Origin of the sequence: Cyanobium usitatum str. Tous (assembly GCF_963920485.1) — a bacterium.
Lineage (GTDB): Bacteria > Cyanobacteriota > Cyanobacteriia > PCC-6307 > Cyanobiaceae > Cyanobium_A > Cyanobium_A usitatum_A.
Genome location: NZ_OY986431.1, coordinates 283,829 through 1,165,416 on the forward strand (window position 1 = coordinate 283,829; position 881,588 = coordinate 1,165,416).

Sequence of the window (881,588 nt, forward strand, 5' to 3'; positions counted from 1 at the left end):
GGCTGCGAATGAGCGCAAGCTCTTCGAGCGCTCCGTTAACTGGGCCGCTAAGGCGAGCTCCATATCCCGTTGTCGGGGCAGCACTAGACGGTGCTGCTGGATCGCTTTCTGCACCCAAGGCTGCCTCAGTACGTCCCAGTGACTGTCACCAGGGACGTAAGAGTGCACCGCCAGGATGTTCGCCAATTCGGTATTGTGCCGACCCAAGAGCATGCGCATTCGATTGCGACCCTTTTTGAGGGTTGCACCGCTACCTTCGGCTGGATCAAAGCGCCAACGCAGTGCGGTCAGACGGTGTTGACGCTGAACTCTGGCCAATATGCCATTGCGATATGCCGTGAACTGGGGCTGCCGGGCCAGGTCGGGATGGGGCGGCAGCCAGGCAGTGTCCAGGCGCGGGGCCTCGGTGTTTTTTGTGGCCATGCGTTGGGGGACCTCGGCAAAGTCAGCTGCTTTTACGAAGCCGCTGTTCAGGCCTGCCCGACAAAGCCGCCGATAAAAATCCACGTCATCGCCGCCCCAGCCAGACATCTGGTCGTGGTAGCCGCCGATTCGCCTCGCCACCAGGCGCGGCACCAGGCAAAGCCCCGAGGAGCTGCCGCGCTGGCTACAGCCCCGCAGGAAAAGCTGCGGGTTCAGAGCCATGGCCTCCACGTAGGCGGAGATGTCCACGATCGCGATGTCAGCATCGAGCTTCAGGATCAGATCCGCATCAGAGGCCTGTAGGCCCACGTTTTGTGCCCTGCCTTGGCGCCATAGGGGCTCATCGTCCACCCGCAGCACCGTGATGCGGGGATCACGATTCCGCCCAAGGGCCTCCGCGACCGGAAGATCCGACTGGAAGTCCACCACCAGGATGCGCCGCACAAGGGGATGGCTCAGCCAGGAGGGAAGGCTGGCGCGCAGGTTGGCCAGACGGTTGCGACAGGGGGTCACAACGTCAACAGTGGGCAGGGCGCGACTGGACATGGTGTGACTCAGTGGCGGCGATGAAAGCGCAGAAACAGGTCACGTAGTAGCCGCAGATCCTCTAGGCCGTCCACTTCCTCAAGCAGCTGCAGGTGCTCAGGTCGATAGGCCAGCAGGTCATGCCGAGCGAACAGGTACTGAAAGGGGCCTTGGGCCATGCGTGCATTCACGTCGCCGAAGAACCCCTCGAATTCGCGACAAATTTTCAGCAGATGGAGGGGTCGCTGTTCGGCCTCGAACTCGGGCACGAAGCCCAGCCCTTCCAGGGAGTGCATGTCCACTAGGGAGTGGTCAGAGGAGTAGTTGAGCACCTCCAGCAGATCGCTGGCTCGGGGCAGGATCTTGCGCAGAAAGTCTTTGTTGAGCAGGCTCTCCGCCCCGCAGCTTGCGGCCTGATTGCCGCTGGCGTAAATGAACAGCTGTCGGACAGGTACCTTCAGCACGGTGCTGAAGAAGTGGTGACTGCTTCGTCCGCTGCCCTGGACGTCGATCAGCAGGGGCTGACGTGTAGGTGTTGCCGGCTCAAGTAAAGAGCGGCTGTAGGCCCGGTAACCCTTGGAGGCCCGGGCTTTAGCTTGGCGAGAGGTGAGGTAATAGGCGTGGGGTGGGAGTCCAGTGCCGCTCTGCTGGCACCAATCCGGGGCGAAGCGCTGCTGGGCCTCCACCATCGACCGATATAGACCGTGCAGGTAGGCGCAGTCACGGGCGCAGAACAGCAGCTGGCTGGGGCCATCTGCTCTGCAACCTCTGTGCATCAATTCCAGGCTCAACAGGTAGAGCAGCGGCAGATTCAAACGCCGCTGCACCTTTAGCAAACCATCAATGCCACCGCTGCTCGGTTCAGGGTCTGGCCCCCGCCCGGGCCGGTCTAGGCGTTGTAGTCGCATCAGATTGGCCAGGCCGGTCAGCCCGGCGTCTTCAAACTGCCGTTCCAGCGATGAGAAGCCGGTGCTGCGCACCTGCGCCACCTGATGATCACGCTGGGCTGCCTTGACTACGTCAGCCACGACGTTGTCGCCTCGGTGGCGGGCTTCAATTCCCGCCTGTCGAAGCTTGCGCCAGACCCGGCCTTGCTGCTTGCCGCTCGAGCTCACCAGAAATGGATGGCGATCAAGGTTTATATGTGGGCGGGCGATCATCCGCATCTGGTCCGCCGAAAGATACATGTCGCTGATGACTAAATCGCCGGCTCCCAGTCGATCGAGATTGGCGCGCACCGGCTGGGCGAACTGGCGCTCTGCCTCTAGCTCCAGCTCCATCAGTTCCTGACAGCGCTCAGGTTGTAGCCCGCTAGCTTGAGTCAAGACTTCGTAAATGTGTGCCAGTTGATAGTTATCTTGTCGTTGGCGTGCCTGGCGTTCGGCAGTTACGCGCTGCTGGCGGAAGTTGGGGATGCCAGCCAACTCGCCTACGTAGTCGAATACACGCTTGGGATCACTATCCCAGCGGGTGATTAGGGTGTCCCAGAAGTCGAAGCTTTGAATTTTTAGAACTTTTTTGATACTGGGTATAGCGCTCCTTTCTCTGCCCCAGCGTCGGTGGCGGAGCAGTATGGCCGTGCTGCCTATCGCCAAACAGGCAAAGCCCTGATGCCGCAAATTCCGTCTTTTCAAAAAACCGCGCAGTCCCAGCAGTCCCCATGGGCAGGGTGGCAGAACCTGTACAACTAATTGAGCAAAGTTGTTGCTCGTAGATGGGAGAATATCAGCGGAGTTGCCACCCCACTCCACAATCACAACTCTTGGTCCTGCTCCCTCTATGGGGGATGATTTTTGTTGGGAGGAGAGCACCAGTCTTGGTGCGCCATGGCGCTGGATAAAACGATTTACGAGCGCGGAGCGACATCCACTTTGACTTTCCAGCAGCGCCCAGTTCAGTTGCGGAGTTCCGGGATCAACTTCTGGGCGTGTCAGATCAGCCAGCATCAGATCGAGAAGTCCTTCGATGTCTGGCACAATTTGGCTCACAGAATCACAAAGCCCAGGTATCGATGGGTTTGCCCATGTAGGCCAGCATCTGCTCGGCATCGGGCCGCACCACCTCCAACACCTGGCTGCGCAGCTTGTCCGTCCAGGCGGGAGCCTCCACCATTGCACGGCCCTTGTCACCGGCTTCGTTTACTCGTGGTAGCTGGCCATCATCAAGGAGCAGATCTAGATTTGCTGGGTCTGTTGAAGCTCCCAGGAAGCTCAATAGAGCTGTAAGTGTGGGGCGAGGTGCTGCGATCAGCTCTTCGAAAGTAAGACAGTGGATCTGGTCGTCAGGATAAAATTTGCGAAAGGCTTGCAAGCGTTCGTGATATAGGGAGCAGCCCACCACTAGGCGACGCAGGTGGCCAGAATTCATCAATCCACTGAAATCTCGGGTGCCAGGTTGGCGCCCCTTGCGATGACGCCATTGAGAGACGATCCTATCTAGTGGATCGCGCACCACATACACCAATTTAAGATTGGGTAGATAGCGGTGCATCAAAGCTGGGGCGTTGGTAGAGCTCTTAAGTGCGCTGGCATACATGGTGCTACCTTCGCCGCGCAACTTGCAGGCCTTGCCAGCTTTAAAAAGACGGCCATACCATTTCCAGCCCATGTCGTAGCGCCGACCAAAGAATTTTGGCTCTTTCGGTTTGCTGATAAAGAAGTCGGGGTGGCGAGGCAATATTGAAGTAAGTGTTGTTGTGGCAGATTTTGCCGCTCCAATAATGATGAAATTTGGCAATCTCCGGCCCAGTGCCTGCACCTCGGCCTCGTGTTCGCCCCGTAATCCGGCCTCAATTACTTTTCGCAATTGACGGTTGAGGCCCAAGACGTTCTCCTTAGTGGGGTGGGTTTGATGGTATGTATTTTACGTCAATCGCCTTGCCTGATCAGGCGGGCAGCGTAGCTGTGATGCGTTCCAAGGGGGTTGGGGTCACGCTGAGCTGGCCACGGGCAAGTTTATACAAGTCGTGATCACCGTAGAACAGTTCCACGTCCTCTCGGTAGCGCTCCCTAGCGAGGCTGATCAGGTTTTCGTCGCTGAAGTGGTCGGTAAGATCTGATTCGCCAGCTCTGCGTACGTTTTTACTGGGTAGCTTGCCAAGTGCTGGCAAGCCAGCTTGACGCATGCGGCGGCGTAGCAGCTGCCAGTGGTCTGCCATTGCTTCCATTTGGCCGATGAATCCAGGCACCGGCACACCGTCTATGCAAAGAATGCTGCTTTGGGGGAGTAGGTGTACGTCTAAATCAGCATCTGCTGTGGCGACCACCACCTCCAGAAAGCGTCGAAACGGCATATGACGCTCCAGCCCCATTCTTTGCATCGCCGTCGACAACGTGTCGTTTTCGATCAGCTTGTTGTTATAGGCCGACACCAAACGATCGAAGGGGTTGCGCACGAAGCTGAAGCAGAAGTGGCTGCTACGTCGTTGCATAGCCTCCACCGCGTCGACCATCGTGGTTTCGCCATGGGTCCCCTTGCGCCAGAGGGCATCGGCGGTGGTGCGGTAGCCCTCCTCCGGCGGTTGATCAAGCAGTCGGGTAAGGGCGGCCTTCACTGACGAATTGGCCACCTTGGGCACCCGCCCATAAATCAGCGGCAATTGTTGGAAAAGGATGAAGTGCTCATCCAGCACTGCCGGCAGCGCAGGGTTGGCGGCCGTCATGCTGCTACCAAATTGGGACCTACGGCTAGTTGATGCTGTTCCAGTCTCTCTAGGGCCAGCCAAGCCCCTTCCCCATTGTTTTTGTGTCCCTGCCAGATTTCCGGAATGAAGGAGGCTGTGGGAGCCATCTGGCGCAGCAGATTAAAAACATTTGCCCAGTCGATATCACCCTCGTCTATTTGCAGACCCTCTCCATCCACTCCGCTGGAGTCGGCTAGGTGTAGGTGGGCTGTGAGGGGCAGAATTCGCTCTAGGAAACTCGAGAAGGGCTGGTGTAGATGGTTGCAGGCGAGCTTGGAATGGGAAACATCCAGGCATACCCTTAGGGCGTGATTGCGGCAGAAGCTTTCGATGCAATCCGCATCGACAAATAGGTTGTGATATCTCTGGCCGCCGAAGTGCCAGGGAAATGGTGGCATGGTTTGGGGAATGATCTCCACTCCATCGCAGTGCAATTCCCGCAGGCTGGTCGCTAGTTTGTCTAGGAGCGGCAGTCTTTCCTGGCTGCTGAGATGGTGGTTCGCAGAGAAGCCCCCCACATTTGTCACCAACAACACTTCGCCTGGGCACTCAAAGCGCTTACTCAGCCGGGCGGAGAGGTCGAGCACCCGCTGCAGTTCCGTCACTGAATGGCGTCGATAGTCTTCGTCTTGGCTGCAAAGGTCGAGGGTGTGGTCACCGGTGAATAGTTCAGGAGCGTGTATCACCAACCCCATTGGCACCCGTTCTGGTAGCACTGCGTCGATATCTACCTCCACATCTTTGTAGCTGAGATGTATTTCCACGAGGTCGAGGTTGCTGGCGCCTTGGAATGCCTCGAGATCGTGATACCTCACTGGCACGCCAAAGGGATTAGCGAAGCTGTATGGCCTCGGGGTGGCTGCCGCGCGTTTCAGGTCCGATTCGAAGAAGCATTCGCCCTCGGCTTTGTCACTGCTAATGCTTTGGCCTATTAGGTCGTTGAGCCGATAGGGCTGAAGTCCCTGTCCCGGACTCTGGATCCGCACCATCTCGCGGCTGATCGGAGTGCCAGCTGCAATCGGGCAGGCAGCCACCAGGCTCTTAGCCAGTATCTCCCGATTCATCAGCTCGCCCTGGCTGATGCTGCGGGGGGATTCCGAGCCCATCGACTCCTCCACCGCCCGAATCCCAGCCACCATGGCCGTGAATTCCTCGGGCAGCAGACTCACTTTGTGGTCGTTGCCCTCCATCCCTTGGTCGAGGGTGATGTGCTTTTCGATCACTGCCGCCCCAAGAGATACGGCTGCGATTGGTACGGCAAAACCCCGCTCGTGGCCCGAGTACCCCACCGGCGCCTCAGCCAGCTCCGCTAGCCGCCGCAGATAGCGCAGGTTGACATCCTTGAAAGGGGTGGGATAGGTCGAGTTGCAGTGCAGTAGCGCGAAGGCAGCTCCCTGCTGACGCAGGTGACGAATGCCGGCACTGATTTCGAGCTCGGTGGCCATGCCGGTGGAGGCAATCAACGGCTTGCCAGTGGCGGCGATGGCACTGAGGAGATCGTGGTTGGTGAAGTCGGCCGAGGCCACCTTGTATCCCGGCATGCCCCAGCTATCGAGCTTCTCCAGGCTCGTGGTGTCCCAAGGGGTGCAGAGCGGGATCAACCCCTGGCTCAGGGTGTGATCGAAGCAGCGGAACAGTTCATCGTCACTGAGCTGGAAACGCTCCAGTAGATCGAGGGTGTACTGGGTTCCCAGGTCTGAGGCCATGTCGTTGCTGTCGCCCGCGTTGACATACAGCTGATTCATGTCCCGCATCTGGAACTTGGCGCAGTCCGCGCCGGCAGCGGCTGCTGCGTCAATCAGCTGCAGGGCGATCTCCAGGCTGCCGTTGTGATTGTTGCCGATTTCCGCGATCAGAAATGAAGGGGCGCCCTCACCTATCGCTCGGCCCGCTAGCAGTAGCTGCCGCTGACCGCCTCGGGCCACTGCCACCACCCTGCCGTGGTCATCGAGCAGAGGGATCACCTGGATCTTCTGGGAGAACAGGGCCGCCAAGTCGGCTGCTGCGCTGGCTTCGGCTGCTGCCACGCAATCTGGATTCATGGCATCGGTGACCGGCCTGTTCAGGTCAATCAGGTCGCTGGCCGCGATCCAGCGGCGGAAGTCCCCATCGCTGAGCACCCCTTGGAGAATGCCTGCTTCTGACACCACAAAGATCAGCCGGCATTTGTTGGCCGTGATCTTGTTCAGTGCCGTCAGGATCGGGTCTTCGGCGAAGACGACGAACTGGGTGAAATTCCGCTCGATCTGAACCGATTGCACGTCTATTTCGCCTGCTGTTTCCAGTTGCGGACTCTAGAGCCGGAACCGGGGGGTAACCAGCAGGGCTAGACGGCGCAGCCAGCGGTTGCTCTGTTGCAGTGCTGCCAGGCGGCGACTGATGTTGCGGTTGTCCGGCCGCTGTAGCAGCGCAACCTCCAGTAGCCGCCGGGCTTCCCCATAGTCGCGGCAGCGTATGGCGGCCTCGGCTCCTCGCCGTAGCTGGTTTGTGGAGAGGTCAGCGGCATTAACTACATAACCAGGATGGTTCAGGTTCAGCCGGCTGTCCTGCGAGCTGTGCTCCAGTTGCTTCAAGGCCTGCAGCAGGTTGGTTGGGGTGAAATCGGTGTGATAACCCACCCAATGCAACCAGTCGGGATCAGGATCGGGGCCCCCATCCAGGCTGTCGAGATCCTCTGCCGTTGCCAGGGATCGCAGTAGGCCTGAGCCGGCAAAAAACGGCGTGCCCAGGTCGTGACGCAAGCCAAAATCGTCCATCACCACCGGTCTGCAGCCCAGGTCGAGGGCGTCGAACAGGGCGGTTGACGACACGGTGGCCAGCAGCCGGCTGTTCAACAGCAGTTCCGCAAGGGGTTCGTAGCTGAGCCGCAGGTTGGCTGGAGGGCTGCCCAGGGTTTCCACCAGGGTGTGGCTGATATGGCTATCGACCGTGTGAAACGTCGTTTCATGGGGGGCTACCCGCGGTTTAATCACCACCTCCCATTCGGGTGAGCGGCGGGCCAGCCGCGTCAAAGTACGGATTAGGTGTCTCCGCTCAGAGGCGGCCGCCGGCATCACAACCTGTTCGGCGAACACCAGCCTTTTTGGTCGCTCCCCTTGCTCCTGCACAGGAAGGTTGCGGCCTAGGCCCGTGAGCACGCTGCGCTGCTGTTGAAAGGGGGTGTGGCGCAGCAGCAGATCCAGGCGGGCCTGGTCACGGGGGCCATTAAGGCAGATCAGGTCGTAACCCAACCTCCAGGCAATTGCTTCCTCGAAGCGCTCCAGCACCACCCCGTTGAAGCCACAGAACAGGGGACGAGCTTGTCGCTTCTGCTGCAGGCAGTTGCGGTGGTAGCAGCTGCGGAATTCGGCCAACTTGCTGCCAGTGAGATACACCCCGATCGCGTCGAATTGGTCGAGTCGTCGATCTGCCAGCAGAGCCTGGGCATTCAGCGTCCACACCGTTCCGATCAGTTCCAGGGCTTTGAGCACGCCTTCCGGGGTCCCATCGCGCGGAATCGCGTTCACTGTGATTGTTGCCCCGTTTGCGTTGCTGAAGCGAGCCAAGGCCTGGCAAGCCAGTAGCTGGCTGTCGCTGTCCGCAATCAGCAGGATCTGGAGGGTCATGGCTGCCGCTCCACCAGCTGCTCCAGCCGCCGCAGGAGCCGTTGGGGGCCATTGGCGATGGCCCAGCCCCGCTCTGCCAACCATTGGTGATTGGGGCGCTTCAGCTTGGCGAGTCGATCCAAGGGCACACAGTCGGCAAGTTGGTACATGGCACCAGAGCCGAAGAACAGCGGTCCGTTGAAGTCGGTGCGGATGCCGTAGTCACCGAGCACCACGGTTGGCTTACCCCACACCATGGCCGTGAGCAGCCAGGGAGAGGCGATGCCAAGGCAGGCGCTGGACTGGACCAAGGCAATGGCTAGGTCATCAACCTGGCCGAGCTGAAGGTTGCTGGGGGGGGACAGATCCTGCTGGAAGTGCCAGGCCAGGGAAGTTGTGGGCTCCTGCGCCCCCTCAGTCTTCAAGGGGGCATCGGGCTGTATGCGGATCTGCCAGGAGGGGCAGTCCAGGGCGATCGTGCGCAAGCGTTGAAACAAGACACCGTTGGCAAAAGGGGAAGGGGGGATGTCTTGCTGATCAAGCACCAGTAGCAGTGGTGCTTGGCTGTTGGAGTGGCCCAGCGGCTCGGTTGGCAAGCACCAAAGGCCAATGGCCTCGCTGGCCTGGGATGCGCTTTGGCTGCCGCGCACCAGCCAGGCCAGTTCCTGCATCTGAGCCTCACCCTGCAGGCAAATCAGGTCGTAGCCCAGGCGGGGCAGCAGGTCTGCCATCAAGGTGTCCCCATACAAGGGGCGAATTGGGCCCGTAAATAAGGGGCAAGGCCGCTTCCCCCTCAACCGAGCCGACTCCAAATGCACCTGCCTGAATTGGGTCAGCTGGGCCCCCTCAAGAAACACGCCAACTGCGTCAAGCCCATTGAGAAGGTCGCTGCTGGCGGCGACTAGAGGCTGCAGTGGTAACCAGTGCTCATTGCTGACTTCGGGACTGATCAGAGTTACGTCCGCTCCCAATAATCTCAGTTCCACCGCAAGCCGCTGGCAGGATCCCAGTCCGGGCTCTCCGTCGCAAACCAGTGCCAGTTTCATCGGCCCTTAAACAGCCGCTCCAGTCCCCAGAGACCTACCACCCTCTGGCGTGCCCGTCGCAGCAGATTCCGTCCGCGATGACTCGCCACTAGTCGGGAGCGGGCGCCGGCAGAACTAAGCATTTTCTTACCCCCTTTTGCCAGGGCGTAGGTCTGCCAGGAATTACTACCCCAGCCCGGGGGACCTTCCCTATCTGCCGACTCGGAAGATTGGGGCGGATTATTCAGTCGGCTGGCCAGGGCGGCAATAAAAACCTGGTCACCTCCAGGAATGTGACCATGGCGCTCTGGCCAGGCCTGATCGAGGCGGAGGCTGAAGGGGTCTCGAATGATTGAGTCGAAATCGGCGATGGCTGCCGATTCAAGAAAGTAATGATTGCCCAAGGTTTCATTGACTCCCAGGTCCGAGACAATGCGGGTGCTCACACTCAAAGCCATTGCTTCCATCGCCGCGGTGGAGGACACAGTGATGGCGCAGCCGCACTTTTTCAGCAGAGTTAGGCTGGGCTTGTAGCTGATCTGCAGGTTGGGTACGCGGCGGCTGAGCTTCTCAATCCGGCTGGCCATCTCACCATGCTGGCGATGCAGGGTGGCTTCGACTTTCGAGGTGCGTGGCTTAAAGATCACCGGATGCGATGGCCAGGCCTGGGCTAGATCGGCAAGGCGCCTACAGATGTATTTGCGTTGAATCGGGTTGTCCGGCACTGAGGGCTGCTCGAAAAACACGATCGAGGCGGCATCCGGTACTTGGAGTCTTGGTTCGATCGACCAGAGGATCGGCAGGCCAGTCACAACAGCATTGCCGCTGTCCAGCCCTAGGGCACTGCAGGCATGCCGATAAAGCTGGGCGTCGGTTTCTCCGTTTAGACACAACAGGTCTACGCCGGAGCGATCCATCATTCCCTCCAGTTGATGGCGGAACAGAATCCCCGGATAGGCGCTAATGAGTACGGGCCGCCGGAGCTGATCAATCCAGGCCGATTGGAGCAGTAGCTGGGTCTCTCGGGTGCGGCGTCCATCTAAACCGAGCACAAGGGCATCGACTTGCACAAGATCGGTGCGCAGCTCTCGTAGTTGGCCCCACTCGTGTTGCTTGATGGCGGTGCGGGGATCGATGCGGCGGATCTCCAGCACCTGGCGGCGTGAGAGTTTGCGACCAGGCAGTTCAAGCAGATGCAGGCTCGTCGATGCACCTTCCTTACGCGCTACGCGCAGCAGGTTCATGGCGGTTTTGCCGAAGGAGTCGAAGCAGGCCAGGGCTGCCACCTGGCGCCCCTGCAGGCTGCCCATCAATTGCATTCCGATGAAGTGTGTTCCGATGAAGCTTGATTGGCCCCATTCAACAGGGGCGCTAATCGCTCGCAGAGCTCAAGGTCTTCCATGCTGTCTATCTCAGGGGCTAACCCTTCCAGGGGTACGGGCAGGGTGGGCTGGATGAAACGGGTTCCTTTTTCCAGAAACGCTTTTGTACGAATTGCGTAAATGGCACCGGTCTCTAGGTACGCGGGCTCCAAGTCCTGGCGACGGCGGCGGGGTTCGCTGGAGTTGTGATTAATTCCTACCCCGTGGCCATTGCCATCGAGGCACCACAAGAAGCCGTGCCATGGCATCACGCTGAAAGCCATGTTGGCCTGGCTGAGTTGAAGGGCGTTCACCACAGCATCAATCTGGGGCCCAGTGGTGAAGGGCGAGGTGCACTGCAGAAAAACAAACAGGGCGGGCAGAGGGCCAAGCTCTGCTAGCTCGGTGAGGGCGTGGAGCAGGGCCAATTCTGATGATGCTTGGTCCCCTGAGAGCTCACTTGGTCTCTGCAGCCAACTCGCACCCTCCTCTTCGCCAAGATGGCCGATGCAGGCGTCGTCGCTGCTCACCCAGATGGCTCCGACGCTCGAAGCTGTCTTAGCGGCCCTAACGCTGCGTGCAAGCAAGGGAATCCCATCAACGGGGCGAAGATTTTTGCCGGGAACCCCTTTGGATCCACCTCGCGCAGGAATCAAAGCAAGCGGGGCCAGATCTGGATCTATCCGGATCGCCAAGGCAGGAGCACTCATCCAGCGCTACCGCTGGGGGGGCGCAGTCTGCCGTTGGCACCAAGGGGGTAGAAGCGCAGGGGATCTTCAGGCGCCTGGGGCTCGGGCGCCGACTCCAGGCAGGTGCTGCTTTGGTGTCGCTGGAGCGCAAGCACAACTTTTTTGATCCGACCAGAAGGCATGCCCGTTTCGGCCGAGATAGCGGCACAAAGACTGTCTAGAGGGCCTTGGATCTGCATGCGTCGGATGACCGGACTACTGCTTTCAGTACGGAAATCGAAGCTAGCAGTCTTCACCTGTCGGTACCTTGGTTCAAGGGAATCCGTAGCGCCCCCCGCCTTTGGTCTATCCATCCTCCGCAGTTCGACTGGGCCTGCCGGATGCAGGAATGTTCCGTCACGCAACCTTGAAGGCCCTGCTGTCTCCTTTCAGCTTGGTGCGCGGTTCGGGTCGCTGCGGTCGTGAGCAGTTGGATGCTCTGCTGGCCTGGGGACGCAAGCCCAGCGCTCGCGCTGCTGAGCGGCTTGCTGTCGCCCGTGGTCTACCCATTTGGCGATGTGAAGATGCCTTTGTTCGTTCCCTGGGTTTGGGAGCAGACTGCCCGCCTCTTGGTCTGGTCCTAGATGATTTAGGGATCTATTACGACGTCTCAGAACCCAGCCGTCTTGAGCAGCTGATTGCCCGTAATCACAGCCCTGACGAGCTGGCTCGCGCGATGAACCTGCAGCGCCTCTGGCGCGAGCAGCGGGTCAGCAAGTACAACCAATCTGCCGATGTACCGGCACCTGTTCAGCCCTATGTACTGGTGGTTGACCAAACCGTTGCCGATATTTCGATACGACTGGGTTCAGGTTCTCAAGATCAGTTTGCCGCCATGTTGGCCGCGGCACTTCGAAATCATCCTGGTCTCAAAGTGGTGGTCAAAACCCACCCCGATGTGGTCTCTGGTAGAAAAAAGGGCCATTTTACGGCCGAACAACTAGCTGATTCCCGCATAACTTTAGATTCTAGTGGTGGTCATCCCGCGGCTCTGCTTGAGCTGGCTGAGGCTGTGTATGTGGTGACTTCCCAGCTGGGCTTTGAAGCCTTGATGTGGGGGAAGGAGGTCTACTGCTTCGGACTTCCTTTCTTCGCTGGCTGGGGACTAACCCATGATGAACTGCCTGCGCCGTCTCGACGGGCTTCCGCAGGCCAGCGACAGCTGGCCGATCTTGTGCATGCAGCTCTGGTCGAGTATGCAGTTTATATCGATCCTCATACTCTTAAGCCCTGCGAAGTTGAAGATCTAGTGTGTTCGATTGGCTTGCAACGTCAGAGATTGGCTGCCGATCCCGCCCAGGCTGGGGCGCTTGGCTTTACACGCTGGAAAAGACCCTTCTTGCGGCGCTTTATGCCTGGTTGCGAGTTGTCTTTTTTGCGCTCACGAGTGCGGCAACGCCATAGGCAGATTGTCCACTGGGGCCGGGCTTCTGAGCAGCTTTTGTTGGCGCATCCTGGTCGAGTAATTCAGGTGGAAGATGGCTTTCTGCGCTCAGTTGGATTTGGTAATAAGATTCATTTGCGAATAGTTCAGCTACTTAATAATGTTGGGATCAGGGCTGCTCGTCCTCCAAGCCCTTTGTCTTGGGTGGTAGATCACCAGGGTGTCTATTACGACTCCACCCGGCCTTCAGCGTTGGAAAGCTGGCTTGCGACTGCTGATCCCAGTATTGAGCAGCTCGAACGGGCCGCTGCCCTGCGCCAGCGTCTAGTTCAAGAGGCAATTACTAAATACAATCTTTCGGCTCCAGCTTGGCATAGACCATCTGGATTGCGGCGGGTAGTACTGGTGCCAGGACAGGTAGAAAGTGATGCTTCAATTCGATTTGGCGCACCAGGAATAAGAACCAACTTGGAGCTGCTTAAAGCCGTGCGCAATGCGGAGCCAGATGCATATATTATTTATAAGCCCCATCCCGACGTAGTCGCGGGGCTGCGTCGATCTTCCGTTGCTGAAAGTCAAGCCTTGTTGGTAGCTGATTTGGTGCTACGAGAGGCTTCGGTGCAGCAATTATTTGCTCAAGTAGATGCGGTTCACGTGCTCACCTCTTTGGCCGGATTCGAAGCTTTGCTGCGAGGCATAGAGGTCCATGTTTGGGGACTTCCCTTCTACGCCGGCTGGGGTCTTACCAAGGATGCCCACAGTTGCTCTCGTCGAGGGAGAAAGCTTAGTCTAGATGCTCTTGTATTTGGGGCATTGATAGCTTACCCGCGCTACGTCAGTCGTCGCAGTGGCTGGCAGATCACCCCAGAGCAGGCCATCGACGAGCTGGTGGCATGGCGCGCATCTTCCACTGCTTAAATATGGACACCTTCATTATTCTCAACATGGCAAAATTAACTCCAGATCAAGCTCAAGGGATACTCTTTTGAACTCTTCCAGGCCTGCGACTTTGGTTCATGTACAGATCAATGGCCCTGTGTTGCTGTTGATGGGCCCGATTGGTCTCTTTTTTGCACGCTTCTGCAACTACCTCCGCGGCTGTGGTATCCCGGTCGTCAAGGTGGCTTTCCCCCTGCATGAATTTGGTTTTGCGCGAGATGTTCGCGTGCCTTTTAACGGCTCAATGGAGCAGTGGCGCCCCTTTTTGCGCCAGCTGCTGGTTGAGCGCGGAATTCGCCACATCTTTATGTATGGAGATTTTATAATTCCCCATCGCGTCGCAATCGAGGAGGCTCAGCGCATTGGCATTGAGGCTTGGGTGTTTGAACTCGGCTATATAAGGCCTAATTACATAAGCTTAGAGCGGGATAGGGTGAACTCCCGCTCTAACCTAAATCAACCACTTGAATTTTATAGGTCCCTGCCGCCTGTGAATGTCTTGCCTGGTGGTTGTCTGGAGCCAGGTTGGCGCTGGCGCAAGATTTGGAAGGCCCCAACTTTCCTCCAGCACGCTTTCACTAGTTATCCGATTATCGAGGGTGAGCACAAGTTACAACCCTCGCCTCAGTTTATCTGGTGCCAAGTGCGTGGCAATTGGCGTTTCTGGCTCTACAGATTTAGTGAACGTTCAATCAAGGCGAGACTGCTTGAGCATCTCTCTTACTTCTTGGTGGTGCTTCAGGTCTCTAGTGATTCACAGATCCAGATGGGTTCTCCCTATCGGGGTATGCATGATTTTATTGAGGATGTAATCGGTTCGTTTGCGGCTAATGCCCATGCCTCCGATCATCTGGCCTTTAAGCACCATCCGCGTGATCGTGGCTATAACCATTACGGCAGGCTAATTCAGCTTTTGGCCACCCGTTACGGAGTCTCCGGTCGTGTGCATTATTTTCACGATGGTGCCTTGAGCCGTTTTCTGCGGGCCTGCAGGGGCGTGGTAACGGTCAACAGTACGGTTGGGCTGCAGGCCCTATTCCATGCTGTGCCTACAAAGGTTATGGGGCAAACTTTTTATAACTTACCTGGCCTTACTGATCAGAAACCTCTGGATCAATTCTGGCAGGAGCCCCAGACTAGTGATCGGCCACTTTTTTATCGCTTCTACTCCCACCTGGTTACTAGCACTCAAGTTAATGGCAATTTTGATGGCGACTTCCCCTTCCGGACTACTTTCCCCATAGGTCCCGATGCTCGCCGGTTAGCGCCTTCTCCCCAGCTGCCCGATGCCCCCATGCCTAGCCGCAGATCTGGCGTAATCCAGCTGCCTCGGCTACTAGGCCGTTTGGGCTGGGCTGCAGGGTTTTTTGGGATTTATAGCTTGCAGTTGCTAGCTCTCGCGTTGGGATTTAAGCGTGCTGCTTCCTGGTTGCTCGCTTGTACAGCCGGGGCGGGACTAAGGGCTCTTGGCGTACAGGTGGTCCTTGATGACAGCCAGCCCGGCGAGCCAGTTGGCGTGCCCTTGGTTCATATCTGGAATCACACAAGTCCGATCGATGTGCTGGTGGTGCAAGGGGTGATCAGGTTGCCAAGTATCACAACTGCCAACCTGCATATGAGCCACTTCATGCCCTGGTTTTCTCAGTCGGCTGCCAACGCGGGCCATGCGCTGATGAATCACAAAGATGGACAATCGCGCACTGCTGCTCTGTATGCCGCTTCCCGTACCTTGGCTGATCGGGGCCAAGTGATCCTGGCGCCTAATGGTTCACTGGTTACCCCAATAGATCAGAGAGTTTCGGCGAGCCCCTTACTGCTAGCCCGTCGTCACAATGCCCTTGTTGTGCCATGGACTTTTGTGCAGGAAGGCTTGCCGAGTCCGGAGGACTTGCGCTATCGCCCCCTTAGATTGCTGCTGTCAAGGCTTACTGCGCCGTTAGGAACTATTTATTGCCGGCGAGGGCGTGCCAGCGATTTGCAGCTGCCGGAAGGAAACTGCGACGTCGGCAGCTTTAAGGCAGCTGTGCAGGCTTACTACGCCCGCAGCACCAACCTTCCCAGTAGAACCGATAAGGGGTGATCAGGCGGCCAGGATCAAGCTGATGTTGTGACCGCCGAAGCCGAATGCATTCTTGAGGGCATAGCGCTCGCTGTTATGGCTTGGCAGTACTAGCGACTCCTGTTGAACCACTGCAAGATTTACGGCTGGATCGAGAGGGTTTGAGTTCAGGCTGCGCGGCACTATTCCTTGACGCAAAGCTTGTAGGGCAAGGATGGTTTCCACTGCTCCGGCTGCCCCGAGTAGGTGTCCCAACTGGCCCTTAGGTGCTGTTACAGGCATGTGGTCTAGGGCATTGCCTAGACCGCGGCGCAGGGCTCGCGACTCTGCCAGGTCTCCCACTGGTGTGCCCGTGGCGTGAGCCTGGACGAAGCTGAGGTCCGCCACTGTCAGATCCGCCCGCTGCAGGGCATCGGCAATTGCTTGGCTTGCTTGCAGGCCTTCTGGTTCAGGGGCAACGATGTGGTGACCATCGCTGCTGCAACCGCAGGCCTGGATTATTCCCAAGGGAGGAGGTGCTCCGCTGGCCAGGTCCCGCTCCCTTTGCAATACCAATACGCCTGCGCCCTCGGACAGCACGAAACCGTCCCTGTCCTGGCCATAGGGCCTGGAAGCCTGCTCAGGTTCCTCATTACGACTAGAGAGCGCCCGCATTGCGGCGAACCCCACCAATCCCAGTCGATTCACAGGGGCTTCTGTGCCACCTGCCAACACCACGTCAGCACGATCGTCAGTGATCAGTAGCTGGGCCAGCAGCAGGGCTTCGGCGCCAGACGCGCAAGCTGAAACTGGCGTATGGGCCCCTCCGTGAAGTCCAAGGTCGATAGCAATATGACTTGCCGCTGCATTGGGTATCAGCATTGGCACAGTCAGGGGGTTAACCCGTGTCGGGCCCGCATTCAGCAAGATGGTGTGCTGGCGCTCAAGCGTGGCCAGGCCACCTATCCCCGTGCCAATCACAACTGCAATTCGGGCAGGATCTACACCTGAGAGGTGGGGTGAAGCTTGCGCCCATGCTTGGCGGGCTGCCAGCAGGGCCAGTTGGGAACAGCGATCCAGGCGCCGTTGCAGCAGGGGCTCTAGGGTCTCGCATAGGTCTTGCTGTACGCGACCTGCCAACCGGATAGGCAGGTCTTTTGCCCATTCATCAGCCAGTGAGCTAACTCCGGAGCGGCCCGAGAGTATTGCTTTCCAGGTGCTTTCGGGGTCGTGCCCTAATGGGTTTATCGAGCCCCAGCCGGTAACCGCCAGCCGTTCAGAAGGCTTGCGCATCGGGTTGCTCCATGGACCTCAGGTGGTTCTGAATATCGCCCACCGTTCGGAATTTGAGCAGGTCTTCCTCCCGGATTTTGATGCCGAGGGACTCATCGGCTTCGATCAGAATTTCGTAGAAGCCCAAGGAGTCAATGCCTATGTCTTCGATCAGGCGGGCCTCAGGGGTGATCTGGGCAGGGTCAGCTCCTGAGATCTGAATCAGGATCTGAGTCAACCGATCCTGAAGATCGTCGGGGTTTTGCAGCGAGACTGAAGCAGTTGCTTGCCCGGAGTTTGTAGGCAGATGGGCCTCAGAGCTGGGTCGGCGGGAAGGATTCGCGGGACTCAAGGGCAGGGATTCAGCCTGGTCGTTTTCAGGGTTCGCGCGCATCGAGGACCCCAAAGCGACTGCATGGAAACGTACCAGCCCAGAGGGCTGGTTCAGCTGCCTCGGTACCAGCTGAAACGCCGGTAGACAGGTTGGTGGACGAAGTCGATGAAGTGCTGTAGACGACGGCGGGGGATGCGGCTGAGGTCGGCAGCCATCAGGATTTCGGTGATTTGATTGAAGTCACGGGCCAGGGAGAGGTTTCGAACCCTGGCTTCCATCAGGTTGATGTACTGGCGGAGCAGCACGGGCAACCGAAAGCTTGGCTCTAGTTGCTCCCTGATCTGCTGTTCAAGCCCCTGAATGGTCTCGATGGATCCCTGGGCTTCCATTGGTGCAAGCCAGCTAAGCGAATGGCGGGGCTGGGGGCAGGGCAGCTCCGTTTCTAGAAATGGTGCCCGCGTCAGGCTGCCCAGAAAGCTTTGGTTGACTGCGTCGCTGTAGGCAAAATGGTTGTAGGAGACCAGCCCATGGATGGATTGGTAGCCAGAGGAAACTGCCACCTGAAGTCCGCCCCTAAACAGGCACATCAAGGTGTGAGGCTGGCGCTGGAAGCGGGGCGCAAGTGCTACTCGGCCAATTTCCAGGTGATTGCCTCTCTGGGCCAGAACCGTTTTGATGCCTGGATAAACGTGCTCGAGGTAGGACTGATGACCTCCTGGAAGAGGCGTCTCGGCGCCGGATTCGCCGCTGTTGCCGCAGTCATGTCGAGGCACGAACTGGAGCCGGGCAGAGCCTGCCAGCTCGCCGCTACAGCCCTCCACCAGTAGGAAGTGGTCGTAGAAGCAATCCCTGCTATCGAGGTCACGGGTCTGCCCCGATCCAGAAAGTTGCTGGCGGTAGGTCAGCTCCCGCAGAATGCCGACTGCGTCTGCATAGGGTGCAAAATGTTCACCGGGCAGCAAATAAAGGTCGAGCCCCTGGGAGCTGAACAAAAAGTAAGGGGCGAGCTCAGCCTCTACCTGCTGAAGAGGAAGGGCTACCGGGGCTGGTTGATTCAAAATGGTCCCTTCCTTCCCCTTCACGCTTGGGCTCAAAGTAGGTGAAGATTAGCCCCGACTAGACACCGCACTGGCTTAGCTGCCACGCCAATTTCCAAACCCCATCGCCTTCCAGGACCCTTGCCTGCAGATTTCCATTCCCAACCGTTTGCTCCCTGCAGGCCCCTGGCCAGGCTGATGCTGGCCACAGCACTGGGTGTCCCCTTCAGCTGCCTGGCGGCGCTGGCTCAGCCCCAGCTGAAGGCTTACCCCATGCCTGGGGCCTCAGGAGCTCTGCCGAGCGCCTCTGCTGTGTGGCCAGCAGATCCGGGCAGGAGCTTTCGCTATCGCCTCGGCCCTGGGGACCGGTTGCGTATGTCCGTATTCAAGGTTGAAGGCTACGCCGCAGAAGTGGAGATACTCAGCGATGGCACTATCAACTTGCCGCGGTTGAACTCAGTGCCCGTCTGGGGCCTCAGCCTGGATGAAGCTCAGAAACGGATTACAAGCTTGTATTCCCGTTACCTGCGCAGACCTCTGGTCTATCTCGATCTAATTGCTCCCCGTCCGGTGCGGATCACCGTGGTTGGGGAGGTTCAGAAGCCCGGCTTCTATAGCCTCACCCCACAGGCTAATAGCTCCAGTCTCCAAGCTGTCGGCGCCCAGCAGACCACCGTTTCCAGTGCCGGTTGGCCCACCTTGGTCGATGCGGTTCAGAAAGCAGGGGGCATTACTGCCACTGCCAATCTCTCTGATGTTGTGCTGATCCGTCAGGGAGGCAGGCCTGAATCGCCCAAGACCAGCTTCCGCTTTGATTTTCTGTCTACTCTTTTGGGCCAGTCTCAGACGGTCAATCCACTGTTGATGGATGGGGACACAGTTCAAGTTTCCAAGCTTGAAGGTGTCACTTCTAATGAGATTTTGATCAGGGCTGGTAAGTCGAATCTTTCTGCTGATGCCATTGCCGTTATGGTCGTGGGAGAAGTTAATGCTCCCGGTCTCAAGCAAGTTCGCTCCAATAGCTCGCTCACCGAGGCGGTAATGGCAGCCGGAGACCTCAATCAGCTGAGAGCCGATGCCAACTTCATTCGCCTGTTGAGAATGCAGAGCGACGGCACAGTTGCCTCAACTCGGTTGCGTTTTGAGCCAGGAGCCACACTTGGCTCAATCAACAACCCTGCTCTGCAGAACGGTGATGTGATCGTTGTAGCCCGTAATGGCTGGACGAGTCTCAATCAACGTCTTGCTCAAAGTGTGGAGCCCCTTGGCCCCCTCTTGAACGCGGCTTCCCTGTACAACATTTTGATTAAAGGCCCCTAGGCAGTGATCAACCCAGCCCGCATCCGCATCCTGGCCGTGGGCAAAGTGCGCAAGGGCTGGGTGCAAGAGGGCATTGCCCTCTATCGCAGGCGGCTCCCGGGGCTGGAGATAGTGGAGCTGCGGGATGGTGGCATGGCTCGCGAGGCGGAGGCCTTATCCGCTGAGCTGCGCGGCGGCGAGCAGTTGGTTGCCCTGTGCGAGGAGGGCCAAAGCTACGACTCGTTGGCCTTCGCCAAGGCGCTTGAAGGCTCTGGCTCGGAGCGGCTGGCGTTTGTGATCGGTGGGGCCGATGGCCTCGACCCGGCGCTCAAGGGACGGGCCCACTGGCGCCTGAGCCTCTCACCGATGACCTTTCCCCACGAGCTGGCGCGGCTGCTGCTGCTGGAGCAGCTCTACCGGGCCAGCTCGATTCAGCAAGGCGGGCCCTACCACCGCCCAGGCGCTTGAGTGGGGTGGTGCTTTCGCCAAGCGATGACCACGATTGACAGCCGCTACGAGGGAGCCCTGAACTGTCTGCCGGCTCAAATCCCTAGTCGCTGCCAGACCACGCCCAGGTTGGCCTGATGTAGATCGGTGCTGAAGCACTCAGCCAGCTGCTCAGCGCTGAGCTTGCCCGTCACCTCGCCGTCGGCTTCAAGGTTGGCGCGGAAGTTGCCGCCGTCTGTGTTCCAGGCGCTGTGGGCGTTGCGCTGCACAATCCGGTAAGCGTCTTCGCGGTTGATGCCGGCTTCCACCAGGGCCAGCAGCACCCGCTGGCTGAACACCACGCCGCCGTACACATTCATGTTGCGGGCCATGTTGTCTGGGTAGACCCCTAGGCTCTTCACTACCTCGGTCATCTCCCGCAGCATGAAGTGCAGGGTGGCGGAGCAGTCGGGCAGCATCATCCGCTCCACCGAGCTGTGACTGATGTCGCGCTCGTGCCAGAGGGCGCAGTTTTCCAGGGCCGCCACCACGTAGCTGCGCAGCACCCGGGCCAGGCCGCTGATGCGCTCGCTGCGGATCGGGTTGCGCTTGTGGGGCATGGCCGAGCTGCCCTTCTGGCCCTTGGCGAAGTTCTCCTCCACCTCGAGCACGTCGGTGCGCTGCAGGTTGCGGATCTCGGTGGAGAAGCGCTCTAGGGCCGCGCCCACCAGGGCCAGGGTCTGCACGTATTCGGCGTGGCGATCGCGGGCGATCACCTGGGTGCTGGCGGTGTCTGGCTCCAGGCCGAGCTTGGCGCAGGCGATCGCCTCCACCTGGGGGTCGGTGTTGGCGTAGGTGCCCATGGCGCCGCTGATCTGGCCCACGCTCACCACCCGCTCCAAGCGCTCCAGTCGCTCGCGGTTGCGTTCCACCTCGGCCAGCCAGCCGGCCAGCTTGAAGCCGAAGCTGATCGGCTCGCCGTGGATGGCATGGCTGCGGCCAATCATCACCGTGCCCTTGTGCTCGCGGGCTAGCGCCCTGAGGGCATCGGCCAGCAGGTCGAGCTCGGCGCGCAACAGGGCCACCGAAGCCTTCATCTGCAGGGCCAGGCCCGTGTCGAGCACGTCGGAGCTGGTCATGCCCACGTGGATGTAGCGGCCCGCATCCCCCACGTGCTCGTTGACGTTGGTGAGGAAGGCGATCACGTCGTGGCGCACCTCGGCCTCGATCTCGAGGATCCGCTCCACTGAAAAACTGGCCTTGGACTTAATCGTGGCAACCGCCTCAGCAGGCACCCGCCCCAGCTCGCAGTTGGCCTCGGTGGCGGCGATCTCCACATCAAGCCAGCTCTGAAACTTGGCCTCTTCACTCCAGAGGTTGCCCATCTCGGGCAGGGTGTAACGCTCGATCAAGGCCGCGTCTGGCTCACGTCCAGACCAATGTATGGGTGCGCCCCTTAGGCAGCCGTCGTTAGGCGCTGGTGCTCCACCTCCCAATGCACCTGCTGGCCCCAGGCCTGCTGCCGCACCCAGCAGCGACCGCCGCGGCACTGGATCAGCTGGAAGGGGGGTAGGTCGGAGGGTTGATTGCGCAGTTTGACGAAGCTGCCGGGATAGAGCAGTTCCAGCACATTGGCTGCAGCATTTGCGGTCCGGATTGGGGTGGCCATCGGTGCCGGATCAACTTCTGAGCGCCATCCTCTGCTGGGTTTTGGTGCGGAGGCAGAGATGCTTGGAATCTGTTCCGTTTGCGTTGTGGTTTGATCACAAAACGTGGAGCGCCATGGCCCGCAAGCAACGACTGGATTTGGAGCTCGTGGCCCGCGGCCTGGCGGCTAGCCGTCAGCAGGCCCAGCAGTTGATTAGGGCCGGGCGGGTGCGCCAAGGCGACAAAGTGCTCGATAAACCAGGCACCGAGGTGCTGCCGGAGGCGGAGCTGCTGGTGCAGCAGCTTCCCCGCTACGTATCAAGGGGTGGCGAAAAGCTGGTGCGGGCTCTGGAGGCCTTCCCCATCGCCGTGCAGGGGCGCGTTTGCCTTGATGGCGGCATCTCCACTGGCGGCTTCAGCGATTGTCTGCTTCAGCACGGGGCCTGCCGCATTTACGGAATTGATGTGGGCTACGGCCAGACGGCCTGGAGCCTGCGCAGTGATCCTCGGGTAGTGCTCAAGGAGCGCACCAACCTGCGTCACCTCACCCCGGCCGAGCTCTATGGGCCCGAGGACCCCTGGCCCGATCTAGCGGTGGCCGATGTGTCGTTCATTGCCCTGGCCTTGGTGCTGCCGGCGCTGCTGGCGCTGCTGCAACCCCAAGCACCCGTGGATCTGCTGCTGCTGGTTAAACCCCAGTTTGAGGTGGGCAAGGGCCGGGTCGGCAAGGGCGGGGTGGTGCGTGATCCGGTTGCCCACTGCGATGCCATCGAAGGGGTGATCACCGCGGCCACTGGCTTGGGCTTGGTGGCCTGCGGCCTGGTGGCCTCACCGATCACCGGACCTGCCGGCAACCACGAATACCTGCTCTGGCTGCGGCGCTCCGATTGCGATGGCCAGGTCGGAATGGCTGATGGGGCAGGGGATGCTTTTGAGCCTGTTGAACAGCTTGTTGAACCAGCCCAAAGCGACCCAAAACTCCGCCCTGCGCCAATCAGCCCTGCGCCAATCAGCCCAGAGCAAATAAAAACCCTGGTAGCCAGCACGCTGACCCCCAGGGAATAAAAATCAAAAGGGGAGCTGGCGCTCAGATGGCGCCGCTGTCCCGATCACCGGTGCGGATTCGAATCACCGAATCAATTGTGCTCACGAAGATCTTGCCGTCGCCGATTTCGCCGGTGCGGGCAGCGTCTTGAACGGCGCTCACCACGGTGTCCACCTTGTCGTCATCGACAACGATCTCAAGTTTGAGCTTCTGGAGGAATTCGACGGTGAATTCAGAGCCGCGGTAGCGCTCCACCTGGCCCTTTTGACGGCCAAAACCCCGCACTTCGCTCACGGTCATGCCCACGATCCCCGCATTGACCAGGGCGACCTTGACGTCCTCGAGCTTGAAGGGACGAATGATGGCCTCAATTTTTTTCATAGGAACAGCTCGGGCTAAGTAGGAAGTCTCTCAGGAAATCCCTGCCGATGGTAGGGAGTAGTGCCATTAGGCCCGAGCTTTGTGGGGGTCGTCGTAGCGGTTGCTACCGGCCAGGGCAGCCGTTGGCTGCGGCCACTTTCCTTAAGATCGCCTAGTGGCACTGGCCCTTTCCCTTTCCTTGCTCCGATGTCTTCCAGCCCAGCTTCTGCCAGCGCGTCCTCCCTCACCCAGACGCCTATGTATGGCGAGCGTGCCATCGCTGAAGCGGAGTTGATCTGTTTTAACAATCCCAGGCCTGGCCGTGCCTACGAGATTTCGATCGAGCTGCCGGAGTTCACCTGTAAGTGCCCCTTTTCCGGCTACCCCGATTTTGCGGTGTTGCGCCTGATCTACCAGCCCGGCCCCCGGGTGGTGGAGCTCAAGGCGATCAAGCTCTACGTAAACAGCTACCGCGACCGCTCCATTTCCCATGAAGAGGTGACCAATCGCATCTTGGATGATCTGGTTGCCGCCACCGATCCCCAGTGGATGCAGCTGGAGGCTGATTTTCACCCCCGCGGCAACGTTCACACCGTGGTGCGCGCCAGCCACGGCATGCGGCTGGCTTGTTAAAGCTGGGCGAGCATCTGGGGCAGCTCGGCAGCGAAGCCGGTGAGATTGCGGTTGCAGAGTCCGGCCACATGCAGCTGGCCCGCTTGGCCGGCTGGCTGCTCGGCGATGGCCCAAAGCTGACGCGTAGCAAGCAAGCTGAGCCCACCACCGGCTAGGGCGATCGCAAATCCTGCGTACACCAAAGGCACGCCCGGATCCCGCTTCAGCAGGATGCCACTGGCGGGCAGCACGCTTTCAACCCGTATCGGCAGCCCCTTCACCTCCACCGCTGGGCCGCCTGGAGCTAGGCGAGCTAGGGAGATTCCGTCGGCCCCGTAGATCTCCACAGGCCCTTGTTCGCTGCCCAGGCTGAGCAGCACCGGCTCGCTGCCATCGGGACGGGTGGGCAGCACGATGCCCCAAATCTGTTCGCCTAGCTGAGGAAAGCTCTGCAGCGGTAGCTCCAGCAGGGGGCTTTTGCCCAGTTGCAGGCTGATGGTGGCCAGGGCCCAGTCGGCTTGATACATGGTGACCCCCTGGAAGCGCAGCGGATGGTTGACGCTGATCTCGGCCTGCTTCAGCAGGCTGCCGCCGCTGCCATCGCCCTCCAAGATGCGCAACTGGGAGGTGAATTGCTCAGGTCGCCCGGCGGGATCGCGCTGGATAGAAAAGTGGTCGAGGGCGAGGGTGAGTTGGCTGCTGCCCCGGCTGTCCATCAGCTCCAGGCTGCGGCCGGGGGCCAGGTATTGCTCAGCCCGTTGCCCCCCAAGTGCCCCCCAGGCGGCCCCGAGCATCAGCACCACCATGCCGGCGTGCACCAGCAGGGGTCCGACCCGGCCCAGCAGCCCCTTGCGGGCGGCTAGGCGGTCGTCGTGGCGCTGAATTTGCCAGCCCTGGCTCTGCAGTAGTCCGGCCAGCCGATCGAGGCTCGTCTTGGGGGTGTCGGTGCTGAGGGTTTCGGCCACGCTCAGCTTGCTGAGCTGGCGGGGGGAGCTGTAGTCGATCCAGCGCAGGGCGGCCTGCAGGGCGGGCCACTGGCGGCGCCAGCTGCACAGCAGCAGGGCTAGGGCCAGCCAGGCCAGCAGCCCCAGGAACCAGCCGCTGGAATACACATGGTCGAGCTGCAGTGCCAGCACCCCATCAGCGTTAAGTAGTCCAAGCCAGGGCTGGGGGTCATAGAGCCGGTGGTAGAGCTCGGCTGGTTCCCGCTGGGGGATGGCCGTGCCGACGCCACTGGTGCTGGCAATCACCAGCAGCAGCACGATCGCCACCCGCAGATCGGAGATCCAGCCCACAAGCCGCAGCAAGGCTTTCATCGCCAGTTGGCCACCAGGGTGAGGGCGCCGGTGGTCACCAGCACCACGCCGCTGATCGGGGGAACCCATTGGCCCAGCCGCCTCAGGCTCAGCAAGCCCGGCAGGCTGGCGGCCGCCGTGCCGGCCAGCAGCAGCGGCACCACCTGACCGGCTCCAAAGCTGGTGAGCAGCAACATGCCCACAAGTGGCTTGCCGTTTTGGGCCATCCAGGCAAGTAGCACCGCCAGCACAGGGGTGGTGCAGGGTGTGGCGGCCAGACCAAAAGCTAGGCCTGCGGCTATCGGAGCCAGGGGAGCTGGCACCCGGCGCCGCCAGATTTCAGGATCGGGTCCGGCGGGCAGGGGCAGCTTCAGCAGGCCCAGCAGGTTTAGGCCCATCAGCAGTGCCAGCACAGCCACCACCGTGGGAATCAGCCCGGGGATTTGGCCGTAGATCCGGCCCAGTAGGCCGCTAACCAGGCCCAGCAGCACCAGGGAGGCCACGATGCCGGCAGCAAAGCTGAGGCTGCGCTGCCAGGGAGCCTGGCTGGGCTTAACGCCGGGCGTGCCGCCAAAGCCAGCCAGATAGGCAAGGGTGACCGGCAAAAGCGACAGGGAGCAGGGCCCCAGGCTCGTGAGCAGGCCGCCAGCAAAAACAACCCCAACGGTGGTGGGGGTGGGGCTGGCCAGGGAGTGCTGCAGTAGCGCCTCGCTGCTGCGGGCCCAATCGGCCAGTTGGGGCCCAAAACTGATCATCTAATCAGCCTATCGGGCAGCTGCGGTGCGCCGGCGCCGGGGGGTAGGGGCAAGACCACCTGCCTCCAGCGAGCAGCGGATCAATAGGCCGCAAACAAGCAGGCTGGCCATCAAGGAGTTGCCGCCGTAGCTGATCAGGGGCAGTGGCAGGCCGGTTGTGGGCATGGCACCGCTGGCTACGGCGATATTGAGGATGGATTGGCCCACCAGCAAGGTGGTGCAGCCGATGGCGATTAGGCGCTGCTGGTTGCTGCGGCAGCTGAGGGCAACCCTCAGTCCCACAAAGCCAAACAGCAGCAAAAACAGCAGCAGCACCAGCGAGCCCACGAAGCCAAATTCCTCAGCAAAAACTGCAAAAATAAAATCGGTGCTCTGGATTGGCAGGTATTGCAGCTTCTGGGTGGAAAGGCCAAACCCCTCGCCTAGGAGGCCTCCTGAGCCGATCGCCATCAAGCTCTGCACCAGTTGGTAGCCGTCCCCCTGGGCATCTCGCCAGGGATCCAGGAAGGACACAACCCGCAAACGCTGGTATTCGTTAAGCATGATGCTGCCGCTGCCAAGCAGCCCTCCCGCTCCGGCTGCCCCGAGCAGCAGGGGCAGGGAAACCCCCCCAGCCAGGGCCATCAGCCAGAGCAGCAGCCCCGATAGGGCGGCGGTGCTGAGGTTTGGTTGCTTGAGGATCAGCAGGATCAGGGCCCCAAATGCCCCTAGCCAGAGCAGTTTCTGATCGTTGCCGATGCGCTTCCAGTGGGCAAAAAGGGCAGCGCCCTGCAACACCACAAAAGGCTTGACCAATTCCGATGGCTGCAGCTGTACCGGTCCAAGCACCAGCCAGCGACTGGCGCCGTTGACAGTGCTGCCCATCACCAGGGTGGCTGCGACCAGAGCGATGCCAACCCACAACCCCAGGGGAGCTAGGTGCAACCAGCGCCGCAGGCTGGTGCGTAGGCCGAGCCAGAGCAGTCCCCAGCTGGCAACCATCCAAATCAACTGGCGCTTTAGATAAAAGGCGCCGTCACCCATCTCCCGTTCAGCTACCCACCAACTGGCGGAGGTGAGCACCAGTAGTCCGATCAGGCTCCAGAGCGCCACCATGCCCAGAAGTAATCTGGCTTCTGCTGGCCACTGGGACCAGGGCAACGGCAGCAGCGCCCCAGCCTTCGGAGAACCGCTAACTGCGTCGCGGTGGGGGTTGTGAGTTGCGGTGCGGGCCAAGGCTGAAATTGGGGAGTGGCAGAGGTGGGGCCAACGTCAACCCATTGAGCCGTGAGTGGGGGGGTGTTGTCTACCCCCGCCAACCAGAGTCAAACAATAAAAAAGCCCGGCATCTGCCGAGCTTGGGGAGAAACGAGAGGTACTGAATATCAGTTGCCGACGTTCTGTTGGCGACGCCCAGCCGCTAGTTCCACTTTGAGGATCTTGCCGCCCTGCTTCATGATCCGCTGCTGCTCAGCGAACCAGCTGTCGTAGGGCACCCATTTGGTGAAATAGGTGTTTTGAAGCTCACGCTGGGAGCGGCTCTTTTCCGGGCAAGGAATGCAAGCCGTGATCTTGAACAGACGCATGGAGATGATCCTCGGGTGTGCCGATGGCAGGGATCAGTTGCCCAGGCCGGAGCAGATGTAGTCGAAATAGACAGCCATTTCACGGCCGGCATCCGGACCCACCAAGGCAGCGGTGGTTTCCTTCATGGCCTGGATGGATTGAACGGTTGCACCAATGGGTACACCCAGGGAGTTGTAGGTCTCTTTGAGACCATTCAAGACCCGCTCATCGAGGATGGAGGTGTCGCCAGCCAGCATGGCGTAGGTGGCGTAGCGCAGGTAGTAATCCAGATCGCGGATGCAGGCTGCATAGCGACGGGTGGTGTACATGTTGCCGCCCGGACGGGTGATATCCGAATACAGCAGCGACTTGGCTACGGCCTCTCTGATGATGGCCGAACCATTGGCGCTGATGGTGGCAGCGGCGCGGACGCGCAGTTCACCACTGGTGAAGTACTGCTCCAGGCGGCCCATGGCGGAGTCGTCTAGGTACAGGCCCTGAACGTCGGCCTGATTAATGACGTTTGTGATCGCGTCTTGCATGAATCCAGCTGTGGTGGCGGGGAGTAGTAAAAGAACGCTGCCTCAGGAGAGGGCGCCAATGACGTAGTCGAAGTAGAAACCGGCTTCTTCAGCGTCAGAGCCGGTGAGTAGGCCCATGGCGGCGTTCTTCATTTCCCGCACGGACTCAGCCATGGCATCGAGGGGAGTGCCGAGGGAGCGATACATCTCCTTGGCTCCGATGATGCCAACCTCTTCAATGGGGGTCACATCGCCGGCGATGATCCCGTAGGTCACCAAGCGCAGGTAGTAGTCCATGTCGCGAAGACACGAAGCGGTCATCTCCTCGCCGTAGGCGTTGCCGCCGGGGGAAATCACGTCGGGACGCCGCTGGAACAGGGCGCCACCAGCGGTCTTGACGATGCGCTCGCGGCTTTCTCCGAGAACCTGGGCGACGCGAATACGACGTTGACCAGCGCCCACGAAGGACTTGATCTGGTCGAGTTCGCCAGGGCTGAGATAGCGGGCTTCCGCGTCCGCGTTGATGATCGAGTTGGAGACGATGCTCATGCAGTTCTGCCTCGAAACAAGCGGCCGCCTTGACGGAGACCGATATCCGGTGGGTAAGGGAAAGGATCGACTTGCGCCGATCGCCAAATCATTCTGCGGCAAAGCCCCTCACTGCTCCCGTGGCGGTAACAGTTCTTCATGGCGTTTGTGTTCGGAAAACCCGCTGCAGCGCAATGGCTTTGGGCGATATTGTTAATAGCGGTTTGGCGCAGCAATTATTCATAATTTTGCTTCGCTAGTCGCTCCACTTGTTTCGGCTTGCGGCTCAACTTTTGCGACAATTGTTATCTTGATCATAAAAAACCCCCCGAAGTGTCTCCGGGAGGCTCGAAGTCGCTGAAGCAGTGCGCAGGCGCATGGTTGGCATGCGGTTGAGGCGTTGCTGGACTTAGGGGGCTACTTCCAGCGGCGAGTCGGCGCAGGTGCTTGGCGGATGCTGCCCGGCCCCGCGATGAAGTTCTCTTGGGGCTTAGCTGTCTTCATGGTTTCGCCCCCTACGGTCTGGGCTGTCCAGCTCCCCACGACCATCTGCCGACGGGCTGACAGATTTCGATTGGTTATATCCCCGGTAGTGCGTATGGTCTGATCAACGGGCACATTTGGACGTTTGTCCTGGACAAATTCATTGGCATAGGCAGAGGCGTCGAAGGGGCGGTTTAGGCCAGGCACCTTACGCGCATTTCGATCATTAGCAGTGACAAAACGCTCGTAGGGGACTGTGTCTTCGCCGTAGGTTTCGTTGTATTCGCTGCTGTTGAGAATGCCATCGACTACCCCATAGAAGCCAGTGTGGGCTGCGGTATCGAAGTAGGCATCGATTTCCCATCTCCCGAAGGTTGGGCGACCTAGCAGCCGGCGATGCATCACCTCGATGGCCTTGGTGATGTAAAGGCCGGTCCAATAACGGCGGCGGAAGGCCTTGGAACGGGCTACCTGGCGGATGAACTCCCGCAGGCTAATATCGCCGTTCTCGAGCTTGATTTCCTCAACTTTATTGCGCTCTCCGGCATAGCCAGCAGTGCCTAAAACTTGCACATAGACCGCATTAATAACGGCCTGGGTGCTGGCTTCAGTGCCACGGATGCTGGGTTGGCCGCCACGGCGGGGCACGGAGCTGCCGCCGGTAGCAATCTGCTGGAGGCGTACGACCTTGGGGCCCACTCGGCGAGGAGTGGCCTTGCGGAACTGGACGCTGTCCATCTGGCCAGGCTGGGCCAGGCCATTGCCGATCAGGATGCGGCGGCTGTCGTAGCCGTAGGGCGCTGGCCGGGTTGCCACTGAGGCGGTGCCGGAAGGGAAAATCGCGCCGTAGTTGAGGGCCAGGGGGTCGTTGCCGCCGCCGTAGACGTGCTGATCGGCGAAGGGTTGGCGATAGGAGGCGTAGAGGGTGACGTATTGGGGTGCGCCTTCGAAGGGAGCGCTGAAGCGGAATAGCTTGCGATTTGATCCCCAGCCGGCACTCTCCTGGGCTTCTTCACCGAGATCCCTCAGGTAGGGAACGGTTTCTTCGCCGAACACCCGCGCGTATTCCAGGGTGTTGATTAGGGAATCCACTAGGCCATTCAGGCCTTGGACGCTGACGATGTCGAAATAGCGGGTGAATTCCTCGCGGGAGCTGATGCCTCGACCGAGGAAGTGGCGGAAGGCCAGCTCAACCGCCCGGCTATTGGAGAAGCCGCCGAAAAACTGCTGGCGGTATTCCTTGCTGTGGCCGAGGGAGCGAATGAATTCCCGCATCGACAGCTGGCCCTGGCGCACCTGGGTGGCCTCAACCGGGCAGGGCGTCTGGCTGTAGGCCTTGGCGATGTCCCGTTCGAAAACCTGCCGGTAGGCGGCCCGAATGACTTCGGCCTTTTGGGCACCACTTAGGCGCGTCCGCATTATGAAGCGCTGCTTGCCGTCTGCGGCTAGGGCATAAATGGCAGGCAGCTGCAGGCCCTGACTTTCAGGGCTGCCGAGGCGCTGCCGGGTGCTTGGTGTGGCCACCTGCAGTTCGGCGAGCAGCACGTTGAAGTACTGAATTACCAGTTGACGGGCCTGGGGGTTGTCCTTGCACAGGCCGGCGGCTGCAGCGCGCATTTCCTGCAGAGCCACATTGGTGGCAGCCAGGGAGCAGGCCTTCTCCAGTAGATCGCGCAGGCCGCGGGTGTTTACGGCCAGGATGCTTGGGTCCCCTGCTACCAGGGCGTAGCCCACATAGCGGAGGAACCAGCCCATGTCGCGCAGCGACTTGCGCATCCGATCGGTGCCGTAACGGCCTATTGCGATCGGGCTGAAGCCGGTGGGCAGCACAACCCTCACGTCGGCGTCGCCACCTGAGCTTTCAAGTAAGCGAGTGATCAGGTTGCCGCCGGAGTCGCCGGTGCCCTGGGCGAAGGTCTGCACCGAGCGCTGGAAGGCGGCCTGGTCAGCGGCCAGAGGGGTGACGTCCCTTGCTCCACCCCCGACGACGCTCAAGGGAGCATCCAGGTAGGAGAGGGGCGTGCCGCCGGAGAAGATCCGGTTGGCCGCCTTGGCCACGATGAAATCAGCGTTTTCCGAGATGCGGCGTGCAGCTTCTAAGCGCTGCTGGCCACTCTGGAAAAACGCCACCAGGGTTTCAAGCTCGCCGCCGTCGGGGAAGCGATCCTGTTGCTCCGCCTGACGGACGCTGGAGAGCGGCAGGGTGTCGTAGCGCTGGGGTGAAACCCTGGTGCTGCCGCTGCTGGCGGTCACGGTCATTGACGAGAGCGAACCGGGCTGGGCCACGTTACGGCGGCCCCTCGGGCCCTTTGCCTAGCCATGAACAAATGTTTGCAGCTTCGCTGGCTTGCTGATGCCAATTGCTCCGTCCTTGTGGCCGCTGGACGTGAAAAGCTCAGCCTGTTGCCGCTGATCCGTCCTTGCCCGCCAGTGATGCCGCCACGCCGATGGTGAGCGCCTTTTACGACCGTTTCCCCTACCCGGGAGACCCCCTCCAAGACGGCCCGCCCCCCGGATACAACTGGCGCTGGTGCGTCGATAGCGCCTGGGCTGCTGCTACTGGAGCCCTGCCACCGCGCCCCGACTCAGGTGAACGGCCTTGGCGGATTCTCGACGCTGGCTGCGGCACCGGCGTCAGCACCGATTACCTCTGCCACCTCAATCCAGGTGCTGCGGTGATGGCAGTGGATATCAGCGCCGGAGCCCTTGAGGTGGCACGGGAGCGCATCCGTCGTTCAGGTGCGGCAAAAGCGGTGCGCGAGTTGCGTATCGAACAGCGCAGCCTGCTGGATCTGGCTGGCGAGGGACCCTTCGACTACATCAATTCCGTCGGCGTTCTGCACCACCTGCGCGAGCCAGAGGCTGGCTTGCAGGCATTGGCTGGCTTGCTGCGGCCAGGCGGGCTACTGCATCTTTTTTTGTATGCGGATGGCGGCCGCTGGGAAATTCACCGCACCCAGCGGGCCCTGGCAAGGCTGGCCGTCGGTTCAGGGGAGGAGGGGCTACGGCTGGGTCGCCAGCTCCTAGCCGAGTTGCCTGAGGGAAACCGGCTGCGACAGCATCACGAGCGGCGCTGGATTGTCGACACGGCAGCTGATGCCAATTTTGCGGATATGTATCTGCACCCCCAAGAGACCAGCTACAACCTCGAGCGTCTGCTGGCTTTTGTCGCCTCAGCCGGTTTGGAGTTTGCCGGGTTTTCCAATCCTGAGGTGTGGTCGCCGGCGCGCTTGCTTAGTGGTGAGCTGCTGGAGCGGGCCCAGGGCCTCAGTCAGTTTGAGCAGTGGAGTTTGGTGGAGGAGCTTGATCCCGATATCAGCCATTTCGAATTTTTTCTCAGCCATGGGGCGGTGAGGAAACCCGATTGGGGCGACGACGAAGTTCTGCTGGCAGCGCGGGGTGAAACCAACCGCTGCCTTTGGGGTTGGCCAGCCACCCGCTTGATGGGGCCAGACCTATCACCCCTTGACGTCAGCGAAGCGGGCCTCAATTTGATGGCTGTCCTTGAGAGCGCACCGGGTGTGGCGATCGGCCAGCTGCCTTTGGATTGGCCTGCAGCGCAACGGATTGCCGTGGCCCGCCAACTGCTGAATCAGAGGGTTTTGCTGCCGGTGCTCTGAGGGGGCGGGGATCAGCACCGTGATAGATTCCGCGCGCCTTTTCAGGGATTTGAGCGCGCTTGTCGGTATCCCTCCCCTGCCCCCTACTTCCCGACTCTGAGCCCACCGTTTCGACGGCAGTTCAGGCTGGTGAAGCGGTCGAGCAGCCGGATGATGCCACCGGTGCATCAACCCTGCCAGCGCTAACCGCCGATGTCAGCAATGGCATGGATGGTTATTTCCGGCTCCAACGCCGGCTTTTGCTAGCAACCTTGCTGCTTTCGGCAGTGGCGGTGGCTGGAACAGCCGTTTTGGGCTCCATCTCCACGGCTTCTAGCCTGTTGGTGGGTGCTTTAGCTGGCCTTCTTTACCTGTGGCTGCTCAGCCGCAGTGTCACCAAGCTGGGTGAAAATGCCCGGCGGGTTAGCAAGGTTCAGCTGCTGGTCCCGGTCGTCCTGGTGCTGATCGCAGCCCGGATCCCCCAACTTTCGATCCTGCCGGCTCTTTTGGGCTTTCTGCTCTACAAGCCGGCCGTGATCCTTCAGGCAGTCTTCGACACCTGATCCCGTTTCCGTTCCGTCGCCCTGGCGACCCCGAACTCCCCTTCGCTGGCTCCAATGCCTCTCCTTCTCCCCTTTGCTGAACTGGAGGTTGGTAAACACCTCTACTGGCAACTTGGCAACCTCAACATTCACGGCCAGGTCTTCCTGAGCTCTTGGGTCGTTATCGGTGCCTTGCTCGCCCTTGTAGTGGTTGGCACCCGCAAGCTGGAGCGTGATCCCCGCGGCACCCAGAACCTGCTGGAGTTCGTCTGGGATTACATCCGCGATCTCTCCCGTGAACAGATTGGTGAGAAGGCTTACCGAGATTGGATGCCCTTCATCGGCACCCTGTTCCTGTTCATCTTTGTGAGTAACTGGGGCGGAGCTCTGGTGCCTTGGAAGCTGATCCACCTGCCTAGTGGCGAGCTTGGTGCACCAACTGCTGATATCAACACAACCATTGCCTTGGCTTTGTTGGTATCTCTTGCCTACTTCTATGCCGGCTTGAGCCGCAAGGGACTGAGGTACTTCGAGTACTACGTGGAGCCGACACCGATCATGCTTCCATTCAAGATCGTTGAAGATTTCACCAAGCCCCTTTCCCTTTCCTTCCGTCTCTTTGGCAACATCTTGGCGGATGAACTGGTGGTTGCTGTTCTGGCATTTCTAGTGCCCTTGATTGTGCCCCTGCCTGCAATGTTCCTGGGTCTTTTTACCAGTGCTATTCAGGCTCTTATTTTTGCCACGCTCGCTGCCTACTACATCGGTGAGGCAGTGCACGAAGAGCCCCACTAGTAGCTCTTCTCTGGCAGCTCCGCTCCGGCGGTCTGCTAAATCTCCCTCGCGCAGGTCCGGAGGCATTCCGGGCCCATCTTTGAAAGGATGTCCTCAGCGCAGGGTTTTAATCCCGGTCCATAACGCGCCACAACCGCGATCCCAATCCCCCACTCCACCATGGATTCCATCACCTCCGCTGCGTCTGTTCTGGCCGCTGGTCTGGCTGTAGGCCTCGGTGCCATCGGCCCCGGCATCGGTCAGGGCACCGCAGCTGGCGGCGCCGTTGAAGGCATTGCACGTCAGCCTGAAGCCGAAGGCAAGATTCGCGGCACCTTGCTGCTGTCCCTGGCCTTCATGGAAGCGCTCACCATCTACGGCCTTGTGGTCGCCCTGGTGCTGTTGTTTGCCAACCCCTTCGCTGGTTGAGCCTTGTTGTGAGTGGAAGGAGGGCGGGGGCTTGTTGCTCCTGCTCTTCCAGGCTCGCAAACCTCAATCCCGACCGATCGTTCCAGCGCCCTCGCCCCAATGACCAGCTGGCTTCTGCTCGCCGAAGCAGGTGTCCCTGAGGGAGGTCTTTTTGACCTCGATGCCACCCTGCCGCTGATGGCGGTTCAGGTTGTTCTCCTCACTTTCATTCTGAATTCGCTGTTCTTCCGCCCCGTTGGCCGGGCTGTGGAGGAGCGTGAGAGCTTTATCTCCACTAGCCGCGCCGACGCCAAGCAGAAGCTGGCTCAAGCCGAGCGGCTGGAAGCCGATCTCAAGGAACAGCTCAAGGACGCGCGTCAGCAGTCCCAAAAGCTGATCCTCGAGGCCGAGCAGGAGATGGATCGTCTTTACCGCGACGCCCTTGCCGCGGCTACGGCCGATGCCAATGCTTCCCGGGAGCAGGCCCGCCGTGAGATTGATTCTCAGCGAGATCAGGCCATGGCCCGGCTTAATAAGGACGCCGACAAGCTCGGTGATCTGATCGTGACCCGCTTGCTGGCAGCCTCATGACTTTCATGCTCCCCTCCTTGCTTGCAAGTCACGGCGGATTTGGTTTCAACCTCAATCCGTTTGAGACCAACATCATCAACTTGGCGATTGTTATCGCCGGCCTTTGGAAGTTTTTGCCGGGTTTCCTCGGCAGTATCCTGGAGCGCCGTCGTGCCGCCATCCTCAGCGATCTGCAAGATGCTGAGCAGCGTCTTCTCGCCGCAACGTCTTCGTTAGTCCAAGCTCAGCAGGATTTGTCGGCTGCGCAACAAAAGGCTGAGCAGATTCGCGCTGATGGTTTGGCCCGGGCCCAATCTTTGCGCCTGGAAAGCGAAAAGCGCACGATCAACGAAATGGCCCGCCTTAAGCAGGGAGCCATGGCCGACTTGAATGCCGAAGCAGCCCGCGTCACCGACCAGTTGCGCCGCGAAGCCGCCAATCGGGCTATTGCCCAAGCACTTGCCACCCTTCCCGGCAAGCTCAATGCAGATGCCCAGGCCCGACTGATCGATCAGTCCATTTCAACCCTGGGTAAAGCCTGATGCCACTCCTCAACTCGATTGCAACTCCCTACGCCGAAGCCTTGCTGCAGGTAGCTGAATCTCGTAAGGAGACTGACGCTGTTGCCGAACAGGCAAAAGCCCTTCTGGCCGTATTGAGTTCGAGCCCCGAGCTCAAAGCTGCTCTGGCCTCGCCCGTGCTTGAACCCGAAGCCAAGAAGGCTGCTTTGGCAAAGCTTTTCGACGATCAGGTCACCCCTGCGGTGCAAAACCTGCTCAAGCTCTTGGCCGATCGCCAGCGCCTGCCCATGATGGAGGCTGTTTTGATGCGTTTCCTGGAGCTTTATCGGGAGCTGCGCAACATCACTTTGGCCAAGGTGACATCTGCTGCTGCCCTTAGCGAGGAGCAGCAGGCTGAGCTCAACCGCAAGGTTCAAGAGATTGCAGGCTCTAAATCAGTGGAGTTCGACCTCGTGGTTGACCCCTCCTTGATAGGAGGCTTCATCGTCAGCATGGGCTCACAAGTCATTGACGCCAGCCTTTCTGGCCAGGTGCGCCGCCTTGGGCTGGCGCTGGCCCAGGTGAGCTAGCTCCTCTGCCTGCCCAAGCTTCCGGAACCCTTATTGCTCCGGTAGCCCTCTCCCCGCTTCCCCGTCTTCCCCTCCATCAGCCCCCCTGTGGGGACTTCCTCCCATGGTATCCATCCGCCCCGACGAGATCAGCGCCATCCTCAAGCAGCAGATTGAGGACTACGACAAGTCGGTTTCGGTTAGCAACGTTGGCACCGTGCTGCAGATCGGCGATGGCATCGCCCGGGTCTATGGCCTGCAGCAGGTGATGGCCGGTGAACTGGTGCAGTTCGAGGACGGCACCGAAGGCATCGCCCTCAACCTCGAAGATGACAACGTCGGCGTGGTGTTGATGGGCGAAGGTCGCGGCATCCAGGAGGGCAGCACCGTCAAGGCAACCGGCAAGATCGCCGCCGTGCCCGTTGGCGACGCCATGCTCGGCCGGGTTGTGAATTCGCTGGGCCAGCCCATCGACGGCAAGGGGGACATCGCCACCACCGAAACTCGCCTGATCGAATCGATGGCGCCTGGCATCATCCAGCGCAAGTCGGTGCACGAGCCCATGCAAACGGGCATCACCGCCATCGACGCCATGATTCCGATCGGCCGGGGCCAGCGCGAGCTGATTATTGGCGACCGTCAGACCGGCAAAACCGCTATCGCCATCGACACGATCATTAACCAGAAGGGCGAAGACGTCGTCTGCGTTTATGTGGCCATTGGTCAGAAGGCCGCATCTGTAGCCAACGTGGTTGAAGTGTTGCGGGAGAAGGGAGCTCTCGATTACACCATCGTGGTAGCTGCTAGTGCTTCCGAAGCTGCAGCGCTTCAGTACCTGGCTCCCTACACCGGTGCGGCGCTGGCCGAATCGTTCATGTACAAGGGCAAGGCCACCTTGGTGATTTACGACGACCTCACCAAGCAGGCCCAGGCCTATCGCCAGATGTCCCTGCTGCTGCGTCGCCCCCCCGGTCGTGAGGCTTACCCCGGTGACGTCTTCTATTGCCACAGCCGTTTGCTTGAGCGTGCCGCCAAGCTCAGCGATGCCATGGGCAAGGGCTCGATGACCGCCCTGCCGATCATCGAAACCCAGGCCGGTGACGTATCTGCCTACATCCCCACCAACGTGATCTCGATCACCGATGGTCAGGTGTTCCTGAGTTCCGACTTGTTCAACTCCGGTCTACGCCCCGCCATCAACGTTGGTATTTCCGTCAGTCGGGTGGGCGGTGCTGCCCAGACCAAGGCGATTAAGAAGATTGCCGGCACCTTGAAGCTTGAGCTGGCCCAGTTCGATGAACTGGCTGCCTTCTCCCAGTTCGCCTCCGACCTCGATGCCGCAACTCAGCAGCAGCTCGGCAGGGGTAAGCGCCTGCGCGAGATTCTCAAGCAGCCCCAGTTCAGCCCCCTAATCCTTGCGGAGCAGGTGGCTGTGGTTTATGCCGGCGTCAAGGGCCTGATCGACGAAGTTCCTGTGGAGTCTGTGGTGCAGTTCTGCCGCGAGCTGCGCGAATACCTCAAGAGCAACAAGGCCGAGTTCATCTCCAAGGTGCAGACCGAGAAGCAGCTCAGCGACGAAGCTGAAGCCATGCTCAAGGAAGCCATCAACGAGGTGAAGTCGACCATGCTCGCCTCCGTTTGAGGAGGGGCATAACTAATGGCAAACCTCAAAGATATCCGCGACCGGATTGGTTCGGTCAAGAACACTCGCAAGATCACTGAGGCCATGCGCCTGGTGGCAGCCGCCAAGGTGCGCCGCGCCCAGGAGCAGGTGCTGCGCAGCCGTCCTTTTGCTGACCGGCTCGCCCGCGTGCTGGAAAATCTTCAGTCACGCATGCGCTTTGAAGATGCCGATGCTCCCCTGCTCGAGCAGCGCGAGGTTGGCACCATCACCCTGCTTGCCGTTACCGGTGATCGGGGCTTGTGCGGTGGCTACAACGCCAACATCATCAAGCGCACCGAATTGCGCACCGCTGAATTGGTTGGCCAGGGCTACAAGGTGGATCTGGTATTGATCGGCCGTAAGGCGATCACCTACTTCCAGAACCGCGCTAATCAGTACACGATTCGCGCTACCTTTACCGGTCTTGATCAGGTGCCCAAGGCGAGTGAAGCGATGGGTATCGCCAACGAAGTGCTGGCGGAGTTTCTCTCCGGCAGCACCGACCGTGTCGAGATCATCTTTACCAAGTTCATCAACTTGGTGAGCTCCAAGCCGGTAATTCAGACCCTGCTGCCCCTCGATCCCCAAGGCATTGCTATCCCTGAAGACGAGATCTTCCGCCTCACTACCCGGGAAGGTCGGCTGGGAGTTGAAGTGGGTACGGCTGCCAACTTGCAGCCCAAGCTGCCCTCCGACATTGTTTTTGATCAGAGCCCTGATCAGCTGCTCAATGCTCTGCTGCCCCTTTATCTGGAAAACCAGCTTCTGCGTTCTCTGCAGGAGGCCGCAGCTTCGGAGTTGGCCAGCCGGATGACGGCAATGAACAACGCCAGTGATAACGCCAAGGCTCTAGCTAAGAGCCTCACGCTCGACTACAACAAGGCTCGCCAGGCCGCCATTACCCAGGAAATTCTGGAAGTGGTTGGCGGCTCTGCCGGTATGTCCTGAGTCTGGGGGCTGGTTTGCAGATCGAGCCTCTGTTTCCGGTGGCTCTTGGCAGGGTGCAGCTGTTGCCTGATCCTCTGGATACGGCACTGCAACTTCAAGCCCTGCACGAGCTGCGGGGCCAAGCCAGCTCCAACCCCGATCCTTGTTGTGCCTGGACCGGCGACCTTAATGGTGTCTGGCAGCTGCAGCGTCAGCCTGCCTTTGCGCCACTAATTGCTGTCTTGACAGGCCATGCAGAAGCTTTTCTGCAGCAATTGGGTTTCGATCTCAGCCGAGTGGCCTTGCACCTGCAGCGCTGCTGGCCCGTGCTTAGTGAGGAGGGGCAGGTGGTAGGCCGCCACCATCACCCCAACGCTCACCTCAGTGCCATCTACTACCTCAACGGTGATGGCAGCGGCCGCAGTGGCTGTCTGCGCCTGTGGCCGCAGCGGCAGCTGAATGAGCTGGTGCCTGGGATGGCTGTTGGCCACGAAGGTCCGTTGGCTGCATCGCCTTGGAGCGCCCCCTGGCTGGATGTGGCTCCCCAGGCAGGGCTGCTGCTGCTGTTTCCCAGTTGCCTGGATCATGCGGTGTTGCCAAACGAGGATCCCGATGATTTGCGCTGCTCCCTCAGCATCGATTTCGCGCTAACAGCTCCCGTGGCTAGAAATGGCTCCTCGCCACCGGAATACCTGGCGCCCCACCCCAGCCAGTGGCAGGAGCTTTGATCGCCGGGGCTGGCGCGGGCGGACTGGAACAATGGTTTTTAGCTGCCCACTCCGGCACCCTCCTGTGACCGAAACCCAGACCTTCACAATCACCGCCGAGTTTCAAGGCACCCAACACATCTTTCCCTGCTGCAGCGATCAAACCGTGCTGTCTGCAGCTGAGGCCGCCGGGGTCCCCTTGCCCAGTTCTTGCTGTTCCGGGGTCTGCACCACCTGTGCGGCTTTGATCAGTGAGGGCAGCGTTCAGCAGCCCGATGCCATGGGGGTCAAGGCGGACCTGCAACTAAAGGGCTATGCCCTGCTCTGCGTCTCCTTTCCCCAATCTGACCTGCGGCTCCAGGCGGGTATGGAGGATGCCCTCTACGAAGCCCAGTTCGGTAAATACCAGAAATGAGTGCTGCGGCGCTGCGCCTGCAGCCCGTAACGCTGCAGTTCCGCCGTGCTCCAGGGCCGTTGTTGGCCCAGATCGAGGCTGCGTTAGCTCCGCACGGCCAACCGCTGCGCTGGGCGATCACCGCGGTGGAGCCTGGTCTGGCTGGATCGTGCCCATTGCTGACGCTTGAAGCGGTGGTGCTGGCATGACGGCGAGCCTGCCCCTGCCCACCTTGCTGGTGATTCCCACCGGGATTGGATGTGAGCTGGGTGGTTACGCGGGCGATGGCCTGCCTGCCGCTCGCTTGCTGGCGGCCGCGAGTGGCTGCCTGATCACCCATCCCAACGTCATGAATGGGGCCTCCTTGTACTGGAGCGATTCCCGCATCCACTACGTGGAGGGTTCGGCCCTCGACCGCTTCGCTGCTGCTGCGATCGGCCTGCGGCCGGTGCGCCGGCAGCGGCTCGGGCTGTTGCTCGATGCCGGTATCGAGGCGGAGCTGCGCTGGCGCCATCTCCAGGTTGCCGAGGGCTGCCGGGCCAGTCTGGGTTTGGAGATTGGCCCGGTGGTCACCACCGATGAACCCCTCGAGGTGACTCTGTGTCAGGGAGCAAGCGGGGCTAGCTCGGGGCACCTAGGCCGCCCCGAGCTGCTGCTGCGCGCCGGCCAGATGCTCAAGGCTGCCGGGGCTACGGCTATTGCGGTGGTAACTCGCTTCCCCGAGGACAACAGCAGCGAGGCCCTTGCGGCCTACCGCCAGGGGTCTGGTGTGGATGCCCTGGCCGGTGCCGAGGCGGTGATCAGCCATCTGCTCAGCCGCGAGTTGGGCCTGCCATGCGCCCATGCGCCGGCCCTCAGTCCCCTGCCGCTGGATCCTGGTCTCGACCCCCGGGCGGCGGGGGAGGAATTGGGCTACACCTTTTTGGCCTGCGTGCTGGTGGGACTGAGCCGGGCGCCCGATCTGGTGCCCCTGGCACCCGGCTTAGGACCCTTGAGCGCAGCCGGAGCTGATGTGCTCCGCATCGAAGATGTGGGGGCTGTGGTGGCCCCGGCAGGAGCCCTGGGGGGGGCGGCTGTGCTGGCCTGCGCTGAGCGCGGCATCCCAGTGATCGCAGTGCACAACCCCTGCGTGCTCAACGTGTCGGCGGCGGCCCTGGGCTTGGAGGTGCTCGCTGCAGAGAGCTATGCGGCGGTGGCTGGGTTGCTGGTCGCCCTGCGCGAGGGGATCAGCCCCTCTGCTCTGGTGCGCCCTTTGCAGCGGTTGACCGCGATCAGCGCAGACAGGCCATCGGGTGGCGGGGTGTCACATCCAGGGCCCGGGCAACGCCGGGATGGCACACCGTCCCATGCACCGTGTTGAGACCGGAAAGTAGTTCGGGTCGGTCGGTGACGGCTTCGACCAGGCCCCGTCCCGCCATTGCCAGGATGTAGGGCAGGGTGACACTCACCAGCGCTTCGGTGGAGGTGAAGGGTACGGCCCCGGGCATGTTGCCGACGGCGTAGTGCTGCACGCCGTGGAGTGTGTGGACAGGATCGGTGTGGCTGGTTTCGCGGCTGGTGGCAATGCAGCCCCCCTGATCGATCGCCACATCCACCACCACGGAGCCGGGTTGCATCTGCCGCACCAGCGCCTCCTCCACCAGGGTGGGGGCCCGGCCACCGGCGGTGAGCACGGCACCAATGAGTAGATCGGCACCCGGCACCAGGCGCTCGATCAGGCTGCTGCTGCTCACCAGGCTCACCAGCCGGCCGCGGCGGTGGGCCTCGAGGCTGCGCAGCCGCTCGGGCGAGCGATCCAGCAGGAATACCTCCGCATCCATGGCGGCGGCGATCCGGGCCGCATTCCAGCCCACACTGCCTGCTCCCAGCACCACCACCCGCGCCGGCCGAACCCCGGTGCAGCCCCCCATCAGGATGCCGCGACCGCCGTGGGGGCGCTCCAGCAGGTGGGCCCCCACCTGGGCTGCTAGCCGGCCGGCGATTTCGCTCATCGGCGCCAGCAAAGGCAGGCTGCCGTCTTCGAGCTGCACGGTTTCATAGGCCACGGCAGTGGTGCCAGCCTCCAGCAGGGCCCGGCCCACCTCCGGGTAGGCGGCCAGGTGCAGGTAGGTGAACAGCACCAGATCGGAGCGCAGAAAGCCGAATTCCTCGGGCTGGGGCTCCTTGACCTTCACCACCAAATGGGCGCCCCAGGCTTCTGCGGCGCTCACCAGCCGGGCCCCGGCGGCGGCGAAGGCGGCATCGCTGAAGCCAGCCCCTAAACCTGCTCCCGCCTGGATGCGCACCTCCATGCCCTGGTTCACCAGATCGGCCACCCCGTCAGGGGTGAGGGCCACGCGCTGTTCATCGCGCTTGATCTCTGCGGGCACGCCGATGCTTGCCATCGGTGCCGTCAGGCTGGCGCCGCTGGAGCTGGGGGGTGCCATGGTCGTGCTTCCGTTTGTGGTTCCAGGTTGGCTGCGGCTGGCGATTGGCGCCATGCACGATTCAGCGGCTGATTTAGAGGCTGGCGATCGGCATGCGCCAGCCGCTGCCGAAGGCCCGGCCGCCGATCTTGAGCAGGGGCGGGGCCTGGCGCCGCTTGAACTCGGCCCGGCGCAGCAGCTGCATCACCCGTTCGGCCAGCTCCGCTGGGGTCCCCCTGGCGATCAGCTGCTCCGGACTGGCTAACTCCTCGATGTAGGCCTTCAAGATCGGGTCGAGCACGGCGTAGTCGGGCAGGGAATCGCTATCGAGCTGGTCGGGGCGCAGCTCGGCGCTGGGGGGTTTATCGCGGATCGCCCGCCCCACCAGCTCGCCGTCGCCTGGCAGCCCCAGCTCACTACGGCAGGGGCCGGCGGCGGCCGAATCGAGCCAGGCGCAGAGCTCGAACACGCTGGTTTTGTATAGGTCGCCGATCACGGCCAGGCCGCCGTTCATGTCGCCGTAGAGGGTGCAATAGCCCACGGCCAGCTCGCTTTTGTTGCCGGTGGAGAGCAGCAGCTGGCCCTGCTGGTTAGCCACAGCCATCAGCAGGGTGCCGCGGATGCGCGACTGCAGGTTTTCGGCGCTCAGACCGCAGGGCGGTCCCGCCAGCACCGGTGTCAGGGTGGTGTCGAAACTGGCCATCAGCGCTGCGATCTCAGCGGTGTGGCTGCCCAGGCCCAGGCGCCCAGCCAGGGCCTGGGCATCGTTTAGGGAGCCTGCCGAGCTCCAGGGGGAGGGCATCATCAGTGCCTGCACCCGCTCACCCCCCAGGGCAGCGGCGGCGATCACGGCCACCAGGGCCGAATCGATGCCGCCGCTCAGTCCCAGCAGGGCGCTGCTGAAGCCGCATTTGCGGGCGTAGTCGGCCACCCCCAGCACCAGGGCCCGAAACAACTGCTCGTTTTCAGTAGGCAAAGGCGCCACTGGCAAAGGTGACACTGGCGCTGAGCTGTTGACTTCCCAGCAGCTCACCTGCTCCTTGCAACTGGCCAGCTGGCTCACCACTGCACTGCCTGCCTCGACCCCACCTCTGGCATCCACCACGAAGCTGGCGCCGTCGAACACCAGCTCGTCGTTGCCGCCCACCTGATTGACGTAGACCACCGGGCAAGCGAGCCGGCTGGCGGCGCGGCGGGCCAGGCTCTGACGCAGGGCCACTTTGGCCTGGCCAAACGGTGATGCCGAGAGGTTGAGCAGCAGGTCGATGCGGCTTGAGAGCAGCTCGGCGACGGGATCGGCACCAGCCAGGCGGTGGCCCTGCAGTTCCTCCTCAACCCAGAGGTCTTCGCAGATCGTTAGCCCCAGACGCCAGCTCCGGCCGCCCCGCTCAAGCTCCAGCACGCTGGGCCCGCTGGCGGCGCAGAAGTAGCGCTGCTCGTCGAAGACGTCGTAGGTGGGTAGCAGCCGCTTACGGGCCACCACCCGCCAGCTGCCGGCCTCCACTAAGGCCACAGCGTTGAACAGGTTGGGCAACGGCGCGGCGCCTGATGGTTCGGCCATGCCCACCAGCACGGCCAGCTGGGGTAGCTCTTGGGCTAGGGACGCGGCCAGCTGGTTGAGCACGGCGCCTTGCTTCGCGATCAGGCTGGGGCGCAGCAGCAGATCGCGTGGTGGGTAGCCCCAAAGGGACAGCTCGGGGGTGAGCACCAGATCGGCCCCCTGGGCGGCGGCATGACGGCTGGCCGCCAGGATCAGCTCGCCGTTGCCGGCCAGGTCGCCAACTAGCGGATTTAGTTGGGCCAGGGCGAGGCGCATCAGGGACTTTTGAGTGGCTGGCTGAGGCTCGGATCGCCCGCTAGGCCGTAGAGATTTTGCTCGAGCAGCAGCGGCAACAGGGCCGCAGGCAGCTGGGCTGGGTCGGGGGTTTGGCGCACCGCCGAGCTGGCGGTGGCGGGAACCTGCAGGGGCAGGATCACCACCCGGCCCCCCAGCTGGGTGAGCTGCTCCAGTTGTTTGGGCTGCAGGGGCCAGCCGGCTCGGGGGGCGATTGCCAGCACGCAGGCCTTGAGCACGGCTTCGGCTTGCTTCCAGCTGGGGATCTGGGCAGCCAGATCACTGCCCACCACAAACACCAGCTCGCTGCCAGGCCAGTGGGCCGCTGCCCGCTCCAGGGTGGTGATCGCCCAGGGGCTGCTGAGCTCCTGCCGGTGGCTCAGCCTCGGATCGCCGATGGCTGCCACCAGCTCGGCAAGCAGGGTGGCCCGTTGCTCCAGGGGGGCGCCGTGGTGTTTTTGGGGGTTGTCGCTGGCCCAGGTGGCGACCGTGGGATAGAGCTGCAGCAGCCCCTCCAGCAGGGCCTGGTGGCCCCGGGTCGGTGGGTCGGCGCTGGTGCCAAACAGGGCGATCGGCCCCTCTGCGGCTTTGACGACCCCGTTGCTCATGGCAGCAGGGCCTGCAGGTTGGGGGCCGGCTCGCTGCGCTCGCCCAGCCACAGGCGCACCTGGGGATCGCTGATAGCCAGGCGCCGCAGCAGGGCGCCGGGTTGGCCGCCTCGCTGGGCGCTCCGCAGCAGTTCGGCGGCGGCCAGCCGGCCGGTGAGCCTGGTGGTGTGCACGGCTAGGGCCGCCTGGGCCAGGGCTACCGGGGCGGCTGGAGCGAGGCTGAGGCCGCCGGTGAGCGGTGCTGCCAGCAGCAGCAGTTGGCGTAGGGCGCCCAGGGCCAGCTGGATGCCGATCTGGGCGCCGCCCAGCAGGGCGTTGTGGCCGGAGAGCCGCCGCAGCAGCTGGCGGGCGCCGGCGCCATGCATCGGCAGGCCGTAGAGCTGGCAGAGCTGCAGCACAAGGGCGGTGTCGCAGGCCAGGCCGCCGGCCAGATCCAGCAGCACCAGGGGGTTGGCGGCCACGCCGGTGGCCTTGAGGGCGGCAAAGCGGCCGATCAGGCTTTGGGCGGCCTGGCGGCTGGTCCCCAGGCGCCAGCGTTGCAGGGACTGGTGAAAGCGCTCCGCGCTGCCCAGGGCATTGAGGGCGAGCAACAGGCAGCCGTGTTGCTCCAGCAGTTGCAGCAGGGACTGCCGCAGCGGCTCCACCTGCGGAGCTTGAACAACGCTGCGCACCCGGCCATCGGCCAGCAGCTGGGGTTTGCGTGGCGCGGCGGCCACCGGGATCAGCTCCAGCTGCCGGGCAGCTGCCGGCAGCCGCCGCTTGATGCTGGCGATCAGCTCGGCCTGCTCGGCCTCGCTCCAGCAGTCGCAGCGGTTGAGCACCAGCAGTACCGGCTTGCCGCTGGCCAGCAGTGGCGCCAGGGCGTCGTGCTCGATGCTGGTGAGGTCGCCGTCGAGCACCAGCAGCACCAGATCTGAGCCGAGGGCTACTCGGGCCGCCAGTCGGGCCCTGGCGGCGGCGGCGATCTCATCGATGCCAGGGGTGTCCACCAGCTCCACCCGGCTGAGCCCCTCCATGGGTTGCGCCCAGGCTTGGGCCTGCTGGTGGCGCGTGCAGCCGTGGGCCACGTCGGTGGCGAAAGCCGCCTCCCCCAGCAAGGCGTTGAGCAGGCTCGACTTGCCCACCCCTACACGGCCGAACACGGCCACCCGCAGACTGCGCTGCTGCAGGCGCCCTAGCTGGCGATCCAGGGCCAGCAGCTGGCCGGCTAGCTGGCTTTGCTCGCGGCCGCTGAGCTGGAGCTGGCGGCGCCACTGGTCGAGCAGGGATTGGCAGCGCTCCGGGATGGCGGGCGCCTGATCGGGGCACGGTTCGGCGCGTGGTTCGGGCCTCATGGCCGCATCCCTTCGCCCGCAGGTTGGGGACGGCGCCACCAGCCCGCCAGCACCGCCAGCACCGCCTCAGCGCCAATCACGCCCACGAAGCCGCCGAATTCATCCACCACGACGCGAACGCCGCTGCTGTTGCGGCGGAAGCCCGTGAGCAACCGGTCGGCCCGGATCATTTCTGGCACGTAATCGACCGGCTCACTTAGGGAAGCGGCAGTGCGATTGCCTTCGCCTTGGAGCAGGGCTGTCAGGAGCCGCTCCCGGCCGGCCACGCCTAGCACCTCATCCACCTCTTCGCCCAGCACCACCCACCACTCGGCGTTGTTCGCCAGCAGGTCTTCGCGCAACTGCTCCAGGCTGGTCGCCCCATCGAGGGTGGGAGCCGCCACCCTCGGAGTCATCAGATCGCGGGCGGTGAGGTCGTTTAGCTGGAACACCTTGGCGATCATGGCCGCTTCATCGGCCTCGATTTGGCCCTTCTGGGAGCCGAGCCGGGCCAGTAGGCGAATCTCTTCTTCGTCGGTGCTGATTTCGTTTTCGGCTGTGATCGCCGGCAGCAGGCGCTCTAGCAGCAGCACCAGGGGCAGCATCAGCCTGGTCAGGATTGCTAGGGCCGGGGCGCTGGCCAGGGCCACCGGCAGGGCCAGGCGGCTGCCGAGGGCCTTGGGCAGGATCTCCCCCAGCAGGATCACCAGCACGGTGAGCCCCACGGAAAACAGGGGCAGGGCGATCCCCTCGATGCCCTCCCGTTTGAAAACGATGGCGGCGTAGCCGCCCAGCATCAGGCTGCCAAAAATATTGAAGCCGTTGTTGGCGATCACCAGCACCGACAGGGTGCGGCCCAGCCGCTGGCGCAGCTTCTCCAGGCGCTGCGCTCCGCGCACGGGCTTGCTGCGGGCGGCAAGTTCGTGCACCCGCACCGGGTTCACGGTGAGCAGGGCAGCCTCAACTCCAGAGCACAGGGCCGAACCTGCGATCACCAGCACCACAAGCAGCGCCAGGGTGAGCAGGTCGTTCATTCCGCCATTTCGCCGCTCGCCATCTACCTATTAAATCGGCTCCGCCAGCGTCTGTCCCGCTGCCTGCTCCAAACTGGACTTATGCAGGGCCCGCCGGCCGCTTTTTTATGTTCGATCCGTCCACCTTCGCCCAGCGCCGTCAGCGCTTCTTCGCCCAGCTCGGGGAAGCTGCTGCCGTGATTCCGGCTGCTGCGCTGGTGACCCATCACGCCGACTGCGAGTGGCCCTTCCGCCAAAACAGCGACTTTTGGTATCTCACTGGTTTTGATGAACCCGAGGCGGTGGCCCTGTTTTTGCCCCATCGGCCCGAGGGTGAGCGCTACGTGCTGTTTGTGCAGCCCCGCGAGGCCAGCGCCGAGGTTTGGAATGGTTTCCGTTGGGGTACGGAAGGCGCCGTGGCCGAGTTTGGCGCCGACCTAGCCCACCCGCGCAGCGAGCTAGAGCAGCGCTTGCCCGACTACCTCAGGGGCGCTGAGGGCATCGCCTTTCGCGTTGGCAAGCACCCGAAGGTGGAGCCGCTGGTGCTGGCGGCTTGGGCCGCCCAGCTCGACCGAGCCCCCCGCAGCGGCCGGGCCGCCCTGGGCCTGGTGGCCCCCTGTCCGCTGCTGCACGAGCTGAGGCTGCGCAAGGGCCCCGAGGAGCTGGAGCGTATGCGCGAGGCGGCGCGAATCTCGGCCGAGGCCCACGAGCTGGCTCGTCAAGTGGTTCGGCCTGGCCTCAATGAGCGGCAGGTGCAGGCCGTGATTGAGCAGCACTTCCTCGAGCAGGGTGCCCGTGGCCCGGCCTACGGCACGATCGTGGCCGGCGGCGACAACGCCTGCGTGTTGCACTACATCGCCAACAACGCCCCGCTGAACGACGGCGATCTTCTGTTGATCGATGCCGGTTGCTCCTTAGCCGATTACTACAACGGCGACATCACCCGCAGCTTCCCGATCAACGGTCGCTTCAGTGGTGAGCAGCGCGCCCTCTACGAGCTGGTGCTTGCGGCCCAGGAGGCGGCGGTGGCCTCGGTGGCCCCGGGCTTCAGCGCTGAAGGGGTGCATGAGACCGCCCTGCGGGTGCTGGTGGCTGGCCTGCTGGACCTAGGGCTTCTGGCCGGATCCCTTGATGGGGTGATCGAGCAGGGGGCCTACCGCCACCTCTACATGCACCGCACCGGCCACTGGCTGGGCCTTGATGTTCACGATGTGGGGGCCTATCGCCTCGGTGAGCACCACGTGGAGCTGGAGCCGGGCATGGTGCTCACCGTGGAGCCGGGTCTCTACGTGAGCGATCGGCTGCCGGTGCCAGAGGGCCAGCCGGAGATCGAAGCGCGCTGGAAGGGCATCGGCATTCGCATCGAAGACGATGTGGCCGTGACCAGCCACGGCCATGAAAATCTCACCGCCGCTGCCCTGAAGTCTCCGGCGGCGCTGGAGCGCTGAGGCTTAGGGCTGGGCAGGGCATCAGCCCAGCAGCGGCAGCAGCATCTCCAGCAGGTTGGCCGTGCAGGGAATCACCGCGTCGGCGCCGGCCTGCAGCAGCTTGGCCTCGTAGGCAGCCCGTTGCTCAGGCTGGCCGTGCAGATGGGGTGGCGCTACCGCCAAGCTCAAGAAGCGCTGAGCGGGGCACTGGCCGCGGGCGCGCTGCACGGTGAGCACATCGGCCACCGTGTCGCCCAGGTAAACCACCGGCGCTGCGCCAGCCCCCAGGCTCTCGCCAGCTAATCGGCTGGCTAGCTGCAGCAAGCCGGTGGGATCGGGCTTGTCGGGCGCATCGCCCATGGCGATCAGGGGTGGATTGGAGAGCACCAGGCGGGTTTCCAGCACGTAATGGCAGGAGGGGGGCTCAGCGCCACTCACGAAGCCGTAGGCCAGACCTGCAGCCTCCAGAGCGCCAAAAAAGGCTTGCTGCACAAGTAGGGGCTCGTCGCGGATGAAGCCCCGCCACTGGCCCGGATCGCCGGCGGGATCGCCGCCGAAATAGAAGCCTTCGAACACCGCCACCAGCTCCTCAAACGCCGGCAGGGGGGTATGGCCAATGCGGCGCAGCAGCTCCATCGAGGCCTGCCAGTCGTTGTTCCAGCTTCCTTCGCTTTTGAGGCCGTCTATGGCGGCGGGCTCGGGACGCTGGCCATGGAAGTGGTGCACCGTTTCGACGATTGCCCGGCGGTAGCTGGCGCTCACATCGCGGATCACGCCATCGATGTCGAACAGCACGACGGCCCGGGGCGGAGAGGCAGAAAGGGGCATCAAGATTGGCTTTTAGGAACGGGCATCGCTTTCAAACTGGACGCTGGCTGCAGCGGTGGCCTCACTGCCGAACAGTTCTGCTGCCAGTGCCGGGCTGATCGTGAAGGTGTTCAGCCCTTCAGCGGCCAGGCGGTTGAGTTCGCTGGGCTGGCGCAAGCTGGCCACCAGCAGCCGCACGCTGGAGCCGAGCCCCTCAATACATCTCTGCATGGTGACCACTTCGGCTACCCCATCGCGCCCCTGATCCTGGATGCGGCCCAGGTAGGGGGCGATGTATTGGACTCCCAGGGCCGCGGCGATCAGCACCTGGTGGGGCTCGTAGCAGGCGGTGAAGGTGACGGCAACGCCGGCGCCAATCAGCTCCCGGGCAACCGCTGCTCCCTGCTGGGTCACCGGTAGCTTCACGGCGATGTGGCCGGGTGCCAGGGCCGCCAGTGCCTGGCCGCAGCGCAGCATGTCTGCCGTGGTGGCGCCCCATGCCTGCAGGTGGAGTTCGGCGATGCCAAGGGCTAGGGCCGTGTGGCTAAGGGCTGCCAGGCTGTCGAGGCTGCAGGGCTGGGCGGCCCGGCGCAGCAGAGTGGGGTTGGTCGTTACCCCGTGAAATAGGCCGCTGGGCAGCCACTGCTGCCAGGCTTTGGGATCGGCCGAATCGAGGAACAGGCGCAGGGCCATAGCCGCAGGCAGGGGCCGAGGGCGGCCAAGCGGCTGGTAGGTTAGTTCTTTGCTCTGTTGCCTTGAGCACTAACCCCATGACAGCCATCGAGAGCGCTCCTGACGCAGCAGTAACCGATGTGGCCGAAGTGGCCGCGGCTGCCGAAGACACCACCACCCAGGGGCGTCCGGTGATGCGTGGCGGCAGTGCGGCCTTGGCGACCGCCACCATTGATGAGGATGGCGTTCCCTCTGGCTATACCCCCAAGGCTGACGAAGGTCGTTTCCTGCTCAAGATCCTGTGGCTGCCTGACAACGTCGCCCTAGCGGTGGATCAGATTGTTGGCGGTGGTCCTAGCCCCCTTACTTCTTACTTCTTCTGGCCCCGGGAAGATGCCTGGGAAACCCTCAAGACTGAGCTCGAAGGCAAGAGCTGGATAACCGACAACGAGCGCGTTGAGGTGCTCAACAAGGCCACCGAGGTGATCAACTACTGGCAGGAAGAGGGCAAAGGCAAGAGCTTGGACGATGCCAAGCTTAAATTCCCCGATGTCACTTTCTGCGGTACCGCCTGATCGGCGGTGGTTTATTAAGTTTGAGTTATTTGCAGTAGTTAAAAATATATTTATTGGCACTCCGCGAGGAGTGCTTTTTTATGAATCATTTTGCTCATTAATAGCAAGATCATGAAAAATCCGGATGCCAACCCTTGGCCTCGGGTGGCATCCGGAATGAAATTATTTAAAAACTAGGCTGTTTAAAAACCTAGGCTGGTTGAAAACCTAGGTTTTAAAAAGTTAGCTTGCCTTGCTGGCTTGGAAGCGGGCGCGAGACGAAGCCAGTGCTTGCTGGGCTTTCACCTTGTCTGGGCTGGCTGGCTTGCCCTCAAACGCAGCTGCTGCCGTTTGGGCAGCCTCAAAGGCAGCCTCGGCGGATGCGGCATTAATTGAGCTACCCAGCTCAGCGGCATTCACCAAAACGGTGACCTCGTCGGCCTCCACTTCGGCAAAACCACCCATCAGGGCGATCGTTGACCAAGCGCCGCCGGAGCGCAGACGCATTACGCCCGTATCCAGGGCTGCCAGCATGGTGACGTGGCCAGGCAGGATACCTACCTGCCCAGTGGTACTTGGCAGGATCACCTCTTCGGCGGTTCCATCAAAAACGCTCTGATCAGGGGCCAGAACGCGGAGGGTGAGACTCATGGGTAGGGGTCCTCAGGGAAAAGCAGGAATCAACCCTTGGCTTCGGCAAGAATCTTGGCGGCCTTGGCCCTCACCTGGTCGATGTTGCCCACTAGGTAGAAGGCAGCTTCAGGTAGGTCGTCAAGCTCGCCGGCCAGAATCATGTTGAAGCCCTTGATCGTGTCGTCTAGCTTGACGTACTCACCCTTTTGACCGGTGAAGATCTCGGCCACGAAGAATGGCTGGGAGAGAAACTTCTCGATCTTGCGGGCCCGGTCAACCGTGCGGCGGTCGTCCTCGGAGAGTTCGTCCAGACCAAGAATCGCAATGATGTCTTGGAGCTCTTTGTAGCGCTGCAGGGTGCTTTGCACGGAGCGTGCAGTGCGGTAGTGCTCATCACCTACCACAGCTGGCTGAAGCATGGTGCTGGTGGAATCCAGGGGATCCACGGCCGGGTAGATGCCTTTGGATGCCAGACCCCGGCTCAGCACGGTGGTGGCGTCCAGGTGGGCAAAGGTGGTGGCAGGTGCCGGGTCGGTGAGGTCGTCTGCAGGTACGTAGACGGCCTGGATAGAAGTGATCGAGCCTTCCAGGGTGGAGGTGATGCGCTCTTGCAACATGCCCACGTCGGTGCCGAGGGTGGGCTGGTAGCCAACAGCTGAAGGCATGCGGCCGAGCAGGGCCGATACTTCTGAGCCGGCCTGCACGAAGCGGAAGATGTTGTCCACGAACAGCAAGACGTCTTGCTTGTTGGTGTCGCGGAAGTGCTCAGCCATGGTGAGAGCCGAGAGGCCCACGCGCATGCGGGCACCGGGAGGCTCGTTCATTTGGCCGTAGCAAAGCGCCACCTTCGACTTGGAAAGGTCGTCGGGGTTGATCACACCCGATTCCTTGAATTCTTCGTAGAGGTCGTTGCCTTCGCGGGTGCGCTCGCCAACGCCGGCGAACACGGAAACGCCGCCGTGCTCCTTGGCGATGTTGTTGATCAGCTCTTGGATCAGCACGGTCTTGCCAACGCCGGCACCGCCGAACAGGCCAACCTTGCCGCCTTGGCGGTAGGGCGCCAGCAGGTCGATCACCTTGATGCCGGTCTCAAACACCTTGGGCTTGGTCTCCAGCTCAGTGAGGAGGGGGGCGGCGCGGTGGATCGAAGCGGTCTCGGTGGTGGTTACTGGACCCTGCTCATCCACCGGCTCGCCGAGCACGTTGAAGATGCGACCGAGGGTGGCCTCGCCCACTGGTACGCAGATCGGTGAGCCCGTATCAACTGCTTCCATTCCACGCACCAGGCCGTCGGTGGTGCTCATGGCCACAGCACGGACGCGGTGATCGCCCAGCAGCTGCTGAACCTCAGCCGTGAGGGCGACTAGCTGGCCGGCGGAATTTTTGGCTTCAATCCGAAGCGCGTTGTAAATCTTGGGCAGCTTGCCGGCCGGGAATTCAACGTCTAAAACCGGGCCAATCACCTGCCGGACGGTGCCTTTGGTGCCGGTGGCGGTAGCAGCTGCCATAGGTAGGGAAATCTTGGGGAAGCGCAGGGGGAATCAGCCCGCCTGAAGCGGCGCAACCTTACCACTGCGACAGGCGCACTTGGTTGCCCCAGGCCTGTACGCATCGGGCGGTTCGGTCACCCGCACAGCCAGGGGCTGGGCAGGAATAGGAAGGGCGGCATAGGTTGGCACTCGTTGAGCTCGAGTGCTAAATCGCCTCTCAGGCCCACTCCAGTTCACTGTTCTGTGGCGTCTCAGGCGCCATGTCATTGCTCTCGCAATCCATCCATGGCTGCTGTTTCTCTCAGCGTCTCCACGGTTAAGCCCCTTGGAGATCGCATTTTTATCAAGGTGTCCGAATCGGAGGAGAAGACCGCCGGCGGCATCCTTCTGCCCGACACCGCCAAGGAAAAGCCCCAGGTGGGCGAGGTGGTGCAGATCGGCCCCGGCAAGCGCAACGACGACGGCAGCCGCCAGGCTCCTGAAGTCAGCGTTGGCGACAAGGTGCTCTACAGCAAGTACGCCGGTACCGACATCAAGCTCGGCAGCGACGAGTTTGTGCTGCTTTCCGAGAAGGACATCCTCGCCATCGTCAACTGACGACTGGCCGATTACTGAATCCGACCTAACCCCATAAGGACATCGCCTTCCATGGCTAAGCGCATTATTTACAACGAGAACGCTCGCAGAGCTCTCGAAAGAGGTATCGACATTCTGGCTGAGGCCGTTGCTGTCACCCTCGGCCCCAAGGGCCGCAACGTGGTGCTCGAGAAAAAGTTTGGTGCTCCCCAGATCATCAACGACGGCGTCACCATCGCTAAGGAAATTGAGCTCGAAGACCACATCGAGAACACCGGTGTTGCTCTGATCCGTCAGGCCGCCTCCAAAACCAACGATGCCGCCGGCGACGGCACCACCACCGCCACGGTTTTGGCCCACGCCATGGTTAAGGCAGGCCTGCGCAACGTGGCTGCTGGCGCCAATGCGATCACCCTCAAAAAGGGTATCGACAAGGCCTCCGACTTCCTGGTGGGCAAGATCAAGGAGCACGCCAAGCCCATCTCCGACTCCAGCGCCATCGCCCAGGTGGGCACCATCTCCGCCGGCAACGACGAAGAGGTGGGGCGCATGATCGCCGATGCCATGGACAAGGTCGGCAAGGAAGGCGTGATTTCCCTGGAAGAAGGGAAATCAATGGTTACCGAGCTCGAGGTAACCGAAGGCATGCGCTTCGATAAGGGCTACATCTCGCCCTACTTCGCCACCGACACCGAGCGGATGGAAGCGGTGCTCGAAGAGCCCTACATCCTGCTCACCGACAAGAAGATTGGCCTGGTGCAGGACCTGGTGCCCGTGCTCGAGCAGATCGCCCGTACCGGCAAGCCCCTGCTGATCATCGCCGAGGACATCGAGAAGGAAGCCCTCGCCACCCTCGTGGTCAACCGCCTGCGCGGCGTGCTCAACGTGGCGGCAGTCAAGGCCCCTGGTTTCGGTGATCGCCGCAAGGCCATGCTCGAGGACATCGCCGTTCTCACCAACGGTCAGCTGATCACCGAGGACGCTGGTCTCAAGCTTGAGAACGCCAAGTTGGAGATGCTGGGCACCGCCCGCCGCATCACCATCAACAAGGACACCACCACCATCGTCGCCGAAGGCAACGACGTGGCCGTCAAGGCTCGCTGCGAGCAGATCCGTAAGCAGATGGACGAAACCGACTCCTCCTATGACAAGGAGAAGCTGCAGGAGCGTCTGGCCAAGCTGAGCGGCGGTGTGGCCGTGGTCAAGGTGGGTGCCGCCACCGAGACCGAGATGAAGGACAAGAAGCTGCGCCTGGAAGACGCCATCAACGCCACCAAGGCGGCCGTTGAAGAAGGCATCGTTCCTGGTGGTGGCACCACCTTGGCCCACCTGGCCCCCGCCCTCGAGGAGTGGGCTGCGGCCAACCTCTCTGGCGAGGAGCTGATCGGCGCCCACATCGTGGCCTCCGCCCTCACCGCGCCATTGATGCGCATCGCTCAAAACGCTGGCGTCAATGGCGCTGTCGTGGCTGAGAACGTGCGCAATAAGCCCTTCAACGAGGGCTACAACGCCGCTACCGGCGAGTACGTCGACATGCTGGCTGCCGGTATCGTCGACCCCGCCAAGGTGACCCGCTCCGGCCTGCAAAATGCCGCCTCCATCGCCGGCATGGTGCTAACCACCGAGTGCATCGTGGCCGACATGCCAGATAAGAAAGATGCTGCTCCCGCCGGTGGCGGCATGGGTGGCGGCGACTTCGACTATTGATTCCCTTCGGGGATCCGAGCCGAATTGTCTAATCTCAAATCTGATTAATCGGGAGGGCTTCGGCCCTCCCTTTTTTGTGCTCTAGATAGGCAGAACCGATTGGCTACCTAATTAAGCGTGTTCAGGCTTTGGCTGGCTTGAAGTTGAGGGCTGCGCCGTTGTTGCAGTAGCGCTTGCCAGTGGGCTTAGGGCCGTCGTCAAACACGTGGCCCTGATGGCCACCGCAGCGCTTGCAGTGGTATTCGGTGCGAGGCACGATCAACTTGAAGTCCACCTTGGTGGCGATCCCGTTGGGCAGCGGTTGCCAGAAGCTGGGCCAGCCGGTGCCGCTCTCGTATTTGGCCTTGGAGCTAAACAGGGGCAGGGCGCAGCCAGCACAAACGAAAGTGCCTGGGCGTTTTTCGCTGTTTAAGGGGCTGGAGAAGGGCCGTTCGGTGCCCTCCTGGCGCAGCACGTTGTAGGCGGCTGGGTTGAGACGTTGCTTCCAGCTGGCTTCGCTGAGTTGCCAGGCTGGATCTTGGGCCTTGGAAGCTGCTTCGGCTCGGGAGACGCCAGTGAAAAAGGCGCCCAGGCTTGATCCCAGGGCTACCAGCAGATTGCGTCGCGGCATTGGGGTCACAGACCTAACCGAGCCAGCCGGCGCTGAGCACAACGGCCAGGCCAAGAAAAATTGCCAGCAATGTCCAGCTGATGCGGTTGAGGGTGGCTTCGGCGCTACGGGCACTAGTGAACATCGAACCGCCACTAGCGGCTAGCCCGCCCATGCCATCGCCCTTGGGGCTGTGTAGCAGCACGCTGATGATCAGCAGAACGCCACTGCCAATCCACATCCACGACAAAACGGAAGTGATCATGGGCCTCCTTGAATAGGGGCAGGCTAAACGCCCAGGGACTGGGGGATGGGACTGGCTTCGGCTGCGGTGCCAGTTGCCAGGATCAGTGATTCACCGCTCATAGTTGCGGGCTTGGGCAGGTGCAAGATCTCGAGCAGGGTCGGGGCGATGTCGGCTAGGCCGCCATGGTCACGCAGTGACACGTTGGTGCCGTGGCCGGGCAACTTGCGTTTCTCGCCCTCCACCAAAATCACCGGCACGGGATTTGTGGTGTGAGCCGTCCAGGGGCGACCATCTGGGCCCTCCATCACTTCAGCATTGCCGTGGTCTGCGGTGATCAGCAGCGTGCCCCCCATGCGGTTGGTGGCCTCCATCAGCTTTCCTACGCAGGTGTCGACAGTGGTGATTGCTTCAGTGGTGGCATCCATTTTGCCGGTGTGCCCCACCATGTCTGGATTGGCGTAATTGATTACAACCAACGAGTAAATTCCCTTTTTGATTGCGGCAATACAGCTTTCAGTGAGTTCGCCGGCGGACATTGCCGGGGATAGGTCGTAGGTGGCCACCCGCGGCGAGGGGACTAGGTGGCGATCTTCACCAGGGAAGGCTTGCTCAATTCCCCCATTCATGAAATAGGTGACGTGAGGATATTTTTCGGTTTCAGCTGTGCGGAACTGGCGCAGCCCCGATTTCGACACCACTTGGCCCAGCAGGCCATCGAGAGATTCGGGCGGGAAAGCTACCGCTACGGGCAGGCCCTTTTCATATTGGGTGAAGGTGACCACATCCAGGGGGGCTTGGCGCTGCCGGGCGAAGTCGTCAAATTCCGGCAAAACCAGGGCGCGGATCAATTGGCGCACTCGGTCGGGCCGGAAGTTGAAACACACCAGAGCGTCTCCGCTCTTGATCAATCCCTCCGCCAATCGCAACGGTTCGAGGAATTCGTCGCCGATCTCTTGGGCGTAGGAGGCGTGGATGGCGTTGACCGGGCTGAGCTCGGATATCTCGCTTGGTTCGGTTAAGAGTCGATAGGCCTTTTCGGTGCGGTCCCAGCGGTTATCGCGATCCATGGCCCAGTAGCGGCCGCAGAGGGTGGCGATACGGCCGACGCCGGCTCGGCTGATCTGCTCTTGAACCTGGGTGACGAATCGGGGGGCACTGCTCGGGTCCGTGTCCCGGCCATCGGTGATCACGTGGATGCAGACATCCTTGAGACCGCGGCTCGCGGCCCATTGCAACAACCCCCCTAAATGGGTGATGTGACTGTGAACGCCCCCATCGGAGCACAGGCCGATCAGGTGCAGGCAGCCGCCCTTGAGCAGGAGGCCGTCGGCTAAGGCATTGAGGGCAGGGTTGGCGGCCAGGCTGCCGTCCTTGACGGCTTGGCTGATCCTCACCAGCTCCTGGCGAATGATTCGACCGGAGCCGATGGTGAGATGGCCTACCTCGGAGTTGCCCATCTGATGATCCGGCAGCCCGACTGCGGCGCCGCTGGCCTCTATCAATGTGTGGGGATAGGCGTGCCAGAGGGCATCCATGACCGGGGTGCTAGCAGCACGAATGGCGTTGTGATCGGCTTCATGGCTGTAGCCCCAGCCATCCAGGATGGCGAGTACAACCGGGGCCACAGAGGATGAAGCCCGGGAGGCCGACGCTGGCCCTGGCGCCAGGGTGGATTGCTGCTGGGAGGGAATAGTCGTCACCCGTCTCGCCTAGCGACGTTGAACCAACGCCTTCCGAAAACCAACTTACAGTGCAAATGTGCTGCGATCCCAGCTGCTCCGCTCGGGGTCAGCCTTTGGTCACACAGCCAACCAGCCCTAGCCGACTTGCCGGATTCCCTAATGCATCGGCTCGAACTGCTCTCGGCCCTGGATTTGGGCCGCACCCTTGACCGGCTTGCATCCCAGGTGATGGAAGGGGTCGTCGACAGCCGCTCCTTAGTGCTTCTCGGCATACCCACCCGTGGAGTGGCGTTGGCTGAGGTATTGGCCTCCCGCTTGGCAGTTTTAGCCGGCCATCCGATCGACCAAGGCAGTGTCGATCCCACCTTCCATCGAGATGACCTGGAGCGAGTCGGCACCCGTCTGGGCCAGCCCACCGAGTTGCCTGTGGCGCTGGATGGGCGCCAGGTGGTGTTGGTTGATGACGTGATCTTTACGGGACGCACTGTGCGGGCGGCCCTAGAAGCCTTGCAAGCCTGGGGTCGGCCCAAGCGGGTCAGCTTGCTTGCCATGGTGGATCGCGGTCACCGGGAGTTGCCGATCCAGCCCGATTTCTGTGGGCGTGTGGTGCCCACCAGTCGCCAAGAATCAATCCAGCTCTGCCTGCAGCAGATCGATGGCGAGGAGGGGGTGTTCCTGCTGAGGCCAGAGCTCTAGCGAGAGTCAGGCAAGCGATCAGGCGGGAGTCAGCTCATCTGAGCGGAAATGGGCCCGAAATTTGCCGAAGGCAACCACCACCGGCAAGGTTGGGCTAATCACCCGGCCCTTCCACTCGTTGAGCACGGTGACCACCTCACCCTGTTGCCCTTTGAGATCGAAGGCGACCCCGCGGTGCTGGGGGTGGTGGTAGACGACCACGCTTTGGGAGACCTGAACCTGATCACCTGGCTGCATGGCTCCAGAGCTTCATCGCGCGGCCAATCTTGTCACGCGCCAATCACCGCTTGCTGGATCGGCGCTGACAAGCCGTCTCCGGCCCGGCCTCAACCACCTGTCCACCTAGGGCGCGACAGGCCTCCTGGAACGCGGACCACTCGTCCATACCCTGGGAGATCCGTTGGCGCACCTGGGCATCGAGTTGGGTGGAGGGCACGGTGTGGGGCAGCTGGCCATGGGCGTCGTGTTCGCGCTCCTGCACTGACAAGCCTTCGATGCCCTTCTGAACCTTGGCTTGTAGGCCGCGGCTCTGGGTTTTCCACCAGGGATGGTCGATGCGGGTGAGGGCCTCGAGGGCCTCCCACCAGCGCTTTTGCTCTGTGAGGCCCTTGGCCCGCTCCAGCTGCAGCCGGTTGCGAGTCCAGTTTTCACTGAGTTTGTCGCCCAGGCTGTCGCCATTTGCCCGGTGGTCATCGCCCATCACAGCCAGGATCTTCAGGGCTCCAGGTAGGTCGCCCTCTTGGAAGCGGGTTATGGCGCGCTGCTGCAGGCTTTGCTGCCACACCAGCAGCCTTTCGCGGTCTGCTCCGCTGCCGGCAAGGGAGTTCACCAGTTGCAATTGCAACTGCAGAGCCTCGCCCCAGCGCTCCTGCTGCCAGAGCTGGGCCGCTTTGCGGCGCCGGCAGCTGCCCTGTTCGGCAGGGGCCTGCCCCCCCAGCCAGCGCAGGGCTTCGAGCTGTTCGCTGTAGCGCAGGCAGGCTTCTAGGTCACCGCTCCTTGCCGCCTGCTCCAACCGTTGCGGCAGCTGCTGCTCCCACCAGTAGGTCGCCCCAATGCCGCAGGCCACAAGACCCAGGGTGAGACCCAGCCAGAAACGGGGCAGCCTGTGGCGGCGTAGGGCCAAGGCAAATACAGAAATATGAAACTTAGTTTTATGGACGCTGCGGCCGAGATGCCGTCAGCTGAGGGCAGCGCTTGCGGCGTCCACTTGGGTTTACCGCTGATTTTCAGCGCACCGGGCCCAGTAATTGGGGGGCACTGCGGCGACCGCTGCGTAGGTCCGTGACCTCCAGTACCAGCTGGCCCTGGTCGTTGACGGAAAATGACAACTGCAGACAGTCCTCGCCAGGCTGTCCCGGCACGTCCAGGGCAAGATCCGGGGGTTGCTCGCTCCAGGGCATCACGCGGGCTTGTCCCGCTGGTCGCGGCCGCAGCACCGGTAGCCCGGCCTCAAACACCACCTCGCTGCGCCTTTCGTTGTCTGGTTCCCCCAGCACCAGCTCCAGGCTTCGCTGGTTGGGGCTGCTGCAGGCCAGCACGATTTCCAGCGACCGCTCACTCGGCCAGGTTTGCCCCGCCACAAACAGCGGTTGCCAGTGATGGCGGCTGGAGCGCTGATCCCAGCAGCGCAGGCAAATTCCGTGGCGCAAAACATCGCGCACCCGCACCCCCGGTGTGAGGGCCAGGGCCCCCATGGCTACGGCCTCCACCGGCCGGCTTTGCTGCAGGGGAATGCCGCCGCAGCGCTCCTGCAGCCATTGGCGGATCAGGGGCATGCGGCTGCTGCCACCAACCGGCAGCAGGGCGGTGATCTTGTTTGGGGCCAGGCCATCGCGTCGGGCTCCCGCCAACACGACCTCCAACAGATCATCGAGTTGGGCCAGCAAGCCCCGCTCCACCAACAAGGCGTTTAGGCGGCTGCGGCTCAGCCGCAGAGGTTGGGGAGGCAGGCCCGCTGGACTCCAGAACACCAGGGCCTCTTCGGCGCTGCTGAGCTGGCATTTGAGCGATTCAGCGGCCTCCAGCAGGGCCCCATCCAGGGGGGCTCCGGGACAAAGGTGGGCTGCGATCCAGCGATCTATATCCCGTCCTCCCAGGGCCACCCCTGCCTTGCCGATCACCCGGGCACAGCGCAGGGCCTGGCGACTTGAACTCAGATCCCGGCCGGCGAAGCGCAGCAGCTGGGCCATGGGCGCCGGGCGACCTTCGCCACCCTCTAGGGCCACCAGGGACAGGTCGATAGTGCCGCCTCCCAGGTCCACCACCAGCACCGTGCTGCCGGCAGGCAATCCCGCACCGATGGCTGCGGCGGTGGGTTCGTCCACCAGGGCCAGCTCAGGCACCTCTAGCTCCCGGCACACCTCCTGCAGCCATTGGCGGTAGCGGGGGTAGCTGTCTATGGGAGCGGTCAGCACCAGCCGCTCGGGCGCGAGCCCTGGCGGCAGGGCGGCCCAGAGCTGCCTCAGCAGCAAGGCACCGGCCTGTTCTGGCCCCAGGGGTAAGGCTGGAGGTGGTTGGGGCGCCGGGTAGGGCAGCGCGCCGATTTGTCGTTTGAAGTCCCGGTGCAGCTGGGGGCCATCGCTGTGGGCCAGGCCGGCCTCCAATACCTGGCGACCGATCAGGGGCCTTGGCATGGCTGGATCGCTGAGCCAGAGCAGGGTTGGCACCACCACCGGCTCGCTGCTGCTGTAAGGCGGCAGGGCCAGCAGCTTGGCCGCGGTGTCTGGCCCCTGGTAGGCCACCACCGTGGTGCTGCTGCCTAGATCAATCGCCAGCGTGCCCCGCATTACACCCTTCTAAACGGTGAATTGCCGCTGTTGACCTAGGTTGAGGCAATTACAGGGATGCCCATGCAGAGCGGTATTGACGTCAACCACAAGGAACTGGCCCAGCGGGCCGAGAGCCTGATTCGCCACACCAGCAACCGTTACCTCACCACGGTGAAGATTGCTTTTCGGGCTAAGCAGCGTCGTTTTGATGATTTTGATGGTCTGCTCGACGATTCGATGATTAAACCCGTGCAGCGGGCCATCATCGAAATGAGCGATGAGCAGGACCAGCCCGATCTGCTGCCCGGCTGATTCGGCCGATGCTTGTTCAAGAAGGCGAGGGGTGGAGGTGGCTGGAGGATTCAGCCCGCCACCCCTTTTCTTTTTTGATTGGTGGCCAGGGCTGGGCCTTTGAGCTCACTGCAGAGGAAGCCCATGGGCTGGGGCGGGCTCTGGTGCAGCTGGTGCAAGAGCACCATGATCTGGCAAGCCAGTTGATGCCGGAAGAGTCGATCAGCATTGAGCTCGAGCGCGGCCCTGTGTGGATTGCCTTGGAAGGCGACCGTAACGCCTGGTCGCTGCGGTTTGTGCTCACGCCTGGGGCTGAATGCCGTGCCGTTGAGGGCAGCTGGCTACCCGGGCCCAGCGCGGCTTTGGTGGCGGCTCTGGCTCTGTGGGCAAGCCCGCACGGTTGCAGCTGAGACCCAGCGGCAGTTGAAGCTGATCAGCACTGCTGATCATTGCCGTATTCCCGCGCATCCCCCAGATCAGTCTTGGTTTTGCTCAGTTTTTCCCCAGATCGGTCGTTCAGATGGGTCTTGCCCGCTAGGGCCTGGGGAGAAGCTCGCCTCCAGACCCTTTCCCCTTGACAGCGCCGGCTCCAGCCTCACCGCTTGGCCCAAAGGCGAGGGGGCCATGGCAAATGCTCTGGCAGAGCTGGGTTCTTAACCTGGGAGTCTGGCCAGGGCAGCTTCACCAGCCCATTTGACGGGCCCGGCTTGGTGTGGAGAACTGGTGCCACACAAGGCCGCTATTCCCCATGGATCTGCAGACTCCCGTCCGAGCCCAAGCTCCCGTGGAGGGGGAAGGCTTGACGGTGAGCTTTCGCGCCGAGGTGCCTGAGGCCTTATTGGCCGCGATGCGTGGCTTTATCGAGCAGCACCCCAATTGGGATCAATACCGGCTGTTTCAAGCGGCCCTAGCTGGTTTCCTGGTGCAAAACGGCCTTGGCGACCGCGAAGTCACTCGCTGCTACCTGGCCAATCTCTTTCCCGCCCAGGCAAGCTTCAAGCAGCACTGAGATGACCTGGTTCCTCCTGGCCAAAGAGTTGCTCGTAGGCGGCCGTGAGGGTGCAGGCCGCCACTGGCAACGCCACCACCAGGCCGATGAGCAGCACAAGGAAGCCGGCCAGCACCATGGCCAGAAGTACCAGGGTTAGGCCAAGGGCCTGGAGCCAGTGGGGATCGGTGGCGGCCCGCCCGCTGCGAAAGGCTGCCAGGGGGTTAAGTCCACCGATAAGGGCCAGCGGCAGGCTGAGTATTTGATCGGCGCTCAGATAAACAATGGCAGCCAAACCCGCCACCAGCGGTAGGGGGGCTAACAGCGGTTGAATCAGCGTGAGCAGCCAGGAGCTCGCCTGGGCCAGGCGCACTATTAGGGCCAGCAACACCAGGACCAGCATCACGGTTCCAAAGCAGCGCAACATCGCTCTGCCATCGACCCGGATCAGTGCTGCCAGCCTGGGTCGCCCCTGATTGAGGGCTAGTTGGGCGCCCCGCATCAACCCCACCACCAGCCAAAGCCCGGTAAGGGCATAGATGATCCAGGCAGCCGCCGCCAGGGCGATGGCGACGGGGTCGGGCTTGCCCAGCAGCGACAGCACCAGGCTGCTCTCGTAGCGATAAAGCAGCTGGGCCGCCAAATTGGCGCCGCCGCTTAGCAGGGTGAACCCCATCAGCACCCAGGGGCAGTGGTTGAAGGCCGCCCAGCCCCGCTCGACGGCGCTGCGGATGGCCAGGGGGGGCTTGGGGTTGATCGTGGCCAGTTGGCTCATGGCGACTCAAGCAGCTCCAGCAGTCGCTCGGCACTGCTGGGCTCAACCGGCAGGATCGAAAGCCGGTTGCCCCGCTTCACCACCCCCAGCTGCTCGGGGCTGAAGTTTTCCCGCAAGGCATCCAGGCTGAGCAGCTGCTGGAAGTGGCGTAAGTAGCGCAGCCGGCAACAGTCCCAGCGGGGTTTTTGCAGGCTTGCGGCGGGATCGAAATATTTGGAGTTGGGATCAAATTGGCTGGGGTCGACAATCTCGGTTTCAACCACCTCCATCAAGCCCACAATGCCCGGTGGTTTGGTATTGGAGTGGTAGAAAAAAGCCCTGTCGCCAATTTGCATGCTCCGCATAAAATTGCGGGCTTGGTAGTTGCGAATGCCGTCCCATAGGGTGCTGCCCTCCCGCTGCAGATGGTCAATCCCGTAGACATCGGGCTCGCTTTTCATCAACCAATAGGCCATGGCCCGTTGCGGTCGCCTGGTGCGCGAATGTTAGGAGCTAGCTAGCTGAACGCCCTTACAGCGACTTCACCAGCTGACGGAAGTGATCACCACGGGCCTCAAAATCGCTGTATTGGTCAAAGCTGGCGCAGGCTGGGGAAAGCAGCACCGCTAGGCAGCGCTGGCTGCGGGCTAATTGGTTCGCCAGGGGTACGGCTTCAGCCAGGTTGTCGCAGCAGTGCACAACTCCGCTAAAGCCTGCTTGGTTAAGTAGTTGATGAAACTCTGCCTGGGCAGCTCCGTAGAGCACCACCGCTGCGGCTTTCTGTTGCAAGGCTGCCAGCCAGCTATGGGGATTGCCCTGCTTCGATGCACCACCGGCGAGCACTACTAGCGGACCGTCCAGGGCGTGCAGCGCCACCTCGGCGGCGTCGTAGTTGGTGGCCTTGCTGTCGTTGTAGAAGCTGATACCTTGCTGCTCGCGGATGCGCTCGAGCCGGTGGGGCACGCCGGTAAAGCAGCGGAAGGCTTGCTCCATCTGGGCGCCGCTTAAGCCGGCTTCGAGCCCGGCCGCGGCGGCCAGCAGCATGTTTTGGCGGTTGTGGGCGCCGGGCATGGCTAGGCAATCGGCAGCCATTAAAAGTTTGCCGGGGCAGGGGGCGCCGGGCTGGGGTGCTTGCCATACCTGGCCGGCTTCGATCCAGAGACTGGGCTGGATCGTGGGGGGGAGGTCCTCCCGGCTGCCGGCGGTGACCCAGATGGCCCGCTGCAAGCCGGCGGCATGGGCGCGAAGGTCGGCGTCATCGGCGTTGAGGATGGGCGCCGTGGAACGCTCCAACAGGCTGCGCTTGATGGCCCGGTAGGCCTCAATGGTTCCGTGGCGCTCGAGATGGTCGGGGGTCAAGGTGGTCCAAATTCCCACCCGTGGTGCTATTTGAGGGGCCGATTCGATCTGATAGCTGCTGAGCTCCATCACCAGCCAGTTGGGTTGGGGATCGCCGCGCTCCAGTCGCTCCAGAACCAGCTCGGCCCCAGAGAAGCCCACGTTGCCGCCCATCGGAGCATCGAGCCCAGCGTGCTGAAGCAGGTGGCTCACCAGGTGGGTAACGGTGGTTTTGCCATTGGTGCCGGTGATGCCGATCCAGGGCACGTCGCCACTGGCTTGGAAAGCCAGCTCCATTTCGCCTTTGATACTTACTCCTGAGTTGCGCAGCTCCACCAGGGTCGGATGGTCCCAGCGGATGCCTGGACTCACCATCACGGCTGCGGGAGTGGTGCCAAGGGCGGCAAAGGCGTCGCCATGGAGGGGCACACCAAGCTGCACATCAATGCCTGCCTGGCGCAACGCGCTCGCTTTGGTTTCGAGTGCTGGGCTGGATTGGCTCTCAATCACCAGCACCGCATGGCCGAGATGATTGAGCAGCCGAGCAGCACCTATGCCTGAGCGTGCAAGTCCAACAACAACGGTTAGGTCCCTTGTTGCATCTGCCATCTCGAAACTTAAGGCTAATACTGAACTTTTAAATGGGCGATACTGGATTCGAACCAGTGACTCCTACCGTGTCAAGGTAGTGCTCTACCTCTGAGCTAATCGCCCCAGAAGCTTTGCCAGGTTACAGGTAGGCCTGATTCAGGTAATCCCTCAGCAGCGCACCAGCTCGATTCGCCAGCGCTCCCGCTTGGTTGCTGTGACCGTCTCAAGCTGCAGTTCGCCCCGGCCCTCCAGCTGCACCCGGTCTCCAACCGTCAGCTGCCTGCTGGGACTGCTAATAGGCTGCCAGTTGAGTCTCACCCTGCCTTGGCTGATCAGCTCGGCCATGCGGTTGCGAGATAGCCCGAATCCGGCAGAGGCCACCGCATCGAGGCGCAGGGAGGCCTCCACGGTTTGAATGCGGCGGGGATGGCGCGGCGCCGGAAGTTGCAACTCATGCAGGGGGCGGGCTTCTAGGGCCACCTCCACCGTGCGCACCATGGCGGTGCGGCCATCAAGGGCCGCGGCTTGAGCAGCCGTGAGAATGGCCTGGGCACCCCGGTCGCCTCGCAGCCAGAGATCGCCTAGCTCTCCTTCCGCAGCGCCGAGGGCTAGCAGGCCCGAGCGGAAGTCCTGTCGCTCAGCCGGGTCAAATAGGAAATTGCCGCCCAGCTCCAGGCCCATCAGGCCGGCGGCAACTTCATCGGCAGCAATGGCGGCGTCGTGGCGCTGCAAAAGCAGCCGCTGGCGTTCAGCTCCCGGGTAGCCCCCCCGGCTGGCTATTTCCAACTCGGCCAGGCCTGCCAGGCGCTCTTGGGCCTGCTCAAGCAACGCCCCATCAAGAAAGGGGGTCCACACCGGCTCCCAGGTGCGCAGGGCCTGGTCTGCGGCAGCGATCACAGCATCAAGGTCCCTAGCCATCGCCCAGTCGCACCACCGCCAGGGGTTTGGCCTGCTGCAGGGAGATCCAGGGCATATCGACGCCGTTGGCGGTTTCGGCCAGCAGCAGCCAGTTGCCTTCTTCCACCCGGTTGCGCAGGCTGCGGATGCGGTCGTCCTCTTCGGAGCGCACGCTCGCGGCGGCCGCAAAGCTGCCCATCCAGCCCGAACCCATGCCGAGCAGGGCGCCGATCAGGTGCTGGCTCCAGGCACCCGCAAAGGCGAAGGTGTCCAGATCGGTGATGTAGGTGAAGGTGAGGCCAGCCAAAAAGCCAAAGGGAATGAGCCAACGCGCCATGCCCTGCTGGCGGGCCCGCCTTGCCACGGCAGGGTTTAGGCGGGCCACCTCGGCCATGGCCTGCTCTCCCTCGCCGATGGCCTCCAACTGCAGCAGCGGCGGCTGCAGCTCGGCCAGTCGATCTCGAAGCTGATGCAGTCTTTTGCGGTCGTTCAGAACCACCACCACACTTGTGCCCACGCTGCGCCCTACTCAGTGTTGTTGGGGCGATTCTCGCCGCTCACTACACTGCACGGCCGGCTCTCCGCTTCGTACCGCCGGGCATGACAAAGGTTCTCGTTTCGGATCCCATCGACCAGGCGGGGATCGACATCCTGTCCCAGGTGGCTCAGGTGGATGTGCGCACTGGCCTGCCCCCCGAGGAGCTCAAGGCGATCATCGGCGACTACGACGCCCTGATGATTCGCTCGGGCACCACGGTGACTGCCGAAATCATCGAAGCGGCCGACAAGCTGCGGATCATTGGCCGCGCCGGCGTTGGCGTCGACAACGTTGATGTGCCGGCGGCCACCAAGCGCGGTGTGTTGGTGGTGAACTCGCCGGAGGGCAACACCATCGCCGCCGCTGAGCAGGCCTTAGCCCTAATGCTGGCCCTCTCGCGCCATGTGCCCCACGCCCACGCCAGCACCATGGCCGGCGGCTGGGATCGCAAGAAATACGTGGGTAACGAGCTCTACAAGAAAAAGCTGGGCGTGGTGGGTCTCGGCAAGATCGGCTCCCACGTGGCCCGGGTGGCCAAGGCGATGGGCATGGACGTGATGGCCTACGACCCCTACGTATCTGCCGAGCGGGCCCAGCAAATGCAGGTGCGTCTGCTGCCCCTGCCCGCCCTGTTTGCTGAAGCTGATTTCGTCAGCCTGCACCTGCCCCGCACCCCAGACACCGAGAACCTGGTCAACGCGGAGCTGCTCAAAACCATGAAATCGACCGCGCGGATCGTTAACTGCGCCCGCGGCGGCATCATTGACGAAGCGGCCCTGGCTAAGGCGGTCGAGAACGGCACCATTGGCGGCGCGGCCCTTGATGTTTACGCCAAAGAGCCCCTGGAAGTAGGTTCGCCCCTGCGACAGGTCAAGGAGCGCCTAATCCTCACGCCCCACTTGGGTGCCTCCACCGAAGAGGCCCAGGAAAACGTCGCGATCGACGTGGCCGAGCAGATCCGCGACGTACTGCTGGGCTTGCCTGCCCGCAGCGCCGTGAATATCCCTGGCCTCAACGCCGAGGTGATGGAGCAGCTCAAGCCCCACCTGCAATTGGCCGAAACCCTGGGTCAGCTGCTGAGCCAGCTGGCTGGTGGCCCGATCAGTGAGCTCGAGGTGCGGCTCCAGGGCGACTTCGCCGCCCACCCGGCCCAGCCCCTGGTGGTGGCGGCCCTCAAGGGTTTGCTTTCCACCGCCCTGGGCGACAGCATCAACTACGTGAACGCCAGCCTGGAGGCCAAGGAGCGCGGCATCCACGTGCTGGAAGTCAAGGATGACGCCAGCCGCGATTTCGCTGGTGGTTCGCTGCAGCTCAGCTGCCGCAATTCCCAGGCCAGCCACAGCGTTACCGGAGCGGTGTTCGCCGAAGGCGAGCTGCGCATCACCACCATCGATGAATTCCCGGTGAACGTGGCTCCCAGCCGCCACATGCTGTTCACCCGCCACCGGGACATGCCCGGGATCATCGGCCAGTTGGGCTCCCTGTTGGGCGAGCACAACGTCAACATCGCCTCGATGCAGGTGGGCCGCCGCATCGTGCGTGGTGACGCAGTGATGGTGCTCAGCCTCGATGACCCCATCCCCCCCAGCCTGCTGGTCTCGGTGCACGCCATCGAAGGCATTCAGGAAGCCCACCCTGTAACCCTTTGATGGCTGCTGCCCCGGGCTGGTGGCGACTGGAGCTGGCTTCCCTGCCGGAGCTGGAGGAGTCCCTGCTCTGGAAGCTCGCTGAGCTGGGCATCCCCCGGGTAGCGGTTCAGCACCGCCCCGAAACACCCAGCCAGCGGCAGCTGATTGCCTGGTTGCCGGCGATCGATTGGCCTGAGCCGGAGCGGCAGCAGCTAGCTCGAGCTCTGGCGCCCCTGGCCGAGCCCTTCGGCTTGGCCCTGCCCCCGCTGCAGTGGAGTCAGCAGGCCGATGAAGACTGGAGCCTCAGCTGGAAGCAGCACTGGCAGGCCGATCCTGTGGGCCAGGGGCTGCTGATCCTGCCTGCGTGGCTGCCATGTCCGCCCGAGCATGCCGAGCGGCGGCTAATTGCCATGGATCCGGGCAGTGCCTTCGGCACCGGCAGCCATCCCACCACCAGGCTTTGCCTGGAGGCCTTGGAGCTGCTGGCAGCCAGGACGCCAGAGGGGCTGGCTGGCCTGCGGGTGGCCGACCTCGGCTGCGGTAGCGGCGTGCTGGGCCTGGCGGCCCTGCGGCTGGGCGCGGCCTCGGTAGCGGCCGCTGATACCGACTCCCTGGCAGTGCGAGCCACTACCGACAATGCCGCCCTCAACGGACTCACGCCTCAAGTGCGGGTGCAACTGGGCTCGGTTGAGGCCCTGGCTGAGCTGCTCGAGGCTCAGCCGGCCGATCTTTTGCTCTGCAACATCCTTGCTCCGGTGATTCAGGCCCTTTGTCCAGCCTTCAACACCGTGCTGGCTGCCAACGGCGTGGGTCTGCTCAGTGGGCTGCTCGTTGACCAGGCTCCGGCGTTGCAGCTGGCCCTGCGGGACGAGGGCTGGCAGGCCGAACTCACGGCCGAACAAAGCCAGTGGGGCCTGATGACGATCCAGCGTGTCGCATAAGGCACGCTGATCTGTGCCTTCAATTTGATTGGCCTTCCAGCGTTCTGGCCGCCAAATCGACAGTTAGGGCGTCCGGCGGATGTATGAAGGGCGGGTCCTACAGGCCCGGCTTCCGGGTGCCTGTGAGCCCCAATCTTTTTCATGGCTTCCTACAAGGTCACCCTCATCAGCGAGAGCGAAGGCCTCAACAAGACCATCGAGGTTCCTGATGACCAGTACATCCTCGACGCTGCTGAAGAGCAGGGTGTTGATCTGCCCTACTCCTGCCGCGCCGGCGCTTGCTCCACCTGCGCAGGCAAGCTGACCTCCGGCACCGTCGATCAAAGCGACCAGAGCTTCCTCGACGACGACCAGATCGAAGCTGGTTTTGTGCTCACCTGCGTGGCCTACCCCACCAGCGACTGCACCATCAAGACCCACGCCGAAGAAGAGCTCTATTGAGCCCCAGATCAGCCTGAGCAGGTTCGGCAATCCCGGACCTGCCTTTGAGCAATCTGAATTTTCTGCCACCCTTAGGGGTGGCTTTTTGCTGTCATCCCCGAGCCGCAGTTCTGTGTCAGCCCAGGCACCCCCCTCCCGGGGCAACGTCGCAGCCCTGCTGGAGCCAGGGAGCGAGCACACCAGCCCCGGCGGCCAATACAGCTATCGGGTGCTGGGCCCCTGCTGCCGCCTGTTTGATCGCGAGGAGTTGCCCTGGCCCTGCTGTCGGTTGGCCTGGCGCAGCAAGGAGCCAAGCTGGCGGCGGATCGGCCGGCGCTTTGTGCCGGATCTGGCCTCCCGCCGCTGCCCGTCCTATGCCGTTGAGCTGCTGCAGCCCGGCGCCCGCCCCACCCGCACGGTGATCACCCTGTTTCCGGTGCGGCTTGGATCCCAGTTGCAGGAGTGGTGGTACAGCAAGCAGCCCACCTCCCTAGACCTGGCCAACTGCACGCCGCCGCCTTTTATGGCCAAATAAAAAGCCGGTGCTGTTGCACCGGCAAATCTGAGCCTAAAAGTTGATCTGAGGCTAGAAGTAGATCTTGCCGCCGCCCCACTGGATGCCCTGAACCTTGGGGGACACCAGGATGTAGCCAGCCATCAGGCGCAGGTCCTCGTCGTCGAGGTCCCGCATTTTCACGAAGATGTCGCTGCTGCGCATGCTGGGGTGCACGTCAGCAATGCTGTATTCACCGTCGTAGGAGGTGGGGTTCTTCATGTAGTCCACCAGGGCCTCAACGCTGTCCCGCGACGGCGTCGCCAGGGCCAGAGTTTCAGGGTCGAGGCCCACGTTCTGATTGGTTTTGGTGATGCCACCGGCGTGGCACTCGCCGCAGCTGCTGTTGAACACCTTGCGACCGGCCTTGATCTCCTGCTCGCTGAAGGTCACCAGGGTGCCGTCTGGCGTGGCGGGCACTGTGAGCTGCTCTGTGGTCCAGGCAGCTGCCAGAGCCGGGCTGCCGAAGCCCATGAACAGCAGCAGGGCCAGCATGGTTCGAGCAAGAACGCGAACCGCCTTGCGGAGGGCAGCCGAGGGGAAGGAGGAGGCCATTGGAAAAAGCCGGCGGGTAGGCGGTAAAGACCGCATCGGAGACCTTGTATCACGGGGAAAGGGCCCTCCGCAGCCGATCAACGCGAACTGTTGCAGGGCTAGGCCGTGGCCGGTTCGGATGGGGTGATGTCGATGCTGAGGAAATCCTTGGCCACCAGGGTGTTGGCAAAGATGGATTGGGCTTCCGCTACCAGGTCGTCGGGGGTCATCGGATTGCCTGGCATGTAGCGAGGGCTCAGGTGGGTGAGCACCAGCTGCTTGACGCCCGCCTCCAGGGCGGTTTGGGCCGCCATCGTGCTGGTGGAGTGCTGGCGTTGGTAGGCAAGCTCAGCTTCGGCGTGGGAAAAGGTGGATTCGTGGATCAGTAGGTCAGCGCCGCGGGCCAGCTCCACCGCCGCTTCGCAGAACACGGTGTCGGTGCAGTACACGACGCTGGCCCCCGGGCGATCGGGGCCGCAAAGGCTGGCACCATTGATGATCCGGCCGTCTTCGAGGCTGACGTCGCGCCCAGCCTTGAGTTCGGCGTAGATCGGCCCTGGCGGGATGCCGAGGGCCTTGGCGCGCTTCACGTCGAAGCGGCCAGGCCGCGGCTTCTGATCGACCCGGTAGGCGTAGGCAGGCACCCGGTGGGTAAGCGGCGTGCAGCGCACCGTGAGGTCGTCGTCATCGAGCAGCAGGGCGCCGCTCTCGGCAGCGGATTGCACCCGGTGGGTGCGAAGGGGGTAGCTGATCCGGGTGGAGGAGGTGCGCAGTACCCCTTCGAGGTAGTCGCGCAGGGGATCGGGGCCGTAGAGGTCGATGCCCGTGCAGGTGCCCGCCAGGCCGAGGCTGGCCAGTAGGCCGGGCAGGCCAAATACATGGTCGCCGTGCATGTGGGTGACGAAAATTCGCCGCAGCTGGCTCACCCGCAGATCGCTGCGCAGAAACTGGTGCTGGGTGCCCTCGCCGCAGTCGAACAACCACAGCTCGCTGCGCTGGGGCAGTCGCAGCGCCACCGCCGACACATTGCGGCCCCTGGTGGGCACACCGGAGCTGGTGCCTAAAAAGGTGACCTGCACTGTGGTGCTGCCTCTGGCGCATGTTGCCACGCCGGGCACAATGGGGCCCCTAAGTCGGGAGAAGCAGCCCCCGTGCCTGTAGCGCGCTTTCCCCTGGTGTCTTTGCTGGCAAGCGCCCTAGTGCTGGCAGGGGCTGCTCCGGGACAGCTGCGGGCCCAGCAGGCCAATCCGCTGGTGCGGGTGCTGTTGCTCGAAACGGACAAGCTGACGCTGGCGGCGCCTCAGCAGCCCCTGGTGTTGCGGGCCGGTAGCCAGCGCTGGTCGCTGGCGCCGCTGGAGCCGGTGGTGTTGCAGCTGGCTGACGGCAGCTTGGTGCTGGAGCGCGCCGCCGGCGTGGAGCGACTGCCTGCGGTGAGAGAGCTCTGGCTGGAGCCGGCAGCCCAGTCCGCTGGCCCCCCTCTGGATTTGCAGCCCAGCCCCCAAGAGGGAGCCGATTTTCAGCTGCAGCAGCGGGGCTATCGCGGCCGACTGCAGGTGCTGGTGGGCAGCTCTGCCCTACAGGCCGTCAACCATGTGCCCCTCGAGGCCTATCTACCCAGCGTGGTGGCCAGCGAGATGCCGGCGAGCTGGCCCCAGGCGGCCCTGCGCGCTCAGGCCGTGGCCGCCCGCACCTATGCCCTGCGTCAGCGCAAGCCAGCTGCCGCCTTTGATTTGAGCGCCACGGTTTCGAGCCAGGTCTACAAGGGCGTTGAGGCGGAAACCCCTTCAACCCGTCAGGCGGTGATTAGCACCCGCGGCCAGGTGTTGATGTTTGGTCTTGGCCTGGCCAACACGGTGTTTCACAGCAGCGCCGGTGGTCGCACCGAAAACAGCGGCGATCTCTGGAGCCAGCAGCTTCCGTATCTGGTGAGCGTGCCCGATTTTGATCAGCACAGCCCGGTGCATGCCTGGCAGTTGCGCCTGGAGCCCGAGCAGCTGCAGAAGGCGTTTGGCGAGATCGGCGGTTTCCAGCGCATAGATGTGCTCGCCACCACCGGCTCTGGTCGGGTGCGCCAGGCGCGGGTGACTGGCCCCAGCGGCACCCTGGTGCTCACGGGCGCCCAGTTGCGCAGTCGCCTCGACCTCAAGAGCACCCTGGTGCGCTTTGAAGTGGTCGCCCCCGAGTTGGCATCCCTGCCCCCCTCCCTGCCGGCCCTCCCCCCGCTGCCGCCCCAACTACTGCCTTCCAAGTCGTCCGATCCGGAGGCCCAGGCGCCTGGGCAGGTGCCACTCCCGGTGCAGGTGCCACCGCCGTCGCTGCTGGCGATCGGCCGCGGCTATGGCCATGGGGTGGGCATGAGCCAGTGGGGAGCCCATGGTCTGGCCCAGCGGGGCCAGAGCTATGACCAGATCCTTCGCCATTACTACCGCGGCACCGAGTTGCGTCCTTACGGCACTCCCTGAGCGTGCAGGTGACCGTGCTGGCAGACGCCGAGGTGGTGGCGGAGGCGGTGGCGGAGCGGCTGTTGCAGGAGCGGCGCGGCTCCGATCAGCGTCCCCTCGGCCTGGCCACGGGGCGCACCATGGTGCCCGTGTACGCCGCCTTGCGACGCCGGTTCGATCGGCTCAGCCGGCCAGAGCAGCAGGCCATCCGGCAGGGCTGGCGCAGCTTCAACCTTGATGAGTACGTGGGCCTGGGGCCATCAGATCCGCGCTCCTTTGCCGCCTTCATGGCGGAGCAGCTGCAGGGCCCGCTCGGGTTGGCGCTGGCCCAGGTGCAGCTGCCGGATGGCCTGGCGGTCGATTCCCAGCAGGAAGCTGGCCGCTATCGGGCGGCCCTGAAGGCCGCAGGGGGGATCGGCCTGCAGCTGCTGGGCTTGGGCAGCAATGGCCACGTGGGCTTCAACGAACCCCCCTGTGGCCCCGAGGCCCCCTGCCGTTGCCTCGCGCTCAGCGCCGCCACCCGGGCCCAGAACGCCGCTGCCTTCGGCGGCGATGCCGCGGCGGTGCCGGCCCGGGCCATCACCCTGGGGCTCGCCGAGATCCTGGCGGCCGAGCGGATCCTTCTGGTGGTCACCGGCGCGGCCAAGGCCTCGATCCTGCGGCGGGCCCTGCTGGAGCCTGCCTGCCCGGAGGTGCCCGCGAGCTCGCTGCAACACCATCCGCGGCTGGAGGTGTTGGTGGATGGGGAGGCGGCAGCCGCCCTCCCCCCGGCCCGCTAGGGGCGTTCCTGCAGGGGGGGCAGCTGCCATTGCCTGGAGAGGACCGACGGGCCTGGCCCGTAGAGACGGCCCACGAAGAAGAAGGGCCCAGCAGGAGCGGGCAGCCAGTTGGAGACCTTGTCTGGGCCTGGGTTCTCATGCTGGAGGTAGATCTCCAGGGAGCCATCGGCCCCCAGCTTCAGGCCCTGGGTGCGATCCCCGATCGAATAGCGGTTGATCGGATTGGGCACCAGCAACCGCTCCGGCAGCTTGTACATCGTGATCGACCAGAACTCACTTACCGGTGGCAGCTGGCCGGCGGGGAAGCGCAGCACCCACTGGCGGCGGCCGTCGAGCACCTTGCCGTCGGGGCCCGTCTGCTGGCTGGCGTAGAAGGCCTCGGCACTGCTGTGGCCATAGATCCCCAGCATCGCCCCCATGGCCCGGTAGGTGAGGTAGTCGGGCCCCAGTTCTTCACGGCTGCCGAAGAAGCCTTTGGAACTGCTTTGGGCCAGGGCCTTGGTGCGCAGATTTGTAGCGGCGGCAGCCACCCCGGCCTCGATGGCGCTGCGGGTGGCGGGAGTCAGTTGCTTGGGGTCAAAGGGCCGCCCTGGACCGATGCCGATGCGGGCGAAGCGGGTCATCATCTCCCGCTCCGACGGCACGGTGGGCATGAACGGCAGCAGGGCGTTGAGGTAGCCGATGAAGCCGATCCCCTCGGCCTTTGCCGTATCCCAGGCGGGCCAGTTCACCGGCGGAGCGGGCTTGGGGGGCTTGGTCCCTTCGAAGCTCGAAAGGGGGATCAGCTCGTATTTCGCCTGCAGCGCCTGCAGGGCGCGGATGTCGTCGGGCCCGTTGAGCTGGATGCGGGTGAGGCTGCCCACGAAATCGGTTTCGGCGCGGAACACCTTGGTGATCCCCTTGGGCACGGTTCCCTGCCAGCGGGGGCCGGCGAACAGGTAGGTGCCGGCGCCCCGTACCGTGGACCGCACGCCGGTGTAGGCGAAGTTGTGGGTGTAGAGGTCGAACCACTGGTTCACGTAGTAGCGGGGAGCCGGCACGGCTGGCAGCTTCAGCACGATCGGTTCGGCCCGCAGATCCAGCCAGGCCCAGGAGTAGGGCGTGTCGTTGTTGGGGGTGACGATGTCCGTGTCGGCCGGAGTGGCGGAGCGGCTGTAGTGACGGAACCGGTTGAAGCCGCCCACATAGCCCGGAAAGGCCTTGTTCTGGGTCTGGTTCCAGAAGGTCTGGTAACCCTGCAGGGGCGCGTAGGCGTAGAGCCAGGCCTCCGCGGCGATGGCCTTCGCTTCGGCGGGGGTGGGGGCTGGTGCCACAGAGGCGGCTAGGGCTGGTCCCGGCGCGGCGCTGGCCACTGCCATCAGGGCGAGGATCAATCCCAAGCTTCTGGCCGGACGCTGGTGGATGGTCTTCATGGCTGGATCGGGGTTATGTCGTTGAGCTGCCAGGTCTTGGCGAAATAGGGCTCGGTGGGGGCGTAGAAGCGGAAGTAGGCGAACCAGCCCTTGCCCGGCGTGGTTTGGATCCAGTTCTTGGCGCCAGCAGGCCTTATGGGCCCGAAATCCACATCCACCGAGCCGTCGGCTCCCTGGGGGGTGATCAGCAGGCTGCGGCTGAGGTTGTCGTAGAGGGTGATCGACCAGAACTGCTTCACCGGCGCATTGGCCGGCACGCGCATGCGGTAGCTGCGGCCGCCGTCGAGCCACTGGCCCTTGGCGTCCTTAGAGGCCTCCAAATACACCTGGCCGAAGCCCACTACCCGGCCCTGCATCCCCACCGACATGGCGATCGCTTCGTAGAACCAGGAGATGCGCTCGTCGAACTGCACGCGGCGCTTGTCGGGCGATTCCTGATCCAGATCGAACAGAACCGCGTACTCCCAGTGCTTGCCGGGGTTCACCGTGGCGCCTGGGGTGCGCTTGTCGTAGGCGATGGTGCGGGCCATCAGGTCGCCCAGCTGGGCCGCCTCGCCCAGGATCCGCGCCTGGCGCGCATCGGGTTTGAAGGCCTGGCCAGGCGCAATGCCCAGCGGCGACAGCATCCCGAACATCATCCGGTCGCGCGGCGCGACGGGCTCGTTGGCGTAGAGCTCACTGAGCAGCCGCCAGTAGGAGAGGTCGGCGGGCTGGGCCGATTGCCAGAGGCGACCACCCACCTCCTCGTAGCGGGACACCGGCGGATTGGCGCGCTGGTTCCAGCCGTAGAGCCGGTGCTGGCGCACGGTGGCCTCGGCCACGGCCTTGTCGGGGGCCAGGCCGCGGGTGCCGAACCACACCTGGTTGCTGGGGGAGCGGAAGATCCTGTAGCCCGGGGCCACCACCTCCGGCCCACCGGGGGGAAGGATCAGGTACTTGCCTCCGGCCCCCTTGTCGGGCCCGGTCTGGCCAAGGTCGGTGATCGGCTGCTGCCAGATGTCGAGCACACCGCCGGCTGTGAGCCCGGCCGGTACCTCCACCACCAGCGGCCCCTGCTTGGCCAGATCCCAGAAGCTGAAGGCGTAGAGGGTGGTGATGTTGGGGGTGAGCATCCCCGCCTTGTCCTGCAGCGTGCGGTAGAGCAGCACATCGCCGTTGCGCACGCCCATGGTTTTGGCCTGGGCGTCGTAGAGGGCCTTGTAGCCCACCGCCGGCAGGGCCCAGAGGTATGCCTGGGTGGCGCGCTGCAGGTCGAGTTCGTCGTAGAGCTTGCGGGCTGTGGCGGCGGTGGGGTAGCCGTTCTCCAGTTGCAGCCGTCCCAAAGCCGGCCTGTCCACGCTGGTTTTGGCTGAAGCGGTGGGTGCGGCCTGGGCCAGGGTCGGGCCGCTCAGGGGAGCCAGCTGGGCCAGGATTCCCAGGGCGAGCGCTGCGGGGCGGACAGGGGGTATTAAGCGGGATGCTGGAGGGGTCGCGTAATACTTATTAGTGAAGAACCTCGCCGCTGTCTGCCGCCGAGTCACACAAAGTCGTGTGGCGGCTGAACGATGAGCCAGTCACGATTGTGTGAGGATTTTTCATCGACCTTGTCTATGACAACCCCTCCAGCTCCGCCCGCTTCCGGTGTGCGCAGCATTCCGGTTCGGACTGCTCACGGCACCTTTGATGTTTGGACACGTCGCAGCGGTGCGAGTCCCCATATCAAGCTGTTGCTGCTCCATGGCGGACCGGGCTGCACCCACGAGTATTTCGAGGTGTTTGACAGTTTCCTGCCCCAGGCGGGAATCGAGCTCTATTTCTACGACCAGTTGGGTTCGCATCACAGCAGCCAGCCCGATCACGCTGATCTGTGGGAGATCGGGCGTTTTGTAGATGAGGTGGAGCAGGTGCGTCAAGCCCTGGCCCTCGATGGCAGCAATTTTTTCTTGCTCGGTCACTCCTGGGGCGGGATTCTGGCAATTGAGTATGCGCTGCGCCACCAGCAGCATCTGAAGGGATTGATAATCTCCAATATGGTTTGGAGTGTGCCGGAGTATAAGCGCTACGCTGAAGAGCGTTTTCTCCGTCAACTGCCAGCGGGTGTTCTCGCCGAGCTTCAGGCCATCGAAGCTGCTGAGGATTACGACAACCCGCGCTACATGGAGTTGTTGATTCCGCACCACTACGAGCACCATGTGTTGCGCCGACCCTATGCGCAATGGCCCGATTCGGTTCTGCGTGCATTTGAGCACCTCAATCCGAAGGTCTACATCCCCATGCAGGGTCCCAGTGAGCTGGGCGCCCGTGGCAAGTTGGCCCAGTGGGATCGCAGGGCTGATATATCCCGGATTGAGGTTCCCACTCTCACCATTGGTGCCGCCCACGACACCATGGACCCCGAGCAGATGGCGGCTATGGCCAAGGCTCTGCCGCGGGGTTCCCATCTCCACTGCCCGAATGGAAGCCATATGGCGATGGTTGATGACCAGGTGGTTTACATCCAGGGTCTGATCGATTTTCTGCGGCGGGTTGATGCCCAAGCGATCCGAGAGGATCCTTAAGTCGGTTGGCAGGTGCCTTGCGCCACTGCTCTCAGCCCATCACCGCCGCCAGCAGCCCCTCGTCGGCCTCCAGGTTGCTGGTGACGCTGCGCACAACACCGGCCCTGGAAACCCCCTGTTGGAGTGGGCAAAAAGCCAGGCGCAGAGCGGGGTCTGGCCTAGGGGTTGACCCCATGGCAGAGTGCCATCTGCGGCCACCTGCAGCCGCTTTTGCTGCCGCTTTTGCGCTCGCCGCGGCCACCACCGACACCCCACTCCGCCATGGCCCGCACCACCGCCCAGCCCTGGGAGAAGAACCTGCGCCAGTTGGTAAAGGCAACCCACGGCCGGGGCTGGAGCATGGGGCCGCACCGTGGTGGCCGCACTCAGCTCACCCGGCGGTTTAGCGACGGCAGCCGGGCCTCCGTCACCACCGCCACGCCCTGGGCGCCGGCCAGCAGTCCATCCCTGCTGGCCCTGGTGGAGCGGATCGACGCCCTGATGCGCGAGCACCCGCAGCTGGGGCTGGCGGATGCGGCCCAGCGAGTCGGGGCCATCACCAGCACGGCATCGGCCGCCACCCTGCGCGAGGGGGCTGCTGACTGGGCCGAGCTGGCCGAGGGATTCCGCCGCTACCTGGTGGAACAGACCGCCCGGGTGAAGCCAAAAACGTGGAAGAACACCTATCGCCGCCACGTGGAGCAGACCCTGGCCGTGCTGGCCGGTAAGCCAGCCCCCCGCACTGGGCAGGCCGTGCTGGAGCGCCTGCTGGAGGCCCACCCCACCCCCGCCGGTGGCACTGGCCGCCGCGAGCGGCTCGGCAATGCAGCCAGGTTTCTGACCTGGGCCGTGGATCACGGCGGCGCGGCAGAGCGGTATCGGCCCCCGGCCAGCAGGCGCGAGCTGATCGGCCGCCGCGGCCAGGCCAAGCACCAGGGGGTGCCTCTGCGAGACGACCAGGCCCTACGGGTTTATCGGGCGATCGTGGATCCCCGCTGGCGGCTGGCCTGGGGGCTGCTGGTGGTGTTTGGCCTGCGCCCTGCCGAGCTCGGTGTGTGCCAGGCCGAGGGCAGCGTGCTGCGGGTTGGTGGTGTGAAAGCCAACAGCACGGGCGCCCACGGTTCTAGGCCGGTAAAGCCGCTCGACCCCCAGGGGGCTCCGGGGCTGGGCCGTGAGCTGCTGGCGGTGCTGGCCGAGCGCGGGCGGGATGCCTTGCCCCCCGATTGTGTTGCGGCGCTCTGGAGCACCCGGATGCAGCAGCAGCTGGTGCGCCACACCCCCGTGTGGGCAGATGTGCTGGCTGAGGCCGCGGCAACTAACCAGGGCCACCTGACGGTTTATTCCACCCGGCACGGCTACGCCTGGCGCGGCGGGCAGGTCTACCTGCTCACCCCCAGGGTGCTGGCCAGCTTGATGGGTCACACGATCCAGGTCCACCTACGGCATTACGGGGAGGGAGCTGCCGAGGCGGAGGTGGCTGCTGCGGTCGATGCTGCTGTGGCCCGGGTGCACCAAATCCCGGCACGTGCGGGCTAGTGCCACCAGCTACAGCGTGACACCTGCAGCCAGGCGGCACAGGTGGTGCAGATGAGCTTATGCTGGTTGCACCACAGGATTCCGCTGACGGTCGGGACGTAGAGCCCGGCCACTGGGATGCAACAGCTGACGGGAGCCCTGCCCAGGCGCCCGGGAGAAGCAGCCCCCCACCACAACGAACCACCGGACACGGGCCCGGCAGGCGTACGGCAACCTTGACCCTCTGGGTCACTGGAGCGGCAGGAATCAAGCAGTTGCCCCTGGCAGCTGTGCCCGAGGACCGAGGTACGACCCTCCCCTGCCCGGATATGCCGGGAGCCGCAACGGACGGAGGTGACCATCGGGGTGGTGCTGGCTTGGAGCCAGTGCGGGTTTCTCACAGAACCCGTGTGTCCGTATGAAAAATGCGATGCACCCCCGCGGGGGTGCTGATTCGTGGGTGCCGACAGGGCAGGCCATCAACGCCCTGGGCATCAGCCGCTCGACCCTCCACCGGTGGGTGGGCTTGGGGTTGCTGGAGGCCGGCAGCCACTACCGCAACGGCCTAACCGCCAAATCACCGCGGCGCTGGAACGTGCAGGCCATGGAGGCCCGGATTGAGCAGCTGCGCAAGCTGCCGGATCCGCTGCGCCCTAACGCCGCCGATGACCAGGACCTGGTGGCCGCGGCCGACAACTGAATTCACGCTTTCCGAGAAAACACCTGATGACAACGACAACGAACACGCCCACGCCCACCGGCCTGGATTTGGTGATCGAGCGGCTGCGGGCCCTGACGGCCGAGCTCCAGCAGCAGCAGGCCGCGGCAGCTGCCGAGCCTGCAGCGCCGCTGCCGGTGGTGCTGACGGCCCCCGAGCCGGAGCTGGATCACACCGCCCTGGCCATGGGACTGATCGAGGAGGTGGCCGACGCTGCCGCCCCCCGGGTGGCCCAGCTGATCGACGAGCAGATCAGGCTGTGGCTGCTTCGCCGCCAGCTGGCCCTGCCCGAGCTGCAGGTGCCGCGGGCCGATGACGTGCGCGACGAGATCCGCCAGGCACTGGTGGACTCTGTGGGCGCCGCCGGGGCGTTCACCCGTGCGCCGCGGGCGCAGGGCAGCCACCGCTACCGGCTGTTCTGATGGCCCGCCGTCACCGGCAACGCCCCTGGCCCAGCTCTGTGGAGCAGGCCCGGCTGGCGATGCCCCCCAGCAGCTGGGGCCACCTGCGGGCCCCCGGGCCCTGCCTTTGGTACGCCGGCAACCGCTGGCGCGAGGGCCTGGTGCTGGAGCTGCACCCCGAGCTGGGGGCCCTGGTGCTGGGGCAGCACTACGGCGGCCAGATCCGCGCCGATCGCATCACTGACGGCAGAAACGTTCAACCAATCCCGCAATCCCGATGACAGCAACAACAGCGATCACCGCCTACGCCCCTGGCCAGGCCGTGATGGTGCAGGAAGAACCGCACCGGCCTGACACGTGGGCCATCGGCATGGTGACCCGCCCTACCGATCCGGAGTACGGGTGGACCAGCGCCGACGTTCGCACCAGCCCCAACTGCACCAGCAGCATGGTGCCGGGGTACGACCCTGGGAGCATCCGGCCGGCCACCGAGCAGGACATTGCCGCCCTGCCCGATTGGGCTCGGGAGTGGATCGAGCAGCAGCTGCTGGATCACCACAACCCCCGCGTGCCTGGTGACACCAAGGCGATCAGGGTGGCGCTCCGGGATGCCGGGATCCACCGGCTGGCGGATCTGCAGCGCGCTACCGATGCCGAGCTGCTGGCCCTGAAGGGCGTGGGCGCAAAGGCCGTCGCCACGCTGCGCCAGTGGCAGCAGAAGCGCGAGGCCAAGCTGCAGGGGGCCCGGGCCGATGCCTGACCCCACCCGTGAGCAGCAGCACCGGCTGCCCAGCCACCTGGGGCCGCCAATCACGTTTACGGCCGAGCGTAGGCGAATCAGCTTGGCGATCACCGGTGACGGTGTGCTGCTGGGCCCAGGTCATCTGCGCCTGGGGCGATTCCCAGGCCCGGCGTGCGCAGCAGCGTGGTGCGAGCGCACCGGCTGGCCATACCAGATCGGCATGGCCGGGGTGGTGAGCTGTGGCTGATCTGTGGACAGCACCCGGTTACGCCGTGCAGCGACCCGCCCGCCGCGGCCAATCCCATAACCCCGCACTTACGGGGCAATCCCGTGAGCGCCGGCCGGAGCCAGCAACACCCCGGGCCGCGGCAGCAGAGCCCAATCCCCCGGGCCTGAGCGATCAGCAGCTGGCCGACCTGGCCACGTTGCGGCTGGAGCCCAGGCTGCCGGCCAACGCCGATGCCCTGGCCCAGGCGATCACCAAGGCCTGGCCCACCACCAGCGCCAGCGACCCCCGCCTGAGCGGGTGGGGTTGGGAGCAGGTGCAGGCATACCGCCGGCTACGGCAGCCGCTGCTGCGGCGGGGTTGATCCAAGCGGGCCGCCGGTGCGCCCTGGCCCCTGGCCTGAAGCCCGGCACTTCGATCCATCGCAACGCCACCATGGCCGACCAGCAACAGCAACAGCAACAACCCCGGGTGAAAATCTCCGGGCTCTGGACTAACACCACCCAGGCGGGCCAGGAATACTGGAGCGGGTCCAATGGATCTGTGCGCTACAGCATCTGGCCAAACGGATTTGCCAAGGGGCCGAATGACCCCACGCACGTGCTCTATTGCGAGCAGGTGCAGAAAAAGCCCGCCGATGCTGATCCGGGCTGATTGCAGTCAGGTGTAACTGCAGCCGTGTAATTTCACCGGCCGCGGCCTCCCAGAGCGGGGGGCTTTTTTAATGCCTGGCCGCCGATCCCCCAACAAAGTGGCACACCGTATCTGTGCCACGTGATGCCACGTGATGCCACGGTCAGATCAACTGGCACAGCTGGGGTTTGTGGCGGCGGTTGATTGCACAAAACAGCCTGCACACTGACAGCGGAGTCACCTGATTTGCCCCATGCAAACACCCACCACAACCAAGGTCCTAAAGACACCCTGGCCGTCACGCGTCACTGTGCGCGTTAGCGGCGAAACGCACGGCCTGCTGCACACCATGGCGCGCGCCGAGGGCTACAAGTCTGCCGCCGACTTGGTGCGTTACTACCTGGCCAGGGGCATGGCCGCTGACGGCATTGATCCTCTGGAAGTGGGTCTGCTGCCGACGGATCACCAGCTGGTTAGTGACGACTGAGCAGCAAAAACCCCCGGGAGCAACCGGGGGCCGGGCGAAAAAACACCTGCGCTAATGATGGCACCCACAAGCACCCAGCAGTCACCACTCCACACCGCCGTTCTGGCTGCCCTGCAGGAGCACGGGACAGGACGCTGGCCTGCTGGTGTGGCCGCGGCGATTGCGGAGCAGGTGGGCAGCACACCCCGCAGCGTGAGCACCACCAAGTGCCTGCTGGCCAAGGGGAGGGCCGCCGACCCGGCCGAGCCCCCCGTGCCCGAGGTGGAGCAGCAGCTGGGCCTGGGCCTGCCAACTGCCAACGGCGTGCACCAGGTGGGCGATCCCGAGGCCGATGCGCAGCGCGCCGCCCGGGGCAGCAAGCGCAAAACCAAGGCCGCGGCCAGCGCCCCCAACGACAACGGGGCACAAGCGGCTCCGGCGGCAGCCGTTACCCAGGTATCGGCCGAGGAGCCGGCGCCGCCAATACCTGCCGATGCGGCCGACCCGGTGGCCGAGGCCCTGGCCGAGCTCCAGCACAACGATGCGATCGGCCTGCAGCTGGTGGTGGATGGCAAGGCCCCCAGCAGCGCAGCCTGCCGTGCTGCTGGACTGCCCGGCACCTGGCGATTGACCCGCTGGCCGCAGATCCGGGGGCTGGACCCCGAGCAGCTGCTGGCCAATCAGCAGGAGCAGGCCTCCACCGATGCGGCCCTGGAGCAGGGCATGGCCGACGGCGTGGCCCAGGCCCAGGCCGAGCGCGCCGAGCGCACGCAGCTATGCGAGCGGCACCGCCAGATCCTGCTGGCCAGCGCAATCACAGAGGAACGGATCAGCCTCTGGGAAACGGTCGCTGACCCCAGGGATCTACCCCCTGCGCTGCAGAGCTGGGGCAAAAAGGCCGTGCCCTGCATGGCCACCACCTGGCTAACGGTCAGCGGGGCGCTGGTGCCGCAGATCCGGGTGGACACGCCCATCCCCCTGAAGAACGGCCGCCCGGCCCGTTACCTGTTCCCCAAAGACAGCGGCGGCATCGTCGGCACCGATGCGGCCTTTGAGCGGGATTGGGGCAACGCCCACGTTCCGATGCTGATGGTGGAGGGCACCAAGCAGTTCCAGGCCGCGGCGAGCACGATCAACCCCGAGGTGCCCTTTGCCATCCCGTTTGGCCTGGCCGGCTGCTGGGGCTGGAGCAGCGACCTGAAACCGAGCGCCGATTTGCTGGCGCTGCCGGTGGAGGGCCGGGACGTGCTGGTGGCTTTCGATGCGGATGTAGCCAGCAACTGGATGGTGTGGGAGGCCGCCAGGCGGCTGGAAAAGTATCTGCTGGGCGAGCTGATGGCCCGGTCAGTGCGGTTCCTGATCAACCCGGGCACCGGCGGCGCCAGCGATGGCCTGGACGATCTGCTGGGCCGCCAGCCAACCCTGGAGCGCCGGGTAAAGCTGCTGCGCCACCTGATCGACACCGCGATCGAGCACAAGGTGATCAAGGCCCCGAAACGGCCGGCCAAGCTCACCGCCTTTTTCGATGGCGCCAATTTCAAGCCGGCCAGCTGCCTGGACTACCTGAGCGGTGAAAACCACCTGGCGATGAGCGGCGACCAGTCGGTGGCGGTTTATCAGGGTGGGGTGTTCCACAACGGCACCAGCCTCTGGTGGACGCGGTTGGTATCGGAAACCCTGGGCGATGACTACCGGCCGGAGTTTGAGGCGAGCGTCACCAAGATTGCGCTGGCGCAGCTGAAAACCGAGGGGCTGGTGATTCCGTTCCAGCAGCCGCGGCCGGTGATCAATTTCCAGAACTGCCTGCTGGAGGTGCGGGAGCTGCTGCAGAGGGACCACACCCCCGAGCACCTGACGCTGATCCAACTGCCGCACCGGTGGAACCCGGCGGCGGAGTGCCCGGTGTTCCTGCGCTGGGTGGAGCAGGTAGCCCCGGGCCAGCTGGATGGCCTGCTGGATGTTTGCTGCCAGATGCTGGATCTATCGGAGTGGCCCCGGCTGATCGTGTTCCTGACGGGCCCGACCCGCAGCGGCAAGTCCACCTGGATCCGGATTCTGAACGCCCTGGTTGGCGCCCACCTGCGGGCCAATGTCAGCCTGCATGATCTGAGCCGATCGGGCCAGGACAAGTTCGCCACCAGCAGCCTGTTCGGAAAGGTGCTGAACACGTTTGCCGACCTATCTGCAGAGGATCTGCAGGATCTGTCGATGGTGAAAGTGCTCACTGGCGGTGATGAGTTTGAGGCCCAGCGCAAACACGGCCACCGGTTCCAGATGCGCAACCAGGCAATGCTGGTATTCAGCGCCAACACGGTGCCGGCCACCAGTGAGAGCAGCGGGGCGTTTCTGGCCCGGGTGGCCCACTTTGAGTTCCCGCACAGCTTCCAGGGCCGTGAGGACAAAACGATCGAGGAGCGGATCCTGCGGGATGAAATCCCCGGCGTGTTGCGGCTGATGGTGGAGGCCCTGCACAAGCGAAAACAGCGGGGCAATTTCCTGCCGCTGGATGAGGGGCGGCAGCAAGCCTTCGCCGAGCGCACCGATCGGGTGCGGATGTTCCTGGCGGAGCGGACGGCGCCAGGTAAAAAGGGACCCCGGTGCATCCCCCGGTCGGAGCTTTATCAGCTGTTCTGCAGCTGGGTGGAGGAGGAGCACGGCGGCAAGGCCGGCCGGATCCTGGGCAAGCACAAGTTCAACGAACGGGTGCGGCTGGCGGGCGTGGGTGAGTTCAAGCCCGAGGGCGGATCGTGGCGCTGGGACCGGGTGGAGGTGGACCCCGAAACTGCCGAGCCGGCACCCCCCGAAACTGCCGAGCCTGGCGATGGTGTTGATAAGTCGGGGTTTGACGTTGATAAAGGCCCCGCCTCGGCACTTTCAGGGCCAAAACTGCCGAGCAAAACTGCCGAGGGTAAAACCGCTGTGGTGGAGCCGGTTCTGGTGGGTGGCGAAGCAGGGTCCACGGCAGTTTCGGCAGTTTCGCCCTATTGCACCACCCCTATACAGAACACTCAGCTGAAATTGAAACCGGCGCAATGGGTAGAAACTGCCGATACTGCCGAGGAATTGACAGAGGCCGCGGCGGTTGCTCCGGCCCTGCCGGCTGTGGTTGCCCCGGTGCCCCGGCCCTATACAGGCCCTGCACGTGCGGGGTTGACCTACATCGCCGCGGCCGATCAGCTGCCCGACCCGGCCACCGTGCCGCTGCTGGTGGGCTTCGATCTGGAAACCTTTAACCGCCGCACCGATCTGCTGCGCCACAAGGCCAGCCTGTTCCCGTTCCTGGGCGGCGAGATCCGCCTGGCCCAGCTCCACGCCGACGGCCACACCCTGGTGATCGACGTGGCCCTGGTGGAGCAGGCCACCCCCGGCGCGGCCATCGCCTGGCTGGCTCAGATCGTGCGCAACCCCGAGCGCACTCTGGTTGGCCACAACCTGCTGTTTGAGGCCACGCACCTGATCGCCGCCGGCATCCGGCCGCTGTGCCGCTGGTGGGACTCGATGCTGGCCAGCCAGACCCTGGGCGACTACCCCGAGCACACCCTGGAGGCCGCGGCGGCCAACTACCTGGGCACCGCCCTGGACAAGGAGCTGCAGACCAGCGACTGGGGCAACGGGCTGACCGAGGCCCAGCTGCGCTACGCCGCCCTGGATGCCGAGGTGGTGCTGCCTCTGCGCGAGGCCCTGCACGCCGAGCTGGAGCGCACCGGCCAGGTGGAGGTGCACCGGCTGGACTGCCAGGTGATCTGCCCCGCCGCCGACGGCCAGGCCCGTGGGTTGGCGATTGATACCGAGGTGCTCGCCAAGGTGGAAGCGGAGGCCGCGGCCGCCCTGGCGCCGCTGCTGGATCAGCTGTACGCCGCGCTGGAGCCACACGGCCTGCCGCCCCGCGGCAAGACGCAGCCACACAAGGGCAACAAGTTCCCCGCGGCAATGGAGGCCGCCACCGGCCTGCAGCTGCGCAAGCGCGAGCCCGATAAAACGGGCGAGTGGGTGGAAAAAGTCAGCTGCTCCGCCGATGTGGTGGAGCTGTTCAAGGGGGTGCCGCTGATTGATCTGCTGCTCCAGATCCGGGATCTGGAAACCGCCGTGCAGCAGGCGGCCCAGCTGCGCCGCGATGTGGTGAGCGCCGGCGGGCGCACTTACCCCAACTACAACATCCTGGGGGCCAACACCGGCCGGATGACCACCTGCGGCCAGATCGGCGCCAAGGCCAGCGCCCCGTCAGACACCGAGGTGTTCGGCCCCACAGCAGACAAGGCTGGCCAGCCCAAGCCGGTGAAGCTCCCGCAGATCGGCGCCAACTTCCAGGGTTTCCAGGCCCTGCTGAAAAAGGCCCTGTGCACCGGCGACCCCGCCAAGGTGCTGATTGACGCCGACTGGGACGGCCAGGAGATCCGCCTGCAGGCCAGCCCCAGGCTCTACAACGACGGCGGCTACCGGCGCGAGGTGCTGCTGGGCGAGGACAGCCACACCAAGATGGCGCTGCTGCTGTTTGATCTGCCCCGCCCGGAGGGTGTGGTGCGCAAGCTCGTCGGCTGCACTGATGCCCAGCGGGCCGCTGCCAAGCCGGCCGGATTTTCCCTGCCATACGGTTGCGCGGCGGCATCGTTGCAAACCCGGCTATCGGCAGCGCAGGGCCAGCCGGTGCGCCGCTCCAAGGCGGAGGCCATTTACCGCCAGTGGCACCGCGACCACCGCGAGGTGTCGGCGCAGATGGACCACTGCGGCAACAACGTGGTGCGCGAGCGCCGTTCGATCGCCGGCCGCCGCATCTGCAGCCGCGGGAACAAGCCCGGCCCCGACGGTCGCCTGCCGGTGCACCGGATCGGCCGCACCAGCGGCGCCAACTGGCCCGTGCAGAGCAGTGGCAGAGATCTGCTGGCGGACGCCCTGGGTGATCTGTGGCTGGCCCTGGATGCCTACCCCGGCGCCCGCATCGTGGGGCTGATCCACGATGAGGTTCTGGTGGAGGCCCCCCGCGAGCTGGCCGAGCAGGTGCGCGACGTGGTGGTGGCCTGCATGAGCAGCGCCCGGCTCCAGGACAAATACCTGGGCGACGTGCCCCTAAAGGCCAGCGCCAAGATCGGCGACAGCTGGGGCGAGGTGCACTGATGGCCCTGCGCACCCCCACCGCGATCCGCCCCTGGTCGCTGCCCGAGCTCGGCCACGTTCTGCGGGCCTGCGCCGGTGTCCGCGGCAAGCACCGCCAACTGGGCCAGGCGGTGCTGCAGATGGCGCTGCTGGAGCTCGCCTGCACCGATGACCCACCCCGGGCCGCTGGCCTGGTGGAGCGTGTCGCAAACGGCAGCAAAAAGGCCGCGGCCGAGATCACCGCCCTGCTGGACGCCCACCACCAGCTGGTGGTGCAGGCGCCCCCTGCAGCACCGCCACCACCACCGCTGGATGCCAACGGCTGGGCCCAGACCTACGAACCGGCGCCAGCCCCACCGGCACCAGACACCCCGGTGGCGGAGTCTGTGGCGGCCTGGCTGCAGCAGCGCGGCCGCACAAGTACGCCAGCTCCACCAGCACCTGCCCCTGCACCAACGCCGGCGGCCTGGGCGCTACCCCCTGTCAGCAGGCCGCCCAAGCGGCCGTGCCCCCGCCACGTGATCGGCCGCCGTGCCCTGGCCCACTGGGTGACCGAGGGTGCCTGGCCTGCGGCGATCACCGGCACCAGCGTGGCCGCCGCTTACCGGCGGACGTTCGGCACCAAGCCACCCCCGGAGCTGCTCCACGGGCACCAGTTCGGCGCCAGCTGCGCCTACACCCGCCGGGAGCTGGAGATGCTGATGGCCGCCATGGTGCTGGCCGCCAGAACACCCCTGCCCCTGCCGCCGCCGGCGCCGCCCCTGATGGGCCCTTTCCGGGATTGGGTAAAGCCAGCGCCACCCCAGCCCAAGCCGGAGCTCAAGCCAGCCAAACCCCAGCCCGACGCCCACCTGCCGGCCCGCCAGAACCTTGCCCCCTGCCCCAGGGGCACCGAGCGCCACCGCATCGTGCACTGGATCGCCCAAAGCCTGATCGACCCCGCCGCCCTGGGCTACCCCACCAGTGGCCTGGCTGGCGCAGTTGCCGCGGCCTACCGCCGCCTGTTTGGTGATCGGCTCCCGGCGCGGGACCCCACCTGCAGATCGTTCTGCATTTACTCCCGCCGGGAGATTGCCCTGATCGCCGCCAACATCAGCCCGCGGCAGTAACCAACAACGCCAACATCCGCCGGCAGAATTACCCCATGACCGCCAACATCCCCGACAAAGATTCCCCAGGGTGGGAAACCTGGGCAGCTGAGCACCCGCTGCACAAGGCGGTGGTGGGGCCCCGCCCCAGCCAGGCGGTGATCGCCCTGCGGGTGGAGCAGATGGTTGGCTGGATCGGCTCCTGCCGCACCCGGCCAACGATGCTGCAAATGGCGGCAGAGCAGTGGGGTGTGAGCCTGCGCTCTTTTGATGCCGTTCACGCCGAGGCGGTGCGGGAGTTGAAGCGCAAGTTCAACCAGGACCGGCCCGATTTCCTGAGCCAGAAGCTGGAGCAGCTGGAGCACCTGATCCAGGCCGGGCTCGACAGCGGCCAGCTATCGGCCGCGGCAGGCGCGATGAACCTGCTCCTGAAAGCCACCGGTTGCGACGACCCCACCAAGCAGCCCAAACAGCGATGACCCGCCGCCGCCGCCGTGATCCCGGTGCCTACCTGCGGGGCAGCATCCTGGACCCCCAGCCTGGGGAGGAGCATCTGGTGGGGCTGAACGTGCTGGAGTACGCCCTGCTCACGCCCAAGCAGCGGCAGCCGCCAATCGGGCCGATCTGTAGCTGCCCCGTGCCGGATCCACACCGCCTGGGCGGCCAGCGGCCGATGCTGCGCTGGGCGGCCCACGACCAGCTGGAGCCCGCCTGTGGCACGTGCCTGAAGCCCATCAAGCAAGGCATCCACAAGCGAAGGATGGCGGTGCACGTGCTCGGGCTGGCGGAGCTGCCGATCGACGCCCTGGACCTTGCCGATCTGGCCGACGCCGGCCTGCTGCTGGAGTACCCGCCGCGGCCGGAGGCCCCAGTGCCTGCTGCACCCGCGCCCGACCCCCTGCTGCCCGATACCGCCGATGCCGATGCCGTGGGCGATGCCTGGGAGCCCGGCGTGGCCGAGGCCCTGCGGCTGCTGGCGGAGCCCCCGGACCTGAGCGACCTGGCCGCCAGAACCACCTTTGGTTCCTTGACCACCTGATTCACCAGAAGGTCTCTCCAAGGGTCCAGAAACTCCTCAAGACCACCACAGAGGGGAATAGAGGTGTGGTGATCAAACCATGGGTCTGGGATCACCATGCGTTCTACAACCTGAAGGACTACTACTCCTATAGACATCACCAGGATGCTGATCTCGTGTTGGATTACCAGAATTCGGATCTGGTCTTCCCTACAGAATAAATAGAGATAACCACCTTTCACTCGCCTATGAAGACGCAATCAAGACCTGATCAACGCAACATCAATCTGTTCTTTGGGAAAAGGAATCAGACCACTCTGCAAAAGTTTGATTCCTTGTCCCACCAACTCAGACGATCCAGAACGGGTACTCTGGATTTCCTGATCACTCACTATGAATGGTTCCAGAACAACCGCAGTGAGGTGGTTAGATGAATACAACCATTCGACTGACTAAGGTTGAATACGAGATGCTGAAGGAACTTCAGAAGAGAGACAAGAGATACAAGAGGGGATTGGAGGAGAAGGTCAAGTTAGACCTGATATGGGCATACGATAAGATAATGCCATCTCGCTAAACGCGCAATGCAGTACTCGGAGAATAATTATTTAAAGAATCCAAGAATTATCAATGATGAATATAGAGAAAGACTTCAGTCTTTCCAGGTTCCTGCAATCAAAAGGCACTTTGGCACTTTGGAGGGCAAATGCTTTGCGGATATTGGGTGTGGCGATATTCCGCTGGGGTACTGTCAAGGCGAGATAGGAAGACCCAAGAAGTATTACGCAACTGACTTGAATAAGGATGCACTTGATAGTGGTTTTAAATCTCTAACAAATTCCGGTGTTGACGTCTCGAATATAGAATTGATTCCTGGTCCTTATTTTGATTTTGATTTAATTCCCGATGCTTCAATCGATGCTGCATTTTCTAACTCTCTTTTCTCTCACCTTTCGCTCAATACCATACTGATTTGCTTGAAACGCCTGCGCCCAAAAATGGCGAATCATGCAAAGTATTTGTCTAGTATGATAATTCTTCCTCCTGGCATTGATTGCATTGAGTACAAGTGGGAAGTCAAGTATGGAGCGGTTTCACATTCTGCTAGAGATCCCTTCCACTACCAGTTTTTAGAGTTCAAGGAAATTGTTGACTCTTGTACTGACTTTTCCTGTAGTACATTGTACGAGTATGGGCATCCGTTTCAAGTTCTCGTAGAGTTTCTTCCTAAGGTTTGAGATTGCATTTTGCATTTATATTAACTCCTTTTTGATGTATGGATTTTGCATCCAGTCGCTCCTTCTTACTGAGAGGGGGTTGCTGACCCCCCAGCTGATTTGTCGTCAGACACGGTCTACCCCCTGGTGCTTGGCCAGCCGGCTGAGTCTGGTGCGCAGCGTGGCCACCCCCTGGGCCGGCAGCCCCAGATCGGTCAGCCGCTCGGATAAGGCCTCCAGGTCGGCTTTGCCGGTGCGGCCCTGGGCCGCCAGCTCCAGCAGGATCAGGTCCACCTTGGCGCCCTGGGCCTTGGTGAGCCGGGTGCGGCGCTCGCCGGTGCGGTCGGGCCCTTTTGCATTGGATGGGGCGGCCTGGGCTCCAACCCCTAGCGGCCTGGCCTTGGCCACCACGGCGGCGGCGCCGGGCGCGAGCACCAAGGCCTCCAGCACCTCACACACGCGCAGGCCAGCATCGGCGGCCAGCTGCTCCAGGGCGGCCCGGGCCTGGGGGTGCAGCTTGGTGGTGAGCTGCTGGCGCTGGAATCGCTGGCCATCGGCGCCCAGGTTGATCGCCGCCCAGGTGCCGCGGCCGGTCTGTTTCCTGATGGTGTTGCCGGCGCGGCTGCGGCGGGCTGTGGCTTCCGTGCTGGCGGGTTTGGGCTGGCTGGGCTGGATCGTCACCACCCGCTCCACCGTCTGCACGATCACCGCCGGGGCGGGGCTGATGGCGCGGCCGTCTGGAATGGCGTTGCCGTGGGGGCCGTGCACCTCCCCGATCACCAGGGCCACCAGGCCGTCGCCCCAGGCCACGTTGCGAGCATCCCCAGGCTGCAGCCAAGCGTTCTGCCCGTGATCCAGGCAGAGCGGGGCGGTGCCGGCGTACCGGGCCTGGAAATAGCCATCGGCGGAGGGGCCAGCCATCACGATGGCGCCCACGGCGCTGTGCCCGCAGCCCGGGGCAATCAGCACCCGATCACCGGCCTGCACAGCCGGGATGGTGGCGGGGTTGAGCTTGTCCAGGGCCTGCTGGCGGCGATCGAGCGCCCGCTGGATGGCCTCGCTGGCGGCCTGGTGGATGGTGTCTTTGTAGGCGGTGCTTTCCATGCTCCCACCATAGCCCCGCACTTACGGGGTGTACGGTGGCGGAGCTGGAGCGATGGCCGCGCGGGCCACCACCAGCAAAACCACCCCCTGGAGCTGGCCGAGCGCGCCGCCCCGGGGATCACCACAGGCCCTGGCCGGAGCAGAACGATGCCCACCGACACCAACGGCGCCGCGGCGCCTGTTCACCCCCTGGAGCTGGCCCTGCTGGGCCTGATCGCCGCGGCCCTGGCCCTGCGCACCCTGCTGGCCCTGGTGCTGGCCGTGGCCGGCTGGCGCCCCCGTGCAGATGCACCGACCCGGCCGATGGCTGAGCAGATGTCACAGCTGCCCATGGCCGAGCCCGAGGTCTACGGCGCCGAGCAGCCCGGGCCCGTGGCCCAGCCCCCTGCTGCAGAGCCAGCCCCAGCCCCGAGGTCTACGGCGCCGAGCAGCTCCAACCTGCTGGCCGCCGCCGCGGCTGCCGATGCTGCCTCCCTGGCCGAGCTGCCCATAGCCGAGCTGCGCGCCGCCTACGAAATCATTCGCGGTGACATCGAGCAGGCCAAGGTCGACCGACGGCAGCAAGCCGCCTTGCTGGTGCACCTGCTGCAGGAAGGCGCCGCCATCGCGCTGGCGACCAAGAACATCGGCGCGCTGGTTGGTGCTTGCCGTGAATTGCGCGAATTGTGCAATTTGGCGCCAAAGGTGCCGCGCCAATGACCGCTGACGACCTTGCCAAGGCTTTCGAAATGATCGACGCACTGCACGCCGCCAAACTCGCTGCAGCGCCGGCGCTGGCCCTGCTGGTGGCGCATGGTGCCGAGCGTGGTATCGACCAGGCCGAGATTCGCCGCGCGGTGATGCTGCCGGCTGGTGTCTGCAAATGGCTTGAAAGCCCAGCGCCGCCGATGTGCGACACCATTCGCGACGAGCTGCACCAGCCGGCGCTGCCAGCACCAGACGCCGACGAGCTGGCCGCGTTGATCTTGCGCTGGTGCTTGACGCAACAGCTATTACGACTGGCAATCAAGCAAATGTGCCAACACCTGTTGATGAAACAGTAAGCGTCCCATCTTGGAAGGTAAATAGTCCACCATTTGCACCGCCTATTTTTTCAAATTGATTGACGTTCATTGTCGCACCATTAAATACGACAGTGGACCCACTAATTACGTAGGTGCCTTCGCCAAAAAATAACTTGTCTGTGCCAGCGCCGCCATAAAAATTACCAGTACCAAATCCTTTTAGGGTGTCATTGCCAGCATCAAGATATGTTGTTCCATCTCCATCGAATCCACCTTCAAGTGCATCGACGATGTCATTGCCATCGCCGGTATTGATTGTGCCGTCGTCGTCGTTGTAGATACCGGAGCCGGTGCCGCCGGTGCCTGTAATCCTGTCATTGCCAGCGCCGGTATTGATTGTGCCGTAGTTGGAGATGCCGGAGCCGGTGCCGGTGCCTTTAATGATGTCATTGCCATCGCCGGTTTTGATTGTGCCGTCGTTCTCGATGCCGTCGTAGATACCGGTGCCGCCGGTGCCGCCGGTGACGGTGCCTTTAATGATGTCATTGCCATCGCCGGTTTTGATTGTGCCGTAGTTGAAGATGCCGCAGTTGAAGATGTCGTAGAAGTCGCCGCCGGTGCCTGTAATCCTGTCATTGCCAGCGCCGGTATTGATTGTGCCGTAGTTGAAGATGCCGGAGCCGGTGCTGGTGCCTTTAATGATGTCATTGCCATCGCCGGTATTGATTGTGCCGTCGTCGTCGTTGTAGATACCGGAGCCGGTGCCGCCGGTGCCTGTAATCCTGTCATTGCCATCGCCGGTATTGATTGTGCCGTAGTTGGAGATGCCGGAGCCGGTGCTGCTGGTGCCTTTAATGATGTCATTGCCATCGCCGGTATTGATTGTGCCGTCGTCGTTGTAGATACCGGTGCCGCCGGTGCCTGTAATCCTGTCATTGCCAGCGCCGGTATTGATTGTGCCGTCGTTGCCGATGCCGTAGAAGTCGCCGGTGCCGGTGCCGGTAATGGTATCCTTGCCATCGCCGGTATTGATTGTGCCGTAGTTGCCGATGCCGGAGTCGGTGCTGCTGGTGCCTTTAATGATGTCATTGCCAGCAAGTGCATTTATAACAACACCCTCGAGGACCTCCCAGCCTGTCACTGAAATCGCTGTGTCTGCTTTGTTAGTGAACTTAAAGCTCTTAAGATTATTAGCCATAATAGTTAGGCCTTGACTTTTCTCAAATCATATCCTGATTCTCGGCAAATCACAACAGAGAGAAGGCGGCTAGTAAGTGGCGCATAGATCGGCAGGGGCATTGCCCTGCAATGTCGATTGACGTAACAGTGATTGCGACTGACTAGCCGCCTAGGCGGATAGTTGCTAAGGTGCCAAGGCAGCCGGCAGCAGTGAACGCCGGCGCACCTGAAACCATGAACCGCACCGCTGAATTGGCGGCCCGGCTCGCTGATCTGCAGATTCGCTCCGAAGCGACCGATCGCGCTGCTGCCGCCGCACTCGAAGAACTGACCGCCGCCGGCATGGAGCTGGCTGCCGCACTTGATCGACTGGCCGCCGCCGCCGCCCGCCAGCGGGCCAGCCGTGCCCGCCGCAGCCAGCCCCGCCCCGTTGTGGCCTGTGAGTGCTGTGGCCGTGAGTGGGTGCCCGTCCGCCAGGGCCGCTACTGCAGCCGCCAGTGTGTGGAGCGCGCCGGCCACCTCCGCCGCCTGCTGCAGGCCGACCCGGTGTGGAGGCAGAGGGAGAGGCTGGCCGGTTGGTTGGCCGCCGCCGGCCCCCGAGTCCGTGGCCCCCGCCAGGGGCTCCGTGGCCTGCAGGCCGCTCTGGCCGGAGACTCCGCCGAGCGGCGCCGGCTGCTGGAGGGCCACCGCCACCTGCTGGAGCCCGAGATGGAGGTGGAGCTGGTGCAGCTGGGCTGGCTGTGGGGGCCTGAGCCGGGCCGGCTGGAGCACGCCGCCGCCGCCCTGCTGGCCGCCGCCGCTGCGGGCTGATCGCCCACGGCCCCGGGCCCGCTGCTGCAGGCCCTGGTGCACGCGGCTGAATCCAGGGGCAGCGGGTGACTCGCGCCGCCCTGGCATCCAGCTCAGTCTGGGGGCACCCCTGGCCAGGAGCCCCAGGCATCCGGAGCGATTGACCCCCAGCCGCCGGCCACCAGCTGCGCCGCCCTGGCGTGGGCCGCGGCCATTTCCCCTGGGGATCGCCCTGCCCAGGTGGCGGCCAACTGGGGCCAGATCAGCCCGTCCTGGGGCGCGCCATCCAGGCCCGGCTCCGCCTTGGCCCTGCGCCGCGGGGATCGCCGGGTGGAGCCCCCTGCCAAGGCCGTGCTGCAGCTGCGCTAATTCTGCTGCCGCTTTTGCTGCCGCCCCTTTTTTGCCCCCGCTGGGCCATGGCCCAAACCTCAGACCAGGACAGCGTTTATCAGGGATTCGTCGGCCTCCAGGTTGCTGGTGACGCTGCGCCCATCTTCGAGGTCCTCGAGGGCATCAAGCATGCGCAGGCAGGCGCGCAGAGTTTCGGCGTCGCTCAGGGGGCAGGCGGTTTGCGGAATCCAGCGGTGTTCCCAGCCCACCACTACCCAGCCCTGGCGGCGCAGGCCGTCCTGCAGGGCCTCTAGGTCGGCGAAGGTGCCGAACACCTCCAGCTCCCCTCGCTCGAGGGGGGTGTAGCCGAGGGCGGCGGGGCCGCCCTGCTCCTCTAGGGCCAGCAACCCTTCCAGCAGGGCTTCTTCATCGATGGCTTGGCCATCCCCGGCAGCGAGCTGCACCACCGAGCGCTGCTCAAACAGGTAGCCCACACAGCCGGTTTCGCCCAGGTTGCCGCCGTGTTTGCCGAAGGCCAGGCGCACCTCGGCGGCAGTGCGGTTGCGGTTGTCGGTGAAGGCCTCCACCAGCACCGCCACGCCGCCGGGGCCGTAGCCCTCGTAGCGCACGGCTTCAAAGGCTTCGCCGGAGCCGCTGCCCTGGCCCGAACCCTTGGCGATGGCCCGCTCGATGTTGGCGTTGGGCATCCCGGCGGCTTTGGCCTTCTCGATGGCGGTGCGCAGCTGGAAGTTGCCGGCGGGGTCGGCCCCGCTTCGGGCCGCCACCATGATCTCCCTGCCAAGCCGGGTAAACACGGCGCCGCGTTTGGAATCCACCACGGCCTTGGTGCGTTTGATCTGGGCCCACTTGCTGTGGCCGGCCATCGGGGTGCGGGGGGAGAGGGGCGAGGGGCTAGCCGGTTGCGTTGAACACCAGCTTGGGCTGCAAGAGGCCGCCTTCACTGGTGCGAGCCATGCCGGCCAGGTTGCCATCCGGCCCCAGCACCGCCACCGGCTCTCCGGCTTCCAGCGACAGCCCATGGTCAAGGGCGCGGCCGCAGCGCCAGCCTTCAAGTTCTGCGTCGAGCAGCTGCCGTTGGGGTAGGTGCCCCAGGGCTGCCAGCGGATTCAGCAGAGGGGGCAAGGGCGCCTGATCGAGGGCCTCCAATGGCACGGCCTGCTCGAGACCAAAGCCCAGGGCCTCGCTGCGGCGCAGCTGGGCCAGGGCGCCACCGCAGCCCAGCGCCTCGCCTAGGTCGCGGGCTAGGGAGCGGATGTAGGTGCCGGCCGAGCAGCGCACCAGCAGCTCGAGCCTTGCTGTGGCGCCATCCCAGCCGAGCAGCTCCAGTCGCTGGATTGTGACCGCTCGGGGCGCCAGCTCGAGCTGCTCGCCCTGGCGCACTAGGGCATAGGCCCGTTGCCCCTTCACGTGCACCGCCGACACCTGGGGCGGCACCTGCTGGATGGGGCCGCGAAAGCTCGCCAGGGCTGCCTCCAGATCAGCTGCCTCTAAAGCGGGCACGGCAAAGCTGGCCAGCACCTCACCCTCTAGATCGTCGCTGACGGTGCGCAGCCCCAGTTGCACCACGCCCCGATAGGTCTTGTCGCCCTCCAGGTAGGGCAGTAGCCGGGTGGCGGGGCCCAGGGCGATTGGCAGCACCCCGGTGACGGCTGGATCCAGGGTGCCGCCATGGCCCACGCGCTTGAGCTTGTAGGCGCGCCGCACCCGGGCGACACAGGCGTGGGAGGTGAGCCCCGCCGCCTTGTCGAGCACCAGAAAGCCGCAGGGCTGGTCAGCCATGGATCGGAGCGTCACCCTTGCAGCGTCCCATGTTCAGCGCCAATGACCCTGCAGCAGCGCCGCGACCTGGCGTTTCTGGTGCTGGCTGGGATCTTCCTGGGCACCATGGGCATGCTCAACATCCTTGGCCTCACTCGCTTTCTGCAGTTGGGCACGATTGGCTCCTGGCCGATCGTGGTGGCGGTGGGGGCCCTGCCCTATCCGATCACCTTTCTCTGCACCGACCTGATCAGTGAGCTGTGGGGAGAGCAGAAGGCCTCCCAGCTGGTGTGGGTGGGTCTGCTGCTCAACGGTTGGATTGTGCTGATCCTTTGGCTTGGCGGCATCCTGCCGGGGCTGGCAGGCGCGCCCGATGCCACCTTCTTTGAGGTGCGCCGGCTCGCCTTCGGCGCGGTTGGCGCCTCGATGGTGGCTTACCTGGCGGCCCAGTTCACCGACGTGCGCCTATTCCATTTCTGGAAGCGCTTCAGTGGGGGCAAGGCCCTATGGCTGCGCAACAACGGCTCCACCCTGGTGAGCCAGCTGGTGGACACCAGCGCTGTGGTGCTGATTAGTCACTACGCCAGCCATGTGCTGCCGCTGCGCCCCGGCGAGCCGGTGGTGCCCCAGCTGGCCTCCTTCATCGCCAGTGGCTACCTGTTCAAACTTGTGGCAGCCCTGGCTGACACCCTGCCCTTCTATGGCCTGGTGGCCTGGCTGCGGCGCTGGTTAGAGGTGCCGGGAGAAGGGGCTGAACTAGGGGAAGAAGCCCGTATCGGGGCTGGCTCCTAGGTTGACCCCCATCTAAAGGGCAAGGCAAGGCATGGGCGCGGTAGGGGAGCTGGAGTTGGGGGTGGAGCGGTTCTTGGCTGATGGCTTCGCCCTGCGCTCCCAGTTGGCCAGCTTCCTCGAGATTTCCCCCGAGGAGCTGGAGTGCCGCCTGCCCAGCAGCACCGACGACCTGGCCGCCCTACACCCCGGTGCCTTTGATCCAGATCAGGCGGGTCGCTTTTATGAAGACACTGTTGGCACCGGCCATCTGCTGGAGTTGGCGGCCTGGCACCTAGGCAGCGCCGACTACATCGCCGACACCCTGCGGCTGCAGCAGCGCTTTGCCCGCGGCCAGGTGCTCGACTTCGGCGGCGGTATTGGCAGCCATGCCCTGGCCGCGGCGGCTCTCCCCGAGGTGGAGCGGGTGTGGTTCGTGGATCTCAACCCCCACAACCGCGCCTTTGTGCAGGCACGCGCTGCCGAGCTCGGCCTGGGCGCCAAGTTGAGCTGCTATCGGGATATGGCTGATCCGGCCTTGCCTGGGCGCTTCGACACGATCGTTTGCCTGGATGTGCTGGAACATCTGAGCGATCCTGCCGCCCAGTTGGCCCTGTTTGCAGAGCGCCTCTCCCCAGCCGGCATCGCCCTACTCAACTGGTATTTCTTCAAGGGATTTCAGGGCGAGTACCCCTTTCACTTCGATGCCCCAGAGCTGGTGGAGGCGTTTTTCCGCAGCCTGCAGAGCCGCTTTCTCGAGGTGTTTCACCCCTACCTGATCACCACCCGGGCCTACCGGTTGGCTTGAAAGGGGCCGTAACGCTGGGCATTAAAAAGCCGGTGGAGGTCCGCCGGCTTTAAGGAATCGCTTTAAGGGCCTGGGGCTAATTCAGCCGATGGCAACGTTGATGCGCTTGCGGTTGCGCAGGCCGCGCTTGATGCTTTCGAAGTTGACTACACCATCCACCAAGGCGAACAGGGTGTCGTCGGAGCCGCGGCCCACATTGACCCCGGGCAGCACCGAGGTGCCGCGCTGGCGAATCAGGATGGAGCCGGCGCTCACGGTTTCACCGCCGTAGCGCTTGACGCCGAGGCGCTTGGAGTTTGAATCGCGGCCGTTGCGGGTTGAGCCTGTGCCTTTCTTGTGGGCCATGGATCGGGGGTATCAGCGAGTGGGTATGGAAATTGAAGAGGGAGCGGTAAACAGCTCAGGCCAGAGCTTTGCCACCTAGGGAAATCGATTCGACCATCACCCGGGTCAACTCCTGACGGTGACCGTTCTTGCGCCTGGTCTTTTTCTTAGGGCGCATCTTGTAAATGATGATCTTGGGGCCGCGGCGATGGGCCATCACCTTGAGCTCAACGCTGGCTCCTTTGACGTACGGCTGGCCCAGGGTCGTGGTTTTGCCGTCGTTGATCAACAACACGTTGTCGATGGTCAAGGTGCCGTCGACATCGATGCCAAGGCGGTCGAGGTCGTAGTAGCGGTTTGGCTGCAGCCAGAACTGCTGGCCTGACGCCTCAACAATGGCGTAGGCGCCACTGGTGGCTGCGGATTCGGTGGTAGGGCTCATGGCGGCAAGAGCGTGGCCAGGCTGACGGAGCCCCCTCTAAGCCAAGGGTTTCAGCAAACCCTGAGCCCGAAAAGAGACTCGGCGTCATTCGGCCTGGCGCACAATCGAAAAACAAACAATAATCCTCCCGTCTGGCCCTTCCTTTCGTCAACATTCAGGGGCCTTTCCCGCGGGGGTTGCCCCGCTGCCAAAGCGGTCCATGCCCGAACCGGCCCTCACCATCGCCTCTCTGATCAGAGATCCCCGCTTGCGGCAAGCGTGCTCCCACTGGCTGGTCGGGGGGCGTTGCCGCATGGTCTGGGTGGATCCCACCAGCAACCCCCTGGTGGAGCTTGAGCAGCGCCGCGAGGAATTTGACGCCGTGCTGCTGGAGCAGGGGGCCCTCAGCCCCGAGGACTGCCGCGCCTTTGGGGATCTGGGACTGCTGCTGCCGGCGGTGGTGATCGGTGGCGTGGGAGGCCAGATCGAACTCCATCAAGCGGAGGTGCACCTGCCCCCCGATCAGCTTGAGCAGCTCAGCTACAGCCTGGATGCGGCTGTCTCCCGCTACCTGCGCGAAGGCCTAGCCGGCTCCGAGAGCTCCCCTGCTGGCCAGAGCACCGAAACCCCCGATCGCTGGAAGCTGGCCAACCGGCTGAAGGGCCGCGTCGGCTTTGTTGGGGTTTTCTACAAGCGTGATCCAGCCCGCTTTCTACGTAACCTGAGAGAGCAGGAGCGCGAAGAGTTGATCCATTCTTTGGAGCGCACCTATCGAGACCTGCTGCTCAGTTATTTCCGGGATCCGGCCGCGGCAAACCAGGCCCTGGAAAGTTTCGTCAATACGGCTTTTTTCAGTGATTTACCCATTACTAAAACTGTTGAGATTCACATGAATCTCATTGATGGCTTCTCCAAACAGCTCAAGCTGGAAGGGCACAAGAACGATTTCCTCCAGGATTATCGGCTGGCCCTGCTCGATGTGATGGCCCATCTCTGCGAGATGTACCGCCGCTCAATTCCAGCCGATGCCCCTTTGACTGGTTTGCCGGTCCAGGCGTCCGGCCAGCCCACGATGGCTTGAACCAGGAGGTTTCTTTACCATGAATCCACGCAAGACCTACATCCTCAAGCTCTACGTGGCGGGCAATACGCCCAACTCGATGCGTGCCTTGAAAACACTGCGGAATATCCTGGAAACGGAATTCCGGGGCGTATATGCCCTCAAGGTGATTGATGTGTTGAAAAATCCTCAGCTAGCTGAGGAGGACAAGATTCTCGCCACTCCCACTTTGGCCAAGATCCTGCCGCCACCCGTGCGCCGCATCATCGGCGATCTCTCCGATCGGGAGCGGGTGCTGATCGGGCTTGATTTGCTCTACGAAGAGCTCAGTGAGGAGGTCTTGGAAGAGGAATTATGCGACGACGACGGCATGGAAAATCCGTCGGTTTTGGTTCCTACAGATCCTCTCCCTTCTCTTGAGCCTCTGCCCTGAGTAGTTTTTCTTCAGATCTCTTCCCTCGATGCAGGAACCAAGACCCACCAGCAACCCCTTGATGCAGGTTCAGAAGCTCCCGACTGGGATCGAGGGCTTCGACGACGTGTGCCATGGCGGCTTGCCCATCGGCCGCTCCACCCTGATCAGTGGTACGTCAGGTACCGGTAAGACGGTGTTTTCTCTCAACTTCCTCTACAACGGCATTCGTCAGTACAACGAACCTGGAATCTTCGTAACCTTTGAAGAATCGCCCCTAGATATTCTGCGTAATGCGGCCAGCTTTGGCTGGGATCTGCAAGAGATGGTGGAGCAAGACAAACTCTTTATTCTGGATGCCTCGCCGGATCCGGAAGGCCAAGATGTGGCGGGAAGTTTTGATCTGTCCGGCTTGATTGAGCGAATTAATTATGCGATTCGCAAATACAAAGCCCGCCGAGTAGCGATTGATTCGATCACGGCTGTATTTCAGCAATACGATGCGGTTTCCGTGGTGCGCCGCGAGATTTTCCGCCTTATTGCCAGGTTGAAGGAAATTGGTGTCACCACGGTGATGACCACCGAGAGGATCGATGAATACGGTCCGATTGCTCGCTACGGGGTTGAAGAATTTGTTTCTGACAACGTGGTGATTCTCCGCAACGTGCTGGAGGGGGAGCGGCGGCGCCGTACCGCGGAGATTCTCAAGCTGCGCGGCACCACCCACATGAAGGGCGAGTTTCCTTTCACGATGGGTAGCCACGGCATCAGTGTTTTCCCGCTGGGAGCCATGCGCCTCACCCAGCGCTCCTCAAATGTGCGGCTCAGCTCCGGCGTGCCCAGGCTCGACGAGATGTGCGGCGGCGGCTTCTTCAAGGATTCGATCATCCTGGCCACCGGTGCCACGGGTACGGGTAAAACCCTGCTGGTGTCCAAATTTGTTGAGGATGCTTGCCGCTCCAAGGAGAGAGCAATCCTGTTCGCCTACGAGGAGTCCCGCGCCCAGCTGCTACGCAATGCCACCAGTTGGGGTATTGATTTTGAGCAGATGGAGCAGGATGGCCTGCTCAAGATCATTTGCGCCTATCCCGAGTCCACGGGTTTGGAAGATCATCTCCAAATCATCAAAACTGAGATAGGCCAGTTCAAGCCATCGCGGATGGCGATCGATTCCCTAAGTGCCCTAGCCCGGGGCGTGAGTCACAACGCCTTTAGGCAGTTTGTTATTGGCGTTACTGGTTATGCCAAGCAGGAGGAGATTGCCGGTTTCTTTACGAACACCTCCGAAGAGTTCATGGGCAGCCATTCGATCACCGACTCCCATATCTCCACAATCACCGACACGATCCTGCTGCTCCAATACGTGGAGATCCGCGGTGAGATGGCCCGTGCCTTGAACGTGTTCAAAATGCGTGGCTCCTGGCACGACAAGGGCATCCGTGAATTCGTGATCACCAGCAACGGCCCTGAGATCAAGGATTCCTTTTCCAACTTCGAGCGCATCATCTCCGGGGTGCCCCACCGGATCACCACCGACGAACGCAGCGAGCTCTCCCGTATCGCCCGCAGCGTCGCCGACGACGAGATTTAAATCTAGGCCTGGTCGTAGCGGCGTCGCTCGGCCAGTAACCGCAGTTCGTCCGTGTCTGAATTTTCTAGAGGCAAGTCAAACCAGAAGGTGCTGCCCACCCCTAGGGCACTGGCCATGCGCACCTGGGTGCCGTGTTTTTCGAGGTTGCCCCGCACAATCGATAGGCCCAAGCCAGTGCCAGCTTCGGTGTGCACTGCATTTTCAACTCGATAGAAGCGATCAAAAATGCACTCCTGATCTGCATCCGAGATGCCGCAGCCGCTGTCGGCGATTTCGATTCGAATCCGGGGTAGGGGCGAGGTGAGATCGCAGCTAGGGCTGTCGCTGCTGGGTTCGTTGCCCGGGGTAAGCACGCAAAGATCGGGCCAGGGGTAGGCCCGCAATTGCAGCAGCCCACCTTTGGGGGTGAACTTGAGGGCATTGCCCACCAGGTTGTCGAAGACTTGCAGCAGCAGGTCCCAGTTGCCCAGGATGCGCGGCAGCTGGGGATCGGCTTCAAAGGCCAGGGAGACGCCCTTTTCATCGGCATTGAGCCGGTAGGTGCGCAGGATCTGCTCGATGGCTGGGGCCAGCTCCAGCGGCTCAAGGTTCCACTCCCGCTCCGACTCCAGCCGGGATAGGTCAAGTACGTCGTTGACAAGCCTGGTGAGCCGGTCGGCTTCGGCGTTGGCGATCCCCAGAAATTCGCGCTTTTCCTCTTCGCTGAGCTGGTCGCCTAGGTCGTGGAGGGTTTCCACGTAACTCTTTATGTTGCACAGCGGCGTGCGCAGCTCGTGGGAGACATTGCTGATGAAGCGGCTTTGGGCGGCATTGAGCTCCACCTCGCGGGTTAGGTCTTGGATGGTCATGGCGATGCCCTTGAGGCTTTCGCCGCTGGCATCACTCACCGACTGCAAAACGATGCGCAGGGTGCGGATCGGTTCACCAAAACTGCAACGCACATCGGCGCTTTCTCGGTCGCGGCAGGTCACGCTGTCGAGGGCTGGCTGCACCTCCATCGCCAGCCGTTCCGGCAGCTCGGCAATCAGATCCTTGCCCTCGAGGTTGCGTCCCTCCCAGCGGAACAGGCGACGGGAGGTGGGGTTGGCCAGCACAATTGCGCCCTCGGCATCAAGCAGCACCGCCCCGTCGGCCATCTTGGCGATCAGCGACTGCTGCTTCACCTGGGCGGCGGTTAGCTCTTCGATGTTTGCTGCTTTGTAGTCCTCCAGCTGGGAGGCCATGGTGTTGAAGCCGTCGAGCAGCTCCCCCAATTCCCCTCCCACCGGCAGGGCCAGCCGGGTTTCGAAGTTGCCGCCAGCAATAGAGCGCACCCCCTGCAGCAGCTCTTTCACGGGGCGCGTGATGGTGAGGGCATTGAAAACCGCCCCCAAAATCACCAGCACCCAGATTGAGATGAACACAGCCACAGTCACCTCCCGGGTGAGGGCGGCACTGGTAAGCAGGGTTTCGTTGGGATTGATGCCCAGGGCCAGCACGCCGAGATAGCGGCCGTCGCTCACCATCGGTACAAACACATCGGTCACCTGGCCGCCTGGGCTGAGGTGCTGGCGGATCAGGGGCGTGTCAGGCCGTTTCTGTAGGTCTGCGGGCAATTCGAGGCGGCGGCTGAGCAGCAGCTCGCTGCTGCCTGAGCTGGCGCCGATCGGAATGCCTAGGTAGATCACCCCCTCTGGGTCGGCGAAAAAGATGTAGCGAAGACTGCGGCTGGATCGCCAGAATCGATCCGCTACCGCCGCTAGCTCCCGGTCGTTGCCCTCCGCAACCAAAGGCGTGATGTTGGCTGAGAGCAGCAGGCCCAGGTCTCGGGCGTAGCGGGTATCGCTCAGCTGGGCATCTCTCTGGATGCCGTTGAGGGCCAAAAAGGTGAAGCCCGTCATCAGCAGGCTCACCACCAGGGTGGCCACAGCCAGCAGCTTGGTCTGCAGGCTGAATTCCGCCCACCAGCGGCCCATGGCCTGGCGCCAGCTCATCGGCTGCGCACCTGATGGCCGATGTCGCGGCGGAAGGTCATGCCCTCAAAGTGCACCTGGGCTAGCCCGGCGTAGGCCCGCTCGAAGGCGGTATCAAAGTCGTCGGCCTGGGCCACCAGCGCCAGCACCCGGCCGCCGCTGGTTAGGCAGCGGCCGTGGTCATCTCGGCTGGTGCCGGCATGGAACAGCTGCAACTGGTCGGTGGGGTGCAGGGCGCTTTCGATGGGGTCGCCGCGGCGCAGCTCACCCGGGTAGCCCTCCGCAGCGGCGATAACGCAGGCACTGCAGCCTGGATGGATGGTGAGGGCTGGTGCTTGGTCGAGGCTGCCGTTGGCGCAGGCCAACAGAATTTGGGCTAGCTCCGGCCCCAGCAATGGCATCAGGGTTTCGCACTCCGGATCGCCGAAGCGGCAATTGAATTCGATCACGCTTGGTCCGGCTGCGGTGAGCATCAAGCCGGCGTAGATCACGCCTCGGTAGTCGATGCCTCGAGCCCGCAGGGCGGCCACGGTGGGCTCAAGCACCAGCTGACGCACCTCTTCTAGGCCGGCTGCATCCAATAGGGGAGCTGGGGCGTAGGCGCCCATGCCGCCGGTGTTGGCGCCGGTGTCGCCCTCGCCGATGCGCTTGTGATCCTGGGCAGTGGGCAGCAGCACCATGCGCTGGCCATCGCAGAGGGCGAATACGGACACTTCGGGGCCAACGGTGCGCTCCTCCAAGACCAAAAAGGCGCTTGCCAATTCGGCGCCAGCCGCCTTGTGGCCTGCGTCGAAGCGGCCGGCAAAAATCTCCTCGATGGCGGCTCGGGCTTCCTCAACGCTTTCGGCCACCGTGACGCCTTTGCCGGCGGCCAGGCCATCGGCCTTCACCACCAGGGGGCGCCCTTGGCTCGTCAAAATTTCCAGAGCCTGCTCGCGGCTGTTTGCGGCCCAGTAGCCGGCAGTGGGAATGCCGGCCTCCTGCATCAGCGCTTTAGCCCACTGTTTACTTGCCTCCAGTTGCGCCCCATCGGCCCCCGGGCCGAAGCAGGGGAATCCCGCGGCGCGCAAGCTGTCGGCCAGGCCAGCCGCCAGGGGGGCTTCTGGACCCACCACCACCAGTTCAATGGCTAGGTCGCGGCAGGCGGCCTGGAGCCCGTCCTGGTCGGATTCGGCGATGGCCAGTTGCTGGCAGCCCGGTAGGTCGCAGCTGCCCCCGTTGCCAGGGGTAATCCAGACCGCCTCAACGCCTGGCGAGCGGGCCAGGGCCCAGCCCAGCGCGTTCTCGCGGCCACCAGCTCCGATCACCAGGATCCTCGCGGGTGTTGGACAGGAGGCAGGGGGCATGGACCGGACGGGAGGTGGGATGGGAGCGAAAGCTCTTCTAAGTTGAAACGTGGTGCGGGGGGCCGCCAAGCCCTGTCTCTAGACATGCCAGCAATACCAGCGCCATTCTCCCCCCGGGCCCGGCTGTTGCCAATTTTTGGCGCTGCGCTGGCTGGCCTTATCGCCGTCGCCCCTGCCCCAGAAGCGCAAGCCAAAACCACAGCTGCCAGCACTGATCCAGCCCTGATTGCCCTGCTGCGCGATGGAGATCTCAATGCCCTCGAAGCTGCCTGTGTCAGTGCCGTGCGGCGGCGCGATGGGCCGTTGTTGCGCCAGCTGCAACAGCGGCTGCTCTCCATCCACCCAGCCCCCCAGCCTCTTGCGGTGGTGCTGGCTAATGCCCACAGCTTGTTGAGCTGCCAGGCCCCTGACGGGGCCCTGCAGGTGCTGGAGCGGGTGGGGCCGGCACCTGGCGCTGAGCGGACCCAGTGGCTGGTTTTGCAGTGGCGTGCTGCCCAGGCGGGCTTGCACCACCAGCTGGCGGCCGATGCCCTCGAGCGGCTCGCTGCTGGCAACCTTGGGCAGCTGGAGTTGCTGGAGTTGCCGGTGGGCCAGCAAAAGGATGGCTCCCCGATCAATCGCCCAGCCCTGGATCTGTTGGCGGACCATCTCGAAAGCCTGGGTCAACGGCAACGGGCCGCGGAGGTGTTGATCAGCAGCTCCCAGCCCGGCGCGGCGACGGCGGCCCGGCTGGCTCAGGCGGTAGCGCTTTTTGGAGCCCTACCAGCTCCTGAGCAGGACCGGCTGCTGGAGCTGGCCCTCGAGCAGGCGGCGTCTTCAGGTAGCTGGGGGCTGGTAGCTGAGATCCTCGACCAGCAGCTGGCCCTGGCCAGCAGTACGCCGGAGCAGGTCGCCCGGGCAACGGAGCGGCGCTTGCGCCTCAGCGCCCGTATCGACGATGCCTACGGTGAGTGGCTGTTGCAGCGGCGGGATCCAGCTGCCCTGTCCCGGCAGGGTGATCTGGAGCGTCAACTTCGCACCCCCCGAGCCCCTGGTGGCCATGCCGCCGCACCGCAGTCCCCCGATCCCCAGCCATGACGGCCTACACACTTGGTTCCCTGCTTTACGAAGGCAAGGCCAAACGGGTATTCGCCACAGATCAGCCCGACTTGGTAGCTGTCGAATACAAAGACGATGCCACGGCCTTCAATGCCCTCAAAAAGGCCCAATTGGCGGGTAAGGGAGAGTTGAACTGCCGCATTTCGGCTTTGCTTTTTGAGCATCTCGCCGCACGGGGCATCCCCACCCACTACCTCGGGGTGGAAGGCAGCCGCTGGATGCTGGCCCGTCCAGTGCGGGTGATCCCGATTGAAGTGGTGATCCGCAATGTGGCTGCGGGCTCGCTTTGCAAGCAGATGCCCATCGCGCCAGGCACGCCCCTGGAGCCACCCTTGCTTGATCTCTATTACAAGGACGATGGCTTCGGAGATCCCCTGCTCACCGAAGCCCGGCTTGAGCATTTGGGCTTAGTCACCCCCGAGCAGCGCTGCCAACTTGAGGAGTTGGCCCGTCAGGTGAACCGGGAATTGCTGGCCCTGTTTGATTCAATCGGCTTGCAGCTGGTGGATTTCAAGATCGAATTGGGGCATACCGCCAGTGGTGAATTGGTGGTTGCTGACGAGATCAGCCCTGATACCTGCCGTCTTTGGGATCGGGCGGTGCTGGATTCTCAGGACCGGATTTTGGACAAGGATCGATTCCGACAGGATTTAGGCGGCGTTGTCGAGGCCTACGGGGAGGTCCTCAAACGGGTCCAAGGGGCCTGTCCTCCACCCAGGGTCTACCGGTAAGGTCAGCGCAATTTGCGGCCTGTCCGCTCCGCTACCCCTTTCCCATGGCTGGTTTGCTGAGTTTGAAGGCTGTTTGGCCCCTGATGGGCGCCGCCCTCCTCTCGGCGAGCCCTGCCCTTGCCCAGCCTGCATCGCAGCAGGTGGACAAACCTTCGGCGGATCCGGCCAGCCAGACGCCGGCGCAGGGAGCCGAGCCTGCTGCCAAAGCTGAACCCAAGGTCTTGATCGCCGAGGTGGCGATCGAAGGCCTTCAAGACCACCCTGAACGGGAACGGCTGGAGCTAGCCGCCTACGCCGCGATGGCGGCCACTCCAGGTTCGCGGGTTACCCGCAACGAGCTGCAGACCGACCTATCAGCTATCTATGCCAGCGGCTGGTTTTCCGATGTGCGGATCCAGCCCGTAGATGGTCCGTTGGGCGTGCGGCTGGTGGTGGTGGTGGTGGCCAACCCGGTGCTGGAGCAGGTCAAGCTCGATCCAGCCGATTTGAAGTTGCCGGAGCAGGTGGTTAAGGACACCTTCGCCGCTGACTACGGCAAAACTCTCAACCTCAACACCCTGCAGACCCGCATGCAGGAGTTGCAGCGCTGGTATGCCGATCAGGGCTACTCCCTGGCGCGGATTACTGGTCCTAGTCGGGTGAGTCCGGAGGGGGTGGTGGAGCTGCTGGTTCGCCAGGGCACCGTCGAGGGAGTTGAGGTGCAGTTCCTCAATAAGGAAGGCTCTGCCACCAACGACAAAGGCGAGCCAATTCGGGGCAAGACCAAGCCTTGGGTTGTGACCCGCGAGGTATCCCTGCGCCCCGGACAGGTGTTTAACCGGCGCGAGCTGGAGGAGGACATCAAGCGCATATACGGCACGGGCCTTTTTAGTGATGTCAAGGTGACGCTCAAGCCGGTGCCGGCCGAGCCTGGCAAGGTGGTGATTGTGCTCGGTATTGTTGAGCAGTCCAGCGGTTCTTTGTCTGGCGGCCTGGGCTACAGCCAAAGCCAGGGCGTTTTTGGTCAGATCCAGTTGCAGGACAGCAACCTGATCGGTCGCGCTTGGAACCTAGGTACCAACATCTCCTACGGCCAGTTCGGCGGCCTTGGCGATATCACCTTCACGGATCCTTGGATCAAGGACAACAAATACCGAACTTCCTTCCGTGCTCGCGTCTTCTTTAGTCGCGAAATTCCTCAGTTGTTTCAGAGTGAAAATACAACGTTTACCTATCAACTTAGAAACTTCAACGGTGCTGATTTTGATGTTGTGACTAGTCGTAAAGTCAACCCAAATGGCACGGAAACAATAAAAACTAATTTTGATACGGTCGCGATTCAGCGTATTGGAGCGAGCGTCCAGCTAGTGCGTCCATTGAATGGTGGTAATCCTTATAAAAAAGCCCCTTGGAATCTGATTTTGTCATTCGGCGGCCAAGAAGTTACTCCAATGGACTTTTCGGGAGATAAATATTCTTACGGTGTGGTCGGTGCTACCAAGTCCCCGATCCGTGTGCCAAGTAAGCAGGTCATCTGTCTCGCTTACAACTGTGCCTCTGAGAACCAGCTGGTTAGTTTTAGAGTTGGCACTACATACAGCACCCTTAACGACCCTCGCAATCCAACTAAGGGAAATTTCCTTAGCCTGGGCACTGAGCAATTTATTTCTGTCGGGGAAAATTCTCCGACCTTCAATCGCATCCGCGGCAGCTTTACCCACTACATACCTGTGGAGTGGTTGAAGATTTTCAAGGGCTGCCGTCCCAAGCCCGGTGAAACCAAAGACTGCAAACAGGCACTGGCTTTTCAGGTCTCAGCTGGAACCTTGGTGGGCAGTGATATCCCGCCCTACGAGGCATTCTGCCTGGGTGGTGGTAATTCGGTGCGTGGTTATTACGACTGTGATTTGGGAGTTGGCAAAAGTTTTGCTGAAGCTACAATTGAATATCGCTTCCCGATCTTCAGCATTATCAGCGGTGAGATCTTTTTCGACGCTGGCACCACTTTTGGTACCCAGGCAGATATTCCTGGCAACCCAGGCGGTTTGCTTGGCAAAAAGGGTGAGGGTTATTCCCCAGGGGTTGGTTTAATCGTGACAACGCCAGTGGGGCCCCTGCGCCTTGAAGTTGCCACCCAGGATTTCTCCAGTGATTGGCGCTTCAACTTGGGTGTGGGCTGGAAGTTCTAGTGGCGCAATGGCCTAGTGATTATTCCGGTGCCTGGACCTTGAGCCAACCGGTGCAACGGGGGGGTGTGGGCTTGCATAGCGGCCAGCAGGGCCAGGTGCGCTTACAGCCATCACAGCGCCCGGGCTACTGGGTGGGATGGCTGGATGCACCTGAGCTTCCCTTGATTCGTTTGGCGCCGGATCAGGTGAGCGACACTCAACTTTGCACTGCTTTGCGGCTAGACCAACGCCGCCTGGCCACGGTTGAGCATCTGCTGGCTGCCCTGGCCGGCACCGGCGTTACCCAGGCTGAAATTCTCGTGAGCGGCGAAGAGATTCCTTTGCTGGACGGATCTGCCCTGCCCTGGGTGGAGGCGCTAGGTGAGGCGGGGCTTCAGGCCCTGCCCTATGACTCGGCTGCGCTGGAGCTTGAGCTGCCGCTCACTGTCAGTAGTGGCGTCAGTTTTGCCACGGCCCTCCCCCACGCAGGCTTGCGGGTAGGTGCGGCAATTGAATTCGCCGATGCGGCCATTGGCCGCCAGCTGTTTTCACTTGATCTGTCACCGAGCGCTTTTGTTGAGCAGATCGCCCCGGCGCGCACCTTTGGGCTGCGCTCCCAGGTGGATCAGCTCCTGGCAGCAGGCCTGATCCGGGGCGGCTGCCTTGAGAACGCCCTTGTGTGTGATGGCGATAGCTGGCTAAATCCGCCGCTGCGGTTTGTAGAGGAACCGGTGCGCCATAAAATCCTGGACTTGTTGGGAGACCTGGCGCTGATCGGATTGCCTCGAGCCCAGGTTTTCGCCTACCGCGGCTCCCACGGGCTCCACACCTCTTTGGCTGCGGCCCTGGCCGGCCTGGCCAGCTCTTCCCCCTCCAGTTCTTTCGCCAGTTGATGCCCTTGTCTGACGCCAGCCCACCGCTTTCTGATCCCGCCGCGCCGGCGTCCTTGGATCCCCGAGCTGCGGTGATCCTCACCAGCGAGCAGATTCAGGGACTGCTGCCCCACCGCTATCCCTTCGCCCTGGTGGATCGGGTGATTGAGCATGAGCCGGGCAAACGCGCTGTGGCGATCAAGAACGTCACCCTCAATGAGCCCCAGTTTCAGGGCCATTTTCCCGGGCGCCCCCTGATGCCGGGAGTGTTGATCGTTGAGGCCATGGCCCAGGTGGGCGGGTTGATAGTCACCCAGATGCCCGATCTGCCCAAGGGCTTATTTGTGTTTGCAGGCATCGATGGGGTGCGGTTTCGTCGTCCGGTGGTGCCTGGCGACCAGCTGGTAATCACCTGTGAGTTGTTGAGCCTCAAGCGCCGCCGTTTCGGCAAGGTCAAGGCAGAAGCCAGCGTGGATGGTCTGCTGGTTTGCTCCGGGGAACTGATGTTCTCGCTGGTGGACTGATGGCCACGACCGTCCATCCCACGGCTGTTGTCGATCCCAAAGCTCAGCTGGCTGAGGGTGTTGAAGTTGGGCCCTACGCCGTGATTGGCCCCCAGGTGGAGCTCGGAGCCGGCTGCCGCATCGGGCCCCATGTGGTTCTTGATGGCCGGGTGCGCATGGGCCGCGATAACCGCATATTTCCTGGGGCCTGCATCGGCCTCGAACCCCAGGACCTCAAATACACGGGCGATCCCACCGAGGTGGTGCTGGGCGACGAGAACACGATCAGGGAGTGCGTCACCATCAACCGGGCCACCACTGGCCAGCAGCAAACCCGGCTTGGTAGCGGCAATTTGCTGATGGCCTATTGCCATCTGGGCCACAACTGCGAATTAGGCGACCGGATCGTGATCGCCAATGGGGTGGCCGTGGCTGGCCATGTAGTGATCGGCGATCGGGCTGTGATCGGCGGCGTGCTCGGTATTCATCAGTTCGTGCATATCGGTGCCCTGGCCATGGTGGGGGGCATGAGCCGTATCGAGCGTGATGTGCCGCCATTCACCTTGGTGGAGGGACACCCCTCCCGTGTCAGGGCCCTCAACAAGATCGGCCTGCAACGCAGCGGTCTATTTGATCAGGATGGCGGCCAACAATTTGAGCAGCTCAAACAGGCCTGGACCTTGCTTTATCGCAGTGGCATCACCCTGGCTGAAGCCCTAGGCCAGTTGCGCTCCCAGCCCTTGGGCGGCGCTGCCGACCAGCTTTGCAGTTTTCTAGAGGCCTCGATTGGCCCCTCCCGCCGCGGGCCGATTCCGGGGACGCGCTGATGCTGCGGTTGCTGGTGAGCACCGGTGAGGTGTCTGGGGATTTGCAGGGATCGCTGTTGGTCAAGGCTTTGCACGAGGAGGCCCGGCGCCGCCAGCTCGATCTCGAGATCGTCGCCCTTGGTGGTGAGCGCATGGAACGCGCCGGTGCGGCACTGCTGGCTAACACCACCCGGATGGGTGCCATCGGCTTGCTAGAAGCAATTCCGTTTGTGTTGCCGACGCTGAGGTTGCAGCGGCGCTTGAAGCATTGGTTTCGCCGCGACCCTCCCGATGGGGTGGTGCTGATCGACTACATGGGGCCCAATGTGAGCTTGGGGTTGCGGCTCAAACGCAGATTTCCCAAGGTGCCCGTCACCTACTACATAGCCCCGCAGGAGTGGGCTTTCAAATTCGGCAACGGCGGCCGCTCCAATTTGATCAGCTTCACAAATCAGATCCTGGCGATTTTTCAGGAGGAGGCACGCTTCTATCGCTGTCGTGGCGCCAATGTCACCTATGTGGGCCATCCTCTGCTCGACACCATCGGTGAAGTGCCAAGCCAGCGGGAGGCCCGCCGTCAGCTTGGGCTGCGCGGTGATGCGCCAGTGCTGCTGCTGATGCCGGCATCGCGGCGCCAGGAGATCCGCTACATGCTGCCCCACATCGTGGCGGCGGCGGCTGAGCTGCAGCGCCAGCGGCCTGAGCTGCAGGTGGTGGTGCCGGCGGGATTGCCAGGCTTCGAGGCCCATTTGGCGCGGCAACTTGGCCAGGCTGGGGTGCGGGCGGTGATCATTGCTGCCGCCGATTCCGACCAGCTCAAGGCCAGCCTCTGCGCCGCCGCCGATGTAGCCCTCGCTAAATCGGGCACGGTGAATTTGGAATTGGCCCTGCGGGGGGTGCCCCAGGTGGTGGTGTATCGGGTCAGCCGGGCGACAGCCTTTGTGGCCCGCCACCTCCTGCGCTTCAGTGTGCCCCACATTTCTCCCGTAAACCTGGTGCTGGGAGAGCGGCTGGTGCCGGAGCTGCTTCAGGAGGACCTCACGGCTGCGGCCATCGTGCGCGAGGCCCTACCCCTGCTTGAGCTTGATGCCAACTTCGGGGCACGCCAAACCATGCTGGATGGATACCGGCGGCTGCGATTGGAATTAGGGGAGCCGGGAGTCACCCAGCGGGCCGCATCCGCCATCTTTGACCAGGTACTGGAAGCCCGATGAACACCCGCCCCCCCTTTCTTGGGGCCCGTCCCCTGGCCTGGCTGCTGAGCTTGCTGCTTCTGGTGTGCGCAGCTCCCGCCCAGGCTGGCGCTGCGTCTCAGGAAGCCGTGCTCGCTGGCGGCTGTTTCTGGTGCCTAGAACACGACCTTGAAAAGCTCCCAGGGGTGCTGGACGCTCAGAGTGGTTACAGCGGCGGCGCTGGATCCAACCCCACCTACGGCCAGGTATCGGCTGGGGGCAGCGGCCACCAGGAGGTGGTGCGGGTGCGGTTCGATCCCGGCCGGATCAGCTACGCAATCCTGCTGCGCTCCTACTGGCGCAACATTGATCCCTTAGATGGTGGTGGCCAGTTCTGTGATCGCGGTAGCTCCTATCGCCCGGTGATTTTTACCAGTGGCGCCGATCAACAAAACCAGGCCCAGGCCAGCCTGCGCTCGGTCGCTGCCGAGCTGGGCCGTCCGGTAACAGCCCTGAAGGTGCAGATCAAACCGCTGAATCGCTTCTGGCCGGCGGAGGCCTATCACCAGAACTACGCGCAGCTCAACAGCGTCAAATACAACTACTACCGCTGGGCTTGCGGACGGGATCGGCGGCTTGATTCGGTGTGGGGCAAGCGCGCTCGCAGTGGGGCGGCTTGGGCTTCTGGCAGCAAGTCCTGACTAGCGGTCGCTCCCCTGGGAGCAAAACAGTTCGGCGATTGCAGCAATTCCGAGGAAAATCTAAAGGCGCAGGGCCCCTGTCAGGCGCCTAGCTGCTGTTTTGGAGCGGCTTTCCGCCCTTTCAGGGCCAACTGGGACTGCTTACCATTCGGTCATCTACGTGAGCAGTCCTGTATGTATCTGCTGACCATCCGCGATGGTTTGAACACTCGCCATGTTGGGCCCTACATAAGCCCGAAGCAGGCTGCTGACGACCTTGATCGCCTCCTACCCCTCTGCGGTGAGCGGGCCCGCTGGCAGATTCATGCCCTTGAAACGCCTGCGGAGTTGATGGCCAGCCTGGGTGCTGGAGCCGCTCGTACGGCAGTCGTGGCTGCCTAAGCCTTAACTGCGTCCGGGATAGCCGCGCAGTAGGCCACTCTCGATCATCAGCCCCACGCCGGCATTGATCAGGATCAGGCCAAACGTGCCATACCAAAACCAGGGCCCGGGGCTGGCCAGGGTTTCCAATTTGCCTGCGGCGGCAAGCACCTGGATGCCTTTGCGGATCACCGCCTCGCCAAATAGGCAGAGCCCGGCGGGCAGCAGCAGCACGCCGAGTTGGGCCTTGACATACCAGCGGATCTTCTGAACGGCCATGGAGGGCTCAAAGGCGTCAGGGGCTCCAAACTTAGGCCGCTGCTTCAAGCGGCGCCCCCGAACACACCCAATTCACCAGCGTGCGCACGCCGAAGCCGGTGGCGCCGGCGGGATCCTGGCCGCGGCCCTTATCACTCCAGACGGTGCCGGCGATATCCAGGTGGGCCCAGGGCAGCTTTGGGGTAACGAAGTCCTGCAGGAACAGGGCTGCGGTGATCGAGCCACCGGGGCGGGGGCCGGTGTTCTTGAGGTCGGCAAACTGGCTCTTGAGCCCGGCCTTGTAAGAGGCCCTCAGGGGCATGCGCCAGAGGCCTTCACCGCTGGCTTCGCTGGCGCCCAGCAGGGCATCGGCCAGGGCGTCATTGTTGGACCAGAGGCCCGCCATCTCATCCCCGAGGGCGATCACGCAGGCTCCGGTGAGGGTGGCCAGGTCGACCACCGCATCCGGTTGGAGCTTGCAGGCGTACACCAGGGCATCGGCCAGGGTGAGGCGCCCTTCGGCATCGGTGTTGTTGATTTCGATCGTTTTGCCGTTGGAGGCGGTGACGATCGCGCCGGGGTGGATGGCCCCGCCGCTGATCATGTTTTCGCAGGCCGCCACGATCATGTGCACCTCCACGCCGGCGGGCTTGTGCTCGGCGATGGCCCGCATGGCCCCCAGCACCGCCGCGCTGCCGCCCATGTCGTACTTCATCATCTCGATCTGGGAGCCGGCGGTCTTGAGGTTGTAGCCGCCGGAATCGAAGGTGAGGCCCTTGCCCACCAGCACTAGGCGCCGCTTAGCCACACCCTCGGGGCGGTAGGTGAGGTGGATGAACTTCGGCGCCAGGTCTGAGCCCTGGGCCACCGCCAGGTAGGAGCCCATGCCCAGGGCGGCGCAGTCGTCCCTCTCCAGCACCGTCAGCTCTAGACCGAAATCCCGGGAGAGGGCAGCGGCGGTGTCGGCCAGGTGCTGGGGCGTGGCCACGTTGGGAGGAGCAGCCACCAGCTCCCGGGCCAGTTCGACGCCGGCGCAGTTGGCTGCCACTGCCGCCAGGGCGGGAGCGGCGCTTGCGGCCACCCCGATCAGACTGATCGTCCCAGGGAGGCTGCGGGGCTCGGACTCCCCCTTGAAGCGCTGGTCGCTGAACAGGGCCAGGCGGCTGGCCTCAGCCATGGCCTGGGCCGCAGCACCTGCTGCCAAGGCCTCGATCGGCATGGCCATGGCTAGATGGCTTGCGCCAGCGGCAGCAGCAGCTTGGCTGGCGGCGGCGCAGGCCCGGCGCAGGCCGGCCAGGTTGAAGTCGGCCGGAGCCCCCAGACCCACCAGGATCAGGGTATGGGGGCTGGCATCTAGGCGATCGAGGCTGAGGCATTGGCCGGGCTTAGCTTTGAAGCGCCTTTGCTCCAGGCGACTCGTCAGCGACTGCCCCATGGCGGCGGTGAGCTGCTCGAGCTGGGGGTGGTCGGGGCGATCTTCGGCACCGGCGAACAGGCCCACGGCCAGGCAGTCACCATCGAAATGGTCCAGGGCCGCAGGTAGGACGTCGGAGATGCAGCGAAAGTCCATGGAGCGGCCGAGGTTGGGCGAGATCGTAGCCAGCTCGGCCAGCCCAACTCACCTAAGCGGGAGCGGCTTGAAACGGCGTGGCCCAGCGGCTGCGGGTTTCCTTGTTGAAGGGCGGCAGCCAGCGCTGAATCAAGGCCTGCTCCAGGGCCCGGCGCGGCCGGATGGCGGCGGGCACATCTAGCCAAAAGCGAATGCTGGTTTGGCAGCCCAGGCCCGCTTTCAGCAGGGCTTCGCTGTAGGCGGCCAGATAGGCCTTGCAGTCGTGTTCGCCTTTCCAGCGCCGATCTGCCTGGCCGGTTTCACCCACATAGAGCAGCAGGGGCTGGCCTAGAGCGGCGGGCCGATCTGTCACAAGATAAAGGGCTGCCCCCTGCTGGGGTGCGGCGGGCCAGCGCCAGAAAGAAAGGGCCTGGGGGGTGAGCTGCAGGGGGTTGAAGGCCTGGGCTATCTCGGCAGGCGTTGCGGGGCTACTGGCAAACAGCGAAACCTGCGCGGCACCACCAGCCTGGTTGCTCCACAGGGGCTGCTGGTGGGCGGCGAGGCGGTTCTGCCAGTCGAGAAGCTGCGAGGCTTGCAGGGGCAGATCAGGGGCATCGGCGCGGCCAGCGCTCCCCAACTGGCTGGCCGTAAATAATTCGCCTTGACGCGCCATCGCTTCAGGCCCCCGTGCTGGGGGGCAGTGCTGGGCCGGCGGGGCCTTGCCTGAAGCTCACCTTGCCAATCCAGCTTTCCACCAGGTCGGCGGGAAATTGCAGCCGCTGTTGCAGGTCTGCCAGATCGCGAAAGGGGCTGCGCCTGCGTTCACGCAGCAGTCGGCTGAGCCTGGGCGGATCGAGCCCCAGCCCTGCTAGCTCCTGGCTGGAAGCCTGGTTGAGATCCACCCGGGCAGTGGATTGCAAAGGCGCTGCTGGCTCGCCGTACCAGCGAAATTCCAGCAAGGGCAGCCAGCCCCGCACCAGCGCAGCGGAGAGATCCAGCACCCGTTGTAGATCGTCGGCACAGCTGAGCTGGATGCCGCCCGCCTGCAGCCTCAGCAGCAGGTCCACTTGGTCGGCAGCGATGCCCGGCAGCCGCAGCCAGTCGGCAGCGGTGGCGCGGTTCACATCAAGCCGCCAGCCCAGGGCAGCGGCCCGCTCCACGGCCCCAGCATCCTCGAGCTTGAGAGCTGGGTTTTGTTGCAGCTTCAGGGCCAGCAACTCCCGCTCCACCAGCTCCCTTTGGACCAGCTCGCTTTGAACCCCCTCCGGCTCCGCCGCTGCATCGGCAGGTGCAGCAGGGCGCGATGCCGCCGGGATTTGGCCAGTGGCCCTCAGCAGCTGACGCGCAAAGGGATCCAACCAGTGCCGCTTGGCCATGGCGGAATGCCACCGCATCAAAATTGCTTCGAACCTAGCGGGGGTCTCACTCTTGAGGCCAATCGATTAAGCCCCAGCGCATGCCGAGCACGGCGGCATGGGTGCGGTCGCGGGCCTGGAGTTTGCTGCAGAGGGAGCGCAGGTGAGTTTTGGCTGTTTCTGCGCTGATGAAAAGCCGCTGGCCGATCTCCACATTGGTGTCGCCTTCGGCCACAAGGCTGAGCACCTGCCGTTCGCGTCCGGTTAGGGGTTCAAGGGGGCCACCATTGCCGGGGCCGCTGCGAAACAGCTCTTTCAGGCTGCGGTCTACATAGATCCCGCCACCGCTGATCGCATGCAGGGCGGCCATGGCACTGCCAAGCCCAAGGCGGGACTCCACCAGTAAGCCGTCGCAGCCGGCCTCTATCGCTGCTTGGATCTCGCTCCGGCGATGCTCCTGGGTGATCAGCAGCAGGGTGTGCAGGTTGGGCCAGCGCTGCTTGATTTGCAGCAGCAAGGAAATGCCTGATCCCTGTTCCAGGGTGTCGCTGAGAAACACCATCGAGGGCTGGTACCGCTCCACCAGTTGCAGGCCGCTGGCCTCACAGGTGGCAGCACCCACTAGGTGCTCCTGGCCGATCAGCCCGCCCACAAACGAGCAGAGCAGGGCCCGGTTGCCGAGGCAGGCCACCAGGCGGGCATCTCGCAGCAGGTTGTTGATCCGGCTGGTGTTGCGGCGGATCTGCTCAAGCTTGGGCGTGAAGTCCATCGGCGCTGAAGGCTGTGCTGGGGCCCTGCGATGGCGCCATCCTGGCCAGTCCCGCTCAATTCGCCAGGGGCAATACGCCTATCCGCACTCCCCAGGGGTGCCAGGCCTCACCAGAATTAGCGGTCGCTGCGCTGCCAAGGTTATGGCGTTCTTTGAATCCGAAATCGTTCAGGGGGCAAAACTCTAGTTGTAGCAGTTGTTCTTTTCAGCGATGCAACCTACAATGCATCAAAGAACCCCAGTAGGTCTCAAATTGGACTTGCCTGAGAATGCAACGCCCGATCAGTTGCAGGTGTTGCGGGCGTACTTGAATCAGCAACAAAAAATAGTCTCTTCTAAGGGGTATGGAACCAAAAATTACTACAAAGACAAGCATGAAATACTAGGGAGTAAATTAATAATATTTTTAAATAATCAAAAATTATCTGATATTTGGTACATGAGAATGCATGTCGGTGGAGAGCAGGTATATAAGCGGTTATCACTTAAAACTTCTGATAAAAAAATCGCCATAGAGCGAGCACTGGATCACTGGAGAAATCTAAAAAACCACATTGATGGAGGCGGGAATGTATTTGGTGAAAAAACAGAAAAAATCATAGATAACTATATTATTTTCCTGGGTGAGTTGGTAAGTACAAATCAAATCAAAAAGCATACTCTTCAATGCAAGGTAACAAGTCTAAAAAAACTCAAAGAATATCTAAGCAACTATGAGAAACCAAGTGATATTCCGCCAGAAATATTAGTAGATTATACGAAATGGAGAAGAACGCGGAATTGGACGAAATACCATAAAAACAATTCAAGACCTCCTTCAGATTTAACTGTTAACTCAGAACTTCAAGATTTCAAAGGATTCTTTGATTGGTGTAGCAAGAATAAGATGATGACAAATAATATAATTTTCCCATGGATTAAGTATGATCCTAAAAAGCATAAAGAAACAAGTCCGCCCTTTACACATGAAGATTATGGTTTGATTTTGAATAACTTATTGTCGTGGTTCGCAGATAGAGAACTTAAAAAGGCAAGAAGAAATAATTTTTACAGGGGTGTATTCATGTATTATTTTGAAATTCTTGCTCAGTCAGGAATGCGTCCGCATGAGTGCCTAAAACTAAGATGGTCAGACATTGAGATGTTGCATGAATATGAAAAAGTTGAATATGAAATAATCCAAGATGATGAAGGAGTTCACTCTCTTAACGAAGATGAAATATTAATTACCACCAAGAAGGGAATAGAAATCGTCCCCAAGACAGATAATTTGCCACCAAAAAGATACTTTACGACGAAAACTCTTGAAAATATAGAAGAATCTTTGGAAAAGCGAAGAAACTGGTTTGAAGTTGAATATATAGGTGCAAAAATTGAAATCAGTCCTGAAACAAAGACGGGGAGGAGAGTTTTTTATTGCCCTGCTGGTTTCGCATTGAAAAAACTTTGGGAATATTATCAAAGTCAGTCACCAATAAAACCAAAAAGAAGCGATTATATTTTCCAAAATGTTGGCACTACGCATTCCAAGGGTGTCAATCATGTTGGTAACCCACTGAACGATACATTCTTAAGGAGACTTTGGTACGAATTCCGTGATTTTCTTGTGAGCAAAGAAATTAATTTAAACCCAGAATATACACTCTATTCGTGTAGATCATTTTTTATCAACTTGAATTTAGAAGCAGGCAACAAACCGCATCAAGTTGCTAAAATGGTTGGGCATTCAGTTGCCACTCAGGCAAAACATTATGAAGCAATGGAGGTACAGAAACTTGCCACTAGGTTCTCAAAAATTACTTCTGGGCAGATTAGTCAATCAAAACTTGATTTTAGATATGTGGATGAGAAATAATCGTGGGGTTCTGCGCGATGTCACCTTGTCACCTGCGGATTCGTGGTATCCGATGCTAGCGTCTTGACCATAGGGATCAAAGCGCCTAAAATTGAATCGTGAAAATACGAATTCAAATAACCAATGAGCACACTACGGTGACTTTCAGGAAAGTTGTCACTCCTGGGCTGCCACTCAGGCCGCCTCAATCAATGGTAACTCCAAGGGCAGTTCGTGCTCTTCTGTTGGCTTGTTTATCCACACTTCTGCCGGCTGACTCCAGCAGCGGGTGGCACCGCTCCAGCGCGTTGGATTGGCCTGACGGGCGGCCTCGTAGACCTCGGCTCGCTGCTGGCAAATTGCCGCGGCGGATCCACTGTGGCGCTGGTGGGGCGTCACGAATTTGATCGCGCTGTGGTGGTGCCGGTGGTTGTACCAATCCACAAATGCCGCCACCCACTCGCAGGCCTCCTCTTTGTTGGCGAATGGCCGGCTGGGGTAGTCGGGGCGGTATTTGATCGTACGGAAAAGGGATTCCGAGTACGGGTTGTCGTTGGAGACCCTTGGCCGGGAGAAGGATCTGAGCACGCCCATCTCCTCGAGCCGTGATTCCAGCGTGGCCCCACGCATTGCATTGCCGTTGTCGGCGTGGAGTATTAGGGGCTGCTGCTGGCACTGGCGGCTGCCAAAGCCGCTGGGGCGGTGGTAGCGCTCCTTGAGGCAGGCCCGCTGCACCAGATCCGCTGCGATCTGAGCCGACTCCACCTCGGCCACATTGCCCGGTGTCAACTACATAGGCAACGCGCCCGCCTACCTAATTGTCGCCGTGCAGCCACATCCCAGGCCACCACTTTGCGGCTCCAGACATCGACCACCAGATAGAGGTACAGCCACACACCCCGCACCGTGGTCGGCAGGAAGCTGATGTCCCAGCTCCACACCTGGTTCGGGCCATCCGCCCTGAGGCGCGGCACCGAGCGCGGCTCCTGCGGCAGCCGGGCCCGCCCGCGGCGGTGGCACTGACCCGCCTGGTGCAGCACCCGATAGAAGCTGCTCTCTGAACCAATAAAGAGCTTTTGATCGGCCAGTGCCGGCACGATCTGCCCTGGCGGCAGCGCGGCGTACTCCGGCTGGTTGCAGGTCAACAGGATCCGCTGGCGCTCTTCCTCGCTCAGCCGGTGTCCTACCAGGCGAGCACTGCCTTTACGGCGATCCACGCCGTCCCCATCACCTATCAAAGCCTTCCTCCAGCGTTTGAGGGTGCGCAGGCAGATGCCGATCACACCGCAGGCCCTCACCAGGCCAGCGCCCGCAGCATTGGCCTCGCCAATCAGCTCGATCACCTTCCGCCGGTGCAAGGCACTGGTCAGCCTTCCGCGTCCTCCGAACAGAAGGCATCCCACTTTTTTTGCAGCACCAGCAAAGCCGCCATTTCCGCCATGGCCTTCTCCTTGCGCTGCAACTCCTTTCTGAGGGCCTTGATCTCCCGCTGGTCCTGGGCGCGGAGCTTCTCGAGCTCCTTCTGTTCGGCCATCGTCAGCACCGGCTTGGCGTTGGCATCCTGGGCGGCCTGCCGCCAGCGCTCACCTGCTCCGGGAACAGGCCCCGCTCGCGGCAGTAGGCGCTGAGCTCGGCGGCATTGAGCCCGGCGCTCTCCAGCACCACCGTGAACTTGTCGGCAGCGCTCCAGCCCTCTGGTTCCTTCTCGGATGCCGGCACCACCTCTCCCTGCAACCGCCAGGCCTTTCTCCAGTTGTAGAGGGTGGCGACGTGGATGCCCAGCTCTTCTGAAATCCGGGTCACGCTCTGCCTGTGGGGCGGGTGCATCCGTCTCCTCACATCAGCCTTAACGGCCTCGCTGTAACGACGCATTGGTCATGCCCTCAAGCCCCCGGATGGATGGATCAAAGGGGTGACATCTTTACTGAAACCGGGGGGGCCGGGTGGCTGATGTATTGCAGCCAGAAGCTTTCTATTTAGGTGCCCATCGGGAGATCTATCGCACCGCCTTGATGCTTCATAGCCAAGGCAAACCCACCGACCTCACAGCGATGGGGGCTTGGCTTGCAGATACTGGCCAATTGGAAAAAGTTGGCGGTAGCAGTCGTTTAAGCGAATTGGTGGAGCGCACCCTCAGCACTGCCTCGATCGATGAGGTGGCGAAATTAGTGATGGATAAATATTTGCGGCGCCAACTTATTCGTTCAGGTAATCAAGTAATCCGCTTGGGGTTTGATCAAAGCAAGCCGATGGATCAAGTGCTGGATGAGGCGGAACAAGAAATTTTTGCCATCAGCCAAGCGAAACCAAGTATTGGTCTTACCCCCACCGCTGAAATTCTCACCCGCACTTTTGAAGAAATTGAAACCCGTTCCCTTGGTACTGCGGTAGCCGGTATTCCGGTGAATTTCTACGACCTTGATGCCATGACTCAAGGTTTACAGCGGGCAGATTTAATTATTGTTGCTGGCCGCCCTGCCATGGGTAAAACATCGATTGTTTTAAATATGGCAAAAAATGTAGCTCAATTGCACAACTTACCGGTTTGTGTATTCAGCTTGGAGATGAGCAAAGAACAACTCACCTACAGATTGTTGTCTATGGAGGTTGGTATCGAAAGCGGGCGGCTGCGCACCGGCAGGCTTCATCAAGATGAATGGCCCCTGCTGGGGCAGGGCATCAGTAATCTTGGCAGATTACCTTTATTTATAGACGACAAACCGAATTCCAGCGTATTAGAAATGCGTTCGCTTTGCCGGCGCTTAATGGCAGAGCACGGCCGAGAATTGGGTTTAATTGTGATTGATTACTTGCAACTAATGGAAGGTTCGGGATCAGAAAATCGAGTGCAAGAAATATCAAGAATCACAAGGGGCTTAAAAGGAATGGCACGGGAATTAAACGTGCCAGTGATTGCCCTATCCCTGTTGAGCCGTGGGGTTGAAGCGCGCACCAATAAAAGGCCTATGCTTAGCGATCTGAGGGAATCGGGCTCAATTGAGCAGGACGCTGATCTGGTGTTGATGATCTACCGCGACGAGTACTACAACCCTGAAACCCCCGACCGAGGAATCACCGAAGTGATCGTGACTAAGCACCGAAACGGTCCCGTTGGCACCGTGAAGCTGCTATTTGAGCCGCAGTTCACTCGTTTCCGAAACCTGGCCGCCTAGGGAATCAATCGATATGTGGATTGGTCGTATTTTGCTTCTAGGCGTGGGCTCGTCCTACATCTGCCGTTGGGTGCTCAAACCACAACGGCATCGCAACTACGTTGCTGGATGGCTGAAAGCTCTTCGCAAAACCACCGGTTGGCTGCCGCGTGGTCGTGGCAAGGTGAGGCGATTCGGGATCCGCATGTTTCGCTCCACACTCAGTCCAAGCAACCGTCAATAGCCAGGTTTAATTAGGGAAAAGCACCTGCCATTGCGTTCGAATTGTCCAGTCACCAAGTAACTCCTCACCAGCAAACTGCGGCTTCACAGCGTTGTAGTAGCCCTCCAAAGACACCTGCATCGGCTGCCCTCCCAACCGAAAGGAATACCCCAACCCACCACCAACAGGCACAATCCAGCCTTTGCCCTCTGGTTGAGTCCAATCAGAGGTAATGATTGGGGAGGAGATTAAATACCAGCTGCGGTTGAGCTGATAACGCAATAGTCCTCGCACCACCAAAGTATTAACGTCGTCTCGCTCTGGGTCTCCCGCGAAGGACCAGATGTTGCGCATCCGAGCACCAACAATCCATGGGCCGCGATGATAGAAAGCCAGGAAGGCTGGACCTGCAGACACCTTTCCGCTATCAACCGTGCCATCACCTGTAGGGAAGACGATCGACGCACCAAGCCCAACTGTCCAGTCTGAACCGAGGTTGGGAACAAGAAAAGCTGTGGGACTGACATCTGAGAGGCCAGCCTGATTCTTTTGATCGAAACCCAAAACTGCTGGAAGCCCAGCAGGGGAAACACCAAGCACAGGATCGGCTTGGGGCAAAGAAACAAAGCGAAAGATCGTTCGCGTTAGCACTGTCCAGTCATCATTGATCCGAAATGGAACAACAGGCTGCAATTTGAAGATTTGAAGCGACCTGTCCTGACTTGCGGAGGGGTCAATCGATCGCGGAGCCCATTGCGTATTCGGGACAACATCCCATTCTGCCCAAAGACGGGTGTATGACGTAATCGGATTAGGCCGGGCCTTTACTGAAAACGGAACAGACTCAAGGCAAAGGATCCCTAAACCACAGGCAAAAAAACGGAATAGTGCATGGGACTTGCGTCGACAAAGCAAAGTGGTAAAGGGTGACATCACTTATGCAAACAGATCATGGGAAGAAAATAATTCTACAAAGTAAACTAAGAAAAATATTCCCAACACATCGCAAAACCAAAGAAAGGAGAATAGGCAAGTCATGACCTAAAACTCATGATCGGCATGCCGCCTATTCGATAACGTTTGGCTTGGCATTTCAAAAAATTCTTGCTTGTAATATCGCGCGAAGTGGGAACGGCCTACAAACCCGAAATGGGAAGCTGTATCTGAGACACTACGGATATTATTCTCGATGCAAAATTCAATATTCATCAAAGCATGCCTAACTTGATGCAGTCGAACTGATCTAACAACCTGAAGAGGAGACATTTTAAATTTTTCCTTACAGCCATTGAATACAGACGTCCGAGACTGATGCAGCAATGAACACAAATCCTGTATTTCAAATGGCTTTGTGGGCGATGAACTCGTCAAAGCCAAAACCTGCAGTGCAGCCTCATGACGGTCGCATCTATCAATAGAAACACCCAACTTTCGATCATCGGGACTAATAAAACACTCAATCAGGGCTGATAATATTTCATCCTCAACAAACGCTGGAGACAAAACAAGTGAAGGCAGATTTGACCACAATTGACTCAAGTATAAAATCAGACCATAAGGCACGTTACTGCTAGACAAAATATTGAATTTATTCAATATATCCTGGACATTGTTAGCACTATATTCAGACAACTTGGCCATCAGAAAAAGCTCAGGAATGATAATTGAGCAGAAACGACAACCAGTACTGAGTTGCAAATCAAGATCTTTTAGTTCTTTGTTAAAGCCAAAAATTGCCGGTCTAGCAATAGTGACACCTTGAGCCATAACATTGTCGCGAGAGGGGTCATCCGACAAATTGACCGAAAAATGGTATTTTCCGGCCTTTCTATCAGCATAAAAAACCACCTTTTTATTCAACTCAATCAGAACCAATCTAAGATTGGGTAAGGGAAGTATCTGAACAGTCCCTTCAATGGGACCATTTTCAAGGGAGAGAACAGACGAGCCAATGAATTGCCTATTCAACATAGCTGCCATATCAACAGTACTTTTTATCTCAAATCGCAGATGAGAATACAAATAAACATGCCAATATATTTTCAATAATAGCATGCAGAAAAGGCATATGTTGGAGTCAATGAGCCCATTTGTTCACGATATGGACCATGGATTCCGTGTAAAAACCCAACCACATCAAGCGCAAATTCAAGTGGGCTTCTGATCCACCCAATTACAGAAGGAAGAAATGGAGCTATTCCTATTTAAATCGCAAAATCAATTATCGGACAAAAGGATGCTCTTCACCTTAGTAAGCAATACAGCAAGTTCTTCATCAGACAAAAGACCCTCTTCATGCAAGAGTTGAGCTAATTCAATCTTTTTAGAGACAATAGAAATTGCATACGCTTGATCACAGTTCCTAGAATTCTTAGTGCCAAATGGAACAGTCAAAACTGCGCCGAAAGCATAACCGTTGCCATTACCAGAATATCCACTGATAAGCTCATTTTTCTCAATCTCGTCTACACGCTCAGATAAGCCACTAAAGAAATTCATCGTAGTAGGTGTTCCATCCTGACTTACGCAGCGAGTACCATCAGGTAAATCAACCTCAAATCGAGGACCAACTGGTTGCTGAAAGGACAACCCCGCTAGATCACGTAAGGGAAGATTATCTAACGGCTCGATCGTACTTTGCGCATACGCAGAATACGTTGATAGCAAGAGCGCGTTAAGACAGTTAATTGCGAAGAAGAACTTGAAACTTTTCCTTTTGGACTTTCCATAATGCAAATCCATAATGGGCCAGCCTTAAGAGTGGATGTTGAAATACTTAAAAGAACACGTTTTGCCTTGCTATCTCGCAAGAATAGTTCTCTTGGACTAACACGAACACCTTCAATTTTTTCACCCGGAACGTTGCCTTTTGCATTGTAAAAAGCGTCAACTAAATACTGGCCAGGTTTGGAATCAACCAGAAAAGCCTGAGTACGTACAACAACGCGGGAACCAAGGCCAGGTGAAATCACCTTATTGTTTGGATTGAGTCCTAATGCGGCTGCAAGGAGAAAAGAGGTAATCATTTAATAGCGAGATAGATGATTGACGAAGAAATTAAGGGTCGCCACGAGCCCCCCAGAACAGAACAAATAGGAAAAATGAGTGATTGATAAGCCGATTAATAGGCAATAATGTATCATCACTATGGTTCCAAACAGGTGAGGACAACCTGAAAGCGATATTCATCATTTGGGAACGAATTACTTAAATTGGCGCTGACAGTTAATTTGACACCATAGGGAAGACCAGACACATAGCCGTTACTTCTGAGATCAGATGGCTGCAATATCGTAGAGACCGGTGAATTTGAATATGAACTTGACGTTTTGGACTTTATATACCGATTTGTGCTATCTGAACGAATCCAAATACCACGGAAGCTGATACCACTTGGCGCTAGAAGCGTATTCAAACTAACATTTATACGTGGTACTTGATTGGAGGATATCAGTAATGATTCACTGGTACCTAACATGATTCCAGTACTCCCACTACGCGTATAATCCATCGAAACAAGATCGCTACCACCGGAGAATGAACAAGTGAAAGGCACCGTGGCGTTGAAAGTCGTAGTATTTTGAATACTTGCTTGTGCAAAGCGAGGGGTAAAAAATAGTGAGGCGCAAACCAGGCATAAAAAAGCTGAATGCACTACATGCAAACCAGTGATAGATGAAAATGGTTTAAGGGAATTAACTTGCATCAAGAGACGACTTAGACCAAAAACTTATAAAGTCATAAACAAATCAAATGACTGACGCTTGAGCCAAAAAGAAACTGAAGCCCTTGCATCCAAAGGCTTCAGTTTCATCGCAATACTTTTACTAGATTGACAAAAGCATTGGAGAATTTCTAACGGCTAGACTTATCAAGAGAGCGTTGTCAAGACAACGGTATAGCTGTAAGCACCAACTACGCTTGCACCAGTAGAAGTGAGCTCGATCGTGACATTTTCTGTTGCTCCATTGGTATTATCCAAGCTCACCGTGGAAGAAGCACCTTCACCGCTGGTGGCAAGCGTGGAACTACCCTTCTTCAGTGTGGCTGTATTCGTTGTTGTTGTTGGATTACTTCCAGCAGTGACTGCACCAAGAGAAACAGAAGCGGCAAAATTGCAATTAATTCCAATATTTGCCGATACGCCGGTAAATGTTCCTTCGTCATCGGCCGAATAAGACATTGCGACCGTTTGAGAGGTCCCTGACGCATAGGTGCATGAACCAGGAACTGTTCCTGTGAACGTTGTTGTGTCCGTAATGTCCGCGAGCGCAGCCGCTGGCATTAATCCAAGGCCAATCGCTTGTACAGCGACTAAAGAAAGACAAAGACGTTTGAAGTTCATTTGAAGAATTGAAGAATCAATCTCCTCAATTTTGACATCCTTAGAAGCGAATGAGAGTGATCTGAGAGCCAGTTGAGTGCAATCAAGAGGCAGTGGGATCAAGTGACTAAACAAACAGAAGCTCAATAAGGATGATTGCGGCGCAACCCAGTGAACAAATGGGCTCACTTAACATCTGAGTCCACGGGCGCGAACAAATGGGCTCACCAAAGCTCAGCCAATCTCATCCGAGCCTGGCGCCCACACCCCCGTGCGAGTCACTCCATGCGCCGAGCAAGGCCCTCAGGCGAGAAAAGCTTGCACGAAGAACAACGAGCCAACTCGTTGTGTTCGTTCTTGGAATGGGTTTGAGCGCAAGCCCAGCAATAGCCGAAGCAAAAAAAGTATCGATTCTGTTTTCTGGACGAGTACCAGCTTTATGCGATCACAAAAACAGTAGAAATCAAAGCGAAAGGGCATCCTCACTGGCCAGACGCACATTGCGTACTCAAAAACCAATCAGCTCAACTGGCCAGAGGCTGACAACTTGCCTTGTCTATTAGGAATAAAACTCCCTGTTCATAAAAGGGGGAGCAATAAGGTCTAACTTCTCCCTCAAAAAACTTGCATATTTAGGCGTTATCAAGAGTGCTGCCACTAGGGCCTGACTTTTTAGGCTCGTAAAACCAAATCAATCGCCGCCATCATCCGTTTCGATGACCGGGCCTAAAGACACTTCGGATTTCTGCCAATCGCGAAACGGAGTGCACTGCTGAGCCAACCCCAAACGACCTGTTCTCTAGATACGGATAATGGAGACATGAGCTTCTCTGCTAACCCCACAGAAAGTTTTGACGTGATCGTCGTGGGGGGTGGTCATGCCGGTTGTGAGGCTGCGATCACGGCTGCTCGTTTGGGGCTGAAGACCGCCGTGTTTACCCTCAATCTCGACCGAATCGCCTGGCAGCCCTGCAATCCCGCCGTTGGTGGACCGGCCAAAAGCCAGCTTGTCCATGATGTGGATGCTCTCGGCGGCGGTGACTTTCAGGAAAGTTGTCACTCCTGGGCTGCCACTCAGGCCGCCTCAATCAATGGTAACTCCAAGGGCAGTTCGTGCTCTTCTGTTGGCTTGTTTATCCACACTTCTGCCGGCTGACTCCAGCAGCGGGTGGCACCGCTCCAGCGCGTTGGATTGGCCTGACGGGCGGCCTCGTAGACCTCGGCTCGCTGCTGGCAAATTGCCGCGGCGGATCCACTGTGGCGCTGGTGGGGCGTCACGAATTTGATCGCGCTGTGGTGGTGCCGGTGGTTGTACCAATCCACAAATGCCGCCACCCACTCGCAGGCCTCCTCTTTGTTGGCGAATGGCCGGCTGGGGTAGTCGGGGCGGTATTTGATCGTACGGAAAAGGGATTCCGAGTACGGGTTGTCGTTGGAGACCCTTGGCCGGGAGAAGGATCTGAGCACGCCCATCTCCTCGAGCCGTGATTCCAGCGTGGCCCCACGCATTGCATTGCCGTTGTCGGCGTGGAGTATTAGGGGCTGCTGCTGGCACTGGCGGCTGCCAAAGCCGCTGGGGCGGTGGTAGCGCTCCTTGAGGCAGGCCCGCTGCACCAGATCAGCCGCGATGTCAGCCGACTCCACCTCGGCCACATCCCAGGCCACCACTTTGCGGCTCCAGACATCGACCACCAGATAGAGGTACAGCCACACACCCCGCACCGTGGTCGGCAGGAAGCTGATGTCCCAGCTCCACACCTGGTTGGGGCGATCCGCCCTGAGACGCGGCACCGAGCGCGGTTCCTGCGGCAGCCGTGCACGCCCGCGGCGGTTGCACTGCCCCGCCTGGTGCAGGACCCGATAGAAGCTTGATTCAGAGCCGATAAAGAGGCCCTGATCGGCCAGCGCCGGCACGATCTGTCCCGGCGGCAGTGAGGCGTACTCGGGCTGGTTGCACGTCAGCAGTATCCGCTGTCGTTCCTCCTCGCTCAGGCGGTGACCCACCAGGCGGTCACTGCCTTTACGGCGATCCACGCCGTCCCCATCACCACCAAAGGCCTTGCGCCAGCGTTTGAGGGTGCGCAGAGAGATCCCGATCTCGCAGCAGGCAGGCACCAGAGCCGCGCCAGCGGCATTTGCCTCCCTGATCAGCTCGATCGCCTTCTGCCGGTGCGCGGCACTGGTCAGCCTTCCGCGTCCTCCGAACAGAAGGCTTCCCACTTTTTTCGCAGCACCAGCAAGGCCGCCATTTCCGCCATGGCCTTCTCCTTGCGCTGCAGCTCCTTCTTGAGAGCCTTGATCTCCCTCTGGTCCTGGGCGCGGAGCTTCTCGAGCTCCTTCTGCTCGGCCATGGTCAGCACCGGCTTGGCGTTGGCATCCTGGGCGGCCTGCCGCCACCGCTCCACCTGCTCAGGAAACAACCCTCGCTCCCGGCAGTAGCCGCTGAGTTCGGTGGCATTCAGGCCAGCGCTCTCCAGCACCAACGTGAATTTGTCGGCAGCGCTCCAGCCCTCTGGTTCCTTCTCGGAAGCCGGCACCACCTCTCCCTGTAACCGCCAGGTCTTTCTCCAGTTGTAGAGGGTCACCACGTGAATGCCCAGCTCTTCTGAAATCCGGGCCACGCTCTGGCGGTGCGGCGGGCTCATCCGCCTTCTCACATCAGCCTTGACGGCCTCGCTGTAACGACGCATTGGTCATGTCCTCAAGCCCCCGGATGTACGAATGAGAGGGGTGACAACTTTCCTGAAACCGGGGGGTTTTAGACCACTAAACTTGCACCCCAGTGTTTTCCCGTATTCCAAGAGATTTGCTTGTGCTTGGGCACCAAATGACATTCTTGTCGCCCGCATAGTCTCTCTTGGTGCACTGTTATCCGAAATACTCTCAGATTGCATTGACTTAATTTCTTCGCTAATTGATGCAATGCCTTTGTTGATCTGCGTACATGTCTGGGCATGTACAGGAGTGCTAAACAAACCTGCTGCCGCAAGCGAGACTAAGATGAATTTGCTCATTGGGAATATATAATTGATTTATCATAGACCACGGGGTCTCCATGGCAATAATTGTGACTGGTTAGTTAGCAACATTGATGGGTTGCATCCCGCCCATTATCCCCTGCTGGACAGGTTTTTGCCCGTTATGCGGTTCTCGCATAGTCCTGGGTGGATGCCTGTGGGACTGCGATGAGCAGACGCTTCCGCTTTCGTGGCGACGAACCCCACCAGACCCCTTTCATACTCCAATCGTTTAATTGCTAGAACCCCAAACTGTTGTGTCAACCGTAAGAACATTTCTTCCAGTATCTATTGTGCCGTCTGAAAATTCGGCAGGTTTTATTCTGCCAGTAATAATTCTATAAACACCTATAGATTTTAAGTATTCGCCTAAATCCTTTTTGTTAGCAGCGGATAAATTGATCCACTCACTTTCTGGAATTAGAAGAGTTTTCGTGCTGCCCCAGTAGGTTGGAAACTCTTTTTTTAACACCTTATCCCCGTTCATAGCGTATCCTGCGGCAACCCAGCAAAGGTCTAATTCTTCACAGGTTTTATCTTTTAATTGGTTAAAAACGGTTTCTCCCTTCTCGTAATTAGGTTCTTCAATTACAATACTTTTTTCCTCTTCCTTGTTTTCAACATTCTCTTGGCGGGACTTGTCACCATTCAAGGTTTCTAAAATTTGTGGCAAAAAACTTACAACACCCACAAAGACAAGAAGGATGAGTAGAGTGCGTTTAAACATTTTTTATTATCGCAAAGGAGAGCGATGGTTTTTCTTTGCCCAGCATAGATCAAATCGTCTCATTGGATCTTATGCTGATTTAGTCCAGTGAAAACATTGGAAGCATGACAGGTTGCTGGAAGTGTTGGGACGTCACCAAAACCCTCCTAACTGCTTCATCATCACCACCCAATGGGAAAGCAGGTGCGCTTCGGGTGTGGTGAAGGTCGCTGAGTCGGTCACTCGGTCTTGTCACTTCCGACCATTCTCGCCTGCCGGACTGGGTTTTGCCTCTTATGCAGTGGGCGCATAGAACCCTCAGGATTTACGATGGACGCTTGCCCAACCGTCACATATGGCGTCACCTGCTCCTCGCTGCATCAACTGCCAGAACTTCAACGGGTGCCAGGGATGTAATGGCGTCTGCAGGGTTTGGCAAGTCGTGTTGCCTGCTCAGGTGGCGTCAAGTAATCGTTGTGAGCACTGGACGGCACCATCGGTTCGGTAGCGGTGCAACGGTTGCGCCTCTACCTCTTGGAATGCCATCGCATTGGCACAGGAGCAGAGGGTTCCATCATCACTCCATCCACCACTTCAAGAACTTTGCGAAGGGGGTGTGGAAAGGCATAGGTGAGGTTGCTTAGTTCTTGGGTTTGCCTTCCAGGCATAGGAATTGACGATTGCTACGGGGTGATGCAAATACTGGGTATTCGTTGTTTGGATTAAAACTATTTTTCCAAATATTTCCTTGCGTTTCGCATTGTTCCATAGATTGCATCTCAATCTCTTCTATGCTTTGACTGGTGTTGCTGAAGGCATTTATAAGGATTAACCAATAACCTGGTTTAGGTGTGGCGATTGGAGAAGAAGATTTAGTCGGTAATATCCCTGAGGCGGATTGAGAGTAAGAAGGGAATGGGTTATTAAAATAAGCGAGAATGCTGCATAGCATTGCAACTTCAACAGCAGTTTTTATGCGTTTAGATAGTTTCTTCATTTCCCCTCCAGGCAAATAAACTGACGCTGACTGCGAGTTGAGCGAAATAATGGAGTGTATGTTTGATTTTTTGGGTCAAAACTATCTTTCCAAATATTTCCCTGTGCTTCGCACTGTTCCATTGGCTCCATCGGGATTTTATGCAAACTATGACCAAGATTGCTGAAAGCATTTATAAGAATTAACCAATAAACTGGTTTAGGTGTATTGGTTGGAGGAGAGGTTGTTGGAACTATTCTGGAGGTAGATTGAGAATAAGAAGGAGATGTAACACTATGATGCACGAGAATGCCGCCTAGGATTGTAACTGCGATAGCGGTTTTAAAATGTTTAGATAGTTTTTTCATTGGTTTAAGTCCAAACTGAATATCTCCATTTTATCTCCTTCGGGTTCTAACCATTCCGAAAACTCTTGAGCGATGGCAAGGATGTCTTTCTCATCCAGCAACCCATCAATAATTCGTGAAATGCTCCAATCCACGATTTGAGCAACAATCTCTTCCGTTGTGGGAGGGGTTTGCTTCCATTTCTTGCTTGAGTAGGGAATATCCATCATTCAAGCAGCAAGTTCAGCAGGATTTGGAGACCGTCTCAAGATTCTGGTGATTTGCACTGGGTTGAAGGCACTTCCGTTAGGGGTCTTAATACCTGAATCGTTCATCACCCCCAAATCTCCCTCAAGGTCTTGCCTTTCTTACTTTCTCCCCGCACCTTCTACTAATTCTTCCAGATCCGTTCCAGTGATTTGCGGAACTCCCCACCGCTTTGTGGTCGTGCCAGGTCACGCTTCCAAAAGACGCTGCCGATCCACCACACCTGAAGACCGCCAAAGACCAGGGCGACAAGACCCAGTTGGATGTATCCCCAGTTCAGGTGCTCCATTACGCCTGCTGCTGTGCCTTCTGACATCGCTTTGTTTGCTGGTGCTGCTTAAATGCCCACTGGTTGCCCTTCACGACCATTCCGCAGTGCTCACAGGTCGTTGTTGGCACTTCTTTTATCCAGGTGGCGGGGCGCTCACCCACCAGTTCCCGCCTTGATGGGTCAATGCCCCTTCCGCACTGGTAGCGGGTCAGGGCAGGAGCAGTGGTTACGAATCCCGTTTTCAGGCAACGGAACAGCAGGGTCTGCCCCCGAAGGTTCTGGAGTTTGCGGGAAGGAGTGGTCAATTCCTCGTCTCTGTTCTTGTGCCCACTCTGCTTCTTTCTCCTCGGGATGCGCTGCTCGTGATAGTCAAGCACCTTCTCTTTTGTCCTCGCTTGTTCGCTCTTGCCGACCATAGTACTTAATTATGCGATATCTGCATAGTCCGCCGACGCCGCGCCCGCTTCTTCTTTATGCGTTTTTCGTATAGTGGGTGGTGTTATTGGGGGGGGTAGGGTAGGTAAATGTTCTGGGGAGGGGGTGGATGGTTGTATCCATAGACTCCCTCTCTTGCTTGGATTGCCTGATTTGGTTGCGGTCAGGTGCTGCTGCCGCCGAACGTCTTGGTCTCACCCAACCCACCGTTTCTCGCAATGTTTCTCGGGTTTCAGAGGTCTTTGGGGTTCAACTTGTTAAACCTAATGGCGAATGGGGGTTGATAGGAGATACTACTCTTCTTAATATGGAGAGAACTGTTCATCAGCGGTATCGCTGGTTTCGTGATCTTCCATTGAGAATTGAGGCACAGTATTATTCGGGTCCTTTGTTCTGCGACGGTCTGCTGAGTGGTTGGCATCCTGGCAACTTTGACTTTTTAGAGGTTCATACACCTCTACAGCATTTGCGCGAAGGAGTGATAGATGCTTGGATAGGTTCCTATCCAGATATCCCTGATGATGATAATGATTTTGCTTGCTTCCATCTGACTCGTCTGCCTACTTTCTTAGTTGTTGCTGAAGGGCACCCTTTGCTTGCATTGGGAAATCGCATCACCTTGGAAGATGTTAAGAGGTATCCATCCCTGGCACTTCCGGACAATTCCTTCCCGAAGGTTCAGAAAATCCTCCAGGAACTAGGTCTTTGGAGTCTCCCTCTGAATATTCAGCGGTATAATGGTAATTGGCAGGATAAAACACCTGAAAAACTTGCCGTTGGGTACGCTACTTCTCTCACCCTTCATCTCTTTAAATCACCTCAGGTTTTGCTCCCGATCCAGATCTCTCTTGAGGTTGGAGATACATTGATTGTTCGCCGTGAATACGCAGACCATCCGCGCCTGATGGAACTCCTAGAGCATCTTAAGTGCAAGGTGCTTGAACTATCGCAAAAGTTTGCTGATATCCGTATCCCTTAAGTTTCTAGTTCCCGCTGCTGTCTGAACCCTTGGGTTCTACCCGCTCTTGAATAGCAATCTCTGGATAATTCAGTTTGCTCGCGCTGTCTTGCTTTCTTATGGGCATCTTATGTTCCCCATCTCTGTGCTTTTTTGATCTGCCTGTCTGGCGAGTGAGGCGCCTTTCGGGGTGTAGAAGGTGAATCCCAGGAGATTGCGGTATAGCAACTTGTTGTTCTTCTTAAGTCTTGCCTCCGCCTTCTTGCGACAGTCAATCAGTGCTTCGTAATTAATAATCCCCGAACTGCCTTCATTGGCATTTGCTTGTTCTGCTTGTCTTGCTAATCCTGGGCAAATCTGTTCGCGATACTTTCTGCCCAGGTCAATTTCTGCCACCATCGCCTGTGAAGCGAGACTATCCCGTTCATCCTTCAGTGTGCTGCACTGGTTTTGTTCCGCTGCGAACGTGCTTCCAGACCACAGTGTGAGCAGCAAGCACACTGCTGTTCTATTGCTTCCTTTCATCTGCTAAGTGCCCACCGCAATGCTCCAATGGCAATGGACAGTCCCACCATTGTGTTCCATGCGATTGCTCTACGGGCACTGATGCGTTGTAAGAAGGGTGGCAGGGTCTGTGGGCGCTGCAGCAGTAGCAGTGTGGAGACCAGAAGGTAGGCAGCGGGGATGCCCAGGGCGATCAGGAGTTCTGTTCTCATCGCAGCATCAGCAGTCCGCCAGTCAGCAGACCAGCGACATGCACCAGCACTGTGTCCCTGTTGTGTGGTGGGTATGCCAGCAGTGGTCTGACGGGGTTGGGTTCGCTCTTGCTTGCCCAGATCAGGACTGAGAGCACCAGGAAGCACCCCAGGATCTGTAACCCGTGATTCAAGATCCCATCGGTTCCAAAACGGTTGATGGTCTTCAGGTGGAAGGCGAGGTGCTGGACCTTGCCTGTGAGCACCGTGCTGACGGCAAAGATTCCACCCATGCTCACCGCTTTGCGGAGACCCCTGATCGGCAGCACCTGATGACTCACTGGATCAAGACTGCAATGCGCGGGCGACCAGTTATGAGACCCCTCCTGAGGACAGTCTGACCGCTAAGGGACTCAATGGACTCCTTGACCTCACCACCTCAGCGTGAGTAGTACATGTGTATCTGCTCTTGTGCGATGCCTGCTGCCCTTCCCGCCCCTTCTGCGACCCCCGCTGAAGAATGGGAGTTCCTTGAGTGGAATGTCCTCAAACCATCCCGCTCCTCAAGCGTCTGCATCACCTGCCAGCACTTCCGCTACGAGGTCGGCAGGCATTGCGTCACCCTGCTCACCTGTCCGATTCACCAGGGTCTGATTCCTCAAGGGGAGCACCTGACCAAGCGGTGTTCTCAATGGGTTGCACGGCAGGAACTCAAGCGGGGGTGGTGTCCTGAAGGTGGGTGAGGTGGTCGCCTGTTACGGGTATTACTCATGACGCCAGTGCCCGTGGGTCTCATGGTTTTGGCAAAATTGAATGCAAGTCGCTGACATGGTGCTGAATTTGCTTCCTCGTGAGGTCATGAGACAGTTCAGAGTTGCAACGATGCAACTTGCTATTCCCCGCTTGCCCCTTGCAGTCACTGGTTTCTTCCTGGATCAGCACCATGGCATTCTTTGAATCCGAAATCGTTCAAGACGAAGCCAAACGCTTGTTTGGTGATTACCAGCAGCTGATGCAGCTGGGTAGTGAATACGGCAAGTTTGATCGCGAGGGCAAGAAGCTCTACATCGAAAAGATGGAGGACATGATGGAGCGCTACCGGGTGTTTATGAAGCGCTTCGAGCTCTCCGAAGACTTCCAGGCAAAGCTCACCGTGGAGCAGCTACGCACCCAACTGGGCCAGTTCGGTATGACACCGGAAACCATGTTCCAGCAGATGCACCAGACCCTGGAGCGCATGAAGTCTGAGCTGGAGGCCACCGCCTAGCGGCTGCCTACGATCCCGCCACAGAGTCAAGGCGGGTCGCAGTTCGAATGACAACAGCTCAGCCTTCAACAGCTCAGCCGCCAGCAGAGCCACCTAGCGCGCAGCCTCCTCTGCCGGCCTGGCTTGAGCGGGGAATGGCGGATCTGTTCCCCGCCGGCAGCGGTGCAGGTGCCTGCGGCGACCCAGACCAGCAGCTAGCCGCTCGCCTGGAAGAGGCCAAGCGGGCCGGACGGTCCTTGCGCATCAAGCTCGGCATCGACCCCACCGGCTCCCATATCCACCTGGGGCACTCGCTGCTATTCCGCAAGCTGCGGGCCTTCCAGGATGCTGGCCATATCGCCGTGCTGATCATCGGCGACTTCACCGCCCGCATCGGCGATCCCACCGGCAAGAGCGCGACCCGGGTGCAACTCAGCGCTGCTGCGGTAGAGGCCAATGCCGCCACTTACCTGCAGCAGCTGGGTCAGGGCCAGGCCCGCGAGCGCGCCCTGCTGGATTTCGAGACTCCTGGCCGGCTGGAGGTGCGCCGCAACAGCGAGTGGCTCTCAGGGCTTGACCTGCCTCAGGTGATTGAGCTGCTGGGCATCAGCACCGTGGGCCAGATGCTGGCCAAGGAGGACTTTTCCAATCGCTACGGCTCGGGGGCCCCCATCTCCCTGCACGAGTTTCTTTATCCGCTGCTGCAGGGCTACGACTCGGTGCAGGTGCAAGCGGATCTGGAGCTGGGTGGTACCGATCAAAAGTTCAACGTGGCCATGGGCCGCGACCTGCAGCGTCACTTTGGCCAGCGCCCCCAATTTGGAATGCTGCTACCGATCCTGCCGGGACTTGATGGCGTGCAGAAGATGAGCAAAAGCCTGGGCAACACCGTGGGCCTCGCGGAAGACCCCCTTTCGATGTATTCGAAGCTTGAAAAGGTTCCCGATGCGGTGGTCGACGACTACCTCACCCTGCTGACTGATTTGGATTTGGCGGGTCTGCCGCAGAACCCTAGGGAGCGTCAGAAACTGATGGCTCTGGAGATCACCCAGGCGCGCCATGGCGGGCCGGCGGCGGCGGCGGCCCAGCTTGATGCCGCCAAGCTTGTGACCGGTGCGGCGGGGAGCGGTGCGGCCGCCGCCGAGGTGCCGGAAGCGTCGCTGGCAGCGGTGAACTTTCCCGCCAAGGCCTTCTATCTGCTCAGCGCCGTGGGTCTCTGCTCCAGCAGCAGCGAGGCCCGCCGCCAGATCCAGGGTGGCGGCGTCAAGCTAGATGGCGAAAAGCTGGCCGATCCCAATCACGAATTTGCCAGCCCTGATGCCCTCGCCGGCAAGGTGTTGCAGCTGGGCAAGAAGACCTTCCGGCGACTGGTGGCCGGCTGAGCGCTCCCCCCAGCAGCTCCTACCTGGTGCCCAGCAGGTCGTCCCAGCTAGGGCCCTGGGCTGCAGCTGCATCACCGGAACTGCTGCAGGGAATGGTGATGCCCCCATCGCCCCAGGGCTGCCAGGCAGGTAGGGGGCAGGAGGCGCCCGGCTCAAGGCTGAGGGTCACCGGCAGGGGAGTGGAATCGGAGAAGGGCATGGCCACGGCTCGCACCACCCAAGCCTGGGCGGTGACATGGGGCCCTCAATGCAGCGCTGATGCCATGGCGATGTCGCCTGGGCGACGCCCTATCTAGCCTGCAAGCAAGCTGCCAGCGGCCCTTGCTTGAGCCCAGTGATCGAATCATCGTGGCCCTCGATGGCATGGCGCCAGAGCAGGCCCTGTCCTTCACCGCCGCCGTACCCGAGCTGCGTTGGGTCAAGGTGGGACTGGAATTGTTTGTGGCTGGCGGACCGGCGGTGGTGCGGCTGCTGCGGGATCAGGGCAAGCGGGTGTTCCTCGATCTCAAGTTCCACGACATCCCGGCCACGATGGCCGGCGCCTGCCGCAGTGCCGCCCGCCTCGGTGCCGAGCTGATCACGGTGCATGCCAGTGCGGGCAGCGCGGCCCTGGGCGCGGCCCAGGCGGAGGCGCTGGAGTCGGCTGTGGCGGCAGGCCTGCCTGCCCCCACCCTGCTGGCTGTGACGGTGCTCACCAGCTGGGAGCAGGCCCGTTTTGCCTCCGAGCTGGCGATTGGGGAGCCGCTTGCTGCCTACGTGCCCCGGCTGGCCCAGCTGGCGGCGGCGGCCGGTATCGGTGGCTGCGTCTGCTCACCGCTGGAGGTGGCCGCCCTGCGGGCTGCCCATCCCGAGCCCTTTGCCCTGGTGACCCCCGGCATCCGCCCAGCTGGAGCGGCCCTTGGCGATCAGCAGCGGGTGCTGACGCCCGCTCAGGCCGTCGCCGCCGGTGCCAGCCAGTTGGTGATCGGCCGGCCGATCACGGCGGCGCCAGATCCAGCTGCGGCCTTCGCGGCTTGTTGCCTGGAGCTGGGCGGGTTTTAGGTCACCAGTGAGCTTCAGGCCACCAGGGAGCTTCGGGGTACGAGTTCGGCGTAGAGCGCCTCTAAGGCGTCGATGTTGCCCTCCAGGGTGTAGCGCTCTAGGGCGCGGGTCCGGGCCCGCCGGCCCAGCTCAGCGGTGAGCACGGGTTGATCGCGCAGCACCGGAAGCAAGGTGCGCAGCTGGGTGGTAACGCCCTGGGTGCTGATCACGATGCCGGCGCCCCCCTCCAGCACCTCGCCGTCGGCGCCGGCGTCGGTGGCGATGCAGGCGGTGCCGCTGGCCATGGCCTCCAGCAGGGCCAGGCTCAGGCCCTCCACCAGGGAGGGCAGTAGAAACACCTCGGCTAGCTGCTGGAAGGCCACGCGCCGCTCCAGGCTGGGCTCATAGCCCCACCAGACCAGATCTGGTTCATCCCCCGGGGCCTGCAGCGCAGCGCGCAGGGGGCCATCGCCCACGATCACCAGCACGCAGCCGGCGGGTCGCACGAGCCGCCAGGCCTTGATGAGGGCCTCGACGTTTTTCTCAGTTGCCACCCGACCCATGTACAGAAAGACGCGCCGGCCGGCAAAGCGCTGGCGCAGCTCCTGCAGGTCTGGGCTGGCAGCGGTGGCCAGCGATGCCGGCTGCCACATGGTGGTGTCGACGCCGTTGGGGATCACGGCCAGCCGCTCGGCCCGCACCCCCAGGCGCAGCAGCATCTCCGCCTGCAGCTCCGAAAACACGATCACCCGGTCAAATTTGGCAAGGGTGGGCCCATAGAGCTGGTAGGTGAGCTGCTGGGTGCCGGCGGTGAGGTTGCGCAAGCTGGCATCGAAGGCCGGATGAAAGGTGGCCACCACCGGCAGCCCCAGCTGCTGGCAGAGATCGGGTAAGCGGAAATCGAGGGGGGAGAGGGTGAGGCTGGCGTGGACCAGGTCGGGCTTGAGTCGCTCCAGGGATTCGCGCAATTCCCGCTGGGCCCCCAGCGATGGAATCGTGTACACCTGCGACTTCACCAGGTAGGGCAGGGCAACTTCCGGGCCGCCGCCATTGCTGTCGCCCTGGTTGTCAGCGTCCAGCAGGGCATCGCTGGAGCGAGCCAGGCTGCCGGGGGGGGTGTCGAAGTGGATAAAGCTGATCCCATGGCCCCGGCTGCGCAGCGCGTGAGTCGTGCTCAGTCCGTAGGTGACGTTGCCGCAGAACGGTGTTTTCTTGCCCAGCCAGGCAATGTGGGCCACCAGGGCTCGCGCGTCCGGAGTCTCACGCTACCAGCGCTGCCATGGCCGCTCCAATACGGCCGCCACCAGGGCAATGGCTGCCAGGCCCCAGAGCACCGGCAGCAGGCCGTAGCGGCTCACCACCGCCCCTGCCAGCACCAATGGCAGGCTCAGGGCCACGTTGATCAGGTTGTTTTGCAGGCCAAACACCTTGCCGCGCAGCTCTTCGGGGGTTTCTTCCTGGATTGTGGTTTGGGCGGGAATCGCCAGCAGGGCCGAGCCCACCCCCAGTACGCCGCAGAGCAGCAAGGTGAACACCAAATTGCCGCGCAACTGACCCAGCAGCACCAGGCTCCAGCCGATCGTGCCCAGGCCCGTGGCAGCCAGGTGGCGGCGGTTGAGCCCCTGGCCCAGCTGGGCCACGGCCAGGGCCCCAATGGCCAGGCCCAGGCCGCTCATCGCCAGCAGGGTCCCAAACTGGGTGGGGCCAAGTCCGGGGATGGCCGCCGCCAGGCTGATCGCCAGCACGTAAAGGGCGGCAAGCAGGCTGTAGAGCAACACCAGCTGCACCATGGCGCTGAACACCCGTGGCCGCTCCCGCAGCACCTGTATCCCCTCGCCGATCTCCTGCCACACGGTTGTGCGGCTCGGCGGCCGAGGCGGCTCCTGCCAGCGGATTCGGCTGATGGCTACGGCCGCCAGGCCATAGCAAAGCGGCAGCAGTAGAAATTCACCGCCGCTGATGCCGATGCGTTGCAGGCCCAGGTTTAGGAGCCGCAGGATCGGATCACCCAGGGCAAAGCCCACGATCGTGGCGGCCATGCTGGTGGCCTGATATAGCGAGTTTGCGGCTAGCAGCTGGTCGCTGGGCACCAGCTGGGGTAGGGCTGCCTGTTCGGCCGGCGCAAAAAACTGGGTCAGCACCGACTCGAAAAAGGTCATCAGCACCAGCCCCCAGTAACCCCAGCTCAGCCCCAGCCACTCGGGGCCCTCCACCAGGCAGAGGGGGGCAAGCAAGACCAGCAGCGCCCGCAGGCCGTTGGAGGCCACCATCACGCCCCGCTTGGGCCAGCGGTCGGCCCAGACCCCGGCGACAGTGCCCAGCAGCATGGCTGGAATCGTGTTGGCCACGTAGATCCCCGTGGCCAGCAGGGTGATCATCTGAGCCCGGGTTTCGGGCAGGTCCAGCCGGATTGCCGAGGCAGCCTCCGCCAGGGCTGGGTTGGCTTCAGGCGTTCCCTTCACCCAGGTCTGGGCGATCAGGAACACCATCAGCACGATGTAAAACTTGTCCGCCAGCTGGGAGAAGATCTGGCCAAGCCAGAGCCAGCGGAAATCGGGTAGCGCCAGAACGCCCTGCAATCCGGTGGCGTTGGAATTGCCGCTCAAACTGGCTCGAATTGCTGCAGGCTCGTCATGATGGCGCAGCCCCGGCTGCCAAGCCGGTGCGCAGCAGCCGGAAGGCCCGGGGTTTGCGGCTGAGATGCTCCTGGCACCAGTGCTCCACTAGCTCCAGCAAGTGCAGCCACACCGGCAGGGGGCCCATCAGTTCGCCATCGCGCCGGCGGGGCAGGTTGGGCCGCAGCAGCCGTTGCAGCAGGGCCAGTTCGGATGCATTGAGCACCACCCGCGCCCCCGGCACGCCACCGATCACCAACCCCTCGCTCGGCACCAGGCTGCAGCGCCAATTCCAATCGCCCACGGGTGGATCCAGGGGCTCACCACTGCGGCTGCAGCAGCCCAGGGGTAAGGCGTAGCCGCCGAGGGCCAGCAGGTGGACGCTGCCCTGCACCGCAATTGCCAAGGCTTCTAGGTCGCAGCCCCGCTTCTGCACCAGGGCGTCGAGGCGGCCCAGCTGCATCAGTAGGTCGCCCAAGATTCCGGCGGAGGGTGCGTCGCTTGGAACCAGGGCCAGGCAGAGCTCCATCAGGGCCTGGGCGGCGGCGAGGGCCTCCAGCTGCTGGGCCAGGCCGCTGTAGCTGCGCAGCACTTTCAGTTGACGCACCCGCCTCAGGCCGCTGCGACCGCCCACCTGCAGGCGTAGATGGCTCAGGGGCACGGCGGCGGCCAGGCTGCTGCGGGGTCTGCGCGCCCCCGGCACGGCCAGCCGCACCACCCCCTCCTCGTCGCTGAGCAGGGTGAGCAGCCTGTCGTTTTCGCCCAGGGGCCGGCAGCTCAGCGCCAACCCTTCAAGGCTTTGCTCCGGCACGGTTGCTTCAGCCCCGCATCGCCTGGGCCAGGGCCACGCCGCGGCTGGTGCCGAGCCGGGTGGCGCCAGCCTCCACCAGGGCGAGGGCCTGCTCCAGGTTGGCGATGCCACCGGAGGCCTTGATGGCTGCCCGCCCGCGGGCCAGCTGGCGCAGCTGTTCGATGTGGTCCACCGTTACCGCTGGCCCAAAGCCGCTGCCGCTTTTAAGGAAGCGGGCGCCGGCATCGATGCTGATCTCCACCAGCAGGGCCAGGGCGTCGGGATCCAGCCTGCCCACCTCCAGGATCACCTTCACCGGCAGGCCCAGCTCGCAGATGGCGGCCAGTTCGTCGTGGATCGGCGTGCTCTGGCGGTCCGCTAGGGCGCCGAAATCGGGCACCACGTCCAGTTCGTCGGCCCCGGCCTCAGCCGCTGCCACCGCTTCGGCCAGCTTCACCGCCGCCGGCACGGCACCGAAGGGGAAGCCCACCACGGCAATCAGCTGGGGGCTGGCGCCCTTGCCCTCAAGGGGCAGCTGCTCCCTAGCAGTGGCCACCCAGCGGGAGGCCACGCACACCCCGGCAAAGCCGAAATGGCGGGCTTCCTCGCAGCACTGGCGCACGGCGCTGCTGCCGTGGTGGGGATCCAGCAGGGCGTGGTCGATCAGGGGGGCTAGGTCTGGCCGGTCGGCGCTCACGCGTCTTTGGCCTGGATTACCCCGAAGCCGCCATGGTTGCGGTGGTACACGACCTGGATCTGGCCAGTTTCGGCGTCGCGGAAGACGTAGAAGTCGTGGTCGATCAGCTCCAGCTGGTGCAGGGCATCATCGAGGCTCATCGAGGGCATGTCGTAGTACTTGCGCCGCACCCCCCGGTTGGGCAGTTCGGGCTCCTTGCCGTCCACCAAGGTGCTGCCGGGGGGCGGCAGATTGGCGGCGGCGCCAGCCTCCTCGTCGCGGGCGGAGCGGTGCACCGGCCCTTGGGCCTGCTCCTGGATGCGGTCCTTGTAGCGGTGCAGCTGGCGGCTGAGCTTGCTGGCCACCAGGTCGATGCTGGCGTAGAGGTTGTCGCTGCGCTCCTGGGCGCGGATCACGGTGCCATTGGCAAACATCGTGACTTCGACCGTTTGCTGCGGCACCCGGGGGTTGCGGGCCACCGACAGGTGCACGTCGGCCTCTTTGACAAGGCCCTCAAAGTGGTGAATGGCGCGGATCAGCTTGGTTTCGGTGTACTCCCGGATGGCGGGAGTGACGTCAAGATTGCGGCCATGGATAAGCAGTTTCATCAGATGGCAACCGCCTCAGGTGCTCTGGTGCACCAACGCTAAGAACGGCTTGTGATAACTCCCAACCTCGATGCAATCCTTTTTGAAGCGACGGCTCCGGTGCCGTTTGAACGGGCCTGGGCGGTCCAGCGCCAGCTGCAGCAGCGGCTGCTGGCCCATCCCGAGGGCCCCGACGCCGTGCTCCTGCTTGAGCATGAGCCCTGCTACACCATGGGCCGCGGCGCTTCGGAGGCCTTTCTGCGCTTCGATCCCGCCGCACCGCCCCTGCCCCTACACCGCATTGACCGCGGCGGCGAGGTGACCCACCACGCCCCGGGCCAGCTGGTGCTCTACCCGGTGCTCAATTTGCAGCGCCACGGCGCTGACCTGCACCAGTATCTGCGCCAACTTGAGCAGGTGGTGATCGATGTGCTGGCGGGTTTGGATTTGCAGGGCGAGCGGATCGATGGGCTCACCGGGGTGTGGCTGGAGGGCCGCAAGCTGGCGGCGATCGGGGTGGGGGCGCGGCGCTGGATCAGCCAGCACGGCCTGGCCCTGAATGTGGATTGCGACCTGGCTGGTTTTGCGCCGGTGGTGCCCTGCGGACTCGCTGATCGGCCCGTGGGGCGCCTGGTGGATTGGCGGCCGCAACTCAACGCCCAGCAGCTGCGCCGGCCATTGCTGGAGGCTTTTGCCAGTCGTTTCGGCCTGGTGCTGCGGCCATCCAATCCCCAGGACGGGGTGTTCAAGCTGTGACTGCTGAGCTGGCCAGGGAAATTATTTTCCGCAGCGGCGAACATCTTGTTCTGGTGGCTTCCAGTGTGGCGCTGGCCCTGCTGATCGCCCTGCCCCTGGGGCTGGCGATTCAGGCGCACCCCCGCTGGCGCCGCCTGGTGCTGGGGCTGGCCAATGCCGTGCAGACCATCCCCAGCCTGGCGATCTTCGGCTTGCTGCTCACCGTGCCCCTGCTTGGTGGCATTGGTTCCACGCCGGCGGTGGTGGCCCTCACTCTTTACGCCTTGCTGCCCCTGCTGCGCGGACTGCTCACCGGGCTCCAACAGGTTCCGCCCGGGCTGAAGCAGGCCGGGCAGGCCCTGGGGCTCAGTGGCGGCCAGGTGTTGCGCTACGTGGAGCTGCCGCTGGCCCTGCCCAGCCTGATGGCGGGCCTGCGGGTGGCTGCCGTGATCTCCGTGGGGGTGGCCACGATCGGCGCGGCGATTGGTGCCGGTGGGCTGGGGGTATTCATCTTCCGGGGCATCGCCACGGTGAACAACACCCTGCTGCTGGCCGGGGCCCTGCCGGCGGCGGCCATTGCCCTGGCTGCCGATGCTTGTCTGGGAGCCCTCGAGACACACCTGACCCGGGGGTCGCGGCAGCCACGCCCCAGGCCATGGCTCCGGCGGCGGTGGGTCCTGGCGGCGGCCCTGCTCGGCTCGGCCCTGCTTGCCATCGCCCTCGGCTGGCATCAGCTGGCCCCTCCAGGCCCTGCCGGCTCGGTGGTGATCGGGGCCAAGGGTTTTACCGAACAGCAGTTGCTCGGTGAACTGCTGGCCCAGGAAATTGAAGAGCACACTTCGCTCCAGGTGCGGCGCGAATTCAGCCTTGGCAGCACCTTTCTCTGCCATGAGGCCGTGCGCCAGGGCCGGGTCGATGGCTACGTCGAATACACCGGCACGGCATGGTCGGCGATCCTCAAGCAGCCCTCGAGCCCCGGCGCCAGCGACCGCGCCAGCCTCTGGAACCGTGCTCGCCGGCTTTACGCCGAGCGCTACGGGCTGCGGATGTTCCCCTCGCTTGGCTTCGAGAACACCTTTGCGATTTTGATCCGCCGGGCCCAGGGGCAGCAACTCGGGCTCCGGAGCATCAGCCAGGCGGTGCTGCCGGCCCGCCGATGGCGGGCCGCCTTCGGCTACGAGTTTCTCAACCGGGGCGATGGCTACCCGGGGCTGGCGAGCCGCTATGGCCTGCGTTTCGCCGCGCCGCCTACGGCCATGGATCTGGGCCTCACCTACCGGGCCCTGGCCGACGGCCGGGTGGATTTGATTGCAGGCGACAGCACCAGCGGCCTGATTCCCGCCCTGAAGCTGCAGGTGCTGCTGGACGACCGCCACTACTTCCCCGCCTATGACGCGGTGCCCGTGTTCAACGCCGCAAGCCTGGAGCGCCATCCGGAGCTGGTGCCGGTGCTGGAGAACCTGGCGGGCCGCATCTCGGCCGTCACCATGCAACAGCTCAATGCCGCGGTGGATCTGGAGCACCAGAGCCCCGAACTGGTGGTGCGCCGCTGGCGGCAGAATCACTGAATAGGCCCCTTCCAGGCAGGATGGCGTGCGCCCCAGGGGTGTTAACACTGCTGGAAAGCCCTACCGCTTCCACCGCCGTGGCCCGCGCCGCCTCCCCCGCTGAAATCCATTGGAGCGGCAGTCGCCGCGATCGCCAGGCCCTGGCCCAGCGGGCCGACTGGAGCGGCCTCACCGGCCTGGAGCAGCTCTGGCCCGTGCTGGCGGCGCGCCACGGCGATGCTCTGGCCCTGGAGGCTCCCCATGCGGCCACGCCCGAGCAACTCAGCTACCGCCAACTGCAGCAGCGCATCGAGCAGGCCGCGGCGGCCTTTGCCGGCCTGGGCGTGGGCGCTGGTGATGTGGTGGCCCTGTTTGCCGAAAATGGTCCCCGCTGGCTGCAGGCCGACCAGGGGCTGATGCGGGCCGGTGCCGCCGACGCGGTGCGGGGCAGCGCCGCCCCTGTGGAGGAGCTGCGTTACATCCTGGAAGACTCAGGTGCCAGCGGCCTGGTGGTGGAATCGGCGGCCCTGCTGGCCAAGCTGAACCTCTCCCCTGAAGCGAGGGCGCGCTTGCGCTTTGTGGTGCTGTTGGAGGGGGATAGGGAGGTGGGGGCGGCGCCAGGATCCTGTTTCAGTTGGGGCGAACTGCTCGAGCGCGGGGCGGCGGCGTTGGCCTGCGGCACGCCGGCCCCGCCACCAACGGCTGTTGGGGCCCGCCTCGCCACGATTTTGTACACCTCTGGCACCACGGGGCAGCCCAAGGGCGTGCCCCTCAGCCACGCCAACTTGCTGCACCAGCTGCGCCACCTGGGGGTGGCCGTGGCACCCAAGCCGGGCGACCGGGTGGTGAGCGTGCTGCCGATCTGGCACTCCTATGAGCGCAGCGCTGAGTATTTCCTGCTGGCCTGTGGCTGCCGCCAGACCTACACAACCCTCAAGCAGCTGCGCGCCGACCTGCAGCGGGTAAAGCCCCACTACTTGATCAGCGTGCCGCGACTGTGGGAGGCCTTGCTCTCTGGGTTTGACGACGCCCTGGCGGCCATGCCGGCCTCGCGCCAGCGGCTACTGGGCGCGGCCCTGGCCAACAGCCGTGCTTTTGGCCGCTGCCGCCGCCAGGCCCTCGATCTCACCCTGCGCCCGGAAGGCGTGTTGTCTCGGTTAGGGGCGGCCGGCTTGGCCTTGCTGCGTTGGCCCCTGCACCGGCTGGCGGCGGCCTTGCTCTGGCCGAAGCTGCGCCAGCAGCTGGTGGGCGGCCGGCTGCGCACGGCGATCAGCGGTGGCGGCGCCCTGGCCATGCACGTGGATGGCTTCTTCGAAGCCATCGGCATCGAGCTGCTGGTGGGCTACGGCCTCACCGAAACCAGTCCCGTGCTCACCTGCCGGCGCCGTTGGGCCAACCGCCGCGGCAGCGCCGGCCAGCCCCTGGCGGGCACCAGCCTGCGGATCGTTGATCCCGAATCCGGCGAGCTGCTGGCCCTGGGGCAGCGCGGCCGGGTGCTGGCCCGCGGCCCCCAGGTGATGGCGGGCTACTGGGGCAAGCCGGAGGCCAGCGCAGCCGTGCTTGACGGCGAAGGCTGGTTTGACACCGGCGATCTGGGCCACCTGCTGCCCGATGGCTCCCTGGTGCTCACCGGCCGGGCCAAGGACACGATCGTGCTGAGCAGCGGCGAGAACATCGAGCCCGGCCCCCTCGAGGAGGCCCTGGTGGCCAGCCCCCTGATCGAGCAGGTGCTGGTGGTGGGCCAGGACCGCAAGCAGCTCGGCGCCCTGGTGGTGCCCAAGGCGGCGGCGGAGTCAATCGATCTGGCCCTGTTGCGGGCTCTGACGCGGGAGTGCAACCGGCTGCTGGCCGCCCGCCCCGGCTCCCGCCCCGACGAACGCCTTAGCGGTGTGGCCTTGGTTGAGCCATTCACCCTCGATAACGGTCTGCTCACCCAGACCCTCAAGCAGCGCCGCGACCGGATTACGGCCCGCGACGCTGCGGCGATTGAGGCGATCTACGCACCCCGCTGAACCTTGTGGGTGCGGTGCGGCGAACCGGCGGTTGACCCCGGTGCGCCCTGCTGACAGCCTGGGCGCTGCTTTGCTCCCCCCATGGCTGACGGCTCCCTCACGATCAAACGCACCATCACCGTGCGTGCCGTGGTTACTCCCCGCTGGAAGGAGGACGCCGAGCGTGAGCTAAGCAATGCCATCGCCAATGTCGATGCCCAGCTTTCCCAGCTAGAGCAGGAGGGTCAGCAGCTGGTAGACGAGATCCGCCGCCAGAGCGCCAACCCCCTCGACCCCCGAGTACAGGAGCAGGTAGCTTCAGTGCAGCAGCAGGTGGCGGCAAAGCGCGCCGAGCTGGAGGAGCAGAAGCGCCAGATGCTGGAGCAGCAGCGCCAGGTACGCGAACTGGAGATGGAGCAGATCGTGGAGCAAGGCCAGATCGAGAGCGTCTGCGAGGTGCAGGTGGGCGACAACCTGGTGGAAAAGCTGCAGGCGGCTGTGCTGGTGCGCGATGGCGTGATCGAGGCCATCGAAGCCGGCTGATCCCCCTGGCGGGAGCCGCGTAAAATCAGCCCATTACACGGCAGACCTCCGTTGGCCACCCACGAAAATGGCAAAAACCAGTCCTGGTATTGCTTTTAGAGTTGGAGCAATGGTTGGAACAACCACTGAATTGGCGCTAAAGTCGGTCTGTGCCTGACTGGAGGAGAGAGGCGTTGGAACAGAAGTTGGTCTGTTCCAACGCCAATTCTTGATATCTATGCCAAAAATAGAAGTCAAAGAATTAACGCTTAATGGGCAGGCGTACATAATCAAATATGCAGAACGCCTGACCTTTTACCTGAGGGTTAATAGGGGTGGCAAGAGATATACAAATATTTCGCTAGGCACTGCGGATGTAAAGCAAGCGCACAAAAATGCTCTAGCGGCGTATGTCAAGGTTGAGGGCGAACCGCCTAGGTCAAAGACCAGAAAACTTGATATATCAAAAGCGTGTGAGGATTACTTGGAGGAGAGGGCAAAAGAAGTTCTCCGAGGGCAGTTGGCACCAAGGTCACAGGATTTATATAGACAGCGAATTTCCCAGCGCATCTTGCCTTACTGCAGGGTCAAAGGCATACGAAGCATTGGCGATATTACTAAGAATACATTTCAAGATTATGCCGGTCATTATTTGGATGTGACTCAGAAGGGAAAGTGGCAGACGGAAACCGCTGGTTTGTCAGCGGGAACAATTAATACTGATATCACCACGATCAAGGCAGTACTGAACTGGATGGTGGAGAGGGAAATGCTTGATCCGAAGAAAAAACCTGACCTTAAGAAACTCAAGGATCGTAAGAACTACAGAGATGAGGCAAACCCAGCATTCCTTCCAGAAGACTGGAAACGGTTTTGTGATGAACTTTATGCAGTTGAGAATGGCATTGATGACCCGGAAACTCTGTGGAAGAGGCGCTGGTTTATTCATTGGGTCAGATTTCAATATCAATCTGGGTGCCGCCCACACGAAACAGCGCAGATTCGTTTAGGTGACTCTGAGATAGTGAAGAGAAAGGATGGCAAGGTCAGCGGCATCCTGAAAATTTCTAATACCACCAAGACAGGCGGAAGGGAGGTTGCGATGAATGGCAGCACTCTGCAGAAGATCAAATCGCACTTGACTAAGGGTATAAAGATTCGCAATCAACAGATAGAACAGTACAACCAGAGAGTCTTTGCTGGCGAGGTCAAGGACAAAAAGGGAACCACCTTGACGCTGCCACTGCCTTTGATTCCGCAGGTATCAAAGGATGATTTGTTAATGATGAATCCGTTCTTTGATGGTCGCTCTGTTTATCACATAGAGCACACAAGGCAGTGGTTTAATCGGGTTTTGGCGAAATGTGACTTTGATAGAAAATATACTCTTTACTCGTTGCGTTCAACTCATATCTCATTTGCATTGCTTCAAGGACAGCGAGTCAATTTGGTTGCCAAGAACTGTGGAACATCATTGGCAATGATTCAGAAGACCTACGATGGTCTTTCTAGTCGTTTCCATATTGACTCGCTTGGGTTCTTTCAAGATTCGGTTCCCAGAGATGAAGATGACGCTTTGATCCAGGTTGATGCTGACTAAACCAAATCTCTAAGATCCTGACAAAAATCAGAAACACGCTTAAGGCAGCGTCAGGGGACTTGGAGTGGTTACAAATCAGACCCGTTGAAAAGCAGTCATAGTCAATACGGTAGCTGTCAGGAAAGATGACGACTCTGCTGCCATTCATGCAGCCATGGCAAACGTAGCTGGTCTTGGGTCGATTTCCGGTTGTGGAGGATTGATCCAAACCACCTCCGGCTGACGCCAGCAACGCGTTGATCGTGACCAGCGACGTGGATTTTGCTGGCGTGCCTGTTCATAGACGTGAGCACGATGGCGGCAAATGGCAACGGCTTGACCGCTATGGCGCTGCTGGGGTGTCACGAACTTGATCCCGCTATGGCGGTGCCGGTGGTTGTACCAGTCCACAAAAGACGCCACCCACAGGCATGCCTCTTCCACGCTGGCGAATGGCCGCCTTGGGTAATCGGGCCGGTATTTTGCTGTTCGGAACAGCGCTTCCGAGTAGGGGTTGTCGTTGCTAACCCTTGGTCTAGAGAAGGACCGCAGCACCCCCAGCTCTTCCAGGCGGCTTTCCAGCGTGGCGGCACGCATTGAGTTGCCGTTATCGGCGTGGAGGGTCAACGGTATCTGGCGCCCCTTGCTGATCCGCTCGCGCAGGCAGGCTCTGCTCACCAGATCGGCTGCAATGGCTGGGTCTTCTCGCTCAGCGACATCCCAGGCCACCACCTTCCTGCTCCAGACGTCGATCACCAGATAGAGATAGAGCCACACGCCACGCACTGTTGTTGGCAGGTAGGTGATGTCCCAGCTCCACACCTGATTTGGCCCTGCGGCCCGCAGGCGTGGCACTGGCCTCGGCTCCTGTGGTGGTCGGGCGCGACCACGGCGATTCGCCTGGCCATGGGCGTGCAACACCCGGTAGAAGCTGCGCTCTGAGCCAATGAACAGGCCCCGGTCCGCAAGGATCGGCACGATTTGCCCGGGGGGCAGCGCAGCGAATTCCGGCTCGTTGCAGGTGAGCAGAATGCGCTGGCGCTCTTCTTCACTGAGGCGGTGTGACACATTGCGTTGACTGCCTTTGCGGCAATCCACACCGCCGCCATCACCGGCAAACTGGCGTCGCCATCGCTGCAGCGTGGTGAGGCCAATACCCAACAGCAGGGCCAGTTGTCTGGCACGAGCACCAGCGGCAAGCCCCTCATCCATGATCTGCAAAGCCTTCTGGCGGTCTTCGGGCGAGGTCAGTCGTCCGCGTCCTCTCCCCAGAAGGCCTGGATCTTTTTTGCTGCCAACAGCAGTGCCGCTGCTTCTGCCAGTGCCTTCTCCTTACGGCGCAGCTCTTGTTTGAGCTGTTTGATTTCACGCTGGTCCTGCTGATGGCGTCGGTCTAGATCCTTCTGCTCTGTCAAGGTGAGCACTGGCTTTTCGTTGGCATCCTGGGATGCCTGGCGCCACCTTTCCACCTGCTCCGGGTACAAACCCCGTTCACGGCAGTAGGCAGCCAGCTCGGTGCCATTAAGCCCAGCAGTCTCGAGCACCACCGTGAACTTGTCGGTGGAGCCCCAGCCCTCAGGATCCTTCTGGCTGGCGGGAACCACCTCTCCCTGCAAACGCCAAGATTTTCGCCAGCTGTAGAGGGTCATCACATGGATGCCCAGCTCTTTTGAAATCCTGGCCACGCTTTGCCTTTGAGGTGGGCTCATTCGCCTTCTCACATCAGCTCTAACAGCCTCGCTGTAACGACGCATTGAATTTCTCCATCAAGCCCCCTGGTGATCGAAATGGAGAGGCGTCAACTTTCCTGGCAGAGGGGGATACGGAGGACTTATCTGTGGTCTATCTGGGAGGTAGCAACTGCCAAGCGGGCACGGGCACTGATTCGCCCCTCACTCATCAATGGAGTCCAGGGCACTCATAATCTGATCAAGAAGGTGGTAGGGCATTGCTTGCTCCATTGCCCGAATCATTCCTGTGCCATCAATGCAAAAGTAATAATCAGTCATTCCTTTGCTGAACCAGAAGGTCCTAACTATCTGGGGCGTCTCATCGTCCAATAGATCGTGAATCAGGTCAATGGCATAGTCACTGATTTCCTCTTCCAATGCTGCTTGAATGGTATTCAGTGTATTCAGGGCACTATCCAATTCCTCTGGCGTCAGGCGCCCCAGTGCTTCTTGATACTGGTGCTCTATAGAAAACTTTCTTTTGACTTTATCGGCATTCTTTTTATTCATACGGTTAGGGTCACTCAGAGAACTCTTTGCTTTTTCATTTGGTCATATACAGTCCTTACCGCATAATCAATCACGGCATCTTCATTTGCAAACTCCTTTTGCCCTGTAATTGGAGTTTTGGTCTTGTTCTGGATTTCCTGTATGAGAGATCTGGTTTTGCTGTTCATTGGTGAGGTCCTTGTAAAATTCTTGGATTCTTAGTTCCATTAGGTTTCGTTGCTGATGGTCCATCTCTGCCATTAGAAACTGATAGGTCTCAGGCAGATAGAGTTCCAGTGAATCAAGTTGCTCTTGGATGAAGGTGATTCGTTGCTGGATCTGAACTTGAGTTTTCACAACCAGTCTTTAATGAACCCGGCAGGAATGGTTTCGGGTTTTTTAAGGAAGCATTCCTCCTTCTTAATTAGGAACTTAACGAGGTCTGATTTATTCAGGCGATAGTGACCACAAAGATAGTTCCAGGATTCCCGAATGTGCTCTTCTCTTTGCTTAAAGGACACTTGTTCCCTGATGGCATTAGTTTGATTTCTCATATTGTCTTGCGTGGTCTTATGGTTATTTAGGTGCGGATGGTGCTGCTTTTGGTCGGTTGTGAGTTCTTATCGTCTGCAGGGTTAGGTGGCGGGTTCTCAAGGTAGATAAAGAACTTAAGTATATTTTTAATGGTATTTAATCTTGAATTTGGTCCGGATTCTGCTGGAGTCCTAGTGGAATGTCCTTCGGACATTGCCTTCGGCAACTCTTTATTTGAGTCTTGAGTTGAAGGGTTTGCTGTAGTGGGGTCTTATAGAGTCCTCATATCCCGTTGAAACTACTACGTAGTTATTTATAAGATTGAATATTTACACCTAAACCAATTGCTGAAACTAGCACGTAGTTATTCTACTGCTATTTTGCTATTCTGTCAAGTTGATTTATACGTAGCAATGCCTTATAATGCTTGAGGATTATCGATAGAGATATTAGTAATTATGGAATCCTTGATTGATGAAAGATATAGGTTGATGTTGTTAGAGCATTATCTTGAGAATCCAAAGCAGGCAATGGGTTCTGGAGGATCCAGCAAGTGGATGTTCTGTTGCCCCTTCTGCGGACCACTGGGACGCTCTGAATCCAAGAGAAGGGAGCGTAAGGCAGCACTGCTTTGGAATCAGGCACAGCACTCCTGGGTCTTCTACTGTGCCAAGAAGGGGTGTGTGGAGTGTATGAACGGAAAGACCTTTGGCAATCTCATTAGTGCTCTCAATCCTTACCTAGGAGAGGCATATAGGCGTGAGAGGTGGCATTCGGGTACAACGGGCAAGGGACACAACTGCAGGGCACCAGACCGCCTTGTAGGCATCTCTACAGCGTCTTATGGATCAAGTAGGTCCAGAAGTGCCCCTGATTGATCCACCAGGCGGTGACGCTTACCTGTGCTTCGTGCCCGTTGTTGGGCAGTTCGGAAGGCATCAGCGGCATTGTGCTTCTCCTGGAATCGCTGCCATTTGCCGAACTGATCCTGCCACTGAATAATAATGCGAACGCCCACAGGGTGAATAAATATCTGTGAGTTTATTCTATCCGTAATTTTGACTGACAGAAGGCAGGACCATATTTGGAAAACAGTACAGGCAGTTCTCAGAGAGCAGCGGTATCAAACCAGACTTGCTCTCCTTGAGGATTTGTCCTTTTATGTCTTTCGCACAGACACCAATGCAGTCCTGGCAAGTGGCATTCAAGGGTTTGAAGCAGCAAAGTCAAAAGCAAATGATCTTCGCAAGCAAAATGGATTGAAGTGGGACCAGGTGAAGTTCAAGGCAGAGCGTGGGAGGCAATCCAGTATTCCTGGTTCAGCAGCAGCATCAAGGCAACCATTTGGTGTGAGTCGTGATGGAAGAACCTTTGCAAATGGTTCCGGAGAAACCAGCAGTGTTGATTACGCCAAACGCTACAACCCATCAAAGGGGCGTCGGTTCAGGGGGTATACGGATGCCCAGGGGAACTACCACGATATTGATTAATGCAGGTTTCTTCCTACATCACCCCCGCAACTCCAGCCCCCTGACCCCCCCGGTTTCAGGAAAGTTGTCACCCCTGTGATCAGTACACCCGGGGGCTTGAGGACATGACCAATGCGTCGTTACAGCGAGGCTGTAAAGGCTGACGTGAGGAGGCGAATGAGCCCACCGCAGCGGCAAAGCGTGGCCCAGATCTCCGAGGAGCTGGGCATTCACGTGGTGACCCTTTACAACTGGAGGAAGGCATGGCGGTTGCAGGGAGAGGTGGTGCCGGCATCCGAGAAGGAACCAGAGGGCTGGAGCGCTGCCGATAAGTTCACGGTGGTGATGGAGACGGCTGGCTTGAACGCCACCGAACTCAGTGCCTACTGCCGAGAGCGAGGCCTGTTTCCTGAGCAGGTGGAGCGTTGGCGGCAGGCGGCCCAGGATGCCAATGAAAAGCCAGTGCTGACCTTGAAAGAGCAGAAGGAGCTGGAAAAGCTCCGCGCCCAGGACCAACGGGAGATCAAAGCCCTCAAGAAGGAGCTGCAGCGCAAAGAGAAGGCCATGGCGGAGATGGCGGCCCTGCTGGTGCTGCGAAAAAAGTGGGAAGCCTTCTGTTCGGAGGACGCGGAAGGCTGACCAGCGCCGCTCACAGGAAGAAGGCCATCGAGCTGATCAGCGAGGCACATGCCGCTGGCGCGGGTTTGGTGCGTGCCTGCAGCGAGATCGGGATCTCTCTGCGCACCCTCAAGCGTTGGCGTAAGGCCTGTCTCGGTGATGATGACGGCCACGATCGCCGTAAAGGCAGTCCCCGTCTGGTTTCCCACCGACTGAGTGAAGAGGAGCGCCAACGCATCCTGCTCACCTGCAACCAGGCGGAGTACGCCTCTCTGCCGCCAGGGCAGATCGTGCCAGCCCTGGCCGATCAGGGGCTGTACATCGGCTCAGAGAGCAGCTTCTACCGGGTGCTCCATGCCCACGGCCAGGTTCACCGGCGCGGTCGAGCACGGCCACCACAGGAAACAAGAGCCGTGCCAAGGCTGAGAGCCGCAGGAGCGAACCAGGTTTGGAGCTGGGACATCACCTATTTGCCCACAACCGTGCGTGGGATCTGGCTGTACCTCTACCTGGTGATCGACGTCTGGAGCCGCAAGGTCGTGGCCTGGGATGTGGATGAGCGCGAGGATCCAGCCATTGCAGCGGATCTGGTGAGTAGGGCTTGCCTGAGAGAACGGATCAGCAAAGGCAGGAAGCACCCCCTGGTTCTCCATGCCGACAACGGCAACGCCATGCGTGCGGCCACGCTGGAAAGCAGGCTGGAGGAACTGGGCGTCCTCAGATCCTTCTCCAGGCCACGGGTGTCGAACGACAACCCGTACTCGGAATCGCTGTTCAGAACGGTGAAGTATCGGCCTGATTACCCCCGCAAGCCATTTGCCTCCAAAGAGCAGGCTTGTCAGTGGGTGGCTGCGTTCGTCGATTGGTACAACCACCAACACCGCCACAGCGGCATCAAATTCGTGACGCCCCAGCAACGTCACAATGGCCAGGCTGTGGAGATCAGCCGCCATCGCGGTGTCGTCTACGAACGAGCCAGACAGCTCAATCCAAGGAGATGGTCACGATCAACCAGGTGCTGGCGTCAACCGGAGGTGGTTTGGATCAATCAGCCGCCAGATGAACTCGATGAACCAGGGCAGCTACCGTTGATGCAGGCGGCCTGAAAGGCAGCCCAGGAGTGACACCTTTCCTGAAAGTCACCGACCCCGTCAATGCTGTCGCCCTCCTCAGGCAGGAGGAAGCAGCAACCTCAGCAGCAGGCGCCTGGGACTTTGATTCAAGGGGTTCCGATGCCACCGCTGAGTAATGAAGCAGATCTCCATCAGCGTTCGGGATGGTTAAACATCCTCAAACAATTGCCAAGTTGGTCAGTGCCCCTGAGTAACCAGTGATATCGATGATTGCATCGGTGGTTGAGGAGTAACCAGCAGTGCCGTTATTAAGAGCAAGGAAGGTTCTAGTTGCTGGTTCGCTAACATATGTGAAAGTAGCGGCACCATTACTCGCGAAATTGGTGGGAGTAAGCACTGCCGCAATTCCCTCTTGCGTTAATGATGAGACGGCTCCAAGTTCTCTGAGGTTTGTGGCACTCACAGCACGAGGACCATCAATCCGGTCGGTGCCGATCACAAGGTCAGTGATGCGGTCGTAACCAGGAGTTCCAGCGGTACCCAGTAGCGAATCGGTGAGTGCATAGCGGAAGGTGTCTGTGCCACCTCCCCCTGTAAGGACATCAGCGCCCCTGCCCCCAATCAGGGTGTCGTTGCCCCCTTCCCCAAGCAGGGTGTCATTGCCTGCCAGACCAGAGAGGGTGTTATTACCACTGTTGCCGGTGATGATGTTGGCAAGTGCATTGCCGGTGCCTTTCACTTTGGCATTGCCCGTGAGGGTGAGGTTGCGGTACTGACTTGCAAGTTTTGTGGTGGATCCGGTAATGAAGGTATCGGCAAAGCGGTTGGAGAAGGAAGCAAGGTCATTACCTGCGGCATCCTGAACAACCGCTGTGGTCTGGTTGTTTGCAGGATCCGTGTAGGAAACCCGTAGGTTTACATTGCTTGCTGGAGCGGTTCCTGTGAGGGTAAGGATGAGTTTAGAGGGGTCGTTCTGATCCTGTGTGACGCCGCTGATTGTACGGTTTGTTGCCCGATTTTTTGAATTAATTGTTGCTACCGCAAAGCTAGAAGGCAGGACACCTGTGGCACCAACAGTTTCAGAGAATTTAAGGGCAACCGTTGTTCCCTGAGTGCTGATGCTGGAGATAGTGGGTGGGGTGACATCTTCTGCATCCAGAACAGAATCAAGAAACGCAATTTTTTCAATACTTTGAGTTGTCAATGTATGGGTTCCAATCTTTATTGTCGCTGCTCCTCTTGACCCGATGGTTACATCGGCGTCTGCTCTTTTGTAAAAAATATTCAAAACATCATTACCTTCTCCTCCGTTAAATTGATCTGTACCAGTTAACCAAATAAACTGATCGTCATTTGCAGTTCCCTGCCAACTCTGAAAACCGCCACTATTGTCAACTATGATGCTAGAATATAATGGTTGAGTAAATGACTTGTCGCCATCATTAAAAGCGGCAAGTTCAACATCAACAAGTACAATTGTTGCGCCTTCGTGAGTGAAGGAGTTGAATCCTTGAGAGTTTACATTAAAAACCGCTTCGCTTAGGTTGCTTGAAATGCTAATGCTGTCATTGCCAGCGCCTCCACTGAAAATCTCAAAACCAGTCAGATATACAAATAAGTCATCAGACTCAGTTCCGTAGAATGTTTGCCAACCACCACTGTTATCGGCAATTATATTTCTAGTTGACGGGCGAGCGATGTCTAGCGAACGATCCGAGAAATGAATTGTCTCAACGCTAGCAAGGGTTAACTCATCACCATTCAATAGTCTGATATTGGTGATTCCTTGAGAATTAGTGGTGATTGTGACATCACCGGATTGGATTCCGGATAGGTATGCGAAATCGAGTCCTGCTGCTCCATAAAATATATCCGTGCCACCTGCCCAATAAAAGTCATCTTCAGTCTCTGTGCCTATCCATGTGACCCATCCACCAGGAGCATTGTCAATTATTTGATTGCGGGACGCACTGTTAATAATGCTCATTGCCACTGGATGGGGGTAGGTAGCATGTACAACGCCTAAGTGGCGCAATTTCATTTTTCCACTGTAACACTCTTTGTGATCCGATAGCGGTGGTCGACTCTCTTTGCCAATGCCTTCTGGGTACTGGGCGAACTTGTCTATGCAGTATTTGCATACCCTCCGTTGTTATCTTGATGCTTTGTTGACGATGTGTGTTCGATGCTGGTTAGATTAACTCCACAACTCCAACCCAAGACCCGCCAGTGCCGCCGCCCTTCTCAAGCAGGAACTGGCAGCAACCTCAGCAGCAGGTGCCTGTGACTTGGATTCCAACGGTTCCGAAGCGACCGCTGAGTAGTGGAGCAGGTCTCCATCGGCGGTAGGGATGGTCAGACGCCCAGTGACAACAACAGCACCACCAACCTCCTGAACTGACTGAACCTCCCAGCACCACCCAGGGGCACGATGGTGAAGGTGGCGGGCAATGGTGTTCCAGGGGCAGTAGGTCAGGGTTGCTGTGCCCTGCTTTCTGGTCTTGAGGTGCCGTGGGTCAATAGGGCGGGACAAGTCCGCCAAGGTTTCGGCAGTGGGGCGAAGGGAGAACTTGATGGCAGTGGTTGCCTGAGTTCCGTTGCTGGATGTCTTGAGCATTTAATTGACTCTCTGTGGAGTTCAGTGCTTAGAGTATAGCATATTACGCTGGTGCTGTGAAGTTATTTGTAGGGCAGACCTGCTCTTGACGACAATGGTTTCCACCTCTTGAGCACCTTGGGTGGATTGCTCCGCTCTCCCGCTACTGGATGCCCTGGATCACTTCCTCTTTCGGATGGATGAGGAACCAGAGTTGGGGCGTGAGTTCTATGCCGCCACCACCCCAGAGGAGATGGTCGCCTTAGCGGAGCACTGCGGGATTTTGATTGACGCTGATGATTTCCGTGCCCTTCTGAGAAGTGGCAGCACTGAGTTTTGGGTTGTTGGTGGAGAGGTGGGTGCCAATCCCATTGCCCATCTACAGCAGGTCTTTGGCGTCTAATCCTCGGCAGTGAGTATCAGGTCTCCTGGGTCAAACATAGATAAGTGCTCACAAGCGGTTGTGCCCTCCCATCCCGTTGTGCCTGACCCTGAAGACCCTTGATGGCATCCCGAACTTCTGAGTCGTATTCCCAACTGGTTCGTGACCGCTGCTTGAGAACCCAACCACCAGGGGCACGAACACCAAAGCGGAGTTCGGCATCGCCAAAGGTGGCAAGCAGTTCAGCGTCAATCACCTGTCTCTCCTGCTCCAGGGTCTTGATGGTGCCCGTGACCTCTACCCGCCGCTGAATCAGTTGGTCGGCATTGAGGTCTGCCAGATGGGGGAATGGGTCTGGGCGTTCAGGTGGCAGGGTCTTGAGAACCCTCAGAAGATCAGATGGGGAGATTGGTGGAGTCATCAGTCATTTTTGATTGCACCCTCATTCACCAATCGGTTGTAGTGGCACTGGATGGCGTCCTCCACGATGGAAGCGAGGGTGATGGATTGATTGGTGCGTTGGCGGTGATGCTGGATTTGGGAAACCAGTTTCATCGTCTCCTCACTGAGGCGGATGCCGAACTGCTTAGGAGCATCGGGATGGTCGTATGCCATTGCTGCTGGGGCGAGTGAGTGAAGTGTGGCAGGGGATTCCGCCAGCACCAGCAGGAACAGGGAAGCGCATCGGATGGAACCTCTGTGGGTTTCTGTGAAAAGGGTTGGAGGGGCGAACTGCTTTGAGTTTCTTGCCCCTCAACACTGAAATTATAGCATTAAAGCAGCGGGATGCGGTGCCCGATGCTCAAAAGCAATCAGACGGCAACCAGTTCAGGCACCTTCTGCGATGCTGCCACCTCCAGAGCAACCGCATCCAGCACCTGATCGGCAACTGAGCGGTGGGTAGTGGGGGTCAGATCACCAAAACGGGCAGTGAGTGCCTGTGAGAACAGATTCGTGAATTCAGTGCTGATCGTGGCGGAAAGCAGGTCAGCAGCAAACGCCCAGTGCTGAATCATTGAGGCAGCACTGAGGTTTCCGCCCGCAGCAGCATCAGCAGAATCCTGTTCCCACTGGCAGACCTGGTTGTGCAGGGCGGCAACCATTACGCCCTGGGCGGCGTTGAGGGTCGCAAGGTCAATGGTGGAGAAGTCGGTTGGCATTGGTCTGAACCTCTGTGGGTTGCTGGTGAGTGGGTTGAGAGGGCGGGTTTCTAATGAACCTCTTGCCCTCAACGCAGTAATCATAGCACGAAACACTGGGTCTGTACTCTTGAGCACTGCTTTGCCCATTCAGGGTGCTTGAGGTATTGTGCTTCTTATGGCAAAGCAAGTTCGTCTGACACTCGCCAAGGCACTCGCCAAGGCAAATCTGCGTAGGGCAGAGGCGGGTGAGAAGGCAATCACAATGAATGGTCTGGCAGTGGCGGCAGGAGTGGCAGCAACCACGATCACCCGACTGGCACGGAACGATCAGAAAGCGGCATCAGCACTTTCCTTGGATCTGGCGGGGAAGGTGGTGACTGTGTTGGATTGTGGGATAGAGGATCTTTTGGAGGTTGTAGAAGATTGAGTTGCTGATGCAAACCTCATCGATCCCAATATCGCTTGCCATCAACCCGTTTTTGCGTCAATTGTCTTGATGCGCGACGCGTGAACTCACTCACGCTCGGGTTGGGCACCAGCGGATCTACATGCGCCACTTGCATCCAAAGTTCTCTTGGTGCCCATTTTATGGTGTGATTTAGGCGATCATGCTTGGTCACATGAGACCAGGAACTTGTCCCACACTTTGGGCAGAACAGTTCCTCCAACCACTCATTGGACAAAACAAGAACTGGGTAGGCATTGATTACTAATTTTGCCTTCTTGTCCGACATCCCGCGAGCGCGGAGTGCTTCTGGTGTTAGCAGGTGCAAAAAATACTTCTTGCCATTGCCCTCAATTCGTTGCTCTGGATGCTTTGGGCAAAAAAGTTCACGGCGTTTTGGGCGGCGATCACGGCGCCTGCTTCCTGTCTCTGATTGAGTCACTGCTGCTGTCCCGCCCTTTTGAAGAAGTTGCGACGAAATTCGTTCCCTTTACTTGCCCACGGGAAGGAATTAGCGGTCAGTTCTTTTGACCATGTTCGCAATTCCAGAGGGGAGATCGTGAATCCCTCTGACTCTGCAATGTCAATTATCTGCTGGGGATTTTCCGCCGCCTTTATCTTGGACTGAAGGTCTTCGTCTTTCTCAAGGAACTTGATGAAGGCGAGGAGCGCCTCGGATGGACGATTCATAGGGAGCGGGATAGCAAGCAAACTAATACCTATCCACAATCAACTGTATCTTTTCCGCCCGTCGCCATTGGGTGATTTATGTAAAAATGAAAAATGATTTCTTCTCGCATCTTGCCCCCTTGCCTATGTCTCTGGGGATTGACTTTCTTAGTCACGAAGATGCTTGTTTAGTTCGTGACAAACTGAATAGGCACTTTCTACAGTAGGTACTCTCCTTTCTTTTTCCTGAAGACGGTCATCTTTCACAAAGTACCACCCTTGAGTGCTCCGCCTGATATGGCAGTGCTCTGCTTCATTTGCGTGAGATGCAAGTGACATGTTGCTTGTGTACCCTTGGTTGCCCATGGTTCCTCATGCCTATGCGCAAACCATAACATGCATTAGACGCATGATCCATCACATATGACCCGGAAATGATGCTTAATGCCTATTCGATTCCCTTATAGGCATTTTGACTTCTTACTTGATTCTTGATTAGTTGAACAGGCTGCTCTCTTCTGCGGATTGCCCCAAAAATATAAATACAGATCACTCTGCTGGTGCAACCACTTTCAAAATTCCACTATTGCTTGGATTTTATTCCAGAACTATTCAAAGTGGAAATTTTTAGAAAGATGGGCGCTCAACCTTTGCTTCTCAGGGAATAGAACCAAATAGGGAAGTGTGGACTGCTATTGCTTTGGCAGTCACAATTTAAAAAGGTAGGTTCCTCATTGGATTATGTTCAAACCGATGACTTGAATGTCTTCCACGTCTGGTTCCAACCATTCTGCAAACTCCTGTGTAATGGCAAGGATGTCTCCCTCATCCAGTAACCCACTAACAATACGCGAAATACTCCAATCCACGATTTGAGAAACAATTTCTTCCGTTGTGGGCGGGGTTTGCTTCCAGCGTTTGCTCGAGAGAGGAGATTCCATTGTTCAAGCAGCAGTTTTGCAGAATTTTGTGCCCTACACATGATTCTGATGATTTGCACTGGGTCGAGTGGACCTGCTTAAGAGGTCTTAATGCCTGAATCGTGCAGCATCCAGTAAAACTTTTTCAAGATTTTGTCTTTATTGCACCGTTCCCGCTACCTATGTCGCTGTTCCTTCTTCCAGATCCGCTCCAACGACTTGCGGAACTCTCCACCACTTTGTGGTCTTGCCAGGTCACGCTTCCAAAAGACACTGCGAATCCACCACACCTGAAGACCGCCAAAGACCACGGCGACCAGACCCAGTTAGATGTAACCCCAGTTCAGGTTCCCCATTACGCCTGCTCTCCTGTGATTAGTTACCCATTGGTCTGAATTCCTTGAGTAATGCCCGATTGAGGTTGTCGTCGCACCCCACCACTAACTGCGGGTAGATGCTGCCTTCTTTGTAGGCGGCATAGGCGTGAGCACAGACCGCTCGGGTCGTCTCCTGCCACTGCTTGAAAAGTGCCTTGGGCAACTTTTGCTTCAACTGGTCTGTGGATTGCTCCCAGGACTGACCAGCGCAATAGCGCATCTCCATCGTGTTCTCGCCAGGACACTGGATCTTGGGTTCCTGGGCGTGGATAGCAGCGGGTAGCAGGAACACTCCTGTTGCGACCAGCAGGTGCTTCATCGGGATCTTCTGGCGCTGCTTGAAGGGTATGGACGCTTTCTGCTGTTGGCGACTGACTTGGCGACAAGGGACTCAATGGACTCCTTGCCCCCACCACCCGACCGCGACTAGTACAGGTGTATCTGCTCTTGTGCGATGCCTGCTGCCGTTCCTGTGCTACCTGCCGCCCCCTCTGAGGAATGGGAGTCCCTTGAGTGGAATGTCCTCAAACCATCCCGCTCCTCAAGCGTCTGTATCACCTGTCAGCACTTCCGCTACGAGGTCGGCAAGCACTGCGTCACCTTGCTCACCTGTCCGATTCACCAGGGTCTGATTCCTCAAGGCGAGCACCTGACCAAGCGGTGCTCTCAGTGGGTTGCTCGGCAGGAGGTGGTTGCGGAGTGGTGCGTTTGCGTTGTTGCGGTTGGGTGGTGTCCTGTCGAACACTTGCGGCAACCACTCCATGCAGTGAGTGTAAATGCCTAATAGCGTTGGTGAGTCGTCATGAGCGACGAGAAGTATGTCCCTGGCGGAGTCGAACACGCCAGGGATTTTTTTGTGAACAAACCTTGCTGCTGCTCGCGCTCAATACCAGTGCCTGACTCAAATATTGCTCTATGGCGGAGTTCGACCCGTCCATAGGTTGAGGAAGTGGGCGGAAGTTTCTCTCCCGTCGCTCACGCCCCACTCCTCTCTCAAACAGCGTCAGATCTGGAACCCCTTGGTGAGCGCCTGACTGTTTGGTGTTCTCACTGGGTGCCGAGGCAGGAGATGGCGGTTTGGTCGGGTCCGCTGCGCCCTGTCCAAAGCACCTTCTCGGGGATTTCCCTGCGTCTTAGACTCCCCTCACCACCCATCCCTGCTCCCCCTCCGCTGTTGGAGAAAAGTTGGAACAGGGGTTGGAACACCTCCTCAAAAGGCAGACGGGCACTGGTTTATGGCAACCCACGAAATCTTCATGCCCGCCCTCTCCTCCACCATGACGGAGGGCAAGATCGTGGAGTGGCTCAAGCAGCCCGGCGACAAGGTGGAGCGGGGCGAGTCCGTGCTTGTTGTCGAGAGTGACAAGGCCGATATGGACGTGGAGTCATTTAACGAGGGTTACCTGGCTGCCGTTTTGATGCCTGCCGGCGGCACGGCTCCGGTGGGCGAGACCATTGGCCTGATCGTGGAGACGGAGGCCGAGATTGCCGCCGCTGCTGCCAAGGCACCGGTGGTGCCCGCTGCTGCTGTTGCTCCTGCATCCGCGCCTGCTCCAGTGGCGGCCCCAGCTGTTGCTCCAGTAACTCCCCAAGCAGTTGCCCCAGTAACGGCTCCATTAGTTGCCCCCTTAATTGCTCCCGTAATTCCCCCAGTAGTGGCGGCCCCGGCCGCCACGGCCAGCGGCCGGGTGGTGGCATCGCCCCGGGCCAAGAAGCTCGCCAGCCAGCTCGGCGTGGACCTGGCTGGACTGCGCGGCAGTGGTCCCCATGGCCGGATCCAGGCCGACGACGTGCTGGCCGCCACCGGTCAACCGATCACGGTGCCCCGAGTGGCCGAGGGATCCGGCCCGGCTGTCATGGCTGCTCCGCTCGGAAATGGCGCCAGTTCACCGGCGCCGGCGCCCGCCGGTGAGGCCTTCGGGCGTCCTGGCGAGAGCGTCGGCTTCAACACCCTCCAGAACGCAGTCAACCGCAACATGGTGGCCAGCCTGGCGGTGCCCTGCTTCCGGGTGGGCTACACCATCACCACCACCAAGCTCGATTCCCTCTACAAGCAGCTCAAGCCCAAGGGCGTCACCATGACAGCCCTGCTGGCAAAGGCCGTGGGCGTGGTGTTAGCCCGCCATCCCCAGGTGAATGCCGCTACCACGGCCGATGCCAGTGCCATGGCCTACCCCGCTGGTGTGAATGTGGCAGTGGCCGTGGCCATGGAGGACGGCGGCCTGATCACACCGGTGCTCGCCAACGCTGATACAACCGACATCTATTCGCTGGCCCGCAGCTGGGCCGATCTGGTGGCCCGGGCCCGCAGCAAGCAGCTGCAGCCACAGGAATACAGCACTGGCACCTTCACCCTCTCCAACCTGGGCATGTTTGGCGTCGACCGCTTCGACGCGATCTTGCCCCCCGGCACCGGAGCCATCCTGGCGGTGGCTGCTTCGCGGCCCACGGTGGTGGGGGGTAAGGACGGCTCGATCCGGGTGGCCAGCCAGATGCAGGTGAACCTCACCTGCGACCACCGTGTGATCTACGGCGCCCATGCCGCCGCCTTTCTCAAGGATCTGGCCCAGTTGATCGAAACCAATCCAGAAAGCCTTTCCCTCTGAATTTGATGTCATTCAGGCAGGTACGCAAGAGCATCAGCCTCTCACTGGTGGGCAGTCCCCTGCCCACCAGTGCGGCCCATCAGGAATGCCTGCCAAATGGGCAGGCGATGGCCGTGCTCTCATCCGATGCCTTGTCATCGGTCGCCTACGCCACTGATCAGACCCTGGCGGTGTTGATCCTGGCCGGCAGCGCGGCCTTGAGCTGGTCGCTGCCGATCACCTTGGCCGTGATCGCCCTTGTGGCGATTGTGGTTCTTTCCTACCAACAGACGCTGCATGCCTACCCAGAAGGCGGCGGTTGTTACATCGTGGCCCGCGCCAACCTCGGCATCACCACGGGCCTGGTGGGGGCAGCAGCGCTGCTGATCGACTATTCACTCACGGCTGGCGTGAGCCTGATGGCGGGCACCCAGGCCCTCACCTCCTATCTGCCCGCCTTGCTTCCTTGGCAGGTTCCCATCGCCCTTGTGCTGCTGGTGTTCGTGGGCTGGATAAACCTGCGCGGCATGAGCGAATCGGGCCGTCTGTTTTCCTTGCCGGTCTACGCCTTCATAGCCATGGTGGCGCTGCTGGTGGGCTTTGGCCTCGTGGATCTGGTGTTGCGCCATGGTTTTGTGCCAGAGCCCACTCCACCGGTTCAGGCGATCGCTCCCCTCTCCCTATTTCTGGTGCTGCGAGCGTTTTCTTCAGGCTGCTCAGCCATGACCGGCATCGAAGCGATTGCCAACGGTGTGCAGGTGTTCCGCGATCCCGCCGCGGCAAATGCAAGAGCCACCATGGCGGTGATGGGATTGATCCTTTCGCTGATGTTCCTGGGCATCAGCCTGCTGGCCTGGATGTATGGCGTGGATCCTTCCTCCAATCAGACCACGATGGCGATTTTGGGCGAAAGGATATTTGGCGCTTCCAACCCGCTTTACCCCGCTCTCCAGCTGTTCACGCTGCTGATCTTGATGTTGGCGGCCAACACCGCCTTTGCCGATTTTCCGCGGCTGGGGGCCATGCTGGCCTGCGACAGCCATTTGCCAAGGCTGATGGCATTTCGGGGGGATCGGCTGGTATTTCAGAACGGCATCCTCGTGCTGATTGGCCTCGCTGGCCTGATCATCGTGTTCTGCAAAGGGGACACCACGATGGCGATCAATCTCTATGCCGTGGGGGTGTTTCTGGCTTTCACAATCTCCCAGAGCGGCATGGTCCTCTACCGGCTGCATCAGCGCGGCTCGGCCTGGCGTTGGCGAGCGCTGATGAACGGTTTTGGGGCCCTGTTCACCGGCCTAGTGCTGGCTGTCGTCGTGTTCAGCAAGTTCAGCAGTGGTGCCTGGTTGGTGGTACTGCTTATCCCCTCTTTGGTGTGGATTCTGGCCCTGATCAAAAAACGCTATGGGCGCCTTCAGCATGCCCTTGATTTTGATGAATCCGACGAAATGATCGAATCGGTTCTGCCGCCGTATTCAGAGGTTTCAATCGCCCCTGCGGACCCTGGGCAGGGGCCGATTGTGGTTTGCCTTGAGGCACTTGACCGTGCGGCGATTGCTGCGGTGCGCCAAGCGTGCAGAATGTCGCGCCAAGTGAGTGTGCTGTTTGTTTATTCCTCCCATCACAACCCCCAACGGATCAGGGAGCACTGGGATCGGCAGATCGGCCAGTCTCTGGGAGTAGCCCTAACCCTCAAAGAGAGTCCCTACGCCTCCTTTATTGATCCGCTGGTGGAGATGGTCCATGCCATCGAGCGCGGTGCCATAGAGGGCAGTCAGCCCGAACAGCGACTCACTGTGCTGATGCCCGAGGTCATCAGCACCGGATGGCTGGATGGCCTATTACTCAACCAGAGCGTTGATCTGGTGTCGGCTGCCCTGCGCGATCGCGGCTCCCGCATCTTCAGCCGCTATCGCTACTACCTGCAGGTCTGATCCTGTGGGTGTGGATCCAGTCGATCGGCTGCTATCGAGCTACGGCTATGGCCTGCCGAGTGAACTCATCGCTCAGCGGCCGGTGGAGCCCCGTCACGACGCCAGGCTGCTGGTTGTCGATTCCATCGGCACAGGGCCCGCGCCCCATGCCCGCCACCTCAGGGTGTGGGATCTGCAGCACGAGCTCAGGGCGGGTGATCTGCTCGTGGTCAACGACACCCGCGTGCTGCATGCCCGGCTTGAGGCACGCCGCGCCAGCGGCGGAGCCGCCGAGCTACTGGTGCTGGAGCCCTGGCAGCCGTCTGGGGCAGATCGGCAGGCGGTCAATGTCCCCGGTGCAGCCCCAGGGCGTTGGCTGTGCTTGGCCAAACCCGCCAAACGGCTCAGGCCCGGCGACAGCCTGGAGCTGATCGCCCCAGGGGAGCCGCCGCTTGTAGTCACGGTGCTGGGTAGCGATCCTGAAACTGGTGGCCGCATCGTGCAGTTCCCTGCGGCGTGTAGCGATGCCGCGGCGCTGGAGCCGTTGCTGCTGCAGTACGGCGCGATCCCGCTGCCGCCCTACATCCACGGGCACGAAGCTTCCGACCATGACCGCTACCAGACCCGCTATGCCGCCCGGCCGGGAGCCGTTGCGGCGCCAACGGCGGGTCTGCACTTGAGTGATGAGCTGCTCGCGGCAATCCGTGGGCGCGGCGTGGAGCTGGCCACCACCACATTGCATGTGGGCCTGGGCACCTTCCGGCCGGTGGAAACTGAAGACCTGAGCCAGCTGCAGCTGCACAGCGAGTGGGTGGAGGTGTCGCCCGAGCTGGTGGCGGCGGTGGCGGCCTGCAGGGCGCGGGGCGGTCGGGTGATCGCCATCGGCACCACTTCGGTGCGCAGCCTGGAGGCGGTGGCCCAGCTCCATGGCGGCGAGCTGCGGCCCCACACCGGCCCGGTGAATCTGGTGATCCAGCCCGGCTACCGCTTTGCGGTGGTGCAGGGCCTGCTCACCAACTTCCACCTGCCCAAGAGCTCGCTGCTGCTGCTGGTGAGTGCCCTGATCGGCCGCGAGCGCCTGTTGGCGTTGTATGCCGAGGCGATCGCGCGCCAGTACCGCTTCTTCTCCTATGGCGATGCCATGTGGATCGCGCCGGAGGCGATGTCCGCTGGCGCCCAACCCCTTGGACGGCCATAGCGTTTGGGCATCAAAAAGCCGCCGGCGGTGGAGCCGGCGGTGGGATTCGCCCTTGCGATCAGGTTGCGCTGATCAGCTCTGGCCCCAGCACAGATTGGGGTTGGCGGTGGTGAGCAACATGCCCTTGATCGGCTGGTTGGTGGTCTGCAGGGTGTAGCTGAAATCGCTCGGACGCACACCGGTGGGCTTGGCGCAGAGGAAGGTGGCGCCACTGGTGTTGGTGGTGGTTGTGGTGCTGACGCCGTAGAGCTCCAGCAGGTTCACCATGGAGGGTCCGTACACCACTTCGCCAACGCTGCTGCCCAGGAACAGCTGGGAGCGGGTGCTGCCACAGCGGGCCTTGGAGGTGGCGGTCTGGGGATACAGGGCCGCGGAGGTGTAGGTCACATCACACATCACACCCTCGGGGGTGTTGGTGGGGCCTTGGATTGACAGGATGGCCACCGAGGTGGGGTTCGCCTGCCTCACGAACACCTGCCGGGGGATAAAGCTCTTGAGGTCAATCGCCTCAGCACTGTCGACGAGCAGTGCAGGAGCTGCTGCAAAAGACGTAGCGATGGCGGCCGTGATGGCACTCGCGCGGGAAAAGAGACGCATGAAGATACTGTTTAGGCACAATTATCATACCACAACATTGAGGTTATTGTGACATGGTTGATAAATTTTTTAGCCTGTGCTAGAATAAATAATTGCCGCTAATTTTGGCAGCAGCTCAGTAACACCCTGTGTATGCGGGTTTCGCCAGCTTCCGACCGCTGGAAGGGGTGGGTTCGGCATCTCCACACATTGGCTTGGTCCCTCTCAGGGCAGCTCCAGCCATCCCCGCATGGCCAGATCCAGATCCACGAGCACATCGGGCTCCAGCTGCCCCACCACCTCTCCTACGGCCTGGATCGGCACGGTGAACAGCTTGTCGACCATCAGCTGGGAGGGCTTGTGCAGGCCGTTGCGCGGTGAGGGCCCCACGGCGATCCGCACCAGGAGAGCCTGGCTGAGGGTGCTGGTCAGGGGGCAGAGGGTCACGCTGGGATGGGCCTGGAGCCAGCGATCCGCCTGCACCACCACCGCCGGCCGTGGTTTGCCGGAATAGGCACCGGCACTGGCCACGGTCACCACCGTGCCGCGGCGGACAGCGGCTGGTGTCATGCGGTCCAGTCGCTCCAATTGGGCACCTGCTCACTCCAGTGCGGCTGCTCCAACTGGGCCAGCCGTTCCGACTGCCGCCGGGCTTCTTCGCCGTCGCCGTGGCGGATCAGGTACTGACTGATGGCCTCGCGAATACAGGCACTGCGGCTCTTGCCCAGTTGCTGTGCCAGCTGATCGAGCTGCCGCTCGAGCTCCGGTTCCACCCGCACGCCGAGCACCATGGCCACACCCGTCAAACGTTCCGTACAACATCTTAGGACGGGTGCGGCCTCCCCCTGGCGCTCGTTGCAGCAAAAAGCCCCCGGTTTGGCGCCGGGGGCTGTTGGGAGGGCTGAGCTGATTCGCGGCCCGCGGGGCTTGGAGCCCCGCGATGGGGATCAGGCAGCGGCCAGGTTGGCGGCCACAAAGTCCCAGTTCACCAATTTCTCGAGGTAGGTAGTCATGTAGTCGGGACGGCGGTTCTGGTAGTCGAGGTAGTAGGCGTGCTCCCACACATCCATGGTGAGCAGGGCCTTCTGGCCGTGGGCCAGGGGCAGGTCGGCGTTGGCGGTCTTGGTGACTTTCAGGGTGCCGCCATCGAGCACCAGCCAGGCCCAGCCGCTGCCGAACTGGGTGGCGCCGGCGGTTTTGAACTGCTCGACGAAGGCCTCGTAGCTGCCGAAATCAGCGTTGATCTTGTCGGCCAGGGCGCCGCTGGGCTGGCCACCACCGCCGGGCTTCATGCACTGCCAATAAAAGCTGTGGTTCCACACCTGAGCTGCGTTGTTGAAAACGCCAGCCTTGCCAGCATCACCAGCGACTGCGGTGATGGTGTCTTCCAGGCTTTTGGCCTCAAGGTCGGTGCCAGCCACCAGATTGTTGAGGTTGGTCACGTAGGCAGCGTGGTGCTTGCCGTGGTGAAACTCCAGGGTGGAGCGGGAGATGTTGGGCTCGAGCGCATCGAGGCCGTAGGGCAGCGCGGGCAGCGTGTGAGCCATGGAGAGGAAAAAGACGAAGGGGTGGGCAGGAGGGGCGGCACGCCAGCATCCAGCCAGAGCGCCCATCCTAACGATGCCCGCCCGCAGCTCAGCCGCCGATGCGCAACAGCTCCACCTCGAAAGTGAGGGTGGCGTTGGGGGGGATAACGCCGCCAGCGCCCCGATCGCCGTAGGCCAGATCGGGTGGAATCACCAGCTTGCGCTTGCCGCCCACCTTCATGCCAGCCACACCCTCATCCCAGCCCTGGATCACCCGGCCGCCGCCGAGGGGAAAGGAGAAGGGGCCGCGTCCATAGCTGCTGTCGAATTCCGTGCCGTTGGCCAGGGTGCCCCGGTAGTTCACGGACACGGTCTGGCCGGCGCTGGCTTCGGCGCCGTCGCCGATTACCAGGTCGGTGATGCGCAGGCCGCTGGGGGTGGTGCGCTCTTTTGGAGCGTTGAGTTCACCGCCGAGGCCGCTGGCCTGGGCGATCTCAGCGCCGCTGGTTTGATCGTTTTCGCTGGCCATTACAAAAAGGGTGGGGTTGGGGTCGTCGGGGTCGAGCTCGAAGCTGCTGCTCACGGCTGGCCGCGCTTGGGCTGAAAACAGGGAGGCCATAGCTGCGCCACCGGCGCTGGCCGCATCAACTCTGGCCGCATCAACCACAGTGGGATTGACCAGCTGGCTCACCAGAGCCAGCAGCAGACAGGCCACGCAGACAGCGGAGCTGATCAGGATGTCGCGCATGGGACTCCAAGTACTGGCTTGATTCTGCCGGGCAGACGGATAGCCAGGGCTGATCAGTCGGGAATTTCGATCTCAGCAGGCATTTCATTGCCTGGGCGCTGACGCAGGCTGCGTTCCAGCCGGTCGAGTCGGCCCCGCAGCTCATCGAGTTCGCGTTGACGGGCCAGGCCTAGGTCTTGCAGGAGCTGGTCTTTATTGCGCTCCAGCTGGCGCTCGGCCTGCTGCTCTAGCTCGGGGGTTTCGCCCCGCAGGGCTTTGAGCACGTCGTCGACGAGGGCTGGAGCTTGGCTGGGATCGAGCTTGCCGCTGCGCACCCAGGCCTGGGTCACGCTGCGCAACCGCTCTGACACCAACGAGGTGGTGCCGAGGCCGCGCAGCAGCAGTTGTTGGAGGGGGTTGTTCGGATCCATGGCGGCTTGCTTCCCCAGGCACCCTGGCGCTTCCTACGCTTGCTTGCCATGGGCAATGACCGGCTGGGGAGGTGGTGGCTGGCTCTGGCCTCGGGGCTGCTGGCCGGACTGGCGCTGCCGCCTCTGGGCCTGCCTCCCCTGCTCTGGCTGGCCCTGGTGCCCCTGTGGGCCCTGGCTGGCTCAGCTCTCGGCGCTTGGGGTGGGGCCCTGTGGGGCGCTGCCGCCGTGCTGGTGAGTCACCGCTGGTTGCTGGGTCTCCATCCCCTCGATTGGATCGGCGTACCGGGCCCCTTGAGCCTGCCCCTGGCCCTGCTGTTGCTTTTGCTGTGTGCCCTGGCGGGAGCACTGCTGGTGGCCATCTGGGTGCTGCTAGCGCGGCGCCTAGACCCTCGCCGTGTCAGCAGCGCCCTGCTGTTAGCCGCTGGCTGGGGGCTGGTTGAGGTGCTGCTGGCTAAAGGGCCTTTGTTTTGGCTGGGGCTGGGGGCTGCTGCCCTGCCCGGCGATCGCCCCTTGGCGGGTTTGGCTGCCCTTGGTGGTAGCGGCTTGCTGGCGGCGGTGCAGTTGCTGCTGGGCTGGTGCCTCTGGCGCTGCTGCACCGCCCCCCAGCGCCGCCGCTGGTTGGTGGTTACAACCGCTGCCGTGCTGCTCAGCCACGGCGCCGGGGCTGCTGCTCTAGCGGCCATGCCCCTGCGGGGGGAGGGCGGCAGTGAGCGAGTGCTGGTGCTGCAGCCGGCGATTCCCACCCGCCGCAAGTTTCAGTGGGACCAGCAGCAGCGGCTGCAGCAGCGGCTGGCGGCCGCCTTGGCGGAGGCGGCCCAGCGCTCGGTGGATGTGGTTGTGCTGCCCGAGGGGGCCCTCGGGCTTGAGCCGCAGCTGGCGCAGCCGGTGCCGGTGGAGCTGATTAGCGGTGGCTTCCGCTGGCAGGAGGTGGCGGGGGAGCCCGAGCAGCGCAGCGCCCTGTTGCGCTTGGCACCAGGGGAAAGCCGGGCGAGTAGCTGGCTCGATAAGCATCGGCTGGTGCCCCTGGGGGAATGGGTGCCCCTGGCCAACCTGGCTCGCTGGAGCGGCCTTTCGGCCGTGGGGGGCCTGCAGCCAGGGGAGCCATCTCGGCTGCTACTTAGGCCGGCTGGGGCTATCGGCGGGGCGATTTGCTACGAGCTCTCCGATGGGGCCGCTCTGGCTGCCGCCGCCCGCGACGGAGCCGGCTGGCTGCTGGCCAGCGCCAACCTCGATCCCTACCCGCTGCTGCTCCAGCAGCAGTTTCAGGCCCTGGCCCAGCTGCGGGCCATCGAAACGGGCCGCTGGCTGGTGAGTGCCGCCAACACGGGGCCCAGCCTGCTGGTGAATAGCCGCGGTCTGCCCATGGCATCGCTGCCTTCCGGCCGGGCCGCCACCGGTGTATTCACCGTGCCACGGCTAAAAGTCCCCAGCCCCTACGACCGCTGGGGAGAGTTTCCCTTGTTAGTGGTGCTGGTGGGGGCGGCTTGGCGCAGATGGGGCTGAGGGATCACCTGGGTCTACTGGGCTAGGGGGCGGGCCTTACAGGAGCGCGGCTCATTGGTTTTTTGGCATTGCCGCCCTATCTCGCTTACGGGGGTTCAAAAGCATCCCAATGCTGTGACCAAGGGCGACCAAAGCAACGCCACCGGCGAGGCTCGCTAGCAGCAACAGCGCGCCGTCCCCTGGTTTGCCGGCCAGCAGGGCCCTGACCAGGTCCAACATCCAGGTGCTGAAGGTGGTGAGGGCCCCGCAGAAGCCGATGCCTGCCCACAGCATCAGCTTTTTGCGCCGGCTGGCTTGGGCCAAAACCACCCCGAGCAGGAGGCAGCCCAGCATGTTGGCGACCAGATCGGCCTCCAGCTGCCAGCGCAGTAGGGCGCCGGGGATGGCGCCGCCGGCCACCAGGGCCAGGTCGCGCAAATCTCCCTTGAGGCTGCGGCTTGGCATGGTGCTCATGGCTGAGCGCCCAGGCTGAGGCCCGCCAGGATCGCCAGCAGCCCTCCTGCAACTGATCCCCCAGCGAGCACGGCAGCCTCGCGCCAATGCCGCTTGCCCAGCTCGCTCCAGAGCTCGGCGCTGAAGCTGGAGAAGGTGCTGAAACTACCCAGGAAGCCAGTGCCCATCAGAAGCAGTGCTCTGCGGGAAGCTTCGCCGCAGCTCTGCTCCAGGCCCACAACCAGCCCTAGGGCAAAGCAGGCGATCACATTGACCCCAAAGGTGCCCCAGTGCCGGCTGGGCAGCACGGGCTCCAGGTGATCCACCACCCGGAAGCGCAGCCAGGCGCCGGGAACGGCGCCGATCGCCACCAGGAGGGCATCGGCCTCTGATGCTCCTGCGGCCATTGCTGCCCAACAACTGCCTGTCACTCTGCCCCCGGCTGGGCAGCTCAGGGCCTGGTTGCGGTGTGATCGGGTTCTTGGCGGCGGAATAGTCCGTCGAGGTAGTGGCGAGCCACGGCCCGGTCTGGGCAGCCGTGCTGGAAGAGGAAGCCGGCCAGGGCTGCCTGCATCAGGCGGTATTGATCCCACTGCGGGTGAACCCGGACAAACTCCCGCATGGCGTCGTACAGGTCCTCAGGGAACTGGTTTTCGACTGAAACAAAGGCGGGGGCGTGGTCCGGGATCTGGAGCATGGCGGCTTCGGCCTGGGTCCCCCATCACCCCACGCCAGGCGCTCATCCGTCAAAGGCTGTCCCGGGAGGCGAGTCCGGCAAGACGCACGGCCGCAAGCACCGGCCCATGGGCGCTTTCGGGGTTTGGGGGCTGCGGCTTCAGGCTCGGAAGTGTTGCTTGGAGCCGCGTCAAGGGGAGGGCCGTTTTCCCCATACAGAACCAAAAGCATCAGGGCGAGCGGCCGATATTGAGCCGCCGTTCTGTGGAAAAACCTAAGAAAAGCTGGGGATAAGGGCGTTTGGCTGGGGAAAAGCCCACTGCTCAGCAGTGGTGATCAATCCCGGGCTTGCCTGCAGGAACTCCTATGGCCGGCCCTGATCGAGCGCAACCTCAGCTTCAAGATCTGTTACAGTCTCATCAAGTTTCGTAACCAACGAGCATCCATGGCTGAATCCACCACCCGTTTTGGTTTTGTCGCTTTTGCCGAAACCTGGAATGGTCGTCTCGCCATGCTCGGTTTCGTGATCGGACTTGGGACCGAGCTCCTCACCGGTCAAGGAATCCTGGGCCAACTGGGTTTGGGCTGAATCCACTCGGGCTGAACGCAACAGCCCTCTGAATTTTTGCCGGGCAGTGAAAACAGCCCGGTTTTTTTGTGTTCTTGCAGCCTGGCCTTGCTGCTGCCGGCTGCCTAGCTGGCAATCGGCTTGGCGGCAAGCACTGCCAAGAAAGGATCGCCTTTGCGGCCAAGCCAGCCGAGAGCTCCTGGAGCTGCTGTCTCTTCCGCCACCAGCTCCGGCCTATCCCAACCCTGGGCCAGCAATACCTGGGCCACGTAGGTCAGGTGATCACGGTCGCCGCCGTCGGTCCAGATCTGGGGCGCTTTTTGAAAGAACATCCGGTTGCTGAACGCCACGATCACCTCACCCCTGGGCCGGACCACCCTCAGCAGCTCGGCAGCTACGGCCTCCGGTTGTTGGAGGTATTGCCAGCCGGCCACGATCAGCGCCACGTCCACGCTGTCGTTGGCTAGGGGTAGCCGCTGATCAACGTTGAGGTTTTGCACCCAGTGGCGATCAAGGCGCTGATTGGCTTTGAGCTCTTCGGCGTTGAGGCCGTGGCCGATCACCTCCTGATAGGCGATGCCCTCTGGCAGGTGGCTCACCCAGCTGCTCATCAGATCCAGCACCACGGCGCAAGGGGGGATGCGCTCGAGATATAGAGAGGTCAGTCGGGCCCGGAAACTGGCATCGAGGTGCTGTACGAAGCGGGGCTCGGCGTAAAAAAGAGCGTCGTCTGAGCGATCGAGCTTGTAACGGTCGGCTTCGTTTAGCACCGGTGCGGGCGCAATCATGGACACGGAGTCGGGGGTTTAGAGCAGAATTCGATCATGGCGGAGCTACAAGACGGCTGCGACTTAACAGGTCTGCCCCCATGGCGCTAGACTTTGCAAATCTCCTTAACAATCGGATCGTCACCGCATGTTCACGCTTGAGAAGGCAACCCAGATTTTTCCGGATACAGCTTCAGCTGACGTCGTGCCTGCGATCACGGCTCGCTTCAGCTTGCTCAGCGCCGAGGACCAACTGGCCCTGATCTGGTACGCCTATCTCGAAATGGGCAACACGATCACCGTTGCCGCCCCTGGCGCAGCACGGATGCAGTTTGCCGAGCCGGTGCTCAACCAGATCAAGGCGATGAGCTTCGCTGAGCAAAGCCAGATTATGTGCGAGCTTGCCAATCGCGCTGATACCCAAATCGGTCGCACCTACGCCTGCTGGTCGGTGAACATCAAGCTGGGCTTCTGGTACCAGTTGGGAGAATGGATGGCCGCTGGTTTTGTTGCTCCGATCCCCGACGGATACCAACTTTCGCCCAACGCTTCTGCGGTGCTCAGCTCGCTTAAAGCTGTGGATCAGGGCCAGCAGATCACCCTGCTGCGAAATTTTGTTGTTGATATGGGCTACGACCCCGCCAAGGGGGAGGGCCAGCGGGTCATGGAGCCCATTGCCGCTCCTACTCCCCAGGAGCAGCGCAAGCGGGTATTCATCGAGGGCGTCATCAACCCAACGGTGAACAGCTATATGGATCTGCTGAACGCCAACGACTTCGACAACCTGATCGAACTGTTCTTGACGGATGGCGCACTCCAAGCCCCTTTCCAGAAGCCAATCGTTGGTCGTGACGCGATCCTGCGCTTCTTCCGTGAAGACTGCCAAAATCTTCAGCTTCTTCCTGAGCGCGGCTTTGCTGAGCCAACAGAAGGAAACTTCACCCAAATCAAGGTGACTGGCAAGGTCCAAACCCCCTGGTTTGGAGCCGGCGTTGGTATGAACGTTGCTTGGCGCTTCCTGCTCAACCCTGACGGCAAGATCTACTTCGTGGCCATCGATTTGTTGGCTTCCCCTGCAGATTTGTTGAAATTCGGCCGTTGAGCGCAGCCAGCCGCAAGGGGCTCCTGCTTGCCGCACTAATAATGCTGGGTTGGCTGGTCAGCCTTGCTGGCCTGCTGAGCTGGGATTTAACAGCCACGCAGCTGGCCAGACCATCGGTCTGGCTGGCACTCTTTTTTGGAGTAGTTGGCCGCACCCTGCTGCAAACAGGCCTATTCATCGTTGGTCACGACGCCATGCATGGGGTGTTGTGGCCCCATTGGCGCTATGGCAATGCCTTGCTGGGCAGGATCGCCTTAGGCCTCTATGCGGCGCTTCCTTATCAAGCCTGCTGCCGCAACCATCAACACCACCATCTATTCACTGCTAGCGCCGCTGACCCTGATTTTCACGGGGATCCAGCTGCAGGGGCCTTCGCTTGGTATGCCCGCTTTATGGCTGGCTATCTCACCTGGGGGCAGATGGGCCGGTTACTCACTGGCTGGACAGTGTTGGCCTTGATCGCCTGCCGCTTGGCTCCATTTGCCTGGCTGAATGTGCTGCTTTTCTGCACCGTGCCCCTGCTGCTCAGCTCGCTCCAGTTGTTTGTTTTCGGTACCTACCTGCCCCATCGAGGCCAGCGTTTGCCCCAGCGTTCCCCCCACGCCGACAGCCTCGAACTGGCTCCCTGGCTCTCCCTACTGGCCTGTTTCCACTTCGGTTACCACAGGGAGCACCATGACGCCCCGACGCTTGCCTGGTTTGAACTTCCGGCCCAGCGGCGTAGGTCTCGCAGCAGGCTGTGTCCCCGACTAGCCTCGCTGCTAAGGGAGAGGGCTCAATTCACATGATGGACACGATGCTCGAAGGTTGGACAGACACGGAGCAGGCAGTCGCCCGCGAAGCCTTCGATCGTGCCTACACCAGGGCAGTGCAGAAGCTAGTTGCTGAGGTTCGTACCAAGGCAGACGAGCTTGAATCTGCAGAAACCGTATGGCAGCTTCACGATTACCTGAGTATTGAGCGCCACACTATCGAAGGTCGCTTTGATTTCCGCCTTGACGGCATCTTGTTCGTGTTTGCCAGCTTGGTCAAAGACAGCCTGCTGCAGATCGACGAACTGAACGGTCTAGAAGCCGAGAAGCTGGCCAAGATCCTTGCGATGTCCCGCTTTTAGCTCTCAAGTAATTGAGCCGTTGCGCTGATCGGGCAACGGCCTTGGGCTGGGTTGCTGGAAGGCAGGCAACAGGCTGTTAACCCCCAGCATCACGAAGCCAAGGGCCCCAAGTAGGGCCAGCAGCCTTAGCCACCAGGGGCGTCCCTGGTCGATGGGCCAGTCGTCTTGATCCTCCATTGATGGAGGCAACAGCTTGCGGTTGTGCATCAGATGTAGAACATCGGCAAGGGCTGCTTGATGGCATCGTGGTCGCGCAGCAGTTGGGCCAGGGTGGTTGCTCTGAGAAGGCGTTCCTTGCTGGCTTCCAGTTTTTGCTCTAGAGCTGCAAGTACCAGGAAGGCCGGATCATCTGGTTCTCTTTGCGGTTCGGTGTTGCTGCTGCCATCCAGCGCAGCCACTACATCGGCCACGGTGATGTTGTCTGGATTGAGGGCGAGTTGAAAGCCCCCCCTCGGTCCGCGGATGCTGGTTAGCAGTCCGGCCTTGCGCAGGCCAGTGAGCATCTGCTCGAGGTAGCGTTCGGGAATGGCATGGCGCCTGCAGATCTCGCCGGTTTGAACCAAGGCTCCAGAGGCGTAAGCCCCGGCGAGGTCTATCAGGGCGACCAATCCATATTGGGTTTTGGCGCTGAAGCCCATGGGCTTGCAATGGTCAACTGCCATTCTGCCAGCTAAACAACGCTAAGCGGGTCGGAAATCTCAAGGACCAACAAACAAAGGCAGTCTCGGCGCTCACACTCGCCGTGTCCCGTTAGTTCCGTGTGATCAGTCGGTTGGGTAGATAAATGCTTGGGTATGAATAGGTTTGGGTATGGCCTGCTGGTGGATCTGAGTCAAGGGCATTACCTCCGAAGAGCGGACTCTGGGCTCTTGGCGCCTATGTGGCCGCCAATCCGGCGGATGCAAGGGGCCTACGGGTGGGATAATGGTTTTACTACCGCCTTGCCATGCCACGACTCCTGTGCACCATTGCTGCTGCTACTGCTGTCCTATTGGCTGGGCCTGCGGCGGCGGCTGACAACCTCAACTCCGACCTTGAAGACATTTGCAAGCCTCTGCGTGAGGCGAACACTGAGCTCGGGGCGTCATCCGGACCGGGCTCACCTCTCGGGGCCTTTATGCAGAAAGAACTTTCGCTATCAGCCGCCCAGTACGGAGCACTCTGGTCGCTGCTCAAGCTCACTCCTACGCCGAGTTGCAGCCGTATGTACTGAACCGCCGCTGTACCATCGGAAGCATCTATATAGCTGGCCCTAAATTAATAACGACAATATGTTATAACCCAGTCGATCGCTTCCCTTTTGCTTAGACCTTCGTATTCAATGTCGTATTCATCACCTCCTTTATCGCAGTAACCATTTACAAAGGTACCATCATCCCAAAAAATCCCAATTGATTCTTTGTTGCGACAAATCTCAAAACGAATTCCGCCGCCGATAACCTTGTCGTCGGCGTCCCTGCAGTCGCGATCTCTCCACTCTTCCGCAAAAGATGGAGGTGCTAATGCAATTGGCATAGCAAGCAAGAGTGTCAGAAAGCGATTTCGTAGCATGATGCAAATAAAACTCCAGTAAAAATTAGGGATTCGATAAATGTATTTCAATTACCTAGTCACAAATATTAACTTGCGGTGAGGCTCTCTCCCGTTTCCTAAGGCGGTGCAGCGGTCAGCGGTGGTATCAGGCGCCAACCGGAACACCCAGAGCAGCACCGTCTGGCATACAACGAACTGGATCCATGGCATGAGTTGCTGGTGCCGAGCGCGAGGTAACGGAATGTCCGGCTGAGTTGATTGCCATGAGGGTGGAGGAGGGTACTTATAAGTCGCCCCGTTCAAGTGCAATCAGGCAACCGCGAATCAGCCAAAGCGAAACAAGCTTGTGTTGCGCTCGGGCGATGCCGAAGCTTGCACCGTCAATGAAGACGACCTCGAATTGGGTCAACCGATCCACTGCTGTAGCAAGCGTGCCGCAGATCTGCAGCATCAAGAGCCGATGCGCCGCTGCAGGCGGTTTAAGGATTGGCTGGGCCGTCGGTGAGTGAACAGCCCGAGCCGTGAGCAGTCCATTTGCGATGAACTTATGATTTCATTCACCCAACCCCGTGAATGCTCTGCTGCGGCACGCCGGAATCAAGATCAGGGCGGCGAAGAGACTTGTCATCAAGAGCACTCGCAGGACTCTGACGGTCATCGCCACGACCAAAGGCGCTGCTAGCACTTGGTCGGCGACTGCTAACCACTTTGGTCTTGCCCTACTGGCAACTCCTTCATCTCAACCCTAAGGGGGCTCCTCTACCCCAATGCGGCTAGTGCGGCCGCAGGAATCACTCCTGCGCAATGTCCAAGTATAAAGCGAACGTTGCTGCCTGCCTCAATAACAGTCAATTAGCCCTTGGCCCTTGTCAACCAGCCGTTTCAGCTTTGCCATCACTCCATAAGAACAATCGCGTTCAGTGATCGTTGTCTCAAAGGGTTCCCATTACTCGAAGCGCTGAATTTCTGGGAACCAAGGACAAAGCGATTGCCAACCAGCGTGACGGCTGCAACATGCAGTTCGATTATATGGTAGGTGCTGCGAGTTCATGGCTTGCCTTCGACACCCACCTCTTTCGCTATCTCCCGGCACAGCGCCATTTCTACTGATAGCGCCTTGGAGAGTGTCGTGACAGTTTTGCCCTAAGAATTGCCTTGAATGGGGGCATTGGTTCCTTTGACAAAGAAACTGGCATTAAAAAACCCGCTACTGGAGCGGGTTCTTGATAATGGAGCCAAGCGGATTCGAACCGCTGACCCCCTGCATGCCATGCAGGTGCTCTACCAGCTGAGCTATGGCCCCGATAGGACGCCTTGGCAACGGAATGCTGGTCATTCCGCTTGGCTTATGGCCTTGCCCAACGCCTAACGAGCTTACAACGCCACCCGTTTAGACCTGGCGCCAGACTGCCACTAGCTTGCCCTGCACCGTTACCTGGTCGGCGGGGAGCACGATTGGGGCATAGGCGGGGTTGGCCGCTTCCAGGGTCACCGTGGCGCCGCTGCGGTGAAAGTGCTTCAAGGTGGTGCCACTGCCGGGCACCAGGGCGCTGACGATCGTGCCTGCTTTGAGCCGGCTCGGGTCGCTGACAGGTTCAAGCAGCACCACGTCGCCGTCAGCGATGTGGGCATCCACCATTGAATCGCCGTTCACGGTGAGGGCAAAAAGGCCGCGGGTATCGAGCACGGGGGCCAGGTCGAGGCGCTCCTGGATGTCGTCGAAGGTTTCGACCAAGCCTCCGGCGGCCACGGCGCCGAGCACTGGGATGCCGCTGGCCATGCCTCCTAGGAGCTGCAGGGTGCGGGCTTGGCCCTCTTGCCAGGTGATCCAGCCCTTCTGCTGCAGGTGGCGCAGACGGCTCTGGATCGGCGCCGGAGAGCGCAGCCCCATCGCTTCCATCATTTGGCGGATCGAGGGGCTGTGGCGGTTGCAGCCGATGTAGTCGCTAAGCCAGTCGTATAGCTCTTGCTGGGCAGAGGACAGCTCTTGCTGGGCGTGGTTGGCTTGATTGTGACTGGAATGGGGCACGGACGCTACGTCGCTAATACAGATGTACCGCCTCTCGGTCTGTTTGTCCAGCTCAGGCGCCGCCGAGTAGGGCTGCCAGCAGGGCCTGCTGGGCGTGGAGGCGGTTTTCGGCTTGGTCGAAGACGCGGCTGGAGCTGCCCTCCATGGCACCGGCGCTGATTTCCAGGCCGCGATAGGCCGGCAGGCAGTGCAGCACGATTGCGCTTGGATCTGCTTCTGCCACCAGCTCTTCGTTGAGGCACCAGCCGGCGAAAGCCCTCTGGCGCTCTGCTTTTTCCTCCTCCTGCCCCATCGAGGCCCACACATCTGTGTAGAGGGCGTGGGCGCCGCGCACGGCAGCCACCGGCTCGTGCAGCACTGCCACCTCGGACCCGCGAGCAGCCGCGAGGCGGCGTGACTGCTCAAGTACGGCTGCATTGGGTTCAAATCCCACTGGGCAGCCGATGCGCACGTTCACCCCCAGAAGAGCCCCGCAGAGCATCAAGGAGTGGGCCACGTTGTTGCCGTCGCCCACGTAGCTGAGGGTCAGGCCCTCCACTGCTCCGAAGGCCTCCTGCAGCGTCAGGTAGTCGGCGAGGGCCTGGCAGGGGTGCTCCAGGTCGGTGAGGGCATTGATCACCGGGATCGTGGCCCAGTGGGCGTACTCCTCAAGTTCGTCCTGGGCGAAGGTGCGGATCGCCAGAGCATCCACATAGCGGCTCAGCACCCGGGCCGTATCTGCCACCGGCTCACCGCGGCCCACCTGGCTCACCTGGGGGTTGAGGTCGATCGTCTGCCCACCCAGGCGTGCCATCGCCACTGTGAAGCTCACCCGCGTGCGGGTGGAGGCCTTACTGAAGATCAGTCCGAGGGTTTTGCCGCCTAAATCGACGGGGCTGCGGCCGGCCTTTAGGTCGGACGCCAACTGCAGCAGGGCCTGGGTCTGTTCGCCGTTGAGATCGGCCGAGGAGAGCAGGTCCCGCCCGCGCAGCTCTGCTAGGGGCGGATAGGCACTGATGGCAGCCATGGCTCAACTCCTAGGGCATGACGCTGCTGGCCAGCAGCTCCTTGAGGTCGTCGCCTTCGATCACCTCCTTCTCGAGGATCTTCTCGGAGATCGATTCGAGCAGAGCTCGGTTGTGGTTCAGGATCGCTAGCGCCTTGTTATGGGCGTTGTCGACTAAGGAGCGAACCTCCTTATCGATCGCTTGGGCCGTGGCGTCACTCACCACCCGGCGGGGGTTGTTGTTGCCACCGAGGAAGCGGCTGCCGCCCTTCTTGTCGTAGGCCAGGGGGCCGAGGGTTTCGCTCATGCCGAAGGTGCCCACCATCTGCTCGGCGATGTCGGTGGCGCGTTGCAGATCGTTGGCGGCGCCGGTGGTGACCTCACCAAACACCACCTCTTCAGCGCTGCGGCCACCCAGCAAGGTGGCAATTTGACCCTCGAGGTCTTCCTTGGAATTGAGGAAGCGCTCCTCGGTAGGCAGCTGCAGGGTGTAGCCCAGGGCGCTCATGCCGCGGGGCACGATCGAGATCTTGGCCACCTTGCTGCCGCCGGGCATTAGGTGGCCCACGATCGCGTGGCCGACCTCGTGATACGCCACCACTTTCTTCTCATCGGGTTGCAACACCCGACTCTTCTTCTCCAGACCAGCCACCACTCGCTCAATCGCCTCGTTGAGGTCGCCTTGCTCCACCTCGGTGCGATATGAACGGGCGGCGAGCAGGGCTGCTTCGTTCACGAGGTTGGCCAGGTCGGCGCCGGCAAAGCCGCTGGTGGCTTGGGCGATCTTGTCGAGATCGACGGTGCTGGAGAGCTTCACCTTCTTGGCGTAGATCTCCAGAATCAGCTTGCGCCCTGACAGGTCGGGGCGATCCACCAGCACCTGGCGGTCGAAACGACCTGGCCGCAGCAGGGCGGCATCAAGGGTTTCGGGTTGGTTGGTTGCGGCCAGCACAATCACCGGCTTGTCCTGGCCGGCAAAGCCATCCATCTCGGTGAGCAGCTGGTTGAGGGTCTGCTCGCGTTCGTCGTTGCCGCCGACCACACCCATCGAGCCCGAACGGCTCTTACCGATGGCATCAAGCTCGTCGATAAAGATGATGCAAGGCGCTTTTTTCTTGGCTTCTTCAAATAGGTCGCGAACGCGAGCAGCACCAGCACCCACGAACAGCTCCACGAATTCGGAGCCGGAAATGATGAAGAAGGCCACGCCTGCTTCACCTGCAACGGCCTTGGAGAGCAGGGTTTTGCCCGTGCCGGGAGGGCCCACCAGCAGCACACCTTTGGGAATGCGGGCGCCGATGGCGGCGTAGCGCTCGGGTTTTTTGAGGAAGTCAACGATCTCGGCCAGCTCGGCCTTGGCCTCATCCACGCCAGCGACGTCGGCAAAGGTGACCCGTGATTCCTCATCGGGCACGTAAACCTTGGCTTTGCTCTTGGTGAAGCTCAATGCTCCCTGGGCACCACCGCCCATCTGGCGGCGGGCAAAGAACTGCAGCACCAGGATGAAGATCAGCGGCGGTACCACCCAGCTCAAGGCGGTGGTGAGGAAGCTGGGCTTCTGGGGGGGCGCGGCGGCGAACTCAACCCCGTGCGACTCGAGTCGCTGGGGCAGATCCATGTCGAAGATCGGCGTGGTGGAGAGCACTGTGGGAGCTCCCTCCTCCTCGGGCTCCTTGAGCTCGTAGCGGATCTGGTCTGAGGTGATGTAGGCCCGTTTGACGTTGCTGCTATTCACCTGGTCGATGAACAGGGAGTAGGGCACCCGGGGCACCTGGGCAGCTGGATTGGGCAGGAAGTTGCTGAACAGCAGCAGCACACCAAAACCGATCAACACCAGGTTGATGATTCCGAAGCGGCGGTTAGGGCGGTTGTCGTCCTGGCGGATCGCCATGGTGCGGCAGCCAAAGGTGCAACCAAACTAGGGCTGTGGTCCCCTGCTCGTTTCGGCGGCGGGTTGGGAGAACCGTACGAGGACCCAATCCAGCTATGTGTGGTCGCTATTCCCTCTGCGCTGGCTTCGATCGCCTGCAGCCCCGCTTGCAGGGCCCCCTGCCGCCCGGTCTGTCGGCCCACTACGCGCCGCGCTTGCAAGTGCTTCCCGGCGAACCCCTGCTGATCCAGCGCCAGGAAAATGGCCAGCTGCAGGTGGGGCTAGCCCTTTGGGGGCTGCTGCCCGACTGGGTCAAGGATCCCGCCAGCGCCCACCGCTGCCTGCATGCCCGCGCCGAGACGGTGGCCTCCAAGCCCAGCTTTCGCGCCGCCTGGCGCCATCGCCGTTGTTTGATTCCTGCTGATGCTTTTTGGGAGCAGGGCCAGTGGCTGCGGCGCCGCGATGGCGATCTGTTTTGGCTTGCCGGCCTCTGGGAGCGCTGGATCGGCCCTGATGGCAGCGAGCTCGATAGCTGCTGTGTGCTCACCACCGCCCCCAATGCCCTGGTGGCGCCAATCCACCGGCGCATGCCTGTGGTGATTCCCAATGGCCTGGAGCAGGCCTGGCTCGAGCCCACCGATGGCCCTGGCCTGCGGGCCCTCGAACCGCTGCTGCTGCCCTGGGATGGGGGCGACTGGCAGGCCGATGGGGCAGCGATGGCGCTAGACCAACCGCAGTTGGAACTGGACCTGTGAGCCTCGAGCGCCTTGATGCCTTTTTGGCCCATGCCCGCCAATCGCCCCAGCTGGCGACCCAGCTGGCGGAGCCCTTGGAGCTGCAGGATTTCCTGGAGCTGGCCCGCGGCGCTGGCTATGGCCTTGAGGAGGCTGATGTGATCGCCGCGCAGCAGCGGCAGGAGTCCAGCCTCAGCGATGCGGAGCTGCAGGAGCGGGCTGGCGCTGAAGGCCGGCGGTTGCGCAATTTCATCTACTCCTGATGGCAGCCCCTGAGCTGGTAGGCGCCTACCCCCGCCCACCGGCCCTGGTTGAGAGCAGCCAGCTGGTGCGGGTTGAGGCCCTGGGTCAGCTTCTGGCCGAGAGCCGCCGCAGTTTGCGGGTGCTGGAAACCTTTCACCCACCCACCTACTACCTGCCGCCTGAGGCGGTGCGCCAGGAGCTGCTTGTGCCCAGTAGCGGCGCCAGTTTTTGCGAGTGGAAGGGGGTGGCGCGCTATTTCGATGTGGTGCTGGATGGCGGTGGCCCGGCCGAGCGCCGGCTGCGGCGGGCGGTGTGGACCTACCTAGAACCCACCTATGCCTTTGCTGCTTTGGCCGGTTGGTTTGCGGTGTACCCGGCCTTGATGGACGGTTGCTGGCTGGACGGTGAACCCGTGCGGCCCCAGCCCGGCGGCTTCTACGGCGGCTGGATCACATCCCAGGTGCAGGGGCCGTTCAAGGGTGATCCGTTGCATCCGGAGCTCGTATGAGCAGCCTGGTGGGGAAGGGCATCGAGCCACCGGCCTGCTCCACCACCTCGCCGATCAACAGCAGGACTTGCTGCCGCAGGGCCCAGGCAGCGTGGATGTCGCTGCTGGCGGCGTAGCAGAGCAGGCGCAGTTGGAGGCTGGACTCGCCGTAGCCAACGAAGTGGGCTAGCTGATCCTTGGCTGGGTCTAGGCCGGGCAAGCTTGAGAGGCGCCGCTCCAGGTTTTGGGTGATCGTGGCGACACGCTCCCGGTCTGCGTAGCTGAGGCCAAATTCGATCCAGATGCGGCGGTTGTCGATCTGGGCCAGGTTCAGGATTGCTTGGCTGGTGAACACCCCATTCGGCACATAAATGCGCTGGCGTTCCGGATCGCGCAGCTCGGTGTAAAACCAGCCCACCTGCTCCACCGTGCCAAGCAAATTCAGGCCGGGCAGGTTGATGGTGTCGCCGAGCACGAAGGGGCGGTTGACGTAGAGGCTCAAGCCACTGAGGCCGTTTTCCACGATGGTGCGGGCGCCGAAGCCCAGGGCCGCTGCTCCAAAGCCCCCTGCGGTGATCAGCACTCCCGCCGATACACCCAGCAGATCAAGGCCCATCACCAGCACCACCAGCAGGGCTGCTGTGGTCAGCAGCTTGTCGAGCACGTCGAATAGGAACAGCTGATCCTTGCCGGAGAGGTGCGGCAGCAACTGGGCGGCGTAGTGCTCGGCGCGCTGTTTGAGCTCTCTGCGCCAGCGCAGCAGGGTCCAAATCACGCCGATGGTGAGCAGCAGATTGCGCACCTCCAGGCCAGCCAGCCACCAGCCCGCACTGCTGAGCAACACCGTGCCCGCCAGGCTGACTCGCCCGCTCAGTAGCAGGGCTTGCCCGAGGGAGCCGCTGCGGCAGCGCCTGCCGAGCCGGTCCAGCAGCAGCCAGGTGCCTAGGGCCAGCAACACTCCAGCCAGGGGAAGTTGCAGATCGAAGGGCAGGTTGGCGGCGATCATGGATCCAGCTCTGCAGGCGAGCTGAGTTGCCAGAGCAGATCGCTGCCCAGGCGCTGGGGCGCTTGCGCCTGCCAGCTCCGCACCTGCTCCATAGCTGTGAAACCCAGCTCACCAAGGGGGGTGCGGGCCGGCTGGCCACCCATCAGCTTCGGGGCGATCACGGCGGCCAGCTCCTGCACGCAGCCCTCGGCTAAAGCGGCGGCAGCTAGTTCAGGGCCGCATTCCCAGAGCACCTGGTTGCAGCCCCGCAGCGCCAAGGCCTCCAGCAGCAGTCGGGGGCTGCAGCCCTCTAGCTCCAGTCTGGGCACGCCCCGTTTATCCAGGGCGGCGGCGGCCGCGGCTGGAGCCTCTGGCCCATGCACCACCAGGGTGGCGGCGGCGCTCTGATCCCAGAGCTTGGCCTCGGCGGAGAGCTCCAGGCGGCGGCTGAGCACCACCCGCAGCGGCTCGGGCTGGCGTTGGCCGCGGCTGGTCAGTAGGGGGTCGTCGGCGCGCACGGTGCCGCCTCCAACGATCACCGCATCGCAGCCGGCCCGCAGCCGGTGCACCCAAGCGCGGGCCTCGGGGCCACTGATCCACTGGCTGGCGCCATTGCTCAGGGCGGTGCGGCCATCAATGCCCATGGCCCACTTGAGGATGCCCAAGGGGCGGCCGCTGCTGATGCGGTGAATGAAGGCCCGGTTGAGGGCGCGGGCCTCGGCCTCGGCTACGCCGGTGATCACCTCGATGCCCGCGGCCCGCAGCTGGGCGAGGCCGCCCCCCGCCACCTGGGGGTTGGGATCGGCCATGGCCACCACCACCCGGGCGATGCCGGTGGCAATCACCGCCTGGCTGCAGGGGGGGGTGCGGCCGTGGTGGCAGCAGGGCTCCAGGGTCACCACCAAGGTGCCGCCGCGGGCCCGCTCGCCCGCCTGGGCCAGGGCGCCGACCTCGGCGTGGGGCTCGCCGGCCCGGGCGTGATAGCCCTCCCCCACCAGCGAACCGCCGGCATCGAGCACCACCGCTCCCACCAGGGGGTTGGGGCTGGTGCGGCCGGCGCCCAGCTCAGCTAGCTGCAGGGCACGTTGCATCCAGGGGCGCCAGGGGTTTGGTGTGGGGGGTGGCACTGAACAGGTGTGGAAGAGCAAGAGTTAGAGCGGAGAAAACCTAAAAGAGATATTCAGCCGCTCCCATGCGATGTTTGATCCATCCGTTGTTTTCCTGAATTCATCATTTCCGTATAAGACAGGGCCCTGGGGCGTTGCTGATCAAAGGAGATCGTCTTAAGATCCTCGGGCTGAGGGCGAGTCCTTCTAGTCAAGAGTTTTTTAACCATCCAGCCGATGATCAACGAAAAACCAAGAAAGACCAGTATGCGCATGGCTTAATAATCGCGTAGATATGCATCAGGGCAAGCCAAACGTTGTCTTCACTGCGAGGACGCCGAAGGTTTTGCCTCGTCTGTGACTTGTGCAGGAGGCATGGGGGCGGGATCTTGAAGGGTTTCGGTAGGCGGGGCAGGCAAGGACGGAGTCGCCGGAGACTGAGTGGCGGGAGATTGAAATAGCGGACTCTGGGCGCCATTTTCACGGCCTTTGAGGTCTTTTTGCAACTTCTCAATTAAAAGCCGCTGGTCTTTTATTTGCCCATCCATGCCATCAAAATATCTCACGGCAGCAACGGCGCCAACCGCAATAGTTGTCAAGCTTGCAACAACTGCGAGGCTTTTAGAAAAGCTAACCATGATGCCATCCTCATGCATAAGGTTTTGGTGATTCTATCTTGGTCAATCCAGTCACTTCTGGCGGGGCTGAGCCGGGGGGTGGGAGCCTTCATCCATCGGCCCATAGGCATTCAGCAATCGATACTCATGGAGTTTTAGAGGGGCTGTTGTTGACAAACCTGGCTAGGTGGGATTGTCGAAGGCTCCTGGGGGTTGAGCGGCGGCCAGCGGCAGGCTGCGCCATTCCGCCACCACAAATGGCGGCACCGGCAGCTCCACAAACACCCCCGGCAGCACCAAGCGCAGGGGCCGGTCTTGGTGCAGGTCAGCCAGCAGGGGGGCCAGATCAAACTCGGCGGCGGCGGCGCGGCCATCACCCGCCAGCTGGGGATTGGCCAGGGTTACATCGGCCAGTTCCCAGCTGAAGTGACCGCTGCGCACCTGTAGGGAGGTGGGGTGATCTAGCCTCACCTTGCCGGGGTAGCCCACGATGCGCAGCTTCAGGGGGCCGCCCGGGGGGCCTTCGCGGTAAGCAACCACCTGCCAGCTCTGGTAGTCGAGGTCGCGCAGGCTCTCGAGGCTGCGCACCACCGGGGTGCCGTTTTCGTCGTTGTGGGCGTGCACCAGGGCCTGGGCCGGTGTGGGCAGGCTCAGCCAGAGCACAAGCGCCAGCAAGGGGGCCAGCAGCAGGGAAAGCAGGGGTTTCATGGTTGGCGCTCAGCGCCTGGAATCGCTTGCCAGTTGGTGTGGGTGGCCCACAGGGCCCAGATCGCCATGGCGCGCAAGTAGTGGCAGGCCCGGAAGGTGTTCACGCCAGTGATCGCCTCGGGGGTGCGGAACTGCAGGCCGCCGCTGTACACCTGCTCCACCACGGCGCCGGTGATGGCAAAGGCCGTGCTGGTCTCCCCCATCAGGCGGAAGTAGGCCGCTAGGCCGAAGTTGATGCCGGTCCATACCTCAAGGGGATGGGTGCCGTTGGGATCGAGCGGGGTGCCGTCGCGGCGCAGGCCGTTGGCTACCCCGAGCTTGCCGCCCTGGAAGCCCTCAAAGCACGACTCTTTAATCGCTTGGAGCGAACTGCTGGCGCGCTCATCCGCCACCACGGCGGGTAGTCCCAGCAGGCGGGCGTAGAAGTCGCCGCAGAGCTGGTCTGCCATCACCACCGGCGTGCCGCTCTCGGCATCGATTTTGTAAAACTCGCCGTTCCAGAGCAGCAGGTCGAAGTTGGCGCGCGACTGCTCCAGCCAGCCGCCCAGTAGGCGCTGTTCGCCGCTGGTGTCGAGCCCTAGCTCCAGTTGCAGCTGCTGGGCGATCGCCAGCCCCGCCTCCAAGGCGGCGATCCAGAGGGCGCCGCAGTAGGCACTGACACCCTTGAGCGGCCAGTCGTCGAAGGTTTGGTCGGGGGCGCCGCCGTTGTCGGGCAGGCCGTCGTTGTTGACGTCGAAAGTTTTGAGGTAGGTGAGGGCCTGGATAGCCGCCGGCCAGCACTCGGCCAGGAAGCCAAGGTCTGGGCCGCTGGGGGCGAGCTTGTAGGTGCGCCACACCTGGAGCACGTAGTCGCTGGCCAGGTCTTTCCAGAGATTGCAGTCTTGGTAGGCGGTGTAATTGGTGGCCTCAAACGGCCGCTCGTTGGGGGCACCCAGATCGTGGGGGGTGGCACCGGCCAGTTTGCGGGCGGCCTCCACCCGGCCCTTGCCCTGGGTGAAATACCAGCCGATCGGCCGCAGGGTGGCGTCGGCAGCGGGGATGGCGCGGGCGAAACTGCGCAGCACGGCTTTGTCGAGCTCGGGCCAGAGCTGCAGCAGGGCAAAGGAGCCGTAGAGCCGCACATCCAGGCTTTCGTACCAGGCGTAGTCGAGGCACTCGAGCACGCCAAACTGACCCACCGGATCGCCTGCAGCAGCGGCGGTCCAGAGGCTGCCGCCACTGGCTAGGTCGTAGAGCTCGTTGAACAGGGCCATCCGCAGCGGTTCGGGCAGATCGCTGCGCTCCAGCACCGGCTTTTGCCAGGCCTCGATCTGACTGCGCCAGTCGCGCCAGTCGCGCAGGGCCTCGGCGGCGATGGCGGCGGCGCTGGTGCCGCCGGCCTCTCCGCCAAAAAAATCGGTATAGCGGCGCAGGGCGCGGCTGCCGGTGGCGAAAGCCGTGACCGGCAGGTCCCAGCTGATCACAAGGGGGATCTCGATGCTGGCCCCCGGCTCCAGGCAGCACTTCACCGCCAGGGCGGCGCTGGCAGGGTCGCTATCGCCACTGCGGCGGTCGTTGTTGCTGTCGGGAATCGAGCCGTCGCGGGCGAAGGGTTCCCACAGCTCGGCGCCACTGCCGCTGGGATCCCAACGGCTGCAGCGCTGCACTTCGAGGTGGTCGGCGGTGGCGATGCACCACTGGCCCTGGCCCTCGGCGAGGGGGGTGGCGCGCTCACCATCAAGCAGCACCCCCTTGAGCCCCGGTTGCTCCACCCAGGTGTTGCGGTGGCCCTTGCTGCGGCCGATCGCGGGCACGTAGTTGTGCTCTGGGCTGCCGTCGTCTCGAAACGTGACTGCAGCTGTGGGATCTGTGTTGGTGAACCAGCCCGTGGTGTTGCGCCAGCTGAGCAGCAGGGAGAGATCGAGGGGCCGGTTGGTGGGGTTGGTGAGGGTCCAGACGAACACCGCCACCGGGTAGCTGGTGCGCTGGTAGTCGCCCGGCAGGATCGGACTGAAGGCTTCGCAGCTCACCTCGGCGGCAAAAATGCCCTCGTATTCGGTGCTGCTGATCGGGTAGCGGGCGGCGTAGGTGCCGGTGCGCTGCTTGGCGCTGCTGGCGGGATACCAGCTCCAGGCGCTCAGGGGTTCGCCGGCTGCGGGCCTGGAGGCATCGGCCTCAGGCTTCACCGCCAGGGCATGGGCGCGGCTCTGGTCGCCGTCGGTTTCAAATAGGGCGAACTGGCAGTCGGGCAAGTTGCCAAACCAATGCTCGCCGCCATCGAGGTGCCAGAGGTTGAAGGAGCCATCGGGGGCGCGGCCGATGCAGCCGGCGCCGAAGCCCCCCAGGGGCATGCCGTGGTTGGGGCCGTCGTCGAGGTTGCTGGCGTAGCGCACCGTGTAGGGCTGCTCCCAACCCAGGCCAAAGGCCCGGCTCCAGCTACTGCTGCCAGCGGTGGGAGCCCCGTTGCCCTTCAGCAGCGATGTGAGGGCTGAAAGGCCGAAGCGCGCCATGGGACCAGAAAAGGTGAGCCCAGCTTGTCAGAGGTCGCTGGCGGCTTGGACTGGGCTGCTCTGGCCTGGTCTGGTCTGGTCTAGGTTGTGATCGTTCTTGCGTTCTGGGCGAGATGACAACTCCTGCGGCCGCGGGCGGCGGTGGTCGTCGCACGGTCAACATGCTCGAGGCAAAGACCCACCTCTCGCGCCTGGTTGAGGCCATCGAAACCGGTGCGGCAACCGAGGTGGTGATCGCCCGCAATGGCAGGCCGGTGGCACGGCTCACCGCGCTTCAGGGGGCTGTGCGGCCGCGGCGTCTGGGGGTGGCCCGCGGACAGTTCACGGTTCCGGACTCGATCGATGCCGCCAATCCGCTGATCGCCGAGCTGTTTGAGCAGTCCTGATGCGCCTCCTGCTCGACACCCACACCTTTCTCTGGGCGATCAGCGATGAACCCAGGCTGGGGCCCCGCAGCCGCGATCTGATTACCGCCGAGGCCAGCAGCGTGCTGATCAGCCATGTATCGCTCTGGGAGATCGCCATCAAGCACTCCCTGGCCCGCAGCGACATGCCGCTCTCGGCCGCCCAGGCGATCCCATGGGCTCAGGAGTGCGGCTTCGAGCTCCTGCCGCTTGATCTTCCCCATCTGCTGACGCTTGAGCAGTTGCCCCTCCATCACCGCGATCCGTTTGACCGACTGCTCGTGGCCCAGTCGATCAGCGAATCGCTGCTGCTGGTGAGCGCCGATGGGGCGTTTCATGCCTATGGCTGCCCGCTGCAGGATGCCCGCCGCTGAAGGGGAGCTTGCGCAGCTGCTCAGTAGCCGCTATCCCAATGGCGATGGCCCTGGTGGCGGTTCTTCCTAACCTGAGCCGATGGCTGAGCCTGACATTCGCTGGATCCAACGGTTTGACAACTTCCAGCGCGCCCTGATGGTGCTGCAGCGCGGCGTGCAGCTGGCCCTGGAGCGGGATCTGAGCGAGCTGGAGCAGCAGGGTTTGATTCAGGGCTTCGAATTCACCCATGAGCTGGCCTGGAACCTTCTCAAGGATTATCTGCAATATCAGGGGATTGAGGCCATCACCGGTTCCCGGGATGCAACCAGGATTGCGTTTCGCAATGGCCTGATCAGTAACGGCGATACCTGGATGGAGATGATCAAGGCTCGTAATCAGTCGTCGCACACCTACAACCTTGAGCAGGCCCAGGTGATTGCTCACGCCGTGATCCACCGCTTCACACCAGCGTTCTGCAGCCTTCGCGATCGCTTCGCTGCTCTGCACGACGAGAGCAGGCCATGAGCCCAGAAGCTCTCACAGCAAAGCCGCAGCTCTTCGGCCTCACTGAGATGGCCCTGACGGCCATTCAAGAGGTACTGGCTGCCTATCCCGAGGTGGAGGAAGCAATTCTTTATGGCTCAAGGGCTCTGGGTCGCCATCGCCCTGCATCCGACATCGATCTCACCCTGGTGGGCCCCGCACTCAGCTCCGGGATCCTGGCCCGCATCGATGCCGATCTTGATGATTTGCTTCTCCCCTGGATCGTCGATCTCTCCTGCCTGAGTTCGATCAACCATCCAGCGCTGCTGGACCACATTGCGCGGGTGGGGCAGGTGCTCTATCGCCGCAGCCGTGCTCACCAGGGTTGACGAACCACTGCAGCGGCCCCAGGGCTCCTGGTGGGCTGGGGTCGCTGGCGCCTAGAAACCCCCATTCACCTCCTGATCCACCAGGGCGTCGAGGGTGACGGCGGAGCGCACCAGGGCTTGGTAGCGCTGCACCACGCGGCGGTTGCGTTCGATCCAATTGCCGGGATCGCCGCTGGGCAGGCCCGTGCCGTCGCCGGCCAGCAGCTCCAGGTCGTTTTGCTGGGCTAGCAGGGCCAGCACCAGGTCGTGGATGCGCTGGCGGCGGTCGCTCATGGCCAGGTCCGGTGGCACAGGCCGGCCATCATGGCTGCAGTGACCGTGGGGCGCCCTGGCTCAGCAGGCCGTGTTGGAGGTGGTCGGCACCGATGCCGGGGGGGTGGCTGCGCTGCCGGCCCGCAGCCTCGCCTTGGTGCGAGCTGCCCAGCTGCTGCTTGCCCCCCAGCGCTTGCTGAAGGAGCTTGTCCCTTGGTGGCAGGAGGAGCAGGGGGCCGGCCGCATCCCGGCGGGGAGCCCCTGCCCCCAGCTCCTGGCCAGCGACCAGCCGGAGCAGATTTTCGGCCCGCTGCAGCAGGCCCTGGCAGCGGGCCGGCCGGCGGTGCTGCTCGCTAGTGGCGACCCGCTTTGGTTTGGCATCGGCCGCTTGCTGCTGCAGCGCTTTCCGGCGGCCCAGCTGCGCTTTCATCCCGCCCCCTGCTCGCTGCAGCTGGCCTTTGCCCGCCTCGGCCGCCCCTGGCAGGATGCCAGCTGGATCAGCCTGCACGGCCGCGACCCCGAACCTCTGGCCGCCGCCCTGCAGAAGCGCCCCAGCGCCCTGGCGGTGCTCACCGACCCAAGCCGCGGCGGCGCCGAGGAGGTGCGGCGGATCCTGGCGGCCTCTGGCCTGGAGGCGGCCTATGCCTTCTGGCTGTGCGAGCGGCTGGGCCACCCCGAAGAGCGGGTGCAGCGGCTGGTGCCGGGGGCACCCCTGCCGATCGACTGCGATCCGCTGCACCTAGTGCTGTTGATCGCTGAGCCCCCGGCGGCGCCGGCTGATCCCGCTTCCCTACCCCTGTTTGGCCTTGAAGACGGCCTGTTTCTCCAGCACGACGATCGCCCCGGCTTGATGACCAAGCGGGAGGTGCGCATTCAGCTGCTGGCCGATTTGGAACTGCCCGAGCGCGGCGTGCTCTGGGATATCGGCGCCGGTGTGGGTTCGGTGGGGCTGGAGGCGCTGCGGCTGCGGCCTGGCCTGGAGCTCTGGGCCCTGGAGCGGCGTGGCGGCTCAGCGGCGCTGATCGCTGCTAATGCCGAGCGGCTGGGGGTGCGGCCGGTGGGTTTGCGCGAGGGCCGGGCCCCCGAGGCCCTGGCGGAGCTGCCCGATCCGGATCGGGTGCTGATCGGCGGCAGCGGCCGGGAGCGGGCGGCAGTGCTAGCTGCGGTGCTGCAGCGGCTGCGGCCTGGCGGCGTGGTGGTGATCCCCCTGGCCACGCTGGAAGCTTTGGCGGAGTTGCGGCCCCTGCTGGAGCAGGCAGGCTGCGCCGTGGCGGTGGCCCAGCATCAGGCCTGGCGGGGGGCGCCTTTGGCCGAAGGCACCCGCCTGGCGCCGCTCAATCCCGTGCTGGTGTTGAAGGGGCGGCTGCCAGCCGCTGCAGGTTGAGCAAGCGCTGCCAAAGCGCGGCCCGTGGGGCTTCGATCGCCAGCACCTGACGGCAGCGCTCCAGCCAGCCTTCACGCTGTTGCAGCCGCTCTAGGGCCTTGCCCAGATCGGTGCGGATTGCATCGCCATAAGCCTCTTCCGCCTTGGCCAGCGCCCGCTGCCAGATGGTTTGGGTCAGGGGTATGTGGGCCAGATCGATCAGATCACGGTTGAAGACTCCGTCGTCGTTCCAGCGGTCGGAATTGGCCAGCAGCTTGCTGCAGATGAGGTCGTTCAGCGTGAGGGAGGCAATGCCGCAGATCGCGTCTTCCTCGCTGGGCATCTCCAGGCTGATCCGGCCCTCCAGCACGATTTCCAGCTTGATGGCCACCCCCGCCACCACCACGCCTGCCCGGATGCCGTATTGGTCTGTGAGCGGTTCGCGGCTCTCCTCGAGGGGGTTTTGGGGATCCTTCCAAAGTGCCCTCAGGCTGTTGTCCCGCCGGATCAGCTGCCGCAATTCCCGGTAGCCCTGTCGGTCTGAGACGAGCAGATCCACATCCACCGACTGGCGGAACTCCCCGTAGCGCAGGGCAATGGCCGTGCCGCCGCCGAACAGGCAGTGGTGCTGCCGCAGGAGCTCCGCATTGAGCTGGTCCAGCAGGCCGGCGATCCGGTGGTGGTGCTCAAGCCGGAACATCAGCTTCCGGGATGGTGAGATTCAGCGCGGCGATCAGCTGGCGCTCGTTTGGCTGCAGCGGCTCCAGATCCAGTCGCCTGCGCTGGCGTGCATAGAGAGAGGCCGCTTCCGATGCGTTCAGGCTGCGGCTGCCCTGGACATGCAAGGCCAGCTGCTGCAGCAGGGGATAGGCAGCTAGCTCGATCTTTTCCGCTCTGGTTGCGGTTGGTGCTCCAGCTTCGGCATCTTCCGGACCCTCCAACTGGCCCAGGGACAGATCGAGGGCATCCAGCACATTCATCAGGGCCCCCAGCGTCACCGACGTTGCGCCCGTCTCGATGCGGTGCAGCGTCACCCTGGAGATCCCGCCCGCTGCCGCGGTGGCCATCGCACTGATACCAAGCGCCTTCCGTCGCCGCCGGATGCGCTCGCCGATGGCGCGCAGGCGCTGGGGGCAACGGCCCTGGGGGCTTGGGGCAGCGGCTGGCACAGGATCACCGGCTTGAATGTTTCCCATTCTGATCATCCAGTTGCCGCCTGCTACTGCTCAGGGGGCGTTCTGCCCCCCCCAGCGCCTCTATCCGCACCGGGCTACCCACCTGGATGCCCTGGGCTGCGGCCTGGCCGGCGGCTAGCTCCAGCACCCCATCCACTTGCTGGTCGGGGCCGTGGCTGCGGCAGGGCAGGTGCAGGCAGGGTTTGGTGTGGGCTTCGATCGCCACCACCCGGCCGCCCAGCACAAACAACATGTCGAGGGGCTCCGGGGTGCGGTGCATCCAGAAGCGAGCCAGCGAGGGTGGGCTGTAGGGGAACCACATGCCCCGTAATGGCGCTAGCTCCGGCCTCAGCTGCAGGCCCTTGCTCTGCTTCTCGGGGGTGTCGGCAACCTCCAGGGCGATGCAGCGATCAGGTGCCAGGCACCAGCGGGCTGTGATCGGCAGCCATTGGGGCGCCGGCGTGAAGCCGCACAGCAGGGCAGCCACCCCAGGCAGGGCCAGCCCCCAGCGGCATCTGGCCTTCATTCGCGGCTCTCAATCTGGGGTAGCCGCTCGCTCAGGCAGTAGCCCTGACCGCGGATCGTGTGGATCAGCCGCCGTTCGCCGCCCTCCTCCAGCTTCTGGCGCAGGTAGCGCACATAAACCTCAATCACGTTGCTGGTGGTGGCTTGATCGTCGTTCCACACCTGGCGCAGGATCAACTCCCGGCTCACCACGGTGCCCTTGCGCTCCAGCAGCAGCAGTAGCAGCTGGTATTCCCTAGCCGTTAGGCCCACGGGCCGTGCTCCCCGTTTCACTTGGCGGGTGCTGGGGTTCAGCACCAGATCGCCCACCTGCAGTAGCTGGGCCGGCACATTGGCGCGGCTTGTGAGATCTAGATGCAACCTCAGCCGCATCAGCAGGTCGCTGGGGCCGAGGCTCGAAAGCCAGAAGTCGTCTGCTCCTGAGCTGAGGCAGTCGACCCGCGCCTCCACCGTGTCGTCGCCCACATCCAGCAGCACCGGGATGGTGCCCCACTGCTCTCGCAGGGAGGCGATGCGGCCCGAATCGCCGCTGGAGAGCAGCACCGCATCCGGGTTTGCCCCAGCCGGCACAGGCTCCCTGCTGCACGAGTAGCCGGAAGCCTCCAGCCGTGGCGCTAGGGCCTCGGCCTCAGGGCCCAGTAGCAGGATGCGGGGATCGTTCATGGCGCTGTGCCGTTGCCGGGCTTGGCCACGTGGGGCAGGCCCCAACCCAATTTGTTGCGCAGCACCTGGAAAAACTCGTGGTCGGCCAGCCGCACGAAGCGCACGGGTTGCTCGCTGCGGCGCACCAGGATCCGGTCCTCCGGCCAGATGTAACAACCAGCGCTGCCATCCACCACCATCATCAGTCGCTCCGGCGTGGCGGGAAACACCGTCACCGGCTCGCGGTCGCTGAACACCAGGGCGCGCGAGGCCAGCGAATGGGGTGCGATCGGCGTGAGTTGCAGCACCGGGCAGTCGGGGGTGATCACTGGTCCGCCGGCGCTGAGGGCGTAGGCGGTGGAGCCGGTGGGAGTGGCCAGGATCACCCCGTCGGCGGCGATATCGACCGGCGCATGGCGGCCGATGGCGATTTCGAAGTGGCACATCGAGGTGAGCGGCTCGCGGTGCAGGGCCATTTCGTTGAGGCAGAGCACCTCCCAGCGCCGCTGTTCGCCGCGCATAACGCTGACGATCAGCATCGTGCGCTCCTCCACCGTCCACTCGCCGGAGAGCACCTGCTCCAGGGCCCCCTCCAGCTGGTGCAGATAGGCCTCCGCCAGAAAGCCCAGATGGCCGGTATTGACGGTGAGGATCGGGACGCCAACCGGAGCCGTTTGACGGGCGGCTGAAAGCACGGTGCCGTCGCCGCCCAGCACCACCGCCAGGCTTAGGTCCCGGTCGAAGCCCGCTGGCACGCAGGCCGCATAGCCTCGGGTGCGCAGGTGCTGGTCGGGGTTGGCAAAACCCACCATGCCGCCGGAGCTGCTAACCCGTACCACGCCGTAGCCAGCCGCCGTGAAGCGCGCCTCGATGGCATCGGCGGTGGACAGGGCGAGGTCCTTGCCGTCATTCACGATCAGTCCGACGCGGGGCACCGATCGGGAAGCGGAGAGCTGCCCGAGTTTATGGGGCTGCTACCAAACCGCCCAACTAAAACTGCTCCAGGAAGCGCAGATCGCTGGTGTAGAGGCGGCGAATGTCGTCGATGCCGTGGCGCACCATGCAGAAGCGCTCGACGCCCAGGCCAGCGGCAAAGCCGCTCCAGCGCTCGGGATCCAGGCCCATGCCGGTGAGCACGGCGGGGTCGACCATGCCGCAGCCCATCACCTCCAGCCAGCGACCACGCCACTGCACATCCACCTCGGCGCTGGGCTCGGTGAAGGGGAAGTAGCTGGCCCGAAAGCGCACCGGTAGGTCGCCAAAAAACTGCTGCAGAAAGGCCGTGACGGTGCCGCGCAGGTGGCTGAAATCCAAACCCTCATCAATCGCCAGCACCTCCACCTGGTGGAACACGGGCGAGTGGGTGGCATCCACGGCGTCGCGGCGATACACCCGCCCTGGGGCGATCACCCGCACCGGCGGTGGGTTGTTCTCCAGGTAGCGGATCTGCACGGGCGAGGTGTGGGTGCGCAGCAGCTGGCTATCGCCCAAATAAAAGGTGTCCTGCATGTCCCGGGCGGGGTGGTGCTCGGGGATGTTGAGGGCCGTGAAGTTGTAGTAATCGCTCTCGATCTCAGGCCCCTCCGATACCCGATATCCCAGGCCGGCAAAAATGTCGACGATCTCCTCGATCGTGCTGATCAGGGGGTGGCGATGGCCCGGCGGCGTGAAGCTGCAGGCCGCAGTGACGTCAATGGTTTCGCCGGCGAGACGCTCGGCCATGGCGGCGCTTTTCACGGCCGTAAGTCGTTCGCCAAGGAGCGCCTGCACCTGCTCTTTGAGCACGTTGGCCCTTTGGCCGATCAGGGGCCGCTCCTCGCCAGGCAGCTTGCCCATGGCGCCGAGCACGCCAGAAAGGCGACCCTTCTTGCCGAGCAGTCCCACTCGAAGTTCTTCCAGTTCAGCAGCGGTGCTGGCGGTGGAGATCTCTGCTGCAGCCTGGCTTTCCAGCGCCTGGAGCTGGTCGGTGAGCTGCTGCAGGGAAACGGTGGCGCTCACGGCAGGGGCGGAGGGATTGCTGACTGTAAGGAGCCACCCCAGTTACGTTGCGGCTAGATGGCGTTAGGCCCGATGGCACCGCTCAAGATCCTGATCAGCAACGACGACGGGGTCTTCGCTGAAGGCATTCGCACTCTGGCCAATGCGGCCCTGGCCCGCGGCCACCAGGTGAGTGTGGTGTGTCCCGACCAGGAGCGCTCCGCTACGGGCCACGGTCTCACCCTGCAAACCCCCATCCGGGCGGAGCGGGCTGATGAGTTATTTGATGATGGCGTCCAGGCCTGGGCCTGCAGCGGCACCCCCTCCGACTGCGTCAAACTCGCCCTGTTTTCCTTGCTGGATGAGTGGCCGGATCTGGTGCTCTCCGGCATCAACCACGGTCCAAACCTGGGCACCGACGTGCTCTATTCCGGCACGGTGAGTGCGGCGATGGAGGGCACGATTGAGGGCCTTCCCGCCCTGGCAGTAAGCAGTGCCGACTTTCAGTGGCGCCAATTTGCGCCAGCGGCCCGCCTCGCCCTCGATGTGACTGAGCGGATGCTGGCCGAGGGCTGGCCGAGCAACATGTTGCTCAACCTCAATGTGCCGCCCCGGCCGGCAGAGGCGATTGGACCGCTGCGCTGGTGCAATTCAGCGGTGCGTCGCTACACCGACCAGTTTGAGCAGCGGGTAGACCCCCGCGGCCGCAGCTACTACTGGCTGGCGGGGGAGGTGGTCAACGATCTGGAGGCCCAGGTGTCGGGGCCGGCGGCCTGGCCCACCGATGTGGCCCAGATCAATGCCGGTGGGGTCTCGCTGACGCCGCTCCAACCGGACATCTTCTGGCGCGGTCGCACGGCCGATCTGCCGGTTTGGTGAGCCGCCGTTAATCAGGTTGTGCGGTAAACCCGCTGCAGCAGCCAAAGGCTGATCCAGAGCCCGATCAGGTGGGCAAACAGCACCTGGGTGTTGCCCAGCACGGCCAGCATCTCGATTGAGGTGATCGGTAGACCGATCACTCGCCCAGCCACGCCAGGGGTCGACTGGATCTGGGCACCGAAGAAGCCAGGCACCTGTTGGGAGGCCTGCACGAACAGGCTGCCGGCCAGCGATTGATAGCCCAGCACCGCCAGGGTGATGCCGGCCAGGTCGGCCAGCACGCCCCGCTTGATCAGCCGAGAGGTTTCACCCTTGCTGGGCCGCACCGGCGAATTGAGGGCCCGGCCGCAGCGCACCACCAGCCAGCTCTGCCAGATGCACCAGAGCAGCAGCAGGAAGGCGATGGTGGTGAGTGAGATGCCAGGCCCCAGCCCCAGGGCCCGGGCTGAATTGGCCGCCAGGCGGCCACCGATGTTGTTGAAAAGCAGCACCCCAACCACCACCACCCCCAGCACCACCTGGGACCAAAGCCGAATCCAGCCCAGGCGCCGCAATGCCGCGGCGATTAGCTGCAGGTCGAGGCGGTCAGCCATTCAGCCATCCAGATGGGTATCCCAAAGGTGCCATGGGAGGATCGATTTGGCTCCCGTTGCCTTTGGGTTCCGTAGCGTTGATACCCCTGCGATCCCCCCAGGAGGCCCTGCGCCCCACGGCCATCGCCCTCGGCAGCTTTGATGGCTTGCACCAGGGCCACCGCCGCGTGATCGCGGCGGTTACCGCTGCCCCGGGCAGCGAACAGGCGGCAATCGCCACGGTGGTGAGCTTCTGGCCCCATCCGCGCGAGGTGCTGCACGGCGAGGCGCGCTTGCGGCTCGACCTGCCCGCCGAAAAGCTGCATCTGCTGGAGCCCCTGGGCATTGAGCAGCTGGTGCTGGTGCCCTTCAGCCGGGAGCTGGCCGCCCTCAGCCCCGAGGCCTTCGTGGAGCAGGTGCTGGTGGGCCAGCTGGCGGCCCAGCGGGTCGCCGTGGGTGACAACTTCCGCTTCGGGGCCGGCCGCAGCGGCGACAGTCAGGCCCTGGCGGAGATTGGTGCCCGTCACGGCATCGAGGTGCAGGTGCTGCCGATGCTCTGGGATGGCGAGGAGCGGGTGAGCAGCAGCCGCATCCGCCGGGCCCTAGGTGCCGGAGATCTGGCGGAGGCCCGCCGCTTGCTGGAGCGTCCCTATCGCTTCAGCGGCCGGGTGGTGCGTGGCCGCGGGCTTGGTAAAACGCTGGGCTGGCCCACCGCCAACCTGCAGGTAGATGGCCGCAAGTTTTTGCCGCTGGAGGGGGTTTATGCGGCGACCGCGTCTGTGGAAGGTGGGGCCATGCTGCCGGCGGTGATGAACCTCGGCCCCCAGCCCACGGTGGATCCCACCGCCCCTTCGGCGGTCGAGGTGCACCTGCTCGATCGGCAGCTGGAGCTTGAGGGATTGGAGCTGGTGGTGGAGCCGCTGCAACTGCTGCGCCGCCAGCAAACCTTCGCCAGCTTTGAGCAGCTCGCAGCCCAGATTGCGGCCGATGCCCAGCTGGCCCGCGCCTTAAGCGCTGGGATAGGCGTGGGTGAGACCCCAGCCAATGAAGGTGGCAATCCCGCCGAGCAGCAGAATCCCTGAAATCAGCACCAGCATCGGGCTGTCGGTATTGCCCCGATTTGGATTGCCTGGCTCGCCTGCCATTGGCCCCTGTGTGATGGATCCCACCCTAGACAGCTCCTCCAGCCCAGCCCGCGATCGGCTGCTCGATGCCAACCTCGATCGGGCACGCGAGGGCTTGCGGGTGCTGGAAGATTGGGCCCGCTTTGGCCTCGATCGGGGCGATCTGGTGGTGCGCACCAAGGACATGCGCCAGCGGCTGGGCCGGTTGCATCGCGATGCCTACAAATTCGCTCGCCACACCGCCACCGATCCGGCCGCGGGCCTTGGCCATCCAGCCCAAGCGGAGCGATCCAGTACCAGCGCCGTGGTGGGCGCCAACGCCGGCCGGGTGCAGGAGGCTTTGCGAGTGCTGGAGGAATTTGGGCGCAGCAGCGATCCCCTGCTGGCGGAGGAGGCCTCAGCTCTGCGCTATCTGCTCTACGACCTGGAGGTGGATCTGTTGCAGGCCTGTCGTCTGGCTGCTGCTGGCGGGGCTGGCCGCCGTGAGCTGCTGGCCAGCTGCCGGCTCTATTTAGTTACCTCGCCGGTGCCCGACCTGGAGGGGGTGGTGGCCGCCGCCCTGGGGGCCGGGGTGCGCCTGGTGCAATACCGCGCCAAGGAGGCCGCCGGTCTCGATGACTTGCAAAAACTCAGCCAGGCCCGGGCCCTGCGCCAGCTCTGCGCCGCCCATGGCGCTCTGTTTTTGGTGAATGACCGCATTGATATCGCCCTGGCTGTGGAGGCCGACGGGGTGCACCTGGGCCAGGGGGATCTGCCGCCGGCGGTGGCTCGCCAGCTGCTGGGCCCCGATCGATTGATTGGCCGCAGCACCCATGCCCTGGACCAGCTGCAGCAGGCGGTCAGCGATGGCTGCGACTACCTCGGCGTCGGCCCGGTGCAGGCCACCCCCACCAAGCCCGGCCGGGAGCCGGTGGGGCTCGATTACGTGCGCCAGGCCGCGGCGGCTAGTCCGCTCCCCTTCTTTGCCATTGGCGGGCTCGATGCTAGCAAGGTGGCGGCGGTGCGGGCTGCTGGAGCCCAGCGGATTGCGGTGGTGCGGGCGATCACCGAGGCGGTTGATCCAGCTGCCGCCACCGCTGAGCTGCTGGCAGCACTTGAGGTGCCGGCTTCGTGATCAGGCTGCAGGTAAACGGCGATCAGCGAGCCTGCTCAGCCGGGCTCAACTTGGAACAGGCCCTGCTGGAACTGGGCTACAAGCCCCGCTTGGTGGTGGTGGAGTTCAACGGCACGATCCTGCCCAGACAGGCCTGGCCCACCCAGCCGGTGGTGGAATCCGATGTGCTGGAAGTGGTCACCATTGTGGGCGGTGGTTCCTAGATTCCGACCAATCGCTTCCAGCGCCTTGGCGCTTTCTACCCGTCTGGTTTTGCGGCGCTGCTTCAGCTTGTTGGCCGTGCCGATGTTGGTCCTGAGTCTGTTGGTGGTGCATCCCAGCCCCAGCTGGGCCGCCAGTGGCGGCCGCATCGGTGGCGGTAGCTTCCGCTCGGCCCCCTCGATGCCGAGAAGCTATGGCGGCGGTGGCTACAGAGGTGGTGGCGGCTTCAACAGCGGCTACCGCGGTGGCTACGGGGGTGGGGGCATCGGCTTTCCCTTCCTGATTCCAATGTTTGGTTTCGGTGGCGGCGGCCTGTTTGGCTTCCTTGTGCTGATGGCCGTGGGAGGACTGCTAGTTAATGCAGTGCGAGGTGGCGGGGGTGGCGGCCAGGGGCCAGCAATTTCCGGCAGCCGCGGCGATCTGGTGGGCGGCGGCCGCCCCGATGGCCCGGTCACGATCAGCCAGCTGCAGGTTGGGCTGCTGGCATCGGCCCGCCAGCTTCAAACAGATCTGCGCCGTCTCGCTGGCAGCGCCGACACCAGCCATGCGGCTGGCCTCCAAGCCCTGCTTCAGGAGACCACCTTGGCCCTGCTGCGCCACCCCGATCTCTGGGTCTATGCCAATTCAGAGGTGGGTCAGGTGCCTTTCGCTAGTGCCGAATCCACCTTCAATCGCCTCTCAATGACCGAGCGCAGCAAGTTGCAGCGCGAGGTCACCACCAATGTGGGCGGCAAGCGCTTTAGCGATGACAGCGTGGCTGCAGGAGACAGCGATGCCAGTAGCGATTTCATCGCCGTCACCCTGCTGGTGGCAAGCCGCAGCCGGCTTGCGCTCAAGGGTTCGGGCAGTGCCGATCAAGTGCGCGATTCGCTGCAGCAGCTCGGTGCCGTCGGTGCCGCTGACCTGCTGGCCATCGAGGTGATCTGGCAGCCGGAAGGGGCCGGCGAAGTGCTGAGCACCGAAGAACTGCTAACGGCCTACCCCCAGCTCCAACACCTCTAGGACTGCTGTCCTGGTTCGAGTCCCAAACGGCGAGGGGAGATCTTTGCCTTTCCCCTTGCCCATGGCTGGCTAGCTACCCACACTGCGCTGAACGTCAGTTGGTTTGATGCTGCGTCGTTCGCCAACTTGGGTAAACACAGCGGTGCTGCTGCAGGCCATCGAGCGCTACGAGCAGGGACTCTTGCCCCGCTCGATGCAGCTTTGGATCCAAGCGGTGCTCGAGATTGAGCAGCCCGGTTCAACTCCCCTGCGTCCTGGCTGCTGAGCGCCCAGGCCCGCAGCCCAGGATACGCAGGGCTGCCATGGCGGCGCCATAGCCGTTGTCGATATTGACCACCGTGAGCCCTGGGGCGCAACTAGCCAACATGCCGTGCAGGGCGGCCACGCCACCGGCACTTACGCCGTAGCCCACCGCCACCGGCACGCCGATCACCGGCTGGGGCAGCAGCCCGGCCAGCACGGTGGGCAGGGCTCCCTCCATGCCAGCGCAGGCGATCAGCACATCGGCATGTCGCAGGTCTTCGAGCCGCTCCAGCAGCCGGTGCAGCCCCGCCACGCCCACATCCAGCACCAGCTCGGTGGCGATGCCATGGCAGGCCAGGGCCAGCTGGGCCTCGGCCGCCACCGGCAAATCGCTGGTGCCGCCGCTCAGCACCGCTACCCGCCCCAGCCTGGAATCCTGGCTTGCTAAGAGGCCGGCGCTGAGACAGCGGGCCTGGGGATGGTGCTGCAGAAGCCAGGCCTCCCCTCGCTCCGGCCCAAGTAGTGCTGCCACGGCTGCCGCCTTCTCAGGGGAGATGCGGGTCACAAGCGCCAGCTCTCCTGCGCCCTGCAGCTCCTCCAGGATCCGGCCGATCTGCTCGGCACTTTTGTGCTCGCCCCAGATCGCCTCCACCATCCCCAGCCGCTGGCGGCGGCCAAGGTCGAGCCGATGCTCCGGGCTGCCGCTCATAGCCGCTCCCAAACCATCTCAACAATGGCCGGTGTCACCCAGAGGCTGGCGTGCTGCTGGCCCCATGCCAGTTCGGCCTCCAGGTCGGCCTGCTCCGCGGCGCTCCAGAGGCCGGCGGTGGCCAGCTGCGCTGGGTAGCTAGTGAGAAAGTCAATCAACCACTGGGCTTTTGGATGGTCAGTGGGGGAGCAGGCCATCAGGCTGGAGCTATGGAGCAGCCGAAAGCCGCGGGCCTCCAGCAGCTGCGGCAGGCGCTGGGCCACGTTTGGGTCGCCGCCGTGAGCCCACCAGTGCTGGATGCAGCGGGCCGCAAACTTCGCCAGCTGGTCGCCTTTGGGGTGTAGGGCGAAGGTTTCCCACTTGATGTACTCGTGCAGCACCAGCCGGCCGCCCGGCCGCAGGGCCGCGGCCAGCCGATCCAGCAATGGCTCCAGCCTGGGCAGAAACATCGCCACCCAGCGGCACCAGGCCCCATCCAGGCTGCCCGTTTCCAGTGCCCTATCCAGCGCACTGGCTGGGTCCAGGTCCTGGGCCAGATCCCCCAGCTGGGGCATCACTTGCAACAGCTGCCGCTGCTGGCACTGCTGGCGCAGGTGCTCGAGGTAGGCCGGGGCACTGTCGATCGCCAATACCTGGCCATGGCCCCCCACCCGCTCGGCCAGGTCCAGGCTGGCGAAACCCGGTCCGCAGCCGACGTCGAGCAAGCGCTGGCCAGGGCCGAAGCCGGCCCGATCCCAGCCGGCCAGCATTTCTGGGCGCCAGATCTGGTGCTGGCGCTCCAGTCGGCCGCGCTCTTCGGCATGGCTGCCGAGCACATAGGTGGCCTGGTTGGCTCTGATGCGGCTCATGGCGGCAGCAGCTCACCTTCAAACACCAGCGGGAAGGGGTTGCCTTGCGATTGGCCGGTGGCCGCCTGGGCCAGCTGCTCGAAGCGCTCCTGCACCGCCTGCACCGCTTGCGGCGGAATCGCCTTCCAGTGCTCGCGATCGATCCAGCGGATCAGCAGGGTGCCCTCCTCGGTGGCGGGATCCCAGACCAGCTGGCGATCGAGAAAGCCCTCCTGCTGGGCCAGCCAGGGTTCCCAGCTGCCCCGTTCCGCCTCAAGCCAGGCCTGGCGGCCCTCGGCCGGCACCTTTAGGCGCAGGTGTTCCACCACCACCACGTCGTAGGAGCCATCGGGCTCTGCAAAGGCCGCGTGCACCGCGCCGGCTTGGCTGGAGAGCAGCACCAGGGTCATCCCCAGAAGCAATATCGATCTCACAAACTTAGAAAAGCTGGAGTGCCAGAGGCGGCTCACGGCTTTTGCAGCAGCACCACGGCGTGGCAAGAGATGCCCTCTTCGCGGCCTTCAGGCCCCAGCTGTTCGTTGGTGGTGGCTTTGACACCCACCTGATCGGCTGCCAGGCCCATGCGCGCCGCGATGGCAGAGCGCATCGCGGCGATGTGGGGCTTGAGCTTGGGCCGCTCGGCCACTAGCACTGAATCCACATTCACGACGCTCCAACCCCGCTCCATCACCAGGGCCACTACCTGCTCCAGCAGCTCCAGGCTGTCGGCCCCCTGCCACTGCGGGTCGTCCGGTGGGAAATACAGGCCGATGTCGCCTAGGGAAAGGGCCCCCAGCAGGGCGTCCATGATTGCGTGCACCAGCACGTCGGCATCGCTGTGGCCATCAAGCCCCAGGCCGGCGGGATGCTCCAGCTGCTGGCCGCCCAGAATCAGCGCCCGACCGGGCACCAGCCGGTGGATGTCGTAGCCATTGCCGATGCGCAGCTGCATGGTGTGGAGGTGCTTGGTCTCAGTCTCCCCTAGCCCTGGGTCTACACCAAGACTCCATCTCACCCAGGCCCCAGCACCTGCAGCTGATTGCCCTCTCGGCCCAGCACGGTCACGGCCGCACCCGGGCTGAGGGCTTGGCTGCTGCCCAGGTTGACGGCGCTCCAGCTCTGGCCGTGCCAGCGAACCCGACCCGTATCGCTGCCGTTGAAGCCACTGAGCACCGTGGCGGTTTCCGCTGGCGGCAGGCTGCGGTGCCGCTGCCGTGCCGACCAGCGCCGCAGAGCCAGCACCCCCAGGCCGCTGAGGCCCGCCAGTAGGCCTAGCTGCAGCAGGGGCGGCAGGGGTATCCAGGCCGTCACCACTGACAACACCAGGGCCACCACCGCCGCCGGCAATAGCCCATCCACCTCGGCGCCCGCCAGGGCAAGCAGCAGCAGCCCGGTGGCCAGCAGCAGCCAGAGGAGCGACACGGGAGCCATGGCGGCGCGGCGGGTGGGGGTGGTTCAGCCCGCCCATGCTGACTAGCGTTGGCATCTCATGCTCGGATTCCTGCCGTGGAAGCTCTGCTCTCCCTGCCCGCCTTGGTGCTGATGGCCCTGCTGGGGGTGAGCAGCGTCAAGGTCACCAGCGGCGGCCAGTCGCGCTTGGTGGAGCGCCTTGGCAAGTACGACCGCCAGCTGCAGCCGGGCCTCTCCTTGGTGCTGCCGGTGCTGGAGAAGGTGGTGAGCCACGAATCGCTCAAGGAGCGGGTGCTCGATATTCCGCCCCAGCAGTGCATCACCCGCGACAACGTCGGCATCGAGGTGGATGCGGTTGTGTATTGGCAGCTGCTCGAGCACGCACGCGCCTACTACGCCGTCGACAATCTGCAGGCGGCCATGGTGAACCTGGTGCTCACCCAGATCCGGGCCGAGATGGGCAAGCTCGACCTCGACCAAACCTTCACCACCCGCCAGGAGGTGAATGAGGTGCTGATGAAGGAGCTGGATCAGGCCACCGATCCCTGGGGCGTGAAGGTGACTCGGGTGGAATTGCGCGATATCCAGCCATCCCGTGGCGTGCAGCAGGCGATGGAGCAGCAGATGACAGCTGAGCGGGAGAAGCGGGCGGCCATTTTGCGTTCGGAAGGCGAGCGCGACTCCCAGGTAAATGCGGCCCGGGGCCGGGCTGAAGCCCTGCTGCTGGACGCCGAAGCCCAGGCCAAGCAGCAGACCCTGCTGGCTCAGGCCAGGGCCGATGCGGCCAGTCGGCTGGCCGAGGCGATGCAGGCCAACCCCCAGGCCGCCGAGGCGATGCGTTTGTTGCTGGCCGGCGACTGGATGGCCATGGGCGAGCAGATGGCTCAGGCGCCTGGAGGCAGTGTGCTGATGGTGGACCCCCAGAGCCCTGCTGCCCTACTTACCGCGTTGCGGGGTCTGCAGCAGGGGCAGGGTTGAGGGTAGGGGTGCGGGGGCAGCAGCATCGCCACAGGGGCATCAAATTTGTGAAGCCCCATCAGCTTCATGGCGGTCTATTAACTCAGCAGGGATAAGTAAATCATTTCTGATATCTATGGCGAGTGCTCAAGGCTATTTCTATGAGACTGACTAATGCCTTCAGAGCAGGCATTGGCATTGCAAGTGCAACTTTTTTGGTGTGATGGCTTACATCCAGATTCTAAATTCGGATCAATTCATGGGGGTTATTTTGATCTCTAGTGGTGTCGTGGTTGTAAACCTCTCGGGAGCGGTGCCCGCTGAGATGCCTATGCCGCCTGGCTCATGACATCCAGTCGCTCCATTGCCATAAAGTTGCATCAAGGGTGATTCATACTTTAATTTCCAAGTTATTCAATTACAAATTGCAAAATGACAACCAGTCAGTCGTCAGCGGTGTGGAACGGCAATCTGATGGAAGGTTCAGGCATGATGCGGTTGGGTGAGGGCGGCTATGAAGGGCCCTTCACAAAAGCCTCACGGTTTGAAACTGGTGATGGAACAAATCCTGAGGAACTGATCGGCGCGGCGCACGCGGGATATTTTTCAATGTTTTTGTCTGCAATCCTTTCCGAGAGTGGATTTCCGCCAGTAGAGATTCGCACTACTGCAAAAGTGCATCTGGGTGAAGGACCAGCGATCACACTCATCGAACTCGAGACTGAAGCCATCGTTCCCGGTTGCAGTGAAAAGGTCTTTCTTGACCACGCCGATAAGGCAAAGGCCGGCTGTCCGGTGTCCAAAGCCCTGTCCGCAGTTCCCATGACTATGTCCGCCCGTTTGTCGATGTAGCGGAGTCGCATAAGCCAGGTCGTTTAGTTGATTGGTCTCCTCTCCTACCTAACGGCGTTCTCATGCAGCAGATCTAGGTACTTCAACCGCTGGCCAAGCTGGGATTAAATTCAGCGCAAGGTCAGCTGGTGGCAGTAAGTTGATTGAAGTGATCGTTGTTTGTTTTTATGGCAAAGTCCGTAGGAGTCTTGCTTTCATTGGGGATCGCGTTGTTTCCGCCGGTGCTGGCCCATGACAGTCATGACCGCTCTGCCCAGGGGGTAATGCTGCAAACCCTGGCAAGTGGCAATCAACTGGAGTCTTTAGGGCCTGGGGTCACGGTGCAAACCCTTACCCGCAGCGATCGGTCCTGGAATGGGGCGCTCCTACCGCCGCTGTCTGCAACCCAGCCGGAGGTGCACGTTCTGCGAATGACGATACCTCCGGGTGTGACGTTGAAGCTTCACAAGCACCCGGTTATTCACGCGGGCGTGCTGTTGCAGGGCAGGTTGCGCCTTGAGACCAAGGACGGTGCCACCCAGCTGCTGGAGCCTGGTGAGGCGGTGATTGAAGTTGTCAATAATGCGCACCGAAGCGTGAGTCTCGGCCCAGATCCTGCGGTGCTAATCATTGTTTTCGTCGGCCCACTAGGTCAGGCCATCACCCTTCCTGCGTCCCACTAAGAAGCCGCTTAATGAGCAAGACGACTGCGTAAGGATGGGGAACGGATGTGCGGCCAGGGGCGTCTTTCAACTCTTGGCACACCACCCTCTCCACTAGCGGCAGGTTACCGTTTTCCTAGCCTGGGCCAAGGTGATGAAGGCCAGAAGCTAGCTGCCTAGAGAGCAGTGGCTCCTTGGGCTTTTGCTCTTCCCGGCTTACGAAAAGTGTCACTCACTATGACAGGTCAAGCTAAAGCAAGTTAGACGTGCGAAGATCAGAAGGAAATAAACTAGGGATCACAACAAATGATCAAAAGCTACCCATTAAAGGCCGTCCATGCTCTGCGCAAGTGCGGAATATCTTTGTCCACAATTGCCAACTCATGTCTTGTTGGCGCCCTCGTAGCTGTGGCAACCACCAGTGCTGCAAGAGCTGGTGATTCATCAATAGGGTTTCAAGCCTTCGGTATGAGGCATGTTGGCACCTGGGTCGGGACTGGTGTTTACTCAACTGATTTTCCGGGAGTTGCCAAAAAGGGGGAGAAGTTCACTACTACGTCTACATGCAGTTGGACCGCAGGCAGATCGGCCATCCTTTGCCAGGGCGTTGAGGGAGTCGAACGAAAGGAGAATGGCGTACAACTCATTTATTGGGACCCTGCAAAGAAAAGTCTTCGAATGACCTTGGTAGATTCTGGTGGAAACTTTGACCAAGGAATTGGCTCAATAGATGGTGACAATCTTTTATGGAAAAGTGTCGGAAATTTCGCCGATGGGCGTCCAGTTAAGTTCGAATGGAAAACAGCTTTTAGCGATGATGGCAATACAATGATCCATTCAGGATTTATAACTGTTGATGGTGCAAGAAGTTATTTCTCCTACGCCGTCAAGCGAGTGGTCAAATAGTTAAATAGTCAGGATTTTCATTCCAGCCACTAGCGGAGTCTAAATAGCTATAGGTGGTCATGTCCGTCCATGAGCTGCGCTGGATTGCCTGAGTTGAGATCATCCAAAATACTCTTCGCTGTTGGCAAAAAGTTACTTCGGGCTCAGCGTTAGAAATTTGTTTGGCAATGCCACTCGGCTACCATCTTAAGATAGAGAATTTTATCTTGACGCCAAAGGACGAGGTGTCTTTCGAGAAGTCGTTTCTCCCTAAAAAATAACATCACTAGCAAATCAGCAGATGCACTTGCCATGCCATCGAGCCGAGCGATGGGAGGAAAGATGATTAGAAGGGTGGGTTTGAGAGGTCGGAAGCCTAGTTGGGCATGAAAATCTTAACTCTTAAGTTTCTGCGCTATTTCCAATGCACTTCTAATGTTGCCATAGTTGTTTGAAATTCATAAAGAATAGCCCAACTTATTTGCCTTTGTGGACAAAGCTTGTTGTCAGCTCTTTGATGCTGCTACTTCTGTTGGTGGCTTCTTCATGTCTATTGATATCGTGGAGAACTCCGACTATTGTAGGCGCCCTTGATTGAGTGCGAGTATGGGCAACTGTATGGCTATTTAAATCTGGCTAGGCAATCTCAATTGGCATTAAGTTTAGCCTTGGCTAAGATGGGCCGCTAAAGGCCTCGGTTGCCAATTGGGCTTCTTGTAATGGCTCCAATTGGGTTTTCTGTTGTAGCGCTCGAGTCTTCATTTGTTGGAGCATGGTTTGGTCCTCGGCCACATAATAGCGGGTCTTGATGATGTGAATATCGTAAAACAATCGATTGTTTAACTTGGCTTAGCTGCTATGGGCTTAGCCTGCGCATTAATATGTGGGACTTGGCTAGATTCATGCTCTCTCTGACCCTGCTGGGGGCAGCGGCGGCGGTAGGGATCGATCCGACGAATATTCGAGCTGCACTGCGGTGCCGATTGCGCAGGCCATCAACATTCCACCCGCCTGTCCCAGCACCTCGTAGTCCACCCGCACCCCCACAACGGCATAGGCTCCCAGCAATCGAGCGCGCCTGCCTAGTTCCTGCAGGGCCATCTCTCGGGCCCGCTCCAGCGTGACCTCGTAGGAGCGGGCCCGGCCGCCGATTAGGTCCCGGATTGAGGCCAGGATGTCGCGAAAGATATTGGCTCCCAATATTGTTTCGCCGTGCACCAGGCCCAGGTAGCGCCGTATCGGCTGGCCTTCTAGGCTGGAGGTGGTGCTGAGCAGCATTGGTGTTTTCTCAGCCGGGGGCTTGGGTCAGTTTGCTGCTTCTACTGCTGGAGTTGCTGCTGCGCCTGCCAGCGCTCGAATAAATCCGGCCGGCGTTCGGCGGTGCGCTGCTGCTGCTGCTCAAGGCGCCAGCGGGCGATGGCGCCATGGTCACCGCTGCGCAGCACCGCCGGCACCTCCAAGTCCCGGAAGCTGGCGGGACGCGTGTAGTGGGAATGCTCGAGCAGCAGGGCGCTGTGGCTCTCCTCCTCCAGGCAGGCCTGGGTACCCACGGTGCCGGGCAGCAGGCGCACCACGCCGTTGATGATCACGGCCGCCGGCAGCTCGCCGCCGGTGAGCACAAAGTCGCCGATCGATACCTCCTCATCGGCTAGGGAGCGGATGCGTTCATCGAAACCTTCGTAGTGGCCGCAGATCAGCACTAGCTGGTCGTAGCCGCTGGCCCAGCGGCGTAGATCGCTCTGTTGCAGGGGTTTGCCCTGGGGGCTCATCAGCAGCACCCGCCGGTGCGGCAGCACCGCTATCGCCTCCACCGCCGCAAACACCGGCTCTGGTTTAAGCACCATGCCGGCGCCGCCGCCATAGGGCTCGTCGTCGACCTTGCGGTATTTGTCGGTGGCGAAATCGCGGGGGTTGTGGGTGTGGAGCGCGGCGATGCCGGCAGCAAAGGCCCGGCCGATCACCCCCAGGCCCAGCAGTGGCGCAAAGGCCTCCGGTGCCAGGCTCACCACATCGAGGCGCATCAGCTCAGCTCGCGGGCACGGTGGGCCGGCTCACCCGGCGGATCTCGGAGCTGAAGCTGGCCCGGCCGGGGCTGCCAGCAGCGTTGGTTTCCACCGTGGAGCGCAGTCTCAGATTGGGCTTGGTGAACCAGATCCGCTCGCGCACCTCCCGGCCATCACCTGTGATCACCAGCTCCAGGCTGCCATCGGGCCATAGCTGCCAGTTGCCCGCCTGATTACCGCTAAGGAAACAACCGTCGGCGCTGAACTGCAGTTCTTGGCTCACGCCATCTTTCGGGCCGACCCTCAAGCCGCCGGCTCCACCTGCTGCCTCGGGCTCCAAAAAGGCAACTACGAGTTCGCCGCGCTCGCTGCTGTGCCAGTCGTCGCGGTCTTCAGCGTCGAGATCATCGTCAGGCATCACCGCGCCCAGGCTGAACTTGCTGCGCAGGCTCATCCATTCACCGGCGCAGAGGCGCAGAAAGGCGCCAATTTGCTCGGGTGGAAAGGGTGGTTGGCTGCTGCTGATGTCGCTCATCGGACCATTCTCTCAGCTGCCCGTGTAGCCCAGTTCGCTCAAGCGCGCGGCGCTGCGGCGCCAGTTGGGCACCACCTTCACGAACAGCTCCAGATACACCGGCCCGTCGATCAATTTCTGCATCTGCTGACGGGCGCCGCTGCCGATCTCCTTAAGCATGCGGCCCCCTTTGCCGATCAGGATTCCCTTCTGGCTGCTGCGTTCCACCAGCACCGTGGCCAGCACTGCAGTGCGCGGCCCGTCGTCGACGATGCGCTCGATCTGCACCGCCACCGAGTGGGGAATCTCCTCGCGGGTGTGGTGCAATACTTGCTCGCGAATCAATTCCGCCAGCAGCAACTGCTCGGGCTGATCGCTCACCGCATCCGGTGGGTATAGGTGGGGGCCCTCCGGTAGGTCGGCGGCCAGAGCTGCCACCAACTCACTGGTGCCCGCGCCGTTCAAGGCGCTCACCGGATGCAGGGGCCAGCCCGGCACCAGCTCGGCGTAGCTCTGGGCCAGTTCCTCGGCCCGCTCCGGATCCACCAGGTCGTTTTTGTTCAGGGCTACGTGCACCGGCGCGCGGCAGTGCAGCAGCAGCTCCACGATGAAGCCATCGCCTCGGCCAGCGGGCTCGCTGCCATCAACGAGCAGCAGCACCACATCCACTTCACCGATGGCGCCTCGGGCGCTCTGCACCAGTCGCTCCCCCAGCAGATGGTGGGGCTTGTGGATACCTGGCGTATCTAGCAGCACCAGCTGGGCTGTTTCGGTGGTGAGGATCGCCCGCAACCGGTTGCGGGTGGTTTGGGCTATCGGCGAGGTGATCGCCACCTTTTCGCCTACCAGCTGGTTGAGCAGGGTGGATTTGCCCACGTTTGGCCGGCCGATCAGGGCCACGAAGCCGGAGCGAAAGCCTTCAGGGCTCGTGGGCAGGGCCGGGATGGTCGTAGGAAAATCCATAGGACCAGCCTGGCAGCCGGCAGGGCCAACCTTGTTGCTTGGGCGGAGTTCATAGGCTGGAACTCTGGTTGTGACCTATTCACCGCAATGACCGCTGCTGCCGAACCAACTTTTCAGCAGGCCATGGAGATCACGGCTCAGTGGCTGGCTTTGTGGGAGCACGGCGAACTCAGTGATGAAGTTCTGGCCGACCGGGTGGCTGAGCTGGTGGCAAGCCGCGATGGTGCCCGGGGCTTTTTTGTCGTGAGCCTGGCGGGCGACTGCCCTCTGATGGACCGCCTGCCCGAAACCCTGCTGCTGCAACTGCGGCTGGCAGGCGAGGGCGTCGTCGACCTTTCGGCCCGCAACCTGGCCATGAGTACGGCTATGGCCCTGCACCATCAACGTGTTGGCGATTCCAGCCAGCAGGGGGCTTCGGAGCGGGTGCAAGCCCGCTGCACCGAACTGCTGCGCAGCCTTGAGCCCCAGGCCGTTAAAGAGCGGCTGGAAATCCTGCTGGCGGCTACCGCCGGGAAGGGAGAAGACGTCGCCTTCCTGGATCGCTGGGGCTACGACGCCGAGCAGCGGAGCTCGATCGCCGCCGCAATCGAAGCGGTGGCTGAGGATTGAAACGGGCGAAGATGGTTTCAATGCCCCGCCGTCGCTTCAGCCCATGAATCGCCCATTGCCATCCCGGGCGTTACGCGTTCTGGCCACGGCAATCGGTGCCGCCGCTCTGCTGGCTCCAGCGCCGGCCAGGGCAATTGAAACCATCAATTTGCGGCTGCCCCTGCTCGAGACAAATTTCAGCATCAGGGTCGCTGAATTGCGCAGTCCCGAGGCCTTGATTGCCGGCGACAGCGACCTAGCCGAGCTCGACCGTGCCACCCGAGGCGAGATCGGCCGCAGGCTCAAGGCTGTGTTGAGCTCCAACCTGCCCCTTGAGGTCAAGGCGGTTATCCGGCAGGCCCAGGGATCGCCGCTACTTGATCAGGTGCTGCTGTTGGTGGGGGCCCTAGGCGACATCGATGGCCTGCCTGATCCCATCGATCCAGCTCAGTTTGAGCAAGCGATGGAGCGCTCTGCCGCTAAGGGGGGTATCAGCTTGTTGGATGTGATCGAGCAGCTACCAGGCCAGAGCGTCACGGTGGAGCTGGGCCGTTTGGGATTTTCAATTCAGCGCTTTCGTGACCAACGGCGCTCGGCAGAAAAGCTGATTGCCTCCCTGCCGGCGGTGGGCAGTGCTGGACCACTGCAGGAGGTAGGGCCGCTGTCTGTTGCCCGGCAGGAACTAAACATCGCCGTTGGCCATCGCCCGGAGCCGTTGGCTCTGGTGGTAGTCGAGCCAATGGGATCTGGCGCGGCGCCGAATCGACTGGTGGTGATTTCCCACGGGCTGTGGGATGACCCCAGCAACTTCGAGGGCTGGGCAGCCCACCTGGCTAGCCATGGCTACACCGTGGTGCTGCCCCGCCACCCAGGCAGCGATCAAAGCCAGCAGCGGGCCATGCTGGCCGGCAAGCAGGCCCCTCCCAGTCCCTCTGAGCTGGCCCTGCGTCCTAGAGATGTGTCGGCGGTGATCGATGCCGCCGCCCAGGGCCGGCTGGCTTTGCGCCGACCGGTGAACACCCAGGCGGTGCTGGTGGCAGGCCATTCCTGGGGGGCGACCACGGCGCTGCAGCTGGCTGGGGCCCGGCCCATCACCACCAAACTTCAGCAGCTTTGCGATGAGGTGCGCGACCCCTCCCGCAATCTCAGCTGGGTGTTGCAGTGCAACTTCGTTGGTTCGGCGGATAGCGCCGCTCTGGTCGACCCCCGCGTGACTGCTGCCATTGCGGTGAGTCCGCCGATGCGCTTGCTATTTGATGTCGATTCCGCCGGCAGCATGAAGGCGAAGGTGCTTGTGATCAGCGGCAGCCGCGACTGGGTGGTGCCGCCCGGGCCCGAGGCGATCGAGCCCATGGCCAGGGCCACCCGGGGCGGCGCCAGTGGCCATCGCTTGGTGTTGGCTGAGAACGCCGATCACTTCAATTTGCGTTCGCCCAGGGGCGAGGCCGGGGGCCCCTTGCGGGCCCTGCTGCTGGCTTGGTTTAACGCCGCTACCGGCTCAAGCCCAGCTAACCCGCCTGAATTGCCGCTTGCTGGTTGGGGCAGCCCAACCCATCCGCTGCGGGAAGTGACAGCGGTATTGCCCACGCCACCGGCTCAGCCATAAAAAAAGCGCCCCTTTGGGGGCGCTGAAATTGCTGGATTGAAGCTCAGTCGCGGCGACCACCGCCCTGCAGGGCAATGATCAAGCGCAGGATGAAGATAAACAGGTTGATGTAGGTGAGATACATCCCCAAGGCGCCGGCCAAGTATTGGTCGTCGCTGTAGGTGCGGGGCATTGTGTAGAAGTCGACAAAGGCTGCTCCCACGAACAGCACCGTGCCGAAACCTGCAATCAGCAGTTCAAACGTGCCGCCGCTGAACACGCCTGGGGCAAAAATTCCACCGATGATCTGCACGACCATGGCGATCAGCAGGCCGAGGATGCCCAGACCCACTACGCCGCTCAGCGCTTGGCCGATGTTGTCGCTCATGCGGCGGCCCACCACTGAGGCCACCACAAAAGTGATGCCCGTAGCCAGGGTGGCTGTGCCGATGGCGCCGACACCAGCGGCGCTTACGGCGTAGGCAACGATGCCGCTGAGGGTAAAGCCGGTGAGCAGGCTGTAGGCCGTCAGCAGCGGCAGAGCAGTGTTGTTGTTGCCCTTCAGGGCCACATTCTGGGCCACGAAGAACAGGATGAAGTTGCCGATCAGGGCCACCCAGAACAGGGGCATGAACAGGGCTGGGCTGCTGGCCATCAGGGCCAGGCCTCCCATCACCCCACCGGCGGTGAGCACCATGCCGCCGCCCACATAGGGCAGGGCCTTGTTGACCACATTGGGGCCAACTAGGGCGCTCGATTGGGCCTCACGAATGGCCTGTTGAAAATTGCTGCTGGCCGGCATGGCGCACCAGTGGTTTCGAAGTTTCTATATCCTGCCAGCGATCTGCAGGCAACGGGAGACCCTGCTGGTGCTCGTTGGTGCGGATCTCCCTATCGGGATGGGCTCAGGTTTGGCACGTGGGCTTCAGGACTTGTCACCAGCCTGGTGGTTTGAGCTGGGCCAGAGCCCCGCCGCGAGCACCGCAACGCCGGTGCCGATGCATGATTCAGCCAAGCGCAGCAGGGCATTTAGCCCCGGGCTCAGCTTTGGATCCAGGCTGCCGGTGACCATCACAACGATCACGGTGATAGCTGCCAGGCGGCCATGGCTGGGCACATTGATCGCTGCGCAGAGCGCAACTGTGGCGAAGATTGCCACGGCCATGCCCAGAGGGTGAAAGGGCAGCAGCGTCAGGTAGATGGCACTGGTGCCGGCGCCGATGGCTGAACCCACAATTCGCAGCGAGGCTGAGGAGGTTGTCTCCCTGCGGGTGGCCTGGGTTACCACGATCGCGGAGATCGCCGACCAAAGCCCGCCGATCTTGGGTAGGTAGCCCGGGAATAGATTCGTGAACCAATAGCCGAGCATGTAAGCCACCAAAGCCGCTATGGCGATTTCTGCGGGGATGCGCAGACGCTCTGCTTTGTTCATGGTTCAGGCTCACTGCACTGGCTATCGAATCGCCTTTTAACGGCAGGCGCCAGCTTGGTGGCATCACGATCGGCATAGGCCTCCACCAGCCGCTGCACTAACGGGTGGCGCACCACGTCAGCCGCGGTGAGCTCGCAGATCGCCACCCCCTCCACCCCTTGCAGCACCTGGGCAGCTTCCTGAAGGCCGCTCTTCACCCCATAGGGCAGGTCCACCTGGGTGGGATCGCCGGTTACCACCATGCGGGAGTGTTCCCCCAGCCGGGTCAGCACCATCCGCATCTGGGTGGTGGTGGTGTTTTGGGCTTCGTCGAGGATCACAAAGGCGTCGGCCAGGGTGCGGCCGCGCATGTAAGCCAGAGGCGCCACTTCAATCACCCCTTTTTCCAGCAGGGCACCGGTGCGCTCGGCGCCAAGTAGGGCGTGCAGGGCGTCGTAGAGGGGGCGCAGGTAGGGATCAACTTTCTGCTGCAGATCGCCCGGCAAAAAACCGAGCCGTTCGCCCGCCTCCACCGCCGGGCGGGTGAGCACCAACCGCTCGACCTTGCGCTCGGTGAGCATGCGCACCGCCTGAACGGCGGCCAGAAAGGTTTTGCCCGTGCCCGCCGGGCCGAGGGCAATGGTGAGGTCGTGGCGCTCCATAGCTTCCACGTAGGTCTGCTGGCGCAGGGTGCGCGGGCGCAGCAACTTGCCACTCTGGCTGCGGGCCAGCACTTGGCGGCCCAGTTGCTGATGCTCCGCGCTCCTGCCGGTGTCGAGGGCCTGCAGGGCTACCCGCACATCCACTTGGGTAATGGCTTGGCCTTCCTGCCACAGGGGGCGAAGCAATTCCACCAACGCCGCCGCCCGCTCCAGTTGGCTGGGGGGAGCCTGAATGACCAAATCCAGCCCCCGCAGCACCAACGAAGCTCCGGTGAGGGCTTCGAGATGACGCAGGGTGGATGATTCGGCATCACCTGCCAGGGCTAGAGCCGCGGCAGGATTGGGCAGGGGAATGGCAAAGCTTGTAGGCCCCTTTGGCTCTGCCACAGGGCGAAAGCTCAAGCTTCGGCGGTAGCGGCGGCTTCCGTAGTTGCTTCTTCCGCAGCAGCAGCTTCAGCAGCGGCCTTGGCTTCGGCGGCAGCAGCAGCTTCTGCAGCTTTGGCTTCAGCTGCTTCCTTGACAGCTTGCTTGGCTGCAGCTTCGCGGGCATCAGCCTGCTTTTGCTTGCCAACAACCTCGGCAGGGCGCACTGTCTTCTCGATCAGACCACCCTTCTCCAGCAAGGAGCGCACAGTGTCGGTGGGTTGGGCCCCATGGCTGAGGCGAGTGCGGATCGCCTCGGTGTCGAGACGGGTCTCTTTGGTACGGGGGTTGTAGAAGCCCAGCTCCTCAAGCGGACGTCCGTCGCGGCGAGAGGTGCTGTTTGTGGCCACGAGGCGGAAACTCGCTTCCCGCTTCTTTCCAAACCGCTTCAGGCGGAGCTTGATCATCGTGGCCTTGCGCTAGGTGTCCAAACAAGCAATGTACCCGGTCGGGTGCTCATAGCTGCCCGAACCCCTTGCGTTTCTTGGCGGGCTTGGCAACTCTTTGCCCCGCCCCACCGCCACCCATGGGACCGGGCATGCCGGGCATTCCGGGCATACCCCCCATTCCGGGCATTCCTGGCATCCCGGGCATGCCGCCGCCGCGGGTCATCTGCTGCATGAAGCCGCGCATCTTCTGGAAATCGGCCAGCACCTTGTCCACCTCGGCCGAGCTGTGGCCGCAGCCAGAGGCGATGCGGCGCCGGCGGGAGGGTTGGGAGGCCAGCAGCTCCGGTTGCTGGCGCTCGACCTCAGTCATTGAGCCAATCATCGCCTCGATCTTCTTGAGCTGAACCTCGCCTTGCTGGAGCATGCCGTCGTCAATTTTGTTCATGCCCGGGATCAGCTTCATCAGCCCGCCCAGGGAGCCCATGCGCCGGATCATGCGCATCTGCTGCAGAAAATCGGAGAAGTCGAAGCTGGCTTCCTGGAGTTTTTGCTGCATGCGGGCCACGTCGGCCAGCTCCACCTCCTTGGTGGCCTTCTCCACCAGGGTGAGCACGTCGCCCATGCCGAGGATGCGGCTTGCCATCCGCTCGGGATGGAAGGGCTGGAGCGCCTCTACCTTCTCGCCGGTGCCGATGAACTTGATCGGCGCACCGCTCACCTTGCGGATTGAGAGGGCTGCACCGCCGCGGGAGTCGCCGTCGAGCTTGGTGAGCACGGCTCCGGTGATGCCCACCTGCTCGTGGAAGGCCCGGGTGAGATCGGCGGCCTCCTGGCCGATCATCGAATCCACCACCAGCAGCACCTCGTCGGGCTGCACGGCCTGACGGATCCGCACCATCTCCTCCATCATCGACGTGTCGATTTGGAGTCGGCCGGCGGTGTCTACCAGCACCGTGTCGAAGCCCTCCTCGCGGGCCTTGGCGATGCCGGCGGCGGCGATGTCCTCGGGCTTGGCATCGGTGCCAAGGCTGAATACCTCCACGCCGATTTGGGCGCCCAGGGTTTTCAGCTGCTCAATGGCGGCAGGTCGGTAGACGTCTGCCCCCACCAGCAGGGCCTTGCGCCCCTGCTCCTTGAGGTGCAGGCCGAGCTTGGCGGTGGCGGTGGTTTTGCCGGCGCCCTGCAGGCCGGCCATCAGCACCACCGAGGGTGCACCGGGCTTGCCACCTGCGGCCAGGGGGGCGTTTTCGCCGCCCATGGTTTCAACCAGCTGCTCGTGCACCAGCTGGATAAATTTCTGATCCGGGCTGACGCCCCGCACCACCTCGGCGCCCACGGCCTTGCGGCGCACCTCTTCAACGAAGTCCTGAACTACCGGCAGGCTCACATCCGCCTCCAGCAGGGCTCGACGCACCTGCTTGAGCGCGCCTTCCACGTTGGTTTCGGTGATTGCGGCCTGCCCTCTCAGGCTCTTAACCGCCTCTTCAAATCGCTGCGAAAGCTCGTCAAACATCTCGGTGCCACTCCGGGGCCAGGGGTTGGGGCCTGGGCCCCATATTCAAACGATCGTAAAAACCAGTCCGGCTGGTCAAGGAGCTTTCTGGAAGCTCACCAGGCGCCAGATACCCCCGTCGCGGCCAAATACGTAGAGGTTGCGAAGCTTCATCTTGCTGGGCTCGCCTTGAGGATCCCCCTTGGCGTTGAGCCGCTGATCGGTGTAGCTCAGCCCCACCGTGGCGGCGATGCGGTTGGCGTCTCGCTCGTTGATCACCAGATTGGTGATGTTGGTGCTGATGGTCTGGGTTTCGCCGCGGGCCTGGTCGGCGTCGCGCTCTGAGGCAAGTCGATCCAGCTGACTTGGCCGGGCCAGCACTTCCAGGGGAATGCGACTGTCTTTGCCTGCCAGGATCGCTGCCTTGGCGTCGAGCCATGCTTCGAGCAAGGCCTGCACCTGGGCTTCGCTCGGCGCTTCCTCCCGCAGGGGCAGGCTGGGCTCGGCGGCAAGGGTGGCCTTGACGGGAAGGGGGGGCTTGCTGGGAACAGCAGGTGGGGCGACCGGTTGCACCACGATGGGAGTGCGACCTGGGCCGGGGGCGGGAGAGCGCAGCCTCACAAACGAGGCGACGGCCAGCAGTGCCACCCCGGCTGCCACTGCCACTCCGGTAGTTGTGCGGCGCGACGGCCACTCCCACGGCAACTGCAACTGCCACTGGGGCATGCGCTCCATCCAGGAGGCAGGACCATGGCTATCCCAGGCTTCGCGCAGGCTCTCGAGCCAGGCCGTCCCATCCCAGTCCCACTGCTCGTCTTCGTCTTCCTGTTCCAGGAAGCCGCCGCTGGCGCTGGCTGGGGCCGCGCTAATCGGGGCAAGACCCAGGTCCCAGGCAAGGGCGCTTTCGGCGGTCGCTGGCAATCGCTCTGAGGGGCTGTCGTGCTGCTCGACGTAGGCCTGTACGTCGCGGTCGGCGAAGTAGGCCTCCAGATCCGGATCAGCCTCCAGATCGCGATAGCCGGGCAACACATCACGCGCCAGCCAGTCGCGGCAGTAGGCGCAGAGTTGGGCTAGTGAATCGCTGCTTTGCTGCTCGGCCCAGCGCTTCAGCTCAGGGGTTGCGCCCTGCTCGAAGGCGCTGCGGGCTTTGTCCACCTGACCAAGCAGCAGGTGCAGGCAGGCCAGCAGCGGTTGTAGTCCGTCCTGACCGCTGGCCTCCAGCCGCTCGCGGGCCGCGGCGATGCGCTCGGGCTTGCGTTGGGCAAAGCCGGAGGCGGTGAGGGCGGTGCTTGCCAAAAAGTCGGCAGCCGCAGAGGCATCTGCCCAGCGACTGAACAAATCCACCTGCTCCTGCACCGTCAGGAAGGCACGGATCTGCTTAAAAAAGGCCTGAAATTCCTCCGGGCCCATTCTCGGGTCACCGAAACCCTCCAGTCCGCCCCGGCGGGCCACCAGCTCTTCAAGCAGGGTCAGACCCTCGGCCCTTTCCGCCTGGGCCGTGAGGTTGCGGCTGAGTAGGTCCAGCACTCGGTAGGGCCGCAAACCATCGAGCTCGTCGCTGAGTTGCTGGCGAATGGCTGGTAATTGGCCCATCCGCTGCAGCAGCTGCTGGCCCTGCTGCAGGGTCTGGGCGGCGGCCTCGTAGCGCCGCTGCTGGTGCAGGTCGACGGCGGCCGCCAGACAGCAGAGGCCAGCTAGCAGGGCCAGGTCGGCCTCGCGGCTGCTGCCCAGCGCTGGCGTCTGAGGTGGCTGCAGGGCCCGGTAGGCGAGCTCGAAGCTTTCGAAGGCTTGACCCGCTTCGAGCAACAGCAGCAGGCCGCCCACCTCCTTGCTGGTGGGCACATCCAGGGCAGGCATCAGCGCTGGCCCGCTACCGGCTAGCGCCGTCAGGTCGGATTCGTAGGCTTGGCGCCGGCTGCTGTCGCTGAGCAGGTCGGCGCTGGCGCGTAGTAGTTCCTCACGGGCTAGCAGGGTTTCCTGGGTAAATCCCTGATCTGGCGCCCGGTCGATGCGTTGCTGCAGGGTGCGCAATAGGGATTGCAAGTCCGTGGTCGGGTTGACTCCGAGCAACCGGAAATGATCGATCGGCAGTTCCAATCCAGGCCCTTCACTGGTGGCTGACTGTAGGCAGGGTCAGCGGTTGTGGCACAGATTGTCAGCTGCTGCGCGAACAGACCTCGTACAGTTGGGCAATGACGCAGGCGGACATGGGCCACGACATTGCGGCGGCACCTGGATCAGCTTCTGGAGCACCGACCTGTTCAGCCGACGTCACCAGTTTGGTGGGGGCTCACGCTGAGCGCCTCGAGAACCTTTACCCATCCGTGCCTGCCACGGTGAATCGCGAGGAGGGCTTGATGCTCTACCGCGATATGACCCTGGGTCGGCGCTTTGAGGACAAGTGCGCGGAGATGTATTACCGCGGCAAAATGTTTGGCTTTGTGCACCTCTACAACGGCCAAGAGGCCGTAAGTACGGGCGTGATCAAGGCGATGAAGCTGCAGCACGACTGGTTTTGCAGCACCTACCGCGACCACGTGCACGCCCTGAGCTGCGGCGTGCCGGCCCGCGAGGTTATGAGCGAGCTGTTCGGTAAGGAAACCGGCTGCAGCAAGGGCCGCGGCGGCTCCATGCACCTTTTTTCCAAGGAGCACCACCTACTGGGGGGCTATGCCTTCATCGGTGAAGGGATTCCCGTGGCCCTAGGAGCTGCCTTCACCAGCCGCTACAAGCGCGATGCCCTGGGCGATGCCAGCAGCGACTCTGTTACCGCTGCCTTCTTCGGTGATGGCACCTGCAACATTGGCCAGTTTTATGAGTGCCTAAACATGGCGGCGCTTTGGAAGTTGCCGATTCTGTTTGTGGTCGAGAACAACAAGTGGGCCATCGGCATGGACCACAACCGCGCCACCAGCGATCCGGAGATTTGGCGCAAAGCCGCTGCCTTTGGCATGGCCGGAGAGGAGGTGGATGGCATGGACGTGCTGGCGGTGCGTGCCGCCGCCCAGCGGGCCGTTGAGAGGGCCAGGGCCGGAGAGGGCCCCACCCTGCTGGAGTGCCTCACCTACCGCTTCCGCGGCCATTCCCTGGCTGACCCCGACGAGCTGCGCGAAGAGGCCGAGAAGGAGTTTTGGGCCAAGCGCGATCCGATCAAATCCCTTGCCGCCCGCTTGATCGAGCAGGGATTGGCTACGGCCGAGGAGCTCAAGGCGATCGAGAAGGAGATCGATGCCGAAGTGGCTGATTGCGTCGAATTCGCCCTAGCGGCTCCCGAACCCAAGCCGGAAGAGCTCACCCGCTACATCTGGGCGGAAGACTGATACCCGTGCCTTAAAGCGTGGTGGGAGTGCGGCGGGTGAGGTTGCGCAGCTTGCGCAGGGCTTTGAGTTCTACCTGGCGCACCCGCTCCCGGGACACATCGAGCCGCCGGCCGATCTCCGCCAGGGTTTGACGCTCCTCTCCCTCTAGCCCGAAGCGCAGTTGCAGCACCTGACGCTCTTGGTCGCTCAAATGGCTCAGCCAGCGCCCTAGCTGCTCTTGATGGATGCCCCGCTCCACGCGGTCGAGGGGCTCCTCCTCGGAGGAATCGGCGATCAGATCGCCCAGGAAGCTGCGGCCTTCATCACCGTTTACAGGCGCATCCAGGCTCGAGGTGGTGAGGGACTGGCGCAACAGGCCATCAAGCTCTTCGATCGGGATGGCCATGGCCTCGGCGATCTCCTGGCGGCTGGGCATGGCGCCGAGCTTGTGGGCAAGCTCGAGGCTCACCTTGCGAATGGTGGTGAGGCGCTCGCTGAGATGCACCGGCAGACGAATCGTGCGCGACTGGCAAGCGATCGCTCGGGTCATGCTCTGGCGGATCCACCAGAAGGCATAGGTAGAAAACTTATAGCCACGGGTGGGATCAAATTTTTCAACGGCCCGCTCTAGTCCCAGCGAACCTTCCTGGATCAAGTCGAGCAGCTCGAGACCCTTGCCTTGATATTTTTTGGCAACACTTACAACTAGGCGCAAATTGGCCTTCATCATGCGCTGCTTAGAGCGCTTGCCGATGCGCAGCAATTTCTTTTCTAGGTCGCTGAGCTCCCGGTCTCCCTCCTCCGTGAGGCGCATCATTGTTTGCACCTGATTGCCGAGTTCGATCTCTTCAGCTGGCGTCAACAGGGGCTCCCGCCCGATCGTGGCCAGATACCAAGTAATCGGGTCGCTACTTCTACGGCGACTGCTTTCGCTGACCCTCGTCGGGGATGAGGTCATTGGTACGCCTATCGATGGAGTCGACTATCGAGGCAAATTCGGCTCTAAGAGGGTGTTTTCAGCAACCCTTTAGCTTTCACTTGCAAAACAACACAGAAGCAGCCCTGTCCTGGTCTGACATTTGCTGATTTCCGTGTTGTGATCAACACAGCTGAGCCAGATTTTCTGCCACCTGCATTGGTGTGAAACCGTTCTCGGCCTTTTCCCCCCGTCGCCCAGCCTGGGCGTGGGCCAGTGCTGCGGCGGCGAGCCAGGCGGCGTCGGCGTTGCCGCTGGCGGCTAGGGCCATAGCTCCTATGCCGGCGGCGTAGCCAGCCAGTACGTCTCCGAGTCCTGTTCTGGCACTGCCGGGGCTGGCTTCAAGCAGTTGCCAGCGGCGGCCATCGGGGGCTGCCACGATGCTGCGGGCCCCTTTGAGCAGCACGCAGGCCCCACTGCTGCTGGCCGCCTGGCCGGCTGCCTCCAGGGCGGTGCTGCCAGCTAGCTCGGGGAAAAGGCGGGCAAATTCGCCGGGATGGGGGGTGATCCAGGTGGGCCCCTGACGCTGCTGGAGCCACTGGCTTGCCTGCAGACCCAGCCCTTGGCTCACCGGCCCCGCTAGGTGGTTGAGGCCATCTGCATCCAGCACCAGCAGCCCCTGCCAGCTCAGTAGCTCATTCCAGCTTGGCGGATTGGGCCAGCAGTTGGCCTCCCCCAGGCCGGGCCCGACCAGCAGGGCATCCAGCCGCTGGGGATCGAGTTCGGCTGGGGGATCGAGGCTCAGCACCACTTGTGGGTGCTGCTGCCAGATGCTGCTGGCCAGGGCCTCGGGCAGGGCGGCCCGCAGGCTGCCGCAGCCGCTGCTGCTGGCGCCGGCCAGGGCCAGGCTGGCGGCCCCCCGATAGCTATCGCTGCCCGCCACCACCAGCAGCCGGCCGCGCTGATATTTCGATGCCGCCGGGTTGAATTTGGGTTTGGGTCGTGCCGCCAGGTCTCGCTCCCCCAGAGCCAGGGGCACGCTTATAGGAAGCTGCAGCAGCAGCGATGGCGGTAGGCCCAGATCTACCCAGTGCAGCCCCCCCACAGCCTCTAGGGCCCCGTCTTGAACCAGGCCGGTCTTGATGAGGCCGATTGCATAGGTGCTGATGGCCTGGGCCGTGTATGAGCCGGTGGCTTGGCCGCTGTCGGCGCAGAGGCCCGTGGGCACATCAATCGCCACCAGCGCACCAGGCCGCTGGCGCTGGCGCTGCCGCAGCAGGGCTTCGATCGCCTCTCCAGGCGCCCGCCGCTGGCCGCTGCCCAGCAAGGCATCGATCCAGAGGGCGGCACTGCTGGGATCGGGGCTGGCCTCCAGCCGGGGAATGCCAAGCCACAGGGCGTGGCGCAGGTGGGCGGCGCTGAGCGGCTTGTGGCGCTCAAACGGGCTCCAGATGGCCGTTGAGATGCCGGCCAGGTGCAGTTCCCGGGCGATCACCAGCCCATCGCCGCCGTTGTGGCCTGGCCCCACCAGCACCAGCGCCCCATGGCGCGCCAGCCGCTCGCCGTGTTGCTCCAGCAGCAGCCGACTCACCGCCAGGGCGGCCTTCTCCATCAGGGCTTCCACCGGCAGGCCGCTGGCGAAAAGTTGCTCTTCCAGCGCGGCCATCTGGGCGCTGTTGACCAGCAGGTGGCGGCCATTGCGCTCCGGCCAAGGGGCTACGGCGGAAGGCTCTCCCAACCCCTTTAAGGCATCTGGGTTTCATGATGGGAGTACTCCCGCCAGCTGTCTGCCCTTTGCCTGCTCCAGTGGCTTCTTCCGCTTTTGTGCCGCCTGCCTCTACGCCCGCTGGCCAGGCCGCTTTAGAGCGGCTGCGGGCCTGGCCCGGGGAGCATCGCGTTGCGGTGGGCCTCTCAGGCGGCGTTGACAGCTCCTTGACGGCTGCCCTGCTGGTGGAAGCGGGCTGGCAGGTGGAGGGCCTCACCTTGTGGCTGATGAGTGGCAAGGGTGCCTGCTGCGCCGAGGGCCTGGTGGATGCCGCCGGCATCTGCGAGCAACTCGGCGTGCCCCACCACGTGGTGGATTTTCGCGAGCACTTCCAGGCCCAGATCGTTGATTTTCTGGTGCAGGGTTATCAGGCCGGCGTGACCCCACTGCCCTGCTCTCGCTGCAATCGGGAGGTGAAATTTGGGCCGATGCTCCAGTGGGCTGAAAGCGAGCGGAGCATCGGCCGGCTCGCCACGGGCCATTACGCCCGGGTGCGCCATGGCGCTAACAGCGACAACGGCCGTCACCAGCTGTTGCGCGGCTTAGATGGCCAGAAGGATCAGAGCTACTTCCTCTACGACCTCCCCCAGGAGGCCCTGGGCCGGTTGGTGTTTCCCCTCGGCGAGCTCACCAAGGCCGACACCCGGCTGGAGGCGGAGCGCCATGGCCTGCGCACGGCCCAGAAGCCCGAGAGCCAGGACCTCTGCCTGGCCGACCACCACGGCTCGATGAAGGCCTTTCTCGATGCCTACCTGCCGCCGCGCCAGGGTCAGATCGTGCTTACCGATGGCACGGTGGTGGGCGAGCACGACGGCATTGAGCATTTCACGATCGGCCAGCGCAAGGGCCTGGGGGTGGCCTGGAGCGAGCCGCTGCATGTGGTGCGCCTCGATGGCGCCATGAACCAGGTGGTGGTGGCTCCCCGCGCTGGTGCGGCCCGGGGCGAAGCGTTGGTGGGGGCGGTGAATTGGGTGTCGATCGAGCCACCTACGGGGCCGATGGAGCTGGAGGTGCAGGTGCGCTACCGCAGTGCACCCGAGCCGGCCCGGCTGATTCCCTTGCCCGCCAACGACGCCGATAGGGCAGCCCTGCGGCCCCACCGGGTGCGGTTGGAGTTTGCCGAGGAGCAGTTTTCGATCACGCCTGGTCAGGCGGCGGTGTTCTACGCCGGTGAGGTGCTGCTCGGTGGAGGCCTGATTCAGTCCTGAGCCCAGCCAGTCCTGAGCCCAGCAAGTCACCAGTAGGGGTCGCTGGCTAGCTCCACCGTTAGCGAGCCCGAGCGGCTGGCGGGCACCGTGGCGATGCAGGCCCGCACCACCTGGCCGTTGACTTCGATTTCGCAGGCGCCGCAACTGCCGCCCAGGCAGCCGGTGGGGATCAGAAAGCCTGCGGCCTGGGCTGCCACCAGCCAGTCACAACCAACGTTGCAGCTGCTGGTTTGGCCGTTGGGCCAGTGGATGCTGGTGGTGGAGGCGGCCATTTAGGGGCTCAGCAGGGGTTCGAGGTTCACGTGGGCCTCAAAGGCATCGGCGAGTCGCTCTAGCAGGGCGTCTCGCTGCCGGCTGTGGTGGGGCGGGTTCTCCGGCAGGGCAGCCAGGCCGCGACGCTGGCGAAGTTGGTTGAGCCAACGGCGCCGCCAGGGACCGCTCTCGAACACCCCATGCAGGTAGGTGCCAGCCACCAGGCCGCCCGCTTCGCCAAAGCTGCACCAATGGCCCAGGTCTGGATCGCTGGCGAGGGGCTGCAGGGGGCCGGTGGTTTCGATGGGGCTGCTGAGGCCGCGATGCAGCTCGAATCCCTCCAGGTTCAAGCCCTCGCCGGGCCAGCGGGCCGTGCTTTGGCGCTGGCGCAGGGCCTTGCGGCCGCCGAAGCAGGTGCGTAGCGGCAGCAGATCCAGACCGGCCACCACCTCCCCGGCGGCGCCATCGCCGCCCTCCAGGCCCTGCGGATCCAGTAGCTCCCGGCCCAGTAGCTGCAGGCCGCCGCAAATCCCAAACACCTGCCCCCCGCCGGCGACGTAGCTGCGCAGCTCCTGCCCCAGCCCAGCTCGCTGCAGGGCCGCCAGATCCCGCAGGGTCTGCTTGCTGCCCGGCACGATCACCGCATCGGGGCTTCCCAGCGGCTCCCCCGGCGCCAGCCAGCGCAGCTGGACGCTGGGTTCGGCTTCGAGGGGGTCGAGATCGGAGAAATTGCTCAGCGATGGCAGGCGCAGCACGGCGATCTCCAGCTCGGCGCCGCTTTTGCGGCCGCGGCGCTCCAGTAGATCGAGGGAGTCTTCTGGCGGAAATAGCTCGTCGAGCCAGGGCATCACCCCCAGCACGGGGATGCCGGTGTGGGCCTCCAACCAGCGGCGCCCCTCGTCAAACAGCTCACGCCGGCCGCGGAAGCGGTTGATCAGCAGGCCGCGGATCAGGGGTCGCTCCACCGGCCGCAGCAGTGCCAAGGTGCCCACCAATTGGGCAAACACACCACCGCGCTCGATGTCGGCCACAAGGATGCAACGGGCCCGCAGAAATTGGGCTAAACGCAAATTTGTGAGGTCCCGTGATTGCAGGTTTACCTCCACCGGGCTGCCCGCCCCCTCCAGCACCAGGCGCCCCCCCGGATGGGCCGCCTGCAGCTCGCTCAGGCCGGCGCGAATAGCCGCCCAGCCCGGCCGGAACCAGTCGCGGTAGTAGTGCTCGGCGCGGGCCAGCCCCACCGACTGGCCCAGATGGATCAGCTCGCTGGTGGAGTCGCCCTGGGGCTTGAGCAGCACCGGATTCATGCTGTGGTGGGGCTCCAGGCCGGCGGCCCAGGCCTGCAGCGCCTGGGAGTAGGCCATTTCACCGCCCACCTGGTCCACCCAGGCGTTGTTGCTCATGTTCTGCCCCTTGAAGGGCAGGGGCGTCTCGCCGCGGCGGCGCAGCACCCGGCAGAGGGCAGCGGTCATCAGCGACTTGCCAGCCCCGCTACTGGTGCCCAGCACCATCAGGGGCCGGGGAGAGAGCTGGCTCATTCGTTGGCCCGGCTGTGGTCTGCAAACCACCGTTCCAATTCCGACCAGGGAAGTTCGCCTGCCGCAAGCCGTTGAATCGTCACAACAACACTCTCATTGCTGGCTTGAAAGCCGAAGCTATTTAGGCCCAGGAACACAACGGCCACGAGAAACCCACTCCGTTTGTTCCCATCGCTGAAGGGGTGGGCGCGCACAAGAGCCTCGGCGTAGGCAGCGGCCAGTTGGGGGATTGTGGTCAGCTCTCCGTAGACCCAGCGCTGCCTGGGCCTGGCCAGGGCAGATGCCAGAGCGGTCTCGCTGCGAACGCCCCGAAGTCCACCATGCTCCAGGGTCTGCTGGTGGTGGATGGCTTTCACCGCTATGTCAGGCACCCATCGTGGTTCCTGGATGTCGCTCAATGGGCCAATTCACGCAGGGCTGGTTGGAACTGGCGCGCCGCATCTGTTGCGAGTGCCAGCGCTTCCTGCACGGTGGGATCGAAGGGGGAGAGCAGGATGCCGTGCTCTGTTTCGATTGCCTGCACGCGATCTCCCGGAGCCAGGTGAAACCGGCGGGCCATCTCGGAGGGGATCGTGGCGCTCACAGAGCCGCCAGCCTGGCGAAGCGTGACTTCTGTTGGCATCACCCTATGGCAAGTAGCACTTCAATGCTACGAGCTGCTGGCGTTCACAGTCTGGGCCGGTGGCGGCGCAGCCAGTGCTGCAGGCGTACGGGGCCGCTGGCGCCTGGAATCTCGCCAGGCCACTGGGCCAAAACTTCGCGTCCCATGGGAGTGAGCCGCACCCGCTCGGTGAGGCCCTGGCCGTCCACTTCGCGTCGCAGCACTCCGAGCTGGATCAGCCAGATCCAATGGGCTTCAACTCGATCGGCACTCGCTGCTCCCTGGCAAAGGCTCTGGAGGTCGTTCCGGCGGCAGAGCTCGCTGCCGCTGAGAGCCCGATCGTTCACCTCCACGTAAAACGCCCGCCTAAATGGCAGGCAGCGCATTGCCTGGCTGGCCCTGGACAGGGAGCGTTTGTTTTGAAGCAGGGGGTCGATAGCGGCGGCTTCCCGGTGTTGCATAGAAGGATTCTCCCTGACCCCATGCTCGTGCTCGCCTCCGCCTCCCCCGCCCGCCGGCGCCTGCTGGAGCAGGCCGCCATTGCCCACCGCGTGCAGGTGAGTGGCGTGGATGAAGACGCGATCTACCACACCGATCCGGCCCAGTTGGTGCAGCTGCTGGCGAAGGCGAAGGCTCAGGCGGTGCGCGATGCCTGCACCGACGCCTCGATCACGGCGGTGTTGGGCTGCGATTCAGTGCTGGCCTTTGAAGGGGAGGTGTTCGGCAAGCCGATCGACGCTGCTGAAGCCATCGCCCGCTGGCAGCGGATGGCTGGTGGCTGGGGGGAGCTGCACACCGGGCACTGTTTGTTGGCGGTGGGTGCAGCGCGGGAGTGTCCAGCTCTGGATATCCATGGACATCCGACCACGGAACGCCTCGCGACCATCACCACCCGCGTGCACTTCGCGCCGCTCACCGCCGCAGAGATCGAGGCCTACGTGGCCACCGGTGAACCGCTGCAATGCGCTGGGGGCTTCGCTCTGGAGGGGCGCGGTGGTGCTTTGGTGGAGCGGATTGAGGGCTGTTTTTCGAATGTGATCGGCCTCAGCCTGCCGCTGATACGTTTATGGATGGGGAGGTTGACATCTCAATGATGACGTCCTCGCCAGCCTGTGGCTTCCAGCCCGTTGTGCAGAGCTCAAACTTTGAGCATTGGCGCGACCACTTGCAGCAGCAGCTTGGGGAGTGCCGTGTGACTTGCACGGCGCATGACCAGGAGACGTTTCAAGCCAGCATTCGTGTGGCACACGTCGGCCCACTCAGCTTGGTGGAGCTGCATGGTGATGGAGGTGGTTTGGAGCTGTTGCGCTGCCAAAGTGCGGATCTTGCTGTGCTTTGGATCCCGGAGCACGGCACCACGCTGGAGCAGCAGGCTGATCAGCCTGATCCACTGATCAGCAGTCCCGGTCAGGGCCTCTGGATTGCTCCAGCTGCAGAGCTGCAGGGCCAAACACCAAAGCGCTCCAGTGGGGTGTCGATCCTCCTCCCACGGGCGCTGTTGGCGGTCTGGTCCGACCAAGGTGGAGATACGAGCCTGCTGGATCCCTTCCGCACTGTGCGCCAGCCCACGGTGGTGGCCCTGCTGCGACAGGCCCGTGCCTTGATCGATGCGGCACGTTTGCATCCCGAATGGCTCGACCACAGCGCAGGAGAGTTCTGGCGGGCGTTGGTGAACCATCGCGATGCGGTGGGGAGTTGCGCGCTGCCACCGCCAAGCCCCGATCTCACCGATCGGTTTCTCCAACTTGTCCAAAAGAAGCTGAAAGCCAGGCCTGCACATCGCTTAGGATTGCAGGCCATGGCCTTGGAACTGCATTGCTCTGCACGAACCCTGCAGAACCATCTCCGATCCGATCTGGATGCCACACCACGTGAGATCTGGACGGCGCTTCAGGTGCAGCATCGCTACCCGGCGTGAGGCCATGTGCTTCAGATCGGCACGCCTCTGTTGCCATGGGCATTGCTCCCTGGCTAAGGCCTGGGTATGCCCTGTTTGCCTCCGATGAAGTCCATCGCTCTCTTCGTGTTTGGAAACCTCCTGGTTGGTAGTGGATTGGCGTTAAACGCCTCTGCCATGGAGCCAATGCAGCTCTCCATCGCTCCGGTATCAGTGGATCAGCCTGTCGCCGCGGAGCAAAGCCACCTGCAGACTGCATCCTCACAGATGCGCAGTGGCGTCACCCGCGATGGTGATCTCCCTCTGGAATTCAAGAAGCCCACTGGCCCGAAGGCCCATCACGTGATCAATCTGAGCTTTTAGGCGTTTGATCACTCAGCCCCAGCAGCTGCTGCACGGTTTGAAGAATCTTGCGGCTGCTGCTGGCCACGCGTTCGAGGTCTTGCAGCGTGCTGAGCAATAAGGGCTGGCTTTGCTGCAGGAGTTGCTGAGCCTGGCGGGAGGTTTGCTCGGCGCTGCTGCCGGTTGAACGCAGCTGTTGCAATGTCTGCCGCAGCTGAGGTGTGGTGGTTGCCGTTTCCCGATCCAATGTGGAGGCCAGCTTGTTGATCCCGCGAAGGGTGGCGGGGATCTCATGGCTGGTGAGGCGTGTTGTGTTTTTGAGCGTCGCCAGCAGTTCGGTTTGCGTGTCGATCAGGCGGCGCATCAGGTTGTTGATCGCCACAGGTTGCACATAGGGCAAGGTGCGCGCTGCGAATTTGGCGCCAGGTTCAGTGGCCTGTGGATCCGCGCTGATGATCACGAAGTGATCACCCACAACGCCTTCTTGGCCAAGGCTGGCCATGCTTTTGGGGCCAATCAGATCAGCATGCCGTTCTTGCACCCGCAGGGTGACTTTCACCTTGGCGTTGGGTTCGAGCTGTAGGGCCTGCACCTTGCCCACGGGGATGCCTGAAATGCGCACGTCCTGCCCGGAACGCAGCCCTTCGGCATTGCTGCTCACCAGATGCAACAACACCCAGCGTGTGCCCCATTGCTGTTCGCGTGCCATCCCCACCACCAAGGCAACCGCCAGCACCAGGCCGGAACCCAAAAACACATAGCGCTCGCGCAGGCTGTTAGGGGGGATGGTGGGGCTCATTGCGGGCTTGCGCTCAGGTGCAAGGGATCGATCACGCTGATCCATAGCAATTTGAGTGATAGCAGCAAGAGAAATCCTTCGGCGAGCTGATCGCTCACCAAGAGGCCTGGATCCTGGCCGCGCTGCAGAGCACGCCGGCTACGCCATTGGCACCACCCACTCATTACGGCAAGAAACACGCCTGCCCGCAGGCACGAGCGGGCGACATCCGGCAGCAGAACTCCATAAAGCAGATCGCGAAATTCACCTACCAGATCGCTACGCGGTGTTCCCAGCACCCCGCCACACATCGCGGCTGCCAGAAACAGCAACTGGAGCAGAGCACCCACAAGACCTGCCGCTGCGAGCCTCTCAACGCGGTAAGCGTCTCCAACGTCTTGAAGACGCTGGATCCAGCGGGGCAGGAGCAGTGCCAGCGCAAACAGCGCCACCATCATGGGCCCGACCAGCTGCAGCACTAGCAGGATTAACAACTCCAGGCTGAAGCGGCTGGTTTGTGCCAGTGGCCCGCTGGCCAGCTGCACAATTCCAAGGCCCACCACGAAGCCCGCGACAATCACAGGACCACCGCAACGCTCGCCATAGCGCTCGGCCAGCTTGGCCATCGCGGAGAGGCTTTGAAGGCCAGCCATCGCTTTCATGATTCCCTTGATAGTTCCGTGATGCGCATGCACTAGGCACGGCTGGTCACTCAATCACGCCATCGCTGATGAAGCTGATGTGTCGGCCTAGGTAGCTCTTATTGGAAAAGAGAATTGAGCAGGTTGCCGAGGGCATTGCCAACAGCTGCATCGCGGTTGCTGCTGGAGTTGCGGTTGGAATTCTCCTGGGTGGCCACCAGCTTGTAGTCGCCGAAGCGGAAGATACCGGTGTTGCCGTGGTCGATGAAGGTCACCGGCCAGGTGCCGCCGAAACCATCACGAGTCTGGAAGCCCCCACCCACTTGCTGGAAGGTGTAGGTGTTGCCGTTCTGAAGTTGCACCTCGTAGCGGTTCTGGCCGCCCTGGCTCACCTGCTTGAGTAGGCAGGGGCCGTCGTAGACGCGTTGGCTACCGCGGCTGAGGCTGCAAAGCCCTGTATCTCGGCTCACCTGGGCCTGGCCGGGCCTGGTGCTGGAGCCGAACAGCTGATTGGTGAGTCCGGCTGCCACGTTGCGTTCACCCCATCCGTCGTTCCAGCAGGTGCGCTTGGCCACGCTGCAGGCCTGGCCAGTGCTCAGGCGGAAGTCGCGGCTGCTGGTTTGGCTGAGGTTTTTGGAGAGATGGTTGGCGGCCTTCTTGCCGTAAACGTCGGAGGTGATCCCGATGGAGGGGCCGTAGCTGTCGTAGCAGGTTTTACCAACCGAATCGCACACCACCCCGGGGCGCGGGTAGGTCAGGCCGGCAGGTTGGGCCAGGGCTCCGCTGCTGATGACTAGTGGCAGGGTTGCAGCGAGTAGCAAGGTTGTTCTGCTCATGGGCTGATGGCGCGACGCAATACTCGAACACTAGAAAGCAGCGTCTCGTTTGGCTTGTCTCGTGCTGAGTCTTGCGCTGGCTTTACCGCCCCAGCTCGGCAGAATGAAAGCACTCCTGGGCACTGGTGATGGCTGCAGCACGCAATCCATGGCATCTCGCAATTGTGGCTGCAGCCTGTTTTGGTGCGGCAGTTGGCTGGCAGCCGCTGGCTCGGGCGGAGACACCGCAGGCCCTGGCCATCCTGCTGAAGCAACTGCAGGCCAAGCCGATGGGGCTCTATGACGGTGTTCGCTTATTCCGTATTGCCCAGCCTGGAGGTGGATCACTCACGCTCACTGTGAGCTGTGCGCGCGAGCAATGGCGCGTGCAGAACAGCGACAGCGCCAAGGGGCGGCCCAGTTTTTACGACACGCCTTTTCTCTCTGCCAAGGGGATTGCCCGCACCTCGGTGTGTACAGCTCCTGCGCGGGTGCTGGAGTAATGGCCTGGGGGTGCTAGGTGACGGGGTCAACGCAAAGCTGATGCGGCCCACTGCAAGCAGTTAATCCACATGCCGAATGCACGCTATCTAAGGTGAGTGTCTTTAAAGACAGTTCAACTTCAAGCATTCTCCCTGGCTGTTCTACTGCCGAAGGCGTCGGCTTACAAAGGTGTGCTGAAAAATAATGGTACCAGCAGTGCTGTTTGCGGCAAGTAAAAACAACCCGCAAATTGCCGTATTTCTAGTCTGGCGGAGTATTTCGTGAAGCTTGTGCTGTGATTGTATTGCTGTGTTGGATCACGCCCATTGATTCTTGAGGGTGATTGCTTCGAGCTCAACAGCGCATTTATGATTAGCTTTTCGCGGAACAGGCTTTTGCTTCAGGTGTCATCATCAAGTTTACTAAGGCAGGTCCTTGCTCACCTACGCTTCCTGCTAGTTGAGAAATCACAGTAAGAGCCCTTCCGTCGTAGCGGCTCTGGTAACTCGTGACCATGCAGTTACAATAGCTACTCTGATTTCTGACGCCTGGGGTTTTGCCTTGAAGGCATCCTTTTAGGAAGCCATCTCTGAATTGCTTGGTGAGTTGTGAATTTGTTGGATTGCCTTGGGCAAGGCTTGGTGTGATTGATGCAAGGCTTGTGAGTGCAGATATGAAGAGAGCTGTGATGAATGGAGCTGTGATGAATGGAGGATGGTTGCTCATGTTGATTCTGAGAGTGGAAGATGTTGGGTTCGCTGGATTTGTGTCGGCTAGGGTGTTGCTTTGCTGGTTGGGCCATGTTCGATTGATTTTCCGCCGATAAGTGATCGGAGTTGATTCATGGCACGCTGGAACATTGTTTCCTGTTCGGCTAAGCGATTCTCCAGGTCTTGAATTTTCTTGTCTTGAAGTCTATTTTCGGTTTCTGATTGATTCTTTTCTTGCTCGAGCTGTTCAATTCGGCTCTTAAGCATGGCGATCAGCTGCGTTGTGGCCTTGTTGTTTGGGCTAGCGCTATCGGGGTGCTGGTCTTTGCTCAGCTTGTCGAGCTGCATCTTTAGGTCGGCGATTTGGGTGTCACGAGCCTTGACTTCCTGTTGAATCTTTTCAAGATTGCTCTGAACGTTGGACAGCTCCTGAGAGGTTTCTCGAGACGGCTTGCTGGAGGCCTTGGCGATCCTCCCCAATGGGAAGGAAAAGCCGAGTCGACCGGCTACCGAGGGCGTCGATCCGTACTCGTAATCGATCGAGGGGGTGTAAGCGAGTGCTCCATTGAGGTGGAGTCGATCGCCGACACGCACCGCGCAGCCTGCAGAAATCGCGTACTGACTGCCGTAACCACCGGTGCCGACACCGCAGCGAACAGGTTCATCGTCCTGAAGCGACACCTGAGGGATCGCCGACAGGGCAGCTGCGACCGCTCCGGAGGATTCAACGGCCTGACCCAGTCCGCGAGCAGCAGATTCCAGCCTGTTGGTGGTGGATTGAAGCTGGGGGATGGTGCTGTTGACCGCTTGATCCACCTGCTGGAGGGAGACAGATGAGGATCGCTGCAACGTTCCATCGCTTTCGGCGGCGACCAAAAATGTCCCTTTCCCGGACAGTGATTTGACCTTGAGGCTGTCGGTGTTGGTGCCACCGGTGACGGTGAGGCCGTTGTTGATGGTGGCTCCGCCGGTGACGGTGGCTCCGCCGGTGACGGTGAGGCCGTTGTTGATGGTGGCTCCGCCGGTGACGGTGAGGCCGTTGTTGATGGTGGCTCCGCCGGAGAGAGTGGTCGCACCTTGAACAGTGAGGGTGCTCTGGAAGTTGGCAGCGCCAGTGGCGGTGAGGGTATTGAGGGTGGTGTTCCCGGAGACATTGAGGGCACCGCCAACAGTCAGGTTATTGGCTGTGGTGAGAGATCCGTTGTTGACAGAAATTCCAGCTGCACGTTTGAGAGTGCCATCGCCATTGGCAAAGACCATCTCATTGCCATTGCCGGCAAGATTGGCAATGGTCGTCTCTTGATTTGCGGAGCCGAGCATTAGCTGATTGTCCCGAGTTGTTCTTGCACTTGCACCAATTGCGGTTGCTCTCGTCCCGGTGGCGACTGCTCCAGCACCAAGCGCTGTCACATCAGTGCCGTTGGCTACCGCCCCGGTGCCGACTGCAAGTGCGTTGGTGTTGAATCCCTCGGCACGTGCTCCAGCACCAATCGCAGTCACGTTGACGCCGTTGGCAACAGCATCGGTTCCGTAGGCAAAAGCATTGGTGCCGTTGGCGGTCGTATTGAATCCGATGGCAATACCTCCTTCCGCTGTGGAGTTGGCTGCGAAGCCAACGGCAATGGATCCTTCACCTCGGGAGGTGGCGACCACGCCAATCGCTGTTGAGCCATTGCCAGATGCGTTGGTTTCGGCTCCGAGAGCGGTTGAGCCGAGAGTTGCGTCGGCTGTGCTGTTGGCTCCGATGGCTGTATCAAAATCACCCAATGCTTCAGCGCTTGGTCCGTAGCACGCGGAGTTGACGCCGGTGCGGTTGCAGAACGTTGTGGTGTTAGTAGGCAGAACGATAAAACCGAGCTGGCCTTGACTATCAGTCGTGAGGACTTGTGTTGTTCCTGATGTCTGGTTTGTGGTGTAACCAGTCAATGTAACGTTACCGCGTGCCGTGAAGTTACCCGTCACTGACTGATTGCCACCGATGGTCTGCGACCCGGTTACTGACTGATTGCCGTTAACGGTTTGGGTGCCGTTAACGGTGAGTGAGTTGTTCACGGTGGTGGCGCCATTCAGTGTGGTGGCACCTGTGACACCGAGGTTTCCACCGATGGTTTGATTGCCGGTGATTGCAGAGCTGCCAGCAACGGTCTGATTTCCAGCAACGGTTTGATTGCCACCGATGGTCTGCGACCCGGTTACTGACTGATTGCCGTTAACGGTTTGGGTGCCGTTAACGGTGAGCGAGTTGTTCACGGTGGTGGCACCATTCAGTGTGGTGGCTCCTGTGACACCGAGGTTTCCACCGATGGTTTGATTGCCGGTGATTGCAGAGCTGCCAGCAACGGTCTGATTTCCAGCAACGGTTTGATTGCCACCGATGGTCTGCGACCCGGTTACTGACTGATTGCCGTTAACGGTTTGGGTGCCGTTAACGGTTTGGGTGCCGTTAACGGTGAGTGAGTTGTTCACGGTGGTGGCGCCATTCAGTGTGGTGGCACCTTGAACAGCGAGTGTGCTCTGGAAGTTGGCAGCGCCAGTGGCGGTGAGGGTGTTGAGGGTGGTGGTTCCTGTGACACCGAGGTTTCCACCGATGGTTTGATTGCCGGTGATGGCGGAGCTGCCAGCAACGGTTTGATTTCCAGCAACGGTTTGATTACCACCGATGGTCTGCGACCCGCTCACCGTTTGATTACCGGTGACTGCAAGAGTGCCAACAACGTTGGTGTTCTTGAGGTTGGTGGTGCCAGTCACGGTGAGTGAGTTGTTCACGGTGGTGGCGCCATTCAGTGTGGTGGCACCTTGAACAGCGAGTGTGCTCTGGAAGTTGGCAGCGCCAGTGGCGGTGAGGGTGTTGAGGGTGGTGGTTCCTGTGACACCGAGGTTTCCACCGATGGTTTGATTGCCGGTGATTGAAGAGCTGCCAGCAACGGTCTGATTTCCAGTAACGGTTTGATTACCACCGATGGTCTGCGACCCGGTTACTGACTGATTGCCGTTAACGGTTTGGGTGCCGTTAACGGTGAGTGAGTTGTTCACGGTGGTGGCGCCATTCAGTGTGGTGGCACCTTGAACAGCGAGTGTGCTCTGGAAGTTGGCAGCGCCAGTGGCGGTGAGGGTGTTGAGTGTGGTGGCTCCTGTGACACCGAGGTTTCCACCGATGGTTTGATTGCCGGTGATTGAAGAGCTGCCAGCAACGGTCTGATTTCCAGTAACGGTTTGATTACCACCGATGGTCTGCGACCCGGTTACTGACTGATTGCCGTTAACGGTTTGGGTGCCGTTAACGGTGAGTGAGTTGTTCACGGTGGTGGCACCATTCAGTGTGGTGGCACCTTGAACGTCGAGTGTGCTCTGGAAGTTGGCAGCGCCAGTGGCTGTGAGGGTGTTGAGGGTGGTGGCTCCGGAGACAGCAAGGGTGTCGGTGCTGGTACCACCGGTGACGGTGAGGCCGTTGTTGATGGTGGCGCCACCGTAAAGGGTGGTGGCTCCTGTGACACCGAGGTTTCCACCGATGGTTTGATTGCCGGTGATGGCGGAGTTGCCAGCAACGGTCTGATTTCCAGTAACGGTTTGATTACCACCGATGGTCTGCGACCCGGTTACTGACTGATTGCCGTTAACGGTTTGGGTGCCGTTAACGGTGAGTGAGTTGTTCACGGTGGTGGCGCCATTCAGTGTGGTGGCACCTTGAACAGCGAGTGTGCTCTGGAAGTTGGCAGCGCCAGTGGCGGTGAGGGTGTTGAGTGTGGTGGCTCCACCAACAGTCAGGTCATTGGCAACTGTGAGAGATCCGTTGTTGACGGAAATTCCAGCAGCCCGCTTGAGGGTGCCGTCGCCATTGGCGAAGACCATCTCGTTGCCTGTGCCCGCAAGGTTTGCGATGGTGACTTCACTGCCGGATTTGCCGATGGCTACCTGATCGGTGCGTGTGGATGCAGCGCCATCGCCAAAAGCGATGGAGTTGTCGTAGCTGGCATTGGCCTGATACCCGAGGGCGATGGCATCGTTGGCGTTGGCAACAGCCTGATACCCCATCACGATGGTGCGGTTGCCTGCAGCGCGGGAGTTTTCGCCAATGGCGACCGTGGCCATGCCGGTGGCATTGGATGCCACGCCTATGGCAACGCTGTTAACCCCAGTGGCTTCTGCATAGGCACCAACGGCAACCGATCCATTGGTGGCATCCGAATCAGCGCCGACAGCTGTGGCTTCGAAACCAATGGCGGTGCTGTTGGCACCGATAGCAGATGTGTAATCACCTAGCGCTCTGGAGTTGTTTCCGAAGCAAACAGAATCAATGCCTTGATGGGTGCAGTTGAAGGCATTTTGAATGGCGATTGTGTAATTGGGAGCCAGCGTGGCTGTGCCAGCGGTGATGCGACCTTGCTGATCGATCACCAGATATTCGGTTCCGGAAGATGGTTTGTTGCTCAATCCGGGCAGGAAATAATCAGTTGTGCCATTGCCCTGTGTGCCAAGAGTGATGGAACTGGTGGCTGTAGATCCTGAACTTTGAAGCGCCTGAGCACCTGCGCCGATTGCGGTGGCATTGGCGATGGTGGATTGAGCACCAGTGCCGATTGCTGTTGCGTTGGAGTTGGAACTCACAGCTCCGCTACCTACGGCGATGGAATTCAATGCGGATGCGGTGGCCGAATAACCCCATGCCATGGCGCCAATGCCCGAGGCATTGGCTCTAAGGCCAAGCGCCGTGGCGTCTTGGCCCGAAGCATTGGCTGCAAATCCCAGCGCCATGGCCTGATTGCCCGTGGCGCTGGCTAGATAGCCCAGCGCCGTGGCGCTGCTCCCCGAAGCAGTGGCTGTACGACCCAGCGCCGTGGCGTCTAGGCCCGAAGCATTGGCTTGTGTACCCAACGCCGTGGCGCCGACGCCCGAAGCAGTGGCTAGGACACCCAGAGCCATGGCGTCTTGGCCCGCAGCATTGGCTCCAGCGCCCAGCGCCGTGGCGCCGACGCCCGAAGCGTTGGATTGAGCACCGAGCGCCGTGGATATGTTGCCGAAAGCATTGGCGTCTAAACCCAACGCTGTGGCGCCGACGCCCGCAGCATTGGCTCGAACACCCAGCGCCGTGGCCAGTCGTCCCGAAGCATTGGCAGAATTGCCGAAGGCCGATGCATTGCCACCGTTCGCCGATGCATTCGGCCCATAACAGGTGGCGTTATCACCGGTCGCAGTGCAATTCAGCGATGTCAGTGCTGTTGAGGAGATCGATGAGCGCGAGAGGGTGCCATCGTCGTTGGCCAGAACGAGACCTGTGCCGGTTCCGGTGAGATTGGCAACGGTTGTTGTTGTTGTTGCCGTGCCAAGAACGATTTGATCGGCACGTGTGGTGGCGGCTGATTGTCCAACGGCTGTGGAATTGGTGAATGCAGCAGTGGCTGAAGCACCCAGCGCCGTGGCGGCGTCGCCCCCAGCATTGGCTGAAGCACCCAGCGCCGTGGAGAAACGGCCCGAAGCATTGGCAAGGGCACCTAGCGCCGTGGATAAACTGCCCGAAGCATTGGAGCCGACGCCCAGCGCCGTGGCCTCTGTGCCCGAAGCAGTGGCGAGAGCACCCAGGGCCGTGGCGCCGAGTCCCGAAGCACGGGTTCGCATCCCCAGCGCCGTGGCCTCTATGCCCGAAGCAGTAGCCGCCCTACCGAGCGCCGTGGCGTCAGTGCCCGAAGCATTGGAGTTGACACCCAGCGCCATGGCCCGTTGTCCCGAAGCATTGGCAGAATTGCCGAAGGCCGATGCATTGCCACCGGTCGCCGATGCATTCGGCCCATAACAGGTGGCGTTATCACCGGTCGCAGTGCAATTCAGCGATGTCAGTGCTGTTGAGGAGATCGATGAGCGCGAGAGGGTGCCATCGTCGTTGGCCAGAACGAGACCTGTGCCGGTTCCGGTGAGATTGGCAACGGTTGTTGTTGTTGTTGCCGTGCCAAGAACGATTTGATCGGCACGTGTGGTGGCGGCACCGGTTCCGATGGCGGTGGAGTTGGTGAAGCTGGCCAGGGCACCGGCGCCCAATGCGGTGGTACGGAATCCCGTGGCATTGGCCTTGCGTCCGAGGGCCGTGGCGCTTTCACCGTTGGCGATGGAGGCTTCTCCGAGGGCTGTGGCGGCGGTACCTGCAGCCCGGGCGTTCAACCCGACGGCGGTCGCGGCGATTCCGGAGGCATCGGCGCGAGGACCTAGGGCCGTCGCCTGTAGCTCTGATGCCAGGGCACCGGCGCCCAACGCGGTGGCTTCGAATCCCGTGGCATTGGCCTTGCGTCCGAGGGCCGTGGCGCTTTCACCGTTGGCGATGGAGCCTTCTCCGAGGGCTGCGGCGGCGGTACCTGCAGCCCGGGCGTTCACCCCGACGGCGGTCGCGGCGGTTCCGCTGGCGTTGGCGTTGCGACCCAGCGCCGTGGAGAAACGGCCCGAAGCATTGGCTGAGTAACCCAGCGCCGTGGCCTCTATGCCCGAAGCAGTGGCTTGTGAACCCAGCGCCGTGGCCTCTGTGCCCGAAGCATTGGCGAGAGCACCCAGGGCCGTGGCGCCGAGTTCCGAAGCACGGGTTCCCCTCCCCAGCGCCGTGGCGTCAAAGCCCGAAGCATTGGAGTTAAAACCCAGCGCCGTGGCCAGTCGTCCCGAAGCATTGGCAGAATTGCCGAAGGCCGATGCATTGCCACCGGTCGCCGATGCATTCGGCCCATAACAGGTGGCGTTATCACCGGTCGCAGTGCAATCCAGCGATGACAGTGCTGTTGAGGAGATCGATGAGCGCGAGAGGGTGCCATCGTCGTTGGCCAGAACGAGACCTGTGCCGGTTCCGGTGAGATTGGCAACGGTTGTTGTTGTTGTTGCCGTGCCAAGAACGATTTGATCGGCACGTGTGGTGGCGGCTGATTGTCCAACGGCTGTGGAATTGGTGAATGCAGCATTGGCTAGAACACCCAGTGCCGTGGAGGAATTGCCTGTAGCATTGGTTCGATCGCCGATCGCTGTGGCTAACGAGCCCGAAGCAGTGGCTTGTGAACCCAGCGCCACGGCTCTCAAACCGGAAGCAGTGGACAAGTAACCCAGCGCCGTGGCGCTGTTGCCCGAAGCATTGGCTGAAGCACCCAGCGCCGTGGCGCTGTTGCCCGAAGCATTGGTGCCTGCGCCCAGCGCCGTGGAGCCGATGCCCGAAGCAGTGGCTTGTACACCCAGCGCCATGGCCAGATTGCCCGAAGCATTGGCTAGAACACCCAGCGCCGTGGCCTCTATGCCCGAAGCAGTGGCTTGTGAACCCAGTGCCGTGGCGTCTTTGGCCGAAGCAGTGGAGCCGACGCCCAGCGCCGAAGAGTAGTTGCCAGAAGCAGTGGCTAGAAAACCCAGCGCCGTGGCGCTGTCGCCCGAAGCAGTGGCTGAAGCACCCAGCGCCGTGGCGCTGTCGCCCGAAGCAGTGGCTGAAGCACCCAGCGCCGTGGCCTCTATGCCCGAAGCAATGGCTGAGTCACCTAGCGCCGTGGCGATGTCGCCCGCAGCATTGGCTGAAGTACCCAGCGCCGAAGAGTAGTTGCCAGAAGCATTGGCTTGTTTACCTAGCGCCGTGGCGCTGTCGCCCGAAGCCTTGGCTGAACGACCCAGCGCCGTGGCCTCTATGCCCGAAGCAATGGAGCCGACGCCCAGCGCCGAAGAGTAGTTGCCAGAAGCAGTGGCTTGTACACCCAGCGCCATGGACAGATTGCCCGAAGCATTGGCTGTACGACCCAGCGCCGTGGCCTCTGTGCCCGAAGCAGTGGCGAGAGCACCCAGGGCCGTGGCGCCGAGACCCGAAGCACGGGTTCGCATCCCCAGCGCCGTGGCCTCTATGCCCGAAGCAGTAGCCGCCCTACCGAGCGCCGTGGCGTCAGTGCCCGAAGCATTGGAGTTGACACCCAGCGCCATGGCCCGTTGTCCCGAAGCATTGGCAGAATTGCCGAAGGCTGATGCATTGCCACCGGTCGCCGATGCATTCGGCCCATAACAGGTGGCGTTATCACCGGTCGCAGTGCAATTCAGCGATGACAGTGCTGTTGAGGAGATCGATGAGCGCGAGAGGGTGCCATCGTCGTTGGCCAGAACGAGACCTGTGCCGGTTCCGGTGAGATTGGCAACGGTTGTTGTTGTTGTTGCCGTGCCAAGAACGATTTGATCGGCACGTGTGGTGGCGGCTGATTGTCCAACGGCTGTGGAATTGGAGAATGCAGCATTGGCTAGAACACCCAGTGCCGTGGAGGAATTGCCTGTAGCATTGGTTCGATCGCCGATCGCTGTGGCTAACGAGCCCGAAGCAGTGGCTTGTGAACCCAGCGCCACGGCTCTCAAACCGGAAGCAGTGGACAAGTAACCCAGCGCCGTGGCGCTGTTGCCCGCAGCATTGGCTAAAGCACCCAGCGCCGTGGCCTCTATGCCCGAAGCATTGGTGCCTGCGCCCAGCGCCGTGGAGCCGCTGCCCGAAGCAGTGGCTTGTACACCCAGCGCCGTGGCGCTGTTGCCCGAAGCATTGGCTCGAACACCCAGCGCCGTGGCCTCTATGCCCGAAGCATTGGCTGAGTAACCCAGCGCCGTGGCCTCTATGCCCGAAGCATTGGCTTGTGAACCCAGCGCCGTGGCCTCTGTGCCCGAAGCAGTGGCGAGAGCACCCAGGGCCGTGGCCTCGAGTCCCGAAGCACGGGTTCCCCTCCCCAGCGCCGTGGCGTCAAAGCCCGAAGCATTGGAGTTAAAACCCAGCGCCGTGGCCAGTCGTCCCGAAGCATTGGCAGAATTGCCGAAGGCCGATGCATTGGCACCGGTCGCCGATGCATTCGGCCCATAACAGGTGGCGTTATCACCGGTCGCAGTGCAATTCAGCGATGTCAGTGCTGTTGAGGAGATCGATGAGCGCGAGAGGGTGCCATCGTCGTTGGCCAGAACGAGACCTGTGCCGGTTCCGGTGAGATTGGCAACGGTTGTTGTTGTTGTTGCCGTGCCAAGAACGATTTGATCGGCACGTGTGGTGGCGGCTGATTGTCCAACGGCTGTGGAATTGGTGAATGCAGCATTGGCTAAAGCACCCAGCGCCGTGGAGGCGATGCCCGCAGCATTGGCTCCAGCACCCAGCGCCGTGGCGCGAATGCCGTTAGCTTCAGCAGCAGCACCCACCGCCGTGGAGGAAACGCCCGAAGCTGTGGTAACGCTACCCAGCGCTATGGCGTCGTCGCCCGAAGCAATGGAGTCGACGCCCAGCGCCGTGGAGTAAGCGCCAGAAGCAGTGGCTTGTACACCCAGCGCCATGGCCTCTGTGCCCGAAGCATTGGCTGAACGACCCAGCGCTATGGCGTCGTTGCCCGAAGCAATGGAGTTGACGCCCAGCGCCGTGGAGTAAACGCCAGAAGCGTTCGCGGCGAGGCCAATCGCGAATGCCCCTGCTCCAGATGCCGATGCACTTCCACAAGCACCGCTTGCGCCTGGGATGCCGGTGATTTGAGCAGCGGCTGGTTGGCTTTGCAGCGCCGCATCCACCACTACCCCAAGGCTGGCTACCTGGCCGACGAGGGCCCACGCCACAAAACCACTCTGCGACGCCTTGCTCCAGCGACGGCTACGACTGGCCCGTCGCGTCTTCGAACTTCGGCGGTATCCGGCAAGCTTGAGAGTTGCCGAAACTAGCCAGAGGTTCAATGGTCTGTGCCAAATATTGGCTTTAATTATGACCCTCGCAGCTGTGAATGGGCGATCAGAATCGAGCTGTCTCGTGAGTCTTTCCGAGTCTCACTAGTGTGTTTCTAGCGATGAAAACTTGTTGCAATAGGATTGTGATAGTTGGATTACGTGGTCTGGGGATTATCCAGCTCCATCAGTGCTCTCGTGATGCAACGCTGGTGGTGAGCGATGCCTGCTGGCTTCTGCTTCCCATTCCCAAGGTGGCGTCCACCCTGCTCAAGCGGCTTGCCGTGATCGCCGCAGGTCGTGACCCGGCTGCTTTGGCCGTGTTGGGTGAAACCCGCCCGGCCCTGGCGATTCACCGGGCCGATCTTCACCGTCTGCCGTCCTTGGCTCAGTTGCCCGCCCTCGAGGCCGAGGCGCTGCTGGCAGACCCCCATGGCCTGCGTCTAGCGGTCACCCGTCATCCCGGGGAGCGCTTGCTGTCGTTCTGGCACGACAAGCTGCACCTCGCTGATCCGGCCTATGCGCCCCTGAATCAAGCGATCCAATCCAGGCGCGAACGTGCCGGTGCAGAGCCGTGTCGATTCTCAGACTTTCTCACCTATCTCGATCAGCACTGGGAGCAGCTCCGTAGCGACGGCCATCTGCTGCCCCAATCCGAGTGGCTCGCTGATCCCACACTGTTCAATCAACAGCTCGATCGCTCCGAGCTGGTCGATCGTCTGCCCGCGTTGCTCGGCTCACGCTTGCCCGACCAGCGCCTGGAGCGCCTGCGCCGGGAGCTGCTGCTTTACGACGGCAAGCACCGCCAGCGGCTGAGCAAACGCTGGGAGAGCAGCTATGGCAAGGATGGGATCCAGATCCTCGAACGTCTCTACGGAGCCGACCTCGAGCGCTTCGGCTACACCCTGCCCCGTCGTCGCGGCGACAAGCTGAAACCCCTGGCCGCGGTGGATCTCGATGCCCTGGTGGATCCGCTGCAGCAATTGCGTGATCGCCATTTCCAGATCGCTGGCCTGCAGCAGCAGATTCTGGAGTTGCAGCAGGAGTTGCAGCGTCCCTCCCTGCCCTCGCTCACCCCGCCGCAAGGGCAATGGCCGCCCCATAACGCCCCGGAGGCAGGCCTCGGCCATCTCTACGACGCCCTCGGTCAGCAGCGTTTTCAGGAGGTGCTGGATCAGGCCTCGGGGCTGGAAGGGCATCCCCATGCCGGTGAAGTGGCCTATCTCGAAGGTCTGGCGCAGACGGCACTGGGTCAGCACGAGGTAGCCCTGCGTTGTTTTGAAGCCGCCCAGTCCCGCGGTTTTCTCACTCCCTACGTGTTGTTCAACGGCGGCAATGCCTGCCGCGCCCTGGGTAACACTGCTGAAGGTCTGCGCCTTTACCGGGAGGCTCTTGGAGTGTTCCCGCAGTTCAGCGAATGCCGCCACAACCTGGCGCTGGCCCTGATCGAGGCCGCCGATGTCGAAAGCGCTGAGCGGGAATTGCGCCTGCTGCTCCGGGATCAACCGACCTACGTGCAAGCCTCCTTCTGCCTGGGCAACCTGCTGCGTGAGCATCAGCGGGAGCGCGAGGCGATCGAGGCCTTCCGCCTCTGCCTCCAGCATGCGCCCGCCTATGCCGATGCCTGGAACAACCTCGGCCTGGCCCAGGCCTCAGCCGGTGATTTGGAGGCGGCGATGGCCAGTTATCGCCATGCCCTCACCATTGATCATCGTTTCAAGCCATCGCGCCAGAACCTTGCCCAGGCGTTGGTGCAAGCCAAGCGCCACGCTGATGCGCTTGAGCAGTTTGAGCAGTTCGCCGTCCTCGAGCTCAGCCCCTTTGAACAGGTGATCGCTCTGCAGGGCAGGATCAATTGCCTGCTGGAGCTGGATCGCTACGACGATGCACTCGCCCTGGCCGACGGCCAGAACGACCGCCGTCTGCAGTTGATGAGCCGTCTGCATGTGTTGCCGGTGCTCTTTGCCACCGATGAGCAGGTGGCGTCTGTGCGTCAGCGCTGGGCCGACGATGCACGCACCTTGTATGAGCTGCTGGAGGGGATCGATCAGAGCGACCCGGCCTTGGAGCTGCTCTACGCCCACTCATGGTCGCTCACCAACTTCTATCTCGCCTATCAGATGGACGACGACCGGCCCTTGCAGGAGCTCTATGCCGGCATCCTCGATCGCATCCTGCGCCCGAAGCTGGGGGCCTTCATGCAACCCCGGCCCCAACGCGATCCATCCGATCCCCGCCCCCTCCGCGTGGGGGTGATCTCTCCCCACCTCCACAACCACAATGGCGCCATCTGGTGCCTGGGCTGGCTGGAGGGAATCGCCGGTAACCCTGGCTACGAAATCGTGACCTACAACCTGGCTGAACGGGTTGATTCCGGCACCCAGCGGTTCGCGACCCTGGGCCTGCAGCGCCATCTGCCCCTGCGCGCCGAGAGTCCAGAGCCCATGCTGCAGCAGATCCTCGATGATCAACTCGACCTGCTGATCTTTACCGACATCGGCATGCATCCCGCCAGCAAAGTCACCTCCGTGTTGCAACTGGCACCGGTGCAGGTTCAGGGTTGGGGCCATCCGATCACCAGTGGTTCCCGCACCATGCATTACTACATCTCGGGCGAGGGGATGGAGCCTCCTGGCAACGAGGCCCACTACAGCGAAACGTTGTATCGCCTGCCCAAAACTGGCCTGAACTACGAAACCCCGGCTGCCCTGCACGACGGCCAGCTGCTCTACGACAAGTTCGACCTGCCGCGGGACCGGCCGATCCTCAACTCCCTGCAGAGCACCTTTAAGTATCTGCCGCGCAACGACTGGACCTTTGCCGAAATCGCCAAACGCCACCCTGAAGCGTTCATCGTGATGGTGGGCCATATGGGCAGTGGTGGCATCGCCGAACGGTTGTTCGAACGCCTGCGCCCTCATTTCGAGCACCGCGATCTGGTGATCGAGGAGCATCTGCGTATCCTTCCTCGCCTCGACTACGGCGATTTCATGGGGTTGTTCGCCATCAGCCACCACACGATCGACACGATCGACTGGAATGGTGGCAACAGCTCGATGCAGTCGTTCTCGCTCGACTGCCCCGTGGTCACCCTGCCCACCGCCTTCATGCGCGGTCGCCACACGGTGGCGATGCTGGAGGTGCTGGAGCTTCCCGAGCTGATCGCCAGTGATGTCGATGATTACATCGCCATCTCCGCCCGCCTGCTCGACGATCCTGCCTTTTATCAAGCCATGCGCACTGCGATTGCTGAAAGGAAACAGCGGTTGTTCCACGACAAGAGTGTGGCTGAGGCGTTTCAAGTGGCAGTGGAAACCATGTGCCGGCAATCGCCCGCAGTGGGCCAGCAACCCGCAGGGATGTTGCCTGTCGCCATGGCGGCCTGATCGCCATGCTCAACCTCCAAGCGTCTGATCCCCTGCCAGGCCTGCGCGTGCGCACCGATGCCGACTGGGCGGCGGTGCCGCTGGCGATGCAAGCAGGGGCCTCCCTCAGCCCTCTGCTACCCCTCGGTGATGACGCGGCCTTGGTGTGGATTCCCAAGAACGGCTGCTCCAGCCTTAAGCAGGCCTGGCTGCAGCTGCGCTTTGGGGTGAACCCTCAACAGGACAACCCTATCGATCTGCATGGGGCGGTGCAAATCCATAACCATTGGCTAAGGGCTGAGGAGCTGAAGGCCGTGGCGCAGCACCGTGCCATCGTCGCCATCTGGCGTGATCCGATCGATCGCTTTGTGTCGGCCTGTCGCAGCCATCTCGTGGAGCTCACCACCGGCCGGATTGTGGCCAAGCTGCGCAGCCATGCCGCTGGTGATGAGCAAGCGCTGCAGGCCTCATTGCAGTGGCATCAAGAGTTGTTCAGCCACCATGGCGTCAGCAGCTTCAGCGATGGGGCGGATCCTGTGGCCGTGATGAATCAGGTGGCGCAACACCTCCCCGCCTGGATCCCGTGCCACATCGATTGGAGCCACCACACCCTGCCGCAGGTGAGTTTCCTGGGGGGTGATCCCACGGTTTACCGCACGATCCTGGGCATGGGGCAGATCCAGGATCTGATCGCCCATTGGGGCAAGGCCTCCGGTGTGGCGCTCGACCTGGCGCCTCAGCATGTCTCCCAGCCCCTGGAGGCAGCCGATCCCTGGAGACGGTTGCGCCGCGACCAGCTCACTCCAGAAGCCCTCGCAGCTCTTGAGCGGTTCTACGCCCCTGACCGGGCCTTTCTCACCCTGGCCCAGCAGCAACTGGCTCTCTGGCCATCGGTGCACAGCGAGGTGGCATGAGCACCTCTTTGGAATTTCCACTGCTGTTGCGTGATCGCCCGGACGCTGAGCGGCAGCAATGGGCCCGCTGGGTTTTGGGCAGCCACAGCGATCAGTTTCTTCCAGAGATGGTTGCGGCGGTGGAGGCGATGGACCGGGATGATCCGATTGCTCTTGGCCAACCCGTGGTTGCCCCTGGAGCCCAAGGCGATGACCTCGTGGTCATCGCCTGCCAGCGCGGTCGCCACTGTGTGGTGTTTGATCAGCCGTTGCCCTGTCGTGTTGTGTTGTTCGACTGGACTGGTGAAGGTTTGGAATCTGACACCAATCCCCACGGATTTGAACTGCTCAGTGTGGCCACCGAATGCAAGGGGCATTTGATGGAGGAAGCCTGGCGGCGCCTCGGCTCTCCAGCCTCGGGCCACTACATGGGTTTCATTGATGATGATGTGCTGCTGCGCAGCAGCGACATCAATACGCTGCTGGCTGTTGCGCGCATCCATCAACTCAGTGCTGCCCAGCCGGCGGTGAGTTTCACTAGTTCTCTGTGCCGCGAGTACGGTTGGCTCCGCCAACGTGCCGGGAGCAGCCTGCATCGGGTGCCGATCGTGGAAATCATGGCTCCGTTTATTCGCCGTGATTTGCTCGACATGGCGATGCCCTTCTTAGCTGGGGTGCGTAGTGGGTATGGCCTGGATCGTTTTGCCTTGCCCCTCTGTGCTGATCACCTTGGCGCCTGGCGGTTTGGAGCTGTGGATCTCACGCCGTTGTCTCATGTGCGCGTGTTTGCTTCACTCGAGAAGCGTTTTTCCAATGGCTTGCTCAGCAAGGAGGAGGAGTTGCTGGTTCGCCAGCGGTTGATGCTGGCGATGGGTTTGGAGATGGATCAAGAGCTTTATGGGCGACTAGAGGCGGCAGTAACCTGATGACGGACCCCTCTCCTTTTTCTGTCAGCTTTGCTGCGGCTGCTGAATCTTCGGGTAGTGATAAGTTTAATCAGCATGGATATCACCGCTTTTATCCCCATCATCTTGATCGCTTTCGCCACCGGGAGGGAAATCTCGTTGAGATCGGTGTCGATGAAGGCAAAAGCCTGCAGCTTTGGCGTCAATACTTGCCGAATGCATTTCTTCATGGTGTCGATATTGGGAGGGAGGGTAAAGGTGAACGCTTTGTGATTCATCGCTGTGATCAGGGCGATCCCGGGCAGTTGCGAGTGGTTGCCGAGCAAATCGGAGCGGCTTTCGCGATCATCGATGATGGTTCCCATATTCCCGAGCATCAACTGCTCACGTTTGATCTCTTCTTTGAAGCTGTGCTGGAGCCCGGTGGGCTATATATCATTGAAGACATCGAGGTTTCATACTGGCGACGCGGAGTTCTCTACGGCTATCCAACGCGGTACGGGCTCCATAGTTCACGCACCCTGATGGCGGCAATGAAGTTGGTGGTGGACTGGGTGAACCGTGAATTCCTCTCTGATGCGGATCGCTCTGTGCTTTCCGCGCGTCTCCGAGATGCAGGATTGAGCGCCGCAACCTGTGATCAGGTGGCCTCGCTTGAATTTGCGCAGAACTGTGTACTTCTACGGAAGCGCGAGCTGTGGGAGGAGGCTTTTGATTGCAGGCCTTACAAGTTTTCTGAGTATGTGTAGGGATTAAGCACAGCTCTCTGGTTCATTTCAGGTGGAGGCTGCTCATGCTGGTGCAGAGTCAAACCGCTCATAAAACCAGCCATACCGTTGCCGGATCCACTCGCAGAGGTGCGCGCCCAACACCTTCTCTCCACGGCTCGGTTGGGGCTCCACCTCGCGCCGGATCGTGTGATCGCCGAACACGCCATACACCTCATCGTCTTCCACCGTGATCTGCTCCACATTGTTGAAGTCGTGCCCGGGGTATGAAGGCAGCTCCAGATAGGCGTAGAAACGATCCAGCTCCTGCCGCGGATTGCGGCAGAGATCTTCGTAGCGAATGAACAGCATGTGCTGATCGACCCTTTGGCGCAGGATCTCCAGCAAGCGCTCCATGGCCAAGCCCACCGGCGGTGAAGCCACCCAGTGATCCAGACGTTTCTCCAGGCTGGTGTTCAGCATCTCGCTGTGGTTCACCAGACCTGGGTCCTGCAATGCAGCCTTGCGGAAGTTCCGTTCCATCGAGCAGAAAATATCGACTGGATCCCTCAGCATGCACACGATTTTTGGGTTGGGATAAAACACATTCAAAAACGCGTAGTGCATACCCCAGCCTCTGCTCTTATCCAGGAGCCAGGGCCTCGTTGTGAGCGCAGCGGCATAGCCCTCGAGCCCGCCGCGGCAGAAACCAGCGAAGGCCCGCTCCATTTCTTCGCGGTTTTGCGCTTTGAATTCCTCGCCCCGGCTGAACTGGCTGCGGGCTGCGTAGAGGAGATCCAGCAACCCTGATGTCGGCGTCACATGAAAGTCGGGGTTTTGCCCCACGATGTTGCTCAGCAGTGTCGAGCCCGAGCGCGGCAGCGATGACTGAAAGGCGATCCGCGGTGTGCTGGTGGTGGCCATGCCGATGGGTGCCGTTGTCTTGCGCTTCGATCGATCTTGAATTCATTCTAGGGCAAGGATTGATTTCACGAATGTAAGCACTTGCTCTGTTGTTGTTCTCGCCTGCGCGGAATCTCTTGCGTCAAATCTGTCCACTGGAGCTTCGTCGTCTTGTGGATAACGGGTTTCGCTCTTCATCCTGCTGAGAGCCTTCAGATGGACATCTCCCAGAGAGTTAGTGTTGATCCCCTGCTGCTCAATCTCTTTGACGAGTTGATCTAGTGAATGGCTGTATGGCGGTAAGACGCCAAGAGAAATCAAGATCCCTTTCAGAGCATTTTCTGCTGCTTGGCTGTAGTGGTAGCAGGCTTGGCTGTGAAATCCTTCCGCTTCAGTGAGCTTGCCCACCGCGAGGTCGCTTTCTGCTTGTCGTAACCAGGCCTGAACGCGCGTTGTCATCCTTTCGCCAGGATTCGGACATCACGGTCGATCGCTTGCCAATAGGGATCCTGGCTGCAGCGAAGACGATCCCAATCCGATGTGCTGAGAGCCAGCACATCGTCGGCAAGTTGATGGCTCAACACTGCATCGGCCAAGGTTTCGGCATCAGCAGGAGTGGCTGCGATGGCGAGCATGTCGACATCGGAGTACGCATCCCAGTCTCCCCTCGCTAGGGAGCCAAACAGCCACAGGCTGCTTCCCCGGTGTTGAACGACCAGGTGTTCCGCTTTCTGCTGCAGTTCCGCAAGGCGCTGTTCAAGCTTGTGCTTCCGAAGCTCTGCCAGCGAGTTTGAGGTGGGTGCCGGGAGTGCCATGGCCAAAGCTTATTCCGCTTGCGGCCTTCGCGTTCAAGCCCATCAAAAAAGCCCCCGCCTTGCGGCGAGGGCTGAAGCAACGTTGAGTGATCGATCAGGATCAGTCGAGATCAGGCATGGCCAGGGTGGGCTCGGCCTGACGGTCGATGCCCTTCTCGAAACCGGCAGCGGCGGCGCGGGCGCGGCCTGCGTGCCAGAGGTGGCCCACCAGGAAGAAGAAGGCGAGCACAAACTGCGTGGACGCCAGCCATTGGCGGATGTTCACGAAGTTCACCGAGTTGGGCTCGGTGATGATGCCGCCAACGGAGTTCAGGGAGGCGTTAGGAGCGTGGGTCATGTATTCAGCCGCGCGGCGCACTTGCCAGGGCTGAATATCATTCTGGAGCTTGTCGAGGCTCAAGCCGTTGGGGCCGCGTAGGGGCTCCAGCCAGGGTCCGCGGAAGTCCCAGAAGCGCATGGTCTCACCACCGAAGATGATCTCGCCGGTGGGCGAGCGCATCAGGTACTTACCAAGCCCGGTTGGGCCCATGGCCGAACCGATGTTGGCGCCGAGGCGCTGGTCACGCACCAAGAAGGTGAAGCTCTGGGCCTGGGAGGACTCGGCGTTGGTGGGGCCGTAGAACTCGGAGGGATAGGCGGTGTTGTTGAACCAGATGTAAGCCGAGGCGATGAAGCTCATAAAGCTCAGGGCGCCGAGGCTGTAGCTCAAGTAGGCCTCACCGTTCCAGATGAAGGCACGGCGCACCCAGCCGAAGGGCTTGGTGATTGCGTGCCAGATGCCTCCGAAGATGCAGATCAGGCCGATCCAGATGTGACCTCCAATGATGTCTTCCATCGAGTTGACCCCGATGATCCAGCCCTCGCCACCGAAGGGTGCGCGGGTGAGATAACCGAAGATCACGCCGGGGCTGAGGGTTGGGTTGGTGATGATGCGCACATCGCCACCGCCCGGTGCCCAGGTGTCATAAACACCGCCGAAGAACATGGCCTTGAAGACCAGCAGCAGGGCGCCGACGCCGAGAAGAATCAGGTGGTAACCAATGATATTGGTCATCTGATTCTTGTCGCGCCAATCCTGGGAGAAGAACGTGGAGTAGTTCTCCAGCACTTCAGGACCACGCAGGGCGTGATACAGACCACCAAGGCCGAGCACGGCCGAGCTGATCAGGTGCAGCACACCAACGACAAAGAACGGATAGAGATCGGTGACCTCACCGCCAGGACCAACGCCGTAACCCAGGGTGGCTACGTGGGGGAACAGGATTAGACCCTGCTCGTACATGGGCTTGTCGAAGGTGAAGTGACTCACCTCAAAAAGCATCATGGCCCCAGCCCAGAAGACCATCAGGCCTGCGTGGGCGACGTGGGCGCCGAGTAGGCGACCGGAGAGGTTGATCAGGCGGGCATTACCGGCCCACCAGGCATAGCCGGTGGAGTCGAGGTCTTTGCCCCCGACCACCAGATTGGAATTAAAGGGCGTTTCCACGGGGCAGAACCTCTTCAGGGAAGACGAAGTTTTCATGCGGCTGGTCAGCCGGTGCCATCCAGGCACGCAGACCTTCATTCAGCAAGATGTTCTTGGTGTAGAAGGTTTCAAATTCAGGGTCCTCAGCGGCGCGGATCTCCTGGGACACGAAGTCATAGGCGCGCAGGTTGAGGGCCAGGCCGATGATGCCGATGCTGCTGGTCCAAAGACCCATCACCGGCACAAACAGCATGAAGAAGTGCAGCCAGCGCTTGTTGGAGAAGGCGATCCCGAAGATCTGGCTCCAGAAGCGGTTGGCGGTGACCATCGAATAGGTCTCCTCTTCCTGGGTGGGCTCGAACGCCTTGAAGGTGTTCGACTGATCCGAGTCCTCAAACAGGGTGTTCTCCACCGTGGCGCCGTGGATGGCGCACAGCAGAGCACCGCCGAGGATGCCGGCCACTCCCATCATGTGGAAGGGGTTGAGCGTCCAGTTGTGGAAGCCCTGCAGGAAGAGCAGGAAGCGGAAGATTGCCGCCACACCAAAGGAGGGAGCAAAGAACCAGCTGCTCTGGCCGAGGGGGTACATCAGGAAAACACTGACGAACACCGCAATCGGGCCTGAGAAGGCGATGGCGTTGTAAGGACGGATGCCCACCAAGCGGGCAATCTCGAACTGACGCAGCATGAAGCCGATCAGGGCGAAGGCGCCGTGCAGGGCAACGAAGGGCCAGAGGCCACCGAGCTGACACCAGCGCACAAAGTCGCCTTGGGCTTCTGGGCCCCAGAGCAACAGCAAGCTGTGACCCATGGCATCAGCAGGGGTGCTGACGGCGGCGGTGAGGAAGTTGCAGCCCTCTAGGTAGGAGCTGGCGATTCCGTGGGTGTACCAGGAAGTGACAAAGGTGGTGCCGGTGAGCCAGCCACCCAAGGCCAAATAGGCCGTGGGGAACAGGAGCAGACCAGACCACCCCACAAATACGAAGCGGTCGCGCTTGAGCCAGTCATCGAGGACGTCGAACCATCCTCGTGCTGCTGGCGCGCGCCCTACAGCGATCGTCATGATGATGAAACGGTGCGGGAAACCCGCGGAGGCTGTGGGATTACCGGGCGATCGTAACAACGCTGAAGCGGATCGCGAGACCGGTTGAAACGGGCTGACATGGCTTCCTTTCGCTGGGCTTTCGTAGCGGTTTTCTGAGTGTCTTTTGCTTCACTTCTGAGCGCTTGGTCTCGATCCGCCCAGCTCCCCCGCCGACCGGTCAGGATGGCGCCATTCCTTGCTCCAGGTCATGGCCTCCCCCCAGGCTCCTGCCCCCTTGCTTGAGCTGCCGGTGCTGGGCTCAAGGCGCCTTTCCAATGTGTTGGTTGCCCTGGTGGTGACCACGGGCGGGATCGGCTTCCTGCTCACCAGTGTCTCCAGCTATCTCGGCACCGACCTGCTGCCGATCGGCCACCCCGCCGAGCTGGCTTGGCTGCCCCAGGGTTTGGTGATGGGGCTCTACGGGCTTGCCGCCATGGCGCTTTGTGCCTACCTCTGGGTTGTGATCGGCATCGACGTTGGCGCCGGTAGCAACCGCTTTGATCGGGATGCTGGTGTTGCCACTATTAGTCGCCGCGGCTTTCGCCAGGCGATCACGGTGGATATCCCTTTACGGGAGATTCAGGCTGTGAAGGTGGAGGTGCGAGATGGCCTTAATCCTCGGCGTCGCCTAGCCCTCAAGGTGCAGGGCAGGCGGGATATGCCCTTGACCAGGGTTGGCGAGCCCATGCCCCTGGCCGATCTGGAATTGTCTGGCGCCCAGCTTGCCCGCTTTTTGGGCGTGCCCCTGGAGGGGGTTTGATGATTACCAATTTGAGTACTGGCAATTTGAGTATTGGCAATTTGATGACTGGCAACTGGTGGAGTCGCTTGCTGCTGGGCGGTTTGTTGCTGCTAGCGCCCCTATCCCTGGTCGCCTGCGCGGCTGATGGGGGCAGCAGCCCCGTGGGTTGCAGCACTGCCAGCACCCCCTGCCTCAGCGGTACGGCCACCGTCGCCCTGCAGACCAGCAAGGGTGAGGTGCAGCTGCAGCTAGATGGCGCTGCTGCGCCACTGACGGCGGGCAATTTCGTTGATCTCGTTAAGCGTGGCGTCTACAACGGCACCGCATTTCATCGAGTTGTGCGCGAGCCGGTGCCTTTTGTGGTGCAGGGCGGCGACCCCACCAGCGCCGATCCAAAGGTGCCAGCCAGCCAGCACGGCCTGGGCAGTTTTGTCGATCCAGCCACGGGGATACCTCGGCTGATTCCCCTGGAGATCAAGCGCAGCGACGAAGCAGAGCCTCGCTACGGCGAGCCTATGACTGCCCCAGGAGCTACCCGCCAACTGGCTTTGGCCCATCAACGCGGAGCTGTTGCCATGGCCCGTTCCGCCGATCCCAACTCCGCCAGCGCCCAGTTCTACGTAGCCCTGCAGGCCCTGCCAGAACTGGATGGACGCTACGCCGTCTTCGGCAGGGTGAGCAAGGGCATGGAGGTGGTCGACCAGATCCGCCAGGGCGACAAGATCGTTAAGGCCACGCTGGTGTCGGGCGGAACTTTGGTGCAGGGCAAGCCCTAAGCGGGTACCCGCTTGCTGGATGCGGTGACCTTCAGGAAAGCCGTGTTGACGCCCGAAGCCCGCTCCAAGGCCACCTTGCCGGTGCGGGCGATTTCAAGGATGCCGTAGCCCTCCATCACTTGTTCGAGGGCGACGAGCTTGCCCGGATCGCCCACCACCTCAAGGGTCAGGGCGTCATCGGCCACGTCGACCACATTGGCGCGGAACACCTGCACCAGATCCAAGATGGCGCTGCGGGTTTCGGCGGGAGCCGACACCTTCAGCAGCATCAGTTCCCGCTCCACGGCAGGTATGTGGGATAGATCAATCACCCCCAGCACGTTGATCAGCTTGTCGAGCTGCTTTGTCATCTGCTCGAGGGTGTGATCGTCGCCTGCGACCACCATGGTGAGCCTGGAAATGCCCGCTTTTTCAGCGGGACCCACCGCCAGGCTTTCAATGTTGAAGCCGCGGCGGGCGAATAGGCCGGAGATTCGGCTGAGGGCACCGGATTCGTCTTCCACCAACACCGAAAGGGTGTGTTTCATCTCCTGAGGGACCCGCGGCGGTGGCTACATGCCAAGTTACCGCCCAGGCCCAGCAAGGGTCTCGGCGGCTGGCAATTGGTCAAGCCATTGAAGTAAGGCGGCATTAAAGGCGTCGGCATGTTCGTCATGGGGACAGTGGCCACTGTTAGGCAGCACCGTTAGGGGTAGCTCGGGCCGCAGCCGCCGCACCTGCTGGGCCACCTGAACGGGCACCAGTCGGTCGCGCTGCCCCCAGATCAAAAGCAAGGGACGCCCCAGCCTTCGCAGCAGGGCTGGGGCGGTGGCCCCGTGGGGCCGCAGGGCCATGGCGATGCTCATCGCCCGCAGGGCCCGCACCGCTCCAGGCCGCCGGGCTGGCCTGGCAATCAGCCGGTGCAGGTCCCTGTCGCCGATCACCGCTTCGCTGTAGGCCGACTGAATGCCTAAATCCAGCAGGGGCGAGTGGGCAATCAGGGGCACCAGTAGCTCCAGGGGGAGCAGCCGGCAGAGCAGGGTCACGAGCCAGCGCTGCAGCCGGCGTTGCCAGGGCCGGCGGCGGGGTGGGCTGCTGCTGTCAGCCAGCAGCAAGGTTGGGTCGGGTAGGGGGGCTGCCACAACAGCTCGCACCAGCTGGGGAAAAAACACGGCGCAGCTGAGGGCCACCAGGCCGCCGAGGGAATGGCCCACCAGCACGGCTGGCCCCTGCACCACCTGCTCGAGAAAGGCCTGCAGCTGCCTGGCCCAGAGGCGGTTGTCCAGTCGTAGGCACGGTTGGCTTGAGGCGCCGAAGCCGATTAGATCAATGCCGTAAACCCGCCAGCCGGCTGCAGCAAGCACCGCAGCATTGCGGCGCCAGTGGCCGCTGCCGGCGGCGAAGCCATGCACAAGCACCAGGGCCGGGGCATGTTCTTCACCCAGCACCCGCCAGTGGCAGCGCTCACCTCGCCAGAGCCAATCGGCGTGTATGCCCCACTCCGCCCCTGAGCTGCCGTCCGCCGCGGGTGGAGGTGCAGGCTGGACTGTTGCAGCCACGGTTGATCTCCTGAGCCAGCACACCGATGCTCACTATTGCGAAGGACGGGCCCGCCTGTTGCCCGGCGCCGGTTTTTTTAGGCCGGAGTCGCGTCCTTCACGGGATCTGGGGGTGCTGCTCGCCCGCACGCTGGCGGCCCGCGGCCCCTTGAGGGTGCTCGATGCCATGGCCGGCTGCGGCATCCGGGCCTTGCGCTATGGCCTGGAGGCTGGAGCCGAGGCGGTGTGGGCTAACGACGCTGATCCGGATCGGCTGCCTTTGCTGCGTGAAAACCTGGCATCTCTGGCGGGTTTGCGTTGCAGCGCCCTTACTGCCCAGCACCTGCTGGCAGCTTGCCTGCAGCGCCAGGAGCGTTTTGAGCTCCTAGACCTGGATGGCTTTGGCTGCCCCACGGCCCTGCTGCCCCTAGCTCTGGAGGCGGTGTCCTTTGGTGGTGTGCTTTACCTAGCCAGCACCGATGGCCGCTCCCCCACCGGCCACGACCGCCCGGCTGCGATTCGGCTGCTGGGGGCGGCGGCCCGGGCCCATCCCGCCAGCTGGGAGCTGGCCCTGCGCCTGCAACTTGGCAGCGTGGCTAGAGCGGCCTGGGCGCTGGGCCGGGGTATCGAGCCCCTATTTAGCTTCAGTGAAGGGCGCACCTTTCGCAGCGCGGTGCGCCTGCGCCGCCGCAGCGAGCCAGGGGAGGAGCAGCACTTGGGCATGCTGGCCCACTGCCATGGCTGCGGCGATCAGCAGGTGCAGCAATTGATTCGCTTGCGTCAGTGGCAGCCCTGTCATTGCCCTGCCGGCGAGAGTGCCCCGCTGGCGATCAGCGGTCCTCTCTGGATCGGCCCGCTGCAGCAGCCTGAGCTGCTGGCAGAAATGCAGATGTTCGCCGAGGTTGATCCAGGGGCAAGCCTCAGTGCGGAGGGGGCTCGCCTGCTTGCCCGTCTGCTTGCTGATAGGGGAATGCCGGCCCGCTGCTGGCCGCTGGCGGAAATCGCGCGCCGCCTCAAAGGGGGGGCGCCACCGTTGCTCAGTCTGGTGGCGGCCCTGCGGGCGGGGGGCTGGTCGGCCCAGGTCAGTGGGGTGATGCCGGGTCAGCTGCGCAGCGATGCAACCTGGGGCGAGATCCTGCAGACCGCCGCTCAGTTGGTTGGAATGGCCACCGGCACTGCTAAATAGGATGGATCTCCATTCACCTCGTTATGGCTGCTGAAATTTTCGGTACCGCAGCTTTGTTTTGGATATTGATCCCAGTTGGTCTTGCCGGCGGTGCCCTGCTGTTGAAGCTGGCCGACAACGACTGAGCCCCAAAGGCCAGTTAGATCCCCCCTGCTCCCGGCCCGACCCGTCGGACACCTAGGCTCGGGCCCGCTTGAAGGTTGCTAATGCAGGTTTTGGTGGTTGGCGGAACGGGCACCCTGGGCCGGCAAGTTGCCCGCCGTGCCCTCGATGCAGGCCATCAGGTGCGCTGCATGGTGCGCTCACCCCGTAAGGCTGCTTTCTTGCAGGAATGGGGCTGCGAGCTCACCCGCGGCGACCTGCTTGAGCCTGAAAGCCTCGCCTATGCCCTGGAAGGTCAGGACGCAGTAATAGATGCGGCTACCGCCCGCGCCACGGATTCCGCCAGCGCCTACGACATCGACTGGAAAGGCAACCAGAATTTATTCTCCGCCTGCCAGGCCGCTTCGCTGAAGCGTTTGGTGTTTGTGTCCCTGCTAGATGCGCACCAGCACCGCGACGTGCCCTTGATGGACATCAAGGCCTGCGCCGAAGACTGGCTGATGGCTTCGGATTTTGAATACACAATCCTGCGCGGCGTTGCCTTCATGCAGGGGGTTATCAGTCAGTTTGCGATTCCCGTGCTGGAAAGCCAGACGGTTTGGGTGAGTGGCTCGCCCACCCCAATCGCCTACATGAACACCCAGGACATGGCCCGCTTTGCCGTAGCGGCTCTGGAGCGAGACCAAACCATTCGCCAAGCTTTTCCAGTAGTAGGTCCCCGGGCCTGGACCACTAGTGAAATCACCCAGCTCTGTGAGCGGTTCACGGGTAAAGAAGCCCGCACTTTTCGGGTGCCGCCTGCCTTGCTGGGCTTGATGCGCTCTGTGACCGGCTTCTTTGAGGCCAGCCTCAACGTGGCCGAGCGGCTGGCTTTTGAAGCGGTCACCGGTGGCGGCTCAGCTCTCGATGCACCAATGGAGGCCAGCTACGAGGCCTTCGGGCTAGATCCGGCTGAAACCACCGGCCTGGAGGCCTACCTCAAGGAGTACTACGACACGATCCTGCGCCGCCTGCGCGAGATGGAGACTGACCTCGATAAGGAAGCCAAGAAGAAGCTGCCCTTCTAAGCCCTGGCACCAGAGACTCCGGCCGCCAGTTCGCCCGTACTATTAGTTCGTTGCTTGGGAGTGTGAATGTCGGTTGCCCAGATCAAAAATTTGCAGCGCCGCTTGGCCAACCTTGAGGCTGAGGCCACCGAAGAGCTCAATCGGGCTTGCGGCCATGAGCTATGGCAAACCCTGGGCTTCGATGCCTTCGATGGTCTCGATGATGCTGACCGGCGGGCTCGTGCCAACTACTACTACGGCCAGTTGCAGAGCGTGCGGGAGCTCAAGGACGTGCTCGGCTAAGCCGCCCTATCCGCCCCCTGCGCCCCGCCCTGATTTCCCGCCGCCGGCCCGGCCGCCCCGACCAGGTGAGATTTTTTCTATGGCCCGCGAAGGCTTAAGCAGCTGCTCGAGGCGCTGGCTTTCGGCTCCGTCCACCTCGCGCCATTGCCCCGCTGCCAGACCATTGAGCTCGAGCGGGGCAGCTCCGTCCATCAGGTCGATGGCGACCCGCAGCAGCCTCAGGGTGGGCAGATTTACGGCGGCCGTCATGCGACGCACCTGACGGTTGCGGCCTTCCTGCAGCTCCAGTTGCAGCCAGCTGGTGGGAATGGCGGCCCGCTGACGGATCGGCGGGGTGCGCTCTGGCAGGCCTGGATCGCTGATCGGCTGGGCTCGAGCCGGCAGAGTGCGCTGCCCCTGAATTAAAAGGCCGCTGCGCAGCAGCTCCAAGGCCTCCGGGTGGGCAGCTGCCTCTCCTTCAACCTGCACCAAATAGCGGCGCCAGTGGCCAAAGCGGGGGTCGGTGAGTCGCTGCTGCAGGCGGCCATTGCTGGTGAGCAGCAGCAATCCCTCGCTGTCGGCATCGAGCCTGCCGGCCGCATAAACCTGCGGAATCGGGATGAACTCCGCCAAGCAACCCCAGTCGCAGCCGGCTTCTGGCGTGAACTGACTTAAAACCCCGTAGGGCTTATGGAAAAGAAGGGTGGTCAGTGGCCTTGGTTCAGCTGGCTTGACGGGCTTTCCAGAGGTTCACCACACCGATGGAGATCAGCAGCAGCCCCAGATCCAACGAAAGCGGCGGCAAAACCATGGCGAAGCCAAAACGGCATGAGTGAGCCAGACCCTATCGCCTGTCGGGCGGCAATTAAGCTATTTGGAACGATTGAACCCCCAGACAGCGCCCCCGCATGATCGAGACCTCCGGTGTGATTGAAAAAGAACAGGGAAACGGGTTTTACCTGGTGACCCTGGAGCAGCCGGCTGGTCACCAATGTCTCTGCCGGGCGGCAGGCAAGCTGACCAAATTCAGAATCAAGCTGCTGGCGGGCGACAAGGTGCTGGTTGAGATCAGCCCCTACGACCTCACCCGCGGCCGCATCACCTACCGGGAGCGCAATGCGGCTGCCGGCCCCCGTCCCGGCGGCAACCGCCCTGGTGGGCCTAGGAGGCGTTAAGCGCACCTTTCGGTGCGACGGCGTCGTTAAGCGCACCTATTGGCGGGCCATCAGACCGCGACACCTAACAGAGCTTCAATCGCGGCTTTAAATTCGCTGCGCTGCTTGACGCCCTTAAAGGACTGCTTGAGCTCCTTGTTGTGGAACAGCTGCACCGTTGGGGTGCCGGTAACACCGGCTTGGCTAGCAATTTCTTGCTCGGCCTCGATGTCGATCTCCACGCCTTGGGCAGCTCCGCCCAGCTCATCGAGCACGCGCTTGAGCTGGGGCTTAAGCACGTGGCAGGGACCGCAGGTCGGTGAGGTGTAGACGACCAGCAGGGGCTTGCTGCTGTCGTGATACAGCTTGCGCAGGGCAAACCCTCCCTTCTGCCAAAGGGCGTCAGCGTCATAGTTCTCGGCGTCGCTGGTGGCAGTGCGCACCGGTTCGCCGACGGTGGCTGGTTCTACGGGTTCATGGCTCACCGTGACGGCCAGGTCGTGATGGGTGAGCCAGCGCTCAGCTGCCAGGGCTGCCTGGCAACCACTGCCAGCGGCGGTGATGCCCTGACGCCATTCCGCATCGGCCACGTCGCCAGCGGCGTAGACACCGGCAGCGCTGGTTTCGGGGCGGCCAGCCTGAGTGGCCAGGTACCCGTGGCTATCAACCTCCAGTTGGCCCCGCACTAGGCGGGTGTTGGGGGTGTGGCCAATGGCGTAGAAGAGGCCCTTCACCGGCAGCTCCTCGCTGGTGCCGCTGCTGGGATCCCTCAGGGTGATTGCTTCGAGCCAGTCGCCACCGCTGGCATCGGCCACTTGGCGGTTCCAATGCACGGTGATGGCGGGGTTGGCGAGCACCCGATCGGCCATGGCGCCACTGGCCCGCAGCTTGTCGCCGCGCACGATCAGGTGCACCTGGCTGCCGTATTTGGTCAGATAAACAGCCTCCTCACAGGCGGAATCACCCCCACCCACCACGGCTAATTCGGCTTGACGAAACTGGGGCGTGGCGCCATCGCAGATCGCACAGGCGCTGATGCCCTGGCTCCAGAAGCGCTCCTCACTAGGCAGGCCCAGCCGGTTGGCACTTGCGCCGGTGGCCAGGATCACAGCCTGGGTTTCGATGGTTTGGCCTTCGGCGGTGATGCGGTAGGGCCGCTGGGAGAGGTCGATTGCCGTGGCATCGGCCTCGATCAGGCGAGTGCCCCAGCGCACGGCCTGGGCCTTCATTTTGTCCATCAGCTCCGGCCCCATGATCCCGTCGGGAAAGCCGGGGAAGTTCTCTACGTGGGTGGTGGTCATCAGCTGACCGCCGGGGATGCCACCGTCCTGGAAGCCCGTGATCAGCACGGGGCTGAGATTGGCCCGGGCGGCGTAAATGGCGGCGGTGTAGCCAGCGGGCCCAGAACCCACGATCACCAGGTTTTCGACTGAAAGCCCCGAAACCGTCATTGCTTAAGCGGATCGACTATGAGTTGAGCCTAGGAGATCGGCGCGGCAGCCTGCTGGAGCGCCCGGGGGAGTCGGACGCAAAACGTCTTTAGATTTGCTTTAGATTTGAGCGCAATTTGCGCCAGATTTGCATCTCAAATCGGCTCAGATTTCCAGGATGCCGTCGCTGGCGGGCCGGATTCCCTGGCCAAGGTCGTTTGGCACCATCAACACGCTTGCGGCAAGGAGTTCCGGGTGCTCTTCCAGGCAGAGCAGCCATTCTCGGAATTCCTCCGTGACCGCAAAGCTTTCTTCGAAATGTTCGAGGGCGTCGAGGGTGGCCCGGCGGGCCAAAGCCCAGCTGACAGCAACGGTTAGGCGGCGATTCACTGCGGCATCCATGCTCCCCTCTCCCTTGGATCAGACCACGCTGCCGGGCTATGGCCCCTGGGAAGGTATTGGTTGACACAACGTCGCATATTTGCCCTTAAACCTTGTATCGCCAAAGCAGGTTTCAGGCCGTTCGCTGCAGAAAACTAGGTAGCTCCGGCCCCATGCTGATCACCGCGCCGATCCTTGCTTCTACAGCTTGCAGGGGTAGGGAACCTCCCTGGCCGCTGCCGAGTGAGTCCGGCTCTTTAGCCGCCTGCTTCGGCTTGATCAGGTAGGGCTCGCTGAGGGACCAGCTGCGGGCGTAGCTCATCAGCAATGGGTCGGCTGGGGCGAACACATAGGACGGTTGCCGTGGCACGGTCTCCACGGCGGCGCGTTGGCCATCCATGCGCACAGCCCTGGTGATCGCCTGTACAAAGCGGCTGCGAGTTACCACCGTGGTGAGGTAGGCAACTACCCGCAGTCTTGGGGCATCAAAGCCCTCGGCGCACATATCAATGCTTACTAGCCAGTCCGCCTCGCCGGCCTGGAAGGCGGCCAGGCGGGCGCTGGCCTCGGGGTCCTGGGAATGGACCAGGTGCACCCGGTCGCCCTCCTCCTCCAGCAGCCCGGTGATGCGCCTGGCGTGGGCGATGTCGCGGGCGATCACCAGCCCGCCCGCCTCGGGGTGTTGAGCCCTTACCCGCTCCAGCCGTTGACGGGCCTTGAGCAGTAGCCGCAGGGCGATGCTGCTGGGATCTCCCAGTTGAATGGCGCGGCGCAAGTTGCGGGCTCGCCAACTCTCCCGCGCTTCAGCTGAAAGGGGCGAGGTTTCGGTGTCGGCGGAGGCCTGGGGCCTGCCGTGCTCGACCCAGCCGTCCTGGAAGCGAAATTCCAAGGGGCGCACATCTCCGGCCAAAATCAGCTGGCGGGGTTCCACGCTCAAATCGGGGGCGATGCGTTCGATCACCTGATCACCCTCGCGAACTTTTACCCGTCGGGCGGCGCAGAAGGCCAGGTTGTCGGCGCGGAAAGGGGTGCCGGTGAGGCCAAGTCGCAGCTGGGCTGGAGCGGTGAGCTGGCTGAAGGCGAAACCCCAGGCCGCAGCCTCTGGTTCATCCGGATCCAGGCCTAGGTGGTGCACTTCATCGGCAATGGCCAGCCATTTCCCCAGGGCTATGCGGGGTAGGGCTGCCTCGAGGGCAAGGCGGTGCCGGGCCGTGCACTGATAGCTGAGTAGCAGGCCATCCCAGTTTGAATTTGCTTCGAGGGCCAATAGCCCCTGCTCCGGGTCCCACTCCAGCAGGCGCAGGTTGAGCCGCTCCGCAGCGCCCAGCCACTGACGGGCGATTGAGCTCCGGTGGCAGAAGATCAAAAAGCGATCGAGCCGCCCCTCCCGCTGCAGGGTGAGGAAGCTGAGCAGGGCCCCGAGGGTTTTTCCCGCACCCGGTCCTGCATGGATCAGCACGTCATGGCCGCCAGGCTGGTGGTTGAGCAGGCGGGCCCGCAGCAGCTGGATCAGGCGGCTCTGCCACTGCCTGGGCCGCACGGCGGTTGTTGTGGGCGGCGGGATGCCCAGGTCGAAGGAAGGAAATCCCATCACGCCATTGTGGCCAGGGCTGCAAATGGGTGATCTGGCCTATGGGCTTATGGCCCAGCGTGCCTAGTTTCAGTTCAACCCCCGGGTCCCCTGCTGTTTTCCCTATGGCGAACTCCTGCCCCGATCCGGATGCCTGGGCCTGGGCGCCCGCCTTGCAGCTTTGGCATCTAAAGCGCTGCTGGGCCCTTGAATGCGACATCGATCCGATGATCCTGCGGGCGCGCCAGCTGCGTCACCAGGGCGCTCTGCCGCAGGCCAGCTGCGTTGAGCAGGAGCTACTGCCCCTGTTTTGAGCTCCAGCTGGCTTGGATGGGCAACTGCGCACATTTGCTGCAGTTGTGTTGCTCAGGCGAGGGGAGACACCCCCTAATAGACAGATGGCCTCCGGGAACCCTCTTGGCTGAAGTATTGATCCTGCGGGAACGCATCCCGGGGGAGTGTCGCGTTGCCGCAACTCCTGAAACCGTTCGCCGGCTGCTGGCCCGAGGGCTGAAGCTGCAAGTTGAGCAAAGCGCTGGCTTGGCGGCCGGCTATGCCGACCATGAATTTGAAGCGGCTGGAGCCCGCCTTGTTGCCCCAGGCCCCGAGCTGGGCGCTGGCGTCGATGCGGTGCTTTGCGTCAATCCACCCGCTGGCGAGGTGCTGAATCAGCTGCGGCCGGGCGCCCTGCTTGCGGGTCTGCTCTCCCCCTATGGCGCCACTGCCTTAGTGGAGCAGCTTCAGGCCCGGCGGGTGTCGGCCTTGGCCTTGGAGCTGCTGCCCCGGATCAGCCGGGCCCAGAGCATGGATGTGCTGTCGTCCCAGGCCAACATCGCCGGTTACAAGGCGGTGCTGCTGGCGGCTGCAGCCCTAGATCGCTACGTGCCGATGTTGATGACAGCGGCGGGCACAATTCAGCCGGCCCGGGCCCTGATCCTGGGCGCTGGGGTGGCGGGGCTGCAGGCTCTTGCCACAGCCAGGCGCCTCGGGGCAGTGGTTTATGTGAGTGATGTGCGCCCTGCGGCGAAGGAGCAGGTCGAATCTCTAGGTGGCAGGTTCCTTTCCCCACCCGAGCAGGAGGAGCGCCCAGCTGAAGCCGGCGGCTATGCCAAGGCGGCTAGCGAAGCCTTTCTGGCTGCCCAGCGCCAGCAGTTGGCCGATCAGCTGGCCCTGGCCGACATGGTGATCTGCACCGCCCAGGTGCCAGGCCGGCGAGCCCCCTTGCTGATTTCCGATGAGATGCTGGCGGGCATGCGCCCCGGCTCAGTAGTGGTGGATTTGGCCGTGGCCCAGGGCGGCAACTGCGCCGGCACGGTCTGTGGCCAAACGGTGGAGCGCCACGGCGTGCGGCTGATTGGTGGCGATGGCCTGCCCAGCTCCGTTGCCAACCACGCCAGCGCCCTCTACGCCCGCAACCTGGCGGCCCTGCTGGAGCACGTGCTGGGCGAAGACGGCTTCCAGCTCGACCAGGAGGACCCGATCGTGGCCGGCTGCCTGTTCACTCATGACGGCGCCTGCCGTTTCCCTGACCTCGTTTCCGGAGCTAACTGATGAGTGCCTTGACCCAAGCCCTATGGGTGCTCCTGCTGGGCAGCCTGTTGGGACTCGAACTGATCGGCAAGGTGCCTCCCACCCTGCACACTCCGCTGATGAGTGGTGCCAATGCGATCAGCGGCATCACCGTGCTCGCTTCACTCACCCTGATCGGCCAGGCCAATGACCAGCTGCCCCTGCTGGTGCTCGGTTCACTGTCGCTGGGCTTTGCCCTGTTCAACGTCGTTGGCGGCTTCCTGGTCACCGACCGCATGCTGGCCATGTTTTCGCGTAAATCACCCCGCACCGGACGGACCCGCTGATGGCTGGACTTGAACTCTTGCCCGCCCTGATCGACCTGGGCGCGGTGTTGTTGCTAGCCCTCGGTATCAAGGGCCTCTCCAAGGTGAGCACCGCTCGCTCCGCCAATGGTCTGGCGGCCCTGGCCATGGGCCTGGCGGTGCTCGGTCTGCTGATTCAGCAGCCCCTCTCCCCCCAAGCCTGGCTTTGGGTAGCGATCGGCACTGGCCTGGGCGGTGTGCTCGGCCTGATTACGGCCCAGCGGGTGCCGATGACTGCCATGCCCGAAACCGTGGCGTTGTTTAACGGCTGCGGCGGCATGGCGTCGTTGCTGGTGGCTCTTGGGGTGGCGTTGTTTACCCCAGGGGAGGGCTCCTCCGGCCTGGTGGAGCAGATATCGATCGTGATTTCGGTGTTCGTTGGCGCGATCACCTTCAGCGGCTCGATCGTGGCGATGGGCAAGTTGCAGGGCTGGATTGATACCCCCAGCTGGACCCAGAGCTCCCTTCGGCATGCCGTCAACATCGGCTTGGCGGTGGCCTGCTTGGTCGGTGCGATTGCCCTGCCTGGCGATATGGCGGGATCACCTCTTTGGTTGCTGGTGGTGGCCTCTTTCCTTCTGGGTATCGGCGTCACCCTGCCGATCGGCGGGGCAGACATGCCTGTGGTGATCTCGCTGCTCAACTCCTATTCCGGCGTGGCAGCAGCTGCAGCAGGTTTCGTGGTTGGCAGCCAGCTGCTGATTGTGGCCGGCGCCATGGTGGGTGCTGCGGGCCTGATCCTCACCCAGGTGATGTGCACCGCCATGAACCGCTCCCTGGTGAGCGTGCTGTTTGGCGGCGCCCTGGGTGGGGCGGCACCGGTGGGCGGTGGCGGCGAGGAGGCCGGCTACACCCGCATCACCAGCTGCAGCCCTGAGGAATGCGCCCTTGCACTCGAGGCTGCTGAGCGCGTGGTGTTTGTGCCCGGCTACGGCCTGGCAGTGGCCCAGGCCCAGCACGCCCTGCGCGAACTCTCCAAGCTGCTCGAAAACCACGGCGTCGAGGTGACCTATGCGATCCACCCGGTTGCTGGCCGCATGCCTGGTCACATGAATGTGCTGCTGGCAGAGGCCGATGTGCCCTACGAGCAACTCCTGGAGATGGACATTGTTAACCCTGAATTCCCCCGCACCGATGTGGTGATTGTGCTGGGTGCCAACGACGTGGTTAACCCAGACGCCAAGACCGATTCCACCAGCCCTCTGTACGGCATGCCCGTGCTTGAGGTGGACCAAGCCCGCCAGGTGTTTGTGGTCAAGCGCAGCCTTGGCGCCGGCTATGCGGGCATTAAAAACGCCCTCTTTGAGCTGCCCCAGACGGCCATGGTGTTTGGTGATGCCAAGGCCGTGCTCAACGGCCTGCTCACCGAGCTGCGCAGCATGGGGGTGGGTAAAAAGGTGGCCGCCTGAAGCAGCCCGCCCTGACACTCCCGGTTTTTAAGCAGCGCTGGCCCTGGATCGGCCCCGATCTCCAGACCCTGCGCGACACCCTGAGGCCGCCAATGCTGCCTCAGCAATTAGGTGCCATACCTAGCGAAGATCTTCTGATCCGTTTAGCCGAGGGAGCCTCTTTGCTTGTGAGGCAGGATCTACCAGAGCGGCACCATCCCATTGGCTGGGTTCTTTTGGTCCATGGACTTGCTGGCAGCAGCGAGCGCCCGGGTGTTCGTCGGCTTGCAGGCTTGTTTTTGCGCTGCGGCTTTGGGGTTTGGCGATTAAATCTGCGCGGGGCTGGCGCCGGCCGAAAGCTTGCTTCTGGTACCTATGCGTCTGCCTGTAATCGAGACATTTTGCCGGTGCTGGTTGCAGCCAGGGAACTTGCAAGGGCCCTTCCCTTGTTTGGGGTGGGCCTTTCTCTCGGAGGCACAGTTCTGCTCAATGCCCTGCTGGAGAGGCCGGATGGTCTCGATGCCCTTGCCTGCGTGAGTAGTCCATTGGATCTTGACTCCTGCTCGCATCAGATTTCGAGGCCCCGCAATTCCTTCTACCAGCGTTACATGGTGCGCGCATTGATAAACCAGACAAAGGCGGACCCTCAATTCAGGACCGACTCCCAAGCCAAGGTATCAATTAACTCGAGTATTGTTCGGACTAATATTGATAAGATTTGCACGATAAGAGATTTCGATGCAGTGATCACGGCACCTCGTTGGGGCTACACTGATGTGGATTGTTATTACCGTGATGCGTCGCCGCTGCAGGCAATGCTAAATGGGGCGCCTTTGCCGCCTGCTTTTTTTGTGCAGGCCCTTGATGATCCCTGGGTGCCGGCAGATTCGGCCGTGGCATTGGCATCAGCCCAAATACCACTGGGCGCAGAATTTTGTCTATCTCAGCAGGGCGGTCACAATGGTTTTCACGCTGTGGCTGATAGTCAGCTCAATCCTTCCAGTAGCTGGGCTGATAGACGAGTAGTGGAGTGGTTATTGCAGCGATGCGGCTAATTCTGTTATGACGCTTATAATTATGCCAACATCAATGCTGTTAGCACGGCTGAATTGATCGCCTGGTTGACCATTTAGGGTGATTTCATCTGATCCATGGCAGTCTAGATAGAGATCGTCAAATTGGCAAGCACTATTTATATTTAGCCAGGTACTCGGGAAGCATTTGGGACCGGCAAGAAGAAAAATTTGGCGTGCAATTTGATCGGGTTCTTGCCGGGGAGCAAACGGCTTCAGCATCAGGCATCCTTGGGGAAAGCCGATGATGTAGGTATGGCTGCGCCAGAGAGAGAGTTTTTCTTCGAAGTTCAGCTCTTCGGGGCAAATAATATCGACTCCGGGAATAGACCGTAGTTGCTCAACTAGTTGACCCTCTTGAATGAATTTGCTGGTGCCATTAGTTAGTTTATGGCGGGACAGGTAGGCGATTCGCTTGCCATTGCGTTCGATCCCCTCCAGTTGGCGGCGAAGCTTTGGGTGAAGTGATGCTTTGGCTGCCGGGGCATAGTCGCTACTGATCCATTTCAAGTCCCGATAGATTTGCGGACAGGACACCAGTCGACGAGCCCGCATCGGTCGTCTTATCAGGCGGAAGCGGTTTGCCAGTCCTAGGCAATTCAACCAAGCTTCAATGGTTGGCGTCCTGAATTCCCGCACTGAGCGCGGGGCGGCGTAGTGGAACCAGATTGGTTCTTTGCAGTGTCGATAAAGCCGCAATAGTTGGTAGGCGCGGCAGGTATCAACCAGCATGTCGCCAAAGTGCTCATAGAGTGTTCCTCCGTAGAGCATAAATTTAAGGCGTTTAATCTTTTCTGGTTCGTATCCCTTTGCATCCTCAAGTCTCGAGGGGGGAAAGAACAGCTTGCGATCTCCCCTTTGGTCGCTTAGGGCTTCGATGTGATCGCCATTGGCATTGAAGACTCCTTGGCTAAAGCGAAGAGACCAGTCTTTGGTCTCATTTATGTTAAACCAGCGCGGCAAGATAGTTGCATCTTCTTCGATTATTAGTGGTTCTGGTTTGACCACTAGATGTTCCCCAAATAGGGAGGGGTGGTCTGGTGGAATGCTTGCTAGCGATCGAAACATTATGGAATAGCTTTCGTCGGCGAATTTGTTTATTTTGCCATGGCTCAGCTCCGTTTCAGGGTCCCTTTTGATCTGGAGTCAGTTCGGTTTAAAGCTGCTAGACATTTGATAGCGCTTGATGATCCACTGCTCAATCGGCTGGCCGCCGATCACGTGCTCCCGCAGGATTGGTTCGATCCGCTCGGGGCTGACGCCGCCATAAACGGTGCCTTCCGGCCAGATCAGCAGGATGGGGCCGCCGGCGCAGCGGCGCAGGCAGTCGGCCTTGGTGCGCAGCACGATCCCCTCGGGCCGGGCCGGTTCCTCGAGGCCCAGCTCGCGCACCAGGCGCTTAAGCGCATCCCAGCTAGCGGCGCCTACGGCGGGATCGGGGCAGCAGAGGGCCTTGCTGGGAGTGGCGCAGAGCAGTAGGTGGTGCGAGATCACGCCGGCAGCGCAGCTGTCGCCTTGGCTTTGAGCCGGGCTGCAGCCTCCTGCACCGCCTGACGGGCCCAAGCGTCTACGGCCAGCACGTCGTCTAGGGAGGGATTGGCCATCAGGTCGACTTGGTGGCGATCACACACCCCGTCGATCAATGTAGGGATATCGAGGAAGTGGACCCTTCCCTCAAGGAAGAGGGCCACGGCCTGTTCGTTGGCGGCGTTCATCACCGCCGGCATCGTGCCGCCGGCGCGGCCGGCCGCGTAGGCCAGCTGCATGCAGGGGTATTTGGCGGGGTCGGGGGCGCGGAAGCTGAGCTGGCCCACCTCGGTGAGATCGAGCCGGCGCCAAGGGGTGCTCAGGCGCTCGGGCCAGCTGAGGCAATAAAGAATGGGTAGCTTCATATCGGGCCAGCCGAGCTGGGCCAGCACCGAGGAATCGGCCAGCTCCACCATCGAATGGATGATCGATTGGGGGTGGATGACGATCTCGATGTGGTCGTAGTCGAGACCAAACAGGTAGTGGGCCTCGATCACCTCCAGGCCCTTGTTCATTAAGGAGGCCGAATCCACGGTGATTTTGCGGCCCATGCTCCAGTTGGGGTGGCTGGTGGCATCGGCCACGGTGGCTTTGTGGAGGTCTGCCGCTGGCCAATCGCGGAAGGCGCCGCCGCTGGCGGTGAGCTGGATGCGGCGCAGGCCTGGGGTGGGGCTGCCGGTGGAGAGGCGGGCCGTCTCGGCGTAGGGGGTGCCCTGCAGGCACTGGAAGATCGCCGAGTGCTCGGAATCAGCTGGCAGTAGGCGCGAGCCGCTCTTCTCCAGCTCCGGCAGCACCACGGGGCCAGCGGCGATCAGGGTTTCCTTATTGGCCAGGGCCAGATCCTTACCGGCGCGGATGGCGGCCAGGGTGGGTAGTAGGCCAGCGCAGCCCACGATCCCGGTCACCACCAGGTCGGCCGTGGACCAGGCGGCGGCGGCACAGAGGCCCTCAGAGCCCCCCAGCAGCTCGGGCATGCGGGCCGGCCTGGCGGCGGGCTCCAGGGCCTGCAGCCGCTCGCGCAGCTCGCTGACGCGCTCGGCATTGGCCAGGGCTACCACTTCCGGACCATGGCGCTGGATCTGACTCACCAATAGATCGAGGTTGTTGCCGGCCGTGAGGGCCACCACCTGGAAGCGGTCGGGGAACTCCTCGGCCAGTTCGAGGGTTTGGGTGCCGATCGAGCCGGTGGAGCCGAGCACGGAGAGGGCTTTCACGGCGGCAGCTCAAGTGGTAACAAGTCTCCCATTGACCCTGCAGGATGCCCCGCAGTGATCCCGGCAGTTGTGTGCTCTTTGCCGATCCCTGGCTGCTGGCCCTGGTGAAGCCCTCGGGCCTGCTTAGCCAGCCGGGGCTTGGGCCCGAGCTGGCCGATTCCCTGATCAGTAGGGCCCAGGAGCGGTGGCCGGAGGTACGGCTGGTGCACCGCCTCGATCGCGATACCTCGGGGCTGATCCTGCTGGCCAGAGATGCCACCACCCATCGGGTCTTGAGTGCCGCTTTTGCCGAGCGGCGGGTGCGCAAGACCTACCTGGCCATGGTGCAGGGGCTGCCTGCGGATCGGGGCGGGATCATCGACCAGCCGCTAGCCCGGATTGCCACTCGGCCGCCCCGCTATGGGGTGGTGCCGCTGGAGTGCGGTGGCAAGTCGGCTTTCACCCGCTGGCGAGTGTTGCGGCGCTTTGTGGGCTCGAGTTTGCTGTTGCTGCAACCCCGCACCGGTCGCTCTCACCAGTTGCGGGTGCACCTGGCGGCCCTTGGCCATCCGGTGCTGGGCGACCCGCTATACGGCGACCCCCTCTACGGCGAACCAGCCCCAGCGCCGCGGCTGCAGCTCCATGCCGCCGGCCTGCAGCTGCTGCATCCGGCCACGGGCAAGCCGCTGCACCTGCGCAGCCGTTGCTTTGGCGATGGGCTGGTGGGGGTGGATCCCCTTAACTGAGCCCAGTTGAACTTTTCCCATGGCGGCACTGCCCGTGTGGCTGCAGCGCTGGAACTTCATCGACCGGGCCAAGCTCGAGCGCCAGCTCTGGGATGCCTTCGAGCGGCAGGAGGATCTGCAGGCTCTAGTGGATGGCTGTGAGCCGGGCTTTCAAAAAGAGGTGTGGACCACCACCCTGGAGCGGATTCGCAAGATCGAGCGGATGATGCAGGGCCGGCAGGCACCCGAGCCGAGCGAGGACTGAATGAAGGTCCGGCCCTCAGGTGCTGGCGGTGATCGAAAGACAAACCAGGTCAACTTGGACCTTTTCGAGGCGGTTGTCGTTGGTTATTAGGGCTACGCAGCCGTGTTGCAGAGCAGTGGCCAGGTGCATCGCATCAGGTGTTTTGAGGCCGTGGATGGCGCGTAGTGCGGTGGCATGGGCGAAGCTGGCATCGTTGATGCTGAGCCACTCAAACTGCCGCAGCCAGGACTGATAGCGAACCAGCAGATCGATTTGCTGGCGGGCTAGGGGCTGCACCAGGCATTCCAGCTGAACCAGGGGGGAGATTGCCAGGGTGCGGTCCTCGGCCAGCTGATTTGCTAGGCACCGCCGGGCTGCTTCGCCAAACTGGGAGTTGTCTTCTAGGGCGTAAATCAGCACACAGCTGTCTACATAGACCAGGCTCCTCAATCCCAACTGGCGCGCTGTGTCTGGATGTCGGCTTCGATCGCAGTGTGGCTGCGTTGCAGGTGGGAAGGTAAGGGGTTGGCGTCTAGCCAGGCGATTGGGTCGAGGGTGCAGGGTGGACTATCCACGGCCACGAGCCTCACTGCAGGGATGCCCCGCTGGGCGATTACCACCTCTTCACCGGCTTGGGCGGCTCGCACTAGGCGGGAGAGCTGATTTTTGGCTTCGAGGATGTTGACCTGCATGAGATCAACTTAGCCAGAAGCACAGCAATCTGGCCAGATTGTTGGGCAGGCTCAGCCCCGCAGCCATTCGGTGATGCCGCCAGGCCTGTCGATCAGCTCGATGCCCTGGGCCCTCAGGCCATCGCGGATGCCGTCGGCCGTGGCGAAGTCGCGGGAGGCCTTTGCGGCCTGACGCTGTTCGATTTGGGCTTGGATCTCGGCGTCGCTGGGGCCGGAGCTGGTGGTGCTGGTTTTGGCCTCGGTTTCGCTCTGGAGGCCGAGCACTCCGGCCAGATCCAGCAGCAGCTGGCCCTGATCCACCAGCTCTGGCGCCCGGGCCTCCTCGGCGGCGCTGCTATCGCCGCGCTCCAGCCGATTGGCGAGGGCGCGCAGGGGCTTGGCCAGCTCAAACAGCACCGCCAGGGCTGCGGCGGTGTTGAGGTCGTCGTCCATGGCGGCGGCGAAGCGCTGGCGGGCGGCGGCGAGCTCTGGGGTGGCGCCAGGGTCGGCGCTTGAGGTGGAGGCGGCGAGGCCCAGGGCGGCGTTGAGGCCCTTCCAGCCGGTGGCGGCGGCCTCGAGGGCTTCGGCGCTGAAGTCGAGCGGCTTGCGGTAGTGGGCTTGCAGGGTGAACAGGCGCAATGTCATCGGCGTGATGCCGGAATCGAGCAGGGCCCGGATGGTGGTGAAGTTGCCCAGAGATTTGGACATCTTCTGGCCGCCCACATTGACCATGCCGTTGTGCAGCCAGTAGCGGGCTAGCTCGTGACCGCTGGCCGCCTCCGACTGGGCAATTTCGTTTTCGTGGTGGGGAAAGATCAGGTCGGCGCCACCGAGGTGGATGTCGATCGTGTCGCCCAGCTCCTCGCGCACCATCGCTGAGCACTCGATATGCCAGCCGGGCCGGCCTGGACCCCAGGGCGACTCCCAGCTCGGTTCACCGGGTTTGGCCCCTTTCCAGAGGGCGAAGTCGAAGGGGTGCTGCTTGCGGGCCTCCTCTGCAGTCGCCACCCGGCCGGCGGCGTTGTCCTGCTGCTCGGCTAGGTCGCGGCCGGAGAGCTTGCCGTAGCCGGCATGCTTCATCACGGCGAAATAGACATCGCCATCGGCGCTGTAGGCGGCTCCCTTGGCTTCCAGCTCTGTGATCAGGCTGCGAATGGCGTCCAGGCTTTGGGTAGCCCTCGGCATACGGTCGGGCGGCAGGATGTTTAGGCGGGCCATGTCGGTTATGAAGGCCTCGATGTTGCGCTCGCTAACCGCCTGCATCGAGCTGCCCTCCTCAGCGGCCCTGCCCAGGATCTTGTCGTCGATGTCCGTGTAGTTCTGCACGAAGGTGACCTGGTAGCCGCACCAGAGCAGGTAGCGGCGCAGCACATCCCAGGCGATGTAGCTGCGGGCATGGCCCAGGTGGCAGAGGTCGTAGACCGTCACGCCGCAGCAGTAGATGCTCACCTGGCCGGGCACCAGCGGCTCAAACAGTTCAATGCGGCGCGTGAGGGTGTTGGTGAGGCGCAAGGTCATTGAGCTGCTGGTTACTTGGCTTCCATCCAGTTGGGGCCGACGCCCGTCTCCACCACTAGGGGTACGGTGAGGGCCACGGCTCGCTCCATGGTTTCACGCGTCAAGGTGAGCACCGCTTCGAGGGCCTCGGGGGCCGCTTCTAGCACCAGTTCGTCGTGCACTTGCAGCAAAAGTCTTGCCTGCAGGGCGGAGGCCTGCAGCTCCCGGTGCAGCTGCACCATGGCCAGCTTGATGATGTCGGCGCTGGAGCCCTGGATCGGAGCGTTGGCCGCAGCCCGCAGCTGTTGGGCCTCCATGCCGCCGCGGCGGGCCACATCTAGGTCGATCTCCAGGGGATCCTTGCCCCGCAGCCGGCCCAGGCCATTGGGATCGAAGTGGAAGGGGCGGCGGCGGCCCAGGATCGTTTCCACGTAGCCCCGGCTCAGGGCCAGCCGCTCCTGCAGCTCCAGGAAGGCGAACACCTTCGGGTAGCGCTGCTTGTATTTGCTCAGAAACTCCTTGGCCTCGGCCTGGCTCACGCCCGTTTCCCGGGCGAAGCGCTGGGCGCCCATGCCGTAGATCACGCCGAAGTTGATCGTCTTGCCCAGGCGACGTTCATCCGGCGTCACGGTGTCCTTCTCCAGCAGCAGCCGGGCCGTGAGGGCGTGCACGTCGTCGCCAGTGCGGTAAGCCTCCACCAGCACTGGTTCGCCGCTGAGGTGGGCCAGGATGCGCAGCTCGATTTGGGAGTAGTCGGCGCTGATCAGGCTCCAGCCCTCCTGGGGCAGGAAGGCCTTGCGGATCCGCCGCGAGAACTCGGTGCGGATCGGGATGTTCTGCAGGTTGGGGTTGCTGCTGCTCAGGCGCCCGGTGGCGGTGACGGCCTGGTTGAAATCGGTGTGCACCCGGCCGGTTTCCGGCTCCATCAGGGCGGGCAGGGCATCCACGTAGGTGCTCTTGAGCTTGCTGAGGGTGCGGTGCTCCAGCACCAGGGGCACCACTGGGTGATCGGCCTCCAGCTTCTCGAGCACGGTGGCATCGGTGCTCCAGCCGGTTTTGGTCTTGCGGGATTTCTTGCGGTCCAGCCCGAGGCTGTCGAACAGCAGCTCGCCCAGCTGCTTAGGAGAAGCCAGGTTGAAGTCCACCCCGGCGGCCGCTTTGGCCTCGCCCTCGAGGCGATCCAGGGTGATTTTGAGCTCAGCGCTGAGCTCGCCCAGGTAGGCGGTGTCGATGCGGATGCCGGTGGCTTCCATCAGGGCCAGCACCGGCTCCAGGGGTAGCTCCAGTTGGTCGAGCAGCTCGGGCAGGGCATCGCCCATGGCGGTGAGCTCGCGGCGCAGCAGCTGGGCCAGGCGCCAGGTGATGTGCACATCCATGCCGCAGTACAGCGCCGCCTCGGCGATCCCCACGGACGCGAAATTGGCTCCCTTGGGCACCAGCTCGACGTAGCTGGTGGGGCTGAAGCCAAAGTTGCGCTCAGCCATGGCGTCGAGGCCATGCTTGTCGCCGGCATCGCGCAGGTAATCGGCGAGCATCGTGTCCATCACCACGCCCTCCAACGGCAGGCCGTGACGCAGCAGGATCAGCCGGTCGTATTTGGCGTTTTGCAGCGCCTTGGGGTGGGAGGCACTGGCCAGCCAGGGCGCCAGGGCGGTGAGCACTGCAGCGAGGGGCAGCTGGGGCTCCGACGGCGGGGCTTCCGTGAGCAGGTCGGGTGCCGGCTGGGCTTGGTGGCTGATCGGGATGTAGGCCAGCTCCGCAGCCCCATCCCCCCAGGCCACCCCTACCCCCACCAGCTCGGCCTGGAAGGGATTGAGGCTGGTGGTTTCAGTGTCGAGGGCCACGGGGCGGCCGGGATCGCTGCAGCTGTTGAGGTGGGTCACCAGGGCGGCGAGGGCCTCGGGGCTGCTGATCAGCCGGGGCTGGAGGGCCGGCAGCCCCTGGCTGTCCGGCTGATCGGCAGCTGTTGCACCGTTTGTTTCGCGGTCTTTCGCACCAGCGGTTGGCGCCTTTTCGGTGGCTGGGCTGGCCGCGCCGCCCGCGGGGCTGGATTCCTCCCTGGGCTCCGGCGGCACGGCTGAGAACAGCTGGGCGAAGTTGGGCACCTGTTTCACCAGGCTGTACAGCTCCAGCTCCTCCAAACTGCCGGCCAGGGCGTCGGCCTTCACAGCCCCCAGCTCCAGCCGGGGCTCGCTGGGCAGGGGAATGTCGATCAGGATCTCGGCCAGCATGCGCGAGCGGTAGGCGTTGCCTTTGTCGGCGCGCAGCTTGTCCACTAGGGCTCCCTTGAGCACGCCCTTGGGGTCTTTGGCCTTGGGGCCCGCCTGCTCCAGGGCCTCCAGCGCCGCGTAAATGCCGTCCACATGTTCAAACTCTTTGAGGAGGTTGATGGCGGTCTTGGGGCCCACGCCCTTGACGCCCGGGATGTTGTCGGAGCTGTCGCCGGTGAGGGCCTTGAGATCCACCACCTCCTCCGGGGTGACGCCGAGCTTGGCGATCACCCCCTCGCGGCGGATCTCGCTGGGGCCGCTGTTTTTGGCGTAGGGGCCGCCGCCCATGTAGAGCACGGCGATGTCGCGCTCGTCGTCGACCAGCTGGAACAGGTCGCGGTCGCCCGAGAGGATCCGCACCCGCCAGCCGGCGTTGGCGGCCCGGTTGGCCAGGGTGCCGAGCACGTCGTCGGCCTCGAAGCCCGGTGCCATCGCCAGCGGAATGTCGAGGCTCTCGGCCAGGATCTGCTGCAGATTGGCCAGGTCGGCGAAAAAGTGCTCCGGCGCCACATCCCGGTGGGCCTTATAGGCCGCATCTGCCTCGTGGCGGAAGGTGGGCTCGGCGGTGTCGAAAGCCACCACCAGGCCGTTGGGTTTGAGCCCCTTGCAGTTGTCGAGCAGGGCCTTTAAGAAGCCGTAGGTGACGCTGGTGGGCACCCCCGCCTTGGTGCTCAACCCCCCGTCGCCCCCCTTGGCAAAGGCGTAAAAGCTGCGGAAGGCCAAGGAGTGGCCGTCGATCAGCAGCAGCAGGGGCTTGGTGCCAGGGGCCACGTTGCTGCCAGGGGTGATGGGTCTGGTCAGCCTGCCAGAGCTCAGGCTTGCAGTTGGGCCATGGCGATCCGCACCACAGCCTCCGCAGTGCCCAGGGCGGTGGTGCTGTCGTTGGCATCGAAGAGATCAGCCGGTGCCTCATCGCCTTGGGGGTAGCGGCTGGCGCTGTTCATGCGCGTAAGCGCCTTGAGATGCAGCTCAGCCAGGGCAGGGAGATCTAGGCCCTGCTGTTGCAGCAGTTCCACCAGTTTCTCGAGCGAGTGGCTGTATGGCGGTGTGATTCCGGCTGCCAGCAGCAAGGCCTTGAGCGCTTTTTCGGCGGCCTGACCTGCCAGGTAGCAGGCCTGGGCATGGAACCCCTGGCCGGCCGTGAAGCGCGCTGCCTCCAGATCGTTTTGGGCCTGGCGGATCCAGGCCTCAACCCGAGGAGTCATGGCTGATCCAGGCGCAGGGCGTCGCGGCCGATGGCCCGCCAGTAGAGATCGTCGCCCCCTTTCAGCTGCTGCCAGCGCTCCTGGCTTAGGGCCAGCACGTCGTCACCTAGGCGGGCATCCAGCAGCGCATCGGCCAGGGCATCAGCCTGTTGCTGGCTGGGGGCGATGGCCAGCAGGTCTACGTCGGAATAGGCGTCCCAGTCACCGCGCGCCAGCGAGCCGAACAGCCAAATCTCAGCGTTTGTCCAGGCGGCAGCTGTGGTGGCTGCTCCTTGTCGTAGGGCAGAGAGCCGCTCCTGGCGGCGTGAGTTGCGAATAGCGGCCAGGCTTGCCATGGACCTAGATTAGGAGCTGTGACGGATCCGGTCTTGGCGACCACGCTGGCAGCCGCCTTCAGCCCCTGCGGCCGTTACCGCTGGTGGCTGGAGCGGCTGTGGCAGCCGGCGGCGCCGCGGCTGTTGTTCATCGGCCTCAATCCTTCGCGGGCCGATGGCCAGCGCGACGATCCCACCCTGCGGCGGTTGGTGGGCTTTGCCCAGCACTGGGGCTTCGGCAGCCTCGAGGTGCTCAACCTGTTTGCCCGCATCAGCCCATCGCCGGCGGTGCTGCGCCGCGCCACTGATCCGGTGGGTGCCGACACCGACGCCTGGATCCAGCGGCGCCTGGCGGCCCAGCCTGAGGCCACCCTCTGGCTGGGCTGGGGCAACCAGGGGTCCTGGCGGGGGCGCGATCAGGAGGTGCTGGCCTTGTTGCAGGGGCATGGTCTCTGGGCCCTGGGCCTCACCGCCGCCGGCCAGCCCCGCCATCCCCTCTATGTGGCCAGCGATGTTGCGCTGCAGCCACTTACCTGGCACAACCAACAGACCCTGGGGCATCCTGTGGGCACGTCCGTTTCGCTGCCTGGCGCGCCCCCATGTCCCGCATCCCCCGCCGCTACGCCGTTCACCTGCATATGAGCGGCGGCCAGACCGAAACCGTCAACTTCCCCACCCTGGAGGCGTTTCAGCAGTGGTATGGCGGGGTGCTCACCGCCTCCGCCCCAGACGCCTTCGTGAATGTGCCGATCGGCGACCTGGAGGGCGAGTACCTGGTGGTGCGGCCCAACGGCGTGATTGGCATCCATGTGGAGCCCAAGTTCAACGCCCTCGATGAATGACGCCTGAGCGGCTGGGCCTGCTTTGGGGGGTCACGGTTTTTGCCGGGGCCACTGCTCAGGCCCTGGCCTGGCTCACCGGCTTGCCTGGGGTGGTGCTGCTGCTCAGCGCCGGTCTGGTGATCGGCCGCTCCGGTTTTGGCCTTGTAGAACCCCTCGACCTGGGTGCGGGTCTGGGCACGGTGGTGGGACTGCTGGTGAGCCTGGTGCTGTTCGACGGTGGCATCAACCTGCGCCTGCCCTGTGATGCCACCAAGCAGGCGGTGCTGCGCATCGTGCTGGTGCGCCTGGTGCTCGGCCTCGCCGCTGGCCTGCTGGCCGCCCACTGGCTGGCTGGGCTGAACTGGTCGCTGGCGGCGGTGTTCAGCGCCATCGTGCTGGCCACTGGCCCCACCGTGGTAACCCCGCTGGTGCGGCAGATCCGCCTGGCGCCGCCCCTGGGCGAGGTGCTGGAGGGGGAGGGCCTGATCTTGGAGCCGATTGGTGCCGTGCTGGCGCTACTGCTTTTGGAGCTGGCCCTTGGCGACCTCCATGGCTGGCGGGAGCTGGCCCTGGGGCTGCTGCAACGGCTCGGTGGCGGTGTGGCGATCGGTGCCCTCTGCGGCTGGCTGCTGGCCGAAGCCCTGCGCCGTATCCCCGCCCAGCCGGCCGGGGCCCTGCGGCTCCAGCTCACCTTGGGCACCTTGTTTCTGATGTTTAGTGGCTGTGAGTTGCTGCTGCCCGAATCGGGGCTGCCCGCGGCCGTGGCTGCTGGCGTTGTGGTGGGTCGCCGGCCCGATACCGATGCCGCCGAGCTCGATGAGTTGATTCGTCAGTTGGCCCAGCTGGCGATCACGATGCTTTTTCCCCTGCTGGCCGCAGATGTGAGCTGGGCCGAACTCAGCCCCTTGGGCTGGGGAGGGGTGGCCTGCGTGCTGAGTTTGATGCTGCTGGTGCGCCCCGTGGCCATCGGCCTGGCCACCTGGGGCCTGGCCTTCAGCCTGCCCCAGCGGGCCCTGATGAGCTGGCTGGCGCCCCGCGGCATCGTTACCGCTGCAGTGGCCAGTCTGTTTGCGATCCGCCTTGAGCAGGCGGGAGTGGTGGGGGCCGGCCGTCTGCAGGGGTTGGTGTTTCTGACGATCCTGCTCACCGTGGGGCTGCAGGGCCTGAGCGCCGGCCCCCTGGCCCGCTGGCTTGGCCTCTCAGAGGCAGCGGGCGATGCGGGGGAGGTCGGCGCCGCATCGGTGCAGCAGCAGCCAGGTGGCCAGTAGGTCTGGGCCCTGAAGGCTGCCGAGTAGCGCTGCCCGCAGGCTTTTCATGATCACGCCCTTCTTGACGCCGGCGGCAGTTGCGGCCTCGCTAAGCAGCGCCTGGGCCTGATCGGGCTCCAGGGCCTCTGGCGGCAACTGCTCCAGTAGGGCTGCCAGGGCTGGGCGGGCACCCTCGAGTTCGAGCTGGGCGCTGGCAGCTTCGTTGAGGGCTGGAGTTGCGAAGAATGGCCGGGCCTGGTCGACACCGTCGGCCAGCAGGGTGAGGGAGGGGCCGAGCAGCTCACATAGCTGTAGCTGCCAGGCGGGGTCTGCGCTGATGCCGCTGCAATCAGCCGGCCAGCCCGCGGCGGCCCAGAGGGGCAGCAGCTGCTGCCGCAGGGCCTCGGGCCCCAGTTCGTGCAGCACCTGGCCGTTTAGCCAGTTGAGCTTGTCCCAGTCGAAGCGAGCGCCGGCGCGGTTGACCCGCTCGAAGGAAAAAGCTGCCGCTGCCTCAGCCAGGCTGAAGCGCTCGCCCATCCCCTCCGGTGGCGACCAGCCCAGCAGGGTCATGTAGTTGGCCAGGGCTTCAGCGGTGTAGCCCATCTGCCGAAAGTCGCTCACCGAGGTGACGCCGTCGCGTTTGGAGAGCTTCTTGCCCTCCTGGTTGAGGATCAAGGGGGTGTGGGCAAACACCGGGGGCTCGGCGCCAAGGGCTTGGTACAGCAGCAGCTGTTTGGCGGTGTTGGCGATGTGGTCTTCACCGCGGATCACATGGCTGATCGCCATGGCGGCATCGTCTACTACCACCACCAGGTTGTAGAGGGGGTCGCCGATCTGGTCGGCGGCGGCCCGGCGGGCGATCACCATGTCGCCACCTAGATCGGCGCCGGCCCAGCGCATTTCGCCCCGCACCAGGTCGCTCCAGGTGATCGTTGCCTCGTCGTCGATGCGGAAGCGGATGGTGGCTTGGCGCCCCTCGGCGATGAAGGCCTGTTGCTGCTCGGCGGTTAGGTCGCGGTGGCGGTTGTCGTAGCGGGGGGCCTGCTTGCTGGCTGCCTGCTGCTCCCGCATGGTGGCGAGTTCCGCCTCGCTGGCGTAGCAGCGGTAGGCGTGGCCGGATGCAAGCAGTTGCTCAATGGCGGCCCGGTGCTCGCTGATGCGAGCGCTCTGAATAACGGGTTCGCCGTCCCATTGCAGCCCCAGCCACTGCAGCCCTTCGAGAATGTTGGTGGTGTATTCGGGCTTGCTGCGCTCTTTGTCGGTGTCTTCAATGCGCAGCAAAAACTGACCGCCCAGGCGGCGGGCGTAAAGCCAGTTGAAGACCGCAGTGCGGGCCGTACCTATGTGCAGCGTGCCCGTTGGGCTCGGGGCCAGGCGAACCCGAACCGGCCGATCTGAAGAAGGTTGCCCTGCTACGGACTGCGCAGCATCCACAGGGACAACTCCTAATTTAAATGGAACGGGACTGACGGGATTCGAACCCGCAACTTCCGCCGTGACAGGGCGGTGCTCTAACCGGTTGAACTACAGTCCCAGGCAGCTTTTTGAGCTAACTGTGTCGCAGAAGCGACTTTGAAATTATCCGTGATGGCCGGTCCGCTCGTCAACCAATTGGTTTAGGGCAGACCGGCATTGCGGATCGGCATTAAAGCCGCATGAATCTCAGGGTCTAAACCCTGCTGGCTCAATCAAACGAACCTGATTGCCTCGGGCTGTGAATTCACGACCTTGGTCGCTCTGCACAACCACCCTGCCACCGGATTTCACCCGGATCACCCGAGCTCGAACCCAGCCCAGAGCGGCTGATTCGAGCACCTTGACCACATCCCCGGGTTGTAAATCCAACTCCATGCTCAAACCAGCAAACTGCAAATTGGGGCATCGAACGCGCCGTGGAGGACTTGAACCCCCGACATCAGGTTTTGGAGACCTGCGTTCTACCAACTGAACTAACGGCGCATGGCCGATGCCCCGTAATCAGGAGGCCGCGGCTAATCAGCCAGCTGTCTTGAGGGATCCCAAGACGGCAGGCTGACGTTGCGTTGGCAACCTCAGCGGTCGAAGCGTTGCTTGACGCGCGTGGCTTTACCCACCCGGTCGCGCAAGTAGAAGAGCTTCGCCCGACGCACCTTACCGCGGCGCTCCACATTCACGGAGGCAACTTGAGGACTGTGAAGCATGAAGACCCGCTCCACGCCAATGCCCTGGAAGATCCGGCGCACCGTGATGGTTTCGTTGAGGCCGCCATGGCGCTTAGCGATCACCACGCCCTCGTAGGGCTGCACACGCTCCTTATTGCCTTCTCGGATGAGCACACCGACCTTCACGGTGTCGCCGACATAAATGTCAGGCAGCTCGTCCTTGAGTTGCTCGGCTTCAAAGGCCCGGATCAGCTCTTGGGCGCTGAGTTTGCCGGTTCTGGCCTTCGCGGCGGCGGGTTTTTCTTGCACCGCGGTGGCCGCAGGAGCTGCGGTGCTCACAGTGGCATCTACCACCTGATCAGTCGCTTGATTTTCTGTCGACTCCGTTGCCATCTCAGCTCCGCTACGCCTGGCCAAAGATGCAGTGTACCGGCTCGTGGTGCCCCCTTTGCTATTTCGCTTTTGCCACAGCGGTCCAGTCCCATTGGTAGCTTTCAGTTCTGCCCTACATCGCTGCCGGATAGCTGCCGGTGGGTCATTGCATGAATCTGTTTGCCGACCTACTGGCCAGCACCAAGGGCGCGGCGGTTGCCTCCCCCACCGTTGAAACCGGTCCACGCATCCAGAAGGGACGGCGCGGCGTTGAAATCAAGTCGGCCCGCGAGATCGACACCATGCGCAAGGCCAGCCGGATTGTGGCCACGGTGCTGCGCGAAATTCTGGAGCTGGCGGCTCCCGGCATGAGCACCGGCGACCTCGATCGCCATGCCGAGAAGCGCATCCGCGAGATGGGTGCTACCCCCAGCTTCAAGGGCTATCACGGATTCCCGGCCAGCATATGTGCCTCAATCAACAACGAAGTGGTCCACGGCATCCCGAACAGCAAACGGGTTATTCAGGCCGGCGATCTGGTGAAGATCGACACCGGTGCCTACTTCGACGGCTATCACGGCGACAGCTGCGTCAGCCTTTGCGTAGGTGAAGGCGCCACCGAGGAGGCCCAGACCCTCTGCCGGGTGGCCCAGGAATCGCTGATGAAGGGCCTGGCCCAGATTAAGGCGGGCAACACACTCCTCGATATCGCTGGAGCGGTCCAAGACCATGTCGAGGCCCACGGTTTTGCGGTGGTGGAGGACTACACGGGCCATGGAGTGGGCCGCAATCTGCACGAGGAGCCCTCGGTGTTCAACTTCCGCACCCGAGATCTGCCCAACATGAAGTTGCGCCCAGGCATGACCCTGGCGGTGGAGCCGATCCTCAACGCCGGCAGTAAGGCCTGCCGCACCCTCAAGGATCGCTGGACCGTGGTGACCGTTGATGGCAGCTGGTCGGCCCAGTGGGAGCACACCATCGCCGTAACCAGCGACGGTTGTGAAATTCTCACCGACCGCGATTTCTAGGGCTGGCCTGGGCTTGGCCGCGTCAGCAGCTTGAAGTAGCCCCAACGCGCCAGGGTGCTTAGGGGCATCAACACGTAGGTGAGGGGGTTTGGGGTCACGATGATCAGGCTGAGCCCTAACCGGGCCTGGGCGAGCACCTGATTGGCCACGAATCCCGGCCCCATTACCCCGATTGGGTTGAGGCTGGAGCGGAAGGGCCCCAGCACCAGCCGGCGGATGCGCAGGGGCCCGTTGGCACCAGAGAGATCCAGGGCCCGCAGGCTCACCAAACTGCCTAGCAGCCGTTTGCTCAATTCATAGAGGGGGCTGAGGGCGGGCTGGATCTCCGCCTCCGAGGTGTTGATCCACACCTCTGGCTTGGGCCGCTCTGGGCGGGGGCTTTGTTGCACCACCTCGGCAAACAGCTCCATCAGTCGCCAGCTGCTCAGGGCATTCACCTCCAGGGCAAGCGCCGTGGCTGAGCGGCTGCGGCGCTGTAGCTGGTTGATGCCGTGGTTGAGCACCAGGATGTCTACCCGCTCCAGCAGCCCCCGCAGCTCCTGCTCCTGGCCGCATTGCCAGCAGACCTGCTCTAGGGGAATTGCTGTGCCAGCAGGATCCAGCAGCAGCAGGGGTTCGCTGCTGCTGGTGAGGGCTACCAGCGAGGCGCCCTGCTGGGCTAGTTCCTGGAGCAGGGCCCGGCCCAGGCTGCCGCTCGCACCGGTAATCGCGATCCGGCATCCATCAAAATTGGTCATCTGCCTCGCACAAACGGCGGCTGACGCGTCAGCATGGTCGCAAATAGTTGACGGATACGCCGCCTTAATGCCCACTGGCATGATCCCCGATTCTGTTGCCCCCCTAGTGCCCCTATTTGCTCCCTACTGCGGGGGGTTGGGGAGGCCTATGCCTTTGGAAGGTGCCTTGGCGATCCTGCTAGCGGGCGATTGGACAGGTAAGCGCTTGCTGCAGGGGGGGCGTAGCCACATGTTGCGGTTGAGCTGGAGTGGTGAGACGGCACCCCAGGAAATTCTCCACTGCGATTTGATTTTTCCCGATTTACCAGAGGTGCAGTACAGCTTTGAGCTGCCCTGCTACCAGCTGGTCCAGTGGTTGATGGATCGGGAAGGGGAGCAGTTGCCTGCGAGTTTCTGGCAATGGCTGCTGCTGGGTCAGCCGCCCCTTGCTACCGAAGCAGTGGGCAGCGCCGCCTAAATTTCGCTTCAAGACACCCCCCAGCGAGGTTGACCGATGGCCCCCACCTTGCTGATCGGCTCCTGCGAATCCTTCAGTGGTAAATCGGCGGTGGTGCTTGGCCTGGCCCGCCAGCTGGCTCGCCAGGGAGTGCCGGTGCGTTTTGGCAAGCCCCTGGCCACCAGCCTCGATAGCCCGGCGGATGCTGCCAGCCAGGCGCCTCTGCTGGATGCGGATGTGCGTTTCATCGGCGCCACCCTGGGGCTTCCGGAAGCCAATCTGATTCCCTCGCTGCACGTGCTCGATCCGCTCACGGCAGAGCGGCGGCTACTGCAGGGTGACTTGGATCCCGGCTCGGGTTTTGAGCAGCTGCGTCAGCAGCTGGCCGCCGCCAGCGACGGGCTCACCCTGCTGGAAGCCGCCGGCAGCTTGCATGAGGGATTGCTTTACGGCCTCAGCCTGGCCCAGCTGGCCCGGGGCTTGGGGGCATCGGTGTTGCTGGTGCATCCCTGGATCGATAGCTGCAGCATCGACCCGCTCCTGGCGGCTAAGGCTGAGTTGGGTGAGCATCTGGCGGGGGTGGTGCTCAATGCCGTCAAGCCGGGGCTTGTGGCCCAGCTAAGCGCCGAGGTAGTACCTGCCTTGGAGCGACTTGGTTTGCCCGTGCTTGGCGTCATGCCCCAAAGCCCGCTGCTGCGCAGTGTCACGGTGGAGGAGCTGGCCCTGCGGCTCGGTGCCCAGGTGCTGTGCTGCCCGGAACGGCTCGATCTCCTGGTGGAAACCCTCTCGATTGGCGCCATGAACGTCAACTCGGCAATGGAGTTTTTCCGGCGCCGCCGCAACATGGCTGTGGTGACTGGCGCTGATCGCACTGATATTCAGCTGGCAGCCCTGGAGGCCTCAACCCAGTGCCTGATTCTCACGGGCGCTGGAGACCCGCTGCCCCAGCTGCTCAACCGGGCCGAGGAGCTCGAAGTGCCCCTGCTCAAGGTGGAGCACGACACCCTCACTACGGTGGAAGTGATTGAGCAGGCCTTTGGTCATGTGCGTCTGCACGAAGTGGTGAAGGCAAGCTTTGCCTTCCGGCTGGTGGAAGAGCATTGCAATTTCGAGCGCCTGTTTGCTCGGTTGCAGTTGCCCGCGTTAATGAAATAACGCTGCTAGTTTCAAAGGACTGGCAGCTGGCTACTGGTGTCGCGGTCCCTTGATCTTCCGTCGATTGATCGTATCGACACCCTGGCCCAGGAACTGGCGATGCTCCAGGACCGCAGCAAGCGTCGAATTGCAATTTTGGGTAGTCGCCATGTGCCCGTGGTTTCGATCCATCTGGTCGAATTAGTGGCCCGCTCCCTGGCCCAGGAGGGTCACAATCTGATCACCTCTGGATCCCAGGGCGTTAACGCGGCGGTGATTCGCAGCGTGCTGGAGATTGATCCGGCCAGGCTCACCGTGCTTTTGCCCCAGAGCCTTGATCGCCAACCCGGAGAGTCTCGCGATCAATTGGAGCGGGTGCTGCATCTGGTGGAGAAGCCAGAGCACGATGATCTGCCCCTGCCGATGGCAAGCAGCCTCTGCAACCAAGACATCATCAGTCGTTGCGATCAGCTGATTTGTTACGCCTTCCACGACAGTGAAACCCTGCTAGCCAGCTGCCGGGTCGCGGAGGACATGGGCAAGGTTGTCAGCGTGATGTTCTTTGACTGAACTTCTCAGCTGAGAAGCTCAGTCGGGCTATTCAGGGACTGCCGAAGGCCACCTGGCAGGCCGCATTGAGCAACTGGGCTTCGGCAGCGATCGTGGGGGCGTAGCCGTTCAGCTCGCCATCGGCGCAGTCTGCATCCATGCTGTAGCTGCGGCCGTCACGGTCGACCACGAAGGTCACCACGTGGTCGTTCGGTGCCTTCAGGGATCCGTAATCCAGCTGGTAAGTGCTGTTCGGCACCACGATCGTGGTTTGCTTCGCGTCGATGGCGGAGCTCACCGCTGCGTTGATCGTGGCGGCGGTGGCCAGGCCGGTGATGCCCCAGGCCGTGGTCCTGGGTCCCCACCATCCCCAGGAGGGAGCTCCCCCGTACCAGCCCCGTCCGTACCAGCCGTGCTTCCAGGGCCGGTGCCGCTGCCAGTCGTGGCGTGCCCAGCCGGGATGCTGCCGGCGATAGTCCACCGGACGGTTCCAGTGGTTGTGCTGCTCGTTGGGATTCCAGCGGCTGCTGTGCCAGCGGTTGGAATCGCGCTTCCAGTAATCCGGGTTCTTGGTGCCATGGTTGCTGGCCCCGTGGGACGGATTGGCCGCCGCGGAGAGCGTCAGCAGGGGCGTTGTGGCCAATGCCAGCAAGGCTGTTGTTGTGACCAGGGCCATGCCGCTGCTCCTCCAGCGCCCTGAAGTCCTTCCGCTCCGTCCAACCCCTCGGCTCATCGGTGGTGGCTGCAATCCAGCACCCGGTTTAGGTCAGGGGCCTGCCGTTGTCATCCGATCAGGGCCCGCAGCCCCTCCACGTAGAGGACGCCTGTGCAGGTGAGGCCCCCGGCCCAGCACAGTCCCCGCAGGGGTGGAACGTTGCCCACGTAGGCACTGATGTAGGCGAGACGCAGGGCCGGGTGAATCCAGGCGGCGGCTATGGCGATCGGGCTGGTCACCCCCGCCAGTAAGCACAGCAGGGCTGCCGGGGCATGCAGGGTGAAGGCTTCAAAGCAGTTTTGGTGGGCCCAGGCGGCCCGCTTGCCCCAGGCCGGCAGGCGATCAAACATTGCCCTGGGGGCGGCCAGATCGGGCATCTGGAAATTGGCCTGGGAGCGGGCGGCGCCCAGGGGCACGATGCTGAACACCACCACGCCAGCTGCCAGTAGCAACGACCAGGCGAAAGGGGCGAGTTGGGGAGAGATGGGCATGGCCGCTGCACGCTGCGGTTCAGCCTAGGTTTCGCCCCGGTGGTGGGCACGCTCAAAGGCGTTGATTTCGAGCTGCACAACCCCTTCGTTGATTCCCAGCGCCCTGGCGATGGCGTGCAGTTGCTCCTGCTCTTGCGCTTCGATCATTCCATCGGCGCAGGCCACTTGAAAGGACGTTTCAAGGATGATCAGGCGGGCTTTGTCGTCAATGTGGTTGCGCTGCTCGGACAGTTCTGCGATCAAGCGCTCGAAGGGGGAGGTGGTGTGGGCGTGGGCGGGCTGCGGATCCGGGAGGCTGCGGGCCTTGGCTAGTGCTTCGAAGGCGCCGGGCTCGGCAGGGGTTTCCATCAGCTCTTGATAGATCCTTTCCATCACAGCCAGCTCGGAGGCCTCCAGCTCCCCATCGGCGAGGCTGATGTCCACGATGCAGTGAAGGATCAGATCCCGCACAAGCAGCGCTTTGGTGTCGCCATACAAGATTCCCCAGCGCAGATCGGAGAGGTCCTGGTGCTTGCGTTGGCGGGAAGCTCGCGGGTCGCGCTTGCCGCCGGAGTGGCCTCCCGAGAGGTTGTCGTACATGTGCAGGTGGAAGCGCTCCCCCAGTTCCTTGCAGAGGGCAATGCCCCGCACTGAATTGCCGTAGGAATCGAGCCGTGGTGAGAAGGTGGCCAGGCCGAGCAGGTTGGGAGCCACCACCAGGACCGATCCAGCCACCCCCGATTTGGCCGGCAGCCCCACCTCCAGAGTGAACACGCCGGCGTTGTCGTACAGGCCCGAGGTCTGCATGATCGCCAGGGTGCGCTTCACGATCTCAGTGGAGAGCACCTGGCGTCCCGTGATCGGGCAGACGCCCCCATTGGCCAGGGTGGCGGCTGCCACCGACAGCATCCGGGCGGTCATCTCGATGCTGCAACAGGAGAAGTAGACATCCAGCATCTTCTGGAGATCCACGCCCCGGGGCAGGCCGATGCCGCCCTGCAGCAGATAGGCGATGGCGAAGTTCGTATTGGCCGTGGCCCGCTCCGATTCCATCGTGATTTCGCTGAAGCGCACTGGTCCACAGTGGCCGCACAGCTCAGCCCACAACTCCATCAGCTGGCCTGTGATCTCCCTGGCATCGCTCTCGGGAAACCCGGAGGTCACCAGGCCGGCCATCATGATCGCGCCGGCATTCACGTTCGGGTTAAAGGGCCTTCGGTCAGCCAGCAGGCTGAGGTCATTGAAGGGAAGGCCGGAGGGTTCAACCCCCACGTGCCGGTGGGTGAACTCGGGGCCTTCCCGGCTAAGGGCGTAGGCGTAGGTGATCGGTTTCGATACCGACTGGATCGAGTGGTGCACATCCACATCGCCGAGGGCCAGGCGCTGTCCATCTACAGAACAGATCGCTACACCCCAGAGCTCGGGGTCTGCATCCCTCAGGATTGGAATGTAATCGGCGTTGGCGCCACCGCGGTTGGCTGACACCCGGTGGAAGAGGTAGTCAATGTCCTGGAGGAAGTCCTGCCATTCCGGAATAACCAGATGCTGGTGGAGTGCGCGCGACACCATCAGCAGCTCGGGACCCACCAGGGCGGAGAAGGCCTCGAGGCTCAGGGGGCCATCGCCGAGCCTGTTGAGCTGTTGAAAGGTTTGCGCTAGCCGGCCGTCGTCGGCCTGCAAGCCACTGGCCAGCAGGTGATGGCGCAGGCTGGCGGTGGATACGGCGCCGTCGCGTGCGGCCCTCGCGTAGAGCGCTTGCATGCGGTCCATGGAGCACTCGCGGCTTTTCGGCCACAGTGATCACCCTCCCCCATGGCAACAGGTAGCGGTTGCTACCAAGCCAGGGTGCTCGGGGCTTGTGCTTCGAATTGCCGGCGGTGCTGGCCGAGCCTGCTGGCCAGGGGAGTGCCGAGTCGGAGGTTCTTTTCTAGGCTCCTGAAACGATTGTGCTGATTCTCAGCTCCCGTTCCGATGGCCGACACCTATTCCTTCGATGTGGTGAGCGATTTCGATCGCCAGGAGCTCGTCAACACCATCGATCAGGTGCGCCGCGACGTGGGCACCCGCTACGACCTCAAGGATTCCAACACCGAAATCGAGGTGGAGGAGACGAGCCTCACCATCACCACCGCCAGCGACATGACCCTCCAGGCCGTGGAGGACGTGTTGCGCCAGAAGGCAACCAAGCGCAACCTCTCGCTGAAGATTTTTGACTTTCAGAGCCCCGAACCCGTGGGGGGTAACCGGGTCAAGCAGGTGGTGAAACTGCGCAAAGGGTTGAGCTCTGAGCTGGCCAAGCAGCTCAGCAAAACCGTGCGCGACGAGCTCAAGAAGGTGACCGTTTCGATCCAGGGCGAAAGCCTTCGGATCACCGGCAAAAACAAGGACGACCTTCAGCAGGCGATCAACCTGCTCAAGGCCCAGGACGTGGAAGTGCCTTTGCAGTTTGAGAACTACCGCTGAGCCGGTGCAGCCGGTCTGTTCTGCCCCTGGTTGGCGGTTCTGGGTTGATCGGGGTGGCACCTTCACAGACGTGGTGGGCTGCAGCCCCGCCGGCGAGCTGCTGGTGCGCAAGGTGCTTTCGGTGCAGCCGGAGTGCCCGGGGGACCCGGCCGTGCGGGCGATAGCTGCCCTGCTGAGCCGGGAGCCCGGCGTTTTGGCCGGCAGCCCCCTGCCGCTGGGATTGGTACGGGAGGTGAGGCTCGGTACCACCGTGGCCACCAATGCCTTGCTCGAGCAGCGCGGCGCCGGGGTGGTGCTGCTGATCAACCGCGGCTTTGCCGACCTGCTCAGGATCGGCGACCTGCACCGCCCCGACCTCTTTGCCCTCGCCATTCAGCGGCCCAGCCCCTTGCGGGTGCGGGTTCTGGAGGTGGAGGGGCGCCTGGATGCGCAGGGATTCGAGCTTGCACCGCTCCAGTGGGGAGAGGATTTGCAGCAGCAGCTGCTGCAAGCCCAGGCCGACGGCTACAGCAGTTGCGCGGTGGCCCTGCTGCACAGCACCCGCAATTCCAGCCAGGAGCTGCAGCTGGAGCAGTGGCTCGCACCCCTGGGCTTCGAGGCCGTGGTGCTCTCCCATCGGCTCAGCAGCCAGCCCCGGCTGGTGCCGCGCGGCCAGACCGCCCTGGTGGAGGCGGCGGTGGCGCCGGTGCTGGGCCGCTACCTGCGCCAGGTGCAGCGGGCCTTGGGACCAGCAACCCGGCTGCGGGTGATGCGATCCAGTGGGGCTCTGGCAGCGCCTGAGCTGCTGCTGGCCAAAGACACGATCCTCTCGGGGCCGGCCGGAGGCATGGTGGGCGCCGTGGCAGTGGGCAGGAGGGCCCTTGCTGCCGCTGGGCTGCCGCCGCAGCCGATCGTTGGTTTCGACATGGGTGGCACCTCCACCGATGTGTTCCATTTCGATGATCGCTGCCTTTCAAACGCAGGCGGTGATCTGGCCTGGGAGCGCAGCCCTGCCACCGAGATCGCTGGGCTGGAGTTGAAAGCTCCGATGTTGCCGATTCACACCGTGGCTGCTGGCGGCGGCTCGGTGCTGCGCTTTGACGGCAGGCGGCTGCAGGTTGGGCCTGTTTCTGCAGGAGCTGATCCCGGTCCGGCGGCTTACCGCCGCGGCGGGCCGCTCACCATCACCGATGCCAACGTGCTGCTGGGCCGTCTGCCGCTTGCCGCCCTGCCAGCGGTGTTTGGCCCCAAGGGTGACCAACCCGCTGATGGGGAAGCGGTGCGGCGAGGGTTTGCGGAGCTGGCGCTTGAGATGGCCGAGGTGGCACCCGGGATCAGTCCGGAGCGGCTGGCGGCAGGGGCCCTGCAGATCGCCATTGAAACGATGGCGGAAGCCCTGCGCCGCATCTCGATCCAACGCGGCCACGACCTGCGCGAGGCCCTGTTGGTGAGCTACGGCGGGGCTGGCGGTCAGCATGCCTGCCGCCTGGCCGAGGTGCTGGCTGTGACGCGGGTGTTGCTCCACCCCTTGGCAGGGGTGCTTTCCGCCTATGGCCTCGGCATGGCCGAGCAGAGGCTGCTGCTGGAGTGCTCGCCGCGGTTGCCGCTGCGCCCCGACAGCCTGCCCCTGCTACGTCAGCGCTGCGCCGAGCTGGAGCAGCAGGGACTCGCCGACCTGCGCCGGCTGGGGGATTTGGCCGAGGGGGCCACTGGCCGGATTGGGGTGCAGCTGGAGCTGCGGGCCGCCGGCAGTGAGCGGGGTCTGGAGGTGGCGTGGTTGCCAGACGAGCAAGGGGTGGAAGACCTGCAGCGAGCTTTTAGCGCCGCCCATCTGCAGCGCTTCGGCTATCGCCCGGTGGGCGAAGACTGGATCGTGGAGCGCCTGCTGGTGGAACTGGCTCCCCCGGCGCTGGTTGCAGAGCAGGTAGTGGTTCGAGGACAGGCTGTTGCTGCAGCCCCGCTTGCCCCAACCACTCCTCTGTGGCTGGGCGAGGCGTCTGGCTGGCGGCCGGTGCCGCTGTGGCAGCGCTCCCAGCTGCAGCCCCAGCAAAGGCTCGCGGGGCCAGCCCTGATTGTCGATGCGACCAGCACCACCGTGTTGGAGCCTGGCTGGCAAGCCCTGGTGCTAGCCGATGGAGCCCTGCTGTTGGAGCGGGAAGGCGCGGCGGCGGCCAGCAGCGGGGTTAGCCAGGCTGGTGATCAGGCTGTTGAACTTGTGGAGCAGGGGCCCGATCCCACCCTGCTTGAGCTTTACAACCACCGCTTTGCCGCCATCGCCGAGCAGATGGGCGGGCGGCTGCAGCAGAGCGCCCGCTCGGTGAACATCCGCGAGCGGCTCGATTTCTCCTGCGCCCTCTTCGATGCTGCGGGTCAGCTGGTAGCCAATGCCCCCCATATCCCGGTGCACCTCGGTTCGATGGGCGACAGCGTGGTCAGCCTGCTTGCGGCCATCGCCCGGGGCGAGCGTCCCCCATTGGCTTCTGGCGATGTGGTGCTCTCAAACAATCCCTACAACGGCGGCACCCATCTTCCAGACATCACCGCCATCACGCCGGTTTTTGTCCCTGGCTTGGGCGACTCCCAGGCTGGGGTCCCTTTGTTTTTTGTGGCCTGCCGCGGCCACCACGCCGATGTGGGCGGCATCACCCCTGGCTCGATGCCGGCCTTCAGTCGCAGCATTGACGATGAGGGCCTGCTACTCGACAACGTGCCCTTTTTGAGCAATGGCAACTTTGATGAGTCGCTGTGGCGGCAGCGATTAGCTGCCGGTAGCCATCCCGTGCGCAACCCCGACCAGTTGCTTGCCGATCTGCAGGCCCAGGCGGCGGCTAATCGGCTGGGTGTTCAGGAGCTGGGGCGCTTGATTGAGCGCCATGGCCTCGAAGAGGTGCGGGCCTACATGGCCCACGGGCAAGCCCACGCTGCCGAGGCGGTGGGTCGGGCGCTGGCGCACCTCAGCAGCGGGTCTGCCCGGGTGGAGCTCGACCACGGCGCCTTCATCCAGGTGGCTGTTCGCATCGACGCTGAGGCTCGCCGGGTTCAGGTTGATTTCAGCGGCACCTCGCCCCAGCACAGCGGCAATCTAAACGCCCCCTTAGCCGTAACCAAGGCGGTGGTGCTCTACGTGTTTCGCTGCTTGGTAGGTGAACAGATCCCCCTCAATGCCGGCTGCTTCGAGCCGATCGAGCTGATCGTGCCGCCGGGCTCCCTGCTGCATCCCAATCCACCAGCGGCGGTGGTTGCCGGCAATGTGGAAATCTCCCAAGCGGCAGCCAACGCTCTGTTTGCGGCGCTGGGGGTGCAAGCCGCCGCCCAGGGCACGATGAACAACCTCAGCTTTGGCAATGGCCAATGCCAGTACTACGAAACGATCGGTGGGGGCAGCGGCGCCGGCATCCGCCCCGGTGGTGCCGGCTTTGACGGGGCGGCCGCTGTGCAGAGCCACATGACCAACTCCCGTATCACCGACCCGGAAATTTTGGAAACGCGCTTTCCGGTGCGGCTGGAGCGCTTTGGGATCCGGGCCGGATCGGGCGGGGATGGGCAGTTTCGTGGCGGCGATGGGGCGGTGCGGCAGTTGCGTTTTTTGGCCCCGATGACCGTTGCCCTGATCTCCGGTGCGCGGCGGGTGGCTCCGGCGGGGTTGGCCGGCGGGCTGCCGGGCGCCTGCGGCCGCAACACCTGGATTGGGGTTGATGGCACGAGCCGGCAGCTTGACGGCTGCTGCGAGCTGGAGCTCCAGCCAGGTGTTGCCCTCTGTATTGAGACCCCCGGCGGTGGGGGCTACGGCGCCCCCAGCAGGCCATGAGCCCTGTTGTTGTTAATTGGCCTGCGCTAGCGCTGGCGACGCTGCTGGCCTCACCAGCCCAGGCAGAGGTGCTGCAGGAGCGCAGCCAGCGCTTCCACCCCCAGTGGTCTGCCGCCGGCATGGTGGCCAGCCAGGAGCGCTGGGCATCGCTAGCGGGCGCTGAGATCCTGGCCCGTGGCGGCAATGCGGTGGATGCGGCGGTGGCCACGGCCTTTGCCCTGGCGGTCACCCTGCCCCAGGCGGGCAACCTCGGCGGCGGTGGTTTTTTGGTGCTGTGGCTGCCCGGGCCATCACCGGCTGCGGGCCGGGGCTGCCCCACCGCCCCGGAGCTGCGGCTTGGCCGCGGCACGGCGGTGGCCGTGAACTTTCGCGAGACGGCGCCCCTGGCAGCCACCGCTGGGATATTCCTCGGCCCCGAAGGCGAGGTGGATCGTCAGCGGGCCACCCGCAGCCTGTTGAGTGTGGCCGTGCCTGGCAGCCCAGCCGGTCTGTTGCTGAGCCAGCGCTGCTATGGCCGGCTCTCTCGGGCCGCCGTGATGGCGCCGGCGATCCGCCTGGCCAGCCGCGGTTTTCCTGTGGGCAAGGAACTGGCCGATTCCCTGCGCCAGGCCACACCCCTGCTGCAGTCGGACCCCACCTCCAGCCAGCTGTTTCTTAAGCGACCCCTGCGACCTGCCCAGCTGTGGCGCCAGCCCCTGCTTGCCGCCAGCCTGCGGCGCATCGCCGACCAGGGCGAGACGGGCTTCTACGAGGGCCCGATTGCTGACGCATTGGTGACCTTGATGCGCCAACGGGGCGGCTTGATTCGCCATGCCGACCTCAAGGGCTACCGGGCCCAGCTGGTGCGCCCCCTGCAGGCGAGGTTCCGCAACCATCCGGTGCTCACCATGCCGCCCCCCAGTGGTGGCGGGGTCACCCTGGTGCAGCTGCTCCAGGTGCTCGAGCCCATGCCCCTGGCCGAGCTGGGTCTCAACAGTGCCGCCAGCCTGCACCGGATGGTGGAGGCGATGAACCTCGCCTATCGCGATCGCAACCACTGGCTAGGCGATCCCGACCAGGTGGCGATGCCGTTGGAGCGCTTGCTGAGCGCGGCCCATGCGCAGCGGTTGCGGGCCCAGATCAGGCTGGAGCGCCATCGCCCCTCCAGCGAGCTAGCGGCCCAGGGCTTCCAGGTTGGCGGCACCAACACCACCCACCTTTCAGTGGCCGACCCTCAGGGCGGGCTGGTGGCCCTCACCACCACCCTCAACTTCGCCTACGGCAGTGGCATCAGCGTTCCTGGTGCCGGTTTCCTGCTCAACAACGAAATGGACGACTTCACCGCCAAGCCCGGTGTGGCCAATGCCTATGGCCTGGTGCAGGGCAGCGCTAACGCCATCGCCCCGGGCAAGCGTCCCCTGAGCTCGATGACGCCCACCTTGGTGTTTCGCCCCGATGGCCGGCCCTGGCTGGCTACCGGCAGCCCTGGCGGCAGCCGCATCATCACAACGGTGTTGCAGGTGCTGCTCAACCGCCTGGTGCACGGGTTGAATTTGGCCTCAGCCGTGGCCAGCCCCCGCATCCACTCCCAGCTCTGGCCCGATCAGATCAGCGTGGAGCAGGGGCTAAGCCCTGACACCGTGGGGTTACTGGAGGCGAAAGGCCACCGAGTAGTTGTTACGGCCGCCATGGGATCGGCAAACAGCGTTGAGGTGTTGCCGGAGGGCGGCAGCTTGGGGGTGGCCGATCCCCGCCGCCTCGATGCGGCGGCCATTGGCGAGCTGCCGCTCAACTGGCCGGCTGGCTTGGTGGGGCCGTGAGCAGGTTGATGGCGGAAAACGCCATGCCAATGCCAAACAACATGCCGATCGCCCAGATGCTGTCGGAGGGCCACTCGGCAATCAGCCCCTGCTCAGTTCGCCAATAGTCAGTTCGCCCCTAGATAGGAAGCCTGGAGGCTGTCGTCGGCCAGGAGTTGTTCGGCGCTGCCGCCGGTGCTGATGCTGCCCGCCTCCAAAACCAGGCCCCGATCGGCAATGGTCAGGGCGGCCTGGGCGTTTTGCTCTACAAGCAAAATGGTGAGCCCATCTCGGTGCAGCTGGGCTAGGGCGGCCATCACCTCGGCTACAAGCCGGGGCGCTAATCCCAGACTCGGCTCATCCAGCATCAACAGGCTGGGCCTGGCCATCAGGGAGCGGCTGATGGCCAGCATCTGCTGCTCGCCGCCGGAAAGGGAGCCGGCCAGCTGGCTGCGGCGCTCGGCCAGGCGGGGAAATAGGGCGTAGCAGCGCTCCAGATCTCTGGCGATTGCGGCTTTGTCCCGGCGCAACCAGGCGCCCAGGGCCAGGTTGTCGGCTACCGACTGGCGGCTGAGCACCCGGCGACCTTCCGGGCAGTGGCTGATGCCCAACTTCACGGTGCGCTCGGTGCGCAGGCGATTGATCAAGCCGCCATGCCAGAGGATCTCGCCGCCGGCGGGGTGAATCAGGCCGGAGATGGCCCGCAGGGTGGTGCTTTTACCGGCGCCATTGGCCCCCAGCAGGGTCACCAGCTCGCCGGCTTGCACCGTCAGATTGATGCCATGCAGAGCCGTGATGCTGCCGTAGCGCACCACCAGGTTGCGAAGCTCGAGCAGGGGCGCTTGGGGTCCGTTCATGCGCCACCGCCCAGATAGGCCTCGATCACGGCCGGATCGCGCCGCACCTGCTCGGGGCTGCCCAGGGCGATGCGTTGGCCGAAGTTGAGGACTGCCAGCCGGTCGCAAAGGCCCAACATCAAGGGCACATGGTGCTCAATGATCAGCACCGTCAGCTTGAACTGGTCCCGGATGCTCCGGATCAGCTCCCGCAGCTCATCTTTCTCTGAGGGGTTCATGCCAGCGGCCGGCTCATCGAGCAGTAGCAGCTGGGGACGGCTGGCCAGGGCCCGGGCCATCTCCAGGCGGCGCCGGTCTCCATAGGAAAGGCTGGCCGCGTTTTGGTGGGCAGCGGCTTCCAGCTGGAATAGGGCAAGCAGCTCTAGAGCCTGTTGATGCAGCTGGGCTTCGCGGCGGCGAAAGGACTGGGTTTGCAGCAGGGCCGCTAGGGGCGGCTGACGGCCGTGCTGATGCAGGCCCACGAGCACATTTTCAAGGCAGCTCATGCTGCTGAACAAGCGCAGATTTTGGAAGTTGCGCGCGATGCCGAGACGGGCAATGCGGTGGTTGCTGAGGCCAGCAAGGCTTGCCCCCCGCCAGCTCACGCGGCCGCTGCTGGCAGCGGTGAGGCCAGAGATCACGTTGAACAGGGTGGTCTTGCCGGCACCATTGGGGCCAAGTAGGCCAAAAATCTCGCCCTGCTGCACCTCTAAATCGACACCCTGCAAGGCTTGCAGGCCACCGAAGCGCACCCCCACATTCTCCACCTGAAGCAGGCTCATGGCTTTCCACCCTGCGCTGCTGGGGTGGGGGTGCGCCGCATTATTCGCTTGAGTGTCTTAAACAGCTCCGGGGTAATCACTCCTTGGGGAAAGAACAGGGGACCGACCAGAATCACGGCGCCAAAGACAATCAAGCGCAGGTCGCCGACCGGGCGCAGCAGTTCTGGTAAGGCGGTGAGCAGCAGGCCACCAAATACCGGACCCAGCCAGGTGCGCGAGCCGCCGAACACCACGAACGCCAGGGTGGTGATGCTTGCGTCGAAGTTGCCCAGCTTGGCGTTCCAGGAGTTGAGGAAGTGGGCTGCCACAACACCTGTGATCCCCGCCACTAGGGCGCTGAGTACAAAGGCAAGCAGCTTGCTGTCGGCGGTGTTGATGCCCTGGCTGGCGGCGGCTAGTTCGTCGTCGCGGATGGCGGCCATGGCCCGTCCGGGCCGAGTCTTTTCGAGCCGGTCGCATAGCCAGCAGATCAGCGCCAACAGCGCCAGGGTGAAGGCGGCGTAGCCAGCGGCGCTATCAAATGGCTGGGGGATGCCGAAAATGCCCAGGGCTCCGCCGGTGAACTCCAGGTTGAGGGTGACAACCCGCAGGATTTCGACCAGGGCGATCGTGGCGATGGCTAGGTAGATGCCCCGCAGCCGCAGCACCACTCGACCCAGGCCCAGGGCCAGCACGCCGGTGAGCAGGCCTGCTAGCGCCATCTCTAGCAAAACTGAAGTGATCGGGTAGGTGCTGCCGCTGCCGGCTAGGGCGGGCAGCCGCGTAGAGAGCAGGGCTGCCACCGTGCCGCCAATGGCGAAGAAGCCCGGGGTGGCGAGGGAGAGCTGGCCGCAGCGCAGGGGCAGGTACACCGATAGGCCCAGCAGGGCCCCAAGCAGCATTTGTTCGAGCAGGCCGGCATCCATGCTGATCACACCTTGTTGGGCTGGGGGCGGCCCAGCAGACCCTGGGGCCTGATCAACAGCACCAGGAACAGGAAGCCAAAGGAGACTGCATCTTTGTAGCCCGATAGGTCGGAGGGCACGCAGGCCTCGGCCAGTCCGATGATCAAGCCTCCCAGCACGGCGCCAGGCACGCTGCCGAGCCCGCCAAGCACCAGCACTCCCAGCCCCTTGAGCCCGTAGCCAATGCCGAAGTAAGGCCCGGCGATGCTGACGCTCAACCCCACCAGTCCGCCGGCCATACCGGCCAGGAAGCCACTGATGCCGAAGGAGATCTGGATCATACGGCTGCTGTTGATGCCAAGCAGCTGGGCGGTCACCGGGTCTTCGGAAACGGCCTGCAGTGCCTTGCCGCTGCGGCTGCCGTCTATCCAGATCGAAAGGGCTGCCAGCAGCAGGCCGGCTATGGCCAGCAGGATCACCTGCACGGTGCGCACCTTGGCACCGGCGATGCTCAGCGCAGCTGGCAGGGAGCCAAGGGTGCCCACCGGGATCGAATAACTCTCGGCTCCCACCAGCAGCTGGATCAGGTTCACCAAAATCACCCCGGCGCCCAGGCTGGTGATCAGGGCCAGCAGGGGATCGGAGCCTCGATCGCGCAGGGGGCGAAAGGCGATGCGCTCCACCACCAGGGCCACGGCGGCGGCAGCCACGCCCGCCAGTGGTAGGGCCAGCCAGAAGGGCAGGGCAAAGGGGAGCTGCAGGCCGGCCAGCAAACCATTGGCACCCACCGCGCCTCCAATCAGCAGATAGGTGAAGTAACCACCCAGGGTGAAGATCGCCCCGTGAGCGAAGTTGATCACCCCCAGCACTGAAAACACCAAGGTGTAGCCAAGGGCAAACAGGGCGTAAACAGCTCCTACCGAGAGCCCGTTGAACAGCAGTTGCAGCAGGCCTTCCATGCCGCTCCCCTAGGGCAGCAGGCTAAAGCGACCGCTTTTGCCCCCAGCATTCATGCGCACCTGGGCGACGAAGAAGTTTTTCTGAATCACCTCGCCCTCGGGGGTGAAGCGGATTTCTCCAAGGGGTGTTTGGTAGGTGCCGCCGAGGATTTCAGCCATCAAGGCCCGGCGGGCCTTGCTGACGCTGAGGCCCTTGAGCGGTCGGCTGCGATCGAGGCGAGCGAGCGCTTCGCCGATCACCTGCATGGCGGTGTAGGCCTGGGCGGTGAGCTGGGGTGGGATCGGGCTGACCTTGGGATTGCGGGCCTGGGCTGCAGCGAAGGCGGCAGTAAAGCGCTGGTTGGCGGGCGTGGCCAGCTCCGGGCTGTAGGCCTGAGCGATCAAGATGCCGTCGCAATACTTCTGGCAGATCGGGTAGATGTTTGGCGTGTTCATGCCATTGCCCACCACGATCGCGCCGCGGTAGCCGAGCTCCCGCAACTGGCGGATCAGGTTGCCGCCATCCATGGCCTGCAGCGACAGCACCACCAGATCGGGCTTCTGATTGAGGGCGGCGGTGATCTGGCTCTGGAAGTCCTGGTCGTTGAGCTGGGTGCGTTGCACCGTGACTGGCTTGAGGCCTTTGGCTGTGAGGGCCTGCTGGAAGATCACCGTCTCGGCGGTGCTGTACGCGTCGTCTTGGGCGTAAAACACCGCTGCCCGGCGGATGCCCGGGTTGAGTTGCAGGGCCTTGGCAATCGAGAGCGGCGCGATCACCGAGCTTTGGGCTGATACCCGGCTAATGAAATAGCCGATCTCCGGAATGCCGGTGGCGGTATTAGAAGGAGCCACCAAGGGCACGCCCCGGCGCTGGGCGATAGGACCGGCAGAAAATGATTGCTGGGAGAGGGTGGGGCCGATCAGGGCAAGTATGCCCCGGTTGATCTGCAAGGAGACGGCAGCGTTGGCACTGGGCTCGGCGCTGCCCCCGTCTTCGATGCTCAGGGCGAGGGGTTTGCCATTAACTCCGCCGGCGCCATTGAGGGTTGCAAGGGCGAGCTCGATGCCGATTTTTTGGTCCTGGCCGTAAACGTTGGCATTGCCGGTGAGGGCCAAAACTGCCCCAACGGGAACGCCCTTGCTGAGATTGACCGGACCTTGATCGTCTGAGCCCTGGCAGGCGCTGAGTGCCGCTGCAGCAGAGAGCAGGGCGGCCAGGCTGGAGGCAAGACGAAGCTTCATGGGGGCTGGGCTCAAGTCACTGCCGCGAAGCATTCGCGGAAGGCGGCGATGGTGGCGTCGATGTCGGCGTCGGAGTGGGCCAGGGAGGTGAAGCCCGCCTCGAAGGCGCTTGGGGCCAGATAAACGCCGCGCTCAAGCATGGCGCGGTGCAGCTTGCCGAAGCGAACCGTGTCGGCCGCCTTGGCAGCCTCAAAGTTGCGCACCGGGCCATCGCAGAGGAAGAAGCCAAACATGGCGCTGATCGAGCCACCGCAGATAGGCAGCCCGGCGCTGCGGGCAGCATCAAGGATGCCGGCGACCAACCGCTTGGTCATTACCTCTAGGCGCTCGTAGGTGCCGGGCTGCTGGAGCAGCTGCAGGGTCTTGATGCCGGCGGTCATCGCCAGGGGATTGCCGCTGAGGGTGCCGGCTTGATACATGGGGCCGGCTGGAGCCACCATCGCCATGATGTCGGCCCGGCCGCCGTAGGCCCCCACGGGCAGGCCGCCACCGATCACCTTGCCCATGGTGGTGAGGTCGGGGGTGACGCCGAATTTGGCCTGGGCGCCGCCGTAGCTGATGCGGAAACCGGTCATCACCTCGTCGAAAACGAGCAGGGCGCCGTTTTCCTTGGTGAGCTCGCGGATGCCCTCGAGGAAGCCTGGCTCGGGAGTGATGAAGCCCGCATTGCCCACCACCGGCTCAAGAATCACGCCGGCAATTTCACCGGGGTTCTCGGCGAAGAGCTGCTTGACGGCCTCCAGGTCGTTGTAGGGGGCGGTAAGGGTGCTGGCGGCGGTGCTGCGGGGCACGCCAGGGGAATCGGGCAGGCCCAGGGTGGCCACCCCGGAGCCGGCCTTCACCAAAAACATGTCGGCGTGGCCGTGATAACAACCCTCGAATTTGATGATCTTTTCGCGGCCGGTGAAGGCGCGCATCAGGCGCAGCACCGACATGCAGGCCTCGGTGCCGCTGTTGACGAAGCGCACCATCTCCACCGAAGGCACGGCTGCGATCACCATCTCGGCGAGGGTGTTTTCCAGGGCGCAGGGGGCGCCGAAGCTGGTGCCCTTGTCGAGGGCCTCGTGCAGGGCTGCGATCACCTCCGGGTGGGCATGGCCGCAGATCGCTGGCCCCCAGCTGCCGATGTAGTCGATGTAGCGGTTGCCGTCTACGTCCCAGGCGTAGGAGCCCTTGACCCGATCGAAGACGATCGGCTGGCCACCGACCGACTTAAACGCCCGCACCGGCGAGCTGACGCCACCTGGCATCAAGCTCTGGGCAGCATTGAAGAGCTCCTGGGAGCGGCTCGTGTTAAGGGCAGAACCCGAGGCCGGGGCGGAGGTGGCAGCCGAGGTCAAAGCGGAACCCACAGAGAAACAAAACCGTCAACCATCCTGACCCAAAACAGGCCCGTAGTGCTTTTTCGGTAAGTTGGGGCTCTTGCGATGGGTCATCTGGGCATCAATTGGCCAGAGATGGAGCGGCGATTACGCCAGTTCCTGCCACCCCGCGCCGTCGTTTCGGCGCGCCAGGAGCTGCTGGCCTACGACTGCGATGGCCTCACCCTGAGCCGGCACCAACCGCCCCTGGTGGTGCTGCCTGAGACGACGGCCCAGGTGGCTGCCGCGGTAAAGCTCTGCCACCAGCAGGGGGTGCCGTTTGTGGCCCGGGGTAGCGGCACCGGCCTCTCAGGCGGCGCCGTAGCCGAGATCGAGTCCCTGGTGATAGCCACCAGCCGCATGCGCCAGGTGCTGGCCATAGATCTGGAAAACCAGCGCATCACGGTGCAGCCCGGTGTGATCAACAGCTGGGTGACGCGGGCGGTGGCCGGCGATGGCTTCTATTACGCCCCAGACCCTTCCAGCCAGGTGGCCTGCAGCATCGGCGGCAACGTGGCCGAAAATTCCGGTGGCGTGCACTGCCTCAAGTACGGCGTCACCAGCAACCACGTGCTGGGCCTGGAGGTGGTGCTGCCAGATGGCAGCGTTACCACCTTGGGCAGCGAGCTCGACGAAACCCCCGAACTCGATCTGCGGGGCACCTTCATCGGCAGTGAGGGCACTTTGGGTATCGCTACGGCGATCACCCTGAGGCTGCTGCGGGCGCCCCAGAGCGTGGCCGTGCTGCTAGCCGACTTCACCAGCATGGAAGCGGCCGGCGAGGCGGTGCGTCAGGTGACTGCCGCCGGGATGCTGCCTGCTGGCATGGAAATGATGGATCGCCTCACGATCGAGGCGGTGAATGACTACTTCGGCGCTGATGAATATCCCTGCGATGCGGCGGCGCTGCTGTTGATCGAGCTGGACGGGCAGGAGCGGGAGGTGGTCGCGGCGGTGCAGCTCGCCACCCAGCTCTGCTCCCAGGCGGGGGCCCGCACCGTGCGCCAGGCCACCGATGCGCAGGAGCGGGCGCTGCTTTGGAAGGGTCGTAAGTCGGCGATCTCCGCTCTGGGCAGGCGCTTCCCCAGCTACTACCTCCAGGACGGCGTCGTGCCCCGCAGTGCCCTGCCGCGGGTGCTGGCGGCCATTGAGCAGCTCAGCGCCAGCTACGGCTTGCCGGTGGCCAATGTTTTTCATGCCGGCGACGGCAACCTGCACCCCCTGATCCTTTATTCGGCCAAAGAGCCTGGCATCGAGGAGCGGGTGAAGGCCCTGGGCGCCGACATTTTGCGGCTGTGTGTGGATGAGGGGGGCAGCATCAGCGGTGAGCACGGGGTGGGTAGCGATAAGCGCTGCTACCTCGACTGGATGTATAGCCCCGATGACCTGGCCACGATGCAGCTGGTGCGCCGGGCCTTCGATCCGTTGAATATTGCTAATCCCGGCAAGATCTTCCCCACCCCAACTAGTTGCGGCGAATCGGCCCGCAGGGTGGCGGTGCTGCAGGCCCAGGGCCAGGCGCTGCCCGACGAAGCGGTGGTGTTTTAACCGGGCTTAGTTCCAGTCGTCGGTTTCAGGCGGCCACACCAGATTCACCACCACCGGGGCGTGGTCGCTGGGCTGCTCATGGCCGCGGGTGGCCTTGTGGATCACGCAGCTGGTGGCGCAGGCGAGCAGTTGTTCGCAGAGGTAGATGTGGTCGATACGCCAGCCCCGGTCCCGGTCCCAGGCGCCGGTGCGGTAGTCCCACCAGCTCCAGTGCCCGGCCTCAGGCTCGAACACCCGAAACACGTCTGTGAGCCGCTCGCCCAGCAGCTGCTGTAGGGCTGAGCGCTCCGCCTCGCTAGCCATGATGCCGCCGCTGAGTCGCTCCGGATCGTGGATGTCGCGGGGCTCGGGGCCGATGTTGAAGTCGCCCACCATGCAGAGGGGGTCTCCCTGGCTCTCTTGCTCCTCTAGGTAGCGCCGCAGGCAGGCCAACCACTTAAGCTTGTAGGCGTACTTTTCGCTCTTGAGCGAGCTGCCGTTGGGCACGTAGAGATTCAGCACCCGGATGCCGTCGATCAGGGCGCTGATCACCCGTTTCTGCTCACTCAGGCCAGGCGATTCCGGGTCGTGGGGCAGCAGGGCCCCAAAGCCGATCTGCACGTCCTCGAGGGGTAGCAGGCTGAGGATGGCGACGCCGTTGTAGGCCTTCTGGCCGCTGATGGCCACCGCATAGCCCAGGGCCTCAAAGGCTTCACGCGGAAAAAGCTCATCGGTCACCTTGGTTTCCTGCAGGCACAGCACCTCCGGGCGTTCCTGTTGCAGCCAGGCCAGCACCTGCTCGAGGCGGGTGCGCACCGAGTTGACGTTCCAGGTGGCGATCTTCATAGGTAGGGGGTCAGCAGGGAGGCGGCCGAAACCCACCCTGGGGAACGCACCTAGGATGGGACTTCGAGAGCATCGGAGTGCATAACCCATGGCTGCTGATAGTTCGCCGCTTCCTCGCCCACGCCCTATGAAGGCCCTGGGCTACTTCGGCGCAACGCTTGCTTTGGCCGCAGGGGTTGCATCTGTAGCTGGAGTTGGAGCGGCCCGGGCCCAGGAGAGGGGCTACGGCCAAACGATCAGCAGCCCGCAGCAGGAGCGGGAGCTCGATTACGGCACCGGCACCAATCGAGGTGGATCGGTGCTCGATTCCGCCAATCCGATCGACTTGATGAACAAGCTGCGCAAGGCCACCGCCATGGACGACGCCACTCCCCCTGGCGATGCGGTGGACGCGGCCCTCAGGGATTTCCACTCTCCGCCTGCGGCGCCGGCGTCGGCTTCCCCGGCGGTAATGGTGAAGGGGCCCTGAGCGGCGCCAACCCCCAGGCGGCGGCCACCTGATCCAGGCGCGGGTCGCTTGGGCCAGGTTTACGGGCGCGGGCTAGAGCCAGCGACTCCTGGGCTCCTTTGATGTCACCGCGCTCCTGCTGCAGCATCGCCCGCGCCAGCAGGGGGCGTTGGTCGGTGGGGAATTCTGCGGCCAATTTGAGCAGCCGCGACTCGGCCTGGCCCGGCTGACCTCGCTTTTGCAGCAGGTTGGCAAGCAGCAGGCCGATTGGCAGGGCCTCCGGCTTCAGCTGGGGTTTGCTAGCCCTTTGCAGCGCCGCCTCCAGCTGGCTCTGGGCCAGGGCTCCACGCCCCATTTCCAGTTGCAGCAGGGCCATCAGCTGCAGGCCCTCGATCTGGTCGGGCCGCAGGTTGAGCAGTTGGCGCACCTCCCGCTCAGCGCCGCTGCGGTCCTGCTGGTCGCGGCGCAGCTCGGCTAGCAGCAGCCGCAGCGACCACTGTTGGGGTTGCTGGTCGGCCAGGCGTTCCAGCAGCGCTGTGGCCTCCGCTTTGCGGTCCAGAGCTACCAGTAGCTCCAGCAGCCGCTGCTGTTCGGCCTGGCTGGCCTCGCCCTGGTTGAGCCGCTGCTGCAGGGAGGAGGCCTGACGCTCCAGGGCCGTGCGGGAGGGATCGGATCCAGCCGAACCGCCCTGCAGCTGTCCCAGCCACCAGCCAGCACCGATGCACAGCGCTCCAGCCCCCGCAATGGCGAGCCCAGTCCAGATCCCGGAACGGTTGGGAGCGGCGGGCATTGGCAGGCGGCCTGCGGTGGGTTGCCAGTCTGCCCTTTGTCCCCCGGCCTGGGGGCACTTAAAGTTCAGCCCATGCGCCAACACCCGATTTCTCCGGTAACCGAACCCACGCAATACCGGGCCATTGGCGTGGTGCGAGGCGTTTATGTACCCACCGATGCCGAGCAGCTCACCCGGGGGGTGATCCGCACGGCTGATGGCACCGAGCTGGAGGCCGTGGTGCTGGGCCGGCTGCTCACCTTGATGCGCCGCCACCTCAGCCTCGAAGAGCCCCATCTCTGGGTGGTTTACCCCCGCTCGCGGGAGGAGGAGGGCTTGCACCTGCAGATGGTGGGTGTGTGGGAGCCCAGCACCCTGGCCGCGGGCGAGGAAGCTGAATCCCCTGCTGCCGATAGCCCTGCTGCCGATAGCCCAGTAGACGCCCTGCCCGAGGGCGACGACTACTTCTCGGTGCGCGGTGAATTGATTTACACCCGCCCTGAAACCGGCGATCTGGTGGTGAAGGTGCGGGTGATGCCCCGCCCGGATGGCAGCCGGCCCGTGCCCTTCAAGCTGCAGCTCAAGGGTGATGTGCCCCTCGAGCATTTGCGCCACTTCGTGGCGCTCAACCTGCGCCGCCAGGCCCAGCAGCTGCAGCTGGAGAGCTTTGAAGTGATCGGTCCGGTGGCCCAGCGGGGAAACCGTGGCGGCAAAGGGCGCCGCGATGGTGCCGCAAGCAAGGGCGGTAAGGGCGGCCCGCGCCGGCCATGACCCAACCCCTGGCGGCTGGCCTGGCCGTGGGCTTGATCAGCCTGGCGGCGATTCTTGGCCCCGCCCTTGGCCTATCGCCCTGGATTGTGACCCTGATAGCGGGCCTGGGCTTGGGCGGCCTCACCCTGGACGCGGCCCGCTTCGGTGGCCGCGGCGGCCATGTGCTGGCCGAAGCCCTGCCCGGTGGCCGCGCCCGCCTGCGGCGGATTGCGATTCATGAGGCGGGTCACCTGTTGGTGGCCCGTAAAGAGGAGATGGCGGTGCGCCAGGTGCTGGTGGGTTCCCTGGCCTGCCTGCGGGCCGGCCTCAACACCAGCGGCAGCACCGAACTCGAGCCACCGGCCCATGCCAAGTTGCCGGCCGAGGAGCTGCGGCGCTGGAGCAGGGTGCTGCAGGCGGGCATGGTGGCCGAGCAGCTGATCTACGGCCAGAGCGTCGGCGGCAACGACGACCGGGCCCTGCTGGGGCGGCTCTGGGGCCTGTCTGGCCAAGACGTTGACACCGCCCAACGGGAACAGCGCCGGGCCCGCCGCGAGGTGGAGGCCCAGTTGCGCGCCAGCGAGCAGCAATTGCAGAGCGAGGCCGATGCCCTGCTGGCCCTGGCGCCAAGGCTGGGACGCCCCCTGGCTGGGGAGGCCTGAGGCGGTGCTGGCGCTGCTGGATGCGCCCACGGGCTTAGCCGGCAACATGCTTTTGGCAGCCCTGCTGGATCTGGGGCTACCGCAGGCGGAGATCGATGGCCCCCTGGCCGCCCTCGGCCTAGGCGGGACCTACCGCTTGGAGCTGCAAGAGCGCCGCAGCGGCGGCCTGCGCGGTCTGCATTTGGAGGTGCTGAGCCTGGAGCGCCAGCCAGCCCATCGGCTCTGGGGCGATCTGCGGAGCCAGTTACAGACGGCCCCCTGGCCCGAGCCCTTGCGGCAGCGGGTGCTGGAGGTCTTTGGCCTGCTGGCGGCGGCGGAGGCGGCGGTGCACGGCCACAGCCCCGAGCAGGTGCACTTCCACGAGGTGGGCGCCCTCGATGCCCTGGTGGATGTGGTGGGGGTGTGCGCCGGGCTGCTGCACTTCGGGGTGGAGCAGCTGGTGTGCAGCCCGCCGCCGGCGGGTCATGGCCTGGTGGCCACGGCCCACGGCACCCTGCCCCTGCCGGCGCCTGCCGTATTGGAGCTGGCCCGCTTGCGGGCGATTCCCCTGGCTTCAGCCGAAGGCTTCCCCCCGGGCGAACTCACCACCCCCACGGGTCTGGCCTTAGCGGCCTGCTGGGCGACGCGCTTTGGTCATCCCCCCACCCACGTGCCTAAGCGGGTGGGCGTGGGGCTGGGCTCGCGCAGCCTGGATCGCCCCAACCTGCTGCGGCTCACCCTGGCCGATGGCGGCGGCTCCGATCCTGCCCAGCTCGAAACGGTGCATCTAGAAACCGTGCTGGTGCAGCAGGCCCAGATCGATGACGCCACGGCGGAGGATCTGGCTTTCCTGGCTGAGGAACTGCGCCAGGCCGGGGCCCTGGAGGTGTTCAGCCAGGCGATCGCCATGAAGAAAGGGCGCACCGCCCAGCTGCTTTCGGCCCTTGTCGCCCCCGAGCAGGCCGAGAGCTTGCGCCGGGTGTGGTGGCGGCACAGCAGCACCTTGGGGTTGCGCGAACACCCCCAGACCCGCTGGGTGCTGCCGCGCCGCAGCCTGGAGCTGGCCACGCCCCTGGGGCCGGTGCGGCTCAAGCAGGCCCAGCTGCCCGATGGCCGTTGGCGCAGCAAGCCAGAACACGACGACCTGGCAGCTCTTGCGCGCCAGCACACACTGGGGATCGATCAGGTGCGCTTGGTTGTGCAGCAGGCCCTCGAGGCCCTGCCCGACGCCAACTTGCCCAACCAGCCCTAATCATGCCGCCTTTTGCCCAAGCCCTGCTTCAGCGCTGCCGCCGCGGGCTGCTTCGTTTGGCCGCCTGGTGGGAGGGCTTGCCGCCCCTGCCCGGCGGCCTGAAGCTGTGGATCAGCCTGCTGAGTTTTGGTTTTCTGCTGGCGGCCCTAGTGGGCCACGGGCGCCAGCTGCTGCAGCTCAGCCTCGATCGTCAGGGCTGGCTGTGGCTGCTGCTGGGGGTGGGGGTGAGTTTGCTGAGCCTGGTGGCCAACGGTCTTGCCTTCGGCGTGGTGCTGCGCTGGCTCGGGCTGCGCCCCCGCTGGGGCGAACTGGTGCGGGCCTACCTCGACACCAATCTGCGCAAATTCCTGCCCGGGGGCATCTGGCACCTCAGCAGTCGCGTGCAGCTGTTGCGCAGCCCTGAGGCCCCCTTGGCGGCCCCGGCCCCGGGCGCTCTGGCCCTGGTGGCGGTGCTGCTGGACCCCTTGGTAGCGGCGGTGGCGGCCCTGGCCCTGGTGTCTGCGGGCGGCTGGCAACAGGGCCTGGCCTTGTTGGGGTTGGTGCCCTTGGTCTTGCTCTGGCCCCGCTGGCTCAACCCCCTGCTAAGTCGCCTGGAGCGCCGCAAGCTCTCGGCGCCAGGCATGGACATCGAGGCGGCCGCCACTGCGCCGATTCGCTCCTATCCCTGGCCGCCGCTGCTGGTGCAGTTTGGATTTGTGCTGCTGCGCTTTGGCGGCTTTGCCTGCTGCGTTCAGGCCTTCGATCTTTCTTTCAGCCTCAGCTGGGCTAGCTGGCTGGCGGGCTTCGCCCTGGCCTGGACGGCTGGCCTGGTGGTGCCCGGCGCCCCCGGCGGCCTGGGGGTGTTCGAGGCGGTGCTGCTGCTGCGGATGGGCGTCGCCATTCCGGAGGCGCCGCTGCTGGCGATTGCGATCAGCTACCGCCTGGTGGTGACGCTGGCCGATCTGCTGGCGGCGCTCATGGCCCGGCTGGATCGGGCTCGCTCTTAGCCCGCTATTTCTGGTTATAAAATATAAAGTTGTTCGGTCAATGTAATTTAATATTATAATTTTAAGGCATTAATCTTGGGAATTGCAGCGTCACCATGTCTTCTTCCCCTATCAGGCTGCGGCCATGAGAAGAGATCTATCCCCCGCCCAACGTCTAATGCCCTCGTCTGCTGGCTTAGCGGCCGGCTCGGTGGCTTGTCTGCTCGCCTTCCAAATGATCGGCTCCCGGGTGGATTCCAAGGGCGTTCTGCGCGAACCGTTTGGCCTGCTGCCCATCAGCGCCCTACTCCTCCTCGGGAGCGGAATTGCGCTCACAGGCGCCTGGGCAGCACGGGGACGAAAGCCCTGAAGCGGGCTTCGTGCCTCTGGGTCTGCTTGCGTGTTTCGCCCTGGGACCAGAGCGGATTGGCTATTACGGCCAGCGCCAGGCAGCGCGATCCAGCGCCGATTGACCCGGCAGCAGTGTGGCACCCTGATCGCGCTCCAGTTGCAGTACGCGGCAGCCCGACGGTTTCTGCAGGGTGGTGATCAGCGCCTCGGCGTGGGCGATCACCCACACCTGGGTTCGCTGCGCAACCGCATCGATCAACCGCGCCAGGGCCGGCAGGAGATCGGGATGCAGGCTGTTTTCCGGCTCGTTGAGCACCAGCAGCGGCGGTAGCCGCGGGCTGAACAGCGCTGCCGCCAGCAGCAGGTAGCGCAGGGTGCCATCAGAGAGTTCCGCTGCATCAAGCGGGCGCAGCAGGCCTGGTTGGTGCAGCTGCAGGCGAAAGCTTGGCTGGCTGGTGTCCACCGCCAGGCGACACCCCGGGAAGGCATCGCCGATGGCGGCCTGCAGCCCCTCACCATCTCCGATCTCGACAATCGTTTGCACCGCTGCCGCCAGATCGCCGCCATCGGCGGCCAGCGACGGCGTGCGTGTGGAGATGCGCGCGAGCCGGGCCGGCGCCAGGCGATCGGTGCGAAAGCTGTCGTAAAAGCGCCAGCTCAGGATCGTGCGCCGCAGCTGAAACACCTCCGGCGCCTCGAGCGGATCGGAGACAGCCGTGAACAGGCTTTCGTGCGGTGCCACCTCCAGGGCTAGGGGGCTGTGGCGGTCACCGCAGCGTTCCACTACGGCGCCGCTGCGCTGCACCAACAGGCTGCGCGGGTGAAAGGCCCCGCCAGCCCAGATCCATTCCCGTTTGATCTCTGGATCGAGCAGGAAGGCGCTGGTCTGATCGTCCGCGCGGTAGCCCAGTTCGATTGCGTATGACAACGTCTCCCCCGCGAAGCCGAGCCGCAGCCTGCTTCCCTGGCTGCCCCGCTCCGGGCCAGCCCAAAGCACCGCAGGCAATCCCCCTTCTGCGGCCAGGGTGGCTACCAGATCGCCGCGGGCGGCGGCGGCCACCAACCCCAGGGCTCGGTAGAGGTTGCTCTTGCCACAGCCGTTGGCGCCGCTCACAACTGTGAGCGGGCCGAGGGGCAGCATTAGCTGCTGCAAGGAGCGGTAACCCGCAACACCCAAATGACTCAGGGTTTCTCCGTGGACGGATCGGGCCACGCGGCAGGGCATCGAGGGTGGCATCAGCATGGGGCGATGGCCCATCGACGTCTATCCCTGCGCTGGCTGGTGTTGCAGCTGGGTCTTGGCCTGGCCTGGATCGGGCTGCTGGCCAGTCGTGCATCGGGCCCGGTGGGTACCGGGCTCACGCCAGCTCAGGTGGGGCAGATGCTCCTGCTGGCGGGCTGGCTGCCAAGCGTGGCCCTGGCGGTGTGGCAGATGGGGCACCGCAGTTGGCGCGCCCTGATCGCCAGCGATGTGCTGGGCGCTGGCCTGTTGGTGCTGCTGGCCTGCACCGCCTACCTGCCGCTGTTTTTCTTCAACGTTGTGTGGTTCTTGCCCCTGGCCCTGCTGCCGCGTGGCGTGATCAGCGAGTTGTTGGTTAGGGGGCTGAGGGCTGTATTTCAGTTTTGCCAGATCGCCATCAAAGGATGAGCGCAAGCACTGCTGCTCTCCTGGCGGGCCAGGTCTCCCCGAACGGCCTTGTTACGGGCGTAGCTGCTCCAGCAGAAGCTGGGTGAACGCCAGCGCAAAGCGGTGCCTCAAGAGGCTGTAGCCCGTTCCGGGGTGGTTCATGGGAGGTCGTGGATTCACGAGCCGGTGGGCAGCTGGCTGATGCGCGGGCACCAGTCACGCGCCACGGCTAGGGCCACGGGGTCGTTGAGCACGGGCTGCCAGCCGCGCTGGTAGTTGCCGGGCAGGCGCACGTCGCCGATGCGATCAAACGTTTGGTCGCGGCAGTCGAGTTGGTAGTTGAAGTAATGGCGCAGCGACCCGGCGGGGGTGCCACCGGTGAGGCTTGGGCCGACGTAGCCCTCGCGCCAGCAGCGGTTCCCATCGCAGCGGATCGTGCCGGGGTTGCCGGCATTGAGCTGGGCCGGCACCGCTGGCCACTCGATCACGCTGTGGACGGTGAAGCCGAGGTAGCGCCCCCAGCTGCCACGCAGATTGAGCTGTCGCAGGGTTGCGGTGTCGTAGCTGTAGGGGCTCGGAACCGGCACCACCACCACATCGGCCAACGCGGCTGCCGGCCAGCCGAAGGCGGCCAGCAGCAGGGCTAGTGGTCTGATCCGGCGTTTACTTGAAGAGTGCATTAAGCAGATTGCCGATGGCGCTGCCAACGGCGGCATTGCGGTTGGAAGACTCCTGAGTGGCGACGAGTTTGTAGTCGCCGAAGCGGAAAATACCGGTGTTGCCGTGGTCGATAAAGGTCACCGGCCAAATGCCGCCAGAGCCATCACGAATTTCGTACTGACTACCGTTCTGTCGAAATACATATTGACTGCCGTTCTGTAGTTGCACTTCGTAGCGGTTTTGGTCGCCCTTGCGCACCTGCTTGAGTGTGCAAGTGCCGTCGAAAATGCGCTGGCCGCTGCGGCTCAGGCTGCAGAGCCCAGCGCTACTGACCTTTTGCGGCTGTAAGGCCTGCCCATTGGCACTGTTGCTGCCGAAGAGTTGCTGGGTCAGCCCGGGTGCCACCTTTGTTGCGCTCCAGCCATCATTCCAACAAGTTCGCCTGGGCACGCTGCAGGCCTGGCCTGTGCTCAGTCGGAAATCGCGACTGTTGGTTTGGTTGAGGTTGGCAGTGAGGTTGTTAGCAGCTCCTTGGCCGTACACATCAGCCGTGATGCCAATTGAGGGGCCGTAGCTGTCGTAGCAAGTGCTGCCAACTGAATCACACACCACGCCCTGGCGTGGGTAGCTGAGACCAGCGGGTTGGGCCAGGGCTGCGCTGCTCATAACAAGCGGCAGTGCTGCGCTCAGCATGAGAGTGGATTTTTTTAAGTTGAGAGGCAGGTAGATTTAAATTCAGGTTACAACGAATACAACTTGTGCTCTGTCTCGGGGTGGGTCTTTCGCTGAGACTGCCGGCTGGTTCGCCAGAATTATTCAACTCCTGGAATCTATGATGACTTCTTCAAGCAAAGCAAGGCGCCTGCTGGTTGCGGCAGCAGCCTGCCTCACCGCGGTGGTGGTCATGCCGCTCCAGGCTCGGGCGGAGCCACCGCAGGCTCTGGCGATTCTGCTTAAGCAGCTCCAGGCCAAGCCCATGGGCCTGTACGACGGCGTTCGCTTTTTCCGCGTGGCCCAGCCTGGCGGCGGCTCGCTCACGCTCACTGTGAGCTGTGAACGTGAGCAATGGCGCGTGCAGAACAGCGACAGTGCCCAAGGTCGCCCCAGCTTTTACGACGCGCCGTTCCTCTCCGCCAAGGGTGTTGCCCGCACCTGGGTGTGCATGGCCCCAGCTCGGGTGCTCGAGTGAGAGGTCTGAGTCGTTAATCCCTGAGATTGAGCTGGGTTTCCCTGGCTCAGTTGACGGACGAGAGCCCACTGGAGGAGTTGTCTGCCGAGCGCTGTTGGATATAACGATCCATCAGCTGGTCATGGCTTCAGCTTGAGCCAGGGGCAACGCTTCACGCTCCATCCTCGCCACGATCTGAGTGAGTAAGGCAAGTTCGGCGGCCCACTGAGCACCGGTTCGGGTGATCAGCAGCACGCTTAGTTCAACAGCCAGAGGGGTGATCCGCCTGACCCCACGGATCAGCGGTGGTTCCAGCAGAAGATCTTTCCATTCCGGCTTGGCGGCAAACAGCACACACTCTTCTGCAAGCACGCTCAGCACGCGCTCAAGCTGAGGACTCCTCGGTGGGAGGGGAACCATGAGCTCCACACCAGAGCGAATCCGGGTGTGATTGACCACCTGTTCACAGCGGCTGTTGGGGATCACCACCACACGCTGATCCACGGCACGCAGCGCGGTGGTGAGGATGCCAACGTCTTCTACGGTTCCCTCGAGGGCATCCACCTGTACCCAGTCACCAACGGCGTAGTGGTCTTCAATGAGCACAACGACTCCTGCTGCAAAATCCCGCAGCAGTCCCTGAAACACCAGGGCTAGGGCACCGAGGACTGCACCTCCAGCCAGCCACGACGCCACCGGCGTGGTGGCGAGTCCGGGGATTCCGCTGATCACCAGCGCCAGCAGCACCACCACACCTCCCATGCTGAGCAGGCGCTGTCCGGCCTGCAGCAAGTTGAGATAACGCTGCTGACGCCGCGCTTGCAGTTCAGCTGGCACATTGGGGCTGCTGCGCCATTGCCGTAACAACAGACGGAGCAGCAGGCGCAACGCCAGCACCACAGCGGCTACAGCGGCTGCTTTGGTGAGGATGTCGAGCGGTTGCAGCAGCAGCCCAAGCGCCAGCGGGATGCGGCCTGGAATTGCCGCCACGGCAAACCCCACCATGGCTAGCCCTTGTAGTAGCACCAGCACAAAGCTGATCCGGCTCGCCGCAAGCAGCCAAGCCGTGAACTGCTGAGCACGTGGGTCGCGTTGCGGTTGTGGCGTCCGCCGTTCGCTCAACTGGCGGCGTAAGCGGTTCCACAGCTGCAGGGTGAGCGCCGTGGTGAGGAGCAGCAACAGCTCAACAGCCACAGTTACGCGGATCCGCAGACCAAGCTGATCGGGCTGCATCGTGCGCCTGGCATGGCGAAGCCGCCGTTGCAGCAGCGATTGCCACTGATTGGCCAGCTGCTTGGGCGTGAGGCCATGCAGTTGGCCATCCGCCGCGGTCACCGTGAGCAGCGGCAACGGAACGGCGCGCCCAGGCAGGCGGGCTTGCAGCAAAACACTGCCCGCAGGACCGGTGACGCGCTCCACCACCAACTGGTCTGCGGAACCGTGCACGGCCCAGGGATCACCGCTGCAGAGCTGCTGCTCTCGTGGGCCGCCCAGCACCAGGCGTTCCAGGATGGTTTCCGAGAGCTGTTCAGCCTGCGTGCAAAGGCTCTGGTTGGCATAGAGCAAGTTCAGGTTGCCCTCAATCACCTCGGCGCGGCGCTGGGCACTCACCACCGATCCGCTGCTCGGCAGTTCGGGGGAAGCCACCACTAGGGCAGGAACGCCGAGGATGCGCACCGGCGCCACTTCAAAGCTGCCCGTGTGTTGCGAACTCACTTCGCCAATGCAGTTCGGCGCTGTTGACACCTCGTTGGCCAACAATGGTGTGCTGAAGAGCACTGTGGTTAGGAGGGCTGCTACTGCCAGTAGAGAGCGAATCGATCTGCGAATCCGGTTCATCTCAGTGAAGCTTGGTGAGCTTTGGGGTGGTGTCGATCACACGTGGACTTGCTTCTTTGATCGAGAGACAGATTAATGGCTGGGGATATTCGGCGTAGATCGGGTGATTGGCGAGGTTTAGTATTATCACGAAGGGCAGCGGCATGAGGGAGTCGACAAGGAGCAGGGGGAAGGGAGGAGGGCAGAGCGGATGTCACACAATGGGCATGTGAGATCCTCTGCCCAAGTCCTAAGAAACATGGCGGGGCTGCCCTTTCTCAGGGTAGGTCTTTGCTGAGATTGCCGGTCGTTCGTCAGAATTATGTCTACTCCTGGACTCTGAGATCCAAATCCTTTAAGGGGTCATGAATAACAACCCCGGCTCTGACAATGCAATGAGAACGCAGGTTTGTGGATGGCGGCCATGCTGTCCTCATGGTGCTGCGCTTTCTGTGAGCAATTGCAACATCTTGCTGGCCAATTAAAAGTCGGCTAGTTACCTTTGTAAGGTTGCTCATTTCAAATTCAAATCATGAAGGTATCCTCGGCTTTGGCTAGCGCCTGCATGGCAGCGCTGGTTGGTTTGGCGGGCTCTACGGCCGCTCTGGCCGACGATGATGCAAAGATCGAAGCGCGCATCGGCACCTGGGGCAGGGCCTGCAAGAACGAAGTGGCCGTGAAATACCCCAAATCAAATATGTCTGAAATCAGCGTTGAAGTGGGTGCCACCCTCAAGCAAAGCATCGATGCCGGTGAAACAACCCTGAAAGACATCAAAAAGAATGGTCTTAGCTTCAACTGGCAGTTCAAGAAACACACCGGATACTGCAACACCGATGGCAATGGCAATGTCACGGAGTTCGTGAAGTTTCAGTGATGAATGGAGTCTCTAGGGGTTCGAGCCTCTGGAGATCAGCCCTCCAGCTTGCCAAGCTCACGCCTTGCTGAGCCAGAGCATTCAGCAGGTCGTTGAGAGGGTTGCCAATCGCTGCATTGCTGACGCTGTTTGGCTGCCATGCTCCATATTGGAAAAGTGAGGGCAGCGAGGCACTTCGCCGCGACTGGTGGCGAGTAACGCCTCCACTCCGAGGCGGTCGGCCTAGATCCCGCCTCCCACCACGGGGCGAATGGCGTCCACCATGGCCCCCTGCGCCAGATGGCTTTTCACCACCACGCCATTGTTTGCAGGATCAACAGCGTGCGCAGGTCAGGGCAGAGCCCATGGGCTTGCTTCACCAGTTCGAGGCCGCTGCCGGTTTCCAGGTGCTCAGTCACGAAAAGGAAGCCCGGCTGATGGCGTGCGATCAGCTCAAGAGCCTCAGCTTCAGTGGTCACCGCACCCACCACCGAGGCGGGCTCAGGCGCTGCGCACACGAAGAGCGAAAGCAAGGCCCTGCTCCCGAAGCAGGCCACCGTGCTACTGGCCCCCATGAGGTTCAGCACCTGCTCGCGACTGGCCGCAAGCTGGGGGATCCGGGGTGTGATGTCCATCCTCCGGATTGTGCTCATAGTCGTTGTCTTCGGCAATCAAGGCGATCACCTGGCCTGTAGATCTCTGGCCCCATCCCTAGTCATTGCTTAGGTGGCTGCATCGCGAGCGAGAGAGACAAGGCGCCAACGCTCCCTTCGCCAGGGCGTAGCCAATCGGGATCAGGGCAAAGGGTTAATGCAGGACACCATCAGGCCCGTGGACGACCCGATGGCATGGAAGGAAACGCTGCAGGTGAGTGCAACGCCGAGCAAGAGCAATGAGGCCCACTGGCAGGGATCGAGAGGGATTCGCATGCTGGTTGGATCACTACCACCAGTAGATATTTAGATCAACTCGTCTGCATCCCCCGCTTGGGGGAAGGAGGTGGCTGCCTAAGGCTTGGGTTGTTCAGTTGGTGAGATTGCTGGTGGCTGGGCGGAGCTGCTGCCGCTGCCGGCTCCGATTCCGGTGAGTCCGACCAGCCCTTCCAGCAGACGCCGGCTCAGCGTGCTCACCCGCTGCAGTTCCTCGAGGGTGCTGATCAGGGCCGGCCTGCTGCCAGCGAGGAGGCGTTGGGCCTCGGTGGCGGTTTGGGCCGCGCTGGAGCCGGTGCGTTCCATCTGTTGGAGCGTGTGGCGTAGCTGCGGTGCGGTGGAGGCGGCTTCGCGATCCAACGTGTTGGCTAGTCGGCCGGCATCCTGCAGCGTGCGACGCATGTCTCCCATCACACGAGGGATGTCACCGGCGGTGAGTTCAGCGGTGTTGCGCAGGGTGGCCTGCAGCAGCAGCTGGGTCTGCGCCAGCTGATTGATCACGCTGCTGATCGCGATGGGCTCTTCGTAGGGCAGGCTGTGCTTGCCGGCTTTGGCCCGCTTGGATGGGCCTTGGGGGTCGGGGCTGATCACCACAAATTGATCGCCCACGAAGCCTTCTTGACCTTGGCTGGCCACACTTCGGGGCCCGATCAGATCGGCGTAGCGCTCGGCTATCTGAAGTTCCACCCTCACGCTGGCGTCGGGTTGGAGTGCCAGCGCTTTCACCTTGCCCACCGGCAATCCGGAGATGCGCACCTCAATGAGAGCGCCTTGCTGGCGTCCCTGGTGACCCATGAGGCGGGCTTTGTGAGCGCCAATCCCACCCTGGCGCCGGATCAATCCAGCCTGAACAGCCCTTCGGCGGCCTATCTGCTGGCTTCAGAACTCAAGCGTGGCAGTGCCTGCAGCGCCGATTTCTCCCTGGTGGACCATTTCGCCCTGGCCCCCTTGCCGTTGTCGGAGGTGCGGCAGCAGTTCAACGTCGGCCGGCCACTCCAGCCCAGCCCCGTGGATCACCTGTTCTGGGACTGCTGGCGGGTTTCGCGCGGCGATTCCCCGAAGTAACGGCGGTAATCAGCGGCCGTGGCTCCGCAGGCCAGCAAGCCGGCGCGCACCATCAGCTCGGCGGTGGAGTGCTGGCGCTGCTCGGGATCGAGCAACAGCTGGCGCAGGTGCCGCAGGCGCAGTCGCTTGAGTTCCGCCATGGGCGAGTGGCCCCGATCCTCCAGGAAGGCGTATTGCAGCGTTCGCGTCGACACGCCCATCGCCGTGGCGATTCGGCGGATGTCGATGGCCTCGTGCAGGTGCAGGCCCATCCATTGGCTGGCCTGCTCCACATAGGCCCGTCGCCGCACCGTGGTGATGCGCTCCCGGGGCTGGCCCTGCAGGAGGGCGGTTTGGAGTTCCCAGCTCTGGAGCGCATCCAGCAGCGCCAGGGCGGCATGCTCCGCCCCGGCACGGCCGATGGCCACGGCCTCGGCAAAGCCCAGGGCGGCCTTCACCAGGAATCGGTTGTGACGTCCGGCCCCGATTCGGGCGGGTGCGTTGGAGTGGAGCTGATCGGGGGGCAGCACGATCGAGAGCCCTTCCAGCCGCAGGCTCGTGATGCCTTCCAGCCGATCGCCCGGCCGCATCAGCAGGGCTTCGCCGGGCTCGGCCGTTTCCCAGTGGCCGTTGATTCGTTCCTGGCTCCAGCCCTGGAGAGGCAACCACAGCACCGCCTTCTTCGCGTCCTGGATGCGTTGCAGCTCCATCTGTCCCTGCCCCTGCAGGTGCAGCAGTTGGAGGGGGCCCGCCTGGCCGATGGCCAGACGGGTGCGGAAGCTGCTCGAGGGGGAGCGGAGGGTGGTGCGATGGTCCCCGAGGGTGCCTTCAATCACCAGCCGCCACTGGTCGAAGTCGTGGCTGTCGAGCACCGGGGTGAGGGCCGGTCCCGAAAACAGCGCTGGCAACAACGCGTCTTTCATCAGCAACAGCTGGCGTTGTCCGGGGCTTCACCGGCGCTCACGCCCGTGAAGGGCAGGCTGCTGCCGCAGCCGGGGAAAAGGCCGTAGTGGCGGCTGAAGTCGCCGATGAACGTGAAATGGGGCGCCAACCGGGTGGCCTGCAGCATCCGGAACGTGTTGCCGCACACCGGAAACACCCGGCCGGTTTCGATGGCGTGGTGGCCATCGAGGTCGAAGCGGTGGGGGTGGTGGGGGATCGTGCCGCGGTAGATCACGGCCTGGCCATGGTCTTCGCAGGCATCTTCCAGTTCGGCGATCTGGAACAGGCGGTAGGTGGCGGAATAGAAGCGGGCCTCGCCCACCAGGGGCGCCAGGGCTGGTTCGGTGATCCTGAGCTCGCGGTCGCTCACCAGCCGTGGGTCGGGGAAGCCGGCGCCCTTGGCGAGGCGCAGAAAGTCGTTCCAGTAGAGCGCTCCGCCCAGGCACTCGCCGTAGAGCACCGGATCGCGCCGCACCGCGTCCGGCAGGCGCCGATCCACGTACACATCCGAGAAGTACAGCTCCCCGCCGGGCTTGAGCAGCCGTTTCACCCCCCGCAGCACCGCCGCCTTGTCGGTGGAGAGGTTGAGCACGCAATTGCTCACGATCACGTCGAAGCTGCCCGGCTCCAGGGGCAGCGCCTCGAGCGCTTCGATCGTGCCCTCCAGAAACGACACGTTGGCGTAGCCGAACTGTTCGGCATGGAAGGCCAGGTGCTCGCGGGCCACGGCCAGCTGCTCCGCCGTCATGTCGACGCCCACCACCGAACCGCTGGGCCCTACCAGCTGGGCCAGGGCGTAGACGTCCCGGCCCGTGCCGCAGCCCAGATCGAGGATGCGGCAGCCCTCCAGCAGGGGCGGGCACACCAGGCCGCAGCCGTAGTAGCGCGCCAGCACATCGGGGTGGATCCGGGCCAGCAGCGGCCGCAGCCAGTCCGGCACCGCGTCGGCATCGCAGCAGGCGCTGGTTTTGAGGTCGGCCGTGCCGGTGAGCTCCTGGCCGTAATAGGCCTGAACGGCGGCTTGGGTGGGCATGGCGGCGCGCGGCCTGGCGAGATGGGTTCAGTTTGCCTCTCTCAGATGCTCGGCCAGGGCGGCCACCAGCCGTTGGCGGGCTTGGCGGGAGGCCCAGCCGATGTGGGGCGTCAGGATCAGGTTTGGCACCTTTTTAAGGGACTCCAACTCTGCGCCTGGGGGCTCCTTTTCAAGTACGTCGAGGGCGGCTCCGGCCAATGCCCCTCGCTTGAGAGCATCCAATAGGGCCGGCAGCTCGATCAGGCCGCCCCGGCCCAGATTCACCAGCACGGCCGCCGGCTTCAACCAGCTCAGCCGCTCGGCGTTGATCAGGCCCCGGGTTGCCGGGGTGAGCGGCGCATGCAGGCTCAGCACATCTGCCTGGCGTAGGGCGGCTTCGAGTTCGCCGGCACTGCTGCGGCTGGTGATCAGGCGCACCTCCATCCCAAAGGCTTCCGCCACGGCCGCCACGCCTCGGCCGATGGTGCCGGCTCCCAGCACGGTGAGGGTGCGGCCGGCTAGTTCATTAAATTCCGGCTCCACCAGGGAAAAAACTTGGCTGCGTTGCCAGTCGCCCTGCAGCACCTGGCGCCGCCGGGTTTGCAGATCGCAGACCAGCTCGAGGATCAACGCCCAGGTCACCTGCACCACCGAGGCGGTGCTGTAGCGACCGGCATTGCGCACGGCGATGCCGAGCTCGCTGCAGGCCTGGCCATCGATCTGGTCGGTGCCGGTGCTAGCTGCGCAGATCAGCCGCAGCTGGGGCAGTTGCCGCAGCAGCTCCCCATCCAGCTGGATCTTGTTGGTGATTGCGATCGCGGCCCCCTGCAGCCGCTCCAGGCGGAGCTCCGGCGGGGTGCTTGGCCAGCAGATCAGCTCGGCATGACGCTCCAGGGGGGCCAGGTCTACCGGGCCCAGGCTGAGGGCATCGAGGAAGACGGCTCGGGGTTTGCTCATGGCACCTCTTCGCAACTGCATCTATTATTCGCAACTGCATCTATTGTTGAGAAGCCTGGGAACACGCTGTGACCGCCCGACTCAGCCCTGGAGCCCAGCCCCCGCCCGCAACCCTTCCCGCTGGTGGAGATGGCCTGCGCTCCAGCCTGCACGATCGCGGCCAGAGGCTGACGCCCCAGCGCCAGCGGGTGCTGGCCCTGTTTGAGCGCATTGGTGAAGGCAGCCACCTGGGCGCTGAAGAGGTGCACCAGCGCCTGCTGCGCAGCGAGGAGCGGGTGTCGCTCGCCACCGTGTATCGCACCCTGCGGCTGTTGAGCTCCATGGGGCTGCTGCAGGAGCTGGAGCTACCCGAGGGTGGTCGCCGCTTTGAGCTGGCAAGTGATGCCCACCGCGACCATCACCATTTGGTGTGTGTGCGCTGCGGCCGCACTGAGGAATTTGAAAATTCTGCTGTGCTCCAGGCTGGCGAGCGGGCCGCTGCTGGTTATGGCTTTCGCTTGCTTGAGTGCGTGCTCAACGTGCGAGCCCTCTGCCCCAGCTGTGCGGCGGCTGAGTAGTTCCCAAAAACATCGCAAGGCAACCCCTAAACGCAGCCTTTTGCAAAAGCGTCAGTGCAGCTGACGGCATCGGCAGTGCTCCTTAGCTTTTGGAAAGCGAATTCACCCATGCTTGCCAGCTGCCTTCGATGCCTAGCTCCGAACCCAGCTTGTTAGTTGTTTTTGACCAGGGACTGGCCACCCTGGCCATGGCCCTGCGCAGCGTGCTTGAGGCCTTCTCGCTCGCCACGGTGCTGCTCGGTTTGTTGATTACCCTGCGAAAAGCCTGGCAGGGCTGGCGTGCCCGGCGGCGCGGCCCCAGTGGTTTTCAGGCGGTGAGGCTCACCTTCGGCAGCTGGTTGGCGATGGCCCTGGAGTTTCAGCTTGGGGCAGACATCGTTGCCACCTCCACTTCCCCTACCGGTGCCCATCTGGTGCAATTGGGCGTGGTGGCCGTGATCCGCACCTTGCTCAATGTGTTTTTGGCCCGTGATTTGGAGGCTGAAGCATCCCATCGATCCCCGAGCCCGGAGGGGCGCCCATGAATCTCACCAACGAACTGGCCAAGCAGCGCAACCGGGATGCGGCCGAACGCACCCTGATGGCCTGGATCCGCACCTGTCTCTCCTTGATTAGTTTTGGCTTCGGCTTAGACAAGATCGTTGAAGCAATTGATCGCAGCGGCGGCGGCCAAGGTGCCCAAGTCGAGTGGGGGGTGCAGTTGGTGGCTGCGGCCTTCACCATCACGGGGATTCTCGCCATGGCGGGAGCCACGGTCCAATACCGCCGCGAGCTGCGCCGTCTCCAACTAGACGACTACATCTACCGAGATAAGCCCCACATAGCTGCTGCTACAGCTGTGATGCTCACTTTGATCGGCGTGCTGGCACTGGGGCTGATTGCTGCCCGCGCCGGCAGCTAGGCCCCTGCCACCTGGCTCTTTTTTGATCTGCTGTTCAGCGTCTTGCTCCGATGGATCAATCCCCGCCCCTGCTGGTTTCTGCAACCCTGTTCGCGATCATGTTTGCCCTGGGGGTGGGCTTGCCCCTCGATGGCTTAAGTCGCTGGCAGCAGCACCGGGGGCTGCTGTTGCGTGGTCTCATCGGCACCTGCCTGCTCGTGCCAGTGGCAGCCGCGCTGTTGCTGTTGTTGCCATCAACCATGGCCCTCTCCCAGCCGGCTCGATTTTCCATCGCCCTGATGGCTGTTTGCCCCAGTGCCCCCCTGCTGATGCGCAAGGCGGGCAAGCAGGGGGGAGATCGCATCCTGGCCGCCCTACTCCAGGTGGCCGCAGCCCTGGCGGCGATCATCACCATTCCCCTGCTGGCGAGCGGCTTCACCCGTATCTTTGGAGTCGAGGGCTGGCAGGTTCAGTCGCACCACGTAGCTGCGCAGGTGGCTCTGGTTCAGCTGCTGCCCCTGTTGTTGGGTTTGTCATTGAGGCGCTTAGCGCCCAAGTGGGCAAGCCGAATGGAGAATCCTCTCGATCGCCTCGCTAATGGGTTGCTGCTGCTGCTCGTATTGGCGGTGCTGTGGAAAACGGCGCCGCTTTTGGTTGCCTATGTAGGCGCAAATTTGATAGCCCTGCCGGTGATGGCGGCTCTGGTGTTGATCAGCCTGGCTTTGGGATATGGCATGACAAACCGGGATCCCTGCCTGGGGGTCACCTTGGCATTAGTAACATCAATGCGAAACCCAGGCCTTGCCTTGTTGCTGGCCGGCATTTATGCCCCGGAAGTGCCAGCCGTCAAACTTGGCATTCTGGTGTATCTATTGATGACTGTGCTGCTATCGATTCCATTTTTGAGGTGGCAGCGGCGTCTTCAGGGCTGAAATATGTTGGATGCAATTGAGCTGGAAGATTCGCTCCTAGCATTCATTCTTTGCATTTGCGCCAATATTTGCATTTGCGCAAATAAATTCTGGCCTTAATATTTGGGTGTGAAGAAGTGCATAGCTTCCTTGCGATGTGCTGTCAGCATTCCATCCTTTGAGCAGGCGTATTCGTCTCTTTCCTTCCCATGCCAAACGGAAAACCCAACGTTCTCATCCTCTGGGGTGACGACATCGGCCAAAGCAATCTGAGTTGCTACAGCGATGGCTTGATGGGCTATCAGACCCCCAACATTGACCGCGTAGCCAAGGAGGGTGGTCGCTTCATCCATTACTACGCCGAACAGAGCTGCACCGCTGGTCGTGCGGCGTTCATCTCCGGCCAGAGCGTCTTCCGCACCGGTCTTAGCAAGGTGGGGCTGCCTGGCGCCGAAGCTGGCTTTAAAGCGGAAGATCCCACCATTGCTGAACTGCTCAAGCCCCAGGGTTATCGCACCGGCCAGTTTGGCAAAAACCACTTCGGCGATCGCGATGAGCATCTGCCGACCATGCACGGTTTTGACGAGTTTTTTGGCAACCTCTATCACCTCAACGCCGAGGAGGAGCCGGAGCTGCGCGACTATCCCACGCCTGAAGATTTCCCGAACTTCAAGGAGCGCTTCGGTCCCCGCGGTGTGTTGCATTGCTGGGCAAATGGTGACGGCAGCCAACGGATTGAAAACACCGGCCCCCTAACCCGTAAGCGGATGGAGACGGCCGATGATGAATTCATGGCTGAGGCAAAGCGTTTCATTAGCGATGCCGTTGCATCTGGTGAACCCTTCTTCGTCTGGTTCAACACCACCCACATGCACTTCCGCACCTATGCGCGTCCCCAGGATGTGGGCCGCAGCGGTCGCTGGCAGTCGGAGTATCACGACGTGATGATCTATCACGACGAGTGCATTGGTGAAATGCTCAACCTGCTCGACGAGTTGGGTGTCACCGATGACACCATCGTGATGTATGGCACCGACAACGGTCCCCACATGAACAGCTGGCCTGATGCCGGCATGACACCCTTCCGCAGCGAGAAGAACACCAATTGGGAAGGGGCTTATCGGGTGCCGGCCCTAGTGCGCTGGCCGGGGCATATCGCTCCTGGCACCATCTTCTCGGGTATCTGTAGCCACCTCGACTGGCTGCCCACCATCCTGGCGGCGGCCGGTGAGCCTGAGATCAAGGAGAAGCTCAAGGCGGGCTATCAGGTGGGCAATAAGACCTTCAAGGTGCACCTTGATGGTTACAACATGCTCGATTATTGGACTGGCCAGGCTGATAAGAGTCCCCGGGTTGAGTTCTTCTACTTCTCCGACGACGGTGACTTTACCGGCCTGCGTTACGACAACTGGAAGTTTGTGTTCATGGAGCAGCGCTCCCAGGGCACCTGCCAGATCTGGGCCGAACCGTTTACGGCTTTGCGGGTACCCAAGATCTTCAACCTGCTCACCGACCCCTATGAGCGCGCTGATGTGACCTCAAACACCTATTGGGACTGGATGTTTGATCACATTTTCCTGCTGGTACCAGCCCAGACCTACGTGGCCCAGTTCCTCGCTACCTTCGCCGAATACCCACCCCGCCAAAAGGCTGCCAGCTTCTCGCTGCAGCAGGTGATGGAGAAGATGGTGAACACTGTCGGCGGCCCCTGATCCTGCCGCCATGTCAGCCGGCACCGCCCGATCCCCCGGTCGTCCCCCATTCCCCGGAATGGTGTGGATACCGGCGGGCGGCTTCCGGATGGGGTCAGACCACCACTACCCCGAGGAGGCTCCGGCCCATGAAGTTGAGGTAGAGGGCTTCTGGATCGATCGCACGCCCGTCACTAACGCCCAGTTTCGGAGCTTTGTGAAAGCCACCGGCTACCGCACGCTGGCGGAGCAGCCAGCAAATCCCGCTCACTATCCCGGCGCCAATCAGGAACGATTGGCGCCTGCATCAATAGTTTTTGTGCCGCCCCCGGGGCCGCTGGGGCCTGGCAGTCACTACCGCTGGTGGCAATATCTCGCCGGAGCAAATTGGCGTCATCCGGAGGGGCCGGGCAGCTCGATTAAGCGCCGCGAGCAGCATCCGGTGGTCCATGTCGCTTGGGAGGACGTTTTGGCCTACGCCAGCTGGTGCGGCAAGCAGTTGCCTACGGAGGAGGAATGGGAGCGGGCAGCTTGGGGCGGCCTGTGCAATGCCGAGTTTGCCTGGGGTGAAGAGCTCTATCCCGGTGGGGTGCCCCTAGCTAATACCTTTCAGGGTGATTTCCCCCACTACAACAGCCGCTTAGATGGCTACGAGCGCACCTCCCCCGTAGGCGCTTTCCCTGCCAACGGCTATGGGTTGGTCGACATGATTGGCAATGTGTGGGAGTGGACCGCTAGCTGGTACGGCCCGCACCAGCAGAGCACGGGAGGCTGTTGCGCCGAAGCTGCTGCCCAAGCCCAAGCGCGAGAAGCAAGCATTGATCGCAACTCGCAGCACGGCGAGCAACCACGTAAAGCGGTTAAAGGTGGTTCTTATTTATGTGCACCTAGCTATTGCCGCCGCTACCGCCCCGCAGCCCGCATGGCCCAGGGGCTTGATACCTCCACGGGCCATATGGGTTTTCGCTGTGTGGTGAGGCCCTCAGAGCTGGCGACGCTCTAAAGCTTCTGCCAGGCGGGTGGCGGCAGCAGCAAGTTGAGCCTGGGGATCGGGTGCTGCTGAGATCGGTCGTTCGCCACGCTTCATGGCTTCAATGCCGCGCACGATCAGGAACACCACGAAGGCGATCACGATGAAATTGATCAGCGCCACGAGCACAGCTCCTGCTGGCCAAGCGCTGATAGCCGACACATTGGCAGCTTTCAGTGCAGGAGCGAGTAGTGAGGTCATCACAAGGCTGACTACCGCATCAACTACCTTGCCAAATGCTCCGCCGATAACCACGGCAATAGCGAGGTCGACGACATTGCCTTTGCCGACAAATGCCTTGAAGTCTGAGAGAAAAGTGCTGCGACGTTTCATTTTTGGTTAGAAGAAGAACTTGAGGCCAATTTCAAAGCCGTTCCGATAGCTGCTGTAGCCACTGTCGGGGGTGTCGCCAGTATTGTAGTTGATCCCCGAATAGCGCCAGGAAATATTTAGGTCAGTGTTGTTACCGACTGCATAGCCAAGGCCAACTTGGGCGTTTCCGGAAAGATCTTCTGATCCACTGAGCCCAAAGCCACCGATGTCGGCACGGGCAAATGCCCGTAAGCGAGGAGACATGAAAATCGTAGCCTGGGTTCCCAAAAGAGGTTGAACCCAGGTGCGTCCAAAAGAACCTTCGCGTTCAAAACTGATCCGACCTCCACTGCCTTGAATCTGGGCTGCCACATCCAATTGGGCATCAATTACCCGTATGCCGGCGTAGGGGATTAGGCTGAATTGCCCAGGTTTGCCCACCGCAGCTTCTCGATCCCCAAAGCGATAGCGCAGGGCAAGGTCGTAAATCCCCTGAGAGGCGGTGACTTCAGCACTGCCCGTAAAGATTCCTCGCTCGCCTGTTTTCGATCCGTATTGCCCCAGTTTAACGTAATCCAGATCGACTAAAATACCTAGTCGATCCTTTTCGATGCTGCCGCGCAGGGTGGTTGCCCACTTCAGTTTGGAAAGAACTTCACCGAGATTCAGATCGGTGTCGGTACTGAAGTTTCTTGTTCCATTTGTGACTGTTGTTGTCCCGGTGCTACGCACTGGAGCAAAGCCATATAACTCAATTGTGCCTGCCCAAGGAGAGACAGCCGCTGACTGGGGTGTGGAGACAGTGGGAGTCTCTTCGCTAGGGGGATCACCAGCAGCGGGATCAGACTGCTGCGCGCGCAGTTCACTAGTGAGGCCGCCGCCCAGGCTGAGCCCTAAAAAGATTGTAATTGCTCTGGCCTGCTGCCTGGCTTGATTGCCAAGAAGTTGCTTCATCATCTCGGCTAATACATGGAAGAAGGAACGATGGCGTGCATTTTTGCCATCAATTTTTGCAATCAAAAAAGTTGGATCTGTCGGCCTAGCAGCGACAGATCCATGGGCTGTTAGCCAGTTAAACCGATCCGTATGCCACTTGGCAGGCGGCATTGAGGAGTTCGGCTTCTTCGGCGTTGCTGGGCTCTTGACCGTTGATTGTGCCCTGGTTGCAATTGGCGGTTAGCTGGTAGTTGTTGCCATTGGCCTGCGTCACGAAACTCACTGAATTGCTACCGGATGGTTGGACCGTTCCGTATAGCAACTGGTAGTTAGTGTTGGGCACCACAATGTAGGTGGTGTTACTGCTTACAGCATTATTAACAGAGTCGTTAATGATTGCCGCGGTGGCGAGAGTTGCCACGCCCCAGGCTGCTGCCCGGGTGCCCCACCATCCCCAAGTTGGGGTTGACCAGCCGCCATACCAGCCGTAGTTCCAAGGGCGTGCCACACCCCATCCGGGCCTTGCCCAGCCTGGGCGTACATTGACATTGTTGATATTGACGCTTCGGTTCCAGTTGCGATTAATATCGCGATTTATATTCCGATTCACGTCACGATTTACATCGCGGTTTACGTCACGATTGATATTTCTATTGCCGTCTCGATTCAGGTCGCGATTGCTATCACGGGTGGCGATTCGCTCACCGCCTTGGCCTGCGCCTGTTAATTGACGAGTGCCAGCTGCTGGACGGTTAGTCGTCTTTGCCCGGTTTAGGGAAGGCCCACCTGCCCCGCCAGCTCCCGAACCAACCCTGGCATTGTTGCTCCAGCCACCGGTGGGCCGGCTTGAGCCGCGGTTGAGGCCAGCACCGGCATTGCTGAAACCGCTGTTGCCACCGGCGCGCCTGGCACTGCCACCACCGCCACCACGGGCAAGCAGCTGGGCTGTGCCGTTATCCGGTATGGGGTTATTCGCCATGGGGTGATCAATGGCAAACGCCGTGCCGAGCGGCAGGGCCAACACTCCCGCTAGCGCCAGTCCCAGGCAACGCCACGGGGTTTTTAGTGCACGGCTCATTTGCCGACCCCCTTGCAGCCGTCGTCGTAGCAGGTGAGATCTATGCGGCCATCAGCGCCGAACTGCACCTTGATCAGGTCGCGGCCTGCCGTTGCATCAGGACGATCCTCTTTGACACTGTTGAGGTAATTGGGGTTGATCACGCACAGGTCTCGGCCGTTGAAGCAGATCGTGTTCGTAGAGAAGCGGGCTGCTGCTGAGTCGAGGTTTTTCCAGCTCTTCTTGTTTTCCACCCAAAGGCTCATGCGCACTGGGCTATCGGTGACCCGAATAGTTTCAACTTTTTTGCCGATGCTGTGCCGGTAGAGGGTTGCATTGCCCTTGTTCACAGCTTCCACCACGCAGGCCTGGGGTTCACCGCCTTTGATTCGGCACGTGGTGTCGAGCTTGTAGAGGGTTTCTGCTTGGGCTGTGGCTGGAGCTGCCGCCAGCAGGCTCGCGGCAGCGGCCAGCAAGCCGATGCGGCTGCACAAGGGGTTGCGGTTCAACATGAAGGGCGAATCCCCAACGTCGGTGTGAAGCAATTCCAGGTTGCCTAAGGCTGAGGATTTTGGCTGCAACTTGTAGTCCACAGCTACAAAGGCTGACTTTGCGTGAGCCAGGGGATGCAATTGGTGAAAAAGTAGACAAAAAGCCCGCTTGCAATTGCTAGTTGTTATTGAGAATCGCTTGCAAAAGGCGGCGTTCTTGTTTAGGTTGCGAGTCATTCGCAATAAGCCCTCCGCTGCGGCTATGAGTTTTCGCTTCCTGCCCGCCGATTCCCTTGCCGCCGTGCGCATGCCGGTTGGGCAAACCGTGCTGCTTAACCCCTCTCTGCGCCCCTCAGGGAGCTGCATTGAGGTGCTTGATGGTGTGGCCCGCGTCTTTTGCCCCTGCGAGGAAACCGAGGGGATGACCCTGGCTTTTCTGCAGGCGGGGGATCAGCTCTGTACCGAGCGCCTATGCAGTGAGGGTGTATGCGTCGAGGCGCTCACCCCTTTGAGTTTCCGTAGTGACGCCATACCCCGGCAGGGGGAAGGCTTTGATGCCGTCAATGAATGGACCTTGCAGCTGCTGCGCATCCGTCACTTAGGCAGCGCTGACCAGCGCCTGCACGCATTGTTTGGTCTGCTGGTGCGCCGTCTCGGTCGTCGCTGCGGTAGCTGGTGCGATCTGCCGTTTCGTCTCACCCATGAACGGATCGGTGAATTGATCGGTACCACCCGGGTTACCACCACGCGGCTGATTTCACGGATTCGCCAGGCCCAACTGCTCGAGGCCCCCGCTGGTGAGGCCGGCATGCGCCTGGCGCCGGAATTAGTTGAATCCGCCCCTTTGGCTGCCGCCTGATTGGGGGGCTGATCGGTGCCTGATCGGCTGCGCTTAGTCGCGCTGCTCCAGGGTGGGCACTAGGGCAAATGCCGCTAGCAAGCCAAACGCCATGATCATGACGGCTGGTGCCATTGCGGCACCCACCCTTTCGTCACTGGCGTATTGGAATACACGCACCGCCAGGGTGTCGAAATCGAAGGGCCGCAGGGCCAGGGTGATTGGCAGTTCTTTCACCACATCCACAAACACCAGCAGGGATCCCACCAGCAGCGGCCCCCGCAGCAGGGGCAGGTGAATCCGCCGCAACACCGCCAGCCAGTCGCAGCCCAGGCTGGTCGCCGTTTCGTCGATGCTGGGGGGTATGCGCTCAAGCGCAGCATCAAGCCCCTGTTTTGAGACGGCGATGAAGCGGTCGCCGTAGCCCCAGAGCAGCAGCAGGACTGGGCTGAAGCCAAGGGGGCCGCCCAGAACGATCAGCCCGAGGGCCAGCACACTGCCGGGAATGGCGTATCCCAAGCCGGCGATAAAGCTGAGCTGTTGCACTAGCGGCTGGGGGCTCCAGCGCCGGCAGATGGCCAGCAGCAGCGAACCCAGGCAGGTAACCGCAGTGGCAATCAAGGCCAAGCCGAGGCTGCGGCCTGCAAGCTGGCCCAGTTCTGCGATCGATTCGCTCTGCAGCCCTTGCCAGCCCTGCTGAATCCAGAGGGCTGGAATGGCCACAGCGATAAGGGGTGGCAGCACACAGAACAACTGGGCTAGTGCGGCGCGCCAGCCCGCGAGATGCCAAACGTGGGAGCTGCCCGTTCCGCCTTCAAGGTTCCAGCGCCGACTGCGTTGACGCAATTGACGTTCGCTGGCGATCAACACCGCCACGATCCCTAGTGCCACCAGTGACAGCAGCGCCGCACCCTGGGGATCGCCATCCACCTGCCAGCGATCGAGGATGCCGGCAGAGAGGCTGGGCACTCCAAGCAGGCGCACTGCGCCGAGATCGTTCACCACCTCCATGGCGCTGAGGGCAATGCCGGCGCCGATCGAGGGCAGGGCAATTGGTAGGGCGACGCGAAAAAAACTTCTCCAGGGGCCCACGCCAAGGCTGCGGCTGGCCTCCAGTAGCCGCCTGCCACTGACAGAGAAGCTCTCGGTGCTCAGCAGAAATACGTAGCTGTAGTTAGCCAGGGTGAGCAGCACAATGGCCCAGCCCAGGCCATGGATGCGCAGGCCCCGGTGGCTGCCCCAGTCGATCAGGCTGGCGGCCAGAAGGTAGGCAGGGAAGGCCATTGGCACTAGTTGGGCGATGCGCAGCCAGCGCCGGCCTGGGAAGCGGCAAACCGCGGTGAGCCAGCCGATGGCAGTTCCCACCACGGCACCTAAGAGCCCTTCCCCTACAACCAGCAGCAAGGTGCCCCGAACCTGTCTGAGCCCGTCAAATCCCAGCTCCAGCCTGCTTTCGCCCCTGTTGATCAACACGTCCTTCAACAGGGTGAGCAGGGGCAATAGGGCGAGCCCACTTGCCAAAATCACAACCAGTAAGAGCCAGCTCCGGCTGCTGGAGCGGCCCGGTCCCTGCGCGGGGGCGCCTTGGATCGTGGAGGGCGTCAACGCGATGCCAAGTCGTTACTCCCAGCCAGCCTGCGTCATCAGTTGCACCGCTTCGCGGTTGCGGCGGCCCAGCTGCTCCATGGAGACCGGTGAGGCCTTAAAAGTGCCGAATGCCTTCAGGGTCGGGTTGTTCCCCCAGCCCTTGAGTGGGTATTCGTTGTTGGCGGCGGCGTAGCCCTCTCCTGATTGGGGTGAAACCAGGAACTCGAGCAGACGTTGCGCACCCTCTGGGTTGCGGGAGCTGCGTGTGACGCCACCGGCCGAAATATTGACGTGCGTGGGGTTGGGCCACACAACTTTCAGCTTCGAAGCGGTGCTGCGCTCAGTGCTGTTCTTGTCTTGCAGCATGCGCGCTAGGTAGTACTGATTGGCCACAGCAGCGCCGCACTGTCCCTGTCCCACGGCCCGCAGCATGGGGGTGTCGGAGGTAAAGAAGGGCCGTTTGGTGTTGGCGAGCATGCCCTGCAGCCATTGCTGGGTGGCAGGTTTGCCGCGCCGCACCAGCTCATCGGCCGTGAGCGACTGGTTGTAGACGCTGGCGCGGTTGCGTAGGCAGAGCTTGCCTTTGAGCTCCGGACGGCCGAGGTCGGCGTAGCTGCGGATCAGGCCGGGCTTCACGATTGCTGGGTTGACCATTACGGGGCGGGCCCGGCGGGTCAAGGCAAACCAATGCCCCTTGGGGTCCCGCAGATTGGCCGGCACGTCCTTGTTGAGTTCAGCGGAGCGAATCGACCTAAACAGATTGGCCTCCTGGGCTCGATAAATCCGGGCCGCATCCACCAATACCAGCAGGTCGGCTTTGCTGTTGTTGCCTTCGCTCTTGAGGCGCTGGATCAGCTCGTCATCTTTTCCCTCCAGCAGGTTCACCTTGATGCCGGTGCGTCTGGTGAACTCGCTGTAGAGCTGTTTATCAGTGTTGTAGTGCCTTCCGGAATAGACATTCACTTCCTGGGGGCGGTTATGGGCCATGCCCGCTACCTCGATGGCACCAGCAAGGGTGGTAACTGCTAGGGCAGAAAAGCCAAGGGATAGGCCCCAGGGGCGGGAACGTTGGCAGCTAGTGCTGGGTGGGTGAGTCAAGTTGGAAATGGATTTGGCTTCGACAATGCCCTCAGGCTAAGAACGCTCACGCCTGCCCCCTGTGATCAATGCAAGCCTTGGACGTAACTATTGCTACGCCCAAGGTGGATTTGCTTCTAGATCAGAAGCGGAACTGGGTTAGAATCACTCCACCCCAAAGATCTTTGTCATTGACCTGGTTTGAACTGTTGGTGATGTAGAAGAGCCCTGGAGTGATTGAGATGTTGTCAGTTACCTGGAACTTGTAGAAGAGCTCAAGCGAGAGAGGATCATCTATGCCGCCTCCAGCGCTGGGGTTTTGCCCAATTGCCACACCGGCGATGTTGCCCTTAACGAAGGCGTCATCCCACTGCAAGCCGACGTACCAGGACTGGGAATCGGCGGCTCCAGCTACGCCCCCTGAAATATCAGTGAAGCCATAACCAGCGCTGATCGAGGGGATGATGCCGCTGTCAAGGGGCTGCCAGTAGCCAGCTACGGAGAAGCTGTTGGAGCTCTGGCCAGAGCTCAGGTTGCTGTTTGCTGTGCCGTTGGCATTGATTGTGCGGGTACCGGTGGTGCCGTTGCGGTAGGCGATGGCTGCTCCCCAGTTGGGGGCCTTGTAGCCGATCTGAGCCGTGGTGTTGAGGCTGCCATCGCTGTCGAAGATGCCCTCGTTGGAAATCTCACCATCCTGGGCGATGTAGTTGAGCGAGGCGTTCCAGAAGCCCTGCCCTTTTGCCACCTGTTGCTTCCAAACAGCGCCAAATCCCTGGCCGGTCACTTTGTTGTATGCACCAGGGGTGCCAGCCACGGCGAAGAAGTCGAGCAGCTGGGAGCGGTAGGCAGTGGGAATAAAGGCGAGAATTTCAGTGTTGCGCACCAGGGCACCGGCGGTAAGCGTGAATTGCTTGCCTACCGGGAACTGGTAATAGAGGCGATCGATCGACACCGTATCGAGGCCACCAGCACCTGATGCTCCCGCATTAGTGCTGGAGGCTTTATCCAACTTGAACAGGCTGTCTCCAGCGTTGAAGGGACTGAAGGCCGTGAAGTTACCCGAGCGCAGGCGGGTTTTGAGCAGGTCCTTGCCGGTGAAGCTGGTATCCAGATTCAGGCGCAGGTCGTAATTGAAGGTGGTGCGATCTTGCCTGCCACTGGCGTCAGAGTTGTAGTCGGGAACGCCACCCAGGATGAAGTTCACCTCGCCTTTGAGCTTGGTGGTGGTGGAAAACTGCTGGGCTTCCAGGCTGCCCACCTTGGCCTCAAGTCCGTCGACGCGGCCCTTCAGCACAGCTAGTTCCTTCTTGAATTCATCCATCAACCTCTGCAGCTCGTCGGTCACTTCGGTGACACGGTCGAGGCAGGCATTCAAAAGGGCCGCCGCCTCGTAGCGGGTCATGGCCTGGCCACCCTTGTAGGTGCCGTTGGGATAGCCGGCCACGCAGCCGTATTTCTCCACCAGATTGGTCAGTGCTTGGTAAGCCCAGTCGGTGGGTCTTACGTCGGAAAACTGGTTGACGCTGGTGACCTGGTTGCGGGAGCGCCAAGCCTTGAGCTCATCAATTTCTTGTTGCTCCATGTAGTCATTGATTGCCTCTCTGCCATTCAGCGACGAGATTTCATTGGCAACGGCGCTACCTGGGGCGGCCAAGCTTGGTAAAAGTGCGCCAAAAATGGCAGGCGCAAGCAATAGGCGATGGAACTGATTCATGGACTCCTCACAACAGAAGTTGGTTGATGACCACTGGGGACACAACTAGCCATACTTCTATTGGATTTAGCCGATGGGCGTGCAGACTATTGATTCAAAGTGATGTGATCAATATCACCGGTTTTGCCTGACTCGCACAGGGACCAGCACGGGTTGCATCAGGCCGCCACCACCGTTGTCATCATCGGAATCGGTGGCGAGCCAAAAAGCCAAGCCAAACAAGGCGACAACGCCAGAGAAAAGGATCAGCTCGGTCATGGCGTTTGATTTCGCTTTGCTAAGCGTAGCTAGCTCAGCGAGGTGTTTGTGTAACAAAAGCGTCCGCTTGGGACGGTTCTCACGCCAACTGCGCAAGCGCTAGCAGTGCTCCGGCGATGCTGAGGGCACCTGCTAGGCGCAGTCCCCAGCTGGGGGCCAGCTGGCGGATCACGGCGAAACTCGCACCCACCACGGCCGCTGAGCAGAGGCCTGCCCCCAGCCACCAGCCCAGCAGATCTGCGCTGCTGCCTGTGGCCTCCTGGCCATGCAGCATGGCGTGAATAGCCACTCCACTTGCCAGCACAACGGCCAGCAGCTGGCCCTGGCGAGCAGCCAGCGCTAGGCCAAGACCAGACACCATCAAGGCTGCTAACACCTCGGCGCCTGGCATGTTGCCCCCTAGGGCCCCATACAAGCTGCCAGCAATGGCAGCGGCTAGGGCCACCAGCAATAGCGATGGGCCTGCCAGGGCGGCAGCGCCGCCAACGCCCAGCAGCAACAGCAAGTGGTCTAACCCAAGCAGCGGGTGGCTTGCTCCTGCGGCAAAGCCCGCGCTTGCCAGGCCATGGGCACCGGCTGGCAGGGTCGCCAACAGGCTGAGGGCCAGGCCAGCGGCGGCGGCCGGGGCCAGTTTGCGCAGGTTGGTGGACATCATGAAATTGGCTGGATCCTCTGAGTCAGTATCCCGTTCAAGCGAAGCCCTTGCCGGAATCTTTGGCAACGCACACCTGCAGTTGCTTGCGCAACTGGGCGTGGTCGAGATTTTTACCGATCAGCACGATCTGGTTCTTGCGTCCTGAGCCCTCTGGCCAGTCGGAATCGTCGATCGAGAAGCGCTTGCCAGCCAGGTGGAACACATGGCGGCGCTCACTTTCGTTGAACCAGAGGATCCCCTTGGCCCGAAACACCTCGGCTGGCAGCTGGTTGTCGAGAAAGTTCTGAAATTTGCGCAGGGCGAAAGGCCCCTCGGACGCAAACGACAACGAGGTGAATCCCTCGATGGCGGCGTGGTCGGGGTGATCGGCGTGCTCGTGCTTGTGATGATCGTGGTTGTGGTGCTGGTGGTGGTCGTGGTGCTCGTGTTCGCAGTGGCCGTGATCGTGGTCGCAGGAGCTGTGGTCTGGCTCGGCGCTGAGCTGCTGCTGGGCAACGATTTTGTCGCTTTCGAACAGCCCCACGCTGAGTAGTAGGGGCAGGGGCACTTCGCCCTTCACCGAGCGCAGGATGCGGGCATCGGTCTTGATCTCGCGCAACTGGGCCTCCAGGGCAGCCAGCCGCTCCTCAGCTACCAGGTCGCATTTGTTTAGTAACAGCATGTCGCTGTAAACGATCTGGGCCCGGGCCACCTCGCCCTCCAGCAGCTCGTCGCTGAAGTTCTCGGCATCTACCAAGGTGATGATCGAATCGAGCCTGGTGGCATCTCGCAGGTCGCTGCCGAGGAAGGTCATGGCCACCGGCAGGGGGTCGGCCAGGCCGGTGGTCTCCACCACCAGATAGTCCACCGGATCGGGGCGCTCCAGGATGCGGTACACCGCCTCGAGCAGTTCACCGTTGATTGAGCAGCAGATGCAGCCGTTGCTCAGCTCCACCATGTCTTCGCCGGTGGCAACAATCAGGTCGTTGTCGATGCCGATTTCACCGAATTCGTTGACCAGCACGGCGGTTTTGACCCCCTGCTGATTGCTGAGAATGTGGTTGAGCAGGGTGGTCTTACCAGCCCCCAGAAAGCCGGTGAGGATTGTCACGGGCAGGCCCGTGGTGGTGGCACTGGCGGTCATGGAATGGGGCATGGCTTGGCTGTGAAGACCCTAGGAACCCTTTGCAGCAATCCATTGGGGCAGGGGTTAGCTCGACTCAAAACTGGAAGCTGGTTTTGATCAGGGCACCGAATTGGTTGGCCCCATCCCCATTCCCCCCAGGATTGTTGAGCACGAAGATCGCCGGGGTCACGGAGATGGCATCGCTGACCTGCCACTGATACCACCACTCCCAAGCCCACACGCCGGATTCGCTGGCCGCCCCATTGCGGGTGGCGGTGGCAAAGGCGGGTTGGCCCACTCCCATGCCAAAGCTGTTGCCCTCCGCCAGCACATCGCTCCATTGCAGGCCCACCATCCACGACTGGCTGGTGCGCAGGTCTGAGCCGGAGCTGCCGTTGACGCCGTAACCAGCGCTGATCGAGGGGATCCAGCCGCTCTCGGCCGGCTGCCAGAAGCCGCTGATGCCAAAGGCATTGGTTTTGACGCCGTTCTCCTCGATCTCGGTGGTGATGAAGGGGGTGGCGCCGGGCACACCCACACCGGCCTCGACATAGGAATAGAGCGCGGCGATGCCCCAGTTCTCCTGGCCGTAGCCCAGCTGCACGGTGCTGGTGCCGGCTGAGCTGCTGCTGAATAGGCCCTGGGAGGAATCGGCACCATTGCCTGCCACGTAGTTAGCGCTCACGCTCCAGCCGTTCTGTTGCCACCAGAGGCCCAGGCCTGGGCCGAGGTTTTTGTTGTAGGCCAGCGGTGCACCATTGAGGGTGAGCGCGTTGAGGATGGTGTCGCCTGGATAGGCGCTGGGCCAGAGGGCGAGCATGTCTTCCTGGCCCACGCGGCCGCCGAGGGTGGCCGTGAACTGGCCACCGATCGGAGACTGCCCAAGCGGGAACTGATAAAAGATCTTGTCGATACCCACCACATCGGGGCCACCCTCTTCCTGGAAGGCGATCTCCAGGGTGGAGAGGCCGCCGCCGAAGGCATTGCGATCGCCATCGAAGTTGCCGGCCCTCAGCACGGTGCGCAGCAGATCCTTGCCGCTGAAGCTGGTATCGAGGTTGAGCTGCAGGTCGTAGTTGAACGTGACCTGCTCACCGGCGGGATTGTTGCTCACCCCACCCACCACGAAGCTGGCCAGGCCGGAGAGCTTGGTGGTGGTGGAGAACTGCTGGGCTTCCAGCTTGCCCACCTTGTTCTCCAGGCCAGTGACGCGGCCGGTGAGGGCTGCGAGCTCAGTCTTGAACTCATCCATCAGGCGCTGCAGTTCGTCGGTCACTTCGGTGACACGGTCGAGACAGGTGTTGAGCAGGGCAGCCGCCTCAAAGCGGGTCATGGCCTGGCCGCCTTTGTAGCTGCCGTTGGGGTAGCCGGCGACGCAGCCGTATTTCTCCACCAGGTTGGTCAGCGCTTGATAAGCCCAGTCGGTGGGCTGAACGTCGGAAAACTGGGAGACGCTGGTGACTTGGTTCTTGGCTTCCCAAGCACGGAAGCGATCAACGTCTTGCTGTTGCATGTAGTCGTTGATGGCGGCAGCGCCATTCAGCGACGAGATTTCATTGGCAGCTGCGGTGACCGGTGCCAGTACTCCAGCAGCAGTTGCTGCAAGCAGCAGGGTTGGGCGAATTTTCAAGGCTGCGAAGCGTGGCACGGAGCCAGTCTATAGCAAGAATGAGAACGATTCTCGTTGCTTTTACTGACTGGGCGTCAGCGGATGGCCTGCCAGCGCTGGCTCAGGGCCTGCTGGCCGGATGGGTCGCAGCGACCGCCCAGGCCGTTGACGATCAGGCAGGTGTTGGCGGCGAGGGTGGCCACCAGGTTGCCGTTGCCATCGGGTTCCGCTGCCAGACCGTCGGCCACCAGTGGTGCGGCGGCGATGGGCACACCGCTGAGGCTGCTGACCCGCTGCAGCGCTTTGCCTGCCGGCAGCTGTTCGGCGAACAGCATCGGCACCTGCTCGCGCCGCAATTGCTCCAGCACGGCCTGGAAGGCCTGGGGGCGCAGGTTGTCGCTGCTGCTGCTGGCATCCACCACCGCCAGTTCCTGCAGTCCGTAGGCCCGGGCCAGGCTGGCAAAAGCCCGGTGTCCGGTGGCCAGGGGCCTGGCGGTGGGAATGGTGGCAAGTTGCCGGCGGTTCCAGGCGTCCAGCTGCTGCAGAGTCGCCGTCATCGCCTGGGCCCGGGCGGCAATGGGGGCTTGGGCGGCAGGCTTTAGCTGCTGAAGTTGCTGGGCCACCAGCAGCACCAGAGCGGCCGCCTGGGTTGGGTCGTGCCACACGTGGGGATCCCGGTCGCCATGGGCATGCTCGTCCTCGTCATGGTTTTCCTCGCCATGGCCATCCTCGTCGTGGTGCTGGTGGGAATCGGCGGTCTTGGGCGGCCCGGCTTTTAGGACCGGGCTGTTTGGTACGGCCAGCTCGGCTACGGCCACGGTTTTGGTCTGGCTTGATCCCGGCTTGGTCAGTGCGGCTAGGGCTGGGGTGAGGCCGAAGCCGTTGATCAGAACTAGCTGGGCCTGGCTGAGCTCCCGGCTCTGCTGGGGCGTTAGCCGGAATTGATGGGGGTCGTCGCCCGGCTGCAAAAGGCAGCTCACCCGTAGGTCGCTGGCGGCTAGGCGTTGGGTGATGTCGCAAAGGACCCCGTCGGCGGCGATCACGTCGGCCGGTGGGGGAGTGCGGCAAGCCTGCAGTCCTACGGCTGCCGCTAATGCCAGGGCGAGAGAGGCAGCTGCGGGAGCGGGGATATGGGTCATAACTGGCACGCCTGGTTCCGCGAATGATAATGGTTCTCAAATTGTCGCCTGGAGGCTGGCTGGGGCTCGTTCTGCTTTGACTAGGCCCCACGCCCTGCTGATGGCGGGTGTGTCGGTGTTTTCTATCTCGATGACTTCGTGCTGGGAGCGCGGGTGCTGGTGCTCGACCATCGTTAGGTTTGCGGTTGCACTGATGGTGTTGCGTGTCGCTTGAGGTGAGTGAGCTGCGGGTGCGCCGCGGCGGCGAGCTGGCTCTCGACGGCGTGGCTTTTGCGCTCGAGCCCGGCACGCTCACCGCCTTGGTGGGCCCCAACGGTGCCGGCAAAAGCACCCTGCTGCAGGCCATTGAGGGTCAGCTGCCGATCGAGAGCGGTTCGATCCGGCTCGATGGGGTGCCCCTCACCTTGGCCTTGGCGCGACAGCAGTTGGCCCTGATGCCCCAGCGGGGGGAGATCGCCTGGCACTTCCCTATCAGTGTGCGGGAGTTGGTGGCCCTGGGGCGGATGGCCGCCAAGCGTCCTGGCTGCTGCGATGTGGAAGCCGCCCTGCAGCGGGTTGGCCTGGCCGGGTTGGCGGGCCGGCGCCTGGATCAGTTGTCCGGTGGCCAGCAGCAGCGAGCCCTGCTGGCTCGCACCTTGGTGCAGCCAGCCAGGCTGCTGCTGCTGGATGAGCCCTGCGCTGCCATCGACCCCCCTTCACGCACCCAGCTGCTCAAGGTGATGGGCCAGCTGCGCGATGCCGGTCTCACCCTGCTGGTGAGCAGCCACGACTGGGGCCGCGATCTCGACGCCTACGACCGGGTGCTGGTGCTCGATCGCTCCCTGCTCGCTGACGGCAGCCCCCAGCAGGTGCGCCAGGCCCTCGGCGACCTGCGGGTAGGCAATCACTGCTGCGGTTGATGGCCTGCTGCTAGCTGGGCTGCTGCTAGCTGGCTTGGCGCTGTTGACAGCTTCCGCAGAGCCCGAAAAATTCCAGGGTGTGAAATAGCAGCTGGAAACCTGCACTCTGGTCGCCGTCTAGGTGCACGTCGTGCATGGGGCAGTTATTAAGAACCACCGTGGCGCCGCAGTCGACACAGGTGAGATGGTGTTCGTCCCGCTCTGTGGGGGCGAACAGGGCTTCGCCGCTGGGCAGGTGGCGGCAACGGATCCAGCCCCGCTGCTGCAGCTGGCGCAGGTGGCGATAAACCGTGGCCAGCCCCATGGGCTGGGAGCCTTGGCGCAGCAGGGCGTGCAGGTCCTGGCCGGAGAGTTCCCGGTCGGCTTGGCGCAACGCCGTAAGCAGCAGCTGCTGGCGGTCGCTTGACGCGGCAACCTGGGAGGGCATGGTCAGAGTGGCTGGGGCGTAGTGCGCTGATCCTATGGAGACTCTTTGGTGGCTGCTGCCCCTGGTGCTGGCGCTGGTGATCGGCGGCCTCTGCCCATTGGCCGGCACCTTGCTGCTGGTGCAGCGGCGCCTGTTCCTGGCCAATCTGGTGTCGCACGCGGTGTTGCCGGGGTTGGCGCTGGCGCTGGCCCTGCGGCTTGATCCGGGCCTCGGTGGGGTGATCAGTGGCCTGGCTGGCGCCCTGTTGGCGGAGCGGCTCAGCCGCGGTGATCGTTCTGGTGAAGGGGGCGATGAGGCGGTGCTCAACACCGTGCTGGCTGGCTTTCTCGGTTTAGGGGTGCTGTTGATCCCCCTGCTGCACATCCGGGTCGATCTGGAGGCGGTGCTGTTTGGCGATCTGCTGGCCGCCGCTCCTGCCGACCTGCTGCGCAGCCTGCTGGCCCTGGTGGCGGTGCTGCTGCTGCTCGCCTGGCGCTATCACCACTACGTGTATCTGGGGGTGGATCCCCTCGGCGCCGCCAGTGCTGGTTTGCCGGTGCAGCGGCTGCGGCTGCTGCTCACCCTGGTGACGGCCTTCACGGTGGTGAGCGCCATGACCGCCGTGGGGGTGGTACTGGTGATTGCCTTGATGGGTGCTCCGGCCCTAGTGGCCTTGGCTGGAGCCTCCAGCCTGCGCCAGGCCCTGGGGCGCTCGGCTCTGGTGGGTATGGGGATCAGCGGTGGCGGCTTTCTGCTGGCGATCCAGCCAGCTGTGAACCTGCCGCCCGGTCCCCTGATCGGGGTGCTGTGCATGGGCCTGCTGCCCCTGGCCTCCCTGCAGCACCGGCGCCTTTCAGCCGGCGGGTAGCCACAGGGCCAGGCGCACCGGCTTGGCCAGGGGTTGCAGGTTCAAGCTGCTGCCATCCACCAGCACCGGCTTGGCGTGGCTGCCTGAGCGCAGGGTGAGCAGCAGCTGCTGGCGGGTGGGATCAAACAACATCGGCGCTCCCGGCTCCACCTCCCAGCCCTTCAAGGAGCGTTGCTTGAGCAATTTGCCGCGGCGGTCGAGGGCCAGCATCAGGGGCTGGGATCCCTGGGACCAGTTGCTCACCACCAGCCAGACCCGATCCCCACCCCGGTCGCAGGCGCTGGCCAGGACGGCTTCGCTGCCGATCCAAAGCTGACGTGGCGGTTGGCCCGGCTCCACCAGCTCTAGGGAGCGCCGGTAGTCGGGCCAGTGACGCACCAGCAGGGCGCGGCCGCTCACGGGGCAGAAACTGCTGAGCTCCCGGCTGCCGGGCAGCAGCTGGCGCCGCTGGGGCTGGCCCGGCAGGTTGTGCAGGGTGAGGCCTTCCAGTTCAGGCACCACCACCCCGCCTCCCTCGGGGAGCAGCTGCATGGGGCCAGAAGCAGAGTGGGTCAGGGGCCATTGGCGCCCCTGGGCGGAACGCACGCTGGTGCTGCCCGGATCCAGGGCGGTGGTGGACGATTGCACCAGCAGGTCGCCGCGTCGGTTGCTGCTCAGGTGGGCAAACAGCAGCGCTGCGTCGTCTAGGGGTTGAAGCCCACCCGCCACGGGTTCGGAGAGGCGCCGCGGTTCGCGCACCAGGTTGTGTTGCTGCAGCGGCAGCAGCCAGAGACGGTGGCTGCCCATGCCATCACCACTGAGCACGGCTACACCGGCACCGTTGCCGAGGGGCTGCACTTGGGCCAGCTGCGGCCACACCGGGGTCAGCGCCTGCCAGCTGCCATCACGCCGTTGCAGCTGCAGCTGTTCGCCGCCGGCTACGGGCACCACCGCCAGCAAGCGCGGCCGGGGGTCCCAGAGCCACTGCTGGCGGCCCAGCGGCAGGTTGCGGCGGTCGACCCCTGCCAGCAGCAATCGCAATGGTCCGGGGATGGTTTGGCCGGGAAGCAGCAGCAGGCGCAGGGGGTTGTTTTCCCCCAGCCACGTCCAGGCCAGCTGGGGTTGCAGGCTGCTGGAGCCCACCAGGCTGGATCTGCGCATTGGTCGGCTGAAGCGCAGGTCCAGGGCCGCTGGACCGGAGCTGGCGCTGCTGGATTCCAGCTCCAGTAGCCGGGGTGGGCGCCGTAGCAGTAGTTGTTGCTGCAGTAAGGCCAGGGCCAGTCCTGCTGCCAGCACCAACGTGATCCGTTGCCCCGTGGCCTTCATGGTTCCAGGGGCCGCTTGGGCCGGGCAATCGGTGTGATTCGCTGCGCTAACACCACGCTGCGGCTCTGGCCGTTGCGTTCCTCAATAGCCATGGTGCCCTCCACCGCCAGCCATTGATCCGCCCGGGGCGTCTGGCCGGCCGGCCAGCGCACAGGCAGGCCCACCGGGGTGGCATCGGCAAGGCAACAGCGCACCAGCAGCCTGGCTAGCTGGGGGGGCTCACCCGGCTGGGGCAAGACAAAGCCGCTGATCCGCACAGGATCACCCGCGTAGAGGCTGGGGTCGGGTTGGCTGCGCAGCAAGCGCACCCAATCGGTGAGGCTGCGCTGGGCTGGCGGCAGCACGAAGCTCAGCTCAGTCTCATCGCCCAGCTCGGCAGGCCGGTTGGCGGCCAGGGTGCTGAAGGAGGGGTTGGGGGGAATAGCCAACACCAGCAAAGCCACTGCGGCGCTCAGCCACCAGATTTTTGGGATGGCTTGGCGTCGGGCTGGGGCAGGGCTTTCCTGACCCCTTAGCGCTAGTTCAGCCAGCAGCAGGCCAGCCAGCAGCAGCAAGGCCACACCGCTCAGCGCCACCAGCGGGTGAAAAACGCCGCTGAGCAAGAGATCCAGTCTGCCGCTGAGGCTGCTTTGCAGCAGCACGGCTCCCCACAGTCCCAGGGCGAAGGCGCGCATCACAGCAGCAGCAAATTGACCCATTGCCCCAGCACCAGCACGGCCACCGCTGCGGCGGCACTGGTGAGGGCGATGGCCTTGGGCTTAAACAGCACCCGGAACAGTCCCAGCAGCTTCAGGTCGACCACCGGGCCCAGCACCAAGAAGGCCAGCAGCGCTCCCGGGGTGACCTGGGCAGCGAAGCCCAGGGCTAGGAAGGCATCGACGCTGGAGCAAACCGAAACCACTACCGCCAGCAGCATCAGGCTCAGTACAGAGATGGTTGGTGCTCCCCCCACCGCCAGCAGCCAGCTGCGCGGCAGCAAGGTTTGCACCGTGGCGGCGATGGCACAACCCAGCACCAGCAGGGCGGCCAGATCGAGAAATTCGCGGCTGCCGTGTTGGAGCACCTCCTGCAAGGGCGGCCGCGCCACCTTGAGGGGCTGCGCCTTGGCGTCGATGGCACCGACAAGCCCGCTGCGACGCTCCAGCAGCCCCACCTGGGCCAAGGGCTGGCTCAGCCGCCGTTCTTCGAGCAGCACCGGATCTAGTAATTCGGCCTCGGGCAGCAGGCGCAGCACCGTGGCCAGCAGCACCGACAGCAGCAGGGCTGCTCCGGGGCGGGCCGCCAGTAGCCAGGGCTGGTTGGGGAAGGCGGCCCAGGTGCTGGCCAGCACGATTGGATTCAGCACCGGCGCGGCAAACAAAAAACCCAGGGCCGTGCCAACTGGGGCGCCACCGGCTAGCAGCCGCCGCGCCACCGGCACATTGCCGCATTCACAAGCGGGCAGGGCAAAGCCAAGGGCGGCACCGGTGAGGGGCCCCAGCAGGGGGTGGCCGGGCAGCTGCCGCAGCCAGGCACCTCCAGGCGCCAGCCAGCGGGCCAGGCTGGCGATACCGACGCCAATCAGCAGGAAGGGCAGGGCTTCGAGCAGCAGACCCTGAAAAATCGCCCAGGCGGTGGCCAGCTGTGCCAAGAGCAACCCGCAGGGATGGCCATCATGGACGCTGATTCAGGGCCTTTGGCTTTGAGCAGCCGGGGGTGGCTCGAGCTCGGGATGGGTGGCGCAGGGCATCCACAGGGAACCCATCGCATGGACGCCGTTGCAGCCCAGCTGTTTGGCTTTGATCAGGGCTTCCTGCTTGCTTGGGTAGGCGTAGAGGTTTGGGGTATGGGTCCCGCTGGCCGCATGGGGGTGCTGGTGGGGGGAGCTGGCTCCAGCGTTCCAGATGCCCATCACGTTGACGCCAGCCACCACGATGCCCATGCCCACCACGCAGATATTGATCACCCCCATGCCCACGGCACCGAGGCTCAGCACGCCCATCGGCACCACCCCAATGCTCACGACCCCCATTGGCACGATGCCGATCGAGATGATGCCCAAGGGGGCGATGCCGATGGCCAGCAGCTTGGGTTTGTCGCCGCACTTGGCCATTAGTGGGCCGGCGTATGGCTGCCATGGCCATCGCCATGCTGGAAGCAGGGCATCCATTTATCGCCCATCTGGTGCGCTCCGGTGCAGTGGAAGTGCTTGGCGGCTTTTTCGGCCGCGGCCTTGCTGGGATATAGCGCCTGAACCGCACCTCCACCTGGGCTGGTCTGGGCCAGGGCGGCAGCGGGCAGCATCAGGGCAGTAGTCAGTAGTTGGAGCAAGCGGCCCATCGGGCGGTGGCGGTTCATTGAGGCGCAAGTTAGGAGCCTCGCTCCCCTGGCCCAGTCATTGCTGGCTTGATGTCAGGGTTTGAACCACGCCGGCAGGGCTTCAAAACAGGCGGCATTTTTCTCGTTTTCCCTCGCCTCCACCTTCCAGCAGCAGCTGCGGCCGCTTTCGCGGCCGTGCAGCAGTTCGTTGGCCCAGCCCCACACCAGCTCGGCGCTGGCCTCCATGCCCACATTGGCCATCACCCTCAGGTCGAGGGCGCCCTGATCGTGCAGTTGGCGCCAGGTCGAGAGGAGGGGGTCATCGGCATTGGCCAGAAAGGTGTGGTCGAATTGGTCTGCCAGCCGGGCTTCGAGCTGTTTCAGGCTGGAAAAATCCACCACAAAGCCACAGTCGTCGAGTTCATGGGCCCGAAACCAGAAACTAAAACTGCGGCTATATCCATGCACGAAGCGGCAGTGGCCCTGGTGGCGCCATTGGCGATGGCAGCAGGGATAACCGCTGAAGGTTTTACTGCAGCTGTAGGCCGGAGTGGGCATGGGTGAGGATCGGGACAGCAGCAGCGCAAGGGCCTTGTCAGCAGTATTTCAGCCCCTAGACCCTCAATTCATAGGGGCCTTGCGTTTCAACGAAGCTGGTTTGATCCCCGCGGTCGCCCAGGACTGGCTCGATGGCGCCGTGTTGATGGTGGCCTGGATGAACCAGCAGGCGATCGAGCGCACTCTCGCCAGCGGCGAGGTGCACTACTGGAGCCGCTCGCGCCAGGAGCTATGGCATAAGGGGGCCACCAGCGGCCATATCCAGCAGCTCAAGGGCCTGCGCTACGACTGCGACGCCGACGTGCTGCTGCTCAGCATTGAGCAGAGCGGCGATGTGGCCTGCCACACCGGCGCCCGCAGCTGCTTCTACGACAACGGTCCCGAGCCCACGGCCGGGGGGCCATCGGCCGCTCAGCCGCCGGCAGATGTCTGCACCGAACTGATGCGGGTGATCGAAGGGCGCCGCGACCTGCCCGAGCCCGGCAGCTACACCAACAAACTGTTTGAGGGGGGCGACAACCGCATCCTCAAGAAGATCGGAGAGGAGAGCGCCGAATTCGTGATGGCCTGCAAGGACGACAACAGCGAGGAGATCGCCGCTGAAGCGGCCGATATCGTCTTCCACCTGCAGGTGGCGCTTGCTCACCACGGCGTCAGTTGGCGCCAGGTGCAGCAGGTGCTGGCCGCCCGCCGCGGCGCGCCCCGGCGGGACTGAGGGCCGCCTCAGCCTGTGCTGAGCATGGCCGCAGCAATCCAGATCACCAGGCCGGTGAGCACAAAGCCCCCAGTTGCCACGGTGTATTGCCAGATAGCTTGAACCCTTGGTGTGGGCTGACCTTCCAGCCAGGCTGGGCGCTCCCAGCCGCCACCGTCTGACCAGGGGTTTGATCCTCCAGCGGGTGCGCGCCTGTTCATCGCCTCACGCCAGTAGGAGTTGTAGCGGGGGGCTTGCTGGTTGAAGGGCATGGTGCCTACCGCCTGGCCGGGAAGTACCCGCGAGCGCTGAAAAGGCACCAGGTTGTCGCCGAAGTTGTCGCGGTATTCGTCGGAATTCAGTAGCGCGTCAACAAACTTGGGTAGCCCCTGCTCGGCGATCACGATCGACCAGGCGATCTGTTCAGCTTGGCCATGCACCGGCCGGCCAAATACCCGACCCACCACCTGTTCCACCACCCTGTAATTGCTATTGCAGCGATAAAAATCCCTCTGAAACTTCTCGGAGAGCAGGAGTTGGCGGATGAAGTCGCGGGTGCTGATCTGACCGGAGCGCAGCTGGGATTCCAGCACCGCATCACGGTCCACTTTGAAAGCGTGAAAGTAGATCTGACGGTATGCCTGCTCAATCACGGCATCGGTGGCTGCCGGATCCCGCACCAGGCAAGTGGTGTCGCTCTGGCGGGGGCTTTCCTCACCGGCGGCCAGAAAGCTGCTGACGCGAGCGCTGTTGGTGAGTGGCTTGGTGGCCAGAACGGGCAAGGGCACAGGGGTGAAAAATCCTCAAGGCGAGCAACGTATAAGTTTTTTCAAGCGCTCTTTAAAAGATTCGCTTGATTATCAGACAACTTGACAATCCGCAACATCGCGCAATTAATGGCAGCCGGCCTGGCCCCCTGCTGCAGTTGGCTCATTGCCTGGTAGGCCGGGCTGCTGTTGTAGCCACATGAAAGTGGCCCGATCCCGGGCAGTGAGCTGCAGCACTGGGTTCGCTCCAGGCACGGCCGCCATGGCGTCTTGGGGCCGATCACTGTGCCCCCACATCCCGAAGGCGTGGCCGAGCTCGTGTAGGGCCGTGGCCTGGATGGCGTCCGGTCGCTGCCCAGGGCTGATGCTCACCACAACCCGCGGCTCGATTTTTGGCGGGTCGCCGGGCTTATTCGTCGCCAGAGCTAGCTCGGCGCGGCCATGGCTGGCCCGGCCCCGCTGCAGAGGTGGCCGGCGCCTCAATATCTGTACTTGGGCCGATTCCCTGCTTTCGCTGCGGTGAATCGTGACCAATTCAGCCCAACTTGCCAGCGCCGCCTCCACGGCTTGCAGCCAAAGCTGATCCCAGCGGGCGGCAGGCCCGGACGCTGCGGTGGGATCAATCCACACGCACCAACTTTGACGCTTGGGCCAGCCGTGGGGTGTGGGCACCAGCCTCTGGCGGTAATCACCAGCAGCTGCTTCAGCGGCCAAGCCCCTGGCGGGGAAAAGACCCAGAGCAAGCACCAGGCCGCATATCATCCGGAGCATCAGGCAGGCAGGCCGACGCCGCGGGCCATCAAGGTGGCTAGCAAGGGCACCAGGGCAAAGCCTACCAACTCAACATTGAGAATCCAGCCCAGACGGGTGGCTAGGGCCTCGCTCACCTGGGGCAGCTCGCCCTTGCGCAGCGGGATAGCCCAGAGGATGTAGGTGATGGTGGGATAGAGGGACAGGCCGCCCACCCCTAGATAGAGGCCAACCTTCCACCAGAACAGGGGGTTCTCCGTATAAAACTCGCTTCCCTGGCCGAAGTAAAGAACCCGCAGAATCCCGCTCACCAGCAGGGCAAGGGCTGCCAGGCCATACACCACATCGGTGATCACCATCAAGGTGGCATCGGCCTTGTTTGGATTTGGCTTGATCAAGCGCCGCTCCAGCACTAAGGCCCCGAAACAGAGCATGAAGCTCACGTAGTGCACGTAGGCCACCCCAGCGCGGGAGAGCACTTCAGGGGGGATGGCAGCCAAGCCAGGCATTTGTAGTAGGCAGATGCTGGCAACCGTAACCGGCGGATCAGCTGGCCTGCTGCTTGCTCAAAAGTGAGCTGGAATCAGCAGCCATTTTGAAAGTCGCAAGCTTTTCGGGGAGACCGTTTGCGCTTGCCCAGATGTTGCTGTTGCATCTGCCCCCAGGCGGAAGTGGATGATTTGGTGGGCTGCGAACAACGCAGCCTCACCGTGAGCTGGGCAAACTGCGGAAAACCGGCATCGATAGCGGCTTGGTGGCAGCCGATTAGCTGTCGCTTGCTCCTTGAATGAGCAGGTTGGCTGCCGTGCTGCCCGTGACCGAGTTCGTAGACCCGACCTCAGGGGATGCTCCCGTAGTTGATGCCCAGGTGCTGGAGAGCACCGAGGTGAATGAGGTGGTGTTGCTCAAGTTGTTGCGCCGGGCAGGCCGCACCCTGGCCAGACCGGCCCTGGAATGTCTGGAGCTGCTGCTAGACCCCCAGACGCCTGCACCAGCCAAACTCACTGTGCTGGCTGCGCTCACCTACCTGCTGGTGCCCCTAGATCTGATTCCAGATTTCATTCCGGCGGCGGGCTTCAGCGACGATCTTGTGGCCGTTACGGCCTTGCTTGGTTTGTGCAGCCGCCATCGCACCCCGGCGGTGCAGTTGCGGGCCCAGCGCAGACTGGATCAATGGTTTCCCCTGAACCGCTGATAGCGATGGCCAGCCTCACAGCTGCAGAGCTCGATGATCTGCAGAGCTTTCTTAAAGACTGGCTGCGCCACACCGGACGCACCCAGGCGGATCTCAGGCGCGCCCTGCAAGCAGCATCGATTCGGATGCCCGTCCTGCTTGAGGTGCTGCAACGCACTCACAACCGCGACGGCTTGCCTGGCCTCGCCCAGCAGCTGTGTGGCGTTGAGGAGCTCTGGCAAAACGAAGATGGAGCCGGCCAAAGTGAGGGCTCTGGTCGGCCGGGGTTGGAGGCTTCGCTGGGGCAGCTAGATCTGCTGTTGCAGGAAATTCGCCAAGACCAGCAAAGCTGAGCATGGCCGTTCAGAGTGGAGAAATAACAGCTATCGCCTCGATGCAGCTCCCAGGCCTCTCTTTGGCAACCCTTGCCGCCAGCTCCTTGCTTGCCATGGCTCCGGCCTTGGCCCAGGTTGAAAGTTTTCTTGTGGGCCCCGGCAGTTCCGTGGGGCCGTCCACCAAGGTCAAGCCCAAAAATTGCGTCACAGCGGCGGATGGAGCCATTACTTGTGACACCCAGCTGGAAAACTCCCCCAGCGACACCCAAGCTCGACCTATCTATGAACAGTTCAAGAATTAATTGGCGACCGTGATCAAAAATCTGCGCCGGCTCTGGCAAGACGTCAACTATCTCCAGCTAGTTGATCGCAGTGAGCAATCCCTGGCCAAGCTGCTCGGCATCGTGCTGCTGGTGGTGTTGGTGGCTGGCACCGTGCAGTTGATGAGTGTTGTAGTCGTGGCGGTGCTGCAGCCCGATACGCCCTGGCTCGGCAGCAAGATGAACGCGGTTTTGGGCGATCTGCTCACCCTGCTAATTGCGGTGGAGGTGCTCCAAAACGTGACCTCCTATCTGCGCCGTCAAGTGGTGCAGATCGAGCTGGTGTTGCTCACAGCCATGACCGCGGTAGCTCGAAAGGTGATCGTGCTGCCCCCCGGGGCTGAAAACAAGCCCCAGCTCCTCGGCGGGCTAGGTATTGCGGTGCTCGCCCTAGCGGCGGCGTTCTGGCTGGTTCGCAGCGTCAACATTCGCCAGCCTCCCGCCAGAACAGGGCCAGCCATACGGTCCCCGGAGCAGGATCCGTAGCGAGGAGCCGGTGCCGCCGGTGGGCTGGAAGCAGCAGGCTGTCACCTCGGCAGAGCTCTAAAGGCACCTCCTCACCGTCTAGCTCAAGCAGGGCGCTTCCTTGGAGCAGGGTTAGCCACTCGTGCTCCTCTTGGTCGTACCAAAAACCCTCAGGACTGGTTGCAAGGCAGGAGTGGATCCGCTCAAGTCGCCAGTTTTTTTGTTCCACTAATACGACGCTGGTCTCCTGCCCCGTAGCCGGGCAAGGCGGAGCTAAGAGATTGGCTTCAGCTTGGCGGGGGGGATCGGTTTCACCCCAACGCCGGCCGATCTCGAAGCCCCGGCTGCGGGCTAGTTCCACCACCGCGTGGTGATTACTGCAGTCCCGCAGGGCCTGAAGTAAGGCAGGTTCGGCCTCGCTTAGCGCCACGAAGGCATTTAGCTGGCGTACCTTCTCGAGAAATTGCTGCAATTGGGCTTCAGCCATCACGCCCCATTTCGTTTTGCTCGCTCAGATCTTTGATCATCCGCCAGCGCTGGAAGGATTCCCCAGCAAATATCACCTGCTCCTCGGCATCGATCTGCCAGCCGAGATGGAGCAAAAGCGGCTTGGAAAGCTGGCTCGCCTCGGTGTGCAACTGGCGGCAACCCTGTTGCCAGGCATGGCTTTCAAGGGCCTGGAGGATTAGGCGACCCCTTCCCTGCCGGGAGGCCCTGCCGCGGCAATAGAGAAGCGATAGCCGTTGCGGCGGATCCAGCACCCCAAAAGCTTCAATAATGTTTTGGTTGTTGGCTGCGCAGCTGGCCAGGCCATAGCCCCTATGCAGGGCTTCGCGAACAGCATTGCTGCTCTGGGCATGGTTGGCCCAGGCCGCAATTTGAGCTTGGCTATAGAGGCCTTTGGCCTGGCTGATCACGGCGTCGTGATACACCGCTGCTACTTGATCGAGATCGACTGGATGCAGCACCCGCAGGTTTTCCATCCCGTTGCTGGGTTCAGCCTGCTTTCTATCACCGCTGCCAGCCAGCATCGAAATGGGCTGAATGTTTAGGCATTTATTTGCCTGGCAAAGCTTGGCAGCTGCATTTTATGGTGTAAATTCTGAATGTAATTCCTAGGGGCAAACCTCATAAGCCCCGCCAATTCACCCACCAATCCCCTAAATCGATGCTCACTGGATCGGAACTGCTTGCCAAGGTCAAAGAGCTTGGCGATGTGGGCAAGTCGGAGATCGTCCGGGCCTGCGGCTATGTCTCTAATAAGAAGGATGGCGGCGAGCGCCTTAATTTCACTGCCTTCTATGAAGCCCTGCTTGAAGCCAAGGGCGTTGAGCTTGGCGGTGCTGGCAAGGTTGGCAAGGGCGGCCGCAAACTCAGCTACATCGCTACCGTGCAGGGCAATGGCAACCTGCTGATCGGCAAGGCCTACACGGCACTGCTTGATCTCAAGCCCGGCGATGAATTCGAGATCAAGCTCGGCCGCAAGCAGATCCGCCTGATTCCGGCCGGTGCCACCGACGAAGACGAAGAGTGATTGCGGCGTCCCCATTTGACGCTGCTTAAGCAGCTGTTGATCATTTACCCCGGCTGGTCCGGGGTTTTTTCTTGCTGCCCAAGACTCTTTGGTTAGGCGGCTAAAGCGATTTCACTGCCAAGCTCGGCAGCCAGCGACCGATAGTCATTCGGGTTGCAGGACAGCAGGATCAGTTGCATGCCGTGGTTGGCCCCTCGGCGCAGCATCTGCTGCAGCGCTTGCAGGCGCTGTTGATCGCTGTTGGTAAAGGCGTCGTCGAATATCAACGGCAGGCAATCGTCGTAAGCGGGTTGGAGTACCTCCGCTATGGCCAAGCGCAGGGCGGCGGCTAATTGTTCGCGCATGCCTCCACTTAGCTGCTCGAAGCCAAAACGGTGTGGGCCCTGCTGAAGTTCGAAATTGCCAAACCCACTTTTGGGGTCAAAGTCCAGGCTTGCCTGGTGCCTGCCGTTTTGCAGGTAGTGGAGGTAGGGCCCAATGGCCTGCTCCAGCGGTTCGCTGTAGCGCTGGGAGAAATCCTGGCGGCTCTGGTGAAACAGGTTCTGCAACATTTGCAATGCCTGGGTTTGGAGCTCCAGCGCCTCCAGATCTGCCTGGGCCGACTCCCAGGCGGCCTGGCGATGTTGCACCAATGCCGTTGGATCATCCGAGCTAAGAGTGAGGCAGCGCTGCTCGTTTTGGCCGCGGCTGGTGAGCAGGGCGTCTTTCTCGCCATCGAGCAGGCGTAGATGCTGCTCGATGGCGCCGCCAGCTGGCAGCTTGTCGAGTATTTCCTTATCCAGGGCGGTCAACTCCGCCTCCTGGATGAGCAGGGCCTGGCGGCTGCTGTTCACCGCATCTGTTAGTTGCTGCCCATCACCGTGACTGGCTTTTAGGGCTAGTTGGCGTTCCGCCAAGGTGCTCAGGGAGCCCGTGAGTTGCTCGAGGTTTCGCTCCAGCTCCTGGCTGGATCGGTGCTGCTGCTCCAGCTGCTGGCGCCAGCTTGTGCGCTCGGCCTCGGCCTGCTGCTGCCTTTGACTGAGCTCATTGGCTTGCCGCCGCAGCTCCTCGATCCAGGCCTCGAGCTCCGCGCGCCCCTGGGGCAGCTCGCCGCGTTCGGCCAGGCTCTGGCGCTGCAGTTGATGCTGTGCCAGCCGGCTGAGCAGGCGCTGACGCCTGGGCTCGAGGGCGGCGATCTGCTCTTCCAGGCGACTCCAGGGGATGGCGCTGGCCGCTTGGCGCAGGTTGGCCAGCTCGAGCTCCAGGACCTGGCGCTGCTGGGCAATCACTTCTGCCGCTTCGCTATTGGCCACGCCAATGGAGATTTGCAGCTCGCGCAGGGCCGCGCCGCTGTGCTGCAGGTCCGCTGCAGCTTGGGCGGTCGCCTCCCCTCCTCCAGGGCTGATGCGCAGCCGAACCCCGCAGCCCACCGCCAGCTCGGCGCTGCCATTGAGCTGAACCGTTTCCCCAGGGGATAGGGGCTGGCCGGCGAGGCTCACGGGCTGATCTGACTCAATCAAGCTGATTGCTGTTGCCATGGCCTGGCTACGGGCTTCGGCCTGGGCCCATTGCTGTTCGGCCTGTCGCAGGGCCTTCACGGCGGCGGCATCGATCGGGGCCAGCTGGGCAAGGCTCTTCTTGCACTGTTCCGCCTGGAGCTGGAGCCGCTGGAATTGTTGTTGATGCTCTAGGAGCTGCTGAGCCTCCCGCTCGAGGTTGGCTAGATCGAGCAGTTGCTGGGCTAGCTCGAGACGCTCGACCTGTTGCTGCTGCTGGTTTTTCAGCTCCTGACAGGCCTGGTCTGAGCTTTGGCAATTGGCTTCCAAGCTGCGGAATTGCTGTTGCCGGCTGCTGCGTTGCAGCTGCCAGTCCTGCTGCTGCGCCCCTAGTTCGCCCAGCTGCCGCTGCACCGCTTGCAGCTGCGCCTGGGCCTGCTCAAGATTGCTCAGTTCCTGGCGCAGGGGTTCGATCTGGGCTCGCCGCAGCCGCAATTGGGCCTCCAGCTGGAGAGCCCGCTGCAGCTGCGGCCGCTCCTGGGCTTCGATCAATTGCAACCGTTCACCTATTTGGCGCAGCTGCTCCATGGCCGCTTCCAGCTCAGCTTGGAGGGCTTGGGCCTGCTCCAGGTTCAGTAGGGCGCTTGAGCAGCGCTGGCGGGCCGCGGCCAGGGGGGAGCCGGCTTTGAGCTTGCCTGTGGCCGTGAACTGCTGGTCGAGCCGGATCTGCAGCTGCTCGCTGACCAGGCGATCGAGGGGAGATTCCAGGGCTGCGGCCGCCGCGCCCCGCTGCTGCAGTTGCTGTACGAGCTGTTCAACGTCGTAGGCCTCGCTGGGGCTGGCCAGCAGGTTGGTGCCCGCCTCCCCCTGGCGCACCCAGAGGTGGGCCCAGCGCAGCGGCAACTGACTGTGGCGCCTGCCCTCGATCGGTCCATCCACCCCCAGTAGACGGGCCAGCTGCTCCTCCGCCGCCGCCCCCCGCAGGGCCAGGCCAGCATCGCTGCTGAGCTGGCAGGTGCCACTTGCCCCGGAAAAGCGCTTGCGTAGCTCCCAACGGGCGCCGGCCGCCTCAAAGCCCAGCTCCACCTCGGGCAGGCCGCTGTGCAGGCGGGAGCGCATTTCGTCTACCGCCCGGCCCGTGGCACTGGCCTTCAGGAACAGCACCTTGTGCAGGGCCTCCACCACCGTGCTTTTGCCCGCCTCGTTGGGGCCGCCTAGCAGGGTGAAGCGAGGATCAAACTGAAGCTCGAGCTGCTGGTGCAAGCGCACCTGGCGCAGGGTGGCGTGGAGCAGGCGCACATCTAGCCCTGCAACTGGGCCACGGTCTGGTGCAGCTCGCTGAGGGCTAGACGCACCACCGTGGGGTCGGCGTCACCAGGGGTCTTCAGGCAGCGATGCAGCTCTTGAGCAACCCGGGCAACCAGGGGATCGCCGGGGCGCTGGGTGAGCTCGGCTAGTTCGGCATCTCCGGGCGCCGCTTCACAGCGACCCCGCAGCTTCAGGCGCAACAGCTGGGCATCCAGGCGCTCCAGCAGCTCCGCGTAGCGGCGATGGCCAGCCAGGCTGAGGCTGCCGCCCACCTCCAGCAGCAGCAGGTCGCTGCCGATGCGCCCGCCAAGCAGGCTTTCCAGCTGAGCTTCGAGTCGCTCAAGATCGCTGTCTTGCTGCAGTTGGATGCGCATCGGATGCCAGCTCAGCGCTCCGGTGGCCAAGGGGCTCACCTTGGGCAGCACGCCCCGCCCAATCTGCACCTGCAACACCTGGCCGCAGCGGTAGTCGGCGCTGCGGGGAAAGCGATCTGCTTCGGGGGTGCCGCTGTACCAAACCTTCTCCGATACCCGTTTGAGGCCGTGCCAGTCGCCTAAGGCCACATAGTCAACATGCTCCAACCAGGCCCCCTCCAGCCGCAGACGATTACTGGCATCGCCGGGGTTGTCGTCGTCTGTCTCGCCAGCGGCATCAAGGTCGGTGGCACTAAAACCGTGAACAGAGCCATGGGCGAGCACCAACCGGGGCTTGTTATTAGGCAGCTCAGACCAGTTGAGGCCGTTGAGCCAGCCGCAGGGATCGCTTGCATCAGTGCGACGCAGAAGCGGGCAGGGCAGCACCACCACGCTCTTCAGTTCGATGGGTGTGGCCTGCAGCAGCACCTGCAGGTTGGCGGCGCGGCGCCCCTGCTCCGCCTGGAAATAGGGCGTATGCCACACACTGCCTGGGGCACCGTGGTCGTGGTTGCCGGGGATCACCAGCACGGCACAAGGGATCGCGCCGATGGCGGCACACACGGCACTCACATCCGCTGCCCCAGGCGTGGGTGAGTCGAACAGATCCCCAGCCACCACGACCAACTCGGCTGCTGTGGCGGCGGCGTGGGTTGCGATCCGGCCGATTGCCTGGAGCCGCACCTGGCGCAGCAGGGCGCGTTTGTCTGGATCGCTGACCCGGGCGTAGGGCTTGCCGATCTGCCAGTCGGCGCTGTGCAGCAGGGTGACGGGTGGCAAGGGTCTAGCCAGGGCCCAGGTGGCGGCGTAAGACCCTGTTTAGCGCCTGCAGGCGCACACTGGAATCATCGATAGCAAGATTGCCAAGGTGCTGCAGACGCTGTTGCGGGGATTGGGGTTGGCCAGATTGGCCTTGTTAGCCGTGGTGATGGCGGCGCTGGTGATCAGCGCAGGCCCGGCCTGGGCTGACCCTGGGGCAGATGGGGCAGAGCTGTTCGCCAACCATTGCGCTGGTTGCCACGTCAATGGCGGCAACATCATTCGCCGCGGCAAAAACCTGCACCTGGCGGCCCTGGAGCGCAATGGCATAGACGGTCCGGAGCGCATCGCCGTAATAGCCGCCGCTGGCCAGGGTCAGATGTCTGGCTATGCCGCCGTGCTTGGGGACGGCGGAGCAGAGGCGGTGGCTGCCTACGTGTGGCAGCAGGCCCAGCTGGATTGGCCCAAGGGTTGAACTTGCTTCAGAAGGCCTGGATCCAGGGATACACCTGCACCTCAGTCCAGATGCCATTGCGCCAGTAGACATCTGCCTTGACAAGGGCTTCAACCTGCTCCTTGCTGCCCGCCTCGTAGATACCGAACACGTGGGTGCTGCCTTCGGTGGGGCCCAGGGTGATCAGGGTGCCGGCGTCCTTAAGGCCCTGCAGTCCGGCCAGGTGCTCCTCCCGATAGGGGCTGCGCTTTTCGAGGGCGTTATCGCAGTAGGTGCCCCAGAGCACAAAGCGCATGGTGATGGGAGTGATCGGGGCCTGACATTACGGGGTTACCGGCTTACTGACTGCCGATCAATGGTGTTAAGACAGGGGTTACAAGCATCCTTATTCTCGTGTTGCGATCCTTTCTCGTTCTTGCGGGTGCTGCCTTTTTCGCGGCTCCTGCCCACGCCAACATGGTGAAGCAGATCATCGTCGGTAAATGCTCCAGCGCCATGCAGGATGACTTCAAAAAGGCAGGCAAAACACCACCTGCTGGGATGGTCGACGAGACCTGCGGTTGCATTGCCGACGGCATGCTCAACAGACGGCAGAGCTTGGATCAGGCCAAGGACGTTTGCGTCAAGCAGACGACGGCCAAATACAACCCTTGAGTCTTAGGGCCGTGAGCGATCCCGCTTACCCCCTACCAAACCCAAGCCAGCGGTTGGCGAAGGTGCTCAGCCCAGTCATTCCTGAGCTGGCTGCCCTGATGCACCAGACCCCCGGCACCCTGTCGCTTGCCCAGGGCATGGTGGGCTGGGATCCGCCACCAGGCGTAGCTCTTGCCGTGGCCGAGGCTCTGGCGGCCGGGGGGCCAGCCCTGCACCGTTATGGCCCACTCCAAGGTGATCCAGAGCTGCTGGAGGCGATCACCGCCAAGCTCACCAACCAAAACGGCCTCGATCTCATAGGGGCTGAGCTGCTGGTCACAGCCGGCAGCAACATGGCCTTCAACGCAGTGGCTCAAGTGATCGCAGCGGGTCCCCCCGGGGAACCCAGCGAGGTGATCCTGCCTGTGCCCTTTTATTTCAACCACGTGATGGCGGTGCAGCTGGCCGGTGCGGTGCCGGTACCGGTGCAGGCCGGCCTGATACCCGATCCCGTGCGGTTGGCGGCGGCAATCACCCCGCGCACCCGGGCCATCGTCACCGTGTCGCCAAATAACCCCAGCGGCGTGGTGATTCCGGCCCAGGTGCTGGCGGCGATCAACCAGCTCTGTGCGTTGCACGGCCTGTTTCACATCAGCGATGAGGCCTATGAGCAGTTCGTTTACGGCGAGGAGCCCCACTGGAGCGCCGCTTCCCGGCCCGGCAGCGCCGCCCACACCCTTTCGCTGCATTCGCTTTCTAAGGCCTACGGCCTGGCGGGCTGGCGCTTGGGCTACATGGCCGTACCCCAGGCGCTGCTGCCTCCCTTGTTAAAGGTGCAGGACACGGTGCTGATTTGTCCGCCCCGACTCACCCAGCACGCCGCTCGGGCCGCCCTAGCTGCCGGGCCGGCCTGGTGCGCGCCCCGGATCGCAGCCCTGGCGGAGCTGCGCCTGCAGCTGCTGGCTGCAGTGGCAGCGCAGCAGGCTCAAGGTTTGCCGGTGCGTTTGCTGGCTCAGCCCGATGGGGCCTTCTACGCCCTGCTGCAAGTTGCAGCGCCGTTTCCCTTCTCTGCGGACACGCTGATGCGGCGGCTGGTGCTCGAGCACCGGGTAGCGACCCTGAGTGGCGGCAGCTTCGGCCTGGATTCCAGCGACGCTGGGCCGGTGTTGCGGCTCAGCTACGGCCTGCTCGACGCTGCGGATCTGGCTGAGGCCCTCGATCGGCTGTTCAGCGGCCTGCGCCGCCTGCTGGCTACAGCTGGCCCCAGCGACCCATGAAGGGCCAGCGCACCAGCAGCGCGGCTTGCCCCATCTCGGGCCATAGGGACTCCAGCTCAGCCTGAAGGTTGGGGAGCGGATCACTGCCGGCCTCGCGGCTGCGCTGCACCGCTGACCAGGTGCCGATATGGGCGATCAGTTCGTCCAGGGTCCAGTGGCGTTCGATCCATAGCCCCGCCGGAAACTGCCACTCCTCAGCTGGGAAGGCCAAACCGGCGAAGCTCTGCTCCACCCAGCGGCGCTCGGCGGGCCACCAGGGGGCCAGGGTGACGCTGTGGAACGCATCTAGTGATGACTGGAGCCGTTGATCCGCCAAGCGCAACGGCAGGTAGCCAATCCATGCCACCACAGCCCCCGATTTGCACACTCGCCGCACTTCGGTGTTGAAAGCATCGCCGGCAAACCAGTGCACTGCGGCTGCCACCAGCACCCCGTCGACGCTGGCGCTGTCCAGGCCACTGCTGCATGCATCAGCTAGCTGATAGCTGATCTGGGGGTGGGGCCGGGCGGCTGCGAGCTGGGCCGCACTGGCGTCTGTGGCAATCACCCGGGCACCGGCGGTGGCTAGGTCGATTGCGGCCTGGCCGCTGCCACAGCCGCAGTCCCACACCAGGGGGTTGCTGATCAGGCGGCCCAGGAAGAGATCGAAGAAGGCAGCGGGGTAGGTGATTCGGTGGCGGGCGTAGGCCGCGGCCACCGCGCTGAATAGCTTGGTCGCCTCGTTGCTTGCCTCGTTCATCGACGCTCGAGCACCAGCATTCGATTGTTGGCCGGCAGGGGCAGATCGGCTATGCGCTCGAGGCCGAGGTTTTGGGCTTGCTGCACCAGCTCACTGGCATCACGCACCCCCATGGTTGGATCGATGCTGCGCATGTGCTGGTCGAAGGCGGCGTTGCTGGCGGCAGTGTGTACGCCGCCGTCGTGGAAGGGGCCGTAGAGCAGCAGCAGCCCACTCGGCCGCAACACCCGCGAGGCTCCGGCTAGTAGATGCGGTACGGCCGCCGCCGACATGATGTGGCAGGTGTTGGCGCTGAAAACAGCATCGAAGCCCTGGCGTGGCCACTGCCCAGCGTCCGTGACATCCAGGGCGATGGCGGGTGGCAGCGTGGGGCTCTGGGCCTCCAGCTGGGCTTGCAGATCCATGAGGCTCTCTTGGCGCTCACTGGTCTGCCAGGTAATGCCTGCTATCTGCTGGCAGAAGAAAGCTGCGTGCTGGCCGCTGCCTGAGCCGATCTCCAGTACTTGGGCGTGGGCAGGCAGCCACTCTTTAAGCACAGCCAAGATCGGCCCTTTGTTGCGCTCGCAGGCGGGGGAAAACAGCATGAGGGGAAAAACAGCATGAGGGGAAATCCCTGCAGCCTGATCGGGGCTTAAGCGTCGAGCCCGGCCCGCAGCTCGGCGCAGAAGCGCCCGGCCGCGGCGGCAACGTCGCCCTGCTGGCCATGGGCGGCCGCCATCACTTTCACTAGGGCACTGCCCACAATTGCCCCATCGGCGCCCCAGTCGCGCACCTGGCGGGCTTGCTCGGGGTCGGAAATGCCAAAGCCCACGGCGATTGGCGTATCTCCCAGGGTCTTGAGCTGGCCCACCAGATCGCCCACCCGGGATTCAAGGTTTGTGCGCACCCCGGTCACGCCGGTGACGCTCACCAGGTAGGTGAAGCCGCGGCTTGCCTGATGGATTCTTCCCATGCGCTCGGCTGGCGTGGTGGGCGCCACTAGCAGCACCAGATCGAGGCCGGCAGCTGCTGCGATTGCTGAGAGTTTCTCGGCCTCTTCAAGGGGTAGGTCGGGCACCACCAAGCCGGCGGCTCCGGCGGTGGCGGCGGCGGCACAGAAGGCCTCCATGCCGCGGTTGAGCAAGGGGTTGCTGTAGGTGAACAGCACCACCGGCATGGTCAGTTCACCCTTGAGGGAGCTGAGCATCTCCAGCACCCCGGCTGGAGTGGTGCGAGCCTTCAGTGCTCGGCTGGCAGCGGCCTGGATCACCGGTCCATCGGCCAAGGGATCGCTGTAGGGGATGCCTAGCTCCACCAGGTCGGCGCCATTGGCCTGCAGGGCCAGCAGGCTGGCCCGGGTGTGGGCCAGATCCGGATCGCCCGCCATCAAAAACGGCATCAGGGCGCAGCGTCCCCTTTGGCGAAGGGAGCTGAAACGCTGCTGGATTTGGGTAGGGGCGGCAGACACAGCAGCAAGAAGGGCTTCGGCCAGTGAGCCTATGCCTCGCCCTGGGGAGCTTCCGGCAGCTGGCCCGTTTCGCGCAGCAGGCGCTCCTGCTCTTCAGGGCTGAGGGCGTCAAACTTGCGCTGCAGGGTTTCCGTGGTGAAAGCGTCGTAGGCCTCGCGGTATTGGCGCCGCTGCTGGATAAAGGTCATTTTGCCTGTGACCACCCGAAATAGGTAGCTGCCCGTCCAGGCAAGTACCAGCACCATCAGCAGGGCAGAGGCGGCGATACCAGCAGAAAAGCCCTCAAAGCCCCCGGCCTGAAAAAGCCAATAACCGCCGCCGCCCAAGCCAAATACCCCTAGGGCCAGCAGCAGGGCCCGTCCGTTGGTCATGAGAGCACGTTGCCCTGGCCTGCCATGCGCAGGTTGATGAAGGGAGCAAACAAAATCAGACCAGGGAAAAACAGAAACACCAGTCCGTAGACCCCTAAGCGCTCGAGCTTGCCCATCACCGTCCAACGCTTGATCATCCAGGCGTAGAGCAGCAGGGGCACAGCTACTAGATAGGCGCCTGCGATCAGGGCGTAAGCCACCAGAACCAGCAGCAGATCAGGCGAAACGGATTGAAGAAACCCGGGCAGCTGCACGGCAAACCTTCGTGTTGCCACCAATTTAGGATGGCCGAGTAGGGGGCATGGCGGAATTGGTAGACGCAGCGGACTTAAAATCCGCAGACGGCAACGTTGTGGGGGTTCAAGTCCCCCTGCCCCCATTGGCTTTTTACTTATTTGTTGCTCAAACCCATCATTTGACTTGCTCGGGCTGAGGGGTGGCTGCTCTTGGGCTATGGTTAGGGGGTCTGGCAGAAGCCGGCTAGCTCTAAGAGCTTGCGCACGCCAGAACAAGCACCATGCATCCCCTGCGCTTCCTGGGGACGGCCGATCAGTCTGCCAAGTCAGATAAGCCTGCCAAGTCAGATTTTTCGGCCAAGTCAGCTCAGTCCAGTTTGATTGTTCTGCTTAGCGATTGCTTCGTGTGAATTCCCTTTGCGGGAATGGCAATCCTTCGGTGCGAGATCCATATCGATTCAATTTTTCCATGTTTCTTGTTTCCCCGTCCCCATCGCGCTCCAGCCGCACCAGCTATCCCAGCTGCCCGCTTCACTCCCGTCCCCAAGGACGGCCCACCTCCCAACCGCTCACTTGGGAGGAGTTACTAGGCCAGCGCTGAGCAGGGCCGCAAAGTGGCTGCCCTCGTCTCCAGGGGTGTCTGAGATGTTTAACAGCGTGTCTAGATGCTCGCCCCAGCGCACCGTCAACTCATGTAAAACGGCGTCTTGGTCAGAACCAGCCAGCCAGCTGGAGTTGAGAAATACCGTTTGGCTGCTGTCTGAAAAATGGCTGCGGGCCCCTGGCAATTCGTCGTCTGCCATCAACTCCACCGTTGGCAGTCCACTGAAATCGCCCTGGGCTAGGGCCTTAGCCAAAGCTGTCAGAGCCACAGGCTCCTGACCTAACCCCAGGGCATGCACAGCGGCGCTCAAAAGTGCGCCGCTCTGGGCCCAGGCCCTGATCTGCTGATGCCAGAGATTAAGCAGGGCTTGGAGTTTGGTTGCGGTCATGGGGCCTGCAGTCGCTCCCGCTGGAGGTAGACCCGAATCAATTTCTCGTCCATCAGCCCCTGGCGGGCCAGGGACGCTTCGTTGCAGCGCTCAAACAGGTCCAGCAGGGTGCTGGTCTGGAAGCAGAAGCCTCCGGCAGCGGCAATCGCCACCACATCGGGGGCTGTGATCACCTCATTGAGCTGGTCTCGGAGGGACTGGTCCTGTTGAATCCGGCCCAGGAATGTGAACAGGATATTGAGTTCGCTGGCATTAGGGTCCAGTTCCATCCAGGGTGCCTCGGGCTGGGCAGGGTTATGGCTTCAGGCTAGGGCTCAGGCCTCCGGAAAAATCCACGTTCACGTAACCCTTCAGAATCAACCCACTCCGCGCCCGATCGGCGTCAACTGATGAATTTCCTGCCCAGTGCCCTGGAAATCCTTCTGGGCATCGTGCTCCTGTTTGGTGGCGGAGAGCTTTTTGTGGCTGGGTCCTCGGCCCTGGCCCTGTTGCTGGGAATCCCCCAGATCGTGATCGGCCTCACGGTGGTTTCCCTGGGCACCAGTGCGCCGGAGTTGTTCGTGAGCCTGATCTCCACTTTTCAAGATGGCGATGCGATTGCCGTCAGCAACGTGGTGGGCAGCAACATCTTCAATCTGATGGTGGTGCTTGGCCTCAGCGCCCTTGTGGTGCCACTGCGGGTAAAAAGTCGCCTGGTGCGAAGGGATGTGCCCCTGCTGCTGGGCGTTTCGCTGGCGGTGTGGGGCATGGCCTCCGGTGGCCGCCTCACCTGGCAGGCAGGCCTGGCCCTGCTGGTGGGCACCGCGATCAACCTGATCTGGGAGATGCGCACCGCCTCCGAATATTCAGATGAGGAGGGCGATTTCAATGAGGACGACCGGGCCACCCCTGCCGTGGCCGCCGCCAAGCTGGCTGGCGGTCTCGTGCTGTTGGTGCTGGGATCCCAGGTGCTGGTCAAGGGTGCCACTGCGGCGGCCATCGGCCTGGGCGTCACCCAGACCGTGATTGGCCTGACAATCGTTTCAGCCGGCACCTCCATGCCGGAGCTGGTGACCTCGCTGGTGGCGGCATACCGCGGCAAGGCCGATCTGGCCATCGGCAACGTGGTGGGCAGCAACCTGCTCAACCAGCTGCTGATACTGGGGGTATGCGGCGTCTTCTCCGGCGAGGGGCTTCTGGTGGATCCGGTAGTGATCAGCCGTGATCTGCCGGTGATGGTGCTCACCACCCTGGCCCTGCTGCCCATCCTCTGGACCAGGGGGGTGGTTACTCGACTGGAGGGGGGCATCCTGGTAAGTCTCTACGTGCTCTATCTGGCTGAGCAGGTGCTCTCAGAGACTTTGACCACGGCCCAGGATGAATTCCGGTTTGTGGTTCTGGTGGTTGTGCTGCCCCTGGTGCTGGTGTTTTTGGTTTGGCAGATGCTGCGCTGGCGCCGCGATCGCTTCGCTTGAGTTTGGCGTTAGTGAAGGATCCCTTCTAGATTGAATCTCGAGTTTTTGTTGGCACATTTAGCCAAATATCAGTTTGAAATACATGGCTTGGTTGCGCCGGTTGGTTACTGCATTTTCTCTGCTGGGAGCTTTGGGCCTGGTGGGCTGTGCTGGTGAAGGCGGTGGTGTTCAAAGCCAGAAGATGGCCACTATCAAGGCCCGGGGCAGCCTGCTCTGTGGCACAGATGGAAAGTTGCCAGGCTTTAGCTACTTGGACTCAGACGGCCGCTACGCCGGGCTTGACGTGGATACTTGCCGGGCTGTTGCCGCTGCGATGTTGGGCGATGGCGAGAAGGTGCAGTTCCGAGATCTAAATCCCAGCGAGCGCTTTGCCGCCCTCTCCAGCGGTGAGGTGGATTTGCTTGCCCGTAACACCACCATGACCCTCAGCAGGGATGCGCCCGGGGGCAATGGGCTGAGCTTTGCCCCAACTACCTTTTACGACGGCCAAGGTGTGATGGCGCCCTCGGCTAGTGGTATCCGCGAGCTCAAGGATCTGGCCGGCAAGCCTGTTTGTGTTCCAAGCGGCACCACCAGCGAGCTCAACCTGGCCGACCGGATGCGGGAAGAGGGCATTGCCTATACCCCGCTGAAGTTCCAGACCCTCGACCAGATGTGGACGGCCTATTTCAGCGGCCGATGTGCGGCAGTGAGCACCGATCGCTCCCAGATGGCGGCCTACCGCAGCATCCTTCCCCAGCCGGCGCTCCATAGCTTGTTGCCGGTGGTAATGAGCAAGGAGCCTCTCACGCCCTCCACCATCAATGCCGATCCGGCTTGGGCTGATGCAGTGCGATGGATCGTTTATGGCCTGATGCAAGCGGAGGAGCTGGGGATTACTCAGGCCAATCTTGAGGCGAAGCTTGCTGAAGCTAAGGCAAATCCAAATCAGGCTGAGCTGCGCAGATTCCTCGGGGTGGAGGGAGAGTTTGGTCGTCAACTTGGATTGCCAGCTGATTTTGTAGTTCAGGCCATAAGAGCTGTTGGTAATTATGGTGAGATATTTGAACGTAATCTTGGTCGAGATTCTAAACTCAAATTAGATCGAGGCATGAATCGTCTCTGGACTCAAGGCGGGCTGATTTACTCACCCCCGTTCCGTTGAACCGGTCTGCGATGAGTTCTGCAGTCACGCCTTGGTGGCGCAACCGCCGACTGATTCCTTGGCTGCTCCAGGCGGTTGTTGGGCTTGTTGTGCTGGTGTTGGTAGCTTTTTTGCTCGGTAATTTGGTGCGTAACCTCACCAATGCCGGATTGCTACTTACCTGGAGTTGGCTTGGTAATCCCTCTGGATTTGAAATCTCCGAAACGGTGATTCCATTCGATGCATCAATGCCCTATTGGCGTGCATTGATGGCTGGCTTGATGAACACCTTAAGGGTGGTGTTATTTGGCTTGTTTGGTGCCACCTTGCTAGGGGTTGCAGTTGGCACTGCTTCTTTCAGTTCCAACGGACTGCTGCGTCTCCTGTCCCGCATATACGTTGAGCTGATTCGCAACATCCCCCTGTTGTTGCTATTGGTGTTTTGGTATTTCGTGGTTTTCCTGTCTCTCCCTAACGGCGCAGCAGCCCTGCAGATGCCTGGGGTGGTGCTGGCTAAATCTGGCCTCTATCTCAGTTGGTTTGATTCGGCTTTGCAATGGCAGTTGCCCCTGCTTGAGAACGGGGTGTGGCAGGCGCCATTGAGGATTTCAGTGGAATTTGCAGCCTTGCTAAGTGGTCTAGTGATCTATTCGGGAGCCTTTATCGCCGAGGTGGTGCGCGGTGGTATTGCCTCGGTGCCTAAGGGGCAGTGGGAGGCAGCCACCTCGCTGGGCTTTTCGCCCCTGCTGACCCTGCGGCGGATCGTTTTGCCCCAAGCCTTGCGCGTGATTGTGCCGGGGCTGAACAGCCAATACATTTCGCTTGCCAAGAGTTCATCGCTGGCAGTGGCCTGCGGCTTCACCGACCTTTATTCGGTGGCTGAAACCACGCTCAATCAAACCGGCCGTGCCATTGAGGTGATGTTGATTTTATTGGGTTCTTATTTAGTGATCGACCTGGTGATCTCAGCCCTGATGAATGGGCTAAATGGCCTTGTGCAGCTGAGAGAACGCTAAAATGGCAAGTACAGCTCCTCTGGTGGTGCGAGCCAATTCCTTGCGCAGATTGCAAAAGGAGCTCTTTGGCAGTCGACTCGATGGCTTGATTTCCATCGCCCTGCTGGCAGCCCTGCTGGCAGCGGGCTTGGGCTTTTTCCGCTGGGCACTATTTCAGGCCCAATGGGTTGTGCTCAGTGCCAACAGCACCCTGTTTGCCGTAGGTCGCTATCCAGTGGATCAGCAGTGGCGCCTATGGCTGCTCACTAGCTTGCTGGCCCTGGCAACTGGGCTGAGTTGGGGTCTGTTGAGGGCTTTCCCAGGTTCCGGGGCTGTTCAGCCTCTTTGGCCCCGCAATGACCGCTGGGCCGCCGCAATCTTGGCTGCCCTCGCCCTGTGGCGGCCCATGGCCCTCCAGCTAACCCTTGCCATCCAACTGCGTTGGTGGGGGATCGCTGCCCTACTGCTGTTCGCCCGCTGGGCCTCCGGGCGCTACGGCCCAGCAATTCCCCATGCTTGCCGCCGGCTGATTCCCCTGCTTTGGCCCTTGCTTTACCTGGTGGGCATGGTGCTGATTAGTGGTGGCCTGGGGCTGGTGCAGGTGCCGACTTCCGAATGGGGTGGCTTGCTGCTCACGGTGTTGATGGCGACCTTTGCCATCCTGCTCTGCTTTCCCCTGGGGGTGCTTCTCGCCCTTGGTCGCCGTAGCGAGCTGCCGCTGCTGCGCTGGGGCTCGGTGATCTACATCGAGTTCATCCGCGGGGCACCGCTGATTACATTGTTGTTTCTGGGGCAAAACATCCTCGGCTTCCTGCTGCCAGGGGGGCTGGCTCCCGATCGGGTTTGGCGGGCTGCCTGGGTGCTCACCTTTTTTGCTGCTGCCTATGTGGCTGAGGCGGTGCGATCAGGTTTGGTAGCGGTGCCTGCGGGTCAGATGGAGGCGGCTCGCTCCCTGGGCCTGCCGGTGCCTCTGGCTCTGGTGCATGTGGTGCTTCCCCAGGCCATTCGAGTTGCCCTGCCAGCCACGGTGGGCCAATTCATCTCCCTGCTGCAAGACACCACCTTGCTCTCGTTGATCGGCCTGCTTGACCTACTCGGCACCGCCCGTACGGTGATGGCAAACCCAATGTTTCTTGGTAAGAACGCGGAGGTGTATGTAGTGCTTGCCATTTTGTTTTGGAGTTGTTGCGCGGCTCTCGGGCTGGGCAGTCGCGCCTTAGAAACTCGCCTTAATCCCCATTTCCCCTCCGCGCCCCAGGCATGACCAGCTCACCCACCCTGATGATCGAAGCCCGTGGGGTCGAGAAGTGGTATCCCAACGGCTTCCATGCCCTACGTGGTATTGATCTAAACGTTCACCAAGGCGAGGTGGTGGTGATCATGGGACCTTCGGGCTCGGGTAAGAGCACTTTTCTGCGCACCTTCAACGCCATGGAGGATTTTCAGAAGGGCTCAATCGTGGTGGATGGCATTGAGATCAGCGACGATTTGCGCCGCATCGATGCGATCCGCCGGGAGGTGGGCATGGTGTTTCAGCAGTTCAATTTGTTTCCCCACCTCTCGGTGCTCGACAACCTGACCCTGGCGCCGGTGAAAGTGCGCAAACGCCCTAAAGCGGTGGTGGAGCGCCAGGCCCTGGAGTTGTTGGAGCGGGTTGGGATCGCCGAGCAGGCCCACAAGTTTCCAGGTCAGCTCTCTGGCGGCCAGCAGCAGCGGGTGGCGATTGCTCGCTCGCTTTGCATGGAGCCCCGCATCATGTTGTTTGACGAGCCCACCAGTGCCCTGGATCCCGAGATGGTGCAGGAGGTGCTGGCGGTGATGCAGGAGCTGGCCCGCGAAGGTATGACCATGGTGGTGTGTAGCCATGAGGTGCGCTTTGCACGCCAGGTGGCCAGCCGGGTCGTGCTTATGGCTGATGGTGAGGTGGTGGAGGAGGCGCCGCCGCAGCAGTTTTTCTCTAACCCGCAGCATGAGCGCAGCAAGCAATTCCTTAGTCAGATCAGCTGAATTCTCCCCAAGTACTAAACCCCAACTGCTCCTGCTTTTATGACAACTCCGATGCTCCAGCTCGTAATTGCTGAAATAAGTGTTTGATTAATTTGCGCTTAGATCCCAAATTGGCGGCAGATCAGCAGGGGAACCAGCAGGGTCATCACTACGGTGAGGGGGAAGCCGTAGCGGGCCACATCTAAAAAGCGATAGCGGCCAGGGCCAAACACCATCAGGTTGGTTTGATAGCCAACCGGGCTTAAAAAGCTCTGGCTGGCACCAAACAGCACGGTGAAGATCAGCGCCATCGGTGCAATGTTAAGGCCTATGGCTAGCTTGCCGGCGATCGGTATCAGCATGGCTACTGTGGCGGCATTGCTCATCACCTCGGTTAGCAGGGTGGTGAACAAGAACACGGCCGTGATGGCCCAGTAGATCGGCCAGTCATTTAGGCCGCTGAGCAGTCCCTTGGCCAAGGCTTCGGCCAGGCCTGTTTTCTCAAGGGCCACGCTGAAACTGCCCAGGGACCCCAGCAGCAGGATTACATCTAGCCGGATTGAGCGCTGCAGTTCACCGCTGCGCAGGCAGCCTGTAGCAACCATCGCCACGGTGCCAAGCAGAACTGAGGCCACAAGCGGAATTAGCCCCAAACTCGGCAGCAGGATTGCCAGCACGGCAATAACCAGGGCCAGGCGCTTGCGGCTCACCGTGGGCAGGTCGTCTTCTAGCTGTTCCAGTACCACCAGATCGTTGTTGGCTTGAAGGCCGCGAATGGCGTCCTTGGGCCCCTGCAGCAGCAGCACATCGCCCTCGCGCAGCACCGCCTTGCCAAGGCGCTCCCTAAGCACGGAGTTTCCGCGGCGCAGGGCTAGCACTGTGGCGTTGTATCGCTGGCGGAAACGCAGGTCGCGTAGGCAGCCACCAGCCAGGCTTGATCCGGAAGGCAGCAACACCTCCACCATGCGCTGGCTGCCTGAAAGGGTATCTGCGGTTTCGGGGGTGGGGGCAAGCACCACCATTTGCTCCTGCTGCAGGCGCAGTAGATCGGCCCGGGTGCAGCGCAGCAGCAGCCGGTCGCCCTGCTGCAGGGGGCGGTCGGCTAGGGGTGGGGTGAAACGTTCTGGGCCCCGATGCAGTTCGAGCACATCGACATCGAAGCGTCGTTGCAGCCGGCTGCCATGTAAAGACTGGCCGATTAATTCCGAGCTGGCTGGAATCATCACCTCGGTGAGATAGCCACTGCTGGTTATATCGCTGGCAAGGTCGTCGTCGTTGCTGCCGCGATCTGGCAGCAAGCGATCTGAAAGCAGGGCCATCACCAGGCTGCCCACGAGCCAGACGCCGATGCCGATTTTCGTGAAGCTGAACAGGCCGAAGGCGCCGTAGCCGAGCTTTTCGCTCACTTCGCTGGCAAGCAGATTCACCGAGCTGCCCAGCAGGGTGAGGGTGCCGCCCAGCAGCGTGGCAAAGGAAAGGGGCAGAAGCACCTTGGAGGGAGATATGCGGCGGCGGTGGCACCAGCCCTCCACTACCGGCAGCAGCGAGGCCACGATTGGGGTGTTGGGCACAAAGGCCGATACGGGCCCCATCACAGCCGACAACAACAAGATCATGCGCTTGGGACTGCGCACCGCATCGGAGCCGATCAAGCCGCGCAGGCGATCGAGGGCACCCGAACGAAACAGCCCCGCTGACAAGGCGAACAGGGCCATCACCGTGATCAGGGCCGGGCTGCCAAAGCCCTCGAGTGCTTCCCCAGGCTTGAGCACCCCAGTGGCCATTAGCAGCCCTGCCGCCAGCAGGCCCGTGACCTCTGGCGCGATCACGCCCCACACGAACAGCACAATGGAGAGGACCAGCACCATCAGGGTGATCAGGGCACCGGGCTGGAGTGAGGCCTGCAGTAGCTCGGTCACAACTGTTCCTGGGGCATCTAGATCTTAAACCACGGTTTTTTGATCGGGATAGGAGATTTAGCTGCCAGGCAGTTTGGCCAGGTCTTCACTGGCGCCCATCACCACTAGCAGCTCGCCCGACTCGAGCACGTGGGAGGCGGGGGGGTTGACCGTGAGCTGATTGTCAGGGCCGGCGGCCAGCACGCTCACGTTGAAGTTTTTGCGCAAATTGATTTCCCGCAGCGACTGGCCGATGAAGGCCTGCGGCACCCGGATCTCCTCGATGCTGTTGCGGTCGTCGAGGCGCAGCTTCTCCAGCAGGTTGGGCCGCACCAGCTCCATGCCTAGGCGGTGGCCCTGCATCTTTGAAGGAAAAACCACCCGATCGGCGCCTACCCGCTGCAGCATTTTCATGTGCAGATCACTGGTGGCCCGGGCGATCACCTGCGTCACCTTGCTGCCGGGGCTGTCTTTAACAATCAAAGTGGCCGTCACACTGGCCTCGATCGGCTCGCTCATCGCCACCACCACGGTGGTCATGTCGAGGACGCCAGCGGCCCGCAGGGCTTCTTCGTCGGTGCAGTCCACCACCCGAGCTTCGATGGCGGGGTCGATTTGACGCAGCTCATCTATGGCCCTCTGGCTGGCGTCGATGGCCAATACCTCTGCCCCCGCCTTGACCAATTCGCTACACACGGCGGAGCCAAATCGCCCCACCCCGATCACAGCGAAGCCACCTTTAATGGCGCCTTCAGAGGGATTCCAGTGCCACCAGTTCGTCATGGAGTCAACCTGTTCAGGGGATTCAGATGTAGATCTCTTCGCGGGGGTAGCCCACGCGGGGTTGGGGCCGGCTGCCGTAGATCGCCGAGAGCAGTAGCAGGATGCCCAGTCTGCCGACAAACATCCCCACCATCAGCACCAGCTGGCCCCAGCGGTTGAGTTGGGCGGTCACGCCCAGATCCAGGCCCACGGTGCCGAAGGCAGACATGCAGGTAAAGAGCCTTTCGAGGAAGTTGAAGCTGGTGCGGGTGGTTTCTCCGGAGGCCGTGGGTCCCAGGCCCAGCAGCATGGTCATCAAAATCACAAAAATTGCTGAAGCTAGGGTTACCCCCACTGCCCGAAGCACCACGGTGGCGGGGATCTGGCGCCGGTGGATCACCACCTCCTCGCGCCCCTGCAGGGTGGAGCGGGTGGCGCCCATCAAGGTGGCGAAGGTGGTGGTTTTGATGCCGCCGCCGGTGCCGCCGGGGCTGGCACCGATAAACATCAGCACGATCAGCAGCAGCAGCCCGGCGTCTGAAAAGGTCTGAATCGATAGCGGCACGGTGTTGAAGCCTGCCGTGCGCGCCGTGATTGATTGAAACAGGGTCACCTGGATCCGCTGCCACCACTGCAGATTCTCGATTACGCCACCGGCGGCGAATTGTTCTGTGAACAGCAGGCCCAGGGACCCAAACACGATTAACAAGGCCGTGCTGCGCAGCACCAGCCGGGTGTGGAGGCTGAGCCGGCGCAGCCGTTGCAGCCGGGAGCGGTTGCTCCACAGATCGTTGATTACCCGCCAGCCGATGCCGCCCACCACGATCATCGAGGCGATCACCCCATTCACCACCGGGTTGTCCCTGTAGCGCACCAGGCTGTCGCCCCAGAGGCCGAAGCCGGCGTTGTTGTATGCGCTGATGCAGTGAAAAAGGGAAGCCCAGAAGCGCTCAAGCGGGTTGGCGATGTCGGTGAAGCCGAAGCCGTAAAGCACCACCGTGCCGAGCCCCATCACACAGAAGCCCGTGATCAGGATGCTGTTGAAGGTGGGGCCGATGCCCCCCACGCCAAACTCGTCGAGGGCGCGGCCCCTATCAAGCCTGTGGCGCAGACCCGAATGTCCCTGCACGAAGCCCTGCAAAAAGGTGGTGATCGCCATTAGGCCAAGGCCGCCGGTGATGATCAGTCCCGCCAGCGTTAGCTGGCCGAAGGTCGTGAGATCGCGGCTCACATCGATGATCGAAAGACCAGTCACCGTGATTGCTGAGGTCACGGTGAATAGGGCTTGCCAAAGCCCCACGTCGTCGCTGGAGCAGAGCGGGCTGGCCAGCACCAATGTGCCGATGGCGATCACCAGGGCGCCGGTGACCAGCGTGAATTGGGGCACCGTGAGGCGTTGGCGCCACGTTTTAAGAGCGGTCCAGGGTGTGCTGGTCAGGCTGTTGTTGTGTTTGTGATGCCTACCCTAATCACAGTTCAATGCCTGGATTTTCCCTTTGATTCAGCAGTTGATCGACGGGCTGCCAGACCTGATCAGCGCCGCGGTGGAGACCAATCCTCTGCTCGGTTACGGAGCGGTTGCTTTGGTGATGCTGCTGGAAAATCTCATCCCGCCCATTCCCTCAGAAGTTTTGATGCCCTACGCGGGCTATCTGGTGCATGCGGGCCGGCTGCAATTACTCCCCACGGTGGCGGCCGGACTGGTGGGCACCGTGCTGGGTGCCTGGTTTTGGTACGGCATTGGCCGCTGGATAAATGAGGAGCGAATAGCTGGCTGGCTGGCTTACCGGGGCCGCTGGCTGGGCATCCAGCCAGATGACCTAGCCAAAAGCCGCCGTTGGTTCAACCGCCATGGCTCGGCGGTGGTGTTCTGGGGACGACTGATCCCCGGGGTGCGGACCCTGGTTTCCGTGCCGGCCGGCATTGAAATGATGCCCCAGGCGAAGTTTCTCGCCTGGACCACCGCGGGCAGCCTGATCTGGACCACCTTGCTCACCCTGGCGGGCAGGGAGATGGGCCAGGCCTACGGCCAGTTGGAGGGTCTACTGGCCCCCTGGGCCGGAGGGATCAAGCTGGTGTTGGAGCTTGCCCTCGTCTGCGCAGTGCTGACTCTGCTGAGGCTATGGCAGCTACGCAGCCGGGCAGCTGACCCTGAAGACAAAGATTCGGGCGGCCCCGTTTAGTTCGCTCCTGTATTTGGCAGCACATTTAGTGATTGATCAGCACCCCCGCTCCTTTGGCAGCCTGAGTTTCTTTGAGGCGGGGCGGGAGCACATCAGCAAGCCCAGACCTGGGGTAGAGCGAGTGCCCGTCTCTGGCGGGGGCGCCGATCCCAATCCGCCGCAGCGAGCCCTTTGAGGTGAAGAACGCCACGGTGGTCAATGCCGATATCGTTTGCGATAACGGCTCGGTGCATCTGATCGATCGCGTCATCTTGCCGGGCTGATTGGCGCCCTAATCGCGACACTCCCATACCGCACATAAATGGGTTCTTCCCTGCTCAGCACCCTGCTGTTGCTCCTGGTGGGGGCCCTGTTGGCCAGGCTCACCGCCACTCGCTTGGCGCGTTGGGCCGTGCCGGCGATCGTGCTGGAGCTGCTGGTGGGTTTCCTGCTGGGCAACAGCGTGCTGCCTTTCAGCAGCATCGCCCCCCTCGCCGGACTCACCGAACTAGGGGTGCTAACTCTCTTTTTCATGGTGGGCCTGGAAGTGCGCGGGGGCTTGCTGGGATCCAGGCCGGCGGCAGTGCTGCGCACCGTGCTGCTCTCTGCGCTCACGCCACTGCTGGCCTGGTGGCCGCTGCAGCAGGGCTTTGGTCTTTCCACCGCCTCCACCGTTTTGTGCGTGGCCGTGCTCAGTGCAACCGGCACCGGAGTGACCCTGCGCGCCCTTGGCCAGGCCTCCGCCCTAAACACCCCTTCGGGCCGTCTTTTGGTGGGGGTTTCGGTGCTCGACGACCTGCCGGCCATAGCCCTGCTCACCCTTGCGGTGGCACTGGGGGCGGCGCCGGGAGCCTCCAGTCCATACCCCGCCCTGCTGCTGCCGGCGCTGGCATTGGGGCTGGTGCTGTTGAGCCTGCCGGCTAGTAGCTGGTGGTTGCGGCGCTACGGCCCCTGGCGGCCGGGCTTGCTTGGGGTGCTGCTGCTGTTGATCGGCTGCAGCTGGATCGGTGAGATGGGCCGGCTCACGAGCCTGCTTGGGGCCCTATGGGGCGGTGTGCTGCTGAGCCGCCTGGCGCCGATGCCGGAGGGCAGCGCTGAGGCTTTAGAGCTGCGCAGCAACCTGGCCTTGCTTTCGGAGGTGTTTTTGCCTCTTTATTTCATCAGCGTGGGCATGCGCATCCAGGCCGGCACCCTGCTGCAGCCCGCTGCCTGGGCCCTGGCCCTGAGCCTGCGGCTGCTGGCGATTGGTTGCAAGTTGATCTGTGCCCTGGGCATCAGCCGCCAGGATCAAGCCGCTGGCATCGATCGCTGGGTGGTGGTGTTTGGCTTGATTCCGCGGGGCCTGCCGGGTTTGGTGTTTGCCTCAACGGCCCTGGCCAGCGGCGTGATCACCCCGGCGCAGTTTTCGGCCCTGGTGCTGATGGTGAGCTGCACCACGGTGCTTGGCCTGCTGCTGCTGGGCCGCCGTTTGGCTGCCCTGGCGTCGCCTTAGCCCAATGCAGCTATCGCCTGCTCCAGGGCTTGATAGCACTGCTGCAGCTGCTCATCGCTGCTGCCTAGGGGCGGCAGCAGATACACCACGTTGCCGAGGGGGCGCAGGTAGACCCCGTGTTCCAGGCACTGACGCTGGATCAGTTTGCCGATCGGATTGAGGTAGCTGTTTTCGCCGGCGTCGAGCTCGAAGGCGGCCATGGTGCCCAGGCAGCGGGGGCGCAGCACCCGGGGCTGGCGGCTGAGCTGCTCCAGCAGGGGGGTGTGCCGTTGCTCAAAGCCCTCAAAGCGCCCAGGGTTTTGCTGCAGTAAATCCAGGCTGGCCAGGGCGGCGGCACAGCCCAAGGGGTTGGCCGTGAAGCTGTGGCCATGGAAAAAGGTATCGCTGGGCTTCTCGCTGATGAAGCCCTGGTAGAGCCGTTCGCTGGCCATCGTTGCGCCCATGGGCAGAAAACCACCGGTGAGCCCTTTGGAGAGGGCCATCAGGTCGGGCTGGATACCGGCTTTCTGGCAGGCGAACAGGGCTCCGGTGCGGCCGAAACCGGTGAAGACCTCATCGGCGATCAGCAGCGCGCCAGCAGCCTGGACCCTTGCCGCCACAGCCCGCAGGAACGCTGGACGCACGACGCGCATACCACTGGCCCCCTGGATCAGGGGCTCAAAAATCACCGCTGCTGTGGGTGTCTCCAGGGCCAGCTCAAGCTGGCCAAGGGCCTGCTGTTCCCGCGGCTCAACGCTGTCGTCGCCCCAGTGGCTGTGGGGCCAGCCGACCCTGGCCACGTCAAAAAGCAGGGGCTCGTAGGCGGCGGTGAATAGGGAGCGATCGCCTAGGGCCATGGTGCCCACGGTGTCGCCGTGATAAGCCCCCTCAAAGGCGATTAGCTGGCGGCGCTCGCTGTTCTGGTTGCGCCACCACTGCCAGGCGATCTTGAGGGCCACCTCTACGGCGGTGGAGCCGTTGTCGGAGAAAAACAGGCGCTGCAGCCCGGTGAGGGCGCTGAGCCGGGTGGCCAGCTGCTCGGCGGGTTCGTGGCTGAAGTTGGCGAAGATCACCTGTTCCAGCTGCTGGGCCTGGCGCGCAACCGCCGCCGCAATGGCCGGTTCGGCGTGACCGTGCAGCGTCACCCACCAGCTGCTGATGGCGTCGATCAGTCTTCTGCCATCTTCTAGCTCCAGCTCACTGCCGCGTGCAGACCGCACCCTCAGGGGCGCCGGGCTGGTGGCCACCTGGGTGGTGGGATGCCAGAGATGGGGGTGCCAGGTCATGGGCTCATCAGGCTCAAAGGTTCCCCACTCGGCATCTTGTTCGGGGACTTTATCGAGCTACGGCAGTCATGGCGGTGAGTAAAACCAGTTCAATTTGAACCACCTGATCACGCAGGTAGGCAGTCAGGTTCTGTTGCACTTCTAAGGCGATAAAAGTCGGCATTAGCCGATTGGCTTTGAACTGTTTTATGGCCATCATCAAAGACAAAAAAAGCCCGGTTTACCGAGCCCTGGGGGTTTGGATTGGCGCGTCAGCCGATGGCTGCGACCGAGCGCTGCAGGGCGTCGCGACGGCTCAGGTTTGTGCGATCAGGTGTCAGCTTCTTGTAGAGGCCGAGCTTCTCCAAGCGGCGCTGAGTGGTGCCGCTGGCTCCCACCACGAATACCTCACGCCCTTTCTCGATCGCTTCCTCAACTGCGTTCTCCACAGCCAGCGCAGCAGTCACCCCCAGGTGTGACACCTCGGTGAGGTCAAAAACCACAGCCTTCACGTCGCCGATGGCGTTGTGTTCACGGCCAATGGCCTTGGCCACACCAAAGATCATGGCGCCGTTTAGCTGGATCAACAACACCTTTCCTTTGCCCTGGTCGAGCAGGGCCTTCTCGTCGTCGGGAATCAGCAGGTCGCCGTCGCCGGTGCTGATCGACTTGACGCTCTTGCTTTGCAGGGAGCTCATCTTGTCGATGGTGAGGATGTTGGCGATGAATACGCCAATGCCCACAGCAGCGATTAGATCGACCAGCACGGTGAGGGCGATCACCAGATACATGATCAGGGCGCCGCTGATCGAGATGCGGTGGGCTCGCTTGAGGAAGCCCCAGTCGACGATGTCGACACCAACCTTGAGGGCGATGCCGGCAAGCACCGCCTGGGGAATCTGGGCGGCGACGCCAGTGAAGGCCAGGATCACCACCATCAAGATCACGGCCCGGCTGATGCCCGAGAGGGCGCTGCGGCCGCCGGCTTGGATGTTCACCACCGTGCCCATGGTGGCTCCGGCCCCGGGCAGGCCGCCGAACAGGCCAGACACCAGATTTCCTAGGCCCTGGCCAATCAATTCCTTGTTGGAGTTGTGTTCGGTGCGGGTGATGCTGTCGGCGATCACTGCGGTAAGTAGGGCATCGATGCAGCCGAGCATGCCGAGCACGGCGGCATCAATGAGCATCTTGCTCGCCAGACCCAGCTCGAAATAGGGCATGCGGAGCTGGGGAAATCCTGAGGCGATTTCACCGATGCGACGCACTCCTTCCCCGGCCTCGGCCCCAGCGCCCCCGTTGAGCAGGGTGAGGGAGAGCACCGTGCCGGCCACCAGGGCGATCAGCTGGGGGGGGGCGATTTTCTTGATCGCCGCCGGGGTGAACCAGAGGATGGCCAGGGTGATCAGAGCCAGAACCACTTCCGGCTGGCGGGCGTTCTGAAGCAGCTGGGGCAGGGCGCTGAGGGTGCCGATCACGCCGCCCTTGGGGATGGCCTGGCCGAGGAAGGGGCCAAGCTGCAGGATGATCAAAATGAGCCCGATGCCGCTCATGAAGCCCGAGATCACCGTGTAGGGCATCTGGGTGACGTAACGCCCCAGCTTCAGGAAGCCGAAGACGATCTGGAACACACCGGCCAGCATCACCACGGTGAAGGCCATGGCCAGGCCGTTTTCCGGATCGCTGGCGCTCAAGCTGGCGATGACGGCGGTCATCACCACCGTCATCGGCCCGGTGGGCTCAGAAATTAGGGAAGGGGTGCCACCGAACAGGGCGGCAAACAGGCCCACCAGCACAGCCCCCCAGAGGCCGGCGGCGGCACCTGCACCGGAGGCCACTCCGAAGGCAAGGGACATGGGCAGGGCGATCACCGCTGCCGTGACGCCGCCAAATAGATCGCCTTTGATGTTGTTGGTGCTGATGTGATTCAGCAGGGCCGGGCGCCGGGGGGGCTCCGAAGCGGTTGTCATCGCTACAGGCGTGGGTTGGCGCAGAACCATAGGGAGTACTGCTGGAATTTGGGTGACTGTCATCCCACCCAGCTGCTTTCTGTTGTGCCCAGGATTGCTTGGGTCCACGGTTTGCCTTCATGCCCCTGCTGACCACTAGAAAGATCACGGGTCTCGTTGGCTTTGCCAACCCAAACGCAATGTCACCGTCCCTATAAATCCACAACCTTGTTCATTGCCGATGCTGCCGATCTCTCCGCTGTTGCTGGAGTTCAGTTCCCACCAGCTTGAGGTGGCGGAAACCCTGATTCAGGTGGGCCGCTTTGTGGTGATCTTCCTAGCTGCAAGGGCCATCGCTGAAGTGATGGTGCGCTTGCAGTTGCCCACGATCCTTGGTGAGCTAGTGGCTGGGGTGCTGATCGGTGTTTCGGGACTGCATCTGATTGTGCCGCCAGAAACCCAGGCCCAGCTAAGTGCCGGAGTCGCCGCTCTGCTTGCCTCCTTGGCCCAGATCAGCCCCGACGCAGCACGAGAGGTCTACAGCGAAACCTTCCCGAACCTGCAGGCGGTTTCACAGCTGGGGCTGTTTGCTCTGTTGTTTCTCACCGGTCTGGAGAGTGAGCTCGATGAGCTGGTGGCTGTGGGCGTCCAGGCCACCACGGTGGCTGTGGCCGGCGTCGTGCTGCCCTTTGCCCTAGGCACTGCTGGCCTCTACTTCATCTTTCATGTGCCGTTGATTCCCGCTGTTTTTGCCGGGGCCGCCATGACGGCCACATCCATCGGTATCACCGCCAGTGTTTTCGGCGAGCTGAAATGGCTGAAGCGCCGCGAGGGCCAGATCGTCATCGGTGCCGCCGTGCTCGACGACATCATCGGCATTGTGATCTTGGCGGTTGTGGTGGCGATTGTTGGTGGTGGCGCCTTCAGTCTTGGCCCGGTGCTGAAGCTGTGTCTGGCGGCGGTGGCGTTTGTGGCGGTGGCCCTGGTGCTGAGCCGCAAGGCCGCACCCGCCTTCGACTGGGTGGTGGATCAGCTCAAGGCCCCCGGCGATGTGGCCGTGGCCAGCTTTCTGGTGCTCACCATTTGTTGCTTTGCCGCCCAGGCGATTGGGTTAGAGGCGGCCCTAGGTGCCTTCGCCGCTGGCTTGATCCTCAGCGCCTCGAAGCACACCCACGACATCGACGCGGCGGTCAAGCCCCTAGTGGCCCTGTTTGCCACGGTGTTTTTTGTGCTGATCGGCACCGGCCTGGATCTTTCAGTGCTCAACCCTTTCGATCCGGCCAATCGAGAGGGCCTGATCGTGGCCGCTTTCCTGCTGGTGGTAGCCATGGCTGGCAAGGTGGCTGCCGGCTGGAGCTACTTCAGCAAGGAACCCACCAACCGCCTGGTGGTTGGGCTGGGGATGATGCCCCGCGGCGAGGTGGGCCTGATTTTCCTGGGGCTCGGCAGCCAGGCCGGCATCCTCACGCCGGCGCTGGAAGCAGCAATTTTGTTGATGGTGATTGGCACCACCTTCCTGGCCCCGATCCTGCTGCGGCTGGTAATTCCTCCCACTTTGGAGGAGGCCCAGCCGACCAGCTAATCGAGTTCAGCCGTTGCTGGAGCGACCCGGTGCCCACTGGTGGATCAGCTGTTCGAGGCGCACTAGCTGGTAGCGGGTCTGCTCGTTGGGCTGTTGGATGTAGGCGCTGCGCAGCTGGTCCAGTTCGGCGTCAAGCGAGAGCAGCACGGGGTGGTTCTCGTTCACGAAGCAAATCCAGGGCTTACTGGCAAATCCTAAGCCTTTATTAAATTTCGGCCCTGGTGGCTCAGGCTCCGATTGGCTCAGGTTCCGATTGGCAGTGGGCCGTCCCGGTCGGAGCGGAAGGTGAGAGGCATGGAGGGCACATGCCGCTGAATCAACTCCAGCAGCTGCTTGAAAACCTCGCGGGTGTGGGGTGCGGTAGTGCCCATGGCTTCGCGGCTCAGCAGCACCAGCTCCAGCACCTTGCCATCTGCTTTTGATTGCACATCGGCAAACAGCTGCATGCGCTGACTTTCGCCGCCACCGCGGATCATGGCGCTGAGGTGGGCTGGGGTGCGGTGCTCGATCTCAGCTCTGAGACCCTTTAGTACGGGCTGGAGGGCCTCCAGCATGGCAGCAGCCTCCAGCGGCACGCCGGGTTTGAGCACCACTAAAAACCGCGCCACAACCGCTCCCTTATCAATTCACGCTACCTGTTGCAGCCTGCCCAGCTGGTTGGTCTGGATCCAGGGGTAACCCCCGCACGGCCAGGGCGAGGCGCCGGGCCAGCAGCAGCATTGGATAGAGCCGCCGCGCTCTCTCTGGTGTGGCGAGCAGCGGGCCAAGCAGCTGCAGCAGGGTGGCGCTGGGCTCCAGCCGGCTGCAGATCCACTGAATCGCCTCGGCTCCATGCAGCACCCTGCCCTCTGCCAAAACCACGGCACCCCGGCTCAGGTCCCAGCCCTGCTGCCGCAGCTGCCGCCGCAGTTCGTGATCGCTGCGGCCATCGCGGATCGCCAAGTTCGCGATGCCACTGCGCAGTTCCGCCAGCTCAGCGAAATGGCGGCAGAAGGGACAACCGCCGTCAAACACCAGTACCGGATGGTCAAGTGCCGGGAGGCCAATCATCGGCGGCAGCCTTGGAGATCGCTGTCATCCTGAAGGCTTAGCGCTCTAGTTGTTGTGTATGCCCAGTTCGGGCCCTGAATCCATCGCCGTGATCGGGGCCGGGGTATCGGGCTGCGCTTTCGTTGCCCAGCTGCGCCGCTTGGGTTACACCGGAACCCTCAGCCTTTGGGAGACAGGGCGAGGCCCGGGCGGACGGGCGAGCACCCGGCGCTCCCGCCAGGATCATGGGCTGCGCATCGATCACGGGGCGCCCCTGCTCAACATCACCGGCGCAACGGAGCCGCTGTTGTTGCAGCCCCTGCTGGCGGGAGGCTGGATTGAGCCGTGGCCTGGTTTGATCGCCCAGCTCCAGGGGGAGGCGACCCTGCGGCCAGGCCAGGCTGATGCCCTGGGGCTTGGCCAGCTCTACCGGGGTAGGGGTGGCATGGATCATCTCTGCAAAGGACTGTTAAGCCTGGCCGGCGAAGCTGGCGAAGCATGGCAGCCCCACTACGGCACCCTGGTGCGCCACCTCGATTGCAAGGATGGTGTCTGGCAGCTGCTGGGTCGGGAGGGGGAGTTGCTGGGGCAGGCCCATTGGCTTGTGCTGAGCAGCACCCTGCTGGCCCATCCGCGCAGCCGCCAGATCTTTGGCTGGCAGGAGGTGCCCCTCAAGCAGGCCGCAGAACGGCTGGGCGACCTCCGGCTGGAGCATGCACTCACTGTGATCGCCGGCATCCGCACCGAGGCCCGCAGCAATTTGCTGGTGCTGCTTGAGGCAACCGCGGCAGGACCTTGGTCCAGTCTTCCTTTCAGCTTGCTCCATTTCGATGCTGCTGCCCAGCAGCGCTGGGGGCTGCAGCGGATCACCGTCCAGCCCTTGGCTGACGGTCGCTGCGCCGTGGTGGCCCATTCCAGCCACTCCTTTGCCGCCGATCACCTTGATGTCTATGGCACCCATTCCGCCGTGGCCCGCATGCTTCAGCTGCCCCCCGATGAGGGCCGGGAAGATACGGTGATCGCCGCTCTCACCACCGCGCTTGAGCAGGTGATGGCCCCCTGGTTGCCTGGCCTTGATCTGGCTGCGGCTGATCGCCAGTTGATGCGCTGGGGTGCCGCTTTTCCCCTGGCGCCTGGACTGCCCTCCGAACTCAGTTGCTGCCCAAGCAGCCGGGTGGGGTTTTGCGGTGACTTCATCGCTGGGGTGGGATTTGGGCGGATTGAGGGTGCCCTGCGCAGCGGCGAACAGCTGGCCCACGAGCTTTGTGCACTTGCCTAAAGCTGCGTGCTGTCAATCATTGCGATAGGTGCAGCCTTGCAACAGATCGCCCAAACGGTGTTTATTGAGATTGCAGCCATCGCTGCGGTGGGGCTATCAGTTGGGAGATAAGACGTTTTTGAATGTCTTGCAGGCGATCACCTCCTGGAGTGCGATGCGGCCCCTTTCTCCACAAGCGGCACTCAGCAGTGTTGTTCACGGCCCGCCGCGCCGTTGCCCCAGCCTTCCCGTGGTTCCTGCCCAGCAACTCGAAGTAGTTAACCGCGCTGCCCGTTACTTCGCCCATCACTTTTCCGAGCAGATCGAGCTGGAGGTGGTGGCCGATTCGATCGGGGTGAGTGCTGAGTGGCTCGATCTCTGCTTTGACCACTGCCGCGGTAAGACACCGTTCCAGACGCTCCAGCACATTCGGCTTAGCCGGCTGTTTGAGGGCATTGCAGCCCAACCGCAAACCACCCTTGAGCAGCAGGTGCATCGCTGTGGCCTGGCTTCGGTGATGACCGCCAATCGGTTGTTTGAGGAGTTGTTCGGCATTGGCCTTGCACCCTTTCGTCGGGTGTGCCGGCGGGCCGAAGCTGATCGTTTGCTGCGCCAGCGGAGCGGCTGAATCCTGGGACTCTCCGCATCTATCTGGATCGCCCTGGCCAGTGGCTGGGGGCTGATTTCCTGCCTTGGTCTTGCGGTGATGCTGGCCCTATTGGAGCGCAGCTTCAGTGCGGCGCCATCTCTACAACCAGCTCCATCAGGAAACTCCCTAGCCCCTACCTCCTGCACCGTGGTGGTGCCGGCATACAACGAAGCTGACAACATCAGCGACTGCGTGCGGGCAATCCTTGCCAGCGAGGCGCCATGTGAGCACTGGGCGCTGCTGGTGGTCGACGACGACTCATGCGACGCCACTGCCGCCTTAGCTCTTCAGGCGGGCGCAGGCGATCCACGCTTTGGCCTGCTGTCGGCGGGTGCCCGTCCCCCGGCAGAGCGCTGGGTGGGTAAAAACTGGGCCTGTTTTCGAGCCAGCAGCGAGCTCGAAAGCGACTGGTTGATCTTCATCGATGCGGATGTGCGCGTCGCTCCGGGAGCGCTGCGGGCCGCCTTGACAGACGCCATTGCCCACGGGGCAGATTTGCTCACCCTGGCGCCGCGCCTCACCTGTGGCTGCCTGGCCGAATGGCTGGTGCAGCCGATCATCGCCAGCTTGCTGGGCCTGGGTTTTCCCATTGAGCGCGCTAATGATCCCGCCGATTCCCTGGCCTTTGCAGCGGGTCCGTTTCTGCTGTTCCGCAGCCAGGCCTACAGAGCTATTGGTGGCCACGCTGCCGTGGCTGGCGAGGTGGTGGAGGATCTCGCCCTGGCTCGGGCGATCAAGGGCCAGGGCTTCCGCCTGCGCTATCTGCTCGGCCTCGACTGGTTGACCCTGCGCATGTACCGAGACTTCGCTTCGCTCTGGGAAGGCTGGACCAAAAACTGGCTGCTGGGCCTCGATGGTGATGTGGCGAAGGCTTTGGCAGCAGGTGCGGTGGTGGTGCAGCTCTACGCCATTCCCTGGTTGTTGCTGCCCCCAGCCCTTCTGCTGGCCTGGAGATCACCCCTGCCCCTGTCCTGGTTGCCGGCCCTGGTGGACCTGCTGGCCATTGCTCTGCAATTGGCGATCCGGCTCTGGAGTCGTCGCCATTTCGGCACTCCCCTCAACTGGTGGTGGTTGGCGGGTCTGGGCGGGCTGGTGATTGGCGCCATGGCCCCGGTGTCGGTGATCAAGACCCTCAGCGGCCGGGGCTGGACCTGGCGGGGTCGCTCCTTGCACATGTAGCAATAGCCCCATACGTTGAGGGCCCACCGCCAGCGGGGTTTCCCCAGGCATGCCCAGCCCATTCAACGAATGGATGCCCGAAGTGGTGGTGTTTCACCCCACCCGCTTCGAGGAGGCGCAGTGGATCGTGCATCACCTGCGCGAGCGCAAGACCGTGCTGGTCCACGCCGGGGCGATGGAGCGCAGCGAGGCCCAGCGGTTGATCGATTTTGTGGCTGGTGGTGTCAGCGCTATCGACGGACAGGCCGAATGCCTCGACGAGCTCACCTTTGTTTTCGTCCCGGAGATGGTGGCCTTGCGGCGGGATCCCGCACCGCTGTAACTCAGGCTGCAGCGCCCTGCCTCCTAAGCTCATTTCCTTTATGGGAGTGGGCTGAGTGCCCCGTCTACGTCGCTTTCTGTACTCCCTCGGGCCCGTCCTGACCATTGCCGCCCACCTTGGCTGCCTGCTGCTTTTTTGGACCGGTCTCAGCCTCGGTGCGGCCCTTTGGGCTTTGGGGCTCTACCTGGTGCGCATGCTGGCCACCACGGCCATCTATCACCGCCTGATCACCCACTCCAGCTACAAGGCGCCCCGTCCCGTTGCCTGGATCGGTGCCTTTGTGGGCGCTTCGGCAGGTCAGATGGGCCCTAGCTGGTGGAAGGCCCACCACCAAGCCCATCACCGCCACGTCGACACTTGCGCCGATCCCCATACCCCCCTTGCTCCTTCAGCGGGATGGCGAGGCCTGTGGCGCTCCCAGGTTGGTTGGTTGTTGTCCTCGAGTTTTTTCCCCGCAACCCTGCCGGCCGATGTGGAGGCCGATCCCGTATTGCGCCTGATCGACCGGCTCCATTTTGTGCCCGTGCTGCTGCTGGCCGGCCTGTCTTGGCAGCTGGGCGGCCTGCCTTGGCTGGCGGCCTTCTGCCTAAGCACAACAGTGCTTTATCACTGCGTGGCCAGCGTTAATTCCCTGGCCCACCTGCAAGGCGACCAACCCTTTGCCACCGGAGATGCCAGCCGCAACAACCTATTTGTGGCCGTGATCACCCTGGGCGAGGGCTGGCACAACCTCCATCATGCATTCCAAGCTTCGGTGCGTCAGGGCATCACCTTGCGGCAAGGGAGAGTGCGGTTGTTGCCCGATCCCACCTATCGCTTTATTCGCCTGCTGGAGCGTTGCGGCTGGGCCTGGGATCTAAGGATCCCCAGCAATCACGCCCTGCTTGCTCGCGGCGCTGATAGCTAAAAAGCGCAGGCCACGAGGCTCAACTGCAGCCAGCAACCTCCTGGAGCCAGCTTTTCCACCACCACATTCTGGAGCCGATCGTGGGCTACCAGTTGGGCGAAGGTCTCTGCGTCGTCTCTGGTGTTGAAGCGAGCTGCTTGCACTTGCAGCGGCACGCTTTGTTCGCGCTCTACGGCAGCGCGTACGCGATAACGACCCGAAGCGATGGGATCAGCCATGGCCAGATTCTGGATCCAATTGTCGAAAATCGCGCCAGCCTTCAGAGTTTCAGAGGGATTGATGGCTAGGGCCTGTCTGCGGCGGGCTAACGGGTGGGGAATTGGCGGCCTTTCCAGCTAATCGATCCCCGCTCCAGGTTGAGGATCGCCAGCAGGAACACCCCCAGAAAAAACAGCACCGGAATCGGAAACACCAAATTGATCCAGCCAAAGCTGCCAATGCGGCGGGTGATCAGCAGTAGTTGCAGGGCGTAACCGCCGTAGAGCACCAGGTTGGGCGCGAGGGAGTGGTCGCCCACCATCGGCCAATTGAGCAGGGCGGCGGGCAGGCACCAAGCGGCCCAGAACAGGCCCGAGAGCCACAGCAGCACTGCAAGCATCCAGGGCCAGTGCACCTCACCGGCAGCGGTGGCGAAGTTTTTGTCAAACCCAATCACCATGTCGCCAAGACCGCCGGGATACATGCGGTAGGCCAGGCTGCCGTGGCCTAAAAAAGCGCTTACCGGCAGTCCTGCTGCTTCATAGCGGTGAGCCAAAAACCAGTCTTCGACCACCTTGTCTGTCACCGAGGCGTGGCCGCCGATGCGGTCGTAGTCGCAGCGGCTAGTCACCATCGCTGGGCCAAAGGCCACCCCACCGTTTGCCCCCAGGGGAACCGCCATCAACCCCACCAGGTTGAACAGCACAGAGAGTTGTTCGTAGGGCTTTTCGGTGCGGTGGAAGGGCTGAACCGACACCAGACCGCCCTGGCGCTGCTGGTTGGCGATCAGGCGGGCCAGGAAGCTGGGATTGGGTTCGGTGTCGGCATCTAGGAAAACAAGTAGCTCCCCAGAACTTGCCGCGACGCCTTGATGAAGCGCCCAGGTTTTGCCGCACCATCCCGCTGGCAGCGGTTCTGATGCCAGCACTGTGACGCCGGCGGCGGCTGCAAGGGCTGCGGTGGCGTCGCTGGAGTGGTCGTCGATCACGATCACCTCTAGGGGCTGCAGGCTCTGCAGGGCCAGGGCCTGCAATAGCCGGGGCAGGGTGAGGGCCTCGTTGCGGGCGGGAATTAATACCGACACTCGCGGCTCACCGCTCGGCGCCAACCCAGGCAGGGCAGGCATGGGCTGGCACAGCAACCAGCCCAGCAACCAGCGCACCAGCAGGGAAATAGCCAGGGGGTCTGGTGTCACTAGGGCCATGGTCGGGGTCCAGTTCAGGGGCGCAGCAATTCGGCAACCAGTGGCTCCAGCGCTGCGGGATGTTGCAGCAGCTGCTGGTGGGTGCGCACGGGCAAGGGCTGCCGCGGACCCAGCGGCAATACGGCGCGCCAACCAGGCAGCACCATCAGGTCGGCAGCGCAGAAGAAGCTGCAGCAATCCACGCCGTCTAGCCCCTCGAGATTGGTGTTGAGCTGGCGCAGCAGCGGGCTGCCCCACTTCATGTCGGCGATGCCAGCCAGCAGCCAGCTGGGCCAGGGCTGAGCCGTGAGAGTGCCCTGCTGGGGGCTACCGACGCTGATGAAGCGGCGGGTGCGGAATCGGCCGCCCTGAAGTTGGATCCAGGTACGGCCGATCACGCCGCCCATTGAGAAGCCCAGCAGGTCGATTTGGGTGTGGGGACCAAAGGTTGCTTCGATTTGGCTGCCCAGCCGGTGAGCTAGCTCCAGGATCGGAGTGGCACCAAGGCGATTAGGTAGATAGGGAATCAGCAGTGGAGATCGCCGCCCATCCAGCTGGATTTTGAGGCGATCAAACAGGCGTGGCGTGTCCCACAGACCATGCACCAGCACCAAGGGGGGAGCGCTTGCCATGGGCTCAGGCTAGGAAGCCGGTTGGTTCCCATCAAAAAGCCGCCCCCGTAGGGGCGGCCTGTGGGTCACCGGAGTGACCCAGAAATCAACCTTTGCGAGCGGGGCTCAGTAGCGGCTGCCGCCACCGCCGTAGCCACCACCGTTGTAGCCACCGCCACCGCCGAAGTCGCGGCGACCGCCGCCACCGCCGCCGCCACCGCCGCCACCACCGCTGCCGCGGGGCTCAGCTTTGTTGACGCGGATGGCGCGACCCATCCACTCAACGTCTTGGAGGTCTTCAATTGCCTTGGTCTCTTCGGCCTCATTGGCCATTTCGACGAAGGCGAAACCGCGCTTGCGGCCGGTGTCGCGGTCAAGGGGAAGGCTGCACTTGCTCACCTGTCCGTACTGGCTGAACAGATGCTGGACATCTTCCGCTTCTGCATCGAAGGAAAGATTGCCGACGTAAATGGTCATGAACTCAGAAACTATGAATTGATCCTTCGACGGCCCAACAGAAAGTGGTCAGCTCGCTAGAGAGAAATCTTTGAATCACTTTTCACAATACAGGGTTGCCTAACCCGGTTGTCGAAACCGCCCCAACGACGTGTGCTTTGACCAGCGGTGTGATGCCAGATGCCCAAAGCCTGGCTAGGGATGGGGTGTTCCAAGCCATGCATCGCCATGTCGAAAGCCCAGCTCACAGCCTTCATGGTCAAGGTTGATGCTGATACGGCCCTAAGGGCCCGTGTCGATGCCGCCGGCAGTGTCGATGCGGTAGTGGCGATTGCCCTGGAGCAGGGCCATGCCTTTTCTCCGGCTTCCTGGTCCCGCGCCCAGCGCCTCTGAGCGCAGTCGGGCCTGCTTAGGGCCAGGGCGTGAAGGTGGCGGGCTGGTATTTGACAATGCCGATCCGCCAGCGCTGCTGGGCCAGTTGCTTCAGGCTGGCTAGCAATTCTTCAGTTGTGCCGCCGGCGATCCAGTCGGCCTTGATCAATGGCAACCGCTCGCTCATCACCTCGAGCGGCATCTCCAAGAGCAACAGGCTGTCTTCAGCAGCAGCCCGCCGCAGGGCCCCCTCGTCACTGCGCTGCCACAGCCTCAGCAGCAGTTCCAGGGCCAGGGTGCGGCCTGCTTCGCCGGGTTCGCCATCACTGTCTTGCCGCTGGGACTTGCCAGTTAGGGGCAGGGCCCGCTTGCCATCTAGTTCCACCAGGGCCAGGGCCACCAGGTAGGGAGCGTCAGCCATGGAAATCTCTGTGATTCGCCACACCATGGCGAGGAGCGCGGCTTCGGTGTGGAAACTGACACTTATCAGCTCTTCTGTTGCCGTTGGCGGATCGGACAGCCCTACCGGCATTTGCCGGGACTAAGTTTTCAGCCGTTCGTTTTCAACTCCTTTCCAGGGAGCCAGCGCCATGTCGAGCATTGCTGACCAGTTGGTGACCTATCGCTCAGCTCTGGCGGAGGCCACGGAGCGGGGAGATCAGGCCGTTGCCCGCAAGCTTGAGCAGCAGATCAAGGAGCTGCAGGATTTTCAGGTGCGCCATCCGGAGGAAACCGAGGCTCCAACACCGTTTGAGGTGTTCTGTGATCTCAACCCATCGGATGTCAATTGCCTCGTCTACGACGATTGAGCCCTGGCTCAATCGTCGTAGACATAAGGGTTATGTGGACATCACGTCCACACTTTTAAGGGCGGTGCCAAGCAGCCGGGTGAATCGGTCCAGCTGCTTCTGACTGCCCATGACAACAAGCATCTGGCCCGGGGCCAGGCGAGTGTCGCTACCGGGATTTGCCAGCAGCTCCGGCCGCTGTGGGGAGTACTGGGAGCCCCGGTACTGCTTCGGCATATCGTTTACTTCTGGCTGGGGCGGCACGATCGCCAGCACTAGGGCCCCAGAGCGCGAGCCGAGCTGGAGCTCCGCCAGGGATGCGCCATTGAGGCTGCCAAGGTCAGCTGGGTCGCTGCTGAGCAGAAATTCCTCCACCTCGCAGCCAGAGCCAGCCAAAAGATCCATGAAGGTCACTGCCAGGGGCCGTAGGGCGGTGGCGGCCATGGTGCGCCCCCCACTGACATACGGGCTCACCACTTGATCGGCGCCGGCTAGGCGCAGCTTGCGTTCCGCTTCCTCACTGTCGGAACGGGCTATGAGCCGGCAGTTGGGCGCCATACCCCGGGCGCTCAGCACCACGTAGAGGTTGGATGCGTTGTTGGGTAGGGCCGCCACCAGGGCACGGCAGCGGTGGATGCCGGCATCCAGAAGGGTTTCGTCGAGGGTGGCGTCGGCCATCAGCACGGCCAGCCCCCGCTCTTCGGCTGCCTCGCGGCGCTCCGCGTCCATCTCCACCACCAGCAGGGGAACGTTTTCCCTGGCAAGTTGTTCGGCGATCTCGCGGCCGATGCGGCCATAGCCGCAAAGGATCACATGGTTATGCATGGTGGATAGCCAACTGCGGAATCGGCGCTCGCGCAGGCGCCGGAAGTACCCGGATTCAGACAGACCCAGCACCCCTTGGATACTGATCTGCACCACCACCAAGCCGCCGAGGATCAGCAGGGTGGTGACCACCCGCCCACCGGCGCTCAGGATTTGGGTGTGCCCGTCGCTGAATCCCAGGGTGCTGAGCGTGATCAGCACCATCCAGTAGGAATCCCCCCAATCCCACCCCTCACTGAGGTGGTAGCCGATGGCGCCGGCATTCACCAGCATGGCCAGCGACAGGGGAGCCCGCCAGGGTTTGCGCGCTCGCCGAGAGGGTGGTCGTCTTGGGACGATTGACCAGAAGTGCTTGGGCATGGGACCTGGACCCGGTGCTCCAGATCACGAATCCCAGATTATCGGCTGCAATTAGTTACGGCCTGTGGGCTGATCCCGAACATTTGTAGTCGTTGTCGACAGTTGGCCTGCCAGCTCCGTTAACCCTTAAAGGTTCTTTCCGCAGGGGTCGCCTGGATGGGCGCGTCTTCGGTGATTGGTGACATGACAACTGGTTTGGCAGAGCAGCCGCCCCTACAGCTGCTTAAGGAAAGTGGACAACGGGAGGTGTTCTGCGGACTCACCTCGATTGTCTGGCTGCACCGGCGCATGCCGGATGCCTTTTTTCTAGTGGTGGGCTCCCGCACCTGCGCCCACCTGGTTCAGAGCGCCGCCGGCGTGATGATCTTTGCCGAACCCCGTTTCGGCACTGCGATTCTGGGGGAGCGGGATCTGGCCGGCCTGGCCGATGCCAATGATGAGCTCGACCGGCTGGTGAAGGATCTGCTGGAGCGGCGTCCCGAAATCCGCACTTTGTTTCTGGTTGGCTCCTGCCCCAGCGAGGTGATCAAGCTGGATCTGGCTAAGGCTGCCGAGCGGCTCAATACCCAGCTAACCGGCCGGGTGATGGTGCTGAACTACAGCGGCAGCGGTATCGAAACCACCTTCACCCAGGGAGAAGACCAAGCTCTGCTGGCGATGGTTCCCCTGATGCCCAGCAGCGAGATCGATCAGCTGTTGATCGTCGGCACCTTGGCCGATGCGGTGGAAGACCGGCTGGTGCAGCTGTTTGGTCGCCTGGGTATTCCGGTGGTCACGAGCCTGCCGCCGCGGCGCTCCACCGAGCTGCCCCCGATTGGTCCCGGCACCAGGGTGCTGCTGGCCCAGCCCTTCCTCTCGGCCACGGCAAGGGCCCTGGTGAGCCGCGGCGGCCAGCTGCTTACGGCTCCCTATCCCTTTGGGGTGGAGGGCAGTCGGGCCTGGATGGCTGCGGGCGCCGCTGCCTTCGGGGTAGCGCCGTCCCTGGTGGCCGAGGTGCTCGATCCCTTGGTGGAGAGGGGCCAGCGGGCCATAGCTCCCCACCGGGAGCTACTGGCCGGTAAGCGGCTTTTTCTGCTGCCCGATTCCCAGCTGGAGCTCTCCTTGGCGAGGTTCCTGCAGCGCGAGTGCGGCATGGAGCTGGTCGAGGTGGGCACGCCCTATCTCGATCGCCAGCTGCTCGATGCGGAGCTGGCCCTGTTGCCACCGGGCACCCGCATTACCGAGGGGCAAGACGTGGAACGCCAGCTGGAGCGGGTCCGCGCCGAGCGGCCAGATCTGGTGGTGTGCGGCCTCGGCCTGGCCAATCCCCTGGAGGCCGAGGGCATCGCCACCAAGTGGTCGATTGAGTTGGTATTCAGCCCCATCCACGGTTGCGACCAGGCCGGCGAGCTGGCCGAATTGTTTGCCCGCTCCCTGCGCCGCCGCGCCGCACTCTCCTTTTCCTGACCACCCGTCCCATTAATCAGTCATGGAACTCACCCTCTGGACCTACGAAGGCCCCCCCCACGTGGGTGCCATGCGCATAGCCGCCTCGATGGAAGGGGTGCACTACGTGCTGCACGCCCCCCAGGGCGACACCTATGCCGATCTGCTGTTCACGATGATTGAACGGCGCGACCGGCGCCCGCCCGTTACCTACACCACCTTCCAGGCCCGCGACCTGGGTGGCGACACCGCCGAGCTGGTGAAGCGTTCGATCGCTGCAGCCGTGGAGCGCTTCCAGCCCGAGGCGCTGCTGGTGGGCGAGAGCTGCACGGCCGAACTTATCCAGGACCAGCCTGGCTCCCTGGCGGCGACCATGGACCTGGGCGGCATCCCGGTGGTGAGCCTGGACCTGCCGGCCTACTCCAAAAAGGAGAACTGGGGCGGCGCTGAAACCCTCTATCAACTGGTGCGAGGCCTGCTCAAGGCCCAGGTGCCGCCGCCCGGCGAGCCCAAGCCCGATCCGACTCGCTGGCGTGCCGAGGGCCGGCGGCCCCGGGTGAATCTGCTGGGACCAAGCCTGCTTGGTTTCCGCTGCCGCGACGATGTGGGCGAGATCAGCCAGTTGCTGGCTGGCTACGGCATTGATGTGGCGGTGGTGGCGCCCCTGGGGGCCCGTCCGGCCGACCTGATGCGGATCCCAACCGCCGACGCCAATGTGAGCCTCTATCCCGAGCTGGCGGGCCCGGTATGCAGCTGGCTGGAGCGCAGCTTCGGCATGCAGACGGTGAAGACGGTGCCGATCGGTATCGGCGCTACGGCAGCCTTTTTGCGCGAGCTGCACGGGGTGCTGGGTTTGGATCTGCCCGCTGAGCTTGAAAGCGCAGCCGACGGCACCTGCGCCGCTGAACAGCGCTCGCGGCTGCCTTGGTATTCGCGCTCGGTGGACTCCACCTACCTCACCGGTAAGCGGGTGTTCATTTTTGGTGATGCCACCCACGCCATCGCTGCAGCCCGCATCGCTAGCCGCGAGCTGGGCTTCAAGGTGGTCGGCCTGGGGAGCTACAGCCGCGAGCAGGCCCGGGAGGTGCGGGCGGCCGCGCAGGAGCTGGGGCTGGAGGCGTTGATCTCAGACGACTACCTAGCAGTGGAGGCGGCGATGGCGGAGGCGGCACCGGAGCTGGTGCTGGGCACCCAGATGGAGCGCCACAGCGCCAAGCGCCTCGGCATCCCCTGCGCAGTGATCAGCTCACCGCTGCACGTTCAGGATGTGCCAGCGCGCACCTCGCCCCAGATGGGCTGGGAGGGGGCAAACGTGATCTTCGATAGCTGGGTGCACCCGCTGATGATGGGTCTGGAGGAGCACCTGATCGGCATGTTCCGCCACGATTTTGAATTCGTGGATGGGCACCTCAGCCACCTAGAGGGTGCCAGTGCCCCAGCCAAGCACCCCGAGACACCAGCTAATGACACTGCGCCAGCCAGCATTCCCGGCGATGGGGTGATCGTTTGGAGCCCGGATGGTGAAGCTGAGCTGGCCAAGATCCCCTTCTTTGTGCGGGGCAAGGTGCGAAAAAATACGGAGGCCTACGCCCGCGAGCAGGGCCTAGCTCTGATCGACAGCGAAGCCCTTTATGAGGCCAAGGCCCATTTCGCTCCATGATGGCTGGGATGGCAACAGCAGGCCCGCGCTGCGGGGGTGACCCTGACGCTCCTTGCCTGATTCCAAGAGCCCAGGGCTAAGCCTTACGGTCCAAAATTATTTAGCTAAGAGTTTCGGTTCCGATCTTTCCTGTTTCCCCAACTTCAATGACCACAACACTCAATCCGCCAGCCACTTCCAAGCCCGATGGCGAGGGCAGCGTGCAGGTACACCTTGATCCCACCATGGCTATCGAGGAGGGTGCCTTAGTACTGGCTGTTTATGGCAAAGGTGGGATCGGTAAATCCACCACCTCTTCAAACCTTTCGGCCGCCTTCTCGAAGCTGGGTAAGCGGGTGCTGCAGATCGGTTGCGATCCCAAGCACGACAGCACTTTCACCCTCACCAAGAGGATGGTGCCCACCGTTATCGATATTCTCGAGACGGTTGATTTTCATACTGAAGAGTTGCGGCCCGAAGACTTTGTGTTTGAGGGTTACAACGGCGTGATGTGCGTGGAGTCTGGTGGTCCACCGGCGGGTACTGGTTGCGGTGGCTATGTCACAGGTCAGACGGTGAAATTGCTCAAGGAGCACCATCTGCTCGAAGAAACCGATGTGGTGATCTTTGATGTGTTGGGAGATGTGGTGTGCGGAGGCTTTGCCGCACCGCTTCAGCACGCCCACTACTGCCTGATCGTGACGGCCAACGATTTCGACTCCATCTTCGCGATGAACCGGATCATGCAGGCCATCAATGCCAAGGCCAAGAACTACAAGGTGCGTCTCGGTGGTGTGATCGCCAACCGCTCTGAGGAGACCGACGAAATCGACAAGTTCAATGCCCGCACGGGGCTGCGCACCATGGCCCATTTCAAGACCGTGGACGCGATTCGTAAATCCCGCCTCAAGAAGTGCACCATCTTCGAGATGGAAAGCACACCAGAAGTGGTTGCGGTGCAGGAGGAATACCTCAAGCTGGCCCGCCGGATGCTCGATGACGTCGAGCCCTTGGAGGCCGAATCCCTCAAGGATCGCGAGATTTTCGACCTGCTCGGCTTCGATTGATGGATGGGGTATCTACCCCGCGCCAGCAGAGCTACGGCCAGCTGCTGATCGTCTGTCTGTTGGTGCTGATCACCTTCACCCTGCCCCAACCCTGGAATCGTCTTTCCTCCTTGGGCTATCTGCTCATGGCTCTTGTGATGATCCGAGGCTTGGGTAATCCCACCGGCAGCCTGCAGTTCGGCACGCTGCCGCGGCGCTTGTTTAAGGGTCTGGGAGTTGCGGCCATTGCCGTTGGTTTGCTCTGGTATTTCACCCCGCTGGAGCTGCGCAGCACCGGCATCCCGGTGATCGCCCTCTGGGCCTTATTTAGCGGTTGGAGTGCTATCCGCCTAATCAGGGGCCTGGCCCTGGAGCGGCGGGTGTCGGATGTGGTGTTGCGAGGGGCGCTGGCGGGCTATCTGATGCTCGGCCTGGCAGCCGGCTTGCTTTGTTGTGCCCTGGAGACGATTGATCCGGCCAGCTTCAGCAACGTGAACTTGTCGGCGCAGGATCTGGGCCAGAGCAGCCCGGTGTGGGGCCTCAATTTTGTGCGACTCAACTACTTCGCCTTTGTGAGTCTCACCACGATGGGCTACGGCGATGTGATTCCCGAGAGCCCCCAGGCCCAGATGGTGAGCGTGGCCATCGCCATAGCGGGCACGTTTTATGTGGCCGCAGTGATGGGGGTGTTGATCAGTCGCCTTACGGTGCAGGAAAGCCAGCAGCCTTAGGGTTGCCTAGCTCCCAGCCCTTGACGATTCGGTAAACCACCGGCACCGCGAACAGGCTGAGGACGGTGGCCACCAGTAGCCCCGAAAACACCACCGTGCCGATACTTACCCGGCTGCCTGAGCCGAAGCCGCTGGCCAGCAGCAGGGGCAGGAAGCCCGCCAGGGAGGAAATGGCCGTAAGCAGGATCGGCCTTAGGCGGGCGATGGCGGCCCCCCGGATCGCCGTGTCTAGATCCAGTCCTTCGGCCATGCGCTGGTTGGCAAACTCCACGATCAAGATGCCGTTCTTGGCAGCCAGGCTCACCAGCACCAGTAAGCCCATCTGGCCATAAACGTCTAGGGGCAGGCCCCGCAGCATCAGGCCGCCGATGGCCCCCAGCATGGCAAGGGGCACGGTCACCAGGATGATAAAGGGGTCGGCAAAGTTGTCGTAGAGGGCTGCCAGCACCAGCACCATCACCAGGATCGCCAGGGCAAACACCCTCACGTTGCCGCCACCGGCGCGCGACTCTTCCCGAGCCAGGCCAGCCCATTCCAATTCGGTGCTGTCGCCCAGCTGACGCTGCACTTCCATCAGGCTGGCCATGGCCTGGCCACTGCTCACGCCAGGGCGGGGCAGGGCCCGGATGCTGATCGAACGCACCAGCCGGGTGTGGTTGATCGAGGTAGGGCCCGTTTCTTGTTCGATCCGCACCAATTGGGCCAGGGGGATTAGCTGGCCGTCACGGGTTTTCACCTGAAGGGCGAGCACGTCATCGGCGCTGCGGCGCGAGGCGCCGTCGAGTTGCACAATCACCTTGCGCACCTGGTCGCTCTCGAAGCTGTCATTGACGTAGTCACTGCCGAAGCTGGCTCCGAGGGTGTCGACCACGGTGCTGAGATCCACCCCAAGCGAGGCCATCTGCAGCCGATCTGGCACAAGCTGCACCAGGGGGGCACCGGCGCTGAAGCGGGTTGAAACCCGTTCAAAGCGATTGGTGGCTTGGGCGGCGCGGATGAAGGCCTGGGCTTGCTGCTCGAAGTCAGAGAGGCTGAGTTGACCGTTGCTGTTGTCCAGCAGTTCAAGCTCGAGCCCGCCCTCGGCACTAAAACCGCGCACTGAGGGGGCCTCGCTGATCTGCACCACTGCACCGGTGATGCGGCGGCGCAAATCGCCATTGAGGCGCTGTCCCACGGCCCGAGTAGCTGCCTCGGCGCTGCGGCGCTGCTCGATCGGCGCCAAACGCAGATAAAAAATGCCTTTATTGGGGCTGCTGTCCCCAAAGGAGCGGCCTGCATAGAAGGTTGCCCGTGTGATGAGCGGCTCGTCTGCCACCACCTGGCGCACCTGGTCCAGCACCCGTTGGGTCTGCTGCAATCCGAGGCCATCGGCCAGAATCACAACTCCCCGCAGCTGACCGTTGTCCTCCTGGGGGATGAAGGCTTTGGGCAGGGCTTGTAGGGCGAATCCCGTGATCATTAGGCCAGCCAGCAGCAGGGACATCACCAGCCGCCGCCGCTCCATAGTCCAGGCCAGCCAGCGGCCGTAGGGCACCTCCAACCCTTCGAGCCAGCGCCGTGGCGGGTCGATCCAACGCAGCAGCCAGGTCGGTTCTCGTCGCTCGGGATTGAGTAGGCGACTGCTGGCCACCGGCGTGAAGCTCAGGGCATTCAGGGTGGAGAAGGCGATGGCGCCGCTGATCGTTATCGCGATCGGCGCAAATAGCCGGCCCAAGCTGCCCCCCAGGCCCAGTACCGGGATAAACACCACCACCAGGGCTAGGGAGGTGGCTACCACGGCCCCGCCCAGCTCGGCCATGGCTTCGCGGGCGGCTTGTAGGGGTGGCTTGCCGTCCTCTAGGCGGCGGCCAATGTCCTCGCTCACCACGATGGCGTCGTCCACCACCAGCCCAGAGGCCAGCACCAAGCCAAACAGGGTGAGGGTGTTGAGCGATTGGCCGGCAAGCTTGAGCACGCTCAACGAGCCGATCAAGGCCACTGGCACTGCGGCAGCTGTGATCAGGGCCAGGCGGCTGTTGCCAAGGCCAAGAAGGAGCACCAAGAACACCAGCAACACCGCATCGCGCAGGCTGTTGAGGGTGCCCTGGATGCTGCCGCGCACAAAGTCGGCCTCATCAACAATCAGCTGCTGATCCACCCCGGGCGGAAATTGGGGTGCCAGCTCATCGAGGGCTGCATTCACCGCTTTGCTAACGGCGATGGCGTTGCTGCCGTCGCGCTGGTTGATCAGCACGGCTACCGCTGGTCTGCCTTGCAGGTTGGTGGCGATCGTGTCGTAGCTCTCGCTGCCCAGGCTCACCCGGCCCACATCCCGCAGCAGGGTGACGCCGCCATTAGTGCTGCGGGCCACCACTAGCTGCTCCAATTCCGCCGGACTGCGCAGGCGCCCCTCCATGCGCAGCGGCAGGGTGAGCTCTTGGCCGCTGGGGCTGGGGGCTTCACCCATTTGGCCCAAGGCAGCCAGCACGTTTTGCTGCTGCAGGGCCGTGCGCACATCGGTAATGGTGAGGCCGCGCTCCTCGAGTTGGGCCGGGTTGAGCCAGAGCCTGAAGGCCAGGCTGTTACCACCTGCAAGGGTGACGTTGCCCACCCCAGGCACCCGCTGCAGCTTCTCTTTAACCACCTGATCGAGCCAGCCGCTCAAAAAGGTTTCGCCATAGAGCTTGGGATCGGCACTGAAGCTCAGAATCATCAGCAGGTCGTCGGAGCTGCGCCGCACCTGCACCCCGAAGCGAGCCACCGGTGCTGGCAGCTGGCGAGTAACCACCGCCACTTCGTTCTGGGTGTTGATCTGGTTGAGCTCGGGGTCGCCGCCCTCGAATCCCAGGCTGATGGAGCTGCCGTTGGCAGAGCTGGTGGAGCGGATGCTGTCGAGCCGCTCGAGGCCGTTGAGCTGTTGCTCCAGCAAGGCGGTGACCCCCTGCTCCACCACCTCTGGGCCGGCGCCTGGGTAGGTGGCTCGCACCGTTACCCGGCTGGGAGCAATCGGCGGCAGGTTTTCCACCTGCAGTAGCGGTAAACACACCAGCCCTGTTAGCAGAACCAGCAGGCTCACCACCAGGGTGAACACGGGCCGGCGCAGAAAGGGATCGGAGATCGATTTCATGGGAGCCGTTGCGTTGCGCTGCTCGGGCCGGGATTAATGATCAGCCGAGATCGCGCTTCAGCACAACGCAGAGATAGTCAGGCGCTTTATATCGACTAGGCAGGCAGATATGCAGTTGCTCCAAACGGCTCCAGCAGACGGTTCGCTGAATGGCGGCTACGGTTTTTCCTTCCTTTAGGAGCAGCCTCAAGGCCTTGCAATAGAGCGAATAATTGGCTTCGAGTTCCCCGATGGTGAGTCCCTGACTGCTGCTCATCGCACGAGTGGGCGTCCAGGAGTTGCAAAGACGCAACTACAACCCTACGGCTTCAGGTGGCGCCGAGATCAGGTTGAGCTGGCGGCAGAGCCGCGGCAGGGTGAGGCCTTGGGCTAGCAGGTTGATCAGCACCACAATGAACACGATGCTTTGGGCGTTGTGGGCTAGGGCAACGACGGAGTCTGGGTCGACACCGCGAAGGTGGCTGATCTGATTGACCGCGCTGTAAGAGAGGGCCAAAGGCACTGCCCCCCTCAGTCCACACCAAGACACCAGCACACTGTCTTGCCATCGGAAGGGGGAGAGGGGTTGGAACACCAAGACGCTGATTGGTCGTACCACCAGCATCAACACTGCCGCCGTTATCAGGCCAACAGGCAGGGCGGGCAGCAGGCTGCTTGGATTTATCAGTAGACCGAAGATCAAAAAGATACAGATCTCAGCCATGGTGTTGAAAGGCAGCAGTACCTCCTGAATTGATTCGTGGTTTATATCGGCTTGACGATAGATCATGTTGCTCATCATCGCTCCAGTGATGTATACCGAGATAAAGCCGGATCCCCCTAGGAAATGGCTACAGCCATAATCCACTAGAGCAAGCGATATGGCGACAATAAGTAGCTGGGATTTGTCGTAAGCAAGCTCATTGATCACGAATCTGGCCACATAGCCAAATAGGGCGCCCACGATTAATCCGCCGCCCACCTGTTGTATGAAATTGCGCAAGCCGTTGAGGATTACTGCAGCAGGGGCTGCTTGCTCGAGGCTGGCGCCGGCGCTGCTTGCTCGAGGCTGGCGCCGGCGCTGGAGGTGCTGAATAGCCCCACGATCAGGCCAAATATCAGCAGGGCCGTTGGGTCATTGACTGAAGATTCGAATTCGAGTAGGTGCCTGAGCCGCTCTGGCACCAGGTGCCGCACCGAACTCAGCACGTTGATGGTGGCTCCGGCATCGGTGGAGCCCAGGCAGGCGGCAATCAGCAGGGCAGCCCCCAGGGGCATCGTGTTGCTGAGTCCTGGTGCCAGTTGGTTTCCTCCAGCGGAGGAAAGCAGCCAGATCAGGGCGGCCAGCAGACCGGTGGCAATCGCCACCCCCCCTACCGCTAGGGCCAGGCCATATTTCAAAAAGCCTCGGATAGTTTTGATATCTGTTTTCAGCCCCGCATAAAAAAGCAGCAGGGCTAGTGCGAATACATGCAGGCTTTCGGCCTGTTCATGGGTGACGTTGAGGCTTTGGATGTTGATCGCTAGGCCCAGTAGCAGCACCCCGAGAATCGCCGGGATCCCGATCTGGACCGAGAACCGGCTGATCGCCAAGGTGCCTAGAAACAGCAGGCCGATGAACAGCAGCTGGCCCTCCAAGGGCACCCCATTAAGACCTGCTGGCTGAGCCAAGAGGGGTGCCTGGGCAAAGAGGGTCGCGATCACGGCTGGGCTGAGTCGGCATGGGCCGAGCCGAGGCTCGCCGCCTGGGCATCGCTGAGTCGGCCGGCCCGCTGCAGCACAGCGGTGATTTGGGCAATGTCCAGCACGGAATGGCAGTTGTAGCCGGCCGCCGCCAGCCGCTCCCGGGCGCGGCGGTCATGGTCGCCGCCATGGTCGATGAACACCACCACGTCCTGCACCTTCAGGCCCGAGCTCTCCAACTTGCCGATGCCCTCAAGGACGCTGCCGCCGGTGATCAAAATGTCGTCTACCACCACCACCCGGTCGCCCTCCTCGAAATCGCCCTCGATCAGGCGCCGGGCGCCGTGGGCCTTGACCTCCTTGCGGGGATAGATCAGCGGCTTGTGCAGTTGCAGCGAAAGCCCAGTGGCGGTGGGCAGGGAGCCGTAGGGGATGCCGGCGATGCGGTCAAATTTGAGGCCCTGCAGCTTGCCGGCATAGGCGTGGAGGACTCGGTGGAACAGGTTTGGGTCGGAGATTATCTGGCGCAGATCGACGTAGTAGTTGAAGACCGCGCCCGAGGCTTGCACGTAATCGCCGAATAGCAGGCAGCCGATGTCGAAGAGATCAACGATCAGGCTCTCGAGTGGGTCGGCGCTTGGTTGCTGCTCAGGGAGCCACAGGGCACAGGTTTCTGGGTTGCCCTTTTCGTGATTTTCCAGCCACTGGTGCCGCTTAGCCGTGATCTGCAGCTTGAGCGCCTCGGCTCGGCTGGCCATGTCGTCTTCTACCAGCAGGTTTTGAGGTAGGGGCAGCAGCAGCCCATCGGCGGCGGCCCCCAGGCCGGCCTGCAGCATGGCGTCGAGCTTTTCCTCTTCTCCCCAAAGGCTGCGCAGGATCAAAAAGCGCTCGGGCGCTTCGGCCCGCACCCGCGCCAGGATTTGCGGATCACTGGTGCCCACCTCCAGCAGCAGCTGGTCGGGGGTGGCCCACAGCTGGGTCTCCCGCACAATCTGCAGGTAGAGCGGTGTCTCCTCATTCGGGTAGTGCTGGATCTGGCGCGCCGCCTGGTTCGAGCTGTGGCAGGTCATCACCACGGCCTTGTCTGGATAGAGCAGGAAGGGGGCAGCGATGTCCTGGCCAGCCAGGGGTGAGAGGGTCACCGCATCGGCGCCCAGATCTTTAAACAGGTAGTGGGCCAGGGCCGAGGAGGAGTTGAGATCGCCGTGTTTGGCGTCGATGATCAGGGGAAGATCGCGGGGCACCAGGTCGCGCACCTCCAGCAGCAGCTCCAGTCCCACCGGTCCCAGGGCCTGATAAAAGCCAAGGCTGGGCTTGTAGGCGCACACATGGGGCCCTGTGGCCTCGATAACCGCCTTGATCCAGTGGCGGGCCTGGCTGAGGAAGGAGCGGCCCGCCAGGCCCCGCCGCGCTGCCCAGCTCTGCAGCATCTCCGGGTTGGGATCAAGCCCGGTCACCAGCAGCGACTGGCGGTCGGCGATGGCGTCGGTGAGTTTTACGAAGAAGCCCATCGCCCGCAGGCTGTTTGGGCTCGTTGCTAAGCCAGCCATTGGCCTGTCCGCCGGCTGGTGACACAGCTCTTTGCAATCAGCCGCACCATCAACCCTTCCTCATCGGCGGCCACCCGCAGCCAGCGCAGCCCCGGCAACCAGGCCAGGGCCTGCTCAAGTTCGGTGGCGAGGGCGTCGTCGTGTTCGCCGATGCCGCCGCTGAGGGCGATGGCCTGCACGCCTCCCAGGCTGGCTGCCATGGCCCCAATCCCTTGCAGCAGCCGGTGGCGGAACACCGCAATTGCCAGCTGGGCGCCGCGGTGGCCCTCGCCAGCCTGGAGGCGCAGCTCGCGCATGTCTCCGCTGAGCTCGGATAACCCCAGCAGGCCGCTTTGGCGGTTTAGGGCCGTATCTAGTTCGGAGACGCCCACCCCCTGGCGCAGCAGGTGCAGCAGCAGCCCTGGATCCACGCTGCCGCTGCGGCTGGCCATCACCAGCCCCTCCAGCGGCGTGAAACCCATCGTGGTGTCGACGCTGCGCGGCTGGCCCTGGGGATCGATTTCGATCGCGCAGAGGGAGCAGCCGGCGCCGAGCTGGCAGCTGATCAGGCGGCGTATGTCTGGCTCACGGGCCGCCACCGTTTCGCCCACGTGCTGGTGGTTGAGGCCGTGGAAGCCAAAGCGGCGCAGGCCCTGCTGGCGCCAGGGTGCCGGTATGGCGTAGGTGGCGGCAGCTTCGCTGAGGCTGGCGTGGAAGGCGGTGTCGAAGCAGGCCCACTGCTGGATCGCACTGCCCTCCAGTTGACCCTCCAGCTGGTCTTGCAGCCAGGTGATGGCCTCCAGCGCTGGGCCGTTGTGCAGTGGGGCCAGGGGCACCAGATTTGCCAGCTCCGCCAGCACCTGCGGGCTCAGCAGGGTGGGAGCGCTGAAGCGGGCACCACCGTGCACGATCCGGTGAATTACAAGCTGGGGTAGGGGCTCAAGGGCCGCGAGCAGGGGGGAGAGCCACTGCTCCAAGAGTTCAGCCAGCTGCTGGCCGCCCGAATCGGCCTGGGGAAGCCCCCAGCTGCGCTGCTCTTGCCAGAGCCGTCGGCCGCTCGGATCGCAGAGGGCCAGCTTGACGCTGGAGCTGCCCGTGTTCACCACCAGGGCGTGGGTCATGCGATCGGGTGCAGGCCGGTATCGGGCATAGCCTGGCAAGCCTGCGTTAATGCCGTCATAGATGCCAGTCCCTGGCGCAAATAGCCGCCGGCGCCCATGACGCTCTCCGGCAGTTCCCTGTTCAACGCTGCCGGCGGCCTGGGACTGTTTTTGCTGGGTATGGGACTGATGACGGAGGCCTTGCGCAGCTTGGCGGGCAACAGCCTGCGTCAGGCCCTGCTGCGCTTCACCCGATCTCCCTGGAGCGGTGCCGCCGCGGGGGCGATCGGCACGGCCCTAGTGCAATCTTCAACCGCCACCACCGTGGCCACGGTGGGGTTTGTCAGCGCTGGGCTGCTCAGCTTCCAGGCCTCGCTGGGGATCATCTTCGGGGCCAACGTGGGCAGCACGGGCCTGGGCTGGCTGGTGGCCCTTTTCGGCATCAAGTTTGAGCTGGCCGGGGTGATGGTACCGCTGCTGCTGGTGGGGGCCTGCTTGCGGCTGCTGGGCCGCGGCCGCCAGGCGCTGCTGGGTCAGGCCTTGGCTGGGCTAGCGCTGCTGTTTTTGGGTATCGACGCGCTGCAGGAGGCGCTGGCTGGTCAGGGGTTGCTGCTTGATCCGGCCCGCTTTGATGCATCCCTGCCGGGGGGGCGGCTGCAGTTGCTGCTGCTCGGTCTGCTCAGCACGGTGATCACCCAATCTTCGGGGGCGGGGGTGGCCACCACCCTGGCGGCCTTGGCGAGCGGGGTTATTGGCCTGCCCCAGGCCTGTGCCCTGGTGATCGGCATGGATGTGGGAACTACCGTCACCGCCGTGATGGCCTCGCTTGGCGCCAGCCTCAGCGCCCGCCGCACCGCGGCGGCTCATGTGATCTTCAACCTCCTCACCGCCATCGGGGCCTTCCTGCTGCTGCCGGCTTACCTGGCGCTGCTACGGCTGGGTTGGCCGGCCCTGAGCCAGCAGGACCCTGAATTTGCTCTCACCGCTTTCCACACCGGTTTCAACCTGCTTGGTGTGCTGCTTGTGCTGCCGTTCACCGCGCCATTTGCCGCCCTGATCCGGCGGGTGGTGCCGCAGGGGGAGGGACGCCTGATCGATGATCTGGCTGACACGCCCCCGGCCGATCCCGCTGCCGCCATCGGCCTGGCCCGCCAGTCCCTGGAGGGGTGTCTGCTGGAAATGCTCCAGTTGCTGAGCGATGGGCTGGCTAGGGGCAACGGCAGGCCCGCCTCAGGCGCTCAGCGGCTGGCTGTGCTGCAGGCCGATTTAGATCGACTCCAGCTTTATCTCGATCAGATCCATCTAGCGCCGGGGCCGCGTCCGGGCAGCGATGAAGCGGCAAGGGAGGCCCTGCTCCACCTGCTGCATGGTCTTGATCATCTGCAGCGATTACATGAGCGTTGTGAAGAGGAGCAGGATCGCCTGCGCACCGCAGCCACAAGCTCGAGTTTGGCTGGCGAGCGCCAGAAGCTCCTGGCCGCCCTTGAGCAGCTGCCCGGGCTGGTGCAGCAGGGCAGCTGGGCTCAAGCCAGCGCCCTGGTTAGTGCCTGTGCCCAGGCCGTACAACGCCGCGACGGGTCATACCGCCAGGAGGTGCTGGCTGCGGTGGCCAGGGGCGAGCTCGATGTCGATGCCGGCACAGCCCGGCTGGAGGCGATTCGCTGGCTGCAGCGGGTGAGCCAGCACCTAGGGCGGGCCAGCTATCACCTCGGTGGCTCAGGGCTGCACTAGCCGCCAGGGCAGGGTTTCTCCAGCATGGAAGGGCACCAGTTCGACGGCGGTGCCGGCCGCATCATTTAGGTGGAGCCGGCTGGGCACCTCCAGGGGCTGCCGCTCCAGGGTGACCGTGGCCTCGTTGAGCGGTAGCCCGTAAAACCGGGGCCCAAACTCCGAGGCGAAGGCCTCCAGCCTCTCCAGGGCATGCTCCTGCTCAAAAACCGCCGCGTAGCTCTCCAACGCAAATGGGGCATTGAAAATGCCAGCGCAGCCGCAGGCCGCTTCCTTGGCAGTGCGGGCGTGGGGTGCGGAATCGGTACCCAGGAAAAACTTCGGGTTGCCGGAGGTGGCGGCGCCCCGCAGGGCGATGCGGTGCAGTTCCCGCTTGGCCACCGGCAGGCAGTAGAGGTCGGGCCGCAGGCCGCCGGCAAACATGGCGTTGCGGTTGATGTGCAGGTGGTGGGGCGTGATCGTGGCGGCCAGATTGGCCGGGCCGCTGCGCACGAAATCGACCGCATCACTGGTGGTGATGTGCTCGAGCACCACCTTCAGCCCCGGGTGGCGTGCCAGCAGGGGGGCCAGGTGCCGCTCGATGAACACCGCCTCGCGATCGAAGATGTCGATGTCAGCGCTGGTGACCTCGCCGTGGATCAGCAGGGGCATGCCGATGCGCTCGAGGGTGTCGAACACGGGCGTGAGCGCCTCGATTGAGCTGACGCCGGCGGCGGAATTGGTGGTGGCATGGGCGGGATAGAGCTTGCAGGCCACCCAGGCCCCCTGGCGGAAGCCCCGTTCGATCTCAGCGGGGTCGATGGCGTCGGTGAGGTATGCCGTCAGCAGTGGTTCGAAGCGACTGCCGTCGGGCAAGGCTTCGCGGATGCGGCGGCGATAGGCCTCGGCTGCCGCCGCAGTGGTGATAGGCGGGCTCAGATTTGGCATCACGATCGCCCGGGCGAATTGGCGGGCCGTAGCCAGGGCGACGGCCTGGAGCATGGAGCCATCCCGCAGATGCACATGCCAGTCATCGGGTTGACGCAGGCTCAGCTGCTGGCTCGGCATGGCGCGGGATCGGTGGTGGTGAAACTGGTAAGGATTCGTGTCGGGAAGGCAGTGTTGCCCCGGGCACCAAGTCCTCTGTTTAGCGTTGTCTAGAGCTCGCCGGCGAGCATCCTTCTTAACCTTCCCAGCATGACCGTTGCCCCCAAGCCCACGATCGGAGCATTGGAAGCTGGTTACTCCGGCTGCTGTAAGGCCCTGCGGCTACTGATCCGGGAAGGGCGCAGCTTGGAGGCGATCAAGCGCACCGTGGCCTGGGACCGACTCAGCCTGCTCCACTCCTGCCTACCCACCCGCTACAAGGAACCCGATTACCTCTACGCCCTGCTCAAACGGGAGGTGACCGAAGCGGTGTGAATCCTTATGGAAGGGCTTAGCCGTGTAGGCGCCGCCCTTCACGCAACATCTCTGAGGGGCGAATGCCGTAGGTGTTGTGGAAGTCGCGGCTGAAGGAGGAGAGGTTGCTAAAGCCCAGTTTTGAGGAGATGCCGGCAACGCTGTCCCTTGGCGAGGGGTTGAGCAGGTGCTGCCGGGCCAGGCCAAGGCGCTGGCGGCGGATCCATTGGATTGGTCCGCAACCGAAGCGCTTGCTGAAGGCGAGCTGCAGGTTGCGCCTCGAATAGCCGCTGCGCTGCTCCAGCTGGGTGAGATTGATTGGTGATTACAGATTGGCCCCAATCCATTCCAGCAGTTCTTCGAAGATCAGCTCCCTGGAGAGCCCCTTTCCCTCACCGCCATCGAGTTGGGGGCAGAGGGCCAGGGCCAGGATGCGATAGATGAGGTCGTCGATCTGCAGCGCCGCCAGATCGCCACGGGCTTGCAGTTCCGGCGCATCCAGCAGGGCAAAGGCCCGGCGCATGGTGATAAGCAGTGTGGCCTGCCGGTTCTCGGTCATTGAGAGCACCTGGGGACGCTGCAGATCGGGGACAAAGCGTCTACCGGAGAGCCCCATGCCGCCGATGGCAGCGGCCGTGTCCTGCAATCGCTGTAGGTCTACGTGCAGCACCAGCCCGTTGTAGTGCCCAGTGGTGTAGTTGTAAGAGAAGCCAGGGTTGAAGTAGAGGGGTGCTTCAGCGTGAATGTGGAAGGTGTTTCCATCAACTCCGTAGGAAGATTCCCCCTGGTAGCAGATGTTGATTGCGCCTACGCCGGGGTTATCACCGATGCGGCCATGGATAGGGCTTGTATATCCAGAGGTGAGGGTGAGGTCTCCAGCCAAGGCAGTGCTGGCCCGGTGCCGAAACGGATTGAGCAAGGGGTTGCGAGGGGCAAAATCCTCTACTGGAAAGTGCTGGGCCAGCTTGGTAGCTAGGGCCTGGGGATCCAAATCCACCACCGCTTGCTGGTCGTGGAACACCAGGGGGAACTGGGAGACAGGATCCAAGCCACACCAAAATCGGTGGTCAGACCCTAATGAGAGCCTGCTGCGGCTCCAGCATCTGGGCAGCAGCATTAATGCTTAGTGATTTGGTGCTCAGCTCTGCTTCGGGAGCTTGAGCAGGGTGTCCTTGCTGTCCTTGAGATCCTTCCAGATGCGGCGGATTTCGGCGTAGGCCTGCTCCTGACTCACCTTGCCATTGCTTTGCAGGCCCACCACAAGCCCAACCCTCTCGGCAAATGATTCTAAGTTTTGGTGAAACATCAAACGCTGAGGAGTCCAATCGGAGCCCCGGTAGGCGGAATGGGGTTCCATGGGCGAGCTCAGGCCGTCGGCCATGGCTTCCGGATCGGATGGGGTGGGCCTGGGCCCCGCACTGGACACTGGAAGCTCATGAACTTCCCTTAATTTAGAAGGATTGGATTAAGGAGTGTTGAAGGCTGCTTAGGTGTCGTCAGGAGCACCGGCGGCATCAGGTCGGCGGCCGCAACATGCCAAACCCTCCGATCTGCGCTCTCATGGATCAGTCCACGGGTGGTAGGTGGCTACAGGTGGTGATGTGTCTGCTGATCCAGGCCAGCATCGTTGCCGGTGGCCAACTCTTGATCCGCTGGCAGGCTCCTGATCTGACCCCAACGTGCTGCGCCCCACCCCTGGTGCTCTGAATTCCCACCTGCTGGAGGAGCGGCCTGCCAATTTGCCGGTCCACCTCTACGTCTCTGGCGGGCGGCACCAGAGTTGTTTCAGCGCCGTGTTGTTTGAGCCAGACGGCCCCCGGCTGATTTCCCTGCACAACCCTGCCGAACTTTTGCCTTTGCAGGAGCTCGGCTATCCAATCTGGCTGCGGGTGATGGGCCTGGGCGATCCAGGGGCAGTTGAGGCCATGCTCGACATCGTCCAAGTGCCTCGCATGTTGCTGCCTCCCCTGCTGGAGGTGCCCCAGCGCTCGCGGGTTGATGGGCTAGGGGAGGCCGTGATCGTGGTGCTGCACCGGCTCAGCTTTGCGCGTGATCCCTTGCATCTGCTCAGCTCCCAGGTGGGTTTGCTGCTGCTGCCCAACCTGCTGGTCACCTTTGAGGAGGCGCCGGCGGGGGAGTCGTTTCCGGAGCTCACCGTCTGGCTGGAATCCAGGGTGGGTGCGGTGGAGCATCGCGACCTAGATGACATTCTCCACTTCCTGGTGGATGAGTTGCTCGATGCCCTTTTCCCCATGCTTGAGCAGATCGCCAATCGCCTCGACGACCTGGAAGAAGCGGCCCTGCGGGACCCCAAGCCGAAGTTATTGGCCCGGGCTTTTGTGCATCGCAGCAACCTGCGCACGATTCGCAACCAGGTGTGGCCCCTGCGCCACCAGATCCGGGTGCTGTTGCGCCAAAGGCAGCAGCTACTCGGCGCCGATGCTCTGGTTGGCTTCCAGGAGATGGCCGATCTGGTGGAGTTGCTGTTTGAAAACTGTGAGTTGTTGCGCCACCAATGTGATGCCATCACCCAGGCCTATGCGGCCAGTGTGGGCAACAGGATGAACCAGGTGATGAAAACCCTCACCATCCTCACCAGCATCTTCGCGCCGCTCACCTTCATCGCTGGGATCTATGGCATGAACTTCGCCAACATGCCTGAGCTGCGTTGGCATCTGGGCTACTTCTACTGTCTGCTGTTGATGTCAATCGTGGCCGTAATTCAGACCTGCTGGCTGTGGCGCCGTGGTTGGTTTGCGGATTGGACGGCACCGCGCTGAAGCCACAACCTGGCCTTAACCCCTAAAAGCCCTCGGATCGCCCAGAGTTCTGTTGTGGTTGTGACCGTTATGCGCCCTGTCTTGCGCTTTTCCTGGCTTCCCCTGGCTCTCCTGTCGCTGTTGCCCCTGGGAGTTGCCAAGGCGGCGACCCCGGCTCCGCTGCGCATCGGCGGCTCCAGCACAGTGTTTCCGGTGATGCAGGCAGCTGTTCAGGCTTATCAAAAAGCTGGTGCTAACCGCCAGGTGCGCTTTGAGCTCAAGGAAACGGGCACCTCTGCCGGCTTCCGCCAGTTCTGCAGCGGGCAGCTTTTCCTGGCTAACGCCTCCCGCCCCATCAGCGCCAAGGAGCTCAGGGCTTGTGCCGCCAAAGGGGTGAGCTTCCTTGAGCTGCCGATTGGTTTTGATGCGATCACGGTGGTGGTCAACCCTAAAAACACCTGGGCCAGCCGCATCACCACCGGCGAGCTCTCCCGCCTCTGGAGCCAGGCGGCTGCTGGCAAGGTGACTCGCTGGAGCCAGGTGAACCTGGATTGGCCTGATCGCCCGATTCGCCTATGTGGCCCTGGCAAGGATTCTGGCACATTTGACTATTTCAATAAGGCTATAAATGGCAATGATAAAAATTCCCGTTCTGATGTATTTACTAGTGAAAATGACAACGATCTGGTTGCCTGCGTAGCTGGCAACCCTGATGCTCTTGGCTACTTTGGCTATGCCTACTTCCAAGCCAACAGCAAGCGACTAAAGGCCCTCAGCGTTGTAGGCAGTAAGGGTCCTGCCTATCCGTCACCACAGTCGGTTCAAAAGGAGAGCTATGTGCCCCTATCTAGGCCTCTCTTTATCTATGTGAACGATCAGGCATTGCGCAGCCAGCCCGAACTGCGTAAATTTGTTACCTACACAATGCAAAATGGTTTGAAGCTGGTCAAGCAGGCGGGATATATCCCCATGCCTTCCAGTACCTACCGCCTGGTGGAAAGCAAGCTCTACCTCCAAGTGCTGGGCACGGCTTTTGGCGGCGATTTACCGGTGGGTCTTACCACCGGCCAAGCTTTGCAGCGCAGCCTAGATAGCATTAAGAAATCAGAATTCCGTTGAGTTCCGCATGGTGTTGATGGATCGCTGCCGCGGTTTGGCCAGTGGTGCCTTTGCGCGGGAGCTGGTGCAGAAACAGGTCGCCAAGCTGGTGCAATTGCAGGCGCCGGTTGCGTCAGGAGAGGGCAGCGAGCCGCTGCATCAGATGCGGGTAGCAATGCGTCGGCTGCGCACCACCTTGATTCAGTTTGAGTCGGCCCTGCAGTTGCCAGCTGCTGTTAATGATCAGCGCCTGGCCAAATGGGTGCGCCGTTTGGGGCTGGCCCGGGATCTAGATGTTTTACGCGAACGCCTCGAAGATGGCTTCCTGCCCCAATTGCCGGCAGCGGAGCTGAAGGCCCTGCGCCCAGTTCTCAGGCAGTTGCGCCGCGAGCGTCAGCTAGCCCACGGCCATGTGGTGGAGGTGTTGCAAAGCCGCTCCTACCTAGAGGGGTTGGCTCAGCTTCAGCGCTGGCTGAAGGAGCCCGCCTTCACTTCGCTTGGTGAGCAACCGATTTCACAGTGGGTGCTGGAGTGGCAGGGGCCCGCAGTTTCGGGTCTTTTTCTGCATCCGGGTTGGCAGATCAGCAAGGATTCAGTTCAAAAGAATCCTGCTGAAACCGAGCAGTTGCATGAGCTGCGCCGCCAGCTCAAGCAGGTGCGTTATCTGCTGGAGAATCTTGCTGCCTTGCAAGGTGCCGCTACGGAACCCTGGATTAGCCGCTTCAAGCAGGGCCAGGAGTTGCTGGGGGAGTGGAATGATCTGCAGGTGCTGCAAAGCGCCATCCACGACCAGGTGCCAGGACGGTTTGAAGACACCTTGCCCCAACTGGAGTGGCTGCTTGTGCAACACCAACGCCATTGCTGGCTGCAGTGGCGCGAGCTGGTGGATGAGTTGTTGCCTCAACGCCAGCGCCGCCGTCTGCGGCTTGCTTTGCTGGCGGAGCCGCTGCCTGCTGGGCCGCGATCTTGGCTTGGTGCTGGTTTAAGGCACGCCCTGGCCTGGCTTGGCTAGCAAAATGTGTCGCAGGACACATTGTCTATGTCGCCCAGTTGCTCGTTTTGGCCTTGCTTTATCGATAACTTGCCTTCGACTTCCTTTGTGAAGTCATCCCTATCGGTGTGAGGACCCGATGAATCTTTCCAAAAAGCTGCTGCTAGCTCTAGCTGGCACCGGCATGATGGCTCCCATGGCCGCTTCGGCTCAAGAGCTGGCTTCGTTGAACGGCGCTGCCGCCATCAACGACTACATGCAACAGCAAGACGTTGACCGCTTCCGTGCTTGGGAATCCAAGAACCAAGTCACCAGCGTCACCCAGTTTTCCGACGTTCAGCCCACCGACTGGGCTTATCAAGCGCTGAGCAACCTGGTTGAGAAGTACGGCTGCGTGGCCGGCTACCCCAACGGCACCTACAAAGGCGGCCAGGCCATGACCCGCTATGAAGCGGCTGCCCTGCTCAACGCCTGTCTCGATCGCGTCACTGAAGTGACCGACGAACTGCAGCGCCTGATGGAAGAGTTCAAGGCTGAGCTGGCCACCCTGCGCGGCCGTGTCGATGGCTTGGAGAAGAAGGTGGGCAAGCTGGAGGCCCAGCAGTTCTCCACCACCACGAAGCTGCGTGGTGAAGTGAGCATGATTATCGGTGGATCTCCTGATTATGACGGTGATGGTTCAACCAAAACCACCTTTAACTACGACGTCCGCTTGAGCTTTGACACCAGCTTCTCTGGTAAGGACTTGCTGCGGACCCGCCTGCGTAGTGGCAACTTTAACGATGATCCTTTCGGCAGCAGCGGTAATGTATTCAAGCTAGATAAGGCTGAGGAAAATGCTGTTGATGGCGGCAACGCTGTTTCCATCGATCGTCTCTTCTACACTTTCCCTGTAGGCAATGAAGTGAAGCTTACGGTCGGCGCACTCGCCCGTAACACCGAGATGCTTTCCTTCATGCCAACGGCCTATAAATCTGGCATTCTCGACTTCTTCAACCTTGCCGGCGCGACGGGCACTTACAACAAAGCCACGGGTGCTGCTGCAGGCTTGTCTTGGAAGCAAAAAGTGAAGAAGGGCAATCCCTTCGCGACCTTCGACGTGAACTGGGTGTCGATGGCTGGAGGAGAGGGCGCTGGCTATGCAAACTCCGAAATTGGTGCCTTTAGCTCAGAAGGTGCCCAGAACATCCTGGCCCAGCTTGGTGTTAAAGGTCAGAACTGGGGTGCTGCAGTCGCCTACCGCTACGGCTCCGAAAATGCACGCCTGAGGGATCCCAACACCCCTTCCAGCGACTTTTTCCGTACTCTTGGCGAAGGTCAGGACAGCAACAGCGTCTCGCTTGCTGGCTTCTGGCAACCAATGGACGCTAAGTGGCTTCCCTCAATTTCTGGTGGCTTTAGCTACACCAACTACACCACCGGAGATGACCGGCCATCTGCAGACATCTGGTCGTGGATGGTTGGCCTTCAATGGAAGGATGTCTTCGTCAAGGGTAATAGCGCTGGCTTCGCAGTCGGCGCACCCCTTTACGTAACTAGCAGTTCTGACACCTCCGTCGAACAAGATGCTGGTTACATGTATGAACTGTTCTACAAATTTAGAGTATCCGACAACATTTCCGTTACTCCGGCCGTGTTCTGGATCACTAAGAACTATAATGACGGTAACGCTGGTCAAGGTACTTATGGTGGCGTAATCCAAACCACCTTCAAGTTCTGATCTCCAAAACAGCCCAGACACTCCTCACCGCTTTCTCGTAGCTACAACTCACACACAACTTCGGCCCTCCAGCAATGGGGGGTTTTTTATTGCTTGCGTGGCGACTTTTCGCCAGTCTTGAACGCCCCTTAACCGGGTGATAACGACTGGCGGGAGGCGATCTTGCTATTAATGAGGAGACCCCAAAAGTCTATTTCCATGACCTTCGCCAAGAAGGCCTTGATTGCCGGCACTGTTGCAGCTATCGGTGCTGGCGCAGCTTCTGCCGTCCTTCCTGCGCTTGCTCAGGCCACTATCAGTGGTGCTGGTGCAACCTTTCCTGCCGCCTTCTACCAGCGCGCTTTCGCTGGTGTGGCCAACAAGGTGCGCGTCAACTACCAGTCGGTTGGTTCCGGCTCGGGAGTGCGTCAGTACGTAGCCGGCACCGTTGAATTCGGCGCCACCGACGAACCGATCAAGGCCAAGGAGGCTGCCAAGGTAAAGCGTGGGGTGATCCAGTTCCCCGCCGTGGGCGGCACCATCGCCATCGCCTACAACAAGGCCGACTGCAAGAACCTTAAGCTCACTCAACAGCAAGCTGTCGATATCTTCCTCGGCAAGATCAACACCTGGGATCAGCTCAAGTGTGGCAAGGGCAAGATCACCGTTGCCCACCGCTCCGACGGCTCCGGTACCACCTTCGCCTTCACCAACAGCCTCTCTGCCTTCTCCTCTGAGTGGAAGAGCAAGGTGGGCGAAGGCAAGAGCGTTAAGTGGCCAGTTGGCGTGGGTGGTAAGGGCAACGAAGGCGTTTCGGGTGTGATTCAGAACACCCCTGGTGCCATCGGCTATCTCAACCAGAGCTACGTCAAAGGCGCGATCAAAGCCGCTGCTCTGCAAAACAAGGCCGGCAAATTCGTGCTGCCCACCGAGGAAAGCGGCGCTGCTGCCCTCAACAACATCAAGCTCGATTCGATGCTGGCCGGCGAAGAGCCCAATCCCTCAGGTGCCAACAGCTACCCGATCTCGACTCTGACTTGGATTCTGGCCTACAAGACCGGCAACGGCGACAAGGCTCCAGCTATCCGTCAGGCTTTGATGTTCCTGCTAAGCCCTAAAGCCCAAGGTCAGGCTTCCAGCCTCGACTTCGTGCCACTTAAAGGCAGCATTCTCTCCGCGTCTAAGAAGGCCGTTGGCCAGATTGGCCGCTGAGCATAGACTTCGTGCTTCATGCATACGAATGCCAAGGCCCCGCAAGGGGCCTTTTTATTGGCTTGTTTTTTGGAGAGTTCCTGCTTTGGGCCCTCTTACCAAAGGCTTAGGAGCTAGTTGCTTGTTGGTGCTGTTTCACTGCTGAATCCCTTGCTGGCTGAGGTGTTTGAATAGAAAATTGTATGTCGCAGCATCCATGGGCTCTGTATCAGCAGTGACATGGTCATTTCTATACCTGGCTATTCGGTAATCTCACCGTTATGTCGTTTATCGTGCCAAGTTTGTGAAATTTCCTCGGAAAACCTTGACAGGCTGAAGCTCTAGCTCTCTAGATCAAATTTTGGATGTAGCTGCCGTGGCGGTGTTGGCAAGCGAGTGCTCACCATGGCAGCCAACGCAACCAACACTGCCGAGCTCCACAGGCAGGCTTGCAGGCCGCCCACCAGAAACAGGGCTCCCGATAGCACGGTGCCCAGCAGTCGGCCGGCGGCGTTGGCCATGTAATAGAAGCCCACGTTGAGGCTCACATCCTCCGCTTCCGTGTAGGCGAGGATCATGTAGCTGTGAATTGATGAATTCATCGCAAACACCACGCCAAACACAGCAAGTCCCACCACTACTGCCACCCCAGGCTGGCCAACCTCACGCCACAGGGCAACCGCAATCAGGGCTGGAATAGCTGTGAGAACCGAACTCCAGAACTGCACTGCTGCTATCCCTGGAGGGGCGCTTTGGCCCCAAGCCCGTCGCAGAGCCGGTGCCGATCCCTGCACGATTCCGTAGCCGATAACCCACAGGCCCATGAAGCCGCCCACCTCCCAGAAGCGCCAGCCGAGGGCGCTCTGCAGAAATACGGGTAGGGCCACCACAAACCAAACGTCGCGAGCACCGAAAAGAAAGAAGCGCGCCAGCGAGAGCACGTTGATGCCGCTGCTCTTGGAAAATAGCGCCGTGAAGCTGGGCTTCTGTTTCATCCTGCCGATATCCGCCGGCAGCACCAGTGTCATCAAGAAAGCCAAAAACAAGCCGGCGGCCATTGCTGCTACTGCGGCGTTGAAGCCAATGGTGGTGAGCAACACCCCGCCAAGAAAAAAGCCCACTCCCTTGAGTGCGTTTTTGGAACCGGTGAGAATCGCCACCCACTTGAATAGTTGACCCTCTCCCTTGCTGTGGTCTTCCGGCGTTTCGGCCACTACGGTTTTGATGGCGCTTTTGGCACTCATTTTGTTGAGATCCTTGGCTATGCCGCTGATCGCCTGGGCCACCATCACGTAGGCCACACTCCACCATTTGGGCCAGTCGTCGGCCACTGGGATCAGCATCAGCAGCGCCGCTACCTGCATTAAGGTGCCGCTCCAGAGAGTCAGCCGCAGCCCAAAGCGCGCGCCCAGCCAGCCGCCATAGAGGTTGGTGATGATGCCAAAAAACTCATAAAACAGAAATAGAAAAGCGATCTCAAGGGTGCTGTAGCCAAGCTCGTGGAAGTGGAACACCACGAGCATGCGCAGGGCACCATCGGTGAGGGTGAAGGCCCAGTAATTGGCCGTCACGATCGTGTATTGCTGCAGGGCTGAAAGGGCGCGGCTCATGGTTCTGGTTCAGCGCTCGTCTATCAGGGCCACATGGCTCACCAGATCGGCCATGCGAGAGCTGTAGCCCCACTCGTTGTCATACCAGGCGTACACCTTTAGCTGGGTGCCATTCACCACCATGGTCGAGGCGGCATCGATGATGGCGCTGCGATCATCATTTACATAATCAACTGACACCAGTGGCCTGGTTTCGTAGCCAAGAATGCCACGCAGTGCCCCGTTGGCTGCGACTTCAAAGGCACTATTTACCTCCTCCACTGTCACCTCGCGCATCAGTTCAAATACCGCATCCGTTAGGGAGGCATTCAGCAGCGGTACCCGCACGGCATGGCCGTTTAGTTTTCCTTGCAGCTCTGGAAAGATCATTCCAATTGCCTTTGCTGACCCCGTGGTGGTGGGGATCAGGCTTTGCATGCAGGAGCGGGCCCGGCGTAGGTCGCTTTTGAAACCATCCACCACTACCTGGGTGTTGGTGACGTCGTGCAAGGTGGTGATCGAGCCGTGCTTGATGCCAAAGCTCTCGTGAATCACCTTCACCACCGGCGCCAGGCAGTTGGTTGTGCAGGAGGCGGCGGTCAGCAGGCGGTGCTGGCGTGGGTCGTAGAGCTGGTGGTTGATACCGAAGACAACGTTGAGAGCCTCGGCCCCGGCGATCTCACCCTTCACTGGGCAGGCAACTACCACCCGTTTGAGGCCCACCTGGTCGAAGTAGGGCTGGAGCGTTTCCGGTGTTTTGAACTTGCCGCTGCACTCCAGCACCATCTCCACGCCGGCTTCCCTCCAGGGCACGGCGGTTGGCTTGCTCTCTCTCGTGTAGCTCACCGCCTGGCTACCCACGAAGAAGCCCCGCGTATTTCCTTGCACCGCCTGTTGCCAGCGACCATGCACGGAGTCGAAGGCGAGTAGGTGGGCTGCGGTTTGAGCATCACCGCCGCAGTCGTTGACGTGAACAAGCTCAATGCCGGGACGGCCCCACAAGGCCCTAAACACCAGGCGGCCGATGCGGCCAAAGCCGTTGATGCCGATTTTCATTGATCAGAGCCGACAATGGCGGCATGAGTCGTGAGACCCTAAATCAATATGAGTTGATTCATCAACTAAAATTGGTGCATGAGTGTTCTAGATCACCCTGTGGCGCTTGAGCCTGCCAAGGCTCGGGCCCTGCTGAAGGCCATGGCCGATCCCCTCAGGCTTCAGGTGCTTGAAGCCTTGGGGAGCGGTGAGCGCTGCGTTTGTGAACTCACCAGTGAGCTGGGCTTGGCCCAATCGAAGCTCTCTTTCCATCTCAAGGTGTTGCGGGAGGCTGGTTTGATTGAGGCACGAGATGAGGGCCGCTGGGTTTACTACAGCCTGCGCATCGATGCGATTGAGCAGTTGCGCGGCTGGCTAGGGGAGTTGGCCAGTCGCTGCGCCCAGCCTGCTACGCCCTGTTGTTGAAATGGGATTTTTTGAGCGCTTCTTGAGTCTTTGGGTGGCACTGGCCATCATGGCTGGGGTCACCTTTGGAGCCCTTTTCCCTTCGTTTGCCGAGGCCGTTGCCGCCTTGGAATTTGCTCGGATCAACCTGCCGATTGGCCTGCTGATCTGGGGGATGATCTATCCAATGATGTTGGCAGTTGATTTCAATTCCCTTGGTGGACTCCGTCGTCAGCCGAAGGGATTGATCGTCACTGTGGTGGTGAATTGGCTTATCAAACCGCTCACGATGACGGCCCTTGCCTGGCTGTTCATTCGTGGTCTATTCAGTTCCTGGATTTCAGCTGAGATCGGTGATCAATACGTCGCCGGCATGATTTTGCTTGGGGTGGCCCCCTGCACAGCCATGGTATTTGTGTGGAGCCGGCTATGTGATGGAGATGCTAATTATACCTTGGCGCAAGTGGCTATAAATGACCTGATCATGGTGTTTGCCTTTGCACCGATTGCAGCCCTTCTGCTGGGAGTGAGCAAGGTGATCGTGCCCTGGGACACTTTGGTTGCCGCAGTTGGTTTGTTTGTGGTGGTTCCCCTTGCGGCGGGCTGGCTTACCCGATTGATTTTGCGCTCCCCTGGGCGCATTGGGCGCCTAGAGCAGAGTCTCAAGCCCGTGGCAATTGGCAGTTTAATTGCCACTGTATTGGTGCTATTTATGGTGCAGGCTAGAGCGATCCTGGCCAACCCGCTGGCGCTTATTCTAATCGCTATTCCGCTAATTTTGCAAACTTATCTTGTCTTCTGGATTGGTGCCCAGTGGATGCGTTTTTGGCGCCAACCGCAAAAAGTTGCCGCGCCTGGCGCGATAATAGGTGCTTCCAACTTCTTTGAACTGGCAGTGGCCGTGGCCATCAGCTTATTTGGACTTAACTCTGGTGCCGCTCTGGCCACTGTGGTGGGGGTGCTGGTGGAAGTTCCCGTGATGCTATCGCTAGTGGCGATTGCTAATCGCAACCGGACGCTATTTCCCTATCGTCCTAGCTAGGGAATCGAAATCGAAGTGCAGCAGCAGTTCTTTGAGGTCGAAACTCAATGAGTTATGAAGGTGGTGCGGGTTGGAGAGTCTGTGGCTCTTATGTCTCAATTTAAATAGATGGCCTAGGCAGACTGGGCTTGTCAGTTAGCTAGCCATCGGTGGGGTCGAGGCGCTCCCCCAGCCAGGCCACTGGCAGCATCAGCAGCATCGGCAAGGCGCAGATTCCCAGCTCCTCCCAATTGAGCGGCGCGGTGCCGAAAAAGCGATTCATAGCCGCGCTCTGGCTGAAGACCCACTGCAACGCCACCGTTCCAGAGATGCCGAGCAGCACCGCCGGAGCCCGGGTGAAGGCACTCCAGCCCAGCCGTGGCAGGGCCTGCAGAGCTGAGCGCAGCTGGCTGATGCTCACCAGATAGACAAGATGGGCTAGCACCAGCCCCTGGACGGCCATGGTGCGGGCCAGGGCCAGGTCGCTGCCTCGCCATGTGCTCCAGAGGAACAGGCCAAAAATCACCATCCAGTTGAACATCGACACCACCAGCAACCGGCGGATCAAGCCGCCGGTGAGCAGGGGTTGCTGCGGCGGCCGGGGGGGCTGCTGCATCAACCAGGGGGCCACGGGCTCGAAGGCCAACGGGACCGACATTGTCAGCGAGCAGATCATGTTGAGCCAGAGCACCTGCAGGGCAGTGACCGGCAGGGCGGTGCCGAACACGGCCCCCAGCAGGATCGTCATCGATGCGCCGCCATTGACAGGCAGCACGAAAGCGAGGGTCTTCCGCAGGTTGAGGTAGACCGTGCGGCCCTCTTCCACCGCCCCTTCAATCGTGGCGAAGTTGTCGTCGGTGAGCAGCATGTCTGCGGCCTGGCGCGCCACTTCTGTGCCGCCGGCGCCCATGGCGATGCCGATGTCGGCCTGCTTGAGGGCGGGCGCGTCGTTGACGCCGTCGCCGGTCATTGCCACGACCTCACCGTTGGCCTGGAGGGCCTGCACCAGTTGCAATTTTTGGGCCGGCGTCACCCGGGCAAATACGTCTACCCGATCGACACACTCGGCGATGCCATCCAGCCCGAGTTCGGCTAGCTGGCGGCCATCGATAGCCAACAGTTGCTCAGCTACAGCGGTTGGAGAGCTACCGATGCCAATTTCACGGGCGATGGCGCGGGCCGTTTCCAGATGGTCACCCGTAATCATCTTGACGGTGATGCCTGCCGCCTGGCAGGCCGCCACGGCCTGGATCGCCTCGGGGCGCGGTGGATCCAACATCCCCTGCAGACCGAGGAAATCCAGATCTTTTGCCACATGGTGGTGCTCCAACTGGTGCTGGGAGGCCTCTGCCTGGCCAATGGCAAAGGCCAGCACCCGTTCCCCACGGGCCGCCATCGCACCCACGGCCGCTTCAATAGCCGATCGGTCCAGGTCTTCAGGCAGGCCTAGGCAATTCAGCTGCCGGCTGCAGCGATCCAGGACGGCTTCCACCGAGCCCTTGACCAAGATTCGCTCGCTGCCGTGCAGCGTGGCCATGAACTGCTGTTCGGAAGCAAAGGGAATGGCATCGCGGCGGGGATGGCGCTCCAGCGCATCCTGACGGTCGATTCCGGCCGCATCAGCGGCCACCAATAGGGCCGTTTCGGTGGGATCGCCGACAAGGCCCTCACGGCGGCTCGGTCGGGCGTCGTTGCAAAGCAGGCCCGCCAGCAGGGTTTCCTGCAGGGCCACATTGGTAGAGCCGGCCCGGCCCGAGTTCGGCCAGAGATCCTCGATCGTCATCGCTTGGCTGCCCCCATAGAGGTGCTGCACCGTCATCCGGTTCTGGGTGAGGGTGCCGGTCTTGTCGGAGCAGATGACGGTGGTGCTGCCAAGGGTTTCCACGGCCGGCAGCTTGCGAATGATTGCCCGCCGCTTGGCCATGCGGTTCACGCCTATGGCCAGGGTGATCGTCACGATCGCTGGCAACTCTTCCGGGATCGCGCCCACCGCCAGGGCCACGGCCCCATCGAACATCTCTTCGACGCCCCGCCCCCGCGCCAGCCCCACCAGAAATGTGAGCCCGGCCAGCACAAGGATCAGCTTCAGCAAGCTGCGACTGAAGCGGCCGAACTTGCGGGTGAGCGGGGTAGTGAGATCCACCTGGTCCTGGAGGGAGATGGAGATGCAGCCCACCTCGGTGTCATCGCCCGTGGCCACCACAAGCCCCATGCCCTGGCCCTTCGTCACGAAGCTGCCCCCATAGGCCATGCCGATCCGCTCCGCCAGTGGGGCGGATGCCTCGACGGCGGTGCTGCCCTTGTGAACTGGCATCGATTCCCCGGTGAGGGCCGATTCATCCGTTTGCAGCTGGCGCCCCTCCAGCAAGCGCAGGTCGGCCGGCACCCGCGCCCCAGCCTCCAGCTGCACCAGATCGCCCGGTACCAGCTGCTCCGACGCCAGTCGCTGGCGCGCACCACTGCGCACCACTTCCACTTCAGTGTGCACCGATTGCGCCAGGGCGGCGATGGCGTTCTCGGCCTTGCTCTCCTGTACGAAGCCGATCACGGCATTGATCACCGTGACGCTCCAGATCACCAAAGCATCGCGGGGATGTCCCAGCAGCGCTTTCACCGCCCCCACCACCAGCAGGGGGATCAACAGTGGATTATTGAACTGGAGTAAAAACTTCAGCCAGCCGGGCTTGCCGCCTCGGTTTGTGAGCGTATTGGTGCCATGGGTATGCAGCCGTCGCTTAGCTTCCGCCTCGCTCAGGCCCCAGGTGCCATCGCTCTGCAGGGCCACCACCACATCGGCCGCTGGCAGGGCATGGGCTGGTGCGGGCAGGGGCTGCATGGAGCGGCTCAGGGCTTGAGATCAAGCCCTAGCGCATTTCCCATTGCCTGAGCTCGCGAAACACAAAACTGGGGTTGGATGGTGACGTCAGGGCCCACCAGCACCCTTTGGCAGGACAAGCCTTCAGCTCAAGAGCAGCTCCAGCCCAGCCAGGCCAGCTCCGGTGGCAGCCGCTGCACCAATCACTTGCAAAACGCTCCAGCGCCCCTTGAGTTGGGCCAGTAGCCCCAGTGCCACCACTAGTGCCGCTGTGGGACTGAATGCTCCCAGTGGCCAGAGAACTGGAGCCGAGAAGAACGCCGCCAAACTGGCTATCACCCCGACAACGGCTGCGGTGATCGTCGTGAGTGGCGCGCTGAAACGCAGGTCACCGCGGCTGGTCTCCACTAGAGGTGCCCCAGCGAGAATCAACCCAAAGGACGGCAGAAACGTGAACCACACGGTAATCAGGGTGGTAGCTACGGCCAGCGCCAAGCTGCCCCCCGCATCAGCGAGGCCAGCTCCGAGGCCCCGGTTCCAGCCGCCCATGAAGCCCACGAAGGCCACCACCATGATCAAGGGCCCTGGCGTGGTTTCCCCTAGGGCCAGGCCATCAAGCATCTGGCTGGCTGTAAGCCAGCCGAACTGCTCCACGGCACCTTGGGCCACGTAGGGGAGCACGGCGTAGGCCCCCCCAAAGCTGAGCAGGGCCACGCGCGTGAAAAAGCGAGCCATCACGGCCAGGGTGCCGTTCCAGCCGCCAATGGCACTAAGCAAGGCCAAGGGGATCAGTAGGGCTAGCCCCCAGGCCAGCAAAATGCGCGCCAACTGGCGACGCGAGAAGCGGCAATGCTCGGGTGTGGGCGTGTGGTCGCCATGAATGGGCTCTTGCTGCTGCAGGGCAGTGGTTTCGCTTGTCGATGCGCTCAGCTGGGTGTCTGGGCTGGGGTGTGTGGGGGCAAATAGCAGTCCAGGTCGCCAGCGGCCTGCCACCAAGCCGCTGAGAGCTGCCCCAAGCACCACCAGTGGATAGGGCAGGCGCAGCATCGCCAGGCTCACAAACGCCGCTGCGGCAATGCCGATCAGCAGGGGTGTGCGTAGGGCCCGCTGGCCGAGCCGCCAGGCCGCCACAATCACAATTGCCAGCACGGCTGGCTTGAGCACGACGAACACACCCATCAGCAGCGGCAGCTGGCCCCAGAGCCCATAGGCAGTGGCCAAGGTGGTGAGCACCAGCACTGATGGGGCGAGGAACAGTCCGCCGGCGATCAAGCCGCCTGGCACTCCATGCATCAGCCAGCCCAGGTAGGTGGCCAGCTGGGTGGCCTCCGGACCCGGCAGGAGCATGCAGTAGTTGAGAGCGTGCAGGAAGCGCCGCTCTGACAGCCAGCGTCGGCGATCGACTAGCTCCCGGTGCAGCAGGGCAATTTGACCCGCCGGCCCCCCAAAACTCACCAGGCCCAGCTGCAGCCAGAAGCGAGATGCTTCTTTAAGGCTTACGGCTTGCCTCGGGGTGAGGAGATTCATCCTGATAAGTGGACCAACCCAATCACCAACATGCTGCTCCCCAGCCTGTTGCTTTAGCCCGTGGCGCCGCTGGTGAGTGGAGTTGAGCATCGCGCTCCAGGGCCAGGCAACCCCACGGCAGGGGAGCGGCCGCGCCAGACTCTTAGGTAACGAACCATCACAGTGATGCCCAAGCCTCTTTGGCTGGTGCGTCCCCGCCCAGACGGGGGCTGCGATTACGTGAGTTTCCTGCCCGCCCAGGGACCTATTGGTGTGACCACAGTTGAGATGCGGGAAGGTAGCCACTTGCCACCCCAGCTTCCCCTGCTCAAACACCGCAAGCGTTTGGGGGCCGAAGAGGCTGAGAGCTGCAGCCGCCGTCTGCAACTCGAGGCTGGATTTCTCTCCTGTGAGCCCCTGTTTTAGTCAGGCCTAGATACGCTGACTCAAGGGAACGTTTTGTGATCCCCTCTGTGCCGTTCCGCGGCTTGTCATGACCCAACGCTCCGACCAGTCATCACCGGCTGCCGACCCCTCTGGCCCTTACGAGCGCCTGGGCGTGCCTGCTGATGCTGGCTTCGACGAGGTGCAAGCGGCCAAATTGGCCCGGCTCGACGAGGTAGGGGACGACACGATGGCCCGCTCGCGAATCGAGGCTGCCTACGACGCTGTCTTGATGGAGCGACTCAAAGAGCGTCAGCAGGGTCGCGTCAGTAGCGCGGCTAAGTCCGCGTCCCAGCGGGAGCAACTAGCGCCGCCGCCGCCCAAGCTGGCGGTACCGGCCCTGCCCCAGCTGCAGTTGCCCAGGGTTTCCGCCCCCCAGCTGAGACTTCCTGGCCTGGCTCTGGCTACTGGTCGGGAGCTCTGGTTCCCCCTGGCCACATCTGGAGCTTTACTGCTTCTACTGCTGCTTGCTCCAGGCTTCCCTGCCGATCTGGTGCTGGCCTTCGCTACCGCAATGGCAGTTATCAACCTGCAGTGGCGCAACCGGCGCTTCCTAGCGGCGGTTGGCTGGGGCTTCGCCCTTCTCTGCGCCGGATTGCTCGTAGGCGCGATTTTGGCCGGCGCTCTCTCCAGCTCCTTGCCGCTCGGGTTGCCATTGAGCTTGACCCAAGTGCAAAGCCTTCCGGCTCTGCTGCTGCTATTGCTTGGAGCCCTGCTGATCGGTTGAGCTGGTTAATCACTTAACCAGCTAATCGTTTAATTTTTAGATGAGAGCGGGCTGTCTATTTACAGAATATGGCTTGCTATTTAAAGAGCAGTAGCAAACTCGGCGATTAGTTCGCTAAGCTCCTCTGCCCCAACCGTGTAGATCTCATTGCAGAAGTGACAGATAAGTTCGGCGTGGCCGTCTTCCTCCAAGATTGAGTTTAGTTCGGCGTGGCCAAGCAGCTTTAGGGCGCTGACGCTGCGCTCCCGGCTGCAGGGGCAGTGGAACCGCACCGGCGTACAGGCCTCAGCATCTTCCAGGGGCTGGGGATCGAGGTCTGGAAAAATATCTTCGAGCAGCCTGTGTAGCTGGCCTTCGCAGTCGGCTAGTCGCTGGCTGAAGTGCTTCACTTCGCGGCAGCGCTCCTCGAGAAGGGCTACTAGGGCTGGTTCGCGTGCGGCCTTTGGCATCACCTGCACCAGCACGCCGCCACTGCAAAGCACGCCACTGTTGTTGAGCTGCTCGCCCACAAATACCGCTGAAGGAGTCTGCTCGGAGTGCAGCAGATAGGAGGCCAGATCTTCGCCGATGCCGCCGCTCACCAGCTCCACCGTTGAGCTGAAGGGCTCGCCTTCGCCCAGATCTCGCACCACGTGCAAGTAGCCGGTGCCGCAGGCGGTTTTGAAGTCCAAGTGGGCCAGGCCTTCTGGATCTTTGACCAGCTCGAGCTCCAAGCCCGGGCAGCCCACATGGCCGCGCACCGTGCCGTTGCGGCCCGCATCCACCATCAGGCCCTTCAGGGGGCCGTCTGAGGCGATGCGCAGGTTGACGCGGCCATGGGCCACCTTCATCGAGCTGGCCAGCAGCAGCCCAGCCGTCATGGCGCGGCCCAGCAGGGCACTGGCAAGAAAAGAGAGCTGGTGCCGCTCCCTGGCGGTGCGGCTGGCCTGGGTGGTGCTGACCGCCACCATGCGGATGCCGCCACCGGCGGCCGTGGCCCGGAGAAGTTGGTCGCTCAAGGCTGGTTTTCCTGGGGTGTGGCCATCGTTGGAGCCATCGTAGGCAGTGCGCCGAGGGGTTCTAGCTGGCCCCGCTCCAGCCGCCAGCCGCCATCGATCACGCCGCGAAATAGCTCCGGCTCGTGGGTGACCACCAGCACGGCCCGCTCCTGGGAAAGGGCCGCCAACAGCTCCAGGATTTCGCCACGAACGGCCCAGTCGAGGCCTGCGGTGGGTTCATCCAGCAGCAGCACCCGCGGGTTGCGCAGCAGCTGCACTGCCAGGGCTAGGCGCCTTTGCTGGCCGCCGCTCAGCTGCTCCGGCGCCTGCTGCAGTGATAACCCCTCCATACCCACCAGCTGCAGGGCTGCCTGGGCCTCTTCTGCCGTGAGCCGGCGGTGACCGAGCTTCAGCTCCTGCCCCACGCTGAGGCCGAGGAAATGGCGCTCCGGAAATTGAAACACCAGGCCGCATAGCCAGCGCAGCTGGCGGCCATTGAGCTGCTGGCCTTCCCACAGCACCTGGCCGCCCGAGGGCTCGGCCAAGCCGCTGATCACTTCCAGCAGGGTGGTTTTGCCACTGCCACTGCGACCGGCCACCAGGGAAGCGCGGCCCACGGCCAGGCTGAGGCTGACGCCGCAGAGCACCGGTGCCACCGCCGTGGCCGGTTGGTAGCTGACGTTGCGGAGCTCAAGCATTACCCCAGCATGCCGGCGGGCGTGTTTGATTGAGCCAGTTCTGTGCTGTAGCCAATCCGCCATGGAGGTGCGCTTCCGCGAATTCAATCCCTTCAACTGCTGGATCTGGATGCGTTTCCCCCACCCGGTGGGTTCGGGTGAGCGCGGCTACCTGGAAACCGCCTTCGATAGTTGGTTTTACCTGGGCAAGTTGGGTGGCTTCAACGCCGAAAACCTCCAGTCCCACGAGGAGGGCGCCGAGCTGGGCTGGATGGCCTACAGCCACGAGGCGGCTGCCGGCGCCCTGCCAGCCCTGATGCACAACATGGGCCCAATGGAATACCAGGAGGAGTGGGCGCGCTGCTGGGTGGATCTCGGCACCAGTGATGCCTTCGCCCTCGACGTGTTGATCAATGCCCTGGGCCAGCTCAACAACGACGTGCTCGAAATTGAGGAGTTGCTGATCGGCGGCCTCAACGAAGACTGGCCGATCGAGGAGCAACCCGATGCCCTGTTCCCTGGCCTCGATGAGCTTGATGACGAAGAAGATGAAGAAGAAGAGGACGAAGACGAAGAAGATCCTGAGCCCCGGGACTAGGAAGCAGCGTGACCCGGGACCTGCGCCGTCTGCTAATCACCCCCGGTCGCTTGCCCGCCGCTCCCTCTGCTGGCGCTGAGCTGGAGCTGGAGCGCCAGGAGCTCCACTACCTCAGCCGGGTACTGCGCTTGCGCCCCGGCGATCGCTTTGCGGTAGTGGATGGGGCAGGCAGTCTTTGGACTGCCCTGTTGGGCCCTGCCGATCAGGCTCTGCTGGAGCAGCCCCCCAGCTCCCCCCTGGCGTTTGAGCCTTCACCAGCGCCGCCACTGCAGCTGGCGCTGGCCCTGCCAAAGCGCGATGCCGACGTGTTGCTGCGCATGGCCTGTGAACTTGGTGTGGATCGGTTCACCCCTCTCCAGGCAGAGCGCAGCGTTGCCGCCGACTCCCTGAAGCCGCAGCGGGCACAGGCGATCCTGCGGGAGGCGGTGGAACAGTGTGAGCGCCTGTGGCAACCCCAGCTGGAATCGCTGCGGCCAGCCGCCGAGCTGCTGGGGTCCCGGCCGCCCGGTGGCTCAGGCCGGGGGCTGCTGTGCACCACCAGACGGCCGGGCCTGGCCCTGCTAGCCCAGGCGCTGAAGACCTTAGGGGGCCCGCCTGGGGCCAGCGAGCCGCTCACTGTGGCGATTGGCCCGGAGGGGGGCTGGACTCCAGGGGAGGAAGCCTTGGCGCTGGCCCACGGCTGGCAAGCCGTGAGCTTGGCCGGCACGATTTTGCGCAGCAGCACTGCCGCAGTGACGGCAGCAGGGCTGCTCAGCCACTGGCGTGCCCAGCAGACTGGCGCGCCCAGCTGAGTTAGTTGCGGAACATGCCGGAAGCCATCGCCTTATAGCTAGCCAGGTTGGCGCCGGCTAGGCGACGGCGGCTGGGCAGGGCGTTGGCCGGGTTGAGGCAGTCGGGGGCGAAGGTGGCGTTGCTGGGTGGGGGCAGGGCCTCCTGGGCGGCCCGCAATTCGGCGGCGATCGCTTCAGCCGTGGTGGCTGCCGAGCCTGCTGGAGCTGGGCTGGCTGGCGTTGCTGCGGCAGTCGCTGTGGTTGGACTGGACGGCCCAACGCCTACTTGGAATGTTGCCGCTGGGCTGGCTTCCTGTTCGCTGGGATCGGGCTTGGCCTCGGCGATCGCCACCTGCGCTGGTGTGGCACCTTCGCTGCCCAGATCTAAGAAGAAGGAGGCCTTGCGGTTGAACACCATCACGGCAGCAGCGTCGTATGGGGATTATCCGTTGCTGCGCTGCCCGGTGACGCTGCTGCCGCGCTGTGCAACACACTTTGTTGGCGCCGCTGCTGCCCTGTGCTGATCTCTGCGCCGGCCCTTGTAGTGCCGGCCCTGCTCTCCCCCTCCCTCGTCGCCCCCCAGGCCTGGAGCCACTGGCTCCTGGCAGTGACTCTCAATGCGGTGTTGATCTCCCTTGCCCAGCGCCTGCCCCTGCTCACCCGCGCTGGCTGGGTGCATGCCGGCATCCTCGGCAGCTTGCTGTGGGGTTGCCTCGGCCTGCGGGGCTGGCTGGCGGTGGTGATCTATCTGGCCCTGGGCTCCCTGGTGACGCGCCTGGGTTTTCGCACCAAGCAGGCGCGGGGATTGGCGGAGGCGCGGGGCGGGTTGCGAGGGCCGGAGAACGTTTGGGGCTCGGCCGCCACTGGCGCCCTGCTGGCTGGCGCCGCCGCCCTGGCGCCGGCAGCGGCGCCGCTGCTGCTGGTTGGTTTTGCAGCCAGCTTCGCCGCCAAGTTGGCCGACACATTCGGCAGTGAAATCGGCAAGCGCTGGGGGCGCCACACGCTGCTGATCACCACCTTGCGTCCGGTGCCCCCCGGCACTGAAGGGGCGATCAGCTTGGAGGGCACCGCCGCCAGCCTGGCGGGCAGTGCACTGATGGCGGCCCTGATGCTGGCCCTGGGGCTGCTGGCTGGCAGCGGCGCCTGGCTGCTTGTGACCCTGGTGGGACTGGCGGCCACCTTGATCGAAAGCTTGATCGGAGCCAGCTTCCAACAGCGTTGGGGCTGGCTCAGCAACGAGCTGGTGAACGGACTTCAGACAGCGATCGGGGCGCTGCTGGCGATGGCGTTCTCCTGAAGCCAGGCCAGTAGGGCCTCGCCACGCTGCCGGGCTTGGCGGCTGCTGAGCTTGAGCTCAAGGGCCAGCTCGCACCAGCCCAGACCCTCGATCCAGTGACCCAGCAGCAACCGCTGCTCGATGCCGCCCAGCCGGCCTAGCTGGGTCTGCAACCAGTGGGCCTCTAAAACTCTTTCGCCAGCTGCCTGATCGGTGCTCAGATCGTCGCCCGGATCATCGCCGGCGCTGGTTGCGGTGGCGGAACCGGCTGCCAGCTGGTCGAGCAGGGTGCCCGCCTGCTCGTCTTCGCCGCTGAGCGGGGCATCGAGACTGCGCACCTGCAGGGCCCGCTGCACTGCGCCGGCCTCCTCAAGTTGGGCGGTGCTGCAACCCAGGGCGTTGGCCAGGTCTGCAGCGGCAAGCGGTGCCAGACCCTGGCCGCGGCGCTGCTCCTGCAGCCGCCGGGCCCGTTGCTGTAGCTCCCGCAGCCGCCGGGGGGTATGCAGGGGCTGGCCGTGGTCGCGGACGTCGTGAAGCATGGCGCCGCGGATGTAGGGCACCGCATAGCTGCTGAGATTGCAGGTTTGGCGCAGGTCGAAGGCCTCCACGGCCCGGATCAGCCCAAGGCAGCCTGCAGACACGAGCTCATCAAAAGATTGACCCGTGCGCTGGCTCTGGCGCTGGGCCACCATGCGCACCAGGGCCAGGTTGTGCTCCACCAGGGCGTTGCGCCACCAGAGCTTGGTTGCGGCGTCGGGGCTGGCGGCCATGGCCTCAAGCCAGCTGCGGTTGCGGGTGTGCAGCTGGGCTGGATCGGCTTGGCCGCTGCAGCGCTGGCGGGCAGATGTTTTTGGGCAGGAGGTGGCCATGGGGCGGAGGCGTCGGTGTTTTTACCGTCGCCGCGGTGCCCATGCGGCTGGCTCCCCCAAGGCGGTGAACCGCTCTCACCCGAATGGGTGATAAGACACCGCCGCTCAGTAGCCCAAGGGGGTGGGCTCTTGGCGCAGCTGCAGATCGGCCCAGTCCAGAAGGGCCGGCCAGGAGCGCACCCGCTCAAACACCCGGCGATGGCCCTCACTGTTGAGGTGCAGGCCGTCGTTGCTCAGCCATAGGGGCCAGTCGGAATCGGCCAGCAGCCCCTCCAGCAAGGGCAGGAACGGCACATTCGCCTCCAGGCAGGCCTCTTCCAGCAGGGCCTCGTAGCGACGGATGTCTGCCAGGGAATACCAGAGCACCCCGGCGTAGGGCATGGCGCTCTCCTCCACCGGGGTGAGCCCGATCACATGCACCGCAGCGATCTCCTTGGCCTTGTGCAGCAGCTGCTGCAAGCCAAACAAAAAGCCTTCGGCATCCAGCTGGGGGCGCCCATCAGGCCGTCCCACTCGGGCGGTGTCGTTGAGGCCTATGCCGAGCAGGATCCCCTGCGGCAGCTGGCGCCGTAGCTCACCGCGGCAGCCAACCTCAGCGCTGAGGCGGGCTGCCAGTCGCTCCAGGCCATCGCCACGCACGCCGAGGTTGTAGAGCACCGGGCCGCCCGGCAGTTCCATCCAGTGGCGCCGCAGCCGCTCGCACCAGCCCCCCTCAAGGGGATCACCCCAGCCAAAAACACCGCTATCGCCAAGTGCCACCAGCTTCCTGGGGATGGCCATCACCATGGGGGGTCTCCAGCAGCCACTGGCGTGCGCGGTCGCTGAGATCTTCCCCCAGCAAGGTCAGCAGCGAGTAGGCCAGCACCAGGGCCAGCAGTTGGTCGCCGGCAAACGAACTCAGGGCTTCCAGCAGCTGGCTGCCCAAACCCGTGGCTCCCACCAGCCCCACTACAACCGATTCGCGCAAAATCACATCAGCCCGGTAGGCGCCATAGGCCAAGTAGGGCCGGGCCAGGCCGCTGAAGCGGCCGTAGAGCAGGGCCAGGCGCGGACCCACCCCTGCGGCCAGCAGGGCCTGCTCCTGTTTGCCGCCACTGGTTTCAGCGGCTTCTAGGAGTAGGCGGCCGAGAATGCCTAGGTTGTGGAAGCCCAGGGCAAGGGCGCCTGTGAGCACCCCGGGCTGGAGCACAAACAGCAGCAACAGGGCCGTCAGCGGTGGCGGCCATAGCCGGCCCAGGGCCCACAGCCCCCGCACCAGCGCCCCCGCCGCCGGCCAGGGCGTCGCAAGCAGCAGCAGCAGCGGCGCCAACCCCACAGCTAGGGCCGCGGCTACCAAGGTGAGCACCAGGGTGTTGCCGATCAGGCTCGGCCAGGGCAGGGCGGCCACGGCTCCCCAGTCGGCGGCGCCCAGCGGTGGCAGGCCTTGCCACTGCAACAGGGTGGCGGGCTGCACCTCGAGGCGCCAGGCCACCACCACCAACACGGGCAGCAGGACCATGGCCCCAGCCACCATCTCCTGGCCCTGGCTGCCCACCCCCCGCTTGCTCAGTCCCAGCCGTGCCGGCATGGCCCAGCGCCGCCGCAGCCAGCCCATCAGGGCTTCCAGCAGCAGCATCACCGCCAGCAACGCCCACAGGCCGCTCCAAAGCTCGTTGAAGGCCAGCGATTGCAGGGTGAGGCGCAGCTCGGTGCCCAGCCCGCCCAGGCCAAAAACCCCCAGCAGGGTGGCGCTGCGCAAGGCGCATTCGAGCCGGTAGCCGCTGTAGCTGATCACCTGGGGCAGCAGGGGTGGCCCCAGGGCCGTGAATAGGGCGGTTGGGGCGGGGCTACCGCCGCAGCGCAGGGCTTCCAGGCTGGCGGTGGGCAGGGCATCCAGCAGGTCGCTGACCACCCGGGCTACCAGCGCTCCAAAGGGAATGGCGATTGCCACTACCGCCACCACTGGTTGCAGCCCGACCACCTGCAGCAGCAGCAGCCCCCAGAGCAGTTCGTGAATCGAGCGCGGTATGGCTAGTAGGCGGCGTATCCAGCTGGCTGGAGCGGCGCTGCCGTAGCAGGTGCGCCACACCACCCTTGAACTAGCGATTCCCAGCACCAAGCCCAGCACCAGGCTGCCGGCCCAGCCCAATAGGGCCATGCCGGCTGTCACGGCAAGGCCACCCAGCACCGAGCCCAGCACTATTGGATGCAGGGAAGGCCGCAGGGCCGCGGCAGCAAATTGCCCCACCAGCTCCCAGCCACCGCCATGGCTGATCCCCGGCAGCAACGCCAGCAGCGGCAGCACAACTAGGGCGGGCAGCAACACCCACAACGGCGCCGCTGGTCTCATGCCCCTGGGGTCCCGGCGTAAAGCTCCTCGAGCTGGCCTGGCTCAAGGCTGGCCATGGGTTGGTCAAAGACAAGGCGGCCGGCCCGCAGCCCCAGCACCCGATCAAAACCAGCCAGCAAATCGGGACGGTGCAGGCTCAGCAGCAAGGCCCGAGGCGGCTTGGCAAGGTCTAGTAGCAGCGTTAAAAGCTCGTCGGCCAGGCGGGGATCAAGGCTGGCTAAGGGTTCATCGGCTAGCAGCAGTTGGGGCTCCTGTCGCAGTAGTCGGGCTAGGGCCACCCGCTGGCGCTGGCCGCCGGAGAGGGCGGAGACGGGCTGGTTGAGCAGGGCTGGATCGAGATCAAGCCGCTGCAACATCGTTGTGCAGGCCTTGGTTTCTAGGGGCATCAGCAGGTTGAGCAGGGCCCGCGGCCAGCCCCAGACCGCTAGCCGGGCGGCGTTGAGGTTTTGCTGCACGGTCAGCTCCTCGATCAGGCGCAGGTCCTGCCAGAGGGTGCCGATCCGGGCCTGCTGCCTTCGCCGGGCCCGTCCGCTGCGGGCCCGGGCCTCCCCCTGCCAAAACACCCTGCCCTGCTGCGGGGTCAGCAAGCCATTGGCCACGGCAAGCAGGGTGCTTTTGCCAGCACCGCTGGGACCCAGCAGGGCAATCCGTTCACCGGCATCAACCTGCAGCGATACCCCATCAAGGCGAGGCTGGCTGCGGCCCTTGACGGTGATGTCTTGGAGAATCAGTAGGGACGTCACATGCGGGCCTGGTTCATCTGGTGATCTGGCTTTTAGCCTTGCCCGCTCAGTATTTCTTGCAATTTTGCCTGCAGGCTGTCGCGAACCTCCGGATCTCCCACCAATCGCAGGATTCCTTCCCGGGGCCACCAGTTGAGCTTGAGATTGCTGACGCCATCGTTAAAGACGGCCAGCTCAAAAGCCCCCTTGTGTTGCCATTCACACGGCACCCCAAGTTGGGCAACCAGCTGCTTGAGCTCGTCCAGGGATCCCTTGAACTCCACGGCGAACTAAGCGGCATCGAACCTCAGATTAGGCCCCTGCAAACCGAAAGTTTTCTTATTTCAGTAGCAATAGGCACGTTTGCCGAGGACTTGATCGGCTTTTATGTTGTGTATAAAGCATGATTTGTCGAATTCAAATTTGGCAATCTGATCAATCATTTTGATCCTTTCATGGTGTCAATATCCTCTCGTTCAGATGAATTCGTCGGTCTTTTTAGTCTGTTTGATCAAGACGGAGATGGGAAAATATCTGCGGATGAAGTGGAGCATGTTCTCGCCAGCATGGCCGGAGTGATTGCTATTGAAGATCGCCAAGCTCTGCGTGATCTGGTTGGCTGCGATGGGGAGCTGGAGCTGGCGGCTTTCAGCGGCTGGGCCCAAGGCCGGCCAGGTTTGGCTGTTGCCTCATGCCTGCGCGAGATCTTTGAGTTAGTTGATACTGATGGCAGCGGCAGCCTCAATTTTCAGGAGCTGGAGGTGCTGCTCGCGGCCCTAGCGCCCTCGTGCGCCGATCTGCCAGCGGCAGATCGGTTGCTGGCGGCCCTCGATCGAGATGGCGATAACTGCATCAGCGTTGAAGAATTTCTGCAGCTACTCGAAGCCGATGCGGTGATCGAGCTGTCGCTGGCAGATCTGAAGCGACTGAAAAAGACCCTGGCTCAGTATGTAAACGCCTCCAGCCGCCCCAGGGTTGCCTTGGTCGAGGTCGATTGCGACCTTGGTGCCGGCACGCCGGGAGCTGGTTCTGGCATTGATTTGCTCAAGCAGGCCGCTGCCCGTCAGCAGGGGCTGCGCCAAATCAGCGATCGTTTGATTGAGGAAATAAAGGATCAGACCAGGCCAGGTGTCCGAGCCGCGGAGCTGGGCTCCGCCACCGCCACCCCCCACGCACGCCATATCGAGACGATTGCCGGCGTGATGCGGGACGCGGCCGCCTTGGTGGCCTCCACGCTGGAGCGCGGGCTGTTCCCAATCGTGATCGCTGGTGATCACTCCACGGCTGCCTCAACCATCGCTGGCATTCGCCAGGCCCATCCCGATCGGCGCCTAGGCGTGGTGTGGATCGATGCCCATGCCGATATCCATTCCCCATACACCACTCCCTCCGGCAACATGCACGGCATGCCTTTGGCCATTGCCTCGGCTCACGACAACACCATGGAGGCCATCAACGAGCCCGATTCAACGACCAGGTTGCTTTGGCAAGAGCTCCAATGTCTCAATGGCACGGGGTATCCATCGATCACGCTTGAAGATCTAATTTATGTGGCAGTTCGTGATACGGAACCGGCAGAAAATGTCACACTTGAGCAGTTCTCTATCCCGGTTATTACGACGGATGATGTTCGGCGATTCGGACCAGAGCAGGCAGCTCAGCGCTGCTTAGACCATCTCAGCCAAGTCGAATTAATCTATGTGAGCTTCGATGTGGATTCCATGGACTCCACTATCTGCAAGGGCACCGGCACGCCCGTGCCTGGTGGTCTTTGGGCTGATGAGGCTCGCCAGCTCACCCGGTACCTACTGGCAGACCCCAGGGTTTGCTGCTGGGAAATCTGTGAAATCAACCCCCATCTAGATAGTCTTAATACCTTGGCTGAAGTGTCACTTAGCGTTTATCAGGATGTGTTAGAGGTGCTCGACTCCCGCCTCTAGGTCGATGGACAGGTCTGTGAAATCGGCTTTTGAGCTGCTTAGAGATTTGCTCGAGCCTGCTGTTGACCTGCCCTCCAGGCTTCAACAGCTGCTGCCCACCATGGGCACCCTGCATCAGCTGCACGGCCCTGTCGCGCGAATCAACCCCGGCCTGGTTTCGCTGCTGGCAGGTTTGCGTGGCATGGCCCAGGTGATCTTCATTAACAATCCCCTCAGCGGTCTGGTGTTGCTGCTCGCCTTCCTGGTGCAGTCGCCTTGGTTTGCCCTGTTGGCCCTGCTGGGTACCGCAGCTTCCGACTGCACAGCTCGGCTCCTCGGCTTGGCGGAGGGATTGAGGAGCGAGGGTATCTACGGCTTCAACGGCGCCTTGGTGGGCTGCGCCGTCGCCAATTTCGCCCAGTTCGATAGCCCCCTCTCCAGCCTGATTTGGGCTGCTTTGGTGCTGCTTGGTGGGGCGCTGACCACCTTGCTGCTTGAGGGGCTGGGCAGGGGAATCAACCGTTCCCTGGGGCTACCCCCACTCACCCTGCCGTTCATTCTTGTCACCTGGGGCTTGTTGGCGTTGGCTTCGCTTGCGCCGGCGGCGGCATTGGTGCTGGCCGAACCGGTCTCGATGCCCGAGCTGGCCAGCAGCTCCCAGGCCCTCAGGGATGGGCTGCTCCGATCCGCGGGTCAGGTTTTTCTCTGCTCCAACCCCTGGAGTGGCTTGCTGGTGCTACTTGCCACAGCCCTAGCCAGCCCCCTTGCCGCGGGACTGGGTTTGCTTGGTGCCCTAGCTGGCATGGCAACGGGCCTGCTGCTCGATGCCCCTTTGGAGGCGATCGCCCAGGGCCTCTGGGGATACAACGGCTTGCTGGTGGCGATTGCCTTGGGGGGGATTTTTTACGCCCCCAGCTGGGCCAGTTTGGCGGTGGGTCTGGGCGGGGCGGCTCTGACGAGCCTGTTCCAGTTTTGTTGGAGCTTCACTCCAGCTCCGGGCTGGCCTTCGCTCACCTTGGCTTTTGTGCTTGCCACCTGGCTGATTCAGCTGCTGGTGCGTCGTGCCTTGCCGGCCCTGCTTCCGGTTTCGCTGCACGCCATCTTGACCCCGGAGGAGCATCGTCAGCGCTTTGTGTTGGCCCGCACCCTGCTTGCCGATTTTCGTCAAAACCTGCACCTGGCAATCACAGGCCAGCGCCGCGCTTTTTTGGTTGGACGGGTTCCGGCGCAGCTGCGGCAACAAATGTCGGCCTTGTTTCAGCGACTCGATCAAGACGGCAATGGCGTTATCAGTGCGGCGGAGCTGCTCGAGGGTCTGGGGATTGATCCCCAGCAAGCCGGAGAGGCTGGGGTGCTGGCAGCCCAGTTGGCAAGTGTGCTGCAGGCCATGGACCTGGATGGGGATGGCCGGGTGGATGCTGAGGAGTTTGGTGAGCTGATGCTTCGCCTGCAGCGCTTGCGCCTTGGCGAGGCTCGCCTGCTCAACTATTTGCTGCCAATCGATGCCAACGGCGATGACCGGCTTGATCCGGCCGAGCTCAGACGTCTGCTGGCCAGTGTGGGCGAACGGCCTCTTAATGCTGAGGAGGAGTCCTTTCTCTTCAGCCGCTCTGCCGATGGCCTCACCTGGCTCCAGTTTGTAGACCAGCTGCTACTTACATGAACCTGCGATCCCAACCTGAAAGCTGCTTCAGACCAGGGTGAGGCGGTAAACGATCAGCGCCAGGATCAGCGCCACTAGGGACACCTCAACTAGATCAGGGCCGCGGGGATTCATTGACATCTCAGGTGCGCCGCCGGTCAAGGCTGGCCGCTGAGGGCAGGGCCAGGGCCAGGACCAGGGCGGGAATTTCGATCAGCAGTTGGCCGTTGCCGAAGGTGATGAAGGCCAGATCAAGAAAGGCGATGCTGCGCAGAAACAGGGACCAGGCCTCATCGCCTTCATTGTTGGCGCGGCTCCAGAGCACAAAGCCGGCCAGCAGCAGGATCAAGTCAATCAACCAGACCACGGATCTGAGGCACTGGAGAAAGTTGATTCTGAATGCTGCTGGAGCCAAACGCCCGCCTGTGTCAGCGGATCTTGCCGATCTGGCGCCCCACCTGCTCGATCTGCTTGTATTCGCCCGGCTTCACCGTGGTGAATTGCTGGGCGCCAAACAGGCTCAAGATCTGCTTTTGCTCTGGATCTGTGGATCGCCAGCTGATGATCGATTGGCGCAGCTTGGCGCTGAAGCCCTTGCCGAAGCGCTGGTCGAGGTTGGGCTGGCCCAGCCAGAGGTAGTCGGGGTAGCTGGGAGTGCGCCATATCTGCACCACCTTGCTGCGGTTGGCCTTGCCGCTGCGCAGGCTGCTCTTCCACACTTGCTCATTGACGGCGCCGGCGTCGTAGGTGCCGCTCTGCACCAGGGCGATGGTGGCGTCGTGGCTGCCACTGAAGCCCGGTGCGCCGCCGGCGAAATCAGCCAACTTGACGCCCGCCTGAGCGAGGAAATACTGGGGCATTAGCCGGCCGGAGGTGGAGCTTTCCGAGCCGAAGGTGAAGCGCTTGCCCTTGAGAGTCACCAGTCCTTTCTGGCTCTGGATTGGTTTGAGACCGCTGCGGGCATTGGCGATAAATACGGTGTAAAACTGCGCATCGATGTCTCGCTGGGCAAGCATCTGGGCACCGGGTTTTTGCAGGCTGGCCTGCACGCCGGTGAGACCGCCAAACCAGACCAGGTCAAGACTGCCTGTCCGGAAGGCGCTTACAGCAGCTGTGTAGTCGGTGACCGGCACGTAGGCAACCTTCACACCTAGTTGCTGGCTGAGCTCATCGGCCACCAGGCCGTAAAGGCGATTCAGCTTTTCGGGGTTCTGGTCGGGGATGGCTCCGATGCGCAGCACCGGCTGGGCTATGGCCGTCGGCAGCAGGGAAGCGGGCACGGGGGGGAAGACCGCCGGTAGCAGGGCTAGACAAAGCCCCGCCATTACGGCGGTCCAACGTTCTCGGGTAGGCATGGGACGGGGTGGGAATCAGAGGGCGGCCAGAAAGCGCTGCAGGCGCTCCAAGCCATCCTCAATCGTGGCAGGGCCAACAGCGCAGGACAGCCGAATGCAGCGGTCGTCTCCGAAGGCAACCCCTGGCACCACCGCCAGGCCCACTTCATCGAGCAGCCGGTTGCACAGGGTCATTGAATCGAGGCCGAAGCCGCTGACATCGGGGAAGGCATAGAACGCCCCTTCCGGCGCCAGCAGTTGCAAGCCTTCGATGGCCATCAGCCCCGCGCTGAGCAGGCTGCGGCGCTCGTTGAACTGGGCCGCCATGGCGTGCACGCAGTCGCGGGGCGCTTCGATGGCGGCCAGGGCGCCGAACTGGGCAAAACTGCAAACGTTGCTCGTGCTCTGGCTCTGCAGGGCACTGGCGGCGGCCACCACCGGCTGGGGGCCGGCCAGCCAGCCAAGGCGCCAGCCGGTCATGGCCCAGCCCTTGGCGAAGCCATTGACCGTGAAGACGCGATCGGCTAGGTCTGGAGCCACGGCGGCAAAGCTGTGGTGGACGTGGCCGGGAGCCAGCAGGAACTCGTAGATCTCATCGCACACCACGGCCACCTGGGGATGGCGGCGCAGCACTTCGGCAATCGCCTCCAGTTCCGGCCGGCTCAGCACCATGCCGGTGGGATTGCCGGGGCTGTTGAGCACAAGCAACTTGCTTGCTGGAGTGATGGCTGCCTCCAGTTGGGCCGGATCGAGGCGGAAGCCCTGGGCCGCTGAGCTGGGCAGCATGGTCACCGAGGCGCCGGCGAGCTTGGCGATCTCTGGATAGCTGAGCCAGTAGGGCGCCGGCAGCAGCAGCTCGTCGCCTGGCTCCAGCAGCACCTGAAACAGGTTGTAGAGCGCCTGCTTGCCGCCGTTGGTGACCAGCACCTGTTGGGCGGTGGTGGCTATGCCGTTTTCAGTGCTGAGCTTGGCGGCTATGGCATCGCGCAGGGCAGGCTCGCCGGCGGCTGGGCCGTAGCGGGTGTGGCCTGCCTCCAGAGCAGCGGTGGCGGCCTGGCGGATGAAGGCCGGGGTGTCGAAATCAGGTTCGCCGGCGCTGAGGCTGCAGATGTCCTGACCATCGGCCTTGAGGGCTTTGGCTCGGGCGGCAATGGCCAGGGTGAGGGAGGGCTGGAGGGCCCGGGCCCGGGCAGAGAGGGCCGGAGTGGTGGTGGGCGCGGCGGTCATCCCTGTGTCCGGCATCAGGACGCGCGGCATCAGCACTGGCTGGCATCCTGCCTTACGGATTTGCCGCGTACGGTTCAAAGGGGCACGAAATGGCCAGCTAGTTACACGTTGATGGTTTTGCCGTGACGACATTTACCCCTGCACCGCCCGATTCCCTGGGGCAGTTGCTGCTCGATTGCGCCGCCTGTCGCCGCTGTGATCTGGCCGCGGAGAGGCAGCAGGCGGTGGTGAGTCGGGGCAATCCCGCCGCTCGGCTGATGCTGATCGGCGAGGGACCTGGCGCTCAGGAAGACAGCACTGGCTTGCCTTTTGTCGGTCGCTCCGGCCAGCTGCTCGATCAGCTGCTGGCTGCCGCTGGCATCGACAGCAACCGAGACGCCTACGTGTGCAATGTGGTGAAGTGCCGCCCCCCCGCCAACCGCAAGCCCAAGCCCATGGAGCTGGTCGCTTGCCGCCCCTGGCTAGATCGCCAGATCGCTCTAGTGAATCCGGCCGTGATCCTGCTGCTGGGGGCCACGGCGCTGGAGGGGGTGCTGGGTATTAAGGGCGGCATCACCAGCCTGCGGGGCCAGTGGCACGCCAGCGAGATCGAAATTTTGCAGGGCCGGCGCCTGATGCCGGTCCTGCATCCCTCCTATCTGCTGCGCTTTAACTCGCAGGCCGAGGGCTCACCCCGCGCGCTCACGGCAGCGGACTTCCGGGAGGTACGCCGATCCTTTTCTGGTTAGCCCCCCGCCGCTTGAGCTGTCTTTGTGACAGGCTTTGCCCTTCCCGGCCCCCCGCTTCACCCAGCCATGACCGGCACCCCGGCTCGCTACGACACCCTGATTCACCGGCGCCAGACCCGCAGCGTGCGGGTGGGAGATATCTGGATCGGCAGCGACCATCCGGTGGCGGTGCAGTCGATGATCAACGAGGACACCCTCGATATCAAAGGGGCTACGGCCGGCATCCGGCGGCTGCATGAAGTCGGTTGCGAAATCGTGCGACTTACGGTGCCTTCCCTGGCCCACGCCAAGGCGGTAAAAGAAATTCGCCAGCGGCTGGAAGATACCTACCAGCCGGTGCCACTGGTGGCCGATGTCCACCACAACGGCATGAAGATTGCCCTGGAGGTTGCCCAGCACGTCGACAAGGTGCGGATCAACCCGGGTCTGTTTGTGTTTGACAAGCCCGACCCAAATCGCACCGAATTCAGTCCCGAGGAGGTGTCTGCCATCGGTGAGCGCATCGCCGAAACGTTTGAACCGCTGGTGCAATTGCTCAAGCAGCAGGACAAGGCCCTGCGCATCGGTGTCAACCATGGCTCCCTGGCTGAGCGGATGTTGTTCAGCTACGGCGACACGCCCCTGGGCATGGTGGAGAGCGCCATGGAATTCATCCGCATCTGCGACCGGCTCGACTTCCACAACATCGTGGTGTCAATGAAGGCTTCGCGGGCGCCGGTGATGATGGCCGCCTACCGCATGATGGCCGATCGCATGGATGCGGAGGGCTTCCCCTACCCCCTGCATTTGGGAGTCACCGAGGCAGGCGATGGCGACTACGGGCGAATTAAAAGTACCGCCGGCATTGCGCCCCTTCTGGCTGAGGGGCTGGGCGACACGATTCGCGTCTCGCTCACCGAAGCGCCGGAGAAGGAAATTCCTGTTTGCTATTCGATCCTGCAAGCCTTGGGGCTTCGCAAGACGATGGTGGAATACGTGGCCTGTCCCAGCTGCGGCCGCACCCTGTTCAACCTCGAGGAGGTGCTGCACAAGGTGCGCAACGCCACGTCCCATCTCACCGGCCTCGATATCGCCGTGATGGGTTGCATCGTTAATGGGCCGGGCGAAATGGCCGATGCCGACTACGGCTATGTGGGCAAGATCCCTGGCACCATTTCCCTCTACCGGGGCCGCCAGGAGATTCGCCGGGTGCCGGAGGCCGAGGGAGTGGCAGCCCTGATCGCCCTGATTCAGGAGGATGGTCGCTGGGTTGATCCCTGAGCGCCTGCTCACTTCCGGTAACCCGCCCCGGTTAAAACCAATCAGCGGCGCTAGTTTGAAGAGACGTTTCCCGCGCCGCAACGGCTTTTCCTGATGGCCAGCCCCCGCACCAGCCTGCTCGTGCTGGTCGGTATTGGTGCTTGTGCGGCCACTGCGGTCGTGGCCAGGGAAGTGGTGACCCCTCCCGGGGGTTCTTCCCGCATTAGCGACAGCCCCAAGGAAGTGATCGACCAGACCTGGCAGATCGTCTTCCGCGATTACCTCGATATCAACGGCAAGTACAAGCCAGAGCAATGGCGCAGCCTGCGGCGTGACGTGCTGGCCAAGAGTTATGGCAGTACTAAGGAGGCCTACGAAGCTATCCGGGGCATGCTCGGCAGCCTCGATGATCCCTACACCCGTTTTCTCGATCCAAGGGAATTCAAAGAGATGCAGATCGACACCTCCGGAGAACTCTCCGGGGTGGGAATTCAGCTGAGCCTGGATAAGGAAACAAAAAATCTGGTGGTGGTGTCACCTATTGAAGGTTCGCCCGCATCTAGGGCTGGCGTACAGCCCAAGGATGTGATTATGGCGATCGACGGCAAGTCGACCAAGGGCATGAGCACCGAGGATGCCGTCAAGCTGATCCGAGGTCAGGCTGGCACCTCCGTGACCCTCACCCTCAAGCGCAAGGCTCAGACCCTGGAGGTGCCCCTTACTCGGGAGCGCATTGAGCTCCATGCCGTTGACCACCAGATCAACACCAGTGCCGATGGCGTCAAGGTGGGATATATCCGCCTTAAGCAATTCAATGCCACCGCCACCAAGGACATGCGCCAGGCGGTGAAGGACCTCGAAGAGAAGGGGGCCCAGGGCTATGTGCTCGATCTGCGCAGCAACCCAGGCGGCCTGCTGATGGCAAGCGTAGAGATTGCTCGCCAGTGGCTAAATGAGGGCACGATCGTGTCCACCAAAACCCGTGACGGCATCCAGGATGTCAAGCGCGCCAACGGCCGCGCCCTCACCAGCAAGCCCATGGTGGTGCTGGTGAATGAGGGTTCAGCTAGCGCCAGTGAAATTCTCTCCGGCGCCCTGCAGGACAACAACCGGGCGGTGTTGGTGGGCCAGAAAACCTTCGGCAAGGGCTTGGTGCAGTCGGTGCGGGGGCTATCCGATGGCTCCGGCATGACCGTGACCATCGCCAAATACCTCACCCCCAGTGGCCGGGACATCCACAAGCACGGCATCGACCCTGATGTGACGGCGAAGATGACTGAGCTCGAGGCCCAGCGCCTCAAGCTCGAGGATCTCGGCACCAAGAAGGACAGCCAATACCGGGTGGCGGAAACCACGCTGGTGAAACGGCTTCGCAATGCCAACACTGTGGAGAAGGCCTACAACCCCCGCAGCGCCAATGTGCCGGCGGCCGTTGCCCCTCAGGGCTCCAGCGCGCCATAGGCGCTGGCTGTGCCGCTTGATTCGCCCCCAACCAAATGAACCACCCTGCGTCGATTTGGGAGATGAAACCCTGGTGGTGCCAGCCTTGGAGCATCTTGCTCACCGGTGCGGTTGTGGTGGCAGGGAGCTGGGTGCTGCTTCAGCGTTGGTGGATCACCGCGCCTGTAGCCCTAGGGGTGCTGGCTTGGTGGCTGCTTTTTCTGGTTGTGGTACCGGCTCGCTATCATGCCGAATTGCGGGCTGCTGAAGGATCAGACAAACTTTGATCTGGTCTTGATTTCAAGCGTCTAACTGGGCGAAATCAGGCGACCGGCTGCATCAGGCCACCGCCGGGGCCGGAATCGTCGTCATCGTTGTTATTGCCGGCACCGGGTTGCAGCAGGGCGTACATGCCGATCGCCAGGAGGCTCACCACTCCAGAAACGAGGCTGAACCCGCCGCCTAAGCCCGAACCTGCCCCGATCACTTCGCCCATGGATCGCTGTTACACAACTTCTCATGAATGTAACGGATTTTTGCGGAACCTGGTTGGGTTAGGGGCCTTTGGGCCCTAGACCGCCAACACCTCTTCGTTGCGGGCCTTGAGCTGCTCGCGCCGCTGGGCTTCGGTGAGGCCGTCGCTGCCTGGGATTTGCTCCGCCATTTGGTTGAGCCAGCCCATCAGCTCCTCGAGCTGCTTCTCAGCAGGCAGCACCCCCAGGCCCCGGGCCAGCACCTTGGCGGTGGCGCCCGATCCGGGCTGAAACACCAGGCGGCCATGGAGGTGCTGGGGCAGGCCCTGGCGCAGTAGGCGGAAGGCGGGCTCCTCCATGGGGGTTTCCAGGGCGATGTTGGGTTTTTCCGGCTTGATACGCGAGAAGCCGCAGCGCTTGGCCACCAGCTTCAGCTCCATCAGCTGCAACAGCGAGATCACCGGCGCCGGAATGGCGCCGTAGCGATCCACCCAGCCGGTGGCCAGCTCCAGCAACTCCTCCTTGCCGCCACACTCGGCGGCGGCCCGGTAGGCGGCGATCTTCTCGTCGTTTTCCGTGATCCAGTCGCCTGGGATGAAGGCGGTCACTGGCAGGTCGATCTGGGTGTCTTCCACCACTGGGATGTCCTGGCCCTGGATTTCAGCCAGCGATTCCTGCAGCATCTCCATATAAAGGTCGAAGCCGATGGTTTCCATCTGGCCGCTCTGCTCCACCCCCAGCAGGTTGCCGACGCCCCGGATCTCCATATCGCGCATGGCCAGCTGGTAGCCAGAACCCAGCTGGGCGAATTCCTGAATCGCCCGCAGCCGTTGCCGTGCCGCTTCGCTGAGGGAAGCATTGCCGGGATAAAACAGCCAGGCATGGGCCTGGATACCGCTGCGGCCCACCCGGCCCCGCAGCTGATAAAGCTGGGCCAGGCCGAATTTGTGGGCGTCCTCGATCAGGATCGTGTTCACCCGGGGGATGTCGAGGCCGCTCTCCACGATCGTGGTGCAGAGCATCAGGTCGGCTTCGCCGGCGTTGAAGGCCACCATGGCGCTCTCCAGCTCGCCTTCTGCCATCTGGCCGTGGGCGACCAGCAGCCGCAGGCCCGGGATCATTAGCCGCAGGCCGGAGGCCACGTCTTCGATACCCTCCACCCGCGGCACCACGTAAAAGATCTGGCCGCCGCGGTCGAGCTCCTGGCGGATGGCGCTGCGCACCGCCTCCTCATCGAGGGCGGCTAGGTGGGTCTTGATTGGCCGGCGCAGCGGCGGTGGTGTGGTGATCAGGCTCATCTCCCGCACGCCGGAGAGGCTCATGTAGAGGGTGCGGGGGATCGGCGTGGCGGAAAGGGTCAGCACGTCTACGTCTTTTCTCAGCGCCTTGATCTTTTCTTTCTGGTTGACGCCAAAGCGCTGCTCCTCATCCACCACCAGCAGACCCAGCTGCTTGAAGCCGGTGCTTTTGGAGAGCAGCTGGTGGGTACCCACCACCACATCGACCGTGCCTGCGCCCAACCCTTCCAGGATTGTTTTGCGTTCGGCGGTGGTGCGGAAGCGATTTAGCAGGCTCACCTTCATCGGGTAGGGCGCAAAGCGCTCCGAAAGGGAGCGCCAGTGCTGCTGCGCCAGCACCGTGGTGGGGGCCAGCATCGCCACCTGCTTGCCCGCCGTGACCGCCTTGAAGATGGCCCGGATCGCCACCTCCGTTTTGCCGAAGCCGACGTCGCCGCACACCAGCCGGTCCATCGGCTGGGGCTGCTCCATATCCCGCTTGACATCGGCGATGGCCTTCACCTGGTCGGGGGTGGGCTCATAGGGGAAGGAGTCTTCGAGCTCGTGCTGCCAGGGGCCGTCGGCGGGGAAGGCGAAGCCCGGTGCCTGGTGGCGCTCGGCGTAGAGCTTGACCAGATCCACCGCCACCTTGCGCACGGCCTTTTTGGCGCGCTCCTTGGCCTTGGCCCAGGCCGTGCCGCCCATGCGGTTTAGGTCTGGAGGCGCATCGGTGCTGGCGCGGTACCGGCCGAGGCTGCCCAGCTGGTCGGCGGCCACCCGCAATAGGCCGTCGGCGTATTGCACCACCAGGTAGTCGCGGGATTCGCCGCCGATCGCCAGCTTTTCCAGCTTCAGAAACTTGCCGACGCCGTGGTTGCGATGCACCACGAAATCGCCCGGCTGCATCTTGCCCGGATCCACGGTGCGGCTGGCAGCCTTGCGGCGCCGGCGCACGTAGCCGCTGGCGGCTAGGGCGTGCTGGCCAAAGAACTCCCGGTCGGTGATCAGCACCAGCCGCCAGGCCGGTAGCTGCAGCCCTTCGAGCTCGGCGGTGCCCTTGGTTTTCAGGGCCACCGGCGTGGCCTGCTCCACCAGTCGGTCGATGGCCGGAAAGTCGGCGGGATTGGGCACGAAGCGGGTGATGCAGTCGTGTTCCTCCAGCAGGGCTACCGCCCGCGAGGGCTGGGCCGACAGCAGCCAGACCGTGGCTTTCTCGGCCACAAAGCCCTTCACCAGCCCCGCCAGCTTGCCGAAGGCATTGGGGTAGGCCGGCACCGAGCGGGAGGCCAGGTCAAAGCTGTTGGGGTGCTGGTCGGTTTCGTGTAGCTCGGCCAGATCGAAACCGGCAAACACCTCCGCCTGCTCCAGGGCGTCTGCCGCGGGGCGATGCAGGAGCGGCGGCAGGATCGTTGGCGCCGCGCTGGCTTCTAGTTCCAGCTCCTGCACCACGTCGGCGTAGTGGTCGCAGGCGTGGTCAAACCACTGCTGGCCATGGGAGAGGCAGTGGCGCCGCTCATCGATAGCAATCAGGGTGTGGGGCGGCAAATAATCCAGCAGGGAGGCCGGCTGCTGCCAGGCCAGGCCCATCAGCCGCCGCATGCCCTCCGGGGTGCCCCCTTCGAGTAGCTGCTCGAGGGCTTCCGGGCTGAGCATTTGCTCGAGCCCATCCGGCATCGACTCGCGCAGGGCATCGGCGATCAGGGGGCCGTAGCCGGTGGGTGTGAGCCGCACCACCTCGATGGCGTCTAGGGAGCGCTGGGAAGCGGGATCGAATTCCCGCAGTTTCTCCAGTTCTTCGCCAAACAGCTCCAGCCGCACGGGTAGCTCCGCACTCACCGGAAACACATCAACGATGTCGCCGCGCCGGCTCCAGCTGCCCTCCTGCTCGATGGTGGGCACCCGTTCGTAGCCGAGCCGGCTGAGGGTGGTGGCGAGTTGTTCAAGGTCGATCGTGTCGCCCTTGCGCAGGCTCAGGCACTGGGCCTGCAGGGTTTCAGGCGGCGGCAGGTGCGGCTGCAGGGCCCTTTCCGTTGCCACGATTGCCAGGCGGCGGGGGGCATCCAGCAGTTCGCTGAGCACCTGCAACTGGCCCCAGGTGATTTCGCTGGTGGGGTCAAAGGGCTCGTAGGGGCTGCCCTCGCTGGTGGGGTAGAGCTGGCAGCTGTTCCACCCCATTAGCTCCAGCAGCGCTGCCCAGCGGCCCGCTTCCTCCAAGGTGGGAACTAGCACCAGCAAGGGCGCCTCGGCAGCACCAGCCAGGGCGCTGCTCACCAGGGCCCGCGCACTGCGCCCCGCCCCACTGAGCCGCAGGCGGTCGGCCCGCTGCAGACGCAGCAATACCTCGCCGGTGAGGGGCACCTGCTGCAGCTGGCGCACCAGGGCGGTGAGGGGCATGGGGTTAGGGAATCTCAGAAGGCTCCGATCTTCGCAACTGGCACCAGAGTGGTGTTGGTCGCCGCCGACTTCTGCTTCGACTACTTCACCTGTTCAATACCAAGAGGCCGCTCAACACCAAGAGGCTGGCCAAGGCTCCAGTTCTGTTGGCGCTGGCCGGCTTGCTGGCGCTGCTGGGGGCTTGCTTGGCAAGCGTGCCTGCGCGCCCAACTGCCCAGGCGGCAGGTTTGCTGCCTGAACAGGAGACGGCCTTGCTGCAGCAACTGGCTGCAGCTGATCGTCAGTGGCTGCCGCGGGCTGAAACCCTGCCCAGTGGTGCGGTGCGTTATCACTACCGCCGCCGGGCAAACGAACCCAAGCTGTCTGTGGCGGAGCTTCGGGCCCTGATCGCCAACCCGCCCAGCTTTGGGGCCGAGCGCCTAGCGATCGGTGAGCTGCTCACGGTGCTGGCCAAAGCCGGGGTTCGTCTGGAGCTGAGCCAGCCCCGCAAGCCGGGGGCGGCGGGGGAATGGGACCCGGCAGCACGCACCATGCGCATTCAGCCCCGGGTGGTGGCCAAGGGCAGTGTCGAGTTTGCCCGGGTGCTCAACCATGAGGCGATTCACGTTGCCCAGAGCCGCAGCAACCGGGGACTGCGTTCCCGCCCCCGCCCCCTGGGTCTGCCCTCGGCCTTGCCCGATCACCTAGCTGCTGTGCTTAATGAATCCGTCTACAGCAAGGCATCGGAGCAGGAGCGGCAACTGGAGCGGGAGGCCTATGCCAATCAAGCCCGCTTGAGCCTGGGGGCCCAGTTGGTGCGCCGCCATTGCGGCACCTAGACGGTTAGGTCGGCCCGTTTGCGCAAAATTTGCCTAGTGGCGCCATAGAATTTGAACTAGAGATCGAGCAGTCCTTGGCTACTGAACAGTCCCAGTCTGAGAGCACTGCCGATTCAGTTCAACCCACTATTGAATCCCTGCAGAACGGAGATAGGCCCTTCGTATTGGCCGATTCCTTAGGGCAAGTGGTTTCGATTAACCAGGCTTTCCAGCAGACCTACGGCTGGACTGAAGATCAGTTGCGCGGCCAATCCCTGAGCCTGATCTTGCCGGGTGCTTTTCAGATGTCTCATCAGTTGGGCTTTTCGCGCTTCCAGGCAACGGAGCAGTCCACAATCCTTGCGCACCCATTGCGCCTAAAAACCGTCTGCGCCGACGGCAGTGAGTTGGTGTCTGAACATTTCATCTTGGGGGAAAAGACCGAGGCTGGCTGGATTTTTGGGGCCACCCTCACCCCCTTGCCAGACGGCACGGAGACTGATGCCTAAAGCCTCCAGCCCAAATGCCGAAACATCATTGGTTCTGGAGTTGCGCCGCACCTTGGGGCGGCTTGATTCTGCCCTTGGTCAGATCAGTGAAGGACTCGTTCTAGTCAATGCGAGCGGCCAAGTATTGTGGACCAACTTATCCTTTGATGAATTTTCAGGAAAGACCAGGCTTGAGATTCTCGGAGTAAGTCTGCACTCCATTTTGCCACTCAATATTGTTGGTGATCCCATTCTCACCCTTGAGCAGACACGGGGGGGATTGCTAAAGACTGGTTTGGTTACTGTGATTATCAGTGACGATCCAGTTTGCGCTCTAGAAATCGAATGGCGTCCCGTGGTCACGGAAGTGCCTAATCCGTTGATATTCTCCTTTCGTGATGTGAGTGCCCGGATCTCATTTGATGAGCTGCAGCAGAAAAGCCAGCAGATCGAAGAGAAATGGTTGTCGGCTAATAAAAAGTACATAGATTTGCAGTCAAAACAGCTGGCCCTAGCGGCCAAGGTGATGAAGTGCCCGGTAACTGGCTTGCCCAATCGTCGCGGCCTGCGGGCCCGTATGGCAGCGGCACTGCGTCAACTTCGTCGTCAGCCCGGCTCGGTCACCCTGCTGTTTTGCGATCTAAACCGTTTTAAGGAGGTAAACGATTTCTACGGCCATCAAGTTGGTGATGAGTTGTTGATTGAGGTGGGAAAACGGCTCCAAGCCACCCTGCGTCCTGAGGACATGCTTGCCAGGCTGGGTGGGGATGAATTCGTGGTTTTGAGCCCTGACATCCCCACGCCAATGGCAGCGGTTCAGCTGGCGGAACGCTTGCAGGCTCTGGTTTCCAAGCCCTGGACTACCCAGGATTATTCGATTTTACCCAGCATGACTGTGGGTATTGCCTCTACTGATGATTCGGAAGTCACGGTAGATGAGTTGTTGCGCCGCGCTGATCTGGCGATGTATGCGGCTAAGGCTAACGATGAGCGCGCAATCACTATCTACGACAACGTGATTGATGATCAGGTTAAGCGGGGCATTTTGATTAAGCGTCAGTTGCAACATGCAATTGATAGTGATCTGCTGCGGGTTGATTTTCAGCCCATCGTCGACCTAAAGAGCCGGGATTCTATTGGTTTTGAGGCACTATCCCGCATTCGTGATTTCGAGGGTGGCTGGATGTCGCCAATCGACTTCATCCCAGTTGCCGAGAGTGTAGGCTTGATTGATCCGTTGGGTGATCTGGTATTGCGCCGTTGCTTGGCGGTGCTGAAATTGGTAAACGATATAACCCCTGATCTTCTAATTACGATCAATGTAAGTCCGCTGCAAATCTGCCGGGATGGGCTTGCGGGCAGAATGATTGCTCTGGCAGAGCGTTATGAGGTTGATCTCTCTCGCCTGGCTGTGGAGGTCACGGAATCCATATTGATAGATCGACCCCAATCCGCAATGCGCGAGCTGCACTCCCTGCGCGCCGTGGGTTGTCGCATATATCTAGATGACTTTGGTACCGGTTACTCGAGTATGTCCTGGCTTGCCCAACTGCCTATTGATGCAATCAAGATCGATCGTAGTTTTACGGCTGGTCTGCTGAACGATCCCCGTCGCAGCGTGGTCGTGGCTTCGATGATCAGGCTGTCTCGCGATCTTGGTCTGGATGTGATCGCCGAAGGGGTTGAGCTTGAAGCCCAGGCAGAAGCTCTACTGGCGATGGGCTGCTGCAAGGGGCAGGGCTTCCTGTTTGGTCACCCAGCACCCTTTCCCCAGCCAGCTGAAGCTTTAGTTTCCTAAATCTGCGGCTGAGCTACGGGCTAGCCACTCACTTTCCAGCAACATAATGGATGGCATGGGGGTTCAAAAGCCAGAAAGCCACTAGCGAAGAGGGTTTCCAGGGGCTCTTACTTCTGTTTATACTTCTGTTTCCTACTTCCGTTTCGGTTCGTGCCCAAGCTCAGAGGCCCCCGCAAGCGGCCAAAAGGCGGCCCAAATTGGTACGCATGTCTCACCGTCCCCAAGGCCCTACGGCAGAGGGCAGGGAAGAGCGAGTTGTGGCGGTCGCTGGGCACCTCTGACCCCACGTTGGCCACCAAGCTCTACGGAGCTGCCATAGAGGCGTTAGAAGCGCAGCTAGAGAACCTTGTGGGTGATTCACTGGCCGAACAGGTCGAGCTGAATCGCGGCCCCGTCCTGACCGCTGTCCGTGTTGTGAAGGAAGGTCAGACGCTCTTCAAAGAGGTTGCGGAGGTTGATCCTCATCTGGTAGCTCATGTCCTGACACAAACAAGAAAGGACCAATCCGAGACATATCCACTTGTTGTTGAAGCACTGAAGGGTAACAAGCGTTTTGCAGTTACCTGGGAAGAGCTAAGAGAGCACTATGCGAAGGTTCGTGCAACTAAGAAAGGTCAGACGCTCTCATCATCAGCGTTGTTTGAAGTCAATAGTGCGATAAAAGTAATGCGTCAATACGCCGGTTATCCGGATCTTCTTGCTGTCAAGCATTGTCGAGATATCTACAGCTACTTCATTAATGAGAGTGGCTTGAAGCCCAGAACAATCATGTCAAGGCTCGGGATGGCTAAGACGATGATCAAGGCTGGTATCAAGCATGAAGTTCTCAGTATGACCTCTAATCCGTGGGATCCTATTGACTTCATTGTTGACACACGACCTGAGGACTCCTACAGATCCTTCACGAAAGAGGAAGTACAAAAACTTTTCTCGCTGACGGAGAATGTTCACATCTGGTACGTGTTATTTGGTACCGCATTGAGGATTGGTGAGTTTTGGTCGCGTGATCTGAGTCACCTTGATGGACAGATGCTTGTTGTCACTGCTACAGCGAGACAAAAGAACCGCCTTAAGACAGACACAAGTAATCGAAGAATTCCTTTGAATGAGAAAGCTCTTCGCTATCTGCAGGAGAGTCTTCCTTTTGAAAAGTCGAAAGATACACTTCAGCGAAGGTTGAGAGCTGATCTTCAATCGCTAGAAAGTCGCGATGAGAAGCTCGTCATCCACAGCACTCGTCATACATGGAAGACGTGGAGCCGTCGTGTCGGTATTCCAATTGACGTTAGTGATGAGATTGATGGCCATAAAAAGAAGATCACAACAGACGTCAGCGATGGGTATGGCATTTATCCTGATGAGCTTTTGATTGAACAGAACAACAAGGTTTGGCAGTTTCTTGATGACCTCATTTCTTAGCCACTCATGCACTTCACTATCTCCCGCCTCCTTTCCTCACTCGGCCTTGTCCCCTTCCCCCCATCTCAATGACTACAACCACCTCACAGACTTACTCACCTTGTGATCGAAGAACGGATAGCCTTCCTTGAGTCACCAAAAGACAAGCTCATCCTTCGATTCAGGACCTTTGAAAATCCCGAGTGCTACGGAGACCTAAAAACTGAGGTCATCAAAGGACGAGTAATTCAAGGTGAACACCCGCTCCTCAAAAGTCGAAGGGTGTTCAACCGGAAGGAAGTCCTAGACCTATGGCACAAGTTGCAAGGGAAGGGCTGGAAACAAGTGGACGCAAAGTGGTGAAGCTATTGACTGTTTCAGCGATACCTAAAAGGTAATGACAGAAATTTCAGAAGCCTTATCGCTACTGAAGGCGTCTCGTATTTACCCCCATGCCCCCACCCATTGCATGGCTTGCTGATTGGCGGTTGGGTAAGTCGCTTGTTTGGATTTCCAATCGACAGCGAAATGGCCCATGAGAGCCTGAAACGAATACCAGCAGCAGCCCTGAACCTGTACCAGCCTCTACGATCGTAGACTCTCGGTACAAGACGGTCTTGGTCATGAATCTGATCGCTTACTACCGAGTCAGTACCGACCGCCAGGGAAGGTCTGGTCTGGGTTTGGAGGCACAGCAGGAGCGGGTAGCCCAGCTTGCTGCCGAACGTGGTGCCCAGGTAGTTGCCGAGTTCGTAGAGGTGGAAAGCGGCAGGAAGTCAGATCGCCCCCAGCTAGCTGCTGCCCTTGCTGAGGCACGAAAACGTAAGGCTGTGGTGGCCGTTGCCAAACTCGACCGCCTGGCGCGTGATGCTGAGCTGATCCTGCGATTGAGCCGAGAAGCTCAGGTCAACGGCATGGGCGGCTTCCTGTTTTGTGATTTGCCTGACATCGATGCCACTACAGCAGCGGGTCGCCTCATCCTTGGAGTGATGGGATCTGTTGCTGAATTTGAATCCAGACGGATCAGTGAGCGCACAAGAGACGCCCTAACCGCTGCCAAGGCCAGAGGCGTAAAGCTGGGCGGCATCAGGCCAAACACCATCAAGGAGAATGTTGCAGCCAAGGCCAAGGCGCAGCAGGAAGCGGAGAAGCTGCGTGGTGTACTGACTCCAATGATCGAAGCCAAGCTGCCGCTACGAGCTATCTCAGAGGCTTTGGCCGGTGCTGGGAAGACTACGAAGAACGGCCAACCACTGAGCCCAACCCAAGTCAAACGCTTGCTAACACGACTCGGCCTATCCTAAGAAAACAGAATAAGCGCCATATATCTCAACCATGCATATCATCAATCTACAATGAAAAAACTTACACAAGATCAAAAGCAATATCGAAAGCGAAAGAAGGAAGCAAAGAGAGACTTTGTTCGCATGGTCAATGAAAACGGCGAGATTTCACTGCGTGTTTCAAAGCGTTCCCTATGCTTGCGAGTCAGCAATGAGGTGTTCAATGCGCTAGCCGTGATTTGCGAGGCATATGGTAAGGACCAAGGAGAGATGATTGGTTTCATGATTGGAAACAGTATTCATAAACTCCAAACAATTCCAGAGCCAAAACGCACTTATCAACCCGACGGAAAATGCGAACGACAACCGATGACTGAGCCTAATAAGTCTCGCTTCAATGGAACAGGCTGTGAGAAACAGGTTAATGTTCGCATTTCCATTACCGCCTGGAAGAAGCTTGACGACTTCTGCGTGAAGGATCAAAAGACTCGATATTCCAAGAAGAGGGTGGTAGAGCATCTCATCCTTGACTATGCCAAACGCAATTCCCAAGAGCTTTAGAGCCGTCTATCACTTCTAGTACCTAAGCCCATGCTGGGAGCGGCTTGCTGTGTCAATGGCTCACTAATACAGGGAGAACCTTTGATTGGTGATCCAATCGTCGTATGGAACCGACGTTAAAGAAAGGCAGAGCTGTGAATGCCCGTAAGGGAGTAGCTCGTTCTGCGGTCTCGTTGAACCCAAGCACTACAGGCTTCAGGCACCTGTAGCAGAGGCTGAATCAACGCTCGCCCTCGACGGTTGGAGAACCGGCGATGGACCCTCTCCAAGTTGAAGCCCGAACTGACGCACCACTGCGTTACGAGCGGAATGAGCAACTCACTGGAATGGTTCAAAGAGAATCTACCCGCTGTAGCCAGTTCGTTTGAAACGGTCACCCGATTCTGTGGTGACAACAGCTCCCCACGTCTTCCGCTTCCAAAGGCGGTTGGTGTTGGGGAGTTTGTGTTTCAAAGGAGCTGAGCTACAGGCGGAGCCACCGTTGGTGGCGAGTTTGCTCTTTGCACCATCCAGTTGAAGGATATTAACCAGTAGGAATTATTACCATCTAATTGATTGCTTTACTAAATGAATACCAAGGCACTCCAGGACTGGAGCTTGCCATCTATCCAAGCGGCAGGACCAGGCAGGAGATGGCCTCTGTTGATCACCTAACTACCCACCCATTTACTTTTAGTCGACTAAATTGCTATGACAGCTGATCTATTGTCCATTGATTATCTGAGAGAACATTTGAGTGAGAAGGCATTGACCTATCTCACTACGACGATCCCTGAGCATCACCGCATTGGAGTTGGTAATTTCGTCAATGCTCAACGCAACGTTTTCAACCAATACGCTGCAGATTTGGCTGCAGTGTTTATGGCGCTAGATCAGGCTCCATCAGACCTGAACCTGAAGCATTTTGAATCTTGCTTTAGTGAATGGCTCAGAGAGAATGGCGTATCAAGCTCCAGGATTACCCAGCTCAAAGGAGCGATCAGGATCAAACGCCGTGCTCTTGCAGAGGGTTCTTTCTACGACCAGTCCGAACGGGAGTTCATCAAGGAGCTGGAGGTTGAGAAGGCTTACCTGTTTGGCCGACTTACTTGGGAGGGGCAGAAGCAAGCGTTACAGCTTCGTCAGGCCAAGGGGCAGGTCACCCTCCAGGATCTGCGTCAATTACTCAAGGTCTACCAGCTCGACCCCAAGAGTCAGTGGCAAGGAAGTGATGACTGGAGTCCCTCCAAGTCTGATCCCAAGCCATCACTAACACCTCCTGTCCCCTCCCTGCCTCTGTCCACCAAGGCGTATTACTTGGCGTTGACGCTGCAGGGGGTGGTGGATCAACTGCTCGATATACAACCTCAATGGGAAGGTGATCATCGAATAACTGAACTAGTTGACGCTCGGCGTCTCAGTGACCTGACTAGTCAGCTCTCCGCTGGAAGAGATCTTGGATGGGATTTCTAATCCGTTCTGATTGAGAGGCGGGCGAGATCATCAAGGATCTTTTCCCGTTCTAGTTTATTGAAGGTTCACAATCACATCTAAACCACTGTTAGATGATCTGGTTTTTTTGGACAGTCCCCATTGTTAACCTCTTAGTTGATATTCAAGTAGTTCATCCCCAGAAAGGGACTGAACTATCCCGAGACATTGCTCACTCGTCATTGCTCGCCATTTCGATTTGAAGGCGTCTCGATCTTCAAACCCCTTTTTTGCCAAGTAGTAAAAGCAGGCAACCCTCCACCATCCCACTTCTCTATACCGTTCTATATTAATCCCTCCAACATCAAGCAGGGCATCGAGTTGGTCCCATTTTAGAAAGTGATATTGATTTTTCCAGGCTTTCGCTATGACATAAGTTCTCATCTCGCTACCATGGAAGAATTCATCGCAGAACTCTTGCTCTCTTGTGAAATCGTCCCAGAGAGGCTTACTTATGTCATTCGTGATCTCTCTATTGCCCTCGCAAGTGTCAACTATGACAGGGAAGATGCCTTCCGCAGCTTTAACTAATCCGCCAATGCAGACGTAAAAGTTATCAGGCATAAGCAGTCCTTTCAGGGCTCTTTCACTATTGAAAGCATCCCTGGCAATTTGCGCCATTTTTTCTTGTTTTCTTTTGCGGTTAGTTCGATCCTCTGTTTCTTGTGCTTCCAGTCAAAGATGCTCATTGGATTAATAAGTGATAAAGAGCCTGACAGAATGATCAAATGGTTGAGGAAGGCATTTGCATTTACTACATCTTATGATCCGCTCTCCCGTTTAGCGGATGGCCTAGGACTCTTTGGTGAACAGCTAATGCGCCTCCCCCATGGGACAGCAGACTTAACCGCTGAAGCTAAAGATTGTCCATTAGTCTAAATCCTTGCTTGGCGTATTCACTCTCTGGGTCATAGTTTGTACAGTTACTATTGAATGCCATTGCCAAGGTTGAGGCTGCGCCTACTACTTTTGGCTCGGTCATCCATTCACGAATGCTTTCAGCATTCTTTGCTTCGATAAAGTAGTCAACCTTGTATTTAACTTCCTCGGGGGTGTAATCATATCTTCTTGCGCTACATATTGTTTGTGCAAGAAAGCCGATCGCTTGTTCTTGCAGATCCGTCAGGCGTGAGGCATTCGTCGGAGCGCTAGGACTACTTTCAAGGAACCTGTATCTTCCCTCTACTTCTGAAACGGCACCCTTGGATTCAGCCGATCCATTCCTTTTCGTGGTTAGGTCTCTGGATTTCACAGGTTGTTCGTAGGATGCTTGGCTGCTTGAAATTGCTATACCAGCGTCTCTTGTGAGACTGCTTCCAGTCAATGCCCTGTAGCCTCCAAACAATGCCGATACAGCAATGATGGGAACCCATCCATAGGCAGCCTTCTGTTTACTCATTGACATACAACTAATCGGTCTAATTTATATTGGATTGCTTGTGCGCGGGAAAGTAAGCCATATTTCTTTATATCGGCAATGATGTCGCTTCTGCTGGGGTCAGAAGCTCAGTGGCCGAGTGAATTGGCTGGAGATGCTCTCGTAACGCACACTTATACGTCCTGAGCTGATCAAGCCGAAAGTAGCCGTGAAGGCCGTATTTTAACAAGTTGATGTGAAGCATTAGTTCTTGCGGGCATGGGCTGCTCCAACTGCGGAAGTTCTTCGGCGATGTGGGATCGCTGCCCTCTTAGGCGCGGTTCCCTGCCTCAAAGCTCAAGATGGGGGTGTCCAGAAAACTAGACCAGATCAGTTCTGAAGTGCCACAGCAGCGCAATCACAATATTTTTAGGTGATAATGATCACCTAAGCGCAACTGAAATTTGCCCAATACATTCTCACGCCTGACTGCCACCACAGGGTCGGAGGAGCCCAGCTCTTCATGGCCCCCAGCTGGAATCCAGGGCAGAAGGGCGTGAAGGTTCAGATCATTGATGTATTTGCCCTTGAGCTGGCCACTGGGTATGAAAAGGACCCAGAAGGCAGGCTCCTCCTCTCCTCAAGACAACCCATGCTTAGGCTCCTAATCGCCACCGCTGCTGGTCTGTGGCAGTACCCAGCCTTCGACCTTGAAGAGTACTTGGAGTGGTCTGGAAATTGGTTGTTTGCAGAGGATCGCAAATAGTGGACCTGATCAGCAGAGAAGATGCCAAGGCGTTAGGCCTTAAGCGGTTCTTCACTGGAGTTCCTTGCAAAAACAATCACATTGCAGAGCGGTACGTCTCGAGTGGAAATTGCGTAACCTGCCTTAAGGAGCGTACAGCTATTGCAGTATTGCTCAAGCGTGAGTCAAACCTACGCACTACATCCTGTCCTATGTGCGGAACAACAATCCAAACAACAAATGGACTGAAGAAGTTCTGCTCTAAGAAGTGCAAGCGAATATGGGATGCCTCACAAAAGCCTAGGCGTGGACCAATAACCAGATCATGTCTTTGGTGCAATAGGAGCTTAACTACCTCCCATGCAACCCAAAATTTTTGCTGTGCTGAACACTCAGCATGGTGGCACAGAGAAGACCGTAAAAGTGATCCAGTAAAGGCTGAGAAGCAGAAGCTCCAAGAGATACGCTGGAAGGAACAGAACTTAGAGCTCCTTCGTCAAAAATCTAGGGAGTATGAAGCCCTGAACAGAGAAGAGCGTAATGCCAAAGCTAGGGCTCGTCGTTCGACTGAGGAAGGCAGACAGCTTGGTAACGCAATCGCGAAGGCTTCTAGAGACAGATTTATAGAGCAGCATGGAATTAGTATGGCAACCGCCCATCAGAGGCGGTAGCTGTCAGGAAAGATGACGACTCTGCTGCCATTCATGCAGCCATGGCAAACGTAGCTGGTCTTGGGTCGATTTCCGGTTGTGGAGGATTGATCCAAACCACCTCCGGCTGACGCCAGCAACGCGTTGATCGTGACCAGCGACGTGGATTTTGCTGGCGTGCCTGTTCATAGACGTGAGCACGATGGCGGCAAATGGCAACGGCTTGACCGCTATGGCGCTGCTGGGGTGTCACGAACTTGATCCCGCTATGGCGGTGCCGGTGGTTGTACCAGTCCACAAAAGACGCCACCCACAGGCATGCCTCTTCCACGCTGGCGAATGGCCGCCTTGGGTAATCGGGCCGGTATTTTGCTGTTCGGAACAGCGCTTCCGAGTAGGGGTTGTCGTTGCTAACCCTTGGTCTAGAGAAGGACCGCAGCACCCCCAGCTCTTCCAGGCGGCTTTCCAGCGTGGCGGCACGCATTGAGTTGCCGTTATCGGCGTGGAGGGTCAACGGTATCTGGCGCCCCTTGCTGATCCGCTCGCGCAGGCAGGCTCTGCTCACCAGATCGGCTGCAATGGCTGGGTCTTCTCGCTCAGCGACATCCCAGGCCACCACCTTCCTGCTCCAGACGTCGATCACCAGATAGAGATAGAGCCACACGCCACGCACTGTTGTTGGCAGGTAGGTGATGTCCCAGCTCCACACCTGATTTGGCCCTGCGGCCCGCAGGCGTGGCACTGGCCTCGGCTCCTGTGGTGGTCGGGCGCGACCACGGCGATTCGCCTGGCCATGGGCGTGCAACACCCGGTAGAAGCTGCGCTCTGAGCCAATGAACAGGCCCCGGTCCGCAAGGATCGGCACGATTTGCCCGGGGGGCAGCGCAGCGAATTCCGGCTCGTTGCAGGTGAGCAGAATGCGCTGGCGCTCTTCTTCACTGAGGCGGTGTGACACATTGCGTTGACTGCCTTTGCGGCAATCCACACCGCCGCCATCACCGGCAAACTGGCGTCGCCATCGCTGCAGCGTGGTGAGGCCAATACCCAACAGCAGGGCCAGTTGTCTGGCACGAGCACCAGCGGCAAGCCCCTCATCCATGATCTGCAAAGCCTTCTGGCGGTCTTCGGGCGAGGTCAGTCGTCCGCGTCCTCTCCCCAGAAGGCCTGGATCTTTTTTGCTGCCAACAGCAGTGCCGCTGCTTCTGCCAGTGCCTTCTCCTTACGGCGCAGCTCTTGTTTGAGCTGTTTGATTTCACGCTGGTCCTGCTGATGGCGTCGGTCTAGATCCTTCTGCTCTGTCAAGGTGAGCACTGGCTTTTCGTTGGCATCCTGGGATGCCTGGCGCCACCTTTCCACCTGCTCCGGGCACAAACCCCGTTCACGGCAGTAGGCAGCCAGCTCGGTGCCATTAAGCCCAGCAGTCTCGAGCACCACCGTGAACTTGTCGGTGGAGCCCCAGCCCTCAGGATCCTTCTGGCTGGCGGGAACCACCTCTCCCTGCAAACGCCAAGATTTTCGCCAGCTGTAGAGGGTCATCACATGGATGCCCAGCTCTTTTGAAATCCTGGCCACGCTTTGCCTTTGAGGTGGGCTCATTCGCCTTCTCACATCAGCTCTAACAGCCTCGCTGTAACGACGCATTGAATTTCTCCATCAAGCCCCCTGGTGATCGAAATGGAGAGGCGTCAACTTTCCTGGCAGAGGGGGAGGAAGAACCCTAACTACAAGATCGGAGCACGACTGAGGAAGAGGATCTGGGCTGCTGTTACCGAGGCTGAGACAGTTAAAGCAGGTTCCTTTGAGGAACTCTGTGGATGTTCTATTGAGGATCTCAGGCTTCACCTTGAGTCTCTCTGGAAGCCTGGCATGTCCTGGGATAATTACAGCTTTGAAGGCTGGCACATTGATCACATCCGACCATGTGCATCGTTCGATCTCATAGACCAAGAACAGCAGAAGCAGTGCTTCCACTTCACCAACCTTCAACCGTTGTGGGCCAGAGAGAACCTGAGTAAGAGTGACAAGTGGGAAGGGTAGCGATGGCGCTGCTTTGCTGCTCTTGCTACGACGCCTGCAGCAATGGATCAGCCAGTGCCTCAGTTCGCGTTGTTCTTCTCCGACGATGCTGGCTTCGGCATCGAGATGGTGCAGGCGTTGGACGCTGCCCACGCCCAGGACATCTCCAGATCTCAGCACCCCACGGGAAGAATGTCAGCCGTGCCTGCAGCGCTACTCGACGGCCAGGACCGCCACAAGCTGCTGAGGGCGTGGCTCAAGGGGTGGGGGGAAGCGAGAACCTGACAAGTGAAGAGAAATGGCAAGGCTTGCGGCTATCTACGGCTGCTTCTTACTTCTGTTTCTACTTCTGTTTCCCTTGTTGCGAATCACTGAGAACTCAGTCGGGAAGAGGGTTTGGGCGGGTCTTTATAAACTCCTCTTCCAGCAGCCCGTTGACCAGTACCACCTCAGTATTGATCACACGTTCAACTAGTGTAATGTAAATCCATGCCAAGATCACTCATACCCTTTCTGGGAGACCGAAGATCCTAGCAGGAAAATAAAAATAGCCAGTCAGAAATGATTAGCAAACTTCCCAGAGGCCTCAAAAGACAAATCCGGATTATAGGCTGCAGATTGGTGGCAGCATGGAGGCGTTATCCGCGTAACGCCAGAAAACTATTATTGAACCAGGAAGAAACCGACCAGCTGGCCAGTCCCTTTCTGAATTGGGAAACATCCATCACTCCGATACCCAGGAGAGGGACCATTGAAATTCAGAAGAATCGAGTGCATAACCTGGAGCGAGCGATTAGTCTGATCAACAATCGCCTGATTCTGCCAGGACAAGCCTTCAGCCTTTCTCAACATCTTGGTGAACCGACTATCGAGAATGGATTTCAGAGCGGACCTGTATTTGGGGGAGGAAAGGTGCTGGCCGACGCAGGAGGAGGACTTTGCCTGATTGCCACGAATTTATATAGTCTTTTTCTAAAAAGTGGCTGCCAGATTCTTGAGCGCCACAATCACAGCATTGATGCGTATGGCAACGAGCGGTTCTACGAGCTAGGTCAAGATGCAGCAATAGCCTATGCCTACAAAGATCTAGCAATAAGGAACAACTTTAAGACACCACTGCTTTTAGAGATTGGCATGATTGGCGACACCGTGCAAAGCCGATTGTCTGCAGCACTACAGAAGCCGGTTGAAGTCATCGTTAGATCTCATGTACTACAGAGGATACCTCCGGCTATTCAGGATCAACATCCTGGATGGCACATCTGCACGACGCGCTATGCAAGAAAAGAGAATGCCTGTTGGCGACAGGACTACGTTTCATTCAGTCACTACATGCCTTGTTGATGCATAGAAAGACTGATCTGCACAGTCTCAATGACAGAGGGCTTCATGATGACTGGAATAGCATTCATGAAGCCAAAGCAATGAACATCTACCTGGAGAGCAACCTTGAGGTAGGAAACATCGCGGATGCTTAGACACTTCAAAGGTGATCGCGAGCTGACCACCAGCAAGATGGCCAAGGCGGCCCGGGAGCTATGCCAGCGCAATGGCATCTCGATTGAACGGGTGGCGGAAAAACACCGAGTGGCTGATGCGGCTCCTGTTACCTCGTCGTCTATCCCAAGGCACTTGGGCTCTGGACAGGTGATGACTCAAAACTCGAGCGAGCTCTGCTCTGGCATCGCATTAAGCTGTGGCTCTTCCACCGACACTACCCAAGACCTAAACTCACTCTTAACGAGCGTTTTCGAACCTGTCAGTTCTTCGACAACACACCACTGAACTGGGCATTCAACTTTTTCGTGGCCTTGCCTATCTCTCTACTGGTGAGCAGTGCCATCGCTGTTGCTGTGCTTTGGCCGTTGGGAAAGGTTCTGCAGCTTGACAAGATGCCGGACAGTGACACTGAGCAGTGCCATCAGACGCCCTTCGGGTGCGAGTGATCGACGGCATTAGCCGCTAGTAGTCCCCGTAATAGAAGTGATCATCAATTGGATTGAACTCCTTCGCTAGTGCAACAGCTCTGGTCTGGCTACGCTGCTATTGGTTGTGTTCGCAGCCGAGCGAAAACGGCAACGGCGGCGGATGGTGGCGAGATGGGTGCTAGTGCTGTCAGCAGAACTTTATGTTTAGCCCAGCAATGACGCCCACCACAACACTCACAACCAGCAGCGTGCGCTCGACCTCGCCTGGCATCGGGAACGGGGTTTTGTCCTTATCTGGGGTAAGGGCTTCCAGCGCCTTAAACCCAATAAAACCAAGCATCAATGTCCCGATTAGGGCGGGCTTCGGGAAGCCACATTGGAACAGGCCGAATAGGCCGGCGGTGAGTGAATAGGTCCCAAAGACCATCACCACACGCAGCACCAGGGTCCAGATCGACTTCATTTATGCAGACTCCTTTTTGATTCGGGACAGAGCGGCGAATTTATTTTTGCGGCAAATTGCAAACATGACGATTCCGGATGTAATTTGAAATCCATACTTTGTCATTCGTTTTGCAGCGCCTTCCGGGATGCCGAAAGTAGTGACAATAATTGCGTATGGGATTCCAGCAATTAATACTGGCGCCAGTCCTGTTAGCCATGACTTATGCCTGATGCCCCAAACAAGCCCTCCTATAAATGGGCTTACTAATCCTGTTATTGCGCCTGCTATCCATGGATTACATTTTGAGCGTCTAATCAGAAATTCTGAAGCTGCACATGCATCTGCCTGCTCTGAGGACTTTAGGGCTGCTGTTAGCGTTTGTTGATTCGCACAAATGATGATATTCTCAACTGTCGGGCAGCCGCACTGGGGACACGATTCTGCCAGGTTTGAGTATTGTTTTTGGCACTCCTTGCAATTAATTAGTGCCATTTCAGGGCTTAGGCGGTTGGGATAGTGACTTCTTTATTCAAATCCTATTGTTGCCTACTTCTTGGCTGGCGCGGTTGCCTAATTTAAGACGCAAGGCCCAGCACAACCCTAACGGCCCTACCCGCCATGCCCTGATTCGCCGTGTTCTTCTCTGACGCTGCCGGATTCGGCATCGAGATGGTGCAGGCTCTGGACGCTGCCCACGCTCAGGACATAACCCGTGCTCAGCATCCCACTGGAAGGCTTTCAGCGGTGCCTGCAGAGCTACTGGATGGTCAGGACCGTCATGAGCTGCTGCGGGCGTGGCTCAGGGGTGAGGGGTGAAGAAAGGTGAAGACACCTGCGCCTCCCCCTACGGCTGCTCCTTACTTCTGTTTCTACTTCTGTTTCCTCTTGTTGAGAATGACTGAGAACCTAGCTGTGGAGTGGGTTTAGCCGGGTTTTTATAAACTCCTCCTCCAGCAACATATTGAATTGCAGTAGTTGGCTGTCGCTAAGTAGTTGGCGACTGGCTAATGCAAAGTGCTGCTCGAGGAAGGCGCGACCCTGGCCCGGATCCCACTGCAACTGGCTAAGCAGCTCCTCACACTGGCTGAGCAGCTCCTTGCGCCGTAAGGGGGGTGGTGCACTGGCGGCGTCGCTGCCAGCGGCAAAGCCCTCCAGGGCCTGTAGGTAGGCCAGCAGGTCCCCATAGCTGGTGAGGCGGTTGCGGTTGGGGTGGCCGAATACCCGCTCCAGATAGACGGCCTCCTGCTCGCGATCCCAGCCGAGCCGCTGCAGCTGTAAATCCAGTCGGGCCAACTCGCTGCTCCAATCCTCCGGGTCGGCCGGCGGTTCTTCGATCGCCTGGGCCGGCGGGGGGCTGGGCGCCGCTTGGCGCTCGGCTTGGGGTTTGGGCTGAACCTGGGCGGGCGCACTACTAACTCGGACGGGCGTGGGTGCGCTCGAAGTGGGGGGTGCGGCTCCTGGCAGGTGTTCAGCCAGGCGTTGGCGGGCTCGGTCTTCTGCTGCCTCGGCGGTCGATGCTTCGCCCAGTGCCGCGTCGATTACCTGGCCAGCACGGCTTATTTGCACCAGCACCACCCGGCTGCCTGCTTCGGCATGGAGCAGCTGGACGTTGAACTGCAGCTCGCCTAACGGATACTCCAACCCAGCTTTCTAGAGTGGATCCCATCTTGACCCGCTGCAGCCCGTGGAAGCGGAGTCGATCCAATCCCTCACCCCCCTGCTCAACCAGGCAGACCAGTGGCGTGAGGTGCTGTTGTTGCTGCCCCTGTTGGTGGCCCTAGAGGCGGTGCTCTCCGCCGACAACGCCATTGCCCTGGCGGCGATCGCCCGGGGCCTGGAGGATCCGGCCCGGCAGCGCCAGGCCCTCAATCTCGGCCTGGCCCTGGCCTTGGTGTTTCGGCTTGGTTTGATCGTGGCTGCCCGCTGGGTGCTCAATTTCTGGCCGCTGCAACTGGCGGCGGCGTCCTACTTGCTGTGGCTGTGCGGGCGCCATCTGCTGCTGGTGTGGTCTGAGCCCGAAGAGGGGGCAGGCGAGGCCGCTGCAGCCGATGGCGCCGACTCTGCTGGCGCCAAGCCCGGCTCCCTGCACCACGCCGGGCTTGGCTCAATTGTGGCCACTCTGGCCCTTACTGATCTGGCTTTTTCGCTTGACAGCGTTGCCGCAGCGGTGGCAGTGAGTGATCGGCTGTGGCTGGTGATGGCCGGTGGGGTGATCGGCGTTATCGCCCTGCGACTCACCGCCGAACTGTTTATTCGTTGGCTTGAGGTTTACAAGCATCTGGAAACGGCCGGCTATCTAGCGGTGGGTCTGGTGGGCATTCGGCTGCTGCTGCGCCTGGGCTTGCCCCAGGTGGTGCCGCCGGAGTGGCTGCTGCTGCTGCTGGTGGCTGCCCTGTTTGCTTGGGGCTTTTCGGTGCGCCTGCCTCTGGCGCCGAAGCCGCTGGAGCCATGAGGGTGGAGCTGCGCCAAATCGGCAGCGATCGCCTGCTCGATTGGCTTGAGGTGCCTGAGCTGGCTGAGGTGCCCCATCCGGGCCGCTGGCTTGAGGCTGGCGGCCGCAGTTTTCTGGTGCTGCAGCGGCGCCACCGCTATCAATTGCGCAATGGCTGCTACGAACTAGCCAGCGTCGCTCTGCAGGTGAAGCCCCAGCGCCAGCCCACCGATGCCCGCTGGTGGCAAAACCAGTGGGTGATCGGCAATCCCGATTGCCGTTTCAACGCCCGCAGCCCGCTGCTGCGCTGTGCCGTGCTTCCCGATGGCCCATGCGAGTGCTGCAGCCACTTCGCCTGTCCCTAGGGTGGGGGATCACGCAACACTTGCAATCCGTCAGCCCTCTCCACGATCCGGCACCGCGATTGCCGATTCCAGTCCGGCGGCGGTGGACCCTGCCGCGCTCAGCAGCGATGCTCCTGAGCTGCTCGACTTTGCATCGTTTGGGCTGGGTGAGCCGATCTTGAAGGCGGTAGCCGAAAAGGGTTACACCAAGCCCTCACCGATCCAGGGCCAGTGCATCCCGGCGGTGCTAGCGGGTCATGACGTGATGGCGGCGGCCCAGACCGGCACGGGCAAGACCGCCGGTTTCACCCTGCCGATGCTGGAGCGGCTGCGCCATGGCCCCCACGCCCGCGCCGGCATTGTGCGCTCCCTGGTGCTCACCCCCACCCGGGAGCTGGCTGCCCAGGTGGGCGAAAGCGTGCGGGACTACGGCCGCTACCTCGATCTGCGCAGCGACGTGGTGTTCGGCGGGGTCAAGGTGAATCCCCAGATTTCCAGGCTGCAGCGCGGCACTGACGTGCTGGTGGCCACCCCGGGCCGGCTGATGGACCTCTACCAGCAGAAAGCCCTGCGGCTCGACCGGGTCGAGATCCTGGTGCTCGATGAGGCCGACCGGATGCTGGATATGGGCTTCATCCGCGATATCCAGAAAATCCTGGCCCTGCTGCCGCCCAAGCGTCAAAACCTGCTGTTCTCAGCCACCTTCTCTGGGGATATTCGCCGCCTCGCCACCGGTCTGCTGCACAATCCCGTGCAGCTCCAGGCCACGCCCGAAAACCGCACCGCTCCCACGGTGGAGCACCTGTTGCATCCCTGCGACATGGATCGCAAGGCTGATCTGCTCAGCCACCTAATCAGCAGCAACAACTGGCAGCAGGTGCTGGTGTTTTCTCGCACCAAGCACGGCGCCAACCGCATGGCCGAGCGACTCACCCGCGAGGGGATGTCGGCTTCGGCTATCCATGGCAACAAGAGCCAGGGAGCTCGCACCCGAGCCCTAGCCGACTTCAAGGCTGGTTCTTTGCGGGTGCTGGTGGCAACCGACCTGGCGGCCCGGGGCATTGATATTCACCAGCTGCCCCACGTGGTCAACCTGGACCTGCCGAACCAGGCCGAGGACTATGTACACCGGATCGGCCGCACCGGCCGGGCCGGCCACAACGGCCATGCCATTTCCCTGGTGGCAGCAGAGGAAAGTGAGCTGCTGCGGGCCATTGAGCGCATGATCGGCACCCGTCTGCCGCGGCAGGAGGTGCCCGGCTTTGAGCCCAAGGTGCTCTCAGCTCCACCCCTGGATCTCAGTGGTGGTCGGGGTAAGGGCAGGGGCGGTGGTGCTCGCCGGGGTGGACCGCCAGCAGGACCCTCCCGCGGCGGCAGCGATGGGGGCCGCCGGGGTCGTTACAGCTCTGGGCGCTGATCTAGCCCTAACGGCAGCAATCGACACACCGGCTAAGGGTTGTCTCCGCTCGGATGGAGCCGTTGAAGTCTCTCCCTATGCCCTACGAGCCCGGATCCCCTGAATGCCGCGTCCTGATCGACTGCAAGGTTCAGATTGAGTCGATGCTGCTGGCCCTGGGGCGCATTGACAACAGCCAGCACATCCGCGACCAGCTGCTATCTGTGCACAACCAACTTGAGGGGCTGCACGCCATCCACCGCAAGGCAGTGGCCGCTCCCCTGTCTGCGGGCGAGCCTTAAGGATCAACCAGTCGCCTGGGCAGCTAGGAGCCCGCTGTTCTGCCGCCCCATTTCAAACCCGTGACAGGTGGCATAGGCGATCTCCTGGTTTGCATACCAGTTGTTGCAGCAGGCTCTGGCCTTGGGCAGGGGACTTGCCCTCCAGTTGGGCTGCTCGTACCAGTAGTGGGCAGCCAGCAGTGCTAACCACCAAGCCCGCATCGGCAGCAAGGGCCAGCACGGTTCCGGGTGCATCTGCTGCTGCCAACACTTCTTTCGACAACACTCCTGGCTCTGCCAGTAAGCAGCGGGCTTCTGGGCTCAGTTGAGAAGCGAGCCTGGCGACCAGAGGTTCGCTGGCTAGAAGTTTCAGCCGCTTGCCCTGCCACTGGGTGACGGCTCCGGGGTACAGGCCCATCACCCGACGATGAATTTCCAGAGCCGACTGGTTCCAGTCGACTACCAAGTCGTCTTTGCTGAGCATGCGGGCGTAGCTGAGGCCCACTTCTCCCTGGACACGAACCCCGAGCCGGGCAAGCCGCTCGGCTTCTGGTCCCGTTCCGGCGGCTTCGATGCGCGGCAGGGCCTCTACCAGCAGCTCGGCGCTGAGCTGGGCCAGCCGCTGGCCCAGTTGATGGGCGTTCTCCAGCAGGCCAATGGAGATGGAGCGCTCCAGCAGCACCGGCCCAGTATCGAGGCCCTCCTCCATGGCCATGATCCCTACGCCCGTGCTGCTGTCGCCCTGCAGCAGGCACCACTGGATCGGTCCAGCGCCACGCCAGCGGGGCAGTAGGGAGCCGTGGGCGTTCCAGCAGCCCAGGGGGGGCTGGGCCAGCACCTCTGGCGGCAGGATCTGGCCAAATGCCACCACCACGAATACATTGGCGCCGAGGGCGCCAAGCCGGGCCTGGAGCTCGGGCTCGCGCCGGATACGCTCCGGCGTAAATACCGGCAGGCCTAGCTCCAGGGCCCGAGCCTTAACAGGACTTGGCAGTAAATCCTTGCCCCGCCCCCGCCGGCGATCTGGCTGGGTGACCACCCCCACCAGCTCGTGCCCTGCCGCCACCAGGGCATCAAGGCTGGGCACCGCGTAGGCGGGGGTGCCCCAAAACAGGATCTTCAAGGCCAGATGATCAGGCCTCGCCGGTGATCGAGAGCCCTTCCACCCAGACGTAAGGGCAGAGGCCATCTGGGGTGATCTTGGCCAGGCCTTCAAAGCCGACGATCGCCTTCATCACGGTGCGGATGTCGCCGGCGACGGTGGCGGCCTCGATCGAGCGGCTGACCCCACCCTCAACTAACCAGCCGTCAAAGGGCAAGGAGAAGGAGCCCTGGCTGGCTTTAACTCCAGCATGCAGGGCCGATAGGGAGTCGATCACCACAACGGGCCCAGAATGGTTTAGGCGATCTAGACCCTGCTGGCCGCCGCCGCTGCCAGGGGTAACGCCAATCTCGAACCAATCGGCCCCTACCGACACCTTTGCTCCCATGCCGGCATGGCCGGTGGGCGCCACCCCAAAAGCTCGGGCCGTGGCCTCCGAGTGCAGGAAGTTTTTCAGCACGCCGCCAGCCACTAGATCTAGGGGCGCGGTGGGGGTGCCCTCGCCATCAAAGGCAGAGGCGCCCACATTGCCGGGGTGCAGGCCGTTATCGCGGATGCTCAGGAAGGGCACGGCCACGCTGTCGCCGAGGGAGTCGCGGTGGCTGAGGCTCACCCCATCGAGCACGGCCCGGGCATTGAACAAGCTGCTGAAGGCCCCGATTAGGTCGAGGAAGGCTTCCGGGCTGAAAACACAGGTGTAGTAGCCGGTTTCGATCGGTGCGTAGTCAAGGTGGGCGATCGTGCGCTCGGCGGCCTCTTCGATGCAGCCGGCGATGTCGAGCTCGGCGGTGCCGTAGGCCAAGCGCACGGCACCGGAACTGCGTGGTTTGCGACCGGCTTCCTCGGCCCTGGCGTAGAGGTAGAGGCTGGCGGTGGTCAGGGTCTGGTGGCGGCAGGCCCCTTCGCTATTGAGATAGAGGCGCTCGCTGCTGCGCTGGGCCAGGCCGTTGTAGGGAACTGTGCCGATGGCTATGTGGCGATCGAGCAGTTGCCGTTCGGCCTGTTTGAGGGTGTCCAGCAGGCTGAGGATCGGCTGGGGTTGGTGCAGCGGTTGATCTAGTGGGGCCAGGGGTGCGGTGGCCAGGGGCGAGAACGCCGGGGTTTCCTCCGCATTGCCAAAGGCGCTGGCGTCGCGGGCGCCGCTCAGGGCCCGGGCCAGGCCGGAATCGCTGAGGTCTGAAGTGCTGGTAATGCCTACTAGGCCGTCGCCGTTCCACACCCGCAAGGTGATGGCGCTGCGTTGGGCACCTTTCATCTGTTTGGCTTCGCCGCGATCCACCTGCACGGAGGTGTCGGTGCTGCAGGAGGCGCCGAGATCCCATTGCTGGATGCCGGCGCCTTGGGCGAGTTGCTGGAGCCGGCCGCTGAGGGCCTCGGCGTTCAGGGTTTGGATGGTGGGCTGGGTCATGGTCAGCGTCCTCCCACGGTGATCGAATCCACCTTGATGTGGGGCTGGCCAACGGTCACAAAGATGCTGCCGCTCACGGAGCCACAGAAGCCCGCTGCTAGTTCCAGGTCGTTGGCGCACATCGAAATGCGCGGCATCACCTCCTTGGCTTCGCCAATCAGGGTTGCCCCCTTCACCGGTTTGGTGAGCTGGCCGTTTTCAATCAAGTAGCCCTCCTCCACGGCGAAGTTGAACTGGCCGGTGGGGCCGACGCTGCCGCCGCCCATCGATTTGCAATAGAGCCCCTTATCGACGGAGCCGATCAGCTGCTCGGGGGTGTGGGGGCCGGCGGCGATGAAGGTGTTGCGCATGCGGCTGGCGGCCGCAAAGGTATGGCCCTGGCGCCGGCCGCTGCCCGTGCGGCTGTGGCCGGTGCGCAGCTCGCCGGCTCGATCGCTGAGGAAGCGCTTGAGAACGCCGTTTTCGATCAGCACGGTGCGCTGGGGTTCCATGCCTTCGTCGTCCATGGAAAGGGAGCCGAAGGCGCCATCGCTGAGCCCTTCATCGATGGCCGTGACGGCTTCGTGGGCAATGGATTGGCCGACCATTTCGGCAAAGGGGGTGGTGCCCCGCTCCACCTGGGTGGTTTCCAGCAGGTGGCCGCAGGCCTCATGAAAAATCACGCCGCCAAAGCGGTTGGCCAGCACCGCTGGCATCTGACCCGCCTCTACGTAATCGGCGTAGAGCATGGTGCCCACACTGGAGCACACGTCCTGGGCGGCGGCGTCCGCGTCCCATTGGCGCAGGTCATCGGGGCGATCGGAGGTGCCGTAGCGGCGGCCGAGGCCGGCGCGGTGGTCGCCGTCGGCCGCAAGCACGTTTAAGCCGAGGGACTGGTGCAGGCGGATGTCGCGGGCAAAGGTGCCATCACTGGCAGCCACTAGCACCGACTGCCAGTCGCGGGAGTAGCTGCCGCGCCTGGCCTGTAGGTGGCGGCCGTGGTGCTCGAGGCGGCAGGTGCCCTCCAGCAGCTTCAAGGTGGCTTCTGCCAGAGAGGGGCAGCTATCAAGCCAGTCCAGCTTGGCGGCGGCGAAATCGCGCATCAGCTGCAGACCTTCGAAAGGGCTGGTGTTGCTGCTGCTGTGGCTCAGCCCGAGCATGCCGAGGGCTTGCTCAAGGGCCTGCATCAGGCCGCGATCACTCAGGTCGTTGGTGCTCACAAAGCCATCGCGGTCTCCCAGGAACACCCGGATACCAGCGCCCATGCCGAAGGCGGGGCTGACGCTGGTGATGGTGTCCTGCTCAGCCAAGACGCCGAGGTGGTCGGTGCGCTCCAGGAAAATCTCAACTAAATCGGCACCAGCTGCCCTGCCGCTCGCCAGCAAGCCCTCCAGCCGCAGCATCCAGCTTTGATCAAATGCATCTGCCACTACCCCTGCCGACTGGGCTGCAGCCGACTGGAGAACAACCGGTTTGGAGGCAACCAAAAGAACTCAGCGAAGGAATGATGTAACTGCGGGCCAGGCAAAGGCAGGCCAGATCTAACAAAATGCTCAGCGAATAGAAATGCTCAGAGCATTTAAAAAATCAGCGCACTGAGGGCTGGAATTGCTCGCTGCGGATCGCGGGGGTGAAATAAAGCTTGGCCATTTCTGCGCCGTTGGCGAGCCAATAGGGCAGTTTGCGCAAAACTTTTATTGCTCCCGGAGCACTGCTTGCGTCGGCCTCGCTGAGTTTGGCGTTGTTGCTAACCAGGCGCTCAAGGCGGGTGTAAAACTTGGGATGGTCAACATTCAGCACCACGGGGAACACTCTGGCGGAGGTCTCGTTGGTTTTAGCAATCACGACCTTGTCGTATTCGCGAGCATCAAGACCTAGGGCTTCGTAGAACTCTTTGCGAGCAACGTCTCGGACGTACATGGTGGCAAACACTGCCAGCAGGAAGAAGCGGCACCAAAGCCGGGCGGTGAAGCCGCGCACGGTGTCTGGCTGAGCCTTCATCAAGGCATCAAAGAAATCGCCGTGGCGGTTCTCGTCTTGGCACCAATTCTCGAAGAAGTTAAAGATTGGGAAGATTTTGCTCTCTGGGTGTTGCTCCAAGTGGCGATAAATGGCGATGTAGCGCCAGTAGCCAATCTTCTCGCTCAAGTAGGTGGCGTAGAAGATGAATTTAGGCTTGAAGAAGGTATAGGACTTGCTGGCGGTCAAGAAGCCCAAGTCCAGTTGCAGCCCAAAATCTCCCATGGCTTTATTGAGGAAGCCGGCATGGCGGGCCTCATCGCGGGCCATGTGGGCAAAGCACTCGGCAAGCAGCGGGTTTTTGGTTTTGATGCGGCGGCTGAGCTCCTTGTAGAGCAGGAAGCCAGAAAATTCAGAGGTGCAGCTCTGCTCAAGAAACTCAACGAAAACCTTGCGGGTATCAGGATCTAGCTTCTCCGCTGCCCCCTCAAACTCACCGTTGCGCACGAAGTGGTGGCGGTTGTAGTCCTTACGGAACTCCTCGCATATGGCCTCAAGCTCCACCTCATTTGGCCGCAGATCCATCGCCGCCATGGCGTCGAAATCCGTGGTGTAGAAGCGCGGCGTCAGGATCGTGTCCTTGGCCGGATCTTTGACGGCTGGTGCACCGGGCGAGCCCACAGAGGCTTGACTGGGGCTGGTGGTAGGGCTGGCAGTTGCGGCGGGAGGCACCATCGAGGCTTGCGGCTTACGGCAGTGCCTGCATCGTAGAGGGCATGGCCGTCAGTTCGGGCCGAGCCATTTCTGACCGTTGAGCCGCGACACCAGCCGCGACACCAGCAGCGCCAGGCTCATCTTCTTCTCGTCGATCAGAAACGACTCCAGCAGGCTTGGCTGGCCGCCTGCCTCTGCCAATGCCACCGTTTTGGCTGAACTGATGTCTGGTTGGGTGAAGCACAGCCAGAAGCGACGCCGACCCGGCAGCTCCCCTTGAACCATCCAGCACTCCGACCCCACCACGGGCATCGCTCCTTGCACAAAGGCCAGTTCGGCAGCAGCTCCTCCGTAGCCCTGGATCTCCTTGGCCAGGGCCGGGATCAGGAGCTGGGGCACAAAGATCTCAAATGGCTGGTCTTCCACTGCAGGCGGTTTGGCCTTTGCGGGCTGATCTTTGGCAGCTGGCTGGGCGGATTCGCTCACCGGTGCAGGCCCCTTTCGGCATCGTCCTTGGACTTTACGCAGGTTGCCCGGCAGCTCGCTCACCAGTCGTCGCTGCTGGGGTTGTCCCAGCCATCTCCCACGGCAGCGGCCTGGGCCACCACCGGTTCGCCTGCTGGAGCTGGGTTGCTGCCTTTGCGAATCACCCGGAACGGCACGGCAACGGTTGGGGCTGGTTCGCCAGGGGGTCTCGGCGGCCCGGCGGCGGCTCGAGCTGCGGGCCTTGCTGGTTCGCTTTGGTTTTGCTGCTGCGGCTGCCTCCAGTTCGCCTCGGGTTCACTGGCGCCGCGGCGCACTTGACGGCGCAGGTTGATCGGGCCAGTGCGCAGGGCTAGGGCGGCTCCGGCGGCGCTCAGCCCGGCTCCCGCGCTGGCGGCCAGGGCTATCCAGGCTCCGATTGGCAGGGCCGGGCTGGTCCAAACCAGCAGGCGCAGGGCCGCATTGGGTCGGGGGTTGAGGGCGCCTACCAGCAGCACCAGCAGCAGGGGAGCCAGCAGGGGGAGCAGCAGCAGGCGTTGCAGCAGGGCCAATGGATCGACTGGGGTGAGGAGGGCGGCCTAGGGGGAAGTAGCCCCGGTGGCTGGTGCCCCAGGGGATCCTGGCTGGTGCGGTGGCCCCTGCCAACGGCGCAGGTTGCCGAGCTCGTAGCCGAGCACGTCAAAGACGCGGATCACCAGAAAATCCACCATGTCTTCGATCGATTGGGGTTGGTGATACCAGGCAGGCACCGGCGGGGCGATGCGGGCACCAGCCTCGGCCAAGGCCGTGAGGTTGCGCAGGTGCACCAGGCTCCAGGGGGTTTCCCTTGGGCAGATCACCAGGGGGCGCCCCTCCTTGAGGTGAACGTCGGCGGCCCGCTCCACCAGATCCAGGGCCACCCCCGAAGCGATGCGCCCCACGGTGCCCATGGAGGCCGGCAGAATCACCATGCCGCGGGTTTTAAAGCTGCCACTGGCAATGCCAGCGGCCTGATCGTTCCAGCGGTGGCAGCGCAGCTGCCCGGTGCTAACAGCGGTGCGTTCCCGCCAAAAGGCTTCCTGGGCATCGGGTTCTGAGGGCACCCTCAGTCCTAGTTCGGCCTGCCAGACGCCAATGGCTCCGCGCGAGGTGACCAGCTCCACGGCTTCTCCCGCCTCCAGCAGCAATTGCAGGGCCCGCTGGGCGAGGGGCTGGGCCGAGGCGCCAGAAACGGCGAGCACCACCGGCCCGGTTCCGGAGCTGGTTCCGGATGGCCGAACCATGGCTCAGACCTCGCTCAGCACCGCGATGGGCGCGAAGGGGTCGATGTCGTCCTGGTCCTGGTCCTGGTCCTGGGTTTGGGGATAGGAGTCGGCCGGCTCGCCCTCGTAGCCCTCGGGCAGCACCACGGCCAGATCGATCTGGTGGCGTAGGGCATCCACCTTCTGGATCTCCACCTCCACCTGGTCACCCAGCATGTAGGTGCGGCGGTTTTTGCGCCCCACGAGGCGGTTTTGGCGGGAGCGGTATTCGTACCAGTCGTCCTTGAGGGAGCTGACGTGCACCAGGCCTTCCACCTGGGAAGGGGGCACCTCCACGAAGAAGCCGTAGCTCTGCACGCCGCTGATTACCCCAGGAAGCACCTGCCCCACCAAGGGCTCGGCCTGGCGGGCCTGGAGCATGGCCAGCAGGTCGGCCTGCAGTTCAGATAAAAAGCGGCGCCGGCCATTGAGACGCTGCACCAGCCCGTGCTCCTGAACTTCCAGGTAGGGAGTTAGCTGGCTGGGGGCCAGCAGCGGCCAGTCGATGGCGCCGTGGCAGGCATCGGAGGCCAGGTCGACGGTGGTTTTGTGGCGCACGCTGGGGCGGTCCTTGCCCTCGGTGAGCAGCAGCACCAGCAGCTGCTGGTTCCACAGATCTGAGTAGTGCAGGGTTGGGCAGCACCAGGGAGCAAGGGCTGCCCCCTCTTCCAGCAGGCCCGCCAGGGCATGGGGGCCGGGGCTGGTGCTGAGCTGGATCGGTTTGAGGATGGCCTGCAGTTGCTGCTGCAGGGCCCGGCTGCGGTCGGTGCCAGCGAAGGCGGCGGCCAATTCGGCCGCACTGGCATTGCCCTCTTCGCTCAGCTCCAGCGGGATGTCGAGGGCCAGAGCAGCCCGGGCAACGTCGTTGAGGTCGCTGGGGTCCGCCAGGGCATTGGTGGCATAGATCGCCGGCAGTTCCAAGGTTGCCAGGTGCTGGCCTAGGGCCTGATCGGCCAGCAGCACCGCTTCGCGCAGCAGGGCCAGGGGATGGTGGGGTTCCAGGCTCACGAGCCAGCCAGCCAGGGCGCTGTCGGGGCCGGGCACCGCCAGATCTCCCAGGCTGTCGATGGCGGGCAGGGGCAGGTTGAGGTCGAGGGAACCCGCCGCTTGCCGCCGTTGGCGCAGCAGGCCAGTGACAGCGATGAGCTGCTCCAGCGGGCCCAGCTGCTCCTTCAGCCCCTTGAGCGCCGCTGGCACGGTGCGGCTCTTGGGTTTGCGCTCCGCCAGGGCATTCAGTGCTTCCAACCCGACTGCCGCCACGGGATTGATCTGGCTGCGGCTGAAGCGGTAGTGCTCAAGGCTGCCGTCAGCGCCCAGCTCCAGGGCCACCGACAGGGCTGCCTGCACCTCGCCCACCTTGAAGGCACTGGCCTTGGCCAGGGCTGGACTCAGCAGCGGTAGCCACTGGTTTCCGGTGCAGTAAGCGTCAGCCTGGTTGCGAAGCCAGGTGTCCAGGGTGCTGCCGGCGCTGAAGCGCTCAGCGATGGCTGGGGTGTGCACCCACAGGGTCCAGCCGCCGTCGCGCTCCTCAATGGCCAGGGCTGGCAGAGCGGGGGCTTCCTTGCCGCTCCATGGTTCCAGCAGCAGGGCGGCCTGGGCGGTGAGGTCGGTGCGCTCCTTGGCGGCCAGCGCTTTAAGGGTTGCCCGCGGTGGTTGGGGGCGGCTGTGGAGCCGGTGCTTGGTCAGCAGCAGGTCGAGGTCGGCTGCTTCCCCCCCGTTAACAGGCAGGCTGCGAGCTACGTGGCCCTGGGGGGCGAACTGCCCCACCGGGTAGCGGTCCACCAACACTTCCACCACCGAGGCCTGTTCGGCATTGAGATGGGCGGCGTCACCAGCTGGCAGCTCAACCGCCGTAAGCAGGCGGTCGTCAAGGGGGGTGGCCACCAGACGCTCATCCTGTTGCTCGACTTGGGCCAGCAGGGAGGTGGTGTGGCGCTCAAGAACGCACTGCACCCCGCCCTCAGGAGAGCGACGGCGTCCGCCCTCGCGGGTCACCTTCACCAGCACCCGATCGCCGTTCCAGGCGTGGTTGAGCTGGTGATCGCGGATGTAGATGTCTTCGCCACCGTCTTCGCGCAGGGCAAAGCAGAAGCCTTTGCTGGAGCAACGCAGCCGTGCGGCGATCAGTTCAGGGTCTTCGCGGCGGGCGACGCCGGCCTCACTGACCTCCAGCAGGCCAAGGCGGCTGAGGCCGTCGAGGCCGATCTGAAGCTGCTGCTTTTCAGCTTTTTGGCTAATGCCCAGGGCTTTTTCCAGCTTTGTCAGCGGCAGGGCTTCCTGGGCGGGCAGCTGGTCGAGCAGGTCGGCGACCGTGAACTTCATCTATGGGAGGGCTGGCTGGACTGAAGCCGGTTGATGGCGGACTGGACTCGGAGCGATGCCCACGGCCGCCAAGGCCTTCATGTAGTGATATTAGTCAGCTGACGCTTCTTCGGCTTCCGGGCTGCTCGATCGCTGGATCAGGCGTACTCCGATCACCAGAAAGCCAACGGAGGCTGCCAGCTGCAGGGCATTGGTGGGGATTACGGCGGATAGGGAGCCGCCGGCGGCTGCGCCCAGCAGGCTGGCCAGCACCAGGGCAGCGGAACTGCCGGCAAATACGGCTCCTGGGCGGGTTGAGGTGCCACTGATAGTCACGATGGCCAGCTGGGTTTTGTCTCCCAGCTCAGCCAAAAACACAGTGGCGAAGGTGGAAGCGAGCAGGGCGAAGGGCATGGCGTAGCGCTGCGGTTAGGAGAGGGGAAGGTCGGAGGGGCTGGGCACTAGGCCCAGTACGGCTTGCCGGCCCAGCCACAGGCCCAGGGCCACCATCAGGATTCCCGCCAGGCGCTCCAACTGCTGTGGCGGCATCACCTTGGCCAGCCAGCGGCCCAGTAACACCCCCACCAGGCTGGAGCTGATCAGGGCCAGGGAGGCACCAACAAACACGACAACTGGCCTGCCTGATTGGGCAGAGAGCAGGAGGGCGGCGAGCTGGGTCTTGTCCCCAAGCTCAGCCAGGAAGACCGTGGTGAAGGTGGTTAGGAAGACGGCACCCCAACTGCCTGCCCGGCTGGTGCTGGGATCGGGTTCGCTGCTCATAAACGTTTCCGTATGGCACGCCTAAAGCGCTTCATTACCCTGCCACGGCCCCCGTATTCGCTGCGAATTTGCTGCAGGCAGCAGCCGATAGCCAGGCGGTCGCCGGCACCTGGATCATCAACCGTGCCAAACAGCTGCACCAGGTTGGCCACGTTGCAGAAGTCAGGCCGGTCCGCATAGATGCGGCAACTACGGGAGCCGGTGTTGAAGTTGATGCACCAGCCATCGGGGCCCACCATGGCCAGATACTGCTCCTGCTGCTCTGGGCTGAGCGCCTCGATTGCTTCCTGACGCAGACTGGGATCCAGCCGGCAGCAGGCTCCGCAGCCGCTGATACATCCCCAATGGGCCCGATCGTCCCTTGCCATCCCCCTGCAGCGATTAACTCCATTCAGCCACAGGCCAAGGCGCTACTGCTGCTGTGACAAGCCGTCACAGAGCCCGCCGGCAGGCATGGGCCGCTGGGATCGACCCCTAACCTGTGCCCACAGCGACTACTGCTCTGCGGCAGCAACCTCCATGGGTATCGACTTCCACCTGATCGCCAATTTTGCCGCCCTGGCGCTGATCACCCTGGCCGGTCCTGCCGTGATCTTCGTGCTCTTCTACCGCCGCGGCGCCCTCTGATCGCCACTTCTGCCGAGGTTCCAGAGGGCGTGATAAATCGGCTCAGGCTGGATCTGGCGGCCCACATAGGCACCCACCACGGCGCTCAGCAGGATGCCGAAGAGCCACTGCTGATCCCCTGCCATGCGCAGGGCAAACAGCACCGTCATCAGGGGCAACTGGGTAGCCCCGGCTAGGGCTGCCGCCATGCCTAGGGCCAGGCCAAGCTGGCTGCTGCCCCCCAGGAGCTCCAGGCTGCCGCTGCCAAACAGGGCACCAATGGCGAAGGCTGGATCAATCAGGCCGCCCGGTATTCCCGCTGCCAAGGCCAAAATTGGCGCCACCAGTCGGGCTGCCACCAGCAGTAGCCAGCCGATGACGCTGAGGGGCGAGCCGGGCACCGGCAAGCTGCCGCGGCCTTCAGGCAGCTGAGCCATCAGCGCTTCACCATCGCCACCGCTCCAGCCACCGCTGGCCACGGCGATTAGGCCAAGGGCTAGGCCCAGCCCCAGCCCCCAGGCCAGGGGCCGTTGCCGCACTCGCTGGCGCAGCAGGGCTGAGCTCCGCCAGAGGATGCGGCTGAACAGGCCGCCCAGCAGGCCGCCACCCACCCCTACGGGCAGGGCCCAGAGCAGTTGCTGCCATTCCGGCTGGGTGCTTTGAACCATGCCCAGGGTGAAAAGTGGTGTGCCTGCGAGGTTGCTCACCAGGGCTGCCGCTGAGCAGACCACTACTGCCGGCCACAGCACGGCTGTTTGGAAGCGTCCTGTGAGTTCCTCCACCACAAACACAGCTCCCATCAGCGGGCTGTTAAAGCCCCCCGCCAGGCCAGCGCCAGCGCCGATTGCCATCAGGCTCTGGGTGCTGAGTTTGGTCAGCAAGCGGGGGAAGCGTTGCCGCAGGCCGTGGGCCACTGCCGCACCCAACTGCACTACGGGCCCCTCGCGGCCGAGGGGCAGCAGGGCCAGGCTGGCCGCCGACCAGAGGCAGAGCCTTGCCACGGTGGCGAAGGGTGCCATCAAAGCGGCGGCCTGGTCGGGATCCTCGAGGCTCTCGATCGTTTGGGGTATGCCCGAGCCCGCACCCCGGGCCCAGGGGCCTGCCTGAAGCCAAAGTAGGGCTGGCATCACCAGCACCGGCGCCAGGGCGATCGCCAGGCCCTGCAGCGTCCAAGCCCCGCCGGCAAAGTTCGGCAGCTGCTGCAGCAGCAGATCCTGGACGTGGTCCACCAGATTCAGGGGCCAGCAAGCCAAGCCCACCAGCAGCCCCAACAGCAGGAGCTGCAACAGGAAGTAGAGCTGGCCGCGGTTTAGGGGCAAGGCCATCTCAGGCCACCAGTCCCAGGGCCAGTGCCGCATCTTGCATTAGGGCGCGCACGTAGGGGTGGTCGTGGCTGGCGCCCTCGGCGCTGGTGAGTTCGTCGCCGGCCGCATTGCGCACCACCAGCCCCGCCCCCTTGCGGCGACACCAGTAGGTGCGGTTGTGGTGTTGCAACACCACCTCACCACCATCAAAGGCTCCACCAGCGCTGGCTCGCAAGCCCACCAGCTCCAGCTGGAGCCGCTCCTCCCCCTGCCAGGAGTCGAGCCGCAGGCGGTAGGCCACATCCACCAGGCCGGGCAGGTTGGTTTCACCCTGCCAGCGCCAGCCCATGGCCCGCAGGCTCGCCTCGCCCTGGCGCAGCTCCAGTTGCAGGTGGCCTCCGCGCAGCAGCTTCTGGGCCGCCACCTGGCAGCCCTGGCTCCAGAACACGGGCTGGGGGTGGCCGATGCCGAAGGGCTCGAGCCGTTGCAGCTGGCGGTAGAAGCTGCGGTTGATCTGCTCAAAGCTGAGCAGGGCTTCCGGCTCTACCGGGGTGCCATGGCCTGCCTGCTGCAGCCAGGTTTGGGCCAGTTGGTTGAGCTGCTCGTGCAGGGCGGCCACCTGCTCGGCGCGCACGGTGAAGCCCCCGGCGGCGGGGTGGCCGCCGAAGCGCTCCAGCAGGGGCGCGCACTGCTGCAGGGCCCCATCCACCGCAAAGCCCCGGGGCGCCCGCACCGAGGCCCGCAGGCGGCCGTTGCCCTCGCCAGCGAGCAGGGCGGCGGGCAGGCCGAAGCGCTCCACCAGCCGGGCGGCCACGATGCCGATCACGCCGTGGTGCCAGTGGTTCTGGGCCAGCAGCAGGAAGGCCGGGCGCTGGGGACCATCGGCCTCGAGCAGGGCCAGGGCCTCGGCTTCGATGGCGGTGCAGAGGTCGCGGCGCTGGCGGTTGAGCGCTTCGCAATCGCGGGCCAGGGCCAGGGCCCGGCTTGGATCTTCGGTGGTGAGCAACTCCACCACCAGCTGGGGATCACCAAGCCGGCCGACGGCGTTGATGCGCGGCGCGATCTGGAAGCCCACCGCCTGGGCATCGAGGGGTGTCTCGTCGAGGCCAGCTAGCTGTTGCAGGGCCTGGAGCCCCACCAGGGGGCTGCGGCCCAGCTCGGGCAGGCCGTCGATGAGCCAGCGCCGGTTCACCCCCACCAGCGGGGCCATGTCGGCGATCGTGCCGATACAAAACAGATTGAGGGCAATCTGCTGGCCGTCGGTGTGCCGCAGGCTTTGGCAGAGCGCCGCCGCCAGCACGTAGGCCAGCCCCACCCCCGCCAGGCCCCGATAGGGGGATCCGGGTGGGGTGCGCTGGGGATGCAGCAGGGCCAGGTGCGGCGGCAGCGGATCGGGAATCGTGTGGTGGTCCGTGAGGATCGCCTCGACGCCAAGGGCTTCGGCCCGCTCCAGGGCCTCCAGGGCAGACACGCCGTTGTCGACGGTCACCAGCAGGGCGACCCCCTGCTCCGCCAGCTTCTCCACCATGGCGGCGTTGAGGCCGTAGCCGTCATCCATGCGGCTGGGGATCGCCGCGATCGGCCTGGCGCCAAGGCGCTGCAGCACCCCCACCAGCAAGGCCGTGCTGGTCATGCCGTCGGCGTCGTAGTCGCCGCAGATCGCCACTGCTTCCCCCTGGCTGCAGGCGCGCTTCAGCCGCGCTACCGCCTTGGCCAGGTCGGGGAAGTGGCGCCCGGCCGCCGGTGCCGCCTCCGGATCCAGCAGGGCGGCGATGGCCTCAGGGCTGGTGAAGCCGCGGCGGCTCAGCAGCGCCAGCAGCGGTTCGGGCAGGGGATCGGTGGACGGCGCTGCCTGCAGGGCGCCAGGCGCCAAGGGAGCGGGCAGGTGCCAGCGTTGCTCATGGAGGGCTGGCAGCAACGACACAACAACCAATACCTGGTCATTGTGCGGGACCTGCTGCTAGGCCGCATCCCCCAGAAGCGATGAGCCCTAGCCTGATAAGCCCTGGTGCGAGCAGCTGATGGCCCTGCAAGCCCTGCTCTGGGATGTGGATGGCACCCTGGCGGAGACCGAGCGGGATGGCCATCGCTTGGCCTTCAACCGGGCCTTTGCCGACGTTGGAGTGCCCCTGCATTGGGATGCCGCCCGCTATGGCGAGCTGCTGGCCATCAGCGGTGGCCGGGAGCGGATCACTGCTGCCCTGGCGGAGCTGCTGGGCGAGCCGCCGCCGCCAGAGTTGGTCGCTGAGCTGCAGGCCCGCAAGCAAGACCATTACGGAGCTCTGGTGGCCGCCGGCGAGTTGCGGCTGCGCCCCGGGGTGGCCGAGCTGATCGCTGCGGCTGGCTCGGCTGGCCTGAGCCAGGTGATCGTGACCACCAGCGGTCGCGCCGCGGTGGCGGCCCTGGTGGAGCACCTGCTGGGGGGGCTCTGCCAGCACTTCGCCTTCTGGGTGTGCGGCGAAGATGTGGCCCGCAAGAAGCCTGATCCGGAGGCCTATCAGCTGGCCCTGCAGCAGCTGGGCTGCCCCGCCTGCACCGCGCTGGCCCTGGAAGATTCCGGCAATGGTCTTGCGGCCGCCGCCAGCGCCGGACTGGCCTGCCTGCTCACCCTTAGCCACTACGGCAGTGCCGAACCACCGCAGCGCTTTGGGCGGGCGCGGGCGGTGGTCGATCAGTTGGGCGCTGGGGCGGCCGTGCTGCGGGGGCCCGCTTGTCAGGGCGGGCAGATCACGCTCTCCTATGTCCAGGCCTTGCTGGAGGATTCGCCACCGTGACGCGTTCGAACCTGCAGCCCACCCGCTTCAATCGGGCTATCGAGCGGCTAGGAGCCCAGCTGCTGGGCAATCTGCGTGGCAATTGGCGCCACCGCAGCAGCGTGGTTTTGGCCCTGCTGCTGGGTTTCTACGCCGGCAGCAATATCACGGCCTACGTGCTGATGTCGATCCCTGGTGGGCGCCCGATGGCGGTGCTGGCAACTGTGCTGCTGGTGGAGCTGGTCGTGCGCGTGCGCGGCCGAGTGGTTCGAGCCACGCCCGGACTCGGCTGGGTGCTGGTCGACAACCTGCGCATCGGGGTGGTGTACGCGGTGGTGCTCGAGGCCTTCAAGCTCGGCACCTGATGGATTCCCAGCTAGAGAGCAGGTTTGTGGAACCCCTGCAGGCCCAGTTGCAGTTGCTGGGCCGCAGCGGCCAGCGCGCGGTGCTGGCACTCAATGGGCCGGTGGGCGCTGGTAAATCCACCATGGCTCGAGTGCTGCAGCAACGGGCCGCTGGCCTTGGGCTGGGGCTGGCGGTGGCCTCAATCGACGACTTTTACCTGCCCTGGGAGCAGCGGCAACGGGCGCTTGAGGGCAACCCTTTTGGCGTATCCCGGGTGCCGCCGGGCAGTCATGACGTGGCCCTAGCGCTGGACTGTCTCGACGTCTGGCAGGCCGGCGGCGCCCTGCGTCTGCCTCGCTTTGACAAGACCCTGCGGGGGGGCCTGGGTGATCGCTCTGCTGAGGAGCTGGTGGAAGCGGAGGTGTTGCTGCTGGAGGGCTGGCTGCTCGGTTGCCGCTCCCTGGGCAGGCAAGCCCTGGCCACTATTCAGCCTCCGGCCGGGCTCAACGCCGAGGAGCTGGCCTGGCTGCCCCACTGGGACCAAGCCCTGGAGGCCTATCAGCCGCTTTGGCAGCGCTGCGCCCAGCTATGGCTGCTGCGTCCCCAAAGCTGGCAATCACCGCGCCGTTGGCGCCTGCAGGCGGAAGCTAAACAGCGCCGCCACGGCGCTGCCTGGTTGCCAGCGATAGAGCTGGATCGCGTGGTGCGCGCCAGCCTTTGTTCCCTGCCCCCATCCCTCTATCAGGATCCCCTGCTTGATCTAGCCAGTGGCTATGCGGTGCTGGACAGCCGCCGTCGCTGGATTGGCGGCAGCGGCGTTAGCTCAGAGCAGTAATTGAGAGTTTGGGACGATCAGCTTTCGCTGTCGTCACCCTCCTCATCCACGGGATAGATGAAGCCCTGGGCCTTGCCGCTCAGCACTGCCTTGCCGATGGAGAGAGCTTTCTTAGCTGCCACAGCAGCCTTGCCCTTCCAGGTGGCATGACGCTGATTGCGCTTGCCCTGGGAAGTTTTCTTCTTAGGAACAGCCATCCTGGCCCACTACATCAAACAAAGATCTTCCATTGTCGCCTCGCCTTTCGTCAAATCGCTAAGCTCGGTGCAAAGAAAGAACCTAGTGAGCGACAGCATTCCTCCGATTGGGCAATCCATGCGGTTGAACGGACTATCGACTCGCGACCCCGCTCCCTCCTACAGCCAGTTGCTGAAGGATCTGCGGGCGGGCAAGGTTAAGGATCTGGAGTTGTCGTTGCAGCAGCGGGAGGTGCGGGTGCGCTTCGACGACGGACGCCAGGCCACGGTGCCCGTATTCAGTAACGACCAGCTGCTGCTGCGCACCGCCGAGCAGGCGAAGGTGCCCCTCACCGTGCGCGATGACCGGGCTGATGGCGCTACGGCTGGTCTGGTGGCTAACGGGCTGTTGGTGCTGTTGCTACTGGGTGGACTTGCCCTCCTGATCCGTCGCTCGGCCCAGGTGGCCAACCGGGCCATGGGCTTCGGCAGCAGTAAGCCGCGGTTGCAGGAGGAGGGCGGCGTGGTGGTGCGCTTTGAGGATGTAGCCGGTATCGGTGAGGCCAAGGAGGAGCTGCAGGAGGTGGTCACCTTCTTGAAGGAGCCGGAACGCTTCACAGCCGTTGGCGCCAAGATCCCCAAGGGGGTGCTGCTGGTGGGCCCACCAGGCACTGGCAAAACCCTTTTGGCCCGCGCCATTGCCGGCGAGGCGGGCGTGCCGTTTTTCTCGATGGCGGCCTCCGAATTCGTTGAGATGTTCGTGGGGGTGGGTGCCAGTCGGGTGCGGGACCTATTTCGCAAGGCCAAAGCCAAAGCGCCCTGCATCATTTTCATCGACGAAGTAGATGCGGTCGGTCGCCAGCGAGGGGCAGGTATTGGTGGCGGCAACGATGAGCGGGAGCAGACCCTCAACCAGTTGCTCACCGAGATGGACGGTTTTGCAGACAACTCCGGCGTAATTCTGCTCGCGGCTACAAACCGACCTGATGTGCTCGATAGCGCCTTGATGCGGCCCGGTCGCTTTGACCGCCGCATCACCATCGACTTGCCGGATCGCCGCGGCCGTGAGGCGATCCTGGCGGTGCATGCCCGTAGCCGCCCCCTGGCTGGGGCGGTGTCGCTGTCGGCCTGGGCCAGCCGCACCCCGGGCTTTTCTGGGGCCGATCTGGCCAACCTGCTCAACGAGGCAGCCATCCTCACGGCGCGCCATCACCAGAGCGAGATCGACGACGGCGCCCTAGGCGGTGCCCTCGAACGCATCACCATGGGCCTGACGGCGGCACCGCTGCAGGACAGTGCCAAAAAGCGGTTGATTGGATATCACGAGGTGGGCCATGCCCTACTCACCACCTTGGTGCCAAAGGCCGATCCCCTCGACAAGGTGACCCTGCTGCCGCGCTCAGGCGGAGTTGGCGGCTTTGCCCGAATGATGCCGGACGAGGAGATCCTCGACTCCGGGTTGATTAGTAAGGCCTACCTGCAAGCCAGGCTTGTGGTTGCTTTGGGTGGCCGCGCGGCTGAGCTGGTTGTTTTTGGTCCAGCTGAGGTGACCCAAGGTGCCAGTGGTGATCTGGATATGGTCACCCGCATCTGCAGGGAGATGGTGACCCGCTACGGCTTCTCCAGTCTTGGCCCGGTGGCCTTGGAGGGGGATGGGGCTGAGGTTTTCCTCGGCCGCGACTGGTTGCGCTCCGAGCCGCCCTATTCGCGTGAAACCGGCAATCGCATCGATGCCCTGGTGCGCGAACTGGCTAGCTCAGCCCTCGATCAGGCCGTGGCCTTGCTGCAGCCACGCCGCGCCCTAATGGATGAGCTGGTCGAAATGCTGATCCGAGATGAAACCATCGAAGGTGAGGCTTTTAGAGCGGTGGTGACAAGCCATGAGGCGGCCCATCCGCAGCCGACTGGCTCAGCTGTTGCTCTGCAGTCCACCGGAAAAGCGGATGTCGAGGCTGCGCAAGTAGGTGTGTAGGCCCGCATCTTGAATCGGCAGCAACCGGGACATCCGCTCGCTGCTGTTGACATGGGCGTGCCAGTAGCCAGGCGGTGTGATGAAGGCCCCTCCGGGCTGCCAGTCGATGCGGCGGGGGTTGGCGATGGCACCGCTGGCGTCGAGCTCCGTGCCCACCAGGGAGTAGCAGCCCGGATCGCAATCGATGATTAGATCAAGGGCCACCGACTGGTGCCGGTGTGGTGGCTGGATGGCGCCAGCAGGCACCACCCCGAGCATGGCCCAAAGGGTGTGGGTCACGGTGCGGCTTTGGGGCAGATCGCTGTTAGCCAGCAGCAGGCTCAGCCGGTTGCTGCGAGCGGCGCTGGGATCGGCGAGAAGCAGGTCTAGTTCGCGCTGCAGCAGGGCCGCGGGGTAGTGGGTTGGCTCGAAGCGGGCGGTGCTGGCCTCGACGCCGAGGTGGCTGAGCAGGGGGCCGTCGTGCACCCAGTAGAGAACGCTGGTGGCCTCTGCAGTTAGCAGGGGGGGCTCGCCAGCTGGCAATACAAATAGATCTCCAGCGCTCCAGCCAAGCTGCGGCGTGCCAGCACGCTTGAGGCTGCCCGATCCTTGCAATACATAAAACAGCAAGCTGGTGGCGTTCGCCGCTGCCTTGAGGCCCTCACCAGCTTCGATGCGCAAAAAGTTGGCCGCCAGGCCAGGGCTGGTGGCCGGGGCCCTACAGCCGAGCTCGCTGCTGAGATCGAGGGGCAGCACCGCCGTGGCACCTGACTGGTGCAGGGCTGGGTCCCATTGGCGCAGGGGTATGGGTTCGGTTAGCCCAGCTCGCACCGGATTGGCAGCCTGGCGGTAGTCGAACAACTCGGTCTTGGCTTGCCACTGGGCGGAGCCGGTAGTGGAGATCAACTGGATTGGGGCCTGGGTCATTGCTCTGGCTCCTCGCGGGATCTGAACACTATTGGGATTCGGCTCGCGCCTGGAGGCTTCGGTCAGCCACCGGCCACGGCGGGAACAATCGAAACCTCATCGCCGTCGCTGAGGCTGGTGGTCTGGTTGTCGAGGAAGCGGATGTCCTCACTGTTTACGTAGACGTTGAGGAAGCGCCGCAATTTGCCGCCTTCATCGCACAACCGACCCTTGATCCCCGGATAGCGGCCCTCGAGGGCCTCGATCAGGCCATCCACATTGGAGGCATCGAGATCCACGCTGGCCTCCTCATTGGTGAACTTCTGCAGGGGAGTGGGGATAAGAACCTGAACTGCCATGGCGGGGATTGGAGGGGCGTGGGGAATGGGTGGGGTAATCAGCGCTGCTGGGCGGCTTGCGCTTTTGCCCAGGCCGCTTTGAAGCTGTCGAGCTGGGCCTCAATCAGGTAGGGCTCGCCGATGGAGGAGGCGATCGCCTCTGTCGTCTTCAGACCGTTGCCGGTGATGTAAGCCACGGTGGTTTCGTCAGGATTGATCTTGCCCTGCTCCACCAGCTTCTTCAGCACGGCGATGGTGGTACCGCCTGCGGTTTCGGTGAAAACGCCCTCGGTTTCAGCCAGCAGCTTGATGCCCTCGATGATCTCGGGGTCGCTGACGGCGGCGATGGTGCCGTTGGTCTTGTTGGCGATGTCGATTGCGTAGGGACCATCTGCCGGGTTGCCGATGGCAATCGACTTGGCGATCGTGTTGGGCTTCACCGGAGTAATGAAGTCCCGGCCTGCCGCGAAGGCCTGGGCGATTGGTGAGCAGCCCTCGGCCTGGGCGCCGCTGAAGCGCACGTGCTTCTCCTCAACCAGCCCCACCTTGATGAACTCGTCAAAACCCTTGCGAATCTTGGTGAATAGGGAGCCGGAGGCTAGGGGCGCCACGATGTGGTCTGGCAGTTGCCAGCCCAGCTGCTCGATCACCTCATAGCCAAGGGTTTTTGAGCCCTCGGAGTAATAGGGGCGCAGGTTGATGTTGACGAAGCCCCAGCCGAAGGTGTTGGCCACCTCGGAGCAGAGGCGATTGACCTGGTCGTAATTGCCATGCACCGCCATCAAGGTGGGGTTGTAGATCAAGGTGCCCAGCACCTTGCCCAATTCCAGATCGCTGGGGATGAACACGCAGCAGTCGAGGCCGGCGTGGGCGGCGATGGCGGCGGTGGAGTTGGCCAGGTTGCCGGTGGAGGCGCAACTCACCGTGGTGAAGCCCAGCTCTCGGGCGCGGGTGAGGGCCACACTCACCACCCGGTCCTTAAACGAAAGCGTCGGCATGTTGACGCCGTCGTTCTTGATGTAGAGGCTCTTGAGGCCGAGCCGCTTGGCCAGGTTGCCGGCCTTGAGCAGCGGCGTAAAGCCCGTGCCTACATCGATGGGATCGCCTTCAATCGGCAGGAATTCGCGGTAGCGCCAGATGGAGGCGGGGCCCGCCTCAATCGTGGCCCGGCTCACCCGATTTTTGATCGCCTCGTAGTCGTAGACAACTTCGAGCGGTCCGAAGCAGACGTCTTCGCAGACGTGGCGAGCGCTCGCTTCGTAGGGATGGCCGCATTCCTTGCAGCGCAATCCGGTGAAGGTGGAGCGGGAGAGGGTGGCAGTCACAGTCACGCCCAGCGGTGGCCTGAGGCTAACAGCGTTGGCCGAGGTGCTGATTTAATGCCGACTAGAGAGATCGGGTATTTATTTGAGCCTTGGGCTTGCTGATGGGCCAGGGCTTCCTAGCCTCGGTTTCTGCACCTACCTCTGATGCCAAGGCGCCCCTTGTCTGCCTCCCTGCGTGCGGCGGTCAGCGTGACCCTGGGCCTGGCTCTTCTGTTGGGACTCGGCGTGCTGCTAGCCCGCCTCTGGGTGGAGTGGAGCTGGTTTGAGCAATTTGCCAAAGGCCCGGTACTGCTGCGCCGCTGGCTGCTGCAGGTTGGCCTGATGGGCCTGGGGTTGGGTCTGGGTCTGGGACTGCAGGGCTGGCTGAGCCGGTTTTGGCGTTCAGGCTCGGCCGACTCCGGCGAGCGACGCTTTGGCCTGGCCCCAGCTGGCTATGCCGCCGCCCTGGGGCTGCTCGCCCTGGCCCAGCTGGTGCCTCTGGCCCTGCTAATGCGCCTGGCCCAGCGCCTGGTGCTGACCCCCTTCGATCCCCGGCGGCTGCATGGCTTAACCCTGCTCAGTGGCCTGCCGTTTTCCCTGCTGTTGCTGCTGGCCGGGCTGCTGGCGGCCCTGCTGGCCTGGCCGCGGCGGGCACCCCGGCTGGTGGCGGCGCTGGCTTCTTTGGCTACGGCCACGGTGCTGGGCCGGGCTTGGGGGGTGTGGTCGCTGGCCTTGCTGGCTCCTGACAGTGGCGTGCGGGAGCCGATGCTCTGGGCCGATATCAGCTTCGGCCTGGTGCGTTTCCCCGCCCTGGCCCTGGGGCTAACCCTGCTGCTTGCCCTTGGTACCTGCCACCTGGCCGCGGGGCTCTGGGGCCTGCTGGCCCGCCCCCCTCAGCTAAGCGATGGCCGTTTCCACGGTTTTACCCCAGCCCAGTTGGTGCAGTTGCGCTGGCCGCTCGGCTCGCTGGCCCTGCTGGTAGCCGGCAGTTTTTGGCTTGGCCGTCACCAGCTGCTGCTCAGCACCGCCGGCAGCGTGCCAGGTGCCGGCTGGCTCGACGTCCATCTGGTGTTGCCCCTGCGCACTCTGGCTGCATTGGTGGCCTTACTCACGGCTGTCGCCCTGCTGCTGCCCCTGCCGCGCCGGGGCATTCGGGGACCCCTGCTTGGGGCTGTCTCGTTGGCGCTGCTGCTGGTGCCCTTGCTTGAGGTCGCGCTCACCCCGGTGCTGCAGCTGCTGCTGGTTAAACCGCGGGAGCTGCAGCTGGAAACCACCTATCTGGCGCGCTCAATTCGGGCTACCCGGGCCGCCTTCCAACTTGATGACATCAGCACTCGTTTCGTTAAGCCAAGGCGGCGCCTTACCCGCGCTGATGTGCAGGCAAGCCAGGCCACCCTGCGCAACATTCGCCTTTGGGATAGTCAGCCCCTGCTCTCCACCAACCGCCAGCTGCAGCAGCTGCGGGTCTATTACCGCTTCTCAACTGCTGCGGTGGACCGCTACAACCTGGCGGCAAACCAGGGGTTGGGCCGCCAGCTGGTGATCATCACGGCGCGGGAGCTAGATCAGGCCTCCCTGCCTCCGGCAGCGCGCACCTGGCTCAACACCCATTTGGTGTTTACCCATGGCTACGGCTTCACGGTTTCGCCCGTAAACACCAGCAGCCCCGACGGCCTGCCCGATTACTTCATTAGCGACCTAGGCGCATCAACCAGGGTGCAGGGCAATGCCCAGCTGGGCATCACCACCGCCCAGGTGCGTGCCGGCATCCCCATCGGCAAGCCCAGCCTCTATTTCGGGGCCCTGGTGTCGCCCTATGCCCTCGCACCCACCAAGGTGCAGGAGTTTGACTACCCCCAGGGTGACGAAAATCTTTACACCCACTACGGCGGCTCAGCTGGTGTGCCGATCGGCTCTGCTTGGGGCCGGCTGGCCGCGGCCACATATCTGCGAGAGCCGAAGTTGCTGATGCAGGGGGCGATTACCCCCCAGACGCGCCTGCTACTGCGCCGGGAGGTTCGCCAGCGCCTGAGCAGCCTTGCCCCGTTTGTGCGCTTCGAAGGCGATCCCTATTTGGTGTCGGTGCAACTCGATAAGCCGGGTCCCTTTGCCCGCGATCAGCACCAGTTTTGGATTGTGGAGGGCTTCACCACCAGCCGCAGCTATCCATACAGCGCTGCCGTGCCTGGCGACGCCGATATCCGCTATCTACGCAATTCGGTGAAGGCGGTAGTAGATGCTTACAACGGCAAGGCCGTGCTCTACGTGGCCGAACCGGAAGATCCCATCATTGCCGGCTGGCAGCGCTTGTTTCCGGATCTTTTTCAGCCGCTAGCGGCGATGCCTAAGCCGCTGCAGGCCCATATTCGCTATCCCCAGCGCCAGTTCGAGCTGCAGACCTCCCAGCTACTGCGCTATCACGTCACCGATCCGCGCATTTTCTACAGCGGTGATGACGTTTGGCAGGTGCCCAAGGAGCTCTACGGGCGCAGTCAGATTCCGGTGAAGCCGTATCACATCAGCGCCCAGCTCACCCCAGAGTTGCCGCCTGAATTCCTGCTGCTGCAGCCGCTCACCCCCTTGGCCCGCCCCAACCTGGCCGCCTGGTTGGCTGCCCGCAGCGATGCCCCCAACTACGGCGAATTGGTGTTGCTGCGCTTCCCAACCCAGACGCCAATCTTCGGTCCGGAGCAGGTTCAGGCCCTGATTAACCAGAACCCGCGCATCAGCCAGCAGTTTGGTCTCTGGGATCGGGCCGGATCGGAGGTGATTCAGGGCAATCTGCTGGTGGTACCAGTGGGCGAGGCGCTGCTTTATGTGGAGCCCGTTTATCTCAAGGCCCGCAACGGTGGGTTACCTACCCTCACCCGCGTGGTGGTAAGCGATGGCACCAGGGTGGCGATGGAAACCAGCTTGGAGAAGGCCATCGAAGCCCTGCTGATTCCGCGCCGCCCCCTAGCCACCATCACCGAATCCGTCGACACTAATTCGGATCTCACCCCCCCCTGAGCTGGAGCAAATAGGACCTCCTCCGGCTCTCTTCGTGAATCCCACGGCGTGCCAGTCGAAGAGATCCAGTCGGCCGGGCATTAGTCAGATTCTGCAATAGACGGGTTTGAAATTATGGACGCTGCAGTAGGAGATGATTTGGAGGGCATAGTGCTTATCTGAAATCATTGTGGCCTTTCTCGGATCATGAACCTCAGTCACTTCAGCCTTACTGGCATAGCACCCAACAGTCTTGCTCTTACGGTCTGCACAAGCCTTGCCCTGCCCCAGCCAGCTTTGTCTCAGTCAAGGGGCGTGCCTACGGTGTCCGTACCGGAGTTCAAGAAAAATGTCACCGGTACCTGATGGTGGCAGGGGCCAGTGGCCCAGGATCTTTCCAGTGCCCTGGCTAATGAGCTGGCAGCAACGGGAGAGCTAAAGGTTGTGGAACGTCGCCAACTTGACAAAGTTCTGTCGGAGCAAGAACTGGCCGAGCTCGGTCTTGTGCGCAAGGCAAGCCCCACGGCAGCCGCGAAGGGCCAGATGACTGGAGCTCGTTATATCGTGCTGGGCACTTTGACTTCCTACGATTCAGCAACTGATGTTGAAAGTAAGGGAAGTGGCATGGGCTTTCTTGGTTTCGGTGGTGCGAAGCAAAACACTGTGACCAAAGATTACGTTGCTATCGACATCCGGGTAGTGGATAGTACCACCGGCGAGATCGTTGGCTCACGCACGGTCGAGGGTCGGGCGACAAACACCATCGAGCAGAAGTCCAGCGGAGGCAGCCTGTTGCCGGCAGCAGTTATTCTTGGCGCCACGGTGCCGATGAGCTCCGGCGGTTATGCAGCTACTAGCTACTGCAGCTGCTGGTACATTTAATTTCTCAAACAATTCCACCACGGCAAGCCGCACGCCTGCTGCTAAGGCAATTCGTGCAGCCCTGATCGAGGCTTCTGGATATGTGAGCTGTCTGCTGGTCCCGACTGGGGATTGCATGTCCTCATATAGGGCCAAGGATCAACAGCGTCGTCAGAACACACTGGGAACTCTTGAGTTGGAGTGATGCACTGGATCAGGATCAATTGCCTTTGCATATTGATCGCACCATCACCATAAAAAAAGGGGGGTTTGAGCCCCCCTTTTGGGTATCACGTCAACTGTTTCGATCAGTCCTGTAGCCAGGATAATCAGGCTGCGACAGCTGCCTTGGGGTCGAGGGCGCCCTTGGCGTAGAGGCCGGCGTAGTAGTTGATGTCGCGCTGTTTGATCTTGCTGGCGTTGCCGGCACACCAGAACTGCTGATAGCGATCCAGGCACACCTGCTTCATGTACTGGCGGGCAGGCTTGTTGAAGTGGCGGGGATCGAAGTTGGCGGGATCCTTGAAGGCCGCTTCCCGAACAGCGGCGGTAAAGGCCAGGCGGTTATCGGTGTCGATGTTCACCTTGCGCACGCCGTTGCGGATGCCCTCCTGGATTTCTTCCACGGGCACGCCGTAGGTCTCGGGGATGGCGCCGCCAAACTTGTTGATCATGTCCAGCCACTCCTGGGGAACCGAGGAGGAGCCGTGCATCACCAGGTGGGTGTTGGGGATGGCTTTGTGGATCTCAGCGATGCGGCTGATGGCCAGCACTTCACCGGTGGGCTTGCGGGTGAACTTGTAGGCGCCGTGGCTGGTGCCGATGGCGATCGCCAGGGCATCCACTTTGGTTTTGGCGACGAAATCGGCTGCTTCGGCGGGATCGGTGAGCAGCTGGCTGTGGTCGAGCTTGCCCTCAAAGCCGTGGCCGTCTTCGGCCTCACCCATGCCGGTTTCGAGGGAACCCAGGCAGCCCAGTTCGCCTTCCACGCTCACGCCGATGGCGTGGGCCACGTCCACCACCTCTTTGGTGACAGCCACGTTGTACTCGTAGCTGGCGGGGCTCTTGGCGTCAGCCATCAGCGAGCCATCCATCATCACCGAGGTGAAACCGTTGGCGGCAGCACCAAAACAGGTGGCAGGGCTGTTGCCGTGGTCCTGGTGCATCACCACCGGGATGTCGGGATAGGTTTCGACTGCGGCCAGGATCAGGTGGCGCAGGAAATTTTCACCGGCGTACTGGCGGGCACCGCGGGAGGCCTGCAGAATCACCGGAGAGTCGGTCTCACTGGCCGCCTCCATGATCGACTGCACCTGCTCCAGGTTGTTTACGTTGAAGGCAGGGATGCCATAGCCGTTCTCAGCGGCATGGTCGAGCAGCAGCCGAAGGGGAACGAGCGCCATGGGAAAACCTCTCGGGGGCGGGAGTTGAACTGGCGGTGACTCTAGGTGATGCCCCTTGGGGTGCCCTGGCCTGCTCCCAGACGGGCCCAGTCGCAGCAGCGCTGACTCAGCACTGCCTCCCCCAAGCCAGGCAGCATCGGCCGGCCCTCGCGCACCGCCTCACTCCACCAGCTGTGGATGCGCTGCACCGGCGCAATCCGGCCATCGGCCCAGGTGCGAGCAAAGCTCAAGCGCTCATCAGCCTCCACCGGCCGCAAGGGCTCCCCCGCCTGGGAGTGCCACAGCCCAAAGCCATGCACGTAGTCGGCCTGGTTGTCGGAGCCGAGCACGGCGGTGCCGTCGCGGCCGTACAGCTCCAGCCAGCAGCCCCGGCCCCTGCGGGCCACGGAGGCCAGGTTGAGCTGGGCCGGCACCGTCTGCCCCAGCGGTGTTTCCAGCTCTAGCTGCACCAAGGCGATGTCTTCGGCATCCACCTTGGCCAGGCGACCACTGCCATCGGCCAGGGGCCGCTGGGTAATGGCCGTGCTCAATTGGGACTTAAGGGAGCGGCTTGGACCCACCAGCCAGTGCAGCGTGTCAAAGGCATGGGTGCCCAGCGCTCCCAGCACCCCGCCACCTTCGGCTGCCTGGGAATACCAGCTCCAGGGGCGCGAGGCGTCGGCCCGGCTGCCCATCAGCCAGTCGTATTTCACCAGCACCAATTCGCCGAGGACGCCGCTGGCCAGCAGGTCGGCGAGCTGCTGGAACAGGGGAACGGCCCGGTATTCAAAGTCGACGGCCACGGTTAGCCCCCGCTGCAGGGCCAGCCGTTGCAGGCTCTCAATCCGCTCGGCATTGAGGGCCACGGGCTTCTCCAGCAGCAGGTGTTTGCCCGCTTCCAGGGCGCGCCTGGCTAGATCAAAACGGGGCCCCGGCGGGGTGGCGATCACAATCGCCTCGACGGCCGGATTGGCCAGCAGCCCATCGAAGTCGCTGTGGCCAGGCAGTTCGGCGCTGCGGCAGGCGGCTTCCAGGCGCTCGGGGCGCGGGTGCCAGAGGGCCACCGGCTCGGTGCCGGGGCAGGCGCGCAATGCGGGTAGGTGCACGGCCTCGCCAAAGCCCAGGCCAGCAATGGCCACCTTCAGCGGGGGAGCGCTCATGAGAGGCCCTCGGCTGCGGTGGCACAAACTTCGCCGATCACGCTGCTGATCAGGTTGTCTCCCGATGCCGGCTGCCATTCAGCTCTGAACTGGGGCAGGCCGTTGATCGAGGTGTCGCGGAACAGCTCCTGGCCGCAGTCAATTTCCATCACGTAGAGATCGGATAGGGGCCTGGGTTGCTCCTCGCTGACGGTTTTTTGGAAGCGTGTCAGCACCGAAATGTTGCCGCCGCGGCTGGTGCGCAGGCTGCCGCCATCCCACCACTGGCGTCCCTCGCTGGTGCTGGCCACCTCATGCCAGTCGACCGGGCCAGCTAGGGCCCTTCCAGGCGTGGCGGCCACGATCCCCACGACCAGCAACAGCAGCAGCAGGGAGCGGGCTGCCCGGCGCAGGCCGCTCATGCCGGCACCGTTTCACGGCAGCCGTGCATGGTCAGCAGGCTGGCCAGGGTTGCCTTGAATTCAGTGCGATCCACGATCGCGTCAACGAAGCCGTGGTCGCGCAGGTATTCGGCGGTTTGGAAGCCCTCGGGCAGCTTTTCGCGCAGGGTCTGCTCGATCACCCGGCGGCCGGCGAAGCCGATCAGGGCCTTGGGCTCGGCCAGGATTAAGTCGCCCAACATGGCGAAGCTGGCGGTTACACCCCCTGTGGTGGGGTAGGTGAGCAGGGGCAGGTAGAGCAGCTCTGCCTGGCGGTGCCGCTCCAGGGCGCCGGAGATCTTGGCCATTTGCATCAAGCTCAGCATCCCCTCCTGCATGCGGGCACCACCGGAGGCGCAGACAATCAGCACCGGTATGCGCCGGGCTGTGGCGGTTTCGATCAGGCGGGTGAGCTTCTCGCCCACCACCGAACCCATCGAGCCGCCCATGAAGCGGAAATCCATCACCCCTAGGGCCAGGGGTAGGCCACTGGTGCGGCAGATACCGGTAACCACGGCGTCGAGTAGGCCCGTGCTCTGCTGGCTGTCGCGGATGCGATCGGCGTAGCTGCGGCGGTCCTTGAAGGCGAGGGGGTCGGTGGGTGAGAGGCCGGTATCCATGGGCTCGAAGCTGCCCGGGTCGGCGATCAGGGCGATGCGCTCGGGGCTGTCGATGCGGTTGTGGTGGCCACATCCCTTGCAAACGCTGGCGTTAGCCACCAGGTCTTTGCGATAAACCACCAAACTGCATTCCGGGCACTTGCTCCAGAGACCATCGCCCTCCTCCAGCTCCTGGGTGACCCGCACGGTTGGGGCATTTTTCTGGCGATCCGCAAACCAGTCGAACAGCGACATGCGGCCCTTACCAACAGCTCAGCCTATTTAAGGCGCTTCACCACACCAGGCCCAGCACGGCCAGCCATAGGTCGTTGCCGAGGAGCCACACGGCGGCTCCGCCAGCTGCAAGAAAGGGGCCAAAGGGAAAGGGCTGGTGCTTGCCCAGCAGGCCGCTGAGCCGGCCGATGCTGCCCAGCACCGCACCGGCAAAAACCGCCAGGATCACGGTGATGCCAAGCCCGGTGAGACCAAGCCAAGCCCCCAGCAGGGCAGCCAGTTTGGCGTCTCCAAGGCCTAGGGCTGGCCGTCCGATTGCCTTGTGGGCCAGGGCACTGACCGTTTCAAAGCCAACCAGGCCAACCCCGGCGGCCACTAGATGGTGAAACAGCAGCTCTCGGCCCGTTTCGGAGCCCTGCTGGAAGCCGATCACTGCGGTCACCGCTAGGCCTAATAAGAGGCCAACTCGGCACAGGGGTTCGGGCAACCAGAGGCGATCGATATCGATCAACACCAGCGGCAGCAGCCAGCTCAACAGCAGCCAGCCTGCGGCTACCAGCAGCCAGGGCTGGGGATTCGGGCCCATGGCGCTCGGTTGGGCCAGTAGGGCCGCTACCCAGAGCCCGGCGCTAAGCAGCTCCACCAGGGGGTAGCGGCAGGAGACCGGAGCACCGCAGTGGCCACAGCGGCCCCGCAACAGCAACCAGCCCAGCAGGGGCACATTTTCAAACCAGCGCAGCCGGCTGCCGCAACGGGGGCAGTGGCTGGGTGGCAGCACGACCGATTCCTCCCTCGGCAGGCGCCAGGCCACCACATTGAGAAAGCTGCCCACGCAGGCCCCAAGTAGCGCCACCACAAAGGGCACGGCTGGGGAGCTGGCAAGCAGCGGAGCAAGGGCGCTCAAACGGGCCTCAGGCGAGAGGGGGAGAGGATGGTTTGCGGGGTAGACGCAGCCGGGCTGCACCGCTCCGTGCCAGGCGGCCCCGGATCAAATTAATTGGCACAAATTGCTCATCTGGCAGCAGCACCGGCTGGTCGAAAACAATCCTGCCCTGCAATATTTGCTTGCGATTGAACACGACGCCGGAAGGTTCGTGGCCGGTGTTGCCTAGCTCCAAAGACTGAAACAAGATGCGGCGAGCTGCCTGAATCACAAGGCTGCTGTTGATCTGGTCGAGACGCAAGGAGTCTGCGGCCTTGGTTTTGGCAGCCCCCGGAATCAAAAACGACGGGGAAGGATTCTTCGTGGGTGTGGCGAAGGAGATCGGCCTCACCAAAACGAATGGCAACCCCAGAATAGGGGTTGCCATTGCAATCAGGACAGCTTCTTCTTCTCTTCGATCATGCGATGGATGATCGGCGTAAGGATCAGCTCCATGGCGAAGCCCATTTTGCCGCCGTTCACCACGATCGAGGTGGGGCTCGACATGAACGAGTCGTGGATCATGTCGAGTAGGTAGGCGAAGTCGATACCCCACTTTTCGCGGGCCCCCTTGCGGAAGTGGATGATCACGAAGGATTCATCCGGCGTGGGGATCTCCCGGATCATGAAGGGGTTGGAGGTGTCCACCGTCGAAACCCGCTGGAAGTTGATATCCGTGAGGCTGAACTGGGGGCAGATGTGGTTGATGTAATCCGGCATGCGGCGCAGGATCGTGTCCACCGTGGCCTCAGCCGAATAGCCGCGCTCCTTGTTGTCACGAGCGATCTTCTGGATCCACTCCAGGTTCACGACCGGCACCACGCCCACGAGTAGATCGGCCAAGCCGGCTACGTCGTAACTCTCGCCCCTTACCCCACCGTGCAGGCCTTCGTAGAAGAGCAGGTCGGTGCCGGTCGGGATGGCTTCCCAGGGAGTGAACTGGCCAGGATCCAGGTTGGTGCCGAGACGGGCGTTGTGCTCGGCGGCCTCTTCAACGGAGTGCAGGTAGTAGCGCTTCTGGCCACTGCCGGTTTCGCCGTAGGCCTTGAACAGCTCCTCAAGCTTGTCAAACAGGTTTGCTTCTGGGCCGAAGTGGGAGAAGTTTTCACCATTGGCCAAGGCGGTGGCCATGGCTTCTTTCATCGGGCCACGCTCGTAGCGGTGGTAGCTATCCCCTTCCACCACTGCAGGTGTGATTCCTTCGCGCTTGAAGATGTGCTCGAAGGCGCGCTTGACAGTGCTGGTGCCTGCGCCGGAGGAACCGGTGACAGATACAACCGGGTGCCGCTTCGACATGCGCAAGGATCCAAAAACCGATCGTGAGTTTGGCAGGTCGCCGGACCGATTCCCCATCCCCGTGGGCAACCGTTGCAGGATCAGGCTTCCAAGGCCGCTAGCAGCTGCTCGCCCATGGCCTGGCAGCCCAGCTGGGTGCAGCCCTCGCTCATCAGGTCACCGGTGCGGTAGCCAGCGGCCAGCACCCGGTCGACGGCGGTTTCTAGGGCGGTGGCAGCGGCGTCTTGCTGCAGGCCGACCCGCAGCATCATGGCGGCGCTGAGCACCATCGCCATAGGGTTTGCCTTGTCCTGGCCAGCGATGTCGGGAGCGGAGCCGTGGATCGGCTCAAACAGGCCTGGCCCGCTGGAGCCCAGGGAGGCTGAGGGCAGCATGCCGATCGAGCCGCTGAGCATGGCGGCCTCGTCGCTGAGGATGTCGCCGAAGAGGTTGCTGGTCAGCAGCACGTCGAACTGACGGGGATTGCGCACCAGCTGCATGGCGGCGTTATCAACGTACATATGGCTGAGCTCCACCGTCGGGTAGTCGGCTGCCATGGCGGTGACCTGGTCGCGCCAGAGCTGGCTCACATCCAGCACGTTGGCCTTGTCCACGCTGCAAAGCCGCCCGCTCCGGGTCACGGCTAACTCGAACGCTACCTTGGCGATGCGGTCGATCTCGTCGTCGAAGTAGGCCATGGTGTTGAAGGCCCGCACCCGGCCCTCAGCCTCCACCCGCCCCTTAGGGGTGCCGAAGTAAACGCCGCCGGTAAGCTCACGCACCACCAGCAGGTCAACCGCTTCGATCACCTCCCGTTTGAGGGTGGAGGCGTCGATCAGGGCTGGGATGATCTTCACCGGCCGCAGGTTGGCGAACAGGCCCAGCGCTGATCTCAGCCCCAGCAGACCCGATTCAGGGCGCTGCTCCCGGGGCAAGCTGTCGTATTGGGGCGAGCCGATGGCGGCGAGCAGCACCGCATCGGCGGCCTTGCAGGCCTCGAGGGTGCTGTTGGGCAGGGGTTCCCCGGTGGCATCAATGGCAACGCCGCCCATGGGCTGCACGTCGTAGACGAGGCTGAAGCCATGGCTGCTGCTGACCGCATCGAGCAGCTGGCGGGCTACCGCCATGATTTCCGGGCCGATGCCGTCGCCGGGAAGCAGGGTGATCCGGTAGCTCGACGTCATGGGCCTTGAAGTGCTGGGCGCGAGGCTAGGGCTTGGCCTGCTTCTCCAGCTGCCGCAGGGCTTTAACGAGCTCTGGCAGCTTGTTGAATACGGCCGAGCTGCGCAGCCAGAGGCGGTTGGAGATGGCCGGATAGCCGCTCACCACCTCGCCGGCGGCCACCTCGCCATGCACCCCGGATTTGGAGCTGGCGATGGCTCGGTCGCCCATCACCGCCTTGTTTGCCAGACCCACCTGGCCCGCCAAAATCACGCCATTGCCGAGGCGGGCCCCGCCGGCGATGCCCACCTGGGCCGCCAGGGCGCAGCCCTTGCCGGTGCTGACGCCATGGCCGATATGCACCAGGTTGTCGATCTTGGTGCCGGCGCCGATGCGGGTTTCACCTACTGAAGGTCGGTCGATGGTGCTGCCGCAACCCACCTCAACCCCCTCCTCAAGAACTACCTGGCCGGTCTGGGGCATCTTGCGCCAGCCATTGGCGGTGGGCACGAAGCCGAAGCCCTCGCTGCCCACCACGGCATTGGAGTGCACGACGCAGCCCCGGCCCAGGCGGCTGCCGGGGTGCAGAACGGCACCGGCGTGCAGCTCGCAGTCGTCACCGATCTGCACGTCTTCGTAGAGCACCACCTGGGGGTGGAGTACGCAGCTGGCGCCGATCTGCACGTTGGCGCCGATCACGACCAGGGGGCCTAGGTGGGATCCCATGCCGACTACGGCGCTTGGATCGACCACGGCACTGGGGTGGATGCCAGCGGCGGGTTGGCGGCGGGGGTGGAGCGCAGCGAGGGCCTCGGCAAAAGCCAGGCGCGGATCAGCCAGGGCGATCCAGGCCAGGCCCCGCTCCAGGGCCAGCTGCTGCAGGGCTGCGGCCTCATCGCCCCGCGCTGGCAGCAGGATGGCTCCGGCGCTGCTGCCGGCCAGGGCGGCAGCCAGGGCGTTGCCGGGTTCCAGAAAAGTGAGCTGATCGGCCTGGGCCTGATCTAGGGCGGCCGCCCCGTTTAGCTCCGGGTCCTCAGCGAGATGCCGCGGGCTGGCATCCGTAACTTCGCTGAGCTGGCAGAGCAGTTCGCTGAAGCGCATGCCAGGGAAGAGGAGCGGGCCGAATCGTAGGTCCGGCCTTAACGGCTGGTGAGCACCAGCTGGTCGCGGTGCACCACCTCAACGCCGGAGCTGCCCATCAGCTCTCGTAGCTCCGTGCTGCTAAGGCTGGCCAGACCCCGGCCCAGCTCGCGCCCATCACTGGCCAGCAGGCGCACCGCCTCGCGGCGCTCGAAATCGCCTATCACCGCTTGCACTCCCACGGCCAGCAGCGAGGCTCCCTTTTGGGTTAGGGCCCTCTCGGCGCCGGCGTCTAGCTGCAGGCTGCCCTTGGGCAGGAGCGCATGGGCCAGCCAGCCCTTGCGGTCGGGAAGGGGGGTGGGGCTGGGTTGGAACAGGGTGCCGACGCGCTCGCCGGCCAGCAGGGCATCGAGCACGGCGGGGTCGCGGCCGTCAGCCAGGAGCACCCGGATGCCGCTGGAGGTGGCGATGCGTGCTGCGGTGAGTTTGGTGGTCATGCCGCCAGTGCCCCACTGACCTCCGCCGGTGGCCACCGATTGCAGGCTGTCGAGCTCGGCCAGGCTGGCCACCTCCTCGATCGGCCGGGCCTCGGCATCGCTGCGGGGGTCGCCTGAATAAAGGCTGTCCACGTCGGTGAGCAGCACCAGCTCATCGGCGCCGATCGCCACCGCCACCAGGGCGGAGAGGGTGTCGTTGTCGCCGAAGCGCAGTTCGTCGGTGGCCAGGGTGTCGTTTTCGTTGACCACCGGCACCACTCCCCAGTCCAGCAGCTGCTCGAGGGTGCGGCAGGCGTTCTGGTAGCGGCGGCGGGAGGCCAGATCGCCGCGGGTCAGCAGTACCTGAGCTACCGCCAGACCACGAACGGCGAAGGCGTCTTGGTAGAGGGCCATCAGCCGGCCCTGGCCCACGGCGGCGGCGGCCTGGAGCGCCACCACTTCGCTGGGGCGCTGCCCCAGGCCAAGGGCTTCGCAGCCCAGCCCCACGGCCCCACTGGTAACCAGGGCGATGGTCTCGCCCTGGCGCCGTTGTCGGCTGAGACTGGCAGCAAGATCGGCGATCACCGCTGCGGTGGGGCGCTCGGCGCTACCCCGCAGCAGGCTTGTGCCCACCTTGATCACTCGGCGCATGGAGTGGGATGGGGTTGTCATCAGCCCAGGCTGGTGCCCAACCAGTTGGCCAGGCGCAGCTCCAGTTTTTGGAGCCGATCCTGCTTGCAAGGGTGGCCTTGGGGATCGATCGGTTTCACCAGCACGGTGAATAAGCCAAGCCGGTTGCCGGCGATCACATCCGTAAACAGGCGGTCACCGATCAGGGCGACCTCCTGGTGGGGCAGGTTGAGCTGGGCTAGCACCCGACGCAGGGCGCTGCGGCGTGGTTTGCCGGCGGAAACTGTGTAGGGCAGGTCGAGCTGGGCCGCCACCGCTCCGATCCGCTGGCGGGAGGGATTGTTGCTGAATAGGTGGATCGGCACCTGCTGCCGCGCCTGCTGCAGCCAGCGCAAAGCGCTGGCGGGCAGCTCCGCCTGGCGGCGGGGTAGCAAGGTGCGATCGACATCGAGCACCAGGGCCCGGATCGGTTGGTCGAGCAGCTCCTGCAGGGGAAGCTCGGCCAGGGTGCACCCCCGCAGCCAGTTAGGGCGCAGCAGCTGGCGCAGCATCAGTCGTCGCCCTCGCGCTCTTCCAATTCAGCCTCGATCCGGGGTTGTACCCGTTCAAACTCCTCGCCTTCCACCAGCAAGGCGCCGTCGCCATTCATGCGGGCTACCACGAAGAAGGGATCTAGGGGGATGTACAACCCATATTCCAGATCGTCTACGAGGAAGCTCACCAGCAATTCGTAGGTCTCGGAGTCGTCATCGGCGTCTTCGTCGTCATCGAGCTCATCGGGTTCGGGCTCGTCCAGTTCGCCGCTGACGGTGAGGGTGACGGCAGAGCGCACCAGCGTGAGGTCGTGCTCCTGCAGCACCACATCGGCAACCGACAGGATCGGCTCGGTGGCATCGATGGTGTCGATCAGTTCTGGGTCTTCGTCGCCATCGAGGCGGAACAGGCAGACAGGGGTGTCGACCGGGGTGAGCAGCACGTAGTCGTGGCCGTCGAGGGGGATCAGCTGCTCGAGGAAGCAGAGCAGCTGGCGGCCGCGGCTGTCGTGCACGAGCACGGTGGGCACATCGGCGGGGATCTCCGAGCTGGACTGGGACGGGGATTCGGAACTCATGGGCTGGAATTGGATCTCTTCAGGATGCTGCAGCGTCGGCCGTCTGGCAGCGCTCGATGGTCGCCGGGAGCACCGGATCGGGGCCGTCTTGAAGCCATTGTTCGAGCAGCAGGGCCGCAGCGGCGCTGTCGAGGGCACCGCTGCGGTCGCCGTGAAGCCCGTGGCGCTCGCCGGCGGCCCAGGTGCTGGCGTGCTCATTTACCCAGGCCAGGGGTAGCTGCAGCCGGCGAGCCAGGCGCTCGCCGTAGCGCTGGCAGTGCAGGGCCTGGGCGGTGGGCTGTCCAGCCGCATCAAGCGGCAGGCCCACCACCAGGGCCAGCACCCGCCGCTGCTGCACCAGGGAGTTCAGGTGCTCTAGGTCGCTGGCGAAGGAGCCTCGGGCCAGGGCCCGCAGGGGGGTAACGGTGAGGCCGAGGGGGTCACAGCCCGCCAGGCCGATGCGGCGTCGCCCAACGTCGAGGGCTAGCGCTGAGCGGGGCTGTGGGGCGCCTCTTGATCGGGTTGGGCTCACGACGGCGGGGCCAGGGGGGTTGGGGTGGGTAGGGGCCGGCGGCGGGGGTGCCACTGCTCCAGCAAGGCATCGATGCGCTGGGCGGCCCGTGCTGGGGCTTGCAGCCCCTGACGCCGCCAAACGCTGCGCGCCATCAGCACTCGCTCGCCCCGCTCCTGAGCTCCCAGGTCAGCGAGCCAGCGCTGGCGAGCTTCGTCGCGCAGGTCACAGCGCAGCCAGAGGGGTTCGCCGGCGCCGAGGCCGGCTTGGGCCTGGTGCAGCAGCAACTCGGTGGCGCTGCCCACCAGGTGTTCCCAGCCGGGATGGACACTCAGCTCCACATCGTGCCCGCCGCCGGGGTGCTCGCCGATCCAGCGCACGGCTGCCACCGCCTGCTCCCGGCTGGGATCCACCAGCATCCAGCCGCGGCCGTGGCTCTGGTCGAGCAGATCTTCGACGCGGCGATCGAGCAGCTGACGCAATTGGGCCGGGCAGGCGGCCTGCTCCAGGTGCCAAAGCAGGGCGGCGCTGCGGCGGTTGAGGGGTGTGAGCTGAAGCTCTGCCGGTGCGGGGCTGCTGGCTGAAATAGGGCTGCCGCCGGCAGGGGCGCCAGGCCAGCACCACAGCCGGTCGCTGCGCAAGGGCTGAAAGCCCTGCTCTCGCAGCATCGCCAGGCGGGTGTCATCCAGGCTGGAGGCTGCAGCAATCCAGCTGGCCGCTCCCCGGGCCCGCTGGATTGCCGCTCGCAGCAAGGTGCTGGCCAGTTCATGGCGGGCGGCGCTCGGGGCTAGGCGCAGGTGCTGCATCTGCCAGCAAGTGCCGCTGCGGTTGAGCCGGCGGCAAACTATTAGCCCGAGCGGCTTCTGGCCGCTGAGAGCCACCAGCACTTGGGGAGCGAGCGAGGGCCTAGCCAGTAGCGCCTGCATCAGCCGCTCGGGCAGGCCCAGCAACACAGCCCTCTGCAGCACCGGTTGCAGGGGCAGAAAGGCGGGATCGGTGAGTAGGGGTAGGTGCCAGCCAGCCAGGGTTTCGAGCCGCCAGCTATCTGGTCCCGAAGGCTCGGGTGGTGCCGGAAGGGCAGAGGGCGGCTGCAGGATCCCGAGCATGGGGGCGTAACCAGTCAGCCGGGTAAGCCAACTGTATCGGCGCCAGAGTTGGCTGCGGCTTAGCTGGGTTGGAGCTCAGGCGGGCCGCACCAGCACCAAGGGGGTGCGCTCGTTGGCATTACCAGCTGGGTTGGGACGCAGGGCCCGCTCCAGCAGGGCTTCATCGCAGCCTGGGCTGGAGGCCAGCACCTTCACCCGGCCCAGATCGTTGACGTCTACCACCGCCACGGCCACTCCCAAGGAGCGGGACATGGCGGCGCAGAAGGCGGTGGGCTGTTGGGGCCCGAGCACAATCGTTTGGTCGTAGGGGGGTGTGGTGCCGGTGATGTCGTCGATCAGGCGGGCCTGGTCACCGGCAAGGCGATAAAACCAGCCCTTGCTGCCCACCAGTTTCAGGGCCAGGCCAATTAGCCAGGCACCCAGCACCTGGGCGGGACCGACCACATCGATCAAGGACTGCAGGCCGCAGGCTGTGGCCAGGGAGCTGGTGGGGTGGAAGCCACGACAGAGCAGCCTGGCCAGGGCGCTGGGTTGAACGGTGGCCGGGTGGTGATAGCGACCCTGCATCACCGCCAGGGGGGTTTCGCCGATGGTGAGCACATCGCCGGGCTGGATCAGCTCGCCGGCGTAGCGGCGCAGCACGGTTTCGGGATCGTCGAGCACGCCGAGCAGGTGGGTGCCAACCGGCAGCACACGGCAGCGATCGCCCTCCCGCCAGCGGGCCGATTGGGGCGCTATGGGCGTGGGTTGCTGAAGTGGCACCAAAACGCCATCGCGGCGATGGAGGCGCCCGAAGGGGCCGTAGTTGACCCAGAGAATTTCCAGCCAGAGGGTGTCGAGCAGCTGGTTTAGGGACTGGCCCGGTGCGCCGCTCAGGCTGATCTGGATGCGGGCGCTGGTGCTCTTGCGCCCCTTGACTATGTAGGCGGCCCAGTAGCCATCCGGGCGGGCTTCCTCATCCGGATGCAGCGCCTCGATCCGGCTCGACATTTTTACGTCCGCCAGGTCGCCCCGACCCAGCAAGGTGGGCCTCAGCTCGATCTCCGGCACCATCACCTCCATGCGGTGGTGGGGGTTGTGGATCGTCACCATGCCGGAGACGCTGAGGCCATCGCTGCCAGCTTCGACGCGGAAGTCTTCAGCGCGCAGCCGCAATGGCGAGGCGGGGCGCAGGCGATGGCGAAGCTCCAGCACTACCAGGGTGAGGCCCAGCAGAAGAAAGAGTGCGGCAAGCGATGAGGCCATGGGCGAAGGCGCCAATTGCGACGAGGCACGAATCGACGGAGCGTAAATGGCCTAGTGGTCTTAATTTCTCGCCAGCACGGAATCGGTGATCGGCATGCGCAAGACCTTCGTGCTCGACACCAACGTGCTGCTGCACGATCCGGCAGCCCTGACCCGCTTTGAAGACAACAACATCTTGATCCCGATCGAGGTGGTCGAGGAGATCGACCGCTTTAAGCGGGATCCAGCTGAAAAGGGACGCAATGCCCGCCAGGTATCGCGGCTGCTGGACGCTCTGCGTGCCCATGGCAACTTGGCCGATGGTGTGCCCAATGGTGAACAGGGCGGCACGCTCAAGGTGGTGTTCTGCCGGGCCGAAACCCTTAGCCAGCTGCCGCCGGAGCTCAAGGGCGGCAGCGGCGACAACAACATCCTGGCGGTGGCCCTAGAGGAGCAGCGCCTGCAGTCGGTGCTGGGTGGCCAGCCGCCGGTGGTGCTCGTTACCAAGGACACCAACCTGCGCATCAAGGCTGATGCGGTGGGCTTGATCGCCCAGGACTACACCAGCGATCGGGTTGACATCGGCGGCCTATACCCCGGCTTCTGTGAGGTGTGGGTGGATGCGGAGCAGATGGATCGGGTCAAGCTGCCGCCAGGATTGGCGGTGGAGGGCCTGGTGCTGGAGGCGCCGCTGCAGGCCAACGAGGGCGTGACCCTGATCGATCGGGCCCAGCCGGCCCACACCCTGCTGGCTCGCTACAACGGCGCCACCGCCAGCCTGCAACCGCTGCAGCGGGCGCCCAAGGCCAAGCTCGGCCGCATCCAGTCCCGCAACCGGGAGCAGACATTTGCCCTTGATCTGCTGCTGGATCCCAGCATCCAGCTGATAACCCTGGTGGGCAAGGCCGGCACCGGTAAAACCCTGCTCGCCCTGGCCGCTGGGCTGCACCAGGTGGCCGATGAGCGGATCTACGAGCGTCTGCTGGTGACCCGCCCGGTGATTTCCCTCGGCAAGGAGATCGGCTTTCTGCCTGGGGATCTGGATGAAAAAATGGGTCCCTGGATGCAACCAATCATCGACAACCTCGACTTTCTGCTCGGCGGCAGTGAGGAGGAGGGGCGGGGTGCTGCGCGGGCTGGTGGCAGTCACCGCGGGCCGCGCAGCAATTGGACCGACCTCAAGGGCATGGGCCTGCTCGAGGTGGAGGCGATTAGCTACATCCGCGGTCGTTCGATTCCGCGCCAATTCATGGTGGTGGACGAGGCCCAGAACCTCACCCCCCATGAGGTGAAGACGATCGTGACTCGGGTGGGCGAGGGCACCAAAATTGTGCTCACCGGGGATCCATACCAGATCGACAATCCCTATGTGGATGCCGAAAGCAATGGCCTCACCTGGCTGGTGGAGCGCTTCAAGGGCCAGCGGCTCGCCGGCCACGTGACCCTGCTGCGGGGTGAGCGCAGTGAACTGGCCGAGCTGGCCGCCAATTTGCTCTAGGGCGGCCAGTCCCCTTTACTGGGGCTGGAAGACGACGTTCCAATCCCGCTTCATATCCACAACTAGCCAGCCCTGCTGGGGAGCCTCTTTTAGGGCTTCTACAAGCTTGCCGGTGCTGGTCGTCTTGGCGTCGTAGGCGTACTCGCGTTCAGCGTCGGTGTGATGGACGATCAGCCCTAAACTGGGGCGAGGATTATCGATCGTGGTGTACTGCAACATGGCGTGATCGCCATCACTGTTGCCACAGCAAATTATAGGTCTGCGGCCGATAAACTGATGGATGCCAACTGGCTTGCCGGCCTTATCGTTTACGAACAAGTAATCAAGGGTTTTGGTGATTACTGGTTTGCCGTGCCGTAGTTCGAATACGCACCGCGATGTCGATCCAACAACTTGCTCTGGTGGTATGCCGTAAACCTGTTCCACCCAGGCCCGCATAAAGTCGGCGCCGCCACCTGAAACAATGAAGTTCTTAAAGCCGTTATCGCTTAGGTAGCGAAGGAGCTCCTGCATGGGTTGGTAGGTGAGCTCGCCATAGGCCTTGCCATAGCGCGGATGACTGGCCGATCTAAACCATGCCTGCACGGCATCTCGAAATTCTTCTACCGTCATGCCTGCATGGGTGATCGCCAGGATCTGCATCAGACCATCGAAGTGTTCACCTTCCAGGAGTTTTGCAAGATCGCCGTCCAAGGCAGCTTGCACCATGGGTTCTGAGGTAAGGCTCGGCTCGGTGAGGATGCGCAGCTTCAGTTCGTCGATGGCAAAAGCTGCCTGAAAAGGCAGCGGATTTTCCGGCCAGAGTGTGCCGTCATTGTCATGCACAGCAATGCGTTCGGCTGGAGGCAGGTATGCGGGTGAGCTTTTATTTGTGACTTTAGCGATGAATGCAAATAAAGCTTGTTTGACCTGCCCTTCATTCCAGGAGGGCAGCGGATCAGCTTGGCGAGAGAAGTCGTATAGTTTTGTTTGGGCGACACCATAATCACCTATTTGGTAAAGGCTAATGGAGGCTGTTTGGAAGCTAAAGGCCTCAAATGGCTCTGCTACCAAAGCTTCAACAAAATCACTTGTGCCAATGCCCAGGGTCAGATGGGGCTGATAGTTCGGGCCCGTCTGCGTATCGCCAAAGTTGGTCACGTAGTCAATAGTCGCCTGGCTGATTGGCTCGGCGTCAAGGCGGGGTGCGAAGGCATCACCTGTGCCGTATTTCACGGCAAATGGTGCGGTGGCGGCGATAATTTTTTGCTGAAGTTCATGCTGATAGGGAGTCGCCTCGATATGGAATCCCACCAATTTGAGATTCTCGCTGGCTAATTCAAGGTAGCCAGTGGCTTTGCCTTCAATATTGATCTGCGGCTCACCACGCAGCACGTTGGACACGGCAGCTGCTACTTGGCCCAGGTCTACAGTGTTTATAAATAACTGGAGAATGGTGATGTGGGGCGCGTGGTTGGCATCTAGGGGGAAGCTGGCTGGGTAGTTTTCTCGCAGCCGAGCGTTTATCGCCTTTGCCTTCTCAACCGTGGCAGCATCTGGTTCCAGCAGGACGTTGATTGCAATCAGGGTCATCGGCGCAGTCCTGGGGGTAATAGTCACAACTTATGGGTTGTCTGGATTAACAATCCAGGCAAGCGCGGCGCTCAGTGTCGCTGATGTCGCCGCGTTCGCGCTGCCATTGGCGCCGGCGCAGGTTTTCGTAGGCGCGGCAGAAGTCTTCGCCCAGGGCCTGGCGCAGGGCCAAGTCGGCGTTGAATGCATCGAGGGCCTCGCCGAGGTTGACCGGCAGCCTGCCGCAGCTGCCGGGATCCAGGGGCTTGGCGTAGTTGTCGTTGTCGCTGCGGGGGCCAGGAGCGAGCTGGCGCTCAATGCCATCGAGCCCAGCCGCCAGGATTGCAGCCTGCAGCAGGTATGGATGGGCGGCGCCATCGGGGAGGCGCAGCTCTAAGCGCTGGTCGTCGGGGATGCGCACCATGTGGGTGCGGTTGTTACCGGTGTAGCTGATGCCGCCCGGACTCCAGGTGGCACCTGAGGTGGTGGGCGGGGCAGCGAGGCGCCGGTAGCTGTTCACCGTGGGGTTGCTCAGGCAGCTCAGGGCCGGGGCATGGGCCAGCAGGCCAGCCAGGAAGTGGTAAGCAAGCGTCGATAGACCGAGCTCGCCGCTGGGATCGTGGAACAGGTTGCGGCCTGCTTGCGAGCTGTCAGCTGTGCCCCACAGGGAGAGGTGGGTGTGGCAGCCATTGCCTGTGAGGGCGGCGAAGGGTTTGGGCATGAAGCTGGCCCTCAGCCCCTGCTGCTCCGCCAGGGATTTCACCATCACCTTGAAAAAGGCGTGGCGATCGGCGGTGGTGAGGGCGTTGGCATAGGTCCAGTTGACCTCAAATTGGCCGTTGGCGTCCTCGTGATCGGCCTGATAGGGCCCCCAGCCCAGCTGCTCCATCGCCTCCAGCAGGGGGCCGATCAGGGGGTAGCGGCGCATTAAGGCCAGTTGGTCGTAACACGGCTTTTCCTGGCTGTCGGCGCTGTCGCCGATCCGCTCGCCGCTGGGATCGAGCAGGAAAAACTCAGCTTCCACGCCGCTGCGCAACTCAAATCCCCGCTCAGCTGCCTGCTCCAGTTGGCGCCGCAGCAGGCGTCGGGGGCACTGCTCCATCGGCTGGCCATTGAGCTGGAGCTCGGCCGCCACCCAGCCCACCTCCGGCTGCCAGGGCAGGGGGGTGAGACTGGCCGCCGCCGGGATCGCCATCACGTCGCCATCGGCGGGGGAGAGATCCAGCCAGGCCGCAAAGCCAGCGAAGCCCGCCCCATCGCGGGCCATCCCAGCCACCGCCGAGGCTGGCACGAGTTTGGCCCGCTGGATGCCAAACAGATCGGTGAAGGAGATCAGCAGGAAGCGGAGCTGCAGCTCCTGCATTCGCTGGGCGAGATCAGACATGGGAGGGCTGCAGGAGGAGGGTTTCAACGATGCGGCTCAGCTGCCGCTGCTCGGCAGGGCTGCTGTGGGGGTTGCCCGCCCGGTGGCCGAGCTCCGAGGGGATCACGTGCAGCTCCGCCCCGGGGATGGCGTCGGCGTCGGCGGCCAGGTCTTCGAGCGGGAAGTAGAGGTCGTGGCTGCCGGCCACCACGGCGGTGCGGGCGGTGATGCGGCCCAGGCCTGCGGCCAAATCCCCACCGGCGGCCACGTCGTGGGCAAGCCAGGTGTCGAGCATGGCGATCAGATCGCGGGGGTCATGGCGTTGGTAGTGGGGCAGCCAGTGCTGCTCCACGTGCTCCTCCACCGGCTCGGCGATGCTGCGGAAAAAGGGCTGGCTGGCGGCCCAGCTGGCGTAGATCAGGGAGTAGGTGCGCAGTCCCTGCTCTGGCGGCGCGTTGAAGCCGCTGCCATTCCAGTGGCGATCGGCGGTGAGGGCCTGGCGCAGGCTGAGGCAGAACAGGCGGTTGTGGGGCGAGGTGCGGGTGGTGGCGCAGACGCAGCAGATCCGCTCCACGGCCTCCGGGTGATCGACGGCCCACTGGTAGGCCTGCTGGGCCCCCATCGACCAGCCGTAGATCAGGGGGAGCCGTTCGATGCCGAACACCTCTGCCAGCAATCGGCGCTGGGCGGCGACATTGTCGCGGTGGCTCACCACCCAGCCTTGTTCGGCCAGGCCCATGGCGCCGTGGCTGGGGCTGCTGGAGGCGCCGTTGCCGAACATGCCAGCAATCACGATGCACCAGCGCTCCGGATCCAGCACCGGGCCGGCCAGCCAGGCCAGATCCTCGGGCCGGGCCCCGTAGGAGGTGGGCACCAGGATCAGGTTGGAGTGCTGGGCGTTGAGCTTGCCTATCTGGAGGTAGGTGAGCTGGGCCTCCGGCAGGGTGTGGCCGCAGGCCAGGGGAAAGTCGCCAAGGCAGTGCTGGCTGGCGCTCATGCTGGCAGGCCCAGGAGTGGCAGGTTGCGCAGCAGCCGGCGGTGCACTGCCAGGTAGCCCCGGTCGCAGTGGCGCAGGTGCGGTGCGATGGGGCCGTGGGCGGCGGGCAGGGCGTGGAAGGGGAGGGAAGGGTAGAGGTGGTGCTCGGCGTGGAACGGCATGTTCCACATCAGCCAGCGCACCGCAGGGTTGGTGAGGGTGGTGCGGGTGTTCTCGGTGCCGTCGCTGCTGAAGCTGCAGCCGCTGTGCTCTGCCAGCAGCACAAAGCGCAGCAGGGGCTGGCCCACCGCCAGGGGCAGCAGCCAGAACCACAGCAGAAAGCCGGAGCCGCTCAGCAGGGAGGCCAGGGCCAGGGCTGCATAAACGGCGATCTGCAGCCGCACCGAGCGGCGCACCTGGGGAATGGCCTCAGGGCTCAGGTAGCTCAGGTTGCTGAGGTCTCCCCAGAGCAGCCGCGCGTAGCCGGCCCACTTGCCGCTCCACCAGTTCCAGCCGCTTAGTTCGCGCAGGTAGGCCCAGGAGTTGGTGGGCACCGGATCGTCCAGTTCAGGATCTAGCCCCGGTTGGTGGGTGTAGCGGTGGTGCCACTGGTGGTAGCGCCGGTAGTAGGTGGAGTTGTAGAAGCTAAGCAGCCCCGCGAACCAGGCCACCGTGTCGTTGACGCGGCGGCCGTGGAAGGCCGTGCGATGGCAGCATTCGTGCAGCGGAGCGAAGCAGGTGGCCAGGCCAATGCCGCACACCAGCAGCCCCAGCAGTCTCAGGGCCAGGGGCCAGGGCTGCTGGGCCCACACCAGTCCGCCCGCAACGGTGATCAGTAGGTGGCTGGCCAGATGCACGGCTGCGGGGCCATTACGAAGCTGGTTGAGACTGGCAAGCGCATCGCGCTCCAGCAGGGGTGAGTTGGGTTGGGCCATGGGCCCTATCCCACCAGCCCGGTGGCTCCGGCTTCGGTAGGGGATGTGACCGTCTGAGGGTATAGATCTGCGCCTGCCGGGCCGACGTCATGGCTGTGGCTGTGGGGAGCGGCAGCAGGGGCGGCTTGATGGTGATTCTGGTGTTGATGGTGCTGGTGGGGATTGCCCTGGGCTAGGGCAGGGGCGGCCCAGATGGCTGTCAGCAAGAGAGATGCAGCGGGCAAAAACATACGGAGTAACTCGGCACAACACCTAGGATGGGGTCTCCCCCTGCTGGAGAGTCAAGTGGTTGCGCTACAGCTGCCAGAGGAGCCGGCCAAAGAGCTGCAAAAGATCGGTGCGGTGGCTACTCGTTCAGGCGTTTCAGTGAAGACGATTCGCTTCTACTGCGACCAGGGTCTGCTGCAGCCAGCAGGCCGCAGTGAGGGACGCTACCGGCTCTTTGATGAGTCGGTTGATAGCGATCTAGCGCTGATCCGCACCCTGAGGGGTCTCGATATCCCTCTGCCCACAGTCACCGCGGTGCTCGAGGCCCGACGCTCCGGAGTGTGCACCTGCAATAACCTGCAGGCAACGATCCGTTCTAAGGCAGGCGAAATCCAGCAGCGGATCGCTGATTTGCAATCCCTCCACGCCGAGCTCAACGGACTGCTCAGCACCTGGCAGCGCTGCGGCGGCAGGCCAGCTCAAGTGAGTGCTGGCAACTGAAGGACAAACGTGCTCCCGATGCCAGGGGGGATCTGGCGTAAGCCCTGATTTACAGCGTGTGCAACAACCCCCAGCCAATAAAAAAGCCCCCTTATTACAGGGAGCTTTTGGGGATTCCGTTGTTTCCCAGCCGTAGCTGGGCTGTTGACTATCAACCGATTGCAGGTGCGGTCAGTGCCACGGGTGTGGCAGTAGCAGCAGCCAGGTCAAGCGGGAAGTTGTGAGCATTGCGCTCGTGCATCACTTCCATACCGAGACCAGCGCGGTTCAGAACGTCGGCCCAGGTGTTCACCACACGGCCTTGGCCGTCGAGGATCGACTGGTTGAAGTTGAAACCGTTCAGGTTGAAGGCCATCGTGCTCACGCCAAGGGCGGTGAACCAGATGCCAACCACGGGCCAGGCAGCCAGGAAGAAGTGGAGGCTGCGGCTGTTGTTGAAGGAGGCGTATTGGAAGATCAGGCGACCGAAGTAGCCGTGAGCAGCCACGATGTTGTAGGTCTCCTCTTCTTGGCCAAACTTGTAGCCGTAGTTCTGGCTCTCGCTCTCGGTGGTCTCACGAACCAGGCTGCTGGTAACGAGTGAACCGTGCATGGCGGAGAACAGGCTGCCACCGAAGACACCAGCCACTCCCAGCATGTGGAAGGGGTGCATCAAGATGTTGTGCTCAGCCTGGAACACCAACATGTAGTTGAAGGTGCCGGAGATGCCCAGGGGCATGGCGTCCGAGAAGGAGCCTTGACCGAAGGGATAGACAAGGAACACGGCAGATGCTGCGGCCACAGGAGCGCTGTAGGCAACGCAGATCCAGGGGCGCATGCCCAAGCGGTAGGAAAGCTCCCACTCGCGGCCCATGTAGGCGTAGATGCCGATCAGGAAGTGGAAGACCACCAGCTGGAAAGGACCACCGTTGTACAGCCACTCATCGAGGCTGGCGGCTTCCCAGATGGGGTAGAAGTGCAGGCCGATGGCGTTGCTGGAAGGAACAACAGCACCGGAGATGATGTTGTTGCCGTACATCAGGGAGCCAGCTACGGGCTCACGGATGCCGTCGATGTCGACAGGGGGCGCGGCGATGAAGGCCACGATGAAGCAGATGGTGGCAGCCAGAAGGCAGGGGATCATCAGCACACCGAACCAGCCCACATAGAGACGGTTGTTGGTGGAGGTGACCCAGTCGCAAAACTGGTTCCACGCAGAAGCGCCTTGGCGCTGCTGAATAGTGGTTGTCATGAGAACGGTTTGGGGAAGGGCTTGCCTGACACAGCCGAGAGGCTTGGCAGGAAAGCAGTAAGTAGATGCGGGGCGGGGAACCGCTCGCTCATCTGAACTTAACACCTATTCACACTTGTCAGGCAACCTGGCGGTGCAATTGGTCAGCAGCAGAGCTGATGGCACTGATAAGCCGCACCGGTTCAAGCAACCACTGCTCCCCCTAACGCAGCAGCGGCCCCATGTAGAAGGTGCAGACCGGGTTGGGAATCAGGGCGGCCTGGAGGTCCAAGCCCTCACCCAATGAACTCGAGCAGAAGGGCACAGGCTCACCAATAGGCAGCGTCATATCCGCTGCCGTCTCGTCCGCTCTTGGTGACGACCAGAACCGGTGCACCAGGCCAGCCTTTGTGGAGGAGAAGGTCTGCCGCCAGGGAGCCGCCTCGGTGAGGATGGCGGATCAGCGTTTAGCAGTGAACGGTGCTTGGGCAGCGAGAGTGGTTGGGGTCATGGCAGCAGAGCAGTCCTTTGTTGTTGCCGCCTGCATGGACTTCAGACGCCGCCGTGCGAGCAGCGACTGATCAGCTCAGCAGGGGTTTGCCGTCAAGTCGACGGATCGCAACAACCCCGGGCCTGGGCGGCCGGGCGGGTACCCCGGACGGCCAGTTAGAGCCGAGCGGTACCCAGCGCAACTGCTCAAAGCGTTGACCGTTGCGGTCCACCAGGCTGTGGGCTTGGGCTTCCACCTCCTTGCCTTGGCGCACTCCCTGAGCCTCGCCAGGGTGCTGCACCGCCAGAAACAGCGTGCGGCCCTCGCTATCGAAGCAAGGCCCGCACAGCTCACACCCCACCGGACCGATCGCAAAGCAGAGGGCCTGACCCGCCATTGCGCCAGTGCGCGGCAGCAGCCAGCAGCTGTTGTTGCCGAATACATCGAGGTCGGCACCCCCAGAGCGATCGGTCACCAGCCAGAGGTTGCCGGATGGGTCGAAGGCCAAATTGTCGGGATGGCTAAAACCGAGCCCCCCCTGCCAGGGCAGGCCGCCAGCCGCCACCATCCGCCAGCGGAAGCTGGCGCCTCGGCCAGCGCCACCATCGCTCAGTCGCATCACCCAACCGTGGGGCCAGAGGGATTCGCCTTTGGGGCCGCGGAAGACCGCCGGATCACTGCAGCCGCCGTCATCACGGCCCGCCGCCGTGAAAGCGATCAGCAGGTCTCCGTTGATCGGGTCGATGTCGGTGTCTTCTGGCCTGGGGCAGGCGGTGGCGCCAGCGGCGTTGGCGGCCAGATGGGCATCGATCAGGATCGCTCCTTGCTGCCGCAGCTGCGCCTCCAAGTCATCGCCGCCCAATGGGTAGAGATCGCCAAGGTTTTTGTAGTGGCTGCAGTAGGCCTGCAGTTCGGCATCGCTGCTGAGCGCTTCACTACCGCTGCGCTGGCGGTCGCTGTGGGGCAACACGGCTGGTTGCTGCCAGCCAAAGCGCTCGTAATGACTGGGGGGTTGCGGCTGCACCGCCGTGGTGACCTCCAAAGCGATCCAGGTGCCGCTGCCTTCCGCGTTGAAACGGGCCACCTCCAGGCGACCCGCTGCAAACAGCCGTGAATTGGTGCGATCGAGCGGGTCTTGCACGAGCCCTTCACTGACAAAGCGGTACAAGTGCCCGCCATGGCGATCGCAACCCGAATACACCACCAGCGGCTCTCCAGGCCGGGCCACAACGGCAACGGCTTCATGGCGAAAGCGGCCCAGCAGGCTGTGCTTAACCGCGGGTTGGCTTGGCTCACGGGGGTCAAATTCCACCATCCAGCCGTACTTGTTGCCGGCTAGCCCAAAGGGATTGCCGAGCCCGTCGAGGCGTGAACCATCCCAGCGGAACGGCTGCGCTTCTGGGGAAGCCGCCGAGCCATCGGCATAGACGGCCTCGCTCACCTGCGACTGGAAGTTTTCCTCAGCGCTCAGCACGGTGCCCCAGGGGGTGGTGCCGCCGGTGCAGTTGGCAAAGGTGCCGATGATCCGATCACCTAGGCCATCGCGGTAGCCAAGCGGCTGGCTGTGGCGAAACACCGCCGCCGCCGGACCGCTGCAGCGCAGGGCATGCTCCGGCTGACTGAATCCGCTGAGGCCATCGATGCGCCGCTCGTAGCGACTGCCGCGGCTGCGGTGCCAGCCTGAGCTGCCCTGCTCAAGCTCGAGTACGCCGATGCCGAGATCGGCCATGGCGGCGCGGGCCACGGCCTCGATCAGCGGCCGCAGCGGGTCGCTTGCCGTAAGGCTGGCCACATCCACACTGCCGCCGCGGCTGGCCAATGCCTGCTGCAAAGTCTTCAGTGGCAGGAGGGTGCCCACGGCTTCTGAAAAACCTGCCGACCAGGTCTGGGCACTGATGTATTCGAAGTTGATGCTCAACAAGGCCCTGCCGCCAGGCAGGGGCTGGAACGCCAGGTAGTCGTTGTTGAAGCCAAAGCGACCCGTGGCGAGACGATCGCCCCAGACAGCGAGCAGCTCGGCGCGATAGCCCTCGGGAACCAGCAGTTTGTCGTCGACGTTGAACGTCCGATAGATGCGCCGTTGCTCTGCCGCACTCAGACCGTCAGCAGGCAAGGGCAGAGGTGCACGCACGGGCACAAAGGGCAGGGCAGCATTTCCTGCCGCCGTGCTGCTGCTGCGGACCTCATGCTGCGGCAGCAACATGGCAGCGGCGCTGCTGCCAGCACCGATGCCCAGCAATTCGAGCAGCTGGCGGCGCTTGATCGCAGAGCGATTCATTGCTGTTTCATTGCTGGGGTGGTGCTGAACTGGAACGACTCCAGGTTCACCGCCCGGATTGGTTTAAGGGTGGTTCAGCTCTAGCAGAGCTACTGCTCTTTTGCATGTTGCGCCTGCAGCGTGACCCTGTGCTGCAGAGGCTTGGAACCACGGCCACGCCGCGGGAAAAGTGAGTTCGTGACTGGGGCTGACATGAACCTCTGGGTACTTCACAAGCGACCGAGCGGGATGGTCGAGCCCTATGAGCTGACGCGGTTGAGGGAGGAGGCGCGTGCTCTTGACATCCGCTTTGAAGCCGTCGCACCAGAAGAAATCGATCTAATCGTTAGCCGCGGTGGTCGGCGATCCATTCGGCGCTGCGGCGCCGAGGTTGAACTCCCCGATGTCTTGCTGCCCCGTACTGGAAGTGGCACGGATTACTTCTCATTGGCAATCCTGCGCCAGCTGGAGCACCTGGGCGTGGCTGTGGTCAATCCCACGCACCATGTTGGTGCGTTTTCCAGTCGATCCCCATCTGGTCGCCCAACAGATTGGCGTTCCCTGTGTCATCAAGCTGCTGGTTGGCTCCTATGGCGACGGTGTTGTGCTCAGCCGTGACCCAGCTGGTCTCCGGGCTGGATCGCTCTCAAAGCCTGATCTTGCAGCAGTACATCGGCACAAGACCCGGAAAGGACCTGCGGGTCTGGGTAATTGGCAGCCAGGTGATTGGCGCCATGTTGCGCAGCAGCACCGACGGCAGTTTCAAGGCAAACATCAGTAGGGGTGGTGATGGGCAGGCATTTCCCCTTAACCCAGAGCTGGAGCGACTAGCGCGTGATTCAGCAGCCGCCTTGAACCTCGACATCGCCGGTGTCGACCTGCTGTTTGATGGCGATGGTTACAGCATCTGTGAGGTCAATAGCGCCCCAGGCTTTCAGGGCTTTGAGACAGCTACGGGCTTGAACGTCGCCCGCCTGGTTCTTGAGCACTGCAAGTCAACAATGCATTTATCACCGCCAAAGCTTGCTTGTGTGTTTTGAGCAAGGGCTTGAGCATCAAGCTGTGCTCAAGACGTTTTCAGAGGGCGAAGCGCTCGCCCAGCTGCCTGGCAGCGCAAGTTGCCCGCTCGAGCCACGGAGCGAGGCCGGGCGCGACAGCATGTAACGAAGTTGTTACATGGCTCTCATGACAGTCGGGGAAGTCTTTCTGGAGTCGATCTCTAGCGGTGTGATCACGGAGCATGAGATCTCCTGGGTTGCCTCCCACCAAGGCGCCTTTGCCCGCCACGAGGAAGCCCTGGCGCTTCGGTTGGGGCGCTTGGTAGACGAGGGGCAGATCAACCTTGGCTGCCGCCTGCCGAGTCGTCTTGTCCAGCACAAGCTTGTGCTCAACGAATGGATTGAACCGCTCGGCCGGCGCCGCGGCAGAGCGGCCGCTTGCGCCTGACACCGCAGTAGCTCCTATGACGCAAGACAAAACATTGCACTACTGGCAGAACATGCGGATCGCCATGGAGGCGGCAGGGGCAACCTCAAGTGCGATCTACAAACGAGCCCTGGCGATCACCCAGGGGCTTCCAGATCCCCTTGCCCCTCAGGATTCGGCTCAGTTGTAACGGCTAGTCCCCTTTCTGATTCAGGGGGAGCACCTGGGATGGTGACGCTTCCAAGATTTTTATGCCACCTGATCTGCATTGCCCATGGAAGCTGGATGGCCGACCAACTCAGAAGATTCGCAAGCGGTGATCCAGTTACGCAGCAGCGGGTAGCGCTGCACCATCGCTGCGTATTCAGCTGATTGACGGTATGAGGATTCCAAAAGCCGGTAGTCAGGGTTCTGCTGCATGGACTGCTGCTCTCCGGAAACCAGCTCTGCTGCTAGCGCTAAGTGCCTGGTACCTGAATGATCAGTTGTCATGGAGATCAAGCGGGCGCTAAGGGTTGCGGCAAAGCGCTTTGCAGAAACGCTGCTGGAGCCCGCTAGCGATTGTTGCTTCTGTCAGTGGGAGCAGACAGAAGGCGTCGGCTGTAATTGGGCAAGCGACGGCAGGACAGCCCCTTGCCACAACCGTTCACAACCTGTTACATTGCCCATAACATTCCGTTACAGACATGGTTGAATCTGCTTCCCGTTTTGGTTTCGTTGCTTTCGCTGAAACCTGGAATGGCCGTCTGGCAATGCTTGGTTTTGTGATCGGTCTTGGCACCGAGCTCCTGACAGGTCAGGGCATCCTTTCCCAAATCGGTCTCGGTTGAGCGTCATGGAAACCGATTACACCGCTGCAATTTCAGTCGTTGCTCTGATCACCGCTGCGCTCTCGGCAATGACGATCTACGTGCTGAGCCGTCCTACGGACCTAGCCAAGAGGGTTGGATGATTTCCGCTATCACCATCCTTCTTATCGGTGCCTGGATTGTTGGTGCTCTCAACCAGCCTGATCTTGCCGACTGAGCTTTTAGCTCTGAAATGACCAACACTGTTTCTGACGATCAAATGCTTGATAACAGCTCGGACCAGTTGACACTCGTTCAGCAATTGCAGCGTGTTGAGCGCTTCAATGGCCGCGCCGCCATGCTTGGCATCGTCATCGGCATCGTGGTGGAGGGCCTCACAGGTTTTGGTATTGCTCATCAAATCGGCCTCGGCGCCTTGGTTGATGGCTATGCCGCCTGCCGCACCCAGTTTTTGCCGTTCTGCTTTTAATCTTGACCTCTATTGCGTAGGCTACATTCGATAGTCTAGTGCTTGGCTGAATATTTATAGATTATGGTGTGATGCCGAGGGGAGGAAGTTTATTGTTATAGATAGCAGTAAATTATAAATATTCGCATTGTGCAACCGAACTGCATGCCAGCTCAAGTAAGTGCTGGCATTTGAAGCAGAAACGTGCTGCCGGCGCCAGGGGTGCTCTGCACGGAGAGCCAGCCACGATGACGGCCGGCGATGGCTCGAGCAATGGCCAAGCCCAACCCCGTGCCGCCGGATTGGCGCGATCGACTGGCATCACTTCGATAGAAGCGCTCGAAGATGCGCTCCTGCTCGCAGGCAGCAATTCCTGGCCCTTGGTCGCTCACCGCGACACGCAGGTTTGATCCCTGCTGGTCTAGTTCGACGAGCACCACGCCACCGGCCGGGCTGTGCTGGATGGCGTTGCTGAGCAGGTTGGACAACAGCCGAACCAGTTCACGCTTCTGGCCGCGCACCATCCGATCAGGATCAGGGACCTGCAGCTGCAGAGTCACCCCCCTGGCATGAGCTGTTTCACTGAAATCTTCGATCAGATCTTCCAGGCACTCGGCGAGCCGGCAGTACTCCTGAGTCTCTAGGTAGGCGGGTTGCTCCAGGCTGGCTAGCAGGAGCAGATCGGCGATCAGCCGTTGCAATCGCTGCCCCTGGGCCAGCACCCGATTGAGGCTGGCCGTCACCAGCTGATTGGTCTGAGCCATAGCGCCGTGCTCGGCTTCCACCACCGCCAGCAGGTTGGCCAGCGGCGCACGCAGCTCATGGGCCACATCGGAGCTGAACTGCTCCTGCCTGCGGTAAGCCTCAAGCAGAGGCGCTATGGCCAGGCCCGCCAGCCACCAGCTAGCGACGGCCATCGCCAGCATCGCCAGGAGAAAAACTGCATGCCCAAACCACCACAACCGCGCAGCCTCCGCATCAAGATCCGCCAGGTTGCGGGAGATCTGCAGATAGCCCCAGTTGGGCTCACCTGGACCATGGGCGTGGTGCAAGTGGATGGTGTACGCGCCCCAGCGCCCCGTACTGCGATCCCCTGACAGCGACCAGCCCAGCTGCCCAGGCCTTGGGTCTTGCTGCAGAGCCCCGGGGGACCTGGCGATCAAGGTTCCGCTCTGATCGAGCACCCTCAACTGGAAGCGATCGGAGTCGCTGGCACTGATCGCGTGGCGCTGGATCAGATCGGCCGGGGGCCGGCACGGCTCACCGGCTAGGCAGAGCCCGGGCAGCACAGAGGCAAGGGAAGCGGAGGGCCGGGCATCGTGGGGCAGGGCGGGCTTGAGGCTGTCGTGCAGGGTGCCGGCAAGGGTCTCCAGCTCTCTTTTGACTGCCGCTTCTTGGCTTTGCAGCAGCAGCTGGCCCATGCAAAAACCAGCGCCGTAGAGAACGGTGCCCATCACCAACAGCGATTGGCCGGCCAGCCGCAAGCGGGCACGCCACAGCAACTGCGGCACGGGAGAGAGGCGTTTACTCACGGCTGCAGTCCCGCCTGCGGATCAAACCGATATCCCTTGCTGGGCACCGTTTCGATCGGGGAGGCCAGGTCATAGCTCGCCAGCTTGCGCCGCAGCAGCCTCACCTGGGCCGCCACCACGTTGCTCACCGGGTCCTGATGCAGGTCCCACAATTGATTTCGCAGTCGCGATCCGGGAATGATCTGGCTGGGGTGTTCCAGGAAGTAGCCCATCAGCTGCTGCTCCTTGGCCGAAAGCTCCACGCTCACTTGCCCGCTTGCTGTGGTCACCAGCAGCTGTCCTGTGGCGTAATCCAGGCAGTAGCAGCCCGCCTCCAGCAGCGGCTCCCGGTATGAGGGGTGGCGGCGCTGCAAAGCCCGGATCCGAGCTAGTAGCTCCTCCATCGCCAAGGGCTTGCTCAGGTAATCGTCGGCGCCGGCATCGAGTCCCTCCACCCGATCCGCCGTGTCGCTGCGGGCGGTGAGCAACAGCAGCGGCAGGCCCAGGCCTGCGGCCCTGGCACGGCGGCAGAGCTCGAGGCCGCTCAGATCCGGCAGCATCCAATCGAAGATCGCCAGCTCGTAGCGCGCCAGCTCAGCGCTGAGCAGGTTCCAACCTTCCAGGCCACCCGGGCAGTGATCCACCACATGGCCCTGGCGCTGCAGCACGGTCTGGATGGAGGAGGCCAGATCCGCCTCGTCTTCCACCAGCAGGATCCGCAGCGGCATGGAATTTCACCTGGTTTTCATCCCGGTTCGGCCATCCTGCGTCCATTCGTTGCTCCTGTGGGTCTTGCCCGTGCGAATTTTGCGACTTGCAGTCCGTGCCAGCCTCACGGCAACCCTGCTGGCCCTGGCGGCACCGGCGGCCATGGCCCATGTGGGCCACGGCGATGAGTTCCAGCAGCAGGGGGATGCGCGCCAGGTGAAGCGCAACGCCGAGAGCGATGGGCTGCTGGGGGTGGCCACGGCTAGGCCGGAGTCCGGCCCCGATGGTCTGACGGTGCCCTCCACAGCGCTGGTGGATGCGAAGGGCCAACCGTTGCTGTTCGTGCAGACCGAAACGACCTACGACCCGGTGATCGTCGAGACCGGCGCTAGCCAGGGAGACCGCGTGGTGGTGACGGAGGGAATCGATCCCACCGACGACGTGGTGATCTCCGGTGCGCTCTCGCTCTATGCCGAGTCGATGAAGACCCAGCAGGTCGAGCCCGCAATGGCGAATAACAAGCCAGTCGCACAAGCAGCCAACAAAACGGCCACCAATGCCGCCCTGCCCGTGTCAGTCCTTGCCGCCGGTGGCGTTGTAGTGCTGGCCGCTGGGGCTATTTGGCTGGGCCGCCGCAAGCAGACGGATGCTTGAGCGGCTGCTCAACGCCACCCTGCGTTTTTCGATCGCCCGCCGCTGGTTGATCGTTGCCGCTGCGGTCGTCATCAGCCTCTGGGGTGTGCTGGCCGTGGCTCAGATGCCGCTGGATGTGTTCCCGCCGTTTGCCCCGCCCCAGGTGGATGTGCAGACCAGCGCCGACGGGCTCTCCCCGGAGGAGGTGGAGATGCGGATCACCTTGCCGATCGAATCGGCCGTGAACGGTATCGCCGGGGTGGAGACGGTGCGCTCCTCCTCCAAGGCGGGTCTGTCGATGGTGCAGGTGGTGTTTAACCAGAGCGCCGACATCTATCGCGCCCGTCAATCGGTGGCGGAGCGGGTGCAGCAGGTGAGCGCCCAGCTGCCGGTGAATGCCAGCCCGCCCGAACTGTCGCCGCTGGTTTCCCCGCTGGGCACAATCCTGCAGGTGGCCTTCACGCTGAAAGGCGATGGCGCTACCTCGCTGCTGGATTTGCAGCAGCTGGTGTTGCGCTCCTACCGCCAATCGATCCTGGCGGTGCCGGGCGTGGCCCAGGTCACGATCTACGGCGGCGATGAACAGCAGTTTCAGGTGCTGCTGGATCCGCAGGAGCTGCAGGTGCAGAACGTTTCGCTGCAAGCGGTGATGGATGGTGTGGGCGCCGCCATGGCCACCAGCCCCGGTGGTTTTCTGATCGGTGGGGGGCAGGAGCGCCTGATTCGCCCCCTGGCCCAGATCACCCAGGTGAGCGATCTGGCCGACACCGCGGTGCATAACGAGCAGGGGCAACCGGTGCTGCTCTCCACCCTGGCCGAGGTGAAGCGCGGCGCGGCGCTCAAGCGCGGTGACGCCAGCTTCAACGGCAAGCGGGCGCTGGTGCTGATGGTGACTAAGCAGCCCGATGTCGACACCCCCACGGTGACGGGAGCGGTGGAGCAGCGCTTGGGCGACCTCAACCGCACCCTGCCGGCGGATGTGCAGATCCAGACCACATTCCGCCAGAGCAACTTCATCGATAGCGCCATCCGCAATGTGAGCGAGTCGCTGCTGCAGGGGGTGGTGATCGTTTCGGTGGTGATCGTGCTGTTTTTGATGAACTGGCGCGCCGCCGTGATCAGCCTCAGCGCCATTCCGCTCTCGCTGCTGATCGGTCTGATGCTGATGAAGGCCCTGGGCCTCGGTATCAACACCATGACCCTGGGGGGGCTGGTGGTGGCGATCGGCTCCGTGGTTGACGACTCGATCGTTGATATGGAGAACTGCTACCGGGGCCTGCGCAGCAACCAGGCCAGCCGTACCCCCAAATCGCCGCTGCAGGTTGTGTTTGACACTTCGGTAGAGGTGCGCCAACCGGTGCTGTTTTCCACCGTGATCATCGCGGTGGTGTTTGCGCCGATCTTCTCGCTCACCGGCGTGGAAGGGCGCATCTTTGCGCCCATGGGGTTGGCCTATTTGTTGTCGATCGGCGCCTCGACGCTGGTGGCGGTGACCCTCTCGCCGGCGCTGTGCGCGATCCTGCTGGCGCCCGTGCAGCTGCCGGCAGAAAACACCTGGCTGGCCAACCAGGCCGAGCGGCTCTACCGCCCGATGCTCGATCAGGCGCTGAACTCCCCCCGGCGGGTGCTGGCCATCGCCCTGGCCCTGTTGGTGGCCAGCGCCTTAGTGCTCCCGGCTCTAGGGCGGGTGTTCCTGCCGGAATTCCGCGAGAAATCACTGGTGAATTCCATGGTTCTCTATCCGGGGGTCTCATTGGACATGACCAACCGGGCTGGCCTGGCCCTCACCCGTTCGCTGCAGAACAATCCCCTCTTTGAGTGGGTGCAGGTGCGCACGGGCCGGGCTCCCGGCGATGCCGATGGGGCTGGCGTGAACCTGGCCCACGTGGATGTGGAACTGAGCGACCAGGCGATGGCTAATCGGCCCGCTGCCCTTGCTGCGCTGCGTCAGGCCTTTCTGCGGCTGCCCGGCGTGGCCCCCAACATCGGCGGCTTCATCTCGCACCGCATGGATGAGGTGCTCTCCGGGGTGCGCAGCGCCATCGCCATCAAGATCTATGGCACCGACTTGGCCGAGCTGCGCCGCATCGGCGAAGCGGTGGAAAATGCGATCAAGCCAGTCGCAGGAGTGGTGGATTTGCAGCTGGAGCCCCAGCTGCCCATCCCCCAGGTGCAGATCCACTACGACCGTCCGCTGGCGGCAGCCCTGGGCCTGACGGTGGAGGAGCTTTCCCAGGCGGTGGAGGTTGCTCTCAACGGCAAGGTGGTCGGCCACGTGGTGGAAGGCGGGGTGCGCAGCGATGTGCTGGTGCAGCTCAAGGAGGACTCCCGCCAGAACCTCGACGCGATCCGCTCGGTGCCAGTGGCCTTCAGCAATGGCATGACCGTGCCGCTGGGGAGCGTCGCCTGGATCGAGGAAGGGCTGGGCTCCAACGTCGTTAACCGGGAAGACGTCTCCCGCTTGATCGTGGTGTCAGCCAACGTCAGCGGCAGGCCCCTCGGCACCGTCGTGAAGGACGTCCAGCGCAAGGTCGCCCTGGACGTGCGTTTGCCCCAGGGATACACGATTCGCTACGGCGGCCAGTTCGAATCGGAGCAACGGGCTACCGCCAGCCTGCTCTCATACAGCCTGGTGGCCGCCGTGGTCATCACTGTGCTGATGGTGGTCTCGGTGAAATCGCTGCCGGCCACCGCAGCGATCATGCTCAACCTGCCCCTGGCCCTGATCGGCGGGGTGGTGGCGGTGTTGCTCACAGGAGGCGTGCTCTCAATCGCCTCGCTGATCGGCTTCATCACCCTGTTTGGTATCGCCGTGCGCAACGGCCTACTGCTGGTGGACAACTACAACCGCCGCCACGGCGCAGGCCAGCCCCTTGGCGAGGTGATCCGGGAAGGCAGCCTCGAGCGCCTCAACGCGATCCTGATGACCGCCCTTTCTTCCGCCCTGGGTGCCCTACCGCTGGCATTGGCCTTTGGCGCTGGCAACGAAATCCTGCAGCCCCTGGCGGTGGTGGTGCTCGGCGGCCTGATCACCTCCACCGCACTGACTCTGCTGGTGATTCCGGCGCTCTATGCCCGCTTTGGCCACTGGCTATTGCCCCCCGCCATTGCCCCGTCTCCTGCTCTCGCTTCGTTCCAGCCATGAAAGTGCTTTTGCCCCTGGCGATCGCCGCCTCGCTGCTGCTGGGGATCGGCTTGGGTCGCTACAGCGGCCGGCCAGCCGCCTCTCCCTCAGAAGCGGCATCAGAGCGGCTCAAAGCAAACGGCAGCATCGCCCTCAGCGAGGAACAACTGGGGCGTTTTGGCCTCCGCATTGTTCGTCCGGAGCTGAGCACGGGCACGGAACGCCCGATCTCCGGCTTTGTGGAAGCGGCTGTTGGTTCACGCTCCAGCGTGGGCATGTCCGTGGCGGGCCGCGTTGTGCGCCTGTTGGTGGCACCAGGCAGCGCCGTTCAGGCGGGCGAGCCGATCGCCGAAGTGCAGAGCGCCGATGCTGCTGTGGTGCGAGCCGATGCGGAAGCGGCCCTGGCCACGGCCCAATCGCTGGCATACCAATACCGGCTGGCCCTGCCGATGGCACGCCAAGGTGCCCTCTCGGCCCAGGAGCTGGAGAGCCGGCGTATCGCCAGCTTCACGGCAGCAGCCAATGCCCGGGCAGCGACTGCCAAGGCCTCGGCGATGGGAGACCCCGATCGGATCGGACGCCTGCTGATCCGTAGCCCCATCAGCGGCCAGGTCGTTGCTGTTAAGACCTCACCTGGAGAGGTGCTCCAACTAGGGGCAGAGGTGGCGCAGATTAGTGATGCCCGGGGCAGCGAACTGCGCTTCCTGGTTTCCCCGGTGCTGGCCGCCAACCTGGCGAGCGGTCAGCTGCTGCGGGTGAAAGCGGGAGCACAGCACCTACGCGCCCGCGTTCTAGCCGTGGCTCCCAACAGTGGCTCCGCAAATCGAGTCACCTTGGTGCGCGCCCAGACGGTGGATGAGCCGCTGCCACCCACGGGCACAGCGGTGACTGCCTTCATCCAGGTGCCGTCCTCTCAGCAGCGTTACTCCCTGCCGGCCGATGCCATTGCGCTGGTCAATGGCTCAGCGGTGGTGTTCCGGTATCAGCGGGGCGCCGTGCAGGCCGTGCCAGTGGTGGTGGGCCAAAAGTCAGCCAACCGCGCCGAGATCCTGCAAGGGGTGCGCAGCGGCGATCGGCTGCTGAGCGGCAACACAGCCAAGCTGCACGATGCCCTGATTGGCAAATAGGGAGCTGGCCGACGTGCAGTTGTCGCTCAAAAGTTGGGGCATGGCCCTATCTCTTCGCTTAACCCAATAAGCCAATCAGACAAGGCAATCAGATCATCTGCTCGGGCTGCACCCAGCGATCGAACTCCTCAGCGCTGATCTCGCCGAGCACCAGGGCGGCTTCACGCAGGCTGAGCTGGTGGTTGTGGGCGTGCTTGGCGATGGCGCAGGCCCGGTCGTAGCCGATTGCTGGGGTGAGGGCCGTGACCAGCATCAGGCTTTGATCCAGCAGGGTTTCGATGCGGCTTTCATTGGCCGTGAGCCCCTCGATGCAGTGCGCGCGGAAGCTGGTGCAGCCGCCAGCGAGCAGCTCGATGCTTTCGAGCACGTTGTGGGCGATCACTGGCTTGAACACATTGAGCTCGAAGTTGCCCTGGCTGGCGGCCAGCTGCACGGCCGTGTTGTTGCCCATCACCTGCACGGCCACCATGGTCAGGCTCTCGGCCTGGGTGGGATTCACCTTGCCCGGCATGATCGAGCTGCCCGGTTCGTTTTCCGGAATCACCAGCTCGCCCAGGCCGCAGCGGGGGCCACTGGCCAGCCAGCGGATGTCGTTGGCGATTTTCATCAGGCTGCCGGCCAGCACCGTGAGGGCTCCATGGGCTGCGGCCAGGGGCTCATGGCCGGCCAGGGCTTGAAATTTGTTGGGCGCTGAGGTGAAGGGCAGACCTAGGCGCTCGGCCAGCCGCGCCGACACCGCCTCACCGAAACCCGCCGGGGCGTTGAGGCCGGTGCCCACCGCCGTGCCGCCAATGGCCAGCTGGCGCACCTGGGGCAGGCTGGCGCGGATGGTTTCCAGGGCTAGATCCAGCTGGGCCCCGTAGCCGCTGAATTCCTGACCCAGGCTCAGGGGCACCGCATCCTGCAGGTGGGTGCGGCCGATCTTGATGATCGCGGCAAAGGCCTCGGCCTTTACGGCCAGGGCTGCGCGCAGCGCTTCCACCGCCGGGATGAGGCTGCGCTCCAGCTCAATCGCCACGGCCACATGCAGGGCGGCGGGGAAGGTGTCGTTGCTGGATTGGCTGAGGTTCACATGGTCGTTTGGGTGCACCGGGCTCTTGCTGCCCAGCACGCCGCCGGATGCTTCGATCGCCCGGTTGGCGATCACCTCGTTGACGTTCATGTTGGTCTGGGTGCCGGAGCCCGTCTGCCACACCTTGAGCGGGAATTCAGCGTCGAGGCGGCCGGAGGCCACCTCCTCGGCAGCCGCTACGATTAGGGCGGACAGCTCGGGGCTGAGCTTGCCCTTGGCCATATTCACCTCGGCGCAGGTCGCCTTGAGCGCTCCGAAGGCGTGCACCACCGCCAGGGGCATGGCCTGGCCGAAGGGAAAATATTCGATTGAGCGCTGGGTCTGGGCGCCCCAGTAGTGCTGCTCGGGTACCTCGATGGCGCCCATGCTGTCGCTTTCAAGGCGGCCCATCAGCGGCTCACCACCTCGGAATTGAGTTCGTTGAAGCTCTCGGTGGTGCTGGTGGTGCCCCCCTCGGGGAGGGGGATGCCGGTGGCCTGGCTGACGGCGGCATTAATTGCATCGACGCTCACGGCGCCTTGCTCATCGAAAACCAGCTTCCCCTCGCTGTTGAACACCACCACCTGGGGAATCAGGCCTGACCAGTAGTGGGCCGGATCGCTGGGGCCGGTGTCGGCCCGGTTTTGGAGCGGATCGGTAACCAACGGAATCAGCTCGATGTTGTTGAGCCATACCCGCTGCAGCTCCGAGACCACCGCTGAGAATTGCTTGCTGGCTGCGTCGTCGTCGAGGTAGTAGACGACCACGGTGGTGCGGTGGTCGGCGAAGGCCTGGGCGAGGCTGCTGCGCGGCGGTACCAGGGAGCCGTTGCCGGCGTAGAGGGCGTAGATGTTGCCGTCGTAGCTGTTGTTGGTGAGCGAGGCCTGGGCTGGGCGGCTACCTAGGCCCACCAGGCCCGCCGCCAGCAGCAGCCCCAGGGCGGAACTGAGCAGGAGTCGCAGGATGTGCTCAAGGGTTGAGGCCCGTGCCCCGATCCCCTGTTGCCCGTTCTTATTTCGCCCCATGCCGGCTTGCAAGCTCGATTAAAGCCATTGTGGCGGGGCGTCAGCTGCGGCCTACCCCTTTGGCGATGCCCCGGCCCATGCCCTGGGCAATACCCCGGCCCACCAGGCCAATGGCCCGGCCCAGCACCCTGGTGAGCAGCACCACCACCAGATCGCCGAGGCCTCGCAGCAGGCCCTGCACCTGGGGCGCCAGGGCATCGCGGCTTTCCAGCGCCAGGGTCACCAGTTGCTGCAGCCAGCCCAGTTGGCGCAGTTCAGCGTCGCGGGGTTCGGTGAGCTCCTGGCAGCGGATGGCGCCATCGCGCAGGCAGTAGAGCCGGCGGCGGCTTTCGTAGAGGCTGATTGGCCGCTCCACCCAGCTGCTCCAACGCAGTTGGGCGTTGAGTTGGTTGCGCAGCCGCTCCAGGTTGCGGGTGGCGAGCAGCTCGGGCTGGAGCAGGTAGCGACGCAACTCGGGCCAGCCGGCGCAGCTGGCCAGTAGCTCGGCGCTGACCAGTTCGGCGCTGCGCACCAGCCAGTTGCTCACTAGTAGTTCGAGATAGAGCACGGCCCGTGGTTCGTCGGCGGCCAGCAGCTGGCCATCCACCAGCAGGGGCTGGGCCCGCACCAGGGAGGCCAGCATCGGCTGGGCCTCCGGCAGCTCCGGGTCGCGGCCGGTCAGATCGCTGCTGCGAAGCAGGCTGTCGGCTACCGGCAGCAGGCTGCCTTCGCAGGGCAGCTGCACGTAGGAATTCACCAGGCTGCGCATGGCCTGCTGGCGCAGCTCGGGCTGCCACTGCTCCCAGCGCTCCTGCAGGGGAGCGGGGTCGGCAAGTAGCCGCTGGCGCAGGCTGTCCAGTTGGCATAGCAGGGCCAGCAGCAGGTCGCGCCGCCGCTCGGGGCTGAGGCCCTCCAAGGCCAGCAGCTGGCCGCTTTGGTTGCTGAGTTCGGCACCACTGCCGGCCTCGAGCCGCTGACGAATGGCGCGCCAGATGCCATCGGCACTACGCTGCTGCAGGGTAATCGCCAGCACGGGCTGCGGGTTGCTGGGGCAGGGATCGGGCGCGCCCCAGGCCACACTCAGCGGCCCCCAAAGCAGCAGCAGCAGCTCCCGGGCTGCCGAGAGTTCGCGCAGGCGCCCCTGCAGCACGAGCAGCTGCACCAGGTTGGTCGGCGGCGGCGTCAGCAGGCGCTTGATGGCAGCTAGGTCTGCGTCGATCTGCTGCAGGCCGCTGATCAGCAGCCACTGGCCCAGGCCCAGGGCGGGGCTGGCGGCTGGGCGGGGAGAGGCGCTGCCAGCCGCCGCTGCCAGCACGCGCCCGCCCGCCAGCAGGGTGGCGAGGGCCGCCAGCAACTCCTGGGGTTCGGGCGATTCGAGGATTCCAGCCGCCGGCAGCTGCAGCAGGGCATCACCGCCCAGACCATGGGCCGCCGGCAGCAGCAGCAGCACAGGCGCTGGCTGCCAGCGCTCCTGCAGGCGCAGCAATTCTTCGGCTAGGCGCCCGCCCTGGAGGTCGCCGCTGCTGGCTTGCCAGATCACCAGTTGGGGCAGCCCTTGCAGCTGCTCTGGCCGCTCAGCGACGCTGTAAAGCCCAGCTTGAGCGGTGAGCAGGCGGGTGAGGCCATCGCGCAGCAGCGGTTCGGCAAACAGCAGCAGCTGCGATCTCACGGGTTTGGCCATTCCATGCGCCAAAGGTACCGATGCTGGAGCGGAATCTCCAGCCCTGGGTCGGCGCAGGGATTCAGCTGCGGCGCCGGCCCGTGAGATGGAGGGTGTAGGTCTCGATCGCGAAGCCTGTGTGGCGCTCGATCTGATCGAGCAACTCGCGCGGTAGCTCAACGTCTAGGTCTTGGATAGCGCCTGATTCCGAGCAGGTGAGGTGGCTGTGGGGATCGCTGCGATAGCCGTAGAGCCGGCCACTGGCCCGGTCGAGGCACTCGATTACGCCAGCTGTTTGAAGGGCTTCGAGGTTTTGGTAAACAGACGTGTGGCCGATGTTGCGGCCCAGATTGTTGAGCTTTTCAAAAATGTCGCGGGCGCTGAGATGGCTCTTCTCAACCCAAAGCAAATCGAGCACCATGCGGCGCTGGCGGCTGAGCCTCATGCCTAGGTCGCGGCAGCGCTGATAGACGTCGTCTACGCAATTAGATGGATTGCTTGGGGGAAGGGCGCCGGCGTTCACGCAATACGCCTCAAATCAGACTCAATCCGTTATAGGGCAGGTCGCAAGCGATCAGCTTTTGCCATGGGTGCAGGCTCACATCGCTAGCTGCATCAGCTGGCCGTTGCCTGAGCCGAGCTGGTGGATATTTAATTTTTGCAAGGCGTACCAGTAAGTGGCGGTGTTGACTGCAACCACCGGTTTGCCCAGCTCCTGCTCCAGCTGCTCCACCAGGGAGGTAGCCACCAAATTGGTGCCCACCTGCAGCAGGCAATCCACGCTGCTGTGGTCCACCGCACGAAAGGCTGCCCGGATCCGCTCGGCGCTGATTCGCGCCGAAAATACCTTGCCCTTTTGCGCGGAGGCCAGGCACTCCATGGCCTGAACCTCAAAGCCCTCGCTCTGAAAGTGGTTGAGCACCGCAGCGTTGGCCTGCTCGGGGAAGGGATTGACAATACCTAGTCGGTTGCAGTTGAGGGCCTTCAGGGCGGCGCTGACCGCTTCAGTGGCGGTGCTGACGGCCACACCAGTGGCCTGCTCCAGGCTGGCTTTCAACTGGCGGGCTACCGCCGCCGCCTGCGGCATGTATTCCGGCGAATAACCAAGCACCAGGTGATCCGGTTCGCAGGCTCCCACCATGGCGATGGCCGGCTCCATCAAGGCAAGGAGGCGCTCTGGGCTGGCGGGCAGCTCGGGGAAGGGGAAGCGGAAGGTGTGGTTGGTCACCCCCGGGGGCTGAAGCGAGGCGAGATCCGGTTCCACCATCGTGTTGGTGGAGGGCACCAACACCGCCAGCACGGCGCGCGTTCCCAGGGCGTCGGTCAAGGTGAAACAGGCTGAGACTTAGGCCATCATCGAGGCACTGGTCGGATCCTGCAGGCGGCCCTCGTCGATGGCCTGTAGGGCTTCAGCTAGATCCACCCGGCCGTCGTAGAGGGCCCGGCCCACGATCACCCCCTCCACCCCTAGGGGCGCCAGGCTCAGCAGGGAGAGCAGGTGCTCCAGGGTGCCGATGCCGCCAGAGGCGATCACCGGCACGGCACTGGCCTTGGCCATGGCCCGCAGGGCTTCGAGGTTTGGGCCCGCCAGGGTGCCGTCTGTGGCGATGTCGGTGCTGATGATTGCGGCGATGCCGCTGGCGCAGAAGCGCTGGGCTAGGGCCGTTGCCTCGGTGCTGCTCTCTTCGATCCAGCCGCGGGTGGCCACCTTGCCGTTTTTGGCGTCGATGCCCACCACGATTCGGCCGGGGTAGCGGGATGCCAGCTCATCGACTAATTCGGGTTGCTCCAGAGCCACGGTGCCGAGAATGACCCGATCCAGCCCGAAGCTCAGCAGCTCCTCGGCCCGTGCGGCGCTGCGCACCCCACCCCCCAGCTGCACGGGGATGCTCAGGGCAGTGGTGATCGCCTTCACGGCCGCATCGTTGACCGGTTGGCCGCTGCGGGCACCGTCTAGGTCCACCAGGTGCAGCCGCCTGGCTCCCTGCTGCTGCCAGCTGAGGGCCTGGGCCACTGGGTCATCGGAGAAACGCGTTACCTGGTCGTAGTCGCCCTGGTGCAGCCGCACGCAGTGGCCATCGAGCAGGTCGATGGCTGGAATTATCTGCATGGCTGCTGGAGGCAATTGCTGCCAGCCAGGCTGCCAGAGCTGCTGGTTGCGCAGCTCAGCTAGCGGCACCACCAGCCGAAAGCCCCGCTCCAGTACAGCCTGGAGTTCCACGGCCCGATCCGCGCCCTGGCCCCGCTCCCCCAGAAGGGAGAAGTGGCGATAGCCGCGGCTGCCGGCGGGCCACAAATTGATGGCGGCGGGCTGGGCGGTGTAGGCCTTGGCCAGACGCATTATTGAAAAGGGCAGATAAAGACGCTGGCGGCGCCACCGATCGAGCTGATCGACACGGGCATCACGGTGGTGGAGTAACCGCCAGCTGGCCGGGGGTTTGAATGGCGCCCAGTTTCGCGTCCCGTGGGCAGCAGCATGAACATCCTGGTGATGGGCGGCACCCGCTTCGTGGGCAAACCGCTGGTGGAGCGGCTGCAGGCTGAAGGCCATGCCCTCACCTTGTTTACCCGTGGCAACAAGCCAGCGCCGGCTGGGGTGGAGCACCTGATCGGCGACCGCAGCACTGCTGGGGGGCTGGAGCCGCTGGTGGGTCGCAGTTTTGATGTGATCGTCGATAGCTCGGGCCGCAGCCTTGAGGATTCCCGCGCTGTGATCGAGCGCACCGGGCCTCCGGCCCATCGCTTTGTTTATGTGAGCTCAGCCGGCGTTTACGCAGACAGCGAGCTTTGGCCGCTCGATGAAAACAGCCCGGTTGATCCCGCCAGCCGCCACGCTGGCAAGGCCGAAACCGAAGCCTGGCTGCGCAGCGAGGGCATCGCCTTCACCAGCTTCCGGCCCACTTACATAGTGGGGCCGGGCAACTACAACCCTGTAGAGAGCTGGTTTTTTGATCGCATCGTGCACGGCCGGCCCGTGCCCCTGCCCGGTGATGGCAGCACGATCACCCAGCTGGGCCATGTGGCAGACCTAGCCGCCGCCATGGCTCGCTGCATCGAGGTGGATGCCGCCGCCAACCGCATCTACAACTGCACAGGCAGCCAGGGCGTCACCTTCCGCGGCTTGGTGCAGGCAGCGGCCCGGGCGGCCGGCAAGGAGCTCGCTTCTGTGGAAATCCGCAGCTTCGATCACGCTGCTCTCGATAAAAAAGCCCGCAAGGCCTTCCCGCTGCGTCTGGCCCACTTCCTCACCGACACCACCCGGGTGCGGCGCGAACTGGCCTGGGAGCCGGCCTTTGACCTCGAGGCCACCATCGCCGACAGCTACACCAACGACTACGCCCTGCGGACTCCCACCAGCCCCGATTTCTCCGCAGACGAGGCCTTGATCGGCTGAGCTCCTTTGCCGCAGCTGGGAGGCCTATTTCCATAAGCTCCTGCCATGAACTGGACTACCGACTCCATTCCCGATCAGGCCGGACGCTTGGCCTTGATCACCGGCGCCAATAGCGGCCTGGGCCTGGAAACGGCTCGGGCGCTAGTGGCTAAGGGCGCCACCGTGGTGCTCGGTTGCCGCAGCCTGGCCCGGGCAGAGCTGGCCAAGCAGGAATTGTTGGCAGCGGCCGCTAGCGGGGGTGGTGCCGTTGAGCTGTTGGAGCTTGATCTGGCCAGCTTGGCCTGCGTGCGCCGGGCCGCTGCGGAATTGGCCGATCGCTACGGCAGGCTGGATCTGCTGGTTAACAACGCCGGCCTGATGGCCCTGCCGCGGCAACTTACCCCCGACGGCTTCGAGATGCAGCTGGGAGTGAACCACCTGGGCCATTTCGCCCTCACCCTGGCCCTGCTGCCGCTGCTATCAGACCGCCCCGATGCGCGGGTGGTGAGCGTGACCTCAGGGGCCCAGTATTTCGGCCGGATTGCTTTCGACGATCTGCAGGGCGAGCGCCGCTACGACCGCTGGGCTGCCTATGGCCAGAGCAAGCTCGCCAATGTGATGTTTGCCCTAGAGCTGCAGCAGCGGCTGCGGGATCAGGGCCAGGCGGTGTTGTCGCTGGCGGCCCATCCGGGCTTTGCCCGCACCAATCTTCAGCTGGCCTCTGTTGCTGCCAATGGCTCGTGGTTTGAACCCCTGGCCTACCGGCTGATGGGCCCGATGTTGCAGAGCGCGGCCATGGGAGCGCTGCCCCAGTTGTTTGCCGCCACCGCACCAGAAGCCACCCCAGGGGGTCACTACGGACCAAACGAGTTTGGTGGCATGAGGGGCTGGCCCACCGAGGTGCGCATTGCCCCCGCTGCCCTCGATGTCGATCAGCGCCAGCGGCTCTGGCGGCGCAGCGAGGAGCTCACTGCTTTAAGGCTTGCGTAGGTAGCCCCAGGCGGAGCTCAGCGCCAGCAGTAGCGAGGGCCAGAACAGCCACCATCCCGCGCTCTGCAATGCCGCCGCCAGTCCGAAACCCCAGCCGTTGGGCCAGAGCAGCAGCAGCAGACTGGCGAATTGCAGGATCGTTTTGAGCTTGCCGGCCAAGGAGGCCGGGCCGCCGCTGGCTTCAGCGGCGCGCCAGCCAGAAATAAGTAGTTCCCGGGCCAGCAGCAGCCAGATCGCCCACAGGGGCAGGATCCCCTCTGCTCCAAGCCACAGCAGCGGCGCGCTGATCAGGATTTTGTCGGTGAGGGGATCGAGGCGGGCGCCCCACACCGAGCCGCCGCCGGCCCGGCGTGCCAGGGCGCCATCGGCCCAGTCGCTCAGGCCGCCCATTAACAGCAACCACCAGGCCAGGGCTGGTTGGCCCCCCGCCAGGGCAACGATCAGCGGTAGTCCCAGCACGGCCCGGGCCAAGGTGAGGCCGTCGGCCAGTTGGCGTATCCGTTGCGTCGCCATGGTGTCTGCCGTGCTCGGCCCCAGAATGGCTCCAGTCGTCTTGTTTGGCCCGTGGTGCAACAGCTGGTTTCCGCCGTGATGTCTGCGCCGGTGTTGAGCGTCACGGCAGACAGCCCCCTGCAGGAGGCCGTGAAGCTGATGAGCGAGCACCACATCAGCGGTTTGCCGGTGGTGGATGGCAGTGGCGCCCTAGTGGGCGAGCTCAGCGAGCAAGACCTGATGGTGCGCGAGAGCGGCTTCCAGCCCGGCCCCTACGTGATGCTGCTCGATGCGGTGATTTACCTGCGCAATCCACTCAACTGGGACAAGGAGGTGCACCAGGTGCTCGGCAGCACCGTGGGCGAGGTGATGGGCAAGCATCCCCATAGCTGCAGCGCCGAGCTGCCCCTGCCGGCAGCCGCGGGCCTGCTGCATGAGCGCAGCACCCAACGGTTGTTTGTGCTCGATCAGGCCGGCCGGCCCGTTGGCGTATTGACCCGCGGCGATGTGGTGCGGGCCCTGGCGGCAGGCTGAAGCAGGAGTGTCAGCTGATTAGGGCCTGGCCAGCTGCCTTGAGCCCTGAGGCCAAGCAACGATGGCCCCCTCTGCCACCAGCCAGACCCTTTCCCCTGGGGAGCAGGGATGGCCTCCGGTCAAGCGGCCGTAGGCGGGCAGGGCTAGGCGCTCACTGGTTTGGCAGTAGCTGAAGCAAGGCAACCGCAGCCGATCGGCACCCCGGCCCACCACCGCCACTGGATGCAGGTGGCCGCAGAGGTTGAGCAGGCCCGCCCGGGGCTCTGGAATGTGGCTCAGCCACCAGGGGCCTAGGGCTTGGGATGGCTCCTGCGGCAGCCCCTCGATCCAGCTGCCCTGCTCATGGTTGCCGCCGATCAGGCGCAGCTGGCAGCCCAGCAGCTCCGGTAGAGCCGCCAGCTTGGCCCGGAGTTCGCCGGTGAGTCCAAAGCGGCTGTGGATCAGGTCTCCCAGCACCACCACCTGCTGGGGCACCAGCTGATGGGCCAACTCCAGCAGCCCATTGAGGGTCTCGCCGTCGCCATCGCTGGGCAGGGGAATGCCGTGGGCTTGGAAGCTTTCCGCTTTGCCTAGATGCAAATCCGCCACTAATAAGGCCCGGCGCTGGGGGTCCCACGCCGCCTTGGCGCCAAGCAGCTGCAGCGGCTGGCCCCGCCAGTCAAAGCCGACGCTTGCTGCAGCAGCGCCTCGTGCCGAGTTCAAGCCCTGCCCATGCCGCGTTGGTAGGCCGGTCGGGCCTGGGTGGCGGCGATCGTGGCCTGCACGTTGGGGTAGGGGGTTAGATCGATCTGGGGAAAGAAGATCGGCAGATAGGCCAGGTAGGCATTTACGGCGCAGTCGGCAACGCTCCAGGCCGGATCGCCCCAAGGCCCTGCCAGCAGCGAACGGCCGCCTGCCAGCAGCCCATCAAGCACCCCCAGCAACTGGGGGAATTCCCTCTCCCGGTTGGCAGGCACAAACAGCGCCACTGCCAGGGTGGCATTGGCAAACAGGATCCACTGGTTTGCCAGGCCTCGCTGGGCCGCCACCTCAGCTGCCGTGCCAGTGAATTCGTTGGCGTGGTGATCGGCTAGGTGCAGGAGGATGGCTCCGCTTTCAAACAGCTGCAGCGGTTGGCCGCCTGGTGCGCGCAAGGTTTCATCCACCAGGGCTGGCACCTTGGCGAAGGGGTTGATGACACCAAAGCTCTCCCCCTTGTGTTCGCCTGCCTCCATGTCGAGCTGAATCCAGTCGTAGGCAATCCCCTTCTCCTCCAGATACCAGCGGGGCATGGAAGCGCGGCTGCGGGCGCCGCCGTAGAGCTTCAGGGTCATGGCTTGGTGCTGAGTTGTTTAGGAGTTGCGGTAGAGCCGTTGGATGTCGGCGATGCTCGCCTTCTCTGCACCGCGGGCTGAGCCCCATCGGGCGCAAAGCCCCAGGTTGCCAGGTGCCAATGGTGCAACCAGCAAAAATGACATCAGAAGGTGGATGGCTTAGACACCTCAGCGGCCATAGTTGACTTTGTAGTAGATGCTTCAGCCATGACCATCGCCTTGTTGATTGCCCTGGCCGGTTCCTTGGCCCTGATGGCCGTGATCGTCAAGCGGCTTGAGCAGGCTTGAGCTAGCCGTTGCTAGAGGCTAAGACCCGGCTCACCTGCACCGGATTGGATTTGGCCCGCTTAGCGGTGTACATAGCGTTATCAGCTGCTGCTAGCAGCTGTTCGCAGGTGTTGCCATGCTCCGGAAAGCGGGCGACACCGACGCTGGCGGAAATCTCAATGACCTTGTCGAGCTCGAGGAAGGCAGCCCGGCTGGCTTCCACCAGTTTCCAGGCCATGGCCTCAAGTTGCTCGGTGCCACCTGCTTGAGGCACCAACACCACGAATTCATCACCCCCTTGGCGGCAGAGCAAGTCGCCTTGGCGGATCACGTTGCGGAAGCGATCGGCAACTATCTGCAGTACCCGATCGCCGATGCCGTGACCAAAACGGTCATTAACGGGCTTGAAGCCGTCGAGATCGAGGTAAAGCAAGCCGACGGCATGGCCGTGGCGTTTTGCCAGGGCTAGATGGGACTCAAGCTGCTCCATCAGCATGGAGCGATTGGCCAGGCCCGTCAGGATGTCGTGGTTTGCCGCGTACAGCACCGCTTCTTCTCTTTTACGGCGTTTGGTTACGTCCTGAAGCATTCCCACGTAGTAGCGGGGCTGGAGGTCGTCATCGCGCACGGTTGAAATGTTTAGGTGGTGATTGCGGATCTCGCCGCTACGCAACCGATTCCAGATGTCGCCTTCCCAGAAGCCCTTGTTGGTTAGTTCATTCCACATTTCCGCGTAGTACGCATTGTCGTGACGCCCGGATTTGAGCAGGCTGGCGCGTTGCCCCTTGATTTCTGAGTTTCGGTAGCCGGTGAGTTGGGTGAAGGCGTTGTTGGCCATCAAGATTCGGCCTTCCGGGTTGCTCACGATGATCCCCTGACCGCTCTCGTCGAACACGGTGCTGGCTAGGGCCCGCTCCTGGGCTGCGGCCTCGCTGATCAAGAGGGCTTGCTTGGTAGCGAGGTGATTTGCCACCAGCATGCGAGTGATCAGTGCTGACACCGTGCTGGCGCTTATCCCCATCAACAAATTGATCCAGTAGGCGCTGCTGATTCCGTTGGGTCCCACCAGCCTGGGGGCCAGTTGCACCCCTACAAGCCAGGTGCGGCCACCAATATTCAGCTTTTCGTAGGTGGGATGACGCAGCTCATTTCGGTTCAGCAGGTTGAGATTGTCAAAAAGCAAATCTTTGGCGTTTGGTTTGGTGCCATCGAATACGAGCACTCCAGTGCCCACCAGATCGATATTATTAATTGCACTGATGGCACTATTGACTACATCGTTCATGCGCAGTGGTGAATAAGCCCACCCTCTTAAAATGCGTTGACTAGCCCCCGGTTGCTGGCCCTTATCGGTGTAGATCGGCACATAAATAAGAACTCCCCGCTGCAGATCCTCCTCGGTTTCCTGCAGGAGGCGCACCTTGCCGCTCAGGCTGGCATTGCCGGTTTGGGCAGCCCGTTGCATCGCCTGGCGGCGCACGGGCTCGGCATACATGTCGTAGCCAAAGGCCCGTTGATTGCGCCAGTCGAAGGGCTCAAGGAATTCGATGGCGCTGTAATTGGCTCGCGGACCGGGAGGGCGCACAACGAATTTTGGGAATCCTTCCTGGCGTAGGCGCTGTTCAAAGGCTGGTAGCTGGGCGCCTGGTATCCAGCTGCTGAATCCCACCCCCTGAACTCCATCTAGCTGGCCGGTGTTGAGGGCGAGGGTTTCGTAAAAGTTTCTGAATTCATCACGTTTTACCTCAGTGGATGCATTAAACAAACCCACCACTGCGGCCAGCATTGTGATGTCAATTTCCAGCTTGCTGCGCAAGGTATCTATCAGGTTGTCGAGCAATGTGCTTTCGATGCGCTGATGTTCTTGGCTACCAAATCGTCGGGTCTGCTCGCTGACGCCGGCAGTTGTAATTAGCCCTAGCGCTAGTACCAGCCAGGGCATCATTATTACGGCATCCCTGGTGCCTAGGCGCCTGCGGAGCCGCTGTATCAGGATCCGGGGCCCTACCGGCATTGCTGCAATTTTTGCGTATCTACACCCTAGGCCCACCTTCTTCGGCCCGCTCTGCATCCTGGCGCACCCGTTCCAGACGCTGAAGTAGCGACTCATTACTCATCCGGTTGCTTAGGCGCTCGGCTAGCAAGGGGAAGGCCAGGGGGCCTGGCCGGGCGGTGCGCTCCAGCTGCAACCTGCATTGCTGCAGCCGCTGCAAGGCCCCGGTGATCCGGGGCAGATCAAGCTGTTCGCTGAGCACTTCGGATCTGGCCTGGGCTAATAGGCGGTTGGCGGGTTCGTGGCGGCTGAATACGTCGTAGAGCAGGGCGGCACTGATCTGCAGTTGACCGCCTGATTTGGACTGGCCGGGGTAGCCGTTCAGCACCAAGCCACTGATCTGGGCAATGGCGCGAAAACGCCTCCGGCATAGCTCTGAGAGGTTGATTGCCTGCTCCAGGTCGTCCTTGAGATCGCTGTCATCGAGCAGTTCTTCGGCATGTAGCTCAAACAGCTCTTCAAATGGATAGTTTTTCGGCGCCAGCAGTTCAAAGCCGTAGTCGTTTACCGACACCGTGATCGTGCTGGCTTGGTGGCGGGCCAGGCGCCAGGCCCAGAGAAAGCCCAGGCCCTCATGCACAAAGCGCCCTTCAAATGGATAGACATAGAGGTGGCTGCCCTCGCGGCTGTTGCACACCTCCACCAGCAATTCGTGCTGCCTTGGTAGCCGGGAGAGCTGCACCTGGCGCTGCAGCAGGGGCTCGAGGGCCACAAGTTCGGGGCTATCGAGCTTGGCTTCCCCGGCTAGGGCGCGGGCGCAACGATCCACCTCGGCGCGCAGGTGGCGGCTGAGCAGGTCGGAGAGGGCCATCTGGCCGCCTGCCCAGGCGGGCACGGTGTTGCTTTTTTTGGAGCTGGCCTTCACCTGGGCCGTCATCTCCCGCAGCCGCACAAACTCCAGCTGCCGGCCCGCGAAGAAAAACACATCGCCGGCCTTGAGCCGGCCGATGAAGGCCTCTTCCACATGGCCGAGCACGGCACCGCGCACAAAGCGCACGGTTACGGCCCGGTCGGCGGTGATGGTGCCGATGTGCAGGCGATGCATCCGGGCGATCGCCTTTTCCTTCACCAGAAAGAGCTCGCCTTCGCGCTCGAGCTTGCGGTAGCGCGGATAGGCGCTAAGGCAGTCGCCGCCGTGCTCAAGGAAGCGCAGACACCACTGCCAGTCGCTATCGCTGAGCTGGCGGTAGCTCCAGGCGCTGCGCACCGCCGCCAGGGCCTGGGCCGGTTCGAAGCCCGGGCCGCAGGCCAGGCTGGTGAGGTGCTGGAGCAGCACGTCGATCGGGGCGTTTGGCTGGCGCCTTTCCTCCACCAAACCCGCGGCCAGGCCGCGCCGCAGGGCGCTGAGCTCAAGCAATTCCAGGGCATGGGTGGGCATGAACAGCACCTGGGAGGTGCCGCCGGGGAGGTGGGCGCTGCGGCCAGCTCGCTGCAGCAGCCGGGCCACATTTTTGGCAGAGCCGATCTGCACTACCCGCTCCACCGGCTGGAAATCCACGCCCAGATCAAGGGAGCTGGTGCACACCACCCAACGCAGAGAGCCTGCTTTAACCCCGGCTTCGATCGCTTCGCGCTCAGCCCGGTCGATGGCGCTGTGGTGGAGCGCTAACGCGTGTTCCATTTCCGGGCAGGCGTAGCGGAGGCATTGGTGCCAACGCTCTGCCTGGTTGCGAGTGTTGGTGAACAGCAGGGTGGAGACGCCGGGCTCCAGGGCCGCCACCAGATCCTCATAGCGGCGCAAACCCAGGTGGCCGGCCCAGGGAAAGCCATCGATCGACTCGGGCAGCAGGCTACGGATCTCCGTGGCCCTGGCAATCGCTGCTGTGATCAGGCGGGGTTCGCTGCCGGTACCGACGGCGCTGCGGGCCGCCTCATCGAGATTGCCGATCGTGGCGCTGATCGCCCAGGTGCGCAGGCCGGGCCGCTGGCTGCGCAGCCAGCTCAGGCAGAGCTCGGTTTGGCTGCCCCGCTTGCTGCCCATCAACTCGTGCCACTCATCGAGCACCACCGCCTGCAGGCCGGCAAACAGGGCAAGGGCCTTGGGGTTGGCCAGCAGCAGGCTGAGCGATTCCGGCGTGGTGATCAGGATTTCGGGTGGGCTGCGCAGCTGCTTGCCGCGCTCGTAGCTGGAGGTGTCGCCATTGCGGATACCCACCCGCAGCGGCCAGCCCATCGCCGCGACCGGCTGCTGGATCGCCAGGGCCAGATCGCGGCTCAGGGCCCGCAGGGGGGTGAGATAGAGCAGGCGCAGGCCGGGTCTGGGCTCGGCCAGGAGCTCGGCAATCGGAGCCATCACGGCGGCATAGGTCTTGCCCGAGCCGGTGGGCACCTGGATCAGGCCGCTCTCGCCGGCCAGGTAGGCCTGCCAGCACTGGCGTTGGAACGGCAGGGGCGTCCAGCCCTGAAGCTCAAACCAGGCTTCGATCGGGGCCAGGAGATCGCAGGTCTTTGCTTGGCTCCGGGGCTTGCGGCTCATGGCGGGGCTGCCAGCAGGGCTAGAGCCGTGGCCAGGCTGTCGGCCTCGTGGGCGGGTTTGTCTTGGCGCCAGCGGGCGATGCGGGGGAAGCGCACTGCGATGCCGCTTTTATGGCGGCTGGAGCGCTGCAGCCCCTCAAAGGCCAGCTCAAAAACCTGCAGGGGCTGCACGGCCCGCACCGGCCCGAAGCGTTCAGTGGTGTGGCTGCGGATCCAGCGATCCAGCGCCGTGATCTCGCCATCGTTGAGGCCGGAGTAGGCCTTGGCGAAACTCACCAACTCGCCCTCGGCCCCGGGTTGGCGATCCCAGAGCCCAAAGGTGTAATCGGTGAATAGGTTGGCGCGGCGGCCACTGCCGGCCTGGGCGTAGAGCAGCACCGCATCGAGGGTGTATGGGTCGCGCTTGTGCTTCCACCACTGGCCCCGTTTGCGGCCGGCCAGGTAGGGCGAGGCGAGGCCCTTGAGCATCAGCCCTTCGGCGGCTGCGCTTGCGGCCTGCTGGCGCAGCGGCTCCAGCTGCTCCCAGGCCGTTAGGGCTAGGCGGGGGGATAGGCGCAGGAGCCCGGCTGCCGGGGTGGGTGTCGTTTCAGGCAGCTCTTGGAGCAGGTCTTCCAGGGCTGAACGGCGCTGGCTCAGGGGCCGCTGGCGCTGGTCGTCGCCCCCCAGCTCCAGCAGGTCGTAGGCCACGAAGGCTGCCGGACACTCAGCCAACAGCTTGCGGCCTGGTGCCTTGCGGCCCAGGCGGCGCTGCAGCTGGGCGAAGGGTGCCGGCTGGTCGGAGCCGGCGTGCCAAACCAGGATCTCGCCGTCGAGCACGGTGCCGTTGGCCAGGCAGCCTGCCGCTGCGAGCAATTCGGGGAAGGCAGCACCTATTAATTCTTCGCCGCGGCTCCACAAAAAAACCTCGTTGGCGCGGCGGATCAGCTGGCCGCGGATGCCGTCGAACTTCCACTCCACCAGCCATTCGCTGGCGGGGCCGGCCGGCTGCTGCTCTAAAGGCGATGCCAGGTAAAAGGGGTAGGGGCGGCTGGGCACAGCTTCGGCTACATCGGCTGGGGCCAGCAGGGCGGTGAGGGCGGCAGCACTGGGCTTGAAGCCGCCCATCAGCCGGTGCTGCAGCTGCGCTTCCTCCAGCCCGCTGAGGCGTGCCAGGGCACGCACCACCAGCCCCTGGGCCACGCCCACCCGCAGGCCGCCGGTGAGCAATTTGTTGGCTACCAGGAGTTCGGCCGGGCTCAGGCCCCGCCAGAGGTGGCGCACCGCCTCGGCCTGCTCGGCGCCATCAAGGGCGGCGGCGGCGGGCAGCAGCTGCTCCATCCAGGTGTGTAGGGAGTGGTGCAGGGGTTCGCTCGCCCCAGCTCCCACCTGGGCCCAAAGCAGGGCGATGGTTTCGGCCGAATCGCCCACCTGGGCGTAGCAGTCGTCGAACAACCACTCCGGCAGGGGGGAGCCCTCCAGGCAGATTTGGCGCAGCCGCCGTCCGGTGATTAGGCGCTTGCCCTGCTTGCCGAGCAGCACGTGCAGGGCCCAGGCGCCATCGGCTGCATCAACACCACTGAAGTAGGCGACGAGGGCATCCACCCGGGCCTGGGTGCCGCTGCTGGCGTCAAGGGCTCTGTAGAGATCGGCGAAGCGACGCATGCCCGCTCAGGCCCCTAGCGGTTCGGCGCTGATCCCTTCCACCTCGCTCAGGTAGCGGGCCAGGCCGTCGCTGTTGCCGTGGGTCACGTACACCTGCCGGGCGCCGCTCTGCTTGACGCTCTGGATCAGGCCAGGCCAGTCGGCGTGGTCTGAGATTACGAAGCCGCGCTCATAGCCGCGGCGGCGACGAGCGCCGCGCACGGCCATCCAGCCGCTCACAAAGGCCGTTTGCGGCAGCTTGAAGCGCTTCATCCACAGCGAGCGGTGGGCTGAGGGCGGCGCGATCACGAGGCGGCCCGCCAGCGATTCCCCCTTGGCAATTGCGCTCACCGGCAGGGTGGGCGGCAGCCGCACCCCCGCCTCCCGGTAGGCCGGCATCAGCGCTTCCACGGCACCGTGCAACAGGATCTCGTCTTTGACACCGATGGCTGCGAGTTCGGCCAGCAGCCGCTGGGCCTTACCGAAGGCATAGGCAAACAGGATCGAGGTCCGCTCCGGCGCCGCCTGCCACCAGCTCAGGATCTCGCCGGCCACCTCGGCGCCGCTCTGCCAGCGATAGATCGGCAGGCCGAAGGTGGCCTCAGTAATAAATACGTCTGCCTGCACCGGCTCGAACGGAGCGCAACTCGGGTCGGCGCAGCGCTTGTAGTCGCCGCTCACAAGCCAGCTCTCACCGCCCGCCTCCAGCCGGATTTGGGCGCTGCCCAGCACATGCCCGGCGCTGTGAAACGACACCCGGGCCTCACCAATTCGATGGGGGGCGCCGTAGTCGACCGGGATCAGGTTGATCGTGGCCCCCAGGCGCTGCCGCAGGATCGCTTCGCTGGCGCCCACCGCCCAATATTCGCCGCAGCCGGGCCGGGCGTGGTCGGCGTGGGCGTGGGTGATCAGGGCCCGGGGCACCGGCCCCACAGGATCGATCCAGGCTGCCGCCGCCGGGCAGTAGAGCCCCTGGGGGGTGTGCTCCAGCAGGCTGCCGGTGGGGAGGGGCATGGAATGGGTGAAATCCCAGTGAAGTCTGGCGCTTTGGTTGAGGGGCCAAGCCCACCTGCCGAGCTCGCGTAGTTAGCGGCTCGGTGGTGATTGTTTAGGAGTGTGCGGGAGTCTGTACAGCTGTACAAAACCCCGCAGGCGGCAATCAAGGACCAACCCCTAGGGGCCTCAGCGGCTCATTGCCAGCATCCGCTCAATCGGTGCCAGGGCCCTTAGCCGCAGCGCCTCATCCATCACGATCTCTGGCTCCATTAGATCGAGGCACTGCCACACTTTTTCCAGGGTGTTGAGCCGCATGTAGGGGCAGGCGTTGCAGCTGCAGCCATCGCTGCCGGGCACCTCATAGAAGCTCTTGCCGGGAACCTTCAGCCGCATCTGGTGCAGGATCCCCGGCTCGGTGAGCACGATGAAGCTGGTGGCGGGGCTGGCTTCGGAGCGGCGCAGCAGGGCGCTGGTGGAGCCAATGAAGTCGGCCAAGTCCAGCAGGTGTTGCTGGCACTCGGGGTGGGCCAGCACCTCAGCCTCCGAGTGCTCGAGCTTTAGCTGCAGCAGGGCTTGCTCGCTGAAGGTTTCATGCACGATGCAGCTGCCTGGCCAGAGGGTGAGCTGGCGGCCGCTCTGGCGCTGCACCCAGCGGCCCAGGTTTTGGTCGGGGGCAAACAGGATCGGCCGGTCGGCTGGCAGCTGCTTCACCAGATCCACCGCGTTACTGCTGGTGCAGATCAGGTCGCTGAGAGCTTTCACCGCCGCCGAGCAGTTGATGTAGCTCACGGCGATGTGGTCGGGGTGCTCGGCGCGGAAGGCGGCAAACGCTTTGGCTGGGCAGGCATCCGCCAACGAGCAGCCGGCCTCCAGATCTGGCAGCAGCACGGTTTTAGCCGGGCTGAGGATCTTGGCGGTCTCCGCCATGAAGTGGACGCCGCAAAAAACGATCACCTCGGCGTCGGTGGCGGCGGCTTTGCGCGAGAGCTCCAGCGAGTCGCCGATGAAGTCGGCGATGTCCTGAACGGCTGCGTCTTGGTAGTAGTGCGCCAGGATCACGGCCTTGCGCTCCTGCTTCAGGGCGCTGATCGCGGCGGGCAGATCGTGCGGTGCGTGGTTCTGGGTGGCGGTGAAAACCAACCGGCGGCCTCAGCTGATGCAGGATGGCACGAGCCTAGGCAGCAGTGATGGCGGTATCCGGCGGGGGGAAAACGCTCCGCATTGCCATTGCCGGAGACCTGCACGGTGCTTGGGACCACAGCGACCACGCCCTGCTGGACTGCCTGGCCCCCGATGCGCTGCTCGTGGTGGGCGACCTCAGTGATGGTCAGCAGCGAATTCCGGCCCTGCTGCGCCAACTGCCCATGCCGGTGGCCTGCATCCTTGGCAACCACGACACCGGCAAGGACGCATCTGGGCGCACCCTGCAGCACCAGATCGATCTGCTTGGGGAGGTTCACTGCGGCTGGAAAATGCGAGCTCTTAGCCCGCCGGATCTGGCGGTGGTGGGGGGGCGGCCGGCTACCGCCGGCGGTGGATTCAAGCTTTCCCGAGCTGTGCAGGCTGCCTTCGGCCCGGTGAGCTTGCAGGAGTCGGCCGATCGGATCACGGCCGCCGCCGCCACCGCACCCCCCGACTGGCCCCTGGTGTTGCTGAGCCATAGCGGCCCCTCCGGACTCGGCAGCGATGCCGCCTCCCCCTGCGGCCGCGACTGGAAGCCACCCGCCTGCGACTGGGGTGATCTCGACCTAGCCCTGGCCATCCGCCAGATCCGCCTCAACCGCCCGGTGCCCTTGGTGGTGTTTGGGCACATGCACCACGCCCTTAGGCGCGGCCAGGGGGATCGCCAAAGCTTCTGCCGCGACCGGGCCGGCACCTCCTACCTCAACACCGCCTGCGTTCCCCGCCACGGCACCGATGGCGCCGGTCAGGCCCTGCGCCACTTCAGCTGGGTGGAGCTGGTAGGCCAGGAGGTGGTGAGCGCCAGCCATCGCTGGTTTGGCCTGGGTGGCGAGCTGCTCTACGAAGAGCGCCTCTGGACCGCTCCCGAACTGGCGCCGTGCTGATTTATGCCTGCGTCAGTGCCCATGGTTTTGGCCATGGCTCCCGCACCGCCTCCGTTTTAATCGCCCTGCACGGGCTGCGGCCCCACTGGCGCTTGGTGTTGTCCACGGCCCTCCCTGAGGCCTTTCTGCGCTCCGCCCTGGGGCCTGTGCCCTTTGAACACCGCCCCTGTCGCTGGGATGTGGGCGTGGTGCAGGCTGATGCTCTGGGGGCTGACGCTGGGGCGACCCTGGCCGCCTTATCGGCCCTGGAAGCTGAGCTGCCCGCCCAGCTGGCGGCTGAGCAGGCCTGGCTGGCCGCCCAAGCGATGCCGCTGCTTGTGCTTGCAGACGTGCCTCCAGCGGCGGCGGCCTTGGCTCGAGGCCTCGGGGCGCCTTTGATCTGGCTGGCCAGCTTTGGCTGGGAGGCCATCTACGGGGCGATGGGTGCCGCTTTCAGCCCATGGGCCGCTCGCTGCCTGGCGGCCTACCGCCAGGGTGACCTGCTGCTGCACTGCCCCCTGGCGATGCCGATCGACTGGGGAATCCCTGAGCTGGCGATTGGTCTTACCGCTGGCAGCCCCCGGCTTGAGCCGGGCAGCCTGGCCCGGCAGCTGCAGTTGCCAGACGAGCGTGATCGCTGTGTCTTAGTCAGTTTTGGGGGACTGGGCTTGGACCTGGATCCGGGGCTGCTGCAGCGTTGGCCCGATCACGTGTTTATTAGCCCGGATCCCCGCCTGGCCTCAGCTCCCAACTGCCGCCTGCTGCCTGCTGGGGTGAGACCGCTGGAGGTTTTGGGGTACTGCGCCCGCCTAATTACCAAGCCTGGATACAGCTCCTTTTGCGAGGCCTTGAGCGCCGGAGTGGGGGTGCATTTGGTGCATCGCGAAGGTTTTGCCGAAGCGCCCGTGCTGGAGGCGGCTTTGCTGCGTCACGGCTGGCACCGGCTGCTCAGTCAGGAGCAGGCCCGCCAGGGGGATTGGCAGCTCGAGCAGCCCTTGCTGCCCCCCACTGGTGAGCCATTGGCTAGCGATGGCGCGGTCCAGGCGGCCGAGGCGCTGGCAGCTTTTGTAGCTGGCCGTTAGTTTTAGTCAAAAATCAGGCGCAAGTTACCTGGGTCACAGTGATCTGAACTGTTTGCTGTAGTTGTTGACACCGGTAGACACTTGTGTGATTGGCACTAACTCCATCCAGTCCGGGTGGATTGATAGGCAAATTGGCACGAACAAATTTTTTCTTCGCATTTCAGATTTGGCCGCCTGCAGGCGGTCTGCCGTTTGATTCGCTCCGGTATGACCTTGCCCAGCACCTGTTTTCGATCCGCCCTTGCCTTGGCCGTAGGCCTGGGCACCCTTTCCCTGACGGCTCCGGTAGCTCAAGCCTCTGAGTCGCTCCAAGCCTCTGAGTTGCTCCAAGCCGCTGGGGCCGCTCAGCCCAGCTTCCCCACGGCTCTGGCCCTGCCTCTGCCCCCGCCGCCGGTGCGGATCTTCGCGATCACGGCTGAGCGCCGCGCCCTTCTCAACACCATTCGCTTTGCCGAAGGCACCTGGGCCGATGGCGACGACATCGGCTACCGGATCATGTTTGGTGGCGGCCTGATGCCCTCCCTGGAGCGCCATCCCGACCGGGTGGTGCGCACTGCCCGCTACGCCAGTGCCGCGGCAGGTGCTTACCAGTTCATGCCCTTCACCTGGAACATGGTTTCGCGCTCCTTGGGAATCGCGGCCTTTGGTCCCCAGGTTCAAGACCAGGGCGCCATCTACCTAATCCAGCGTCGTGGTGCCCTGGCCCTGGCTGACCAAGGCGTGTTCTCGCCGCTGCTGGCGGCCAAATTGGCCCCCGAGTGGGCAAGCTTCCCCACCCTCGCCGGCCGCAGCTTCTACGGCCAGCCGGTGAAGCGCTTCCACGACCTCAAGCGCTTCTACGACGCCAACCTCAGCCGTCTGCGCGATCAGGAGCTCCAGGTCACCGCCAATGTTGAAACCAAGCCCGCTTGTGCGCCGGCCGGTTCCCTGCGCTGTCAGCTCGAGGCGCTTGAAAAGCTGGGACCGCGCAGCCGCAGCCAAAACCCCGGCTGAATTTTCTAGCCCTGATCGGCATCTTTGAGCCTGGCCTTACCCACGGTGGCTCCGGCGATTAAGTAGGCGCCGAGAGCGGCGCCGAGGAAGGCCAGGGTGTTGCGGGCAACCGGCAGGAGGTCGTTGGTGCGGGTAAGGATTGGGCCCAGCCCTAGGGCGCCAAACAGGATCAGCCACAAAGGTGAGAGCAGCAGCACCCAGGCCCACTCCACCTTGCGACCTTCTTTGCGCGGATAGGAGGCGAAGCCCGCCACCAGGCCGCCGAGCACGGAAGTGGAGAGGGTGAGCAGCCACTGCTCGCGCGGCAGGCCCGGTACCACCTGGCAACCACCCCGCTCCAAACAAATTTCAACCGCTGCAAGGGCATCGACAATGGCGGCGTCCTGGCCGTTGTCGCGCACGTAGTACTGGTTGCCGAAGCGGGTCTGAAGCTCCACCCAGTAGGTGCGGGGCATCAAGGCAAACAGGGCATCGCCCACGTTGAAGTTGAGCAGGTTGCCGCCGCGCTCATCTGCCACCAGCAGCAGGCTGCGTTCGTCCAGGTTCCAGAAGTCCTTCACCGCCTGGCCTGGGGTGCGGTCGTACTGGGTGAGCACCCGCAGTTTCCAGCCGGTATCGGCCTCGAAGCGGGTGAGATTTTCTTCCAGGCTGGTGCGCTGAGCATCGGTGAGGGCCTTGGCCAGGTCGATCACAGGCGTGGGGTGGTCGGGTAGGAGATCGGGGTTGTCGTAGGCCTGGGCCGGAGCGATGCCCACACCCAGCCAGCAGGTCAACACCAGCAACAGCGACACCAGCGCAGGCAGCACGGCGTTCCAAGCGCGACCCATTCACCAGCCTCAGCGAAGATGCATTCTCCCTGAGCAGACGTCTGAGCGTGAGCTTGCCCCCCTGGCTGCTGCAGCGCTTCGAGGCCGCCGGCGGGGCGCTGCCCTTTCGCACCTACATGGAATGGGTGTTGCACGATCCGTTGCACGGCGCCTATGGGGCGGGCCGGCTGCGCATCGGCCCGGCGGGGGATTTCGCCACCGCCCCTTCCCTGGGGCCCGATTTCGCCGCCCTGCTGGCTCCCCAGCTGGCCGACTGGCTCACTGCCCTGGCGGCCGGTCCCGGGCCCCTGGCCCTGGTTGAGGCAGGGCCAGGCGAGGGCAGCTTGGCCCTGCAGCTGGCCGAGGAACTGGTGGCGGGTTGGCCCCAGCTGGCCCAGCGCCTGGAGCTGGTGCTGGTGGAGCCCAACGAGGGCATGGCGGCCCGTCAGCGAGCCCTGCTGCAGGACTGCCCCTTGCCCTGTCGCTGGGCCAGCTTCGCGGAGCTGGCGGCCTCACCGCTGCGCGGTGTGGTGCTCGCCCATGAGGTGCTTGATGCCCTGGCGGTGGAGCGAATCGAGTGGGACGGGGCGCTCTGGCGCCAGCAGCTGGTGGCGCTGCACGAGGGCTCTGGGGCGGAGCTCTCGCTGCGGCTGGAGCCCGGCGCGCCCCTGGAGCTGGCAGCGGCCGCCCAACTCGAGCCCCTCGGACTCCTGCCCCCCTCGCCCCAGCGTCCGCCCGGCTGGTGCAGCGAGCTGCATCCTGGCCTGGCCCCCTGGCTTGGCGAGTGTGCCGCAGCCGTGGCCGAGGGCCAGCTGCTGGTGATCGACTACGCCTTAGAGGCCTGGCGCTACTACGCCCCCCAGCGCAGCAGCGGCACCTTGATGGCCTACCGGGGCCAGCAGGCCAGCGGCGATCCGCTGCTGGAGCCAGGCGCCTGGGATCTCACCGCCCACCTATGTATTGAGAGCGTGGACGCTGCCGCCGCCGCCAGCGGCTGGCAGCCCCTGGGCCAGTGTCGTCAGGGCCAGGCCCTGCTAGCCCTCGGCCTGGCGGAGCGCCTCCACGGCCTCCAGCAGGAAGCCCCGGCTGCCCTGGCCAGCGTGCTGGCCCGGCGCGAGGCCCTGCTGCGGCTGGTGGATCCCGTGGCTTTGGGGGATTTCCGCTGGCTGGCCTACGGCCGGGGGGTGACCCCGGAGCTGCCCCGCTTCAGCCGGGAGCCGGGATCGCTGACTCCAGCCACTGGTTGAGGGCTTGGGGCTGCTGGGTGGGGCTGCTGGTGATTTCGATGATCCGCCCGCTGGCGGCCGGGGTTTCCAGGGCCTCTAGGCATACCCGGGCCACCAGGCGGCGCGGCAGGCTGCTGCTCTCCTGCTGGTTGGGGCCGGAATAAACCACCCCCTCCCTTTCGCTGCGGCTGTCGTCCTCGCTGAGGCCGCCGGGGCGCACCACGGTCCAGTCGAGTCCGCTTTCTTCAAGCCAGCGCTCGCCCAGGCGTTTCCACACCAGGATCAAGCCAAACAGGTTCAGGGGGTGCTGCCAGCGACCGGCGCAGAGCGAACTCACCAGCACCACCCGCTTCAGACCCACTGCCTGGCAGGCGCGGATCTGGTCGCGCACTCCGAAGGCGTCCACCTTGAGGGGGCCGGCCAGATCCACTGATGGCCGGGCGCCAGTGGCGATCACCAGGGAGTCACAGCCGCTCAGGGCGGCATGCAGGGCCTCGGTGGCACTGAAGTCCAGTCGCCGCACATCGAGCCGCCCTTGCTGCTCTGCTTCGGCCAGGGCCGCTGGCAGCACGGAGCCGGGCCGCACGATCGCCCGCACCGCCAGGCCCCGCTTCATGGCTTCATCAACCACCCGCCAACCCGTTTTGCCGGATGCTCCCGTCACTGCCACCATGCTCATCGCTGCATCTCCGCCATCGCTCCATGTTGCTCGTTTGGCGGATTGGCTGGCAGCAGGCTGCTCTTCAGCCAGGGCAAGCACACTGATAGTCAACGCTGGTCATCGTCTTGGTAACCCTAATCAGCCCAGCTGGCTGCCTACGGTGAGCTGGACAGCAAAACGTTGTGGCAGGGCCAATCATTCGCGCTAGTGGGTTGAGCAAGACCTACCGAATCAGCGAGAAGCAGCCTGGCCTGGCCGGCACAATCCAGCATCTGCTGCGGCGTCGCCATCGCGATGTGCTGGCGGTGGATGGAATCAGCTTCACGATTGAGCCGGGGGAGATCGTTGGCTTCCTGGGCCCTAACGGCGCCGGCAAGACCACCACCTTGAAGATGCTCACCGGCCTGATCCACCCCAGCGGCGGCGAGCTGGAGGTGGCAGGCCATCAGCCCTATCGGCGTCAGGCCCGCTTCTTGCGCCAGATCACCCTGGTGATGGGCAACCGCCAGCAGCTGCTCTGGGACCTGCCCGCCCTCGATTCCCTACGGGTGAATGCCGCGGTCTACGGCATTGCGGAGGCGGAGGCGCAGCGCCGCATTGGCCAACTCGCCGAGATGCTGGAGCTGGGCCAGGAGCTGCGGCGCCCGATGCGCAAGCTTTCCCTGGGCCAGCGGATGAAGGCCGAACTGCTGGCGGCCCTGTTGCACGAGCCGGCGGTTTTGTTTCTCGATGAGCCCACCCTGGGTCTGGATGTAAATGCCCAGGCGCGGGTGCGGGACTTCCTCGCCGACTACAACCGCCGCACCGGCGCCACCGTGCTGCTCACCAGCCATTACATGGGCGACATCACGGCCCTTTGCCCGCGGGTGCTGCTGATCCACCAGGGCCAGCTCTTCCACGATGGCTCCCTAGCCGATCTCACCCAGCGGTTGGCCCCCTGCCGCCAGGTGCGGCTAGAGCTTGCCGACCTCCATCCACCGGAGGCCTTTGCCGGTTTCGGCCAGCTCGAGGCCCATCAGGGCCATCTGGTCCGGCTGCTGGTGCCGCGGGCCCAGCTCGCCGAGCAGGTGGCGGCGCTACTGGAGCGCTTTGCGGTGGTGGATCTGGAGGTGAGTGATCCGCCGGTCGAGGAGCTGATCGGCGGATTGTTCCGCCAGCGCGATTCAAACGCCGAGGCCTCCCAGTGAGCTGGGCCTGGCGGGTGGCGCGGGCGCTGCTGGGTAGTCAGTACGCGCTGATGCTCGAATACCGGGCCGAGATCGCCCTCTGGGCCCTATCTGGGGTGTTGCCCTTGATCATGCTCGGCGTCTGGAGCGGCTCGGGCGCGGCGGCGGCGGCTGGTCTCTCAGCCCAGCAGCTCAGCCACTACTTCCTGGCTGCCTTTGTGGTGCGCCAGTTCACGGTGGTTTGGCTGATTCAGGTGTTCGAAGACGACGCCCTGCAGGGCCGCCTCTCGCCCTTCTTGCTGCAGCCACTTTCGCCGCTCTGGCGATACCTGGCGGCCCATTTCAGTGAGCAGGCTTCGCGAATTCCCTTTGTGGCCGTGATGCTGCTGGTGGTGGGGCTGGCGGCGCCCGGTTTGCTGTGGTTGCCGTCTGCGGGCAATTTGCTGCTGGGAATTCTGGCGATTGTGGCGGCCTTTCTGCTGCGCTTTTTGCTGCAGGTGCTCGTTACCACCCTCTGTTTTTGGAGTGAGCGGGCAGCGGCCCTCGATCGGCTGTTGATGATCCCCTACTTGTTTCTATCGGGAATAGTGGCGCCCTTGAATACCTTTCCTCCAGCGGTGCGGCGGCTGGCCCTGGCCACGCCCTTCCCCTGGATGGTCGACTTTCCCGCTCGGCTGCTGGCCGGCGAACCGGTGAATGTGGCGTTGGGTTTTGGGGCGATCGCCGCCTGGTGCCTGCTGCTGCTGCCGATCGGCCACTGGCTGTGGCGGGCCGGCCTGCGCCGCTACTCGGCGATGGGCGCATGAGGGAGTTTGTGCGCTACTGGCGCAGCCTGCGCTGCTTCTGGGGCACCTCCCTGGCTGCCGAACTCGAGTACCCGCTCAATGCCTGGATCGAGCTGCTGTCGGTGCTGGGCAACCTGGCCGGCAGCGTCTTTGTGCTGCAGCTGCTCTTTGGTGGTGGACCCCAGCTGGGGGGCTGGAGCTGGAGTGGCGCTTTGGTGGTGCTGGGCCTCTACACGCTGCTAGATGGGTTCACCACCTGCGTGCTGCAGCCCAACCTCAGCCGCATCGTTAACCACGTGCAGACCGGCACCCTCGACTACGTGCTGCTCAAGCCAATTGACAGCCAGTTCTGGCTGTCGGCCCGCACCGTGTCGCCCTGGGGGCTGCCAGGAATATTGGCTGGCTTTGGCCTGATTGTTTGGGCCCTGCTGAACAGGGGTCCTGGGGCTCCATCTGGCCTGCCGGCGGCTGGGCCCGTGCTGCTCTCGCTGGCGCTGCTGTTTGCAGCCCTGGTGATTCTCTACAGCCTCTGGTTTGTGTTGGCGGCCCTCAGCATCTGGTTTGTGAAGGTGTGGAATGCCACCGAGGTGTTGCGCTACACCCTGGTGGCGGGCCGCTACCCGGTGAGTGCCTATCCGCCGGCGCTGCGGTTGCTGTTCACCTTTGTGCTGCCGGTGGCCTTCCTCACCACCGTGCCAGCCGAGGCGCTGCTGGGTCGGGGGTCAGCCATCTGGGCTTTCGGTTCGCTGCTGGCTGCCGGGCTGTGCCTGGTAGCCAGTCGCCTGTTGTGGCGCTACGCCCAGCGCTTCTACACCTCTGCTTCTAGTTGAGCGGAGCTGCGGCTCAGCGCGCCATCATCCATCCATAAGTTCTCCTTAGTTGCTGCCGCTGCCCATGCTGATCCCAGCTCCTGTTATGGATTCCGCCAGCGGCGCCAGCATCAGGGATGAGCACTGGTTGCAGCGTTGGTATCCGGTGGCCTATCTGCAGGATCTCGACTCTCGCCGCCCCACGGCCTTCACCCTGCTGGAGATGGATCTGGTGCTGTGGTGGGACGCTGCAGGCCAGCAGTGGTGCGCCTTTGCCGACGTCTGCCCCCACCGGCTCGTGCCCTTGAGCGAAGGCCGCCTCAACCAAAGGGGTGAGCTGGAGTGCCCGTATCACGGTTGGAGTTTCAACGCCCAGGGCAGCTGCACGGCGATCCCCCAGGCCGAAGCCGCAAGCGGCGCCAACCCCCGCAGCTCCTGCCGCCGCTACGCCACAGCCAGCGCCCAGGGGCTGCTGTTTGTTTTTGCCGGCGACCCGGCGGCGGCGGCGGCGGTGCCCCTGCCGCTGGTGCCCGTGCTCGAGGAACCCGGCTGGCTGGTGCAGGACACCTTCCGCGACCTGCCGATGGATGCCCTCACCCTGCTGGAGAACGTGCTCGATGTGAGCCATGTGCCCTTCACCCACCACCGCACGGTGGGTAAGCGCCAGAACGCCGCTCCAGTGGTAGCTGAGCTGACCAGTTTCGGGGCGGAGGGGTTCACTGCTACGTGGCCCGAGGGCCCGCGCCGGGGGCGCCTGGGCAGCCAGTTCACCACCTTTCAGGCGCCGGGCCTGATGTGGCACGACCTCACGGCGAAGGGATTTGCCCGCTTCCTCACGGTTGTGTACGCAACGCCGATCCGGGCTGGGGAATGCCGCTTGTTTGCCCGCTTCCCGTTTCAGTTCCGCTCGCTGTTGCCCCGGCTGCTGCTGCGGGCTCGGCCGGTGTGGTTGCAGCACATCGGTAACCACACCGTGCTCGAAGACGACCAGGTGTTTCTGCACTGGCAGGAACGGGTTCAAAACCAGGCGAGCTTCCTGCCCAGCAGCGCCGACATCTACGTGCGGGCGTTGCACAAATGGGTCAAAGATTTTGCCGGCCTGCCATGCCCAGGCTCCGCCCTGCCACCCCGGCTGGGACGGGCAGCTTTGATGGATCGCTACGACAGCCACACCCGCCACTGCCGTGCCTGCTCCGGTGCCCTGCGGCAGATACGCCGCTGGCGGCCGGTCGTGCTGGTGGCCCTGGGGGTGGAACTGCTGCTGGCGGCCTGGCTGCCCGGGCTGTCGGCCCGGTTGACCCTGCTGGTGCTGCTTGGCGGCAGCGCCCTGCTGCTGCGGCAGCTAAACCGCTGGGAGCGCCAGCTATTGCGCGGCGACGGCCACCCACCCCGCAACGCCCTTTAGGTGCAGCTGGCGAGCGCGCTGCGGATCGTTGCCTCGCTGACGTCGCTGCGGATCTCAACCCTGCCGATGCCGGTGGGCAGCACGAAACGCACCTGACCCTCCCGCACCTTCTTGTCGCCCTGCAGGCAAGCCAGCACGGCGTCGGGATCGAGGGCTGGCCAGGCCAGTGGCAGACCTGCGGCGGCGATTACGGCCCGCTGGCGCGCCTGGTCGCTGGCGCTCCATAGGCCCATGGCCAGGGAGATTTCGCCGGCCGCCAGCATGCCCAAACCAACGGCTTCGCCATGGAGGTAGGTGCCATAGCCGCACAGGGTCTCCACCACGTGGCCCAGGGTGTGGCCGTAGTTGAGGATCGCCCGCAGGCCCCCTTCGTGTTCGTCGGCGGCCACCACCTTCGCCTTGGCGGCGGCGGAGCGCACCAGGATTCGCTGAAGCAGCTCGGCTGGCAATGAGGTCAAGCTGGCCAGCTGGGCGCGGCATGCCTCTAGGTCGGCAAGCAGCTCGGGGTCGCCGATCACGCCGTATTTGATCACCTCGGCCATGCCAGCGCGAAATTCCCGCTCCGGCAGGGTGCCAAGGCTGCTGGGGTCGATCAGCACCAAGCGCGGCTGGTGAAAAGCACCGATTAGGTTTTTGCCGCCGGGGTGATTGACGCCGGTCTTGCCGCCGATCGCCGCATCCACCATGGCCAGCAGGGTGGTGGGCACCTGCACCACGGCAATGCCTCGCAGCCAGGTGGCTGCCGCAAATCCCGCCATGTCGCCCACCACGCCACCGCCAAGGGCAACGATCAGCGAGCCCCGCTCCAGCCGGCGGCCAAAGGCTGCGTCATGGATCAGGCCCACGGTGGCTGGGGTTTTCTGATCTTCTCCCGCCTCGATCACCAGGGTGCTGGCGTCAAGCCCCGCCTTGCTGAGGCTTTGCAGGGCAGTTGCGCCGTAGTGGGCTTCCACCACGGCGTTGGTCACCAGCAGCACCTTGGTGCCTGCTTTAAAGCCAAGGCCCCGAATCTGGTCGCCCAGAGTCAGCAAGGCTGCCGAGCCGATGATCACCGGGTAGGGGGCAGCCTGCAGCTCCACCCTGATCGTTTGCAGATCCATAGGGCGATCATCCTCTAGCCCAGGTACTTTGCCTTGCATGAGCGAGGCCAATCTCCGCAAGCGCACCGCCACGGCCTGGGGCTTCTTGACCCCTGCCCTGGTGCTGATCGGGCTGTCGGTGCTGATTCCGGCAGCGATGGCATTGGTGATGAGCTTCAGCCAGGCCGGCCTCGATGTCAGCGAGCCGCTGCGCTTCGTTGGGCTGGCCAATATCCGGCGCCTGCTGGCCGACCCGATGTTTTTCCGGGTCACCGGCACCACCTTTTTGTATCTGCTGGGAGTGGTGCCCCCGATCGTGGTCGGTGCCTTAGCTCTGGCCGTGCTGGTCAACCGCCAGCTGCCGGCGATCCATTGGTTTCGTGCAGCCCTGTACACCCCGGTGCTGGTGTCGATCGTGGTGGCGGCCATTGCCTTTCGCTGGATCTATGCCGAAAACGGCCTGATTAATGGCTGGCTCACCGCCCTGTTGGGCAGAAGCTTCGACCCCATCGGTTTCCTCACCTCGCCGCTGCTGGCCCTGCCGTCGGTGATGCTCGTGACCCTCTGGAAGGGCCTCGGCTACTACATGGTGATCTTTCTGGCCGGGCTGCAGGGCATCTCCCCCGATCTCTACGAGGCAGCCGCCCTCGATGGCAGTGAGGGCTTGCGAAAGCACCTAGATATCACCCTGCCGCTGCTGCGGCCCTACATCACCCTGGTGGCGGTTATTTCCGCAATTGCGGCCACCAAGGTGTTCGAAGAGGTGTATTTAATGACTCAAGGTGGCCCTGCCGATTCAACTCGCACCCTCGTTTACTATGTCTACGACCAGGCTTTTGCCGAGCTGGAGATCAGCTACGCCTGCACGATTGGGTTGGCATTGTTTTTGATCGTGCTGATGCTGAGTTTGGTGCGCTATCTCTTCGCCGGTGATCGCGGCCTCACTTGAACAGCCTGTTACTGGACCAGTCCCGGAAGCCTGCCTAGGCCGATACCCAGTCCGCTGGCAACGATGGACCAGCAGATTCAGAAGGCCCAGGAAGTGGTGGATCGTTTGGAGCACGGCGCGCCAGCTTTTGGGGCAGCCACCCCAACAACCGCTACCTGGCGCCGTAACGTGGTGGATTGGCATCCAGATCAGGGTGGTGACTCCAGGCTTTGGCTCCGCCGCAATGCTGCCTATCAGCTGCTTGTGGCCTGGTACGAGTTCAACCGGGCGTCCTGATTCCTACCCTGCACGCGGCGAGTTCCAAGATCCGTGGTTGATGCCAGCCCTGTGACTGAGCCAGTTGCTATCGGTGTAGTTGGTGGCGGCCAATTGGCCTTGATGCTTGCGGCCGCTGCCCGCAAGCTCGATGTGCCCCTGCATGTTTTGACACCAGGGGCTCAGGATCCCGCCACTGCCCTTGCCAGCAGTGTGGTGCTGGCTGAACTCGACGATGTGGCGGCCACCCGGGAGCTGGCGCGCCGCAGTGGTGCGATCACCTTCGAAAATGAATGGGTAGACCTGCCGGCCCTGGCGCCGCTCAGTTTTGACGGAGTCGTCTTTCTGCCCAGCCTGGAGGCCCTCGCTCCCCTAGTCAGTAAACGGGGTCAGCGGCAGTTGCTGCAGGATCTGGGCCTGCCTTGCCCGCGCTGGTGCGATCTGCCCAGCAGCGCCCTGCTGCCTGAAGGCTTCAACTACCCACTAATGGCCAAGGCCTCCACCGGGGGCTACGACGGCAAGGGGACAGCCGTGTTGCGCTGCCCTGAAGATCTCACGGCCCTGCTGGCCAGGGTGCCCCTAGGCGACTGGATTCTTGAGGAGTTTGTCAACTTTGAGCAGGAGCTCTCCCAGCTCGCCTGCCGCGACCGGGCTGGCAACGTGCAGTGCTACCCCTTGGTGCAGACCCACCAGCACCAGCAGGTGTGCGACTGGGTGCTGGCGCCGGCTTCAGTGCCCCATGCGGTGCAGGCCTATGCCCGCAATATCGCCGCTTCCCTGCTCACCGCGATCAATTACGTGGGCGTGATCTCCATCGAGCTTTTTTATGGCCCGGGCGGTCTGCAGGTTAATGAAATCGCCCCCCGCACCCACAATTCCGGCCATTTCACGATCGAGGCAGCCCATACAAGCCAGTTCGAGCAGCAGGTGCGGATCGTCGCTGGCCTGCCGATGGGGTCTGTCGAGCTGCAGGTGCCGGGGGCACTGATGGTGAATCTGTTGGGCTTTGAAAGTTCTGAAGCCGACTACCAGGCTCAGCGGGACGATCTGGCTGCCATACCGGAGGCCACGGTGCACTGGTATGGCAAGCAGGGCTCCAGCCCCGGACGCAAGCTTGGTCACGTCACCCTGCTGCTGCCCGGGGTCACAGCTGAGGAACGGGCTGGCCAGGCGGAGCAGCTTTTAGAGCGGGTCCGATCCATCTGGCCCCTGCCCCCGCACAACCCGTAATCGGTCTACACTTCCAGCGGACTGCCTTGTTGGTGACTGCCTTTTACAGTTTTCTGATCTGACTCCCTTTTCGACATGGGGGTCTGCAGCGGAAGCAACGTAAACCGGCCTCGTAGCCGGAAACGGCGCCCCGTCCTTGACCCTCTTCTGGTTCCACCAGGTCGAACACTGGGGCAAAACGGCACGGCGGTCCACCCCCTTCAAATCAACGCCTCTCGATCAGTTCGGCAGGCGAATAGCGAACCTTCGCCAGCGAGGCGTATTTATCGCTGCTGTCGCGATAGCCAGCCGCACACACCACACAGCTGCGGTAGGGCGAGTCTTCCAATTTGAGAATGCGGTCGTAGGCGATGGGATCGAAGCCTTCGATGGCACAGGTGTCCACCTCCAGCAGGGCAGCAGCTGTCATGAAGGTGCCCAGGGCGATGTACACCTGATTGCTGGCCCAGCGGTCGATCTGCTGGCTGCGAGGGCCATTGATCAGGTCGACGTCGATCATCTGGCGGTAGGTGGCCAGGGCGGCGGAATCGAGGCCGCGAACGGCTGCCATCGTTTCGATTAGGCGATCGGCTTCGGCGGCGCCGATCTGGCGTTGCACCAGGAACACCACCAGATGGGAGCAGTCGGTGATCTGGCTCTGGTTCCACGACTCGGGGCGCAGCTGCTGGCGCAGGGCGGGGTCGTTTATCTCCAGAAATTTCCAGGGCTGCAGGCCATAGCTCGATGGGCTCTGCACTAGGGCATCCTCCAGGGCCGCCCAGGTGGTGTCGTCAATGCGGCGACTGGGGTCAAACACCTTGGTGGCGTAGCGCCAGGCCATGGCCCCATTGAGCTGCTGGGGGGAGATCGGCATGGTGGGGCGGCGACAACGGTGGGGATCAGGGGCCATTCTGGACCTAGTTACTGCCATGGCCGGGTTCGGCCGCCAGCCTCGATGGAGTCCTTTCAGCAGGCCTTTGAAGCCCTTCTGGCCCTTGCCCCAGGGCCGGTTTTTCCTCGTGCTCGGGAGCTCTACCTGCGCAAATACTGCCTCGAAGGACGCGACGCCCAGGATCGTTTCCGCACCTTCCTGTTTGAAGAAGAGATTCAGGAATCTGAAGGGGGCACCGTGCGGGTAAGCGCCCTTAGCTTCGCGGTGGTGCATTGGCAGGCCGCCCAGAGCACCACGGAGGAATATGCCGCCTACCTTCAGCAGCGCTGGCAGCTGCAGCCCGATGGGCTCAGCCTTGAAAACGAGGCCTGGTTTCGAGATGGCGGCGCCTTTGCCCGCTTTCAGGCAGTGGCGTCCTACGAGCGTTCACCCTCCGGTGAGTTGCTGTTGGGTGGTGTCTGACCCAGCAAGCGATCTAGGCACTCCTGCAGTTGCTCCCGGCTCCAGCCGGTGACTACAAACACCTCCTGCACGCTGCTGCCGCGGCGGGCGACGAGTTTGTGCCCCCCGGTGATGGGAGCTGAAACCCGCAGCCGCATCTGGCTGCTGCGGCCACGCACGCGACTGATCACCGCCGGGGTGACGGTGTCGATGCCGGGGCAGAGCGCAAGTTGCTTGAGCAGCGGAATCAGCCCCTCCACGTAGGTGCTGTGGGTGATGACCACCCGGCCCATCAGGCCCGCTCCAAAGGAGCCATGGTCAGGCCGGCTGCGCCCAGCTGCTGGTGGTAGAGCTCAGCCTGTTCCTGGGGGCCGCACCACACCACCGCCGAACCCTCCCCGTCGATGCGGTGGGCCAGCTCCCAGGCCTTATCAGGGATCATGGCGGGAATGATGCGCACCAGTGTTTCCACCACGTGCTGAAAGGTGTTGAAGTCGTCGTCGAGCACCACCACCTTGAAGTCGGGGTATGGCTGGCGCAGGCGCAGTCGCTCCTGAACGGGGCTGGCGGAGGAAAGGACCACAACCACGGACTGCAACGACGAACACCTTTAGGGCTCCAGCCTAGGTAAAGTGCCGTCAACGACTGCAAGCTGCACCATGTTGATCTCGGCGGGTTGGGCCTCCTTGGCTGCTCTGTTCAGCTTTTCCATCGCCATGGTGGTCTGGGGTCGTCACGGCGACAACAGCATCAAGTTCTGACCTGGCTTTGACGATCCTCTGTGCCTGAGCTGAACCTCTCCGCATCCCAGGTGCTTTCCGCTATCGCGGTGTTGCTGCTGGTGTTTGTCAGCGGAGGCGTGATCTATCTCTCCATCATCGAGTGGAGCGATCGTCGCCGTCGCAACGCCCTTGAAATCAAGCGCCGCAAGTGAGCGCCGCTGGCTCTTCGCCACCCTCCCCCACTCCCGCTGGCTTAGCCGATTGGGCCTGGCAGAGCGCAGCAGAGCTGCTGGTGCCACCCCCAGCTGAGCCCTCTAGCCCTTCACCAGCCCTCGACCCAGAAGCCCTCGACCTAGATGACCTGGTTGCGGCCATTGATGCGGCCCAGCCCAAGCTGCCGCTCAGTAGTGATGCCGATGAGCACGACCAGGTCAGCTGGGATCCGGCCTTGCTTGCCGCCCTCGGTCTTACCTTGCTCAGCCGCAGGGCTGACGCCGAGCAGGATGAATTGTTGCGCCGCGCTGCAGACGGCCTGCGTCAACAACTAGCGGGCAACATCGTCACCTACGTGGTGAACCGCAACCTCAACGTTTCAAACCACTGCATCAAGCACTGCAGCTTCTGCGCCTTCCGCCGCGATGCTGGCGACCCCGGCGCCTACTGGCTTAGCGAAGCCGACCTGCAGCAAAAAGCCGCCGAGGCACTTGAGGCTGGAGCCACCGAGCTCTGCATCCAGGGCGGACTCAACCCCGCCGCCACGGTGGCAGGCAGTCAGCTGGCCTACGCCGAACGGTTGCTTGGTCTGTTGCAGCAGGCAGCACCGGGGTTGCACCTGCATGCCTTTTCGCCCCAGGAGCTGCTTTATTTCGCCCAGCACGACGGGCTGCCCCTCGATCAGGTGCTGGTGCGGCTGCAAGCGGCTGGCCTGGGATCGGTGCCGGGTACGGCGGCAGAGGTGCTCAGTGAGCCGGTGCGGCAGGTGCTCTGTCCGGAGAAACTCACGGCCCGGGAGTGGGTGGCGGTGATGCTTCAGGTGCACCAGCACGGCTTGCCTGCCACCAGCACCCTGATGGCAGGCCACATCGAGTCTCCGGCCGACGTGGTGGCTCACCTGCTTACCCTGGTGGCGGTGCAGCGCTACGCCTGGCAGCATCAACGCCAGGGTTTCACTGAGTTTGTGCTGCTGCCGTTTGTGGGCGCTTCGGCGCCAGCTGCCCTGCGCTCCCGGGTGCAACGGGATCAGCCCGACCCTGCAGCGATGTTGCGGCTCACGGCCCAGGCCCGGCTGTTGCTGGGGCCCTGGTTTCGCTTCCACCAGCCCAGCTGGGTGAAGCTCACCCTCGCAGGCGCCACCGAGGCCCTGCGCTGGGGCTGCAATGACCTGGGCGGCACCTTGATGGAGGAGCACATCACCACGATGGCGGGTGCCAGCGGCGGTACCCGCCAGTCCCCCCAAGCGCTTGAGGCGGCTGCCCAGCGACTTGGCCGTCCGGTGCGGCGGCGCACCACCCTCTACGGAGCTGGGGCGTGACCCGTTTGCGCTGGACCCTCACCCTGACGGTTCTGTTGCTGCTGCTTCCCGCCGGCTTGCTGCTGCGATCCCCCCGGCCCCGGGCCGAGGGGCTGGAGCGGCTGCTGGGCCAGGCCGCCCTGCTGCAGAGCTTTCCCGCTGCCCCGGAGCGACCGGTGCCAGCCCTGTGGAGCCAGCGCCTCGGCGCGGCTCAGGCGCGTCGGATTTGGCGTCAGCAGCGCCGCTTCTGGTGGCAGTTCTGGGGGCGCGATGGCGATGGTGGCGCCTTTCTGGCCTATCAGTTTCAAGCAACAAGCCCCCTGCCTCCCCATGGAATTCGGGTTGATGACCTCGTGGTCGTGGCAGCCGATCCCCTTGCCAAGCGGCTACTACAAGACCAGCTCAACTTGGCCCAACGTCAGCGCCGTGGTCTGGAGCAGCGCTGTCTGCAGCGCTTGCAGCAGGAGCAAGCGGTTTTCTGGGCCCCCCTTGGCCTTGGCTTGATGGCGGGTCCTGCCGCACCTTTGCTGCAACGCTTCCAGGAGGGGTGTTTGAGTCTCGAGCTCGAGGGCGCCAACCTTGGGCTCGCTGGAGAAGCAGCTGCCGCCAGCGGCCTGCTGGCCGCCCCAGGGCGTGCGGCGCCAGCCGTTTTGCCTCCCCCCCTGCCTGCAGATTTGCTGCTGGAGTGGCGCGGTCCTGGCCTCGAGGGCTTACTGCAGGGGCTGCTGAGCCGCCAGCTGATCCGGGAACCGCTGGCGGCCCGCTACGGCATCGGTGATGCCCAAACGACCATGTTGCGTCGAGTGCCCTTTGTCTTGCGACTGCGCCCGCTGGCCCAGGGCCCCTTCCAAACGGGCCTGGAGCTGGAGTTGGCGGTCTCGGGGGATCGGCGCCCCTGGAACCAGATGCTCGCCGGGCTGGTGGAGCCGCTGGAGACCCAGGGGCTCGAGGCGACGCAAGCTGGCTCCCAGGCCTTAGCCGCAACGCTCTGGCGCCAGCAGGATGGGCGAGTCGTGGGAGGTTGGCGCTGGGTGCTTGCTGGTTCAAGCAGCCCCCAGCTGCTGCTCTTCCTTGGACCCGAACCACCTGCCGCCACCCCTGCAGCAGTCACGCCTGTGCTGAGCCAGCCCAGCCTTGGCGCTGCGATGCAGTTGCGGCTGCGGCCTGCAGCGCTTGCAGCGCGGGGCTTGCTGCCGCCCGAATTGCCCAAGCCCGTCCAATTGGCCAGCCAGCTCAGCCTGACGGCAGTGCCGGCTGCTCCTGGCTCAGCCCTCAGCCAGCTGACGGGGCGGCTTCAGCTGCAATCTCGGTAGGGGCCTCTGTGGCTTCCTGTTGCTGCCGCTCCCGTTTACGGCGTTCAGAAGCAACGGTTTCCGCCATTAGCTCCACGGCCTGGGCCATTTTCTCGAGGTTGGTGGCGTAGAGGCTCAGGTCCTTGTCGAGTCGCTCGCGCAGCAAGCCCATGGCGCCGCCCAAATCGTGGGCATAGCTGCGCAGGGCGGAGGCGTCTAAGGCGTCTGCGCCCTGGGCCTGCTCAAGCAAGCTCAGCAGGCCTACGGCCATCAACCGGGAATAGTGGAAATCGGGGCGGCGGATGCCGGCTAGAGCTGCCGCAAGGGGTTCGGGGGCGCCCGAACCCTCCTGTTCGATCCACTGCTTCACCTGCTCGACGCTGTGGCTGCCCATGGCTGCCATGGCGCTGTCACGCTGCTGGCGCAGCTGGTCGGCATCGAAGCCGGAAGCGGAACAAAGGGCCTGGAGCAGGGGTAGGCGCTGGGCGTCAGGGCGATAGCCCTTAGCAAAACTGTCGAACACCTGGATCAGGCCGCAGGCAAACAGGGCATCACTGCGAAAGCCGGTTTGACGGCTGAGCAGGTGCAGCTCCACCAGCAGCTCATCCACCATGCGGCGGTAGAGCGGCGCGATCACGTGGGGGAAGGCGCGGTGAAACTCCCGCTTGCTGTCGGCAACGGTGAGGGCTGCACTCACGCTGGATTAGGCCAAGGTTGGTCGACCCTAGCCGCCCAAGCTCAGTAGGATTGGACCTACTCGAGAATTCAGCTCCATGATCCCGATCGTGATTGAAGAGTCGGGCCGGGGTGAGCGCGCATTTGACATCTATTCCCGCCTACTGCGGGAGCGCATCATCTTTTTGGGCGAACCGGTCACCGCTGAGTCGGCCAACCGGGTTGTGGCCCAGCTGCTCTTCCTAGAGGCGGAAGATCCTGAGAAGGATATTTTCATGTATATCAATTCTCCGGGTGGATCGGTATACGACGGTCTGGGGATTTTTGACACCATGCAACACATCAAGCCAGATGTGCAAACCGTTTGCGTGGGTCTGGCCGCTTCGATGGGTGCCTTTCTGCTCTGCGCTGGCACCAAGGGCAAGCGCAGCAGCCTCACCCACTCGCGGATCATGATCCACCAGCCCTTGGGCGGCGCCCGCGGACAGGCCAGCGATATCCGCATTCAGGCCAACGAAATCCTCTACTTGAAGCAGAAGCTCAACCAGGAGCTCAGCGATCGCACGGGCCAAGCCCTGCCCCGCATCGAGGAAGACACAGACCGCGACTTTTTCATGTCACCTGCGGAGGCTGTTGAGTACGGCCTAATCGACAAGGTGATCGAAAAGCGGCCCGTGCGTCCCGTTTGAGGGACTGGCTGGTATTTCCAGTCAAGATCTGATTAAAAGTTTTTTTAAAAGAGGTTTTTTAGAAGGGTTTTTTAGGCGTTTGTTTAAAATGAGTAGCGCAGACTCAGCTGCACCCCATGGGCTTGCAGGGCCGCCTGGGTTCCGCCGATCGGGATCGTTGTTCCTGCTGGCAGCGTCGGTCGCGACAAGCCAGCCTGACCACTGCTGGAGCGCACATCACCAAGGTCGCTAAAGCGATAGGCCAGATCGAGATCTAGCCGCTTACTAAGGGGGATGCTGATGCCTGCGGTGAGTAGGTAGGCCAGACCACTGGAGCTGCCATCGGGAGTGATCGTGGCAGCATTGGCAGCGATGCCAGGGAAGCGATAGGTAACGGAGCTCAGGCTGTTGCGGGCGACACCCAGGCCGGCGCCAAGGAAAGGGCGTACCCGGCCCACTTTGGGCAGATCCACATAGGCAACCCCAAATCCGGCCACCGAGGAGGCTGAGCCAGTCACAGGCTGGTTGGCGCCGGCAAGCCCCAAGAAGTTGCTTTGGCCGCTGAAATCCAGCTCTGGCCGCCAGCTGAGCAGGGCTTCGGCCCGCAACCAGCTGTTGAAGCGATATCCCGCCGCTGCATCGATCACTGCTGCCGGCTCGAAGCTGCCTGAAGCTCCAAGGGTTTGGCCGTTGTTGCCAGTGCCGCAACCAAATAGGGCAGGGGGCTGCAGGCTGGAACAGTTGTTGTCACTGAAACCATTGGCCTTTGGCCAATCGCTGCCAGCCCCCAGGCGCAAATAGAAGCTTGGAGCCAGCGGTGGGTTGGCGAGGTTTACATCAATATCAGCCATTCCAGGCACTCGGATCGGGCAGAGCTTGCCAGGCGTCAATTTCTAGGGCGTAGGCCGCATGACGCTGGATCGCGTCATCCATGAACAGGGCTGCCCGGATGGGAATGTCTGGGCCGGTGAAGGAATGCATGGCTATGCCGGCAGTGATGCACCGTAGAGCTGCTAATTGCAGGTCGTATCGCGCTTCTTCAAGCGAGTAATCGCAAACTCCAAGCTTGAGCAGTTCTTGATGCCAGGCCAGCAGCAGGTCTTCATGTCGTCCCAGTCGCTGCGCCTGGGGGGTGCTGCCGCCAATTAAAAAGGCGATATCAATAGCTGCTGAACTTCGGCTGGCCCAGGACCAATCAATTATCACCGACTCCGGATCATCCTGCGTGTGGCCGAACAGCAAATTGTCGGCGCGCAGATCACCATGCACGAGGGTCCAAGGCCTGTCAGTGAGAGCCTGATCAATGTCAGAGCTCTGCTCTAGTACCGCGCGATATAGGCGGCAAACATCCGTGCCGAAGCGCACGCCGTAGGTAGCAAAGAAATCATCAACGATTTCGGCTTTTGGGTCTGCAAACCAAAAGCCATGGTTTGGCAACCAGCTGTGTTGGTTTAGGGAAGGATCAAGCCAAAATTCGGCGTGGATAGCTGCCATGCGTTGGATCGTGGCCAACGTTTCCTCGTAGCTGAGGCCGATGACTTGATCACCTGAACGTAAGTGGGTCAGATCCTCGATTAGCAACCAAAAAGGTTCAGATGAATTGGTTGCAAAAACTGAGGGTTTGTGATTTTCTAATCTTGGTGTGCAGTGAGTGTAAAACCCCACCTCACGACCAAAGGCGTTATTCAGCCGGCTGAACTCATTGAAGTCCTTATTGGAGGTTTCACTTTTGAGAATTACGCTTGTTGGCCCTTGTTCCGGTGGATCACAGCTCAGCTCCAAACGCCAAGTGGTCGATTGAAATCCCCTGCCCTCTCCCAGCAGCTTCGCCTCCAGGCTTTTGACATTGGTGCCGAGAGCCTCGCCGATCCACTGCGGTTCGGGCTGCTTTACCAGCATTTCTGTGGGATCTGTGGCCGCCATACCAAGAAGTCCAATTGAGTGCTTTGGAGTTGGACTTTAATTGGGTTAGGGCCGCTTCCCGCAAGTGCCTGCCTAAGCATCATGGCTGGCATATCGCTCATCTCGAGCAGCTTCGATCACGGGTTGGTTGACGGATGGGACCAGCGCGGCCAAGTTTGGAGCGCACTTCACAACGGCCCTATGCACGCCACCCTGCGCGAATACGAGGGAATTAAAGATCCAGCTGAGGCCACCCAGCCCTTGCTTGATGGGCTGCTAGCTGAAATGCAAGCGCTGCCAGGTTTTATTGCTTATTACTTCGTGGATGTGGGTGAGGCTGGTGACCGGATGATCTCGCTCAGCGTGTTTGAGAGTAGTGAGGCAGCTGAGGAGTCGAATCGCGTGGCAGCAGGCTGGGTGGCTCGCTGGCTTGCGGAACACCCACAAACGGCACCCACGGCGAGTCGCGTGGATGCCGGTCCTGTGATGGCTAGTGCCACTGCTTGATCAGCCGGCCAGCAGGGGCGAGAAGCGCTCCTTCTCAGGAATCTCCGTGAATTCGGCCACGATGGCGCGGAACTCTTCGCCATCGAGGCTCTCTTTCTCGATAAGTAGCTCCACCACCTGATCCATGCAGGCGCGGTGCTCTGCCACCAACTTGACCGTGTCTGCGTAGCAGCTGTGCACCATCTGGCGCACGGCGTCATCGATCTTGCTGGCAAGGCGATCGGAGCCATCGCTGCGGGTCATCAGGTCGCGGCCCAGGAAAACCTCCTGGTTGCCAGCCTCAAAGGAGACCTGGCCTAGATCGCTCATGCCAAACCGGGTGACCATTTGGCGGGCAATCGAAGCGACCTGCTGGATGTCACCACCGGCACCGGTTGTGACTTCTGAATGGCCGAAGACCACATCCTCGGCTGCCCGGCCGCCCAGGGCTCCCATGATGCGAGCACGCAGCTGGGCCCGGCTCACCAACATCTGCTCTTCGTCTGGAGAGAACCAAGTAAGGCCTTGGGCCTGACCCCGCGGGATCAGGGTGACCTTTTGCACAGGGTCATGGGCCTGCACCAGGGTGCCCACCAGGGCATGGCCCACTTCGTGATAAGCGATAAGCCGCTTGCTGCGGCCATCGGTGAGGGGCTTGCCCTCCATGCCGGCAATGATCCGGTCGACGGCATCATCAATTTCGGCAAGTGAGGTTGCCTCCTTGCGGCGCCGGGCCGTGAGGATTGCCGCTTCGTTGAGCAGGTTGGCGAGATCGGCGCCGGAGAAGCCTGGGGTACGGCGAGCAATTACTTCGAGGCTCACATCGTCGGCCAGCTTTTTATCGCGGCTGTGCACCTTGAGCACAGACAGCCTTCCTTTGATGTCTGGCACATCAACTTGAACCTGGCGATCGAAACGACCCGGGCGCAGCAGGGCTGAATCGAGCACGTCGGCTCGGTTTGTTGCGGCAATGATGATGATGCCGCTATTGCCTTCAAAGCCGTCCATCTCGGTGAGCAGCTGGTTGAGGGTTTGCTCCCTCTCGTCGTTACCGCCGCCGACACCGGCACCACGCTGACGTCCAACCGCATCGATCTCGTCGATGAAGATCAAACAAGGGCTATTCTCTTTAGCCCGCTTGAACAGGTCGCGAACCCGGCTGGCACCCACGCCAACAAACATTTCAACGAATTCAGATCCTGAAAGCGAGAAGAAGGGAACTCCAGCTTCACCAGCAATTGCCTTGGCAAGCAGGGTTTTGCCGGTACCGGGAGGTCCAACAAGCAGCACCCCTTTGGGGATCTTGGCGCCAACTGAAGTGAAGCGCTCGGGAGTTTTTAGGAAGGTGACAACTTCCTGGAGGTCCTGCTTGGCCTCCTCAACACCAGCCACGTCGTCAAATTTGACGCCAGTTTCAGCTTCCATAGCAAAGCGGGCTTTGGTTTTGCCGAATTGCATCGCCTGACCGGGACCTCCGGGCATGCCGCTGCCACGGCGTGACAGGAAGATCAGCGAGCCAATCAGCAGCAGTGGGAAGAGCAGATTGCCGAGCAAGCCAAGCGCTGGTGGAGCGGTTTTGGGTGGATGAATATCGAAGCTGATGCCCTGCTCCTTGAGCTTGTTGACCAGCTCTGGAGCAACACCGGGCAGGTCTACGCGTAGACGCTGGACCCGATTGTCGAGGTCTGGATCCACGGCCTCAATAACTGCACTGCGGCCGCCGTCGAAGATGTCGACCGCCGTTACTCGGCCCGCATCGACGTAATCGAGGAAGCGGCCGTAGCTCATGCGGGCTACTGCTGCATTGCGGGGAGCAACCGTGGCGCCTTCTGGTTTGAAACGGGCCGTGCCGCCATTACCAAGCAGCTGCCATCCGAGGAATGCGACCACTGCGAGGGGCAGCAGCCAGAGGGCAATCAGACGCCAGCGCTGGTTCATAGCTGAGACACTTTGTTGACAAGTGTAACGGCGCCGGGGCCCCTTCCTGAGCCCAGCTTCAGCTGGCCGTTGCCCAAGGCAGCTCGCCATCCAGCAGACCGGGGGCGTAGCTGCGGGAACTGGCCAGCGCTTCGAGCTGGGCTGGTTGGGCTGGTTGGGTCGGGGCCTCGTTGAGCAGATCGCCGGCGTTAAAGGTCTCCACCAATTCGGGCCCACCGAGGCCGTGGGTCCAGATCTTCACGACGCTGCTCGGTGGGCACTGGAAGCTGAGCAGCTCGAAGGGAAACACCACCCGTTCGAGGAAGAACTGCTCGGCTCCTATGCAGCGCAGGATCACCATCCGATCGCTGGTATTACGGTAACTGCACGCCATGTGGGCCAAGACTAAATCCCGAGTTGTCCACCCATAAAGCCATTGGCTTGAGTGTGGGTTTAGTGACGAACGCCACTGTTTTTGGTTTTTAATGATTTTTTCTGGTTTTGCCCCGTCGCGCTGCCGGCTCTCCAGAGCGTTTCAAAGGCTGCGCAAGGCAACGATTGGATCAAGGCGCGCAGCCCGGCGGGCGGGCACCACGCCGAAGAAAAGGCCAATCGAACCGGATAGCCCCACCGTGACCAGCACCGTGGCCGCACCAATCGATGCCGGAAGGGGGGTCAGAGCGCCGACCACAGCCACCGTGCCAATGCCCACCGCGCTGCCGATGACACCGCCGAGGCTGGCGAGCACCAGCGACTCCACCAGAAATTGCAGCAATACATCGCCACTGCGGGCCCCAAGAGCTTTGCGCAGGCCGATCTCCTCGGTGCGCTCACTCACCGACACCAACATGATGTTCATGATGCCGATGCCGCCGACCAGCAGCGAGACGGCACCAATGGCAGCAAGCATCAAGGTGAGGCCACCGGTGATCGTGCTCACAATCGTGAGGGCATCCTTCTGGGAGCGCACGGCAAAATCGTCTTCCCGCAGGATCCGGTGCCGCTGGCGCAGCAGGTTGGTGATTTGAAAGCTCGCAGCCCCTGTGCTCTGCTCGTCGCGGGCTTCGACGCTGATGAAATTAAGGCTGACCCCGTAGGTGGGGTCGCGTCCCGATAGCTTGCTCACCATGGTGCTGAGAGGCACGTAGGCGTTCTCGTCTTGGTTTTGACCAAACACGGCTCCCTTGGGTTCAAGAACGCCGATCACTTCGAATAGTTGGTTGCGAATACGCAGCTGGCGCCCCACTGGCGCCTTGCCTGGAAACATCTTTGTGCCCAGGTCGGGCCCCACCACGGCGACATTGCGAGCGCCGTTGAGATCGCTGGCTGTGAAGAAGCGACCCTGGGCAATTTCAAATTGACGAACCGGCAGAAACTCCGGTGTAACCCCGGAAATTGACGTGCTGCTGCTCAGGCCGCCCGCCTGAACCACCTCGCTCAGGGTGATCTGGGGGGCTACCCGCTTGACGCTGGGTACCTGCTCGCCGATGGCAAGCGCATCTTCGAGCACGAGGTTTTTGGGGAAGTCGATGCCCTGGCGCCGGGTGTCGTTGTTGCCAGGCACTACAAACAGCACGTTGGCGCCGAGATTGCTCAGCTGGCCTTCGGCCAAGTTCTGGGCGCCTCGCCCCACCCCCACCAAGGTGATCACGGAGGCATTGCCGATGACGATGCCAAGCATGGTCAGCAAACTGCGCAGCCGATTGGAGCGCAGGGTGCTTAGGGCCATGCCCACGGTTTCCCCCATGGGGAGCTTGGTTGGCATGGCTGCGGTGCCGGCGGCTGGCCTTAAACGATGGCGGATCTGTCGTTGGCGTCGTGGCTGCGGGCGCCGCGATGCACCTCGCCGCGCTGCAGGTCCATGGTCACGATCTCCCCCTGCCGCAGGTTGGCGATCGCGTTAGAGACACCAACAATCGTTGGTAAGCCAGTGCGCTGCGCGATCAAGGCTGCATGGCTGTCGAGACCGCCGGCTTCTGTAATTACCCCTTTTGCCTTGCGAATCGCCTCGACGTAATCGGCGCCAGTTTCGTGCATCACCAGGATTTCCCCCGATTGGATTGCCGCCGCCGCCTCTGGACTGTCGACCAGACGCACCCGACCGCTCACCGATCCAGTGCCTACGCCGGTGCCCTTAGAGAGCACGGCAGAGACGATGCCCACCTTGATGAAGTCGGTGGAGCCACTGATGCCCGAAAGGGTGCCGGCGGTTTGAACGACTAGGTCGCCATCGCGTAGAAAGCCCAGCTCGCGAGCCTTGCCCATGGCCAGGCTGAAGGTGCTGGTGGAGGAGGCCTGCTCTTCCACTACCAGTGGGTTGACGCCCCAGCAAAGCTGCAGCTGCCGGGCCACACTCACCTCACTGGTTATCGCCAGAATTGGGGTGCTGGGGCGGAACTTGCTGACGTTGCGAGCCGTAGAGCCCCCCTTGGTGAGCGGCAAAATTGCGGCCGCATTCAGCTGGCGCGCAATGCTGCTCACCGCCTGGCAGATGGCATTGGGGATGGTGGTTGCCATGTGGCTATCGAGCACCCGCTGGGGGTAATCCCGCTCGATGCGCCGGGCGATTATGGCCATGGTGGCCACCGCTTCTACGGGGAAATCGCCCACAGCGCTCTCATTGGAGAGCATCACGGCATCGGTGCCGTCAAGGATGGCGTTGGCTACGTCGCTCACCTCGGCCCGGGTGGGCCTGGGGCAGCTCACCATCGAATCGAGCATCTGGGTGGCAGTGATCACCGGGATGCCGAGACTGTTGGCCTTGCGAATTAGCTCCTTCTGCAACAGGGGAACTTCTTCGGCGGGCATCTCGACGCCCAGGTCGCCCCGAGCCACCATCACCCCGTCGCAGAGGGGCAGGATGTCATCGATCTGATCGATGGCCTCAAACTTTTCGATCTTGGCCACCACGGGGGTGTTGTGGCCGTGGCTGCGGATCAGCTCGCGGATCTCGCGCATGTCCGAGGGGTTGCGCACAAAGCTGAGGGCGACCCAATCAACCCCCTGCTTCAGCCCAAAGGCCAGATCAATGCGGTCTTTCTCGGTGAGGGCACGGATAGAGAGCTGCACATCAGGGAAATTGACCCCCTTGTTGTTAGAGAGCACTCCACCAACGGTGACGCTGCAGAACAGGGTCTGCTCGGGCTTGTCGACGCTGTCGACCACCATCTCCACCCGGCCGTCATCCAGCAGGATGCGACTGCCTGGCACCACCTCATCGGCCAAGCCTGCGTAGGTGACGGTGGCAATCTTCTTATTGCAGGCCACATCCCTGGATGTGAGGGTGAACGGATCGCCCTTGGCCAGGGTGATCGGCCCATCGGCAAAACGGCCCAAACGAATTTTGGGACCCTGCAGGTCTTGAAGGATGCCGAGCTCAATGCCCAGCTCCGTTGACACCTGGCGAATCGTGGCGATGCGAGCCGCATGCTCACTGTGGTCGCCGTGAGAAAAATTGAGCCGGAAAGTAGTGGCGCCGGCGGCCACCAACTCCCGCAGCCGTTCGGCGGATTCCGTGGCAGGCCCGATCGTGGCCACGATCTTGGTGCGACGCATGAGATCGGGCTGGGGCATTTAAACGCCAACAGACGACTGGAAACTACCATCCAGGCCTGCAATGGGCAGCCTTAGGTGGATTTTCAGTTGTACCAAGAGCGTTGCCGCGCCACGGCCCTCTACCCCGATGCCGGCGCCAACCCCATCTATCCCACCCTGGGGCTGTGCGGTGAGGCTGGCGAGGTGGCCGACAAGGTCAAAAAGGTGCTGCGCGACCATCAGGGCAACTTCTCGCCTGAAGTGATTGCAGACCTGAAGCTCGAGCTTGGTGATGTGCTCTGGTACGTGGCCCAGCTTGCGACCGAACTTGGCCTGGAGCTAGAGCAAATTGCCCAGACCAACATCGACAAACTGGCCAGCCGCGCCGCCCGTAACGTGATTGGAGGCAGTGGTGACAGGCGGTGAGCAAGCAAGGTATTGGGCTTGGGCTACGGCATGCGCTAGCCAATTGGCTGGGGCGGCTGCTCGGCCTCCTAGTCATTGGTGCGCTGCTGCTGCCAGCTCCTGCCTGGGCAGCGGATCTGCAGGTATCTGAGCTGAGCATTGAACCCTGCCCCGCCGAGGACATCGGCGCCCAGCCGGAATTGCGGCGTCCTGCTGGCGCCAGCTGCTACGCCCTGCGCGGCAGCGTGGTCAATCCAACCCGCAAGCCCGTTGTCGATACCGACGTCTTTGCCCTGATCGTTGATTCAAGTGGCGAGCCGGTGCTGCAAAACCGCACCCGGGTGGGTTCGATCGGTGATGTGCCCCCTGGCACCTCTGCCTTTGCCCTGCGCCTATCGGTGCCGGCTGGCACCCCTGGACCGCTCAGCTTCCGCAATGTCAAGGCGAGGGGTTTCAGCGCACCGGTGCGCAGCCGCGCTGGCGTCGATGACGAGTTGCTGCCCCTTGAACAGGCGTTAGCTGATCAGTAGCCAGCTCCCAGCACCGAAACGCTGGCGCCTTCGAGCAGGCTCTGCACCAGTTGCAAGGCAATGAAGGCCACGATCGCCGAAAGGTCGAGGCCGCCTAGGGGCGGAATCAGGCCGCGGAAGGCGTTGAGGTAGGGATCGGTGATCGAGCTCACCGTCGAGAGCACCGGATTGCCCCAGTCGAGATTGGGAAACCAGCTCAGCAACACCCGCACCAGCAACACCAGGGTGTAGATGCTGAGGGTCTGGGCCAGAACCTGCAGCAGGAAACTCAGGGCGTCCATGGAATTTTGTTAGTGGCTTAACTCTAGGCAGCTTGCTTCCACAGGTCAGCCTCAGCCTTGATAGCAAAGGTGCGGTGGAACTTCTCGCTGAGGGTGAGCCAGTAGGAGCGGCCCTCGCTTTGGCGCTTGCGCTCGATGAAATTTTGGGCTAGTAGCTCCTTGATGTGGTCGTAGGCGCCGGAGCCGCGCAGCTCGACTAGATCCGATTGCAAGATCCGTTTTTTGAGCGCAATCGTGGCCAGGGTGCGCAGGGCGGCAGTGGATAGGTCCACGGGCAGGAGGTTCTGAACCAGGTCGGCCAGCCCATCGCGCAGCTGCAGGCTGTAGCGGTTGCCCTCCTGGCGCACTTCCAGGGCCGTATCCCGGTGGGCGTAATCGGTGATCAAGGTGATCAAGCCAAGCTCCGCCTCCTCTCGGCTAACCGCAGCGATCTCAGCCAGCTCTGCCAGGCTGAGGGGCCGGCCTTTCAAGTAGAGGATCGCCTCCATCCGGGCGGGCAGGGATAGGCCCTGAATCAGCCCCGTGCTTTGCATGACCGCAGGTTACCGCAGCTTTTTTGGCTCATGCCAGGGCTGGCAGGGGCGCTGAGCTGGGCCCCAAAAACAGCTTGTAGGCGGGGTTGGCCGATTCGTCCCAGTGCTGATAGCCCAGGCCATCGAGAAACTCCTGCCAGGCGGGTCTGTCAGCGCGAGGCACCTGCACCCCCACCACGATCCGCCCCACGTCGGCGCCGTGGTTGCGGTAGTGAAAGATGCTGATGTTCCAGTTGGCGTGTAGGGCGTTTACGAACGCCATCAGGGCGCCTGGTTTTTCGGGAAACTCGAAGCGATAGAGCAGCTCTTCGCCCTGCTCAAGAGCCGGCCCGGCGCTGGCGGGCAGGCGGCCGCCCACCATGTGGCGCAGGTGCAGCTTGGCCAGCTCGTTGTTGGAGAGGTCGAGACAGGGGAAGCCGGCGTTTTGCACGTCGTTGATCAGTTGCTGCTCGTCGGCCGTGCCACTGGTCTGCACCCCCACAAAAATGTGAGCAACCCTGGGATCGGCCAGCCGGTAGCTGAACTCGCTGAGGCTGCGCTGGCCCAGCACGCCACAGAAGCGCCGCAGGCTGCCGGTCTGCTCGGGGATCTCCACCGCCAGCATCGCTTCGCGGTCTTCGCCGATCTCAGTGCGCTCGGCCACGAAGCGCAGCCGATCGAAGTTCATGTTGGCGCCGCAGGCCACCGCCACCAAGGTTTGGCCGTGCAAGCCCTGTTGCACCACATCGCGCTTCATGCCGGCTATGGCCAGGGCTCCGGCTGGCTCCAGGATCGAGCGGGTGTCTTCGAACACGTCCTTGATGGCTGCGCAGATGGCGTCGGTGTCGACTGTCACCATGCGATCCACCGTTTGCTGCGCCAATTCAAAAGTGAGCTCACCGACGCGGCGCACCGCCACGCCATCGGCGAAAAGGCCCACTTGCTCAAGCTGCACCCGCTCCCCGGCGGCTAGGGAGCGGGTCATGGCATCAGCGTCCACCGGCTCAACGCCAACGATCTGCACCTGGGGCCACAGGGTTTTGACGTAGGCGCCGATGCCGGCGATTAAGCCACCACCACCTACGGCCACGTAAATAACGTCAGGCGGCGAGGAGCACTGGCGCAGGATCTCCAATCCGATCGTGCCTTGACCGGCGATCACATCGGGATCGTCAAAGGGATGGATGAAGCTGAGCCCCCGCTCAAGGCCCAGGCGCGTGGCTTCCGTGCAGGCGGCGTCGTAGTTGTCGCCGTGCAGCACCACCTCAGCGCCCCGGGCTGCCACCGCTTTCACCTTCATCTCCGGTGTGGTGACAGGCATCACAATCACGGCCCTGCAGCCCAACTTCTGGGCGGCTAGCGCCACTCCCTGGGCATGGTTGCCGGCGCTGGCGGCGATCACGCCCCGCTCCAGCTCGGCAGGCGAGAGGCCCGCCATTTTGTTGTAGGCGCCGCGCAGCTTGAAGCTGAACACGGGCTGCAGATCCTCACGCTTCAGCAGCACCCGGTTGTGCAGGCGCGCCGAGAGATTCGGCGCCGGATCCAGTGGCGACTCAATGGCCACGTCGTAGACCCGCGCCCGCAGGATCCGTTGCAGATAGCTCTCAGGGGCCTCGCTCATCGCACCAGTGTCGCAATTCGCACCCCTGGGCGGAAGCCAAGGCCTAGATTGCACCCCACCTCCAGGGTTGTGCATGCATCTCAGCGAGCTGAGTCACCCGAATCAGCTGCACGGCCTGAGCACGGCAGAGCTTGAAGCCATTGCCCGCCAGATTCGTGAGCGCCATCTGGAGGTGGTGAGCACTATCGGCGGTCACCTGGGTCCCGGGCTGGGAGTGGTGGAGCTCACCCTCGCCCTCTATCAAACCCTCGATCTCGACCACGACAAAGTGGTGTGGGATGTGGGTCATCAGGCCTACCCCCACAAATTGATAACTGGCCGCTACAAGGATTTCGACAGCCTGCGCCAGAAGAACGGGGTAGCCGGCTACCTCAAGCGCAGCGAGAGCCGCTTTGACCATTTCGGTGCCGGTCACGCCAGTACCTCGATTTCTGCGGCCCTAGGCATGGCCCTAGCCCGCGATCGCCGCGGCGAAGACTTCAAATGTGTGGCGGTGATTGGCGATGGCGCCCTCACCGGTGGCATGGCGTTAGAGGCGATCAACCACGCCGGCCACCTGCCGAAGACCAAGCTGGTGGTGGTGCTGAACGACAACGACATGTCGATCAGCCCGCCGGTGGGGGCCCTTTCCACCTACCTCAACCGCATGCGGCTGAGCCCACCCTTGCAATTTCTGCAGGGCAATGCCGAGGAGGCGATCAAGCACCTGCCCTTCCTGCACGGCGAGCTGCCCAACGAGCTCAAGACTCTTAAAGAGAGCATGAAGCGTTTGGCGGTGCCCAAGGTGGGTGCGGTGTTTGAGGAACTGGGCTTCACCTACATCGGCCCAATCGATGGCCATGACATCGCCGGCATGGTGCGCACCTTTGAGCAGGCCCACCGCACCGAGGGGCCTGTGCTGGTGCATGTGGCCACCACCAAGGGCAAGGGCTACGCCTACGCCGAGGCCGATCAGGTGGGCTACCACGCCCAGAGCGCCTTTGATCTGGCCACTGGCAAGGCCTATCCCTCCAGTAAGCCCAAGCCACCCAGCTACAGCAAGGTGTTTGGCCAAACGCTGGTGAAGCTCTGCGAACAGGACCCCACCGTGGTGGGTATTACCGCTGCCATGGCCACCGGCACCGGCCTGGATCTGCTGGAGAAGGCTTTTCCGGCCCAGTATTTCGATGTGGGCATCGCCGAGCAGCACGCCGTGACCATGGCGGCTGGCATGGCCTGCGAAGGCCTCAAGCCGGTGGTAGCGATCTACAGCACCTTTCTGCAGCGCGCCTTCGACCAGCTGATTCACGACGTGGGCATTCAGAATCTGCCCGTCACCTTCGTGCTCGACCGGGCCGGCATCGTGGGTGCCGACGGCCCCACCCACCAGGGCCAATACGACATCAGCTACTTACGCGCTGTCCCCAATTTCACGGTGATGGCTCCCAAGGATGAGGCTGAGCTGCAGCGCATGCTCGTGACCTCGATTCACCACAGCGGCCCCTGCGCCCTGCGCATTCCCCGCGGCGAAGGCGAGGGGGTGCCCCTTGCAGAGGAGGGCTTTGAACCCCTGGAGATCGGCCGGGGCGAGCTACTCACCGACGGCGACGACCTGCTGATCGTGGCCTATGGCGCCATGGTGGCCCCGGCGATGGCTACGGCCGGACTACTGCAGGAAAAGGGCATTCGCGCGGCCGTGATCAACGCCCGCTTCCTGCGGCCCCTAGATGAGGCCCTGATCCTGCCGCTGGCCCAGCGCATCGGCAAGGTGGTGACCATGGAGGAGGGCGCTCTCGCTGGTGGCTTCGGTGCCGCCGTGGTGGAAACCCTCAGCGACCACGACGTGCTGGTGCCGGTGTTGCGCATTGGCATTCCGGACCAGTTGGTCGACCATGCCAGCCCGGAGCAGAGCAAGCAGAGCCTCGGCCTAACCCCGCCCCAGATGGCGGAGCGGATCATCACCCGTTTTGGTGCTCCCCTTCAGAGCAGCCTCCCTGCTCCGGCTGCGCCTGTTGCTGTTTGAACCGGAGCCCTACGACTGCGAGGTGCTTGTGGTGGGTGCTGGCCCTTCGGGTGCTGAGCTAGCCCGCCTACTTGCCCAGGCTGGGGTTGATGTGCTGCTGGTTGATCGGCTTAGGCATTTGGGCCAGGCGGCTTTCAGTAGTGCGGCCCTGCCGCTTGAGACCCTGGATCGTTTTGGCATACCCGCTCAGGTGGTGGCGGCGCGCTGGAGTGGCTGGCAGCTGGTGGGTCCAGGCGAGCAGCGGCGGCTGTGGAGCGCAGGCCAACCCCTTGGCGCCGTGCTCGATTTTGGCGCCCTGCGCCAGTGGCTAGCTGACCAGGCCCAGTCCTGGGGCGCCCGCCTGCAGCTCGGCGTCACGGCCCTTGGCTGGCATCAAGATGGCGCTGGCGTTTGCACCGTGGTGCGCGATGGCGCTGCTGGTCGCCGCCTGCTGCGCAGCCGCTGGCTGGTGGATGCCAGCGGCGAGGGCCGCGCCCTGATTGGCGAGCAGGCATCGCTGGCCGATCCGCTGGTGGCCGGCCTGGGGGTGGAGTGGTTGCTGCAGGTGGATCCCGAGCAGCAGCGGCCCTGGGCAGACCGGCTCAGCTTTTTCCTTGGCAGCGACTGGGTGCGGCAGGGTTACGGCTGGGTATTTCCGATGGCACAAGGCCAGCTCAAGGTGGGGGTGTGCCGCTTGGTCGATCCCAGCCGTGCCCAGCCTGCGCTGGCTCTGGAGCTGGGCGCCCTGCTGCGGCGCTGCGGCCTAGGCCAAGCCGAGGTGCTCGATCGCCATGGGGGGCGCATTCGCAGCACGCTGCGGCGCCAGGACCCCCACCGGCTGGGCCGGCTTATCGGCCTAGGTGACGCGGTGAGCACGGCCAACCTGCTGGGTGGTGAGGGCATCCGCCACGCCCTGACCAGTGCCCGGGTGCTGGCACCCCTGCTGCTGAAGGCCCTGGCCAAGCCGGCTGACTCTGCGGGCCTAGATCGATACCCGAGCCTGTTGAGGCGGGAGCTGGGCTGGCGCTGGAGCCTGAGTGGCCGCCTAGCTAGGCGCACCTGGCTAGGCCTGGCTGATGCCGGGGCCGATGCTCGCCTGGAGCGCCTGCTGGCTGGCTTGCAAACCCGGCGGGCGGAGGATCTCTCCGCCCTGTTGTTTGACTACCGCTTTGAGCGCTATGGGCTTAAGGCGCTGCCCTACTTGCTGGGTTGGCGCTGAGCCCTGAGGGTGGAACCCAGGCTCTTAAACCACGCCGCGGGAGGCCAGGCCAAGGATGGCGCCCATGCCGAGGATATGGCCGAGGCTCAAGGTGCCGAGCATGGCTCCGTGGCTGAAGCCGCCAAATAGGCCGGCGCTTGGCAGCTTCAGACCAACGTTTTGATGTTGGATCGTGGCCTTGCCTACGGCGATGGCAATCACGTTGCAGACAATCATCACCAACGCCACTTTGGGTGACCAGCTGATGGTGGCGGGAGCAAGGGCAAGGAGGGGAGCGATCATGGAGCAGGTGCCAACGCCCCATCTTCCGGGCAGCACCGCCCCTGGATCACCCGGCTTAAGACTTGTTCATTGCCTGCTGCCGTAGCCGGGTGCCAGGAGCCAGAGCATCAGGATCGGGGCGGTTGGGCCGTGATCACGGCGCCGATGCCGCTGAAGCCAAGCACCACCAGCAGGTTGGAGATCGTGAGCAGCGATTCAGCTCCCCCATGCAGGGGATCCACATTGGCCAGCAGCTCGCCGTAGCGCAGCTGGGCCACGATGGCGGCGGCAATGGTGACGGCCACAAACACCAGGGTGAATTGGAAACCCCGCAGGGCCAGCTTGGGGAACCCCTCAATCCGCCCTGCCCACCAAAGGAAGGCCAGATAGGGGAGTAGCGACAGCACAAACAAAGGCGTGGGGTCGATGCCGGCAAGCCAGCCGAGGGGACCGCTCATGGCGCCGCCTGCCGCTGCTGACGCAGCAGGTTCCAGGCTGCTAGGGCCAGGGCGGCGTTGCCAATGGTGGTTAGGCCCGCCTGAAACACCACCAGGCCCTGCAGCTTTGGGCTGTTGTCAAATAAATGCCAGGTGCAGGCCGCCATGGCGCTCACCAGGGCTGGCAACATGGCCAGGCTCAACCAACGCCAACCGCCCTCCCGGCGCACTACACCCAGGCGCTGCACAGCCACCATCGCTACCACCCACTCGAGCACCGAGGTGACGTGAATCCACCAGGTGGGTAGGGAGAGGGCATGCATTCCTTGATCTTGCCAGGGTGAGAAGCTGTGCGTTTGATAACTGGTTTGGGTGCGCGTGATCAGGGCGGCGAAGACGGATCAGTCAGCCCAGCGGCTGTTGCTTTGCGGCTACTACGGCGAGCACAACCTGGGCGATGACGCTCTGCTGGAGGTGTTGCTGGCCCAGATGCCTGCGGGTTATCAGGCCACGGTTACGGCCCACGACGGTGCCCTGGTGCGGCAGCGCTTCGGGGTTGATACGGTGCCGCGCCGCAGCCTGCCCCTGGTGCTCAAGGCGCTGCGGCGCTGCCGGGCCCTGGTGCTTGGTGGCGGCAGCCTGCTGCAGGATTCCACCAGTTTCAAGAGCCTGCTTTATTACGCCGCCCTGATTGGGGCAGCCCGCTTGCAGGACAAGCCTGTGCTGCTTTGGGGCCAGGGGCTAGGGCCCCTGCAGCGGCGGCGCAGCCGCTTGCTTGTAGGCCGCCTGCTGCGCTTGGCAACGGCTGTGAGCTGGCGCGATCCGGAGTCGGCGGCTCTGGCCAGGAGCCTGGGGCGTGAGGGACCGGTGGGCAGCGATCCCGTCTGGGCCCTAGCGCCCCAGCAATGGCGAGGTAGGGGAGGCCCCCTGGTGCTTTGCTTTCGCCCCACCCGCCAGTTGCAGGGCTCAGCGTGGAGGCCCTATTTGGCAGCTCTAGATCAGTTGGCGGCCAGCCACGATCGGGAGGTGATCTGGCTGCCTTTTCACGCCAACCAGGACCGGGGCCTACTGGAGCAGCTGCGCAGCGAGCAGCTGCTGCCGCCAGGGCTGGCAGCCCGCAGTCGGGAGGTGCTGGCTGAACGGCCCCAGGAGGCGATGGCCATATGCAGCGGCGCTGGCTTAGTGGTGGCGATGCGGCTGCACGGCTTGATCCTGGCGGCCCTCTCCGGTGCTCCCTGCGCCGCCCTCAGCTACGACCCCAAGGTGGCTGCCGCCGCCGCCAACCTGGGCTGCCCCTGTCAGAGCCTGGACGCGGCGCCATCGCCAGCAGTGCTGGCCAGCTGGGATGGGGCGCTCGACACACCGCCGCCCGCTTCCCGGTTGCTGGAGCTGCGTCAGCAGAGCGAAGTACACCAGCAAGTATTTGCATGTCTGGAGCCACGGGCTTGTTTATGACCTCTCGCTGCGTTAGCGCCTGATCAGCTGGCCTGAAACTGCTGCAAGGCGCTGAGCACTTCGGCGCTGTGGCCGCTAGGACGCACCGCTACCCAAGTGGAGCGCAATATGCCTGAGGGGTCGATCAGGAAGGTGTGCCGCTGGGAGAAAGGTGCGATCCAGCTGCCGTAGGCGCGGCTCACAGTGCCAGCTGGATCTGACAGCAAGGGAAAGGCCAGCCCTTCGCTGCTGCAGAAATCGGCGTGGGATTCGGCGTCATCGGCGCTCACCCCCACCACGGCCGCATTGGCGGCACTGAAGCTGGCCAGGTCTTTTTGAAAACCCCGGGCTTCGATGGTGCAGCCGCCGGTGAAATCCCGGGGATAGAAGTAGAGCACCAACCATCTGCCCTGGAAGTCGGCCAAATTCAACCGGGTTGGCACTGCTTCACCACCGGCTGCTGGCGCAATGCCGGCTAGGTCGAAGCCAGGGGCGGATTGGTTGAGAGTGGGCAGGGTGCCGCCCAAAGCAAAAGCCTGCCGGCTGAATGCCAACAGGCTTGAAGCACCCGCTGTTGCGGGCAGAAGAGCAGCTAGGCCTTGGAGCAGTGCCCGACGCCGCATCGCTGACTCAGATTTTGGCCAGGTTGACGCCCAGTTCTTTGGCGTAAGCGCCCAGGCCCTTCTTCTGGATGGTTTTGAGGGCGCGGGTGGAGACGCGCAACTTGATAAAGCGGTTGCCTTCGGCCCACCACAGACGGCGTTCTTGCAGATTCACCTGCTGGAGCTTCTTGGTGCGCACGTGGGAGTGCGAGACGGCCATGCCGTTGTTGGCGCGCTTGCCGGTGAGCTGGCAGACCCGAGACATGACCGATTTCCGAAACGACTTGCTGGGCAACAGCCCAAGCTCCCACTGTATCAAGCCATCCGTGGGCCTTTCGGCAGGGCACGATGTGGCACCCAGCAAGGATCCTGCGCTGGCGAGTGCGCACACGGGCCCCCAGGTGTCGGATGTGACTGGCCAATTCGACCAACTCAGATATCTTTCGGACAGTTGTTGAACTGCGGTGTTCATCACCGTTTCCGGCCAGAAGGGTGGGGTTGCCAAGACCTGCACCAGCATCCACCTCGCCAGTGTCTGGGCGGATCGTGGCCGCTCGGTGTGCGTGGTGGATGCCGACCGCAACCGTTCCGCCCTGGCCTACCGCATCCGCGGTGAATTGCCCTTCCAAGTGGTGCCGGTGGAGGCCGCCGCTAAGGCCACCCGCTTTGCCGACGTTGTAATCACTGATGGCCAGGCCAGCAGTGACGAGGAGGAGCTGCGTCATCTGGCCGACGGATCCGATCTGGTACTACTGCCCACCGCTCCAAAGGCCCGCGCGGTGGAGCTTACCGTGGAGCTCGCCAAGTTGCTGCAGCGGGTGGGGGTGCCCCATGCCGTGCTGCTGGTGAAGGTGGATCTGCGTCAGCAGCGGGCGGCCCACGAAGCCCGCCAGGCGCTCGAAACCTTTGGGCTGCAGGTGCTCAGGGCCGAAATTCCCCTGCTGGCAGCCTTCGATAAGGCCGAAACCCAGGGATTGCCCGTGTTTGCCGCTATCGACGATCGCGGCCGGGCCGATCCCCGCCGCATGGCCGGTTGGTCGGCCTACCAGTCCGTTGCCCAGGAGATTGAATGCCTGATTTCGAAGCCCTCATCCGTCGCCAGCAGGAGCATCAGTCCACTGCCGCTGAGCGCCTGAGCCTTCTCCAGCCCACCACGACTAGCCAGGCAGTGGGAGCCCCGATCGCCTGGTTGGCCTTTGCCGGTGGTTTGGTGGGCTCCTTGCTTGGCACGGTTGGCTACCACTGGGCCCTGGCCCAGGGGTGGCTGCGGTTCTAGAGCCCCCGCTCCATAAGCTTGCCCATCAAATCGGAGCTGCGCTGCTGGAAGCCAGCCAGCTCGTTGGGCTCCAGGCCGCCCACCGCTAGGCGGGCTAATTCATAGACATGGCGGCCAAGATCATCGGCCAGCTGCTGGCTGGGCGAGCTGCCGCCACTGCCACCGGTTGTGATCACCGAACCGGCCGAGAGCTTGAGCAGGCCCTCCACCAGAGGGTGCTTGCGGTTTACCAGCAGCACGTGGTGATCGGGCAGGCCCGGCAGGCGCTGCTCCATCAGGGCGCCCATGTCGTTGATGCGGCGCATCTGCTCCGGCAGCAGGATCAGGGCGGCGGGGGAGTTGTCACCCTTGAGGGCCTGCACCTGGATGGTCACCTTGTCGTTGGCCAGAGCTGCTTTGAATAAATCGCGCAGCTTTTCGGAACTGTCCTTGCCGTCTGCGTCGCTGATCTCGCTTTCTTTCTCCTGCAGCGATTCATCCAGCTCGCTGTCCACCCGCTGGAACTTGAGCTCCTCATGGCGGTATTCCAGCCAGGGGATGAACTGGGTATCGATGAAGGTGTCGGCCAGCAGCACCTCGGCGCCCTGGCTCTTCCATAGAGCAAGGGCCCCAGCCTGGCCGGCCTCATCGGTGCAGTAGAGGATGCGCTTGTCGTTGGCGGCATCCAGGCGGGTGCGGTAGCCAGCCAGGGTGGTGTAAGCCTTGCCGCCTTCGCCTGGGATGGGGTCAATGCTCTCGACTTCGCCAGGCTCCTGCTCCGTGGGCGACGCACTAGTGCCAAACAGCACCAGATCGGCCACCTGGTCTGCGAATTTTTCATCCTCCATGGCGCCGATCTTGATGAAGGGGGCCAGCGACTCCCAGCTTTCGGCGTAGCGCTTGGGGTCGTCGCGATGGAGCTCCTTAAGCCGGTCGCCCACCTTCTTGGCCACGAAGCCACCGATCGAGCGCACGCGCCGGTCGGTCTGCAGGGCGGAGCGGCTTACGTTCAGGGGGATGTCGGGCGAATCGATCACGCCGCGCAGGGGCAGCAGGTAGCGGGGCACCACCTCCTTGATCGAATCGCTCACGAACACGTTGTTGCAGTAGAGCTTGATCTCGCCCTTCTCCCAGTCGGCCCGGCCAGTGGATTTGGGGAAAAACAGGATGCCCTGCAGGTTGTAGGGATAGTCGGTGTTGAGGTGCACCCACAGCAGGGGATCGCCCTGGAAGGGATAGAGGTAGCGGTAGAGCTCGATGTAGTCGTTATCGGTGAGATCCCTGGGGCTCTTGCGCCAAGGGGCTTCGCGCTTATTAACGGTTTCGCCTTCCAGCTGCACTTCCACCGGCAGGAAGTCGCAGTAGGTGGTTATTAAGGTGCGGATGCGGGCCGGCTCGATGTATTCGAGCTCCTCCTCCATCAGGTGCAGGATGACGTCGGTGCCTGGCTCGCTGCGCTCGGCCTGCTCCAGGCTGAAGTTGGGGGAGCCATCACAGCTCCAGCGCACCGCCTCCGCGCCAGCACTGGCGGAAAGGCTGACCAGCTCCACCTGCTTAGCCACCATGAAGCTGGAATAGAAGCCCAGGCCGAAGTGGCCGATGATCGCGTCGTTTTCCTGCTTGTATTTCTCGAGGAAGTCTTCGGCGCTGGAAAAGGCCACCTGGTTGATGTAGCGCTTCACCTCATCGACATTCATGCCGATGCCGTTGTCGGAGATGGTGAGGGTTTGGGCTTCGCGGTCGATGCGGATCGAAATCTTGGCTTCAGGCCCTTCGCTGCAGTCGCCAGCCATCGCCGCCATGCGCCGCTTGCTGATGGCATCCACGCCATTGCTCACCAGCTCCCGTAGAAAGACCTCATGGCCGCTGTAGACGGCCTTTTTGATGATCGGAAAGATGTTTTCGGTGTGGATCTGAATCTGGCCCTGTTCCAGCACCGTCATGGCAAGCGTTTTTGTCGTTGGGCCAAACCTTACGGAGCTTGGGCCTGCCGGCTCAAGGGCTCTGGGGGAGGGGTCTCCGAACTCACGCTTAGCTAAGTCTTAGCTTGGCTAAGTGATGAACCGCACAGCCTTCCTCCTCTCTCCTCCCTCCTGCCCCGCTCAGCCTGCCTGCTGCAGCTCGGGCTTTTCTTCGGCAAGGATGGCCCCCTGCACGGGACACACCTGCAGGCAGATGCCGCAATCGATGCAGGTGTCAAAGTCGATCCAATAAAAGTTTGTGCCCTTGCTGTTGGCACCTTGGCCGGGGTTGATGCAAGCCACAGGGCAGGCATCCACGCAATCGGCTACGCCCTCGCAGACGTTGGTAACGATCGTGTGAGCCATTGACGAATCCTAAACAGCGATCCAAACGGTACGGCCGCAGCCGCGGGCTTCGCCTAGGGCTTCAGCTTCAGCTTGATTGGCGCAGGCGCCGCTGAGCAGTTCGGCGCAGATGCCCATCTGGTGCAGGGCTTCGAGGTGATCGAGGGCTGCGGCCAGGTCTTGGTGACAGCCATAGGCCACCAGCACCGGCAGGCGGCTTTCCAGCGCCGGTGCCACCAGCTCCCGCACCGCTCCCACATCGAAGCCAAAGCCCACTCCCGCAGCCTCGCTCGGCTCTGGGCAAAAGCGACCCACCAGGGCGTCGTAACGACCGCCGCTGGCAATCTCCACCGGCACCTCCTGGCCCTGGCAGACCAGCTTCAGCACCAGGCCGTCATAGAGGGCGAAGTGGGGCTGGAAGCTCGGGTCGAGCTGCAATTGCACCCCCAGGCGCTCTGCGGCCGGGGCCACCGCTGCCAGGGTTTCGCCCAGCTCCGTTAGCAGGGGTATGGGGCCGAGCCATTGCTCCAGTTGATAAAGCACCTTGGCTGGCTCGCCGCGCAGGCGCATCAGGTTGCCCAGTCGCTGCCGATCAGAATCGGGGAGGGCCAGTTGGGCCAGCGCTAGGGGATCGAAGTTGGTGAGGGCGGCGCGGGCCGCGCCCTGCTGCTGCTCGGGCAGCTGGCGCAGCAGGGCGCTGAGCACCCCGTGGTGCCCCACCAGCAGCCGGGGTTGGTGATGGGCCTGCAGTCCAAGAGCTCCGGCGGCGGCAAGCAGCAGCCGCATCAGCTCCACATCGGCGGCGGCGGTTTGGGCCCCAAGCAGCTCCACGCCGCTCTGCAACTGTTCATGCAGACGCTGGGAGCCGCCGTCAGCCGTGGAGCTCCGGAAGGTGCTGCCCATGGCCCAGAGCCGCAGGGGGCGGGGCCGCTCGGCCAGGCGGGTGCTGGCGGCGCGGGCGATCGAGGCGGTCAGCTCCGGCCGCAACCCCAGGGGCTCATCACTTGCCAGCCGCACTAGCTCCCGGCCGTCGATGCCACCACCGGCTTCCAGGGTGTCGAGCCGCTCAAAGCTGGGCGGCGCCACTTCCTGGTAGCCCCAGAGCCGATACACAGCTGCTAGCTGATCGGCGATGCGCCGGTTGCCCTCAACTTCACGGGGGTTGAGATCCCGAACGCCAGCGGCAGGTTGCAGGGCCATTGCGGCGTTGAAGTTGGGAAGGGGTGGGCTGATCCTATGGATCGAATCAGGGGGAGTCGAGTTCGGGGGCGCCATAGCTGGCGCCGGCCAGGGGGCGGCAGGACGCCAGGCCTTCGATCAGGGCTGGTTGCAGGGTTGCTCCAGAGGCCAGGATCCGCCCCGAGTCGATCGCGAATGCCGAGCCGTCATAGGCGCTCACCACACCGCCGGCTTGCTCCACCAGCACCACACCGGCGGCCAGATCCCAGGGCGATAGGCCCCGCTCCCAAATGCCATCGAGCTTGCCGGCGGCCACGAAGGCCAGATCCAGGGCCACCGAGCCGCCGCGGCGCACGCCCTGGCTGCGGTGGGTAAACCAGGCGAATTCGGCGTAGTTGTTGTCGAGTCGGCTGCGGCGGTCGTAGGCAAAGCCGGTGACCAGCAGGGCCTGATCGAGGCTGGGGCAGCCGCTTACGGCCAACCTGCTGCCATTGCACCAGGAGCCCAGGCCGGGGGCGGCCCAGTAGAGCTGCTCCAGGCCCGGAGCAGCTAGGGCGCCGAGCAGGGGCTGGCCGCGCCAGCACAAGCCCACCGAGGTGCCAAAAAGCGGGTAGCTGTGGGCGTAGTTGGTGGTGCCATCGAGGGGATCGACGCACCACTCCAGCTCGCCGGGCCTGGAGCGGCGTCCGCTCTCCTCAGCTAGAACGCCAATCTGCGGGGTTTCAGCCTCGAGCAGCGCCAGCACCGCTGCTTCAGCGGCATGGTCTGCTTCGGTGACCAGATCGCCGGAGCGTCCCTTCTCTCGCACCTGCTCCAAGCGGCCAAAGTGCTGGCGCAGTTGCTCGCCTCCGGCCTCCGCCGCCCGGCGCGCCACCTCCGTCAGCTGTTCGAGCTCGCCGCTGCTCAGGCCCGATTGCTCGTAGGCCGTGGTGCTGGTTGGGTTCATTCCTCCTCCAAGGGCAGGGCGCTGCGCACCTTGCCGCGGCCAAAGTGCCGGCCAAACTGCAGTTCGTAGACCTCGTCCTCGTCCTGGGTCTCCACCTCCAAGGGTCCGGTGGCCCGGGCCACACAAAGCAGTCCGTAGCCCCGCCCGCGCAGCTCCCGCGACAGCCCTAAAGCCTCGCGCTGATCGATTTCTCCGCTGATCACGCGCACGGCGCAGGCGGTGCAGCAGCCATTGCGGCAACTAAAAGGCAGGGGATCTCCCTGCTGCTCAAAGCTGCGCAGGATGTATTCCCCTTCGGGAACCTCGTGGCGAATCACCTGGCAGGTTTGACGCCAGTGAACCGTGATCGTATGGGTGCGAGTCATGCTGCTACATTGCCATCTGGTTGCCCCATTTTGCCCCTGGAGAGGTGGCCGAGTGGTCGAAGGCGCAGCACTGGAAATGCTGTATAGGGGCAACTCTATCGAGGGTTCGAATCCCTCCCTCTCCGTTATAAAGCCGGCCTTGCGGCCGGCTTTTTCATGACCTGCCGAGATTGAGAGAATCAATCCCTGGCTTGCCAAGTTGCTCAATATTTATCAGCCGAAGCGGCCGCTCACGTAGTCCTGGGTGGCCTGCTGGCCGGGGGCATTGAAGATCCGTTCGGTGTCGTTGAACTCCACCAGGTAGCCCACCTTGCCGGTGCCACCTTCCACGGCTTCGGCATTAAAGAAGGCTGTTTGATCAGCCACTCGCACGGCTTGCTGCATGTTGTGGGTCACGATGATGATCGTGTAGCTGCGCTTCAGCTCATGCATTGTTTCTTCGATCTTCAGTGTGGAGATCGGATCAAGCGCTGAGCAGGGCTCGTCCATCAAGATCACCTCAGGTTCGGTGGCGATGGCCCGGGCGATGCAAAGGCGCTGCTGCTGGCCGCCAGAGAGGGCAAAACCGCTCTCCCTAAGTTTGTCCTTGCATTCATCCCACACCGCAGCCTTACGCAGGGAGCGCTCCACCAGCTCATCCATATCGCCCTTGAAGCCGTTGATCCGGGCACCGAAGGCGATGTTTTCGTAAATTGTTTTTGGGAAGGGATTGGGCTTCTGGAACACCATGCCAATGCGCCTGCGCACCTCCACTGGATCCACCTTGGGGTCGTAGAGATCGTGGCCGTCAAAGACAACCCTGCCCTTGAGCTTGCAGCCCGGAATCAGATCGTTCATCCGATTGAGGCCGCGCAACACGGTCGATTTACCACAACCAGAAGGGCCAATAAAGGCTGTCACCCGGCCGCGAGGAATGTCCATGAAGACATTCTTCACCGCCTCAAATTTGCCGTAGGAGATGGTGACGTTCTGCAGGGACATGCAGGCGTCTCCTTTGCTAGAGGCGGCGGACTGGCTGGAGTGGAGGCTGCTGGTCATGGCTCTGAAAGGAATGGGGAAGGGGAAGGACTGGAGGTTTGGGCTTCAGACTTTGGCCATTCGGCTGATCCAGCGGGCCAGCAGGTTGGCGGCCAGGATCATCATCACCAGCACAAATGAAGCGGCCCAGGCAAGTTCGTTTTGGGCCTCATAGGGCATGATCGCGAAATTGAAGATCAGCACCGACATGGTGGCGATCGGGTTAAACACGCCCTCAGGCCAGAAGGGTGAGAAGAGTGCCGTGAATATCAAGGGAGCCGTTTCGCCGGCGGCTCGGGCGATTGACAGCACAATGCCAGTGGCTATCGGAGTGAAGGCCGACGGCAAGGTGATCCGCGTCACGGTCACAAACTTGGAAGCACCCACTCCGTAGGCACCCCAGCGCAGCTCCTGGGGCACCAGCTTGAGACCCTCATCGGTGGTCTTAATCACGGTGGGCAGCATCAACACCGAAAGGGCGATGCCGCCAGCCATGGCGCTGTAGCTCTGGTCGAAAAATATCCGGGTGGCAACGACAATGCCGTATACGAAAACACCACTAATGATCGACGGCACGCCGGCTAAAACGTCGTTGCCGAAGCCGACAAACTGGGCAAACCAACCGCGACTGGAGTATTCGCTGAGGTAGATGCCCCCTCCCACCCCCACTGGGATCGCAATCAAGGAGGCGATCAGGGTCACCAAGATTGTGCCAAGGATGGCGTTGCCGATACCGCCTCCCTCCAAGCCGGGGGGTGGTGGCAGCTGGGTGAACAGGCTGGCGCTGATCAGGCGACCGCCCTGCATCAACACGTGGAACAGGACCAGCACCAGCGGCAGCACCGCTATGGCTGCGAATACGCCAGCGATACTGGTGAACAGCAGGTTGAGTCGGTTGCGGCGCAGGCCTGGGTCGAATTGCAACGGCCGTCGGTCAAACAGGGCGGTGTTGTCGTAGGTGATCGGAGAGGGGTTAGCCATGGTGGTGTGATCAGTAACGCAGGCTGAGACGACGGACGAGCCATTGAGCCGCCACATTCACCGCAAATGTGAGCAGCATCAGGATCAAGGCGGCATACATAAGCGCCGATACCTGGATGCCATCGGCTTCACCAAACTGGTTGGCAAGCATCGCTGCGATCGTGTTGCCCGGGGCAAGCAGCGATAGATCGAAGTTGAGGGCGTTGCCAACAATCATCGTGACCGCCATGGTTTCCCCCATGGCCCTACCCAGGGCAAGCATCACACCGCCAGTTATGGCCGAAACGGCGGCTGGCAAGATCACGCTGAAAATGGCTCCCCAGCGGGTGGTGCCTACGCCGTAGGCCCCCTGGCGCAGCTCAATCGGCACCTGGTTGAGGGCATCTCGTGAGATGGCCGTGATGATCGGCAGCACCATCACCACCAGGATCAAGATGGCCGGGGCCATGCCAGGACCCTGGGGCACGGTGTTGAAGAAAGGAGTCCAACCCAAAAGGCTGTGCAGCAGATTGAGGGCTGGGCGGATAGCCGGCTCCATCACAAAGATGGCCCAAAGCCCGAGCACCACCGAAGGGATGGCGGCAAGTAGTTCCACCATCAAGCCAATCGCCTCCCGCAGGAAGCTGGGGATCAGGTCTTCGGTGATGAAGATCGCCGTGCCCACACCCAAGGGAATGGCTATTGCCAGCGACAGGATCGAGGTCACCAACGTGCCGTAGATGGCGATGAAGGCCCCGTATTCCTCGTTGACTGGATCCCAGCTGGAGGTAGTGAGGAAGCTGAGTCCAAAGCTGGAGATCGCCTCCCGGGCCCCTTGGAACACGGTGAGAAATATGCCCAGCAGCACGATTGCTACAAAGGAGGCAAGCACCAGCGTTAACTGCCGAAAGCCGAGGTCAATCAGCTTTTCCGAGGGTGGGCGGCGACGCAGGGTGAAGGCGTCAGCAGCAGGATTGCGGTTTGGATTCACTGGGCCTGAGCCCGCTGGGCTGGAGTCCGTCAGCATGGGTAGGGATGGCTTTGCATCGGTCAGCGCTGAGCGGCCGATCCACCCGAAATCTACGAAGCGCTGCACTCCCCGCCGTTTAAGCAGTGATTAACGTCTGGGAGCCCGTTAGTTTTGGACTTCCACAGCGCGGGGCTGAGCCGCCGTTTTCATGGGTCGACGGGGTTCCAGCCGCATGCTTTTACCTAAAGGGGTGCCATGTCCCGCATAGTTGGCATCGACCTAGGCACCACAAACTCAGTGGTGGCGGTACTGGAGGGCGGCCGTCCCCAGGTGATCGCCAGCGCTGAAGGCGGCCGCACCACCCCCTCGGTGGTGGGCTTCAGTCGCGACCAGGAGTTGCTCGTCGGTCAGCTGGCCCGGCGTCAGCTTGTGCTCAACCCACGCAATACCTTCGCCAACCTCAAGCGTTTCGTTGGCCGGCAGTGGGACGAGCTCGAGGAGGACAGTCTTTCGGTGCCCTACAGCGTGCGGGCCAACGACCAGGGCAACGTGCGGGTGGTGTGCCCAGCCACCGAACGGGAATACGCCCCTGAAGAGCTGGTTGCCAGCGTGCTGCGCAAGCTCTGTGATGACGCCGCCACCTACCTCGGCGAACCCGTGGAGGCGGCGGTGATCACCGTGCCGGCCTACTTCAACGACGCCCAGCGCCAGGCCACCCGCGATGCCGGCCGCCTGGCTGGGATCAGCGTTGAGCGGATCCTCAATGAGCCCACCTCGGCAGCCCTGGCCTACGGCTTCGATCGCAGCACTGTCAAGCGGGTGCTGGTGTTTGACCTGGGCGGTGGCACCTTTGATGTGTCCGTGCTGCGCATCGCCCAAGGGGTGTTCGATGTGAAGGCCACCAGCGGTGACACCCAGCTGGGCGGCAACGATTGGGACCGGCGCATTGTTGATTGGCTGGCCGATGCCTTCCTGACAAAGCACAGCATTGATCTGCGCCGGGACCGCCAGGCCCTGCAGCGGCTCACCGAAGCAGCGGAGAAAGCCAAGATCGAGCTCAGTGGTGTGCAGAGCACACCGATTTCCTTGCCTTTTATTGCCACCGGCCCCGACGGGCCGCTGCATATCGAAACCACCCTGGAGCGGCGAGTGTTTGAGGGCCTCTGCCCCGATCTGCTTGATCGGTTGCTGCGGCCGGTGCAACGGGCCCTGCGGGATTCGGCCTTCGCGGCCGAAGACATCGACGACGTCGTGCTGGTGGGCGGCTGCACCCGCATGCCGATGGTGCAGCAGATGGTGCGCACCCTTATTCCGCTGGAGCCCTGCCAGTCGGTGAACCCCGACGAGGTGGTGGCGATCGGTGCTGCGGTGCAGGCGGGGATCCTCACCGGTGAGCTGCGCGATCTGATGCTCAACGACGTCACGCCCCTTTCGCTGGGTCTGGAAACCATTGGCGGCGTGATGAAGGTGCTGATCCCCCGCAACACCTCGATCCCGGTGCGCAAGAGCGATCTGTTCAGCACGTCTGAGGCCAACCAAAGCTCGGTGGAGATCCACGTGCTGCAGGGGGAGCGGCAGATGGCGCTTGATAACAAGAGCCTGGGGCGTTTTCGTCTCTCTGGCATTCCGCCGGCGCCCCGGGGTGTGCCCCAGGTGCAGGTCTCCTTCGACATCGATGCCAATGGCCTGCTGCAGGTGTCGGCGACCGACCGCACCACCGGGCGTCAGCAGAGCGTCAGCATCCAGGGGGGCTCCAACCTCAGCGAGGAGGAGATCACCAAGCTGATTGAGGAGGCCGATCTCAAGGCCAGCGAGGATCGGCGCAAGCGAGCCGAGATTGATCGCCGCAACCGCGCCCAAACCCTGGTGGCCCAGGCTGAGCGCCGGTTGCGCGACGCGTCCCTTGAACTGGGCCCCTACGGCGCCGAGCGCCAGCAGCGCTCGGTGGAGATGGCCCTGCGCGATGTGCAGGATTTGCTGGCTGCCGACGACCTGGTGGAGCTGGAGCTGGCCGTGAGCCAGCTCCAGGAAGCTCTCTTTGGTCTCAACCGCCGCCTGCAGAGCGAACGCAAGGCAGAGCAGGGGCCCCTGCAGGGGCTCAAGAACACCCTGGGCTCGCTCAAAGATGAGTTGTTTGCCGATGATGACTGGGATGACTGGAACCGCCCTGGCAGTGATCCCTGGGCTGCTCCCCCCAGTCGCTACGACCGGGATCCCTACCGCGAGCCCTATCGCGAATCTGAGCCGCTAGCCCGCGAACGGCGGCCCCGCAGCGACTCAGATCCCTGGGGGGATGGTTCTTACCGGTGACCTCTAGCCCCGCCGCCCCGGCCGACTACTGGTCGGTGCTGGGCCTCGAGCCTGGCGCCGATGCCAGCAACCTCAAACGGGCTTTCCGGGCCCAGGCCCGCCGCTGGCACCCCGATCTCAATGGCAACGACCCGCTGGCGGAGGAGCGCTTCAAGCTGGTCAACGAGGCCTATGCGGTGCTCTCAGATCCGCGTCGCCGCCAGGTCTGGGAGGCCGGTGTGCCCGCTGACGGCCCGGGTCGGGAGTCCCAGGATCCCTTTGCTTCCGGTTTCCCGGACTTCGAGGCATACCTCGAGGTGCTTTTCGGTGAGCGCCGCCGTCCCCGCCGGGCTGCCGAACCCGAGTGGCAGGAACCGGAGCCCGAGCCTCCTGAGGAAAACCCGCCTCAGGCTTCTGGATCGGTAACTGCCGCGCCGCCGCCGCCGCCACCGGTGCGGGCTTCCAGCGACCAGGAGAGCCTGGTGGAGCTGACGCCGGAGCAGGCGTTGCAGGGGGAGCGGCTGGAGCTGGAGCTGGCTGATGGCACGGCGGTGGAGGTGTGGACCCCTCCTTTTGCCGGCGATGGCTGGCGCCTGCGGCTGGCGGGGGTGACCCCTGGCGGTGGTGACCACTTCCTGCAGTTGCGGGTGCGCACCGAGGAAGGCCTGCGCATCGACGGCCTGAGAGTGCTTTACCCCCTCGAGCTGACCCCAGCGGAAGCGGCCCTGGGCTGCCAGGTGGTGGTGCCCACCCTGCGCGGGCCGGTGAAGCTGCGGGTGCCGGCCGGCTCCTCCAGCGGCCGCTTGCTGCGCCTGCGGGGGCGGGGCCAGGAGTGGGCTGAGCAGCGCGGCGACCAGCTGGTGGAGGTGCGGATCCTGGTGCCGGAGCAGCTGGGTGAGGCGGAGGCAGCCCTCTACAAACGGCTGCAGGAGCTCGCCGACGACCCCGACGACCAGCACCGGTGACACACTGGAGGGCCATTGCCCCATGCCGCGACCCATGCCGGTGCATGTGCTGCTGTTTGATGCCGGAACCGATCAGGAAGGCATCCATTCGTTGGAGCTAAATGGCCGCACGGTGGTGCTGCTGTTTGAAGACAGCGACGATGCGGAGCGCTACGCCGGTCTGCTCGAAGCCCAGGATTTCCCCGTGCCCACCGTCGAGCCGCTCGACCGCGAGGAGATGGAGCTTTTTTGCGGCGAGGCTGGTTATGAGGCCCGCTTTGTGCCGGCGGGCTTCCTGCCCCAGAGCGCTGAAGACCGGCTGCTGATTGCGCCGCCTGAGCGCAACATGGACGTAACCAACTGGCAGGAGCAGCGGGAGCAGCAGGAGCAGCAGGCAGGCGACACCTCCCCTGATCCCAGCCTCGAAGCCTTCCGCCGCCAGTTGGAGGGACTGCTGTGACAAGCCCTCCTGAGAGCGGGCCTGATCGCGGCCACCTGCTCACCGAGCAGGCCAATCCCCTCAGCGAGCGGCTCGACCAGCTGCCCACCGACGAGCTGGTGGGCCTTTTTTGTGCCAACGAACGGGAGCCCCAGCGGGCCCTGGAAGCGGCGGCCCCGGCCCTGGCTGCTGCCGTTGATGCCATCGCTGCCCGTTTGCAGGCCGGCGGGCGACTTTTTTACCTAGGGGCGGGCACCTCCGGCCGGCTTGGGGTGCTCGATGCGGCCGAGTGTCCGCCAACCTTCTGCACGGCGCCTGAGCTGGTGCAGGGCGTGCTCGCTGGCGGCGCCCCAGCCCTGCTGCGCAGCTCCGAGGGCCTGGAGGATCTGGCAGCTGCTGGCCGCAGCGACCTGGAGGAGCGCGGCTTTGGCCCGGCCGATTGTTTGGTGGGCATCGCCGCTGGCGGCACCACTCCCTACGTGCTGGGGGCTCTGGAGCACGCCCAGGCGATTGGAGCCCTGGCAATCGCCATGGCCTGCGTGCCAGCCGAGCAGGTGCCGATGCCCTGCTCCATCGACATTCGCTTGCTTACGGGCCCTGAACTGCTGGCGGGCTCCACCCGGCTCAAGGCCGGCACCGCCACCAAAATGGCCCTGAACTTGCTCTCCACCGGCGTGATGGTGCGCCTGGGCAAGGTGCACGGCAACCGCATGGTGGATGTGGCCGTCACCAACAGCAAGCTGGAGGATCGGGCCCTGCGCATCCTGCGCGATCTGGCGGGGCTGGAGCGGCAGCGCGGCCGGGAACTGCTGCAGCAGAGCGGCGGCTCCGTGAAGTTGGCCCTGCTGATGGCCGCTAGCGGCCTGGATGCGGCTTCCGCTTCAGCCCACCTGGCCAGCCATGGCCCCAGCCTGCGCCAGGCCCTGGCGGCCTGCGGCGCTCAGCTGAAGGGGCCCCAGTAGGGAGCCGTAAACAGGTCGAGCTTGCGGCGGGTGGCGGCAGGCACGTGCTCCTTGGGCGTCATTAGGGCATGGCGCAGGGCCTGGTGGGCGCTGCTGGTGGGTCGCTGGGCCTCAACCCGCTGGGCAGCTAGCCGCACGATCTGCTGGGCCAGGCTGGCGTTGGCCTGCAGGTTGGCGATCACCATTTCCACTGTCACCGAGGCGTGTTCCTGGTGCCAGCAGTCGTAGTCGGTCACCATCGCCAGGGTGGCGTAGGCGATCTCCGCTTCCCGGGCCAGGCGCGCTTCGGTGTGATTTGTCATGCCGATCACTTCGCAGTCCCAGGAGCGGTAGAGCTCCGATTCGGCCCGGGTGGAGAAGGCTGGCCCCTCCATGCAGAGGTAGGTGCCGCCGCGGTGCAGCGTGCGGCCTTCGGGCATCAGGCTTTCGGCCACATCGGCCAGCAGGCGGCTCAGCGCCGGGCAGAAGGGCTCGGCGAAAGCCACATGGGCCACCAGCCCCTCGCCAAACAGCGTCAGCGGCCTTTGATGGGTGCGATCGATGAATTGATCCGGCACCAGCATGTCGAGGGGCTGAACCTGCTCCTGCAGGGAGCCCACCGCGGACAGCGACAGGATCCAGCGCACGCCGAGGGAGCGCAGGGCCCAAAGGTTGGCCCGGTAGGGCACCTCGGTGGGGGTGTGGCTGTGATGGCGGCCATGACGGGCCAGGAACACCACCTCCAGATCGCCGATACGGCCTAGGCGCAGGGCATCGGAGTGGGCTCCGTAGGGCGTTTCGATCGTGAGCTCTTGAATGTCTTCGAGGCCCTCCATGGCGTAGAGACCGCTGCCCCCCAGGATCCCCAGGCGGGCGCGGCTGAGATCGATGCCGTTAGGGGAGTTGGGGGTGGGGCTGCTCATCGGCGGCGGGGTCTGGCGACGGGGCGTTGTAAGGGATCGGTCCGGCAGGACCGTGACCCATTCTCAGCACGGCGTTTCAGCCGGTTGGCCCTTGCCACCCCATAAAATCGGCCTTTGTTCCCTGCCGCCGTGACCAAAGCCTTGATGGAGACCGACGCCGGCACCATCGAACTCGAACTGTTCGAGGCCGATGCACCCAACACCGTGGCCAACTTCACCAAGCTCGCCAAGGAGGGCTTCTACGACGGCCTGGCCTTCCACCGTGTGATCCCCGGCTTCATGGCCCAGGGCGGTTGCCCCAATAGCCGTGAAGCCGCCCGTGGCACCGCCGGCACCGGCGGCCCCGGCTACCAGATCAACTGCGAGATCAATAGCCAGAAGCACCAAGCGGGCAGCCTGGCCATGGCCCATGCCGGCAAGAACACCGGCGGCTCGCAGTTTTATATCTGCCACGGAGCCCAGCCCCACCTCGATGGCGTGCACACCGTGTTTGGCCTCACCGGCAACATGGAAGTGGTCACGGCCCTCAAGAACGGCAGCCGGATCAACAAGGTGACCATTCAGGACTGAAAGCTGACAATCCAGGACTGAGTTAGCGCCAGATCAGAAAGGCACCGGGCTGAACTATCAGGTCGGTGCCCAGATCTGCAAGGGGCCGCTGCTCTGATTCCAGGTCAGCGCTGGGGTGACTGCTGCGTTGGCCATCAGGGGCTAATAGCAGGCTCAGCCGTTCGGTTTTGGGCCAGCCGCCCATCAGCACCAGCGCGGCAGCAACGGCCCCCACTCCACTGCCGGCATGGTCGAGGCCACTGAGTAGCAATGCCAGCTGGGGCTGGTCGAGCAGGGCCAGCAGCCTTGGATGCTCCTCTCGCTCCACCTGCAGCCCCTGCTTCAGGGCCCAAAGCTGCAGCTGCTCCAGCTGACCGCTGGTAGCCGCCTGGCCGTGCCAGGCCAGCACTGCCGTGGGTCCGCCGATCGGGCAGGAGGGACCATCACCCATCAGGTGGCCAAGTTTGATGCGCTTGGTTTGGAGGTAGGCGGCGTTGTGGCTGCCGGCATCCATCACCAGCGGCACCCGGTCTTCGACCTGCAGGCCATAACCACCGAGGCCTGCGATTTTGCGCGGGTTGTTGGTGATCAGGCGCAGGCGCTGGATGCCTAGGTCGCTGAGAATTTGAGCGCCAACCCCGTAGTTGCGCAGATCGGCAGCAAAGCCAAGGCGTTCATTGGCTTCTACCGTGTCGAGGCCGGTGTCCTGCAGGGAGTAGGCCTTGAGCTTGTTGATCAGGCCAATGCCGCGGCCCTCCTGGCGCAGATACACCACCACCCCAACGCCGGCGGCTTCGATCATGCGCAGGGCAGCTTCCAGCTGGGGCCGGCAGTCGCAGCGCAGCGAACCAAAGGCATCTCCTGTGAGGCACTCGCTGTGCACCCGCACCAGCACCGGCTCCTTAGCCAGCTGCGGTTGGCCTTTGATGATGGCAACGTGCTCGCTGCCATCGAGTTCGTTGCGGTAGCCGATGGCGCGGAAGTCGCCGAAGGCGCTGGGCATGGCCGCTTCCGCCTGGCGCTGCACGAAGCGCTCGGTATCGAGGCGGTAGCTGATCAGTTCGGCAATGCTGATCAGGCGTAATCCGTGGCGTTTGGCGTAGGCAGCCAGCTGGGGTAGCCGGGCCATGGAGCCGTCGCTGTTTTGAATTTCGCAGATCACCCCGGCGGGATAGAGGCCCGAAAGCCGGGCCAGATCAACGGCGGCCTCGGTGTGTCCAGCGCGCTTCAGTACGCCGCCTTGCTTGGCCCGCAGCGGAAAGATGTGGCCTGGCCGGCGCAGGTCGGCCGGACGGGTGTGGGGGTGGATCGCCACCTGGATGGTGCGGGCGCGATCGTCGGCGGAAATTCCCGTGCTGACGCCGTTTTCTGGGCCCGCATCGACGCTCACCGTGAAGGCGGTCTGGTTGCTGTCGGTGTTGCGATCCACCATCAGCGGCAGATCCAGGGCATCGAGTCGTTCACCCTCCATGGCCAGGCAGATCAGGCCCCGGGCTTCGGTGGCCATGAAGTTGATCTGCTCGGGCGTTGCAAACTGCGCGGCGCAGATCAGATCGCCTTCATTTTCCCGATTTTCATCGTCTACCACCACGATTGATTCGCCGTTGCGGATCGCGGCGAGACCATCGGCAACTGAGTCAAAGGCGATTCGCTCTTCCCCGTTCAAAGCGGCCTCCGGGCTGGAACCGGATGGCAAGGGTGAGGAACTCGAGTCGCGCAGGAGGGTCAACGGAGTGCGGGCGGGGACTGGGCCCTGGCGCAATCATCCTTTATAAAGCCCCTTCGTCCTGCCCCCGGGCCTTGCCATGGCCAACAAGCGTGTTGCGGTGATCGGGGCCAGTGGCTACGGAGGCCTGCAGACCCTGCGCCTGCTCCACCAGCACCCTGCCCTGGATGTCAGCTTCTTGGGCGGCGAGCGCAGCAGCGGCAAGCGCTGGAGTGAGCTGGTGCCCTTTTTGCCCCTGGCCGGCGACCCGGTGGTGCAAACCCCAGACCCCGATGCCATCGCAGCGGCGGCCGATTTCGCGGTGCTGAGCCTGCCCAACGGACTGGCGGCCCAGCTGGTGCCGCCCCTGCTGCAGCGGGGTGTGCGGGTGGTTGATCTTTCCGCCGACTACCGCTTCAGCAGCCTCGGCCGTTGGCAGGAGGTGTATGCCAGCGAGGCCCGGGAGGTGCCCCGCAGCGATGACGACCTCTGCGCTGAGGCCGTCTATGGCCTGCCCGAATGGGAGGCGGAGGCGATTCGCACCGCCCGCTTAATAGCTGCTCCTGGCTGTTTCCCCACGGCCTCCCTGCTGGGGCTGCTGCCGTTCTTGAAGCAGGGTCTGATCGACACCACCGGCATTGTCATCGACGCCAAAACCGGCACCTCCGGAGGTGGTCGGGCTGCCAAGGAGCACCTGCTGCTGGCGGAATGCTCCGAGGCGGTTGCTCCCTATGGGGTGGTTGGCCATCGCCACACCAGTGAGATTGAGCAGCTGGCTAGCCGGGTGGCGGGCCATGAGATCCAGCTGCAGTTCACCCCGCACCTGATGCCGATGGTGCGTGGCCTGCTGGCCACCGTCTACTGCCGTCTGCGCGACCCGGGCCTTACCGCTGAAGACTGCGCCACTCTGCTGGCGTCGGCCTACCGCCAGGCCCCCTGCGTTGAGGTGCTGCCGGTGGGCACATATCCCTCCACTAAATGGGTGCGCCAGACCAACCGGGCCCTGCTCTCGGTGCAGGTGGATCCCCGCACCGGCCAGCTGATCGTGATGGCTGCCATCGACAACCTGGTCAAGGGCCAGGCCGGTCAGGGGGTGCAATGTCTCAACCTGATGGCCGGGCTTGAGCCCACCGCCGGCCTGCCGTTGCTGCCCTTCTATCCCTGAGCTGCGAGGTGCTGAGCTGCGAGGTGCTGGGCGGTGAGGTGCTGGGCGGTGAGGGCTACCGCCAGGGGCAGGATGCGGTGCTCCTGGCGCTGGATGCGGGCGCTGAGGCTGGCGTGGTCGTCCGTTGCTAACACCGGCACCGCCGCCTGCACCAGGATTCGCCCTGCATCAACCTCCTCGCACACCTGGTGGGCAGTGCAACCGGTCAGGGTGACCCCCGACGCCAGGGCCTGGCCCACCGCATCAAGGCCGCGGAAGCTGGGCAGCAGCGAGGGATGAATGTTGATCAGGCGCTCGGGGAAGGCGCCGATCAGGGTGGGCGTCACGACGCGCATCCAGCCCGCCATCACCACCACATCAACGGAGGCTGCCTGAAAAGCCGCCACCAGGGCCTCGTCGAGGGCCTCGCGGCTGGCCACCCTGCGGTGGTCATGCACTTGGCAAGGTATGGCGAGGCGCTCGGCCCGTTGCTGGGCACCGCAGCCGGGGTTGTTGACCACCAGCAGGGCCACCTCTGCCTGGAGCCTGCCTTCAGCGCAGGCTTGCACCAGGGCTTCAAAGTTGCTGCCGGCTCCGGAAGCCATCACCCCTAGCCGCAGGATTGGCTGGGCGCTGGCCCAATCCGCTGGCAATTCCGGTGGCAATGGCCACTGGACGCAGGTCTCTTGATCGCTAGGGTCTGAAAAAGCGGGCATTGCGCCGTGTCCCACCTCACCATCCTGCCCACAGTGCTGCGCGATGCCGAGGGGCTCGCAGCCAGCTTGGTGGCCCTGGGCCACACCCCCATCTATGGCGGGGTGCTTAAGGGCTTTGCCGCCGAGCGCCAGCCAGTTCTTTTGCAAGTTGTTTTGCCGGGTGGTGAAAGGTTGGGCTGGCAGCGCCACCGCGACGGCTCCCTTGCCCTGGTCGGCGACCTGCAGCGCCTCAGCCGCTCCCAGAGCCTGCAGCGCCTGCTGGGCGCCATCACCCGCCGCTACGCCGCCGAGCTGGCCCTGCGCCAGGCCGCCAGCGCCTTTCCTGGGGCCCAGGTGAGCGTGGCGTCCTGACGCCGTGCCTGAGCTGCATCTCGACCTCACCGCCTGCCACCAGCACCTGGTGCGGGTCCGCTTGCTCCACACTCCCCGCCAGCTGAGCCTGCGCCTGGCCCTGCCGGCCTGGACTCCCGGCTCCTACCTGATCCGCGACTATGTGCGTCAGCTTGAGGGTCTGGAAATCACTCAAGCTGTACACCAGCTGGAGGCGCGCCGCACCAGCCCGAGCAGTTGGCAGCTAGAGCTGCCCAGCCTCGATCAAGTTGAAATCAGCTACGCGGTGCTGGCCGCCGAGCTCACGGTGCGCACCTGTCATCTCGACGGCGACCACGGCTTTCTTGCTTTGGCAGCCGTGGTTCTGGAGCTGGAGGGGGAGCGTTGGTCGCCCCACCGGCTGCAGCTCAGTCTTCCGCCCAGCTGGGAGGCCTTCGTGCCCCTGCCAGAGCTGCAGGGCTCGCCGCAGGGCTGGCTTGCCGCCGATTTCGACCAACTAATCGATTCGCCGGTGGAGGTCGGTCCCCATCGCCCCCATCACTTCAGCGTCGCCGGTGTGCCCCACCGCTGGGTGAGTTGGGGCCGCGATCTGCAAGGCGCTGATCTGCTCGACAGTGATCCCCAGCTGCTCAGCGATCTCGAAAAGGTTTGCCTGGCCTGCTGCCGGTTGATGGGCGTGGAGCGACCCGCGGCCGACCACTACCTGTTTGTGCTGCACCTCACTGAAAGCGGTTATGGCGGCCTGGAGCACGACTGCAGCACGGTGTTGCAGTTTGGCCGCCGGGTCCTGGCCAAGCCTGATGGGCGCCGCAAGTTGCTGCAGCTAGCCGCCCATGAATACCTGCACCAGTGGAACGTGCGCCGGCTGCGGCCCGCCGAATTAAGCCCCTATCGCTACGACCAGGCGGTGGTGGTGCCCACCCTCTGGTTTGCCGAGGGAATCACCAGCTATGTGGATCAGCTGTTGCCCCACTGCGCCGGCTGCAGCAGCGAGGCGGAGCTGCTCGAGGATCTGGGCGCGGATCTGAGCCGCTATCTGCTCAGTGCTGGGCGGCGCTTGCAGAGCCTGCGCGCCAGCAGTGAGGAGGCCTGGGTAAAGCTCTACCGCCCCGATGCCTACTCCCCCAACAGCCAGGTCAGCTACTACCTCAAGGGTGCGGTGCTGGCCCTGGTGCTGGACCTGCACCTACGCCGTGCCGGCAGCGGCCTGCCCGTGGTGCTGCGGCAGCTTTGGGCCAGCCATGGCGCCGTGGGGCGGGGTTACCAGGAGGCAGACCTGATTGCTGCCTTTGCCAGCCAGGCGCCTGATCTAGCTGAGCTTTTGCCCCGCTGGCTCAGCTCCTGTGAGGATCCGCCCCTATTTGGCTATCTGGCCGATGTGGGCCTGCGGCTTGAACCCCGGCTGGCCTCCAGCCAGGAGCTGGGCTGCCGCTTGGAGCCAGGCAGCGGTGGCTTGGTGCTGCAGCGGTTGGGCCGCGATGGACCGGCCCAACGGGCGGGGCTGGTAGTGGGCGATGAATGGATTGCCCTCGATGGCCTGCGCCTGCGCAGCATTGACGATTTGATGGTGCAGCTGCAGCCGGAGGCTCCCCTGATTCCGCACCAGCTGCTGTTCTGCCGGGACGGTTTGGTGCGCAGCACCGTGCTGCTGCCAACGGCACCAGCAGTGGAGAGCTGGCAGCTTCAGCTCGATCCCGCCACTACTGATCCCGGCTGTGCTGAGCGCCGCCGCCGCTGGCTGGGCCTTGAGGCGGCATGAATTCCAACCCCCGGCCTCTCTGGCTTGCCCTAGGCGCCGGCGCCATGCTCGCCCTGGGCGGGCTTGGCTGGCTGGCTCGCGACCTCTCAGCCCAACCGAGTGGCGGCCAGAAGCGCCCCAGCCTGCTCGAGCTGCTCCAAGAGGTGCGCCAGGCTCCTGCAGCGCCTGAGCCGGGCCGTCGGGCGGCACCGGGGCCTCCGGCCCATCGGCCCTGGCAATCCCCCCTGCGGGCGAGTTGCGCTCCCGGCGATCCAGCCCAGCGTTTAAGGCTGCAGCAATTGGCAGAAAGGGTCCAAACCTCCCCGGCTCGGGTGCAGATTCACCCCACCAACTTTGGCGAGCGTTTCAATCGTGATGCCTACGGCAATCCGGTGGATCCCACACCCCAGCTGGTGGTCCTGCACGAAACGGTTTATGGCATTGGTTCAGCCATCAACACCTTCGTGACGCCCCATCCCCGCGATGAAGATCAGGTGAGTTACCACACCTTGATTGGTGGCGATGGCTCGGTGGTGCAGGTGCTCGATCCTTCCAAACGGGCCTTCGGGGCTGGTAATTCGGCCTTCAAGGGCCGCTGGGATGTAACGAACGCCAAGGTGGGAGGTTCGATCAACAACTTCGCCCTGCACATCAGCTTGGAAACGCCCCTCGATGGCGAGGACGACGGACCAGCCCATAGCGGTTACACCTCAGCCCAATACGACGCCCTGGCGGCCCTGCTAGCTGGCTGGATGCAGAGGTTCCCCATCCCCCCGTCAAACATCACCACCCATCGGGCCGTGGACCTGGGCGGGGAGCGAGCTGATCCCCGCAGCTTCCGTTGGTCTGAGATGCAAACCCGGCTGCAAAACCTCGGCCTGCTTTGCAAGAATTGATTAAATCAGTGAACCTGATTAAATCAGCGGTGCTGGAGCCTGTTTGCGGGTGGCATAAAGCAGAGCATGGAGTTCGGGATCCTGCATGGTGCGCAGGATGCGGCGGGGGTAGTCGAGCTTGCCGTTGTGCAGGTAGGCCAGGGTGGCTAGGGCCTTGGCATCCCGAGGGTTGCCGCTGGCCTGCAGGGGGCGCTGGGGCAGCTCGAGGGCGCGGCTGAGGCGGGCGAATTTGCCCACCAGCAGCATCACGTTGCGTTCCGGATCGAGCAGCTGGTTGCGGGCCTCGGTGATTTCGGCTTCGGAGGCATTGGCCGGCAGAAGGCCCTGGTGAACCATTTCGCCCAGGCTTAGCTGGGCCGGGCCATGGGTCCTGAATAAGCCTGAATGGGCCGCTAGGGGCAGATCTTCGCCCGGTTTGGCGTGCCGCATTTCGTCAAACAACACTGCCGTCACCAACAGGGGATTGATCCTCTGGCGCCGGGATTCAGCCAGGATTAGGGGACGAAGCTCGACTAGGCGCCCCAAGGTGTGGCTGCGTAGCGGCTCAAATTGGTCGAGACCACTGGTGAATAACTGGGCCAGACGGGGCTGGGGGCCGTGGACACCAAAGCGGCGCTGCAGCTCCTTCAGTTCATCTGGTGAAAATTGCAGCGGATCAGCAGGTTGCCCCGAGCCGGCAGCGGAGCTGATGCTGCCGCTGAGCCCGGGATCAATTAGCAGCAGGGGCGTTTTTGGACCTTTAGACAGGGGGAAGCTTGCAACAGCAAGCAGGACTGCTGTGAGGCCGGTGAGACGCCGAACCCCTACCAGCCGCTTGCCTAGGGCAAGCCAGCGCCGATAGCTGGTGGGGTTAAGCACAAACAATCATTGATGATTGTTTGATCTTAAGGAATTTTCCTGGGTTATTCCCCTGACTACGGAACGGTCTTCCGTCCGGCCCTTGTATTGGTGCTGGGGCGGGGTCAGATCTAAGTTCTGGCGACGAGAGCGGCTTGAGCCGCAAGCCCATGCTTGCCAATTTTGATGGCTCCAACGCCCAGATCCAATGGCAACGCTTCTGCGACTTGCTTTGGTATGAAAGCGATCTTGGTATCTGGCTCGATGTGAGTCGCATGGCGATCGGCCAGGCCGATCTCGATGCCTTGGCTCCCCGATTCGACCTGGCCTTTGCGGCGATGGCCGCCCTGGAGGGTGGTGTGATCGCCAATCCGGATGAACAGCGCCAGGTTGGCCACTACTGGCTGCGCACCCCAGAGCTGGCACCAGACGCCGCCACCACCGCGCACATCAACGCCGAGGTGGAGCGGATTGAAACCTTTGGCCGCGAGGTGCTCGACGGCAGCCTCTGTGCTCCCAATGGCCAGCCTTTCACCGACGTGCTTTGGATCGGTATTGGCGGTTCTGGCCTCGGCCCGCTGCTGATGGTGCGCGCCCTGCAGGAAGAGGGTCAGGGTCTCCCCTTCCACTTCTTCGACAACGTTGACCCCTCCGGCATGAGCCGCACCTTGGCGGCCCTGGACGGCCGCCTTGCCACCACTTTGGTGGTGGTGGTGAGCAAGTCGGGCGGCACCCCTGAGCCCCACATCGGCATGGAGCAAGCCCAGGCCCGGCTCGAGGCCCGGGGCGGGCAGTGGGCCGGTCAGGCTGTGGCAGTCACCATGCTCGACAGCAAGCTCGACCAGGTGGCTGTGGCCGGTCAGTGGTTGCGCCGCTTTGACATGTTCGATTGGGTGGGCGGTCGTACCAGCATCACCAGTGCCGTTGGCCTGCTGCCGGCTGCCCTGGTGGGTGCCGATCTGCGCGGCTTTCTCGCCGGCGCCGCCCGAATGGACGCCCTGACCCGGGTGTCAGATCTACTCCGTAACCCGGCTGCCCTGATGGCTGCAGCGTGGTTTGTGGCCGGCCATGGCCAGGGCAAGCGCGACATGGTTGTGCTCCCCTATCGCGATCGGCTGGAGGTGTTCAGCCGTTATCTCCAACAGTTGGTGATGGAGAGCCTCGGTAAGAAGCACGACCGCGGCGGTGAGGTGGTGCACCAGGGCATTGCCGTTTACGGCAACAAGGGCTCGACCGACCAGCACGCCTACGTGCAGCAACTGCGCGATGGCATCGACAATTTCTTTGTGACCTTCATCGAGGCCTTGGAAGAGCCCAGCGATATCCCCCCCATCGGTGATGAGATCCCTGGCGACTTCCTCGATGGCTTCCTGCAGGGCACCCGTTCGGCCCTGATGGAAGGGGGCCGCCAGAGCCTCTCGATCACCCTGCGCCGCTTTGATGCCACAGCCCTCGGTGCCTTGATCGCCCTGTTTGAGCGCGCCGTCGGTCTCTACGCCGAACTGGTAAACGTCAACGCCTACGACCAGCCGGGGGTGGAGGCCGGCAAAAAGGCAGCAGCCCTGATCCTGGCCCTGCAGGAGCGGCTCGAAGCCCTGCTCAGCGATGGCCAGGAGCGCAGTTTGCAGGAGTTGCAGCTGGCCTTGGGTACGGACAGCCCAGAGAGCCTGTTCTGGATCCTGCGCCACCTTTGCGCCAATCCCCGCGGCTATCAGGTGACTGGTGACTGGGGTTCTCCGGCGGCGATGAAGTTCGCCAAGGTCTGATCAGGGAAATTCCCATGCCAGAGCCCGTTGCGACGAGCCCGGCCTCTCCCGGGCAGGTGCTGCGCGAGGTTTTTGGCTATGGCGCTTTTCGCGGGCCCCAGCAGGAGATTGTTGAGCATGTGGTGGCTGGTGGCTCGGCCCTGGTGCTGATGCCCACCGGTGGGGGCAAATCGCTTTGCTACCAGATCCCGGCCCTTTGCCGAGCCGGAACGGCGGTGGTGATTTCGCCCCTGATCGCCCTGATGCAAGACCAGGTTGAGGGGCTGCTTCAGGCGGGGGTGCGGGCTGCGGCGCTGCACTCGGGCTGTAGCGCTGAGGAAACCGCCAACACCTGGCGCTTGCTGCGGGCGGGCCAACTGGACTTGGTCTACCTATCTCCCGAGCGCTTGCTGGCGGGGGACACCCTCGAGCGGCTGGCTGCCCTACCCCTGGCCCTGTTTGCCATTGATGAGGCCCACTGCGTTTCCCAGTGGGGGCATGACTTCCGCCCGGAATACCTGCAGCTTTCGGTGCTGGCCCAGCGATTTCCCGCCGTGCCTCGGCTGGCACTCACCGCAACGGCCGATCCCCGCACCCGAGACGAGATCCGCGCCCGGCTGCAGCTGGAGCAGGGGCGGGTGTTTCTGGCCAGCTTTGATCGCCCCAACATCCGCTATTTGCTGCGCGATAAGGACGACGTCCGCCGCCAATTGCTTGAGCTGCTCGCCGATCACCGCGGCGCTTCAGGAATCGTGTATGCCCGCTCCCGCAACCGGGTGGATGGCTTCTGCCGCGATCTGCAGGCGGCGGGATATGACGCCGTTGCCTATCACGCCGGATTGGATGGGGCGGTGCGCAGCGCCGCGCTGGAGCGCTTCCGGCGCGAAAGCGGTGTGGTGGTGGTTGCCACGATCGCTTTTGGCATGGGCATCGACAAGCCGGATGTGCGCTTTGTGGCCCACGTGGACCTGCCCAAAAGCCTGGAGGCCTACTACCAGGAAACCGGCCGCGCCGGTCGGGATGGCCTGCCGGCCCTGGCCTGGATGGTGCATGGCGGCGGCGATGTGCCCCAGCTGCGCCGCTTCATCGACGACTCCGACGCGGAGCAGCATCAAAAACGGGTTGAGCACGGCAAGCTCGATGCCCTGATTGGTTTCACCGAGGCGAGCGGCTGCCGCCGTCAGGTGTTGCTCAGCCACTTCGGCGAGGCCCTGCCCGAACCCTGTGGCAATTGCGATCTCTGCCTTGAGCCAGATACGGCCGTCGATGCCACCGAGTCGGTGCGCAAGGCCCTATCAGCTGTGTACCGCACGGGCAGCCGCTTTGGTGCCGCCCATTTGGTGGATGTGCTGCTGGGGGCAGATACGGCCCGAATTCGCGAGCTCGGCCACCAGCAGCTGGGTGTGTATGGCATTGGCAAGGAGCTTGATCGCGGCCAGTGGCGCAGCCTGTTTCGCCAGCTGGTGGCCCAGGGGTTGCTGCAGGCCGACTCCGAGCGCTACGGGGCTCTGGGATTCGGCGAGGACGGGCGGCTCAAGCCTTTGCTGCGGGGTGAGACCCAGCTGCTGCTGCGGCTGCCACCAGCGAAGCGAGAGCGCCGCCGCCAGCCTGGGGTGAGCCCGGCTCCTGCTGCGGCAGAGCTGAAGCCTGATGAGGCGCCCGTGTTGCAGGCGCTGAAGGATTGGCGCCGCGAGCAAGCGCGGCAGCAGGGAGTGCCGCCCTACGTGGTGTTTCACGACCGCACCCTGGTGGAGGTGGTGGCCCGCCGGCCCCGCTCCCTGGAGCAGCTGGCCGGGATCGGCGGTGTGGGCCAGGCCAAGCTCGATCGCTATGGCGCGGCGCTACTAGCCAGCTTGGATACTGCGCTTTTGCATCAAGAGACACAAACGCCAGCTTCATGAGGCGTTACAATAAGTTCACCTTTCCTTAAGGATTCTTTTCATGGCTGACTCCGCTTCCCGCTTCGGCTTCGTTGCCTTTGCAGAAACCTGGAATGGCCGCCTGGCCATGCTCGGTTTCGTGATCGGCTTGGGCACCGAGCTGCTTACTGGCCAAGGCATCCTGGGCCAGATTGGTCTGGGCTGAGTCCAGATCGGGCCTGATCAGCTGGCTTCAAAGCCACTGCATGCCCGGGGTTTCCAGCATTTCCTGGCTGGGCCAGGCACCGAGACCTGCAAAGGCTGCCCCTAGGGCAGCCCAAACCCCCTTGCCGCTGGACAGCTCCTGTTCAGCGGCCCATTCGGTTTCAGTCACTTCAGATTCACTCAGGCCAAGAGCTTCCACAAGCTGCCGGTAAAGAGCTTTTTCTGCAGGGTTGATCGGCGAGCTGTCCTGAGGACGTTGGCCCACCTTGGCCATCATGTAGCTGAGCTTCAGCGCAAGAGCCCGGTCTTCCCCGCTAGTGAGCCTGGGAATCACTTCCGCCAGCACGGACGAATCCACTGTCCAAGCAGCTAGCTGACGTGCCGCTTCCTGGTTTGCCCCGGAGCCATCTCCGGAAGTGAAGTACTTGGCAACGAGTTTCTCGAGCAGCCCCTTTTCGTCTGCGGAAACATCCCCATCGGCCCAGGCCACGCAGCAAACCACCCTGAGCAGGTCAAGTTGACGGTCTCGCTGTGAGAGGCCTGACTCAGAGCTACTGATCTCAGAGCTACTGGGCCCAGTTTCAAGGGTCATGGCGAAGAGATGGCTTTCGCGCCATTTTGACCAGGGTTTGGCTTGCTTCTGCGGAAATCACCCCCAGATGGGGGCATACAAAGGTCGTGATCCAGATGATGATGAATTGAACACAGAACGAGGTGGGCCATGGTCCACACCACCCAAGTTTTGACAACCAGCTGCCTGGGACGCACCTGCCTCAAATGGCAGCCCGATGGCGAGCTCACCGCCCTTGATCTGCAGCTAGTGCTGGAGCGCCTTGCCCAGGTCGACGAAGATGTGGTCGCCATTCTGGATCGCACTGTCGACGAGATCCCATGTCCCTCGATCAGCTGAAGGCCTTCCTGGGCAAGGTTCAGGATGACCAGTCGCTCCGGCAAGCCGTGCAAGCCGCTGCTACTGCTGATGATGTGGCCCAGATCGGGGCAGGCCTGGGCTTTGAATTTTCTGGCGACGAGCTGCTGCGGCTCTCGGGCAAAAAAGTAGGCCGCGTAACGGTCATTAAGCAGGACTTGCCCGGTGAATACAACTAGCCGCCGTGCCGTGAACCTCGTTCGCGGTTAGACCACTTCTAGTGAACGCAGTAACAACACCATGGGCAAGCGAGCGGAACTGATCTCGGCGATTGGCTTAGGGCTCGTCGTGGCAGCTGCTGGCAGCTTGGCCGCTCTGGCCCGACCCATGGGTGGCGGCGGCTTTGGCGGACCGGGCTCAGGTGCGGGGGTGCGTCCAGGGGCGGGCTGGGGTGCCCCCGGCGCCGGGGCTCGCCCTGGTGTGGGTTGGGGTGCCCCTGGCGCAGGTCTCACCCGCGCCCCAGGGGCCTCTGCCTGGAATCCGGCCTGGGGCCGCCAAGGCGGTTACTGGTCGTCGCGCACCTGGAGCACCGGCTGGTACCGGCCCTATCCAGCGGCCTGGCCCTGGTGGGGAGCCAGTTCGGTGGCCTGGGGAGTGGGCAGCTTGGCCACGGCTGCTGCGATCACCAGTGCTGTCGATGCAGCTGCTTATCAGCAGTCAACCGTGATCGTGGTGCCCCAAACCAGCCTGCAGCTCGACTACGGCTCAATCCAAGCCCTGCCACCTAGTGGAGTGCAATTTGCCTACGGCGTTGCCGGTATGCCCCTGATGACAGCAACCAGCGATTGCAAGCTGGGGCTGATCAATGGCATGGCACCGACCACGGCTGACCAGGCCCAGGTGCTCAATGCCAGCTGCCACATCGCCTACGGCTCTAACTGAGCGGGATGGCCCCATCCCTTTTGCGGATTCGGGCCCTGGAGAAGGGCGATCTCGCCGACGTCATCGCCTGGGCCCGCGCTGAACACTTCGCGCCGGGCCAGGGAGACGTAGCGATCTACCGCCATACCGACCGCCAGGGACTCTGGGTGGGCTGCCTAAACGGTCGTCCGATTGGCTGTATCGCAGGGGTCCGCTACAACGCCGAATACGGCTTCATCGGCATGTTTCTGGTGCAACCAGAGCACCGGGGTGAGGGATTTGGCCGCCAGCTTTGGCAGCGTGCCCTGCAGCATCTGGAGGGCCTTACTTGCATCGGCATTGAGGCCGCCCCTGATCGCATCGATGACTACGCCAGCTGGGGGTTTGCGCCGGCGTCGCCAACCCATCGCTGGCAGCGGATCAGTGATGGCAACATCCCGCCAGCCCCTACCCCTGAGGGCCTGAGCCTGCTCGAGGGAAGTGCCATACCCGAGAGGGCCGTGCAGGCCTATGACGCCCAGCGGGAGCTCAGCCCTCGGCCCCACTTCCTCGCCGACTGGCTGCACCATCCAGCCGGCACGGTGCTAGCCCTGATTGGCCCAGATGGTTCATGCCACGGTTTCGGCCGGATCCGGCCTTGCTTGCTGCATCGAGGCGAGGGCTGGCGGATCGGCCCCCTGCTGGCCGACACTCCCGCCCTGGCGGCCCAGCTTCTCAACGCCCTGATGGCCCGCCATGCCGGCGTGGTGCTGATCGATGCCCCTGCCGCCAATACGCAGGCAGGGCCCCTGCTGCTGCAGTTGGGCTTTGCGGTGGTCGCCGAGACGCTGAGGATGTATCGGGGCAGCCTGCCGGCGGTTCCCCTGGGCGATGTCTACGGGTTGGCCTGCCTGGAGCTGGGCTGAGCGCGGCGGGCGGCGATGCCAGCCTCTGTGGCAGTAACAACGGCCAGTAGCAGCAGGCCGCCTAGCCCAATCAGTTGATTTTGCTGCACTAAATCAGGCATCAACACCTCATCCACGTTTTGGCCCAATACGCCTCCCGCCACAAACCAGGCCGTTGCCAGGCCTGAGCTGATCCAGTAAGCCCGCCAGCGGCGTTGATAGATGTATCCCGTACCTAAACCAGGTACCAGGTTGAGCACTACAGCCACCCAGGGACTGGAGGCGGCCAGAATTACTTCTTGGCTGATTTCCTGGCTGGCTTGATCTGGATTGCTGGTTGGGGTCATTTTTGGCGTGGCCTGGTTTGCTGCATCTGGGGCGTTGAACCTGCAGGCTGGGGTGCCGCTGATTCTTTTTGCAGTGCTCGCCGCCCTGGTGATTCTGTTGGTGATTGTGGCTGTGGCGTGGAGTCTCAATCCAAGCCGGCAGGATTTTGCCTGGTTTATCCGGCTGCGCCGCCCCCGCTGGCTGGTATTTGAGGGTTTGATTCCCGTGATTTGGCTGCTGATCTACGCCTGCTTCTACATCTCGGCCTGGCTCACCTGGCAGGCCAGCTGGAGCGGCCTGTGGATGGCGGCTTTCCTGGTGCAGCTTGTATTGGTGCAGAGCTACACGCTTGTGATCTGCCGTAGCCGCAGCCTGGGTAGGGGCACGGCCATTGGCTTTGCTGGCTGGGTGTGGGGCATGGCCCTCACCCTCGCTGTGGCTAGCGTGAGCTCGCTGGCGGCTGCTTTGCTGCTGCCTTATCTGCTCTGGAGCCCGGTGGGCACCTGGGTTACCTGGCAGATGCGTCAGCTCAACCGCTAGCCCTGGTCACCTATGGCGACTCGCGAGCCACGGCCAGGGCCGCCAGTAAGCCGCCGCCAAAACCGCTGAGATGGCCGATCCAGCTCACCCCTGGTGGTGAAAAAATCGGCAGCAGGCTCGGCAGCACCCCCGCATAGGTGACCAGGGCCAGCACCGATAGGAGCAAGGAGAGGGGCCGCTTCTCCAGCCAGCCGATCAGCAGCAGGTAGCCCAGCAGCCCGTACACGACCCCGGAGAGTCCGTGACTGCCGTTGGGCCAGAGCAGCCATACGGGAATAGCCGTGGCATAAACCCCCAACCAAACAGCCAGATAGTCGCGGCGGCCCCGCAGCAATACCAGCCAGGAGAGGGGCAGAAAGGTGAGCGAATTGGCCAGGAGATGGCCAAAACCGCTATGGCTGAAGGGAGCTGTCAGCACCCCGAGGAAGGAGCCTCCGGGCGTCATCGGCAGGTTCCAGTTGCCACCGAAAACCAGCTGGTCCACCAGCTCCTGGAGCCAGGGAATCAGCAAGATCAGCGGCGGAATCAGCAGATTGAAACCGGCTCGGGCGATCCAGCGATCCAGACGTTGGGGTAGAGATTCGCTCACGGCTCGCCCTTGAAGCTGCAGCGCAGCATGGCTAGGGCTTCATCGGGAAGGCCCAGCAGGCGATCCAGCCAGGGGTCGCCGCAAGGCGGCACACTCGCCACCCCCACCAGCAGTGCCGTGCCATCGGCGTCCATGGGCTGGCCCATGGCCCGGTGGCGTTGCCCCTGCGCCGAACCCGTGCTCAGCAGGGTGTCGATTAGCAGGTCGGGGGCGCGGTAGAGCCCAGCAATGCGGAAGCGAAAGCGGGCCCGGAAGTGCAGTTGCACAGCACCAGTTGCTGAATCAATGCTGCCCGCCAGCTGCTCAGGGGCGATGACGATCTCCAGTCCCGGGGGCAGGGGCAGTCCCAGCACCCGGGTGGTGCGCCAGTTGAGCGGCGGAATCAACAGGGTTGAGGGCTCGAAGCTCACGGTTCGCGGGCCGTCAGCTGGGCCTCGGCCGAGCTCGCCGGTTCCGCCGCCGCCGCTGGCGTCGTAGCTGAAGTGGGGATAGGCGCCGATGGCCAGGCCACACCCCTTACTGGTGGCTAGCTGCAGCGTGGCAACCCCTAACTCGGGGCTCACAGGCTGCGCAGCGCGTCTAATTCGCCGCGGCTGTGCAGTTCAGCCAGTTCGTTGTAGCCACCAATGGCGACGCCATCGATGTAGAGCTGGGGCACCGGACCCGTCTCGTCGGGTTCGATTTCCACGAAGGCAATGCCCAGGGTGCGCAGCATGCGCAGGGCCCGGCGCGAAAAGGGGCATTCCGGCCGGCCGGCGATTTCCACTCGCGGTTCGCTGCTGGCCGATGCAATAGGCGCTGAGCTGAGCAGGCCCACCAGCAGGTCGGCGCCGCGCAGCACCAGGGTGCCGTGCTCGAGGTGGCCACCCCAAACCTGGCAGCTGGCATCGGAGAAGCTCAGGTGCAGGTGCACCCCATCCGGGCTGATCGTGCCCTGCAGGGTGATGATCTCCAGCTCGCCAGCCAAAACCGTGGGTGCGCTTTTGCCAGGACAGGCAAAAGCGGCTTGGGAGAGGTTGCCCACCACACTCAGCACAAATCCGCCGGCGTTGTGGTCAAGGGCCAGCTGCTCCAGGCTGCGGCGCACATCACTGCCAGCTTCGAGGTGCAGCGGCACGGCACGCATGGCAGATACAGAAAAGAGCGCAAGGCTACGCCGGCCCATGCTGGTGAGGTTGCCCTGTTGCCATGGCCCCGGATTCCGCCCTCGCTGCGCTCAACCTGGCGGTGGTCGGTCATGTGGAGTGGGTGAGCTTTGTGGCCGTGGAGCAGCTGCCAGTTGCTGGCTCGATCGACCGGGCCACCGCTTTTCTGGAGGAACCCGCCGGTGGGGGCGCGGTGGTGGCGGTGCAGCTGGCCCGTCTCAGTGGCAAGCGGGTGCGGTTTTTCACCTCCCTGGGCCGAGACGCTACCGGCGAGCGCTCAGCGGAGCGGCTCACTGAGCTCGGCCTTGATCTGGAGGTGGCCTGGCGGGATGCCCCAACCCGGCGGGGCGTGAGCTTTGTGGATCGGGCCGGTGACCGCAGCATCACCGTGATCGGCGAGCGACTGGCCCCTTTGGCTAGGGATCCACTCCCCTGGGCTGATCTGGCTGGCTGCGATGGCGTCTTTGTGACCGCGGCCGACGCGGCAGCCCTGCAGCACAGCCGCCGGGCCCGGTTGCTCGGCGTTACGCCACGGGTTGGCTTGCCGCTCTTGGAGGCCAGCGGGGTGAGCTGCGATGCCTTGATCGGCAGCGCCCTTGATCCTGGTGAGCAGGTGCCTGCTGGCGCTCTATCGCGCCCCCCGCGACTGCGAATCGCCACCGAAGGGGCTGCTGGTGGCTGGAGCGAACCCGGCGGGCGCTTCGCTGCCCAGGCCCTGGTGGCCCCGCCGGTCGACAGTTATGGCTGCGGCGACAGCTTTGCAGCCGGGGTGCTGGCGGGACTGGCGGCTGGTTGGAGCGCAGCCGCAGCAATAGGCCTGGGCGCCCGCTGCGGCGCCGAGTGCGCCGTTGCCTTTGGTCCCTACGCCCGCCCTAACTAACCCGGTTCTGCACCAGCAGCAGCAGCCTGTTTGCCTCCGGATCCAGCAGCCAGGCCTCCACTCCGAAGGCCTCCTGGCGTGGACCGTCCAGTAGCGAGGCGCCCAGCCCAATGGCGCTCGCCAGCCAGGCCTGCAGCAGGGCCATGGCAGCTTCTGGGTTGTTTCCGCCAGCCACGCTGCGCTGCAGGCACGTTGCCAGTCGGCCTGGTTGCTTCGCTTGGGGCCGGCTCTGGGATGGGGCATAGATCTCCAGGAAGCCACCGGCGGGCCAGGGCACCCGCCAATGGCTGGCACCAAACCCCTGCAGGGGCTCTACCGCCAGCAAATCGGCGTAAAACCTGGCTAGCGCTGAGGGATTGTCTGCAGCCAGTACCAGAGAGCTGCTCAGGCTTGGGGTGTCTTGCACCGTTTTTATTGATTGTCAAAAAAGTCTGCAACGGCAAGATCGGGGCGGCGCAGCAGGGCAAAGATTGTGCCGGCGTTGCCACGGCATAGCCGCAGCTCCTGGCTGAGCACGGTGATGTCGAGCCAGGCTGGAAAGCCTTGCTGCACCGCACGTTGCAGCTGCAAGCGTGAGTTGCCAAGTAGGGGTCCGCGCCAGCCACCCCGCTGGAAGCGCACCTGCACGCGCTGCTGGGGCGTTGGGCTGTTATCGCCGGGGCTTGATTCGAGCTGGATGCTGGCCTCTACAGCTATGCCACCCAGGCCGGCAAGCTGCCCTGGCGGCCTCAACAGATTCAGGGCACGACCCCGGGATGGAGCCAGTATCTGCAGGTTTTCCAGCCATGGCACAGCCTGGAGATAGGGCTGGCTGCTGCTGCTCCAGCGCAACTCCCAGACCCCCTCCAGCAGTTCGAGGGCACCTGGGGCGGCGAGATCTACTGGTGAGGTGCGCTCGAGCTCGAGGATCAGCTCCCGTACCCGCGGACCCTGGCGTTGGGCTTCCCCCCTAGCGCCACTACGCAACAGGGCCAGCAGCTCTTCTCTTGCTTCCAACATCTGGGCCGGCCGGCGTCTTTACAGTTAGTTATAGTTCTTGAAACAATCCTCAACACTCATGACCGAATCCACCCCCCGCTTCGGATTTGTTGCCTTTGCCGAAACCTGGAATGGCCGCTTAGCCATGATGGGTTTCGTGATTGGCCTTGGCACCGAGCTGCTTACGGGCCAAAGCATCGCAGCACAACTGGGTCTGGGCTGATCGCCATGGGCGCTGGTAGTCGTGCTCACCGGCATGACTACTTATGTTCTAAATAGCCCAAGCGTTCCCACTTCTAAATTTTAATTGTCTCTAGAAGTTGTTTAACCCTGATTAACTTCGCGGATATTTTATCTTCAATTAATAGCCCGGAGCAAAAACTCCGGGCTTTTTTGTGTGATTAATTGCTTGATCTAGCTAGATCGTATGGATTGATAGAAGAAGCCACCATCGATTCCTCTTTGGCTTACTACGGTGCAGCGTGTTGCAACTCGCCACAAGGCCCGATGGATGGGTGTGGGGTCATAGCGAACTAGCTCTGGAAAACGCTGCTTGAGCAAGGCGCTGGCCCGCCAAGCGTTGTAGTGAGGAATTTTCGGGTTGATGTGATGGCACACATGGGTTGAGCCGATGCCGTGATGCAGCAGGTTGAGCAGGGGGCCATAGGGACGATCCACCGTCTGTAGAGCACCTTTTGCCCAATTCCAGTCGCTGGTGGAGAAGTGGGGAATATCGGTATCGGTGTGCTGCAGCCAGGTGTAACCAACCAGCCAAGCATTGATTACCAGATAGGGCAGGCCGTACACCAGCAGCACTCTCGCCGGGGAGAAGTGGATAGAGGCCCATACCAGGGCCGCCACCATTGCCAGCAGGCCGAGGTTGGAGATCGCCATCAGGCGACGGCAGGAGTCGGGAAATAGCTGGCGCCTACCGTTGCGAAAGGGTGCAGCTGTAGTGAAATGGGAGGTGGGGCTGCCGTACTCTTCGCCGCCGGCCACACCAAACATTATGTAGAGGGGCCAACCCAGTACCAGATGGGTAAATAGGGAGGCAACGCCGTAAATGCCATCCCCTAATTGCCGTTTTGTTTTGGCCACGAAGCGTCCCGAGCTGGAATCGGAGCGGGGCGGCACGTGGGTTTCGCCTGCCTCGAGGTGGTTGCAGTTGGCGTGGTGCACTGCATGGCTTCGCTGCCAGCTGAAGTACGGCACAAGCAGCAAGCTGTGCAGCACAAATCCCACCACCGCTTCGATGCGGGGGTTGGGATGGAAGGCACGGTGACCGCACTCATGGGCAATTACCCAGCAGCCTCCCGCCACTGTTCCAGTGACCACGGCGTAGAGCAGCCAGAGGGGTGCAGCGCTGAGCTGCAAGGGGATCAGGGTTCCCAGGCCATAGGCCAAAGCAGATAGCCCCAGGGACATGGCCAGGCTTCCCCAGGCTTTAACCGGGTTGATCTGGGTTAGCTCAGTTGGTAGGCAGGCAAGCAGCTCAGCTTTGCTGGGATAGGTGGCTGCTGGCGTGGCGACCTGCGCGGTGGCGAGGGACGGCAGGGAAACAGGTGGAGTCAATGAAGCTGCCGCAGGACAAGGGGGAATGGAAACGGCCCTAAAAGGCCTTTGTGACCTTAGGTATCAGCACCCTGCTGCCGTGCCTTGGCAGCCATATCCACCTCTCCTTAATGTTCAGCTTGTCTCAAGCGCATTAGGGAAATGACTGGCTCAGGGCTCCGCCAGCGAGTTTGGGAGCTCCTGGATGTCAGCGAGGATCCGCAAAGCGGGGTGGACGATTGGGATTGGGTCGACGCTTTCCTGCTGGCGCTGATCCTTCTAAATGTGCTTGCGGTGATCCTGGAGACTGTCAATAGTCTGCAGCTGCGCTTCAGCACGGCTTTTTGGGCGTTTGAAGTCTTTTCGGTAGGGGTCTTCAGCGTCGAATACGCAGCGAGGATTTGGTCCTGTACGGCGGATCCGCGCTACAGGCAGCCGCTTGTGGGCCGGTTGCGCTATGTGAGCAGCTTCTTTGGCGTGGTCGATTTCTTAGCCATCTTGCCCTTTTACGTCACGCTCGCCCTACCTGCCTCCGCTCTCGATCTGCGGATACTGCGAGTCCTCCGGCTAATGAGATTCGCACGGGTGCTGAAGTTGGGCCGTTATTCGGATTCCATCGGTCGCATGAAGCGCGTGATCGGTGCTCGGCGCGGCGATCTTGGCGTGGCTCTCGCGGCTGTTGTGGTCATACTCGTGCTTGCTTCGAGTGCTATTTACTACGTTGAGTCTGATACCCAGCCAGAGGTATTTACAAGTATTCCTGCGGCGATGTGGTGGGGAATTTCAGCACTTACGACTGTTGGCTACGGCGACATTGCTCCAGTTACACCGTTTGGTAAATTCCTGGGCGGCATAATTCAGCTGCTAGGGATTGCCATTTTTGCGCTACCGGCTGGCATCATTGCATCCGGCTATGAAGAAGATACCCGGCGTGGCAGAACTGAGAAGGGGATTTGTAGCTCCTGCGGGCGCCCGTTCGGCCTCGAGAGTGAGTCTGACCAATGTATAGATAGCAAGTGAATTTTGCTAGGTTCACTCAACCCTGACGGTCACGGCTATTGCAGCAGTGATCCCTTTGGCTGCTGGCGCCCAATTATCTTCCTCAGTCTAAATTCATAGGGGTATAGAGCCTCTACGGGGCAATGCTGATTAATCTTGGTATACCATCCTTGCAATCACTGCATATCTCTTTTGTCAATATTGTCGATGTTTCGGCTTTCATTATAATTGGCCTAATAAAAGAGATTGTATTAACATTTTGACAGCTGAACGATTAGCGCGGTCCAGTCGATCTCCCGACTCTCCTCGGCTAGGCCAATTCAGATCAGGGCCATGGCTCTTCGGGGGGCAAGTTTACGAGAGGGCTCCGTTGCCGGTGGCCTCGGCCAGCACCGCTTCAAAAGGTTCCGGGCTGTGCAGGAAGTAGCCCTGGGCATAGTCCAAGCCAATCTCGCGGAGCCGTTCTAGTACCGAAGCCGATTCTACGAATTCCGCCACGGTGGTGAGTCCGATCACTGCCGCAGCATCCACAAACGAGCGCACAACAACATTGTCGAGGGGATCATCGATCACCCCGGTCACGAACTGTCCGTCAATCTTCAGATGGGTCATCTGCAGGCTCTTCAAGGTGCTAAATGAAGCGCTACCGGCGCCGAAGTCATCGATGGCAACCGTGGCACCATGGTTACGCACCATGGAAATAAAGGTGACAGCCGACGTCACGCTGGTTATTACTGACGTTTCGGTTATCTCGAAGCAGAGGCGACGGCTGATCTCTGGGCTGGCCTGGGAGAGCAGCTGATCCACCGTCCGCAGAAAGCTCGCGTCAACTACCGACTGGCCCGAAACATTCAGGGCAATGTGACTGATGCGGTCGAGACTATTCAGCTCTCCGAGCATGGTGATAGTTTTCTCCAGAACCCACTGGTCCAGACGGGTGACGAGCTGGAAGCGCTCCGCCGGCGGTAGGAATGCACCGGGCATTACCAGGGAGCCATCTACTTCTCGTAGACGAAGGAGCAGTTCGGCTCGCAGTGACGTATTGGCGGCCGGATCAAGGGGAACGATTTTTTGCGCATGGAGAACCAGCCGTTCTTCATCCATAGCGCTCTGCAGCCTTGTCACCCAGCGCATTGCCTGGTTACGCCTCATCGTGTCCACATTGCCTTCAACCCATGTGTGCCATCGGTTCCGGCCTCTCTCCTTTGCAATAAAGCAGCTGGTGTCCGCTGCCTGCATCACCGCATTCGGACGCAGGTTCTGCTCCTGCAGGGGCACAACGCCAATACTTACACCCACCCGAAACTGCTGGTTCCGCGCCTGAAAGCGGAACACCTCGAATGTCTCGATAATGAGCTGTGCTGTCTCTTCAGCCCGCGTAACGTTGCAGTTGGGCAGGAGCAGGGCAAACTCGTCTCCCCCTAGACGGGCCAGGCTTGCCTGGTGACTCTGGAAGGGTTTCAGCAGCCCTGCAACCTCCACCAAGAGTCGATCCCCCGCCGCATGTCCGACGGTGTCATTGACGATCTTGAACTGGTCAAGATCGATATAGAGGAGAGCATGGTCTGGCCCCTCGGCTTCTCTGAGCTGGGTAACGCACTGGCTCAGGCAGATTTCAAAAGCCCGTCGATTGAACAGTCCGGTCAGGTGGTCATGGTTTGCCTGGAAGAGAATCTCGGCATTCAGGGCCACTTCGGTGGTGACGTCCTGAACGAAGCCCAGGAAGTGGGTGGTAGTGCCGGCGTCATCACGCTGGGCCTTCGCCTGGGACTGCACGTGGATGACACTGCCATCATGCCGAAGCAGCCGGAATGTCTTCTGAAATTGACGCTGTTCTTTTGCCGCTTGGATCCATTCGGCAAAGACCGCTGAGCGATCTTCAGGATGAATAGTCTCGGTCCAACCGTTACCCAGGCTCTCCTCCAGGCTGAGCCCATAGAGATCCTGCCAACGTTCATTGGTGTAATAACAACCCCCGGCTGCATCCGTGGCGAAGAGACCAATTGGCATGTCTGCACTGATCTGTTCGGCTTCCTGGCGATACTTCGCTTCCATGCGCTCAGCGCGGCGCCCCTCCAGTAGATGGACGGCCGTTTTGCTGAGATTGCATAAGACCTTGCGCTGATCCTCGTCCAGCCGCATCGGCTGAAGGCCAATCACGCACAGGGTGCCGACGGTGGCACCGCTGGACAATCGCAGAGGTGCGCCTGCATAGAAACGGATGTGAGGATCGCCGGTGACAAGGGGATTGCCGGAGAATTCGGGATCGATCTGGGCGTCTTCAACGACGAAGAGTTCGGACTGCTTAATGGCGTGGGTGCAGAAGGAGATGCATCGGGGTGTCTCCTTTACCCCTTCGAGCCCCACGTTGGCTTTGAACCACTGTCGGTCGTGGTCTATCAGGCTGATCAGGGCAATCGGAGTTCCACAGATCGCTGAAGCGGCCTGTACCAGTCCATCGAAGGCCGATTCTGCCCCGCTGTCGACAATTTCTAGCTCGTTAAGAGCTTGCTGGCGCCATTGCTCGGTTTGCTCGGTGGGATTGGAGCGGTTTGGCAATGACCCTGCTAGAAAATCTAATTGTTGCCCGGCCATGGTGTCAGCTTTATTGGCTTAGCAGTTGGGAGGTGTAGGTGTTTGCTAAACTGGAACGTGGCGCTTTAGCCCTTCGGCCAAAGCTTAATCATTTCGCAGCTTGCTTTCCTGATCCTTTGGCGGCGTTGGCAGGCCATGTCCCTTGTGGCTCGGCCTTTGCGCAAAAGAGTGGTTGTCAACCATCCTTGGTTCGAGCTTATGCGGCCCCCTGGTAACCGAACCAGGGTGTCTGAGAGTTCTCGCCCGGCCAGACTGGGACAGGCTTTCAGCCATAAATCGAGTCCTTCAAGGTCCGAGCGGAACCTCCGTATGCTCCCAACCGCTGAGCGGCTGACCGATTAGGGCAATACCTTCGCCGACGTCTGCCGCACGATCGAGGTGCCCCATCCGACTTGCCATCCCTGCAAGCAGTCGTAATTGGTATGCCGGCCAAATGCGGCATACCAAGGACAGCCCGAGATAACCGCTGTCAGTCGAAGGGATATTCGTAGACAAGGGTGATGCCAAGGCGCTCGGCGGTGGCCCGGTCACGGGAGATGTTTGCCTCACACTGCAGCCGGTAGGCCTCCTGCTCCTTGGTTTCACCCGCTGCCGGCGGACCCGATTCCCTCAGCGCTCGGTTGTGAATGCGGCGCTGCTCTTCCATCGAGATCCGCTCGTGATCTTCTGGCATCGGTTTACTCCAGCTCCCCTGCGGCCACCTTCTCGCGGATGCGGCGCAGAAATTCCCTCGCCACGGGAGTTTCACCCTCGGAGCAATAGTTGTAGCGGTCCTTGCGAGAAGCAAAGAACAGCGCACAGCGAAGTTCGGTGAGGGTCGTGGCGTTCTTCTCTTGATAAAGCGCCTCACACGCCTCGAATCTGCCCGCCACCTCGTAGCCATTGATCGTGAGCGCGAAGGCATCCCAGTGGCACGGATCAACATCGGGATCGGGAATGCGATCGAGCTTTAGTTGACGGTTGGTGAGTTCTTGCATCGGTTCAGTCCTCCCGGGTGTTGTTGGTGCCGTCCCAGACGTTCAAGCTGCTGCGTAGCACGTCTTGGCGTAAGCGTTTACGGCTGAGGTTGCGGTCGCTGGCGAGCAACTGGCGTTGTTCGGCCAGGCGCTGGCGCTCGTGGCTGATGCTGCTGCTCTGGGGCATGGCCGCCAGCTCGATATCGATCGACTGCAGGCTGGCTAAGGCGGCGCCTTGATCACCGCGATCGAGGGCATCGATGACGCTGCGGCGGTCGCGGCTGGCCTGCAGCAGGGCCAGCTGTTCGGCTACATCGAGATCCACATCCAGCTCGCGGAGTTCAGCAGCGCTCAGTACTGGCAGGATCAGCTGCTGGCGCTGCTCTTGGCGCCGCTCGATGCCCGGGCTGTCCCAGGCCAGGTGAATGCCGGTGATCGGCTGGTTTGGCGTCCAGGCGGGCAGTTGCAGGCGCAGCCCCACCTGCAGGGTCTGGCCCTGACGCAGGTTGGGCAGCTGCAGATTGCCGGCGCTGGTGACGGTGAGGTCGTTGATCACGTCAACCAACTCGGCGCCGTGCTGGGGGCGGATGCCGATGCTGACCCGGCGTCCACTGGTGGTCGCCAGACCCTGAAGCTCGCTGGCGTAGAGGTCGGCAAGCTGGGTGGGGCTTTCGATCTGGGCCAAGGTGCCGTCACCGGCGGCGGCGATGGCGCCCATCAGGTCTTCATCGAAACCAGCACCCAGGCCAAAGGCGCTGGTGCTGATGCCGCGCTGGTTGAGGCCAGCCACCTTCTCGGCAATGGCGGCCGCGTTTGTGAGGCCTTCGTTTGCCTGGCCGTCGGAGAGCAGCAGCACCCGGTTGAGGGAGGCACCATCGAGGTGTTCCGCCACCTGCAAGGCACCGGCCAGCCAGCCATCGAAGAGGGCGGTGGTGCTGCCGGCCTCGATCGTGTTGATCGCCTGCAGGAAGGGCAAGGCGGAGTCAACCGGCCTGGAGGGAACGACGATCTGAACCTCGTCATCGAAGCTGACGATGGCGAGTCGGTCGCGGCTTGTGAGTTCAGCGGCGAGGCTGCGCGCTGCCTTGCGGGCATGGCTGAGCTTCTCGCCGGCCATGGAGCCGGAGCGATCGATCACCAGTGCCAGGTTCAGCGGCGGCCGCTGGGGCTTTTGCAGCTCCGGTGGCGGCTGGGGTGGCTCGATGCTGATCAACAGATCAAGAGCGGTTGGCGCATCCCCCGCAACAGCGGGCCGCAGCGGACGGATGGTGATCGTGGGTTGCATGGGAATAACGGGCTAGTGGTAGGGGAGGTAGCGATTCAGGAGAGGTCGTCGAGGTGGTCGCGGAGGCGATCGAGCAGGCGCTGCAGCCAGGCCTCACGGCGACTACCGGCTGGTGGCAGGGAGGCGCTGTCGCTCAGATGCAGCTCCACACCGGGTGCCAGGGCGAGGCGATGCCAGCGGCTGGTAGTGCGGCCACCACCGCGCGGCGTCAGGCGACGGCTGGGCTCCTCGAACGGTGCCGACTGACAGATCGGAGCGCCCAGCATCTCCAGCAGATCCAGATCTGAGGAGCACTGCAGGGTTGGCGCGCTTTGCAGCTCCTGGAGGTAGTCGAGCGCGGCATTGGTGGCCGGCGGCTCTTCCAGCTGGGTGAGCTGGCGCTCCAGTTCGCTGTTGTCAGCGGCCAGCAGCGGCGCAATGGCTGTGAGGCTCAGGCCGCGCCGGGCCAGGGAGCGCACCAGCAGCAGCTGCAGCAACTGACGCTGTCCGTAAACCGCGCGGCGGCCGTCCTTTCCCGGGCGATCGATCAGCCCCTCGGTGGCATACAGACGCACGGTGCGCGGTGTGACCTTCTCGCCGAGGCGCTCAGAGGCCAGGGAAAGCAACTCCTCCAGCCCGAAGACAAGAGGAGCGGCGGGAGCAGCAGCGGGGAGATCAGCCATGTCACAAACGTATACGGTTGCAGTGCAGTTGTCAACGTATCGACAGATTGCTGGCCTCCAGGGCATGCTGAGCTAGCTGCCGCGATCTGCCCTGTTGGCTCTGTCCCGTCTGCTGCTGCTGGGGATCGGTGTGGCGCTGGGCGTGGCGCTCTGGCACCTGGTGCTGCCGCTGCTGGCCCTGCTGGTGATGGCTGCAGTGCTCTCCAGGGCTGGCACCAAGACGCAACCGCGCCCTCCAGCCCCTCAGGTACCTGCCGTCAGCCCACCTCCTGCAGGCCCGGTGCTGGATCCGCAGGTACGGGCCCAGGCCCTGGCGCAGGTGGAACGCATCAACACCGAGGTGCAGCGCGAACGGCTGGAGCGCGCGTTTGAACAGGACTGATTACGTTGAAACCCCAGTTGGGAACCGATGCCCATCACCCCCCGCTACGGCGACGCTCTGGCCTGGGCCGATGCACTACATCGCGACCAACAACGCAAGGGCAAAGCGGTGCCTTACATCTCCCACCTGATCGCCGTCAGTGGCCTGGTGTGGGAGGACGGCGGCACGGAGGATCAGGCGATTGCAGGCCTGCTGCACGACGCGATCGAAGACGCCGGCCAGAGCCACAGCTCGATCGCTGAGCGGTTCGGGATCGCCGTAGCCGACATCGTGCGCGACTGCACCGACAACAGCGAGGAAGCACCGGCAGGCGAGAAGGAGCCGTGGCTGCTCCGCAAGACCCGCTACCTCGACGCCCTGGCGCACAAGCCCGAGACCTCCCCGCTTGTGACCGCCGCCGATAAGGCCCACAACGCCCGCGACATGGTGCTCGATGCCCGCCGCGATCCGGCGATGTGGGTCAAGTTCAATGCCGGGCTGGAGGGTTCAGCCTGGTATCTGCTGCGCATGCATCAGCAGCTCAGCCATCGCCTGCCCCACAGCCGCTCCAGCGAACTTCTGGGGGAAGCGGTGCGCGAGATCCTGGCTAGTGCGCCTTTCCAGCGGATCGTGCCCGAGGGCATGGCGGCGGCCGTGTGGGCAGCCAGCTACGCCGAGCGTCAGTAAGACTGGCGGACTGTGCCGGTCTCGTCAGTGCATGCCCGCCTGGCCAGCGCATCGGCCCTGGCCCAGCAGCCGGTGCAGCCCCTCCCAAAAGTGAACGATTGCCCGCTGGGTTTCTATTTCTCCTGCAATTATTTCGTTAAAAGCCGGTGAGGATCTACCTGCCTGCAGATCATGGTTGCTGTTCTTGCTGAGCTGCCTTGCCCCAAAGCGAGTTAGTACTGAGAGCGCTTTAGCCCGCAATCGCCACAAACAAAATAAAACCCCTGAGGAAGACCTCAGGGGCGCTGGCTAAGAACATTCCAATGGCAGTTGATAGAAGCTGCTGACGTTGGCACCTGGGGCCATGCATTCCAGGTGTGGGGCGGATGGTCCTCCTGAGGGCACCTGAGGCGGTGCGGCTGGAGTGTCGATCAGTCAGGCGCACAAGCTGAGCTGCACTGGGGAATGCTGCTCTCTTGCCCGGCTGAACGACCCGCCCACATTTAGATAAAGACTGTTGGAGCAGGGGCCTGCGGTCAGCTTGCTTCTGGAACCTGGCGGGGTGGCGTGTCGTCCATGTTGGGCGCCTCCTGGGTTGATGGACACAGCATCGCTGAGCTAGCGGCTGAGCACAATCAGCTTTTAAACGCATTGCCTCCAGCTGCAAATGGGAGCAGGGTGGAATTGCTTTGTGGCGTTGAGCAGCTCAGTCCCTCCGCAATGGCGGAGGCGTCCACTGCGGCGCGCAGACCTGCCAGCCGGCTCTGCACTTCTTGGCCCAGAGCTTGATTGCTTCATCTCGCATCAGCTCCCTACAGTGTTTGAGCAGCGGTGGTTCCCCGCCGGGCATTAGTTCTCTAAAAGTCACCTCCAGGCTCTGGCTCCAGCGGTCGTAGCGGCGCGGCTGGAAATGGAGCACTTGGCGGCCATCGCTAAGCCAGCCCTCTTGCGGAGAAAGCGGCGGCCGGCCGGGCCTGTTCGTGACGTTCATCGAGAGCTGCTCAGGCCACCTCCGGCGCCCAGCCCCGCTGACGGCTCACTTACTCGGTCCAACCCTGGCAGCGGCTGGTGAGCACCGGTATGCATTTCACACCGGCGTGATGCCAGAACCAGTGGCAGGTCATGCAGGCCTTGCGGCCATGGGTTCACGAGCACTTCGCTATCGCAATGGGGCCAGGGCCGGGGCAACGGAACACCCATAAACCCGTTAATGCATACTCGTGTACTAGCACGATTGCGGTGGAGGCGAGTTGTCGATGTTCCGCGGAGGCCTGCCGGCATTCAGCATCCCCCTGCTGGTGCTACTGGCAGGTCTTGCGCCTGTGGGCGGCGGCGTATGAACATCAAAAACTCCTGCCGCAATCGCTGGTGCAGCGGCGTGATGTCTACCATTTCGTCCCTGGAGGGCGAGTTGAGCGTCGCCGCAGTCCGCTCCACCTCTTTGCGGAGCTGATGCATAACAGGAATGAGTAACAGGGCCGCCAGAAGGCTCGCGATCAGTAGCAATGGAAGGAGGCTGGCGGTCATGGCGATAAACACGACTACAGCGATGGCCTGACTATTCGCTAACAGCCATTTCGGCCTTGCCTTACCGGGCAGCTGCTTCATGGGCCAACGCTAATAATCCTTACCGCTGCCGCTGCCCACACTGCTGGATGGATCACTCTTGCCTGAGCAAATTTTTAGCAGTAGGAGAATATTTTGAGGCAAACTTGTAAGTAGATTTATTAGTCTGATCCCGCTGGATTGTTCCCTGGAGACACGCAGGATCACGCCTAACTGCGGCATGCGCAAATGGTGGCCGCCCTGAGCGGCAAGGATGTAAGTGGAGCTTGGCCGACCCGAGGTTGCTGCAGCGCTAGAAACGACTTTTGGTTTGCTAATTATTTTTAGCCTGCTGCTGCTGGGGCAGCGGCGGCAGTGGTGGCGGTGGCATTAGTTCCAGACTTGGCGGGTTGGGAGCAGTCTCCGGGCCAATCAGGTCCACGGCAATGCGTTGCACTACCAGCCGGAAGCGGAGTGGTGACTGGGTCTTGTTGATGAAGGCCTGCACGCTCGCCACCTGAGCCGAGGTAGGCAGGAAAGGATCCGTCACCCGCACTTGGGCGCGAATCAAGGGAGGATTCTTCTGCCAGTCAATCGAAAGGCCCACCAGATCGATGGCTGGATCCCCACCGAGGGTGATCGTGCTGCTGCGCAATCGCTGCTCGATCACCTGCTCTACATCCTTGGCTTTTGACTCTTGCCGTGATTGGTTCAGCAACCGCAAGAAGCTGCTTCCCAGTGGAATCACAAGTAATGCCGTGAGCCCAACGCTGGTGAGGCCGAGCCGGCTTCGAAATAGGCGGCTGCGGTCCACCCGCTCCAAGGCAGCCAGTGCCGCCATCGCCCCAACCATGATGCCCAGCAAGTTGGTGGCGAACAAAAGCAAAGCACCGTATGCCTCAACCCAGAGCGACGAGGCCAGCAAGATACCAATTACACACATAGGCGGCACCAAGGCCACGGCGATCGCCAGGCCGGCCAAGGCCGAGATCGCGTCCCTGCGGAGCTTTGCGAACATCGCAACCGCACCGGATACCAGCGCCACCCCCAGATCCAGCAGGTTTGGGCTGGTGCGGTTCATTACTTCGCTGCCAAAGGTAGGGAATGCCACCAGACGGCCAAGCACCATTGCCAGCAGCATGCAGATCACTACTCCAAGCAGCAGGGTGCGAAGGGCGCGTAGAAACATGGGAAGTCGCCCGCGCAGGATCTCGAAGGCCATGGCCTGCAGCGGCATGATCCAGGGGGCCACAACCATTGCGCCGATCACAACGCTGGTGCTGTTGCCCAGCAGGCCAAGGGTGGCGATCAAGGAGGAGCCCACCGTTAGCACCACGAACACCAAATTAAAGCTGGCGTCCTGCTCGAACTCCCTGCTGAGGGCATCGAGACGGGTGTTATCTGGCGCGGTGGTTGCGGTCATTGGGCAGCCCTCACACGGGTCAGGGCCCATCATCGTTTGAGATTACGCTGAGATCACGCAAACTGAGGCCTAGATTGGAACATCAGGCTACCGGTGTAGGAATCGTAGCGGGTGCTCTGGAGCTGAAATTGGAATCAGCGTTGCGGCATTTTCGGGCGGGCGATCAGAAATAGCTCTCGCTCAAGACAGAACTGCCTAACCCAGACTTAGCAAGGCATCACCACGCTGCCTTGCTCGGCATGGAGGATGTGTCTCTTCCAGGTGTGATGGCCTAGTTTTTGTAACTGCTGGTGGGGAAGAAAACACTGGGTGGCACGATCAGCTTGTGCAGCCCCAATGACGATTGCGAACCGGGAGTTTAATAAGCGCGGCCCCTCAGAAGATCCCCAGCGTCTTCTTTTTGCAGTAGCCCGCCCCGATATTCATCCAGCCCGAGAGACAGGGCTTGCCGTTGCTGGGCTGCACCTCGTAATAAATTAGCGAATTGCAGTGCTGCTTGAGATCATTCACATACCCCATAGGACAGTCGTCGTAGCCCGGCAGCTTGGGAATATGCTTTTGGGCCAAGGCCGGCCCAGCGCCCAGCGGCAGAATCAGAAGAGCAGTGGCTAGGGCGAGGGGTGGCTTCGGCATCAATAGGTTCCTCCTTAACTCCCAATCTAAGCCAAGTAGTAGGAGCGGCGTCCCAGCAAGTGGTGTAACTCGGGGGGGTCAGCCCCGGCGTAGCCGGGGCTGACGGCTCGCCTCCCTCACGTCTGTGCTGTGGCAATGGGTGGGCCGGTCTGTGACCCTGTTCGGAGCACTACCACCGAACCGAACACAGACCATGACCCTTACCCATAGTGGCGCCTCCGAGCTGGCTCAGCTCATGGAGGGCACCACCGCTGGCGCCCTGATCCCTGAGATCGTGCGCCGGGGCTTCCAGGAACTGCTGGAAGCCGAGGTCTCCGCGGCCATTGGTGCCACGCGCCATGAGCGCTGCCCTGACGAGCGCTCCACCCACCGCAACGGCTACCGCCAGCGGCTGCTCACCACCCAGGTGGGCGATCTCAGCCTGGCTATCCCCAAACTGCGTCAGGGCAGCTTCTTCCCCGACTGGCTCGAGCCGCGCCGCAGGGTCGACAAAGCTCTTTACGCCGTGGTGATGGAGGCCTACACCGGCGGCATCTCCACACGGAAGGTCGACTCCCTGGTGGAGGCGCTGGGCGGCGCCAGCGGCATCTCCAAATCGGAGGTGAGCCGCATCTGCGCTGGACTCGACGAGCAGGTGAAGGCCTTTCTGGGCCGGCCTTTGGACCATGCCCGCTTCCCCTACCTCTACCTCGACGCCACCTACCTCCACGGCCGCCTGGGCTGCAACATGCAGGTCTGTTCCAGGGCCGTTGTCGTCGCCATCGGCATCAACGGCCTCGGTTACCGCGAGGTCCTCGGCATCGCCGTTGGCGACAGTGAGGCCGAGGGCTTCTGGCGCCAGTTCCTGGGCTCGCTCAAAGAGCGTGGTTTGACTGGCACACGACTGGTGATCTCCGATGCTCACCTGGGGCTGACGGCGGCGATCAAGCGCATGTTCCAGGGCAGCAGCTGGCAGCGGTGCCGGGTGCACTTTCTGCGCAACCTGCTCAGCCATGTGCCCAAAGCCGGCCAGGACATGGTGGCCGCTGCCATGAAAGCGGTGTTCGTCATCCAGGCCCCCGATCAGGTGCGCTCCCACTGGCAGCGAGTCACCGAGATGCTCCGCAAGCAGTTCCCGACAGCTGTGCCCGTGATGGACGCCGCCCGAGACGACGTGCTGGCCTTCCTCCACTTTCCCCAGGAGCACTGGCGCAAGGTGTGGAGCACCAACCCGCTCGAGCGGCTCAATAAGGAGATCAAACGCCGCACCAACGTGGTCGGCATCTTCCCCAACGACGCTGCGATCGTGCGGCTGGTGGGCAGCCAGCTGCTGGAGCAGCAGGAGGAATGGCAGCTGGAGCGCCGCCGGTTCTTCTCCGAGGCGACCATGGCCAAGATCCCGGAACCAGAAGAGCCGCTGGAGCTCACTGATGCTGATCCGACTGCCCAGCCGTCAGCAATCACCAGCTGAAGCGCAACACATCCTTCCTCGATCTACACAGAACAGATCGATCGCTGAGTTTCCAATTCAGCGATCAGGGTTCATAGTGGATAAACGGAGCTGAGTAATCAGCTTCCAAGCAGTCACCCCTTGACTGCATCTGTTCACCCTCCGGAAAGGGTCACAGGACCGCCTGAGTTACACCACTCGGAGGGGCGCTACCCGCACCCGATCGCGCAGGTGATGCTGCAGGGCTTCTCTCGCTAGCTGGAACAGATCCTCGCGCTCAAACAAAGGGAAGAAGCGGCGGGCTACAGCAGAGGCAACGGCATCAGCCAGGGGCAGGTGCTCCAGCACCAGGGCATCGCGGGCACGGAGGGCAGAGCGGGAAAGCGGGGCAGCCATCTGGGGACGGCAGAGAACCCCACCCCCAACGGCCAGCCACAGGGATGTGACAAGGACGCCCCAACGGGGCGCATGGCCCGATCCTTGACGCAGCGCGAGGACTGGACGAGGGATTTAGGTGGGTGTTTGACGGCCTGGTGGCAAGCCAACCCTGAGCAAGCATCCCTCGTCTACATCAGGGCAGAGCCGTGCTTGCGAGCCAACACGGCCGGGAACATCCGCTGCTCGTCGTAGTGCACGCTGATCACCTCCAAGCCGGCCTCGGCCAGCTGTTCATGGGTGGTGGTCTCATCCCGGTGGCACATCCAGCGCACCGGCACTACATCTTGGAACAGCAGGCGCTGCTGCTCCAGGTCGGCCCGCGAGTAGGGCTTCCAGTGATCGGGCGGGGTGATGAAACTGACGATGAACACCCCCTCTGGCCGCAGGGCCTCGGCTACCTGGCGGTAAAAGGCTGTGCAGAGCTGGTCGTCGTCGACGTAGATGTTCAGGCCGTTGCTGGTGATCAGATCCCAGCGCCCCTGGCAGTCCAGTTGCCAGGCATCCCGCTGTTCGCACGCCATGGCCACGGGGGTGTGACGCTCGCGGTGGTTGTGCAGCGCAGCGTCCAGCGCCTTGGCATCGAGATCAATGGCGGTGAGGTTGACGTCATGGCATGCCGCGTAGTCCAGTGTCAGCAGGTCGTCCATCAGCCCCGATGGCAAGGAGGCGAGTTGCATGCCGGATCGCACCAACGGCTGGGTCAGCCCACGCATGAGACAGAAGCGCTGCTGCGTCGCCAGCAGGAGCGGACAGCGCTCCAGCAACCAAGTCTCCAGGTCACCCAGGGGCGATCCATCACTGCTGAGCCGGGTTTGTGAGCCGCGTTCGGGGTACAGCAGCACGTAGGAGGTCCACTGACCGTTCAGGCCCAGGTTGTTGAGCAGGTACCGGCCCAGCTCAAACTCGCTGAGCTCCGCCCGCAGCCGGGCCACTTCCGAGGGGGTCTCCCCAGCCGTCGAGGTGGTGCTGTGACCGTGGGAAAGGATGTCCATGCGTACTGAGGCCTTGTCCGGTTGGAGGATGGAAGGTTGCTCCTGGCCATCAGAGCATTGAGCGCACCCTCGGCGGCCGTGGTCGAGGCGGCGATTGTTCGCCTGGGCTACAACAGGGCAATAGCCAGCCAGGATCAATGCCCTCCTACTGGTGGGTGAACCACAAACAGACCTACCGGCAGGAGACCGACGGGGGTTACATCTGGTCGCCGAAGGCCAATGCCAACGGCGCCCGCAATGTGAGCTACGACAACCTCACCCGCTGCCAGCGGGGGGATGTGGTGTTCAGCTATGCGAATGGGCGCATTAGCCAGTTGGGCCTGGTGGAAACGGCGGCGGTCACGGCCACTAAGCCCCCAGAGTTCGGCTCAGCAGGGGAGAACTGGAGCCAGGAGGGCTGGCTGGTGCGGGTGAACTGGCAGCCGCTGCTCCAGGCCCTGGTGCCGCAGACCTTCTTTGAGTTGCTGCAGCCGCTGCTGCCAGAACGCCACAGCCCGATCAGCACCAGCACGGGCCGAGGCAATCAGGGGGTGTACCTGGCGTGGCTGAGCGAAACCCTGGGCCTGTTGCTGCTGAAGCTGATAGAAGACCACGCCGATGCAGCGGTGAGGGTGCACCTGGTGGTGCTGGCGGAAGAGGGCGCCTACACCGAGGCCCTGCTCGACGACATGCAGCGGCTGCGGGAGGTGCCCAGCAGCACCGAGCGCGATGCGCTCACCAAGGCGCGGCTGGGGCAGGGGTTATTTCGCCATCGGGTGTCTGAACTGGAGCCGACTTGCCGGGTCACGGGCCTGGCGCGGCAGCAGTTCCTGGTGGCGAGCCACATCAAACCCTGGCGATCCTGCGACAACAGTGAACGGCTGAGCGGAGCCAATGGCCTGCTGCTCTCCCCCCATGTGGACAAGCTATTTGATCGCCATTGGATCAGCTTCGATTCAGGCGGCGAGCTGATCTGGCAGCACGAGGCAGCAGGCGAGGCCTTGCGCTGCTGGGGCATCGAAGGATCGAACCTGATCCGGCCGTTCAGTCGCGATCAGGAGCAGTTTCTCAGCGCCCATCGGCAGGAGTTGCGGCGCTGAGGTTGCCTTGCTCAATCGGTCTGGGGCCGCGGCTCAACTTGCCCTAAATCCCCCTTATTCCCGCAGGCTCCTCATCGCATCGTGGGCAACGACAATCGCAATCCCCCAGTGCCAGATCCAGGGACAGCAACCTGCCAGCCAGATAGCAGCTTTCGAAACATTGATCAGCACCCCAGGAAGGTGTTGCCGAATGCAGCGTCAGTGCAGTAGTGCCGATCGGAGCCGTGTTTCGTGCGAAAGAGTGTCCGGGCGCTCCCGCCGACAGCTTCGGCGTGACTGGCTAGTTGGATTCTCAATACATGCTTTTTATTGATAATCCTGTTGTCGTGCGCTTATTGAGATTCCGAGTGGGCCATGGTTGCGGGCGAGCAGGTGATCCGCGCCCCCGCCCAGCTGGGGGTGGCGCTCAGGGGTGTGGGGCAGCAGCAAGGCCTAAGCCGTCAGGATCTGGCGCTCAAAGTCGGCGGCACCAGCCAGGCCAGGCTGTCCCAGCTCGAGTTGCAGCCGGGGCGACTCACCGTAGAGCGACTGCTCTTGATCCTGGCGGCCCTCGACCTTGAGCTGGTGGTGCGGCCCCGTCAGGGCGCCATCGAGACAGCCGAATGGTGAGGGGAAGGCCCAAGCGGGCGCGCTCCCTGGCGGTGTGGATGAACGTCGTGCGGGTCGGCACCTGGTCGCTGCCAGCCCGGGGGCCCCAGGAGTTCAGCTACGACGAGGCCTGGCTCCGCTCGAGTCAGTTCCGTCCGTTGTCGCTGTCGCTGCCCGCTGGCATCGGGGCCACAACGCTGCGAGGCAGCGCAGTGGAAAGTTGGTTCGACAACCTCCTGCCCGATAGCGTCGCCATCCGGCGCCGAGCGCAGGCCCGTTTTCAGGCCGCCAGCACCAGGGCCTTTGATCTGCTGGCCGCCATCGGCCGCGACTGCGCCGGGGTGGTGCAGTTGCTGCCGCCAGAGCAGGAGCCCTGCGGCACCGATCGCATCGAGGCAAGGCCTCTTAGCGAGCTGGAGATCGGCCAGCGCCTGCGCGCAGAAGGCGATGAATTGCGGCTTTCGGTGGCCGGCGCACAAGAAAAGACCGCTTTCCTATGGCACAACGGCCAGTGGAGTCTGCCGCTGGGCAGTACGCCCACCACCCACCTGTTCAAGCTGCCGATGGTGATCGTCGGCGAGGGGCAGATCGACTTCAGCACCTCGGTGGAGAACGAGTGGCTGTGCAGCCGGATCCTGCAGGCCTTTGGTTTGCCGGTGGCGCCGAGCCACATCGCCAGTTTTGTCGGGCATCGCTTCCTGCTTGTTGAGCGTTTTGATCGCAAGCTCCATGCCAGCGGCAGCCATTGGTTGCGCCTGCCAACGGAAGACTGCTGCCAGGCAACCGCCACACCGGCCGCCAACAAGTACGAAAACAATGGCGGGCCTGGAATGGTGGCCATCGCAGAGCTGTTGGCGCAATCATCAGAACGCAGCGACCTCAGCACCTTTTTCAAGGCGCAGGTGCTGTTCTGGATGCTGCGCGCCATTGATGGCCACGCCAAGAACTTCAGCCTCTTCCTCAACCCCGGCGGGCGCTTTCAGCTCACCCCGCTCTACGACGTGCTCTCGGCCTGGCCGGTGATCGGTCGCCGCAGTGGCCAATGGCCACAACAGAAGCTCCGGATGGCCATGGCCTGGCACGGTGAGAAAGGCCGCTACACCAAGCCTCTGGAGATAACAGCCCGGCGCATGCTGCTCACCGCCAAACGGCTTGGGCTCGGTGATGCACAAGCCCTCCTGGACGAGTTGATCGCCCAGACTCCAGCAGTGGCGAGCGTTGTGCGCTCACAATTGCCGCAAGCCTTTCCTGCTGGCGTCGCCGATCCGGTGTTGTCGGGTCTGGCAGCTTCAGCCGCCGAGATGCGACGCCAACTGTTGTGATGCCTGCCTCTCCCCTTCGGCACCATCTTTGGCGACTTCTGATGGTCTCCATTGATGAGCGCTTTGCTCGCATGGGACTTGCCGGCGTAGCGCTGCCCCCTCTAGCAAAAACAAACTTGGTTGACCAGCAGTAAGCAGTCAGGGTTCAGCGCACCAGCTCCAACTCCTCCAGCCCGTGGCGCGAGGCGATGGCGGCGGCACAAAGGCCCTCGGGCTGAAGCCTCAATCCCTAGCCTCGACTGACCCCTGTCGGCGAGAACCCGCGAATCCCGTGAGCACCACTCCGATCCCATCCTTCGCTGAGTTCGCGCAACGGGCTGATTATTCGCTGCTGGAGGCCTTGCAGCCAGATCCCCAGGCCACGCTGGATGGCCACGATCACCGGCCCCGCCAGGTTTTCTCGGGCCATTACGTGCCGGTCACACCCACGCCCCTGCCCGTGCCCGCCTACCTGGCGCACAGCTCCGCCCTGTTCCAGGAGCTGGGCCTGAGCGACGCCCTGGCCCACGACGAGGCCTTCCTGCGGCTGTTTTCCGGCGATATAAGCGTGGCGCGGCAGCCGATGCGCCCCTACGGCTGGGCCACCGGCTATGCCCTCTCGATCTACGGCGCTGAATACATCCAGCAGTGTCCGTTTGGCACCGGCAACGGCTACGGCGACGGCCGGGCAATTTCCGTCTTTGAAGGCGTGTTCAATGGCCAGCGCTGGGAGCTGCAGCTCAAGGGCGGCGGCCCCACGCCCTACTGCCGCGGCGCCGATGGTCGGGCCGTGTTGCGCTCCAGCGTGCGCGAATTTCTGGCCCAGGAGTTCATGCACGCCCTGGGGGTTCCCACCTCTCGCTCCTTGACCCTCTATGGATCTGGCGCTGAAACCGTGCGCCGGCCCTGGTACGCGCCGGGGTCCCAGTCGTTTGATCCCGACGTGCTGGTCGATAACCCCGCGGCGATCACAACCCGAGTGGCGCCATCGTTTCTGCGGGTGGGCCAGCTGGAGCTGTTTGCCCGCCGCGTCCGCCGCCAGGCCCATCCGGAGGCGCTGAACGAGCTGAGCCTGATCGTGGCCCATTTGATTGAGCGCAACTACCGGACGGAGATCGATCCGGGCCTGGCCTTCAGCGACCAGGTGCTGGAGTTGGCGCGCTTGTTTCGCACGCGGCTCATCGCCCTGGTGGCCCACTGGATGCGGGTGGGCTACTGCCAGGGCAATTTCAACAGCGATAACTGCGCCGCCGGTGGTTACACCCTCGACTACGGCCCGTTTGGTTTCTGTGAACGCTTCGATCCCGGCTTCCAGCCCTGGACCGGTGGCGGCGAGCACTTCAGCTTCTTCAACCAACCGCTGGCCGCCGGAGCCAACTACCAGATGTTCTGGTCGGCCCTGCGGCCGCTGCTGTCTGACAACAGCAAGGCCCTGGAACAGCTGGATTCCATCCGCGACGGCTTTGCCGGCGCGATGAACCAGGAGCTCGAGGCGATGTGGGCCCGCAAGCTGGGCCTGGCCGCCCCTGATGCCGCCCTTGTGAACGAGCTGCTGGAGCTGATGCTGCGCTCCGAGGCCGATTACACGATCCTGTTCCGCAGGCTCTGCGAACTGCCGGAGCAGCCATCAGCGCTGCATCAGGCCTTCTACCAGCCCAGCTCCGAGCAGCTCGATACGCAATGGCAGAGCTGGCTGCAACGCTGGCGCGACCAGATCAACGCCAACGGCAACCTCAGCGAGACATCGGCCGCCATGAAGCGCGTCAACCCCGCGGTCACCTGGCGTGAATGGCTGATCGCACCGGCCTACGAACAGGCTGCGCAGGGAGACACCAGCCTGATCAAGAAACTGCAGGCGGTGTTCAGCCATCCCTACGAAGAGCCCTCAGCGGAGCTGGCGGCGACCTACGACCGCCTCAAGCCAAGGGAGTTCTTCAACGCCGGTGGGGTGTCGCACTACAGCTGTTCGTCTTAAACGCACTTGCCGCCAGTGGCGTTGATCACCACCTCATCGCCGAGCATCACGGCCGAGAGCAGGAGCTTCAATTCTGGCTCAGCCACGTTTATGCAGCCGCCGGTCACCTTCTGGCCGATGCGGTTGTCGTTGTTGCTGCCGTGAATGGCGAAGCTGTACCAGCGAAATTTGCCGTCGTAGGTGTTGAAGGCGAAGGGCTGCTTGACGCTTTCCACCGGCTCCAGGCTCACGTAGCCCCTGCCGTATTCGCCGCTTTCGCCATCGCCGTCGAAGTCGATGGCATTCATGTTGCCAAAAAGCATTTTGCGCAGCTCGGCCTCGCTCTTGCCTGATTTGGCGATCAGGGCGGGATCCATCACAAAGGTGTCGCCGCTGAGGATGGCATTCACCCGGAAGCGGCCCAGGGGTGTGTAGCCCTCCTCGATGCGGCTGCCGGCGCAGGTGATGCCGTTGCGGCCGAAGCCCACCTTGAAAATGGTGCGCTCCTCGCCCCGTGGCAACACCCCGAAGCTCCTGGAGGGATCCTTTGGGTCGAGCTCGATCCGGATGGGACCGGTAACGCCGGCCGGTACTGGTTTGGGTTGCTTGTTGGTGCCGCAGCCGAACAGCCCCGTAACCAGAGCGAGCAGAGCGAGTGTGGAGAAAGGGCGCATCACGGTTCCTGCAGCTGCCTCAGCCCACAAAGCGCTTGTAAAGCCAGCGCACAAAGCCGCCGAGCACAGGCACCGGCCCGAAGGTGGGGCCCACGAAGTCGAAGTAGTCGCGGTGGTCGCAGATCTTGCCCTCGCTGTTGAAGAGCAGTCGGGAGGTGCCTGGATACACAAACTCGATGCCCTTGATCTTCAGACCCATCTCCCACTCCACGAAGGCCGAATCGGCTTCGATCGCGATCGCGCCGGGGGTGAGGTAGGTGTCGTCACAGCGTTTCAGCAGGCCCTCCTGGGCCTTGATGTAGGCCGAAATGCCATCTCGCTCTTGGGTTGGATCGCTGAAGTGCACGTCCTCGGCGTAAAGCTGCCGCCATTGCGCCTCGCTCGGGCCGGGGGCGCCGTAGGGCTTGTTGAACAAGGCGCGCAGCTGGGCAGTGTCCACCGCGGGTAGATCGAGGGCTCACCCCAGGATGCCGCAGGCCCCGTGGTGCGCAAAGGCCCAGGGCGACATCCGGGCTGTGGGTGTTTGCGCTCAAGTTTTTGAAAGTTTGATTTGATCAGTTTCATGGTCAAATCTTTCAGCTTTTGCCTATTTAGGCAGTGAGCAACGGCCTTAGTGTCTCCAGGGTCGAGTAGGATCGAACTGTTCGCAATAATTCAACTAATTTGACGACCGTTAGCGTCATTACTCCGACCAGGCTTTTGCCTGATCGATTGTCTATGCTGAGCAACCTAAATCGCAGCCTGGCTGAAAATAGCTGCAATATCGAACATGTGATTGTTGTTGATGGCAACGACCTCGAAGCCCTGCCCGCCGAGCTTGCCGCAAACGCCACAGTGATTGCTTCTGCTCGTCCGATTGGTCAGGCGGCAGCTCGCAATCTTGGCCTACTTGTTGCTCGGGGAGAGTGGATCACCAGCGCTGACGACGACGACTGGCTTTACCCCCATTCCATCGACAAGCGTCTGGTCGCAATCAATGGCCAGGCAGGGGCCCTGTGGGCAGCCGGTTATTGCACCGACGATCTCAAAAATGATCCTGCCATTGTGGCCGCTGGACCATGTCTGGCTGGTGATGTCTGGCGAGCCTGGCCATCCCCCCATGACAGCATTCCCCTAGGGCCAACCACCCTGCTTGTACAGGCTGCCCTGCTAAAGCGTGTCGGAGGCTGGATGGGCCTGCCACAAGGTGAAGATGTGGGCATGATGATCGCGGTTACAAGTAGTGCTGCAGGCGTACTTATTTCTGATTACGTCTATCACATACGCCTCCATGTTGGCCAGATGACCAAATCAGCTTGGTTTGATGATTTGGAGCTTTTGTCGCGTCGATCTGCCTGGGAGCGCGGTCAAACCATCCTCTCTCAGCAGCTTGCAAGTTCCTCAGTGCCGCTGATTCGCCAGCGCATTGCCACTCCTTGAATATCTCAAACCTGTGAGCAACTCCTCCCTGCCGCCTATCGCTGGCCGCGAAGCCGAAATTCTCGCCCTGGTGCAGCAGCAGCAGCCGGTATTTCTGCCCACCACCAATCTCAAGCTGGAGCAGCTTCGTTCAGGCTTCGCCTGTGCCCTGCACATGCACCAGCCCACGATTCCAGCCGGGCCGGATGGCCAGCTGATCTCCCATCTCCAGTGGATGCTCGACCATCCCGGTGTGGGCGACAACCACAATGCCGAGCCCTTCGCCCACTGCTACCGGCGGCTGGCCGACCTGCTTCCCCAGCTGATCGCCGAGGGCTCCGACCCGCGGATCATGCTCGATTACTCCGGCAACCTGCTCTGGGGCTTCGAGCAGATGGGCCGCCACGACATCCTCGACGCCCTGCGCTTCCTTGCCCGCGACACCCGCATGCAGCAGCACGTGGAGTGGCTCGGCACCTTCTGGAGCCACGCCGTGGCCCCCTCCACCCCCATCCCCGACCTGAAGCTGCAGATCCAGGCCTGGCAGCAGCACTTCGCCGCCCTGTTCGGCGACGAAGCCCTGCAGCGGGTGCAGGGTTTCTCCCCGCCGGAGATGGCCCTGCCCAACCATCCCGACACCCTGTTCGCCTTCGTGCAGGCGCTGCGGCAGTGCGGCTACCGCTGGCTGCTGGTGCAGGAGCACAGCGTCGAAAACCCCGATGGCACCCCACTCAGCCGCGAGCAGGCGCTGGTGCCCAACCGGCTGGTGGCCCGCAGCTCCAGCGGCGAGGTGGCCACGATCACCGCCCTGGTCAAGACGCAGGGCTCCGACACCAAGCTGGTGGGCCAGATGCAGCCCTGCTACGAGGCGTTGGGATTGAACCCGGTGCCGCTGGCTGGCCGCTCCATTCCGCCGCTGGTGGTGCAGATCGCCGATGGTGAGAACGGCGGCGTGATGATGAACGAGTTCCCCTCGGCCTTCCTGCAGGCCCATCGGCGCCTGGCTGGCGAGGGGGGCGCTGCCTCGAGCACCGTCGCTCTCAACGGCAGCGAGTACCTCGATCTGCTCGCCACCGCCGGCATCACTGAGGCCGACTTCCCGCCGATCCAGGCGGTGCAGCAGCACCGGCTCTGGCAGCAGGTGGGCGAGCCCGCTGTGGGGGATGGGGGTTCCGGTGGACCCGGCCGCGCCGCGGTGGAGACCGCGATCGCCGCACTTTCCGCCGCCGATGTCTCCTTTTCGATGGCTGGCGCCTCCTGGACCAACAACCTCAGCTGGGTGGAGGGTTATGGCAACGTGCTCGAGCCGATGGAGCAGCTCAGCGCCCGCTTTCACCGGCACTTCGATCCCCTGGTGGCGGCGGACCCGGCCGTGACGGCCACAGCGGCGTATCAGCAGGCGCTACTGCCGCTGCTGCTGCTGGAGACCAGCTGCTTCCGCTACTGGGGGCAGGGCACCTGGACTGACTACGCCCGCGAGCTGCACCGGCGGGGTGAAGCCGCGCTGGCCAACCCACAGTGACCTTCCTCTTCAAAAGTTTCCTCCTCACAGGTTTCTACGCCTTGTGGAGTGTTCCTGGTTGTTCTTGGACAGCTGGTTCTTAGGTGGCTGATACTTTTTGCTCAGGATCTTGGTGCCGCCTGGCCTCCAACCGGGCCCATTGAACGTGTCCTTGCCTGTTCTGCGCTGCTGGTTGATGCGATGACCGTGTTGCGAGTCTTGGCCCAGGACAGATTCACCATGACACCATCCACACAGCAACCCTTGCTGGTGGTTCATGCGGGTACGCATAAAACAGCCAGCAGCTACATCCAAAACCGGCTTGATGCTAACCAGCTTGCCCTTGACAGCCAAGGTGTTGTTCTTTCCTGGCCCGGACGGCCTGGACGAAAGCACAAGGGCTTGGTCAAGGCCATGCTCAAAGGCAGCCATACACCCTGGGAGAGGTATCTGTCAGCCGCGTCTCCCGCGACATGGCAATTACTTGTTAGTGCGGAGCAGTTTACTCCGGCTGTCACTGAGCCGCGACATCTTGCTTTCCTTGATGAGGTGGCGCGGCGCCATGGCAGAACACTTCGCGTTGTTGTCTTTCTTCGCGATCAGCCGGACTTCCTGAACTCCATGTATGCGCACACGGTGCGAAGGCTTTACCACCATTACGACTTTGACAGTTACGTCAGACGTAGGCTTCGCCATCCGAATTGGTTCCCGGACTATTCACGCTGGCTTGAAGCCATTCGCAGGCACCCCACGATTGAGTTGCTCGTTCTGCCCTACCGCTCTGCTGCCGTGGATCAGAAAGGCAAGGATGAGCCATTGGATGACCCATTCATGCGCCTGGCCCATGCTTTGGGTTGGGCGATGCCTGGCCAAGGCTGGCTGCCTCCCTCTCGACGTTCCATCAACACCCAGGTGGGAGCACGGGGGATCTGGTTGGCGCTGGAAGTCGGCAAAGCACTTGCGGCAAGGGGGGTCAATCCCCGATCTCTCCGCAACACAGGAGGCTTGATTCGTGAAATCTCTGAGCGGGAAGGGTGGACTCACCCACGATTTCAGGGATTTCAACCTGCCGATTACCTCAGGCTACGGGAGACGCTTGAGGCGGCCAATGATCCCTTGGCGATGGAGGCCTGGGGTGTTCCCTGGGCTGAGGTCTTCCCATCGGTCCCTCAGCCGCGTTCGATCACCATCGGGCCTGAATCCAACCAGGACGCCCAACGGATGGACGCGTGTCTGCAAGAAGCGCTGTCACGCCTGCTGAAGCAGGTGGACTCCGCTTGATCTAACCGGATGGGCAGGCTTCTTGAGGGCGATCGCTCAGGGTCATGAACGATGCACACGCTTTGGGTTGCTGCACCGAAACCCTCCAGTCTCTGCTCTTACAACAGGACGAACAGGACGAATTCGGCGCGCGTCATCCAGTGCTCACCAGGGCAGCACCTCGCCGTTGGCGTGCCAGAAGGTGCCGCTGGTCTCCAGGGTGAGGGCGTCGATGCGGGCCAGCAGGCCCCGCACCGCCTCCTCGGGGCTGATGCCCTGGGGGTTGAAGTTGACCATGCGGGTGCGCACCAGCCCCGGGTGGAGCAGTGCCACGGCGATGCAGCGGGGCCGCAGGTCGATCGCCAGGGATCGCCCCGCCATGTTTAGCGCCACCTTTGACATCCGATAGCCGTAGGAGGAGCCGGAGCTGTTGTCGTCAATCGAGCCCATGCGGCTGGTCATCAGCGCCAGCTTGGAACCGGGCTGCAGATTCGGCAGCAGGGCGGCCACGAGCCGTAGGGGCGCCAGGGCATTGACCTCAAACTGGCGCCTGAGGCTTTCGCTGTCGAGATTCTCCAGGCGGTTGGCTTCAAGGATGCCGGCGTTGAGGATCACCCCGTCAAGGGGCTGGCCAGCTAGCCGTTGCTGCAGAGCATCAAGATCTGCTTCTGCGGTGAGCTCGATCCCCGCCTCGAGGCGAACTCCCAGCGCCTCCAGTTCCGGCGAAGGCGTTCGGCAGACGGCGATCACCTGATCGCCGCGGGCCTGGAGCTGTCTGCAGTACTCCAGGCCGATGCCGCGGTTGCTGCCGGTAACTAGGAAAGTTGGCATTGCTGGCCTGCGCAGTTACTCAAGACTGGCTGATTGCTGCCAGCATCAGCGCCGTCCGTTGACGATCACGGAATTGCCGTTGCCCCCAGGGGTACCAGGCAGGGCAGGCACCACGGAGGTCTGGCCATCCCACTTGTCGAGGAAGAGCTTGTAGAGCACCTGGTCATCGAGGCTTGAGTTGAGCGTTTCGTAGCGCTTGGCTTCCTGCTCGGCGATCAAGACCTCGGTTTGGGCGCGCAAAAGCTGCTGTTCGGCAATCTGTTTCTGTTCGATCGCGGCCCGGTATTCCTCGGCGATTTGCAGGCCTGTGAGGTCGAGTCCCTGCACGCTCACGTAATCAAACTTGCGCAGTTCCTCCGCCACCTTCTCCTGCACCAGTTCCGAAATGGAGTTCCATTCGGTGGCGATAGTCACCAGCTCGTACTGCGAAAAAACTGATTTGAGTGCCTTCAGTAGCGAAGGTTGGATCACCCGGGGATAGATCTGCTGGTCGTCGGTGGCGATCGTCTCGTAAATCCGCCCAGCTTCTGCAGGCTTCATGGCGTATTTCACCGTGGCGGTGGCCTGGATCACCTGGAGATCCTTGGTGAGAGTCGAAAACTGCTCCGGTCGCACCTGGGTGCGCACGTCAAACAGCGAAGTGTTCTGCACCAAGGGGGCCTTGATGTTGGCGCCGGGGCTGCGGGGGGTACCGGTGACCTTGCCCAGGGTTGTGACAACGGCCACGTTGCCCGCCGGCACGATGAAAACGGTTTGGCTGAGCAGGATCGCGATCCCCACCAAAATGGCCGCAATCAGGCTGAGGGTGGCTCCAGGACCATCGGGACTGCCAGCTGAGCGAAGGGGCGACTGCATGAAGGGGCCATTACCAATTGCGAACCCTAGGCAGGTCCTCCGATGAAACAACGGCTCACAAATGGAGAAGTCATCGCCCGCAGCAGGGTGCTGTAGCTGACCTGGAAGCGCTGTTCATCACCCACTGCCAGCGCCGCTGCCGCTCCGCTCACCACCAAGTGGTCGCTGGATGCGCCCTCGATGCTGATCCCAGGGGCACTAAGACCGGCCGGATCGGCATCCTGTTCGCCCAGGGCAAGTAGCGCTCGCATGGCCATGGGTTGCTCTGGTTGCTTTTGGGGAGCGACTGGCCCTTTGGCAAAACTGGTGCAGTGACGCGTTCCCCAGGCACGGCTCGGCTTGCGCTTGGACTCGATCACCTCTGCCACCAGGGTGATGGCATCTGTGTACAGCCCTGGTATGGCTGTGCGGGTGAGGGGCTCTCGCCCCAGTAGTAGGGCTTCGCCGAGGCGCAGGTGGTTGATACGGCCCGGATCGCCGCCACCAGTCAGCCAGGGAATATTGGCCGAATTACCTCCAGAACACCACTCGAGCCGGATGCCAAAACGCCTTTCCAGGCCATCGATCAGACTCGATAGCTCGGCCATATTGGCTTCATCTGGGGCAACGCCGTTTTGACAGCCCAGATTGGTGCCGATGCCCACCAGCAGCAGGCTTGGTAGGGCAAGGGTAAGCAACACCATCGCCTCCAGGTCTGCCGCGAGAATTCCCTCGCGCAGATCCCCTAGCTCCACCATCAGCAGCACTCCATGGCGCACCCCTTGGCAATGCGCTGCAGCTGCCAAGGCCTTGAGCACCACCGCCTCGCTGTTGCAGCTAATCGCCGCATGGGCCACCACCCGATCCACCTGGCTGAGCATCGGTGAGCGAATTAGCAGCAGGGGCACGCCAAGTTCGCAACGGCTAAGCGATTCGATTGATTCGATTCGGGATTCACCGATGGAGTGCACCCCTGCTGCCACCCAGGTGTGCACAATTTCCGGCAGTCCCAGGGTTGCCTTGCTGACCCCGGTAACCTTGATCCCTTGGCGGGCAAGCCGATTGACCATGGTGGTGGCGTTGTGCTGCAGGTGCTCGAGATGAATCTCCAGCCGCGGTGCGCTCAAAGCAGCCCGGTAGGTGATGCGCACAACTCGGGGAAAGCCCGCAGCACCATTGCCACCAGGGCTGAAGGTGCACGGCTCACCGCATCGGTAACAGGAATAGCGAGCTCGGCGGCATAGAGGGCGATTGCGGCACTCACCTCGGCGTCATCCATGCCCTCGTGGTTGAGGGTTAGGCCGATTACCCGCGTTGGCGCGAAGGATTCGATCAGGCGAATTTCACTGGCAGGCGTGGGCATCGGCATAAACGGAAAGTCGCTGAGCTGCCGGCGTGCCGGCGCGTGCTGCAGCACCACCGCCTGGGGCTGGCTGCCCCGCAGGATGAAGCTGGAAGAGAGGTAGGCGGGATGGCTGAGGGCCCCTTGGCCTTCAATCACGATCACCGCAGGTCTTTCCGTGCAGTAGGCCTCCACCACAGCGGCCTCCACCTCCCCTGAGCAAAACTGCGAAGGAATGGCATCAAGCGGAATGCCATAGCGGCCCCCTTGAATCAAGCCGGTTTGGCCCGTGCTCACCAAAACGGCGCTGATGCCGCTGGCGTTTAGGGCTTGAACCAGAAGCGTGGCGGTGGTGCGCTTACCGATGGCCCCATCGGTGCCGAGCACGGCGATTCGAATGCAGCGTGCCTTGGCGATCGAGCCATTGAACAGGCGCAGATCCTTCAAAGCGGCTGGACGACGCACATCCCGGATTGAGACTTGGTGACGGATGGCCGCCAGGGCGAATTCACGGTCGTCGTTGAGGAATTCGCGCATGCCGCTGACCAGATTCAGGCCAGCTGCCATGGCTAGCAGCAGAGCCCGGCGATCGTCTTTGCCATAGAGGCCATCTGCAGGCGCCATGCCATAGATGAAGGTGCTGGCGCGGGGCCCAGGCAGGGCGAGAGCGCTATCTAGATCAGCCACGATGGGAATGCCGTTGCTGATGCCGTCTAGTAGAAGACCTGCATCATTCCCTGCTGATTGGCTGTCAATAATTGCCCTGATTTCGAAGGCTTCACAGAAGCGAACGAGTCCGTGGGCGGTTTTGCCGTCGAGTCCCGCGAAGTTTCCCTCGCAGTAAACGAATGCAGCTGATTTAACCGCAACTTGATGCGGTGAAATCGAAATGGTCAAGTCATTGACCTGTTTTAAAAATGCCAAATAAGCCAGGACCCATCATTTACCCAGGCTTGAAATAAGTCTGAGGTGGTGATTTCAGGGCTCAGAATTGGCCGCTGGAGGGCGTGGATATATTTACTCTAGGGCGCTTTGTGCTTCAAGGGGGTCAGCCAGTATTTCGGCGATCTGGTTTTTGCCATTGCCCTGGGCCAGGAATAGGGCCCGTTCGGCTCGAAGCAGGGCATCGAGGGGCTGACGATCGGCTGGGGCAAGCAGGGTCAGGCCGCCGCTGGCGGTTAGCTGGTGGCCGCTGGCCGAAAAGACCCCCCTCAGCTCGCTGATGCCAGCGCGGATGGCATCGGCCCGTTCCATGGCTGTGGCCAGGTCAACATTCACCATCAGCAGGGCGAATTCTTGGTCGCCGATTTGACCCACCAGGTCCTGGTCGCATTGCTGGGAGCGCAGTAGGGCGGCGACGTCTACAACAGCTCGATCCGAGGCCTGCAGACCCCAGCGGTTCTTGATCTGGTCGAAGTGGTCGAGCTCCAGGGTCAGCACGGCAAGGTTTTCACCTGCCTGGCGCGCCCGCAGTAGCTCAGGCTCAGCTTGCTCCAAAAAGCTTTCTCGGGTGGCTAAAGCGCTCACAGGATGGACGGTGGTAAGTCGGCGCAGTTCAAGCTCACGCAGCACCAGTTGGGCCAGATCCTCGAGCAGTCGCACCTGGCTGGAGCTGAAGTGGCGCGGCTGCCTGTCAATTACGCACAGGGTGCCCAGGTTGTGGCCGTCACGACTCTGCAGCGGGGTGCCTGCGTAGAAGCGCACCTTTGGGTCCTGAATAACCAGGGGATTGGTGCAGAAACGGGGGTCTTGGCGGGCATCTGGCACCACCAGGGTTTCATCACCGGCAATGGCGTGGGCGCAAAAGGCCATCTTCCGCGGCGTTTCGGTGCTGTCTATGCCGTGGTGGGCAAGGAACCACTGGCGGTCGCCATCCACCAGGGAGATGAGCGCGATCGGGGTTTCCAGCACAGTTGATGCGAGCCGCACCAGCCGCTCGAAATGCTCATCGCCTGGATGGTTTAGTACCCCCAGGCGCTCTAAATCCCTTTGGCGCTGGGATTCGTCTGCCGGAATCGGGTAGTCGGGATACGGCATGGACTGAGCCGATAATGCCAATTCTAGGAAGTCCACGGCCAGCCATCCGGGCTTCGCAAGGGCCATGATTTAGTTGTAACCAACAGCCCTTCCCATGGCCCTAGACCAAGAAAGCTGTCTCCCCTGCCGCGATGGGGCTCCGCTCCTGGACGCAGCTGAACTAGCCGAATTGCTGGCCCAGTTGCCCGGTTGGCTGGTTGTGGATGGACACCACTTGCAAAAGGCCTGGAGCTTTGCTGATTTTCAGCAGGCTCTCGATTGGCTCAACCGGGCTGGGGCGATCTGCGAAGCAGAGGGTCACCATGCCGAATTCAGCCTTGGCTGGGGTCACGCAGGCGCTGAGGTGTACACCCACAAGGTGGATGGCCTAACCCGCGCCGACGCAGTTTTGGCCGCCAAACTCGATGGGGCCTAGCAGGCGCTAACGGCGTAACGAGTATGCAGCCGGCAGGTTTCGCTGGGCGCAATTTCAAGCTTGTCATCGCCACTGATCAGAGCCTGGCGCGGTCCAGTCCAGGGCTCCAGGCAGACCATCGGACGGGGCGGTTCGGTCCAGAGCACCACCAGGTTGAACGGGGCGCTGAGCTGCAGATCAAGGGCCAGGCCGGCTTCCGGATCCAGCAAGCGCACGTCACCAGTGGGACGAACCAACAGGTCAATGCCGTCGTCCAGTCGCGCCATTTGTTCGGTCGTGTCGGCTTCGGCCATCGATAGGTGGTTTAGGCAGCGCTCCGGTAGCCCCTCAAAGCGTGGAGATTTGAGGTTGCTGAGGTTGAAGTAGGGGTGGAGGCCGAAGCTGAATGGCATCGCCTCCTGGCTGCGGTTCAGCACCGAGGTGTCGATTTCGAGGGCCCCTGGCACCAGGCGCAGCTCAAGCCTCAGCAGAAAGCTGAAGGGATAGCTCGTCAAGGTGGTCTCGCTGTCTTTGAGTTCAAGGGCAATGCCTTGGCCATCTTCGAGAGCTGTCAACTGCCATGGCAGCTGCCGGGCGAAGCCGTGCTGGCCTAGGGGAAAGTTCCCCTGGGGTAGGGGCAAGGTGTTGTCAGGCAGGCCGCCGCAGATCGGGAAGAGGATGGGAATACCGCCCCGCACTGATTGGGCGGGGTCGAGGAAGCGTTCAAGATCGAGGTAGATCAGTTCCTTGCCCTTGCAGCGCCAGCCGGTCACCAGACCGCCGCGCTCAGGCACCACCCTCAGCAGATCCCCTGAGTCGCTGGCGAACTCCCAGTGGGGATATGGAGTGTCGCGGTGAACTAGGGCCACGGAGCTCGAGCGGGATTGGCCTATTTAGGCCTGCGGCCGGCCTCTAGGCGGGTGTTCCTTCACACAATCTTCCATTGAAAAAGATCAGAACCGGTCTCGATCCCCTGATCCATTCCATAGGGTCTTGCAATCCGCGAGTACCAGTTATGAATTGCCCAGAAGACAGCGGGCCAGGCCAGGAATTATTTGAGCCTCGCAGCTTGGAATGGCAGGAAAATGGCGAGTTGGCCAGCACCGAGATGTTCGAGCTGGTCAAGCGTCTGCGAGCTGTGGAATCAGGAAAAACCGTCAACGAGCTTTGGCGGCTCAGCCAGAAAGCCTGAGGCTGGTTTTCGCACCAACACTCCCCCTTGCCATCCCAGGCCTGCTTTGGTTGATTGCGGTGGTCGCAGTGCTTGCCATGCCTGATTCTTCTGCCATAGCGGAGTGGCGACATCGCGGCTGCAGTGTGCGCTTGATTAGCCGCTGTCCAGCTGCAGAGGCCTACCGCATTCAGCACTGCAGTGGTATGCCCATGGGTTCGGTAGCCAGCCTTGAAGAGGCTCGCATTCTTATTGACGACGACATTCAATTACTAAGGCAGCGCCTTGTAGCGAGCGCTTAGTTTTCAGGGCAAAACCCCCACTAAGCCGCGGCGGCGCAATTCCTGTTGGAATTCATTGCTGAGCGGATCAAGGCACCATTGCCGCTGACTCCAGTGCCACAGGGCCTGTAGCCGCCAGCCCAACCACAGCAGGCACAGCACTAGGCCCAGCCAACGCATCGATAGGTCCACGGAGTGCACCTTGTTTAAGAACGGACCACCCTCCTGGCGAGGGGGCCGGCCATCCATTGACACAAGTCGCCAAGGGCCATGGCCTCCACCCTGCTTGGCGGATCGGTTGATTTGCTCCCCCTGACAGAGCTGGGTCTGGGGTAGCCCTGAGCGCCCGCTGGGGAGCGCCTGGAATCAGCTCTTGCAGGTAATACCTGCCAGGGCCGCCTGCTCCCCGGGCGTGGCGATCTGCTGACACGGCTCCGGAAACAGGCCCGGAATCCCTGAAAATCAACCGAGTTTCTTCGGAAAGCAGCAGTCATGACTACGTCAGGTTTTCCGATGTCAAGTGAAGACGACGCCAACGACCTGACCTTGCGTCAACTGCGCCAGATGGCCAGCAACCTCGGCATCGGCCGCTACAGCCGGATGCTGAAGGATCAGCTGCTGAAGGCTATTGAGCGCAAGTCAGACTCCCAGCCCGCAGCCAGCCAGCCAGGAGGCGATGCGCCAGAGGGTGTGGATCTGCGCAGCATTGAAGCTGAGATGAGCTCTGCTCCCCGGCCCGACTCCCAAACGGCAGTTGTATTTCTGCCCCGCGATCCCCAGTGGGCCTACGTGTTTTGGGAGCTCTCCGACTCCGACCGTCGCCAGGCGATGGCAGACGGTGCCAGCCAGCTGGTACTTCGAGTTGTTGATGTAACCGGTCTTGGTGCTGGTGCTGCCCACCAACACACCATGCAGGAAGTTGTGGTTAACAGCCATGCCACCGAGTGGTACCTGCCTGTTCCGCTCAGCGACAGGGACTATCGGGTTGAACTTGGCTACCGGCTCGCTGGTGGCGGTTGGCGTTCATTGGCCTTCTCCTCGGTGGCTCGGGTACCTGCGCTCCATCCCAGTGAGCAGATCCTCGATCAGTTTGTGCCCTTCTCCCTAGAGGCCGCCGCTCCTGCTACAGCTAGTGGTGCAGCCGTTATGCCGACTGCAGCTCCCGGTATTCACGAGCGGGTTTATCAGGCTGCCACCACCACTTGGCGGGCCGTAGGCCGCGGATCTGAGGCTTTCCACGAGGTGGATGCTAACTCCGACCACAATCAGGGTCTGAATGCTTCCGGTGCCGGTCTTTGGGCCAGCGGCCGCAACGAGTCGGGTGCTGGTGGTGTGGCTACTCGTCAGCGGGCTTTCTGGCTAGTAGCCGACGCCGAATTGATTGTTTATGGCGCTACTGATCCGGCGGCAACCCTGCGGATTGGCGATGAAGTCGTGCCCCTTGGCGAAGACGGCACCTTCCGGCTTCAGGTGCCCTTCCGTGATGGACAGCAGTTGTACCCGATCACTGCCGTAGCAGCTGACGGCGAACAACGGCGCAACATCACTCTTGAATTTGTCCGCACTACCCCGGATGCCAATGTCAACACTGCTGAGGAAGCGGTGGCTGAGTGGTTCTAGGGCACCAGATTTACCAGCTTTCCAGGCACCACGATTACCCGGCTGGGGGGCTTGCCCTCCAGCCATTTTTGTGCGATTTCGCTTTTGAGTGCCAGCTGTTCAAGAGTTGCTTTATCAGCGTTGGCGGGCACCGCCAAGCTGCCTCGCATCTTGCCCTTGACTTGAATAACCAGGTCAATAGTTTCGCGCACTAGGGCTGCAGGGTCTGGGTGCGGCCAGCGCTGAGCGTGGATGCTGCAGTTGATGTCTGGATTGGCGCCCAAACGCAGCCAAAGCTCCTCCGCCAGGTGGGGGGCAAATGGAGCAAGCAGAACCAGCAAGGTGTGCAATGCCTCTTTGGCTATAGGCGCAGAGGCCGCCTCTAGATGTTCAGCCATCACATTGCTGAGCTTCATTAACTCAGAAATGGCGGTATTAAACTGATATTCACCATCGAGGTCCTCGCTGATCTCGGCTATGGCCGTGTGCACTGCCCGGCGCAGCTCCAGCTCTGATGCCGTCAGGGTCGTGTTGGCAAACTCGGCCGCAGTTAGCTCAATTACAGCTGACAGTTGCAGGTCCCGGGCGCAGGCCCCATCCACCAGCCGCCACAGGCGCTGCAAAAAGCGAAACTGGCCTTCCACATCAGCGTCATCCCATTCCAGATCTTTTTCCGGTGGAGCCTTGAATAGGATGAACATCCGGGCCGTATCAGCGCCATACTTATCAATTACCTGGGCAGGATCGACGCCGTTATACTTCGACTTCGACATTTTTTCGTAAAAAGTTTCTAGTACTTCGCCACTGATTGGGTCACGGGGGTCGCTTGGGTCGGCGACATCCCCCGGAGCGATGTATTTGCCGGAGTGGGGGTTCTTGTAGGTAATGCCCTGAACCATCCCTTGGGTAAGTAGGTGGGTGAAGGGTTCATCGAAGCCCAGCAGGCCCCGGTCGCGCAGCACCTTGGTGAAGAAGCGGGCATAGAGAAGGTGGAGGATCGCGTGTTCGATCCCACCCACGTATTGATCAACCGGCAACCAGCGGTCCACAGCCTCGCGTGTAAACGGAAGGTCTGTGTTGTGGGGATCGCTGTAGCGCAGGAAATACCAGCTGGAGCACATGAAGGTGTCCATGGTGTCGGTCTCACGCTTCGCTGGCTTGCCGCAGCGGGGGCAGTCCACGTTCACCCAGCTCTCTAATTGGGCTAGGGGCGATCCACCCTTGCCCTCAAGGTTGGCCCCCACCGGCAGCTCCACTGGCAGCTGTTCGGCCGGTACGGGCACCACACCGCAGCTCTCGCAGTGGATCACCGGGATCGGACAGCCCCAGTAGCGCTGACGCGAGATCAGCCAGTCGCGCAGTCGGAATTGCACCTTGGCATTGCCCCAACCCTGACCCGCAGCGGCCTCGGTGATCGCCCTTTTGGCTTCACCGCTTGGTAAACCATCGAAGCAACCGGAGTGGATTAAAACCCCGGCTTCTGTCCAGGCACCACCTTCGAAGGCGTGCTCGTCGCTGCCCTGGGGAATGATCACCTGCTGCACCGGCAATTCGTACTGCCTCGCGAATACGAAGTCGCGCTGGTCGTGGGCAGGGACCCCCATCACCGCGCCGGTGCCGTAGTCGGCGAGGACGTAGTCGGCGATCCAGAGGGGGATAAGGGCACCATTGGCTGGGTTCCGCACCCGAGCACCGATCGGCACACCCCGTTTGGGTTTGTCGTCGGCCGTGCGCTCAAGCTCGCTTTGGCGGCTCACCAGATCACAGAAGGCCTGCACGTGGATCGCCTGCTCGGCGGTAGTCAGCCCAGTTACCCGGGGGTGTTCGGGGGCCAACACCAAGTAGCTGACGCCAAAGATGGTGTCCGGGCGTGTTGTGAACACGGTGATCTGTTCACCGGTGCCAACGCCAGATGAATCCACAACCTCAAAGTGCAGCTCGGCGCCCGTACTGCGGCCAATCCAGTTGGCCTGCATGGTGCGCACCCGCTCCGGCCAACCCTCGAGTTTGGGCAGATCGTCCAGCAGTTGGTCGGCGTAGGCGGTGATCTTGAGAAACCACTGGCGCAGCTTGCGTTTCTCCACCAAGGCTCCGGAGCGCCAGGAGCGGCCCTCGCCGTCCACCTGTTCGTTGGCAAGCACCGTTTGGTCGATGGGATCCCAGTTGACGCTTGCGTCCTTCTGGTAGGCGAGACCAGCATCTAGAAACTGCAGAAATAACCACTGGGTCCAGCGGTAGTAGTCGCTATGGCAGGTAGCCAGCTCTCGATCCCAGTCGATGGAGAGGCCAAGCCGCTTGAGCTGCTCCCGCATTGAAGCGATGTTTTGATCGGTCCAGATGCCGGGTTCAATTCCCCGCTCGATGGCCGCATTTTCGGCTGGTAAACCAAAGGCATCCCAACCCATCGGATGCAGCACCTGCTTGCCACGTAGCCGTTGCACCCGGGCGATCACATCGGTGATCACGTAATTGCGTACATGACCCATGTGCAGGTTCCCCGATGGATAGGGGAACATCGACAGGGCGTAATAGCTTTCGCCGCAGGACCCATCCAGCTTGGCTGGCGTGCGGTGCTGAGCCGCGCTATCCCAGTGCTGCTGCCAGCGCGATTCGAGGGCCTGGGGTTGGTAGCGGGGGGCGTCGCTCACGGCAGCCAGGCTGGATCAGGGCTTTGATCGTGCCACAGCCCAGTTGGAAGACTGCCGCTCAGCCGAGCGCACGGATCGTCGCCGCAGACCCACGACTGATCAGGGTGAGGGGGCGGTTTTCGTCCTGCTTGAGCGCCAGGTAGTGGATGTCCTGCCAATGCAGGATTCCCTCAAGCTCCCCCACACCCAGCACCTGGACCGCCACCGGGGTTTTGTGGCGAATCAGATCCTGCAAATGCCGAATGCTGGGTTGCGAGGTATCGAGGGCGGTGGTCCGCTTCTCGAAAAAGCTCTGCATAAGATCTAGCTGTGGCTGCGCTCGCCCCCATCGTGCTCCAGTTCAGCAAATATCAAGGCCTGGGAAATGATTTCCTCATGCTTGATGGCAGGGGAGCCTCCAGCACTGATGCCAGCTACGGCCTCACCTCGGAACGGATCCAGCGTCTGTGTGACCGCCGCTTCGGCGTTGGCGCTGACGGGGTGATCCTGGCCCTGCCGCCCCGGCAGGGCGGTGAGTTGCGCATGCGGATCTTCAATGCCGATGGCACGGAGCCGGAGATGTGTGGCAATGGCATGCGCTGCCTGGCCCGCTTCCTGGCCGATAGCGATGGCGATCTTCCCGGGCGGCAATGGCAGATCGAAACCTTGGCGGGCCGCATCGTTCCCGAGCTGCTTCAGGACGGCAGCATCCGAGTCGACATGGGAGCCCCCTTTCTCGACCCTGAATCCATTCCCACCACCTTGGCTTGTGGCGAAAACGGGCTGGCCCAGGGCAACTTGGAAGTGGCTGGCAGCTCGTTTGCGGTCGGGGCGGCCGGCATGGGCAATCCCCACGTTGTGATCCCCGTTGACGACGTTGAGGCGGTGGATTTGGAGCGTTACGGCGCGGCATTCGAGGTTCACCCCGCCTTCCCCGCCCGCACCAACGTTCATTTCGTCCAGGTAATCAGTCCCACTCACCTGGTGATGCGGGTGTGGGAGCGCGGTGCGGGTCCCACCTTGGCCTGCGGCACCGGCGCTTGCGCCACCCTCGTTGTGGCCCATCTGTTGGGGCTGGCTGAGCGCTGCGCGCGCCTCGACCTCCCAGGTGGTCCCCTGGAAATTGATTGGGATCAAGCCAGTGGACATGTGTTTATGGCGGGCCCCGCTGTGGCTGTTTTTGACGGCGTCGTGACCCCCGAGCTCTGGGGTGATGAGCCCTTTGAACTCGAGGCCGCCGCTCCGGTGCAACAGCAACCAGATGCTTCGCCTGCAGTCGACTGCGCCAGCGTCTGCACCAATGGCTGCATCCGGCCTGAAGCCTGCCCTTCAGCGGAAGCCCGGGCCCGGGTTGATGCCCTGCTCAACGGCAGCTCCCTCGACGACCTGGTGGCCTTGGCCACCAATTCCCTTGAATCGCGGATTCGCTCCCGCTTTGACCGGGATGCTTCCCAGGGAAGTTAGGTGGGTCATTCGGGCAGTCGGGTGCCAGCACTGGCTAGCTACTTCGACACAAGCGCCACCACTCCCACCGCTACTGAGGTGCTGGAGGCAATGGCCCTTGCCCAGGCCACGGCCTGGGCTAACCCCTCAAGCCTCCACGCCCCTGGCCTTGCAGCAGCAGAGCAGCTCGAACGCTCGCGCCTGAGCCTGGCCGAGGGGCTGGGCTGCGAGCTCGATGAACTGGTGGTGACCTCCGGTGGCACCGAGGCCATTCATCTGGCCCTGCTCGGTGCTGCTGCTGGCCTCACCCCCGGCCGGTTGGTGATATCGGCGGTCGAGCATCCCGCCACGCTGGCGGCAGCTGCCCAGCTGGAGCAGCGCGGTTGGAGCGTCCAAACCGTGCCGGTGGATAGGCAGGGATTACTTGATCTCGATGCCCTCGCTGGCTTGCTAGCGCCTCCAACCCGTTTGGTCTCGGTGATCTGGGGGCAAAACGAGGTTGGCAGCCTCCAGCCGATTGAGGCGATCGGGGCACTTTGCCGGCGGGCGGGGGTGCTGCTGCATGTTGATGCGGTGCAGGTTCTGGGCCACCTGCCGATCACTTTTCGCCAGCTGCCCATTGATTTGTTGAGTGGGGCGGCTCACAAGCTGCAGGGACCAAGGGGGGTTGGCTTGCTGCTGGTGCGGCGTGGTCTGGCCCTCCAGGCCCAGCTTGGTGGTGGCGGCCAAGAGGGCGGCAGGCGAGGCGGCACCGAACCAGTGGTGCTGTTGAGCGGCTTCGCCAAGGCCCTGGAGCTCAGCTGTGCCACCCCCTCGCTGGCACCCCTTCGCGACTCCCTGCTACGTCGGCTTTTGAGCCTTCCCGGGGTGCGGTTGAGCGGTCCGCCCCCGGGCGACTCCCGCCTGCCTCACCACCTCAGTCTGCTGGTGGCTAGTGAGACTGGCCTGCCGCTTTCCGGCCGCAACCTGGTTCGTGAGCTCTCCCGACAGGGCTTCGCCTTGAGCAGCGGTTCGGCCTGCAGCAGCTCTGGATCGGCTGCCAGCCCCGTGCTCCAGGCCCTGGGCTACAGCGAGGCCGACGCCGCAAGTGGCCTGCGCATCAGCCTCGGGCCCTGGCACCGCGCCGCCGATCTCGACGCCCTGGTTCAAGCTCTGCAGATGGCGCTTGCGGCCTCGGTAGCGTCTGAGCACCCGTTGACGGCCTAATGCTCCCCTCCGATCTGCGCAGCGCCGAAGCTGAAGCACTGGCGGCGATTCAGAGCGCCTTGGCCGCAGGCGCTAAGGGGCTGTGGAGTGTCGAGCTCCGTTTTGAGGGTCTGCGTCTACTCCCTTTGGCCCTGCGATTGCAGGCTGGGCTCAGTCCCGCCGCACCGAGCCTGAGGCTGCTTTGTGCCGATGCCGGCGCAACCGCCCTGGCCCAGCGCGATGCCCCTGATTTTGCAACCCGAATTGCCAGCCTGCGCGAGCAGATGCGCCTTCAGCAGGCTGATGGCGGCAGCGAGGGCGTGCTGCTGCTGGTGGCACCTTCCCCCGCCGACTACGAGGAGGTGGAACAGGTATGCGCCCTGCACCGCGGCGTTGTCTTGCTGTTAAACGGCAACCTCGAGGATGCGGCCATCGGCATCGGCAGCGTGGCTCGAGAGCGCCGCAAGGGTTTTCTGGCCGGCTGGCAGAGCGCCTATGCCCTGATTCCAACGGGCGATGGGGCCCTGCGTCGGGCCTGTCCCGGGATGTGGGAGCTGTATCGCTGTGATGCCGATGGCTATCGCTTTGTTTGCAATTTCGACCAGAAGCCAGATATGGAGCAACGGGCGTTAGCCATGGCGGGTGAGGCCGGCCTGGGGCTCGGCGCCAACCTCAAAGTGATGGACGCTTTCATTGAAGGCTTGCGCAGCTAGCTCCCAGCGGAACCCCTTGCACTGGATCTAAGCGGCCAGCCTCCGTACACTTCGCCAAACGCAAACCCTGCCGATGGCTTCCGAGAGCGACCAGAGCCCTGTCGCAAAAGGACGCTCCTGGAGCTTGGTTGACATCGGTGCCGGAGTTGCGGTGCTGCTAGCTGCCGCAGGTGTGATCTGGAGCCCCAAGCTGAGCGGAGCGGTGGCTCAGGCCACCGGCGGCCTCACCCCAGTCACCGTGCTGGTGGATGTGCGTGGTGTGCCGGTGGCTGATCCCGGAGCCTTGATTCAGGCCGCCCAGCGGGAGGGCAAGGTTGCAATCGTGATCCGCAACCAGCCCCATGGCTCGGTGGCGCTCAAGCAGGTATTGCCCCTGCAGCGGCGCCTGGTGGCGGTCCAACCCAACGGATCGGTGGTGACGGCTGTGGACCCCAACCAGGCAATTCTGGGCAGCCTCGATGCTCGTTTTGTGCTCCAGGGTCAGGGCCGCAAGAGCGCTGGTGGTGTGGTTTTTGGCAACCAAACCCTCAAGATTGGTGCCCCAGTGGAAATTGAGGGGGAGCAGTTCCGGGTTGGCGGCACGGTTAGTGGCCTCCAGGTTGGAGGTGGCTGAGATGGCCCCCCTCAAAACCCCTGCTAAGCGTCAGCTTCTGCTGAGCCTTTCTGGTGTGCATGCCCTTGGGCTCGTTTTGGCGCTTTCGCCAGCCACTGCCTTGGCTCAGCAGGTGCCCCTGGCTCAGCAGGTGCCCCTAGCGACCCTTCCGCTCCTGCCCCCACCGGTCGGCCTGCCCCAGCTGCAGGCTCAGCTGAGCTGTCCGGCGCTGCAGCAGCGGCTGCTTGCCACCGTGGCTGGCCAGGCTTCTGTGTGGAGCATCACCATTGCCGATGCCCAGGGTCGTCTGCTGGCCGACCTCAACGGCAACCGGCCCCGTATTCCCGCTTCCAACCAGAAGCTGGTGAGCACGGCCTACGCCCTGGACAGATTGGGCCCTGATTACCGCCTCAATACCCAGCTCTGGCGGTTGGGGGATGGCAGCTTCCGCCTCACTGGCGAGGGTGACCCCGACCTGGCCCTGCCCCAGCTGCAGCGATTCGCCATGTTGGCGATGGGATCGGGTGGCAGCAGTGGTGAGACCCCCTCGCTGGTGCGGTTGCAGATCGCCGAGGAGCCACGCCAGGCCTGGTGGCCCCAAGGTTGGCACCCAGACGATCGCTACTACGCCTACGGCGCCCCGATCACCCGGCTAGCGGTCACCAGCAATGCCATAAACGATGCGGTGATGAATCCGCCTTCACGACTGCAGACCCTGCTGCAGAAAACCATGGTTCAGCGTGGGGCCAAGGTGCAGGTGTCACTGGTGTCGTCCCGCGCTCCCCTGCCCGGTGATGCGGTGCTGCTGCATCAGGAGCCATCGGCTCCAATGCACAACCTGCTGAGCCTGGCCAATACCGAAAGCCACAATTTTACCGCCGAAGTACTGCTGCGACAGGGGGCTGGCACCTGGGATTTGGCTCGAGCCACCCAGCTACAGATGCTGTGGCTCACCGAACAGGGCCTGCCGATGCAGGGTATTCGCCTTGCCGATGGCAGCGGCCTCGACCGCGCCAACCGGCTCACCAGCCGCTTTTTGGTCGCGCTGCTGATGCGCATGGATCAGCACCCCTACGGCCGCGCCTATCTGGCGTCGATGGCGGTTGCGGGCCAGCGGGGCACCCTGCGCAACCTTTATGTGGGCACCCCCCTGCAGGGACAGTTCTATGGCAAAACAGGCACGATCAGCGGTGTGCGCTCCATCAGTGGCGTGCTGATGACGGGGGCCGGGCCCCGCTACGTAAGCGCCATCAGCAATGGCGCCAGCTCGCCTAACGACACTATTGGCAGGGTGCTGCGCCAAGCGCAAAACAGCCAGCTGTGCCCCCCCTAGCCCGCTAGCTGCTTGAGAGTGTTGGCTACTCGGCGGCGGCGGCCCGTCGTTTCCGACCCAGCTGGCGCGGTGGCTTCTGGCCCCTGCAGTCGCACCAGCTCGCTGCGGCCCCCCAGTACCACCTGGCTCATCTCCTTCAACCTGCCCTCGAGTTCGCCCAGCACCTGCTCGGCGTAGCGGTTGGCTCCCTCTTGAATGGTGGCCGACTCCTGGCGGCTGCGGCTCACCAGAGCGTCGCATTGCTGCTGGGTCTGCTGGCGGAACTGCAGGGCGTCGTTGTGCACCCGCTCGGCTTCTGCCTGGCTATCGCGCTGCACTCTCACTCCCTCCTGGCGGATTTGCTCAAGTTCGGCCATCGCCTGTTGACGATTGCGATCGTGCTGCTCGAGCAGCTGGCGGTTGCGCTCGGCCGTTTCCTGTTCGAGCTGCTGGCGGCGGATTGCAAATTGCTGCTCCATCTGGGCCATGCGCGCCTGGTGCTCCTGTTCAGCCTGGGCAACCTGCTGGCGGGCTTGCAACATCAGCTGCTCGCATTGCTGGCGGGCCTGATCCCGCAGCTCCCCCACCTGCCGCTCCGCCTCCTGACGAATGGCAGCTGAGTTGATCAGCTGCTCCCGCTCCCTCTTGCCAGCAGCAATGATCTCGTCGGCCTGCTGGCGGGCCTGGCTAATGAATTCCTCACGCTGGCGGATGAGGCCTACGGCCTGCTGCAGCTGGGCCGGCAACGATTCCCGCAGGGCATCCATCACTTCAATGGCGTCCTGCTCATTGACCAGCCTTCCGCCGCTGAACGGAATGCGGCTGCCCTCCAGCACGATCTCCTCCAGCTGATCGAGCTGATCCAGCACGGTGATGGTGGGCTCGGCCATGAACAGCTCTAAACAGATGCCCGATTAAAAAGCCTGCACAGGTCTTCCGCCACTCCGGGGGGCACCATGTGACGCACATCGCCGCCAAAGCGAGCCACCTCCTTCACCACTGAACTGCTCAGAAAGCTGTGGTGCACAGCAGTAGCAAGAAAGAGGGTTTCCACCTGGGGGGCCAGGCTTTTGTTGGTGTGGGCGATCTGCAACTCGAATTCAAAGTCGCTCAGGGCCCGCAGGCCCCGCAGAATCACCTGGGCCTGGCAACGACCGGCGAAATCGACGGTGAGGCCATCGAAACTGCCCACTTCAACCCCCGGGAGATGGGCGGTGGCGGTGCCTATCTGCTCCAGGCGCTGCTCGAGGCTGAAGGCTGGCTGCTTGCTGGGGTTCTGCAGCACCGCCACCACCAGGCCGTCAAACAGGCGTGCTGCCCTCTCGATCAGGTCGAGGTGGCCCAGGGTGAGGGGATCGAAGCTGCCGGGGTAGAGGGCGCGCATCGGCCCAGCCTATGGGTGCCCCAGGCGTTTCTAGGGTGGGTGTAGTTCCCAGCGCCCTTGCCGCCATGGCCCTTAACACTGCCCTCAACGCCGAAGCCAAGAAAACCCTGCTGCGCAAAATTCCCCATGGCGTGTTCATCTGCGGCGTAGCTGAGGGGGATGAGGTCAATGGCTTCACAGCCAGCTGGGTGACCCAGGGCTCCTTTGAGCCGCCTTTGGTGGTGATGGCTGTACGGGCCGACAGCACCAGCAACGGCATCATTCAGCGCACTAAGAAATTTTCCCTGAACGTGCTTGCCGCTGACCAGAAGGATCTGGCCGCCGTTTTCTTCAAACCCCAAAAAGGCATGGGCGGTCGCTTCGATGCAGCCCCCTTCAGCCTCGGTGAGCTGGGCTTGCCGATTCTCGACAACGCCCTGGGTGCGGTGGAATGTGAGCTGGTGGGTCAGGTGGCCCATGGCGACCACACCGTGTTTGTGGGCGAGGTGAAGACAGCCACCCTGCACCGCGATGGTGCTGCCCTCGAGCTCGGCAGCACCGGCTGGCAATACGGCGGTTGAACCTACCCCTGCTGCAGCAACCCGAACGCCTCAAGGTCCGGCTTAAGGAGGTGCCCTCCGAGCCGGGCTGCTATCTGCTGCGCGATGCCAGCGATCGCATCCTCTACATCGGCAAGGCCAAGGTGCTGCGCAATCGGGTGCGCAGTTATTTCCAAAGCGGCAGCGGCCATGGCCACAGCCCACGCATCTCCCTGATGGTGCGCCAGGTGTGTGAGATCGAATTCATCGTCACCGACAGTGAAGCCGAGGCGCTGGCGCTCGAATCCAACCTGATCAAACAGAACCAGCCGCACTTCAATGTGCTGCTGAAAGACGACAAGAAATATCCCTATCTATGCATCACCTGGAGTGAGGCCTACCCCCGCATCTTCATCACCCGGCGGCGGCGGTTTCGCTCACCCCTGGATCGCTTCTACGGGCCCTATGTGGATGTGGGCCTACTGCGCCGCACCCTCACCCTGGTGAAGCGGGTGTTCCCGCTGCGCCAGCGGCCCCAGCCGCTCTATAGGGAGCGCACCTGCCTCAACTACGACATCGGCCGCTGCCCAGGGGTGTGCCAGGAAAAGATCAGCTCTGAGGCCTACCACCACACCCTGCGTCAGGTGGCGATGGTGTTTCAAGGGCGCAACGAGGAGCTGCTCGAGCTGCTGAATGAGCAGATGGGTAAGTACGCCGAGCGCCTCGACTTCGAGAGCGCTGCGCGGGTGCGCGACCAGCTGCAGGGCATCGACACCCTCACCGCCGACCAGAAAATGAGCCTCGGCGACAGCTCGGTGAGCCGTGATGTGGTGGCATTAGCCGCCGATGAGCGGGTGGCGGCGGTGCAGCTTTTCCAGATGCGGGCCGGCAAGCTGGTGGGGCGGCTCGGCTTCACCGCTGATGCGGTCGGCGCCGATGGCCAGCCCCTGGAGCCCGGCCGCATCCTGCAGCGGGTGGTGGAGGAGCACTACAGCCAGGTGGAGCCGGTGGAGATTCCCCCCGAGCTGCTGCTGCAGCACGCCCTACCCCAGCAGCCCTTGATCGAGGAGTGGCTGGCGGAGCGCCGCGGCCGCAAGGTGAAACTTGCAGTGCCCCAGCGGCAGCAGAAAGCTGATCTGATCGAGCTGCTGGAGCGCAATGCCAGCTACGAGCTGCAGCGGGCCCAGCGCGGCGCCGAGCAGCAACTGCTGGCCACTGAAGACTTGGCCCAGCTGCTGGAGCTGCCAACCCCCCCACGCCGCGTCGAGGGCTACGACATCAGCCACATCCAGGGCAGCGACGCTGTGGCCTCCCAGGTGGTGTTTATCGATGGGCTGCCGGCCAAGCAGCACTACCGCAAATACAAGATCCAAAGCAGCTCGATCCGCTCCGGCCACTCCGACGACTTCATGGCCATGGCCGAGATCATGCGCCGCCGCTTCCGCCGCTGGGCCCAGGCCAAGGCCGAGGGTGCCGACCTGGGTGAGCTGAGGCGGGCCGCTAGCACCACGCTCCACACCGGAGGCCTCAATGATTGGCCCGATGTGGTGATGATCGACGGCGGCAAGGGTCAGCTCTCGGCGGTGATGGAGGCCCTGCGGGAGCTGAATCTGCACGAAGAGCTGGTGGTGTGTTCCTTGGCCAAGCAGCGGGAGGAGGTGTTTATGCCAGGGGCCAAACAGCCCTTGGAGAGTGAGCCCGACCAGCTGGGTGTGCAGCTGCTGCGCCGCCTGCGCGATGAGGCCCACCGCTTCGCTGTGAGCTTCCATCGCCAGCAGCGGGGCGAGCGGATGAAGCGCTCGCGCCTCTCCGATATTCCTGGCCTGGGACCGAAAAGGGTCAAGGAGTTGTTGGCCCACTTCCGCTCGATTGATGCCATTCAGTTGGCCAGTCCAGAGCAGATCGCCGCTGCCCCGGGAGTGGGGCCGGCCCTGGCCCGCCAGGTGTGGGATTACTTTCATCCCAGTGACGAGCCCGCCGGCGAGGAGTTGGCCAGTTGAGGCGTCTGGGTTCCCTGCTGCTACTGCCCTTGGCCCTGGGGCTGCTGCTGCTTTTTTCACCTGCCCTAACGCCGCCGGCCCTTGGCGCCCCCGGCATCTGCGTTGGGCCCGTCTGTGGTGATGAGATCCACCGCAGCGCTAAGCATCACTGGCAGCTGCGGCTGCGGGTAAACGACCAGCAGGGTCAGCACGAGCGTCTGGTGGTGGATTGCCGCAATGGGGTGCTCAGCCCCCTGGCTGGTCCGGTGGAGCGGGGCTATGCCGCGGCCGTAGCCCGCCGTGCCTGCCGCCTGGCTGGGGAGGCCTGAGCGTGATTGGCGTCTGGGTGCTGGGCGACCAGCTGGACCCGCTCCAGGCAGCTTTGGCAGCCCACACCCCCGCAACCGCCCGGGTGTTGCTCATTGAGAGCAGCTCGGTGCTGCAGCAACGCCGCTATCACCGGCAGAAGCTGGTGCTGGTTTGGAGTGCCATGCGCCACTTCGCGGCCGAGTTGCGCCAGCGGGGTTGGACGGTGGACCTGCTTGAGACCTCGACCTTTGCTGAGGCGCTAAAGGATTGGCTGGCTGAGCACGAGATCAGCGAGCTGCACCTGATGGAGCCAGCCGAGCGCCCCTTTCGGGAAGCGATTGAACGGTTGCCCCTGCCTACGCCCCTCGTGTGGCACCTCTCCAATGCCTTTCTCTGGAGCCGGGATGATTTCGGCGCCTGGGCTGCTCCTTACAAGCAGCTGCGCATGGAATTGTTCTATCGGGAGGGCCGCAAACGTTTTGGCGTACTGATGAGCGATGACGGCCAGCCGCTTGGTGGCCAGTGGAACTACGACCAGGAGAATCGCAAGGCACCGCCCAAGGGGCTGGTGGGGCCAGAGCCCTTGGTGTTTGAGCCAGATGCAATCACCCGGGCCGTGATTGCCAAGGTGGACCAGCTGGCCCAGGAGCTTGAGGTCGATGCTGACCCTGGCTTACCAGGGAGCAGTGCGCCGTTCGGCTGGGCAGTTAGCCGCAGCCAGGCTCTGGCGGTGCTGGAGCATTTCATCTATACGCGCCTCGATGGCTTCGGCCCGTTCCAGGACGCCATGGTCAGCGGCCAGCCCACCCTGTGGCACGCCCTGCTCTCCCCATATCTCAACATTGGCCTGTTGCATCCGCTTGAGGTGATCCGCAGGCTGGAGCAGGCAGGGCTGGAGCGGGGTACCCCCCTGGCCTGCCTGGAAGGGGTGATTCGCCAGATCCTGGGCTGGCGCGAATACACCCACGGCCTCTACTGGTGGTTTGGCGCCGACTATCCAGCCCGAAATCACTTCGGCGCTAATCGTCCCTTGCCCGCCTGGCTGGAGCAGCTGGGCGGCAGTGGCATGGCCTGCATGGACACGGTGCTGGCCGAGCTCGAGGTAAGCGGCTACGCCCACCACATCCAGCGCTTGATGGTGCTAGCCAACTACGGCTTGATCGCCGGCCTCGATCCCCAGGCCTTCACCGCCTGGTTTCACCGCATGTTTATTGACGGCTACGACTGGGTGATGCAAACCAACGTGCTCGGCATGGGGATGTTTGCCGATGGCGGCATGCTGGCCAGCAAGCCTTACGCCGCCAGCGGCAATTACATCAATCGGATGAGCAGCTACTGCAAGGGCTGCAGCTACAACCCCAAGCAGCGCACTGGTCCGGATGCCTGCCCATTCAATGCCCTTTATTGGGATTTCCTGGCTCGGAACCAAGAGGGTCTGCGCCGCAATCACCGCATGGGGCTGGTGATGAAGCAGCTCGAGAAGATCTCCGCCGAGGAGCTGGCGGCGATCCGGGCCACCGCTGCAGCCCACTGACTGCTGCGGCCCACTGAGCACTGCGGGCCTAGCTTGTGGGCCCCTGCTTGAACTACCGCCATGCCCTTATTGACCCTGAGCTGGCCCGCCGAGGCCTACCTCTGGTTCAAGACTCTCCACATCGTGGGGGTGGTGGTGTGGTTTGCCGGGCTTTTCTATCTAGTGCGGCTGTTCATCTATCACCGCGAGGCTGAGGAGCTGGAGGAATCCCTGCGGCCGGCTTTCCAGGCCCAGTACGGCTTGATGGAACGCCGTCTGGCCAACATCATCACCACCCCCGGCATGGTGGTCGCAGTGGTGTGTGCGGCTGGCCTGCTGAGCGTGAATCCCGCCTGGCTGCAGCAGGGCTGGATGCACGCCAAGCTGGCTTTCGTGGCGGCCCTGCTGGCCTATCACGCCTTTTGCTATCGGTTGATGGGTCAGCTCAACAGTGGAGACTGCAGCTGGAGCCCGAAGCAATTGCGGGCCTTAAACGAGCTGCCCACCCTGCTGCTGGTGATCGTCGTGATGCTGGTGGTGTTCAAAAACCAATTCCCCACCGGCGCTGCCACCTGGTTCGTGGTGGCCCTGGTGGTGTTCATGGCTGCTTCGATTCAGTTCTATGCCCGCTGGCGGCGGCTGCGGGCGGAGCGGTTGTCCCCGAGTGCCTGATCACCCCTTGCGCCAGGTGCTCCGCCAGCTGACGCCGGCCTGCTGCCCTGGCCGGGTCAATTTCCATTGCCACACCATCTGCAGCGACGGCAGCCTGAGCCCCCTTGAGCTGGCCCAGCAGGCCCTAGACCTCGGTCTGGAGCACCTAGCGATCACCGATCACCACAGCCTGGCCGCCCACGGGCCTGCCATGGAGGTCTTTGAGGCGGCGGCTAGCGAGGGCCGTGCCGTGCCCAGCTTCTGGCGAGGGGTGGAAATCAGCTGCTTGCTCGAGGGTTGTTTGGTGCATGTGTTGGTTCTTGGTTTTGATGCCGATCACCCCAGCCTTGAGCCTTACCTGCAGGGCCGGGCCCTGGTGGGGCCAGCGCTCCACGCTGAGGCGGTGCTGGAAGCGGGGCGCCAAGCGGGGGGCCTGCTGCTGCTTGCCCATCCCGCCCGCTACCGCCTGCCCTTCCAGCGATTGATAGCTGCGGCTGATCGTCTTGGTTTTGATGGCGCCGAGGCCTGGTACGACTACCAGATGCAGCCGCGCTGGACACCAACGCCTCTGGTGTGCGATGCGATCGCCGCTGAGCTGCAGCAACGTGGCCTTTTGATGAGTTGCGGTACCGATACCCATGGACTAGCCCTTCTTGGCCGCTAGGGTTTCCTGACGCTTACCCCTGGCAGACGATGGGTTTGTTTGATCGCCTGTTCGCCACCCGCGACGGCAACGCCGCCGCCCCGAAGACCCCCCAGCCCAAAAAGGAGGTTGAGACCTTCTTCCTGGACGCCGATGCTTCCAGCAGCATGGGCAACGTTGATTTCATGCGGCGGTCTAACACCATTCGCCGCACCTTCCCGGGCACGGTTGATAGCCCGGGCAACAAGGAGATGGTGGCAGAGGTGGCTTCGATGGAGTCGCGGCTGGAGCGGGTCTCCGATGGCTTGGGTGGGCAGACCAACCAGGCTGAACCAGCCTTTGATCTCACCCGTGGTGTCCCAAAACCAGTCAAGAAGACCTTCGCCCAAACTATGTCCCAGGCGGAGCTTGATCAGCGCATGAAAGGTTCTGCCATGGGGGTGAACGTGCCTGGTGGTACCGCAGCGATCAAGCAGGAGCAGGAGCAGGCGCAAGCTCAAGCTCAGGCCCAGGCCCAGGCAGCTGCAATGGCAAGGTCTCAGGCCCAGAGCAGCCAGCAGGCCAGCGGCAAGGCTGGCGACATTGATCCCTTCAAGCGCATGAGCAGAGAATTGAAAGGTTGAGCAAGCCGGCTTGGTTGCCTTAGCGCTGCTCAATCAGACTTTCGCTATCAAGAACCAGCTGGCGCAACTGCTCCAGCTGGTTTTTTTGTGCCCCTTCCCACAGACCCCTGTTGTGGGCTTCCAGGAGCCGTTCGGCCATGTCTCGCAGGGCCCAGGGATTGCTCTGCACCAGAAAATCACGCACTGTCTGATCCCCGAGCCACTGGTCGCAGATGGCGCCGTAGCCCCAGTCAGGCACTCGGCCGGTACTGGCGTCGTAGGCAAACAAATAATCGAGGCTGGCAGCCATTTCGAAGCCGCCCTTGTAGCCGTGACCTCTCATCGCTTCGATCCAGCGAGGGTTGAGCACGCGACTGCGCAGCACCTTGTCAAACTCCCGCTCCAGCCTGTGCAGCCTGGGCCGGGCAGCTCGGGAATGGTCGCCAAACCAAAGTGCTGGGCGCTGCCCTGAGACCCGCTCCACCGCTGCACTCAATCCCCCCTGAAACTGGTAGTAGTCGTCGGAGTCGAGCAGGTCGTGCTCCCGGTTGTCCTGGTTGTGCAACACCACCTGCACCGCCTTGAGGCGTTGCTCCAGGCCGCTCCGGTCGGCCTGGGCTTCGATTCCAGCCTGCCCAGCAGCCCCGGCCTGGCTGTCGTAACGCCAGCTGCTCCAGTTCAAAAAAACCTCGCCCAGGTCTGCCCGCTCCTCCCAGTGGCCGCTGTCGATCAGGCCCTGCAGTCCTGCCCCGTAGGCCCCTGGCGCTGAGCCGTAGACGCGGGCGCTGTGGCCTTCGCGGCGGTAGGCGGCGGCGAGGGGGTTGTCTGCCTCTGGTTCGGCTAGAGCGGCTACCAGTTCAGTGGCCCGGTTAACCCACCCCACCAGCTGGGGGAAGGCGTCGCGGAACAGTCCTGAGATGCGCAGGGTGACGTCCACCCGCGGCCGGCCCAGCAGGCTGAGGGGAATCACCTCCAGATCCACCATGCGGCGGGTGGGTCCGTCCCAAATCGGTCTCACGCCAAGTAGGGCCAGGGCCTGGGCGATGTCTTCGCCGCCATTGCGCATCGTTGCCGTGCCCCAAACCGATAGGGCCAAGTTGCCCAGGTGCTCCCCCTGCTCTTGAAGGTGCAGTTCCAGCAGCAACTCGGCGCTGCGGCGGCCCAGGTCCCAGGCCGCTTCTGTGGGTAGCCCGCGCAGGTCGACACTGTAAAAGTTGCGCCCCGTCGGCAGCAGGTCTGGCCGGCCGCGGGTGGGGGCGCCGGAGGGTCCTGCGGCAATGCGCTCCCCCTCCAGGCCCCGCAGGAAGGCTTCCCGTTCGGCGCGGCCGCAGGCCACTAGGGGGGGCAGCAGGGCCTGGCGCAGGTGCTGCAGCGCCTGCTGCAGCCTGGGTCCAGCCAAGGGCGAAGCCTTGGCTTGGCTTTGTTGCAAACCGGCCAGCTCCTGCTCCACCAAGGTCAGTGCTTGCGCCTCCAACAGCGCAACCCCATCTCCCACCAGGCGCGGTAGCTCTCCGCCAAAGGCGGCCTGGAGCCGTTGCTGGTCTGGCTGGCCCAGGGGCGTGCTGTCTTCATCGCCCCAGGGGTCGAAGCTGAGCTGCAGGTCTTGCGCCAGGGCCTGGGTGAGGCCGGGTTGCGCTGCCAAGGGACAGCGGGCAAGGCAGAGCAGGAGCTCGGCCAGCCGATCGGGCTCCGGCAGGGTGCCGAAGGTGTGGAGCCCCAGGCGGATCTGGGCCTCCTTGAGCTCGCAAAGGTAGCCATCGGCCGCATCGAGCCGGCTATCAAGCTCCGCGGCTCTACCGAGCGGCAGTTCCATGCTCTCGAGCTGCTCGGCCAGGGTCTGGCGCAGGGGGACTGCCCGTTCACTGCCGAGCTGACAGGCTTCCCAATACTCATCCAGCAGCACCTCAAGTCGCTGCAGTGCGCCATGCAGGCCTGCCCGTCCGAGGGGTGGCGTCAGGTGATCGAGGATCACCGCCTGGCTGCGGCGCTTGGCCTGGGAACCCTCGCCGGGATCGTTGACGATGAAGGGATAAAGGTGTGGCAGCGGCCCCAGGGCCCACTCCGGAAAACAGCTGGCGGACAGCCCCAACCCCTTGCCAGGCAGCCATTCCAGGTTGCCGTGCTTGCCCACATGCACCACCGCATGGGCGCCAAACTCCTGACGCAGCCAGAGGTATTGGGCCAGGTAGGCGTGGGTGGGGGGTAGGTCGGGGCTGTGATAGCTGAGGGTCGGATCCCTGTCGTAGCCGCGGTCAGGCTGGATCAACACGCTCACGTGGCCGAGCTGCAGACCACGAATCGGGAAGCCGGCTGCAGCTCCGGCGGCGCTAACCAGAGCGACATCGAGTTCAGGCGGTCCCCACACCGCCTCTAGCCTTTGGCGGCCCTCGCTGGGGAGGCAGGCATACCAGTCCTGGTATGTGGCAAGGGGCAGCAGGGTCAGGGCGGGTCGGTGCTCGCTTTCCGGATCGTTGCTGCGTCCAGCCAGCAGCATCTGGATCAAGGCTTCGCCATCAACAGGCACTGGGCCCTGCAATTTGTAACCAGCCCCGGCAAGCCACTGCAACATCAAGGCCGTTGAAGCCGGCGTATCGAGTCCGACGCCATTGGCGAGGCGGCTGTTGCGGGTTGGGTAGTTGGCCAGCACAAGCGCAACGCGCCTTTCGGCAGCTGGGGTTTGGCGCAGGCGGATCCAGTTGGCACAGAGCTGGGCGATCCAGGCCAGCCGTTCCGGATCCGGTTGGTAGCGCTGCAGGGCCGAAGCAAGACGCTCGCTGGCGCCCACGGTCTCCTTAAAGGCGCCAATGCGAGTAGTGAGCCGCCCGTCCAACTCTGGCAAGGCCACCTGGAGGGTGAGGTCGGTTGGGCCCAAGCCGATGCTGCTGGTCTGCCAGCGGCTGCGGGGCTGGCTACTGCAAAGCAGCTGCAGCACCGGCACACCTAGTTGCTCCCATAGCGGCGCCCCTAGGCCGGCCTCCTCAAACTGCACTGAGGCAAAGGAGGTGCTGCACAACACGGCCTGGACTGCTTCCCGCTGCAGCAGGTCGGCCACACCCCGCTGCACCGCCCCATCCCGTAGGCCGCTTACCCACAGCGCCCGCGGGCATAGTCCCGCCTGGCGCAGGGCCAGCAGGGTGGCATCCATCAGCGCCAGGTCACCGGCCTGTAGCAGGGCCCGATAGGCGATCACGCCTACGCGAGGGCCTTTCTCCTGCTGCCAATCATGGGCTAGTGGATCGGCGAGAGGCTCGGCTCGTGGCGGCGCTGGGGACCGACCTTCGAGCAGAGCCTGCAAAGCCCGTAGCAGTTGGCGCAAGTTGGCGGGTCCCCCCTCCCGCAGGCAGCGGGCCAGGCCGATTGCTAATTCAGGATCAACGGTGCCCAGCCCCGCCAGCACCTGCTCCTCATCGGCCGTGCCCGCCAGCACGAGCAGTTGGCGCCCTGGAGCTAAGCCTGCCCAGTTCTGGAGCTGCTCCAAGCCATAACTCCAGTGGCCCCTCCCCCCCAGTAACCGCACAACCACCAGCCGGGCGTGGCGCACCGTGAAATTGAGGTAGTGGTCGATCTGGGCCGGGTGGGCCAGGGCCGCCAGGTTTAGGCCGCGCAGCTCAGCTCTCAGCAGCTGGGGTTCCCGCTCAAGCAGCTGGTCCATGGCCAGTAGGTCGGTGTCAGCACTGCTGAGCAGCAGCACAGGCGCGGCAGGCTGCTCCACCAAGGCGCCGATATCGGCTGCTGCTCCTCCCCCAGGTATCGATGCCAAGCGATGCATCGCCCCATCCTGCTTGCTGCGGTGAGAAGATCGGTTCATTCCGGCCCCAGGCCGCCGCGCCAGCACCGCCCGCTTCGCCCTCACCATGCACCAGTTCCTGCCTTACGCCTGGTTCGGTGGCCGATGCGTGCCCTTTGCCGAAGCCACCCTGTCGGTGGCCACCCACGCCCTCCACTACGGCACTGCAGCCTTTGGCGGCATGCGGGCCCTGCCCAATCCCAGCGACCCGGCTGAGATCCTGCTTTTCCGCGCCGATCGCCACACCCGCCGCCTCAGCCAAAGTGCCCGGCTGCTGCTAACTGAGCTACCCGAAGAAACCATCCACGAAGCGATCGTGACCTTCTTGCGGGCTAATAAACCAACCTGCCCAGTTTATTTGCGCCCGTTTGTGTACACCAGTGATCTGGGTATCGCGCCCCGGCTGCACAATATTGAGACCGATTTTCTCATCTACGGACTGGAGCTGGGCGACTACCTCTCTCCGGAGGGTGTGAGCTGCCGCATTTCCTCTTGGACCCGCCAAGAAGACCGCTCCTTGCCCCTGCGCGGCAAAATCAGTGGTGCTTACATCACCAGCTCCTTGGCTAAAACAGAAGCTGTAAAAAGCGGTTTTGATGAGGCCCTGCTGCTCAACAGTCGCGGCAAGGTAAGTGAAGCCAGCGGCATGAATCTTTTTATTGTTCGAGATGGTGTATTGATCACCCCTGGGGTTGATCAGGACATCCTTGAAGGCATCACCCGCGCCAGCGTGCTGGAACTGGCCCAGGCCATGGGCATTCCCACCCTGGAGCGTCCTGTCGATAAGAGCGAGCTGTTTGTAGCTGATGAAGTGTTCCTCAGCGGCACCGCCGCCAAGGTCACCCCGGTGCGCCGGGTGGAGACCACCGACATGCCTGGCCAGCGGCCGATAATGAATGCGATTCGTGATCGCCTAACGGCAATCACAGAAGGCCGCGATTCCGCCTATGACCACTGGGTGACTCGGATTCGCGTAGACGGTTGATCAACATGACTGCGGCAGTAGCACCCCAGCTGGTTAAGCGAATCGGCTTTCTTGAGCGCCTGCATGGGCTCGGGCGGCCGGTTCTGGTCTTTGACGGTGCCACAGGCACCTCGCTGCAGCAGATGGATCTGGGCCCCGATGATTTCGGCGGCGCCGCCCTTGAGGGCTGCAATGAAAATCTGGTTTTCACCCGCCCCGATGCGGTGCAGGCAGTGCATCGCCAGTTTTTGGAGGCGGGCTGCGATGTGATCGAAACCGACACCTTCGGGGCCACCTCGCTGGTGCTGGCTGAATACGACATCGCCGACCAGACCTTTGCCCTCAACAAGAGGGCAGCAGAGCTGGCCCGTGAAGTTGCCGCTGCCTACTCCACCCCAGACAAGCCGCGCTTCGTGGCTGGCTCCATGGGGCCGACCACCAAGCTGCCGACCCTCGGCCACATCGATTTCGACACGATGAAGGCATCGTTTGCTGAGCAGGCCGAAGGGCTGCTGGCGGGAGATGTGGATCTATTTATCGTCGAGACCTGCCAGGACGTACTGCAGATCAAGGCGGCCCTGCAGGGCATTGAGGACGCCTTCGCCAAGACCGGTCAGCGGCGTCCGTTGATGGTGAGCGTGACGATGGAGACCACTGGCACAATGTTGGTCGGCTCCGATATAGCTGCTGTGGTGGCGATCCTGGAGCCATTCCCGATTGATGTGCTGGGGCTCAACTGCGCCACGGGACCGGAGCAGATGAAGGAGCACATCCGCTACCTGAGTGAGCACAGTCCGTTTGTGGTGAGCTGTATCCCCAACGCCGGCCTGCCAGAAAACATTGGCGGTGTAGCCCACTACCGCTTGACCCCGCTCGAAATGAAGATGCAGTTGCTGCACTTCGTTGAAGATCTAGGCGTGCAGGTTATAGGTGGCTGCTGCGGCACCACCCCTGCCCACATCGCCGCATTGACCGAATTGGCAGCCGAGCTGCATCCAGCTGCTCGACCGGTGCGCACCCCCCAGACCCAGCACGCCCGCCCCCTGCTGCAGGGTGAGCCTGCCGCGGCCTCGATCTACAGCACCACGCCCTACCACCAGGACAATTCCTTCCTGATCATTGGTGAACGGCTTAACGCCAGCGGCAGCAAGAAAGTGCGCGAGCTGCTAGCTGAGGAGGATTGGGATGGCCTGGTGGGAGTGGCGCGGGGTCAGGTGAAGGAGAACGCCCACGTGCTCGACGTCAACGTCGATTACGTCGGTCGCGATGGTGAACGGGACATGCATGAGCTGGTGAGCCGTCTTGTCACCAACGTCAACCTGCCGTTGATGCTTGACTCCACCGAGTGGCAGAAAATGGAGGCCGGGCTCAAGGTGTCCGGTGGTAAATGCATCCTCAATTCCACCAACTACGAAGATGGGGATGAGCGTTTCTTCAAGGTGCTGGAGCTGGCCAAGGCCTATGGCGCCGGGGTGGTCGTTGGCACCATCGATGAAGAGGGCATGGCACGCACAGCCGAGCGCAAGTTTGCTATTGCCCAGCGCGCCTACCGAGATGCGGTTGAGTTTGGCATTCCTGCTCACGAGATTTTCTACGACCCCCTAGCCCTACCGATATCCACGGGCATTGAGGAAGATCGCCTCAATGGAGCAGCCACGATTGAGGCAATCCGCCGCATTCGCACGGACCTACCAGGGGTGCATGTGGTGCTGGGCGTCAGCAACGTCAGTTTCGGACTGTCGCCGGCTGCTCGGATTGTGCTCAATTCGGTGTTTCTGCACGACTGCTGCGAAGCCGGCATGGATGCGGCGATCATTAGCCCTGCCAAGATTCTGCCCCTAGCAAAGATCAGTCCAGAGCATCAGCAAGTGTGCCGCGATCTGATCTACGACCGGCGCCGCTTCGAGACCAATGAGCCGGGTGCTATTTGCAGCTACGACCCGCTCACCGTGCTCACCACCTTGTTTGAAGGGGTGAGCGCCAAAGAAGCCAGGGCCTCAGGCCCCTCCCTGGCCGACCTGAAGGTGGAGGAGCGTCTCAAGCAGCACATCATTGATGGTGAGCGCATCGGGCTTGATGCCTCCCTAAACGAAGCGCTTGCCAATTACCCGCCCCTGCAGATCATTAATACCTTTTTGCTCGACGGCATGAAGGTGGTGGGCGAACTCTTCGGCTCCGGCCAGATGCAATTGCCCTTCGTACTACAGAGCGCCGAAACCATGAAGGCGGCGGTAGCCCATCTCGAGCCCTACATGGAAACGGCCGAGGGAGAAAGCTCGGCCAAGGGTAAATTCCTGATCGCCACTGTTAAAGGTGACGTGCATGATATAGGTAAAAATCTTGTAGATATTATTCTCACTAATAACGGTTATGAGGTTGTCAATCTAGGCATCAAGCAGAGCTGCGAGGCCATTATCGATGCCCAGCAGAAGCATCAAGCAGACTGCATTGCCATGAGCGGTCTACTTGTGAAATCGACGGCCTTCATGAAAGACAATCTGGAAGCCTTTAATCAGGCTGGCATCGCCGTACCGGTAATACTTGGCGGAGCAGCACTTACGCCTAGGTTTGTAAATGGCGATTGTCGGGCCGCCTATCAAGGTCAAGTTATCTACGGCCGCGACGCATTTGCCGACCTGCGTTTCATGGACGCCCTGATGGATGCAAAGGCCGCTGGCGATTGGGATGACCTGCAGGGTTTCCTTGGAACGATTCCGGAGGGGCTTGGCATCACCTCCCCTCAGTCCTCCGCAGAAGAGCCTGCCAAGGCTGATGCGGCGATTGAAGTAGCAGCTATTTCCACCCCAGAAGCCACTCCCAGCTCGGAACTAAATGATCAGAGCTCAAATGATCAGCGCTCTATGGCTGTGGCCGAGGAGAGCGCCCTTGAGCCACCTTTCTGGGGCAGCCAGGTTTTGACAGAGCAGGAGATCGACCTGCAGGAAGTATTCGCTTACCTAGATCGCAACGCCCTATTTGCGGGCCAGTGGCAGCTGCGTAAGACCCAGCAGCAGAGCCGCGAAGACTACGAAGCCATGCTGGCCGAGAAGGCGGAGCCTGTTCTGCAGCACTGGATGGGTCGCTGTCTCGAGGAGGGCCTCCTGTCGCCGCGGGTGGCCTACGGCTATTTCCCTTGCGGCCGTAGTGGCAACGCCGTGGTCTTGTTTGACCCCGCTAAGCGCCAGCAACAATTAGGACTCTTTGAACTGCCCCGCCAGCGCTCAGGCAACCGCTATTGCATCGCTGATTTTTACCGAGATCTCGCAATTGCAGCCGATGGCTCTTTGCTGCCAACCGATGTGTTGCCGATGCAGGCCGTAACTATGGGCGAAGGCGCCACCAGCTTTGCCCAGCAGCTTTTTAAAGCCGATCAATACACCGATTACCTCTATTTCCATGGACTTGGGGTCCAGATGGCTGAGGCTTTGGCCGAATGGGTGCATGCGCGCATCAGGCGTGAGCTTGGCTTTGCTGATCCGGCCGCGATGCCGCTGCGCGACGTGCTGGCCCAGCGCTATCGGGGTAGCCGCTACTCCTTTGGCTACCCCGCCTGCCCAAACGTGGCCGACTCCCGCCAGCAGCTCGCCTGGCTCGGTGCCGAGCGGATTGGTCTTTCGATGGATGAGAGCGACCAACTCGAACCAGAGCAGAGCACTACTGCCCTGGTGGCCCTCCATAGCCAAGCCCGTTACTTCTCAGCCTGAGCAGGGGGCGGCGGCTTCTAGCCTGGTCAATCACCTTGCAAAACGGCTATGGCCATTGCCGGTCCAGGCGGCGTTGATGCCGCAATCGCCTCGGGCATCGACCTTGATGGCACCCCAATCCCCGCCGAGATGATCGCTCTCTATACGGAGGTAATGGACCTTGAAAGCCAGCGGGCCCGCAGCGGCGTCAAAAAATCGATGCGCAATCGCATCGTCAAGACAGGCTCGAAGCATTTCGACCAAGCCAGCCTTGATGAGCGGCTTAAGGCCGCCGGTTGGGATGGTTTGAAAGCTAAGGAGATTGCTTTTTTCTACTCCTGAGGTCTAGCTGCACAGCTCTTCGAGGGCGTCGATCACCTCCTGCTGAAACTCCTCCAGGTTGGAGGAGTCGCTCAGGTCGATGCCTTCGCCGGCGGCGTTCTGGGTGAGTTCCTGGAAATGGAAAGCTCCTTCGCCGTGGGCGAGGAATTCCATGGCGGAGGGTTCACCGCTTTCTTTGTACGCGTCGCAGAGGGCCAGAAAGGCCGCGTCTTCGGAGAATTCCCAGCTCATGAAGGGGGCCGCGCTGAAAGACAAGGTGAACGCGCTCATCGACCTTTAACGCCTCCCCCCCGGAATCCGTCAACTACCCAGCCCAACATTGTGCGGGTGTGTTGCCTTTCGCATAGCTCTGAAGCCTGTGCTCAGACCAGTGCTGCAAGCTCCGAACTGCCTGGCCAGACTGGAGCTATCCCAATTTTCCCCGGTTCCCATGAGCGATTTCAGCCAGCCTGCCCCCGCTTCGCTAAATGTGCTGGGTGAACCCTTGGTGGTGTGCGGCTGCCAACCAATGACAGGTTGGTTCCGCGACGGTCATTGCCGCACCAATGCCTCCGACCTGGGACGTCACAGCGTCTGCTGCGTCGTTAGCGATGCCTTCTTGCGCTACAGCCAGGCCCAGGGAAACGACCTAAGTACCCCGGCGCCCGCCTACGGCTTCCCCGGTCTCAAGCCTGGAGACCATTGGTGTGTCTGCGCGCCGCGTTGGCTTGAGGCCTACGAGGACGGCATGGCACCACCGGTGTGCCTGGAGGCCACGGAGGACTCCGCTTTGGAGGTGATTTCCCTAGCAATCCTGCAAGCAAACGCTGCTTGATTTCAGAGCTACCAGGCGATTTGCTGGCCATCCCAGGCCCAGAACTGCCCAGTCTGTTGCGGCCCAAGCAGCGCCAATACGTTGAGCAGCTGTCGAGCAGCGCGCTCTGCGCTGAACAACCGATCTGGCGGCACACCGGCCTGGAAGGGAGCGGAGAGGCCCGTGGCCGTGGTTCCGGGGTGCAGCAGGCTCACACACCCCTTGGGCTTTCTGCGAGCCCATTCCAGGGCCAGGGTGCGCAGCATCTGATTTTGGGCAGCCTTTGCGGCCCGGTAGGCGTACCAGCCACCGAGTTGGTTATCGCCAATGCTTCCCACCCGGGCCGAAAGGCTGGCGAAATGAAATGGGTCTGCGGGGCTGAGCAGGGATTCGATCGCCTGGGCCAGTAAAAGGGGCGCAAAGGCATTCACCGCAAAGCTGCGCTCTAGGGCCTGGCGATTCACCTGGCTGAGCCGCTTTTCCGGTTGAAGCAGGGGCCCATGCAGCAGGCCGGCCGTGTTGATCACCAGCCGCAGGGGGGGGCGATTCTCCAGGCTCGCTGCCAACGCCGAGAGGCTGGAGTCGTCGGTGAGATCCAGCGCTAAAAACTCGACATCGCCCCATAGGGGATCCTTTGGCAAGCGCCAGTCCTGGCGTGAGGCTCCCACAAGCTGCAGCCCTGGGGCGATGCTGGCCAGCTCCTGGAGCAGGGCCTGGCCGATGCCGCCACACCCCACCACAAGGCCAGTGCCGTGCCAGTCCTGCCAGGGCGAAGCTGAGCTCATTGCCACAAAATCCCAGAGCTGAAGCCGCAGCCATGGGCTTGTCTCATGATGGCAGTGCCTACCTGCCTGCTGCTTCGGAGTCGATGGGCATTCGCATTGCCGTGTTGGGCCTGGGGGCTTGGGGGCAAACCCTGCTTGAGCGCTGGGGTCAGCAAGGTCACATCGTCACGGGTTGGTCCCGGCGATCTGGCACCAGTCCGGTGGACCTGCTGGCTAATCAGGATCTGGTGGTTTCGGCGGTAGCCATGGCAGGGGTCCAGCCCCTGGCTGAGCAGCTGGCTCCCCATTGGCCCACCGGACTGCCCCTATTGAGTTGCAGCAAGGGGTTGGATCTCCAGCTGCTGGCAACTGCCACCCAGCTCTGGTCAAATCAGTTGGCGGAGGCCCCCTTGCTGGTGCTGAGTGGGCCGAATCTGGCAACCGAGGTGCGCCAAGGACTACCCGCGGCCAGCGTGATCGCAGCTGCGGATCAGGATCTAGCCCGTCGCTTTCAGCAACAGCTCAGCGACACCTCGCTGCGCCTCTACACAAACACCGATCCGATCGGCACCGAGGCTGCAGGGGCCCTCAAAAACGTGATGGCCGTGGCGGCAGGCATCTCCGATGGTCTGGCGCTAGGTGCAAACGCCAAGGCCTCCCTGCTCTGCCGGGGCTTAGCCGAGATTGGCGTGGTGTTGGAGGGTTTGGGCGGTGCCACCAGCACTCTCTACGGCCTGGCTGGCTTGGGTGATCTGTTGGCGACTGCTAACAGCAGCCTCAGCCGCAACTATCGCTGTGGCGTGCTTCTGGCCGAGGGCTGCAGCGAACAGCAGGCAAGCGAGCGCATCTCAGCAACCGTTGAGGGTCCTCGCACGGCCAGAGCGGCCCTGCAGCTTGCCAGCCGCAAAGGCTGGCATCTGCCGATCTGCGAGCAGGTTGTGCTGGTGCTCGAAGGCCACAGCACCCCTGCAGCCGCCGTCAAGGCTCTGATGGAGCGAGATCTGCGGCCCGAGTGGCAGCAATCATGAGCTTGCCGGGCTCTGCCGTCGTGCCCCTTGTCGCCCGGCCAGCTGTGCTGGTTGAGGCCTTTGCTGATGAACCTTGTTGCGGCAACGGTGCGGCCGTGGTGCATCTAGACCAGCCCTTGGGCGATGTTTCCCTGCAGGCCATTGCCCGCAGTCTCAACCAGTCTGAGACGGCTTTCTTGCTGCAGCAGCAGGGCCGCTGGACCCTGCGCTGGTTCACCCCCAGCTGCGAAGTCCCCCTCTGCGGCCATGCCACCCTTGCCGCCCTGCTGGCCTTGGGCCACTGGCAGCAGCTGGCGCCCGGCAGGGGATTGGAGCTGTTCACCCGCAGTGGCCTCCTGGCGGTAGCCCTTGATGCCAGCGGCAGCTCAGGGCAGCTGGTGCTGCCCAGCGCTGGTCTGCTGCCGGCCGAGCCAGCGCCAGCGCTGATCCGGTTGCTGCATAAACGCCTAGGAGCCTCACCCCTGGCCTACTGGAGCTCAGGCCTCGGTTATCGGGTGGCCTTGCTAACGCCAGAGGTCGCGCTGGCCCAGTTGCCTGGCCTGGCTGCGGAATTAGAGGGTCCTGATCGGGCCGGCTTGGTGTTGATGCAGGCCATCGATACCGGATCGATAAACGACCGTCCCTGCGTGCTTGGACGGCCAGCCGACTACCAGCTGCGTTTCTTCGCTCCCGGCCTTGGCATTGATGAGGATCCGGTAACTGGATCTGCCCACGCGCTGGTTGCCCCTTTTTGGCTCGATCGCCTAGGCCGCAGCTCCGTGGTGGGTTGGCAGTGCTCGCCGCGGCCGGGGGGGATGGTGTGCGAAAGCTCTTCTTCGGGCATGATCCGACTTAGCGGTTCGGGTCATCTCCTTTGGAACGGCACATTGTGGGTGCAGGCAGATGGATCCGGAGCCGAGTCCTGGGCTTCCCTGGTCGCCTGCGCCTGAATCAGGGCCTACTTCAGACCAGAGAACTACTCCAAAAAAGAGATCTACGCCTCCATGGTCTCTTCAGCCACAGACTGATGCTGGCTGGCCCCATGGCTGTTGTGGCCGTGGCGGTGGGATTTGCGGCCCAGGGCCTGGCTCCCCGACCCTATGGGGCCGCCCAGGGCGAGTTGCTGGATGCCCTTATTGTTACGCCGCCCCCGGCGCAAGACACCACTAGCGCAGCTGAGCAATTGCGCCGTCTCGAGGCGCGCCGGGCCACACCTCAAGCAAATGCCCCTGCCAATGCCAGCCTCGGCCTGGTTGAGCCCGATGCGGGTCCGGGAGTCGATCTAGAAATCCGCGTCGCCCTGCTCGGCGCCGGTTCCAAGCCCGATCTCTCCGCCAGCGGAGCCTGGCAGGTGGTCAGCCGAGATGGCCAGCTGCTCCAACAGGGCGGCGCTGGCAGTTCGGTGAACCTCAGTGAACTCTGGCTCCAGGGCCCAGAGGCCTGGCTACAGACCAGTGGGAGCTCCCTACTGGTTAACGGCCGCCCCTATGGAGGTCGCCTGCGTCTGATACCGGAGAGTGGCGCGCTCAGGGTGGTCAATCACGTTGGTCTCGAGACCTACATCGGTGCCGTGGTTGGAGCTGAGATGCCTAGCAGCTGGTCGCTAGAGGCTCTGCGGGCCCAGGCCGTAGCCGCCCGCTCCTATGCCCTCGCCCACATGGCTCGCCCAGCCAACCGTCACTGGCATCTTGGTGACACAACCCGCTGGCAGGCCTACAAGGGCCTCTCCAGCAGCAACGAACGCACCCGCCAGGCTGCCGCTAGCACCGCCGGCATGATCCTCAGCTATCAGGGCGCCATCGTGGAAAGTCTTTATGCCGCAAACCGCCAGATATCCCTGGAAGCCCATGGCCATCTCGGCGCAAGCATGAGCCAGCACGGCGCCCAGGATCTGGCTAAGCAGGGCTATCGCTACAACCAGATTCTTGGTCACTACTACCAGGGAGCATCCCTGGCCCGCCTCAAGGCTGGTGCGAGCTGAACGCATCTGGCAGCTGGCGCTGCAGTTATCCAGCCAGGCGGAGGCCAGCGGCTCCCTGGTTCCGCTAGCTACCGAGGTCCTGGCCGCTCCGCAGCAGCAGCCATTTGTGTTGCGGCGTTTGCTGAGCACCACCCCCAAACACCTACGCCGGGGTGGCCCCAAGCCCAATCCCTTTTTGCCCTGGGAGCAAGCCCTGGAAGTGGAAAGGCTCAGCAGCGGCCATGTGGTGCTGCTCAACAAATATCCAGTGCAGGCGGGCCATCTGCTGCTGATCACGGACTCCTGGCAGCCGCAATCCGGCTGGCTTTCTGCGGATGACTGGCGCGGGGTCTCTTTCCTGGCCAGGGACACAGGTGGGCTGTGGTTCTTCAACAGTTGTGCCGCCTCCGGCGCCAGCCAGCCCCACCGGCATCTGCAGCTGCTGCCCCGCCGAGCTGGAGAAGCCAGCACGCCCCTGGCTGCGGCAATCCAAGCTCAGCTGGATAGGGACGAGCGGCCCTGGCCCTGGGCCTATCGGCTGAGTCGCCGCAAAGATGCCCTCGGGGGTAGGGATCTAGCTGCCCTGTACCTGGAGCATGCCGAGCAGCTGGGCTTGGGCCATCCGTGCCAGGACCCCCAGCCCAGGCATCCGTACAACCTGCTCTTCGACGACAACTGGCTGCTCACCGTGCGGCGCACCCAGGAACATTGCGCTGGCTTCAGCCTCAATGCCCTTGCCTTTGCTGGCTATTTACTGGCCACGGAAAGTTCCGATCTCGAGCTACTGGAGCGAGAGGGCCCTTGGGCCCTACTGCAGGCGGTTGCCGCTGCCCCCGACGTGAGCCTGTGAACGACATTCAGTAATTTTTCGGTTGCGCCCTAGGGCCTCGCCACGGCTGTTTGGAAAGGAAGGGAACGAACACCCTGCCAACCCAACTTCAGTCCATGACCCAATCGATCAAAACCAAATCCCTCTGCCGCCGCGCCCTCCAACAACGCAACCAGCGGGTCAACCAGTACCGCGCTCTGGTGACCCCAATCGCTTTGCACTACTGCCGCCGCTGTCCCGAGCCCCTCGACGATCTGGTTCAGGTGGGACTGATGGGCCTGCTAAGAGCCGCCGAGCTCTATAAACCGCAAACAGCAACTCCTTTCGAGGCCTTTGCTAGACCCCACATCCGTGGCGCCATCCTGCATTACCTGCGCGATTCGGCATCGGCCGTGCGGTTGCCTCGCCGGCAGATGGAGCTACACGACAAGCTGCGTCAATTGAAGGCCAGCTGGAGCAGTGACCACGGGCAGGAGCCCAGCTGCGATGATCTGCGCCTGGCTCTGCAGCTCAACCTCGACCAATGGCAAGAATTGCTGCGTGGTCAAGCTTTGGCCAGGCCTCTGGACCTGCAGACCGGCTACGAGGAAACCAGGCTGCAAGGTGATGAAGGAGTCAGGCTTTGGGAGTCTGAAATCACTGGCGCCGATGACTGGGACCATCAAGGGGCTGAAGTGCGTCAGCAACTTGCTTGCCTTGAGCCCGGACTACGTCGCGTAATCCAGAAGGTCGTGCTCTCGGGCTGGAGCTACCGGCGCACGGCAGCCCTGCTGCAGGTGAGTCCGATGACGGTGCAGCGAAGACTTAAGCAGGGCCTGGCACAGCTGCGCTCCGCCCTCCTTAAAGCAGACGCGTTCCCAACTCTCAGCTGCCAGCCGAGGTCCCATCCCGCTCCATCTGTCGCTCCAGCGTGCTGATCGAAGCATTCACAGCTGCCAGCTGGCGTTCCACCCCGTCCCGCCAGAATTGCAGCATGCGCAGCTTGCGCTCTTGATGACGCCTCCAGCTACTAGCGCCGCCGTCATCAACGCTGCCACAGCAGCCCAAGTGGGGAAGCATGAGAAAGTGGGAGAGGTCATTAAGGTTCTAGCGAGCCTGACGGGCTTGCCGAGTGTCGTGTTTCTCCTCCAGCGATGGCCCTGAAACACCCTTCGCTCAGTTCCATTCCAAGCCCCTGTACGAGCTCTCAATCTGGGTTTGCAACCGACTGCCGGTCCTACCCTTGTGCAGTCGGGGCCATTGCACTCAATCCCAACACCCTGATTTCCAGATTTCCGTTGCGGCCGATCAAACTGCTGATAGCAACTGCCTTGGGTGTTCCCCTCGGTCTGTTGCAGACGCTGCCAGCGGCCGCTTACGTAGCCCTTATGGCGGGACAACAGGCCCGTCCCCTAAACGGCACCTTCAACAAGGTGCCGGTTCTGCATTCGAACCAGCCTGAGGAGGTGGAAGGCCCCGGAATCCTGATCAACACAGCACCTGGACACGCCTACGCCGAAGAGACTGGCCAACCATTGCGTAATGCCGAATTCACCTTCAACGGTGACTTTGGTGTGCACATGCACCACAAGTATTTCCCACCGAACCGCCGCCAGCTATCTCCCTCTGCCAGGCGTCCAGAAATCACCTTAGGGCTGATTCTGATCAATCCCGGCCTGCGGGCAGTGCACATCCGCTTTGAAAACGGTGCAGTGCGGAACAGCTTTGAGGCGCCTTACCTTATCAATCACAAAATGGGAGTTAGACCTCTTGGTCCTCGCCCTTGGAATACCGGCCCTGGAGATGCAACCGCTGTGCAGGTGCTGCGTGGTCGCTTAGATCCAAAACTCAATCAGGAAATCACAATTCCTGCTCGCAGCAGGATTGTCCTATTTCAGACTCAGCTGCCTGCGCTTGGCATTGCCAATGCACTGCTTAAAGGCCGCAGTGACGGCCCTTTTCAGATGGCTGTTGTTGCTGCCAAGGACCCCAATAGTGACTGGGATTTAATCTCTGTTTTGGATCGGGGCCGGCTTGCTCCGGGCCGGGTCTATCTGAACCGTATTGCTGATATCAAAGGCCGGCGCATTTTTTCCCGCGTAGGGGGAGTTGCCATTGGAGATGCCTATCAGGCCAGCCTCAGCCACAACCTTGCCCAGCAAGGCCCATTACACGTTCCGCTAACGAGCACTAATCGCCACAATTTTGGTACCCGCGAAGTGCAGGTAAACCCACTTGTCAGCCGCATGGTGGATTCATCCCTAGACAATGTGGGCACCTACGGAGTTCGATTTGATGTTGATCTGAATCTCAAGGGGGCTGGCCCCTATGAGCTAGTTCTCAGTCATCCCACCGCCTCAGGAAGTGGTAAACCTTTCACTGCCTTCAGGGGGTCACTGCAGGTACGCACCGAGGAAGGGCTTCAAGAAATGCACGTTGGCATGCGCTCTGGCCAAAGCTTGCCCCTCACTACCTTGAATCTTCAGGGAGGTGTATCCAACCCAGTTCGGATCAGCTTGGTATATCCAGCTGATGCCACCCCTGGGCACCTGCTCAGCATTGTGCCTGCCAGTCAGGTCGCCATGGTCAAAGAGCGAGAGCGCTTATTCGAGCTGGCTCGCAACACAGCCAGCCCCGCGGCGCTGACGCCCCCCCAGTCCCTGCCTGCGATTCCGGATCAAGATGGTGAGGGTCAGGATAGATCAGTAGAGATGACCCCTTTGGTGCTGCAGCCCCGCTTCCCCAGCCTGCCCCCCCTTAGATCAAATCCACCGCCCCCACCGCCAGTCTCTCAGCCGCGTTATTCCCCCAGCCAGACTTCAACACCTGGGAACCAAACCTTGGTTGATCGCTACCAGCAGGCCCTAGAAGCGCAGCAGGAAATGATGCGCGGCCTTATGGGCCGTTAGGCATGGCTAAGCCGGCGGACCCCAATCGTCGTCGCTTCAGTCTGGAGCTGCCTGTCGATTTGCTCGATAAAATTGATGCGCTGCGGGCGGAGTGGGGCATTCGCAGTCGTGGAGATATTTTGGAGCGTCTGCTACAAGAGATCTTCCCAAATAGTGAGGAAGCTGATACCTCTGTTCTTGCATACGGCAGCGATCATCAGCCTGATGAATTTCTGAGCGTACAAACCAGCCTGCAATCAACCTTCAACGAGCAGGGGGCGTTGGTGTTGATGACTCGGGGCTCCGGTGGAGACTTGTGCCTGGATCGCGAATCAGCGGATCCTGAATTTGCCTTCAACTTCGATGTTGATGCGTCGATGGCAGCGGAAGTGCGCCCTCGTCAGAGCGGCATTGACTTACCTGGCTTTGTGAGGCGCCAATCTGATCAGCTCAAGCGCAGTCTCCAGCCCCTACGCCAACCCATGGATGTGGCGCAGGAACCTCTGCCCCACATAGGCGGTGATGTTCTTGAACGCTCCCTGGCTAAAGCCCGCGACCACTGGCTTGAGCTCTATGGCAAGGTTGCTAATGAGGCGGTACTAGAAGCCGCAATGGTGTGGTTGGCCCAGGACATTTGGGCCCAGAGTGATCAGAGTGAGGGTCGCCCTTTTACTTGGTCGCTTGCTTGCGAGGTGGTGGCCAATACGGCTCCCAGCTGGGGCAGGGAACCCGCAACATTCGAAAGAGTCATGGTGATGGCAGGTTTGCTGGAGGATCCCTTCAGCACTTCAACCCTGGAACTTCGCTTGCCAACGCTGATCAGGCGCTTTGTACATCGTTTCCGCAAGCGACGTAAAGGCAGTTCGTTCCAGACTCTTGAACACACCATGACTCTGCACGGAGCCTTAAAGCTGCTGCAATTGCCAACAGCGCCGGGGCAGCGTCTCACCCTGCGACAGATACGGGAGGCTTACCGCGAGTTGGCGATGAGCCATCACCCCGACTCCGGCGGCACGGAAGAAACCATGCGGCGCCTAAATGAGGCTTACCAGTTGCTGAAAGAGCTGTACCGCAACGAATAGCTTCGTATAACAATTCTTGATTGGGACTCGTATCGAGTCTTGGAATAATTCTTGGACGAGACTGATGGGCTGTTCTTTTGTTGGGGCCGACGTGTGCCTGCCTGCCCCCCTTGTTTGAGCAAGCCCCAACAGTTTGATTAGGCAAAGACGAGGCAGTGAGCGATTCATCTCGTCTCATCTGAGATTAAATATTGGTCTTGCTAAGAGCCTTATTCGAGATGTATGCGAATAATCGTTCTTGGCTCAATTGGTCTTGTCTTGCGCTAAGACTATTTAAGAGTCTTAGCTTAGAACCCTGAGACATTTTTAAGCAGGCGTCTTCCCTTGGCTGCTGATGCTTTGTTGGTTTGATTTCCAATTTTTCCGCGTTTCTGCCTGCATGCTCCTATCCGCTCCCCCTATGGGGCCTTTGTTGGTGTGGCAAGAAATTGGCCATATCAGCTTGTCCAGTCACCCGAAGTGAGCTTGTCCAGATGGCGCGGCTGTCTTCAAAGTCCCTGCGGTAACAGTGTTAGAAGACCTGCGTCACTGTTTCATACACAGGTACGCAATCTCTTTAGGCCCAGCATGAGCCTTGCTGAAGCTCAGGAGCTTGCTGGCTGGGAAGGGGCCGCGCGGCTGGTCGACGCGATGATCGGCAATCTCATAATGGACCTAGGAATAGACTCTTGCCGCGTCTTAGATGAGATTTTGCAGAAGGGTGCTGGGTAGGCTGCGATCACCCGCCGCCCGTAACCAAAACTTGAACAGCGCCCTGTCGCCCCATCTGTGTGCGACAGCGGTTGATTCTTTTGCGTCCAGACTGGGACGCATTATTAATCCAATAAAAAGACCCAGAAGAGACAAATGCTCCTCTGGGTCTTGGTGCTGGTTGGAGGATCTGAATCAGGTGCTGGTTTGCATGCCCTGGATCAGGAAGTCGAAGTAAGGGCCCGCAAGGGAAGCCTGGTCTGTGCTCAGCAGGGCTAGCGAGGCCTCCTTCATGGTGCGCATTGCGTCCACCATGCCTGGCATGGGTACGCCGAGGCTGTTGTACATCTCACGGGCACCGACCAGGCCAATCTGTTGAATCATCTCGGTGCTCCCGGCGAGAACGCCGTAGGTCACCAGGCGCAGATACCAGCTGTAGTCGCGCAGGCACTGGGCCCGCTGCTTCTGGCCGTAGGCATTGCCACCAGGGGCCACGTAGTCGGGGTTGCGCTGGAAGAGCTGCTTGGCCGACTCATCAACAATCTTTCTCTCGTTGTCGGTAAGAAGCCGCACAACCGCCAGCCTTTCGGCTCCCCGGCTGAGGTACTCCACCATGGAGCGCAACTCGCCGCCACTGGGATACCGCAGCTGATCATCAGCCTGAAGGATCAGATCCCGAACGACGCTCATCGCAGCGACCACACGCGCCCATCACTGTATCGACTCCGCAGCAAGATCAACGTGCACCGCCGCAAGGTGTAACGCCCCTTTGCACGGCGTAGGGTGAAGGATTGGTAGGCGGGCGTGGGCACTAAAAGCTTTGGCAACGGCGCGGGTGGTGGCATGAGCGGTGGCGCCGAGCTGTCCACCGGCATGACCGTGACGGTGGACATCACCGGCCTATCCCATGACGGGCAGGGCGTGGCCCGTCTGGCAGATCGGGTCCTGTTTGTAGCTGGTGCCCTGCCTGGGGAGCAGGCGAAGGTACGCCTCACCCATAAGGCCCGTCGCCACTGGCTGGCTGAGCTGCAACAGGTGCTTGAGCCGGCACCGGAGCGGCGACGACCTCCTTGCATCCTTGCTGAGGATTGTGGTGGGTGCAGCTTGCAGCACCTCGATGACTCGGCGCAGCAGCACTGGAAGCACCAAAAAGTCGTTGATGCCCTGCGCCGTATTGCCCACCTTGATACGGATGTTGCGCCCTTAATGGCAGCACCAGAAGGGCTCGGCTATCGCAACAGGGCGATTATCCCGCTGGAGCGCTGCGAGGACGGGCGGTTACGGGCTGGCTTTTATCGCCCTGGCACCCACAAGATTGTCAATATGAATCGCTGCCCGGTGCTTGATCCGCGCCTGGACGCCTTGATCGCACCGCTTAAATCTGATCTTGAGACCAGCGACTGGCCCGTTGATCGGGACTGCCGCGAGGGGGGCGGCCTGCGCCATCTGGCCCTGCGAATCGGCAGCTATACCGGCGAGTTGCTGATCACCCTGGTAAGCAGCACCCCAGACCTGGAGGGCATCGAGATCTTGGCTGCCCAATGGATGCACCGCTGGCCAGAACTTGTGGGGGTCTGCCTGAACCTGCAACCCCTAGCTACCAACACCCTGATGGGGCCCGAGACACGCGTGGTGGTCGGCCGTAGCTGGGTGCAGGAGCGTTTCTGTGACCTGGAGCTGCGCATTGCGGCAGACACTTTTTTCCAGGTCCATACCAGGCAGGCTGAACGAATTGTGCCCCTGGTTCTTGCTGCGCTGGCGGGCTCTGCGCCTGGCGTGATGGTTGATGCCTACTGCGGCATTGGCACCTACAGCTTGCCGGTGGCGGCGGCGGGCTGGCACGTTCACGGCATTGAACTAAGCCCCGAGGCCGTGCACCAGGCCAAGGCCAATGCCCGCGAAAACGGCCTAAGTGAATCAGCCACCTTTGAGACCGGAGTGGTGGCCGAGTGCCTGGCTGAGCACCTGGTTCATTGCGATGCGGTCTTTCTCGATCCCCCCCGCAAGGGACTGGAGCCCGCCACCCTGCAGGCGATCATCGAACGCCCCCCCGCCCACCTCCTCTACCTCAGTTGCGACCCCGCCACCTTGGCCCGGGACCTGGCCCTGCTGGTTGGCGGCGGCAGTTATCGCTTGGAGAGCGTTCAGCCGATCGACTTTTTCCCCCAAACAAGCCACGTAGAGACATTGACCGTTATGAGCCGTATCGGAGCTGGCATCCCAACCCCGCAGCCCGAGGCAGCGGAGCCGGAGTAGGGGTGGACCTGCAGCCTGGATATCAGCTGCGCAACAGGGCGCCCAGCTGCTTTTCCAGGGCTGTCCGGATCGAGGAGTGGGCTGCTTCCACCTCTTCATCGGTGAGGGTGCGGCTGGCATCGCGGTAGCGCAGCCGGAAGGCTTGACTGCACTGGCCTGCAGCAAGTTGTCCGCCTTCGTAGCGGTCTACCAATTCCGCGTGCTCCAGCAGCGGCTTGCCTGCCTTGCGAATCACCTGAAGCAGCTCAGCAGAATTCGTGCTGGCTGGCACCACTACGGCCAGATCTCGCTCCGAAGCGGGAACGGTGGCATAGGGGGCAAAGGCTGGCTGCCAGCGGTTGCGGCGGGTGGCGGCGATGAGCAAGGCATCGAGTTCGAGCTCGAAGATGATGCTTGTTTGCGGCAGGTCGAGCTTTTCGGCCAGCTCCGGGTGCAGCTGGCCAAACCAGCCTTGGGGCCGACCCTCTATAAAAAGCTGGGCAGCTCGGCCCGGGTGCAGCAAAGGGTGCTGGCCAAGGGGGCGATCTTCGATTGGAATCGCCAGCGATACCAGGGCCTGCTGCAGCAGGCCGCGGGCCTGGTGATAGCTGGGGGGCTGGGGTTTGCCACTGCTGCTCCAGCGCTCACCTCGCCGTTCGCCACAGATAACCCCAGCCAGCAGCTGGCGATCAGACCTGGCGGCATCGCTGCTAAACACCTGGCCGATCTCAAAAGCCCAGAAACCTGGCTGCCCACTTTGCAAGTTGCGGCGTGCAGCGGCGAGCAACTCGCCATGCAGGTTGTCGCGCAGGTAGCCGTAATCAGCTAGCAGGGGATTAGCCAGGGGTATGCGCCCAGCTGCTGCCGGCACCAGGGAAAAGCTGCAGGCCTCTTGTAGCCCGGCAGCGCACAGTTGGCGGCGCAGGCGGCGCTCCACCTGCTGGGCTGGAGTTAGGCCCCCAGGCTCCAGTGGGTCGGGTAGGTGGCAGGCGAAGTGGTCGTAACCAACCAGACGGGCCACCTCCTCGATTAGGTCAACTTCCCGCTGCAGATCCATCAACCGCGAGGGGGGCACGGTGACGCGCCAACCTTCGCCATCTAGCTCTTCTGTTAGTTGGCAACCAAGGGCGCTCAAGGTCTGGACGATCCTGTCGTCACTTAGGTCTGAATAGCCTTCGCCGTCTTGGACAGGTCCGAGCAAATTGTGCAGGGCGTCGCGCCTCAGTTGCAATGGTTCGATTGGCTGCTCGTCTCGTTGACGCAGCCAGCGGCCCGAAACCTTGGCAGCGCAATGTTGCTTAAGAAGGGCCACGGCCCGATCTGCTGCAGCGAGGGTGGCCTCCCTGGGCAACCCCTTCTCAAAACGGCTGCTTGCTTCAGTGCGTAAGCCAACGCTTCTGGCGGAGCGGCGCACCGCCTGGGGAGCAAATACAGCAGCCTCAAGCCAGATGGAAGTGGTGGCTTCATTAACGGCTTCATCCGCACCACCCATCACGCCAGCCAGGGCGATGGGGCGGTTGCTGTAAGTAACCACCAGGGCTTCGGGGCTGAGTTTGTGTTCCGTAGCGTCCAGGCTGGTGAATTCCTCACCAGCGAGGGCCTGGCGAAGCCCCAGGCTGGCCAGCTGGGGCTCGCTGTCGCCATTGATTACGGCTAGGCGCCTGCTGTCGAAGGCGTGCAGGGGTTGCCCCGTCTCCAGCATCACCAAGTTGGTGATGTCAACAATGTTGTTGATCGGGCGTATGCCGGCCTTCTGCAGGCGTTGTTGCAGCCAGAGGGGCGATGGGGCGACCTTCAGCCCGTCGAGGGCTGTGATGCTGAATAGCCCCCCAGCCTCAACTGCGGCCCGGTCGCTGGCGGATAGAGGCAGCGGCTGGCTTGGCGAGGCAATTTCAGGGGCCTTTATCTGGGTCTGGCCGCCTACCAAGGCCGCCACCTCCCTGGCGATGCCTTGCATGGAGAGGCCATCAGGTCGGTTGGCGGTGATCGCCAACTCCAAAACCTGGTCATCCAGCCCCAGGCTTGGTCCCACCGCTGCGCCCAGGGGGGGCACCTGCTCCAGCAGCTCATCAAGGATGGCGATTCCTTCCCCATCTGCCGCCTGGCCAAGCTCGGCAAGGGAGCAGATCATGCCGCTGCTGGCCACACCGCGCAGTTCGGCTGGCTTGATCGTCAGGTTGACCGCCGGCAGGGTGGCGCCCACCAGGGCAACGGGCACATGGATTCCAGCCCGTACATTCGCTGCCCCGCAGACGATCTGCAGGGTTTCGGCTGCGCCGATATCTACTAAACAGACGCTGAGCTTGTCTGCGTTGGGGTGGGCCTGGCGTTCACGCACGAAGCCCACCACTACGCCGCCGGCCTGGGCGGCCAGGTCTTCTATGGCGTCTACCTCAAAACCAGCCAAAGACAGACGCTCGGCTAGGGGCCCCGGAGTGAGGGCTTGTTCGGGGCCGGTCACCAGCTCCTGCAGCCATTGGAGCGAGACCCGCATAGCCCGTGGTGTGTTGATCGCCGATCTTAGGGATCAACCGGGGGTGGGACTACCGCCAGGTAAGGTGTCAACTTGTCCTTTCGCATCGCTCCAGCGGCGCAACGTCCTTCATGGCTAAAAACAAGGGCGTCCGGATCGTGATCACTCTCGAGTGCACCGAATGCCGGTCCAACCCCGCAAAGCGTTCTCCAGGTGTGTCCCGGTACACCACTGAGAAGAACCGCCGTAACACCACCGAACGGCTCGAGCTGAAGAAGTTCTGTACCCACTGCAATTCCGCGACGGTTCACAAGGAAATCAAGTGATTCAGGCTTGGGCCTCAGATTGGCGCCCAAGCATCAGTTTCAACTTGATTTGCCCCAGCCCCGTCAGGTACTGGTCAGATCCAGCTTCATTCACCACTCGCCTTCGTAATCCATGTCCAGCTCTTTTTTCAAAAAGCGCCTTTCGCCAATCAAGCCTGGCGATCCGATCGACTACAAGGATGTCGATCTGCTCAAGAAGTTCATAACTGAACGCGGCAAGATCCTGCCCCGCAGGCTCACTGGCCTGACAGCCAAGCAGCAGCGTGACCTGACTAACGCTGTTAAGCGTGCCCGCATTGTGGCCTTGCTGCCTTTTGTGAATCCCGAAGGCTGAGGCCTCTCCCCTGGCTGCTGCAACCTTCCAAGTTGGCGATCTGGTGGGACTGGGCGATGAGCGCGGTCCCCAGCTTGCTGTTGTTTTGGCTGTGGCCTCAAACAAGGCCTCGTTAGCTATCGGTACCAGCGCTAGGCAGCAGATCCAGCCGCTGCGGCAACTTTTGCTGCTCAGCGCATTTTCCGGCGAGTGCGACCCACCCCAGCGCCTTAGCCAAGCTCCGTGGTCGATCAGCGACGACGCCTTGCTGGCAGTGCTGCCTGCTCGAAGCGATTTCGCGGCAGCGTGGATCCTGATGCAGGCTGAAGCTCAGGGATTGCAGCTGAGCGACTGGGTTGATCTGGTCTCTTCGCGACGGGATGGCCTAGCAATTGCTGCCTGCTGGCGCTGGTGTCTCGGTCCCCAAACCCTGTTTCGTCTGCGTCAAGACCTCGTTGAGGCCAGGCCCCTGGCGGATCTGCGCCGGCTGCGGCGCGAACGCCGGCTGCGGGTGCTGCAGGAGCAAGCTGAAATGCGCTGGCAGCAGCAGCTGCGCGATCGTCAGCCGCTTGATCTGCAACTGCTCAGCGTTGAGCAGCGCCAGCAGCTTGAGCTATTGATTGATTGGGCTGGAGGTGAGTGCACAACTCCTCTACCCCTCCCCCTGCGCCAGGCTTTGCAGGCCGCCAAAGTGACGGCCGATACGGGTTCAATTCGCCACCTGCTGGTCGATCTGGGCCAGTGGCAAGCCCACAATTTGCCGTCCCTACGAGCCACGGTCTGGGAGCAAGGTTTTTCTGCTGATCTACTGGCTGATGCCGAACGTCTGCTAGCTAGCGCTGAGACTGAACAACCAGGCGATGGCGAGCGTCTCGACCTCAGCGGTCAGCGCAGTGTCACCATTGATGACGCGGATACCTGCGACATAGACGACGGCTTGGCGTTGGAAACAACCCCCGCTGGCCAGGTGAAGATTTGGATCCACGTGGCGGATCCAGGTCGCTTGATTGCGCTGGATTCGCCCCTCGATTTAGAGGCACGTCGGCGGGGCAGCAGTCTTTATCTGGCATCCGGAATTCTGCCGATGTTCCCCGAGGCGCTTGCCACCGGACCGATGAGCCTGCGGGCCGGCCATCGCAGTGCTGCTTGGAGCATCTGGGTTGAACTCGATGGCGATGGTGCTGTTGCGGCTTCTGGTTTGCAGCGCAGCTGGGTTAAGCCCACCTACCGGCTCAGCTATGGCGATGCCGACGACCTGATCGATCTAGCCCCGCCTCAGGAGCGCGATCTTGCCGACCTGCACGGCCTGCTGCTGCGCCGCCGCCAGTGGCGTGTGCGCCAGGGTGCCCTGCTGCTGGATCAGCCGGAGGGTCGGATTCGCGCCCAGGGAGACGCTGCCCAGCTTGAGATCACCGAACCCAGCCCCGCCCGCTTGATGGTGGCCGAAGCGATGATTCTGGCGGGCGCGGTTGTAGCAGGCCTCGGCCAAGACCAAGCTCTTGCCCTGCCCTATCGCAGCCAACTGACCGCTACTTTGCCGTCGGAGGCCGAGCTGGCAGCCCTGCCGGCTGGCCCAGTACGCCATTGCGCCATTAAGCGCTGCCTAAGCCGCGGTCATACCGGCACGGAGCCCAGCCCCCATTTCAGCCTGGGCTTGCCGGCCTATGTCCAAGTCACCTCGCCGATTCGCCGCTACGCCGATCTAGTGGCACAAAGGCAATTGCTGGCACTTCAACAGGCTCGCCAGCCCATGGTTGCCGCCGATCTAGCCGCCCTGCTCTCCGACCTAGACGGTCCGCTCAGGCAGGGGATCCAGATCAGCCGTGAAGACCAGCGTCACTGGCAGCAGGTGTGGTTTGCGGCCCATGGGAGTCAGCATTGGCAGGCCTGTTTCCTGCGCTGGCTGCGGCCCCAGGACCGGCTCGGGCTGGTGCACGTTGATGCCCTGGCCATGGATCTGGCGGCCGAGTGTCCAGGCGGCTCGGCCCCAGGCGATCTGCTGCAACTGCGAGTTCAGGCCGTAGACCCCCTGCGCGACCAGCTGCGACTGCAGGCCACGGGCTAATCCGCGGTCAGTCGCGAGGCCCGCAACCACGGCCCCCATGGATTGGCACAGCCAATCAATTTGGCCTGGGTCGGCTTATCAAGGTTCTGCAGCCAGCGGTTCAGGCCTGGCTCCAGGCTGATTAGGGGCCACTCCCTTTTGGCGTTATCACTACTGAGATCGGTTTCGCTCACAAAGGTGTAGCCGCCCTGGCCGTCCGGCAGCACCCTTCCTTCCCACAGAGACTCCCTGGGTTCGGGATGGCCCTGGCTCGGACTTAGGGGTCTTTGAAATGGGCGTCCAATTTGGCCATTGGCCTGGAGGAGTTCGGGATTGGCAAGCAGCTGCAGCTGGCGGGCTAACCAATCGCTGGCATGCCAGGGGGTGTCCCAGAGCGGTACTACTGCCGCTGGAGCACGGTGATCGTGGAGCAGGCATTGCTGAACTGCCAGGGGGGTTAGCTCAGCTGGGGGGATGCCCCGCTGTACCGCCAGGGCCGCTGCCGCACCGGCCGCCTGGCCGATGTTCAGAATCAGGGGCTGCAAACGGGTGGCCCCATTGGCCATGTGGCTGCTGCTGAAGGCCTTGTCAGCTGCCAGCAGGTTGTCGATCTCAGCGCTCAGCAGGGCGCCATAGGGAATGCAGAAGGGAGTGCCGCTCCAGCGCCCGCCCCAGCGAATGCTTTTCGGTGCCAGTGGCCAGTCAGGCCCGGGGTAGTGGTGGTCGTTGGCGTAGTTGCCCACCGCTATCGACTCCAGTTCGCCGCAAGCATTGAGCGGTAGTGGCCCCTGGGATTCAGCGCTGCCTAGGGGGAGCAGGTGCTGTTCCAGCACCAGCGAGCGGCCCAGCAGCCTTCGCCCCTCCCGCCAGTAGGGCATGGCAGCCAGCCAGGGGGCAGGACTGCCGGCTTCAGCAGGAAAGGCATGGCCCAATTGAAGCCAGCCCCCACTTGCCTGCTCAAGGGCTCTTGCAAACTGCAGGCTGTAGGACTGCATCTCGGCAGCTAGCGCAGCTTGCTCCGCTGGATCAGCGCTGAAGGCGCGTTCCAGCCCCTGGTGCCAGTCATTGCCGTGCAGGGGCCAGTTGAGCATCACCAGGCCGCCCGGCAGGCGCCCGTAGTTGATCGTGCGCTCTAACCCGAAGGCCTCGCTGGCTCGTTCAAACGGCGCAGCTAAGGGCAGGGGGGCTGTAGCTGGCGGCAACACCTCGCTCTGGAGCTGGCCCATCACCACCCAGGTGGGCGATTGCACGGGTTGTTGCTTGAAAAAAGCTTCCGTTTGCAGCCGTTGCTGGCTGGGGGCACTGGGTTCGCCCCATAACTCCTGGGCTTCCCAGCCGAGTCGAAATGGAGCCTCCGCTAGGGGCAGTAGGTCGCCGCGGTCGCTGCCATCGACCATAACTTTGCAGGCCAGCCATTGGCTTTCACCCCTGCGTTCCAGCTGTACCGCTGTGATTCGGGAGCCTTGGCGCTCTACCGCCAGCAGCTTGCATCCCGGCACCCATTTCAACTTGGGGAGTTCCTGCACCCAGCCCTGCAGGATCGCCTCGGCTGTAGCGGGCCGGTAACCAAAGCAACTCACCCAGTTTTGATCCAGTCCCTCGGGCTCGGCCTGCTCAAGGGCGCGCAGAAAGGCTCCCCAGAGACCGGTCTGCCAAGGGGTGAGCTCACTGCCATCGGGGCAACAAACGCCGGCGGCGCTCACCATGCCTCCAAGCCAGTTGCCAGGGGTGAGCAACAGGGTGCTGGCACCGCCGCGGGCCGCCTGGATTGCTGCGGCCACGCCGCCGGTGCCGCCCCCCCACACCAAGACATCCACTGCTTCTGAAGGCAGGGTCATGGCAGGCGGACACGGCTGACACAAGCCTCGCAGGGGATGATCTGAGCTGGCGTGCTCGTAGTCAGTCTTTCTGTCCGTCGCCGCTCCGTAGGATCAAAAGGATGACTTACACGCTCACCACCCCCCTCTATTACGTCAACGACCGCGCCCATCTCGGCAGTGCTTACACAACGCTTGCCTGCGATGCGTTGGCACGCCACCAGCGGCTGAGGGGGGAGTCGGTGCTGTTCATCACCGGCTGCGATGAACACGGCCAGAAGATCCAGCGCACGGCCGAAGCGGCTGGACTCAGTCCGCAGGCCCATTGCGATCTAATCAGCGAGGGATATCGCGATCTTTGGAACCGCTGGCAAATCAGCAACGACCGCTTCATCCGCACCACCGACCCCCGCCACCGCCAATTGGTGGCTCAATTTTTTGACCGCGTGCAGGCCAACGGCGACGTGGTGGAGGGGCGTCAGCAGGGCTGGTATTGCGTTGCTTGCGAGGAATTCAAAGACGACGCACCGGGCAGTGAGGATCCCGAATGCCCCATCCATCGCAAGCCCCTGGAGTGGCGCGATGAGGTCAATTTGTTTTTCCGCCTTTCCCGCTATCAGGCCCAGATCGAGGCCTTGATCCGTCAGCCGGGCTTCATTGCCCCCGCCAGCAGGCAGAAGGAGGTCGAAAACTTCGTGGCCCAGGGGCTGCGCGATTTTTCAATCTCCCGGATCGACCTGCCATGGGGCATTCCGGTGCCCGGCCATGAAGGCCATACCTTTTATGTGTGGTTTGACGCCCTGCTCGGCTATCTCACTGCCCTGCTCGACCCGGCGGAGCCAGTTGTGCTGGAGCAGGTGCTGGAGCGGGGCTGGCCGGCCCAGCTCCACGTGATTGGCAAGGACATCCTGCGCTTCCACGCGGTTTATTGGCCGGCGATGCTGCTGTCTGCGGGGTTGCCCCTGCCAGAGCGCGTATTTGGCCACGGCTTCTTGACCCGCGAAGGCCAGAAGATGGGCAAGTCCCTTGGCAATGTGCTCGATCCTGAGGTGCTACTGGAGCGCTGTGGCCGCGATGCGGTGCGCTGGTACTTGCTGCGCGACATTCCCTTCGGCGAGGACGGTGATTTCCAGCAGCAGCGCTTCACGGATCTGGTCAACAACGACTTGGCAAATACGATCGGCAACCTGCTGAATCGCACCTCGTCGATGGCACGGCGCTGGTTTGAAGATGCCGTGCCCCCGGCCGGAGCCGCCGCCCAAGCTGATCACCCCCTGGCCGTAGCTGCCCTCGCGGCCGGCGATAGCGTCAATACGGCCTTAACCGACCTGGACTTCCGTCGCGCCGCTGAAGCGGCCCTGCAGCTAGCAATCGCTGCAAACGGCTACCTCAACGACCAGGCCCCCTGGAAGCAAATGAAGCTCGAGGGTCAGGAGAGTTTGGTGGCAGCGGATCTTTATGCCGTGCTCGAGGCCACCCGCTGGGTCGCGGTGCTGCTGGCTCCGCTCCTGCCTGAGCTTTCTGATCGGATGCTGGTCCAGCTCGGTCAGGAACCATTTGTTAGCGGTCCGCTGGCTCCTGCCTGCGTCCCTAGCAGCCAAGTTTCTCCTTGGCTGCTAGCCCAGCAATGGGGTCAGCTAGAGCCCGGACTCGCCCTGATTGAGCCGCAGCCGGTGATGTTGCGACTTGAGCTCGACTCACCTCTGTGACCAAGACCGCCAGGCTGCAACGGTGCCCCCTGCTGGCCCTGAGCCTGGCTGCGGTGGCAAGCCTGCCCGTGCTGCTGGTTGGATGCCGCACCCAGGTGTCTAAGGAGGAGCCGGCCCAACCTTTTGTCTTCCGCTCCCTCAACCTGCGCCAGAAGGATTCCAGCGGAAGGCCCCTGTGGGAATTGACCAGCCCGGAGGTCCGCTACGACCTCGGTCGCCGTGTGGCCCAAGCCCGCGACCTGCGCGGCACCATCTATGCCAAGGGCCAACCCCTGTATCTAATAACGGCCAGCAGTGGCACGGTCATTAACGACGGCGAGCTGGTGCAGTTGGAGGGCCCGACCCGGCTGGAGCGACTTGGGCCCAAGCCCCTTGTTGTGACCTCTACTCGTGTGCGTTGGTATCCCAAGCAGGAGCGCATGGAATTGGACCGCAGTCCACGCGCCTCCCAGGGGGAGTTGCTTGTGTCCGCTCAGCGGGCCCGCTTCTGGATCAAGCAGGACAAGTTGGAGTTGCGGGGTCTGCCCCTGTTGGAGCGTTCAGGGGCGGTCGGCTTGAAGCTGGCGCTGAGTTCTGCAGATTGGTTCCCAACGACTGGCCAACTGATCGGTCGAGGGCCAGTTCGGGGCGAACGGCGTCTCGCAACTAGTGGAGTTCAAACACTTTCGGCGCCTTCCCTCAGCGGTAATTCCCTGCTTCAGCAGATCGACCTACAGGCGCCGGTGCAGGTGCTGGATCCTGGCCGCAAGGGCCGTCTTGATGCCAGCCATACCCGCCTCGACCTGGCTCGGGAGCGCATTAGCAGTCCCCATCCCTTCACCGCTGTGCTGGATCAGTCCCGGCTTAGCGGCACTGGCTTTGAAGCGATTGGCCCTAGTCACACCTTGGTGGTGCCCCTTAATTGCCGCCTAACCCAACCGACCGACTCCCTCGTCGCCAATCGCTGCAGCTGGAATTGGCAGACAAACCAGATTGAGGCCCTTGGTGCTGTCGAGCTGCGCCGCAAGGCTCTTGCCCAGGTCACCCGCTCTAAGCGTCTTCAGGGCGTGCTGACTAAGCAGGGGATGGCTGTATTCAGCAGTCCGGGGGCACGGGTGGAAACTCGGGTGACTTTGCCTCCCCGGGCCCGATCAGGTCCTGATTCTCGCAAGCCGGCTCCATTCGCTCTTTAAGGCGCTGGGACCAACCCTCGAGCCAGGTCAAATCGCTGCGGCTAAAGCAGCGCGGCGACCAGCCGGCAAGCACTACCAAGCCCCTTGAGTCAATCGGCTGAACCACTACGGCTGGCACCCCTGGCAGCAGGCTCTCAAATTCAGCACGGCCTGGATAGAGGTTCAGATCTACAAGGGAGATGGCGGCCCCTTTTTCTTGGGCTCGCTGGCAGATTGCTCCTGGTTCAAAGGGCACCTGCGCCAGCAGGCCGCGGCGCAGCAGACATTTGTTTTGCCACAGCACCACCACTGCTGCCGCTGGGGTGGCGGTGAGCAACATCTGGCTACCCCAGCCCAATTCTTCTGCCAACTCTTCAGGTAGCCCCTCTGCGAGCTCCACTCCCTGCACCCCTTCGAGGGCAACTCGGGCAGCCGCTTCGGGCAAGGCCCGGGTCCAGAGCACACCCACCAACATCAGAGCCACAGCCAGGAAGCTGGCCAATACGGCGGCTCGCTCGAGGGCGGGATCGATGCTGGCCGCGGTTGTTTGATTCATTACCACCAGGGCCAGGGAAGCCACCCCAGACAGAAAACAGACCCTTGCGGGTGTGAAGGGAGCCATGGGGGTTAAGCAGGAGGCGACAGCTGGGCCCGCAGGCGGCAAACTAGATCCATGTTGGGCCTGATCCGTTGCCCCCTTCCCTGCGTGTGACCAGTCGGTTTCCCTTATTGGGCGTTGCGGCTGCCCTGTTTATGGGCTTAGCAACCATTTGGATGCCTGCCCCGGCACAGGCAATTGCCGCCAGTGGTCTACCTGCCACCGCTCCCCAGGAACGCATTCTTGACACCGCAGATGTGCTGAGCCGAGCAGCCATCGGCGAGCTCAGCAAAACCCTCGAAAGTTTTTCAGCAGAGCGCGTGGATGCCCACTTGATCACCGTCAACCGCCTTGACTACGGGCTGAGCCTTTCCCAGCTCGGCAATTCAGTGTTGGAGCGGTGGTCAGAGGCTGGGGGCGAGCCCAACCAGGTGCTTTTTTTAATTGACAGCCAGACGAACACTGCGGCAGTGGTGACCTCTCCCGGCCTGGTGACCCAGCTTGATGCCAGCCTGCTACGCAGCACGGCCAGAACCACCATGGCTCAGCCGATCCGCGATGGCGGTCGCTATCGCCAGGGCAGCCTCGATGCCATGACTCGCCTGCTCAGCGTGCTGCAGGGAGGAGAGGATCCTGGCGAACCAATCACCGCCGAGATTGTCAGCCAGCCTACGAACATCCCCACGAAGGAAGAAACGCAGTCAAGCAATGCTTTCACTTGGATTGTGGTGCTTCTAACGGTAGGCACGATTGTGCCCATGCTCACTTGGTGGGTCTTCTCGCGCTGATCCGATGGCACTAACCAACTGGATGGGGGCATTTGGGCGCGCCCAGGCCCTGGACCTCAGCAACGATCTTGAGCGTGGTTATGAATCCGCCCTGCTCATCCAGAGCATTGAGCTAGAGCACTACAACGACCGGCCCGTACGCCCGGAATTGGACCTGCGTATTCCCAGGTCGGCCCAGGCCCAATTACTGCGCCGCTTTCGAGCCGCGCTAGAAGTCTGCCGCCAGTCGGTACAAACCCTGCAGACCCACCGAGGCGAGCTGGCAGGCCAGGAAATTCGCCAGTTTCAGCTTATTGAGTCCGTGGTTGCCCGCTACGCGGCTAGCAGGGATCCTCTGCCTGCCATCAGTCGCTCCCCGGAGGTGCTGCCCCGCAGCCTGATCGGCGTGGTTGATCAGGTGCGCCGCCAGCTCGACCCCGAGGCGGAAGCGAATGTGGTGGCTGGCTTTCGCCGGCGCAGAGACTCCACCTTGGTGTCTTTGCGCATCCTGCTACTGCTGATTTTGGTGCCGGTGCTGGTGCAGCAGATCAGCCGCACCTACGTGGTGTCGCCCCTTGTTGATCGCTTTGCTCCAGACAACGCCTTTCTTACCTATCCCAAGCCAAAGCTTGAGGAGAAGGCCGTTGAGAAGCTGCGACTTTTCCAGGCGGAAATTGAATTTGATGCTCTCTTGAATGGCAATCCCCTGCCAAGCCGAGATCAGCTGCAGATGCAGCTGGCCAGCAAGGCTCAGTCGCTCAAGGATGAAGCTGATCTAGAAAGCACCCACGCTATTAAAAACGTGCTTGCCGATCTTGGTGGTCTGGTCGGTTTTGTGTGCGTTTGCTTGTTTGGTCGCCGTGATCTTCAGGTGCTGCGCGGTTTTCTAGATGAGCTGGTTTATGGACTGAGTGATAGCGCCAAGGCCTTCGGAATTATCTTATTTACTGATATTTTTGTTGGCTTTCACAGCCCGGAGGGCTGGACAGTGCTGCTGGATGGGGTGGCTCACCACCTCGGCCTGCCTGCCCAGGAGAATTTCATAATGTTATTTATCGCCACCTTCCCAGTGGTTTTGGCAACCGTTTTCAAGTATTGGATTTTCCGCTATCTCAACCGTGTTTCACCTTCTTCTGTGGCCACGCTCCACAACATGAATGGTGGTGGTTGATTTTTCCCAGCCATGCACTCTCGTGCTTGGCCCAACTCGCAGTGGCAAGAGCCGCTGGGCCGAGCACCTCGCCCAGCAGTCAGGACTGCCGGTCACCTACCTGGCCACCGGACCTCGGCCAAGCGCTGACGATGCAGCCTGGTTGGCAAGGGTTGAGGCCCACGCAGCTAGACGCCCACCGAACTGGAGCGTCTTGGAAGTTGACAGCGCCTTAGCCAGCTCCCTCGACGGTCTTCGCTCCCCTGGCTTTGCCCTGGTCGATTCCCTCGGCACCTGGGTCGCTGCTGGCCTCGAGCTCGATCCGTCTGCCTGGCAGCAACGCTGTACAGCCCTTGTACAAAGCTTGAGCACCTGCGAGGTGCCCGTGCTGCTCGTCAGTGAGCAAACCGGCTGGGGGGTAGTGCCTGCCACCGCGATTGGCGGTTTGTTTCGCGATCGGCTTGGCTCCTTGGAGCAGCAGCTTGCCCCCTTCTGCGCTGCTATCTGGCTTGTGGTTGCGGGCCGCGCGCTCAATCTGAGCAACCTGGGTTTTGCCGTACCTTCTGTTTGATCGTGCCCCAGATCGTCTTATTTCAGCCCCAGATTCCACCCAACACAGGCAGCATTGCCCGCACCTGCGCGGCCACCGGCACGCAGCTGCACCTGGTGGAGCCCCTGGGATTCCAAATCGATGATCGCCAGCTCAAGCGGGCTGGCCTCGACTATTGGCCCCTGGTGTCCTTGCTGCGCCATACCGACTGGTCAGCGTTTGCTGATCACCGTGTCCGCTGCGGCGGTCGCCTGGTCGCCCTTAGTAGCCATGCAAGCCAGCTCTACACCAGTTGGCAATTTGAACCCGATGACTGGCTGCTGTTTGGCCGCGAAACCGACGGACTGCCAAAGGATGTGCTTGCTTCAGCCGATATTGCGCTGACGATCCCAATGTCGGGTGCCCAGCGGCCCCAGCAGCCCGGAGTGCGTAGCCTCAACCTCTCCGTATCGGTTGGAGTGGTGTTGTTTGAGGCGCTGCGACAACAGAATTTGCTGACATCGGCTTGATCCCCTGAGGTCACAGGGATCTGGGCAGCCAACAGCCCTTGTTGTCACAAGGGACACTTGTGGTGGGGAGTTCAGTCCGCTACTGTCTGGCCGGCTTAGGAATATCGGCTTTTCCACAGGTTTGTCCGACTGAAAGAACTGCATGAAGCCTTTGCAAACAACTCTGCGATTCCTGATTCCTTGCGCCATTGCCCTGCCGGCAGTGGTTGCAGCTCTTGACCCCGCCGATATCGAGCAGGCTTCCGTTGATACCCTGATTGCCGCCCTACCTGCCCCCAGCGTCGACAAAATTTGGGTCAAGGTGCGCCAGCCCATCAGTGTTGAAGAGTTATCCAGCAGCCTTAAGCTCGATGAAGAGCGCTTGGCCAAGCTCAACGACGTAAACGAAGACCACCATTTCCGTCAGGGTGACTGGCTTGTTGTTCCTAGCCAGCAATCCAGACAGATCAAGCAGCTGGCAGCGATCGACACCAGCGAGCTACGCCGCACCCCTCCCCTCCATTCCCTGCCGCCTGTGGAGGAGCGCGCCATCGTCCGCTTTGGCGACACGGTCGTAAAGATTGCTCAGCGCTACGGATTAACCCTGCAAGAGCTGCTACGTCTTAATCCGGGTCTCGAAACAGCCCGGCTTGTGGTGGGCAGTCAGGTTCGGCTTGCTCAGGCCTCCTCGGGCAGCACCCGCATGGTGCTGGGGCTTAAGCCATCCACTAGCGGCGGTATCAGCTGGCCTGAACTGCCTGGTTTTGATGAGCTCAATAAGCCCTTTGATGGCCCCAGCTCAGCCCAGGGCTGGATGTGGCCCACCAAGGGGGTTTTTACTTCCGGATATGGATGGCGTTGGGGTCGCATGCACAAGGGCATCGACGTGGCCAACAACGTGGGGACGCCGATCGTGGCGGCCAAGGCTGGTCGCGTGGTCTTCTCTGGCTGGCACGACGGTGGTTACGGCTATTTGGTGACCCTGGCCCATGCCGATGGCAGCCGGTCCCTATATGCCCACAACAGCCGTCTGATGGTCCGGGTAGGACAAGAAGTTGAACAGGGAGCTTTGATCTCCCATATGGGCAGTACGGGCCGTAGCACCGGCCCCCATCTCCACTTCGAAGTACATCCCCCAAGTTCCGGAGCTGCCAACCCCCTCCAGTTCCTGCCACCTAGGGCCTGATAAACTCAACCAGCGGCTCGGTAGCTCAGCTGGTTAGAGCGTGGGATTCATAACCCCAAGGTCGGGAGTTCAAGTCTCCCCCGAGCCATTTTTTGACGGGGCCTTGATTTGGCCCTTTTTTATTTTCTATCTGTCTCCTGATTAGCGCAATTCGACTGTGTTGAGCCTTTCTCGGAATGAAGCCACATCGGCGTGATCTCTTGCAACGCTGCCCATCAGCTCAAGCGGATCTGGATCAAGCCTTAGTTGTTGAAAATCCGGCGAGGCAGAGGAGGCGCCAGCAGTTGAGCCAGTACCACCGCGTCGTCCACGGCCATATCCCTGGTACCGACCCTCAATTGCCCGAATCAAGGACTTGCTGCGGTTGACCTCGCCAATGCTCTGTCCTTCCTTGGGTCGTACCAAGGGGTTGCCCTTCAGTTCAGAGCGCAGCTGGCTAAGCAGGCGGAAATGCCCTGTCGTGTTGTATTTGCGCAGCACACTCGGATCCCAGGCCATCCCCTTCACTCCCATAGACATCACTCGGCTCAGCCTATGGCCCCGACAGCCTGGACCATGTGATAAATTGTGAAGAGCAACTGGTAGTCGATCCGACTTTGGACTGAAGTCCCCAGTGCGCCTAGTCCTCACTTACTTAACCAGCATGTCCCGGCTAGTTGGCCTGCAGGCTCCAGATTTCACCGCCACCGCAGTGGTGGATCAGGAATTCAAGGAGATCAGCCTCTCCCAGTACCGCGGCAAGTACGTGGTGCTTTTCTTCTACCCCCTCGACTTCACCTTCGTCTGCCCAACGGAGATCATCGCCTTCTCCGAGCGCTACAACGACTTCTCCAGCCGCAACTGCGAAGTGCTGGGTGTTTCAGTTGATAGTCAGTTCAGCCACCTCGCCTGGGTTCAGACGGATCGCAAAAACGGTGGTATTGGCGATATCGCTTATCCCCTCCTTGCTGACCTCAAGAAGGACATCGCCCGCTCCTATGAAGTCCTCGATGAGGAAGCAGGTGTGGCCCTGCGTGGTCTGTTCATCATTGATCCTGATGGCGTGATCATGCAAAGCACAATCAACAATCTGCCCGTGGGCCGCAGCGTGGACGAGACCTTGCGTCTGCTACAGGCTTTCCAGCACATCCGCAACAACCCAGACGAAGTCTGCCCAGCCAACTGGAACCCAGGCGATAAGACCATGAATCCCGACCCCGTTAAGAGCAAGGAGTTTTTCGCAGCCGTTAACTGATTGCTACTAGGGCCGGAATTGTTAGACCCTCAGGGATCAAAGCGGGGGCCGATGGCCCCCTTTTTTTGCGACCGTTTACTAATCGTCGAGTTCGCCCGGCTTCACTTGCGCAGGCTGGCAAGCAGCCTTAATCCATCCAGCCCACCTGTGAGCGGGTCGCAGGCCCGTTCCGGATGGGGCATCAGACCCAGCACATTGCCGCCTGGGTTGGTTAGGCCCGCCACATCACCAACCGAGCCGTTCGGATTGCTTGCGTAGCGCAACACCACCTGACCATTTGCTTCGAGCTCAGCCAATTGGGCGCGCTCGCACTGGTATCGCCCCTCCCCATGGGCGATCGGCAGCACGATCGCTTCTGCCTCGCTGTACTCCCTCAACCAGCGACAGTTGCCTGGATTAACGCTTAGCGGGGTTGGTTCACAGAGAAAGTGCAGCCGAGCATTGCGGGTGAGTGCTCCGGGCAATAGCCCCATCTCGGTGAGCACCTGAAAGCCATTGCAGATACCCAACACCGCACCGCCTGCTTCAGCAAAAACCCTTACCGACTCCAATACGGGCGCAAACCTGGCAATTGCACCGCAGCGCAAATAGTCGCCATAGCTGAAGCCGCCTGGGATTACCACCGCGTCTAGGCCGCTGAGATCGCGCTCCTCATGCCAAAGGAAGCGGCTCGGCAGACCGACGCAGCCCTCTAAGGCCCAGCGCACATCCCGGTCACAATTTGAGCCTGGAAACACCACGATGCCAATGGTCATTGCTGCTGCTCCCCGGCCATTTCAAGCAGCTCTAGCTGCCAATTTTCGATCACAGGATTGGCAAACAAGCGATCACTGAGCAATTCCAGCTGGGCTTGGGCGGTGGTTTGGTCCGGTGCCTCCAGTTCCAGCTCTATTGCCTTGCCGATGCGCAGGCTGCGGACGCCTTCGACGCCGAGTCGGGCCGCTGCAGACCTGGTGGCCTCGCCAGCTGGATCAAGCACCGAGGGCCGAAGTGAAACCTGAACGCGAGCGCGGAAGAGTGGCACCAGAGGAGCGGGAGGTTTGTTAAATCTTGGCAGCCCGGTGGCCCGCTGCCGTCAGTTTTGGTCAGCTTGAAAGCAGCCCCCTGGCGTTTCGGCCGTGGTTTGGCGCTTCACCCCAGTTTCTATTGGCTTCTTGCCAGCCTGCACGGCTCTGCTGGCAGGCTTGATAGCCCTTTGGGTGCCAGCTGCGCTGGCCCAGCAGCTGCAGTGCCGTCTGGCTGATGGCCCTTGGCAGCCCTGCACGATGCTCGTGGAAGCCCCGGCAGGAGAGCTGCCTATGCGGTGGACTATTGAGCTCGGCCAGCGCCGAATTGACTTCCGTCACGACGGCAGTGGCACGGTGCAGATGCTTGATTCAGCAGGCTGGATTGCGGTTGAGACCAGCTGGATTGCTGGGCCTGCGCTCTGCTGGAACGGGATATGTACCCAAGGGGATATCCCCTTGGATTGATCAGCTAGTTAGCAACCGCAAGCTCAGCGCTCAGGGCCTGGTTTAGGCAGGATTCGATCCCTGGTTGATCCAGTTGGAAGCCAAGTAACACCAGCTCCAGGCCCGGGGCCTGCTGGGCGGCCGAAGTCTGCCCAGCTCCTGGTTCAAACCAGCACTCCAGCCGCGGTCCAACAGCCTGGATCTGAAGCGGCCGGTTTTTACCTGAAAGCCAAAGACGCCCTTTGAGCCGGATCAGGGCGCTATCGCTCACCAGGTGCAGCAGTTGTTGCTCAAGGGCAACCCGGCAGAAATCGCCATGCAGCTCGAGGGCAAGCGACTCAATGGCGACATGGCTGTGGTCGTGATGGTCATGCTCGTGATCGTCATGGTCGTGGCCTGGGATGGTCGGCTGCCGGCGCTCAAGGCCCAGCAGAAGCTCGGGGGAGACCACACCCCTGCCCATCGACAACAGCACAGCTCCTGGCTGCAGCTGGGGGGCAAGGCCCTTATGCACCAAATCAATCTCGCTTGCAGATAGGCAATCGGCCCGACTGATCAAAACCAGATCGGCAGCCTCCAGCTGCTCGGCAAACAATTCATCGATAGCCGAAGCGTGATCCAGGCTTGGATCAGCAAGCCGCTGGGCTTCGAGAGCGGCTGGATTTGCCACCACACTGCCTGCTGCAAGGGCTTGGCCATCAACAACTGCCACCACGCCGTTGAGGCGAATGCGGGTGCGGATTTGGGGCCAATTCAGGGCTGCAATCAGTGGTTCCGGTAGCGCCAGGCCACTGGTTTCCACCACGATCCCATCCAGGCTGTCTGCACGCTCAAGCAGCTTCTCCATAGTTGGCAAGAAGTCGTCTTGGACCGTGCAGCAGAGGCAGCCATTTGCCAGCTCCACCAGGCGGGTATCGAGCTCATCTTCAGGGCAGAAACCACAGCTGCGGAGCAGGTCCCCGTCGATACCAACCTCGCCGAATTCATTGACCAGAACAGCCAGACGTTGACCGCTGTTCAGCAGCAGATGGCGCAGCAAGGTTGTTTTGCCCGCACCGAGAAAACCTGTCACCACGGTGACAGGCAGCCTTCCAGTTTGTTTTGTCATCTCAGGCTGCCAAGCCGGCCAGGGCCCAGGTGCCGCCAAGGGCCATTAGGGCGAAACCAAGCCAGCGCAGCTGGGTTGAAGAAAGACGTGCCGCCAAGGGTCGCAGCGCAATTAGTGCCACCGCAAGCAGGGCTGCCTGGGAAAGGAATAAGCCCGTGCCGTAAGCCACTACGGGCATGGCGCTCCAGCCAAATACGGGGCCACTCAGTACGTAGCCGTGTACTGCCATGGCGGGAAGCAGCAGCAGGGGCGGCAAGCGCCGCAGCAACACCAGTGCCTCAACAATGAGGGTGCAGGCCACCAAGGATTCAGAGCTTGGCATCCCCGGCCACAGCAGGCCAGCGCCACTGCCGAGTAAGCCAACAGCAAGTAGTCCGAGACTCCAACCAAGCCGCTGCTGCAACCCCACCAGGGAAAGTGCCAGTAGGAAAAGCAGATGATCCGGTCCCAGCACTGGGTGAGCAAGACCACTCAGCAAGCCATTGAACATGCTGGGCTGCAGCTGGCTGATATCGGCAAAATGATGGGCCTGGACTGGGTTGAGGACGCCAATAGCAATTGATGCCAGTCCGGCAAGCAACAACCAGCCCCCCAGGGCTTGGCCTTGGGGTGGTGTTTTGATCAAATTCATGGGCCGGTCCGCGCCGTAGGAAGAACAAAACCGGCGGGCGTTCTGACTTGGCAGTGGATCGCAAGCAAGCCCCAAAGTTGGAGCAGATTCGCGGGCCAGAGCCTTCACAGCTGCGGGACAGTGCCGGATTTTCACCGACCTTTCCCCCTTACCTCCAGTGGCTGATCCCCACTGGAACCGGAAATTAGATGCTATCGGCACGTGGCCCTATCGGCACGCCAGGCTGTCTTTAGTGGCGACTCCGGTGCTCGGATTAACACCGGCAGCTCGTTTGCAGAGTGCTTTCTGCTCAGGCAGATCGAGCACTGCATCACTGAAATCAGCTCCCTCAATGGTTGCCCCTTTGAAGTGGCTCTGCATCAACATGGCGTTTCGCAGCACAGCACCACTGAGGTCAGTGTCCTCAAAGTGACTGGCGAAGGCCACTGCGTCCTCCAGGTTGGCGTCCTTGAGGTTGGCGCCCCGTAGGTCGCTGCTGTTGAAAACAGCTCCGCGCAAATCGGTTCCGCTCAGATCGAAGCCAGCCAGGGTTGCCTTCAAAAACTCCTGCTGTTGAAGGTTGCGGCCGTGCATGTCGGGTTGGAGGTCTTGTAGCGACCGCTGGCTGCGCAGCTCAGGGGCGGTGATCGCAGCGGCCGGTGAGACCCCCAGGCACCAGGTCAGCACCAGGGCCAGTGCCGCTAGCAGCCAGCCACCAGACCAATTCGCTCGGCTTTCAGATCTCGAGCTCATGGGCGCGCACTTACGGTGAATGATCAAGTTATGGCAACCATGGTGATGGCTTTGCGGGTGGTGGTTCCCCCCCACCCTCTGATTGGCCACTGGCTTGGCGTTCTGCGCGATCGACACACGCCTGGCTCGCTCTACGCCTCCGCCACTGCTGAGCTAGGTCGCTGGCTCACCTATGAGGCTGTGCGCGATTGGCTGCCCCACAGGCGCATCCAGCTGGAATCACCTCTTGCTGCGGCGGAGGCAGACGTGGTGGATCCGGCGGTCCCCCTGCTGGCCCTGCCCCTGCTAACAGCTGGGCTTGGCCTTTGGCAGGGCGGCCAAACGGTGCTTCCTTCTGCCCAGGTGCTGCACCTACAGGAAAGCCTGGGTGTGATATCTCCTCCAGTCGGGCCAATCCCACCCCGCTGCGGAGTTTTGCTGTTTTTAGCGGAACTCGGAGACGGTGAGTCCCTGCTCCAACTGCTCGATGACCTTTCAGCCCTAGGTGTGAGCGGTGATCGCTTGCGAGTGATTACCTCGCTGGCCTCTGGGCCAGGACTCAAGGCTGTCGGTGAGCGGCACGGCAACCTCACTATCTACGCCGCTGGCATCGATCCGGATTTGAACGAAGCCGGTGCGATCGTGCCTGGTATCGGCGATGTGAGGCAGAGGTTGTTCGGTGGCACGGTGCTGGATGAAATGCCCACCAATACCTAGGCTCCCTACAGAAAGGTCTTGATTTATGGGCAATCACAACGGCGGCACCCCAGCTAGTGGCAGTTCCAGCCTCAGTGTGTTGGCTGGTGCTGTTATTGGTGCTGCTGGCCTTGCCTGGTGGCTGCTCGCTGAGGCAGAGCGCCGACGGCACCAAGGCCGGCCTGCCCGCACCGCTGGAATTGCAGCCTCGCCGGCGGTTGCCGCAACGGACCGGGACCTTCACGACCGGGTCCATGAGCTCAACCAGGCGATCGACGACGTGCGCCGTCAACTGGAGAGCATGACCATCCAGGGTTAGGGCTTCGGCGCCCATCAGCCCGGTGGGTAGGTTTCTTCAATCACAACCCATCACCATGCTCCGCTCCGCCGCGATCACGCAAGGCATTCAGCGCTCTCCCAACCGCGCCATGTTGCGGGCAGTTGGCTTTGGCGATGGCGATTTCAATAAGCCGATCATTGGCGTTGCCAATGGCTACAGCACAATTACACCTTGCAACCTGGGCTTAAACGAGCTGGCCCAGCGCGCCGAGACGGCCCTTCAAACAGCCGGCGCCATGCCCCAGATGTTTGGCACTATCACGGTGAGCGATGGCATATCAATGGGCACGGAGGGAATGAAGTATTCCCTGGTGAGCCGCGAGGTGATTGCCGATTCGATTGAAACTGCCTGCAATGCTCAAAGCATGGATGGCTTGCTGGCCATTGGCGGTTGTGACAAAAATATGCCTGGAGCCATGTTGGCCATGGCACGCATGAATATTCCCTCCATTTTTGTTTATGGTGGCACGATTAAGCCTGGCAAACTTGGCGCCTGTGATCTCACAGTAGTAAGCGCTTTTGAGGCGGTTGGTCAATACAGCGGCGGTCGTATTGATGAGCAGGAACTCACTGCAATTGAAAAGAATGCTTGCCCTGGTGCCGGTAGTTGCGGCGGCATGTTCACCGCTAACACCATGAGTGCCGCCTTTGAGGTGATGGGCTTAAGCCTGCCCTACAGCTCCACCATGGCTGCTGAGGACCCTGAGAAAGCAGAGAGTGCTGCCCGCAGCGCAGAGGTTTTGGTTGATGCACTGAAGGCAAACATCTTGCCTAGTGACCTACTCACCCGAGAGGCTTTCGAAAATGCCATCAGCGTGATCATGGCGGTGGGTGGCTCTACCAATTCCGTGTTGCATCTACTGGCCGTAGCCCGCACCGCTGGAGTACCCCTAAGCATCGATGACTTTGAGACGATCCGCCAGCGGGTGCCGGTGATCTGCGATCTAAAACCAAGCGGTCGCTACGTGACCGTCGACCTTCATCAGGCTGGGGGCATTCCCCAGGTAATGAAGTTGCTGCTCGATGCGGACTTACTGCATGGCGACTGCCGCACCATCGAGGGAAAAACCCTGGCTGAATTGTTGGCGTCCGTTCCTTCTCAGCCACCCTCTGGACAGGATGTGATCCGTCCGCTTAGCAACCCCCTATATCCAAAAGGGCACCTGGCGATTCTCAAGGGCAACTTGGCTGAAGAGGGTGCGGTGGCCAAGATCAGTGGGGTTAAAAACCCCGTCATCACCGGCCCAGCAAGGGTTTTTGAAAGTGAGGAATCCTGCCTGGCCGCAATCCTTGATAAGCAGATCAACCCCGGTGATGTGGTGGTAGTGCGCAATGAGGGGCCGGTTGGTGGCCCTGGCATGAGGGAGATGCTCAGTCCCACGGCGGCAATCGTGGGGCAGGGCATGCTCGATTCGGTGGCCCTGATCACCGATGGCCGCTTTTCAGGAGGCTCCTTTGGTCTGGTGGTTGGTCACGTTGCACCAGAGGCTGCCGTTGGCGGCACCATCGGTCTGGTTGAGGAAGGGGACAGCATCACGGTCGATGCCATCGAACTGCTGATTCAGCTCAATGTGCCAGATGCGGAAATCGCTCGGCGACGATCTGCCTGGGTCAAGCCTGAGCCCCGCTATCGCACCGGGGTACTTGGCAAATACGCCCGCCTGGTTGGCAGCAGCAGCCGGGGCGCGGTGACCGATGAGATCTGATACCTGAGAAGCAAGACCTCAGTCCAGCGGAACTAAGAGGGCCCTGAGTCTTCGTGCCAATGCCTCCAGGGGGGCACCATCAACTGGTCGCTCGCAGCGGAGCCCTGACTCCGGCTCCATCCACACCGGATGGCTTCCCTGCCAAAGCAGGGGGCGTTGAGGGTCGTGGCACCAGGCCAGGGTGAGGTTGAGGTCTTTCCCACTGCGATAGATCTCAATCTCGAGATCGGCGTCGGGATAGCGCTCCCCATCGGCCTGTCTTACCTCCAGTCGCAAGTTGCAATCGTCGCAGCGCTGAGAGTCATCGAGGGGCAGCACGGCATGACGCAATGGCTTACGGCAGAGATCGGCGGCGGCTGCCACGAGCTGTTGCAGGTTGCTATTAACTAGCTCAGGGGTAGCCACGTACAGAGCGAAGTTGTAAGTGGATCGGACCGGCGCGGAAGCCAGCATTTAGGCCGCCATCATCGGCGAAGCGTGAATGTAAAAGCTGCAACCTAGTGATCCGACTTGGGTCAAATTTCAAGGGCAGCCCCACCGGTTTAGCGCGCACCGAGGCTCTTAGATCGGCGAAGGGAATCCTCACGAGGCTGGGCCCCTCAGGCTCGGTAGCGAATTCGATCACCCAGCGCAGGCCCCCCGGGATCAAGTTGGTGAGTCCGGCCAGACCGTCAGCGCAGGCAACCGCCAACTTGAAGCGTCTGCCAGCACCAAGCAGCTCAAGTTCGAGCCCCTCACAACTCGAAAGATCGAGAGGGGGAGAAAACAGAGGCGAGCGGCAACTGATGAAGCCGCCTCCTTCCTCAACGAGCGTGCCTTCAAACTCAAGCCCTGTTGAGGCGATCCGGCAGTTGCCCTGGCTGCGCCCACCCATCACGGTGTCGTTTAGGGCATGCCAGCCAATGAAGCCGTCGCCGCTGGCGATGGGAATCACTGGCCAACCCCAGCTGCTGCTGCTTGGTCAGCAAATATCAGCACCTCACTGGCAGGCTGAACAAGCTTGGCTGGGGTGCGCAGGGGCGATTCCTCGGGGTCGAGTAAGCGTTGCAGCGCCTGCACCTTGCCGGGGCCACTCACCAGGAAGACCACCCGTCGCGCCGATGAAAGGGTGGGGGCCGTAAGGCTGACCCGGGGCAGACCCTTGCCCTCCCCCAGGGTTACGGAGCGGTCCCGCACCGCCGGTGCAGCGGTGCCGGGAAACAACGAGGCGGTGTGACCATCGTCGCCGAGGCCCAGCAGCACCACATCCAGCACCGGCGGGAAGTCGCCGCACAGCTGTTGCAGCAGCTCTGCGTAGGCTGCCGCTCCTTGTTCCGGGCTGGCCAGCTGGGTGGGAACCGCATGCAAGCAGGCCTTACTACCGGGGAGCTCCGCCATCAAGGTTTCCCTAAACATGCGCGCGTTACTGGAGGGGTCGTCGCTTGGCACCCAGCGCTCATCGCCGAGCAGTACATCGACCCGATCCCAGGGCAGGTGTTGCTGACCAAGGAGTCGATAGGTCGCCTTAGGTGTCTCTCCGCCGGCCAGTGCTACCTGGGCGCGGTCGCGCTGGGCCAACACCTGACCAAGCTCTGAGGCCAGGGCTTGGGCCGTCTGACGGGCGAGCTCAGCTGCCGACTCAGCCACCACCAGGCGGTAGCGAGTGGTGGAGCCTGGAGTGATTGGGGTCATTGGCTCAGTCCAGCCACTCGGTGTGGAAGTTGCCAGGCTTGTCGACCCGCTCATAGGTGTGGGAGCCAAAGCAGTCGCGCATGGCCTGCACCAGGTTTTGGGGTAGGCGGGCGCTGCGGTAGCTGTCGATGTAATCGAGGGTGCTGCTCAGGCAAGGCACGGGAATCCCCGCCAGGGCTGCGCCGGCAACCACCTGCCGTAGGCCCGGCAGACGCCTGTTGATCTGCTCGGCAAACCAGGGGTCGAGCATCAGGTTGGCCAGGCTGGGGTTGGTGCCATAGGCATCTTGGATTCGCTGTAGCAAGCGGGCCCGGATGATGCAGCCCCCTTTCCAGATCTGGCCGATGGCAGAAAAATTGAGGTTGTAATCGTGCAGTTTTGAGGCTTCCTGCAGCAGGGCCATGCCCTGGCCGTAGCTGACGATGCAGGCGGCAATGCAGGCATCGCGCAGGGGAGCCATGTCATCTGCCGCAGTGCCCAAGTTGAAGCTGTGGGCGGCAGGCTCTGGCAGTAGGGCGCCCGCCTCAAGTCGCTCGGAGCGCAGCGAGCTCAGCACCCGGGCATTGAGGGCGGCATAGATGGTCGGCACGGGTACACCCATCTCCAGGGCACTCACCACGGTCCAAAGACCAGTGCCCTTCTGACCAGCCGCATCCACGATCGCCTCCACCAGATCTGCACCGGTTTCGGGATCCTTGGTGCGCAGGCAGACCTCCGTGATTTCCACCAGGAATGAGGCCAACTCCTCGGTTTGATTCCAGCTGGCTAGGACGTCGGCCATCTGGTCACCGTTCAGTCCACCAAGACGCTTCATCAGGTCGTAGGCCTCAGCCAGGATCTGTTCAATGCCGTATTCGATGCCGTTGTGCACCGTTTTGACGAAGTGGCCAGCGCCACCGGGTCCGATGTAGGTGACACAGGGACCATCGTCGACCTGGGCTGCCATCTTGCGCACCAGCGGTTCGATGGCGTCGTAGGCCGCCTTGGTGCCACCGGGCATCATGCTGGGCCCTTCCAGGGCGCCTTTGGCGCCACCGGATACGCCCATGCCGATGTAGCCGAAGCTCTTGCTCTCCAGCTCGGCAACGCGCCGTTCCGTATCGGCGTAGAGAGAATTGCCGCCGTCAATCAGCAGGTCACCCTCCTCAAGGAAGGGGGAGATTGCCGCAATCGTGTCGTCAACGGGCTGGCCCGCCTTGACCATCATCAGGATGCGGCGTGGACGCTCCAAGGTCGCCACGAACTCCTCAAGGGTCCCGGCGCCAACGATGTCCTTGCCGGCGCCACGACCTGCCAGAAACTCATCGGTTTTGGCCTTGGTGCGATTGAACACAACGGAGGAGTAGCCGTTGCGCTCGGCATTGAGGACGAGGTTTTCCCCCATCACTCCCAAACCGATCAGGCCGAAATGCGCCTTGCCCATGACTGAATTTGAAGCTTTTGGCGACAGTGTGGCGAAGCGTGCTGGTCAGCCCAGGCATCCGTCACAACTTGGTGGCAAAGGTGTCAGCAACTCCTAGTTTTTGGCCTGACACCTTGGCAGCTTCCCCTGCTCAGATCACCGTGCCATCAGCGATGGTGCCATTTTTGACAACCACCACGATGCCGTTGCGGATGTAGAAATTGAGCTCCGGCCGGTCAGCTTCCTCGACGTGATCCTTGTTGACGATCGTGACGTTGTTTCCGATCCGCACGTTCTTGTCGAGGATGGCCCGTTTAACGGTGGTGCCCCTGCCTACACCCAGGGGGATGCCACCACGCTCCCGCAGTACTAGGCGCTCCTCGGAAGACTCGAAGTAGTCGGCTCCCATCACCAGAGTGTCCTGGAGTACCACCTCGTCTTCAACGCGGGAGCGCACACCCAGTACGCAGTGGTGAATGCTGCAGGCCTTGAGCAAGGACCCCTCACCGATGATCGAAGCGGTTACCTGGGCGTCCTGCAATTTGCTGGGGGGCAGATAGCGGGGCCTGGTGTAAATGGGGAACTTCTCGTCGTAGAAGGAGAAGGCCGGGTTGGGTTGATCGGTAAGCGCCAGGTTGGCTTCATAGAAGGCGCCGATAGTACCAATGTCCTCCCAGTAGTCGTCAAAGAGGAAGCTTTGGAGCCGGTCTCCGCGGGCTAGGGAGGCGGGGATGATCTCCTTGCCAAAGTCTGTTGAGGAGGGGTTGCTGCTCAGCAGGTCAAAGAGGGTATCGCGGCTGAATACATAGATGCCCATCGAGGCGAGGTAGGGGCGCTTTGCTGCCTCCTCCGCTGATAGGCCAAGGGCCTGGGTGTCGACTCGCATCGTCTCCAGCTCCGCACCCTTGGGCTTCTCGCGAAACTCCTGGATGCGCCCATCAGCGCTCGTGCGCATCAGGCCAAAGCCTTCTGCTTGAGCGGGGTCCACGGGCAAGGCACCCACGGTGAGCTGGGCGCCGGTGTCGATGTGGTGCTGAACAAAACGGCTGTAGTCCATCCGGTAGAGCTGGTCACCGGAAAGAATCAGGTAGTAGTCAACGTCCCATTCGTGGAAAAGCCACTGGTATTTCCGGACTGCATCTGCCGTGCCCTCAAACCAGCTTGGGCTTTCTGGGGTCTGCTGGGCTGCCAGTACCTCCACAAAGCCTTGGCCAAATCCAGCCGAAAGGTTGTAGCTCATCGTCAGGTGACGATTCAGCGACGCACTATTGAACTGGGTAAGTACATATATTTTGTTAATTTCCGAATTAATGCAATTGCTGATTGGAATATCAATTAGCCGATATTTACCTGCCAGTGGCACTGCTGGCTTGGCCCGCATTTTTGTCAAAGGGTAAAGGCGGGTACCAGCACCACCTCCCAGAATTATCGCCAGTACACGCTTCATAAATCCTGCTACCAGCGGGTCTCGGGGCTGACCGTACTTGAGCGTCCTGCTATTGGGCGAGCCTTTTGATCCCCTGCGGCACGAACTGTTGCACTGCCCAAGGCTGGGGCTGGTTCAAGGCTCTGGCGGACGCTCCTGCAGCTCAAACAGATCCTCCAGGACTCTCATGGCGCTGTGTCGCTGCTGGCGCGGTTGGGGGGCCCGCAGGTTGGTAACAGGGGTGTGCAGGATCTTGTTGATGATGCCCTTGCTTAGGGCTTCAACGACCTTGCGCTCACGGGCTGAAAGGTCTGGACCCATGCGGCTTAAGGCCTTCTGGAGCTCCTGCTCCCGGATGTCTTCCAGCTGGCGCCTTAGCCGGTTTACAACCGGCACTGCTTCAAGCCCGTCCCACCATTCCAGGAAGGCACGAGACTCCTCCTGAAGCAGCCCTTCGGCCTCAGCCGCCATTTCGCGCCGAGCCTCCTGGTTGCGATTTACCACCTCCTGCAGATCATCAACGTCGTAGGACTGGACGCCGGGCAGGCCAGCCGTATCGGCCGAAATGTTGCGGGGCACGCCGATGTCTACCAGCATCAGGCTGGAGCGGCGATTCAGGCCGCCGAGGCGCTCCGCTGTGATGATCGGTGTGTCAGCGGCGGTGCTGGTGAATACCAGCGAGCAGGTGCTGAGGCAATGGTCCAGATCGTCCAGGGGACGGCACTGAACGGGCAGGGCTGGGAAGTCGGCGGCCAGTAGTTCCGCCTTGCTAACTGTGCGGTTGAGCAGCACAAGCCCCTTACAGCCCTTGGCCTGAAGGTGCTGAAGAAGCAGACGGGCCATGCGCCCTGCTCCCACCACGGCCACCTGCTCCTGATCAAGGGTCACCAGCTCATCGAGCCCACGAGCTTGGCCCACCTTGAGTTGGGCCAGCTCTACGGCAGCTGAGCTAATCGAGACAGCGCCGGTACCGAGGTTCGTTTCTGTACGTACGCGCTTGCCGGTGCTAACCGCCTGGGTAAGCAGCCGATTGAGGATTGGCCCAACGGAGTGGTGCTCCTGGCCAAGCCTCACCATTTTTTTTACTTGAGAGAGGATTTGCCCCTCCCCAAGCACTAGGGAATCGAGGCCAGCTGAAACCCTCAGCAGGTGGCTGATCGCCTCCTCGTGGTGAAAGGTAAATAAATGAGGTGTGAGCTCCTCGACCGCCAAACCGGAGAGCTGGCTTAAGAAAGCTCCGACAGCGGAAATACCCTGCTCCGGATGGCGAAGCAGTGTATATATCTCCAGCCGATTGCAGGTGCTGAGGATGGATGCCTCCAGCACTTGGTCGTCGGCCCGCAGCTGCTGCAGCGAAGCCTCCATGGTTTGTTCCGGGATGCTGAGGCGCTCCCGGATCTCCACTGGAGCCGTGCGATGACTGAGGCCGACGACGGCAATGTGCATGGAGGCTGGCTGGGGTGCTCGGACTACGGCGGGCGTCAGCTCAGCGCGATGCTCTGGGCTCCATCCTTCATGTGAATGGTATTGGTAAAGCGAGCGGTGTTGTCCAGGTTGCTGATCACCAGGGAGCTGGTGCGGGTGCAGTCCTTCTCGAACTTGACGCCGTGGAACAGCAGGCCATCGGTGATGCCACTGCCAGCGAAGACCACGTTTTCACCGGAAGCAAGCTCCTCTGCTTCGTAGATCTTGTCGACGTCGGTGATCCCCATCTCGTTGAGACGGGCGATGTTGCCTTCCTTGGTGTAGTCGGCCCACTCAGAGGTCTGAGCCACGGCCGGGTCGTACACGAGCTGGCCCTGGAAGTGACCGCCAAGGGCGCGCATGGCTGCGGCGGAGATCACGCCTTCAGGGGCTGCGCCGATGCCCATCAGGCAATGGGTGCCAGTGCCTGCAAAACCGCAGGCGATGGCGGCCTGAACGTCGCCGTCCGAGATTGGTTGAATCCTGGCGCCAGTGGCCCGGATCTCGGCGATCAGGTCCTTGTGACGAGCGCGGTCCATCACGACGATGGTGAGTTCGCTGGCGGCAAGTCCAAGGCACTCGCTGAGGATTTTGATGTTCTCGGTGGCCGACTTACGGATGTCCACCTTGCCCTTGGCTGCCGGGGGCGCAGCCAGTTTCTTCATGTAGAAGTCGGGAGCGTTGAAAAGTCCACCGCGATCAGAAGCGGCGAGCACCGCCATGGAGCCGCGCTGGCTGTTGGCGCAAAGGTTGGTGCCTTCGCAGGGATCAACGGCGAAATCGACGCCGGGGCCGGTGCCACTGCCTACTTCTTCACCGATGTAGAGCATGGGAGCTTCATCGCGCTCGCCCTCACCGATGACGATGCGGCCCTGCATCTGGATGAGGCCCATGCGCGTGCGCATGGCCTCAACCGCTGCAGCATCAGCTTCATCTTTTTTGCCCAGGCCGGTCAGTTCGGCAGAGGCGATGGCAGCTTGCTCAACGACCTCGAGAATTTCCTGGATGAGGGTGCGATCCACGGTGATCCGGCAGGGGAATGGGCTTCAGTAATGGAGTAGGCCGGGCGGGACACGGGGTCAGAATCCTGCTGCTGCCAAGCCTTTCGAAGATGAAGCGGCCGCAACTGTATCAGTGCCCGTGGCCATGGGAGCTAGGGGCCGCTCAAGGCTTGTCTGCAGACCACTTCCTACAATCCAAAGCCACCCGATCGGTTGATCCAGCATGAGCGCCAAATCCCTGGTGATCTCCCCGTCAATTCTGTCAGCCGATTTCTCCCGTCTCGGCGACGACGTACGTGCTGTCGATCAAGCTGGTGCTGACTGGATCCACGTCGACGTGATGGATGGGCGGTTCGTGCCGAACATCACCATTGGACCCTTAATCGTGCAGGCGTTGCGGCCCGTAACCAGCAAGACCCTCGACGTTCACCTAATGATTGTTGAACCCGAGCGATACGTAGCTGATTTTGCCCAAGCTGGCGCTGACATCATTTCTGTGCAGGTTGAGGCGTGCCCCCACCTGCATCGCAACCTTGCCCAGATCAAGGATCTTGGCAAGCTCGCTGGTGCCGTCCTCAATCCCAGCACCCCTCTAGACACGCTGGACTATTGCCTGGAGCTCTGCGATCTGGTGCTGATCATGAGTGTCAACCCGGGCTTCGGTGGCCAGAGCTTCATCGACAACCAGGTGCAAAAGATTCGCGACCTGCGCCGCATGTGCGATGAGCGAGGCCTGGATCCCTGGATTGAGGTGGATGGTGGCATCAAGGCTGAAAACGCCTGGAAGGTAATTGAAGCGGGTGCCAATGCCATCGTTAGTGGTTCTGGTGTGTTCAACCAGCCCGATTACGCCGCAGCAATCACGGGGATTCGCAACAGCAAGCGCCCTGGGGCTGTTGCCGCCTGAGCAAGTTACAAGCCCCTCGCAAAGGTGCGTGGGGCTTGTTTTTAGCCTGGATTTCCGACGTTAGTTTTTTGGTTTATCGATCCCCGGATCAGCTATCAAAGAACCAGCCGTAGCTGTGCAAGCCAATACCCAGCAGGTTTACACCGATATAGCAAACCACGATCACCACCAAACCTGCTGCCGCAACTAGTGCCGGCTTACGGCCCTGCCAGCCACGGATCAAGCGAGTGTGCAAATAGGCGGCATAGACGAGCCAGCAGATCAGGGCCCAGGTTTCCTTCGGATCCCAGCTCCACCAGCTACCCCAGGCCTCGTTGGCCCACACGGCCCCGCTTACCAGACCAACCGACAGCAGCAGGAAGCCCACTGTGATCGTGCGGTAGCTGAGCGAATCGAGTTGCTCAACCGCAGGCATAGCCACGCTGCTGAGTTGCAGCTGGGGTGTGGCCAGTTGGGCTTGGCGATAGCCACCACTGCCGATGGAGCTGCTGCGCAGTTCCAATGAATTGCCGCGGTCAGTGAATAGCACCGCCAACGAAAGCAATGACCCCACCAGCAGGGCCGCGTAGCTGATCATGATCACGCTGACGTGCATAACTAGCCAGCTAGAGCGCAGGGCCGGCACCAGGGGAGAAGCTTCCTGGAGCCGATCCGGCAGGGCGAAGCTGGCAAAAGCCACACAGCCGAGGGCCATGGGGGTAGCCGCTGCAGGCACCAACGGCGAAGGCCAGCTGCGCTCCACCAGCAGTTGGGTGAGGGTGCAGCCCCAGGCGAGAAAGCAGAGGGATTCGTAGAGGTTGCTGATCGGGAAGTGACCCGATTCCCACCAGCGCAACACCAATTGGGCAGTGAGGCAGAGATTGGCGCCGGCAACCAGCAGGCGCACAGCCGTGCTCGATCGGCCGCCGCTAAGGGACCAGAAGGCCAGCGGCAGGGCGACCAGCAAGAGGGCAAACGCCGTCAGACCCAGGCCAAGCACTGGGTCGTTCAACAAGGCGGGCACGGGCAACGAATCGATATCAGCTCAGTGTGGCGAATGGCAGGTGCTGTTAGCGGCTGGCCTGGCGTAACAGATACACGCCGCTACCCAATCCGATCGCCACTGGCAGCCAGGCGGAGAGGTAGGGACTGAGCGTGCCCTTGACCCCGAGCGAACTGAAAACAAACGCCACCAAGTAGTAGCCAAAGATCAGCAGGACGCTGAGCCCGAAACCCTGGCTTCGGCTGCGGCGCGAATGGGGCCGCACTCCAAGGCTGCTACCAATTAAGCCAAACACCAAGCAGACCGCGGGGAAGGCGAACTTTTCCTGGATGCGAACCCGCAGCTTGCGGGCACCCTGCAGATCACTGGCCTCTCTAAGCAGCCGCTCGGCGGTTCGCGCTTGGCCGATTGTCATTGAATTGGAATCCTTTGGCAGTTTGGCAACCTGAAGCGGCTGACTACCAAGGGGGTACAGGTAGCGATCGAAATCAGCTGACGTGGTCGAGCTGTCCGATCCTTCCGTTACTCCAAAGACATGGCCATCAAGGAATTCCCACTGGGCATCGGCCTCGCTCCAGCGGGCCCGATCGGCACTGAGCAGCACCCGTTGATCTCGGCGTGAGAGGTCAAGCAGGGTGACCTGCTCCATCACTCCTTTATTGAAGCGTTGGGCATAGAAAAAGTGGGTAAGGCCCTTCTCCTTGCTGCCGTCTTCCGCGAGTATTTCACCATATTTAGAGAACATGACGTTGTCTTTCTGCTCTCCAGCTACGGCACGGCCAATCGCTCGGTTGAGGGTGTTTTTGGCCTCGAGCAAGGTGCGCGGCACGATGGCCTCGTTGAAAGTGAAGGTGAGCATGGTCATCACCAGTGCGATCGCAACGGCGGGCACCACCATTCGCCAAGTGGCAACCCCCACACTGCGCAGGGCGGTGAGCTCACTGTTGCCAGAAAGCTTTGAATAGGTGAGCAACGTGGCCATCAGCGTGGCCATCGGGAAGGAGAGCACAAGAAAGGAGGGCATCTCCAGCACAAGCACCCGCACTGCCACATCAAGGGGTAAGCCCGATTCCGCCACCCGGCGAACAAGCTCAAATACGGCACCTACTGAGAGGGAGACGGCAGTAAATGCAGCCACACCGAAAATCAGCGGGCCGATCAGTTCCGCTAGGAGCCAGCGATCCAGCAGGGGTAGGTGGCGCCAAGGGGTCAGCAGCTGCTGGCGTGCGCGGTGTGACCAACTCATAGCCGGAAGGATTCTCCGAGATAGTGGCGGCGCACCAGAGGATCGGAACCAACCTGTTGGGAGCTGCCGGAAGCCAAAATCGATCCCTCAGAAAGGATGTAGGCCCGATCGGTGATCGCCAGGGTTTCACGCACGTTGTGGTCTGTGATCAGCAGGCCCATGCCCCGCCCCTTGAGCTGGTGGATCAACTGCTGCAAATCCGACACCGCGATTGGGTCTACTCCCGCAAAGGGTTCATCCAGCAGCAGATAGCGGGGACCCTCCACACCCACAGCCAATGCTCTGGCAACTTCACAACGCCGCCGCTCACCCCCGGACAATTGATACCCCTTGCGGTTTTGAAACTCGCTGAGGTGAAAATCCTCGATTAAGCCATTGAGGCGTTGGCGCCTCAGCTCCATTGGCGTGGCACTTTCCTGTAGGGCAAGGCTCAGGTTGTCACGCACACTTAGTTGACGAAACACACTGGGCTCCTGGGGCAGGTAGCCGATGCCTAGGCGGGCCCGTTGGGGCATGGGCAGCTTTTCGATTGCCAGGCCATCCATCACCACCTGGCCGGAGTCAGGGCGCAACAAGCCAGTCACCAAACCAAAGGTGGTGGTTTTGCCCGCGCCGTTGGGGCCAAGCAAGCCAACTACCTCACCTGGCTCCAGCTGCAGCGACACGTGGTTTACCAGTAGTCGTCCGCCGATGGCCAGAGCCACATTGACGAGCTCCAAGCTCATGGCGTTAGACCTTGCTTTGGTCTTGGCGCATTCATTCGGTAGTGAGTTATCACTTGTTGACCAGGGGTCGGCTCAGCCACGATTCGCTCCCGCTCCACCAGGTACACCAGCCGTTCAGCCCGAATGCTGTGGCCCGAATCTTGAATTACATCCACATCACCGCTGAGCACCACCCTGCCCTCTCGACTGAAGTATTGGGCCTGACGGGCCGTGGCCACGACCCGTTGGTCTGGATAAACGATGCGTACATTGCCGGTTGCTGTCACTACCCCGGTGCTGTTATCGGCCTTTTGCAGGTCGGATTCAATCGTTACCAGCCCCCTGGTGGGAGTCACCACAGCGGGGGCTGCAAGCGCAGGGAGCAATATTACAGAGAGAAAAAGGGGCAGGGCCGTCAGCCGTAGGAGCACTGAGCGCGCGGAGGATACAAGAAACAGTTCGGTATGGGACATTGGGTATTTTTAATCTGCAGAACGGTTATGGGGCGGCGTCTCAACCAATCTGGGCAATTCCAAGCCCTCAATAGAACTCTGCCGCTGCAAAGCCAGCAGGCGCTGCATGGATAAGTTGATCAAGGCGACTAAATCTATCTCTAGGGCGTTAGGCGGACAAGCCTTAAGGCGGCCCAGACCCTCACCCATCAAGATTGTGGCGCCGCGGCAGTTTCCCCTTTCAAGGTGCAGTTCAGCTACTGCGATTTGCAGAATTCCCTGCAAAACTGGCCGCATAGGGCCAGCGGTTTCATGCCAAAGGGCTTCGAAGCCGTCGTGACAGGCATACCAATCCCCGCTGTTAAACAAGAATATGGCCTCGCCCAGACGGGTGTCGACCAATAATCCCTGCTCCTCACTTAGAACCTGCTGCTCAGGATTAGGGCGCACTGATCAACGTTTAGCGGCCTTTTTAGAAGGCAGTTTGCGCAGTCTGATCGATTGGGGTGTGACCTCAAGCATTTCATCTGGTCCGATGTACTCAAGAGCACGTTCCAGGGTCATCTGAATAGGTGCTTGCAAGGTGTCAAGCACCTCTGCGCCAGCCGAGCGGATGTTTGTCACCTGCTTTGCTTTGCTGACGTTGAGTTCTAGGTCGGGTGGTCGGTTGTGTTCGCCAACAATCATTCCCTTGTATACCTTAGTGCCAGGCGTAATAAAGAACTGGCCGCGATCTTCCGCACCCTTGAGTGCATAGAAGGTGGCTGTGCCTTCCTCAAAGGCAATCAACACGCCATTACGGCGGTTGTCCATGTCTCCCTGCATCTTCCGGTAGTCAAGGAAGGAGTGGCTCATGATCCCCTCGCCCCTTGTGGCGCGAATGAATTCGCCGCGGAAGCCAATCAGACCTCGAGCTGGCACCACAAATTCCAGCTGGGTGCGGCCGTCATTGGTATTTTCCATGTTCTGCATCTCAGCTTTGCGAATGCCAAGCTTTTCTATGCAGCCACCCACCGACTCCTCAGGCACATCCAAAACCAATGTTTCGTAGGGCTCCGATGGGGTGCCATCAATGGTGCGGAAAATCACCTGGGGCTGGGAAACCTGGAATTCATAGCCCTCACGCCGCATCGTTTCAATCAGGATGCCGAGGTGCAATTCACCACGGCCGCTAACTGCCCAGCGATCCGGTGAGTCGGTGTCCTCTACCCGTAGGGCGACGTTAGTGAGCAGCTCTTTTTGCAGGCGATCCCGCACCTGTCGGCTGGTTACGAATTTGCCCTCCTTGCCAGCGAAGGGGGAGTCATTGATGACGAAAGTCATCTGCAGGGTTGGTTCATCAACCCGAATCAGAGGCAGGGCCTCGGGGTGATCGGGGCAGGCGATTGTTTCGCCAATATTCACCTCGTCAAAGCCGGCCACTGCCACGAGATCGCCAGCGCGGGCCTCCTCAATCTCAACTCGCTGCAGACCCTGGAAGCCAAGCAACTTGCTGATGCGGCTACGCTTGATGCTGCCGTCATCACGGATAAGGGCAGCAGTTTGGCCAGCCCTGATTGTGCCGTTGTGGATGCGTCCGATCATGATCCGACCTAAAAAGTCGGAGTAGTCCAAAGTGGTGACTTGAAGCTGCAGCGGCTTCTCGGGATCGCCAACGGGGGGCGGAACGTGCCGCAGGATCGCATCGAAGAGCGGCTTCATGTTGTCGCTCTCGGTTTTCATGTCTGGCTTGGCGTAGCCGCCCATGCCACTGCCGAACAAGTAGGGGAAATCGCACTGGTCGTCGTCGGCACCAAGCTCAAGGAACAGGTCGAGAACCTTGTCCACAGCTACCTCGGGGTCAACGCGAGCCCGGTCAATCTTGTTTACGAAAACGATTGGGCGTAGCCCTTTTTCGAGTGCTTTTTTAAGCACAAATCGGGTCTGGGGCATGGGCCCCTCGTTGGCATCGACAATCAGCAGGCAGCCATCAACCATGCCGAGAACCCGCTCCACCTCACCGCCAAAATCAGCGTGGCCAGGGGTATCAACAATGTTGATACGAATCCCCTCGTAATCGACGGCGGTGTTTTTTGAAAGAATTGTGATCCCGCGCTCACGCTCAAGATCATTGGAGTCCATCACACAGGTCGGAACTGCCTCTCCCTCGCGGAAGATGCCCGATTGGTTGAGCATTGCATCCACCAACGTGGTTTTGCCATGGTCAACGTGGGCAATGATCGCAATGTTGCGAATCGGCGTACCTGGGTGTGCACCGCTCATACAAATAAAACCCTACTTTTTACGTTGAATGGAATCTGTTGACTTGAAGTTTATGTAGACGGAACGTTTGATGGAACGTTTACGCAGACTTAAAGCCATCATCCAACTCTATCCCACACCCCTGCCGCTTTTGAGGCTGCCGCGGGTCACGCCAAGACGGTTGTCCAGCTGTTCCTGCTGCCAGAGGCTGCGTCCGCTGATCTCACCACGCAGGGCCGCTGAATATTGCTGTACCCGATGCTGGCTCTCGGCCGCTGATTCCTGCAACAACTCAATTCGGAACTGCCGCACCCCAGCACGCATCAACTGGGGCAGGGCCTCAGCCGCTGTCTGAGCTCGGCCATTAAACAAGGTGTTACGGCAGCCAAGATCGGCCTTTAGAGGGTGCTCACTGCCGCTGCGATCACGCAGCAGCACCTTGTGCTTTTCGCAAGGTCGGCCGCAGTCGGTGTGGTCGTGTCCGTCGGATAGGAAGGCGCAAAAGAGGCAGTGCTCCATGTGGAACAGGGGCATGTGCTGGTGGGCCGTTACCTCAACCTGGCCGGGGGGGCAGCCCCGCAGCAGGGCCAGCATCTGCTGGAGGTCGAGGTCGTAGCTGGCGGTGATTCGCTGCAGCTTCCAATGGTCCAGAAACCACGCGGCGGTAACTGGATTAGCGATATTCAAGGAAAAATCGCCGCAGCATGGAGCAAGGGGTGTGAGCACCTCAAGCTGGTCGGCATTGCGAACCAGGTAGCCATCGGGGGCCGCCCGCACTAGGGGCTCCAGGGTCCAGCGCTCATCAGGCCGTGTGATGCGAGCCCCAGCCAGCCAGATGCCTCCAGGCCAGCAGCCACGGCCGATTGCCACGGCCTCGCGCAGCTCGGCCGGCTGATCAAGGTCAGCGATTACTGACGCTACTGGTTGATCGCGCAGGGCTTTCAACTGCTCAAGGCTGCGCACCAGCACAACCAATTGCGGGTCAGAATTCTCAGCCCTGTCCGAACCAGGGCTGGAAAGACTCTGCAATAGCTCTGAGAAATCAGCCGTATCCCCTGCCAAAGGGGCCTGATAGCAGCTGGGGCCAGGCTCAATTGCGGCCAGCGCCTCAACTAGGTCGCGGCGCAACTTGTTGAGCTGGGCTAGCGGCAGAAACAGCGCTCCCTCGAGCGCAAGCTCCAGCTGCTCCAACCTCCAGCAGGTGCCGCCAAGGCGCCCCAGTTGGGTTTGAAGTCTGGGTTTGTCTAAGGGTTGCTCGCTGGCGCCCTGCAGGGCCGAGGCGGAGCGCAACTTTATTTGCACAATTGCTGCTGGATCTAGTCCCTCTGCCCACTCAACCCGCAGCTCCAAGGGCTCGCCAAGCCGTCCTTGCAGGCGAAGCCTTAAGCCTCGAGTGCACTCCGGTGTTGCCTGGCCGGCCATGCGCTGCCATTGACTTTCAAGTGCGGGATCGCTGGTGAGCCAGCAGGGGCTACCCGCTGACAACCCGCGGTTTTCGATCCGGCCAGGGCCAAGCCGTACGGCCAGCCGGCCCATCGGGCGCTGCTGCACAGCCATCAGCCGGCCGCCAACCTCCGCGGGTGGCTCGAATGGTCCAGATCCAGGGGCCTCAAACACCAGACCATCGCCTGGCTTCAGAGCCGCCTGCGTCTGGATGATCCACCAACCGCCGGCACTGCAGCGCTCGAGTACACCAACCTGCGGGCCCCGCTTCTTGCTCCAGCGGCCGTGCACGAGAGCCTGGTGGTCGAGGCCCCCCAACCAGCCTGTGGAAAGCCCCCGCGAGAAGCTCAACTCCAGGGAGCGCCTCTGCTCAGCTGACTGGGGTGCGCTGGGTAGACCCTCGGCTAAACGATCGAGTCCTTGGCGGTAGGCATCGGTAACGGCCGCCACGTAGGTGGCTTCCTTAAGACGCCCCTCGATCTTGAGGCTGGCGATGCCGATCTGCTCGAGCTGGGGCAAAAGCTCCCAGGCGGAGAGATCCTGGGGTGAGAGCAGGTAGCGCTGGTCTTGAAGATCCCGTTCTTCGCCGTCAACAATCAGCTGGTAGGGCAAGCGGCAAGCCTGGGCACACTCGCCCCGGTTGGCACTGCGCTGGCCCAAGGCTTCGCTGGTGAGGCACTGGCCCGAATAGGCAACGCAAAGGGCTCCATGCACAAACACTTCTAGGGGCATGGCCAACTGGCGCTGTTGCAGCTGACGTTGCAAGCGGTCCAAGTCGGTGAGCGTCAGCTCACGGGCAAGCACGACCCGTTCACAACCAAGCGCCGCAGCCATGGCAACGCCTGCGGCGCTGGTGATCGACATCTGAGTGGATCCGTGTACAGCCAGTTCGGGCGCCAGCTTGCGAGCCAGCCGGGCCAGGCCAACGTCTTGAACAATCAGGGCATCGACATGGGCCGCAGCGGCAGCCCTGATCAGCACTGCCGCCTCAACCAGCTCATCACTGAATACGAGCACATTTACGGTGAGAAATCCCTTCACCCCCCGCCGATGTAGCCAGTGCATCAGCTCAGGCAACTCCTCCCGTTGAAAATTAGCCGCCCGCATACGGGCGTTAAATACCTCCACACCGAAATAAACGGCATCGGCGCCATTTGCTACCGCGGCGCGCAGGGCCTGCCAATTACCCGCAGGGGCCAGCAATTCCGGAATTCTCATCAGCGCGCCAACCGCTGGGCGGGCTCAAATAACTGCAGCGCCTCGGCGCTGCCCTCAAATCGCCAATGCCAGGGCTCGTAACTCACCCCCTGGGCATTGCCTCGGGGGAAGGAGAGGGTGAAGTGATAGCGGGCAGCATTGGCCTGTAGCCAGGCATAGGCTGGGGTTTGATCGAAGCTTGGTGAGAGGTTCGTATCAGGTGCCAGGCCATCGCCGAGATCTATGGCGAAGCCGGTGCTGTGCTCAGAAAACCCAGGCGGGGCGCTAACCATCGCTCTCTCTCGAGCGCTTTGATTGCGATCCGATTTCACATCAAAAAAGAGTTCTTTTTGCAGCGTATGGGATCGGAAGGCGCTCAGCACCACTAGCTCGACCCCGCTACTGGCGGCATCACGCTGCATGGCCAGAAGAGCTGTTGCCGCATCGCGATGCAGGCTTAGCCCAGGGGCAACCGCCACCCGTTTGGTAGCGGCCAGCTCGCCGTAGGGGAAATGGCCGAGCAGGCGTCCATCAAGGCCCGTGCGGGCGTTTAATCCCTTAACTGGCGGTGGGGCCAATAGGCGCTGCAGCGGCCCTGGGCGCCAAACCAGAACTAGGGCAAGGGTGATCAAAAGCGAGCCTGTGCCCACGCTGACTCCCAGTAGCCAGCGGTTCGTCTTGGCTGAAGGGGGGCTGGTGCGGCGGGCGACAGGAATGTCCCCCATGGCTTGGGGTTGGCCTGGCCTGCGGGAATTGCGATAGGTCACGCGGGTTCCCTGCCTGGCACCGAGCAATCTTCCTAAACACAAGCAATGAAGATCCTAGGCGGGGAGGTCGGACTGACCACCACCTGACCGGTTAGCGGTGTTAGCTTCCCAGAAGCATCCAAGTTGGCGGAGCGTTTTTTTGATGTTGCGAGTCGCGATTGTGGGTGGCGGCCCCAGTGGATCCTGTGCAGCTGAGGTGCTTGCCAAGGCCGGTATTCAAACCTGGATTTTTGAGCGCAAGCTCGACAACGCCAAGCCTTGCGGCGGCGCCATTCCGCTTTGCATGGTGGAAGAATTCGACCTGCCTGAGTCGATCATCGACCGCAAGGTGCGCAATATGAAGATGATCTCCCCCTCAAATAGAGAGGTAGATATTAATTTAGAGAATGAAAACGAATACATTGGTATGTGCCGTAGGGAGGTTATGGACGCCTTTCTCCGCAACCGATCTGCTGAATTAGGTGCCCAGCTCGTGAACGGCTTGGTTACCAAAATCGATACAGGTGACAAGCGACAGGGACCCTATACCCTTACCTACTCCGATTATGCCGCTGGAGAAGCAACTGGAGTAACGAAGACTCTAGAAGTTGATTTGATTGTGGGAGCTGATGGAGCCAATAGTCGAGTAGCCAAGGCCATGGATGCCGGTGACTACAACGTGGCAATCGCTTTCCAGGAGCGCATCAGACTGCCTGCCGAGGAGATGAAGTACTACGAAAACTTGGCTGAGATGTATGTGGGTACTGATGTATCTCCAGACTTTTATGCCTGGGTATTCCCCAAGTACGACCACGTGGCGGTTGGTACTGGAACCATGCAACAAAACCAAGGGCTGATCAAGGGACTTCAGGAGGGCATCCGAGAACGAGCCAAAAAACGACTGGTCAACGGCGAAGTTATCAAGGTAGAAGCCCATCCGATTCCGGAGCATCCCCGCCCCCGTCGGGTGGTTGGCCGCATGGCTTTAGTTGGTGATGCTGCTGGCTATGTCACCAAGAGCTCTGGCGAGGGCATTTATTTCGCAGCCAAGAGCGGTCGCATGTGTGCCGAGCAGATTGTGGAGTCCAGTGCTGGAGGTAGCAAGGTTCCTACCGAGGCAGATCTTAAAAAATATCTGAAGAAGTGGGATCGCCAATACGGCGCTACCTATAAGGTTCTTGAGATACTCCAAAATATTTTTTACCGAAACGATGCTGCTCGTGAAGCATTTGTCGAGATGTGCGACGACAAGGACGTACAACGCCTCACCTTCGACAGTTATCTCTACAAGCGTGTGGTGATGATGAATCCGTGGCAGCAGTTGAAGCTGACCCTGCTTACCCTAGGTTCGGTACTTAGGGGCAATGCCCTCGCTCCCCAGAGTTACAAGCCTGTCAATAGCGCCGTGAGAGGAGAGGCTGAAGTTAATGCAATGCTGGCTGTTAGTAGCATCAAAGGTGGTATCAAGGTGGGGGTAAAATCACGCAAAACCGAAACCTCGACTGCAAACAAATCAGAGCCTGAACAGGATCGCGAACCGGCCCTAGCCGGAAAGGATTAATTCTCAACAGCTACTTGAATTTGGTATTTTCAGCGCTCATATTGGCCTCTGCCAATGTGAGCAATTTTTTTGCCTCTGAATCCCACAGAACGTATCTAAAGCTGCTGGGGAAATCTTTAAGGCTTAATTTCGGACATCCGATCAGTAGCGCTGCATTGGCTTCGTGGCAGGCCCGCAAGCGGTAATTAGGAATTCTTTCGCAGAGGTGATGAATACTGTGGAAGGAGATGTCTGCCCAAAACCAATTTAGGATTGCCGGCATTACCAAATTGCTACTACCCTCTAGGGCGCCACGCTGATAATCCCACCCTTCGTTACTACTTGCGTAGGAATCCGCAAAATTGTGTTGAACAAAAAAGATGCAGAGAAACAATGCTGCCGATAAAGTCATCACAAGTAGGTAGCAGCTCCAAAACAGGCCGTGGCCAAGCCACGATCCCATCAGCCACCAGCTAGTGAGTACAACCAAATTATTAGCAAAAATATCTATACACTCAGATGATGTATACCAATGACTGGAGCGAAAATTACGGCTCAATGCTGGCAGCTCGGTAAGGCCTATTAGTCCCTTTTGGCCCAGGTGGGATGCCATAGAGGCCAACCACTCAGATACACCCAGTACCAGCACAATCCTTGGCCGAATCAGAAGGTAGTAGCAACCTCCTGGAAAGAGCATCAGAGGGTGGCGACTAAGTCCATAAAACCAGCGTTGCCGTGGAGACAGGGCCAAGTAGTCGCTCAGGGTCAGCACCGCAGAGGGGCCCCGATAGCGCTCCCAGTTGCCGTTGTGTTTGTGGTGGAAGGCGTGGCCGCGGGACCAGGGGTGTTGGGGGATTGCATTTAGGCAGCCCAGGAGAAAACCAACTGGCCTGTTTATCCAGCGAGTTTTGAAGAGCGATTCGTGGCCGCAATCGTGCATTAGCGCGAATGAGCGCGCCGAAAAAAGGACTAGTAGCAGCAGCACTGGCAGCAGCAGTAGCCGTAGGCCTCCGCCGGCGGCATCGAGCGCCGGCACTGATGCCCAAAGCAGGGCTGTCGGCACGAGAGTATTGATTAACTGCCAGCTGGCGATGCGGTCATCGCCTTGGCGGAAGGCCTCGAGCTGAAAATCTCGGCGCCGCGGTGAAACGGGCGACAAGAAGGCCGGCGGCAACGGAAGCAAGCTCAACAATGACCCCCAATTTGAACAGGCATTTAGTTCAACAACATTCCTATAGCCTATGGGGATCTCATCCCACGATGCGACTGAAGTCAGCCAATACGGAAGCCTGATTGCGCAGCACCCCCAGCAAATGGAGACGGTTGCTGCGTACCGCTCCATCTTCAGCCATCACCATCACGCTTTGCTCGCCGTCAAAGAATGCCGCCAAGGCTGGGGCACCAGCCGAAAGCCCGCTAGCCAAGTTGCGATAGCGATCATGGGCCCTACTGGTGGCGATGGGCTCAAGCTTATTGAGCACGGCCAACATGGCTGCCTCACTACTTTTTTCGAACAGATCCGGATCGACTACTGCCGCGGCACTGAGCACGCTGCTGGGCAGATCGGCCTGGTTTGCCAGCCGCGCCGCCCGTGTAACTACCGCCTGCACCGCTGCCAACTGGCCAGAGCTGCGCAGCTCCATAAGCAGGGCAACTCGTAGCCGGGCATCCTCTGGATCGGACAGCACCCGCGCTTGATCGCTTTTATGGCCAGCCACCGCTTGCACTAGGTCGACATCTATTCCGCCTTCCTCAAGCAGGCTGACCAGGCGCTGGCGTAGGAAGTCGGCGAGCTCAGCGGTTAATTTTTCCGCATCAACGGCGTAGTGAGGGAGCAGCTCAGCCCAGTGCTGGCATGAGCGCTGCAAAAGGGCGAGCAGATCCAAGCGCCAGCCCTTCTCCCACAAAATCTGCAGGAGGCCTTGACCCGCGCGGCGCAGGGCGTAGGGATCGGATGAGCCGGTGGGACGTTCGCCCTTGGCGTAGATGCTTAAGAGCAACTCCAGGCGCTCAGCCAGGGCGACAACAGCTCCTGCCTCGGAGGTGGGGAGGGCGTCGCCGGCGCCACGGGGCAAGTAGTGCTCCAGCACAGCCAGGCCTACCTGATGGGGCTCTCCCTCTGCCACCAAATATTTGCCCCCCATAGCGCCCTGTAGCTCTGGGAATTCACCCACCATCTGGCTAACAAGGTCGTGTTTGCAGAGATGGGCCGCCCGACGGGCATAGCTGCCACAGCTGGAGGAAAGCTCGAGCTGCTCAAGTAGGACGTCTGTGCACCATTCGAGCCGCTCAGTGCGATTGAGCAGGGATCCCAAGCCCTCAGCGAAGGTGACCCGCTCTAGCTGAGACCTGCGATCAATACTGGCCACATTGCGGTCAGCCCGTACAAAGAATTCAGCGTCGGCGAGTCGAGCCTTCAGCACCCGCTCGTTGCCACGCGCCACGCTGGCAGCGGCTTCGGGCAGGGCGTTGCTGACGCACAAAAAGCGTGGCAGCAAGCTGCCTCGGGCAGCAAGGGCTAGGGGATCAAGGTTATGGCCCTTTGTAAAAAGAGGCACATAGCGTTGGTGCGAGCGCATCACGGTGCTGAGCACCTCGGCCGGTAGGTCTAAGTAATGCTCCTCGAATTGGCCCTGCAGCAGGGTTGGCGATTCGACCAGGTCAATCAGTTCCTGGAAGAGCATCTCCGGCAGATCGGCATCGGCGTTATGTGTTGAGGCTGCAGCTTCAACGGCGTTGCGAATTACGGCTCCACGGCGATCGCGATCAACCTCCACCCCGGCGGCGGCCAGCAGATCGGCGTAGGCCTCGGCGTTAGGGATGGTCACGCTGGCCTGATGCAGGCGATGGCCCCGGCTCTCCCTGCCAGCCGTGACGACCGGATCACTGCCAGCAAGGCTTACGGGCACCAGCTCGGCATCGAGCAGGGCCACAAGCCACCGCACTGGCCTAGAGAAGCGACTCTCCCCCTCCCCCCAGCGCATGAAGCGGCGTCCCTGCAGGGCCTCAATCCAAAGGGGAACCTGGGTTGCCACCACATCGGTGGTGGGCTGGCCTGGTTCGAGGCAGCGGGCAAACAAAAATGGCCCCTTAGCCGTGTCACGAATTTCCAGGGCCTCGGGGGCAACGCCACAGCGTTTGGCAAAGCCAAGGGCTGCAGCAGTTGGTTGGCCATCCTTGAGGGCTTGGGCCTGGGGAGGCCCCTTACGCTCCTCCTCCAGATCTGGCTGGCGATGCGGCAGCCCATTCACGCTGAGCACCAACCGGCGGGGCGTACTTGTGCAGTAAATGCGCTCGTGACTGAGCCTCAAGGTGGCCAGATCGCGTCGCACCAGCTGCTCCAGCTGGGGCAGGGCTAGCCGCGCAAAATCGGCCGGAAGTTCCTCAGTGCCGATTTCGAGCAAAAAAGTCGACACGGCGGCAGGGCAACACAAGACGACTGTATTGAACGCCGTTCGCTAACTTCATTGGCGTGCCGAGCGTTGTGCCAAGGACCTGATGCCCGAAGTCAAGCCGGCCGCCTCCAAATTTGAGCAGCTCAAGGCCAGTAGTGGCCACCTCAAAGAGCCATTGCTGACGGAGCTCGGCAACGACTCCCTCAATTTCACGGAAGGTGCTGTCCAGATCCTGAAGTTTCACGGCAGCTACCAGCAGGACAACCGCGAAAACCGGCGCAAGGGCGCTGAGAAGGATTGGCAGATGATGCTGCGGTTGCGCAATCCCGGTGGGCGGGTCCCGGGGCCCCTCTTTCTGGCCATAGACGAGCTTGCCGACCGGCTTGGTAACGGCAGCCTGAGGGTCACCACTCGCCAGGCATTTCAAATGCATGGCGTCCGAAAGGAGAACCTCAAAGAGGTAATCGGCACGATCGTGCGCGAGCTGGGCTCGACCCTGGCGGCCTGTGGCGACATCAACCGCAATGTGATGGCGCCGGCAGCACCCTATGACAAGGGGGCATACCCCGCTGCGCGCAAGCTTGCCGACGACATCGCTGATTTGCTCGCCCCCCAGGCGGCTGAGGGGTCCTACCTCGACCTCTGGGTTGATGGTGAGCTCAGCTACAGGATCAAGCCCAGCACTGCGGTAGCCAAAATCAAGGCACTGCAGCAGGAGGGTGCAGTATATAGCGGTGATGCGGCCGAACCGCTCTATGGCGACACCTACCTGCCCCGAAAATTCAAGGTTGCCGTCACCGTTCCCGGCGACAACTCGGTAGACCTGCTGACCCAGGACATCGGCTTGGTGCTGTTCTGTGACCCCCAAGGCAGCCCTCTGGGCTGCAACGTTTACGTAGGTGGTGGCATGGGCCGCACCCACAACAAGGAGGAGACCTTCGCTCGTACAGCGGACCGCCTCGGTTATGTGGCCTATGGGCACGTGCTTGAACTGCTGCAGGCGATCGTGGCCCTACAGCGGGACCATGGCGACCGGGAGCAAAGGCGCCATGCCCGCATGAAGTATTTAATCCACGACCGGGGCGTCGATTGGTTCCGTCAGGAGCTTCAGGAGCGCTACTTCGCCCACCCGATCAAAGGGATGCGGCTAGAGCCAAAAACCAAGCTCGAGGATTACCTCGGCTGGCATCGCCAGAGCCGTGGCCTTTGGTTTGTGGGCCTACCAGTGCTGTGCGGACGCCTATCCGGTGAGCTCAAGAGTGGTTTACGTCGACTGGTCGACACCTACAAGCTCGAGGTGCGACTCACCCCCAACCAGGATCTGCTGCTCTGCAACATCGGCACCGCCCAGCGCTCCACCATCCGCGCTGCCCTGGCTGAGCTTGGCATCAATGCACCGGAAGCACCTGCCCCACTGCAGCGCCACGCCCTGGCCTGTCCGGCACTGCCCCTATGTGGTCTCGCTGTTACGGAAGCTGAGCGCATCCTGCCAAGCGTGCTGGAGCGGCTGGAAGCCCAACTGCAGCGCCTGGAGATTTCCCGATCGGTGCTAGTGCGCATCACCGGCTGCCCCAATGGCTGCGCCCGCCCCTACATGGCCGAGATCGGCCTGGTTGGCAGTGGTGTTGACCAATATCAGCTGTGGCTTGGGGGCACCCCCAACCTCAGCCGAATAGCGGAGCCCTATCTCGAGAAGATGCCGCTGGAGGATCTTGAAACCACCCTTGAACCGCTGCTGAAGGCCTGGCAGTGCGCCGGCGGCCGCCGCAGCTTTGGCGATTTTGTGGTCAAGAGTGGCCGTGACACCGTGCAGAAATTACTGGAAGCAGGGGCTGGCTGAGCCGTGCTGGCACGCCTCAGCCAGATTCAGCGTCAGATTCAACTAAGCAGGGAACTGGCCGAATCCCCTACCCGTCCATAACAGGCCTCCCTGGCGCCGCTACGCCAGGCCCAGAGCTGATCCCCCCAGCTGAAGTGCCACCACTCGTTGGGGTGCTGCTCAAATCCGGCCCCAGCCATCACCCTGGCCAGCAATTGGCGGCGCTGGTGCCAGGTAGCGGCAGGGCTGCAGGAATCAGCCAAGGCGGCGGCTTGATGAAATAAGGGCTCGGAAATCCTGCCAATTGCATCGATCTCTCCCCCCATCGCCAGGGCCTGGCCGCCAGCATCGGCCAGGGTGAGATCCACGGCAGCTCCGGTGCTGTGGGGTGGTGGGGTGGCCGGATCATCGCTGGGAGGAGCCCAGAAGCGGCCCACGGCGGCCTCTGCCCGATCTCGCTCTGGGGAGGGATGGTCGGGGTTGATGCCGATTCGACCACACTCAGTTACTAGGGAGTGGCGCACCATGAAGCGCTGAACGGCAACAGGCCTCCAGGCATCAAAAATCGCCAAGCTCCAGCCAGGCTGCTGCTTCTGCAGCGCTTGCTGGGCTTGCAGCAGGCGGGAGATCACCCCCTGCCGCAACCGAAATGGCGATGCAGCAGGCCCATAGGGCGCTCCCAGGGTTGCGTAGGGATGGGGTTCGAGCCGCAGCAAGGCCATTGGAATTTCCTGCAGCGGCTCATCAACCTCAGCAATCGGAATGGAGTTCCAGGGGCGCAAGGGGGCGGAGGTCAGGCTTTGCCATTCAACCTGGGCAGCAAGGCCAGAGGTGGCCGGCAGATCACCGCATCAAGCCCTTAAGGTTTCGAAACTCTGACGACCACCCAGACCTCGCCCATGCCCACTCGCTTCGTTTTGAGCGGCGATCACCCCCTAGATGGCAGCCATGGCCGGGATTTGTTGCGCTCCTATATGCGCGACATCAGCAGGGTGCCGCTGCTGAGCGCTGAGCAGGAGATCACCCTTGGGCGCCAGGTTCAACAACTTGTCGCCCTCGAGGAGGTTCGCGAGGAGCTCACCTTGAGGGCTGGCGGGATTGCCCCTAATGACCAGCAGCTAGCTGTTGCTGCCGATCTAGCAATAGATGAGCTTCAAGCCCGGATCCGCGATGGCAGGCAGGCCAAGGAAAGAATGGTGTCGGCGAATCTGCGCTTGGTGGTGTCAATCGCCAAGAACTACACCAACAGCAGCTTTGAGCTGGCAGATCTGATCCAGGAGGGCACGATTGGGCTGGTGCGAGGCGTGGAAAAATTCGATCCCAGTCGTGGATATAAGTTTTCTACCTACGCCTACTGGTGGATTCGGGAGGGCATCACCCAGGCAATCAAGAACAAGAGCCGCACCATTCGCTTACCAGCACCAATCACGGCTTCCCTCAGCAAACTCAAACGCTGTCAGCGGGAGCTAAGCCAGGTACTAGGTCGTCCGCCCAGGCTGCATGAGCTGGCATCAGCCGCAGGCATGTCTGAACTGGACGTAGAGGAGCTGATGTTTCGAGCCGTGCAGCCCCTCAGTTTCGATTACACCACGGCCGAAGGGGAAGCCATTAATCTGCTTGACAAAGTAGCCTGCGACGGGGTACAGCCGGATCAACTGGCACTAGAGAATTGCCTCAAGAGCAATATTCGTAAGTTGCTGGATCAGCTACCCGAACAGGAAGCCCAATTACTCAAGATGCGTTACGGCATCGACCAGGAGACGGCTTTGAGCTTGTCAGCGGTGGCCCGCGAACTTGGTATCACCCGTGATACTGCCCGCGGGCTAGAGCGTCGGGCCGTTGCTTCCATGCGCGATTTATCAGAGCAGGTTTCCGACTACCTATCCGCCTAGGTAGGTGGCTAGTTAAGCCGAGCCGCTTGATCCATCTGGCGGCGACGCTGCTCAGCCAGGGCATGGGCTAACCCCTGATGCTGCTGTAATTCTGGATCAGCAGCTGTGATCATGCGGGCTACGTCGCGGGCTTCTTCGAGCACAGTTCCATCCTCGGTGAGACTCGCTAGGGCTAAATCAGGCAGGCCGCTCTGGCGTGTACCCAGCACCTGGCCTGGCCCCCGCAGACGCATATCCATCTCGGCTATTTCAAAGCCATCGCTGGTGCGCACCAGCACCTCCAACCGCTGGCGGGCCAGCACGTTGCTGCTGTCGTTGATCAACAGGCAGTAGGAGGCGGCAGCTCCCCGCCCCACTCGACCCCGCAGCTGGTGCAACTGGGCAAGACCGAAGCGTTCAGCATGCTCAATCACCATCACACTGGCCTCCGGCACATCAACACCCACCTCCACCACCGTGGTGCTTACAAGCACCTGGGTTTGCCCGCTGGCGAAGGCGCCGATGGCGGCCTGTTTCTCAGCGCTGCTTAACCGGCCATGCAATAGCCCCACGGCTAAATCCGGAAACTCCTCCTCACTCAATTGGCGGTGTACCTCCACAGCCGAGCGCAGCTCGAGTTTCTCCGACTCCTCCACTAGCGGCAGCACCACATAGGCCCGCTGGCCAAGGGCCACCTGCTCGCGGATCAGCTCATAGCCCCGCTGGCGCTGACTGCCTTTGATCATGCTGGTGCGGATTGGCTGGCGTCCCGGGGGTAATTCGTCGATCTGGCTCACATCCAGATCGCCATGAAGAGACAGGGCCAGGGTGCGAGGAATTGGCGTTGCCGTCATAGTCAGCAGATGGGGCTGCAGCCCCTTAGCCAGTAAGCGATTGCGCTGGCGCACCCCGAAGCGGTGCTGTTCATCAACCACAACCAACCCAAGCCGATCGAACTGCACTGGGTCCTCCAGCAGGGCGTGGGTGCCCACCAGCAGTTGCAGCTGACCGTTGACTAAATCCTGCAGCAGCTGCCGCCGTCGCGGGGCTGAGGTGGAGCCAGTGAGAAGAGCTGAAGTGACGTGTAGCTGGGGCAGCCACTCCGCCAGCTTGCGGTAGTGCTGTTCGGCCAGCACCTCGGTAGGCGCCATCAAGGCCCCCTGGCAGCCCGCCTCGATCGCAGTGAGTAGGGACGCCAGGGCAACCACGGTTTTGCCACTGCCCACATCTCCTTGCACCAAGCGGGCCATGGGCTGGGGGCGGGCCAGATCGGCGCGGATCTCAGCTAGCACCCGTTGCTGGGCACCGGTAAGACCAAAGGGCAGGATGGTGAGAAATTGCTGCACCAGGCCATCGCCACCCGGTGGCAAGGCCAGGGGTGGCGATGGCCTCTGGCTCAGTTGGCGGCGCCTTTGGGCCAGGCCCAACTGCAGCAGCAAAAACTCATCAAAAACCAGGCGGCGACGACTTGCCTGCAGCTGCTCCTGGCTGCTGGGCCCATGGATCTGGGTGAGCGCCTCAGAGCGGCCCATCAGCTTCTGGCTGCGGCGCAGGGCCTCAGGCAGGGGATCGGGCCAGCTATTCACCAAGGGAATCACGGCTTCCACCACCTGGCGCAGCCGGTCTGCACCCAATCCTTCAGTGAGGCCGTAAACAGGCAGAAGCCTGCCGATCGTTTCGGAGCGCACCGGTGCCTGGGGCGACTCCAACACCTCCATCAACGGGTCCTGGAACGCGGGCCCATAGGGGGTTTCCTTGACCAGGCCACTGACCGCAACGGTGGCTCCAACTGGAAACAGTCGTAGCTGGGATTGCAGCCAACCAGGACTGGAAAAGCGCTGCCCAGCAAAAAAGCGACTCACCTTGATCCGACCAGTGCAATCGACTAGGTGAAGTTCGAGAATCGAAAGGTTGGGATTGCGTGGGCTAGCAAAGGCATGGCTGCGGCGCACCGTTGCCACAATCGTGGCGGTGGTTCCCGGTTTGAGCCCGTTGATGCGAGCGAGATTGGCGTAGTCGAGATAGTCACGCGGGTAGTAATACACTAGGTCGCGCACTAGCAGCAAGCCGAGCTGGGCTAAGCGGCTGGCGGTTTTGGGCCCAACCCCGCGCACTTCCGAGAGGGGCGTATCGGCGTTGAGGTTGGCGGAATTGGGGCCCTTGTCGGCGACTGCTGAGTTTGATAGCAGTCGCAGCCGGGGTGGCGCCACCGCCAGCACTGGCTGCTGGGCCTGGCGCAGGGCATGCAGCCTTTCCCTAGCCGTTCGCACCAGGCTCTGACGCCTGGTTAGGGGCAGCTCGCCATAGGCCTGAAAACCAGCTGTTAGATCAAGTAAGCGCTGCAGGGCTTCAGGAGGCAGATTGGCTGGCCGCAGCTGCAATTGCTGCACCACAAAGCTGCTGAAGCAGGTTTGACGGCCCTTTAGGTCGATAAATCCCCGGTCGGCCTCCACCTGCAGGGCCTGCTGCAGAGCCCGCAGCCAGGCTTCTAGTCCGGGCAGCTCGGCAGGCTCTGGACTGGGTTGATGTCCTGCAGCCACAGCTGTTCCGCCTCTAATGCCTGAACCCGTCGCCTGAGACGGCGATAGTGCTGAGCCATTCTGCGCACCTCCTGGCGGTGCTGCTGGATCCGGGTACGACAGGTGTGCAATTTGGGCAGGGAATGCTCAAGATCGGCAGGCCGGAGCAGCAGCGCTATGGCTTCAAGGCGACCGGCTGCGGGCTCTGGGCCGAAGGGCAGGGGCAAGCGCAGCAGATTCGCTGGAGCTTCCAGGCTCTCTAAATGGGCTGTAAGAGCAGCATCAAGCAGGCTGACTGGCAACAGGGTTGTGGTTATCCCCAGCCGCAGTAGCTCAACGTTGAGAGCATGGGAGAGATTGCGCAGGCGGCGGCTGAGAGCCTGCTCAAAGCCGCCGATCCAGGCGAGCAGCAGCTCCGGGTCTGCTGGTAAGCGCCCCCCGTCCCATGGCGTTGGAGTTCGGTTGGACGGCTGCACCAACCAATCGCTGAAGGCTTCCGCCATGGCTCGCATCGTCACCTCGCGATCTTCCTGGCCATCTGCGTCTTCCTGCTGCTCGTCCGCTTCCTCGTTCTCCTCCCGGTTCTCTGCCCCTGGCTGATTGCTATTGGGCTCCGCTAGCTCAACTGCGGGGCGGAGGTTAAAGCTGGAGCGGCTGAGGAAGTCGGCGCCAATGGGCAGGGCCATTCCAAGGTTGATTGAACCCCGTGCTGGAGGCTCCTCGGGCAGCTCGAGCTCCTCTGCTTCGGAGTCGTCCCCTCCCAGGGCCGCCAGCAGCCTGCTGCGCTGGCGTCTGCGCTGCCTGTTGTGTTCGCTAGCTATCTGAGCTGCTAGGTGAGCGGTCTGTTCAACGGTGAGCAAGCTGCTAGCCCGCTGCACCAGGTTGCGGATGCGCCGATGCAGCACGAGGCGCTGGTTGCCATCAAGCTCGCAGTAGCGATCAGGATGCACTTGAGTCGCTACATGAAAACAGGCCTGTTGAACACTGGTCAACAGGCCGTCTCTAAGCACCTGGAGATACAGGGCCAGGTGGCGATAGAGCTGGGGGTTGGAGGCCACCAGCTGGGATTCAAGATCCTCAAGCTGCTGATGGGCAGCCTCCAATGGGGTCACTGGCTTGCTGATCAGGCCGTCTGGCTCATGGCTGCCACTTCGGCAGCGAAATCAGCTTTCTCCACTTCGATGCCCTCACCAAGGGTGAAGCGGGTGAAGCGACGCACCTGGATGTTTTCACCCACCTTGCCGGCCACCTGCTTCACCATCTCCGCGACGGTGACAGCACTGTCTTTAATGAAAGGCTGATCTAGCAGGGCTAGTTCCTTGAGGCGCTTGCCAATTCGGCCCTCAACGATCTTGACCTTCATCTGCTCGGGTTTGCCCTCGAGATCATCCCGACCCATCTCGATGGACTTTTCCCGCTCCGAAATCTCAGAAGGGATCTGGTCAGTACTTACGTATTCCACACCAGGACAGGCAGCGATCTGCATGGCCACGTTGCGCAGCAATTCCTGGAAAACGTCGCCACGGGCAACGAAGTCGGTTTCGCAGTTGACCTCCACTAGCACGCCCACACGAGCGCCGGTGTGGATGTAACTGCCCACTGCACCTTCAGCGGCGGTGCGTCCGGCCTTTTTCTCAGCGGTTGCAATGCCCTTCTGGCGCAGCCATTCAGTGGCTTTGGTGGCATCACCGCCACATTCAGAGAGCGCCTTCTTGCAATCCATCATTCCTGCGCCGGTTTTATCGCGCAGTTCCTTAACCAGCTTTGCCGAAATCTCTGCCATGGGTTGGTATGGGGTACGGGTTACGAAATGGTGAAAAGATGAGGCGGAAGGGGATCAGCCCTCGTCGTCACGTCCCTGATCTTGAGCTCCGTGGCGTCCTTCGTTGATGGCATCAGCTAGGCGGCCAAGCACCAGCTGCACGGAACGAACGGCGTCGTCGTTGCAGGGGATCGGCACGTCGCAGAGGTCGGGATCGCAGTTGGTGTCAAGCATGGACACCAAGGGAATATCAAGCTTGCGCGCTTCGAGCACGGCGTTGGTTTCACGGCGCTGATCCACCAGCACCACTACGTCGGGCAGGCGGCGCATGTTCTTCAAACCGCCCAGATACTTCTGCAGGCGCTCGAGTTCACGGCGCAGCACGGCAGCTTCCTTCTTAGGACGCATAGCGATGGCGCCAGAACTTTCCATGCGCTCCAAATCCTTGAGCCGATCGATGCGGGCACGCATCGTGGTCCAGTTGGTGAGCATGCCGCCCAGCCAGCGCTGGTTGACATAGGAGGCGCCGCAACGGGTGGCCTCAATCGCAATCACTTCAGAGGCCTGCTTCTTGGTGCCAACAAACAGAAAGCGCTTGCCACTGCGGGCCGCACTGCGGGTCCACTTGTAGGCGTTGTTCATGCAGACGGCGGTCTGCACCAGATCGATGATGTGAACCCCGTTACGCGCGCAATAGATGTAGCGCGACATCTTGGGATTCCAACGGCGCGTTTGGTGCCCAAAGTGGGCACCCGCCTCCATCATTTCGGAGAGAGTTACAACAGCCATAATTTTGGGTTGGGGTTTCGGGTTTGCCTCCACCTGCCAGGGATCCAGAACGACCCATACGACCAGAAGGGCCGACGGGCATTGCTGCTCGGATCACCCGAAACACGCAGGTGTGCGGTGTGATTTGTACTTAGGCACCCTATCAAATAGGGCTAGGGGCTGGACCTGTGCCCTTGAGTGCTTTGGCTTCTGCAAACAGGGCCCGCACTCCCAGACGGTTGAGCGGCACTCGCAACAGCTCCATGGCGACCCCGGGCTGGCCGCGGCGGATCAACCAGGCCAGCAGGGGCCGCAGGCTACGTTCGTTGAGCAGGCCGCCCAGGGTGAGCGTCTCCCAGAGCAGGCGATGCAGCCAAGTGAACTGAATGATCAGCCGCACCCGCCGGGTGGGGTGCTTTTGGTAGAAGACCAGTCCCATTTTTGCTCGCTCCCGCTCCACCCGAATCAAATCGGGGATCTGCTCCAATTTCAGGGCCGGATGCCAGTGGTAGCCAACGGCCTCCGGGCAGCGCACCAGCCCAACTCCAAGCCGCCTCAGTCTTTCGCCGAGCTCCAGGTCTTCCCAGCCATATAAACGGAAGCGCGTGTCAAATAGGCCGGCCTGCTCCAGCAGCTGCCGATCGATCGCCACGTTGCCGGTGGCGAAATAGGCAAAGGAATGATCCTGAAGCTTGTGTGGTTCGCTGCAGGGATCCTGGAAATTGGCGGTGTTTATGACTGCTCCATAGGTGAAGCAGCGGCGGTTGCCGCGCCGCTGCCACTCGCGCTCTAGGGCTGCAGCGTGGCTGCGCAGAAAGCTGGGGGTGACCACCAGGTCGCTGTCGATAAAAACGACCACGTCGCCACGGGCTGCCTCCACACCGCGATTGCGGCCCTGAGCCGGACCACCGTGCTCCTGCTCGATCAGGCGCAGGTGTGGCAGCTGCAGGCTGTGCTGCCGCAGCCAGCTAACGGTGGCATCGGTTGAGCCATCGTCGACCAGCACAACCTCGTAGCCCGTGATCAAGGCTGCGGGATCCTGGGCCTCTAGGGCCAGCAGGCACTTCTGCAGGATCGGCAGGCGGTTGTAGGTGGGGATGACGACGCTGAGGAACATCGGGGTCGCCGCGAGGGTCTAAACAGCAAAAAGGGGATCCTTCCGGATCCCCTCAGCGATGCATGGGCTGCACTGATCAGTCGGCGGCGCCACCGTTGTTGGCTGTGCCAGTCACACCATTGCCGGCGCCTTCACCGCGGCCGTCATTACGCAGCTTGCGCTTCTTGAATTTGCGCGCGTAGGAGCGATTTCGCTCTTGCTTTTCCTTCTTGAGATTCCTGCGCTTAGCCATGCGAGCGGCGTGTTGGAGAGATGCGAAATTCCACCCTACTCAATTGCGAAGGCGCCCTTGCTCAATTGACCGTCCTCCATCTGCACCAGACGGTCTGCTACATCAAGAATCCGAGGGTCGTGGGTCACCATCAACACGCCGCATCCCTGGTCCTTGGCTAGCCCCTTAAGCAGCTCGACAACCTCTCGCCCGGTACGGGAATCGAGAGATGCGGTGGGTTCATCGGCCAATAGGAGCTGGGGCCTAGCGGCTAGAGCTCGGGCGATCGAGACCCTCTGCTTCTGCCCGCCAGAGAGATCGTGGGGCAGCTTGCTGAGATGGTCACTCAACCCTACGGCCCGCAACCATTCCCGAGATCTATCCCTACGGGCTCGATAACTGAGCCCTTGCAGCAGGTCTGCACCCATCTGTACGTTTTGCTCCGCCGTCAGGCACCTGAGCAGGTTGTGGCCCTGAATGATCATGCCGATCCTGCGGCGCAGCTTGAGCCGGGCTGAGCGACTTGCTCCCTTGAGCTCTTCGCCAAACACCTGTACCGAACCCTCCTGCACCTGCCGCAGAGCTCCAATCAGGGTCAAGAGGGTGGTTTTACCGCAGCCGGAGGGGCCGGTAAGTAGCACCACCTCACCGGGATCAACGCAAAGGCTGATGTCTTGGAGCACCTGACGGCGATTGACGCCACTTCCAAATGAATGCTTCAAGCCATCCAGGCGCACCATCGCAGCCATCAGAAAATCTCCGCCGGGTCGGCATCACCAAGGCGACGCATCGCCAGGGTTGCCGAGCCCATACACATCACCAAGATCATGATGAACACTGTCAGTGCGCGGGTCAGGTTCATCGATACGGGTAGCTGGGTGGCGTTGCGCACCAGTAGATAGAGACCCTGGCCAGCGGCGTAGGCAGGCAGATAGCCGAACACAGCCAGCAGCATCCCCTCCCTAGCCACCACTCCAAGCAGGGTGGGCAGCCGGTAACCCATCGCCATCAAGGTGGCGTATTCCGGCAGATGATCGCTGACGTCCGAATACAAAATCTGGTAGACGATTACGCAGCCCACCACGAAGCCCATAGCAGCACCGAGGGTGAAGATAAAACCGATTGAGGTGCTTGATTTCCAGTAGTTCTGTTCAAAAGCGATAAAGCCAGCTTTGGTCAGCACGCTTACGTCATCTGGTAAATCCCGCTTCAGCCTTTCGACCACCGCATCGGCATCGGCTCCAGCTCGCAAGCGGATCAGGCCCACCTCAATGCTGCCTGGAGGAGTATTTGGCAATAGCTGGAGATAGGTCTCCTGGCTGGTGAGCAGATTGCCATCAGCACCAAAGGAGGTGCCGAGCCCCACTAGGCCGGCCACCCTTACTTTCTTGCCATTGATCTCGCTTTCGACGGTGCGTCCGCTGCGAAACCATTCGGCTACAGGGCCAAATTCTGGCCTGGAGAGCTCATCAAACAGCACTCGGCCCCGATCCTGTAAAAGCTTTGCCTTGGGAGCGAGGCTGGGGTCGGTGAAGAGGGGATCGGCAGGTTCAAAGCCCAGGGTGAGGATTGAGCGGGTTGCCTTGGTATCTGGGTTGCGCCAAAGCAGCAAATTCCAGTGAACCGGAGTAACCCCCTCCACATCTGGATCTGCCATGGCCTGCACCAGACGGCGGCGGGGAAAGCCGGCCATGCTTACCGAGCTGCTGGAGCGGGGGCTGATTAACACCAGGTCGGTGTCAAAGAGGCGGTGAATAGTGACGCTGGCATCAAACAGGCCGTCCCTAAAGCCCAGCTGCATAAACATCAAGATGCCGGCGAAGGCGATGCCAGCCAGGGCGACAGCCAGGCGCACGGGCTGGCGAGTCAAAAGCAGCCAGGCAAGGGGAATGCGGCGGCCCTGCCAGATACGGCCAAGCATTAGGGCTGCCCAGGCGCCCTGGTGGCAGCGAGGCGCGCAATCACCTTTAAGCCCGTGAGATCGCGCACTCGCTGGCTATCGGAGGGATCTAGGGCTACCCGCACCTCCACAACCCTGGCATCCGCGTCACCGGTGGGATCAGTTGAAAGCACTGAACGCTGCCGCACCTGGGGACTGATCCGAATCACCTCGCCCGTAAGCGCGCCTTGATAACCGCCGTTTTCGCTGATCAAAGAAACGCTCTGGCCAAGGCGCACCCGGTCGATGTCACTTTCATAAACCTCCACCACGGCCTGCATGCGGTTACTAGCGCCGAGCTCAAGAACGCCTGTTTCAGTCGGTCGCTCACCAACTCGGGCGTGGAGTTTGAGCACGGTGCCAGCCATGGGCGCCCGCAGTTCGGTAAGCAGCAACTCAGCTTTGAGTTTTTCGCCTTCTGCCCAGGCCTCGTTGCGGTCCCCCTGAAGCTTGAGCAGGTCCGTCTCGCGGTTGTCCAGCTCACCGCTTGGTATGGCTCCAGAGCGACTCAGCTGGCGGTAGCGACGGATATCGCGGGTTTGTACAGCCAATCTGGTATCAAGGTTGCGAAGGCGAGCCTCAATTAGCCGTTGTTGGGCCACAAGGGTGGGCGCTGTGTCAAAGCGGGCTAGCAGCTGGCCACTGTTGACACGGTCGCCTTCCTCAACCAAAAGCTCGGAGATCCGGGGGCTGCCGCCAATGCCACTGATGGGGGCCGCCAGCAAGCGCACATCACCAGCCGGCTCCAGCCGTCCGAGTGCTGCCACCGCTTCCTGATTACGGGGAGTTGCCGCAACCACCGGTGCTTTGACGGCAGGGGTTCGCTGCTGGCGAACCACGGCGACAGCCAAAACAAGCAGCAGGGCCGCACCCCCAAACCACCAAAGCCGGTTTACACCCAGCAAGGCGCGCTTCACGGTGCCGGCGGATCGTCGAACAGCAACTCCTCGATGTAACGGTCTGCCCACTCCGGATTGAAGGCCTTCTCCAGCACCCGGCGAGTCTTGTCGTTTTGTTTCTGTTGCTTGCAATACCGGAGCTGACCCTGCCATCTGGCAACCGTAGCTGGGTGGGTCGGTGCCTGAGGCTCACTTGCGGCTATAGCCGACGCCAGCACATCGAGAAAGCCGCTTACCTCGTCGAGAAACGCGGCCTCCTCTGCGGAGGTCGTGGGCCTGACAAAGCGAACGTAGGGCGAAAAAATTGAGCCCCAACCCGGCAGCTCCCGTTCCTGTTCAAAGCTGCTACGGGGTCTGGCGGCAAGAGCCTCGGCGATGCCGGCCGGTAGCTCGCTGCAAACTGGCGAGAGGTCGACAATGGCGGCGGAGACACCGGCCGGGCCGGCCACGATGTCTGCCCCAAATACAGGCAGGTCGAAGCGGGGATCCGGGAAGAGTACACAGTGCAATATCTGCAGTCCCGCTCCAAGCCGAGCAGTTTCCAGGTGCAGCTTGCGCAGTCCTTGACAGCGACGCAGCTCGTTGCGTATGAAAAGAAATTCGCCATCGAGTGTGCCAGTGATGGCCTCGAGATCGGCAGAGACCGCAAGCGCTTCCAGTTCGGGCAGGCCTTGCCAAAACCTACGAATCCGCGCCGCAAGGTCCTCCATCAGGGGATGAATCGCACCGCTTCCGGCGCCAGAACCGTCGAGGGCAGCGTCGGGACTCTGAGACGAAGCGGGGGCGGAACTCACGACAGGAGGTGCAGCCAGCAGAATGCAGATCCTGCCACGCATCTGAGCCTTGCCCCTGGCCCCATCCCAGCCCCTGCTGCCAGGCCTGGCTAACCCCAGCGATCAACTTCTGGCCAACGGCGCCACTGTGGTCAGCCTGTTTTTGCCCGATTCGCCGCTGGTATGCCTCGACTTTTGGTGCCGCGCAGGCAGCGTTTTTGAATCCGCCGCCGAAAGCGGCATGGCCCATTTCCTTGAACACATGGTGTTCAAGGGCAGTGAGCGGCTTGGGCCTGGCGAATTCGACCTTCGCATCGAGGCGATGGGTGGCAACAGCAATGCCGCCACTGGCTTCGATGACGTTCACTACCACGTTTTGATCCCACCGGAGGCGGCGGCAGAAGCCCTCGACCTACTGCTCGATCTGGTGCTGCATCCCCGCCTCGATGCCGCAGCATTTGACATGGAGAGGCAGGTGGTGCTTGAGGAGCTGGCCCAAAGCGAAGATCAGCCCGATGAAATCGCTCTGCAGCAGTTACTTCGACTTGGCTGCCCAAAGCACGCCTATGGCCAACCGATCCTGGGCCAGCGCGAACTGCTTCTTGAGCAGACACCTGCTGCCATGGCCGCCTTCCATCGGCGTCTTTATGGCGCCAACCGTTGCGTGCTGGCCATGGGCGGCGCCCTCGAGCCGGAGACCCTGGCCGAACGCATCGCTGGAAGTGGCCTGGCCCAATTGCCGCTGGTGGAGGAGCCTCGCAGCCGGCCAGCCCTTGTGGTGCAGCCAGGGGAGCATCGGATCGAAGTGCCGCGGCTGGAATCGGCGCGCCTACTGATGCTTTGGGGTTTGCCTCCCGCCTCTCAGTTGCACGACGTGATGGGCGCAGACCTGCTCACAACCGTGCTGGCCGAGGGGCGACGCAGCCGCTTAGTGGAGAAGCTGCGCGAGCAACTGCGCATCGTGGAAAGCATCGATCTCGATCTGCATGTAATGGAGTTCGGCAGCTTTGCCCTGCTGGAGGCAATCTGCGAAACGGACGAGTTGGCCTCCGTTCGCAAAGCGATTGATGCGGTCTGGTGCGAGCTGTTGCAGGAGGGTATGGCTGAGGCGGAATGGCAGCGGGCCCAGCGTCTTGTGGCCAATGGCTACCGCTTTGGTTTAGAAGCCGCTGGCGGTGTGGCGGGCCTGATCGGCAACAACCGTCTCTGGGGGCGACACCACCGACTGGAGCTGCCGCTCGAAGAGATTGGTTGCTGGAGTGCATCCCAATTGCTGCAGCAGGCCGCCCCCCTCCTTGATCCCAGTCGGGCCTGCGTTCTCGAGGCGGTGCCGGCATGACCAGCACCCATTCATCCTCGGCCAACTGGCAGCACACCAGCCTTCAGGGCGGCCTACCGCTGATCTGGCAGCGCCGGCCTGGACCGGCGATCGTGGCCTGCCGGTTGTGGATACGGGGCGGCAGCAGTCAGGACCTGCCTGGCCAGCGCGGGGCTGGCCAATTGCTGGCCGGCTTGATGACCCGCGGTTGCGGCAGCTACGGGCCTGAAGCCCTGGCCGACCTCGTGGAGGGTCGCGGGGCCGCCCTGCGCGCTGAAGCTGCCGAAGACTGCCTGGTGATCAGCCTCAAGTGCGCCAGCAGCGACACGAGCGAGCTGCTGCCCCTGTTGCTGACAATGGCCAGGCAGCCCTGGCTTAGCCCCGACCAACTCGAGCTAGAGCGGGACCTGAACCTCCAGAGCCTGCAGCGCCAGCGGGAAGATCCGTTCCAGCTAGCCCACGACCAGCTGCGCCACATGCTCTATGGCGATGGGCCCTATGGCCACGACCCCCTCGGTGTGGATGGGGAACTAGCTGCCCTGCACACCGAGCAGATAGGGGCGTTGGTGCCTGAGCTCGGCCAGAACGGCGCCCTTTTGGTGGCCTGCGGTGATCTGGATGATGAACTGCCCCAGCTGCTCAATCCCCTGCTTAATCAGTGCCCCTGGACCACGGCCCCGCCAAGCCCCGGCGCCGGGCCCGGCGCAGCCTCCGGGCTGGAGCGCTTTGCCTACTTGGAGCAGGACACGGAGCAACTGGTATTGATGCTGGGTACGGCGACCGTGCCCCTGGGCGATCCGGACGGGCTGGCCCTGAGGCTGCTTCAGGCTCACCTGGGCATGGGCATGTCCAGCCGCCTTTTCGTGACCATGAGGGAGGAGCGGGGCCTGGCCTACGACGTTGGGGTCCACATGCCGGCACGGCGCGGCGCTACTCCCTTTATCTGGCACCTCTCCACTTCCGCTGAGCGGGCAGAAGAGGCCACCACTGCTCTTCTCGAGGAGTGGCAAAGGGTTCTAGATCAGCCCTTGAGCGCCCCTGAACTCGCTTTGGCAAAGGCCAAATACCGCGGCCAGGACGCCATGGGGCGCCAGACCTGCGGCCAGATCGCCGATCGTCAGGCGCTGGTGCTGGGCCATGGCCTGGGCTGGAGCTACGTGGAGGAAAGCCTGGAGCGGGCCCAGCAACTGGATGCCGGCACCCTGCTGGCGGCAGCTCGCCGCAGGCTTTCCGTTCCCGCCCTCAGCATCTGTGGTCCAGCGCCAGCCCTTGCCGCCGCAGAAAAGGCCTGGCACCGCCACGCTCTCAGTGCCTGATATGGCTTGCCAAGTGCCTGATTAAGGCTCAGCAGCTTGTAGTTGGTCGGCTTCCAGCAAAAAGGTGCCGCGGCGAAAGCGAACTGCCAGTTGATTGCGCGCCTTAATGGCCAGCACCTGACCCTGCTCATCGCTGTCCACCAGGTCTGGGGGACGCAACATCGGCATTGAATCAGCTGTTTTTAGATAATTGGGCCGGCCCTTCAGCTGCACCGCATCGCCCACACCAAAAGGCAGTTGCCCCTCGGCAAAAGGCAGTGGCTCCAACGACTCGGCTCCTAGTGGCTCTTCCATAGCTTCTCTTGATAGCTCGAAGTTAGCGGCCCCATTGGCACGACCCCCCAAAATGGGAACCAGAAACGATGTGATCAGTTGAGGGCCCTAGCCACCTGGAGCGGCGCAATCGCCGGTCTGCTGCTGATCTTGGTAGGCGGGCTGATTCAGGCCGCCGCCCCGCTTCCGGCCGCCAGCGGCGGCTGGAACCTCGCAACCCTGCCAATCACCCTCCAGGTGCCTGCCCTGCTGTTAACCGCCCTGGTCTGCGGCCCTCGCAGCGGCATGCTCGCAGCAGTTGCTTACCTGAGCCTGGGCCTGTTCCAACTACCGGTGTTTCAGGGCGGAGGTGGTGCCGCCTACCTCTTGGATCCTGGCTTTGGTTATCTAGCTGGCTTCATCCCGGCTGCCTGGCTCACCGGCAAGCTCGTGCGGCAGCAGGGCATGGACGACCTGCTGGGTTTGTTTGGCGCCGCAGTGGTTGGGCTGGGCGTCCTGCAGGTTTGCGGCATAGCCAACCTTTTGCTGGGAGCACTGGCTGGCCGCTGGGGACCAAATCTTGGAATCCTCCTATTCAGCTACAGCCTGGCGCCCTTGCTGCCCCAGTTGCTCCTGTGCTGCGCCGTAGCCCTGGTCGCCCTGCTGCTGCGCCGTCTGCTGCTGGTGGAGTCATGAGACGGCTGCGCAACCTCGCCTACACCAGCGCTGTAATGGTGTTGGTGCTTGACCAGCTCAGCAAGGCTCTAGCCGTTACCAATCTGCCGCTCGGGAGCAGTTCAGCTTTTCTGCCCGGGCTGCTTTCCCTGCAGCTTGTTCGCAACTCCGGAGCGGCCTTCAGCCTGTTCAGCGGCAATCCCCAGCTACTTGGCCTGGTGAGCCTTCTGGTCTCCATTGCTGTGGCCGTTTGGATTCAAAAGCAGGGTCAAATGACCCTCACCCGGAGCCTTGGGGTAGGGCTGCTGCTGGGGGGAGCTCTTGGTAATGGTCTTGATCGCTGGCGTCTTGGCTATGTGGTGGATTTTTTAGCCCTGGTGCCGGTTTCCTTCCCGGTGTTCAACCTGGCCGATGTGGCCATCAACCTGGCGGTGCTTTGCTTCGCCATCGAGCTGCTGGGTAACCATGGCCAAAAAGGCGTTTGAGGCCCTAGGCCGGCGCTGGCAGCGGTTCAGCCAGCCAGGCCAAGCCCAACTCCAGCTGCACCTACCAGGCCAAGCCTCGCGCCTGCTGCCCCTGCACCCGGGCACCTACCGCATCGGGCGCGACAACGACTGCCAAATTTGCGTTGACCATCCGGCGGTCAGCCGCGAGCACGCCCTGCTGGAGCGGCGCGGATCCCACTGGTTGCTCAGCGACGACAGCTCAACCAACGGCCTGTGGTGGCAGGGCCGGCGGGTGCAGAAGTTGCTGCTTCGCGACGGCGACAGCCTTCGCTTCGGCCCCAGCCAGGAGGCGGGACTGCCCGAGCTCGATTTTCAGATCCGCCCCCTGCCCCAGTTGCAAAGGTTGCTGCGGGCAGCGAGCTTGATGCTTGCGGCGGCGGCCCTTGGCGGCCTTGGCTTGCAGGCCATCTCTGGCCTCCAAGTGCCGATACGCGGCAGCCTCGCCACGGTGCGAGGCCCCCTGGTGCTCTACGACCGGCAGGGCAAAGCAATCGCAACAGCCCAGGCCAAGGAGCATCGGGAGCTCAAAGCCTTGCAGGGCTATCCCCGGGTGTTGATCGATGCCCTGCTTGCCAGTGAGGACAGCCGCTTCTGGTGGCATCCCGGCGTCGACCCGGTTGGCACGGGCCGTGCCCTTGTTACCAACGTGCTCGGAGGAAGGGTGCTGGAGGGGGGCAGCACCCTCACCCAGCAACTGGCCCGCAGCTTGTACCCCGATCAGGTGGGTCAAGGTGAAACCCTTGGCCGCAAGTGGCGTGAGCTGCTGGTGGCACTCCAGCTCGAGGCCCGTTTCAGCAAGCGGGATCTACTGCTGAGCTACCTCAACCGGGTTTATTTGGGTGTTGGCTGGGGTTTCGAGGATGCCTCCCGCCACTATTTCGGTAAGCCCGCCAGCGACCTGAAGCTTGAGGAGGCCGCCCTACTGGTGGGCCTACTTCCCTCACCCAATGGCTACGACCCCTGCTTCGATCCCCAGGCGGCCCTGAGCTCCCGCAATGCCGTGCTCAGCAAGATGGGTGATACGGGCCGCATCAGTGCCGATCAGGCCCGCAGCGGCCGCCGCAGCCCAATCCGGCTTTCGCCCCAGGCCTGCCGCAGTAGCAGCTCTCAACGTGGAGTCCCCTTTTATTCAGACCAAGTCGGCCGCGACCTCGATCAACTGGTGGGGTCAGAGGTGGCGGCCGAGGGCAATTTCCTGATCGATACCTATTTGGATCGCAACCTGCAGGAGCAGGTGGAACGGTTGTTGCGCCAACGACTTAGCTCCAGCAAGGCGCTGGGGGTAGGGGAGGGGGCCGTGGTCGTGCTCGATTCGCGCACCGGCGGCATCCTGGCCCTTGCCGGTGGCCGCGACTACCGCCAGAGCCAGTTCAATCGGGCCACGATGGCCCTGCGCCAGCCCGGCAGCACCTTCAAGCTGATTCCCTATTTGGTCGCTCTCGAGCGGGGCGGTAAGCCCAGTGATCCAATCAGCTGCTCGCCATTGCGCTGGCGCGGTCAGAGCTTTAGCAGCGGCTGTGGTGGCAAGTTGAGCCTGGTATCTGCCTTTGCTAGCAGTAGCAACACGGCAGCGCTGCGACTGGCCCAGCGAGTAGGGCTTGATGCTTTGGTGCAGAAAGCTCGCGATCTTGGCTTCACTAGCCCCCTGGCGGCCGTGCCCGGATTAGCCCTCGGCCAGAGCGAGGTAACCCTGCTGGAGCTCACCGCTGCCTACGCGGCGATCGCCAACGGTGGCGTTTGGCATTCCCCCAGCACAATTCGGCGCCTTACGGATGGAGAGGCATGTAGCGGCCAGTCATCAAGCCAGTGCCGCCAGGCCAACGCCCCCACAACATCCCAAGCGGGACGCCGGGTAAGCAGCGAGGCGACGGCCAGCGCCATGCAGCAGTTGCTGCGGGCCGTGGTGCAGCGGGGTACGGGCCAGATGGCCAGTCTGGGCGGTCAGGAGGGTGGCAAAACCGGCACAACCAACGACAGCCGCGATTTGCTCTTTGTCGGCTATGAGCCTCAGCGCCATTGGGTGGTGGGTATCTGGTTGGGTAATGACGACAACAGCCCCAGCCGCGCCAGCAGCGCCTTGGCTGCAGGACTGTGGAGCGAGATCATCCGAGCAGCCCGATCCTGATGCCTGAGTTGTGAGCACCCGCACCCGCCTGTGGATGATCGCCGGTCTGGCTGTACTGGCCCTGATTGCCGTTGGCGCAGTGCTGCAGGGGGTCAACAACCTCTACTGGCAACTGAGCTGGTACCTGCCGAGCTGGATCGTTCAGCCGGTTTTTGCTCTTGTGTTCGCCGGCTTTGTGCTGCTGCTGGTGCAACTGGCCTGGCCTTGGCTGCGGACCATTACCGGCAAGGCAAGGCCAGGAGCGGCTGCCAGCTTGCCGCCGCCGGGTAACCGCCGGGAAGCGGCCGCCCAAAATCTGGCCGCCATCGATCAAACCCTCGATCGGGTGCGCGATGCGGTGGAGCGGGAAGCCCTGAGTCAAGAGCGGCAGCGCATGCAGGCCGAGCTGGAACGGGGCGATCTCGTGATTGTGCTGTTTGGTACGGGCTCTGCAGGCAAAACCTCTCTGATCCGGGCCCTGCTGCAAGAGCTGGTGGGCAAGGTGGGAGCTGCCATGGGATCTACCAGCGAAACCCAGCGCTATCGCCTGCGGCTGCGCAGCTTGCAGCGAGCCGTGGTTTTGGTTGATACGCCAGGCATCCTCGAAGCAGGTGCTGCTGGGCTGGAGCGGGAGCGGCTCGCCCGCGACCAGGCAAGCAAGGCGGACCTACTCCTGCTCGTGGTGGACGGCGACTTGCGCGCCGCCGAGCTTGAGGTTTTTGAAGCCCTGGCTGGCCTTGGCAAGCGGCTGATGCTGGTGCTCAACAAGTGCGACCTGCGCGGCGAGCAGGAGGAGGCGAGGTTGCTACAGCTACTGCGCCAACGCAGCCGTGACCACATTGCGGCCGAAGACGTGATCCCCGCCAGCGCGGCACCCCAGAGCGTGCCCATGCCAGGCGGGCGCCCCTTGCAGCCAGCTGCCGAGGTAGATGCCCTGTTACGCCGCATCGCGGCCGTGCTCCACGCCGACGGGGAAGAACTGATTGCCGACAACCTGTTGTTGCAGTGCCGGCGGCTCAGTGAGGCCAGCCGCTCCCTGCTGACCAGGCAGCGCCGCAGCGACTGCGAGGCGATCGTTGATCGCTACATGTGGATCGGAGCCGGGGTGCTGGCCGTCACACCCCTACCTGGCTTGGACCTGCTCGGTGCCGCCGCTGTAAACGCCCAGATGGTGGTGGAGATAGCCCGTATCTATGGCATCAGCATGAGTCGCCAGAGCGCCCAAGATCTGGCCCTTTCCGTTGGACGCACCATGGCGGGCCTAGGGCTGGTGAAGGGGGGCGTCAGCCTGCTTAGTGCCGCCCTAAGTCTGAACGTACCTGCTCTGGTTGTGAGCCGGGCCATTCAGGCGGTCAGCGCTGCCTGGCTCACCCGGGTTGCGGGGCTGAGCTTCATCACCTACTTCGAGCGCGACCAAGACTGGGGCGACGGCGGTGTGCAGGAGGTTGTGCAGCAGCAATACGACCTCAGCAGGCGCGACGGGGCCATGAGTCGCTTCCTTAAAGCCGCCTTCAACCGGGTGGTGCAACCGCTGCAGGCAAAGCAGCGGAGTTTGCCGCCAAGGCCTGGGCCCGATTGACCGGCAGCTCACCCAAGGCCTCCGGTGGCGGTGGCTGCAGTGGCCCCCGGCTATCAAGCACAACGATCATGGCCAAATAAAGAACGCCGATTAATACCGAAATGGCGCCAGTCACAATCGCGACCCAGCGACCGCGGCCGGAGGTTGTCACAGCAGGGGGTTCACTAGGGGGGTCACTCACAGGGGGAAGGGCTATCAGGTTTGATCATCGAGGCTGGCATGCACCACCCTGGCGAGGTTCTCGAGGTGGGCTGGCTTGGTGTGGGGGTTGCCAAGCACGGCCTTGAGATGGTGCCGCCCGGCGTATTGAGGGCGAGAAAGCATCAGCTGCTCCTGGAGCAGTCGCTGGCGAGTGCGATCGCTCCAGGCCTGGCTGCCGGCAGCGTCAAGTTGATGGGGGGTGAAGGCCAGCAGATGGAAGGAGCCACAGACCAACTGCAGCCGCTCGTTTGGTGCCAGTAGGGCCTGAAGCTGGCGCCGACGCTGAATAGCCCCATCGAGCACCGCCTCTATGCCCAGCAGGCCAAGCTGCCGCAAACCCAGCCAAAGCTTGAGAATTTCGGCGGGGCGGGTGCCCTGCAGACCACTTTCACCACCGTGGCTACCACCCCAGCTCGGCTCCATGTAGGGCAGTCCGGTGTGGAAGGCCTCCGCCAGGGCCTGGGGGCGAGCCAGCAACAGCAAGGAGGAGGTTTTGGTGATTCCCAGCAGTTTCTGGGGATTGACCGTGATCGAATCGGCTCGCTCCAAGCCAGCAACCCGATGGCGGTGGGTAGGCACCAGGCCAAAGACGGCACCGATAGCGCCATCCACGTGCAGCCACTGGCCGCGCCGCTGGCAAATACCAGCTATCTGACTGAGGGGGTCGACTGCTCCCCGAACAGTGGTGCCAGCGGTAGCGACTACCGCGATCACAGGCAGCCCAGCCCGCTCGAGTTGATCAAGCTCTACTTCCAAGGCGCTTGGATCTAGTCGGCCCTGGCTATCCACTGCCACCGGCCGTAGGGCCTCAGGCGGTAGGCCCATCACCGCCAGTGCTTTAGCGAGGGAGACATGGGCATCAATGCTTGCTACCACCACCGCCCGGCCGTCTATGGCCAAACCGCGCTGTCGTCTCGCCGTGACCAGAGCCATCAAGTTGGAAAGGGTGCCGCCGCTGGCGGCCACACCACCACTACCCACAGGTAGGCCTAGCTGCTCAGCCAGCCAGGCAGTGAGGCTGCGTTCAAGGCGGCTCAAGCTGGGGGACAATTCCTCCGCCAACATGTTGTTGTTAAGGCCGGCGCAGATCAAATCTGCAGCAACCGAGGCCGGCAGAGGTGGTGGGTCGAGATGGGCAAGGGCACCGGGGTGGTTGGGATTAAAGGCCCCATCCATCACCAACTGCAGATCTGCCAGCAGGACCTCTGGAGCCAAACCGTGACCCTCCGGCACCACCGGGGGCAAAACACTCAAGCCGGGTAGGGGCGAGCGTTCAGCAGCGCTACCAAGCCAGACACAGAGCTGCCGAGAAGCCTGCTCTAAAAAGTCCTGCAGCCTGGGATCTAGCTGCTCCGGACTGGCGAAGGGCAGGGGCTGGCTGGCCCGCGGGGCAGGGGTGGCGCTAGCCAACGAAAACCGATCGGGTCAAGCCATTCTCACCTGTGGAGGTGGGCTACAAGTGGGTTTGTGCTGCGGGCACTAAGCAGTGGATCGTTCCCAACTCATGGGCCCACCAGGGCCCCAGCTGCAGAGCCAGTGGATGCAACTGCTGCTGCGCCACGCCGAACGGGCCGGAAACCAGGGCGAAATCCCCGTCGCCGCTGTGGTTCTCGATGAAGCGGGACTCTGCATCGGCTGGGGCAGCAATCGGCGCGAACAGCAAAACGATCCCCTTGGCCACGCCGAACTGGTGGCCCTGGGTCAGGCGGCTCGCTTGCGCGGCGACTGGCGATTTAATGGCTGCACCTTGCTGGTGACCTTGGAGCCTTGCCCCATGTGTGCCGGTGCCTTGGTGCAAGCCCGTATGGGAACGGTGGTTTTCGGCGCTACGGATCCCAAAAGGGGTGCGCTCGGCAGTTGCCTTGACTTAGCCAGCAACGCCAGTGCCCATCACCACATGACAGTGATCGGCGGGGTTTTAGGCGATCAGGCCAGCGATCTGCTGGCGAGCTGGTTTAGGCGGCGACGGCAGCAGGGGCAACCGCAGCCCTGAAGGCCGGCAGCTCGGTTTCAAACAGGTTGAGCAGGCGGTCGACGTTTTCAGGCTGGCTGTTGTAACCCATCAGGCCGATCCGCCAAACCTTGCCCGCCAGGGCACCCAAGCCTCCACCTACCTCAATTCCATGCGTGGTGAGCAGGTGCTGAGAGAAGGCTTTGCCATCAACTCCAGCGGGGATGCGCACTGTGGTGAGGGTGGGTAGGCGCAGGGCTGCCGGGGCATGCAGCTCCAGCCCGAGGCCTTCGAGACCAGCCCATAGGAGCTCGGCATTGCTGCGGTGGCGGGCCCAGGCTGCCTCCAGCCCTTCCTCGGCAAGCAGGCGCAGCGCTTCGCGCATGCCGAAATTCATATTTACAGGCGCCGTGTGGTGGTACACCCGATCGCTGCCCCAGTACTGATTCAGCAGGGTGACGTCCAGATACCAGTTGGGGACCTTGCCCGCCCGGGCCATCATTTTTGCCTCGGCTCGCGGGCCCATGCTGAAAGGACCAAGTCCAGGAGGACAGCTGAGGCCCTTCTGGCTGCAGCTGTAGGCCAGATCCACCTTCCACTCATCGAGGTAGAGGGGTACCGCTCCAAGGGAGGTGACGGTATCAAGCAAGAGCAGGCAGTCGTGCTGACGGCAGAGATCGCCGATGCCCTCCATGGGCTGGCAGATCCCGGTGGATGTTTCGGCGTGGACGATGGCCAGAATTTTGGGCCGATGGGTGGCTACGGCGTTCTCGAGTTCGGCCAGACTGAAGGCTTCCCCCCAGGGCTTCTCGATCGTCACGACATTGGCCCGGTAGCGACCGGCCATGTCGGCCAGACGCAGGCCGAAGTAGCCCTTGACGGCCACCAAGACGGTGTCTCCAGGCTCAATCGTGTTGGCCAGGCTGGCTTCCATGGCCGCACTGCCGGTGCCGCTCATTGGAATGGTGAGGCGGTTGTCGGTCTGCCAGGCGTAGCGGAGCAGCTCCTGCACCTCACCCATCAGCTCGACGTAGAGGGGGTCGAGGTGCCCAATAGGCATTCGGGCCAGGGCCTGAAGCACGGTGGGATGGGCGTTAGAGGGGCCAGGACCGAGCAGCAGACGATCCGGCGTGGCTATGGGAGCCAGCGTGCGGCGATGGGCTGAATTAACTGGTGGCAGCACGGGCAGAGGAACCAAGACCAAGATGAAACGTGTAAATCGAGCTTAAGCAGCAATTCCGGGGCCTAGCGGGCCCGCAGATTGGTGGCACCAAGACCACGGCAGAGATGGTCAAAGGGGGCACGAACCACTGCCGCGGATGCCACACCGGCGTCGAGCAGCATCTCGCAGACCACATCAGCCATCAAGGCAATGCTGCGCACGGTGGGGCCGCTCGGCACGCCAAGGCTCTTGTAGGTGTCGTCGAGACCATTCAGCACCCGCTCGTTGAGGATCGATGCGTCGTCGGCGATCAGGGCATAGCTGGCGTAACGCAGGAAGTAATCCATGTCCCGCAGGCAAGCCGAAAGGCGCCTTGTGGTGTAGGCGTTGCCACCGGGCAGGATCAGCTCGGGATCAGCAAGCCAGAGGCGCTGGGATGCCTCGCGCACGATGGCTGCAGCCTCACGGTTGATCAGCTCCACCGCAGCCAGGCGCACGCTGGATTCGGAGTAGTAAGTGCTGATGCGGTCGATCGCATCGCGGTCTAAGTAGCGGCCGAGCTGGTCATAACGGCCAATCAGACCAGTGATGGCATCGCGCATGGCGGAATCAAATCGACGCACCTGCATCGAAAACTAGCACTCACATTCCGCCAAATCCCAGGCCAGGGGTGGGTTCTGGGGAAGTTGACAGAAACGGTTACGCAATCCTCGCCGGCAGTTTGGTTACGGGCGATACCAATTAGCGTCCAGCCGATCCGTACGGTCCGGCGACGCCGCAACCGGTCGGCACCCATCCTTCTTGTTCGCAATGGCCCAAACAGCCCAAGACGTCCTCCGTCAGATCCATGAGGAGGGAATCGAGCTGATCGACCTCAAGTTTGTCGACTTGCATGGCAAGTGGCAGCACCTGACGGTCTGCCGCGACTTGATCGACGAGGCCTCCTTCAGCGATGGCGTTGCCTTTGACGGCTCCTCGATTCGGGGCTGGAAGGCGATCAACGAATCGGACATGGCGATGGTGCCTGACCCCAACACCGCCTGGATCGACCCTTTTTACAGCCACAAAACCCTGAGCCTTATCTGCTCGATCCAGGAGCCCCGCAGTGGCAAGCCCTATGGCCGTTGCCCCCGGGCCTTGGCCCAGAAAGCCCTCAACTATCTCGGTTCTACCGGTATCGCCGACACCGCCTACTTCGGTCCGGAACCTGAATTCTTTGTCTTCGACGATGTCCGCTACAGCTCAGGCAGCGGCACCAGCTTCTACAGCGTCGATTCAGTTGAAGCCCCTTGGAATAGCGCCCGCCTCGAGGAGGGCGGCAACCTCGCCTACAAGATTCAGTTGAAGGAGGGCTACTTCCCGGTCGCCCCCAACGACACCCTTCAGGACATGCGCACGGAGATGTTGCTCACCATGGGCAGCCTGGGGGTGCCGATCGAAAAGCAGCACCACGAGGTGGCAACGGCCCAGCATGAGCTGGGAATCAAGTTTGCCGAGCTGATCAGCGCAGCCGACAACGTGATGATCTACAAATACGTAGTGCGCAACGTCGCCCGTAAGTACGGCAAAACGGCCACCTTCATGCCCAAACCCGTATTCGCCGATAACGGCAGCGGCATGCACGTGCACCAAAGCCTCTGGAGAGGCGGCAATCCCCTGTTTTTCGGCGAAGGCACCTACGCCAACCTTTCCCAGACTGCCCGCTGGTATATCGGTGGCCTGCTGAAGCACGCCCCCAGCTTCCTGGCCTTCACCAATCCCACCACCAACAGCTACAAGCGATTGGTGCCAGGCTTCGAAGCCCCGGTGAACCTGGTTTATTCCCAGGGCAATCGCTCCGCCGCGGTCCGCATTCCGCTCACCGGGCCGAGCCCTAAGGCCAAGCGCTTGGAATTCCGCTCCGGCGATGCCCTGTCCAACCCCTACCTCGGCTTCGCGGCCATGTTGATGGCCGGCATCGATGGCATCAAGAATCAAATCGACCCGGGCGATGGCACCGATGTTGATCTGTTCGAGCTCTCCCCAGAGGAATTGGCCCGCATCTCCACTGTGCCGGCCTCACTGAATGGTGCCCTTGAGGCCCTCGATGCAGACAAGGATTACCTGCTAGCTGGTGGCGTCTTCACCGAAGACTTCATCAACAATTGGATAACCCTTAAATACGAGGAGGTGCAGCAGCTGCGCCAGCGGCCCCACCCCCACGAGTTCGTGATGTACTACGACGCCTGAGCAGGCGCCGGTGGGCAATAACGCAGGTGGGCGATCGCGCTTGCCTGCAGTTGCTTTGCGCGGGCCTGGCGCCTGGCCCAGGCCTGGAGCTGATGTAGGGCGTCGCCGGCAGGGTTGGGATCGTGGTGCTGGGTTATCTGGGCCAGTTCGGCGCCATGGAGGCGGTTGTCGCGAGCGTGCAACAGGCTCCAGGTTTGAAATTCAGGATCGGCATGCTGGCCTTGTAGGCGGGTCGTGGTCATGGCGTGCTCCCCTCTCTCTCAATCCAGTCTGCAGCTGTTTTGGTAGCGGTTGCTACTAAATAGCCATACCTTCACAGGTCTTCAGCAATCGCGGTATGAGTTCAAATTCGCTGGAATGGAAGCAAGCCATTGCCTCGCCATGCCCGATCAGCTCACAAAATTGGCCTACCAAACCATGCAGCAGGGCAGGGCGCTGCTGGGGGTAACTCATAAGGAGGTGAGTACCAGGCTGATGGGGTTGCTTGCTCCAGATGGCACGCCCAAAACCGTGCCAATACCGCCTGAATTGTTGGGCAGCCTCAGGCAGGCGATGGCTTCATTGCACGAGCGCGACTGGCAGGAAGCAGAACAGGGTCTTTACCCGCCATCTCTGCTGTTCGATGCCCCCTGGCTGGATTGGGCCAGTCGGTATCCACTGGTGTGGCTCGATATGCCCAGCACCTGGACTCGCCGCCAGGAGCGCAACGTGCGCGATTTACCCAGCAGTGTTGATCCAGATAATTACCCCGACTATTACCTTCAAAATTTTCATCACCAGACTGACGGCTACTTAAGCGACCACTCCGCGGCTCTCTACGACCTGCAGGTGGAAATTCTGTTTAATGGCACTGCCGACCCGATGCGGCGGCGGGTGCTGGCTCCCTTGCTGCGGGGTATCAAAGCCTTCGCCGATCGGCCAGCCGGGCAGGTGCGCGTGCTCGACCTTGCCACCGGCACCGGTCGCACCCTGCGCCAGATCAGGGCGGCTATGCCCAAGGCCCAGCTGGTGGGATTGGATCTTTCCAGTGCCTACCTGCGCCAGGCCAACAAATGGCTTAGCCAGCTGCCCGGTGAACTTCCCCAGCTAACCCAAGGCAATGCCGAGGCACTGCCCTTTGCCGACGCAAGTTTCCAAGCGGTCACCTGCGTGTTTCTATTTCATGAGCTTCCAGGCGAGGCCCGTCAGAACGTGATCAATCAGGCCTACCGGGTGTTGGAGCCCGGCGGGGTTGTGGTCATTGCCGACTCCGTACAACTGGCTGATTCACCCCAATTCAGTGCCGTAATGGAAAACTTCCGGCGGGTTTTCCATGAGCCCTTTTACCGCGATTACATCTCAGATGACATCGGTGCTCGCCTTGCCCAGCCTGGCTTTGAGGGCATCACAGCCCAAAGTCATTTCATGACTCGGGTCTGGACGGCCCGCAAACCTCGCTAGCGCTTCAGAAGCCAGGCCAGGAGCAGACCGGCTGTGGACCATCGCAGCCCACGCCAAAACAGCACCTCCTGGCGATAGGGGGGGGCTAGCTGCTCGGGCAGGGGATCAAGCAATCTTTGGGTTAACTCAAGACGCTGGCGTTGCCGCCGCTGGTTCACCCCGGAACTTTTAGCTGTCAATGAGGCCTGGGTGAGCAACCCATCCAGCAGGTGCAGGAGGCGAATTGGTTGGCGCACCGAGTGGTGGCCCAATGGTCGCGTCGGCATGGCCAGCTCCCAACGAGGCGTTACAGGCTTCAGGATGGAACCTCGAGCCTGTATGCGTCCAGTGCAAACCCCGTTGTCCAAGCAAAAACGAAGCTGGCCAGAAGGCTCCTTAGAGGTGGCTGTCGCTTTGCAGCGACATCTGGCAATAGGTGACCGGGATTGGCACGCCTTCAAGTCCCAGCGCCCACGGCGCGGCGCTGAGCAGCTTGCAGCAGCCCTGGTGCTGCTGCTTAGGGCCGATGATCCCGGGGCACCTCAAAGCTCGGACGCCCGCCGCCAGGCCATCGAGTTGGTTGAGCATGGGCTGGGGTGGCTCAAGGCTGAGCTGAGCGATCCTGGTTGCCCCAGCCACCGACCGGCGCCAGCGACAACGCTCTCTGCCGACTGACCGCCAGTTGCAACCGGTTGCCACGGTTGCTCCAGCGCACGTCATCGAAGCAGTGATGAATCAAAAACAGCCCGCGGCCACCCGCCGCATCAAGCTGCTCAGGCAGGCTGGTGCTGCGAGCCGCTGGTGGCACCCCAGCTCCCTCGTCCTGCACCTGCCACACCAGCCAGTTGGGGGTTTCAATGCGGCGCACTCTCAAGCATTTGGCTGGGTCGCAACCGTTGCCATGGCGGACCGCATTGACCAGTGCTTCTTGCAGGCCAAGCTGCACCTGACCCTGAAGCTGCAGGCAGCGAATGGGCTCAATCAACAGTTCCAACAGCGGTGCCAGCTGCAGCGTTGAAGGCGTGATGAAGTCCGACCAGCGCAGGGCCATCGGGCTGAGTTACGCAGGTGCCGTTTTGACCATACGCCGCTGCCTGCACCCTGGCTCAGGCCTTGATCCGCTGTTGCAGAGCTGGGTGGTTGAGCAGGGCATCCATCAGCCGTACGCCGCGCAGTTGATTGACAAGGGGCATGTGGCCCTCAGGGGCCTCAATGGACCACTGAAAGGAGCCGGGATAGCGCGTCCAGCGGCCTCCATCCTTCCAGGCCAACTTGGGCCAGAGCAGCTCCCAGCGGCCATTGCAACCGCGTAGCAACTTGCCCTGCACCGAAAAGCCAAAACGACCACGTGAAAAACAGACCCAGAGCCGATCTAGGCTGTCGAGGTCGGCGGCGGCGATCGGCGGCACCTCGCTGTAATACACGTAACCGCGACGTACGGCTTCTGGGCCGGCCAGCTGCCTCAGCAAACTGCTGGTGATTCGATCGGCTTCCTCAAACTGCTGAGCCATCAGGACCCGTTGCAGGGGTGCGTAGTCCAGGCCACAGGCCGACACCGTTGCAAGCCAGCCGTCGGGGTAGCGGACCAGAAACTCATCGCGCAGCCCATCCTGTTCATCGAGCAGGAGCTGAATTAAAAAACCAGCTGCCCAGTCATCTCCGGTGGCATCAATGCCGGCCAGATGATCTGGGATTAGGGGCCTCAAGCCATGGCTCTGCTGCTGAAGGGTGGCCAGCAAGGCACGCCTTTGACGGGGATTGCCGGCTTGAAAGCGCTCAAGCAGGGCCCTAGGGGTAGTGCCGGTAATGGCGGTGACCGGAGGTCCGGAAAGCATGGAAATGGAAGCCGAGCCTGAAGCAGTGCCAGCGTGGCCCACTATGTCAGCTGAGATCCTCAACAGTGATGTCGGGCCCCTGCCCTCCCCAAGATGTGAACGCCTTCCTGGCGGCCAAGGGGCCGATCGTGGACGTGCGCAGCCCTGGGGAGTTTGAACAGGGTCATGTGCCCGGAGCGGTCAACCTGCCTTTGTTTAGCAACGACGAGCGGGCCCAAGTTGGCACTATCTACAAGCAACAGGGACGGCAGCTTGCCGTGCAACTGGGCCTGCAATTGGTTGGTCTGAAGTTGCCATCCCTTGCCCAGGCTCTGTTGGAGCTTGCCGAAGCAGACCAGACCCTGCGCCTGCACTGCTGGCGAGGTGGCATGCGCTCAGGCAGCATGGCTTGGCTGGCTAGCACCCTGGAGCTGCCCGTTTTGCTGTTGGAAGGCGGCTACAAGGCCTACCGCCGCTGGGTGTTGGCATGTTTTGAGTCCGCCTGGCCCCTGCTGGTGCTGGGCGGTCGCACCGGCACGGGCAAAACCGACCTGTTGCATGCCCTTCGGCAAAGAGGGCAGGCGGTCGTTGATCTCGAGGGACTGGCCAATCACCGGGGCAGCAGTTTCGGTGGCTTGGGCCAACCACCTCAACCGAGCACCGAGCACTTCGAGAACCTTCTGGCTGCCAGCCTTACGGCCAGCGCAGGTCAGGCACCGATCTGGCTTGAAGCCGAAAGCGCCCAGGTTGGTCGCTGCCGTATTCCTGCGGGCCTGTGGCGCCAAATGGGTGAGGCGCCGGCTGTTGAGATCCAACGTCCTATGGCGGAGCGGGTTGAGCAACTGGTTTCCGTATATGGCAATCAAGGGGAGGAGCCCTTGCGCCTCGCTACCGAACGCATCGCCCGGCGGCTTGGCCCCCAGCGCACAGCAGTAGCTCTTGAGGCGATCGCCTCTCAAGACTGGGCAGCTGCCTGCCGGCAAATGCTCGACTACTACGACCGCTGCTACGACAGCGAGCTCAGCAAGCGCGATAAACCCCTGCTGTCCAGCTTCGATTTGGGCGGACTAGACCCCGATGCAGCTGCAGCTGAATTGCTGCATTCAGCTCCCTGGTGGGAGCAGGTCTGCTGGGGGTTAGTTAAGGCGGGCTCCTAGGATCGATTTTTGTCCCCGCTTGCCATGGGCGCCGCCATTCAGTTCTTCCGTGGGGTGGATGAGCCGGTCGTGCCCGACATCCGCCTCACCCGCTCGCGGGACGGCCGCACCGGCCAGGCTCTTTTCGTGTTCGACGAGCCCGATGCCCTTGCCCCCGAAAGCATGGGAGACATCACCGGCATGTTTTTGGTCGATGAGGAAGGCGAGCTGGTGACCCGTGAGGTGAAGGCCCGCTTCGTCAACGGCAAGGCCAGCGCCCTGGAGTGCACCTTCACCTGGAAGAGCACGGAGGATTTTGATCGCTTCATGCGCTTCGCACAGCGCTACGCCGACAGCCACGAGCTGGGCTTCTCGGGTAATAAAGATGATGATCAGCCCGAGCAGGACGAGGCCTGAGCCCTTGAAATTCGGCCAGTGGTTAGGCCTGTTGGCCCTAGTGGCATCCCTGGTGCTGCTTTGGAGCCTGCGTCAGAGCCTGATTTACCTGTTTGCCGCTGTGGTGCTGGCTATGGCCCTTTGCACCCTGGTGGGATCGATAAGGTCCCGGCTGGGGTGCTCTAGACCGCTGGCTCTCCTGCTCAGCCTGGGCACGGTACTTCTGGTGTTGGCCGTGGCAGCCACCGTGGTGATCCCCCCTTTCATTGACCAATTCAGCCAGTTGCTGGGCAAGTTGCCGGCAGCAGCCGAAACCCTGCTGGATCTCTTGAGGGATGGTCTATCGCAGATCTCACAAATGATTTATGGCAGCAGGGATGGCGGCCTCGCCTGGCTGCGAGAGGGGCTGGTTGGTAGCGATGCTGGCGCAACCCCAGGCCTCTCTCCCCGCCTGGGCAGCAGCTTGGGCAGCGGCGCCCTGCGCCTGCTTGGGCTTGCAGGTGGCGTTGGCACCGGTCTGCTGCAGATTCTTTTTGTAGTTGCCGTTGCTTTGATGGTGGCTGTGCAGCCCACCGCCTACCTAGAGGTGGGTGTGCTCCTGGTGCCTTCGTTTTACCGGCGCCGCTTCCGTCAGGTGTTGGTGCAATGCGGTGATGCCCTAAGTGCCTGGATGGTGGGGGTGTTAATCAGCTCACTCTGCGTCGGCATCTTGGCGGCTATCGGCCTAAGTTTGCTCGCGGTGAAGTTGGTCGCAGCAAACGCCCTGCTAGCAGGCCTGCTCAACATCATTCCCAACATTGGACCAACCCTAAGCACGGTTTTTCCGATGTCCGTGGCCCTGCTAGATGCTCCCTGGAAAGCAGCGGCGGTGCTAGCGCTTTATGTAGCTGTTCAAAACCTGGAGAGTTATCTAATTACCCCTTCGGTGATGCATCACCAGCTCAAGCTGCTGCCTGGCTTCACCCTCACGGCCCAGTTGCTGTTCACGGTTGTCTTTGGTCCGCTGGGGTTGCTGCTGGCATTGCCCCTAGCCGTTTGCCTGCAGGTGATGGTGCGCGAGCTGCTAATTCGCGACATCCTGGACCCATGGAAACGTCTACGCCTGGCAGGCTGACGCGATGAACGGCCGCACATTGCTTGGAGCACTAGCCCTGATTGTCATCGGGCTGCTCACCTGGGAATTGCGATGGGTGCTGCTTGTGCTGTTCGGCGCCGTGGTGCTGGCTGTCGCCTTAGACGTACCTATCACCCTGCTGCGGCGCCTCCTGCCTCTGAACCGACCAGCTGCCCTAATAGTGGTGCTGGTTTCACTGGTGTTGCTAGGCGGGGCGCTGGGCCAGCTTTTGCTGCCTGAGCTGCTGGAGCAGATCAAGCAATTGACCACCCTTTTACCTGTCTTGGCTTTGCGGCTGAGCAGCCTGGCTCGCCAGGTGGATTGGCTGCCTGATCTAGAGCAGCAGTTGATGGCGCTTGGTACCTGGGAGCGGCTCCAGCCCCTGGGCGGTCAGCTGCTGGGCTTAGCCGGCGGCGCCGCAAACGCCACAATTCAGCTGCTGTTGATGGCGTTGCTGGCGATTCTTCTGGCCCTGGATCCTCGCAGTCATCAAAAGGTGATTGTTTCCCTTACTCCCAGCTTCTGGCGTCCCCAGATGCAACATCTGCTGGGTGAATCCCGCCAGGCGCTGGGTGGCTGGCTGGCGGGCATGACCCTGTCTGCCGTGAGCGTGTTTCTGCTCACTTGGGCCGGCCTAGCCCTGTTGGGCGTGCCGTTGGCCCTATTGAGCGCCCTGGTTTGCGGCCTGCTCACCTTCGTGCCCACGATTGGCCCCACCGCAGCCACCTTGTTGCCCCTGGCGGTGGGATTGCTGGTATCACCAGCAAAAATGGTGCAGGTTCTAGTGCTGCGGCTCATTTTGCAGAATGCCGAAGCCTTTCTGCTTACGCCTGTGCTACTGCGCCGAACTGTGAATTTGCTACCCACTGTTGCGCTCACTGCCCAGCTATGCCTAGGAGCCCTGCTTGGCCTCCCAGGTGTGCTACTTGCCTTGCCCTTAGTTGTCGTGCTGCAAGTTCTCTTTGAAGAAGTATTAGTAAAGGAAGTAATGGATCACTGGGATTGATAGCCAGAATAATTGCTAAGGCCTTTGCCGGTAGTGATGCAATAACGAAGGCAATAACAACAGCACTGCTGTAGCCAGGAGATGATTGCGAATCGCTGCCGCCAAGGAAGCCAAGGTAAAGTGGTCTGCCAGTAGCTGCAGCTCGACTCGCAGATCTAGAAGCGCAAGCAGAGCAAGCAAGATGGGCACAATGGAGCTCCCCATGCTGCGCCGGCCCAGCCTTGCACCATGGGCAGGAGGCTGATTAGCGACGGGACAATACCGGTAGCAGGGTGGGCGCCACACCGATACTTGAATAAGCTCCCACCAAAATGCCAAAACTCAGGGCAATTGAGAACCAAAACAAAGTGCTGCCACCAAAGAAAATTAGGGCAATCAAGGGCAGAAGCGTTGTAAGGGATGTGTAAACGGAGCGGGTCAAAGTACTTATCACCGCCTCATCCGCCTGATCGGCCAGTGGCAAGTCTTTTAGCTGAGCACGCTTCTCCCGTATTCGGTCAAATATGACCACAGTGTCATTCACTGAGTAGCCGGCAATAGTAAGTAGGGCCACAGCAAAAAGGCTGTTAACCTCTATCCCAGCCAGCACCCCAAGCCAAGCAAATAAGCCACACGTGATCAAAACATCATGACCCAGGCATACAAGTGCCAACAGTGCGTAAACGCGGTCGTAGCGGAAGGAAATGTATATGGATATACCTACGAAACTAACTAACAAAGAAACCAAGCTGGCCCGCAGCAGCTGGGAACCAAGGGTGGGGCCAATCGTGTCGACGGATAAACCACCCGAGACCGTCTCGCCGATTTGGCCCTCAAGAGATTTGAGCACCGCTTCGGACTGGGCAGGGCTCAGACTGGGCAGGCGCAAGACCAGTGACCGCCCTCCATCAAGAAGCTGAACCGTGGCTCCATTTAGTGGTGGAGCAGGATCCGAGCCATCCATTGGCAGCTTCAAGGCCACCAGGCTCTCTTGGACCGAATCAGCAGCCAATGGGGCACAGGCTGGCTTGCAGCTGCGCTCGATCTGAATCTGCGTACCTCCAGTGAAATCAAGTCCTGGGCGCAGTGGAGCTCGGATTGATGGGGACAACCAGCTGACAGCCATTCCCAACAAACTCAAAAGCAACGCCGCTGTGGATAGAAGCCATAACTGGCGACGATGGTGATTAACGCGGAAAGAAAACATTGGCCGGTGACTAGTTGGTGCCAGGGACATCTCAGGCAACCCCCTCTGAACGTTGAACAAGCGGGATGAAATAGTTAATGCGTCGCAAGCCTGGATAGCTCATCAGTACCCTGAGAAGTGTGCGGGTGCAAGTAAGAGAACTAAACAAACTAAGCAAAACTCCAATTCCAAGGGTTACTGCAAATCCCTTCACAAGACCCGTTCCCAAAGCGAATAAAGCGATGCAACTTATTAGCGTAGTAACCTGACTATCAACGATAGATGAAAATGCGAGAGCAAATCCAGTATCGATTGAGCGAATTAAGGTATTGCCAGATCGTAGCTCCTCCTTGATCCGCTCAAAAATAAGCACGTTTGCATCTACTGCCATTCCTAGCGACAAGATGAATCCAGCAATCCCTGGCAGACTTAGTGTGACAGGGATAAGGGCATAAACGGCCAAGTTGAACAGGCCATACAGGGATAGGGCAACTACCGCAACAAGGCCAGCCAATCGATAAACGATCACCATGAACACAGCTACTAGCAGCAGGCCTGTAAGGGCTGCCACAAGGCTGGTACGAATGTTTTCAGCTCCTAATGAGGGCCCAACTGTGCGCACTTCGAGGATTTTCACTGGCAGGGGCAAGGAACCTCCTCGAAGCTGAACCTCCAAATCCCTAGCCTGTTCTGCGGTGAAATTACCGGTGATACTTGCTGAGCCTCCAGTAATGCCCGCTGCCTTGAACTCAGGGCCAACTCTGGCCTCACTTATGGAGCGACCATCCAGAACAATGCCAAGCAAGCGGCCAGTGCCGGCAATCGATTGGGTGAGGCTGGCAAACTTATCGCCTCCATCCTTAGTGAAACCGAGAGTCACATCCCAGCCGGTGCCTGTTTGCTGCTGCTGGCGTCCTGCGGTGACAAGATCCTTGCCACTGAGGCCAGCTGGTTCGAATTGGGCAACGATGTCAACGTTGATACGTTGTAGGTCTGCCTCCAACTGATCACGATCAGCTTGTTTGGCGTCAGGCGAAGTTGGTACATCCGGCTGGGTGTCAGCAGCTTCGTTCACAGGGCCGTTTAGGCGGATTAAAAGTGCCGTTGCTTGACGTTTTAGGTTTAGCAGCTCCTGCATCCGCTGCTCGGTACCTGGTTTTTGGGCCCGAAATTCAAGTAGTGCTGTAGTGCCAAGAACCTTGGCGGCGCGGGACGGATCTTGCTCCCCAGGCAGTTGCAGCATCAGCTGATCGTCACCGACAGTTTGCAAGGTCGACTCAGCGACACCCAAACCATTAATGCGGCGGTCAAGCACCTCCTTGACCGCATCTAGCTGCTCCTTCTGAACAGTTTTGATGGCGCCAGCTGGCAAAACCTGGAGAGTTAGCTGGCTGCCACCACGCAGATCCAGGCCCAGGCGCTGGCCTAGGGGGGTCTCCGGTGTGTTCCAACTAAAGAGCAAGGCCCCGGCCGCAATTGCCAAGGCAAGGATCAGGGCAAACCACCCCTGTTGACGAGCCATATCTAAATCTTTCCGGCGACGAGCTGCCGGGCCGCATCAACAATCTGATGGGGTTGAATGATGGTCAGATTTTCCAGGGCACCGTTGTAGGGAGTGGGGATGTCCTGGGAAGACAACCGAATCGGCCGTGCATCAAGCTCATCAAAACAATGTTCCGTGATCAAGGCTAATAATTCAGCCCCAATGCCGCCTGTCTTCATACATTCCTCCACCACAATCACCTTGTGGGTTTTACGGATCGAGGTGGATATGGTCTCCATATCAAAGGGCTTAAGGCTGATTAGATCGATCAGCTCCACGCTTACCCCAGCCTTCTCCAACTGCTCGACAGCCTTGAGACAATGATGGCGCATGCGTGAGTAGGTAAGGATCGTGACATCCGATCCAACCTTTACAACCTCAGCCTGGTCAAGGGCACAGATGTATTCACCCTCCGGAATATCTTCCGATAGGTTGTACAACAACACGTGTTCAAAAAAGAGCACGGGGTTGTTGTCGCGGATTGCGGCCTTCATCAGGCCTTTGGCATTGGTGGGAGTGCTCACCGCCACAATTTTGATGCCGGGTACGGCATGGAAATAGGCCTCTAGGCGCTGGCTGTGTTCAGCACCTAACTGGCGACCAACACCGCCAGGACCGCGCACGACAGTGGGAATGGTGTAATTACCGCCGCTGGTGTAACGCAGCATCCCCATGTTGTTGGAGATTTGGTTGAAGGCCAGCAACAGGAAGCCCATATTCATGCCCTCCACGATTGGGCGCAGCCCCGTCATCGCCGCGCCAACCGCCATGCCAGCAAATGCATTTTCGGCGATTGGGGTGTCCAGCACCCGCAGCTCACCATATTTTTCGTAGAGATCTTTCGTGACCTTGTAGGAGCCGCCGTATTGACCGACGTCCTCACCCATCACGCACACGTAAGGATCTCTAGCCATCTCCTCGTCGATGGCTTCCCGGAGGGCATTGAAAAGCAGCGTCTCTGCCACGTCTGGGCTTGCACCATTTAGCTGCCAACCTATCTCAGCCGCCGGCGGCGAAGGTTGATAGCAGCAACACCGAAAGCAGCATGCCTGGGAGCAGCAGCGTTACTAGCAGGCCCAGATCGTGGGGAGTCATGGGGAGAAGTTAGGGCTTTTCGCCCGCCTCGGCAGGGGCCGATCCGGAACCGGACACCAAGCTGCGCACGAACACCAAGGCCAGACCAATGCCAATGAAGGCAAAGCTGAAGGTGGCAAGAAACGACATGCCAACAATCAGTGTTTTGAGGGCCGTGGCGATGCTCTGGGCAATCGCCGAGCCGTAGCTGGGTGGATGCATGGCGTAGTACGCCACCAATTTCTGGCTCAGACCCAAGGCCAGCCAGGCCAGCAGACCAGCGGTGAGCGAGCCCGAGAGGAAACTCAGCGGCCCTTTACGGGGCGCTGGATCACTGGGCTTGATGGGGGATTCGGATTTGGTCACTGAATCAGGCTGACACCCCGATCGCTGAAGCCACAACACCAAGACTCAAAGCCGTCCCGCTCAAACCGTTCGGCTAGGTCTGCGTGGGCGCTGCGAGCTTGGTCCACCCCTGGAAACAGGGCGAACAGACTGGGTCCAGAACCGCTCATGGCGACCGCCAGGGGTTGCTCGCTCTGGCGCAGCAATGCCAGGCCCTGGCGCACGGTTTCCACCTCTGGTTCCACTACGGCCTGCAGGTCGTTGCGCAGCGGTGGCCAGCTCCCATTTCCCGCGATGGCCCCTAGCAAGGGCGCTTGACGTAGGGCCTGACGGCGCTGCTCAAAGTCGGCTTCAGCCTCGAGATAGAAATCGCCGCGTAGCTCCTTGCAGCGTCCATAGGCCCAAGGCGTGCTGACACTCACCTCCGGGTGCTTGATCAGCAGTAGCGCCGGAGGCTCGCTTGAATTAAAGGGCAAGGCTTCCAGCTGCTCACCGCGGCCAAAGCAGAGCTGGGTGCCGCCATCAAGGCAAAACGGCATGTCGGAGCCAAGCTCAGCCGCCATGCTGTGCAGCTCCTGACTCTTAAAGCCCAGTCCCCATAGCTCGTTGAGACCAAGCAGCGCCGCCGCTCCATTACTGGAGCCGCCCGCAAGGCCAGCCCCGATCGGGATGCGCTTCTCGAGCACGATCTGGGCGCCAAGCTCGGCAAAACCTGAGCGGGAGCGCAGCATCTCAGCTGCCTTGACGACCAAATTGCTGCTGTTAGTGGGCAAGTCAGCCCGATCGCACTGGAGGCTGATTTGGCCATCTGCCGTGGGCCGCATCCTCAGGCTGTCGGCCAGATCGATCGACTGCATCAGCATCGCCAGCTCGTGGAAGCCATCGGGGCGCAGCCCAAGCACCTCCAAGTGCAAATTGATCTTGGCGGGGGCACGCACGCATAGATCAGCCATGGGTAGGGGCGGCAGCGGGCTCAGCAATGACCTGATTCAAGCTGCCCGCCAACGCCACCCAGGCTGCTGGCGCGATCTCCTGGGGCCGCTGCTGCAGGCCGATGCCCGCTGCTTCCGCCAACCCAGCCAGTTCCGCTTCGGGCAGCAGGCCTGCCAGGGTGTTGCGCACCATTTTGCGGCGAGCGGCAAAACAGCGCTTCAAAAGCATCTCCACCGTGCGGGCTAGTTGGGGTGCCAATTGCTGCTCCACTGGCAGCGGCTCCAACAGGATCACCTCCGAGTGCACCTGGGGCGGCGGCTGAAAACAGAGCGGTGGCACGGCACATACGGAGCGGCAGTTGGCCAGCAGCTGCATGCGCACGCTCAGAGCCGAAAAGGCGCTGGCGCCAGGCTCACTGCGGATCCTTTCCCCTACCTCCCTTTGCACCAGCAGCACTAGGCGGTCGTAGGGGTGGGCAACTGGCCGATCGAGCCGGCCCACCAGCCGCTCTAGGAGGGGGCCGGTGATGTTGTAGGGAATGTTTGCCACAACCTTGTTGGCGGCAGGCAGCTCCACTGTCAGCACGTCCCCCGAGGTGAGCTGGAAGCGCGGCTGGTCGCCGAAGCGCTCCTGCAGGCCCAGCACCAGATCGCGATCAAGCTCCACTGCAGCCACCGCTGCCGCCGGGGTAGCCAGCAGCCGCTCGCTGAGAGCTCCCCGACCCGGCCCCACCTCCAACACCCGATCGCTGGCTTCAAGCTCTGCGGCCGCCACGATGCGCGCGAGCACCGTCTGATCTATCAACCAGTGCTGGCCGAAGCGCTTGCGGGCGCGGTGGGCAGTAAATGTCATCTTGAAGTCGTCAGGTATCCACAATGGCTGTTGCCCCATATCCAGGCATTCATCCGCAGGCTTTGATTTGCGCGGCGGCCATGGTTGCCGCTCTGCCGTTCCTGACCCTCCCCGCTCAAGCAGGCAGCGTCACCGCATCCTCGATCTGGGACAAAAGCAACGCCATTGAACGGGCCCGGCAGCAGCTTCCAGCAGGTGCGGTTGTTACCGCTGAGCGTTGCCAGGAAACGGAGGTAGGGATGGGCAACTATCGCTACCTATGCACCGTCGAGTTCAGCCAGCCAGCGCCAGCGGCCACTACCGATCAGTGATCGGCGCGGATCCAGCGGACAGGTCCGGGCGCCGGTGCAAGGGGCACCAAGGCAAATACCAGCTCCACCGAGCTCTCCGCCCAAACCGGATGCTCCTCCAGCCAGCAGCGCCAGGCTCGCTCCAACCGCTGCCGCTTGCCGCGGCGCAAGGCACCGGCACCCCAACTATCTGGCCCGCAACGGCTGCGACCTTTCACTTCCACCACCAGTAGGCGCCTCCCTTTTTCCAGCACCAGATCCAGTTCTCCCCAGCGACATGACCACTGGCGGGAGAGCAAACGCCAACCCCTGCCGAGCAGTAGGCGCAGCACCCGCTGCTCGGCCCAGTCGCCCTGGCGGCGTGCAGTGGTGCGAGCCATTGGCCTGGAGCAGCGGCCTCCAGGGTTCCCACGCAGTGCGCTGCTAGGTGCCCTGCCTAGGCTGGAAGTAGCCACCCAGCTGTCATGTTGCCACTTTCATCTTCCGGTCGATCCCGTTCCGGTCGTTCTCCGCGCAGCCTGGCCGGCGGGGTGCTGGCGCTGTTGTTCGCCCTGGCCAGTGCCATTGGTTTTGCCTTGTCGTCCCCCCTGCCCGCCCAGGCGGCCATGGATGTGGCCAAGCAGGTGCTAATCGGCGCTGATTTTCATGACCAGGATCTGAGGGGCGCCACCTTCAACCTCACAAATTTGCGGGACGCCACCTTTGCCGGCTCGGACCTGCAGGGAGCCAGCCTGTTTGGCGCCAAGCTTCAGGACGCTGACCTAAGCAATACCAACCTGAAAGAGGCAACGCTTGATTCGGCGATCTTCGATGGCACCAACCTCACCAATGCAGTGCTGGAAGACGCCTTTGCCTTCAACACCAAATTCACCAATGTGGTGATTGAGGGGGCAGATTTCACCAATGTGCCTTTGCGGGGTGATGCGCTGAAAACCCTTTGTGGCCTGGCCAGTGGCACCAACCCGGTGACCGGCCGCGACACCCGCGCCAGCCTGGGCTGCAGCTGAGAGCTAATCGATGAGCTTCGACGCCCGTAGCCGCGAACGCCTCCAAGCCCTAGGCCGCAGCCTGCCCCAACCCCTACCCAAGCCTGAGCCGACTCAGCAAAGCCAAACCAAAGCCACCGATAAGCGCCACCGAGTGGAGCTTGAGCAAAACCCGGAGGCCCTGTTTCGCGAGCTGATGCAGGTCAGCCCCGATGGCAAGGTGCCACCTCACCTGATGGAGCGGCTGCGCGAGCTGGAGAGCCGCCGCCAGTGCGCTACCCCTGCGCCGGCGCCAAGCATTGCCGCCAGCCCCACCAAGCTACGTGGTCGCAACACCGCTGGGCGGGCCGATCGCCGCACTGCAGCTGAATATGGCGATCTGTATACCGCCTTTCAGCAATTGCTGCTGGAGGACGAGGAGGACATGCCCTCAGCTATTGATAAGTGATGGCTTCACCCCTTTCCAGCGACCCCAGCCTGGCTGCCTTCGGCTCCAGCCTCACCGCCATCACCCTGGCCGAGTTGGGCGATAAAACCTTTTTCATGGCGCTGATCCTGGCGGTGCGCCACCGCGCCCGCTGGGTATTTATTGGCTCATTTGCCGCCCTAACCGCGGTCACCCTGATCTCCCTGGCCCTTGGATACGGCCTGAGGGAGCTGCTACCTCAAAGCCTGGTGCCCTGGCTGGCCGCCGTGCTCTTCCTCAGCTTTGGCATCAAGCTGCTGATCGATGCCCAGGGCATGGCTGCCAATGCGGCTACCGAGGAGAAGGCGGAGGCTGAGCAGGTAATCAATACGGCGGAAAGCAGCAAGGTCTTCAACACGGCCTGGGCCGTGATCTGGGAGTCCTTCGTGCTGGTATTTATCGCTGAGCTAGGCGACCGAACCCAGTTCACTACTATCTTTATGGCCACTGCACCGGCCCAGGTATTCAGCTTTGGCGGCCTGCTCGCCGGCACGCTGTTAGGCCATGCCCTGGTCACCTGGCTGGCCGTAGGCGCCGGCAAGTGGATTGGTCAATGGGTGAATGAGCGCCTGCTCTATCGCCTCAGTGGCGGCCTATTTCTAGTGTTTGGTCTGGCGGCCCTGAGCCAGGCCCTGAGCTGATCCATCCCCCGTATGGTGCCCCCATACTTTCGCCACAGGGTTTAGGGAGCTCCACCATGACCATTCGCATCGGCATTAACGGTTTCGGCCGCATCGGCCGCCTTGCCTTCCGCCGTGCCATGACCCTGGCGGACGTGGAAATCGTTGGTATCAACGACCTGATCGAGGTCGACTACCTGGCCTACATGCTCCGTTATGACTCCACCCATGGCCGCTTTCAGGGTGAGGTGGCCGTCGAAAACGGACAGCTGGTGGTGAATGGCCAGGTGATCCGCATCAGCGCCGAGCGAGATCCAAACAACCTCAAGTGGGGTGAGGTTGGCGCCGACTACGTGCTTGAAAGCACCGGTTTTTTCCTCACCGACGACTCTGCTCGCGCTCACATCAATGCTGGCGCCAAGCGTGTGGTGATGAGCGCTCCCTCCAAAGACGCCACACCAATGTTCGTGATGGGCGTGAACCACAGCAGCTATGCCGGCCAGGACGTGGTTTCCAATGCCAGCTGCACCACCAATTGCCTGGCACCTGTCGCCAAGGTGCTGCACGACAACTTCGGCATCGTCAATGGCTTGATGACCACGGTGCATGCCACCACCGCCACCCAGAAAACCGTGGATGGCCCATCGGTGAAGGACTGGCGTGGTGGCCGCGGCGCGGCCCAAAACATCATCCCCAGCTCCACCGGTGCCGCTAAGGCGGTTGGCCGGGTGATCCCCGAGCTCAACGGCAAGCTCACCGGCATGGCATTCCGCGTGCCCACCCCCGATGTGTCGGTGGTGGACCTGACCGTGAACCTTGCCAAACCGGCCAGCTACGACCAGATCAAGGCCGCCATGAAGGCTGCCAGCGAAGGCCCCATGGCCGGAATTCTTGGCTACACCGAAGACGAGGTAGTGAGCACCGACTTTCTGGGCGAGAGCTGCACCTCGGTGTTTGATGCCGGCGCCGGCATCGCCCTCACCGACACCTTCGTGAAGGTTGTGGCTTGGTACGACAACGAGTGGGGCTACAGCTGCAAGTGCCTCGACCTGATGCGCCACATGGCCAGCGTGGGATAGGGCCTGCGCCGCTGACCGTGGGACAGGCCGGGCACTGGAGAAGGGTCCTGTCCTTTTCTGCCCATGGCCTGTGCCGCCGTGATCTCCCTGCTTGAACCCTGCCAATCCCGCCAGGGCCACTGGCTGCTGCCAGATGCCGGTTTCCCCCAGCAGCTGGCCAGCTTGCTTGGCTCGCCCCTGCGCAGCAGTGGCAGGCCGCCCAGCAGCTGGCAGGAGCTGAATGCTGTTTTCTTGCCCCTGGCGCCGCTGCCAGCACCGGAAACCCTTTCTCCTACACCTGCTGCTACCTACCGCTACCTGATCTGCCTGGACCGGCGCGGTGGCCGTGTGTCCTGCTGGCGGCGCTATCCGGAAGGGCTGGGCTGGCAACGCCGTTGCGGTCCGATGCCGCTGGCACTGTTCATACGTCGCTTCAACCAGCGCCTAACCTCCACCCCATGACCGGCAATCTCCAGGCGATCGGCTTTTTGTTCAGCTGGGTGCTCGGCTGGGGCATCGGCGGCTCCCTGATCGATGCGGGACTAATCCAGGCCGGCGTCTATTCCCTCGAAACCGGCCAGCTCGGCACCCTCACCACCTTCGTGTTGTGGACCTTGCTGTGGGGCGCAGCTGGCGCCTGGCTCTACCGCCGCTTCACGACCACTACGCCCGAGTCCGGCGAGCCGGATTAAGACAGCGCAGCAGTACGCCTGAACTAGTGTGGCTTGATCCGCGGCGCGCGCCTGGCACACCCAGCCCATCCAGCCTCCTCGCCATTGCCGGGCAGCGCCAGTCTCAGTGCCCAGTTAATCCGTTGCCATGCCAGCACGGTGTTACTGCGGGTGAGTGGTGAATCGATGCAGGCAGCCGGAATCGACCACGGCGACCTGCTGATCGTCGATCGAGGCCTGGAGCCCCGCCCCGGCCAGATCGTGGTGGCCTGCCTGGATGGCTGCTTCACCCTTAAACGGCTAGTAGCCCACCAGGGCCGGCTACGACTGGAGGCAGCCCACCCGGCCTACCCGCCCCTAGAGCTGGATTGCTTTGATGGCGCTCGCATCTGGGCGGTGGCCCTGCACGTGGTCCGCACCCTGAAAGCGCCATGAGCTGCGAACCCTGGAGCCGCCGCCGCCAGGCAATCGTGCTGATCGACGGCAACAACTTCTACGCCTCCTGCGAAGCGGTGCTGGATCCAGCCGTGCTGGGGAGGCCGTTGGTGGTGCTCTCCAATAACGACGGTTGCATCGTGTCGCGCAGCGCCGAGGCCCGAGCCCTCGGCATCCGCATGGGCCAGCCCTACTTTCAGGTGCGGCGCGAGCTGGAGCGCCAGGGCGTGGTGGTGCGCAGCTCCAACTACGCCCTCTACGCCGACATGAGCCAGCGGCTGATGGCCACCCTGGAGCCCTGGGTGGAAGCTCTGGAGATCTATTCGATCGATGAAGCTTTCGGTCAGCTCAGTCGGCCCGCCGACCAGCGCAGCCTGCACGATTGGGGCCGGCAGCTGCGTCACCACGTGCTCTGCCAGCTAGGTCTACCGGTGGCGGTAGGCATCGGCCCCAGCAAGGTGCTGGCCAAGCTCGCCAACCGCCTTGCCAAGACGACGGCCCGCGCCACGGGTGTCTTCGACCTCGGCAGCATGGATGACCCCGACCCCCACCTGGCAGCGGTCGCTATCGAGGATGTCTGGGGCATTGGCCGCCAGCTCTCCCGCTGGTGCCGCCTGCGCGGTGTCGCCGATGCCAAGGCTCTGCGCGACATGCCCAGTGGCGAACTGCGCCGCCGCTGCGGCGTGGTGGGACTGCGCCTGCAGCAGGAGTTGCGGGGTATGGCCTGCCTACCCCTAGAGACCCTGCCGGCCGCCAAGCGGGAAACCTGCGTGAGCCGCAGCTTCAGCCAGCCGATCACCAGCCAGAGCGAACTGAGGGAGGCTGTTGCTACCTACCTGAGCCGGGCGGCGGAGAAATTGCGGCGGCAACAGCAACGGGCTGGAGCAATCACGGTGTTCGTGCGCAGCAACCCCTTCAACGGCACTAGTTTTTACAGCAACAGCGCCACGGTGAGCCTGCCGCTGGCCAGCAATGACACCGCCGTGCTGCTGCAGGCAGCCCTACCCCTGGTGGCAGTGCTATTCAGCCCCCACAAGCCCCTGCACAAAGCGGGGGTGCTGCTGCAGCAACTGCGGGGCGAGGAGACCCTCCAGCACAACTTGCTGCTGCCCCTGCCCTTGGAGCAGCAACACCGTCGCACAGCCCTGATGGCCACCATCGACCAGCTCAACCGCCACTACGGCAGCGGCACCGTGCAATGGGCAGCTGCGGGAATGCAAACCCCCTGGCGGATGCGGCGCTCACGACTGTCTGGGGCGGCCACCACCCGCCTAGACGCCATCCCGATGGTGCGGGCCTGATCACTGCGGGCCTGATCACAATGGCAACAAGGCCGCTTCGATCATGGCGGCAGTAACGGTGATCGTCTCCAGTTCATCGGCATTGTCGAGGTAGGCCTCAAACGAGGCATAGCGCCGGATGCAGGGAGGAGCGCTGGCAGCGGCGCAGGCCTCAGGCCAGCTGCTGTCTTCAGGCTGCACGGAGAGATAGGCGGTGAGAGCTTCCTCAAGATCGCTGCCATCACCGATGGCTTCACCGTCCCAGAACACCTCGAAAAACCCCATGGAACCAGGGTGAAATCAGCAGGTAGGCAGCGTATGCGGGGATCAGCAAAGAAAGGAGTAGACCAAGGCTGACTGTGACGGGCCGATGACCCCATTGCCTAAGGCGCCCGGCAAGACTTGGTGGGAACACCAGCGCACCGGGCTATCAAAATTGGTGGCAGCACTGGCTTTCATTCTGATAGCACTCACCCAGAGCCACTGGGAGCTGCACCATGAAAATGTGGCCACGTTCCTTTTCAGCACCGGCCTTGGCCTGGCGGCCATTGGAGCAACAGGGCGGATCTGGTGTTCATTTTTTATCTCCGGCCGCAAGGACGGAGAGCTGGTCACTGAGGGGCCCTACTCGATTAGTCGCAACCCGTTATATGTATTCAGCTGCATTGGTTTAGTGGGGGTGGGACTCAGCACCGAAACACTCGCCTACCCGCTACTCTTTCTGGTGATATTTGGTCTTTATTACCCGGGGATTATGGCTAGGGAGGAAAGACGGCTCGAAGAACTATTCGGCGAATCCTTCCGCCAATATCAGCAGCGGGTGCCACGCTTCTGGCCCAATCGCGGGCTCTACAGCGAGCCCGCAAGTTGGAGCAGCAATCCGCGTCTATTTCGCGCCACATCCTCAGCGACATCTGGTTTGTATGGATTGCGGCAATCATTGAACTGGTGGAGGGTTTGCGCAACGTTGGCTGGCTGCCCCACCTGTTGACGCTCTGGTGAAATCACCACCAGTCATCCCAGAAAGGGCCGCCAAAATCGTCGTCATAGCCCGGTTCCACGGTCCATGTAGGAGTGGGGCCACCTGCCTGCGGCGGTTTTGGGGGGCCGGAGAGAGTTTCGGCGTTGATGCCGGGAATCGGCACCACCCCACAGGGGCACTGACACAGACCATCTGGGCCGATCACGCCCTGGCTGGGTTGCTCACAGCTGCAGGGGCAGGGTTGGGCAAGCGCGGCAGGGGTAAGCCACAAAGGCAGTAGTAAAGATGGCAGTAAAAATAGGGAAAGCCGGGGAAGAAACATCAAAGCGAGAGGAAAAACAGAGTGCTGAAAAGGTCTTAGGGCAAGACATAGGTGGTTGCCGCTAATTAAGCCGCCGGTTGATCCATCACCTCCTCGTAGCCAGCGCGGCGCTGGGAGTCGAGATGTTCGAGATGTTTGCGTTCGTTGTAATAGAGCTCCTGAAAGCGCAGGGCGTCGCTGTTGAGTTCGCTGAAGAGGGCCTCGATGCGCGATTCCATATCGCTCAGCGGTGCCAGGCCTGAGGCCGTGGCCCGGGCCTCCTCCCTTTCTTGCTCCAGCAGCCGGGCAATACAACGCTCCAGGGTCTCAAGCCGCTGACTGCTCCAGGCATCCAGCAGATGCCGGCAGCGCTTGACGCTCTTCTGGCGCTCCAGAGATGCCGTGGCACCGCGCAGCTGAAGCAGGGGCTGGCCAAAAGCCATGCGCTGCAGCTCATTAGGCTCAAGCAAAGGCGTCAGCCTGGAGAGCAGGGCGCTCTGCTCCACCACCAGCTGATCGCCCAGCAACCGGGGCAAATCAAGATCGGCGAGGTCTGAGCCGGGGTCTTGGCCTCGGTTGATCGCCTCGAGCCGGCCCACACCGAGGTTGACCTCCTCTAGGCCGCTAATCGCAGCCCAAAGCAGGCGGTGGTGCTTGAGAGCGAAATCGTCGAGTTCGCGCTGCCGCAACTCCACCCGGATCGCACTGCGGTAGTTGGGGCAATGCAGATACATCCGCAACACCTCCGCTTCTGCCCGCTCCCGAAGCCCAGCCTCACCCGGCAACTCCCACTTCTGGGAACGGCCATGCCAGCGCTGGCCTTTGACCTGCTGACGCAGATCGTCTTCCAGCTGGATCGCCAGACGGGCCTGACCACCGCTGAGACGCTCGGCCACCCGCTGCAGATAGTGGCTGCGCACCGCGCTCTGGGGCAGCTTGCCAAGCAGGGCAACAAGGGCCGTCACCGCAAGCTGGAACTGGTCGGGACGGGCTAGATCTCGGCCCTCGAGCACCTGCTCGATCTGCCAGTCGAGCCAGAGCGGCGCCTGATCAAGCAGGGCCCGGTAATCGCCAGCACCCTGGCTCTTGAGAAACTCATCGGGATCCTTGCCGGAGGGCAGCTGCAGCACCCGCAGCTCCAGCTGGCCCTGCAAAGCCAGCTGCTCCACTTCACCGATGGCCCGTTGGGCAGCGCGCACACCGGCGCCATCGCTATCGAAGTTGAGCACCATCCGCCGCCCCTCGCAGCAGCGGCAGAGCTGGGTGATCTGCTGGCTACTGAGGGCAGTGCCAAGGGACGCCACCGCATTGGTGATGCCGGCGGCGTGCAGGGCGATCACGTCGAAGTAGCCCTCCACCACCACGGCTCGGTCGTCCTTACGGATCGCGGCTGCGGCTTTATCGAGGCCAAAGAGATGCTTGCCCTTCTCGAAGACCTCAGTCTCCGGAGAGTTGAGGTACTTGGGCTCGCCGCCATCGAGGCTGCGGCCACCGAAACCGATCACCCGCCCCTGGCGGTCCTTGATCGGCACCATTACCCGGCCGCGAAAGCGGTCGTAGAAACCTCGGCCGTCCTGGGAACTGGCGCCCTTGCGTGGCACCACCAGGCCTGCTTCTTCAAGCAGCTCCGGCCCCAGCCCCTCAACCTGCTGCAGGTGAATTAGCAGGCCATCCCAACGGTCGGGAGCAAAGCCGAGCTCGAAGGCCTCCAGGGTGGCTTCACTCAGGCCGCGACTTTCGCGCAGATAGGTGAGAGCGGCGGCTCCCTCAGGGGCGTGCAATTGGCTGCGGAACCAACCAGCCGCCAGGGTGAGGACCCGGTGCAGCTGTTCGCGACGGGAGAGCTGCTTGCGCAGCCGCTCCTGCTGGGGGCCATCGAGGGTCTCGATTGGCAGCTGGTATTTGCGCGCCAGCTCCAGCACCACATCGCTGAAGCTCTGACGCTGGTGCTCCATCAAAAACTTGATGGCATTGCCGCCGGCACCACAGGAGAAGCAGTAGTAGAACTGCTTTGCCGGGGACACCGTCATCGACGGCGATGTGTCGTCGTGGAAGGGACAGATGCCTACGTACTCACGACCCTTCTTTTTGAGCACCACGTGCTCGCCCACCACATCAACGATGTCAGCCCGCTCCTTGACGGCCTCAATCGTGCGGGGGTGGAGACGCGGCAGGCTCAAGGAAGGGGCTAGTTGCGGTGGGCGCTGAAGCGAAGCCTGATTCTGACCGGGGGAGGCAAGCCATGCTCGGCATGGTGGCCAGTGCCCTGAGCTTTTCGCTGATGGGCGTTTGCGTCAAGCAGGTGGGAGGACGCATTCCCGCCGCCGAGGTGGTGTTCGCCCGGGCGATCGTGAGCGTGGCCCTGAGCTGGTGGCTGCTGCACCGAGCTGGGATTCCAGCTTGGGGCAATAGGCGCTTGCTACTGATCTGGCGCGGAGCGATCGGCACTGCCGCCCTGCTGTGTGTTTATGCCGCCCTAGCGGCCTTGCCCCTGGCAGCGGCCACGGTGCTGCAGTACCTCTACCCGCCGTTCACGGCCCTGCTGGCCTGGCTGCTGCTGGGTGAGCCAATCGGCAAGCGCGTGCTGGCGGCCATGGCCCTGGGCTGGCTCGGGGTGCTGCTTGTCGCCCAGCCGGCCGGCCTGCTGCAGGGGGGGGCGACCCTGGCGCTTGTTCCCGTACTGATCGCCGTTGCCGGTGCCCTGTTCACCGCCCTTGCCTACGTAAGCGTGCGCTCCTTGGGCACGAGCGAGCACCCGCTGGTGATCGTCTTCTACTTCCCCTTGGTGGCTCTGCCCTTGAGCCTGCCCCTGGTGGCCCTCAATCCCGTGCTTCCCACCCCAGCGGAGCTGCTTTGGCTGGTCGGGGTTGGGATATTCACCCAGCTTGGTCAGGTGTATTTGACCCGCAGCCTCACTGCCCTGCCGGCGGCGCGAGCAACGGCGATCAGCTACGTGCAAGTGCTGTTTGCCGGTGGCTGGGGCTGGTTGCTATTTGGCGAGTCAATCGACAGCTGGACCATCGCCGGGGCTGGCCTCGTACTGGCAGCCACCCTGGTGAGCCTTAGCCACAGTCAGCGACAGAAGCCTTCTTAGCCTCGGCATGGGCGAGAACCCGGCGGCAAAACTCCACCAGCTCCTCCGGCGTCATGTCGTGTTTGGCGTCGTTGGTTCGCCAGGCGCAGATAACGAAATCTGGCTCGGGGAGATTGGAACGGTGATCGATTGTGGGAAGCAGGGCGTACTGCTTTTTGTGTGCGCCCCTTCCAGCTTCCGCTTCCCGGTTGTCGTAGGTGCCAATCAGATGCCAGTCGAGCTGCTCGCCGGTCCAGTGGTCGAGGCCGCCCGATGTCACCACCGCGTTGTGAATGGCGATGCGGTATTCCTGCACGTTGCTGCTGCCGCCACGTTTCTGATCCCGTTTGCACAGGGTGACCGCCTTGCGCTGCACCCAACCGGGGTAGATGCGGGCGGCTATCTCAGGCAGCCAGGCAGGCGGGCTCGTATCCATCCTTTAAGTCTTGCTGATCAGCCCCTTGCCTTAAGTGGTAGCGGGTCGGTGATCCAGGTCTGCTGGTCTTCAGCCCCGGCAGATGGGGCAGGGCCCACAGGGCGGGCCAAACGCCAGCTTTGCCCGCGCTCTCCCCGCTGCAGGAAGAGCTCAAAGGGACTGTCCACCCGGATCGGATCGCCAGCGAGGCGCCAGTCGAACTGGCCCTCCAGCCGCAGCCCCTTGGCCTCACCAATCAAGATCGGCTGCTGCTGAGCCACCCGCACCCGGCTTACCTCGGGCATGCCGCCGGCATCCAAGGCCAGGGCATCAGCGATGGCGCCCTGGGTGAGCTGAATCTGCAACTCAAGGGCCTGCAGCAACACCGATCGCGGCGGCTGAGCGGCAGCGCTGCAACCAGTCAGCACTACGCAAGCCATCAACAGCAGTGGCAGCAACCAGGCGCTCAACCGGCGAAGCAGCAGGGGCTGGGCACGGCTGAACACGGCGGGCACGATGGGGAACCTATTACTGACTCCATGATCGGCTGGCTGCAAGGGCAACTCAACCATCCCTGGCAGCAGGACAAGCGCTACGGCCTGCTGCTGGTGTGTCTGGGGGTGGGTTACGAGGTTCAGGTGAGCCAGCGTCAATGGCAGCAGCTGCCGGTGGAGGGCAGTGCTCTGGAGCTGCACATCCACCTGGCCATCCGCGACGACGCCTGGATTCTCTACGGCTTTGGTGAGCGCCACGAAAGGGATCTGTTTCGGGAATTGGTTGCCGTCAGCGGCGTAGGGCCCCAAATGGGCCTGGGATTACTGGGAGTGATGGATCCCAGGGAGTTGGTGCAGGCCATCGTGCAAACCGATCTACGCCGGCTCTGCCAGGCGCCCGGGGTGGGCAAGCGCACCGCCGAGCGCTTGGCTGTCGAGCTCCGCACCAAACTGCAACAGCGGTTTCTGGGGCAACTGGAAAACCACGGCGATCCGGATTCGCTGGCAGACGGCCCCCTGCTGCCGGCAGAAGGCCGTGATGAAGTGCAGCTAACCCTGGCTGCCCTGGGCTACGAAGCCCTTGAAATCCATCGCGCCCTGCGCGCCGTAGCCGCCGTGGGCATGGGGGAGTCGGCCGGGGCAGAAGATTGGATCCGAGAGTGCCTGCGCTGGCTATCCCGCCCAATGGACTGATAAGGGCATAACCAATGTCCGCCAGAAGGTATGGTGGATGCTTGCACCGTAGGTCCCCAAACCGGGCCCAGCCTGCGTTTTATTCCCCAGCCCATGCCGCTCACCACCACTAAAAAGCAGGAACTGATCAACGGTCACCAGACCCATGGCACAGACACCGGATCGGTGGAAGTGCAGGTGGCCATGCTCAGTGAGCGGGTCACCCAGCTGACCGGCCATCTGCAGAAAAACAAGCACGATTTTTCTTCGCGCCAAGGGCTGCTGAAGATGATCGGACGCCGTAAGCGCCTGCTTGGTTATCTAAATGGCATCAGCAAGGAGCGTTACAGCGCTTTGATCGCCAAGCTCGGCATCCGGGGCTGATCGAGGCAGCCATGGCTGGAAAGGGAATGCAGGGTCGCGCCCAATCGGGCAAGGGCAACCCAAAACCGACCCGGCGTTTCGGTCCCAGCCAGCAGGTAATCCCTGACGCGGTTGCCAATCGCATGGCGCGCCGAATTGCAATCGGCACGGGCATTCCCACCTTGATGGGCATGGGCGTATTTATTGGCAGCTACCTGTTAGTAAGTCGCCAAATCTTCGACGTTCCACCCAGTGCCACCTTGGCGGCATCGGCTGGATGTTTTTTTCTAGGGCTGTTGGGCTTGAGCTTCGGCGTGCTTTCCGCCAGCTGGGAAGAAAAGCCAGGCAGCTTGCTTGGCACCGAGCAGATCGGACTTAACATCAGCCGCTTGCGCAGCTCGGTTAGGTCGATGCGCAACGGTGGAGGCAGTTAGCCAACCAGCTCAGGCCGCCAAAAGCGATGAGCTGATGCGGGCCTGAAAATCGGCAGCGATGAGGGTATCAAGGGCAGCGCCCACATCGCCTACGCAGAATTGGGGGCCAAGCCGCACAAAGCGGGTCTGCCCCGCCTGACGAACCAGGGCCACCACAGGCACTCGCAGGCCAGCCTCATCCTGCGGTGGCTTGTGACGATGTAGGCACTCGCGCAGGCGGTGCTGAATGGCGATGTCGGCGGCTTGATCGGCGGGTAAATCGACCATCAACAACTGCAGATCATCGATGGAGCGGCAATCCTCGACGATTAATTGCACCCGATCATCGCGGCGATCCACCGAAGCCCACACCAGCAAGCGCGCATCCACCATTAGGTGGTCGGCTAAACGGGCATAGCTTTTAGGAAAAACGACCGCCTCACAGCTGCCGGTTAGATCCTCAAGCTGAAGCACAGCCATCCTATCGCCCTTGCGGGTGTTCACCTGTCGCAGCTCAGGCACCATCACAATTGCACTCACCTTGGCTTTGTCGGCCATCACCTCGAGATTGCCGAGAGCCACCGGCGATAGCAACTTCACCTGCTGGGCCAACTGCTTGAGGGGATGGTCTGATAGGTAGAAGCCCACCAACTCCTTTTCCAGGCGTAGTTTTTCTGTGGGGGGATAGTCGCGCACCGGAGCAGCCTTGGGAGCGGTGCTGATATCGGCCAGGCCGGCGGGATCGGAACCGCCAGCAGTATCGGCAGCGGCAGTGGCGCCAAACAAATCAAAGAGGTTGCCCTGACCGCTGGCCCGGTCCTTGGCACGGGAGCTGGCCCAGTCGATCACCAGATCCAGATCCGCCATCAATTGGGCGCGATTGCCCAGAGGCTCGAGGGCATCAAGTGCTCCTGAATGGATTAGGGCCTCCAAGGCACGCCGGTTGAGCTGCTGACCAGGAAGGCGATCGCAAAGCTCAGCCAGGGAGTTGAAACGACCATCGCCAGAGCGGGCCTCAATCAACTGTCGAATCGCCCCATCACCCAAATTGCGAACGGCCGAAAGTCCAAACAGAATTCGATCACCAACGGGTGTGAAATCGATGCCGGAAGCATTTACATCGGGGGGCATCACTTCGATACCCATAGCATTGCAGTTGGCGATATATCGCTGCACCTTGGCCGAGTCACCGGAATTTACGGTGAGCAGCGCCGCCATGTAGGCAACTGGGTAGTGGGCTTTGAGATACGCGGTTTGATAGGTCACCGCGCCATAGGCGGTGGAATGGCTCTTATTGAAACAGTATTCAGCAAATAGAACCATCTGCTCAAATAATGCCTCCGCTATTCGCGGTTCGACGCCACGTTCAGTAGCGCCACTTACAAAAAGGCTCTGGTGTTTCTCCATCTCACTCTTTTTCTTCTTACCCATCGCCCGCCGCAGCAGGTCTGCTTCGCCAAGGGAATAGCCAGCCAATTCTTGAGCGATCTTCATGATCTGCTCTTGGTAAACCATGATCCCATAAGTCTCCTTTAGGATCGGTTCAAGCTTTTCATGGGCTACATCAATTGCCTCTCGACCGTGCTTGCGATTAATGAATTTAGGGATCAGGCCTGCATCAAGCGGACCGGGCCGGTATAGGGCCAAAATAGAAGATATGTCCTCAAGTGATGAAGGCTTGAGATCGCGCACAATCTGGCGCATGCCGCTTGATTCAAGCTGAAAGATGCCCTCCAGATCACCACGGGCAAGCAAAGCGTAGGTACCTGCATCGTTAAGAGGCAGATCATCTGGATCAACCTTAACGCCACTATATTGCTGCACAAGATCGACAGTTTTATCGATCATTGTGAGATTTTTGAGGCCGAGGAAGTCCATTTTCAATAGACCCATCGACTCGACATCTTCCATGAAGTATTGAGTAATCACCTGGCCATCGTTGTTGCGCTGCAGGGGGACCAATTCATCAAGGGGCTCCGCCGCAATTACCACCCCAGCCGCGTGTACGCCAAAGGTCTTGTTTGTGCCCTCAATACGCATTGCCATATCAACCCAGCGCTGTACCACTGGATCTTTTTCATATTTCTCGCGAAATTCTGGCGCCGGTGATTCGGCTCCGATCATTTCCTTGAGCTTGGCAGGTTTGCCTCGCACCACGGGGATCAACTTGGCCAGGCGATCCGCATCGCCATAGGGAATATCGAGTACGCGGGCCACATCCTTGAGCACCGCTTTTGAAGTCATGCGGTTGAAGGTGATGATCTGGGCCACCTTCTCTTCGCCATAGCGCTTAGTGACGTAGTCGATAACTTCGCCACGCCGCTCGATACAAAAATCCGTATCAATATCAGGCATCGACTTGCGCTCAGGGTTCAAGAACCGCTCAAACAGCAAGCCATTGGTAACCGGATCAATGTTGGTGATCCCCAGGGCGTAGGCCACCAAGGAACCAGCCGCTGAACCACGGCCCGGTCCCACAGGTATGCCGTTGTCTCGGGCAAAGCGGATGTAGTCCCACACCACCAGGAAGTAGGTGGGAAAACCCATCTGCTCCATTACCTGGAGCTCAAAGGCGAGGCGATCGCCGTAGTGGGGTTCGAAGCCAGCGCCACTATCCAGCCGCAGACGCTGCCGGAGGCCCTGCTCGGCCACCTCAGTGAGATAGCTCACCGCTGTGTGCCCCGCTGGGATCGGGAAGCGGGGCATCTGATAGCGGCCGAGGATGTCGTAGGCCTCCACCTTTTCGGCCACCTTGGCTGTGTTGGCCACAGCCCGCTCGATCAGCTCGGCAGGAAGATGGTCATTGAACAGGGAGAGCATCTCTGCCTCCCCCTTGATGTATTCGGTTCCCGTGTAGCGCAGGCGTTTCACATCGCTGATCAACTTGCCCGTAAGCACGCAAAGCAGCGCGTCGTGGGCTTCTACGTCGTTGGCACTGAGGTAATGGGCATCGTTGGTGGCGATCAGCTCAATGCCCAGCTCGGCAGCGATGCGGGCAATGCCGGTGTTGACGATGCGATCTTCGATGCCGCCATGATCCTGGATCTCCAGGTAGAAGTCGTCGCCAAAAGTGCGTTGATACCAGCTGGCAACCTCCCGCGCCGCATCGGGCCGGCCCTGCAAAATCGCCTGGGGAATTTCGCCTCCCAGGCAGGCAGTTGCCACGATTAACCCTTCGCTGTATTGGCTCAACAATTGCTTGTCGATACAGGCACGGGCAAAGATGCCCCGGCCGCGCATGCCGCGTAGGTGACTGATGCTGGTGAGCTTCACCAGGTTGCGATAGCCGACCGCGTTCTTGGCCAGCACCACCAGGTGGTAGCGCTTCTCCTTTTTCTGCTGGGGGTCATCAATGGAGCCATTGATGACATACATCTCATTGCCGATGATCGGCTTGATCCCGGCCTTGGTGCAGAGCTTGAGCAGCTCGATGGCGCCATACATCACACCGTGGTCGGTGAGTGCAAGGGCTGGCATGCCCAGCTCCACAGCCCGATCCACCATCGCCGGCAACTGGCTCGCCCCGTCTAGAAGGCTGTAGTCGCTGTGGTTGTGGAGCGGAACGAAGGCCAAGGGCAGGTCTAGCCGGAAGGCATCGGAAGCCTCCCCAAACTAGGCGACCACGCAAGATCCAGTGTCATTTGCGCCCCATAACAGGGCAAAACCACTAGATCTGGGGCCAGCGCCTAGGGCACCAATGGGGCCACAGGGCGAGCCAGCATCACCTGGGCAGCCAGTTCGTATTGGTGAGCCACCTGAAGCAGGCGCGGCTCTTCAAGCACCCCCGTGATCAGCTGCAGACCAATCGGCAGGCCCTCGAGATCAAAACCGCAGGGCACATTGATGGCAGGCAGGCCAGCCATGTTTGCCGGGATCGTGAGCAGGTCGGCGAGGTACATGGCCAAGGGGTCGTCGCTGTGGGCGCCAAAGCCAAAGGCCGTGGTGGGCGAAGTGGGGGTGAGCAGCACATCCACTGCTTCAAAAGCCCGGTCGAAGTCACGCCGGATCAAGGTGCGCACCTGCTGGGCTTTCTTGTAGTAAGCGTCCACATATCCGGCCGAGAGGGCGTAAGTGCCAATCAGGATGCGGCGCTGCACCTCGTCGCCAAAGCCCTCAGCCCGGCTGCGGGCAGTCATCTCGGCCAGGCTGGTGGCATCCGGGGCCCGGTAGCCGTATTTGACACCGTCGTAGCGGGCCAGGTTTGCAGAGGCCTCCGAAGGCGCAATTACGTAGTAGGTGGCGATGCCGTCGTTGAAGCGGGGGCAGCTCACATCCACCAGCTCGCAGCCCAGGGCCTCCAGCTGGGCGGCAGCCGCCAGCACCGCAGCCTTCACCTGGGGATCAAGGCCCTCAGCCTCGAAGCACTCGCGCACCATGCCCACCCTCAAACCAGCAACAGGCTTGTCAAGGGCGGCGACGTAATCGGGCACCGGGGCCTGCAGGCAGGTGGCATCGCGCGGATCCGCGCCGGCGATCACCTGCAGCAGCTCGGCCGCATCCGCCACCGAGGTAGTGAACGGGCCGACCTGATCGAGGGAGCTGGCAAAGGCGACCAGGCCGTAGCGGCTGACGCGGCCATAAGTGGGCTTCAATCCCACCACTCCGCAGAAGGAGGCGGGCTGGCGAATCGACCCACCGGTATCGGAGCCAAGGGCAGCGATGCACTCGCCTGCAGCCACTGCGGCGGCGCTGCCACCGGAGCTACCACCAGGCACCCTGTCTGGATTCCAAGGGTTGCGGCTGGGGCCGAAGGCTGAGGTCTCGGTGGAGCTGCCCATGGCGAACTCATCGAGGTTTGTCTTGCCAAGCAGGACAGCTCCCGCCTGCCAGAGGCGGTCGGTAACAGTGCTCTCGTAGGGGGGCACGAAGTGCTCCAGCATGCGGCTGGAGCAGGTGGTGGTAACCCCCTTGGTGCAGAGGTTGTCCTTGATCGCAAGAGGAATACCTGCCAGCGGTGGCAAAGCTTCTCCAGCGGCGCGCCGGGCGTCGATACGGTCCGCATCTGCCCTGGCCCGCTCGGCAGTTACCTCGAGATAGGCGTGAACAGTGGGATCAACCGCCTGGATGCGGGCCAGATGGTGTTCGGTGAGTTCACGGGCTGAAACCTCACCCTTCTCCAGTTGTTGACGCCATTCGACAATCCCCTGTTCGCGCGAATCAGCGATGCCCATCAACCCTGTGGCCAGTTGAATTGGACGCTATCAGCCAGCGGCAACAGCCCCTAGGCCTCAGTCGAGCTCGGTGAGCGGCTCGCCCCTACGGGTGCGCATTAACTGGTGATCCAGAGAACCGGGAGATTCGGCCCGTAGGTCGTTCAGAAAAGCCGGCAGCTGGCTTTCCAGCGTGCCGCGCCGCACGAAGGGGCCAAACCAATAAACAGCGTTGGGAGAGTGGGTTTCTACCCGTGCCCACCAGGCCAGGCCCAAACCATTGGCGCAGCTGCGCACTGGCCACAGCAGGGGATTCATGGGGCAGGAGCGGCTTGCTCTTCATTCTGCCCGGCGTCGGTACCGGGACTGAGGGGGGGCGTCACAGTTGAATATCCCCAAGGAAACCAGATCTGGCGGCTGGTTCCATGCCCAGGTCAATGACCGGGTCCTGGTTGGCCGGAATCTCGGCAACAATCGGCTGCTCTGCCATTTGGTCTTCCGGTTGCCCTGGCTGATCCGCTGGCTGAATTTCGGGCTCCAGCTCAGGCTCTTGATGGTCCAAAAGCTCAGCAGAGCTATCCGGCTGGCTAGCGGCTGGAGCGGGCAGCTGGGGGCGCACCAAACGGGGTGCGGGCTGGGAACCACTCAAACCCTTCATCCAGCCACGCCGTGCCACCTCGTAGAGCAGCAGGGCGGTAGCCACAGAGGCGTTAAGGCTTGGTGTGGCGCCACGCAGGGGAATACGCACCAGCTGATCGCAGTTGCGGCGGGTGAGCATGGAGAGACCATCACCCTCAGAGCCGGTGACTATGACCAAAGGTCCCTCTAGATCGGCCTCCTCCAGGCTGACGGTGCCCTCGGCTGCCAAACCCACTACCCGATAGCCCTCCTGCTTGAGGGTGTCGAGGGCGCGGTTGAGATTGACCACCCGTGCCACAGGCAAGTGCTCAAGAGCTCCTGCCGCAACCTTGGCCACCGAGCCGGTAAGTCCAGCGCTGCGGCGCTGGGGCAAAACCAGGCCGTGGGCACCGAGGGCTTCGGCACTGCGCACAATCGCACCAAGATTCTGGGGGTCGGTAAGACCGTCTACCGCCATCAACAAGGCCGGCTCGCCAATGGTTGCGCAGCCCTCCATCAGGGTCTGCAGATCAAGGGTCTCCGCTGCCGCTGTCTGCAGGGTGATGCCCTGGTGCACGGCACCACCGGTGAGCTGACCAAGGCGCGCCCAGGTGACCTCCTCAACCAGCACGCCCGATGCCTTGGCCTCGCGCAGCAGCTGCAGAAACTTGGGACTAAACCGCATTTCTGGGGTGCACCAGACGCGGTGAATCGGTCGACCGCTCTCCAGTGCCGCCTGGGCCGGGTGGCGGCCCCAGATCAAATCGGCGCTGGGATCGACGCTGTGGCGCTCGGCATCACCGCTAGGGGGCAAGCTATCTGCGTCGACGATCAGCGGCTTGGCGGCGAACCTGCCAGTCGCGGGGCGGCTTCCAGTACCAAAACGTCGACCATCAGGGCGCCCACCTCCTTCAAAGCGCCCGCCCCCTTCAAAGCGACGGCCCTCTGGGCGAGCGGAGTCGGGACGGCGGCCCTGGGGACGACCTTCAAAGCGACCCCCGGGTCGCCGCTCGTAGGGCTTGCTGTCTGAGCTGGAGCGATCGCTGGAAAAACGGGGAGCAGGCGGACGGTCGAAGGAGGGACGCTCACCGTCACCACGCCGTTCAAAGGGGCGGCGCTCGCCGCGACTACTGGGGCGCTCGGCTGGCCCATCGCGGCGGGGCTGGAAGCGGGATACACCGCGGGGGGCGGGACGGGCACCGGTCTCGCGCCGTGGCTCCCGATCTCTTGGCCCTTCTCGGCCCTCCCGGCCCTCCCGGCCTTCTCTGCCCTCACGGCCTTCACCAGCTCCATCGCGGCGCCATTCAGGCTTAGGACCGCTGAAGCGGGGTGGGCGGCCAGCCGCCCCGCGGGCGCCGCCCCCCGTCCGCTTCTCGGGACGGCGTTCAAATCGTGGGCTCATGGCGTTGTCTGCAGGTTATGGATCGATCTCCTTCAAGTGATCTAGCAGCTCGGCTAACCGGGCAGGCTCGTGGAGAAACAACCAACCAAGCAGGGCCTCAAGGCCCGTTGCCTGGCCATAGGCCGCCGCATCCCCCCGCCGGGGCCCCCTGCCTGCCCGATTGCGGCCCCGGCGCACCAGGTCTCGCTCCGCCTCAGTGAGCTGCTGATCAAGCTTCTCCAGTGCCAGGGCCTGGGCATCGGCACGCACTACCTGCACAACCTCCTGATGCAGGGTGTGGGAGCGCCCTGGACGCTGACAGCGCTGCAGGCGCTGATGAAGCTCCCAGACCGCATCACCCAGCCAGGCCAGCTGTAGCGGGCCTAATTCGGCCTGGGGAGGATGGGGGGCGAGGCCAGCTAGCCAGCTCGAAGCGGGCCGCAGCTCAGCCTTTCCCGACTCAAGCGGCGAGGTTGCCAAGGGCTGTTTCGAGGTCGGACTGAAGGTGCAGAAATTCTTCTAGGCGCACCAGCTTCACGGTTTGAACAACCCGGGCGTTACCAACCACCAGAAACTTCTGCCGATCGCTGTTGCACTGCTTGGCGAGCTGGACTAAAGCGCCAAGACCGGACGAGTCGAGGAAGTCGATGTGGCTGAGATCGATCACCAAAGGCTGACCATTGCCGCGGTGAGAGGCAACAAATTCCCCGAACTGTTTGTCGGAGTAGGCATCCAGCTGGCCAGTGAAGCGGAACAGCTGGCAGTGGGCCTGCTGCTCGAAGCCCCCTCTCAGGGACACCGTCAATCGCTGCAGGTCGTTGATGGCTCCAGTCCTCGATCTGTTCTGGGGCGAAGTGTAGAGAGCAAATTTGCCGCTGCAGAAGACGCAACAAAAGTGCGTCAGCGGCGGCTGGCCATCAGGGCGGCGAAGCGCGCGAAGTGATGGTCGGCGTCGTGGGGGCCGGGACTGGCCTCCGGGTGGTACTGAACGCCAAACACCGGTGCCTCAAGCAGCTCCAGTGCGGCCACGGTGTGGTCGTTGAGGTTGTAGTGGGTTACCCGCACTCGGTCGGCGGGCAGGGATTCGGGCACAAGGGCAAAACCATGGTTTTGGCTGGTGATCTCCACCTGGCCTGGGCTGCCGCAAGGGTGATTTAGTCCGCGATGGCCGTAGCCAAGTTTAAAAGTGGTGCCTCCTAGGGCCAGCCCCAGGATCTGGTGGCCAAGGCAGATGCCAAACAGGGGGAGATTGGGCAGGGCGATAAGGCCTTTGGCGAGCTCAATAGCGGAGCTAACGGCGGCCGGATCGCCAGGGCCGTTCGATAGGAAAACTCCCTCGGGCTTGTAACTGAGAACCTGCTCCAAGCTGGCATCGGCTGGAAGCACGGTCACCTCGCAGCCGTGGGCCGCCAGACGCTCGAGGATCGCCCGCTTGATGCCGAAATCAATGGCCACCACCCGGTAAGGGCGATCGGGCTGGGCTTGCGTGCGGGCATCAAAAGCCACCCCACAGGGTTGATCCCAGTGATAGGGATTAGGGGTAGTAACAGATGCAGCCAGGTTTAGGCCCTGCATCGAAGGGGCCGAGCGCACTTGATTAAGCAGGGCCGAAGCCGAAGTGCCATCACTGCAAATTGCGCCGTTGATTGCGCCGCCATCCCGCAAATGACGCACCAGAGCTCGTGTATCAATGGCGCGAATTCCAACTACTCCATGGTGGAGCAGCCAGCCATCTAGATCACCCTCTGAGCGCCAGCTACTCGAACAAGGTGAAAGCTGGCGGGCGATCACCCCGCGCACATGGGGGCGATCCGCTTCCTGATCGGCGTCGTTGACCCCGGTATTGCCCAGTTCGGGGTAGGTGAAGGTGACCAACTGCCCGGAGTAACTCGGATCGGTCATGACCTCCTGATAGCCGGTCATACCGGTGTTGAACACCACTTCTCCTATGGCCGTGCCCCGGGCCCCGAAGGCCTCACCGCGCAGCACGGTGCCGTCGGCCAACACCAGCAAGGCAGTGGCAGCGGGCTCGCTCACGGGTTCAGGGCAGTTGGTTCGATCATCCCGCAACGGGGGCTGGCAGGGCGGCGCGCAGCCGCTCTAGAGCTTGCCAGCCAGCTCCAGCGGCAATGGCCTGCTGGGCGAAACTCAGGCCAGCGGCGACGGAGTCGCTCAAACCAGCGGCCCATAGCACCAGCGCCGCGTTGAGGGCCACCACATCAGCCTGGGCGCGGCTACCTCGGCCCTGGAGCACGGCTTCGAGGATGGCTTGGTTGGTGGCGAGATCTCCGCCCGCCAGATCGGTGATCGGGGCAAGCTGCAAGCCCAAGGCCTCCGGATCAAGCTGATCGCTGCTCACAACTCCAGATTCCACCAGCCGCAGCGAATTAACTCCAGCCAGGGAGGCCTCATCCAAGCCGCCCTGACCATGCACAACCACAGCTCTGCGCAGCCCCAGCCGGGCCAGGGCCTCAGCCATCGGATCGAGCAGATCAGGCCGGGCCACCCCGAGCACCTGGGCCTCGGGCCGCAGGGGATTTACCAATGGGCCGAGCAGATTGAAAACAGTCCGCACGCCCAGGCTGCGGCGCAGGGGGGCCAGCCCCACCAGCGCCGGATGCCAACCAGGAGCAAACAAAAAAGTCACCCCCGCAGCGGGTAAGGCGGCAATCACCTGCTCCTGGGGAGCCTGCAAATGAATGCCCACTGCCTCCAGCACATCGGCTGAGCCCACCCGACCACTGGCACTGCGGTTGCCGTGTTTGGCCACGTGGGCGCCACAGGCGGCCGCCACAAACGCCACAGCCGTTGAAATATTGAAGCTGTCGGCCCCATCGCCACCGGTGCCACAGGTATCAACAAGCGCAAGAGCAGGGCGGGAGGCCGGCATCGGACAGGCCTCCCGCAATACCTCGGCCATCGCCGCCAGCTCCTCGCCACTCACACCCTTGGCCCGCAAGGCGGCCAGCAGCCCTCCGGTGAGCACTGGATCGATCTGTTCGCTCAGCCAACCCTGCATCAGCGCCGTGGCCTGCGGGGCCGACAGCGATTCGCCATTGAGCAGCTGGTCCAACAGGGCAGGCCAGGACTGAACAGTGGGCATAGGTAGTAAAAAGCCCGGGTGCAAAGCACACCGGGCCGGGTGATGGGGACATCTCCACTATCACCCGAAGAAGGGGGAAATGGCGATGGCTGCCTTAGCAAGATGTCAGTTCTGCTCCTGGTCAGCGGTGTCAAAGCTGGAGCCCACCGCCTCAGTCGCCGCTGAAGCGGGCCGAAAACCTTTTGCCCAGATTGCCTGGGTGCGGCTGTGCAGATCTTCACGGCTAATGCCCCACAGGCGCAGGGTCTTGGCCAGATCTGAGCTGAGATCACGGGCACCGGGAAAGGCCTCGTAGCGCATCAACAAGCGGGCGGCATCAACCAGGTGGTGGTCGGCTGGCACCTCCGCGGCAAGCAGCCGATCCACCACATCGCGATCCGTGGCGTAGAGGGGATGACTTTGATCGTTGCTGCCGGATTGGGATGGAGCGGAAGCCATGGCGCAGCTATTGCTGAGGCCAGCCTGCCGGAAAAGCAGCTGCCTAGGTTGGGAGCACCTGTGAAAACGGCCCCTGATGGGAGCCATACGGCTGGATCTGATCCGTCGCTACCTGCGGCCCCATCGCAAGGTGGTGTTAATCGGCGTCGCCGCCCTGGTGGTGGTGAACCTGCTGAGCGTCTCCATTCCCCTGCTGGTGCGGCGGGTAATCGACGACCTGCAGGATGGTTTTGCACTTCAAGACGTGCTGGCTCAGGCGGGGCTGATCGTCGCCCTGGCCACGGTGATGGGGGCGGTGCGGCTCTACTCACGCATGCTGGTGTTTGGGGTAGGCCGGCAGGTTGAGGCCGAGCTCAAGCAACAGATTTTTGATCACCTGCTCAAGCAGGAGCCCGGCTGGGTGCAGACCACCGGCAGCGGCGAGGTGATCAGCCGAGCCACCTCCGACGTCGAAAACGTGCGCAGGCTGCTGGGCTTCGCCGTGCTCAGCCTCACCAACACGGTGCTTGCCTACGCGCTCACCTTGCCAGCGATGCTCTCCATCGACGCCTGGTTGACCCTGGCGGCGGTGGGGCTCTACCCACTGATGTTGATGGTGGTGCGCCTGTTTGGCGGTCGCATGATGCGCCAGCAACGCCGCCAGCAGGAGGCCTTGGCCTCCTTAAGCGACCTGATCCAGGAGGACCTTTCCGGCATCAGTGCCATCAAGATCTACGGCCAGGAGAGCACCGAGCAGACCGCCTTCGCCGGTCGCAACCGCATCTACCGGGATGCGGCCCTGAATCTGGCCCGCACCCGCAGCACCCTGTTCCCGCTGCTGGAGGGCATCTCCTCAATCAGCCTGCTACTGCTGCTCGCCTTGGGCAGTGGCCAACTTGAAAGTGGCCGCCTCAGCATCGGCGACCTTGTCGCCCTGATTCTGTTTGTGGAGCGGCTGGTGTTCCCCACAGCCCTGCTTGGGTTCACCCTCAACACCTTCCAAACCGGCCAGGTGAGCCTGGAGCGGGTCGAGGAGCTGCTGCGCCGGCGGCCCTTGATCGTTTCTTCAACTTCACCAACTCCCCCAGCCAAGCCCGGTCGGGGGGCTGTGGAGGCCCGCGGCCTCACCGTGCGCTATCCCAACGCTCCTCGGCCGGCCCTGGTAGACGTCAGTTTTGAGCTCCACCCCGGTGAGCTTGTGGCAGTGGTGGGCCCCGTGGGCTGCGGTAAAACCACCCTGGCCCGCGCCCTGGGGCGCATGGTCGAGGTCGAGGCCGGCCAACTGTGGCTAGATGGGGTCGACATCACCGCTCTGGATTTAGCTGACCTACGGGGCCAGGTGGGCTTAGTGCCCCAAGAGGGCTATCTGTTCACCGCCAGCCTTGCCGACAACCTGCGATATGGCGAGCCTGAGGCGCCGTTGGAGCGGGTCGAGGCAGCAGCTCGCCAAGCCAGACTTGAGGGTGACATCAAGGGATTTCCCGACGGCTATCAGACCCTGGTGGGGGAGAGAGGCATCACCCTGAGCGGCGGCCAGCGACAACGCACAGCCCTGGGGCGGGCCCTACTGGTACGAACCCCCCTGTTGGTGCTTGATGACGCCCTGGCCAGCGTCGATAACACCACCGCCGCCGAGATCCTGCGCACCATTCGCAGCGAGCAGGCAAACGCCCAGTCCAATAACCAAGGCCTGGGTCGCACCGTGCTGATGATCAGCCACCAGTTATCGGCCGCTGCCGCCTGTGATCGAGTGCTGGTGCTCGAAGAGGGCCGGCTGGTGCAGCAGGGCCACCACAGCGAGCTACTGGCTGAGCGCGGCACCTACCGTCGCCTTTGGGATAGGGAACAGGCAACGGAGCAGCTGAAGGCGGCCGGCTGATCTCAATACTTGTTGAGCTGTTCAGCCAAGTTGCCCATATGGGGCTTAGGTGGATGGTGTCGCCCAAGCGTTCGCCCAGGAGCATCCATGGAGCCCGTTGCCCCGATTACCGGCTTGCCCTACCGGCTGCGCTGCACCCTCACCTTCGGCGACATCTACGGGCAGATTTTGATCTGGATGCTGGTGATCTTCGCCAGCCTGGCGTCTGGCTTGGCCTTGATGGGGGCCAGCAAACCGATCTTTGCCCTTGTAGGAGTGGGACTGATCCTGGTGCTTTCCCTGCCGTTCCTGCTGTTCGCCTTTACCACCACCCTCCTCAACCACATTGCCTTTGAGCCCGACGCGGCAACTAAAGGGACTGTCTAGGCTCCGATTTAATTGCAGTTAGCAGCGTGTTCGGCCTGTTTCAGAACACCCCTCAGGCCCAAGCTCCCCACGTTGTGCTGGGCACCCCAATTGATGCAGCCGTAAAGGTCGGCCAGGCAGAGGCAGTTTTCGGTTGCGGCTGCTTTTGGGGGGCCGAAAAGGGCTTTTGGCGCCTGCCTGGGGTGGTTACAACAGCGGTGGGCTACGCCGGCGGCTCAATCCAGCAACCCAGCTACGACCAGGTTTGCTCCGGAAGCACAGGTCACAGCGAGGTTGTTCGGGTGGTCTGGGAAACGGCCCTGATCGATTTCAGCGATTTGCTGAAGCTGTTCTGGGAATGCCACGACCCCACCCAGGGGAATCGCCAGGGCAATGATCGGGGCAGCCAGTACCGCTCGGTGATCTATGCGGATGATCCTGGTCTGCTGGCCTTAGCAGAGGCCAGCCGCGACGCTTACCAAGCCCTGCTGAGTAGCGCTGGCTTTGGGGCGATCACCACTGAGTTGCGCAGCAACCAAACCCTTTGGTATGCGGAGCCCTATCACCAGCAATATCTAGCCAAACCAGGCAGCAGGCCTTACTGCTCGGCCCAGCCAAGCGGACAAAGGCTCGGTGAATTTGCGGGCTCGGCCTACAAGCTCGATCCAAGGGTGTGGTCTTCCTATGACTGGACTGTGGCCCACTGCGTGCTTCGGGGGGACAATGCCCCCATCCAGCTGGCCTAAGCATGTCCATGCCGCTGCTTGCCGCTGCCTTGCTCTCAATGGGGTCGCCTTGGTGGGAGGACTACGGCATCACCGAACAATTCATCTGCCCCGATCAGAGCCGGGTCACCTTGGAGCGCAATGACGCCCAAGCTTCCCTGCTCACCGGACGCTTCCGCTCCACCATGTTTCGTGAGGCCTCAGACCTACCAGGCATCCGTTACCGCAACGAGCAACTGACCTTGGTGCTCAGGGGCGATGTGCTGACTATGGAGCAGCAATTCAAAAGGTTGGAGTGCCTGCGCACACAGCAGGTATGAGTAGGACAGCGCTGTGAACCCCTTACCCGATCGCCTAGTAATTCTTGGCTTACTTATCACCCTGGGGCTCTGCTTTGCTCTGATCTTCTGGAGCGTCAAGCTGAACCCGAGGCCCGAACCCCAGCTGCAATGGCGGGATAGGCCCTCCGCTCAGCCGGCTGGCTGGCAGAACGACCCCAAGGCCCCGCTGCTTTGAGCAAGCTCGAGCCCAGGCCACGCAAGCGCCCCCTGCATCCGCTGCCTAAGGGGCTTGTGGAGCTCTACGGGTTGCTTGCCGTGTTGTTTGTGCTAGTGCCTGAGTGGATGGCTGGCGGCGCCCTGCTGAGCTTCTCAGCCAATCGCAAGGGTTCCGACCTGCCTGCGGCCTCAGCCGTATGGAGCCGCTTGCCCGAATTGCGGCTGGCAAGCCTGGGGGTCGGTGAGCTGCGGCAACTAGCCCGGCGCCTGCGCGTTCCTGGGTATGGGGTTTTGGGACGAGAGCGCCTCACAGAACGGCTGATACGCCGGCTTAAACAGCGCAAAGCGCTGTGGTAACTTCGATCTGCCGGGGCGTAGCGCAGCTTGGTAGCGCACCACTTTGGGGTAGTGGGGGTCGCAGGTTCAAATCCTGTCGCTCCGATTTCGACAATTCACCGATCCAAGGTGACCTTCTTCCATGCCGGCTTCCCCAGCCGGTTTTTTTTATGCGCCAGTCCCGGGTGCTCAGGCCGCTTCTGAATCGGCCTCCACCCTCTGGACCTCAAAAGCCAGGGCCTGGGCCTGGCGTTCGCTTAGGCGACGACTCCAGGCACCCCGCACCGGCTCATTCCAGCGAAAGCCTGCCTGTTTGGCCTTATGCCGCTCTGCATAGGGGAGATTGGCCCGATAGAGCAGCTTTGGCTCCATAGCGGCAGCCAGGAGATCTTCGAGGTTGGCGCAACGCTCCAATACCTGAACTAGATAGGTGCAATCGGTAAGGGCTCGATGGGCAGCCCACACCGGCACCCCGTAGGCCAAGGCCAGATCGCGCACCGAAGGGGCCGGCCTCAGGTGCCGCTCCGGTGGCCACTCGATATCGTCCATCGAGCAGATCCAAGGCTTGTCAATTGGCGGCAGCGGTCCAAGCCCAAACCACTTGGCATCAAAGGCTGCGTTATGGGCTAGCACCGCATCTGCATCCGCGAGCAGGGCAAGGAAATGTTTCAGGCCCGCCTGCCAGGGCTGGGGGAGTCTGGTCACCTCTGCAGCAATGCCATTGACATGCTCCGCCGGGTTGGCAGCGGCTGGCAAAAGAAAGGAAACCTGGCTCAATACCGACCTAGTGGGTACATGAAACAGAACTGCTCCAACCTCGATGCACTGGGCTAAAACCGGCTCCAGCCCCGTGGTCTCCGTATCCAGGATCAGCAGGTTGATGGGTGCTGATCGAAGTTTTAGATCGTGGTTGGAGGGGCTGGGATCAAGAGCCACAACCTGCTTGGGCTGGGCCACCAGGCTCAGCAGGTCGCTCTGCTGCCAGAGGCTGGGCTGTTCCTCGATCGGGCCAGTCACATCTGCTTGCGTTGCTCAGCCCATCGTCCCAGCTCAGCGCTAGAAAAACCGCAACGACCGGGAATACGACTACGGCTACCTGGACACCTGCCTAGGGTAAAAACGGATGTCCAATTTGATTTAGATGGCACTTGCCGCCGGAGATCGAGCCCCCCTCGTTGCCCTTAATGATCAAAACGGTGAGGGGCGCCGCAGCGATCAGTTAGGCGGCAAGGCATTGGTGCTGTTCTTCTATCCAAAAGACGACACCCCAGGCTGCACCGCTGAAGCCTGTGCCTTCCGCGACAGCTACGCCGACCTCCAGGCCCTGGGAGCTGAGGTGTGGGGTGTCAGCGGCGACGATCAGTCCAGCCATCAACGCTTTGCCAGTCGTCACGACCTGCCCTTTCCGCTTCTGGTGGACCAAGGCAACGCCCTACGCAAAGCCTTCGGAGTTCCAAATGTGCTTGGGTTGCTGCCAGGCCGGGTCACCTACGTGATTGACGGCGAAGGCGTTATTCGCCATGTGTTCAACAACCTCCTTGATGGCGCAGCCCATCGCAACGAAGCGCGGGCGGGCTTGCAACGCCTCGCCCTCTGACCATGACGGGCTGGCGGCAGCGCGGTGATATCTGGCAACTGGAGGCCGAGCGGCCCAGCCGCGGCACGATCGAATTCATCGGCGGCAGTTATCTGGCGGCCACCCCCCAACTCAGCTACCGCCGCCTTCTGGAGGCACTAGCGGCTAAGGGCTGGCGGATTAGGGCCTGGACCTATGTGCCTGGCTTCGACCACCAGGATCAGGCCAATACCGCCTGGCGGCGGTTCCGCCAGCTGCGTGATGGGGATGGAGCAGGGGGCGACTCCAGCAGGCTGATGTTGCGACTTGGTCACAGCCTGGGCTGCAAGCTGCACCTGCTGGCACCTGATGGGGGGAGGGGCGCTGCTGGGCTGGTGGCCTTGAGCTTCAACAACTTCTCAGCCGAGCGCTCCATACCCCTGCTGGCGGAGCTCGGGCAGCAGTTCAAGTTTCGTAGCGAGTTCAGTCCCTCACCGGAGGAAACCCTGCAGCAGGTGGCGCGCACCTATCTCCAACCCCGCAACCTATTGGTGCGCTTCAATCGCGACCAGATCGACCAAAGCCAGCGGCTGCTGGGGGTGCTGCAGGGTCGTGCTGGAGATGCCAGCCGGCTGAAGGAATTCCCGGGCGATCATCTCGCCCCCGCTAGCGCAGGACTGCGACAGACCCTGCTAGGCCAGTGGGCCGACGATCCCACTAAAAAAAGAGCCCTAGATGGCATCGCAGCGGCGGTTGATGGCTGGGCAAGCAGCTCGTAATGGCCGAGACGTTCCTACTAGGGTACACAATTACAGGTATCAGTCGGGGACTAGCTCCGACGCATGAGCCAGCCTGAATGGTCACTTCTATGGATGGTGAGAGCTGGGTGCAGGTAGGCGCCTCTTCGTTAAACGACACCGGCCAGGCCTTTGAGCAGGCAATGCAAGCTCTGCAGTGCCCCCAGGATCCCAAATTGATCGTGGCTCTGATTGCACCAAATTTCGATTTGGCGGCGATAGCCGAGCAGCTACATGGGACCTTTCCCCATACCCAGGTGATTGGTTGCACAACATCTGGAGAAATCACCCCATACGGGGCAGCGGCCAATGCCTTGGTGCTGTGGGCCCTCGGTGGCTCGGCAATCGAGGTGAGTACAGGTTCAGGTCAGGGTGATGAGCAAGGCCTGCGCCAGGCTGCAACCGAGGCCGCCCACTGCCTGGACCATCTGGAGCATCGGGCCAATACGATCTTGATCGTGCTCTCCGATGGCCTTTGTGGCGATCAAATGGATGTGGTTCGGGGCGCCTACGACGTAGCAGGAATCGACGTTCCCCTGGTGGGGGGATGCGCAGGTGACAATCTAGCCATGCGCCGAACCCGGCAGATCCACGGCCGGAGGGTTATGAGTCAGGCAGTGGTGGCAGCAGCCGTTAGTTCCGACCGCCCCTTAGGGATCGGCGTAAGCCACGGCTGGACCCCAGCAAGCGAGCCCATGCTGGTTACTGGGAGCAAGGGAAACATTTTATCCACTTTGGAAGACAAACCAGCCCTTGATATATATCTAGATTTCTTCAATCCGGGAGATGTTATTTCAACAGACCCTGCAGCATTTGCCAAATTTGCAGCAACTCACCCCATTGGCATTCGCCGGCGCGACAAGATTGAGATGCGCCACATCACCGGATTCAACCTCGATAGCCGCGAACTGATCCTGGTGGCAGAGGTTCCCCAGGGGGCCTTGGCCTTCCTGACCCAAGGAGATTTCGACTCGGTTCTTAATGCGGCAGCCCAGTCCTGCACTACAGCTCTCGAAGCCCTTAATGGGCTGCCACCAGTCGGACTACTAATGTTCGACTGTGTCTCACGACGGGCAGTATTTACAGAAGAGCGGATACACGAAGAGACTGACTTGATCACCAGTACTTGCGGAGCTGTCCCGATGGCAGGGTTTTACACCTATGGAGAAATTGCCCGCACCAAGGGCGCCGGTGGCTTTCATAATCAAACCCTCGTAACTCTGGCTATCGGCTGATGGAGACCTCCTGGTCCCTGCACGTGCTTTCGGAGATCCTCTCAGCTTTCTCCACGGAGGATCCAGATAATCTCCGCAATGTGCTCAACCGGGTGGCCGAATCCGTTGATGCCGAAGTAGCCGCAATCATCTGCAATCGATCAATTAACTGGTGCATAGGACTATCAGAAGAAGACCAACAACTGCTTCTGGAGGAGTTAAACAACCATCCAAGCGATATAAATATCCGCTCAGGCACCCTGCGCACCTGCTGGGCTCCTATGGGGCCAAGGAACCAGCTGTTTGTGGGCCGCCTCGGCGAACGCTTTGACTTGGAGGAACGTTCCCTGCTGAGAGCAATGGCACGTAGTATCGAACTAAGTATGAAAATGCTTACGGCTGTTTCGTCAGAAAGAAGTGCGCGTAAAAACGCCCTTTTTCAAGCTACTCATGACGCGCTTACGGGACTGCCCAATCGGCGCATGGTGCTGGACCGCCTGCAGGCGACGATTGATCATCTGTCAGCAGATGACTCCCTTTTAACGGCGGTGCTGTTTATCGATATTGATCGCTTCAAGTGGATCAATGATGCACACGGACACAGCGCCGGCGATCAACTACTTATTCATGTAAGCCATATCCTTAAGCAAGCAGTTCGTCATGATGATTTAGTCGGTCGTCTATCGGGGGATGAATTTATCGTTATCACTCGTACTAGCCACCAAGATGACGCCAGTCAATTAGCCAGCCGGATTATTGAGGCAATCCGCCAGCCGCTGAAGGTTGCTGGCTCAGAACTCAGCCACACCGTGTCGATCGGCATCAGCTTTGCCCACGTAGGCGATAGCCCATCAACTCTGCTGGAAAACGCGGACATGGCTATGTATCAGGCGAAGGCCTTAGGCCGTGGTCGCCACTCAAGCTTTCATTCGACCATGCGTCTGCAAGCCCAGCAACGACTTTCGCTGGAGGAGGCACTTGGCAACGCAGTGCAGAACGGGGAAAACAAAACTTTTTTACAACCCATCTTTCGCCTCACTGACGAAACCCTCTCTGGCTTTGAAGCCCTATTGCGCTGGCAACATCCCCAACTGGGACTGCTGATGCCAGACACCTTTCTAGAACAAGCCGAGGACAGTGGCCTGATCCAGGAGATAGACATGTGTGTGTTTGCGAGCGCCTGCGCTGCCATCGCCGGGTGGCAGCAAATTCCCGGCCTAAGCGATCTGAGGCTGTCTTCGAACCTTTCTGCCCGCAGCCTTTCCGACCCACGGGTCAAGGGACGTATCAAAGAAATCCTAGAAGCAACAGGGATCAATCCAACTAGTGTTTACCTTGAGATTACGGAAACAACCCTGGTTGAGGACAACGAGTCGACAGTGGCCACCATCAATGCACTGCGAGATCTTGACTTACGACTAGCCATCGATGATTTTGGAACAGGCTATTCATCATTGCTTTATCTAAAGCGTTTTCCAGTAGGTGTTCTTAAAATAGATCGGTCATTTGTGAGCGGATTGGGAAGCAATTCAGAAGACGAGGTGATTGCAACCACAATAATCTCGCTCGCCAAAGCGCTCGAGCTAGAGGTAGTGGCTGAAGGGGTGGAAAATAAGCACCAGCTGGATCGCATGCGCGAACTGGGTTGTGATTACGGCCAGGGTTACTGGTTTGGACGCCCGATCACCATTGAGGCTACGGACGTCGCCATCATCGAACCGCTTCGCCAGTCCCCCTTATCCCTTAACCCCCTAAACCCTTAAAGAGTCGAGCACGGAACGGTCCTCCAAGGTGGAGGTATCACCAGTCACTTCCTGGCCAGAGGCCAGGGCCCGCAGGATGCGGCGCATGATTTTGCCGCTACGGGTTTTGGGTAGGGAATCGGTGAAACGAATCTCATCGGGCTTGGCGATCGGGCCGATCTCTTTAGCCACATGGGCCCGCAACTCGGCAATCAGATCGTCGTCGCCGCAGCGGCCGGCTTCCAGGGTCACAAAGGCCACAATCCCCTCTCCCTTGAGCTCATCTGGCCTTCCCACCACCGCCGCCTCAGCCACGGTGGGATGGCTCACCAGAGCACTCTCAATTTCCATCGTGCCGAGTCGGTGACCACTCACGTTGATCACGTCATCAATCCGGCCCATCACCCAGAAGTAGCCGTCGGCGTCGCGGCGGGCGCCATCACCGGCGAAATACAGGTAGGAGCCATCGGCTGGTCTGATCTCCTCCCAGTAGCTCTTGCGAAAGCGCTCAGGATCGCCATGCACGGTGCGCATCATCCCTGGCCATGGCCTTCGCACTGCCAGGTAGCCCCCGGCATCAGCCGGCTGGGATACGCCATCCATGTCGACGATGTCAGCAGCAATTCCAGGCAGGGGCAGGGTGCAGGAGCCGGGCTTGGTGGGGGTGGCGCCGGGCAGGGGGCTGATCATCACGCCGCCGGTCTCGGTTTGCCACCAGGTGTCCACTACTGGGCAGCGGTCGCCGCCGATCACATCCCGGTACCACATCCAAGCCTCGGGATTGATCGGCTCACCCACGGTGCCGAGGATTCGCAACGAGCTCATGTCGTATTGATCCGGCACGGCGCGGCCTCCCTTCATAAAAGCCCGGATCGCCGTGGGGGCGGTATAGAAAATTGTGCAGCGATGCTTCTGAATTACCTCCCAGAAGGCACCTGGCTTGCTCGGCCTGGGTGCACCCTCGTACATCACCGTGGTGGCGCCATTGGAGAGGGGCCCGTAGACGATGTAGCTATGGCCGGTGATCCAGCCCACATCGGCGGTGCACCAGTGGATGTCGTCCTCGCGGATGTCGAAGATCCACTGGAAGGTGAGGTGGGCCCAGAGGTTGTAGCCGGCGGTCGTATGTACGACCCCCTTGGGTTTGCCAGTGGAGCCAGAGGTGTAGAGCACAAATAGGCGGTCTTCGCTGGCCATGGGCTCGGCGGGGCACTCAGGGCTCTGCCCATCCACAAGCTCGTGCCACCAGTGGTCCCGCCCAGTAGCCATGGCGCAGTCGCCCTTAATCCGCTGCACCACCAGCACATGCTCAACGCTTGGTGCGCCGCCTTTAGCCGCAAGAGCCTCATCCACCGCGGGCTTGAGGGGCACGGGCTTGTCCTTACGGAAGCCGCCATCGGCGGTGATCACCGCCTTCACCTGGCCATCGATCAGCCGATCCCGCAGGGCATCGGCTGAGAAGCCGCCAAACACCACCGAGTGGGGGGCACCGATGCGGGCACAGGCCAGCATGGCAATAGCTGCCTCCGGCACCATCGGCATGTAGAGGGCCACCAAGTCGCCCTTGCCGATGCCAAGAGCCTTTAGGGCATTGCTGGCCTTACACACCTCGGCATGCAGTTGGCGGTAGGTGAAACTGAGGCTGTCGCCGGGCTCCCCTTCCCAGATTAGGGCCGTTTTGTCAGCGCGGGGCCTGGCGAGGTGTCGATCAAGACAATTGAAGGAGAGGTTGGTGGTGCCCCCTGGAAACCACTTGGCGAAAGGCGGATCACTCCAATCGAGCACCGAATCAAAAGGCTCAAACCAGTGCAGCTCACTACGGGCCAGGTCGCCCCAGAAGCCATCGGGATCACTTTCAGCCTTGTCGCATAGGACCCGGTATGCATCCAGAGAGCCAATGCGGGCCGAGGCGGCCAGCTCAGCTGGCGGTGCAAACAACCGTTGCTCCTGGAGCACCGATTCGATCGTCTGGCCCGGTGTGGCATCAGGCATGGGAGGCAGACAAGAAGATGCTGACGGGCAGTTGCTAACGGTCAGTTGCTAACGGTCAGTTGCTAACGGTCAGTTACCAACAAATAATTTTAACCAGCTAGCGCCGCAGTCTCAGACTCCCTGCACCGGCATGTAACGGGACGTCGTGGTGCAGGATAGGTGGATGGGTCCTGCTGCCTGCCTGTTCGATCTCGACGGCCTGCTTCTAGACAACGAACCACTGCAGGCCAGGGCCTGGCATAACGCCGCCGCCCACTTCGGTTGCCAGCTCGGTGCTGAACAGTTGCTCAGCCTCCGGGGCCAGCGCCGGTTGGATTGCGCTGCCCTGGTGTGCCGCTGGATCGCAGCTGCAGGCTCAAATCCCCCCAGTTGTGAGGAGCTGCTGGCCGTGCGCCAACCCCTGGCCGATGCCTTAGTGCCCACCGCTGCCGCAATGGACGGCGCCGCCGAGTTGGTGCAGATGTGTAGGGACCACCTGGTCCCCATGGCCCTCGTCACCAGCAGCTCCCAGGAGGCGGTGCGGCGTAAGGCTGCGCCCCACCGATGGCTGGAGCTGATCCAGGTTCGGGTGTACGGCGATGATCCGGCCCTGGCGGCGGGCAAACCGGCACCGGACCCATTTCTGCTCGCAGCTAAACGGCTTGGCCGCAATCCCGGCGACTGCTGGGCCTTCGAAGATTCAGCCGCCGGTATCGAGGCCGCAGTGGCCGCTGGTTGTCAGGTGTATGCCCTTCTCCCCAGCGAGGCAGGTGCCCAAGCAACACCAGCCGGGGTGTCCCGCCTCAATTCGCTTAGAGATGTGCGCTGGTAGCTGGCTGAGCAGCGTCAGTAGAGGCGACTAAGCACGAAATCAGGCAGGGCCCTCAGGGCGCTGCGCGGTTCGGAGGGGGCTAGCCAATCCAAAGCTTCAGCTGCTTCCTGGGCGAAGCCTTCAGCCAAGGCCCGGGAGCGGGGAATGGCCTCGCAACCCCTCACCAGTTCTAGGGCTTGCTCGAGATCACCTTCCTCACAAAATTCCCGTTCAATCAATCCGGCCAGGGCAGGGCGCTCCTGGAGTGCATATAGGGCCGGAGCGGTTAGATAACCAGAGGCCAGATCGCTTGCCGCTGGCTTGCCTAGCTGCTGATCACTGCCAGTGAAATCGAGAATGTCGTCAACCACCTGAAAGGCCAAACCCAACTGGCGTCCGAAGCGGTAGAGATCATCGAGCTGGGGCCCTGGCAAACCGGTGAGCACCCCAGCTGCCTTAGCACTATTGGCAATAAGGGAGGCTGTTTTGCAGTAGCTCTTTTCGAGGTAGGTCTCGAAGCTCTGGCCGGTGTCGTAGCGGAAAAGACCCTGTTTCACCTCGCCGTCTGCCAAATCCATGATCACCCGGCTGAGCAGCTTCACCACCTCGAGATCATCAAGATTGGCTAGATGCCAGCTGGCCTGGGCGAAAAGGAAATCCCCTGCAAGCACCGCCACTCGGTGATTGAAACGGCTGTGCACCGTGTCAACGCCGCGCCGGGTTGCAGCCTCATCGACAACGTCATCGTGGACGAGCGAAGCCGTGTGGATCATTTCAGTGATCTCAGCCAAGCGCCGGTGGCGGGGGCCCAGCTCACCATCGGGGGCTACTGCCCGCGATAGCAGAAGCACAATGCCGGGTCTCAGCCGCTTACCACCTGCCGCAAACAGATGCTCAGCTGCCGCCTGCAAAATTGGATGACCAGCTCCTATAAGGCTGCGCAAGTCGGCCAGCAGGGCATCTAGATCAGCCTCCACGGGCTGGAGCAGCTCTGCAACCGTTGCCACAACACCTCCGCTGTGGCGAGATCCTAGAAGGCTTGCCCCACCGACCGCAGGTCCACCCGCTCAACGGCAGGCCGGTAACCCAACCAGCGGCTCGCCCCGTCGGAGAAGGCCTCCGCAGATCCACTGACGCAGACCCGGGTGCGCTCGGCTGGGGACACCACCTCCACCGCTGCGAGTTCGCCTTCGGGCATGCCGCCCATGCTCGCCAAAAGGGGCCCTAGGCGCCGCACCGCCGATTCAGCTGGATCAACAAGCCGCACATGGGGAGGCAGCAGGGCCGTGAGCAAGGGGCGCAGCATCGGGTAGTGGGTGCAGCCCAGCACCACCGTGTCGACACCGGCTACGAGTAGGGGCTCCACGTATGCCTTGGCTTCCTCTATTAGGGCTGGAGCCTGGAGATCACCGGCCTCGATCAAGGGCACAAAGGTGGGACAGCCCACCTCGAGCACAGAGGTGTGGGGCCGGCAGGCATGGATTGCCCGCCTGTAGGCACCGCTTGCGGCTGTGGCGGGAGTTGCCAACACCCCCACGCACTCGCTGTTTAGGTCGGCAGCAACGCTGTCGATCAGGCCCACTACGGGAACGCCGGCCTCCGCCACGGCCACATCAAGGGCGAGGGCATTGGAGGTGTTGCAGGCCATCACCAGAACCCCCACCTGCTGGTGGCGCAGCCAGGCCACCACCTCAGCGGCAATGGAGCGAATATCGGCGACGCTGCGCTGGCCGTAGGGAACTCGGGCCGTATCGCCGAGATAAAGGCAGGAGGAATGGGGATAGCGCTCCTGAAGTCGCCGCAACACCGTGAGCCCGCCCAAGCCGCTGTCAAATAGCCCCACCAAGGCGCTCATGGCCGCTCCTGCAGGGCGTTAAGAATCCCAGCGCTCAGAGCTAAGGCCATGCGACGCCGGAAATTGGCATCAGCTAGGCGCCTGGAATCGATTTCTCCGGTGAGAAAGCCCATCTCAACAAGGGCAGAGGGCATCACCGTGCGGCGGATCACGAAAAAGCGTCCAGTGCGCACTCCGCGATCTGGAGTGCCCGGGGATATGGCCACCATCTGCTCCTGCAAGGCCACAGCAAGGCGACGGGAGGGGGATCCCGCACCCTCAAAGAAAAAGGTCTCGATACCGTTTACATCTGGGCGGGCCATGCTCAAGGCATTGGCATGCACGCTCACAAACAGATCGGCGCCACTGCTGTTGGCCAGGGCTACCCGGGGAGGCAGGTCAACGTCCACCTCTGAGGTGCGTGTCATCAACACCTGGACGCCGCGGGCCTGCAATAGCCGGGCAATTTGCAGGCAAACATCAAGTACTACGTCGGTTTCCCGAAGGCCACCAATGCCAACTGCCCCTGGATCGGGGCCCCCATGGCCAGGGTCGATCACCACCTTGAAGCGGCCCCGGGGCACCACCGGCAAGCCATCGGCGGAAAGGGGCGTAGCTGCGGTGGGGAAGAAGTTCTGCTGATCGGTGCCATAGCGGGCGACAGCATCGAAGTCTCCTTCGCCGATGCCAAGCCCAGCTTGGTTGCCAAGGCCCGGCAACTCCATGCGCCAGCGGTCGCGGGAGGTGCCCACCAGGCGTAGGCCAGAGGGATCGAGCTGGGTACCAGGCGCAAATTCCAGCACCAGGCGGGTTGTGAAGCCATCTGGACGGCCAATCCGCACCTCCCGCAAGGCACCACTGCCACGCACAGTGCGTGTGCGCGATGGGGCACCGGGCAGGTCTACCCAGATCCGGGGGCCCCTAAAGCCAGTACCAGCTTCAAAAAAGGCCTGGGGGCGTACATCGATGCTGGTACGTAACTCCAGCTGACCACTGCGGGACACGCGCCAGGCAGCCAGGGAAGAAGCCCAGGCAGGTAGATCGGCCAGCAGCAAAGCAACCGCTGCCAGAGCAGCACTCCAGCGGAATCTGACGGACCAGGGCATCGGGACAGTCAGAACAGGGCCGGCCGGCGGTGCTTAAGGCTGGGCATCTGGGCCCGCACCCTCTGGGCGTGGCCCGGATCGATCGGGGCAATGGCAGCGCTGACACTCACGCCGGCATCTGCCAGGACGGTGCCCCAGGGGTCGATTACCAAGGCATGGCCGTGGCTTTGCCTGCGTCCGTAGTGCTGGCCCGTCTGGGCGGGGGCGACCACATAGGCAGTGTTTTCAATCGCCCGGGCCTGCAGCAGCACCTGCCAGTGGTCCTTGCCGGTAAAAGCGGTAAAGGCGGCGGGCACAAACAAAACATCCGCCCCTGCCTGGGCTAGGTGGCGATAAAGCTCAGGGAAGCGAACGTCGTAGCAGATCGACAGGCCAATCCTGCCAAGACCGGGCACATCAACTACCGGGGGCAGTTGGTCTCCGGGCTGCACCGTGGCTGATTCCCGATAGGTGTTGCCGTCGGGCAAGTCGACATCGAACAGGTGGATTTTGTCGTAGCGAGCCAGCAGCTGGCCCTCCGTTCCTACTAACTCAGCGCGGTTGAAGGTCTGCCCCGCTCCAGCTGGGACGGGGAAGCCCCCACCTAACAAAGTCACTTGATAGCGGCGCGCCATCGTGACAAGGAAGCTGCTGCAGCGCTCCGCCAAAGATGGGGCCAATTCAAGGCGCTGCTCGTCCTCCCCCATGAAGGCAAAGTTTTCCGGGAGCCCGACCAACTCAGCGCCACGACGGGCGGCAAGTTCGATCTGCTCTTCGGCCGACGCGAAATTCGCATCCAGATCCGGCGTGCTTGTGAGTTGCACAGCTGCCGCCAGAAAACTGCCCACCGACTTCCCCAACCATTCCGGCGAACTTTAAGGGAAGTGCCAGGAGGCCTTCCGCGCCCCTGCGATCAGCTGGCCTTAAGCACCCCTGGCTCTGCCTGGAAGGGCACTAGTTGCAGGCTGTCGACAGCTGCGCAGCAAGCAAAATCGGCGTCGTGATCGCCCAAATTGATCAGGCGCTGGCCGTGACTGGCAGTGCGCAAGCAGGTCTCGGTATCGAGGTGCCACTGCTGCCAGAGAGCCAGGGCCGCCAGCATTTCGTCGTTGCCGAAGCTCACGCCGATGTGGGGAGCCACCGCCATCTCAATCGCCGCAGAAGCAACGGCACCGGCAGCGAGGCTGTCTTCGAGGGAATAGTCGCCCTCCCAGCCACTGCCCACGATCCAGACCCGGCTGCACTCCTGCTCCAGCAAACGCCGAGCTACGGCGGTGCGGTTGGGAAGACAGGCCGTCAGCAGCAGCGGCACCGACTTAACTGCCGCTAAGGAGCGGGTGCCATTGGTGGTGCTCATGAATATGCGCTTGCCACCCACCAGCTCGGGGGTGACCGCAAGGGGGGAGTTGCCCAGGTCGTAGCCCGCCACCCTCTGGCCGCCTCGCTCACCAGCACGCAGGCGCTGCTGGGCTGGCCAGGCAGCGGCTGCAGCTTCAAGCTCCTCCAGGTTGGCGAAGGCCTCGATCGCCTCAGCTCCGTTCTGCAAGGACCAAGCAATCGTGGTCGTTGCCCGTAGAACGTCGATAACTACGGCCGCATCGGGCCCACCCTCCGCCAGGGACCTGACGGGTGGCACGCATTCAGAGGAGTGGAAGTAGGAAATTTGCACAGCCGCGGCCCCAGTTCAAGTGCGTCACAGTAGTCACCACTCATAAATCTCGATGCCGAATAAGGGAATTAGTCAACGCAGTCGCCGGGATTTGCGCGGCTTCATCGACCTCCTGGAGCAACGGGGCCGGCTGCGGCGCATCAGCGCCCCGGTGGATCCAGATCTGGAGTTGGCCGCGATTGCCGACCGAGTCCTGGCCGCTGGCGGACCGGCCCTGTTGTTTGAAAATGTGATCGGCTCCACCATGCCGGTGGCTGTGAACCTGCTGGGCACCCAGGAGCGGGTGCTGTGGAGCATGGGCATGGAGCAACCAGAGGAGCTGGAACGGCTCGGCGAGCGCCTGGCCCTGCTGCAGCAACCCCGCCCCCCTAAGGGCGCCAGGGAGGCGCTGCGCTTTGGCTCGGTGCTGCTGGATGTGCTCAAGGCCCGGCCCGATCTCGACCTCACCCCTCCCTGTCACCAGCAAGTGTTTAAGGGGGAGGCGGTGAATCTTGATGCCCTGCCCCTGCTGCGGCCCTGGCCCGGCGACGGCGGCCGGATCATCACCCTGGGCCTGGTGATCACCAAGGATCCAGAAACCGGTACGCCCAATGTGGGCGTCTACCGGCTGCAACAGCAGTCGGCGAACTCAATGACCGTGCACTGGCTGAGCGTGCGCGGTGGCGCCCGCCACCTGCGCAAGGCGGCGGCGATGGGCAAAAAGCTTGAAATCGCCATCGCCATCGGCGTGCATCCGCTACTGGTGATGGCGGCCGCCACGCCGATCCCGGTGCAGTTGAGCGAGTGGCTGTTCGCCGGCATCTACGCCGGCGAGGGTGTGCGGCTCGCCAAGTGCAAAACGGTGAATTTGGAGGTGCCGAGCCACAGTGAGGTGGTGCTGGAAGGCACGATCACCCCTGGCTCGGAGCTGGCTGACGGACCATTTGGCGACCACATGGGCTTCTACGGCGGCGTCGAAGATTCGCCCCTCGTCCAGATCCAGTGCGTCACCCAGCGGCGTGATCCCGTGTACTTCACCACCTTCAGTGGCCGGCCCCCCAAGGAAGACGCCATGTTGGCGATCGCCCTAAACCGGATCTACACGCCGATCCTGCGCCAGCAGATTCCCGAGATCGTCGATTTCTTTCTGCCGATGGAGGGGCTCAGCTACAAACTGGCAGTAATAGCCATCGATAAGGCCTATCCAGGCCAGGCCAAGCGGGCGGCGATGGCCTTCTGGAGCGCCTTGCCCCAGTTCACTTACACCAAATTTGTGGTTGTGGTGGATAAGAGCATCAACATCCGCGACCCGCGCCAGGTGATTTGGGCGATCAGTGCCCAAGTGGATCCGCAGCGGGATTTGTTTGTGCTCGAAAACACCCCCTTTGACACGCTCGATTTCGCCAGCGAGCGCCTGGGCTTGGGCGGCAGGCTGGCGATCGATGCCACCACCAAGATCGGTCCAGAGAAGCGCCACCCCTGGGGCGAACCCCTTAGCCGGCCTGCCGAGCTGGAGGCAAGGCTCGATGCCCGCTGGGCCGAGCTTGGCTTGGCCGATATCGGCAAGGATGAGCCAGATCCAGCCCTATTTGGTTACACCCTGGAGCACGTGCTGGAGCGGCTGGCGGGGCGGGCAACGGCTAAAGCCTGATGCTTTCACGCCAGGCCAGCCATGCTCTCAAGGCCCTGTTGGGGCTGGCAGCAAGGCCACTGGAGTGGCAGTCAACCCACGCGCTGGCCACGGCCCATCAACTACCCGAACCCATGCTGGAGCAGCTGCTGCTGCGCCTACGCCGGGCTGGACTGCTGGCTGGGAAGCGGGGGCGGCTGGGTGGCTACCGACTCACAAGGCCAGCGCGGGACATTTCAATGGAGCAGATTTTGGCAGGGCTAGGCGAAACTTTGAAAGACAGTGCAAACCGGTCTGCAACGTCGGAGCCGGCCAGCTCTCCAGCCGATCAAGTGACCCATGCGTTGCAGCTACGGCTAGAGCGGGTCCGGCTGAAGGCGCTGGCCGAACTCAGCCTCGAAGACCTGCTGTTCGACCTGCGCAGCGCCGTAGCCGGATCCGATAGCGAGGGTGGGGTGATGCTGGGTTGAGCCATGGGCTCCCCCACCGACGCACAGTCACCTGGTTTGTGCGCCGGTCAGGTACGGGATAACTAGATACTTTTTGAGATCATCAGTTTGTGTGACTGCCGCTGTGCCGATGACTGCCGCCATCGCCCTGACAATCGGCGGCAGTGATTCCAGCGGCGGCGCCGGCATCCAGGCCGACCTCAAGACCTTCACGGCCATGCAGGTGTATGGCTGCTCGGCGATCAGCTGGCTGATCGCTTTATCTTGACACACCCACTGCGCAAGCGCAACACTGCCTCTATTCAGGGGAGCCGATGGCCGCAGCAACGAAGCCCACGGCCTACAGCTACGAGCGGGTGTCGAGCGGTTCCCAGCTGGACGGTCGCGGCCTTGAACGCCAGGCCGATATGGCTGCTGACTGGTGCGATCGCAACGGCTACAAGCTCGATGCCAACCTTGACCTGAGCGACCGGGGTAGATCGGCCTACAAGGGCAAGCACATGAGCCACGGGGCGCTCGGTCGGTTCCTTGAGCTAGCTCAGCAGGGTGACCTGGGGAGTGCTCCGGTACTGCTGATCGAGGCGGTAGATCGCCTGTCGAGGCAGGAGCCGATGACGGCTTTGCAACGGGTCGCGTTTGCCCTGGTGGATGCCGGCGTGGTGATCATCGACCTGGAGGATCAGCGCCGTTACGACCGCGAATCCCTGGCAGGTGATGCGCTTGTCATGTTGGTCTTAAAGGCCAAGGCGGCGCACGAATACAGCCTGCGCCTGGGCCGCCGGGTGAGCGCCCACTGGGACCAGCTGCGCGATGACCTGCGCTCAGGCACCGCCGTGGCCCGTGGCCCAGCTGGCGGCAAGCACCCCTTCTGGATGACACTCAACCCCACCACCAAAGAGTGGGAATTGAACGACCGCGCTGAGGATGTGAAGTTGATCTTTGGCGAGCTGCAGCACAACGGTCTGACCATCACGGCCAAGGCCCTTAATGCCAGCGGTTCGCTGAGCCCTGGCGGTAAATCATGGGCGGCTTACAGCGTTCGCAAAGTGGCTACTGACCCAGCTGCTTATGGCGCATTGCGGCTGGGTATTTACGACCACGAAACCAGCCGAGCTGCCCATCACCGTTGGCTCAAGGCCATGGCAGCGGCAAAGGAGCAGGGCAAGCGATTCAACGAACCAGAGCCCGAGATCCCGCCAGTTGAGTTAATCCCGAATCACTACCCGGCTGTAGTGAATCAGGAAATCTTCGACCGTGTTGGTGCTGCACTCACCCGGCGGGGCATGGATAAAGGCGCCCGTGGCAATCGCAGTAACTCAGCTGTCCACACCTTCCTGCAGGCCGGTATTGCCCGGTGCCAGCACGGTGGAACCATGGGCGCGATGCTCAGCAAGAAGCCTGGCCGCGGCGACATCTACTACTTGCGGTGCCGGGCCCGCTCTGGTGGCAAGGGGTGTAGGTGCAATGGCAAGGGCTGGCGAATCGAGGTGGTTCACAGCCATGTCGTCACACGCCTTGGTCGCCACCTATTGGGGGAAGCGGCACTACCTGGCAACGATCACCGCAGCGAGCTTGAGGGTTTGGTCGCCAGGTTGCAGGCCGCCAAGCAGTTACTGGCTGCCGCTGCAGCAGGGCTAGAGAAGGCCACTGCTGCATTGACCAGCGCCGTTGATCAGGACGCCCAGCTGGACTTGTTGGAGAACCTTTCAGCGTTGGTCGAGAAGCGCCGAACAGTTCATCGAAGCGCCGACGCCCAGGTGGCTCAGCTCACAGCTGACATCAACAGCATCAAGGCCAGGCGGAACCCTGCTGATGAGATCGGTGGTGATCCAGTCCGTCAGCTGCTGCAGTCGCTCGCAAATGGCACCGACACCCAGGCTGATCGCGCACGGCTGCATCAGGTGCTGACCAGGGCGGGGCTGCAGGTGGTGCTGGATGACAGCGAGCCTGAAGCCCTCAAGGTTGGGATGCGGTTTGGGGATGATGCTGCCCTGCAGTGGGAGCCCCTGGCCGGGCAAGCCCGTGGCGTTGCTGCGCTGCTGGGAATGGTCGAGCCCGGCACGGTGCTGGAGGCGGAGGGCGAGGGCTGGGCGAGCGTGATCGTCAGCCAGAACCCGCTATCTCCAGAGGAGCTTGCCGAATTGCTGCGCAGCCTTGAGCCAGGGGCTGGAAGATGGCCAGAGGTTGCTTGGATTGGCCAGCGAAGAAGAACTCTGACCAGGCCGCGGCAGGCTGAATTAGCTACTGATGCCTAGCTAACTGGCTCTCCTTCCTTGAGCACCACCGTTACGCGATGGCCGGGAAACAGGTCTTTGGCAGCCTTGAGGGCCTCGGCTTTATCAGCAGCGAAGACCGGCGTCACGGTGATGCCCTCGGGCAGGTCAGCGATCACGTCGTAGAGCAAGGCCATGGCTTGATGCGGCTGGCCTAGCCAACCACCTGCTCGATGATTCGGCCAGCCTCACCTCAGATCTTCAAGACTTTGGCGTTACCCCTTCGATCCAACACTTTATTACACCCTTTACCTCAAAGCCTTTGGCGCGCTATAGTCAGCCCTTCCAATCCATCATGGCCATGAGCAAAGACATAATTACTGGCGAATGGAGAGCAGATGGTTTTGAGGGCAAATGGAAGGTCAGGGCCGCTGGCAAGTCATACAAAGGATTCTATACTTATACGAATATAAATCAGTCAAAGAATGTTGCCAAGGGTCCGCTCATTTTTGATGTCAACGGTAATGGCAGGTTTGACGCTTCCAAGGATTTGCAGATTGGCTTTCTCAAGGCTGATCTTGATGATCTGAGTCGCATTCCGCCCACTGCGTCGGGAACATTCTCTGTAAATCTCGACACTGATCGCCTTAGGCTTCTCTATGATGGCAGTCGCATTGGTGGTGGAGAGATCTTTGCAGCTGATAGATTTTTTGGGTAACTGCAAATAATCGCTTCATTAGGCGAGAGTGCTCTTCGAACCTATTCTTAACCCGAAAATGGGGGCTTTTTAATTTCGCCTTCTTGAGAGACGTTTGCTAGCCCGCAGCCCCCTGCCAAAGCGTGGGCATTAGCCGACGCTTTGTCACGCCTTAGCCCAAGCGTTGCTGTCGATGGCCAGGAACCCATCGGGCATCCATCTCAGCCAAATATGACCTTGCCGTACGGCCGCAATAAAGTCCCGATCTAATCGAGGAAGCCCAATGCGCTGGCCGATGCTTATTGCCAGTGCTGCATTGGCATTAGCCCCAATAGAAGCGGCCCAATTGCTGGCCAGTCCTACCGGTGGAACAAGTGCTACGACGCTGGACTGGCATGGCTGGAGCGAACCAGTCCCAGAATCAAGGGCGGTGATCGGACGGCCATTGCGGCCAACTTCTGCAATGGAGGGCTGCCCAACAAGCCTGCGCGGTAGAGCAAGTCACAACGACTAGCCGCGCTGGGCTTGGGGCGCCAAACCTGATTCAACGCAGACGGTGCTAGTACATCAGAACTGGTACCGGGTGGATGAGCGGGCAAGCATGGATCCAGGACCCCAAGACCACCAACACGATGCGGTTCCACTTCGATCCCAAGAGCTGGAGCGCATACCCGATGCACTTCGTCGATTCAGGCCGGCCGCAGCAGTCGCAATCACTGTTACGTCAATCGACATTGCAGGGCAATGCCCCTGCCGATCTATGCGCCACTTACTAGCCGCCTTCTCTCTGTTGTGATTTGCCGAGAATCAGGATATGATTTGAGAAAAGTCAAGGCCTAACTATTATGGCTAATAATCTTAAGAGCTTTAAGTTCACTAACAAAGCAGACACAGCGATTTCAGTGACAGGCTGGGAGGTCCTCGAGGGTGTTGTTATAAATGCACTTGCTGGCAATGACATCATTAAAGGCACCAGCAGCACCGACTCCGGCATCGGCAACGACGGCACAATCAATACCGGCGATGGCAAGGATACCATTACCGGCACCGGCACCGGCGACTTCTACGGCATCGGCAACGACGGCACAATCAATACCGGCGCTGGCAATGACAGGATTACAGGCACCGGCGGCACCGGTATCTACAACGACGACGGCACAATCAATACCGGCGATGGCGATGACATCATTAAAGGCACCAGCAGCACCGGCTCCGGCATCTCCAACTACGGCACAATCAATACCGGCGCTGGCAATGACAGGATTACAGGCACCGGCGGCACCGGCTCCGGTATCTACAACGACGACGACGGCACAATCAATACCGGCGATGGCGATGACATCATTAAAGGCACCAGCACCGGCTCCGGCATCTTCAACTACGGCACAATCAATACCGGCGCTGGCAATGACAGGATTACAGGCACCGGCGGCGACTTCTACGACATCTTCAACTGCGGCATCTTCAACTACGGCACAATCAAAACCGGCGATGGCAATGACATCATTAAAGGCACCGTCACCGGCGGCACCGGCGGCACCGGTATCTACGACGGCATCGAGAACGACGGCACAATCAAAACCGGCGATGGCAATGACATCATTAAAGGCACCGGCACCGGCTCCGGCATCTCCAACTACGGCACAATCAATACCGGCGCTGGCAATGACAGGATTACAGGCACCGGCGGCACCGGCTCCGGTATCTACAACGACGACGACGGCACAATCAATACCGGCGATGGCAATGACATCGTCGATGCACTTGAAGGTGGATTCGATGGAGATGGAACAACATATCTTGATGCTGGCAATGACACCCTAAAAGGATTTGGTACTGGTAATTTTTATGGCGGCGCTGGCACAGACAAGTTATTTTTTGGCGAAGGCACCTACGTAATTAGTGGGTCCACTGTCGTATTTAATGGTGCGACAATGAACGTCAATCAATTTGAAAAAATAGGCGGTGCAAATGGTGGACTATTTACCTTCCAAGATGGGACGCTTACTGTTTCATCAACAGGTGTTGGCACATTTGCTTGATTGCCAGTCGTAATAGCTGTTACGGAAACTGGCTAGTCGGCTTGCTGAATCAAACCATGCGGGGATCGCCTGGCGGGTCAAGTACCCGGCTCGCCTTCCTTGAGCACCACCGTGACCCGATGGCCAGGAAACAGCTCCTTGGCAGCCTTGAGGGCTTCGGCCTTATTAGCAGCGAAGACCGGCGTCACCGCAATGCCCTCGGGTAGGTCAGCGATCACGTCGAACAGCAGGCTCACGTCTTAGTGGTAATCTACTAATAGTTTAGAACCCCAAAGATTGAACCTTCGGAGGGGTTGCAGGTGCCCAGTTTGCATAGACTTTTCTCCACGCTTGCACAGTATCTTTACCAACTTCAGATAGCACGGCACTTCCTGTGCCCTCAGTTGAGAAACGGATATAGCCATTTTTGCCTGTTGGATATTTTAGAAGAGCCGCCGCAACTTCTGCTGTTACTGTAAAACGACCATTGCAACCTTTGACAATCAGGAAGCTGTCGCCATCAGAAATCCACAGGATATCGGCTTCAAAGGGAATAAAGGTGGCAACTTTTGCGCTAAAGCCACCTCCTGTTGTTAAAAGCCAGTATCCACCAATGGCAATACCGTATCGTTGCCAGGATGAAAATACTTTTGAACCGCCGGGAACAAAGTTTTGATCGTAAACTCCTACCGATTGTCCTGTTACAGGATCATTGAAGGCAAGGGGTTGAGAATATGGGAGATCATTTTTGGGGAAACGGAAGTCAGAGTTTAGCTGAATGTCCTTCAAATCACCGTAACCCTCGGGAAGAGCAGCCTTGTCAACTCTGGTTACGGTTGACTTTAGATTTTTTTCGCAAAAGGCATTTTGCGAAGAGTTCTGTGATGTTGTACCCGAAGAGATGCCTAGGTTTCCGGTTTGACTAAAGGCTGGGGAAGATGCGCTTGACAGTAGCAGCGTGATGGCTGCACTTAGGAATTGCTTTTTCATGTTTTTAGGGAACCTTGTCGTAATGAAGAAGGCGCAACATTTTGGTGTACTCACCGGAGGCTATTGCCGAAATGTTCACCGTAAAGTCACCCTCGCTAGTTGTTGCCTGAAGGGTCAACGGCGAGTTCTGCGAGTGGATCATAGCTCGCCTCAGGCTACTTGGGATGTAGTAACCACCCCTGGCCAGCATCGGAAGACTATATGACTGACTATTAAGTTTTGCGATAACCTTGGTTGGGTATTGGTAGATAAGTGCACAGCCAGCACAGCCTTCGTATCGAAATAGTCTGAGAGCAACAGGATAAAAAACTGCTTCAAATCCTCGACTTGGCGCAGAACCATCAAAATCCTTGGTTCGGACTGCAGGTATCTCCCTAGACGTATCTGGATCCTTATAGAATCCAAAAACATCAAGCATGCATTGGTCAAAACACATCGGAACTTCAAGCTTGGCTCGCTCAAGTTCGTTTGGCTTCCATTCACCGATTGCAAATTTGCACTCTTTGATCTCTGGATCCTTGGCACACAGTGCTGCTAGGCTCCCAGACTCTTTTAAAAGAACAATATTCTGATCTAAGCTGGTAGGCTTAAATGCCTGCCCGAAGACAGGCGATATCATCCAAGCTGTCGAAGTAATGGCGCCAACTAATAACTTTATTTTTATCGGGGTTTGGCTGCGAATTTTCGTTTTTTACTGCTCTTTTTTATTTTACTTTTCCTGTCAAGCCTGCATGGCTACAGCCCGCTTGTACGGGTCGACATAGGGTTACGTCCCCAAGGGTGCCTGTGCGCTGGCCGATGCTTCTAGCCAGCCTGGCACTGGCGTTTGCTCCAACGGTCGCTTATCCCCACCGCGGTGGGCTTGACGCGAGCGGTTGCCACACCAACCGAAAGACCAATGACTACCACTGCCACGGCGGAGCCCCAGCCAGTGGTAGCAGTGGCGGTGGCAGCAATTCTGGATCTCCGGGGTCCGTCTACATCCCACCAGCACTATCCCCGAGACGAACCAAACCGAAGCAAGCCTCACCTGCCGTAGCTGGTCCTTCCACTTTGGTATCAGTGGGCGATGGCGACACCATTCGGGTGACCGGCGCCAATGGACAGAAGGTGACGATCCGCATGGCTTGCATTGACGCACCAGAGACCGCCCAGGGGGAGAGCGGCACACAAGCCACCCTGGTTTTGAAGCAACTGCTGGGTGCTGCCCCAGTAGAGATCAAGCCGCAGACGGTTGACCGCTATGGCCGCACTGTTGCAGAGGTCTATGCCGGTGGCCGCAACATCAACCTGGAAATGGTGCGATTGGGCATGGCCTACGCCTACCGGGACTACCTGAGCGGCTGCGATGCGAACGCTTACCTAGGCGCTGAGGCACAGGCTGAGCGGGGCCGGCAGGGTGTCTGGCGCTGGGGCAATGAGGCCAAGCCCTGGGACTTCAGGAAGGGGCAGTAGACCACCACGCAACCGCCCCTAGGCAGCACCGTTCAGCTCGCCCCAATGCCGTCAAGGAAGACCCGTCCCTTCTGGCTGAGCAGTGCCAGGTTCCGCCTGCCTTCTCGGGGGTCCTGTTCAACTGCCACCAGACCGAAGCCCGGCTTGCCCTTGCGGTTGATGGCCGACAGGCGCTGCACAGTCCGGCTGACAGCTGAGTTACTCAGCGCCAGGTGAGCGCACAGCTGCTCGTAGGTCTGTGGCCCGCGCTCCAGGAGCAGGGCGATGATCTGGGCATCAGCAATGCGGGCATCGCCTCCCTGGGTCTCCAGCAGGCGCAGGGCTGAGCAGAGTTTGCGGAAGTCCATTGGATTGGTCGTGGCTTCCCCTGACTCTGCGGTGCCACCCACTCCTGCAAAACCACTGCTGTGACAGGGATTTCTGCCAGCGGAACAAACGTCCGCTAACAATCCAGCAGGGCTCCAGGGTGTGATCTCAACTCTGCTGCGACTCTGCCGCTGGGTGCCGCCAACTGGCACACGGGTGGGCTGCAGATTGGGGTCAGCCCAGCCCCGGAATAGCCCCACTTTCGGGACAAGCCAGCCACGAAAAAGGCACAATTCCGTGATTGATGCGCTACTATTTCGTGGCAGTTCCGCCCCAATTTCGTGGCAGCAAACGATCCCCGCATTTCCGTCACCCCTGCCTCTGAAGCGCAGGGCTACCTCCTGAAGCTCTGGGCGCAGTTCACAGGCCGCACTGTCTCTGGCTTGGCAGGCCATCTTCTGGAGACCGCCATCACCCAAGCCATCCGCCAAGGCGACGTTCCGTCAGAAGTCCTTAACGGCATGGGCGATTACATCGGGGCTCGTGCTGAATTCATGGCCGAAGACCATCAGGAGTTCATCGCTGGGGTGAAAAAGCACGGATGAAAGCCCTGAATCCCCAAACCATTTCCGCCCCGGTGGAAGGCGACCTTCTGCGTGGCCAGCTTCACTTCACCGAGACCTACAGGGCATTCATCAATCAGTTCGCCTCAGGCAACCAAGCGATGAAGATCTGTCAGCACCTCCTCGGGCTGAAGTGGCTCCACTCCTCGCAAGTCACCAATGCCGAGCTGGACCTGATGGCAGCTGGCAAGAAGTCCCACATGGCCCCCAGGTTCTTCATCGCCATTGGCCGCCTCAATCAGGCCGTCGCCTCCAATGAAGAGCTACCTACCTCGCTGCCATCCCTGGCGGGGATGCAGCCGATCCTTCGCGCCGATGGAGAGCCAGCACAAGCAGCCGATCTCTGGAGCGCCTATGCAGGGCTAACTGTTTTATCCATCAAGGCGATCAGCAAGCCCGACCCTCTGGCAACCAAGCTGGCCGAGGCGATTCAGCGCCTCAGCACCGGCCAGCGCGATCAGCTGTTCCAGCTCCTGGAGGAGGCGGTCGTCTGATGGCTGTTGAGCCTCGTGCAATTAGAGACGGCCTCATCAGTCCAGCCGACTGGGAGTCTCTTGGCGCCATCCAGCGAAAGCATTTCTATCGAACGGTTAGCCGAGCTGAAGCCGCAGGCGTTCCGCTTCTGGAGTTCATCCAAATGGACAGGGGCCAGCGGGTACAGGCTTCTCTTGCTGACCGTGGGCCAACCTTTTGGACCGGAGACAGGGTGGAGCTGCTCCGGAATGCCTATGCAGATGGGAAAAGCAGGGACTACATAGCTTCTGCATTGGGCGTTTCCCCGCAGAACGTCAATGCCGCGGCATCACGCTTTGGAATCAGGCGTCGTGATTACAGGCGGGTGCGCCATGTTCGTGAGGAGTTCAACTACCCACCGCAAGGGCTAGATCACAACGGCCATGGTCACCGCCGGTTTTATGTGTACGCCTATCTCAGGACTGACGGGACTCCCCATTACATCGGTAAAGGAACAGGTCGCCGCGCTTGGCAGGCTCACAGCAGACCCGGTCCTAAGGGCGGGATCTGCGATAGAACGCCGCGTGACCCCAATCGGATTCGCCTGCTGGCCGTTGGGCTAACCAACAGGGAGTCGTTGGCATTTGAGCGCGATTTAATTGCGCTGCTTGGCCGTATTGAAGACGGAGGCTGCCTCTACAACTTCAGCGATGGTGGTGAAAGCCCAAGACACAACTCAAGGACTCGGGAGCGGTTGTCCAGAATCGCCAAAGCCCGCGGGATGCCGCGCTCAACGGTTGAAGCTGCCAGTCGGAAGAAACAACAGCGCCACGCCAAGAAACTGGGGATAGAGGCAGACGACTATCTGACCATGACCCCCGAGCAGCGGAGTCACATGAACGGTTGGCTGCGTTACAACGACTGGGCCAGCATTACCGATTACCAAGCGGCATTTGCAGGGGGCAGTGCCGCACGTCGCATTGAGGTAAACGCTGCCGCTAATGATCAGAACGAAATCCGCTCGGCTGAACGCTATGGGATTCCACTGAAGGACTACAAGGCAATGAATCTTGGCGAGCGTTGCCGGGTGAAGGCGTGGCTCAGAGCCAACCCAGATCGCACCTACAACGATTACGTGAACAGCAAAACGCGTGGGCGTAACTCAGAAGAGACAGCTGCTCACTACGGGATCCCTCTCGATGAATACCTTGGGATGTCTGATCAGATCAGGCGCCGCACAAAGAAATGGCTTTGCGACAACCCCAGCAAGACATACCAGGATTACCGCCGCTTGCGACCAGAATCCTGAATCGCTTGGGCTGCAGCCACCCACCACTAGATCCCCAATGGGCCTCTTCAACTTCCTACTGGGCAGACAGCGACAGGAGCCGCCAGCCCCTCAAGTCACCCTCACCCCGCCCCCAGGCTCAAAGCTGTTTGGCGTGGACAAGCTCGCCAGAGAGGCGACCGAAGAGGACGTGAGGCAGAGCAATGAGGCCCTATATGAAGCCTGCGCTGATGTGATCCGCGGTTGGCGGCTTGACGTAAGGCTGGACTTCAAAACCACCCCCTTCGAGCTGGCCATCTACGGGATGAAGGCCACCAGGAGGGAGGACTTGCCAGCCATCCCTGAGGGCTACGGCTATCGGATCGCAGTGCTGCCCATCACCGCTACCACCCAGCTCCTTGAAGAGGAGGACGGCAAGCGAAGGTCTATCACCACGGTGATGGTTGCCGAGACCAGGGAGGAGCTAGATGCCATCAAGGGTGCCCAGCTCTACAGCAGCAAGACCAGCAAAAAGGAAACAGGCCGCTGCTACTTCAAAGCTGCCTTTGAGATCAAGACCACCCAGGCAGATGCCCCTGGCAACTTCCTCAAAGCTTGCAATCCCATCACCCGTCGCCTAGTCCTCGGTGAAGAACTAGCAGCAGACTTCGAGGCAAGCACCAAGCGCGGTGGCCTCAAGCCCCAGCAGTGGGTGACCGAGCGGCTGGGCCATCTGGCTGCCAGCTGCTGCAATTCCATGGTGTGACTCGGTGTGGAGGGACGAAGGATCAGGTCAGGAGAGGGGCCTTGGTCCAGGTGCTGGCTGCGGCGCTGGGTTGTAGCAATCGCCTAGCGATTTGTTGTTGCACGTTGGCAAAGGGGCGGGGCTGTGCATTCGGTAGGCCACGCAGGCAACAGCCGATAACTGCACTAAGCCAAGCGCAAGCTGCACAAACTGGGGGCGAGTCATTGTTGCTGGGTGTGATGACACCTCACAGGGGCTCCTAGGGAAATTGTCCCTTGAGAACCCTTGCTATGACGAGGGTGAAATCAGGCTATTTCAGGGATACACCAGACCACGGCTAGCTAGGTACTCATTGAGCTGTTGCTGTTGAGAGTCGTCCAACACATCCTCAATACATTCAGCTCCACCCTGCTCCTCGTCTATCCCACCATCAACAACAACACCGTAGTAGTAGTGCTCATCATCAGGGCAGTATTCTTTGAGTTCAATGCCGAACAGTTCCTGAATGATTTCAAGCAACTCGTCGGTGTCAACGGATTTGAGGTCAGTCATTTCAACCAACCTCCTCATTACCGTAGGCATCGTAGAATACATAGGTGCAACCTATACCGTCAAACAGTTCCTCATCTATGTCCTCAGGGACTGGCTCACCTGCTAGCTGAAACAGGGTATCAATATCAATCCGTCCCTCATCGTAGAGTTCAGCTACGGGCTCATCAGACCTGAACTGGTATTCCACCTTGTTGTAGGTGAAAGTACATTCATACCAGCATTCAGTTTCATCATCCTCGCCATCGGTGGATGGTGCTGGTGATTCCTTGACAGGCCAGCCGTTGACCCATTCAGTCATTCTATGGAACGCAATGGAGTGGAGTGGAATAGAACTAGTTGGTCTGTTCCTCCTCCTCAACTGCTTTGGGAACAGCTAGTGAATCACACATCACATTGATGAATGCGTTGGCACTCTCCTCATTGAGGTCAGCATCGTAGCCAGTGAATACACCCTCCAAGATACACCTCCGCATCCATCGTTGATGGAATGTCCAGAAACTAGATTCAGCAATACCAGACTCTTTGCACATCAGCTCAAACCTATCGTGACCCTCATTGAGGATGACAAACGGATTGAGTTCACCAACGGGGAGGTGAGGTTGACCTTGTTTGTATTTCTGGGATAGTTGGTGGCCGATGACTAGACCAATCGTACGAACGAGGCGGCCATAGTCTTTGGTTTCATCACCAACGTATGGGAAATGAGCTTGAAAGTAATCCTCATACCAAGCAACTAGACGTGCTTTGTCCTGTTGGTAGAGAGGTTCACGGAAATGTGGAGCATCCTCCTCATCCTCGGGTGTAGTCCAATCCTCTTGTGCGTATTTGACTGCATCAGCGATGGAGGTGAATGTATCTCCAACGATGACACCTGAGGTTGCTCTGAGGTGGTAGTAGGTGCCGTTCTCATCAACGGTCTCCTCCAGGTGGAGGCAAGTGTTATTGAGTTCCTTGAGGTGGTAGCTGGTGGTGGTGGTCATCTAGATGAGGTGGAGAGACTTGGCAATGAGATATTTCATAGATACTTGCTGTTGGCTGTCGTGCAACGTTCTCTCAATGAACTGTTGTTCTTTCTTGGTGCAGGGGCGTTGCACCGAGTCAGTAGCAGTTGGTGAATACCTGATTGCCGTAGATGTTGGAAGTGCAGTTTCTGCGGGGTTGATAAGTCGGGGGAACGTAGGTCGGTCGGCTGTTCTGCTGTTCTATGTGCCAGCGGTTTGCCTCGGCTTGCGTCATACAGCCGATGTCCACCTTTTTGGTGCCTAGGCCAAGGAAGCCAGATCGGCGATCAACGGTGAAGCGCTGAGTTCCTTCAGGGCAGCCGTCAAGTCTTAACGCTGGCTGCTTGGTGTAGAGGTTTTCTTCTGTGGCTGGTGTTGATGAAGACTGCCCAGCCGGGAATCTCTTCGGGCTGTTTGCCGTGGCAAACATGTCCTTCTTCCACTTCTGGCGATCTTCGGGCTTGATGGTTGCCATCTGCTTTTCGGTGGGATGCTCACGCCACTTCCTCATGGCCAGGGCGATCGGCTTGGTACGTGGCCCCCAGTCCTCGTCCCATAGGCTCCAAGTGGTGCTGGAGCCGCTGTTGTCTTCTCCCATGGCAAGGTTCTTGGCGCCCTCGTCATTCCAGAGCAGGTAGGTCTTACCTATGCCGTATTCGACATAGATGCCAGGGTTGCCATCGCTGACAGACTTCAGCTCATCCGTTGCTGGCAGGAATACGACACTGGCCTGCGCGGGTGCAGAAGTAATGGATGAAGCGCCAATAGCAAGGGCTGCAACAGCAGCGATGGGTAGGAATCTCATAGCCGCGATTCTGCGCTGAGCCACCCCCAGCCCCAGGTATCGCCAGCAGCCTGGTTACATCTAGCCATGAACCCTGGGCTAGGCCGAGCCAGGCCCCTACAGCCCCGCAGCTATCCCGCTCTCCAGCCTGCGGCGCATGGTGCTCACCACCAGGGCATGGCCAGGCTCGCCCAGGCTGATGCGGCCCTGCTCCAGCAACCTGCGGGCGGGGCCATCGGCCATCCCACCTGCCACCAGCAGGGCCAGGCAGCAGCGGTGTTGCCGCCGGCCGCCAGTCATGGCCCAGGCCGCGGCGAGCAACGAAGCGGCGGCGGGGAGGTTGGTCTCGTGCTCGTCCGTGATGCACTCCGGCCCCCAGTACGGCGCCACCATCAACTCAGCCAGCTCAGGGTTGGCCACCAGGGGCAGCTGGGCAGGGCCCTGGGCATCGAGCTGGCGGATGGCAGACAGGGTGCTGGGCATTAGGGCTGGTCGTGGTGGGCTCAGTGTGGGAGCGGTGGGATGGTGCTGTCGGGGGGGGCAGGTCCTCTCGACGCTGAACGACCGCCTATCCAAGGTGTCCGGAACCGGACGCCCCACCACAACCCAGTCCAGCACTGGTGTTTCAGGCGATCCCCAACCGATCCCCGCGGCAGGTCCTGGGGGAGCTGCCTGGGGGTGGGGTTACGGAGACCTGAGCCACCCCTTGGCAGCTTTGCCCTCGGCATTGCGTTTGATGCCTTGAGCCAGCAGCTGCTTGTCTGCTTCCCGGCGGTATTTGGCCCAGGTGTTGCCTGACTTGGCACCCACGCTGGCCATCACACGGGAGCGCACCTCTGAAAAGGACACCCGATCACGGCCCTCCTCTTCCATCAGCGCCGCGACCTCCTGCACGATCAGTTCGGGGATGGTGCCCGTCAGCTGTGTCTTGGTCATGGCAGTCCCCCATGGCAGCAGCGTGAAATCCCCCAGCAGCTTTCGCATCCCCCGTTCCAGGGCGATCTCATTGCCGCCTGGATCCCTCATGACCATGTAGGCGTCACAGGGCAGACACCGCCCGTCGACGGTCACACGCGCTGCGCTCCTCAGTAGCGCCTGGATCACATGGCAAATCAGCATCGAGCGGTCTAGCTCAACAACCGGCCATGGCAGATCACCTAGCGACAGGTTGTCCTTGCCGAATGCCCCCCAGCAGTCGTACATCAGCCGCTCTGGCTCATACCGCATGATCCCGAGGAAGAACACCGCGGTGCAGTCCACAAATGCGTTGGTGCTGGTGTGCAGGCCCCAGGTTTCAAGCACCACACGATGGTGCGGTTGGATCCCCTTGCTCCCGTAGTGAATGTGGTCGCCAGATACCCCAGCTGCGATCAACGCAGCCTTCAGCTCATCCCGATAAAACACCGCTTTGGTGTCCTTGAAGGTGAAGATCAGGGCCCGCCGAGGCGTGTCCCGATAAAGCGGCAGCAGCGTCCTCACGATCAGGTTGATGTAGGCCGCCCTGGTCCGCTGATTGGCTAGATCGGTGCGACCACCCTGCCCCTTCCCCCACTTGAGCCCAGGGCTGATGTGCACCTTGAGCGGGTGCATCTGTTTGAGTGCTTCCGGCTGGCACTTCAGCAGCTCCAGCAGGCTGGATCTCTCGTACTGCTGTATCGACTGAGTCAGCAGGTCCACCCGGTAGTTGGCGTCCAGCGTCACGAACTCAGGTACTCGGTCGTAGGGCCAGGTCTTCACCGCCTTGCAGATCAGCAGGCGATCAGGATTCGACTTGTCCCTGCGGGTGGGGAACTGGACGGCCACGCGCAGATCAGCCAATCCACCGATCTGACTGATCGACTTAAGAATCCGGTGCGGTACGTCGGAACCAGACAGATCCTCAGCCGCGGCATCCGCCAATGCTCCAGTGCTTTCATCCATCGGAGGAAGCTCTGCAATGCCTGTGGCTCCTGACTCCTGCAGCGTCTCAGCTACAGCCCGAACAGCAATCAGACAATTAGCCACCGATTCCCGCAGCGGGGCATAGATGGCTTTATGCGCCACTGCTCCGTGCTTAACCAGGTTGTCGTGCGTTAGCTCCAGCTCCTTCAGATCGAAGTAGTGCGTTTCGATCCCCAGAAGGCATTCGTCCTTGATCACCAGCTTCCGCTGCTGGCCGTTGGCCATGAACAGCACCTGGTTTGCACCCGCTACAGGGTCCAGATCACGATGGTGGCGCTCCTTCTTCGTCCTTGCCTTCAACTGCTGCACACAGATCAGCAGGATCGGCATTCGCGGGCAGTCCGCCTCCGCAATCGGACGGGTGACGATGTCTGCCGTCGTTTGGTCGGGCTTGTAGTACATCCCAAAATCGACACCGTGCACCAGGCCCTGCTCAGCCAAGGCGCCAGCAACTGAATCCAGCTGGGCCAGGTCATCGGCCAAGAACAACGCGCCGGGATAGTCACCACCGCTCAGGCGACCCAGCTGGTGCATCTGGATGCTCGTCACCAGCACACCCTTTGCCGCTTCCGTCTTGCCGTAGCCGCAAGGCAGATCAATCACGGGCCGCGGCACCCACTTACGCAACGACTGCTGTGATGCGGGGAAGACCTCAGACAACAGCTCCATCGACCTCTTGGATGGCCGCATCAGGTGCAGCGCCATCTGGAAGCAAGCCAGCTGCAACAGGTCCTGGTGCTGCTCGGTAAACAACGCCGGGGCCCCTCGACCGCTGGCTGTGCCGTAAGACCCAATCGACCTGATGGCCTCCTCGTATCCAGCCCGGCCCAGGGCCATCGCTCTCCCCAGGTTGGGGTCCGCTGCCTCAGCTGCAGATAAACGCTTCTCGGTGAGCGCCTGGGCTGCCACTGCCAACCGATCCACCGCGTTCAACTCGCTGGGCTCTCTACTTAGCAAATGCTAACTGCAAACTATGCAAAGTTGCAGGTGCAGAACCAGCCGTCAGCACTCCCTTCCCGACTCTCTACTCACCATCTCCTTGCAAGCGTCTCTAAAAGGCCCCTAAAGGCTCTGTAATCGATTGCAGTGCAAGGGGTTCCAGCGAAAGTCTTAAAAGTAGAATGCTAAGTAGTGAATCCTGCCCCCTGCTTCCGCTAGAACCCAGTCATGCCAACCGATCTGGATGGCAGGCTCATCGAAACACCTGCAATCAGATCCCCAGCATCAATCCCCCATTTCACCTCCATCGGGACACTCGTTCAGGCTCGCTCTGGCATCAGGTCACTCGCACCCTTCGGGCGCTCGCAACCTGGCCATCGCGGCCTTCACTTCGGTCCCCTGGCGGCTAACGGGGTGGGCTAACGCATGGGTTGACCTCCACTCGGGCTGCGCCCTCGCTCCGGTTCCCGGCAGGGACCAGGCCAACGATCTCCACCGGCTGGGTTATCCCGCAGGCATCGGGCTCGCTGCGCTCACCCTCAGCCCTGCAAAGGCGTTGCAAACAGCCAACAGCCGTTCGCTTCGCTCACAACAGCCAACAGCCCTAGGTCTCAGCTCTCGCCTGACTACGGCTTCGCCTCCGTCAGACTCGGCTTCGATGTAACCCAGCCACGACACCGATGACAGCCGTCTCACGCAACTGCAGACCAGTCGCTCACGGACCCGTCATTCAAGGTGCTGAAGCCCAACACCTGCAGGCTGTTCAAGCTGCCCTCAACGTCCTCGCTGAAACCGGCTCCTGGTACGTCCCACGACTCCTGCTGGATCTTGCCCTCAGAGGGGAAGACACGGTCATTGGTCTCGCTGACAGAAACAGCCTCAGCAGGGCTGCCACCAGCACCGCTATCCGTCAGTGTTCAGTTGGCCGGTATCGCAAATCAACAGACCCAGCCAAGCCAGGCACTGTCATCCCGCCAGCACTCCCTGGTGTCATTCACCTCAGAAAGATTCACTGCCGCAACACCAAAATGGTTGCCCTCACACCCCTTGGTCTCCAACTGGTGAAAGGACTGCTCGGAACCTTCCCTGACACCCACTGACTCACTGTTTATAACTGCCTGGGCGTATTTAGGCAGGTAAATGAAACGGCAACCCTTTTCGGGTAACTGATGACAACAACTGCTGGTAGAGCACTGGCAACAACCCCTGGTAGCCAACTCCCAACTACTCCCCCAACTACCTAGGAACAAACCGCCCAAGCAAACCCAGAACCAACCGCGTACAGACACACCACTGAGGAAACCTTGGGCGCGTACGCCCTTTTGCGCGGATGCAGGCGGGCGCACCCGCAGGCGCGCAGGCGGGCGTTACCTCCAGACCTCCGCCAGATGCGCCGCCAGGAGCCCCGCCAATGCAGTGCTGGCTTATGTCTCAGCCCCGCAGGGGCACCTGGAGCCCAGGTCAGACTGGCTGCAACAGCACGACCGCCACCAATGCCCACTGCCGAACTGATCGCCCGCTCTGGAGCCCTGCTGAAGCACCGCCACGACCTCTGGGAAGCCGGTAAGGGCAAGTCCGCTGGCGTTATGTCTCCCGCCTGGAAGGAGTCAGACGCCGCCCTGGAGGCATTCCGCCTGGATGTAGCCCAGCACCACCGGCAGGATGCCGCCAAGCTGGCCGCCTGGAACGAACGCCTACAGCGCCGCCACGCATCGGTCGGGGAATAAGTAGGCGCTAGGGCCGCGATAGCGGCCTCCTTAGTTATTCCGAAGGCGGTGTGTTCAGCCCGGCTGTGTCCAAGCGGGGGCTGATTGAGGCCGCTGGCCCATTGTCTCCTCTGGCCAATTCGGCCACAGCAGGGATAGACAGGCTTCGATCATTTGCATGGACGACAGTGATGCCAAGCCCAGCGGATCTTCAATCCGATGCAGGCGGCCTCCCGCTGGGTTGTTGGCCCTGCACTTGCACCCGCACTTGCCCTCGTTTTACGAGCTCGTGATCAGGGGCTTGTTTTACGAGCTCGTGATCAGGGGCTTGTTTTACGAGCTCGTGATCAGCCTCCCTTCTATTGGCAGAATCCCGCCACTTACCCCGTCCGGTTTCTTCGATCACCTCAGCCCCTTCAGCAGGGTCCTGGAGCCCACCAGCAGCACCCAAGGGCAGCGTTGCCCTGCATCCCCACCCCAAGGCCCAGGGCAGGCATCTGGATGGCAAGGGGCAGCGTTGCAGGCGGCAGCTTCCCTAGGGCCATGCCCCTGTCCTGGGGAGCCCTAGTCCTGTGCTGAAGCAGGGCCTGACCTGATTCCTCAGGGTTGCTCTGGCTTTTGGCTTTTTCGATCCCGCTGGCGACCCCGAACCCGCTCGGATTCACGGCCGGCCTCCGTCTTTCGCCAGCAGGGAGCGCAGAGGGTTGACCCGGTGGCCGATTGCCCCCTTGGAGAGTCCGGCCGGATGGAGTTGAGGTTGATGGGGCGGCCACAGCCTGGGCAGGGTGGCTGGACTGCCCGCTCAAGGCCCTGGAGTTTGAGCCGTTCGCGATACCGCCGGGTCCGTTCTGCGCTGGAGCCTGAGGCTTGAGGCTTGGATGTCATCTCGCTGGGCGGCGCCTGATGTTGTTGGCCGGCACCGATGCCAGCACCCCTGGCAATGGCCCTGCAGCGATGGCTGGCCTCGCCTTTGGTCTCAGCCTGGGACGAGCCAGCCAGAGCACCCCGGCCACGGTGCCGAACACAAACACCGGCCCTGCAGCTGCTGCCACAAGGAACACCAGGGCAGGTAGGGCGACGATCCCGCCGGCAAAGGTCAGGGCCATGCCGGCGACGCCCATCGCCAGGGTGGTCGGTTTCATTTGGCCACCCCCGCCTTAGCCAGCCGCCGGGTTGTTGACTCACTGAGGCCAGTGGCCCTGGCAATGGCTGCAACGGTCAGGCCCTCCAGGGCAAGGCGACGCACCTGGGCGGCCTGCTCATCGGCGGGGGAGGCTTCCAGGATTCGGCGGACCTTGCTGGAGGTGATGCCCAGGGCGGTTGCGATGGTGCCGTAGCCCTTCCCCTCGGCCCGCATGGCGTGGACGGTGTTGGCCAGGCCCTGGTCCCAGGACCGCTTGCGGCCGAACTTGACCCCGGCGGCCTGGGCAACGATCCGGCCTTCGGCGGTGCGCTTGGTGATGGCAGCCCGTTCCATTTCGGCCGCGTAGCCAAGGATCCCGACGATCAGCTTCACGATCGACGGGTCGGTGGTCTCGGTGTTGAGCTTCCCGTCCAGGGTGACGAGGTGGACGCCGCGCTCCATCAGGTGCTCGACGCACTGGAGCATCTGGATCATTGATCTACCGAGGCGATCCAGCTCATGGATAACCAAGGTGTCGCCGGGCTGAAGGTCGGCCAGCACCTGCTGGAGGACTTCGCGCTCCAGGGTCTTGCCGCTGGCGTGTTCGATGTGGACTGGGTTGCAGCCAGCAGCCTCCAGGGCCTGGACTTGCCGGGCTGCGTCTTGTTGGTCTGTGCTGCATCGGGCTAGGCCGATTCGTGCCATGGGTCTGCCTGCTGTGTTTTGAGTTTGCGTGGGGGCTGTCGTTTCTTGAGATATTCGGCATGGGGGCGGCCCTAACGGCGGGCCAATGGTTCTCGCCCTGCTGAAACTGCCTGCCGAAATGCGTTGCCTTCTAGGGGCTGAATTTGCGGCTGGCCATCTCGCCTAGGTCTTCCCTGCGGCGATAGGGCGGGATTACCCGAGGGGGTGCCCAGGGCTTGGGCTTGGGCTTGTTCCGATCGCGCCAGCCGGTGAACACCAGCCAAAAGGGCAGGCCAACGAACAGGCCCACCAGGGCCAGGCAGGCGGCCAACAGCAGCTGCTGCCAAAGCAGAGCAACAGCCAGGAAGGCGGCGACATTGGCCCACCAGGGCCAGGGCTTGCACTTGCGCTGGCCATTGCCAAACAGGTTTGGAGATCGGGGAGTCTTCGGCGGGAGGAAGTCTTCGAGCTTCTCGCCGGGGCGGAGGTTCGCCTCGATCCAGGCGATCTCCTCGTAATGGCGCTGGAGCCTGGGGTTGGTCATGCCTCCACCTCCTCGCCCTGGTTCTCCTCTGGAGCGATCAGGTCCGCCGCCTTGCGGGCATCGCTGAGCACCTTGAACAGGGTTTTGGGCTCCTCCTTCAGCAGCTCGGCCCAGTTCTTGAGATATGCGGCATGGTTCTCCAGCTGGCAGCCGATCTGCAGCCTGTAGGCGATCAGCACTGCTGCCAGCTCGGCCACCAGCTCCTCCTGTGCGTAGAGCTTGGAGCCCATTCCGCCGCGCATGTTTCGGTCGAGCCTGCTGCTGTGGCCGGTGCTGTGGGCCTGCTCGTGGGCCCAGGTTGCGGCCATGGCTTCGCGGGTGGTGAAGACCTCAGCCGCTGGCATCCTGATCTGATCCAGATCGGGGCTGTAGCAGGCCATGGCGCCGCCCCAGGTGGTTGGCACTGGCCAGGCTTCCAGCACGGCTTCAGCAGCCTCCAGACGGGCCTGGGGCTCCAGCTGTAGGGGCTGGCCGATGGCTTCTCTAATGCGGGCCTGGAGGGCTTCCTCGGCAGCTTCGTCAGTGCCCACCAGATCGACGGCATTGAACACGGCTACCGGCTTAAAGCTCACCCATTGGCGGGTGACGGTCTCGGCCTGGCCGGTTTGGATGTTCTGGGCTTCATCCTCGTAGCGGTTGAGCTGGGGCCGAACGATGCGGACGGACTTGCAGCCTTTGCGCGGCCACCATCCATGGGCCTTGGCTTGTGCTCCACCGATCCAGAGCGGAAGGGTGTGGCCGCGAAGCATGGAGCCCAGCTCCAAAAGGATCGGATTGGCTCCCCGGTAAGGCTTGCCGGTGTCGAGGTTGCGGTGCTCGCCCTGCTGGCCAGCCCATTCCCTGCGCCATGGCGGCAGTTCGCTGGACTCCATCAGGGCGATGAGATCAGCCACCAGCAGCTCCTCGGCTGTGGGGCCGTCGTAGGTCTTGCGGGCCTTGCGGGTGGTGGTCTTGCCCGTGGTCCGGGGCTTAGTTGCGGTTGCGGTCATGGGTTCTCTCGATTGGTGGTGATGGCCCAGCAGGCGCCGGGCCGGTGGTTGTCAGGGGTCTTGGCGGATGAATGAACCGGCAGGCCATCGCCGGAGCTGGCCTTTGGCAGCGGCCTGGGTGCGGTAGGGCCTGAACTGCTCGCCATCGGGTGAGACGACCCACCAGAAGCGGGTTGGCGCTGGCGGGGTGCTGCTTCGGGCCCAGAAGGAATCGCTCATTGGTCGGAGTAGGGCGGGAGGTCGTAGTGGTCGGCCATGGCTTCAGGCCAGACAGGCGGCCCGTCATTGGCGGCCCTGACGGCGATCAGGTGGCCGGGCCATGCCTTGCGGTCTTGCCGGGCCCAGCGGTGGGCTTCACGCCTCCACCAGGCCGCATCGCGCTCGGTCATGGCGTCATCAGGTGGCGTGATCTGGTACAGGTCCCAGGGGAGCCAGTGCTCCCCATCAGGGGCAGGGCAGGCCATCCAGAGCGCGGTGGGTGCGGTCATGCCCACACCTCTCGCTGGGCTGAGCGGATGGCGCTGGCCAGGCGTTCGCGGATCTCCTCCGCCTCGGCCTGGGCCTTGGCCAGCACCTGATCCGCTGTCGCGTTGGCGTTGTCGAGGGCCTGCCGGGCTTCAGCTCGCATCAGGCGGCTGGCGGCTTCGGCATTGATTCGCCATTCGCTGGCCTGGCGGTACATCTCCGCCGGGCTGGTGGGCCTGATGTCGGCGGTGATCTCAGCGGCCAGATAGCCCAGGCAGTCGAGCAGCCATGGGCCCAGGTAGGAATCCGGGCCCAGGCGGCTGGCCAGTTCGCGCAGGGCGGCCAGCTCCTCGGCTTTGGTTGGTGCGGTGGTGATGGTCACTGGGCCACCTCCACCAGCTGAGAGCCGACCCGGCGCCATTGGCGGCGCTGCCTGGGTTTGGCAGGGGTGGCAGGGCCACGGCCAAGAATCCAGCCCTGGCCATGGCAGTGGAAGCAGACACCTCCCTGGATATGGGCGAACCAGGGCATAGAGCCGGTGCCGTTGCAGCCCCAGGGGCACTCGTAGGCGTTGGGGTTGCCGGGCCAGGGGTTTTGGTTTGGGTCTCTCATGGGTTGGGAACGTGAGGGGATGGGCCCAGCTGGAGCCGGGCCGGTGGTTGTCGGATCAGGCGGCGAGCACCAGCAGCAGCTCGGCGCGGCGGCCGGAGCGGGCCAGCTGGCGATGGCCAGCGGTACGGGCCAGGAGACGGAGCTCTCTCACCGGCAGGGCTGCCAGTGGGGCTGGCTTGTCGATCGCGGCTGGCTTGTCGATCGCTGGAGCTGCCTGCGCCTTTCTGGGCCGGTAGTTGGCCAGGGCGAGCACCAGGGCCACCAGGGCCACGGCGAGCACCAGCAGGGCCTGGATCGTCACCAGAGCGGCAGCAGCGGCCAGCTCGATGGGGTGGGGCTGTTGGCTGCGCATGGTCAATACCCCAGCCAGGCCAGCAGGGCCTCGGCGTTGCGCTCATCCAGGTGGCACCAGCTGACGCCGTGGTTGTCGGCGTAGGTGTCGGCAAGGGTGAAGCCGTGCTGGGCCAGCAGGGCCTGGGCATCGCCGTGGCTGAGGTTGCCGTTGTGGTCGGCGTGGTCGAGGACCGAATCCTCAAAGGTGCAGAAGGTCATGGGTTGCACCCGGCTGAGCCGGGGCGGTCGTGGTGTGGCGGTGGGCCTGGCCTGGCGGCAGAGCTGCGCGCTCGATGCCGGTGCCGGTGTGATGGCTGATGGGGCTGGAGCTGGCCGCCGCTACCGGGCCTGGGCTCCACCGCCTGAGCACATCCTAGCCCGCAGATGTCACAACGCAGCAGGGCAGGCAACACCAGCCACCCATCAGGGCCTGGGGCTCAGCCAGTCACCACCGCAGAACCCCTGGCACAGCAGGGGAGGCACCCCCGCCCCCCGGTTGACTATACTTTGAGCATGAAGTCGGCGAGCCTGGTTGTTGAGAAATAACCCGCACCCCGGCACGGGGGGAAAAGTCGCGACCGGCGTACGAGTAAGCCCGTTTGCCATACATGCCAAATCCCTTTAGGACATTCCTCCGGCACTTTCGCCTGGGTTAATACCAACAACACCCCCAGCACTTTCGCCTGGGTCAATACCAGCAACACCCCCAGCACTTTCGCCCGGGTTAATACCAGCAACTGCCGGCGGGGTGGTGGCAACGGAGGTGGAGTGGCCCCGCCGAGAACCCCCTTCTCGGCGGGGCCGTTTTTCTTCAGTTGGCAGTAGGGGCCAAGGCGCGGCGGAAGCTGGCCATTGCTGTCGCCCTGGTGGTGGTGGTGGTGGTGGTGGTGGAGCAGGCCCCCAGCGGGGGGGGATTGGTGGGTATTGGCTTTTGAGATTGGTGTGGCAATACCTGCAGCGGATGGCTTTAGGAGTTGGTATCTGCTGCCGGCGGTCGTGGTCTTGGCTGGCGGAAATTGTCTTGCAGTTCCTTGAGGTATTGGCTCAGGCGTTTTGCATCGTTGGAGCTGCAGTAGCCAAGGCTTCTAAGGAACTTGGCACCAGACCCAGCGGTGTGGATGTCGTCGAGGAGGGCCTCAAGGCCAGCCCTGGTGAACTGGTATTTGCTGGCCAAAAACATCCAGACCTTTGGCTTGCCGGCTGGATCTGTTGTTGATGTGGTCATGGTGTTTGGGGCGTTGGTGTTCAGCATCGGCCAGGAGCGCCGCGGGCACCAACTGGTTGTTGTAGCTACCTGCTGTTTGGGCCTGCCGCCCTGGTCTGGAGGTTTCCGCAAAAATCTGCGGAAACCCCTCAGGCTTTCCCGACTCGATGAAACTCCAGTCCTGGTCTGGAGGTTTGCTCAGATTTTTGAGGAAACCCCTCCTGGCTGACGAAGGACCAGTTCTGGGCTGGCCCCCGATGGTCACCCAGCTTGGGAATGGATGGACTACAGCACCAAGGACGCAGCACCAAGGCCAGCCTGATTGAGCTAATCAAGGGGGTGGATTGCCTGGTCCTGAATGTTGCGGAGCAGGTCCAAAGCGCGAACGGGGTAACACAACCCGGCCAGCCAACCCGCCGGGCTGGGCCCAGAGAGCGCAGGAAAGGCGAAGCCTCGACTGTGAGCGAAGCGATCAGCTCGATTGCGAGCGCAGCGAGTAGTTACTGGAGGGGGTTTGGGCGATTCGCGCCTTGTAACCCGCCACCAAACCGGCCACTTCCCCTCACGCCCTGCCGTGCAGGAACCCCGCGCTGAGATCCAAGGTGTTGCAGGCGATCTGGGCTTTCCTGAGGGCTCAAACCCCGAGCTTGGCGCGCACCTGGCCCGCAGGGCTAAGCCCAGTTACTGCAGGTGGTTTGAGCGATTCGGGGTGGCTAAAGCCCGCACCTTGCCGAGCACCCTGCCAATCACCACCCTTCGGGGTCGGGCTTGAGGTCTTTGGCGTGTCTTCGCAGATCCAGCTGCAGGCGCCCGTCTGCCGACGAAACCAGGGACTGATACCAGTGCCTAAACCAGCGATCCAGCAGGGCTTCCAGGGCCTCCTGACTGGTCTCAGGGCACCATTCCAGCTGGTGGCAGACAGGCTCACCTTTGACGGGTCTGAGCCTGGCCAACACCCTGACGACAAGGGCCCTGTAGGGGTGCTGCCTGGCCCACCGCCTGGCGGCTGCTTTGGCCAGCCGTTGGTGGGGCTCAGGCGGTGGGACGAAGTAGATGGTGGTCATGGCTGGCCAGCAGTCCTCCTGCATAGACGGTCTATGGGTGGCTGCATGGAAGGCTTCATAGACGGCAGGCATAGATGGTCTAGGCACTGCTGCATAGAGACATTCATAGACAGCCTCCATAGACATCTATGCAGCCGGTTCATAGAAGCCTGCATGGATGGATGCCTAGACAGCCGCTATCTACTGGCCTTGCATCGAAACTGCTTCGCAAAGGGGCAACCGGGCAGCGTTATCTCGATACCAGAGCCATCGGTGGTGGTGGTGGTGCGGCAGTCGATAGCCAGATCACCCAGGCGATTTGGGATACAGCGATCGAAGAAATGAAGGCAGGAAAGCTCGCTGGGCTTACTGGTGCGGGCGCTGGTGTCGAGATCACTTACGACGAGGACGGCTATGCAACCGTGAGCTTCGACGTGGAGATCTGAGCCTCAACAGGCCAGCCTCTCCCGTACAGCCGCGCCTTGGCATCGGCGACGCAGGCTGCCCCCGTAGCACTTGAAACAACCATTAGATCCCAATGCATGAACCTGGTGGCCCTACACCGTCAGGGTCACCTTCAATCATCGATCCGAACCTTTACAGCGCCACCTTCCTAAAGCCCTCTGGCAGAGGGCATACTGCGCCGAGCGAACCTCACCCCAGCCTTTGGCCGCCGAGCAGAACCTCTCCTCCTTCATCTGGGCCGTCGCGGACCTGCTGCGCGGCGACTACAAGCGGAGCGATTTCGGCAAGGTGATCCTGCCGTTCACGGTGCTGCGGCGGCTGGACTGCGTACTTGAGCCCACTAAGGCCGAGGTGCTCGCTGAGAAGGAGCTGCGGGAGGCTGCCGGCCTGAACCCTGAGCCGTTCCTGCTAAAGAAGGCTGGGCTGCTTTTTTACAACACCTCACCGCTCGACATGAAGCGGCTGATGGGGGACCAGGACCACATTGGCGAGAACCTGCGGGCCTACATGCAGGCGTTCTCCCCGGCGGTGCGGGACATCTTTGAGAGCTTCGAGTTCCACACCCAGATCGACAAACTCGCCAAGGCCGGGCTGCTCTACCTAGTCACCGAGCGCTTCGCGGGGATCGACCTGCACCCGGAGGTGGTGAGCAACGCCCAGATGGGCACGGTGTTCGAGGAGCTGATCCGCAAGTTCGCAGAGGAATCGAACGAGACCGCCGGGGACCATTTCACGCCTAGGGAGGTGATCCGGCTGATGGTGAACCTGCTGTTCATTGAAGACGACGACGCCCTCACCCAGCCGGGAATTGTTCGCAGCCTGTATGACCCCACCGCAGGCACCGGCGGGATGCTGAGCGTTGCTGAAGAACACCTAGTCAGTCACAATCCGTCAGCTCGCCTGGTCTTGAGCGGCCAAGAGCTGAATGCGGAGTCCTACGCGATCTGCAAAGCCGACATGCTGATCAAGGGTCAGGACATCGGCAACATCATCTTTGGGAACACGCTCAACGACGACGGCCTGCAAGAGAAGCAGTTCGACTACATGCTCTCCAACCCTCCGTTCGGGGTGGACTGGAAAAAGATCGAGAAGGAAGTCCGCAAGGAAGCCGACCTGATGGGCTTTGAGGGTCGCTTCGGGCCGGGCCTGCCCAGGGTGAGCGATGGCTCGCTGCTGTTCCTGCTGCACCTGATCTCGAAGATGCGCCCTGCCGTGGATGGCGGCAGCCGTATCGGGATCGTGCTCAACGGATCACCGCTGTTTACCGGTGGGGCTGGATCCGGTGAGAGCGAGATTCGCCGCTACTTGCTGGAGAACGACCTGGTGGAGGCGATTGTGGCCCTTCCCACTGACATGTTTTACAACACAGGGATCAGCACCTATGTCTGGATCCTGAGCAACCGCAAGCCAGCGGAAAGAAAGGGCAAGGTGCAGTTGATTGATGCCAGCAGCTACTGGCAGAAGATGCGCAAGAGCCTGGGCAGCAAGCGCAAGGAGCTTTCGCCTGAGCACATTGAGGAGATTACGAAGCTGTTCGGGGCCTTCGAGGAGGCAGAGAAGGACGGCAAGCCAATCAGCAAAATCTTCCGCAACGAGGACTTCGGGTACCAGACAATCACTGTCGAAAGGCCACTGAGGGACGAGGCAGGGAACGTGCTTCAGGGGCAGCGGGGCAAAGGGAAAGGTCAGCCTCAGGCCGATACCAGCCTGAGAGACACGGAGAACGTGCCACTGTCAGAGGACGTGGAGACCTACTTCGAGCGAGAGGTACTGCCGCACGTACCTGACGCCTGGATTGACCACAGCAAGACCAAGAAGGGATACGAGATTCCCTTCAACAGGCACTTCTACGTGTTCACGCCGCCTAGGCCACTGGATGAGATAGATGCGGAGCTGAAGCAGGTGACAGACAGGATCCTGGAAATGATTGGGGGGCTGTCGGCGTGACTCACAAACGCTACGAGAAGTACATCGACACAGAAGAGGCATGGCTTGGCTCACACCCAAGTCATTGGGCAAGGAAGCCACTATGGACATTGTTCCGTCGAGTCAAGAGGCAAGGGTTTGAGAGTGAAGAGCTGCTGTCTGTCTATAGAGACCACGGTGTCATACCCAAAAGCAGCAGAGAGGACAACTTCAACAAGCCCTCGGATGACCTCAGCGCATACCAACTTGTCGAACCCGGCGACCTAGCGGTAAACAAGATGAAAGCGTGGCAAGGCTCAGTGGCCATATCAAAGCATCGAGGCATCGTGAGCCCCGCCTACCACGTTTACACGTCACTTCACTCAGAAAACCAAAGGTACCTGCATTACCTAATGCGGTGCGACAGGTACATCACGGGCTATCTGGCCATATCGAAAGGCATACGAGTAAATCAATGGGACCTTCAGCCGGAATACCATTCACGCATGCCGGTCTTGCTGCCACCACTCAATGAACAGTTAGGGATAGCCAGCTTCCTCGACCGCGAAACCGCCAAGATTGACGCCCTTATCGCCGAGCAGCAACGCCTGATAGAGCTGCTTCAAGAGAAAAGACTGGCGGTCATCTCACATGCAGTTACCAAGGGGTTGAACCCGAATGCACCGATGAAGAACTCGGGAGTGGAGTGGTTGGGAGAGGTGCCGGAGCATTGGGATGTCTGTCGCGTTAAAGCAGTTTCAGTCTTCACCACGAGTGGCCCTAGGGGGTGGTCCGAACGAGTTGGCGACGTGGGTGCTTTGTTTGTGCAGAGTGGTGACTTGACCGACGTGATGGGCGTCGATTTCGCGAACTGCAAACGCGTCCAGGTTGGTGATGATGCAGAAGCATCGAGAACGAAATTGCTGGATGGAGACCTTGTTGTATGTATTACGGGAGCGAAAACAGGCAATGTCGCCGTGTGTGAGAGTGTGCCTGAGTCAAGTTATGTCAATCAGCATTTGTGCCTCATTCGCCCTGGTGAAGGAGTGCATCCCCGTTTTCTTGCTGCGCTCTTGAAAAGTGGCTGCGGACAGACTTATTTCTCCCTTGCGCAATACGGACTGAAGCAAGGTTTGAGTCTTGAAGACGTGCGAGAAGCTCCTGTCGCCCTTCCTCCACTAGACGAGCAAGATCGTATATGCCAATGGCTGAGAGGTGTGTCTAGTCGTTATTTGCCGCTGGAATCTGAATCGCAGCGCACTATTTCACTCCTCCAAGAACGCCGCTCCGCCCTGATCTCCGCCGCCGTCACCGGCCAGATCGATGTGCGTGGCCAAGTGCCCGAGGCCGTGGCGGCATGAGCAGCACCCCCAAGACGATCCAGATCTTCCTCCCCGGAGGCGACCCCAGGGGCGTCCGCATCGCCGAGATCACCACCCGCATTGTTCAGGTGATCGAGGTGCCCCGCACTCTGCTGACTGACTTTCTGGCGATGGAACAGAGCAGCCAGGTTGGGGTCTATGTGCTGGTGGGGGAAGAGGCTGGTGATGACGACCGGCGGGTCTATGTGGGCCAGTCCGGTGATCTGCGGGCTCGCCTGGCCCAGCACCACCAGAAGAAGGACTTCTGGCAGCGGGCCCTGGTGCTGATCTCCCGCACCAACAGCCTCACTCAGACCCATGCCCTCTTTCTTGAGTGGTATGTCCTGAAGCAACTCCGTCAGGCCGGTCGCTTCAGCGATGAAAACGGCAACGCTGGTTCCCGGCCCCATACGCCCCCACCTCTGGAGGCCGACTGCATGGAGATCTTTGAAACCGGCAGCACGCTGTTCTCAACCCTCGGCTATCCGCTGTTCGATCCGCTGGTAGCCGTCACCGAAGCAGAGAACCCTGCAGAGCATTTCTTTTGCCACAGCCCAGGGACAGGGGTGGATGGCAAGGGGCTTTACACCGCCGAAGGCTTTGTGGTGCTCGCTGGTTCCTTAGGCCGCCTCGCAAACGCCCCATCCATCGGTGAGGCAAACGAACGCTGGCGCCAGCAACTGATAGAAGCCAACGTGATGCGGCCCGAGGGGGAGGCCAAGGTGGTGTTTAACAAAGACCACCTGTTCTCTTCTCCCAGCGCTTCTGCGATGGCGTTACTAGGCCGCCGCGCCAATGGCTGGATCGAGTGGAAGAACGCGGACGGGGTGACGCTCGATGAGCTCAAGCGCTCCAATTTGGGTGAGGACGCATGACCTCTTCCATCGGCAAGCTCCAGCGTGTTCCCCTCCGAGATGTCTGGAAGCATGAGGCGTATGACTTCACCCAGTGGTTGCAGCAGAACATCGACATCCTCAACGACGCCCTTGATCTGAATCTGATCACTGCGGATCGAGAGCAGCCAGCAGGTTCGTTCAGCATTGATCTCGTTGCCGAGGACGAGGATGGCACTACCTATGTCATCGAGAATCAGCTCGAAAAGAGTGATCACGATCACCTCGGCAAGCTCATTACCTACCTGACGGCTAGGACGGCACGCGGTGGGATCTGGATCGTTTCGAATCCTCGGCCTGAGCATGTCGCTGCCATGTCCTGGCTCAACGAGTCGGCTAATGCGGACTTCTATCTAGTGAAGGTCGAGGCGGTCAGGATCGGGGACTCTCCAGCCGCGCCACTCCTCACCCTGATCGTCGGACCATCAGTTGAGGCCAAGCAGACCGGACGGGCCAAGCAGGAGCTTTCCGAGCGGCATGAGATCCGCAAGCGATGGTGGGCGGCTCTGGTAGCTCTGCCAGGGGCCAAGCTCCATGCCCACATCACACCTGGCTGCGGCGCTTGGTTGGGTACAGCCTCAGGTACCCCAGGTCTGACTTACTGGTATGGAGTGACCAAAATGGGTTGCTCTGTTGAGCTCTACTTCGACAAAGGGAAGGGTGCTGAGCAGGAGACCAAGGCCATCTTCGATCAACTCCAGCAATCGCAGGCCCAGATCGATGCAGCAATCCTTCATCCGGTCAGCTGGCAGCGGCTCGACGAACGACGCGCTTGCCGGATCAGGATCACTCTTCCTGGTGGTTTTGCCTCGCCTGAAGAGGAGTGGCCTGATATTCAGACCCAGCTCGTGGAAGCAATGAACCAGCTGGAGAAGGCCCTAAGGCCAGCTCTCTTGCAACTGAAACAAGGGAGCTGAGAACCAGATGAACCTCCACCACGAGATCAACTTCGAAGCCGAGGTCGCCGAATACCTTTCGACCAACGGCTGGCTTTATGCCGATGGCGATTACACCGCCTATGACCGTGCCCGTGCCCTCTTCCCCGCTGACTTGCTGGCCTGGATCCAGGAGAGCCAGCCCGATGCCTTGGAGGTGCTGCAGAAGAACCATGGCGCTAGTGCCACAGAAACCCTGCTGAACCGTTTGCGAGCTCAGCTCGACCAGCGCGGCACCCTCGACGTTCTCCGCCAGGGCATCGAGCTGCTCGGCCTCAAGAAGCCGCTCCAGCTAGCTCAATTCAAGCCAGCCCTGGCGCTCAACCCCGAGATCCTCACCCGCTACTCCGCCAACCGCCTGCGGGTCGTACGCCAGCTGCGTTACTCGCTCCACAACGAGAACAGCATCGACCTGGTGCTGTTCCTCAATGGCCTGCCAGTAGCCACTGTCGAACTCAAGACCGACTTCACCCAGAAGATCGACGACGCGGTGGACCAGTACCGCTTCGATCGCAACCCCAGGCCCAAGGGCCAAAGCCCGGAACCGTTGCTCTCATTTCCCAGCGGTGCCCTCGTCCACTTCGCGGTGAGCACCCGTGAGGTGCGCATGACCACCAAGCTCCTCGGCCCTTCGACGGACTTCCTCCCTTTCAACCGTGGCGATGAAGGTGGATCCGGCAACCCCCTCGACCCTGTACGCGGCTATCGCACTGGCTATCTCTGGGAGGAGGTGTGGGAGCGGCACTCCTGGCTTGAGATCATCGGCCGCTACCTCGTAGCCAGCCGCGACAAGAAGAAGCAGATCAAGGAGGTGGTCTTCCCCCGCTATCACCAGCTCGATGTCACCCGCAAGCTCCAGGCGGCCGTGCTCGCTGAGGGGGAGGGCCGCAAGTACCTGGTGCAGCACTCCGCCGGCTCCGGCAAAACCAAGTCGATCGCCTGGACGGCTCACTTCCTCGCCGAGCTGCACAACGCCCAGGCCAACAAGGTCTTCGACACGGTGTTGGTGGTGTCCGACCGCAATGTGATCGACACCCAGTTGCAGGAAGCCCTATTCGATTTCCAGCGAACCACCGGAGTGGTGGCCAGCATCACCAACGCTGACGGCAGCAAGAGCAGCAAACTCGCCGAGGCCCTCTCAGGCGACAAGAAGATCGTGGTCTGCACGATTCAGACCTTCCCCTTTGCGCTGGCGGCCGTGCGGGAGCTGTCGGCCACCCAAGGCAAGCGCTTTGCCGTGATTGCTGATGAGGCCCACAGCTCCCAGAGCGGTGAGGCTGCCGCCAAGCTCAAAGCCGTTCTCAGCTCCGAGGAATTAGCCGAGCTGAATGATGGCGGCGAGGTGAGCATGGATGACGTGCTGGCCGCTCAGATGGCGGCCAGAGCCAAGGACAGCGGCATCACCTTCGTGGCCTTCACCGCTACCCCAAAGGCCAAGACGCTGGAACTGTTCGGCCGGCGTCCCAACCCGGACGCCCCCGCCAGCGACACCAACAGGCCCCAACCGTTTCACGTCTACTCGATGCGCCAAGCGATCGAGGAAGGCTTCATCCTCGACGTGCTGCGCAATTACACCAGCTACAAGCTGGCCTTCCGCTTGGCCCATAACGGCGCCAGCTACGACGAGGTGCAGGTGGAGAAGAGTGCCGCACTCAAGAAGATCATGGGCTGGGTCAAGCTCCACCCGTACAACATCGCCCAGAAGGTTCAGGTCGTCGTCGAGCACTTCCGGGAGTTCATCGCCCCTATGCTTGATGGCACCGCAAAGGCGATGGTGGTGGTCGCCAGCCGGCTAGAGGCGGTGCGCTGGCAGCTTGCGATCGAGAAATACATCAAGGAGCAGGGCTATGCCATCGGGACACTTGTGGCCTTCTCCGGCTCGGTGACGGACAAGGAGAGTGGCCCCGACGACTTCACCGAAACCAGCGCTTCCCTCAACCCTGGCCTCAAGGGGCGGGACATCCGCGAAGCCTTCAACACCGAGGAGTACCAAGTCCTGTTGGTGGCCAACAAGTTCCAGACCGGCTTCGATCAGCCATTGCTCTGCGGGATGTACGTGGACCGGCGACTAGCTGGCATCCAGGCGGTGCAGACCCTCTCCCGTCTGAACCGTTGCCACACGGGCAAGAGCGACACGTACGTGGTGGATTTCGTCAACGAGCCCGAGGAGATCCTCGAAGCCTTCAAGACCTACTACGAGACCGCCGAGCTGGCAGGCACCACCAATCCCGACCTGGTGTTCGACCTCAAGGCCAAGCTCGACGCGGCCGGCCACTACGACGACTTCGAGGTGGAGCGGGTAGTCAAGGTGGAGCTGGACCCCGATGGCAAGCAGAGCGAACTGGCTAAGGCCCTTGAGCCAGTGGCTGACCGCCTGCTCAAGAAGTTCAAGAGTGCCCAGAACGCCCTCTCTGTTGGTAAGGAGCTGGAAGATGCCACCGCCATCAAGGAAGCAGAAGACGAGCTGAACGCCCTAACCCTGTTCAAGGCAGACATGGGCGCTTTCCTGCGGCTCTACACCTTCCTTTCCCAGATCTTTGACTACGGGAACACGGCGGTTGAGAAGCGCTCAATCTTCTACAAACGGCTCTTACCCCTGCTGGAGTTCGGCCGTGAACGTGAAAGCGTTGACCTCTCCAAGGTGGTGCTTACCCACTACCACCTGAAGAACCTCGGCAAACGTACCCTGCCGCCTGGTGAAGGTGAGGCTCGCAAACTCCAGCCAATGACCGAAGCAGGCACCGGCCAGGTGCAGGACAAGCAGAAGGCCCTGCTCGACGAGATCATCGCCAAAGTCAACGACTTGTTTGAGGGCGAGCTAACTGATGGCGATAAGCTGGCCTATGTACACGTGATCAAGGAGAAGCTGCTGGAGTCGGAACTCCTTCAGCAGCAGGCCGTCAGCAATACCAAGGAGCAGTTCGGCAACTCCCCCGACCTCGCCAGTGTGCAGTCCAATGCTGTGATCGATTCGCTCGATGCACACACCGCCATGAGCACCCAAATCCTGAATCAACCCGACGCCCAGGCCGGACTTATGAAGGTCTTGCTCGACTACATGGGGTTGTATGAGTCCTTGAGGGAGAGGGCCGCTACATCAAGAAAGCCCTGAAGGGCTGCATTAGACATTGCTGTGGAGTTTGGGAATTGTTTCCAATCCAGCTAGTAGTTCGACAGGTGTAGTCTCAGCAAGGGACTATCAGCAGTGCGCCGGGTGCGCAATGCCTTTGCCAACTCCAGCGCCGACATGGGTCTAGCTGATCCCGCCCACAAAAACCGCCTTGCGGATGCCTACACCGAAACCCCATCGGGCTGCCCTTCAACAACGCCTAACGACAAAGGGCCTGGACGCTTCGCTTACTCATTCAGGCTTTGAGAAAAACAGTATCAAAGACCAAAGACCCACTTCTAGATTAAGTGTGAATCGGTGTTAAATCATCGACAAATGCAACTCAAGGGCTAAGGGTAACAGTAAATGGTTGTATTTTTTGTTTTGAACACGGGATGAGCGTCCCAGCTTGAATAATCCCACCTATTCCCTGCTGAGTCAACATACAATCGGCGCTCAATATAGATGCGTCCCGATTGGGTGTCTTTCCTTTCAGCTTTAACGGGGCTCTTAGCCGTTAGAAGAAAACGTCTTCTGTCGTCCATACGAATTTCCTCCCAATCGTCTCCTTTTGACCAGCCCCATCCTTTGCTGTTGGCTTTTTCGTCAAAGCAATACCATCTTATTGTTTGCGAATTTGCAGCCACTGGTGCTACCACCAAAACGCATAGGTCGAAAATTGATAGCCACGGGCTGGGTCAAACTTCTCAACCGCCCGGCTTAATCCGATGGAGCCCACCTGAATTAAATCCTGGAAGGTCTCATCGTTTCTCGCCAAGGACTTGTATTTCTTGGCAACAGTGACAACAAGCCGGAGGTTGGTTTCTATCAACCGTTGCTTGGCACGAATGCCACGGCGTTTGATAGCAGCAGGGACTGGCTCAGGCCCAGGCCAGTCCAGCCATAACCGCACCTCACGGGAAAGGTGAAGCTGCTGCCGAGGTGGCAGCACAGGGAACCGGCCGTAGTCCGCCAGCATTCTGGAGAGCCCTTCCATGTGCTGACAAATCAGTGGAACGAAGTAGCCAGTCTGCGGTATTCCCTGGGTGTCTAGCCAACCTCTAACGCCAACAGCGCATCCTCAAGGTCGCCGCCCAGCTCATCGAGCCTGCGAGCGCCATCGGCGGCCATGCGTTCGTGGTGGGTGGTCTGCTCCTCCACCCCGCGGATTTCCTCCAGCAGGGGCCGGCTGGGCAGCAGCTCTGGGTATTGCACCAGAGCAGCCTCCACTCCCTGCTCCAGCAGCGTGGTGACAACAGAAGCGGCGCAGATTGAGGCGGCCTTGGTTCGTGCCATGGCGGCAATTTCAGGAATAAAGGTTGAGTTTGAATCCAGCAGTTGTGACTACTGGGGGTTGGCCTGGGGTTGGTTCCAGATCTGATACGGGACAGGCCCAGGCCCTGGCGGAATGGGTGTTGCCACCGGCTGGCCCAAGACCTGTTGGAGGTAGACCCCGCCCTGGGCTGGGCCATAGGGCTGGTAGCAACCGCCAGGGGTGGTGGGGCTGGCGCCGTACTGGCCGCAGATGATGGCCTGGGCAATGAGGAAGGGGATCACGCGGCTTCCTCAGCAGCAGGGGTCACCTCTCCCTCAAGCTCGGCAAACAACCCGGTGTAGGTGCCGCAGCTCCGGCCTGATGCGGCGTAAGCCTGCTCCAGGCGGTCCTGCCGGGCCTGCTGTTCGGCTGGGCTGCAGGGGTTGCTGGTGTTCTGTCTAGTCATAGCGGTCAAGTTGGGTTCAGATTCAGGAGGTGTTGGCAGCCAGGCCACGACAACGCCCCAGCGGCGCAGCACGGCTCTGGCGTATTCGGTGGGGGTGGCCTTGCCATTGGCCTGGAGGAGATCCCAGGCCCGCTGTAGGTCGGCATCGCTGGGCTCCAGGAGGGTGAGGTTCATCGGTCCCTCCGCAGCAAATGGACGGCCTGCGAGGCCCTGGTGAGGGCCGTGTAGTGGAGGGCTACCGCCTCGCTGGTATTGAGCCAATCAAGACAGCTATTCGCCCAAAGGTGGCGGAAGGTTGATCCCTGTGATCGGTGCACACTGAGCACCGCCGCAGACCGGAGATCGCCTCCGTAGCTTCGGAGCGAATGCCAGGCCGCCCAGGCTTTTGTGCGGGCAGGGCCGGACTCGATCTTGGCGATCAGCTGCCGTAGCTCGGCAATGCGCTCCCCCCATGCCGGATCGCCGGGGATGGGTGCAAACACCGTGATTCGCTGCTGGCGGCCACCAGAAACCAGCGGGTCAAGCGTGAGTTTCTGCACATGAAGATCACAGCCGATGTGAAAGGACCGGGGCTCCTTGCGCTTGGGTGTCTGCCACTTGGCCTCGCCCAGGTCGAGCTTGAGCCGATAGGGCTCAGCATCAACGATTCGCCACTCGCAGGTGCTGGGCGCCAGTGGGGCAGCCATGGACTTGCCCGGCTGCTGGATGGCGTCGCCGTTTTGGAGGATCTCGCCTGGCCTCCAGCCCTCAGCAGCCAGGGCCCCGAGCTTGGCGGTCCGCAGCTCCTGCGTCAGGCGAGCGCACTCACGGTTTGTCCAGCACACGATCCGGGCGCTGTTCGGTTCCGCCTCCCAGCGGGGATCCAGCAGCACCTGCTTGGCTGCATGGAACCAATGGTTTGGCCAGTCGTACACCAGCACCTTGCTGTCGGCATCACGCTTGTCCGCAGTCGGCCAAATGGCATCCACCTCGGCCTTGGTGGTGCATTGGCGGATGGCGGTCGCCAGCTCCAGCACAGGGCCCTGGTGACGCACTATGCGAGTGAGCCTGGCTATGCCGCCAGGCGGATTGAGAAAGCACTCGGCCATGGCGGGCACATAGCTCGACTCGTCTTCGCCGGGGCCAGGCGGAGGCGAGCAAGGGGCCAACTGGGCCTGGTCTCCAATCGCCACCACAACGGTGCCGGTGGTAGCTGCGAGCTTTACGAGGTCGGCCCCCATTTGGTCCGACGCCATGCTCATCTCATCCGCCAGCAAGACGTCATAACCCCGGAGCTGGCCCCGCTTTTCGGCCTGCCTGAAGTCGGGCTGAAAGTCGATCCAGCGCCCCCGCTGCACGGGCTTGAGACCCAGCAGCGAAGCCAGGGTTTTGCATTCAACCGAAACCGGCACCCGGGACCTGAGCACATCCAGCGCCTTGTGGGTGGGGGCCGCCACGATCAGGGTCTTGCCTTGCTCCAGCAGCCGTTGAATTAAAACCCCGGTGAGTGTGGTCTTGCCCGTGCCAGCCGGGCCATGGAGGGCAGTGTTCTCCCGCCGAGCCACCGCATTCAGCAGGTGATCGAGGGCTGCCGCCTGGTCCTCGGTGAGGGTGATGCTTACAGCTCCACCTCCCCTGCGACTTGATTGCCTGCCCACTGCAGTGGTGCTCTCAGCCATCGCCCGATCAGTAGGCCCAGCCGTTCCGCTACAGCCCCCAGGTAGTCGCCAGCCACAAACAAAGCATTTCCAGTTGTGCATCGCACCTGTTGGGTACGAGTTGGCGGTGATGGTTGCGGCCGTGGGCTGAGCAATTCGCTGACGCGATGGTTCTCGCAAGCAGCAACAATTTGTGCCTGGCTAATTGCTGATCTGGCGGCGCGATCAAACGCCAGCCTGATTCCATTTTCGGCAGCGCAGAATGCTTCCGATATTGCTGTGAGGTTTACATCGTCCGAGCCGTCTGGATCGAGGTGCAAGATCTGCGACCGCAATTCGCCTAGCGTTTGCTGAGTCCTGGCGCGCCATTCATCTTCAACGCCATAAGCAAGGGCATCCTCGGTCGGACCATCTTCTAGCTCTTGTTGAAGTCGAAGGACGGCAGAGCCGAGAGCAGCTGATCCAACTAAGCGGGCGGCTTCATGAACCATTGCCTTGATGGTTGATGGGCTTGGTTGCATCGACAGGGATTCGTCAGCCATCGTTGCCCCCGAGCACTGAAGGAGGCCACTGCCTGTTGTGGGCATCGAAATACCGCTTGGTTTCGTTGGCGCCCTTGCACTCATCGGCGTAGGCCGGGTCGTACTTGCGGCGCGATTGCTCCAGCTCCAGGAAGTCCTGAAGCAGGTAAAGGGCTCGTTCAAGGACCGCAAGCTCAAGCGGATGGGGCCCCTTGCCGTCGTATTCGTCGGGCAGCGCACAACCCGCCTTCCTGAAGCGTTCAATAAGTACGGCCAGCGCCTGGTCGTCGATACACGCTGGGACGAAGTCACTCAGGTCCGCTGCCATCTGGAGTTCGCCAATCAGAACGAGGGCGTCGTCGAAGTAACGGGCCAGCCAGGGGCTTGATGCTGGGAGGAAGCGTTCGTCGCCTTCAGGGCTGCCCCGCTCAATGATGCTCTGCTGTTCACTCGTCATCGCTTCAGCCCCTCCCGCCCGGTGTCTGTGCACTCAAAAACAAACTCGCCATCGCGGATGCCAACGACATCCAGGCGGCCCGTAATGAAGGTCCTGAAGACGGCCCGGGCAACACGCTCCCCGGAGTCAAACTTCCCGACCAGGTGATTAAGCGCGGACTGTCCAAGCTCGGCATCACCGCCAGCCAGCTCGGTGGTTACAGCCACCAGCCCAGTGTCCTGAAAGTTCTTGGCAGCCAAGGCCCGCTTGAAGGCAATGCGAAAGCGGGCGCTGAGTAGCTCCGCTTGAAGGGTGGTGGAGGATTCAGTCATTGCTTGATGCCTCCCCTTCCTCGTCACGCAGGGCAGCAACTCTCTCCTCAACCAGCTCAAGCAATTCCTCCAGTGATTCGTCGCCATTGAGGTATCGCTGCAGCCTGCCTTCGGCATCAGATACGGAAAGCCCAATGGACTCCAGCAGATCAAGACAGGCGCGCTGACCTTTCTTGCAATCAACGCCGGACTTCTCGGGATGATCCTTGGCGTTCAGTAGAACCAGCTTTGCAAAGCCCATTGGAGTGAGCGCCACCTCTGGCTCAGGATTTGACTGAACCTTGGTGATGAAGCCCTCCATCTCCATGTGATTCCAGTGCTGCTCTCCCGTGAAGTCCTTCATCCACTCAGTCATCCGTGGCGACAAGGTGGTTTCACCGTCCGTCCAGGTGTAATCAACACCTTCAACCATTCCGGCCTCCCGTGCGGCCTGGAACATGACAGAAGCGGCGACACAATGCAGGGCTCGCTGCTGGCTTAGGCCCTGGCGGAGATAGCCGTGCATTGCCCGGTCCATCTCCTCCCTGGTGCCATCCTCAATGGTGATGAGGGTTGCTATTGGTTCTGCCGGGGGTGCGCCGAATCCTTTGAAGTCAGCCATTGCTTGATACCTCCTTACGGAAAATCTTGTTGAGTTGTTTAATCCTGTCGCCGCGATCTTTGATGCGCTTGATGTTTTCCTGCTCAGAGGTCATCAGCCCTTCGACTAAGTGATCGGGGAAGCGTTGATCAGTCATTGGCCTGCCCCCAGCCGTGCCATCTCGTCTGCGATCTGGGTCAGCCAGTCGCGAAGGCAATCGATGTCGTCGTTCCGCCTGAGCAGGCCGCGTTCGCTCAGGTGGCCGATGATGCCCTGTAAATCCCAGAGGAGGTTGGGCACCACCAACGCATCAGGGGTGGTGGCAATGGTCAGGCGCCCGCGTGTGTGGATGGCGTTGAGGGCTTCAATGATTTCCGCATCCCGCTCCTGCCGCTCTGCCTGAAGACGAAGCGCCGAGGGGGTGAGGGTGGCATCAACCATTGCTCCGCCCTCCAGCCAGCGGCTCAATGTCAGCCCATTCGGCTAACTGGTCCTCAAAGCCGTCAAGCGACTCCAGGCAGTGCCGACGCATGAAAGCCAGGTATCTGCTGGCGCCCTTGTCGAAGACCGCCAGGCAGTCCTCAAGGGTCTCCACCATTGGGTACAACTCACTCCCAAATTCGGGCTCTTGGGGTCCGTCCTCGACCCAGGGGACAATCAAGTTGCCACCCAGGCCCTCCCAGACCCAGCACTCCAGGGATCCGCCAATGCGGACACCAACGCCAAGGCTGAAGTATTGCTCTGGGTCGCTAGTGGTCGGGAGGACAAGTAGCTGAATTCCATGGTGGGTGTCATCCCAGCTCACATGCCAACGGCGTTCTCGGGCTTCAGCTGCAATGGCCTTGATCCGGGAGTCGGCCTGTTGCTCTAGCTCGATCTGTTCGATCCGCTCTTCTTCTGAATAGAACTCCTGATCAGCCATTGGCCTGGCCCTCCTCGTCCTCGCCGTAGATCAACTGCGCCAGACAGCTGGAGCAGACCATCGCTGCATTGGCTGACTCCTCGATTAGCAGCTCTGCGATGTCATCGCTCAAGGTGAAGAAGGCATCGCTGCCCAGGTCGGCAAGGTCTTCGGCCAGCAGGCTGATTTGCCACAACTGCTCGGGCAGGTTGTCCTTGGGTTGGGAGGACAGGCTGTAGTCACACGCCAAGGCGAGAACCCAGCTGCGGGCCAGGCCAGCGCGGACTGACAGGGGCAGCGCCTCTGTGATGCTCTTGGTTGAGGTGGCATCAGTCATTGCCCTGCCTCCTGCTGTGCCTGAGCCATTGCGAGCGTTCCTGCGGCAGCCAGGTGATTCAGCGTCGCCTTCAGGTTTCGGTGTGCCGTGGTGAGGCTGGGCTGAATTGAGATTTGCAGCTCGGTCGAGGCCAGGAAATTGCCAAGCGCCTGCTCCAGTGCTGCGGCCTGCTGGTGGAGAGCAGCAATCCGAGCCGACAGCGCGGCAGGGGTGATGCGTTGTCGCTTGGCGCCGGGGATGGTGCGCGGTGGTGATGTCATTGCTCTGGTGTTTGGTGTATCCCAGCCCCGGTAGTTGCAGGGGGGCTGGGGATTAGTGAAGGGCGAGAATTAACCTTTCACTCCTCGAAGGAATGACTGGTAGGAAAATCACCCGAATTGGACAACAGCTTAAGTGCCTCGTATAGATCGTGCTCTTTTGGATCGGCTAAGTATTTGGCGGCAGAATTGATGCGATCTATCGCAGACTCGTCATCGGCGTAGTCGATCTCTCGCAGTCGCGCTGCTTCAACTTCATCAGCAGTTGGCCTGTCGCGATGAAGGGTGTCGTAACCAGTAAGCCGCAGAGTCCTCAGCTGCGCGGAGTATTCGCTGCACACTTCACGGCAGATAAGGTCATTGATTTCAAGCCGGAATGCGGGCCTTTCGTACAGGAGTGGTCCGATTATGTCCGCAGCTTCATCGAGAACCCGGAAGACTCTAAGGACTTGGGCTTGCTCTTCTTCAGTCAGTTTGTAACTAGTCATTGTTCGGGATAAGTGTTTGTGGAATCCACCTCAAGGGTGGGGTGAATAAATGCCTGGGCTTACACAGCGCCGACTGATGCCAGGCAGCTGCAATCAGGCGGGAGACGGCCTTGTGCTCCAGTAGCTGAACGTCTTCCGATTCAGGTACTCAGTTAGCGACCAGCCGTTATTGCCAGCGAATTGGTCGCCAACCCGTTCGCGCACTCGGTCTGCGTATTCAGCCTCTGCTTGGCGGAAAGCGGATTCACAGATGACGCTGATCAGCGCATCTCTGGTTCTCTGAATATCTCGGGCCTGAAGACCATCGGCAATTTGCAGCTCCCTGAGCTGATGCCGAATCTTGGTCAGCTCTGCAATGCGGTAGCCGTTTCTGGGGGGTGGGGTATCAAGCCACTTAGAGGTGTTGCGTGACTTTCCGCAGGTGTAGGGAGCGGGGCGCTGAGCGTTAAGGACTGGGCACAGCAGCTGGATGTGGTGCCGTTCGCGGTCCTTAAGCTCCTCGGCCTTTGGGCTGCAGGTCTCCAGCCAAACGGGGAAGTAGTGGCGCCGGTCGCGGACTGTTGAGACATCGGCTCCGCGCCTATCAAGTTCTTGCTTCAGCCGTATTGACCAAATTGGGCTATAGGCGCCCTGGAAGTGAGCGTTAAGCCGATGCTTTACGCACTGGCTGGCGCCTATGTACTGCAGCCCGGTGGGAATATGAACGATGGTGTAGATGCCTGGATGCCGCCAATCGCCCAATGCCATGGCGGCGGACCAGAGGTCGTGTTGTTCGGTGGCAATCATTTGAGTTGATCTGGTGCGATAGCCCCAAAGGGCGGTGGGTGCCAGCAATCAGCTGGCGGGGTTGATCAGCCGTTGCGGCTGCTGAGCCATTGCCGGATCACATGCCGCACCTGGCCGGGCATGGTGCGCTCGTTGGCTTCGGCTTCCTCGGCCAGCGGCGCCGCCAACTCGGCGGGAAGGTCAAGCCGGTAGATCACCGTCTTGTCGTCTGCGTCTGTCGTTGCGCCTGCAGCCATGAGTCCTGATGCGGGGTGGCTCAGCAGGGTGCGCCGTGTTTAGGGCATCACCTGCGTCACCGCCCAAAACACCACAGGTGTCAGCCGCGTGGACGCTCTGCCGCCAGAGGCCCTGAGCGCCCAGATCACCGCGGTGCTCACGGACCTGCCGGTAGCCGCCCTGAAAACCGGCATGTTGCTCAACGCCAGCCTGATCGAGGCCACTGCTGCCGCCCTAGCTCCGCTGGCGATCCCGATGTTGATCGATCCGGTGATGGTGTCGCGGGCAGGGTCAGTGCTGCTGGAGCCCAGCGCCATCGCTGCCTACCGACTGCTGCTGCCCTTGGCCGAGCTGCTCACCCCCAACCTGCACGAAGCCCAGCTACTAAGCGGCGTGACGATCGAGGCGGCTAGCGATCTGGAGCTTGCGGTTGAGCAAGCGGCGCAGAGGCTGCTGGAGCTGGGGTCAGCAGCGGTGCTGGTAAAAGGCGGCGGCCGGCCGGAGCTGCGCGGCCTCGACTACTTCCTAGAGCGGCATGCGCCAGGGCAGTGGCTCAGCCACACGCCGATTAGCACCATCCACACCCACGGCAGTGGCTGCACCCTGGGGGCAGCGATCACTGCCCAGCGAGCCCTGGGACGATCGCTCCAGGAGGCCGTGAACGAGGCCAAGCGCTACGTGGAAGGCGGCTTGCGCTCCGCCCTAGCCATTGGCGCTGGTCAAGGCCCGCTCTGCCACTGGCATACCTATGGATCGGTCGAGCAGCGGCGCGATCCATAGGATCGGCCCACTGCCTTCAGAGCTTCGTGGCCCATTCCGCCGCCAATCCCGCCCCACTCCGCCTGACTGGTGGCGGCACCCTGGCGGGAACCGTGCAGGTGCCCGGGGATAAATCAATCTCTCACCGGGCCCTTTTGTTTGGGGCTATCGCCGAGGGAGAAACCCGCATCGAGGGCTTGCTACCAGCGGAGGACCCGCTCAGTACGGCCGCCTGCCTGCGGGCCATGGGTGTGGAGGTATCGCCGATTCAAGCCGGCCAGCCAGTGACGGTGCAAGGCGCCGGCCTTGATGGCTTCCAGGAACCTGGCGATGTGCTCGATTGCGGCAATTCGGGCACCACCATGCGGCTGATGCTGGGGCTGCTGGCAGGCCGGGTAGGCCGCCACTTCGTGCTCACTGGTGATGGCTCCCTACGGGGCAGGCCGATGCGGCGGGTCGGAGCCCCCCTGGCCCAAATGGGTGCCCAGATCCATGGCCGCGGGGACGGCAACTACGCACCCCTAGCGGTTATGGGTCAGCCCCTGCGCGGCACAACCATTCACACCCCGGTGGCCTCAGCCCAGGTGAAGAGCGCCATCCTGCTTGCCGCCCTCACCGCTGACGGGCCCACCACCGTGATCGAGCCGGCCCAGAGCCGCGACCACAGCGAGCGAATGCTGCGGGCCTTCGGCGCCGAGTTGTCGGTGGGTGGTGCGGGCAACACGGTGGTGACCCTGACCCCCGGCCAAAGGCTCAAAGGTCAAGTCGTGGTGGTGCCAGGTGATATCAGCTCCGCCGCCTTCTGGCTGGTGGCCGGTGCCATCACCCCAGGCGCGGATATCACGGTGCAGAACGTGGGGCTCAACCCCAGCCGCACCGGCATCCTTGAAGTGCTGGAGCAGATGGGCGCGCAAATAAGCGTGCTCAACCGCCGGGATGTGGCCGGAGAGCCGGTGGGCGACCTGCGGGTTTGCCACGGCCCGCTGCAAGCCTTTGAAATCGGTGGCGACCTGATCCCCCGGCTCGTTGATGAAATCCCAGTGCTAGCCGTAGCCGCCTGCTGCGCCGGCGGCATCAGCCGCATTCGTGACGCCGAGGAGCTGCGGGTTAAGGAAACAGATCGCCTGGCGGTAATGGCACGGCAGCTCGGGGCGATGGGCGGCCGCATCGAAGAATTCGCAGACGGCATGACCATCAGCGGCTGCACCGAGCTGCACGGCGCAGAGGTAGACAGTGAGACCGACCACCGGGTGGCCATGAGCCTGGCAGTAGCGGCCGGCATCGCCCAGGGCGACACCCTGCTGCACCGGCCGGAAGCGGCAGCCGTCTCCTATCCGGGTTTCTGGGACGACCTAGCCCGGCTTAAGCAGCAGGCAAACTGATAGGTAGTCCACCCAGAAGCCCATGCTCGCCGTCGCCGTATTGGCCGCAGGGAAGGGCACCCGCATGAAGAGCGCCCTGCCCAAGGTGCTCCAGCCCCTAGCCGGTGCCACCTTGGTGGAGCGGGTACTGGCCAGCTGCCAGCAGCTTCAGCCAGAGCGGCGCCTGCTGATCGTTGGCCACCAGGCCGAGCGGGTGGAGCAGCAGCTGCAGGGCCTAACCGGCCTGGAATTCGTGCTGCAGCAGCCCCAGAACGGCACTGGCCACGCCGTGCAGCAGCTGCTCGAACCGCTAAATGACTTCAGGGGGGATCTGCTGGTGCTCAATGGCGACGTGCCGTTGCTACGCCCGGAAACCCTTGCGGCCCTGCTGGAGCAACACCGCAGCAGTGGCGCTGCCGTGACCCTGCTGACAGCCAGGCTGGCCGATCCCAGTGGCTACGGGCGAGTGTTTGCCGATGCCAACGGCTCCGTTAGCGCAATCGTGGAGCATCGCGACTGCAACGACCAGCAGCGTCTCAACGACCTCACCAACGCAGGGATCTACTGCTTCAACTGGGCCAAGTTGGCCGAGGTGCTGCCCAAGCTCACCACCGACAACGACCAAGGCGAGCTCTACCTCACCGACACGGTGGCCCTGCTCCGGCCGGCCATGCACCGAGAGGTGGCCGATGCCGACGAAATCGCCGGTATCAACGACCGGCTTCAGCTCAGCCAATGCGAGGCGGCACTCCAGGAACGGCTAAAGCGCCACTGGCTGGCTGAGGGTGTCAGCTTTGTCGATCCAGCTAGCTGCACCCTCAGCGAGGACTGCCGCTTTGGCCAGGATGTTGTGGTTGAACCCCAATGCCACTTCCGAGGCAGCAGCTCCATCGGCGATGGCTGCCGCATCGGGCCCGGCTGCTTGATCGAAGACAGCAGTTTGGCAGCAGGTGTGACCGTGCTCTATTCAGTGCTGCGCCAGGTGCAGGTGGGTGAGCACTGCGCCATTGGCCCCTTCGCCCAGCTACGCCCCGGCAGCTCTTTGGCGGAGAACTGTCACATCGGCAATTTTGTGGAAGTTAAAAACAGCAGTCTTGCCGCTGGTGTGAAAGTAAACCATCTCAGCTATATCGGCGACGCAGATCTAGGTGCTGGCGTCAACGTTGGCGCAGGCACAATCACCGCTAACTACGACGGCGTGCGCAAGCACCGCACCGTGGTGGGGGCAGGCAGCAAAACCGGGGCAAATTCTGTGCTAGTGGCACCACTGACCCTGGGCGAAAACGTCACCGTCGGTGCCGGCTCGACGATCACCAAGGACGTGCCGGCCGGGTCGCTCGCTTTGGGCCGTGCTCGCCAGCTCGTCAAGGAAAACTGGTCCAGCCAGTTAAACCAGCCAAGCCCTCCAGCCCCATAGGCTGCGCCAACCTTCCCCAGCTTTTATGAATCGCGACAGGCGTCCTGCAGCTTCACCAGATGCAGCTTCACCAGATAAAGAGGGCTTTCTCTACGAGCCGGTGGAACGGTTTGGCGAGAGCATGACCAGCCCCAAACCCTGGAACAAGGCTGCCCTTGCCGGAGTGGAACTATTAAACGGTCGGATGGCCATGCTCGGCTTTGCTGCAGCAATCGCCGGCGAGCTTCTCACCGGCAAGGGCATGGTGGGGCAGCTGGCTGCCATGTTGCGTTGGTATTTGGGCTGAAAGCAGAAAGGCCCCGAGTGAACCACCACCCAGGACCTTCGCCCGAAGGCACAACATCGTGAAATGCTGCTCCGCAGCCATCATGGCCGATCGCGCCGACCCCGGAGGGCCGATCAGAGAAGCGGGATCAAGCGCTCCAGAGCAACACCCCGACTGGCCTTGAGCAGAAGCACATCTCCCGGCTGCAGCCATTGCTGCAATGGCTCAGCCGCAGCCTCCGGACAATCCACCTGCCTTAAACGCGATAGGCCAATGGCCGCCGCAACCATGGCCGCCCCTTCCTCGCCCTGGTCCACGATCACCAGACCATCAAGGTTTAGTTGCCTGGCCCGCTCGGCCACGCTGCGGTGCAGTGCAAGGCTCTGCTCGCCCAGCTCGAGCATCGTGCCTAGCACCGCGAAGCGACGTCCAGGCTGCTGGGCCAGCAGCTCCAAGGCGGCAAGCACCGCCTCCGGTGAGGCGTTGTAAGTCTCGTCAAGGATCAGCACGCCATTTTGCTGTAAACGGCGGCTGCGTCCTCCGGGCAGATCCACCTGCAGTGGCCGCCAGCGCTCAGGCTCAAGGCCGAGCTCACGAGCTACCGCCATGGCAAGCAGCAGGTTGCGGGCGTGATGCACTCCTTCTAGCGGCATAGGCAGGGCCACTCCGGCCAACTCCAAAATCGCCCCCTGGCAATCAAGGCTGCCCAGCAGATCTGCGGCCGCTTCATGGCCTTCTCCCTGCAGGGCAACCCGCACTACCCGGCCAGACCACACCCTGGCCAGGGCACGGTCCAGCAGAGGATCACCAGCCGGGATCACCACCAAGCCATCGGTCCCCAAACCAGCCACGATTTCGCACTTAGCCGTGGCGATTGCCTCACGACTGCCAAGCCGGCCGATGTGGGCTGTGCCGATGTTGGTGATCACTGCCACATCGGGGCTGGCGCAGCGACTCAGCCGTTCGATCTCACCGAGGCCCCGCATGCCCATTTCCACAACCACGGCCGCCTGATCAGGGCCTGCGCCAAGCAAGGTCAGGGGAACACCTACGTCGTTGTTTTCGTTGCCGCTGGAGGCCCAGATCGGCCCAAGCGGTGCCAGGGCACTGCGGATAAGTTCCCGCGTGGTGGTCTTACCGGCGGAACCGGTCACCGCCACCACCGGCGCCGCCAGCTGCAGGCGCCAGAGACCCGCCAGGTCCTGGTAAGCATGGAGGGTGTCCGGCACCAGCCAGAGGGGAATGTGAGCTGCGGCGGCAGCAGCCAACACACTGGCCTGGGTGGCTGGCGCAAGGTGGCCCGCCTGGGCTAGCAGGGCGGCGGCTCCAGCCTCGAGAGCACCGGCAAGGAAGCCATGGCCATCGAAGCGCTCGCCAATCAGCGGCAGAAAAAGGTCGCCGCCGCGCAGCTGGCGGCTATCGGTGCAGATGGCTTGGGGGGCAAGCTTCTGGGCCGCCTGATCCACCGTCATTGGTCCGGTGGCGGGTGGACCCCAAAGCTCCTGCAACTGGGCTAATCGCAGACTCATCGTCGGCAGTCGGGGGCGATGCCGAGGATCATGGCTGAGGAATTGGCTCCGCCTCCAACAGCACCATGCCGCTACCCACCCGGGCGGCCTGGGCCAGCAGATTGCCGCCAGGGGCTAGCAGGCGCAGCCGCTCGTAACCCAACTCGCGGCTGCGCTGCAGCCAGAGATCGGCCTGCTGCTGGCGGCGCTGCAATGGCAAGCCTGCCCAGGGATTGACCAGTTCCAGATCGAGCAGCCCCTGCTCTGGGTGGGGGCGAGCAGAAGCAATGCAGCCATCGGGGTCGTCGTTTGAAAGCAGGGCCAGCAGGGGGTCGAGCTCAAGGCGCGCGACTGGAGCAGGCTCTGCAAGCTCAGGAGGCTCAGGAGAGCTTGGAGCTGGACCAACAGAGCGGGTAGGTGGCTGGCCTAGGGCCTGCGCAAGCGGCAAATCAGGACGGGGGGCAACTTGTTCAACAACTGGTTGAACAGCTGAACTATCCGCAATATCAAAATTGGTGGGGGTGGGAGCAAAAGTTTTTATCAGCAGCGTCAGCGACCACGCCAGCACAGCCAAGCCCAGGGCTAGCAGCACCGGCCAAAAAAAGGCCGCAAGCCCTTGGGGCCAGAAGCCAGGCACCGATAAATCGCCCTCGCGGTTGCGGCGCACCAGCTCCCGCAGCTTGAGCACCGTGCTGGCCAAGGCGGCACGCAGGTCCACTGCAAGGCGGCCCCAAGGTTCTACGTAAGGGGCCGGATAGGGAGCTGGTGGTTCCTCACGGCCCGACCTATCGGGGGCGGAAGTTGGTGGCGTCACCAAAAGGGGTTCAACGGCGCTTCAGCAGGGAAGCCAGGCCCCGCCGGCTGGGGTCCGCATCCTGGCCCTGGGAGAAACGCTCAACGGCGGCCGCTTCAGGCGTTGGTTCCTTTACCCCGCAAACGTCGCGGTACATGGCGTCGTATTCGAGCGCCGAGCGAGCCCAGCTGAAGTCCACGCCCATGCCCCGGCGCTGGAGTTCCTGCCAACTGGCCTGATTGCGGTAGGCCTCCCAGGAGCGCACGATCGCCGTGTAGAAGTCGATGGGCTCATATCGATCGAAGCCATAGCCGTTGCCGCTGCCAGCCAGGGGGTCGTTCGGGGGCACGGTGTCCACCAGACCGCCCACCATCCGCACCACCGGAATCGAGCCATAGCGCATAGCCAGCATCTGGCTGATACCGCAGGGCTCAAAGCGACTCGGCATCAAGAAGGCGTCGCTGCCGGCATAGATCAGCCTCGAGAGGGCGTCGTCGTAGGTGAGGAAAACGGCGAAGCGGCCGGGATGGCGCGCCGCCATCTGCCATAGCCCCGACTCATAGGTGCGATCCCCCGTGCCCAGCACGACAACCTGGCTGTCGGTGTAGGCCAACACCCGATCAGCAACCTGCAGCAGCAGATCGACACCTTTTTGATCGACTAGCCGGCTCACCATTCCCATTAGGTAGGAGCGGGGATTCACCGCCAAGCCAAAGCGCTCCTGCAGGGCCTGCTTATTAAGGGCCCGGGGGGCTAAATCTGCAGCCGAAAACTGGGCTGGCAGGCTGGCATCAGTGGCTGGATTCCAGTCTTCGGTATCAATGCCGTTGAGGATGCCGCGCAACTTGCCGCTGATGAAATTCAGCAAGCCATCGAGATGCTCGCCGTATTGGGGCGTGCGGATCTCCATCGCATAGGTGGGGGACACCGCATTGACCCGATCGGCGTAAAGCAATGCCGCCGCCATCGTGTGGTCCCCTTGCATATACCAGGGACACCAGGTGATGCGATCAAGTTTCCAGCGCCAAGGGCCCTGATACTTGAGATTGTGGATTGTAAATACGGTGCTGATCTCCGGGTCTTGATGCATCCACACCGGCAACATGCCGGTGTGCCAGTCGTGGCAGTGCAGCACCTGGGGTTTCCAGTGGTGCCAGCAAAATTCCGCAGTGGCACTGGCAAAGAAGGTGAAGCGCCAATCCTCGTCTTCACCGCCGTAGATGCGCTCCGGATCAAACACCGGATGGCCCACTAGATAGAGGATCAGGCCGTTGCTGGGATGGCGGGCCTCAAAGACAGCGAAGTCATTGCCCATCGTGTGGCCGCGCCAGATGGGTTCGGGCGAAACCTTCAACTTCGACCACAACTTGCCGTACCCCGGCAGGATGATGCGTACGTCGTGGCCTAAGGCAGCTAGGGCAGGGGGCAAGGAGCCCACCACATCACCCATGCCCCCGACCTTGATCATCGGCGCGCATTCGGCCGCCGCAAACAAGACCCGCATCCCAGAGTTACCGGAGGTGGGCGCAACTCTACGGGCGTCGCTAGGGCAGCACCGTCACGGGCGTGCCCATCTCCACCAGATCGAACAGTTCCCGCACATGCTCATCCAGTAGGCGCACGCAGCCGTGGGAAACGGCCTGGCCCACGCTGTGCCGCTGGGGTGTGCCGTGGAAGCCAGCACTGACGCAACCCCTCACCACAAGGTGCTCGCTGCCGTTGAAGCCGGCGCGGCCCTTGCAGTCGCGGTGGAAGCCGATCCAGCGGCTGCCAAGGGGGTTGGCGGGTCCAGGCGGGACGTGTTGGCCGGTGGCTGGGTGCTCCCAGGTGGGATCTACCGCCAGCTCGATGACCGCAAACTGACCGACCGGGGTCTCCCAGCCCGGCCGTCCGACACCCACTGGAAAGCGTTTGCGCTCCTGGTTGCCCTCTAGTACCAGCAACTGGCGCTGGCGCCGGTCAAGGACGAGCCGACGCTGCAGAGATGGCTCTCCATCTGCAACGGCAAGGGGAGGCGCAAATAAAGCGGCTCCCACAAGCAGCAGCGGAAGCAATCGCAGCAGCCCCAAACAAGCCACTGCCCTGAAATGAAATCCGTTTGTTTTCAAGGCAACCAGGGAGCATCGGAGAAGTCCGGCGGTCGCTTCTCAAGGAAGGCATTGCGCCCCTCCTGGCCCTCCTCAGTTCGATAAAAGAGATGGGTGGCCTGGCCGGCCAGCTCCTGAATTCCTGCTAATCCGTCGGTTTCAGCGTTGAAGGCAGCCTTGAGGCAGCGGATCGCCGTGGGGCTGTGCTGCAGCACCTCGCGCGCCCAGCTGATCCCCTCCGCCTCCAGCTGATCAAGGGGCACAACCCCATTCACCAAGCCCATGGCCAAAGCCTGGTCGGCCCCGTATTGACGGCAGAGAAACCAAATCTCCCGTGCCTTGCGCTGGCCCACCACCCGCGCCAAATAGCCGGCGCCAAAGCCCCCATCAAAACTGCCCACCCGCGGTCCCGTCTGGCCAAATACGGCGTTCTCAGCAGCCAGGCTCAGGTCACACAGCAGGTGCAGCACCTGGCCACCACCGATCGCGTAACCCGCCACCAGGGCAATCACCACCTTCGGCAAGCTGCGGATCAGGCGCTGCAGATCCAGCACATTGAGCCGGGGCAAACCCGACTCGTCGAGATAGCCCCCATCGCCGCGCACGCTTTGATCGCCGCCAGCGCAAAAGGCCCAGCCACCATCAGCCGCTGGGCCGGCGCCGGTAAACAACACCACCCCGACCCGAGGGTTGTCGCGGACTCGGGAAAAGGCGTCGCAAAGCTCCTGCACGGTGCGGGGCCGGAAGGCGTTGCGCTTGTGGGGGCGGTTGATCGTGATGCGGGCGATCCCCTCCTCGCATAGGTCAAAAAGAATGTCCTCGTAGGTGCCGGCGGGCTGCCACTGCACCGCTGCCGGGGTCTGGGAGGAAGGGCTCAAGGCTGCATCAGGGCTTGGGCAGCCATTCTGCGCAAGGTCTGGCGCCTGAGCGCATCGGCGCGGCGATCGCTCACCAGCTCAAGCAGCGCCAGCGGCTGCTGCAGCGCCCAGTCCAGCTGGGCTGGCAAGCCAGCTAGCTGCAGCACCCTGCGCCCCGGCACGCCATGGGCGGCAGCCAAAGCCAGGTGATCAAGCTGCTGGGGCATGGCAAACAGCCTCTCGAAATCCAGGGCCCGCTCAGGCGTGGTGCGAATCGGCAGCTGCTCAAAGATGCCGCCACCGCCGTTGTTGATCAGGATCACGGTGAGACGCCCCTTTAGTTGGCGCTGCCAAAGCCAGCCATGGCTGTCATGGAGCAGGGCCAGATCACCCGTGAGCAACACCGCCTGGCCATGGGCCTCAGCGACCCCGCAAGCGATCGAGAGGGTGCCATCGATGCCGGAGGCCCCTCGAAACCCGTAGACCGGTCGCCAGGGGGCTGCGGGATTGGCGAAGCTCTCCCAATCCCGCACTGGGCTGCTGTTGGCAAGCACCAGCGGCAAGCCGGCGGGCAGCAGGAGACCCAACTGGCGCGCCAAACAAAGCTCACTTACACCATTTTCTGCCCCATCAGCGTTTGCTAGCTGCTGATCTAGCCAGAGCTGTAGGTGCTGCTCCCGCTGCCGCCAGCGGGCTCCAAACTGCAGGGCCTCGCCACTGGGGCCACCAGCCCAAAAAGCTGGCGGCAAGCTGGCACTCCAGCCGGCAAGTCCGGCGGCGCTCTGCTGGCAACCGCTGCCGTGCCCTCCGCCGCCTAGCGGATCAAGACATCTCGGCTCGCCCTCACTGACAAGCCACTGGAGAGCATCCTGGTCGGCCAGCCAGCGCTGCAGGCGGCGGCTGGCGGGCAAGGGGCCAAGGCGCAGCACCTGGGCTGAACGCAGCTCGGGTTCAGGAGCCTCGAGCAGTAGGTCGTAGCTGCTGATCAAATCCAGTTCAGCCAACCCCCGCAGCCCGCTGAGGCCATCGGCCAGCACGGGCCAGCCCGTGCGCCGCTGCCAGCGCACCAGAGCCTCCACATATCCAGGCCAGTTCTGGGGCAGGCCGCGCCAGGGACCAGCAACCACCACCCCTGGCTGGTCGGGATCGGGAGCGGGGCTGAAGGGCCTTGCCTGTATCCCTGATCCAGGGGTCCTCAGGCTCAGCTCTCCCCATGGAGGGGGAGTTATATCAAGGGAAGCGTGGGCCGTTGCCTCAAGCAGCGCCGGCCCGCCTGCATGCAGGGGTTCGGCAAAGGGAAGGTTGAGGTGCACTGGCCCCGGGGCCAGGCCAGGGGGCCGGGTTGCAGACCATGCCTGGCGAGCCAGGGCAGCGATGGCAGCGTCCGTCATGGCAGCCAGTCCAGTGCCATCGCCCTGGCCAAACCAGCGCACACTGGCGGCCAGAAAGCTTTCCTGGTTCACGGTCTGGTTGGCCCCACAGCCCTTGAGCCGGCTGGGGCGATCAGCGCTAATCAGCAATAGGGGGATGGCGCCATAGTCCGCCTCCACCGCGGCGGGCAACAGGTTTGCCACAGCGGTGCCCGAGGTGGTGACAACCGCAACTGCTTTGCCAGTGGCCCTGGCCAAACCCAGGGCAAAGAAAGCGGCAGAGCGCTCGTCAATGGCGGTGTAGAGCGCCAGCCCGTGCGGCTCAAGCACACCCAGGGCTAGGGCCAGAGCACCGGAGCGACTGCCCGGACACAAGACAGCCTGGCTTAGCCCCTGCTCCATCAGGGCCTTCAGCAGCAGCAGCGCCGCCTCGAGATTGCGACGGGCCAACTCCACGCCAGGGCGGTTCAGGATGGATTGATCCAGTTTCCCCTGCACCCTTGTCGTCCTCGCCCCGCAGCAGCACTCCCAGCCTGGTCGAAACCCTGCGCCGCCAGGTGGTGCCGGTGCTGGTTTGGGTGTTGCTGGCCCTGGTGCTGCGCTGGGCGGTGCTGGAGCCCCGCTGGATTCCCTCGGGATCGATGCTCCCGGCCCTGCAACTGCAGGATCGGGTGCTGGTGGAGAAGCTGCGCGCCCGGCTGCATCGCCCCATACCAATCGGCACCGTGGTGGTCTTCCATCCCCCCGCAGCCCTGCTAGCAGCTGGCTACGACCCCAAGGCGGCCCTGATCAAGCGGGTGGTGGCACAAGCGGGCGATGCGGTGGAGGTGCGCAATGGCGTGCTGTGGCGCAACGGCAGCAAGGCGGCAATTGATTGGTCAGCCGAACCGATGGACTACCAACTGGAACCCCTCACGGTGCCCCCGGACCATCTGCTGGTTTTGGGAGACAACCGCAATGCCAGCTTGGATTCCCACCTCTGGGGGCCCCTGCCGCAAAAGGCCTTGATCGGCACAGCGGTGCTTCGTTACTGGCCCCTCAATCGGTTCGGCTGGTTACGGATCTCCGCCATGGGCCACCCCCCTACTGCGACGAATGAGCTGGGGTAAGGTGCAATGCGGATGCAGAGCACGCCGGCGATGTTCAACCCGGAGTTCCTGACCACCGATAACGAAGCGATCAGCGGTAACTCGTTGATTCAGTACCTGCAGGAGCAGTCTCCTGATGTGCTGCAAAGGGTTGCTCGCTCAGCCAGTGGCGACATCCAAGACATCATTCGCCACAACGTCCAAGGCCTGCTGGGGATGCTCCCTGGCGAGCAGTTCGAGGTCAAGATTCAGACCAACCGAGAAAACCTGGCTGGCCTGCTGGCTTCGGCGATGATGACCGGTTACTTCCTGCGCCAGATGGAACAGCGCATGGAACTGGACACGAGCCTGCTGGGCTGCGGAGACTTGGACAGCGACCTCGATGCCGACCCAGGCGAGCTCAGGCTCTGAGTTAGCTCAAACTCAGAAATCCCCTGGTGCAGGCTCCGCGGGCTGCTCCGGCACGACTCCATAGCGCAGAAGGGTTTTGTCAATGCCGCTCAGGTAAGCCCAGCTGCCGCTGTCTGGTGCCCAATCTCGCCCTTCCAGGCAGTCTGCAAGCTCCCTTAATCGCTGGGGGCTGCATGCCACCGGAGCTTGGTAATGGGCCGGCACCAGCCAGCGGATTTCGGCTTGGCCAGCCAAATTGCGGATCCAGGTCACCAGGGCGGCCCGGCAGCGGGGAAACACCAGCCGCTCCAAGACAGGCGCCACCAGAAGTGCAGCCTCAGGTCCGGGCACCAGCCGCCGGAATTCAGCCTGCCAGCCCTCCTGCCAGCGGAAGGGATAGAGGCCGAAATAGGCGCGCGGCGAGCGCACCCCCGCGGCCAGCAGGCCGGAAAGCAGCTCCCTGATTCCAGGCACCTGCAGATGGTCTGGGCGGAGATAGGAGGCAAACAACACCAGTCGCTGCCAGCCCCGCCTGCGGCAATCAGGAGTGTCCAGCAAGGGCGCATCACCGCGATCCCTGGCATGGAAAAGCAGCGGGGTCGGATCGGCATCAAATAGTTCTGGGGGTTGCTCGCTGATGGCCACTAGGGCATCGGTGAGCAGCAGGCAACCACTGGCGCGGTGCAAGCAGGCCGCCTCCATGAAGGTGCCCAGGCCTAGGTCTAGAGGCCCGAGCGGTAGCCAGTGCAGCTCATCGGCATGGGGAAGGCCCTGCTCAAACAACACCCGGGTGCGCTGGGCCGGGAACCCCAACCAGGCCAGCGGCAGCGGCAAGGGGAAGCTCCACTGCCTTGGTGTTACCCACACCTGGGCGGCAGGGAAAGCCCTTGCCATCGCCGGCACAGGCAGCTTGTGCTCGAGGCCAGAGCTGGTGGGCAGCACGATCGTGCAAACGGGCCCGTAGCGGTGTTCCAGCTCGGTAAGCGCTGCCCGCACCTCTCCAGTGGGGGGCACGGGGGCATAGAGCAACAGACCACCCCGCAAACGCACCACCGTCATCCGGATCGGCACTGCCACGTAAAACACCCCCTGGAGCTGCTCGAAACTCCAAACCTGGCCAGGGATCAATTCGCGCACCAAGGTGCGGCGGCGTCCGTAGGGGTAGAGCGGTAACAGGGGCCACCAGGGCCAGAACTGGTCCGGCATGCCTAGGGATCCTGGAGGCCTTTGCCTCTCAAGATGCCGTAACGGGGGGCCAGCAGAAAAGCCAGCAGGAACAGGCCGAACTGCACTAGAACAATGCAGCCGGCTGTGGAACTGTCACTCCAGTAGCTGATGTACACCCCCAGCAGGCTGGAGAAGACGCTGCTGGCGATGGCGATCAGGGTCATGCGATCGAAGCTATCGGTGAGCAGGTAGGCCGTAGCTCCCGGGGTGACCAGCATCGCCACCACAAGGATCACCCCCACGGTCTGCAAACCCGCCACGGCCGCCAGGGAGAGCACCGATAGCAAGGTGTAATGCAGCAGGCCGGTGTTGATGCCGATCGAGCGGGCATGGGTGGGATCGAAACAGAACAGCAGCAGATCCCGCCGCAGCACCAGCAGCACTCCCACCACCAGCGCCGATATCAACAGCGTCTGCCAGATGTCAGAGCTGGAGATGCCCAGCACGTTGCCAAACAGGATGTGGGTGAGATCGATATTGCTGCGCACCTTCGACACAAGAACCAGACCAAGGGCAAAGAAACCGGTGAACACCAGGCCAATCACCGTGTCTTCCTTGATCCGAGACTTCTGCTTGACGAAGCCGATCAAGGCCACCGATCCCACCCCGAAGACAAATGCCCCCAGGGAGAACGGCAGACCAAGGGAGTAGGCAACCACCACTCCAGGCATGACCGCATGGGAGACGGCATCGCCCATCAGGGCCCAGCCCTTGAGGGTCATGTAGCAGGAGAGCAGACCGCAGCTGCCACCAACCAGGGCACTGACCAGTAAGGCCCGCACCATGAAGGCGTGACTGAGGGGCTCCAACAGCCAGGTCATGAGCCTGTTTCTCCATCAACGCCGTTCGACACCACCAGCAGATCCGCTGGCAAACCGCCAAATGCGAGGGCTAGATTTTCGGGGGTAAACACCTTGGCCGTTTCGCCGAACGCGAGCACGGTCTTGTTAATCAAGACCACCAGATCACAGAAGTCGCGCACTTGCTCTAGGTCGTGGGTTGAGATCAGAATCGTCCTTCCCTCCTGGCGGAACTGAAAAAACAGAGCGGCCATAAGCTTCTCGGTGCGAACATCCACGCCGTTGAAGGGTTCGTCTAGCAACAGCACAGAGGCTCCCTGGGCGATGGCGCGTGCCAGAAAAGCCCGCTTGCGCTGTCCGCCGGAGAGGGACCCGATCGGCCGGTCGCTCAGATCGAGCAGCTCAACCCGGTCCAGGGCTTCCCGCACTGCGAGCCGATCCGCGGAGCGGGGCAGGCGAAGCAGGTTCATCGCACCGTATCGACCCATCATCACCACGTCCCAGACAGAGATGGGAAAACTGCAGTCGATGCCCTCGTTCTGGGGCACATACGCCACCGCCTGGTGACGCTGGGCCTGGGCAACGCTCTTACCGTTGATGAGGATGCGGCCCTTGGAGGGGCGCACAAAGCCTGTCAGGCATTTGAACAAGGTGGACTTGCCTGCGCCGTTCATACCCACGAGGCCGCAGATGCAACCGGCGGGCAGCCGCAACGAAGCATCAAACAGGGCCACGATTCCGTTGTAGTCGACGTGCAGGTGCTCGGCTTCGATGCGCATCAGCGGACAGATGCGCCAGGTCCAAGACCCTTAACGATCAGATCGACGTTGTGACGCTGCAGTTTCAGCAAGGTGGGAGCGGGGCCGGAAGCATCGGAGAGCGAATCCACGTAGAAGGTACCGCCGAAGCGGGCACCGGTGGCTCGGGCAACCTCCTGCTGGGCGTTGGCATTCACCGTGCTCTCACAGAAAACAGCGGGCACCCGACGACGGCGCACCGTTTCGATAAGGCGGGCCATACGTCGGGGGGTGACCTGGCTCTCCGCATTCACCGGCCAGAGATAGGCCTCCTCGAGCCCGTAGTCATGAGCCAGATAGGAGAAAGCACCCTCACAGCTGACCAGGAGGCGCTGGGCGGGCGGAACCCCAGCCAGGGCCTCCCGCAGGTCTGCATCCAGCTGACCCAACTGGCGCTTGTAGGCCTCGCCATTGGCCCGAAAGCTGGCAGACCCAGCCGGATCGAGGGCTGAGAAGGCCAGCACCAGACGGTTCACATAATGCTGAGCTCGCTGCGGCGACATCCAGGCATGGGGATTGGGCTTCCCGGCATAGGCATCCCCCTCAATAAACAGGGGCCTCATGCCCTCACTGAGGGTGACCTCGGCTCCATGACCAGCGGCTTGGATGAAGCGATCGGCCCAGCGCTCCAGGCCCAAACCATTACTAACAATGAGGTCTGCCCCCTGGGCGGCCTCCAGGTCGCTGGGGCTGGGTTCGTAGCCGTGAATTTCAGCCCCCAGCCGAGTGATCGAACGCACCTGCAACCGGTCACCCGCCACATTGCGGGCCATGTCGGCCAGCACGGTGAAGGTGGTCAGCACCAGGGGGCGTCCATCGCTTGATGCAGCCGATGAACGCGGTGGCGGCTGGCGGCAGCTGGTCAGCAAGCCGAGCAGCAGGGCCGGGCCGAGAAGCGCGGTGGCGGCCTGCCGGAATCTTGGATCCTGCCAAAACCTCGCGAAGGACAACGCAGCAGGAGCAAATAGGTTGGATCCCATGCAGTTCTGAGCAGCCTCCCTCAGACGCTTTCGGCCGGAAAGTCAGCCGCAGACTGGCTGCGCAACCACTGGCGCCCCTGGTCAAGGAAGCCGGCCCAATCCAGCTTTTCAGCCTCGGCGGCCCGAGCCACCAACAGGGGTGCCTGGCGTTTGATCTCGGCGAGATCCGGCTCGCTCACCCCCGCCGAGAGGGCCAACATGTCAGCCATGGACCGGGCCACAACCCGGGTGAGATAGGCGGCGCTGAGGGCCTGCAACGCCCCCCCCACCAGCCAGGTGGCGCCATGCAACTTGACCAGGCCAGTCAGAAGCTGGCTGCTCCACTCCACTACCCCCTGGGCGAGGGCTGCCTTGGCCAGTTCACTAGCGGCGGCCTGCAGTTGCTCGAAAGTCCAAGGGCAATCCCAGAGGCGAGCCATTTCGCGCAGCATTAAGCCATTAGCCACCGCAAGCACCAGCAAATCAAGGCTCGGTAGGGGCGCCGCCACCACCCCGGCCGCCACCAGCCATTGGGTGCGCCGCTGCAGCGGCAGAAAGTGCTGACGCCGCAGCTGCTCGAGATCGCACTGCCACTGGCTGTGCAATTGCTCAAGACGGCGCAGCTGGCGGCCACGGCGCAGCTCCACGCCTCCACTGGCGAGATGCCGGGCTAGGGGCGAAAGGCTGGCTGAAAGGTTCGCGGGTAGGCCATCCCAAAAAAGCAGACGGCTGGAAAGCTCCTGGCCAAGCTGGGAGCGCAATTCAGCGCTCAGAGCTTCGCGAGACTTGTCATCACTGGGGCAATCCACCAGCAGCCAGGCGGGCTGAGCTGCGGGCAGGGCCTCGAGCCAGCGCAGATCAGCGGCGGATAGAGGAGTGCGCAGATGGTGGATCAGCAGGTCGCAGGCAGCAAATACTTCAGGCCAAGACCAATCGGCACTCCAGGCCGGCAAGGGATGGGCCCAGTGAAGCTGAAGTGTCTCGGGACCACGCAGGGCCCCGATCAGATCTGGTTGCAGAGCCAGAGCCGGAGGGCAGGTACCCACCAGGGCCAACTGCAAGCCCTGCCGCTCCAGCTCCTGGCGCAGGGCTGCCAGTTGGTCCTTGCGCAACTGGCTATCAAGCTCAGCCTGGGCTGGAGCTGGCTCCCCTGCCAACCGTAAAAACTGAGCCTCAAGCTGCTCCAGGCGACCCAGCCAGCCGGGCACATCCGTGGGGGCTGGCCCCCGGGGTTGGCGGCGGCGCAGCAGCAAAGCACCCAGGCCCAGGCCAGCCAAGGTGAGGCCAGAGGCGATGGGCAGGTGGCTCAATCGCAGCAGCCCATCGAGGGCAAACCAGCCCATAACCCCGGTGCCGATAGCCGGCAGCCAAGGTTTGAGGGTCGTGGGCATGGCCTGGCGGACCATGGCTAACCCGGCGAGCTGGGGGAGGGTCACCGGCGGCGTCAACGGCGCTGGACAAGCTGAAGCATCTTTAGCTCAGCTTGAGACGCTGCGCAGGCGGCAAATGCCAATAGCTTGGGCGCGAGTCGGGGGTTTGCCTTGCCAGCTCCAGGAGTAAGGGACAACCCAATGGAGGGTCGCCAGGACACCCGCGAACAGGTGAAGCGAGTGCTGCTGGTGGCCCTGGCCGTCAACATCAGCATGACGCTGTTGAAATTGCTGCTAGGCCTCTTGAGTGGCTCACTAGCCGTGCTGGCGGATGCCATGCACAGTGCCACTGACGGATTTTCGAGCCTGTTGGGACTGGTGACCAATGGACTTTCAGATCCCGAACCAGACCGGGACCATCCCTACGGGCACCACAAGTACGAAGCGGTGGGGGCCCTGGCTATCGCAGCCTTCATCCTGTTCACTGCCTTTGAGATCCTGCAGGCCGCCATCGGGAGGCTGAGCACTGGACTACAGCCCTTGCGAATGGATAGCCGGGAGCTGCTGATATTGCTGCTCGTGCTCGGCATCAACATTCTGTTGGCTAGCTACGAGCGGGCCGAGGGGCGCAGGCTTGGCAGTCCCCTACTCAAGGCCGATGCGGCCCACACCAGCAGCGACATCTGGACAACAGCGGTGGTGCTGGTGGGCCTGGCCGGAGCGGTGTGGCTCAACCTCAGTTGGCTCGATGTCGCCCTTGCGATTCCGATGTGCTTACTGCTGGTGCGGGTGTGCTGGTCGGTGCTGCGCACCAACTTGCCCCAGTTGGTTGATCAGATCGCCATTGCCCCGGAGGCCATTCACCAGGTCGCGATGGAGGTGGCAGGGGTACTCAACTGCCACGACATCGCCAGCCGCGGGGTGCTCGGCCAGCAGGTGTTTATCGACATGCACATGGTTGTGGACGCCAATGACCTGCCAACGGCGCACCGGATCACCGAATTGGTGGAAGAGCACCTAGAGGCCCGGTTTGGTCGGGTGCGCTGCACGATCCACCTCGAACCCCGGGAATACGCCAGCGCCGCCATCACCTTTAAGGGCACCCATGGCTGAGCAGTTGCCTCAAATAACACTGAGGCAGCAGGCCCAGCTACTGGATTGGGGGGCTGAACTTCAGGCTGCTCCCAATTGGGTTGGCAGCCTGCCGGTGGCCCTGCTTGAGCGCTGCTGGCTGAGGCTGCGCCGCATATCACTGGAGCAGCTTGCCTTGGTGCTACCGCCAGATGCCAGCGCCGAAGCACCAGAGCTGGTGCGCTACCGGGCCTGGATCTCCGCCGGAGCGCCGGCCTGGTCAGCCCAGCTGCGCTGCTGGCAGGAATTCGGTCAGCCGGCCTGCCAGGAGGCGCTGCGCCACTTCTGGGGCCACCAGGAGCGAGGCAACCACGGCTGGACCTTTGCTGCCTATCTGGAGCTGCTGGAGACCTATCGAAACCAGTTTCAACCAGGGGCCGTGCGGGCCCTGCCCCTGATCGTGCTCGCCCGCAGCGGGCAGCGGGAGCCCCATCGACTGCACTGGCTCACCCCCCCCTTGGCCAGCCGATGCGGCACACTTGCCCCTGACCGCACAGGCTGAGGCGATGGCCGACGAAACCACCCCCTCTCAATCTCGCGATGACCAGGGGGGCCGTGCCGGTGGCGGCCGCCCGCCAGGCAACCGCGAACCCGGCGGATTCCGCATCCGGCTCAGCGACAACGAGATGCGTGCCGCCAGAGCAATTCAGGAGGGCTTCGCGCTGCGCTCCACGGTGGCTGCCCTGGGCTTCGCCATTCGCACGGTGGCCCAGCTTCTCGAGGATGGAAAACTCGACGAACTGGTCGCCCAACAAAGGGCCCAGGCCGGTCCCCGGGGAGATTCCCCCCGCAGTGATTCCCCCCGGGCGGAGCGCCGGCCAGGGGGTGGCGAGGGCCGGGTGATCCGCCAAGAGCGGGCACCTCGCATCGACCCGTTCGCTCGGCCTAGCAAGCCTCCTGCTCCCGTGGCAGAGCCTATCGAGTCCAGCACTGAAGAGGCTGCCCCCGAAGAGTTGGCTGCCGAAGAGCTGGCTGTAGAAGATCTGGCCCCCGAGAGCGCTGAGAGCACCGAAAACCCTGAGAGCACCGAGAGCTGAGTCCCATGGCACGGCCGAGGGTTCTGTCTGGGGTGCAACCCACCGGGGCTCTGCACCTCGGCAACTGGCTGGGTGCGATCCGCAACTGGGTTGATCTCCAGAGCAGCCACGACACTTTTTTTTGTGTGGTCGATCTTCATGCGATCACAGTTCCCCATCAGCCAGCCCAGCTCGCCGAAGACACGCTCTCAACAGCTGCTCTCTATCTCGCCTGCGGCATAGATCCCGATCGCTCAACGGTGTTCGTGCAGAGCCATGTGGGCGCCCACTGCGAACTTGCCTGGCTGCTCAACTGCGTCACCCCGCTCAATTGGCTGGAGCGGATGATCCAGTTCAAGGAAAAGGCAATCAAACAGGGAGACCAGGTGTCTGTGGGCCTATTGGACTACCCGGTGCTGATGGCTGCCGACATCCTTCTCTACGACGCTGATCTAGTGCCAGTGGGGGAGGATCAAAAGCAGCACCTTGAACTCGCCCGCGACATTGCCCAGCAGCGCATCAACGCCCGTTTTGGCAAGCGCAATCCAGACGGTGAGTTGATTCCAGTGCTCAAGGTGCCCGAGCCCTTGATCCTGCGAGAAGGGGCCCGGGTGATGAGCCTCACCGATGGCAGCTCAAAGATGAGCAAAAGTGACCCCAACGAGGGATCTCGGATCAGCTTGCTGGATCCGCCGGAACTGGTAGTCAAAAAAATCAAACGGGCCAAAACCGACCCCACCATGGGGCTGGAATTCGGCAATCCGGAGCGGCCGGAAGCGGACAATCTTCTGGGGCTCTACGCCCTGCTGGCCGGCAAAAGCCGGCAGCAGGCAGCCGAGCAGTGCAGCGCCATGGGCTGGGGCACCTTTAAGCCCTTGCTGGCAGAAGCTACCGTGGAGGCCTTAAGGCCAGTGCAGCAGCGTTATCAGGAGTGGCGCCAGCAGCCAGGAGCGGTGGCGGAGGTGCTGCGCAATGGCCAGCAAAAAGCTGCCGCTGTGGCCGATGAGACCCTCAAAAGGGTGCGGGGAACACTGGGTTTCTTGCCGCCCGCCTAGGAGCTTTATAAGCAGCTCAGGCTGGCAAAGGCTGGCCCTGGCTCCAGCCCCAAAGCCGCAGCAGCCAGTAGCCAAACGCCAGCACAGCAGCGGCACAGGCCAACTGCAGCAGCCGCCTTGGCGCCAGACGACCGCCGAAGAGAGTCCAGAGCCCTAGGGCCAGCGCTAGCCCCACCAGCACCGGGCCAAAGGCGTGCCACTCCAGGGCTTGGGCAAGGTCACCGCGCAGGGTCGCCAGCACGGAGCGCGTTAGGTAGCAGGCGGGGCAGGGAATCCCCGTGAGCTGACGCAGGGGACAACTCCACAACCCCATGGGCAGGGCCGCTCCAGCCGCCAGGCCCAGCAACAGCAAAGAACGGCGCTGTCTCAAGGCTCCTTGTAGATCACCCGACCCCGATCGTCATTGCCGACATCCAACAGCTCCGCGTGAAGCAACCGTTGGATCTCATCACGCACCTGGCGACTCTCCACCCCAGCCGGCAACTCCATCTCGACGAGGGCGTCATTAAGGGTGAAACCCAGCTCGCCGCGCCGCCTAGCCAAATGAACTAGCTGCCGCTCAACCGAGAGGGTCGAGCCCTGCAGCCGCAAAGGCAGGTTCGCCTGGTCAACCAGTTCGGGCATCAACCAGAGATCAACCAATTGGCCCACGAAGCAGAGACCAAAAGTGAGCAACCAGAGAGTGCCGCTGAGGGGCTTGCGGTTGTAAAAGCGATGCACGCCACAGACTCCCACCAGGCCCAGGGCCCAGAGCACGTAGCCGAAAGCCAGGTTGCGGCGCTCGCCCATCACGGCAGGGTCACCCCATGGCGGCGCAGGGCCGCCGAAAGATTCCACACCGACAACACCAATTGATGCCAGGGAGCCAGGGTTTCCATCTCCAGGGCCATTGGTATGGGAGCTGCCTGGCGCAAGCTTGTGGCAGCGCAGAGTTCCTTGCGGGCCTGCACCAGGTGGTCGCGCAGGATCAGCTGCTGGTCTTGGGGCATCACCGCTTCTGGGCAGTGATCTAGCAGCAGCAGGCCCCGCTCAAACCAGGAACTGAAGTCGTCGAGCAGGGACCCGAGCAGCTGATCAAGCAGGACGCCTGGGGATTGGGGCTCGGGTGTTGGAGAAGAAAAACCCATGGCCCCAGCTTAAGAGCGCTGCGTAGGATCGCTCTTCGCCCTAATTAGACGCGCGATCAGTGCCCGTGAACCCAAGCAGCTCCGAGCCAGCACCGATCGCCCTGCCCAAAACCAGCGAAAGCAACCAGCTGCTGCGCATCCGTCACTCGATGAGCCACGTGCTGGCCATGGCTGTGCAGAAGCTCTTCCCCCAGGCCCAAGTCACCATCGGGCCGTGGACCGAGAGCGGCTTCTATTACGACTTCGACAATCCCGATCCCTTCACCGAGGCCGATCTCAAGGCCATCAAGAAGGAGATGGGCAAGATCATTGGCCGCCGTCTGCCGCTTGAGCGGATCGAAGTAAGCCGCACTGAAGCCGAGGCCAGGATCAAGGCCCAAAACGAGCCATACAAGCTGGAGATTCTGGCGGGGATCAGCGAGCCGATCAGTCTCTACACCCTGGGCGAGGAGTGGTGGGACCTCTGCGCTGGGCCCCACGTGGCCAACACCAGCGAACTCAACCCCAAGGCCTTCGAGCTCGAGAGCGTCGCCGGCGCCTATTGGCGTGGCGATGAAACCAAAGCCCAGCTGCAGCGCATCTACGGCACCGCCTGGGAAAGCCCCGAGCAGCTGGCGGAACACAAGCGGCGCAAGGAAGAGGCAAAACGCCGCGACCACAGGCGTTTGGGCACCGACCTGAATCTGTTCTCGATCGAGGATGAGGCCGGGGCTGGGCTGGTGTTCTGGCATCCCCGTGGGGCTCGGATGCGCCTGTTAATCGAAGATTTTTGGCGTCAGGCCCATTTCGCAGCTGGATACGAACTGCTGTACACGCCACACGTGGCTGATATCAGCCTATGGAAAACCTCGGGCCACCTCGACTTCTATGCCGAGAGCATGTTTGGCCCCATGCAAGTCGATGAGCGGCAATACCAGCTTAAGCCGATGAACTGCCCCTTTCACGTGCTCACATATGCAAGCACCCTGCGCAGTTACCGGGAGCTACCAATTCGCTGGGCCGAGTTGGGCACCGTTTATCGCTACGAGCGCCCGGGTGTGATGCACGGCCTAATGCGGGTGCGCGGCTTCACCCAGGATGACGCCCACGTGTTTTGCCTACCAGAGCAGATCAGTGATGAAATCCTGCGCATCCTTGATCTCACGGAGGAGATCCTTTCCACCTTCGATTTCAAGACCTACGAAATAAATCTCTCCACCAGGCCGGAGAAATCAATCGGCGAAGATGCCGTGTGGGAACTGGCAACCCAAGGCCTGATCGAGGCCCTCGATCGCAAGGGATGGGCCTACAAGATCGATGAAGGCGGCGGCGCCTTCTACGGTCCCAAGATCGACCTAAAAATCGAAGATGCCATCGGGCGAATGTGGCAGTGCTCCACCATCCAGCTCGATTTCAACCTGCCAGAACGTTTCGAACTGGAGTACGTGGCCGCTGATGGCTCAAGAAGGCGCCCGATCATGATTCACCGAGCCATCTTCGGTTCGCTGGAGCGGTTTTTCGGGATCATGACCGAGAACTACGCCGGCGATTTCCCCTTCTGGCTGGCACCCGAGCAGATCCGGCTGCTGCCCGTTACCGATGAGGTGATGCCCTACGCCGAGCAGCTACTGGAGCAGCTCAAGGCCGCTGGCATCCGCGCCACTCTGGACCACTCCGGCGAGCGCCTCGGCAAGCTGATTCGCAACGGCGAGCAGATGAAAATACCTCTGCTGGGAGTAATCGGCGCCAAGGAGGCTGAAACAGGTGCCGTGAGCCTGCGCAGCAGACGCGAAGGCGACCTCGGCAACCTGAGCGCGGACGACCTGCTGGCTGCTGCAGTTACGGCAAATACCAAGCGGGCCGCCGGCCTGGGCCTGCCGGCGATCCCCACACCCGGCCAGTGACCACCCTTCTAGCTGGGGACATCGGCGGCACCAAGACCCTTCTCGCCCTCTATCAGCTGCAGGCCGGGGGTGAATTGGAGCTGCTGCGTAGTGAGCGCTACCTATCCGCCGACTGGGACGGCCTGGCCCCGATGCTGGCCACCTTTCTGGGTGCTGACCAGCCCCCTCCAGCGGCTGCCTGCCTGGCGGTGGCAGGACCGGTTGAGGCCGGCCAGGCCCAGCTAACCAACCTGCACTGGCAGCTCGATGGCTGCCAACTGGCTGCGGCCACAGGTATTGGGCGGTTTGAGCTGGTCAATGATTTCGCCGTATTGATCTACGGGTTGCCCCATCTCACCTCACAGCAACAGGCGCCAATCCGCCCTGGGGTGGCGAGGCCAGAGGCGCCCCTGCTGGTGCTAGGTGCGGGAACGGGTCTGGGGGTGGCCTACGGGGTACCAACTCTGACGGGGTTGGTGGCGGTGGCCAGCGAGGCCGCCCACGGCGAATTCGCCCCCCGCAGCCAGCAGGAATGGGAACTCAAACAGTGGCTCGCCCGCGAGCGGGGACTGGAGCGAGTCTCGATCGAGCGGGTGGTGAGCGGCACGGGCCTGGGCGAAGTGGCGCGCTGGCTGCTTCACATCCGCCACCCCGGCGGAGACCATCCCCTTTTCCCGCTAGCCGAAGGGTCGGAACTGCCCGCTGCCGTGGCCGCCAGCGCTGCCCTAGGGGAGAGCCTGGCCTGCGAGGCCTTGGAGATCTGGATGGGCTGTTACGGCAGTGTGTGTGGCGATCTGGCCCTGGCGGGTCTGAGCCGGGGAGGGGTGTGGTTGGCCGGCGGCACCGCTGGCAAATTGCTGGAAAGCCTGCGCTCGCCCACCTTTAACCAGGCATTTCTAAACAAGGGCCGGCTAGAGCCGGTGCTGGCAAGCATGCCGATCACGGCCGTGGTCGATCCGGCCATTGGCCAATTCAGCGCGGCCTGCCGGGCGCGCATGCTGCTGGCCTGAGACACTGGGCGAAGCAGAAGTTGTCCCATGGTGCGCCCCCGGGTCGGACAAGGGGTTGAGGTTCACGTTCCAGCTACCACCGCCAACGTCGGTCCTGGCTTTGACTGTCTGGGGGCTGCCCTGGATCTCGACAACGTCTTCCAAATGCGCTGCATCGAGGGCGGCAGCGAGCGTTTTGATCTGATTATTGAAGGCAGCGAAGGAGCCCACCTGCGCGGAGGGCCCGACAACCTGGTGTATCGCTCGGCACAACGGGTGTGGAAAGAAGCCGGCGAGGAGCCGGTGGCCCTTGAGGCAAGAGTGCGGCTAGCGGTGCCGCCGGCCCGGGGCCTTGGGAGCAGCGCCACGGCGATCGTGGCGGGCCTGATCGGCGCCAATGCGCTGGTGGGCGAGCCCCTCAGCCGCGAGAAGCTGCTGGAGCTGGCAATCGATATTGAAGGCCATCCCGACAACGTGGTGCCCTCCCTGGTGGGGGGATTGTGCATGACAGCCAAGGCGGCCTCGCACCGCTGGCGGGTGGTGCGCTGTGAGTGGTCACCTCTCGTTCAGGCAGTGGTCGCAATCCCCGCCATCCGGCTCACCACAAGCGAAGCAAGGCGGGCCCTGCCGAAATCAATTCCAGTGGGGGATGCGGTGATCAACCTGGGCTCCCTCACCTTGCTGCTGCAGGGGCTGCGCACCGGCAATGGCGACTTGATCACCGATGGCATGCACGACCGTCTGCATGAGCCCTACCGCTGGGGCCTGATCCATGGCGGCAAGGCCGTGAGGGAGGCGGCCCTGGCAGCGGGAGCCTGGGGCTGCGTCATCAGTGGCGCCGGCCCAAGCCTGCTTGCCCTTTGCCCCAAACCAGCGGCCGAAGCCGTCAGCAGAGCGATGGTGCGGGCCTGGCACCAAGCCGGGGTGGAGTCCCGCTCCGAAGTTCTGGCAATTCAGCAGCTGGGCAGCCGCTGGGAGAACCTGCCAGACCAGAAGCCCGCTGCCAGTGAGTAGATCTACTCAGTCGAACAACCGGGACTGATAGGTTGGTTGCCGATTTGAACAGCGCCTGACCTCGGCCCTGTTCAGCGAATCACCAGATCTGCAAGCGGGCCGTGATGGACGTCAACATGCCCCTGCTAGCTGCGTCCAGCCTGGGCGCTCCAGCAGCGGAATCAGCCTTTCCCTGGCTGAGCCTGATCGTGCTGCTGCCAGCAGCAGTCGCCCTGGTAATGCCGCTGCTGCCAGGCGATGGCAGCGACCCCAAGTGGCCCCGCACCCTGGCCCTCGCCACCTTGGCGATTGACTTGGCATTAATGGTGTTGTGCTTTAGCAGGCACTTCGATGGATCCAGCAGTGATTTGCAACTGGTGGAAAGGGTTAGTTGGGTGCCAGCCATGGGCCTGGAGTGGTCCCTGGCGGCAGATGGCCTTTCCACACCGCTGGTGCTGCTCTCAGGCCTGGTAACCCTGCTTTCGGTGGCGGCCAGCTGGAACATCAAGAGCAAAACCCGCCTTTATTTCGCCCTGATGCTGGTTCAGGCCTCAGCCCAGGGCCTGGTTTTTCTCTCCCAAGACTTTCTGCTTTTCTTCCTTGCCTGGGAGCTTGAGCTGGTTCCGGTATACCTATTAATTGCAATCTGGGGTGGCAAGCAACGTCAATACGCGGCCACTAAATTTATTTTATATACCGCTACAGCCTCTCTGCTGATCTTGCTCAGCGGTCTGGCTCTTGCCTTCTCGGGTGACAGCTTCAGCTTCAACCTCTCAGAGTTGGCAAGCCGCTCCCCCGGTGGCACCTTCGGCCTGCTCTGTTACCTGGGCTTCCTGGTGGGCTTCGGGGTGAAATTGCCAATGTTCCCCCTCCACACCTGGTTACCCGACGCCCACGGCGAAGCCAATGCGCCCGTATCTATGTTGCTGGCAGGGGTGCTGCTGAAGATGGGTGGCTACGCCCTGCTGCGCTTCAACGTGCAGATGCTTCCTGAGGTGCATCTGAGGCTGGCACCAGCATTAATTGTGCTCGGCATCGTCAACATCGTCTACGGCGCCCTGAATGCCTTTGCCCAGGACAACGTCAAACGGCGCATTGCCTGTAGCTCCGTGAGCCACATGGGCTTTGTGCTGCTCGGTATTGGTGCTGTAGATGCCCTCGGCATCAGCGGCGCCATGCTGCAGATGATCAGTCATGGCCTGATCGCAGCTGCCATGTTCTTTGTTACCGGGGTGTTTTATGAGCGCACCGAAACCCTTTCAATCCCCAACATGGGCGGCCTGGCCAAAGCCCTGCCGATCACCTTCGCCTTTTTCCTTGCCAGCTCTCTTGCTTCCCTAGCCCTGCCCGGCATGAGTGGTTTTGTAAGCGAGATCACAGTGTTTCTAGGCATCACCGCAAATGACGGCTTCACCATCGGCTTCCGGGTGATCGCCATCGTGCTGGCAGCGATCGGATTAGTGCTTACTCCTGTTTATCTGCTCAGCCTCTGCCGCCGGGTGTTCTTCGGTCCGAGAATTCCTGCCCTAGCCGTGGTGGGCGACATGCGTCCGCGGGAGCTGTTTATTGGTCTCACCCTGCTTATACCAACGCTGGCGATTGGCTTTTGGCCGCGATTGGCAATCGATGTCTATGAGGCCTCAACCAACGCACTAGCCCAGCAGTTGAGTGCAACTGCCCTGGTTGCCATGGGCCGGGTCACCGCCCTGGGCTGAATCACAAAAGCTTGTTTGATCGGCTGGAATAGGTGCACCAAATCCCACTTCCATGACCCTGAGCGCACCCCTGCCCTTGCTGGTTGGTCAGGGGCTTCCACCCTTCGATGCGATCACGCCGGAGCAGGTAGGGCAGGCGATCCCTGCCTTACTCAGCGAGCTAAACGAATCGCTCTCCGCCCTGGAAGCCAGCCTGGAGCTGCGCTTAGGCCAATCCGAGTCGCCCCGCTGGGAGGAGGTTATGGAGCCTCTGCACAAACTTGGAGAGCGGTTGCGCTGGAGCTGGGGGGTGGTGAGCCATCTCAATGGCGTCTGCAACACACCAGCCCTGCGGGAGGCCCACCAACAGCAGCAGGGGGCCGTGGTGCAATTCGGCAACCGCGCTGGGCAATCGCGGCCGATCTATCGGGCTCTCGAGGCACTGAAGGCCAATCCCAGCCAGCTCGATGCCACCCAGAGCCGCATCTTGGCGACGGAGCTACGGGACATGAAATTGCGGGGCGTGGGCCTGGAGGGGCAGGAGCAGCAAGCCTTCAACGCCGCCTGTGAGCGGCTCGCCGAGCTCGCCACCACCTTCGGCAACCACGTGCTCGATGCCACCAACGGCTGGAGCCTCACTCTCAACAGCGAAGACGAACTGGCCGGCTTACCAGCCAGCCTGCGGCAGCTGCTGGCCCAAGCTGCCACAGATGCCGGTGAAAGCGGCTGGCGCCTGGGGCTAGACATGCCCAGGGTGGTGCCCTTTCTAAAATTCAGTGAGCGCAGGAACCTGCGCGAAAAGGTCTACCGCGCCCAGGTGGGCAGGGCAGCCAGCGGCGAACTAGATAACAATCCCCTGATTGCCCAAATCCTGGAGCTGAAGTTGAAACAAGCCCAGCTGCTGGGCTATGCCAACTGGGCCGAGGTAAGCCTGGCCTCGAAAATGGCAGGCTCGGTGCATGAGGTGGAAGGCCTACTTGAAGACCTGCGCGCTGCAGCCTTTCCAGTGGCCCAGCAGGAGCTCGCCGCCCTTGCTGCCTGCGCCAGCCGCCACGGGGCACCAGAGGCAGCTGAGCTGAAGCCCTGGGACGTGAGCTATTGGGCAGAGGTGCTGCGGCAAGAGAGTTTCGAGCTCAACAGCGAGGCGCTTAGACCCTGGTTTTCCCTGGAGCAGGTACTGCAGGGGCTGTTTGTACTTTGCCAGCGCCTATTCGATATACGAATAGTGGCAGCCGATGGGGAGGCGCCGATCTGGCATAGCGACGTGCGCTACTTCCGAGTGCTCGAAGCCTCTAACGGGGAGCCCCTTGCCGGCTTTTACCTTGATCCATTTAGCCGCCCTGGCAGCAAGCGCGGTGGAGCCTGGATGGATGAATGCCTCGGCCGCTCCCGCAGCGCCAGCGGCGAGCCTGTGTTGCCGGTGGCCTACTTGATCTGCAACCAGAGCCCACCGGTTGGCGACACCCCCAGCCTGATGACCTTCGACGAGGTCGAAACCCTCTTCCACGAATTTGGTCATGGCCTGCAGCACATGCTCACCACGGTGGAACGGCCCCAGGCCGCAGGTATCAACAACGTGGAGTGGGACGCGGTAGAGCTGCCCAGCCAATTCATGGAGAACTGGTGCTACGACCGGGCCACCTTGATGGGCATGGCACGCCACTGGCAGAGCGGCGAACCGCTACCGGAGGCCGAATACCAAAAGTTGCTGGCAGCCCGCACCTTCATGGCTGGCGGCGCCACCCTGCGCCAGGTGCACTTCGCCCTCACCGATCTCCGCCTGCACAGCCAGTGGACCCCTGACAGCGGTGAGAGTCCGGATCAACTGCGCCGCCAGATCGCAGCCACCACAACGGTGCTGGAGCCCATTGCCGAGGATGCCTTCCTCTGCGCTTTCAGCCATATTTTTGCCGGCGGCTATGCGGCCGGCTACTACTCCTACAAGTGGGCCGAGGTGCTCAGCGCCGATGCCTTCAGTGCCTTCGAGGAGGTGGGCCTGGAGCAGGAGGAGGAGATCGTGGCCACCGGCCGCCGTTTCCGCGACACCGTGCTCAGCCTCGGCGGCAGCCGCTCCCCAGCTGAGGTGTTTGAAGCCTTCCGGGGGCGCCAGCCAAGCAGCGAGGCGCTTATCCGCCATTCCGGGCTGGTGGCCGCCTGATGGCCACTCCTCCACCGGAGCTGGTGGCGGTCGCCGAGGCCTTCGACCTGCCCGGGCTAATCACGGCGATCGCGCCCCTCGGTAACGGCAACGTCAACGACACCTATTTATTGGAGGTGCACTCGGGGGGCGCAACTGCAGGCCACTACGTGTTGCAAAGGCTCAATACTCGGGTGTTTCCCCAGCCGGAGCTGGTGATGCAAAACCTGGAGGCGCTAAGCGCCCACGCTGAGCAGCATCCCCTGATCGGACAACGATGGGAAGTGCCGCGGCTAATCGCCAACCGTCATACCGGCCGACCCTGGCTATGGGCAGAGGGTCAATTTTGGCGACTACAGAGTTTCATCGAAGGGGCCGTGACTGTTGAGGCGATCACGAACCAAGAGCAGGCCCAGCAGGTGGGTCGAGGCCTGGGGCTATTCCACTTCCTGATCAGCGACCTGCCCCCAGAGCGACTTGCCGATACCCTGCCTGGCTTCCACGTCACACCCACCTACCTGGCGGCCTACGACCAAACCTTGCTTTGCAACCCAATAGGTCAGGACGATCGGGAGCAATGGTGTGTGGCATTCGTGGAGCAACGCCGCGAACTGGCCCCGATCCTTGAGGACGCCAAGGCAGCGGGCCTTCTGCAGTTGCGGCCTATCCACGGCGACCCCAAGATCAACAATGTGATGCTCTGCGACCACACGGGCACAGCAGTGAGCCTGGTGGATCTAGACACCGTCAAGCCAGGCCTGGTGCACTACGACATCGGCGATTGCTTGCGTTCAGCCTGCAATCCAGCTGGGGAAGAAGCCTGTGAAATTGATAGCGTCAAATTTGATCTCAATCTCTGCGAGAACCTCTTAAAGGGCTACCTGGACGCGGCAAGAACATTCCTAAGCGAAACAGACCTAGATCACATCTACGTGTCGGTAAGACTGCTCAGCTTCGAGCTAGGCCTGCGCTTTTTAAGCGACCATCTAGCTGGCAATCTCTACTTTCGTACGACCCATCCCAACCACAACCTCCAAAGGGCTCTTGTGCAATTTCGTCTCACCGAAAGCATTGAGGCCCAGGAAGAACAAATCCGGCAGATTGTGGCAAAACTGCGATGAGCAGCACCAGCTTCAAATTGATTCCCCATGCAGCCGGGATGCAGCGGGTTGCTGCCACCTACTCACTCCATGGCCAAATCAGTGTGCTTAAGGCCACCCTGCAGATCACATACCAACTTGAGGGCAAACTGGCCGAGTTGAAGATTCCCAATTGCAGCAGCCAACCGCTGCGTCAAGATCTGCTTTGGCAAGCCACCTGCCTGGAATTCTTTCTGGCAGCTGCAGGCAACAGCGACTATTGGGAGTACAACCTTTCGCCCGCGGGAGATTGGAATGTTTACCACCTAGATACCTACCGGAGGGGGCTGGCTGAGGAACCTGCCTACAAGCAGCTGCCCTTCGACGTAATACGCGACGACAAACAATTGAACTTGAGCCTTACTTGCGCTCTGCCACCAGCGCTAATTACGCCAACAGCTGCTGCACGGCTCGAAGTTGGGGTCTCCGCCGTGCTCCAAAGCTCCAGCGGGGAGCTGACCTACTGGGCCGTGGCCCATCCCGGCAGCGAACCTGACTTCCACCACAGAGAGGGCTTCTGTCTCAAATTGGCCTAGTGATGCCGGCTGCGCCGCACTGCCACAACCCCGTCGAAGCCCGGTACCGGAGCGTGGCATTTGCGCAGTTCAAGGCGGATCGGCACCGGGCCATAGAGCTCCTCGATCCGATCAAGAATCCTTTCGCTGTAGTGCTCCAGGGTTTGGCAGATCAGGCTGCGGGCCTGATGTTGCAGGGCGGTGATCAACTGGCTGTAGTCGAGGGTGTCGGCTAGGGCATCACTGCGGCCAGCAGCACTGAGATCCACGCCCAATTCCAGATCCAGCTCAAACCACTGGCCTTCCCTGCGCTCGAAATCGAGCACCCCCACATGGGCCCAAAGCCGCAGGCCGCGCACCTGAATCGCATCACTCATGGCTGGAAGCTCAAAGGGGCAAGGGGCGATGGCTGAAATGGCGCACACCGCTGGCGTAATCGGCGGCGATATGGCCCTCACCGCGCAGCCGGTAGCGATAGGTCACCAAACCCTCCAGACCCACCGGCCCCCGGGGGGGCATGGTTTGGGTGGAGATGCCCACCTCGGCGCCAAAGCCGTAGCGGAAACCATCGGCAAAGCGGGTGGAGCAGTTGAGATACACGCCGGCGCTGTTTACCGCGGCCAGGAAGCGGTCGGCGCTGGCGGCATCCCGGGTGCAGATGGCATCGGTGTGACGCGAGCCGTAGCGGCCGATGTGGTCGAGGGCTGCCTCGAGGTCGGGAACGACCTTCACACTCAAAATCAGATCTGAATATTCAGTGCTCCAGTCGTCGTCTGTTGCTGCATGGCTCACACCCAGAGCCATGGCAGCGGTGTCGCCGCGCAATTCAACCCCGGCTGCCCCGAAGGCCAGCACGGCCCTAGGCAGAAAATCAGCAGCTATCGCCGCGTCAATCAGCAGGGTCTCGATCGCGTTGCAGGCCGCCGGGTATTGGTTTTTGGAATCCAGCGCCACCTTCAGAGCCAGCTCAAGGTCGGCAGCCCGATCCACGAACAGGTGGCAGATGCCGTCGGCATGACCAAGCACTGGAATCCGGGTGTTGTCCTGGATGAAGCGCACCAGGGCATTGGAGCCCCTGGGAATGATCAGGTCCACCAGGCCATCGAGCTTCAGCAGCCCCAAGCTTTCCTCCCGGCTGGTGAGCAGCTCGAGGGCGTCGGGGTGCACCGCACTGGCGGCCAGGCCACGGCGCAGCGCTGCATGGATGGCCTCACAGCTGCGGCTGGCTTCGCGGCCACCCTTGAGCAGGGCGCCGTTGCCGGAGCGAATTGCCAAGGAGGCGATCTGCATCACCGCATCTGGCCGCGCCTCAAAGATCACGCCCAGCACCCCCAGGGGCACCGTCAGCCGCTCCAGCACCAGCCCCGCATCTAGCTCGGTGTGGAGCTGACGGCGGCCAACTGGATCGGCAAGCTCCGCCACCTGGCGCACACCCGCGATCGCCCCCGCCAATTTGGGACCATCGAGCTTGAGCCGGGCCACCAGCGCCGGCGCCAACTCCTCGGCGGCAGCGGCCTCAAGATCGGCCTGGTTGGCGGCCAAAATGGCCTCACTGCTCTGCTCTAGGGCTTCTGCCATGGCCAGCACGGCCTGACGGCGCTGGCCATCGTCGAGTTGGCCCAGGGTCATGGCGCAGCGGCGCACCTGGGCAGCCCGGGCTAGCAGGTCTAGGGAGGGATCAGCAATCATCAAGCCATCATCCCAAGCTGGGTGCCAAACGTTGCAGCGCCAGGCGGGCCGCCCCCAACCGACCGGCTCCGTTGCCGAGGCTGCAGCGACGAATCGTCAGGCCCTCCCGGCTGGCCGCCTGCACCCGCTGCTCCACCTCTTGCCACACCGCTGGCAGGAAGTGATCGCTGGCGCCGCTGAGGCCACCACCAATCAGCACTAGCTCCGGAGTAAGCACATAGAGCAAAGAGCTCAAACCTTGCCCCAGCAGCTGGCCGTAGGCCCGCCACACCGCCAGGGCTTCGCCATCGCCGCCAGCGGCCCGGCGGCAGAGTTCGGCCGGATCCACGCTGGAGAGGCGATCGAAGCCGCGTCGACTGCAGAAGGATTCCAGGGAGCCGTTGTTACCGCTGTTGCAGGGCGGACCAGCGGGATCGAGGCCGATCAAACCGGGCTCGGCGGCCGCCCCCCGATGACCTGTAAACAACTGGCCATCAAGCAACACCGCACCGCCCACGCCCGTGCCCAAGGTGAGCAGCAACACATCGCCAACTCCGCGGGCGGCCCCGAGCCAGTGCTCACCGATCAGGGCGCAATTGGCGTCATTGGCCAGGGTCACGGGTCGCTCCAACAGCGGTTCGAGCCAATTGGCCAGGGGCACATCCAGCCAACCCGGCAGATTTATGGCAATGCGCGCCACCCGGCCGGCCTGGTCGCTCGGACCGGGGTGGCCCACCCCAACCCGATCGGCCAGGCGCTCGGGATCAAGTTGCTGCACCGCCGCCACGATCGCCGTTGTCACGGCACCTGGCATCGCTGGCTGGGGCGTGGGCACCTGCAGCTCGGCTAACAGGTCGCCGGCTTCGCTAAAGCGCCCCAACTTGATGGCACTACCCCCTAGATCCACCCCGATCAACTGGTTCATTTAAATCGCTGCATCAGCACAGGCATGCTCAGAAGCGGAAAAACAGCTGCAATTGGGTCTGCCAGGAACCTTGAGAGTCGATGGCCCCCTGCAGGTTGAGAAGTTCTGAGGCCTTGAGATTCAGATTTAATTGGGGGGGCACGTCGGAGCGGTTGGGAGCAGCCAACACAGATGCATTGAACCGTTCCGTGAAATCCAGGCCTATCTCAGCTCCCAGCACCAGCTGGGGCGGCACCCGACCTGAACGGCGTTCGGCGCCACTGGCCACAGCTTGGTTCACATAGGTGGGATAGAGGGCAAAGCTGAGCCGCTGGCCGAAGGCATCGCCGAGGGTGCCGAGTAGGGGCGAGAGCAGGGTTTGGCCTATGGCGGTAGCCAGAACGGTGCCACCTGCCGATACCGCCAGGCCGGCAAGGGTATTGCCGCCAATCAGGGCCAGGAGACGATCTTGCGAAAGCGGCGGCGAACTGCGCAGCACCAGGTTGTCTGCAAGCCGGTCCGCGGGTCCGCTCACACTAATAAACACCCGCACCAAGTTGAGCTGGTCGAGGGAGTTGGTGGCGCCAATCGCCTGAAAGTCTTGCAACGACAGGCTGCCGGCTGTCCCAACACCACTGGTGGTCGGCAGGTTGTCGGAGACCCTGGTACGCAGCGAGATGTCAAGAAAAGGAATCAATCCCATGGAGGGTGTGAACACCGCAACGTTTGGAGAGTCGGGGTCGAGTCCAAACGTGGTGGTGAACAGGTTGAGTCGCCCGTTCAGCAACCGCACCACGCCCTGCAAGCGCAGGCTCGGATCCAGCCGCCCATTGAGACGCAGCACCCCACTGGTACCAAAATTTGCCAGGTTGGGAATACCCACATTCAGGTTTGGGCCCAGCTTCAGCTTCAGGTCATCGAAACCCACAAAGCTGGCGTTGGTTACGGCGGCACGCAGGGACTCACTGGCGTTGCTCTCCACATCCGGACCGAGCAGTACCAAGGGCTGGTCGTAATTCCAGCGGGATTCGAGCAATTCAGCGGCGCTGACTACTGGAGCCGCCAGATTGGCTTCACTGGCCAATCTGGCGGGCTGAACGTTG

The 881,588-nt window shown here is 62.3% G+C and carries 951 protein-coding genes, 8 tRNA genes, 1 other RNA gene, 9 pseudogenes and 1 riboswitch (2 of these 970 running past the window's edge); of the genes and pseudogenes, 437 read left to right on the plus strand and 532 right to left on the minus strand.

What is annotated here, in order from left to right; all coding sequences use genetic code 11:
* The 9 genes from U9970_RS01505 to U9970_RS01545 all read right to left on the minus strand — a co-directional run.
* Positions 1-969, minus strand: the 5' portion of a protein-coding gene (locus U9970_RS01505) for a glycosyltransferase family 2 protein (protein WP_322764996.1). The gene continues 33 nt to the left of window position 1, outside the view; only the first 969 of its 1,002 coding nucleotides appear in the window; it begins with the start codon at positions 967-969; the stop codon falls past the left edge of the window.
* Positions 970-977: 8 nt separating this feature from the next.
* The gene (locus tag U9970_RS01510) at positions 978-2,228 is read right to left on the minus strand and encodes a hypothetical protein (protein WP_322764997.1); all 1,251 of its coding nucleotides are present in this window, start codon (positions 2,226-2,228) and stop codon (positions 978-980) included.
* Positions 2,229-2,940: 712 nt separating this feature from the next.
* A complete protein-coding gene (locus U9970_RS01515) occupies positions 2,941-3,771 on the minus strand; it encodes a sulfotransferase family protein (protein ID WP_322764998.1) in 831 nt (276 codons plus the stop codon).
* 61 nt (positions 3,772-3,832) lie between these two features.
* Positions 3,833-4,609, minus strand: coding sequence for a sulfotransferase family protein (locus U9970_RS01520; protein WP_322764999.1), 777 nt, complete (start codon positions 4,607-4,609; stop codon positions 3,833-3,835).
* Entirely contained in the window at positions 4,606-6,891 is a 2,286-nt protein-coding gene (locus U9970_RS01525) for an N-acetylneuraminate synthase family protein (protein WP_322765000.1), read from the minus strand. The genes U9970_RS01520 and U9970_RS01525 overlap by 4 nt, the downstream gene beginning before the upstream one ends.
* Before the next feature lie 33 nt (positions 6,892-6,924).
* Positions 6,925-8,235: a DUF6716 putative glycosyltransferase gene (locus tag U9970_RS01530; RefSeq protein ID WP_322765001.1), complete on the minus strand. Its 1,311-nt coding sequence runs from the start codon at positions 8,233-8,235 to the stop codon at positions 6,925-6,927.
* Positions 8,232-8,945 carry a DUF6716 putative glycosyltransferase gene (locus U9970_RS01535; RefSeq protein ID WP_322765002.1) on the minus strand — a complete coding sequence of 238 codons (714 nt, stop codon included), beginning with the start codon at positions 8,943-8,945 and terminating at the stop codon, positions 8,232-8,234. The genes U9970_RS01530 and U9970_RS01535 overlap by 4 nt, the downstream gene beginning before the upstream one ends.
* Before the next feature lie 311 nt (positions 8,946-9,256).
* Positions 9,257-10,549 (minus strand): DUF6716 putative glycosyltransferase, encoded by a 1,293-nt coding sequence (locus tag U9970_RS01540; protein ID WP_322765003.1) that lies wholly within the window; start codon positions 10,547-10,549, stop codon positions 9,257-9,259.
* Positions 10,549-11,310 (minus strand): acylneuraminate cytidylyltransferase family protein, encoded by a 762-nt coding sequence (locus U9970_RS01545; RefSeq protein WP_322765004.1) that lies wholly within the window; start codon positions 11,308-11,310, stop codon positions 10,549-10,551. Before U9970_RS01545 ends, U9970_RS01540 begins: the two co-directional genes overlap by 1 nt.
* A gap of 385 nt (positions 11,311-11,695) precedes the next feature.
* On the opposite strand from U9970_RS01545, the gene U9970_RS01550 reads away from it, so the two are divergent.
* A complete protein-coding gene (locus U9970_RS01550; protein ID WP_322765005.1) occupies positions 11,696-13,630 on the plus strand; it encodes a capsular polysaccharide biosynthesis protein in 1,935 nt (644 codons plus the stop codon).
* 67 nt (positions 13,631-13,697) lie between these two features.
* Positions 13,698-15,731, plus strand: coding sequence for a capsular polysaccharide export protein, LipB/KpsS family (locus tag U9970_RS01555; protein ID WP_322765006.1), 2,034 nt, complete (start codon positions 13,698-13,700; stop codon positions 15,729-15,731).
* Here the strand turns inward: U9970_RS01555 and U9970_RS01560 are convergent, their stop codons facing one another.
* The 3 genes from U9970_RS01560 to U9970_RS01570 all read right to left on the minus strand — a co-directional run bounded on the left by U9970_RS01560 (position 15,732) and on the right by U9970_RS01570 (position 18,287).
* Complete coding sequence (locus U9970_RS01560; RefSeq protein WP_322765007.1) at positions 15,732-16,982, minus strand: beta-ketoacyl-[acyl-carrier-protein] synthase family protein; 1,251 nt, start codon at positions 16,980-16,982, stop codon at positions 15,732-15,734. It lies immediately after the preceding gene.
* Positions 16,966-17,199 (minus strand): acyl carrier protein, encoded by a 234-nt coding sequence (locus U9970_RS01565; protein WP_322765008.1) that lies wholly within the window; start codon positions 17,197-17,199, stop codon positions 16,966-16,968. Before U9970_RS01565 ends, U9970_RS01560 begins: the two co-directional genes overlap by 17 nt.
* 206 nt (positions 17,200-17,405) lie before the next feature.
* Positions 17,406-18,287: a GNAT family N-acyltransferase gene (locus U9970_RS01570; RefSeq protein WP_322765009.1), complete on the minus strand. Its 882-nt coding sequence runs from the start codon at positions 18,285-18,287 to the stop codon at positions 17,406-17,408.
* A 318-nt stretch (positions 18,288-18,605) separates the two neighbouring features.
* Here U9970_RS01570 and U9970_RS01575 point away from each other — a divergent pair, with 318 nt between their 5' ends.
* A complete protein-coding gene (locus U9970_RS01575) occupies positions 18,606-19,652 on the plus strand; it encodes a polysaccharide biosynthesis/export family protein (RefSeq protein ID WP_407653098.1) in 1,047 nt (348 codons plus the stop codon).
* A 6-nt stretch (positions 19,653-19,658) separates the two neighbouring features.
* Positions 19,659-20,099 (plus strand): 23S rRNA (pseudouridine(1915)-N(3))-methyltransferase RlmH, encoded by a 441-nt coding sequence (locus U9970_RS01580; protein ID WP_322765980.1) that lies wholly within the window; start codon positions 19,659-19,661, stop codon positions 20,097-20,099.
* 74 nt (positions 20,100-20,173) lie between these two features.
* On the opposite strand, the gene purB is transcribed toward U9970_RS01580, so the two are convergent.
* Together purB and U9970_RS01590 are read right to left on the minus strand one after the other, a co-directional pair.
* Positions 20,174-21,469 carry an adenylosuccinate lyase gene (gene purB, locus U9970_RS01585; RefSeq protein WP_322765011.1) on the minus strand — a complete coding sequence of 432 codons (1,296 nt, stop codon included), beginning with the start codon at positions 21,467-21,469 and terminating at the stop codon, positions 20,174-20,176.
* A gap of 44 nt (positions 21,470-21,513) precedes the next feature.
* Positions 21,514-21,726, minus strand: a complete 213-nt coding sequence (locus U9970_RS01590) for a hypothetical protein (RefSeq protein WP_322765012.1) — start codon at positions 21,724-21,726, stop codon at positions 21,514-21,516.
* 113 nt (positions 21,727-21,839) lie between these two features.
* On the opposite strand from U9970_RS01590, the gene U9970_RS01595 reads away from it, so the two are divergent.
* On the plus strand, positions 21,840-22,769 hold the full coding sequence (locus U9970_RS01595) for a TlyA family RNA methyltransferase (protein WP_322765013.1): 930 nt from the start codon (positions 21,840-21,842) through the stop codon (positions 22,767-22,769).
* A 22-nt stretch (positions 22,770-22,791) separates the two neighbouring features.
* Here U9970_RS01595 and U9970_RS01600 read toward each other — a convergent pair whose 3' ends face one another.
* On the minus strand, positions 22,792-23,130 hold the full coding sequence (locus tag U9970_RS01600; protein ID WP_254937407.1) for a P-II family nitrogen regulator: 339 nt from the start codon (positions 23,128-23,130) through the stop codon (positions 22,792-22,794).
* Positions 23,131-23,316: 186 nt separating this feature from the next.
* Here U9970_RS01600 and queF point away from each other — a divergent pair, with 186 nt between their 5' ends.
* Complete coding sequence (queF, locus tag U9970_RS01605) at positions 23,317-23,742, plus strand: preQ(1) synthase (RefSeq protein WP_322765014.1); 426 nt, start codon at positions 23,317-23,319, stop codon at positions 23,740-23,742.
* Here queF and U9970_RS01610 read toward each other — a convergent pair.
* From U9970_RS01610 to U9970_RS01640, 7 genes are all read right to left on the minus strand, one after another.
* Positions 23,739-25,037, minus strand: coding sequence for a cytochrome c biogenesis protein ResB (locus tag U9970_RS01610; protein WP_322765981.1), 1,299 nt, complete (start codon positions 25,035-25,037; stop codon positions 23,739-23,741). The genes queF and U9970_RS01610 overlap by 4 nt on opposite strands.
* Positions 25,034-25,771, minus strand: a complete 738-nt coding sequence (locus tag U9970_RS01615; protein ID WP_254937410.1) for a cytochrome c biogenesis protein CcdA — start codon at positions 25,769-25,771, stop codon at positions 25,034-25,036. Before U9970_RS01615 ends, U9970_RS01610 begins: the two co-directional genes overlap by 4 nt.
* Positions 25,772-25,780: 9 nt before the next feature.
* Positions 25,781-26,920 (minus strand): FtsW/RodA/SpoVE family cell cycle protein, encoded by a 1,140-nt coding sequence (locus U9970_RS01620; protein WP_322765982.1) that lies wholly within the window; start codon positions 26,918-26,920, stop codon positions 25,781-25,783.
* Between the two features lie 215 nt (positions 26,921-27,135).
* Positions 27,136-27,336, minus strand: a complete 201-nt coding sequence (locus U9970_RS01625) for a phycobilisome linker polypeptide (RefSeq protein ID WP_106502342.1) — start codon at positions 27,334-27,336, stop codon at positions 27,136-27,138.
* A gap of 33 nt (positions 27,337-27,369) precedes the next feature.
* Positions 27,370-27,858 (minus strand): allophycocyanin subunit beta, encoded by a 489-nt coding sequence (gene apcB, locus U9970_RS01630; protein WP_255022911.1) that lies wholly within the window; start codon positions 27,856-27,858, stop codon positions 27,370-27,372.
* A gap of 42 nt (positions 27,859-27,900) precedes the next feature.
* Complete coding sequence (locus tag U9970_RS01635; RefSeq protein WP_106502340.1) at positions 27,901-28,386, minus strand: globin family protein; 486 nt, start codon at positions 28,384-28,386, stop codon at positions 27,901-27,903.
* Between the two features lie 396 nt (positions 28,387-28,782).
* Positions 28,783-31,107, minus strand: a complete 2,325-nt coding sequence (locus U9970_RS01640; protein ID WP_322765015.1) for a phycobilisome rod-core linker polypeptide — start codon at positions 31,105-31,107, stop codon at positions 28,783-28,785.
* 188 nt (positions 31,108-31,295) lie between these two features.
* Between U9970_RS01640 and U9970_RS01645 the strand changes: the two genes are divergently transcribed.
* The 13 genes from U9970_RS01645 to U9970_RS01705 all read left to right on the plus strand — a co-directional run bounded on the left by U9970_RS01645 (position 31,296) and on the right by U9970_RS01705 (position 40,861).
* Positions 31,296-32,468: a methyltransferase gene (locus tag U9970_RS01645; RefSeq protein ID WP_322765983.1), complete on the plus strand. Its 1,173-nt coding sequence runs from the start codon at positions 31,296-31,298 to the stop codon at positions 32,466-32,468.
* A 59-nt stretch (positions 32,469-32,527) separates the two neighbouring features.
* A complete protein-coding gene (locus tag U9970_RS01650) occupies positions 32,528-33,010 on the plus strand; it encodes an ATP synthase subunit I (protein ID WP_322765016.1) in 483 nt (160 codons plus the stop codon).
* Positions 33,011-33,064: 54 nt separating this feature from the next.
* Positions 33,065-33,784, plus strand: a complete 720-nt coding sequence (gene atpB, locus U9970_RS01655; RefSeq protein WP_407653060.1) for a F0F1 ATP synthase subunit A — start codon at positions 33,065-33,067, stop codon at positions 33,782-33,784.
* A 159-nt stretch (positions 33,785-33,943) separates the two neighbouring features.
* Positions 33,944-34,192, plus strand: coding sequence for an ATP synthase F0 subunit C (gene atpE / locus U9970_RS01660; RefSeq protein WP_106502337.1), 249 nt, complete (start codon positions 33,944-33,946; stop codon positions 34,190-34,192).
* 99 nt (positions 34,193-34,291) lie between these two features.
* Positions 34,292-34,762, plus strand: coding sequence for a F0F1 ATP synthase subunit B' (locus tag U9970_RS01665; protein WP_322765017.1), 471 nt, complete (start codon positions 34,292-34,294; stop codon positions 34,760-34,762).
* On the plus strand, positions 34,759-35,283 hold the full coding sequence (locus tag U9970_RS01670; protein ID WP_407653061.1) for a F0F1 ATP synthase subunit B: 525 nt from the start codon (positions 34,759-34,761) through the stop codon (positions 35,281-35,283). The genes U9970_RS01665 and U9970_RS01670 overlap by 4 nt, the downstream gene beginning before the upstream one ends.
* Complete coding sequence (gene atpH / locus U9970_RS01675; protein ID WP_322765018.1) at positions 35,283-35,831, plus strand: ATP synthase F1 subunit delta; 549 nt, start codon at positions 35,283-35,285, stop codon at positions 35,829-35,831. Before U9970_RS01670 ends, atpH begins: the two co-directional genes overlap by 1 nt.
* Before the next feature lie 103 nt (positions 35,832-35,934).
* A complete protein-coding gene (atpA, locus tag U9970_RS01680) occupies positions 35,935-37,452 on the plus strand; it encodes a F0F1 ATP synthase subunit alpha (protein WP_322765019.1) in 1,518 nt (505 codons plus the stop codon).
* 15 nt (positions 37,453-37,467) lie between these two features.
* Complete coding sequence (locus U9970_RS01685) at positions 37,468-38,421, plus strand: F0F1 ATP synthase subunit gamma (protein ID WP_322765020.1); 954 nt, start codon at positions 37,468-37,470, stop codon at positions 38,419-38,421.
* Between the two features lie 14 nt (positions 38,422-38,435).
* The gene (locus U9970_RS01690) at positions 38,436-39,128 is read left to right on the plus strand and encodes a TIGR02466 family protein (protein WP_322765021.1); all 693 of its coding nucleotides are present in this window, start codon (positions 38,436-38,438) and stop codon (positions 39,126-39,128) included.
* A gap of 31 nt (positions 39,129-39,159) precedes the next feature.
* Positions 39,160-39,522, plus strand: coding sequence for a 2Fe-2S iron-sulfur cluster-binding protein (locus tag U9970_RS01695; protein ID WP_407653062.1), 363 nt, complete (start codon positions 39,160-39,162; stop codon positions 39,520-39,522).
* Positions 39,519-39,710: a hypothetical protein gene (locus tag U9970_RS01700; protein ID WP_322765023.1), complete on the plus strand. Its 192-nt coding sequence runs from the start codon at positions 39,519-39,521 to the stop codon at positions 39,708-39,710. The genes U9970_RS01695 and U9970_RS01700 overlap by 4 nt, the downstream gene beginning before the upstream one ends.
* Positions 39,707-40,861, plus strand: coding sequence for a DUF3326 domain-containing protein (locus tag U9970_RS01705; protein WP_322765024.1), 1,155 nt, complete (start codon positions 39,707-39,709; stop codon positions 40,859-40,861). Before U9970_RS01700 ends, U9970_RS01705 begins: the two co-directional genes overlap by 4 nt.
* Here U9970_RS01705 and ald read toward each other — a convergent pair.
* The 5 genes from ald to U9970_RS01730 form a co-directional block, all read right to left on the minus strand.
* The gene (ald, locus tag U9970_RS01710) at positions 40,773-41,885 is read right to left on the minus strand and encodes an alanine dehydrogenase (protein ID WP_322765986.1); all 1,113 of its coding nucleotides are present in this window, start codon (positions 41,883-41,885) and stop codon (positions 40,773-40,775) included. The genes U9970_RS01705 and ald overlap by 89 nt on opposite strands.
* Positions 41,886-42,000: 115 nt before the next feature.
* Positions 42,001-43,722 (minus strand): NAD+ synthase, encoded by a 1,722-nt coding sequence (locus U9970_RS01715; RefSeq protein ID WP_322765025.1) that lies wholly within the window; start codon positions 43,720-43,722, stop codon positions 42,001-42,003.
* Positions 43,722-44,348: a nicotinate-nucleotide adenylyltransferase gene (locus U9970_RS01720; protein WP_322765026.1), complete on the minus strand. Its 627-nt coding sequence runs from the start codon at positions 44,346-44,348 to the stop codon at positions 43,722-43,724. Before U9970_RS01720 ends, U9970_RS01715 begins: the two co-directional genes overlap by 1 nt.
* Positions 44,345-45,682 (minus strand): GTP-binding protein, encoded by a 1,338-nt coding sequence (locus U9970_RS01725; RefSeq protein ID WP_322765027.1) that lies wholly within the window; start codon positions 45,680-45,682, stop codon positions 44,345-44,347. Before U9970_RS01725 ends, U9970_RS01720 begins: the two co-directional genes overlap by 4 nt.
* Positions 45,679-46,695, minus strand: a complete 1,017-nt coding sequence (locus U9970_RS01730; protein ID WP_322765028.1) for a CNNM domain-containing protein — start codon at positions 46,693-46,695, stop codon at positions 45,679-45,681. Before U9970_RS01730 ends, U9970_RS01725 begins: the two co-directional genes overlap by 4 nt.
* Positions 46,696-46,802: 107 nt before the next feature.
* Between U9970_RS01730 and U9970_RS01735 the strand changes: the two genes are divergently transcribed.
* Positions 46,803-48,122 carry an aminopeptidase P N-terminal domain-containing protein gene (locus tag U9970_RS01735; protein ID WP_322765029.1) on the plus strand — a complete coding sequence of 440 codons (1,320 nt, stop codon included), beginning with the start codon at positions 46,803-46,805 and terminating at the stop codon, positions 48,120-48,122.
* Between the two features lie 21 nt (positions 48,123-48,143).
* Here the strand turns inward: U9970_RS01735 and U9970_RS01740 are convergent, their stop codons facing one another.
* Complete coding sequence (locus U9970_RS01740; protein WP_322765030.1) at positions 48,144-48,929, minus strand: TIGR01548 family HAD-type hydrolase; 786 nt, start codon at positions 48,927-48,929, stop codon at positions 48,144-48,146.
* 12 nt (positions 48,930-48,941) lie between these two features.
* The gene (locus U9970_RS01745) at positions 48,942-49,601 is read right to left on the minus strand and encodes a transaldolase family protein (protein WP_322765031.1); all 660 of its coding nucleotides are present in this window, start codon (positions 49,599-49,601) and stop codon (positions 48,942-48,944) included.
* A gap of 77 nt (positions 49,602-49,678) precedes the next feature.
* On the opposite strand from U9970_RS01745, the gene U9970_RS01750 reads away from it, so the two are divergent.
* The gene (locus U9970_RS01750; protein ID WP_396097129.1) at positions 49,679-50,155 is read left to right on the plus strand and encodes a 30S ribosomal protein PSRP-3; all 477 of its coding nucleotides are present in this window, start codon (positions 49,679-49,681) and stop codon (positions 50,153-50,155) included.
* A gap of 222 nt (positions 50,156-50,377) precedes the next feature.
* Here U9970_RS01750 and atpC read toward each other — a convergent pair whose 3' ends face one another.
* Both atpC and atpD read right to left on the minus strand, forming a co-directional pair.
* Positions 50,378-50,785, minus strand: a complete 408-nt coding sequence (gene atpC, locus U9970_RS01755; RefSeq protein ID WP_322765033.1) for an ATP synthase F1 subunit epsilon — start codon at positions 50,783-50,785, stop codon at positions 50,378-50,380.
* Between the two features lie 29 nt (positions 50,786-50,814).
* On the minus strand, positions 50,815-52,275 hold the full coding sequence (gene atpD, locus U9970_RS01760; RefSeq protein WP_322765034.1) for a F0F1 ATP synthase subunit beta: 1,461 nt from the start codon (positions 52,273-52,275) through the stop codon (positions 50,815-50,817).
* Positions 52,276-52,542: 267 nt separating this feature from the next.
* Here atpD and groES point away from each other — a divergent pair, with 267 nt between their 5' ends.
* On the plus strand, positions 52,543-52,854 hold the full coding sequence (gene groES, locus U9970_RS01765; RefSeq protein WP_094561335.1) for a co-chaperone GroES: 312 nt from the start codon (positions 52,543-52,545) through the stop codon (positions 52,852-52,854).
* Between the two features lie 51 nt (positions 52,855-52,905).
* On the plus strand, positions 52,906-54,540 hold the full coding sequence (gene groL / locus U9970_RS01770) for a chaperonin GroEL (RefSeq protein ID WP_254959836.1): 1,635 nt from the start codon (positions 52,906-52,908) through the stop codon (positions 54,538-54,540).
* A gap of 121 nt (positions 54,541-54,661) precedes the next feature.
* Here the strand turns inward: groL and msrB are convergent, their stop codons facing one another.
* The 3 genes from msrB to gpmI are packed head-to-tail and all read right to left on the minus strand — an operon-like array spanning position 54,662 to position 57,043.
* Positions 54,662-55,150 carry a peptide-methionine (R)-S-oxide reductase MsrB gene (gene msrB, locus U9970_RS01775; RefSeq protein WP_322765035.1) on the minus strand — a complete coding sequence of 163 codons (489 nt, stop codon included), beginning with the start codon at positions 55,148-55,150 and terminating at the stop codon, positions 54,662-54,664.
* A 13-nt stretch (positions 55,151-55,163) separates the two neighbouring features.
* Complete coding sequence (gene secG, locus U9970_RS01780) at positions 55,164-55,394, minus strand: preprotein translocase subunit SecG (protein ID WP_322765036.1); 231 nt, start codon at positions 55,392-55,394, stop codon at positions 55,164-55,166.
* 23 nt (positions 55,395-55,417) lie between these two features.
* On the minus strand, positions 55,418-57,043 hold the full coding sequence (gene gpmI, locus U9970_RS01785; RefSeq protein ID WP_407653099.1) for a 2,3-bisphosphoglycerate-independent phosphoglycerate mutase: 1,626 nt from the start codon (positions 57,041-57,043) through the stop codon (positions 55,418-55,420).
* A 174-nt stretch (positions 57,044-57,217) separates the two neighbouring features.
* Between gpmI and pyrR the strand changes: the two genes are divergently transcribed.
* Complete coding sequence (pyrR, locus tag U9970_RS01790; RefSeq protein WP_322765988.1) at positions 57,218-57,754, plus strand: bifunctional pyr operon transcriptional regulator/uracil phosphoribosyltransferase PyrR; 537 nt, start codon at positions 57,218-57,220, stop codon at positions 57,752-57,754.
* Between the two features lie 18 nt (positions 57,755-57,772).
* Here pyrR and U9970_RS01795 read toward each other — a convergent pair whose 3' ends face one another.
* The 3 genes from U9970_RS01795 to U9970_RS01805 form a co-directional block, all read right to left on the minus strand.
* On the minus strand, positions 57,773-57,991 hold the full coding sequence (locus tag U9970_RS01795) for a ferredoxin-thioredoxin reductase variable chain (protein ID WP_254937437.1): 219 nt from the start codon (positions 57,989-57,991) through the stop codon (positions 57,773-57,775).
* Between the two features lie 43 nt (positions 57,992-58,034).
* Positions 58,035-58,877, minus strand: coding sequence for a hypothetical protein (locus tag U9970_RS01800; RefSeq protein ID WP_322765037.1), 843 nt, complete (start codon positions 58,875-58,877; stop codon positions 58,035-58,037).
* Positions 58,878-58,980: 103 nt separating this feature from the next.
* The gene (locus tag U9970_RS01805) at positions 58,981-60,540 is read right to left on the minus strand and encodes an Hsp70 family protein (protein ID WP_322765038.1); all 1,560 of its coding nucleotides are present in this window, start codon (positions 60,538-60,540) and stop codon (positions 58,981-58,983) included.
* A gap of 63 nt (positions 60,541-60,603) precedes the next feature.
* Between U9970_RS01805 and U9970_RS01810 the strand changes: the two genes are divergently transcribed.
* From U9970_RS01810 to U9970_RS01820, 3 genes are all read left to right on the plus strand, one after another.
* Positions 60,604-60,834: a DNA-directed RNA polymerase subunit omega gene (locus tag U9970_RS01810; RefSeq protein ID WP_106502311.1), complete on the plus strand. Its 231-nt coding sequence runs from the start codon at positions 60,604-60,606 to the stop codon at positions 60,832-60,834.
* 8 nt (positions 60,835-60,842) lie between these two features.
* Positions 60,843-61,223, plus strand: coding sequence for a DUF1818 family protein (locus U9970_RS01815; RefSeq protein WP_322765039.1), 381 nt, complete (start codon positions 60,843-60,845; stop codon positions 61,221-61,223).
* A gap of 338 nt (positions 61,224-61,561) precedes the next feature.
* The gene (locus tag U9970_RS01820; RefSeq protein ID WP_322765040.1) at positions 61,562-61,822 is read left to right on the plus strand and encodes a DUF2811 domain-containing protein; all 261 of its coding nucleotides are present in this window, start codon (positions 61,562-61,564) and stop codon (positions 61,820-61,822) included.
* On the opposite strand, the gene U9970_RS01825 is transcribed toward U9970_RS01820, so the two are convergent.
* The 6 genes from U9970_RS01825 to U9970_RS01850 form a co-directional block, all read right to left on the minus strand.
* Positions 61,809-62,576 carry a hypothetical protein gene (locus tag U9970_RS01825; protein ID WP_322765041.1) on the minus strand — a complete coding sequence of 256 codons (768 nt, stop codon included), beginning with the start codon at positions 62,574-62,576 and terminating at the stop codon, positions 61,809-61,811. The genes U9970_RS01820 and U9970_RS01825 overlap by 14 nt on opposite strands.
* Positions 62,573-63,031, minus strand: a complete 459-nt coding sequence (locus tag U9970_RS01830) for an EVE domain-containing protein (RefSeq protein ID WP_255022890.1) — start codon at positions 63,029-63,031, stop codon at positions 62,573-62,575. The genes U9970_RS01825 and U9970_RS01830 overlap by 4 nt, the downstream gene beginning before the upstream one ends.
* Before the next feature lie 55 nt (positions 63,032-63,086).
* The gene (gene murD / locus U9970_RS01835; protein ID WP_322765042.1) at positions 63,087-64,502 is read right to left on the minus strand and encodes a UDP-N-acetylmuramoyl-L-alanine--D-glutamate ligase; all 1,416 of its coding nucleotides are present in this window, start codon (positions 64,500-64,502) and stop codon (positions 63,087-63,089) included.
* A 33-nt stretch (positions 64,503-64,535) separates the two neighbouring features.
* Positions 64,536-64,607 (minus strand) — tRNA-Val (locus tag U9970_RS01840).
* A gap of 45 nt (positions 64,608-64,652) precedes the next feature.
* Positions 64,653-65,402, minus strand: a complete 750-nt coding sequence (locus tag U9970_RS01845) for a photosystem II S4 domain protein (protein WP_322765043.1) — start codon at positions 65,400-65,402, stop codon at positions 64,653-64,655.
* The gene (locus U9970_RS01850; protein WP_106502303.1) at positions 65,395-65,898 is read right to left on the minus strand and encodes a hypothetical protein; all 504 of its coding nucleotides are present in this window, start codon (positions 65,896-65,898) and stop codon (positions 65,395-65,397) included. The genes U9970_RS01845 and U9970_RS01850 overlap by 8 nt, the downstream gene beginning before the upstream one ends.
* Before the next feature lie 83 nt (positions 65,899-65,981).
* On the opposite strand from U9970_RS01850, the gene serA reads away from it, so the two are divergent.
* From serA to U9970_RS01870, 4 genes are all read left to right on the plus strand, one after another.
* On the plus strand, positions 65,982-67,568 hold the full coding sequence (gene serA, locus U9970_RS01855) for a phosphoglycerate dehydrogenase (RefSeq protein WP_322765044.1): 1,587 nt from the start codon (positions 65,982-65,984) through the stop codon (positions 67,566-67,568).
* Positions 67,568-68,488, plus strand: coding sequence for a 50S ribosomal protein L11 methyltransferase (gene prmA / locus U9970_RS01860; protein ID WP_322765045.1), 921 nt, complete (start codon positions 67,568-67,570; stop codon positions 68,486-68,488). Before serA ends, prmA begins: the two co-directional genes overlap by 1 nt.
* Positions 68,489-68,629: 141 nt before the next feature.
* Positions 68,630-68,929: a ferredoxin gene (locus U9970_RS01865; protein ID WP_106502300.1), complete on the plus strand. Its 300-nt coding sequence runs from the start codon at positions 68,630-68,632 to the stop codon at positions 68,927-68,929.
* An 85-nt stretch (positions 68,930-69,014) separates the two neighbouring features.
* Entirely contained in the window at positions 69,015-69,443 is a 429-nt protein-coding gene (locus tag U9970_RS01870; RefSeq protein WP_407653063.1) for a hypothetical protein, read from the plus strand.
* Between the two features lie 51 nt (positions 69,444-69,494).
* Here U9970_RS01870 and psbV read toward each other — a convergent pair whose 3' ends face one another.
* Entirely contained in the window at positions 69,495-70,016 is a 522-nt protein-coding gene (gene psbV, locus U9970_RS01875; protein ID WP_254959816.1) for a photosystem II cytochrome c-550, read from the minus strand.
* A 98-nt stretch (positions 70,017-70,114) separates the two neighbouring features.
* Positions 70,115-71,074, minus strand: coding sequence for a ribonuclease Z (gene rnz / locus U9970_RS01880; RefSeq protein WP_322765046.1), 960 nt, complete (start codon positions 71,072-71,074; stop codon positions 70,115-70,117).
* 72 nt (positions 71,075-71,146) lie between these two features.
* Here rnz and U9970_RS01885 point away from each other — a divergent pair, with 72 nt between their 5' ends.
* Together U9970_RS01885 and U9970_RS01890 are read left to right on the plus strand one after the other, a co-directional pair.
* A complete protein-coding gene (locus U9970_RS01885) occupies positions 71,147-72,457 on the plus strand; it encodes a SpoIID/LytB domain-containing protein (RefSeq protein WP_322765047.1) in 1,311 nt (436 codons plus the stop codon).
* An 8-nt stretch (positions 72,458-72,465) separates the two neighbouring features.
* Entirely contained in the window at positions 72,466-73,215 is a 750-nt protein-coding gene (locus U9970_RS01890) for a 6-phosphogluconolactonase (RefSeq protein WP_322765048.1), read from the plus strand.
* On the opposite strand, the gene U9970_RS01895 is transcribed toward U9970_RS01890, so the two are convergent.
* Together U9970_RS01895 and U9970_RS01900 are read right to left on the minus strand one after the other, a co-directional pair.
* Positions 73,212-74,588, minus strand: coding sequence for a DUF1254 domain-containing protein (locus U9970_RS01895; RefSeq protein ID WP_322765049.1), 1,377 nt, complete (start codon positions 74,586-74,588; stop codon positions 73,212-73,214). The genes U9970_RS01890 and U9970_RS01895 overlap by 4 nt on opposite strands.
* Positions 74,589-74,623: 35 nt before the next feature.
* Positions 74,624-76,147, minus strand: a complete 1,524-nt coding sequence (locus tag U9970_RS01900) for a DUF1254 domain-containing protein (protein ID WP_322765050.1) — start codon at positions 76,145-76,147, stop codon at positions 74,624-74,626.
* Positions 76,148-76,216: 69 nt separating this feature from the next.
* Here U9970_RS01900 and U9970_RS01905 point away from each other — a divergent pair, with 69 nt between their 5' ends.
* Positions 76,217-77,164, plus strand: a complete 948-nt coding sequence (locus U9970_RS01905) for a proline iminopeptidase-family hydrolase (RefSeq protein WP_322765051.1) — start codon at positions 76,217-76,219, stop codon at positions 77,162-77,164.
* A gap of 31 nt (positions 77,165-77,195) precedes the next feature.
* On the opposite strand, the gene U9970_RS01910 is transcribed toward U9970_RS01905, so the two are convergent.
* Positions 77,196-77,339 (minus strand): hypothetical protein, encoded by a 144-nt coding sequence (locus U9970_RS01910; RefSeq protein ID WP_322765052.1) that lies wholly within the window; start codon positions 77,337-77,339, stop codon positions 77,196-77,198.
* Between U9970_RS01910 and U9970_RS01915 the strand changes: the two genes are divergently transcribed.
* The 14 genes from U9970_RS01915 (at position 77,330) to U9970_RS01980 (ending at position 90,279) form a co-directional block, all read left to right on the plus strand.
* Entirely contained in the window at positions 77,330-78,679 is a 1,350-nt protein-coding gene (locus U9970_RS01915) for a hypothetical protein (protein ID WP_322765053.1), read from the plus strand. The genes U9970_RS01910 and U9970_RS01915 overlap by 10 nt on opposite strands.
* A gap of 439 nt (positions 78,680-79,118) precedes the next feature.
* Complete coding sequence (locus tag U9970_RS01920; protein WP_322765054.1) at positions 79,119-79,358, plus strand: hypothetical protein; 240 nt, start codon at positions 79,119-79,121, stop codon at positions 79,356-79,358.
* 26 nt (positions 79,359-79,384) lie between these two features.
* Complete coding sequence (locus tag U9970_RS01925; RefSeq protein ID WP_322765055.1) at positions 79,385-79,798, plus strand: hypothetical protein; 414 nt, start codon at positions 79,385-79,387, stop codon at positions 79,796-79,798.
* Positions 79,798-80,058: a hypothetical protein gene (locus tag U9970_RS01930; protein WP_322765056.1), complete on the plus strand. Its 261-nt coding sequence runs from the start codon at positions 79,798-79,800 to the stop codon at positions 80,056-80,058. Before U9970_RS01925 ends, U9970_RS01930 begins: the two co-directional genes overlap by 1 nt.
* A complete protein-coding gene (locus U9970_RS01935; RefSeq protein WP_322765057.1) occupies positions 80,055-80,537 on the plus strand; it encodes a helix-hairpin-helix domain-containing protein in 483 nt (160 codons plus the stop codon). Before U9970_RS01930 ends, U9970_RS01935 begins: the two co-directional genes overlap by 4 nt.
* Positions 80,530-80,766: a hypothetical protein gene (locus U9970_RS01940; RefSeq protein WP_322765058.1), complete on the plus strand. Its 237-nt coding sequence runs from the start codon at positions 80,530-80,532 to the stop codon at positions 80,764-80,766. Before U9970_RS01935 ends, U9970_RS01940 begins: the two co-directional genes overlap by 8 nt.
* The gene (locus tag U9970_RS01945; protein WP_322765059.1) at positions 80,759-81,109 is read left to right on the plus strand and encodes a hypothetical protein; all 351 of its coding nucleotides are present in this window, start codon (positions 80,759-80,761) and stop codon (positions 81,107-81,109) included. The genes U9970_RS01940 and U9970_RS01945 overlap by 8 nt, the downstream gene beginning before the upstream one ends.
* A 71-nt stretch (positions 81,110-81,180) precedes the next feature.
* A complete protein-coding gene (locus U9970_RS01950; RefSeq protein WP_322765060.1) occupies positions 81,181-81,399 on the plus strand; it encodes a hypothetical protein in 219 nt (72 codons plus the stop codon).
* 232 nt (positions 81,400-81,631) lie between these two features.
* On the plus strand, positions 81,632-81,865 hold the full coding sequence (locus U9970_RS01955; RefSeq protein WP_322765061.1) for a hypothetical protein: 234 nt from the start codon (positions 81,632-81,634) through the stop codon (positions 81,863-81,865).
* Positions 81,866-81,922: 57 nt separating this feature from the next.
* Positions 81,923-86,956 carry a DNA polymerase gene (locus U9970_RS01960; protein WP_322765062.1) on the plus strand — a complete coding sequence of 1,678 codons (5,034 nt, stop codon included), beginning with the start codon at positions 81,923-81,925 and terminating at the stop codon, positions 86,954-86,956.
* A complete protein-coding gene (locus tag U9970_RS01965) occupies positions 86,956-88,044 on the plus strand; it encodes a hypothetical protein (RefSeq protein ID WP_322765063.1) in 1,089 nt (362 codons plus the stop codon). Before U9970_RS01960 ends, U9970_RS01965 begins: the two co-directional genes overlap by 1 nt.
* Positions 88,045-88,079: 35 nt before the next feature.
* Positions 88,080-88,502, plus strand: a complete 423-nt coding sequence (locus U9970_RS01970; RefSeq protein ID WP_322765064.1) for a hypothetical protein — start codon at positions 88,080-88,082, stop codon at positions 88,500-88,502.
* Entirely contained in the window at positions 88,499-89,062 is a 564-nt protein-coding gene (locus U9970_RS01975; protein WP_322765065.1) for a hypothetical protein, read from the plus strand. Before U9970_RS01970 ends, U9970_RS01975 begins: the two co-directional genes overlap by 4 nt.
* A 563-nt stretch (positions 89,063-89,625) precedes the next feature.
* Positions 89,626-90,279: a class I SAM-dependent methyltransferase gene (locus U9970_RS01980; protein WP_322765066.1), complete on the plus strand. Its 654-nt coding sequence runs from the start codon at positions 89,626-89,628 to the stop codon at positions 90,277-90,279.
* Between the two features lie 105 nt (positions 90,280-90,384).
* Here U9970_RS01980 and U9970_RS01985 read toward each other — a convergent pair whose 3' ends face one another.
* Positions 90,385-91,362, minus strand: coding sequence for a hypothetical protein (locus U9970_RS01985; RefSeq protein WP_322765067.1), 978 nt, complete (start codon positions 91,360-91,362; stop codon positions 90,385-90,387).
* Positions 91,363-91,509: 147 nt separating this feature from the next.
* On the opposite strand from U9970_RS01985, the gene U9970_RS01990 reads away from it, so the two are divergent.
* Together U9970_RS01990 and U9970_RS01995 are read left to right on the plus strand one after the other, a co-directional pair.
* Positions 91,510-92,061 carry a hypothetical protein gene (locus tag U9970_RS01990; RefSeq protein ID WP_322765068.1) on the plus strand — a complete coding sequence of 184 codons (552 nt, stop codon included), beginning with the start codon at positions 91,510-91,512 and terminating at the stop codon, positions 92,059-92,061.
* Entirely contained in the window at positions 92,058-92,405 is a 348-nt protein-coding gene (locus U9970_RS01995) for a hypothetical protein (protein ID WP_322765069.1), read from the plus strand. The genes U9970_RS01990 and U9970_RS01995 overlap by 4 nt, the downstream gene beginning before the upstream one ends.
* Here the strand turns inward: U9970_RS01995 and U9970_RS02000 are convergent.
* Positions 92,368-93,564 carry a calcium-binding protein gene (locus U9970_RS02000; RefSeq protein ID WP_322765070.1) on the minus strand — a complete coding sequence of 399 codons (1,197 nt, stop codon included), beginning with the start codon at positions 93,562-93,564 and terminating at the stop codon, positions 92,368-92,370. The two genes, U9970_RS01995 and U9970_RS02000, sit on opposite strands and share 38 nt — an antisense overlap.
* Before the next feature lie 215 nt (positions 93,565-93,779).
* Here U9970_RS02000 and U9970_RS02005 point away from each other — a divergent pair, with 215 nt between their 5' ends.
* Both U9970_RS02005 and U9970_RS02010 read left to right on the plus strand, forming a co-directional pair.
* Positions 93,780-94,355, plus strand: coding sequence for a hypothetical protein (locus U9970_RS02005; RefSeq protein ID WP_322765071.1), 576 nt, complete (start codon positions 93,780-93,782; stop codon positions 94,353-94,355).
* Between the two features lie 219 nt (positions 94,356-94,574).
* Positions 94,575-94,703 (plus strand): hypothetical protein, encoded by a 129-nt coding sequence (locus U9970_RS02010; RefSeq protein WP_322765072.1) that lies wholly within the window; start codon positions 94,575-94,577, stop codon positions 94,701-94,703.
* 59 nt (positions 94,704-94,762) lie between these two features.
* On the opposite strand, the gene U9970_RS02015 is transcribed toward U9970_RS02010, so the two are convergent.
* Together U9970_RS02015 and truB are read right to left on the minus strand one after the other, a co-directional pair.
* The gene (locus U9970_RS02015) at positions 94,763-95,548 is read right to left on the minus strand and encodes a YebC/PmpR family DNA-binding transcriptional regulator (RefSeq protein WP_322765073.1); all 786 of its coding nucleotides are present in this window, start codon (positions 95,546-95,548) and stop codon (positions 94,763-94,765) included.
* A gap of 28 nt (positions 95,549-95,576) precedes the next feature.
* Complete coding sequence (gene truB / locus U9970_RS02020) at positions 95,577-96,464, minus strand: tRNA pseudouridine(55) synthase TruB (protein ID WP_322765074.1); 888 nt, start codon at positions 96,462-96,464, stop codon at positions 95,577-95,579.
* Between the two features lie 42 nt (positions 96,465-96,506).
* On the opposite strand from truB, the gene U9970_RS02025 reads away from it, so the two are divergent.
* Together U9970_RS02025 and U9970_RS02030 are read left to right on the plus strand one after the other, a co-directional pair.
* Positions 96,507-97,235, plus strand: coding sequence for a queuosine precursor transporter (locus tag U9970_RS02025; protein WP_322765075.1), 729 nt, complete (start codon positions 96,507-96,509; stop codon positions 97,233-97,235).
* 31 nt (positions 97,236-97,266) lie between these two features.
* Positions 97,267-98,019 carry a class I SAM-dependent methyltransferase gene (locus tag U9970_RS02030; RefSeq protein ID WP_322765076.1) on the plus strand — a complete coding sequence of 251 codons (753 nt, stop codon included), beginning with the start codon at positions 97,267-97,269 and terminating at the stop codon, positions 98,017-98,019.
* 81 nt (positions 98,020-98,100) lie between these two features.
* Here the strand turns inward: U9970_RS02030 and rpmA are convergent, their stop codons facing one another.
* Positions 98,101-98,364 carry a 50S ribosomal protein L27 gene (gene rpmA / locus U9970_RS02035; protein WP_254933859.1) on the minus strand — a complete coding sequence of 88 codons (264 nt, stop codon included), beginning with the start codon at positions 98,362-98,364 and terminating at the stop codon, positions 98,101-98,103.
* A gap of 55 nt (positions 98,365-98,419) precedes the next feature.
* Positions 98,420-98,785 (minus strand): 50S ribosomal protein L21, encoded by a 366-nt coding sequence (rplU, locus tag U9970_RS02040; RefSeq protein WP_322765077.1) that lies wholly within the window; start codon positions 98,783-98,785, stop codon positions 98,420-98,422.
* Positions 98,786-98,984: 199 nt separating this feature from the next.
* Between rplU and U9970_RS02045 the strand changes: the two genes are divergently transcribed.
* From U9970_RS02045 to kaiC, 3 genes are read left to right on the plus strand one after another with little or no spacing between them, the layout of a single operon-like run.
* Complete coding sequence (locus U9970_RS02045; RefSeq protein WP_322765078.1) at positions 98,985-99,845, plus strand: circadian clock protein KaiA; 861 nt, start codon at positions 98,985-98,987, stop codon at positions 99,843-99,845.
* A 19-nt stretch (positions 99,846-99,864) separates the two neighbouring features.
* A complete protein-coding gene (gene kaiB, locus U9970_RS02050; RefSeq protein WP_322765079.1) occupies positions 99,865-100,257 on the plus strand; it encodes a circadian clock protein KaiB in 393 nt (130 codons plus the stop codon).
* A 28-nt stretch (positions 100,258-100,285) separates the two neighbouring features.
* On the plus strand, positions 100,286-101,827 hold the full coding sequence (kaiC, locus tag U9970_RS02055; RefSeq protein ID WP_322765080.1) for a circadian clock protein KaiC: 1,542 nt from the start codon (positions 100,286-100,288) through the stop codon (positions 101,825-101,827).
* 2 nt (positions 101,828-101,829) lie between these two features.
* Here kaiC and nblS read toward each other — a convergent pair whose 3' ends face one another.
* Together nblS and purD are read right to left on the minus strand one after the other, a co-directional pair.
* Positions 101,830-103,800 (minus strand): two-component system sensor histidine kinase NblS, encoded by a 1,971-nt coding sequence (gene nblS, locus U9970_RS02060; RefSeq protein ID WP_322765081.1) that lies wholly within the window; start codon positions 103,798-103,800, stop codon positions 101,830-101,832.
* Positions 103,797-105,125 carry a phosphoribosylamine--glycine ligase gene (gene purD, locus U9970_RS02065; RefSeq protein ID WP_322765082.1) on the minus strand — a complete coding sequence of 443 codons (1,329 nt, stop codon included), beginning with the start codon at positions 105,123-105,125 and terminating at the stop codon, positions 103,797-103,799. Before purD ends, nblS begins: the two co-directional genes overlap by 4 nt.
* A gap of 84 nt (positions 105,126-105,209) precedes the next feature.
* Here purD and U9970_RS02070 point away from each other — a divergent pair, with 84 nt between their 5' ends.
* From U9970_RS02070 to U9970_RS02110, 9 genes are all read left to right on the plus strand, one after another.
* A complete protein-coding gene (locus U9970_RS02070) occupies positions 105,210-106,202 on the plus strand; it encodes a hypothetical protein (RefSeq protein WP_322765083.1) in 993 nt (330 codons plus the stop codon).
* Positions 106,199-106,954 (plus strand): phosphoribosylaminoimidazolesuccinocarboxamide synthase, encoded by a 756-nt coding sequence (gene purC, locus U9970_RS02075; RefSeq protein WP_322765084.1) that lies wholly within the window; start codon positions 106,199-106,201, stop codon positions 106,952-106,954. The genes U9970_RS02070 and purC overlap by 4 nt, the downstream gene beginning before the upstream one ends.
* A gap of 44 nt (positions 106,955-106,998) precedes the next feature.
* Positions 106,999-109,122, plus strand: a complete 2,124-nt coding sequence (locus U9970_RS02080) for a BamA/TamA family outer membrane protein (protein WP_322765085.1) — start codon at positions 106,999-107,001, stop codon at positions 109,120-109,122.
* Positions 109,122-109,994, plus strand: coding sequence for a UDP-3-O-acyl-N-acetylglucosamine deacetylase (lpxC, locus tag U9970_RS02085; RefSeq protein ID WP_322765086.1), 873 nt, complete (start codon positions 109,122-109,124; stop codon positions 109,992-109,994). The genes U9970_RS02080 and lpxC overlap by 1 nt, the downstream gene beginning before the upstream one ends.
* On the plus strand, positions 109,994-110,497 hold the full coding sequence (gene fabZ, locus U9970_RS02090; protein WP_407653064.1) for a 3-hydroxyacyl-ACP dehydratase FabZ: 504 nt from the start codon (positions 109,994-109,996) through the stop codon (positions 110,495-110,497). The genes lpxC and fabZ overlap by 1 nt, the downstream gene beginning before the upstream one ends.
* On the plus strand, positions 110,497-111,303 hold the full coding sequence (gene lpxA, locus U9970_RS02095; RefSeq protein ID WP_322765087.1) for an acyl-ACP--UDP-N-acetylglucosamine O-acyltransferase: 807 nt from the start codon (positions 110,497-110,499) through the stop codon (positions 111,301-111,303). Before fabZ ends, lpxA begins: the two co-directional genes overlap by 1 nt.
* Positions 111,303-112,496, plus strand: coding sequence for a lipid-A-disaccharide synthase (lpxB, locus tag U9970_RS02100; protein WP_322765088.1), 1,194 nt, complete (start codon positions 111,303-111,305; stop codon positions 112,494-112,496). The genes lpxA and lpxB overlap by 1 nt, the downstream gene beginning before the upstream one ends.
* Complete coding sequence (gene msrA / locus U9970_RS02105; RefSeq protein WP_322765089.1) at positions 112,493-113,155, plus strand: peptide-methionine (S)-S-oxide reductase MsrA; 663 nt, start codon at positions 112,493-112,495, stop codon at positions 113,153-113,155. Before lpxB ends, msrA (U9970_RS02105) begins: the two co-directional genes overlap by 4 nt.
* Positions 113,156-113,329: 174 nt before the next feature.
* On the plus strand, positions 113,330-113,536 hold the full coding sequence (locus U9970_RS02110) for a hypothetical protein (protein WP_322765090.1): 207 nt from the start codon (positions 113,330-113,332) through the stop codon (positions 113,534-113,536).
* 3 nt (positions 113,537-113,539) lie between these two features.
* On the opposite strand, the gene U9970_RS02115 is transcribed toward U9970_RS02110, so the two are convergent.
* From U9970_RS02115 to U9970_RS02135, 5 genes are read right to left on the minus strand one after another with little or no spacing between them, the layout of a single operon-like run.
* On the minus strand, positions 113,540-113,794 hold the full coding sequence (locus tag U9970_RS02115) for a hypothetical protein (RefSeq protein ID WP_254959793.1): 255 nt from the start codon (positions 113,792-113,794) through the stop codon (positions 113,540-113,542).
* A 31-nt stretch (positions 113,795-113,825) separates the two neighbouring features.
* The gene (locus U9970_RS02120; protein WP_322765091.1) at positions 113,826-115,343 is read right to left on the minus strand and encodes a leucyl aminopeptidase; all 1,518 of its coding nucleotides are present in this window, start codon (positions 115,341-115,343) and stop codon (positions 113,826-113,828) included.
* Between the two features lie 52 nt (positions 115,344-115,395).
* Complete coding sequence (locus U9970_RS02125; protein ID WP_322765092.1) at positions 115,396-115,995, minus strand: GIY-YIG nuclease family protein; 600 nt, start codon at positions 115,993-115,995, stop codon at positions 115,396-115,398.
* Positions 115,996-115,999: 4 nt separating this feature from the next.
* A complete protein-coding gene (locus U9970_RS02130; protein ID WP_322765093.1) occupies positions 116,000-116,698 on the minus strand; it encodes a hypothetical protein in 699 nt (232 codons plus the stop codon).
* A gap of 46 nt (positions 116,699-116,744) precedes the next feature.
* On the minus strand, positions 116,745-117,446 hold the full coding sequence (locus tag U9970_RS02135) for a response regulator transcription factor (RefSeq protein WP_322765094.1): 702 nt from the start codon (positions 117,444-117,446) through the stop codon (positions 116,745-116,747).
* Between the two features lie 253 nt (positions 117,447-117,699).
* On the opposite strand from U9970_RS02135, the gene U9970_RS02140 reads away from it, so the two are divergent.
* Positions 117,700-119,301, plus strand: coding sequence for a tyrosine-type recombinase/integrase (locus U9970_RS02140; protein ID WP_322765095.1), 1,602 nt, complete (start codon positions 117,700-117,702; stop codon positions 119,299-119,301).
* Positions 119,302-119,475: 174 nt separating this feature from the next.
* Here U9970_RS02140 and U9970_RS14245 read toward each other — a convergent pair whose 3' ends face one another.
* From U9970_RS14245 to U9970_RS02160, 4 genes are read right to left on the minus strand one after another with little or no spacing between them, the layout of a single operon-like run.
* Positions 119,476-120,069, minus strand: a complete 594-nt coding sequence (locus U9970_RS14245; protein ID WP_407653065.1) for a transposase — start codon at positions 120,067-120,069, stop codon at positions 119,476-119,478.
* On the minus strand, positions 120,066-120,623 hold the full coding sequence (locus U9970_RS02150) for a hypothetical protein (RefSeq protein ID WP_322765096.1): 558 nt from the start codon (positions 120,621-120,623) through the stop codon (positions 120,066-120,068). The genes U9970_RS14245 and U9970_RS02150 overlap by 4 nt, the downstream gene beginning before the upstream one ends.
* 23 nt (positions 120,624-120,646) lie before the next feature.
* Positions 120,647-120,814: a hypothetical protein gene (locus U9970_RS02155; protein WP_322765097.1), complete on the minus strand. Its 168-nt coding sequence runs from the start codon at positions 120,812-120,814 to the stop codon at positions 120,647-120,649.
* A 2-nt stretch (positions 120,815-120,816) separates the two neighbouring features.
* The gene (locus U9970_RS02160; protein WP_322765098.1) at positions 120,817-121,152 is read right to left on the minus strand and encodes a transposase; all 336 of its coding nucleotides are present in this window, start codon (positions 121,150-121,152) and stop codon (positions 120,817-120,819) included.
* Positions 121,153-121,217: 65 nt separating this feature from the next.
* On the opposite strand from U9970_RS02160, the pseudogene dnaB reads away from it, so the two are divergent.
* Positions 121,218-122,453: pseudogene (gene dnaB, locus U9970_RS02165) on the plus strand (replicative DNA helicase); the annotation flags it as partial.
* A 229-nt stretch (positions 122,454-122,682) separates the two neighbouring features.
* Here dnaB and U9970_RS02170 read toward each other — a convergent pair.
* From U9970_RS02170 to U9970_RS02190, 5 genes are all read right to left on the minus strand, one after another.
* A complete protein-coding gene (locus U9970_RS02170; protein ID WP_322765099.1) occupies positions 122,683-123,348 on the minus strand; it encodes a neuromedin U in 666 nt (221 codons plus the stop codon).
* A 348-nt stretch (positions 123,349-123,696) separates the two neighbouring features.
* The gene (locus U9970_RS02175) at positions 123,697-124,635 is read right to left on the minus strand and encodes a helix-turn-helix domain-containing protein (RefSeq protein WP_322765100.1); all 939 of its coding nucleotides are present in this window, start codon (positions 124,633-124,635) and stop codon (positions 123,697-123,699) included.
* Between the two features lie 237 nt (positions 124,636-124,872).
* Positions 124,873-125,244, minus strand: a complete 372-nt coding sequence (locus U9970_RS02180; RefSeq protein WP_322765101.1) for a hypothetical protein — start codon at positions 125,242-125,244, stop codon at positions 124,873-124,875.
* A gap of 29 nt (positions 125,245-125,273) precedes the next feature.
* Positions 125,274-125,681 (minus strand): hypothetical protein, encoded by a 408-nt coding sequence (locus U9970_RS02185; RefSeq protein ID WP_322765102.1) that lies wholly within the window; start codon positions 125,679-125,681, stop codon positions 125,274-125,276.
* 845 nt (positions 125,682-126,526) lie between these two features.
* Positions 126,527-127,168 (minus strand): hypothetical protein, encoded by a 642-nt coding sequence (locus U9970_RS02190; RefSeq protein WP_322765103.1) that lies wholly within the window; start codon positions 127,166-127,168, stop codon positions 126,527-126,529.
* A 631-nt stretch (positions 127,169-127,799) separates the two neighbouring features.
* On the opposite strand from U9970_RS02190, the pseudogene U9970_RS02195 reads away from it, so the two are divergent.
* Positions 127,800-128,015, plus strand: a pseudogene (locus U9970_RS02195) (FAD-dependent oxidoreductase); the annotation flags it as partial.
* 38 nt (positions 128,016-128,053) lie between these two features.
* On the opposite strand, the pseudogene U9970_RS02200 reads toward U9970_RS02195, so the two are convergent.
* From U9970_RS02200 to U9970_RS02235, 7 genes and pseudogenes are all read right to left on the minus strand, one after another.
* A pseudogene (locus U9970_RS02200) lies at positions 128,054-129,669 on the minus strand (IS3 family transposase).
* Between the two features lie 559 nt (positions 129,670-130,228).
* Positions 130,229-130,723, minus strand: a complete 495-nt coding sequence (locus U9970_RS02210; RefSeq protein ID WP_322765106.1) for a hypothetical protein — start codon at positions 130,721-130,723, stop codon at positions 130,229-130,231.
* Between the two features lie 619 nt (positions 130,724-131,342).
* Positions 131,343-131,699: a hypothetical protein gene (locus tag U9970_RS02215; RefSeq protein WP_322765107.1), complete on the minus strand. Its 357-nt coding sequence runs from the start codon at positions 131,697-131,699 to the stop codon at positions 131,343-131,345.
* Complete coding sequence (locus U9970_RS02220) at positions 131,696-132,046, minus strand: hypothetical protein (RefSeq protein WP_322765108.1); 351 nt, start codon at positions 132,044-132,046, stop codon at positions 131,696-131,698. The genes U9970_RS02215 and U9970_RS02220 overlap by 4 nt, the downstream gene beginning before the upstream one ends.
* The gene (locus tag U9970_RS02225; protein ID WP_322765109.1) at positions 132,043-132,252 is read right to left on the minus strand and encodes a hypothetical protein; all 210 of its coding nucleotides are present in this window, start codon (positions 132,250-132,252) and stop codon (positions 132,043-132,045) included. Before U9970_RS02225 ends, U9970_RS02220 begins: the two co-directional genes overlap by 4 nt.
* A gap of 164 nt (positions 132,253-132,416) precedes the next feature.
* Positions 132,417-132,581 (minus strand): hypothetical protein, encoded by a 165-nt coding sequence (locus tag U9970_RS02230; protein WP_322765110.1) that lies wholly within the window; start codon positions 132,579-132,581, stop codon positions 132,417-132,419.
* Positions 132,581-132,979: a hypothetical protein gene (locus U9970_RS02235; protein WP_322765111.1), complete on the minus strand. Its 399-nt coding sequence runs from the start codon at positions 132,977-132,979 to the stop codon at positions 132,581-132,583. The genes U9970_RS02230 and U9970_RS02235 overlap by 1 nt, the downstream gene beginning before the upstream one ends.
* A gap of 158 nt (positions 132,980-133,137) precedes the next feature.
* On the opposite strand from U9970_RS02235, the gene U9970_RS02240 reads away from it, so the two are divergent.
* Positions 133,138-133,977, plus strand: coding sequence for a LysR family transcriptional regulator (locus U9970_RS02240; protein WP_322765112.1), 840 nt, complete (start codon positions 133,138-133,140; stop codon positions 133,975-133,977).
* A 96-nt stretch (positions 133,978-134,073) separates the two neighbouring features.
* Here the strand turns inward: U9970_RS02240 and U9970_RS02245 are convergent, their stop codons facing one another.
* On the minus strand, positions 134,074-134,451 hold the full coding sequence (locus U9970_RS02245; RefSeq protein ID WP_322765113.1) for a hypothetical protein: 378 nt from the start codon (positions 134,449-134,451) through the stop codon (positions 134,074-134,076).
* 217 nt (positions 134,452-134,668) lie between these two features.
* A complete protein-coding gene (locus U9970_RS02250; RefSeq protein ID WP_322765114.1) occupies positions 134,669-134,992 on the minus strand; it encodes a hypothetical protein in 324 nt (107 codons plus the stop codon).
* A 602-nt stretch (positions 134,993-135,594) separates the two neighbouring features.
* Here U9970_RS02250 and U9970_RS02255 point away from each other — a divergent pair.
* A complete protein-coding gene (locus tag U9970_RS02255) occupies positions 135,595-135,918 on the plus strand; it encodes a DUF1825 family protein (RefSeq protein WP_106502272.1) in 324 nt (107 codons plus the stop codon).
* A gap of 134 nt (positions 135,919-136,052) precedes the next feature.
* Positions 136,053-137,279, plus strand: a complete 1,227-nt coding sequence (tyrS, locus tag U9970_RS02260) for a tyrosine--tRNA ligase (protein ID WP_322765115.1) — start codon at positions 136,053-136,055, stop codon at positions 137,277-137,279.
* A gap of 19 nt (positions 137,280-137,298) precedes the next feature.
* Here the strand turns inward: tyrS and U9970_RS02265 are convergent, their stop codons facing one another.
* Complete coding sequence (locus tag U9970_RS02265) at positions 137,299-137,478, minus strand: hypothetical protein (RefSeq protein ID WP_255024466.1); 180 nt, start codon at positions 137,476-137,478, stop codon at positions 137,299-137,301.
* A 122-nt stretch (positions 137,479-137,600) separates the two neighbouring features.
* On the opposite strand from U9970_RS02265, the gene pyrF reads away from it, so the two are divergent.
* The gene (gene pyrF / locus U9970_RS02270; protein ID WP_322765116.1) at positions 137,601-138,320 is read left to right on the plus strand and encodes an orotidine-5'-phosphate decarboxylase; all 720 of its coding nucleotides are present in this window, start codon (positions 137,601-137,603) and stop codon (positions 138,318-138,320) included.
* Between the two features lie 14 nt (positions 138,321-138,334).
* Here pyrF and U9970_RS02275 read toward each other — a convergent pair whose 3' ends face one another.
* The 5 genes from U9970_RS02275 to hpf are packed head-to-tail and all read right to left on the minus strand — an operon-like array spanning position 138,335 to position 142,988.
* A complete protein-coding gene (locus U9970_RS02275) occupies positions 138,335-139,537 on the minus strand; it encodes a glycosyltransferase family 4 protein (RefSeq protein ID WP_322765117.1) in 1,203 nt (400 codons plus the stop codon).
* 27 nt (positions 139,538-139,564) lie between these two features.
* On the minus strand, positions 139,565-140,905 hold the full coding sequence (locus tag U9970_RS02280) for an MFS transporter (protein ID WP_322765118.1): 1,341 nt from the start codon (positions 140,903-140,905) through the stop codon (positions 139,565-139,567).
* A 25-nt stretch (positions 140,906-140,930) separates the two neighbouring features.
* Positions 140,931-141,725 carry a DNA repair protein RecO gene (gene recO, locus U9970_RS02285; protein WP_322765119.1) on the minus strand — a complete coding sequence of 265 codons (795 nt, stop codon included), beginning with the start codon at positions 141,723-141,725 and terminating at the stop codon, positions 140,931-140,933.
* Between the two features lie 7 nt (positions 141,726-141,732).
* A complete protein-coding gene (gene deoC, locus U9970_RS02290; RefSeq protein WP_255024472.1) occupies positions 141,733-142,401 on the minus strand; it encodes a deoxyribose-phosphate aldolase in 669 nt (222 codons plus the stop codon).
* The gene (gene hpf, locus U9970_RS02295) at positions 142,398-142,988 is read right to left on the minus strand and encodes a ribosome hibernation-promoting factor, HPF/YfiA family (RefSeq protein ID WP_255023686.1); all 591 of its coding nucleotides are present in this window, start codon (positions 142,986-142,988) and stop codon (positions 142,398-142,400) included. The genes deoC and hpf overlap by 4 nt, the downstream gene beginning before the upstream one ends.
* 54 nt (positions 142,989-143,042) lie before the next feature.
* Between hpf and lipB the strand changes: the two genes are divergently transcribed.
* From lipB to U9970_RS02320, 5 genes are all read left to right on the plus strand, one after another.
* Positions 143,043-143,723 (plus strand): lipoyl(octanoyl) transferase LipB, encoded by a 681-nt coding sequence (gene lipB / locus U9970_RS02300; RefSeq protein WP_322765990.1) that lies wholly within the window; start codon positions 143,043-143,045, stop codon positions 143,721-143,723.
* Positions 143,720-145,270: an ABC transporter permease/substrate-binding protein gene (locus U9970_RS02305; RefSeq protein WP_322765120.1), complete on the plus strand. Its 1,551-nt coding sequence runs from the start codon at positions 143,720-143,722 to the stop codon at positions 145,268-145,270. Before lipB ends, U9970_RS02305 begins: the two co-directional genes overlap by 4 nt.
* Before the next feature lie 20 nt (positions 145,271-145,290).
* Complete coding sequence (locus tag U9970_RS02310; RefSeq protein WP_322765121.1) at positions 145,291-147,261, plus strand: AMP-binding protein; 1,971 nt, start codon at positions 145,291-145,293, stop codon at positions 147,259-147,261.
* 81 nt (positions 147,262-147,342) lie between these two features.
* Entirely contained in the window at positions 147,343-147,783 is a 441-nt protein-coding gene (locus U9970_RS02315; protein ID WP_322765122.1) for a YlqD family protein, read from the plus strand.
* A gap of 217 nt (positions 147,784-148,000) precedes the next feature.
* Positions 148,001-149,362: a tyrosine-type recombinase/integrase gene (locus U9970_RS02320; protein WP_322765991.1), complete on the plus strand. Its 1,362-nt coding sequence runs from the start codon at positions 148,001-148,003 to the stop codon at positions 149,360-149,362.
* Between the two features lie 144 nt (positions 149,363-149,506).
* Here U9970_RS02320 and U9970_RS02325 read toward each other — a convergent pair.
* From U9970_RS02325 to U9970_RS02335, 3 genes and pseudogenes are all read right to left on the minus strand, one after another.
* A pseudogene (locus tag U9970_RS02325) lies at positions 149,507-151,095 on the minus strand (IS3 family transposase).
* Positions 151,096-151,233: 138 nt separating this feature from the next.
* Positions 151,234-151,581, minus strand: a complete 348-nt coding sequence (locus U9970_RS02330; protein ID WP_322765123.1) for a hypothetical protein — start codon at positions 151,579-151,581, stop codon at positions 151,234-151,236.
* Between the two features lie 81 nt (positions 151,582-151,662).
* Positions 151,663-151,917, minus strand: coding sequence for a hypothetical protein (locus U9970_RS02335; RefSeq protein ID WP_322765124.1), 255 nt, complete (start codon positions 151,915-151,917; stop codon positions 151,663-151,665).
* A 1,235-nt stretch (positions 151,918-153,152) separates the two neighbouring features.
* Here U9970_RS02335 and U9970_RS02340 point away from each other — a divergent pair.
* The 3 genes from U9970_RS02340 to U9970_RS02350 all read left to right on the plus strand — a co-directional run bounded on the left by U9970_RS02340 (position 153,153) and on the right by U9970_RS02350 (position 155,287).
* On the plus strand, positions 153,153-153,584 hold the full coding sequence (locus U9970_RS02340) for a hypothetical protein (protein WP_322765125.1): 432 nt from the start codon (positions 153,153-153,155) through the stop codon (positions 153,582-153,584).
* Between the two features lie 156 nt (positions 153,585-153,740).
* Positions 153,741-154,202, plus strand: a complete 462-nt coding sequence (locus tag U9970_RS02345; protein ID WP_007100121.1) for a helix-turn-helix domain-containing protein — start codon at positions 153,741-153,743, stop codon at positions 154,200-154,202.
* Positions 154,166-155,287 (plus strand): IS3 family transposase, encoded by a 1,122-nt coding sequence (locus U9970_RS02350; RefSeq protein WP_322765126.1) that lies wholly within the window; start codon positions 154,166-154,168, stop codon positions 155,285-155,287. Before U9970_RS02345 ends, U9970_RS02350 begins: the two co-directional genes overlap by 37 nt.
* Positions 155,288-155,471: 184 nt before the next feature.
* Here the strand turns inward: U9970_RS02350 and U9970_RS02355 are convergent, their stop codons facing one another.
* The gene (locus tag U9970_RS02355) at positions 155,472-157,295 is read right to left on the minus strand and encodes a calcium-binding protein (RefSeq protein WP_322765127.1); all 1,824 of its coding nucleotides are present in this window, start codon (positions 157,293-157,295) and stop codon (positions 155,472-155,474) included.
* Between the two features lie 697 nt (positions 157,296-157,992).
* Between U9970_RS02355 and U9970_RS02360 the strand changes: the two genes are divergently transcribed.
* Complete coding sequence (locus tag U9970_RS02360) at positions 157,993-158,253, plus strand: hypothetical protein (protein WP_322765128.1); 261 nt, start codon at positions 157,993-157,995, stop codon at positions 158,251-158,253.
* 16 nt (positions 158,254-158,269) lie between these two features.
* Here U9970_RS02360 and U9970_RS02365 read toward each other — a convergent pair whose 3' ends face one another.
* The 3 genes from U9970_RS02365 to U9970_RS02375 all read right to left on the minus strand — a co-directional run bounded on the left by U9970_RS02365 (position 158,270) and on the right by U9970_RS02375 (position 159,521).
* Positions 158,270-158,653 (minus strand): hypothetical protein, encoded by a 384-nt coding sequence (locus U9970_RS02365; protein WP_322765129.1) that lies wholly within the window; start codon positions 158,651-158,653, stop codon positions 158,270-158,272.
* Positions 158,653-158,847 (minus strand): hypothetical protein, encoded by a 195-nt coding sequence (locus U9970_RS02370; RefSeq protein ID WP_322765130.1) that lies wholly within the window; start codon positions 158,845-158,847, stop codon positions 158,653-158,655. Before U9970_RS02370 ends, U9970_RS02365 begins: the two co-directional genes overlap by 1 nt.
* A gap of 197 nt (positions 158,848-159,044) precedes the next feature.
* Positions 159,045-159,521 carry a hypothetical protein gene (locus U9970_RS02375; RefSeq protein WP_322765131.1) on the minus strand — a complete coding sequence of 159 codons (477 nt, stop codon included), beginning with the start codon at positions 159,519-159,521 and terminating at the stop codon, positions 159,045-159,047.
* 28 nt (positions 159,522-159,549) lie between these two features.
* Here U9970_RS02375 and U9970_RS02380 point away from each other — a divergent pair, with 28 nt between their 5' ends.
* Positions 159,550-159,801 carry a helix-turn-helix domain-containing protein gene (locus U9970_RS02380; RefSeq protein ID WP_322765132.1) on the plus strand — a complete coding sequence of 84 codons (252 nt, stop codon included), beginning with the start codon at positions 159,550-159,552 and terminating at the stop codon, positions 159,799-159,801.
* A 456-nt stretch (positions 159,802-160,257) separates the two neighbouring features.
* Here the strand turns inward: U9970_RS02380 and U9970_RS02385 are convergent, their stop codons facing one another.
* The 3 genes from U9970_RS02385 to U9970_RS02395 all read right to left on the minus strand — a co-directional run bounded on the left by U9970_RS02385 (position 160,258) and on the right by U9970_RS02395 (position 162,104).
* Positions 160,258-160,509, minus strand: a complete 252-nt coding sequence (locus U9970_RS02385) for a Nif11-like leader peptide family RiPP precursor (protein WP_322765133.1) — start codon at positions 160,507-160,509, stop codon at positions 160,258-160,260.
* Positions 160,510-161,219: 710 nt separating this feature from the next.
* Complete coding sequence (locus tag U9970_RS02390) at positions 161,220-161,429, minus strand: hypothetical protein (protein WP_255016556.1); 210 nt, start codon at positions 161,427-161,429, stop codon at positions 161,220-161,222.
* Between the two features lie 354 nt (positions 161,430-161,783).
* Positions 161,784-162,104 (minus strand): lysozyme inhibitor LprI family protein, encoded by a 321-nt coding sequence (locus tag U9970_RS02395; protein ID WP_322765134.1) that lies wholly within the window; start codon positions 162,102-162,104, stop codon positions 161,784-161,786.
* Between the two features lie 916 nt (positions 162,105-163,020).
* Between U9970_RS02395 and U9970_RS02400 the strand changes: the two genes are divergently transcribed.
* The 3 genes from U9970_RS02400 to queA are packed head-to-tail and all read left to right on the plus strand — an operon-like array spanning position 163,021 to position 167,481.
* On the plus strand, positions 163,021-164,391 hold the full coding sequence (locus U9970_RS02400) for a dihydrolipoamide acetyltransferase family protein (RefSeq protein WP_322765135.1): 1,371 nt from the start codon (positions 163,021-163,023) through the stop codon (positions 164,389-164,391).
* A gap of 5 nt (positions 164,392-164,396) precedes the next feature.
* Positions 164,397-166,304 (plus strand): APC family permease, encoded by a 1,908-nt coding sequence (locus U9970_RS02405; protein ID WP_322765136.1) that lies wholly within the window; start codon positions 164,397-164,399, stop codon positions 166,302-166,304.
* Between the two features lie 4 nt (positions 166,305-166,308).
* Positions 166,309-167,481: a tRNA preQ1(34) S-adenosylmethionine ribosyltransferase-isomerase QueA gene (queA, locus tag U9970_RS02410; protein ID WP_322765137.1), complete on the plus strand. Its 1,173-nt coding sequence runs from the start codon at positions 166,309-166,311 to the stop codon at positions 167,479-167,481.
* 72 nt (positions 167,482-167,553) lie between these two features.
* On the opposite strand, the gene U9970_RS02415 is transcribed toward queA, so the two are convergent.
* From U9970_RS02415 to U9970_RS02440, 6 genes are all read right to left on the minus strand, one after another.
* Complete coding sequence (locus tag U9970_RS02415; protein WP_322765138.1) at positions 167,554-168,078, minus strand: hypothetical protein; 525 nt, start codon at positions 168,076-168,078, stop codon at positions 167,554-167,556.
* Positions 168,079-168,282: 204 nt separating this feature from the next.
* Positions 168,283-168,627, minus strand: a complete 345-nt coding sequence (locus tag U9970_RS02420; protein ID WP_322765139.1) for a type II toxin-antitoxin system PemK/MazF family toxin — start codon at positions 168,625-168,627, stop codon at positions 168,283-168,285.
* Positions 168,624-168,854: a ribbon-helix-helix domain-containing protein gene (locus tag U9970_RS02425; RefSeq protein WP_322765992.1), complete on the minus strand. Its 231-nt coding sequence runs from the start codon at positions 168,852-168,854 to the stop codon at positions 168,624-168,626. Before U9970_RS02425 ends, U9970_RS02420 begins: the two co-directional genes overlap by 4 nt.
* Before the next feature lie 150 nt (positions 168,855-169,004).
* The gene (locus U9970_RS02430) at positions 169,005-169,604 is read right to left on the minus strand and encodes a superoxide dismutase (protein WP_322765140.1); all 600 of its coding nucleotides are present in this window, start codon (positions 169,602-169,604) and stop codon (positions 169,005-169,007) included.
* An 88-nt stretch (positions 169,605-169,692) separates the two neighbouring features.
* Positions 169,693-170,331 carry an FKBP-type peptidyl-prolyl cis-trans isomerase gene (locus U9970_RS02435; RefSeq protein WP_322765141.1) on the minus strand — a complete coding sequence of 213 codons (639 nt, stop codon included), beginning with the start codon at positions 170,329-170,331 and terminating at the stop codon, positions 169,693-169,695.
* A gap of 53 nt (positions 170,332-170,384) precedes the next feature.
* Complete coding sequence (locus U9970_RS02440) at positions 170,385-170,741, minus strand: phasin family protein (protein WP_322765142.1); 357 nt, start codon at positions 170,739-170,741, stop codon at positions 170,385-170,387.
* 48 nt (positions 170,742-170,789) lie between these two features.
* On the opposite strand from U9970_RS02440, the gene lnt reads away from it, so the two are divergent.
* On the plus strand, positions 170,790-172,244 hold the full coding sequence (gene lnt, locus U9970_RS02445) for an apolipoprotein N-acyltransferase (protein WP_322765143.1): 1,455 nt from the start codon (positions 170,790-170,792) through the stop codon (positions 172,242-172,244).
* Between the two features lie 51 nt (positions 172,245-172,295).
* On the opposite strand, the gene U9970_RS02450 is transcribed toward lnt, so the two are convergent.
* From U9970_RS02450 to U9970_RS02460, 3 genes are read right to left on the minus strand one after another with little or no spacing between them, the layout of a single operon-like run.
* Complete coding sequence (locus U9970_RS02450; protein ID WP_322765144.1) at positions 172,296-172,697, minus strand: FluC/FEX family fluoride channel; 402 nt, start codon at positions 172,695-172,697, stop codon at positions 172,296-172,298.
* On the minus strand, positions 172,694-173,083 hold the full coding sequence (locus U9970_RS02455) for a fluoride efflux transporter FluC (protein ID WP_322765145.1): 390 nt from the start codon (positions 173,081-173,083) through the stop codon (positions 172,694-172,696). The genes U9970_RS02450 and U9970_RS02455 overlap by 4 nt, the downstream gene beginning before the upstream one ends.
* A gap of 44 nt (positions 173,084-173,127) precedes the next feature.
* Positions 173,128-173,373: a DUF2811 domain-containing protein gene (locus U9970_RS02460; RefSeq protein WP_322765146.1), complete on the minus strand. Its 246-nt coding sequence runs from the start codon at positions 173,371-173,373 to the stop codon at positions 173,128-173,130.
* 423 nt (positions 173,374-173,796) lie between these two features.
* On the opposite strand from U9970_RS02460, the gene U9970_RS02465 reads away from it, so the two are divergent.
* Positions 173,797-173,940: a chlorophyll a/b-binding protein gene (locus U9970_RS02465; RefSeq protein ID WP_242036302.1), complete on the plus strand. Its 144-nt coding sequence runs from the start codon at positions 173,797-173,799 to the stop codon at positions 173,938-173,940.
* Between the two features lie 104 nt (positions 173,941-174,044).
* Here U9970_RS02465 and U9970_RS02470 read toward each other — a convergent pair whose 3' ends face one another.
* On the minus strand, positions 174,045-174,707 hold the full coding sequence (locus tag U9970_RS02470) for a class I SAM-dependent methyltransferase (protein WP_322765147.1): 663 nt from the start codon (positions 174,705-174,707) through the stop codon (positions 174,045-174,047).
* A gap of 127 nt (positions 174,708-174,834) precedes the next feature.
* On the opposite strand from U9970_RS02470, the gene U9970_RS02475 reads away from it, so the two are divergent.
* Genes U9970_RS02475 through U9970_RS02485 form a run of 3 tightly spaced genes read left to right on the plus strand, consistent with a single transcriptional unit; the run spans position 174,835 to position 176,902 of the window.
* Positions 174,835-175,788, plus strand: coding sequence for an orange carotenoid-binding protein (locus U9970_RS02475; RefSeq protein ID WP_322765148.1), 954 nt, complete (start codon positions 174,835-174,837; stop codon positions 175,786-175,788).
* Complete coding sequence (locus U9970_RS02480; RefSeq protein WP_322765149.1) at positions 175,785-176,576, plus strand: fatty acid desaturase; 792 nt, start codon at positions 175,785-175,787, stop codon at positions 176,574-176,576. Before U9970_RS02475 ends, U9970_RS02480 begins: the two co-directional genes overlap by 4 nt.
* Positions 176,576-176,902, plus strand: a complete 327-nt coding sequence (locus U9970_RS02485) for a hypothetical protein (protein ID WP_322765150.1) — start codon at positions 176,576-176,578, stop codon at positions 176,900-176,902. Before U9970_RS02480 ends, U9970_RS02485 begins: the two co-directional genes overlap by 1 nt.
* A 3-nt stretch (positions 176,903-176,905) precedes the next feature.
* Here the strand turns inward: U9970_RS02485 and U9970_RS02490 are convergent, their stop codons facing one another.
* From U9970_RS02490 to ftsH (U9970_RS02520), 7 genes are all read right to left on the minus strand, one after another.
* Positions 176,906-177,109, minus strand: coding sequence for a hypothetical protein (locus U9970_RS02490; protein ID WP_322765151.1), 204 nt, complete (start codon positions 177,107-177,109; stop codon positions 176,906-176,908).
* Positions 177,109-177,564, minus strand: coding sequence for an RrF2 family transcriptional regulator (locus U9970_RS02495; RefSeq protein WP_322765152.1), 456 nt, complete (start codon positions 177,562-177,564; stop codon positions 177,109-177,111). Before U9970_RS02495 ends, U9970_RS02490 begins: the two co-directional genes overlap by 1 nt.
* Before the next feature lie 595 nt (positions 177,565-178,159).
* The gene (locus U9970_RS02500) at positions 178,160-178,504 is read right to left on the minus strand and encodes a hypothetical protein (RefSeq protein ID WP_322765153.1); all 345 of its coding nucleotides are present in this window, start codon (positions 178,502-178,504) and stop codon (positions 178,160-178,162) included.
* Positions 178,505-179,665: 1,161 nt separating this feature from the next.
* Positions 179,666-179,738: transfer RNA gene (locus U9970_RS02505), tRNA-Ala, on the minus strand.
* A gap of 87 nt (positions 179,739-179,825) precedes the next feature.
* Entirely contained in the window at positions 179,826-180,464 is a 639-nt protein-coding gene (gene lexA / locus U9970_RS02510; protein ID WP_322765154.1) for a transcriptional repressor LexA, read from the minus strand.
* A 52-nt stretch (positions 180,465-180,516) separates the two neighbouring features.
* Positions 180,517-181,470 carry an ornithine carbamoyltransferase gene (gene argF / locus U9970_RS02515; protein ID WP_322765155.1) on the minus strand — a complete coding sequence of 318 codons (954 nt, stop codon included), beginning with the start codon at positions 181,468-181,470 and terminating at the stop codon, positions 180,517-180,519.
* Between the two features lie 10 nt (positions 181,471-181,480).
* Entirely contained in the window at positions 181,481-183,340 is a 1,860-nt protein-coding gene (gene ftsH / locus U9970_RS02520) for an ATP-dependent zinc metalloprotease FtsH (protein ID WP_322765156.1), read from the minus strand.
* 95 nt (positions 183,341-183,435) lie between these two features.
* On the opposite strand from ftsH (U9970_RS02520), the gene U9970_RS02525 reads away from it, so the two are divergent.
* Genes U9970_RS02525 through U9970_RS02535 form a run of 3 tightly spaced genes read left to right on the plus strand, consistent with a single transcriptional unit; the run spans position 183,436 to position 184,804 of the window.
* Positions 183,436-184,074: an SOS response-associated peptidase gene (locus U9970_RS02525; RefSeq protein WP_322765157.1), complete on the plus strand. Its 639-nt coding sequence runs from the start codon at positions 183,436-183,438 to the stop codon at positions 184,072-184,074.
* Entirely contained in the window at positions 184,071-184,316 is a 246-nt protein-coding gene (locus U9970_RS02530) for a Nif11-like leader peptide family RiPP precursor (RefSeq protein ID WP_322765158.1), read from the plus strand. Before U9970_RS02525 ends, U9970_RS02530 begins: the two co-directional genes overlap by 4 nt.
* A complete protein-coding gene (locus U9970_RS02535; RefSeq protein WP_322765159.1) occupies positions 184,316-184,804 on the plus strand; it encodes a DUF427 domain-containing protein in 489 nt (162 codons plus the stop codon). The genes U9970_RS02530 and U9970_RS02535 overlap by 1 nt, the downstream gene beginning before the upstream one ends.
* On the opposite strand, the gene U9970_RS02540 is transcribed toward U9970_RS02535, so the two are convergent.
* The 5 genes from U9970_RS02540 to U9970_RS02560 form a co-directional block, all read right to left on the minus strand.
* On the minus strand, positions 184,770-185,789 hold the full coding sequence (locus tag U9970_RS02540) for a mechanosensitive ion channel family protein (RefSeq protein WP_322765160.1): 1,020 nt from the start codon (positions 185,787-185,789) through the stop codon (positions 184,770-184,772). The genes U9970_RS02535 and U9970_RS02540 overlap by 35 nt on opposite strands.
* Positions 185,786-186,859 (minus strand): bifunctional diaminohydroxyphosphoribosylaminopyrimidine deaminase/5-amino-6-(5-phosphoribosylamino)uracil reductase RibD, encoded by a 1,074-nt coding sequence (ribD, locus tag U9970_RS02545; RefSeq protein ID WP_322765161.1) that lies wholly within the window; start codon positions 186,857-186,859, stop codon positions 185,786-185,788. The genes U9970_RS02540 and ribD overlap by 4 nt, the downstream gene beginning before the upstream one ends.
* A 338-nt stretch (positions 186,860-187,197) precedes the next feature.
* Positions 187,198-187,512, minus strand: coding sequence for a hypothetical protein (locus tag U9970_RS02550; RefSeq protein WP_322765162.1), 315 nt, complete (start codon positions 187,510-187,512; stop codon positions 187,198-187,200).
* A 162-nt stretch (positions 187,513-187,674) separates the two neighbouring features.
* Positions 187,675-188,199 carry a DUF3122 domain-containing protein gene (locus tag U9970_RS02555; RefSeq protein ID WP_322765163.1) on the minus strand — a complete coding sequence of 175 codons (525 nt, stop codon included), beginning with the start codon at positions 188,197-188,199 and terminating at the stop codon, positions 187,675-187,677.
* Positions 188,196-190,688 (minus strand): GH116 family glycosyl hydrolase, encoded by a 2,493-nt coding sequence (locus U9970_RS02560; protein WP_322765164.1) that lies wholly within the window; start codon positions 190,686-190,688, stop codon positions 188,196-188,198. The genes U9970_RS02555 and U9970_RS02560 overlap by 4 nt, the downstream gene beginning before the upstream one ends.
* Before the next feature lie 113 nt (positions 190,689-190,801).
* On the opposite strand from U9970_RS02560, the gene U9970_RS02565 reads away from it, so the two are divergent.
* From U9970_RS02565 to U9970_RS02580, 4 genes are all read left to right on the plus strand, one after another.
* Positions 190,802-191,074: a type II toxin-antitoxin system Phd/YefM family antitoxin gene (locus U9970_RS02565; RefSeq protein WP_322765165.1), complete on the plus strand. Its 273-nt coding sequence runs from the start codon at positions 190,802-190,804 to the stop codon at positions 191,072-191,074.
* The gene (locus U9970_RS02570) at positions 191,074-191,466 is read left to right on the plus strand and encodes a type II toxin-antitoxin system VapC family toxin (RefSeq protein WP_322765166.1); all 393 of its coding nucleotides are present in this window, start codon (positions 191,074-191,076) and stop codon (positions 191,464-191,466) included. Before U9970_RS02565 ends, U9970_RS02570 begins: the two co-directional genes overlap by 1 nt.
* Positions 191,467-191,545: 79 nt before the next feature.
* A complete protein-coding gene (locus U9970_RS02575) occupies positions 191,546-191,971 on the plus strand; it encodes a nucleotidyltransferase substrate binding protein (protein WP_322765167.1) in 426 nt (141 codons plus the stop codon).
* Entirely contained in the window at positions 191,968-192,318 is a 351-nt protein-coding gene (locus U9970_RS02580) for a nucleotidyltransferase family protein (RefSeq protein ID WP_322765168.1), read from the plus strand. Before U9970_RS02575 ends, U9970_RS02580 begins: the two co-directional genes overlap by 4 nt.
* A gap of 51 nt (positions 192,319-192,369) precedes the next feature.
* Here the strand turns inward: U9970_RS02580 and U9970_RS02585 are convergent, their stop codons facing one another.
* Complete coding sequence (locus U9970_RS02585; protein WP_322765169.1) at positions 192,370-192,591, minus strand: hypothetical protein; 222 nt, start codon at positions 192,589-192,591, stop codon at positions 192,370-192,372.
* Between the two features lie 70 nt (positions 192,592-192,661).
* Between U9970_RS02585 and cbiE the strand changes: the two genes are divergently transcribed.
* On the plus strand, positions 192,662-193,954 hold the full coding sequence (cbiE, locus tag U9970_RS02590; protein WP_322765170.1) for a precorrin-6y C5,15-methyltransferase (decarboxylating) subunit CbiE: 1,293 nt from the start codon (positions 192,662-192,664) through the stop codon (positions 193,952-193,954).
* Here cbiE and U9970_RS02595 read toward each other — a convergent pair.
* From U9970_RS02595 to pheS, 6 genes are read right to left on the minus strand one after another with little or no spacing between them, the layout of a single operon-like run.
* Positions 193,905-194,633, minus strand: coding sequence for a nucleotidyl transferase AbiEii/AbiGii toxin family protein (locus U9970_RS02595; RefSeq protein WP_322765171.1), 729 nt, complete (start codon positions 194,631-194,633; stop codon positions 193,905-193,907). The two genes, cbiE and U9970_RS02595, sit on opposite strands and share 50 nt — an antisense overlap.
* Complete coding sequence (locus U9970_RS02600; RefSeq protein ID WP_322765172.1) at positions 194,620-195,129, minus strand: helix-turn-helix domain-containing protein; 510 nt, start codon at positions 195,127-195,129, stop codon at positions 194,620-194,622. Before U9970_RS02600 ends, U9970_RS02595 begins: the two co-directional genes overlap by 14 nt.
* Entirely contained in the window at positions 195,107-195,634 is a 528-nt protein-coding gene (locus U9970_RS02605) for a DUF192 domain-containing protein (protein ID WP_322765173.1), read from the minus strand. Before U9970_RS02605 ends, U9970_RS02600 begins: the two co-directional genes overlap by 23 nt.
* On the minus strand, positions 195,631-196,296 hold the full coding sequence (locus U9970_RS02610; protein WP_322765174.1) for a winged helix-turn-helix transcriptional regulator: 666 nt from the start codon (positions 196,294-196,296) through the stop codon (positions 195,631-195,633). Before U9970_RS02610 ends, U9970_RS02605 begins: the two co-directional genes overlap by 4 nt.
* Positions 196,293-197,210 (minus strand): NAD(+) kinase, encoded by a 918-nt coding sequence (locus U9970_RS02615; RefSeq protein ID WP_322765175.1) that lies wholly within the window; start codon positions 197,208-197,210, stop codon positions 196,293-196,295. Before U9970_RS02615 ends, U9970_RS02610 begins: the two co-directional genes overlap by 4 nt.
* A 55-nt stretch (positions 197,211-197,265) precedes the next feature.
* Positions 197,266-198,273 (minus strand): phenylalanine--tRNA ligase subunit alpha, encoded by a 1,008-nt coding sequence (pheS, locus tag U9970_RS02620; protein ID WP_322765176.1) that lies wholly within the window; start codon positions 198,271-198,273, stop codon positions 197,266-197,268.
* Positions 198,274-198,345: 72 nt separating this feature from the next.
* Here pheS and surE point away from each other — a divergent pair, with 72 nt between their 5' ends.
* Entirely contained in the window at positions 198,346-199,131 is a 786-nt protein-coding gene (gene surE, locus U9970_RS02625) for a 5'/3'-nucleotidase SurE (RefSeq protein WP_322765993.1), read from the plus strand.
* Positions 199,132-199,142: 11 nt separating this feature from the next.
* Here surE and U9970_RS02630 read toward each other — a convergent pair whose 3' ends face one another.
* Positions 199,143-199,724, minus strand: a complete 582-nt coding sequence (locus U9970_RS02630) for a DUF3611 family protein (RefSeq protein WP_254959717.1) — start codon at positions 199,722-199,724, stop codon at positions 199,143-199,145.
* Positions 199,725-199,801: 77 nt separating this feature from the next.
* Between U9970_RS02630 and U9970_RS02635 the strand changes: the two genes are divergently transcribed.
* The 5 genes from U9970_RS02635 to U9970_RS02655 all read left to right on the plus strand — a co-directional run bounded on the left by U9970_RS02635 (position 199,802) and on the right by U9970_RS02655 (position 203,409).
* Positions 199,802-200,785, plus strand: coding sequence for a bifunctional riboflavin kinase/FAD synthetase (locus U9970_RS02635; protein ID WP_322765994.1), 984 nt, complete (start codon positions 199,802-199,804; stop codon positions 200,783-200,785).
* Positions 200,786-200,861: 76 nt separating this feature from the next.
* Positions 200,862-201,941: a thiamine phosphate synthase gene (locus U9970_RS02640; RefSeq protein ID WP_322765177.1), complete on the plus strand. Its 1,080-nt coding sequence runs from the start codon at positions 200,862-200,864 to the stop codon at positions 201,939-201,941.
* Positions 201,941-202,144, plus strand: coding sequence for a sulfur carrier protein ThiS (gene thiS, locus U9970_RS02645; protein ID WP_254937815.1), 204 nt, complete (start codon positions 201,941-201,943; stop codon positions 202,142-202,144). Before U9970_RS02640 ends, thiS begins: the two co-directional genes overlap by 1 nt.
* Positions 202,145-202,154: 10 nt before the next feature.
* On the plus strand, positions 202,155-203,144 hold the full coding sequence (locus U9970_RS02650; protein ID WP_407653100.1) for a DUF1517 domain-containing protein: 990 nt from the start codon (positions 202,155-202,157) through the stop codon (positions 203,142-203,144).
* Positions 203,145-203,250: 106 nt separating this feature from the next.
* The gene (locus U9970_RS02655; protein ID WP_254937779.1) at positions 203,251-203,409 is read left to right on the plus strand and encodes a hypothetical protein; all 159 of its coding nucleotides are present in this window, start codon (positions 203,251-203,253) and stop codon (positions 203,407-203,409) included.
* On the opposite strand, the gene larB is transcribed toward U9970_RS02655, so the two are convergent.
* The 5 genes from larB to U9970_RS02680 are packed head-to-tail and all read right to left on the minus strand — an operon-like array spanning position 203,383 to position 206,354.
* On the minus strand, positions 203,383-204,096 hold the full coding sequence (gene larB, locus U9970_RS02660; RefSeq protein ID WP_322765178.1) for a nickel pincer cofactor biosynthesis protein LarB: 714 nt from the start codon (positions 204,094-204,096) through the stop codon (positions 203,383-203,385). The genes U9970_RS02655 and larB overlap by 27 nt on opposite strands.
* Positions 204,093-204,944 carry a class I SAM-dependent methyltransferase gene (locus tag U9970_RS02665; protein ID WP_322765179.1) on the minus strand — a complete coding sequence of 284 codons (852 nt, stop codon included), beginning with the start codon at positions 204,942-204,944 and terminating at the stop codon, positions 204,093-204,095. The genes larB and U9970_RS02665 overlap by 4 nt, the downstream gene beginning before the upstream one ends.
* Positions 204,941-205,333 carry a TIGR03792 family protein gene (locus tag U9970_RS02670; protein WP_322765180.1) on the minus strand — a complete coding sequence of 131 codons (393 nt, stop codon included), beginning with the start codon at positions 205,331-205,333 and terminating at the stop codon, positions 204,941-204,943. The genes U9970_RS02665 and U9970_RS02670 overlap by 4 nt, the downstream gene beginning before the upstream one ends.
* 56 nt (positions 205,334-205,389) lie before the next feature.
* Positions 205,390-205,875 carry a 2-C-methyl-D-erythritol 2,4-cyclodiphosphate synthase gene (ispF, locus tag U9970_RS02675; RefSeq protein WP_322765181.1) on the minus strand — a complete coding sequence of 162 codons (486 nt, stop codon included), beginning with the start codon at positions 205,873-205,875 and terminating at the stop codon, positions 205,390-205,392.
* A 59-nt stretch (positions 205,876-205,934) separates the two neighbouring features.
* Positions 205,935-206,354 (minus strand): NfeD family protein, encoded by a 420-nt coding sequence (locus U9970_RS02680; RefSeq protein WP_322765182.1) that lies wholly within the window; start codon positions 206,352-206,354, stop codon positions 205,935-205,937.
* 75 nt (positions 206,355-206,429) lie between these two features.
* On the opposite strand from U9970_RS02680, the gene U9970_RS02685 reads away from it, so the two are divergent.
* From U9970_RS02685 to U9970_RS02700, 4 genes are all read left to right on the plus strand, one after another.
* On the plus strand, positions 206,430-207,311 hold the full coding sequence (locus U9970_RS02685) for an SPFH domain-containing protein (protein ID WP_254937788.1): 882 nt from the start codon (positions 206,430-206,432) through the stop codon (positions 207,309-207,311).
* Between the two features lie 411 nt (positions 207,312-207,722).
* Positions 207,723-208,142: an OsmC family peroxiredoxin gene (locus U9970_RS02690; RefSeq protein WP_322765183.1), complete on the plus strand. Its 420-nt coding sequence runs from the start codon at positions 207,723-207,725 to the stop codon at positions 208,140-208,142.
* Between the two features lie 167 nt (positions 208,143-208,309).
* Positions 208,310-208,804 (plus strand): cupin domain-containing protein, encoded by a 495-nt coding sequence (locus U9970_RS02695; protein WP_322765184.1) that lies wholly within the window; start codon positions 208,310-208,312, stop codon positions 208,802-208,804.
* Positions 208,805-209,089: 285 nt separating this feature from the next.
* Positions 209,090-209,689, plus strand: coding sequence for a hypothetical protein (locus U9970_RS02700; protein WP_322765185.1), 600 nt, complete (start codon positions 209,090-209,092; stop codon positions 209,687-209,689).
* An 879-nt stretch (positions 209,690-210,568) separates the two neighbouring features.
* Here U9970_RS02700 and U9970_RS02705 read toward each other — a convergent pair.
* The 4 genes from U9970_RS02705 to era are packed head-to-tail and all read right to left on the minus strand — an operon-like array spanning position 210,569 to position 213,148.
* A complete protein-coding gene (locus U9970_RS02705; RefSeq protein ID WP_322765186.1) occupies positions 210,569-210,946 on the minus strand; it encodes a heavy metal-binding domain-containing protein in 378 nt (125 codons plus the stop codon).
* A gap of 41 nt (positions 210,947-210,987) precedes the next feature.
* On the minus strand, positions 210,988-211,689 hold the full coding sequence (gene trmD, locus U9970_RS02710) for a tRNA (guanosine(37)-N1)-methyltransferase TrmD (RefSeq protein WP_322765187.1): 702 nt from the start codon (positions 211,687-211,689) through the stop codon (positions 210,988-210,990).
* 4 nt (positions 211,690-211,693) lie between these two features.
* Complete coding sequence (locus tag U9970_RS02715; RefSeq protein ID WP_322765188.1) at positions 211,694-212,206, minus strand: phycobiliprotein lyase; 513 nt, start codon at positions 212,204-212,206, stop codon at positions 211,694-211,696.
* A gap of 12 nt (positions 212,207-212,218) precedes the next feature.
* A complete protein-coding gene (gene era / locus U9970_RS02720; RefSeq protein WP_322765189.1) occupies positions 212,219-213,148 on the minus strand; it encodes a GTPase Era in 930 nt (309 codons plus the stop codon).
* A gap of 87 nt (positions 213,149-213,235) precedes the next feature.
* On the opposite strand from era, the gene U9970_RS02725 reads away from it, so the two are divergent.
* Together U9970_RS02725 and U9970_RS02730 are read left to right on the plus strand one after the other, a co-directional pair.
* The gene (locus U9970_RS02725) at positions 213,236-213,757 is read left to right on the plus strand and encodes a hypothetical protein (RefSeq protein WP_322765190.1); all 522 of its coding nucleotides are present in this window, start codon (positions 213,236-213,238) and stop codon (positions 213,755-213,757) included.
* A 43-nt stretch (positions 213,758-213,800) separates the two neighbouring features.
* On the plus strand, positions 213,801-215,342 hold the full coding sequence (locus U9970_RS02730) for an alpha/beta hydrolase family protein (protein ID WP_322765191.1): 1,542 nt from the start codon (positions 213,801-213,803) through the stop codon (positions 215,340-215,342).
* 43 nt (positions 215,343-215,385) lie between these two features.
* On the opposite strand, the gene U9970_RS02735 is transcribed toward U9970_RS02730, so the two are convergent.
* The 6 genes from U9970_RS02735 to U9970_RS02760 form a co-directional block, all read right to left on the minus strand.
* Positions 215,386-216,123 (minus strand): Bax inhibitor-1/YccA family protein, encoded by a 738-nt coding sequence (locus tag U9970_RS02735; RefSeq protein WP_322765192.1) that lies wholly within the window; start codon positions 216,121-216,123, stop codon positions 215,386-215,388.
* A gap of 123 nt (positions 216,124-216,246) precedes the next feature.
* On the minus strand, positions 216,247-216,753 hold the full coding sequence (locus tag U9970_RS02740; protein ID WP_322765193.1) for an FUSC family protein: 507 nt from the start codon (positions 216,751-216,753) through the stop codon (positions 216,247-216,249).
* Entirely contained in the window at positions 216,750-217,796 is a 1,047-nt protein-coding gene (locus U9970_RS02745) for a PhoH family protein (protein ID WP_407653066.1), read from the minus strand. Before U9970_RS02745 ends, U9970_RS02740 begins: the two co-directional genes overlap by 4 nt.
* Positions 217,793-218,224: a 30S ribosomal protein S16 gene (rpsP, locus tag U9970_RS02750; protein WP_322765194.1), complete on the minus strand. Its 432-nt coding sequence runs from the start codon at positions 218,222-218,224 to the stop codon at positions 217,793-217,795. Before rpsP ends, U9970_RS02745 begins: the two co-directional genes overlap by 4 nt.
* Positions 218,225-218,273: 49 nt before the next feature.
* Entirely contained in the window at positions 218,274-219,719 is a 1,446-nt protein-coding gene (ffh, locus tag U9970_RS02755) for a signal recognition particle protein (protein ID WP_322765195.1), read from the minus strand.
* A 75-nt stretch (positions 219,720-219,794) separates the two neighbouring features.
* On the minus strand, positions 219,795-221,795 hold the full coding sequence (locus U9970_RS02760; RefSeq protein WP_322765196.1) for an IMS domain-containing protein: 2,001 nt from the start codon (positions 221,793-221,795) through the stop codon (positions 219,795-219,797).
* A 95-nt stretch (positions 221,796-221,890) separates the two neighbouring features.
* On the opposite strand from U9970_RS02760, the gene pdhA reads away from it, so the two are divergent.
* Positions 221,891-223,018 (plus strand): pyruvate dehydrogenase (acetyl-transferring) E1 component subunit alpha, encoded by a 1,128-nt coding sequence (pdhA, locus tag U9970_RS02765; RefSeq protein WP_322765197.1) that lies wholly within the window; start codon positions 221,891-221,893, stop codon positions 223,016-223,018.
* 10 nt (positions 223,019-223,028) lie between these two features.
* Here pdhA and U9970_RS02770 read toward each other — a convergent pair whose 3' ends face one another.
* Together U9970_RS02770 and U9970_RS02775 are read right to left on the minus strand one after the other, a co-directional pair.
* A complete protein-coding gene (locus tag U9970_RS02770; RefSeq protein WP_322765198.1) occupies positions 223,029-223,955 on the minus strand; it encodes a sigma-70 family RNA polymerase sigma factor in 927 nt (308 codons plus the stop codon).
* Between the two features lie 142 nt (positions 223,956-224,097).
* Positions 224,098-225,651: an NAD(P)H-hydrate dehydratase gene (locus U9970_RS02775; RefSeq protein WP_322765199.1), complete on the minus strand. Its 1,554-nt coding sequence runs from the start codon at positions 225,649-225,651 to the stop codon at positions 224,098-224,100.
* 23 nt (positions 225,652-225,674) lie between these two features.
* On the opposite strand from U9970_RS02775, the gene mnmA reads away from it, so the two are divergent.
* Positions 225,675-226,886, plus strand: a complete 1,212-nt coding sequence (mnmA, locus tag U9970_RS02780) for a tRNA 2-thiouridine(34) synthase MnmA (protein WP_407653067.1) — start codon at positions 225,675-225,677, stop codon at positions 226,884-226,886.
* Positions 226,887-226,912: 26 nt separating this feature from the next.
* Here the strand turns inward: mnmA and U9970_RS02785 are convergent, their stop codons facing one another.
* From U9970_RS02785 to U9970_RS02805, 5 genes are all read right to left on the minus strand, one after another.
* On the minus strand, positions 226,913-227,158 hold the full coding sequence (locus U9970_RS02785) for a 2Fe-2S iron-sulfur cluster-binding protein (RefSeq protein WP_322765201.1): 246 nt from the start codon (positions 227,156-227,158) through the stop codon (positions 226,913-226,915).
* On the minus strand, positions 227,159-228,649 hold the full coding sequence (locus U9970_RS02790; protein WP_322765997.1) for a cobyric acid synthase: 1,491 nt from the start codon (positions 228,647-228,649) through the stop codon (positions 227,159-227,161). It abuts the gene before it with no gap.
* Positions 228,650-228,672: 23 nt separating this feature from the next.
* Positions 228,673-229,047: a type II toxin-antitoxin system death-on-curing family toxin gene (locus tag U9970_RS02795; RefSeq protein ID WP_322765202.1), complete on the minus strand. Its 375-nt coding sequence runs from the start codon at positions 229,045-229,047 to the stop codon at positions 228,673-228,675.
* Between the two features lie 23 nt (positions 229,048-229,070).
* A complete protein-coding gene (locus tag U9970_RS02800) occupies positions 229,071-229,235 on the minus strand; it encodes an AbrB/MazE/SpoVT family DNA-binding domain-containing protein (RefSeq protein WP_322765203.1) in 165 nt (54 codons plus the stop codon).
* A 107-nt stretch (positions 229,236-229,342) separates the two neighbouring features.
* Entirely contained in the window at positions 229,343-229,738 is a 396-nt protein-coding gene (locus U9970_RS02805) for an Npun_F0494 family protein (protein ID WP_322765204.1), read from the minus strand.
* A 21-nt stretch (positions 229,739-229,759) separates the two neighbouring features.
* Between U9970_RS02805 and U9970_RS02810 the strand changes: the two genes are divergently transcribed.
* From U9970_RS02810 to U9970_RS02820, 3 genes are all read left to right on the plus strand, one after another.
* A complete protein-coding gene (locus tag U9970_RS02810) occupies positions 229,760-230,371 on the plus strand; it encodes a Maf family protein (protein ID WP_322765205.1) in 612 nt (203 codons plus the stop codon).
* The gene (locus U9970_RS02815; RefSeq protein ID WP_322765206.1) at positions 230,371-231,195 is read left to right on the plus strand and encodes an AraC-like ligand-binding domain-containing protein; all 825 of its coding nucleotides are present in this window, start codon (positions 230,371-230,373) and stop codon (positions 231,193-231,195) included. Before U9970_RS02810 ends, U9970_RS02815 begins: the two co-directional genes overlap by 1 nt.
* A gap of 84 nt (positions 231,196-231,279) precedes the next feature.
* Positions 231,280-231,537: a hypothetical protein gene (locus U9970_RS02820; protein ID WP_322765207.1), complete on the plus strand. Its 258-nt coding sequence runs from the start codon at positions 231,280-231,282 to the stop codon at positions 231,535-231,537.
* On the opposite strand, the gene U9970_RS02825 is transcribed toward U9970_RS02820, so the two are convergent.
* The 3 genes from U9970_RS02825 to U9970_RS02835 all read right to left on the minus strand — a co-directional run bounded on the left by U9970_RS02825 (position 231,521) and on the right by U9970_RS02835 (position 233,771).
* The gene (locus U9970_RS02825; protein WP_322765208.1) at positions 231,521-232,315 is read right to left on the minus strand and encodes an MlaD family protein; all 795 of its coding nucleotides are present in this window, start codon (positions 232,313-232,315) and stop codon (positions 231,521-231,523) included. The two genes, U9970_RS02820 and U9970_RS02825, sit on opposite strands and share 17 nt — an antisense overlap.
* Positions 232,312-232,920, minus strand: coding sequence for a hypothetical protein (locus U9970_RS02830; RefSeq protein WP_322765209.1), 609 nt, complete (start codon positions 232,918-232,920; stop codon positions 232,312-232,314). Before U9970_RS02830 ends, U9970_RS02825 begins: the two co-directional genes overlap by 4 nt.
* A 134-nt stretch (positions 232,921-233,054) precedes the next feature.
* Entirely contained in the window at positions 233,055-233,771 is a 717-nt protein-coding gene (locus tag U9970_RS02835) for a YcgJ family protein (RefSeq protein ID WP_322765210.1), read from the minus strand.
* 128 nt (positions 233,772-233,899) lie between these two features.
* Between U9970_RS02835 and U9970_RS02840 the strand changes: the two genes are divergently transcribed.
* A complete protein-coding gene (locus U9970_RS02840; RefSeq protein ID WP_322765211.1) occupies positions 233,900-234,253 on the plus strand; it encodes a hypothetical protein in 354 nt (117 codons plus the stop codon).
* Positions 234,254-235,006: 753 nt separating this feature from the next.
* Here the strand turns inward: U9970_RS02840 and U9970_RS02845 are convergent.
* Positions 235,007-244,501, minus strand: coding sequence for a YadA-like family protein (locus U9970_RS02845; RefSeq protein WP_322765212.1), 9,495 nt, complete (start codon positions 244,499-244,501; stop codon positions 235,007-235,009).
* Between the two features lie 356 nt (positions 244,502-244,857).
* Between U9970_RS02845 and U9970_RS02850 the strand changes: the two genes are divergently transcribed.
* From U9970_RS02850 to U9970_RS02865, 4 genes are read left to right on the plus strand one after another with little or no spacing between them, the layout of a single operon-like run.
* A complete protein-coding gene (locus U9970_RS02850; protein ID WP_322765213.1) occupies positions 244,858-247,989 on the plus strand; it encodes an O-linked N-acetylglucosamine transferase family protein in 3,132 nt (1,043 codons plus the stop codon).
* A 5-nt stretch (positions 247,990-247,994) separates the two neighbouring features.
* Positions 247,995-248,882, plus strand: a complete 888-nt coding sequence (locus tag U9970_RS02855) for a sulfotransferase family 2 domain-containing protein (RefSeq protein ID WP_322765214.1) — start codon at positions 247,995-247,997, stop codon at positions 248,880-248,882.
* Positions 248,879-249,787: a hypothetical protein gene (locus tag U9970_RS02860; protein ID WP_322765215.1), complete on the plus strand. Its 909-nt coding sequence runs from the start codon at positions 248,879-248,881 to the stop codon at positions 249,785-249,787. Before U9970_RS02855 ends, U9970_RS02860 begins: the two co-directional genes overlap by 4 nt.
* Positions 249,787-250,515 (plus strand): hypothetical protein, encoded by a 729-nt coding sequence (locus U9970_RS02865; RefSeq protein ID WP_322765216.1) that lies wholly within the window; start codon positions 249,787-249,789, stop codon positions 250,513-250,515. Before U9970_RS02860 ends, U9970_RS02865 begins: the two co-directional genes overlap by 1 nt.
* 42 nt (positions 250,516-250,557) lie before the next feature.
* Here the strand turns inward: U9970_RS02865 and U9970_RS02870 are convergent, their stop codons facing one another.
* The 5 genes from U9970_RS02870 to psbD form a co-directional block, all read right to left on the minus strand.
* The gene (locus U9970_RS02870) at positions 250,558-251,397 is read right to left on the minus strand and encodes a sulfotransferase family protein (RefSeq protein ID WP_322765217.1); all 840 of its coding nucleotides are present in this window, start codon (positions 251,395-251,397) and stop codon (positions 250,558-250,560) included.
* A 42-nt stretch (positions 251,398-251,439) separates the two neighbouring features.
* Positions 251,440-251,835 carry a HEPN domain-containing protein gene (locus U9970_RS02875; RefSeq protein ID WP_322765218.1) on the minus strand — a complete coding sequence of 132 codons (396 nt, stop codon included), beginning with the start codon at positions 251,833-251,835 and terminating at the stop codon, positions 251,440-251,442.
* Entirely contained in the window at positions 251,832-252,191 is a 360-nt protein-coding gene (locus tag U9970_RS02880; RefSeq protein ID WP_322765219.1) for a nucleotidyltransferase family protein, read from the minus strand. The genes U9970_RS02875 and U9970_RS02880 overlap by 4 nt, the downstream gene beginning before the upstream one ends.
* A gap of 100 nt (positions 252,192-252,291) precedes the next feature.
* A complete protein-coding gene (psbC, locus tag U9970_RS02885) occupies positions 252,292-253,677 on the minus strand; it encodes a photosystem II reaction center protein CP43 (protein WP_322765220.1) in 1,386 nt (461 codons plus the stop codon).
* Positions 253,661-254,719, minus strand: a complete 1,059-nt coding sequence (gene psbD / locus U9970_RS02890; protein WP_254959685.1) for a photosystem II D2 protein (photosystem q(a) protein) — start codon at positions 254,717-254,719, stop codon at positions 253,661-253,663. The genes psbC and psbD overlap by 17 nt, the downstream gene beginning before the upstream one ends.
* 229 nt (positions 254,720-254,948) lie before the next feature.
* Between psbD and U9970_RS02895 the strand changes: the two genes are divergently transcribed.
* Together U9970_RS02895 and U9970_RS02900 are read left to right on the plus strand one after the other, a co-directional pair.
* Positions 254,949-255,500, plus strand: a complete 552-nt coding sequence (locus U9970_RS02895; RefSeq protein WP_322765221.1) for a photosystem I assembly protein Ycf4 — start codon at positions 254,949-254,951, stop codon at positions 255,498-255,500.
* A gap of 44 nt (positions 255,501-255,544) precedes the next feature.
* Positions 255,545-256,258, plus strand: a complete 714-nt coding sequence (locus U9970_RS02900; protein WP_322765998.1) for a peptidylprolyl isomerase — start codon at positions 255,545-255,547, stop codon at positions 256,256-256,258.
* On the opposite strand, the gene ilvN is transcribed toward U9970_RS02900, so the two are convergent.
* Both ilvN and U9970_RS02910 read right to left on the minus strand, forming a co-directional pair.
* Positions 256,255-256,785 carry an acetolactate synthase small subunit gene (gene ilvN / locus U9970_RS02905; RefSeq protein ID WP_322765222.1) on the minus strand — a complete coding sequence of 177 codons (531 nt, stop codon included), beginning with the start codon at positions 256,783-256,785 and terminating at the stop codon, positions 256,255-256,257. The two genes, U9970_RS02900 and ilvN, sit on opposite strands and share 4 nt — an antisense overlap.
* 36 nt (positions 256,786-256,821) lie before the next feature.
* Positions 256,822-257,796 (minus strand): alpha/beta fold hydrolase, encoded by a 975-nt coding sequence (locus U9970_RS02910; RefSeq protein WP_322765223.1) that lies wholly within the window; start codon positions 257,794-257,796, stop codon positions 256,822-256,824.
* Here U9970_RS02910 and U9970_RS02915 point away from each other — a divergent pair.
* The 4 genes from U9970_RS02915 (at position 257,729) to U9970_RS02930 (ending at position 260,412) form a co-directional block, all read left to right on the plus strand.
* Positions 257,729-258,961: a N2,N2-dimethylguanosine tRNA methyltransferase gene (locus tag U9970_RS02915; RefSeq protein ID WP_322765224.1), complete on the plus strand. Its 1,233-nt coding sequence runs from the start codon at positions 257,729-257,731 to the stop codon at positions 258,959-258,961. The two genes, U9970_RS02910 and U9970_RS02915, sit on opposite strands and share 68 nt — an antisense overlap.
* Before the next feature lie 23 nt (positions 258,962-258,984).
* Positions 258,985-259,086, plus strand: coding sequence for a cytochrome b6-f complex subunit PetM (gene petM, locus U9970_RS02920; protein ID WP_106633132.1), 102 nt, complete (start codon positions 258,985-258,987; stop codon positions 259,084-259,086).
* 81 nt (positions 259,087-259,167) lie between these two features.
* Positions 259,168-260,130 carry an NAD(P)H-binding protein gene (locus U9970_RS02925; RefSeq protein WP_322765225.1) on the plus strand — a complete coding sequence of 321 codons (963 nt, stop codon included), beginning with the start codon at positions 259,168-259,170 and terminating at the stop codon, positions 260,128-260,130.
* Between the two features lie 66 nt (positions 260,131-260,196).
* A complete protein-coding gene (locus tag U9970_RS02930; RefSeq protein WP_254936629.1) occupies positions 260,197-260,412 on the plus strand; it encodes a hypothetical protein in 216 nt (71 codons plus the stop codon).
* A 6-nt stretch (positions 260,413-260,418) separates the two neighbouring features.
* Here U9970_RS02930 and U9970_RS02935 read toward each other — a convergent pair whose 3' ends face one another.
* Positions 260,419-261,102 carry a pseudouridine synthase gene (locus U9970_RS02935; RefSeq protein ID WP_322765999.1) on the minus strand — a complete coding sequence of 228 codons (684 nt, stop codon included), beginning with the start codon at positions 261,100-261,102 and terminating at the stop codon, positions 260,419-260,421.
* Positions 261,103-261,299: 197 nt separating this feature from the next.
* Between U9970_RS02935 and infA the strand changes: the two genes are divergently transcribed.
* Positions 261,300-261,566 carry a translation initiation factor IF-1 gene (infA, locus tag U9970_RS02940; protein WP_094560946.1) on the plus strand — a complete coding sequence of 89 codons (267 nt, stop codon included), beginning with the start codon at positions 261,300-261,302 and terminating at the stop codon, positions 261,564-261,566.
* A 50-nt stretch (positions 261,567-261,616) separates the two neighbouring features.
* On the opposite strand, the gene trxB is transcribed toward infA, so the two are convergent.
* The 3 genes from trxB to U9970_RS02955 form a co-directional block, all read right to left on the minus strand.
* Positions 261,617-262,996 (minus strand): thioredoxin-disulfide reductase, encoded by a 1,380-nt coding sequence (trxB, locus tag U9970_RS02945; protein ID WP_322765226.1) that lies wholly within the window; start codon positions 262,994-262,996, stop codon positions 261,617-261,619.
* Positions 262,997-263,140: 144 nt separating this feature from the next.
* Positions 263,141-263,377, minus strand: a complete 237-nt coding sequence (locus U9970_RS02950) for a hypothetical protein (protein ID WP_106633127.1) — start codon at positions 263,375-263,377, stop codon at positions 263,141-263,143.
* A 112-nt stretch (positions 263,378-263,489) separates the two neighbouring features.
* On the minus strand, positions 263,490-264,947 hold the full coding sequence (locus U9970_RS02955) for a DEAD/DEAH box helicase (protein ID WP_322765227.1): 1,458 nt from the start codon (positions 264,945-264,947) through the stop codon (positions 263,490-263,492).
* A 104-nt stretch (positions 264,948-265,051) separates the two neighbouring features.
* Between U9970_RS02955 and U9970_RS02960 the strand changes: the two genes are divergently transcribed.
* The 5 genes from U9970_RS02960 (at position 265,052) to U9970_RS02980 (ending at position 269,243) form a co-directional block, all read left to right on the plus strand.
* On the plus strand, positions 265,052-265,240 hold the full coding sequence (locus U9970_RS02960; RefSeq protein WP_322765228.1) for a hypothetical protein: 189 nt from the start codon (positions 265,052-265,054) through the stop codon (positions 265,238-265,240).
* Positions 265,241-265,343: 103 nt separating this feature from the next.
* Complete coding sequence (locus U9970_RS02965; RefSeq protein ID WP_407653068.1) at positions 265,344-266,477, plus strand: NAD(P) transhydrogenase subunit alpha; 1,134 nt, start codon at positions 265,344-265,346, stop codon at positions 266,475-266,477.
* Positions 266,477-266,782 (plus strand): NAD(P) transhydrogenase subunit alpha, encoded by a 306-nt coding sequence (locus U9970_RS02970; RefSeq protein WP_322765230.1) that lies wholly within the window; start codon positions 266,477-266,479, stop codon positions 266,780-266,782. The genes U9970_RS02965 and U9970_RS02970 overlap by 1 nt, the downstream gene beginning before the upstream one ends.
* Positions 266,782-268,209 carry an NAD(P)(+) transhydrogenase (Re/Si-specific) subunit beta gene (locus U9970_RS02975; protein ID WP_322765231.1) on the plus strand — a complete coding sequence of 476 codons (1,428 nt, stop codon included), beginning with the start codon at positions 266,782-266,784 and terminating at the stop codon, positions 268,207-268,209. Before U9970_RS02970 ends, U9970_RS02975 begins: the two co-directional genes overlap by 1 nt.
* A gap of 92 nt (positions 268,210-268,301) precedes the next feature.
* Positions 268,302-269,243, plus strand: coding sequence for a YheT family hydrolase (locus U9970_RS02980; RefSeq protein ID WP_322765232.1), 942 nt, complete (start codon positions 268,302-268,304; stop codon positions 269,241-269,243).
* Here the strand turns inward: U9970_RS02980 and U9970_RS02985 are convergent.
* The 3 genes from U9970_RS02985 to U9970_RS02995 form a co-directional block, all read right to left on the minus strand.
* Complete coding sequence (locus U9970_RS02985) at positions 269,223-270,269, minus strand: glycosyltransferase 61 family protein (RefSeq protein ID WP_322765233.1); 1,047 nt, start codon at positions 270,267-270,269, stop codon at positions 269,223-269,225. The two genes, U9970_RS02980 and U9970_RS02985, sit on opposite strands and share 21 nt — an antisense overlap.
* A 138-nt stretch (positions 270,270-270,407) precedes the next feature.
* Entirely contained in the window at positions 270,408-270,755 is a 348-nt protein-coding gene (locus U9970_RS02990) for a (2Fe-2S) ferredoxin domain-containing protein (RefSeq protein WP_322765234.1), read from the minus strand.
* Positions 270,752-272,002, minus strand: coding sequence for a 1-deoxy-D-xylulose-5-phosphate reductoisomerase (locus tag U9970_RS02995; protein ID WP_322765235.1), 1,251 nt, complete (start codon positions 272,000-272,002; stop codon positions 270,752-270,754). Before U9970_RS02995 ends, U9970_RS02990 begins: the two co-directional genes overlap by 4 nt.
* Positions 272,003-272,046: 44 nt before the next feature.
* Here U9970_RS02995 and U9970_RS03000 point away from each other — a divergent pair, with 44 nt between their 5' ends.
* Complete coding sequence (locus U9970_RS03000) at positions 272,047-272,727, plus strand: RluA family pseudouridine synthase (protein WP_322765236.1); 681 nt, start codon at positions 272,047-272,049, stop codon at positions 272,725-272,727.
* Between the two features lie 19 nt (positions 272,728-272,746).
* Complete coding sequence (locus U9970_RS03005; protein WP_106633117.1) at positions 272,747-272,971, plus strand: hypothetical protein; 225 nt, start codon at positions 272,747-272,749, stop codon at positions 272,969-272,971.
* A 15-nt stretch (positions 272,972-272,986) separates the two neighbouring features.
* On the opposite strand, the gene U9970_RS03010 is transcribed toward U9970_RS03005, so the two are convergent.
* The 6 genes from U9970_RS03010 to U9970_RS03035 are packed head-to-tail and all read right to left on the minus strand — an operon-like array spanning position 272,987 to position 278,928.
* On the minus strand, positions 272,987-273,400 hold the full coding sequence (locus tag U9970_RS03010; RefSeq protein ID WP_322765237.1) for a type II toxin-antitoxin system VapC family toxin: 414 nt from the start codon (positions 273,398-273,400) through the stop codon (positions 272,987-272,989).
* On the minus strand, positions 273,397-273,642 hold the full coding sequence (locus U9970_RS03015; RefSeq protein WP_322765238.1) for a type II toxin-antitoxin system Phd/YefM family antitoxin: 246 nt from the start codon (positions 273,640-273,642) through the stop codon (positions 273,397-273,399). The genes U9970_RS03010 and U9970_RS03015 overlap by 4 nt, the downstream gene beginning before the upstream one ends.
* A 51-nt stretch (positions 273,643-273,693) precedes the next feature.
* Positions 273,694-275,139 (minus strand): cysteine--tRNA ligase, encoded by a 1,446-nt coding sequence (cysS, locus tag U9970_RS03020; RefSeq protein WP_322765239.1) that lies wholly within the window; start codon positions 275,137-275,139, stop codon positions 273,694-273,696.
* 11 nt (positions 275,140-275,150) lie between these two features.
* Positions 275,151-278,159 carry a DNA polymerase I gene (polA, locus tag U9970_RS03025; protein ID WP_322765240.1) on the minus strand — a complete coding sequence of 1,003 codons (3,009 nt, stop codon included), beginning with the start codon at positions 278,157-278,159 and terminating at the stop codon, positions 275,151-275,153.
* Between the two features lie 41 nt (positions 278,160-278,200).
* Entirely contained in the window at positions 278,201-278,593 is a 393-nt protein-coding gene (locus U9970_RS03030; protein WP_322765241.1) for a HEPN domain-containing protein, read from the minus strand.
* A complete protein-coding gene (locus U9970_RS03035; protein ID WP_322765242.1) occupies positions 278,590-278,928 on the minus strand; it encodes a nucleotidyltransferase domain-containing protein in 339 nt (112 codons plus the stop codon). Before U9970_RS03035 ends, U9970_RS03030 begins: the two co-directional genes overlap by 4 nt.
* 33 nt (positions 278,929-278,961) lie before the next feature.
* Here U9970_RS03035 and U9970_RS03040 point away from each other — a divergent pair, with 33 nt between their 5' ends.
* The 3 genes from U9970_RS03040 to U9970_RS03050 are packed head-to-tail and all read left to right on the plus strand — an operon-like array spanning position 278,962 to position 280,996.
* Positions 278,962-279,549 carry a DUF1643 domain-containing protein gene (locus U9970_RS03040; protein ID WP_322765243.1) on the plus strand — a complete coding sequence of 196 codons (588 nt, stop codon included), beginning with the start codon at positions 278,962-278,964 and terminating at the stop codon, positions 279,547-279,549.
* The gene (locus U9970_RS03045; protein WP_322765244.1) at positions 279,507-279,749 is read left to right on the plus strand and encodes a hypothetical protein; all 243 of its coding nucleotides are present in this window, start codon (positions 279,507-279,509) and stop codon (positions 279,747-279,749) included. Before U9970_RS03040 ends, U9970_RS03045 begins: the two co-directional genes overlap by 43 nt.
* Positions 279,746-280,996 (plus strand): cation:proton antiporter domain-containing protein, encoded by a 1,251-nt coding sequence (locus U9970_RS03050; RefSeq protein WP_322765245.1) that lies wholly within the window; start codon positions 279,746-279,748, stop codon positions 280,994-280,996. The genes U9970_RS03045 and U9970_RS03050 overlap by 4 nt, the downstream gene beginning before the upstream one ends.
* Here U9970_RS03050 and gltX read toward each other — a convergent pair.
* From gltX to rplS, 4 genes are all read right to left on the minus strand, one after another.
* Entirely contained in the window at positions 280,928-282,409 is a 1,482-nt protein-coding gene (gene gltX, locus U9970_RS03055) for a glutamate--tRNA ligase (RefSeq protein ID WP_322765246.1), read from the minus strand. The two genes, U9970_RS03050 and gltX, sit on opposite strands and share 69 nt — an antisense overlap.
* A gap of 26 nt (positions 282,410-282,435) precedes the next feature.
* Positions 282,436-282,509: transfer RNA gene (locus U9970_RS03060), tRNA-Asp, on the minus strand.
* 352 nt (positions 282,510-282,861) lie between these two features.
* A tRNA-Trp gene (locus U9970_RS03065) sits at positions 282,862-282,934 on the minus strand.
* Positions 282,935-283,026: 92 nt separating this feature from the next.
* On the minus strand, positions 283,027-283,509 hold the full coding sequence (gene rplS, locus U9970_RS03070) for a 50S ribosomal protein L19 (protein WP_322765247.1): 483 nt from the start codon (positions 283,507-283,509) through the stop codon (positions 283,027-283,029).
* A gap of 149 nt (positions 283,510-283,658) precedes the next feature.
* Between rplS and map the strand changes: the two genes are divergently transcribed.
* The gene (map, locus tag U9970_RS03075; protein WP_322765248.1) at positions 283,659-284,516 is read left to right on the plus strand and encodes a type I methionyl aminopeptidase; all 858 of its coding nucleotides are present in this window, start codon (positions 283,659-283,661) and stop codon (positions 284,514-284,516) included.
* Here map and U9970_RS03080 read toward each other — a convergent pair.
* Positions 284,513-285,253: an NAD-dependent epimerase/dehydratase family protein gene (locus U9970_RS03080; protein WP_322765249.1), complete on the minus strand. Its 741-nt coding sequence runs from the start codon at positions 285,251-285,253 to the stop codon at positions 284,513-284,515. The genes map and U9970_RS03080 overlap by 4 nt on opposite strands.
* Before the next feature lie 79 nt (positions 285,254-285,332).
* Between U9970_RS03080 and ebsA the strand changes: the two genes are divergently transcribed.
* Genes ebsA through U9970_RS03095 form a run of 3 tightly spaced genes read left to right on the plus strand, consistent with a single transcriptional unit; the run spans position 285,333 to position 287,393 of the window.
* A complete protein-coding gene (gene ebsA / locus U9970_RS03085; protein ID WP_322765250.1) occupies positions 285,333-285,710 on the plus strand; it encodes a type IV pilus biogenesis protein EbsA in 378 nt (125 codons plus the stop codon).
* Between the two features lie 36 nt (positions 285,711-285,746).
* A complete protein-coding gene (locus U9970_RS03090; protein WP_322765251.1) occupies positions 285,747-286,844 on the plus strand; it encodes a phosphotransacetylase family protein in 1,098 nt (365 codons plus the stop codon).
* A gap of 36 nt (positions 286,845-286,880) precedes the next feature.
* Positions 286,881-287,393, plus strand: coding sequence for an LOG family protein (locus U9970_RS03095; protein WP_322765252.1), 513 nt, complete (start codon positions 286,881-286,883; stop codon positions 287,391-287,393).
* Positions 287,394-287,424: 31 nt separating this feature from the next.
* Here U9970_RS03095 and U9970_RS03100 read toward each other — a convergent pair whose 3' ends face one another.
* The 3 genes from U9970_RS03100 to glsA form a co-directional block, all read right to left on the minus strand.
* On the minus strand, positions 287,425-288,048 hold the full coding sequence (locus tag U9970_RS03100; RefSeq protein ID WP_322765253.1) for a hypothetical protein: 624 nt from the start codon (positions 288,046-288,048) through the stop codon (positions 287,425-287,427).
* 107 nt (positions 288,049-288,155) lie between these two features.
* Positions 288,156-288,578: an MAPEG family protein gene (locus tag U9970_RS03105; protein ID WP_322765254.1), complete on the minus strand. Its 423-nt coding sequence runs from the start codon at positions 288,576-288,578 to the stop codon at positions 288,156-288,158.
* A gap of 24 nt (positions 288,579-288,602) precedes the next feature.
* A complete protein-coding gene (gene glsA / locus U9970_RS03110; RefSeq protein WP_322765255.1) occupies positions 288,603-290,327 on the minus strand; it encodes a glutaminase A in 1,725 nt (574 codons plus the stop codon).
* Between the two features lie 201 nt (positions 290,328-290,528).
* On the opposite strand from glsA, the gene U9970_RS03115 reads away from it, so the two are divergent.
* The 3 genes from U9970_RS03115 to ggt are packed head-to-tail and all read left to right on the plus strand — an operon-like array spanning position 290,529 to position 296,606.
* Positions 290,529-291,020, plus strand: a complete 492-nt coding sequence (locus U9970_RS03115; protein ID WP_322765256.1) for a YajQ family cyclic di-GMP-binding protein — start codon at positions 290,529-290,531, stop codon at positions 291,018-291,020.
* A 4-nt stretch (positions 291,021-291,024) separates the two neighbouring features.
* On the plus strand, positions 291,025-294,807 hold the full coding sequence (locus U9970_RS03120; RefSeq protein WP_322765257.1) for a hydantoinase B/oxoprolinase family protein: 3,783 nt from the start codon (positions 291,025-291,027) through the stop codon (positions 294,805-294,807).
* Positions 294,804-296,606: a gamma-glutamyltransferase gene (gene ggt, locus U9970_RS03125; RefSeq protein ID WP_322765258.1), complete on the plus strand. Its 1,803-nt coding sequence runs from the start codon at positions 294,804-294,806 to the stop codon at positions 296,604-296,606. Before U9970_RS03120 ends, ggt begins: the two co-directional genes overlap by 4 nt.
* A 107-nt stretch (positions 296,607-296,713) precedes the next feature.
* Here ggt and U9970_RS03130 read toward each other — a convergent pair whose 3' ends face one another.
* From U9970_RS03130 to hemL, 6 genes are read right to left on the minus strand one after another with little or no spacing between them, the layout of a single operon-like run.
* On the minus strand, positions 296,714-297,442 hold the full coding sequence (locus tag U9970_RS03130; protein WP_322765259.1) for an ABC transporter ATP-binding protein: 729 nt from the start codon (positions 297,440-297,442) through the stop codon (positions 296,714-296,716).
* On the minus strand, positions 297,439-298,203 hold the full coding sequence (locus U9970_RS03135; protein WP_322765260.1) for an ABC transporter ATP-binding protein: 765 nt from the start codon (positions 298,201-298,203) through the stop codon (positions 297,439-297,441). The genes U9970_RS03130 and U9970_RS03135 overlap by 4 nt, the downstream gene beginning before the upstream one ends.
* Positions 298,200-299,108 (minus strand): branched-chain amino acid ABC transporter permease, encoded by a 909-nt coding sequence (locus tag U9970_RS03140; RefSeq protein WP_322765261.1) that lies wholly within the window; start codon positions 299,106-299,108, stop codon positions 298,200-298,202. The genes U9970_RS03135 and U9970_RS03140 overlap by 4 nt, the downstream gene beginning before the upstream one ends.
* Positions 299,109-299,113: 5 nt before the next feature.
* The gene (locus tag U9970_RS03145) at positions 299,114-300,046 is read right to left on the minus strand and encodes a branched-chain amino acid ABC transporter permease (RefSeq protein WP_322765262.1); all 933 of its coding nucleotides are present in this window, start codon (positions 300,044-300,046) and stop codon (positions 299,114-299,116) included.
* Between the two features lie 9 nt (positions 300,047-300,055).
* Positions 300,056-301,282, minus strand: a complete 1,227-nt coding sequence (locus tag U9970_RS03150) for an ABC transporter substrate-binding protein (RefSeq protein ID WP_322765263.1) — start codon at positions 301,280-301,282, stop codon at positions 300,056-300,058.
* Complete coding sequence (gene hemL / locus U9970_RS03155) at positions 301,279-302,517, minus strand: glutamate-1-semialdehyde 2,1-aminomutase (protein ID WP_322766000.1); 1,239 nt, start codon at positions 302,515-302,517, stop codon at positions 301,279-301,281. Before hemL ends, U9970_RS03150 begins: the two co-directional genes overlap by 4 nt.
* Before the next feature lie 177 nt (positions 302,518-302,694).
* On the opposite strand from hemL, the gene U9970_RS03160 reads away from it, so the two are divergent.
* Positions 302,695-304,176 (plus strand): FAD-linked oxidase C-terminal domain-containing protein, encoded by a 1,482-nt coding sequence (locus U9970_RS03160; protein ID WP_322765264.1) that lies wholly within the window; start codon positions 302,695-302,697, stop codon positions 304,174-304,176.
* Positions 304,177-304,182: 6 nt separating this feature from the next.
* On the opposite strand, the gene xth is transcribed toward U9970_RS03160, so the two are convergent.
* On the minus strand, positions 304,183-305,001 hold the full coding sequence (xth, locus tag U9970_RS03165) for an exodeoxyribonuclease III (RefSeq protein ID WP_322765265.1): 819 nt from the start codon (positions 304,999-305,001) through the stop codon (positions 304,183-304,185).
* Positions 305,002-305,089: 88 nt separating this feature from the next.
* On the opposite strand from xth, the gene U9970_RS03170 reads away from it, so the two are divergent.
* Entirely contained in the window at positions 305,090-305,470 is a 381-nt protein-coding gene (locus U9970_RS03170; RefSeq protein WP_322765266.1) for a hypothetical protein, read from the plus strand.
* On the opposite strand, the gene U9970_RS03175 is transcribed toward U9970_RS03170, so the two are convergent.
* A complete protein-coding gene (locus U9970_RS03175; protein ID WP_322765267.1) occupies positions 305,400-306,239 on the minus strand; it encodes a tetratricopeptide repeat protein in 840 nt (279 codons plus the stop codon). The two genes, U9970_RS03170 and U9970_RS03175, sit on opposite strands and share 71 nt — an antisense overlap.
* Before the next feature lie 72 nt (positions 306,240-306,311).
* Between U9970_RS03175 and U9970_RS03180 the strand changes: the two genes are divergently transcribed.
* The 5 genes from U9970_RS03180 (at position 306,312) to U9970_RS14250 (ending at position 310,196) form a co-directional block, all read left to right on the plus strand.
* Positions 306,312-306,989 (plus strand): hypothetical protein, encoded by a 678-nt coding sequence (locus U9970_RS03180; protein WP_322765268.1) that lies wholly within the window; start codon positions 306,312-306,314, stop codon positions 306,987-306,989.
* A complete protein-coding gene (locus tag U9970_RS03185; protein WP_254936558.1) occupies positions 306,986-307,630 on the plus strand; it encodes a hypothetical protein in 645 nt (214 codons plus the stop codon). The genes U9970_RS03180 and U9970_RS03185 overlap by 4 nt, the downstream gene beginning before the upstream one ends.
* Positions 307,575-308,861: a nickel pincer cofactor biosynthesis protein LarC gene (gene larC, locus U9970_RS03190; protein WP_322765269.1), complete on the plus strand. Its 1,287-nt coding sequence runs from the start codon at positions 307,575-307,577 to the stop codon at positions 308,859-308,861. Before U9970_RS03185 ends, larC begins: the two co-directional genes overlap by 56 nt.
* 2 nt (positions 308,862-308,863) lie before the next feature.
* Positions 308,864-309,847, plus strand: a complete 984-nt coding sequence (locus tag U9970_RS03195) for a UPF0104 family protein (RefSeq protein ID WP_322765270.1) — start codon at positions 308,864-308,866, stop codon at positions 309,845-309,847.
* Between the two features lie 157 nt (positions 309,848-310,004).
* Positions 310,005-310,196, plus strand: coding sequence for a DUF3955 domain-containing protein (locus U9970_RS14250; RefSeq protein WP_407653069.1), 192 nt, complete (start codon positions 310,005-310,007; stop codon positions 310,194-310,196).
* A gap of 63 nt (positions 310,197-310,259) precedes the next feature.
* Here U9970_RS14250 and U9970_RS03200 read toward each other — a convergent pair whose 3' ends face one another.
* Positions 310,260-311,390: an AAA family ATPase gene (locus U9970_RS03200; protein ID WP_322765271.1), complete on the minus strand. Its 1,131-nt coding sequence runs from the start codon at positions 311,388-311,390 to the stop codon at positions 310,260-310,262.
* Positions 311,391-311,426: 36 nt separating this feature from the next.
* Here U9970_RS03200 and U9970_RS03205 point away from each other — a divergent pair, with 36 nt between their 5' ends.
* On the plus strand, positions 311,427-311,825 hold the full coding sequence (locus tag U9970_RS03205) for a hypothetical protein (RefSeq protein WP_322765272.1): 399 nt from the start codon (positions 311,427-311,429) through the stop codon (positions 311,823-311,825).
* A gap of 155 nt (positions 311,826-311,980) precedes the next feature.
* Here the strand turns inward: U9970_RS03205 and U9970_RS03210 are convergent, their stop codons facing one another.
* The gene (locus U9970_RS03210) at positions 311,981-312,484 is read right to left on the minus strand and encodes a hypothetical protein (protein WP_322765273.1); all 504 of its coding nucleotides are present in this window, start codon (positions 312,482-312,484) and stop codon (positions 311,981-311,983) included.
* Positions 312,468-313,130 (minus strand): YcgJ family protein, encoded by a 663-nt coding sequence (locus U9970_RS03215; RefSeq protein ID WP_322765274.1) that lies wholly within the window; start codon positions 313,128-313,130, stop codon positions 312,468-312,470. The genes U9970_RS03210 and U9970_RS03215 overlap by 17 nt, the downstream gene beginning before the upstream one ends.
* Before the next feature lie 169 nt (positions 313,131-313,299).
* Here U9970_RS03215 and U9970_RS03220 point away from each other — a divergent pair, with 169 nt between their 5' ends.
* A complete protein-coding gene (locus U9970_RS03220; RefSeq protein WP_322765275.1) occupies positions 313,300-313,653 on the plus strand; it encodes a hypothetical protein in 354 nt (117 codons plus the stop codon).
* Positions 313,654-313,764: 111 nt separating this feature from the next.
* Here the strand turns inward: U9970_RS03220 and U9970_RS03225 are convergent, their stop codons facing one another.
* A complete protein-coding gene (locus U9970_RS03225; RefSeq protein WP_322765276.1) occupies positions 313,765-315,348 on the minus strand; it encodes a mechanosensitive ion channel family protein in 1,584 nt (527 codons plus the stop codon).
* 667 nt (positions 315,349-316,015) lie between these two features.
* Here U9970_RS03225 and U9970_RS03230 point away from each other — a divergent pair.
* Positions 316,016-316,327, plus strand: coding sequence for a hypothetical protein (locus U9970_RS03230; protein ID WP_322765277.1), 312 nt, complete (start codon positions 316,016-316,018; stop codon positions 316,325-316,327).
* Between the two features lie 287 nt (positions 316,328-316,614).
* On the opposite strand, the gene U9970_RS03235 is transcribed toward U9970_RS03230, so the two are convergent.
* A complete protein-coding gene (locus U9970_RS03235) occupies positions 316,615-316,941 on the minus strand; it encodes a hypothetical protein (RefSeq protein WP_322765278.1) in 327 nt (108 codons plus the stop codon).
* A 372-nt stretch (positions 316,942-317,313) separates the two neighbouring features.
* Positions 317,314-318,030: an MlaD family protein gene (locus tag U9970_RS03240; RefSeq protein WP_322765279.1), complete on the minus strand. Its 717-nt coding sequence runs from the start codon at positions 318,028-318,030 to the stop codon at positions 317,314-317,316.
* On the opposite strand from U9970_RS03240, the gene U9970_RS03245 reads away from it, so the two are divergent.
* Positions 318,022-318,300, plus strand: coding sequence for a hypothetical protein (locus U9970_RS03245; RefSeq protein WP_322765280.1), 279 nt, complete (start codon positions 318,022-318,024; stop codon positions 318,298-318,300). The genes U9970_RS03240 and U9970_RS03245 overlap by 9 nt on opposite strands.
* Here U9970_RS03245 and U9970_RS03250 read toward each other — a convergent pair.
* Genes U9970_RS03250 through U9970_RS03260 form a run of 3 tightly spaced genes read right to left on the minus strand, consistent with a single transcriptional unit; the run spans position 318,249 to position 321,190 of the window.
* The gene (locus U9970_RS03250; RefSeq protein WP_322765281.1) at positions 318,249-319,202 is read right to left on the minus strand and encodes a helix-turn-helix domain-containing protein; all 954 of its coding nucleotides are present in this window, start codon (positions 319,200-319,202) and stop codon (positions 318,249-318,251) included. The genes U9970_RS03245 and U9970_RS03250 overlap by 52 nt on opposite strands.
* Positions 319,202-320,254: a methyltransferase domain-containing protein gene (locus tag U9970_RS03255; RefSeq protein ID WP_322765282.1), complete on the minus strand. Its 1,053-nt coding sequence runs from the start codon at positions 320,252-320,254 to the stop codon at positions 319,202-319,204. The genes U9970_RS03250 and U9970_RS03255 overlap by 1 nt, the downstream gene beginning before the upstream one ends.
* Positions 320,255-320,281: 27 nt before the next feature.
* Entirely contained in the window at positions 320,282-321,190 is a 909-nt protein-coding gene (locus U9970_RS03260; protein ID WP_322765283.1) for an NAD(P)-dependent oxidoreductase, read from the minus strand.
* A gap of 68 nt (positions 321,191-321,258) precedes the next feature.
* Here U9970_RS03260 and U9970_RS03265 point away from each other — a divergent pair, with 68 nt between their 5' ends.
* From U9970_RS03265 to U9970_RS03290, 6 genes are all read left to right on the plus strand, one after another.
* The gene (locus U9970_RS03265; RefSeq protein WP_407653070.1) at positions 321,259-321,747 is read left to right on the plus strand and encodes a Fur family transcriptional regulator; all 489 of its coding nucleotides are present in this window, start codon (positions 321,259-321,261) and stop codon (positions 321,745-321,747) included.
* 128 nt (positions 321,748-321,875) lie between these two features.
* Entirely contained in the window at positions 321,876-322,271 is a 396-nt protein-coding gene (locus U9970_RS03270) for a DUF1622 domain-containing protein (protein WP_322765284.1), read from the plus strand.
* Positions 322,268-322,648, plus strand: coding sequence for a YidH family protein (locus U9970_RS03275; protein ID WP_322765285.1), 381 nt, complete (start codon positions 322,268-322,270; stop codon positions 322,646-322,648). The genes U9970_RS03270 and U9970_RS03275 overlap by 4 nt, the downstream gene beginning before the upstream one ends.
* A gap of 50 nt (positions 322,649-322,698) precedes the next feature.
* Positions 322,699-323,559: a bile acid:sodium symporter gene (locus tag U9970_RS03280; protein WP_322765286.1), complete on the plus strand. Its 861-nt coding sequence runs from the start codon at positions 322,699-322,701 to the stop codon at positions 323,557-323,559.
* Positions 323,560-323,747: 188 nt separating this feature from the next.
* Entirely contained in the window at positions 323,748-325,250 is a 1,503-nt protein-coding gene (locus U9970_RS03285; protein WP_322765287.1) for an arylsulfatase, read from the plus strand.
* Between the two features lie 10 nt (positions 325,251-325,260).
* Positions 325,261-326,232: a formylglycine-generating enzyme family protein gene (locus U9970_RS03290; RefSeq protein ID WP_322765288.1), complete on the plus strand. Its 972-nt coding sequence runs from the start codon at positions 325,261-325,263 to the stop codon at positions 326,230-326,232.
* Here U9970_RS03290 and mscL read toward each other — a convergent pair.
* Genes mscL through U9970_RS03310 form a run of 4 tightly spaced genes read right to left on the minus strand, consistent with a single transcriptional unit; the run spans position 326,212 to position 329,076 of the window.
* Positions 326,212-326,592, minus strand: a complete 381-nt coding sequence (gene mscL, locus U9970_RS03295) for a large conductance mechanosensitive channel protein MscL (protein ID WP_322765289.1) — start codon at positions 326,590-326,592, stop codon at positions 326,212-326,214. The genes U9970_RS03290 and mscL overlap by 21 nt on opposite strands.
* A 6-nt stretch (positions 326,593-326,598) precedes the next feature.
* Positions 326,599-327,591, minus strand: coding sequence for a hypothetical protein (locus U9970_RS03300; RefSeq protein ID WP_322765290.1), 993 nt, complete (start codon positions 327,589-327,591; stop codon positions 326,599-326,601).
* A gap of 52 nt (positions 327,592-327,643) precedes the next feature.
* Positions 327,644-328,585 carry a hypothetical protein gene (locus tag U9970_RS03305; RefSeq protein ID WP_322765291.1) on the minus strand — a complete coding sequence of 314 codons (942 nt, stop codon included), beginning with the start codon at positions 328,583-328,585 and terminating at the stop codon, positions 327,644-327,646.
* Positions 328,582-329,076 (minus strand): hypothetical protein, encoded by a 495-nt coding sequence (locus tag U9970_RS03310; RefSeq protein WP_322765292.1) that lies wholly within the window; start codon positions 329,074-329,076, stop codon positions 328,582-328,584. The genes U9970_RS03305 and U9970_RS03310 overlap by 4 nt, the downstream gene beginning before the upstream one ends.
* A gap of 241 nt (positions 329,077-329,317) precedes the next feature.
* On the opposite strand from U9970_RS03310, the gene U9970_RS03315 reads away from it, so the two are divergent.
* Positions 329,318-329,914, plus strand: coding sequence for a Crp/Fnr family transcriptional regulator (locus U9970_RS03315; RefSeq protein WP_322765293.1), 597 nt, complete (start codon positions 329,318-329,320; stop codon positions 329,912-329,914).
* Positions 329,915-329,947: 33 nt separating this feature from the next.
* Here U9970_RS03315 and U9970_RS03320 read toward each other — a convergent pair whose 3' ends face one another.
* The 8 genes from U9970_RS03320 to U9970_RS03355 form a co-directional block, all read right to left on the minus strand.
* Positions 329,948-331,420, minus strand: a complete 1,473-nt coding sequence (locus tag U9970_RS03320; protein WP_322766002.1) for an ABC transporter permease — start codon at positions 331,418-331,420, stop codon at positions 329,948-329,950.
* 93 nt (positions 331,421-331,513) lie between these two features.
* Complete coding sequence (locus U9970_RS03325; protein ID WP_322765294.1) at positions 331,514-332,578, minus strand: extracellular solute-binding protein; 1,065 nt, start codon at positions 332,576-332,578, stop codon at positions 331,514-331,516.
* A 121-nt stretch (positions 332,579-332,699) separates the two neighbouring features.
* On the minus strand, positions 332,700-334,271 hold the full coding sequence (locus U9970_RS03330; protein ID WP_322765295.1) for an iron uptake porin: 1,572 nt from the start codon (positions 334,269-334,271) through the stop codon (positions 332,700-332,702).
* A 114-nt stretch (positions 334,272-334,385) separates the two neighbouring features.
* The gene (locus U9970_RS03335; RefSeq protein WP_322765296.1) at positions 334,386-334,529 is read right to left on the minus strand and encodes a hypothetical protein; all 144 of its coding nucleotides are present in this window, start codon (positions 334,527-334,529) and stop codon (positions 334,386-334,388) included.
* A 79-nt stretch (positions 334,530-334,608) separates the two neighbouring features.
* A complete protein-coding gene (locus U9970_RS03340; RefSeq protein WP_322765297.1) occupies positions 334,609-335,181 on the minus strand; it encodes a HupE/UreJ family protein in 573 nt (190 codons plus the stop codon).
* A gap of 37 nt (positions 335,182-335,218) precedes the next feature.
* Positions 335,219-336,307: a CobW family GTP-binding protein gene (locus U9970_RS03345; protein WP_322765298.1), complete on the minus strand. Its 1,089-nt coding sequence runs from the start codon at positions 336,305-336,307 to the stop codon at positions 335,219-335,221.
* Between the two features lie 76 nt (positions 336,308-336,383).
* Positions 336,384-337,919, minus strand: coding sequence for an iron uptake porin (locus U9970_RS03350; protein WP_407653071.1), 1,536 nt, complete (start codon positions 337,917-337,919; stop codon positions 336,384-336,386).
* Between the two features lie 74 nt (positions 337,920-337,993).
* Positions 337,994-339,037 carry a metal ABC transporter substrate-binding protein gene (locus U9970_RS03355; protein WP_322765299.1) on the minus strand — a complete coding sequence of 348 codons (1,044 nt, stop codon included), beginning with the start codon at positions 339,035-339,037 and terminating at the stop codon, positions 337,994-337,996.
* Between the two features lie 203 nt (positions 339,038-339,240).
* Between U9970_RS03355 and U9970_RS03360 the strand changes: the two genes are divergently transcribed.
* On the plus strand, positions 339,241-339,936 hold the full coding sequence (locus U9970_RS03360) for a metal ABC transporter ATP-binding protein (RefSeq protein ID WP_106502834.1): 696 nt from the start codon (positions 339,241-339,243) through the stop codon (positions 339,934-339,936).
* A 25-nt stretch (positions 339,937-339,961) separates the two neighbouring features.
* Here U9970_RS03360 and U9970_RS03365 read toward each other — a convergent pair whose 3' ends face one another.
* On the minus strand, positions 339,962-340,363 hold the full coding sequence (locus U9970_RS03365; protein ID WP_254936520.1) for a Fur family transcriptional regulator: 402 nt from the start codon (positions 340,361-340,363) through the stop codon (positions 339,962-339,964).
* 34 nt (positions 340,364-340,397) lie between these two features.
* Between U9970_RS03365 and U9970_RS03370 the strand changes: the two genes are divergently transcribed.
* Positions 340,398-341,210 (plus strand): metal ABC transporter permease, encoded by an 813-nt coding sequence (locus tag U9970_RS03370; protein WP_322765300.1) that lies wholly within the window; start codon positions 340,398-340,400, stop codon positions 341,208-341,210.
* Here U9970_RS03370 and U9970_RS03375 read toward each other — a convergent pair.
* Genes U9970_RS03375 through U9970_RS03400 form a run of 6 tightly spaced genes read right to left on the minus strand, consistent with a single transcriptional unit; the run spans position 341,196 to position 345,371 of the window.
* Entirely contained in the window at positions 341,196-342,515 is a 1,320-nt protein-coding gene (locus U9970_RS03375) for a hypothetical protein (protein WP_322765301.1), read from the minus strand. The two genes, U9970_RS03370 and U9970_RS03375, sit on opposite strands and share 15 nt — an antisense overlap.
* Positions 342,512-343,213: a TIGR03943 family putative permease subunit gene (locus tag U9970_RS03380; protein ID WP_322765302.1), complete on the minus strand. Its 702-nt coding sequence runs from the start codon at positions 343,211-343,213 to the stop codon at positions 342,512-342,514. Before U9970_RS03380 ends, U9970_RS03375 begins: the two co-directional genes overlap by 4 nt.
* Positions 343,189-344,145, minus strand: coding sequence for a permease (locus U9970_RS03385; protein WP_322765303.1), 957 nt, complete (start codon positions 344,143-344,145; stop codon positions 343,189-343,191). The genes U9970_RS03380 and U9970_RS03385 overlap by 25 nt, the downstream gene beginning before the upstream one ends.
* Positions 344,146-344,181: 36 nt before the next feature.
* The gene (locus tag U9970_RS03390) at positions 344,182-344,607 is read right to left on the minus strand and encodes a hypothetical protein (RefSeq protein WP_322765304.1); all 426 of its coding nucleotides are present in this window, start codon (positions 344,605-344,607) and stop codon (positions 344,182-344,184) included.
* On the minus strand, positions 344,607-344,852 hold the full coding sequence (locus U9970_RS03395) for a hypothetical protein (RefSeq protein WP_322765305.1): 246 nt from the start codon (positions 344,850-344,852) through the stop codon (positions 344,607-344,609). Before U9970_RS03395 ends, U9970_RS03390 begins: the two co-directional genes overlap by 1 nt.
* A 54-nt stretch (positions 344,853-344,906) precedes the next feature.
* Positions 344,907-345,371, minus strand: coding sequence for a 6-carboxytetrahydropterin synthase (locus U9970_RS03400; protein WP_322765306.1), 465 nt, complete (start codon positions 345,369-345,371; stop codon positions 344,907-344,909).
* Between U9970_RS03400 and hisIE the strand changes: the two genes are divergently transcribed.
* Positions 345,370-346,086 carry a bifunctional phosphoribosyl-AMP cyclohydrolase/phosphoribosyl-ATP diphosphatase HisIE gene (gene hisIE / locus U9970_RS03405; RefSeq protein WP_407653072.1) on the plus strand — a complete coding sequence of 239 codons (717 nt, stop codon included), beginning with the start codon at positions 345,370-345,372 and terminating at the stop codon, positions 346,084-346,086. The two genes, U9970_RS03400 and hisIE, sit on opposite strands and share 2 nt — an antisense overlap.
* 8 nt (positions 346,087-346,094) lie before the next feature.
* Here the strand turns inward: hisIE and U9970_RS03410 are convergent, their stop codons facing one another.
* From U9970_RS03410 to U9970_RS03420, 3 genes are all read right to left on the minus strand, one after another.
* Positions 346,095-346,853 carry a phycobilisome rod-core linker polypeptide gene (locus U9970_RS03410; RefSeq protein WP_322765308.1) on the minus strand — a complete coding sequence of 253 codons (759 nt, stop codon included), beginning with the start codon at positions 346,851-346,853 and terminating at the stop codon, positions 346,095-346,097.
* A gap of 105 nt (positions 346,854-346,958) precedes the next feature.
* Positions 346,959-347,603, minus strand: a complete 645-nt coding sequence (locus U9970_RS03415) for a peptidase (RefSeq protein WP_322765309.1) — start codon at positions 347,601-347,603, stop codon at positions 346,959-346,961.
* A complete protein-coding gene (locus U9970_RS03420; protein ID WP_407653073.1) occupies positions 347,603-348,082 on the minus strand; it encodes a DUF2214 family protein in 480 nt (159 codons plus the stop codon). The genes U9970_RS03415 and U9970_RS03420 overlap by 1 nt, the downstream gene beginning before the upstream one ends.
* Positions 348,083-348,369: 287 nt before the next feature.
* On the opposite strand from U9970_RS03420, the gene U9970_RS03425 reads away from it, so the two are divergent.
* From U9970_RS03425 to U9970_RS03440, 4 genes are read left to right on the plus strand one after another with little or no spacing between them, the layout of a single operon-like run.
* The gene (locus U9970_RS03425; RefSeq protein WP_322765311.1) at positions 348,370-348,777 is read left to right on the plus strand and encodes a YkvA family protein; all 408 of its coding nucleotides are present in this window, start codon (positions 348,370-348,372) and stop codon (positions 348,775-348,777) included.
* A gap of 5 nt (positions 348,778-348,782) precedes the next feature.
* The gene (locus tag U9970_RS03430; protein WP_322765312.1) at positions 348,783-349,109 is read left to right on the plus strand and encodes a hypothetical protein; all 327 of its coding nucleotides are present in this window, start codon (positions 348,783-348,785) and stop codon (positions 349,107-349,109) included.
* A gap of 2 nt (positions 349,110-349,111) precedes the next feature.
* The gene (locus U9970_RS03435) at positions 349,112-349,393 is read left to right on the plus strand and encodes a hypothetical protein (RefSeq protein WP_322765313.1); all 282 of its coding nucleotides are present in this window, start codon (positions 349,112-349,114) and stop codon (positions 349,391-349,393) included.
* Complete coding sequence (locus U9970_RS03440; RefSeq protein WP_322765314.1) at positions 349,394-349,897, plus strand: phosphate-starvation-inducible PsiE family protein; 504 nt, start codon at positions 349,394-349,396, stop codon at positions 349,895-349,897. It abuts the gene before it with no gap.
* On the opposite strand, the gene U9970_RS03445 is transcribed toward U9970_RS03440, so the two are convergent.
* The gene (locus U9970_RS03445) at positions 349,833-350,363 is read right to left on the minus strand and encodes a Nif11 domain/cupin domain-containing protein (RefSeq protein WP_322765315.1); all 531 of its coding nucleotides are present in this window, start codon (positions 350,361-350,363) and stop codon (positions 349,833-349,835) included. The two genes, U9970_RS03440 and U9970_RS03445, sit on opposite strands and share 65 nt — an antisense overlap.
* Positions 350,356-350,859 (minus strand): GNAT family N-acetyltransferase, encoded by a 504-nt coding sequence (locus U9970_RS03450; protein ID WP_322765316.1) that lies wholly within the window; start codon positions 350,857-350,859, stop codon positions 350,356-350,358. Before U9970_RS03450 ends, U9970_RS03445 begins: the two co-directional genes overlap by 8 nt.
* Positions 350,860-351,044: 185 nt before the next feature.
* Here U9970_RS03450 and U9970_RS03455 point away from each other — a divergent pair, with 185 nt between their 5' ends.
* Positions 351,045-351,410 carry an AbrB family transcriptional regulator gene (locus U9970_RS03455; protein ID WP_106502848.1) on the plus strand — a complete coding sequence of 122 codons (366 nt, stop codon included), beginning with the start codon at positions 351,045-351,047 and terminating at the stop codon, positions 351,408-351,410.
* 92 nt (positions 351,411-351,502) lie between these two features.
* Here the strand turns inward: U9970_RS03455 and U9970_RS03460 are convergent, their stop codons facing one another.
* Both U9970_RS03460 and U9970_RS03465 read right to left on the minus strand, forming a co-directional pair.
* On the minus strand, positions 351,503-354,184 hold the full coding sequence (locus U9970_RS03460) for an AAA family ATPase (RefSeq protein WP_322765317.1): 2,682 nt from the start codon (positions 354,182-354,184) through the stop codon (positions 351,503-351,505).
* Between the two features lie 2 nt (positions 354,185-354,186).
* Positions 354,187-355,386: a metallophosphoesterase gene (locus U9970_RS03465; protein ID WP_322765318.1), complete on the minus strand. Its 1,200-nt coding sequence runs from the start codon at positions 355,384-355,386 to the stop codon at positions 354,187-354,189.
* Between the two features lie 127 nt (positions 355,387-355,513).
* Between U9970_RS03465 and U9970_RS03470 the strand changes: the two genes are divergently transcribed.
* Positions 355,514-355,840, plus strand: a complete 327-nt coding sequence (locus U9970_RS03470; protein ID WP_407653074.1) for a c-type cytochrome — start codon at positions 355,514-355,516, stop codon at positions 355,838-355,840.
* A gap of 7 nt (positions 355,841-355,847) precedes the next feature.
* Here the strand turns inward: U9970_RS03470 and U9970_RS03475 are convergent, their stop codons facing one another.
* Entirely contained in the window at positions 355,848-356,114 is a 267-nt protein-coding gene (locus U9970_RS03475; RefSeq protein WP_322765319.1) for a YciI family protein, read from the minus strand.
* Positions 356,115-356,275: 161 nt separating this feature from the next.
* Between U9970_RS03475 and U9970_RS03480 the strand changes: the two genes are divergently transcribed.
* Entirely contained in the window at positions 356,276-356,473 is a 198-nt protein-coding gene (locus U9970_RS03480; protein WP_322765320.1) for a hypothetical protein, read from the plus strand.
* A gap of 11 nt (positions 356,474-356,484) precedes the next feature.
* A complete protein-coding gene (locus tag U9970_RS03485) occupies positions 356,485-357,729 on the plus strand; it encodes an aminotransferase class I/II-fold pyridoxal phosphate-dependent enzyme (RefSeq protein WP_322765321.1) in 1,245 nt (414 codons plus the stop codon).
* On the opposite strand, the gene U9970_RS03490 is transcribed toward U9970_RS03485, so the two are convergent.
* The 5 genes from U9970_RS03490 to U9970_RS03510 are packed head-to-tail and all read right to left on the minus strand — an operon-like array spanning position 357,704 to position 360,540.
* Positions 357,704-358,468, minus strand: a complete 765-nt coding sequence (locus tag U9970_RS03490; RefSeq protein ID WP_322765322.1) for a class I SAM-dependent methyltransferase — start codon at positions 358,466-358,468, stop codon at positions 357,704-357,706. The two genes, U9970_RS03485 and U9970_RS03490, sit on opposite strands and share 26 nt — an antisense overlap.
* A complete protein-coding gene (locus tag U9970_RS03495; protein WP_322765323.1) occupies positions 358,465-359,052 on the minus strand; it encodes a DUF938 domain-containing protein in 588 nt (195 codons plus the stop codon). The genes U9970_RS03490 and U9970_RS03495 overlap by 4 nt, the downstream gene beginning before the upstream one ends.
* 47 nt (positions 359,053-359,099) lie before the next feature.
* Positions 359,100-359,915: a tryptophan synthase subunit alpha gene (trpA, locus tag U9970_RS03500; RefSeq protein ID WP_322765324.1), complete on the minus strand. Its 816-nt coding sequence runs from the start codon at positions 359,913-359,915 to the stop codon at positions 359,100-359,102.
* 29 nt (positions 359,916-359,944) lie between these two features.
* On the minus strand, positions 359,945-360,286 hold the full coding sequence (locus U9970_RS03505; protein ID WP_322765325.1) for a DUF3007 family protein: 342 nt from the start codon (positions 360,284-360,286) through the stop codon (positions 359,945-359,947).
* The gene (locus U9970_RS03510; protein WP_322765326.1) at positions 360,283-360,540 is read right to left on the minus strand and encodes an NAD(P)H-quinone oxidoreductase subunit L; all 258 of its coding nucleotides are present in this window, start codon (positions 360,538-360,540) and stop codon (positions 360,283-360,285) included. The genes U9970_RS03505 and U9970_RS03510 overlap by 4 nt, the downstream gene beginning before the upstream one ends.
* 41 nt (positions 360,541-360,581) lie before the next feature.
* On the opposite strand from U9970_RS03510, the gene U9970_RS03515 reads away from it, so the two are divergent.
* Positions 360,582-360,665: transfer RNA gene (locus tag U9970_RS03515), tRNA-Leu, on the plus strand.
* Between the two features lie 426 nt (positions 360,666-361,091).
* Here the strand turns inward: U9970_RS03515 and U9970_RS03520 are convergent.
* Both U9970_RS03520 and U9970_RS03525 read right to left on the minus strand, forming a co-directional pair.
* Positions 361,092-361,514 carry a hypothetical protein gene (locus U9970_RS03520; RefSeq protein WP_322765327.1) on the minus strand — a complete coding sequence of 141 codons (423 nt, stop codon included), beginning with the start codon at positions 361,512-361,514 and terminating at the stop codon, positions 361,092-361,094.
* Positions 361,511-361,783 carry a Nif11-like leader peptide family natural product precursor gene (locus tag U9970_RS03525; RefSeq protein WP_322765328.1) on the minus strand — a complete coding sequence of 91 codons (273 nt, stop codon included), beginning with the start codon at positions 361,781-361,783 and terminating at the stop codon, positions 361,511-361,513. Before U9970_RS03525 ends, U9970_RS03520 begins: the two co-directional genes overlap by 4 nt.
* Positions 361,784-361,903: 120 nt before the next feature.
* Here U9970_RS03525 and U9970_RS03530 point away from each other — a divergent pair, with 120 nt between their 5' ends.
* The 5 genes from U9970_RS03530 (at position 361,904) to U9970_RS03550 (ending at position 367,093) form a co-directional block, all read left to right on the plus strand.
* On the plus strand, positions 361,904-362,968 hold the full coding sequence (locus U9970_RS03530; RefSeq protein WP_322765329.1) for a calcium/sodium antiporter: 1,065 nt from the start codon (positions 361,904-361,906) through the stop codon (positions 362,966-362,968).
* 82 nt (positions 362,969-363,050) lie between these two features.
* On the plus strand, positions 363,051-364,112 hold the full coding sequence (locus U9970_RS03535; RefSeq protein ID WP_322765330.1) for an amino acid ABC transporter substrate-binding protein: 1,062 nt from the start codon (positions 363,051-363,053) through the stop codon (positions 364,110-364,112).
* 11 nt (positions 364,113-364,123) lie between these two features.
* Positions 364,124-365,107 carry an ABC transporter permease subunit gene (locus U9970_RS03540; RefSeq protein ID WP_322765331.1) on the plus strand — a complete coding sequence of 328 codons (984 nt, stop codon included), beginning with the start codon at positions 364,124-364,126 and terminating at the stop codon, positions 365,105-365,107.
* A 1-nt stretch (position 365,108) separates the two neighbouring features.
* Positions 365,109-366,350, plus strand: coding sequence for an amino acid ABC transporter permease (locus U9970_RS03545; protein WP_322765332.1), 1,242 nt, complete (start codon positions 365,109-365,111; stop codon positions 366,348-366,350).
* Positions 366,347-367,093: an amino acid ABC transporter ATP-binding protein gene (locus U9970_RS03550; protein WP_322765333.1), complete on the plus strand. Its 747-nt coding sequence runs from the start codon at positions 366,347-366,349 to the stop codon at positions 367,091-367,093. Before U9970_RS03545 ends, U9970_RS03550 begins: the two co-directional genes overlap by 4 nt.
* A 98-nt stretch (positions 367,094-367,191) precedes the next feature.
* On the opposite strand, the gene U9970_RS03555 is transcribed toward U9970_RS03550, so the two are convergent.
* From U9970_RS03555 to U9970_RS03565, 3 genes are read right to left on the minus strand one after another with little or no spacing between them, the layout of a single operon-like run.
* Positions 367,192-368,991, minus strand: coding sequence for an SLC13 family permease (locus U9970_RS03555; protein WP_407653075.1), 1,800 nt, complete (start codon positions 368,989-368,991; stop codon positions 367,192-367,194).
* Between the two features lie 57 nt (positions 368,992-369,048).
* Entirely contained in the window at positions 369,049-369,753 is a 705-nt protein-coding gene (locus tag U9970_RS03560; protein ID WP_322765334.1) for a potassium channel family protein, read from the minus strand.
* A gap of 22 nt (positions 369,754-369,775) precedes the next feature.
* Complete coding sequence (locus tag U9970_RS03565; protein ID WP_322765335.1) at positions 369,776-371,119, minus strand: TrkH family potassium uptake protein; 1,344 nt, start codon at positions 371,117-371,119, stop codon at positions 369,776-369,778.
* A gap of 109 nt (positions 371,120-371,228) precedes the next feature.
* On the opposite strand from U9970_RS03565, the gene U9970_RS03570 reads away from it, so the two are divergent.
* The 3 genes from U9970_RS03570 (at position 371,229) to U9970_RS03580 (ending at position 373,386) form a co-directional block, all read left to right on the plus strand.
* Positions 371,229-371,915: a DedA family protein gene (locus tag U9970_RS03570; protein WP_322765336.1), complete on the plus strand. Its 687-nt coding sequence runs from the start codon at positions 371,229-371,231 to the stop codon at positions 371,913-371,915.
* A gap of 176 nt (positions 371,916-372,091) precedes the next feature.
* Positions 372,092-372,178 carry a fasciclin domain-containing protein gene (locus U9970_RS14255; protein ID WP_407653101.1) on the plus strand — a complete coding sequence of 29 codons (87 nt, stop codon included), beginning with the start codon at positions 372,092-372,094 and terminating at the stop codon, positions 372,176-372,178.
* 38 nt (positions 372,179-372,216) lie between these two features.
* Positions 372,217-373,386: a cation:proton antiporter gene (locus U9970_RS03580; protein WP_322765337.1), complete on the plus strand. Its 1,170-nt coding sequence runs from the start codon at positions 372,217-372,219 to the stop codon at positions 373,384-373,386.
* Here U9970_RS03580 and bioA read toward each other — a convergent pair.
* The 3 genes and pseudogenes from bioA to U9970_RS03595 form a co-directional block, all read right to left on the minus strand.
* Positions 373,383-374,651: an adenosylmethionine--8-amino-7-oxononanoate transaminase gene (gene bioA / locus U9970_RS03585; RefSeq protein WP_322765338.1), complete on the minus strand. Its 1,269-nt coding sequence runs from the start codon at positions 374,649-374,651 to the stop codon at positions 373,383-373,385. The genes U9970_RS03580 and bioA overlap by 4 nt on opposite strands.
* A gap of 52 nt (positions 374,652-374,703) precedes the next feature.
* Positions 374,704-374,817: pseudogene (locus tag U9970_RS03590) on the minus strand (phosphate-starvation-inducible PsiE family protein); the annotation flags it as partial.
* A gap of 85 nt (positions 374,818-374,902) precedes the next feature.
* Positions 374,903-376,597, minus strand: coding sequence for a SulP family inorganic anion transporter (locus U9970_RS03595; RefSeq protein WP_322765339.1), 1,695 nt, complete (start codon positions 376,595-376,597; stop codon positions 374,903-374,905).
* 220 nt (positions 376,598-376,817) lie between these two features.
* Here U9970_RS03595 and U9970_RS03600 point away from each other — a divergent pair, with 220 nt between their 5' ends.
* Positions 376,818-378,158 carry a cation:proton antiporter gene (locus U9970_RS03600; protein ID WP_322765340.1) on the plus strand — a complete coding sequence of 447 codons (1,341 nt, stop codon included), beginning with the start codon at positions 376,818-376,820 and terminating at the stop codon, positions 378,156-378,158.
* Positions 378,159-378,164: 6 nt separating this feature from the next.
* On the opposite strand, the gene U9970_RS03605 is transcribed toward U9970_RS03600, so the two are convergent.
* The 3 genes from U9970_RS03605 to U9970_RS03615 form a co-directional block, all read right to left on the minus strand.
* A complete protein-coding gene (locus U9970_RS03605) occupies positions 378,165-378,323 on the minus strand; it encodes a hypothetical protein (RefSeq protein WP_322765341.1) in 159 nt (52 codons plus the stop codon).
* Positions 378,324-378,400: 77 nt separating this feature from the next.
* Positions 378,401-378,766, minus strand: coding sequence for a hypothetical protein (locus U9970_RS03610; protein ID WP_322765342.1), 366 nt, complete (start codon positions 378,764-378,766; stop codon positions 378,401-378,403).
* 13 nt (positions 378,767-378,779) lie between these two features.
* A complete protein-coding gene (locus U9970_RS03615) occupies positions 378,780-379,208 on the minus strand; it encodes a DCC1-like thiol-disulfide oxidoreductase family protein (RefSeq protein ID WP_322765343.1) in 429 nt (142 codons plus the stop codon).
* A 58-nt stretch (positions 379,209-379,266) separates the two neighbouring features.
* On the opposite strand from U9970_RS03615, the gene U9970_RS03620 reads away from it, so the two are divergent.
* The 5 genes from U9970_RS03620 (at position 379,267) to U9970_RS03640 (ending at position 383,502) form a co-directional block, all read left to right on the plus strand.
* Positions 379,267-380,466, plus strand: coding sequence for an NAD(P)-binding protein (locus U9970_RS03620; RefSeq protein ID WP_322765344.1), 1,200 nt, complete (start codon positions 379,267-379,269; stop codon positions 380,464-380,466).
* 70 nt (positions 380,467-380,536) lie between these two features.
* Positions 380,537-381,073: a hypothetical protein gene (locus U9970_RS03625; RefSeq protein WP_322765345.1), complete on the plus strand. Its 537-nt coding sequence runs from the start codon at positions 380,537-380,539 to the stop codon at positions 381,071-381,073.
* Between the two features lie 78 nt (positions 381,074-381,151).
* Positions 381,152-382,273, plus strand: a complete 1,122-nt coding sequence (locus tag U9970_RS03630; RefSeq protein ID WP_322765346.1) for a glycosyltransferase — start codon at positions 381,152-381,154, stop codon at positions 382,271-382,273.
* A 49-nt stretch (positions 382,274-382,322) separates the two neighbouring features.
* Entirely contained in the window at positions 382,323-382,595 is a 273-nt protein-coding gene (locus U9970_RS03635; RefSeq protein ID WP_322765347.1) for a cell division protein SepF, read from the plus strand.
* Positions 382,596-382,650: 55 nt separating this feature from the next.
* Positions 382,651-383,502: an acyl-CoA desaturase gene (locus tag U9970_RS03640; RefSeq protein WP_322765348.1), complete on the plus strand. Its 852-nt coding sequence runs from the start codon at positions 382,651-382,653 to the stop codon at positions 383,500-383,502.
* On the opposite strand, the gene U9970_RS03645 is transcribed toward U9970_RS03640, so the two are convergent.
* From U9970_RS03645 to U9970_RS03660, 4 genes are all read right to left on the minus strand, one after another.
* Positions 383,499-383,720: a hypothetical protein gene (locus tag U9970_RS03645; RefSeq protein WP_322765349.1), complete on the minus strand. Its 222-nt coding sequence runs from the start codon at positions 383,718-383,720 to the stop codon at positions 383,499-383,501. The two genes, U9970_RS03640 and U9970_RS03645, sit on opposite strands and share 4 nt — an antisense overlap.
* A gap of 86 nt (positions 383,721-383,806) precedes the next feature.
* Complete coding sequence (locus tag U9970_RS03650) at positions 383,807-384,904, minus strand: glycosyltransferase (RefSeq protein ID WP_322765350.1); 1,098 nt, start codon at positions 384,902-384,904, stop codon at positions 383,807-383,809.
* A 14-nt stretch (positions 384,905-384,918) separates the two neighbouring features.
* Positions 384,919-385,515: an esterase/lipase family protein gene (locus tag U9970_RS03655; protein ID WP_322765351.1), complete on the minus strand. Its 597-nt coding sequence runs from the start codon at positions 385,513-385,515 to the stop codon at positions 384,919-384,921.
* 105 nt (positions 385,516-385,620) lie between these two features.
* Positions 385,621-385,971 (minus strand): RNA recognition motif domain-containing protein, encoded by a 351-nt coding sequence (locus U9970_RS03660; RefSeq protein WP_255018543.1) that lies wholly within the window; start codon positions 385,969-385,971, stop codon positions 385,621-385,623.
* 207 nt (positions 385,972-386,178) lie between these two features.
* Here U9970_RS03660 and U9970_RS03665 point away from each other — a divergent pair, with 207 nt between their 5' ends.
* Entirely contained in the window at positions 386,179-386,343 is a 165-nt protein-coding gene (locus U9970_RS03665) for a Nif11-like leader peptide family natural product precursor (RefSeq protein WP_322765352.1), read from the plus strand.
* Between the two features lie 16 nt (positions 386,344-386,359).
* On the opposite strand, the gene U9970_RS03670 is transcribed toward U9970_RS03665, so the two are convergent.
* Positions 386,360-386,743, minus strand: coding sequence for a hypothetical protein (locus tag U9970_RS03670; protein WP_322765353.1), 384 nt, complete (start codon positions 386,741-386,743; stop codon positions 386,360-386,362).
* A gap of 169 nt (positions 386,744-386,912) precedes the next feature.
* On the opposite strand from U9970_RS03670, the gene U9970_RS03675 reads away from it, so the two are divergent.
* A complete protein-coding gene (locus tag U9970_RS03675) occupies positions 386,913-387,131 on the plus strand; it encodes a CP12 domain-containing protein (protein WP_322765354.1) in 219 nt (72 codons plus the stop codon).
* A 30-nt stretch (positions 387,132-387,161) separates the two neighbouring features.
* On the opposite strand, the gene U9970_RS03680 is transcribed toward U9970_RS03675, so the two are convergent.
* Entirely contained in the window at positions 387,162-388,295 is a 1,134-nt protein-coding gene (locus U9970_RS03680; RefSeq protein ID WP_322765355.1) for a potassium channel family protein, read from the minus strand.
* Positions 388,296-388,478: 183 nt separating this feature from the next.
* On the opposite strand from U9970_RS03680, the gene U9970_RS03685 reads away from it, so the two are divergent.
* From U9970_RS03685 to U9970_RS03700, 4 genes are all read left to right on the plus strand, one after another.
* Positions 388,479-389,741, plus strand: a complete 1,263-nt coding sequence (locus tag U9970_RS03685; protein ID WP_322765356.1) for a ferredoxin:protochlorophyllide reductase (ATP-dependent) subunit N — start codon at positions 388,479-388,481, stop codon at positions 389,739-389,741.
* Between the two features lie 22 nt (positions 389,742-389,763).
* Entirely contained in the window at positions 389,764-391,380 is a 1,617-nt protein-coding gene (locus U9970_RS03690) for a ferredoxin:protochlorophyllide reductase (ATP-dependent) subunit B (RefSeq protein ID WP_322765357.1), read from the plus strand.
* A gap of 146 nt (positions 391,381-391,526) precedes the next feature.
* The gene (gene bchL / locus U9970_RS03695; RefSeq protein WP_322765358.1) at positions 391,527-392,426 is read left to right on the plus strand and encodes a ferredoxin:protochlorophyllide reductase (ATP-dependent) iron-sulfur ATP-binding protein; all 900 of its coding nucleotides are present in this window, start codon (positions 391,527-391,529) and stop codon (positions 392,424-392,426) included.
* Positions 392,426-393,136: a potassium channel family protein gene (locus U9970_RS03700; RefSeq protein ID WP_322765359.1), complete on the plus strand. Its 711-nt coding sequence runs from the start codon at positions 392,426-392,428 to the stop codon at positions 393,134-393,136. Before bchL ends, U9970_RS03700 begins: the two co-directional genes overlap by 1 nt.
* On the opposite strand, the gene U9970_RS03705 is transcribed toward U9970_RS03700, so the two are convergent.
* Genes U9970_RS03705 through U9970_RS03730 form a run of 6 tightly spaced genes read right to left on the minus strand, consistent with a single transcriptional unit; the run spans position 393,108 to position 400,554 of the window.
* On the minus strand, positions 393,108-396,242 hold the full coding sequence (locus U9970_RS03705) for an efflux RND transporter permease subunit (protein WP_322765360.1): 3,135 nt from the start codon (positions 396,240-396,242) through the stop codon (positions 393,108-393,110). The two genes, U9970_RS03700 and U9970_RS03705, sit on opposite strands and share 29 nt — an antisense overlap.
* Before the next feature lie 40 nt (positions 396,243-396,282).
* Complete coding sequence (locus tag U9970_RS03710; RefSeq protein WP_094561403.1) at positions 396,283-396,498, minus strand: DUF3136 domain-containing protein; 216 nt, start codon at positions 396,496-396,498, stop codon at positions 396,283-396,285.
* 36 nt (positions 396,499-396,534) lie between these two features.
* Complete coding sequence (locus U9970_RS03715; RefSeq protein WP_322765361.1) at positions 396,535-397,224, minus strand: cation:proton antiporter domain-containing protein; 690 nt, start codon at positions 397,222-397,224, stop codon at positions 396,535-396,537.
* 11 nt (positions 397,225-397,235) lie between these two features.
* On the minus strand, positions 397,236-397,925 hold the full coding sequence (locus U9970_RS03720; protein ID WP_322765362.1) for a cation:proton antiporter domain-containing protein: 690 nt from the start codon (positions 397,923-397,925) through the stop codon (positions 397,236-397,238).
* Positions 397,922-399,415, minus strand: a complete 1,494-nt coding sequence (locus U9970_RS03725) for a bifunctional orotidine-5'-phosphate decarboxylase/orotate phosphoribosyltransferase (protein WP_322766006.1) — start codon at positions 399,413-399,415, stop codon at positions 397,922-397,924. Before U9970_RS03725 ends, U9970_RS03720 begins: the two co-directional genes overlap by 4 nt.
* Before the next feature lie 26 nt (positions 399,416-399,441).
* The gene (locus U9970_RS03730) at positions 399,442-400,554 is read right to left on the minus strand and encodes an acetate/propionate family kinase (RefSeq protein ID WP_322765363.1); all 1,113 of its coding nucleotides are present in this window, start codon (positions 400,552-400,554) and stop codon (positions 399,442-399,444) included.
* Positions 400,555-400,650: 96 nt separating this feature from the next.
* Here U9970_RS03730 and U9970_RS03735 point away from each other — a divergent pair, with 96 nt between their 5' ends.
* Positions 400,651-402,264, plus strand: a complete 1,614-nt coding sequence (locus U9970_RS03735) for a Na/Pi cotransporter family protein (protein WP_322765364.1) — start codon at positions 400,651-400,653, stop codon at positions 402,262-402,264.
* Here the strand turns inward: U9970_RS03735 and pyrC are convergent.
* Entirely contained in the window at positions 402,250-403,308 is a 1,059-nt protein-coding gene (pyrC, locus tag U9970_RS03740; protein WP_322765365.1) for a dihydroorotase, read from the minus strand. The two genes, U9970_RS03735 and pyrC, sit on opposite strands and share 15 nt — an antisense overlap.
* A 129-nt stretch (positions 403,309-403,437) precedes the next feature.
* Between pyrC and U9970_RS03745 the strand changes: the two genes are divergently transcribed.
* Positions 403,438-403,662: a DUF3136 domain-containing protein gene (locus U9970_RS03745; protein ID WP_322765366.1), complete on the plus strand. Its 225-nt coding sequence runs from the start codon at positions 403,438-403,440 to the stop codon at positions 403,660-403,662.
* Positions 403,663-403,678: 16 nt separating this feature from the next.
* On the opposite strand, the gene U9970_RS14260 is transcribed toward U9970_RS03745, so the two are convergent.
* From U9970_RS14260 to U9970_RS03755, 3 genes are all read right to left on the minus strand, one after another.
* Complete coding sequence (locus tag U9970_RS14260) at positions 403,679-403,960, minus strand: helix-turn-helix domain-containing protein (protein ID WP_407653102.1); 282 nt, start codon at positions 403,958-403,960, stop codon at positions 403,679-403,681.
* 6 nt (positions 403,961-403,966) lie between these two features.
* On the minus strand, positions 403,967-404,689 hold the full coding sequence (locus U9970_RS03750; RefSeq protein ID WP_322765367.1) for a hypothetical protein: 723 nt from the start codon (positions 404,687-404,689) through the stop codon (positions 403,967-403,969).
* A gap of 90 nt (positions 404,690-404,779) precedes the next feature.
* Positions 404,780-405,022 carry a DUF7219 family protein gene (locus tag U9970_RS03755; RefSeq protein WP_322765368.1) on the minus strand — a complete coding sequence of 81 codons (243 nt, stop codon included), beginning with the start codon at positions 405,020-405,022 and terminating at the stop codon, positions 404,780-404,782.
* A gap of 179 nt (positions 405,023-405,201) precedes the next feature.
* Here U9970_RS03755 and U9970_RS03760 point away from each other — a divergent pair, with 179 nt between their 5' ends.
* From U9970_RS03760 to pstS, 6 genes are all read left to right on the plus strand, one after another.
* Entirely contained in the window at positions 405,202-405,348 is a 147-nt protein-coding gene (locus U9970_RS03760) for a hypothetical protein (RefSeq protein ID WP_255023197.1), read from the plus strand.
* Positions 405,321-406,421, plus strand: a complete 1,101-nt coding sequence (locus tag U9970_RS03765) for a CorA family divalent cation transporter (protein ID WP_322765369.1) — start codon at positions 405,321-405,323, stop codon at positions 406,419-406,421. Before U9970_RS03760 ends, U9970_RS03765 begins: the two co-directional genes overlap by 28 nt.
* 81 nt (positions 406,422-406,502) lie before the next feature.
* Entirely contained in the window at positions 406,503-407,519 is a 1,017-nt protein-coding gene (locus U9970_RS03770) for a PstS family phosphate ABC transporter substrate-binding protein (RefSeq protein ID WP_322765370.1), read from the plus strand.
* Between the two features lie 7 nt (positions 407,520-407,526).
* Positions 407,527-408,510 carry a CHAD domain-containing protein gene (locus U9970_RS03775; RefSeq protein WP_322765371.1) on the plus strand — a complete coding sequence of 328 codons (984 nt, stop codon included), beginning with the start codon at positions 407,527-407,529 and terminating at the stop codon, positions 408,508-408,510.
* Positions 408,511-408,628: 118 nt separating this feature from the next.
* Positions 408,629-410,209: an iron uptake porin gene (locus tag U9970_RS03780; protein ID WP_322765372.1), complete on the plus strand. Its 1,581-nt coding sequence runs from the start codon at positions 408,629-408,631 to the stop codon at positions 410,207-410,209.
* A 198-nt stretch (positions 410,210-410,407) separates the two neighbouring features.
* Complete coding sequence (gene pstS, locus U9970_RS03785) at positions 410,408-411,400, plus strand: phosphate ABC transporter substrate-binding protein PstS (RefSeq protein WP_322765373.1); 993 nt, start codon at positions 410,408-410,410, stop codon at positions 411,398-411,400.
* A gap of 320 nt (positions 411,401-411,720) precedes the next feature.
* Here pstS and arsJ read toward each other — a convergent pair whose 3' ends face one another.
* The gene (gene arsJ / locus U9970_RS03790) at positions 411,721-412,989 is read right to left on the minus strand and encodes an organoarsenical effux MFS transporter ArsJ (RefSeq protein ID WP_322765374.1); all 1,269 of its coding nucleotides are present in this window, start codon (positions 412,987-412,989) and stop codon (positions 411,721-411,723) included.
* A 9-nt stretch (positions 412,990-412,998) separates the two neighbouring features.
* Positions 412,999-414,024 (minus strand): ArsJ-associated glyceraldehyde-3-phosphate dehydrogenase, encoded by a 1,026-nt coding sequence (locus tag U9970_RS03795; RefSeq protein WP_322765375.1) that lies wholly within the window; start codon positions 414,022-414,024, stop codon positions 412,999-413,001.
* A 78-nt stretch (positions 414,025-414,102) separates the two neighbouring features.
* Between U9970_RS03795 and U9970_RS03800 the strand changes: the two genes are divergently transcribed.
* Positions 414,103-414,429, plus strand: coding sequence for an ArsR/SmtB family transcription factor (locus U9970_RS03800; RefSeq protein ID WP_322765376.1), 327 nt, complete (start codon positions 414,103-414,105; stop codon positions 414,427-414,429).
* A gap of 1 nt (position 414,430) precedes the next feature.
* Positions 414,431-415,450, plus strand: coding sequence for an ACR3 family arsenite efflux transporter (arsB, locus tag U9970_RS03805; protein ID WP_322765377.1), 1,020 nt, complete (start codon positions 414,431-414,433; stop codon positions 415,448-415,450).
* Between the two features lie 139 nt (positions 415,451-415,589).
* On the opposite strand, the gene U9970_RS03810 is transcribed toward arsB, so the two are convergent.
* A complete protein-coding gene (locus U9970_RS03810) occupies positions 415,590-418,265 on the minus strand; it encodes a cation-translocating P-type ATPase (RefSeq protein ID WP_322765378.1) in 2,676 nt (891 codons plus the stop codon).
* Positions 418,266-418,388: 123 nt separating this feature from the next.
* Positions 418,389-419,771 carry a chromate efflux transporter gene (chrA, locus tag U9970_RS03815; RefSeq protein ID WP_322765379.1) on the minus strand — a complete coding sequence of 461 codons (1,383 nt, stop codon included), beginning with the start codon at positions 419,769-419,771 and terminating at the stop codon, positions 418,389-418,391.
* A gap of 165 nt (positions 419,772-419,936) precedes the next feature.
* Between chrA and U9970_RS03820 the strand changes: the two genes are divergently transcribed.
* The gene (locus U9970_RS03820; RefSeq protein WP_322765380.1) at positions 419,937-420,176 is read left to right on the plus strand and encodes a hypothetical protein; all 240 of its coding nucleotides are present in this window, start codon (positions 419,937-419,939) and stop codon (positions 420,174-420,176) included.
* 67 nt (positions 420,177-420,243) lie between these two features.
* On the plus strand, positions 420,244-420,921 hold the full coding sequence (locus tag U9970_RS03825) for a CPP1-like family protein (RefSeq protein WP_322765381.1): 678 nt from the start codon (positions 420,244-420,246) through the stop codon (positions 420,919-420,921).
* Positions 420,922-421,001: 80 nt separating this feature from the next.
* Here the strand turns inward: U9970_RS03825 and hslO are convergent, their stop codons facing one another.
* The gene (gene hslO, locus U9970_RS03830; RefSeq protein WP_322765382.1) at positions 421,002-421,919 is read right to left on the minus strand and encodes an Hsp33 family molecular chaperone HslO; all 918 of its coding nucleotides are present in this window, start codon (positions 421,917-421,919) and stop codon (positions 421,002-421,004) included.
* A complete protein-coding gene (locus U9970_RS03835) occupies positions 421,916-422,596 on the minus strand; it encodes an ABC transporter ATP-binding protein (RefSeq protein WP_322765383.1) in 681 nt (226 codons plus the stop codon). The genes hslO and U9970_RS03835 overlap by 4 nt, the downstream gene beginning before the upstream one ends.
* Before the next feature lie 61 nt (positions 422,597-422,657).
* Here U9970_RS03835 and U9970_RS03840 point away from each other — a divergent pair, with 61 nt between their 5' ends.
* Both U9970_RS03840 and U9970_RS03845 read left to right on the plus strand, forming a co-directional pair.
* Positions 422,658-423,173, plus strand: coding sequence for a DUF3531 family protein (locus U9970_RS03840; protein ID WP_322766007.1), 516 nt, complete (start codon positions 422,658-422,660; stop codon positions 423,171-423,173).
* Positions 423,174-423,181: 8 nt separating this feature from the next.
* Positions 423,182-423,964, plus strand: a complete 783-nt coding sequence (locus tag U9970_RS03845) for a 16S rRNA (uracil(1498)-N(3))-methyltransferase (RefSeq protein ID WP_322765384.1) — start codon at positions 423,182-423,184, stop codon at positions 423,962-423,964.
* 1 nt (position 423,965) lies between these two features.
* Here U9970_RS03845 and U9970_RS03850 read toward each other — a convergent pair whose 3' ends face one another.
* Positions 423,966-424,361: a hypothetical protein gene (locus U9970_RS03850; protein WP_322765385.1), complete on the minus strand. Its 396-nt coding sequence runs from the start codon at positions 424,359-424,361 to the stop codon at positions 423,966-423,968.
* Between the two features lie 135 nt (positions 424,362-424,496).
* Between U9970_RS03850 and U9970_RS03855 the strand changes: the two genes are divergently transcribed.
* A complete protein-coding gene (locus U9970_RS03855; protein WP_322766008.1) occupies positions 424,497-425,240 on the plus strand; it encodes a TIGR00297 family protein in 744 nt (247 codons plus the stop codon).
* Here the strand turns inward: U9970_RS03855 and U9970_RS03860 are convergent.
* From U9970_RS03860 to U9970_RS03875, 4 genes are all read right to left on the minus strand, one after another.
* On the minus strand, positions 425,198-426,088 hold the full coding sequence (locus U9970_RS03860; RefSeq protein ID WP_322765386.1) for a sigma-70 family RNA polymerase sigma factor: 891 nt from the start codon (positions 426,086-426,088) through the stop codon (positions 425,198-425,200). The two genes, U9970_RS03855 and U9970_RS03860, sit on opposite strands and share 43 nt — an antisense overlap.
* 105 nt (positions 426,089-426,193) lie before the next feature.
* Positions 426,194-426,874: a GDSL-type esterase/lipase family protein gene (locus U9970_RS03865; RefSeq protein ID WP_254997947.1), complete on the minus strand. Its 681-nt coding sequence runs from the start codon at positions 426,872-426,874 to the stop codon at positions 426,194-426,196.
* The gene (locus U9970_RS03870; RefSeq protein WP_322765387.1) at positions 426,831-428,417 is read right to left on the minus strand and encodes a PhnE/PtxC family ABC transporter permease; all 1,587 of its coding nucleotides are present in this window, start codon (positions 428,415-428,417) and stop codon (positions 426,831-426,833) included. The genes U9970_RS03865 and U9970_RS03870 overlap by 44 nt, the downstream gene beginning before the upstream one ends.
* Positions 428,414-429,160 carry an ATP-binding cassette domain-containing protein gene (locus U9970_RS03875; RefSeq protein WP_322765388.1) on the minus strand — a complete coding sequence of 249 codons (747 nt, stop codon included), beginning with the start codon at positions 429,158-429,160 and terminating at the stop codon, positions 428,414-428,416. Before U9970_RS03875 ends, U9970_RS03870 begins: the two co-directional genes overlap by 4 nt.
* Before the next feature lie 20 nt (positions 429,161-429,180).
* Between U9970_RS03875 and U9970_RS03880 the strand changes: the two genes are divergently transcribed.
* The 3 genes from U9970_RS03880 to U9970_RS03890 are packed head-to-tail and all read left to right on the plus strand — an operon-like array spanning position 429,181 to position 432,721.
* A complete protein-coding gene (locus tag U9970_RS03880; protein WP_322765389.1) occupies positions 429,181-429,546 on the plus strand; it encodes a hypothetical protein in 366 nt (121 codons plus the stop codon).
* A gap of 48 nt (positions 429,547-429,594) precedes the next feature.
* A complete protein-coding gene (locus U9970_RS03885; protein ID WP_322765390.1) occupies positions 429,595-431,079 on the plus strand; it encodes an arginase family protein in 1,485 nt (494 codons plus the stop codon).
* A 4-nt stretch (positions 431,080-431,083) separates the two neighbouring features.
* A complete protein-coding gene (locus U9970_RS03890; RefSeq protein WP_322765391.1) occupies positions 431,084-432,721 on the plus strand; it encodes an urea transporter in 1,638 nt (545 codons plus the stop codon).
* A gap of 121 nt (positions 432,722-432,842) precedes the next feature.
* On the opposite strand, the gene U9970_RS03895 is transcribed toward U9970_RS03890, so the two are convergent.
* The 3 genes from U9970_RS03895 to U9970_RS03905 form a co-directional block, all read right to left on the minus strand.
* On the minus strand, positions 432,843-433,067 hold the full coding sequence (locus U9970_RS03895; RefSeq protein WP_322765392.1) for a hypothetical protein: 225 nt from the start codon (positions 433,065-433,067) through the stop codon (positions 432,843-432,845).
* A gap of 61 nt (positions 433,068-433,128) precedes the next feature.
* Positions 433,129-434,055, minus strand: a complete 927-nt coding sequence (locus U9970_RS03900) for a putative selenate ABC transporter substrate-binding protein (RefSeq protein ID WP_322765393.1) — start codon at positions 434,053-434,055, stop codon at positions 433,129-433,131.
* A 15-nt stretch (positions 434,056-434,070) separates the two neighbouring features.
* Positions 434,071-435,261: a pyridoxal phosphate-dependent aminotransferase gene (locus U9970_RS03905; protein WP_322765394.1), complete on the minus strand. Its 1,191-nt coding sequence runs from the start codon at positions 435,259-435,261 to the stop codon at positions 434,071-434,073.
* A 122-nt stretch (positions 435,262-435,383) separates the two neighbouring features.
* On the opposite strand from U9970_RS03905, the gene U9970_RS03910 reads away from it, so the two are divergent.
* The 4 genes from U9970_RS03910 to U9970_RS03925 all read left to right on the plus strand — a co-directional run bounded on the left by U9970_RS03910 (position 435,384) and on the right by U9970_RS03925 (position 438,955).
* The gene (locus tag U9970_RS03910) at positions 435,384-435,989 is read left to right on the plus strand and encodes a uracil-DNA glycosylase (protein ID WP_322765395.1); all 606 of its coding nucleotides are present in this window, start codon (positions 435,384-435,386) and stop codon (positions 435,987-435,989) included.
* Between the two features lie 66 nt (positions 435,990-436,055).
* A complete protein-coding gene (gene ispG, locus U9970_RS03915) occupies positions 436,056-437,249 on the plus strand; it encodes a (E)-4-hydroxy-3-methylbut-2-enyl-diphosphate synthase (protein ID WP_322765396.1) in 1,194 nt (397 codons plus the stop codon).
* A 93-nt stretch (positions 437,250-437,342) separates the two neighbouring features.
* Positions 437,343-438,689: a S41 family peptidase gene (locus U9970_RS03920; RefSeq protein WP_322765397.1), complete on the plus strand. Its 1,347-nt coding sequence runs from the start codon at positions 437,343-437,345 to the stop codon at positions 438,687-438,689.
* A gap of 35 nt (positions 438,690-438,724) precedes the next feature.
* Entirely contained in the window at positions 438,725-438,955 is a 231-nt protein-coding gene (locus tag U9970_RS03925; RefSeq protein WP_322765398.1) for a DUF6737 family protein, read from the plus strand.
* A gap of 35 nt (positions 438,956-438,990) precedes the next feature.
* On the opposite strand, the gene U9970_RS03930 is transcribed toward U9970_RS03925, so the two are convergent.
* Together U9970_RS03930 and mfd are read right to left on the minus strand one after the other, a co-directional pair.
* On the minus strand, positions 438,991-439,164 hold the full coding sequence (locus U9970_RS03930; protein ID WP_322765399.1) for a hypothetical protein: 174 nt from the start codon (positions 439,162-439,164) through the stop codon (positions 438,991-438,993).
* Between the two features lie 75 nt (positions 439,165-439,239).
* Entirely contained in the window at positions 439,240-442,812 is a 3,573-nt protein-coding gene (mfd, locus tag U9970_RS03935; RefSeq protein WP_322765400.1) for a transcription-repair coupling factor, read from the minus strand.
* 185 nt (positions 442,813-442,997) lie between these two features.
* On the opposite strand from mfd, the gene U9970_RS03940 reads away from it, so the two are divergent.
* From U9970_RS03940 to U9970_RS03970, 8 genes are all read left to right on the plus strand, one after another.
* Complete coding sequence (locus tag U9970_RS03940; RefSeq protein WP_322765401.1) at positions 442,998-443,630, plus strand: hypothetical protein; 633 nt, start codon at positions 442,998-443,000, stop codon at positions 443,628-443,630.
* Between the two features lie 74 nt (positions 443,631-443,704).
* Entirely contained in the window at positions 443,705-444,118 is a 414-nt protein-coding gene (locus tag U9970_RS03945) for a PAS domain S-box protein (protein WP_322765402.1), read from the plus strand.
* Positions 444,111-445,895 (plus strand): sensor domain-containing protein, encoded by a 1,785-nt coding sequence (locus tag U9970_RS03950; protein ID WP_322765403.1) that lies wholly within the window; start codon positions 444,111-444,113, stop codon positions 445,893-445,895. Before U9970_RS03945 ends, U9970_RS03950 begins: the two co-directional genes overlap by 8 nt.
* A gap of 150 nt (positions 445,896-446,045) precedes the next feature.
* Positions 446,046-447,314: a DUF6538 domain-containing protein gene (locus tag U9970_RS03955; RefSeq protein ID WP_322765404.1), complete on the plus strand. Its 1,269-nt coding sequence runs from the start codon at positions 446,046-446,048 to the stop codon at positions 447,312-447,314.
* A gap of 102 nt (positions 447,315-447,416) precedes the next feature.
* Positions 447,417-447,656, plus strand: a complete 240-nt coding sequence (locus U9970_RS14265) for a DUF1651 domain-containing protein (RefSeq protein ID WP_407653076.1) — start codon at positions 447,417-447,419, stop codon at positions 447,654-447,656.
* A gap of 260 nt (positions 447,657-447,916) precedes the next feature.
* Positions 447,917-448,597: a recombinase family protein gene (locus tag U9970_RS03960; RefSeq protein ID WP_322765405.1), complete on the plus strand. Its 681-nt coding sequence runs from the start codon at positions 447,917-447,919 to the stop codon at positions 448,595-448,597.
* Positions 448,598-448,648: 51 nt separating this feature from the next.
* Complete coding sequence (locus U9970_RS03965) at positions 448,649-449,137, plus strand: hypothetical protein (protein ID WP_322765406.1); 489 nt, start codon at positions 448,649-448,651, stop codon at positions 449,135-449,137.
* A 705-nt stretch (positions 449,138-449,842) separates the two neighbouring features.
* Positions 449,843-450,589, plus strand: coding sequence for a hypothetical protein (locus U9970_RS03970; RefSeq protein ID WP_322765407.1), 747 nt, complete (start codon positions 449,843-449,845; stop codon positions 450,587-450,589).
* A 123-nt stretch (positions 450,590-450,712) separates the two neighbouring features.
* On the opposite strand, the gene U9970_RS03975 is transcribed toward U9970_RS03970, so the two are convergent.
* Both U9970_RS03975 and U9970_RS03980 read right to left on the minus strand, forming a co-directional pair.
* Positions 450,713-451,228, minus strand: coding sequence for a hypothetical protein (locus tag U9970_RS03975; protein ID WP_322765408.1), 516 nt, complete (start codon positions 451,226-451,228; stop codon positions 450,713-450,715).
* A gap of 235 nt (positions 451,229-451,463) precedes the next feature.
* Entirely contained in the window at positions 451,464-452,006 is a 543-nt protein-coding gene (locus tag U9970_RS03980; protein WP_322765409.1) for a hypothetical protein, read from the minus strand.
* 481 nt (positions 452,007-452,487) lie between these two features.
* Here U9970_RS03980 and U9970_RS03985 point away from each other — a divergent pair, with 481 nt between their 5' ends.
* Positions 452,488-452,730 (plus strand): hypothetical protein, encoded by a 243-nt coding sequence (locus tag U9970_RS03985; RefSeq protein WP_322765410.1) that lies wholly within the window; start codon positions 452,488-452,490, stop codon positions 452,728-452,730.
* Positions 452,731-453,411: 681 nt separating this feature from the next.
* Here the strand turns inward: U9970_RS03985 and U9970_RS03990 are convergent.
* Positions 453,412-455,000, minus strand: a pseudogene (locus U9970_RS03990) (IS3 family transposase).
* Between the two features lie 33 nt (positions 455,001-455,033).
* On the opposite strand from U9970_RS03990, the gene U9970_RS03995 reads away from it, so the two are divergent.
* The 3 genes from U9970_RS03995 to U9970_RS04005 all read left to right on the plus strand — a co-directional run bounded on the left by U9970_RS03995 (position 455,034) and on the right by U9970_RS04005 (position 456,719).
* Positions 455,034-455,396, plus strand: a complete 363-nt coding sequence (locus tag U9970_RS03995; RefSeq protein ID WP_322765411.1) for a hypothetical protein — start codon at positions 455,034-455,036, stop codon at positions 455,394-455,396.
* 69 nt (positions 455,397-455,465) lie between these two features.
* Positions 455,466-455,660, plus strand: a complete 195-nt coding sequence (locus U9970_RS04000; RefSeq protein ID WP_322765412.1) for a hypothetical protein — start codon at positions 455,466-455,468, stop codon at positions 455,658-455,660.
* Between the two features lie 381 nt (positions 455,661-456,041).
* Positions 456,042-456,719: a VanW family protein gene (locus U9970_RS04005; protein ID WP_322765413.1), complete on the plus strand. Its 678-nt coding sequence runs from the start codon at positions 456,042-456,044 to the stop codon at positions 456,717-456,719.
* Positions 456,720-457,490: 771 nt separating this feature from the next.
* Here U9970_RS04005 and U9970_RS04010 read toward each other — a convergent pair.
* Positions 457,491-457,766: a hypothetical protein gene (locus U9970_RS04010; RefSeq protein ID WP_322765414.1), complete on the minus strand. Its 276-nt coding sequence runs from the start codon at positions 457,764-457,766 to the stop codon at positions 457,491-457,493.
* 615 nt (positions 457,767-458,381) lie between these two features.
* Between U9970_RS04010 and U9970_RS04015 the strand changes: the two genes are divergently transcribed.
* Entirely contained in the window at positions 458,382-458,564 is a 183-nt protein-coding gene (locus U9970_RS04015) for a hypothetical protein (RefSeq protein ID WP_322765415.1), read from the plus strand.
* Positions 458,565-458,654: 90 nt separating this feature from the next.
* Here the strand turns inward: U9970_RS04015 and U9970_RS04020 are convergent, their stop codons facing one another.
* Entirely contained in the window at positions 458,655-459,389 is a 735-nt protein-coding gene (locus U9970_RS04020; RefSeq protein WP_322765416.1) for a hypothetical protein, read from the minus strand.
* 43 nt (positions 459,390-459,432) lie between these two features.
* On the opposite strand from U9970_RS04020, the gene U9970_RS04025 reads away from it, so the two are divergent.
* From U9970_RS04025 to U9970_RS04040, 4 genes are all read left to right on the plus strand, one after another.
* Positions 459,433-460,200 (plus strand): TerC family protein, encoded by a 768-nt coding sequence (locus U9970_RS04025; RefSeq protein ID WP_322765417.1) that lies wholly within the window; start codon positions 459,433-459,435, stop codon positions 460,198-460,200.
* Complete coding sequence (locus tag U9970_RS04030; RefSeq protein ID WP_322765418.1) at positions 460,197-460,544, plus strand: DUF6464 family protein; 348 nt, start codon at positions 460,197-460,199, stop codon at positions 460,542-460,544. The genes U9970_RS04025 and U9970_RS04030 overlap by 4 nt, the downstream gene beginning before the upstream one ends.
* Before the next feature lie 82 nt (positions 460,545-460,626).
* Positions 460,627-461,940: a DEAD/DEAH box helicase gene (locus tag U9970_RS04035; protein ID WP_322765419.1), complete on the plus strand. Its 1,314-nt coding sequence runs from the start codon at positions 460,627-460,629 to the stop codon at positions 461,938-461,940.
* Positions 461,941-462,002: 62 nt separating this feature from the next.
* Positions 462,003-462,221, plus strand: coding sequence for a hypothetical protein (locus U9970_RS04040; RefSeq protein WP_322765420.1), 219 nt, complete (start codon positions 462,003-462,005; stop codon positions 462,219-462,221).
* A gap of 52 nt (positions 462,222-462,273) precedes the next feature.
* Here the strand turns inward: U9970_RS04040 and fmt are convergent, their stop codons facing one another.
* The 11 genes from fmt to U9970_RS04095 all read right to left on the minus strand — a co-directional run bounded on the left by fmt (position 462,274) and on the right by U9970_RS04095 (position 472,574).
* The gene (fmt, locus tag U9970_RS04045; RefSeq protein ID WP_322765421.1) at positions 462,274-463,323 is read right to left on the minus strand and encodes a methionyl-tRNA formyltransferase; all 1,050 of its coding nucleotides are present in this window, start codon (positions 463,321-463,323) and stop codon (positions 462,274-462,276) included.
* Between the two features lie 10 nt (positions 463,324-463,333).
* Positions 463,334-464,710: a TldD/PmbA family protein gene (locus tag U9970_RS04050; RefSeq protein ID WP_322765422.1), complete on the minus strand. Its 1,377-nt coding sequence runs from the start codon at positions 464,708-464,710 to the stop codon at positions 463,334-463,336.
* Between the two features lie 2 nt (positions 464,711-464,712).
* Positions 464,713-466,092: a TldD/PmbA family protein gene (locus tag U9970_RS04055; protein WP_322766009.1), complete on the minus strand. Its 1,380-nt coding sequence runs from the start codon at positions 466,090-466,092 to the stop codon at positions 464,713-464,715.
* Positions 466,093-466,276: 184 nt separating this feature from the next.
* A complete protein-coding gene (gene acsF, locus U9970_RS04060; protein ID WP_322765423.1) occupies positions 466,277-467,383 on the minus strand; it encodes a magnesium-protoporphyrin IX monomethyl ester (oxidative) cyclase in 1,107 nt (368 codons plus the stop codon).
* A gap of 48 nt (positions 467,384-467,431) precedes the next feature.
* A complete protein-coding gene (locus U9970_RS04065) occupies positions 467,432-467,848 on the minus strand; it encodes a DUF2996 domain-containing protein (protein ID WP_322765424.1) in 417 nt (138 codons plus the stop codon).
* A gap of 59 nt (positions 467,849-467,907) precedes the next feature.
* On the minus strand, positions 467,908-468,396 hold the full coding sequence (locus U9970_RS04070; RefSeq protein WP_322765425.1) for a hypothetical protein: 489 nt from the start codon (positions 468,394-468,396) through the stop codon (positions 467,908-467,910).
* Between the two features lie 27 nt (positions 468,397-468,423).
* The gene (locus U9970_RS04075; RefSeq protein WP_322765426.1) at positions 468,424-469,107 is read right to left on the minus strand and encodes a flavin prenyltransferase UbiX; all 684 of its coding nucleotides are present in this window, start codon (positions 469,105-469,107) and stop codon (positions 468,424-468,426) included.
* 3 nt (positions 469,108-469,110) lie between these two features.
* A complete protein-coding gene (locus U9970_RS04080) occupies positions 469,111-471,447 on the minus strand; it encodes an RNB domain-containing ribonuclease (protein ID WP_322765427.1) in 2,337 nt (778 codons plus the stop codon).
* Positions 471,448-471,537: 90 nt separating this feature from the next.
* A complete protein-coding gene (locus U9970_RS04085; RefSeq protein WP_322765428.1) occupies positions 471,538-471,840 on the minus strand; it encodes a TMEM165/GDT1 family protein in 303 nt (100 codons plus the stop codon).
* A 15-nt stretch (positions 471,841-471,855) separates the two neighbouring features.
* Entirely contained in the window at positions 471,856-472,206 is a 351-nt protein-coding gene (locus U9970_RS04090) for a TMEM165/GDT1 family protein (RefSeq protein WP_322765429.1), read from the minus strand.
* Entirely contained in the window at positions 472,203-472,574 is a 372-nt protein-coding gene (locus U9970_RS04095; RefSeq protein WP_322765430.1) for a YkgJ family cysteine cluster protein, read from the minus strand. The genes U9970_RS04090 and U9970_RS04095 overlap by 4 nt, the downstream gene beginning before the upstream one ends.
* A gap of 85 nt (positions 472,575-472,659) precedes the next feature.
* Here U9970_RS04095 and psb30 point away from each other — a divergent pair, with 85 nt between their 5' ends.
* A complete protein-coding gene (gene psb30 / locus U9970_RS04100) occupies positions 472,660-472,833 on the plus strand; it encodes a photosystem II reaction center protein Ycf12/Psb30 (RefSeq protein ID WP_322765431.1) in 174 nt (57 codons plus the stop codon).
* Here psb30 and U9970_RS04105 read toward each other — a convergent pair.
* Positions 472,812-474,137 (minus strand): chloride channel protein, encoded by a 1,326-nt coding sequence (locus U9970_RS04105; RefSeq protein WP_322765432.1) that lies wholly within the window; start codon positions 474,135-474,137, stop codon positions 472,812-472,814. The two genes, psb30 and U9970_RS04105, sit on opposite strands and share 22 nt — an antisense overlap.
* Position 474,138: 1 nt before the next feature.
* Positions 474,139-476,034, minus strand: coding sequence for a single-stranded-DNA-specific exonuclease RecJ (gene recJ, locus U9970_RS04110; RefSeq protein ID WP_322766010.1), 1,896 nt, complete (start codon positions 476,032-476,034; stop codon positions 474,139-474,141).
* Between the two features lie 103 nt (positions 476,035-476,137).
* On the opposite strand from recJ, the gene U9970_RS04115 reads away from it, so the two are divergent.
* The 3 genes from U9970_RS04115 to U9970_RS04125 are packed head-to-tail and all read left to right on the plus strand — an operon-like array spanning position 476,138 to position 478,049.
* The gene (locus U9970_RS04115) at positions 476,138-476,890 is read left to right on the plus strand and encodes an HAD-IA family hydrolase (protein WP_322765433.1); all 753 of its coding nucleotides are present in this window, start codon (positions 476,138-476,140) and stop codon (positions 476,888-476,890) included.
* Positions 476,887-477,234, plus strand: a complete 348-nt coding sequence (locus U9970_RS04120) for a DUF565 domain-containing protein (RefSeq protein ID WP_322765434.1) — start codon at positions 476,887-476,889, stop codon at positions 477,232-477,234. Before U9970_RS04115 ends, U9970_RS04120 begins: the two co-directional genes overlap by 4 nt.
* Positions 477,234-478,049, plus strand: a complete 816-nt coding sequence (locus U9970_RS04125; protein ID WP_322765435.1) for a hypothetical protein — start codon at positions 477,234-477,236, stop codon at positions 478,047-478,049. The genes U9970_RS04120 and U9970_RS04125 overlap by 1 nt, the downstream gene beginning before the upstream one ends.
* Before the next feature lie 17 nt (positions 478,050-478,066).
* Here U9970_RS04125 and U9970_RS04130 read toward each other — a convergent pair whose 3' ends face one another.
* The gene (locus tag U9970_RS04130; RefSeq protein WP_322765436.1) at positions 478,067-478,246 is read right to left on the minus strand and encodes a 50S ribosomal protein L32; all 180 of its coding nucleotides are present in this window, start codon (positions 478,244-478,246) and stop codon (positions 478,067-478,069) included.
* Positions 478,247-478,364: 118 nt separating this feature from the next.
* Here U9970_RS04130 and ftsH (U9970_RS04135) point away from each other — a divergent pair, with 118 nt between their 5' ends.
* On the plus strand, positions 478,365-480,197 hold the full coding sequence (gene ftsH / locus U9970_RS04135; RefSeq protein WP_322766011.1) for an ATP-dependent zinc metalloprotease FtsH: 1,833 nt from the start codon (positions 478,365-478,367) through the stop codon (positions 480,195-480,197).
* Here ftsH (U9970_RS04135) and U9970_RS04140 read toward each other — a convergent pair.
* The 3 genes from U9970_RS04140 to thrC form a co-directional block, all read right to left on the minus strand.
* Positions 480,135-481,103, minus strand: a complete 969-nt coding sequence (locus tag U9970_RS04140; protein WP_322765437.1) for a cupin domain-containing protein — start codon at positions 481,101-481,103, stop codon at positions 480,135-480,137. The two genes, ftsH (U9970_RS04135) and U9970_RS04140, sit on opposite strands and share 63 nt — an antisense overlap.
* 62 nt (positions 481,104-481,165) lie before the next feature.
* A complete protein-coding gene (locus U9970_RS04145) occupies positions 481,166-481,441 on the minus strand; it encodes a MoaD/ThiS family protein (protein WP_407653077.1) in 276 nt (91 codons plus the stop codon).
* Positions 481,442-481,479: 38 nt separating this feature from the next.
* Positions 481,480-482,745 (minus strand): threonine synthase, encoded by a 1,266-nt coding sequence (gene thrC, locus U9970_RS04150; RefSeq protein WP_322765438.1) that lies wholly within the window; start codon positions 482,743-482,745, stop codon positions 481,480-481,482.
* Between the two features lie 144 nt (positions 482,746-482,889).
* On the opposite strand from thrC, the gene U9970_RS04155 reads away from it, so the two are divergent.
* Positions 482,890-485,733 carry a UPF0182 family protein gene (locus U9970_RS04155; RefSeq protein ID WP_407653078.1) on the plus strand — a complete coding sequence of 948 codons (2,844 nt, stop codon included), beginning with the start codon at positions 482,890-482,892 and terminating at the stop codon, positions 485,731-485,733.
* 360 nt (positions 485,734-486,093) lie between these two features.
* The gene (locus U9970_RS04160) at positions 486,094-486,594 is read left to right on the plus strand and encodes a CsgG/HfaB family protein (RefSeq protein WP_322765440.1); all 501 of its coding nucleotides are present in this window, start codon (positions 486,094-486,096) and stop codon (positions 486,592-486,594) included.
* Between the two features lie 308 nt (positions 486,595-486,902).
* Here U9970_RS04160 and fba read toward each other — a convergent pair whose 3' ends face one another.
* From fba to U9970_RS04235, 15 genes are all read right to left on the minus strand, one after another.
* Positions 486,903-487,976 carry a class II fructose-bisphosphate aldolase gene (fba, locus tag U9970_RS04165; protein WP_106501579.1) on the minus strand — a complete coding sequence of 358 codons (1,074 nt, stop codon included), beginning with the start codon at positions 487,974-487,976 and terminating at the stop codon, positions 486,903-486,905.
* A gap of 41 nt (positions 487,977-488,017) precedes the next feature.
* Positions 488,018-489,115: a Gfo/Idh/MocA family protein gene (locus U9970_RS04170; protein WP_322765441.1), complete on the minus strand. Its 1,098-nt coding sequence runs from the start codon at positions 489,113-489,115 to the stop codon at positions 488,018-488,020.
* Positions 489,112-489,516 carry a hypothetical protein gene (locus tag U9970_RS04175; protein ID WP_322765442.1) on the minus strand — a complete coding sequence of 135 codons (405 nt, stop codon included), beginning with the start codon at positions 489,514-489,516 and terminating at the stop codon, positions 489,112-489,114. The genes U9970_RS04170 and U9970_RS04175 overlap by 4 nt, the downstream gene beginning before the upstream one ends.
* Positions 489,513-490,388, minus strand: coding sequence for an acetyl-CoA carboxylase, carboxyltransferase subunit beta (gene accD, locus U9970_RS04180; protein ID WP_322765443.1), 876 nt, complete (start codon positions 490,386-490,388; stop codon positions 489,513-489,515). Before accD ends, U9970_RS04175 begins: the two co-directional genes overlap by 4 nt.
* A 37-nt stretch (positions 490,389-490,425) precedes the next feature.
* Entirely contained in the window at positions 490,426-491,271 is an 846-nt protein-coding gene (locus U9970_RS04185) for a prepilin peptidase (RefSeq protein ID WP_322765444.1), read from the minus strand.
* A 7-nt stretch (positions 491,272-491,278) separates the two neighbouring features.
* The gene (locus tag U9970_RS04190) at positions 491,279-491,677 is read right to left on the minus strand and encodes a hypothetical protein (protein ID WP_322765445.1); all 399 of its coding nucleotides are present in this window, start codon (positions 491,675-491,677) and stop codon (positions 491,279-491,281) included.
* Positions 491,678-491,682: 5 nt separating this feature from the next.
* The gene (locus U9970_RS04195) at positions 491,683-492,585 is read right to left on the minus strand and encodes a phosphoribulokinase (protein ID WP_322765446.1); all 903 of its coding nucleotides are present in this window, start codon (positions 492,583-492,585) and stop codon (positions 491,683-491,685) included.
* Between the two features lie 80 nt (positions 492,586-492,665).
* Entirely contained in the window at positions 492,666-493,748 is a 1,083-nt protein-coding gene (gene leuB, locus U9970_RS04200; protein ID WP_322765447.1) for a 3-isopropylmalate dehydrogenase, read from the minus strand.
* 25 nt (positions 493,749-493,773) lie between these two features.
* Complete coding sequence (gene lpxD / locus U9970_RS04205) at positions 493,774-494,826, minus strand: UDP-3-O-(3-hydroxymyristoyl)glucosamine N-acyltransferase (protein WP_322765448.1); 1,053 nt, start codon at positions 494,824-494,826, stop codon at positions 493,774-493,776.
* Between the two features lie 38 nt (positions 494,827-494,864).
* The gene (gene proB, locus U9970_RS04210; RefSeq protein ID WP_322765449.1) at positions 494,865-495,953 is read right to left on the minus strand and encodes a glutamate 5-kinase; all 1,089 of its coding nucleotides are present in this window, start codon (positions 495,951-495,953) and stop codon (positions 494,865-494,867) included.
* A complete protein-coding gene (locus tag U9970_RS04215) occupies positions 495,953-496,462 on the minus strand; it encodes a YqeG family HAD IIIA-type phosphatase (RefSeq protein WP_322765450.1) in 510 nt (169 codons plus the stop codon). Before U9970_RS04215 ends, proB begins: the two co-directional genes overlap by 1 nt.
* On the minus strand, positions 496,462-497,022 hold the full coding sequence (locus tag U9970_RS04220; RefSeq protein WP_322765451.1) for a DUF3727 domain-containing protein: 561 nt from the start codon (positions 497,020-497,022) through the stop codon (positions 496,462-496,464). Before U9970_RS04220 ends, U9970_RS04215 begins: the two co-directional genes overlap by 1 nt.
* Before the next feature lie 19 nt (positions 497,023-497,041).
* Positions 497,042-497,533, minus strand: coding sequence for a Holliday junction resolvase RuvX (gene ruvX, locus U9970_RS04225; RefSeq protein ID WP_322765452.1), 492 nt, complete (start codon positions 497,531-497,533; stop codon positions 497,042-497,044).
* The gene (locus U9970_RS04230) at positions 497,530-498,618 is read right to left on the minus strand and encodes a GNAT family N-acetyltransferase (protein WP_322765453.1); all 1,089 of its coding nucleotides are present in this window, start codon (positions 498,616-498,618) and stop codon (positions 497,530-497,532) included. Before U9970_RS04230 ends, ruvX begins: the two co-directional genes overlap by 4 nt.
* Before the next feature lie 75 nt (positions 498,619-498,693).
* Entirely contained in the window at positions 498,694-499,863 is a 1,170-nt protein-coding gene (locus U9970_RS04235; protein WP_322765454.1) for a F420-0:Gamma-glutamyl ligase, read from the minus strand.
* A 94-nt stretch (positions 499,864-499,957) separates the two neighbouring features.
* Here U9970_RS04235 and U9970_RS04240 point away from each other — a divergent pair, with 94 nt between their 5' ends.
* The gene (locus tag U9970_RS04240) at positions 499,958-501,340 is read left to right on the plus strand and encodes a PhoH family protein (protein WP_322765455.1); all 1,383 of its coding nucleotides are present in this window, start codon (positions 499,958-499,960) and stop codon (positions 501,338-501,340) included.
* 15 nt (positions 501,341-501,355) lie between these two features.
* Here the strand turns inward: U9970_RS04240 and U9970_RS04245 are convergent, their stop codons facing one another.
* The 4 genes from U9970_RS04245 to U9970_RS04260 are packed head-to-tail and all read right to left on the minus strand — an operon-like array spanning position 501,356 to position 506,165.
* Complete coding sequence (locus U9970_RS04245) at positions 501,356-502,912, minus strand: haloacid dehalogenase-like hydrolase (protein WP_322765456.1); 1,557 nt, start codon at positions 502,910-502,912, stop codon at positions 501,356-501,358.
* Between the two features lie 46 nt (positions 502,913-502,958).
* Positions 502,959-504,275 (minus strand): type III glutamate--ammonia ligase, encoded by a 1,317-nt coding sequence (gene glnT / locus U9970_RS04250; protein WP_322765457.1) that lies wholly within the window; start codon positions 504,273-504,275, stop codon positions 502,959-502,961.
* A complete protein-coding gene (locus U9970_RS04255) occupies positions 504,268-505,251 on the minus strand; it encodes an alpha/beta fold hydrolase (protein ID WP_322765458.1) in 984 nt (327 codons plus the stop codon). The genes glnT and U9970_RS04255 overlap by 8 nt, the downstream gene beginning before the upstream one ends.
* Positions 505,248-506,165 (minus strand): fatty acid desaturase, encoded by a 918-nt coding sequence (locus tag U9970_RS04260; protein ID WP_322765459.1) that lies wholly within the window; start codon positions 506,163-506,165, stop codon positions 505,248-505,250. The genes U9970_RS04255 and U9970_RS04260 overlap by 4 nt, the downstream gene beginning before the upstream one ends.
* Positions 506,166-506,450: 285 nt before the next feature.
* On the opposite strand from U9970_RS04260, the gene U9970_RS04265 reads away from it, so the two are divergent.
* A complete protein-coding gene (locus U9970_RS04265; RefSeq protein WP_322765460.1) occupies positions 506,451-506,873 on the plus strand; it encodes a MerR family DNA-binding transcriptional regulator in 423 nt (140 codons plus the stop codon).
* Positions 506,874-507,024: 151 nt separating this feature from the next.
* Here the strand turns inward: U9970_RS04265 and psbA are convergent, their stop codons facing one another.
* The 3 genes from psbA to U9970_RS04280 form a co-directional block, all read right to left on the minus strand.
* Positions 507,025-508,104, minus strand: coding sequence for a photosystem II q(b) protein (gene psbA, locus U9970_RS04270; RefSeq protein WP_197147936.1), 1,080 nt, complete (start codon positions 508,102-508,104; stop codon positions 507,025-507,027).
* A gap of 202 nt (positions 508,105-508,306) precedes the next feature.
* Positions 508,307-508,432, minus strand: coding sequence for a hypothetical protein (locus U9970_RS04275; RefSeq protein ID WP_322765461.1), 126 nt, complete (start codon positions 508,430-508,432; stop codon positions 508,307-508,309).
* Between the two features lie 232 nt (positions 508,433-508,664).
* Positions 508,665-510,851: a PhoX family protein gene (locus U9970_RS04280; protein WP_322765462.1), complete on the minus strand. Its 2,187-nt coding sequence runs from the start codon at positions 510,849-510,851 to the stop codon at positions 508,665-508,667.
* A gap of 192 nt (positions 510,852-511,043) precedes the next feature.
* Here U9970_RS04280 and U9970_RS14270 point away from each other — a divergent pair, with 192 nt between their 5' ends.
* The 3 genes from U9970_RS14270 (at position 511,044) to U9970_RS04290 (ending at position 512,276) form a co-directional block, all read left to right on the plus strand.
* The gene (locus tag U9970_RS14270; protein ID WP_407653079.1) at positions 511,044-511,448 is read left to right on the plus strand and encodes an ATP-grasp domain-containing protein; all 405 of its coding nucleotides are present in this window, start codon (positions 511,044-511,046) and stop codon (positions 511,446-511,448) included.
* A complete protein-coding gene (locus tag U9970_RS04285; protein WP_322765463.1) occupies positions 511,445-511,870 on the plus strand; it encodes an ATP-grasp domain-containing protein in 426 nt (141 codons plus the stop codon). Before U9970_RS14270 ends, U9970_RS04285 begins: the two co-directional genes overlap by 4 nt.
* A gap of 145 nt (positions 511,871-512,015) precedes the next feature.
* Positions 512,016-512,276, plus strand: coding sequence for a hypothetical protein (locus tag U9970_RS04290; RefSeq protein WP_255024201.1), 261 nt, complete (start codon positions 512,016-512,018; stop codon positions 512,274-512,276).
* A 228-nt stretch (positions 512,277-512,504) separates the two neighbouring features.
* On the opposite strand, the gene U9970_RS04295 is transcribed toward U9970_RS04290, so the two are convergent.
* Positions 512,505-512,747, minus strand: coding sequence for a hypothetical protein (locus U9970_RS04295; protein ID WP_322765464.1), 243 nt, complete (start codon positions 512,745-512,747; stop codon positions 512,505-512,507).
* 194 nt (positions 512,748-512,941) lie between these two features.
* On the opposite strand from U9970_RS04295, the gene U9970_RS04300 reads away from it, so the two are divergent.
* Both U9970_RS04300 and U9970_RS04305 read left to right on the plus strand, forming a co-directional pair.
* On the plus strand, positions 512,942-513,085 hold the full coding sequence (locus tag U9970_RS04300; RefSeq protein ID WP_322765465.1) for a chlorophyll a/b-binding protein: 144 nt from the start codon (positions 512,942-512,944) through the stop codon (positions 513,083-513,085).
* A 238-nt stretch (positions 513,086-513,323) separates the two neighbouring features.
* Positions 513,324-513,533: a chlorophyll a/b-binding protein gene (locus U9970_RS04305; RefSeq protein WP_407653103.1), complete on the plus strand. Its 210-nt coding sequence runs from the start codon at positions 513,324-513,326 to the stop codon at positions 513,531-513,533.
* A 152-nt stretch (positions 513,534-513,685) separates the two neighbouring features.
* Here the strand turns inward: U9970_RS04305 and rppB are convergent, their stop codons facing one another.
* Positions 513,686-515,044: a two-component system sensor histidine kinase RppB gene (gene rppB, locus U9970_RS04310; RefSeq protein ID WP_322765467.1), complete on the minus strand. Its 1,359-nt coding sequence runs from the start codon at positions 515,042-515,044 to the stop codon at positions 513,686-513,688.
* Positions 515,041-515,745, minus strand: a complete 705-nt coding sequence (rppA, locus tag U9970_RS04315) for a two-component system response regulator RppA (protein WP_322766013.1) — start codon at positions 515,743-515,745, stop codon at positions 515,041-515,043. The genes rppB and rppA overlap by 4 nt, the downstream gene beginning before the upstream one ends.
* Before the next feature lie 76 nt (positions 515,746-515,821).
* Between rppA and U9970_RS04320 the strand changes: the two genes are divergently transcribed.
* From U9970_RS04320 to U9970_RS04330, 3 genes are read left to right on the plus strand one after another with little or no spacing between them, the layout of a single operon-like run.
* Positions 515,822-516,385, plus strand: a complete 564-nt coding sequence (locus tag U9970_RS04320; RefSeq protein WP_322766014.1) for an efflux RND transporter periplasmic adaptor subunit — start codon at positions 515,822-515,824, stop codon at positions 516,383-516,385.
* Positions 516,378-519,509: an efflux RND transporter permease subunit gene (locus U9970_RS04325; protein ID WP_322765468.1), complete on the plus strand. Its 3,132-nt coding sequence runs from the start codon at positions 516,378-516,380 to the stop codon at positions 519,507-519,509. Before U9970_RS04320 ends, U9970_RS04325 begins: the two co-directional genes overlap by 8 nt.
* Positions 519,506-520,615: an efflux RND transporter periplasmic adaptor subunit gene (locus U9970_RS04330; RefSeq protein ID WP_322765469.1), complete on the plus strand. Its 1,110-nt coding sequence runs from the start codon at positions 519,506-519,508 to the stop codon at positions 520,613-520,615. The genes U9970_RS04325 and U9970_RS04330 overlap by 4 nt, the downstream gene beginning before the upstream one ends.
* A gap of 88 nt (positions 520,616-520,703) precedes the next feature.
* On the opposite strand, the gene fumC is transcribed toward U9970_RS04330, so the two are convergent.
* From fumC to U9970_RS04370, 8 genes and pseudogenes are all read right to left on the minus strand, one after another.
* Positions 520,704-522,077, minus strand: coding sequence for a class II fumarate hydratase (gene fumC / locus U9970_RS04335; protein WP_322765470.1), 1,374 nt, complete (start codon positions 522,075-522,077; stop codon positions 520,704-520,706).
* Positions 522,077-522,691 (minus strand): thylakoid membrane photosystem I accumulation factor, encoded by a 615-nt coding sequence (locus U9970_RS04340; protein WP_322765471.1) that lies wholly within the window; start codon positions 522,689-522,691, stop codon positions 522,077-522,079. Before U9970_RS04340 ends, fumC begins: the two co-directional genes overlap by 1 nt.
* A 40-nt stretch (positions 522,692-522,731) precedes the next feature.
* Positions 522,732-524,339 (minus strand): DUF3685 domain-containing protein, encoded by a 1,608-nt coding sequence (locus tag U9970_RS04345; protein WP_322765472.1) that lies wholly within the window; start codon positions 524,337-524,339, stop codon positions 522,732-522,734.
* 73 nt (positions 524,340-524,412) lie between these two features.
* A complete protein-coding gene (locus U9970_RS04350; RefSeq protein WP_322766015.1) occupies positions 524,413-524,775 on the minus strand; it encodes a Fur family transcriptional regulator in 363 nt (120 codons plus the stop codon).
* Positions 524,776-524,928: 153 nt separating this feature from the next.
* Positions 524,929-525,657, minus strand: a complete 729-nt coding sequence (locus U9970_RS04355) for a maleate cis-trans isomerase family protein (protein ID WP_322765473.1) — start codon at positions 525,655-525,657, stop codon at positions 524,929-524,931.
* 18 nt (positions 525,658-525,675) lie between these two features.
* Complete coding sequence (gene hisA, locus U9970_RS04360; protein ID WP_322766016.1) at positions 525,676-526,440, minus strand: 1-(5-phosphoribosyl)-5-[(5-phosphoribosylamino)methylideneamino]imidazole-4-carboxamide isomerase; 765 nt, start codon at positions 526,438-526,440, stop codon at positions 525,676-525,678.
* Positions 526,441-526,518: 78 nt separating this feature from the next.
* A pseudogene (locus tag U9970_RS04365) lies at positions 526,519-526,671 on the minus strand (1-(5-phosphoribosyl)-5-[(5-phosphoribosylamino)methylideneamino]imidazole-4-carboxamide isomerase); the annotation flags it as partial.
* Entirely contained in the window at positions 526,671-526,808 is a 138-nt protein-coding gene (locus U9970_RS04370) for a hypothetical protein (RefSeq protein ID WP_322765474.1), read from the minus strand. The pseudogene U9970_RS04365 and the gene U9970_RS04370, both read right to left, overlap by 1 nt.
* On the opposite strand from U9970_RS04370, the gene U9970_RS04375 reads away from it, so the two are divergent.
* Together U9970_RS04375 and U9970_RS04380 are read left to right on the plus strand one after the other, a co-directional pair.
* On the plus strand, positions 526,807-527,724 hold the full coding sequence (locus tag U9970_RS04375) for an NAD-dependent epimerase/dehydratase family protein (RefSeq protein ID WP_322765475.1): 918 nt from the start codon (positions 526,807-526,809) through the stop codon (positions 527,722-527,724). The genes U9970_RS04370 and U9970_RS04375 overlap by 2 nt on opposite strands.
* 45 nt (positions 527,725-527,769) lie before the next feature.
* Positions 527,770-528,693 (plus strand): oxidoreductase, encoded by a 924-nt coding sequence (locus U9970_RS04380; RefSeq protein ID WP_322765476.1) that lies wholly within the window; start codon positions 527,770-527,772, stop codon positions 528,691-528,693.
* Here the strand turns inward: U9970_RS04380 and U9970_RS04385 are convergent.
* Positions 528,679-529,206, minus strand: coding sequence for a CDP-alcohol phosphatidyltransferase family protein (locus U9970_RS04385; protein ID WP_322765477.1), 528 nt, complete (start codon positions 529,204-529,206; stop codon positions 528,679-528,681). The two genes, U9970_RS04380 and U9970_RS04385, sit on opposite strands and share 15 nt — an antisense overlap.
* 78 nt (positions 529,207-529,284) lie before the next feature.
* On the opposite strand from U9970_RS04385, the gene U9970_RS04390 reads away from it, so the two are divergent.
* Positions 529,285-529,719 carry a CBS domain-containing protein gene (locus tag U9970_RS04390; RefSeq protein ID WP_322766017.1) on the plus strand — a complete coding sequence of 145 codons (435 nt, stop codon included), beginning with the start codon at positions 529,285-529,287 and terminating at the stop codon, positions 529,717-529,719.
* A gap of 18 nt (positions 529,720-529,737) precedes the next feature.
* On the opposite strand, the gene pdeM is transcribed toward U9970_RS04390, so the two are convergent.
* Together pdeM and U9970_RS04400 are read right to left on the minus strand one after the other, a co-directional pair.
* Positions 529,738-530,421: a ligase-associated DNA damage response endonuclease PdeM gene (pdeM, locus tag U9970_RS04395; protein ID WP_322765478.1), complete on the minus strand. Its 684-nt coding sequence runs from the start codon at positions 530,419-530,421 to the stop codon at positions 529,738-529,740.
* Entirely contained in the window at positions 530,418-531,032 is a 615-nt protein-coding gene (locus U9970_RS04400) for a glutathione S-transferase family protein (protein WP_322765479.1), read from the minus strand. Before U9970_RS04400 ends, pdeM begins: the two co-directional genes overlap by 4 nt.
* A 150-nt stretch (positions 531,033-531,182) precedes the next feature.
* Between U9970_RS04400 and U9970_RS04405 the strand changes: the two genes are divergently transcribed.
* Positions 531,183-531,320, plus strand: coding sequence for a hypothetical protein (locus U9970_RS04405; RefSeq protein ID WP_322765480.1), 138 nt, complete (start codon positions 531,183-531,185; stop codon positions 531,318-531,320).
* Position 531,321: 1 nt separating this feature from the next.
* Here the strand turns inward: U9970_RS04405 and U9970_RS04410 are convergent, their stop codons facing one another.
* The 5 genes from U9970_RS04410 to nadA form a co-directional block, all read right to left on the minus strand.
* Positions 531,322-533,313, minus strand: coding sequence for a CHASE domain-containing protein (locus U9970_RS04410; protein WP_322765481.1), 1,992 nt, complete (start codon positions 533,311-533,313; stop codon positions 531,322-531,324).
* A 19-nt stretch (positions 533,314-533,332) separates the two neighbouring features.
* Positions 533,333-535,828, minus strand: coding sequence for a ligase-associated DNA damage response DEXH box helicase (locus U9970_RS04415; RefSeq protein WP_322765482.1), 2,496 nt, complete (start codon positions 535,826-535,828; stop codon positions 533,333-533,335).
* Positions 535,825-537,468, minus strand: a complete 1,644-nt coding sequence (locus U9970_RS04420) for an ATP-dependent DNA ligase (protein ID WP_322765483.1) — start codon at positions 537,466-537,468, stop codon at positions 535,825-535,827. Before U9970_RS04420 ends, U9970_RS04415 begins: the two co-directional genes overlap by 4 nt.
* 6 nt (positions 537,469-537,474) lie before the next feature.
* On the minus strand, positions 537,475-538,461 hold the full coding sequence (locus U9970_RS04425; protein WP_322765484.1) for a ligase-associated DNA damage response exonuclease: 987 nt from the start codon (positions 538,459-538,461) through the stop codon (positions 537,475-537,477).
* A gap of 168 nt (positions 538,462-538,629) precedes the next feature.
* A complete protein-coding gene (gene nadA, locus U9970_RS04430; RefSeq protein ID WP_322765485.1) occupies positions 538,630-539,583 on the minus strand; it encodes a quinolinate synthase NadA in 954 nt (317 codons plus the stop codon).
* A 47-nt stretch (positions 539,584-539,630) separates the two neighbouring features.
* Between nadA and U9970_RS04435 the strand changes: the two genes are divergently transcribed.
* From U9970_RS04435 to U9970_RS04445, 3 genes are all read left to right on the plus strand, one after another.
* Complete coding sequence (locus tag U9970_RS04435) at positions 539,631-540,509, plus strand: TIGR04168 family protein (RefSeq protein WP_322765486.1); 879 nt, start codon at positions 539,631-539,633, stop codon at positions 540,507-540,509.
* The gene (locus U9970_RS04440) at positions 540,503-541,570 is read left to right on the plus strand and encodes a hypothetical protein (protein WP_322765487.1); all 1,068 of its coding nucleotides are present in this window, start codon (positions 540,503-540,505) and stop codon (positions 541,568-541,570) included. The genes U9970_RS04435 and U9970_RS04440 overlap by 7 nt, the downstream gene beginning before the upstream one ends.
* Before the next feature lie 207 nt (positions 541,571-541,777).
* Positions 541,778-542,563: a glycoside hydrolase family 24 protein gene (locus tag U9970_RS04445; RefSeq protein WP_322765488.1), complete on the plus strand. Its 786-nt coding sequence runs from the start codon at positions 541,778-541,780 to the stop codon at positions 542,561-542,563.
* Positions 542,564-542,568: 5 nt separating this feature from the next.
* Here the strand turns inward: U9970_RS04445 and U9970_RS04450 are convergent, their stop codons facing one another.
* Positions 542,569-543,390, minus strand: coding sequence for a TPM domain-containing protein (locus tag U9970_RS04450; RefSeq protein ID WP_322765489.1), 822 nt, complete (start codon positions 543,388-543,390; stop codon positions 542,569-542,571).
* 47 nt (positions 543,391-543,437) lie between these two features.
* Between U9970_RS04450 and U9970_RS04455 the strand changes: the two genes are divergently transcribed.
* Positions 543,438-544,616 carry a class I SAM-dependent methyltransferase gene (locus U9970_RS04455; RefSeq protein WP_322765490.1) on the plus strand — a complete coding sequence of 393 codons (1,179 nt, stop codon included), beginning with the start codon at positions 543,438-543,440 and terminating at the stop codon, positions 544,614-544,616.
* On the opposite strand, the gene U9970_RS04460 is transcribed toward U9970_RS04455, so the two are convergent.
* Positions 544,576-545,274, minus strand: a complete 699-nt coding sequence (locus U9970_RS04460; RefSeq protein WP_322765491.1) for an SDR family oxidoreductase — start codon at positions 545,272-545,274, stop codon at positions 544,576-544,578. The two genes, U9970_RS04455 and U9970_RS04460, sit on opposite strands and share 41 nt — an antisense overlap.
* A gap of 176 nt (positions 545,275-545,450) precedes the next feature.
* Between U9970_RS04460 and U9970_RS04465 the strand changes: the two genes are divergently transcribed.
* From U9970_RS04465 to U9970_RS04480, 4 genes are all read left to right on the plus strand, one after another.
* Positions 545,451-546,443 carry an ABC transporter ATP-binding protein gene (locus U9970_RS04465; RefSeq protein WP_322766018.1) on the plus strand — a complete coding sequence of 331 codons (993 nt, stop codon included), beginning with the start codon at positions 545,451-545,453 and terminating at the stop codon, positions 546,441-546,443.
* 50 nt (positions 546,444-546,493) lie between these two features.
* The gene (locus U9970_RS04470) at positions 546,494-547,228 is read left to right on the plus strand and encodes an ABC transporter permease (RefSeq protein WP_322766019.1); all 735 of its coding nucleotides are present in this window, start codon (positions 546,494-546,496) and stop codon (positions 547,226-547,228) included.
* The gene (locus tag U9970_RS04475; protein WP_322766020.1) at positions 547,225-548,037 is read left to right on the plus strand and encodes an ABC transporter permease; all 813 of its coding nucleotides are present in this window, start codon (positions 547,225-547,227) and stop codon (positions 548,035-548,037) included. The genes U9970_RS04470 and U9970_RS04475 overlap by 4 nt, the downstream gene beginning before the upstream one ends.
* Before the next feature lie 85 nt (positions 548,038-548,122).
* Positions 548,123-549,421 (plus strand): aromatic ring-hydroxylating dioxygenase subunit alpha, encoded by a 1,299-nt coding sequence (locus tag U9970_RS04480; RefSeq protein WP_322765492.1) that lies wholly within the window; start codon positions 548,123-548,125, stop codon positions 549,419-549,421.
* Here U9970_RS04480 and aroB read toward each other — a convergent pair.
* A complete protein-coding gene (gene aroB / locus U9970_RS04485) occupies positions 549,418-550,521 on the minus strand; it encodes a 3-dehydroquinate synthase (RefSeq protein ID WP_322765493.1) in 1,104 nt (367 codons plus the stop codon). The two genes, U9970_RS04480 and aroB, sit on opposite strands and share 4 nt — an antisense overlap.
* A 37-nt stretch (positions 550,522-550,558) precedes the next feature.
* Here aroB and U9970_RS04490 point away from each other — a divergent pair, with 37 nt between their 5' ends.
* From U9970_RS04490 to ssrS, 4 genes are all read left to right on the plus strand, one after another.
* Complete coding sequence (locus tag U9970_RS04490; protein ID WP_322765494.1) at positions 550,559-551,449, plus strand: carbohydrate ABC transporter permease; 891 nt, start codon at positions 550,559-550,561, stop codon at positions 551,447-551,449.
* A gap of 63 nt (positions 551,450-551,512) precedes the next feature.
* Complete coding sequence (locus U9970_RS04495; protein ID WP_322765495.1) at positions 551,513-551,725, plus strand: hypothetical protein; 213 nt, start codon at positions 551,513-551,515, stop codon at positions 551,723-551,725.
* 102 nt (positions 551,726-551,827) lie between these two features.
* Complete coding sequence (locus U9970_RS04500; RefSeq protein ID WP_322766021.1) at positions 551,828-552,934, plus strand: 5-(carboxyamino)imidazole ribonucleotide synthase; 1,107 nt, start codon at positions 551,828-551,830, stop codon at positions 552,932-552,934.
* 15 nt (positions 552,935-552,949) lie between these two features.
* Positions 552,950-553,131: non-coding RNA, 6S RNA (ssrS, locus tag U9970_RS04505), on the plus strand.
* Between the two features lie 8 nt (positions 553,132-553,139).
* Here ssrS and U9970_RS04510 read toward each other — a convergent pair.
* On the minus strand, positions 553,140-553,787 hold the full coding sequence (locus U9970_RS04510) for an NAD(P)H-dependent oxidoreductase (protein WP_322765496.1): 648 nt from the start codon (positions 553,785-553,787) through the stop codon (positions 553,140-553,142).
* A gap of 81 nt (positions 553,788-553,868) precedes the next feature.
* Here U9970_RS04510 and U9970_RS04515 point away from each other — a divergent pair, with 81 nt between their 5' ends.
* Positions 553,869-554,267 carry a hypothetical protein gene (locus U9970_RS04515; protein WP_322765497.1) on the plus strand — a complete coding sequence of 133 codons (399 nt, stop codon included), beginning with the start codon at positions 553,869-553,871 and terminating at the stop codon, positions 554,265-554,267.
* On the opposite strand, the gene U9970_RS04520 is transcribed toward U9970_RS04515, so the two are convergent.
* Positions 554,222-554,539, minus strand: coding sequence for a DUF2103 domain-containing protein (locus U9970_RS04520; protein ID WP_322765498.1), 318 nt, complete (start codon positions 554,537-554,539; stop codon positions 554,222-554,224). The genes U9970_RS04515 and U9970_RS04520 overlap by 46 nt on opposite strands.
* Complete coding sequence (gene clpS, locus U9970_RS04525) at positions 554,539-554,835, minus strand: ATP-dependent Clp protease adapter ClpS (protein ID WP_322766022.1); 297 nt, start codon at positions 554,833-554,835, stop codon at positions 554,539-554,541. The genes U9970_RS04520 and clpS overlap by 1 nt, the downstream gene beginning before the upstream one ends.
* A 70-nt stretch (positions 554,836-554,905) precedes the next feature.
* Between clpS and petN the strand changes: the two genes are divergently transcribed.
* The 4 genes from petN to U9970_RS04545 are packed head-to-tail and all read left to right on the plus strand — an operon-like array spanning position 554,906 to position 557,791.
* Complete coding sequence (gene petN, locus U9970_RS04530; RefSeq protein ID WP_106501620.1) at positions 554,906-555,007, plus strand: cytochrome b6-f complex subunit PetN; 102 nt, start codon at positions 554,906-554,908, stop codon at positions 555,005-555,007.
* Positions 555,008-555,057: 50 nt separating this feature from the next.
* Positions 555,058-555,180: a hypothetical protein gene (locus tag U9970_RS04535; RefSeq protein ID WP_322765499.1), complete on the plus strand. Its 123-nt coding sequence runs from the start codon at positions 555,058-555,060 to the stop codon at positions 555,178-555,180.
* Positions 555,177-556,499, plus strand: coding sequence for a CofH family radical SAM protein (locus U9970_RS04540; RefSeq protein WP_407653080.1), 1,323 nt, complete (start codon positions 555,177-555,179; stop codon positions 556,497-556,499). The genes U9970_RS04535 and U9970_RS04540 overlap by 4 nt, the downstream gene beginning before the upstream one ends.
* Complete coding sequence (locus U9970_RS04545; RefSeq protein WP_322765500.1) at positions 556,496-557,791, plus strand: hypothetical protein; 1,296 nt, start codon at positions 556,496-556,498, stop codon at positions 557,789-557,791. The genes U9970_RS04540 and U9970_RS04545 overlap by 4 nt, the downstream gene beginning before the upstream one ends.
* On the opposite strand, the gene psb29 is transcribed toward U9970_RS04545, so the two are convergent.
* A complete protein-coding gene (gene psb29 / locus U9970_RS04550) occupies positions 557,751-558,467 on the minus strand; it encodes a photosystem II biogenesis protein Psp29 (protein ID WP_322765501.1) in 717 nt (238 codons plus the stop codon). The two genes, U9970_RS04545 and psb29, sit on opposite strands and share 41 nt — an antisense overlap.
* Before the next feature lie 76 nt (positions 558,468-558,543).
* Here psb29 and clpP point away from each other — a divergent pair, with 76 nt between their 5' ends.
* Positions 558,544-559,134: an ATP-dependent Clp endopeptidase proteolytic subunit ClpP gene (clpP, locus tag U9970_RS04555; protein ID WP_106501623.1), complete on the plus strand. Its 591-nt coding sequence runs from the start codon at positions 558,544-558,546 to the stop codon at positions 559,132-559,134.
* Between the two features lie 83 nt (positions 559,135-559,217).
* Here the strand turns inward: clpP and U9970_RS04560 are convergent, their stop codons facing one another.
* Together U9970_RS04560 and U9970_RS04565 are read right to left on the minus strand one after the other, a co-directional pair.
* Entirely contained in the window at positions 559,218-559,964 is a 747-nt protein-coding gene (locus U9970_RS04560) for an outer membrane protein (RefSeq protein WP_322765502.1), read from the minus strand.
* Positions 559,957-561,036, minus strand: a complete 1,080-nt coding sequence (locus U9970_RS04565) for a phosphotransferase (protein WP_322765503.1) — start codon at positions 561,034-561,036, stop codon at positions 559,957-559,959. The genes U9970_RS04560 and U9970_RS04565 overlap by 8 nt, the downstream gene beginning before the upstream one ends.
* 180 nt (positions 561,037-561,216) lie before the next feature.
* Here U9970_RS04565 and U9970_RS04570 point away from each other — a divergent pair, with 180 nt between their 5' ends.
* Positions 561,217-561,522 (plus strand): hypothetical protein, encoded by a 306-nt coding sequence (locus U9970_RS04570; RefSeq protein ID WP_322765504.1) that lies wholly within the window; start codon positions 561,217-561,219, stop codon positions 561,520-561,522.
* On the opposite strand, the gene ftsH (U9970_RS04575) is transcribed toward U9970_RS04570, so the two are convergent.
* From ftsH (U9970_RS04575) to pyk, 4 genes are all read right to left on the minus strand, one after another.
* Complete coding sequence (gene ftsH / locus U9970_RS04575) at positions 561,523-563,439, minus strand: ATP-dependent zinc metalloprotease FtsH (protein WP_322765505.1); 1,917 nt, start codon at positions 563,437-563,439, stop codon at positions 561,523-561,525.
* Positions 563,440-563,497: 58 nt separating this feature from the next.
* Entirely contained in the window at positions 563,498-563,812 is a 315-nt protein-coding gene (locus U9970_RS04580; RefSeq protein WP_322765506.1) for a DUF1830 domain-containing protein, read from the minus strand.
* Between the two features lie 141 nt (positions 563,813-563,953).
* A complete protein-coding gene (locus tag U9970_RS04585) occupies positions 563,954-565,183 on the minus strand; it encodes an ABC transporter permease (RefSeq protein ID WP_322765507.1) in 1,230 nt (409 codons plus the stop codon).
* A 23-nt stretch (positions 565,184-565,206) separates the two neighbouring features.
* A complete protein-coding gene (pyk, locus tag U9970_RS04590) occupies positions 565,207-566,991 on the minus strand; it encodes a pyruvate kinase (RefSeq protein WP_322765508.1) in 1,785 nt (594 codons plus the stop codon).
* Between the two features lie 57 nt (positions 566,992-567,048).
* Between pyk and U9970_RS04595 the strand changes: the two genes are divergently transcribed.
* Both U9970_RS04595 and U9970_RS04600 read left to right on the plus strand, forming a co-directional pair.
* A complete protein-coding gene (locus U9970_RS04595) occupies positions 567,049-567,378 on the plus strand; it encodes a nucleoside triphosphate pyrophosphohydrolase family protein (protein ID WP_322765509.1) in 330 nt (109 codons plus the stop codon).
* 47 nt (positions 567,379-567,425) lie between these two features.
* Entirely contained in the window at positions 567,426-567,887 is a 462-nt protein-coding gene (locus U9970_RS04600; protein ID WP_255023754.1) for a hypothetical protein, read from the plus strand.
* On the opposite strand, the gene U9970_RS04605 is transcribed toward U9970_RS04600, so the two are convergent.
* From U9970_RS04605 to ilvA, 3 genes are read right to left on the minus strand one after another with little or no spacing between them, the layout of a single operon-like run.
* Positions 567,881-568,168 (minus strand): YggT family protein, encoded by a 288-nt coding sequence (locus U9970_RS04605; protein ID WP_254936311.1) that lies wholly within the window; start codon positions 568,166-568,168, stop codon positions 567,881-567,883. The two genes, U9970_RS04600 and U9970_RS04605, sit on opposite strands and share 7 nt — an antisense overlap.
* Before the next feature lie 23 nt (positions 568,169-568,191).
* Complete coding sequence (gene scpB / locus U9970_RS04610; protein ID WP_254941483.1) at positions 568,192-568,701, minus strand: SMC-Scp complex subunit ScpB; 510 nt, start codon at positions 568,699-568,701, stop codon at positions 568,192-568,194.
* Between the two features lie 28 nt (positions 568,702-568,729).
* Positions 568,730-570,301 (minus strand): threonine ammonia-lyase, biosynthetic, encoded by a 1,572-nt coding sequence (gene ilvA, locus U9970_RS04615; protein ID WP_322765510.1) that lies wholly within the window; start codon positions 570,299-570,301, stop codon positions 568,730-568,732.
* A gap of 73 nt (positions 570,302-570,374) precedes the next feature.
* Here ilvA and dxs point away from each other — a divergent pair, with 73 nt between their 5' ends.
* The gene (dxs, locus tag U9970_RS04620; protein WP_322765511.1) at positions 570,375-572,303 is read left to right on the plus strand and encodes a 1-deoxy-D-xylulose-5-phosphate synthase; all 1,929 of its coding nucleotides are present in this window, start codon (positions 570,375-570,377) and stop codon (positions 572,301-572,303) included.
* Positions 572,251-573,501: an NAD(P)/FAD-dependent oxidoreductase gene (locus tag U9970_RS04625; protein ID WP_322765512.1), complete on the plus strand. Its 1,251-nt coding sequence runs from the start codon at positions 572,251-572,253 to the stop codon at positions 573,499-573,501. The genes dxs and U9970_RS04625 overlap by 53 nt, the downstream gene beginning before the upstream one ends.
* 24 nt (positions 573,502-573,525) lie before the next feature.
* Here U9970_RS04625 and psaK read toward each other — a convergent pair whose 3' ends face one another.
* The 3 genes from psaK to U9970_RS04640 all read right to left on the minus strand — a co-directional run bounded on the left by psaK (position 573,526) and on the right by U9970_RS04640 (position 574,522).
* Entirely contained in the window at positions 573,526-573,783 is a 258-nt protein-coding gene (gene psaK / locus U9970_RS04630; protein WP_322765513.1) for a photosystem I reaction center subunit PsaK, read from the minus strand.
* Between the two features lie 107 nt (positions 573,784-573,890).
* The gene (locus U9970_RS04635) at positions 573,891-574,220 is read right to left on the minus strand and encodes a DUF3593 domain-containing protein (RefSeq protein WP_255023732.1); all 330 of its coding nucleotides are present in this window, start codon (positions 574,218-574,220) and stop codon (positions 573,891-573,893) included.
* Positions 574,217-574,522, minus strand: a complete 306-nt coding sequence (locus U9970_RS04640; protein WP_322765514.1) for a DUF2499 domain-containing protein — start codon at positions 574,520-574,522, stop codon at positions 574,217-574,219. Before U9970_RS04640 ends, U9970_RS04635 begins: the two co-directional genes overlap by 4 nt.
* 49 nt (positions 574,523-574,571) lie before the next feature.
* Here U9970_RS04640 and csaB point away from each other — a divergent pair, with 49 nt between their 5' ends.
* Positions 574,572-575,654: a polysaccharide pyruvyl transferase CsaB gene (csaB, locus tag U9970_RS04645; RefSeq protein WP_322765515.1), complete on the plus strand. Its 1,083-nt coding sequence runs from the start codon at positions 574,572-574,574 to the stop codon at positions 575,652-575,654.
* Positions 575,655-575,677: 23 nt separating this feature from the next.
* Here the strand turns inward: csaB and U9970_RS04650 are convergent, their stop codons facing one another.
* Positions 575,678-576,256 carry a peroxiredoxin gene (locus tag U9970_RS04650; RefSeq protein ID WP_322765516.1) on the minus strand — a complete coding sequence of 193 codons (579 nt, stop codon included), beginning with the start codon at positions 576,254-576,256 and terminating at the stop codon, positions 575,678-575,680.
* A 7-nt stretch (positions 576,257-576,263) separates the two neighbouring features.
* On the minus strand, positions 576,264-576,500 hold the full coding sequence (rpmB, locus tag U9970_RS04655) for a 50S ribosomal protein L28 (protein ID WP_106501739.1): 237 nt from the start codon (positions 576,498-576,500) through the stop codon (positions 576,264-576,266).
* A 199-nt stretch (positions 576,501-576,699) separates the two neighbouring features.
* Here rpmB and U9970_RS04660 point away from each other — a divergent pair, with 199 nt between their 5' ends.
* Positions 576,700-577,371, plus strand: a complete 672-nt coding sequence (locus tag U9970_RS04660; protein ID WP_322765517.1) for a ParA family protein — start codon at positions 576,700-576,702, stop codon at positions 577,369-577,371.
* A 136-nt stretch (positions 577,372-577,507) separates the two neighbouring features.
* Here the strand turns inward: U9970_RS04660 and htpG are convergent, their stop codons facing one another.
* The 5 genes from htpG to U9970_RS04685 all read right to left on the minus strand — a co-directional run bounded on the left by htpG (position 577,508) and on the right by U9970_RS04685 (position 582,286).
* Entirely contained in the window at positions 577,508-579,433 is a 1,926-nt protein-coding gene (gene htpG / locus U9970_RS04665) for a molecular chaperone HtpG (RefSeq protein WP_322765518.1), read from the minus strand.
* Between the two features lie 159 nt (positions 579,434-579,592).
* Positions 579,593-579,817, minus strand: coding sequence for an indolepyruvate ferredoxin oxidoreductase subunit alpha (locus tag U9970_RS04670; RefSeq protein WP_322765519.1), 225 nt, complete (start codon positions 579,815-579,817; stop codon positions 579,593-579,595).
* 9 nt (positions 579,818-579,826) lie between these two features.
* Positions 579,827-580,996, minus strand: a complete 1,170-nt coding sequence (locus tag U9970_RS04675) for an ATP phosphoribosyltransferase regulatory subunit (protein WP_322765520.1) — start codon at positions 580,994-580,996, stop codon at positions 579,827-579,829.
* Positions 580,997-581,042: 46 nt separating this feature from the next.
* On the minus strand, positions 581,043-581,921 hold the full coding sequence (locus U9970_RS04680; RefSeq protein WP_322765521.1) for an inositol monophosphatase family protein: 879 nt from the start codon (positions 581,919-581,921) through the stop codon (positions 581,043-581,045).
* Positions 581,918-582,286 (minus strand): 2Fe-2S iron-sulfur cluster-binding protein, encoded by a 369-nt coding sequence (locus U9970_RS04685; RefSeq protein ID WP_322765522.1) that lies wholly within the window; start codon positions 582,284-582,286, stop codon positions 581,918-581,920. The genes U9970_RS04680 and U9970_RS04685 overlap by 4 nt, the downstream gene beginning before the upstream one ends.
* A gap of 38 nt (positions 582,287-582,324) precedes the next feature.
* Here U9970_RS04685 and U9970_RS04690 point away from each other — a divergent pair.
* Positions 582,325-582,411: transfer RNA gene (locus U9970_RS04690), tRNA-Ser, on the plus strand.
* Positions 582,412-582,499: 88 nt separating this feature from the next.
* Here the strand turns inward: U9970_RS04690 and pstB are convergent.
* The 3 genes from pstB to pstC are packed head-to-tail and all read right to left on the minus strand — an operon-like array spanning position 582,500 to position 585,290.
* Complete coding sequence (gene pstB, locus U9970_RS04695) at positions 582,500-583,324, minus strand: phosphate ABC transporter ATP-binding protein PstB (protein WP_255023723.1); 825 nt, start codon at positions 583,322-583,324, stop codon at positions 582,500-582,502.
* A 45-nt stretch (positions 583,325-583,369) separates the two neighbouring features.
* Positions 583,370-584,284 (minus strand): phosphate ABC transporter permease PstA, encoded by a 915-nt coding sequence (pstA, locus tag U9970_RS04700; protein ID WP_322765523.1) that lies wholly within the window; start codon positions 584,282-584,284, stop codon positions 583,370-583,372.
* 10 nt (positions 584,285-584,294) lie between these two features.
* Complete coding sequence (pstC, locus tag U9970_RS04705; RefSeq protein ID WP_322765524.1) at positions 584,295-585,290, minus strand: phosphate ABC transporter permease subunit PstC; 996 nt, start codon at positions 585,288-585,290, stop codon at positions 584,295-584,297.
* A gap of 198 nt (positions 585,291-585,488) precedes the next feature.
* Here pstC and dnaK point away from each other — a divergent pair, with 198 nt between their 5' ends.
* Genes dnaK through murQ form a run of 4 tightly spaced genes read left to right on the plus strand, consistent with a single transcriptional unit; the run spans position 585,489 to position 589,867 of the window.
* Complete coding sequence (gene dnaK, locus U9970_RS04710; RefSeq protein WP_322765525.1) at positions 585,489-587,543, plus strand: molecular chaperone DnaK; 2,055 nt, start codon at positions 585,489-585,491, stop codon at positions 587,541-587,543.
* On the plus strand, positions 587,540-588,487 hold the full coding sequence (locus tag U9970_RS04715; RefSeq protein WP_322765526.1) for a DnaJ domain-containing protein: 948 nt from the start codon (positions 587,540-587,542) through the stop codon (positions 588,485-588,487). Before dnaK ends, U9970_RS04715 begins: the two co-directional genes overlap by 4 nt.
* 34 nt (positions 588,488-588,521) lie before the next feature.
* Positions 588,522-588,926, plus strand: a complete 405-nt coding sequence (locus U9970_RS04720; protein ID WP_322766024.1) for a DUF3110 domain-containing protein — start codon at positions 588,522-588,524, stop codon at positions 588,924-588,926.
* Positions 588,923-589,867 carry an N-acetylmuramic acid 6-phosphate etherase gene (gene murQ / locus U9970_RS04725; RefSeq protein ID WP_322765527.1) on the plus strand — a complete coding sequence of 315 codons (945 nt, stop codon included), beginning with the start codon at positions 588,923-588,925 and terminating at the stop codon, positions 589,865-589,867. The genes U9970_RS04720 and murQ overlap by 4 nt, the downstream gene beginning before the upstream one ends.
* Here murQ and mtnP read toward each other — a convergent pair.
* A complete protein-coding gene (mtnP, locus tag U9970_RS04730; RefSeq protein WP_322765528.1) occupies positions 589,846-590,769 on the minus strand; it encodes an S-methyl-5'-thioadenosine phosphorylase in 924 nt (307 codons plus the stop codon). The genes murQ and mtnP overlap by 22 nt on opposite strands.
* Before the next feature lie 129 nt (positions 590,770-590,898).
* Here mtnP and U9970_RS04735 point away from each other — a divergent pair, with 129 nt between their 5' ends.
* Positions 590,899-591,339 carry a peptidylprolyl isomerase gene (locus U9970_RS04735; protein ID WP_322765529.1) on the plus strand — a complete coding sequence of 147 codons (441 nt, stop codon included), beginning with the start codon at positions 590,899-590,901 and terminating at the stop codon, positions 591,337-591,339.
* A 22-nt stretch (positions 591,340-591,361) separates the two neighbouring features.
* On the opposite strand, the gene ribBA is transcribed toward U9970_RS04735, so the two are convergent.
* Positions 591,362-592,966: a bifunctional 3,4-dihydroxy-2-butanone-4-phosphate synthase/GTP cyclohydrolase II gene (gene ribBA, locus U9970_RS04740; protein ID WP_322766025.1), complete on the minus strand. Its 1,605-nt coding sequence runs from the start codon at positions 592,964-592,966 to the stop codon at positions 591,362-591,364.
* Positions 592,967-593,123: 157 nt separating this feature from the next.
* Between ribBA and argC the strand changes: the two genes are divergently transcribed.
* Complete coding sequence (argC, locus tag U9970_RS04745; RefSeq protein ID WP_322765530.1) at positions 593,124-594,188, plus strand: N-acetyl-gamma-glutamyl-phosphate reductase; 1,065 nt, start codon at positions 593,124-593,126, stop codon at positions 594,186-594,188.
* Here the strand turns inward: argC and purN are convergent.
* On the minus strand, positions 594,179-594,883 hold the full coding sequence (gene purN, locus U9970_RS04750; protein WP_322765531.1) for a phosphoribosylglycinamide formyltransferase: 705 nt from the start codon (positions 594,881-594,883) through the stop codon (positions 594,179-594,181). The genes argC and purN overlap by 10 nt on opposite strands.
* 6 nt (positions 594,884-594,889) lie before the next feature.
* On the opposite strand from purN, the gene U9970_RS04755 reads away from it, so the two are divergent.
* Genes U9970_RS04755 through U9970_RS04765 form a run of 3 tightly spaced genes read left to right on the plus strand, consistent with a single transcriptional unit; the run spans position 594,890 to position 597,847 of the window.
* On the plus strand, positions 594,890-595,234 hold the full coding sequence (locus U9970_RS04755; protein WP_322765532.1) for a DUF1257 domain-containing protein: 345 nt from the start codon (positions 594,890-594,892) through the stop codon (positions 595,232-595,234).
* A 4-nt stretch (positions 595,235-595,238) separates the two neighbouring features.
* A complete protein-coding gene (locus U9970_RS04760; RefSeq protein ID WP_322765533.1) occupies positions 595,239-596,972 on the plus strand; it encodes a M61 family metallopeptidase in 1,734 nt (577 codons plus the stop codon).
* Positions 596,969-597,847, plus strand: a complete 879-nt coding sequence (locus U9970_RS04765; protein ID WP_322765534.1) for an N-acetylmuramoyl-L-alanine amidase — start codon at positions 596,969-596,971, stop codon at positions 597,845-597,847. Before U9970_RS04760 ends, U9970_RS04765 begins: the two co-directional genes overlap by 4 nt.
* 18 nt (positions 597,848-597,865) lie before the next feature.
* On the opposite strand, the gene U9970_RS04770 is transcribed toward U9970_RS04765, so the two are convergent.
* A complete protein-coding gene (locus U9970_RS04770) occupies positions 597,866-598,561 on the minus strand; it encodes a helicase DnaB (protein ID WP_322766026.1) in 696 nt (231 codons plus the stop codon).
* Between the two features lie 293 nt (positions 598,562-598,854).
* Between U9970_RS04770 and U9970_RS04775 the strand changes: the two genes are divergently transcribed.
* Genes U9970_RS04775 through U9970_RS04785 form a run of 3 tightly spaced genes read left to right on the plus strand, consistent with a single transcriptional unit; the run spans position 598,855 to position 602,514 of the window.
* Positions 598,855-600,450, plus strand: a complete 1,596-nt coding sequence (locus tag U9970_RS04775) for a glucose-6-phosphate isomerase (protein ID WP_322765535.1) — start codon at positions 598,855-598,857, stop codon at positions 600,448-600,450.
* A gap of 14 nt (positions 600,451-600,464) precedes the next feature.
* On the plus strand, positions 600,465-602,330 hold the full coding sequence (gene recQ, locus U9970_RS04780; RefSeq protein ID WP_322765536.1) for a DNA helicase RecQ: 1,866 nt from the start codon (positions 600,465-600,467) through the stop codon (positions 602,328-602,330).
* A gap of 40 nt (positions 602,331-602,370) precedes the next feature.
* Complete coding sequence (locus U9970_RS04785; protein WP_322765537.1) at positions 602,371-602,514, plus strand: chlorophyll a/b-binding protein; 144 nt, start codon at positions 602,371-602,373, stop codon at positions 602,512-602,514.
* Positions 602,515-602,541: 27 nt separating this feature from the next.
* Here U9970_RS04785 and U9970_RS04790 read toward each other — a convergent pair whose 3' ends face one another.
* Positions 602,542-603,105 (minus strand): tellurite resistance TerB family protein, encoded by a 564-nt coding sequence (locus tag U9970_RS04790; protein WP_322765538.1) that lies wholly within the window; start codon positions 603,103-603,105, stop codon positions 602,542-602,544.
* Positions 603,106-603,234: 129 nt separating this feature from the next.
* On the opposite strand from U9970_RS04790, the gene U9970_RS04795 reads away from it, so the two are divergent.
* From U9970_RS04795 to U9970_RS04810, 4 genes are all read left to right on the plus strand, one after another.
* Complete coding sequence (locus U9970_RS04795) at positions 603,235-603,423, plus strand: hypothetical protein (RefSeq protein ID WP_322765539.1); 189 nt, start codon at positions 603,235-603,237, stop codon at positions 603,421-603,423.
* Complete coding sequence (locus U9970_RS04800) at positions 603,405-603,620, plus strand: Nif11-like leader peptide family natural product precursor (RefSeq protein ID WP_322765540.1); 216 nt, start codon at positions 603,405-603,407, stop codon at positions 603,618-603,620. Before U9970_RS04795 ends, U9970_RS04800 begins: the two co-directional genes overlap by 19 nt.
* Before the next feature lie 61 nt (positions 603,621-603,681).
* Complete coding sequence (locus U9970_RS04805) at positions 603,682-604,323, plus strand: hypothetical protein (protein ID WP_322765541.1); 642 nt, start codon at positions 603,682-603,684, stop codon at positions 604,321-604,323.
* Positions 604,324-604,328: 5 nt separating this feature from the next.
* The gene (locus tag U9970_RS04810) at positions 604,329-605,207 is read left to right on the plus strand and encodes a GNAT family N-acetyltransferase (protein WP_322765542.1); all 879 of its coding nucleotides are present in this window, start codon (positions 604,329-604,331) and stop codon (positions 605,205-605,207) included.
* Here U9970_RS04810 and U9970_RS04815 read toward each other — a convergent pair.
* On the minus strand, positions 605,177-605,533 hold the full coding sequence (locus tag U9970_RS04815; protein WP_322765543.1) for a hypothetical protein: 357 nt from the start codon (positions 605,531-605,533) through the stop codon (positions 605,177-605,179). The genes U9970_RS04810 and U9970_RS04815 overlap by 31 nt on opposite strands.
* 34 nt (positions 605,534-605,567) lie before the next feature.
* Here U9970_RS04815 and U9970_RS04820 point away from each other — a divergent pair, with 34 nt between their 5' ends.
* Complete coding sequence (locus U9970_RS04820; RefSeq protein ID WP_322765544.1) at positions 605,568-606,053, plus strand: TspO/MBR family protein; 486 nt, start codon at positions 605,568-605,570, stop codon at positions 606,051-606,053.
* Positions 606,054-606,063: 10 nt separating this feature from the next.
* Here the strand turns inward: U9970_RS04820 and U9970_RS04825 are convergent, their stop codons facing one another.
* Genes U9970_RS04825 through U9970_RS04835 form a run of 3 tightly spaced genes read right to left on the minus strand, consistent with a single transcriptional unit; the run spans position 606,064 to position 607,768 of the window.
* Positions 606,064-606,642: a rhomboid family intramembrane serine protease gene (locus U9970_RS04825; RefSeq protein ID WP_322765545.1), complete on the minus strand. Its 579-nt coding sequence runs from the start codon at positions 606,640-606,642 to the stop codon at positions 606,064-606,066.
* Positions 606,639-607,205 carry a hypothetical protein gene (locus tag U9970_RS04830; RefSeq protein WP_322765546.1) on the minus strand — a complete coding sequence of 189 codons (567 nt, stop codon included), beginning with the start codon at positions 607,203-607,205 and terminating at the stop codon, positions 606,639-606,641. The genes U9970_RS04825 and U9970_RS04830 overlap by 4 nt, the downstream gene beginning before the upstream one ends.
* On the minus strand, positions 607,202-607,768 hold the full coding sequence (locus U9970_RS04835; RefSeq protein WP_322765547.1) for a PCC domain-containing protein: 567 nt from the start codon (positions 607,766-607,768) through the stop codon (positions 607,202-607,204). The genes U9970_RS04830 and U9970_RS04835 overlap by 4 nt, the downstream gene beginning before the upstream one ends.
* A 62-nt stretch (positions 607,769-607,830) precedes the next feature.
* Between U9970_RS04835 and U9970_RS04840 the strand changes: the two genes are divergently transcribed.
* A complete protein-coding gene (locus U9970_RS04840; RefSeq protein ID WP_322765548.1) occupies positions 607,831-608,667 on the plus strand; it encodes a PfkB family carbohydrate kinase in 837 nt (278 codons plus the stop codon).
* Here the strand turns inward: U9970_RS04840 and U9970_RS04845 are convergent.
* Positions 608,660-609,073, minus strand: coding sequence for a VOC family protein (locus tag U9970_RS04845; protein ID WP_322765549.1), 414 nt, complete (start codon positions 609,071-609,073; stop codon positions 608,660-608,662). The genes U9970_RS04840 and U9970_RS04845 overlap by 8 nt on opposite strands.
* Before the next feature lie 5 nt (positions 609,074-609,078).
* Entirely contained in the window at positions 609,079-609,666 is a 588-nt protein-coding gene (locus tag U9970_RS04850; protein ID WP_322765550.1) for a PAP/fibrillin family protein, read from the minus strand.
* A 58-nt stretch (positions 609,667-609,724) separates the two neighbouring features.
* Between U9970_RS04850 and U9970_RS04855 the strand changes: the two genes are divergently transcribed.
* Positions 609,725-609,868, plus strand: coding sequence for a high light inducible protein (locus U9970_RS04855; protein ID WP_106501671.1), 144 nt, complete (start codon positions 609,725-609,727; stop codon positions 609,866-609,868).
* Between the two features lie 191 nt (positions 609,869-610,059).
* Here U9970_RS04855 and U9970_RS04860 read toward each other — a convergent pair whose 3' ends face one another.
* Positions 610,060-611,217, minus strand: coding sequence for a fatty acid desaturase (locus U9970_RS04860; protein WP_322765551.1), 1,158 nt, complete (start codon positions 611,215-611,217; stop codon positions 610,060-610,062).
* A 210-nt stretch (positions 611,218-611,427) separates the two neighbouring features.
* Between U9970_RS04860 and U9970_RS04865 the strand changes: the two genes are divergently transcribed.
* A complete protein-coding gene (locus tag U9970_RS04865; protein WP_322765552.1) occupies positions 611,428-612,216 on the plus strand; it encodes an ion transporter in 789 nt (262 codons plus the stop codon).
* A gap of 333 nt (positions 612,217-612,549) precedes the next feature.
* Here the strand turns inward: U9970_RS04865 and U9970_RS04870 are convergent, their stop codons facing one another.
* From U9970_RS04870 to U9970_RS04890, 5 genes are all read right to left on the minus strand, one after another.
* Complete coding sequence (locus U9970_RS04870; RefSeq protein ID WP_322765553.1) at positions 612,550-614,790, minus strand: sensor domain-containing phosphodiesterase; 2,241 nt, start codon at positions 614,788-614,790, stop codon at positions 612,550-612,552.
* A 469-nt stretch (positions 614,791-615,259) separates the two neighbouring features.
* Entirely contained in the window at positions 615,260-615,463 is a 204-nt protein-coding gene (locus tag U9970_RS04875) for a hypothetical protein (protein WP_322765554.1), read from the minus strand.
* A gap of 4 nt (positions 615,464-615,467) precedes the next feature.
* Entirely contained in the window at positions 615,468-615,767 is a 300-nt protein-coding gene (locus U9970_RS04880) for a hypothetical protein (RefSeq protein ID WP_322765555.1), read from the minus strand.
* Positions 615,768-615,771: 4 nt separating this feature from the next.
* Complete coding sequence (locus U9970_RS04885) at positions 615,772-617,031, minus strand: vWA domain-containing protein (protein ID WP_322765556.1); 1,260 nt, start codon at positions 617,029-617,031, stop codon at positions 615,772-615,774.
* A gap of 35 nt (positions 617,032-617,066) precedes the next feature.
* The gene (locus tag U9970_RS04890) at positions 617,067-617,693 is read right to left on the minus strand and encodes a MerR family transcriptional regulator (protein ID WP_322765557.1); all 627 of its coding nucleotides are present in this window, start codon (positions 617,691-617,693) and stop codon (positions 617,067-617,069) included.
* 94 nt (positions 617,694-617,787) lie between these two features.
* On the opposite strand from U9970_RS04890, the gene U9970_RS04895 reads away from it, so the two are divergent.
* Together U9970_RS04895 and U9970_RS04900 are read left to right on the plus strand one after the other, a co-directional pair.
* Entirely contained in the window at positions 617,788-618,075 is a 288-nt protein-coding gene (locus U9970_RS04895; protein WP_322765558.1) for a hypothetical protein, read from the plus strand.
* 27 nt (positions 618,076-618,102) lie between these two features.
* The gene (locus tag U9970_RS04900; protein WP_322765559.1) at positions 618,103-618,741 is read left to right on the plus strand and encodes an HD domain-containing protein; all 639 of its coding nucleotides are present in this window, start codon (positions 618,103-618,105) and stop codon (positions 618,739-618,741) included.
* Between the two features lie 685 nt (positions 618,742-619,426).
* Here U9970_RS04900 and U9970_RS04905 read toward each other — a convergent pair.
* From U9970_RS04905 to U9970_RS04920, 4 genes are all read right to left on the minus strand, one after another.
* Positions 619,427-619,711 (minus strand): DUF1651 domain-containing protein, encoded by a 285-nt coding sequence (locus U9970_RS04905; protein WP_322765560.1) that lies wholly within the window; start codon positions 619,709-619,711, stop codon positions 619,427-619,429.
* Positions 619,712-620,001: 290 nt separating this feature from the next.
* A complete protein-coding gene (locus U9970_RS04910; protein ID WP_322765561.1) occupies positions 620,002-620,328 on the minus strand; it encodes a hypothetical protein in 327 nt (108 codons plus the stop codon).
* A gap of 271 nt (positions 620,329-620,599) precedes the next feature.
* A complete protein-coding gene (locus U9970_RS04915) occupies positions 620,600-621,688 on the minus strand; it encodes a DUF389 domain-containing protein (RefSeq protein ID WP_322765562.1) in 1,089 nt (362 codons plus the stop codon).
* A gap of 375 nt (positions 621,689-622,063) precedes the next feature.
* Positions 622,064-622,321, minus strand: coding sequence for a hypothetical protein (locus U9970_RS04920; RefSeq protein WP_322765563.1), 258 nt, complete (start codon positions 622,319-622,321; stop codon positions 622,064-622,066).
* A 193-nt stretch (positions 622,322-622,514) separates the two neighbouring features.
* On the opposite strand from U9970_RS04920, the gene U9970_RS04925 reads away from it, so the two are divergent.
* Positions 622,515-623,771 (plus strand): IS256 family transposase, encoded by a 1,257-nt coding sequence (locus U9970_RS04925; RefSeq protein WP_322765564.1) that lies wholly within the window; start codon positions 622,515-622,517, stop codon positions 623,769-623,771.
* Positions 623,772-623,939: 168 nt separating this feature from the next.
* Here the strand turns inward: U9970_RS04925 and U9970_RS04930 are convergent, their stop codons facing one another.
* Together U9970_RS04930 and U9970_RS04935 are read right to left on the minus strand one after the other, a co-directional pair.
* Positions 623,940-624,146: a hypothetical protein gene (locus U9970_RS04930; protein WP_322765565.1), complete on the minus strand. Its 207-nt coding sequence runs from the start codon at positions 624,144-624,146 to the stop codon at positions 623,940-623,942.
* Positions 624,147-624,316: 170 nt separating this feature from the next.
* Positions 624,317-625,180: a class I SAM-dependent methyltransferase gene (locus U9970_RS04935; RefSeq protein WP_322765566.1), complete on the minus strand. Its 864-nt coding sequence runs from the start codon at positions 625,178-625,180 to the stop codon at positions 624,317-624,319.
* A gap of 137 nt (positions 625,181-625,317) precedes the next feature.
* On the opposite strand from U9970_RS04935, the gene U9970_RS04940 reads away from it, so the two are divergent.
* The 4 genes from U9970_RS04940 to U9970_RS04955 all read left to right on the plus strand — a co-directional run bounded on the left by U9970_RS04940 (position 625,318) and on the right by U9970_RS04955 (position 630,123).
* Positions 625,318-626,259, plus strand: coding sequence for an HNH endonuclease (locus U9970_RS04940; protein ID WP_322765567.1), 942 nt, complete (start codon positions 625,318-625,320; stop codon positions 626,257-626,259).
* A gap of 354 nt (positions 626,260-626,613) precedes the next feature.
* Entirely contained in the window at positions 626,614-626,868 is a 255-nt protein-coding gene (locus U9970_RS04945) for a helix-turn-helix domain-containing protein (protein WP_322765568.1), read from the plus strand.
* Positions 626,869-626,906: 38 nt separating this feature from the next.
* Positions 626,907-628,169: a type II toxin-antitoxin system HipA family toxin gene (locus U9970_RS04950; protein ID WP_322765569.1), complete on the plus strand. Its 1,263-nt coding sequence runs from the start codon at positions 626,907-626,909 to the stop codon at positions 628,167-628,169.
* 271 nt (positions 628,170-628,440) lie between these two features.
* Positions 628,441-630,123, plus strand: coding sequence for a protein adenylyltransferase SelO family protein (locus U9970_RS04955; RefSeq protein WP_322765570.1), 1,683 nt, complete (start codon positions 628,441-628,443; stop codon positions 630,121-630,123).
* Here the strand turns inward: U9970_RS04955 and U9970_RS04960 are convergent.
* Both U9970_RS04960 and U9970_RS04965 read right to left on the minus strand, forming a co-directional pair.
* Entirely contained in the window at positions 630,120-630,776 is a 657-nt protein-coding gene (locus U9970_RS04960) for a L,D-transpeptidase (protein ID WP_322765571.1), read from the minus strand. The genes U9970_RS04955 and U9970_RS04960 overlap by 4 nt on opposite strands.
* Positions 630,777-630,795: 19 nt before the next feature.
* On the minus strand, positions 630,796-631,215 hold the full coding sequence (locus U9970_RS04965; protein WP_322765572.1) for a nuclear transport factor 2 family protein: 420 nt from the start codon (positions 631,213-631,215) through the stop codon (positions 630,796-630,798).
* A 278-nt stretch (positions 631,216-631,493) separates the two neighbouring features.
* On the opposite strand from U9970_RS04965, the gene U9970_RS04970 reads away from it, so the two are divergent.
* From U9970_RS04970 to U9970_RS04980, 3 genes are read left to right on the plus strand one after another with little or no spacing between them, the layout of a single operon-like run.
* A complete protein-coding gene (locus U9970_RS04970) occupies positions 631,494-632,195 on the plus strand; it encodes a glycosyltransferase (RefSeq protein WP_322765573.1) in 702 nt (233 codons plus the stop codon).
* Positions 632,196-632,208: 13 nt separating this feature from the next.
* Positions 632,209-633,696, plus strand: a complete 1,488-nt coding sequence (locus U9970_RS04975; protein WP_322765574.1) for a glycosyl hydrolase family 57 — start codon at positions 632,209-632,211, stop codon at positions 633,694-633,696.
* 48 nt (positions 633,697-633,744) lie between these two features.
* Positions 633,745-634,956 carry a hypothetical protein gene (locus tag U9970_RS04980; protein WP_322765575.1) on the plus strand — a complete coding sequence of 404 codons (1,212 nt, stop codon included), beginning with the start codon at positions 633,745-633,747 and terminating at the stop codon, positions 634,954-634,956.
* 144 nt (positions 634,957-635,100) lie between these two features.
* Here the strand turns inward: U9970_RS04980 and U9970_RS04985 are convergent, their stop codons facing one another.
* The 5 genes from U9970_RS04985 to U9970_RS05005 form a co-directional block, all read right to left on the minus strand.
* A complete protein-coding gene (locus tag U9970_RS04985) occupies positions 635,101-635,766 on the minus strand; it encodes an SDR family oxidoreductase (protein WP_322765576.1) in 666 nt (221 codons plus the stop codon).
* 45 nt (positions 635,767-635,811) lie between these two features.
* Complete coding sequence (locus U9970_RS04990) at positions 635,812-636,621, minus strand: prohibitin family protein (protein WP_322765577.1); 810 nt, start codon at positions 636,619-636,621, stop codon at positions 635,812-635,814.
* Between the two features lie 26 nt (positions 636,622-636,647).
* Entirely contained in the window at positions 636,648-637,751 is a 1,104-nt protein-coding gene (locus tag U9970_RS04995) for an alanine/ornithine racemase family PLP-dependent enzyme (protein ID WP_322765578.1), read from the minus strand.
* On the minus strand, positions 637,724-638,839 hold the full coding sequence (locus U9970_RS05000) for a DUF1611 domain-containing protein (RefSeq protein WP_322765579.1): 1,116 nt from the start codon (positions 638,837-638,839) through the stop codon (positions 637,724-637,726). The genes U9970_RS04995 and U9970_RS05000 overlap by 28 nt, the downstream gene beginning before the upstream one ends.
* A 120-nt stretch (positions 638,840-638,959) precedes the next feature.
* The gene (locus U9970_RS05005; RefSeq protein WP_322765580.1) at positions 638,960-639,979 is read right to left on the minus strand and encodes a GGDEF domain-containing protein; all 1,020 of its coding nucleotides are present in this window, start codon (positions 639,977-639,979) and stop codon (positions 638,960-638,962) included.
* A gap of 94 nt (positions 639,980-640,073) precedes the next feature.
* On the opposite strand from U9970_RS05005, the gene U9970_RS05010 reads away from it, so the two are divergent.
* Positions 640,074-640,394 (plus strand): 4a-hydroxytetrahydrobiopterin dehydratase, encoded by a 321-nt coding sequence (locus U9970_RS05010; protein ID WP_322765581.1) that lies wholly within the window; start codon positions 640,074-640,076, stop codon positions 640,392-640,394.
* Here U9970_RS05010 and U9970_RS05015 read toward each other — a convergent pair.
* The gene (locus U9970_RS05015; protein ID WP_322765582.1) at positions 640,391-641,242 is read right to left on the minus strand and encodes an aldose epimerase family protein; all 852 of its coding nucleotides are present in this window, start codon (positions 641,240-641,242) and stop codon (positions 640,391-640,393) included. The genes U9970_RS05010 and U9970_RS05015 overlap by 4 nt on opposite strands.
* 146 nt (positions 641,243-641,388) lie before the next feature.
* Between U9970_RS05015 and U9970_RS05020 the strand changes: the two genes are divergently transcribed.
* Positions 641,389-641,565 (plus strand): hypothetical protein, encoded by a 177-nt coding sequence (locus tag U9970_RS05020; RefSeq protein ID WP_322765583.1) that lies wholly within the window; start codon positions 641,389-641,391, stop codon positions 641,563-641,565.
* Positions 641,566-641,642: 77 nt separating this feature from the next.
* The gene (locus tag U9970_RS05025; protein WP_322765584.1) at positions 641,643-641,846 is read left to right on the plus strand and encodes a hypothetical protein; all 204 of its coding nucleotides are present in this window, start codon (positions 641,643-641,645) and stop codon (positions 641,844-641,846) included.
* A 3-nt stretch (positions 641,847-641,849) separates the two neighbouring features.
* Here U9970_RS05025 and U9970_RS05030 read toward each other — a convergent pair whose 3' ends face one another.
* Positions 641,850-642,074, minus strand: coding sequence for a hypothetical protein (locus tag U9970_RS05030; protein WP_322765585.1), 225 nt, complete (start codon positions 642,072-642,074; stop codon positions 641,850-641,852).
* Positions 642,075-642,338: 264 nt separating this feature from the next.
* Here U9970_RS05030 and U9970_RS05035 point away from each other — a divergent pair, with 264 nt between their 5' ends.
* On the plus strand, positions 642,339-643,445 hold the full coding sequence (locus U9970_RS05035) for a DUF4912 domain-containing protein (RefSeq protein WP_322765586.1): 1,107 nt from the start codon (positions 642,339-642,341) through the stop codon (positions 643,443-643,445).
* Here U9970_RS05035 and leuS read toward each other — a convergent pair.
* The gene (leuS, locus tag U9970_RS05040; protein WP_407653081.1) at positions 643,442-646,072 is read right to left on the minus strand and encodes a leucine--tRNA ligase; all 2,631 of its coding nucleotides are present in this window, start codon (positions 646,070-646,072) and stop codon (positions 643,442-643,444) included. The two genes, U9970_RS05035 and leuS, sit on opposite strands and share 4 nt — an antisense overlap.
* Positions 646,073-646,130: 58 nt before the next feature.
* Positions 646,131-646,370: an Hfq-related RNA-binding protein gene (locus U9970_RS05045; protein WP_322765587.1), complete on the minus strand. Its 240-nt coding sequence runs from the start codon at positions 646,368-646,370 to the stop codon at positions 646,131-646,133.
* 32 nt (positions 646,371-646,402) lie between these two features.
* On the opposite strand from U9970_RS05045, the gene dapF reads away from it, so the two are divergent.
* The 5 genes from dapF (at position 646,403) to dacB (ending at position 651,317) form a co-directional block, all read left to right on the plus strand.
* Positions 646,403-647,515, plus strand: a complete 1,113-nt coding sequence (dapF, locus tag U9970_RS05050) for a diaminopimelate epimerase (RefSeq protein ID WP_322766028.1) — start codon at positions 646,403-646,405, stop codon at positions 647,513-647,515.
* On the plus strand, positions 647,516-648,700 hold the full coding sequence (locus U9970_RS05055; RefSeq protein WP_322765588.1) for a cysteine desulfurase family protein: 1,185 nt from the start codon (positions 647,516-647,518) through the stop codon (positions 648,698-648,700).
* Positions 648,700-649,392, plus strand: coding sequence for a DUF1995 family protein (locus tag U9970_RS05060; RefSeq protein WP_322765589.1), 693 nt, complete (start codon positions 648,700-648,702; stop codon positions 649,390-649,392). Before U9970_RS05055 ends, U9970_RS05060 begins: the two co-directional genes overlap by 1 nt.
* A gap of 73 nt (positions 649,393-649,465) precedes the next feature.
* Entirely contained in the window at positions 649,466-650,005 is a 540-nt protein-coding gene (locus tag U9970_RS05065; RefSeq protein ID WP_322765590.1) for a DUF4330 domain-containing protein, read from the plus strand.
* A 1-nt stretch (position 650,006) separates the two neighbouring features.
* Complete coding sequence (gene dacB / locus U9970_RS05070) at positions 650,007-651,317, plus strand: D-alanyl-D-alanine carboxypeptidase/D-alanyl-D-alanine endopeptidase (protein WP_322765591.1); 1,311 nt, start codon at positions 650,007-650,009, stop codon at positions 651,315-651,317.
* Here the strand turns inward: dacB and U9970_RS05075 are convergent.
* Together U9970_RS05075 and coaD are read right to left on the minus strand one after the other, a co-directional pair.
* Positions 651,314-652,186 carry a coiled-coil domain-containing protein gene (locus U9970_RS05075; protein WP_322765592.1) on the minus strand — a complete coding sequence of 291 codons (873 nt, stop codon included), beginning with the start codon at positions 652,184-652,186 and terminating at the stop codon, positions 651,314-651,316. The genes dacB and U9970_RS05075 overlap by 4 nt on opposite strands.
* An 8-nt stretch (positions 652,187-652,194) precedes the next feature.
* Positions 652,195-652,680: a pantetheine-phosphate adenylyltransferase gene (gene coaD / locus U9970_RS05080; protein WP_322765593.1), complete on the minus strand. Its 486-nt coding sequence runs from the start codon at positions 652,678-652,680 to the stop codon at positions 652,195-652,197.
* Between the two features lie 65 nt (positions 652,681-652,745).
* On the opposite strand from coaD, the gene U9970_RS05085 reads away from it, so the two are divergent.
* Genes U9970_RS05085 through U9970_RS05115 form a run of 7 tightly spaced genes read left to right on the plus strand, consistent with a single transcriptional unit; the run spans position 652,746 to position 658,916 of the window.
* Positions 652,746-653,240, plus strand: a complete 495-nt coding sequence (locus U9970_RS05085) for a flavin reductase family protein (protein WP_322766029.1) — start codon at positions 652,746-652,748, stop codon at positions 653,238-653,240.
* Complete coding sequence (uvrC, locus tag U9970_RS05090; protein ID WP_322765594.1) at positions 653,237-655,198, plus strand: excinuclease ABC subunit UvrC; 1,962 nt, start codon at positions 653,237-653,239, stop codon at positions 655,196-655,198. The genes U9970_RS05085 and uvrC overlap by 4 nt, the downstream gene beginning before the upstream one ends.
* Positions 655,195-655,506 (plus strand): hypothetical protein, encoded by a 312-nt coding sequence (locus tag U9970_RS05095; RefSeq protein WP_407653082.1) that lies wholly within the window; start codon positions 655,195-655,197, stop codon positions 655,504-655,506. Before uvrC ends, U9970_RS05095 begins: the two co-directional genes overlap by 4 nt.
* Positions 655,507-655,508: 2 nt before the next feature.
* Positions 655,509-657,020: a cryptochrome/photolyase family protein gene (locus tag U9970_RS05100; RefSeq protein ID WP_322765595.1), complete on the plus strand. Its 1,512-nt coding sequence runs from the start codon at positions 655,509-655,511 to the stop codon at positions 657,018-657,020.
* A gap of 60 nt (positions 657,021-657,080) precedes the next feature.
* Positions 657,081-657,671 (plus strand): protoporphyrinogen oxidase HemJ, encoded by a 591-nt coding sequence (hemJ, locus tag U9970_RS05105; protein ID WP_322765596.1) that lies wholly within the window; start codon positions 657,081-657,083, stop codon positions 657,669-657,671.
* A complete protein-coding gene (locus tag U9970_RS05110) occupies positions 657,622-658,314 on the plus strand; it encodes a PHP domain-containing protein (protein WP_322765597.1) in 693 nt (230 codons plus the stop codon). Before hemJ ends, U9970_RS05110 begins: the two co-directional genes overlap by 50 nt.
* A gap of 29 nt (positions 658,315-658,343) precedes the next feature.
* On the plus strand, positions 658,344-658,916 hold the full coding sequence (locus U9970_RS05115; protein WP_322765598.1) for a hypothetical protein: 573 nt from the start codon (positions 658,344-658,346) through the stop codon (positions 658,914-658,916).
* Between the two features lie 19 nt (positions 658,917-658,935).
* Here the strand turns inward: U9970_RS05115 and cobN are convergent, their stop codons facing one another.
* Positions 658,936-662,664, minus strand: a complete 3,729-nt coding sequence (gene cobN, locus U9970_RS05120; protein WP_322766030.1) for a cobaltochelatase subunit CobN — start codon at positions 662,662-662,664, stop codon at positions 658,936-658,938.
* An 85-nt stretch (positions 662,665-662,749) separates the two neighbouring features.
* On the opposite strand from cobN, the gene U9970_RS05125 reads away from it, so the two are divergent.
* The 3 genes from U9970_RS05125 to U9970_RS05135 are packed head-to-tail and all read left to right on the plus strand — an operon-like array spanning position 662,750 to position 667,671.
* Complete coding sequence (locus U9970_RS05125; protein ID WP_322765599.1) at positions 662,750-663,667, plus strand: branched-chain amino acid transaminase; 918 nt, start codon at positions 662,750-662,752, stop codon at positions 663,665-663,667.
* Between the two features lie 5 nt (positions 663,668-663,672).
* Positions 663,673-667,350, plus strand: a complete 3,678-nt coding sequence (gene metH / locus U9970_RS05130) for a methionine synthase (protein WP_322765600.1) — start codon at positions 663,673-663,675, stop codon at positions 667,348-667,350.
* A 48-nt stretch (positions 667,351-667,398) separates the two neighbouring features.
* Complete coding sequence (locus U9970_RS05135; RefSeq protein WP_322765601.1) at positions 667,399-667,671, plus strand: small RNA NsiR4-regulated ssr1528 family protein; 273 nt, start codon at positions 667,399-667,401, stop codon at positions 667,669-667,671.
* 3 nt (positions 667,672-667,674) lie between these two features.
* Here the strand turns inward: U9970_RS05135 and U9970_RS05140 are convergent, their stop codons facing one another.
* Positions 667,675-667,902, minus strand: coding sequence for a hypothetical protein (locus tag U9970_RS05140; RefSeq protein WP_322766031.1), 228 nt, complete (start codon positions 667,900-667,902; stop codon positions 667,675-667,677).
* Positions 667,903-668,101: 199 nt separating this feature from the next.
* Here U9970_RS05140 and U9970_RS05145 point away from each other — a divergent pair, with 199 nt between their 5' ends.
* Positions 668,102-668,485 (plus strand): DUF2237 family protein, encoded by a 384-nt coding sequence (locus tag U9970_RS05145; protein WP_322765602.1) that lies wholly within the window; start codon positions 668,102-668,104, stop codon positions 668,483-668,485.
* A gap of 8 nt (positions 668,486-668,493) precedes the next feature.
* On the opposite strand, the gene U9970_RS05150 is transcribed toward U9970_RS05145, so the two are convergent.
* On the minus strand, positions 668,494-669,249 hold the full coding sequence (locus tag U9970_RS05150) for an SDR family NAD(P)-dependent oxidoreductase (RefSeq protein WP_322765603.1): 756 nt from the start codon (positions 669,247-669,249) through the stop codon (positions 668,494-668,496).
* Between the two features lie 32 nt (positions 669,250-669,281).
* On the opposite strand from U9970_RS05150, the gene U9970_RS05155 reads away from it, so the two are divergent.
* From U9970_RS05155 to U9970_RS05185, 7 genes are all read left to right on the plus strand, one after another.
* The gene (locus U9970_RS05155) at positions 669,282-670,256 is read left to right on the plus strand and encodes an NAD(P)H-dependent glycerol-3-phosphate dehydrogenase (protein WP_322765604.1); all 975 of its coding nucleotides are present in this window, start codon (positions 669,282-669,284) and stop codon (positions 670,254-670,256) included.
* Positions 670,253-671,185 carry a PhzF family phenazine biosynthesis protein gene (locus U9970_RS05160; protein WP_322765605.1) on the plus strand — a complete coding sequence of 311 codons (933 nt, stop codon included), beginning with the start codon at positions 670,253-670,255 and terminating at the stop codon, positions 671,183-671,185. The genes U9970_RS05155 and U9970_RS05160 overlap by 4 nt, the downstream gene beginning before the upstream one ends.
* A gap of 92 nt (positions 671,186-671,277) precedes the next feature.
* Entirely contained in the window at positions 671,278-672,216 is a 939-nt protein-coding gene (locus U9970_RS05165) for a SpoIID/LytB domain-containing protein (protein WP_322765606.1), read from the plus strand.
* Complete coding sequence (locus U9970_RS05170; protein WP_322765607.1) at positions 672,206-673,045, plus strand: ATP adenylyltransferase family protein; 840 nt, start codon at positions 672,206-672,208, stop codon at positions 673,043-673,045. The genes U9970_RS05165 and U9970_RS05170 overlap by 11 nt, the downstream gene beginning before the upstream one ends.
* A 95-nt stretch (positions 673,046-673,140) precedes the next feature.
* A complete protein-coding gene (locus U9970_RS05175; RefSeq protein ID WP_322765608.1) occupies positions 673,141-673,941 on the plus strand; it encodes a sigma-70 family RNA polymerase sigma factor in 801 nt (266 codons plus the stop codon).
* Between the two features lie 450 nt (positions 673,942-674,391).
* Positions 674,392-675,912: a DUF3370 family protein gene (locus U9970_RS05180; RefSeq protein WP_322766032.1), complete on the plus strand. Its 1,521-nt coding sequence runs from the start codon at positions 674,392-674,394 to the stop codon at positions 675,910-675,912.
* A gap of 2 nt (positions 675,913-675,914) precedes the next feature.
* Complete coding sequence (locus tag U9970_RS05185; protein ID WP_322765609.1) at positions 675,915-676,973, plus strand: DnaJ domain-containing protein; 1,059 nt, start codon at positions 675,915-675,917, stop codon at positions 676,971-676,973.
* Positions 676,974-677,858: 885 nt separating this feature from the next.
* Here U9970_RS05185 and U9970_RS05190 read toward each other — a convergent pair.
* Complete coding sequence (locus U9970_RS05190; protein WP_322765610.1) at positions 677,859-678,353, minus strand: allophycocyanin subunit alpha-B; 495 nt, start codon at positions 678,351-678,353, stop codon at positions 677,859-677,861.
* Positions 678,354-678,467: 114 nt separating this feature from the next.
* Between U9970_RS05190 and rlmD the strand changes: the two genes are divergently transcribed.
* Positions 678,468-679,919, plus strand: coding sequence for a 23S rRNA (uracil(1939)-C(5))-methyltransferase RlmD (gene rlmD / locus U9970_RS05195; RefSeq protein WP_322765611.1), 1,452 nt, complete (start codon positions 678,468-678,470; stop codon positions 679,917-679,919).
* 22 nt (positions 679,920-679,941) lie between these two features.
* Here rlmD and pheT read toward each other — a convergent pair whose 3' ends face one another.
* The gene (gene pheT / locus U9970_RS05200) at positions 679,942-682,392 is read right to left on the minus strand and encodes a phenylalanine--tRNA ligase subunit beta (RefSeq protein WP_322765612.1); all 2,451 of its coding nucleotides are present in this window, start codon (positions 682,390-682,392) and stop codon (positions 679,942-679,944) included.
* 110 nt (positions 682,393-682,502) lie between these two features.
* Between pheT and rpmG the strand changes: the two genes are divergently transcribed.
* The 3 genes from rpmG to U9970_RS05215 all read left to right on the plus strand — a co-directional run bounded on the left by rpmG (position 682,503) and on the right by U9970_RS05215 (position 685,075).
* Positions 682,503-682,697, plus strand: a complete 195-nt coding sequence (rpmG, locus tag U9970_RS05205) for a 50S ribosomal protein L33 (protein ID WP_322765613.1) — start codon at positions 682,503-682,505, stop codon at positions 682,695-682,697.
* A 112-nt stretch (positions 682,698-682,809) separates the two neighbouring features.
* Positions 682,810-683,031, plus strand: coding sequence for a 30S ribosomal protein S18 (gene rpsR / locus U9970_RS05210; RefSeq protein WP_006041316.1), 222 nt, complete (start codon positions 682,810-682,812; stop codon positions 683,029-683,031).
* 43 nt (positions 683,032-683,074) lie between these two features.
* Positions 683,075-685,075, plus strand: a complete 2,001-nt coding sequence (locus U9970_RS05215) for a ribonuclease catalytic domain-containing protein (protein ID WP_322765614.1) — start codon at positions 683,075-683,077, stop codon at positions 685,073-685,075.
* Here the strand turns inward: U9970_RS05215 and U9970_RS05220 are convergent.
* Positions 685,072-686,892 (minus strand): FAD-dependent oxidoreductase, encoded by a 1,821-nt coding sequence (locus U9970_RS05220; RefSeq protein ID WP_322765615.1) that lies wholly within the window; start codon positions 686,890-686,892, stop codon positions 685,072-685,074. The genes U9970_RS05215 and U9970_RS05220 overlap by 4 nt on opposite strands.
* A 101-nt stretch (positions 686,893-686,993) precedes the next feature.
* Here U9970_RS05220 and U9970_RS05225 point away from each other — a divergent pair, with 101 nt between their 5' ends.
* Both U9970_RS05225 and lptC read left to right on the plus strand, forming a co-directional pair.
* Positions 686,994-688,580: a methionine--tRNA ligase gene (locus U9970_RS05225; RefSeq protein WP_407653083.1), complete on the plus strand. Its 1,587-nt coding sequence runs from the start codon at positions 686,994-686,996 to the stop codon at positions 688,578-688,580.
* The gene (gene lptC, locus U9970_RS05230; protein ID WP_322765616.1) at positions 688,577-689,752 is read left to right on the plus strand and encodes an LPS export ABC transporter periplasmic protein LptC; all 1,176 of its coding nucleotides are present in this window, start codon (positions 688,577-688,579) and stop codon (positions 689,750-689,752) included. Before U9970_RS05225 ends, lptC begins: the two co-directional genes overlap by 4 nt.
* Here lptC and U9970_RS05235 read toward each other — a convergent pair.
* Complete coding sequence (locus U9970_RS05235) at positions 689,655-690,353, minus strand: cofactor assembly of complex C subunit B (protein WP_322765617.1); 699 nt, start codon at positions 690,351-690,353, stop codon at positions 689,655-689,657. The genes lptC and U9970_RS05235 overlap by 98 nt on opposite strands.
* A gap of 152 nt (positions 690,354-690,505) precedes the next feature.
* Here U9970_RS05235 and psb32 point away from each other — a divergent pair, with 152 nt between their 5' ends.
* The 6 genes from psb32 (at position 690,506) to U9970_RS05265 (ending at position 694,558) form a co-directional block, all read left to right on the plus strand.
* Complete coding sequence (gene psb32 / locus U9970_RS05240; RefSeq protein WP_322765618.1) at positions 690,506-691,117, plus strand: photosystem II repair protein Psb32; 612 nt, start codon at positions 690,506-690,508, stop codon at positions 691,115-691,117.
* 4 nt (positions 691,118-691,121) lie between these two features.
* Entirely contained in the window at positions 691,122-692,267 is a 1,146-nt protein-coding gene (pxcA, locus tag U9970_RS05245) for a proton extrusion protein PcxA (protein WP_322765619.1), read from the plus strand.
* 22 nt (positions 692,268-692,289) lie between these two features.
* Complete coding sequence (gene cobU / locus U9970_RS05250) at positions 692,290-692,817, plus strand: bifunctional adenosylcobinamide kinase/adenosylcobinamide-phosphate guanylyltransferase (RefSeq protein ID WP_322765620.1); 528 nt, start codon at positions 692,290-692,292, stop codon at positions 692,815-692,817.
* 2 nt (positions 692,818-692,819) lie between these two features.
* Positions 692,820-693,305, plus strand: coding sequence for a tRNA (cytidine(34)-2'-O)-methyltransferase (locus tag U9970_RS05255; RefSeq protein WP_322766034.1), 486 nt, complete (start codon positions 692,820-692,822; stop codon positions 693,303-693,305).
* A gap of 142 nt (positions 693,306-693,447) precedes the next feature.
* A complete protein-coding gene (locus U9970_RS05260; RefSeq protein ID WP_322765621.1) occupies positions 693,448-694,470 on the plus strand; it encodes a peptidoglycan DD-metalloendopeptidase family protein in 1,023 nt (340 codons plus the stop codon).
* A 14-nt stretch (positions 694,471-694,484) separates the two neighbouring features.
* Positions 694,485-694,558 (plus strand) — tRNA-Met (locus tag U9970_RS05265).
* A gap of 53 nt (positions 694,559-694,611) precedes the next feature.
* Here U9970_RS05265 and U9970_RS05270 read toward each other — a convergent pair.
* Positions 694,612-694,968, minus strand: coding sequence for a hypothetical protein (locus U9970_RS05270; protein ID WP_322765622.1), 357 nt, complete (start codon positions 694,966-694,968; stop codon positions 694,612-694,614).
* Positions 694,969-695,113: 145 nt separating this feature from the next.
* Between U9970_RS05270 and U9970_RS05275 the strand changes: the two genes are divergently transcribed.
* On the plus strand, positions 695,114-695,704 hold the full coding sequence (locus U9970_RS05275; RefSeq protein WP_322765623.1) for a peroxiredoxin: 591 nt from the start codon (positions 695,114-695,116) through the stop codon (positions 695,702-695,704).
* A 101-nt stretch (positions 695,705-695,805) separates the two neighbouring features.
* Here the strand turns inward: U9970_RS05275 and purQ are convergent, their stop codons facing one another.
* Both purQ and purS read right to left on the minus strand, forming a co-directional pair.
* Positions 695,806-696,459: a phosphoribosylformylglycinamidine synthase subunit PurQ gene (gene purQ, locus U9970_RS05280; protein ID WP_322765624.1), complete on the minus strand. Its 654-nt coding sequence runs from the start codon at positions 696,457-696,459 to the stop codon at positions 695,806-695,808.
* Positions 696,456-696,728, minus strand: a complete 273-nt coding sequence (gene purS / locus U9970_RS05285; protein WP_322765625.1) for a phosphoribosylformylglycinamidine synthase subunit PurS — start codon at positions 696,726-696,728, stop codon at positions 696,456-696,458. The genes purQ and purS overlap by 4 nt, the downstream gene beginning before the upstream one ends.
* Positions 696,729-696,822: 94 nt before the next feature.
* Between purS and U9970_RS05290 the strand changes: the two genes are divergently transcribed.
* Positions 696,823-697,176: a hypothetical protein gene (locus tag U9970_RS05290; protein WP_322765626.1), complete on the plus strand. Its 354-nt coding sequence runs from the start codon at positions 696,823-696,825 to the stop codon at positions 697,174-697,176.
* A gap of 4 nt (positions 697,177-697,180) precedes the next feature.
* Here U9970_RS05290 and cobW read toward each other — a convergent pair whose 3' ends face one another.
* From cobW to U9970_RS05305, 3 genes are all read right to left on the minus strand, one after another.
* A complete protein-coding gene (gene cobW, locus U9970_RS05295) occupies positions 697,181-698,263 on the minus strand; it encodes a cobalamin biosynthesis protein CobW (RefSeq protein ID WP_322765627.1) in 1,083 nt (360 codons plus the stop codon).
* Between the two features lies 1 nt (position 698,264).
* Positions 698,265-698,894 (minus strand): HupE/UreJ family protein, encoded by a 630-nt coding sequence (locus tag U9970_RS05300; RefSeq protein ID WP_322765628.1) that lies wholly within the window; start codon positions 698,892-698,894, stop codon positions 698,265-698,267.
* Between the two features lie 15 nt (positions 698,895-698,909).
* Positions 698,910-699,089: riboswitch (cobalamin riboswitch) on the minus strand.
* Between the two features lie 12 nt (positions 699,090-699,101).
* Positions 699,102-699,626, minus strand: a complete 525-nt coding sequence (locus tag U9970_RS05305; RefSeq protein WP_322765629.1) for a pentapeptide repeat-containing protein — start codon at positions 699,624-699,626, stop codon at positions 699,102-699,104.
* A gap of 30 nt (positions 699,627-699,656) precedes the next feature.
* On the opposite strand from U9970_RS05305, the gene U9970_RS05310 reads away from it, so the two are divergent.
* Genes U9970_RS05310 through ilvD form a run of 3 tightly spaced genes read left to right on the plus strand, consistent with a single transcriptional unit; the run spans position 699,657 to position 702,346 of the window.
* Entirely contained in the window at positions 699,657-700,322 is a 666-nt protein-coding gene (locus U9970_RS05310) for a uracil phosphoribosyltransferase (protein ID WP_322765630.1), read from the plus strand.
* 25 nt (positions 700,323-700,347) lie between these two features.
* Positions 700,348-700,620, plus strand: coding sequence for a hypothetical protein (locus U9970_RS05315; protein ID WP_322765631.1), 273 nt, complete (start codon positions 700,348-700,350; stop codon positions 700,618-700,620).
* 55 nt (positions 700,621-700,675) lie between these two features.
* A complete protein-coding gene (gene ilvD / locus U9970_RS05320) occupies positions 700,676-702,346 on the plus strand; it encodes a dihydroxy-acid dehydratase (RefSeq protein WP_322765632.1) in 1,671 nt (556 codons plus the stop codon).
* Positions 702,347-702,364: 18 nt separating this feature from the next.
* Here ilvD and U9970_RS05325 read toward each other — a convergent pair whose 3' ends face one another.
* The 7 genes from U9970_RS05325 to glpX form a co-directional block, all read right to left on the minus strand.
* Positions 702,365-702,751, minus strand: coding sequence for a hypothetical protein (locus tag U9970_RS05325; RefSeq protein WP_322765633.1), 387 nt, complete (start codon positions 702,749-702,751; stop codon positions 702,365-702,367).
* Positions 702,738-703,220 (minus strand): CIA30 family protein, encoded by a 483-nt coding sequence (locus tag U9970_RS05330; protein WP_322766035.1) that lies wholly within the window; start codon positions 703,218-703,220, stop codon positions 702,738-702,740. Before U9970_RS05330 ends, U9970_RS05325 begins: the two co-directional genes overlap by 14 nt.
* A 56-nt stretch (positions 703,221-703,276) precedes the next feature.
* Positions 703,277-704,017 carry a 6-phosphogluconolactonase gene (gene pgl, locus U9970_RS05335; protein ID WP_322765634.1) on the minus strand — a complete coding sequence of 247 codons (741 nt, stop codon included), beginning with the start codon at positions 704,015-704,017 and terminating at the stop codon, positions 703,277-703,279.
* 4 nt (positions 704,018-704,021) lie between these two features.
* Positions 704,022-705,440, minus strand: coding sequence for an NADP-dependent phosphogluconate dehydrogenase (gene gndA / locus U9970_RS05340; RefSeq protein ID WP_322765635.1), 1,419 nt, complete (start codon positions 705,438-705,440; stop codon positions 704,022-704,024).
* 130 nt (positions 705,441-705,570) lie between these two features.
* A complete protein-coding gene (locus U9970_RS05345; RefSeq protein ID WP_322765636.1) occupies positions 705,571-706,866 on the minus strand; it encodes a glucose-1-phosphate adenylyltransferase in 1,296 nt (431 codons plus the stop codon).
* Between the two features lie 114 nt (positions 706,867-706,980).
* Entirely contained in the window at positions 706,981-708,291 is a 1,311-nt protein-coding gene (locus tag U9970_RS05350; protein WP_322765637.1) for a glutamyl-tRNA reductase, read from the minus strand.
* 35 nt (positions 708,292-708,326) lie between these two features.
* Positions 708,327-709,331: a class II fructose-bisphosphatase gene (glpX, locus tag U9970_RS05355; RefSeq protein ID WP_106501811.1), complete on the minus strand. Its 1,005-nt coding sequence runs from the start codon at positions 709,329-709,331 to the stop codon at positions 708,327-708,329.
* 202 nt (positions 709,332-709,533) lie between these two features.
* Between glpX and rpe the strand changes: the two genes are divergently transcribed.
* Positions 709,534-710,217 (plus strand): ribulose-phosphate 3-epimerase, encoded by a 684-nt coding sequence (gene rpe / locus U9970_RS05360; protein ID WP_322765638.1) that lies wholly within the window; start codon positions 709,534-709,536, stop codon positions 710,215-710,217.
* A gap of 88 nt (positions 710,218-710,305) precedes the next feature.
* Here the strand turns inward: rpe and ccsB are convergent, their stop codons facing one another.
* The 8 genes from ccsB to U9970_RS05400 form a co-directional block, all read right to left on the minus strand.
* Positions 710,306-711,220: a c-type cytochrome biogenesis protein CcsB gene (gene ccsB / locus U9970_RS05365; protein ID WP_322765639.1), complete on the minus strand. Its 915-nt coding sequence runs from the start codon at positions 711,218-711,220 to the stop codon at positions 710,306-710,308.
* A 46-nt stretch (positions 711,221-711,266) separates the two neighbouring features.
* Positions 711,267-712,445: an LptF/LptG family permease gene (locus tag U9970_RS05370; RefSeq protein WP_322765640.1), complete on the minus strand. Its 1,179-nt coding sequence runs from the start codon at positions 712,443-712,445 to the stop codon at positions 711,267-711,269.
* A complete protein-coding gene (gene lptB, locus U9970_RS05375; RefSeq protein WP_322765641.1) occupies positions 712,442-713,170 on the minus strand; it encodes an LPS export ABC transporter ATP-binding protein in 729 nt (242 codons plus the stop codon). The genes U9970_RS05370 and lptB overlap by 4 nt, the downstream gene beginning before the upstream one ends.
* The gene (locus tag U9970_RS05380; RefSeq protein ID WP_407653084.1) at positions 713,167-713,505 is read right to left on the minus strand and encodes an LptA/OstA family protein; all 339 of its coding nucleotides are present in this window, start codon (positions 713,503-713,505) and stop codon (positions 713,167-713,169) included. Before U9970_RS05380 ends, lptB begins: the two co-directional genes overlap by 4 nt.
* A 126-nt stretch (positions 713,506-713,631) precedes the next feature.
* Positions 713,632-714,051: a DUF309 domain-containing protein gene (locus tag U9970_RS05385; RefSeq protein WP_322765643.1), complete on the minus strand. Its 420-nt coding sequence runs from the start codon at positions 714,049-714,051 to the stop codon at positions 713,632-713,634.
* A 3-nt stretch (positions 714,052-714,054) separates the two neighbouring features.
* Positions 714,055-715,863 carry a translational GTPase TypA gene (gene typA, locus U9970_RS05390; protein WP_322765644.1) on the minus strand — a complete coding sequence of 603 codons (1,809 nt, stop codon included), beginning with the start codon at positions 715,861-715,863 and terminating at the stop codon, positions 714,055-714,057.
* 108 nt (positions 715,864-715,971) lie between these two features.
* Positions 715,972-718,503: a U32 family peptidase gene (locus U9970_RS05395; RefSeq protein WP_322765645.1), complete on the minus strand. Its 2,532-nt coding sequence runs from the start codon at positions 718,501-718,503 to the stop codon at positions 715,972-715,974.
* Positions 718,503-719,207, minus strand: coding sequence for a M15 family metallopeptidase (locus U9970_RS05400; RefSeq protein ID WP_407653105.1), 705 nt, complete (start codon positions 719,205-719,207; stop codon positions 718,503-718,505). The genes U9970_RS05395 and U9970_RS05400 overlap by 1 nt, the downstream gene beginning before the upstream one ends.
* 184 nt (positions 719,208-719,391) lie before the next feature.
* Between U9970_RS05400 and chlP the strand changes: the two genes are divergently transcribed.
* Positions 719,392-720,789, plus strand: a complete 1,398-nt coding sequence (chlP, locus tag U9970_RS05405; RefSeq protein WP_322765647.1) for a geranylgeranyl reductase — start codon at positions 719,392-719,394, stop codon at positions 720,787-720,789.
* Between the two features lie 10 nt (positions 720,790-720,799).
* Here chlP and U9970_RS05410 read toward each other — a convergent pair whose 3' ends face one another.
* Together U9970_RS05410 and glyS are read right to left on the minus strand one after the other, a co-directional pair.
* Positions 720,800-721,957 carry a fatty acid desaturase gene (locus U9970_RS05410; RefSeq protein WP_322765648.1) on the minus strand — a complete coding sequence of 386 codons (1,158 nt, stop codon included), beginning with the start codon at positions 721,955-721,957 and terminating at the stop codon, positions 720,800-720,802.
* Between the two features lie 61 nt (positions 721,958-722,018).
* Positions 722,019-724,184, minus strand: a complete 2,166-nt coding sequence (gene glyS, locus U9970_RS05415; protein ID WP_322765649.1) for a glycine--tRNA ligase subunit beta — start codon at positions 724,182-724,184, stop codon at positions 722,019-722,021.
* An 82-nt stretch (positions 724,185-724,266) separates the two neighbouring features.
* On the opposite strand from glyS, the gene sir reads away from it, so the two are divergent.
* Positions 724,267-726,003 carry a sulfite reductase, ferredoxin dependent gene (gene sir, locus U9970_RS05420; protein WP_322765650.1) on the plus strand — a complete coding sequence of 579 codons (1,737 nt, stop codon included), beginning with the start codon at positions 724,267-724,269 and terminating at the stop codon, positions 726,001-726,003.
* A gap of 38 nt (positions 726,004-726,041) precedes the next feature.
* Here sir and U9970_RS05425 read toward each other — a convergent pair whose 3' ends face one another.
* Positions 726,042-726,764 carry a M15 family metallopeptidase gene (locus U9970_RS05425; RefSeq protein ID WP_322765651.1) on the minus strand — a complete coding sequence of 241 codons (723 nt, stop codon included), beginning with the start codon at positions 726,762-726,764 and terminating at the stop codon, positions 726,042-726,044.
* 117 nt (positions 726,765-726,881) lie between these two features.
* On the opposite strand from U9970_RS05425, the gene U9970_RS05430 reads away from it, so the two are divergent.
* Positions 726,882-727,874 carry a sigma-70 family RNA polymerase sigma factor gene (locus tag U9970_RS05430; RefSeq protein ID WP_322765652.1) on the plus strand — a complete coding sequence of 331 codons (993 nt, stop codon included), beginning with the start codon at positions 726,882-726,884 and terminating at the stop codon, positions 727,872-727,874.
* 8 nt (positions 727,875-727,882) lie between these two features.
* Here the strand turns inward: U9970_RS05430 and recG are convergent, their stop codons facing one another.
* The 10 genes from recG to U9970_RS05480 form a co-directional block, all read right to left on the minus strand.
* Positions 727,883-730,393 (minus strand): ATP-dependent DNA helicase RecG, encoded by a 2,511-nt coding sequence (gene recG / locus U9970_RS05435; protein ID WP_322765653.1) that lies wholly within the window; start codon positions 730,391-730,393, stop codon positions 727,883-727,885.
* Positions 730,342-731,484, minus strand: a complete 1,143-nt coding sequence (locus tag U9970_RS05440) for a hypothetical protein (RefSeq protein ID WP_322765654.1) — start codon at positions 731,482-731,484, stop codon at positions 730,342-730,344. Before U9970_RS05440 ends, recG begins: the two co-directional genes overlap by 52 nt.
* A gap of 11 nt (positions 731,485-731,495) precedes the next feature.
* A complete protein-coding gene (gene tsf / locus U9970_RS05445) occupies positions 731,496-732,155 on the minus strand; it encodes a translation elongation factor Ts (RefSeq protein WP_322765655.1) in 660 nt (219 codons plus the stop codon).
* 54 nt (positions 732,156-732,209) lie between these two features.
* A complete protein-coding gene (gene rpsB, locus U9970_RS05450; protein ID WP_254959950.1) occupies positions 732,210-732,923 on the minus strand; it encodes a 30S ribosomal protein S2 in 714 nt (237 codons plus the stop codon).
* Positions 732,924-733,065: 142 nt separating this feature from the next.
* Positions 733,066-734,019 (minus strand): glycosyltransferase family 2 protein, encoded by a 954-nt coding sequence (locus U9970_RS05455; protein WP_322765656.1) that lies wholly within the window; start codon positions 734,017-734,019, stop codon positions 733,066-733,068.
* 76 nt (positions 734,020-734,095) lie between these two features.
* On the minus strand, positions 734,096-734,251 hold the full coding sequence (locus U9970_RS05460; RefSeq protein ID WP_011129965.1) for a hypothetical protein: 156 nt from the start codon (positions 734,249-734,251) through the stop codon (positions 734,096-734,098).
* A 35-nt stretch (positions 734,252-734,286) separates the two neighbouring features.
* On the minus strand, positions 734,287-734,979 hold the full coding sequence (locus U9970_RS05465) for a DevA family ABC transporter ATP-binding protein (protein ID WP_322765657.1): 693 nt from the start codon (positions 734,977-734,979) through the stop codon (positions 734,287-734,289).
* Positions 734,979-736,151 (minus strand): ABC transporter permease DevC, encoded by a 1,173-nt coding sequence (devC, locus tag U9970_RS05470; protein ID WP_322765658.1) that lies wholly within the window; start codon positions 736,149-736,151, stop codon positions 734,979-734,981. Before devC ends, U9970_RS05465 begins: the two co-directional genes overlap by 1 nt.
* Positions 736,151-737,086, minus strand: a complete 936-nt coding sequence (locus U9970_RS05475) for an HlyD family efflux transporter periplasmic adaptor subunit (protein WP_322765659.1) — start codon at positions 737,084-737,086, stop codon at positions 736,151-736,153. Before U9970_RS05475 ends, devC begins: the two co-directional genes overlap by 1 nt.
* Positions 737,083-737,778, minus strand: a complete 696-nt coding sequence (locus tag U9970_RS05480; protein WP_407653106.1) for a phycocyanobilin:ferredoxin oxidoreductase — start codon at positions 737,776-737,778, stop codon at positions 737,083-737,085. Before U9970_RS05480 ends, U9970_RS05475 begins: the two co-directional genes overlap by 4 nt.
* Before the next feature lie 133 nt (positions 737,779-737,911).
* On the opposite strand from U9970_RS05480, the gene U9970_RS05485 reads away from it, so the two are divergent.
* Together U9970_RS05485 and U9970_RS05490 are read left to right on the plus strand one after the other, a co-directional pair.
* On the plus strand, positions 737,912-739,180 hold the full coding sequence (locus tag U9970_RS05485) for a M16 family metallopeptidase (protein ID WP_322765661.1): 1,269 nt from the start codon (positions 737,912-737,914) through the stop codon (positions 739,178-739,180).
* Positions 739,177-740,475 carry a M16 family metallopeptidase gene (locus tag U9970_RS05490; protein ID WP_322765662.1) on the plus strand — a complete coding sequence of 433 codons (1,299 nt, stop codon included), beginning with the start codon at positions 739,177-739,179 and terminating at the stop codon, positions 740,473-740,475. Before U9970_RS05485 ends, U9970_RS05490 begins: the two co-directional genes overlap by 4 nt.
* A gap of 21 nt (positions 740,476-740,496) precedes the next feature.
* Here U9970_RS05490 and U9970_RS05495 read toward each other — a convergent pair whose 3' ends face one another.
* Entirely contained in the window at positions 740,497-740,769 is a 273-nt protein-coding gene (locus U9970_RS05495) for an NAD(P)H dehydrogenase assembly family protein (RefSeq protein ID WP_322765663.1), read from the minus strand.
* 78 nt (positions 740,770-740,847) lie between these two features.
* Between U9970_RS05495 and U9970_RS05500 the strand changes: the two genes are divergently transcribed.
* The 4 genes from U9970_RS05500 to U9970_RS05515 are packed head-to-tail and all read left to right on the plus strand — an operon-like array spanning position 740,848 to position 745,591.
* On the plus strand, positions 740,848-741,423 hold the full coding sequence (locus U9970_RS05500; protein WP_322765664.1) for a biotin transporter BioY: 576 nt from the start codon (positions 740,848-740,850) through the stop codon (positions 741,421-741,423).
* Positions 741,420-741,887, plus strand: coding sequence for a signal peptidase II (gene lspA, locus U9970_RS05505; protein WP_322765665.1), 468 nt, complete (start codon positions 741,420-741,422; stop codon positions 741,885-741,887). The genes U9970_RS05500 and lspA overlap by 4 nt, the downstream gene beginning before the upstream one ends.
* The gene (locus U9970_RS05510) at positions 741,868-744,033 is read left to right on the plus strand and encodes a transglycosylase domain-containing protein (RefSeq protein WP_322765666.1); all 2,166 of its coding nucleotides are present in this window, start codon (positions 741,868-741,870) and stop codon (positions 744,031-744,033) included. The genes lspA and U9970_RS05510 overlap by 20 nt, the downstream gene beginning before the upstream one ends.
* Positions 744,034-744,043: 10 nt before the next feature.
* On the plus strand, positions 744,044-745,591 hold the full coding sequence (locus tag U9970_RS05515; protein ID WP_407653085.1) for a DUF697 domain-containing protein: 1,548 nt from the start codon (positions 744,044-744,046) through the stop codon (positions 745,589-745,591).
* A 195-nt stretch (positions 745,592-745,786) separates the two neighbouring features.
* On the opposite strand, the gene U9970_RS05520 is transcribed toward U9970_RS05515, so the two are convergent.
* On the minus strand, positions 745,787-747,202 hold the full coding sequence (locus tag U9970_RS05520; protein ID WP_322765667.1) for a pyridoxal phosphate-dependent decarboxylase family protein: 1,416 nt from the start codon (positions 747,200-747,202) through the stop codon (positions 745,787-745,789).
* Between the two features lie 94 nt (positions 747,203-747,296).
* Here U9970_RS05520 and U9970_RS05525 point away from each other — a divergent pair, with 94 nt between their 5' ends.
* The gene (locus U9970_RS05525) at positions 747,297-747,785 is read left to right on the plus strand and encodes a nucleoside deaminase (RefSeq protein ID WP_322766037.1); all 489 of its coding nucleotides are present in this window, start codon (positions 747,297-747,299) and stop codon (positions 747,783-747,785) included.
* Here the strand turns inward: U9970_RS05525 and U9970_RS05530 are convergent.
* Positions 747,748-748,941, minus strand: a complete 1,194-nt coding sequence (locus tag U9970_RS05530) for a pyridoxal-phosphate-dependent aminotransferase family protein (protein ID WP_407653086.1) — start codon at positions 748,939-748,941, stop codon at positions 747,748-747,750. The two genes, U9970_RS05525 and U9970_RS05530, sit on opposite strands and share 38 nt — an antisense overlap.
* Positions 748,942-748,988: 47 nt before the next feature.
* Positions 748,989-749,507, minus strand: coding sequence for a globin family protein (locus tag U9970_RS05535; protein WP_322766039.1), 519 nt, complete (start codon positions 749,505-749,507; stop codon positions 748,989-748,991).
* Between the two features lie 208 nt (positions 749,508-749,715).
* Between U9970_RS05535 and glnA the strand changes: the two genes are divergently transcribed.
* Positions 749,716-751,134 carry a type I glutamate--ammonia ligase gene (glnA, locus tag U9970_RS05540; RefSeq protein ID WP_322765668.1) on the plus strand — a complete coding sequence of 473 codons (1,419 nt, stop codon included), beginning with the start codon at positions 749,716-749,718 and terminating at the stop codon, positions 751,132-751,134.
* On the opposite strand, the gene U9970_RS05545 is transcribed toward glnA, so the two are convergent.
* Positions 751,122-751,376 (minus strand): hypothetical protein, encoded by a 255-nt coding sequence (locus U9970_RS05545; protein WP_322765669.1) that lies wholly within the window; start codon positions 751,374-751,376, stop codon positions 751,122-751,124. The two genes, glnA and U9970_RS05545, sit on opposite strands and share 13 nt — an antisense overlap.
* Positions 751,377-751,515: 139 nt before the next feature.
* Here U9970_RS05545 and U9970_RS05550 point away from each other — a divergent pair, with 139 nt between their 5' ends.
* A complete protein-coding gene (locus U9970_RS05550; protein WP_322765670.1) occupies positions 751,516-752,574 on the plus strand; it encodes a class I SAM-dependent methyltransferase in 1,059 nt (352 codons plus the stop codon).
* Here the strand turns inward: U9970_RS05550 and U9970_RS05555 are convergent.
* The gene (locus U9970_RS05555) at positions 752,571-752,840 is read right to left on the minus strand and encodes a hypothetical protein (protein WP_322765671.1); all 270 of its coding nucleotides are present in this window, start codon (positions 752,838-752,840) and stop codon (positions 752,571-752,573) included. The two genes, U9970_RS05550 and U9970_RS05555, sit on opposite strands and share 4 nt — an antisense overlap.
* Positions 752,841-752,892: 52 nt before the next feature.
* On the opposite strand from U9970_RS05555, the gene U9970_RS05560 reads away from it, so the two are divergent.
* A complete protein-coding gene (locus U9970_RS05560) occupies positions 752,893-753,228 on the plus strand; it encodes a DUF6439 family protein (protein ID WP_322765672.1) in 336 nt (111 codons plus the stop codon).
* Here the strand turns inward: U9970_RS05560 and U9970_RS05565 are convergent.
* Together U9970_RS05565 and U9970_RS05570 are read right to left on the minus strand one after the other, a co-directional pair.
* The gene (locus tag U9970_RS05565; RefSeq protein ID WP_322765673.1) at positions 753,155-753,604 is read right to left on the minus strand and encodes an ATP-binding protein; all 450 of its coding nucleotides are present in this window, start codon (positions 753,602-753,604) and stop codon (positions 753,155-753,157) included. The two genes, U9970_RS05560 and U9970_RS05565, sit on opposite strands and share 74 nt — an antisense overlap.
* 55 nt (positions 753,605-753,659) lie before the next feature.
* Positions 753,660-754,388 (minus strand): GUN4 domain-containing protein, encoded by a 729-nt coding sequence (locus U9970_RS05570; protein ID WP_322765674.1) that lies wholly within the window; start codon positions 754,386-754,388, stop codon positions 753,660-753,662.
* A gap of 68 nt (positions 754,389-754,456) precedes the next feature.
* On the opposite strand from U9970_RS05570, the gene mnmH reads away from it, so the two are divergent.
* Genes mnmH through U9970_RS05590 form a run of 4 tightly spaced genes read left to right on the plus strand, consistent with a single transcriptional unit; the run spans position 754,457 to position 758,019 of the window.
* Positions 754,457-755,524: a tRNA 2-selenouridine(34) synthase MnmH gene (gene mnmH, locus U9970_RS05575; RefSeq protein ID WP_322765675.1), complete on the plus strand. Its 1,068-nt coding sequence runs from the start codon at positions 754,457-754,459 to the stop codon at positions 755,522-755,524.
* Between the two features lie 24 nt (positions 755,525-755,548).
* Entirely contained in the window at positions 755,549-755,920 is a 372-nt protein-coding gene (gene psb28, locus U9970_RS05580) for a photosystem II reaction center protein Psb28 (protein ID WP_322765676.1), read from the plus strand.
* A gap of 4 nt (positions 755,921-755,924) precedes the next feature.
* Positions 755,925-757,013 carry an AI-2E family transporter gene (locus U9970_RS05585; RefSeq protein ID WP_322765677.1) on the plus strand — a complete coding sequence of 363 codons (1,089 nt, stop codon included), beginning with the start codon at positions 755,925-755,927 and terminating at the stop codon, positions 757,011-757,013.
* Between the two features lie 4 nt (positions 757,014-757,017).
* Positions 757,018-758,019: an AI-2E family transporter gene (locus U9970_RS05590; RefSeq protein ID WP_322765678.1), complete on the plus strand. Its 1,002-nt coding sequence runs from the start codon at positions 757,018-757,020 to the stop codon at positions 758,017-758,019.
* 244 nt (positions 758,020-758,263) lie between these two features.
* Here the strand turns inward: U9970_RS05590 and secF are convergent, their stop codons facing one another.
* From secF to rsmA, 6 genes are all read right to left on the minus strand, one after another.
* The gene (secF, locus tag U9970_RS05595; RefSeq protein ID WP_322765679.1) at positions 758,264-759,205 is read right to left on the minus strand and encodes a protein translocase subunit SecF; all 942 of its coding nucleotides are present in this window, start codon (positions 759,203-759,205) and stop codon (positions 758,264-758,266) included.
* A 31-nt stretch (positions 759,206-759,236) separates the two neighbouring features.
* Positions 759,237-760,706: a protein translocase subunit SecD gene (gene secD / locus U9970_RS05600; RefSeq protein ID WP_322765680.1), complete on the minus strand. Its 1,470-nt coding sequence runs from the start codon at positions 760,704-760,706 to the stop codon at positions 759,237-759,239.
* A 2-nt stretch (positions 760,707-760,708) separates the two neighbouring features.
* Positions 760,709-761,692: a pyruvate dehydrogenase complex E1 component subunit beta gene (locus U9970_RS05605; RefSeq protein ID WP_322765681.1), complete on the minus strand. Its 984-nt coding sequence runs from the start codon at positions 761,690-761,692 to the stop codon at positions 760,709-760,711.
* A gap of 139 nt (positions 761,693-761,831) precedes the next feature.
* Positions 761,832-762,167 carry a DUF3082 domain-containing protein gene (locus U9970_RS05610; protein WP_322765682.1) on the minus strand — a complete coding sequence of 112 codons (336 nt, stop codon included), beginning with the start codon at positions 762,165-762,167 and terminating at the stop codon, positions 761,832-761,834.
* Positions 762,164-763,099, minus strand: coding sequence for a 4-(cytidine 5'-diphospho)-2-C-methyl-D-erythritol kinase (gene ispE, locus U9970_RS05615; protein ID WP_322765683.1), 936 nt, complete (start codon positions 763,097-763,099; stop codon positions 762,164-762,166). Before ispE ends, U9970_RS05610 begins: the two co-directional genes overlap by 4 nt.
* A complete protein-coding gene (gene rsmA / locus U9970_RS05620) occupies positions 763,092-763,931 on the minus strand; it encodes a 16S rRNA (adenine(1518)-N(6)/adenine(1519)-N(6))-dimethyltransferase RsmA (protein WP_322765684.1) in 840 nt (279 codons plus the stop codon). The genes ispE and rsmA overlap by 8 nt, the downstream gene beginning before the upstream one ends.
* 80 nt (positions 763,932-764,011) lie before the next feature.
* Between rsmA and U9970_RS05625 the strand changes: the two genes are divergently transcribed.
* Positions 764,012-764,242 (plus strand): hypothetical protein, encoded by a 231-nt coding sequence (locus U9970_RS05625; RefSeq protein ID WP_322765685.1) that lies wholly within the window; start codon positions 764,012-764,014, stop codon positions 764,240-764,242.
* Here U9970_RS05625 and U9970_RS05630 read toward each other — a convergent pair.
* Entirely contained in the window at positions 764,236-764,601 is a 366-nt protein-coding gene (locus U9970_RS05630) for a YraN family protein (RefSeq protein WP_322765686.1), read from the minus strand. The genes U9970_RS05625 and U9970_RS05630 overlap by 7 nt on opposite strands.
* 84 nt (positions 764,602-764,685) lie before the next feature.
* Between U9970_RS05630 and U9970_RS05635 the strand changes: the two genes are divergently transcribed.
* The 8 genes from U9970_RS05635 (at position 764,686) to U9970_RS05670 (ending at position 769,758) form a co-directional block, all read left to right on the plus strand.
* Positions 764,686-765,228 (plus strand): pentapeptide repeat-containing protein, encoded by a 543-nt coding sequence (locus tag U9970_RS05635; RefSeq protein ID WP_322765687.1) that lies wholly within the window; start codon positions 764,686-764,688, stop codon positions 765,226-765,228.
* A gap of 10 nt (positions 765,229-765,238) precedes the next feature.
* Entirely contained in the window at positions 765,239-765,655 is a 417-nt protein-coding gene (locus U9970_RS05640; RefSeq protein WP_322765688.1) for a hypothetical protein, read from the plus strand.
* Entirely contained in the window at positions 765,655-766,314 is a 660-nt protein-coding gene (locus tag U9970_RS05645) for a TMEM165/GDT1 family protein (RefSeq protein WP_322765689.1), read from the plus strand. The genes U9970_RS05640 and U9970_RS05645 overlap by 1 nt, the downstream gene beginning before the upstream one ends.
* A gap of 56 nt (positions 766,315-766,370) precedes the next feature.
* Positions 766,371-767,372 (plus strand): type I glyceraldehyde-3-phosphate dehydrogenase, encoded by a 1,002-nt coding sequence (gene gap, locus U9970_RS05650; RefSeq protein ID WP_254942453.1) that lies wholly within the window; start codon positions 766,371-766,373, stop codon positions 767,370-767,372.
* Positions 767,373-767,435: 63 nt separating this feature from the next.
* Positions 767,436-767,813 carry a hypothetical protein gene (locus U9970_RS05655; RefSeq protein WP_322765690.1) on the plus strand — a complete coding sequence of 126 codons (378 nt, stop codon included), beginning with the start codon at positions 767,436-767,438 and terminating at the stop codon, positions 767,811-767,813.
* Positions 767,810-768,043: a hypothetical protein gene (locus U9970_RS05660; RefSeq protein WP_254936852.1), complete on the plus strand. Its 234-nt coding sequence runs from the start codon at positions 767,810-767,812 to the stop codon at positions 768,041-768,043. Before U9970_RS05655 ends, U9970_RS05660 begins: the two co-directional genes overlap by 4 nt.
* A 33-nt stretch (positions 768,044-768,076) precedes the next feature.
* On the plus strand, positions 768,077-768,457 hold the full coding sequence (locus tag U9970_RS05665) for a LexA family protein (protein WP_407653087.1): 381 nt from the start codon (positions 768,077-768,079) through the stop codon (positions 768,455-768,457).
* Positions 768,454-769,758 (plus strand): Y-family DNA polymerase, encoded by a 1,305-nt coding sequence (locus U9970_RS05670; protein WP_322765691.1) that lies wholly within the window; start codon positions 768,454-768,456, stop codon positions 769,756-769,758. The genes U9970_RS05665 and U9970_RS05670 overlap by 4 nt, the downstream gene beginning before the upstream one ends.
* Before the next feature lie 15 nt (positions 769,759-769,773).
* Here U9970_RS05670 and U9970_RS05675 read toward each other — a convergent pair whose 3' ends face one another.
* A complete protein-coding gene (locus tag U9970_RS05675; protein ID WP_322765692.1) occupies positions 769,774-770,022 on the minus strand; it encodes a hypothetical protein in 249 nt (82 codons plus the stop codon).
* Between the two features lie 85 nt (positions 770,023-770,107).
* Here U9970_RS05675 and U9970_RS05680 point away from each other — a divergent pair, with 85 nt between their 5' ends.
* A complete protein-coding gene (locus tag U9970_RS05680; RefSeq protein ID WP_322765693.1) occupies positions 770,108-770,728 on the plus strand; it encodes a methyltransferase family protein in 621 nt (206 codons plus the stop codon).
* A gap of 378 nt (positions 770,729-771,106) precedes the next feature.
* Here U9970_RS05680 and dnaG read toward each other — a convergent pair whose 3' ends face one another.
* Entirely contained in the window at positions 771,107-773,200 is a 2,094-nt protein-coding gene (gene dnaG / locus U9970_RS05685) for a DNA primase (protein ID WP_322765694.1), read from the minus strand.
* 62 nt (positions 773,201-773,262) lie between these two features.
* Here dnaG and U9970_RS05690 point away from each other — a divergent pair, with 62 nt between their 5' ends.
* Positions 773,263-774,114, plus strand: coding sequence for a DMT family transporter (locus U9970_RS05690; protein ID WP_322765695.1), 852 nt, complete (start codon positions 773,263-773,265; stop codon positions 774,112-774,114).
* Here U9970_RS05690 and U9970_RS05695 read toward each other — a convergent pair.
* Positions 774,083-774,529: a hypothetical protein gene (locus tag U9970_RS05695; RefSeq protein WP_322765696.1), complete on the minus strand. Its 447-nt coding sequence runs from the start codon at positions 774,527-774,529 to the stop codon at positions 774,083-774,085. The two genes, U9970_RS05690 and U9970_RS05695, sit on opposite strands and share 32 nt — an antisense overlap.
* Before the next feature lie 17 nt (positions 774,530-774,546).
* Positions 774,547-775,026 (minus strand): hypothetical protein, encoded by a 480-nt coding sequence (locus U9970_RS05700; RefSeq protein ID WP_322766041.1) that lies wholly within the window; start codon positions 775,024-775,026, stop codon positions 774,547-774,549.
* Between the two features lie 21 nt (positions 775,027-775,047).
* Here U9970_RS05700 and ruvA point away from each other — a divergent pair, with 21 nt between their 5' ends.
* The 3 genes from ruvA to U9970_RS05715 all read left to right on the plus strand — a co-directional run bounded on the left by ruvA (position 775,048) and on the right by U9970_RS05715 (position 776,471).
* Positions 775,048-775,695 (plus strand): Holliday junction branch migration protein RuvA, encoded by a 648-nt coding sequence (gene ruvA, locus U9970_RS05705; RefSeq protein ID WP_322765697.1) that lies wholly within the window; start codon positions 775,048-775,050, stop codon positions 775,693-775,695.
* Between the two features lie 93 nt (positions 775,696-775,788).
* Positions 775,789-776,058, plus strand: a complete 270-nt coding sequence (gene rpsO, locus U9970_RS05710) for a 30S ribosomal protein S15 (protein WP_322766042.1) — start codon at positions 775,789-775,791, stop codon at positions 776,056-776,058.
* A 26-nt stretch (positions 776,059-776,084) separates the two neighbouring features.
* Complete coding sequence (locus tag U9970_RS05715) at positions 776,085-776,471, plus strand: PAM68 family protein (protein WP_322766043.1); 387 nt, start codon at positions 776,085-776,087, stop codon at positions 776,469-776,471.
* A 9-nt stretch (positions 776,472-776,480) separates the two neighbouring features.
* Here U9970_RS05715 and U9970_RS05720 read toward each other — a convergent pair whose 3' ends face one another.
* The 9 genes from U9970_RS05720 to U9970_RS05760 all read right to left on the minus strand — a co-directional run bounded on the left by U9970_RS05720 (position 776,481) and on the right by U9970_RS05760 (position 787,140).
* On the minus strand, positions 776,481-780,023 hold the full coding sequence (locus U9970_RS05720; protein WP_322765698.1) for a DNA polymerase III subunit alpha: 3,543 nt from the start codon (positions 780,021-780,023) through the stop codon (positions 776,481-776,483).
* Positions 780,024-780,136: 113 nt separating this feature from the next.
* Positions 780,137-781,621: an Asp-tRNA(Asn)/Glu-tRNA(Gln) amidotransferase subunit GatA gene (gene gatA, locus U9970_RS05725; RefSeq protein WP_322765699.1), complete on the minus strand. Its 1,485-nt coding sequence runs from the start codon at positions 781,619-781,621 to the stop codon at positions 780,137-780,139.
* 57 nt (positions 781,622-781,678) lie between these two features.
* A complete protein-coding gene (locus tag U9970_RS05730) occupies positions 781,679-781,918 on the minus strand; it encodes a DUF1816 domain-containing protein (RefSeq protein WP_322765700.1) in 240 nt (79 codons plus the stop codon).
* A 61-nt stretch (positions 781,919-781,979) separates the two neighbouring features.
* On the minus strand, positions 781,980-783,620 hold the full coding sequence (gene rlmB / locus U9970_RS05735) for a 23S rRNA (guanosine(2251)-2'-O)-methyltransferase RlmB (protein WP_322765701.1): 1,641 nt from the start codon (positions 783,618-783,620) through the stop codon (positions 781,980-781,982).
* Positions 783,621-783,635: 15 nt separating this feature from the next.
* Positions 783,636-784,043 (minus strand): ribonuclease III domain-containing protein, encoded by a 408-nt coding sequence (locus tag U9970_RS05740; RefSeq protein WP_322766044.1) that lies wholly within the window; start codon positions 784,041-784,043, stop codon positions 783,636-783,638.
* A gap of 16 nt (positions 784,044-784,059) precedes the next feature.
* Positions 784,060-784,404 carry an STAS domain-containing protein gene (locus tag U9970_RS05745; RefSeq protein WP_322765702.1) on the minus strand — a complete coding sequence of 115 codons (345 nt, stop codon included), beginning with the start codon at positions 784,402-784,404 and terminating at the stop codon, positions 784,060-784,062.
* A gap of 95 nt (positions 784,405-784,499) precedes the next feature.
* Positions 784,500-785,636: a glutamine-hydrolyzing carbamoyl-phosphate synthase small subunit gene (carA, locus tag U9970_RS05750; protein ID WP_322765703.1), complete on the minus strand. Its 1,137-nt coding sequence runs from the start codon at positions 785,634-785,636 to the stop codon at positions 784,500-784,502.
* 22 nt (positions 785,637-785,658) lie between these two features.
* Entirely contained in the window at positions 785,659-786,702 is a 1,044-nt protein-coding gene (gene trpD, locus U9970_RS05755) for an anthranilate phosphoribosyltransferase (protein WP_322765704.1), read from the minus strand.
* Between the two features lie 105 nt (positions 786,703-786,807).
* On the minus strand, positions 786,808-787,140 hold the full coding sequence (locus U9970_RS05760; protein WP_322765705.1) for a DUF3288 family protein: 333 nt from the start codon (positions 787,138-787,140) through the stop codon (positions 786,808-786,810).
* A 76-nt stretch (positions 787,141-787,216) separates the two neighbouring features.
* Here U9970_RS05760 and U9970_RS05765 point away from each other — a divergent pair, with 76 nt between their 5' ends.
* The 7 genes from U9970_RS05765 (at position 787,217) to U9970_RS05795 (ending at position 791,007) form a co-directional block, all read left to right on the plus strand.
* Positions 787,217-788,998 (plus strand): ABC transporter ATP-binding protein, encoded by a 1,782-nt coding sequence (locus U9970_RS05765; protein ID WP_322765706.1) that lies wholly within the window; start codon positions 787,217-787,219, stop codon positions 788,996-788,998.
* Between the two features lie 87 nt (positions 788,999-789,085).
* Positions 789,086-789,364: a hypothetical protein gene (locus U9970_RS05770; RefSeq protein ID WP_322765707.1), complete on the plus strand. Its 279-nt coding sequence runs from the start codon at positions 789,086-789,088 to the stop codon at positions 789,362-789,364.
* 26 nt (positions 789,365-789,390) lie between these two features.
* The gene (gene msrA, locus U9970_RS05775) at positions 789,391-790,089 is read left to right on the plus strand and encodes a peptide-methionine (S)-S-oxide reductase MsrA (protein WP_322765708.1); all 699 of its coding nucleotides are present in this window, start codon (positions 789,391-789,393) and stop codon (positions 790,087-790,089) included.
* A 2-nt stretch (positions 790,090-790,091) separates the two neighbouring features.
* The gene (locus tag U9970_RS05780; RefSeq protein ID WP_322765709.1) at positions 790,092-790,388 is read left to right on the plus strand and encodes a hypothetical protein; all 297 of its coding nucleotides are present in this window, start codon (positions 790,092-790,094) and stop codon (positions 790,386-790,388) included.
* Positions 790,389-790,401: 13 nt separating this feature from the next.
* The gene (locus U9970_RS05785; RefSeq protein WP_322765710.1) at positions 790,402-790,584 is read left to right on the plus strand and encodes a hypothetical protein; all 183 of its coding nucleotides are present in this window, start codon (positions 790,402-790,404) and stop codon (positions 790,582-790,584) included.
* A complete protein-coding gene (locus tag U9970_RS05790; RefSeq protein WP_322765711.1) occupies positions 790,581-790,922 on the plus strand; it encodes a hypothetical protein in 342 nt (113 codons plus the stop codon). The genes U9970_RS05785 and U9970_RS05790 overlap by 4 nt, the downstream gene beginning before the upstream one ends.
* A gap of 11 nt (positions 790,923-790,933) precedes the next feature.
* Positions 790,934-791,007 (plus strand) — tRNA-Pro (locus U9970_RS05795).
* Between the two features lie 83 nt (positions 791,008-791,090).
* Here U9970_RS05795 and U9970_RS05800 read toward each other — a convergent pair.
* Complete coding sequence (locus U9970_RS05800) at positions 791,091-791,918, minus strand: 3'-5' exonuclease (RefSeq protein WP_322765712.1); 828 nt, start codon at positions 791,916-791,918, stop codon at positions 791,091-791,093.
* 124 nt (positions 791,919-792,042) lie between these two features.
* Between U9970_RS05800 and U9970_RS05805 the strand changes: the two genes are divergently transcribed.
* The 4 genes from U9970_RS05805 to U9970_RS05820 all read left to right on the plus strand — a co-directional run bounded on the left by U9970_RS05805 (position 792,043) and on the right by U9970_RS05820 (position 796,230).
* Positions 792,043-792,498: a peroxiredoxin gene (locus tag U9970_RS05805; RefSeq protein ID WP_322765713.1), complete on the plus strand. Its 456-nt coding sequence runs from the start codon at positions 792,043-792,045 to the stop codon at positions 792,496-792,498.
* A gap of 2 nt (positions 792,499-792,500) precedes the next feature.
* Positions 792,501-793,235: a DUF1350 family protein gene (locus tag U9970_RS05810; protein ID WP_322765714.1), complete on the plus strand. Its 735-nt coding sequence runs from the start codon at positions 792,501-792,503 to the stop codon at positions 793,233-793,235.
* A 77-nt stretch (positions 793,236-793,312) separates the two neighbouring features.
* Positions 793,313-794,488 (plus strand): FIST signal transduction protein, encoded by a 1,176-nt coding sequence (locus U9970_RS05815; protein WP_322765715.1) that lies wholly within the window; start codon positions 793,313-793,315, stop codon positions 794,486-794,488.
* A complete protein-coding gene (locus U9970_RS05820; RefSeq protein ID WP_322765716.1) occupies positions 794,488-796,230 on the plus strand; it encodes a putative bifunctional diguanylate cyclase/phosphodiesterase in 1,743 nt (580 codons plus the stop codon). The genes U9970_RS05815 and U9970_RS05820 overlap by 1 nt, the downstream gene beginning before the upstream one ends.
* Here the strand turns inward: U9970_RS05820 and acs are convergent.
* The gene (acs, locus tag U9970_RS05825) at positions 796,219-798,201 is read right to left on the minus strand and encodes an acetate--CoA ligase (RefSeq protein WP_322765717.1); all 1,983 of its coding nucleotides are present in this window, start codon (positions 798,199-798,201) and stop codon (positions 796,219-796,221) included. The two genes, U9970_RS05820 and acs, sit on opposite strands and share 12 nt — an antisense overlap.
* A gap of 163 nt (positions 798,202-798,364) precedes the next feature.
* Here acs and U9970_RS05830 point away from each other — a divergent pair, with 163 nt between their 5' ends.
* Entirely contained in the window at positions 798,365-799,012 is a 648-nt protein-coding gene (locus U9970_RS05830) for an HAD family hydrolase (RefSeq protein ID WP_322765718.1), read from the plus strand.
* 14 nt (positions 799,013-799,026) lie between these two features.
* On the opposite strand, the gene sds is transcribed toward U9970_RS05830, so the two are convergent.
* The 5 genes from sds to U9970_RS05855 all read right to left on the minus strand — a co-directional run bounded on the left by sds (position 799,027) and on the right by U9970_RS05855 (position 803,579).
* Complete coding sequence (gene sds / locus U9970_RS05835; RefSeq protein WP_322765719.1) at positions 799,027-799,998, minus strand: solanesyl diphosphate synthase; 972 nt, start codon at positions 799,996-799,998, stop codon at positions 799,027-799,029.
* Positions 799,999-800,021: 23 nt separating this feature from the next.
* Entirely contained in the window at positions 800,022-800,846 is an 825-nt protein-coding gene (murI, locus tag U9970_RS05840) for a glutamate racemase (protein ID WP_322765720.1), read from the minus strand.
* Positions 800,843-801,931, minus strand: coding sequence for an N-acetylmuramoyl-L-alanine amidase (locus tag U9970_RS05845; protein WP_322765721.1), 1,089 nt, complete (start codon positions 801,929-801,931; stop codon positions 800,843-800,845). Before U9970_RS05845 ends, murI begins: the two co-directional genes overlap by 4 nt.
* Positions 801,932-801,939: 8 nt before the next feature.
* The gene (locus U9970_RS05850) at positions 801,940-802,758 is read right to left on the minus strand and encodes a carbon-nitrogen hydrolase family protein (protein WP_322765722.1); all 819 of its coding nucleotides are present in this window, start codon (positions 802,756-802,758) and stop codon (positions 801,940-801,942) included.
* Between the two features lie 65 nt (positions 802,759-802,823).
* Positions 802,824-803,579, minus strand: coding sequence for a 2-phosphosulfolactate phosphatase family protein (locus U9970_RS05855; RefSeq protein ID WP_407653088.1), 756 nt, complete (start codon positions 803,577-803,579; stop codon positions 802,824-802,826).
* Between the two features lie 52 nt (positions 803,580-803,631).
* Here U9970_RS05855 and U9970_RS05860 point away from each other — a divergent pair, with 52 nt between their 5' ends.
* From U9970_RS05860 to U9970_RS05875, 4 genes and pseudogenes are all read left to right on the plus strand, one after another.
* On the plus strand, positions 803,632-805,209 hold the full coding sequence (locus U9970_RS05860; protein WP_322765724.1) for a UbiD family decarboxylase: 1,578 nt from the start codon (positions 803,632-803,634) through the stop codon (positions 805,207-805,209).
* The gene (locus U9970_RS05865) at positions 805,209-805,658 is read left to right on the plus strand and encodes an Rrf2 family transcriptional regulator (RefSeq protein WP_322765725.1); all 450 of its coding nucleotides are present in this window, start codon (positions 805,209-805,211) and stop codon (positions 805,656-805,658) included. Before U9970_RS05860 ends, U9970_RS05865 begins: the two co-directional genes overlap by 1 nt.
* A 109-nt stretch (positions 805,659-805,767) precedes the next feature.
* Positions 805,768-805,896 (plus strand): annotated as a pseudogene (locus tag U9970_RS05870) (bifunctional hydroxymethylpyrimidine kinase/phosphomethylpyrimidine kinase); the annotation flags it as partial.
* Between the two features lie 55 nt (positions 805,897-805,951).
* Positions 805,952-807,892 (plus strand): recombinase family protein, encoded by a 1,941-nt coding sequence (locus U9970_RS05875; RefSeq protein ID WP_322765726.1) that lies wholly within the window; start codon positions 805,952-805,954, stop codon positions 807,890-807,892.
* On the opposite strand, the gene U9970_RS05880 is transcribed toward U9970_RS05875, so the two are convergent.
* Positions 807,889-808,047, minus strand: coding sequence for a hypothetical protein (locus tag U9970_RS05880; protein WP_322765727.1), 159 nt, complete (start codon positions 808,045-808,047; stop codon positions 807,889-807,891). The two genes, U9970_RS05875 and U9970_RS05880, sit on opposite strands and share 4 nt — an antisense overlap.
* A gap of 164 nt (positions 808,048-808,211) precedes the next feature.
* On the opposite strand from U9970_RS05880, the gene U9970_RS05885 reads away from it, so the two are divergent.
* The 3 genes from U9970_RS05885 to U9970_RS05895 all read left to right on the plus strand — a co-directional run bounded on the left by U9970_RS05885 (position 808,212) and on the right by U9970_RS05895 (position 810,589).
* A complete protein-coding gene (locus U9970_RS05885) occupies positions 808,212-808,568 on the plus strand; it encodes a hypothetical protein (protein ID WP_322765728.1) in 357 nt (118 codons plus the stop codon).
* A 611-nt stretch (positions 808,569-809,179) separates the two neighbouring features.
* Complete coding sequence (locus U9970_RS05890) at positions 809,180-809,323, plus strand: hypothetical protein (RefSeq protein WP_322766045.1); 144 nt, start codon at positions 809,180-809,182, stop codon at positions 809,321-809,323.
* A gap of 69 nt (positions 809,324-809,392) precedes the next feature.
* Positions 809,393-810,589: a calcium-binding protein gene (locus U9970_RS05895; RefSeq protein ID WP_322765729.1), complete on the plus strand. Its 1,197-nt coding sequence runs from the start codon at positions 809,393-809,395 to the stop codon at positions 810,587-810,589.
* A gap of 77 nt (positions 810,590-810,666) precedes the next feature.
* On the opposite strand, the gene U9970_RS05900 is transcribed toward U9970_RS05895, so the two are convergent.
* Genes U9970_RS05900 through U9970_RS05910 form a run of 3 tightly spaced genes read right to left on the minus strand, consistent with a single transcriptional unit; the run spans position 810,667 to position 812,177 of the window.
* Positions 810,667-810,825 (minus strand): hypothetical protein, encoded by a 159-nt coding sequence (locus tag U9970_RS05900; RefSeq protein ID WP_322765730.1) that lies wholly within the window; start codon positions 810,823-810,825, stop codon positions 810,667-810,669.
* Positions 810,826-810,850: 25 nt separating this feature from the next.
* Positions 810,851-811,558, minus strand: coding sequence for a hypothetical protein (locus tag U9970_RS05905; RefSeq protein ID WP_322765731.1), 708 nt, complete (start codon positions 811,556-811,558; stop codon positions 810,851-810,853).
* Positions 811,559-811,562: 4 nt separating this feature from the next.
* On the minus strand, positions 811,563-812,177 hold the full coding sequence (locus U9970_RS05910) for a hypothetical protein (RefSeq protein ID WP_322765732.1): 615 nt from the start codon (positions 812,175-812,177) through the stop codon (positions 811,563-811,565).
* A gap of 179 nt (positions 812,178-812,356) precedes the next feature.
* Here U9970_RS05910 and U9970_RS05915 point away from each other — a divergent pair.
* Positions 812,357-812,440, plus strand: a pseudogene (locus tag U9970_RS05915) (hypothetical protein); the annotation flags it as partial.
* 180 nt (positions 812,441-812,620) lie between these two features.
* Positions 812,621-813,013 carry a thermonuclease family protein gene (locus U9970_RS05920; RefSeq protein ID WP_322766046.1) on the plus strand — a complete coding sequence of 131 codons (393 nt, stop codon included), beginning with the start codon at positions 812,621-812,623 and terminating at the stop codon, positions 813,011-813,013.
* Between the two features lie 32 nt (positions 813,014-813,045).
* Here the strand turns inward: U9970_RS05920 and U9970_RS05925 are convergent, their stop codons facing one another.
* The gene (locus U9970_RS05925; RefSeq protein ID WP_322765733.1) at positions 813,046-813,360 is read right to left on the minus strand and encodes a MarR family winged helix-turn-helix transcriptional regulator; all 315 of its coding nucleotides are present in this window, start codon (positions 813,358-813,360) and stop codon (positions 813,046-813,048) included.
* Between the two features lie 300 nt (positions 813,361-813,660).
* On the opposite strand from U9970_RS05925, the gene U9970_RS05930 reads away from it, so the two are divergent.
* From U9970_RS05930 to U9970_RS05945, 4 genes are read left to right on the plus strand one after another with little or no spacing between them, the layout of a single operon-like run.
* Entirely contained in the window at positions 813,661-813,924 is a 264-nt protein-coding gene (locus tag U9970_RS05930) for a ribbon-helix-helix domain-containing protein (protein WP_322765734.1), read from the plus strand.
* Positions 813,921-814,436: a hypothetical protein gene (locus U9970_RS05935; protein WP_322765735.1), complete on the plus strand. Its 516-nt coding sequence runs from the start codon at positions 813,921-813,923 to the stop codon at positions 814,434-814,436. The genes U9970_RS05930 and U9970_RS05935 overlap by 4 nt, the downstream gene beginning before the upstream one ends.
* Positions 814,436-815,704: a hypothetical protein gene (locus U9970_RS05940; RefSeq protein WP_322765736.1), complete on the plus strand. Its 1,269-nt coding sequence runs from the start codon at positions 814,436-814,438 to the stop codon at positions 815,702-815,704. Before U9970_RS05935 ends, U9970_RS05940 begins: the two co-directional genes overlap by 1 nt.
* 37 nt (positions 815,705-815,741) lie before the next feature.
* The gene (locus U9970_RS05945; protein ID WP_322765737.1) at positions 815,742-816,428 is read left to right on the plus strand and encodes a hypothetical protein; all 687 of its coding nucleotides are present in this window, start codon (positions 815,742-815,744) and stop codon (positions 816,426-816,428) included.
* A 294-nt stretch (positions 816,429-816,722) separates the two neighbouring features.
* Here the strand turns inward: U9970_RS05945 and U9970_RS05950 are convergent, their stop codons facing one another.
* From U9970_RS05950 to U9970_RS05975, 6 genes are all read right to left on the minus strand, one after another.
* Positions 816,723-816,959 carry a hypothetical protein gene (locus U9970_RS05950; protein WP_322765738.1) on the minus strand — a complete coding sequence of 79 codons (237 nt, stop codon included), beginning with the start codon at positions 816,957-816,959 and terminating at the stop codon, positions 816,723-816,725.
* A 1-nt stretch (position 816,960) separates the two neighbouring features.
* Positions 816,961-817,257: a hypothetical protein gene (locus tag U9970_RS05955; RefSeq protein WP_322765739.1), complete on the minus strand. Its 297-nt coding sequence runs from the start codon at positions 817,255-817,257 to the stop codon at positions 816,961-816,963.
* 34 nt (positions 817,258-817,291) lie between these two features.
* The gene (locus U9970_RS05960) at positions 817,292-817,939 is read right to left on the minus strand and encodes a hypothetical protein (RefSeq protein ID WP_322765740.1); all 648 of its coding nucleotides are present in this window, start codon (positions 817,937-817,939) and stop codon (positions 817,292-817,294) included.
* Between the two features lie 118 nt (positions 817,940-818,057).
* Complete coding sequence (locus tag U9970_RS05965; RefSeq protein ID WP_322765741.1) at positions 818,058-818,789, minus strand: hypothetical protein; 732 nt, start codon at positions 818,787-818,789, stop codon at positions 818,058-818,060.
* A gap of 72 nt (positions 818,790-818,861) precedes the next feature.
* Complete coding sequence (locus U9970_RS05970) at positions 818,862-819,227, minus strand: hypothetical protein (protein ID WP_322765742.1); 366 nt, start codon at positions 819,225-819,227, stop codon at positions 818,862-818,864.
* Positions 819,228-819,428: 201 nt separating this feature from the next.
* On the minus strand, positions 819,429-821,618 hold the full coding sequence (locus U9970_RS05975; protein ID WP_322765743.1) for a hypothetical protein: 2,190 nt from the start codon (positions 821,616-821,618) through the stop codon (positions 819,429-819,431).
* 1,499 nt (positions 821,619-823,117) lie between these two features.
* On the opposite strand from U9970_RS05975, the gene U9970_RS05980 reads away from it, so the two are divergent.
* Complete coding sequence (locus U9970_RS05980) at positions 823,118-823,351, plus strand: hypothetical protein (protein ID WP_322765744.1); 234 nt, start codon at positions 823,118-823,120, stop codon at positions 823,349-823,351.
* 860 nt (positions 823,352-824,211) lie between these two features.
* Here the strand turns inward: U9970_RS05980 and U9970_RS05985 are convergent.
* The 9 genes from U9970_RS05985 to U9970_RS06025 form a co-directional block, all read right to left on the minus strand.
* Positions 824,212-824,472: a hypothetical protein gene (locus U9970_RS05985; protein WP_322765745.1), complete on the minus strand. Its 261-nt coding sequence runs from the start codon at positions 824,470-824,472 to the stop codon at positions 824,212-824,214.
* Positions 824,469-825,158 carry a recombinase family protein gene (locus U9970_RS05990; protein WP_322765746.1) on the minus strand — a complete coding sequence of 230 codons (690 nt, stop codon included), beginning with the start codon at positions 825,156-825,158 and terminating at the stop codon, positions 824,469-824,471. The genes U9970_RS05985 and U9970_RS05990 overlap by 4 nt, the downstream gene beginning before the upstream one ends.
* Before the next feature lie 130 nt (positions 825,159-825,288).
* Entirely contained in the window at positions 825,289-825,681 is a 393-nt protein-coding gene (locus U9970_RS05995) for a hypothetical protein (protein WP_322765747.1), read from the minus strand.
* Positions 825,678-826,670: an ArdC family protein gene (locus U9970_RS06000; protein ID WP_322765748.1), complete on the minus strand. Its 993-nt coding sequence runs from the start codon at positions 826,668-826,670 to the stop codon at positions 825,678-825,680. The genes U9970_RS05995 and U9970_RS06000 overlap by 4 nt, the downstream gene beginning before the upstream one ends.
* A 215-nt stretch (positions 826,671-826,885) precedes the next feature.
* The gene (locus tag U9970_RS06005) at positions 826,886-827,158 is read right to left on the minus strand and encodes a hypothetical protein (RefSeq protein WP_322765749.1); all 273 of its coding nucleotides are present in this window, start codon (positions 827,156-827,158) and stop codon (positions 826,886-826,888) included.
* The gene (locus tag U9970_RS06010; RefSeq protein WP_322765750.1) at positions 827,155-827,517 is read right to left on the minus strand and encodes a V-type ATP synthase subunit E family protein; all 363 of its coding nucleotides are present in this window, start codon (positions 827,515-827,517) and stop codon (positions 827,155-827,157) included. Before U9970_RS06010 ends, U9970_RS06005 begins: the two co-directional genes overlap by 4 nt.
* The gene (locus U9970_RS06015; RefSeq protein ID WP_322765751.1) at positions 827,514-827,747 is read right to left on the minus strand and encodes a hypothetical protein; all 234 of its coding nucleotides are present in this window, start codon (positions 827,745-827,747) and stop codon (positions 827,514-827,516) included. The genes U9970_RS06010 and U9970_RS06015 overlap by 4 nt, the downstream gene beginning before the upstream one ends.
* Before the next feature lie 55 nt (positions 827,748-827,802).
* Positions 827,803-828,099: a hypothetical protein gene (locus tag U9970_RS06020; protein ID WP_322765752.1), complete on the minus strand. Its 297-nt coding sequence runs from the start codon at positions 828,097-828,099 to the stop codon at positions 827,803-827,805.
* 2 nt (positions 828,100-828,101) lie between these two features.
* Positions 828,102-828,299: a hypothetical protein gene (locus U9970_RS06025; protein WP_322765753.1), complete on the minus strand. Its 198-nt coding sequence runs from the start codon at positions 828,297-828,299 to the stop codon at positions 828,102-828,104.
* Between U9970_RS06025 and U9970_RS06030 the strand changes: the two genes are divergently transcribed.
* Positions 828,298-828,591: a hypothetical protein gene (locus U9970_RS06030; RefSeq protein WP_322765754.1), complete on the plus strand. Its 294-nt coding sequence runs from the start codon at positions 828,298-828,300 to the stop codon at positions 828,589-828,591. The two genes, U9970_RS06025 and U9970_RS06030, sit on opposite strands and share 2 nt — an antisense overlap.
* A 456-nt stretch (positions 828,592-829,047) precedes the next feature.
* Here U9970_RS06030 and U9970_RS06035 read toward each other — a convergent pair whose 3' ends face one another.
* Positions 829,048-829,305, minus strand: coding sequence for a hypothetical protein (locus U9970_RS06035; RefSeq protein WP_322765755.1), 258 nt, complete (start codon positions 829,303-829,305; stop codon positions 829,048-829,050).
* A gap of 725 nt (positions 829,306-830,030) precedes the next feature.
* Entirely contained in the window at positions 830,031-830,348 is a 318-nt protein-coding gene (locus tag U9970_RS06040; protein ID WP_322765756.1) for a hypothetical protein, read from the minus strand.
* A 128-nt stretch (positions 830,349-830,476) separates the two neighbouring features.
* Here U9970_RS06040 and U9970_RS06045 point away from each other — a divergent pair, with 128 nt between their 5' ends.
* From U9970_RS06045 to U9970_RS06070, 6 genes are all read left to right on the plus strand, one after another.
* Complete coding sequence (locus U9970_RS06045; protein WP_322765757.1) at positions 830,477-830,773, plus strand: hypothetical protein; 297 nt, start codon at positions 830,477-830,479, stop codon at positions 830,771-830,773.
* A 220-nt stretch (positions 830,774-830,993) separates the two neighbouring features.
* The gene (locus U9970_RS06050; protein WP_322765758.1) at positions 830,994-832,739 is read left to right on the plus strand and encodes a type I restriction-modification system subunit M; all 1,746 of its coding nucleotides are present in this window, start codon (positions 830,994-830,996) and stop codon (positions 832,737-832,739) included.
* A gap of 464 nt (positions 832,740-833,203) precedes the next feature.
* Complete coding sequence (locus U9970_RS06055) at positions 833,204-834,058, plus strand: restriction endonuclease subunit S (RefSeq protein ID WP_322765759.1); 855 nt, start codon at positions 833,204-833,206, stop codon at positions 834,056-834,058.
* A complete protein-coding gene (locus tag U9970_RS06060) occupies positions 834,055-834,933 on the plus strand; it encodes a GIY-YIG nuclease family protein (RefSeq protein ID WP_322765760.1) in 879 nt (292 codons plus the stop codon). Before U9970_RS06055 ends, U9970_RS06060 begins: the two co-directional genes overlap by 4 nt.
* Entirely contained in the window at positions 834,930-835,868 is a 939-nt protein-coding gene (locus tag U9970_RS06065) for a DUF4268 domain-containing protein (RefSeq protein WP_322765761.1), read from the plus strand. The genes U9970_RS06060 and U9970_RS06065 overlap by 4 nt, the downstream gene beginning before the upstream one ends.
* 7 nt (positions 835,869-835,875) lie before the next feature.
* Complete coding sequence (locus tag U9970_RS06070) at positions 835,876-838,998, plus strand: type I restriction endonuclease subunit R (RefSeq protein WP_322765762.1); 3,123 nt, start codon at positions 835,876-835,878, stop codon at positions 838,996-838,998.
* A 649-nt stretch (positions 838,999-839,647) separates the two neighbouring features.
* On the opposite strand, the gene U9970_RS06075 is transcribed toward U9970_RS06070, so the two are convergent.
* The 17 genes from U9970_RS06075 to U9970_RS06155 all read right to left on the minus strand — a co-directional run bounded on the left by U9970_RS06075 (position 839,648) and on the right by U9970_RS06155 (position 847,227).
* Positions 839,648-839,992 (minus strand): sigma-70 family RNA polymerase sigma factor, encoded by a 345-nt coding sequence (locus U9970_RS06075; protein ID WP_322765763.1) that lies wholly within the window; start codon positions 839,990-839,992, stop codon positions 839,648-839,650.
* A gap of 53 nt (positions 839,993-840,045) precedes the next feature.
* Positions 840,046-840,291 carry a hypothetical protein gene (locus tag U9970_RS06080; RefSeq protein ID WP_322765764.1) on the minus strand — a complete coding sequence of 82 codons (246 nt, stop codon included), beginning with the start codon at positions 840,289-840,291 and terminating at the stop codon, positions 840,046-840,048.
* A 48-nt stretch (positions 840,292-840,339) separates the two neighbouring features.
* Positions 840,340-840,552, minus strand: coding sequence for a hypothetical protein (locus U9970_RS06085; RefSeq protein ID WP_322765765.1), 213 nt, complete (start codon positions 840,550-840,552; stop codon positions 840,340-840,342).
* Complete coding sequence (locus tag U9970_RS06090) at positions 840,549-840,890, minus strand: hypothetical protein (RefSeq protein ID WP_322765766.1); 342 nt, start codon at positions 840,888-840,890, stop codon at positions 840,549-840,551. The genes U9970_RS06085 and U9970_RS06090 overlap by 4 nt, the downstream gene beginning before the upstream one ends.
* The gene (locus U9970_RS06095; protein WP_322765767.1) at positions 840,887-842,374 is read right to left on the minus strand and encodes an ATP-dependent DNA helicase; all 1,488 of its coding nucleotides are present in this window, start codon (positions 842,372-842,374) and stop codon (positions 840,887-840,889) included. Before U9970_RS06095 ends, U9970_RS06090 begins: the two co-directional genes overlap by 4 nt.
* Positions 842,314-842,895 carry a hypothetical protein gene (locus U9970_RS06100; protein WP_322765768.1) on the minus strand — a complete coding sequence of 194 codons (582 nt, stop codon included), beginning with the start codon at positions 842,893-842,895 and terminating at the stop codon, positions 842,314-842,316. The genes U9970_RS06095 and U9970_RS06100 overlap by 61 nt, the downstream gene beginning before the upstream one ends.
* Positions 842,888-843,331 (minus strand): hypothetical protein, encoded by a 444-nt coding sequence (locus U9970_RS06105; RefSeq protein WP_322765769.1) that lies wholly within the window; start codon positions 843,329-843,331, stop codon positions 842,888-842,890. Before U9970_RS06105 ends, U9970_RS06100 begins: the two co-directional genes overlap by 8 nt.
* Positions 843,328-843,642: a hypothetical protein gene (locus U9970_RS06110; RefSeq protein WP_322765770.1), complete on the minus strand. Its 315-nt coding sequence runs from the start codon at positions 843,640-843,642 to the stop codon at positions 843,328-843,330. The genes U9970_RS06105 and U9970_RS06110 overlap by 4 nt, the downstream gene beginning before the upstream one ends.
* Entirely contained in the window at positions 843,635-844,243 is a 609-nt protein-coding gene (locus U9970_RS06115; protein WP_322765771.1) for a hypothetical protein, read from the minus strand. The genes U9970_RS06110 and U9970_RS06115 overlap by 8 nt, the downstream gene beginning before the upstream one ends.
* A complete protein-coding gene (locus U9970_RS06120; RefSeq protein ID WP_322765772.1) occupies positions 844,236-844,379 on the minus strand; it encodes a hypothetical protein in 144 nt (47 codons plus the stop codon). Before U9970_RS06120 ends, U9970_RS06115 begins: the two co-directional genes overlap by 8 nt.
* Positions 844,376-844,663: a hypothetical protein gene (locus U9970_RS06125; RefSeq protein WP_322765773.1), complete on the minus strand. Its 288-nt coding sequence runs from the start codon at positions 844,661-844,663 to the stop codon at positions 844,376-844,378. Before U9970_RS06125 ends, U9970_RS06120 begins: the two co-directional genes overlap by 4 nt.
* The gene (locus tag U9970_RS06130) at positions 844,656-845,144 is read right to left on the minus strand and encodes a hypothetical protein (RefSeq protein ID WP_322765774.1); all 489 of its coding nucleotides are present in this window, start codon (positions 845,142-845,144) and stop codon (positions 844,656-844,658) included. The genes U9970_RS06125 and U9970_RS06130 overlap by 8 nt, the downstream gene beginning before the upstream one ends.
* Positions 845,137-845,460, minus strand: a complete 324-nt coding sequence (locus U9970_RS06135) for a hypothetical protein (RefSeq protein WP_322765775.1) — start codon at positions 845,458-845,460, stop codon at positions 845,137-845,139. The genes U9970_RS06130 and U9970_RS06135 overlap by 8 nt, the downstream gene beginning before the upstream one ends.
* The gene (locus U9970_RS06140; protein WP_322765776.1) at positions 845,457-845,720 is read right to left on the minus strand and encodes a hypothetical protein; all 264 of its coding nucleotides are present in this window, start codon (positions 845,718-845,720) and stop codon (positions 845,457-845,459) included. The genes U9970_RS06135 and U9970_RS06140 overlap by 4 nt, the downstream gene beginning before the upstream one ends.
* A gap of 77 nt (positions 845,721-845,797) precedes the next feature.
* Positions 845,798-846,205: a hypothetical protein gene (locus tag U9970_RS06145; protein WP_322765777.1), complete on the minus strand. Its 408-nt coding sequence runs from the start codon at positions 846,203-846,205 to the stop codon at positions 845,798-845,800.
* 93 nt (positions 846,206-846,298) lie between these two features.
* Positions 846,299-846,991, minus strand: a complete 693-nt coding sequence (locus U9970_RS06150) for a GIY-YIG nuclease family protein (RefSeq protein ID WP_322765778.1) — start codon at positions 846,989-846,991, stop codon at positions 846,299-846,301.
* Between the two features lie 65 nt (positions 846,992-847,056).
* Complete coding sequence (locus U9970_RS06155) at positions 847,057-847,227, minus strand: hypothetical protein (RefSeq protein ID WP_322765779.1); 171 nt, start codon at positions 847,225-847,227, stop codon at positions 847,057-847,059.
* 88 nt (positions 847,228-847,315) lie between these two features.
* Here U9970_RS06155 and U9970_RS06160 point away from each other — a divergent pair, with 88 nt between their 5' ends.
* From U9970_RS06160 to U9970_RS06175, 4 genes are read left to right on the plus strand one after another with little or no spacing between them, the layout of a single operon-like run.
* Entirely contained in the window at positions 847,316-847,987 is a 672-nt protein-coding gene (locus tag U9970_RS06160; RefSeq protein ID WP_322765780.1) for a PfkB family carbohydrate kinase, read from the plus strand.
* A gap of 26 nt (positions 847,988-848,013) precedes the next feature.
* On the plus strand, positions 848,014-849,348 hold the full coding sequence (gene aroA, locus U9970_RS06165) for a 3-phosphoshikimate 1-carboxyvinyltransferase (RefSeq protein ID WP_322765781.1): 1,335 nt from the start codon (positions 848,014-848,016) through the stop codon (positions 849,346-849,348).
* Between the two features lie 22 nt (positions 849,349-849,370).
* The gene (gene glmU / locus U9970_RS06170) at positions 849,371-850,744 is read left to right on the plus strand and encodes a bifunctional UDP-N-acetylglucosamine diphosphorylase/glucosamine-1-phosphate N-acetyltransferase GlmU (protein WP_322765782.1); all 1,374 of its coding nucleotides are present in this window, start codon (positions 849,371-849,373) and stop codon (positions 850,742-850,744) included.
* Positions 850,745-850,769: 25 nt separating this feature from the next.
* Positions 850,770-851,030: a chlorophyll a/b-binding protein gene (locus U9970_RS06175; protein ID WP_322765783.1), complete on the plus strand. Its 261-nt coding sequence runs from the start codon at positions 850,770-850,772 to the stop codon at positions 851,028-851,030.
* Positions 851,031-851,143: 113 nt separating this feature from the next.
* Here the strand turns inward: U9970_RS06175 and U9970_RS06180 are convergent, their stop codons facing one another.
* The 6 genes from U9970_RS06180 to menD all read right to left on the minus strand — a co-directional run bounded on the left by U9970_RS06180 (position 851,144) and on the right by menD (position 858,026).
* Complete coding sequence (locus U9970_RS06180; RefSeq protein WP_322765784.1) at positions 851,144-852,538, minus strand: UDP-N-acetylmuramoyl-tripeptide--D-alanyl-D-alanine ligase; 1,395 nt, start codon at positions 852,536-852,538, stop codon at positions 851,144-851,146.
* A gap of 28 nt (positions 852,539-852,566) precedes the next feature.
* A complete protein-coding gene (locus U9970_RS06185) occupies positions 852,567-853,235 on the minus strand; it encodes a hypothetical protein (protein WP_322765785.1) in 669 nt (222 codons plus the stop codon).
* Between the two features lie 106 nt (positions 853,236-853,341).
* Entirely contained in the window at positions 853,342-854,814 is a 1,473-nt protein-coding gene (glgA, locus tag U9970_RS06190) for a glycogen synthase GlgA (RefSeq protein ID WP_322765786.1), read from the minus strand.
* A gap of 40 nt (positions 854,815-854,854) precedes the next feature.
* Positions 854,855-855,388, minus strand: coding sequence for a L,D-transpeptidase (locus tag U9970_RS06195; protein ID WP_407653089.1), 534 nt, complete (start codon positions 855,386-855,388; stop codon positions 854,855-854,857).
* Between the two features lie 26 nt (positions 855,389-855,414).
* A complete protein-coding gene (gene menB, locus U9970_RS06200; RefSeq protein ID WP_322765788.1) occupies positions 855,415-856,275 on the minus strand; it encodes a 1,4-dihydroxy-2-naphthoyl-CoA synthase in 861 nt (286 codons plus the stop codon).
* The gene (gene menD, locus U9970_RS06205; RefSeq protein WP_322766047.1) at positions 856,272-858,026 is read right to left on the minus strand and encodes a 2-succinyl-5-enolpyruvyl-6-hydroxy-3-cyclohexene-1-carboxylic-acid synthase; all 1,755 of its coding nucleotides are present in this window, start codon (positions 858,024-858,026) and stop codon (positions 856,272-856,274) included. The genes menB and menD overlap by 4 nt, the downstream gene beginning before the upstream one ends.
* Positions 858,027-858,157: 131 nt before the next feature.
* Between menD and lepB the strand changes: the two genes are divergently transcribed.
* Both lepB and U9970_RS06215 read left to right on the plus strand, forming a co-directional pair.
* Complete coding sequence (gene lepB, locus U9970_RS06210) at positions 858,158-858,733, plus strand: signal peptidase I (RefSeq protein WP_322766048.1); 576 nt, start codon at positions 858,158-858,160, stop codon at positions 858,731-858,733.
* A gap of 30 nt (positions 858,734-858,763) precedes the next feature.
* Positions 858,764-859,123, plus strand: a complete 360-nt coding sequence (locus U9970_RS06215; protein WP_254941274.1) for a DUF760 domain-containing protein — start codon at positions 858,764-858,766, stop codon at positions 859,121-859,123.
* 12 nt (positions 859,124-859,135) lie between these two features.
* On the opposite strand, the gene U9970_RS06220 is transcribed toward U9970_RS06215, so the two are convergent.
* From U9970_RS06220 to U9970_RS06240, 5 genes are read right to left on the minus strand one after another with little or no spacing between them, the layout of a single operon-like run.
* The gene (locus U9970_RS06220) at positions 859,136-860,308 is read right to left on the minus strand and encodes a DUF4336 domain-containing protein (protein WP_322765789.1); all 1,173 of its coding nucleotides are present in this window, start codon (positions 860,306-860,308) and stop codon (positions 859,136-859,138) included.
* 2 nt (positions 860,309-860,310) lie between these two features.
* The gene (locus U9970_RS06225; protein WP_322765790.1) at positions 860,311-861,150 is read right to left on the minus strand and encodes a metal ABC transporter permease; all 840 of its coding nucleotides are present in this window, start codon (positions 861,148-861,150) and stop codon (positions 860,311-860,313) included.
* A complete protein-coding gene (locus U9970_RS06230) occupies positions 861,147-861,908 on the minus strand; it encodes a metal ABC transporter ATP-binding protein (protein ID WP_322765791.1) in 762 nt (253 codons plus the stop codon). Before U9970_RS06230 ends, U9970_RS06225 begins: the two co-directional genes overlap by 4 nt.
* Positions 861,908-862,906 (minus strand): metal ABC transporter substrate-binding protein, encoded by a 999-nt coding sequence (locus U9970_RS06235; protein ID WP_322765792.1) that lies wholly within the window; start codon positions 862,904-862,906, stop codon positions 861,908-861,910. Before U9970_RS06235 ends, U9970_RS06230 begins: the two co-directional genes overlap by 1 nt.
* Before the next feature lie 20 nt (positions 862,907-862,926).
* A complete protein-coding gene (locus U9970_RS06240; protein WP_322765793.1) occupies positions 862,927-864,321 on the minus strand; it encodes a YcjF family protein in 1,395 nt (464 codons plus the stop codon).
* Positions 864,322-864,456: 135 nt separating this feature from the next.
* Between U9970_RS06240 and U9970_RS06245 the strand changes: the two genes are divergently transcribed.
* Genes U9970_RS06245 through trpS form a run of 4 tightly spaced genes read left to right on the plus strand, consistent with a single transcriptional unit; the run spans position 864,457 to position 867,457 of the window.
* Positions 864,457-865,368, plus strand: a complete 912-nt coding sequence (locus tag U9970_RS06245) for a cation diffusion facilitator family transporter (protein ID WP_322765794.1) — start codon at positions 864,457-864,459, stop codon at positions 865,366-865,368.
* Positions 865,361-865,888 (plus strand): hypothetical protein, encoded by a 528-nt coding sequence (locus tag U9970_RS06250; protein WP_322765795.1) that lies wholly within the window; start codon positions 865,361-865,363, stop codon positions 865,886-865,888. The genes U9970_RS06245 and U9970_RS06250 overlap by 8 nt, the downstream gene beginning before the upstream one ends.
* Positions 865,889-865,892: 4 nt before the next feature.
* Positions 865,893-866,423 (plus strand): hypothetical protein, encoded by a 531-nt coding sequence (locus U9970_RS06255; RefSeq protein ID WP_322766049.1) that lies wholly within the window; start codon positions 865,893-865,895, stop codon positions 866,421-866,423.
* 5 nt (positions 866,424-866,428) lie between these two features.
* Positions 866,429-867,457: a tryptophan--tRNA ligase gene (gene trpS / locus U9970_RS06260; protein ID WP_322765796.1), complete on the plus strand. Its 1,029-nt coding sequence runs from the start codon at positions 866,429-866,431 to the stop codon at positions 867,455-867,457.
* 16 nt (positions 867,458-867,473) lie between these two features.
* Here the strand turns inward: trpS and U9970_RS06265 are convergent, their stop codons facing one another.
* From U9970_RS06265 to U9970_RS06275, 3 genes are read right to left on the minus strand one after another with little or no spacing between them, the layout of a single operon-like run.
* Positions 867,474-867,827, minus strand: coding sequence for a DUF2752 domain-containing protein (locus U9970_RS06265; protein WP_322765797.1), 354 nt, complete (start codon positions 867,825-867,827; stop codon positions 867,474-867,476).
* The gene (locus U9970_RS06270) at positions 867,824-868,294 is read right to left on the minus strand and encodes a TM2 domain-containing protein (RefSeq protein WP_322765798.1); all 471 of its coding nucleotides are present in this window, start codon (positions 868,292-868,294) and stop codon (positions 867,824-867,826) included. Before U9970_RS06270 ends, U9970_RS06265 begins: the two co-directional genes overlap by 4 nt.
* Entirely contained in the window at positions 868,246-868,584 is a 339-nt protein-coding gene (locus tag U9970_RS06275) for a DUF2605 family protein (protein ID WP_322765799.1), read from the minus strand. Before U9970_RS06275 ends, U9970_RS06270 begins: the two co-directional genes overlap by 49 nt.
* A 149-nt stretch (positions 868,585-868,733) precedes the next feature.
* On the opposite strand from U9970_RS06275, the gene thrS reads away from it, so the two are divergent.
* The 7 genes from thrS to U9970_RS06310 all read left to right on the plus strand — a co-directional run bounded on the left by thrS (position 868,734) and on the right by U9970_RS06310 (position 877,934).
* A complete protein-coding gene (gene thrS / locus U9970_RS06280; RefSeq protein ID WP_322766050.1) occupies positions 868,734-870,467 on the plus strand; it encodes a threonine--tRNA ligase in 1,734 nt (577 codons plus the stop codon).
* Entirely contained in the window at positions 870,464-871,456 is a 993-nt protein-coding gene (locus tag U9970_RS06285; RefSeq protein WP_322765800.1) for a glucokinase, read from the plus strand. The genes thrS and U9970_RS06285 overlap by 4 nt, the downstream gene beginning before the upstream one ends.
* A 27-nt stretch (positions 871,457-871,483) precedes the next feature.
* A complete protein-coding gene (gene thrB / locus U9970_RS06290) occupies positions 871,484-872,449 on the plus strand; it encodes a homoserine kinase (protein ID WP_322765801.1) in 966 nt (321 codons plus the stop codon).
* 104 nt (positions 872,450-872,553) lie between these two features.
* On the plus strand, positions 872,554-874,143 hold the full coding sequence (locus U9970_RS06295) for an NAD(P)H-quinone oxidoreductase subunit 4 (RefSeq protein ID WP_322765802.1): 1,590 nt from the start codon (positions 872,554-872,556) through the stop codon (positions 874,141-874,143).
* A gap of 52 nt (positions 874,144-874,195) precedes the next feature.
* Entirely contained in the window at positions 874,196-876,280 is a 2,085-nt protein-coding gene (locus tag U9970_RS06300) for a M3 family metallopeptidase (protein ID WP_322765803.1), read from the plus strand.
* On the plus strand, positions 876,280-877,380 hold the full coding sequence (locus U9970_RS06305) for a phosphotransferase enzyme family protein (protein ID WP_322765804.1): 1,101 nt from the start codon (positions 876,280-876,282) through the stop codon (positions 877,378-877,380). The genes U9970_RS06300 and U9970_RS06305 overlap by 1 nt, the downstream gene beginning before the upstream one ends.
* Positions 877,377-877,934: a DOMON-like domain-containing protein gene (locus U9970_RS06310; RefSeq protein ID WP_322765805.1), complete on the plus strand. Its 558-nt coding sequence runs from the start codon at positions 877,377-877,379 to the stop codon at positions 877,932-877,934. Before U9970_RS06305 ends, U9970_RS06310 begins: the two co-directional genes overlap by 4 nt.
* On the opposite strand, the gene folB is transcribed toward U9970_RS06310, so the two are convergent.
* The 4 genes in view from folB to U9970_RS06330 are tightly spaced (at most 28 nt apart) and all read right to left on the minus strand, a layout consistent with a single transcriptional unit that may run on beyond the window.
* Positions 877,931-878,290 carry a dihydroneopterin aldolase gene (gene folB, locus U9970_RS06315; RefSeq protein ID WP_322765806.1) on the minus strand — a complete coding sequence of 120 codons (360 nt, stop codon included), beginning with the start codon at positions 878,288-878,290 and terminating at the stop codon, positions 877,931-877,933. The genes U9970_RS06310 and folB overlap by 4 nt on opposite strands.
* Positions 878,291-878,300: 10 nt before the next feature.
* Positions 878,301-879,602, minus strand: coding sequence for a glutamate-5-semialdehyde dehydrogenase (locus U9970_RS06320; RefSeq protein WP_322765807.1), 1,302 nt, complete (start codon positions 879,600-879,602; stop codon positions 878,301-878,303).
* A gap of 7 nt (positions 879,603-879,609) precedes the next feature.
* The gene (locus U9970_RS06325) at positions 879,610-880,506 is read right to left on the minus strand and encodes an ROK family protein (RefSeq protein WP_322765808.1); all 897 of its coding nucleotides are present in this window, start codon (positions 880,504-880,506) and stop codon (positions 879,610-879,612) included.
* Between the two features lie 28 nt (positions 880,507-880,534).
* On the minus strand, positions 880,535-881,588 hold the 3' end of the coding sequence (locus tag U9970_RS06330; RefSeq protein WP_322765809.1) for a translocation/assembly module TamB domain-containing protein. Its footprint extends 3,134 nt past the window's final position; the window shows 1,054 of its 4,188 coding nt (coding positions 3,135-4,188); its start codon lies off the right edge, out of view; it ends in the stop codon at positions 880,535-880,537.

Coding starts and splice junctions, on each gene's coding strand:
- U9970_RS01510 (WP_322764997.1), bottom strand. CDS start 2,228: ATGGAGCTGGAGCTAGAGGCAGAGCGCCAGTTCGCCCAGCCGGTGCGC.
- U9970_RS01520 (WP_322764999.1), bottom strand. CDS start 4,609: ATGACGGCCGCCAACCCTGCGCTGCCGGCAGTGCTGGATGAGCACTTC.
- U9970_RS01530 (WP_322765001.1), bottom strand. CDS start 8,235: ATGACCCTCCAGATCCTGCTGATTGCGGACAGCGACAGCCAGCTACTG.
- U9970_RS01535 (WP_322765002.1), bottom strand. CDS start 8,945: ATGGCAGACCTGCTGCCCCGCCTGGGCTACGACCTGATTTGCCTGCAG.
- U9970_RS01540 (WP_322765003.1), bottom strand. CDS start 10,549: ATGGGCAGCCTGCAGGGGCGCCAGGTGGCAGCCCTGGCCTGCTTCGAC.
- U9970_RS01545 (WP_322765004.1), bottom strand. CDS start 11,310: ATGAGTGCTCCTGCCTTGGCGATCCGGATAGATCCAGATCTGGCCCCG.
- U9970_RS01560 (WP_322765007.1), bottom strand. CDS start 16,982: ATGCGCAAGCCTTCTGAACGGCTGGCGGTTACCGGCTGGGGCTCGATA.
- U9970_RS01575 (WP_407653098.1), top strand. CDS start 18,606: ATGCCTGGGGCCTCAGGAGCTCTGCCGAGCGCCTCTGCTGTGTGGCCA.
- U9970_RS01590 (WP_322765012.1), bottom strand. CDS start 21,726: ATGGCCACCCCAATCCGGACCGCAAATGCTGCAGCCAATGTGCTGGAA.
- U9970_RS01595 (WP_322765013.1), top strand. CDS start 21,840: ATGGCCCGCAAGCAACGACTGGATTTGGAGCTCGTGGCCCGCGGCCTG.
- U9970_RS01600 (WP_254937407.1), bottom strand. CDS start 23,130: ATGAAAAAAATTGAGGCCATCATTCGTCCCTTCAAGCTCGAGGACGTC.
- queF (WP_322765014.1), top strand. CDS start 23,317: ATGTCTTCCAGCCCAGCTTCTGCCAGCGCGTCCTCCCTCACCCAGACG.
- U9970_RS01610 (WP_322765981.1), bottom strand. CDS start 25,037: ATGAAAGCCTTGCTGCGGCTTGTGGGCTGGATCTCCGATCTGCGGGTG.
- U9970_RS01615 (WP_254937410.1), bottom strand. CDS start 25,771: ATGATCAGTTTTGGGCCCCAACTGGCCGATTGGGCCCGCAGCAGCGAG.
- U9970_RS01625 (WP_106502342.1), bottom strand. CDS start 27,336: ATGCGTCTGTTCAAGATCACGGCTTGCATTCCTTGCCCGGAAAAGAGC.
- apcB (WP_255022911.1), bottom strand. CDS start 27,858: ATGCAAGACGCGATCACAAACGTCATTAATCAGGCCGACGTTCAGGGC.
- U9970_RS01635 (WP_106502340.1), bottom strand. CDS start 28,386: ATGAGCATCGTCTCCAACTCGATCATCAACGCGGACGCGGAAGCCCGC.
- U9970_RS01640 (WP_322765015.1), bottom strand. CDS start 31,107: ATGACCGTGACCGCCAGCAGCGGCAGCACCAGGGTTTCACCCCAGCGC.
- U9970_RS01645 (WP_322765983.1), top strand. CDS start 31,296: ATGGTGAGCGCCTTTTACGACCGTTTCCCCTACCCGGGAGACCCCCTC.
- atpB (WP_407653060.1), top strand. CDS start 33,065: ATGCCTCTCCTTCTCCCCTTTGCTGAACTGGAGGTTGGTAAACACCTC.
- atpE (WP_106502337.1), top strand. CDS start 33,944: ATGGATTCCATCACCTCCGCTGCGTCTGTTCTGGCCGCTGGTCTGGCT.
- U9970_RS01665 (WP_322765017.1), top strand. CDS start 34,292: ATGACCAGCTGGCTTCTGCTCGCCGAAGCAGGTGTCCCTGAGGGAGGT.
- U9970_RS01670 (WP_407653061.1), top strand. CDS start 34,759: ATGACTTTCATGCTCCCCTCCTTGCTTGCAAGTCACGGCGGATTTGGT.
- atpH (WP_322765018.1), top strand. CDS start 35,283: ATGCCACTCCTCAACTCGATTGCAACTCCCTACGCCGAAGCCTTGCTG.
- atpA (WP_322765019.1), top strand. CDS start 35,935: ATGGTATCCATCCGCCCCGACGAGATCAGCGCCATCCTCAAGCAGCAG.
- U9970_RS01685 (WP_322765020.1), top strand. CDS start 37,468: ATGGCAAACCTCAAAGATATCCGCGACCGGATTGGTTCGGTCAAGAAC.
- U9970_RS01695 (WP_407653062.1), top strand. CDS start 39,160: ATGGTTTTTAGCTGCCCACTCCGGCACCCTCCTGTGACCGAAACCCAG.
- U9970_RS01700 (WP_322765023.1), top strand. CDS start 39,519: ATGAGTGCTGCGGCGCTGCGCCTGCAGCCCGTAACGCTGCAGTTCCGC.
- U9970_RS01705 (WP_322765024.1), top strand. CDS start 39,707: ATGACGGCGAGCCTGCCCCTGCCCACCTTGCTGGTGATTCCCACCGGG.
- ald (WP_322765986.1), bottom strand. CDS start 41,885: ATGGCAAGCATCGGCGTGCCCGCAGAGATCAAGCGCGATGAACAGCGC.
- U9970_RS01715 (WP_322765025.1), bottom strand. CDS start 43,722: ATGCGCCTCGCCCTGGCCCAACTAAATCCGCTAGTTGGCGACCTGGCC.
- U9970_RS01720 (WP_322765026.1), bottom strand. CDS start 44,348: ATGAGCAACGGGGTCGTCAAAGCCGCAGAGGGGCCGATCGCCCTGTTT.
- U9970_RS01725 (WP_322765027.1), bottom strand. CDS start 45,682: ATGAGGCCCGAACCACGCGCCGAACCGTGCCCCGATCAGGCGCCCGCC.
- U9970_RS01730 (WP_322765028.1), bottom strand. CDS start 46,695: ATGAACGACCTGCTCACCCTGGCGCTGCTTGTGGTGCTGGTGATCGCA.
- U9970_RS01735 (WP_322765029.1), top strand. CDS start 46,803: ATGTTCGATCCGTCCACCTTCGCCCAGCGCCGTCAGCGCTTCTTCGCC.
- U9970_RS01740 (WP_322765030.1), bottom strand. CDS start 48,929: ATGCCCCTTTCTGCCTCTCCGCCCCGGGCCGTCGTGCTGTTCGACATC.
- U9970_RS01745 (WP_322765031.1), bottom strand. CDS start 49,601: ATGGCCCTGCGCCTGTTCCTCGATTCGGCCGATCCCAAAGCCTGGCAG.
- U9970_RS01750 (WP_396097129.1), top strand. CDS start 49,679: ATGACAGCCATCGAGAGCGCTCCTGACGCAGCAGTAACCGATGTGGCC.
- atpC (WP_322765033.1), bottom strand. CDS start 50,785: ATGAGTCTCACCCTCCGCGTTCTGGCCCCTGATCAGAGCGTTTTTGAT.
- atpD (WP_322765034.1), bottom strand. CDS start 52,275: ATGGCAGCTGCTACCGCCACCGGCACCAAAGGCACCGTCCGGCAGGTG.
- groES (WP_094561335.1), top strand. CDS start 52,543: ATGGCTGCTGTTTCTCTCAGCGTCTCCACGGTTAAGCCCCTTGGAGAT.
- groL (WP_254959836.1), top strand. CDS start 52,906: ATGGCTAAGCGCATTATTTACAACGAGAACGCTCGCAGAGCTCTCGAA.
- msrB (WP_322765035.1), bottom strand. CDS start 55,150: ATGCCGCGACGCAATCTGCTGGTAGCCCTGGGATCAAGCCTGGGCGCC.
- secG (WP_322765036.1), bottom strand. CDS start 55,394: ATGATCACTTCCGTTTTGTCGTGGATGTGGATTGGCAGTGGCGTTCTG.
- pyrR (WP_322765988.1), top strand. CDS start 57,218: ATGCATCGGCTCGAACTGCTCTCGGCCCTGGATTTGGGCCGCACCCTT.
- U9970_RS01795 (WP_254937437.1), bottom strand. CDS start 57,991: ATGCAGCCAGGTGATCAGGTTCAGGTCTCCCAAAGCGTGGTCGTCTAC.
- U9970_RS01805 (WP_322765038.1), bottom strand. CDS start 60,540: ATGCGGGGCACGCTGGCGATTGATCTAGGCAGCAGCACCACGGTGGTG.
- U9970_RS01810 (WP_106502311.1), top strand. CDS start 60,604: ATGCAGAGCGGTATTGACGTCAACCACAAGGAACTGGCCCAGCGGGCC.
- U9970_RS01815 (WP_322765039.1), top strand. CDS start 60,843: ATGCTTGTTCAAGAAGGCGAGGGGTGGAGGTGGCTGGAGGATTCAGCC.
- U9970_RS01820 (WP_322765040.1), top strand. CDS start 61,562: ATGGATCTGCAGACTCCCGTCCGAGCCCAAGCTCCCGTGGAGGGGGAA.
- U9970_RS01825 (WP_322765041.1), bottom strand. CDS start 62,576: ATGAGCCAACTGGCCACGATCAACCCCAAGCCCCCCCTGGCCATCCGC.
- U9970_RS01830 (WP_255022890.1), bottom strand. CDS start 63,031: ATGGCCTATTGGTTGATGAAAAGCGAGCCCGATGTCTACGGGATTGAC.
- murD (WP_322765042.1), bottom strand. CDS start 64,502: ATGGCAGATGCAACAAGGGACCTAACCGTTGTTGTTGGACTTGCACGC.
- U9970_RS01845 (WP_322765043.1), bottom strand. CDS start 65,402: ATGGCTAGGGACCTTGATGCTGTGATCGCTGCCGCAGACCAGGCCCTG.
- serA (WP_322765044.1), top strand. CDS start 65,982: ATGACAAAGGTTCTCGTTTCGGATCCCATCGACCAGGCGGGGATCGAC.
- prmA (WP_322765045.1), top strand. CDS start 67,568: ATGGCTGCTGCCCCGGGCTGGTGGCGACTGGAGCTGGCTTCCCTGCCG.
- U9970_RS01865 (WP_106502300.1), top strand. CDS start 68,630: ATGGCTTCCTACAAGGTCACCCTCATCAGCGAGAGCGAAGGCCTCAAC.
- psbV (WP_254959816.1), bottom strand. CDS start 70,016: ATGGCCTCCTCCTTCCCCTCGGCTGCCCTCCGCAAGGCGGTTCGCGTT.
- U9970_RS01905 (WP_322765051.1), top strand. CDS start 76,217: ATGACAACCCCTCCAGCTCCGCCCGCTTCCGGTGTGCGCAGCATTCCG.
- U9970_RS01910 (WP_322765052.1), bottom strand. CDS start 77,339: ATGGGGTCAACCCCTAGGCCAGACCCCGCTCTGCGCCTGGCTTTTTGC.
- U9970_RS01925 (WP_322765055.1), top strand. CDS start 79,385: ATGACAACGACAACGAACACGCCCACGCCCACCGGCCTGGATTTGGTG.
- U9970_RS01930 (WP_322765056.1), top strand. CDS start 79,798: ATGGCCCGCCGTCACCGGCAACGCCCCTGGCCCAGCTCTGTGGAGCAG.
- U9970_RS01935 (WP_322765057.1), top strand. CDS start 80,055: ATGACAGCAACAACAGCGATCACCGCCTACGCCCCTGGCCAGGCCGTG.
- U9970_RS01940 (WP_322765058.1), top strand. CDS start 80,530: ATGCCTGACCCCACCCGTGAGCAGCAGCACCGGCTGCCCAGCCACCTG.
- U9970_RS01950 (WP_322765060.1), top strand. CDS start 81,181: ATGGCCGACCAGCAACAGCAACAGCAACAACCCCGGGTGAAAATCTCC.
- U9970_RS01955 (WP_322765061.1), top strand. CDS start 81,632: ATGCAAACACCCACCACAACCAAGGTCCTAAAGACACCCTGGCCGTCA.
- U9970_RS01960 (WP_322765062.1), top strand. CDS start 81,923: ATGGCACCCACAAGCACCCAGCAGTCACCACTCCACACCGCCGTTCTG.
- U9970_RS01965 (WP_322765063.1), top strand. CDS start 86,956: ATGGCCCTGCGCACCCCCACCGCGATCCGCCCCTGGTCGCTGCCCGAG.
- U9970_RS01970 (WP_322765064.1), top strand. CDS start 88,080: ATGACCGCCAACATCCCCGACAAAGATTCCCCAGGGTGGGAAACCTGG.
- U9970_RS01975 (WP_322765065.1), top strand. CDS start 88,499: ATGACCCGCCGCCGCCGCCGTGATCCCGGTGCCTACCTGCGGGGCAGC.
- U9970_RS01980 (WP_322765066.1), top strand. CDS start 89,626: ATGCAGTACTCGGAGAATAATTATTTAAAGAATCCAAGAATTATCAAT.
- U9970_RS01985 (WP_322765067.1), bottom strand. CDS start 91,362: ATGGAAAGCACCGCCTACAAAGACACCATCCACCAGGCCGCCAGCGAG.
- U9970_RS01990 (WP_322765068.1), top strand. CDS start 91,510: ATGCCCACCGACACCAACGGCGCCGCGGCGCCTGTTCACCCCCTGGAG.
- U9970_RS01995 (WP_322765069.1), top strand. CDS start 92,058: ATGACCGCTGACGACCTTGCCAAGGCTTTCGAAATGATCGACGCACTG.
- U9970_RS02000 (WP_322765070.1), bottom strand. CDS start 93,564: ATGGCTAATAATCTTAAGAGCTTTAAGTTCACTAACAAAGCAGACACA.
- U9970_RS02005 (WP_322765071.1), top strand. CDS start 93,780: ATGAACCGCACCGCTGAATTGGCGGCCCGGCTCGCTGATCTGCAGATT.
- U9970_RS02015 (WP_322765073.1), bottom strand. CDS start 95,548: ATGGCCGGCCACAGCAAGTGGGCCCAGATCAAACGCACCAAGGCCGTG.
- truB (WP_322765074.1), bottom strand. CDS start 96,464: ATGGCTGACCAGCCCTGCGGCTTTCTGGTGCTCGACAAGGCGGCGGGG.
- U9970_RS02025 (WP_322765075.1), top strand. CDS start 96,507: ATGACCCTGCAGCAGCGCCGCGACCTGGCGTTTCTGGTGCTGGCTGGG.
- U9970_RS02030 (WP_322765076.1), top strand. CDS start 97,267: ATGGGCGCGGTAGGGGAGCTGGAGTTGGGGGTGGAGCGGTTCTTGGCT.
- rpmA (WP_254933859.1), bottom strand. CDS start 98,364: ATGGCCCACAAGAAAGGCACAGGCTCAACCCGCAACGGCCGCGATTCA.
- rplU (WP_322765077.1), bottom strand. CDS start 98,785: ATGAGCCCTACCACCGAATCCGCAGCCACCAGTGGCGCCTACGCCATT.
- U9970_RS02045 (WP_322765078.1), top strand. CDS start 98,985: ATGCCCGAACCGGCCCTCACCATCGCCTCTCTGATCAGAGATCCCCGC.
- kaiB (WP_322765079.1), top strand. CDS start 99,865: ATGAATCCACGCAAGACCTACATCCTCAAGCTCTACGTGGCGGGCAAT.
- kaiC (WP_322765080.1), top strand. CDS start 100,286: ATGCAGGAACCAAGACCCACCAGCAACCCCTTGATGCAGGTTCAGAAG.
- nblS (WP_322765081.1), bottom strand. CDS start 103,800: ATGAGCTGGCGCCAGGCCATGGGCCGCTGGTGGGCGGAATTCAGCCTG.
- purD (WP_322765082.1), bottom strand. CDS start 105,125: ATGCCCCCTGCCTCCTGTCCAACACCCGCGAGGATCCTGGTGATCGGA.
- U9970_RS02070 (WP_322765083.1), top strand. CDS start 105,210: ATGCCAGCAATACCAGCGCCATTCTCCCCCCGGGCCCGGCTGTTGCCA.
- purC (WP_322765084.1), top strand. CDS start 106,199: ATGACGGCCTACACACTTGGTTCCCTGCTTTACGAAGGCAAGGCCAAA.
- U9970_RS02080 (WP_322765085.1), top strand. CDS start 106,999: ATGGCTGGTTTGCTGAGTTTGAAGGCTGTTTGGCCCCTGATGGGCGCC.
- fabZ (WP_407653064.1), top strand. CDS start 109,994: ATGCCCTTGTCTGACGCCAGCCCACCGCTTTCTGATCCCGCCGCGCCG.
- lpxA (WP_322765087.1), top strand. CDS start 110,497: ATGGCCACGACCGTCCATCCCACGGCTGTTGTCGATCCCAAAGCTCAG.
- lpxB (WP_322765088.1), top strand. CDS start 111,303: ATGCTGCGGTTGCTGGTGAGCACCGGTGAGGTGTCTGGGGATTTGCAG.
- msrA (WP_322765089.1), top strand. CDS start 112,493: ATGAACACCCGCCCCCCCTTTCTTGGGGCCCGTCCCCTGGCCTGGCTG.
- U9970_RS02110 (WP_322765090.1), top strand. CDS start 113,330: ATGTATCTGCTGACCATCCGCGATGGTTTGAACACTCGCCATGTTGGG.
- U9970_RS02115 (WP_254959793.1), bottom strand. CDS start 113,794: ATGGCCGTTCAGAAGATCCGCTGGTATGTCAAGGCCCAACTCGGCGTG.
- U9970_RS02120 (WP_322765091.1), bottom strand. CDS start 115,343: ATGGACTTTCGCTGCATCTCCGACGTCCTACCTGCGGCCCTGGACCAT.
- U9970_RS02125 (WP_322765092.1), bottom strand. CDS start 115,995: ATGGCGCGTCAAGGCGAATTATTTACGGCCAGCCAGTTGGGGAGCGCT.
- U9970_RS02130 (WP_322765093.1), bottom strand. CDS start 116,698: ATGGCCAAGCGGCACTGGTTGGATCCCTTTGCGCGTCAGCTGCTGAGG.
- U9970_RS02135 (WP_322765094.1), bottom strand. CDS start 117,446: ATGGACTTCACGCCCAAGCTTGAGCAGATCCGCCGCAACACCAGCCGG.
- U9970_RS02155 (WP_322765097.1), bottom strand. CDS start 120,814: ATGGCCGAACAGAAGGAGCTCGAGAAGCTCCGCGCCCAGGACCAGCGG.
- U9970_RS02160 (WP_322765098.1), bottom strand. CDS start 121,152: ATGCGTCGTTACAGCGAGGCCGTTAAGGCTGATGTGAGGAGACGGATG.
- U9970_RS02175 (WP_322765100.1), bottom strand. CDS start 124,635: ATGGCAGCTATGTTGAATAGGCAATTCATTGGCTCGTCTGTTCTCTCC.
- U9970_RS02185 (WP_322765102.1), bottom strand. CDS start 125,681: ATGATTACCTCTTTTCTCCTTGCAGCCGCATTAGGACTCAATCCAAAC.
- U9970_RS02210 (WP_322765106.1), bottom strand. CDS start 130,723: ATGTTTAAACGCACTCTACTCATCCTTCTTGTCTTTGTGGGTGTTGTA.
- U9970_RS02215 (WP_322765107.1), bottom strand. CDS start 131,699: ATGAAGAAACTATCTAAACGCATAAAAACTGCTGTTGAAGTTGCAATG.
- U9970_RS02220 (WP_322765108.1), bottom strand. CDS start 132,046: ATGAAAAAACTATCTAAACATTTTAAAACCGCTATCGCAGTTACAATC.
- U9970_RS02225 (WP_322765109.1), bottom strand. CDS start 132,252: ATGGATATTCCCTACTCAAGCAAGAAATGGAAGCAAACCCCTCCCACA.
- U9970_RS02230 (WP_322765110.1), bottom strand. CDS start 132,581: ATGGAGCACCTGAACTGGGGATACATCCAACTGGGTCTTGTCGCCCTG.
- U9970_RS02235 (WP_322765111.1), bottom strand. CDS start 132,979: ATGGTCGGCAAGAGCGAACAAGCGAGGACAAAAGAGAAGGTGCTTGAC.
- U9970_RS02255 (WP_106502272.1), top strand. CDS start 135,595: ATGGCATTCTTTGAATCCGAAATCGTTCAAGACGAAGCCAAACGCTTG.
- tyrS (WP_322765115.1), top strand. CDS start 136,053: ATGGCGGATCTGTTCCCCGCCGGCAGCGGTGCAGGTGCCTGCGGCGAC.
- U9970_RS02265 (WP_255024466.1), bottom strand. CDS start 137,478: ATGCCCTTCTCCGATTCCACTCCCCTGCCGGTGACCCTCAGCCTTGAG.
- hpf (WP_255023686.1), bottom strand. CDS start 142,988: ATGAAACTGCTTATCCATGGCCGCAATCTTGACGTCACTCCCGCCATC.
- U9970_RS02310 (WP_322765121.1), top strand. CDS start 145,291: ATGGCGTGCGCCCCAGGGGTGTTAACACTGCTGGAAAGCCCTACCGCT.
- U9970_RS02315 (WP_322765122.1), top strand. CDS start 147,343: ATGGCTGACGGCTCCCTCACGATCAAACGCACCATCACCGTGCGTGCC.
- U9970_RS02320 (WP_322765991.1), top strand. CDS start 148,001: ATGCCAAAAATAGAAGTCAAAGAATTAACGCTTAATGGGCAGGCGTAC.
- U9970_RS02330 (WP_322765123.1), bottom strand. CDS start 151,581: ATGAATAAAAAGAATGCCGATAAAGTCAAAAGAAAGTTTTCTATAGAG.
- U9970_RS02345 (WP_007100121.1), top strand. CDS start 153,741: ATGAGCCCACCGCAGCGGCAAAGCGTGGCCCAGATCTCCGAGGAGCTG.
- U9970_RS02355 (WP_322765127.1), bottom strand. CDS start 157,295: ATGAAATTGCGCCACTTAGGCGTTGTACATGCTACCTACCCCCATCCA.
- U9970_RS02365 (WP_322765129.1), bottom strand. CDS start 158,653: ATGACTCCACCAATCTCCCCATCTGATCTTCTGAGGGTTCTCAAGACC.
- U9970_RS02370 (WP_322765130.1), bottom strand. CDS start 158,847: ATGGCATACGACCATCCCGATGCTCCTAAGCAGTTCGGCATCCGCCTC.
- U9970_RS02375 (WP_322765131.1), bottom strand. CDS start 159,521: ATGGGCAAAGCAGTGCTCAAGAGTACAGACCCAGTGTTTCGTGCTATG.
- U9970_RS02380 (WP_322765132.1), top strand. CDS start 159,550: ATGGCAAAGCAAGTTCGTCTGACACTCGCCAAGGCACTCGCCAAGGCA.
- U9970_RS02385 (WP_322765133.1), bottom strand. CDS start 160,509: ATGAATCGTCCATCCGAGGCGCTCCTCGCCTTCATCAAGTTCCTTGAG.
- U9970_RS02390 (WP_255016556.1), bottom strand. CDS start 161,429: ATGGAATCTCCTCTCTCGAGCAAACGCTGGAAGCAAACCCCGCCCACA.
- U9970_RS02395 (WP_322765134.1), bottom strand. CDS start 162,104: ATGAAGCACCTGCTGGTCGCAACAGGAGTGTTCCTGCTACCCGCTGCT.
- U9970_RS02400 (WP_322765135.1), top strand. CDS start 163,021: ATGGCAACCCACGAAATCTTCATGCCCGCCCTCTCCTCCACCATGACG.
- U9970_RS02405 (WP_322765136.1), top strand. CDS start 164,397: ATGTCATTCAGGCAGGTACGCAAGAGCATCAGCCTCTCACTGGTGGGC.
- U9970_RS02415 (WP_322765138.1), bottom strand. CDS start 168,078: ATGCGTCTCTTTTCCCGCGCGAGTGCCATCACGGCCGCCATCGCTACG.
- U9970_RS02420 (WP_322765139.1), bottom strand. CDS start 168,627: ATGACACCAGCCGCTGTCCGCCGCGGCACGGTGGTGACCGTGGCCAGT.
- U9970_RS02430 (WP_322765140.1), bottom strand. CDS start 169,604: ATGGCTCACACGCTGCCCGCGCTGCCCTACGGCCTCGATGCGCTCGAG.
- U9970_RS02435 (WP_322765141.1), bottom strand. CDS start 170,331: ATGCGCGACATCCTGATCAGCTCCGCTGTCTGCGTGGCCTGTCTGCTG.
- U9970_RS02440 (WP_322765142.1), bottom strand. CDS start 170,741: ATGGATCCGAACAACCCCCTCCAACAACTGCTGCTGCGCGGCCTCGGC.
- lnt (WP_322765143.1), top strand. CDS start 170,790: ATGGGCAATGACCGGCTGGGGAGGTGGTGGCTGGCTCTGGCCTCGGGG.
- U9970_RS02450 (WP_322765144.1), bottom strand. CDS start 172,697: ATGAGCACCATGCCAAGCCGCAGCCTCAAGGGAGATTTGCGCGACCTG.
- U9970_RS02455 (WP_322765145.1), bottom strand. CDS start 173,083: ATGGCCGCAGGAGCATCAGAGGCCGATGCCCTCCTGGTGGCGATCGGC.
- U9970_RS02460 (WP_322765146.1), bottom strand. CDS start 173,373: ATGCTCCAGATCCCGGACCACGCCCCCGCCTTTGTTTCAGTCGAAAAC.
- U9970_RS02465 (WP_242036302.1), top strand. CDS start 173,797: ATGGCTGAATCCACCACCCGTTTTGGTTTTGTCGCTTTTGCCGAAACC.
- U9970_RS02470 (WP_322765147.1), bottom strand. CDS start 174,707: ATGATTGCGCCCGCACCGGTGCTAAACGAAGCCGACCGTTACAAGCTC.
- U9970_RS02475 (WP_322765148.1), top strand. CDS start 174,835: ATGTTCACGCTTGAGAAGGCAACCCAGATTTTTCCGGATACAGCTTCA.
- U9970_RS02485 (WP_322765150.1), top strand. CDS start 176,576: ATGGACACGATGCTCGAAGGTTGGACAGACACGGAGCAGGCAGTCGCC.
- U9970_RS02490 (WP_322765151.1), bottom strand. CDS start 177,109: ATGCACAACCGCAAGCTGTTGCCTCCATCAATGGAGGATCAAGACGAC.
- U9970_RS02495 (WP_322765152.1), bottom strand. CDS start 177,564: ATGGCAGTTGACCATTGCAAGCCCATGGGCTTCAGCGCCAAAACCCAA.
- argF (WP_322765155.1), bottom strand. CDS start 181,470: ATGGCTGCCATCAGTGCCTATCCGCCCCTAGCAGAGCTGCGCGGGCGG.
- ftsH (WP_322765156.1), bottom strand. CDS start 183,340: ATGGCGATCCGCCAGGACGACAACCGCCCTAACCGCCGCTTCGGAATC.
- U9970_RS02525 (WP_322765157.1), top strand. CDS start 183,436: ATGTGTGGTCGCTATTCCCTCTGCGCTGGCTTCGATCGCCTGCAGCCC.
- U9970_RS02535 (WP_322765159.1), top strand. CDS start 184,316: ATGGCAGCCCCTGAGCTGGTAGGCGCCTACCCCCGCCCACCGGCCCTG.
- U9970_RS02540 (WP_322765160.1), bottom strand. CDS start 185,789: ATGATCGCCGCCAACCTGCCCTTCGATCTGCAACTTCCCCTGGCTGGA.
- ribD (WP_322765161.1), bottom strand. CDS start 186,859: ATGCAACGTGCCCTGCAGCTAGCTGAGCTGGGCGCCGGCCGCACCAGC.
- U9970_RS02550 (WP_322765162.1), bottom strand. CDS start 187,512: ATGGTTAGCTTTTCTAAAAGCCTCGCAGTTGTTGCAAGCTTGACAACT.
- U9970_RS02555 (WP_322765163.1), bottom strand. CDS start 188,199: ATGAAACCCCTGCTTTCCCTGCTGCTGGCCCCCTTGCTGGCGCTTGTG.
- U9970_RS02560 (WP_322765164.1), bottom strand. CDS start 190,688: ATGGCGCGCTTCGGCCTTTCAGCCCTCACATCGCTGCTGAAGGGCAAC.
- U9970_RS02565 (WP_322765165.1), top strand. CDS start 190,802: ATGACAACTCCTGCGGCCGCGGGCGGCGGTGGTCGTCGCACGGTCAAC.
- U9970_RS02570 (WP_322765166.1), top strand. CDS start 191,074: ATGCGCCTCCTGCTCGACACCCACACCTTTCTCTGGGCGATCAGCGAT.
- U9970_RS02575 (WP_322765167.1), top strand. CDS start 191,546: ATGGCTGAGCCTGACATTCGCTGGATCCAACGGTTTGACAACTTCCAG.
- U9970_RS02580 (WP_322765168.1), top strand. CDS start 191,968: ATGAGCCCAGAAGCTCTCACAGCAAAGCCGCAGCTCTTCGGCCTCACT.
- U9970_RS02585 (WP_322765169.1), bottom strand. CDS start 192,591: ATGAGCGACCGCCGCCAGCGCATCCACGACCTGGTGCTGGCCCTGCTA.
- U9970_RS02595 (WP_322765171.1), bottom strand. CDS start 194,633: ATGTTCCGGCTTGAGCACCACCACCGGATCGCCGGCCTGCTGGACCAG.
- U9970_RS02600 (WP_322765172.1), bottom strand. CDS start 195,129: ATGGGAAACATTCAAGCCGGTGATCCTGTGCCAGCCGCTGCCCCAAGC.
- U9970_RS02605 (WP_322765173.1), bottom strand. CDS start 195,634: ATGAAGGCCAGATGCCGCTGGGGGCTGGCCCTGCCTGGGGTGGCTGCC.
- U9970_RS02610 (WP_322765174.1), bottom strand. CDS start 196,296: ATGAACGATCCCCGCATCCTGCTACTGGGCCCTGAGGCCGAGGCCCTA.
- surE (WP_322765993.1), top strand. CDS start 198,346: ATGGCACCGCTCAAGATCCTGATCAGCAACGACGACGGGGTCTTCGCT.
- U9970_RS02630 (WP_254959717.1), bottom strand. CDS start 199,724: ATGGCTGACCGCCTCGACCTGCAGCTAATCGCCGCGGCATTGCGGCGC.
- U9970_RS02640 (WP_322765177.1), top strand. CDS start 200,862: ATGGATCCCACCCTAGACAGCTCCTCCAGCCCAGCCCGCGATCGGCTG.
- U9970_RS02655 (WP_254937779.1), top strand. CDS start 203,251: ATGCTGCGTCGTTCGCCAACTTGGGTAAACACAGCGGTGCTGCTGCAG.
- larB (WP_322765178.1), bottom strand. CDS start 204,096: ATGAGCGGCAGCCCGGAGCATCGGCTCGACCTTGGCCGCCGCCAGCGG.
- U9970_RS02665 (WP_322765179.1), bottom strand. CDS start 204,944: ATGAGCCGCATCAGAGCCAACCAGGCCACCTATGTGCTCGGCAGCCAT.
- U9970_RS02670 (WP_322765180.1), bottom strand. CDS start 205,333: ATGACCCTGGTGCTGCTCTCCAGCCAAGCCGGCGCGGTGCACGCGGCC.
- ispF (WP_322765181.1), bottom strand. CDS start 205,875: ATGCAGCTGCGCATCGGCAATGGCTACGACATCCACCGGCTGGTGCCC.
- U9970_RS02680 (WP_322765182.1), bottom strand. CDS start 206,354: ATGGCTCCCGTGTCGCTCCTCTGGCTGCTGCTGGCCACCGGGCTGCTG.
- U9970_RS02690 (WP_322765183.1), top strand. CDS start 207,723: ATGACAACCAGTCAGTCGTCAGCGGTGTGGAACGGCAATCTGATGGAA.
- U9970_RS02695 (WP_322765184.1), top strand. CDS start 208,310: ATGGCAAAGTCCGTAGGAGTCTTGCTTTCATTGGGGATCGCGTTGTTT.
- U9970_RS02700 (WP_322765185.1), top strand. CDS start 209,090: ATGATCAAAAGCTACCCATTAAAGGCCGTCCATGCTCTGCGCAAGTGC.
- U9970_RS02705 (WP_322765186.1), bottom strand. CDS start 210,946: ATGCTGCTCAGCACCACCTCCAGCCTAGAAGGCCAGCCGATACGGCGC.
- trmD (WP_322765187.1), bottom strand. CDS start 211,689: ATGCGCCTCGATGTGGTGAGCCTGGCACCGGAGGCCTTTGCGCCACTG.
- U9970_RS02715 (WP_322765188.1), bottom strand. CDS start 212,206: ATGAGCGACATCAGCAGCAGCCAACCACCCTTTCCACCCGAGCAAATT.
- era (WP_322765189.1), bottom strand. CDS start 213,148: ATGGATTTTCCTACGACCATCCCGGCCCTGCCCACGAGCCCTGAAGGC.
- U9970_RS02725 (WP_322765190.1), top strand. CDS start 213,236: ATGACCGCTGCTGCCGAACCAACTTTTCAGCAGGCCATGGAGATCACG.
- U9970_RS02730 (WP_322765191.1), top strand. CDS start 213,801: ATGAATCGCCCATTGCCATCCCGGGCGTTACGCGTTCTGGCCACGGCA.
- U9970_RS02735 (WP_322765192.1), bottom strand. CDS start 216,123: ATGCCGGCCAGCAGCAATTTTCAACAGGCCATTCGTGAGGCCCAATCG.
- U9970_RS02740 (WP_322765193.1), bottom strand. CDS start 216,753: ATGAACAAAGCAGAGCGTCTGCGCATCCCCGCAGAAATCGCCATAGCG.
- rpsP (WP_322765194.1), bottom strand. CDS start 218,224: ATGATCAAGCTCCGCCTGAAGCGGTTTGGAAAGAAGCGGGAAGCGAGT.
- ffh (WP_322765195.1), bottom strand. CDS start 219,719: ATGTTTGACGAGCTTTCGCAGCGATTTGAAGAGGCGGTTAAGAGCCTG.
- pdhA (WP_322765197.1), top strand. CDS start 221,891: ATGACGCAGGCGGACATGGGCCACGACATTGCGGCGGCACCTGGATCA.
- U9970_RS02770 (WP_322765198.1), bottom strand. CDS start 223,955: ATGACCTCATCCCCGACGAGGGTCAGCGAAAGCAGTCGCCGTAGAAGT.
- mnmA (WP_407653067.1), top strand. CDS start 225,675: ATGATGGGAGTACTCCCGCCAGCTGTCTGCCCTTTGCCTGCTCCAGTG.
- U9970_RS02785 (WP_322765201.1), bottom strand. CDS start 227,158: ATGGCCGCCTCCACCACCAGCATCCACTGGCCCAACGGCCAAACCAGC.
- U9970_RS02790 (WP_322765997.1), bottom strand. CDS start 228,649: ATGGTGCTGGGCACCAGTAGCGGGGCTGGCAAGTCGCTGATGACCGCT.
- U9970_RS02800 (WP_322765203.1), bottom strand. CDS start 229,235: ATGGCCCGCCGGTTTCACCTGGCTCCGGGAGATCGCGTGCAGGCAATC.
- U9970_RS02805 (WP_322765204.1), bottom strand. CDS start 229,738: ATGCAACACCGGGAAGCCGCCGCTATCGACCCCCTGCTTCAAAACAAA.
- U9970_RS02810 (WP_322765205.1), top strand. CDS start 229,760: ATGCTCGTGCTCGCCTCCGCCTCCCCCGCCCGCCGGCGCCTGCTGGAG.
- U9970_RS02815 (WP_322765206.1), top strand. CDS start 230,371: ATGACGTCCTCGCCAGCCTGTGGCTTCCAGCCCGTTGTGCAGAGCTCA.
- U9970_RS02820 (WP_322765207.1), top strand. CDS start 231,280: ATGAAGTCCATCGCTCTCTTCGTGTTTGGAAACCTCCTGGTTGGTAGT.
- U9970_RS02825 (WP_322765208.1), bottom strand. CDS start 232,315: ATGAGCCCCACCATCCCCCCTAACAGCCTGCGCGAGCGCTATGTGTTT.
- U9970_RS02830 (WP_322765209.1), bottom strand. CDS start 232,920: ATGGCCAAGCTGGCCGAGCGCTATGGCGAGCGTTGCGGTGGTCCTGTG.
- U9970_RS02835 (WP_322765210.1), bottom strand. CDS start 233,771: ATGAGCAGAACAACCTTGCTACTCGCTGCAACCCTGCCACTAGTCATC.
- U9970_RS02840 (WP_322765211.1), top strand. CDS start 233,900: ATGGCTGCAGCACGCAATCCATGGCATCTCGCAATTGTGGCTGCAGCC.
- U9970_RS02855 (WP_322765214.1), top strand. CDS start 247,995: ATGCTCAACCTCCAAGCGTCTGATCCCCTGCCAGGCCTGCGCGTGCGC.
- U9970_RS02860 (WP_322765215.1), top strand. CDS start 248,879: ATGAGCACCTCTTTGGAATTTCCACTGCTGTTGCGTGATCGCCCGGAC.
- U9970_RS02865 (WP_322765216.1), top strand. CDS start 249,787: ATGACGGACCCCTCTCCTTTTTCTGTCAGCTTTGCTGCGGCTGCTGAA.
- U9970_RS02870 (WP_322765217.1), bottom strand. CDS start 251,397: ATGGCCACCACCAGCACACCGCGGATCGCCTTTCAGTCATCGCTGCCG.
- U9970_RS02875 (WP_322765218.1), bottom strand. CDS start 251,835: ATGACAACGCGCGTTCAGGCCTGGTTACGACAAGCAGAAAGCGACCTC.
- U9970_RS02880 (WP_322765219.1), bottom strand. CDS start 252,191: ATGGCACTCCCGGCACCCACCTCAAACTCGCTGGCAGAGCTTCGGAAG.
- psbD (WP_254959685.1), bottom strand. CDS start 254,719: ATGACGATCGCTGTAGGGCGCGCGCCAGCAGCACGAGGATGGTTCGAC.
- U9970_RS02895 (WP_322765221.1), top strand. CDS start 254,949: ATGGCCTCCCCCCAGGCTCCTGCCCCCTTGCTTGAGCTGCCGGTGCTG.
- U9970_RS02900 (WP_322765998.1), top strand. CDS start 255,545: ATGACTGGCAACTGGTGGAGTCGCTTGCTGCTGGGCGGTTTGTTGCTG.
- ilvN (WP_322765222.1), bottom strand. CDS start 256,785: ATGAAACACACCCTTTCGGTGTTGGTGGAAGACGAATCCGGTGCCCTC.
- U9970_RS02915 (WP_322765224.1), top strand. CDS start 257,729: ATGCCCCACTCCGCCCCTGAGCTGCCGTCCGCCGCGGGTGGAGGTGCA.
- petM (WP_106633132.1), top strand. CDS start 258,985: ATGGCTGCTGAAATTTTCGGTACCGCAGCTTTGTTTTGGATATTGATC.
- U9970_RS02925 (WP_322765225.1), top strand. CDS start 259,168: ATGCAGGTTTTGGTGGTTGGCGGAACGGGCACCCTGGGCCGGCAAGTT.
- U9970_RS02930 (WP_254936629.1), top strand. CDS start 260,197: ATGTCGGTTGCCCAGATCAAAAATTTGCAGCGCCGCTTGGCCAACCTT.
- infA (WP_094560946.1), top strand. CDS start 261,300: ATGATCGAGACCTCCGGTGTGATTGAAAAAGAACAGGGAAACGGGTTT.
- trxB (WP_322765226.1), bottom strand. CDS start 262,996: ATGACGGTTTCGGGGCTTTCAGTCGAAAACCTGGTGATCGTGGGTTCT.
- U9970_RS02950 (WP_106633127.1), bottom strand. CDS start 263,377: ATGGATGCCGCAGTGAATCGCCGCCTAACCGTTGCTGTCAGCTGGGCT.
- U9970_RS02955 (WP_322765227.1), bottom strand. CDS start 264,947: ATGGGATTTCCTTCCTTCGACCTGGGCATCCCGCCGCCCACAACAACC.
- U9970_RS02960 (WP_322765228.1), top strand. CDS start 265,052: ATGGCGAACTCCTGCCCCGATCCGGATGCCTGGGCCTGGGCGCCCGCC.
- U9970_RS02970 (WP_322765230.1), top strand. CDS start 266,477: ATGAGTGCCTTGACCCAAGCCCTATGGGTGCTCCTGCTGGGCAGCCTG.
- U9970_RS02975 (WP_322765231.1), top strand. CDS start 266,782: ATGGCTGGACTTGAACTCTTGCCCGCCCTGATCGACCTGGGCGCGGTG.
- U9970_RS02980 (WP_322765232.1), top strand. CDS start 268,302: ATGCTGCCTCAGCAATTAGGTGCCATACCTAGCGAAGATCTTCTGATC.
- U9970_RS03000 (WP_322765236.1), top strand. CDS start 272,047: ATGCCCCGCAGTGATCCCGGCAGTTGTGTGCTCTTTGCCGATCCCTGG.
- U9970_RS03005 (WP_106633117.1), top strand. CDS start 272,747: ATGGCGGCACTGCCCGTGTGGCTGCAGCGCTGGAACTTCATCGACCGG.
- U9970_RS03015 (WP_322765238.1), bottom strand. CDS start 273,642: ATGCAGGTCAACATCCTCGAAGCCAAAAATCAGCTCTCCCGCCTAGTG.
- cysS (WP_322765239.1), bottom strand. CDS start 275,139: ATGACCTTGCGCCTCACCAACACCCTCACGCGCCGCATTGAACTGTTT.
- U9970_RS03030 (WP_322765241.1), bottom strand. CDS start 278,593: ATGACTCCTCGGGTTGAGGCCTGGATCCGCCAGGCCCAAAACGATCTG.
- U9970_RS03035 (WP_322765242.1), bottom strand. CDS start 278,928: ATGGCAAGCCTGGCCGCTATTCGCAACTCACGCCGCCAGGAGCGGCTC.
- U9970_RS03045 (WP_322765244.1), top strand. CDS start 279,507: ATGTCCCGCATCCCCCGCCGCTACGCCGTTCACCTGCATATGAGCGGC.
- U9970_RS03050 (WP_322765245.1), top strand. CDS start 279,746: ATGACGCCTGAGCGGCTGGGCCTGCTTTGGGGGGTCACGGTTTTTGCC.
- rplS (WP_322765247.1), bottom strand. CDS start 283,509: ATGGCAACGGAGTCGACAGAAAATCAAGCGACTGATCAGGTGGTAGAT.
- map (WP_322765248.1), top strand. CDS start 283,659: ATGAATCTGTTTGCCGACCTACTGGCCAGCACCAAGGGCGCGGCGGTT.
- U9970_RS03080 (WP_322765249.1), bottom strand. CDS start 285,253: ATGACCAATTTTGATGGATGCCGGATCGCGATTACCGGTGCGAGCGGC.
- ebsA (WP_322765250.1), top strand. CDS start 285,333: ATGATCCCCGATTCTGTTGCCCCCCTAGTGCCCCTATTTGCTCCCTAC.
- U9970_RS03090 (WP_322765251.1), top strand. CDS start 285,747: ATGGCCCCCACCTTGCTGATCGGCTCCTGCGAATCCTTCAGTGGTAAA.
- U9970_RS03100 (WP_322765253.1), bottom strand. CDS start 288,048: ATGGCCCTGGTCACAACAACAGCCTTGCTGGCATTGGCCACAACGCCC.
- U9970_RS03105 (WP_322765254.1), bottom strand. CDS start 288,578: ATGCCCATCTCTCCCCAACTCGCCCCTTTCGCCTGGTCGTTGCTACTG.
- glsA (WP_322765255.1), bottom strand. CDS start 290,327: ATGGACCGCATGCAAGCGCTCTACGCGAGGGCCGCACGCGACGGCGCC.
- U9970_RS03115 (WP_322765256.1), top strand. CDS start 290,529: ATGGCCGACACCTATTCCTTCGATGTGGTGAGCGATTTCGATCGCCAG.
- ggt (WP_322765258.1), top strand. CDS start 294,804: ATGAGCCCTGTTGTTGTTAATTGGCCTGCGCTAGCGCTGGCGACGCTG.
- U9970_RS03130 (WP_322765259.1), bottom strand. CDS start 297,442: ATGAACGGACCCCAAGCGCCCCTGCTCGAGCTTCGCAACCTGGTGGTG.
- U9970_RS03135 (WP_322765260.1), bottom strand. CDS start 298,203: ATGAGCCTGCTTCAGGTGGAGAATGTGGGGGTGCGCTTCGGTGGCCTG.
- U9970_RS03140 (WP_322765261.1), bottom strand. CDS start 299,108: ATGGATGCCGGCCTGCTCGAACAAATGCTGCTTGGGGCCCTGCTGGGC.
- U9970_RS03145 (WP_322765262.1), bottom strand. CDS start 300,046: ATGGAAGGCCTGCTGCAACTGCTGTTCAACGGGCTCTCGGTAGGAGCT.
- hemL (WP_322766000.1), bottom strand. CDS start 302,517: ATGCCAGGTGGCGTCAGCTCGCCGGTGCGGGCGTTTAAGTCGGTCGGT.
- U9970_RS03160 (WP_322765264.1), top strand. CDS start 302,695: ATGGGTCATCTGGGCATCAATTGGCCAGAGATGGAGCGGCGATTACGC.
- xth (WP_322765265.1), bottom strand. CDS start 305,001: ATGAAGATCGCCACCTGGAACGTCAACTCGGTGCGCACCCGCCTCGAG.
- U9970_RS03170 (WP_322765266.1), top strand. CDS start 305,090: ATGGCTGCTGATAGTTCGCCGCTTCCTCGCCCACGCCCTATGAAGGCC.
- U9970_RS03175 (WP_322765267.1), bottom strand. CDS start 306,239: ATGCCCGCCGCTCCCAACCGTTCCGGGATCTGGACTGGGCTCGCCATT.
- U9970_RS03180 (WP_322765268.1), top strand. CDS start 306,312: ATGCGCCAACACCCGATTTCTCCGGTAACCGAACCCACGCAATACCGG.
- U9970_RS03185 (WP_254936558.1), top strand. CDS start 306,986: ATGACCCAACCCCTGGCGGCTGGCCTGGCCGTGGGCTTGATCAGCCTG.
- larC (WP_322765269.1), top strand. CDS start 307,575: ATGCCCTGCTGGCCCTGGCGCCAAGGCTGGGACGCCCCCTGGCTGGGG.
- U9970_RS03195 (WP_322765270.1), top strand. CDS start 308,864: ATGCCGCCTTTTGCCCAAGCCCTGCTTCAGCGCTGCCGCCGCGGGCTG.
- U9970_RS14250 (WP_407653069.1), top strand. CDS start 310,005: ATGCCCTCGTCTGCTGGCTTAGCGGCCGGCTCGGTGGCTTGTCTGCTC.
- U9970_RS03205 (WP_322765272.1), top strand. CDS start 311,427: ATGGCCCATCGACGTCTATCCCTGCGCTGGCTGGTGTTGCAGCTGGGT.
- U9970_RS03210 (WP_322765273.1), bottom strand. CDS start 312,484: ATGCACTCTTCAAGTAAACGCCGGATCAGACCACTAGCCCTGCTGCTG.
- U9970_RS03215 (WP_322765274.1), bottom strand. CDS start 313,130: ATGAGCAGCGCAGCCCTGGCCCAACCCGCTGGTCTCAGCTACCCACGC.
- U9970_RS03220 (WP_322765275.1), top strand. CDS start 313,300: ATGACTTCTTCAAGCAAAGCAAGGCGCCTGCTGGTTGCGGCAGCAGCC.
- U9970_RS03230 (WP_322765277.1), top strand. CDS start 316,016: ATGGCAGCGCTGGTTGGTTTGGCGGGCTCTACGGCCGCTCTGGCCGAC.
- U9970_RS03235 (WP_322765278.1), bottom strand. CDS start 316,941: ATGGACATCACACCCCGGATCCCCCAGCTTGCGGCCAGTCGCGAGCAG.
- U9970_RS03240 (WP_322765279.1), bottom strand. CDS start 318,030: ATGGGTCACCAGGGACGCCAGCAAGGCGCTCTCATTGAGGTGCGCATC.
- U9970_RS03250 (WP_322765281.1), bottom strand. CDS start 319,202: ATGAAAGACGCGTTGTTGCCAGCGCTGTTTTCGGGACCGGCCCTCACC.
- U9970_RS03255 (WP_322765282.1), bottom strand. CDS start 320,254: ATGCCCACCCAAGCCGCCGTTCAGGCCTATTACGGCCAGGAGCTCACC.
- U9970_RS03260 (WP_322765283.1), bottom strand. CDS start 321,190: ATGAGCAAACCCCGAGCCGTCTTCCTCGATGCCCTCAGCCTGGGCCCG.
- U9970_RS03270 (WP_322765284.1), top strand. CDS start 321,876: ATGCCTAGCTCCGAACCCAGCTTGTTAGTTGTTTTTGACCAGGGACTG.
- U9970_RS03275 (WP_322765285.1), top strand. CDS start 322,268: ATGAATCTCACCAACGAACTGGCCAAGCAGCGCAACCGGGATGCGGCC.
- U9970_RS03280 (WP_322765286.1), top strand. CDS start 322,699: ATGGATCAATCCCCGCCCCTGCTGGTTTCTGCAACCCTGTTCGCGATC.
- U9970_RS03285 (WP_322765287.1), top strand. CDS start 323,748: ATGCCAAACGGAAAACCCAACGTTCTCATCCTCTGGGGTGACGACATC.
- U9970_RS03290 (WP_322765288.1), top strand. CDS start 325,261: ATGTCAGCCGGCACCGCCCGATCCCCCGGTCGTCCCCCATTCCCCGGA.
- mscL (WP_322765289.1), bottom strand. CDS start 326,592: ATGAAACGTCGCAGCACTTTTCTCTCAGACTTCAAGGCATTTGTCGGC.
- U9970_RS03305 (WP_322765291.1), bottom strand. CDS start 328,585: ATGAGCCGTGCACTAAAAACCCCGTGGCGTTGCCTGGGACTGGCGCTA.
- U9970_RS03310 (WP_322765292.1), bottom strand. CDS start 329,076: ATGTTGAACCGCAACCCCTTGTGCAGCCGCATCGGCTTGCTGGCCGCT.
- U9970_RS03315 (WP_322765293.1), top strand. CDS start 329,318: ATGAGTTTTCGCTTCCTGCCCGCCGATTCCCTTGCCGCCGTGCGCATG.
- U9970_RS03330 (WP_322765295.1), bottom strand. CDS start 334,271: ATGAATCAGTTCCATCGCCTATTGCTTGCGCCTGCCATTTTTGGCGCA.
- U9970_RS03335 (WP_322765296.1), bottom strand. CDS start 334,529: ATGACCGAGCTGATCCTTTTCTCTGGCGTTGTCGCCTTGTTTGGCTTG.
- U9970_RS03340 (WP_322765297.1), bottom strand. CDS start 335,181: ATGTCCACCAACCTGCGCAAACTGGCCCCGGCCGCCGCCGCTGGCCTG.
- U9970_RS03345 (WP_322765298.1), bottom strand. CDS start 336,307: ATGACCGCCAGTGCCACCACCACGGGCCTGCCCGTGACAATCCTCACC.
- U9970_RS03355 (WP_322765299.1), bottom strand. CDS start 339,037: ATGACCCATATCCCCGCTCCCGCAGCTGCCTCTCTCGCCCTGGCATTA.
- U9970_RS03365 (WP_254936520.1), bottom strand. CDS start 340,363: ATGCCCTCCCAGGTTGCCGCGTCAAGCGACCGCCAGCAGCTGCTGCTT.
- U9970_RS03370 (WP_322765300.1), top strand. CDS start 340,398: ATGGAGACTCTTTGGTGGCTGCTGCCCCTGGTGCTGGCGCTGGTGATC.
- U9970_RS03375 (WP_322765301.1), bottom strand. CDS start 342,515: ATGAAGGCCACGGGGCAACGGATCACGTTGGTGCTGGCAGCAGGACTG.
- U9970_RS03380 (WP_322765302.1), bottom strand. CDS start 343,213: ATGGGTCAATTTGCTGCTGCTGTGATGCGCGCCTTCGCCCTGGGACTG.
- U9970_RS03390 (WP_322765304.1), bottom strand. CDS start 344,607: ATGGCCAAGTGCGGCGACAAACCCAAGCTGCTGGCCATCGGCATCGCC.
- U9970_RS03395 (WP_322765305.1), bottom strand. CDS start 344,852: ATGAACCGCCACCGCCCGATGGGCCGCTTGCTCCAACTACTGACTACT.
- hisIE (WP_407653072.1), top strand. CDS start 345,370: ATGGGTGAGGATCGGGACAGCAGCAGCGCAAGGGCCTTGTCAGCAGTA.
- U9970_RS03400 (WP_322765306.1), bottom strand. CDS start 345,371: ATGCCCACTCCGGCCTACAGCTGCAGTAAAACCTTCAGCGGTTATCCC.
- U9970_RS03415 (WP_322765309.1), bottom strand. CDS start 347,603: ATGCTCCGGATGATATGCGGCCTGGTGCTTGCTCTGGGTCTTTTCCCC.
- U9970_RS03425 (WP_322765311.1), top strand. CDS start 348,370: ATGAGCAGGTTGGCTGCCGTGCTGCCCGTGACCGAGTTCGTAGACCCG.
- U9970_RS03430 (WP_322765312.1), top strand. CDS start 348,783: ATGGCCAGCCTCACAGCTGCAGAGCTCGATGATCTGCAGAGCTTTCTT.
- U9970_RS03435 (WP_322765313.1), top strand. CDS start 349,112: ATGGCCGTTCAGAGTGGAGAAATAACAGCTATCGCCTCGATGCAGCTC.
- U9970_RS03445 (WP_322765315.1), bottom strand. CDS start 350,363: ATGGCTGAAGCCCAATTGCAGCAATTTCTCGAGAAGGTACGCCAGCTA.
- U9970_RS03450 (WP_322765316.1), bottom strand. CDS start 350,859: ATGGAAAACCTGCGGGTGCTGCATCCAGTCGATCTCGATCAAGTAGCA.
- U9970_RS03455 (WP_106502848.1), top strand. CDS start 351,045: ATGCTCACTGGATCGGAACTGCTTGCCAAGGTCAAAGAGCTTGGCGAT.
- U9970_RS03475 (WP_322765319.1), bottom strand. CDS start 356,114: ATGCGCTTTGTGCTCTGGGGCACCTACTGCGATAACGCCCTCGAAAAG.
- U9970_RS03480 (WP_322765320.1), top strand. CDS start 356,276: ATGGTGAAGCAGATCATCGTCGGTAAATGCTCCAGCGCCATGCAGGAT.
- U9970_RS03490 (WP_322765322.1), bottom strand. CDS start 358,468: ATGAACGAGGCAAGCAACGAGGCGACCAAGCTATTCAGCGCGGTGGCC.
- U9970_RS03495 (WP_322765323.1), bottom strand. CDS start 359,052: ATGCTGTTTTCCCCCGCCTGCGAGCGCAACAAAGGGCCGATCTTGGCT.
- U9970_RS03505 (WP_322765325.1), bottom strand. CDS start 360,286: ATGACCAACGGACGGGCCCTGCTGCTGGCCCTAGGGGTATTTGGCTTG.
- U9970_RS03520 (WP_322765327.1), bottom strand. CDS start 361,514: ATGACCGCAACCAAACTCCAAGCCCTGCTTAATCTCTGGCATCAGCAG.
- U9970_RS03525 (WP_322765328.1), bottom strand. CDS start 361,783: ATGGAACTGGACCCTAATGCCAGCGAACTCAATATCCTGTTCACATTC.
- U9970_RS03530 (WP_322765329.1), top strand. CDS start 361,904: ATGAATTTCCTGCCCAGTGCCCTGGAAATCCTTCTGGGCATCGTGCTC.
- U9970_RS03535 (WP_322765330.1), top strand. CDS start 363,051: ATGGCTTGGTTGCGCCGGTTGGTTACTGCATTTTCTCTGCTGGGAGCT.
- U9970_RS03540 (WP_322765331.1), top strand. CDS start 364,124: ATGAGTTCTGCAGTCACGCCTTGGTGGCGCAACCGCCGACTGATTCCT.
- U9970_RS03545 (WP_322765332.1), top strand. CDS start 365,109: ATGGCAAGTACAGCTCCTCTGGTGGTGCGAGCCAATTCCTTGCGCAGA.
- U9970_RS03550 (WP_322765333.1), top strand. CDS start 366,347: ATGACCAGCTCACCCACCCTGATGATCGAAGCCCGTGGGGTCGAGAAG.
- U9970_RS03560 (WP_322765334.1), bottom strand. CDS start 369,753: ATGACGAACTGGTGGCACTGGAATCCCTCTGAAGGCGCCATTAAAGGT.
- U9970_RS03580 (WP_322765337.1), top strand. CDS start 372,217: ATGGGTTCTTCCCTGCTCAGCACCCTGCTGTTGCTCCTGGTGGGGGCC.
- bioA (WP_322765338.1), bottom strand. CDS start 374,651: ATGACCTGGCACCCCCATCTCTGGCATCCCACCACCCAGGTGGCCACC.
- U9970_RS03595 (WP_322765339.1), bottom strand. CDS start 376,597: ATGACAACCGCTTCGGAGCCCCCCCGGCGCCCGGCCCTGCTGAATCAC.
- U9970_RS03600 (WP_322765340.1), top strand. CDS start 376,818: ATGCTGCCGATCTCTCCGCTGTTGCTGGAGTTCAGTTCCCACCAGCTT.
- U9970_RS03615 (WP_322765343.1), bottom strand. CDS start 379,208: ATGATTGGCCTCCCGGCACTTGACCATCCGGTACTGGTGTTTGACGGC.
- U9970_RS03620 (WP_322765344.1), top strand. CDS start 379,267: ATGCCCAGTTCGGGCCCTGAATCCATCGCCGTGATCGGGGCCGGGGTA.
- U9970_RS03630 (WP_322765346.1), top strand. CDS start 381,152: ATGCTGGCCCTATTGGAGCGCAGCTTCAGTGCGGCGCCATCTCTACAA.
- U9970_RS03635 (WP_322765347.1), top strand. CDS start 382,323: ATGCCCAGCCCATTCAACGAATGGATGCCCGAAGTGGTGGTGTTTCAC.
- U9970_RS03645 (WP_322765349.1), bottom strand. CDS start 383,720: ATGGCTGATCCCATCGCTTCGGGTCGTTATCGCGTACGCGCTGCCGTA.
- U9970_RS03650 (WP_322765350.1), bottom strand. CDS start 384,904: ATGGCCCTAGTGACACCAGACCCCCTGGCTATTTCCCTGCTGGTGCGC.
- U9970_RS03655 (WP_322765351.1), bottom strand. CDS start 385,515: ATGGCAAGCGCTCCCCCCTTGGTGCTGGTGCATGGTCTGTGGGACACG.
- U9970_RS03660 (WP_255018543.1), bottom strand. CDS start 385,971: ATGACCATTTACGTCGGCAATCTTTCCTTCGATGCAGAAGCGGAAGAT.
- U9970_RS03665 (WP_322765352.1), top strand. CDS start 386,179: ATGTCGAAAGCCCAGCTCACAGCCTTCATGGTCAAGGTTGATGCTGAT.
- U9970_RS03670 (WP_322765353.1), bottom strand. CDS start 386,743: ATGGCTGACGCTCCCTACCTGGTGGCCCTGGCCCTGGTGGAACTAGAT.
- U9970_RS03675 (WP_322765354.1), top strand. CDS start 386,913: ATGTCGAGCATTGCTGACCAGTTGGTGACCTATCGCTCAGCTCTGGCG.
- U9970_RS03680 (WP_322765355.1), bottom strand. CDS start 388,295: ATGCCCAAGCACTTCTGGTCAATCGTCCCAAGACGACCACCCTCTCGG.
- U9970_RS03685 (WP_322765356.1), top strand. CDS start 388,479: ATGACAACTGGTTTGGCAGAGCAGCCGCCCCTACAGCTGCTTAAGGAA.
- U9970_RS03690 (WP_322765357.1), top strand. CDS start 389,764: ATGGAACTCACCCTCTGGACCTACGAAGGCCCCCCCCACGTGGGTGCC.
- bchL (WP_322765358.1), top strand. CDS start 391,527: ATGACCACAACACTCAATCCGCCAGCCACTTCCAAGCCCGATGGCGAG.
- U9970_RS03700 (WP_322765359.1), top strand. CDS start 392,426: ATGGATGGGGTATCTACCCCGCGCCAGCAGAGCTACGGCCAGCTGCTG.
- U9970_RS03705 (WP_322765360.1), bottom strand. CDS start 396,242: ATGAAATCGATCTCCGATCCCTTTCTGCGCCGGCCCGTGTTCACCCTG.
- U9970_RS03710 (WP_094561403.1), bottom strand. CDS start 396,498: ATGAGCAGCAGTCAGGGACTCACCATCGGGGAACTCGAAGCCAATTAT.
- U9970_RS03725 (WP_322766006.1), bottom strand. CDS start 399,415: ATGGGCTTCTTCGTAAAACTCACCGACGCCATCGCCGACCGCCAGTCG.
- U9970_RS03730 (WP_322765363.1), bottom strand. CDS start 400,554: ATGACCCACGCCCTGGTGGTGAACACGGGCAGCTCCAGCGTCAAGCTG.
- U9970_RS03735 (WP_322765364.1), top strand. CDS start 400,651: ATGACGCTCTCCGGCAGTTCCCTGTTCAACGCTGCCGGCGGCCTGGGA.
- pyrC (WP_322765365.1), bottom strand. CDS start 403,308: ATGCCGAGCCAGCAGCTGAGCCTGCGTCAACCCGATGACTGGCATGTG.
- U9970_RS03745 (WP_322765366.1), top strand. CDS start 403,438: ATGACCGTTGCCCCCAAGCCCACGATCGGAGCATTGGAAGCTGGTTAC.
- U9970_RS03755 (WP_322765368.1), bottom strand. CDS start 405,022: ATGGCCGACGGCCTGAGCTCGCCCATGGAACCCCATTCCGCCTACCGG.
- U9970_RS03760 (WP_255023197.1), top strand. CDS start 405,202: ATGGATCAGTCCACGGGTGGTAGGTGGCTACAGGTGGTGATGTGTCTG.
- U9970_RS03775 (WP_322765371.1), top strand. CDS start 407,527: ATGGTGTTGATGGATCGCTGCCGCGGTTTGGCCAGTGGTGCCTTTGCG.
- U9970_RS03780 (WP_322765372.1), top strand. CDS start 408,629: ATGAATCTTTCCAAAAAGCTGCTGCTAGCTCTAGCTGGCACCGGCATG.
- pstS (WP_322765373.1), top strand. CDS start 410,408: ATGACCTTCGCCAAGAAGGCCTTGATTGCCGGCACTGTTGCAGCTATC.
- arsJ (WP_322765374.1), bottom strand. CDS start 412,989: ATGAGCCGCGCCCTTTCAGCCCTGCAGCAATACACGATCGTGACGGCC.
- U9970_RS03795 (WP_322765375.1), bottom strand. CDS start 414,024: ATGAAAATCGGCATCAACGGCTTTGGCCGCATCGGCCGCCTGGTGTTT.
- U9970_RS03800 (WP_322765376.1), top strand. CDS start 414,103: ATGAGTGTTCTAGATCACCCTGTGGCGCTTGAGCCTGCCAAGGCTCGG.
- arsB (WP_322765377.1), top strand. CDS start 414,431: ATGGGATTTTTTGAGCGCTTCTTGAGTCTTTGGGTGGCACTGGCCATC.
- U9970_RS03810 (WP_322765378.1), bottom strand. CDS start 418,265: ATGCAGCCCCTGCCCGCACCAGCCCATGCCCTGCCAGCGGCCGATGTG.
- chrA (WP_322765379.1), bottom strand. CDS start 419,771: ATGAATCTCCTCACCCCGAGGCAAGCCGTAAGCCTTAAAGAAGCATCT.
- U9970_RS03820 (WP_322765380.1), top strand. CDS start 419,937: ATGCCCAAGCCTCTTTGGCTGGTGCGTCCCCGCCCAGACGGGGGCTGC.
- U9970_RS03825 (WP_322765381.1), top strand. CDS start 420,244: ATGACCCAACGCTCCGACCAGTCATCACCGGCTGCCGACCCCTCTGGC.
- U9970_RS03835 (WP_322765383.1), bottom strand. CDS start 422,596: ATGCTTGAGCTCCGCAACGTCAGCTACCAACCGGCCACGGCGGTGGCA.
- U9970_RS03840 (WP_322766007.1), top strand. CDS start 422,658: ATGGAGGTGCGCTTCCGCGAATTCAATCCCTTCAACTGCTGGATCTGG.
- U9970_RS03850 (WP_322765385.1), bottom strand. CDS start 424,361: ATGGTGTTCAACCGCAAGGCCTCCTTCTTCTTAGATCTGGGCAGCGAA.
- U9970_RS03860 (WP_322765386.1), bottom strand. CDS start 426,088: ATGGCCACCTCCTGCCCAAAAACATCTGCCCGCCAGCGCTGCAGCGGC.
- U9970_RS03865 (WP_254997947.1), bottom strand. CDS start 426,874: ATGGTGATGGCCATCCCCAGGAAGCTGGTGGCACTTGGCGATAGCGGT.
- U9970_RS03870 (WP_322765387.1), bottom strand. CDS start 428,417: ATGAGACCAGCGGCGCCGTTGTGGGTGTTGCTGCCCGCCCTAGTTGTG.
- U9970_RS03885 (WP_322765390.1), top strand. CDS start 429,595: ATGGTGTCAATATCCTCTCGTTCAGATGAATTCGTCGGTCTTTTTAGT.
- U9970_RS03890 (WP_322765391.1), top strand. CDS start 431,084: ATGGACAGGTCTGTGAAATCGGCTTTTGAGCTGCTTAGAGATTTGCTC.
- U9970_RS03900 (WP_322765393.1), bottom strand. CDS start 434,055: ATGCCTACCCGAGAACGTTGGACCGCCGTAATGGCGGGGCTTTGTCTA.
- U9970_RS03905 (WP_322765394.1), bottom strand. CDS start 435,261: ATGACCGCCGCGCCCACCACCACTCCGGCCCTCTCTGCCCGGGCCCGG.
- ispG (WP_322765396.1), top strand. CDS start 436,056: ATGACCGGCACCCCGGCTCGCTACGACACCCTGATTCACCGGCGCCAG.
- U9970_RS03920 (WP_322765397.1), top strand. CDS start 437,343: ATGGCCAGCCCCCGCACCAGCCTGCTCGTGCTGGTCGGTATTGGTGCT.
- U9970_RS03925 (WP_322765398.1), top strand. CDS start 438,725: ATGAACCACCCTGCGTCGATTTGGGAGATGAAACCCTGGTGGTGCCAG.
- U9970_RS03930 (WP_322765399.1), bottom strand. CDS start 439,164: ATGGGCGAAGTGATCGGGGCAGGTTCGGGCTTAGGCGGCGGGTTCAGC.
- mfd (WP_322765400.1), bottom strand. CDS start 442,812: ATGCCCCTCACCGCCCTGGTGCGCCAGCTGCAGCAGGTGCCCCTCACC.
- U9970_RS03950 (WP_322765403.1), top strand. CDS start 444,111: ATGCCTAAAGCCTCCAGCCCAAATGCCGAAACATCATTGGTTCTGGAG.
- U9970_RS03960 (WP_322765405.1), top strand. CDS start 447,917: ATGAATCTGATCGCTTACTACCGAGTCAGTACCGACCGCCAGGGAAGG.
- U9970_RS03965 (WP_322765406.1), top strand. CDS start 448,649: ATGAAAAAACTTACACAAGATCAAAAGCAATATCGAAAGCGAAAGAAG.
- U9970_RS03975 (WP_322765408.1), bottom strand. CDS start 451,228: ATGGCGCAAATTGCCAGGGATGCTTTCAATAGTGAAAGAGCCCTGAAA.
- U9970_RS03980 (WP_322765409.1), bottom strand. CDS start 452,006: ATGAGTAAACAGAAGGCTGCCTATGGATGGGTTCCCATCATTGCTGTA.
- U9970_RS03985 (WP_322765410.1), top strand. CDS start 452,488: ATGGCCCCCAGCTGGAATCCAGGGCAGAAGGGCGTGAAGGTTCAGATC.
- U9970_RS03995 (WP_322765411.1), top strand. CDS start 455,034: ATGGAGAGGCGTCAACTTTCCTGGCAGAGGGGGAGGAAGAACCCTAAC.
- U9970_RS04010 (WP_322765414.1), bottom strand. CDS start 457,766: ATGAAGTCGATCTGGACCCTGGTGCTGCGTGTGGTGATGGTCTTTGGG.
- U9970_RS04030 (WP_322765418.1), top strand. CDS start 460,197: ATGAGGGTGGAGCTGCGCCAAATCGGCAGCGATCGCCTGCTCGATTGG.
- U9970_RS04050 (WP_322765422.1), bottom strand. CDS start 464,710: ATGACCCAGCCCACCATCCAAACCCTGAACGCCGAGGCCCTCAGCGGC.
- U9970_RS04055 (WP_322766009.1), bottom strand. CDS start 466,092: ATGCTGCGGCTGGAGGGCTTGCTGGCGAGCGGCAGGGCAGCTGGTGCC.
- acsF (WP_322765423.1), bottom strand. CDS start 467,383: ATGGTGCCTCCCGCCGCAACTGCCAGCCCTACCACCAGCCCCAGTCAA.
- U9970_RS04075 (WP_322765426.1), bottom strand. CDS start 469,107: ATGGTTCGGCCATCCGGAACCAGCTCCGGAACCGGGCCGGTGGTGCTC.
- U9970_RS04080 (WP_322765427.1), bottom strand. CDS start 471,447: ATGAAGTTCACGGTCGCCGACCTGCTCGACCAGCTGCCCGCCCAGGAA.
- U9970_RS04085 (WP_322765428.1), bottom strand. CDS start 471,840: ATGCCCTTCGCCCTGCTCGCTTCCACCTTCGCCACTGTGTTTTTGGCT.
- U9970_RS04090 (WP_322765429.1), bottom strand. CDS start 472,206: ATGAGCAGCGAACCCGATCCCAGCACCAGCCGGGCAGGCAGTTGGGGT.
- U9970_RS04095 (WP_322765430.1), bottom strand. CDS start 472,574: ATGGCAAGGGACGATCGGGCCCATTGGGGATGTATCAGCGGCTGCGGA.
- psb30 (WP_322765431.1), top strand. CDS start 472,660: ATGGGCCGCTGGGATCGACCCCTAACCTGTGCCCACAGCGACTACTGC.
- U9970_RS04105 (WP_322765432.1), bottom strand. CDS start 474,137: ATGGCCTTGCCCCTAAACCGCGGCCAGCTCTACTTCCTGTTGCAGCTC.
- U9970_RS04115 (WP_322765433.1), top strand. CDS start 476,138: ATGGCCCTGCAAGCCCTGCTCTGGGATGTGGATGGCACCCTGGCGGAG.
- U9970_RS04125 (WP_322765435.1), top strand. CDS start 477,234: ATGGATTCCCAGCTAGAGAGCAGGTTTGTGGAACCCCTGCAGGCCCAG.
- U9970_RS04130 (WP_322765436.1), bottom strand. CDS start 478,246: ATGGCTGTTCCTAAGAAGAAAACTTCCCAGGGCAAGCGCAATCAGCGT.
- ftsH (WP_322766011.1), top strand. CDS start 478,365: ATGCGGTTGAACGGACTATCGACTCGCGACCCCGCTCCCTCCTACAGC.
- U9970_RS04140 (WP_322765437.1), bottom strand. CDS start 481,103: ATGACCCAGGCCCCAATCCAGTTGATCTCCACTACCGGCTCCGCCCAG.
- U9970_RS04145 (WP_407653077.1), bottom strand. CDS start 481,441: ATGGCAGTTCAGGTTCTTATCCCCACTCCCCTGCAGAAGTTCACCAAT.
- U9970_RS04155 (WP_407653078.1), top strand. CDS start 482,890: ATGCCAAGGCGCCCCTTGTCTGCCTCCCTGCGTGCGGCGGTCAGCGTG.
- fba (WP_106501579.1), bottom strand. CDS start 487,976: ATGGCGCTCGTTCCCCTTCGGCTGCTGCTCGACCATGCCGCTGAGAAC.
- U9970_RS04170 (WP_322765441.1), bottom strand. CDS start 489,115: ATGAGCGCTCCCCCGCTGAAGGTGGCCATTGCTGGCCTGGGCTTTGGC.
- U9970_RS04175 (WP_322765442.1), bottom strand. CDS start 489,516: ATGAGCGGCCTGCGCCGGGCAGCCCGCTCCCTGCTGCTGCTGTTGCTG.
- accD (WP_322765443.1), bottom strand. CDS start 490,388: ATGTCGCTGTTCGACTGGTTTGCGGATCGCCAGAAAAATGCCCCAACC.
- U9970_RS04190 (WP_322765445.1), bottom strand. CDS start 491,677: ATGGCAACCCCTATTCTGGGGTTGCCATTCGTTTTGGTGAGGCCGATC.
- U9970_RS04195 (WP_322765446.1), bottom strand. CDS start 492,585: ATGTCGAAGCGGCACCCGGTTGTATCTGTCACCGGTTCCTCCGGCGCA.
- leuB (WP_322765447.1), bottom strand. CDS start 493,748: ATGACGTCGAGCTACCGGATCACCCTGCTTCCCGGCGACGGCATCGGC.
- lpxD (WP_322765448.1), bottom strand. CDS start 494,826: ATGCGCTTCAGCGAACTGCTCTGCCAGCTCAGCGAAGTTACGGATGCC.
- proB (WP_322765449.1), bottom strand. CDS start 495,953: ATGACAACCCCATCCCACTCCATGCGCCGAGTGATCAAGGTGGGCACA.
- U9970_RS04215 (WP_322765450.1), bottom strand. CDS start 496,462: ATGCTGCGCCAGCTGCTGCGCCCTAACTGGCTGCGGGGGTGCACCCTG.
- U9970_RS04220 (WP_322765451.1), bottom strand. CDS start 497,022: ATGAGTTCCGAATCCCCGTCCCAGTCCAGCTCGGAGATCCCCGCCGAT.
- U9970_RS04230 (WP_322765453.1), bottom strand. CDS start 498,618: ATGCTCGGGATCCTGCAGCCGCCCTCTGCCCTTCCGGCACCACCCGAG.
- U9970_RS04235 (WP_322765454.1), bottom strand. CDS start 499,863: ATGGCCTCATCGCTTGCCGCACTCTTTCTTCTGCTGGGCCTCACCCTG.
- U9970_RS04240 (WP_322765455.1), top strand. CDS start 499,958: ATGCGCAAGACCTTCGTGCTCGACACCAACGTGCTGCTGCACGATCCG.
- U9970_RS04245 (WP_322765456.1), bottom strand. CDS start 502,912: ATGACCCTGATTGCAATCAACGTCCTGCTGGAACCAGATGCTGCCACG.
- glnT (WP_322765457.1), bottom strand. CDS start 504,275: ATGTCTGATCTCGCCCAGCGAATGCAGGAGCTGCAGCTCCGCTTCCTG.
- U9970_RS04255 (WP_322765458.1), bottom strand. CDS start 505,251: ATGAGCGCCAGCCAGCACTGCCTTGGCGACTTTCCCCTGGCCTGCGGC.
- U9970_RS04260 (WP_322765459.1), bottom strand. CDS start 506,165: ATGGCCCAACCCAACTCACCCCTGCTGGAGCGCGATGCGCTTGCCAGT.
- psbA (WP_197147936.1), bottom strand. CDS start 508,104: ATGACAACCACTATTCAGCAGCGCCAAGGCGCTTCTGCGTGGAACCAG.
- U9970_RS04275 (WP_322765461.1), bottom strand. CDS start 508,432: ATGACGCTGCCTATTGGTGAGCCTGTGCCCTTCTGCTCGAGTTCATTG.
- U9970_RS04280 (WP_322765462.1), bottom strand. CDS start 510,851: ATGAATCGCTCTGCGATCAAGCGCCGCCAGCTGCTCGAATTGCTGGGC.
- U9970_RS14270 (WP_407653079.1), top strand. CDS start 511,044: ATGAACCTCTGGGTACTTCACAAGCGACCGAGCGGGATGGTCGAGCCC.
- U9970_RS04290 (WP_255024201.1), top strand. CDS start 512,016: ATGACAGTCGGGGAAGTCTTTCTGGAGTCGATCTCTAGCGGTGTGATC.
- U9970_RS04295 (WP_322765464.1), bottom strand. CDS start 512,747: ATGACAACTGATCATTCAGGTACCAGGCACTTAGCGCTAGCAGCAGAG.
- U9970_RS04300 (WP_322765465.1), top strand. CDS start 512,942: ATGGTTGAATCTGCTTCCCGTTTTGGTTTCGTTGCTTTCGCTGAAACC.
- U9970_RS04305 (WP_407653103.1), top strand. CDS start 513,324: ATGCTTGATAACAGCTCGGACCAGTTGACACTCGTTCAGCAATTGCAG.
- U9970_RS04325 (WP_322765468.1), top strand. CDS start 516,378: ATGCTTGAGCGGCTGCTCAACGCCACCCTGCGTTTTTCGATCGCCCGC.
- U9970_RS04330 (WP_322765469.1), top strand. CDS start 519,506: ATGAAAGTGCTTTTGCCCCTGGCGATCGCCGCCTCGCTGCTGCTGGGG.
- fumC (WP_322765470.1), bottom strand. CDS start 522,077: ATGGGCCGCCTTGAAAGCGACAGCATGGGCGCCATCGAGGTACCCGAG.
- U9970_RS04340 (WP_322765471.1), bottom strand. CDS start 522,691: ATGGGGCGAAATAAGAACGGGCAACAGGGGATCGGGGCACGGGCCTCA.
- U9970_RS04350 (WP_322766015.1), bottom strand. CDS start 524,775: ATGAGGCTCAGCCGCCAGCGCCGCATGGTGCTCGATTTGCTTTGGGTT.
- hisA (WP_322766016.1), bottom strand. CDS start 526,440: ATGCAGATAATTCCAGCCATCGACCTGCTCGATGGCCACTGCGTGCGG.
- U9970_RS04375 (WP_322765475.1), top strand. CDS start 526,807: ATGAACATCCTGGTGATGGGCGGCACCCGCTTCGTGGGCAAACCGCTG.
- U9970_RS04370 (WP_322765474.1), bottom strand. CDS start 526,808: ATGCTGCTGCCCACGGGACGCGAAACTGGGCGCCATTCAAACCCCCGG.
- U9970_RS04380 (WP_322765476.1), top strand. CDS start 527,770: ATGAACTGGACTACCGACTCCATTCCCGATCAGGCCGGACGCTTGGCC.
- U9970_RS04385 (WP_322765477.1), bottom strand. CDS start 529,206: ATGGCGACGCAACGGATACGCCAACTGGCCGACGGCCTCACCTTGGCC.
- U9970_RS04390 (WP_322766017.1), top strand. CDS start 529,285: ATGTCTGCGCCGGTGTTGAGCGTCACGGCAGACAGCCCCCTGCAGGAG.
- U9970_RS04400 (WP_322765479.1), bottom strand. CDS start 531,032: ATGACCCTGAAGCTCTACGGCGGCGCCCGCAGCCGCGCTTCCATGCCC.
- U9970_RS04410 (WP_322765481.1), bottom strand. CDS start 533,313: ATGCCGGTAGGGCCCCGGATCCTGATACAGCGGCTCCGCAGGCGCCTA.
- U9970_RS04415 (WP_322765482.1), bottom strand. CDS start 535,828: ATGAGCCGCAAGCCCCGGAGCCAAGCAAAGACCTGCGATCTCCTGGCC.
- U9970_RS04420 (WP_322765483.1), bottom strand. CDS start 537,468: ATGCGTCGCTTCGCCGATCTCTACAGAGCCCTTGACGCCAGCAGCGGC.
- U9970_RS04425 (WP_322765484.1), bottom strand. CDS start 538,461: ATGCCCCTCCCCACCGGCAGCCTGCTGGAGCACACCCCCCAGGGGCTC.
- U9970_RS04435 (WP_322765486.1), top strand. CDS start 539,631: ATGGCGGTATCCGGCGGGGGGAAAACGCTCCGCATTGCCATTGCCGGA.
- U9970_RS04445 (WP_322765488.1), top strand. CDS start 541,778: ATGACCTTGCCCAGCACCTGTTTTCGATCCGCCCTTGCCTTGGCCGTA.
- U9970_RS04450 (WP_322765489.1), bottom strand. CDS start 543,390: ATGGGTCGCGCTTGGAACGCCGTGCTGCCTGCGCTGGTGTCGCTGTTG.
- U9970_RS04460 (WP_322765491.1), bottom strand. CDS start 545,274: ATGAGCATGGTGGCAGTGACGGGAGCATCCGGCAAAACGGGTTGGCGG.
- U9970_RS04470 (WP_322766019.1), top strand. CDS start 546,494: ATGCTCGAATACCGGGCCGAGATCGCCCTCTGGGCCCTATCTGGGGTG.
- U9970_RS04475 (WP_322766020.1), top strand. CDS start 547,225: ATGAGGGAGTTTGTGCGCTACTGGCGCAGCCTGCGCTGCTTCTGGGGC.
- U9970_RS04480 (WP_322765492.1), top strand. CDS start 548,123: ATGGATTCCGCCAGCGGCGCCAGCATCAGGGATGAGCACTGGTTGCAG.
- aroB (WP_322765493.1), bottom strand. CDS start 550,521: ATGGATCTGCAAACGATCAGGGTGGAGCTGCAGGCTGCCCCCTACCCG.
- U9970_RS04490 (WP_322765494.1), top strand. CDS start 550,559: ATGAGCGAGGCCAATCTCCGCAAGCGCACCGCCACGGCCTGGGGCTTC.
- U9970_RS04495 (WP_322765495.1), top strand. CDS start 551,513: ATGGACCAGCAGATTCAGAAGGCCCAGGAAGTGGTGGATCGTTTGGAG.
- U9970_RS04500 (WP_322766021.1), top strand. CDS start 551,828: ATGCTTGCGGCCGCTGCCCGCAAGCTCGATGTGCCCCTGCATGTTTTG.
- U9970_RS04510 (WP_322765496.1), bottom strand. CDS start 553,787: ATGCCGATCTCCCCCCAGCAGCTCAATGGGGCCATGGCCTGGCGCTAC.
- U9970_RS04515 (WP_322765497.1), top strand. CDS start 553,869: ATGGAGTCCTTTCAGCAGGCCTTTGAAGCCCTTCTGGCCCTTGCCCCA.
- U9970_RS04520 (WP_322765498.1), bottom strand. CDS start 554,539: ATGGGCCGGGTGGTCATCACCCACAGCACCTACGTGGAGGGGCTGATT.
- petN (WP_106501620.1), top strand. CDS start 554,906: ATGTTGATCTCGGCGGGTTGGGCCTCCTTGGCTGCTCTGTTCAGCTTT.
- clpP (WP_106501623.1), top strand. CDS start 558,544: ATGATCCCGATCGTGATTGAAGAGTCGGGCCGGGGTGAGCGCGCATTT.
- U9970_RS04560 (WP_322765502.1), bottom strand. CDS start 559,964: ATGGCTGATATTGATGTAAACCTCGCCAACCCACCGCTGGCTCCAAGC.
- U9970_RS04565 (WP_322765503.1), bottom strand. CDS start 561,036: ATGGCGGCCACAGATCCCACAGAAATGCTGGTAAAGCAGCCCGAACCG.
- U9970_RS04570 (WP_322765504.1), top strand. CDS start 561,217: ATGCACGCCACCCTGCGCGAATACGAGGGAATTAAAGATCCAGCTGAG.
- ftsH (WP_322765505.1), bottom strand. CDS start 563,439: ATGAACCAGCGCTGGCGTCTGATTGCCCTCTGGCTGCTGCCCCTCGCA.
- U9970_RS04580 (WP_322765506.1), bottom strand. CDS start 563,812: ATGGCGTGCAGTTACCGTAATACCAGCGATCGGATGGTGATCCTGCGC.
- U9970_RS04585 (WP_322765507.1), bottom strand. CDS start 565,183: ATGCCAACCAAGCTCCCCATGGGGGAAACCGTGGGCATGGCCCTAAGC.
- pyk (WP_322765508.1), bottom strand. CDS start 566,991: ATGCCCCAGCCCGATCTCATGCGTCGCACCAAGATCGTGGCCACGATC.
- U9970_RS04605 (WP_254936311.1), bottom strand. CDS start 568,168: ATGGACGCCCTGAGTTTCCTGCTGCAGGTTCTGGCCCAGACCCTCAGC.
- scpB (WP_254941483.1), bottom strand. CDS start 568,701: ATGCAAAGCACGGGGCTGATTCAGGGCCTATCCCTGCCCGCCCGGATG.
- ilvA (WP_322765510.1), bottom strand. CDS start 570,301: ATGAGCGAGGCCCCTGAGAGCTATCTGCAACGGATCCTGCGGGCGCGG.
- dxs (WP_322765511.1), top strand. CDS start 570,375: ATGCATCTCAGCGAGCTGAGTCACCCGAATCAGCTGCACGGCCTGAGC.
- psaK (WP_322765513.1), bottom strand. CDS start 573,783: ATGATCGCTCCCCTCCTTGCCCTTGCTCCCGCCACCATCAGCTGGTCA.
- U9970_RS04635 (WP_255023732.1), bottom strand. CDS start 574,220: ATGAGCGGTCCCCTCGGCTGGCTTGCCGGCATCGACCCCACGCCTTTG.
- U9970_RS04640 (WP_322765514.1), bottom strand. CDS start 574,522: ATGCATGCCCTCTCCCTACCCACCTGGTGGATTCACGTCACCTCGGTG.
- U9970_RS04650 (WP_322765516.1), bottom strand. CDS start 576,256: ATGCGGCGTCGGGCACTGCTCCAAGGCCTAGCTGCTCTTCTGCCCGCA.
- rpmB (WP_106501739.1), bottom strand. CDS start 576,500: ATGTCTCGGGTCTGCCAGCTCACCGGCAAGCGCGCCAACAACGGCATG.
- htpG (WP_322765518.1), bottom strand. CDS start 579,433: ATGACGGTGCTGGAACAGGGCCAGATTCAGATCCACACCGAAAACATC.
- U9970_RS04670 (WP_322765519.1), bottom strand. CDS start 579,817: ATGGCTCACACGATCGTTACCAACGTCTGCGAGGGCGTAGCCGATTGC.
- U9970_RS04675 (WP_322765520.1), bottom strand. CDS start 580,996: ATGGCCCTGCAACCTGCCGCTGGCGTTCGGGATCTCAACCCCCGTGAA.
- U9970_RS04680 (WP_322765521.1), bottom strand. CDS start 581,921: ATGAACCCAACCAGCACCACGGCCTACGAGCAATCGGGCCTGAGCAGC.
- U9970_RS04685 (WP_322765522.1), bottom strand. CDS start 582,286: ATGACTCGCACCCATACGATCACGGTTCACTGGCGTCAAACCTGCCAG.
- pstB (WP_255023723.1), bottom strand. CDS start 583,324: ATGACCAGCAGCCTCCACTCCAGCCAGTCCGCCGCCTCTAGCAAAGGA.
- pstA (WP_322765523.1), bottom strand. CDS start 584,284: ATGGCTAACCCCTCTCCGATCACCTACGACAACACCGCCCTGTTTGAC.
- pstC (WP_322765524.1), bottom strand. CDS start 585,290: ATGCTGACGGACTCCAGCCCAGCGGGCTCAGGCCCAGTGAATCCAAAC.
- dnaK (WP_322765525.1), top strand. CDS start 585,489: ATGTCCCGCATAGTTGGCATCGACCTAGGCACCACAAACTCAGTGGTG.
- U9970_RS04720 (WP_322766024.1), top strand. CDS start 588,522: ATGCCGGTGCATGTGCTGCTGTTTGATGCCGGAACCGATCAGGAAGGC.
- mtnP (WP_322765528.1), bottom strand. CDS start 590,769: ATGAGCAGCCCCACCCCCAACTCCCCTAACGGCATCGATCTCAGCCGC.
- argC (WP_322765530.1), top strand. CDS start 593,124: ATGGCCAACAAGCGTGTTGCGGTGATCGGGGCCAGTGGCTACGGAGGC.
- purN (WP_322765531.1), bottom strand. CDS start 594,883: ATGCCCGCTTTTTCAGACCCTAGCGATCAAGAGACCTGCGTCCAGTGG.
- U9970_RS04765 (WP_322765534.1), top strand. CDS start 596,969: ATGAATTCCAACCCCCGGCCTCTCTGGCTTGCCCTAGGCGCCGGCGCC.
- U9970_RS04775 (WP_322765535.1), top strand. CDS start 598,855: ATGCTTGCCAATTTTGATGGCTCCAACGCCCAGATCCAATGGCAACGC.
- recQ (WP_322765536.1), top strand. CDS start 600,465: ATGCCAGAGCCCGTTGCGACGAGCCCGGCCTCTCCCGGGCAGGTGCTG.
- U9970_RS04785 (WP_322765537.1), top strand. CDS start 602,371: ATGGCTGACTCCGCTTCCCGCTTCGGCTTCGTTGCCTTTGCAGAAACC.
- U9970_RS04790 (WP_322765538.1), bottom strand. CDS start 603,105: ATGACCCTTGAAACTGGGCCCAGTAGCTCTGAGATCAGTAGCTCTGAG.
- U9970_RS04795 (WP_322765539.1), top strand. CDS start 603,235: ATGGTCCACACCACCCAAGTTTTGACAACCAGCTGCCTGGGACGCACC.
- U9970_RS04800 (WP_322765540.1), top strand. CDS start 603,405: ATGTCCCTCGATCAGCTGAAGGCCTTCCTGGGCAAGGTTCAGGATGAC.
- U9970_RS04805 (WP_322765541.1), top strand. CDS start 603,682: ATGGGCAAGCGAGCGGAACTGATCTCGGCGATTGGCTTAGGGCTCGTC.
- U9970_RS04810 (WP_322765542.1), top strand. CDS start 604,329: ATGGCCCCATCCCTTTTGCGGATTCGGGCCCTGGAGAAGGGCGATCTC.
- U9970_RS04815 (WP_322765543.1), bottom strand. CDS start 605,533: ATGACCCCAACCAGCAATCCAGATCAAGCCAGCCAGGAAATCAGCCAA.
- U9970_RS04835 (WP_322765547.1), bottom strand. CDS start 607,768: ATGCGTGCCGTGCCGCTGCACCTCGAAGCTGGCAGTGATGTGCGCCGC.
- U9970_RS04840 (WP_322765548.1), top strand. CDS start 607,831: ATGGCCCCGGATTCCGCCCTCGCTGCGCTCAACCTGGCGGTGGTCGGT.
- U9970_RS04850 (WP_322765550.1), bottom strand. CDS start 609,666: ATGTTGGAAGCAAGAGAAGAGCTGCTGGCCCTGTTGCGTAGTGGCGCT.
- U9970_RS04855 (WP_106501671.1), top strand. CDS start 609,725: ATGACCGAATCCACCCCCCGCTTCGGATTTGTTGCCTTTGCCGAAACC.
- U9970_RS04870 (WP_322765553.1), bottom strand. CDS start 614,790: ATGGCCGGGCAACAATTAGATTTTCTAGCAGGGTCATTGCCAAACCGC.
- U9970_RS04875 (WP_322765554.1), bottom strand. CDS start 615,463: ATGCCAGAAGATCACGAGCGGATCTCGATGGAAGAGCAGCGCCGCATT.
- U9970_RS04880 (WP_322765555.1), bottom strand. CDS start 615,767: ATGCAAGAACTCACCAACCGTCAACTAAAGCTCGATCGCATTCCCGAT.
- U9970_RS04885 (WP_322765556.1), bottom strand. CDS start 617,031: ATGCAACCCACGATCACCATCCGTCCGCTGCGGCCCGCTGTTGCGGGG.
- U9970_RS04890 (WP_322765557.1), bottom strand. CDS start 617,693: ATGGCTGATCTCCCCGCTGCTGCTCCCGCCGCTCCTCTTGTCTTCGGG.
- U9970_RS04900 (WP_322765559.1), top strand. CDS start 618,103: ATGCCCATCACCCCCCGCTACGGCGACGCTCTGGCCTGGGCCGATGCA.
- U9970_RS04905 (WP_322765560.1), bottom strand. CDS start 619,711: ATGAACGTCACGAACAGGCCCGGCCGGCCGCCGCTTTCTCCGCAAGAG.
- U9970_RS04910 (WP_322765561.1), bottom strand. CDS start 620,328: ATGAAGCAGCTGCCCGGTAAGGCAAGGCCGAAATGGCTGTTAGCGAAT.
- U9970_RS04915 (WP_322765562.1), bottom strand. CDS start 621,688: ATGACCGCAACCACCGCGCCAGATAACACCCGTCTCGATGCCCTCAGC.
- U9970_RS04920 (WP_322765563.1), bottom strand. CDS start 622,321: ATGCCGAAGCCACCCCTCGCCCTAGCCACTGCTCTTCTGATTCTGCCG.
- U9970_RS04925 (WP_322765564.1), top strand. CDS start 622,515: ATGACCCTTACCCATAGTGGCGCCTCCGAGCTGGCTCAGCTCATGGAG.
- U9970_RS04930 (WP_322765565.1), bottom strand. CDS start 624,146: ATGGCTGCCCCGCTTTCCCGCTCTGCCCTCCGTGCCCGCGATGCCCTG.
- U9970_RS04935 (WP_322765566.1), bottom strand. CDS start 625,180: ATGGACATCCTTTCCCACGGTCACAGCACCACCTCGACGGCTGGGGAG.
- U9970_RS04940 (WP_322765567.1), top strand. CDS start 625,318: ATGCCCTCCTACTGGTGGGTGAACCACAAACAGACCTACCGGCAGGAG.
- U9970_RS04945 (WP_322765568.1), top strand. CDS start 626,614: ATGGTTGCGGGCGAGCAGGTGATCCGCGCCCCCGCCCAGCTGGGGGTG.
- U9970_RS04950 (WP_322765569.1), top strand. CDS start 626,907: ATGAACGTCGTGCGGGTCGGCACCTGGTCGCTGCCAGCCCGGGGGCCC.
- U9970_RS04960 (WP_322765571.1), bottom strand. CDS start 630,776: ATGCGCCCTTTCTCCACACTCGCTCTGCTCGCTCTGGTTACGGGGCTG.
- U9970_RS04970 (WP_322765573.1), top strand. CDS start 631,494: ATGCTGAGCAACCTAAATCGCAGCCTGGCTGAAAATAGCTGCAATATC.
- U9970_RS04985 (WP_322765576.1), bottom strand. CDS start 635,766: ATGCCAACTTTCCTAGTTACCGGCAGCAACCGCGGCATCGGCCTGGAG.
- U9970_RS04990 (WP_322765577.1), bottom strand. CDS start 636,621: ATGCAGTCGCCCCTTCGCTCAGCTGGCAGTCCCGATGGTCCTGGAGCC.
- U9970_RS05005 (WP_322765580.1), bottom strand. CDS start 639,979: ATGCCGTATCCCGACTACCCGATTCCGGCAGACGAATCCCAGCGCCAA.
- U9970_RS05010 (WP_322765581.1), top strand. CDS start 640,074: ATGGCCCTAGACCAAGAAAGCTGTCTCCCCTGCCGCGATGGGGCTCCG.
- U9970_RS05020 (WP_322765583.1), top strand. CDS start 641,389: ATGAATTGCCCAGAAGACAGCGGGCCAGGCCAGGAATTATTTGAGCCT.
- U9970_RS05025 (WP_322765584.1), top strand. CDS start 641,643: ATGCCTGATTCTTCTGCCATAGCGGAGTGGCGACATCGCGGCTGCAGT.
- U9970_RS05030 (WP_322765585.1), bottom strand. CDS start 642,074: ATGGATGGCCGGCCCCCTCGCCAGGAGGGTGGTCCGTTCTTAAACAAG.
- U9970_RS05035 (WP_322765586.1), top strand. CDS start 642,339: ATGTCAAGTGAAGACGACGCCAACGACCTGACCTTGCGTCAACTGCGC.
- U9970_RS05045 (WP_322765587.1), bottom strand. CDS start 646,370: ATGCAGAGCTTTTTCGAGAAGCGGACCACCGCCCTCGATACCTCGCAA.
- U9970_RS05060 (WP_322765589.1), top strand. CDS start 648,700: ATGCTCCCCTCCGATCTGCGCAGCGCCGAAGCTGAAGCACTGGCGGCG.
- U9970_RS05065 (WP_322765590.1), top strand. CDS start 649,466: ATGGCTTCCGAGAGCGACCAGAGCCCTGTCGCAAAAGGACGCTCCTGG.
- dacB (WP_322765591.1), top strand. CDS start 650,007: ATGGCCCCCCTCAAAACCCCTGCTAAGCGTCAGCTTCTGCTGAGCCTT.
- U9970_RS05075 (WP_322765592.1), bottom strand. CDS start 652,186: ATGGCCGAGCCCACCATCACCGTGCTGGATCAGCTCGATCAGCTGGAG.
- coaD (WP_322765593.1), bottom strand. CDS start 652,680: ATGCGCGCCCTCTACCCCGGCAGCTTCGATCCCCTCACCCTGGGCCAC.
- U9970_RS05085 (WP_322766029.1), top strand. CDS start 652,746: ATGGCCCTTAACACTGCCCTCAACGCCGAAGCCAAGAAAACCCTGCTG.
- hemJ (WP_322765596.1), top strand. CDS start 657,081: ATGCCCTTATTGACCCTGAGCTGGCCCGCCGAGGCCTACCTCTGGTTC.
- U9970_RS05110 (WP_322765597.1), top strand. CDS start 657,622: ATGCCCGCTGGCGGCGGCTGCGGGCGGAGCGGTTGTCCCCGAGTGCCT.
- U9970_RS05115 (WP_322765598.1), top strand. CDS start 658,344: ATGGGTTTGTTTGATCGCCTGTTCGCCACCCGCGACGGCAACGCCGCC.
- cobN (WP_322766030.1), bottom strand. CDS start 662,664: ATGCATCGCTTGGCATCGATACCTGGGGGAGGAGCAGCAGCCGATATC.
- U9970_RS05125 (WP_322765599.1), top strand. CDS start 662,750: ATGCACCAGTTCCTGCCTTACGCCTGGTTCGGTGGCCGATGCGTGCCC.
- metH (WP_322765600.1), top strand. CDS start 663,673: ATGACTGCGGCAGTAGCACCCCAGCTGGTTAAGCGAATCGGCTTTCTT.
- U9970_RS05135 (WP_322765601.1), top strand. CDS start 667,399: ATGGCCATTGCCGGTCCAGGCGGCGTTGATGCCGCAATCGCCTCGGGC.
- U9970_RS05140 (WP_322766031.1), bottom strand. CDS start 667,902: ATGAGCTGGGAATTCTCCGAAGACGCGGCCTTTCTGGCCCTCTGCGAC.
- U9970_RS05145 (WP_322765602.1), top strand. CDS start 668,102: ATGAGCGATTTCAGCCAGCCTGCCCCCGCTTCGCTAAATGTGCTGGGT.
- U9970_RS05150 (WP_322765603.1), bottom strand. CDS start 669,249: ATGAGCTCAGCTTCGCCCTGGCAGGACTGGCACGGCACTGGCCTTGTG.
- U9970_RS05155 (WP_322765604.1), top strand. CDS start 669,282: ATGGGCTTGTCTCATGATGGCAGTGCCTACCTGCCTGCTGCTTCGGAG.
- U9970_RS05160 (WP_322765605.1), top strand. CDS start 670,253: ATGAGCTTGCCGGGCTCTGCCGTCGTGCCCCTTGTCGCCCGGCCAGCT.
- U9970_RS05165 (WP_322765606.1), top strand. CDS start 671,278: ATGGCTGTTGTGGCCGTGGCGGTGGGATTTGCGGCCCAGGGCCTGGCT.
- U9970_RS05175 (WP_322765608.1), top strand. CDS start 673,141: ATGACCCAATCGATCAAAACCAAATCCCTCTGCCGCCGCGCCCTCCAA.
- U9970_RS05180 (WP_322766032.1), top strand. CDS start 674,392: ATGGCGGGACAACAGGCCCGTCCCCTAAACGGCACCTTCAACAAGGTG.
- U9970_RS05185 (WP_322765609.1), top strand. CDS start 675,915: ATGGCTAAGCCGGCGGACCCCAATCGTCGTCGCTTCAGTCTGGAGCTG.
- U9970_RS05190 (WP_322765610.1), bottom strand. CDS start 678,353: ATGAGCGTCGTTCGGGATCTGATCCTTCAGGCTGATGATCAGCTGCGG.
- pheT (WP_322765612.1), bottom strand. CDS start 682,392: ATGCGGGTCTCGCTCCAATGGCTGCAGGAGCTGGTGACCGGCCCCGAA.
- rpmG (WP_322765613.1), top strand. CDS start 682,503: ATGGCTAAAAACAAGGGCGTCCGGATCGTGATCACTCTCGAGTGCACC.
- rpsR (WP_006041316.1), top strand. CDS start 682,810: ATGTCCAGCTCTTTTTTCAAAAAGCGCCTTTCGCCAATCAAGCCTGGC.
- U9970_RS05220 (WP_322765615.1), bottom strand. CDS start 686,892: ATGACCCTGCCTTCAGAAGCAGTGGATGTCTTGGTGTGGGGGGGCGGC.
- U9970_RS05225 (WP_407653083.1), top strand. CDS start 686,994: ATGACTTACACGCTCACCACCCCCCTCTATTACGTCAACGACCGCGCC.
- U9970_RS05235 (WP_322765617.1), bottom strand. CDS start 690,353: ATGGCTCCCTTCACACCCGCAAGGGTCTGTTTTCTGTCTGGGGTGGCT.
- psb32 (WP_322765618.1), top strand. CDS start 690,506: ATGCCTGCCCCGGCACAGGCAATTGCCGCCAGTGGTCTACCTGCCACC.
- pxcA (WP_322765619.1), top strand. CDS start 691,122: ATGGCACTAACCAACTGGATGGGGGCATTTGGGCGCGCCCAGGCCCTG.
- U9970_RS05260 (WP_322765621.1), top strand. CDS start 693,448: ATGAAGCCTTTGCAAACAACTCTGCGATTCCTGATTCCTTGCGCCATT.
- U9970_RS05270 (WP_322765622.1), bottom strand. CDS start 694,968: ATGGCCTGGGATCCGAGTGTGCTGCGCAAATACAACACGACAGGGCAT.
- U9970_RS05275 (WP_322765623.1), top strand. CDS start 695,114: ATGTCCCGGCTAGTTGGCCTGCAGGCTCCAGATTTCACCGCCACCGCA.
- purQ (WP_322765624.1), bottom strand. CDS start 696,459: ATGACCATTGGCATCGTGGTGTTTCCAGGCTCAAATTGTGACCGGGAT.
- cobW (WP_322765627.1), bottom strand. CDS start 698,263: ATGACAAAACAAACTGGAAGGCTGCCTGTCACCGTGGTGACAGGTTTT.
- U9970_RS05300 (WP_322765628.1), bottom strand. CDS start 698,894: ATGAATTTGATCAAAACACCACCCCAAGGCCAAGCCCTGGGGGGCTGG.
- U9970_RS05305 (WP_322765629.1), bottom strand. CDS start 699,626: ATGAGCTCGAGATCTGAAAGCCGAGCGAATTGGTCTGGTGGCTGGCTG.
- U9970_RS05310 (WP_322765630.1), top strand. CDS start 699,657: ATGGCAACCATGGTGATGGCTTTGCGGGTGGTGGTTCCCCCCCACCCT.
- U9970_RS05315 (WP_322765631.1), top strand. CDS start 700,348: ATGGGCAATCACAACGGCGGCACCCCAGCTAGTGGCAGTTCCAGCCTC.
- ilvD (WP_322765632.1), top strand. CDS start 700,676: ATGCTCCGCTCCGCCGCGATCACGCAAGGCATTCAGCGCTCTCCCAAC.
- U9970_RS05330 (WP_322766035.1), bottom strand. CDS start 703,220: ATGGGTGGGCGCAGCCAGGGCAACTGCCGGATCGCCTCAACAGGGCTT.
- pgl (WP_322765634.1), bottom strand. CDS start 704,017: ATGACCCCAATCACTCCAGGCTCCACCACTCGCTACCGCCTGGTGGTG.
- gndA (WP_322765635.1), bottom strand. CDS start 705,440: ATGGGCAAGGCGCATTTCGGCCTGATCGGTTTGGGAGTGATGGGGGAA.
- U9970_RS05345 (WP_322765636.1), bottom strand. CDS start 706,866: ATGAAGCGTGTACTGGCGATAATTCTGGGAGGTGGTGCTGGTACCCGC.
- U9970_RS05350 (WP_322765637.1), bottom strand. CDS start 708,291: ATGCACATTGCCGTCGTCGGCCTCAGTCATCGCACGGCTCCAGTGGAG.
- rpe (WP_322765638.1), top strand. CDS start 709,534: ATGAGCGCCAAATCCCTGGTGATCTCCCCGTCAATTCTGTCAGCCGAT.
- U9970_RS05370 (WP_322765640.1), bottom strand. CDS start 712,445: ATGAGTTGGTCACACCGCGCACGCCAGCAGCTGCTGACCCCTTGGCGC.
- lptB (WP_322765641.1), bottom strand. CDS start 713,170: ATGAGCTTGGAGCTCGTCAATGTGGCTCTGGCCATCGGCGGACGACTA.
- typA (WP_322765644.1), bottom strand. CDS start 715,863: ATGAGCGGTGCACACCCAGGTACGCCGATTCGCAACATTGCGATCATT.
- U9970_RS05395 (WP_322765645.1), bottom strand. CDS start 718,503: ATGAGAATTCCGGAATTGCTGGCCCCTGCGGGTAATTGGCAGGCCCTG.
- U9970_RS05400 (WP_407653105.1), bottom strand. CDS start 719,207: ATGGGGGACATTCCTGTCGCCCGCCGCACCAGCCCCCCTTCAGCCAAG.
- chlP (WP_322765647.1), top strand. CDS start 719,392: ATGTTGCGAGTCGCGATTGTGGGTGGCGGCCCCAGTGGATCCTGTGCA.
- sir (WP_322765650.1), top strand. CDS start 724,267: ATGCCCGAAGTCAAGCCGGCCGCCTCCAAATTTGAGCAGCTCAAGGCC.
- U9970_RS05430 (WP_322765652.1), top strand. CDS start 726,882: ATGCCCACTCGCTTCGTTTTGAGCGGCGATCACCCCCTAGATGGCAGC.
- tsf (WP_322765655.1), bottom strand. CDS start 732,155: ATGGCAGAGATTTCGGCAAAGCTGGTTAAGGAACTGCGCGATAAAACC.
- rpsB (WP_254959950.1), bottom strand. CDS start 732,923: ATGGCTGTTGTAACTCTCTCCGAAATGATGGAGGCGGGTGCCCACTTT.
- U9970_RS05455 (WP_322765656.1), bottom strand. CDS start 734,019: ATGTTCCTCAGCGTCGTCATCCCCACCTACAACCGCCTGCCGATCCTG.
- U9970_RS05460 (WP_011129965.1), bottom strand. CDS start 734,251: ATGGCTAAGCGCAGGAATCTCAAGAAGGAAAAGCAAGAGCGAAATCGC.
- U9970_RS05465 (WP_322765657.1), bottom strand. CDS start 734,979: ATGGCTGCGATGGTGCGCCTGGATGGCTTGAAGCATTCATTTGGAAGT.
- devC (WP_322765658.1), bottom strand. CDS start 736,151: ATGCTTGGCCGTATCTGGCAGGGCCGCCGCATTCCCCTTGCCTGGCTG.
- U9970_RS05480 (WP_407653106.1), bottom strand. CDS start 737,778: ATGGAGGACCTTGCGGCGCGGATTCGTAGGTTTTGGCAAGGCCTGCCC.
- U9970_RS05490 (WP_322765662.1), top strand. CDS start 739,177: ATGACCAGCACCCATTCATCCTCGGCCAACTGGCAGCACACCAGCCTT.
- U9970_RS05495 (WP_322765663.1), bottom strand. CDS start 740,769: ATGGAAGAGCCACTAGGAGCCGAGTCGTTGGAGCCACTGCCTTTTGCC.
- lspA (WP_322765665.1), top strand. CDS start 741,420: ATGAGACGGCTGCGCAACCTCGCCTACACCAGCGCTGTAATGGTGTTG.
- U9970_RS05510 (WP_322765666.1), top strand. CDS start 741,868: ATGGCCAAAAAGGCGTTTGAGGCCCTAGGCCGGCGCTGGCAGCGGTTC.
- U9970_RS05525 (WP_322766037.1), top strand. CDS start 747,297: ATGGGCCCACCAGGGCCCCAGCTGCAGAGCCAGTGGATGCAACTGCTG.
- U9970_RS05535 (WP_322766039.1), bottom strand. CDS start 749,507: ATGCGCGATGCCATCACTGGTCTGATTGGCCGTTATGACCAGCTCGGC.
- glnA (WP_322765668.1), top strand. CDS start 749,716: ATGGCCCAAACAGCCCAAGACGTCCTCCGTCAGATCCATGAGGAGGGA.
- U9970_RS05545 (WP_322765669.1), bottom strand. CDS start 751,376: ATGACCACGACCCGCCTACAAGGCCAGCATGCCGATCCTGAATTTCAA.
- U9970_RS05550 (WP_322765670.1), top strand. CDS start 751,516: ATGCCCGATCAGCTCACAAAATTGGCCTACCAAACCATGCAGCAGGGC.
- U9970_RS05555 (WP_322765671.1), bottom strand. CDS start 752,840: ATGCCGACGCGACCATTGGGCCACCACTCGGTGCGCCAACCAATTCGC.
- U9970_RS05560 (WP_322765672.1), top strand. CDS start 752,893: ATGCGTCCAGTGCAAACCCCGTTGTCCAAGCAAAAACGAAGCTGGCCA.
- U9970_RS05565 (WP_322765673.1), bottom strand. CDS start 753,604: ATGGCCCTGCGCTGGTCGGACTTCATCACGCCTTCAACGCTGCAGCTG.
- U9970_RS05570 (WP_322765674.1), bottom strand. CDS start 754,388: ATGCTTTCCGGACCTCCGGTCACCGCCATTACCGGCACTACCCCTAGG.
- mnmH (WP_322765675.1), top strand. CDS start 754,457: ATGTCGGGCCCCTGCCCTCCCCAAGATGTGAACGCCTTCCTGGCGGCC.
- psb28 (WP_322765676.1), top strand. CDS start 755,549: ATGGGCGCCGCCATTCAGTTCTTCCGTGGGGTGGATGAGCCGGTCGTG.
- U9970_RS05590 (WP_322765678.1), top strand. CDS start 757,018: ATGAACGGCCGCACATTGCTTGGAGCACTAGCCCTGATTGTCATCGGG.
- secF (WP_322765679.1), bottom strand. CDS start 759,205: ATGTTTTCTTTCCGCGTTAATCACCATCGTCGCCAGTTATGGCTTCTA.
- secD (WP_322765680.1), bottom strand. CDS start 760,706: ATGGCTCGTCAACAGGGGTGGTTTGCCCTGATCCTTGCCTTGGCAATT.
- ispE (WP_322765683.1), bottom strand. CDS start 763,099: ATGGCTGATCTATGCGTGCGTGCCCCCGCCAAGATCAATTTGCACTTG.
- rsmA (WP_322765684.1), bottom strand. CDS start 763,931: ATGACATTTACTGCCCACCGCGCCCGCAAGCGCTTCGGCCAGCACTGG.
- U9970_RS05625 (WP_322765685.1), top strand. CDS start 764,012: ATGGTTGCCGCTCTGCCGTTCCTGACCCTCCCCGCTCAAGCAGGCAGC.
- U9970_RS05630 (WP_322765686.1), bottom strand. CDS start 764,601: ATGGCTCGCACCACTGCACGCCGCCAGGGCGACTGGGCCGAGCAGCGG.
- U9970_RS05635 (WP_322765687.1), top strand. CDS start 764,686: ATGTTGCCACTTTCATCTTCCGGTCGATCCCGTTCCGGTCGTTCTCCG.
- U9970_RS05640 (WP_322765688.1), top strand. CDS start 765,239: ATGAGCTTCGACGCCCGTAGCCGCGAACGCCTCCAAGCCCTAGGCCGC.
- U9970_RS05645 (WP_322765689.1), top strand. CDS start 765,655: ATGGCTTCACCCCTTTCCAGCGACCCCAGCCTGGCTGCCTTCGGCTCC.
- gap (WP_254942453.1), top strand. CDS start 766,371: ATGACCATTCGCATCGGCATTAACGGTTTCGGCCGCATCGGCCGCCTT.
- U9970_RS05655 (WP_322765690.1), top strand. CDS start 767,436: ATGGCCTGTGCCGCCGTGATCTCCCTGCTTGAACCCTGCCAATCCCGC.
- U9970_RS05660 (WP_254936852.1), top strand. CDS start 767,810: ATGACCGGCAATCTCCAGGCGATCGGCTTTTTGTTCAGCTGGGTGCTC.
- U9970_RS05670 (WP_322765691.1), top strand. CDS start 768,454: ATGAGCTGCGAACCCTGGAGCCGCCGCCGCCAGGCAATCGTGCTGATC.
- U9970_RS05675 (WP_322765692.1), bottom strand. CDS start 770,022: ATGGGGTTTTTCGAGGTGTTCTGGGACGGTGAAGCCATCGGTGATGGC.
- U9970_RS05680 (WP_322765693.1), top strand. CDS start 770,108: ATGACCCCATTGCCTAAGGCGCCCGGCAAGACTTGGTGGGAACACCAG.
- U9970_RS05690 (WP_322765695.1), top strand. CDS start 773,263: ATGCTCGGCATGGTGGCCAGTGCCCTGAGCTTTTCGCTGATGGGCGTT.
- U9970_RS05695 (WP_322765696.1), bottom strand. CDS start 774,529: ATGGATACGAGCCCGCCTGCCTGGCTGCCTGAGATAGCCGCCCGCATC.
- ruvA (WP_322765697.1), top strand. CDS start 775,048: ATGATCGGCTGGCTGCAAGGGCAACTCAACCATCCCTGGCAGCAGGAC.
- rpsO (WP_322766042.1), top strand. CDS start 775,789: ATGCCGCTCACCACCACTAAAAAGCAGGAACTGATCAACGGTCACCAG.
- U9970_RS05715 (WP_322766043.1), top strand. CDS start 776,085: ATGCAGGGTCGCGCCCAATCGGGCAAGGGCAACCCAAAACCGACCCGG.
- gatA (WP_322765699.1), bottom strand. CDS start 781,621: ATGGGCATCGCTGATTCGCGCGAACAGGGGATTGTCGAATGGCGTCAA.
- U9970_RS05730 (WP_322765700.1), bottom strand. CDS start 781,918: ATGAATCCCCTGCTGTGGCCAGTGCGCAGCTGCGCCAATGGTTTGGGC.
- rlmB (WP_322765701.1), bottom strand. CDS start 783,620: ATGAGCCCACGATTTGAACGCCGTCCCGAGAAGCGGACGGGGGGCGGC.
- trpD (WP_322765704.1), bottom strand. CDS start 786,702: ATGCCCACTGTTCAGTCCTGGCCTGCCCTGTTGGACCAGCTGCTCAAT.
- U9970_RS05760 (WP_322765705.1), bottom strand. CDS start 787,140: ATGGCTTCCGCTCCATCCCAATCCGGCAGCAACGATCAAAGTCATCCC.
- U9970_RS05765 (WP_322765706.1), top strand. CDS start 787,217: ATGGGAGCCATACGGCTGGATCTGATCCGTCGCTACCTGCGGCCCCAT.
- U9970_RS05770 (WP_322765707.1), top strand. CDS start 789,086: ATGGAGCCCGTTGCCCCGATTACCGGCTTGCCCTACCGGCTGCGCTGC.
- U9970_RS05780 (WP_322765709.1), top strand. CDS start 790,092: ATGTCCATGCCGCTGCTTGCCGCTGCCTTGCTCTCAATGGGGTCGCCT.
- U9970_RS05805 (WP_322765713.1), top strand. CDS start 792,043: ATGGCACTTGCCGCCGGAGATCGAGCCCCCCTCGTTGCCCTTAATGAT.
- U9970_RS05810 (WP_322765714.1), top strand. CDS start 792,501: ATGACGGGCTGGCGGCAGCGCGGTGATATCTGGCAACTGGAGGCCGAG.
- U9970_RS05815 (WP_322765715.1), top strand. CDS start 793,313: ATGGTCACTTCTATGGATGGTGAGAGCTGGGTGCAGGTAGGCGCCTCT.
- U9970_RS05820 (WP_322765716.1), top strand. CDS start 794,488: ATGGAGACCTCCTGGTCCCTGCACGTGCTTTCGGAGATCCTCTCAGCT.
- acs (WP_322765717.1), bottom strand. CDS start 798,201: ATGCCTGATGCCACACCGGGCCAGACGATCGAATCGGTGCTCCAGGAG.
- U9970_RS05830 (WP_322765718.1), top strand. CDS start 798,365: ATGGGTCCTGCTGCCTGCCTGTTCGATCTCGACGGCCTGCTTCTAGAC.
- murI (WP_322765720.1), bottom strand. CDS start 800,846: ATGAGCGCCTTGGTGGGGCTATTTGACAGCGGCTTGGGCGGGCTCACG.
- U9970_RS05845 (WP_322765721.1), bottom strand. CDS start 801,931: ATGCCCTGGTCCGTCAGATTCCGCTGGAGTGCTGCTCTGGCAGCGGTT.
- U9970_RS05860 (WP_322765724.1), top strand. CDS start 803,632: ATGCCGAATAAGGGAATTAGTCAACGCAGTCGCCGGGATTTGCGCGGC.
- U9970_RS05865 (WP_322765725.1), top strand. CDS start 805,209: ATGCTTTCACGCCAGGCCAGCCATGCTCTCAAGGCCCTGTTGGGGCTG.
- U9970_RS05875 (WP_322765726.1), top strand. CDS start 805,952: ATGGCCGCAGCAACGAAGCCCACGGCCTACAGCTACGAGCGGGTGTCG.
- U9970_RS05880 (WP_322765727.1), bottom strand. CDS start 808,047: ATGGCCTTGCTCTACGACGTGATCGCTGACCTGCCCGAGGGCATCACC.
- U9970_RS05885 (WP_322765728.1), top strand. CDS start 808,212: ATGAGCAAAGACATAATTACTGGCGAATGGAGAGCAGATGGTTTTGAG.
- U9970_RS05890 (WP_322766045.1), top strand. CDS start 809,180: ATGCGGTTCCACTTCGATCCCAAGAGCTGGAGCGCATACCCGATGCAC.
- U9970_RS05895 (WP_322765729.1), top strand. CDS start 809,393: ATGGCTAATAATCTTAAGAGCTTTAAGTTCACTAACAAAGCAGACACA.
- U9970_RS05905 (WP_322765731.1), bottom strand. CDS start 811,558: ATGAAAAAGCAATTCCTAAGTGCAGCCATCACGCTGCTACTGTCAAGC.
- U9970_RS05910 (WP_322765732.1), bottom strand. CDS start 812,177: ATGATATCGCCTGTCTTCGGGCAGGCATTTAAGCCTACCAGCTTAGAT.
- U9970_RS05925 (WP_322765733.1), bottom strand. CDS start 813,360: ATGGACTTCCGCAAACTCTGCTCAGCCCTGCGCCTGCTGGAGACCCAG.
- U9970_RS05935 (WP_322765735.1), top strand. CDS start 813,921: ATGAAAGCCCTGAATCCCCAAACCATTTCCGCCCCGGTGGAAGGCGAC.
- U9970_RS05940 (WP_322765736.1), top strand. CDS start 814,436: ATGGCTGTTGAGCCTCGTGCAATTAGAGACGGCCTCATCAGTCCAGCC.
- U9970_RS05945 (WP_322765737.1), top strand. CDS start 815,742: ATGGGCCTCTTCAACTTCCTACTGGGCAGACAGCGACAGGAGCCGCCA.
- U9970_RS05950 (WP_322765738.1), bottom strand. CDS start 816,959: ATGACTGACCTCAAATCCGTTGACACCGACGAGTTGCTTGAAATCATT.
- U9970_RS05955 (WP_322765739.1), bottom strand. CDS start 817,257: ATGACTGAATGGGTCAACGGCTGGCCTGTCAAGGAATCACCAGCACCA.
- U9970_RS05960 (WP_322765740.1), bottom strand. CDS start 817,939: ATGACCACCACCACCAGCTACCACCTCAAGGAACTCAATAACACTTGC.
- U9970_RS05970 (WP_322765742.1), bottom strand. CDS start 819,227: ATGCCCAGCACCCTGTCTGCCATCCGCCAGCTCGATGCCCAGGGCCCT.
- U9970_RS05980 (WP_322765744.1), top strand. CDS start 823,118: ATGCCCACTGCCGAACTGATCGCCCGCTCTGGAGCCCTGCTGAAGCAC.
- U9970_RS05985 (WP_322765745.1), bottom strand. CDS start 824,472: ATGAAACCGACCACCCTGGCGATGGGCGTCGCCGGCATGGCCCTGACC.
- U9970_RS05990 (WP_322765746.1), bottom strand. CDS start 825,158: ATGGCACGAATCGGCCTAGCCCGATGCAGCACAGACCAACAAGACGCA.
- U9970_RS05995 (WP_322765747.1), bottom strand. CDS start 825,681: ATGACCAACCCCAGGCTCCAGCGCCATTACGAGGAGATCGCCTGGATC.
- U9970_RS06000 (WP_322765748.1), bottom strand. CDS start 826,670: ATGACCGCAACCGCAACTAAGCCCCGGACCACGGGCAAGACCACCACC.
- U9970_RS06005 (WP_322765749.1), bottom strand. CDS start 827,158: ATGACCGCACCCACCGCGCTCTGGATGGCCTGCCCTGCCCCTGATGGG.
- U9970_RS06015 (WP_322765751.1), bottom strand. CDS start 827,747: ATGAGAGACCCAAACCAAAACCCCTGGCCCGGCAACCCCAACGCCTAC.
- U9970_RS06020 (WP_322765752.1), bottom strand. CDS start 828,099: ATGCGCAGCCAACAGCCCCACCCCATCGAGCTGGCCGCTGCTGCCGCT.
- U9970_RS06030 (WP_322765754.1), top strand. CDS start 828,298: ATGGGTTGCACCCGGCTGAGCCGGGGCGGTCGTGGTGTGGCGGTGGGC.
- U9970_RS06025 (WP_322765753.1), bottom strand. CDS start 828,299: ATGACCTTCTGCACCTTTGAGGATTCGGTCCTCGACCACGCCGACCAC.
- U9970_RS06035 (WP_322765755.1), bottom strand. CDS start 829,305: ATGACCACATCAACAACAGATCCAGCCGGCAAGCCAAAGGTCTGGATG.
- U9970_RS06040 (WP_322765756.1), bottom strand. CDS start 830,348: ATGACCACCATCTACTTCGTCCCACCGCCTGAGCCCCACCAACGGCTG.
- U9970_RS06045 (WP_322765757.1), top strand. CDS start 830,477: ATGCAGCCGGTTCATAGAAGCCTGCATGGATGGATGCCTAGACAGCCG.
- U9970_RS06055 (WP_322765759.1), top strand. CDS start 833,204: ATGCCGGTCTTGCTGCCACCACTCAATGAACAGTTAGGGATAGCCAGC.
- U9970_RS06060 (WP_322765760.1), top strand. CDS start 834,055: ATGAGCAGCACCCCCAAGACGATCCAGATCTTCCTCCCCGGAGGCGAC.
- U9970_RS06065 (WP_322765761.1), top strand. CDS start 834,930: ATGACCTCTTCCATCGGCAAGCTCCAGCGTGTTCCCCTCCGAGATGTC.
- U9970_RS06070 (WP_322765762.1), top strand. CDS start 835,876: ATGAACCTCCACCACGAGATCAACTTCGAAGCCGAGGTCGCCGAATAC.
- U9970_RS06075 (WP_322765763.1), bottom strand. CDS start 839,992: ATGGAAGGGCTCTCCAGAATGCTGGCGGACTACGGCCGGTTCCCTGTG.
- U9970_RS06080 (WP_322765764.1), bottom strand. CDS start 840,291: ATGGCACGAACCAAGGCCGCCTCAATCTGCGCCGCTTCTGTTGTCACC.
- U9970_RS06090 (WP_322765766.1), bottom strand. CDS start 840,890: ATGAACCTCACCCTCCTGGAGCCCAGCGATGCCGACCTACAGCGGGCC.
- U9970_RS06095 (WP_322765767.1), bottom strand. CDS start 842,374: ATGGCTGAGAGCACCACTGCAGTGGGCAGGCAATCAAGTCGCAGGGGA.
- U9970_RS06100 (WP_322765768.1), bottom strand. CDS start 842,895: ATGGCTGACGAATCCCTGTCGATGCAACCAAGCCCATCAACCATCAAG.
- U9970_RS06105 (WP_322765769.1), bottom strand. CDS start 843,331: ATGACGAGTGAACAGCAGAGCATCATTGAGCGGGGCAGCCCTGAAGGC.
- U9970_RS06110 (WP_322765770.1), bottom strand. CDS start 843,642: ATGACTGAATCCTCCACCACCCTTCAAGCGGAGCTACTCAGCGCCCGC.
- U9970_RS06115 (WP_322765771.1), bottom strand. CDS start 844,243: ATGGCTGACTTCAAAGGATTCGGCGCACCCCCGGCAGAACCAATAGCA.
- U9970_RS06120 (WP_322765772.1), bottom strand. CDS start 844,379: ATGACTGATCAACGCTTCCCCGATCACTTAGTCGAAGGGCTGATGACC.
- U9970_RS06125 (WP_322765773.1), bottom strand. CDS start 844,663: ATGGTTGATGCCACCCTCACCCCCTCGGCGCTTCGTCTTCAGGCAGAG.
- U9970_RS06130 (WP_322765774.1), bottom strand. CDS start 845,144: ATGGCTGATCAGGAGTTCTATTCAGAAGAAGAGCGGATCGAACAGATC.
- U9970_RS06135 (WP_322765775.1), bottom strand. CDS start 845,460: ATGACTGATGCCACCTCAACCAAGAGCATCACAGAGGCGCTGCCCCTG.
- U9970_RS06140 (WP_322765776.1), bottom strand. CDS start 845,720: ATGACATCACCACCGCGCACCATCCCCGGCGCCAAGCGACAACGCATC.
- U9970_RS06145 (WP_322765777.1), bottom strand. CDS start 846,205: ATGACTAGTTACAAACTGACTGAAGAAGAGCAAGCCCAAGTCCTTAGA.
- U9970_RS06150 (WP_322765778.1), bottom strand. CDS start 846,991: ATGATTGCCACCGAACAACACGACCTCTGGTCCGCCGCCATGGCATTG.
- U9970_RS06155 (WP_322765779.1), bottom strand. CDS start 847,227: ATGGCTGCAGGCGCAACGACAGACGCAGACGACAAGACGGTGATCTAC.
- glmU (WP_322765782.1), top strand. CDS start 849,371: ATGCTCGCCGTCGCCGTATTGGCCGCAGGGAAGGGCACCCGCATGAAG.
- U9970_RS06175 (WP_322765783.1), top strand. CDS start 850,770: ATGAATCGCGACAGGCGTCCTGCAGCTTCACCAGATGCAGCTTCACCA.
- U9970_RS06180 (WP_322765784.1), bottom strand. CDS start 852,538: ATGAGTCTGCGATTAGCCCAGTTGCAGGAGCTTTGGGGTCCACCCGCC.
- glgA (WP_322765786.1), bottom strand. CDS start 854,814: ATGCGGGTCTTGTTTGCGGCGGCCGAATGCGCGCCGATGATCAAGGTC.
- menD (WP_322766047.1), bottom strand. CDS start 858,026: ATGGAGCAGGGGCTAAGCCAGGCTGTCTTGTGTCCGGGCAGTCGCTCC.
- U9970_RS06215 (WP_254941274.1), top strand. CDS start 858,764: ATGTTCAACCCGGAGTTCCTGACCACCGATAACGAAGCGATCAGCGGT.
- U9970_RS06220 (WP_322765789.1), bottom strand. CDS start 860,308: ATGCCGGACCAGTTCTGGCCCTGGTGGCCCCTGTTACCGCTCTACCCC.
- U9970_RS06225 (WP_322765790.1), bottom strand. CDS start 861,150: ATGACCTGGCTGTTGGAGCCCCTCAGTCACGCCTTCATGGTGCGGGCC.
- U9970_RS06230 (WP_322765791.1), bottom strand. CDS start 861,908: ATGCGCATCGAAGCCGAGCACCTGCACGTCGACTACAACGGAATCGTG.
- U9970_RS06235 (WP_322765792.1), bottom strand. CDS start 862,906: ATGGGATCCAACCTATTTGCTCCTGCTGCGTTGTCCTTCGCGAGGTTT.
- U9970_RS06245 (WP_322765794.1), top strand. CDS start 864,457: ATGGAGGGTCGCCAGGACACCCGCGAACAGGTGAAGCGAGTGCTGCTG.
- U9970_RS06250 (WP_322765795.1), top strand. CDS start 865,361: ATGGCTGAGCAGTTGCCTCAAATAACACTGAGGCAGCAGGCCCAGCTA.
- U9970_RS06255 (WP_322766049.1), top strand. CDS start 865,893: ATGGCCGACGAAACCACCCCCTCTCAATCTCGCGATGACCAGGGGGGC.
- trpS (WP_322765796.1), top strand. CDS start 866,429: ATGGCACGGCCGAGGGTTCTGTCTGGGGTGCAACCCACCGGGGCTCTG.
- U9970_RS06275 (WP_322765799.1), bottom strand. CDS start 868,584: ATGGGTTTTTCTTCTCCAACACCCGAGCCCCAATCCCCAGGCGTCCTG.
- thrS (WP_322766050.1), top strand. CDS start 868,734: ATGAGCCACGTGCTGGCCATGGCTGTGCAGAAGCTCTTCCCCCAGGCC.
- thrB (WP_322765801.1), top strand. CDS start 871,484: ATGGTGCGCCCCCGGGTCGGACAAGGGGTTGAGGTTCACGTTCCAGCT.
- U9970_RS06295 (WP_322765802.1), top strand. CDS start 872,554: ATGGACGTCAACATGCCCCTGCTAGCTGCGTCCAGCCTGGGCGCTCCA.
- U9970_RS06300 (WP_322765803.1), top strand. CDS start 874,196: ATGACCCTGAGCGCACCCCTGCCCTTGCTGGTTGGTCAGGGGCTTCCA.
- U9970_RS06305 (WP_322765804.1), top strand. CDS start 876,280: ATGGCCACTCCTCCACCGGAGCTGGTGGCGGTCGCCGAGGCCTTCGAC.
- U9970_RS06310 (WP_322765805.1), top strand. CDS start 877,377: ATGAGCAGCACCAGCTTCAAATTGATTCCCCATGCAGCCGGGATGCAG.
- folB (WP_322765806.1), bottom strand. CDS start 878,290: ATGAGTGATGCGATTCAGGTGCGCGGCCTGCGGCTTTGGGCCCATGTG.
- U9970_RS06320 (WP_322765807.1), bottom strand. CDS start 879,602: ATGATTGCTGATCCCTCCCTAGACCTGCTAGCCCGGGCTGCCCAGGTG.
- U9970_RS06325 (WP_322765808.1), bottom strand. CDS start 880,506: ATGAACCAGTTGATCGGGGTGGATCTAGGGGGTAGTGCCATCAAGTTG.